This window comes from Pseudomonas sp. S2_A02 (genome assembly GCF_054668495.1).
In genome coordinates this window covers 1-922746 of sequence record NZ_CP162776.1, presented here as the reverse complement: position 1 = coordinate 922746, position 922746 = coordinate 1, and the positions used below count along the sequence as shown (strand labels likewise).

The 922746-nt window shown below is 58.8% G+C and carries 740 protein-coding genes, 5 tRNA genes, 38 pseudogenes and 2 riboswitches; of the genes and pseudogenes, 407 read left to right on the top strand and 376 right to left on the bottom strand.

All coding sequences use genetic code 11. The annotated features are described in order from the left end of the window. Positions 1–56: 56 nt before the first annotated feature. From AB4O41_RS03915 to AB4O41_RS03885, 7 genes are read right to left on the bottom strand one after another with little or no spacing between them, the layout of a single operon-like run. The gene (locus AB4O41_RS03915; RefSeq protein ID WP_460146370.1) at positions 57–1460 is read right to left on the bottom strand and encodes an ATP-binding protein; all 1404 of its coding nucleotides are present in this window, start codon (positions 1458–1460) and stop codon (positions 57–59) included. Next, positions 1457–2119, bottom strand: a complete 663-nt coding sequence (locus tag AB4O41_RS03910) for a response regulator (RefSeq protein ID WP_460146368.1) — start codon at positions 2117–2119, stop codon at positions 1457–1459. The genes AB4O41_RS03915 and AB4O41_RS03910 overlap by 4 nt, the downstream gene beginning before the upstream one ends. 11 nt (positions 2120–2130) lie before the next feature. Next, positions 2131–2775, bottom strand: coding sequence for a tetratricopeptide repeat protein (locus tag AB4O41_RS03905; protein ID WP_460146366.1), 645 nt, complete (start codon positions 2773–2775; stop codon positions 2131–2133). Further along, on the bottom strand, positions 2772–3581 hold the full coding sequence (locus tag AB4O41_RS03900) for an SDR family oxidoreductase (protein WP_460146364.1): 810 nt from the start codon (positions 3579–3581) through the stop codon (positions 2772–2774). Before AB4O41_RS03900 ends, AB4O41_RS03905 begins: the two co-directional genes overlap by 4 nt. Next, positions 3568–4242, bottom strand: a complete 675-nt coding sequence (locus AB4O41_RS03895; protein ID WP_460146362.1) for a TenA family transcriptional regulator — start codon at positions 4240–4242, stop codon at positions 3568–3570. Before AB4O41_RS03895 ends, AB4O41_RS03900 begins: the two co-directional genes overlap by 14 nt. Then, positions 4239–5720 (bottom strand): AMP-binding protein, encoded by a 1482-nt coding sequence (locus tag AB4O41_RS03890; protein ID WP_460146360.1) that lies wholly within the window; start codon positions 5718–5720, stop codon positions 4239–4241. The genes AB4O41_RS03895 and AB4O41_RS03890 overlap by 4 nt, the downstream gene beginning before the upstream one ends. Next, positions 5710–6387, bottom strand: a complete 678-nt coding sequence (locus tag AB4O41_RS03885) for a thermostable hemolysin (RefSeq protein ID WP_460146358.1) — start codon at positions 6385–6387, stop codon at positions 5710–5712. Before AB4O41_RS03885 ends, AB4O41_RS03890 begins: the two co-directional genes overlap by 11 nt. A 187-nt stretch (positions 6388–6574) precedes the next feature. Here AB4O41_RS03885 and AB4O41_RS03880 point away from each other — a divergent pair, with 187 nt between their 5' ends. Beyond that, the gene (locus AB4O41_RS03880) at positions 6575–7147 is read left to right on the top strand and encodes a cytochrome b (RefSeq protein ID WP_460146356.1); all 573 of its coding nucleotides are present in this window, start codon (positions 6575–6577) and stop codon (positions 7145–7147) included. Between the two features lie 142 nt (positions 7148–7289). Here the strand turns inward: AB4O41_RS03880 and AB4O41_RS03875 are convergent, their stop codons facing one another. Together AB4O41_RS03875 and AB4O41_RS03870 are read right to left on the bottom strand one after the other, a co-directional pair. Continuing rightward, positions 7290–9098: a monovalent cation:proton antiporter-2 (CPA2) family protein gene (locus AB4O41_RS03875; RefSeq protein ID WP_460146354.1), complete on the bottom strand. Its 1809-nt coding sequence runs from the start codon at positions 9096–9098 to the stop codon at positions 7290–7292. A gap of 115 nt (positions 9099–9213) precedes the next feature. After that, positions 9214–10103 (bottom strand): annotated as a pseudogene (locus AB4O41_RS03870) (LysR family transcriptional regulator). A 159-nt stretch (positions 10104–10262) separates the two neighbouring features. Here AB4O41_RS03870 and AB4O41_RS03865 point away from each other — a divergent pair. From AB4O41_RS03865 to AB4O41_RS03845, 5 genes are all read left to right on the top strand, one after another. After that, entirely contained in the window at positions 10263–11345 is a 1083-nt protein-coding gene (locus AB4O41_RS03865; RefSeq protein ID WP_460146352.1) for a 4-oxalomesaconate tautomerase, read from the top strand. Between the two features lie 48 nt (positions 11346–11393). Then, positions 11394–12713, top strand: coding sequence for a C4-dicarboxylate transporter DctA (gene dctA / locus AB4O41_RS03860; RefSeq protein ID WP_460146351.1), 1320 nt, complete (start codon positions 11394–11396; stop codon positions 12711–12713). 136 nt (positions 12714–12849) lie between these two features. Further along, complete coding sequence (locus AB4O41_RS03855) at positions 12850–14154, top strand: CitMHS family transporter (protein WP_460146349.1); 1305 nt, start codon at positions 12850–12852, stop codon at positions 14152–14154. A 95-nt stretch (positions 14155–14249) separates the two neighbouring features. Continuing rightward, the gene (locus AB4O41_RS03850) at positions 14250–15503 is read left to right on the top strand and encodes an OprD family porin (RefSeq protein ID WP_460146347.1); all 1254 of its coding nucleotides are present in this window, start codon (positions 14250–14252) and stop codon (positions 15501–15503) included. Positions 15504–15717: 214 nt separating this feature from the next. Continuing rightward, the gene (locus AB4O41_RS03845; protein WP_447790152.1) at positions 15718–16056 is read left to right on the top strand and encodes an FKBP-type peptidyl-prolyl cis-trans isomerase; all 339 of its coding nucleotides are present in this window, start codon (positions 15718–15720) and stop codon (positions 16054–16056) included. Positions 16057–16302: 246 nt separating this feature from the next. Here the strand turns inward: AB4O41_RS03845 and AB4O41_RS03840 are convergent, their stop codons facing one another. The 4 genes and pseudogenes from AB4O41_RS03840 to AB4O41_RS03825 all read right to left on the bottom strand — a co-directional run bounded on the left by AB4O41_RS03840 (position 16303) and on the right by AB4O41_RS03825 (position 19758). Next, positions 16303–16611 carry a hypothetical protein gene (locus AB4O41_RS03840; RefSeq protein WP_460146345.1) on the bottom strand — a complete coding sequence of 103 codons (309 nt, stop codon included), beginning with the start codon at positions 16609–16611 and terminating at the stop codon, positions 16303–16305. Positions 16612–16663: 52 nt separating this feature from the next. Continuing rightward, positions 16664–16903 (bottom strand): pyocin S6 family toxin immunity protein, encoded by a 240-nt coding sequence (locus AB4O41_RS03835; protein ID WP_460146344.1) that lies wholly within the window; start codon positions 16901–16903, stop codon positions 16664–16666. Positions 16904–16917: 14 nt separating this feature from the next. After that, positions 16918–18139: pseudogene (locus tag AB4O41_RS03830) on the bottom strand (S-type pyocin domain-containing protein). Positions 18140–18636: 497 nt separating this feature from the next. After that, positions 18637–19758: a cytochrome P450 gene (locus tag AB4O41_RS03825; protein WP_460146342.1), complete on the bottom strand. Its 1122-nt coding sequence runs from the start codon at positions 19756–19758 to the stop codon at positions 18637–18639. Positions 19759–19839: 81 nt separating this feature from the next. Here AB4O41_RS03825 and AB4O41_RS03820 point away from each other — a divergent pair, with 81 nt between their 5' ends. Continuing rightward, positions 19840–20604 (top strand): ArsR/SmtB family transcription factor, encoded by a 765-nt coding sequence (locus tag AB4O41_RS03820; protein WP_460146340.1) that lies wholly within the window; start codon positions 19840–19842, stop codon positions 20602–20604. On the opposite strand, the gene AB4O41_RS03815 is transcribed toward AB4O41_RS03820, so the two are convergent. Then, a complete protein-coding gene (locus tag AB4O41_RS03815; RefSeq protein ID WP_460146338.1) occupies positions 20601–21209 on the bottom strand; it encodes a LysE family translocator in 609 nt (202 codons plus the stop codon). The genes AB4O41_RS03820 and AB4O41_RS03815 overlap by 4 nt on opposite strands. 104 nt (positions 21210–21313) lie before the next feature. On the opposite strand from AB4O41_RS03815, the gene AB4O41_RS03810 reads away from it, so the two are divergent. Then, positions 21314–22240: a LysR substrate-binding domain-containing protein gene (locus tag AB4O41_RS03810; protein WP_460146337.1), complete on the top strand. Its 927-nt coding sequence runs from the start codon at positions 21314–21316 to the stop codon at positions 22238–22240. On the opposite strand, the gene AB4O41_RS03805 is transcribed toward AB4O41_RS03810, so the two are convergent. The 6 genes and pseudogenes from AB4O41_RS03805 to AB4O41_RS03780 all read right to left on the bottom strand — a co-directional run bounded on the left by AB4O41_RS03805 (position 22230) and on the right by AB4O41_RS03780 (position 29066). Beyond that, the gene (locus tag AB4O41_RS03805; RefSeq protein WP_030129381.1) at positions 22230–22571 is read right to left on the bottom strand and encodes a hypothetical protein; all 342 of its coding nucleotides are present in this window, start codon (positions 22569–22571) and stop codon (positions 22230–22232) included. The two genes, AB4O41_RS03810 and AB4O41_RS03805, sit on opposite strands and share 11 nt — an antisense overlap. 191 nt (positions 22572–22762) lie before the next feature. Beyond that, entirely contained in the window at positions 22763–23782 is a 1020-nt protein-coding gene (locus AB4O41_RS03800) for a branched-chain amino acid aminotransferase (RefSeq protein WP_460146336.1), read from the bottom strand. Positions 23783–24101: 319 nt separating this feature from the next. Beyond that, positions 24102–25484 (bottom strand): dihydrolipoyl dehydrogenase, encoded by a 1383-nt coding sequence (gene lpdA / locus AB4O41_RS03795; protein WP_460146334.1) that lies wholly within the window; start codon positions 25482–25484, stop codon positions 24102–24104. Positions 25485–25502: 18 nt separating this feature from the next. Further along, a complete protein-coding gene (locus AB4O41_RS03790; protein WP_460146333.1) occupies positions 25503–26771 on the bottom strand; it encodes a dihydrolipoamide acetyltransferase family protein in 1269 nt (422 codons plus the stop codon). Next, positions 26772–27830, bottom strand: a complete 1059-nt coding sequence (locus tag AB4O41_RS03785) for an alpha-ketoacid dehydrogenase subunit beta (protein WP_460146332.1) — start codon at positions 27828–27830, stop codon at positions 26772–26774. Between the two features lies 1 nt (position 27831). Beyond that, positions 27832–29066, bottom strand: a pseudogene (locus tag AB4O41_RS03780) (thiamine pyrophosphate-dependent enzyme). 185 nt (positions 29067–29251) lie between these two features. Between AB4O41_RS03780 and bkdR the strand changes: the two are divergent. After that, positions 29252–29740 (top strand): Bkd operon transcriptional regulator BkdR, encoded by a 489-nt coding sequence (gene bkdR, locus AB4O41_RS03775; protein WP_017339472.1) that lies wholly within the window; start codon positions 29252–29254, stop codon positions 29738–29740. Positions 29741–29861: 121 nt separating this feature from the next. On the opposite strand, the gene AB4O41_RS03770 is transcribed toward bkdR, so the two are convergent. Beyond that, entirely contained in the window at positions 29862–30725 is an 864-nt protein-coding gene (locus AB4O41_RS03770) for an MBL fold metallo-hydrolase (protein ID WP_460146331.1), read from the bottom strand. Positions 30726–30829: 104 nt separating this feature from the next. On the opposite strand from AB4O41_RS03770, the gene AB4O41_RS03765 reads away from it, so the two are divergent. The 6 genes from AB4O41_RS03765 (at position 30830) to nahK (ending at position 38915) form a co-directional block, all read left to right on the top strand. Beyond that, positions 30830–31165 carry an ArsR/SmtB family transcription factor gene (locus AB4O41_RS03765; RefSeq protein WP_032830345.1) on the top strand — a complete coding sequence of 112 codons (336 nt, stop codon included), beginning with the start codon at positions 30830–30832 and terminating at the stop codon, positions 31163–31165. A gap of 124 nt (positions 31166–31289) precedes the next feature. Next, positions 31290–32534, top strand: coding sequence for an NAD(P)/FAD-dependent oxidoreductase (locus tag AB4O41_RS03760; protein ID WP_460148267.1), 1245 nt, complete (start codon positions 31290–31292; stop codon positions 32532–32534). 9 nt (positions 32535–32543) lie between these two features. After that, positions 32544–33350, top strand: coding sequence for a sulfite exporter TauE/SafE family protein (locus AB4O41_RS03755; RefSeq protein WP_460146329.1), 807 nt, complete (start codon positions 32544–32546; stop codon positions 33348–33350). A gap of 360 nt (positions 33351–33710) precedes the next feature. After that, a complete protein-coding gene (locus tag AB4O41_RS03750) occupies positions 33711–34895 on the top strand; it encodes a porin (RefSeq protein ID WP_460146328.1) in 1185 nt (394 codons plus the stop codon). 293 nt (positions 34896–35188) lie between these two features. Beyond that, a complete protein-coding gene (gene nosP, locus AB4O41_RS03745; protein WP_460146326.1) occupies positions 35189–36352 on the top strand; it encodes a nitric oxide-sensing protein NosP in 1164 nt (387 codons plus the stop codon). Next, complete coding sequence (nahK, locus tag AB4O41_RS03740) at positions 36282–38915, top strand: hybrid sensor histidine kinase/response regulator NahK/ErcS' (RefSeq protein ID WP_460146324.1); 2634 nt, start codon at positions 36282–36284, stop codon at positions 38913–38915. The genes nosP and nahK overlap by 71 nt, the downstream gene beginning before the upstream one ends. Before the next feature lie 115 nt (positions 38916–39030). Here the strand turns inward: nahK and AB4O41_RS03735 are convergent, their stop codons facing one another. The 6 genes from AB4O41_RS03735 to AB4O41_RS03710 all read right to left on the bottom strand — a co-directional run bounded on the left by AB4O41_RS03735 (position 39031) and on the right by AB4O41_RS03710 (position 44261). Beyond that, on the bottom strand, positions 39031–39696 hold the full coding sequence (locus tag AB4O41_RS03735) for a response regulator transcription factor (protein WP_008005351.1): 666 nt from the start codon (positions 39694–39696) through the stop codon (positions 39031–39033). A 59-nt stretch (positions 39697–39755) separates the two neighbouring features. Then, positions 39756–40313 carry a PQQ-dependent catabolism-associated CXXCW motif protein gene (locus tag AB4O41_RS03730; RefSeq protein WP_460146323.1) on the bottom strand — a complete coding sequence of 186 codons (558 nt, stop codon included), beginning with the start codon at positions 40311–40313 and terminating at the stop codon, positions 39756–39758. Between the two features lie 239 nt (positions 40314–40552). Continuing rightward, on the bottom strand, positions 40553–41344 hold the full coding sequence (locus AB4O41_RS03725; protein ID WP_460146322.1) for an ABC transporter permease: 792 nt from the start codon (positions 41342–41344) through the stop codon (positions 40553–40555). Further along, positions 41341–42084 (bottom strand): ABC transporter ATP-binding protein, encoded by a 744-nt coding sequence (locus AB4O41_RS03720; RefSeq protein WP_460146321.1) that lies wholly within the window; start codon positions 42082–42084, stop codon positions 41341–41343. The genes AB4O41_RS03725 and AB4O41_RS03720 overlap by 4 nt, the downstream gene beginning before the upstream one ends. After that, complete coding sequence (locus AB4O41_RS03715) at positions 42081–43040, bottom strand: YVTN family beta-propeller repeat protein (RefSeq protein ID WP_460146319.1); 960 nt, start codon at positions 43038–43040, stop codon at positions 42081–42083. The genes AB4O41_RS03720 and AB4O41_RS03715 overlap by 4 nt, the downstream gene beginning before the upstream one ends. A gap of 36 nt (positions 43041–43076) precedes the next feature. Then, positions 43077–44261 carry an ABC transporter substrate-binding protein gene (locus AB4O41_RS03710; protein WP_460146318.1) on the bottom strand — a complete coding sequence of 395 codons (1185 nt, stop codon included), beginning with the start codon at positions 44259–44261 and terminating at the stop codon, positions 43077–43079. Positions 44262–44421: 160 nt separating this feature from the next. Between AB4O41_RS03710 and AB4O41_RS03705 the strand changes: the two genes are divergently transcribed. From AB4O41_RS03705 to AB4O41_RS03645, 13 genes are all read left to right on the top strand, one after another. After that, positions 44422–44550: a hypothetical protein gene (locus AB4O41_RS03705; RefSeq protein ID WP_007907038.1), complete on the top strand. Its 129-nt coding sequence runs from the start codon at positions 44422–44424 to the stop codon at positions 44548–44550. 103 nt (positions 44551–44653) lie between these two features. Beyond that, a complete protein-coding gene (pedF, locus tag AB4O41_RS03700; RefSeq protein WP_460146316.1) occupies positions 44654–45115 on the top strand; it encodes a cytochrome c-550 PedF in 462 nt (153 codons plus the stop codon). Between the two features lie 3 nt (positions 45116–45118). Next, positions 45119–45994, top strand: coding sequence for a substrate-binding periplasmic protein (locus tag AB4O41_RS03695; protein ID WP_460146315.1), 876 nt, complete (start codon positions 45119–45121; stop codon positions 45992–45994). After that, positions 45994–46743, top strand: a complete 750-nt coding sequence (locus tag AB4O41_RS03690) for a quinoprotein dehydrogenase-associated SoxYZ-like carrier (RefSeq protein WP_460146314.1) — start codon at positions 45994–45996, stop codon at positions 46741–46743. The genes AB4O41_RS03695 and AB4O41_RS03690 overlap by 1 nt, the downstream gene beginning before the upstream one ends. Positions 46744–46758: 15 nt before the next feature. After that, positions 46759–47697 (top strand): quinoprotein relay system zinc metallohydrolase 1, encoded by a 939-nt coding sequence (locus tag AB4O41_RS03685; RefSeq protein WP_460146312.1) that lies wholly within the window; start codon positions 46759–46761, stop codon positions 47695–47697. 260 nt (positions 47698–47957) lie between these two features. After that, entirely contained in the window at positions 47958–49733 is a 1776-nt protein-coding gene (locus AB4O41_RS03680) for a PQQ-dependent methanol/ethanol family dehydrogenase (protein WP_460146310.1), read from the top strand. Between the two features lie 254 nt (positions 49734–49987). Further along, positions 49988–51508: an acetaldehyde dehydrogenase ExaC gene (exaC, locus tag AB4O41_RS03675; protein ID WP_048394652.1), complete on the top strand. Its 1521-nt coding sequence runs from the start codon at positions 49988–49990 to the stop codon at positions 51506–51508. A gap of 288 nt (positions 51509–51796) precedes the next feature. Continuing rightward, entirely contained in the window at positions 51797–51868 is a 72-nt protein-coding gene (gene pqqA / locus AB4O41_RS03670; protein ID WP_010455123.1) for a pyrroloquinoline quinone precursor peptide PqqA, read from the top strand. Between the two features lie 54 nt (positions 51869–51922). Further along, a complete protein-coding gene (gene pqqB, locus AB4O41_RS03665) occupies positions 51923–52837 on the top strand; it encodes a pyrroloquinoline quinone biosynthesis protein PqqB (protein ID WP_460146309.1) in 915 nt (304 codons plus the stop codon). Between the two features lie 249 nt (positions 52838–53086). Next, entirely contained in the window at positions 53087–53839 is a 753-nt protein-coding gene (gene pqqC, locus AB4O41_RS03660; RefSeq protein ID WP_460146307.1) for a pyrroloquinoline-quinone synthase PqqC, read from the top strand. After that, positions 53836–54969 carry a pyrroloquinoline quinone biosynthesis protein PqqE gene (gene pqqE, locus AB4O41_RS03655; protein ID WP_460146305.1) on the top strand — a complete coding sequence of 378 codons (1134 nt, stop codon included), beginning with the start codon at positions 53836–53838 and terminating at the stop codon, positions 54967–54969. The genes pqqC and pqqE overlap by 4 nt, the downstream gene beginning before the upstream one ends. Before the next feature lie 238 nt (positions 54970–55207). Further along, positions 55208–56371 (top strand): alcohol dehydrogenase-like regulatory protein ErcA, encoded by a 1164-nt coding sequence (gene ercA / locus AB4O41_RS03650; protein ID WP_008071266.1) that lies wholly within the window; start codon positions 55208–55210, stop codon positions 56369–56371. Beyond that, positions 56355–58082, top strand: a complete 1728-nt coding sequence (locus AB4O41_RS03645) for a hybrid sensor histidine kinase/response regulator (RefSeq protein WP_460146303.1) — start codon at positions 56355–56357, stop codon at positions 58080–58082. Before ercA ends, AB4O41_RS03645 begins: the two co-directional genes overlap by 17 nt. On the opposite strand, the gene AB4O41_RS03640 is transcribed toward AB4O41_RS03645, so the two are convergent. The 9 genes from AB4O41_RS03640 to copC all read right to left on the bottom strand — a co-directional run bounded on the left by AB4O41_RS03640 (position 58067) and on the right by copC (position 66759). Next, positions 58067–58942: an aldose 1-epimerase gene (locus AB4O41_RS03640; RefSeq protein WP_460146302.1), complete on the bottom strand. Its 876-nt coding sequence runs from the start codon at positions 58940–58942 to the stop codon at positions 58067–58069. The two genes, AB4O41_RS03645 and AB4O41_RS03640, sit on opposite strands and share 16 nt — an antisense overlap. 172 nt (positions 58943–59114) lie before the next feature. Continuing rightward, positions 59115–60395, bottom strand: a complete 1281-nt coding sequence (locus AB4O41_RS03635) for a TRAP transporter large permease (RefSeq protein ID WP_460146300.1) — start codon at positions 60393–60395, stop codon at positions 59115–59117. Next, positions 60396–60923 carry a TRAP transporter small permease gene (locus tag AB4O41_RS03630; protein ID WP_038984172.1) on the bottom strand — a complete coding sequence of 176 codons (528 nt, stop codon included), beginning with the start codon at positions 60921–60923 and terminating at the stop codon, positions 60396–60398. A 76-nt stretch (positions 60924–60999) separates the two neighbouring features. Next, positions 61000–61983, bottom strand: a complete 984-nt coding sequence (locus AB4O41_RS03625) for a TRAP transporter substrate-binding protein (protein WP_460146299.1) — start codon at positions 61981–61983, stop codon at positions 61000–61002. Between the two features lie 58 nt (positions 61984–62041). Continuing rightward, on the bottom strand, positions 62042–62935 hold the full coding sequence (locus tag AB4O41_RS03620; RefSeq protein WP_460146298.1) for an SMP-30/gluconolactonase/LRE family protein: 894 nt from the start codon (positions 62933–62935) through the stop codon (positions 62042–62044). A 45-nt stretch (positions 62936–62980) separates the two neighbouring features. Beyond that, entirely contained in the window at positions 62981–63793 is an 813-nt protein-coding gene (locus AB4O41_RS03615; protein ID WP_460146296.1) for an NAD-dependent epimerase/dehydratase family protein, read from the bottom strand. Positions 63794–64093: 300 nt separating this feature from the next. Then, positions 64094–65389 carry an OprD family porin gene (locus AB4O41_RS03610; protein WP_460146294.1) on the bottom strand — a complete coding sequence of 432 codons (1296 nt, stop codon included), beginning with the start codon at positions 65387–65389 and terminating at the stop codon, positions 64094–64096. A 140-nt stretch (positions 65390–65529) separates the two neighbouring features. Next, the gene (gene copD / locus AB4O41_RS03605) at positions 65530–66390 is read right to left on the bottom strand and encodes a copper homeostasis membrane protein CopD (RefSeq protein ID WP_460146293.1); all 861 of its coding nucleotides are present in this window, start codon (positions 66388–66390) and stop codon (positions 65530–65532) included. 3 nt (positions 66391–66393) lie between these two features. Further along, on the bottom strand, positions 66394–66759 hold the full coding sequence (gene copC, locus AB4O41_RS03600) for a copper homeostasis periplasmic binding protein CopC (protein WP_460146292.1): 366 nt from the start codon (positions 66757–66759) through the stop codon (positions 66394–66396). A gap of 137 nt (positions 66760–66896) precedes the next feature. Between copC and AB4O41_RS03595 the strand changes: the two genes are divergently transcribed. Further along, the gene (locus AB4O41_RS03595) at positions 66897–67517 is read left to right on the top strand and encodes a TetR/AcrR family transcriptional regulator (RefSeq protein ID WP_007899508.1); all 621 of its coding nucleotides are present in this window, start codon (positions 66897–66899) and stop codon (positions 67515–67517) included. A gap of 112 nt (positions 67518–67629) precedes the next feature. Here AB4O41_RS03595 and preA read toward each other — a convergent pair whose 3' ends face one another. From preA to hydA, 3 genes are all read right to left on the bottom strand, one after another. Continuing rightward, positions 67630–68904, bottom strand: a complete 1275-nt coding sequence (gene preA / locus AB4O41_RS03590) for an NAD-dependent dihydropyrimidine dehydrogenase subunit PreA (RefSeq protein WP_460146291.1) — start codon at positions 68902–68904, stop codon at positions 67630–67632. After that, positions 68905–70272: an NAD(P)-dependent oxidoreductase gene (locus AB4O41_RS03585; RefSeq protein ID WP_460146289.1), complete on the bottom strand. Its 1368-nt coding sequence runs from the start codon at positions 70270–70272 to the stop codon at positions 68905–68907. Between the two features lie 160 nt (positions 70273–70432). Then, on the bottom strand, positions 70433–71872 hold the full coding sequence (hydA, locus tag AB4O41_RS03580; RefSeq protein WP_460146288.1) for a dihydropyrimidinase: 1440 nt from the start codon (positions 71870–71872) through the stop codon (positions 70433–70435). Between the two features lie 621 nt (positions 71873–72493). Here hydA and AB4O41_RS03575 point away from each other — a divergent pair. From AB4O41_RS03575 to AB4O41_RS03560, 4 genes are all read left to right on the top strand, one after another. After that, positions 72494–73978 (top strand): NCS1 family nucleobase:cation symporter-1, encoded by a 1485-nt coding sequence (locus AB4O41_RS03575; RefSeq protein ID WP_460146286.1) that lies wholly within the window; start codon positions 72494–72496, stop codon positions 73976–73978. 136 nt (positions 73979–74114) lie between these two features. Continuing rightward, entirely contained in the window at positions 74115–75398 is a 1284-nt protein-coding gene (locus AB4O41_RS03570; RefSeq protein WP_460146284.1) for a Zn-dependent hydrolase, read from the top strand. A 194-nt stretch (positions 75399–75592) separates the two neighbouring features. After that, positions 75593–77089, top strand: a complete 1497-nt coding sequence (locus AB4O41_RS03565; RefSeq protein ID WP_460146282.1) for a helix-turn-helix transcriptional regulator — start codon at positions 75593–75595, stop codon at positions 77087–77089. A 193-nt stretch (positions 77090–77282) separates the two neighbouring features. Then, positions 77283–77531 (top strand): DUF1652 domain-containing protein, encoded by a 249-nt coding sequence (locus AB4O41_RS03560; RefSeq protein WP_460146281.1) that lies wholly within the window; start codon positions 77283–77285, stop codon positions 77529–77531. Positions 77532–78388: 857 nt separating this feature from the next. Here AB4O41_RS03560 and AB4O41_RS03555 read toward each other — a convergent pair. Then, positions 78389–79504, bottom strand: a complete 1116-nt coding sequence (locus tag AB4O41_RS03555; RefSeq protein WP_460146280.1) for a Gfo/Idh/MocA family protein — start codon at positions 79502–79504, stop codon at positions 78389–78391. A gap of 319 nt (positions 79505–79823) precedes the next feature. Between AB4O41_RS03555 and AB4O41_RS03550 the strand changes: the two genes are divergently transcribed. Next, positions 79824–80237, top strand: a complete 414-nt coding sequence (locus tag AB4O41_RS03550; protein WP_460146278.1) for a hypothetical protein — start codon at positions 79824–79826, stop codon at positions 80235–80237. Further along, positions 80237–80833: a hypothetical protein gene (locus tag AB4O41_RS03545; RefSeq protein ID WP_460146276.1), complete on the top strand. Its 597-nt coding sequence runs from the start codon at positions 80237–80239 to the stop codon at positions 80831–80833. The genes AB4O41_RS03550 and AB4O41_RS03545 overlap by 1 nt, the downstream gene beginning before the upstream one ends. Before the next feature lie 55 nt (positions 80834–80888). Here the strand turns inward: AB4O41_RS03545 and AB4O41_RS03540 are convergent, their stop codons facing one another. The 3 genes from AB4O41_RS03540 to AB4O41_RS03530 form a co-directional block, all read right to left on the bottom strand. Further along, a complete protein-coding gene (locus AB4O41_RS03540; RefSeq protein WP_305449435.1) occupies positions 80889–81656 on the bottom strand; it encodes an SDR family oxidoreductase in 768 nt (255 codons plus the stop codon). 38 nt (positions 81657–81694) lie between these two features. After that, positions 81695–82762, bottom strand: a complete 1068-nt coding sequence (locus AB4O41_RS03535; protein WP_460146275.1) for a phosphotransferase family protein — start codon at positions 82760–82762, stop codon at positions 81695–81697. Between the two features lie 465 nt (positions 82763–83227). Further along, positions 83228–84199, bottom strand: coding sequence for a 2-hydroxyacid dehydrogenase (locus AB4O41_RS03530; RefSeq protein WP_460146273.1), 972 nt, complete (start codon positions 84197–84199; stop codon positions 83228–83230). A 448-nt stretch (positions 84200–84647) separates the two neighbouring features. On the opposite strand from AB4O41_RS03530, the gene AB4O41_RS03525 reads away from it, so the two are divergent. Next, on the top strand, positions 84648–85928 hold the full coding sequence (locus AB4O41_RS03525; RefSeq protein ID WP_460146271.1) for a serine/threonine transporter: 1281 nt from the start codon (positions 84648–84650) through the stop codon (positions 85926–85928). Between the two features lie 206 nt (positions 85929–86134). Here the strand turns inward: AB4O41_RS03525 and acnB are convergent, their stop codons facing one another. Further along, the gene (acnB, locus tag AB4O41_RS03520) at positions 86135–88735 is read right to left on the bottom strand and encodes a bifunctional aconitate hydratase 2/2-methylisocitrate dehydratase (RefSeq protein WP_032835413.1); all 2601 of its coding nucleotides are present in this window, start codon (positions 88733–88735) and stop codon (positions 86135–86137) included. 464 nt (positions 88736–89199) lie between these two features. Between acnB and AB4O41_RS03515 the strand changes: the two genes are divergently transcribed. After that, positions 89200–89670: a DUF1289 domain-containing protein gene (locus tag AB4O41_RS03515; RefSeq protein WP_030130429.1), complete on the top strand. Its 471-nt coding sequence runs from the start codon at positions 89200–89202 to the stop codon at positions 89668–89670. Positions 89671–89799: 129 nt separating this feature from the next. Here AB4O41_RS03515 and AB4O41_RS03510 read toward each other — a convergent pair whose 3' ends face one another. Next, positions 89800–90663, bottom strand: a complete 864-nt coding sequence (locus tag AB4O41_RS03510) for a universal stress protein (protein WP_460146269.1) — start codon at positions 90661–90663, stop codon at positions 89800–89802. 162 nt (positions 90664–90825) lie between these two features. Between AB4O41_RS03510 and AB4O41_RS03505 the strand changes: the two genes are divergently transcribed. Next, the gene (locus tag AB4O41_RS03505) at positions 90826–91434 is read left to right on the top strand and encodes a MiaE family protein (RefSeq protein ID WP_460146267.1); all 609 of its coding nucleotides are present in this window, start codon (positions 90826–90828) and stop codon (positions 91432–91434) included. Positions 91435–91578: 144 nt separating this feature from the next. Here the strand turns inward: AB4O41_RS03505 and AB4O41_RS03500 are convergent, their stop codons facing one another. From AB4O41_RS03500 to AB4O41_RS03485, 4 genes are all read right to left on the bottom strand, one after another. Then, positions 91579–92067 (bottom strand): GFA family protein, encoded by a 489-nt coding sequence (locus tag AB4O41_RS03500; RefSeq protein ID WP_460146265.1) that lies wholly within the window; start codon positions 92065–92067, stop codon positions 91579–91581. Positions 92068–92261: 194 nt separating this feature from the next. Then, complete coding sequence (locus tag AB4O41_RS03495; RefSeq protein WP_460146263.1) at positions 92262–92879, bottom strand: DNA-3-methyladenine glycosylase family protein; 618 nt, start codon at positions 92877–92879, stop codon at positions 92262–92264. A 75-nt stretch (positions 92880–92954) separates the two neighbouring features. Then, positions 92955–93767 (bottom strand): isocitrate lyase/PEP mutase family protein, encoded by an 813-nt coding sequence (locus tag AB4O41_RS03490; RefSeq protein ID WP_460146262.1) that lies wholly within the window; start codon positions 93765–93767, stop codon positions 92955–92957. 44 nt (positions 93768–93811) lie between these two features. Then, positions 93812–94894: a bifunctional transcriptional activator/DNA repair enzyme AdaA gene (locus AB4O41_RS03485; protein ID WP_460146260.1), complete on the bottom strand. Its 1083-nt coding sequence runs from the start codon at positions 94892–94894 to the stop codon at positions 93812–93814. Between the two features lie 126 nt (positions 94895–95020). Between AB4O41_RS03485 and AB4O41_RS03480 the strand changes: the two genes are divergently transcribed. Further along, on the top strand, positions 95021–95434 hold the full coding sequence (locus AB4O41_RS03480; protein WP_460146259.1) for a VOC family protein: 414 nt from the start codon (positions 95021–95023) through the stop codon (positions 95432–95434). A 3-nt stretch (positions 95435–95437) separates the two neighbouring features. Here AB4O41_RS03480 and AB4O41_RS03475 read toward each other — a convergent pair whose 3' ends face one another. The 3 genes from AB4O41_RS03475 to AB4O41_RS03465 form a co-directional block, all read right to left on the bottom strand. Beyond that, positions 95438–96058 carry a LysE family translocator gene (locus AB4O41_RS03475; protein WP_460146257.1) on the bottom strand — a complete coding sequence of 207 codons (621 nt, stop codon included), beginning with the start codon at positions 96056–96058 and terminating at the stop codon, positions 95438–95440. Positions 96059–96343: 285 nt separating this feature from the next. Beyond that, positions 96344–96703, bottom strand: coding sequence for a DUF6124 family protein (locus AB4O41_RS03470; RefSeq protein WP_460146255.1), 360 nt, complete (start codon positions 96701–96703; stop codon positions 96344–96346). A 565-nt stretch (positions 96704–97268) separates the two neighbouring features. Further along, entirely contained in the window at positions 97269–97559 is a 291-nt protein-coding gene (locus AB4O41_RS03465; RefSeq protein WP_460146253.1) for a hypothetical protein, read from the bottom strand. A gap of 309 nt (positions 97560–97868) precedes the next feature. On the opposite strand from AB4O41_RS03465, the gene AB4O41_RS03460 reads away from it, so the two are divergent. After that, entirely contained in the window at positions 97869–98213 is a 345-nt protein-coding gene (locus tag AB4O41_RS03460; RefSeq protein WP_460146251.1) for a cupin domain-containing protein, read from the top strand. 233 nt (positions 98214–98446) lie between these two features. Here AB4O41_RS03460 and AB4O41_RS03455 read toward each other — a convergent pair whose 3' ends face one another. After that, the gene (locus tag AB4O41_RS03455) at positions 98447–98659 is read right to left on the bottom strand and encodes a DUF1059 domain-containing protein (protein ID WP_205889300.1); all 213 of its coding nucleotides are present in this window, start codon (positions 98657–98659) and stop codon (positions 98447–98449) included. Between the two features lie 242 nt (positions 98660–98901). Between AB4O41_RS03455 and AB4O41_RS03450 the strand changes: the two genes are divergently transcribed. Further along, complete coding sequence (locus tag AB4O41_RS03450) at positions 98902–99489, top strand: LysE family translocator (RefSeq protein WP_460146249.1); 588 nt, start codon at positions 98902–98904, stop codon at positions 99487–99489. A gap of 181 nt (positions 99490–99670) precedes the next feature. On the opposite strand, the gene AB4O41_RS03445 is transcribed toward AB4O41_RS03450, so the two are convergent. Beyond that, positions 99671–100504, bottom strand: a complete 834-nt coding sequence (locus AB4O41_RS03445) for an AraC family ligand binding domain-containing protein (RefSeq protein ID WP_460146247.1) — start codon at positions 100502–100504, stop codon at positions 99671–99673. Positions 100505–100538: 34 nt separating this feature from the next. Continuing rightward, positions 100539–101042: a VOC family protein gene (locus AB4O41_RS03440; protein WP_460146245.1), complete on the bottom strand. Its 504-nt coding sequence runs from the start codon at positions 101040–101042 to the stop codon at positions 100539–100541. 183 nt (positions 101043–101225) lie between these two features. Here AB4O41_RS03440 and AB4O41_RS03435 point away from each other — a divergent pair, with 183 nt between their 5' ends. Further along, positions 101226–102587 (top strand): XAC2610-related protein, encoded by a 1362-nt coding sequence (locus tag AB4O41_RS03435; protein WP_460146243.1) that lies wholly within the window; start codon positions 101226–101228, stop codon positions 102585–102587. Positions 102588–102602: 15 nt separating this feature from the next. On the opposite strand, the pseudogene AB4O41_RS03430 reads toward AB4O41_RS03435, so the two are convergent. The 3 genes and pseudogenes from AB4O41_RS03430 to AB4O41_RS03420 all read right to left on the bottom strand — a co-directional run bounded on the left by AB4O41_RS03430 (position 102603) and on the right by AB4O41_RS03420 (position 106702). After that, positions 102603–105081, bottom strand: a pseudogene (locus AB4O41_RS03430) (TonB-dependent siderophore receptor). A 106-nt stretch (positions 105082–105187) separates the two neighbouring features. After that, the gene (locus AB4O41_RS03425; RefSeq protein ID WP_460146241.1) at positions 105188–106111 is read right to left on the bottom strand and encodes a FecR domain-containing protein; all 924 of its coding nucleotides are present in this window, start codon (positions 106109–106111) and stop codon (positions 105188–105190) included. A 66-nt stretch (positions 106112–106177) separates the two neighbouring features. Continuing rightward, positions 106178–106702, bottom strand: a complete 525-nt coding sequence (locus AB4O41_RS03420; RefSeq protein ID WP_460146239.1) for a sigma-70 family RNA polymerase sigma factor — start codon at positions 106700–106702, stop codon at positions 106178–106180. A gap of 388 nt (positions 106703–107090) precedes the next feature. On the opposite strand from AB4O41_RS03420, the gene AB4O41_RS03415 reads away from it, so the two are divergent. The 4 genes from AB4O41_RS03415 (at position 107091) to AB4O41_RS03400 (ending at position 110989) form a co-directional block, all read left to right on the top strand. Continuing rightward, positions 107091–107546: a (2Fe-2S)-binding protein gene (locus AB4O41_RS03415; RefSeq protein ID WP_460146237.1), complete on the top strand. Its 456-nt coding sequence runs from the start codon at positions 107091–107093 to the stop codon at positions 107544–107546. Between the two features lie 24 nt (positions 107547–107570). After that, positions 107571–109739 (top strand): xanthine dehydrogenase family protein molybdopterin-binding subunit, encoded by a 2169-nt coding sequence (locus AB4O41_RS03410; RefSeq protein ID WP_460146235.1) that lies wholly within the window; start codon positions 107571–107573, stop codon positions 109737–109739. 1 nt (position 109740) lies between these two features. Beyond that, the gene (locus AB4O41_RS03405) at positions 109741–110319 is read left to right on the top strand and encodes a hypothetical protein (protein ID WP_460146233.1); all 579 of its coding nucleotides are present in this window, start codon (positions 109741–109743) and stop codon (positions 110317–110319) included. Positions 110320–110392: 73 nt separating this feature from the next. Then, positions 110393–110989, top strand: a complete 597-nt coding sequence (locus AB4O41_RS03400) for a GGDEF domain-containing protein (RefSeq protein WP_460146231.1) — start codon at positions 110393–110395, stop codon at positions 110987–110989. 41 nt (positions 110990–111030) lie between these two features. On the opposite strand, the gene AB4O41_RS03395 is transcribed toward AB4O41_RS03400, so the two are convergent. Continuing rightward, positions 111031–111456, bottom strand: coding sequence for a VOC family protein (locus tag AB4O41_RS03395; protein ID WP_460146229.1), 426 nt, complete (start codon positions 111454–111456; stop codon positions 111031–111033). 113 nt (positions 111457–111569) lie between these two features. Here AB4O41_RS03395 and AB4O41_RS03390 point away from each other — a divergent pair, with 113 nt between their 5' ends. Next, positions 111570–112436, top strand: a complete 867-nt coding sequence (locus AB4O41_RS03390; protein WP_460146227.1) for a LysR family transcriptional regulator — start codon at positions 111570–111572, stop codon at positions 112434–112436. A gap of 175 nt (positions 112437–112611) precedes the next feature. On the opposite strand, the gene fabI is transcribed toward AB4O41_RS03390, so the two are convergent. The 8 genes from fabI to gloB all read right to left on the bottom strand — a co-directional run bounded on the left by fabI (position 112612) and on the right by gloB (position 123416). Continuing rightward, positions 112612–113406 carry an enoyl-ACP reductase FabI gene (gene fabI / locus AB4O41_RS03385; protein WP_090282903.1) on the bottom strand — a complete coding sequence of 265 codons (795 nt, stop codon included), beginning with the start codon at positions 113404–113406 and terminating at the stop codon, positions 112612–112614. Positions 113407–113427: 21 nt separating this feature from the next. Next, a complete protein-coding gene (locus AB4O41_RS03380; RefSeq protein ID WP_460146225.1) occupies positions 113428–115038 on the bottom strand; it encodes an ABC transporter ATP-binding protein in 1611 nt (536 codons plus the stop codon). A gap of 1 nt (position 115039) precedes the next feature. Continuing rightward, positions 115040–116059, bottom strand: a complete 1020-nt coding sequence (locus AB4O41_RS03375; RefSeq protein WP_460146223.1) for an ABC transporter permease — start codon at positions 116057–116059, stop codon at positions 115040–115042. A 1-nt stretch (position 116060) separates the two neighbouring features. After that, on the bottom strand, positions 116061–117134 hold the full coding sequence (locus AB4O41_RS03370) for a microcin C ABC transporter permease YejB (protein ID WP_123495110.1): 1074 nt from the start codon (positions 117132–117134) through the stop codon (positions 116061–116063). Between the two features lie 4 nt (positions 117135–117138). Beyond that, positions 117139–118980, bottom strand: a complete 1842-nt coding sequence (locus AB4O41_RS03365) for an extracellular solute-binding protein (RefSeq protein ID WP_460146221.1) — start codon at positions 118978–118980, stop codon at positions 117139–117141. Next, on the bottom strand, positions 118977–120809 hold the full coding sequence (locus AB4O41_RS03360) for an extracellular solute-binding protein (protein ID WP_460146220.1): 1833 nt from the start codon (positions 120807–120809) through the stop codon (positions 118977–118979). Before AB4O41_RS03360 ends, AB4O41_RS03365 begins: the two co-directional genes overlap by 4 nt. A gap of 285 nt (positions 120810–121094) precedes the next feature. After that, positions 121095–122549, bottom strand: coding sequence for a transglycosylase SLT domain-containing protein (locus AB4O41_RS03355; RefSeq protein ID WP_460146218.1), 1455 nt, complete (start codon positions 122547–122549; stop codon positions 121095–121097). Between the two features lie 99 nt (positions 122550–122648). Beyond that, complete coding sequence (gene gloB, locus AB4O41_RS03350; protein ID WP_460146216.1) at positions 122649–123416, bottom strand: hydroxyacylglutathione hydrolase; 768 nt, start codon at positions 123414–123416, stop codon at positions 122649–122651. Between the two features lie 65 nt (positions 123417–123481). Here gloB and AB4O41_RS03345 point away from each other — a divergent pair, with 65 nt between their 5' ends. The 5 genes from AB4O41_RS03345 (at position 123482) to AB4O41_RS03325 (ending at position 128950) form a co-directional block, all read left to right on the top strand. Next, positions 123482–124240: a methyltransferase domain-containing protein gene (locus AB4O41_RS03345; protein ID WP_460146215.1), complete on the top strand. Its 759-nt coding sequence runs from the start codon at positions 123482–123484 to the stop codon at positions 124238–124240. Positions 124241–124332: 92 nt separating this feature from the next. Continuing rightward, positions 124333–124785, top strand: a complete 453-nt coding sequence (gene rnhA / locus AB4O41_RS03340) for a ribonuclease HI (protein ID WP_003180633.1) — start codon at positions 124333–124335, stop codon at positions 124783–124785. 227 nt (positions 124786–125012) lie between these two features. Then, a complete protein-coding gene (gene dnaQ, locus AB4O41_RS03335) occupies positions 125013–125771 on the top strand; it encodes a DNA polymerase III subunit epsilon (protein ID WP_367371757.1) in 759 nt (252 codons plus the stop codon). A gap of 294 nt (positions 125772–126065) precedes the next feature. After that, a complete protein-coding gene (locus AB4O41_RS03330) occupies positions 126066–128321 on the top strand; it encodes an Orn/Lys/Arg family decarboxylase (protein ID WP_460146212.1) in 2256 nt (751 codons plus the stop codon). A 14-nt stretch (positions 128322–128335) separates the two neighbouring features. Next, on the top strand, positions 128336–128950 hold the full coding sequence (locus tag AB4O41_RS03325; RefSeq protein ID WP_367371755.1) for a GNAT family N-acetyltransferase: 615 nt from the start codon (positions 128336–128338) through the stop codon (positions 128948–128950). Here the strand turns inward: AB4O41_RS03325 and AB4O41_RS03320 are convergent. Both AB4O41_RS03320 and AB4O41_RS03315 read right to left on the bottom strand, forming a co-directional pair. Continuing rightward, positions 128916–129809, bottom strand: a complete 894-nt coding sequence (locus AB4O41_RS03320) for a LysR family transcriptional regulator (protein WP_460146210.1) — start codon at positions 129807–129809, stop codon at positions 128916–128918. The genes AB4O41_RS03325 and AB4O41_RS03320 overlap by 35 nt on opposite strands. Positions 129810–129897: 88 nt before the next feature. Further along, on the bottom strand, positions 129898–130134 hold the full coding sequence (locus AB4O41_RS03315) for a hypothetical protein (protein ID WP_123495100.1): 237 nt from the start codon (positions 130132–130134) through the stop codon (positions 129898–129900). Between the two features lie 182 nt (positions 130135–130316). On the opposite strand from AB4O41_RS03315, the gene AB4O41_RS03310 reads away from it, so the two are divergent. Then, a complete protein-coding gene (locus AB4O41_RS03310) occupies positions 130317–130877 on the top strand; it encodes an NADPH-dependent FMN reductase (RefSeq protein WP_460146208.1) in 561 nt (186 codons plus the stop codon). 212 nt (positions 130878–131089) lie between these two features. Here the strand turns inward: AB4O41_RS03310 and AB4O41_RS03305 are convergent, their stop codons facing one another. After that, positions 131090–132040: a DUF1853 family protein gene (locus AB4O41_RS03305; RefSeq protein ID WP_460146206.1), complete on the bottom strand. Its 951-nt coding sequence runs from the start codon at positions 132038–132040 to the stop codon at positions 131090–131092. 124 nt (positions 132041–132164) lie between these two features. Between AB4O41_RS03305 and AB4O41_RS03300 the strand changes: the two genes are divergently transcribed. The 8 genes from AB4O41_RS03300 (at position 132165) to AB4O41_RS03265 (ending at position 143229) form a co-directional block, all read left to right on the top strand. After that, positions 132165–133055 (top strand): NAD(+) kinase, encoded by an 891-nt coding sequence (locus tag AB4O41_RS03300; protein ID WP_030130396.1) that lies wholly within the window; start codon positions 132165–132167, stop codon positions 133053–133055. After that, positions 133052–134026 (top strand): metallophosphoesterase, encoded by a 975-nt coding sequence (locus AB4O41_RS03295; protein ID WP_460148266.1) that lies wholly within the window; start codon positions 133052–133054, stop codon positions 134024–134026. The genes AB4O41_RS03300 and AB4O41_RS03295 overlap by 4 nt, the downstream gene beginning before the upstream one ends. After that, positions 134023–134895 (top strand): rhomboid family intramembrane serine protease, encoded by an 873-nt coding sequence (locus AB4O41_RS03290; protein ID WP_460146204.1) that lies wholly within the window; start codon positions 134023–134025, stop codon positions 134893–134895. Before AB4O41_RS03295 ends, AB4O41_RS03290 begins: the two co-directional genes overlap by 4 nt. Before the next feature lie 30 nt (positions 134896–134925). Next, the gene (locus AB4O41_RS03285) at positions 134926–135186 is read left to right on the top strand and encodes a YeaC family protein (RefSeq protein ID WP_038984092.1); all 261 of its coding nucleotides are present in this window, start codon (positions 134926–134928) and stop codon (positions 135184–135186) included. After that, on the top strand, positions 135183–136013 hold the full coding sequence (locus AB4O41_RS03280; protein ID WP_460146202.1) for a DUF2797 domain-containing protein: 831 nt from the start codon (positions 135183–135185) through the stop codon (positions 136011–136013). Before AB4O41_RS03285 ends, AB4O41_RS03280 begins: the two co-directional genes overlap by 4 nt. 10 nt (positions 136014–136023) lie before the next feature. Then, a complete protein-coding gene (gene pepN, locus AB4O41_RS03275) occupies positions 136024–138681 on the top strand; it encodes an aminopeptidase N (RefSeq protein ID WP_460146201.1) in 2658 nt (885 codons plus the stop codon). A 1067-nt stretch (positions 138682–139748) separates the two neighbouring features. Further along, positions 139749–140816 carry a WD40/YVTN/BNR-like repeat-containing protein gene (locus AB4O41_RS03270; protein WP_460146199.1) on the top strand — a complete coding sequence of 356 codons (1068 nt, stop codon included), beginning with the start codon at positions 139749–139751 and terminating at the stop codon, positions 140814–140816. Between the two features lie 28 nt (positions 140817–140844). Beyond that, complete coding sequence (locus AB4O41_RS03265; protein ID WP_460146198.1) at positions 140845–143229, top strand: efflux RND transporter permease subunit; 2385 nt, start codon at positions 140845–140847, stop codon at positions 143227–143229. 78 nt (positions 143230–143307) lie between these two features. Here AB4O41_RS03265 and AB4O41_RS03260 read toward each other — a convergent pair whose 3' ends face one another. Both AB4O41_RS03260 and AB4O41_RS03255 read right to left on the bottom strand, forming a co-directional pair. Beyond that, positions 143308–144027 (bottom strand): FadR/GntR family transcriptional regulator, encoded by a 720-nt coding sequence (locus AB4O41_RS03260; protein ID WP_367371745.1) that lies wholly within the window; start codon positions 144025–144027, stop codon positions 143308–143310. A gap of 210 nt (positions 144028–144237) precedes the next feature. After that, entirely contained in the window at positions 144238–145974 is a 1737-nt protein-coding gene (locus AB4O41_RS03255) for an IlvD/Edd family dehydratase (protein ID WP_460146195.1), read from the bottom strand. Positions 145975–146167: 193 nt separating this feature from the next. On the opposite strand from AB4O41_RS03255, the gene AB4O41_RS03250 reads away from it, so the two are divergent. The 9 genes from AB4O41_RS03250 (at position 146168) to AB4O41_RS03210 (ending at position 153141) form a co-directional block, all read left to right on the top strand. Beyond that, positions 146168–147490, top strand: coding sequence for an MFS transporter (locus AB4O41_RS03250; protein ID WP_460146193.1), 1323 nt, complete (start codon positions 146168–146170; stop codon positions 147488–147490). Between the two features lie 159 nt (positions 147491–147649). Then, positions 147650–148642 (top strand): AraD1 family protein, encoded by a 993-nt coding sequence (gene araD1, locus AB4O41_RS03245; protein ID WP_460146192.1) that lies wholly within the window; start codon positions 147650–147652, stop codon positions 148640–148642. Positions 148643–148652: 10 nt separating this feature from the next. Next, entirely contained in the window at positions 148653–150233 is a 1581-nt protein-coding gene (locus tag AB4O41_RS03240; protein ID WP_460146190.1) for an aldehyde dehydrogenase (NADP(+)), read from the top strand. 200 nt (positions 150234–150433) lie between these two features. Then, positions 150434–150730: a DUF5629 family protein gene (locus AB4O41_RS03235; RefSeq protein WP_038984082.1), complete on the top strand. Its 297-nt coding sequence runs from the start codon at positions 150434–150436 to the stop codon at positions 150728–150730. Beyond that, a complete protein-coding gene (locus tag AB4O41_RS03230; protein WP_460146188.1) occupies positions 150717–151892 on the top strand; it encodes a lactonase family protein in 1176 nt (391 codons plus the stop codon). Before AB4O41_RS03235 ends, AB4O41_RS03230 begins: the two co-directional genes overlap by 14 nt. A gap of 155 nt (positions 151893–152047) precedes the next feature. Beyond that, on the top strand, positions 152048–152227 hold the full coding sequence (locus AB4O41_RS03225; RefSeq protein WP_019650041.1) for a hypothetical protein: 180 nt from the start codon (positions 152048–152050) through the stop codon (positions 152225–152227). Between the two features lie 206 nt (positions 152228–152433). Continuing rightward, positions 152434–152559, top strand: coding sequence for a hypothetical protein (locus AB4O41_RS03220; RefSeq protein WP_460146186.1), 126 nt, complete (start codon positions 152434–152436; stop codon positions 152557–152559). A gap of 115 nt (positions 152560–152674) precedes the next feature. Next, entirely contained in the window at positions 152675–152887 is a 213-nt protein-coding gene (locus tag AB4O41_RS03215) for a hypothetical protein (RefSeq protein WP_460146184.1), read from the top strand. Next, entirely contained in the window at positions 152884–153141 is a 258-nt protein-coding gene (locus AB4O41_RS03210; protein WP_460146182.1) for a hypothetical protein, read from the top strand. The genes AB4O41_RS03215 and AB4O41_RS03210 overlap by 4 nt, the downstream gene beginning before the upstream one ends. A gap of 29 nt (positions 153142–153170) precedes the next feature. Here the strand turns inward: AB4O41_RS03210 and AB4O41_RS03205 are convergent, their stop codons facing one another. From AB4O41_RS03205 to AB4O41_RS03160, 10 genes are all read right to left on the bottom strand, one after another. After that, positions 153171–153767: a glutathione S-transferase gene (locus AB4O41_RS03205; protein WP_460146180.1), complete on the bottom strand. Its 597-nt coding sequence runs from the start codon at positions 153765–153767 to the stop codon at positions 153171–153173. Continuing rightward, positions 153764–157405 carry an AAA family ATPase gene (locus AB4O41_RS03200; RefSeq protein WP_460146178.1) on the bottom strand — a complete coding sequence of 1214 codons (3642 nt, stop codon included), beginning with the start codon at positions 157403–157405 and terminating at the stop codon, positions 153764–153766. The genes AB4O41_RS03205 and AB4O41_RS03200 overlap by 4 nt, the downstream gene beginning before the upstream one ends. After that, on the bottom strand, positions 157402–158646 hold the full coding sequence (locus AB4O41_RS03195) for an exonuclease SbcCD subunit D C-terminal domain-containing protein (RefSeq protein ID WP_460146176.1): 1245 nt from the start codon (positions 158644–158646) through the stop codon (positions 157402–157404). Before AB4O41_RS03195 ends, AB4O41_RS03200 begins: the two co-directional genes overlap by 4 nt. Positions 158647–158782: 136 nt before the next feature. After that, the gene (locus AB4O41_RS03190; protein WP_460146174.1) at positions 158783–160417 is read right to left on the bottom strand and encodes a BatD family protein; all 1635 of its coding nucleotides are present in this window, start codon (positions 160415–160417) and stop codon (positions 158783–158785) included. Beyond that, positions 160414–162150, bottom strand: a complete 1737-nt coding sequence (locus tag AB4O41_RS03185; protein ID WP_460146173.1) for a vWA domain-containing protein — start codon at positions 162148–162150, stop codon at positions 160414–160416. The genes AB4O41_RS03190 and AB4O41_RS03185 overlap by 4 nt, the downstream gene beginning before the upstream one ends. Continuing rightward, the gene (locus AB4O41_RS03180) at positions 162147–163226 is read right to left on the bottom strand and encodes a vWA domain-containing protein (RefSeq protein ID WP_460146171.1); all 1080 of its coding nucleotides are present in this window, start codon (positions 163224–163226) and stop codon (positions 162147–162149) included. Before AB4O41_RS03180 ends, AB4O41_RS03185 begins: the two co-directional genes overlap by 4 nt. Then, entirely contained in the window at positions 163219–163713 is a 495-nt protein-coding gene (locus AB4O41_RS03175; RefSeq protein ID WP_007901179.1) for a DUF4381 domain-containing protein, read from the bottom strand. Before AB4O41_RS03175 ends, AB4O41_RS03180 begins: the two co-directional genes overlap by 8 nt. Next, complete coding sequence (locus tag AB4O41_RS03170) at positions 163710–164654, bottom strand: DUF58 domain-containing protein (protein WP_460146170.1); 945 nt, start codon at positions 164652–164654, stop codon at positions 163710–163712. The genes AB4O41_RS03175 and AB4O41_RS03170 overlap by 4 nt, the downstream gene beginning before the upstream one ends. 5 nt (positions 164655–164659) lie before the next feature. Then, positions 164660–165619, bottom strand: coding sequence for an AAA family ATPase (locus tag AB4O41_RS03165; RefSeq protein ID WP_460146168.1), 960 nt, complete (start codon positions 165617–165619; stop codon positions 164660–164662). Positions 165620–165906: 287 nt separating this feature from the next. Continuing rightward, positions 165907–166260: a hypothetical protein gene (locus tag AB4O41_RS03160; RefSeq protein ID WP_460146166.1), complete on the bottom strand. Its 354-nt coding sequence runs from the start codon at positions 166258–166260 to the stop codon at positions 165907–165909. Positions 166261–166764: 504 nt separating this feature from the next. Here AB4O41_RS03160 and AB4O41_RS03155 point away from each other — a divergent pair. Then, positions 166765–171672, top strand: a complete 4908-nt coding sequence (locus tag AB4O41_RS03155) for an NAD-glutamate dehydrogenase (protein ID WP_460146165.1) — start codon at positions 166765–166767, stop codon at positions 171670–171672. A 197-nt stretch (positions 171673–171869) separates the two neighbouring features. Here the strand turns inward: AB4O41_RS03155 and AB4O41_RS03150 are convergent, their stop codons facing one another. The 3 genes from AB4O41_RS03150 to pdxR form a co-directional block, all read right to left on the bottom strand. Continuing rightward, entirely contained in the window at positions 171870–172289 is a 420-nt protein-coding gene (locus AB4O41_RS03150; RefSeq protein ID WP_460146164.1) for a cupin domain-containing protein, read from the bottom strand. A gap of 223 nt (positions 172290–172512) precedes the next feature. Continuing rightward, a complete protein-coding gene (locus AB4O41_RS03145) occupies positions 172513–172806 on the bottom strand; it encodes an antibiotic biosynthesis monooxygenase family protein (RefSeq protein ID WP_460146162.1) in 294 nt (97 codons plus the stop codon). A 123-nt stretch (positions 172807–172929) separates the two neighbouring features. Beyond that, entirely contained in the window at positions 172930–174363 is a 1434-nt protein-coding gene (gene pdxR / locus AB4O41_RS03140) for a MocR-like pyridoxine biosynthesis transcription factor PdxR (RefSeq protein WP_460146161.1), read from the bottom strand. Positions 174364–174569: 206 nt separating this feature from the next. Between pdxR and AB4O41_RS03135 the strand changes: the two genes are divergently transcribed. Both AB4O41_RS03135 and AB4O41_RS03130 read left to right on the top strand, forming a co-directional pair. Continuing rightward, positions 174570–175010: a carboxymuconolactone decarboxylase family protein gene (locus AB4O41_RS03135; RefSeq protein WP_460146159.1), complete on the top strand. Its 441-nt coding sequence runs from the start codon at positions 174570–174572 to the stop codon at positions 175008–175010. An 85-nt stretch (positions 175011–175095) separates the two neighbouring features. Beyond that, a complete protein-coding gene (locus AB4O41_RS03130) occupies positions 175096–176076 on the top strand; it encodes a LysR substrate-binding domain-containing protein (protein ID WP_460146158.1) in 981 nt (326 codons plus the stop codon). A gap of 141 nt (positions 176077–176217) precedes the next feature. On the opposite strand, the gene AB4O41_RS03125 is transcribed toward AB4O41_RS03130, so the two are convergent. Next, complete coding sequence (locus AB4O41_RS03125; RefSeq protein ID WP_460146157.1) at positions 176218–176361, bottom strand: hypothetical protein; 144 nt, start codon at positions 176359–176361, stop codon at positions 176218–176220. Between the two features lie 464 nt (positions 176362–176825). On the opposite strand from AB4O41_RS03125, the gene AB4O41_RS03120 reads away from it, so the two are divergent. Next, positions 176826–177353, top strand: a complete 528-nt coding sequence (locus AB4O41_RS03120) for a GNAT family N-acetyltransferase (RefSeq protein WP_367371720.1) — start codon at positions 176826–176828, stop codon at positions 177351–177353. A gap of 158 nt (positions 177354–177511) precedes the next feature. Here the strand turns inward: AB4O41_RS03120 and AB4O41_RS03115 are convergent, their stop codons facing one another. Next, positions 177512–178204 carry an aspartate/glutamate racemase family protein gene (locus AB4O41_RS03115; protein WP_460146156.1) on the bottom strand — a complete coding sequence of 231 codons (693 nt, stop codon included), beginning with the start codon at positions 178202–178204 and terminating at the stop codon, positions 177512–177514. Positions 178205–178438: 234 nt separating this feature from the next. On the opposite strand from AB4O41_RS03115, the gene AB4O41_RS03110 reads away from it, so the two are divergent. Next, positions 178439–178933 carry a hypothetical protein gene (locus AB4O41_RS03110; protein WP_460146155.1) on the top strand — a complete coding sequence of 165 codons (495 nt, stop codon included), beginning with the start codon at positions 178439–178441 and terminating at the stop codon, positions 178931–178933. A gap of 85 nt (positions 178934–179018) precedes the next feature. On the opposite strand, the pseudogene AB4O41_RS03105 reads toward AB4O41_RS03110, so the two are convergent. Then, positions 179019–179096, bottom strand: a pseudogene (locus AB4O41_RS03105) (cbb3-type cytochrome c oxidase subunit 3); the annotation flags it as partial. A 259-nt stretch (positions 179097–179355) separates the two neighbouring features. Here AB4O41_RS03105 and AB4O41_RS03100 point away from each other — a divergent pair. Then, positions 179356–180033 (top strand): DUF3313 domain-containing protein, encoded by a 678-nt coding sequence (locus tag AB4O41_RS03100; RefSeq protein ID WP_460146154.1) that lies wholly within the window; start codon positions 179356–179358, stop codon positions 180031–180033. Between the two features lie 134 nt (positions 180034–180167). Here AB4O41_RS03100 and AB4O41_RS03095 read toward each other — a convergent pair whose 3' ends face one another. Further along, positions 180168–180593 carry a YciI family protein gene (locus AB4O41_RS03095; RefSeq protein ID WP_460146152.1) on the bottom strand — a complete coding sequence of 142 codons (426 nt, stop codon included), beginning with the start codon at positions 180591–180593 and terminating at the stop codon, positions 180168–180170. A 215-nt stretch (positions 180594–180808) separates the two neighbouring features. Between AB4O41_RS03095 and AB4O41_RS03090 the strand changes: the two genes are divergently transcribed. From AB4O41_RS03090 to AB4O41_RS03040, 11 genes are all read left to right on the top strand, one after another. After that, the gene (locus AB4O41_RS03090) at positions 180809–183400 is read left to right on the top strand and encodes an S-type pyocin domain-containing protein (RefSeq protein WP_460146151.1); all 2592 of its coding nucleotides are present in this window, start codon (positions 180809–180811) and stop codon (positions 183398–183400) included. Beyond that, a complete protein-coding gene (locus AB4O41_RS03085) occupies positions 183390–183665 on the top strand; it encodes a bacteriocin immunity protein (protein ID WP_460146150.1) in 276 nt (91 codons plus the stop codon). The genes AB4O41_RS03090 and AB4O41_RS03085 overlap by 11 nt, the downstream gene beginning before the upstream one ends. Positions 183666–183771: 106 nt before the next feature. Then, a complete protein-coding gene (locus tag AB4O41_RS03080; RefSeq protein WP_460146148.1) occupies positions 183772–185355 on the top strand; it encodes a bacteriocin immunity protein in 1584 nt (527 codons plus the stop codon). 48 nt (positions 185356–185403) lie between these two features. Beyond that, positions 185404–185847, top strand: a complete 444-nt coding sequence (locus AB4O41_RS03075; protein ID WP_460146146.1) for an SRPBCC family protein — start codon at positions 185404–185406, stop codon at positions 185845–185847. 258 nt (positions 185848–186105) lie between these two features. After that, entirely contained in the window at positions 186106–186606 is a 501-nt protein-coding gene (tpx, locus tag AB4O41_RS03070) for a thiol peroxidase (protein ID WP_048397645.1), read from the top strand. Positions 186607–186773: 167 nt separating this feature from the next. Further along, entirely contained in the window at positions 186774–188090 is a 1317-nt protein-coding gene (locus tag AB4O41_RS03065) for an MdtA/MuxA family multidrug efflux RND transporter periplasmic adaptor subunit (protein ID WP_460146145.1), read from the top strand. Further along, on the top strand, positions 188087–191191 hold the full coding sequence (locus AB4O41_RS03060; RefSeq protein ID WP_460146143.1) for an MdtB/MuxB family multidrug efflux RND transporter permease subunit: 3105 nt from the start codon (positions 188087–188089) through the stop codon (positions 191189–191191). The genes AB4O41_RS03065 and AB4O41_RS03060 overlap by 4 nt, the downstream gene beginning before the upstream one ends. Then, positions 191188–194295 (top strand): efflux RND transporter permease subunit, encoded by a 3108-nt coding sequence (locus tag AB4O41_RS03055; RefSeq protein ID WP_460146142.1) that lies wholly within the window; start codon positions 191188–191190, stop codon positions 194293–194295. Before AB4O41_RS03060 ends, AB4O41_RS03055 begins: the two co-directional genes overlap by 4 nt. Continuing rightward, the gene (locus AB4O41_RS03050) at positions 194292–195785 is read left to right on the top strand and encodes an efflux transporter outer membrane subunit (protein ID WP_460146141.1); all 1494 of its coding nucleotides are present in this window, start codon (positions 194292–194294) and stop codon (positions 195783–195785) included. The genes AB4O41_RS03055 and AB4O41_RS03050 overlap by 4 nt, the downstream gene beginning before the upstream one ends. 367 nt (positions 195786–196152) lie before the next feature. Next, positions 196153–198234: a putative bifunctional diguanylate cyclase/phosphodiesterase gene (locus AB4O41_RS03045; protein WP_460146140.1), complete on the top strand. Its 2082-nt coding sequence runs from the start codon at positions 196153–196155 to the stop codon at positions 198232–198234. 160 nt (positions 198235–198394) lie between these two features. Continuing rightward, on the top strand, positions 198395–199141 hold the full coding sequence (locus AB4O41_RS03040; RefSeq protein WP_008069154.1) for an SDR family oxidoreductase: 747 nt from the start codon (positions 198395–198397) through the stop codon (positions 199139–199141). A 142-nt stretch (positions 199142–199283) separates the two neighbouring features. Here AB4O41_RS03040 and mapR read toward each other — a convergent pair whose 3' ends face one another. The 3 genes from mapR to AB4O41_RS03025 form a co-directional block, all read right to left on the bottom strand. Continuing rightward, positions 199284–200693: a GntR family transcriptional regulator MpaR gene (mapR, locus tag AB4O41_RS03035; protein WP_460146138.1), complete on the bottom strand. Its 1410-nt coding sequence runs from the start codon at positions 200691–200693 to the stop codon at positions 199284–199286. A 169-nt stretch (positions 200694–200862) separates the two neighbouring features. Then, positions 200863–202293, bottom strand: coding sequence for a cytochrome c oxidase accessory protein CcoG (gene ccoG / locus AB4O41_RS03030; protein WP_460146137.1), 1431 nt, complete (start codon positions 202291–202293; stop codon positions 200863–200865). A 195-nt stretch (positions 202294–202488) separates the two neighbouring features. Then, positions 202489–202722, bottom strand: a complete 234-nt coding sequence (locus AB4O41_RS03025) for a DUF3203 family protein (protein WP_460146135.1) — start codon at positions 202720–202722, stop codon at positions 202489–202491. Between the two features lie 125 nt (positions 202723–202847). Here AB4O41_RS03025 and AB4O41_RS03020 point away from each other — a divergent pair, with 125 nt between their 5' ends. Beyond that, the gene (locus AB4O41_RS03020) at positions 202848–203345 is read left to right on the top strand and encodes an MgtC/SapB family protein (RefSeq protein WP_460146134.1); all 498 of its coding nucleotides are present in this window, start codon (positions 202848–202850) and stop codon (positions 203343–203345) included. A 6-nt stretch (positions 203346–203351) separates the two neighbouring features. Here AB4O41_RS03020 and AB4O41_RS03015 read toward each other — a convergent pair whose 3' ends face one another. After that, a complete protein-coding gene (locus tag AB4O41_RS03015) occupies positions 203352–203537 on the bottom strand; it encodes a hypothetical protein (RefSeq protein WP_460146132.1) in 186 nt (61 codons plus the stop codon). 205 nt (positions 203538–203742) lie between these two features. Here AB4O41_RS03015 and AB4O41_RS03010 point away from each other — a divergent pair, with 205 nt between their 5' ends. The 3 genes from AB4O41_RS03010 (at position 203743) to glgB (ending at position 211494) form a co-directional block, all read left to right on the top strand. After that, the gene (locus AB4O41_RS03010) at positions 203743–205740 is read left to right on the top strand and encodes an alpha-1,4-glucan--maltose-1-phosphate maltosyltransferase (RefSeq protein WP_460146130.1); all 1998 of its coding nucleotides are present in this window, start codon (positions 203743–203745) and stop codon (positions 205738–205740) included. A 178-nt stretch (positions 205741–205918) separates the two neighbouring features. Next, complete coding sequence (gene treS, locus AB4O41_RS03005) at positions 205919–209260, top strand: maltose alpha-D-glucosyltransferase (protein WP_460146129.1); 3342 nt, start codon at positions 205919–205921, stop codon at positions 209258–209260. 2 nt (positions 209261–209262) lie between these two features. Then, positions 209263–211494: a 1,4-alpha-glucan branching protein GlgB gene (glgB, locus tag AB4O41_RS03000; RefSeq protein WP_460146128.1), complete on the top strand. Its 2232-nt coding sequence runs from the start codon at positions 209263–209265 to the stop codon at positions 211492–211494. Between the two features lie 72 nt (positions 211495–211566). Here the strand turns inward: glgB and AB4O41_RS02995 are convergent, their stop codons facing one another. The 13 genes and pseudogenes from AB4O41_RS02995 to AB4O41_RS02935 all read right to left on the bottom strand — a co-directional run bounded on the left by AB4O41_RS02995 (position 211567) and on the right by AB4O41_RS02935 (position 229790). Beyond that, positions 211567–212634: an autotransporter domain-containing protein gene (locus AB4O41_RS02995; protein WP_460146127.1), complete on the bottom strand. Its 1068-nt coding sequence runs from the start codon at positions 212632–212634 to the stop codon at positions 211567–211569. Between the two features lie 428 nt (positions 212635–213062). Next, entirely contained in the window at positions 213063–213863 is an 801-nt protein-coding gene (locus tag AB4O41_RS02990; RefSeq protein WP_367371694.1) for an endonuclease/exonuclease/phosphatase family protein, read from the bottom strand. Between the two features lie 126 nt (positions 213864–213989). Further along, on the bottom strand, positions 213990–214748 hold the full coding sequence (locus AB4O41_RS02985; protein ID WP_460146126.1) for a PIG-L deacetylase family protein: 759 nt from the start codon (positions 214746–214748) through the stop codon (positions 213990–213992). 369 nt (positions 214749–215117) lie between these two features. Then, on the bottom strand, positions 215118–217277 hold the full coding sequence (glgX, locus tag AB4O41_RS02980) for a glycogen debranching protein GlgX (protein ID WP_460146125.1): 2160 nt from the start codon (positions 217275–217277) through the stop codon (positions 215118–215120). A gap of 174 nt (positions 217278–217451) precedes the next feature. After that, positions 217452–217802: a DUF2934 domain-containing protein gene (locus AB4O41_RS02975; protein ID WP_367371691.1), complete on the bottom strand. Its 351-nt coding sequence runs from the start codon at positions 217800–217802 to the stop codon at positions 217452–217454. Between the two features lie 21 nt (positions 217803–217823). Then, entirely contained in the window at positions 217824–220622 is a 2799-nt protein-coding gene (locus AB4O41_RS02970) for a malto-oligosyltrehalose synthase (protein WP_460146124.1), read from the bottom strand. Further along, complete coding sequence (gene malQ / locus AB4O41_RS02965) at positions 220619–222697, bottom strand: 4-alpha-glucanotransferase (protein WP_460146123.1); 2079 nt, start codon at positions 222695–222697, stop codon at positions 220619–220621. The genes AB4O41_RS02970 and malQ overlap by 4 nt, the downstream gene beginning before the upstream one ends. After that, entirely contained in the window at positions 222694–224490 is a 1797-nt protein-coding gene (gene treZ, locus AB4O41_RS02960) for a malto-oligosyltrehalose trehalohydrolase (RefSeq protein WP_460146122.1), read from the bottom strand. The genes malQ and treZ overlap by 4 nt, the downstream gene beginning before the upstream one ends. 13 nt (positions 224491–224503) lie before the next feature. After that, positions 224504–226090 carry a glycogen synthase GlgA gene (gene glgA / locus AB4O41_RS02955; RefSeq protein ID WP_460146121.1) on the bottom strand — a complete coding sequence of 529 codons (1587 nt, stop codon included), beginning with the start codon at positions 226088–226090 and terminating at the stop codon, positions 224504–224506. Positions 226091–226685: 595 nt separating this feature from the next. Then, positions 226686–227634 (bottom strand): annotated as a pseudogene (locus AB4O41_RS02950) (D-2-hydroxyacid dehydrogenase family protein). Positions 227635–227648: 14 nt separating this feature from the next. Continuing rightward, positions 227649–228698: an alpha/beta fold hydrolase gene (locus AB4O41_RS02945; protein WP_460146120.1), complete on the bottom strand. Its 1050-nt coding sequence runs from the start codon at positions 228696–228698 to the stop codon at positions 227649–227651. Positions 228699–228909: 211 nt separating this feature from the next. After that, a complete protein-coding gene (locus AB4O41_RS02940; protein ID WP_460146119.1) occupies positions 228910–229344 on the bottom strand; it encodes a YqaA family protein in 435 nt (144 codons plus the stop codon). Continuing rightward, positions 229344–229790 carry a DUF411 domain-containing protein gene (locus AB4O41_RS02935; protein ID WP_460146118.1) on the bottom strand — a complete coding sequence of 149 codons (447 nt, stop codon included), beginning with the start codon at positions 229788–229790 and terminating at the stop codon, positions 229344–229346. The genes AB4O41_RS02940 and AB4O41_RS02935 overlap by 1 nt, the downstream gene beginning before the upstream one ends. Positions 229791–230276: 486 nt before the next feature. On the opposite strand from AB4O41_RS02935, the gene AB4O41_RS02930 reads away from it, so the two are divergent. Beyond that, positions 230277–230807, top strand: coding sequence for a hypothetical protein (locus tag AB4O41_RS02930; protein WP_460146117.1), 531 nt, complete (start codon positions 230277–230279; stop codon positions 230805–230807). Between the two features lie 44 nt (positions 230808–230851). Here AB4O41_RS02930 and AB4O41_RS02925 read toward each other — a convergent pair whose 3' ends face one another. After that, positions 230852–231847, bottom strand: a complete 996-nt coding sequence (locus tag AB4O41_RS02925; protein ID WP_460146116.1) for an aldo/keto reductase — start codon at positions 231845–231847, stop codon at positions 230852–230854. 118 nt (positions 231848–231965) lie between these two features. Between AB4O41_RS02925 and AB4O41_RS02920 the strand changes: the two genes are divergently transcribed. Then, the gene (locus tag AB4O41_RS02920; RefSeq protein ID WP_460146115.1) at positions 231966–232892 is read left to right on the top strand and encodes a LysR family transcriptional regulator; all 927 of its coding nucleotides are present in this window, start codon (positions 231966–231968) and stop codon (positions 232890–232892) included. On the opposite strand, the gene AB4O41_RS02915 is transcribed toward AB4O41_RS02920, so the two are convergent. From AB4O41_RS02915 to AB4O41_RS02890, 6 genes are all read right to left on the bottom strand, one after another. Next, entirely contained in the window at positions 232881–233816 is a 936-nt protein-coding gene (locus tag AB4O41_RS02915) for an N-acetyltransferase family protein (protein ID WP_460146114.1), read from the bottom strand. The two genes, AB4O41_RS02920 and AB4O41_RS02915, sit on opposite strands and share 12 nt — an antisense overlap. After that, positions 233816–235105 carry a phenylacetate--CoA ligase family protein gene (locus tag AB4O41_RS02910; protein WP_460148264.1) on the bottom strand — a complete coding sequence of 430 codons (1290 nt, stop codon included), beginning with the start codon at positions 235103–235105 and terminating at the stop codon, positions 233816–233818. The genes AB4O41_RS02915 and AB4O41_RS02910 overlap by 1 nt, the downstream gene beginning before the upstream one ends. A gap of 65 nt (positions 235106–235170) precedes the next feature. Continuing rightward, the gene (locus tag AB4O41_RS02905; RefSeq protein ID WP_460146113.1) at positions 235171–237573 is read right to left on the bottom strand and encodes an acyl-CoA reductase; all 2403 of its coding nucleotides are present in this window, start codon (positions 237571–237573) and stop codon (positions 235171–235173) included. A 1-nt stretch (position 237574) separates the two neighbouring features. Further along, positions 237575–238705 carry a LuxE/PaaK family acyltransferase gene (locus AB4O41_RS02900; protein WP_460146112.1) on the bottom strand — a complete coding sequence of 377 codons (1131 nt, stop codon included), beginning with the start codon at positions 238703–238705 and terminating at the stop codon, positions 237575–237577. A 22-nt stretch (positions 238706–238727) separates the two neighbouring features. Continuing rightward, positions 238728–239969 carry an MFS transporter gene (locus tag AB4O41_RS02895; RefSeq protein WP_460146111.1) on the bottom strand — a complete coding sequence of 414 codons (1242 nt, stop codon included), beginning with the start codon at positions 239967–239969 and terminating at the stop codon, positions 238728–238730. A 300-nt stretch (positions 239970–240269) separates the two neighbouring features. Beyond that, entirely contained in the window at positions 240270–240407 is a 138-nt protein-coding gene (locus tag AB4O41_RS02890) for a hypothetical protein (RefSeq protein ID WP_185047172.1), read from the bottom strand. Positions 240408–240563: 156 nt separating this feature from the next. On the opposite strand from AB4O41_RS02890, the gene AB4O41_RS02885 reads away from it, so the two are divergent. Then, positions 240564–240752, top strand: coding sequence for a hypothetical protein (locus AB4O41_RS02885; RefSeq protein WP_007901365.1), 189 nt, complete (start codon positions 240564–240566; stop codon positions 240750–240752). Here AB4O41_RS02885 and AB4O41_RS02880 read toward each other — a convergent pair. Further along, a complete protein-coding gene (locus AB4O41_RS02880; protein ID WP_460146110.1) occupies positions 240742–241143 on the bottom strand; it encodes a fe2+ zn2+ uptake regulation protein in 402 nt (133 codons plus the stop codon). The two genes, AB4O41_RS02885 and AB4O41_RS02880, sit on opposite strands and share 11 nt — an antisense overlap. A 225-nt stretch (positions 241144–241368) precedes the next feature. On the opposite strand from AB4O41_RS02880, the gene pvdQ reads away from it, so the two are divergent. Then, complete coding sequence (pvdQ, locus tag AB4O41_RS02875) at positions 241369–243714, top strand: bifunctional acylase PvdQ (protein ID WP_460146109.1); 2346 nt, start codon at positions 241369–241371, stop codon at positions 243712–243714. Between the two features lie 18 nt (positions 243715–243732). Here pvdQ and AB4O41_RS02870 read toward each other — a convergent pair whose 3' ends face one another. Continuing rightward, positions 243733–244770 (bottom strand): FecR family protein, encoded by a 1038-nt coding sequence (locus AB4O41_RS02870; protein WP_460146108.1) that lies wholly within the window; start codon positions 244768–244770, stop codon positions 243733–243735. A 222-nt stretch (positions 244771–244992) separates the two neighbouring features. Continuing rightward, positions 244993–249261 (bottom strand): dermonecrotic toxin domain-containing protein, encoded by a 4269-nt coding sequence (locus AB4O41_RS02865; protein WP_460146107.1) that lies wholly within the window; start codon positions 249259–249261, stop codon positions 244993–244995. On the opposite strand from AB4O41_RS02865, the gene AB4O41_RS02860 reads away from it, so the two are divergent. Further along, positions 249254–249388, top strand: a complete 135-nt coding sequence (locus AB4O41_RS02860; protein WP_460146106.1) for a hypothetical protein — start codon at positions 249254–249256, stop codon at positions 249386–249388. The genes AB4O41_RS02865 and AB4O41_RS02860 overlap by 8 nt on opposite strands. A gap of 692 nt (positions 249389–250080) precedes the next feature. Beyond that, positions 250081–251121, top strand: a complete 1041-nt coding sequence (locus AB4O41_RS02855; RefSeq protein WP_460146105.1) for an Ldh family oxidoreductase — start codon at positions 250081–250083, stop codon at positions 251119–251121. A gap of 187 nt (positions 251122–251308) precedes the next feature. Here the strand turns inward: AB4O41_RS02855 and AB4O41_RS02850 are convergent, their stop codons facing one another. After that, positions 251309–251626 carry an ElaB/YgaM/YqjD family protein gene (locus AB4O41_RS02850; protein ID WP_460146104.1) on the bottom strand — a complete coding sequence of 106 codons (318 nt, stop codon included), beginning with the start codon at positions 251624–251626 and terminating at the stop codon, positions 251309–251311. 165 nt (positions 251627–251791) lie between these two features. Between AB4O41_RS02850 and AB4O41_RS02845 the strand changes: the two genes are divergently transcribed. Beyond that, positions 251792–252043: a hypothetical protein gene (locus tag AB4O41_RS02845; RefSeq protein WP_123359611.1), complete on the top strand. Its 252-nt coding sequence runs from the start codon at positions 251792–251794 to the stop codon at positions 252041–252043. A gap of 118 nt (positions 252044–252161) precedes the next feature. On the opposite strand, the gene AB4O41_RS02840 is transcribed toward AB4O41_RS02845, so the two are convergent. Next, a complete protein-coding gene (locus AB4O41_RS02840) occupies positions 252162–253076 on the bottom strand; it encodes a LysR family transcriptional regulator (RefSeq protein ID WP_460146103.1) in 915 nt (304 codons plus the stop codon). Positions 253077–253162: 86 nt separating this feature from the next. Here AB4O41_RS02840 and AB4O41_RS02835 point away from each other — a divergent pair. Continuing rightward, a pseudogene (locus AB4O41_RS02835) lies at positions 253163–254077 on the top strand (carbon-nitrogen hydrolase family protein); the annotation flags it as partial. On the opposite strand, the gene AB4O41_RS02830 reads toward AB4O41_RS02835, so the two are convergent. Next, entirely contained in the window at positions 254014–254622 is a 609-nt protein-coding gene (locus tag AB4O41_RS02830) for a GNAT family N-acetyltransferase (RefSeq protein WP_460146102.1), read from the bottom strand. The pseudogene AB4O41_RS02835 and the gene AB4O41_RS02830 overlap by 64 nt on opposite strands. Positions 254623–254726: 104 nt before the next feature. Between AB4O41_RS02830 and AB4O41_RS02825 the strand changes: the two are divergent. After that, positions 254727–256300: pseudogene (locus tag AB4O41_RS02825) on the top strand (alkaline phosphatase D family protein). A gap of 3 nt (positions 256301–256303) precedes the next feature. Here AB4O41_RS02825 and AB4O41_RS02820 read toward each other — a convergent pair. Next, a complete protein-coding gene (locus AB4O41_RS02820; RefSeq protein ID WP_460148263.1) occupies positions 256304–256777 on the bottom strand; it encodes an LEA/WHy family protein in 474 nt (157 codons plus the stop codon). Between the two features lie 127 nt (positions 256778–256904). Beyond that, positions 256905–257336, bottom strand: a pseudogene (locus AB4O41_RS02815) (LysR substrate-binding domain-containing protein); the annotation flags it as partial. 412 nt (positions 257337–257748) lie between these two features. On the opposite strand from AB4O41_RS02815, the gene AB4O41_RS02810 reads away from it, so the two are divergent. The 5 genes from AB4O41_RS02810 (at position 257749) to AB4O41_RS02790 (ending at position 261366) form a co-directional block, all read left to right on the top strand. Then, positions 257749–258465 carry a helix-turn-helix transcriptional regulator gene (locus tag AB4O41_RS02810; protein WP_007897371.1) on the top strand — a complete coding sequence of 239 codons (717 nt, stop codon included), beginning with the start codon at positions 257749–257751 and terminating at the stop codon, positions 258463–258465. Positions 258466–258517: 52 nt separating this feature from the next. Continuing rightward, the gene (locus AB4O41_RS02805) at positions 258518–258859 is read left to right on the top strand and encodes a nuclear transport factor 2 family protein (RefSeq protein WP_460146101.1); all 342 of its coding nucleotides are present in this window, start codon (positions 258518–258520) and stop codon (positions 258857–258859) included. Positions 258860–259039: 180 nt separating this feature from the next. Then, positions 259040–260158, top strand: coding sequence for a cell division protein ZapE (gene zapE, locus AB4O41_RS02800; protein ID WP_460146100.1), 1119 nt, complete (start codon positions 259040–259042; stop codon positions 260156–260158). Between the two features lie 18 nt (positions 260159–260176). Then, on the top strand, positions 260177–260758 hold the full coding sequence (locus AB4O41_RS02795) for a DinB family protein (protein WP_460146099.1): 582 nt from the start codon (positions 260177–260179) through the stop codon (positions 260756–260758). A gap of 116 nt (positions 260759–260874) precedes the next feature. Further along, positions 260875–261366, top strand: a complete 492-nt coding sequence (locus tag AB4O41_RS02790; RefSeq protein ID WP_460146098.1) for a GNAT family N-acetyltransferase — start codon at positions 260875–260877, stop codon at positions 261364–261366. A gap of 192 nt (positions 261367–261558) precedes the next feature. On the opposite strand, the gene AB4O41_RS02785 is transcribed toward AB4O41_RS02790, so the two are convergent. After that, positions 261559–263304, bottom strand: a complete 1746-nt coding sequence (locus AB4O41_RS02785; RefSeq protein ID WP_460146097.1) for a phosphoethanolamine transferase CptA — start codon at positions 263302–263304, stop codon at positions 261559–261561. Between the two features lie 198 nt (positions 263305–263502). Next, complete coding sequence (locus tag AB4O41_RS02780; protein ID WP_123359599.1) at positions 263503–263685, bottom strand: DUF6026 family protein; 183 nt, start codon at positions 263683–263685, stop codon at positions 263503–263505. A gap of 270 nt (positions 263686–263955) precedes the next feature. Here AB4O41_RS02780 and gnd point away from each other — a divergent pair, with 270 nt between their 5' ends. The 3 genes from gnd to AB4O41_RS02765 are packed head-to-tail and all read left to right on the top strand — an operon-like array spanning position 263956 to position 267273. Beyond that, positions 263956–264936, top strand: a complete 981-nt coding sequence (gene gnd, locus AB4O41_RS02775; protein WP_460146096.1) for a phosphogluconate dehydrogenase (NAD(+)-dependent, decarboxylating) — start codon at positions 263956–263958, stop codon at positions 264934–264936. Then, complete coding sequence (gene zwf / locus AB4O41_RS02770) at positions 264933–266459, top strand: glucose-6-phosphate dehydrogenase (protein WP_460146095.1); 1527 nt, start codon at positions 264933–264935, stop codon at positions 266457–266459. The genes gnd and zwf overlap by 4 nt, the downstream gene beginning before the upstream one ends. Beyond that, positions 266452–267273, top strand: a complete 822-nt coding sequence (locus tag AB4O41_RS02765) for an HAD family hydrolase (protein WP_460146094.1) — start codon at positions 266452–266454, stop codon at positions 267271–267273. The genes zwf and AB4O41_RS02765 overlap by 8 nt, the downstream gene beginning before the upstream one ends. Before the next feature lie 115 nt (positions 267274–267388). Here AB4O41_RS02765 and nhaB read toward each other — a convergent pair whose 3' ends face one another. From nhaB to AB4O41_RS02750, 3 genes are all read right to left on the bottom strand, one after another. Further along, positions 267389–268891 carry a sodium/proton antiporter NhaB gene (gene nhaB, locus AB4O41_RS02760; RefSeq protein WP_460146093.1) on the bottom strand — a complete coding sequence of 501 codons (1503 nt, stop codon included), beginning with the start codon at positions 268889–268891 and terminating at the stop codon, positions 267389–267391. Positions 268892–268969: 78 nt separating this feature from the next. Further along, entirely contained in the window at positions 268970–270259 is a 1290-nt protein-coding gene (locus AB4O41_RS02755) for a hypothetical protein (protein WP_460146092.1), read from the bottom strand. 285 nt (positions 270260–270544) lie between these two features. Continuing rightward, positions 270545–270808 (bottom strand): hypothetical protein, encoded by a 264-nt coding sequence (locus tag AB4O41_RS02750; RefSeq protein WP_460146091.1) that lies wholly within the window; start codon positions 270806–270808, stop codon positions 270545–270547. Positions 270809–271150: 342 nt separating this feature from the next. On the opposite strand from AB4O41_RS02750, the pseudogene AB4O41_RS02745 reads away from it, so the two are divergent. Next, a pseudogene (locus AB4O41_RS02745) lies at positions 271151–272475 on the top strand (sigma-54 dependent transcriptional regulator). A 1237-nt stretch (positions 272476–273712) separates the two neighbouring features. Here AB4O41_RS02745 and AB4O41_RS02740 read toward each other — a convergent pair. The 9 genes from AB4O41_RS02740 to AB4O41_RS02700 form a co-directional block, all read right to left on the bottom strand. Beyond that, entirely contained in the window at positions 273713–274993 is a 1281-nt protein-coding gene (locus tag AB4O41_RS02740; protein ID WP_460146090.1) for a coiled-coil domain-containing protein, read from the bottom strand. Between the two features lie 46 nt (positions 274994–275039). Beyond that, the gene (locus AB4O41_RS02735) at positions 275040–275786 is read right to left on the bottom strand and encodes a hypothetical protein (RefSeq protein ID WP_460146089.1); all 747 of its coding nucleotides are present in this window, start codon (positions 275784–275786) and stop codon (positions 275040–275042) included. A 32-nt stretch (positions 275787–275818) separates the two neighbouring features. Further along, a complete protein-coding gene (locus tag AB4O41_RS02730; RefSeq protein WP_460146088.1) occupies positions 275819–276499 on the bottom strand; it encodes a C39 family peptidase in 681 nt (226 codons plus the stop codon). Positions 276500–276561: 62 nt separating this feature from the next. Then, on the bottom strand, positions 276562–277854 hold the full coding sequence (locus AB4O41_RS02725; protein ID WP_460146087.1) for a heme utilization protein: 1293 nt from the start codon (positions 277852–277854) through the stop codon (positions 276562–276564). 52 nt (positions 277855–277906) lie between these two features. Continuing rightward, positions 277907–278479 carry an adhesin gene (locus AB4O41_RS02720; protein WP_460146086.1) on the bottom strand — a complete coding sequence of 191 codons (573 nt, stop codon included), beginning with the start codon at positions 278477–278479 and terminating at the stop codon, positions 277907–277909. Between the two features lies 1 nt (position 278480). Next, complete coding sequence (locus AB4O41_RS02715; RefSeq protein WP_460146085.1) at positions 278481–278918, bottom strand: hypothetical protein; 438 nt, start codon at positions 278916–278918, stop codon at positions 278481–278483. Between the two features lie 490 nt (positions 278919–279408). Continuing rightward, positions 279409–279933, bottom strand: coding sequence for an AAA family ATPase (locus AB4O41_RS02710; protein WP_460148262.1), 525 nt, complete (start codon positions 279931–279933; stop codon positions 279409–279411). Beyond that, positions 279930–280493, bottom strand: a complete 564-nt coding sequence (gene pnuC, locus AB4O41_RS02705) for a nicotinamide riboside transporter PnuC (protein WP_460146084.1) — start codon at positions 280491–280493, stop codon at positions 279930–279932. Before pnuC ends, AB4O41_RS02710 begins: the two co-directional genes overlap by 4 nt. A 213-nt stretch (positions 280494–280706) precedes the next feature. Next, a complete protein-coding gene (locus AB4O41_RS02700) occupies positions 280707–282341 on the bottom strand; it encodes a methyl-accepting chemotaxis protein (RefSeq protein WP_460146083.1) in 1635 nt (544 codons plus the stop codon). Positions 282342–282634: 293 nt separating this feature from the next. Between AB4O41_RS02700 and AB4O41_RS02695 the strand changes: the two genes are divergently transcribed. Both AB4O41_RS02695 and AB4O41_RS02690 read left to right on the top strand, forming a co-directional pair. Beyond that, the gene (locus AB4O41_RS02695) at positions 282635–283465 is read left to right on the top strand and encodes an undecaprenyl-diphosphate phosphatase (RefSeq protein ID WP_460146082.1); all 831 of its coding nucleotides are present in this window, start codon (positions 282635–282637) and stop codon (positions 283463–283465) included. After that, positions 283462–283893, top strand: coding sequence for a DUF1294 domain-containing protein (locus AB4O41_RS02690; protein ID WP_460146081.1), 432 nt, complete (start codon positions 283462–283464; stop codon positions 283891–283893). The genes AB4O41_RS02695 and AB4O41_RS02690 overlap by 4 nt, the downstream gene beginning before the upstream one ends. Positions 283894–283899: 6 nt before the next feature. Here the strand turns inward: AB4O41_RS02690 and AB4O41_RS02685 are convergent. Together AB4O41_RS02685 and AB4O41_RS02680 are read right to left on the bottom strand one after the other, a co-directional pair. After that, a pseudogene (locus AB4O41_RS02685) lies at positions 283900–284258 on the bottom strand (MmcQ/YjbR family DNA-binding protein). Further along, on the bottom strand, positions 284255–285163 hold the full coding sequence (locus AB4O41_RS02680; RefSeq protein WP_460146080.1) for a LysR substrate-binding domain-containing protein: 909 nt from the start codon (positions 285161–285163) through the stop codon (positions 284255–284257). Before AB4O41_RS02680 ends, AB4O41_RS02685 begins: the two are co-directional and overlap by 4 nt. Before the next feature lie 130 nt (positions 285164–285293). Between AB4O41_RS02680 and AB4O41_RS02675 the strand changes: the two genes are divergently transcribed. Then, positions 285294–285905, top strand: a complete 612-nt coding sequence (locus AB4O41_RS02675; protein WP_460146079.1) for an FMN-dependent NADH-azoreductase — start codon at positions 285294–285296, stop codon at positions 285903–285905. A 169-nt stretch (positions 285906–286074) separates the two neighbouring features. Then, positions 286075–287112 carry an alpha/beta hydrolase family protein gene (locus tag AB4O41_RS02670; RefSeq protein WP_460146078.1) on the top strand — a complete coding sequence of 346 codons (1038 nt, stop codon included), beginning with the start codon at positions 286075–286077 and terminating at the stop codon, positions 287110–287112. A gap of 123 nt (positions 287113–287235) precedes the next feature. Here the strand turns inward: AB4O41_RS02670 and AB4O41_RS02665 are convergent, their stop codons facing one another. The 3 genes and pseudogenes from AB4O41_RS02665 to AB4O41_RS02655 form a co-directional block, all read right to left on the bottom strand. Beyond that, positions 287236–288423 (bottom strand): MFS transporter, encoded by a 1188-nt coding sequence (locus tag AB4O41_RS02665; protein WP_460146077.1) that lies wholly within the window; start codon positions 288421–288423, stop codon positions 287236–287238. Between the two features lie 246 nt (positions 288424–288669). Then, entirely contained in the window at positions 288670–290259 is a 1590-nt protein-coding gene (locus AB4O41_RS02660; protein ID WP_080370401.1) for an ABC-F family ATPase, read from the bottom strand. A 5-nt stretch (positions 290260–290264) separates the two neighbouring features. Next, a pseudogene (locus tag AB4O41_RS02655) lies at positions 290265–290501 on the bottom strand (hypothetical protein); the annotation flags it as partial. 510 nt (positions 290502–291011) lie between these two features. On the opposite strand from AB4O41_RS02655, the gene AB4O41_RS02650 reads away from it, so the two are divergent. After that, positions 291012–291305, top strand: a complete 294-nt coding sequence (locus AB4O41_RS02650) for an excalibur calcium-binding domain-containing protein (RefSeq protein ID WP_460146076.1) — start codon at positions 291012–291014, stop codon at positions 291303–291305. Positions 291306–291733: 428 nt separating this feature from the next. Here AB4O41_RS02650 and AB4O41_RS02645 read toward each other — a convergent pair whose 3' ends face one another. Further along, a complete protein-coding gene (locus AB4O41_RS02645; RefSeq protein WP_460146075.1) occupies positions 291734–291937 on the bottom strand; it encodes a hypothetical protein in 204 nt (67 codons plus the stop codon). A gap of 372 nt (positions 291938–292309) precedes the next feature. On the opposite strand from AB4O41_RS02645, the gene lpxO reads away from it, so the two are divergent. Next, a complete protein-coding gene (gene lpxO / locus AB4O41_RS02640; protein WP_460146074.1) occupies positions 292310–293209 on the top strand; it encodes a lipid A hydroxylase LpxO in 900 nt (299 codons plus the stop codon). 159 nt (positions 293210–293368) lie between these two features. Here lpxO and ku read toward each other — a convergent pair whose 3' ends face one another. Beyond that, the gene (gene ku / locus AB4O41_RS02635) at positions 293369–294241 is read right to left on the bottom strand and encodes a non-homologous end joining protein Ku (RefSeq protein WP_460146073.1); all 873 of its coding nucleotides are present in this window, start codon (positions 294239–294241) and stop codon (positions 293369–293371) included. 210 nt (positions 294242–294451) lie between these two features. Here ku and AB4O41_RS02630 point away from each other — a divergent pair, with 210 nt between their 5' ends. Together AB4O41_RS02630 and AB4O41_RS02625 are read left to right on the top strand one after the other, a co-directional pair. Further along, positions 294452–294811 (top strand): hypothetical protein, encoded by a 360-nt coding sequence (locus tag AB4O41_RS02630; RefSeq protein ID WP_460146072.1) that lies wholly within the window; start codon positions 294452–294454, stop codon positions 294809–294811. 50 nt (positions 294812–294861) lie between these two features. Then, entirely contained in the window at positions 294862–296013 is a 1152-nt protein-coding gene (locus tag AB4O41_RS02625; protein ID WP_460146071.1) for a PQQ-dependent sugar dehydrogenase, read from the top strand. A 165-nt stretch (positions 296014–296178) separates the two neighbouring features. Here AB4O41_RS02625 and AB4O41_RS02620 read toward each other — a convergent pair whose 3' ends face one another. Further along, on the bottom strand, positions 296179–296514 hold the full coding sequence (locus AB4O41_RS02620; protein WP_460146070.1) for a DUF2834 domain-containing protein: 336 nt from the start codon (positions 296512–296514) through the stop codon (positions 296179–296181). 354 nt (positions 296515–296868) lie between these two features. Between AB4O41_RS02620 and ilvA the strand changes: the two are divergent. Continuing rightward, positions 296869–297864, top strand: a pseudogene (gene ilvA / locus AB4O41_RS02615) (threonine ammonia-lyase, biosynthetic); the annotation flags it as partial. Positions 297865–297887: 23 nt separating this feature from the next. Here ilvA and eco read toward each other — a convergent pair. Both eco and AB4O41_RS02605 read right to left on the bottom strand, forming a co-directional pair. Further along, entirely contained in the window at positions 297888–298370 is a 483-nt protein-coding gene (eco, locus tag AB4O41_RS02610) for a serine protease inhibitor ecotin (RefSeq protein ID WP_460146069.1), read from the bottom strand. Positions 298371–298395: 25 nt separating this feature from the next. After that, positions 298396–298761, bottom strand: coding sequence for a hypothetical protein (locus AB4O41_RS02605; RefSeq protein WP_460146068.1), 366 nt, complete (start codon positions 298759–298761; stop codon positions 298396–298398). On the opposite strand from AB4O41_RS02605, the gene AB4O41_RS02600 reads away from it, so the two are divergent. Continuing rightward, positions 298760–299029 carry a DUF1652 domain-containing protein gene (locus AB4O41_RS02600; protein WP_048393539.1) on the top strand — a complete coding sequence of 90 codons (270 nt, stop codon included), beginning with the start codon at positions 298760–298762 and terminating at the stop codon, positions 299027–299029. The two genes, AB4O41_RS02605 and AB4O41_RS02600, sit on opposite strands and share 2 nt — an antisense overlap. Here AB4O41_RS02600 and AB4O41_RS02595 read toward each other — a convergent pair. From AB4O41_RS02595 to AB4O41_RS02525, 15 genes are all read right to left on the bottom strand, one after another. Continuing rightward, the gene (locus AB4O41_RS02595) at positions 299026–299424 is read right to left on the bottom strand and encodes a hypothetical protein (protein WP_460146067.1); all 399 of its coding nucleotides are present in this window, start codon (positions 299422–299424) and stop codon (positions 299026–299028) included. The genes AB4O41_RS02600 and AB4O41_RS02595 overlap by 4 nt on opposite strands. Before the next feature lie 90 nt (positions 299425–299514). After that, positions 299515–299781, bottom strand: coding sequence for a DUF2790 domain-containing protein (locus AB4O41_RS02590; protein ID WP_460146066.1), 267 nt, complete (start codon positions 299779–299781; stop codon positions 299515–299517). A gap of 284 nt (positions 299782–300065) precedes the next feature. After that, complete coding sequence (locus tag AB4O41_RS02585) at positions 300066–300632, bottom strand: hypothetical protein (protein ID WP_460146065.1); 567 nt, start codon at positions 300630–300632, stop codon at positions 300066–300068. Beyond that, entirely contained in the window at positions 300629–300796 is a 168-nt protein-coding gene (locus tag AB4O41_RS02580; RefSeq protein WP_460146064.1) for a hypothetical protein, read from the bottom strand. Before AB4O41_RS02580 ends, AB4O41_RS02585 begins: the two co-directional genes overlap by 4 nt. A gap of 531 nt (positions 300797–301327) precedes the next feature. Further along, positions 301328–302266 carry a carbohydrate kinase family protein gene (locus AB4O41_RS02575; protein WP_460146063.1) on the bottom strand — a complete coding sequence of 313 codons (939 nt, stop codon included), beginning with the start codon at positions 302264–302266 and terminating at the stop codon, positions 301328–301330. Positions 302267–302279: 13 nt separating this feature from the next. Then, a complete protein-coding gene (gene xylB / locus AB4O41_RS02570; protein ID WP_460146062.1) occupies positions 302280–303776 on the bottom strand; it encodes a xylulokinase in 1497 nt (498 codons plus the stop codon). Positions 303777–303960: 184 nt separating this feature from the next. Continuing rightward, positions 303961–305433 (bottom strand): mannitol dehydrogenase family protein, encoded by a 1473-nt coding sequence (locus AB4O41_RS02565; protein WP_460146061.1) that lies wholly within the window; start codon positions 305431–305433, stop codon positions 303961–303963. 14 nt (positions 305434–305447) lie between these two features. Further along, on the bottom strand, positions 305448–306551 hold the full coding sequence (locus tag AB4O41_RS02560) for an ABC transporter ATP-binding protein (RefSeq protein WP_367371625.1): 1104 nt from the start codon (positions 306549–306551) through the stop codon (positions 305448–305450). Positions 306552–306653: 102 nt separating this feature from the next. Next, a complete protein-coding gene (locus tag AB4O41_RS02555; RefSeq protein WP_460146060.1) occupies positions 306654–307484 on the bottom strand; it encodes a carbohydrate ABC transporter permease in 831 nt (276 codons plus the stop codon). Between the two features lie 10 nt (positions 307485–307494). Continuing rightward, positions 307495–308394: a carbohydrate ABC transporter permease gene (locus AB4O41_RS02550; protein WP_460148260.1), complete on the bottom strand. Its 900-nt coding sequence runs from the start codon at positions 308392–308394 to the stop codon at positions 307495–307497. Positions 308395–308548: 154 nt separating this feature from the next. Next, entirely contained in the window at positions 308549–309859 is a 1311-nt protein-coding gene (locus AB4O41_RS02545) for an ABC transporter substrate-binding protein (protein ID WP_460146059.1), read from the bottom strand. Between the two features lie 413 nt (positions 309860–310272). Next, on the bottom strand, positions 310273–311178 hold the full coding sequence (locus AB4O41_RS02540) for a helix-turn-helix domain-containing protein (protein ID WP_460146058.1): 906 nt from the start codon (positions 311176–311178) through the stop codon (positions 310273–310275). Positions 311179–311329: 151 nt separating this feature from the next. Continuing rightward, positions 311330–312190 (bottom strand): phospholipase, encoded by an 861-nt coding sequence (locus AB4O41_RS02535; RefSeq protein ID WP_460146057.1) that lies wholly within the window; start codon positions 312188–312190, stop codon positions 311330–311332. A 183-nt stretch (positions 312191–312373) separates the two neighbouring features. Continuing rightward, positions 312374–313666 carry a glycosyltransferase gene (locus AB4O41_RS02530; RefSeq protein ID WP_460146056.1) on the bottom strand — a complete coding sequence of 431 codons (1293 nt, stop codon included), beginning with the start codon at positions 313664–313666 and terminating at the stop codon, positions 312374–312376. A gap of 56 nt (positions 313667–313722) precedes the next feature. After that, positions 313723–314088: a response regulator gene (locus AB4O41_RS02525; RefSeq protein WP_460146055.1), complete on the bottom strand. Its 366-nt coding sequence runs from the start codon at positions 314086–314088 to the stop codon at positions 313723–313725. Between the two features lie 258 nt (positions 314089–314346). On the opposite strand from AB4O41_RS02525, the gene AB4O41_RS02520 reads away from it, so the two are divergent. The 4 genes from AB4O41_RS02520 to AB4O41_RS02505 all read left to right on the top strand — a co-directional run bounded on the left by AB4O41_RS02520 (position 314347) and on the right by AB4O41_RS02505 (position 320526). After that, a complete protein-coding gene (locus AB4O41_RS02520; protein WP_460146054.1) occupies positions 314347–317838 on the top strand; it encodes a response regulator in 3492 nt (1163 codons plus the stop codon). A gap of 158 nt (positions 317839–317996) precedes the next feature. Next, a complete protein-coding gene (locus AB4O41_RS02515; RefSeq protein ID WP_460146053.1) occupies positions 317997–318812 on the top strand; it encodes a CheR family methyltransferase in 816 nt (271 codons plus the stop codon). Positions 318813–318889: 77 nt separating this feature from the next. Next, on the top strand, positions 318890–320104 hold the full coding sequence (locus AB4O41_RS02510; protein ID WP_460148259.1) for a hybrid sensor histidine kinase/response regulator: 1215 nt from the start codon (positions 318890–318892) through the stop codon (positions 320102–320104). Between the two features lie 44 nt (positions 320105–320148). Continuing rightward, on the top strand, positions 320149–320526 hold the full coding sequence (locus AB4O41_RS02505) for a response regulator (RefSeq protein ID WP_038983388.1): 378 nt from the start codon (positions 320149–320151) through the stop codon (positions 320524–320526). A 147-nt stretch (positions 320527–320673) separates the two neighbouring features. Here AB4O41_RS02505 and AB4O41_RS02500 read toward each other — a convergent pair whose 3' ends face one another. The 3 genes from AB4O41_RS02500 to AB4O41_RS02490 form a co-directional block, all read right to left on the bottom strand. After that, entirely contained in the window at positions 320674–322344 is a 1671-nt protein-coding gene (locus AB4O41_RS02500) for an ATP-binding protein (protein ID WP_460146052.1), read from the bottom strand. Next, positions 322341–323843 (bottom strand): ATPase domain-containing protein, encoded by a 1503-nt coding sequence (locus tag AB4O41_RS02495; RefSeq protein WP_460146051.1) that lies wholly within the window; start codon positions 323841–323843, stop codon positions 322341–322343. Before AB4O41_RS02495 ends, AB4O41_RS02500 begins: the two co-directional genes overlap by 4 nt. Before the next feature lie 205 nt (positions 323844–324048). Further along, positions 324049–325104, bottom strand: a complete 1056-nt coding sequence (locus AB4O41_RS02490; protein ID WP_460146050.1) for a tetratricopeptide repeat protein — start codon at positions 325102–325104, stop codon at positions 324049–324051. Positions 325105–325283: 179 nt separating this feature from the next. Here AB4O41_RS02490 and AB4O41_RS02485 point away from each other — a divergent pair, with 179 nt between their 5' ends. The 3 genes from AB4O41_RS02485 to AB4O41_RS02475 are packed head-to-tail and all read left to right on the top strand — an operon-like array spanning position 325284 to position 328591. Then, complete coding sequence (locus tag AB4O41_RS02485) at positions 325284–327431, top strand: FUSC family protein (protein ID WP_460146049.1); 2148 nt, start codon at positions 325284–325286, stop codon at positions 327429–327431. Then, entirely contained in the window at positions 327421–327621 is a 201-nt protein-coding gene (locus AB4O41_RS02480; protein ID WP_038983381.1) for a DUF1656 domain-containing protein, read from the top strand. Before AB4O41_RS02485 ends, AB4O41_RS02480 begins: the two co-directional genes overlap by 11 nt. 4 nt (positions 327622–327625) lie before the next feature. Further along, positions 327626–328591 carry an HlyD family efflux transporter periplasmic adaptor subunit gene (locus tag AB4O41_RS02475; RefSeq protein ID WP_460146048.1) on the top strand — a complete coding sequence of 322 codons (966 nt, stop codon included), beginning with the start codon at positions 327626–327628 and terminating at the stop codon, positions 328589–328591. Between the two features lie 207 nt (positions 328592–328798). Here the strand turns inward: AB4O41_RS02475 and AB4O41_RS02470 are convergent, their stop codons facing one another. The 3 genes and pseudogenes from AB4O41_RS02470 to mexE all read right to left on the bottom strand — a co-directional run bounded on the left by AB4O41_RS02470 (position 328799) and on the right by mexE (position 334679). Next, the gene (locus AB4O41_RS02470) at positions 328799–330220 is read right to left on the bottom strand and encodes an efflux transporter outer membrane subunit (RefSeq protein WP_460146047.1); all 1422 of its coding nucleotides are present in this window, start codon (positions 330218–330220) and stop codon (positions 328799–328801) included. Then, positions 330217–333410, bottom strand: a pseudogene (locus AB4O41_RS02465) (efflux RND transporter permease subunit). Before AB4O41_RS02465 ends, AB4O41_RS02470 begins: the two are co-directional and overlap by 4 nt. Positions 333411–333425: 15 nt before the next feature. Then, a complete protein-coding gene (gene mexE / locus AB4O41_RS02460) occupies positions 333426–334679 on the bottom strand; it encodes a multidrug efflux RND transporter periplasmic adaptor subunit MexE (RefSeq protein WP_460146046.1) in 1254 nt (417 codons plus the stop codon). A gap of 559 nt (positions 334680–335238) precedes the next feature. Between mexE and AB4O41_RS02455 the strand changes: the two genes are divergently transcribed. After that, positions 335239–336288 carry an MFS transporter gene (locus AB4O41_RS02455; RefSeq protein WP_460146045.1) on the top strand — a complete coding sequence of 350 codons (1050 nt, stop codon included), beginning with the start codon at positions 335239–335241 and terminating at the stop codon, positions 336286–336288. An 83-nt stretch (positions 336289–336371) separates the two neighbouring features. Here AB4O41_RS02455 and AB4O41_RS02450 read toward each other — a convergent pair whose 3' ends face one another. From AB4O41_RS02450 to AB4O41_RS02425, 6 genes are all read right to left on the bottom strand, one after another. After that, the gene (locus tag AB4O41_RS02450; RefSeq protein WP_460146044.1) at positions 336372–337523 is read right to left on the bottom strand and encodes an MFS transporter; all 1152 of its coding nucleotides are present in this window, start codon (positions 337521–337523) and stop codon (positions 336372–336374) included. Between the two features lie 97 nt (positions 337524–337620). Next, positions 337621–338655 (bottom strand): GlxA family transcriptional regulator, encoded by a 1035-nt coding sequence (locus AB4O41_RS02445; protein WP_460146043.1) that lies wholly within the window; start codon positions 338653–338655, stop codon positions 337621–337623. A gap of 34 nt (positions 338656–338689) precedes the next feature. Beyond that, the gene (locus AB4O41_RS02440; RefSeq protein ID WP_460146042.1) at positions 338690–340039 is read right to left on the bottom strand and encodes an MmgE/PrpD family protein; all 1350 of its coding nucleotides are present in this window, start codon (positions 340037–340039) and stop codon (positions 338690–338692) included. A gap of 86 nt (positions 340040–340125) precedes the next feature. Further along, positions 340126–341124, bottom strand: coding sequence for a glycine betaine/L-proline ABC transporter substrate-binding protein ProX (proX, locus tag AB4O41_RS02435; RefSeq protein WP_460148258.1), 999 nt, complete (start codon positions 341122–341124; stop codon positions 340126–340128). Between the two features lie 110 nt (positions 341125–341234). Then, on the bottom strand, positions 341235–342200 hold the full coding sequence (gene proW, locus AB4O41_RS02430; protein ID WP_460146041.1) for a glycine betaine/L-proline ABC transporter permease ProW: 966 nt from the start codon (positions 342198–342200) through the stop codon (positions 341235–341237). Positions 342201–342248: 48 nt separating this feature from the next. Continuing rightward, on the bottom strand, positions 342249–343286 hold the full coding sequence (locus AB4O41_RS02425) for a quaternary amine ABC transporter ATP-binding protein (RefSeq protein ID WP_460146040.1): 1038 nt from the start codon (positions 343284–343286) through the stop codon (positions 342249–342251). 448 nt (positions 343287–343734) lie between these two features. On the opposite strand from AB4O41_RS02425, the gene AB4O41_RS02420 reads away from it, so the two are divergent. Next, positions 343735–344688 carry a LysR family transcriptional regulator gene (locus AB4O41_RS02420; protein ID WP_460146039.1) on the top strand — a complete coding sequence of 318 codons (954 nt, stop codon included), beginning with the start codon at positions 343735–343737 and terminating at the stop codon, positions 344686–344688. Between the two features lie 113 nt (positions 344689–344801). Here AB4O41_RS02420 and AB4O41_RS02415 read toward each other — a convergent pair whose 3' ends face one another. Next, on the bottom strand, positions 344802–346037 hold the full coding sequence (locus AB4O41_RS02415; RefSeq protein WP_460146038.1) for an aromatic ring-hydroxylating oxygenase subunit alpha: 1236 nt from the start codon (positions 346035–346037) through the stop codon (positions 344802–344804). A gap of 327 nt (positions 346038–346364) precedes the next feature. Here AB4O41_RS02415 and AB4O41_RS02410 point away from each other — a divergent pair. The 11 genes and pseudogenes from AB4O41_RS02410 to AB4O41_RS02360 all read left to right on the top strand — a co-directional run. Beyond that, positions 346365–346541, top strand: a pseudogene (locus AB4O41_RS02410) (GntR family transcriptional regulator); the annotation flags it as partial. Next, positions 346538–347449, top strand: a complete 912-nt coding sequence (locus tag AB4O41_RS02405; RefSeq protein ID WP_460146037.1) for a dihydrodipicolinate synthase family protein — start codon at positions 346538–346540, stop codon at positions 347447–347449. The pseudogene AB4O41_RS02410 and the gene AB4O41_RS02405, both read left to right, overlap by 4 nt. Next, a pseudogene (locus tag AB4O41_RS02400) lies at positions 347442–348956 on the top strand (aldehyde dehydrogenase); the annotation flags it as partial. The gene AB4O41_RS02405 and the pseudogene AB4O41_RS02400, both read left to right, overlap by 8 nt. Beyond that, positions 348957–350303, top strand: coding sequence for an NAD(P)/FAD-dependent oxidoreductase (locus AB4O41_RS02395; protein ID WP_460148256.1), 1347 nt, complete (start codon positions 348957–348959; stop codon positions 350301–350303). Positions 350304–350371: 68 nt separating this feature from the next. Next, the gene (locus tag AB4O41_RS02390) at positions 350372–351223 is read left to right on the top strand and encodes a glycine betaine ABC transporter substrate-binding protein (RefSeq protein WP_460146036.1); all 852 of its coding nucleotides are present in this window, start codon (positions 350372–350374) and stop codon (positions 351221–351223) included. Positions 351224–351298: 75 nt separating this feature from the next. Beyond that, complete coding sequence (locus tag AB4O41_RS02385; RefSeq protein WP_460146035.1) at positions 351299–352417, top strand: quaternary amine ABC transporter ATP-binding protein; 1119 nt, start codon at positions 351299–351301, stop codon at positions 352415–352417. After that, the gene (locus AB4O41_RS02380) at positions 352414–353262 is read left to right on the top strand and encodes an ABC transporter permease (protein WP_460146034.1); all 849 of its coding nucleotides are present in this window, start codon (positions 352414–352416) and stop codon (positions 353260–353262) included. Before AB4O41_RS02385 ends, AB4O41_RS02380 begins: the two co-directional genes overlap by 4 nt. Then, positions 353259–354107: an ABC transporter permease gene (locus AB4O41_RS02375; RefSeq protein WP_460146033.1), complete on the top strand. Its 849-nt coding sequence runs from the start codon at positions 353259–353261 to the stop codon at positions 354105–354107. The genes AB4O41_RS02380 and AB4O41_RS02375 overlap by 4 nt, the downstream gene beginning before the upstream one ends. A gap of 12 nt (positions 354108–354119) precedes the next feature. Next, positions 354120–355118, top strand: a complete 999-nt coding sequence (locus tag AB4O41_RS02370; RefSeq protein WP_460146032.1) for a 4-hydroxyproline epimerase — start codon at positions 354120–354122, stop codon at positions 355116–355118. A gap of 37 nt (positions 355119–355155) precedes the next feature. Continuing rightward, the gene (locus AB4O41_RS02365; protein ID WP_460146031.1) at positions 355156–356169 is read left to right on the top strand and encodes a GlxA family transcriptional regulator; all 1014 of its coding nucleotides are present in this window, start codon (positions 355156–355158) and stop codon (positions 356167–356169) included. Positions 356170–356309: 140 nt separating this feature from the next. Then, positions 356310–357239: a DMT family transporter gene (locus tag AB4O41_RS02360; protein WP_460146030.1), complete on the top strand. Its 930-nt coding sequence runs from the start codon at positions 356310–356312 to the stop codon at positions 357237–357239. Between the two features lie 102 nt (positions 357240–357341). Here AB4O41_RS02360 and fdhA read toward each other — a convergent pair whose 3' ends face one another. Further along, a complete protein-coding gene (gene fdhA / locus AB4O41_RS02355; RefSeq protein ID WP_460146029.1) occupies positions 357342–358541 on the bottom strand; it encodes a formaldehyde dehydrogenase, glutathione-independent in 1200 nt (399 codons plus the stop codon). 244 nt (positions 358542–358785) lie between these two features. On the opposite strand from fdhA, the pseudogene AB4O41_RS02350 reads away from it, so the two are divergent. From AB4O41_RS02350 to AB4O41_RS02340, 3 genes and pseudogenes are all read left to right on the top strand, one after another. Next, positions 358786–358965, top strand: a pseudogene (locus tag AB4O41_RS02350) (SDR family NAD(P)-dependent oxidoreductase); the annotation flags it as partial. Positions 358966–359155: 190 nt separating this feature from the next. Next, the gene (locus tag AB4O41_RS02345; RefSeq protein ID WP_460146028.1) at positions 359156–359860 is read left to right on the top strand and encodes a TetR/AcrR family transcriptional regulator; all 705 of its coding nucleotides are present in this window, start codon (positions 359156–359158) and stop codon (positions 359858–359860) included. After that, the gene (locus AB4O41_RS02340; RefSeq protein ID WP_460146027.1) at positions 359853–360626 is read left to right on the top strand and encodes a pyrroline-5-carboxylate reductase family protein; all 774 of its coding nucleotides are present in this window, start codon (positions 359853–359855) and stop codon (positions 360624–360626) included. Before AB4O41_RS02345 ends, AB4O41_RS02340 begins: the two co-directional genes overlap by 8 nt. A gap of 45 nt (positions 360627–360671) precedes the next feature. Here the strand turns inward: AB4O41_RS02340 and AB4O41_RS02335 are convergent, their stop codons facing one another. Further along, the gene (locus AB4O41_RS02335) at positions 360672–362708 is read right to left on the bottom strand and encodes an oxidoreductase (protein ID WP_460148255.1); all 2037 of its coding nucleotides are present in this window, start codon (positions 362706–362708) and stop codon (positions 360672–360674) included. 360 nt (positions 362709–363068) lie between these two features. On the opposite strand from AB4O41_RS02335, the gene AB4O41_RS02330 reads away from it, so the two are divergent. Beyond that, positions 363069–364058 (top strand): isopenicillin N synthase family dioxygenase, encoded by a 990-nt coding sequence (locus tag AB4O41_RS02330; protein WP_460146026.1) that lies wholly within the window; start codon positions 363069–363071, stop codon positions 364056–364058. Positions 364059–364138: 80 nt separating this feature from the next. Here AB4O41_RS02330 and AB4O41_RS02325 read toward each other — a convergent pair whose 3' ends face one another. Both AB4O41_RS02325 and AB4O41_RS02320 read right to left on the bottom strand, forming a co-directional pair. Then, positions 364139–364978, bottom strand: coding sequence for a pirin family protein (locus AB4O41_RS02325; RefSeq protein ID WP_460146025.1), 840 nt, complete (start codon positions 364976–364978; stop codon positions 364139–364141). 54 nt (positions 364979–365032) lie between these two features. Beyond that, on the bottom strand, positions 365033–365416 hold the full coding sequence (locus AB4O41_RS02320) for a DoxX family protein (RefSeq protein ID WP_460146024.1): 384 nt from the start codon (positions 365414–365416) through the stop codon (positions 365033–365035). Positions 365417–365552: 136 nt separating this feature from the next. On the opposite strand from AB4O41_RS02320, the gene AB4O41_RS02315 reads away from it, so the two are divergent. Continuing rightward, positions 365553–366464 carry a LysR family transcriptional regulator gene (locus tag AB4O41_RS02315; RefSeq protein WP_460146023.1) on the top strand — a complete coding sequence of 304 codons (912 nt, stop codon included), beginning with the start codon at positions 365553–365555 and terminating at the stop codon, positions 366462–366464. 651 nt (positions 366465–367115) lie between these two features. On the opposite strand, the gene AB4O41_RS02310 is transcribed toward AB4O41_RS02315, so the two are convergent. After that, positions 367116–367697, bottom strand: a complete 582-nt coding sequence (locus tag AB4O41_RS02310; RefSeq protein WP_460146022.1) for a helix-turn-helix domain-containing protein — start codon at positions 367695–367697, stop codon at positions 367116–367118. Positions 367698–367852: 155 nt separating this feature from the next. Here AB4O41_RS02310 and AB4O41_RS02305 point away from each other — a divergent pair, with 155 nt between their 5' ends. The 4 genes from AB4O41_RS02305 to AB4O41_RS02290 are packed head-to-tail and all read left to right on the top strand — an operon-like array spanning position 367853 to position 369334. Then, on the top strand, positions 367853–368746 hold the full coding sequence (locus AB4O41_RS02305; protein ID WP_460148254.1) for a DMT family transporter: 894 nt from the start codon (positions 367853–367855) through the stop codon (positions 368744–368746). Positions 368747–368776: 30 nt separating this feature from the next. Continuing rightward, positions 368777–369040, top strand: coding sequence for a hypothetical protein (locus AB4O41_RS02300; protein ID WP_460146021.1), 264 nt, complete (start codon positions 368777–368779; stop codon positions 369038–369040). Beyond that, the gene (locus AB4O41_RS02295) at positions 368995–369138 is read left to right on the top strand and encodes a hypothetical protein (protein WP_460146020.1); all 144 of its coding nucleotides are present in this window, start codon (positions 368995–368997) and stop codon (positions 369136–369138) included. The genes AB4O41_RS02300 and AB4O41_RS02295 overlap by 46 nt, the downstream gene beginning before the upstream one ends. Before the next feature lie 31 nt (positions 369139–369169). Beyond that, a complete protein-coding gene (locus tag AB4O41_RS02290) occupies positions 369170–369334 on the top strand; it encodes a hypothetical protein (protein ID WP_460146019.1) in 165 nt (54 codons plus the stop codon). A gap of 1 nt (position 369335) precedes the next feature. Here the strand turns inward: AB4O41_RS02290 and AB4O41_RS02285 are convergent, their stop codons facing one another. After that, positions 369336–370250, bottom strand: coding sequence for a LysR family transcriptional regulator (locus AB4O41_RS02285; RefSeq protein WP_429426891.1), 915 nt, complete (start codon positions 370248–370250; stop codon positions 369336–369338). Positions 370251–370518: 268 nt separating this feature from the next. Between AB4O41_RS02285 and AB4O41_RS02280 the strand changes: the two genes are divergently transcribed. From AB4O41_RS02280 to pgm, 5 genes are all read left to right on the top strand, one after another. Next, on the top strand, positions 370519–371541 hold the full coding sequence (locus tag AB4O41_RS02280) for a zinc-dependent alcohol dehydrogenase family protein (RefSeq protein ID WP_460146018.1): 1023 nt from the start codon (positions 370519–370521) through the stop codon (positions 371539–371541). Between the two features lie 189 nt (positions 371542–371730). Beyond that, positions 371731–371979 carry a hypothetical protein gene (locus AB4O41_RS02275; RefSeq protein ID WP_460146017.1) on the top strand — a complete coding sequence of 83 codons (249 nt, stop codon included), beginning with the start codon at positions 371731–371733 and terminating at the stop codon, positions 371977–371979. Positions 371980–372107: 128 nt separating this feature from the next. After that, a complete protein-coding gene (locus AB4O41_RS02270) occupies positions 372108–373598 on the top strand; it encodes a hypothetical protein (protein WP_460146016.1) in 1491 nt (496 codons plus the stop codon). Positions 373599–373665: 67 nt separating this feature from the next. Beyond that, complete coding sequence (locus AB4O41_RS02265; protein WP_460146015.1) at positions 373666–375066, top strand: aminotransferase-like domain-containing protein; 1401 nt, start codon at positions 373666–373668, stop codon at positions 375064–375066. A 110-nt stretch (positions 375067–375176) separates the two neighbouring features. Continuing rightward, positions 375177–376823 (top strand): phosphoglucomutase (alpha-D-glucose-1,6-bisphosphate-dependent), encoded by a 1647-nt coding sequence (pgm, locus tag AB4O41_RS02260; protein WP_460146014.1) that lies wholly within the window; start codon positions 375177–375179, stop codon positions 376821–376823. A gap of 164 nt (positions 376824–376987) precedes the next feature. Here pgm and AB4O41_RS02255 read toward each other — a convergent pair whose 3' ends face one another. After that, a complete protein-coding gene (locus tag AB4O41_RS02255) occupies positions 376988–377683 on the bottom strand; it encodes a pirin family protein (RefSeq protein ID WP_460146013.1) in 696 nt (231 codons plus the stop codon). Between the two features lie 279 nt (positions 377684–377962). Between AB4O41_RS02255 and AB4O41_RS02250 the strand changes: the two genes are divergently transcribed. The 3 genes from AB4O41_RS02250 (at position 377963) to AB4O41_RS02240 (ending at position 383280) form a co-directional block, all read left to right on the top strand. Beyond that, entirely contained in the window at positions 377963–380437 is a 2475-nt protein-coding gene (locus AB4O41_RS02250) for a UvrD-helicase domain-containing protein (RefSeq protein WP_460146012.1), read from the top strand. 285 nt (positions 380438–380722) lie between these two features. Next, the gene (locus AB4O41_RS02245) at positions 380723–382102 is read left to right on the top strand and encodes a pyridoxal-phosphate dependent enzyme (RefSeq protein ID WP_367375694.1); all 1380 of its coding nucleotides are present in this window, start codon (positions 380723–380725) and stop codon (positions 382100–382102) included. Further along, positions 382099–383280, top strand: coding sequence for a cystathionine gamma-synthase (locus AB4O41_RS02240; protein WP_460146011.1), 1182 nt, complete (start codon positions 382099–382101; stop codon positions 383278–383280). Before AB4O41_RS02245 ends, AB4O41_RS02240 begins: the two co-directional genes overlap by 4 nt. A gap of 121 nt (positions 383281–383401) precedes the next feature. On the opposite strand, the gene AB4O41_RS02235 is transcribed toward AB4O41_RS02240, so the two are convergent. After that, positions 383402–383677: a DUF1652 domain-containing protein gene (locus tag AB4O41_RS02235; protein WP_223484863.1), complete on the bottom strand. Its 276-nt coding sequence runs from the start codon at positions 383675–383677 to the stop codon at positions 383402–383404. Between the two features lie 816 nt (positions 383678–384493). Between AB4O41_RS02235 and AB4O41_RS02230 the strand changes: the two genes are divergently transcribed. From AB4O41_RS02230 to AB4O41_RS02185, 10 genes are all read left to right on the top strand, one after another. Then, the gene (locus tag AB4O41_RS02230; RefSeq protein WP_460146010.1) at positions 384494–385951 is read left to right on the top strand and encodes a serralysin family metalloprotease; all 1458 of its coding nucleotides are present in this window, start codon (positions 384494–384496) and stop codon (positions 385949–385951) included. Positions 385952–386049: 98 nt separating this feature from the next. Beyond that, entirely contained in the window at positions 386050–386472 is a 423-nt protein-coding gene (locus tag AB4O41_RS02225; RefSeq protein ID WP_460146009.1) for an AprI/Inh family metalloprotease inhibitor, read from the top strand. Positions 386473–386668: 196 nt separating this feature from the next. After that, positions 386669–388456: a type I secretion system permease/ATPase gene (locus tag AB4O41_RS02220; protein ID WP_460146008.1), complete on the top strand. Its 1788-nt coding sequence runs from the start codon at positions 386669–386671 to the stop codon at positions 388454–388456. Then, a complete protein-coding gene (locus AB4O41_RS02215) occupies positions 388453–389802 on the top strand; it encodes an HlyD family type I secretion periplasmic adaptor subunit (RefSeq protein WP_460146007.1) in 1350 nt (449 codons plus the stop codon). The genes AB4O41_RS02220 and AB4O41_RS02215 overlap by 4 nt, the downstream gene beginning before the upstream one ends. A 2-nt stretch (positions 389803–389804) precedes the next feature. Beyond that, positions 389805–391184, top strand: coding sequence for a TolC family outer membrane protein (locus AB4O41_RS02210; protein WP_460146006.1), 1380 nt, complete (start codon positions 389805–389807; stop codon positions 391182–391184). A gap of 108 nt (positions 391185–391292) precedes the next feature. Beyond that, positions 391293–394250 (top strand): autotransporter serine peptidase EprS, encoded by a 2958-nt coding sequence (eprS, locus tag AB4O41_RS02205; protein WP_460148253.1) that lies wholly within the window; start codon positions 391293–391295, stop codon positions 394248–394250. A 211-nt stretch (positions 394251–394461) separates the two neighbouring features. Beyond that, positions 394462–397557, top strand: coding sequence for an autotransporter domain-containing protein (locus tag AB4O41_RS02200; protein WP_460146005.1), 3096 nt, complete (start codon positions 394462–394464; stop codon positions 397555–397557). A 23-nt stretch (positions 397558–397580) separates the two neighbouring features. After that, positions 397581–399281: a polyurethane esterase gene (locus AB4O41_RS02195; protein WP_460146004.1), complete on the top strand. Its 1701-nt coding sequence runs from the start codon at positions 397581–397583 to the stop codon at positions 399279–399281. Positions 399282–399380: 99 nt separating this feature from the next. Further along, positions 399381–401234: a polyurethane esterase gene (locus tag AB4O41_RS02190; protein ID WP_460146003.1), complete on the top strand. Its 1854-nt coding sequence runs from the start codon at positions 399381–399383 to the stop codon at positions 401232–401234. A gap of 285 nt (positions 401235–401519) precedes the next feature. Further along, positions 401520–401894, top strand: coding sequence for a hypothetical protein (locus tag AB4O41_RS02185; RefSeq protein ID WP_460148252.1), 375 nt, complete (start codon positions 401520–401522; stop codon positions 401892–401894). 205 nt (positions 401895–402099) lie between these two features. Here the strand turns inward: AB4O41_RS02185 and AB4O41_RS02180 are convergent, their stop codons facing one another. Continuing rightward, positions 402100–402324, bottom strand: a complete 225-nt coding sequence (locus AB4O41_RS02180) for a YgdI/YgdR family lipoprotein (RefSeq protein ID WP_095053929.1) — start codon at positions 402322–402324, stop codon at positions 402100–402102. A 209-nt stretch (positions 402325–402533) separates the two neighbouring features. Between AB4O41_RS02180 and AB4O41_RS02175 the strand changes: the two genes are divergently transcribed. The 3 genes from AB4O41_RS02175 to AB4O41_RS02165 all read left to right on the top strand — a co-directional run bounded on the left by AB4O41_RS02175 (position 402534) and on the right by AB4O41_RS02165 (position 408551). After that, positions 402534–404201: a VRR-NUC domain-containing protein gene (locus tag AB4O41_RS02175; RefSeq protein WP_460146002.1), complete on the top strand. Its 1668-nt coding sequence runs from the start codon at positions 402534–402536 to the stop codon at positions 404199–404201. Then, positions 404198–406474: an ATP-dependent DNA helicase gene (locus AB4O41_RS02170; RefSeq protein ID WP_460146001.1), complete on the top strand. Its 2277-nt coding sequence runs from the start codon at positions 404198–404200 to the stop codon at positions 406472–406474. The genes AB4O41_RS02175 and AB4O41_RS02170 overlap by 4 nt, the downstream gene beginning before the upstream one ends. Before the next feature lie 154 nt (positions 406475–406628). Continuing rightward, on the top strand, positions 406629–408551 hold the full coding sequence (locus tag AB4O41_RS02165) for a hybrid sensor histidine kinase/response regulator (protein WP_460146000.1): 1923 nt from the start codon (positions 406629–406631) through the stop codon (positions 408549–408551). A 152-nt stretch (positions 408552–408703) separates the two neighbouring features. Here AB4O41_RS02165 and AB4O41_RS02160 read toward each other — a convergent pair whose 3' ends face one another. From AB4O41_RS02160 to AB4O41_RS02150, 3 genes are all read right to left on the bottom strand, one after another. Beyond that, positions 408704–409180 (bottom strand): hemerythrin domain-containing protein, encoded by a 477-nt coding sequence (locus AB4O41_RS02160; RefSeq protein ID WP_460145999.1) that lies wholly within the window; start codon positions 409178–409180, stop codon positions 408704–408706. A 211-nt stretch (positions 409181–409391) separates the two neighbouring features. Continuing rightward, a complete protein-coding gene (locus AB4O41_RS02155; RefSeq protein WP_460145998.1) occupies positions 409392–410738 on the bottom strand; it encodes a cation:proton antiporter in 1347 nt (448 codons plus the stop codon). A 55-nt stretch (positions 410739–410793) separates the two neighbouring features. Beyond that, on the bottom strand, positions 410794–411405 hold the full coding sequence (locus AB4O41_RS02150; protein WP_460145997.1) for a Yip1 family protein: 612 nt from the start codon (positions 411403–411405) through the stop codon (positions 410794–410796). 168 nt (positions 411406–411573) lie between these two features. Here AB4O41_RS02150 and AB4O41_RS02145 point away from each other — a divergent pair, with 168 nt between their 5' ends. Genes AB4O41_RS02145 through AB4O41_RS02135 form a run of 3 tightly spaced genes read left to right on the top strand, consistent with a single transcriptional unit; the run spans position 411574 to position 413055 of the window. After that, positions 411574–412086, top strand: a complete 513-nt coding sequence (locus AB4O41_RS02145) for a CinA family protein (protein WP_460145996.1) — start codon at positions 411574–411576, stop codon at positions 412084–412086. After that, positions 412083–412601, top strand: coding sequence for a hypothetical protein (locus AB4O41_RS02140; RefSeq protein WP_460145995.1), 519 nt, complete (start codon positions 412083–412085; stop codon positions 412599–412601). Before AB4O41_RS02145 ends, AB4O41_RS02140 begins: the two co-directional genes overlap by 4 nt. A 7-nt stretch (positions 412602–412608) precedes the next feature. After that, positions 412609–413055 carry a DUF421 domain-containing protein gene (locus AB4O41_RS02135; protein ID WP_460145994.1) on the top strand — a complete coding sequence of 149 codons (447 nt, stop codon included), beginning with the start codon at positions 412609–412611 and terminating at the stop codon, positions 413053–413055. A 256-nt stretch (positions 413056–413311) separates the two neighbouring features. On the opposite strand, the gene AB4O41_RS02130 is transcribed toward AB4O41_RS02135, so the two are convergent. After that, positions 413312–414169, bottom strand: a complete 858-nt coding sequence (locus tag AB4O41_RS02130; protein ID WP_460145993.1) for an SDR family oxidoreductase — start codon at positions 414167–414169, stop codon at positions 413312–413314. A 195-nt stretch (positions 414170–414364) separates the two neighbouring features. Between AB4O41_RS02130 and trbK the strand changes: the two genes are divergently transcribed. Further along, the gene (gene trbK, locus AB4O41_RS02125) at positions 414365–414538 is read left to right on the top strand and encodes an entry exclusion lipoprotein TrbK (protein ID WP_123722917.1); all 174 of its coding nucleotides are present in this window, start codon (positions 414365–414367) and stop codon (positions 414536–414538) included. Between the two features lie 78 nt (positions 414539–414616). Here the strand turns inward: trbK and AB4O41_RS02120 are convergent, their stop codons facing one another. Further along, positions 414617–415771 (bottom strand): MalY/PatB family protein, encoded by a 1155-nt coding sequence (locus AB4O41_RS02120; RefSeq protein ID WP_460145992.1) that lies wholly within the window; start codon positions 415769–415771, stop codon positions 414617–414619. A gap of 287 nt (positions 415772–416058) precedes the next feature. On the opposite strand from AB4O41_RS02120, the gene fdnG reads away from it, so the two are divergent. The 11 genes from fdnG to AB4O41_RS02065 all read left to right on the top strand — a co-directional run bounded on the left by fdnG (position 416059) and on the right by AB4O41_RS02065 (position 429845). Further along, a complete protein-coding gene (gene fdnG / locus AB4O41_RS02115) occupies positions 416059–419124 on the top strand; it encodes a formate dehydrogenase-N subunit alpha (RefSeq protein ID WP_460145991.1) in 3066 nt (1021 codons plus the stop codon). Beyond that, positions 419125–420069 (top strand): formate dehydrogenase subunit beta, encoded by a 945-nt coding sequence (gene fdxH, locus AB4O41_RS02110; protein WP_460145990.1) that lies wholly within the window; start codon positions 419125–419127, stop codon positions 420067–420069. It abuts the gene before it with no gap. Then, the gene (locus AB4O41_RS02105) at positions 420066–420719 is read left to right on the top strand and encodes a formate dehydrogenase subunit gamma (protein ID WP_460145989.1); all 654 of its coding nucleotides are present in this window, start codon (positions 420066–420068) and stop codon (positions 420717–420719) included. Before fdxH ends, AB4O41_RS02105 begins: the two co-directional genes overlap by 4 nt. Positions 420720–420723: 4 nt before the next feature. Beyond that, the gene (gene fdhE / locus AB4O41_RS02100) at positions 420724–421647 is read left to right on the top strand and encodes a formate dehydrogenase accessory protein FdhE (RefSeq protein ID WP_460145988.1); all 924 of its coding nucleotides are present in this window, start codon (positions 420724–420726) and stop codon (positions 421645–421647) included. Between the two features lie 628 nt (positions 421648–422275). Further along, complete coding sequence (gene selA / locus AB4O41_RS02095; RefSeq protein WP_460145987.1) at positions 422276–423724, top strand: L-seryl-tRNA(Sec) selenium transferase; 1449 nt, start codon at positions 422276–422278, stop codon at positions 423722–423724. Beyond that, positions 423721–425640: a selenocysteine-specific translation elongation factor gene (gene selB / locus AB4O41_RS02090; protein WP_460145986.1), complete on the top strand. Its 1920-nt coding sequence runs from the start codon at positions 423721–423723 to the stop codon at positions 425638–425640. Before selA ends, selB begins: the two co-directional genes overlap by 4 nt. A gap of 6 nt (positions 425641–425646) precedes the next feature. Then, positions 425647–425742 (top strand) — tRNA-Sec (locus AB4O41_RS02085). 273 nt (positions 425743–426015) lie between these two features. Continuing rightward, positions 426016–426981 (top strand): tripartite tricarboxylate transporter substrate binding protein, encoded by a 966-nt coding sequence (locus tag AB4O41_RS02080; RefSeq protein ID WP_460145985.1) that lies wholly within the window; start codon positions 426016–426018, stop codon positions 426979–426981. Between the two features lies 1 nt (position 426982). Continuing rightward, entirely contained in the window at positions 426983–427474 is a 492-nt protein-coding gene (locus AB4O41_RS02075; RefSeq protein WP_460145984.1) for a tripartite tricarboxylate transporter TctB family protein, read from the top strand. Positions 427475–427498: 24 nt separating this feature from the next. Next, positions 427499–429007 (top strand): tripartite tricarboxylate transporter permease, encoded by a 1509-nt coding sequence (locus AB4O41_RS02070; RefSeq protein WP_460145983.1) that lies wholly within the window; start codon positions 427499–427501, stop codon positions 429005–429007. 535 nt (positions 429008–429542) lie between these two features. Further along, positions 429543–429845: a hypothetical protein gene (locus AB4O41_RS02065; RefSeq protein ID WP_460145982.1), complete on the top strand. Its 303-nt coding sequence runs from the start codon at positions 429543–429545 to the stop codon at positions 429843–429845. Between the two features lie 290 nt (positions 429846–430135). Here AB4O41_RS02065 and AB4O41_RS02060 read toward each other — a convergent pair whose 3' ends face one another. Next, positions 430136–430567: a nuclear transport factor 2 family protein gene (locus AB4O41_RS02060; RefSeq protein ID WP_460145981.1), complete on the bottom strand. Its 432-nt coding sequence runs from the start codon at positions 430565–430567 to the stop codon at positions 430136–430138. 206 nt (positions 430568–430773) lie between these two features. Between AB4O41_RS02060 and AB4O41_RS02055 the strand changes: the two genes are divergently transcribed. The 6 genes from AB4O41_RS02055 (at position 430774) to AB4O41_RS02030 (ending at position 434476) form a co-directional block, all read left to right on the top strand. Then, a complete protein-coding gene (locus AB4O41_RS02055; RefSeq protein WP_223464023.1) occupies positions 430774–431076 on the top strand; it encodes a transposase in 303 nt (100 codons plus the stop codon). Further along, entirely contained in the window at positions 431073–431909 is an 837-nt protein-coding gene (locus AB4O41_RS02050; protein ID WP_223464022.1) for an IS3 family transposase, read from the top strand. The genes AB4O41_RS02055 and AB4O41_RS02050 overlap by 4 nt, the downstream gene beginning before the upstream one ends. Before the next feature lie 256 nt (positions 431910–432165). Then, positions 432166–432807: a hypothetical protein gene (locus AB4O41_RS02045; protein ID WP_460145980.1), complete on the top strand. Its 642-nt coding sequence runs from the start codon at positions 432166–432168 to the stop codon at positions 432805–432807. Next, on the top strand, positions 432807–433250 hold the full coding sequence (locus AB4O41_RS02040; protein WP_460145979.1) for a phage holin family protein: 444 nt from the start codon (positions 432807–432809) through the stop codon (positions 433248–433250). The genes AB4O41_RS02045 and AB4O41_RS02040 overlap by 1 nt, the downstream gene beginning before the upstream one ends. Continuing rightward, complete coding sequence (locus AB4O41_RS02035) at positions 433247–434077, top strand: DUF3618 domain-containing protein (protein WP_460145978.1); 831 nt, start codon at positions 433247–433249, stop codon at positions 434075–434077. Before AB4O41_RS02040 ends, AB4O41_RS02035 begins: the two co-directional genes overlap by 4 nt. A gap of 114 nt (positions 434078–434191) precedes the next feature. After that, on the top strand, positions 434192–434476 hold the full coding sequence (locus AB4O41_RS02030) for a hypothetical protein (RefSeq protein ID WP_460145977.1): 285 nt from the start codon (positions 434192–434194) through the stop codon (positions 434474–434476). A 41-nt stretch (positions 434477–434517) separates the two neighbouring features. On the opposite strand, the gene AB4O41_RS02025 is transcribed toward AB4O41_RS02030, so the two are convergent. Continuing rightward, positions 434518–435075 (bottom strand): ATP-dependent Clp protease proteolytic subunit, encoded by a 558-nt coding sequence (locus tag AB4O41_RS02025; RefSeq protein WP_460145976.1) that lies wholly within the window; start codon positions 435073–435075, stop codon positions 434518–434520. A 287-nt stretch (positions 435076–435362) separates the two neighbouring features. On the opposite strand from AB4O41_RS02025, the gene AB4O41_RS02020 reads away from it, so the two are divergent. Beyond that, entirely contained in the window at positions 435363–435656 is a 294-nt protein-coding gene (locus tag AB4O41_RS02020) for a KGG domain-containing protein (RefSeq protein ID WP_460145975.1), read from the top strand. A 56-nt stretch (positions 435657–435712) separates the two neighbouring features. Here the strand turns inward: AB4O41_RS02020 and AB4O41_RS02015 are convergent, their stop codons facing one another. After that, positions 435713–436645, bottom strand: a complete 933-nt coding sequence (locus tag AB4O41_RS02015) for a LysR family transcriptional regulator (protein WP_460145974.1) — start codon at positions 436643–436645, stop codon at positions 435713–435715. A 145-nt stretch (positions 436646–436790) separates the two neighbouring features. Here AB4O41_RS02015 and AB4O41_RS02010 point away from each other — a divergent pair, with 145 nt between their 5' ends. Both AB4O41_RS02010 and AB4O41_RS02005 read left to right on the top strand, forming a co-directional pair. After that, positions 436791–437195, top strand: coding sequence for a RidA family protein (locus AB4O41_RS02010; protein ID WP_038983306.1), 405 nt, complete (start codon positions 436791–436793; stop codon positions 437193–437195). 150 nt (positions 437196–437345) lie between these two features. Further along, complete coding sequence (locus tag AB4O41_RS02005; RefSeq protein WP_460145973.1) at positions 437346–437687, top strand: hypothetical protein; 342 nt, start codon at positions 437346–437348, stop codon at positions 437685–437687. Positions 437688–437795: 108 nt separating this feature from the next. Here AB4O41_RS02005 and AB4O41_RS02000 read toward each other — a convergent pair whose 3' ends face one another. The 3 genes from AB4O41_RS02000 to AB4O41_RS01990 all read right to left on the bottom strand — a co-directional run bounded on the left by AB4O41_RS02000 (position 437796) and on the right by AB4O41_RS01990 (position 441547). Further along, the gene (locus AB4O41_RS02000; RefSeq protein ID WP_460145972.1) at positions 437796–439217 is read right to left on the bottom strand and encodes an amino acid permease; all 1422 of its coding nucleotides are present in this window, start codon (positions 439215–439217) and stop codon (positions 437796–437798) included. 171 nt (positions 439218–439388) lie between these two features. Next, on the bottom strand, positions 439389–440459 hold the full coding sequence (locus tag AB4O41_RS01995; protein WP_460145971.1) for an ornithine cyclodeaminase: 1071 nt from the start codon (positions 440457–440459) through the stop codon (positions 439389–439391). A gap of 53 nt (positions 440460–440512) precedes the next feature. Then, positions 440513–441547 (bottom strand): histone deacetylase family protein, encoded by a 1035-nt coding sequence (locus tag AB4O41_RS01990; RefSeq protein WP_460145970.1) that lies wholly within the window; start codon positions 441545–441547, stop codon positions 440513–440515. Positions 441548–441667: 120 nt separating this feature from the next. Here AB4O41_RS01990 and AB4O41_RS01985 point away from each other — a divergent pair, with 120 nt between their 5' ends. Further along, the gene (locus AB4O41_RS01985) at positions 441668–442168 is read left to right on the top strand and encodes an Lrp/AsnC family transcriptional regulator (protein WP_460145969.1); all 501 of its coding nucleotides are present in this window, start codon (positions 441668–441670) and stop codon (positions 442166–442168) included. Positions 442169–442221: 53 nt separating this feature from the next. Here the strand turns inward: AB4O41_RS01985 and phaC are convergent, their stop codons facing one another. From phaC to phbB, 3 genes are all read right to left on the bottom strand, one after another. Beyond that, positions 442222–443922: a class I poly(R)-hydroxyalkanoic acid synthase gene (gene phaC / locus AB4O41_RS01980; RefSeq protein ID WP_460145968.1), complete on the bottom strand. Its 1701-nt coding sequence runs from the start codon at positions 443920–443922 to the stop codon at positions 442222–442224. Positions 443923–444009: 87 nt separating this feature from the next. Then, entirely contained in the window at positions 444010–445188 is a 1179-nt protein-coding gene (locus tag AB4O41_RS01975) for an acetyl-CoA C-acetyltransferase (RefSeq protein WP_123722767.1), read from the bottom strand. A 57-nt stretch (positions 445189–445245) separates the two neighbouring features. Continuing rightward, the gene (gene phbB, locus AB4O41_RS01970) at positions 445246–445992 is read right to left on the bottom strand and encodes an acetoacetyl-CoA reductase (protein ID WP_460145967.1); all 747 of its coding nucleotides are present in this window, start codon (positions 445990–445992) and stop codon (positions 445246–445248) included. 257 nt (positions 445993–446249) lie between these two features. On the opposite strand from phbB, the gene AB4O41_RS01965 reads away from it, so the two are divergent. Beyond that, the gene (locus tag AB4O41_RS01965) at positions 446250–447287 is read left to right on the top strand and encodes an AraC family transcriptional regulator (protein ID WP_460145966.1); all 1038 of its coding nucleotides are present in this window, start codon (positions 446250–446252) and stop codon (positions 447285–447287) included. A gap of 24 nt (positions 447288–447311) precedes the next feature. Here AB4O41_RS01965 and AB4O41_RS01960 read toward each other — a convergent pair whose 3' ends face one another. Then, positions 447312–449777, bottom strand: coding sequence for a DUF3141 domain-containing protein (locus AB4O41_RS01960; protein WP_460145965.1), 2466 nt, complete (start codon positions 449775–449777; stop codon positions 447312–447314). A 255-nt stretch (positions 449778–450032) separates the two neighbouring features. Between AB4O41_RS01960 and phaP the strand changes: the two genes are divergently transcribed. Then, positions 450033–450602 carry a TIGR01841 family phasin gene (phaP, locus tag AB4O41_RS01955; protein WP_460145964.1) on the top strand — a complete coding sequence of 190 codons (570 nt, stop codon included), beginning with the start codon at positions 450033–450035 and terminating at the stop codon, positions 450600–450602. A 1-nt stretch (position 450603) separates the two neighbouring features. Here phaP and phaR read toward each other — a convergent pair whose 3' ends face one another. The 6 genes from phaR to AB4O41_RS01925 all read right to left on the bottom strand — a co-directional run bounded on the left by phaR (position 450604) and on the right by AB4O41_RS01925 (position 458306). Beyond that, entirely contained in the window at positions 450604–451149 is a 546-nt protein-coding gene (gene phaR, locus AB4O41_RS01950; RefSeq protein ID WP_460145963.1) for a polyhydroxyalkanoate synthesis repressor PhaR, read from the bottom strand. Positions 451150–451331: 182 nt separating this feature from the next. Beyond that, positions 451332–452600 carry an OprD family porin gene (locus AB4O41_RS01945; RefSeq protein WP_460145962.1) on the bottom strand — a complete coding sequence of 423 codons (1269 nt, stop codon included), beginning with the start codon at positions 452598–452600 and terminating at the stop codon, positions 451332–451334. Positions 452601–452727: 127 nt separating this feature from the next. Further along, positions 452728–454500, bottom strand: coding sequence for an acyl-CoA dehydrogenase C-terminal domain-containing protein (locus AB4O41_RS01940; RefSeq protein WP_460145961.1), 1773 nt, complete (start codon positions 454498–454500; stop codon positions 452728–452730). 64 nt (positions 454501–454564) lie between these two features. Next, a complete protein-coding gene (locus tag AB4O41_RS01935; protein WP_460145960.1) occupies positions 454565–456235 on the bottom strand; it encodes a cation acetate symporter in 1671 nt (556 codons plus the stop codon). After that, positions 456235–456561 carry a DUF485 domain-containing protein gene (locus AB4O41_RS01930; protein ID WP_048393398.1) on the bottom strand — a complete coding sequence of 109 codons (327 nt, stop codon included), beginning with the start codon at positions 456559–456561 and terminating at the stop codon, positions 456235–456237. The genes AB4O41_RS01935 and AB4O41_RS01930 overlap by 1 nt, the downstream gene beginning before the upstream one ends. A 122-nt stretch (positions 456562–456683) precedes the next feature. Further along, entirely contained in the window at positions 456684–458306 is a 1623-nt protein-coding gene (locus tag AB4O41_RS01925) for an acyl-CoA synthetase (RefSeq protein WP_460145959.1), read from the bottom strand. 230 nt (positions 458307–458536) lie between these two features. On the opposite strand from AB4O41_RS01925, the gene AB4O41_RS01920 reads away from it, so the two are divergent. The 3 genes from AB4O41_RS01920 to AB4O41_RS01910 all read left to right on the top strand — a co-directional run bounded on the left by AB4O41_RS01920 (position 458537) and on the right by AB4O41_RS01910 (position 462830). Next, positions 458537–460810, top strand: coding sequence for a PAS domain-containing sensor histidine kinase (locus AB4O41_RS01920; protein ID WP_460145958.1), 2274 nt, complete (start codon positions 458537–458539; stop codon positions 460808–460810). Between the two features lie 4 nt (positions 460811–460814). Then, the gene (locus tag AB4O41_RS01915) at positions 460815–461450 is read left to right on the top strand and encodes a response regulator transcription factor (protein ID WP_460145957.1); all 636 of its coding nucleotides are present in this window, start codon (positions 460815–460817) and stop codon (positions 461448–461450) included. Between the two features lie 195 nt (positions 461451–461645). After that, the gene (locus AB4O41_RS01910; protein WP_460148251.1) at positions 461646–462830 is read left to right on the top strand and encodes a patatin-like phospholipase family protein; all 1185 of its coding nucleotides are present in this window, start codon (positions 461646–461648) and stop codon (positions 462828–462830) included. A gap of 9 nt (positions 462831–462839) precedes the next feature. Here AB4O41_RS01910 and AB4O41_RS01905 read toward each other — a convergent pair whose 3' ends face one another. Further along, positions 462840–463493 (bottom strand): MliC family protein, encoded by a 654-nt coding sequence (locus tag AB4O41_RS01905; protein WP_460145956.1) that lies wholly within the window; start codon positions 463491–463493, stop codon positions 462840–462842. Positions 463494–463735: 242 nt separating this feature from the next. On the opposite strand from AB4O41_RS01905, the gene AB4O41_RS01900 reads away from it, so the two are divergent. The 12 genes and pseudogenes from AB4O41_RS01900 to AB4O41_RS01845 all read left to right on the top strand — a co-directional run bounded on the left by AB4O41_RS01900 (position 463736) and on the right by AB4O41_RS01845 (position 475941). Next, positions 463736–464188, top strand: a complete 453-nt coding sequence (locus AB4O41_RS01900) for a hypothetical protein (protein WP_460145955.1) — start codon at positions 463736–463738, stop codon at positions 464186–464188. Between the two features lie 24 nt (positions 464189–464212). After that, a pseudogene (locus AB4O41_RS01895) lies at positions 464213–464278 on the top strand (hypothetical protein); the annotation flags it as partial. A gap of 28 nt (positions 464279–464306) precedes the next feature. Then, positions 464307–465758 (top strand): DUF3300 domain-containing protein, encoded by a 1452-nt coding sequence (locus AB4O41_RS01890; protein WP_460145954.1) that lies wholly within the window; start codon positions 464307–464309, stop codon positions 465756–465758. Between the two features lie 26 nt (positions 465759–465784). Further along, the gene (locus tag AB4O41_RS01885) at positions 465785–466672 is read left to right on the top strand and encodes a DUF2950 domain-containing protein (RefSeq protein WP_460148250.1); all 888 of its coding nucleotides are present in this window, start codon (positions 465785–465787) and stop codon (positions 466670–466672) included. Positions 466673–466935: 263 nt separating this feature from the next. Continuing rightward, positions 466936–468205, top strand: a pseudogene (locus tag AB4O41_RS01880) (cystathionine gamma-synthase family protein). Positions 468206–468345: 140 nt separating this feature from the next. Continuing rightward, positions 468346–469785, top strand: coding sequence for an amino acid permease (locus AB4O41_RS01875; RefSeq protein WP_460145953.1), 1440 nt, complete (start codon positions 468346–468348; stop codon positions 469783–469785). Positions 469786–469835: 50 nt separating this feature from the next. After that, positions 469836–470726, top strand: coding sequence for a LysR substrate-binding domain-containing protein (locus AB4O41_RS01870; RefSeq protein ID WP_460145952.1), 891 nt, complete (start codon positions 469836–469838; stop codon positions 470724–470726). A gap of 13 nt (positions 470727–470739) precedes the next feature. Beyond that, the gene (gene thrC / locus AB4O41_RS01865) at positions 470740–472128 is read left to right on the top strand and encodes a threonine synthase (RefSeq protein ID WP_460145951.1); all 1389 of its coding nucleotides are present in this window, start codon (positions 470740–470742) and stop codon (positions 472126–472128) included. Then, positions 472125–472562, top strand: a complete 438-nt coding sequence (locus AB4O41_RS01860; protein WP_460145950.1) for an Lrp/AsnC family transcriptional regulator — start codon at positions 472125–472127, stop codon at positions 472560–472562. The genes thrC and AB4O41_RS01860 overlap by 4 nt, the downstream gene beginning before the upstream one ends. Before the next feature lie 271 nt (positions 472563–472833). Then, the gene (locus AB4O41_RS01855; protein WP_460145949.1) at positions 472834–473874 is read left to right on the top strand and encodes a homoserine dehydrogenase; all 1041 of its coding nucleotides are present in this window, start codon (positions 472834–472836) and stop codon (positions 473872–473874) included. A gap of 13 nt (positions 473875–473887) precedes the next feature. Next, positions 473888–475306 carry an aldehyde dehydrogenase family protein gene (locus AB4O41_RS01850; RefSeq protein WP_460145948.1) on the top strand — a complete coding sequence of 473 codons (1419 nt, stop codon included), beginning with the start codon at positions 473888–473890 and terminating at the stop codon, positions 475304–475306. 113 nt (positions 475307–475419) lie between these two features. Beyond that, entirely contained in the window at positions 475420–475941 is a 522-nt protein-coding gene (locus tag AB4O41_RS01845) for an N-acetyltransferase family protein (protein WP_460145947.1), read from the top strand. Positions 475942–476006: 65 nt separating this feature from the next. On the opposite strand, the gene AB4O41_RS01840 is transcribed toward AB4O41_RS01845, so the two are convergent. Further along, complete coding sequence (locus AB4O41_RS01840; protein WP_460145946.1) at positions 476007–480839, bottom strand: M10 family metallopeptidase C-terminal domain-containing protein; 4833 nt, start codon at positions 480837–480839, stop codon at positions 476007–476009. A 281-nt stretch (positions 480840–481120) separates the two neighbouring features. Here AB4O41_RS01840 and AB4O41_RS01835 point away from each other — a divergent pair, with 281 nt between their 5' ends. Next, positions 481121–481285 (top strand): general stress protein, encoded by a 165-nt coding sequence (locus AB4O41_RS01835; RefSeq protein WP_460145945.1) that lies wholly within the window; start codon positions 481121–481123, stop codon positions 481283–481285. Positions 481286–481681: 396 nt separating this feature from the next. Beyond that, positions 481682–482320 (top strand): dTMP kinase, encoded by a 639-nt coding sequence (locus AB4O41_RS01830; RefSeq protein WP_460145944.1) that lies wholly within the window; start codon positions 481682–481684, stop codon positions 482318–482320. A 203-nt stretch (positions 482321–482523) separates the two neighbouring features. On the opposite strand, the gene AB4O41_RS01825 is transcribed toward AB4O41_RS01830, so the two are convergent. Together AB4O41_RS01825 and AB4O41_RS01820 are read right to left on the bottom strand one after the other, a co-directional pair. Further along, positions 482524–483048: a cupin domain-containing protein gene (locus tag AB4O41_RS01825; RefSeq protein WP_460145943.1), complete on the bottom strand. Its 525-nt coding sequence runs from the start codon at positions 483046–483048 to the stop codon at positions 482524–482526. Positions 483049–483190: 142 nt separating this feature from the next. After that, entirely contained in the window at positions 483191–484108 is a 918-nt protein-coding gene (locus AB4O41_RS01820; RefSeq protein WP_460148249.1) for an AraC family transcriptional regulator, read from the bottom strand. Between the two features lie 320 nt (positions 484109–484428). Here AB4O41_RS01820 and AB4O41_RS01815 point away from each other — a divergent pair, with 320 nt between their 5' ends. Both AB4O41_RS01815 and AB4O41_RS01810 read left to right on the top strand, forming a co-directional pair. Continuing rightward, positions 484429–485400 carry an alpha/beta hydrolase gene (locus AB4O41_RS01815; RefSeq protein WP_460148248.1) on the top strand — a complete coding sequence of 324 codons (972 nt, stop codon included), beginning with the start codon at positions 484429–484431 and terminating at the stop codon, positions 485398–485400. An 86-nt stretch (positions 485401–485486) separates the two neighbouring features. Beyond that, positions 485487–486686, top strand: coding sequence for an MFS transporter (locus AB4O41_RS01810; RefSeq protein ID WP_460145942.1), 1200 nt, complete (start codon positions 485487–485489; stop codon positions 486684–486686). Between the two features lie 327 nt (positions 486687–487013). Here AB4O41_RS01810 and AB4O41_RS01805 read toward each other — a convergent pair whose 3' ends face one another. Continuing rightward, entirely contained in the window at positions 487014–487943 is a 930-nt protein-coding gene (locus AB4O41_RS01805; protein ID WP_460145941.1) for a LysR substrate-binding domain-containing protein, read from the bottom strand. Between the two features lie 229 nt (positions 487944–488172). Between AB4O41_RS01805 and AB4O41_RS01800 the strand changes: the two genes are divergently transcribed. Beyond that, positions 488173–489462 (top strand): dicarboxylate/amino acid:cation symporter, encoded by a 1290-nt coding sequence (locus tag AB4O41_RS01800; protein WP_460148246.1) that lies wholly within the window; start codon positions 488173–488175, stop codon positions 489460–489462. Positions 489463–489472: 10 nt separating this feature from the next. Then, the gene (gene cuyB / locus AB4O41_RS01795; protein WP_460145940.1) at positions 489473–490963 is read left to right on the top strand and encodes a cysteate racemase; all 1491 of its coding nucleotides are present in this window, start codon (positions 489473–489475) and stop codon (positions 490961–490963) included. A gap of 56 nt (positions 490964–491019) precedes the next feature. Here the strand turns inward: cuyB and AB4O41_RS01790 are convergent, their stop codons facing one another. After that, positions 491020–491385, bottom strand: coding sequence for a histone-like nucleoid-structuring protein, MvaT/MvaU family (locus tag AB4O41_RS01790; RefSeq protein WP_460145939.1), 366 nt, complete (start codon positions 491383–491385; stop codon positions 491020–491022). A gap of 307 nt (positions 491386–491692) precedes the next feature. Here AB4O41_RS01790 and potE point away from each other — a divergent pair, with 307 nt between their 5' ends. Further along, a complete protein-coding gene (potE, locus tag AB4O41_RS01785) occupies positions 491693–493084 on the top strand; it encodes a putrescine-ornithine antiporter (protein WP_460145938.1) in 1392 nt (463 codons plus the stop codon). Then, complete coding sequence (locus tag AB4O41_RS01780; protein WP_460145937.1) at positions 493081–493986, top strand: amino acid ABC transporter substrate-binding protein; 906 nt, start codon at positions 493081–493083, stop codon at positions 493984–493986. Before potE ends, AB4O41_RS01780 begins: the two co-directional genes overlap by 4 nt. A 118-nt stretch (positions 493987–494104) precedes the next feature. Here AB4O41_RS01780 and AB4O41_RS01775 read toward each other — a convergent pair whose 3' ends face one another. Both AB4O41_RS01775 and AB4O41_RS01770 read right to left on the bottom strand, forming a co-directional pair. After that, complete coding sequence (locus tag AB4O41_RS01775; RefSeq protein ID WP_008069978.1) at positions 494105–494302, bottom strand: YbdD/YjiX family protein; 198 nt, start codon at positions 494300–494302, stop codon at positions 494105–494107. 15 nt (positions 494303–494317) lie between these two features. Further along, a complete protein-coding gene (locus AB4O41_RS01770; RefSeq protein ID WP_367375618.1) occupies positions 494318–496375 on the bottom strand; it encodes a carbon starvation CstA family protein in 2058 nt (685 codons plus the stop codon). A gap of 365 nt (positions 496376–496740) precedes the next feature. On the opposite strand from AB4O41_RS01770, the gene AB4O41_RS01765 reads away from it, so the two are divergent. Together AB4O41_RS01765 and AB4O41_RS01760 are read left to right on the top strand one after the other, a co-directional pair. Then, positions 496741–498102 (top strand): cache domain-containing protein, encoded by a 1362-nt coding sequence (locus AB4O41_RS01765; protein WP_460145936.1) that lies wholly within the window; start codon positions 496741–496743, stop codon positions 498100–498102. 33 nt (positions 498103–498135) lie between these two features. After that, positions 498136–498768, top strand: a complete 633-nt coding sequence (locus AB4O41_RS01760; RefSeq protein WP_460145935.1) for a response regulator — start codon at positions 498136–498138, stop codon at positions 498766–498768. A gap of 7 nt (positions 498769–498775) precedes the next feature. On the opposite strand, the gene AB4O41_RS01755 is transcribed toward AB4O41_RS01760, so the two are convergent. After that, the gene (locus AB4O41_RS01755) at positions 498776–499294 is read right to left on the bottom strand and encodes a transporter suffix domain-containing protein (protein ID WP_460145934.1); all 519 of its coding nucleotides are present in this window, start codon (positions 499292–499294) and stop codon (positions 498776–498778) included. Positions 499295–499601: 307 nt separating this feature from the next. On the opposite strand from AB4O41_RS01755, the gene AB4O41_RS01750 reads away from it, so the two are divergent. From AB4O41_RS01750 to AB4O41_RS01740, 3 genes and pseudogenes are all read left to right on the top strand, one after another. Further along, positions 499602–501134 carry an efflux transporter outer membrane subunit gene (locus tag AB4O41_RS01750; RefSeq protein ID WP_460145933.1) on the top strand — a complete coding sequence of 511 codons (1533 nt, stop codon included), beginning with the start codon at positions 499602–499604 and terminating at the stop codon, positions 501132–501134. Next, positions 501131–502270 (top strand): HlyD family secretion protein, encoded by a 1140-nt coding sequence (locus AB4O41_RS01745; RefSeq protein ID WP_460145932.1) that lies wholly within the window; start codon positions 501131–501133, stop codon positions 502268–502270. Before AB4O41_RS01750 ends, AB4O41_RS01745 begins: the two co-directional genes overlap by 4 nt. After that, positions 502260–503304, top strand: a pseudogene (locus AB4O41_RS01740) (DUF2955 domain-containing protein). The gene AB4O41_RS01745 and the pseudogene AB4O41_RS01740 overlap by 11 nt, the downstream one beginning before the upstream one ends. On the opposite strand, the gene AB4O41_RS01735 reads toward AB4O41_RS01740, so the two are convergent. Beyond that, entirely contained in the window at positions 503294–503599 is a 306-nt protein-coding gene (locus AB4O41_RS01735) for a hypothetical protein (RefSeq protein WP_460145931.1), read from the bottom strand. The pseudogene AB4O41_RS01740 and the gene AB4O41_RS01735 overlap by 11 nt on opposite strands. After that, positions 503596–504522 carry a helix-turn-helix domain-containing protein gene (locus tag AB4O41_RS01730; protein WP_460145930.1) on the bottom strand — a complete coding sequence of 309 codons (927 nt, stop codon included), beginning with the start codon at positions 504520–504522 and terminating at the stop codon, positions 503596–503598. Before AB4O41_RS01730 ends, AB4O41_RS01735 begins: the two co-directional genes overlap by 4 nt. A 160-nt stretch (positions 504523–504682) precedes the next feature. Here AB4O41_RS01730 and AB4O41_RS01725 point away from each other — a divergent pair, with 160 nt between their 5' ends. The 7 genes from AB4O41_RS01725 to AB4O41_RS01695 all read left to right on the top strand — a co-directional run bounded on the left by AB4O41_RS01725 (position 504683) and on the right by AB4O41_RS01695 (position 512330). Further along, positions 504683–506041 (top strand): glutamine synthetase family protein, encoded by a 1359-nt coding sequence (locus tag AB4O41_RS01725; protein WP_460145929.1) that lies wholly within the window; start codon positions 504683–504685, stop codon positions 506039–506041. Positions 506042–506188: 147 nt separating this feature from the next. Next, positions 506189–507277, top strand: coding sequence for a polyamine ABC transporter substrate-binding protein (locus tag AB4O41_RS01720; RefSeq protein WP_460145928.1), 1089 nt, complete (start codon positions 506189–506191; stop codon positions 507275–507277). Continuing rightward, positions 507274–508575, top strand: coding sequence for an NAD(P)/FAD-dependent oxidoreductase (locus tag AB4O41_RS01715; RefSeq protein WP_460145927.1), 1302 nt, complete (start codon positions 507274–507276; stop codon positions 508573–508575). The genes AB4O41_RS01720 and AB4O41_RS01715 overlap by 4 nt, the downstream gene beginning before the upstream one ends. Positions 508576–508863: 288 nt before the next feature. Then, positions 508864–509460: a paraquat-inducible protein A gene (locus tag AB4O41_RS01710; RefSeq protein ID WP_367375606.1), complete on the top strand. Its 597-nt coding sequence runs from the start codon at positions 508864–508866 to the stop codon at positions 509458–509460. Beyond that, positions 509457–510125 (top strand): paraquat-inducible protein A, encoded by a 669-nt coding sequence (locus AB4O41_RS01705; RefSeq protein ID WP_460145926.1) that lies wholly within the window; start codon positions 509457–509459, stop codon positions 510123–510125. The genes AB4O41_RS01710 and AB4O41_RS01705 overlap by 4 nt, the downstream gene beginning before the upstream one ends. Beyond that, positions 510106–511761, top strand: coding sequence for a PqiB family protein (locus AB4O41_RS01700; RefSeq protein WP_460145925.1), 1656 nt, complete (start codon positions 510106–510108; stop codon positions 511759–511761). The genes AB4O41_RS01705 and AB4O41_RS01700 overlap by 20 nt, the downstream gene beginning before the upstream one ends. 17 nt (positions 511762–511778) lie before the next feature. Then, positions 511779–512330 carry a PqiC family protein gene (locus AB4O41_RS01695; RefSeq protein ID WP_460145924.1) on the top strand — a complete coding sequence of 184 codons (552 nt, stop codon included), beginning with the start codon at positions 511779–511781 and terminating at the stop codon, positions 512328–512330. Between the two features lie 7 nt (positions 512331–512337). Here AB4O41_RS01695 and AB4O41_RS01690 read toward each other — a convergent pair whose 3' ends face one another. Continuing rightward, positions 512338–513276, bottom strand: a complete 939-nt coding sequence (locus tag AB4O41_RS01690) for a site-specific integrase (RefSeq protein WP_050683231.1) — start codon at positions 513274–513276, stop codon at positions 512338–512340. A 388-nt stretch (positions 513277–513664) separates the two neighbouring features. On the opposite strand from AB4O41_RS01690, the gene arnB reads away from it, so the two are divergent. The 9 genes and pseudogenes from arnB to AB4O41_RS01645 all read left to right on the top strand — a co-directional run. Continuing rightward, complete coding sequence (arnB, locus tag AB4O41_RS01685) at positions 513665–514813, top strand: UDP-4-amino-4-deoxy-L-arabinose aminotransferase (RefSeq protein WP_460145923.1); 1149 nt, start codon at positions 513665–513667, stop codon at positions 514811–514813. Continuing rightward, positions 514810–515829 carry an undecaprenyl-phosphate 4-deoxy-4-formamido-L-arabinose transferase gene (gene arnC / locus AB4O41_RS01680; RefSeq protein ID WP_460145922.1) on the top strand — a complete coding sequence of 340 codons (1020 nt, stop codon included), beginning with the start codon at positions 514810–514812 and terminating at the stop codon, positions 515827–515829. Before arnB ends, arnC begins: the two co-directional genes overlap by 4 nt. Next, complete coding sequence (arnA, locus tag AB4O41_RS01675; protein ID WP_460145921.1) at positions 515826–517832, top strand: bifunctional UDP-4-amino-4-deoxy-L-arabinose formyltransferase/UDP-glucuronic acid oxidase ArnA; 2007 nt, start codon at positions 515826–515828, stop codon at positions 517830–517832. The genes arnC and arnA overlap by 4 nt, the downstream gene beginning before the upstream one ends. Next, positions 517832–518716: a 4-deoxy-4-formamido-L-arabinose-phosphoundecaprenol deformylase gene (arnD, locus tag AB4O41_RS01670; protein ID WP_460145920.1), complete on the top strand. Its 885-nt coding sequence runs from the start codon at positions 517832–517834 to the stop codon at positions 518714–518716. The genes arnA and arnD overlap by 1 nt, the downstream gene beginning before the upstream one ends. Then, positions 518713–520362 carry a lipid IV(A) 4-amino-4-deoxy-L-arabinosyltransferase gene (gene arnT, locus AB4O41_RS01665; protein WP_460145919.1) on the top strand — a complete coding sequence of 550 codons (1650 nt, stop codon included), beginning with the start codon at positions 518713–518715 and terminating at the stop codon, positions 520360–520362. Before arnD ends, arnT begins: the two co-directional genes overlap by 4 nt. Further along, the gene (arnE, locus tag AB4O41_RS01660) at positions 520359–520703 is read left to right on the top strand and encodes a 4-amino-4-deoxy-L-arabinose-phosphoundecaprenol flippase subunit ArnE (RefSeq protein WP_460145918.1); all 345 of its coding nucleotides are present in this window, start codon (positions 520359–520361) and stop codon (positions 520701–520703) included. Before arnT ends, arnE begins: the two co-directional genes overlap by 4 nt. Then, on the top strand, positions 520700–521113 hold the full coding sequence (gene arnF, locus AB4O41_RS01655) for a 4-amino-4-deoxy-L-arabinose-phosphoundecaprenol flippase subunit ArnF (protein WP_460145917.1): 414 nt from the start codon (positions 520700–520702) through the stop codon (positions 521111–521113). Before arnE ends, arnF begins: the two co-directional genes overlap by 4 nt. Then, positions 521110–522489, top strand: coding sequence for a UDP-glucose dehydrogenase family protein (locus AB4O41_RS01650; protein WP_460145916.1), 1380 nt, complete (start codon positions 521110–521112; stop codon positions 522487–522489). Before arnF ends, AB4O41_RS01650 begins: the two co-directional genes overlap by 4 nt. Then, positions 522462–522752 (top strand): annotated as a pseudogene (locus tag AB4O41_RS01645) (glycosyltransferase); the annotation flags it as partial. The gene AB4O41_RS01650 and the pseudogene AB4O41_RS01645, both read left to right, overlap by 28 nt. Positions 522753–523084: 332 nt before the next feature. Here AB4O41_RS01645 and AB4O41_RS01640 read toward each other — a convergent pair. After that, positions 523085–524051 (bottom strand): annotated as a pseudogene (locus AB4O41_RS01640) (LysR family transcriptional regulator). 305 nt (positions 524052–524356) lie between these two features. Between AB4O41_RS01640 and argH the strand changes: the two are divergent. From argH to AB4O41_RS01585, 11 genes are all read left to right on the top strand, one after another. Beyond that, on the top strand, positions 524357–525784 hold the full coding sequence (argH, locus tag AB4O41_RS01635; protein WP_460145915.1) for an argininosuccinate lyase: 1428 nt from the start codon (positions 524357–524359) through the stop codon (positions 525782–525784). Positions 525785–525935: 151 nt separating this feature from the next. Then, positions 525936–526814 carry an amino acid ABC transporter permease gene (locus AB4O41_RS01630; protein WP_052966338.1) on the top strand — a complete coding sequence of 293 codons (879 nt, stop codon included), beginning with the start codon at positions 525936–525938 and terminating at the stop codon, positions 526812–526814. Between the two features lie 10 nt (positions 526815–526824). Beyond that, positions 526825–527589 (top strand): amino acid ABC transporter ATP-binding protein, encoded by a 765-nt coding sequence (locus AB4O41_RS01625; RefSeq protein WP_007900205.1) that lies wholly within the window; start codon positions 526825–526827, stop codon positions 527587–527589. A 53-nt stretch (positions 527590–527642) separates the two neighbouring features. Continuing rightward, positions 527643–528467 carry an ABC transporter substrate-binding protein gene (locus AB4O41_RS01620; protein WP_460145914.1) on the top strand — a complete coding sequence of 275 codons (825 nt, stop codon included), beginning with the start codon at positions 527643–527645 and terminating at the stop codon, positions 528465–528467. 274 nt (positions 528468–528741) lie between these two features. Further along, complete coding sequence (locus AB4O41_RS01615; RefSeq protein ID WP_460145913.1) at positions 528742–529590, top strand: polysaccharide deacetylase family protein; 849 nt, start codon at positions 528742–528744, stop codon at positions 529588–529590. Beyond that, positions 529583–530470 (top strand): polysaccharide deacetylase family protein, encoded by an 888-nt coding sequence (locus AB4O41_RS01610; RefSeq protein WP_460145912.1) that lies wholly within the window; start codon positions 529583–529585, stop codon positions 530468–530470. The genes AB4O41_RS01615 and AB4O41_RS01610 overlap by 8 nt, the downstream gene beginning before the upstream one ends. Further along, positions 530467–531873 (top strand): MmgE/PrpD family protein, encoded by a 1407-nt coding sequence (locus AB4O41_RS01605; protein ID WP_460145911.1) that lies wholly within the window; start codon positions 530467–530469, stop codon positions 531871–531873. Before AB4O41_RS01610 ends, AB4O41_RS01605 begins: the two co-directional genes overlap by 4 nt. A gap of 181 nt (positions 531874–532054) precedes the next feature. Beyond that, a complete protein-coding gene (locus AB4O41_RS01600; protein WP_460145910.1) occupies positions 532055–533233 on the top strand; it encodes an MFS transporter in 1179 nt (392 codons plus the stop codon). A 157-nt stretch (positions 533234–533390) separates the two neighbouring features. After that, entirely contained in the window at positions 533391–534086 is a 696-nt protein-coding gene (locus AB4O41_RS01595; protein WP_460145909.1) for an HPP family protein, read from the top strand. Between the two features lie 227 nt (positions 534087–534313). Next, entirely contained in the window at positions 534314–535420 is a 1107-nt protein-coding gene (locus AB4O41_RS01590) for an enoyl-CoA hydratase/isomerase family protein (protein WP_460145908.1), read from the top strand. Between the two features lie 3 nt (positions 535421–535423). Next, positions 535424–536575 (top strand): acyl-CoA dehydrogenase family protein, encoded by a 1152-nt coding sequence (locus AB4O41_RS01585; RefSeq protein WP_460145907.1) that lies wholly within the window; start codon positions 535424–535426, stop codon positions 536573–536575. Between the two features lie 121 nt (positions 536576–536696). Here AB4O41_RS01585 and AB4O41_RS01580 read toward each other — a convergent pair whose 3' ends face one another. The 7 genes from AB4O41_RS01580 to pssA form a co-directional block, all read right to left on the bottom strand. Next, positions 536697–537470 carry an enoyl-CoA hydratase gene (locus tag AB4O41_RS01580; RefSeq protein ID WP_052966350.1) on the bottom strand — a complete coding sequence of 258 codons (774 nt, stop codon included), beginning with the start codon at positions 537468–537470 and terminating at the stop codon, positions 536697–536699. A gap of 93 nt (positions 537471–537563) precedes the next feature. After that, a complete protein-coding gene (locus AB4O41_RS01575; protein WP_460145906.1) occupies positions 537564–538691 on the bottom strand; it encodes an acyl-CoA dehydrogenase in 1128 nt (375 codons plus the stop codon). Between the two features lie 201 nt (positions 538692–538892). Then, complete coding sequence (locus tag AB4O41_RS01570; RefSeq protein WP_460145905.1) at positions 538893–540086, bottom strand: acetyl-CoA C-acyltransferase; 1194 nt, start codon at positions 540084–540086, stop codon at positions 538893–538895. Between the two features lie 12 nt (positions 540087–540098). Then, a complete protein-coding gene (locus AB4O41_RS01565) occupies positions 540099–540860 on the bottom strand; it encodes an SDR family NAD(P)-dependent oxidoreductase (protein ID WP_454247523.1) in 762 nt (253 codons plus the stop codon). A gap of 16 nt (positions 540861–540876) precedes the next feature. Beyond that, entirely contained in the window at positions 540877–542541 is a 1665-nt protein-coding gene (locus AB4O41_RS01560; protein WP_460145904.1) for an AMP-binding protein, read from the bottom strand. Between the two features lie 166 nt (positions 542542–542707). Further along, positions 542708–543724 (bottom strand): AraC family transcriptional regulator, encoded by a 1017-nt coding sequence (locus tag AB4O41_RS01555; protein WP_460145903.1) that lies wholly within the window; start codon positions 543722–543724, stop codon positions 542708–542710. A gap of 286 nt (positions 543725–544010) precedes the next feature. After that, positions 544011–545354, bottom strand: coding sequence for a CDP-diacylglycerol--serine O-phosphatidyltransferase (pssA, locus tag AB4O41_RS01550; RefSeq protein ID WP_460145902.1), 1344 nt, complete (start codon positions 545352–545354; stop codon positions 544011–544013). A gap of 241 nt (positions 545355–545595) precedes the next feature. Here pssA and AB4O41_RS01545 point away from each other — a divergent pair, with 241 nt between their 5' ends. Next, on the top strand, positions 545596–546159 hold the full coding sequence (locus AB4O41_RS01545; protein WP_460145901.1) for a TetR/AcrR family transcriptional regulator: 564 nt from the start codon (positions 545596–545598) through the stop codon (positions 546157–546159). 56 nt (positions 546160–546215) lie between these two features. After that, positions 546216–546692 (top strand): nuclear transport factor 2 family protein, encoded by a 477-nt coding sequence (locus AB4O41_RS01540; protein WP_460145900.1) that lies wholly within the window; start codon positions 546216–546218, stop codon positions 546690–546692. 121 nt (positions 546693–546813) lie between these two features. On the opposite strand, the gene sfnG is transcribed toward AB4O41_RS01540, so the two are convergent. Then, entirely contained in the window at positions 546814–547908 is a 1095-nt protein-coding gene (gene sfnG, locus AB4O41_RS01535) for a dimethylsulfone monooxygenase SfnG (RefSeq protein ID WP_460145899.1), read from the bottom strand. A 340-nt stretch (positions 547909–548248) separates the two neighbouring features. On the opposite strand from sfnG, the gene AB4O41_RS01530 reads away from it, so the two are divergent. Beyond that, positions 548249–549487, top strand: a complete 1239-nt coding sequence (locus AB4O41_RS01530) for an acyl-CoA dehydrogenase family protein (RefSeq protein ID WP_460145898.1) — start codon at positions 548249–548251, stop codon at positions 549485–549487. Positions 549488–549676: 189 nt separating this feature from the next. After that, positions 549677–550456 carry a TSUP family transporter gene (locus AB4O41_RS01525; RefSeq protein WP_007900140.1) on the top strand — a complete coding sequence of 260 codons (780 nt, stop codon included), beginning with the start codon at positions 549677–549679 and terminating at the stop codon, positions 550454–550456. Here the strand turns inward: AB4O41_RS01525 and nudC are convergent. Both nudC and AB4O41_RS01515 read right to left on the bottom strand, forming a co-directional pair. Further along, on the bottom strand, positions 550424–551254 hold the full coding sequence (gene nudC, locus AB4O41_RS01520; RefSeq protein WP_460145897.1) for an NAD(+) diphosphatase: 831 nt from the start codon (positions 551252–551254) through the stop codon (positions 550424–550426). The genes AB4O41_RS01525 and nudC overlap by 33 nt on opposite strands. 6 nt (positions 551255–551260) lie before the next feature. Further along, positions 551261–552073, bottom strand: coding sequence for a crotonase/enoyl-CoA hydratase family protein (locus AB4O41_RS01515; RefSeq protein WP_460145896.1), 813 nt, complete (start codon positions 552071–552073; stop codon positions 551261–551263). 297 nt (positions 552074–552370) lie between these two features. Here AB4O41_RS01515 and pncA point away from each other — a divergent pair, with 297 nt between their 5' ends. Further along, positions 552371–553000, top strand: a complete 630-nt coding sequence (gene pncA / locus AB4O41_RS01510; RefSeq protein WP_460145895.1) for a bifunctional nicotinamidase/pyrazinamidase — start codon at positions 552371–552373, stop codon at positions 552998–553000. 167 nt (positions 553001–553167) lie between these two features. Here the strand turns inward: pncA and AB4O41_RS01505 are convergent, their stop codons facing one another. Both AB4O41_RS01505 and AB4O41_RS01500 read right to left on the bottom strand, forming a co-directional pair. After that, positions 553168–554469, bottom strand: a complete 1302-nt coding sequence (locus AB4O41_RS01505) for an ATP-binding protein (RefSeq protein ID WP_460145894.1) — start codon at positions 554467–554469, stop codon at positions 553168–553170. A 4-nt stretch (positions 554470–554473) separates the two neighbouring features. Further along, positions 554474–555175 carry a response regulator gene (locus tag AB4O41_RS01500; RefSeq protein ID WP_460145893.1) on the bottom strand — a complete coding sequence of 234 codons (702 nt, stop codon included), beginning with the start codon at positions 555173–555175 and terminating at the stop codon, positions 554474–554476. A gap of 294 nt (positions 555176–555469) precedes the next feature. On the opposite strand from AB4O41_RS01500, the gene AB4O41_RS01495 reads away from it, so the two are divergent. The 4 genes from AB4O41_RS01495 (at position 555470) to AB4O41_RS01480 (ending at position 561203) form a co-directional block, all read left to right on the top strand. After that, the gene (locus AB4O41_RS01495) at positions 555470–556627 is read left to right on the top strand and encodes an efflux RND transporter periplasmic adaptor subunit (RefSeq protein ID WP_367375567.1); all 1158 of its coding nucleotides are present in this window, start codon (positions 555470–555472) and stop codon (positions 556625–556627) included. A 15-nt stretch (positions 556628–556642) separates the two neighbouring features. Further along, positions 556643–559741, top strand: a complete 3099-nt coding sequence (locus tag AB4O41_RS01490) for a multidrug efflux RND transporter permease subunit (protein WP_460145892.1) — start codon at positions 556643–556645, stop codon at positions 559739–559741. A 207-nt stretch (positions 559742–559948) separates the two neighbouring features. Then, positions 559949–560590 (top strand): DUF1345 domain-containing protein, encoded by a 642-nt coding sequence (locus AB4O41_RS01485; protein ID WP_460145891.1) that lies wholly within the window; start codon positions 559949–559951, stop codon positions 560588–560590. Positions 560591–560744: 154 nt separating this feature from the next. Beyond that, positions 560745–561203 carry a hypothetical protein gene (locus AB4O41_RS01480; RefSeq protein ID WP_460145890.1) on the top strand — a complete coding sequence of 153 codons (459 nt, stop codon included), beginning with the start codon at positions 560745–560747 and terminating at the stop codon, positions 561201–561203. Between the two features lie 57 nt (positions 561204–561260). On the opposite strand, the gene AB4O41_RS01475 is transcribed toward AB4O41_RS01480, so the two are convergent. From AB4O41_RS01475 to AB4O41_RS01465, 3 genes are all read right to left on the bottom strand, one after another. Next, positions 561261–563720 (bottom strand): autotransporter outer membrane beta-barrel domain-containing protein, encoded by a 2460-nt coding sequence (locus tag AB4O41_RS01475; RefSeq protein WP_460145889.1) that lies wholly within the window; start codon positions 563718–563720, stop codon positions 561261–561263. Positions 563721–563977: 257 nt separating this feature from the next. Then, positions 563978–566116: a hypothetical protein gene (locus AB4O41_RS01470; RefSeq protein ID WP_460145888.1), complete on the bottom strand. Its 2139-nt coding sequence runs from the start codon at positions 566114–566116 to the stop codon at positions 563978–563980. Positions 566117–566278: 162 nt separating this feature from the next. After that, positions 566279–567088, bottom strand: a complete 810-nt coding sequence (locus AB4O41_RS01465) for a hypothetical protein (protein WP_460145887.1) — start codon at positions 567086–567088, stop codon at positions 566279–566281. Between the two features lie 227 nt (positions 567089–567315). Here AB4O41_RS01465 and AB4O41_RS01460 point away from each other — a divergent pair, with 227 nt between their 5' ends. The 5 genes from AB4O41_RS01460 (at position 567316) to AB4O41_RS01440 (ending at position 572582) form a co-directional block, all read left to right on the top strand. Further along, positions 567316–568341, top strand: coding sequence for a LacI family DNA-binding transcriptional regulator (locus AB4O41_RS01460; protein ID WP_460145886.1), 1026 nt, complete (start codon positions 567316–567318; stop codon positions 568339–568341). Between the two features lie 99 nt (positions 568342–568440). Then, positions 568441–569223: a sugar phosphate isomerase/epimerase family protein gene (locus AB4O41_RS01455; protein ID WP_460145885.1), complete on the top strand. Its 783-nt coding sequence runs from the start codon at positions 568441–568443 to the stop codon at positions 569221–569223. After that, positions 569216–570235: a sugar kinase gene (locus AB4O41_RS01450; RefSeq protein ID WP_460145884.1), complete on the top strand. Its 1020-nt coding sequence runs from the start codon at positions 569216–569218 to the stop codon at positions 570233–570235. Before AB4O41_RS01455 ends, AB4O41_RS01450 begins: the two co-directional genes overlap by 8 nt. A gap of 61 nt (positions 570236–570296) precedes the next feature. After that, on the top strand, positions 570297–571583 hold the full coding sequence (locus AB4O41_RS01445; protein WP_460145883.1) for an MFS transporter: 1287 nt from the start codon (positions 570297–570299) through the stop codon (positions 571581–571583). 21 nt (positions 571584–571604) lie between these two features. After that, positions 571605–572582 (top strand): NAD(P)-dependent oxidoreductase, encoded by a 978-nt coding sequence (locus AB4O41_RS01440; protein WP_460145882.1) that lies wholly within the window; start codon positions 571605–571607, stop codon positions 572580–572582. A gap of 124 nt (positions 572583–572706) precedes the next feature. On the opposite strand, the gene AB4O41_RS01435 is transcribed toward AB4O41_RS01440, so the two are convergent. The 4 genes from AB4O41_RS01435 to AB4O41_RS01420 form a co-directional block, all read right to left on the bottom strand. Beyond that, the gene (locus AB4O41_RS01435) at positions 572707–573894 is read right to left on the bottom strand and encodes a pyridoxal phosphate-dependent aminotransferase (protein WP_460145881.1); all 1188 of its coding nucleotides are present in this window, start codon (positions 573892–573894) and stop codon (positions 572707–572709) included. A 40-nt stretch (positions 573895–573934) separates the two neighbouring features. Beyond that, positions 573935–575560: a methyl-accepting chemotaxis protein gene (locus AB4O41_RS01430; protein ID WP_460145880.1), complete on the bottom strand. Its 1626-nt coding sequence runs from the start codon at positions 575558–575560 to the stop codon at positions 573935–573937. A gap of 343 nt (positions 575561–575903) precedes the next feature. Beyond that, positions 575904–577046 carry a glycerate kinase gene (locus AB4O41_RS01425; protein WP_460145879.1) on the bottom strand — a complete coding sequence of 381 codons (1143 nt, stop codon included), beginning with the start codon at positions 577044–577046 and terminating at the stop codon, positions 575904–575906. 247 nt (positions 577047–577293) lie between these two features. Continuing rightward, positions 577294–578415, bottom strand: a complete 1122-nt coding sequence (locus tag AB4O41_RS01420) for a sugar diacid recognition domain-containing protein (RefSeq protein WP_460145878.1) — start codon at positions 578413–578415, stop codon at positions 577294–577296. 169 nt (positions 578416–578584) lie between these two features. Here AB4O41_RS01420 and AB4O41_RS01415 point away from each other — a divergent pair, with 169 nt between their 5' ends. Continuing rightward, positions 578585–579895: an MFS transporter gene (locus AB4O41_RS01415; protein WP_460145877.1), complete on the top strand. Its 1311-nt coding sequence runs from the start codon at positions 578585–578587 to the stop codon at positions 579893–579895. A 162-nt stretch (positions 579896–580057) separates the two neighbouring features. Here AB4O41_RS01415 and AB4O41_RS01410 read toward each other — a convergent pair whose 3' ends face one another. Continuing rightward, positions 580058–580411 carry a DUF6124 family protein gene (locus tag AB4O41_RS01410; RefSeq protein WP_460145876.1) on the bottom strand — a complete coding sequence of 118 codons (354 nt, stop codon included), beginning with the start codon at positions 580409–580411 and terminating at the stop codon, positions 580058–580060. Positions 580412–580953: 542 nt separating this feature from the next. Between AB4O41_RS01410 and AB4O41_RS01405 the strand changes: the two genes are divergently transcribed. Next, the gene (locus AB4O41_RS01405; RefSeq protein WP_460145875.1) at positions 580954–581967 is read left to right on the top strand and encodes an aldo/keto reductase; all 1014 of its coding nucleotides are present in this window, start codon (positions 580954–580956) and stop codon (positions 581965–581967) included. A gap of 340 nt (positions 581968–582307) precedes the next feature. Next, positions 582308–583195: an EamA family transporter RarD gene (rarD, locus tag AB4O41_RS01400; RefSeq protein ID WP_460145874.1), complete on the top strand. Its 888-nt coding sequence runs from the start codon at positions 582308–582310 to the stop codon at positions 583193–583195. A gap of 214 nt (positions 583196–583409) precedes the next feature. Here rarD and hppD read toward each other — a convergent pair whose 3' ends face one another. Then, a complete protein-coding gene (hppD, locus tag AB4O41_RS01395; protein ID WP_008012875.1) occupies positions 583410–584486 on the bottom strand; it encodes a 4-hydroxyphenylpyruvate dioxygenase in 1077 nt (358 codons plus the stop codon). Positions 584487–584732: 246 nt separating this feature from the next. After that, positions 584733–585680, bottom strand: coding sequence for a DMT family transporter (locus tag AB4O41_RS01390; protein WP_460145873.1), 948 nt, complete (start codon positions 585678–585680; stop codon positions 584733–584735). A 78-nt stretch (positions 585681–585758) separates the two neighbouring features. Between AB4O41_RS01390 and AB4O41_RS01385 the strand changes: the two genes are divergently transcribed. The 3 genes from AB4O41_RS01385 to AB4O41_RS01375 all read left to right on the top strand — a co-directional run bounded on the left by AB4O41_RS01385 (position 585759) and on the right by AB4O41_RS01375 (position 588870). After that, complete coding sequence (locus AB4O41_RS01385) at positions 585759–586631, top strand: LysR family transcriptional regulator (RefSeq protein WP_460145872.1); 873 nt, start codon at positions 585759–585761, stop codon at positions 586629–586631. Positions 586632–586734: 103 nt separating this feature from the next. After that, complete coding sequence (locus AB4O41_RS01380; RefSeq protein WP_460145871.1) at positions 586735–588270, top strand: EAL domain-containing protein; 1536 nt, start codon at positions 586735–586737, stop codon at positions 588268–588270. Between the two features lie 234 nt (positions 588271–588504). Further along, positions 588505–588870, top strand: a complete 366-nt coding sequence (locus AB4O41_RS01375) for a histone-like nucleoid-structuring protein, MvaT/MvaU family (RefSeq protein WP_253422880.1) — start codon at positions 588505–588507, stop codon at positions 588868–588870. A gap of 175 nt (positions 588871–589045) precedes the next feature. Here the strand turns inward: AB4O41_RS01375 and AB4O41_RS01370 are convergent, their stop codons facing one another. After that, on the bottom strand, positions 589046–589570 hold the full coding sequence (locus AB4O41_RS01370; protein ID WP_460148245.1) for a DUF4946 domain-containing protein: 525 nt from the start codon (positions 589568–589570) through the stop codon (positions 589046–589048). Between the two features lie 141 nt (positions 589571–589711). Between AB4O41_RS01370 and gloA the strand changes: the two genes are divergently transcribed. After that, positions 589712–590233 carry a lactoylglutathione lyase gene (gene gloA, locus AB4O41_RS01365; RefSeq protein WP_030131431.1) on the top strand — a complete coding sequence of 174 codons (522 nt, stop codon included), beginning with the start codon at positions 589712–589714 and terminating at the stop codon, positions 590231–590233. Between the two features lie 181 nt (positions 590234–590414). Here gloA and ahpF read toward each other — a convergent pair whose 3' ends face one another. The 3 genes from ahpF to AB4O41_RS01350 all read right to left on the bottom strand — a co-directional run bounded on the left by ahpF (position 590415) and on the right by AB4O41_RS01350 (position 593752). Continuing rightward, entirely contained in the window at positions 590415–591977 is a 1563-nt protein-coding gene (gene ahpF / locus AB4O41_RS01360; RefSeq protein ID WP_460145870.1) for an alkyl hydroperoxide reductase subunit F, read from the bottom strand. Positions 591978–592111: 134 nt separating this feature from the next. Then, complete coding sequence (gene ahpC / locus AB4O41_RS01355) at positions 592112–592675, bottom strand: alkyl hydroperoxide reductase subunit C (protein WP_007975937.1); 564 nt, start codon at positions 592673–592675, stop codon at positions 592112–592114. A gap of 138 nt (positions 592676–592813) precedes the next feature. Continuing rightward, positions 592814–593752: a site-specific integrase gene (locus AB4O41_RS01350; RefSeq protein WP_460145869.1), complete on the bottom strand. Its 939-nt coding sequence runs from the start codon at positions 593750–593752 to the stop codon at positions 592814–592816. A 177-nt stretch (positions 593753–593929) separates the two neighbouring features. Between AB4O41_RS01350 and AB4O41_RS01345 the strand changes: the two genes are divergently transcribed. Then, a complete protein-coding gene (locus AB4O41_RS01345) occupies positions 593930–594949 on the top strand; it encodes a DNA-binding protein (RefSeq protein WP_460145868.1) in 1020 nt (339 codons plus the stop codon). Here AB4O41_RS01345 and gorA read toward each other — a convergent pair. Next, positions 594946–596304 (bottom strand): glutathione-disulfide reductase, encoded by a 1359-nt coding sequence (gene gorA, locus AB4O41_RS01340; RefSeq protein ID WP_460145867.1) that lies wholly within the window; start codon positions 596302–596304, stop codon positions 594946–594948. The genes AB4O41_RS01345 and gorA overlap by 4 nt on opposite strands. Before the next feature lie 130 nt (positions 596305–596434). Beyond that, positions 596435–597274, bottom strand: coding sequence for a UTP--glucose-1-phosphate uridylyltransferase GalU (gene galU / locus AB4O41_RS01335; RefSeq protein ID WP_007900040.1), 840 nt, complete (start codon positions 597272–597274; stop codon positions 596435–596437). Between the two features lie 233 nt (positions 597275–597507). On the opposite strand from galU, the gene AB4O41_RS01330 reads away from it, so the two are divergent. Together AB4O41_RS01330 and AB4O41_RS01325 are read left to right on the top strand one after the other, a co-directional pair. Further along, positions 597508–597720 carry a hypothetical protein gene (locus tag AB4O41_RS01330; protein ID WP_460145866.1) on the top strand — a complete coding sequence of 71 codons (213 nt, stop codon included), beginning with the start codon at positions 597508–597510 and terminating at the stop codon, positions 597718–597720. A 125-nt stretch (positions 597721–597845) separates the two neighbouring features. Next, on the top strand, positions 597846–598127 hold the full coding sequence (locus AB4O41_RS01325) for a hypothetical protein (RefSeq protein ID WP_095053888.1): 282 nt from the start codon (positions 597846–597848) through the stop codon (positions 598125–598127). 151 nt (positions 598128–598278) lie between these two features. On the opposite strand, the gene AB4O41_RS01320 is transcribed toward AB4O41_RS01325, so the two are convergent. Both AB4O41_RS01320 and AB4O41_RS01315 read right to left on the bottom strand, forming a co-directional pair. Further along, entirely contained in the window at positions 598279–598509 is a 231-nt protein-coding gene (locus tag AB4O41_RS01320; protein WP_007935641.1) for a hypothetical protein, read from the bottom strand. A 76-nt stretch (positions 598510–598585) separates the two neighbouring features. After that, positions 598586–598942, bottom strand: a complete 357-nt coding sequence (locus tag AB4O41_RS01315; protein ID WP_460145865.1) for a hypothetical protein — start codon at positions 598940–598942, stop codon at positions 598586–598588. A 212-nt stretch (positions 598943–599154) separates the two neighbouring features. Here AB4O41_RS01315 and AB4O41_RS01310 point away from each other — a divergent pair, with 212 nt between their 5' ends. The 5 genes from AB4O41_RS01310 (at position 599155) to ada (ending at position 602325) form a co-directional block, all read left to right on the top strand. Beyond that, positions 599155–599457 (top strand): DUF1883 domain-containing protein, encoded by a 303-nt coding sequence (locus AB4O41_RS01310; protein ID WP_123358511.1) that lies wholly within the window; start codon positions 599155–599157, stop codon positions 599455–599457. Positions 599458–599485: 28 nt separating this feature from the next. Further along, entirely contained in the window at positions 599486–599656 is a 171-nt protein-coding gene (locus tag AB4O41_RS01305) for a hypothetical protein (RefSeq protein ID WP_162232616.1), read from the top strand. 127 nt (positions 599657–599783) lie between these two features. Further along, the gene (locus tag AB4O41_RS01300) at positions 599784–600494 is read left to right on the top strand and encodes a 2OG-Fe(II) oxygenase (protein WP_460145864.1); all 711 of its coding nucleotides are present in this window, start codon (positions 599784–599786) and stop codon (positions 600492–600494) included. Next, positions 600484–601164, top strand: coding sequence for a DNA oxidative demethylase AlkB (gene alkB / locus AB4O41_RS01295; RefSeq protein WP_460145863.1), 681 nt, complete (start codon positions 600484–600486; stop codon positions 601162–601164). The genes AB4O41_RS01300 and alkB overlap by 11 nt, the downstream gene beginning before the upstream one ends. Positions 601165–601251: 87 nt before the next feature. Next, complete coding sequence (gene ada, locus AB4O41_RS01290) at positions 601252–602325, top strand: bifunctional DNA-binding transcriptional regulator/O6-methylguanine-DNA methyltransferase Ada (RefSeq protein ID WP_460145862.1); 1074 nt, start codon at positions 601252–601254, stop codon at positions 602323–602325. Here the strand turns inward: ada and AB4O41_RS01285 are convergent. Both AB4O41_RS01285 and acuI read right to left on the bottom strand, forming a co-directional pair. Continuing rightward, positions 602289–602777, bottom strand: a complete 489-nt coding sequence (locus tag AB4O41_RS01285; RefSeq protein WP_460145861.1) for a GyrI-like domain-containing protein — start codon at positions 602775–602777, stop codon at positions 602289–602291. The two genes, ada and AB4O41_RS01285, sit on opposite strands and share 37 nt — an antisense overlap. A 53-nt stretch (positions 602778–602830) precedes the next feature. Next, positions 602831–603814 (bottom strand): acrylyl-CoA reductase (NADPH), encoded by a 984-nt coding sequence (acuI, locus tag AB4O41_RS01280; RefSeq protein ID WP_460145860.1) that lies wholly within the window; start codon positions 603812–603814, stop codon positions 602831–602833. A 160-nt stretch (positions 603815–603974) separates the two neighbouring features. Here acuI and AB4O41_RS01275 point away from each other — a divergent pair, with 160 nt between their 5' ends. The 9 genes from AB4O41_RS01275 (at position 603975) to AB4O41_RS01235 (ending at position 610669) form a co-directional block, all read left to right on the top strand. Next, positions 603975–605036 carry an NAD(P)H-dependent flavin oxidoreductase gene (locus tag AB4O41_RS01275; protein ID WP_460145859.1) on the top strand — a complete coding sequence of 354 codons (1062 nt, stop codon included), beginning with the start codon at positions 603975–603977 and terminating at the stop codon, positions 605034–605036. Between the two features lie 223 nt (positions 605037–605259). Then, entirely contained in the window at positions 605260–606018 is a 759-nt protein-coding gene (gene modA, locus AB4O41_RS01270; RefSeq protein ID WP_460145858.1) for a molybdate ABC transporter substrate-binding protein, read from the top strand. Then, on the top strand, positions 606019–606699 hold the full coding sequence (gene modB, locus AB4O41_RS01265) for a molybdate ABC transporter permease subunit (protein WP_460145857.1): 681 nt from the start codon (positions 606019–606021) through the stop codon (positions 606697–606699). Positions 606700–606702: 3 nt separating this feature from the next. Continuing rightward, on the top strand, positions 606703–607782 hold the full coding sequence (modC, locus tag AB4O41_RS01260) for a molybdenum ABC transporter ATP-binding protein (RefSeq protein WP_460145856.1): 1080 nt from the start codon (positions 606703–606705) through the stop codon (positions 607780–607782). A 98-nt stretch (positions 607783–607880) separates the two neighbouring features. Beyond that, positions 607881–608918: a DNA topoisomerase IB gene (locus AB4O41_RS01255; RefSeq protein ID WP_460145855.1), complete on the top strand. Its 1038-nt coding sequence runs from the start codon at positions 607881–607883 to the stop codon at positions 608916–608918. 69 nt (positions 608919–608987) lie between these two features. Continuing rightward, positions 608988–609245 carry a hypothetical protein gene (locus tag AB4O41_RS01250; protein ID WP_460145854.1) on the top strand — a complete coding sequence of 86 codons (258 nt, stop codon included), beginning with the start codon at positions 608988–608990 and terminating at the stop codon, positions 609243–609245. A gap of 130 nt (positions 609246–609375) precedes the next feature. Next, positions 609376–609606: a hypothetical protein gene (locus AB4O41_RS01245; RefSeq protein ID WP_008012835.1), complete on the top strand. Its 231-nt coding sequence runs from the start codon at positions 609376–609378 to the stop codon at positions 609604–609606. Between the two features lie 306 nt (positions 609607–609912). Beyond that, positions 609913–610197, top strand: a complete 285-nt coding sequence (locus AB4O41_RS01240) for a hypothetical protein (RefSeq protein ID WP_460145853.1) — start codon at positions 609913–609915, stop codon at positions 610195–610197. A gap of 46 nt (positions 610198–610243) precedes the next feature. Then, positions 610244–610669: a hypothetical protein gene (locus AB4O41_RS01235; protein ID WP_460145852.1), complete on the top strand. Its 426-nt coding sequence runs from the start codon at positions 610244–610246 to the stop codon at positions 610667–610669. Positions 610670–610842: 173 nt separating this feature from the next. On the opposite strand, the gene AB4O41_RS01230 is transcribed toward AB4O41_RS01235, so the two are convergent. The 8 genes and pseudogenes from AB4O41_RS01230 to nirB all read right to left on the bottom strand — a co-directional run bounded on the left by AB4O41_RS01230 (position 610843) and on the right by nirB (position 618231). After that, positions 610843–611460: a hypothetical protein gene (locus AB4O41_RS01230; RefSeq protein WP_460145851.1), complete on the bottom strand. Its 618-nt coding sequence runs from the start codon at positions 611458–611460 to the stop codon at positions 610843–610845. A 745-nt stretch (positions 611461–612205) separates the two neighbouring features. Further along, positions 612206–612292: transfer RNA gene (locus tag AB4O41_RS01225), tRNA-Leu, on the bottom strand. Positions 612293–612488: 196 nt separating this feature from the next. Continuing rightward, a tRNA-Cys gene (locus tag AB4O41_RS01220) sits at positions 612489–612562 on the bottom strand. Between the two features lie 467 nt (positions 612563–613029). Continuing rightward, on the bottom strand, positions 613030–613755 hold the full coding sequence (locus AB4O41_RS01215) for a methyl-accepting chemotaxis protein (RefSeq protein ID WP_460148243.1): 726 nt from the start codon (positions 613753–613755) through the stop codon (positions 613030–613032). Positions 613756–613887: 132 nt separating this feature from the next. Further along, positions 613888–614643: pseudogene (locus AB4O41_RS01210) on the bottom strand (MCP four helix bundle domain-containing protein); the annotation flags it as partial. Between the two features lie 168 nt (positions 614644–614811). Next, entirely contained in the window at positions 614812–615252 is a 441-nt protein-coding gene (locus tag AB4O41_RS01205) for a CBS domain-containing protein (protein WP_223487414.1), read from the bottom strand. Positions 615253–615283: 31 nt separating this feature from the next. Beyond that, positions 615284–615670 (bottom strand): nitrite reductase small subunit NirD, encoded by a 387-nt coding sequence (gene nirD / locus AB4O41_RS01200; protein ID WP_460145850.1) that lies wholly within the window; start codon positions 615668–615670, stop codon positions 615284–615286. Then, positions 615670–618231: a nitrite reductase large subunit NirB gene (nirB, locus tag AB4O41_RS01195; RefSeq protein ID WP_460145849.1), complete on the bottom strand. Its 2562-nt coding sequence runs from the start codon at positions 618229–618231 to the stop codon at positions 615670–615672. The genes nirD and nirB overlap by 1 nt, the downstream gene beginning before the upstream one ends. A gap of 929 nt (positions 618232–619160) precedes the next feature. Between nirB and AB4O41_RS01190 the strand changes: the two genes are divergently transcribed. Next, positions 619161–620129 (top strand): bifunctional 5,10-methylenetetrahydrofolate dehydrogenase/5,10-methenyltetrahydrofolate cyclohydrolase, encoded by a 969-nt coding sequence (locus tag AB4O41_RS01190; RefSeq protein ID WP_460145848.1) that lies wholly within the window; start codon positions 619161–619163, stop codon positions 620127–620129. 221 nt (positions 620130–620350) lie between these two features. Here the strand turns inward: AB4O41_RS01190 and AB4O41_RS01185 are convergent, their stop codons facing one another. Next, positions 620351–620869, bottom strand: a complete 519-nt coding sequence (locus AB4O41_RS01185) for an SgcJ/EcaC family oxidoreductase (RefSeq protein WP_460145847.1) — start codon at positions 620867–620869, stop codon at positions 620351–620353. Positions 620870–621039: 170 nt separating this feature from the next. Here AB4O41_RS01185 and AB4O41_RS01180 point away from each other — a divergent pair, with 170 nt between their 5' ends. Genes AB4O41_RS01180 through AB4O41_RS01165 form a run of 4 tightly spaced genes read left to right on the top strand, consistent with a single transcriptional unit; the run spans position 621040 to position 625659 of the window. Continuing rightward, positions 621040–622224: a sensor histidine kinase gene (locus AB4O41_RS01180; protein WP_460145846.1), complete on the top strand. Its 1185-nt coding sequence runs from the start codon at positions 621040–621042 to the stop codon at positions 622222–622224. Then, positions 622221–622874, top strand: coding sequence for a response regulator (locus AB4O41_RS01175; protein ID WP_460145845.1), 654 nt, complete (start codon positions 622221–622223; stop codon positions 622872–622874). The genes AB4O41_RS01180 and AB4O41_RS01175 overlap by 4 nt, the downstream gene beginning before the upstream one ends. Then, positions 622871–625198, top strand: a complete 2328-nt coding sequence (locus AB4O41_RS01170; RefSeq protein WP_460145844.1) for an ATP-binding protein — start codon at positions 622871–622873, stop codon at positions 625196–625198. Before AB4O41_RS01175 ends, AB4O41_RS01170 begins: the two co-directional genes overlap by 4 nt. Beyond that, positions 625195–625659, top strand: a complete 465-nt coding sequence (locus AB4O41_RS01165) for a response regulator (RefSeq protein ID WP_007901111.1) — start codon at positions 625195–625197, stop codon at positions 625657–625659. Before AB4O41_RS01170 ends, AB4O41_RS01165 begins: the two co-directional genes overlap by 4 nt. Here the strand turns inward: AB4O41_RS01165 and AB4O41_RS01160 are convergent. After that, positions 625636–626553 carry an alpha/beta fold hydrolase gene (locus AB4O41_RS01160; protein ID WP_460145843.1) on the bottom strand — a complete coding sequence of 306 codons (918 nt, stop codon included), beginning with the start codon at positions 626551–626553 and terminating at the stop codon, positions 625636–625638. The genes AB4O41_RS01165 and AB4O41_RS01160 overlap by 24 nt on opposite strands. 305 nt (positions 626554–626858) lie before the next feature. On the opposite strand from AB4O41_RS01160, the gene AB4O41_RS01155 reads away from it, so the two are divergent. Next, positions 626859–627536: a glutathione S-transferase family protein gene (locus tag AB4O41_RS01155; protein WP_460145842.1), complete on the top strand. Its 678-nt coding sequence runs from the start codon at positions 626859–626861 to the stop codon at positions 627534–627536. A gap of 87 nt (positions 627537–627623) precedes the next feature. Here AB4O41_RS01155 and AB4O41_RS01150 read toward each other — a convergent pair whose 3' ends face one another. Then, positions 627624–628898 (bottom strand): glucarate dehydratase family protein, encoded by a 1275-nt coding sequence (locus tag AB4O41_RS01150; RefSeq protein WP_460145841.1) that lies wholly within the window; start codon positions 628896–628898, stop codon positions 627624–627626. Continuing rightward, positions 628895–630292, bottom strand: a complete 1398-nt coding sequence (locus tag AB4O41_RS01145; RefSeq protein ID WP_460145840.1) for an MFS transporter — start codon at positions 630290–630292, stop codon at positions 628895–628897. Before AB4O41_RS01145 ends, AB4O41_RS01150 begins: the two co-directional genes overlap by 4 nt. Positions 630293–630398: 106 nt before the next feature. Between AB4O41_RS01145 and AB4O41_RS01140 the strand changes: the two genes are divergently transcribed. Together AB4O41_RS01140 and AB4O41_RS01135 are read left to right on the top strand one after the other, a co-directional pair. Next, complete coding sequence (locus tag AB4O41_RS01140) at positions 630399–631301, top strand: LysR family transcriptional regulator (protein ID WP_367375507.1); 903 nt, start codon at positions 630399–630401, stop codon at positions 631299–631301. A 140-nt stretch (positions 631302–631441) separates the two neighbouring features. Next, positions 631442–633637 (top strand): TonB-dependent siderophore receptor, encoded by a 2196-nt coding sequence (locus AB4O41_RS01135; RefSeq protein WP_460145839.1) that lies wholly within the window; start codon positions 631442–631444, stop codon positions 633635–633637. 39 nt (positions 633638–633676) lie between these two features. Here AB4O41_RS01135 and AB4O41_RS01130 read toward each other — a convergent pair whose 3' ends face one another. Further along, positions 633677–634006, bottom strand: a complete 330-nt coding sequence (locus tag AB4O41_RS01130; protein WP_367375505.1) for a hypothetical protein — start codon at positions 634004–634006, stop codon at positions 633677–633679. Between the two features lie 243 nt (positions 634007–634249). On the opposite strand from AB4O41_RS01130, the gene AB4O41_RS01125 reads away from it, so the two are divergent. Next, positions 634250–635344 carry a saccharopine dehydrogenase NADP-binding domain-containing protein gene (locus AB4O41_RS01125; protein ID WP_460145838.1) on the top strand — a complete coding sequence of 365 codons (1095 nt, stop codon included), beginning with the start codon at positions 634250–634252 and terminating at the stop codon, positions 635342–635344. Further along, entirely contained in the window at positions 635245–635673 is a 429-nt protein-coding gene (locus tag AB4O41_RS01120) for a hypothetical protein (protein WP_460145837.1), read from the top strand. Before AB4O41_RS01125 ends, AB4O41_RS01120 begins: the two co-directional genes overlap by 100 nt. Before the next feature lie 36 nt (positions 635674–635709). Here the strand turns inward: AB4O41_RS01120 and AB4O41_RS01115 are convergent, their stop codons facing one another. Further along, entirely contained in the window at positions 635710–636414 is a 705-nt protein-coding gene (locus AB4O41_RS01115; protein ID WP_460145836.1) for a phosphoribosyltransferase, read from the bottom strand. Between the two features lie 81 nt (positions 636415–636495). Further along, positions 636496–637383: a universal stress protein gene (locus AB4O41_RS01110; protein ID WP_460148241.1), complete on the bottom strand. Its 888-nt coding sequence runs from the start codon at positions 637381–637383 to the stop codon at positions 636496–636498. 359 nt (positions 637384–637742) lie between these two features. Here AB4O41_RS01110 and AB4O41_RS01105 point away from each other — a divergent pair, with 359 nt between their 5' ends. From AB4O41_RS01105 to AB4O41_RS01095, 3 genes and pseudogenes are all read left to right on the top strand, one after another. Next, a complete protein-coding gene (locus AB4O41_RS01105; protein ID WP_460145835.1) occupies positions 637743–639002 on the top strand; it encodes a DUF3422 domain-containing protein in 1260 nt (419 codons plus the stop codon). Positions 639003–639164: 162 nt separating this feature from the next. Next, positions 639165–640211 (top strand): Rieske 2Fe-2S domain-containing protein, encoded by a 1047-nt coding sequence (locus AB4O41_RS01100; protein ID WP_460145834.1) that lies wholly within the window; start codon positions 639165–639167, stop codon positions 640209–640211. Further along, positions 640208–641159, top strand: a pseudogene (locus tag AB4O41_RS01095) (PDR/VanB family oxidoreductase). Before AB4O41_RS01100 ends, AB4O41_RS01095 begins: the two are co-directional and overlap by 4 nt. An 11-nt stretch (positions 641160–641170) precedes the next feature. On the opposite strand, the gene AB4O41_RS01090 reads toward AB4O41_RS01095, so the two are convergent. The 4 genes from AB4O41_RS01090 to AB4O41_RS01075 form a co-directional block, all read right to left on the bottom strand. Then, the gene (locus AB4O41_RS01090) at positions 641171–641884 is read right to left on the bottom strand and encodes a GntR family transcriptional regulator (protein ID WP_038983134.1); all 714 of its coding nucleotides are present in this window, start codon (positions 641882–641884) and stop codon (positions 641171–641173) included. Between the two features lie 204 nt (positions 641885–642088). After that, a complete protein-coding gene (locus AB4O41_RS01085; protein WP_460145833.1) occupies positions 642089–643966 on the bottom strand; it encodes a feruloyl-CoA synthase in 1878 nt (625 codons plus the stop codon). A 146-nt stretch (positions 643967–644112) separates the two neighbouring features. Further along, positions 644113–645561, bottom strand: a complete 1449-nt coding sequence (locus AB4O41_RS01080) for an aldehyde dehydrogenase (RefSeq protein WP_460145832.1) — start codon at positions 645559–645561, stop codon at positions 644113–644115. Positions 645562–645713: 152 nt separating this feature from the next. Continuing rightward, on the bottom strand, positions 645714–646544 hold the full coding sequence (locus tag AB4O41_RS01075) for a p-hydroxycinnamoyl CoA hydratase/lyase (RefSeq protein WP_008012977.1): 831 nt from the start codon (positions 646542–646544) through the stop codon (positions 645714–645716). Positions 646545–647117: 573 nt separating this feature from the next. Between AB4O41_RS01075 and AB4O41_RS01070 the strand changes: the two genes are divergently transcribed. Further along, on the top strand, positions 647118–648533 hold the full coding sequence (locus AB4O41_RS01070; protein WP_460145831.1) for an amino acid permease: 1416 nt from the start codon (positions 647118–647120) through the stop codon (positions 648531–648533). 27 nt (positions 648534–648560) lie between these two features. Here the strand turns inward: AB4O41_RS01070 and AB4O41_RS01065 are convergent, their stop codons facing one another. Next, a complete protein-coding gene (locus AB4O41_RS01065; RefSeq protein WP_460145830.1) occupies positions 648561–649445 on the bottom strand; it encodes a LysR family transcriptional regulator in 885 nt (294 codons plus the stop codon). A gap of 101 nt (positions 649446–649546) precedes the next feature. On the opposite strand from AB4O41_RS01065, the gene AB4O41_RS01060 reads away from it, so the two are divergent. Beyond that, entirely contained in the window at positions 649547–649969 is a 423-nt protein-coding gene (locus tag AB4O41_RS01060; RefSeq protein ID WP_460145829.1) for a nuclear transport factor 2 family protein, read from the top strand. A 319-nt stretch (positions 649970–650288) separates the two neighbouring features. Continuing rightward, positions 650289–650777, top strand: coding sequence for a MarR family winged helix-turn-helix transcriptional regulator (locus AB4O41_RS01055; RefSeq protein ID WP_460145828.1), 489 nt, complete (start codon positions 650289–650291; stop codon positions 650775–650777). An 850-nt stretch (positions 650778–651627) separates the two neighbouring features. Here the strand turns inward: AB4O41_RS01055 and AB4O41_RS01050 are convergent. Continuing rightward, positions 651628–652938: an OprD family porin gene (locus AB4O41_RS01050; protein WP_460145827.1), complete on the bottom strand. Its 1311-nt coding sequence runs from the start codon at positions 652936–652938 to the stop codon at positions 651628–651630. 335 nt (positions 652939–653273) lie between these two features. Between AB4O41_RS01050 and mhpT the strand changes: the two genes are divergently transcribed. Then, positions 653274–654491 (top strand): 3-(3-hydroxy-phenyl)propionate transporter MhpT, encoded by a 1218-nt coding sequence (gene mhpT, locus AB4O41_RS01045; RefSeq protein ID WP_052963803.1) that lies wholly within the window; start codon positions 653274–653276, stop codon positions 654489–654491. A gap of 136 nt (positions 654492–654627) precedes the next feature. Here mhpT and AB4O41_RS01040 read toward each other — a convergent pair. From AB4O41_RS01040 to AB4O41_RS01015, 6 genes and pseudogenes are all read right to left on the bottom strand, one after another. After that, a pseudogene (locus tag AB4O41_RS01040) lies at positions 654628–656974 on the bottom strand (efflux RND transporter permease subunit). 130 nt (positions 656975–657104) lie between these two features. Continuing rightward, on the bottom strand, positions 657105–658208 hold the full coding sequence (locus AB4O41_RS01035; RefSeq protein WP_460145826.1) for a WD40/YVTN/BNR-like repeat-containing protein: 1104 nt from the start codon (positions 658206–658208) through the stop codon (positions 657105–657107). A gap of 67 nt (positions 658209–658275) precedes the next feature. Next, positions 658276–659637 (bottom strand): DUF1329 domain-containing protein, encoded by a 1362-nt coding sequence (locus AB4O41_RS01030; protein ID WP_460145825.1) that lies wholly within the window; start codon positions 659635–659637, stop codon positions 658276–658278. Between the two features lie 15 nt (positions 659638–659652). After that, the gene (locus tag AB4O41_RS01025; protein ID WP_460145824.1) at positions 659653–661302 is read right to left on the bottom strand and encodes a DUF1302 domain-containing protein; all 1650 of its coding nucleotides are present in this window, start codon (positions 661300–661302) and stop codon (positions 659653–659655) included. 101 nt (positions 661303–661403) lie between these two features. Beyond that, entirely contained in the window at positions 661404–662171 is a 768-nt protein-coding gene (locus tag AB4O41_RS01020) for a coniferyl-alcohol dehydrogenase (RefSeq protein ID WP_460145823.1), read from the bottom strand. A gap of 59 nt (positions 662172–662230) precedes the next feature. Further along, positions 662231–663706: a benzaldehyde dehydrogenase gene (locus AB4O41_RS01015; RefSeq protein WP_460145822.1), complete on the bottom strand. Its 1476-nt coding sequence runs from the start codon at positions 663704–663706 to the stop codon at positions 662231–662233. Between the two features lie 287 nt (positions 663707–663993). Here AB4O41_RS01015 and AB4O41_RS01010 point away from each other — a divergent pair, with 287 nt between their 5' ends. The 3 genes and pseudogenes from AB4O41_RS01010 (at position 663994) to AB4O41_RS01000 (ending at position 667755) form a co-directional block, all read left to right on the top strand. Continuing rightward, positions 663994–665769, top strand: a complete 1776-nt coding sequence (locus AB4O41_RS01010; RefSeq protein WP_460145821.1) for a sigma 54-interacting transcriptional regulator — start codon at positions 663994–663996, stop codon at positions 665767–665769. A 190-nt stretch (positions 665770–665959) separates the two neighbouring features. Next, positions 665960–666939: pseudogene (locus AB4O41_RS01005) on the top strand (alpha/beta hydrolase). Positions 666940–666991: 52 nt separating this feature from the next. Further along, positions 666992–667755: pseudogene (locus AB4O41_RS01000) on the top strand (substrate-binding periplasmic protein). Between the two features lie 190 nt (positions 667756–667945). On the opposite strand, the gene gabP reads toward AB4O41_RS01000, so the two are convergent. From gabP to gabT, 5 genes are all read right to left on the bottom strand, one after another. Then, positions 667946–669349 (bottom strand): GABA permease, encoded by a 1404-nt coding sequence (gabP, locus tag AB4O41_RS00995; RefSeq protein WP_460145820.1) that lies wholly within the window; start codon positions 669347–669349, stop codon positions 667946–667948. A 304-nt stretch (positions 669350–669653) separates the two neighbouring features. After that, on the bottom strand, positions 669654–671777 hold the full coding sequence (locus tag AB4O41_RS00990; RefSeq protein WP_460145819.1) for a TonB-dependent siderophore receptor: 2124 nt from the start codon (positions 671775–671777) through the stop codon (positions 669654–669656). Positions 671778–671925: 148 nt separating this feature from the next. Continuing rightward, positions 671926–672414 (bottom strand): Lrp/AsnC family transcriptional regulator, encoded by a 489-nt coding sequence (locus AB4O41_RS00985; RefSeq protein WP_048393171.1) that lies wholly within the window; start codon positions 672412–672414, stop codon positions 671926–671928. Positions 672415–672460: 46 nt separating this feature from the next. Next, positions 672461–673117 carry an HAD family hydrolase gene (locus tag AB4O41_RS00980; protein ID WP_460145818.1) on the bottom strand — a complete coding sequence of 219 codons (657 nt, stop codon included), beginning with the start codon at positions 673115–673117 and terminating at the stop codon, positions 672461–672463. Between the two features lie 91 nt (positions 673118–673208). Further along, positions 673209–674501, bottom strand: a complete 1293-nt coding sequence (gene gabT / locus AB4O41_RS00975; RefSeq protein WP_460145817.1) for a 4-aminobutyrate--2-oxoglutarate transaminase — start codon at positions 674499–674501, stop codon at positions 673209–673211. Between the two features lie 288 nt (positions 674502–674789). Between gabT and AB4O41_RS00970 the strand changes: the two genes are divergently transcribed. The 4 genes and pseudogenes from AB4O41_RS00970 (at position 674790) to tatA (ending at position 678033) form a co-directional block, all read left to right on the top strand. After that, positions 674790–675716, top strand: coding sequence for a 2-hydroxyacid dehydrogenase (locus tag AB4O41_RS00970; protein WP_460145816.1), 927 nt, complete (start codon positions 674790–674792; stop codon positions 675714–675716). Between the two features lie 410 nt (positions 675717–676126). Continuing rightward, on the top strand, positions 676127–676984 hold the full coding sequence (locus AB4O41_RS00965) for a GNAT family N-acetyltransferase (RefSeq protein WP_460145815.1): 858 nt from the start codon (positions 676127–676129) through the stop codon (positions 676982–676984). 45 nt (positions 676985–677029) lie between these two features. Next, a pseudogene (locus AB4O41_RS00960) lies at positions 677030–677736 on the top strand (cupin domain-containing protein). Between the two features lie 84 nt (positions 677737–677820). After that, a complete protein-coding gene (gene tatA, locus AB4O41_RS00955) occupies positions 677821–678033 on the top strand; it encodes a twin-arginine translocase TatA/TatE family subunit (RefSeq protein WP_460145814.1) in 213 nt (70 codons plus the stop codon). Between the two features lie 335 nt (positions 678034–678368). Here tatA and AB4O41_RS00950 read toward each other — a convergent pair whose 3' ends face one another. Further along, positions 678369–679448, bottom strand: coding sequence for a tartrate dehydrogenase (locus AB4O41_RS00950; protein WP_460145813.1), 1080 nt, complete (start codon positions 679446–679448; stop codon positions 678369–678371). 40 nt (positions 679449–679488) lie between these two features. Beyond that, the gene (locus AB4O41_RS00945) at positions 679489–680946 is read right to left on the bottom strand and encodes an NAD-dependent succinate-semialdehyde dehydrogenase (RefSeq protein WP_460145812.1); all 1458 of its coding nucleotides are present in this window, start codon (positions 680944–680946) and stop codon (positions 679489–679491) included. 441 nt (positions 680947–681387) lie between these two features. Here AB4O41_RS00945 and AB4O41_RS00940 point away from each other — a divergent pair, with 441 nt between their 5' ends. After that, positions 681388–681639, top strand: a complete 252-nt coding sequence (locus AB4O41_RS00940) for a hypothetical protein (protein WP_460145811.1) — start codon at positions 681388–681390, stop codon at positions 681637–681639. Between the two features lie 272 nt (positions 681640–681911). Here the strand turns inward: AB4O41_RS00940 and argE are convergent, their stop codons facing one another. The 10 genes from argE to AB4O41_RS00890 all read right to left on the bottom strand — a co-directional run bounded on the left by argE (position 681912) and on the right by AB4O41_RS00890 (position 693326). Continuing rightward, positions 681912–683069, bottom strand: a complete 1158-nt coding sequence (argE, locus tag AB4O41_RS00935; protein ID WP_460145810.1) for an acetylornithine deacetylase — start codon at positions 683067–683069, stop codon at positions 681912–681914. Next, complete coding sequence (locus AB4O41_RS00930) at positions 683066–684220, bottom strand: NAD(P)/FAD-dependent oxidoreductase (protein ID WP_460145809.1); 1155 nt, start codon at positions 684218–684220, stop codon at positions 683066–683068. The genes argE and AB4O41_RS00930 overlap by 4 nt, the downstream gene beginning before the upstream one ends. Beyond that, positions 684217–685608 (bottom strand): FAD/NAD(P)-dependent oxidoreductase, encoded by a 1392-nt coding sequence (locus AB4O41_RS00925; RefSeq protein WP_460145808.1) that lies wholly within the window; start codon positions 685606–685608, stop codon positions 684217–684219. Before AB4O41_RS00925 ends, AB4O41_RS00930 begins: the two co-directional genes overlap by 4 nt. After that, a complete protein-coding gene (locus tag AB4O41_RS00920) occupies positions 685590–685898 on the bottom strand; it encodes a (2Fe-2S)-binding protein (RefSeq protein ID WP_460145807.1) in 309 nt (102 codons plus the stop codon). The genes AB4O41_RS00925 and AB4O41_RS00920 overlap by 19 nt, the downstream gene beginning before the upstream one ends. Continuing rightward, complete coding sequence (locus AB4O41_RS00915; RefSeq protein WP_460145806.1) at positions 685895–687739, bottom strand: ABC transporter ATP-binding protein; 1845 nt, start codon at positions 687737–687739, stop codon at positions 685895–685897. The genes AB4O41_RS00920 and AB4O41_RS00915 overlap by 4 nt, the downstream gene beginning before the upstream one ends. 1 nt (position 687740) lies before the next feature. Continuing rightward, entirely contained in the window at positions 687741–688613 is an 873-nt protein-coding gene (locus AB4O41_RS00910; RefSeq protein ID WP_460145805.1) for an ABC transporter permease, read from the bottom strand. After that, the gene (locus AB4O41_RS00905) at positions 688610–689566 is read right to left on the bottom strand and encodes an ABC transporter permease (protein ID WP_367375436.1); all 957 of its coding nucleotides are present in this window, start codon (positions 689564–689566) and stop codon (positions 688610–688612) included. Before AB4O41_RS00905 ends, AB4O41_RS00910 begins: the two co-directional genes overlap by 4 nt. A 46-nt stretch (positions 689567–689612) precedes the next feature. Continuing rightward, on the bottom strand, positions 689613–691259 hold the full coding sequence (locus AB4O41_RS00900) for an ABC transporter substrate-binding protein (RefSeq protein WP_460145804.1): 1647 nt from the start codon (positions 691257–691259) through the stop codon (positions 689613–689615). Positions 691260–691345: 86 nt separating this feature from the next. Next, positions 691346–692620 carry an NAD(P)/FAD-dependent oxidoreductase gene (locus AB4O41_RS00895; RefSeq protein WP_460145803.1) on the bottom strand — a complete coding sequence of 425 codons (1275 nt, stop codon included), beginning with the start codon at positions 692618–692620 and terminating at the stop codon, positions 691346–691348. Positions 692621–692657: 37 nt separating this feature from the next. Then, entirely contained in the window at positions 692658–693326 is a 669-nt protein-coding gene (locus tag AB4O41_RS00890) for a haloacid dehalogenase type II (RefSeq protein ID WP_007904415.1), read from the bottom strand. A 567-nt stretch (positions 693327–693893) separates the two neighbouring features. Between AB4O41_RS00890 and AB4O41_RS00885 the strand changes: the two genes are divergently transcribed. Beyond that, a complete protein-coding gene (locus AB4O41_RS00885) occupies positions 693894–695363 on the top strand; it encodes an aldehyde dehydrogenase family protein (RefSeq protein WP_460145802.1) in 1470 nt (489 codons plus the stop codon). Positions 695364–695455: 92 nt separating this feature from the next. On the opposite strand, the gene AB4O41_RS00880 is transcribed toward AB4O41_RS00885, so the two are convergent. Then, positions 695456–697540: a TonB-dependent siderophore receptor gene (locus AB4O41_RS00880; protein ID WP_460148240.1), complete on the bottom strand. Its 2085-nt coding sequence runs from the start codon at positions 697538–697540 to the stop codon at positions 695456–695458. 760 nt (positions 697541–698300) lie between these two features. On the opposite strand from AB4O41_RS00880, the pseudogene rfaH reads away from it, so the two are divergent. From rfaH to AB4O41_RS00810, 14 genes and pseudogenes are all read left to right on the top strand, one after another. Further along, positions 698301–698821 (top strand): annotated as a pseudogene (rfaH, locus tag AB4O41_RS00875) (transcription/translation regulatory transformer protein RfaH). Between the two features lie 248 nt (positions 698822–699069). Beyond that, positions 699070–700230 (top strand): outer membrane beta-barrel protein, encoded by a 1161-nt coding sequence (locus AB4O41_RS00870; RefSeq protein ID WP_460145801.1) that lies wholly within the window; start codon positions 699070–699072, stop codon positions 700228–700230. 11 nt (positions 700231–700241) lie between these two features. Next, positions 700242–700769: pseudogene (locus AB4O41_RS00865) on the top strand (polysaccharide biosynthesis/export family protein); the annotation flags it as partial. A gap of 7 nt (positions 700770–700776) precedes the next feature. Further along, positions 700777–703023, top strand: a complete 2247-nt coding sequence (locus AB4O41_RS00860) for a GumC family protein (RefSeq protein WP_460145800.1) — start codon at positions 700777–700779, stop codon at positions 703021–703023. Positions 703024–703163: 140 nt separating this feature from the next. After that, on the top strand, positions 703164–704555 hold the full coding sequence (locus tag AB4O41_RS00855; protein ID WP_460145799.1) for an undecaprenyl-phosphate glucose phosphotransferase: 1392 nt from the start codon (positions 703164–703166) through the stop codon (positions 704553–704555). Between the two features lie 11 nt (positions 704556–704566). Then, positions 704567–705310: a WecB/TagA/CpsF family glycosyltransferase gene (locus AB4O41_RS00850; protein ID WP_460145798.1), complete on the top strand. Its 744-nt coding sequence runs from the start codon at positions 704567–704569 to the stop codon at positions 705308–705310. A gap of 2 nt (positions 705311–705312) precedes the next feature. Continuing rightward, entirely contained in the window at positions 705313–706392 is a 1080-nt protein-coding gene (locus AB4O41_RS00845) for a glycosyltransferase (RefSeq protein ID WP_460145797.1), read from the top strand. Then, entirely contained in the window at positions 706389–707498 is a 1110-nt protein-coding gene (locus AB4O41_RS00840) for a glycosyltransferase (protein ID WP_460145796.1), read from the top strand. The genes AB4O41_RS00845 and AB4O41_RS00840 overlap by 4 nt, the downstream gene beginning before the upstream one ends. Further along, positions 707495–708808, top strand: a complete 1314-nt coding sequence (locus tag AB4O41_RS00835; protein ID WP_460145795.1) for an O-antigen ligase family protein — start codon at positions 707495–707497, stop codon at positions 708806–708808. Before AB4O41_RS00840 ends, AB4O41_RS00835 begins: the two co-directional genes overlap by 4 nt. A gap of 17 nt (positions 708809–708825) precedes the next feature. After that, entirely contained in the window at positions 708826–709779 is a 954-nt protein-coding gene (locus AB4O41_RS00830) for a glycosyltransferase family 2 protein (protein WP_460145794.1), read from the top strand. 13 nt (positions 709780–709792) lie between these two features. After that, positions 709793–711211, top strand: coding sequence for an oligosaccharide flippase family protein (locus AB4O41_RS00825; protein ID WP_460145793.1), 1419 nt, complete (start codon positions 709793–709795; stop codon positions 711209–711211). Positions 711212–712333: 1122 nt separating this feature from the next. Then, complete coding sequence (gene galE, locus AB4O41_RS00820; RefSeq protein WP_460145792.1) at positions 712334–713398, top strand: UDP-glucose 4-epimerase GalE; 1065 nt, start codon at positions 712334–712336, stop codon at positions 713396–713398. An 11-nt stretch (positions 713399–713409) separates the two neighbouring features. Beyond that, positions 713410–714882: a family 16 glycosylhydrolase gene (locus AB4O41_RS00815; protein ID WP_460145791.1), complete on the top strand. Its 1473-nt coding sequence runs from the start codon at positions 713410–713412 to the stop codon at positions 714880–714882. A gap of 66 nt (positions 714883–714948) precedes the next feature. Further along, positions 714949–715305 carry a hypothetical protein gene (locus AB4O41_RS00810; protein ID WP_460145790.1) on the top strand — a complete coding sequence of 119 codons (357 nt, stop codon included), beginning with the start codon at positions 714949–714951 and terminating at the stop codon, positions 715303–715305. Here the strand turns inward: AB4O41_RS00810 and AB4O41_RS00805 are convergent. From AB4O41_RS00805 to AB4O41_RS00735, 15 genes are all read right to left on the bottom strand, one after another. Beyond that, positions 715258–715512, bottom strand: coding sequence for a hypothetical protein (locus AB4O41_RS00805; RefSeq protein ID WP_460145789.1), 255 nt, complete (start codon positions 715510–715512; stop codon positions 715258–715260). The genes AB4O41_RS00810 and AB4O41_RS00805 overlap by 48 nt on opposite strands. 1 nt (position 715513) lies before the next feature. After that, positions 715514–716080 carry a cytochrome c oxidase subunit 3 gene (locus AB4O41_RS00800; RefSeq protein ID WP_460145788.1) on the bottom strand — a complete coding sequence of 189 codons (567 nt, stop codon included), beginning with the start codon at positions 716078–716080 and terminating at the stop codon, positions 715514–715516. A gap of 61 nt (positions 716081–716141) precedes the next feature. Further along, on the bottom strand, positions 716142–717740 hold the full coding sequence (locus tag AB4O41_RS00795; protein ID WP_460145787.1) for a cytochrome c oxidase subunit I: 1599 nt from the start codon (positions 717738–717740) through the stop codon (positions 716142–716144). Continuing rightward, positions 717737–718681 carry a cytochrome c oxidase subunit II gene (gene coxB / locus AB4O41_RS00790; protein ID WP_460145786.1) on the bottom strand — a complete coding sequence of 315 codons (945 nt, stop codon included), beginning with the start codon at positions 718679–718681 and terminating at the stop codon, positions 717737–717739. The genes AB4O41_RS00795 and coxB overlap by 4 nt, the downstream gene beginning before the upstream one ends. Further along, positions 718678–719478, bottom strand: a complete 801-nt coding sequence (locus tag AB4O41_RS00785) for an SCO family protein (RefSeq protein WP_460145785.1) — start codon at positions 719476–719478, stop codon at positions 718678–718680. The genes coxB and AB4O41_RS00785 overlap by 4 nt, the downstream gene beginning before the upstream one ends. Next, the gene (locus tag AB4O41_RS00780) at positions 719468–719854 is read right to left on the bottom strand and encodes a hypothetical protein (protein ID WP_460145784.1); all 387 of its coding nucleotides are present in this window, start codon (positions 719852–719854) and stop codon (positions 719468–719470) included. The genes AB4O41_RS00785 and AB4O41_RS00780 overlap by 11 nt, the downstream gene beginning before the upstream one ends. After that, positions 719844–720854 (bottom strand): hypothetical protein, encoded by a 1011-nt coding sequence (locus AB4O41_RS00775; RefSeq protein ID WP_460145783.1) that lies wholly within the window; start codon positions 720852–720854, stop codon positions 719844–719846. The genes AB4O41_RS00780 and AB4O41_RS00775 overlap by 11 nt, the downstream gene beginning before the upstream one ends. Next, entirely contained in the window at positions 720851–721384 is a 534-nt protein-coding gene (locus AB4O41_RS00770; RefSeq protein WP_460145782.1) for a c-type cytochrome, read from the bottom strand. Before AB4O41_RS00770 ends, AB4O41_RS00775 begins: the two co-directional genes overlap by 4 nt. After that, the gene (locus tag AB4O41_RS00765; RefSeq protein ID WP_460145781.1) at positions 721381–721905 is read right to left on the bottom strand and encodes a DUF3341 domain-containing protein; all 525 of its coding nucleotides are present in this window, start codon (positions 721903–721905) and stop codon (positions 721381–721383) included. The genes AB4O41_RS00770 and AB4O41_RS00765 overlap by 4 nt, the downstream gene beginning before the upstream one ends. After that, the gene (nrfD, locus tag AB4O41_RS00760) at positions 721898–723262 is read right to left on the bottom strand and encodes an NrfD/PsrC family molybdoenzyme membrane anchor subunit (RefSeq protein WP_460145780.1); all 1365 of its coding nucleotides are present in this window, start codon (positions 723260–723262) and stop codon (positions 721898–721900) included. Before nrfD ends, AB4O41_RS00765 begins: the two co-directional genes overlap by 8 nt. Then, positions 723252–726149, bottom strand: coding sequence for a TAT-variant-translocated molybdopterin oxidoreductase (locus AB4O41_RS00755; protein ID WP_460145779.1), 2898 nt, complete (start codon positions 726147–726149; stop codon positions 723252–723254). Before AB4O41_RS00755 ends, nrfD begins: the two co-directional genes overlap by 11 nt. After that, entirely contained in the window at positions 726146–726802 is a 657-nt protein-coding gene (locus AB4O41_RS00750; protein WP_460145778.1) for a cytochrome c3 family protein, read from the bottom strand. Before AB4O41_RS00750 ends, AB4O41_RS00755 begins: the two co-directional genes overlap by 4 nt. 134 nt (positions 726803–726936) lie before the next feature. Then, on the bottom strand, positions 726937–727239 hold the full coding sequence (locus tag AB4O41_RS00745) for a hypothetical protein (RefSeq protein WP_460145777.1): 303 nt from the start codon (positions 727237–727239) through the stop codon (positions 726937–726939). Between the two features lie 206 nt (positions 727240–727445). Continuing rightward, a complete protein-coding gene (locus AB4O41_RS00740; protein ID WP_460145776.1) occupies positions 727446–728345 on the bottom strand; it encodes a proline iminopeptidase-family hydrolase in 900 nt (299 codons plus the stop codon). A 93-nt stretch (positions 728346–728438) separates the two neighbouring features. Next, the gene (locus tag AB4O41_RS00735; RefSeq protein ID WP_367375402.1) at positions 728439–729197 is read right to left on the bottom strand and encodes a LuxR family transcriptional regulator; all 759 of its coding nucleotides are present in this window, start codon (positions 729195–729197) and stop codon (positions 728439–728441) included. Positions 729198–729377: 180 nt separating this feature from the next. Between AB4O41_RS00735 and AB4O41_RS00730 the strand changes: the two genes are divergently transcribed. The 6 genes from AB4O41_RS00730 to AB4O41_RS00705 are packed head-to-tail and all read left to right on the top strand — an operon-like array spanning position 729378 to position 735566. After that, entirely contained in the window at positions 729378–730265 is an 888-nt protein-coding gene (locus AB4O41_RS00730; protein ID WP_460145775.1) for a proline iminopeptidase-family hydrolase, read from the top strand. 3 nt (positions 730266–730268) lie between these two features. Continuing rightward, positions 730269–731216: an ABC transporter permease gene (locus AB4O41_RS00725; protein ID WP_460145774.1), complete on the top strand. Its 948-nt coding sequence runs from the start codon at positions 730269–730271 to the stop codon at positions 731214–731216. Next, positions 731213–732067: an ABC transporter permease gene (locus AB4O41_RS00720; protein WP_460145773.1), complete on the top strand. Its 855-nt coding sequence runs from the start codon at positions 731213–731215 to the stop codon at positions 732065–732067. Before AB4O41_RS00725 ends, AB4O41_RS00720 begins: the two co-directional genes overlap by 4 nt. Beyond that, complete coding sequence (locus AB4O41_RS00715; RefSeq protein ID WP_460145772.1) at positions 732064–733050, top strand: ABC transporter ATP-binding protein; 987 nt, start codon at positions 732064–732066, stop codon at positions 733048–733050. Before AB4O41_RS00720 ends, AB4O41_RS00715 begins: the two co-directional genes overlap by 4 nt. Further along, entirely contained in the window at positions 733047–734018 is a 972-nt protein-coding gene (locus AB4O41_RS00710) for an ABC transporter ATP-binding protein (protein WP_460145771.1), read from the top strand. The genes AB4O41_RS00715 and AB4O41_RS00710 overlap by 4 nt, the downstream gene beginning before the upstream one ends. 33 nt (positions 734019–734051) lie before the next feature. Next, entirely contained in the window at positions 734052–735566 is a 1515-nt protein-coding gene (locus AB4O41_RS00705) for an ABC transporter substrate-binding protein (protein ID WP_460145770.1), read from the top strand. 146 nt (positions 735567–735712) lie between these two features. On the opposite strand, the gene AB4O41_RS00700 is transcribed toward AB4O41_RS00705, so the two are convergent. From AB4O41_RS00700 to AB4O41_RS00680, 5 genes are all read right to left on the bottom strand, one after another. Continuing rightward, positions 735713–736777 carry a 2,3-butanediol dehydrogenase gene (locus AB4O41_RS00700; protein ID WP_460148238.1) on the bottom strand — a complete coding sequence of 355 codons (1065 nt, stop codon included), beginning with the start codon at positions 736775–736777 and terminating at the stop codon, positions 735713–735715. Between the two features lie 88 nt (positions 736778–736865). Beyond that, positions 736866–737978 (bottom strand): acetoin dehydrogenase dihydrolipoyllysine-residue acetyltransferase subunit, encoded by a 1113-nt coding sequence (locus AB4O41_RS00695; protein WP_460145769.1) that lies wholly within the window; start codon positions 737976–737978, stop codon positions 736866–736868. Beyond that, complete coding sequence (locus tag AB4O41_RS00690) at positions 737975–738994, bottom strand: alpha-ketoacid dehydrogenase subunit beta (RefSeq protein WP_030128853.1); 1020 nt, start codon at positions 738992–738994, stop codon at positions 737975–737977. The genes AB4O41_RS00695 and AB4O41_RS00690 overlap by 4 nt, the downstream gene beginning before the upstream one ends. Positions 738995–739027: 33 nt before the next feature. Beyond that, positions 739028–740005: a thiamine pyrophosphate-dependent dehydrogenase E1 component subunit alpha gene (locus tag AB4O41_RS00685; protein WP_310660697.1), complete on the bottom strand. Its 978-nt coding sequence runs from the start codon at positions 740003–740005 to the stop codon at positions 739028–739030. Continuing rightward, complete coding sequence (locus tag AB4O41_RS00680) at positions 739983–741083, bottom strand: ATP-NAD kinase family protein (RefSeq protein ID WP_460145768.1); 1101 nt, start codon at positions 741081–741083, stop codon at positions 739983–739985. Before AB4O41_RS00680 ends, AB4O41_RS00685 begins: the two co-directional genes overlap by 23 nt. 345 nt (positions 741084–741428) lie before the next feature. Between AB4O41_RS00680 and AB4O41_RS00675 the strand changes: the two are divergent. Both AB4O41_RS00675 and AB4O41_RS00670 read left to right on the top strand, forming a co-directional pair. Then, positions 741429–743322 (top strand): annotated as a pseudogene (locus AB4O41_RS00675) (sigma-54-dependent Fis family transcriptional regulator). Between the two features lie 111 nt (positions 743323–743433). After that, positions 743434–745434: a peptidase U32 family protein gene (locus AB4O41_RS00670; protein WP_460145767.1), complete on the top strand. Its 2001-nt coding sequence runs from the start codon at positions 743434–743436 to the stop codon at positions 745432–745434. 200 nt (positions 745435–745634) lie between these two features. Here AB4O41_RS00670 and AB4O41_RS00665 read toward each other — a convergent pair. Continuing rightward, a tRNA-Gln gene (locus tag AB4O41_RS00665) sits at positions 745635–745709 on the bottom strand. 200 nt (positions 745710–745909) lie between these two features. On the opposite strand from AB4O41_RS00665, the gene AB4O41_RS00660 reads away from it, so the two are divergent. From AB4O41_RS00660 to AB4O41_RS00645, 4 genes are all read left to right on the top strand, one after another. Next, a complete protein-coding gene (locus AB4O41_RS00660; protein WP_460145766.1) occupies positions 745910–747022 on the top strand; it encodes a CapA family protein in 1113 nt (370 codons plus the stop codon). A 312-nt stretch (positions 747023–747334) separates the two neighbouring features. After that, on the top strand, positions 747335–749074 hold the full coding sequence (locus AB4O41_RS00655; RefSeq protein WP_460145765.1) for a dipeptidase: 1740 nt from the start codon (positions 747335–747337) through the stop codon (positions 749072–749074). 106 nt (positions 749075–749180) lie between these two features. Continuing rightward, the gene (gene dapF / locus AB4O41_RS00650) at positions 749181–749999 is read left to right on the top strand and encodes a diaminopimelate epimerase (RefSeq protein ID WP_460145764.1); all 819 of its coding nucleotides are present in this window, start codon (positions 749181–749183) and stop codon (positions 749997–749999) included. 97 nt (positions 750000–750096) lie between these two features. Then, a complete protein-coding gene (locus tag AB4O41_RS00645) occupies positions 750097–752112 on the top strand; it encodes a preprotein translocase subunit YajC (RefSeq protein WP_460148237.1) in 2016 nt (671 codons plus the stop codon). 98 nt (positions 752113–752210) lie between these two features. Here AB4O41_RS00645 and AB4O41_RS00640 read toward each other — a convergent pair whose 3' ends face one another. Beyond that, entirely contained in the window at positions 752211–753776 is a 1566-nt protein-coding gene (locus tag AB4O41_RS00640; RefSeq protein ID WP_460145763.1) for a carbohydrate porin, read from the bottom strand. A 168-nt stretch (positions 753777–753944) separates the two neighbouring features. On the opposite strand from AB4O41_RS00640, the gene AB4O41_RS00635 reads away from it, so the two are divergent. The 6 genes from AB4O41_RS00635 (at position 753945) to AB4O41_RS00610 (ending at position 760796) form a co-directional block, all read left to right on the top strand. After that, the gene (locus AB4O41_RS00635) at positions 753945–755219 is read left to right on the top strand and encodes an ABC transporter substrate-binding protein (protein ID WP_460145762.1); all 1275 of its coding nucleotides are present in this window, start codon (positions 753945–753947) and stop codon (positions 755217–755219) included. Between the two features lie 21 nt (positions 755220–755240). Next, positions 755241–756200 carry a carbohydrate ABC transporter permease gene (locus AB4O41_RS00630; protein ID WP_460145761.1) on the top strand — a complete coding sequence of 320 codons (960 nt, stop codon included), beginning with the start codon at positions 755241–755243 and terminating at the stop codon, positions 756198–756200. Then, positions 756197–757039, top strand: a complete 843-nt coding sequence (locus AB4O41_RS00625; RefSeq protein ID WP_367375376.1) for a carbohydrate ABC transporter permease — start codon at positions 756197–756199, stop codon at positions 757037–757039. The genes AB4O41_RS00630 and AB4O41_RS00625 overlap by 4 nt, the downstream gene beginning before the upstream one ends. 27 nt (positions 757040–757066) lie before the next feature. Then, positions 757067–758212, top strand: coding sequence for an ABC transporter ATP-binding protein (locus tag AB4O41_RS00620; protein ID WP_460145760.1), 1146 nt, complete (start codon positions 757067–757069; stop codon positions 758210–758212). After that, on the top strand, positions 758209–759711 hold the full coding sequence (locus AB4O41_RS00615) for a glycoside hydrolase family 32 protein (RefSeq protein WP_460145759.1): 1503 nt from the start codon (positions 758209–758211) through the stop codon (positions 759709–759711). The genes AB4O41_RS00620 and AB4O41_RS00615 overlap by 4 nt, the downstream gene beginning before the upstream one ends. 92 nt (positions 759712–759803) lie before the next feature. After that, positions 759804–760796, top strand: a complete 993-nt coding sequence (locus AB4O41_RS00610; RefSeq protein WP_460145758.1) for a LacI family DNA-binding transcriptional regulator — start codon at positions 759804–759806, stop codon at positions 760794–760796. A 50-nt stretch (positions 760797–760846) separates the two neighbouring features. On the opposite strand, the gene AB4O41_RS00605 is transcribed toward AB4O41_RS00610, so the two are convergent. Then, positions 760847–761206, bottom strand: coding sequence for a DUF6124 family protein (locus AB4O41_RS00605; RefSeq protein ID WP_460145757.1), 360 nt, complete (start codon positions 761204–761206; stop codon positions 760847–760849). Positions 761207–762017: 811 nt separating this feature from the next. Between AB4O41_RS00605 and AB4O41_RS00600 the strand changes: the two genes are divergently transcribed. The 3 genes from AB4O41_RS00600 to AB4O41_RS00590 all read left to right on the top strand — a co-directional run bounded on the left by AB4O41_RS00600 (position 762018) and on the right by AB4O41_RS00590 (position 775455). Continuing rightward, complete coding sequence (locus AB4O41_RS00600) at positions 762018–766154, top strand: T1SS-143 repeat domain-containing protein (protein ID WP_460145756.1); 4137 nt, start codon at positions 762018–762020, stop codon at positions 766152–766154. Positions 766155–766528: 374 nt separating this feature from the next. Then, positions 766529–769249: a DUF5801 repeats-in-toxin domain-containing protein gene (locus AB4O41_RS00595; protein ID WP_460145755.1), complete on the top strand. Its 2721-nt coding sequence runs from the start codon at positions 766529–766531 to the stop codon at positions 769247–769249. Positions 769250–769497: 248 nt separating this feature from the next. After that, positions 769498–775455, top strand: coding sequence for a DUF5801 repeats-in-toxin domain-containing protein (locus tag AB4O41_RS00590; protein ID WP_460145754.1), 5958 nt, complete (start codon positions 769498–769500; stop codon positions 775453–775455). 189 nt (positions 775456–775644) lie between these two features. Here the strand turns inward: AB4O41_RS00590 and AB4O41_RS00585 are convergent. From AB4O41_RS00585 to AB4O41_RS00570, 4 genes and pseudogenes are all read right to left on the bottom strand, one after another. Next, a pseudogene (locus tag AB4O41_RS00585) lies at positions 775645–776358 on the bottom strand (response regulator transcription factor); the annotation flags it as partial. Between the two features lie 684 nt (positions 776359–777042). Continuing rightward, a complete protein-coding gene (locus AB4O41_RS00580; protein ID WP_460145753.1) occupies positions 777043–778461 on the bottom strand; it encodes a TolC family protein in 1419 nt (472 codons plus the stop codon). Next, positions 778458–779771 (bottom strand): HlyD family type I secretion periplasmic adaptor subunit, encoded by a 1314-nt coding sequence (locus tag AB4O41_RS00575; RefSeq protein ID WP_460145752.1) that lies wholly within the window; start codon positions 779769–779771, stop codon positions 778458–778460. The genes AB4O41_RS00580 and AB4O41_RS00575 overlap by 4 nt, the downstream gene beginning before the upstream one ends. Further along, positions 779752–781533 (bottom strand): type I secretion system permease/ATPase, encoded by a 1782-nt coding sequence (locus AB4O41_RS00570; protein WP_460145751.1) that lies wholly within the window; start codon positions 781531–781533, stop codon positions 779752–779754. Before AB4O41_RS00570 ends, AB4O41_RS00575 begins: the two co-directional genes overlap by 20 nt. Between AB4O41_RS00570 and AB4O41_RS00565 the strand changes: the two genes are divergently transcribed. Next, positions 781445–781891, top strand: a complete 447-nt coding sequence (locus AB4O41_RS00565; protein WP_460145750.1) for a DUF1329 domain-containing protein — start codon at positions 781445–781447, stop codon at positions 781889–781891. The genes AB4O41_RS00570 and AB4O41_RS00565 overlap by 89 nt on opposite strands. Before the next feature lie 104 nt (positions 781892–781995). Here AB4O41_RS00565 and AB4O41_RS00560 read toward each other — a convergent pair whose 3' ends face one another. Further along, positions 781996–783399 (bottom strand): MFS transporter, encoded by a 1404-nt coding sequence (locus tag AB4O41_RS00560; RefSeq protein WP_460145749.1) that lies wholly within the window; start codon positions 783397–783399, stop codon positions 781996–781998. Between the two features lie 256 nt (positions 783400–783655). Then, on the bottom strand, positions 783656–783919 hold the full coding sequence (locus AB4O41_RS00555; RefSeq protein ID WP_460145748.1) for a DUF2798 domain-containing protein: 264 nt from the start codon (positions 783917–783919) through the stop codon (positions 783656–783658). A gap of 126 nt (positions 783920–784045) precedes the next feature. Here AB4O41_RS00555 and AB4O41_RS00550 point away from each other — a divergent pair, with 126 nt between their 5' ends. Beyond that, positions 784046–784972 (top strand): LysR family transcriptional regulator, encoded by a 927-nt coding sequence (locus AB4O41_RS00550; protein WP_460145747.1) that lies wholly within the window; start codon positions 784046–784048, stop codon positions 784970–784972. A gap of 106 nt (positions 784973–785078) precedes the next feature. On the opposite strand, the gene AB4O41_RS00545 is transcribed toward AB4O41_RS00550, so the two are convergent. Continuing rightward, positions 785079–786095, bottom strand: a complete 1017-nt coding sequence (locus tag AB4O41_RS00545) for an AraC family transcriptional regulator (protein WP_460145746.1) — start codon at positions 786093–786095, stop codon at positions 785079–785081. Positions 786096–786226: 131 nt separating this feature from the next. Here AB4O41_RS00545 and AB4O41_RS00540 point away from each other — a divergent pair, with 131 nt between their 5' ends. The 3 genes and pseudogenes from AB4O41_RS00540 to AB4O41_RS00530 all read left to right on the top strand — a co-directional run. After that, complete coding sequence (locus AB4O41_RS00540; RefSeq protein WP_460145745.1) at positions 786227–787411, top strand: acetyl-CoA C-acyltransferase family protein; 1185 nt, start codon at positions 786227–786229, stop codon at positions 787409–787411. 13 nt (positions 787412–787424) lie between these two features. Further along, a complete protein-coding gene (locus AB4O41_RS00535; RefSeq protein ID WP_460145744.1) occupies positions 787425–788276 on the top strand; it encodes a 3-hydroxybutyryl-CoA dehydrogenase in 852 nt (283 codons plus the stop codon). Further along, a pseudogene (locus AB4O41_RS00530) lies at positions 788263–788904 on the top strand (TetR/AcrR family transcriptional regulator); the annotation flags it as partial. The gene AB4O41_RS00535 and the pseudogene AB4O41_RS00530, both read left to right, overlap by 14 nt. 103 nt (positions 788905–789007) lie before the next feature. On the opposite strand, the gene AB4O41_RS00525 reads toward AB4O41_RS00530, so the two are convergent. Then, positions 789008–789778 (bottom strand): class I SAM-dependent methyltransferase, encoded by a 771-nt coding sequence (locus AB4O41_RS00525; protein WP_460145743.1) that lies wholly within the window; start codon positions 789776–789778, stop codon positions 789008–789010. 239 nt (positions 789779–790017) lie between these two features. On the opposite strand from AB4O41_RS00525, the gene AB4O41_RS00520 reads away from it, so the two are divergent. After that, positions 790018–790722 carry a class I SAM-dependent methyltransferase gene (locus AB4O41_RS00520; RefSeq protein WP_460145742.1) on the top strand — a complete coding sequence of 235 codons (705 nt, stop codon included), beginning with the start codon at positions 790018–790020 and terminating at the stop codon, positions 790720–790722. 534 nt (positions 790723–791256) lie between these two features. Here the strand turns inward: AB4O41_RS00520 and AB4O41_RS00515 are convergent. Then, positions 791257–791853: a TetR/AcrR family transcriptional regulator gene (locus AB4O41_RS00515; protein ID WP_460148236.1), complete on the bottom strand. Its 597-nt coding sequence runs from the start codon at positions 791851–791853 to the stop codon at positions 791257–791259. A 458-nt stretch (positions 791854–792311) separates the two neighbouring features. Between AB4O41_RS00515 and AB4O41_RS00510 the strand changes: the two genes are divergently transcribed. The 5 genes from AB4O41_RS00510 (at position 792312) to AB4O41_RS00490 (ending at position 797235) form a co-directional block, all read left to right on the top strand. After that, entirely contained in the window at positions 792312–793325 is a 1014-nt protein-coding gene (locus tag AB4O41_RS00510; RefSeq protein ID WP_460145741.1) for an SDR family oxidoreductase, read from the top strand. Positions 793326–793398: 73 nt separating this feature from the next. After that, positions 793399–793800 (top strand): AMP-binding protein, encoded by a 402-nt coding sequence (locus tag AB4O41_RS00505; protein ID WP_460145740.1) that lies wholly within the window; start codon positions 793399–793401, stop codon positions 793798–793800. A 678-nt stretch (positions 793801–794478) separates the two neighbouring features. Further along, a complete protein-coding gene (locus AB4O41_RS00500) occupies positions 794479–795948 on the top strand; it encodes an anthranilate synthase component I family protein (RefSeq protein WP_460145739.1) in 1470 nt (489 codons plus the stop codon). After that, positions 795945–796529 carry an anthranilate synthase component II gene (locus AB4O41_RS00495; protein WP_460145738.1) on the top strand — a complete coding sequence of 195 codons (585 nt, stop codon included), beginning with the start codon at positions 795945–795947 and terminating at the stop codon, positions 796527–796529. The genes AB4O41_RS00500 and AB4O41_RS00495 overlap by 4 nt, the downstream gene beginning before the upstream one ends. A 79-nt stretch (positions 796530–796608) precedes the next feature. Continuing rightward, complete coding sequence (locus AB4O41_RS00490) at positions 796609–797235, top strand: LysE family translocator (protein WP_460145737.1); 627 nt, start codon at positions 796609–796611, stop codon at positions 797233–797235. 11 nt (positions 797236–797246) lie between these two features. On the opposite strand, the gene AB4O41_RS00485 is transcribed toward AB4O41_RS00490, so the two are convergent. The 3 genes from AB4O41_RS00485 to AB4O41_RS00475 all read right to left on the bottom strand — a co-directional run bounded on the left by AB4O41_RS00485 (position 797247) and on the right by AB4O41_RS00475 (position 802119). Further along, complete coding sequence (locus AB4O41_RS00485; RefSeq protein ID WP_460145736.1) at positions 797247–800267, bottom strand: EAL domain-containing protein; 3021 nt, start codon at positions 800265–800267, stop codon at positions 797247–797249. After that, positions 800255–801274, bottom strand: a complete 1020-nt coding sequence (locus AB4O41_RS00480; protein ID WP_460148235.1) for a substrate-binding domain-containing protein — start codon at positions 801272–801274, stop codon at positions 800255–800257. Before AB4O41_RS00480 ends, AB4O41_RS00485 begins: the two co-directional genes overlap by 13 nt. Before the next feature lie 383 nt (positions 801275–801657). Continuing rightward, on the bottom strand, positions 801658–802119 hold the full coding sequence (locus AB4O41_RS00475) for an Lrp/AsnC family transcriptional regulator (RefSeq protein WP_460145735.1): 462 nt from the start codon (positions 802117–802119) through the stop codon (positions 801658–801660). A gap of 108 nt (positions 802120–802227) precedes the next feature. On the opposite strand from AB4O41_RS00475, the gene AB4O41_RS00470 reads away from it, so the two are divergent. Continuing rightward, positions 802228–802821, top strand: coding sequence for a LysE family translocator (locus AB4O41_RS00470; RefSeq protein ID WP_460145734.1), 594 nt, complete (start codon positions 802228–802230; stop codon positions 802819–802821). A 72-nt stretch (positions 802822–802893) separates the two neighbouring features. On the opposite strand, the pseudogene alr reads toward AB4O41_RS00470, so the two are convergent. The 6 genes and pseudogenes from alr to AB4O41_RS00440 all read right to left on the bottom strand — a co-directional run bounded on the left by alr (position 802894) and on the right by AB4O41_RS00440 (position 808998). Further along, positions 802894–804135 (bottom strand): annotated as a pseudogene (gene alr / locus AB4O41_RS00465) (alanine racemase). 358 nt (positions 804136–804493) lie between these two features. After that, the gene (locus tag AB4O41_RS00460) at positions 804494–805921 is read right to left on the bottom strand and encodes an amidase (RefSeq protein ID WP_460145733.1); all 1428 of its coding nucleotides are present in this window, start codon (positions 805919–805921) and stop codon (positions 804494–804496) included. Positions 805922–805925: 4 nt separating this feature from the next. After that, positions 805926–806609 (bottom strand): amino acid ABC transporter permease, encoded by a 684-nt coding sequence (locus AB4O41_RS00455; RefSeq protein ID WP_460145732.1) that lies wholly within the window; start codon positions 806607–806609, stop codon positions 805926–805928. Then, entirely contained in the window at positions 806606–807262 is a 657-nt protein-coding gene (locus AB4O41_RS00450; RefSeq protein WP_460145731.1) for an amino acid ABC transporter permease, read from the bottom strand. Before AB4O41_RS00450 ends, AB4O41_RS00455 begins: the two co-directional genes overlap by 4 nt. Then, complete coding sequence (locus tag AB4O41_RS00445) at positions 807262–808050, bottom strand: amino acid ABC transporter ATP-binding protein (RefSeq protein WP_460145730.1); 789 nt, start codon at positions 808048–808050, stop codon at positions 807262–807264. Before AB4O41_RS00445 ends, AB4O41_RS00450 begins: the two co-directional genes overlap by 1 nt. 198 nt (positions 808051–808248) lie before the next feature. Continuing rightward, positions 808249–808998 (bottom strand): substrate-binding periplasmic protein, encoded by a 750-nt coding sequence (locus tag AB4O41_RS00440; protein WP_460145729.1) that lies wholly within the window; start codon positions 808996–808998, stop codon positions 808249–808251. A gap of 98 nt (positions 808999–809096) precedes the next feature. On the opposite strand from AB4O41_RS00440, the gene AB4O41_RS00435 reads away from it, so the two are divergent. Next, positions 809097–810185, top strand: coding sequence for a GlxA family transcriptional regulator (locus AB4O41_RS00435; RefSeq protein ID WP_460145728.1), 1089 nt, complete (start codon positions 809097–809099; stop codon positions 810183–810185). Positions 810186–810410: 225 nt separating this feature from the next. On the opposite strand, the gene AB4O41_RS00430 is transcribed toward AB4O41_RS00435, so the two are convergent. The 4 genes from AB4O41_RS00430 to AB4O41_RS00415 all read right to left on the bottom strand — a co-directional run bounded on the left by AB4O41_RS00430 (position 810411) and on the right by AB4O41_RS00415 (position 815145). Further along, the gene (locus AB4O41_RS00430) at positions 810411–811637 is read right to left on the bottom strand and encodes a carbohydrate porin (protein ID WP_460145727.1); all 1227 of its coding nucleotides are present in this window, start codon (positions 811635–811637) and stop codon (positions 810411–810413) included. Positions 811638–811799: 162 nt separating this feature from the next. Continuing rightward, positions 811800–813464 (bottom strand): glucose-6-phosphate isomerase, encoded by a 1665-nt coding sequence (gene pgi / locus AB4O41_RS00425; RefSeq protein ID WP_460145726.1) that lies wholly within the window; start codon positions 813462–813464, stop codon positions 811800–811802. Positions 813465–813794: 330 nt separating this feature from the next. Further along, positions 813795–814805, bottom strand: a complete 1011-nt coding sequence (locus AB4O41_RS00420) for a LacI family DNA-binding transcriptional regulator (RefSeq protein ID WP_460145725.1) — start codon at positions 814803–814805, stop codon at positions 813795–813797. 58 nt (positions 814806–814863) lie between these two features. Further along, entirely contained in the window at positions 814864–815145 is a 282-nt protein-coding gene (locus AB4O41_RS00415) for a hypothetical protein (RefSeq protein WP_460145724.1), read from the bottom strand. A 222-nt stretch (positions 815146–815367) separates the two neighbouring features. Here AB4O41_RS00415 and AB4O41_RS00410 point away from each other — a divergent pair, with 222 nt between their 5' ends. The 6 genes and pseudogenes from AB4O41_RS00410 (at position 815368) to AB4O41_RS00385 (ending at position 821324) form a co-directional block, all read left to right on the top strand. After that, entirely contained in the window at positions 815368–816882 is a 1515-nt protein-coding gene (locus AB4O41_RS00410) for a sugar ABC transporter ATP-binding protein (RefSeq protein WP_460145723.1), read from the top strand. Then, positions 816879–817901, top strand: a complete 1023-nt coding sequence (locus AB4O41_RS00405) for an ABC transporter permease subunit (RefSeq protein WP_460145722.1) — start codon at positions 816879–816881, stop codon at positions 817899–817901. Before AB4O41_RS00410 ends, AB4O41_RS00405 begins: the two co-directional genes overlap by 4 nt. 43 nt (positions 817902–817944) lie before the next feature. Then, positions 817945–818871, top strand: a pseudogene (locus tag AB4O41_RS00400) (ABC transporter substrate-binding protein). A gap of 165 nt (positions 818872–819036) precedes the next feature. After that, the gene (locus tag AB4O41_RS00395; RefSeq protein WP_460145721.1) at positions 819037–819675 is read left to right on the top strand and encodes a nucleoside/nucleotide kinase family protein; all 639 of its coding nucleotides are present in this window, start codon (positions 819037–819039) and stop codon (positions 819673–819675) included. A 52-nt stretch (positions 819676–819727) separates the two neighbouring features. Further along, positions 819728–820666 (top strand): carbohydrate kinase family protein, encoded by a 939-nt coding sequence (locus AB4O41_RS00390; RefSeq protein ID WP_460148234.1) that lies wholly within the window; start codon positions 819728–819730, stop codon positions 820664–820666. Positions 820667–820826: 160 nt separating this feature from the next. After that, on the top strand, positions 820827–821324 hold the full coding sequence (locus AB4O41_RS00385) for a helix-turn-helix transcriptional regulator (protein WP_460145720.1): 498 nt from the start codon (positions 820827–820829) through the stop codon (positions 821322–821324). A gap of 56 nt (positions 821325–821380) precedes the next feature. On the opposite strand, the gene AB4O41_RS00380 is transcribed toward AB4O41_RS00385, so the two are convergent. Continuing rightward, complete coding sequence (locus AB4O41_RS00380) at positions 821381–826435, bottom strand: trifunctional serine/threonine-protein kinase/ATP-binding protein/sensor histidine kinase (protein WP_460148232.1); 5055 nt, start codon at positions 826433–826435, stop codon at positions 821381–821383. A gap of 353 nt (positions 826436–826788) precedes the next feature. Between AB4O41_RS00380 and AB4O41_RS00375 the strand changes: the two genes are divergently transcribed. The 5 genes from AB4O41_RS00375 to AB4O41_RS00355 all read left to right on the top strand — a co-directional run bounded on the left by AB4O41_RS00375 (position 826789) and on the right by AB4O41_RS00355 (position 831772). Beyond that, the gene (locus tag AB4O41_RS00375) at positions 826789–827781 is read left to right on the top strand and encodes a response regulator (protein WP_460145719.1); all 993 of its coding nucleotides are present in this window, start codon (positions 826789–826791) and stop codon (positions 827779–827781) included. 44 nt (positions 827782–827825) lie between these two features. After that, a complete protein-coding gene (locus AB4O41_RS00370; RefSeq protein WP_460148231.1) occupies positions 827826–828188 on the top strand; it encodes a response regulator transcription factor in 363 nt (120 codons plus the stop codon). Positions 828189–828554: 366 nt separating this feature from the next. After that, a complete protein-coding gene (locus AB4O41_RS00365; RefSeq protein ID WP_030130686.1) occupies positions 828555–829208 on the top strand; it encodes a hydrolase in 654 nt (217 codons plus the stop codon). Positions 829209–829279: 71 nt separating this feature from the next. Continuing rightward, positions 829280–830284, top strand: a complete 1005-nt coding sequence (locus AB4O41_RS00360; RefSeq protein ID WP_460145718.1) for an MBL fold metallo-hydrolase — start codon at positions 829280–829282, stop codon at positions 830282–830284. 117 nt (positions 830285–830401) lie between these two features. Continuing rightward, a complete protein-coding gene (locus tag AB4O41_RS00355; RefSeq protein WP_460145717.1) occupies positions 830402–831772 on the top strand; it encodes an OprD family porin in 1371 nt (456 codons plus the stop codon). Positions 831773–832082: 310 nt separating this feature from the next. Here the strand turns inward: AB4O41_RS00355 and AB4O41_RS00350 are convergent. From AB4O41_RS00350 to AB4O41_RS00325, 6 genes and pseudogenes are all read right to left on the bottom strand, one after another. Continuing rightward, positions 832083–832158: transfer RNA gene (locus AB4O41_RS00350), tRNA-Gly, on the bottom strand. A 63-nt stretch (positions 832159–832221) separates the two neighbouring features. Then, positions 832222–832782: a CDP-diacylglycerol--glycerol-3-phosphate 3-phosphatidyltransferase gene (gene pgsA / locus AB4O41_RS00345; protein WP_052964322.1), complete on the bottom strand. Its 561-nt coding sequence runs from the start codon at positions 832780–832782 to the stop codon at positions 832222–832224. A 33-nt stretch (positions 832783–832815) separates the two neighbouring features. Then, positions 832816–834638 (bottom strand): annotated as a pseudogene (uvrC, locus tag AB4O41_RS00340) (excinuclease ABC subunit UvrC). Between the two features lie 2 nt (positions 834639–834640). Next, entirely contained in the window at positions 834641–835282 is a 642-nt protein-coding gene (gene gacA, locus AB4O41_RS00335) for a response regulator transcription factor GacA (protein WP_008015884.1), read from the bottom strand. A gap of 127 nt (positions 835283–835409) precedes the next feature. Next, the gene (locus AB4O41_RS00330) at positions 835410–835853 is read right to left on the bottom strand and encodes a GNAT family N-acetyltransferase (protein WP_460145716.1); all 444 of its coding nucleotides are present in this window, start codon (positions 835851–835853) and stop codon (positions 835410–835412) included. Further along, positions 835854–836612 (bottom strand): carbon-nitrogen hydrolase family protein, encoded by a 759-nt coding sequence (locus AB4O41_RS00325; protein ID WP_460145715.1) that lies wholly within the window; start codon positions 836610–836612, stop codon positions 835854–835856. A gap of 641 nt (positions 836613–837253) precedes the next feature. On the opposite strand from AB4O41_RS00325, the gene AB4O41_RS00320 reads away from it, so the two are divergent. After that, a complete protein-coding gene (locus AB4O41_RS00320; protein ID WP_460145714.1) occupies positions 837254–838342 on the top strand; it encodes a 3-deoxy-7-phosphoheptulonate synthase in 1089 nt (362 codons plus the stop codon). A 59-nt stretch (positions 838343–838401) separates the two neighbouring features. On the opposite strand, the gene AB4O41_RS00315 is transcribed toward AB4O41_RS00320, so the two are convergent. Next, positions 838402–839454 (bottom strand): hypothetical protein, encoded by a 1053-nt coding sequence (locus AB4O41_RS00315; RefSeq protein WP_460145713.1) that lies wholly within the window; start codon positions 839452–839454, stop codon positions 838402–838404. 337 nt (positions 839455–839791) lie between these two features. Between AB4O41_RS00315 and AB4O41_RS00310 the strand changes: the two genes are divergently transcribed. The 10 genes from AB4O41_RS00310 to AB4O41_RS00265 all read left to right on the top strand — a co-directional run bounded on the left by AB4O41_RS00310 (position 839792) and on the right by AB4O41_RS00265 (position 852893). Continuing rightward, on the top strand, positions 839792–840664 hold the full coding sequence (locus AB4O41_RS00310; RefSeq protein WP_460145712.1) for an esterase/lipase family protein: 873 nt from the start codon (positions 839792–839794) through the stop codon (positions 840662–840664). Positions 840665–840770: 106 nt separating this feature from the next. Further along, a complete protein-coding gene (locus AB4O41_RS00305) occupies positions 840771–841052 on the top strand; it encodes a peptidylprolyl isomerase (RefSeq protein WP_007898306.1) in 282 nt (93 codons plus the stop codon). A 135-nt stretch (positions 841053–841187) separates the two neighbouring features. Then, on the top strand, positions 841188–843056 hold the full coding sequence (locus tag AB4O41_RS00300; RefSeq protein ID WP_460145711.1) for an extracellular solute-binding protein: 1869 nt from the start codon (positions 841188–841190) through the stop codon (positions 843054–843056). Then, positions 843056–844117 carry a microcin C ABC transporter permease YejB gene (locus tag AB4O41_RS00295; RefSeq protein ID WP_123356746.1) on the top strand — a complete coding sequence of 354 codons (1062 nt, stop codon included), beginning with the start codon at positions 843056–843058 and terminating at the stop codon, positions 844115–844117. Before AB4O41_RS00300 ends, AB4O41_RS00295 begins: the two co-directional genes overlap by 1 nt. Continuing rightward, positions 844117–845139, top strand: a complete 1023-nt coding sequence (locus AB4O41_RS00290; RefSeq protein ID WP_460145710.1) for an ABC transporter permease — start codon at positions 844117–844119, stop codon at positions 845137–845139. The genes AB4O41_RS00295 and AB4O41_RS00290 overlap by 1 nt, the downstream gene beginning before the upstream one ends. Before the next feature lie 27 nt (positions 845140–845166). Further along, entirely contained in the window at positions 845167–846741 is a 1575-nt protein-coding gene (locus AB4O41_RS00285) for an ABC transporter ATP-binding protein (RefSeq protein ID WP_460145709.1), read from the top strand. Between the two features lie 167 nt (positions 846742–846908). Next, positions 846909–848324: a sigma-54 interaction domain-containing protein gene (locus AB4O41_RS00280; protein WP_460145708.1), complete on the top strand. Its 1416-nt coding sequence runs from the start codon at positions 846909–846911 to the stop codon at positions 848322–848324. A gap of 305 nt (positions 848325–848629) precedes the next feature. Beyond that, positions 848630–850021 (top strand): GntP family permease, encoded by a 1392-nt coding sequence (locus AB4O41_RS00275; protein WP_460145707.1) that lies wholly within the window; start codon positions 848630–848632, stop codon positions 850019–850021. A 7-nt stretch (positions 850022–850028) separates the two neighbouring features. Continuing rightward, positions 850029–850802, top strand: coding sequence for a 3-hydroxybutyrate dehydrogenase (gene hbdH / locus AB4O41_RS00270; protein ID WP_460145706.1), 774 nt, complete (start codon positions 850029–850031; stop codon positions 850800–850802). A 135-nt stretch (positions 850803–850937) separates the two neighbouring features. Then, positions 850938–852893, top strand: a complete 1956-nt coding sequence (locus tag AB4O41_RS00265; protein ID WP_460145705.1) for an acetoacetate--CoA ligase — start codon at positions 850938–850940, stop codon at positions 852891–852893. Between the two features lie 123 nt (positions 852894–853016). Here AB4O41_RS00265 and AB4O41_RS00260 read toward each other — a convergent pair whose 3' ends face one another. Beyond that, positions 853017–854126 (bottom strand): PilT/PilU family type 4a pilus ATPase, encoded by a 1110-nt coding sequence (locus AB4O41_RS00260; RefSeq protein WP_460145704.1) that lies wholly within the window; start codon positions 854124–854126, stop codon positions 853017–853019. A 119-nt stretch (positions 854127–854245) separates the two neighbouring features. Here AB4O41_RS00260 and AB4O41_RS00255 point away from each other — a divergent pair, with 119 nt between their 5' ends. Both AB4O41_RS00255 and AB4O41_RS00250 read left to right on the top strand, forming a co-directional pair. Further along, complete coding sequence (locus AB4O41_RS00255; protein ID WP_460145703.1) at positions 854246–856783, top strand: PAS domain-containing hybrid sensor histidine kinase/response regulator; 2538 nt, start codon at positions 854246–854248, stop codon at positions 856781–856783. Positions 856784–856849: 66 nt separating this feature from the next. After that, positions 856850–857125 (top strand): peptidylprolyl isomerase, encoded by a 276-nt coding sequence (locus tag AB4O41_RS00250; RefSeq protein WP_007898282.1) that lies wholly within the window; start codon positions 856850–856852, stop codon positions 857123–857125. 188 nt (positions 857126–857313) lie between these two features. Here AB4O41_RS00250 and AB4O41_RS00245 read toward each other — a convergent pair whose 3' ends face one another. The 8 genes and pseudogenes from AB4O41_RS00245 to AB4O41_RS00210 all read right to left on the bottom strand — a co-directional run bounded on the left by AB4O41_RS00245 (position 857314) and on the right by AB4O41_RS00210 (position 864029). Continuing rightward, entirely contained in the window at positions 857314–858246 is a 933-nt protein-coding gene (locus AB4O41_RS00245) for a sugar kinase (protein WP_460145702.1), read from the bottom strand. A gap of 157 nt (positions 858247–858403) precedes the next feature. Next, on the bottom strand, positions 858404–859621 hold the full coding sequence (locus tag AB4O41_RS00240; protein ID WP_460145701.1) for an amino acid deaminase: 1218 nt from the start codon (positions 859619–859621) through the stop codon (positions 858404–858406). A 39-nt stretch (positions 859622–859660) separates the two neighbouring features. After that, on the bottom strand, positions 859661–860425 hold the full coding sequence (locus AB4O41_RS00235; RefSeq protein ID WP_460148230.1) for an IclR family transcriptional regulator: 765 nt from the start codon (positions 860423–860425) through the stop codon (positions 859661–859663). A 158-nt stretch (positions 860426–860583) separates the two neighbouring features. Continuing rightward, a complete protein-coding gene (locus tag AB4O41_RS00230; protein ID WP_460145700.1) occupies positions 860584–860973 on the bottom strand; it encodes a RidA family protein in 390 nt (129 codons plus the stop codon). A 30-nt stretch (positions 860974–861003) separates the two neighbouring features. Next, a pseudogene (locus tag AB4O41_RS00225) lies at positions 861004–861796 on the bottom strand (amino acid ABC transporter ATP-binding protein). After that, positions 861793–862455 (bottom strand): amino acid ABC transporter permease, encoded by a 663-nt coding sequence (locus AB4O41_RS00220; RefSeq protein ID WP_460145699.1) that lies wholly within the window; start codon positions 862453–862455, stop codon positions 861793–861795. Before AB4O41_RS00220 ends, AB4O41_RS00225 begins: the two are co-directional and overlap by 4 nt. 10 nt (positions 862456–862465) lie before the next feature. After that, positions 862466–863128, bottom strand: coding sequence for an amino acid ABC transporter permease (locus AB4O41_RS00215; protein ID WP_105341167.1), 663 nt, complete (start codon positions 863126–863128; stop codon positions 862466–862468). Between the two features lie 52 nt (positions 863129–863180). After that, positions 863181–864029: a transporter substrate-binding domain-containing protein gene (locus AB4O41_RS00210; protein WP_460145698.1), complete on the bottom strand. Its 849-nt coding sequence runs from the start codon at positions 864027–864029 to the stop codon at positions 863181–863183. A gap of 342 nt (positions 864030–864371) precedes the next feature. Here AB4O41_RS00210 and AB4O41_RS00205 point away from each other — a divergent pair. Next, positions 864372–864815: pseudogene (locus AB4O41_RS00205) on the top strand (thioredoxin family protein); the annotation flags it as partial. 159 nt (positions 864816–864974) lie between these two features. On the opposite strand, the gene AB4O41_RS00200 reads toward AB4O41_RS00205, so the two are convergent. From AB4O41_RS00200 to cobW, 5 genes are all read right to left on the bottom strand, one after another. Next, a complete protein-coding gene (locus tag AB4O41_RS00200) occupies positions 864975–866621 on the bottom strand; it encodes a phospholipase D-like domain-containing protein (protein WP_460145697.1) in 1647 nt (548 codons plus the stop codon). A 185-nt stretch (positions 866622–866806) separates the two neighbouring features. Then, the gene (locus AB4O41_RS00195) at positions 866807–867352 is read right to left on the bottom strand and encodes a vWA domain-containing protein (RefSeq protein ID WP_460145696.1); all 546 of its coding nucleotides are present in this window, start codon (positions 867350–867352) and stop codon (positions 866807–866809) included. A gap of 119 nt (positions 867353–867471) precedes the next feature. After that, entirely contained in the window at positions 867472–868479 is a 1008-nt protein-coding gene (locus AB4O41_RS00190) for an ATP-binding protein (protein ID WP_460145695.1), read from the bottom strand. 154 nt (positions 868480–868633) lie between these two features. Continuing rightward, positions 868634–872500, bottom strand: a complete 3867-nt coding sequence (cobN, locus tag AB4O41_RS00185) for a cobaltochelatase subunit CobN (RefSeq protein ID WP_460145694.1) — start codon at positions 872498–872500, stop codon at positions 868634–868636. Positions 872501–872503: 3 nt separating this feature from the next. Then, on the bottom strand, positions 872504–873565 hold the full coding sequence (gene cobW / locus AB4O41_RS00180; protein ID WP_460145693.1) for a cobalamin biosynthesis protein CobW: 1062 nt from the start codon (positions 873563–873565) through the stop codon (positions 872504–872506). A 100-nt stretch (positions 873566–873665) separates the two neighbouring features. Beyond that, positions 873666–873881, bottom strand: a riboswitch (cobalamin riboswitch). Positions 873882–874135: 254 nt separating this feature from the next. Then, positions 874136–874363: riboswitch (cobalamin riboswitch) on the top strand. Between the two features lie 121 nt (positions 874364–874484). On the opposite strand from cobW, the gene AB4O41_RS00175 reads away from it, so the two are divergent. The 4 genes from AB4O41_RS00175 to cobM all read left to right on the top strand — a co-directional run bounded on the left by AB4O41_RS00175 (position 874485) and on the right by cobM (position 876634). Next, positions 874485–874676, top strand: a complete 192-nt coding sequence (locus AB4O41_RS00175; RefSeq protein WP_095053480.1) for a CbtB domain-containing protein — start codon at positions 874485–874487, stop codon at positions 874674–874676. Between the two features lie 11 nt (positions 874677–874687). Next, positions 874688–875395, top strand: a complete 708-nt coding sequence (locus AB4O41_RS00170; RefSeq protein ID WP_460145692.1) for a CbtA family protein — start codon at positions 874688–874690, stop codon at positions 875393–875395. Further along, complete coding sequence (locus tag AB4O41_RS00165) at positions 875392–875805, top strand: cobalamin biosynthesis protein (protein WP_460145691.1); 414 nt, start codon at positions 875392–875394, stop codon at positions 875803–875805. Before AB4O41_RS00170 ends, AB4O41_RS00165 begins: the two co-directional genes overlap by 4 nt. Before the next feature lie 82 nt (positions 875806–875887). Then, positions 875888–876634 carry a precorrin-4 C(11)-methyltransferase gene (gene cobM, locus AB4O41_RS00160; protein ID WP_367375262.1) on the top strand — a complete coding sequence of 249 codons (747 nt, stop codon included), beginning with the start codon at positions 875888–875890 and terminating at the stop codon, positions 876632–876634. A gap of 159 nt (positions 876635–876793) precedes the next feature. On the opposite strand, the gene nfuA is transcribed toward cobM, so the two are convergent. Both nfuA and AB4O41_RS00150 read right to left on the bottom strand, forming a co-directional pair. Next, on the bottom strand, positions 876794–877378 hold the full coding sequence (gene nfuA / locus AB4O41_RS00155) for a Fe-S biogenesis protein NfuA (protein WP_028621370.1): 585 nt from the start codon (positions 877376–877378) through the stop codon (positions 876794–876796). 142 nt (positions 877379–877520) lie between these two features. Then, positions 877521–879806, bottom strand: coding sequence for a fatty acid cis/trans isomerase (locus AB4O41_RS00150; RefSeq protein ID WP_460145690.1), 2286 nt, complete (start codon positions 879804–879806; stop codon positions 877521–877523). Positions 879807–879961: 155 nt separating this feature from the next. Between AB4O41_RS00150 and metH the strand changes: the two genes are divergently transcribed. Continuing rightward, positions 879962–883672, top strand: a complete 3711-nt coding sequence (gene metH, locus AB4O41_RS00145) for a methionine synthase (RefSeq protein WP_460145689.1) — start codon at positions 879962–879964, stop codon at positions 883670–883672. A gap of 54 nt (positions 883673–883726) precedes the next feature. Here the strand turns inward: metH and AB4O41_RS00140 are convergent, their stop codons facing one another. Beyond that, positions 883727–890380 (bottom strand): NEL-type E3 ubiquitin ligase domain-containing protein, encoded by a 6654-nt coding sequence (locus AB4O41_RS00140; protein ID WP_460145688.1) that lies wholly within the window; start codon positions 890378–890380, stop codon positions 883727–883729. 284 nt (positions 890381–890664) lie between these two features. Between AB4O41_RS00140 and AB4O41_RS00135 the strand changes: the two genes are divergently transcribed. Then, positions 890665–890886, top strand: a complete 222-nt coding sequence (locus AB4O41_RS00135) for a DUF2970 domain-containing protein (RefSeq protein WP_460145687.1) — start codon at positions 890665–890667, stop codon at positions 890884–890886. A gap of 6 nt (positions 890887–890892) precedes the next feature. On the opposite strand, the gene AB4O41_RS00130 is transcribed toward AB4O41_RS00135, so the two are convergent. Further along, entirely contained in the window at positions 890893–891978 is a 1086-nt protein-coding gene (locus AB4O41_RS00130) for an ABC transporter substrate-binding protein (protein ID WP_460145686.1), read from the bottom strand. 524 nt (positions 891979–892502) lie between these two features. Here AB4O41_RS00130 and AB4O41_RS00125 point away from each other — a divergent pair. Further along, entirely contained in the window at positions 892503–894161 is a 1659-nt protein-coding gene (locus tag AB4O41_RS00125; RefSeq protein WP_460145685.1) for a nitrite/sulfite reductase, read from the top strand. Beyond that, complete coding sequence (locus AB4O41_RS00120; protein ID WP_460145684.1) at positions 894145–894639, top strand: DUF934 domain-containing protein; 495 nt, start codon at positions 894145–894147, stop codon at positions 894637–894639. Before AB4O41_RS00125 ends, AB4O41_RS00120 begins: the two co-directional genes overlap by 17 nt. Positions 894640–894683: 44 nt before the next feature. Here AB4O41_RS00120 and AB4O41_RS00115 read toward each other — a convergent pair whose 3' ends face one another. Both AB4O41_RS00115 and sohB read right to left on the bottom strand, forming a co-directional pair. After that, positions 894684–898625 (bottom strand): dermonecrotic toxin domain-containing protein, encoded by a 3942-nt coding sequence (locus AB4O41_RS00115; protein WP_460145683.1) that lies wholly within the window; start codon positions 898623–898625, stop codon positions 894684–894686. Between the two features lie 189 nt (positions 898626–898814). Continuing rightward, positions 898815–899837 (bottom strand): protease SohB, encoded by a 1023-nt coding sequence (gene sohB, locus AB4O41_RS00110; RefSeq protein WP_460145682.1) that lies wholly within the window; start codon positions 899835–899837, stop codon positions 898815–898817. Between the two features lie 202 nt (positions 899838–900039). Between sohB and AB4O41_RS00105 the strand changes: the two genes are divergently transcribed. From AB4O41_RS00105 to AB4O41_RS00080, 6 genes are all read left to right on the top strand, one after another. After that, positions 900040–900750, top strand: coding sequence for a histidine phosphatase family protein (locus AB4O41_RS00105; protein WP_123356686.1), 711 nt, complete (start codon positions 900040–900042; stop codon positions 900748–900750). Between the two features lie 64 nt (positions 900751–900814). Further along, a complete protein-coding gene (locus AB4O41_RS00100; RefSeq protein ID WP_123356684.1) occupies positions 900815–901129 on the top strand; it encodes an SCP2 sterol-binding domain-containing protein in 315 nt (104 codons plus the stop codon). A gap of 304 nt (positions 901130–901433) precedes the next feature. Continuing rightward, entirely contained in the window at positions 901434–903281 is a 1848-nt protein-coding gene (locus AB4O41_RS00095; protein ID WP_460148455.1) for an amidohydrolase, read from the top strand. 287 nt (positions 903282–903568) lie between these two features. Next, entirely contained in the window at positions 903569–904432 is an 864-nt protein-coding gene (locus tag AB4O41_RS00090; protein WP_123356843.1) for a LysR family transcriptional regulator, read from the top strand. A gap of 110 nt (positions 904433–904542) precedes the next feature. Next, the gene (locus AB4O41_RS00085; protein WP_460145681.1) at positions 904543–905685 is read left to right on the top strand and encodes a sterol desaturase/SRPBCC family protein; all 1143 of its coding nucleotides are present in this window, start codon (positions 904543–904545) and stop codon (positions 905683–905685) included. A 38-nt stretch (positions 905686–905723) separates the two neighbouring features. Continuing rightward, the gene (locus tag AB4O41_RS00080; RefSeq protein WP_460148454.1) at positions 905724–906767 is read left to right on the top strand and encodes an SMP-30/gluconolactonase/LRE family protein; all 1044 of its coding nucleotides are present in this window, start codon (positions 905724–905726) and stop codon (positions 906765–906767) included. A 143-nt stretch (positions 906768–906910) separates the two neighbouring features. Here AB4O41_RS00080 and AB4O41_RS00075 read toward each other — a convergent pair whose 3' ends face one another. Further along, entirely contained in the window at positions 906911–907171 is a 261-nt protein-coding gene (locus tag AB4O41_RS00075; protein ID WP_460145680.1) for a hypothetical protein, read from the bottom strand. Positions 907172–907279: 108 nt separating this feature from the next. Beyond that, complete coding sequence (locus AB4O41_RS00070; protein WP_460145679.1) at positions 907280–907522, bottom strand: hypothetical protein; 243 nt, start codon at positions 907520–907522, stop codon at positions 907280–907282. 218 nt (positions 907523–907740) lie between these two features. On the opposite strand from AB4O41_RS00070, the gene AB4O41_RS00065 reads away from it, so the two are divergent. After that, positions 907741–908262 (top strand): DUF4142 domain-containing protein, encoded by a 522-nt coding sequence (locus AB4O41_RS00065; RefSeq protein ID WP_460145678.1) that lies wholly within the window; start codon positions 907741–907743, stop codon positions 908260–908262. Between the two features lie 111 nt (positions 908263–908373). Here the strand turns inward: AB4O41_RS00065 and AB4O41_RS00060 are convergent, their stop codons facing one another. The 6 genes from AB4O41_RS00060 to AB4O41_RS00035 all read right to left on the bottom strand — a co-directional run bounded on the left by AB4O41_RS00060 (position 908374) and on the right by AB4O41_RS00035 (position 917603). Then, complete coding sequence (locus tag AB4O41_RS00060) at positions 908374–910500, bottom strand: hybrid sensor histidine kinase/response regulator (protein ID WP_460145677.1); 2127 nt, start codon at positions 910498–910500, stop codon at positions 908374–908376. A gap of 131 nt (positions 910501–910631) precedes the next feature. Further along, positions 910632–913730, bottom strand: a complete 3099-nt coding sequence (locus AB4O41_RS00055) for an error-prone DNA polymerase (protein WP_460145676.1) — start codon at positions 913728–913730, stop codon at positions 910632–910634. Next, a complete protein-coding gene (locus AB4O41_RS00050; protein WP_460145675.1) occupies positions 913706–915121 on the bottom strand; it encodes a Y-family DNA polymerase in 1416 nt (471 codons plus the stop codon). The genes AB4O41_RS00055 and AB4O41_RS00050 overlap by 25 nt, the downstream gene beginning before the upstream one ends. A 7-nt stretch (positions 915122–915128) precedes the next feature. Then, the gene (imuA, locus tag AB4O41_RS00045) at positions 915129–915746 is read right to left on the bottom strand and encodes a translesion DNA synthesis-associated protein ImuA (protein ID WP_460145674.1); all 618 of its coding nucleotides are present in this window, start codon (positions 915744–915746) and stop codon (positions 915129–915131) included. Further along, positions 915746–916363 (bottom strand): transcriptional repressor LexA, encoded by a 618-nt coding sequence (gene lexA, locus AB4O41_RS00040; RefSeq protein ID WP_123356666.1) that lies wholly within the window; start codon positions 916361–916363, stop codon positions 915746–915748. The genes imuA and lexA overlap by 1 nt, the downstream gene beginning before the upstream one ends. Before the next feature lie 352 nt (positions 916364–916715). Next, positions 916716–917603, bottom strand: a complete 888-nt coding sequence (locus AB4O41_RS00035; protein WP_460145673.1) for a Dyp-type peroxidase — start codon at positions 917601–917603, stop codon at positions 916716–916718. Between the two features lie 215 nt (positions 917604–917818). On the opposite strand from AB4O41_RS00035, the gene AB4O41_RS00030 reads away from it, so the two are divergent. Further along, on the top strand, positions 917819–919444 hold the full coding sequence (locus AB4O41_RS00030; protein ID WP_460145672.1) for an NADP-dependent glyceraldehyde-3-phosphate dehydrogenase: 1626 nt from the start codon (positions 917819–917821) through the stop codon (positions 919442–919444). Between the two features lie 68 nt (positions 919445–919512). Further along, positions 919513–920532, top strand: a complete 1020-nt coding sequence (locus tag AB4O41_RS00025; protein WP_460145671.1) for an FUSC family protein — start codon at positions 919513–919515, stop codon at positions 920530–920532. Positions 920533–920540: 8 nt separating this feature from the next. On the opposite strand, the gene AB4O41_RS00020 is transcribed toward AB4O41_RS00025, so the two are convergent. After that, positions 920541–921434 (bottom strand): DMT family transporter, encoded by an 894-nt coding sequence (locus AB4O41_RS00020; protein WP_460148453.1) that lies wholly within the window; start codon positions 921432–921434, stop codon positions 920541–920543. Between the two features lie 135 nt (positions 921435–921569). On the opposite strand from AB4O41_RS00020, the gene AB4O41_RS00015 reads away from it, so the two are divergent. Both AB4O41_RS00015 and AB4O41_RS00010 read left to right on the top strand, forming a co-directional pair. Further along, a complete protein-coding gene (locus tag AB4O41_RS00015) occupies positions 921570–922007 on the top strand; it encodes an Lrp/AsnC family transcriptional regulator (protein WP_054046539.1) in 438 nt (145 codons plus the stop codon). Between the two features lie 57 nt (positions 922008–922064). Continuing rightward, positions 922065–922394 (top strand): YceK/YidQ family lipoprotein, encoded by a 330-nt coding sequence (locus AB4O41_RS00010; protein ID WP_460145670.1) that lies wholly within the window; start codon positions 922065–922067, stop codon positions 922392–922394. A gap of 90 nt (positions 922395–922484) precedes the next feature. Here AB4O41_RS00010 and AB4O41_RS00005 read toward each other — a convergent pair. After that, on the bottom strand, positions 922485–922746 hold a 262-nt coding region (locus AB4O41_RS00005; RefSeq protein WP_460145669.1), incomplete at its 5' end, for a Bax inhibitor-1 family protein.

Genomic DNA, 922746 nt, shown 5'->3' with positions numbered 1-922746 from the left:
GGCAAGTCGGATCGCCGCACCGCTCGCTACAGGGATTGTGTTCGGCGCACAGTCATTCAGCCATTGGGCGTCCGTTGCACAGCACTGTGGTTCTGGCCATCGGGAATCGACAAGGTCGCCCGCAGCCCGCCTTCGGGTGGATTGGCCAGCGTAATCCGCCCACCCAGCCGCGTCGCAATGGTGCTGACGATGGTCAGCCCCAATCCCGCGCCGCCGGTATTTCCACGGCTATAAAAACGTTCGAACAATCGCGCACTATCCGCTTCGTCGATGCCCGGTCCCTGGTCCTGGACGCTCAAGTTGTAGAACCCTTCCTCCTGGCTCAATCGCACGGTGATGACGCCATGTTCCGGCGAAAAATTCGCGGCGTTGGTGACCAGATTGTTCAGGGCGATGTCGATGGCGGCGGCGTCGGCCAAGACTTCAAAAGGCCGGTCATCGACGTCGAAGGCCAGTTCCAGATTCCTGCTCAGTAACCAGGGCGTGAGTTGGGCCAGACTGGCGCGCACGGTTTCGCTCAGGTCGATGCTGGTCAGCACCGGCGCCACGGCTTTGGGTTCGAGACGGGCCATGGTCAGCAACTGATTGACCAGGCGGCTGGTGCGGTCGACCCCGGCAATCAGAAACGCCAGGGACTCACAACGCTCCTGTTCCGTGCCGGCTTCCTGCAGGTTTTGCGCATGCACCCGCAGCACTGCCAGCGGCGTGCGCAGTTCGTGGGCGGCGTCGGCGATGAAGCGCCGCTCGCGGCCAAGCACCTCTTGAATTTGCGCGAGCATGCGGTTGAGCGCTGCTTGCATCGGTTCCAGTTCGCTGGGCAATGGGGTCAGTTGCAATGGCTCCAGAGAACCGCTGTGTCGTGCCCGTAACGTTTCCGCCATATTGGCCAGGGGTTTGAGCCCCCAGCCAATGGCCAGCCAGACCATGGCCGCCAATATCAGGCTGCCCAGCACATTGGGCCACAGGGTATGACGCACGATCCGGTCTACCAGGTCCGCACGCACGTCGTCCCGTTCACCGACCCAGATGCGCAGGTCATTCTGTTTGTCTTCGAGCATGAACACCCGCCAATGGCGGTTGTTCAGATCCACCACATCGCTGAAACCAGATTTCGTTGGCGGTGCCGTGAAGGAGGGCGCACTGGCGGTGTGCACCAGCACTTCGCCCTTGCGATTCCAGACCTGAAAGGCAATTTTGCTTTCATAGGGATGACCATCGACTCTGGGCACCGCTTCACTCAAGGCCATGTTGAACGCTTGATACAGTTCGGCGTGTTCACTGCTGGCCAGCGGCATGCGCATCACACCCTGCAGCAGGCGGGCGTTCTGGGCCAGTTGGGCGTCGTAGACTTCGGCAATCTCGTGATTGCTGTCGTGCAGGTTGAGCACGCTGATGATCGCCAGGCCAGTCAGCAACAGGCCAATGATCAGCGTCAGGGTGCGACGCCGGATCGAAGTCATCGACGCTCCTCCACCAGGTACCCGACACCGCGAATGGTGCGGATCAGCTCGGTGGAGAACTTCTTGCGCAGGTGATGGATATGCACTTCCAGGGTGTTGCTTTCGGCTTCTTCGTTCCAGCCGTAAAGCAGTTGCATCAGGTGATCGCGGGTCATGACCCGGCCCGGCGGCGAGAGCAATTCGTGGAGCAGTTGATACTCCTTGGGCGTCAACGCCACCGGCTCGCCTTGATAGCTGACTTGCTGGGTGCCGGGGTTCAGGCTGATGCCGGCGTGTTCGATCAGCACTTGGGCGCGACCGGCGCTGCGTCGCAGCAAGGCCCGCAGGCGAGCCTTGAGTTCGGCCAGGTCGAAGGGCTTGATCAGGTAATCGTCGGCTCCGGCATCCAGTCCGGCGATGCGGTCTTCGGTGGCATCCCGGGCGGTGAGGATCAGTACCGGCAGGTTGGAGCCGCTTTCGCGCAGGCGGCGCAACACTTCCAAGCCATCCATGCGCGGCAGGCCGAGGTCGAGCACGGCCAGGTCAAATGTCTCGCTGAGCAGTGAATGCAAGGCACTACTGCCATCTTGCAGCCAGTCGACGGTATAACCCTCACGGCCCAGGGCTTGATGAATGCCCTCGCCGAGAGCCACGTCATCCTCGATCAGTAATAAACGCACGCGGACTCCTGTCAGTTGAGTTTCTTGTTCACGTCCACCAGTAATGCCTCGATCTCTTTGCGGCGTCCGGCGTCGGCGCTTTCCCGGCCAGGACGGGGCGCTGCTTGCAGGGCTTTTTGCAGTGCATCCTTGGCTTCACCATAGCGCTTTTGACGGTAAAGGTGATCGCCCCAGAAGTACAGACTGTCGATGCCGGCCGGGTTCAGCTGCAAGGCCTGCTTTAACAGTTGTTCGGCCTTGTCGGCGTCGCCGAAACCGATGGGCCAGCCGGGCACGCGATCATACAACGCCGCAAGGCTGGTGTAGGCCGAGCCTTGCAGGGCTTTGGGATCAATGGCCAGGGCTTTTTCCAGATCGACTTTGGCGGACTTGGCTTTGCTCAGGGCGCCGAGGCCACCTTGGGCTCCGGCCCAACTGCTGGTGACAATGCCGGACCAGACCCATGCTTCGGCCAGGGATTGGCGCTCCTGGGTGAACGCCGAGGCCTGGGTCGCGAGTTTTTCGAAGGCCGCGGTGCGCTGTTCGGCGGGCAATTCGTATTGGATATGCGCCCAGCTTTGCGCAATGCCATTGAGGCGCTGCTGATCGGCGGCGTCCAGCGCCCAGACGCTTTGGCTCAACACCCCGAACAGCAGGCACATGACGATTTTTTTCATGGTTTGAGGCTCTCGTTATCGGGCTTCTGACTGAGGCGACGGATCAGCGGCAATTGCTTGCGCAATCCACGGTCCACCAGGTGCGGCAACAGACTGTTCAGGCGAACGAAAAAGCGTTCCGGCCAGCCCAGGTAAAGATCGCGCCGGTCACCGGCAATCGCGTGGATGACCGCCGTGGCGACGGTTTGCGGATCGTCGACATTGGCTTTGAGCGCATCGTTCAGCGCCTGGGCTGCCGGGCTGTTCATGCTGGTGTGGGTCGCCCGGGGGGCGACGTAAAGCACGCTGATCCGGGTGTCGGCCAGCTCCCGGCGCAGGGCTTCGGAGAAACCGCGCAGGGCAAACTTGGTGGCGCAATAGCTGGCGTAACCGGGGTAGCCGATGGAGCCGTAGGTCGAGCCGACGTTCACCACCATGGCGCTCTCGGCTTGTTTGAGCAGCGGCAGCAAAAGCTTGGTCAGGCAGATCGGCGCGCTGATGTTCACCGCTAGCATCGCATTGATCTCGCTGTCATCGAGCTGTTCGAGCATGGCGAAGTGATTGACCCCGGCGGCATTGATCAGCAGGTTGATGCCGCCGATGGCTTCGGCCGCGGCCAACACTTTGTGTCGGTCGCCGGGGGCGGTCAGGTCAGCGCCGACCCAACACAGGTGCAGCGGGTAGCGTTCGAGCAAGGGCTCCAGCGCCTCTCGGTGCCGGGCCACGGCCAATACGCGTGCGCCACTGGCACACAGGGCGCTAGCGATGGCCAGGCCGATACCGCCGCTGGCTCCGGTCAAAACCACGCGGGCTTCATGCAGCTGCATGCAGGTTCTCCCCATCGCGGGGCAGGCCGCGGAACATGTCGGTATAGAGTTTGTAAACGACCTTCGAGGCATGAATCACCGCGGCTTGATCCGCCGGATCTTCGAGTGTGTTCATCAGCCGGCGGTAGGTCTGCATGTGTTCGATATCCAGCGAACCGTGGGAACTCAAGTAGCTGAAGGCGGTTTCCGGCAGCGCCAGGCGCTCGCGGATGTTGCCGGCCGCGTGGGTGGCCAGGGCAACGCTGGTACCTTCCAGTACGTTGACCATGCCGAACAGCCCCACCGGGTTGTCTCGGGCAATCAGGTCATAGAGGAAGCTGACCATCAACTCGATTGGCAGCGAGGGACGACCGTCACGCACCGCCTCTCTGTCGCCGCCACAGGCCGCGATGTCGTCGAGTACCCATTGCTCGTGGCCGTATTCGTCTTCGATGTACTCGCACACCGCTTTGCGCAGCCATTCCAGCCGCTGCGGCAGACGTGCGCCGCAGGCCATCATCAACGGCACGGTATGACGCACGTGGTAGTAGGCCTGGGCGAGGAAGGCGCGGTAGCTGTCCAGGCTGACCTTGCCCTCGAGGGCATCGCGGATGATCGGCAGGTTGAACAACTCGTGGCGTTCTTGCTGGGTGGCTTCTTGCAGGGTGTCGAAAAAACTCATGATGCGGATTCCTCGGAAAAAACGAAGTCAGTGAGCTGCGCCCGGTAGCGTTCGACGATGGCGTCGCGGCGCGGTCGGCCATTGGCGGTCAGCAAGCCGTTGGCGGCGGTGAACGGTTGATCGAGACGGGTCCAGTGATGAACCTGGGCGTAATCGGGCAAGGCCTCGTTGGCCTGGGCTACGGCGGCGGCGAGCTCTTCATCGGTGCAGTCCGGCCGATGGGGCCAGAGCAGGGCGTGATTGGTTGGCATCGCTTCGCCGTAGACGAATGCCTGAGCGATGTGGCGACGCTGAGTGAGTTCAGCCTCGACCCATTCCGGATTGACGTTGCGGCCGAAACTGGTGACGAACTGATGCTTCTTGCGCCCGTTGAGGTAGAGAAAACCTTCCGGATCGAACTCGCCGAGATCGCCGGTCGGCCACCAATCATCGCTGAAGGGCGCTTGCCCCAGATAGCCGAGCAGGGTCGAGCCCTTGACCAGCACTTCACCATCGTCGGCCAGGCGAATCTCGACATGGGGCAGGGGCCGGCCGACGCTACCAGGGCGGCGCGCGCCCGGGCGATTGAGGCACACCACCGACGAGCATTCCGACAACCCGTAACCCTCGTAGACCGGAATGCCGATGCGCTGAGCGCGATGCAGTAACTCTTCGGAAACCCGTGCGCCACCGACCGCGGCAAAACGCAACGATTGGGGGTTGAATGCTTTTTGCTCGGCGGCGCTGACCAGCATCAGCAGCAACTGCGGCACCAGGATCAAGCTCTCGGGTGCGCGGATGGCCAGGCAACCCAGCAGCCGCGGCACATCGACACCGCTGGCACCCTGAATGCCCAGGGTTTTCTGGCTCGGTACGCTCAAGGTCGCGCCGGCATACAGCGCGGCATAACAGCCGAGGTTTTCCAGCAGAATCGCCAGGGGCAGCAGCGCCAGGTGATGTCGTGGATCGGTGGGTTTGCTTGCCTGGTCCAGCTCGCGGGCCACTCGCAAAAGGCTCTCGGCGCTCAGGCACACGCCTTTGGGTGTGCCGGTAGTGCCTGAGGTGAAGGTCAGCTTGGCGGTGCCTTCGGGTATCAGATTCGGACCGCTGAAGGTGCGACACCAGAATTCGCCGGTCCTCTCGTAGCCGGCCGCTTGCAGTTCGGCTTCCAGTTCCGGTTCGGCAATCACCCGTTCGGCCTGGCTCTGTTCCAAGCAATGACTGCGTTGTGCCGGGCTGAAGAAAGGCGGCAACGTCAGGCAGGTCAGGCCTTCGAACAGTATGGCCAGATCCCAGAGCATCGCCTCGGTGCCGTTGTCCAGGGCCAGCGCGACCACTTTGACGTGCTCATCGCGCAGACGCTGTTGGCGGTACATGACCTCGGCGTACAGCGTGGCGTAGTCCAGTTTCAACTGATCGCCCCACAGGGCGATGGCGTTGGTCTTGCGTTCGGCGTGACTGCGCAGGGTCTGTTTGAAGCGCTCCATTTCAGGCGACATGGCTGGACTCCTCAAGGGACGTCGGCAACCCCAGGCGATTGAACAGACCGATGTTGCGCAAATGGATAAAACCGGCGCGGATGTTGCCGACATGCACCCATGGCTGACTCTCGTAATAACTGCCCCAGAGGTGACGGTCGTCGCCCAGTCGCGCAGGATCGGCGGCGCAGAGCGTCACCGGCTTCAAGCCCAAGCGATGAAAACTGTTCACCAGCCCGATGTTGCCGGTGAACGCCACCCATTCCAGCCCGCCCATGGCCAGCAGGTAGGTGATGGCGATGATGCTCAGGCGCGCACTGCCAGTATCGCTGGCAGCGAGGTTACCCACCTCGACAATACCGGCCCGGTCCACGGGTTGACCGGCAGCATCGCTGATCAGCGGATCGATCCCCTCGTCCAGGTAACGCTCCAGAAACAGCGGTTCGGCACTGGCCAGTCGTACGCCAGCCACCGCACACAGCGTGCCTGACGCATCGCTCATGCCGAACAGCTGCGGCATGAATTGGCGGATGTCGGCGCCGTGGGCCTTTCGAAAACGTTGCTGGATAAAGGCTTCGAAAACCGGACGCTGGGGATCGTCCGGCAAGGCTCTGGCCAGACTCATCTGCGGAGTTTCGGCTTGGCCGAAGTGCAGGGGCAGAGGGATGTTCCAGTCGAAATCGGGCATGGGCAAGAACGCCTCCCTGAGTAAGTTTGGGAGGAGTATCAAAGGCAATTCTTAACGGAGTCTGAAGGTGGACCTTCAGATTGTCTTAAGACTGGACGGGCAGGGTGGCGCCGATCGGTTCGACGAAACCGGATCCAGGCTGTACGAAATGAGTCGGCAGCCGCCACTGATCTTCACGAGGCCCCCTATGACCCGAGATTCAGCAGTACACCGGTATGGAAAACTCTCGATCACCTTGCACTGGCTGATGCTGGCGCTATTCGTCGGTGTTTATGGTTGCATCGAGATCAAAGGATTGTTGCCCCGTGGACATGCCCTGAAAGGCCTCTTTCTGGGGCTGCACGGCGTATTCGGGTTGAGCATTTTTGTGCTGGTCTGGGTTCGCTTGCTCGGGCGCCTCACGCCTCGGCCACCGATTACTCCGGCCCCGCCCACTTGGCAGACCGGCGTCTCGCACCTTATGCATCTGGCGCTGTATGGGCTGATGATTGCTACGCCGCTATTGGCCTGGTTGATGCTGGCCGCCGGGGGCAAGCCGATGCCGTATTTCGGCTTTTTCCTGCCGGCGCCGATTGCGGTTGATCCCGATCTGGCCAAGCAACTCAAGCATTGGCATGAATTGCTCGGCAGCACCGGCTATTGGTTGATTGGTTTGCACGCAGCGGCGGGGTTGTTCCATCACTATTGGGTTCGCGACAACACGCTCACGCGCATGCTGCCGGGGGGCTCTGGTGTGGGTGTCAATGAGCGTCAGCGATAATTCGGGTTTGCCAGGAATACCGCGTTATCGTTCATCGCGAGCAGGCTCGCTCCCACAGTAACCGAGTGCGCCACAAGATTTGCGGCTGACATAGATCCAATGTGGGAGCGAGCCTGCTCGCGATGAAGACATCAGATTCACCTCAAACCTTACCCGCTTCCTCTTCCAACTGATCCGACTCAAACAGTTTTGCCAGTTCCGCCCGCGCTTCCTGCGCGGTCTGCATCACCTTGGCCGCATCGTCATACACCGCGTGCTGGGCCTCCAGCACTTGTTCATCGTGATGGGTAAAGCGCTTGATCCGCGCATCCGCCTGGGCCTGGGTCAGACCCAGTCCGACCAAAGTCCGTCGGGTCATTTCCAGGCTGGAGTAATAGGTTTCCCGCACCGCCTGAGCCCCGACATCCACCAACCGGTGCACGTGCTGACGGTTACGGGCGCGGGCGATGATTTTGATGTGCGGATAAAGCTTGTGCACCACCTCGGCCGTCTTGATATTGGTGTCTGGATCATCGGTGGCAATCACAAAGAACTCCGCTTGCTCGACCTTCGCCGCGCTGAGGATTTCCGGGCGCATCGGGTCGCCGTAGAACACCGGTACGCCGCCGAAGCTGCGGGACAGTTCGATGGTTTCCACCGACGTATCGAGGGCGACGAACTTGATGTTCTGCGCCCGCAGAATCCGCGCCACGATCTGCCCCATACGGCCCATGCCGGCGATCACTACGCGTGGTGTGTCGGTGTCGATTTCGCGGAACTTCTGCGGCACTTCCACCGGTTGAACTTTCGGCTTGACCAGTCGTGCGCAGGCCAGCAGCAACAGCGGTGTCAGCGCCATCGACAGGGTGATGGTCAGCACCAGCAAGTCGTACAGACGCGGCTCGAACAGGCCCTGATCCCGGCCGATCTTGAACACCACAAAAGCAAATTCACCACCGGCCGCCAGCACAATCCCCAAACGAATCGCATTAACCTTGCCCAAGCCGCCCGCCAGTCGACCGACCACAAACAGCAACGGCAGCTTTATCGCGATCAGCAGCACAGTCAGCCCCAGCACCACAATCGGCGCACTGAGCAACAAACTCAGATTGGCACCCATGCCGACACTGATGAAAAACAGCCCCAGCAGCAGGCCTTTGAACGGCTCAATCTGCGCTTCCAGTTCGTGGCGATATTCGGAATCCGCCAGCAGCAAACCGGCGAGGAACGCGCCAAGTGCCATGGACACGCCGACCAGGTCCATCAACCACGCCGTACCAATCACCACCAGCAACGCGGTAGCGGTGGACACCTCCGGCAGACCGGTCTTGGCCACCACGCGAAAAACCGGGCGCAACAGATAACGCCCGCCAATCACCACCACCGCAATACTGCCCAGCACCCGCAAGCCATGGTTCAAATCTTCGGCGGCACTGCTGGTGTGATCGCCGCCGGCCAGCAGCGGCACCATCGCGATCAGCGGGATCGCGGCGATGTCCTGGAACAGCAAAATCGCGAACGCCAACCGCCCATGAGGGCTGGTCAGTTCCTTGCGCTCGGCCAGGCTTTGCAAACCAAACGCGGTGGACGACAACGCCAGGCCAAGGCCCAGCACGATGGCGCTGTTCAGGGATTGACCGAACACGAACAACGCCAGCACGCCAATCACCGACCCGGTCAGCAGCACCTGCGCCAGGCCCACGCCGAACACCGATTTGCGCATCACCCACAAGCGTCGCGGCGACAGCTCGAGGCCGATGATGAACAGCAGCAACACCACCCCGAGCTCGGAGATGTGGCTGACGCTTTGCGGGTTACCGATCAAGCCCAACACCGACGGCCCGATGATTACCCCGGCAAACAGATAACCCAACACCGCCCCCAACTGCAGGCGCTTGGCCAAGGGGACGGTGAGCACCGCCGCGAATAAAAAGACGACAGCGGCTTGCAACAGGTTGCCTTCGTGGGGCATGGCGAAACTCCAGGGTGTGGCAGGCGAGAATGGCTCGCCCGATTTTCAGCGGGGCGTCAGGATAAAGGCTGGCGTCCTTTCAGTCAGCAAGGAGATTGCTGGTCGAGTTCACGGCTTAGTGGGGCCATTGTTCGAGCAGGATCGAAACGAATTTCTCCGCCGCTGGCGATAGCGATGCGCCCCGACGGTATACCAGGCCGAGTGTCCGGTTCACCACAGGATCGGTGAGCGGAATGCTCACCAGTGTCGGGTGATCCGCCGCCGGCATGGCGAGGCTCGGCATGGCGGAAACCCCTAGGCCGGCTTCGACCATACCCAGCGAGGTGGACAAATGCTGCACCTCATAGAACCACTGCGGACGCCAGCTCAGGCCCGACAAGGCGTGGTCCAGGATCATGCGATTGCCGCTCAGGCGCCCGACGCCGATCAATCGGTAATCGCTCAACTCTGACCAGGTCACAGACGTCCGCTTGGCCAGTTCATGGTCACGACGGCAGGCCAGAACAAAGGGTTCGTTGACCAGTGAAACGAATTCGATGTCCGGGTGCTGGCCGCTCATCATGTTGATGCCAAAGTCGGCTTCCCCCCGCAGCACCGCTTCGAGCCCTTCATTGGCGCTGAGGTCGAGCAGACGGATGCGGATTTTCGGATAGCGTTCGTTATAAAGACGAATTACCGACGGCAGAAAGTAAAACGCAGCGGTTGGAATGCAGGCCAGGGTCACCTGACCGATTTGCCGTTCGGCCAACTCACGGATGTTCAGGATCGAATCGTCGAAGTCATCCAGTAATCGACGAGCCTTGGGCAGGAAGTCGCGACCGACGCTGGTCAGGCTGACCTTGCGCGTGGTGCGATCGAGCAACGTAGTCCCTAAACCCTCCTCAAGTTTTTTATCCGCCGGCTCAAGGCTGGTTGTGACAGATGCAGTGCATCGGCAGCTTCGTGAAAACTCCCCAGTTCGGCGATTTTCACGAAAGATCGGATGTCCTGGAGTTCATATTCCATGTTTTATCTCGTCGGAGGAGGGCGCTGAATCACGGTAAAACTTTCTTTTGTGAAACGCAATAAACGCTCTGATCTTTGCATTGGAAACACAATTACTTCCCTGTCACTCTTGTTTGCAAGACATCAATTACCTCGATTGATTAACAAGAGCTAGTGGCCATGCAACGAATTCCTTGTGTGCTGATGCGCGGTGGTACCTCAAAGGGGCCGGTTTTTCTCGCTTGGGATCTGCCGGTTTCGATTCAAGAACGCGATGAGCTGTTGCTCTCGGTGATGGGCTCCGGTCACGAACTGGAGATCGACGGCATTGGCGGCGGCAGTCCGCAGACCAGCAAGGTCGCCATCGTCAGCCCTTCGTTGCATCCCGATGCCGATGTTGATTACTTGTTCGTTCAGGTCATGGTGTCCCAGCGTCGGGTGGATACCGCCCCGAACTGCGGCAACATGCTCTGTGCGGTCGGGCCGTTTGCCATCGAGCAGGGCCTGGTCAAGGCGGCCGGTGAGCTGACCCGCGTGCGGATTCGCAACCTCAACACCGGCACCTTCGTCACCTCTGATGTGCAGACGCCAGACGGCAAAGTCAGCTATGAAGGCGACACCGCCATCGATGGCGTGCCTGGCAGTGCGGCACCGGTTCAACTGACGTTTCTCGACGCTGCGGGCAGCAAGACCGGCAAGCTGTTTCCAACCGGCAGCACCCAGGATTGGTTCGACGACATTCCAGTGACCTGCATCGACATGGCCATGCCGATGCTGATTGTCGAAGCGCGTCACCTGGGTAAACACGGCGATGAAACACCGGACGAACTGGACGCCGACAAAGATTTTCTGCAGCGCCTCGAAGCTCTGCGTTTGCGGGCCGGCATGGCGATGGGTCTGGGCGACGTCAGCGACAAGGTCATCCCCAAGCCGGTGCTGGTATCGAAGGCCAAGGCCGGCGGCACGATTCAGGTTCGCTACTTCATGCCGCACAACTGCCACCGTGCGCTGGCCATTACCGGCTCTATCGGTCTGGCCACGGCCTGTGTCAGCGAAGGCAGTGTGGTCGCGCAGATGCTCGGCAATACCGGCGGGCCGCGTCTGCAACAGGTGCGAATCGAGCATCCGAGCGGCGGCATCGATGTTGTCTTGTCCTACACCGGTAAGAAGGGTGAGACAATCCGCGCCTCCGTTGTTCGTACCGCCCGAAGGCTGTTTTCCGGCTTTGTGTATGCCCCGGTTTCCCAACGGCTCGCCGGGTAGTCTTCCCGCGCAGTCACTGCAGTTTTTGCATCAGAACAATTCTAAAAAATGGGTGATGCCATGAAAATTGTTAAATCGCTCTATTTCCAGATCCTCTGCGCCGTACTGCTGGGTGTTGTGGTCGGGCACTTCTGGGCCCAGCAGGCCATTGCCCTCAAGCCGCTGGGTGATGCCTTCATCAAGCTGATCAAAATGATGATCGCGCCGGTGGTGTTCTGCACCATCGTCACCGGCATCGCCGGGATGAGCGACAAACGCTCCCTCGGTCGCTTGCTCAGCAAGACTATGTTGCTGTTTCTCGGGCTGACGGTGATCAGCCTGATCATCGGCCTGGTCGCGGTCTACGTGTTCAAACCGGGCGTGGGCATGAACATCGATCCGAGCCAATTGAGCACGGCGGGCTTGTCTCAATTCACCGAGTCCGCGGCGAAGCTTGGGGTGGTCGAGTTTTTCATGCACATCATCCCTGACACCTTTATCGGTGCATTCAGTAAAGGCGAAGTACTGCCGGTGTTGTTTATCGCGGTGCTGTGCGGTTTCGCCCTGTCTTCCCTGGGTGAACGCGGCAAGCCAGTGCTGGATGTACTGGAAGCGGCGTCGCAGATGGTGTTCAAGATTTTCTCCTACCTGATGCGGTTTGCGCCGATCGGTGCCTTCGGGGCACTGGCGTTCACCGTCGGACAGTACGGCATCACCTCGCTGGGTTCGCTGGCGAAGTTGATCATGACCTTGTACATCGCCTGCGCTTTCTTCGTCTTCGTGGTGCTCGGCAGCATTTGCCGCGCCAACGGCTTCAGTCTGTGGAAGCTGTTGCGTTATCTGCGCGAAGAGTTCTTGGTGGTGCTGGGCACGTCCTCCACCGAACCGGTCATGCCACGCATGCTGGAGAAACTCCAGGCGTTGGGTTGCAGCAAAGGTGTGGTGGGGCTGGTGTTGCCGACGGGGTACTCGTTCAACCTCGACGGTACGGCAATCTACCTGTCACTGGCGGCGGTTTTCATTGCCCAGGCCTGCAACATTGATCTGACCTTGACCCAAACCTTGACCATGCTGGCGATCATGTTGCTGTCGTCCAAGGGCGCGGCAGGGGTGACGGGCAGCGGTTTCGTGGCGCTCGCTTCCACGCTCACGGTGATGCACGACATTCCGCTGGCGGGCTTGGCGCTGTTGATCGGGATCGACCGGTTCATGTCTGAGGCGCGAGCCCTGACCAGCCTGGCGAGCAACGCCGTGGCGACGGTGGTGATCTCCATCTCCGAGAACGCCTGCGACCGCCAGGTCCTGCTCGATACCCTGGACGGTAAAAACCCGGCCGCGCCTGACGGCGATCAAACCTGGGACCGCATCGGGACCACCGGTCACCTCTAGCACCGCGCAACCACTGCAACAACCTAACCTTTTTTATTACCTGCTGCCGGGCGTCGCTGATCGCGTCGCCTGGCGGGCCCGGGGTCGTTCGCCTGCGCGTCGGCCACGCATTCCATAACAACAAGAGAGTTGCCCTATGCTCGCCTTACTCGGCTTGGCCATGGTGGTTGTGTTCACGTTCCTGATCATGACCAAGCGTCTGTCACCCATCGTTGCGTTGACCGTTGTTCCGATTGTCTTTGCGGTGATCGGTGGCTTTGGCGGAACCACCGGCAAAATGATGCTCGACGGCCTGAAGATGGTCGCACCGTCGGCGGCACTGCTGCTGTTCGCGATTCTGTTTTTCGGTTTGATGATCGACTCAGGGTTGTTCGATCCGTTGATCCGCAAGATTCTCAAACGGGTCAACGGTGACCCGATGAAAATTGCGGTCGGCACTGCGCTGCTGTCGCTGACGGTCGCCCTGGACGGTGACGGCACCACCACTTACATGATCACCTGCGCGGCCATGCTGCCGTTGTACAAGCGTATCGGCATGAACCCGATGATTCTGGCGACCATTTCCATGCTGTCGCTGAGCATCATGAGCGGCATGACCCCTTGGGGCGGCCCGGCGACCCGAGCAATTGCCGCGCTGGGGCTGGATGCCGGGGCCTACTTCATTCCATTGTTGCCGACCATGATCGGCGGCGCCGCGTGGGTGGTGTTCACCGCGTTCCTGCTGGGCCGCGCCGAGCGTAAACGCATCGGCAGTATCGAGCTGCAGAGCGGTGGCGGCGATTGCTACATCAAGGCGATTCTTGAGGACACGCCGCACAAGCGCCCGAAACTGGCCTACGTCAACCTGTTGCTGGTGACAGCGGTGATGGGCGCGCTGGTGATGGGGCTCATGCATTCGGCAATCCTGTTTCTGATTGGCTTCGTGCTGGCGCTGCTGATCAACTACCCGCAACTGGATATTCAAAAAGAGCGCATCCTCGCGCACTCCGGCAACGCCATGACTGTAGTCCTGCTGGTGTTCGCGGCCGGTGTCTTCGCCGGGATTTTCTCCGGAACCAAAATGGTCGACGCTCTGGCGCAAACCCTGGTGGACTGGATTCCACCGTCCTGGGGGCACCTGTTCCCGCTGGTAGTGGCGATCACCAGCATGCCGTTGACCTTCGTGCTGTCCAATGATGCCTATTACTTCGGTGTGGTGCCGATCCTCGCCAACGCAGCGGCAGCCTACGGGATCGACCCGGTGGAAATCGCCCGGGCGTCGATTCTTGGCCAACCGGTGCATCTGATGAGCCCGCTGGTGGCGTCGACCCTGTTGCTGGTGGGGATGGTCGATCGCGACCTTGGAGACTTCCAGCGCGCCACCGTCAAATGGGCGGTGCTCACTTCCTTGGTAATCACAGCTTTAGCCCTGCTGACGGGCGCCTTGACGCTGTTCTCCTGATTCATCCCTGACTCGCTACTTGACAGAACTTCACGCGCCCGATCGCGGATGCGCGGTCTCGTGCATCCTTAAAACAACAATATGAGTAGTTCGACATGACCCATTTTCTGACTCGCGGGGCTCTTCTTCCTCTTCTGGGTGTGTTGCCGATGGCCACTGCCGGTGCGAGTGATTTCATCGACGACAGCAAGTTGAAGTTGCAACTGCGTAACGTCTATTTCAACGAAAACTTTCGCGATGAACATGGCTTGAGCGCACGCTCCGCCAGAACCGCCAAAAGTGAGCGTACCGAGTGGGCCCAGGGTTTCCTGCTGGATTTCCAGTCGGGGTTCACCCCTGGCACTATCGGTTTCGGGGTCGACGCATTGGGTCTGTTGGGTGTCAAACTCGATTCCGGTCGTGGCCGCAGTGGCACCGGTCTGTTGCCGGTACACGATGACGGTCGCGCCGCCGATGAGTTCGCCAGTGCCGGGGCGGCGGCCAAGGTCAAACTGGCCAAGACCACCCTCAAATACGGCACCCTGCTGCCCAAAACCCCGGTGCTGATCTACAACGATGCGCGCTTGCTGCCGCAAACCTACGAGGGAGGGCAAGTCACCAGTACCGACATCGAAAACCTGACCCTGACCGGCGGTCATCTGGACCGATTCAAACTGCGCGATTCCACCGACAGCGTGTCGATCGTTCCTGATGGTTATTCAGGCGACAAAGGTGGCGATTTCACCTACGCCGGCGCTGACTACAAACTCGGCAAGAACACGCGTCTGAGTTACTTCTACGGTGAGCTGGAAGACTTCTATAGGCAGAATTTTGCCGGCGTCCAGCACGATCTGCCATTGGGTCCCGGTGTGTTGACCGGTGACTTGCGCTATTTCAACAGCCACGACGCGGGCCGTGCCTACGCCTCGAAAATCGATAACGACATGCTCAGCGGCCAACTGTCTTTCGCTGTGGCGGGGCACACCTTTGGTGGCGGTTACCAACAACTCAGCGGTGACGCCGGGTTGCCATACATCAGCGGTGCGACGGTGTACTCGTTCAGCAACGTTGGCATCGGCAAGTTCATCGAGGAGGACGAGAAGACCTGGATGCTCAGTTACGGTTACGACTTTGCGCCGTTGGGCGTGCCGGGGCTGACGTTCATGACCCGTTATCTCAAAGGCAACGATGGCAAGTCCGACACCCACATCAAAGAGTCCGAACGCGACACGGAACTGGCCTACGTGGTCCAGAGTGGCACGTTCAAGGGCGTTGGCGTGAAGCTGCGCAACTATGTCTACCGTTCGGACTTCGCCCGTGGACGTGACAGCAATCGGATCTATTTCACCTACGATATTGCCCTCTGGTAAAAGCGCCGAGGCGTTCGCTGCCACAGGTTGCGGACGCCTGTTTCAGTAGGTTGCGCGGTGAAGAAAACCGGATATTGTTCAAGCGCGGGGACCAACATGAGCGATCGCAAGGATCGCGACGGGGTCTATCTGAGTAAGTTGCCAATTGCCCGCATTTCTGGGAAAACGGCGCCCATGAAGCTTGTTCGGGCAAGCGCACACAAGAGTGAATGTAATGAATGATGAATTGCAGGTTATCGACCTTGAAGTGGGCGACGGCAAAGCCGCTGTCAAAGGCGCGCTGATCACTACCCAATACCGGGGTTGGCTGGAAGACGGCACTGAATTCGATTCTTCCTGGAGTCGGGGTAAACCGTTTCAGTGCGTGATTGGCACGGGGCGGGTGATCAAGGGCTGGGATCAGGGAATCATGGGCATGCAGGTTGGCGGTAAACGCAAGCTGCTGGTGCCGGCACATCTGGCTTATGGCGAGCGGACGATGGGCGCGATTACGCCGAATTCGAATCTGATTTTCGAGATTGAATTGCTGGAAGTGCTGACGCGGGATGATTGATGGCTGTGTGAGCTGAAACGACAAAACCCGCTGTATTTGTGAGGACACAGCGGGTTTTTGCTCTCTGTGGCGAGGGAGCTTGCTCCCGTTGGGCTGCGCAGCGGCCCTGAAACCTGTGCATGCGGTGTGTCAGGTAATCTTCGCCCGCCAGTTTTGCGGCTGCTGCGCACCCGAGCGGGAGCAAGCTCCCTCGCCACAGTTCGGTGTTCGGCTCGCGGAAAAAGTGTTCTTTTGCTAAGCGGCGAATCAAGTGAATGCCTCAATATCATCAAGAGTGTCCGAAACAGTCCCTTCCACGGAAGGAAATTTTTCCTTCACCTTCTCAAGGGCCGGGAGTACAGCACCCAAGTCCAGGTCACCATGCCTGCGAGCAATGTGACCGAGCGCGGTGATGGCAGCGGCTGCAACCGATTTGGATTCACTCTCGAGGTACTTCAGGCAGGTGTTCTGAGCCCAAATCTTGTCTTGCTCATTCAGGCCGATAGAAACCAATGCAGCGGCAACGTTCGTTTCTACGTCGCCCGCTAGCAGCTTCGACGCTTCTTCGTGGCTCATTGATGGATCTTGGTAGAGAAAGCCCACTGTTTAACTCCCGTCTCAGTTGTACCTACTCCCGCACCCCTATGAATAGGTCCAGTTCGGTCGGTAACTGCTCATTGAGAGCTATAGCGATTTGTTGGATTTGCTCGCCGGTTAGTAACCATTCCCCATCCGCGCTTTCATCAAGGCTTTTCCAGCCAAGAGCACCCATTACCGCGACTTCAAACTCAGGTCGAACTGTAAGGTCGTATTTTAAGGAGTCATCCTCGCCATCACCTTTTAAAAATCCACTAATCCATAAAAACATAAACAGCCTCTCAATTATTTTGGGGTGGTTCTGCGGGGTTTTGCGGGGTCTATCTGTTCACCTGTTTCGTGGTTGAACTCGCCAAGATGCTTACCTTGCTTGTCATACATCTCTATTGCGCCTGTCTTGCTATCCCATTCATATATTCGCCCCTTTCGGTCTTTCCACCGACTGCGCTTACTCCCCGCCCTGAACACTGCTTTTTGATTTAACAGGAAGGGCATCTGGAAATGCAGGTAATGCCAGCGGCGGCCGGTGGTACTTAATATCACCGCCGCCAGCAGATCTTGAAACCACAACATACAGCGGTTGCACACCGGAATCAGCCGGGAAAACAAGAATGAAGTCCTTGTACTCAGGCGGGTAGATCGGGTTGACGATGATGTTATCCGCCTGTTCGGTAGGCGGATAAATCCAGATCTGAGGTGCTTGTGGTGCGGCCTCTAGCGGGGGAATCGCTGAGGTGCTGGATGGGTCAACCGCTGGCGTCCATACCAGAGTTATCCCATCGCCAAAGTCAGCCACCTGCTGAGAACCCTGACTCTTGAACCGGACTACAGGAATCATTTCCCAGTCACGGCGCTTCTGGGTGTTGTACCCGTAACCCTTCAAGGTGCCATCAGATTGTTGCTCGACATGCAGTCGAACCCGTGTTCGGCCTTCCTTGAGCGATTTGAGCTGCTCTTCTGTGTACAGGGAGCTGTCGCTCAAGCTCGACGGCCACAGCAATGCAACCATTCCTGTCAAGGCGCCAGCAGCAACACCGGCCGTCACGACACCTGCACCACCAGCCGCACCCGTGCCGGTACCAGCAGCACCAACTCCGCCCAGAAGAAGCGTTCCCAGTGCAGCAGGTAACGCGCTACCACTGATTTTTTTGAGCGGGATATTTCCCGCGGCATCCTTTTCGCGGCCACCCAGCAGGGAGAATTTTCCGTAGTCGGTCAGTTTTTCGACAGGGACAAACCCGGCTGGGTTGTCGTGGTTGATTACTCCGTCGGGGAGGTTGCAGCTTTTGGCGAACACGCAACCCATTGAGCTGGATTGACCCAGCTGTTGAGGCAGCCTGACAAAACGGTCTTCATAGGCCTGCTGTCGGGCCAACATGTCGTCATAGGATTTTTGTCTGGCGTCGCGCTCTGCCAGTTCGGTGGCGGTCATGTAGCGGCTGGTGATGTGGTGCCCGTCGCCCGATGGTGGGTTTTGAATCCGAGGTATATCTGTTTTGCGAGCCATGAGCGTCCTTGTTTCATCTTTTGAAAACGATGCGGACGCTATATCAAAGGGCATTTGATAGATGTAGGACTGGTCTGAAACTCTGGTCGTTGTTACAAATTAGGCTTGTCGCTATAGACGGAAGAAACCCGCTATTTATGTAAATAGAAATGGCGGGTTTTTCGTTATCCGTGGCGAGGGGCTTGCCCCCGCTCGGGTGCGCAGCGACCGTAAATCCGGTCATCGGGGTTCTTCATGCATGACTGCGTGCGCCAGTTTTACGACTGCTGCGCACCCGAGCGGGAGCAAGCTCCCTCGCCACAGTTCAGTGTTCGGCTCGCGGTTAGTTCACCCGCGATGTAGGCTGTTGCGCATGCCAGAAATGGCGCGTTGTTTGTCATGCCGCCTTCGCGAGCAAGCCCGCTCCCACAAGGGATTTGTGTCGATCATAAATGTCGTGAATATCGACGAACGAATGTGGGAGCGGGCTTGCTCGCGAAGAACGATGACGCGGTCCGTCAGGTATTCAGCAGGTCGGTGAACAAAGGAATGCGCCCATTCAGGGAAGGGCGGTAGTGCCAGGTCAAACAGTCCCAAGCAGGTTTCATCGTCAGGATCTCAGTCAGCGTCGCGCTGGCAATGCTCATGGCCAGCACCTGCCCTGGACATTGATGACGCCCCGCGCCGAACGTGAAGCTGCGACGGTTCGGGCGGTCGAGCTGAAACGTATCGGGGTTGTCGTTGAGCTGCGGATCACGATTGGCCGAGGCCAGCAGCACCAGGATGACGTCGCCGGGGTTCAGGTTCACGCCGTCGATTTCACACGGCGCGACGACGAAGCGGCGGGTGTTTTGCACCGACGGGTCGAAGCGCTGGACTTCAGCGATCAAGTCATCAACTTGAGTCGAATTGAACTGCGGGTTTTGCCTCAACGCCAATAGCGCATTACCGATCAGCCCGGCAGTGGCTTCATAGGTCTGGGAGAACAGGCCGATCAGGTTGGCGATCAAGGTTTCAGGGTCGGTGGATGTCGCCGCGAAACGCTGCCGGATACCGGCGAGCAGAGCGCTTCGATTGCTCAGGTCAGCCAGAAGCTCGATGAAATATCCCTTCAGCTGTTCTGCCGCAACATGGGCGGTGTCCAGTTGCGCCTGATCACTGTGGGGCGACAAGCAGGCGACGAAATCTGCGGTCAGCTCGCTGATGGCCCGGCCCTGAGCCGGAGAAAAGCCCAGTAACGCCGCCACCACGCAGACCGGCCCGCGAAACATTGCCGTGTACAACCCATCGGCCCCAGGGGTAATCAATCGAGCGCTGACCAGTGAATTGACTTCATTCACATCAATCAGCGCCAGCCCCGGCTCAATCGCCGCCCTCGGGCACCGCTGCCGCTCACCCTCGTTCATCCGCATCAACTGACCGAACACCTTGCCGGCCATGCCTTGAGCAATTGCCTTGGGCACCGGCTCATGGGACGGCCGGACATGGCAATCCGGATGCGCCAGCACGGCGGCAACGGCTCGGGCGCTGCAGGCCACCCACAATTTCAGTCCTTGATGAAAAACCAGCCCACCCTCTGCGCGCAGTTGTGCGTAGTAGGGATAGGGATCGGCGTGAGTTGCAGCGATGATCGGGTCCATGGGTCGCAGCCTTATCGGTGGTTGGAAAGTGTTGCTACTATCTCCAGTCCGAGAGGGCCTTGATTCGTCCGGGAGCGAAATATGAACGCAGAACAACACGACATCGGCGTCTCTCAAGTGGCGGCAGCGATTGCCGAGCCGGCCCGGACGAAAATCCTCTGTTCGCTAATGGACGGCCATGCCCGCACCAGCACCGAACTGGCGACGGTTGCCGAAGTCAGCGCCTCCACCGCCAGTGCTCACTTGGCCAAGCTCAAGGAACTGGCGCTGGTGCGTTTGCACGTTCAGGGCCGTCACCGTTATTACAGCCTCGCGGACAAGCGCGTGGCCCAGGCCCTGGAAGCGCTGATGGTGATCGGCCAGAACGCCGCACCGACGTTCAACCCGCGCACCCCGGACCGCCTGCAATTCGCCCGCACTTGCTACGACCACATGGCCGGCACGTTGGCGGTGTTGCTGCATGACCGGATGATCGAAGCGGGGTGGTTGTTGGAAACCGATGAGCAAGTTTATCGACTGAGCGACAGCGGTGAAGCGTTGTTCGAAGCATTGGGAGCCGACGTCAAAGAACTAAGCACCTTGCGCCGCCGCTTCGCCTGTCCGTGCCTGGACTGGAGCATGCGTCGGCCGCACTTGGGCGGCGCCTTGGGTGCGGCGTTGCTGCAAACGGCGATCAAACGTAAATGGGTGACGCAGGATCTGGACAGCCGGGCGCTGGCGTTGACGGTGTTGGGGCGCAAGGAACTCAGTAGCCGGTTCGCCGTTGAACTGCCGGTACAGGTGACGACCGCACAACCCACGGCCACCGAGAACAGGCGTCGCGCGATCGTCAGTCCTGTGGCTTAGCGACTCGACGAGGCCATGAGCACGCCAAAGCCGGCGAAGGTCACGCCTGAGACTTTCGCCGCCAGCCAGGAACCCTTCGGGCTCGACAACCAGCCTTTGGCGGCATTGGCGAGCAACGCGTAGCTGCCATGCACCAGGATCACCAGTAAGCCGTAGGAAGCGACCAGTTTGAAGAACTGGGTGTAGAAGTGCGCCGAGGTGTCGATAAATTGCGGGAACACCGCCAGGAAGAAAAACACCGCCTTGGGGTTCAGAAACTGGATCGAAGCGGCTTCAAGGAAGCGATAGCCAGGGCTTGAGGGGCGCGTTTCAAGCAGTGCACTGAAACGATCCGAGCGCCAGTTTTTGTAGCCCAGGTACAACAAATAGGCGGCCCCTGCGTATTTCAACGCGGTAAAGGCGTTCGCCGAGGTGCTGAGTATCAGGCCAACGCTGGTGGCGCTGATGGCGGCGACGACAAACGCCCCCGACGCGATCCCCAGAATGCCCGGCACGGCTCCGGTCCAACCGTGGCGTATCGCGTTGGACAGGGTCAGGACCACGCCAGGCCCCGGGCTCAAAATGGTCAGGGTGGCGAAAAGTACAAAGAGTCCATAGCTGTTCATGTCGTGCTCCGTCGGTGGCGCTGGCTGTGTGCTGGCAGAGTGGCGTGACGACGAGAGCGTGACAAACGCTTTAATTAAAGCGCATAGGTGACTAAATTAGACGCATGAAAAATCCACTACCGCCGCTTAATGCTGTTCGCGCTTTCGCCGTTGCGGCTCGTCATCAGAGCTTCAGCCTGGCGGCCGAAGAGCTGCATGTCAGCCACAGTGCCGTCAGCCGGCACATCAAATTGCTTGAGGAGTACCTGGGCGTGCTGCTATTCGAGCGGCGTATCCGGCAATCGGTGCTGACACCGGCCGGCCAGCGCTTTTATGAGCAGGTCCGCGCCGGGCTGGCGCAGATCGCCAACGCCGCCGCTGCGCTCAAACAACATGCTTCGCTGCCGACCGTGAAGATCAATGTCCGTCCGTCCTTTGCCGTGCTTTGGCTGACGCCCAGGCTGGCGGATTTCATTGCGCAGCACCCGGACATCAAGCCGCAGGTGATCACGCAAACCCAGGCCCCCGATCAGGCGCGCGACGGGTTCGACATCGTCATTCGCCGTGGTCGTGACGATTGGGCACCGACGATTGAGGCGCGAGCGCTGTTCGAAGACGAACTCGTGCTGGTCGCGGCGCCATCGATGATCGAGCGCCTGCCCCTTGAAGAACTCACTTCACTGAGCCGACACACGTTGCTGACCGCCAAGGCACGCCGCGAAGACTGGCACCATTGGGCAATGCACGTTGGTCAAAGCCTGTCAGCCACTCAGGTCACCCGGCAGTTTGATCACATGCACCTGGTGCTTCAGGCCGCCGTGGAAGGACAGGGCATTGCCTTATGTCCGACCTCTTTGCTGGGCACCCATCTTTTGAGCGGACAGTTGATCTGCCCGTTGCCCGAGTTGCGTATGCCGTTGCCGCGTTATTACTACGGTGTTGCGCCGGACGTGACGGTGCAGACACGGCTGTTTGTGGCGTGGTTGTTTGCCCGGATTGCTCAGGATGAGCTGCATTGGCAAACACCTCGTGCTGTGACCGCTACGCCCTGAAAACCCAGACGATCTCCACAACCCGCACTGCCAAAATCAGGTAAAGCAGAAACAAAATAATTTGAAGCGCCGTGTGATAAGGCAACTTGGACAGCCGTCGCAGGCCGTCACTGACACTAAGCAGCATCAACACCGCTGATACCAGAATCAGCCCCCAACCCGCCAGATTCGAGGCGAGTAAGCCCATAAACAACTGTTGATCGCTATGCAGCGCATTGGTGCCCGCCGCGAACAGCAGGGCGCACACCAGCAGGTTCTTGATGTTGTCGAACACTTGCGTGGTGAAATCGGTGTCCAGCAAGGCCAGATACTTTCGCCAGAATTTGCCCATGGTTGTGGTGGCACCTGTTAATGGCTGTTGCACGTGGCGTTTTCCACGATACTCGGATGAAAAAAGCCCGGCCTTCAATATGAAGGCCGGGCTTTTGTGTTCAAACGGACAATCGCGAGCAGGCTCGCTCCCACAGGAACAGTGCAGAACCTGTGGGAGCGAGCCTGCTCGCGATGGCGGATTGCATCAAATCAAACCTTGACGATCCAGCCCGCTGGCGCTTCGACGTCGCCGGTCTGTACACCGGTCAGCTCTTTGTAGAGCTTCTGGGTTACCGGGCCGACTTCGGTTTCGCTGTGGAACACGTGCAGTTTGTCGTTGTAGCTGATACCGCCGATCGGGGTGATCACTGCAGCGGTACCGCAGGCACCGGCTTCCTTGAAATCGGACAGCTTGTCGATGAACACGTCACCTTCGACCACTTCCAGGCCCAAGCGGGTTTTGGCCAGTTCGATCAACGACAGACGAGTGATACCCGGCAACACCGAAGGGGAATTCGGGGTGACGAACTTGTTGTCGTGGGTGATCCCGAAGAAGTTGGCCGAGCCGACTTCTTCGATTTTGGTGTGGGTCAGCGGGTCCAGGTAGATGCAGTCGGCGAAGTGCGCCTTCTTGGCTTGGGAGCCCGGCATCAGGCTGGCGGCGTAGTTACCACCGACCTTGGCCGCGCCGGTGCCTTGTGGGGCGGCGCGGTCGTAGCTGGAGATCAGGAAGTTGTGCGGGGTCAGGCCGCCCTTGAAATAGGCGCCGACCGGGATGCAGAAGATCGAGAAGATGAACTCGGGCGCGGTACGCACGCCGATGTTGTCACCCACGCCGATCACGAACGGACGCAGGTACAGCGCGCCGCCGGTGCCGTAAGGCGGGATGAAACGCTCGTTGGCGCGTACCACGTCCTTGCAGGCTTCGATGAACTGTTCGGTGGACACCTGCGGCATCAGCAGACGACCGCAGCTGCGTTGCATGCGTGCGGCGTTCTGGTCCGGGCGGAACAGGTTGATCGAACCGTCCTTGCAGCGGTAGGCCTTCAGGCCTTCGAAGCACTGCTGGCCATAGTGAAGGGCAGTGGAGCCTTCGCTGATGTGCAGCACGTTGTCAGAGGTTAAGGTGCCTTTGTCCCACTCGCCATTACGCCAGTGCGACAGATAGCGCTTGTCTGTCTTGATGTAGTCAAAACCCAGCTTGTCCCAATTGATGCTTTCGTTACCCATGACACCCTCTATCACTTAACAACCGCCGAAACGGTTCAAGGCTTCTGACATTTTTCTGGATGGGGACAACAATACTTCATTCCGGGCCCATTTCGCAGCCCGGACTATCGGGTGATTGGCATATTTCTTAGCCTGCTCATGAAATACGCTGTCGATCCCGTATTATTCGAAACTTTGTGGCGAGGGAGCTTGCTCCCGTTCCAGTGCGCAGCACTGGTAAAACCGGACACTGCGGTGCATCAGGCAAATCGCGGTGGTACGGTTGGGGCCGCTTCGCAGCCCAGCGGGAGCAAGCTCCCTCGCCACAGTTGATCCGCGTTTACAAGTGCAAAGCGTGGCCCAACGCACGCAACGCCGCTTCCTGTACCGCTTCGCCCAGCGTCGGATGCGCGTGGATGGTGCCGGCTATGTCTTCCAGCCGAGCGCCCATTTCCAGGCTTTGACCGAACGCCGTCGACAACTCCGACACGCCCACACCCACCGCCTGCCAACCAACAATCACATGGTTGTCACGGCGGGCCACGACCCGCACGAAGCCGCTTTTCGACTCCAGCGTCATCGCCCGGCCATTGGCGGCGAACGGGAAGCTGGACACGATGCAGTCCAGCCCCGCAGCCTTGGCCTCGTCCGGGGTCTTGCCGACCACCACCAGTTCCGGGTCGGTGAAGCACACGGCGGCGATGGCGGTCGGGTTGAATTCGCGGTGTTTGCCGCTGATCAGTTCGGCGACCATCTCGCCCTGAGCCATGGCCCGGTGGGCGAGCATAGGTTCACCGCTCAAGTCGCCGATGGCGTAGACATTGCGCATGCTGGTCTGGCAACGGTTATCGATCTTGATCGCCGAACCGTTCATCTCCAGATTCAAGGCTTCAAGGTTCCAGCCTTGAGTGTTGGGTTTGCGACCGACGGCTACCAGTACCTGATCGGTTTCCAGGTTCAAGGTGTCGCCGTTCGGATCACGAACTTGTAGCGTATTACCTTGTGAATCAAAGCCTTCAACACTGTGCTTCAAGTAAAGCTTCACGTCGAGTTGCTTGAGCGCTTCGTACACCGGATGGGTCAGTTCGGCGTCGTAGGCCGGCAGGATGCGATCCTGGGCCTCGACCACACTGACCTCGGCGCCGAGTTTGCGATAGGCAATCCCCAGTTCCAGACCGATGTAACCGCCACCGACCACGACCAACCGTTTCGGCATGCTTTTCGGCACCAGCGCTTCGGTGGAGGAAATGATCGGCCCGCCAATCGGCAGCATCGGCAGGTTCACGCTTTTCGAACCGGTGGCCAGCACCAGGTGCTCGCACTGGATGCGCGTTTCGCCGACTTCGACGGTTTTGCCGTCAATCACTTTCGCCCAGCCTTGAATGACCTGGACCTTGTGCTTCTTCAGCAGCGCCGAGACGCCGGTGGTCAGGCGATCAACGATACCGTCCTTCCACTCGACGCTCTTGCCGATGTCCAGGGTCGGCGCCGAGACGCTGATGCCCAGCGCCGAGTATTGGCTGTGGTGTTGTGTCTGATGGAACTGTTCGGCGACGTGGATCAACGCCTTCGACGGAATGCAGCCGATGTTCAGGCAGGTGCCGCCCAACGATTCGCCTTCCACCAGAATGGTCGAAATGCCCAGTTGGCCGGCGCGGATCGCCGTCACATAGCCGCCAGGGCCGCCGCCGATGATCAGCAGCGTGGTGTTCAGAGTTTGCATTGCTTACTCCACAAAAGCCTATTCAACAAAAAGCATGGCGGGTTGTTCGAGCAGAGCGCGAATGGCCTGGATGAATTGCGCCGCGTCCATGCCGTCGACCACGCGGTGATCGAAGGAGCTGGAGAGGTTCATCATCTTGCGGATCACGATCTGGCCTTTGACGACCATCGGCCGTTCGACGATTTTGTTCACGCCGACGATCGCCACTTCCGGCAGGTTCAGCACCGGCGTGCTGACGATGCCGCCCAAGGCGCCGAGGCTGGTCAGGGTGATGGTCGAACCGGACAGCTCATCGCGGCTGGCCTTGCCAGTGCGCGCGGCGGTGGCCAAACGCGAGATTTCCGCAGCGCTGTCCCACAGGCTGCGGGTTTCGGCGTGACGCACCACCGGCACCATCAAACCGATGTCGGCTTGCGTAGCGACGCCCACATGCACCGCGCCGAGACGGGTGATGACCTGCGCTTCGTCGTCGTAACGGGCGTTGATCTGCGGGAAGTCTCGCAAGGCGACAACCAGCGCGCGGACCAGGAACGGCAGCAAGGTCAGCTTGCCGCGGGTCGCGCCGTGTTTTTCGTTCAGGTGTGCGCGCAGTTCTTCCACGGCAGTGACGTCGATTTCTTCGACGTAACTGAAGTGGGCAGCGCGCTGGGTGGCGTCCTGCATACGCTGGGCGATCTTGCGGCGCATGCCGATCACCGGGATTTGCTGTTCATCATTGCGCTGGGCGTAAGCGGCGGTGGCGGTCGATACATTCGACTGACCCTGAGCCAGATACGCTTCGAGGTCTTCATGCAGCACCCGACCGGCAGGGCCGCTGCCACGCACCAGACGCAATTGAATGCCGAGGTCCAGCGCATGCTTGCGCACGGCCGGGGAGGCCAGTGGGCGCTCATCGGCTTCACGGGCAACCATCGGCCCTTGGCACGCGGCGGCCGGGCGAGGCGCCGCAAGCGGTTTGCTTTCAACAACGGCTTCAACGTTAGGCGCTGTAACCGGTGCTTCTTTAACCGCTACTGGCTGAACCGACTCTTTAACGTTGCCCGCGCCTTCAACTTCAATACTGATCAGGACGCTGCCGACCGCCATGACTTCACCTGGCTGTCCGCCCAGCGCAAGCACCTTGCCATGCACCGGCGAAGGGATGTCGACCATCGCCTTGTCGGTCATCACATCGGCCAGCACCTGATCTTCGACGACCATGTCGCCGACCTTGACGTGCCACTGCGACAGTTCAACTTCTGCAATGCCTTCGCCAATGTCCGGCATTTTAATAACGTGCGTGCCCATTCAGACCTCCATGACCCGTTTCAAAGCCGCGCCCACACGGGACGGACCAGGGAAATACGCCCACTCTTGCGCGTGCGGGTAGGGAGTGTCCCAACCGGTGACGCGCTCGATTGGCGCTTCCAGGTGATGGAAGCAATGTTCCTGCACCAGCGACACCAGTTCGGCGCCGAACCCGCAGGTGCGGGTGGCTTCGTGAACCACTACGCAGCGCCCGGTTTTTTTCACCGACTTGACGATGGTGTCCAGATCCAGCGGCCACAGGCTGCGCAGGTCGATGACTTCGGCGTCGATACCGGTTTCTTCAGCCGCCACTTGCGACACATAAACCGTGGTGCCGTAGGTCAGGATGGTCACGTCCTTGCCCGGACGGACGATGGCGGCGACATCCAGTGGCACGGTGTAGTAACCGTCCGGCACTTGTGCGGCGGGGTGTTTCGACCACGGGGTTACGGGACGGTCGTGGTGGCCATCGAACGGGCCGTTGTACAGGCGTTTTGGCTCGAGAAAGATCACCGGGTCATCGTTTTCGATGGAGGCGATCAGCAGGCCTTTGGCGTCATATGGGTTGGATGGCATGACCGTGCGCAAACCGCAGACTTGGGTGAACATCGCCTCGATGCTCTGGCTGTGGGTCTGGCCACCGTAGATGCCGCCGCCGCATGGCATGCGCAGGGTCATCGGCGCGGTGAACTCGCCGGCCGAGCGATAGCGCAAGCGCGCCGCTTCGGAAATGATCTGGTCCGACGCCGGGTAAACATAATCGGCGAACTGGATCTCGGCCACCGGCCGCAAACCGTAAGCGCCCATGCCCACGGCGACGCCGACGATGCCGCTTTCGGAGATCGGTGCGTCGAAAACACGGGAGGTGCCGTACTTGTTCTGCAGGCCTTCGGTGCAACGGAACACGCCACCGAAGTAGCCCACGTCCTGGCCGAACACCACGACATTGTCGTCACGCTCAAGCATCACATCCATGGCCGAGCGCAGGGCCTGGATCATGGTCATGGTGGTCGTGGTCATGGCGGTTTCCAACTCGATTTTATTGTTGTGATCGTTCATGTCAGATCCCCAACTCTTGACGCTGGCGCTTCAAGTGCTCCGGCATCTCTTTGTAGACGTCTTCGAACATGGTCGCGGCGCTCGGAATCTGGCCGCCGGCGAGGGTGCCGTACTGCTCGGCTTCTTTCTGCGCGGCGATCACTTCGGCTTCCAGTTCGGCGCTGACCGCGACGTGTTCCTCTTCGGACCACTGACCGATTTTGATCAGGTGCTGTTTGAGGCGGGCAATCGGGTCGCCCAACGGGAAGTGGCTCCAGTCGTCGGCAGGACGGTATTTGGACGGATCATCAGACGTCGAGTGCGGGCCGGCGCGGTAGGTGACCCATTCGATCATGGTCGGGCCAAGGTTGCGGCGTGCGCGTTCGGCGGCCCAGGCGGAAGCGGCGTAGACCGCGACAAAATCGTTGCCATCGACCCGCAGGGAGGCGATGCCGCAACCGACGCCGCGTCCGGCAAAGGTAGTGGCTTCACCACCGGCAATCGCCTGGAACGTCGAGATCGCCCACTGGTTGTTGACCACGTTGAGGATCACCGGCGCACGGTAGACGTGGGCGAAGGTGAGGGCGGTGTGGAAGTCCGATTCAGCAGTGGCGCCGTCGCCGATCCAGGCCGAGGCGATTTTGGTGTCGCCCTTGATCGCCGAGGCCATGCCCCAGCCCACGCCCTGAACGAATTGAGTGGCGAGGTTGCCGGAAATGGTGAAGAAGCCGGCGTCCTTGACCGAGTACATGATCGGCAGCTGACGGCCTTTGAGCGGATCGCGCTCGTTGGACAACAGTTGGCAGATCAGGTCCACCAATGGCACTTCGCGGGCCATGAGGATGCTTTGCTGACGGTAGGTGGGGAAGCACATGTCGTCGATGTTCAAGGCCAGGGCCTGGGCGCTGCCGATGGCTTCTTCGCCAAGGCTTTGCATGTAGAACGACATTTTTTCTGACGCTGGGCGACCACCATGCGGTTGTCGAAAATCCGCGTCTTGAGCATGGCGCGCATGCCTTTACGCAGGATCTCGACTGGCACGCCTTCGGCCCATGGACCGAGGGCATTGCCCTGGTCGTCGAGCACGCGAATCAGGCCTTTGGCCAGATCAGCCGTGTCGGCCGGTTCAACGTCGATTGGGGGTTTGCGCACCAAGCCTGCGTCAGTCAGATGCAGGTAGGAGAAGTCGGTTTTGCAGCCCGGGCGGCCCGAAGGTTCGGGAACGTGCAGGCGCAGCGGTTCGTACGCTTGGTTCATGGCTTCTACGCTCGATCTTGTGAATTTCTTGTAGTGAGCTGGCAGTCTTTCTTCGGTAAAAGAAATCTTGTCCTACAACAATCATAGGCCGGGCCAAGAAGAATATTTCTCTCTGTTTCGTTGCGCTTGAGGTCATTTGAGGATAAAAAATCTGCATAAACATAAAAAACAGGTGGTTTTGTCTCATGCGCAAACTGGACCGTACCGATATCGGCATTCTCAACAGCCTTCAGGAGAACGCGCGCATCACCAACGCCGACCTCGCTCGCTCGGTGAACCTGTCGCCGACGCCGTGCTTCAACCGGGTCAAGGCGATGGAAGAATTAGGGCTGATTCGTGAGCAAGTGACCCTGCTGGATGCCGACCTGCTGGGGCTGCATGTGAATGTGTTCATTCACGTCAGCCTGGAGAAACAGGTGGAGGAGGCGTTGCAGCATTTCGAAGAGGCGATCTCGGATCGCCCGGAAGTGATGGAGTGTTATTTGATGGCCGGCGACCCGGACTACCTGATCCGCGTGCTGGTGCCGACCATTCAGTCGCTGGAACGCTTCATGATGGACTTTTTGACCAAGGTGCCGGGGGTGGCGAACATCCGTTCGAGCTTTGCGCTCAAGCAGGTTAGGTATAAGACGGCGCTGCCGTTGCCGGCGAATGGGTTGACCCTGGCTAATTGATCGTTCCCACGCGCAGCAAAGGAATTCATACCGTGACGCTCTGCGTCACATCCGGAAGCGGAACGCGGGCGTCCCTGGCGGCATTCCCACGCGGAGCATGGGAACGATCGAATGGCGTGGGTCAGAGTTGATTCAGCGGGATCTTCAGGTACGTCACACCGTTGTCTTCCGCCGGCGGCAAATTCCCCGCCCGCACATTCACTTGAATCGCTGGCAGCAACAACGTCGGCATGCACAACCCGGCGTCGCGCTGGGTGCGCATGGTGACGAAGGCAGCCTCATCAATGCCATCGTGAATGTGGATGTTGCTTTTGCGCTGCTCGCCAACCGTGCTCTGGCATTGCGGGGCGCGGCCCGTGGGCGGGTAATCGTGGCAGACGTAAAGCCGCACGCTGGCGGGGAAGGCCAACAGTTTGTGGATCGAGGCAAACATCTGGTTGGCGTTGCCGCCGGGGAAGTCGCAGCGCGCGGTGCCAACGTCCGGCATGAACAACGTATCGCCCACCAGAATCACATCGCCGTCGATCAAATAAGCCATGTCCGCCGGGGTATGTCCGGGCACATGCAGGGCCGTGGCCTTGAGGTTGCCAATGCGGAATGACTCGTCTGGCGCAAACAGGTGATCGAACTGTGAACCATCGACGCTAAATCCCGGTTCGAGATTGAACAGTGCCTTGAACACGTCCTGAACCTTGCTGATCGATTCACCAATCGCAATCTTGCCCCCCAGTTCCCGACGCAGATAAGGCGCGGCCGACAGGTGATCGGCATGGGCGTGGGTTTCCAACAGCCATTGCACCTGTAACTGATGTTCGCGCACGAAGGCGATGATTTTGTCGGCCTGGACGGTCGCGGTGCGTCCGGCGGCGGGGTCGTAATCCAGCACCGGGTCGACAATCGCGCACTGTCCGCCATCGTGTTCGTAGATCACGTAGCTGTAAGTCGACGAGGCGGGGTCAAGAAAGGCTTCAATCAACGCAGACATGGGTACGAACCTGTGGAAAGGGGCGGGAGGACAATAACCGGTTGCAACACTTTATGTTTAAACATAATGTCCGCAGCTTAAGTGACGTCGAAGGCATCCTGCAAATGCAATCCAGTCTGACCGAATGTGAAGTCGCCCAACTCCGGGCCTCGGCCTCCAAGGCTTGCGCGCTGCTCAAGGCCTTGGCCAACGAGGACCGCTTGCTGATTCTCTGCCAATTGACCCAGGGCGAGCGCAACGTCGGCGAACTGGAAAAAATGACCGGCGTGCGCCAACCCACACTGTCCCAACAGCTGGGCATCCTGCGCGACGAAGGATTGGTAGTCACCCGTCGTGAAGGCAAGTACATATTCTATGGTTTAGCCAGTCACGAAGTGATTCAGGTGATGAAGACACTGTCCGGCCTGTACTGCGGAGCGGTGCTGAAAAGCTGGGGCTGAGCCTGATGCCGGTCAGTTAAGCGAACCGCTTTTGTAGGAGCCAGGCTTGCCGCACCGCTGGCTCCTACAGGTCCGGCATTAGAGCTGCACCCAGCGCCATGCGTGCAATAACAAGGAATGAATGATGAACGATCAACACTGGGGCCCATCCATCAGTGCCGACATCGTGGTAATAGGCGGCGGGACCGCCGGCATTGGCCTGGTTGCCAGCCTGCTGAAACGCGATCCGGGTTTAAACATCACCGTCATCGAACCCGACAGCCAGCATTACTACCAACCGGCGTGGACGCTGGTGGGCGGTGGTGCTTACGCGGTAAAAAACACCGTGCGCCCGATGTCTTCGGTGATGCCGCGTCAGGCCACCTGGGTGCAGGCGTCCGTGACTGACATCGCCCCCGACAGCAAACAGCTGACCCTTGACGATGGCCGCATCGTCAGTTACCAGAACCTCGTCGTCTGCCCCGGCCTGCGCCTGGCCTGGGAGAAAATCGAAGGCTTGCAGGACACCCTCGGGCAGAACGGCGTGACCTCCAATTACAGCTATCGGCACGCGGCCTACACCTGGAAACTGGTCCAGGGATTGCGCGGCGGCAAAGCGATCTTCACCCAGCCAGCGATGCCGATCAAATGCGCCGGTGCGCCGCAGAAGGCCTTGTACTTGTCCTGCGATCACTGGCGTAAAACCGGTGTTCTGAACAAATTCGACGTCGAGTTCAATCTGGCCGGCGCTGCGTTGTTCGGCGTGGCGACATTCGTGCCGCCGCTCATGAAATACATCGAAAAGTACAACGCCCGGTTGGCCTTCAACTCCAATCTGGTCAAGGTTGACGGGGCGTCGAAAACCGCGTGGTTTGAGGTCAAGGACGCTGCGGGTGTCGTGACCGTAGAAGAAAAAACCTTCGACCTGTTGCACGTCGTGCCGCCTCAGGTCTCGCCGGATTTCATCCGCCAAAGCCCGTTGGCCGACGCTGCTGGCTGGTGCGAAGTGAACCCGCACAGCCTGCAACACGCACGCTATACAGACGTCTTTGCCTTGGGCGATGTCTGTTCCACCAGCAATGCGAAAACTGCCGCCGCTGTGCGCAAACAGATCGTGGTGGTGGCGCAAAACCTGCTGGCCCTGCGCAAGCAACAGCCGTTGCCACTCAAGTACGACGGCTACGGTTCCTGCCCGCTGACGGTGGAGAAGGGCAAGGTGATCCTCGCCGAGTTCGGTTACGCCGGTAAGTTGCTGCCGACCTTTCCCCTCGACCCGAGCGTGCCGCGTCGTTCGGCCTGGTTTCTCAAGGCGACCCTGCTGCCGTGGTTCTACTGGAATGGCCTGCTCAAGGGCCGTGAATGGCTGACCCATCTGTCCAAGGTTGACTGAGAGAACCCTATGTTGCTGGCCAGTTTTTTCGGTGTGGTCATGGGTCTGGTGCTGGGTTTGACCGGTGCTGGTGGCGGTATTCTTGCGGTGCCGGCCTTGGTGCTGGGGTTGGGTTTGACCATGACCCAAGCGGCGCCCGTTGCCTTGTTTGCGGTGGGCAGTGCGGCGGCGATCGGTGCGATTGACGGTCTGCGCCATGGCCTGGTGCGCTATCGGGCGGCGTTGTTGATTGCGCTGCTGGGCGCGGTGTTTTCGCCGGTGGGCATCTACTTCGCCCATCAGTTGCCGGAAAAGATCCTGATGGTCCTGTTCAGTCTGCTGATGGTCATGGTGGCCTGGCGGATGTTGCGCCGGGAAAAGCCCGACGATGGCCCCAGCGATCACGGGCATGCCAACTGGGGCCAGAAGAACTGCATGCTCGATCAGCAGACCGGGCGCTTTTCCTGGACCGCCAAATGCACCGCCACCCTGGCGGCGCTCGGCGCGGTGACCGGCGTGGTCTCGGGGCTGCTCGGGGTGGGTGGCGGCTTTCTGATTGTGCCGGCGTTCAAGCAACTGACCGATGTGCAGATGCGCGGCATCGTTGCCACGTCGCTGATGGTGATCAGCCTGATCTCGGTGATTGGGGTGATCGGCGCGTTTCATGCCGGGGTGCGGATCGATGGTTTGGGCGGGTCGTTCATTGTCGCCAGCATCGTCGGGATGATCCTCGGTCGAAAACTCTGCGCACGGGTGCCGGCCCGAGGGCTGCAGATCGGCTTCGCCAGCGTCTGCGTGGTGATCGCCGTTTACATGCTGTTCAGAGCGGCCTTCTAACCGCTGGCTCCTACCCAAAGCGGCCCCGAGCAACGCCAGCAGTTAAGCGCAATCCATGTGGGAGCGGGCTTGCTCGCGAAAGCGGTGTGTCAGTCGACAGAGATGTTGGATGTATCGGCCTCTTCGCGAGCAAGCCCGCTCCCACAGGTTCCGTCTTAACCGACTGGCATTGGCCTCTCGGGTCTACAGGCCTACTCCCTAAGTTCCGGGCCCTGCCGATGAGCGGTCTTACGCCGTAATTGTCGCGTATTGCCGGCCATTCCAAAGCACTTCAAAACCGCCCCGAAGGCAGCGTATGACGCCGCCGGTCTACTTTCGATAATCGCCTCCGACATCAAGTCCCCCGTTGCGGAGCGCGTCATGCACAACAATAAGAACTTCAAGCATCGTTTCTTGCCGGCCTTCATCGCCAGCCTGTCGTCTCTTGGCCTGAGCTCGATGGCCGAGGCCGAGATCATGCTGTACGACAAGGACCAGACCACGTTCTCCACGGATGGCTACATCAACGCCTTCTACGTGAACAGCGACGTGGACCGGGCCGGCGAGCAGTACGACCGGCGCCAGGCGCGGGTGAAGATGGGGTTTTTGCCCAACTACCTGGGCTTCAACATGGGCAAGCAGGTTGATGACCTCAAGCTCGGCGCCCGCGCCTCGTTCTGGGTGACCATCAACGACAGCGAAACCAACGGCACCGACACCGCCATCGACGTGCGGCAGTTCTACGGCACGGTGGCCAATCCAGAGTGGGGCGAGGTGCTGATCGGCAAGGATTTCGGCCTGTTTGCCCGCTCCAACATCCTGCTCGACGAACTGCTCTCCGGTTATGGTCAGGTCAGCGATACGTTGGGCCTGGTGGACGGCGGCGGGGTGTCGTTCGGCAACATCGGCAGCGGTTATCCGTACCCGTTCCCGACGTCGCAGATTACCTATCGCACCCCGGTGATGGACGGTTTGCGGGTGGCGGTCGGGATCATGGACCCGGTCGACACCAACGACAGCAGCGCGACGGGCAAGGCGTATCAGGAGAACCCGCGCACCGAGAGCGAGATCACCTATCAGTTCGACGTCGGCGGGGCGAAGATTTACAGCTGGCTCAACGGCAGCTACCAGACTTCGGACAACACTGACTCCAGCGTCGAGTCCGTCACCTCCAAAGGCGTCGGTTACGGCGTGCAGGCGAAGATGGGCGGGGTGTCGCTGACTGGCTCCGGCTTCCAGGCCAAGGGCATCAACCCGTTCTTCACCAACAACGCCGGCGAACCGACCCTGCGCAATGTCGACAGCGACGGTTACCTGTTGCAGGGCTCCTACAAACTGGGCAAGAACCGCCTGGCCCTGTCTTACGGCAAGACCGAGGACGACGGCAACGGCGTGGTCGGCAGCGGCGCCGATTACGAGACCCGCGGCATTGCGCTGTTCCATGACGTCAACGACAACCTGAAGTTGGTGGCCGAGTACAACCAGTTCGAAATCAATGGCCACGACACCAGCGACCAAAATGAAGACACCGATACGTTTGCGGTGGGGGCGGTGTTGACCTGGTAACTGGCTGGCTAACTACTACTTGTGGCGAGGGAGCTTCCTGTGGCGAGGGAGCTTGCTCCCGCTGGGTCGCGAAGCGGCCCCCGATTTCTAGTCGCGCATCGGCCAGAATCAGGGGGACTGCTTCGCAGTCCAGCGGGAGCAAGCTCCCTCGCCACAAGAGCGCCAGCCGCGCAATCGTGCAAATCCCCCTCTCATCCCATCGAACCACCCACCCACTACCCAAGTAGCATTCGCCGCCGCCCGCAGGCTTCGTACACTCGTGCCTCATACAGGCGCACCGGCGAGGGGCGAGGATGCAGCAGGTTCAGAACGACGGTGTGGTCAGTGCCATGTCCCAGGCCACCGATGCCCAGCAAGCGGCCCAGGATCTGGCGCGACAACTCTTGCACCCCCACTTGGGTTTCGTGCTGTTCTTCTGCTCCGCCGAGTACGACTTGCAGGCGCTGGGGCAGGCGTTGCAACAGAGCTTCGGCGGCATTCGCCTGGTGGGCTGCACCAGCGCCGGGGAAATCACCCCCCAAGGCTATGGCCGCAGCTGCGTGACGGCGGTGGGCTTCGATCATCGGCACTTTTCCATCTCCACCGAACTGATCGACGAGATGGAACATTTCAGCCTGATCGACGCCCAGCAAATGGTCGAGCGACTGGTCAGTGGCTGTCGCAGTAATACCTTGGCGCCGATCAAGGGCAACAGCTTTGCCCTGACCCTGCTCGATGGCCTGTCCAGCCGTGAAGAAATGGTTCTGGCGGCCTTGAGCGCGGCGTTGGGTGACATTCCGCATTTCGGCGGTTCGGCCGGCGACGACAACTACCTGACCCACACCCACGTGTATTTCGGCGGCGAGTTCCACAGCGGCGCGGCGGTGGTGGTGCTGGTCAATACCTGGCTGGACTTCGAAGTCTTCACCACCCATCACATCCTGCCCAGGGCCGAGAAACTGGTGGTCACCGCAGCCGACAGCGCCTCACGCCGGGTGTTTGAACTCAATGCCGAACCGGCCGCCGAAGAGTACGCCCGGCACATCGGTGTGGCGGTGGCCGATCTCGATTATCGGATCTTTGCCGCACACCCGTTGGCGGTGCGAATCAACGATCAGTATTACGTGCGGGCGATCCAGCAGGTTCATCCGGACCTGAGCCTGAGTTTCTACTGTGCGGTGGAAAACGGCATCGTCCTCACCGTCATGACCCCCGGCCCCATGCTGCCGAATCTGCAAAACCTGTTCGACGGTTTGCAGGAGCGTCTCGGGGAACTGTTGCTGACCATCGGCTGCGACTGTTTTCTCAGGCGTCTGGAGCTGGAAGACGGCGGCAATCTCGAGCAGATCGGCGCGTTTCTGCGGGACCAGCGGGTGATGGGTTTCAACACCTACGGAGAACAGTTCAATGGCATGCACATCAACCAGACCTTCACCGGGGTTGCCATTGCCCGAGGCCGCTCCCCTGGACAGCGCTGACCTTCAGGCGCAGATCGCCAGCCTGCGCCACGAAAACCACAAACTGCAGCGCATCAATGGCGCGCTGATCGAGCGCATCGAATCCGGCATCACCCGGGGCAACGACCCGTATGCGGCGTTCCAGCATTCGGTGGTGCTGGCCGAGCAGGTGCGTGAACGTACCGATGCCCTGAACCAGGCCATGGCCGAACTCAAGGCCGGCAATCATTTGCTCAGCGAAGCGCGGCTGCGAGCCGAAACCGCCCATCAACACTTGATCGACGCCATCGAAAGTATTTCCGACGCCTTTGTGTTGTTCGACGCCGAACAGCGGATCGTGCTGTTCAACAGCCGCTTCAAGGCGTTTTGGGGCAACAGTCGTGTGCGGATCACCGCCGGCATGCGCCTGCGCGAGGTCAAACGGTTGATGACCGCGACCGGACTGTTCAGCGAAGAACCTCGCGGGCATGCCGACGAAAACCTGCTCTATCGCCTGCACAACGGGCGCTGGCTGCAAGTCAGCGAACGGCCGACCCAGGAAGGCGGGCGGGTGATCCTGTTCACCGACATTACCGACGTCAAACTCAGCGAAACCCTGCGCCGCGAGCAGGCCGTGGCGCAGAAGTCGCACTTGTTGCAACGGGCGGTCGACAACCTGTCTCAAGGCGTGGCGATGGTCAATGCCGAGGGCATTCTGGAACTGTGGAACCGGCGCTTCCTGGAACTCAGCGGCCTGGCCCCGGTGGCGGCCCATCGGCCGTTTGCCGAAGTGATCGCCGACAGCGAACTGAACCTGCTGACCCCAGCCAGTCGCGACCCGAACGGACGGCACGTGCAGGAATGCGAGCAGCGCCTCTACGATGGCCGGGTGCTGGAAATCCGCACCCATCCGTTGCCCACCGGCGGCTTCGTCAACACCTTCACCGACATCACCGAACGCTACCAGCACGCCGAAGCGCTCAGCGAAAGCGAGCGCTGGATTCGCCTGATCACGGACCATGTGCCGGCGCTGATCGCCTACCTGAATGCCGATCTGGTCTATGAATTCACTAACAAAGTCTACGAAGAATGGTACTGCTGGCCCCGGGGGGTGATGCTCGGGCAGAGCCTGCGCGAAGTTCACAGCGAACAGCATTATCAGCGCCTGGAAGCCTACGTGGCCCGGGCCTTGGCCGGCGAGAGCGTGACGTTCGAGTTTGCCGAAACTAATATCAATAATCAGGAACGCTACATGCTGCGTTCCTACGTGCCCAATCGCCTGGCCACCGGGGAAGTGGTGGGGATTTTCGTGTTGATCCGCGACATCACCGAGCGCCGCCGTACTGCCGAAGCGCTGCATCAGGCCTATCAGAACCTTGAATTGCGGGTGCGCGAACGCACCACCGAACTGACCACCCTCAATGACCAATTGCTGCGCGAAATTGACGAGCGCCGCCGCGTGGAGTCTCGTTTGCGCGAGGCCAAGCTCGAGGCCGAGCAGGCCAACCTGTCGAAGACCAAATTTCTTGCGGCGGTCAGTCACGACCTGCTGCAACCGCTGAATGCCGCGCGGCTGTTTACCAGTGCCTTGCTGGAACGCCGGGAGCCGGTGGCCAACGAGATTCTGGTGCGCAACGTCAGCAATTCCCTGGAAGACGTGGAGAATCTGCTGGGCACTTTGGTGGACATTTCCAAACTCGATGCCGGGGTGATCAAGGCCGACATTGCGCCGTTCGCCCTGAGCGAATTGCTGGAAAATCTTGCCGCCGAATACACCCAGGTGGCCCGCAGCGAAGGCCTTGAACTGCATTTCATCCCGTGTTCGGCGCTGGTGCGCAGTGACATTCAGTTGCTCGCGCGGATCCTGCGTAATCTGCTGAGCAATGCCATTCGCTACACCTACAGAGGGCGCGTGGTGCTCGGCTGCCGGCGTCATCATCAGCGGCTGACCATCGAAGTCTGGGACAGCGGCATGGGCATTGCTGAAAACCGTCTTGAGGAGATTTTTCAGGAGTTCAAACGCGGTGACGTGCAGCGCCCGGATCAGGATCGCGGTTTGGGGCTGGGCCTGGCGATCGTCGAGAAAATCGCCCGTATTCTCGGCCATCGGATTCACGTGCGTTCATGGCCGGGCAAGGGTTCGATGTTTTCCGTCGAAGTGCCGTTGAGTGCCACGGCGCCGAAGGCGTTGCCAAGCCTTTTGATGAGCGAACCGATGCTTGAGCGCCTGCGCGGTGCACGGGTGTGGGTGCTGGACAACGACGCAGCTATTTGTGCCGGGATGCGCACCTTGCTTGAAGGTTGGGGCTGCCGGGTGATCACGGCGCTGTCGGAAGAGGACCTGGCGCGGCAAGTGGATAATTATCACGACGAAGCCGACTTGCTGATTGCCGACTATCACCTGGATGACGAGAAGAATGGTGTCGACGCCGTGGCCCGCATCAACGCCCGTCGCGCTTCAGCGATCCCGGCGATGATGATCACCGCCAACTACAGCAACGAACTCAAACAGCAAATCCGCGAACTGGGCCATACCCTGATGCACAAACCGGTGCGGCCGATGAAACTCAAGACGGCGATGAGTCATTTGCTTGGTCGGCTTTGAGATGATCGTTCCCACGCGCAGCAAAGGAATGCAGCCCGGGACGCTCTGCGTCCCTTCCAGAGCCGAACGCGGAGCGTCCGTTGAGGCATTCCCACGCAGAGCGTGGGAACGATCATCAACGCCGCAAATACGACCCGAAATCAATATCCCCGGCACTCAAAATCGCCTGCACCCGATTGTGCACATTGAGTTTGCGCAATATCGCCGAAACGTGCGCCTTGACCGTGGTTTCGGCGATTTCCAGGGTGTAGGCGATCTGTTTGTTCGATTCGCCCTTGGTCATACGCTCAAGCACCAGCAACTGCTTGCGGGTCAGTGCCTGGAGTAGCTCCGGCGGGAAGCTCGGGGTGTCATTCATCCGGCGGTGAGTGCCGCTTTTTTGCGTGCGAATGATGTCGGGCGGCAGGTACACATTGCCATTGAGAATCTGCTGGATCGCCTCGGTCATCTGCACCCGAGGCGAGGACTTGGTGATGAAGCCCACCGCGCCATAGGTGATGGCTTGCAGCACGATTTGTTTGTCCTGTTCGGCCGAGACGATCACCACCGGAATGGTCGGCGCCTCGTTGCGCAGGTTGATCAGGCCATTGAGGCCGTGCATGCCGGGCATGTTCAGGTCGAGCAGGATCAGGTCCAGATCATCGTGTTCCTGGGTCAGGGCCAGGGCACTGTCGAGGTCGGCGGTTTCCATGACCTCACTGCCGGGGAAACCGTCGCTGATGACGTTATGAATGGCTTCGCGAAACAGCGGGTGATCGTCGGCAATCAGAATTTTGTACATGGCCTTTCACCTCATTATTTTTTTGATCAGGGTGTGGCAACAACTCGCAAGCGCTCAAGTCAGGGAAAGGGCTCGGGCCGGGCCGGCGTCACGGGCAGATTTGCCGCTTGCCACGCATCCAGTCCGTCGCGGTACCAATACAGTGTCTTATAGCCCATGGAAGCGGCGCGTTTTACCGCGTTCCAGCTCAACCAGCAATCGGAGCGGCAGTAAAAGACCAACGGTCGCGTCAGGTCGCCCGCCGTCAATTGCTGCAGGTGGCGCGCGAAATAATCCTGCCACGGGGGCGTCAGGTCGCCGTCACCGGTATTGGCCAGCCAATGGCTGCCGGGCAGGTTTTCGTGGGCCTCGTCTTCGATGAAACGGCCTTGCAGCCATTGCCGGCGGTAGACATCGATCAGCAGCGGCTGTGGCATCTGCTTGAGCAGGGTTTGCAGGGCCGACGTGTCGATGATACTCGCCCCCTGAAGCTGAGTCGGGGTCGGGCTGCGGTATAAACCGATGCGATAACCTTCGGCGGAGAACAGCGCTGTTTCAGCCTGCGCGGTGCCCAGCAACAGGCTCAGCGACAGCGCAGCGAGAGAAGGGCACAGCAGAACACGTCGTGCACGCGGCATGGGGGTTCAGTCCTTATAGTTATGAACCCATTACATGCCAGTAGCGGTGCATTGTGAATGCGACGATAGACAGGTAAACCAGTACTAAAGTAGTAATTTTGCCCGGATTGCCGGGTGCTTGATCGTTCCCACGCTCCGCGTGGGAATGCCTCACCGGATGCTCCGCGTCCGCTCTTGGGACGCAGAGCGTCCCTGGCTGCATTCCCACGCGGAGCGTGGGAACGATCGGGTCGGAGCAGTCAGTTGGTTTTGCGCAGGGCCGCATGCTGCGGGTTGAAGGTGAGTACTGCCAGCAAGGCAAACACCAGCGTCAACCCCACACACACCGCCAACGCCAACGGATTGAAGCGTTCATACAGCGCAAATCGCACCAGTTCCACTGCATGGGTGAACGGGTTCAAGGCGCACAGCCAATACAACCACTCGCTGGACTCGCGCATTTTCCACAGCGGATACAGCGCCGACGACAGGAAAAACAGCGGGAAGATTACGAAGTTCATCACCCCGGCGAAGTTCTCCAGTTGGCGGATGGCGTTGGACAGCAACAGGCCCAGCGCGCTGAGCATCAACGCCACCAGCAGCAACGCCGGAAAGGCCAGCAACAAACCCATGGCCGGCGGTTGCACGCCGTACAGCCAGGCAATTGCCAGAAAGGCATACACCTGCAACAGCGAAATCAGCGATGTCGCCAGCAATTTGCTGCACAGCAGGAAGGTCCGGGGCAGGGGGCTGGTCAGCAGCACGCGCATGCTGCCCATCTCTCGGTCGTAGACCATCGACAGCGAACCTTGCATGCCGTTGAACAACAGGATCATGCAGGCCAGGCCCGGAATGATGTAAACCTCATAGGGAATGTAGGTGTCGTAGGGCTCGATGATGGCGATACCGAGAGCCGCGCGAAAACCCGCAGCGAACACCAGCAGCCACAACAACGGCCGCACCAGCGCGCTGAGAAACCGCGTGCGCTGCAACACAAAACGCAGCCATTCGCGCAGCACGATACCGCTGAAACATTGCCAGTAAGCGTTCATCTGACGACTGCTCCTGAAGAGGGCGAGGTGGTCAGGCGAGCGAAGGCCGAGCCGAGGTCGCCGCCGTGTTCCAGGCTTAGCGCGTCCGCCTGTCCGCTGGCCACCAAACGGCCTTGATGCAGGATCAGCAAGTCGTCGCTGGGCTGCACTTCATCCAGCAAATGAGTGGTCCAGAGCACGCTGATGTTGTGCTCGCGGCACAGGCTGCGGATGTGTTGGTTGAGCGCCAGGCGACTGGCCGGATCGAGGCCGACACTGGCCTCATCAAGTAGCACCAGGCTTGGCTCGTGCAACAATGCCCGGGCGATTTCCACCCGCCGACGATGGCCACCGTTGAGTTCACGCACCCGTTCGCCACGGCGTTCGGTCAGCGCCTGGCGCGCCAGTTCGGCGTCGACCCGAAGGCCGGTCTGGCGTCGGGACAAGCCATGCAGCGCGGCGTGGTAACGCAGGTTTTGCTCGACGCTAAGGTCCAGATCCAGGGTGCTTTGCTGGAACACCACACCCAATTGCTTTAACGCCGGGCGTGCCGAGGTACGCAAGGAGCAACCGCCGACCCGAATATCACCGCGCTGCACATCATAAAGGCGAGTGAGCAGGGCGATCAGCGTCGATTTTCCCGCGCCGTTCGGTCCCAGCAGCGCGGCAAAACGTCCCGCTGCCAGGCTGAAACTCACCTGCCGCAAGGCCTCCCGCGCGCCGTAAGCGAAACTCAGGTCGCTGACTTCAAGGGCGTTCATGGCGTCACCACCACGCCCCAGGGATAGCGCCCGACCTTCACCGATTTAGTGACCTTGAGGCTGTCGACATCAATTACTGATACGTCGCCGCTGACGCCATTGGTGGCCAGCAATTGCCGTTGATCCGGGGTGAACGACATCTGCCAGACCCGTCGGCCCACCAGCAGGTAGTCAAGTATCTCGAAGGTCTTGGCGTCGATCACCGCCACATGGTTGGCCGGGCCGAGCGCGACGAAACCGTACTTGCCGTCGGCGCTGAGTTTGATCCCCACCGGCTGAACCTTGTCTGGGTGTACGCCCTTGATCTGGAAGGTCAGGGTCTTGAGGAGCTTGCGGCTGGAGACGTCGAGAATCGTCACCGTGCCGCCGATCTCCGCCGAGGCCCAGAGCTGCGAGCCATCGGGATTGAATTCGACGAAACGCGGCCGCTGATCAACCAGGGTGTTGTCGGCCAGGGTCTGGGTACTGGTGTCGATCCAGTGCAGCATGTTGGTGGTTTCACTGGTGTTCACCGCCCACTTGCCGTCGGGGCTGACGGCCATGCCTTCAGGCTCGACGCCAACGTTGATCTGCCCGAGGACTTTGGAAGTTTCGGTGTCGATCACCGTCACCAGCGCATCGTCCTCGTTGGAAACGTACAACCAGCGATTGTTGGGATGCAGGGCGAATTGCTCAGGGTCTTTGCCCGAGGGCAGTTCCTTGATGATCTTGCGCGTGGCGACGTCCATCACCTGGACCCGATCCGAATCACTGGCGCAGATGTACAGCAGCTTATTGTCGTGGGACAGCAACAGGCCGCGCGGGCGCTGGCCGACGGGCAGGGTCTCGGTGACTTGCAGGGTCTGCATGTCGATCAGGCTCAGGCTATTGTCCTTTTCGTTGGAGACCCAGGCGGTGCTGGCAGCGGCGTGCCCGGCGGCGAGCAGCAGGGCGCAGGAAAGCAGGGTGCGGCGCATGGCAGATTCCTTATTGTTGTTGTCGTGAAAAAGGGATCAGAGAAAGCGGCAGCTGACCTCGGCTTTGTCGTAACCCAGGCTGTCCATTTCGTTGACGGGGTGCAGGAAACCTTCTTGCGGCGAGGTGCTGACCAGCGCCCGGGGTTGCACGATGGGGATCGGCTGGCGCAGCTGACCGTTCCACGGCCGATAACTGAGCTTGCGACCCTTGAAACCGTCCAGCGGCAATTGGTCGCTGATTGCAAGCGTACGAATCGCCATGGCATCGGCCTGGCGCAGTTTGCCCACCGCACTGGCGATGCTGCGTACGGCCATCCACGCGGCGAAATCCCGGTCGTTCATCCAGCGCCCGGCCAGGGCTTCGAAGCGTTTCTGTAACTGCGCGGCGCCGTAGGTTTCTACGGTCTTGTGCCAGCCCACCGGGGTCAGACCCTGAGTGCCGGCAACCGGCCGTGGATACCAGGTCTGGTAGGGCACGTATTCGCCGAAGTCGCCGCGTTCATCGGCCACCAGTACCACGTCGTACTCGGCGGTCTGGGTGAACAGCGGCATGTCGGCCTGGGCGCTGCGGCGCTGGTCGTTATCGAAGCTCCAGGCTTTCTCCGCCACTAGTTGCAGGCCGAAGCGTTTGGCCGCGCGACGCAGGGCGGCGGCGTAGGCTTGATCGTCCGCGGTCGGGCCGACGATCAGCAGCGCCCGTTGCCATTTGCGCAGCACCAGAAATTGCGCCAGCGCATCGGCCAGCATGGCGCGGCTTGGCAGGCTGTGCAGCACGTTCGGCAAGCAATCGGTGCTGCGCAGGCTGTCATCGGGGCTGCCGGCATTGAACAGCAGGCTGTCGGGTAGCACGGCGCTGAGTCGGCGCAGGGTCTGCGCTGGTGCGTTCACCACAAACAGGCGCAGGCCTTGTTCGTGTTGGTTTTTGGCCGCTTCGATCAGCGCATCCGGAGTGTCGACGCTGGCGCTGACCAGGCTGTAGCTGTGATTGAGAAAGCGCCCGGTACTGTTGCTGTCGGTGATCGCCAGTTCGGCGCCGCGCAGGCCGGCATCGGTCGGTTCGGGGATGACATTCGACAGCAACGGGCCGGGGTCGGGGCGATAAGCGAGGTAGCCGATTTGCACCTGCAACGGCGCGTTCGCCGCCTGAACCTGGGTCGCCACCCCGGCGGCGCAGGCAATCGCCAGCAGGTAGATCAAGGCATAAGGGGCGAGCTGGCGCATAAAGGCACTCCATCACAGGTAGCGTCAGCATAGGAACCCTGGGCGGGCGGGGAAATATGCAGAAAGTACCGATGGGCCAGTACCAAGGTAGTAACTCACCCCGGGCGGCGCGGTTTTAGCATGGGCTACGACGGCCATCACTCAAGGGGGGAGATTGACCATGCGAATTCTCAAAGCACTGCTCCTGCCGTTTTTGCTGATCCTGACCCTGATCGGCGTCGATAAGCTTCACGGCGCCCGGCCGGTATTGGTTGGGCCTGCGCCACAAGCCCTACTACCAAGGGAGTAGGCCGCGGCCACCAAAGCAGCATGGGGTTGGCGCAAAGCCGTTCCTAAGATGAGTGCCATAGCCTCTTCAAAGAGGTTTTGCGTGCAATCTAGAGGGCAGAACAATGACAACAAAACGCAACGCCTTGCTCGTTGCCGGACTGCTGGCCGGTTTCATCAACGCAGGTTCCGTCTGGGCCCACGGCAACGTGGTACCCCAGGCCGTCGAAACCAAGGGACTGACCCCGATCAAGGATGCCGGTGTGCAGGTCGATGCCGATGGTTGGGCGGCGGCGAACCCTTACCGTTCCTCCCCGGAACACGATAAAGCCTTGGAAATCGGCTCTTCGGCCTACAACCAGAACTGCGCGGCCTGTCATGGCCTGGAAGCCAAGTCCGGCGGCATCGCGCCCGACTTGCGCATGCTCGACGTCGGCGAGGCCGGTGATGAGTGGTTCGTCGAACGCGTGCGCCATGGCGCCGTGCGTGACGGCCGGGTGTATATGCCGAAGATGGCCGATTACCTGAGTCAGGAAGCCTTGTGGGCGGTGCGTACCTACCTGGACAGCGTGCACGTCGAGGAGTGACCCATGCGCCTGCTCGCGGTGTTGATCGGCGCTGTGTGGCTGTGCTGCCAGACAGCGCAGGCGCAGGTCCGTACCTATGACGAAATGATCGCCGCCGCCGAGCTGAAAGTCGCGGTGTACAAGGACTTCGCGCCCTACAGCTTTGAAGACGCTGGCGAGGCTCGCGGGGTCGATGTCGAACTCGCCCAGGCCCTGGCCAAGGCCATGGGGGTACGCCTGAAACTGATCTGGGCGCCCGCCGGGGAAAAGCTCGACGACGACCTGCGCGATTACATCTGGCGGGCCAGTCAGTTGCACAATCAGCAACTGGCGGACCTGATGATGCGCGTGCCGTACGATCGCGATTACTCACAGAAACGCAATGAACTGGGTGAGCTGGAAAACGGCCATGTGGTGATGTTCGGGCCGTATCAGACCGAACAATGGCAAGTCGCTTACGACCATCGTCGGCTGGACTCGGTGGCCAGCGTCGCGGTGTTCCAGCAGCACCCGATCGGCGTCGAAGTCGACAGCGTGCCGTCGTTTTACCTGACCTCGGTGTTCAACGGCATGCTCGCCGGCAAGACCCACCATTATCCAGGCGTATCTCAGGCGTTTGCCGCGATGAAGGCCGGTGAAGTCGATGCGGTGATGGCCATGCGTGGCGAGATCGACTGGCAAGTCCATCAGGCCGCCGACCCGCAAGTGGCGCTGGCGGAAAACGCCTACCCGAACATGGGCAAGCAGCTTTGGGAGATCGGCATGGCGGTGCATGAAAGCAATCGGCAACTGGCCTATGCCGTGGAAGAGGCGCTGGAAGCGCTGATTCGCGAGGGTTCGGTGAAAGCCATTTATGCCCGTTACGGCCTGCGGTATGACGTGCCCGAGATGTATCAATAGTGAACTGGCGAGTGAGTTGTCTGTTGGCCTGCTGGTTATCCTTGGCCGCGCATGCGGTTGAGGTCGATCCGGTGCCGTCGGTGATGTGGGGCTTCTATCACAAGCAGATGTTGGGCGATGCACCGTTCGTATTCGACGAGCGGGTCAAGTTGCTCGCGCCGCCATTTGCCGAAGACGCCCGGCAAGTGCCGCTGGAAATCGACGCCCGAGCGTTCAAGGGTGAAGTGGTACGAATCCTCGCCTGGGCCGAACTCAATCCGCTGCCGAAAATCGTCGACTTCGAACCCTTGACCGGTGTGCTGCCGTGGCTGTCGATCCGCATCCGCGTTGAACAGGCCACGCCATTGCGTGCGGCGGTATTGACCCGCGATGGGCTGTGGCATGTCGGCTCGACCCTGATCGATGCGGCAGGCGGCGGTTGCACGGCACCGAGCGTGGTGCGCACTCAGCCAGGTTGGGAAGAACACATCGGCGAAGTGTTAGGTGGCCGTTATCCCCGTGGCGAATTCAGTCGCGTGCGTTTGCAGGTGGCGCACCCGATGGACAACGGCATGGTCAGCGGCATTCCGGAATTCTTCATCAATCACGCAGAGCTGCGCGATCAAAATGATCAATTGCTGGCGCGTCTGGAGTTGTTCCCGGCGGTCAGCGAAAACCCCAATTTGGCCTTCGATATCGAAGGAGCAGGGCAGACGCGCCTGGTGTTGCGCGACAACAGCGGCAATCAGTTCGATGCGGCCATACCCTGACCCAAGGAGTGAGTGATGCGCTGGATGCTGCTGTTGTTCATCAGTCTGAGCCTGCCGGCCCTGGCCGATCCCGATTACGCACTCAAGCCCCGGCAGATCGCCGAAGGCACCTGGCTGCTGGAAGGTAGCACCGACAACTTCGCCAAGAGCAACGGCGGCAACATCGTCAACACCGCGTTCATCGTCACCGAACAGGGCGTGGTGGTAATCGACAGCGGGCCGTCGAAACGCTATGGCGAAGCCCTGCGCAATGCGATTGCGGCGATCACTGATAAACCGGTGATTCAGGTGCTGCTGACTCATCACCATCCTGATCATGTGCTGGGCAACCAGGCTTTCACCGACGTGCCGATCGGCGCTTTGGCCGGTACCACCGAGTTGTTGCATCAACAGGGTGATGCCATGGCCGAGAACATGTATCGGCTGGTGGGCGACTGGATGCGCGGCACTGAGGTGGTATTGCCGACGCAGACGCTGATGCCAGGTGTGAAAAGTTTTGGGAATCACGATTTGCGCCTACTGAGTCTGGGTGGGCACACCGGCGCGGATCTGGCTATTCTCGACCAGAAAACCGGCGTGCTGTTTGCCGGGGACCTGGTGTTTTATCAACGTGCCCTGACCACGCCGAACAGCCCGGGGCTGTCGGTGTGGCTGGCGGACATCGCGACCCTGCAAGGTCTGCCGTGGACGCTGATCGTCCCCGGCCATGGACCGGTGGCCACGGATACAAAACCGTTCGAGCAGATGCGCGATTACCTGACCTGGCTGGACCAGCTGATGCGCGATGGCGCCGCCAATGGCAGCGACATGGCCGAGATGATCCGCTGCCCCATTCCCGAGCGTTTCGCCGGGATCAGCTTGAGCCGCTATGAGCTGATTCGCAGCGTCAGCCATTTGTACCCGCGCTATGAGCGGGGGCAGATGAGGCGGGTGGATACCGGTTCACTCAACTGACTGATCGTTCCCACGCTCCGCGTGGGAATGCAGCCCGGGACGCTCCGCGTCCCTTCTGGAGCCGAACGCGGAGCGTCCGTTGAGGCATTCCCACGCGGAGCGTGGGAACGATCATCAAACTCCCATCTCCTCCGACCCGGTACTAAGGAACTAGCAATCTCCGCATTGCGGGCAATTGTTGCAAGGGCGGCGGCGCCCAAGAATCTGCACCAGACCGGGAAAATTTCCCGGGTATAACAAAAACCGCAGAGGCAGCCGTCATGACCCAACCCGCACGTCGCCAACCCTTCGTTTTGAGCATGCTGCTCAGTGCCATGCTGTTGTCTGGCCAGGCATTGGCCGCAGTCTCCGATCAAGACATCCTCCAGGACCCGAAGAACCCTGAGCAGGTCGTCACCAATGGCCTGGGCGTCCAGGGTCAGCGCTACAGTCCGCTGGACACCCTCAATGTCGACAACGTGAAGGATCTGCGCCCGGTCTGGGCCTTTTCGTTCGGCGGGGAAAAACAGCGCGGTCAGCAAGCACAGCCGATGATCAAGGACGGCGTGATGTACATGACCGGCTCCTACTCGCGGGTGTTCGCGGTGGATGCGCGCACCGGTCGCAAGCTCTGGCAATACGACGCGCGCCTGCCCGATGACATCCGTCCGTGCTGCGACGTGATCAACCGTGGTGTCGCGCTGTATGGTGATCTGGTGATTTTCGGCACCCTCGACGCCAAGCTCGTGGCCCTGAACAAGGACACCGGCAAGGTCGTCTGGAGCAAGAAAGTCGCCGACCACAAGGAAGGCTATTCCATCAGCGCCGCGCCATTGGTAATCAACGGCAAACTGATCACTGGTGTGGCCGGTGGCGAGTTCGGGGTGGTGGGCAAAATCGAAGCCTACGACCCAAAAAACGGCGACCTGTTGTGGACCCGGCCAACCGTCGAAGGCCACATGGGCTATGTCTACAAGGACGGCAAAGCGGTAGAAAACGGCATCTCTGGCGGCGAAGCGGGCAAGACCTGGCCGGGCGATCTATGGAAAACCGGCGGCGCGGCACCTTGGCTGGGCGGCTACTACGACCCGGAAACCAATCTGCTGCTGTTCGGCACCGGCAACCCGGCACCGTGGAACTCGCACCTGCGTCCGGGCGACAACCTCTACTCGTCGTCGCGCCTGGCGTTGAACCCGGATGACGGCACGATCAAATGGCACTTCCAGAGCACGCCCCACGATGGTTGGGACTATGACGGCGTGAACGAACTGGTGTCGTTCAACTACAACGAAGGCGGCAAGGAAATCAAAGCAGCGGCCACGGCGGACCGTAACGGTTTCTTCTACGTGCTCGATCGCACCAACGGTAAATTCATCCGTGGCTTCCCATTCGTAGACAAAATCACCTGGGCCAGCGGCCTGGATAAAAGCGGTCGGCCGATCTACAACGAAGCCAGCCGTCCGGGTGCGCCGGGCTCCGAGGCCAAGGGCAGTTCGGTGTTCGTCGCGCCCGCGTTCCTGGGGGCGAAAAACTGGATGCCGATGGCCTACAACCGCGACACCGGCCTGTTCTATGTGCCGTCCAACGAATGGGGCATGGACATCTGGAACGAAGGCATCGCCTACAAGAAAGGCGCGGCGTTCCTCGGTGCCGGTTTCACCATCAAACCGTTGAACGAAGACTACATCGGCGTGTTGCGCGCCATCGACCCGAAAACCGGCAAGGAAGTCTGGCGTCACAAGAACTTCGCGCCGCTGTGGGGCGGGGTGCTGACCACCAAGGGTAACCTGGTGTTCACCGGTACGCCGGAAGGTTTCCTGCAAGCGTTCAACGCCAAGACCGGCGAGAAAGTCTGGGAATTCCAAACCGGTTCCGGCGTGCTCGGCTCGCCCATCACCTGGGAAATGGACGGCGAACAATACGTCTCCGTGCTCTCCGGCTGGGGCGGCGCGGTACCGCTGTGGGGCGGCGAAGTGGCCAAGCGCATCAAGGACTTCAACCAGGGCGGCATGCTCTGGACGTTCAAGCTGCCGAAGGATCTGGTAGCCAAACACTGATCGCTGCACTGATCGCTGCACTGATCGTTCCCACGCTCCGCGTGGGAATGCAGCCCGGGACGCTCTGCGTCCCCTCCAGAGCCGAACGCGGAGCGTCCGTTGAGGCATTCCTTTGCTGCGCGTGGGAACGATCACCTACTACCAAATAACGAGAATCCCCCTGCCAACGGCGCATTCGTCTGGCAGGCGGGGCTCTCTACTATCGGTTCATCGCCTGTTGGCTCGACAGGCATCGACCCAGACAGAGGCCCACCATGATCTACGCACAACCCGGAACACCCGGCGCCGTCGTTTCCTTCAAACCGCGCTACGGCAATTTCATCGGCGGCGAATTCGTTGCCCCAATCAACGGCGAGTACTTCACCAACACCTCTCCGGTCACCGGTGAAGTGATTGCCGAGTTCCCGCGCTCCAGTGCTGCCGACATCGAAAAAGCCCTCGACGCCGCCCATGCCGCCGCCGATGCCTGGGGCAAAACCTCGGCGCAGGATCGCTCGCTGGTGCTGCTGAAAATCGCCGACCGCATCGAACAGAATCTGGAAATCCTCGCCGTCACCGAAACCTGGGACAACGGCAAAGCCGTGCGCGAAACCCTCAACGCCGACGTGCCGCTGGCCGCCGACCACTTCCGTTATTTCGCCGGTTGCATCCGCGCTCAGGAAGGCGGCGCCGCCGAGATCAACGAACTGACCACCGCCTATCACTTCCACGAACCGCTGGGCGTGGTCGGGCAGATCATTCCGTGGAACTTCCCGCTGCTGATGGCCGCCTGGAAACTCGCCCCGGCCCTGGCTGCCGGCAATTGCATCGTGCTCAAACCCGCCGAACAAACGCCGCTGTCGATCATGGTGTTCGCCGAGCTGATCGCCGACTTGCTGCCAGCCGGTGTGCTGAATATCGTCCAGGGTTTCGGTCGCGAAGCCGGTGAGGCGCTGGCCACCAGCAAGCGCATCGCCAAAATCGCCTTCACTGGTTCCACCCCGGTGGGCGCGCACATCATGCATTGCGCCGCCGAGAACATCATTCCAAGCACCGTTGAACTGGGCGGAAAATCGCCGAATATTTTCTTCGAAGACATCATGAATGCCGAGCCGCAGTTCATCGAGAAAGCCGCCGAAGGCCTGGTGCTGGCGTTCTTCAACCAGGGCGAAGTCTGCACCTGTCCGTCCCGGGCGCTGGTGCAGGAGTCGATCTATGACGACTTCATGAAAGTGGTGATGAAGAAGATCGTCAAGATCAAGCGCGGCAACCCGCTGGACACCGAAACCATGGTCGGCGCCCAGGCATCCGAGCAGCAGTACGACAAGATTCTCTCGTACCTGAAAATCGCTCAGGAGGAGGGCGCCGAACTGCTCACCGGCGGCGCGGCCGAGCGTCTTGAAGGCGATTTGTCGACCGGCTATTACATCCAGCCGACCCTGCTCAAGGGCCACAACAAAATGCGTGTGTTCCAGGAAGAAATCTTCGGCCCGGTGGTGGGTATCACCACCTTCAAGGACGAAGCCGAAGCCCTGGCCATCGCCAACGACAGCGAGTTCGGCCTCGGCGCCGGCCTGTGGACCCGCGACATCAACCGCGCCTACCGCATGGGCCGGGCGATCAAGGCCGGGCGCGTCTGGACCAACTGCTACCACCTGTACCCGGCCCATGCCGCGTTCGGTGGCTACAAGAAGTCCGGTGTCGGTCGTGAAAACCACAAGATGATGCTCGACCATTACCAACAGACCAAGAACCTGCTGGTGAGCTACGACATCAATCCGCTCGGATTCTTCTAACCCGTCAGAACACCATTGAAACCTGTGGGAGCGGGCTTGCCCGCGATAGCGACCTGACATTCAACATCAATGTTGAATGTGCCAGTACAGTCAATATTGATGTTGACTGACAGTCCGCTATCGCGAGCAGGCTCGCTCCCACATTGGTTTTTGTGTGTGGTTGAAGATCGTGCAACACCCCCTACCAACGCACCCCACAACCTCCTTCGAAAGTAGCATTCGGTCATCTCATCCCCCGTGCATTAATGGCTTTACCGGAATCGTCCGGCACAAGAAGAGGATTGACCCATGTGGAATAAACCCGCGTTTACCGATCTGCGCATTGGCTTCGAAGTGACGATGTATTTCGCCAACCGTTGATTGATTGCCCGGTCAGCCGTCGCGTTGGCCGGGCCTGCCTTCTGGAGGCATCCCATGCACATCCGCGTTCTCGGTTCCGCCGCTGGCGGCGGTTTTCCGCAATGGAACTGCAACTGCCGTCAATGCGCCGCTATGCGCAACGGCAATCTGCGCGCACAACGCCGCACGCAGTCGTCCATTGCCCTGAGCGACGACGGTGTGGAGTGGGTGCTCTGCAATGCTTCACCGGATATTCGCGCGCAGCTCGAAAGCTTTCCGGCGATGCAACCGGCCCGCCGCTTGCGCGACACGGCGATTGCCGGTGTCGTTCTGCTGGACAGTCAGATCGACCATTGCACCGGGCTGTTGAGCCTGCGCGAAGGCTGCCCGCATTCGGTCTGGTGCACCGAGCGGGTTCACGAAGACCTGAGTAGCGGCTTTCCCTTGTTCACCATGCTCAAGCACTGGAACGGTGGCTTGCAGTGGCAACCCATCGAACTGGATCGCGAGCCGTTCAGTATCGTTGCCTGCCCACACCTGCAATTTCGCGCGATTCCGCTGGTCAGCAATGCACCGCCGTACTCGCCCAATCGCGGCAATCCGCAGCCAGGCGACACCATTGGCCTGTTCATCGAAGACCTGCGCAGCGGTGCATCGGTTTTCTATGCCCCGGGACTGGGGCAAGTCGACGCCGAGGTATTGAGCTGGATGCAGCGCGCCGACTGCCTGCTGCTGGACGGCACGCTGTGGCGCGACGATGAAATGCGCGCGTGCGAAGTCGGCCAGAGCCTGGGCAGCGAAATGGGTCACCTGCCACAAAACGGCCCCGGCGGCATGCTCGATGTGCTGGAGGGCTTCAATCGCCAGCGCAAGGTGCTGATCCACATCAACAACACCAACCCGATCCTCGATGAAGACTCGGCCGAGCGCGCCTTGCTGGAGCGGCGCGGGATTGAAGTGGCTTATGACGGCATGAGTATTGAGCTGTAGCGGATGGCCCCATCGCGGGCAAGCCCGCTCCCACAGGGTTTGTGTACACCGCAGATCCCTTCTAGGAGCGAGGCTTGCCCGCGAAGGCGCCAGACCAGGATGCCCCATCGCGAGCAGGCTCGCTCCCACAATGGACCTGCTTTGTGCAGAGAATCGGCTAAGACCCGGACTCCTGTGGGAGCGGGCTTGCCCGCGATAGGGCCCGACCAGACACCGCAGAACCCAACGGTTATTCCCCGGAGAACCGCAATGACTGACACCCCCATGACCCCCGCCGAATTCGAAGCAGCCCTGCGCGCCAAGGGTGCCTATTACCACATCCACCACCCGTTCCACCAAGCCATGTACGCCGGGCGCGCCACCCGCGAGCAGATTCAGGGCTGGGTCGCCAATCGCTTCTATTACCAGGTGAACATCCCGCTCAAGGATGCCGCCATCCTCGCCAATTGCCCGGATCGCGACGTGCGCCGGGAATGGCTGCAGCGGATCCTCGATCATGACGGCATCCCCGGCAGTGAAGGTGGCATCGAAGCGTGGCTACGATTGGGCGAAGCAGTGGGGCTGGATCGCGAGCAAATCCTTTCGCAAGAGCTGGTGCTGCCGGGCGTGCGTTTCGCCGTGGACGCCTACGTCAATTTTGCCCGTCGCGCTTGCTGGCAAGAAGCGGCAAGTAGCTCGCTGACCGAACTGTTCGCGCCACAGATTCACCAGTCCCGGCTCGACGCCTGGCCCACCCATTACCCATGGATCGACCCGGCCGGTTACGACTATTTCCGTACGCGTTTGAGTCAGGCGCGGCGCGATGTCGAGCATGGTTTGCGCATCACCCTGGCGCACTACGTCACGGTCGAAGGCCAACAACGCATGCTGGAGATTCTGCAGTTCAAACTCGATGTGCTGTGGAGCATGCTCGACGCGATGAGCATGGCCTACGAGCTGGATCGCCCGCCGTATCACACCGTCACCACTGAGCAGGTCTGGCACCGGGGGATCATCTTGTGAGCCTGATCGAACAGCAACCCGGCCCACCGCTGTGGTTGCTGGCGGAGCTGACCTATCGCTGCCCGTTGCAATGCCCGTATTGCTCCAACCCGCTGGACTTCGCCCAACAGGGTGAGGAGTTGAGCACAGAAGAATGGATTCGGGTGTTCCGCGAGGCGCGGGAAATGGGCGCTGCGCAACTGGGGTTTTCCGGGGGCGAGCCGTTGGTGCGCCAGGACCTGGCCGAGCTGATCAAGGCCGCGCGGGACATGGGTTACTACACCAACCTGATCACCTCGGGTATCGGCCTGACCGAACAGAAGGTCCGCGACTTCAAGATCGCCGGGCTGGACCATATCCAGATCAGTTTTCAGGCCGCCGATGAAGAGGTGAACAATCTGCTCGCCGGCTCGCGCAAGGCCTTCGCCCAGAAACTGGCCATGGCCCGGGCGGTGAAAGCCCAGGGTTACCCGATGGTGCTGAACTTCGTCACCCATCGGCACAACATCGACCAGATCGCGCAGATCATCGAACTGTGCCTGGAGCTGGAGGCGGATTTCGTCGAGTTGGCGACGTGCCAGTTCTACGGTTGGGCTGAACTGAATCGCGTCGGCCTGTTGCCGACCCGCGAGCAATTGCAGCGCGCCGAGCGCATCACCAATGAATACCGCCAGCGGCTTGAGGCCAAGGGCCACCCGTGCAAGCTGATTTTCGTCACCCCGGATTACTACGAAGAACGCCCGAAAACCTGCATGAATGGCTGGGCCAACCTGTTTCTCGACATCACTCCGGACGGCACGGCCTTGCCTTGTCATAGCGCTCGCCAGTTGCCGGTGCAGTTTCCCAACGTGCGCGAGCACAGCATCGCGCACATCTGGAACGACTCCTTCGGTTTCAACCGTTTTCGCGGCGATGACTGGATGAAAGAGCCGTGCCGTTCCTGCGATGAAAAGCACAAGGACCTCGGCGGCTGCCGCTGCCAGGCGTTCATGCTCACGGGGGATGCCAGCAACGCCGACCCGGTGTGCAGCAAGTCGCCGCACCACGACGTTATTCTCAAGGCCCGGGACGAAGCCGACGCGCCGGGGCAGGGCATGCAGCACCTGACCTTGCGCAATGAAAAGGCTTCGCGACTGATCTATCGCGGATGAGTTGTGAACACAGAACCCTGTGGGAGCGGGCTTGCCCGCGATGAGGCCAGCACATTCAACATTGATGTTGACTGTAAAACAGCTATCGCGGGCAAGCCCGCTCCTACAGGGATTCTCAGTGAATCTGAAATCGGAGTGCACCCCCGGGCGGGCTCGCTATCCATTGGTCTGATTGCATTCGCAGCCGGATGCTTTAGTGTGTTCTTTACCTTCAAAACAATAAAAAACAGGCTTTCCAATGAGCCAGAATCTCAGCCAACTGCGTAAATTCGTTTCGCCTGAAATCATCTTCGGTGCCGGTTGTCGGCATAACGTCGGCAATTACGCCAAGACCTTCGGCGCCCGCAAGGTGCTGGTGGTCAGCGACCCCGGTGTGATTGCCGCCGGTTGGGTCGCCGATGTCGAGGCCAGCCTGCAAGCCCAGGGCATTGATTTCTTTTTATATAGCGACGTTTCGCCCAACCCGCGGATCGAAGAGGTCATGCTCGGCGCCGAGCTGTACCGGGAGAATCACTGCGATGTGATCGTGGCGATCGGCGGCGGCAGCCCGATGGATTGCGGCAAGGGCATCGGCATTGTCGTCGCCCACGGGCGCAACATCCTCGAATTCGAGGGCGTGGACATGTTGCGCATGCCCAGCCCGCCGCTGATCCTGATCCCGACCACCGCCGGCACTTCGGCCGACGTGTCGCAGTTCGTGATCATCTCCAATCAGCAAGAACGCATGAAATTCTCCATCGTCAGCAAGGCTGCGGTGCCCGATGTGTCGCTGATCGATCCGGAAACCACCCTGAGCATGGATCCGTTTCTGTCGGCCTGTACCGGCATCGACGCGTTGGTCCATGCCATCGAAGCCTTCGTCTCCACCGGTCACGGGCCGCTCACCGACCCTCATGCGCTGGAGGCGATGAGGCTGATCAACGGCAATCTGGTGCAAATGATCGCCAACCCCAGCGACATTGCCCTGCGGGAAAAAATCATGCTCGGCAGCATGCAGGCCGGACTGGCGTTCTCCAACGCGATCCTTGGCGCGGTGCACGCCATGTCCCACAGCCTCGGCGGTTTCCTCGATCTGCCCCATGGTCTGTGCAACGCGGTGCTGGTGGAACACGTGGTGGCGTTCAACTACAGCTCGGCGCCGGAGCGCTTCAAGGTGATCGCCGAGACGTTCGGCATCGATTGCCGTGGCCTGAATCACCGGCAGATTTGCGGACGGCTGGTCGAACACCTGATCGCCCTCAAACACGCCATCGGCTTCCACGAAACCCTGGGGCTGCACGGGGTGAGTACGGCGGACATTCCGTTCCTGTCGCAACACGCCATGCACGATCCGTGCATCCTTACCAACCCGCGCGAATCCAGTCAGCGCGACGTCGAGGTCGTCTATGGCGAAGCCCTCTGACGAGCAACAACGGGCGCTGGCCGGGTTACTCGGCTTAGGCAACCACTCGGCGCGCAAGAGTCATTACCCGGAACTGGCCGCGCGCCTGGATGAACTGGAAACCGAACGTAACCGCTACAAATGGCTGTTCGAAAACGCGGTGCACGGGATCTTCCAGGCCAGCCTGCTGGAGGGCATGCGCGCCGCCAACCCGGCGCTGGCGCGAATGCTCGGCTATCAAAACCCGCAGGAGGTGCTGTTTTCCCTGACGGACCTGGCGGGCACGCTGTTCGTCGGCGGGGCGCAAGAATTGGAAAGCATCGGCGAGATCCTCCAGCGCGAGCGCAGCCTGCTGGGCTATGAAACTCAACTGCGGCGCAAGGACGGCAGCGTCCTCGATGTGTTGATGAACTTGCTGCTCAAACCGGATCAGGAAGGTTTGGTAGAGGGCTTTGTCGCCGATATCACCGAACGAAAACTCGCTCAGCAGCGCCTGCAACAACTCAATGACGAACTGGAGCAGCGGGTCACCGCGCGCACCAACGAGTTACTGGACGCCAACCGCAATCTGCAACAGCAGATCACCCAGCGCAAACAGATCGCAGAAGCCTTGCGCGATGCCCGTGATGCCGCTGAAGCCGCCAATCGCAGCAAGGACAAATACCTCGCCGCCGCCAGTCACGACTTGCTGCAACCGCTCAACGCCGCGCGTTTGCTGATCTCGACCTTGCGTGAACGCAAACTGCCCGACGTCGAGCAGGTGCTGGTGGAGCGCACGCATCAGGCGCTGGAAGGGGCTGAAGATTTGCTCACCGATCTGCTGGATATTTCCCGGCTCGATCAGGCTGCGGTGAAGCCGGACATTGCCCTGTACCGCCTCGACGAATTGTTCGCGCCACTGGTCTCGGAGTTTCAGTCGGTGGCCGCAGCAGCCGGGTTGAACCTGCGGGTACACATGGGCGATTACGCTATTCATACCGACTTGCGCCTGATGACTCGAATCCTGCGCAACTTTCTCAGCAATGCCTGCCGCTACACCGACGAAGGCTGCATTCTGCTGGGGGCAAGACGCCGGGGCGATGCGCTGCGTCTCGAAGTCTGGGACACCGGGCGCGGAATTCCGGCGGATCGTCTTGACTCGATCTTCCTCGAGTTCAACCAACTGGACGTCGGGCGCGCCGCCGATCGCAAGGGCGTGGGCCTGGGACTGGCGATTGTCGAACGCATCGCCAAGATTCTCGACTACAGGGTTCAGGTGCATTCCCGGCCGGGGCGCGGTTCGATGTTCAGCATCGAAGTACCGATTTCCAATGAGATTCCACTGCCGATCAGCCTTGCCGCGCCGCAGCCGAGTACCGGCAACCCGTTGCCGGGCCGGCGTCTGTTGGTGCTGGACAACGAAGTCAGCATTCTTGAAAGCATGAGCGCGCTGCTCGGGCAGTGGGGCTGCGAGGTGGTCACGGCCACCGACGAGGCCACCGCGTTGGTGGCTTTGCAGGGACAGCCGCCGGAACTGATTCTGGCGGACTATCACCTGGATCACGGGGTGGTGGGGTGTGAGGTGGTTCGGCATTTGCGCGAGCATTTCAGCCAGGTGATTCCGGCGGTGATCATCACCGCCGACCGCACCGACCAGTGTCGGCGCTCATTGCAGCGCCTCGACGCGCCGCTGCTGAACAAACCAGTGAAGCCCGGCAAGTTGCGCGCGGTGCTGACTCAGCTGTTGGCGTAGCGATAGCGCAGGCTGAAATCGAGCTCGGCAGATTGGCCTTGCTCCAGCAAACGCAACCCTGGCCGACCCGGCAAGTGATGGGCATTGACCGGGTGGCTCACCGGTTCGATGCAGAAAAATTCCAGGCCCACGGGGCAGTAGAGCAGGTAGTAGTCGCTGCCGGTGGCCTGGCATTCCAGTTCATAACCCAGCTCGGGTTGCTGGATCAGGCAGTGACCGTCCCATTCGCAAAAGCCGTTGTCCACCAGCGTTTCGGGTAATTCCCGGGGCTGGCTGAAGTCCCAATCCTTGGGTATCGAACTGAGTTGTGTTGGCAGTTTTTCGCTGTCGCACAACCAGACCTGCTTCGCCTGCGCCTGCAACCGAGTGCCTGCGGTGCGCGGGAAATAAGGGTGTAAACCGAGCCCATGCCAGGCGGCATGTTCGGCCAGATGAGTGACCTGTAAACCGATGCTCAGCTTGCCCTCGCTCAGATGGAAACGTTGCCTTGCGCGATAGGCGAAGGGTGTGATGCTGTCGAGTTGCAGGACGATTTCATCGCGGGTGTGCGAGACGATTTGCCACGGCTGTTGCCAGGCGCTGCCGTGAATCGGCAGGGGATCGGTGAGGCTGTTGGGTGTCAGCGCGAGCCAGCCGTAGGGACAGTCGAAACCACCCTCCGAGATACGGTTTGACCATGGCGCCAGGGGATAGCAGGCGAGTTTACCGGGCAGGCCAGTGTTCAAGGCGTGTTGGCCACTGTGGCGCAACAGCGGTTGGCCGGTGCTGCGTACAGTCCAGTTGACGATGCTCGCCCCGAGTTCCGGGGCGAGGGTGAGGCGGGTGAGTTCGTCTTCGAGTTCGAGGAGTGTTGGCGTCATGGCGATCTTCATTGGCTGCATGAGGTTTTTTGTGGCGAGGGAGCTTGCTCCCGTTCGGCTGCGAAGCAGTCGTAAATCCAGGTAACTCGGTCCCTCTGGAAGATTGCTGGGGCCCGCTGCGCGAGCCAACGGGAGCAAGCTCCCTCGCCACAGGGAGATTTGCCAGCCGTTGTTACAACACCAAATGCGGCAACCACAGCGAAATGGCGGGAATGTACGTCACGGCCATCAGCACCAGGAACAGCACTCCGTAAAACGGCAGCAGCGCTTTCACGGTGCTTTCGATGCTGACTTTGCCCACCGCCGAGCCGACAAACAGCACCGCGCCCACTGGCGGTGTGATCAATCCGATCCCCAGGTTCACCAGCATGATCATGCCGAACTGCACCGGGTCCACGCCAATGCCCAGAATCACCGGCATCAGAATCGGCGTGAGGATCAGGATCAGCGGCGCCATGTCCATCACCGTGCCGAGCAACAGCAGCATCACGTTGATGCACATCAGGATCACGTAACGGTTGTCCGACAGGGTCAGGAACATCGTGGTGATCTTCGCCGGGATCTGCATCAGCGTCATGATGTAGCCGAAGCTGGCGGCGAAGCCGATCAGGATCATCACGATCGAGATGGTGCGCACCGTGCGGTGCATCAACTTGGGTAGCTCGCTCCATTTGTAGTCGCGGTAGATGAACATGGTGACGAAGAACGACCACAGCACCGCGATCGCTGCCGATTCGGTGGCGGTGAAAATGCCCGAGAGAATGCCACCGAGAATGATGACCATCGCCATCATGCCCCACATCGCTTCACCGCAGATTTTCAGCGCATCCTTGAGCGGAATGACTTCGCCCTTGGGGTAGTTGCGCTTTCTGGCGAAGATCAGGCACAGCACCATCAGGCACGCGCTCATCAGCAGGCCCGGCACCACGCCGGCCATGAACAGCGAAGCGATCGAAACGGTACCGCCGGCGGCCAGCGAGTAGAGCACTGAGTTATGGCTGGGCGGCGTCAACAGGGCTTGCACCGAACCGCTGACCGTCACCGCAGTGGAGAAATCCCGCGGGTAGCCGCGACGTTCCATTTCCGGAATCAGCACCGAACCGACCGACGCCGTGTCCGCCACCGAAGAGCCGGAAATCGCGCCGAAGAAGGTCGAGGCCATGATGTTCACCAGTGACAACCCGCCGCGCACGAACCCCACCAGCACCCCGGCAAAAGCCACCAATCGCCGGGACATGCCACCCTCGGCCATGATCGCGCCGGCGAGTACGAAGAACGGAATCGCCAGCAACGAGAATTTGTTAACGCCACCCGCGACCTGAATCATCAGCGCCTGGAACGGGATGTCGATCCACCACGCCCCGATCAGGGCAGAAAGCCCCAGGGCATAAGCGACCGGCATGCCGATCAGGATCAAAGCGATGAAACTGCCGAGCAGTATCAGAGCGTCCATTTATGCGGCACCTTCGCTTTCTTCAACCAGGTCGAAACGCACGACCCGACGGTTGCTCTGGTCACCGAGCAAGAGTTTTTCCAGCACGAAAATCAGCGTCAGCACACCGCCCACGGGAATCGGCATGTAGGTGATGCCCACGCGCAGAGTGGGCAGGGCGCTCATGAACTGGTTCCAGGTGGACAGGCAGAGCTTGGTGCCCCAGATGGCCATGAACAGGCAAATGGTCGCCATCAGCAGCTGCGAAACGATGCTCATGGTCTTGCGCAGTTCGGGGGGCATGCGGTCGGTGAGCATGGCCACGGCCATGTGCGCTCCGGCGCGATAACTGGCGGCGGCGCCGATGAAGGTGAAGACCATCATCAGCAAAATCGCGGTGGGCTCCGGCCAACTGGAACCGGTGCCGAGGACGTATCGGGCGAAGACGCCCCAGGGAATGATCAGGGAAATAGTCAGGACCGACAGGCCGGCGACCCAGATACAGGTCATGTAAATCCTGTCGTTGATGCGCAGCAGCAGATTCTTCATCGGGTTTCACCGTAACCGGGCGCCGCTGACGATCCACTCGTCAACGGTGCCGGGCCTTTCATGAATGCAGGGAGGGTTACTGAACGGCTTCGATGCGTTTGATCAGGTCGGCGTAAGGCGCGCCGTATTTTTCCCGGACCGAAGCCGTGGCTTCATAGAAAGGTTTTTTGTCGACGGTGATGAACTCGACGCCGGCAGCCTTGAGTTTTTCTTCACTGCTGGCCGACTTCGCATCCCACAGCGTGCGCTCCTGGGCCTGTGCGGCTTTGGCGGCTTTTTTCACCAGCACTTGCTGGTCGGGGCTGAGTTTTTCCCAGGTGATTTTCGACATCACGATCGGCTCGGGCAAAATCAGGTGTCCGGTCAGGCTGTAGAATTTGGCGTTCTGGTAGTGGTTGTGTTCGAGCAGGGTTGGCGGGTTGTTTTCCGCGCCGTCGATCACCCCGGTCTGCAACGCGCTGAAGATCTCGCCGGTGTCCATTGCAATACCGTTGCCACCCATGGCGTTGATGGTGTCGATGAACATCGGGTTGCCTTGCACGCGGATCTTCATGCCTTTGAGGTCGGCGAGGCTGCGTACCGGTTTTTTGGTGTAGATATTGCGCGTGCCGCCGTCCATCCAGGCCAGGGCGACCAGGTTGAATTCGGAGTGGGTGATCTTGTCGAGGATCTCATCGCCGACCTCACCGTCGATGACTTTGCGCATGTGCGCCTGGTCGCGGAACACGAACGGCATGTTGAACACGTTCACGTCCGGCACCACCGGCCCGACAATGCCGAGGCTGACCCGGGCCATCTGAATAGCGCCGACCTGGGCCTGTTCGATGACTTCTTTTTCCGAGCCGAGCACACCGCCGGCGAACATTTTGAAAGTCAGTTTGCCGTTGCTGTCGGCCACCAAAGTTTTACCCAGTTGTTCTTCGGCGACCACGGTCGGGTAACCGGCGGGGTGAATGTCGGCGAATTTGATTTCCAGCGCCTGGGCGGCGCTGCTGAGGGTGAAGGTGAGGGCTGCAGTGATGGCAAGTGCGGCGGCGAGCAAGGTGCGTTTGAAGTCCATGAGGTGCGTCTCCAGTCTTGTTTTTTTTATTCAAGGCACAGCGATGCAGCAGAGGGGGTTAAAGCATTTCGTTGAACACCGGTTCCGGCAAGCCTTTGACGCCGGGGTTGAGGGCGAACACGCCGCCGGCCAGCGACTGTTCGTCATGGTCATCAGCGGGGCGGATCGAGGTCACAAACAGGGTGTCGAGCTGGCTGCCACCGAAGGCGCACATGGTCGGTTTCTTCACCGGCACGGGGAGCGAACGATCCAATCGGCCATCGGGGGTGAACCGATGAATCAGCCCGGCGTCGTTGGCGCAGATCCAGTAGCAACCGTCGGCATCCACTGCCGCGCCATCGGGGCGGCCGAGGAAGTGATGCATGTCGACAAACAGCCGACGGTTGGACGGCGTGCCGCTGTCGATGTCGTAATCGAAGACCCAGATCTGCTGCACGTTCGGGTGCGAGTCCGAGAGGTACATGGTCTTGCCGTCCGGGCTGAAGCCCAGGCCGTTGGGCACGATGAAACCGCTGAGCCGGGCATCGAGCGGCCCGCGTTGCCCGGCACTGTAGCGATAGAGCGTGCCGTCGGCGGCGTTGGCGCCCATATTCAGCACCATGCTGCCGGCCCAGAAACGGCCCTGACGATCACAGCGGCCATCGTTCAGACGCATGTCGGGGCGGGCGTGATCGACGTGGGCCAGCAGTTTGCTGTCGAGGCTGCCATCGTTGTGCGGGTGTAGGTGAAAGAATCCGCTTTCCATGCCGGCGACCCAGCCACCCGCGCTGTGACGAGCGATACAGGCGAGCATTTGCGGGGCTTTCCAGGCATGAACGTGCCCGCTGTCGGCGTCCCAGCGCTGTAATCCAGCGGTCGGAATATCGACCCAGTACAGGGCGTTTTCCTCAGGAACCCACACCGGGCTTTCACCGACCGCATTGCGGGCATCGACAATCAGTTCGACTTGCATGGCATCGCATTCCCTTGGCTCTGTTATGTGGAGATTGGCGAGGGCTCAGTCGCCGAACGGCCCGGCCGCGACAAAGGCACCACCCTGATAAACCCGGGCCGGATCATCCTCGGCGGGCATTGGTTGGGCTTCGACTTTTTCGCGGAAGACTTCGGACGTGTCCTGTGGCGCATAACCCAGGTGCGCCGCGAATCGGTTGTCCCACCAGACGCTCTTGTTGTCGGACATGCCGTACACCACGGTGTGGCCGACATTCGGGGTGTACAGCGCGCGTTCGAGCAGTTGGGTCATGTCGTCGAAGCTCAGCCAGGTGCTCATCATTCGACGGTTCTGTGGTTCTGGAAATGAGGAGCCGATGCGGATGCTGACGGTCTCGATGCCATAGCGATCGAAGTAGAAACTGGCCATGTCTTCGCCGTAGGACTTGGACAAGCCGTAGTAGCTGTCCGGGCGGCGAGGGGAGTGGGCGTCGAGGGTTTCGTCCTGCTTGTAAAAGCCGATGACGTGATTGGAACTGGCGAAAATCACCCGTTTCACGCCATGGCGACGGGCCGCTTCGTAGATATGGAACACGCCGCAGATGTTGGCGCCGAGGATCTCTTCGAACGGACGCTCCACCGACACGCCGCCGAAATGCAGGATCGCATCCACGCCTTGGACCAGTTGATGTACTGCTTGCTTGTCGGCGAGGTCGCACGGCACGACTTCTTCGCGATCATCAATGGCTGGCGCCATGTCGGCGATGTCCGAAAGGCGGAGTACGTTGGCATAAGGTCGCAGGCGTTCGCGCAGGACTTTACCGAGGCCACCGGCGGCGCCGGTCAGGAGCAGGCGATTGAATGGGGATGTGGTCGTCATGTAAATCCCTGAACAGAAAATTGTAGTTGTTGGGTTTGTTGTAGGTTGTCGTATGACTTGGTCGAAGTATTGTTAGGCTTTCCGGTGCTTGTCAACGCGACTTTGGTTGAAATTGACGGAGGGTCATGTTCATCCAATGAGTTCACTGACCTGTGGCGAGGGAGCTTGCTCCCGCTGGGCTGCGAAGCAGCCCTCATCCAGAAGTTCAGGAACATTTAGTGATCGGATTGGGAGCGCTTCGCGCTCCAGCGGGAGCAAGCTCCCTCGCCACAGGGTTCTATGCAGCCAGCAATGTCCGCCTTACAACAACGAAATCGGGTAACTGATAAAGATGCGGTTCTCATCAAATTCGTTGGTGCTGAAATCTCGGCGGATGGTCGCGTTGCGCCATTTGACGTTGAGGCTCTTCAGCGCGCCGCTTTGCACGGTGTAGGCCAGTTCCGATTCGCGGCCCCATTCCTTGCCGTCGGTAATCGCGCCGGTGTGTACGTTATCGCCGCTGATGTAGCGGTTCATCAGCGTCAGGCCGGGGATGCCGAGGGCGACGAAGTTGTAGTCGTGGCGCACCTGCCAGGAGCGTTCCTTGGCGTTGTCATAGCTGGCGTTGTAGCTGTCGTTGGCGAGCGTGCCGCCGCTGGTGCCGTTGACCCGCATCCAGGCGTTGTCGCCGCTGAGTTTTTGCAGGCCGACATAGAAGGTGTTACCGCCGTATTTGGCCGAGAGCAGGGCGAACGCGGTTTTGTTGTCGAGGTCGCCGGCCAGCGCGCTGCCGTCTTCCTTGCCGATGAAGTAACCGAGGTTGGCCCCCAGGGTCCAGTCGCCCATGGGCTGGCTGTGGCTCAGGTTGAAATACTGCTGCTGATAAATGTCGCTGAGCTCCGCGTACCAGACACCGACCTGAGTGCGCTTTTCATTGAACGCATACTCGCCGCCGCCGAAGTTGAAACGGTCAGAGGTAAACGCGCCTCTTCCGTTCATCGACATGTCTTCCATGCTCGCGTCATTGCGCGGACTGTTGCCGTGGAACTGGCCGCCGTAGAGCGACAAGCCGCTGATTTCGGTGGAGGTGACCTGGCCGCCGCGAAAGGTCTGCGGCAGAGAACGACCGTCGTCAGAGCGCAGAATCGGCAGCACTGGCATCCATTCGCCGACCTTCAATTCGGTTTTCGACACCTTGGCTTTCAGCGCCACACCCAGACGACCGAAATTGTCCGCGGGGCGGCCGTCATCATGAATCGGCAGCAGTTGCGTGCCGCCCGTGCCCTTACCGCCGTCGAGCTTCTGCGAGTACATACCAAGCACATCCACGCCGAAACCGACGGGGCCCTGGGTGAACCCGGACTTGGCGTCGAGGATGAAGTTTTGCGTCCACTCTTCAGCCTTGCCCTGGGCATTGTTCGGGTTGGTGAAATTGCGATTGATATAGGCGTTGCGCAGGTTCAGCGTGGCCTTGGCGTCATCGACGAAACCTTCGGCCTGGCTGGTCATGGGCAGGGCGAGGACCAGGCTGCTGCAACCGATCAGGTTGAGGGTATGACGACGGACGAAGGTGGGGCGAGGGGTGCTGGCGAAGGAATTGCGGGCGAGTCTGCTCACAGTAACGCTCCCTGACTTTTTGTTGTTTTTATTTTTTGTTATACGTCGTCGTACAACATTGGCGGCGATTATTTGCGAGGCTTTGCAGGAATGTCAATCACAGGTTGTACGATCACATCGTCCCCTTGTGGGAGATGTGTTCAGGCGGTAATCATCGGGGGCATGGTGCCCAGTAGCGAAACCGCGGCCACCGCGCCAATCCCCAGTAACCATTCCAGTACGACGCTGGTACGCAACTGTCCCAAATGCAGCTGGCAATCCTTGACCCGCCGCCGATTGAACAGCGCCAACCCCAACATCCCGATCACCAGCACAACCTTGATCAACAGGATCAGCGCAAACCCGGACAGCAATGGCGTGGGCCAGAACACACCGGTCAATACCCGTACGTTGATCAGCCCGGTCATCACCAGTCCCGCCACCAAGGCGTAACCGATCCCGCTGAAGCGTTGCAGGATTGCACTCAATGAATGAGTTGCCGGTTGACGCAGGATCATCACCAACAACATCAACCCACCAAGCCAGGCGCCGACGCAGGCCAGATGAATGATCTGGTTGAGGATCAGCAACTGGCCTTGCAGGCCATCGAGCATGGCGCCATGACCGACCGGGGCAAGCGTCGCCAGCAGCAGGCTGGAAAAGCTGATGCGCCAAAGCGAACGGGAACGCCAGGGCATCAGCAGCAGGGCCATGAGCAATAGATTGAGCAGCAGATGCCAGCGCCAGACCTGACCGAAAAAGGTATTGCTCAGCACCAGGCCTAGCGTCGCCGGATCGAATGCCGCATCCGCGGAGCCGGCCATGCTGGCGGTGATCAGCAGCAACCAGCCGACGCCGCTGATTAACGCTATAGCGGTAAGCCAGCGGGTCACTCGCGCCAGGGATGGATCCAGAAAAACTGTTTCACGGCCCAACAGCAGAGGCCTGAACACCCAGGCCCCGAACAGCATCAGCACCACGGTGAAATGCAGAAAGCGGCACAGCACCAGCGCATCGGTCATGAATTACTGACCCACCTTGAAACGGTAGGCGCCTTCGCTTTTATGGGTGTCGACCGACACGGCGTGCCATTCGACTTTGTAATCGCCAGCGGCCAACGGCGCGGCGGGGGTGACGATCAGGGTTTTCTTGTCGCTGCCTTCGGTGGCGAGGTTTTTTACCGGGACGTCGGCGCCGTCCTTGCTGATCGTCACTTTGGTGAACGTCGCTTCAACCCCTTCGGAAAACTTCAGGCGCAGTTCCGCAGGCGCGCTGACGGTACTGTCGGCCGCCGGGGTCTGGTTTTTCAAATGCGCGTGGGCAAACACTGACGAGGCGGTGAGCATCGAGCCGAGGAGGGCGGTGGCAATCAGGGTGTTCTTGAGCAGCATCGTGAAGACCTCAGGGGCATGTTCAAAGAGGCGCCAGTTTACCTGCCACAAGACCACCGTACGAAGTTTCGTTTTCCCCTGTCGCCCGATCCAGAGCGGATGCTAGTCTTGATCAACGCTGTTGTCAGGGAGCCCTCATGGGCAATCACAAGATCGAGATTCGTCGCAGTAACGTCGAAAAAATTCTGCTGGGGGCCGAAAAAGTCTTCGCCGAAAAAGGTTTCGGCAGCACCGCCATGGCCGATATCGCCGCCGAAGTGCAACTGCCGCGTTCCAACCTGCATTACTACTTCAGCACCAAAAGTGAACTGTACAGCGCGGTGCTGCTGGGTTTGCTGGAGGTCTGGAAGCAGGACGCCTTGTGTTTTGAGATGTTCGACGACCCGCGAGTGGTGCTCAGCAGCTACATCCGCGCCAAGATGAACCATTCCCGCAGCCGGCCGTACGGTTCGAAAGTCTGGGCCAACGAAATCATCCACGGCGCGCCGACACTGGGCGAGAAACTGGACGCCAGCCTGTACGACTGGGCCAAGATGAAAGAAGCGAAAATTCGCCAATGGGTGGAGGACAAACGCATCCTGCCGGTGGAGCCTTCCAGCCTGCTGTACATGATCTGGGCCTCGACCCAGCACTATGCCGACTTTGATCACCAGGTGAACATTCTTAACGATCACCAGCCGCTGTCGGACATGCAGTTCGAGCGGGCGGTGCAGACTGTGACCAGCGTGATATTGCGCGGGATTGGGTTGGAGCCGTAATCAGATCGTTCCCACGCTCCGCGTGGGAATGCCTCAATGGACGCTCTGCGTCTGCTCTTGGGACGCGGAGCGTCCCGGGCTGCATTCCCACGCAGAGCGTGGGAACGATCGGTTAGACGGTGGTGTGATACGGATTCCTCGGATCATGATTCCAATCCAGAAACGGCTTGCCCGTATCCATCGGCACCATCTCAATACAATCCTGCACCGGACACGTGATCTGGCACAGGTTGCACCCCACACACTCATCATCAATCACTTCATATTTATGCGTCCCGTCCGCCTGCTTAAGGCTCGCAATCGCCTGATGCGAGGTGTCTTCGCAAGCGATGTGGCAGCGACCGCAACCGATGCACGCCTCCTGATCAATCTTCGCAATCACCTGATAGTTGATGTCCAGGTACTTCCAGTCCGTGGTATTGCCTACCGCACGCCCGGAAAATTCCGAGACGCTGGCGTAGCCCTGACTGTCCATCCAGCGTGACAAACCGTCCTTCATCTCCTCGACAATCCGGAATCCATGCAGCATTGCCGCCGTGCACACCTGCACCGCGCCGCTGCCCAACGCAATGAATTCCGCCGCATCGCGCCAACTGCCAATGCCGCCAATGCCACAGATCGGCAAGCCTTGGGTCTGAGGATCGCGGGCGATCTCGGCGACCATGTTCAGCGCAATCGGCTTCACCGCCGAACCGCAATAACCACCATGGGTGCTTTGGCTGCCGACGGCGGGATTGGCGACCATGCGCTCCAGATTGACGCTGGTGATCGAGTTGATGGTGTTGATCAGCGACACCGCATCGGCCCCGCCCCGGTAAGCGGCACGGGCGGCGACGCGGATGTCGGTGATGTTCGGCGTGAGCTTGACGATCACCGGCAGCGAGCAATACGTCTTGCACCAGCGGGTGACCTGCTCGACGTATTCCGGCACTTGGCCGACCGCTGCGCCCATGCCCCGTTCCGGCATGCCGTGGGGGCAGCCGAAATTCAGCTCGATGCCATCGGCCCCGGTGGCTTCCACTAGCGGCAGGATGTTTTTCCACGACTCTTCGACGCAGGGCACCATCAACGACACGATCAGCGCGCGGTCTGGCCAGTCCTTTTTGACTTGGGTGATTTCCCTCAGGTTGATTTCCAGTGAACGGTCGGTGATCAGTTCAATGTTGTTGAAGCCCATCACTTCACGGTTGGGTCCGAAGTGCGCCGAGTAACGTGATGACACGTTGACCGCCGCCGGGTCTTCACCCAGGGTTTTCCAGACCACGCCGCCCCAGCCAGCCTCGAACGCACGAACCACGTTGAAGGCTTTGTCGGTCGGCGGCGCGGAAGCCAGCCAGAACGGATTGGGGGCTCTGATGCCGGCGAAAACAATCGAGAGATCGGCCATTTACGCAGCCTCCACATTGAGCATGAGTTGAGCATTGATGGCCTCGGCGGCCAGCTTGCCGTGCTGCACGGCCTGCACGGTGAGGTCCTGATCGAGGCTGGTGCAGTCGCCACCGGCATACACCCCGGGAATGCTGGTGCGTAGCTGTTCGTCGACGAGGATTCGATCGCCCTGACGCTTGAGTTCACGGGCCAGTGGATCGGCGAGGGCGCTGTTGTCGAAGGCCTGGCCAATGGCTTTGAAGATCGCGTCGGCGGCCAGCTCAAAGGTTTCGCCAGTGGTTTGCAGGCGACCTTCCACCAACCGGGTGCGGGCGAAGCGCATGCCGCGTACGTTGCCCTTATCGTCGAGCAGCACTTCTTGCGGTTGCGCCCAGGTCAGCAAGCGCACCTGATTGGCCTTGGCGATGTCCTGTTCATGATGGGTGGCGCCCATGTCCTCGACGCCACGGCGGTATACCAGATTCACATCCCGGGCACCGAGGCGAGCCATTTGCACGGCCATGTCGATGGCGGTGTTGCCGGCACCGAGCACGATGCAGTGCTCGGCCAGTGGTAGTTGCGTCAAGTCATCGGCCTGACGCAGTTCGCGGATGTAATCGGTGGCGGCGAGCAGGCCGGGAGCATCCTCGTGGGCTAGCCCCAACTGTTTGCTGGCGGCCAGGCCGAGACCGAGGAACACCGCATCGAATTGCTGATGCAGTTCACTGAGGGTCAGGTTGTCGCCGAGTTTCTGCCCGTGGCGAATCTCGATCCCGCCAATCCCCATCAGGAATTCAAGCTCCTTCTGCGCGTAATCGTCCACCAGTTTGTACTTGGCGATTCCGTACTCGTTGAGACCGCCAGCCTTCTCCCGGGCTTCGAAAATCACCACGTCATGGCCGTGCATCGCGCTGCGGTGCGCACACGACAAACCGGCCGGGCCGGCACCCACCACGGCGATGCGCTTGCCGGTTGCGGCGGCGCGTTGGAATGGGTGTTCGCTGAAGTGTGCATTGTCCACGGCATAGCGTTGCAATAGGCCGATCAGCACCGGCGCGCATTCCTGGGCGTTGTTGCGCACGCAGGCTTGCTGGCACAGGATTTCCGTCGGGCAGACCCGGGCGCAACTGCCGCCGAGGATGTTCGCCGAGAGGATTTTCTGTGCCGCACCTTGAACGTTTTCCTGATGGATATTGCGGATGAACGACGGAATATCGATGTCGCTCGGACAGGCATTCACGCACGGCGCGTCGTAGCAATACAGGCAGCGCGAGGCTTCCAGATGCGCCTGACGGTCGTTGAGTGGTGGCGCCAGATCGGTGAAATGGCCGGCGAGGGCGGCCGCGTCCTCTTGGGGATGCGGGAGGTGGTTCAAAGTCTTGATCACGGTGTTGGCCTCACGGTTATTTGAGGTACTGCCTCTGGTGGGCTGATCGTTCCCACGCTCTGCGTGGGAATGCCTCAGGGGACGCTCCGCGTTCCAATGGGACGCAGAGCGTCCCGGGCTGCATTCCCACGCAGAGCGTGGGAACGATCATTGGTAAAGGTCAGCGTTTCACTGCCGTCGGCTTGTTCATCTCAGCCCGCTTACTCAGCAAATCAAACACCGCCGGATACGCCGGCCGTTCGACATACCGACCGGCGCCACGCTCGGCGCGCAAATCACCATCGGCCCACACCACTCGGCCCTGGCTGACGGTGTGGCTCGGCACGCCGCGCACGGTCTTGCCTTCAAAGATGTTGAAGTCGACTTGCTGGTGATGGGTCTTGGCTGAAATCGTCCGCGTGCCTTCCGGATCCCACAGCACCAGATCGGCATCGGCGCCCACTCGAATTGCACCCTTGCGCGGATAGAGGTTGAAGATCTTCGCGGTGTTGGTGGAGGTGAGGGCAACGAAGTGCTGCATCGACAAGCGCCCGGTGTTCACCCCTTCATCCCAGAGCACCGCCATGCGGTCTTCAATCCCGGCGGTGCCGTTGGGGATCTTGCTGAAGTCGTCACGGCCGGCGGCTTTTTGCTCGGCGCAGAAGCAGCAGTGGTCGGTGGCGGTGGTGTGCAGGTTGCCCGCTTGCAGGCCATGCCAAAGGGCTTCCTGATGGCCGCGAGGACGGAAGGGCGGGCTCATTACGTAACCGGCGGCGGTCTGCCAGTCCGGGTGTCGGTAAACGCTGTCGTCCAGCAGCAGATGCCCGGCCAGCACTTCGCCGTAAACCGGTTGGCCCTTGCTGCGGGCGTAGGTGATTTCGTCGAGGGCTTCCTTGGTCGAGACATGAACCAGATACAACGGCGTGCCGAGGGTTTCGGCGATGCGGATCGCCCGGCTCGCGGCTTCACCTTCCACCTGCGAAGGCCGCGACAGTGGGTGCGCTTCCGGCCCGGTCATGCCTTGGGCCATCAACTTGCGTTGCAGGTGATAGACCAGTTCGCCGTTTTCCGCGTGTACGGTCGGTACCGCGCCCAATTCCAGGCAACGTTCGAAACTCGCCACCAGCGTATCGTCGGCAGCCATGATCGCGTTCTTGTAGGCCATGAAATGCTTGAAGCTGTTGACCCCGTGGTGGCTGACCAACTCAGCCATTTCTTCGCGGACCTGCTCGCTCCACCAAGTGATGGCGACGTGGAAACCGTAGTCCGACGCCGACTTCTCGGCCCAGCCGCGCCATTGATGAAATGCCTCCATCAACGATTGCTGCGGGTTGGGAATCACGAAGTCGATGATCGAGGTGGTGCCGCCGGCAAGCCCCGCCGCGGTGCCGCTGAAGAAGTCTTCGCTGGCCACCGTGCCCATGAAGGGCAGCTGCATATGAGTGTGCGGGTCGATGCCACCCGGCATCAGGTATTGGCCGCTGCCATCGAGCACTTCGGCATCGGCGGGAACATCGAGGTTTTCACCGATGGCTTTGATCACGCCCTCGGCGCAATAGACGTCGGCGCGATAACTTTCATCATGGGTAATAACGGTGGCGCCACGGATCAACAGAGACATTCCGAGTTCCTCGCAGGCATTGACCGACTGATGCCGGTTCTAAATGTTTTATAGGAAGCAGACGCCAATCGGTGTATTCCTGTCAGCGCTGTCAAGAATAGACGCTAGCTGCAGTTTATGGATTGAGCAAGAATATTTTTTATTAGCTTATTACTGCTTTAACTGATTGATAAATAACGATAAAAATGAAAATCACCAAAATGGTGAGGCCTCTCACCATTTTGACGCACTTGACAGGTTCCAAAAATGGACGAGATTTTCTATGAGAAATCAGCCGCTTGAGGATGGTCTATGGTTGATGCGCGGTCTTTCAAAAAAGATCGACGCACCAGATTGAGTCCTGACTGTTCGGACAACTTGCCTGACATTCGGCCTGAGTGGCATGGCAACTGACCGCGGATTCAATAGTTGGATAAATAAAACTGATTAACATCAGTTAGTTAGCGAAATTTTATGGCGCTGCCCGATGTGTAAGCGGGACACCCGGCACGTTTATTGATGCCGCCGCTGACACCTTGGCCGGTCCGTAAAAGTTGTCAGTTTCTCCGGCCATCGTCCGGCTCGCGCGCGTTGCGCCAGCCGCTGATGAGCAAAAATAATCAAAAAAACAGTGGAGCGGCCATGCAACAGATTAGATCGCAAGTGACCGAGCGCGACGGCTTGTTTGAGCTCGAAGCCGGCAGCGATGTCCTCGACAGTCCCCGTTACAACCACGACATGGCACCGACCAAGGTGCACGAACGAACCTGGAACAAATGGCACATCACCGCGCTGTGGGTAGGCATGGCGATCTGCGTCCCGACCTACACCCTCGGCGGCGTGCTCACTGCTTATTTCGGCCTGACCGTCGGCGAAGCGTTGCTGGCGATTCTGTTCGCCAACATCATCGTACTGATTCCGCTGACCCTGAACGCCTTCCCCGGTACCAAATACGGCATTCCATTTCCGGTGTTGCTGCGCTCGTCCTTCGGCATCCTCGGTTCCAACATTCCGTGCTTGATCCGTGCCCTGGTAGCGTGCGGCTGGTTCGGCATCCAGACCATGTTCGGCGGGTTGGCAATTCACCTGTTTCTCGGTTCGGTGTTCGATGACTGGAAAGCCCTCGGCGGCACCGGTGAAGTGATCGGCTTCATGCTGTTCTGGGCCTTGAACCTGTGGGTGGTGATACGCGGCGCGGACTCGATCAAATGGCTGGAAACCCTCTCGGCACCGTTGTTGGTGCTGGTGGGCGTGGGGCTACTGGTATGGGCGATGCCGAACGTATCGATGACTGAATTGATGGCGATCCCGGCCAAGCGTCCAGAAGGGGCCAGCGTGGTCAGTTACTTTGCCGCCGGGCTGACTGCCATGGTCGGATTCTGGGCCACTTTGTCGCTGAATATTCCGGACTTCAGCCGCTACGCGAAAAGCCAGAAGGATCAGATCGTCGGGCAGATTATCGGCTTGCCCCTGACGATGTTCCTGTTCGCCTCCCTCGGCGTGGTGATGACGGCCGCTTCGGTAAAACTGGTGGGCGTCACTGTCTCTGATCCGGTCACATTGATCGGCCATATCCAGAGCCCGGTCTGGGTCGCCTTGGCCATGGCGCTGATCATCATCGCCACATTGTCGACCAACACCGCGGCCAACATTGTTTCGCCGACCAACGACTTCCAGAACGTCGCGCCCAAGATCATCAACCGCACCAAAGCGGTGATCCTCACGGGGCTGGTCGGCTTGGCGCTGATGGCCCATGAACTGTTGAAGAAGCTGGGGCTGATCGTTTCGGATTTAAGCCTGGAGACGGTGTATTCCAACTGGTTGCTGGGCTATTCCAGTCTGCTGGGCCCGATCGCCGGGATCATGGTGGTGGACTATTTCCTGATCAAGAAACAGCAACTGGATTTGGCAGGTCTCTACCGTGACGACGTTTACCCGGCGTGGAACTGGTTCGGTTTTATTGCATTCGGTGTGCCGGTGGCGTTGACGCTGCTGTCGCTGGGCAGCGATGCGTTCAGCTGGTTTTACAGCTACGGCTGGTTCACCGGCTCGGCCCTTGGGGGGCTGATTTATTACGGGTTGAGTGTGATGCGGCCGAGTCCTACTGCCGTAAAAACTGCGGTGTGAGGAATTGATCGTTCCCACGCTCTGCGTGGGAATGTAGCCCAGGACGCTCCGCGTCCCAGAAGCGGACGCAGAGCGTCCATGGATGAATTCCCACGCAGAGCGTGGGAACTATCAGAAAAAAACTGAGGAGATCACCATGAACGCTGCCATAGACGTTCTGCAGTCCACCCATCAGCACATCAACCGCGACCGTCTGTGGCAGTCGCTCATGGACCTGGCCAAACTCGGCGCCACGGTCAAGGGCGGCGTCTGCCGGCTGGCCCTGACCGACCTCGACCGCCAGGCCCGGGACATTTTCGTGAACTGGTGCGAGGAAGCCGGCTGCACCGTCAGCATCGACGCCGTCGGCAACATCTTCGCCCGCCGTCCGGGTCGCAACCCGAACCTGCCCCCGGTGATGACCGGCAGCCACATCGACACTCAACCCACCGGCGGCAAGTTCGACGGCTGCTTCGGCGTGCTGGCCGGGGTCGAAGTCTTGCGCACCCTCAATGACCTGGGCGTGGAAACCGAAGCGCCGCTGGAAGTGGTGGTCTGGACCAACGAAGAAGGCTCGCGCTTCGCCCCGTGCATGATGGGCTCCGGCGTGTTCGCGGAAAAATTCACCCTCGAAGAAACCCTGGCCAAAGTCGATACCGAGGGCGTGACGGTCGGCGAAGCCCTGAACGCCATTGGCTATGCCGGGCCGCGCAAAGTCAGCGGCCACGCCGTCGGAGCCTATTTCGAGGCCCACATCGAGCAAGGCCCGATTCTTGAGGACGAACGCAAAACCATCGGCGTGGTGATGGGCGCTCTCGGACAGAAATGGTTCGACCTGAAACTGCGCGGCGTCGAAGCCCACGCCGGCCCGACACCGATGCACCTGCGCAAGGATGCTCTGGTCGGCGCCTCGGTGATCGTCGGCGCGGTCAATCGCGCCGCCCTCGGCCATCAACCCCACGCCTGCGGCACCGTCGGCTGCCTGCAAGCCTACCCCGGCTCACGCAACGTGATTCCCGGCGAAGTGCGCATGACCCTGGACTTCCGTCATCTGGAACCGGCGCGACTCGATTCAATGATCGCCGAAGTTCGCGAAGTCATCGAAACCACCTGCGAGGAACACGGCCTGACCTTCGAACTGACCCCCACCGCCGATTTCCCGCCGCTGTACTTTGACAAGGGTTGCGTCGAAGCAGTACGCGGCGCCGCTCAAGGGTTGGGTTTGTCGCACATGGACATCGTCAGCGGGGCAGGGCACGACGCGATCTTCCTCGCCGAACTCGGCCCGGCGGGGATGATTTTCGTGCCCTGCGAAGGCGGCATCAGCCACAACGAAATCGAAAATGCCGCGCCGGATGATCTGGCCGCCGGGTGCGCGGTATTGTTGCGGGCGATGCTGGCGGCTTCGGATGCGATTGCCCGCGGAGAACTTGCGGCCTGAAGATCAGCTTCGCCAGCTCCTACATTGAGCGTGTACACCTATGGATGTACGCAACCTCTGTAGGAGCTGGCGAAGCGTGCAATTCTTTGATCTTCCGACCCCGGCACCCGCTTCATTTGCACTATCAGAGCCACCAACGGTCGTAATCTTCACAGGGCCGCGCGTAACGGCGCCGCCGCAATCGTGGAGATCCAATGAGCCAGGACGTCCTGAACACCGAAACCAATCGCCGCCAGTTGCAGCAGATCATCGCGGGCCTGGCCGACGGGGTGATTCTGCTGGAACTCGACCAGACGATCCTCTGGGCCAATGACGCCGCGCTGACCATGCACGGTGTCAGTCGGATCGCTGATCTGGGCGCCAATGCGAGGGAGTACGCGAAGCGGTTTGCCTTGCGCTATCGCAACAATCACCCGGTAGCGACGGAGAATTATCCAATCAGCCGCGTTGCTCGCGGTGAGATGTTCAGTGATGTGCTGGTCGAATTGACGCCGATCGAAAACGACGAGCGAACCTGGGTTCACAGCGTGCGCAGCATGGTGCTGGCCGACCGCGCCGGCGAGCCGGAGTCGTTGGTGCTGATCATGAACGACGTCACCGAATGGGCCAGCGCCGAGCAGCGTTTCGAAAAGACCTTCAATGCCAACCCGGCCCCGGCGGTGATCTGTCGTCTCAGCGATTTGCGCTTCATCAAAGTCAACCAAGGCTTCCTGGAAATGACCGGCTATACCCGTGATCAGGTGATCGGCGCTTCGACCTATGAGCTGGATGTGCTGGAGCGCGCTGAAAACAAGGACCTGGCCAAGCAGCGTTTGCGTGACGGAGCAACCATTCCGCAGATGCAGGCCGAACTGCAATTACCCGACGGTGGCAGCAAGCAGGTAATCGTTGCCGGACAACCGCTGGAGCTCAACGACGAAGATTGCATGCTGTTTTCCTTCGTCGACATGGAGCTGCGGCACAAGGCCGAAATTGCCCTGCGCCAGAGCGAGGAGCGGTTCGCCAAAGCTTTTCGCCTCACCCCGGTGCCGATCCTGGTGTGCGGCGCCGACGACCAGGTGGTGATGGATGTTAACGAAGCCTTTCTCGATACCCTCGCGTGCCCCAGTGAAGAGGTGCTCGGCAAGACCGTGGCGCAACTCGGTTTCATCGACGACGCGGGCGCTCGCACGCGACTGTTTGCGGCCCTGGAGAAAACCGGACGCGTGGATCGCGTCGATGTCAGGGTGCGCAGGCAGGATGCAGAGGTGATCGATTGTGCCGTCTCGGCGGACACTGTGAACATTCAGGACGGCACCTGCTATCTGCTGGTGTTGATGGACATCACGGAGCGCAAACGCACCGAACTGGAGTTGGTGTCGGCAATTGAAGAGGTGATGAAAGATGCCTCCTGGTTCAGCCGCACGCTGATCGAGAAACTCGCTAATGTGAAAAGCGTCAACTCGCCGCAATTGCCCAGTGTGTCGTTTACCGAACTGACTGCCAGGGAGCGCGATGTGCTCGGCCTGATTTGTGAAGGCCTGGCTGACAAGGAAATCGCCGCCCGCCTGAAACTGGCCCCCAATACGGTGCGCAATCATGTTTCGACGGTGTATTCCAAGCTCGACGTGCACAGCCGCAGTGAGGCGATTGTCTGGGCTCGCGAACGGGGTCTGTTCTCCGGTGAGAGGCGGCCCAAGGGGCAGCGTTAAGATGCAAATGCACTAGCTGGGATGGTGCAATTTGATGTTCTTCGCAGGGGCTGGTTTTTCTAGGCTGTAAGGGTGCGATACGTGGCTTCAGGTCGGTATTGCGTCCTCTACGATGCAGCTAAAGGAACAGCCAGATGAATGCGAACAGATCAAGCGTGGGGTCGATTTTTAGTCGTCGCCAAGGTGAATCAGGATGATTCATCTGGTGCAATTGCGCATGCAACTGGAGCGAAATTTTCCGCCGTTGGCCTGTGAATGTGCGCTCACGGGGGATAATTCGTTGACGGTGAAGCTTTATCACCCGGCAACGGGGCAGGTGGATCTGGTGGTCAGTGGGTTGAACGTGGTGAAACTCAAGACACCAGAGGCGGTGGCGGCGTTGATTGAAGAGTTGCGGTATGAGCTTGAGAGCATTGGCCTGCATCGGTCCAATGCTTTGTAGGCGCTGCTTGTCTCTCGCGGATGTACCCCGATCCACTATTGGAGCGAGGCTTGCCCGCGAAGACGGCCGCATTCGCTGATGTACGCGGTTCAAACTGTGGGAGCGAGCCTGCTCGCGATAGCTATTGGTCAGGCCACCGGGATTTTTGGTGGTGTACATATCCATTTCTGCGGTAACGGCTGCTTATGGTTCCGCCCTTACGGCGGGTCACTTTTGGCAAACGCCCCAAAAGTAACCAAAAGGTCTTGCCCCACCATTCGGTGCCTCGCCTAGGCTCGGCATACCCTCTCTCCGGCATTGCTTCGGGGGCCCGCCGCCATCGGCCATCCATGGCCGGGGGCGGCTACCGCGGCATCCCTGCCGCGGTAGCCCCTGCGCAACGCCTGCGTTCGGCCTCTGGGAAAGGGGCAGGTAGGTCAAGATCAAAAGCCAAAGCCAAAGCCAAAGCCAACCCCAGTCTATCCGGTGTTTTTCTGGCAATGGCGGGTGGCTGGGCTATAAGGAATGCGAGGGTATTCTTTTTCTGTGACGGGGCCGCGGGTGTGCGGTGTGGTTTTTGTGTCGCGGAAAATGTCGATTACTTACCGCGGGTCAGCCTATGAACAGTTTTGGGATACGTATTTTTTCGCCACTGTCGCTCGTACTCTGCGCGGCGGTTCTAGGTGGTTGCGCCAGCCCGCCGCCACCGCCACCCGCTGCGCCGCCACCGCCACCGGTTCGTACCTGTCAGACCTCCGAAAACACTGATGTGCAGGGTGATATGAGAGCTGAAGGGCAGGTGACCCGGATCACGACCCTGACCCGTTGCGTCACTCAGTAAGCCTGCTCCGGTTTAATGGTGTGGCTTGAGTAGCGGGTCAGACTTCCTCGACCCTGACCCACCGCGACTCTTGTGCCGCCAAACGAATTGCCGTCGCCAGGCGTTCGACTTCCCATGCCTGTTCGAAATCCATCCCGTCCTGACTTAGGCCGGCCAGCGCCATCACCAACTCGTGCACTTCAAGGGTCTTGAGCTCGTTGTAACCCAGCTGATGCCCCGGTGCCGGGCTGAAAGCGGCATAACCCGGTAAATCCGGCCCGGCCAGCAGCCGTTGGAAGCCACCTTGCCCAGCGTGATACATCCGTAGTTCATTCAAGCGTTCCTGATCGAACGCCAGGGTGCCCCGGGTGCCGCTGATTTCAAAACTCAGGTGATTCTTGTAACCGTGTTTGAGCCAGCTACTGCTGAACGTCCCGCGCGCGCCGTTGGCGAACCGCAGCAACGCGTGGACCTGATCGTCGACCGCGACCTCGCGCCGTTCCTGGCCACCTAACGTTACGGGGCGTTGCGTATGTACGGTCTGGGTGTCCGCGCACACCGCCTCGATGTCGCCCAGCAGATGACGAGCCATCGCCAGCAAGTGGCTGCCCAAGTCCGCCAAGGCACCGCCAGCGTAATTGGCGTCACAACGCCAGGACCAGGGTGAAACGGGGTCGGCCATGAAGTCTTCGCTGAATTCGCCCTGGAAACTGATGATCTGCCCCAGCGCGCCGCTTTGAATCAGCTCACGAGCCAGGCCGATGATCGGGTTGTGTTGATAGTTGTAACCGACCCGCGTCACCACGCCCGCAGCTTTTGCAGCCAGGCGCATGGCACTGGCCTGTTCGAGGTTCACCGCCAGCGGCTTTTCGCAGTACACCGGCTTGCCGGCGGCGAGGGCGGCCATGGCCATTGGGTAGTGCAGATGATTGGGGGTAGTGATGGCGATCAGGTTGACCTTGGGGTCATTGATCAGCTGTTGCCAGTCGCTGTGAGCCGCATCGAAGCCCCAGGCGTCGGCGCAATGTCGACCGCGTTGCGGGTCGGCGTCGGCGAGGGCGGCGAGTTTGAGCTTCAGCGGTAATTCAAAAACGGCGCTGACATTGCGAAAGGCCAAGGCGTGGGCACGGCCCATGAAACCTGTGCCGATAAGTCCGATACCGAGTTCGCGCATAACCGGAGTCCTTTGGTTTTTTATTTTCAGGAGGGCTATTTATGGAATAAATATTCTCTAATTGCAATCGTATGGAATAAATATTCTCTTTGTGTGCGGTTTCAGGAGGCACACGAAATGGCTACAACGCCTTACGACATTGCCTACAACCACCCCGGAATCCACTGGCTTGCGCGTCTTGCTCCCGGTCTCTATCGTTTCCATGTGCGCAGATCAACGACAAATCGTGGGCTTTGATGATGGGACATACACCGCGGACTATATTGGCCACTAACTAATCAAATTTGAGCAGTGCACCAAAGCTCGAATAGAGGTGGCAATGTCGAAGGATCCCGAAAAAACGACCTATGTTTTCGTTGATGGTGATCGTCACGAAGCTAAGGCGGTGCGTGATTCCGCAGGATTCCAGCACGGCGGCATTGTCCGGCTAACGAACGGCAAAATTGTTAGCGGTCATGCCAGCACCACCAAAATAAATTCCGAGAAGACATACGGACTCATCGCAGCGGCGATTGCAAAAAGTAGATCAGGAGTGATGCTGAATATGGATAGCGAAGGACACAAAACATCGGCTGAGACTGGCTGGGTAATGGTCGGCTCTAACGGCACCAAGATATCAGCTGCCACTTGTGCTTCGGTGCGTATCGATGAATATGCCACTGAAATGCTCAAGGACCCGAACAAGGTTCGGGAGTTTTTCAAACGTGTGAATGGGGAAACCAAGGTTCGCTGATGTATTGCATTTCTCCTTCTTTTGTTCTGGGTTTCCATGGGTGCGAGCGAGAAATTGGCGAACGCGTACTGGCTGGCGAAGCAACGCTCCTTGATAGCACTAATGATTACGATTGGATCGGTCGCGGGGCCTATTTTTGGGAAAACAACCCACAGCGCGCGTTGAGCTTTGCGACCAATGCGCAAAAGCGGAGCACTATCAAAAATCCATTTGTGATTGGTGCCGTGATTGACTTAGGTCGTTGCCTGGATTTCACGACTGAGAGTGCGTTGCGTGAAATCCGTCAGACCTACCTCTGGCTTGAAGCCGCCTCAAAAGAAAAGGGCGGGCAACTTCTTAAGAAGAATAATCCGTACCTACGTCGTTTGGATTGCCAAGTCATTGATGCCTTGCATACCTTCCGGGAGTTTGCGGAGGCACCTGCGTATGATTCTGTTCGTTCACCATTCTGGGAGGGCGAACGACTTTATCCTGGTACGGACTTTATGCATGAAACCCATGTTCAGTTGGCGATCCGTAACGTAAAGAGCATCAAGGGCTATTTCAGAGTTCTGGATTTGACCGGGAAGCCAGTTGAATTTGTGCGGAGTGAATAGTGTCGTTACCAAAAGGCAGCCCTGAGGCTGCCTTTTGTGTATCTGGTGAACCAAGTCAGGACAAAAACCCACCATCCACATTCAACGAAACCCCGGTCGTGTAGCTCGACGCATCACTCGCCAGATACAACACCGCACCGGCCATTTCACTTGGATCCGCCACACGCTTGAGCGGAATCTGCTGCAGCGCGGTTTGCAGGATGGCATCGTTCTTCACCAGCGCCGAAGCAAACTTGGTGTCGGTCAGACCCGGCAGCAGGGCGTTGCAACGGATGCCGAATTGCGCGCATTCCTTGGCGAAGACTTTGGTCATGTTGATCACCGCTGCCTTGGTCACCGAGTAAATGCCCTGGAAGATCCCCGGCGAGATGCCATTGATCGAGGCGACGTTGATGATGCTGCCACCGCCGTGTTCGCGCATCAGCTTGCCGGCTTCCACCGACATGAAGAAGTAGCCGCGAATGTTCACGTCGACGGTTTTCTGGAAGGCGCTGAGGTCGGTGTCCAGGACGTTGCAGAACTGCGGGTTGGTCGCCGCGTTGTTGACCAGAATGTCCAGGCGCCCGAACTGTTCGCGGATGCCGGCGAAGACTTGTGTTATCTGTTCCATTTCGCCGATGTGGCAGGCGATGGCGGTAGCCTTGCCGCCGGCGGCGATGATTGCGTCGGCGACGTGCTGGCAGCCATCGAGTTTGCGGCTCGAAACGATGACGTGGGCACCTTGCTGCGCCAGCAGTTTGGCGATGGCTTCACCGATGCCACGGCTGGCGCCGGAGACGAAAGCGATCTTGCCGTCGAGGTCGAACAACTGAGTCTTGGACATGAGTTTTCCTTGTTTTTGGGCCCGATCAGCGGCCGTGATCAGAGGCTGGATTTCGAGATGACTTGCAGGCTCATCTGCTCCAGCAGTTTGTTCATGTGAATGAACTGCGCGAAGCGCTTGTCCTGGGTCTGACCATGGAAGAAGCGGTAGTAGATCTGCTGCACGATGCCGGCCAGACGGAACAGGCCGTAGGTGTAGTAGAAGTCGAAATTGTCGATCTGGATGCCGGCGCGCTCGGCGTAGTAATCGACGAACTCACGGCGGGTCAGCATGCCGGGAGCGTGGCTTGGCTGGCGGCGCATCAATTGCACCGGCGCCGGGTCGTCGGCTTCGATCCAGTAGGCGAGGGTATTGCCCAGGTCCATCAGCGGGTCACCGAGGGTGGTCAGTTCCCAATCGAGCACGCCGATGATCTGCATCGGGTTCTCGGGGTCGAGGATCACGTTGTCGAAGCGGTAATCGTTATGGACGATGCTCGACGTCGGGTGATCGGCCGGCATCTTGTCGTTGAGCCAGGCCTTCACCGCTTCCCATTTAGGCGCATCCGGGGTCAGGGCTTTTTCGTAGCGATCGCTCCAGCCTTTGATTTGCCGCGCGACATAACCTTCGGGTTTGCCAAGGTCGCCCAGGCCATAGGCCTTGTAGTCGACCTGATGCAGTTCCACGAACTTGTCGATGAAGCTTTTGCACAGAGCTTCGGTCTTCGCTGAATCAAGGCCCAGTTCCGGCGGCAGTTCGGCGCGCAGGATGATGCCCTTGACCCGTTCCATCACATAAAACTCGGCGCCGATTACTGACTCGTCGGTGCAGTGCACATAGGCTTTTGGGCAATAGGGAAAGCCGTCCCGCAGCTGATTGAGAATGCGGAATTCGCGGCCCATGTCGTGGGCAGATTTGGCCTTGTGACCGAACGGTGGGCGACGCAGGACGAATTCCTGTTCGGGGTATTCCAGCAGGTAAGTCAGGTTCGACGCACCGCCCGGAAACTGGCTGATTTTCGGCAAGCCGCTCAGGCCCGGAATATGCGCCTTGAGGTACGGATCGATCAGGCTGGCATCGAGTTCTTCGCCGGAGCGGATACGGGTGGACTGGTCAGTAAGCGCCATGCTTATCCCTTCTGCTTATTTTGGAGGCCAGACATCATTGGCTAATCTAATGGTGCGCCGGGGTCGCCACAAGCGCGGCACGGTCTTATAGGTTAGCGTGTTGCTGGATAATCAGCGTTCCTGATGTGCGAGCGCAGGTTCGGCGGACGAATGTGGGCCAGCATCGATATTGAATGTGCCGAGGTCATCGCGAGTAGGCTCGCTCCCACAGGGATCTCGGTTGAGCGCGGTATTTATGTACGACAGAGAGGGGGCGAGTCTGCTCGCGATGAGGCGATCTCAGTCAATATGAGGCTTTAAACCTCGGCAGGATCGGTCCAACGCCCAACCAACCCCGGTGCCTGTCAATACGCCCATGGTGGCGGCATCGACCCCGGCCGCTATGCCGCCAGTTATCACGGCACCCCGGTGTTCAGTGAACCCGCGAATAGTGAAGACGCGTACCGACGACTGCTTGGACGTCCTTTAGTGATTGTGTCGGGTGGCTGCCGTCGGCGGCGGTAAAGCAATGGGGGTCAGGACCGGTTGACCGGAAAAAAACGCCGCCAGGTTTTTGCCGACCAGCTCCACGGTGCCTTGGGTGGCCTCCGGGGACAATCCGGCGACATGCGGGGTCAGAATCACGTTGGCCAACCCCTTGAGGGCGTCCGGCACCTGGGGTTCATTATCGAAGACATCCAGCGCGGCGCCAGCGATCCGTCGCTGTTCCAGCGCGCTGATCAGGTCGGCCGTGACGATCACGCTGGCCCGCGCAATGTTGACGATGAACCCCTGGGGGCCCAAGGCGTCGAGCACCTGTCTGTTGATCAAGTGTTGAGTGCCGAGCCCGCCGGGTGCGGCGACTATCAGGAAATCCGAATGGCGCGCCAGTTCGGTCGGCGTCGAGCAGAAGCTGTAGGGCACGTCGCTGCGATGCTGGCGGTTGTGGTAACTCACGCTCATGTCGAAGCCGTTGGCGGCACGTTTGGCGATAGCGATGCCGACGGCACCGAGGCCGAGGATGCCCAGGCGTTTGCCGGCCAGGGAAGGGCGCATGATTTTCGGCCACTCGCCCCGACGCACGGCAGCATCGGCCCGAGGAATATCCCGCACCAGTGCCAGCAGCAACGCCATGGCGTGGTCGGCGACGGAAGAAGCATTAACGCCGGCCCCGTTGGTGACGGTGATGCCGCGGTCGGCGGCTGCTTGCAGGTCGACGTGTTCGTAGCCGGCGCCGATCACGCAGATGATCTTGAGGTTGGGCAGGGCGGCAATTTCATCGGCGCGTAGGCCCAATGGACCGCGCGTCAGCACCGCTTCGATCTGACTGCCCTGTCGGGCAATGGCGGCGGCGCGCTCGGCTGGGGTTGGGGCCAGAATCAGATGAAACCCCTGATGTTCGAGAATCGGCAGGTATTCATTGATGGTTTCAACCAGTACCAGAACAGTTGCGGTCATGCTGGGCTCCTGCGGGCAGCGGAATGTCGGGGCTCGAACGTCGCTTCAGATTGCTGACCTCAGAGCGGTTTGGCAATGGCCAAAGTTTTGGCTCCCTGTGTCGGAGCTGGCGAAGCCTGCGATCCTTCTAATGACAACACTAGATCAGTGCGGGGCAGATGGAGAGGATTTGTCCGCAGCTCGTAGGAGAGAAGCTTGCCCGCGAAGAACGATAACGCGGTATTACTGATGGACCGAGGCGACTGGTTAGCGGGCAAGCCACGTTCCTACAGGAGAACGCAGGCGCCCGCTGCATCTGATCCGCATAACCATTGCTCAGCTAAGTCTTTGCTTCTGTAGCTTAATCCCGGACAATCGCGCCCCTGTTTCGGCCAGGGCGCTGCCTGTCGGTTTTTTCCGACTCGTCCTGACCGGGTGGCAAGTGACCGGAAAGCGGAGATCCGACCGGATGAATGATCAGGCCAATAGCGTCGACGAACGCTATGTAGCGGCGACACCAGCGAACCTCGAAAGCTGGAATCGCCATGACACCACCTGGATGCTGGGCCTGTTTGGCACGGCAATCGGGGCCGGTACCCTGTTTTTACCGATCAATGCGGGGCTGGGCGGCTTCTGGCCGCTGCTGATCCTGGCATTGCTGGCGTTCCCCATGACGTTTTACGCACACCGTGGCCTGACCCGCTTTGTGTTGTCCGGCCGCGAAGGCGCCGACATCACCGAAGTGGTGGAAGAACACTTTGGCATCAAGGCGGGCGCGTTGATCACGTTGCTGTATTTCTTCGCGATCTTCCCTATCCTGCTGATTTATAGCGTGGCCCTGACCAACACTGTGGGCAGTTTCCTCGAGCATCAACTGCACATCATGCCGCCACCGCGCGCCGTGCTGTCGTTCGTATTGATTCTCGGCCTGTTGGCAGTGGTGCGCTGCGGTGAGCAGATGATCGTCAAGGCCATGAGTCTGATGGTGTATCCGTTCATCGTCGCGCTGCTGTTCCTGGCGATGTTCCTGGTTCCGCATTGGAATGGTGGCATCCTCAGCACCGCGACCACGCTACCTGAGCCCTCGGCGTTGCTGCACACGCTGTGGCTGGCAATTCCGGTGATGGTGTTTTCGTTCAACCATTCGCCGATCATCTCGGCGTTCGCGGTGGACCAGAAGCGTCGCCATGGCGTGAATGCCCAAGAGCGCAGCTCGCAGATCCTCTCCCGCGCCCACCTCTTGATGGTGGTGATGGTGCTGTTCTTCGTCTTCAGTTGCGTGCTGACCTTGTCGCCGGCGCAATTGGCGGAAGCCAAGGCGCAGAACCTGTCGATTCTGTCGTACCTGGCCAACCACTTCAGCAACCCAACCATTGCCTTCGCGGCGCCGTTGATTGCTTTCGTGGCCATTTCCAAGTCGTTCCTGGGTCACTACATCGGCGCCAGCGAAGGCTTGAAGGGTCTGATCGTCAAGAGCGGCAAACGCCCGACACCGAAGACGCTGGACCGCATGACTGCGGCGTTCATGCTGGTGGTCTGCTGGATCGTTGCCACGCTGAACCCAAGCATTCTCGGGATGATCGAAACCCTCGGTGGCCCGGTCATCGCGGCGATCCTGTTCCTGATGCCGATGTACGCGATCCGCAAGGTTCCGGCCATGGCGCGCTTTCGTGGCCAGGCCTCTAACGTCTTCGTGACGGCGGTGGGCCTGGTGGCGATCTCGGCGTTGATCTACTCCCTGACTGCCTGACCGAGATTGATCGTTCCCACGCTCTGCGTGGGAATGCAGCCCGGGACGCTCCGCGTCCCTTTCGAGAGCTGGAACGCGGAGCGTCCCTTGAGGCATTCCCACGCGGAGCGTGGGAACGATCGATAACAGTGACTCCCACATTTCTTCAGGCATAAAAAAACGCCGCTCATCTCACGATGGGCGGCGTTTTTTATGGCGTTGTAACGTTAGGCTTGAACGACCGGGATGTTGGCGTTCGCAGCAGCTTCACGGAACTCGGCGATCTGGTCGAAGGACAGGTAGCGGTAAACATCGGCCGCCATGCTGTCGATCTTGCCAGCGTATTCCATGTACTCCTCGACGGTCGGCAGGCGACCCAGGATCGACGCAACGGACGCCAGTTCGGCCGAAGCCAGGTAGACGTTCGCGCCGTCGCCCAGACGGTTCGGGAAGTTACGGGTCGATGTCGACACAACAGTCGAGTTCGGCTCTACACGTGCCTGGTTACCCATGCACAGCGAGCAGCCTGGCATTTCCATGCGTGCACCGGCCTTGCCGTAGATGCCGTAGTAGCCTTCTTCGGTCAGTTGGTGAGCGTCCATTTTTGTCGGCGGCGACAGCCACAGACGGGTTGGCAGCTGACCCTTGACCTGTTCCAGCAACTTGCCGGCAGCGCGGAAGTGACCGATGTTGGTCATGCACGAACCGATGAACACTTCGTCGATCTTCTCGCCAGCAACGCTGGACAGCAGACGGGCGTCGTCCGGATCGTTTGGCGCGCAGAGCACAGGCTCTTTGATGTCGGCCAGGTCGATTTCGATGACTTCAGCGTATTCGGCGTCAGCATCGGCAACCATCAACTCAGGGTTGGCGATCCAGGCTTCCATCGCTTGAGCACGACGTTCCAGGGTACGCACATCACCGTAGCCTTCACCGATCATCCAGCGCAGCAGGGTGATGTTCGATTGCAGGTATTCGGTGATCGACTCTTTCGACAGCTTGATGGTGCAACCGGCAGCCGAACGTTCGGCCGAGGCGTCGGACAGCTCGAAAGCCTGTTCGATGCTCAGGTTGTCCAGACCTTCGATTTCCAGGATGCGGCCGGAGAAGGCGTTCTTCTTGCCTTTCTTCTCGACGGTCAGCAAACCAGCCTGAATCGCGAAGTAAGGAATGGCGTGAACCAGGTCACGCAAGGTGACGCCCGGTTGCATTTCGCCTTTGAAGCGCACCAGGATCGATTCCGGCATGTCCAGCGGCATCACGCCAGTGGCAGCGGCGAATGCGACCAGACCGGAACCGGCCGGGAACGAAATGCCCATCGGGAAACGGGTGTGGGAGTCACCACCGGTGCCGACGGTGTCCGGCAGCAGCATGCGGTTCAGCCAGCTGTGGATGATGCCGTCGCCCGGACGCAGGGAAACGCCGCCGCGGGTCATGATGAAGTCAGGCAGGGTGTGGTGGGTAGTCACGTCGATCGGCTTTGGATAAGCCGCGGTGTGGCAGAACGACTGCATCACCAGATCAGCGGAGAAGCCCAGGCACGCCAGGTCTTTCAGTTCGTCACGGGTCATTGGACCGGTGGTGTCCTGGGAACCGACGGTGGTCATCTTCGGTTCGCAGTAGGTGCCTGGACGCACACCGGCTACGCCGCACGCCTTGCCGACCATTTTCTGCGCCAGGGTGAAACCCTTGGTGCTTTCGATCGGGGCATCCGGCTTCTTGAACAGGTCGAACGCTGGCAGACCCAGTTCGGCGCGAGCCTTATCGGTCAGGCCACGGCCGATGATCAGCGGAATACGACCGCCGGCACGGACTTCGTCCAACAGCACAGGGGTCTTCATTTCGAAGGTGGTGATGACTTCGTCGGTACCGTGCTTGCAGACTTTGCCTGCGTGCGGGTACAGGTCGATCACGTCGCCCATGTTGATGTTGGTTACGTCGAACTCGATTGGCAGTGCGCCGGCATCTTCCATGGTGTTGTAGAAGATTGGAGCGATCTTGCTGCCGAAGCAGAAGCCGCCAGCACGCTTGTTCGGCACGAAAGGAACGTCGTCGCCGAAGAACCACAGCACCGAGTTGGTGGCCGATTTACGCGACGAACCGGTGCCGACCACGTCACCGACGTAGGCGATCGGGAAGCCGCTGTTGCGCATTTCTTCAATCTGCTTCATCGGACCGATGGAGCCTTGCACGTCCGGCACGATGCCGTCGCGAGCCATTTTCAGCATCGCCAGGGCGTGCAGCGGGATGTCCGGGCGGGACCAGGCATCAGGAGCAGGGGACAGGTCGTCGGTGTTGGTTTCGCCAGTCACCTTGAACACGCGCAGGCTGATCTTGTCGGCCAGCACAGGGCGGTTCTTGAACCACTCGCCGTCGGCCCAGGATTGCAGAACGCCTTTGGCGTGAACGTTGCCGTTCTTGGCGCGTTCAGCGACGTCATGGAAGGCGTCGAACATCAGCAGGGTGTGCTTGAGTTCTTCGGCGGCTACTGGTGCCAGTTCGGCGTCGTCCAGCAGATTGACCAGCGTCACGATGTTGTAGCCGCCCTGCATGGTGCCGAGCAGTTCAACAGCGCGTTTCTTGTCGATCAGAGGGGATTTGGCTTCGCCTTTGGCGAGGGCAGAGAGGAAACCGGCCTTTACATAGGCAGCTTCGTCCACGCCTGGCGGAACGCGATTGGTGATCAGGTCAACGAGGAAGGCTTCTTCGCCAGCCGGGGGATTCTTCAGCAGCTCGACCAGGCCTGCAGTTTGTTCGGCGTTAAGCGGCTGGGGAACGATACCCAGTGCTGCACGCTCTTCGATATGTTTGCGGTAGGCTTCAAGCACAGTTATTACCCTCATCAGTGGTCCCAAATGGGTGTCCGGGACGCTCATCCCGAAATTACCGTACTCATGCGCTGCGTGGCGTTTTGGGCCGCTTAGCCAGAATTACCGGCAATTCCTTACAGAAGCTGCTTTCAAAGTTTTACGCCTGCAGAACGGGGAGCTGATGAGGGTTGGCGTCAGGTTTTTCACCGCTGAAAAACCCTTCGCCAACACCGCTCTGAAGGAACGACTGTGCTCGTGACGCTTTGAAAACAGCTTCTAACGGACATTGGCGCCTTAAAAGGCTGGCTGATTCTACGGCAAAAAAAATTAAAGGTAAGTCAGGGTCTATTGAACTTTGGTGGCGAGCCGCGGCCGTCACCAAAGTCCAATAGACCCTGAGGCCCTGAATTTTGAGGGGTGATGAATGTTGGACAAAGGGCTAACATGCCGACCTGTTCTGCTTTCCCGTGTTTTGCCTACCTATGCCCAATCAGACCATCAAGACCCCCTGCGTCGGCCTCTGCTCCACTGTTTACGGTGATCTGGTGTGCCGTGGCTGCAAGCGTTTCCACCATGAAGTGATTCACTGGAACGGTTACAACGAGGAAGAAAAACGCGCGGTGTGGCTGCGTCTTGAGCAACTGCTGTCACAGGTTATGGCCAGCAAGATAGAGATTTTCGATCCCGCGTTGCTGCGCCTGCAGCTGGAACAGCGCAAGATCCGCTTTGTGCCGCATCAGTCGGAATATTGCTGGGCTTATCAGCTGATTGCCCGGGGTGCGCGGGTCATCAATAATCTGGAAGCCTACGGGATGGTGCTGCTGCCGGAGTTCCGCGACTGGAACCTGCCGGAACTGCGCGATGCCATTGATCGGGAATTTTTCCTGCTGTCTGAGGCGCATTACCAGCGCTACATTGCGCCGGGGTTTCTCAAGGATGCGTTCGGCGGTTAAATTTTAAAAGCTTCGCGAGCAAGCCCGCTCCCACATTGGATCTGTGTCGTTCACAAATTTCATGTCCAATGGAGATCCCATGTGGGAGCGGGCTTGCTCGCGAAGGCTATCTATCTGGCGCCGAAAATCTCAATGCTGGGTCACAATCTCTTCCAGATGATCCATGACCGTATCCGGCTTGAGCACCAGCACATCGCTTTCCAGCGCATCCAGCACCACTTCCGCCGTATTACCGATCAACGCCCCGGACAACCCGGTCCGCGCCACGGTGCCGATCACCGTCACCGATGCCCCCAATTTATGGGCTATATACGGAATCAACACATCCGCCGGACCTTCCTCGATGTGCAGATGGTCATCATCAATGTCGAACTCGGCCTGGAACGCCTTGCACTGCTCGCGATAACTGGCCTCGATGGTTTCTTTTAACTGGAATGTCGGGTCAGCGGCCGACAGCATCGGCGACGGGTGAGCGCTGATCACGTGCAAATGAGCTCTGGCCAGGCTGGCGATGTCGTAGCCATGATCAATGATGCTGGCGTGCAAGGTGCGGTGTTCGCCGTCGATGTTGCCGACATCGATAGCCGCCAGGATCACGCCGCCAGTCCAGGGTTTCGAGGTTTTCACCAGCAACACTGGAGTAGGGCAGGAGCGCAGCAGTTTCCAGTCCGCCGGCGTCAGCAGCGCCTTTTTCAATGCACTGTCGGGAAAATGTTGCTTGATCACCAGCCCGCAGCCTTCGGCTTGCTGCACATCGACGATGGTTTCGTGCAGGCTTTCGTTCCAGGCCTGTTCGGTGGTGACGCTGTAACCGTCCTCCAGCAGGGCCGCCTTGAGCACGCCCAGCATGCCAGCGTGGTCATGCTTTTTATCGCAGACCAGCAGGTGCAAATGGGCCTGGGTCACGCCAGCGATCAGTTTGGCCCGTTTGAGCGCCAGGCTCTCCGAGTGCTCGGGTTCGATGACCACCAGAATGCTGCGAATGGCTTGCATGATCGGAATCTCCCTGGAAGGTAAAAAACACTGCGTTGGACAACTATAGTTGCTGGTCGGCATTCGGCGACTTGATGCATATCAACGGTTGGCGGCTGGTGGTCTGTCGGCAGGCCGGTATAATCGGCGCCCTTCGTTCTGTACCTTTTATCCGTGAGCCCCATGATCCTTCCCGAAATTCACGAATTCCTTGGCTGCCGCACGCCCGATGGCTGGGTCCAGGCCGCGCTGGCCGATCAGGAAACCCTGCTGATCGACCACAAAAACTGCGAATTCAAGGCGGCCAGCACGGCGTTAAGCCTGATTGCCAAATACCACTCCCATGTCGATCTGATCAACCTGATGTCGCGTCTGGCCCGGGAAGAGCTGGTGCACCACGAGCAGGTCATGCGCCTGATGAAAAAGCGCAAGATCGAGCTGCGTCAGCTGTCCGCCGGGCGTTACGCCTCGGGGCTGCGCAAAGTGGTGCGCAGCCACGAACCGGTGAAGCTGGTGGATACGCTGGTGGTCGGCGCCTTCATCGAAGCGCGCAGCTGCGAGCGTTTCGAGGCGTTGGTGCCGCATCTGGATGAAGAACTGGGCAAGTTCTACTTCGGTCTGCTGAAAAGCGAGGCGCGGCATTTCCAGGGTTACCTGAAACTGGCCTATCAGTACGGTGACGCCAAGGACATCGTCCAGGTGATCGACAAGGTTCGTGACGCCGAGCAGGCGTTGATCGAGTCGCCGGATGTGGAGTTTCGCTTTCACAGTGGTGTGCCGGTAGCGGCGTAACCCCCCGTATGCGGATTCGCCGTGGGCGGACGCCTTCGCGGGCAAGCCTCGCTCCTACAAGGTTCGCGTAACCCTGTAGGAGCGAGGCTTGCCCGCGAAGGGGCCATCTGCAACACATCAACATCAAAAGGTATACACCGTCTGCTAACGGCTCAACCCCAGGCGCTCATGCCATTGGGCGATGGATTCTTCGGGATAGACGTCGAACTGCTGGTCGCCCGGATGCGCCTCGACTTCCACCCACGGCGCCTTGGAACCGAGCATCAGATGCGTGTGTTCCGGTGGTACCGGCAACGGAGTGTCGATGGCCGAGGCAAACGGATGAATCAGCTCCGGCCATTCAGGACTGAACAGCCATAACCCCGAGCCGCAAAGAGAGCAGAAATGCCGCTCGGCGGTGCTGCGGCGGGCGCGTCTATCCCCTTCGTCCTTGAGCCGTGCATGGTAAATCGATATGTGCTTGCGACCGTGCACCTTGAGGCTGTCGGCATCGCCGCCCAGGTTGATCGCATAACCGCCACCGCCCTGGGTCTTGCGACAGATCGAGCAATAGCAGCGTTGATAAGGGTAGGGGTGGGCGCTGGTCAGGCTGAACGACACCGCGCCGCAATGGCAGGAGCCTTCGAGCTGCATGGGAACCTCCGACGGGTCTTGGGATGGCTCAAGACAGCCTAGACTGTCAGGGGTTCTGGGCAATTTGTGCTGGATGTGCGGGCCTCTTCGCGAGCAAGCCCGCTCCCACATTAAATCTTCAGCGAACACGGATTGTGTGTACGACGACGATCAAGTGTGGGAGCGGGCTTGCTCGCGAAGAACGATAACGCGGTCTACCGACTGGGCACCCGCCACAAATACCACGCCGCCACCGTCCGATAAGGGCTCCACGCCAGTCCGATTTCACTCATCTGCTTACGCGTCGGCTGTACCTCCAACCCCTTCAGCCGCCGATAACCTTCGCGCACCCCAAAGTCATCGGCCGGCAAAATGTCTGGCCGCTCCAGGCTGTAGATCAGCAGCATTTCCACCGTCCAGCGACCGACCCCGCGCAAGGTAATCAAGCGCTCGATCAACGCTTCATCGTCCATGGCCAGGGCTGTGGCGTAATCCGGCACCACGCCGTCCAGAGCCGCTTGAGCGATGCCCTGAATAGTCGCGATTTTGCTGGCAGAAAACCCGCAACCGCGCATCTGTTCGAAGTCTGTCGCCAGAATCTGCTCGGGCCTTGGGAAGGTGCTTGCCGGAAACAACGCCAGCAGTCGGCCGACAATCGCATCGCCGGCCTTGGCATGCAGTTGCTGATAGGCAATCGCCCGCACCAGCGACTCATAAGGATCGCGAGCCGCATGGGGCTGATGCAGGCAGGGGCCGATGGCGCTGATGTGGCGTTGCCAGTCGGCATCGAGGGTCGAAAGAAATTCGCTGGCCAGTTGATAGGTGTCGGGCATGGAGCATCCTGAAGCGCGGGTGACTGCGGGGGAGATTAGCCCTCACCCCGCAGCGCCGCACTCCATTGCTTGCGGTCAAACTTTGCCGGTGGGGGCCAGCAGGGCGTTCACTTCGCCATAAGTGAAGGCCTTGAGGTCGCTGCTATCGAGTTTTCCGGTTTCCAGAAAGCTTTTGGCTACCGATGCCATGGCGCCGTAGAGGAATTCGGCGATGCTCGAACCGGCGCTCAAACGGCGCACACCGAGGGCTTGCAGTTCTTCCGGCGAAGGCAGGCCCGCGAAACCCAGCACATTCACTGGCAGCGTCGTGCCACGGCACAGCGCTTCGATCTCATACGCCGCCGTGACGCCCGCCGCGAACAGCCCGTTGGCACCGGCGGCCTGATACAACGCGGCCCGTTTGAGTGTCTCTGCGACGCGATCTTCGGCTGGCACCAGGCCTCTGAGGTACACGTCGGTACGAGCGTTGATAAACAGCTTCACGTCCCGGCGACTGGCGACCTGGCGAGCGATTTCGATCTTGCGCGCCAGCAGCTCGGGCGGCGAAGCACCGTCCTCGATATTGATCCCCATGGCACCGGCGGCGATGACGGCGTCGATCACTTCTGCGACCCGACCCAGGTCATCGGAATAACCGGCCTCAATGTCCACGGTCAAGGGCACCGTGATGACTCGGGCGATGGATTCGACGGTGGAAACGAGACGTTCAAGCGGCAAGGTGTTGCCATCCGGGTAACCATGAACCCAAGCCACCGCCGCGCTGCTGGTGGCGACGGCCTTGCTGCCAAGTTGTTCCACCAGTCGTGCCCCAGTGGCGTCGGCGACGTTGGTCAGAATCAGCAGGCCGCTCTGGTGCAGTTGGTGGAATTGGTTGTCGAGTGTGTCCATCGAATGTCCTTCCTTATGACTTTTTTGAATAAACGGTGGAGTGATCAGAACGCGAGTTGTTGGGTGATTTGCACCGCGGCGCTTTCCAGCCTGAGCAGAAACGCCTTGCGCGGCTGCCCTCCACCATAGCCGGTCAATGAGCCATCTGCGCCGATCACCCGATGACAGGGCAGGATAATCGCCAAGCGGTTTTGTCCGTTGGCCAGACCCACGGCGCGACTGGCGCCGGGCTTGCCAAGTTGCGCGGCGATGGCGCCATAAGTAGTGGTCTGGCCGTACGGAATCTTCATCAGTTCAGCCCACACCTGCCGGGCGAAAGCGCTGCCGGGCAGGTGCAGTGGCACGTTGAAATCGGTTCGTTTACCAGCGAAGTATTGCGCCAGTTCTTGTTCAATCTGCTGCAAATGCTCGTTGTGCCCGGGTGCCACGGCGTAGCCATAACGGTTCTGCAGTTCTTCGATTTCCTTGGTCAGTGCCGGTCGATCGAGAAACTCCAGTAGCACTAGCCCACGCTGTTCGGCCATGGCGATCATTGGCCCTAGCGGTGTGGTCAGTCGAGTGAACAGCAGTGGCTCGCTGTGGGCGGCGCGGCCGGGTGTGATGTGGAACGACTTTTGAAACGCATCGCGAAAACCGCTCAGGGATTCGTAGCCGGAGTCGAACGCAGCGTTGTCGATGGATCCGCCTTGTTTGATGCCACCGAGGGCGATGCCCAGGCGCCGACTGCGCAGCCAGGCGTGAAAGGTCATGCCGAAATGCTGCTTGAACCAGCGGCGCAGTTTCAGCGGCTCGATGCCCTCGGCGAGTAACTGGGCATCGGTCCAGCGCAGGTCGGGATCCGCGTCGACGGAGTTGAGCAGCCGCTGCACCCAGTCCGGCGCGATGGCCGCGGCGTCCAGCGGCTTGCAACGCAGACAGGCCCGATAGCCCGCCGACATCGCCTCATCGGCATGGGCGAAGAACTCGACGTTTTCCGGCTTCGGTTTACGCGCCGTACAGCCGGGGCGGCAGAAAATGCCAGTGGTTTTGACCGCGGTAAAGAACACCCCCTCGTAGGCGGTGTCGCGTTCGAGCATGGCGCGAACCATCTCGGCGTGGGGCGGAAGCACAGCGTTTTGTAGGTTCATGGGCTGAGCATAGGCCGCGTCGCCCGACGCCTCCACCGGAAAATCGACAGTGAATTTTTGGGGCCCTGAGCTACAGTCATCAGGTCCCCGATAATCCTGTAAACGCTATTTTCAGGAATCTTCCTAATGCAACCGTTCACGATCAAACACATCGATCACATCGTCCTGCGCGTCAAGGATCTCGAACGAAGCATCACTTTTTACGGCGAGGTATTCGGTGCCGAAGTGGTCAAGCGCCGCGACGATCTGGGCATGGTGCATCTACGTGCAGGCACCTCGATGATCGACCTCGTCGACATCCAGGGCGAACTCGGCCGCAAGGGCGGTGCTGCCGCTGGCCACGAACGGCGCAACCTCGATCACTTCTGCCTGCGTATCGAGCCGTTCGATGAGGAAGCGCTGGTCAGTCACTTGCACTCCCATGGCCTGACACCCGAGAAAGCCGCCGTGCGTTTCGGCGCTGAAGGCCATGGGCTGTCGATCTATTGCTTCGATCCGGACGGCAACCAGGTCGAACTGAAAGGACCGTCCCAAGGGTAAAGGTCACGCCCGTTTCGCCATCAACAGCACCGAAGCCGCTGCCGACAACAATCCCGCGCAGCAACGGTTGAAAATCCGCTTGCCCCGTGGTTCGGCGAACCAGCGGCGCATGTGCAGGCCCATGTAGGCGTAGGCGCTGATGGCGATCCATTCCAGCATCAGGAACAACGCGCCGAGCACGACGAATTGCGCGGCAATCGGTCGAGTCGGGTCGACGAACTGCGGCAGGAATGCGGTGAACAGCAAGATAGCCTTGGGATTACCCGCCGCCACCAGAAACTCCTGCCGCGCCAAAGCGACAATGCCAATCGGCGCGCCGGTCACAACCTGCTCGGCCTCGGGATTGGCGCGCCACAGTTGCCAGGCCAGGTACAACAGGTAAGCGGCGCCGATGATTTTGATCGCGTAGAACAGCCATTCCGAGGTTTGCAGCACCACCGACAACCCGGCGGCGGCCAGGGCGATCATTCCGGCAAACGCCAGCAAGCGTCCGACGCCGGCCACGCAGGCGCGACGATAGCCATAACGGGTGGCGTTGCTGATCGACAGTAGATTGTTCGGGCCGGGAGCCATGTTCAGGGCGAAGCAGGCCGGGAGAAACAGGGTAAGGGTGGCGAGGTCCATGACGACGGCTCCAGTAACGAGAGCCGTATTTTTATCATGAGTGAGGAGTGGCTTGGCCCATACAGCGGTGAGCGCAAATCGCCGTACACTTGCGTTGGCTTGGTTAGCGCGCTAGTGCCAGTCATTAATCCATGTGGGAGCGGGCTTGCTCGCGAAGAGGCAGCATCTGCCAACATTAATGTTGCCTGACACACCGCTTTCGCGAGCAAGCCCGCTCCCACAGGTTCCGCGCCTTAACTGACTGGCATTGCTTGGTTAAGGCCGTTTTTTCAACAGACGAAGCGATTAGTTCTGCGGATCGATATTGTCCAGCGCCCGGTTTACCGCCAGTTCGCCCAGCATGATGTTCTGCTGAATCCCCAGTATTGTGTTGCGATGCGGGATTTCCAGAAGGTTTGCAAAATCACTGAGCATGACACTGGCTGATGCCAGTGATTCGCAGGCATGGGCCAGCAAGCTTTCGGTATCCATGTCGGGGGCGACGATGAACATTCTGCTGGGTTTACGGGCGGCAGCGGGTTCTTTGGGGGGCTTGAGGTAATGATCGAGCGCGCGTTCCGCCGCGTCGTGGAGCTTTTTTGAATCGATGGAGTCGTAGGGGGAAACGTCGTCGGTTTCTGGAGGATTAGGCGTAATTTTGAACATGTCTTAACTCTCAAAGTGAGGCTGCGACCAGTTCGCGACTAAACGAAATGGAGGCAGCTGTGCACAGGTTAGTCGACCGACGAGCTAAGAAATCGGCGCACCCGAGGGTGCCCTGCGCACAGCCACCATCAGGTGCAGGGATGGGATACCTGACTGAATGGCACTTATGCGACTTAGCAACGACGGGCGACTAAACCCGACCACTGATAGGCAGTGGCAGGGAAACGATAGAGGCCAGGGGCAAGACGCACAAGCCGGCGGATTCTGGCGTAGTCGTAGGCAATGACGCAAGACGCTGTAGCTTTCAGGAAGTAACGCGCAGCCATATTAAACAAGCCTCCTTAAACACCCAAAATCTCTGTGGGAGCGGGCTTGCTCGCGAAGGCAAAGTTTTATTCAAAAGAGCCGTTGACTGATCCACCGCTATCGCGAGCAAGCTCGCTCCCACAGGGATCTCCTTCGTGATTCAGGCTGGGAGAAAAACAGGGTACAGACCACGATTGCCCGGCATTCGCCTTGAATCGCGACCTGTCCCTTCTAACGTAAGATCAACTGGAAGGGCCTGCTATTTGATCTGCACAATCACCGGACCTTCTGTCACGATCGGCGGGTTCGCGTGGATATTCGATGCGTTTTTCTGAATCCAGTCGCGCGCGACTTTCAAGCTCGCATCGCTGCCGGCCTTGTCCGTGCAAACAGTCACTGCGGTACCGCCATCACCCGTATTCAGCAATGTGTAACTGACCAGGCCAGGTACTGTCCGCAGGGTCGCTTCGACGTCGGCGCTGCGCTGTTCTAAAAGATCGAAAAGCTGCTTCGCGCCAGCACCCAAGTAGGTTCTTATAACTGCATACATAGTTGTCTCCTTTGGGCGTTACCGTCCTGATGCCTAGCCAGATCCGCTGATGGCCGTTATCACTCAGGTTTCAGTTCGTCCCGATTTATTCAGCTTAGCCAAACGCCGGCGACAAGCGAAATGCAACGACCATCGGCCACTTAAAATGGAACGAACCGGCCTTGTGACGGCGGTGCAAGACACCTGCTTCGACGTTCATACAGGCGTTTTGCGTGAGTCAGGAGTTTCTGCCTTCTGCCCAACGAGCTTTCCCGCCTTTTAGGGTGTTTACTTCTAGTCAGGCCCTGTATGTACAGAGAGGAGAGCACCATGAGCAACGAACAGATGGCACCTGAGACAAAAGGTGTTGCGGTGAAGTTACTTGCAACGATGGACCTCGGCCCTGAGATCGAGGGCATGGCAGGGCGCCAACTCAGAATGCGTATGGTGACCATTGAGCCTGGAGGCGTCTTCGGGCCGATTCATAATCATAAAGACAGGCCCGGCACCGTCTACATACTGCAAGGAACGATCACTGACCATCGAAATGGAGTCGCCACGGACTATGGGCCGGGAGTGGGCTGGCCCGAGGATCGGAACACCACGCACTGGCTTGAGAATAGAGGAACGGTTCCGGCGGTGGAGATCTCGGTCGATATTGTCAGGCAAGAGTAAACGCAGGCCCCACATCTAACACGGTCGGGCTCTCGTGCACCCAAATAGCTGCGGTGGGCAAGCGTAACGAGGCACTCTCCAGGGTTTTCCAGAGATTGCGCTTAAATCGTCGGATTTTTGGCCGTTCCCAAAATCCCCGGAGCTGCCGCAGGCTGCGATCTTTTGATCCTGACCTTCTGAAAATCAAGATCAAAAGAGCGCAGCCTTCAACAGCTCCTACAGGAATCTCCTTATCAAGCGGGACGCGGTGCTTCAACAGGCGGGGTGCCATCGTGAAACATTGTCTTCAGTTGAGCACGCAGTTGCGGTGAGTCGGTGTGCTTGTGAACGCTGACCGCATGCTGTGCGGCGGCCTCGAGCAGTTCGTTTTCAGAGTCTGCGGACAACGCGACCGAGCATTTGGAATCGCTTGGAAACTCGCGGCAGTCGATGTATTTACGCGCCATGATCTTCTCCTCCCTACGACGAAGGCAGGCCGTGGCCTGCGTGAACGATCACTCGACGCGATATCCCATATATCAAACACGATTGCAGGTCGCTTCGAGTGTGCCGACCCTTGAAGTATAGGCCCACCGCAAGGCGCATCGTGACAGGATTGCAACGACGCAGAGGGGTGTTTTCTTCAATACGGCGTTCAGCCGGCTCTTTACCTTGAAGCTTGGTTCAACTGAATTGAAGAAGGTATGCAATGAGTCTGATTCTTTCCATGGCAGCGTTTGCGTTGGCGGCTTCGATTACACCGGGACCGGTGAATGTTGTGGCGTTGAGCTCTGGCGCACAGTTTGGTTTGCGCGCGAGTCAGCGGCATGTGATCGGGGCGACTCTTGGGTTCGTGTTGCTACTTGTGCTGATGGGCCTGGGGCTGCATGAACTGCTGACACTGTGGCCGGCGCTGACGCAGGTGGTGCAATGGGCGGGGGTGGCGTTTCTGTTGTTCATGGCTTTCAAATTGGCCACTGATAACGGTCAGCTCGATGCCAAGGAGTCAGGCCGGGCACCGTCGATGCTGTATGGCGCAGTGATGCAATGGCTCAACCCGAAAGCCTGGCTGGCCTGTGTCGCGGGGATGGGCGCATTTGTCGCCGACGGCGAGGCGCGGTTGGTGTGGCAGTTTGCGGCGGTGTATCTGGTGATCTGTTACTTGTCGGTGGGTTGCTGGGCGTATGCCGGGACGTTTTTGCGCGGCTATCTGAGCAATCCGGCGGGGATGCGTTTGTTCAATCGGCTCATGGCGTTGTTGCTGGCGGTGAGTGCGGTGTACTTGCTGTTGCCATAGGTAGCAATAGTGGTTCCCAGCACAATTCTTGTTGCCATCGCTTTCCCTGTGGGAGCGGGCTTGCCCGCGATAGCGGTAGTCCATTCGACATCATTGTTGGCTGACCAGACGCCATCGCGGGCAAGCCCGCTCCCACAGGGATCTGTGTGGCAGCTCTAGATTTGTGGCGAGGGAGGATGAGTTAGCCGCGATACTGCCCCGGTGTCGCCGCCAGATGCTGTTTGAAGGCGCGCTGAAAATGCGCCTGATCGGCAAATCCCGCTTCCAGCGCCACATCGGCGATCAACTTGCCACTGCGCAGTCGATCCTGGGCGAACTGGATACGCCGGTTGATCAGAAACGCGTGAGGCGTCATGCCGTAATGCTGTTTGAAGGCACGGATCAGGTAGGACGGCGACAGCTGCGCCGCCTCGCAAATGTCTTCGAGTTTGAGCATCTGTGTGCAGTTGTCGCGGATATAGTCGGCGGCCCGTTCCAGCTTGAAATTGGGTTCGCGCAGCGGTTGATCGATGGGGTTGAGCCGCTGTTGCACCTCGGTGAAAAACTCCACCGCCGCGCTGTGCTTGGGCAGCACCTCTTGCTGCGGGTCGACCAACACCTCGTACAAATTCTTCAGGCCAGCGAACAGTTCAACGTCACGATTGTGAGTGATGGAAAACCGGCGAAACGCCGAGTCCTGGTTGAAGCCGAGCTGATGCTGCAAATCGGTCAGCCAAGGCGTCTCGACGTACAGCATCAGGTACGACCACGGCTGGTCGTCGATCGGATTGCAGGCATGCACATCGCCCGGATTCATCAGCACCAGGGTACCGGCATTGACCTGGAACTCCGATTGATCGTGGATATAGGTGCTGCGCCCGGCGGTGATTGCGCCAATGGAAAAGTGCGCGTGGGAATGCCGGCTGTAGCAGACCGAGCGACCATCGGCGATGGAACGGGCCTCGATGAAGGGCAGGGCGTCGTCGCGCCAGAAGCGCGGGGCTTTGTCTGCATCTTTGGCGACGGAGTGCTTCATCGTGGCGTCCTCGGCGGTTCAGCTTTGGAGTGTATTAGCTCTCGCCGTCAAAGGCTCGTTGCAGCGTGGCAATATCGAGTTTTTTCATTTGCAGCATCGCTGTCATGGCACGCTGGGATTTGGCTGTGTCGGGGTCTTTCATCATGTCCATCAACGCTACGGGCACGATTTGCCACGAAACGCCGAATTTATCCTTGAGCCAGCCGCATTGCTGCGCCTGCACAGGACCACCGGCAGACAGGTTGCCCCAGAAGTGGTCGACTTCTTCCTGGTTCTGGCAGTTGACCTGGAACGACACCGCTTCGTTGAAGGTGAACACCGGCCCGCCATTGAGCCCGGTGAAGGCATGGCCATCGAGCTCGAAACTGACGGTCATCACCGAACCTTCCGGGCGGCCATGGATTTCCTGACCGGCCTTGCCGTAATGGGTGATGGCGGTAATTCTCGAGTGATCGAAGATCGAACAGTAAAACTTCGCCGCCGCTTCGGCCTGATCGTCGAACCACAGGCAGGGTGTGAGTTTTGGAAAGCGTTGCATGGCGGTTGTCCTCGGCAGGTTGAACACTCTGGACTATCAGCGTAGTCAGCCTGTGGTCGCCCGGTTGTGCCGTAGATCGACAAGTCCTGAGAACTCCCCTGAGGCGGTTGATTCAGAGATATCGGCGTGGATCGATTGTCGCTAGACTTGCCGCCCCGATTTGCCGCAAGGACGCTCAGCATCATGGTTGCCCCTCGTTTATTGGCTGTTTCCTGCTCGTTCGCCGCTGCTGTCGTTGCCGCTGTCGTCAGTGCCGAGCCGCTGACTTACCACCTCACGGACCCTGCGCAAAAGTACGTCATCGACGTGCTGTTTACGCAGTCTTTCGATGGTGCTCCGGCGGCGATCACGCTGAAGGACAAGGCTGGCGGCCAAGTGTTGCAGCGCATCGAATCCACCGAGGCGTTCGGGCTATTCAAACCTGAGTCACAGAACGGCCAGACACTGGCTTACACCGAGCAGAGCCTGTTGGTGTTCGGCGATTTCAATTTCGACGGGCAACAAGACCTGGCCGTTCGTAACGGCAATGACGCTGGCTACGGCGGTCCATCCTATGACATCTATCTCTTCGATCCCGAGAGCCCGACCCTGGTCTTGAACAACGCTTTCTCTGACCTCACCCGTGAGCCACAACTCGGTCTGTTCGGCATAGACATCGCGGGTAAGCGCTTGCTGACGCAGTCCAAAAGCGGTTGCTGCTGGCATCAGAGTGCGACGTGGGAGATTCAGGGCAACACGCCTGTGATGCTGACCGAGAACATCAAGGTGGCACAGATGCCTTCCGAGGCAACGCCTCTGATGCCATTGGGTTACACCGACATCACTGACCGCGAATTGAAGCACGCTCAGTGGACGCAGACACGCCGTCTCGAAGGGCCTGTCGGAGAGGCGCCGGTGATGTTGCGTGGCACCGTTGACGGCAAGATCGCGGTCGAGCTCTGGTGGCAAGTGCAGGGTGCGGCTTACGTCGGCGAAGTTCGCTACCCCAAAAGCGGTAGCGGCAAACCGATTCGCTTGATCGGCGGCCCTTACGACGATGGCGGGGTGCAGTTACATGAATTGGATGACGCAGGTGGCACGACGGGTACCTGGTATCTGGAAGGCACGCCTGACGCCCATGGATTTCAAAGCGGAACCTGGCATGGTCCCGGCGAATGGATCTTGAGCGCAAAAACCCGGCCGACTGCCTTCAAAGTTGCTGACGCAAAGCTGCACCCCGTCGTTGCGAGCCAGCGCGAGGGGCGTTATGTGGTGAACAATTCCGAGGAGCCCCGAGTCGGGGAGCTGATTCTGAAAATAGTGACATCCACTGACAACAGCGCGACCGAGACGGCGGACATTCGCATGAACGTTCGCATCGCCAATGATCGCGTGCTGGAGCTACATGAGCAGTATCCATTGATGGCCGGTAACCTGATCATCGCCAAGGACGACAAAGATGATTTTATCTATCGCCTGCAAGTGCTGAACGGCGCGATTAAATTTGATGCCTTCGGCGACAATTACCAGTTCAGTTCGGCGTTTGTAAAACAGAACAATCCGTAGTTTTTCGGCCTCTGATCAGAAATCCCACTTGGTCGTCAGTTGCAGGCTGCGCGGTTCGCCGTAGAAGCCGGTGCCGAAATTGCCCAGTCCGGTGTAATAGGTCTCGTCGAACAGGTTTTTGACGTTGACCGTCGCGCTCAGGTGATCGTTGAAGCGATAGCGTGCCATCAGGTCCACCAGGTAGTAGCTGTCCTGGGTGATGCGTGAGTACTGGCCGAAGTTGACGGTATCGGAGGGGTTGGGCTGGAACACGTTGCCGAAAAACTCGCTTTGCCAGTTCACACCGCCGCCCACGGTCAGGTTTTCCCACGCGCCGGGCAGTCGATAGGTGCTGAACACGCGCACCACTTGTTCTGGGGCGGTGGTTTGCAGCACCGAGCCATAGACGTAATCGCCTTTGGCATCGCGGGTGTGGTTGTAGGTGTAGCCGGCCGACAGGTTCCAGCCTTCCATCACTTCACCGGCCAGTTCGAACTCGAAGCCTTTGGTGGTCGCGCCCTGAACGGCGGTGTACACCGACTCGGTTTCGAAGCCGCTGACGTACTGGGCGATGTTGTCCTGTTCAATGCGGAACACCGCAAAACTGGCGTTCAAGCGCCCACCGAAGTATTCGGCCTTGATGCCGGCTTCGTAGCTGTCGCCTTCCACCGGGTCGAGCAGTTGGCGCGCGGCGTCCTTGCTCATTTGTGGCTGATAGATGCTGGTGTAGCTTGTGTACAGCGAATAAGTATCGCTGAGGTCGTAGATCAGCCCGGCGTAAGGGGTGACCACGCCAGTCTGGCGATAACCGTCGCGCACGTCGGGCGTGTTCGGATCGCTGTAGTTGAGGTGGTCGCTGCCCTTGAAGTCGCTGACCCGGCCACCGAGGATCACAGACAGATCATCGGTGGGCTTGAGCCGGGTCGCCAGGTAGGCTCCGGTCTGGCGCTGGACGATGTCGTTATCGCCGACGCGCGGGATGTCCGGTTTGGGGAACTCGCCGCGCCAGTCGAAGATACTGCCGTCCAGGGCCGGATAGACCGAGCCGTGCACCGGGATGTCCTGGCGGGCGTTCATCGACATGAAACCGGCGATCAACTCATGCTCGCGACCGAACAGGCTGAAGGGGCCGGTGAGGTTGATGTCGATGTTGTCCTGAACCTGATCGCCCTTGAACTTGCCCATGTACATGAACATGCCGTTACCGGTGATCGGGTCCGGATTGCCGCCGCTGGCCGAGCCGAGCAGGGTGTCGTGCTGGCGGTGTTTGCGGTCGTAGCTGACTTTCAGTGTCCAGTCGTTGTTCCACCAAGGCGAAAATTGTCTGGTTGGTGAAGTCGCGACGGCTCCAGTCAGTGGCCGGGTTGAAGGAGCGGGAGAAGTTCGTGCGGGAGCCGTCGCTGGAGTACATCGGGAAACCGGTCCAGCTGGCGCCGCGCGAACGGGTATTTTGCTGGTCCATGCCGAAGGTCAGCAGGGTGTCCGGGGTCAGGTCCGCTTCGAGGATGCCGTAGGCGATGTCCTTGGTGTTCTGGTAGTGATCCATGTAGGCGCTGCGATCCTGATAGACCCCGACGAACCGCCCGCGCACGTTGCCGCTTTCAGTTAGCGGGCCGGAAATGTCGCCTTCGCTGCGATAGTTGTCCCAGGAGCCGACCGTGCCGGCAATCGATGCCTTGAATGCTTTGGTCGGGCGCTTGCGGATCAGGTTGACGGTGGCCGAGGGATCGCCCGAGCCGGTCATCAGGCCTGTTGCGCCTTTGATGATTTCAACGCGGTCGAAGGTCGCCATGTCGGTGCTGGTGGTGCCGTAATCGTAGACGCCGTCGTAGTCGGTATTGACGCCGTCGTACTGGAAATTGGTGATCGGCAGGCCTCGGCTGGAAAACTCCCAGCGTTCGCTGTCGTAGTTCTGCACGCTGATGCCGGGGGCGCGGCGCAGGGTATCGGCGATGCTGGTGGAGCCTTGGTCGTCCATTTGCTGACGGGTGATGACGGTCACCGACTGCGGTGTTTCGCGCAGGGACAACGGCAGGCCGGTGGTCGAGGAGGTCGAGCCGGTGGTGTAGGAATGAGTATCTTCAGTAGTGGCGCCCAGGCTTTGGCCGGAGATGGTCGTGGCGCCCAGTTCCAGCGCGCCTTGCGACGCAGGCGCTGCTTGCAACACATAGCCACCGTTGCCCTGGGGGCTGGCTTGCAGGCCGCTGCCTTGCAACAGACGCTGCAACGCTTGCGAGTCGGTGTAGTCGCCATCGAGGCCGGGGCTGCGCTTGCCGGCCGCGAGGTCGTTGTGACCGGCGAGGAAGACTCCGCTCTGCTCGGCGAAGCGATTGAGTACGCTTGCCAATGGTCCCGCCGCTATCGCGTAATGGCGTGTTCGGGGGCTGGACTGTTCACTGACGCCCGTGGTGTCTGCTTGAGCGAACGGCGCTGAAAAACTCAGGAATGCGGCCGGCAGGGCCAGCGCCAAGGGGCGCAGGGCAAAACGAGTGCGGGTGAAGGCGTTGCGTGACATGGCGTTCCCTGGAATCAGTTCGATCGGCAATGTGAGGTGCTTCTGAGGGGTTAACCGAACGAGAAAGGCAAAAGGGAACCGATTGCCGAAAAAGAGTTTTTTCTACTCAGGCTTTCGGGCCGACGCTGACCCACCAGGGGAAGGTCTTTTGCACCCGGATCGGCAATGCCGCTTCCAGTAGGCGCAATGCCTGATCGGTGTCCTTGAGGGGGAACGAGCCCATCACCGGCAGCTCGGCGACGACCGGATCGCAGTGCAAATGTCCCGGTCGGTAGCGGTTCAATTCGTCGATCAACTGGCCCAGTGGCAGGTTGTCTGCCAGCAGCAGGCCATGGCGCCAGGCTTCCCGTGAGGGGCTGGCGGCGGTGCTCAGCGCCATTGCGCTGTCGTTGAACGCCAGTTGCCGGTGGGCCTCGACAACCTGTATCGCGCCTTGGCGGGTGCGAACTTCAACCGCTCCTTCATAGACGTTCAGCAATATCTGTCGATCCTCCAGACGAACACTGAAGCGGGTACCCAGCGCCCGCAGTCGCCCTTGGGCGGTTTCCACCAGGAACGGTCGGCCGGGGTCCTTGGCGGTGTCGATCAACACTTCGCCGCACTGCAACTGCAGCAAGCGTTGCATGGCATCGAAGCGGACATTCAGCGCACTGAGTGCATTCAGCCAGATCCGGCTGCCGTCGTTGAGCACGGTTTCGCGGGTTTCCCCGGTGCCGGTAGCGAGGTCGGCAGTGAGCCGGCCGAGTGTTTCCGGCAGCGGCGTACCGCGCCAGGCAGCCCATCCCGTCAGGCTGCCAGCGGTGAGTATCAGCAAGCTCTTGAGGGTCTGGCGGCGACTGATTGGCGAACGGCCGCTGCTGCGCAGGACTTGGCTGACAGCCTGTTGCTCGTTCTCGTGTTGCAGCGGAGTGAAGCGCTCGCCGACCCGTTCGATGTAGCGCCAGGCGTCCTGATGGTCGGCACTTTGCGCCAGCCAGGCCTGCCAGCGCAGGCGTTCGTGATCGGCCACTTGTGGGTCGTGGAGTTGCACATACCACTGGGCCGCTTGCTCAAGGCTGGCATGGCTGAGTTTTTCAAAGGGACGGCGGGCATGGGGTTATTCAATCAGCAACCCATCGAGCTCGGCCTCGAGGATCGCGCAGTGCATCATGGCCTGGGCCAGGTATTTCTTGACCATGCGCTCGCTCACGCCGATCTCGCTGGCAATCAGTTTGTAGGGCATGCCGTGCAACTGAGCCAGGATAAATGCATCGCTGACCCGCTTGGGCAAGCGCTGCAGCAGGGAGTCCACTTCGTGCAAGGTCTCGACGATGATCGCCCGCTGTTCCGGTGAAGGTTGCAAGGCAGGAGGTCGTGCGGCGACGGTCTGCAGCCACGCTTGCTCCAACTGCCGACGACGCCAGTGATCAATGCACAAACCGCGAGCAATGGTCGCCAGATAGGAGCGTTCGCGAACATCGCAGTCAAACGCCTGCGGGCGCTTGAGCACTCGCATGAAGGTGTCATGAGCCAGGTCAGCGGCATCCATCGCATTGCTGAGGCGTCGACGCAACAACTCGTACAGCCATTGGTGGTGGCAGGCATAGAGGTTTTGAACCGAAGAAAAGTCAGCGATTGTCATTGAGAGCACACGTCCATGGCGACCGGCGTCGCGGTGCAAATAAGAATTGGTCGCGATTAAAGCAAATGGCCGGAAGTCTCGCAAATGATATTGGTTTGCTTTTAGGTGGGCCTGGCCCAGCTTTCCGATCAACCCGCGTAGAGCGACCGGTGGTCGATGAACATGGCTTGTGAGTTAAATTGCGCTTAGCTGTATGGATAACCCAAGGCGCGCGTAACGCCGACCTTGTAGGAGCGAAGCTTGCTCGCGAAGAACGATAACGCGGTGTGACAGCAAAGATGCCTTCGCGGGCAAGTCGGATCGCCGCACCGCTCGCTCCTACACAAAAAATGATGGCGTCGCGGCAGAGGCGCCCCTTCAGAACACCGTGAGTCTGAGGAAACCCGTAATGCTGACCCTTAATATCAATGGCAAGGACCAGGAACTGGATGTCCCCGCGGACATGCCGTTGCTCTGGGTGCTGCGCGATGTCGCGCACCTGACGGGCACCAAATTCGGTTGCGGAATGGCCCAGTGTGGCGCTTGTACCGTACACGTCGACGGCGCGCCGCTGCGCTCCTGCATCACGCCCGCCACGACGGTGGCCCACGGGCAGAAAATTCTCACCATCGAAGGCTTGTCCGCCGATGGCTCGCACCCGGTCCAGCAAGCCTGGGCCGAACTCGACGTGGTTCAGTGCGGTTATTGCCAGTCGGGGCAGATCATGTCGGCGGCAGCGTTGCTGGCGAAGATCCCCAAGCCCACCGACAGCGACATCGACCAGGCGCTGTCCGGCAACATCTGCCGCTGCGGCACCTACCCAAGAATCCGCGCTGCAGTCAAACGCGCCGCCGAGATCGGTTGATACCACGTCGAAGGGAGCTGACCCATGAACAGAATCAACCCTGTCTCGCGTCGCGGTTTTCTCAAGGGCAGTGCGGTGTTGGGCGGCGGTCTGGTGGTGGCATTTGTCATCCCGGGTGCCCATCGCTTTGCCCTCGGCGCCGAGAATCAAGGAAACGTCTTCGCCCCCAATGCCTTTTTACGCATTGGCAACGACAACAGCATCACCGTACTGCTCGGCCATTCTGAAATGGGCCAGGGCATCTGGACCGGCCTGACCATGTTGATTGCCGAAGAGCTGGACGCCGATTGGTCGAAAATCCGCGTCGAACATGCGCCAGCCTCGGCGGCCGATTATGGCCTGCCGGCGTTTGGCGGAATGCAGATCACCGGCGGTTCGACGTCGACCTGGATGGAGTTCGACCGCTATCGCCAGGCCGGAGCGGCGGCGCGCTTGATGCTGATCGAAGCGGCGGCCAAGCGATTCGACGTGGCACCTTCGCAGATCCGCACCGAGTCAGGCGTGGTCATTGCTGGCGACAAACGCGCCACTTACGGCGAACTGGCGGATGACGCCGCCAAGTTACCGATGCCGGATCCGGCCTCGATCAAGTTCAAGGACGCCAAAGACTGGAAGGTCATCGGCAAACCCACCAAGCGCCTCGACACTCCGGAGAAAATCACCGGGCAGGCGAAGTTCGGCATGGACGTGCAATTCGACGGGCTCATGACGGCGATGGTCGCTCGCCCACCGGTGTTCGGTGGCAGCGTCAAATCCTTCGAAGGTGCCGAGGCGCTGGTGGTGCCGGGGGTGCACAAAGTGGTGCAGGTACCCACGGGTGTCGCAGTGATTGCCGATCATTATTGGGCGGCGAAGCTGGGGCGCGATGCGCTGAAGGTCGAATGGGACCTGGGGCCGAACGCCGGGCTGGATAGCCAACAGCTGCTGGAGAGCTTTCGTAAACTCGCCGCCACCCCCGGCATTTCCGCCAGTAAGGCCGGGGATGCGACGGCGACGCTAGGCAAAGCGGCGAAGACGATTGAGGCTGAATACAGCGTGCCGTACCTGGCTCACGCGCCGATGGAACCGCTCAATTGCACGGTGAAAATATCCAAGGACAAATGCGAAATCTGGACCGGCACGCAGTTTCAAACACTGGATCAGATGATCGCCGGGAAGATCACCGGGCTCAAACCCGAACAGGTCGAGATCCACACCCAATTCCTCGGTGGCGGCTTCGGGCGTCGGGCCAATCCGACCTCTGATTTTGTCAGCGAAGCCGTGTACGTCGCCAAGGCAGCGGGCGGGCCGGTGAAAACCGTCTGGGCCCGAGAGGATGACATTCGCGGCGGTTACTACCGCTCGGCGTTCTTGCATCAGGCGCGCATCGGGCTGGGTGCTGACGGCATGCCAATGGCCTGGAAGCATGTGTTGGTCGGGCAGTCGATTCTGACGGGCACGTCGTTCGCGGCGACCATGGTCAAGGATGGCATCGACAAAACCTCCGTCGAAGGCGTGGCCGACAGCCCTTACCTTGAGGGGCTGGCCAACCATCAGGTCGAACTGCATTCACCGCAAACCGGCATCAGCGTGCTGTGGTTGCGCTCGGTTGGGCACACCCACACGGCATTCGTCATGGAGTCGTTGATCGATGAGCTGGCAGACGCCGCCGGCAAGGATCCGGTGGAATACCGACGGGCTCTGCTCAAGGCGCATCCACGGCATTTGGGCGTGCTGAATCTGGTGGTGGAGAAAGCCAACTGGAAAGCCCCCTTGCCGGATGGCCACGCATTGGGCGTGGCGGTGCATGAGTCCTTTGGCAGTTACGTCGCTCAAGTGGCCGAGGTGTCGCAGGATAACCTGGCGATTCGTGTACATCGGGTGGTGTGCGCGGTGGATTGCGGCATTGCGGTCAACCCGCAGGGCATCGCCGCGCAGATGGAATCAGGCATCACCTTTGGCCTGGGATTTACCTTGCACAGCAAACTGACGTTTAAGAACGGTCAGGTGGAACAGTCCAATTATCACGATTATCAGGTCCTGCGCCTGAACGAGATGCCGGTGGTCGAGGTGCATATCGTCCCCAGTAGCGACAAGCCCGGTGGCATCGGCGAGGTCGGTGTACCGCCAGTGGCGCCGGCAGTGGCGAACGCGGTGTTTGCCCTGACCGGGCAGCGTCTGCGGGAACTGCCGTTGCAATTGTCGGGGGTGTGAGATGAGACGACATGTGTTTCTTGGCGCTGTGATGCTGATCGGCCTGGGTGGCTATGCTTCGGACCTGTTCGCTGATGATAAAGAGGCGGTAAAGGCGTTCGACACGGTGCAGAAAGTGTTCCAGAGCCCGCGTTGTCAGAACTGTCATATCCCCGGCGATTCGCCGCTGCAGTTCAACGCCGGTATTCCTCATGCGATGAATGTGGTTCGCGGAATGGATGGCAAGGGCGCGGCCGGTTTGCCGTGTGCTACATGTCATGCCGAAAGCAATCCGCCGGCCAGTTATGGCCCTCACGCGCCGCCCGGAGCGCCGCATTGGAGCCTGCCGCCGGCTGCGCACAAAATGGCCTGGATCGGCCTGCCGGCCGACAAGTTGTGCGCGATGATCAAGGATCGTTCCAGTAATGGCGACCGTGATTTTGCGGCGCTGATCAAGCACGTCAGCGACGATAAGCTGGTGCTTTGGGGCTGGAATCCGGGTGAGGGGCGGGCGCCGGTGCCGGTGCCCCACGATATTTTCGTCACCCAGTTCAAACTCTGGGCCGATGCTGGAGGGCCGTGTCCGCTGGCAGGAAGCTGACCAGCGGCGCGTTTATAGGGAGTCATACCGGGTATGCGCGACTCTAACGTTCATATCCATCAAGGAGTGAGTGATGTTAACCCCAGGCAAACCGCTCAAACCCGGCGCTGGTGCAGACATGCGTGCGCCGAATGCACTCGACAGCGCAATACAGGATCGCGATGTATTGCGCGACTTGGCGCGCAAGGCCGAGCAAGCGCTGATGGGCGTGCAGATGGCGAGCATGGATGAATTGACCCTGCTCTCCAATCGTCACGGCTTCGAGGCTTTGGCTCAGTTAGGGCTGGAGGCCTGTCAGCAGTTGGGCAAACCCGCGACCCTGCTGTTTTTCGACCTTGATGACTTCAAGCGCATCAACCAGCTGTACGGTCGCGCCGAGGGCGACGATGCCCTGAAAACCTTCGCCGATGTGCTACGCATCGCCTTTCGTGAAAGCGATGTGATCGGCCGGCTCGGCAGCGATGAGTTTGCTGCCTTGTTGACCGGCGCCGACGCCGTGGAAATCGCCGCGATCAGAGCGCGCCTCGAAGAAATACTCGATGAACGCAATGCCACGGCGCATCGTGGCTATGACATTCGCTTCAGTATCGGGCAGATCGAGTTTGAGCCGACGGTTTATGACTCGATTGTAGAGCTGCTGGGTGAAGCTGAGAAGGTGATGGGCCGATAGTGCATTGTTGCCTCTTCGCGAGCAGGCCTGACAGCCAACACCTATTTGGCGAACAACTGATCAATATTCTTGAACGCCTTGAACTCCAGGGCGTTGCCGCAGGGGTCGAAGAGAAACATCGTCGCTTGTTCGCCCACCAATCCCTGAAAGCGGATGCCCGGTTCGATCACGAAACGCGTGCCAAGGGCTTTCAAGCGCTCGGCCAGCGTCTCCCATTCCTCGATCCCCAATACCACACCGAAATGCGGCACCGGTACGTCGTGGCCATCCACGGCGTTGGTATGGGCTGCTTCCTGAGAAGCGTTTTTCGGTGCCAGATGAATCACCAGTTGATGGCCGAAAAAGTTGAAATCGACCCAGTGGTCGCTGGAGCGACCTTCTTCCAGACCGAACACTTCACCATAGAAGCGCCGGGCAGCGGCCAAGTCGTAAACCGGGATGGCCAAGTGAAAAGGGGACAGTTGCATCGGTCGTGCCTCGACGGGTTGAGAGTTAAGACCGAGTTTAGTCCTGTGCTTTTTGATTGAAAGACGATAGTTTTTGCAGCGAGCTCAAATTATTTCGATCAATTGGAGAGCCCATGCTCCGGGAATTGAAAACCTTCATTGCCGTGACACGTCATGGCACGTTCGCTGCGGCAGGCATGCATATTGGCCTGACCCAGTCGGCGGTCAGCGCGCAGATTCGCAATCTCGAACAGGCATTGGGCATTCGCCTGTTCGATCGTACCGGCCGTCAGGCGATTCTCAATGCGGCGGGGCAGCGGGCGTTGCCGATGGCTCGGGAGATTCTTGAGACCTTCAACCGCATGGCCGTCAGTGACGACGTCGGCGAGTTTCGTGGCGAATTGAAGATCGGCGCGGTGGCGACCGTCCAGACCGGGTTGTTGCCGCGAGCGTTATTGCGACTCCGGCAACAGGCACCGTTGCTGGAGGCGAAGCTGGTGCCCGGGGTGTCCCTGAATCTGTTGAGTCAGGTGGACACCGGCGAAGTGGACTTGGCAATACTGATCAAGCCGCCATTTGAATTACCCAAGGAATTGTCGGTGCAAGTCATTCGCCGGGAGCCGTTTGTGCTGATCGTGCCGGCAGATCTTGAGGGCGACGATTCGCTGCAGTTGCTCGCCAACCATCCCCACGTACGCTACGACCGTAATTCTTTCGGTGGTCGCCTGGTGACTCGCTTTTTGCGCGAGCAGCAGATTGATGTGCAGGTGGCTCTGGAGCTGGATGAGCTGGAAGCTATCGTCAAAATGGTCGAATGCGGGCTGGGCGTTTCGCTATTGCCCGAGGCGGGGCTGTGGCTTGAGCATGGGCCGAAGGTGCGGGTCATCCCGTTGGGTGAGCTGACGTTCTATCGTGAGATCGTGCTGTTGCAGCGTTATAGTCAGCGCAGCCTGCCGATTCAACAACTGTTTGCCCGGTGTCTGTCTCCAATTGACGACTGAACACCATCCCCTGTGGGAGCGAGCCTGCTCGCGGTTTGTCAGTCGATACATGCAGTGCGTCTGACATCGTCATCGCGAGCAGGCTCGCTCCCACAAGGGGATTGCATCGACTGTGAAATGGCAGGCACAAAAAAACCCGCCTGAAGAGGCGGGTTTTTTATTGGCTAACCGAAGATCACTCTTCGATGTTGCCCATGGCGGTGGTGTTGAAGCCGCCGTCTACGTACATGATTTCGCCGCTGATACCGGACGCCAGGTCCGAGCACAGGAAGGCGCCGGCGTTGCCGACTTCGTCGATGGTGACGTTACGACGCAGCGGGGTTTGCGCTTCGTTGGCGGCCAGCATCTTGCGGAAGTTCTTGATGCCGGAGGCGGCGAGGGTGCGGATCGGGCCAGCCGATACGCAGTTCACGCGGGTGCCATCCGGGCCCAGGGAGCCGGCCAGGTAACGCACGCCAGCTTCCAGAGAAGCCTTGGCCATGCCCATTACGTTGTAGTTCGGCATGGTGCGCTCGGCACCCAGGTACGACAGGGTCAGCAGGCTGCCATTGCGGCCTTTCATCATTTCGCGGCCAGCCTTGGCCAGGGCCACGAAGCTGTAGGCGCTGATGTCGTGAGCGATGCGGAAACCTTCACGGGTGGTGGCTTCGGTGAAGTCGCCATCCAGTTGGTCGCCCGGGGCGAAGCCGACGGAGTGCACGATGCAATCCAGGCCGTCCCACTTCTTGCTCAACTCTTCGAAGACCTTGGCGATTTCTTCATCGCTGGCCACGTCGCACGGGAAGCACAGCTCAGGGCTCGAACCCCAGCCTTGTGCGAATTCCTCGACACGACCCTTGAGTTTGTCGTTCTGATAAGTGAAGGCAAGCTCAGCGCCCTCGCGATGCATGGCGGCAGCGATGCCGGATGCGATGGACAGCTTGCTGGCGACACCGACGATCAGTACGCGCTTACCGGCGAGAAAACCCATGTGTTGCTCCTCTTTTCAGGTTTATTGCGCAGTGGCTGGTGCCAGAAAAGCGGCTTCCAGCAACTGCTGTGTATACGGATGTTGGGGGGCGGCAAAGATACTTTGCGCGTCTCCCTGTTCGACCACTTGGCCATGCTTGACCACCATCAACTGGTGGCTCAGCGCTTTGACGACAGCCAGGTCATGGCTGATAAACAAATACGTCAGGTTGTACTTGGTTTGCAGTGAACGTAGCAGCTCCACCACTTGGCGTTGCACGGTGCGGTCGAGGGCCGAAGTCGGCTCGTCCAGCAGAATCAACGCCGGTTTTAACACTAATGCACGGGCAATGGCGATTCTCTGCCGCTGCCCACCGGAAAATTCGTGGGGGTAGCGGTGCCGGGTTTCCGGGTCCAGACCTACCTCCTTGAGTGCCGCAATAATCGCTTGTTCCTGTGCTGCTTCAGTGCCCATCTTGTGGATTCGCAGGCCTTCGCCGACGATCTGACTCACGCACATCCGTGGGCTCAGGCTGCCGAAGGGGTCCTGGAACACCACCTGCATCTCCCGCCGCAGCGGTCGAACTTCACTCTGCGTCAGGCAGTCTAGCTGCTTGCCTTCAAAACGGATGGTGCCTTTGCTACCGATCAGCCGCAATATTGCCAGGCCGAGCGTCGACTTGCCGGAACCGCTTTCTCCCACAATCCCCAGAGTCTGGCCCTGGGGCAGGCTGAAATTGATACCGTCTACCGCTTTGATATGGTCCACGGTCTTTTTCAGAAAGCCTTTCTTGATCGGGAACCAGACTTTCAGGTCCTCGACCTGCAACAATGGCGGGCCAATCACGTTGGTCGCCGGTTTGCCGCTGGGCTCCGCTGCCAGCAGTTCCCGCGTGTACGGATGCTGCGGCGCGCGGAACAATTCTTCGCACGATGCCTGTTCGACGATGCAACCGCGCTGCATGACACATACGCGATGCGCAATTCTTCGTACAAGGTTCAAATCATGACTGATCAGTAACAGCGCCATGCCCAGACGGGCCTGCAATTCCTTGAGCAGTTCGAGAATTTTCAGTTGAACGGTCACGTCCAGCGCCGTGGTCGGTTCGTCGGCGATCAGCAATTCCGGCTCATTGGCCAAGGCCATCGCGATCATTACCCGCTGGCGCTGGCCGCCGGACAATTCGTGGGGTAGGGCCTTTAGACGCTTCTCCGGTTCGGGGATGCCGACCATTTCCAGCAGTTCCAGCGTGCGTTTGGTCGCGACTTTGCCGGTCAGGCCTTTGTGGATGCCCAAGACTTCGTTGATCTGCTTCTCGATCGAATGCAGCGGATTGAGCGAGGTCATCGGCTCTTGAAAGATCATCGCAATCCGGTTGCCGCGGATGTGGCGGATGGTTTTCTCTTTCAGGTCCAGCAGGTTCCGGTCGGAATAAGTGATGGTGCCGGACGGATGCCGGGCCAGCGGGTAGGGCAGCAGTCGCAGGATCGAGTGGGCGGTCACCGACTTGCCGGAGCCGCTTTCACCCACCAGCGCCAGGGTTTCGCCGCGCTTGATGTCGAAGCTCACGCCTTCGACCACCCGCTGAACGCGCTCGCCGACGATAAATTCGATGGCCAGGTCGCGCACTTCGATCAGATTGTCCTGATTCATTTCACTTCCTCGGGTCGAAGGCATCGCGAGCAGACTCGCCGATGAACACCAGCAGACTCAACATCAGCGCCAGCACCGCAAACGCGCTCATACCGAGCCACGGCGCTTGCAGATTGGATTTGCCCTGGGCCACCAGTTCACCCAGTGACGGCGCGCCCGGCGGCAGGCCGAAGCCGAGGAAATCCAGGGCGGTGAGGGTGCCAATGGCGCCGGTCAGGATGAACGGCATGAAGGTCATGGTCGAGACCATCGCATTGGGCAGAATGTGGCGGAACATGATCGCACCATTCTGCATCCCCAGCGCCCGGGCCGCGCGCACGTATTCCAGATTCCGCCCGCGCAGGAATTCGGCGCGCACCACATCCACCAGGCTCATCCACGAGAACAGCAGCATGATCCCCAGCAACCACCAGAAATTTGGCTGCACGAAACTGGCGAGGATGATCAGCAGGTACAGCACCGGCAACCCGGACCAGATCTCCAGAAAACGCTGTCCGGCCAGATCGACCCAGCCACCATAAAAACCCTGCAACGCCCCGGCGATCACGCCGATGATCGAGCTGAGAATGGTCAGCGTCAAAGCGAACAGCACCGAAATCCGGAAGCCATAAATCACCCGGGCCAGCACGTCACGGCCCTGATCGTCGGTGCCTAATAGGTTGTCGGAGGACGGCGGCGCAGGGGCCGGAACTTTCAGGTCATAGTTGATGCTTTGGTAGCTGTAGGGAATCGGCGCCCACAAGACCCAAGCGTCCTTGGCCTTGAGCAGTTCGCGGATGTACGGACTCTTGTAGTTGGCTTCCAGCGGGAATTCGCCGCCGAACGCGGTTTCCGGGTAGCGCTTGAGTGCCGGGAAGTACCAGGCATTGTCGTAGTGCACCACCAGCGGTTTGTCGTTGGCGATCAGCTCGGCGCCGAGACTTGCGCCGAACAAAATCAGGAACAGCCACAGCGACCACCAGCCACGCTTGTTGGCCTTGAATAGTTCGAAACGTCGGCGATTGAGAGGGGACAAGTTCATCTCAATGCTCCCGGCTTTCGAAGTCGATGCGCGGATCGACAAAGGTATACGTGAGGTCGCCGATCAGTTTCACCACCAGCCCCAGCAGGGTGAAGATGAACAGCGTGCCGAAGACTACCGGATAATCGCGGTTGATCGCTGCTTCAAAACTCATCAGGCCCATGCCATCGAGTGAGAAGATCACTTCCACCAGCAACGAGCCGGTGAAAAAGATCCCGATGAATGCCGAAGGGAAACCGGCGATCACCAGCAGCATGGCGTTGCGAAACACATGGCCGTACAGCACGCGATGGCGGGTCAGGCCCTTGGCCTTGGCAGTGACCACATACTGTTTGTTGATTTCATCGAGGAAGCTGTTCTTGGTCAGCAGCGTCATGGTCGCGAAGTTGCCGATTACCAATGCGGTCACCGGCAGTGCCAGGTGCCAGAAGTAATCGAGGATCTTGCCGCCGGTGCTCAGTTCATCGAAGTTGTTCGAAGTCAGGCCCCGTAGCGGGAACCAGTCGAAATAACTGCCGCCGGCGAACACCACAATCAGCAGGATGGCGAACAGGAACGCCGGGATCGCGTAACCGACGATGATCGCCGAACTGGTCCAGACGTCGAAGTGGCTGCCGTGCCGCGTCGCCTTGGCGATCCCCAGCGGGATCGACACCAGGTACATGATCAGCGTGCTCCACAGCCCGAGGGAGATCGACACTGGCATCTTTTCCTTGATCAGGTCGATGACCTTGGCGTCGCGGAAGAAGCTGTCGCCAAAATCCAGGGTGGCGTAGTTCTTGATCATGATCCACAAACGTTCCGGCGCCGATTTATCGAAGCCGTACATGTGCTCGATTTCCTTGACCAGCGCCGGGTCCAGGCCTTGGGCGCCGCGATAGGCAGAACCAGCCACCGAGACTTCGGCACCGCCGCCGGCAATGCGGCTGGTGGCGCCTTCGAAGCCTTCGAGCTTGGCGATCATCTGTTCCACCGGCCCACCGGGGGCCGCCTGGATGATCACGAAGTTGATCAGCAAAATGCCGAGCAGGGTCGGGATGATCAGCAGCAGTCGCCGAAAAATATACGCCAGCATCTGATTACTCCGTGCCTGCAGGGTCGGCTTGCAGTTTGGTTTCGACTTCTATCGGCAATGTCGCGTTGGGCTTGACCCACCAGGTATTGATGCCGATGTCATATTTGGGCGAAACCTTCGGGTGGCCGATGTGGCTCCAGTACGCCACGCGCCAGGTCTTGATGTGCCAGTTGGGGATCACGTAATAGCCCCATTGCAGCACCCGGTCCAGCGCCCGGGCATGGGCCACCAGGCTTTGCCGCGAATCGGCGTTGATCAGTTGCTCGACCAGTTGGTCCACCACCGGATCTTTCAAACCCATGGAGTTGCGGCTGCCGGGTTTGTCGGCGGCGTCGGTCATCCAGTACTCACGCTGTTCGTTACCCGGCGAGTTGGACTGCGGGAAGCTGCCGACGATCATGTCAAAATCCCGCGAGCGCACGCGGTTGATGTATTGCGAGACGTCGACCCGACGGATCACCAGATCAATGCCCAAATCACTGAGGTTGCGCTTGAACGGCAGCAGTATCCGCTCGAACTCGGTCTGGGCCAGTAGAAATTCGATGCTCACCGGTTTGCCGTTGGCGTCGACCATTTTGTCGTCGACGATCCGCCAGCCGGCCTCTTGCAGCAATTGCCAGGCTTGGCGCTGCTGGACGCGGATCATGCCGCTGGCGTCGGTCACCGGGTTCTGGAATGCCTCGCCGAACACTTGCTCGGGAATCTTGCCGCGGAACGGGTCGAGGATCGCCAGTTGATCGGCGTCCGGCAGGCCGGTGGCGGCCATTTCCGAGTTTTCGAAAAAACTGCGGGTGCGCGCGTAGGCGCCGTTGAACAGTTGTTTGTTGGTCCATTCGAAGTCCAGCAACAGGGTCAGCGCGTGGCGCACGCGCACATCCTGAAACACCGGGCGGCGCAGATTGAACACGAAGCCTTGCATGCCAGTGGGGTTGCCGTTCGGGATTTCTTCCTTGATCAGCCGACCTTCGGTCACCGCCGGAATGTTGTAGGCCTTGGCCCAGTTTTTCGCGGCCGATTCCAGCCAGTAGTCGAACTGACCTGCCTTGAGCGCTTCCAGCGCGACGGTGTTGTCGCGGTAGTAGTCGGTGGTCAGCACGTCGAAGTTGTAGAAGCCACGATTGACCGGCAGGTCCTTGCCCCAGTAATCCTTGACCCGCTCATAGCGCACCGACCGTCCGGCCTTCACTTCGCTGACTTTGTACGGGCCACTGCCCAGCGGCAGTTCCAGGTTGCCCTTGTTGAAGTCGCGGCTCGCCCACCAATGCTTGGGCAACACCGGCAACTGGCCGAGGATGAGCGGCAATTCGCGGTTGTTTTTGTGCTTGAACTTGAACAGTACTTTGAGCGGGTCTTCGGCGACTACTTCTTCCACGTCGCTGTAATAGCCGCGGTAGAGCGGGGCGCCATCCTTGATCAGGGTCTGGAAGCTGAACACCACGTCTTCGGCGCGTACCGGGTGGCCGTCGTGGAAGCGTGCTTCGGGACGCAGGTAGAAGCGCACCCAGCTGTTGTCCGGGGCTTTTTCGATTTTGCCGGCGATCAAGCCATATTGAGTGAACGGCTCATCCAGACCCTGTTTGGCCAGGGTGTCGTAGATCATGCTGATGTCGTCGGCCGGCACGCCTTTGTTGATGAACGGGTTGAGGCTGTCGAAGCCGCCGAAGCCGGCCTGACGGAAGATTCCGCCCTTGGGCGCGTCGGGGTTCACGTAATCGAAATGTTTGAAATCAGACGGGTATTTTGGCGGCTCGTTGTACAGGGTCAGGGCATGTTGCGGGGCGGCGCAGGCCAGCCCGGCGAACAACAGAGCGCTGGCCTGCAAGAGCAGGACGCGTACGGGTTTCATCGATCTTTCTCCGAAGATTTCAGCCACCACGCGCTCAGGCCCAGAGTGTAGGGCGGCGTCGTGACGAAGGCGAACCGGTTGCGGTAGGCCAGGCGGTGATAATTGAGGTACCAGTTGGGAATGATGTAGTGCTGCCACAGCAGCACCCGGTCGAGCGCCTTGCCGGCGGCGACTTGTGCATCACGGGTCTGGGCGGCGAGCAATTGTTCGAGCAAATGGTCGACCACCGGGTTGGCGATACCTGCGTAATTCTTGCTGCCCTTGACGCCGACCTGGCTGGAGTGGAAGTACTGCCATTGTTCCAGGCCCGGGCTGAGGGTCTGGTTGAGGGTCATCAGGATCATGTCGAAATCGAACTGATCGAGGCGCTGTTTGTACTGGGCGCGATCGACCGTGCGCAGCCGTGCGTCGATGCCGATGCTGGCGAGGTTCTCGACGTAAGGCTGAAGGATGCGCTCCAGGTTCGGGTTGACCAGCAGAACCTCGAAACGCAACGGTTGGCCGATGGTGTTCTGTAGCCGTTGACCGTTGAGCTTCCAGCCGGCCTCGGCGAGTAGCTCCAGGGCCTTGCGCATGGTTTCCCGCGGAATGCCGCGCCCTTCGGTCTGCGGCAGGCTGAACGGCTCGGTGAGCAGCTTGGCGGGCAACTGATCGCGATAGGGCTTGAGCAGCAGCCATTCATGACCGACAGGCAGCCCGGTGGCAGAGAACTCGCTGTTGGGGTAGTAGCTCATAGCGCGCTTGTAGGCGCCGCTGAACAGCGTGCGGTTGGTCCACTCGAAGTCGAACATCAGCCCCAGCGCTTCGCGGACCTTGGCCTCGGCAAAGGTTGGTCGCCGGGTGTTCATGAACAGGCCCTGGCTCTGGGTCGGGATCTGGTGCTGGATCTGCGCCTTGATCACATCGCCACGGCGCACGGCCGGGAAGTCATAGCCATTGGCCCAGTTCTTCGCCTGGTGTTCGATGTAAATGTCGAACTCACCGGCCTTGAACGCTTCGAAGGCCACGTCGCTGTCACGGTAGAACTCGACTTCCATGCGATCGACGTTGTACTTGCCGCGATTGACCGGAAGGTCTTTGCCCCAATAATCCTTGACCCGTTCGAAGACGATCTGCCTCCCGGGCGTTACCGAGGTAATGCGATACGGCCCGCTGCCCAACGGCGGCTCGAAGGTGGTGGCCTTGAAATCGCGACCTTCCCAGTAAAGCTGGGGCAACACCGGCAACTCGCCCAGGCGCAGGATCAGCAGCGGATTGCCGGCGCGCTTGAAGACGAAACGGATGCGCCGTGAGTTGAGGATGTCGACCCGCGACACTTCCTGAAGGTTGGTGCGGTATTGCGGATGACCTTCCTTGAGCAGCAACCGGTACGAGAACGCCACGTCGTAAGCGGTGATCGGCGTGCCATCGTGGAAGCGCGCTTCGGGGCGCAGGTTGAACACCACCCAGCTGCGGTCCTCGCTGTATTCCACCGATTGGGCAATCAGGCCATAACTGGAGGTCGGCTCATCGCCGGACGGCGCGTATTGGCCGGTGCCGACCATCAACGGTTCATTGAGTTCGTTGATGCCGTACTGCAGGAAGTTGGCGGTGGAAACCGGGCTCGAGCCTTTGAATGTGTAAGGGTTGAGCGTATCGAAGGTGCCAAACGCCATCACCCGCAACGTACCGCCCTTGGGCGCTTGCGGGTTGACCCAGTCGAAGTGGGTAAATCTGGCCGGGTACTTGAGCGTGCCGAACTGCGCATAACCATGGCTTTCGCTGATCGTCGCGCTGGCGGGGGAGCTCAAGGCCAGGCTGATCAGGAGCAGGAGGAGGGGACGCTTCAAGTCAGAGATCCGATCCAGGCGGCTTGGGCTTTGTGTGCCGTACAGTAACAGCTTGTATCGACAGGAAAAAGACGGGGGGTTAATGCGTGGTTAATTGCGTAGGTGAAGGTCCGGCGGATCGCAGAACCTGTGGCGAGGGAGCTTGCTCCCGCTCGGCTGCGAAGCAGTCGTAAACCTAGATACGCGGTGTGTCAGAAATCACCGGGTTTCAGGTTTTGGGGCTGCTTCGCAACCCAACGGGAGCAAGCTCCCTCGCCACAAAAGCCCCTCGATAGGGCCTGCTGCTTAATTCGGCGAAGCAACCGTCAGCATCTGCCCCGGCTTCAGCGCCTGGCCAACCCTAGGGTTCCAGCGCTTGAGGTGCTGCATTTCAACGTTGAAGCGTTTGGCGACCATGTAGAGCGAATCGCCTTGCTTGACCTTGTACTGGGTCTGTTGCGTCTTGTTTGTTACCTTGCCATTCGTCTTGCTGTTCGCCGCCACCACAGTGTTGACGCGCCCGGATTTGCGCTTGGTGGTGTCCTGCATCACCAGGGTCTGGCCGACCTTGAGGTCTTTGCCCGTCAGTTTGTTCCAGCGTTGCAGGTCCTTGATGTCGACCTTGTTGGCCTTGGCGATGGTGCCCAGATTGTCGCCACGTTTGACCCGATAGGCGCGCTTGAGGTTGGCGATTTCGCTCTCGTCTGCGCCTTCGAACACAGGCTTGAGCGATCGCTGACTGATCAGCTCGTCAGGACGCATGGTCGACAGGCTGGCGGTCAGCAGCTGCGCCTTGGATGTTGGCACCAGCAGATGCTGGGGGCCGTCGATGGTAGTGCGCTGCTTGAAGGCTGGGTTGAGCTGGAACAGTTCGTCTTCGTCGATGTTGGCCACCGCGGCAACTTTGGACAGGTCCATGCGCTGGTTGATTTCGACGACCTGGAAGTACGGTTCGTTGGCGATCGGGTTGAGGTTCACGCCATACGCTTCGGGCGCCAAGACCACTTGCGACAGGGCCAGCAACTTAGGCACATAGGCTTGGGTTTCCGCAGGCAGCGGCAGGTTCCAGTAGTCAGTCGGCAGGCCGAGTCGTTCGTTGCGCTCGATGGCCCGGCTGACCGTGCCTTCGCCGGCGTTATAGGCCGCCAGGGCCAGCAACCAGTCGCCGTTGAACATGTCGTGCAGGCGGGTCAGGTAATCCATGGCCGCGGTGGTCGAGGCGGTGATATCGCGACGGCCATCGTAGAAGCGGGTCTGACGCAGGTTGAAATAACGCCCGGTGGAAGGAATGAATTGCCAAAGACCCACCGCGTCGGCCCGGGAATAGGCCATCGGGTTGTAGGCGCTTTCAATCACCGGCAACAGCGCCAGTTCCAGCGGCATGTTGCGTTCTTCAAGGCGTTCGACGATGTAGTGAATGTAGAGGCTGCCGCGTTCGCCGGCATTTTCGAGGAAGGACGGGTTACTGGCGAACCACAGGCGCTGTTGCTCGATGCGCGGGTTGACGCCCAGGTTGTCCTGCAACTGGAAGCCTTGGCGCATGCGCTCCCAGACGTCCTGTGGTATTTGCGGTGTGGGTTTTTCGCTGAGCCAGACAGGTTTTTGCTTGGCTCGCGCGGCAATATTCGGAGTGTGTGTCGCTTCGGTCTGCGGCACGTGGCTGGAACAGCCCGCCAAAGTGGCGGACACAGCCACCGCGATGGCTTGAGCCAAGCGGGTCAATGCGTCTGAATTGATGGCTTTACGAATAGGTGACGACATTGGCTGGAAGTAAGTTCCGGGCAAAAATGTCGGGCGATTCTAGAAAGCGCACCCCCTGCGGTCAACCATTCAGAATTTTTGTATCGTCAAGCAGCCTCCCTAGAACGTATCTTTCCAAGCTCGAAGGGCAGCAAAAACCGCACTCGGAGCCCGGTTATCGGTTCCGTTCCGTTCGTCCACTTTTTCTTTAACGGATGTTTCGCCGGTACGCAAAAACGGATTGGTGAGCTTTTCCAGTGCCAGCGTCGAAGGCAACGTCATGATTCCGGCTTCACGTTGCCGGGTCACTTTGGCCAGCCGTTCGAGGGTGTCGGGGTTGCCCGGTTCGACTGCTGCGGCGAACTTCAGATTGCTCAGGGTGTACTCGTGGGTGCAGTAGACCAGCGTGTCTTCGGGCAGCGCCGCGAGGCGGCTCAGCGAGTGATGCATTTGCTCCGGCGTGCCTTCGAATAACCGTCCGCAACCGGCAGCGAACAGGGTGTCGCCGCAAAACAAATGGCCCTGGTGATAAAAGGCGATGTGCCCGAGGGTATGCCCCGGCACCTGGATGACGTCGAAGTCCCAACCCAACACGTTGATGCGGTCATTGTCCTTGAGCGCCACGTCCCGCGCCGGAATGCTTTCGCTGGCCGGGCCGTAGACTGTCGCGTCTGTCGCTTTTTTCAGCCGCTCGACGCCGCCGACATGGTCATGATGGTGATGAGTGATCAAAATATCGCTTAACACCCAACCCGGGTGCGTCGCGAGCCAGGCTTGTACTGGCGCGGCATCGCCCGGATCGACCACGGCGCAGCGCTGGGTGCTGTGGTCTTGTAACAACCAGATGTAGTTGTCGGTGAAGGCGGGCAGGGCACTGATCTGTATCATCGTCGGATTCGCCAAGCGGAAAACATTGGCGCATCTTAGAACTTCCTGGCGCGTTGGAGAATGCAATGACCGATAAAGCGTTCGCTCAGGCCGATCCTGAGTGGCTGACATTGATCAGCGCGGCCCGTGAATGGCTGTCCGGGCCCATCGGGCAATTTCTGCTGGACGAAGAACGACGCATGCTCGAAGACGAGTTGGGGCGCTTCTTCGGCGGCTACCTGGTGCATTACGGCCCCTCGGCGCAGACACCGCCGTCGGCGCCGCAGGTCCAGCGCAATGTGCGGCTCGGTGCGCCGTTGCCGGGGGTCGAGATCGTTTGTGAAGAGCAGGCCTGGCCGTTGAGCGAGCACGCCGCCGATGTGGTGGTGTTGCAGCACGGGCTGGATTTCTGCCTGTCACCCCACGGTTTGCTGCGCGAAGCAGCGAGCAGCGTGCGACCCGGCGGGCATCTGCTGATTATCGGCATCAACCCCTGGAGCACCTGGGGCCTGCGTCATGTGTTCGCCCATGACGCCTTGCGCAAGGCCCGTTGCATTTCGCCATCGCGGGTTGGCGACTGGCTGAACCTGCTGGGCTTCGCGCTGGAGAAACGTCGCTTCGGGTGCTATCGTCCGCCGCTTGCGTCGCCCGCCTGGCAGGCCCGTCTGACCGGTTGGGAACGCAAGGCAGGTGACTGGCAATTGTCGGGTGGTGGCTTCTATTTATTGGTCGCGCGCAAGATCGTGGTAGGCCTGCGGCCGGTGCGTCAGGAACGGCGCGAACCGATGGGCAAGCTGATTCCGTTGCCGATGGCCAAGGTCAACCGTCGTCACCTCGAACCGTAATACACATTTTATTTTCCCGGCCGGGTTCGCCCCGGCCTCGGGCATTGTCGGTCACCGATCGGCGAGCCACCGCATTTTCTGGATAGATTGGCATGAGCGATAGCGTAGAACTCTTTACCGATGGCGCCTGTAAGGGCAACCCTGGCCCGGGCGGCTGGGGCGCGTTGCTGGTGTGCAAGGGCGTTGAAAAAGAACTCTGGGGCGGCGAAGCCAACACCACCAACAACCGCATGGAGTTGATGGGCGCGATCCGTGGCCTGGAAGAGCTCAAACGCTCCTGCGACGTACTGCTGGTGACCGACTCCCAGTACGTGATGAAAGGCATCAACGAGTGGATGGCCAATTGGAAGAAGCGCGGCTGGAAAACCGCGGCCAAGGAACCGGTGAAGAACGCTGATCTGTGGAAACTGCTCGACGAGCAGGTCAACCGCCATAACGTCACCTGGAAATGGGTGCGCGGGCACATCGGCCATCATGGCAACGAACGGGCCGACCAACTGGCCAACCGTGGCGTGGATGAAGTGCGTGGGTACAAACAAGCCTAGACCCTCACTGATCGTTCCCATGCTCTGCGTGGGAATGCAGCCCGGGACGCTCTGCGTCCCATTGGAACGCGGAGCGTCCCTTTGAGGCGTTCCCACGCAGAGCGTGGGAACGATCAGTGGGAGCGAGCCTGCTCGCGATGGGGGCTACACGGTGTATCTGAAAGACCCCTGCGAGCGTGTTAACATCGCCGCTTTTGCACGATTGACCCGTTGAGAGCTGAGCACTGATGGCCACCAGATCCGTTGTACTCGATACCGAAACCACCGGCATGCCGGTGACCGACGGCCACCGGATTATCGAAATCGGTTGTGTCGAGTTGATCGGTCGGCGCCTGACCGGCCGGCATTTCCACGTTTACCTGCAACCGGATCGCGAGAGTGACGAAGGCGCCATCGGCGTCCACGGCATCACTAACGAATTTCTGGTGGGCAAGCCGCGTTTCACTGAAGTAGCCGATGAGTTCTTCGAGTTCATCAAGGGCGCGCAGCTGATCATCCATAACGCGGCGTTCGACGTTGGCTTCATCAACAACGAATTCGCCCTGATGGGCCACCACGATCGTGCGGACATCACGCAACACTGCTCGATCCTCGACACCTTGATGATGGCCCGGGAACGTCACCCGGGGCAGCGCAACAGCCTCGACGCCTTGTGCAAACGCTATGGCGTCGACAACTCCGGCCGTGAACTGCACGGCGCCTTGCTCGACTCCGAGATTCTCGCCGACGTTTACCTGACCATGACGGGTGGCCAGACCAGCCTGTCGCTGGCCGGTAACGCGTCCGACGGCAATGGCTCAGGCGAAGGCGCGGACAACTCCGCCACCGAAATCCGTCGTCTGCCGGCCGATCGTCAGCCGATCCGGATCATCCGTGCCAGTGAAGACGATCTGGCTCAGCACATTGCGCGCCTTGAAGCCATCGCCAAATCCGCCGGCGCTCCGTCGCTGTGGCAGCAATTGGCCGAGGCCAAGGCTCAGGCCTGAGCCCTTCGAGCAGAAGGGCTTTTGTGGCGAGGGAGCTTGCTCCCGCTCGGCTTCGCAGCAGTCGCAAATTTTCCCAACACGGTGTATCTGAGCGAATGCAGGGGGGCCGCTTCGCAGCCCGACGGGAGCAAGCTCCCTCGCCACAGGTAAACTTTCTGAACAATGGGTTTGCTGGCCACATGCTGGTGCGCCCGCCGACCCACTTCAGGGCATCCCGCTCGCCACATGCGCGCCAACCCTCTACCCTGAGGTTATTGGCAGGCCACGGTCTGCCGCCTCAGGACACCGAGCCCCATGTATAAAGATTTGAAATTCCCGGTTCTGATCGTCCACCGCGACATCAAAGCCGACACCGTTGCCGGTGATCGTGTGCGTGGCATCGCCCGGGAGCTTGAGCAGGAAGGCTTCAGCATCGTCTCTGCAGTCGATTACAACGAAGGGCGTCTGGTCGCCTCGACTCATCACGGCCTCTCTTGCATGTTGATTGCCGCCGAAGACGCCAGCACCCATGCTCATCTTCTGCATAACATGACCGAGCTGATCCGCCTGGCGCGGGTTCGGGCGCCGGACCTGCCGATCTTTGCCCTGGGCGAGCAGGTGACCCTGGAAAATGCCCCCGCCGACGCCATGGCCGAGCTCAATCAGCTGCGCGGCATTCTTTATTTGTTCGAAGACACCGTGCCCTTCCTTGCCCGGCAAGTCGCCCGCGCGGCGCGTAAATATCTGGACGGTCTGTTGCCGCCGTTCTTCAAGGCGCTGGTGCAGCACACGGCTGACTCCAATTATTCCTGGCACACCCCCGGCCATGGCGGCGGCGTGGCGTATCACAAGAGCCCGGTGGGGCAGGCGTTTCACCAGTTCTTCGGGGAGAACACCCTGCGTTCGGATTTGTCGGTGTCGGTACCGGAACTCGGTTCGCTGCTCGATCACACCGGCCCGCTGGCGGAAGCGGAAGCGCGAGCCGCGCGCAATTTCGGCGCCGATCATACCTTTTTCGTGATCAATGGCACCTCGACCGCCAACAAGATCGTCTGGCATTCCATGGTGGCCCGCGATGACCTGGTGCTGGTAGATCGCAACTGCCATAAGTCGGTGCTGCACTCGATCATCATGACCGGCGCGATTCCGCTGTACCTGTGTCCGGAGCGCAATGAACTGGGGATTATCGGCCCGATTCCGTTGAGCGAATTCAGCCGCGAATCGATCCAGGCCAAGATCGACGCGAGCCCGTTGACCCAGGGTCGCGAGCCTAAGGTCAAGTTGGCGGTGGTGACCAACTCGACTTACGACGGCCTCTGTTACAACGCCGAGCTGATCAAGCAGAGCCTGGGCAACAGCGTCGAGGTGTTGCATTTCGATGAGGCCTGGTACGCCTACGCGGCATTCCACGAGTTCTTCGCCGGCCGTTACGGTATGGGCACCTCTCGCAGCGAAGACAGCCCGCTGGTGTTCACTACGCACTCCACGCACAAACTTCTGGCGGCGTTCAGTCAGGCGTCGATGATTCACGTGCAAGACGGTGGGGCCCGGCAGTTGGATCGCGACCGTTTCAACGAAGCGTTCATGATGCACATCTCGACTTCGCCGCAGTACAGCATCATCGCCTCGCTGGACGTGGCCTCGGCGATGATGGAAGGGCCGGCCGGGCGTTCGCTGTTGCAGGAAATGTTTGACGAGGCCCTGAGTTTTCGCCGGGCCCTGGCCAATCTGCGCCAGCACATTGTCGCCGATGACTGGTGGTTTTCCATCTGGCAACCGCCCTCGGCCGAAGGAATCGAGCAGGTGGTCACCGAAGACTGGCTGCTGCAACCTGACGCCGACTGGCACGGCTTTGGCGGCTTGACCGACGACTACGTGCTGCTCGATCCGATCAAGGTCACGCTGGTGATGCCGGGTTTGACGGCGGGCGGTGCCCTGAGTGCGCGGGGGATTCCGGCGGCGGTGGTCAGCAAATTCCTCTGGGAACGTGGGCTGGTCGTGGAAAAGACCGGGCTGTATTCGTTCCTGGTGCTGTTTTCCATGGGCATTACCAAAGGTAAATGGAGCACGCTGCTGACCGAGCTGCTGGAGTTCAAGCGCAGTTACGACGCCAATGTCAGCCTGGCCACCTGCCTGCCGTGCGTGGCGCAACACAATATTGCCCGTTATCAAGGCATGGGTTTGCGCGATCTGTGTGATCAATTGCACGCCTGTTATCGCAGCAATGCCACGGCCAAACACCTCAAACGCATGTACACCGTACTGCCGGAAGTCGCGATGAAGCCGGCGGACGCCTATGATCAATTGGTACGCGGGGAGGTTGAGGCTGTTTCGATCGATGCACTGGACGGGCGGATCGCAGCGGTAATGCTGGTGCCATACCCGCCGGGGATCCCGTTGATCATGCCCGGCGAGCGTTTCACCGAGTCGACCCGTTCGATCATCGATTACCTGAAGTTTGCCCGTACGTTCGACAGCAGTTTCCCCGGATTTGTCGCCGATGTGCATGGCTTGCAACACGAAGACGAGGGCAATGGACGGCACTACACCGTCGATTGCATCAAGGAATGAGGACCTTTCCGAGTATGCAACCAGTCATGAATCCCAAATACCCAGGCCTCTCGGTGCGTGTCGCCGATGAGGGGTTTGCGGCTTATATCTGGGGCAGTGATTTCAGTTTTGAAGTCGCCGCCTATGGTGCCGCGCAAATCGGTAAGCCGGTGGCGCAGTGGCCGGTGACGCCAATCACCCCGTATCGCAAGTGTTATGGCATCGATCCCGAGGAATTCAGCAGTTTTCACGATGCCACTGACAGCGCGATTTTCATGGCCTATCTGGATGACGAGCCGGTGGGGCATCTGGTGGTCAGCACCAACTGGAACGGCTTCGCCCATATCGACGAATTGGCGGTGCATGCTCCAGCGCGCCGTCATGGCGTGGCCAAGGCGCTGCTGGACGTGGCGCAGTTCTGGAGCCGCAAGAAAAAACTGCCGGGCATCATGCTGGAAACCCAGAACAACAACCTGGGCGCCTGTCGACTTTATGAACGTTGCGGTTACACCGTCGGCGGGGTCGATCATCTGCGCTATCGCGGGATCGATCCGAACACCGCCGAGGTGGCGCTGTTCTGGTATCGGCTGTTCGATAATCCGCTGGAAAACCCGCTCAGCTCGCCAACATCGCCACGGCTTGTTCCGTGATGATGTCCAGCAGCGCCTGAACGGCCGAAGAGTGCTCGGCGCCCTTCAGGGTCAAGGCATAGACGCTGATCGGCACGGCAGGCGCCAGCGGGCAGGCATCGAGCCCGGCCGATTTGGCGCCGAGGGCGGTAAACGGGTCGACGATCGCCAGGCCTTCACCGGCCTCGACCATGCTGCGCATCATCTGATGGGTCTGGACCCGGGTCTGAATGACCGGGGCAGGGCGCAGCGCATGCAGCTTGTTGTCCAGCGCCGGGCTTAACGGATCGTGACCTTCCAGGCCAACCATCGACTGGCCGGCCAGGTCCTGCAGCGAGATGTACTTCTGTTTCGGTTGCAGCCAACCATGGGGCGCCAGCAGCTGGAGCTTGCCTTGAGCGATGACCTGGCAATGGATGTCGGCATGGTCCGGGTCATGCAGGCTCAGGCCCAGATCGCTTTCACGCAGCAGCAAGCTTCTGACAATTTCGCGGGTCGGCTGGCTCAGGAGGGAGCACGGTGCGTCTGGGAGGCGTCGGCGCAGGGCCGCGATGCTGTGTGGCAACAATTGTTGCGCCAAAGGCGGGGTGCAGATAATTCGCAGGGGCGGGGCCAAATATTGCTTGAGGCTGCTGGCCAGTCGCTGGACCGGCTCGAGGGCTTCGTAGACGTGACCGATCTCGACCTGCAACTCCCGCGCCTCGCGCGTGGCTTGCAGGCGACCACGCACGCTGGCAAACAGCATGAAGCCCAACTGATCCTCGGCATCACGCAGGGTGCGTTCAACCTCGGCCACCGGCAGCTGCAGCCATTCGGCGGCGGTGCCAAGGTGACCGGTCTGCAGGAGCGCCTGGATTACTTCGATATGACGTAAACGCATGCGTGAAGTCCATGTTCAGCAGGTGAGGGAGTCAGTGACTGAATCCTAACTCAAGTGCGTGCATATGACTTCTGCTCATAACAGCGGGTTATGAGGCCACGTTCGTTTCAGGTTCGCGAGTGAGGGTTACGCCTGATTGCACTAGCACAAATTCGTTGTCGTCGAGTTTGTTGAGCCGGTCGCCAATGGCCAGCTTATAGGTGCTGACAGGCACCGAGCCGGCGAGGCCGTCGTGCGACGGGGTGGATTCCTGGAACTCATGCACGGAATAAACGCGGCCTTCCGCGTCTCTTGCATGGAACTGACCGACGAGTACTGCTGCCATCTGCTTAGAACCTCTGGAGATAAATCACTCAATTTGCGGTTCTGTAGACCGTGGTTGGGCGAGGTAAGTTTTCCTACAGGAAAAAAATAGTCAGGGGCGGCGATTTCCGTCGCTCACTGGTTGAATCGTCATTTGAAATCTATAACTAGAAGCTCTTTCCATCGGACAGTCGAGAATCTTCCATGAGCAACGTCTACGAGATCGCCGTTCTGGTCGGCAGCCTGAGAAAAGCGTCGATCAACCGCAAAGTCGCGCTGGCGCTGGCCGAGCTGGCGCCTGCCAATCTGAAGCTGACTATCGTCGAAATCGGCGATTTGCCGCTCTACAACGAAGACATCGATGGCGAATCACCGCCGGCAGCCTACAGCACTTTCCGACAACAAGTGAGTTCATCCGACGCAGTGTTGTTCGTGACCCCGGAATATAACCGTTCGGTGCCGGCGCCATTGAAGAATGCGATCGACGTGGGTTCGCGCCCCTATGGCAAGAGCGCCTGGAACGGCAAGCCGGGTGCGGTGATCAGCGCTGCACCGGGCGCCGTCGGCGGATTTGGGGCCAATCACAACGTGCGCCAGTCCATGGTGTTTCTCAATGTGCCGTGCATGCAACAGCCGGAGGCCTATCTGGGCGGCGCCGGCTCAGCGTTCGACGAGGCGGGCAAATTGTCGGAGTCGGTGAGGCCGTTCTTGCAGAAATTCATCGATGCGTATGCGCTGTGGGTTGAGCAGCATAAAAAGCAATGACCCGTTTACGTGGCGCTGATTAATTCTTGTGGCCAGCCACAATCCCTGTGGGAGCGGGCTTGCTCGCGAAGACGGCAGCACAGTCAACATTGATATCGACTGACCCACCGCTTTCGCGAGCAAGCCCGCTCCCACATTGGATCTCCTTATGGCGAAGGTCCTTGTAGGAGCGAGGCTTGCCCGCGAAGACGCCCATCCAATCACCACAAAACTCAACCATTACCCGGCACATTCGGCCAAAGATCGGACACCAGAAATAGCCGCTCGGCTTCTTCCCAATCCCCGTTCGTACGTTCTGTCAGCCGTACCATCAACTGCGCCGGGGCCAGCGGGTCCAGATCGTTCAGCCATGCATTCAACTGTTCAGCGTTCCAGGTTTGCTCTTCGGGGTAGTGTGCCGGCGCCAGCCAGGCATGGCGGGGCAGGGGTTGCCAGCGACCGAATGGGCGCTGCACGACAAAGTCCGCCCAGTCCTTCTGATGCAGCCAGCTACCGCGCAAATGCTGAGGGTGCGCGCCGCTCGGGGATTCGGACTGTCCCGGCCACGGATAAAGCAGATAACCGCCCAGCCACAGATGCGCACTGAACTGCTGGATATCCAGCGACGCCAGCACTGCACGGCTTTCCGCCCGCGCGGAAATCGGTAATTGATGCTGGCTCAGGTGCTTCAGTTTACGGTCGAGCCGATCATGACAACCCGGTCCGAGCCATTGCGCGGTGTCATGGCCGTCACCGTTCTGTGGCCCAAGGTAGAGCTTGATCGCCAGTTCCAGATGATGCACGCCATCGCGATCACGCAGCAGCATGTCCAGCTCACCCAAGGTGTGGCCTTCACGGCGGATCGGCAGGTTGGCGGCAATCAGCTCGATACCCGGCGCGTGCCGCACGGCGTACTGCCACAGCCGTTCGTAGTACAGACCCAGCCGCCGGGTTCTGGCTTGGGCCAGCCAGTGCAACAAGTCGTAACTGTCGCGGTCCAGTTGCCTGAGCCAGTGTTCCAGGCGCTCCGGTGCCTGCACCCAGTCGCTGCCCGCCAGCGGATGACGCTGCGACCACGGGGTGACGCTGAGCATCGGCGGCGCGAGGATGACCCAAGCCAGGTCGCGCACTTCAGGGTGGCGCAACTGGTGAGGTAACTGGAGCAAATCGGGAAATAGGATCATCTTGCGAGCATAGCCCGAAACGCGAGCGCACCGTCGTGGCTGAAAGGGTTTTGTCTACGCCGCGCTTTCGCCCATAATCGTGTTTTTCGCCGTCGCAGGCCCTCCGCGTCCCAATAGGAGCCCCATGGAGCAATTTCGTAATATCGGCATCATCGGTCGCCTGGGCAGTTCTCAGGTGCTGGATACCGTCCGCCGACTGAAACGGTTTCTGCTCGATCGTCACCTGCACGTGATCCTCGAAGACACCATCGCCGAAGTCCTGCCGGGTCATGGCCTGCAAACTTCGTCGCGCAAGATGCTCGGTGAAGTGTGTGACATGGTGATTGTGGTCGGTGGTGACGGCAGCCTGCTGGGCGCCGCCCGTGCCTTGGCCAAGCACAATATTCCGGTGCTCGGCATCAACCGTGGCAGCCTGGGATTCCTGACCGATATTCGTCCCGATGAGCTGGAAGTCAAAGTCGCCGAAGTGCTCGACGGCCACTATCTGGTGGAAAACCGCTTCCTGCTGCAAGCCGAAGTCCGTCGCCACGCCGAGGCCATTGGCCAGGGCGATGCGCTGAACGACGTGGTGCTGCACCCCGGCAAATCGACGCGGATGATCGAGTTCGAGTTGTACATCGACGGCCAGTTCGTCTGCAGCCAGAAAGCCGACGGCCTGATCGTTGCCACGCCGACCGGTTCGACCGCTTACGCGCTGTCGGCGGGTGGCCCGATCATGCATCCCAAGCTCGACGCTATTGTGATTGTGCCGATGTACCCCCATACCTTGTCAGGTAGACCGATCGTGGTCGATGGCAACAGTGAGCTGAAAATCGTCGTGTCCAAAGATATGCAGATTTACCCGCAAGTCTCCTGTGACGGGCAGAATCACTTCACCTGCGCGCCCGGTGACACCATCACCATCAGCAAGAAAGCGCAGAAACTGCGGCTGATTCATCCGCTGGACCACAACTACTATGAAGTCTGCCGGACCAAGCTCGGCTGGGGCAGCAAGTTGGGTGGTGGAGGCGACTGATGCTCGATCCCGCGCGTAGCTACGACCTGATTGGTGACGTGCACGGTTGCGCTCTGACCCTTGAGCACTTGCTTGACCGGCTCGGTTACCACAAACAGGCGGGTGTCTGGCGGCATCCGTCGCGCATGGCGGTGTTCCTCGGCGACATCATCGACCGCGGCCCGCGGATTCGCGAGGCGCTGCACATCGTCCGTGACATGGTCGAGGCCGGGCAGGCGCTGTGCATCATGGGCAACCATGAGTTCAACGCCCTTGGCTGGAGCACGCCAGCGCTGCCGGGCAGTGGCCAGCAGTTCGTGCGTGAACACACGCCGCGCCATGGCCGCCTGTTGCACGAAACCCTGACCCAGTTCGAAGATCATCCCGCGGAATGGCATGACTTCCTGCAATGGTTCTATGAACTGCCATTGTTCGTCGATGCCGGACGCTTTCGCGTCGTGCATGCCTGCTGGGATGCCAGCCTGATCGAGCCGTTGCGCGGGTTGTTCCCCGACGGCTGCATCGATGAGCACTTCCTCCAGGCCTCCGCGGTGCCGGGCAGTTTTGCCTGCACCGTGTTCGATCGCCTGTTGCGCGGCACCGACATGCGCTTGCCCCACGGGTTGACCATGACCAGCGGTGACGGCCTGACGCGCTCGTTTTTCCGCACCAAATTCTGGGAAGACGACCCGCAAACCTACGGAGACATCGTGTTCCAGCCCGACGCCTTGCCTGAGCCGGTGGCCCGCACGCCGCTGTCGTCCAGCGAAAAAGACAACTTGTTGCGCTACGGCGTCGATGAGCCGCTGTTGTTCGTCGGTCACTACTGGCGCAGCGGCAAACCGGCGCCGATTCGTCCGAACCTGGCGTGCCTGGATTACAGCGCAGTGCTCTACGGCAAATTGGTCGCTTATCGTCTGGATCAGGAAACCCGTCTCGATCCGCATAAATTTGTCTGGGTCGATGTCGAGCGGCCGGAGGTGCTGCAATGACGGCGGTAGCGGTATTACGTCTGCCTCTGGCGGTGGATTTGAGCGGGTTCGTCAAATTGCTGCAGCGCATGCAAGTGCCCCATCGGGTCAGCGAAGAGGCGGGCGAGCAGGTGCTGTGGGTCCCGGCCAACATCAGCGAAGACGTACGCTCATTGTACGAACGCTTTCCGGCGGGCGACCCCGATCAGCAACTGGATATCCCGATCGCGCAGACGCGGCAGCGTCCGGGCTTCGTCGAGCAATTGCGCTGCAGCAAGGCTACGGCGCTGGTGCTGCTGCTGAGTCTGATCGTCGGCATGGTGACGCTGCTGGGCGAAAACCTCGAAACGATACGCTGGCTGACCTTCCTCGATTTTCGTGTGGTCGGTGAGTACATCCATTTCACGCCATTGGCTGATAGCTTGGCGGCGGGGCAGTGGTGGCGTCTGGTGACGCCGATGCTGATCCACTTCGGCATCCTGCATCTGGCCATGAACGGCATGTGGTACTGGGAACTGGGGCGGCGCATCGAGTCGCGGCAGGGCAGCATCAACCTGATCGGCCTGACGTTGCTGTTCAGTCTGGTGTCCAACTATACCCAATACCTTTTCAGCGGCCCGAGCCTGTTTGGCGGGTTGTCCGGGGTGCTGTACGGCCTGCTCGGGCATTGCTGGATCTTCCAGGTCCTGTCGCCGAACCCGGCGTATCGCCTGCCCCGAGGGGTGTTGGTGATGATGTTGGTGTGGTTGCTGGTGTGCCTGTCCGGGCTGGTCTCGATGATCGGCTTCGGCCAGATTGCCAACGCGGCCCACGTCAGCGGGTTACTCATCGGATGCTTCACCGGTTTGTTGGGCGGTTTGTACAACCGCCGTAAACTGACTTCCAAATAAGCTATGTGATTAAAGAGCGCGGAGCCCTTGATGTCTTCTTTTAACGAAATGATCAAAAACATCACCCCGGATATCTACCAGAGCCTGAAACTGGCAGTGGAAATCGGCAAATGGTCCGACGGTGGCAAACTCACCGCCGAGCAGCGCGAACTGTCTCTGCAAGCGATGATCGCCTGGGAAATCCAGAACCTGCCCGAGGAAGAGCGCACCGGCTACATGGGCCCGCAGGAATGCGAGTCGAAGTCGATTGAAGTGCCAAACATTCTGTTCAAGTCGGATGCTATCCATTGATCGAGATTGGCCGCGGTGCAATCAGCAAAATGTCGGCGCGCCTCGACGGGCCGAACGTTCAGTACGCTTTTCGTCTGGGCGACGCCGAGGTACCGGTCAATCCGTTGATCGGCACCACAGTGCGCCTGGAATACCTGGGGGCGATCCACTGCACCCATTGCGGACGCAAGACCAAAACCAGTTTCAGCCAGGGTTACTGCTACCCGTGCATGACCAAACTGGCGCAGTGCGATATTTGCATCATGAGCCCGGAACGTTGCCACTACGACGCCGGCACCTGCCGTGAGCCTGCGTGGGGCGAAAAATTCTGCATGACCGATCATGTGGTGTATCTGGCCAATTCGTCGGGGATCAAGGTCGGCATAACCCGTGCTACGCAGCTGCCGACCCGTTGGCTCGATCAGGGCGCCAGCCAGGCCTTGCCGATCATGCGCGTCGCGACCCGTCAGCAGTCGGGCTTCGTCGAAGATCTGTTCCGCAGTCAGGTGGCTGACAAGACCAACTGGCGTGCTTTACTCAAGGGCGATGCGGTATCTGTGGACCTGGCGCAGGTTCGCGATCAGCTGTTTGAAAGTTGTGCGGAAGGTTTGCAAGGTTTGCAGGAACGATTTGGCCTACAAGCAATCCAGACCATTACCGATGTCGAACCGCTCGAGATCCGCTATCCGATCGAGCAATATCCGGCCAAGATTGTCAGCTTCAACCTGGACAAGAACCCGATTGCCGAAGGCACGCTGCTGGGGATCAAGGGCCAGTACCTGATTTTCGACACCGGCGTGATCAATATTCGTAAATACACGGCCTACCAGCTCGCCGTGCATCAGTAAGGATTCCAGTATGCGCACCGAACAACCGAAGATGATCTACCTGAAGGACTATCAGGCGCCTGAGTACCTGATCGACGAGACGCACCTGACCTTCGAGTTGTTCGAGGACCACAGCCTGGTCCATGCGCAACTGGTGATGCGCCGTAATCCTGAACGTGGCCCGGGCCTGCCGCCGCTGGTGCTGGACGGCCAGCAACTCGAACTGCTGTCGGTGACATTGGCCGACCAAGAGCTTTCTGCGGCGCAGTATCAGTTGACCGAGAATCACCTGACCCTGCACCCGACCAGCACCACCTTCACGGTCGATACCAGCGTCAAGATCCACCCGGAAACCAACACCGCCCTGGAAGGGCTGTACAAATCCGGCACCATGTTCTGCACCCAGTGCGAAGCCGAAGGTTTCCGCAAGATCACCTATTACCTCGACCGCCCGGATGTGATGAGCACGTTCACCACCACGGTGGTCGCCGAGCAGCACAGCTATCCAGTGCTGCTGTCCAACGGCAACCCGATTGCCTCAGGTCCTGGCGAAGACGGCCGGCACTGGGCGACCTGGGAAGACCCGTTCAAGAAACCGGCCTACCTGTTCGCGCTGGTGGCCGGTGACCTGTGGTGCGTCGAAGACACCTTCACCACCATGACCGAGCGCTCCGTGGCGCTGCGCATCTACGTCGAGCCGGAAAACATCGACAAGTGCCAGCACGCCATGAACAGCCTGAAGAAGTCGATGCGCTGGGACGAAGAAGTTTACGGTCGCGAGTACGACCTGGACATCTTCATGATCGTCGCGGTCAACGACTTCAACATGGGCGCCATGGAGAACAAAGGCCTCAACATCTTCAACTCCAGCGCCGTACTGGCCCGCGCCGAAACCGCTACCGATGCCGCGCACCAGCGTGTGGAAGCGATCGTTGCCCACGAATACTTCCACAATTGGTCGGGCAACCGTGTGACTTGCCGCGACTGGTTCCAGTTGTCGCTCAAGGAAGGCTTCACCGTGTTCCGCGATTCCGGCTTCTCCGCCGACATGAACTCGGCCACGGTCAAACGCATCCAGGACGTGGCGTACCTGCGTACCCACCAGTTCGCCGAAGACGCCGGCCCGATGGCCCACGCCGTGCGCCCGGACAGCTTCATCGAGATTTCCAACTTCTACACCCTGACCGTGTACGAAAAGGGTTCGGAAGTGGTCGGCATGATCCACACCTTGCTTGGCGCCGAAGGCTTCCGCAAAGGCAGCGACCTGTACTTCGAACGCCATGACGGCCAGGCCGTGACCTGCGACGACTTCATCAAGGCCATGGAAGACGCAAACGGCGTTGACCTGACCCAATTCAAACGCTGGTACAGCCAGGCCGGCACACCGCGTTTGGCGGTGAGCGAGTCCTACGACGCCGCAGCGAAAGCCTACAGCCTGACCTTCCGCCAGAGCTGTCCGGAAACCCCGGACAAGGTGGAAAAACGGCCGTTCGTGATTCCGGTGGAACTGGGCCTGCTGGACAGCAAGGGTGGTGAAGTTGCCCTGCGTCTTGCCGGTGAAGCCAGTGCTCAAGGCACCTCGAGGGTTATTTCGGTGACTGAGGCCGAGCAGACCTTCACCTTCATCGACATTGCTGAAAAGCCGCTGCCTTCGTTGCTACGCGGCTTCTCGGCGCCGGTGAAACTGAGCTTCCCGTACGACCGCGATCAGCTGATGTTCCTGATGCAGCACGACAGCGACGGTTTCAACCGCTGGGATGCCGGTCAGCAATTGTCGGTGCAAGTACTGCAAGAGTTGATCGAACAGCAACAGAAGGGTGAAGCGCTGGTGCTGGATCAGCGTTTGGTTGCAGCACTGCGTACCGTGCTGTCCGACGACACACTGGATCAGGCGATGGTCGCCGAGATGCTTTCGCTGCCGGGCGAGGCGTATCTGACCGAGATCAGTGAAGTGGCTGACGTAGACGCCATTCACACGGCCCGCGAGTTTGCCCGTAAGCAATTGGCTGAAGGCTTGTTCGAGGCATTGTGGCTGCGTTATCAGGCCAATCGCGATCTCTCGAAGAAAACGCCGTATGTGGCCGAGGCCGAGCATTTCGCCCGCCGCGCGCTGCAAAACATTGCGCTGTCGTACCTGATGCTCAGCGGCAAGCCGGAAGTCTTGGCGGCAACCCTTGAGCAGTTCGACACCAGCGACAACATGACCGAGCGTCTGACGGCGTTGGCGGTGGTGGTGAATTCGCCGTTCGAAGAGCAGAAAGCCACGGCGTTGGCGACCTTCGCCGAGCACTTCAAGGACAATCCGCTGGTCATGGATCAGTGGTTCAGCGTTCAGGCCGGCAGCACATTGCCGGGCGGTCTGGAGCGGGTCAAAGCCTTGATGCAACACCCGGCGTTCACCATCAAGAACCCGAACAAGGTGCGAGCCCTGATCGGCGCGTTTGCCGGGCAGAACCTGATCAACTTCCATGCCGCCGACGGTTCCGGGTATCGGTTCCTGGCGGATCTGGTGATCGAGCTGAACGGGTTTAACCCGCAGATCGCCTCTCGCCAACTGGCGCCGCTGACTCGCTGGCGCAAATACGACGATGCTCGTCAGGCGTTGATGAAAGGTGAGTTGGAGCGGATTCGTGCTTCGGGGCAACTGTCCAGCGATGTGTTTGAAGTGGTCAGCAAAAGCCTGGCCTGATTTGGTCTTGCTCCCGCAGGGTTCACTCGGACCCCTGTGGGAGTGGGCTTGCTCGCGAAGGCGGCCTGATAGCCGACCGGGATTTTTGATGGTGTACATATCCGTTTCTGCGGTCACGGCTACTTATGGTTTCGCCCTTACGGCGAGGCACTTTTGGCAAACGCCCCAAAAGTACCCAAAAGGTCTCGCCCCAAGCGTCCGGCCCCTCGCTAAGGCTCGGCGTTCCTTCGCTCCGGTATCCATCTGGGGGCATCGCCCTACGGTCTGCTTCGCTACGACCTACATGCGATGGGTTCGACTGCGTCGAACGGCGCTACGCGCCAATCCCCAGATGAACACCTCCACTCAGCCTCCCGAAGGGGCGGTGGATCAAGATCAAAAGCCAAAGCCAAAGCCAGAGCCAGAGCCAGAGCCAAAGCCAAAGCCAAAGCCAGAGCCAAAGCCAAAGCCAAAGCAAAATCAAAAGATCGCAGCCTTCGGCAGCTCCTACAGGGGGAACACGTGTACTTGAGCTTAGGCCGGCCGGTAGGCCGCCTCGCTTTTGATGTTGACGCACCGCCCCCTCGAGAGGCGAGAGGAGGTGCTGCGCAGTGGGCAACCCGGCATGGATGCCGGGTTAGCCGCGCACGGCCATGGATGGCCGATCGCGGCGGGCCCACGGAGCAGGACCGGAGCGAGGGCATGCCGAGCCTAGGCGAGGCACCGAACGAAAGGGGCAAAAAGCGCTTTGGTTACTTTCGCGCTTTTCGAAAGTGACTCGCTGTAAAAGCGAAACCAATAGCCGCCGTGACCGCAGCAACGGATATGCACACCAAAACCCCAAAAACCAATCACCCCACCTGATACCCAATCATTCACCCCCACCCCATACCCCTCCAGTTAACAAAACATAACGTGGCGTCGATTGTCAGACCTTTCCAAACCCCGATAGGATAAGCCAGCTTCCGAAGGGGCTCTGGATTGCGGGTTTCAGGACTATGCTCCTGAATAGGTCAATCCCGATGAGCATCCCTTACGGCGCCCTGAAGGGTTGAACGACCTAACAATAATAATGTGGGGGAAGGTCTATGAGTGAGCCTGTCATGGGTGTGAGTATTGGCCGCCCGCCGGCGTTACGCAGGTTCGCGTTGCTGGCTACAGCGCTCTCGCTGTTGGGCTGTACCGTGCTGTCGGCGCCCGCGCTGGCCGCTGCCGCGTCGGCCACCGATGTGGTTTATTCCGTTGAATCCGCCAAGGCCAGCAAAGGCCTGATGCTCGATGTCGTACACGCCGGCAAACGCCTGGTGGCGGTCGGCGATCGCGGGCACATTCTGTATTCCGATGACCAGGGCGCGACCTGGACCCAGGCCAAGGTGCCGACCCGGCAACTGCTGACGGCAGTGTTTTTTGTCGATGACAAACACGGCTGGGCCGTTGGCCATGATGCGCAGATCCTCGCCAGCGAAGACGGCGGCATCACCTGGACCAAGCAATTCGAAGACCTGAAACGCGAATCGCCGCTGCTCGACGTCTGGTTCAAGGACGTTAACAGCGGCTTTGCCGTGGGCGCTTACGGTGCGTTGCTGGAAACCACCGACGGCGGAAAAAACTGGGAAGACGTCAGCGACCGTCTCGACAACGAAGACCAATACCACCTCAACGCCATTGCCGCGGTCAAGGATTCCGGTATTTTCATCGTCGGCGAGCAGGGCAGCATGTTCCGCTCCGCCGATGATGGGCAGACCTGGGAAAAGCTTGAGGGCCCCTACGAAGGCTCGCTGTTCGGTGTGATCGGCACTGCGCAACCGGCCACGCTGCTGGCCTATGGGTTGCGCGGCAACCTCTACCGTTCCACGGATTTCGGCAACACCTGGGAGCAGGTCGAGCTCAAGGCTGCACGCGGCGCGCTGGAGTTCGGCCTGTCTGGCGCCACGCTGCTCGATGACGGATCCATCGTGATCGTCGGCAACGGCGGCAGCATTATTCGCAGCACCGACGACGGCGAAACCTTCAGCGTGTTCAATCGCCCGGATCGCATTTCCGTTTCGGCGGTGACGGCAGCAGGCAACGGCAATCTGATTCTGGCAGGACAGGGTGGCGTTCGCGTTACTTCGCCCACCGGCGCAGAGAATGGAAAAAACGGGTCGTCCAAATGAGCCGGGCAAATAATAAGAAGGCGGGTCTATGACATCCTTAAGCACTCCTCATCAGGACAAGGCGACGTTTCTTGAGCGCCTGATTTTCAACAATCGCCCGGCAGTCATCGTCATCTGCCTGCTGGTCAGTGTTTTCCTGTTCTGGCAGGCGACGTTGATCCGGCCGTCCACCAGCTTCGAAAAAATGATCCCGCTCGAGCATCCATTCATTGAAAAAATGATGGAGCACCGCAACGATCTGGCGAACCTGGGCAACACGGTGCGGATTTCCGTGGAAGCCACCGATGGCGACATCTTCTCCAAGGAATACATGGAGACCCTGCGTCAGATCAACGACGAGGTGTTCTACATTTCCGGCGTCGACCGTTCCGGCCTCAAGTCGCTGTGGAGCCCGAGCGTGCGCTGGACCGAGGTGACGGAGGAGGGTTTCGCCGGTGGTGAAGTGATTCCCCAGAGCTATAACGGCTCCCAGCAAAGCCTCGACCTGCTGCGCAACAACGTGCTCAAGTCCGGGCAAGTCGGGCGCCTGGTGGCCAACGACTTCAAGTCGAGCATCGTCGACATCCCGCTGCTGGAGTCCTACCCGGACCCGCAGGACCAGGGCAAGTTGCTGGCGCTGGACTACCGCCAGTTCTCTCACGAGCTCGAGGACAAGATCCGCAACAAGTTCGAAGCGCAGAACCCCAACGTGAAGATCCACATTGTCGGGTTCGCCAAGAAAGTCGGCGACCTGATTGATGGCTTGGTCATGGTGGTGATGTTCTTCGGCGTCGCCTTCGTCATCACGCTGATCCTGCTGTACTGGTTCACTAACTGCATGCGCAGTACCGTGGCGGTTTTGAGCACGACGCTGGTGGCGGTGGTCTGGCAGCTCGGCCTGATGCACTTCTTCGGTTTCGGGCTTGATCCGTATTCGATGCTGGTGCCGTTTCTGATCTTCGCTATCGGGATTTCCCACGGCGTGCAGAAAATCAACGGTATCGCCTTGCAGTCCAGCGAGGCGGAGAACGCGCTGACAGCGGCACGCCGTACATTCCGTCAGCTGTTTCTGCCGGGGATGATCGCGATCCTCGCGGATGCGGTGGGCTTCATCACGCTGCTGATCATCGACATTGGCGTGATTCGTGAACTGGCCATCGGCGCGTCCATCGGCGTGGCGGTGATCGTGTTCACCAACCTGATTCTGCTGCCGGTGGCGATTTCCTACGTCGGTATCAGCAAGCGCGCCGTCGAACGCAGCAAGAAAGACGCGCACCGCGAGCATCCGTTCTGGCGCCTGCTGTCGAACTTTGCCAGCCCCAAAGTCGCCCCGATTTCCATTGCCCTGGCGCTGATCGCTTTCGGTGGCGGCCTCTGGTACAGCCAGAACCTGAAAATCGGCGACCTCGACCAAGGCGCGCCGGAGCTGCGTCCGGACTCGCGTTACAACAAGGACAACAGCTTCATCATCAACAACTACTCCACCAGTTCCGACGTATTGGTGGTGATGGTCAAGACCAAGTCCGAAGGTTGCTCGCGTTATGAGGCCATGGCGCCGATCGACGAGCTGATGTGGAAGATGCAGAACACCGAGGGCGTGCAGTCGGCGATCTCGCTGGTGACCGTGTCCAAGCAGATGATCAAGGGCATGAACGAGGGCAACCTGAAATGGGAAACCCTGTCGCGCAACCCGGACGTGCTGAACAACTCCATCGCCCGTGCCGATGGCCTGTACAACAACAATTGCTCCCTGGCGCCGGTGCTGGTGTTCCTCAACGATCACAAGGCTGAAACCCTGGATCGTGCGGTGCATGCGGTGCAGGACTTCGCCAAAGACAACAACAAGGAAGGCCTGGAATTCATCCTTGCCGCCGGTAATGCCGGGATCGAAGCGGCCACCAACGAGGTGATCAAACGCTCCGAACTGACCATTCTGGTTCTGGTGTACATCTGCGTCGCGACCATGTGCATGATCACCTTCCGTTCCTGGGCGGCGACCTTGTGCATCGTGCTGCCGCTGGTGCTGACCTCGGTACTCGGCAACGCATTGATGGCGTTCATGGGCATCGGCGTGAAAGTGGCGACTTTGCCGGTGGTCGCGCTCGGGGTGGGGATTGGCGTGGACTACGGGATCTACATCTACAGCCGTCTGGAAAGCTTCCTGCGTGCCGGTCTGCCGCTACAAGAGGCGTACTACCAGACGCTGAAGTCCACCGGTAAAGCCGTGCTGTTCACCGGTCTGTGCCTGGCGATCGGCGTATGCACCTGGATCTTCTCGGCGATCAAGTTCCAGGCCGACATGGGCCTGATGCTGACCTTTATGCTGCTGTGGAACATGTTCGGCGCGTTGTGGCTGCTGCCAGCGCTGGCGCGGTTCCTGATCAAACCGGAAAAGCTGGCAGGGCAGAAGGGCAACTCGCTGTTTGCTCACTGACCGGTCGCTGAAACTAAAAAGCCGCAACCAAGGTCGCGGCTTTTTTATACCTCAAATTCGCACCAGTCCCTGTGGTGGTTATGAGGGATCGGTTCCCAACACCACATTCAACGCACTGCGCGCATCATCCAGTTGCACCAGCGTCGCATGCCGTGCGCCCAGCGCATCGCGATTCTCGATAGCAGTCAGGATCGCCTTGTGCCGTGGCATCGCCAATTCATGCAGATTCGGTCGTTGGTTGGAGTGCTTCAAGGCTTCTGCAATCGCCACCGACAGCATGTTGCACAGGTTCGCCAGCAAGTCGTTATGAGTCGCGTCGGCGATGCGGCTATGGAAATCCAGATCCGGTTGCAACAAGGCTTCCGGGGTCGGTGCCGCTTCCATGCGTTGGTAGGCCTCGCCGATAGAGGCAATGTCTTCATCCGTGGCGAACTGCGCGGCCAATGCGGCGGCGGCCGGCTCGATGATGCTGCGCACGCTGGTCAGCAGATCAAAGAATTCATTTTGCGGACTGCTTTGCATCAGCCAGTGCAGCACATCCGGGTCGAGCATGTGCCATTCCTTGCGCTGCTTGACCACCGTGCCGACCCGCGGACGGGAATACACCAGGCCCTTGGCGACCAATACGCGAGTGGCTTCACGCAGGACCGGCCGGCTGACCGCGTATTCCTCGCATAGCAGGGCTTCGGCGGGCAGTTTGTCGTCCGGTTTGAAGCGTCCCGAGACGATCTGCATGCCCAGTTCCTGGACGATGCGCGAATGCATGCTTTTGCGTTCGGAGGGTTTGCGGTAATCCATGGGGAACGGCGCGATCCTGTGCGATGGGGTGCCGCGCATGATAGCAGGCGCGGCGAGTGATGGTCGTCAGAGCAAGCACAGTCCTGAAGCATATGGGATTAAATGTGGGAGCGGGCTTGCTCGCGAAGAGGCCATCACATTCAACATTGATGTTGGCTGATAGCCCGCCTTCGCGAGCAAGCCCGCTCCCACATTATTAGATTGATGGTGTCAGTGAGAGTGGCGTGGCACCTCGGCCCCGCGGCAACCAACCAGGAAGTCAAAGTCGCAACCCTGATCCGCCTGCAGCACGTGATCGATGTACAACTGACGATAACCGCCCACGATCAATTGCTGTGGCGGCTGTAGATCCGCCATGCGCGCCGCCAGCTCTGCATCCGGAATGTCCAGATGCAAGCGCCCATTGGCGCAATCAAGCTCGATCCAGTCGCCTTCCTTCACTGTCGCCAAAGGCCCACCAGCCGCCGCTTCCGGTGCCACATGCAGAACAACCGTGCCGTACGCTGTGCCGCTCATGCGTGCGTCGGAAATCCGTACCATGTCGGTCACTCCCTGGGCCAGCAGCTTGGCCGGCAACCCCATATTGCCGACTTCGGCCATGCCCGGATAACCCTTCGGCCCGCAGTTCTTCATCACTAGAATCGAATTGGCATCCACGTCCAGTTCCGGATCGTTGATCCGCGCCTTGTACATGTCGAAGTTCTCGAACACCACAGCACGCCCGCGATGTTGCATCAATTCGGCACTCGCGGCGGAGGGCTTGAGCACCGCACCGAGTGGCGCCAGGTTACCGCGCAACACACAGATGCCGCCGTCGGCGCGGATCGGGTTGTCGAGGGGGCGGATCACTTCGTCCTGACCGTAGATCGGCGCGTCCTTGGTGTTCTCGCCGATGGTTTTGCCGTTAACGGTGAGGGCGTTCGGGTGCGGAATCAGGTTGGCTTCGCCGAGGCGACGCAGTACCGCGGGCAAGCCGCCGGCGTAGTAGAACTCTTCCATCAGGAAGCGCCCGGACGGTTGCAGGTCGACGATGGTCGGCATGCCGCGACCGATGCGGGTCCAGTCATCCAGATCCAGCTCGACACCGATGCGCCCGGCGATGGCTTTCAAGTGAATCACCGCGTTGGTTGAACCGCCGATGGCGGCGTTTACCCGGATGGCGTTTTCGAAGGCTTCCTTGGTCAGGATCTTCGACAGTTTCAAATCTTCGCGCACCATTTCCACTGCGCGCATACCGGACATGTGCGCCAACACATAACGGCGCGCATCGACCGCTGGAATCGCGGCGTTGTGGGGCAGGGAAGTGCCGAGGGCTTCGGCCATGCAAGCCATGGTCGACGCCGTGCCCATGGTGTTGCAGGTGCCGGCCGAGCGTGACATGCCGCCCTCGGCCGCGAGGAAATCGTCGATGGTGATGGTGCCAGCCTTGACCTGTTCACTGAGCTGCCAGACCACCGTGCCCGAGCCGATGTCCTGGCCCTTGTGCTTGCCGTTGAGCATCGGTCCACCGGTGACGACGATCGCCGGCACGTCACAACTGGCCGCGCCCATCAGCAGCGCCGGTGTGGTTTTGTCGCAACCGGTGAGCAGCACCACGCCATCGATCGGGTTACCGCGTATGGCTTCCTCGACGTCCATGCTCGCCAGGTTGCGGGTAAGCATGGCAGTGGGGCGCAGGTTCGATTCGCCGTTGGAGAACACCGGGAATTCCACCGGGAAGCCGCCGGCTTCGATCACCCCACGCTTGACGTGCTCGGCGATCTGCCGGAAATGCGCGTTGCACGGGGTCAGTTCCGACCAGGTGTTGCAGATGCCGATGATTGGCTTGCCATGGAACTGATGGTCGGCGATGCCCTGATTCTTCATCCAGCTGCGGTACATGAAGCCGTTCTTGTCGGCGGTGCCAAACCATTGGGCGGAGCGCAGGGTGGGTTTCTTATCAGACATGATCGGTTCTCTTATTGTATGACTATATTGTGCGGGTCACGGCGTAACATAAGCGCAATTTCGACTGTTTGGAAGTGTTGTTGGTTAAATAGTATTACTATATAGTCATTTTCAACGGAGGGATGGCCCTGGCGGTTTTCTGCGAGAGGCGTCCCCCGAGGTTCTATAACAACAACAATCGGAGACCGAACTCATGAGCCAGGAACTGCGGCTTATTCGCCGCATCACGCTGAAACTGATTCCCTTCCTGATCCTGCTGTACCTGATCGCCTATGTGGATCGCTCCGCAGTCGGTTTCGCCAAGCTGCACATGGGCGCCGACATCGGCCTGGGTGACGCGGCTTATGGCCTGGGTGCCGGGCTGTTCTTCATTGGCTACTTCCTGCTGGAAATTCCCAGCAACCTGATGCTCGACCGCTTCGGAGCCCGGCGCTGGTTCGCGCGGATCATGGTCACCTGGGGCGCCATCACCATCGGTATGGCGTTCGTCCAGGGACCGAACAGTTTCTATGTGATGCGCTTTCTGCTCGGCGCGGCCGAAGCCGGGTTCTTCCCGGGCGTTCTGTACTACATCACCCAATGGTTTCCGATTCGCCATCGCGGCAAGATCCTCGGGTTGTTCATCCTTTCCCAACCCATCGCGATGATGATCACCGGCCCTGTGTCCGGCGGCTTGCTGGGCATGGACGGGACTCTTGGGCTGCACGGTTGGCAGTGGCTGTTCATCGTCATCGGCACTCCCGCGATCCTGTTGACCTGGCCAGTGCTGCGTTACCTGCCGGACGGCCCGCAACAGGTGAAATGGATGGACCAGTCTGAGAAAGACTGGCTGACCGGCGAGCTGAAAAAGGACTTGGAAGAATACGGCCAGACCCGCCACGGCAATCCGCTGCATGCGCTGAAGGACAAACGTGTGTTGCTGCTGGCGCTGTTCTATCTGCCGGTGACCCTGAGCATCTACGGTCTCGGTTTGTGGTTGCCGACGTTGATCAAGCAGTTCGGTGGCACTGACCTGGTGACCGGGTTTGTGTCATCGGTGCCGTACATCTTCGGGATCATCGGTTTGCTGATTATTCCACGCAGTTCCGATCGCTTGAATGATCGCTACGGTCATTTGGCGGTGCTGTATGTGCTAGGCGCCATCGGTCTGTTCCTCAGCGCCTGGCTGTCGGTGCCGGTGCTGCAATTGGCGGCACTGTGCCTGGTGGCGTTCGCTCTGTTTTCCTGCACCGCAGTGTTCTGGACCTTGCCGGGTCGCTTCTTCGCCGGTGCCAGTGCGGCGGCGGGGATCGCGTTGATCAACTCGGTGGGCAACCTCGGCGGCTACATCGGTCCGTTCGTGATCGGTGCGCTGAAGGAATACACCGGCAATCTGGCGTCGGGGTTGTACTTCTTGTCTTGCGTGATGGTGTTCGGTTTGGTGCTGACGGGTGTGGTTTATCGGCTGCTGGAGCGTAAACACGTGCTGCCGGCCGATGAATTTGCAGCCAGTGCGCGTGGGGCTACCCGTATCTGACACGAAATAGGCAACCACCACCAACCTTGTGGGAGCGGGCTTGCCCGCGATGACGGCGGCACATTCATCATTGATGTGCCAGACAGATCGCTATCGCGGGCAAGCCCGCTCCCACAGGGGTTTTCGGTGCTTTGAAGAATTGTTTTACAGGAGAAAATCATGCGTTTAGTTCAGTTCGAATTGAGTAACGGCGAACGCCGCGTCGGCGTGGTCGAGGACGGCCTGGTGCGCGAAGTGCAGGATGCGCGCTCGGTGCGGGATCTGGCGCTGGCGGCGATCGAGGCGGGCGTCAATCTTGAGCAGCAGGTTCAAACCCTGGGGTTGGGCATCAGCCACGACTATCCAGCGCTGTTGGCCAATCTGCAAATCCTGCCGCCGCTGGATCACCCGGACCCGGCGCACATGCTGGTCAGCGGCACTGGCCTGACTCATTTGGGCAGCGCTTCGGCCCGGGACAAAATGCATCAGCAGGCCGGCGACGAAACCGCCATGACCGACACCATGCGCATCTTCAAGTGGGGCGTGGAGGGCGGTAAACCCGCGACCGGCCAAGCCGGCGTGCAACCGGAGTGGTTCTACAAGGGCGACGGCAGCATCGTTGTGCGACCGGGCAAACCGTTCCCACTGCCGCCGTTCGCCGAAGATGCGGGGGAGGAGCCTGAACTCAGCGGTCTCTATGTGATCGGCCACGACGGCAAACCGTATCGCCTCGGTTTCGCGGTGGGCAACGAGTTCTCCGATCATGTGATGGAGCGCAAGAGTTACCTTTATCTGGCCCATTCGAAATTGCGCAGTTGCAGCTATGGCCCGGAGCTTCGGGTCGGCGAATTGCCCCAGCATCTGGCCGGTACCAGCCGCATCCTGCGCGATGGTGAAGTGCTGTGGCAGAACGAGTTCCTCAGTGGCGAAGCGAACATGTGCCACAGCCTGGAAAACCTCGAGTATCACCATTTCAAGTACAGCCAGTTCCTGCGCCCCGGTGACGTGCACATTCACTTCTTCGGCACCGCGACCCTGTCCTTCGCTGACGGCATCCGCACCCAGCCGGGTGATGTGTTCGAGATCAGCCAGGCCGAGTTCGGCGCGCCCTTGATCAACGGCATTGAGCCCGTTGAAGCGGCGTTTGAACCCGGCACCGTCGGCACACTTTAAGGAGACACCCATGACCCGGATTCTTGGCCACAACTACATTGGCGGTCGGCGCAGCGCTACTGGCACCGTCAAACTCCAGAGCGTCGACGCCAGCACTGGCGAGGCTTTGCCCCACGATTTCTATCAGGCCACCCTTGAAGAAGTCGACGCCGCCGCGAAGGCTGCCGCCGCTGCTTACCCGGCCTATCGCAGCCTGAGCGCTGAACGACGTGCGCAATTTCTCGATGCGATTGCCGATGAACTGGACGCGTTGGGCGATGAGTTCGTGGCCGTGGTCTGCCGCGAAACCGCATTGCCGGCGGGCCGTATTCAAGGTGAGCGTGGTCGCACCAGCGGCCAGATGCGTCTGTTCGCCAAGGTGCTGCGGCGCGGTGATTTCTATGGGGCACGGATTGATCGGGCGCTGCCTGAGCGCACGCCATTGCCGCGTCCGGATCTGCGTCAGTACCGTATCGGCCTCGGGCCGGTCGCGGTGTTTGGCGCGAGTAACTTTCCGTTGGCGTTTTCCACGGCGGGGGGCGACACCGCTTCGGCATTGGCCGCCGGTTGCCCGGTGGTGTTCAAGGCCCACAGCGGCCACATGGCGACCGCTGAATGGGTGGCCGACGCCGTGATCCGCGCCGCCGAGAAAACCGCCATGCCGGCCGGTGTGTTCAACATGATCTTCGGCGGCGGGGTGGGTGAAGCGCTGGTCAAGCACCCGGCGATTCAGGCGGTCGGTTTTACCGGTTCACTGAAGGGTGGCCGTGCGCTGTGCGACATGGCCGCGGCACGTGCGCAGCCGATTCCGGTGTTTGCCGAGATGTCGAGCATCAACCCGGTGATCGTGCTGCCTCACGCGCTGGAAGCTCGGGCTGAAAGCGTCGCTCGTGACCTTACGGCTTCGGTGGTGCAGGGTTGTGGTCAGTTCTGTACCAATCCGGGGTTGGTGATCGGCATTCGTTCGCCACAGTTCAGCGCGTTCGTGCAGCAGGTGGCGGGGCTGATTGGCGATCAACCGGCGCAAACCATGCTCAATGCCGGTACGTTGAGCAGCTATGGCAAAGGCCTGCAGAAGCTCCTCGCACATCCGAAAATCGAGCACTTGGCCGGCAACCCGCAACAAGGCAATCAAGCGCAACCGCAGCTGTTCAAGGCCGATGTCAGCCTGTTGCTCGATGGCGATGAAGTGCTGCAAGAGGAAGTATTCGGCCCGACCACGGTGTTCGTCGAAGTGGCGGATCAGGCGCAACTCAGTGCCGCGTTGAACGGTTTGCATGGGCAGCTGACGGCAACGATCATCGGTGAACCGGCGGACTTTGAACAGTTCGGCGAGCTGACGGCATTGCTGGAACAGAAGGTCGGGCGGATTTTGCTCAACGGCTATCCGACCGGCGTGGAAGTCTGCGACGCGATGGTTCATGGCGGTCCGTATCCGGCGACTTCCGATGCGCGCGGCACCTCGGTGGGCACCCTGGCCATCGACCGTTTCCTGCGCCCGGTGTGCTTCCAGAACTACCCCGACAGCCTGCTGCCGGAAGCGCTGAAAAATGGCAATCCGCTGCGCATCCAACGCTTGGTCGATGGCAAGCCATCGCGTGATGCCCTCTAACGGTTAAACGCAATCCCTGTGGGAGCGGGCTTGCTCGCGAAGGCGGAGTGTCAGTCTCTATTGATGTTGAATGTGGCGGCCCCTTCGCGAGCAAGCCCGCTCCCACATGTGATCAGTGTCGTGTGCGAGTGTTGTGACCGACACGAGCCCGCTTCCACATTGAGCTATCATTGCTTTTTTCCATTCAAAGATTGACTGCCATGACTGCCGTAAACGACACCTTGATCAATGCCCTCGAACACTGCGACATGCTGGAAATCGATGGGCTGCACGCTTTCGACTTTTCTCTCGATGAGGACGATAACCTGCACATCGAATGCATGGACGGTCGGGCGCTCAAGCGCTGGGAGTTCAGCGTGGCGCAGATCGCGGCGGCGACTTTTGATCCCGACTTGAAGAGTTGGATCATTACCGGCGATTCCGGCGAGCACCGGTTGGTGCCTATGGAAGCGTTCGGCGGTGGTGACGATGAGGACGAAACGAATGAGGATGCGTAACCTCTGGCCACTGTTGATGGCCGGCAGTGTCGCTGCAATGGGTGTGCACGCGGCCGCGGCGGACAGTTACGAGTTGCTGGTGGGGTCGTATACCTCTGGTCAGAGCCAGGGGATTTATCGCCTGAACTTCGACAGCCGCACCGGGCAGATCGACGCCAAACCCCTGCAAGTGGTAAAGAGCGCCAATCCGTCCTGGCTGATTGTGTCCAAGGATCAACATCGCTTGTTCGCGGTCAACGAAAACGGCCCGGGGCAGGCCGATCCGGTGGGTCGTGTCAGCAGCTATGCGATCGATCCAAAGACCCATGAGTTGAGCCTGATCAGCCAGGTGCAAACCCTGGGTAACGAGCCGACGCATTCAAGCGTCAGCGGCGATGCCAGCCATTTGTTTGTCAGCAACTACTCGGTGGCTGAAGACCCGGGCGGCACCTTGGCGGTGTTACCGGTGGGCACCGATGGCAAGCTAAAACCCGTTGTGCAGATGAGCAGTCATCCGGCCAGCCGGGTCAATCCTGAACGACAGAAGTCAGCACACGTGCATTCGGTGGTTTCATCACCGGATGGCCAATACGTGTTTTCCAACGACTTGGGAGCGGACAAGATCTTCGTCTATCGCTTCGATCCCAAGGCCAATCCGGAACTGCCGTTGACCGCCGCCAAGCCGGCGTCCGTTCAATTGCCGCCCGGCAGCGGGCCGCGACACTTGCTGTTCAGTGCCGATGGCAAACACGCCTGGCTGACCATGGAAATGAGCGCGCAGGTTGCGGTGTTCGATTACCGCGACGGCACGCTTGAGCAAACGCAGATGGTCGATCTGGCAGCGGGTCTGCCGACATCGGGCAAGGCTGCGGCTGCGCTTCACGCCTCGGCCGATGGCAAGTTCCTTTACGTCAGCAACCGTGGCACCACCAATCAGTTGCTGGTGTTCGCCATCGACCCGGCGACCGGCCACCTCAAGGAGCTTCAGCGCCGCTCCGTGGACGGTGATCACCCGCGCGAGTTCAGCCTCGACCCGAGTGGCAAGTTTGTGCTGATTGCCAACCAGAAGAGCAACCAGATTGTCGTCGTCGAGCGCGACGCCAAGACCGGTCTGTTGGGTAAAACCGTGCAGAAACTGCCGATGGATGCCCCGAGCGATCTTAAGTTCCTGGTGCGTCAATAGACCGCAGGCCCCGGTTGATGGGGCCTGCAACCTTCTATTAATGAGGCTGATATCGGCTAATGCTACAAAGCATTTCAAGGCGCCGACCCTCGGGAGTTAAGTTTGCTTCACGGCCCCATCGGGCAAGCAAGCCAACTGAATCGAGGAATACCGCCATGAACTTCAATCTCTTCTCCGTCATCGCCGCTTCCGCTATCTCTGCCACCGTTGCACTGCCAGCCAGCGCCAACGTTGAAATCAGCGACAAAAAATCCCACACCCAAAGCTACACCCAGAAATACCTGCAACAGAGCGCCAACTTCTACGCCGCGCTGGACCACAAAACCCAACACTGAACTGTAAGCCCTGCACCTTTTATGCAGGAGCGAAGTCACTTGCCGATCGACCTGTAAGGCGTCGAAAAGCGTCGAAGTGATGTCGCTCCTGCATAACGCGTTTACGACAGCATCATATTGCTATCAAGGTATTGCTTGATATCACATGGCCATGAGTTTAAATTTGGCGCTGATTTTTTGACTCCTTCCCTAAAAGGATCGACAGCATGGCGATGCGTCTGGCAGTGGTTCTCCTGTTTCTCTATTCCACCCCGATTCTATCGGCCGCCGAGCCCCTTCCCAACGAGCCGGAAGCGGCCCGCGAGCGCTTGATGAGTTTTATCGAGGACTGAAACACGCTGGGTTCATGATCAATAAAACTGATAGCTACTATGGATAAAGGTCGCTAGTTATCTTCTGTTTTTTGATTGATTCTGTGGGCACTGAAACATGCCCACGGAGAACATCATGGCCAGCGCAATCATCACTTCTGCCAAATACGGCGCCTACCTGGCCATCGGTCTTTACGTGGCTATGGTGTTGGTCGTCAGCCTTTCGGCGCAGTCGCAACAAAGCCTTCAAGTACCGATCCAGGTCGCTTATCCCGCCATTCAATTCGAGCACCGTGCTCAAAACGTAATGGTCGATCACGCCGACGTGGCGGGAGTGGTGGGGGCATGAAAGGACGCAAACTCTGGGTCATCGCCTTCCTGGCGTTCATGACCAATGGCGCTTCTTTGTTGGGGATCGGGCAGGGCTCGGCGGGGTCGGTGGCGCGGGCCATCGAATGCAACCACAACATCACCCACAACATTCAGACGGCCAAGGCCCTGGAGCTGCTGGTGGGGAATCCGCCGAGCAAATCCAATGGCGAATTCTTCGGGCCGTTCCAGGTGGATTGCTCGGCGTTGGGGATGTGCGCGGTATTGGCATGAATGTTCACCCCGCTCCTACAGGGGCTCGGTTATTTCTTCATTATTGATGTGAACAGGTCTGACTCGATGAAGCGTTGCAACCACGCCTGCAACCGCACATAAGGCGTCTGCCCGAACCACTCGCGATCCACGTGGGCGAATTGCCGCACGAACGGCATCAGGGCGATATCCGCCAGGCTCGGGTGCCCGGCCAGCAAGTAGTCGCGTCCCTCCAGCAATTCATCCAGCTTGCGCAGGAACACCTCGCCCTCTGACCGGTAAAACGCCATCGGCTGTTCGGGATAACGCTCGGCGTACTTGTAGCGATTCAGGTGCACCTTGAACACTTGATCGTTCTCTTCGATCAGTGCGGCGCTGCGTTGTTGCCCGTGCGGATCATCCTTGAGCAACCAGTCCTGCGGATCGTTCTGCGCCAATGCCCAGTGCATGATTTCCAGGCTCTCATCGATCACCCGCCCATCCACACTCAGCACTGGCACCGTGCCTTTGCTCGACAGTGCGAGCATTTCGGCCGGTTTGGCCTTGAGGCTGACCTCGACGATCTGCACCGCAACCCCCGAATACCGCAGGGCCATGCGTGCGCGCATGGCGTAGGGGCAGCGGCGGAACGAATACAGCGTACTCATTTCACCTCCAGGGTACTCAGGCCATTGCCTTGGCGGCGGACCTGAATCTGCACCGGAATCCGTTCATGCATTTCCTGCACATGGGAAATCACCGCGACCTTGCGGCCCTGCGCTTGCAGACCGTCGAGGGCGTCCATGGCCAATTGCAGGGATTCCGGATCGAGGCTGCCGAAGCCTTCGTCGATGAACAGCGATTCGATTTTCAGCGTGCTCGACGCCATCGACGCCAAACCGAGCGCCAACGCCAGCGACACCAGGAACGTCTCGCCGCCGGACAGCGAATGCACCGAGCGCAGTTCATCGCCCATCTCGGTGTCCATCACCAATAACCCGAGCATGCTGCCGCCGCGTTTCAACCGATAGCGCCGCACAAGTTGCCGCAACTGGACGTTGGCGTGATGCACCAGCAAATCGAGGTTGTACGCCTGGGCGATTTTGCGGAAGGTATCGCCGGTGGCCGAACCGATCAGCGCATTCAGACGTGCCCAACGCTGATACTCGGCGTAGGCGTCGGCGATTTGTTGCGCCAGCGCCTGATTGGCGTTCTGTCGACGTTGATCCTCGGCCTGTTCGGCGCGCAATTCGGCGCAGCGGTGCTCGCTGGCGGCGAACAGGTTTTGCAGCTCGGCCAGCGTCGTGGCCAGTTGTTCGGCATCGAGATTGCCGTTGTGCTGCGCCTGATGATCGAGCAGGCGCTGATCGCGCTCCTGCAACAGCACTTTGGCTTGCTCGATGGCTTTTTCGCTCTGCTGCAAACGTTGACGCAGTTCGCTGACGTGTTGGTCGTCGACGCTCAACAGATCTTCCAGGCCACCGTCGTCCAGCTCTGGATGCTGCGCACGCCAGTCGGCAATTTTGCCGCTCAGCTCGCGATCTTCAGTCTCCAGAGCCTGTGAACGTTCCTGCTGCGCTTTGAGTTCAGCGGCCAGTTGCACCAAGCACGTGCGCACGGCTTGCAATTCCTGATTGGCCGTCGCTTCGGCAGTGCGCGCCTGCTCGACGGCCTGATCCAGTTGCTGCTGCCACTGTTCGGCGCTGGCATGTTCGCCCAGCAGTTGCGTCAGTTTTTCCTGGCAAGCCTGTTGCTGCCCGGCCAGCGCCGTGAACTGCTGCTGCGCAGCTTCCTGTTGCTGGATGCGGGTCTGCTGTTGGTACTGTTCTTTGTCCAGCGTCTGCTGGCGCTGTTGCTGTTCGCTGAGTTCTTCGCGCTGCTGGTCGAGTTGTTCCAGACGCTGGACGATCTGCCGGTCGAGCTGCATGAAGGTCGCGGCGGGTTCGTTGCGCAAGGCCTCGAGCGTGTCGGCGGGGAGCAGGGTGCTGAACGTCTTCAGTTCTTCGTCCAGACGATGGCGATCACTGCTCAATTCACGTTGCTGGTTGATCAGGTGCTGTGTTGCTTGCTGACTCGCCGCTTCGGCGCTGCGCAGTTGTTGCGCCAGGCGTGCGGCATCCTGTTGCAAGGTGAGCAGGGCGGTTTGCCGTTGTTCATCCTGCGTGATGCTCTGATTCAACTGGCTGCTTTGTTGGGTCAGCCAGGTATCGCGTTTACTTGCGTCCTGCGCCAATAGCTGCGCGGACAGCGGGTGCGCTTCCAGGCTCGGCGTCAAGCCTTGTTGCTGACTCGCGAGTTGATCTTGCTGTTGCAGCAATTCCTTTTGCTGAGCAATCAAACCACCGACTTCGGCACGCAGATCCGTGAGTTTTTCCTTGAGCAGGTCGACGGCTTTCTGAGCGTTGGCCTGTTCGCTTTCATCATGCCGGCCGAGGCTTTTCAGCAAGGCTTCGGGTTGATGATAAGGATGGTCCGGGCTGCCACAAACCGGGCATGGCTGATCGTCCTGCAACTGCGCGCGCAGTTCTTCGACGCTGGCACTGCGCGCCAGACGCTGACGCTCCAGCAGTTCGCGGGTGACGGTCAGGGTCTGTTCGGCGACGGTCAGCTCGGCCTTGGTTTTCACGCCGTCCTGGGTCAGACGATCGCGATCTTGCTGAGCGGCGAGTTGCCGCTGCTGAAGCTCGGCACCGCGTTTGTCCAGTTCCTGCTGGCTGGCCCACAGTCGCGTCAGTTCTTCAAAGGCCCGCAGTTGCTTGCGGTTGTCTTGCAGCAGACTGCCGAGGATCTGAATCTGCTCGGCCACTGCTTCAGGCTCGGCGCCAGCCTCTTTGTACAGCACCTCAAGGCTTTGGCGCTGGGTGGCCAGTTCCTCGGCGGCGCGGGCGGCGCTTTGCTCCAGAGCGGCCAGTTCGGCCTGGCCTTTGTTCAGGCGATTACCAATCAGCATTAGCTGTTGCAGGCGATCGCGGTAGGCGTTCCAGGCATCGCTCAACGGCGCCAGATGAGTGCTTTGCTCAAGCTCACCGGCAATTCGCTGCAACCGTTCTGCGACCTGTTTCTGTTGGTCGAGCAAACTCTGAATCGTGCCCTGACCCTGAGAGCAGGCTTGTTCCGCCTGCTGCTTGAGGTCGGCACTGAGGCTGGCGTCCTTGACCAGACGGGCGAGGGTGCTTTGCTCTTCGAAGGCCTGACGCAGCAGGGGCGCGCTGGAGCTGTGTTGGCTTTGCGCTTGGGTCAGCGCCGTTTGGGCGGTGCTCAGGCTCTGTTCGAGTTGAGTCTGTCGCTCGGTCAGCTCGCTTTGCTGTTGCGTGTGCTGCTGAATCTGCGCCGCCAATGGCGCGAGCTGGGCGGTGAGTTCAGTCTTGCGTGCGAACTGATGCCGTTGCGGGGCCAGTTGCTCCAGGCGGGTCAGCTTCAAGCGCTCGCCGGCCAGGCTGTTCCAGTGTTGCTGGGCGGAGTGCAGTTGCTCGGTGGCGCTCTGTTGCGCGTCCTGCACCTGGCGCAGTTCCTTGAGCCAGGTGTGTTGCAACTCCAACTGTTTGAGCTGCGCCTGCTGGGTCTTGAGTTGCTGTTGAGCGTCATTGAAGCGCTCATTCAGTTCGGCCCGGGCTTCCGGCGACAGCGGTGTGACCCCAGTAGCCTGATCCTGCAGCAACTTATGGGCTTCGCGAGCTTCTTTGGTCTTGTCGAAAGCGCGGCGACCGAGACGTGTATAGAGCGCGGTGTCGGTGAGCTTTTCCAGCAGTTCGCTGCGGTCGTTGTCGTCAGCCTTGAGGAAGGCGCTGAACTCGCTCTGAGCCAGCATGACGGCGCGGGTGAACTGTTCGAAGTTCAGGCCCAGCGCGGCTTCGAGCTGCGCTTTGTATTCGCCTTTCTGGCTGGCCAGCAGTTGATCCTGATCGATGTCGCGCAGGCTCTGGCGACTGGCTTGCAGCTTGCCGCCGGCCTTTTCCCGGGCGCGATTGGCCTCCCAGCGCGCGCGATAGCGGCGACCGTCGATGCCGACGAAATCCACTTCGGCATAACCTTCGCCGGTGCCACGACGCAGCAGGGTGCGCGGGTCGCCAGTACCGATTTCACCATCGGCATCCGGGACCTTGGCGTCGCGACCGGTGTTGTTCAGGCGTGGCACGGCGCCAAACAGCGCCAGGCACAGAGCGTCGAGCAGCGTGCTTTTACCGGCCCCGGTCGGCCCGGTAATCGCGAACAGGCCAGCACTGGCCAAGGGTTCAGCGGTGAAGTCGATTTCAAACGGCCCAGCCAGGGAGGCGAGGTTTTTCAGGCGGATCGCGAGAATTTTCATGGCTGTTCGCTCTCCATCTGCACGTCCTGCAACAGCTCGGCGAAGTCCTTGAGCGTTTGCTCGTCGACCTCACTACCGTAGTTGTCCTGCCAGGCGCGGCTGAACAGTTCCTGGGGCGAAAGCTGATCCAGTTCAATCAAGGTTGTGCCGTCATCGACGCCGTCGCGGCTGCCATTGCCGGCGTATTCGGCGGCAATCCGCACCAGTCGCACAGCCTTGCCTTGCAACGCCGTTTCCACTTGATGGCGCAGGTCCGGTTGCGGTTCGTCGAGACGGACCCGCACTTCCAGCCACGGCTGACGCTGGATATCGGCGAGCAGGTCGATGTTGGGCAGGTCGGCCAGTTGCAGCAGGATCTCCGCCAACGGCGCGGAGCCGAGGCGTTGCAAGTGGACGGAACGCGGAATCAGGCGCGGTTCGACGCTGACCAATGTTTCGCCATCGAGCTGAATGTCCAGGATCTGATGCTGGTAATTAATCTCGGAGAACGACAACGGAATCGGCGAGCCGCAGTAGCGGATGCGCTCTTCACCGTTGACCTTCTGCGGCTTGTGCAAATGCCCGAGGGCGACGTAACTGATGCTCGGCCCGAACAGGCTGGCGGGCAGGGCTTCGGCGTTGCCAATGATCAGGCTGCGCTCGGAGTCTTCCGAAACCGAACCGCCAGCCATGTGCGCGTGGCTGATAGCGATCAGCGCCTGGCCCGGTTTGCGCTTGATATTCGCAGCTTCGATCAGCCATTCATGAACCTGGCCGATGCCGCGCAAGTAGTTATCGCCTAAATGCGCACCGGTCACCTCGGCAGGGCGCAGGAACGGCAGCGCCAGACACCAGGCGGCAATTTCGCCGCTGGCATCAGGCAACGGCAACAATAGGCGTTCGGCATCCAGTTGACCGTCATCGAGCCACAGCACGCGACCGAGGGCATGAGTGCGCAAGCGTCGCATCAACGGCGCGGGCAGTTCGATTCGCGAGCCGGAGTCGTGGTTGCCGGCGATCATCACGATGGTCAGCAACGGTTGCTGTTCGTGGGCACTGACGATGAAGTCGTAAAGGCGTTCCTGGGCTTTGACCGGCGGGTTGACCGTGTCAAAGATATCGCCGGCGATCAGCAGCACATCGGGCTGATCCAGCTTCAGCTGGCGCAGCAGCCAGTCAAGAAAGCAGGCGTGCTCGAAATCGCGCTCCTGGCCATGCAGGTTCTGCCCAAGGTGCCAGTCGGAGGTGTGAAACAGACGCAAGGCGTACTCCGTAGGAAATAAGGTAATGGCCGCGAAGAAAATGACAGCGACTAAAGGGAGGAGAGTTTACTGGCAAATGTGCAAAGGGACACGGATTCGGCGGGATGTCACGATCCCTACAGGAGATTGGTGTGCTCTATTTGGGATAAAGCGGCGGCAACCCGGTATCGCCAACCAGATCCTGAACCCCTTCGGCCGTCGGGATCGCACGAATCGCGCGCCAGAGATCTTCGCCCTGCCAGTACTGGCCGCTTTCGCTGTACAGCGCGCCGTTCAGACCGTCGAGGGCATCGGACAGCGGCACAAAACGCGCCGCCATGTCGGCCAGGGTTTCCGGTTGTTGCCGGGCCCAGGCGTCGAGGGCCTGGCGGGTGGCGTGGGAATCGTTGGCCTGGCAGGCGCGTTTTAGGTCGTCGAGCAAGGTGCGTGGGCTCGGGCCGGTTTGCGCCGCTCGCAGGATCGCCGGTTGCCAGCGGGCGCGCCACCAGAGGCCGAAGCCCAGCAGGGTGGTGCAGGCCAGGATCACGGTGCTGAGTTTCCACCACCAAAGGGCTTCGTTGTTGGCGCCGGACATCGCCTGCGGGCTGCCCGCCGGGGTATCGACGATCAGGCTTGGATTGCTCGCCACTTGCAGTGTACGGGCCGGCAGGCTGCTGTGTTCCAGGTGATCCTCGAAGGTGTTCCACCAGACCACTTCAACACTCGGCAAATCAATGTTGCCAGTGCGGGTCGGCACCAGAGCTTCACGGTCCTCGCGACTGCCGATCAAGCCGCGTTCGCTGCTCTGGTTGCCCAGCACCGGTTGATCCGGGTAACGCCGCAGGCCGTTGATCTCGGTGGCGGGCAACGGTGGCAATTGGGAACTGGCGAGGCCTTCGGCGTTCAGGGTCAGGCTGCGGGTCAGCGAGTCTCCGACCTGTAAATGGTCCGGTTCCGGGCTCCAGCTTTCGCTCAGGCTCAGGCTGCGGGCCGGCAGCCAGGGCACATCGGCCGGATACGTGCCGGGTTTGGCCTTGACCATCAGCGGGATCTCGGCAGATTTGACGCGCATCTGCTTGCCCGGTTTCGGCCCCGTTGCGTCCTGGGACGGCCGGGTATCGACCGGCGTGGCACTGAACATCTGTGCCGGAATGGTCAATTCACCGCTGTGTTGCGGGTAGATCGCGTAGCGCATTTCGATCACGCCATGGCGTAATCCGTTGATGACTTTTTCGTAGGTGCGCGATTCGCCCAGCTGTTCGATGCGCGCATCGGGAATCTGCAACGGAGTCAGGCTGCTGTCGTCGTACAAGGACACCGAATGGTAGATGCGCAAGGTCAGGATCGCCTGGGCCTGCACATAGACGCTGTTCTGGTCGAGGCTGGCCTCGATGAACACCGGCGCCAGTGCGTCGCTGCTGTCCTGGGTTTCGCTCTCGATCACCTGCACGGTTATCGGCTGGCTCTGGACGTCGCCCAGTTGCAGCGACGGAATCACCACGCTGCCGTTTTGCCGGGGCAGCAGGGTGATGATCCAGCGCGTGGTCGCTTGGGTGTCGCCGTTGAGGGTGTTCAGTTGGTTGACCTGGCGGGTGCCGCGCACTTCGAACAGCGGTTCCAGCGGGGTCAGGTCGGGTTTGCCGAACTGGGTCACGTCGCTGGTTTCCAGGGTCAGTTCGACCGTCTCGCCGGAATTCAGGCGACTGCGATCGACGCTGGCGACCAGCTCCGCAGCCTGGGCCTGAACGGTGCAGAGCAACAGTGCGAGCAAAAAGGCGGTGAAGCGGGTCATCGAGTTTTTTCCTGATCCTGATGTTGTTGCTGTTCGTACCAGAATTTGCGTCTGAGCAGTTCGCCGGGGTCATCCGGGATCTTGCGCAGCCATTGCTCCAGCGCCTGGCGCTGTTCGCCTTCGATCATGTCGCTGGCCGGGTGGCGTGGTGGCGTGGTGCTTTGCTCATCGCCCAACTCGCTGCCCGGGACTTCATTGGCGCCCGGTTGCGGTGGCGTCGTGGGCGGCTGCTCGGCGTCCGGCGTGGTTTGCTCGGCGTCGGTTTTCGGCTCGCCATTGCTGGGTTGGGTGGCGCTGCCCGGCGGCGGTTCCTGGGTGATGGTTTCGGTTTTGCCCTCGGCGGTTTTGTCCGGCTCAACGGGCGGCGTTGAGGCCTTCTGTTTGAGCAGACTTTCCACCAGTGCCTTGTTGGTCAGGGCCGGGCGCAGATCCGGTTGACGTTCCAGCGCTTGTTCGTAAGCATCCAGCGCCGCTTCCAGCTCACCGCTTTTGGCCAGGGCGTTGCCACGATTGTAGTGGGCGTGGGCGTCATTGCTTTCGGCAAACCGCTGAGCGGCGCCACTGTAGTCGCCGGCTTCATAAAGCGCCACGCCTTGCCATTGAGCATCTTCAAAATGCTGCGCAGCCTCGGCCGGGCGCTTTTGTTTGAGCAAGTGCAGGCCCTGCTGATCGGGACGCAGCCACAGGTCTTCGAAATCGAAGGCGTAACTCGGTTGCGGCAGCAGGAACAGCAGCGGCAGGCAGAACAACCAGCCGCGGCGCCCGGCACAAGCGGCCAGCAATAACAGTGGCAGCAGCAGCCAGTAACCCTGATCGGCCCAGGTGTCGAGACGCAGCGTCTGGCCGTCATTGCGAAGATCCCGTGGGCCGTCGAGCAGGCCGAGACCGCGCAGGTCGGCATCGTCCAGACGCGCCTGACGGTAACGTCCACCCAGACCGTTGGCAAAGGCCTTCAGGCTGGGGCCGTCCAGACGCGGCACCAGAATTGCGCCCAGGTCATCCTTGAGGAAACTGCCGTCGTCCTGTGCGACCGGCGCACCTTCTGCGGTGCCGATACCGAGCATCAGAAAGGGCGTGGACTTGTCGTCCAGCGCCTGACGAATCCCTTGGCGCTCCTGTTCCGCCAGCGACGAACCGATCAGCAGGATCCGACCCTGGCCGAGGGCGCCCTGATCCAGCAGCGCAAGGGCCTTGGCCACCGCCAGATCGGCACGATGACCGGCCTGGGGCATCAGCGACGGCTTGAGCGCATCCAGCAGGTTGCGGCTGGTCGACAGGTCATCCGACAGTGGCACCAAGGTGTGAGCGCTGCCGGCGTAGACGATGATTGCGGTCTGCGCGTCGCTACGGTGTTGCAGCAGGTCGAACAGCTTGCGCCGGGCTTGCTCCAGCCTGTTCGGCACAATGTCGGTGGCGAGCATTTCCGGGGTCAGCTCAAGCAACACCACCAGCGGGTCGGCGGGTTTCTGGCTGGTCTGTTCGACGCGCTGCCAGCTCGGCCCCAGCAGGGCCAGCACGGTCAGCACCCAGGCCAGGCCCAGAGCGACCCATGGCAGTTTGCTTTCGCGACCGCTGCCACCACTGAGCAACGCGGCATGGAAGGCCGGGGGCAGAATCATTTGCCAGCGGCCTGCGCGCTTCTGCCGATGCCAGAGTTGCCAGAGCAGCCAACCCAGCAGCGGCAATAACAGCAGCCACCAAGGACGGAACCAGTGCGGCCAGAGCGCAATCATCGGCGCCTCCGCAGACGCAGGCGTTTGAGTCGCTGACGCCAGTCGGGCAGTTGCGATTGCAGAAACCGCTCTTTGGTAAACAGCCGTTGCAACGGGTTGTCCGGCCAGCGCTCGCGGATCACCAGCAGCATGCTCAACAGCAGCGCCATCGCCAAAGGCCAGTGATACAACGCTTGGGCCGGGCGGGCTTGGGTGGGTTGTTGAGTCACGGGTTCCAGTTGGTCGAGGGTGCGCTTGATCGCCTGCAATTCCTCGCCGTCGTGGGCGCGGAAGTATTGGCCACCGGTGGCTTGGGCGATGGCTTTCAAGGCCGGTTCGTCGAGGTCCAGGCTCGGGTTTATGCCCAGGAATCCCAGGGTGCCGCTTTGCTCCGGGTCGGCGCCGATACCGATCGGGTAGATTTTCACGTCTTCGTTGGCCGCCAGTCGTGCGGCGGTCAGCGGGTCGATCTCGCCGCCATTGTTGGCGCCATCGGTGACCAGAATCAGCACACGGCTTTGTGCCGGGCGTTGACGCAGGCGTTTGAGGGCCAGGCCGATGGCATCGCCAATGGCGGTATTCTTGCCGGCGATGCCGATTCGCGCTTCATCGAGCCACACGCGAACGGTGTGCCGGTCGTAGGTCAGTGGCGATTGCAGATAGGCCTGGCTGCCGAAGAGGATCAACCCGACCCGGTCGCCGTCGCGACTTTCGAGAAAATCACCGAGCAAATGCTGCACCAGCGACAGTCGGCTGACGTCTTCGTCCTGCCACTGCATGTCGGGAAAATCCATCGAGCCGGACACGTCCACCGCCACCAGCAGATCGCGGCCACTGGCGGCAACCGGCAGGGGTTCTCCGAGCCATTGCGGGCGCGACGCGGCGATCAGCAACAACAGCCACAGCAGAATGAACGGCGCTTGCTGACGCCACGCCGGCAGATTCGCTCGGGCGCGGCGACGAGCGAGGCTTTCGAGGTCGTTGAGGAAGCTGACTTTGAGCGCCGGTTCGCCACTGTCGGCCACCGGCAGCAGCACCCGCATCAGCCACGGTAGTGGCAGCAGGGCGAAGATCCACGGCCAGGCGAACTCAAACATGTTTGCGAATCCAGGTGTCGACGGCTTGAGTCAGGCCAGCGATGGCCTTGTCGTCGAGTTTGCATTCGGGTTTGTAGGCGCCTTCCACCAGTACCATCCAGCGCGTGAGGCCGGCGGCCGGGCAGCGGTTATCGAGGAATGCCAGCCATTTGCGCCCGTTAAGGGTGTGGCTCTGGCTGTAGGGGTAATGGTTGCGGCACAGGCGTTTGAGCAACCCGTTGAGTTGCTGCAGCCATGCACCCGCCGGGGCGCCGTCGTAGGGCTTGGGCATCCGAGCGAGTTCGGCCAGCGCCGCGAGACGCACAGGGTCCAGCGGTTGTTCGGCGCGGACGATAGGGCGCTTGTTCGGAATGAAACGGCGCAACTGCCACAGGCCGAAACCGATCAATGGCAGTAATAACAGCAGCAGCCACCAGCCCGGCGCCGGCGGCCAGAAGCCGATCGGTGGCGGGGAAATCAGCGGTTGCAGTTGATCGAGGCTGCTCATCGACCTTTCCCCGGACGCTGCGGGTTCAGGTATTCGCGCAGTTGCTCGACCATTTCGCTTTGGGTGCTCAAAGGCATCAGCAATACCCGCAGTTTCTGCGCCAGCAGCTCCCAGCGGGCGATACGCGCTTCCGCTTGTGCGCGATAGGCCTGGCGCAAGTCGTAATTCAACGTGTCGAGTTCCAGCTGCGCCCCCCGTTCCGCGAAGCGTAAAAGCCCGGCAGCGGGCAGGGCGTGATCCAGCGGATCGGACACAGGCAGCAGCAACAGGTCGCAATGACGTGACAACAGGCTCAACTGCTGCTCGGCACCGTCGGACAAGGCGCGTTCGTCGCAGATCACGATCACCAGACTACCGGGACGCAACACTTCACGGGCGCGACGCAAGGCAATGCCGAAAGCGTCGCGGTCGGGTTCGCGTTCGGTGTGCAGCGACTGATTGACCCGCACCAGGCGGTTGAGCAATTGCAGCAGGCTCTGTTTGCTGCGTCGCGGTTTGATTTCGTAGTGTTCGTTGTCGCCGAACACTAGCCCGCCGACTCGGTCGTTGTGGCCCAGTGCGGCCCAGCCAATCAGGCTGGCGGCCTGGGCGGCGAGCACCGACTTGAACATCAGCCCCGAGCCGAAAAACAGCCGGCAGCTCTGTTCGACCATGATGAAAATCGGTCGCTCGCGTTCTTCATGGAACAGCTTGGTGTGGGGCTCCTGAGTCCGGGCGGTGACGCGCCAGTCGATGCTTCGCACGTCATCACCGGCCTGATAGACCCGCACCTGATCGAAGTCCACCCCGCGCCCGCGCAGTTTTGAGTGGTGCAGACCGATCAGCGGGCTGCGCTGGCTCGGCGTGGAAAACAACTGCACTTCACGCACGCGATGACGCATCTTGATCAGCTCGGAAAGACTGATATGGATGCCCGGCTCGGGCGGCAAGAGGGCGTTCATCGGGGTCAAGCGACGGCTACGACGTCGAGAATCCGCTGGACCACCCGGTCCTGGTCGATGCCAGCGGCTTCGGCTTCAAAGGAAAGAATGATGCGGTGGCGCAACACATCGAACAGCACCGCCTGAATGTCTTCCGGGCTGACGAAGTCGCGACCGGCGAGCCAGGCGTGGGCCCTGGCGCAACGGTCCAGGGCAATGGAGCCACGTGGGCTGGCGCCGTAGGCGATCCATTCGGCCATTTCCGGGTCGAACTTGGTCGGGGTGCGTGTGGCCATGACCAATTGCACCAGGTATTCCTCCACGGCGTCGGCCATGTACAACCCGAGGATTTCCTTGCGCGCGGCGAAGATCGCCTGCTGGCTGACCCGGCGCTCGGGTTTGGTTTCGCCGTGCAGCGCTTCGCCGCGAGCCTGTTGCAGAATCCGGCGCTCGACGGCGGCGTCAGGGAAGCCGATTTTAACGTGCATCAGGAAACGGTCGAGCTGGGCTTCGGGCAACGGGTAGGTGCCTTCCTGCTCGATGGGGTTTTGCGTGGCCATGACCAGAAACAGCGGCGACAGGTCGTAGGTGCTGCGTCCGACGCTGACCTGGCGTTCGCCCATGGCTTCGAGCAGGGCCGACTGGACCTTGGCCGGGGCACGGTTGATTTCGTCCGCCAGCACCAGATTGTGGAAAATCGGGCCTTGCTGGAACACGAAGCTACCGGTTTCCGGGCGATAGATTTCCGTGCCGGTGATGTCGGCCGGTAGCAGGTCGGGGGTGAACTGGATGCGATGGAACTGTGCTTCGATGCCTTCGGCGAGTTCTTTGATGGCTTTGGTCTTGGCCAGCCCCGGGGCGCCCTCGACCAGCATGTGGCCGTCGGCGAGCAAGGCGATGAGCAAGCGCTCGATGAGTTTTTCCTGGCCGAGAATCTGCGTTGAAAGAAAGGTTCGCAGCGCGAGCAGCGCTTCACGATGTTCCATCGATGACTGTTCCTGGAAAGGGTGACCGAAGACGTTCGAATAACGCCAGGGCTGGGGGCGTTACTTTAATCCATCGCAGGGTGCGGCGACTAACGGCATTTTGTGCAAAGTGAGGGAATTGATGGGCAAAATTGTTGGAATTTTGTAGGGGGGGGTATTGCGGTGTTCTTTTGGACGCCTTCGCGGGCAAGCCTCGCTCCTACAGGTTTTGAGTCGGACACCCTATCGCGGCAGTCTTTGTACTGTAGGAGCGAGGCTTGCCCGCGAAGGCGCCCGTTCAGCCACCATCAGAGTTCGCTGATGTAAGTACCAGTCCCCTTGAGAATGTTCTGCAAAGTCTCTTCCACTTCCGCCAAATCCTGCGCATCAGTGCTGTGCAGGATTTCCAGCGAATCTTCGCCATCGAGCACATCGATGTCCGCAGCGGCGATTTCGATCAGCAGGCGATCAGGGCTGAAGGTGACTTTCACACCGTTGAGGGCCGAAGGCTTGTCATGGAAGATGATCTCCAGCTCATCCTCGTCCGGAAAGCGGCTCATCAGGAACATTTCTCCGTCGGCGCTGGTGCAGCAGAGCATGGCCAAGTTGTCTTCTTCTTCGTCGCACGGGTTGACGATCAAGAGGTCAGTTGTCATTTGCATGGGAAAATCCTGGCTCGGCGAGCGTGGTGAACGTAACAAAAGGCAATTCTGCCAGCCCCGGGGAATTTCTGCTCGGCTGAGTGTCAGAAGATGTGACGTGAACATCCGGAGCGTCCTCAGTCATTTTTGGCACGAGGGTGCGGTAAAGCCGGGCATAAAGTGCCTATTTTTCCGCATGACTGCTAGTGTTGTTCGAGGCATGGACCGCCGTTTACGTGCCGATGACCGAATATGTCGCAGCGCTGCAAGCACGGCCCTTGCTGCACTCGTTAAGCTGCGCTACGGATGAGCACCCGTAAAGGCATTGCGCTATAGATCGCGCAGTCGTTTTTGCAGATGCCCATTCAATGGAAGGTGAATGTGACCTGAGTGTCTCGTCCAGCTTCATCCACCTGTCATTCTGTTTCCTCTGCCCGAGAATCAGGAACAGGGTGACGGATTGCCCCGAAAGGGGTTTTGCACGCGACGCTTCCATCAATAACAAGCCCAAGCGGAGTACCACAGATGGCGTTCTTCACCGCAGCCAGCAAAGCCGACTTCCAGCACCAACTGCAAGCGGCACTGGCGCAGCACATCAGTGAACAGGCACTGCCACAAGTGGCGCTGTTCGCCGAACAATTTTTCGGCATTATTTCCCTGGACGAGCTGACCCAGCGTCGGCTGTCCGATCTCGCCGGCTGCACCCTTTCTGCGTGGCGCCTGCTTGAGCGCTTCGATCACGCGCATCCGCAAGTGCGCGTCTACAACCCCGATTACGAACGCCACGGCTGGCAGTCGACCCACACCGCGGTCGAAGTGCTGCACCACGACCTGCCGTTTCTGGTGGACTCGGTGCGTACCGAGCTGAACCGTCGCGGCTACAGCATTCATACCCTGCAAACCACTGTGCTGAGCGTGCGTCGCGGCAGCAAGGGCGAGCTGCTGGAAATTCTGCCGAAAGGCACCCAGGGCGAAGGCATTCTGCAAGAATCGCTGATGTACCTGGAAATCGACCGTTGCGCCAATACGGCCGAACTGAATGTCCTGACCAAAGAGCTGGAGCAGGTTCTCGGCGAAGTCCGCGTCGCGGTCGCCGATTTCGAGCCGATGAAAGCCAAGGTCCAGGAGCTGATCGAAGGCATCGACAACAGCCAGTTCATCATCAACGCCGACGAAAAATCCGAAATCAAGAGCTTCCTGGAATGGCTGGTGGGCAACCACTTCACTTTCCTGGGCTACGAAGAATTCGTGGTGGGCGAAGATCAGAACGGCGGTCACATCGAATATGACCAGAATTCGTTCCTCGGCCTGACCAAACTGCTGCGCGCCGGCCTGACCGTCGATGATCTGCGCATCGAAGACTACGCCGTCAATTACCTGCGTGAACCAACGCCACTGTCGTTCGCCAAGGCTGCACACCCGAGCCGCGTACACCGTCCGGCGTACCCGGATTACGTGTCGATCCGCCAGATCGATGCCAATGGCAAAGTCGTTAAAGAATGCCGCTTCATGGGCCTGTACACCTCCTCGGTGTATGGCGAAAGCGTGCGGGTCATTCCTTACATCCGTCGCAAGGTCGAGATCATCGAACAGCGTTCGGGCTTCCAGGCCAAGGCTCACTTGGGCAAGGAACTGGCCCAAGTGCTGGAAGTGTTGCCGCGCGATGACTTGTTCCAGACCCCGGTGGACGAGCTGTTCACCACCGTGATGTCGATCGTGCAGATCCAGGAACGTAACAAGATCCGCGTGTTCCTGCGCAAAGACCCGTACGGCCGTTTCTGCTACTGCCTGGCCTACGTGCCGCGCGACATCTACTCCACCGAAGTGCGCCAGAAGATCCAGCAAGTGCTGATGGATCGCCTGAAAGCCTCGGACTGCGAGTTCTGGACCTTCTTCTCCGAGTCCGTGCTGGCCCGTGTGCAACTGATTCTGCGGGTCGATCCGAAGAACCGTCTGGACATCGACCCGGTTCTGCTGGAAAAAGAAGTGGTACAGGCCTGCCGCAGCTGGCAGGACGACTACGCGAGCCTGGTGGTCGAGAGCTTCGGCGAAGCCCAGGGCACCAACGTGCTGGCCGACTTCCCGAAAGGCTTCCCGGCCGGTTACCGCGAGCGTTTCGCAGCCCACTCGGCTGTGGTCGACATGCAGCACCTGCTGAGCCTGAAAGAATCCAATCCGCTGGTGATGAGCTTCTATCAGCCACTGGGTCAGGTCTCTGGTCAGCGCGAGCTGCACTGCAAGCTGTATCACGCCGATACCCCGCTGGCACTGTCCGACGTGTTGCCGATCCTGGAAAACCTCGGCCTGCGTGTACTGGGTGAGTTCCCGTATCGCCTGCGTCACAACAATGGCCGCGAATTCTGGATTCACGATTTCGCGTTCACCGCCGCCGAAGGCCTGGAACTCGACATCCAGCAACTCAACGACACCTTGCAGGACGCCTTCGTCCACATCGTGCGTGGCGATGCCGAGAACGATGCATTCAACCGCCTGGTGCTGACCGCCGGCCTGCCATGGCGCGATGTGGCGCTGCTGCGTGCTTACGCCCGTTACATGAAGCAGATCCGTCTGGGCTTCGACCTGGGTTACATCGCCAGCACCCTGAACAACCACACCGACATCGCTCGCGAGTTGACCCGGTTGTTCAAGACCCGTTTCTACCTGGCGCGCAAGCTGACCGGCGACGATCTGGAAGACAAGCAACAACGTCTGGAACACGCGATTCTGGCAGCACTGGACGATGTTCAGGTGCTGAACGAAGACCGCATCCTGCGTCGTTACCTGGACCTGATCAAAGCAACCCTGCGGACCAACTTCTACCAGACCGACGCCAACGGTCAGAACAAGTCCTACTTCAGCTTCAAGTTCAACCCGCACCAGATTCCAGAGCTGCCGAAGCCGGTTCCGAAGTTCGAAATCTTCGTTTACTCGCCTCGCGTTGAAGGCGTGCACCTGCGCTTCGGCAACGTTGCTCGCGGTGGTCTGCGCTGGTCCGACCGTGAAGAAGACTTCCGTACCGAAGTCCTGGGCCTGGTAAAAGCCCAGCAAGTGAAGAACTCGGTCATCGTGCCGGTGGGTGCGAAGGGCGGCTTCCTGCCGCGTCGCCTGCCACTGGGCGGCAGCCGTGACGAGATCGCGGCCGAGGGCATCGCCTGCTACCGCATCTTCATCTCGGGCCTGTTGGACATCACCGACAACCTGAAAGACGGCGCGCTGGTACCGCCGGCCAACGTCGTGCGTCATGACGACGATGACCCGTACCTGGTAGTGGCGGCGGACAAAGGCACTGCGACCTTCTCCGACATCGCCAACGGTATCGCCATCGACTACGGCTTCTGGCTCGGCGACGCCTTTGCGTCCGGCGGCTCGGCCGGTTACGACCACAAGAAAATGGGCATTACCGCCAAGGGCGCGTGGGTCGGCGTACAACGCCACTTCCGCGAGCGCGGCATCAATGTTCAGGAAGACAGCATCACTGTAGTGGGCGTCGGCGACATGGCCGGTGACGTGTTCGGTAACGGCTTGCTGATGTCCGACAAGCTGCAACTGGTCGCTGCCTTCAACCACCTGCACATCTTCATCGACCCGAACCCGGAGCCTGCCAACAGCTTCGCCGAGCGCCAGCGTCTGTTCGATCTGCCGCGTTCGGCGTGGTCGGATTACGACACCAGCATCATGTCCGAAGGCGGCGGGATCTTCTCGCGCAGCGCAAAAAGCATCGCGATTTCCCCGCAGATGAAAGAGCGTTTCGACATTCAGGCTGACAAGCTGACTCCAACCGAACTGCTGAATGCCTTGCTCAAGGCACCGGTGGATCTGTTGTGGAACGGCGGTATCGGTACGTACGTGAAAGCCAGCACCGAAAGCCACGCCGATGTCGGCGACAAGGCCAACGATGCACTGCGCGTGAACGGCAACGAACTGCGCTGCAAAGTCGTAGGCGAGGGCGGTAACCTCGGTATGACTCAGCTGGGTCGTGTCGAATTCGGCCTCAATGGCGGCGGTTCCAACACCGACTTCATCGACAACGCCGGTGGTGTGGACTGCTCCGACCACGAAGTGAACATCAAGATCCTGCTGAACGAAGTGGTACACGCCGGTGACATGACCGACAAGCAACGTAACCAGTTGCTGGCGAGCATGACTGACGAAGTCGGCAACCTGGTGCTTGGCAACAACTACAAGCAGACTCAGGCCCTGTCCCTGGCGGCACGCCGTGCCTTCGTGCGGATTGCTGAATACAAGCGCCTGATGAACGATCTGGAAGGCCGCGGCAAGCTGGATCGCGCCATCGAGTTCCTGCCGGCTGAAGAGGCGATCAACGAGCGACTCGCGGAAGGCCATGGCCTGACCCGTGCCGAGCTGTCGGTGCTGATCTCTTACAGCAAGATCGACCTCAAGGAAGCGCTGCTCAACTCCTTGGTGCCGGACGACGATTATCTGACGCGCGACATGGAAACCGCTTTCCCACCGACGCTGGTGAGCAAGTTCTCCGTTGCCATGCGCCGTCACCGTCTGAAGCGCGAAATCGTCAGCACCCAGATCGCCAACGATCTGGTCAACCACATGGGCATCACCTTCGTTCAGCGACTCAAAGAGTCGACCGGCATGAGCCCGGCGAACGTGGCCGGTGCTTATGTGATCGTGCGTGACATATTCCATCTCCCACACTGGTTCCGTCAGATCGAAGCCCTGGACTACCAGGTCTCCGCTGATGTGCAACTGGAGCTGATGGATGAGCTGATGCGTCTGGGCCGCCGCGCTACGCGCTGGTTCCTGCGCAGCCGTCGCAATGAGCAGAATGCTGCCCGTGACGTCGCACACTTCGGTCCGCACCTGGCGGCGTTGGGCCTCAAGCTCGACGAACTGCTGGAAGGCCCGACCCGCGAAGGCTGGCAGACCCGCTACCAGGCTTACGTCGCTGCTGGCGTGCCTGAGTTGCTGGCGCGCATGGTTGCAGGCACCACTCATCTGTACACCTTGCTGCCGATCATCGAAGCTTCGGACGTGACCGGCCAGAACGCAGCAGACGTGGCCAAGGCCTACTTCGCCGTGGGCAGCGCGCTGGACATCACCTGGTACCTGCAACAGATCAGCGCTCTGCCGGTTGAAAACAACTGGCAAGCCCTGGCCCGTGAAGCGTTCCGTGATGACGTCGATTGGCAACAACGTGCGATCACCATCTCCGTCCTGCAACAGGGCGACGGCACCCAGGACGTGGAAACGCGCTTGGCACTGTGGATGGAAGCGCACGAAGGCATGATCGAACGCTGGCGCGCCATGCTGGTGGAAATCCGTGCCGCCAGCGGCACTGACTACGCCATGTACGCGGTGGCCAACCGCGAACTGCTGGACCTGGCGTTGAGCGGTCAAGCGGTGGTGCCTGCCACTGCGACTGCCGCTGTCAGCACCGAGCTGGAACCGGCTGCCTGATAGGCGTTGAATGAAAAAGCCCCGTCTTGAAAGAGATGGGGCTTTTTTTTGTCTGAAGGTTTTGGAGTGCCTGGTCGGGCCTCATCGCGGGCAAGCCCGCTCCCACAGTGTCCGTGTCGTGCTCAAATCCTGAGTCACCCACAATACCTGTGGGAGCGGGCTTGCCCGCGATGAGGCCGTCAGCATCACCTCGGTGATCAATTTTCCAAAGGAATCAACACTTTCTCATCCGGGGCCAACACCATGAACACCAACAGCTTGGCGGGTTGGGTGGAGCTGGCGTTTTTCGAGACCAGATGTTCAGAGCCAGCCGGTTCGTACCAGAACTCGCCCGCCTTGTAGGTGATAGCTTTTTCACCTTTGACTTGCGAAATGATCTCCCCCGAAAGCACATAGGCCATGGCCGTGCCCTGATGTTTATGGGCGATGGACGATTGGCCTGGCTGGTAATCGACTTCGATCATCAAGGCTTTTTTACCGGGTGCATTTTTCAACATCTGGTCTTGCAGGACGGTGACTTTTTCTGAAGGGGCTGCGGTGTCGTGGGCGAAGGCCGGGGCTGAAACGCTCAGCGTCAGAGCGGCGAAAGGGGCAGCAAAAAAACGAAGCGCGTTCATGATTGATTACCTGAGGGGGTGAGTCGTCAGGGACCACAGTAAGCCGCGCTATCGGGCAATCAAACGGCCAATTTTCGGGAAGGTGAGGGGACCAATCAAGCAGATCAAGATCAAAAGATCGCAGCGTTCCGCAGCTCCTACAGAATGTGCGTCCATCCGATGTTTCACGGGTGTACGCAATTCGAATGTGAGCTGCGGAACGCTGCGATCTTTTGATCTTGTTTTAAACGATTGGAAAGCTGTTGAAGTCGACGGCATTAGCCAGTCGGCTGTCGATCAGGCCGATAAAGCCTTGTACTTCGGGGCAGTTGAAATGCGAGTGCATGGCCGCTTCCGATTGCCAGCGGGCGCTGACCGTCCAGCGGGTGTCGTCCTCGGGGCAGCGGTCGACCATATAGGAGTCACAGCCCGGAAGTTCGCGCAGGGTGTCGACAATTTTTTGCAGTTGCTTGCCCAGTTCGTCCGAGCGGCCGGCGGCAGCCTGCACCTTTACGATGTTGATCACTTCGTTGGACATTGCTCACACTCCTGAATCAGGCCGGACGAATCCTGCTCATTGAGGGATAACGCCCAATCAGGATAGGCCTGCACCCCCAGACCGCCAATAGCCAATCGCCAGATAAAGCCGCAGACCAATCCCTCAGCCGAGCTGCTGCAAAATGTCCCTTAAGCGGTCCAGGGCGATGTCGATATCCAGGGTTTCGATTGCGCCGAACCCCAGGAAAAGCCCGGCCCGTGGCGCTTGCTGGTAAAAAAAGCCGTCCAGGGCATAGAGTCCCACTTCGACTTTTTTTGCCAATTCGATCACCAATGGAATATCGACCGGCACCTTACACAGCACCGCCATGTGGAACCCGGCCGTGGTCGGGACCGCTTCAAACCACGGCGAAAGGTCACCCGCCATACGCGCCAGGATCCGTTCACGGCGCCCGGCATAAATCGTATGGCAGCGCCGGATGTGCTTGAGTAGACAACCCTCGGCGATGAACTTGGCGAGCGCCCATTGGGGCAGGGTGGAGGTATGCAGGTCGGTAAGCTGCTTGGCACGGATCACCGCTTCGAGAATCGCTGGCGGCAAAATTGCGTACCCCAGTCGCAACTCCGGCAACAGGGTTTTCGAGAAAGTGCCGACGTAGGCGACGATACCGCGCTCATCCAGACTTTGCAGCGAATCGGTGGGCCGGCCTTCGTAGCGGAATTCGCTGTCGTAATCGTCTTCGATAATGATCGCCCCCAGCTCATAGGCCCTTGCGAGCAGGGCTTCTCGGCGGGGCTGGCTCATGGGCATACCCAAAGGGAACTGGTGGGACGGGGTGACGTAAATCAGCCGGGTGCCATCGGGAATGTGCTCGACCTGAATGCCTTGCGCGTCCACCGGCACGCCGACCACCGTCGCGCCATGGCTCCCGAACAACAGGCGTGCCGGCGGGTAACCGGGGTCTTCCATGGCGACGAGGCTGCCCGGTTGGGTCAGTACCCGGGAAATCAGATCCAGCGCCTGTTGCGCGCCGTTGCACACCACCACGTCTTCGTCCTGACAATTGACCCCACGTGAAAACGCAATGTGTCGTGCGATGGCATTGCGCAGCGCCGGCAGGCCCTCGGGCAGGCTATAGAAACCTTTGGAGCCGGCAATCTGGCGCAAGGCATGGGAAGTGCAACGGCGCCAATCGTCCTGCGGAAACTGACCCTTGCTGGTGGCGCCACCGATGAACTCGTAACGCAGCGAGCCTTCCAGTGTCGGGTGGCGCAAGAATGTCGGCAGGCTGCGCCAGCGTTCGATGACATCAAAGCTCGCCAGCTCCGAATGGCTCTGCTTGCGAACGGTTTTCGCTGCCCGGGCATTGACGTAAGTGCCTTTGCCGATCACCCCGGTGAGGAAGTTTTCGTAGGTGAGTTGCGCATACGTGTCGGAAATGGTTTTGCGTGAGATCCCCAGTTGTTCGGCCAGCAAGCGGCTGGGCGGCAGCTGCGCTCCGGCCGCCAGACGGCCGGATTCAATGGCGTCGCGCAGTTGCCGGTACAACTGGCCCGCCAGGTCCTTGCGGCCGTTGATGACAACATGAAGTTCCATACCGGCGGCGCTCCTGGGGCGGTTGAGGCGACTGTGCGTCGCGCCAGATTACCCGCATGAACGGTTGCGCAGAAGTTGCGTGGTCGAAAAACCTGCGATTGGCCTGCTGCCGGGCGGTCCATGGGTTTATCGACGAATTGGATCTGTGACGCCCAGGGATCAGACTCTACCCTTGGAGTCATCTATCCGATCCACGAGGTCGCCCCATGAACTCCCGTCTGGATTACTACAGCGCATCGCCCAAAGCGATGAAAGCCATGATCGCCATGGAGGCCTTGACCCGCGACCTGAGCATTGAACCGGCCTTGTTGAACCTGATCAAAATCCGCGCCTCGCAGCTCAATGGCTGCGCCTTCTGCACCGACATGCACTCGGTGGACGCGCGCCGCTTCGGCGAGAGCGATCGACGGCTGTATGCGATCGTGGTCTGGCGCGACAGCGACTTCTTCAACCCTCGGGAGCGCGCTGCCCTGGCCTGGACCGAAGCGGTGACCTTGCTCTCGGAAAGCCACGTGCCGGATGACGTTTACGCTCAGGCCCGGGAGCAGTTCAGCGAAGGTGAACTGGTTGACCTGACAATGGCCGTCAGCACCATCAACAGCTGGAATCGCCTGGCGGTGAGCTTTCGGCAAACGCCCAGCGGTTGATCCGGTTTTTGCCCGATTGTCATATCAGGTTCATGAACAGTCAGCAGGATAAAACGCTCAAGGACAGATCGACAGGGAGTCATCAATGTCATTCATGGAATCCACCTCGCGCCAGGGGATGGCCGAGTACCGCTGGCCCGTAGAACAGCGCGAATCCCCGCACTCGCGGGTAGCCGGCATTGATCCAGTGCTGGTGCAGTCGTTCATGGTCAGCGCCCGTTGCGGCTGTTTCATGCAAGCGGCCCGCAGCCTCAACATCAAGTCGACTCAATTGCGTAAACAATTGGCGCAACTTGAAGCGCAATTGCAGTGTTCGCTGTTCAGCCATTCGGGCAATGGCTTTGCCCTCAGTCGTGACGGCTTGCAGCTTCAGGCGCAGTTGATTGCCCTGGCCCGTGAACGCGACTTGCCAGTGATCGAACAACCCTTGATTCGCTTGGCCGTGGCGGAGTCAATCCTGCACGACATCCTCGGCCGTGATCTGGTCTCGCTGCTGCGGCGCAACGCCAGTGTGCGCCTGGACATCATCTCCCTGGACAGCGAACTGTCCCTGCGAGCGATCAGTGCCGATGTGGTGGTGTGGCTGGCCGGCACCGATTCGCCGTTGCCAGGCCCCAGTTTCGCTATCAGTGAGCCCCAGCGTCTCGCGCGGCTGGACTATATGCCGCACATCGCCAAACGGTATTCACGGGTTGCGGCGCGGCCGGACAGCCTGGGTGACCTGGCCGATTTCATGCTGGTGCAATGGCAGCACGACCGCCACATCGCCGCTTTTGGCCCGTGGAACAGTTTGGTGGAGCAGCGCCTGGCGGGGATGGTGCAGCTGCATTCCTACGAGCTGATGCTGGAGATGATCCGTTGCAGCGCCTGCATCGGTTTGCTCCCGCACTACATGAGCCAATTCGACCGGGCGCTAGTGGCATTGCCCGGGCTTTTCAAGCAACCGATGCAGCGCCAGGTGTGGATGGCGGTCAATACCGACTCGCGGAATGAGGCCGAGGTGCAAGGGATCGTCGAACTGATCCACAACACCTTCAACGAGCGGCGGGAGTGGTTTGAAGGGTAGCCACTGTTCAAATGTGGGAGCGGCGGTGTGGCGATCCGACTTGCTCGCGAAGAGGCCCTCACATTCGACATCAATGTCGACGGTACAGGTCGCCCTCACGAGCAATCCCGTCCCCACGCTCTGCGTGGAACATGGGAACGATCAATTTTGACTATCCGCTTGGATATCGGCCGGTGTGCTGGTGAAGGCAGGCGCCGCATGACTGTGCAGTGTCTGAGCACCGACACCACAACTTGCGAAAAGCGCCATCAGGCTGAATCCAGCGGCGCGAAGCAAACCTTTCATAGGAATTTCCTCATTTCCGAAGGTGACTTTCAGTCCGGCCAATAACATCGTTGCTCAAGTCGAAAGTCCAAGTGGCGGTGTACGACTCCGGAGCTGGATAGTCGATTGGTATGCTTTTTACTCTAGCAGGTGGTTGTCGCGTCAACCGTCCAGCCATGCCGCTCTTTTATTAATGGGGGCAAAAAACACCGCCACTAGGGAGTGAGGGCAGGGCCGTCAACCGGCGAAGCGCTGCTTCGCGTGTAGGTCTGTGCCGGTATGAATTCCATTCGTCTTACGTTCAGCGAGCGACCGATATCCTGTGGGAGCGAGCCTGCTCGCGATGGCGACGGGACAGTCAATATCTGTGTTGAATGTGACGCCCTCATCGCGAGCAGGCTCGCTCCCACATTTCAGATCTCGCCAGACAGTTGATCAGCAGTTTAGAGTGATCGGCCACACACCGATCAAGGACGAACACCGCCATGCCTGACCACGACCCCGCCATTCACCTCGAACGCTTCAGCGAACACCACATCGAGGGCATCACCGCGCTCTACAACGACCCGGCCGTGGCCCGGCAGGTGCTGCAAATGCCGTTTCAGTCCACCGAGGTCTGGCGCCAACGCCTGATGGCGGACAACGAACGCGCGGTGAAACTGGTGGCCCTGCACCAGGGATCGGTCATCGGCAATATTGGCCTTGAACAGTTTTCGCGAATCCGTCGCAGCCACGCCGGCAGCTTCGGCATGGGTGTCGCCGTGGCTTGGCAGGGCAAGGGCGTCGGTTCGAAACTGCTGGCAGCAGCGCTGGACATCGCCGACAACTGGATGAACCTGCAACGGGTCGAGCTTTCGGTGTACGCCGACAACGAAGCAGCCATCGGCCTGTACCAGAAATTCGGCTTTGAAACCGAAGGCCTGTTTCGCGATTACGCCGTGCGTGACGGCCGGCTGGTCGATACCCTGAGCATGGCGCGCCTGCGTCGCACGCCTGAGGCCCAATGCCGGTAAGTCACGAAATTTGAGCGACGAAAATCCTGTGGGAGCGTGGCTTGCCCGCGAAGAACGATGACGCGTAATACCTGAAAAACCGCGGTGAATTCTTCGCGGGCAAGCCACGCTCCCACAGGTTCTGCGCCTTGACTTGCCGGCATTAGGCCACAGCCGAGTCAGTCGCCCAACGCGAACGCCACCGCTGCCCGCGCATGCAGTTCGGTGGTGTCGAGCAAGGGCAGGGTGCTGTGCTCGGGTTTGATCAGCAGGCCTATTTCGGTACAGCCGAGGATGATCGCCTGGGCGCCGCGTTCGGTCAGCGATTCGATCACCCGTTGATAGACCTGGCGTGACGCCTCGCTGATTATCCCGACACACAACTCGTCATAGATGATCCGGTGCACGGCTTGGCGTTCCTCCGCGTCCGGAACCAGCACCGTCAGGCCCTTGGCCGTCAGACGCTCCTTGATAAAGTCCTGTTCCATGGTGAACGCGGTGCCCAGCAAACCCACTCGCTGTGCGCCGGCGTCCAGTGCCGCTTGGCCGACCGGGTCGGCAATGTGCAGGAATGGAATATCGATCGCTGCCTGTATCTGTCCGGCCACCTTGTGCATGGTGTTGGTACACAGCACCACGCACTCGGCGCCACCCGCCTGCAGACGCTGGGCCGCATCCACCAGAATCGCCGCCGCATCGTCCCAACGCCCCGCATGCTGGGCCTGTTCGACAGGGCCGAAGTCGACGCTGTACATCAACAGTTTCGCCGAGCGCAACGGCCCGAGGCGGTCGCGTACCTGTTGGTTGATGAGACGGTAATATTCGGCGCTGGACTCCCAGCTCATGCCGCCGATAAGGCCGATGGTGCGCATTGGATTTCCTCGGGCTATGGCCTGTGTTGATAGGTCAGGCCTGAAAGGAGTTTCCGTTTGTCCAACGGCGGATACCAGCGAAAATCAACTGTACCGTTCATCTTTCGGTGAAGTGTCATGGTGCTTTTTCATCTGCCGAGCCTCTGTAGCCGTTCGCACCTTTTCTGTACGCGAGCGGTCGGCATCTGCCATGCTCAAAGTCCGCAGCACCGCTTCAACCAAAGGAACACCGCAATGGACGATGTACAGCAACTGGGCGAGATGCTTCGCCACTATGCAGATAGCGAAGCGCACAAGAAGCAACTGTTTGAGTCGCAATCGGCCGTGTGGGCGACGCGCGTTGGTGAGTTGTTCGATCAGATCCAGCAATGGCTGGCACCGGTCCTGACGCCCAATCTGTTGGAAGTGAGCCGCGAGGCGTATGTCGCGTCCGGGCCGAGCGTGCCGGCGGAGACGTCGACGTTCAAGACCGAGAAACTGTCCATTGTGATTGCCGGTAAGCCGGTGGAGTTCGTGCCCGATGTGATGGGCGCGGGTGGGCAGATTTCCCTGGCAGTGATGGGCTTGACCGCTGCGCGCTATGGCAGCATTTCGCTGGTGTGCCTGCCACCCTCCAACAACTGGCAGTGGCGCAAGACCAATGGCTTGAAAGACCCGGATACCTTTGCTTTCGATGCGAATTTCCTGGCGCAGCAGCTGCAGAGCCTGATTCCCCGCGAGCGCGGCTGAATTTTCTGAGCATTGCACATTCCCCTGTGGGAGCGGCGTTCCCGGCAGATGGATTCACTGCAGCTTCCTCAGTAGATGGGGTGCCTCAGATTTCTAGGTTGCCCCAACCCGGCTTCACCTCATCCGGTGCCACCGCTTTCACGGTTTTGCCCGTCGCCAATTCAGATGAGGTTTTGTGTTGTTTGAGATGGATGTCTTCGCAGGCAAGCCTCGCTCCTACGGGTCCGGGTTGTATGCATTTCTTACAAACAAACCAAACCTTGTAGGCGCGAGGCTTACCCGCGAAGGGGCCTTTGATGTCAATGATGTGCTGTGGCAATAGATGAATATTGTGTTTTTTGAAAACAAAGTGCCGGGCATTGGCTATACCTGTAATTCCTCTATGCAATATTGTTGCCCGGCCTTCTGACAGGAGTTACAGCATGAAGCTTGCGTTAATGATGAGCACACTGTGCATCGCCTCTATCGGGGTGGTGGGTTGCTCCAGCAAAGTCGTCGAGCCAGACCAGTACTCCGGTTTTCTCAAGGATTACAGTCAGCTGAAGGAAGCCAAGTCGCCATCGGGCGCCGTGGTGATGCGCTGGATGGACCCCAAGCTTGATATCAACAAATTCACCAGTGTCTACATCGAGCCGACTCAGCTCTATCCCAAGCCGCAACCGACGGCGAAAATCCCTCAGACCACACTGAACGGCATCACCAGCTACTACGATCAGGCGCTCAAACGCGAAGTGGGTAAATCCCTGCCACTGGCCAGCGGCCCCGGTCCTGGCGTTTTGGTGATGCGTGCGGCGATAACCGGCGTCAGCAGCAAGACCGAAGGCCTCAAGCCTTATGAGGTCATCCCGATCGCCCTGGTGGCAGCGGCAGTCAGCACGGCCAGCGGCATTCGCGACCAGGAAACCGATCTGGCCACCGAAGCAGTGTTTCTCGATGGCGGCAACAACAAAGTCCTCGCCCAGGTCGTGCGCAAGGGCACCGGTAAACCGCTGGAAAACTCAGATCAGGTAATGAAGCCCAATGACGTGAAAAACGTGATTGATGGCTGGGCCTCGGATCTGCATCAGTCGTATCTAAAACTCAAGTCCAAGTCCAAGTAATGCGGCAGGTTTGAGGGCCTCATCGCGAGCAGGCTCGCTCCCACACTGGATCTGCTGTGAGCACACTATTTGTGAACACCAGAGATCAAATGTGGGAGCGAGCCTGCTCGCGAAAGCGGTCCCTCAGGTGTACCTCAGTGTTTCTTCGCCTGCGCACGCACGCGTTCTTCCTGCTCGCGCAACTGCGGTGTGAATTCGGCACCGAAGTCTTCGGCCTCGTATACTTGGCGAATCTCGATCTCGGCCTCTGTACCCGGCATCGGGTTGGGACAGCGTTTGACCCACTCGATCGCTTCCTCTTTCGACTTCACCTGCCACAGCCAATAGCCGGCGATCAGCTCTTTGGTTGCGGCGAACGGGCCGTCGATCACCGTGCGCTTCTCACCCGAGAAACGCACACGGGCGCCTTTGCTGCTGGGCTGCAGGCCATCGCAATCGATGAGGATGCCAGCCTTGGCCAGTTCCTCGTTGAAATTGCCCATCGCGGTCATCAGTTCTTCGCTGGGCATCACACCGGCCTCGGAATCCGGGCTGGCTTTCACAATGATCATGAATCGCATGGTCTTGTCTCCGCTGGATTTGAATGACTCACTGTCTAGTCGAATGGCAGTCGCCTGAATCGACACTACCTCTAACAAAAGACCGCAAAAGGAACGGATTTGTTACCTCTGTGAGTGGCTCATGGCACCTCGATATAAATTCACACCGATAACTATGTACCGCACCTGACTGCAGCTCCATCGACATGCTGTGCCTACAGACAAGGAGTGACTGTATGGCACAAAACATATTGAACGATGGAACGTCAGGAAGTGTTGTCATCAGGTCCGGCCCACCCGCTTCGAGCGGTGGCTCTGGCGGCGATTTTGGTGGTGGCGGAGGGGTTTCAGGCGGGTTCGGTAGAACCAGCAAGAAAAGGCAAAGGGCCCGCAGGCGAGCCATAGAAGCGGAACGTCAAAAAAAGGAAAAAGAACGCGCGCAGGCCGAGGCCAACGCGCAAGCCGAGGCGGCTCAAGCACAGGCAGCCGCAGCGCAAGTTCAGGAACAGGCCCGCGTCCAGGCTCTTCACCAGTTTTTGGCGGGACTGGCGCAGCGTCATGACGCCATCAGGGCTGAGGTGGACCGTCGTTTTGCCGACAAGGCCGGGCAACTCGCGCCATCTCTTGAACACGAAATCTCGGCTGCGCGACGGCCGCCCACCACCGACTCGAGCGAACGCTGGCAGCTTTACCTGATCACCAAAGAAAAAAACGAAATCGAAGGGCTCATCGCCCAAAAAAACGCGGAGCTCAATACCAGAAACGCGGTCGCTCGCTCATTCGATGGGCACGATCCATTTTTCCGCACTTCGAACGATTATCTGACACGACTGGGGCAGTTCGGCCAGGCACTCAACGACGGCCATCAGATCTGGGAAAACGCTTACAACGCGGCCCACGAAGCGCGGCTGCTATCCACGCAGATAAGCGAACTCACTGACAAATCCAACGCGCTGGCCAGGCGTCATGCCGAGCAGACGATTGTCTGGCGCGAAAGGGAAGCGGTCTGGGAGGCCCATCGCCAGTACGCCGAACAGCGTGAAGCTCGAGTTCGCTTCAAGCAGCAGGCCGATGAAGATGTGCGGGTTGAGCGGGTCAGGCAGGCCAATTCGCTGACGATTCCCATGTCTTCGCTGACGGCTGGCGGAATGGCGTTGACGCGCGATGGCGTATTCGTTGCGCAGCAAGGCGCTGCGGTGCTTGAGATGGCTGTCCAGTCTGCCGTCAATACGCTCATCGATTTCGGGCGGATTGCCGCAAAAACGGGGCCGGTGTTCGTCACTGCGATGGTGTACTCGCCAACCCTTGGCAATGGCGAGTTGAGCGGCGAGCAACGTCGGCGTTTGTTCCAGGCTGTCGGGGTGCCGGCGCAAGCGTTGGGCCTTACGGACCGACAAGCATTGCAATCAATTGCCGACTCGGGTGGTTCAGTGGAGGTCGCGTACCGGCTCAAACCTGAGACCGTGCCGGAAGGCACAGCGATCATCGTTGCCCGCACGGGTGGGGAGATCGGTGCCCATGTGCCGGTCGTCAACGCAGTGCTTGACCCGTTGACCGGCTTCTATAGCGCCGAGATTCCCGCGTCACCAACCAGGCACCTGCAGTTCACACCGGACACCCCTCAGGTTGCCACTGCCAGTCAGCCAGGGATGAGTGTGTTGACACCACAGGTCGAGGCCATTGTGGCGGGCGTCGATCTGCGTTTCAGCGATTGCATAGTGTGCGTGCCTGGCCAGCCGCCGATTTATTTGACCTTCAATCTGCCACCCATAGGCTCGGGCGTCGTCTCGGGGATCGGTAAGCCGGCCGCGAATGACTGGTGGAAAACCGCGAGCCAGCCTCAGGGCGCAGCCATCCCGGTACAGATTGGTGACCAGTTCCGAGGTCGGGAAATCAACTCGTTCGGTGCTTTCGACGAAGCGCTGTGGCGAACGCTGGGCGAGCATCCGGCGCTCACCGCCCAATTCGATGAGGTCAACAAAAAACGCATCGAACAAGGTTTCGCGCCGTACGCGCCGAAAAGTACCTGGGTCGGTGAGCGACGCGAGTTCGAATTGCGCTATCAGGAGCGAGCAGAGCTCGGCGCCAATCCTTTCAACCTCGACAAAATCAGCATCACCACGCCGCAAAGCATCTTGGGACGACTGGGGATCACTCCTGCGGTCCTGCCCTGGCCGATACGTCCGGTCGGTGTTGGTACCTGGACCCCTCTGGTTCCGCCAGGTATCGAACACCTCGGTCCTACAACCTCACCGGTTACACCGTCGATTCCAGCGGTTTATCCCGGCACACCGGCCATCCCGGTCCTACCGCAAAACGAGACGTTTCCGGCTGTTGACGAAGGGCAGATCGGTGCCAGTATTCCTGGGTATCCGGCGGATATGGAGTTGCCGTCCTCCGATGTCCTGTTTCTGGATCGGCGGGACGATCCGGGTGTGGCGATGGGGTTTGGGGAGCAGGTATCAGGCGTATGGCTGGGCGAGGCTGCACGAATGGGCGGTGCGCCGATTCCCGAGCAGATTGCGGATCAGTTGCGGTGGATGGAATTTCGTAATTTTCATGGGTTCAGGCGGGCGTTTTGGAAGGCTGTTGCGGCGGATTCTGAATTGAGTAGGCAGTTTAATGGAGGCAACCTGGACAGAATGCGAGATGGGTCTGCTCCTTTTTCTGCTGTTGTGGATCAAGTCGGGGGGCGTATGGTTTTCGAACTTCATCATAAAATCGAAGTTTCAAAAGATGGAGATGTCTACGGCTTGGACAACATATCTGTAATGACTCCCAAACGTCATATTCAACTGCACAAAGGGAATAGCAATCATGATTTTTAAAGAGAGGCTGGAGGATTACACCGAGGCGGAGTTTTTATCTTTTCTGGAGGAGTTTTTCCATCAGACAAGTGGTTTGAAAGGGCGAGCGTTGGAGGATTACAGGGACAGACTCCTCGCACATTTTGAGTTGGTAACCGAACATCCAGGCCGTTCAGACGTCATTTTCTACCCAAAGGAAGGCCAAGAAGACAGCGCTGAGGGCATCCTGAAAGAAGTCAAAGAATGGCGCGCACTCAATAACAAACCCGGCTTCAAGCCAGAGTAACTGCACTGCTTGAAACGCAAACAACTCAAAGGCATCTGCTCACTAAACATGAGCAGATGCTGTTATCTGGCAGCCGTTGTGTGCCAGAAACAAGGAAGCAATAAAGATGGAACTTAAAACAACACTCAAGGATTACACCGAGCCCGAATTCCAGGCACTGGTCGACAGAATCTGGGCCGTCGATCTGCCGAAACAGGACCACGACCGACTGATCAATCATTTCGATCGCATCGTGGGTCACCCCAAAGGCGCAGACCTGCTGTTTTATCCGCCAGAGGACGATACGAACACCTATTTATCGGGCTCGGTCGTGTACTACGTCAAAGACTGGTACCACAAACAGAACCGTGCAGCATTCAAGGGCGAAGGGGTTCCTGTGCCGCGGCCGGTTGCTGCAAGACCGGAAGCGCCGGTGACCCTGGCGCAGATGACGCAGCAGCGCATTGCCCATAATCTGGCTGACGTACAGAAAACCGCTGTCGATCTGGCTGCTTCAGAACGGGTGGCAGAAGCGGCACTCAGTGTGATCGAGCAACGAATCGAACACCTGCGTCAGCGACAGAACGCTCAAGTGGACATCCGTGGGCGCGAGGCAGACATCCGTACTCTGGAGGTCGCCGAGTTTGAAGCGCGCCTGGCAGCTCGCCGGTACGAGTTCTGGAAAATGAGCATCGGGTTCAAAAGAGACAGCGCCCGACGCAACCTGTCCTACGCCCGATCCGAGCACGCGCAGTGGCAAAGTATTGCCCACCAGATCAACATCACTTACGACCGCTATCTGACGAAGCTGAATGAGATCAATCAACGCCTCCATCGCCTTCAAATGGATGCTGAAGCGCTGCTGGTGGTCGCGCAAACACAACTCGTTGATCAGCGTTATCAGCAGGGAACAGGGCCGACTCAGGCGAGCGAACAGCTTTTTGCACCGCTTGCCTTTGCCAATGCGCGAGCGGGTATTTTCCTCGATGGCGGCCTTTCGCAACCCTTGGAACCCCATCGCGTCGCACTGCAAAAAGCCATACGCTCGGCAGTCGCGGAGTTTACCTGGCAGATCACCTCGGGAACCCAGGATCATCAAGGTCAATACGCCGCCGTGCTGCAATTCGATTTTTCCAGTCGGGCCGAAGTGGGGAGGTATGGGCTCAGCGTTCCTCTGCTCGAGTTGCTGCCAATCGAGGGCCAGGATTGGCAGGGTTTGGCCGCGTCGGGTGCTGAAGTCGATCTTCCTTTCAGGATGAGCAGCGGCACGTACGCCGTTCCACCCGGGACGATGTCCCGAGGCCTGAGAGAAATAAAGACGTTGCTACAGGTGGCCATTACGCCGACGAATGGCAGCGCATTATCGGCCAGAGTGAGGGTGCGAGCCGCCGTCTGGAATGAGCAACTGAAGACCTACTGCTTCACCGCTGACGGATCGGCCCCGATGATCGTGAGCTGGAGCGCGCCAGCTACCCTTGAAACCACCTCGACCCTGGCGCCAGCCCCCGAGTATCGGCTGGGATTTCTTCGGTCTTCATCTGTGCCCTTGTTGGAGTCTTTCAGTGATATGGCCGCGATTCGTTTCGATGATTATGTCGTTGTCTTCCCGCCAGCGACGGGCCTGGATCCGCTTTACATCATGTTCAGAGATCGGCGCGAATACCCTGGAATGACCATTGCTGAAGCAAAACCTGGGGCGACATTGCGCTGACGCAGCGGCTAATCAGCCATCCCGCCAAACAAAGGAATGTTACCGTCTATGCCTGTTTTGGAACTCACTACCCTGATCCCCAACCGCACACCTGAGTTAGTCCTCGACTTCTGTCTGGAAGGCGTCAATTTCCCGAAGATCTTTCCAGAGCGCGTCACACTGTTGAGCGATATCGATTTAAGTAACCTGCGCATCGAAACCGGTCGCCAGTTCCGCTTTTGCCAGTGGATGTTCAATATCATTCCTGTGAGCTGGACGGTAGTAATCCGCGAGGTTGGCGAGCACCATTTCATCGATGAAATGCTCAACGGGCCGCTGCGTGCCTTTCGTCATGAACATCGGGTGGCCGCGGGTGAGGGCGGTACGCTGTACACCGACCGTGTGACCTATGCGGCCATCGGTGGCGCACCTGTGGAGTTGCTGGTGGTCAATGCCTACATGCGGCGGATTTTCGCGGCGCGGCACCGCAATATGTTGCGCTTGCTGGGCTGACACCTGTCTGTCCTGTAGGAGCGAGGCTTGCCCGCGAAGAACGATAACGCGGTCAGCCAGTTGCACCACGGTGTTCCCTTCGCGGGCAAGCCCGCTCCCACAGGGTTATGCAGTGTTAGTAAGTTTTGTTACGCGTGTATCCAGTTTTGTGTGACGACATATCACAATTTGTATCTGGGCATAGGTCGCCAGACCATTTCGTGGTTAACTTCGGCCTCGTCAAAATTCTCTACATCAACGTTCAGAAGGACTCCGTTCATGGCTCAAGTCACTCTTAAAGGCAACCCGGTTCAAGTCAACGGCCAACTGCCACAAGCCGGTTCTCAGGCGCCAGCCTTTTCCCTGGTTGCCGGCAATCTGTCTGATGTGACCCTGGCGAGCTTCGCCGGCAAGCGCAAAGTGCTGAACATCTTCCCAAGCATCGATACCCCGACCTGCGCCACCTCCGTGCGCAAGTTCAATGCCCAGGCGAATGACATCGCCAACACCGTCGTGTTGTGCATCTCCGCTGACCTGCCGTTCGCCCAGGCTCGTTTCTGCGGCGCCGAAGGCCTGGAAAACGTGCAGAACCTGTCGACCCTGCGCGGTGCCGAGTTCATCGAGAACTACGGCGTGGCGATTGCCGATGGCCCACTCAAAGGCCTGACTGCCCGTGCCGTCGTAGTGCTGGACGAAAACGACAAGGTCCTGCACAGCGAACTGGTCAAGGAAATCGCTGAAGAGCCGAACTACGACGCAGCGCTCGCCGTTCTGAAATAAGCGAAGTTTTACAATTGTTAACGGCCTGGCCCTGTCCAGGCCGTTTTCATTTGTGCTCTTAACTCCCTGTTACGTAAGCCAAAGGTAAATTGCCGGTAAAGGCGCTTTGCTTAATACCCGCCAGTGCTTATCGTTCAGCCTCCCGTAGAAAGAAGCTCACGCGCCCAATGGTTGATCACTCCATGCAATCCTCCGCTTCCCGCAATCCTCGTCGCTGGCTGTTCGGCCTGCTGGTCCTGTTGGTCATCGCTGGCCTGTGCTGGAAATTCTGGCCCGCAGGCAGCAGCCCGAAGGAGGGCGCAGGGCAGAAAGCCGTTGCCGGGCATACAGGTCGGTCGGGGGGGATGCGTCCGGGGTTCGGCGGGGCGAGCGGGCCGGTGCCGGTGCGCGTGGCGCCAGCGGTTAAAGGTGATTTCCCGCTGTATTACAAGGCGCTGGGCACCGTGACCGCGCTGAATACCATCAATGTGCGCAGTCGCGTTGGCGGCGAGTTGATCAAGATTTCGTTCGAAGAAGGGCAGATGGTCAAGGCGGGCGACCTGCTGGCCGAGATCGATCCGCGTCCTTACCAGAACGCCTTGCTCCAGGCCGAAGGCACCTTGCTGCAGAATCAGGCGCAACTGAAAAACGCTCAGGTCGATGTCGAGCGCTATCGCGGCCTGTACCGCGAAGACAGTATTGCCAAGCAAACCCTGGACACCGCCGAAGCATTGGTCGGCCAATATCTGGGCACGGTCAAGACCAATCAGGCGGCGGTCAATGACGCAAAGCTCAATTTGGAATTCACCAAAATTCGCGCCCCAATCGCCGGGCGCGTGGGCCTGCGTCAGCTGGACGTCGGCAACCTTGTGGCGGCCAACGACACCACGGCGCTGGTGATCATCACCCAGACTCAACCGATCAGCGTCGCATTCACCTTGCCGGAAAACAGCCTGGACACCGTACTGACCCGCTATCGTACCGGCGCCAAACTGCCCGCCGAAGCCTGGGACCGTGGCGATACCCAATTGCAGGCCACTGGCGTGTTGCAGAGCCTGGACAACCAGATCGACGTCACCACCGGCACCCTGAAATTCAAGGCCCGTTACGAGAACCGCGATCAAGCGCTGTTCCCTAATCAATTCGTCAACGTCCACTTGCTGGCCGACACCCTTAAGGGCGTGGTGCTTGCGCCTTCGGCCGCCATTCAGTTCGGCACCAACGGTACGTTCGTCTATGCCATGGACGGCGACAAGAAGGTCACCATCCGCCAACTGAAAGTCGGCGCCAGTGACGGTGACAACACGGTGATCACCGAAGGCCTGGCCGCTGGCGATCGGGTGGTGCTGGAAGGCACCGACCGCCTGAAGGAAGGCAGTGAAGTGGAGGTCGTCAACGACAGCAAGGATGTACCGACCACCCCGACCGAACACCTGCAAGGCAAGTCGGCCGCCACTGCGCCTGACGCGCCGGCCACCGACAAGGCGAAAAAGGGCGGCGCATGAACATCTCGCGACTGTTCATCCTTCGCCCGGTCGCCACGACCCTGAGCATGCTGGCGATTATTCTGGCCGGCGTGATCGCTTATCGGCTGCTGCCGGTGTCGGCATTGCCCCAGGTCGATTACCCGACCATTCGCGTCATGACGCTCTATCCCGGCGCCAGCCCGGATGTCATGACCAGCGCGGTAACTGCGCCGCTGGAGCGGCAGTTCGGGCAGATGCCCGGCCTGACCCAGATGGCCTCGACCAGTTCTGGCGGCGCCTCGGTGCTGACCCTGCGGTTCAGCCTCGACATCAACATGGACGTCGCCGAGCAGCAGGTGCAGGCCGCGATCAACGCCGCGACCAATTTGCTGCCCAAGGATCTGCCAGCACCACCGGTGTACAACAAGGTTAACCCGGCGGATACCCCGGTGTTGACCCTGGCCATTACCTCGAAAACCATGCTGCTGCCCAAGCTCAATGATCTGGTCGACACGCGCATGGCGCAGAAAATCGCTCAGATCAGCGGTGTCGGCATGGTCAGCATCGCTGGCGGCCAACGTCAGGCGGTGCGCATCAAGGTCAACCCCGAAGCCCTGGCGGCCAACGGCTTGAACCTGTCGGACGTGCGCACTCTGATCGGCGCCTCCAACGTCAACCAGCCCAAGGGCAACTTCGACGGCCCGACCCGGGTGTCGATGCTTGACGCCAACGACCAGCTGACTTCACCCAAGGACTACGCCAACCTGATCCTCGCCTACGCCAACGGCGCGCCGTTACGGCTCAAGGACGTGGCGGAGATCGTTGACGGTGCCGAGAACGAACGCCTGGCGGCGTGGGCCAATGAAAATCAGGCCGTGCTGCTGAACATCCAGCGCCAACCCGGCGCCAACGTCATCGAAGTGGTCGACCGGATCAAGGCCTTGCTGCCAAGCATCACCGACAACCTGCCGGCCGGCCTCGACGTCACGGTGCTCACCGACCGCACCCAGACCATCCGCGCCTCGGTCACCGACGTGCAACACGAACTGCTGATCGCCATCGCGCTGGTGGTGATGGTCACGTTCCTGTTTCTGCGGCGAGCCAGCGCCACGATCATTCCGTCGGTGGCCGTGCCGCTGTCGTTGATCGGCACCTTCGGTGTGATGTACCTCGCAGGCTTTTCGGTCAACAACCTGACCCTGATGGCGCTGACCATCGCCACCGGTTTCGTGGTGGACGATGCGATCGTCATGCTGGAGAACATTTCCCGATATATCGAAGAGGGCGACAGCCCGCTGCAAGCGGCGCTCAAGGGCGCCAAGCAGATTGGCTTCACCCTGATTTCCCTGACGCTGTCGCTGATCGCGGTGTTGATTCCGCTGCTGTTCATGGCCGACGTAGTGGGGCGCTTGTTCCGTGAGTTTGCGATCACCCTGGCGGTGGCGATCCTGATTTCCCTTGTCGTCTCCCTGACCCTGACGCCAATGATGTGCGCGCGGCTGCTCAAGCGTGAACCCAAGGAAGCAGAACAGGGCCGGTTCTACCGCTCCAGTGGCGCCGCAATTGATTGGATGATCGCGGCTTACGGGCGCAAGTTAAAGTGGGTTCTGAAGCACCAACCGCTGACCCTGATGGTCGCCATCGGCACGCTCGCGTTGACGGTGTTCCTGTACATGGTGGTGCCCAAGGGTTTCTTCCCGGTGCAGGATACCGGGGTAATCCAGGGTATTTCCGAGGCACCGCAGTCGATTTCCTTCGCGGCGATGAGCGAGCGTCAGCAGGCACTGGCCAAAGTAATCTTGGCCGATCCGGCGGTCGAGAGCCTGTCGTCCTACATCGGAGTCGACGGTGACAACTCGACGCTGAACAGCGGCCGGCTGCTGATCAACCTCAAATCCCATAGCCATCGCGACCTGAGTGCCACCGAAGTGATAGCGCGTCTGCAACCGGAGCTGGACAAGCTGATCGGCATTCGCCTGTTCATGCAGCCGGTGCAGGACCTGACGATCGAAGATCGTGTCAGCCGCACGCAGTACCAGTTCAGCATGTCCTCGCCGGATGCCGAACTGCTCAGCCTGTGGAGCGGGCGTCTGGTGGAAGCCCTGGCCCAACGGCCGGAGCTGACCGACGTCGCCAGCGATTTGCAGGACAAGGGCTTGCAGGTGTATCTGGTGATCGACCGTGATGCAGCGTCGCGGGTCGGCGTATCGGTGTCGAACATCACCGACGCGCTGTACGACGCCTTCGGTCAGCGGCAGATTTCCACCATTTACACCCAGGCCAGCCAATATCGCGTGGTGCTGCAATCGCAGTCCGGCGAGAAAATCGGTCCGGATGCGCTGAACCAGATTCACGTCAAGACCACCGATGGCGGTCAGGTGCGCCTGTCCAGCCTGGCGCATGTCGAGGAGCGTCAGGCGCAACTGGCGATCACCCACATCGGCCAGTTCCCGGCGGTGATGATGTCCTTCAACCTGGCGCCCGGCGTGGCGTTGGGGCATGCAGTGGAGATCATCGATCAGGTGCAGAAAGACATCGGCATGCCGATTGGCGTGCAGACCCAGTTCCAGGGCGCGGCCGAAGCGTTCCAGGCGTCGCTGTCGAGCACCTTGCTGCTGATCCTGGCGGCGGTGGTGACCATGTACATCGTGCTCGGCGTGCTCTACGAGAGTTACATTCACCCGATCACCATTCTCTCGACCCTGCCCTCGGCGGCGGTCGGCGCCTTGCTGGCGTTGCTGTTGAGCGGAAATGACCTGGGGATGATCGCGATTATCGGCATCATCCTGCTGATCGGTATCGTGAAAAAGAACGCGATCATGATGATCGACTTCGCCCTCGAGGCGGAACGTAACCAAGGCATGGACCCGCAAACCGCCATCTATCAGGCAGCGCTGCTGCGCTTCCGGCCGATTCTGATGACCACGCTGGCGGCGTTGTTCGGCGCGGTGCCTCTTATGCTGGCCACGGGTTCCGGCGCGGAATTGCGCCAACCTTTGGGTCTGGTGATGGTCGGTGGTTTGCTGGTGAGTCAGGTGCTGACGCTGTTTACCACTCCCGTCATCTACTTGTACTTCGACCGCCTCGGGCGGCGCTGGGGCCGTAAGTCCGAGTCTGTGGAACCGGTAGAACAGCCATGAACCTGTCCGGACCTTTCATCAAGCGCCCGGTCGCAACGATGTTGTTGAGCCTGGCGATCATTCTGCTGGGCGGCGTGAGTTTCGGCCTGTTACCGGTATCGCCGCTGCCGCAGATGGACTTCCCGGTGATCGTGGTTCAGGCCAGTTTGCCCGGCGCGAGCCCGGAGGTCATGGCCTCGACCGTGGCCACGCCGCTTGAGCGTTCCTTCGGCGCCATCGCCGGAGTCAACACCATGAGTAGCCGTTCCAGCCAAGGCTCGACGCGGGTGATTTTGCAGTTCGACCTGGACCGCGACATCAACGGCGCGGCGCGGGAAGTGCAGGCGGCGATCAACGCCTCGCGCAATTTGTTGCCGAGCGGCATGCGTAGCATGCCCACCTACAAAAAGGTCAATCCGTCCCAGGCGCCGATCATGGTGTTGTCGCTGACCTCGGATGTGCTGGAAAAAGGCCAGCTCTACGATTTGGCCTCGACCATTTTGTCCCAGAGCCTGTCGCAGGTGCAGGGCGTGGGGGAAGTGCAAATCGGTGGCAGTTCGTTGCCGGCGGTGCGCATCGAACTCGAACCCCAGGCGCTCAACCAGTACGGCGTGGCGCTGGACGACGTGCGCAACACCATCGCCAACGCTAACGTGCGTCGGCCCAAGGGCTCGGTCGAAGACGGCCAGCGGCTGTGGCAGGTTCAGGCCAACGATCAACTGGAAAAGGCCAAGGATTACGAGTCGCTGATCATTCACTACGCGGACGGCGCGGCCTTGCGCCTGAAGGATGTAGCCAAGGTCAGCGACGGCGTCGAGGACCGTTACAACAGCGGGTTCTTCAACGACGACGCGGCGGTGTTGCTGGTGATCAACCGCCAGGCCGGTGCCAACATCATCGAGACGGTCAAAGAGATCAAAGCCCAGCTGCCGGCGTTGCAGGCCGTGCTGCCGGCCAGCGTCAAGCTGAACCTGGCGATGGACCGTTCGCCGGTGATCAAGGCCACCCTGCACGAGGCGGAAATGACTTTGCTGGTTGCCGTGGCACTGGTGATTCTGGTGGTGTTCCTGTTCCTCGGTAACTTCCGTGCCTCGCTGATTCCAACCCTGGCGGTGCCGGTGTCGCTGGTGGGCACGTTTGCGGTCATGTACCTCTACGGGTTCTCCCTGAACAACCTGTCGCTGATGGCGCTGATCCTGGCCACCGGGCTGGTGGTGGACGACGCCATCGTGGTGCTGGAGAACATTTCCCGACACATCGACAAGGGCGTGCCGCCGATGAAGGCTGCGTACCTTGGAGCCCAGGAAGTCGGTTTCACGCTGCTGTCGATGAACGTTTCTCTGGTGGCGGTGTTCCTGTCGATCCTGTTCATGGGCGGGATCATCGAAAGCCTGTTCCGCGAGTTTTCCATCACCCTGGCGGCCGCCATTGTGGTGTCGTTGCTGGTGTCGCTGACGCTGACGCCGATGCTCTGCGCCCGCTGGCTCAAGCCGCACACGCCGGGACAGGAAAACCGCCTGCAACGCTGGAGCCAGCGGACCAACGAGTGGATGGTGGGCAAATACGCCACCAGCCTCGACTGGGTGTTGCGCCACCGTCGGCTGACCTTGCTCAGTCTGTTCGTGACGATTGGCGTGAATATTGCGCTGTATGTTGTTGTTCCTAAAACGTTTCTACCCCAGCAGGACACCGGTCAGTTGATCGGTTTCGTGCGCGGCGACGATGGCCTGTCGTTCAGCGTGATGCAGCCGAAGATGGAAATCTTCCGCCGCGCCGTGCTCAAGGATGAGGCGGTGCAAAGCGTCGCCGGGTTTATCGGGGGCAACAACGGCACCAACAACGCCTTCATGCTGGTGCGACTGAAGCCGATCAAAGAGCGCAACCTGTCCGCGCAGAAAGTCATCGAACGCCTGCGCAAGGAGATGCCCAAGGTGCCCGGTGCGCAGTTGATGCTGATGGCCGATCAGGACCTGCAATTTGGCGGTGGCCGCGAGCAGACCTCCTCGCAATATTCCTACATCCTGCAAAGCGGCGATCTCGGCGCGTTGCGCGAGTGGTATCCGAAAGTTGTCACTGCGCTCAAGGCGCTGCCGGAACTGACGGCGATTGATGCGCGTGAAGGCCGTGGCGCACAGCAAGTGACCCTGATCGTCGATCGCGATCAGGCCAAGCGTCTGGGCGTGGACATGGACATGGTCACCGCGGTGCTGAACAACGCCTACAGCCAGCGGCAGATTTCGACGATCTACGACAGCCTCAACCAATATCAGGTGGTGATGGAGGTCAACCCGAAATACGCCCAGGATCCGATCACCCTGAATCAGGTCAAAGTGATCACCGCCGACGGTGCACGGATTCCGCTGTCGACCATTGCCCATTACGAAAACAGCCTGGAAGACGACCGGGTCAGCCACGAAGGCCAGTTCGCTTCGGAAAGCATCGCTTTCGACATGGCCGAAGGCGTGACGGTGGAGCAGGGCTCGGCGGCCATCGAGCGGGCGATTGCCAAGGTCGGTCTGCCGGAAGACGTGATCGCGAAAATGGCCGGTACCGCCGATGCGTTTGCCGCCGCTCAGAAGAGCCAGCCGTGGATGATTCTCGGCGCGCTGGTGGCGGTGTATCTGGTATTGGGCGTGCTGTATGAAAGCTATATCCACCCGCTGACCATTCTCTCGACCTTGCCGTCGGCCGGGGTCGGGGCGTTGCTGTCGATTTATGTGCTGGGCGGCGAGTTCAGCCTGATCTCCTTGCTCGGGCTGTTCTTGCTGATCGGCGTGGTGAAGAAAAACGCCATTCTGATGATCGACCTGGCGCTGCAACTGGAACGGCACCAGGGCCTGGAACCGCTGGAGTCGATCCGCAGTGCTTGTCTACAACGTTTGCGGCCGATTCTGATGACCACCCTGGCGGCAATCCTCGGCGCCTTGCCGTTGCTGCTGAGCCGTGCCGAAGGGGCGGAAATGCGTCAGCCGCTGGGCCTGACCATCATCGGCGGGCTGGTCTTCAGCCAGGTGCTGACCCTTTACACCACCCCGGTGGTTTACCTCTATCTCGACAAACTGCGTCATCGCTTCAACCACTGGCGTGGGGTGCGTACCGATGCTGCTCTGGAAACTCCGCTATGACTGACCGTTCGCTTATCCACCTGGTTGCACCGCTGATCACGGCGCTGTTCAAGGCGCAGCGCTCGCGTTTGCTGAGCCTGTCGCTGTGCGTGGCGATGCTCAGCGCCTGCGCCATCGGCCCGGATTACCAGCGCCCGCAAGCCGCCGCGCCGGCCCAGTACAAGGAAGCGGCTGGCTGGCGTCAGGCCAATCCCAGCGATTCTTTGGCCCGTGGTGCCTGGTGGGAGCTGTATGGCGATCAGCAACTCAATGGATTGATCGAAAAACTCAACAGCGCCAACCAGACCGTTGCCCAGTCCGAAGCCCAGTACCGCCAGGCTCAGGCCCTGGTGCGCAGTGCCCGGGGTGCGTTTTTCCCGACAGTGGACCTGACTGTCGGGAAAACCCGTTCCAGCCAGGGCACCGGTAGCAGCAGCTCGAGCCTGAGCAGTTCCTCCAGCGGTATTCGCGACACTTACACCGCGCAAGCCGGGGTCAGTTGGGAAGCGGACGTCTGGGGCAAATTGCGCCGAGGCCTGGAAGCCGACACGGCCAACGCCGAGGCGAGTTTTGCCGATCTGGCGGCGATGCGCCTGAGCCAGCAATCGGAGCTGGTGCAGAACTATCTGCAACTTCGGGTGATTGACGAACAGAAACGTCTTTTGGAGGCGACAGTCGAGGCCTATCAGCGCTCGCTGAAAATGACCGAAAACCAGTACCGCGCCGGTGTCTCCGGCAAGGACGCAGTGGCCCAGGCCACCACTCAGCTCAAAAGCACCCAGGCGGAGATGGTCGACCTGATCTGGCAGCGCGCGCAGTTCGAGAACGCCATCGCTGTACTGATTGGTCTGCCGCCGGCCGAGTTCAGCCTGGCTGAAACCAAAGACATCCCGGCATTGCCGCAGGTACCGCTGAGCCTGCCTTCGCAATTGCTGGAACGCCGCCCGGACATCGCCTCTGCCGAGCGCTCGGTAATGGCCGCCAACGCCAACATCGGCGTGGCTAAAGCTGCCTACTACCCGGACCTGACCCTGAGCCTGAACGGCGGTTATGGCAGCAGCACCTCTAACAACTGGATCAGCGTACCCAACCGCTTCTGGTCGGTCGGCCCGCAATTGGCCATGACCCTGTTCGACGGTGGGCAGCGCTCGGCGGAAGTCGACCGCAGCGAAGCGGCCTATGACGAGACCGTCGCCAAGTACCGCCAGACCGTGCTCGATGGCTTGCGTGAAGTGGAAAACTATTTGGTGCAACTCAAGGTGCTGGAAGACGAAGCCAAGGTGCGCCAGGAAGCCCTGGACGCGGCGCGAGAATCCCTGCGGTTGACCCAGAATCAATACAAGGCCGGGGTCATTGCTTATCTGGATGTGGTGGTGGTTCAGGCCACGGCGTTGAGCAACGAGCGCAACGTGTTGAGCTTGCTGCAGAGCCGCTTGATCGCCAGCGTGCAACTGATTGCCGCGTTGGGCGGCGGGTGGGATGGCCAGCTTCAGGTGAGCGACAAGGAATAACACAACCCCTGTGGTGATGGGGCTTGCTGTGGGGAACTGTGGCGAGGGCTTTTGTGGTGAGAGGGTTGTTGTGGCGAGGGAGCTTGCTCCCGCTGGACGGCGAAGCCGTCCCAAAGACGCTGACGCGTGCATTCAGACAAAACGCGTCAGCCGGTTTGCGACTGCTGCGCAGCCGAGCGGGAGCAAGCTCCCTCGCCACAATGATTTGTTGGCGATCGAGTCATGAGCAATGACCGCACAAACGTTTCATCATCTTGATGGCCTTTTGATTACTTTGTGAGTGCGTTCGTCCGCGGAATCAGTACAATCGCCGGCTTTGCTCCCCGAGAACTAACACAGCACAGCGGGGGCGTTCGCGAGAAGTCCCATGCTCATCGGTAGTTATTCCCTTACCCTGGTTTTCATATCGCTCTGTGTGGCGATACTTGCCTCTTATACTGCACTCGACCTCACCGGTCGCATCACCACGGCCAAGGGCCGGGCGGTGCATCTGTGGACGGCAGGTGGCGCTTTTGCTATGGGGATCGGCGTGTGGTCGATGCATTTCATCGGCATGCTCGCGTTCACATTGCCGATCGATCTGGGCTACGACATTACCCTTACGGCGCTGTCCCTATTGATTGCAGTCCTGTCCTGCGGCTTTGCCCTGTGGCTGGTCAGCCAGTCACAACTGCCGGCCTGGCAACTGGCGTTCGGCGCCTTGGTCATGGGCGCTGGCATCAGTGCGATGCATTACACCGGCATGGCCGCCATGCGCATGCAGCCGGGCATTGATTACGATCCTGCACTGTTTAGCGCATCGCTGCTGATCGCCGTCGGTGCATCGGGAGCGGCGTTATGGATCGCGTTCCGCCTGCGCCAGCACGCGCCGTATGTTCGTCTGATTCGCGGCGGTGCAGCGGTGATCATGGGCATCGCCATCGTCGGCATGCACTACACGGGCATGGCTGCGGCGCGCTTTGCCGACGGCAGTTTCTGTGGTGCGGCGGTCGATGGCCTGAACGGCAAGGGCCTGGACAATCTTGTTCTGATCACCACCCTGGCGGTGTTGAGCATTGCCTTGCTGACCTCGATCCTCGATGCCCGTCTGGAGGCCCGTACCGCTGAGCTCGCCCAATCACTGACCGAGGCCAACCGCGAACTCACCCAACTGGCGCTGCACGACACGTTGACCGGGCTGCCGAACCGAGTGCTGTTGGCCGACCGTATCGATCAGGCGATGTCGAGGGTGCAGGAGCAGGGCAGTTGTTTTGCGTTGATGTTCATTGATCTGGACGGCTTCAAACCGGTCAACGATGCATTCGGACACCACATGGGCGACCAGTTGCTGCGTGAAGTCGGCCTGCGCCTGCGCGAGGATTTGCGCAGCCAGGACACCCTGGCGCGGATCGGCGGCGATGAGTTTGTGCTGCTGGTGCAACTCACCGAGCCGAATGACGCGCTGAACCTGGCGGCGCGGCAGGTGGGGCTGATCGGACGCTCGTTCCGGGTCGCGGAACATGACTTGCAGATTTCCGCCAGCGTCGGCATCGCGCTCTATCCGGGCAATGGTCACACCGCCGAGGAATTGCTGATGAACGCCGACGCCGCGATGTACCACGCCAAGGGCGCCGGGAAAAACGGCCACCGCTTCTTCGATGCCTCGATGAACAGCAACGCGCGCAAACAGCTGCAATTGCTGCAAGACCTGCGCAATGCCGTCGATCAGCAGCAGTTCAGTCTCTATTACCAACCCAAGTTCGACGCTGGCAATGGCCGACCGCTAGGTGCCGAGGCGCTGCTGCGCTGGGAACACCCGACCCTGGGCATGCTGTTGCCGGACAGTTTCATCGACCTCGCGGAGAAGACCGGGCTGATCATCCCGATCGGCGAGTGGGTGCTCAACGAAGCTTGCCGTCAGATGCGCGAGTGGTACGTGCTCGGTTACACCGACTGGCGCATCGCGGTGAACCTCTCGGCCTTGCAGTTCTGCCACGCCGGGTTGGTCCAGAGCGTCGCCAAGGCCTTGGCCACTCACCATTTGCCGGCCAACAGCCTGACCCTGGAAATCACCGAAACCACCGCCATGAGCGACGCCGACGCGAGCATGACGGTGTTGCAGGAACTCTCGGAAATGGGCGTTGACCTGTCCATCGACGACTTTGGTACCGGCTATTCGAGCTTGATGTACCTCAAGCGCCTGCCGGCCAATGAACTGAAGATTGATCGGGGTTTCGTCCGCGATCTGGAGCACGACAGCGATGACGCAGCCATCGTCTCGGCCATCGTTGCCCTTGGCCAGGCGCTGGGCTTGCGGATTGTGGCCGAAGGGGTGGAAACCGGTGTCCAGCAAGACTTCCTGACCCAACTCGGTTGCGACTCGTTGCAGGGTTACCTGCTGGGGCACCCGCTGCCTGCCGATCGTTTCATGGCTGATATTCATCGTGGGGAGCAATTGGCTACTGACTGAAATGACTGCCAGTCAAGATTTATAGAGAACCGTGGCGAGGGGGCAAGCCCCCTCGCCACGGGTTTGTGTCATTGGAATTGACGCAGGTTCATGCAAAATCCGCCGATGGCGGTTATTCTTGGCCCCGACTGCTTACGCTTGAAACGGGGGAAATGCCAGCATGGACAAAGTCATCGTCATCACCGGCGGCAGCCGCGGAATCGGCGCCGCCACGGCCCTGTTGGCCGCAGAACAAGGCTATCGGATCTGTATCAACTATCAGTCCGACGAACAGGCGGCGCACAGTGTGCTGGAACAAGTTCGCGCACTCGGCGCCCAGGCCATTGCCGTGCGCGCCGATGTCAGCATCGAAGACGAAGTGATTGGCCTGTTCCACCGCGTAGACACCGAACTTGGTCGGGTCACGGCGCTGGTGAATAACGCCGGGACTGTCGGGCAAAAGTCGCGGATCGACGAAATGTCCGAATTCCGTATTCTGAAAATCCTCAAGACCAACGTACTGGCGCCGATCCTCTGCGCCAAGCACGCGATCCTGCGCATGTCGCCCAAGCATGGCGGGCAGGGCGGCAGCATCGTCAATGTGTCGTCGGTCGCTGCCCGCTTGGGCGCCCCCAGCGAATATGTTGACTACGCTGCGTCCAAAGGCGCGCTGGACACCTTCACCATCGGTCTGTCCAAGGAAGTGGCGGGTGAGGGAATTCGCGTCAACGCCGTGCGTCCGGGTTATATCTACACCGATTTCCATGCGTTGAGCGGCGATCCGGATCGGGTCAGCAAGCTGGAATCGGCGATCCCCATGGCCCGGGGGGGCCGGCCGGATGAAGTGGCGGAGGCAATTGTCTGGTTGTTGTCGGATAAGGCTTCGTATGCGACCGGGACGTTTGTTGATCTTGGTGGTGGGCGCTAATCCTCAAAACTTGCGGTGTCTGTACCGGCCTCTTCGCGGGCAAGCCTCGCTCCTACGGGTTTTGCATAAGTCGTGAGAACAAATTGGACCCGTAGGAGCGAGGCTTGCCCGCGAAGGCGATAGCCCAGACAACATCAAACCTTCAGAACGACCGCACAATCCGCCCCAACGTTTCCATCGCCTTCTCCGAATCCTCGGTCCAAGGGCTGCCATAATTCAGTCGAATACAATTCCTGAACCGCTGGGTCGGTGAAAAGATCGGTCCCGGTGCAATGCTGATCCCTTGCGCCAATGCCATCTGAAACAACTTCAACGAATCCATCTGCGGCGGCAATTCCAGCCACAGGAAATAGCCGCCGGCTGGTTGGCTGACGCGAGTCTCGGCCGGGAAGTAGCGGGCGATGGCGGCGAGCATCGCGCTTTGCTGTTCTTCCAGGGCGTAACGCAGTTTGCGCAGGTGCCGGTCGTAGCCGCCGTGTTGCAGGTAATCGGCGATGGCGGCTTGGGCAGGCATTGAGGCGCAGAGTGAGGTCATGAGCTTCAGGCGTTCGACTTTTTGCGCGTAACGCCCAGCAGCGACCCAGCCGATGCGGTAACCGGGGGCCAGGCTCTTGGCGAACGATCCGCAATGCATCACCAGCCCCTCGGTGTCGAAAGCCTTGGCCGGTTTGGGCGCCTGTTGCCCGTAATAAAGCTCGGCGTAAACGTCGTCTTCGATCAGCGGCACCTGATGGCTGCGCAACAGCTCCACCAGTTCCTGCTTCTTCGCTTCGGGCATGGTCGCGCCCATGGGGTTCTGGAAACTGGTCATGCACCAACAGGCTTTGATCGGATGCCGTTCCAGGGTCTGGGCCAGCACGCCGAGGTCGATGCCGTCTCGCGGGTGGACGGGAATTTCCACCGCTTTGAGCTTCAGCCGTTCCAGCACTTGCAGGCTGGCGTAGAACGCCGGGGCTTCGATGGCCACCAGATCACCGGGTTCGGTGACCGCTTGCAGGCACAGATTCAGGGCTTCGAGGGCGCCGCTGGTGATCAGCAGCTCTTCCATGGGCAACATCAGCCCGCCGACCATGTAGCGCAGGGCGATTTGGCGACGCAGCTGCGGGTTACCCGGCGACATGTCGGTGACGACCATGCGTGGGTCCATTTTCCGGGCGGCACTGATCAGCGAGCGGGACAACCGTTGCAGCGGGAACAGCGTGGGGCTGGGGAAAGCCGAGCCGAAGGGCACGGTGTTCGGATCCTTGATCGAGTCCAGCACTGAGAACACCAGTTCACTGACGTCGACTTTGGTGGACTCGTTGACTTGGCTGCTGATCACCGGCTCCGAGAACGGACTCGGTGCATGCGCATTGACGAAGTAACCGGAACGCGGCCGGGCGCGGATCAGGCCGCGGCGTTCGAGCAGGTAATAGGCCTGGAACACCGTGGACGGGCTGACGCCGTAGGTCTGGCTGGCGTAGCGCACCGATGGCACCCGCTGGCCGGGACCGAGGACACCGGAGCGGATCAGTTCAGCGATGTCGTCGGCGAATTTTTCGTAGCGTTTCATTCAAGTCCCGGTTTGAAGTAATTCAGTGGGTGCGCTGTTGTGGCGAGAGAGCTTGCTTGCGCTGAGTGCGAAGCGCCCCAAAAAATTTACGACTGCTACGCAGCCGAGCGGGAGCAAGCTCCCCTCGCCACAGAGGACCGCATCTGACAAAGGACTGCATCTTAAAGGTTCAACGGTTCATCGGTGCAACAAACCGGCTCTTGGCCACGCTGTAGATGTCCGGTTCATCATTGTCGACAACCTTGAAACTGATGGTCTGCGAACTGCTGCTCGGGCGATCCGTGGTCATGGCTACCGACACCGGCACGTCGACGATCTCACCGGGGGCCAGGCTCAGTTCGCTCTTGCCTTGCAGCTGGAAGCCTTCGCCGTCGACCAGCGTCAATTGATAATCCTGACGTTGCTGGGTCTTGTTGATGACCTTCAGGCTGTAGATGTTTTCGATCTGGCCTGCACTGTTCTCGCGGAACAGGCCACGGTCCTTGCTCACGTCCAGCGACACCATCGGCCGCTCCATCAGTGCCAGGACGAAGGCGCCGATCATCAACAGCAGCACCGCGCTGTAGCCGATCAAGCGAGGGCGCAGCAGGTGGGTCTTGCCACCCTGCAACTCATGCTCCGAGGTGTAGCTGATCAGCCCACGGGCGTAGCCCATTTTGCCCATGATCGAATCACAGGCGTCGATGCACGCTGCGCAACCGATGCATTCCATCTGCAAGCCGTCGCGAATGTCGATGCCGGTCGGGCAGACCTGCACGCACAATTGGCAATCGATGCAATCACCCAGTCCGACCTCGCTGGGTTTGACCTCACGTTTGCGCGGGCCACGATTCTCGCCGCGGGCGACGTCATAGGAAATGGTCAGGGTGTCCTTGTCGAACATCACGCTCTGGAATCGCGCATACGGGCACATGTGCATGCACACCGCTTCGCGCAGCCAACCGGCATTGATGTAAGTGGCTCCGGTGAAGAAAAGCACCCAGAACAGGCTGACACCGCCGATTTGCAAGGTCAGCAGCTCTTCGGCCAGTGGCCGGATCGGGGTGAAGTAGCCGACAAAGGTCAGGCCAGTGAGCAGGCTGATCGCCAGCCAGAGCGTGTGTTTGGCCGCGCGGCGGATCAGTTTGTTCAGGCCCCAGGGCGCGGCTTGCAGCTTGATCCGCTGGTTGCGTTCGCCTTCGGTGAGCTTCTCGCACCACATGAAGATCCATGTCCAGGAACTCTGCGGGCAGGTGTAACCGCACCAGACACGGCCTGCGAACACGGTGATCGCAAACAGGCCGAACGCGGCGATGATCAGCAGCGCCGAAAGCAGAATGAAATCCTGTGGCCAGAAGGTCGCGCCGAAGATGTGGAACTTGCTTTCGGAAAGGTCCCAGAGCACCGCCTGGCGGCCACCCCAGTTCAGCCACACCGTACCGAAGAACAGCAGAAACAGAACCCCCGCGCCACTCATGCGCAGGGTGCGGAACACACCCGTGAAACTGCGGGTGTGGATCAGGTTGTCACTGGATTTGGCCTTTATCTTTGGACGAAAAGGCTCATTGCTTTTTATAAATGAGGCAGGTTCAACGGTTCGGACGGGGATTCTATCGCTCATGGTCTTTCGCTCATCAGCCTCCATCAGGCCTGAGCACTATGACCAGCGATCTGTTTGCATAACAGGCTCAGCTAAATCAATAAAAAGCAGGTCAGATGAGTTTCTGGCGCCTGCCTGCGACAACTTGATGCACCCGCAACGGCTGGCCGCAAACGCCTATGCCAGGTGTTTGCGGCGTGTGTTGATGCGGGTCAGTCAAATCACCGAATCACTGTTCGTGGCCTTCAAATGCCGGCGACCGTCCACGGCACCTGCTACGGTCAATGCATCGGCTTCTGCTTCGGTGATGTAGATGCGCTGGCCGTCGAGGTCGACCATCGACATGGATTTTTCCGGGTCGGTGATGATGGTGACGTCGGAACAAATACGAATTTCTTCGCCGCTTTGGGTGATGAAGAAGCAAGTCTGGTTTTCGATGCGCACGGTCATGGAGGCGTCCTTTTTTCGGCGGATTCTGAAGTGTTAGGACGCATCCGCCGGTCATCGTTCTGTGCAACCGATTAATGGTGGGGGCGGTCCATCTTCTATCGAGTCATTACAACAAGGATTGCGCCATGGACGCCTGGTGGCACGAGGTTTGGGTAACGCTGCAAGGGGAGTTCGCCGACATTGGCGATGCGAAACAATTTACCCAGATTATCGTCCGTTTGCTGATTGCAGCTCTGTTGGGCGGCATTCTGGGGTTTGAGCGTGAACACAAGGGCAAGGCCGCCGGGGTACGCACCCATATGCTTGTGGCGCTGGGTGCGGCGCTGTTCGTGCTGGTGCCGCAAATGTCCGGTTCCCAGGCCGATGCCATGAGCCGCGTGGTGCAAGGCGTGATCGCCGGTATCGGCTTTCTCGGTGCCGGGACAATCCTGAAAAACACCGATGACGAGGCCCATGTCAAAGGCCTGACCACCGCCGCCGGGTTGTGGATGACGGCGGCCATTGGTGTGTCGGCCGGGATCGGCCGCGAGGCGACGGCGGTGTTCAGTACATTGCTGGCGTTGACGATTTTCAGTGTGATGCCGGGTATCGTGCGTTCGCTGGATAAGGATCACACCCCGTAGGCCTGATCACTCCGGGGTGACAATCTCTGGGGGCTGGATGGTTGGCGGTTCTTCCCGGGGTGGCGGGCTGGTGCCGGGTGGGTCCTGCTCCGGGATCGGGCCGGGTTCGGTCGGCGGGGTTGGGGGGGGGGGCGGAATCGTCGGCTCATCGATGTTCGGATCGGGTGTCTCGGCCGGGATTGGAATGTTCATCGAAACAGTCTCCAGTGGCGCATGGCGTGAGTCGTGCTTAAGTTGGTTGACCACTGCGCAAAGGATTTGATTCCGGCAAATTCCTCTGAACTTTTACCGGCGCCTGCTGTTCGGAACTTAAGTGAGTTCATGTCGGGGCAGACCGCTTCGGGTGAACGACGACCAGGCACAAGAGCGTCCTTGGGGCGTTAAGGAGAGATGCTCGATGACCGCTGAAAAACCCACGGAGTTAAGCTACAACCCGCATATCCCGCTGTCTCAGGCATTACTGCTACCGCGAATCGTGATTGAAAACACCATGCCGACCCTCGATGGCGGGCAATTCGCCGTTAAAGCCGTGATCGATCAGGACGTGGTGGTGACCAGCAAGGTGTTTGCCGACGGTCATGACAAACTGGCCGTGCGCATCCGCTGGCGTGCCGACGGCGACGAAACCTGGCAGAGCGAGGTGATGGCCGAGCTGGGCAATAACGGCTGGCAGGGCCAGTTTCGTGTCAAGAAGCAGGGCCGCTATGTGTTCTGCCTCGAAGCCTGGATCGATCAGTTCGCCAGCTTTTGTTATGAACTGGAGAAAAAGCACGTCGCTGGCGTCTCGGTCAGCCTGGAGCTGCAGGAAGGGCGCACTCACGTTCAGCAGGCCGCCGAACGTTCCGAAGGCCAGCTCAGTGAACAACTGGCGGCGTTGCACCATGAATTGTCCGGTCTGCTCGAAACCGAGCAGGTCGCTTTGTTTCTGCACCAGCGTAGCGCGGACTTGATGGCCCAGGCCGACCATCGCCCCTTCCTGAGCCTGAGCCCTGAATACCCGGTGGACGTAGAACGAGCGTTGGCGCAGTTCGCCAGTTGGTATGAACTGTTTCCGCGCTCGATCACTGATGATCCGGCCCGCCACGGCACTTTCAACGATGTGCATTCGCGGCTGCCGATGATCCAGGACATGGGCTTCGACGTGCTGTATTTCACGCCGATCCACCCGATCGGCCGCAGCTACCGCAAAGGCCCGAACAACTCGTTGATCGCCGGCCCCGAAGATCCGGGCAGCCCTTACGCCATCGGTAGCGAAGAGGGCGGGCATGAGGCGATTCACTCGGAACTGGGCACTCGCGAAGATTTTCGCCGGCTCGTCGCGGCCGCCGCCGAGCATGGGCTGGAAGTCGCCCTCGACTTTGCGATTCAGTGTTCCCAGGATCACCCGTGGCTCAAACAGCATCCGGGCTGGTTCAATTGGCGGCCGGACGGCACGATCAAATACGCCGAGAACCCGCCGAAGAAATACCAGGACATCGTCAACGTCGATTTCTATGCCGTGGACGCGATTCCCAGCCTGTGGATTGAGCTGCGCGACATCGTCGTGGGCTGGGTCAAGGAAGGCGTGAAGCTGTTTCGCGTCGACAATCCTCATACCAAACCGTTGCCGTTCTGGCAGTGGATGATCGCCGATGTGCGGGCGCTGTACCCCGAGGTGATCTTCCTGGCTGAGGCCTTTACCACGCCGGCGATGATGGCGCGCCTGGGCAAGGTCGGTTATTCCCAGAGCTACACCTATTTCACCTGGCGCAACACCAAGACCGAGCTGGCGACCTATTTCACCGAACTCAATGAGTCGCCGTGGCGTGAATGCTACCGGCCGAATTTTTTCGTCAACACGCCGGACATCAACCCGGCGTTCCTGCATGAATCCGGGCGCGCGGGTTTTCTGATTCGCGCCGCGCTGGCGACCATGGGCTCCGGGCTGTGGGGCATGTATTCGGGTTTTGAACTGTGTGAAGCGGCACCGGTGCCGGGCCGGGAGGAATACCTCAATTCCGAGAAGTACGAGATCCGCCCACGGGACTTCAATGCGCCGGGCAACATCATTGCCGAAATCGCCCAGCTCAACCGCATCCGCCGCCAGAACCCGGCGTTGCACACCCACCTGGGCCTGAAGGTCTACAACGCCTGGAACGACAACATCCTGTACTTCGGCAAACGCAGCGTCGACGGCAGCAATTTCATTCTGGTGGCGGTCAGCCTCGATCCGCATCACGCCCAGGAGGCGAACTTTGAATTGCCGCTGTGGGAAATGGGCCTGCCCGACGATGCCAGCACCCACGGCGAAGACTTGATGAATGGTCACCGCTGGACCTGGCACGGTAAGTACCAGTTCATGCGGATCGAACCGTGGCATCAACCGTTCGGGATTTGGCGGATTACCAGTTCCTGAGCCTGGCGAAGATCAAATGTGGGAGCGGCGGTGCGACGATTCGACTTGCTCGCGAAGGGGCCATAACAGTCAGCATTGATGTCGCCTGACACACCGCTTTCGCGAGCAAGCCCGCTCCCACACTGACCGCATTTCTTCAGGCAGTTGATGTTTTCCCAGAATTTTTCAGGAGTTACAAATGGCGAAGAAACCCAGGTCAGCCACCTTTATCAAAGACCCGCTCTGGTATAAGGATGCGGTGATCTATCAGGTTCACGTTAAGTCTTTTTTCGACTCCAACAATGACGGGATCGGCGACTTTCCCGGCCTTATCGCCAAGCTCGATTACATTGCCGATCTGGGCGTCAACACCATCTGGCTGTTGCCGTTCTACCCCTCGCCACGACGTGACGATGGCTATGATATCGCCGAATACCGTGGCGTGCACCCTGACTACGGCACCATGGCCGATGCCAAGCGCTTCATTGCCGAGGCCCATAAACGCGGCCTGCGGGTGATTACCGAACTGGTCATCAATCACACCTCGGACCAGCACGCGTGGTTCCAGCGCGCGCGCAAGGCCAAGCCTGGTTCGGCGGCCCGCGACTTCTACGTGTGGTCCGATAACGACCAGAAATACGATGGCACTCGCATCATCTTTCTCGACACCGAAAAGTCCAACTGGACCTGGGACCCGGTGGCCGGTCAGTACTTCTGGCACCGTTTCTATTCGCACCAACCGGACCTTAACTTCGACAACCCGCAGGTAATGAAAGCAGTGTTGTCGGTGATGCGTTACTGGCTCGACATGGGTATCGACGGACTGCGGCTGGACGCAATCCCGTACCTGATCGAGCGCGACGGCACCAACAACGAAAACCTGCCCGAGACCCACGACGTCCTCAAGCAGATCCGTGCCGAGATCGACGCCAATTACCCCGACCGCATGCTGCTGGCCGAGGCCAATCAGTGGCCGGAAGACACGCAGCTGTACTTCGGTGACACCGACAAAAAGGGCCTGAACGGTGACGAATGCCACATGGCGTTCCACTTCCCGTTGATGCCGCGCATGTACATGGCGCTGGCCCAGGAGGACCGTTTCCCGATTACCGACATTCTGCGGCAGACCCCGGAAATTCCGGCCAACTGCCAGTGGGCGATTTTCCTGCGCAACCACGATGAGCTGACCCTGGAAATGGTCACCGACCGGGAGCGCGATTACCTGTGGAATTACTACGCCGCCGACCGTCGGGCGCGGATCAATCTAGGGATTCGCCGGCGTCTGGCTCCGTTGATGGAACGTGATCGCCGCCGCGTGGAGTTGCTTAACAGTCTGCTGCTGTCGATGCCCGGCACGCCGACCCTGTATTACGGCGATGAAATTGGCATGGGCGACAACATCTACCTCGGCGACCGCGACGGTGTGCGCACGCCGATGCAGTGGTCGATCGACCGCAACGGCGGATTCTCCCGCGCAGACCCGGCCAGCCTGGTGTTGCCGCCGATCATGGACCCGCTCTATGGTTATCTGTCGGTCAATGTCGAAACCCAGGCCGGTGACCCTCATTCGTTGTTGAACTGGAACCGGCGCCTGCTCGCGGTGCGCAAGCAGTCCAAGGCCTTCGGTCGTGGGACGTTGAAGATGCTCTCGCCGAGCAATCGACGGATTCTGGCGTATACCCGCGAATTCACCGGCCCGGACGGCAAGCACGAGATTATTTTGTGCGTGGCCAACGTGTCCCGCAGCGCGCAAGCGGCGGAACTGGATCTGTCGGCTTACGTCGGCATGGTTCCGGTGGAGATGCTTGGCGGTAATGCTTTCCCGCCCATCGGCCAGTTGAATTTCCTGCTGACGCTGGCGCCTTATGGCTTCTATTGGTTCGGGCTGGCGGCGGAAAACCAAATGCCGAGTTGGCACGTGGAACCGGCGCAAAGCCTGCCGGACTTCACCACCCTGGTGCTGAAGAAACGCATGGAAGAGCTGCTCGATGCACCGTCCCGCCACACCCTGGAGCAGGGCATCCTGCCGAGCTGGTTGCAGAACCGCCGCTGGTACGCCGGCAAGGACGGTATCATCGACAACGTCAACCTCGCTTACGGCGTGCGTTTTGGCGACCCGCAGCATCCAGTGCTGTTGGGTGAAATCGACGTCACCAGCGGCGGTCAGACCAGCCGCTATCAGTTGCCATTCGGTTTTATCTCCGAGGAGCAGGTCGGCGCGGCGTTGCCGCAGCAATTGGCGCTGGCCAGGGTCCGGCGCGGCCGTCAGGTCGGTTTGATCACCGACGCCTTCAGTCTCGACAGCTTTGTTCATGCGGTGTTGCAGAGTATGCAGGCCGGCATGGTGTTGCCGTCGGACGGCGGCGAGATCCGCTTCGAGCCTACCGACGAACTGGCCAGACTTGGCCTGACGGCCGAGTCGGAGGTGCGGTACCTGTCCGCCGAGCAATCTAACAGTTCGGTGGTGATCGGCAGCAGCCTGGTGCTGAAACTGATCCGCAAGGTCGCATCAGGCGTGCACCCGGAACTGGAAATGAGTGCGTACCTGACCCATGCCGGTTTCAGCAATATTTCGCCACTGCTAGGGTCGGTGATTCGTCGCGATGCGGCGGGCGAGGACACGCTGTTGATGATCGCCCAAGGCTACTTGAGCAATCAGGGCGACGCGTGGGAGTGGACCCAGAACAACCTCGAACGGGCACTTCGCGACGAACTCGCCGATGCTGTGTCGGAGCAGGAGCAGCACTACAACGCCCTCGGCGAGCTGAAGGATTTTGCCGGCATGCTTGGCCAGCGCCTGGGGGAAATGCATCAGGTGTTGGCGGCCCCGAGCGCCAACCCGGACTTCGCTCCACAGGTCACCACCCAGAAAGATGCCCTGGCCTCGGCCAAGGATGTGGCGGCGCAGCTGGAACATGCCCTGAAGTTACTCAAGCAGCATCAAACTGAACTGAACGCCGCTGATCAGGCATTGGTCAGTCGCTTGCTGGACAACAAAAAAGCCATCCTCAGTCATGTCCAGGAACTGGGTAAAAAGTCTGCTGGCGGTTTGCGTATCCGCGTCCATGGTGACTTGCACCTGGGGCAGGTGCTGGTGATCAAGGGCGATGCCTACCTGATCGATTTCGAGGGCGAGCCGGCGCGGCCGTTGCATGAGCGCCGAGGCAAGCACAGCCCTTATAAAGATGTCAGCGGCGTGTTGCGCTCCTTCGATTACGCCGCGGCGATGGCAATCAATGTGCACAACGTCGACAACACCGCTGACGCCCGGGCGGCGCGTCAACGGGTCGCCGATCGTTATCTGAGGGAAGCGCGGCAAGCATTTGTCGACGCTTATCGGCTGGCGGCAGCTAGTCTTGCTCATGCATGGCAAGATCCTGAAGGCGAAGACGCCGCGCTGGCGTTGTTCGGTCTGGAGAAGGCGGCTTATGAAGTGGCCTATGAGGCTGAAAATCGCCCCACCTGGCTGCCTGTGCCGTTGCACGGGTTATATGGACTATTGAGTGGGCTTAAACCCTTTTCCGATCTTGGTGGAGAGTAGTCATGAGTTTCTCGAACAAGGAACAGGGGCACGTTACACAGGCGCTGCTACCCAAGGCGCGGGATATCGACGCATTGGTACGCGCCGAGCATCAGGATCCCTTTGCGATTCTCGGCCCGCACGGCGATGGCGCTGGCGGGCAATTCATTCGAGCCTATCTACCGGACGCCTTGAGCGTGCAGGTGGTGGACAAGGAATCCGGGGAAGAGCTCGGCAGCCTTGAGACCACGCAAACCCCGGGGCTGTTCGTCGGGCACTTCGAGCGGGCCCGACCCTATCTGTTGCGAACCCGTTGGGCCGGTGGCGAGCAACTCGCCGAGGACCCTTACAGCTTTGGCCCATTGCTCGGCGAGATGGATTTGTATCTGTTCGCCGAGGGCAATCACCGGGACTTGAGCAGTTGCCTCGGTGCGCAACTGAAGACGGTCGATGGCGTCGACGGCGTACGCTTCGCCGTATGGGCACCGAATGCCAGAAGGGTCTCGGTGGTCGGCGATTTCAACGTCTGGGACGGTCGCCGGCATCCGATGCGCCTACGCCATCCTACCGGGGTCTGGGAGTTGTTCATTCCGCGCCTGCAAGCGGGGGAGCTCTACAAATACGAAATCCTTGGCGCCCACGGTATTTTGCCGCTCAAGGCCGACCCGATGGCCCTCGCCACCGCACTGCCGCCGGACACCGCCTCAAAAGTCGCCTCGCCGCTGAAAATCGACTGGCACGACGACGCCTGGATGCAGTCGCGGGGCGAGCGTCAGCGAACCAGTGCACCGCTGTCGATTTACGAGTTGCATGCCGGTTCCTGGCAATGCGAGCTGGATGACCTGGGCGAGGTCGCCCGTCAGTACACTTGGCCCGAGTTGGCCGAGCGGCTGATTCCTTACGTGAAGGAGCTGGGTTTCACCCACATCGAACTGATGCCGATCATGGAGCATCCGTTCGGTGGCTCCTGGGGTTATCAATTGCTGTCGCAATTCGCCCCGAGCGCCCGTTACGGCACGCCGGATGACTTCGCCGCGTTCGTCAATGCCTGTCACCAGGCCGAGATTGGCGTGATCCTCGATTGGGTGCCGGCGCATTTCCCCACCGATACCCATGGCCTGGCGCAATTCGACGGCACCGCGTTGTATGAATACGGCAACCCGCAGGAAGGTTTTCACCAGGACTGGGACACGCTGATCTACAACCTCGGCCGCACCGAGGTGCACGGCTACATGCTGGCATCGGCGCTGCATTGGCTCAGGCATTTCCACGTCGATGGCCTGCGCGTGGATGCAGTGGCGTCGATGCTGTATCGCGATTACTCGCGCAAGGCCGGCGAATGGGTGCCCAACCGTCACGGCGGTCGGGAGAACCTGGAGGCCATTGATTTCGTCCGCCATCTCAACGATGTGGTGGCCCTGGAAACGCCGGGCGCGTTGGTGATTGCCGAAGAATCCACGGCGTGGCCGGGTGTCAGCCAGAGCACGCAACAGGGTGGGCTGGGTTTTGCCTATAAGTGGAACATGGGCTGGATGCATGACTCGCTGCATTACATTCAGCAAGATCCGGTGTACCGCGCCCATCATCACAACGAGCTGAGTTTCGGCCTGGTGTATGCGTGGTCCGAGCGCTTCATCCTGCCGATTTCCCACGATGAAGTGGTGCATGGCAAGCATTCGCTGATCGACAAGATGCCCGGGGACCGCTGGCAGAAGTTTGCCAACCTGCGGGCTTATCTGAGTTTCATGTGGACACATCCCGGCAAGAAACTGCTGTTCATGGGCTGCGAGTTCGGCCAGTGGCGCGAGTGGAATCACGATCAGCAACTGGACTGGTATTTGCTGCAATACCCGGAACACCAAGGTGTGCGCAAACTGGTCGGTGACCTGAATCGGTTGTATCGCGAAGAACCGGCGCTGCACGATCAGGATGATGCCCCGCAGGGCTTTCAGTGGTTGATTGGCGACGATGCGCTCAACAGCGTTTACGCCTGGCTGCGCTGGAGCAAGGATGGGCGGCCGGTGTTGGTGGTGGCCAACTTCACCCCGGTGCCGCGACAGGCCTACCGCGTCGGTGTACCGTTTGCCGGGCGTTGGGTCGAGTTGATCAATAGCGATGCCGACACTTATGCCGGGTCCAATTACGGCAACGGCGGCGGAGTGTTCACCGACGAAGAACCGAGCCATGGCCAGGCCCTCTCACTGGAGTTGAACCTGCCGCCGTTGGGGGTGTTGATTTTGCGTCCGGAGGGTTAGGAATCCTGATCGTTCCCACGCGGAGCGTGGGAACGATCAAAGCTCTGTGTGAGAACGATCATCGGCCAGGCTTTACCACCGCATCCGCACCCCAAGGCTGCCAATCAACCCGTTCAGATCATTGTCATCCACATCGCTGCTGTAATCAGCGCTGACATACAGGCTGACCAAAGGTGTCACTCTGGCCACCAGCCCCAGACCCACATCCACCGTCGATGAATTCCGGCTGCTGCTGATTTTGTCGACCTGATCCAGGCTCACGGTATTGCCGGTGTACACCGTATGCCACACGTTGGTGCGCACATAAGGTTCGACCGGCAGGCCGTTAATATCGTAACTGCCTTTCAAGCGTGCACCGACCCGACCGCTCCAGGACGTCAAGTCGCTGGATGACGCACTACCAGAACCGGCATACGGCATATCCAGCGTAATGCGTTGATTGATCAACTGCGCCTGGGGCTCGACCACCCAGTTATTACCCAGACCAATCGGGAAACCACCTTCTACCGAGAGCGTCACTGCGCTGCCTTCGGTGGCTTGTCGCGCGCCCTGGTCATTGCGACTGTAGCCGTTGACCCGGCCACCGCTGGCCGTCAAGTCTACGTGCCAGCCTTGCGGACCGGTCAGGCTCCAGTAGGCGCCGAGACTCTGGCCTTGAAGGCTGAGCGTGTCATGGCCGGGATCGGCAAGGGCGCGACTGGTCAGCAGGCCGTTGTCATTGCCCTGGAATTGGGTGGTGCCGCCGATCAGTCCGACCCGTTGTGTATGGCCGCTGTTGCTTTGTACGGTCAGCAGTGCCGGGCCTCTGAATTCACTGGAGCCGGGGATAGAAGACCCCTGGGCCAGAGAGTCGGTTTGGGCCTGCCGAGAGGTCTTCCCGTAGACGTGGTCCCAGGCTGAAGGCGAGGCATCTTCAACCGTCAGGCGTGAGCTTTGTAAGTCTGGATTGATGCGTAAGCGGCTGGGATACGTGGCGGAGGCGGTGGGCAAGGTGAGGGTCGGCAGTGCCTGGTTGTACCAGGGAGTTGGTTCGTCCTCGGCAGGCGAGGCCTTCACTTCCATGGATGAGCACAGCAGGAGTGAACTGGTGACAGTGCAAAAAGTGATTTTGATCTCTTGTGGGGTGAGCGAAGTTTTCATGGGGGTCTACCTTGCAATCGCATGCGTATCTCGCTTTGGCGTCTCTCCTACCCCGAATGAGGGGCGACCGAATGGATTGAGGCAAGGTCAGATCCGCCCGTTTTTACAGGAGTCTGGAGGCTTGCCCCTGATGGATTTCCGGGGGTAGTAAGCACTAGCTAAGAAGACTGCCGACCCTGCGTCAAGAAAGTGGCCGATAAGCGGTATGGCTATTTTAGACCTTGTAAGTGACTGATTTTTGGCGTGTATATAAGTTGTTGTTTATGCAAAAAATCATCCAAAAAGGTGCGGTCCAAACGCGTTGGGTAGGGGGCTCTCGGTTGTTTGAAGGATGATCCAGCAGAGGATAATCAAATGGCGTGGGTACGCCATTGCTGTCATTTTTTCTGTCAGAGTTGGCAGTACTTGGCGACTGTCATTTGACGGTATTACAGGCGCACTTCCACCGCCAGTGGTAAATGGTCCGACAGATGCGTCCAGGGTTTGTGGCCGAGTATTCGCGGTTCATGGCTGCTGGCATTACGCAGGTAGATCCGGTCCAGGCGCAGCAGGGGAAAACGCGCCGGGTAAGTTTTCGCCGGTCGACCATGATGGCGCTCGAAGGCTTCATGCAGGTAGTCGCGCCGGGCGAGGGCGGCATTGCCTTGCAACTGCCAGTCGTTAAAGTCGCCGGCAATGATCACCGGGGCGTCATCGGGCAGCGATTCGAGCAACAGGCAGAGCAACTGCAGCTGGAGTTGTCGATGGCTTTCCAACAGGCTCAGGTGCACGCAAATGGCATGCACTTCGGCATGCCCCGGCACATCCAGAACACAGTGCAACAACCCGCGCCGTTCGGGGCCGGTGATCGAGACGTCGAGGTTGCGAAATTCACGGATCGGGTATTTCGACAGCAGGGCATTGCCGTGATGGCCGTCGGGATAGACCGCGTTACGGCCGTAAGCGAAATCGCTCCACATGCTGTCGGCCAGGAACTCGTATTGCGAGGTCTGTGGCCAGTCGTTGTAACGTGAAGAATGCCGGTCGTGCTCACCGACCACTTCCTGCAGAAACACCAAGTCTGCCGACGTGCTACGTACCGCTTCACGCAGTTCCGGGAGGATGAAACGCCGGTTGAGGGCGGTGAAGCCTTTGTGGGTATTGACCGTCAGCACTCTCAGACGATGAATCGCCACAGGGGTGTTCGATAGCATTGATTCGACGGCCTGTCGCTCGGCATCACTGGTCACGTTCACTCCTCTGAATCAAGGCTGCTGTTTCCATGCGACTGATACAAGGGCGAGCAGTTCAGTTTGAGCGACGCCAATCCAATGTGGGAGCGAGCCTGGATGGTTGTCTGATTGAGAACCGGGGCATCAGACAAACACAATTTCATATGGCAATCGCATGCGCTCCAGTATCACCGGGGGCAGCATTGGGGCGATGCCGATTGCCGGCTCGCCGTCGAGTTGGCTGGCGTAGGCGTAGGTGGCGTGGCTTTTGCGCGCGACGGTCCAGGTGTCAAGGCGTACCTTGCGTGCGCGATGCCAGGGGATCAACCCGTGGTCGCGTGTCGGCCAGTGCCAGGCCCAGACGGGTACTTCGTTGAGCGTTGCCCCGACCAGGGCCGCGGCTCTGGCGCTGGCACGGCCGACGGCGTCATGGTCGACATTACCGTCTTCGCACCACGTGCTGAACACCACATCGCCAGGGCGCAAGTAACGGGCGATGAATTGGGTCAATTCGGACTCCCGCTCTGCAAGAGCGTTGTCTGTGAAGCCGCCGCGAATCCACTTCAGGCTGTGCATCGGCAACCCGAGTCGGCGCAAGGCTTCGACGCTTTCCTGGGGCCGGAACACGCTCAGGCGTTTTTCCGACCACTGTCGCGATCCCGGATGGCTGGCGCTACCGTCGGTGATCGAGATCAATTGCAGGGGATGACCAAGGGAGCACAACAACTGCAGCAGACCACCGCAGGTCACCACTTCATCGCCGGGATGCGGCGCGATGACTACCGCGCGAGCGCCGGCCGGGACCAGTGTTTCTGTGTTGATGACAGGGATGTTGTCCAGTTGCGGGGCGCTGTTCCAGATCTGCGCAAGCGAGCTGTTTTCGCTGATGGAAACTGATTTCATAGGCGCTACGTCCTTGTTCTGTCGTGCCCTCAGTCATGCGTATTACTTGCAGGACGCAAGCCTGGCAGACCCGTGAAGGCGGGGGTAAATAGCAATTACAGCGCTCCGAACCCTGGATTGCCGCGGGCAGAGTATTGCTCATGGAATGCTATTCGTCGCCTCAGCCTTTGGTCTGATATGGCTTTTTAATCCGGGTTGTGTCGTGTTTCGCAAATAATCAGCAAAACCTTCGAGGGTAAGCGCATTCCCTGTGGGAGCGGGCTTGCTCGCGAAGGCGGTGTGTCAGTCAACATTGATATTGAATGTGATGGCCTCTTCGCGAGCAAGCCCGCTCCCACAGGTTGCGTTGATTGGCATGGCCCCTGAAGATCACTCGTCGTCTTCACGCTGCAATTCAAACAACAGCAGCGAACGGCCAGTGACTGAATATTCGTGACCGAACTCGAAGCGTTCCTGGCCACGAATCGAGGGTTGATTGGTATCGATCATGCAAGTCCAGAAACCGCCGTCAGGCACTTCCGGTAGCAGGAAGTTGACGATGTCATGGTGGGCGTTGACCACCAGTAGCAAGGTTGCGTCGGCGCCCTTGCGGCGAATGCCGGTTTCCTGGGCGCGGCCATCGAGCAGCATGCCCAGGCAACGACCGTGGCCTTCTTCCCATTGTTCGATGGACATTTCGCTGCCGTCCGGGGCCAGCCAGGTCACGTCCTTGACGCCGATGTCTTCGTTGTAATTGCCCACCAGGAAGCGTCCGCGACGCAGAATCGGATAGGCCAGGCGCAATTTGATCAGGCGTTTGACGAACTTGAGCAGGGCCTTGCCGTCGTCGCTCAGGTCCCAGTTGACCCAACCGATCTCGCTGTCCTGGCAGTAGGCGTTGTTATTACCTTCCTGGGTGCGGGCGAACTCATCGCCGGCCACCAGCATCGGCGTGCCCTGGGACAGCAGCAACGTGGCGAAGAAGTTACGCATCTGGCGCTGGCGCAGCTCGTTGATCTCGGGATCGTCGGTGGGGCCTTCGACACCGTGGTTCCAGGACAGGTTGTTGTTGCTGCCGTCCTGATTGTTCTCGTCGTTAGCTTCGTTGTGTTTGTCGTTGTACGACACCAGGTCGTTCAGGGTGAAACCGTCGTGGGCGGTGACGAAGTTCACCGAGGCATACGGTCGCCGGCCACGCTGATTGAACATCTCGCCGGAGGCGGTCATGCGACTGGCGAAGTCCGCCAGTTGGCCGTCGTCGCCTTTCCAGAACGCGCGCACGGTGTCGCGGAATTTGTCATTCCACTCAACCCAACCCGGTGGAAAGTTGCCGACTTGATAGCCCCCGGGGCCGCAATCCCAGGCTTCTGCAATCATCTTCACCTGGCGCAGCACCGGGTCCTGACGGCAGGCCACGAGAAAGCTGTGACGCTCGTCGAAACCGTCGTGGTAGCGGCCGAGGATGGTCGCCAGGTCAAAACGGAAACCGTCCACATGCATTTCCGTGGCCCAGTAACGCAGGGAGTCGGTGACCATTTGCAGCACGCACGGGTGACTCAGGTCCAGGGTATTGCCGGTCCCGGAATCGTTGATGTAGTAGCGCTTGTCGTCGGGCATCAAGCGGTAGTATGAGGCGTTGTCGATGCCGCGCATCGACAGGGTCGGGCCTTGTTCGTTGCCCTCGGCGGTGTGGTTGTAGACCACGTCGAGGATCACTTCCAGATTGGCCTCGTGCAGGTGCGCGACCATCTCCTTGAACTCGGCGATCTTGCCGCTGGCCAGGTAGCGCGGGTCCGGGGCAAAGAACGCGATGCTGTTGTAACCCCAGTAATTGGTCATGCCTTTGTGCAGCAGATGCTGGTCATTGACGAAGGCATGAATCGGCAGCAATTCCACGGTCGACACACCGAGCTTGCGGATGTGTTCGAGCACGTCATCGACCATCAACCCGGCGAAGGTGCCACGCAGATTCTCGGGGACGGAGGGGTGACGCATGCTGAAACCGCGTACGTGTGTTTCATAAATGATCGTTTTGTCCCACGGCACGCTGACACGATGGTCATGACCCCAGGTGTGAGCCGGGTCGATCACTTTGCATTTGGGCACGAAGGGCGCGCTGTCCCGTTCATCGAAACTGAGGTCGGCGTCAGGATGGCCGATGGTGTAGCCAAACAACGCTTCGGACCATTTCAATCGACCGACCAATTGCTTGGCATAGGGATCGATCAGCAGCTTGTTGGGGTTGAAACGATGACCGTTGGCCGGGTCATACGGACCGTACACGCGATAGCCGTAGATCAACCCCGGGTGGGCGTCGGGCAAGTAGCCGTGGTAGATCTCGTCGGTGTATTCCGGCAATTCGATACGCTCGAGTTCCACCTCGCCGGCATCGTCGAAGATGCACAGTTCGACCTTGGTCGCGTTAGCCGAAAACAGCGCGAAATTGACCCCCAGGCCATCCCAGGTCGCGCCAAGCGGGAAGGGCAGGCCTTCACGGATTCGCGAGGCCTCGGCATGAGGTTCGGGCGCGGTTTTCTTTGGACTACTCATAGATGCTCCTGCATTGGGGGGCGGTACTGGGCTAATGCCGGTCAGCTGTGGCGAGGGAGCTTGCTCCCGTTGGGCCGCGAAGCGGCCCCCTATCCCCAAAAGAGGGGGACCGCTTCGCAGTCCAACGGGAGCAAGCTCCCTCGCCACAATCAAGCGGGGCAAGGCGATAAAGCGTCAGGTCGTTGGCGGTTTACGCGCGGCGCGAGGCTTTTTCACCGTGGTTTTTTCTCCCGGCGGGATAACTGTCGAAGCGGCGGCGGGTTTGGCTTTTGGCTTGGTTTTAGCTTTGAGTGCGGGTTCGATGTCTTTGGCATTGACCAGCTTGCCGTCTGGCTTGCCGAGTGCCGACTTGGTGCCGACGCGTTTGCTGCCGGTCACTTTCGATGACTTGCCGGGAGCCAGTGCTTCAGCTTCGGCCAGTTTGCAGGCCATCTCCCAATGGCGTTTTTCCTGGCCCACGGGTTTTCCCTCGGACTCCCAGATTTGATAGGCAAATTCGCGGATGCGTTTATCGTCGGTACTCATCGCAATGCTCCTGAACTGAACTCAAGCTTGGGTAGTTTGGATAAAGAGATTGACCGGGAAATCCCCCAGCGCGGCGCTGACCATCAGCTCCCTGTGTTTTGTGACTGTGACGCTCGCAAAAAGTCCCTTCATATTTTCTTCAGGGACGGCGAACGGCAATTTGACCCGTGTATCGCCCCAGAGTGGCGCGTCAATCTGTGGTTCGGCACTGTTTTCCAGCAGTTCGGCACAGCGTATCGGTACGATCACGATAGCCCGTTTTTCCTGCCATTCACGAGCAAACGCCAGTACCCGGTGAGCCTGGCTGCCGAGGACTTCAAGGGCTTGATAAATCCCTTTTTGAAACAGCCCGGCATGCTCGGCACGCCGGTTTAACGTCTGGGTGATCAAGGTTTGCTTGATGCGCCCGTCACGCCAGTTCACCAACAGATCCGGCAGGTCCAATCGTAGGTGCATGGCCTGCTGACGGCTGACGTAATCCACCGGCCGGCGGTTGTCCGGATCGACCAGCGTGAAGTCCCAGAACTCGTTGCCCTGATAGAGATCCGGCACCCCCGGCACGGTCATTCGCAGCAAGGTTTGCGCCAAGCCATTCAACGCGCCTGGGGCGGCGATGCTCTGCGCCGCCGCGCCGAGGGCCGTGCGTAATCGCTCGCCTTCGGGGCTGAGCAGCAGGCGTTCGAGAAACCCATGGGTCGCCTGTTCATATCCCTCGTTTGGTGCGCTCCAGCTGCTTTGCAACTTGGATTCGCGCAGGGCTTTGCGTTGCCACTGCCAGAGGCGTTTGGCGTAGTTCTCGAGCGCCACCTGATCATCGCTGCGCAGCTCCAGCGGCCAACTGCCGAGGATCGCTTGATAGAGAATCAGCTCATCGCCTGTCGAGGGCGCGCCGGGTTCTGTGCGCAATTCATCGGCCAGGGTTCGCCAGTGTTCGACCTGTTCGGCATACCAGACGCTGCGCTCGCTCAACACCGCCAGCCGCGCGCGGGTGTCTTCGCCGCGTTTGTGGTCGTGGGTCGCGGTGGCCAGCAGGTTGTCGGGGAATTCGGTGAGGCGACTGACGCAGGCAGCATGGAAGTCGGAAACCGGCGCACTGAACTGCTCAGTGTTGTAGCCGACATCGTTGCGCGACAGCAGCACCGCCGAGCGATACAGCGCGGTGTCTTCCACCGCTTTGGCTGCCGCCGGTGAGGTCAGTTGCTGGAATCGCACGCACGCATGCTTGAGCAGTTTGCGTGGGCGGCCCACCGGGTGTTTGCGCCAGGGTTGGCCACCGAGCCAGCCGGACAGGCAATCGAGCACGGGCCAGTCGGCCTCGCCAAGGGTTTGCCTTGCACCCTCCATGGCCTGCTGGAAAAACACCTCGTCCTGGGCGCAGTTTCGACCTAGCGGGCTGATGTAAGTGCGATACACCGGGAAGTGCACGATCAGTTCCTGCAAGGCCCGACGGATCGCGCCGAGGGTCAGGTCCCGTGTCATCAGGTCGTCCCGGGCCACTTGCAGCAAGGCGTGGGCGACACTTTCGAAATCGCCGGCGAGGGAGCCGTTGAGAATCTGTTGGCGCGCCAGTTGCGCTTCCAGACGAAAATCGGCGGGCCGTTCACTGTGCCGGCTCCAGAGTTCACCCAAGGTCTGGGCGCCTTCGGGGTCGTGTTGCAGCAACGACAACTGGTTCATGAATTCGTAACCGGTGCTGCCATCGACGGACCAGTCGCGGTGCAGGGTTTCGCCTTCGCCGAGGATCTTCTCGACGTAGATCGGCAGGTGCCGCTCCGGCGCCAGGCTATCGACTCGGCGCCGTAATTTGCGGCAGTAACCACGCGGGTCGGCGAGGCCATCGATATGATCGATACGCAGCCCGTCGACAAGACCTTCGGCCACCAGCTCGAAGATTTTTGCATGGGTCGCCTCGAACACCGCCGGGCGTTCGACGCGCAGGCCGCCCAGTTCATTGATATCGAAAAAACGCCGCCAGTTGATGTCGTCCGCCGCGGTGCGCCAACTGGCCAGGCGATAACTCTGGCGCTCCAGCAGGTTATGCAGGCGCTGGAAACCCTCAGGGGTGAGCGAGTCGTAAGTGCCGAGGGTGTGCTGGATGGCGTGAAGAATCGCCGGATCGCTGGCCAGTTCATACAGCTCGGTTTTTAGCGGAATCGCCAGGCTGTGCGCGTCAGTCTGGTAACTCAAGGTACTGAAACGGTCTGCCAGGGATTTGAGCTGCTCGACCTGCTCGGCATCTAACTGATCATCGGCCTTGAGCAGTTCGCCGTAGTTCGTGGGGCAAATCGGGAAGTGATGCTCGTAGTGCTCGACATAAAAGGCGCCGCGCCGGGCATCGAAGCACAAGGGCAGGGTGCCGTCCTGCAAGGCGATACCGTAATCGCTGCCCAGAAAAGGCAGCAGCAATTGGCCTTCCATCAAGGGGTCGGGCGAGTGCCATTGAATGTCGAAGAACTCACCGTAAGGGCTCAGTCGCCCCCATTCGAGCAAGTCGAGCCACCAGGGGTTGTCGCCACCGCCGACGGCCATGTGGTTGGAGACGATGTCGAGGATCAGTCCCATGTTCTGTTCGCGCAACGCACCGACGAAACGGCGCAATGCAGCTTCGCCGCCCAGTTCAGGGTTGACCGCGGTCGGGTCCACCACGTCGTAGCCATGCATGGACCCCGCGCGAGCGGCGAGCAGCGGCGAGGCATAGACGTGGCTGATGCCCAGGCTGGCGAAGTACGGCACCAGCGGCACCGCCTGATCCAGAGTGAAACCTTTATGAAATTGCAACCGCAGGGTCGCTCGCAGCGGTTGGATGAACGGTTGATTCATTGGTCACGCTCGGCCGCCTGAAGTCGCGCACAGGCGAGCAGTTCCAAGCGTCGGGCGGCGTCCGGATCATCAAGCAGGGCTTCGCTGTCGCCGGGCAGCCTGCGCGACCAGTTGGGATGGGTGTCGGTGGTGCCGGGCAGGTTGGCCTGCTGTTCGATACCCAAGGCATCCTCCAGCGGCAGCAATACCAGCGGCGCGCGGGTATGGCCGAGGAAGCGGATCGCGGCGTCGAGCACCTGATCGGTTTCGTGGGACTCTTCACGAAAGTTCTGCGGGTCCTCGCTCAATACCCGGCGCAAACCTTCGCGCTCGCGCTCACGGTGTTGGCGCCATTCGATTTCCCCCGGGGCGTCGACCAGATTCAAGCGCGCGCTCCAGTCGATATCGCGGCCATGCCACCAGCCATTGAGCGTCGGCAGGTCATGGGTGCTGGTGGTTGCCAGGGCGTTGTCCGGCCAGTCGAGAATCGGCTTGAAGTGAGTATTGTCCTGTTCAAACAGCAGCACGCGCATGCCGAGAATCGAGCGAGCGATGAGTTTCTCGCGCAAACCCTCGGGCACCGTGCCGAGGTCTTCGCCGAGGACGATGGCCTGATGTCGATGGGATTCGAGGGTCAGCAGGCGCAGCAGGTCGTCCACCGGGTAATAGAGGTAGGCGCCGTCGCTGGGCGGCGCGTCGTTGGGGATCACCCACAGTCGTTGCAAGCCCATGACGTGATCGATACGCAGGCCGCCGGCATGGGCGAAGTTGGCCCGCAGCATTTCGATGAACGCGCGAAAGCCGTTGCGCAACAGGCCTTCGGGGGAGAACGCGGAAATGCCCCAGCCCTGGCCGGAACGGTTGAGGATATCGGGCGGCGCACCCACGGTCAGTGAGGCGAGCAATTCGTCTTGACGACTCCAGGCCTGGCTGCCGCCGCCATCAGCACCCACTGCCAGGTCAGCGATCAGGCCGATGCCCATGCCGGCACCGCGGGCGGCGGCCTGGGCGCGTTCCAGGCTGCGCGCAATCAGCCATTGGCAGAACGCGTAGTAGCCAATGCGGGTCGAGTTTTCTTCGGCAAAATGCGCCAGGGCGGTGCTGCGCGGGTCACGCCATTGCTCGGGCCACTCGCGCCAGTCGAGGCTTTCACCGCGCCGCGCACGGGCTTCCTGGATCGCTTCGAAGCGGCAATGATTTTCCAGCGCTTCGCCACCGGCATGGCGGAAACTGCTGAAGTCTGGGTGCAAGGGATGTTCACCGTGGGTGAACCCTTCGTACAAGGCTTCGAGCAAACGGTGCTTGGCTTCGGCGGCGGTAGGCCAGTCGATAAGCGGCAGTTTTTCCAGGTGCTTGAGCTCAGCGGCAAGGTCGGTGGCGTCGATCGCGGTGCGCAGGGCGCGCTCGCCGAGAATCGCTCCGGGCGCTGCGTACAGGCTATTGAGGAACAAACGGCTGGACGGCGAGTAAGGGCTGTAACGCTGGGTGTCGCCGCTGAACATCGCATGCAGCGGGCTGATCGCCAACGCTTCGGCGCCCCGTTCGCCGGCCACCCGGGCCAGATCTTCGAGGGCTTGGGTATCGCCGAAACCGCCATCGCCAGGGCGACGCAACGAGTACAACTGCACGCTCAGGCCCCAGGCGCGCGGGTTTTTACTGTCAACCGCGTCGCCGACGCTGTAGCAGTGCTGGGGTGCCACCGCCAGGGTGAAGGATTGATCGTCGATACTGACGTGCTGATAACCCACCGGCACCAGCCCGGGCAACACAGCGTTGTCATCGAGCTTCAAGTTAATCCGTGAGCCGTCCTCGAGATGGATTTCGCACGGGGTGTGCGGTTCGAAGTAGTGGCCCAGGTCAAGGCCGACGCCCACGTCGCAGGTCAGCAGCGGCGGTAGATGCCGGGTTTGTTGCACCTCCTGCAATTGCAGCAGGCTGGCGTCGATCTCCTCGGCGGTATTGGCGGGATGGCCAAGCCCGGCCAGCACCGAGCGCAACACCGCCGGGGTAACTTTCTGTGGGCGACCATTGGCGTCGATCCAGTCGACGGCCAGGCCTGCTCGGCTGGCCAGTATTTCCAGTTGCGCATTGCTCATGGGCGCTCTCCATCCGGGGGTAGCAAAGGGGCTGCGGCCGTGAGGCTGACTAGCGCGCAATACGGGGCAAGCATGCCCTGATTCAACAGACCGGCCGATTGTGGCGGGTGTTCGAACAGCAATGTCGCGTCGGCCTGTGGGGTGTGGACCACGGGCGCATCGCGCAGGTTCAGATCAATGCGCAACTGACTGCCATCGCCCAGCCGCCAGCGCGCCGTCACCGCGCCCGCGGCCAGTACCTGGGCGCCCAGCGCTTGGGCGCCGGGCAGGTGCGGGATGATATGTCGGTGGCGGATCTGCAGCAGTTGGCGATACAGAGCGTAAATCGGCGATTGGCCGCTGGTGGTCAGTGTCGGCCGTGAAGCTTCGAAGGTCTGCGTCGCGTTCGGGTCGGGAATCTGCTCGCGTTTGTGCGGGTCCGCAAAGGCGCTGAACGCTGCGAACTCGTTGCGTCGTCCTTCGCGCACCAGTTCCGCCAATTCACCGTGGTGGCTGGTGAAGAACAGGAACGGTTGCTCGACGGCAAACTCATCGCCCATGAACATCAGCGGGATCATCGGCGACAACAGCAGCAACGCAGTGGCGGCATAAAGGGCATCAGGATGGGCCAGTTGATGCAGGCGCTCGCCGAAGGCGCGGTTGCCGATCTGGTCGTGGTTTTGCAGAAAAAGCACGAAGGCCGTGGGCGGCAAGTGACCGCTCGGCTCACCGCGCGGCGTACCGTGGCGGGTGATGTGGCCCTGGAACACGAAGCCCTGGCTCAGGCAGCGGGCGAGCTGTTCGGTGGGTTGCTCGGCATAATCGGCGTAATAGGCATCGGTTTCACCCGTGAGCAGAACGTGCAGGGCGTTATGGGCGTCGTCGTTCCACTGCGCGTCGAAACCTTGCTCCAGCAGGCTAGCCTGGTTGTGCTCGTTTTCCGCCATGAGCCACACGTGCCGCACCGGATCGGTTTGCCGGCGAACCCGTTGCGCCAGCTCTTGAAGAAAGTCCGGGTCTTCGATGGCATGCACCGCGTCCAGGCGCAGGCCGTCGAAGCGGTACTCCAGCAACCACATCAGCGCGTTGTCGATAAAGAAGTCGCGCACCTCGCGCCGCCGGAAGTCGATCGCCGCGCCCCATGGGGTGTGTTTGTCTTCGCGGAAAAAGCCTTTGGCGTAACGATGCAGGTAATTGCCATCCGGGCCGAAGTGGTTGTAGACCACGTCGAGAATCACCGCCAAACCCTGGCCGTGGGCCGTGTCGATCAGGTGTTTGAGTTGTTCGGGCGAGCCATAGGAAGCTTGAGGCGCGTAAAGCAAAACCCCGTCATAGCCCCAGTTACGTTCGCCGGGGAACTGCGCCAGTGGCATCAGTTCGATGGCGGTAATACCCAGCTCGACCAGGCGTTCCAAATGCTGCTCAACCTGGCTGAAACCGCCGAGTGCACCGACGTGCAGTTCGTAGATCACCGCCTCATTCCACGGTCGACCCTGCCAGGCGCTGTGTTGCCACCGATAGGCGAGGGGATCGACCACCACGCTGTGGCTGTCGATATCGCCCGCCTGGGCGCGGGAGGCCGGGTCCGGCACCGTAAGCTCGCCATCGATGTTGTAGCGGTAGCGGGTCCCCGCGGGGCAGCGGGTCTTGATCACAAACCAGCCATCGGCCTGAGGCAATAGCGGCAGGGATTGTCCATCTTCCAGTTCGAGACTGACGAAAAACGCATCTGGCGCCCACAAGGCAAAACGCGTGTGTTCTGCGTCCAGCATGATTGCGCCGTGGGGCCAGGTCTCAAGGGTCCGTAACGGCATCGTTGAAAGCCTCTTACTGTTTGCCCGATTTTCCCAGCGCTTTAGCCACCAGTTGTTCGTAGAGTTCGGCGTAGGGTTCGACTGCCTTGCACCAGTTGAAAGGCGCCGCCATGGCTCGGCAACGCATCGCGTTGAGCAGGCCGGGGAAGGCGAATACCTTGAACGCGCGGCTCAGGGCTTCGCGATAACTCTCCACCGTGGATTCATCGAAGAGGAAACCGGTCACGCCGTTTTCAATGGTGTCGGCCAGGCCACCGGTATTGCGGGCCACCGGCAATGAACCGAAGCGCTGGGCGTACATCTGGCTCAGGCCGCAGGGTTCGTAACGCGAAGGCATCAGCAGGAAATCGCTGCCGGCGAACATCCGTCGGGCGTCGGTTTCATTGAATCCAATGTGTACGCCGACTTGCCCGGGGAAGCGCAACGCCAGTTCTCGCATGGCTTGTTCTTCTTCCGGTTCGCCACGGCCGATGATCGCGATCTGTCCGCCGTTGTCGACAATGTATTCGGCCACTGCTTCGGTCAGGTCCAGGCCTTTCTGGTAGACCAGACGCGAGACCACGGCGAACAGCGGACCTTCGGAATCTTCGAGGTCGAACAGCCTGCGAACGTGCATGGCATTGACAGCTTTACCGTCCCAATCGCCGATGCCGAATGGGTGGAACAGGTGCGGATCGGTCGCTGCGTCCCAGCTCTCATCGATGCCATTGGGAATTCCGCTGAGCAGACCTTGCTGGGTCTTGGCGGCGAGAAAACCGTCGAGGCCGCAGCCGAAGGCCGGCGTGGTGATTTCCTGGGCATAGGTCGCGCTGACGGTGGTGATGTGGCTCGAGTAGGCCATGCCGGCCTTGAGGAACGACATCTTGCCGTAAAACTCCATGCCTTCCTGTTGCAAGGCATGCAGGGGGATCCCGAGTTCCGGGCACGAGCCGAGGCTGGTGACGCCTTGGTACGCCAGGTTGTGGATGGTGAACAGGGTCGGGGTGCGTTGGCCACGCCAGTGCATATAGGCCGGTGCCAGCCCAGCGGGCCAGTCGTGGGCATGCACCAGGTCCGGGCACCAGTGAATTTGGGCGAGGTTGGCGGCGATATCGGCTGCCGCGAGGCCCAGTCGGGCGAAACGAATATGGTTGTCCGGCCAGTCGCGGCCGTTGTTGGCGCCGTAGGGTGAACCTTCGCGCTCGTACAATTCAGGGCAGATCAACACGTAAATGACCAGGCCGTCGGGCATGTCCATGCGCCCGATCTTGCAGGGTGGCAACGCTGCGTGCCCGCCCAGCTCACCGATGATATGAATCGGGTTTTCGCTGTTCATCACTTGCGGATAACCGGGGATCAGCACACGCACATCATGCAGATGCGCCATGGCTCGCGGCAGTGCGGCGGAAACGTCGCCAAGACCTCCGGTCTTTACCAGGTCGGCAATCTCCGAGGTGACGAACAGGACTTTCTTCTTGTTGGGATTCTGACTGGTTACCGGTGTCAGTGTCTTGGGGACCGGCATATTGACCGATTTGGCATTGAGGACACCGACGGTGCTCGTTTCCCCGACCTGCTGATGAGCACGTTCTCCCTGGATATCTAAAGCCGCACTGATCATATGAATCTCCCGTGTTGTTGATCTAATTCTAGGCCTGGCACAAACGGTGTTCGTGGCCAAATCCTGTGGCCGGGCGCAAACGCGCTACGCATCGGTGAGCAAGTGCTGCCCATGCGCTGAAGCAGAATGGGTGAAGTGGCTGTTGCAAGGAATGCACCAGTCGCTGCGGCCCTACCTTTAACCTGACACGAGGCCAGCACCAAAAGTTTCGATTATTTTCACCGAATGACTAGCCGGTTTTACTCCGCGAAAATCAGTCTAGGCCAGAACTTAGAGCGGGGTCGGCCATTGGGTGAAATTGTTCGACAATCGGTCAAATGAGGGTGCAGGCATGGGGCTTTTCGGGAAGGCGCACCGACGAAGTGCGGTTTTGTTTTTTGATATGGGTCAAATCGGGACTGAGAAGTCACGATAATCGGGCGTGATGGGATGTGGGTTGCACCATTGCGGTGCGGATGGTTTAGGGGAATGTAGTGGGTTTGAGGGCCTCTTGGCGGGCAAGCCCGCTCCCACAGGATTTGTGTCGGTCACGGTATTACGGTCGACACAAATCCTGTGGGAGCGAGGCTTGCCCGCGATGAACGATAACTCGGATTCAGCCTAACAGCCGTATGGGCTCCCCAGCCGCCCAAGCCTGTATGTCCTCGATCATCTGCGAAAAGAACAATTGATAATTCTGCCGGCTGACATACCCGACATGAGGCGTGGCCAGTACATTGTCCAGCGTCCTGAAGGGATGATGGCGAGGCAACGGCTCGTGCTCGAACACGTCCAGCGCCGCGCCTGCCAGGCGTCGTTTCTGAAGCGCCTTGATCAACGCCGACTCATCGACAATCGGTCCACGGGCGGTATTGATCAGCCATGCCGTGGGTTTCATCCAGTCCAGTGCCTGCGCGTTCACTAGCTCCTCGGCTGCGCTCGCTGAGCACCAGATGGACCGACAACACATCGGCCTGCTCGAACAATTCCTGTTTGCTGACATAGGTGACGTCGACCTCAGCGGCTCGTTCGGCGGTCAGGTTTTCGCTCCACGCGATGACCCGCATACCGAACACCTGACCGAACCGGGCGACCCGTTGACCAATGCTGCCCAGGCCTAGGATCGCCAAGGTCTTGCCCTGCAGGTCGCCGCCCAGCCCTTGTTGCCATTGGCTTGCGCGCAAGGCATTGGCTTCGGCCACCAGATTGCGGGTCGCGGCCATGATCAGCGCCCAGGTCAGTTCGGGGGCGGCATGTTTGTAGCTGTCGGTGCCGCAGACCTGAATGCCCAGCGCGGCGGCGGCTTTCAAGTCCAGGGCGGCATTGCGCATGCCGCCGGTGAGCAGCAGTTTGAGTGCGGGCAAGCGGTGCAGCAGGTCTTCGTCGAACGGGGTGCGCTCGCGCATCACGCAGATCACCTCGAATGCGCCGAGCCGTTTGGCCAGGGTTTCGTTGTCGGCAGGGTAGTCATGGATAAAACTCACCTGCCCGATGCTGTCCAGCACTGACCAGTCCACCACGTCGCGAGCCACGTCCTGCCAGTCATCGATCACCGCAATCTGCATTAGCCTTTACCTCATCAAGGAACGGTATTGGTTTGGTTCAGCCAGCCAAGCAACGCCTGATGGAATTTCGCCGGTTCCTCCATCTGTGGCGCGTGGCCCATTCCGGGAAATTCGATCAGCGTCGACCGGGGAATCAGTTTCGCCACTTGCTTGCCGAGTACGTCGTAATGACCGATTTTCGCCTTGACCTCGGGTGGTGCGATGTTCTTGTTGATGGCCGTGGTGTCGGAGGTGCCGATCAGCAGCAGGGTCGGCACTTTCAGGTCCTTGAACTCGTAGTACACCGGTTGGGTGAAGATCATGTCGTAAATCAGCGCCGAATTCCAAGCCACCGCTGTTTTGCCCGGCCCTTTGGCCAAGCCTGCGTACATGTTCACCCAACGGTCAAATTCCGGTTTCCAGCGGCCTTCGTAATAGGTGCTGCGTTGGTAGTCGTGGATACCTTGCGCCGTGACTTTCAGCTCGCGCTCATACCATTGGTCAACCGTGAGATAGGGCACGCCAAGGGCTTTCCAGTCTTCCAGGCCGATGGGATTGACCAGTGCCAGCTGTTCGACTTGATCGGGGTATTGCAGCGCATAGCGTGTGGCGAGCATGCCGCCGGTAGAGTGGCCGAGCAGGGTGGCTTTCTGGATACCCAAGGCCTTGAGCAGTTGCTGGGTGTTGGTCGCCAGTTGCTGGAAACTGTACTGATAGTGGTCCGGTTTGCTTGAGGTGCAGAAGCCGATCTGGTCCGGGGCGATGACCCGGTAACCGGCCTCGCTCAGCGCCTTGATCGAGCTGTCCCAAGTGGCGCCGCAGAAATTTTTTCCATGCATGAGCACTACGCTGCGCCCGTTGGCCTTGCCATGAGCGGCGACGTCCATGTAACCCATTTGCAGGGATTTGCCCTGGGATTCAAAAGCGAAGTGTTTGACCGTGTAGGGGTATTCGAAGCCCTGAAGTTCCGGGCCGTATTCCGGCGTTTCGACTTGGGGTTGGGCCTGGTCCTGGGCATGAACAAGAGCGGGCAGTACCGCCGTCAGCAGCAGGCCCGGTAACCAGCGGGAAAAAGTGGGCGACATGGGTGAACTCCACAGGAAATCCGCCGATGCTGGGTCGGCATGATTAGGGTGACATTAAACATAGGTCACGACCGTAATGCCGAGCGCAATCCATGTGGGAGCGGGCTTGTCAGTCGATATTAATGTTGCCTGTCACATCGCCTTCGCGAGCAAGCCCGCTCCCACAGGTTCCGCAACTGACTGGCACTGGGTCATGGCCGCGCATGATCGTTCAACCCATCCACCCCAGCGTAGCAAGGGCCAATACACCATAGCGGGCGCCCTTGGCGAGCGTCACGATCATCAGGAAACGCCCCAACGGTTCGCGCATGACGCCGGCCACCAGCGTCAGTGGATCGCCGATGATGGGCACCCAACTGAGCAACAAAGACCAATGACCGTAACGCAGATAGTGCTTTTGGGCTTGCTCGAGATGGCGAGGGCTGACCGGAAACCAGCGCCGGTCGTGAAACCGCTCGATGCTGCGCCCCAGCCACCAGTTCAGCAGCGACCCCAGTACGTTGCCCAGCGTAGCGATGGTCAGCAGCGACCAAAGCCAATACTGGTCGCTGAGCAACAGCCCCACCAGCACGGCTTCAGATTGCAAGGGCAGCAACGTCGCGGCACCGAATGCCGCGAGAAACAGCCCGATGTAGGCGCCGAACATCAATGGGCGGGGTAGTCCGCCACCACTACGTCAGTGCCGTCCTTTTTCAGACCGATCACTTGGTAGGCATCGCTCATGCCGTTCATTTCCATGCCGGGCGAGCCCATGGGCATGCCAGGGGCAGCCACCCCCAACAGATCGTCGCGCTTGCTCAAGGCCAGTACTTGATCAGCCGGCACATGGCCTTCGACGAATTTGCCGTTGATAAGGCCGGTGTGACACGACGCGAGGCGAGGTGGCACGCCGTGTTGTTGCTTGAATTGGCTCATATCGGCTTCAACATGGTCTTCGACCTTGAAACCGTTGGCTTCCAGATGGCTGACCCATTTTTTGCAGCAGCCGCAGTTGGCGTCGCGGTGAACTTCGATGGGAATCAGGTCGGCGGCCTGGGCCAGGGAAGAGATGAAGAGGGCGCTCAGGGCGGCCAGACGCAGGTGGGTTCGCATGGGAATCTCGTTTCGGGTTGTGGCCAAAAAAAGATGCATTTTGACCCTTTTCTGCCGAGAGGAGATACGAGATTGTTTCCGGGTAATACAGCAGAGGATAAACCCCTGTGGGAGCGGGCTTGCTCGCAAAGACGGCGGCACAGTCAACATTGATGTCGCCTGACACCGTTTTCGCGAGCAAGCCCGCAGGCTCCACATCACCACCAATACAAACAAACTAACCAAGACGTACATAAAGGCTTGATTAGTTATCTGCGCCAATATCGAAAAGTTTGTGTAGATCCATAAAACAAGGCGCTTTTTTGGTAGGTATCGTAAATGTACAAGAATTGTAAAAAACGGAAATATTTGTTGGTGACGTTAGAGCGCGCATCGATACTCGCCCGCACTTAACTCGGTTGAACAAGGAACTTTTATGGTCGCCTCACAAGGACGTCTGTGTGTTTTGGATGATCGGCATCCTGTCACACAGTCGGGAGCCCGGTCATGACAATCGGCTATACAGGTGCCTGGACGAGCAAAGCAGGTTTATTGGTCAAGGATACCGGCAGCGGCAAGCCTGTCACCCACAGCGCCAGGGTCAAGCAAATGCTGGCGCTGGTGGGAAGCAATCCCAATGCGCTGAACACGGCGAAAATGGATGAACAGAAACTGCACAGGAACATCAAGGGTTTCGATCCGGAAAATGTCTCCGCCAGGCAACTGGGCAATCTCAGTGCCTTCTTGAGAGGCAAAGGCCTGATTTCCGATATTACTTCGATGACCTTGCTTAATGCCGGTGACAAGTTTGACCGGTTTGGCGTACAGAAAGACCCGGATGCGAAGTTCAATGCACTGGAGTATTTCGCCACGCAACTGGACACTATTCAGAACAACAGTATCAAGGGTGACAAGTACGCCGTTGGCCTGATCCCGGAGTACAAGACGGCGATCTACGTACTGCAGAACTTGCAAGCTTATGGCAAGGGCAATGGTACGACGGTGCCTAATGATAAGGGTGTTAACGCCAGGGCGTGATGTTTGGCTGGCCCGCTCGAACTATCGAACGGGCTGGGCACTTGTTATCGGTCAAGCAACTTCATGACTTCTTCCGGATAGCGCAGACCGGCCGTGGCATTGGCCGGGAATATCGCTTCCAGGGCCTGCAACTCTTTGCGGCTCAGTTTCACGTCCAGCGCGGCCACATTTTCTTCAAGGTATTTACGCTGTTTGGTGCCTGGAATCGGGATCAAGTAGTTCCCTTGGGCCAAGACCCATGCCAACGCCAGTTGGCCCGCCGTCACACCCTTGTCTGCGGCCAAGGCCTGCACCTGCTGCACCAGCAATAAGTTTTTTGCGAAGTTTTCCCCTTGAAAACGTGGGCTGAAGCGACGGTAATCATCAGCGGCGAAATCATCCGGACTTCTCAGAGCACCGGTCAAAAAGCCCCGGCCCAACGGACTGTAAGGCACAAAGGCAACACCCAGGCGCTGGCACGCGGCCAGGCAACCGTTCTCCTCTTGATCGCGGCTCCACAGCGAATACTCACTTTGCAGTGCGCTGATAGGATGAACCTTGTTCGCTCGCTCCAGCGTGGCGACCGATGCTTCACTCAATCCCAGGTAACGCACCTTACCGGCCTTCACCAGTTCCGCCATGGCGCCGACGGTTTCCTCGATAGCCACCTGCGGATCGATGCGGTGCTGGTAATACAAATCCAGGGTTTCCACACCAAGGCGCTTGAGGGTGCCGTCGATAGCGTCGTGAATGTATTCCGGTCGCCCGTTGACGCCCCGTGCACTGGGGTTGGATGGATCACGAACAATGCCGAACTTACTGGCCAGAAACACTTGCTCACGCTTGCCGACAATGGCTTTGCCGATCAGCTCTTCATTGGTATGTGGGCCATACATGTCTGCCGTGTCGAGCAGGTTGATCCCCAGTTCCAGCGCGCGGTGCAAAGTGGCCGTGGCTTCGCGGGTGTCCACGCCGGTGGTGTAGAAATCGGTCATGCCCATGCAGCCCAGACCTATCGCGCTCACCTGCGGGCCGTTTTTGCCCAGTTGACGTGTTTGCATGAAATCAGCTCCCTGTGAATTGAAAACCTATTGTTGACCTCGACAGAAACAAGATAAACCGGCTAAAAATGCCATCACTATTTGTAACTTCTAAATAATCAGCCGGTGAGCCAAAGCAATGGACCGTTTCAACGCCATGCGCGTATTCACCCGAATCGTCGAACTGGGCGGCTTTGCCAAAGCGGCGGACAGCCTGCAATTGCCCCGGGCTTCGGTGACCATTCTGATCAAGCAACTCGAGGCTCATCTGGGGGTGCAACTGCTGCAACGCACCACCCGGCAGATCAGCTTGACGCTTGATGGCGCCGCCTATTACCCGCGTTGCGTGCGGCTGCTGGCGGATCTGGAGGAGACCGAAGCCGTGTTTTCCGCTGCTCGCCAAAACCCCAAAGGTCTGCTGCGAGTGGATATGCCGGCGGGAGTAGGACGTTTGATTGTGATTCCGGCATTGCCGCAATTCACTGCCCGGTATCCATTGATCGAACTGGAAATCGGTTTGAATGACCGGCCTGTGGATCTGATCCGCGAAGGTGTCGATTGCGTATTGCGCGGTGGCTCGGCCCTGGATGAATCACTGGTGGCGCGGCCGCTGTGCCTGCTGGACCAGGTCACCTGTGCCAGCCCGGAATACTTGCAACGTCATGGGACTCCGCTGTGCCTGGAGGATTTGAAAGGTCATCAGATGGTGGAATACTTTTCCAATAGAACTGGCAAACGCTACGGGCTGGAATTTGCAGTCGATGACCAGCTGCGGTTGATCGATCTGCCCAAGCACGTTTCGGTCAATAGCGCCGATGGCTATCTGGCGGCGTGTGAGGCGGGATATGGCTTGGTCCAGACCCCGTATTATCACGTTGCCCGCCAACTGAAGGAAGGGCGTTTGATCGAGGTCCTGAGGGATGTGCCACCACCGGGTATGCCGCTGACGGCGCTCTATCCTCCTCATCGCCAGTTGTCCCGACGGGTGCGGGTGTTCGTCGACTGGATGGTGGAGTTTTGTGCGCAGTCGGCGAATGGTTTCTATCGAAATGACTCACGCGGCTGAGCGGTTACCAATAGGGGCGTTGGCATTTTGCTGTAAGTCGTCATGTAGCCGTTGCATGTGCGCGCAGTGCAGATTGAGGGATCGAACCTGCGTGCCTCGATGAAACAATGCAAACCAGCCATTGTCACCTGGCGTGGGCATCAGGCCCGTGAAGACGAAGCCCAGAGTTGATAGGTTGCGCAGGTTCTGGGCGAAGTGCGGGGACAGCTCGAGTCTGACCGAGATCAACCAGTGCCCGGGCAATTGCCGGAGCTGCTCAAGCAAGGGGCTGTTCAAACGCGCAATGACAATGTCGAACCGATGTTGGTGTTGCTTGATTCGCAAGGGCATCGCGGGGCGTGATGTCTTGTCCTGGTGGGTTCCGAAGACCGAGCACAGGTGCTGCATAAACGCCCGGCAGCTTTCGGGCCAGGGGATGTCGGGGAGCGGGCAGCTGTGTCCGTCGGTCATGTGGCAGCCCATCACAATGGTTTCTGGTAGCGGATCAGCGAATGGTGAAGGAACATAGTCGGGCAGCAGTCCAGTACTGTGGAAGCCAATTTTTTCGGCCATGCGTTGCGTATAGGGATGATGGGTCACTTGCTTGATCGAGACGCTCTTGAGCCCCAGAGCGCCAGATTGCAACAGTAACTCTTGGCTCAGACGAGTTGCGAGACTCTGTCCCCGGGCGGCGGGGTGCACCACGCTGAGGGCCAGTTCCGCAGTATTCGAAGGCGCGTCGCGGCATAATGCGGCATGCCCGAGTACCTGATCGTTATCCACGGCCAGCATTGATTGCCAACGGCCTTCGGCGTTGTGCTGATTGATCATGTTCGGCAGGTAGACATCCGGCTGAACGTAATAATCGCCATAGATCTCTCGAAACAGCTGGCTCACGGCAGGTGCGTCGGAAGGCCGGTAGGGTCGCAAAATCAACCGGTTCATCACACGGGCTCCTGGGGGAGAGCGTCATACACACGCAAATCCAGCACCCGCAGTTGTTTGCCTGAACGGGGGTGAAGCTTCAGGTCTGTGGCTGCGCAGGCCAGCACCTGCAACTCGAGCAGACCCTCACGGCTCAGGTCGTCGATGGCGGGATAATGAGCGAGTAGCGCTTCACGCAATGCGCGGCGCGCCGGCTCGATGGTTTGTAACTGAGGTTCGGGCACCCACTTCACGCTCAACAGATCCTTGTGGCCGACCTGTTCGATCACCAGTTGCCATTGCTCGCTGCGTGCTGCACGTTGAACGATCCCGTGTATTTCTTCGGTAAACAGCGACAGCACACCTACTCGTATTCGTTGACTGTGGGCGCTGCGCCCCTTGAGGGCAAATTTACGCATCGGGGTTGCGGCGGGTTCGCGCCAACAAGCACGGTCTCCTACCGGGTAACGGAGCAATGGCATGAGCCGACGTGTCAGATTGGTCACCACTAGCATCCCGATACGATCGCATTCTTCAATCACCTCACCGGTATGTTCATCGATGATCTCCAGTAAGGTTTTTTGTTCGAACATCCGATGTTCACCCAATGCACAGTCACGATTGCTCGCACCTATGAGTCCGGCGTCTACGCTGGCATAGCCGATAGAGGCAATACGGGCGTTGGGGAACACTTCGCCGAGAAATGCCAACTGCGGACCAAACAGGCTTTCGCCGCCATACAAGAGTGTTTCGACCCCCCACAACACACGCCGATGCTGCGCCAGGTAGGCCGCGAATCGCAGTAGTTGTGCGGGTACTCCGGCCAGAACGTTGATTCGATGCTGCGCGATGGCATCTGCCAAGATGTCCAGCTCGACTTCTCCGGTAAACGGAAATTCACAGATGGATCGTTCGACATGGGCCAGAGAGTCGTGGATAAACAGAAAACTGGCGTAGAGATCCCCTGAAAAGAACAGATTGGCGACCCGGTCGCCATTGTTCAGTTGAGAGGAGAGACTGTTGCCGAAGGTACTGACCAGTATTTGCCATTCCTCGTAGGCGTAAATCGCAAGCTTGCCCTGACCGGTCGAGCCTCCGGTCTTAAACACCAGAGCATCATCGACGTTTCCGGTCAGAACCGACCAATGACTCAAATCGTTGCTGCCGGCCCAATAGTCGACCACATCAGTTAACGGTAAATTTTTTAAAGTAATGCCTACTGTGGGTAGGTGTTTCAGATGCGCGCCATAGTAGTTTGAATGTTGTCGTACAAAAGACACGAGTTGTTCGAGCGAATAAGTAGATTTCACTGGATTCTCTTTTTTTAAATCAGGCATCTTGGTTTAAAGAACACGGTCGTTGAAATGTTCTGTTTTTATATTCTTCGATCGACAATCAGTGGGATTTTGCCGCTGTGTTTGTTTCGTATGAACTCATGTTCGACGCACGCTATAACTTCTACAACTAAAAGCGCAGCGTCCATCGCATTCGCCAATGCTTCATGGGCCAGCAGTTTTTCGCGTATACAGGTCGCCTCTGCATTGGCCCGAATTTGCATTCGTTCGACCCCAGTGGTGGTGTAGTCCAGGACAATTTGAATGGGGACTCCCGCGATGTGTTCCAGCACTGATGGCGAAATGAACTCCGTGGCAATCCGCACTAACTTGCCATGTCGCTGCAGCAGTTCGAATCGCGGCGTTTCCAGTCCGCAAGGGCAAGCTCCGGGTAACCAGCGGCCGGTGTCGCCGATGTCATATCGGTGCACGCGCTGTCCTTGTCGGGCGCGGGACGTAAATAGCAGACGGCCGATCTCATTGGCCTGTACCGGGACATCCTGTTCGAGCTGAACGATTTCCAGATGCTGGGTTTCGCACATCAAGTGAAAAATGCCATCCCCCGTTGCCCGGCAGGCATGCCCTAGAGGACCAGCATCAACGGAACCATAGAGAGCAGAGCGAATCGTCGACACTCCGCAACTTTCCATCAGGCGTCGACTGGCCTCTCCCGGATGCTCGCCACCAAGGAATATTTTGCTGATACCGGCATAGGCACGAAGTCGGGTCTGTTCATTGAGAAACAGGCGATGCAGCGTGCTAGGCATGCCGATCAGCACGTTGACACGCCGCTCCACGATCAGTCGGGCGATTTCGCTGAAGTCGTCGTCCTGGGGAGCGCCCATGGGTAAATGCACAACGCCCATCTGTTCAAGAATGGTCGAAAAACTGAAAAAGCCACCGTACAGATTGCCGCCATAGAACAGGTTCATCACCCGGTCTTGTGATGGATCGAGCCCGACACAGAACAGGCCATCAGCCGCTGCACGCATCTGTCGCTGGAAGTCGCGGTAGCTGAAACCGGCCAGGGCCGGGGTTCCGCTGCTGCCCCCTGAGCGGAAGTACAGTTGTGCTGCGGGATCGATCGGTTGAGACATGAAGGTGTCTTTGTCCATGATCGGGCCACAGGCTGTGTCAGGGGCTGGCGGCACCGGGTCAAGCGTCGAGCGGCCAGTCGAGACCTCAGATACCAGGCTCACCGAGAGGCGGCGACTGAGGCGCGACAGTGCATAAACCCCATCGTGGGGCTCGCCGGCATAGCCGTCATGAATCGACTCGCATGGCGTAATGCGGCTGACACCGGCGTTGATCAATGTTCGAACGAGCGCGGGCGTTTCTGCCGGGGAGGCTAACAGCGCGCAGCTTTGCAGGACGATTCGCCAGGGCAACAGCGATTCGGCGAGCAAATGCTGCGGGACAGGCTTGAGCAGCACTGTGCGAAACAGCGGCGACGGCGTGAGTGCCTGATGATGCTCCCAGATGACACGCCATCCGGCGCCATCCCACACCTGACCGGTCTGATCGGTAAAGCATTGGTCCAATCGCGCCATGGCTGTTCGGGTGGTGATTTCCGATGCTTCCTGAGCTGTCGGCAGCAGCGCCGGCCAGTGGCAGGCGCGACGTCTGAACGCTTCGGCGAGATGCTCCCCAAGGTCTCGCAGGACTGTCGGATCGTTGCTGTTCACCAGCACCCATTGAGGGCTGGAGCACGCCTGTTGATCCAGTCGACAGATTTCATCCGCCAACGCATCGAGGGTTGAAGAGCTCGCCACTTCAGGTGACAGGTAGGCGAAGCTGATCTTGTGGCCCCAATCGATCCAGCGACATCCCGCAGGGATCTGCTGACGGATCGCCTTGAGCGCTATTTCACCACCCCAGGCCGATACCCCGTCTGCCGTGGCGCAAAGTTGAGCTATCCGTGAGGTGTCAACCGGCATAACCGCAACGAACTCGGCCAGTCTCCCGCTGGTGTCGCATTGCACAAGGGCGGCCAGCAACCGAGCAGTCAAACCGTCATCGCTGGCACTGGGGCGCAACCAGTTGATATTGCCGGCCAGCAGGCTTTCGAGCATGGCGCAGAACGCCAGTAACGGCGCATTGCCGGGGGTGATATGCACCACCAACCCTAATGGATGCCAGCTTTCGAAACATGGCTGTCGATAGTCGATACGTCGCAGCGAGCGCGGTTGCAGGCCCAGCTCTCGCTCAAGTTTTGTGTCCAGGTTGCTGCGCTGGCAGAAATCTATCAGTCCCTGATATTGCTCATCGTCGAGGGACAAATCCAGGCTACGAGATTGCAACTTCGTGGCAAAGCGGGCAGCAGACTCGATAACGGTCTCACTATCGATCGGTGAAGAAAGCAATCGAGGCAATGGTTTCTGAAGGAGTTCGAGGGCGCTTTCCGGGGTAACGTCATCACGCAACTGGCCATTGATCAGGTACATATCATGCGCCTCCGATCAGTTCGGAAGCGGCCATGGCGCAGCTGCGACTGGCGGAGGTGCCGGCACGGCCATGCAGTTCGAACCAATCGCTTGGCAGACCGCACCCGCAAGTGGCGCCGGCGTGCAATGTCGCCAGATCTCCCATGACCACTGCATGAGCGGGGCTCGACGAAATGTACGGCGAGACGAATTCCAGCAAGCCGCGCTGGCCGTATGGCTGGACAGTGAAATCGGATGGGTTACGCACAAGAACCTTCGAATAGATCGGCACATGAAAATGATGGTGGGCACACTGGATATAAGGCACTGCATGCTCTACGGCGCCATAGCCGTCCCGACAACGGTGCAGGTCGATACCCAATTGCCGATTGATTCGGGCATACAAATGATTCAGGGGAGTCTCCTGTGCCGCCTGGGTTTTCCAGCCGCCCCCCAGAAACACCAACGACTGGGCAGGCAACTGCAAATCGGACACGCAGGTGTCTTCCATGTGCTGCAGTGCGTGCGAAAGGAACGCCGGAAAACCCAGGATGCGAACGGGCAGTTCTTCCTCGGCAAACTCCTGCAAGGCTCGAATCACCCCAAAAAGATCGAACTCGTGACCTTTGCCGGTGAGGCGCAATCCGTAAACAACACGGTTGATGGGGGCATAGCTGCAAAGAAACTGATCGGTATAGGCCGTGCCCAAGGTGATAGCCGCCTCGGGCTCATAGCTCAGGAGCAGGTAATTACAGGGGCTGTCCGGGGTATCCCAGCCGTAGTGCCGGAAAATGTGGCTCACCATACCTTGTGCCGCGGCCATGCTGCGATGGTCATAGCGCATGCGACTCTTCTGGCCGCTGGTGCCGGATGATGTCAGCTCCAGCGCGCCCTCGCCTGTGGGACCGAACACCAAATGACGTTTGAAATAATTGGCGAAAATCGGCGGCAGCCTTGACCAGTCATCCAGTGTCTCCAGGGCGTTGGCGTCAAGATCATTGGCGTTCAACCAGCGCTCGTATCCGGGCGTGTGATGACAATGAAACAGGCTGATTTCGCCCATGGCCCGGTCGAACAGGCCGTCCGGCACGGAATCCAGGCAATAGGGTTGCGTTAACGCACAAAGCGCATCGGTATGGGGTAGATGGATCATCAAAAATCCTATGCTGTGGGTGTCATATGGCAAGGGCGGTATGGGGACGCCGCAGAAACAGTCGCAAGGGCAGCAGACACAAGAGCCCCGCGAGAGCTGCCATCAGGGCAAAGGCCTCAAGGCTGTTACCGGCACCCAGCGCAGCGATAATCGAGCCCCCACCACCCATGACAGCGATAGAGATCATGCCGATCGCGGCTGAAACCAGCCCTTTGCTGTCATCGCTGGAAAACAGCGCAAGCCGGTACAGGGCGGCGTTGCTCATGCCAAGACCGATGGCGTAGAGCGACAGGCAACTGACCAACAGAAGTGTCGAAACACCGGTGAAAGCGATAACGGCTAATGCGATGAGGCCGCCGCAAAACGGCCAGAGCGCGTATCGAATCAGTTGGGGCAGTTCAGTGTTGGCAATCAATCGGTTGAGTATCAGATTGCCGAGAATGACGGCTGCAAATACCGGGATCTGCCACAGGCCGTAGTGCAAGGGGGAGAGTCCCTGGTTCTGGATCAGCAAGAGTGGCGCCAACCCGATCCAGGCAATCAACGGCAGGCTCATCAATCCCAACGCAACAGTTGCGCGCAAAAATTGCGTGTTGGCGAGCACCGCGGCGTAGCGGCGCATCGTGCCGCCCCATTCAAAGGGCACGGCCGCCAGTCGTTGACCGTCCTGACGCAAGGTGTCCACAGTTTCCGGCATGTACCAGTAAAGGCCCAGCCAGACCATCGCTCCGCCGATACCCAACAGTAAAAACAGCTGCCGCCAGGAGAGCCATTCCAGCATCAGGCTGCCGAGCAAGGGGCCCAGCAGCGGGGAGAGCAACGCCACGTTGCCCAGCAATGCCATGATTTTTACTGCGTCGGCTTCACAGAAGACTTCTTGCAGGGCTGGATAACTGACCGCAATGACAAATCCTAATCCCATGCCCTGAATCAGGCGCAAACCATTGAAGACAAAGATGCTCTGCACGTAAAACGCCGCAACACAGGCTAGAGCGAATACCGCACAACCGATGAGTAGCATCCTGCGACGACCGAAATGATCGGACAGCGGACCGATAAGCCATTGCAAAAAAATACCCCCTGCCAAATAAAGATTGAAGGCGTAAGGAACATGACTCGCACTGGCATTCAGTTGGTGGGTTACGGTCAACATGGCCGGCATGATCATATCGCTGGCCATATAAGTCAGAAGTTCGAAAAGAGTGATTGCAAGGCAAAACCCAAGTAGTCGAGGCGAACTTATATCTATTAAAGGTTTGCGCATGATGTTCCTGTTGGTGCCGGAAAGTTGATGAGGCGGCAGAACAAGAATAGCCAGAGGTCATGAAGAATTTCATGTGCTTATTTGAGGCAAAAAGCTTCAATATTTTTCGTTGTGTGTCCGATTGGCTCTCTAGGGAAAAAGACTGGGAGTTAGTAAATAAAATCCCAGCCGAATAAGAATTGTCCTACACGAAAAATGCCCGCTATCAAGCAGGCATTTATACGGGGCTTGTAGAATAAGTTCTTCGTGTTGAGGGTGAATAAGTCGGTTGTTTATCCGGCCAAGAAAACAAATTTAATGTTATCGATGCTGATAATAACCCGGTGCGCCATGGTCGTAATGGTGATCTCCATGCCAGCCGCCGTGGGGGAAGACGATGCAGCCACTCAGGGTCAGGAGAGCAAGCAAGGGAATCAGCAGTGTGATTCGACGAAACATTTCAAGATCCTCATGGGTTATCGCGCAATGAAGTCAAAACTCGTCATCGGCTGTAACATAAGACCTCGTTTGCAGCCCCTCATTCCCGCAGAGCGGTAGTGGCTTGGCATGCAATCGGATACAAACCGGATACATTTTTTGGTTCAGGAACCCGCAATGACCCAGTCGCAACGTTTGAAATACTCGATTCTGATTTCCCTGGTGGTACTGGGGATCATGTTCGGCCTTTCCTGGCTGCAAAATGCAGGGATTATCACCGAGCAGCTGTTCCAGTACATCGCCATTGGCGTGGCGGTGCTCGTGGTGGTGATCAATGGCGTGATGCGTCGCAAGGTCAAGCCTTGAGCGATGCCCCCTGGTCGGATTGTTCGCTATAAAGAACGGCGGCGGCCTGTGGGTGCAGGTTGTAGCTTTTGTCCGGATTGAGGATGATCACGCCTTCTGCGCACAAGCGTTTCAACACTTCACGGACACTGAGAAAGGACAGGGGGATGTCCAGGTCCAGCAAGTGGCTGTGCACGCCACGCACTCCCAGGCGGCGGTCGTTTTCGGCGGCGGTCAGCAAGGCGTCGATGACTTTGAGGCGAATCAGGCTGGTACGCAGGCCAAAACTCTTGAGCAGAAACCTGATTCGTTCGTTGCCGTGGCGTTCGGCTTGTTGATTGAAAACGCCGGAGCCCAGGGTGCTGGTCTTTGGCGCATGGCTACCGTCCGTTGGCAGTTGCGGGTTGTACATGCAAAAACTCCTTTTCAGAGCCTGATCAGGAAAAAGTGATGGGTGCTCTCAATCAATTAAGACGGATGAGCCAGGCAAATAATGAAGACCCACATGTAGAAAATTTGTCGGCGTTACGTCAGCGGCCCGTGAGCCGGGCGTGCGGACGTCCTAAATTTTTTCTGTTTGCTTCGTTTTAAGGGGAGGCGCATTGCGTGTCATACGTCTTTTCGATCAGGAGCGAGCGTGATTATTTCCAGGCAGTTAACCAGGTTGAGCCTCGCGGGTGTGTTTCTGGGGCTGAGTCTTGCAGCAAATGCGCGCAGCCAGCCAGAGCAGGTGACGGCCGAGATTCGTCGAACCAGTTTCGGCGTGCCGCATATTCGTGCCGACAACGAGCGCGGGCTCGGCTATGGCATTGGCTATGCCTACGCTCAGGACAATCTGTGCTTGCTGGCCAATGAGATTGTCACCGTCAATGGCGAGCGCTCACGGTATTTCGGCCCGGACCAGTCTACGGTCGAAGAGCGCGGGAACCTGGCCAGCGATCTGTTCTTCAACTGGCTGAATACCCCCCAGGCCGTCGCCGCTTTCTGGCAGGCGCGAACACCGGAAGTCCGCGAGCTCATCGATGGTTACGTGGCGGGTTACAACCGTTCGCTGACAGAGCGTCGAGCGCAGGGTTTGCCGCAGCAATGCCAGGGTGAATGGGTACGCGCGATTACCGCGCAGGACCTGGTCAAGTTGACCCGACGTCTATTGGCCGAAGGCGGCGTGGGGCAGTTTGCCGAAGCATTGGCCGGCGCTACCCCGCCGAAAACCGTTGCCCGTCTGGCGGGCGAGCCGGCGTCGTTCCAACTGGCGGCTTCGCGCCTGCAACGCTTCGCTCTGGATCGCGGCAGTAACGCCGTGGCGGTCGGCAGCGAGCGTTCGTTCAACGGTCGCGGGATGTTGCTGGCCAATCCGCACTTTCCTTGGGTCGGTGGGATGCGTTTCTATCAGATGCACCTGACCATTCCCGGCAAACTGGATGTCATGGGCGCCGCCTTGCCCGGCCTGCCCATGATCAATATTGGTTTCAACCAGCACCTGGCGTGGACCCACACGGTGGATTCGTCCAAGCACTTCACGCTGTATCGCCTGCAACTCGATCCCAAGGACCCGACCCGTTACCTGCTGGATGGCAAGTCCTTGCCGATGAAAAAGCAGACGCTGGCGGTGAACGTGAAGCAAGCCGATGGCCAGACCCGGCAGATGTCCCATGTGGTCTACAGCTCACAATTCGGCCCGATTGTGCAATGGCCCGGCAAGCTGGATTGGAACAACCAGTTCGCCTATAGCCTGCGCGATGCCAACCTGGAAAACGACCGCGTCTTGCAGCAGTGGTATGCGATGAACCGTGCCGCCAGCCTCAAGGATTTTCAGGCATCGGTGCACAAGATTCAGGGGATTCCGTGGGTCAATACCCTGGCGGTGGACGATCAGGGGCAGACGCTTTATATGAACCTGTCGGTAGTGCCGAACGTCAATGCCGACAAGCTGGCCAAGTGCAGCGATCCGCGGGCCGGATTACAGATGATCCTGCTCGACGGTTCCAACAGCGCCTGCGCATGGGACATCGACCCGCACGCTGCGCAAAAAGGCATTTATGCCGCGGACAAGTTGCCGCAACTGTTGCGCAAAGACTTTGTGCAGCACTCCAATGACTCGGCCTGGATGGTCAACCCGGCGCAACCGCTCACCGGTTTCTCGCCGTTGATCAGTCAGGATAATCAGCCATTGGGACTGCGTTCGCGCTTCGCACTGGAGCGTCTGGGGAGTTTGGGCAAGGCCGGCCCTGTCGCTGTGGCCGATCTGCAACACATGGTGATGGACGATCAGGTGTATCAGGCGACCCAAGTGATGCCGGACCTGCTGCAGTTCTGCGCCGCGGATCTCGGCGCCGATGCGCCGACGCTTACACCGCTGTGTGCCAGCCTCAAGGCCTGGGATCGCCTGGTGAATCTGGACAGTGGACTGGGCTTTGTGCATTTTCAGAATGTCATGGAGCCGTTACAGCAGATCCCTGGCATCTGGCGTGTGAAGTTCGATCCGAAGGATCCGCAAAACACTCCACGCGGTCTGGCAATTGAACAGCCGGACGTCGCCAAAGCGATTCGGGCGGCGATGCTGGCCTCGGTCGAACAGGTAAAAACCCTTGGCCTGAAAGCAGATAGCCGCTGGGGCGATATCCAGGTGGTCAGCAGTGGCGGGCAGCAAACGCCGATCCACGGCGGACCGGGCACACTGGGTGTGTATAACGCGATCCAAAGTGTGCCGAGAACCGACGGCAAGCGCGAAGTCGTCAGTGGCACCAGCTATTTGCAGGTGGTGACTTTCGATGACAAGGGGCCACAGGCCCGGGGGTTGCTGGCATTCTCGTTGTCCAGTGACCCCACGTCGAAGTACTCCCGGGACCAGACACTGGCCTTTTCGAAGAAGCAGTTGAGTGTGTTGCCGTTTACCGAGCAGCAGATCACGTCTGATCCGCAGTACCAGGCTCAGACGATTCGCGAGCAGGATGAAAAAGCAGGGAAGATCGCCGCGCAGTAGTCGCGAGTAGCGTTTGAATCAAAGTGAAGGCCGCACCCTGCAAAGGTGGCGGCCTTCAGCTTTTGGAGCTTGTTGCGGGATCGAATTGAGGACCGGATTGCCGTCTTTGTTGCGGGTCAGGTAGACCGGCAGCACCTTGGGCAACGAAGCCACCAGGCTGTTGAGCTCTTTGATGTTGTAGACACCACCGAGGCGAATCGAGCCCGTACTGTGATCGGCAATCATGACTGGCTTGTTCAAATAACGATTGATCAAGGGCAGGGCATCGGTCAGCGTCAGATCATCGAGTACCAGTTTGCCGCTGCGCCACGCCAGTGAATGGTCATTGGCAGAGGTCTGGTCGATTTGCGGCGTGAAGTCGCCGTGTCGGTAACGTGCCTGCATGGCAGGTTCGAGACGCAGACCCTCGCCGGGCAGGGCATCATTGCTGGTCACCTGCACGGAACCTTCGATCAGGTTTACGCGAACCTGGTCTTCATACATCCAGACGTTGAATCGGGTTCCGGTGACGCGAATCCTGCCATCGGCTGCTCTGACGATGAATGGATGCTGCAGGTCATGATTGACGCTGAAGAAGGCTTCGCCTTTTTTCAGCGTGACACGACGCTGATCCTTGTAATTGCTGAACGTCAGTTCACTGCCCAGGTTCAGCTCCACCTGACTGCCGTCGCTCAGCGTGACTTGGCGAACATTGTCGGTCGCTTCGAAATGCTGGTAAGCATTGGGCAGCCAACCCAGGTTCCATCCGGTATAGGCCGCCAGCGGTAGCGCGAGGGCGCAGACTGTGGCCGCAATACCGAAGGTGCGCCAGGGCGTTGTCGGTTTGACGCGAGCAGCCGGCACGGCGGATTCGGGACGAGGCAAATCCCCGGCCACATCCCAGATCTCCAGCATGGCTTCGTACTCGAAGGCATGCAGCGGATGTGCATTACGCCATTGCTCGAACGCCAGGCGTTCTTCGGCGGTGCAGTCGATGGCGTGCAGACGCATGCACCAGTGCGCAGCGGCATCGGTGATGGCGTCGTATTGAGCTTGCGAGAGAGAGTGGTCGGTCATTGACTCATCCTGATTTCCTGCATTCTAACCTTGAGGGGAAGTCTGCGAGAACAACCGTCATGGCAATTGCCCATCAAAGTACGACTTATTTTTCACCCGGACGCCCTGAAAACCGGGCAACGCCAGGCAGTATCCATAAGTCGAGTGAAAAAAGGGTCCAGACCTCCGCACGAGCAAGCATGTGCAGATCGGGGTGATCCGCGCATGCTTTTATCATGAGGTTCAGATCAAGTCGTCGGTGAGCACCGGATCCAGTTGTCGGCCCATTTCGCTTATCAAGTAAGCGATCGAATCAGCGTTGCGCAAAATGATGTCGGTTCGCTGGTGCACATTCCGTGGGTTCAGGAAGATGTTGCGAGCTTCATCCATTGTTGTGCAGCCCGTCGTTTTGAGGATGTCCTTACCCACATGCTCCAAACCGTTAATTGAGTCCAGACTGATCCATGACTGCAATGTGTTGTTCCAGCGCGCAAACAGAACTTCCGGTGGGGTGTCCAGGGACAGTGCTTGTCGCTGGAAATCCTGCTGCGTTTGTTTGACTGTCGCACCGTAACGGGTGACGGTGGCAATGAGGTCGGCGAACGGACGCCTTGCCTCAAGCTGTGCAATATCCACGGTCTTTGAAAAAAGATGGGAGAACTCATGGATCAGGGTAGCGGCCCGGGCATGGTCGCCAACGTTGAAAGGCTCAGTCAGACAGGACTGGTACCAATCGAGTTGCTGGTCAAAGAACCGCTCCGTGAAATGCACACGATTCTGTGCGTCATTATCTATAACAAAAGCAATCGTGTTACCTATTTCGTATTTGTTTGATCCGACCACAAAACGTTCGGTATTCATGAAATCCACGTTGGGGTCCACGAGCGCTGTGCAAATGGGAACGATGACTTTTTTGATTTTGTCCAGAAGGTTGGCGTCGATTTGGTCAGCATCAAAAAAGGCTCTGAGAAAGGTGTCCAGCCGCGTTCCCGGGTTCAGCTGTCTGAGCTGTGCCAGATTATGCAAACTGTTAAAAGCGTAATAACGAGCCAGGTCTATTGCCTGCACGATCATGCGTGCTTTTTCCGGATGTTTTGCCCGAATGTCTTTCATTCCCCATGCTTCGATATTCAGAATCTCTCTGGCATATTTAGCGCTGACATATTGATTGTGCATTTTCGACAGGGCTTTTCCATAGTGGACAGTATGGATGTCCGGATCGAGCACCAGTTGCTTATCAGGCGTAGTCAGGAGCGCTGGGCCTTCTTTCTTGTCCTTGATCATCTGCCAGATCGCCCCGGGTTTGGTCACGCGGTACACCTTGCCTGCGATGGGGGCATAGGTCTGATTGCTGGTCATTTCCAGGTAGGTGCCATTCGCGCTGTTTTTCTTCAGATCCTTCAGTTCGACGGCAGTGGTTTCGAAAGACTGCAGTGACGTGCGCATCGGTGCAGTGGACTTCACTTGTGACCAGTGCGGTGCGGCCGCAGGAATGGCCCCCGGCTCGGCAACGGTATCGGTCGTTGCCTGCGCGCCGATCGATTCTTCCAGCGATAACCTGCCCAATGAGACCATTTGCACCGCGCCGGCAATAAAATCGAGCACCGCCGGTTTCCAGTGGTGGTCCTGCAGCCCTTCGGCCGAGTTCTTGAAGTCTTTGTAGGCTTGCCATAGAAACAGCCCATAAGCGAGTTTGCCGGGTAAAAGGCCCGCGAGCCTGTGGAAGCCGGAGCTGAACAGGTTTTTGGCTGCCTCCCAGTCTGACTGGCCGCCGACTTCGGACTGAGCGCCGAGCATTTGCCACAGCAGGCTTGTGTTGTCGCTGAACAACCGAGTCAGCAAGTTGCCGCCGATGGGGTTAGACGCGAGGGTGATTTCGCTCGCTTGTCCGACGGTGGACTTCAATAGATTGCGAACCCCGGATTGCGCACTTGCTGGAAGGCGACGTATCAGCAGCTCCTGTAATGGTCCCGGTGTATTGATCGCCGAGATAACGCTTGTCTCATTATCGAATTCGGTGAATGGCGAGTCTGCATGGTAGGGGGCATACAGGACTTGCGGACCTTTCTGACCGGCGCCGGGACCGATCAGGTACAAGCCCAGTGTTTTGACGGTTGCAGCGCCGACAGTCTTGATCAGCTCCAACGGACGGACAATCGCGTGGGCGCCGTTGACAGCAGCCCGGGCGATAGCGTCCGGCATGTCCATCACCTGTCGAATCAAGTCGAAGCCGCTGTCGGAAAGACGCTGCTGCAGCTTCTGTTCATGGGCGTGTTGCATCAATTGCCAGGGCAATTGCCGAACGAAGCGCAACCTTCGAAGGTCGGCATCGGCGCTTTTGTTCGACAAGCTGTCTATGACCAGTTTTGCGTAGGCTTGCTGAATGTTCAGTGACAGCAGGAGTTGCCTGACAGCGGCCTGGTTCAAGCCTTGCGGAAGGGATTGGGTAGTTTTCGAAGCGATCTTGAACCCTGTGCCCTGGGCAATATTGGCATGGTTCAAGGCAAACTCGGTCAGGGATCGAGCGGGGCCAGCCAGGGTCAGGTTGGGGGTGATTTCGATGTCGTCGGGGTCTGGCGGTGTCCCGGAGAAGCGGCTACCGAGCAGTGACACCAACGTGTCATGCACATAGGACCTCAGCGTTTTTATGCCGTGCAGGTAGTCTTTGTCATCGTTGACACTGTTGCGGTATTGCTCCAGCAGTTCGATGTGCAGCTGCTGTTCCTCGACGGGTGCCATTGCAAACCAGGCGGGCAAGGACTGCTGTCGGGTAATCGCCTGCGCGATCGAGGTGGCTCTGCGCAAGTTGGTATCGATCACCGTTTTTTTTAGGGTTTGAAGGGCTTTGATTTGTTTTTCATCGTCCAGTTTCAGGCTGCGCAGGTGTTCGCAATGTCCAAGGAAGTGGTCAATGGATGATTGTGATAACCGCTGCAGAACATGATCCTCAATCAGTCGCAATGCGCCAAGCGAATAACGCTGGTGGAAGGTGCGTTGGACCGGGGAGAGGTTTTCCAATAGCGTCAGACATTTGTGGGGATCAAGCAGGCGTCGCTCCAGTTCCTGCCTTGCATGACTGACGGTGTCAAAGACTTCCAGGCCCTGCGCAGGTGTCCATAGAACTGTTCGGCCCGAATGCTGAGGGTCGAGCCCGCCACGCTCGGTCAACAGCAAACAATTGGCCAAGGGCAAGAGATTCGTTTGGCCGGAGCGCTCAAGGGTCAATGAATAGGCGTCAGGCCGGAATCCCTTGAGTGACAGACGGCTTTTACGATCCGAGTGATCCGGATTGAGCACCGTATCGACCATGGCCCTATCGGTGTTGTCCCAAGTGGCACCCAGTACCCGAAGGCTGGCTTCGCCGCATATGCCTATGGAAAAGGCATGAGTCAGCCGGGATGTCATGGTCTCAAGATGGTCTTGCTGCAGTCCCAACGAGGTGACGGGTTGAGCGGCAAAGTCAGCACTGATCAGCGTTTCGATATCGCTGAAGGTTTTCACGAACGCCGCGGCCCTGTCTGCCAGCACCATCGAGGGCTGTTGATTGCCCGACAATACCGGCCGCGTACTCCAGCGTCCCTGGGTATCCAGCGTCAGCAGTTGCTCGCTGATCATCGAGCGGATGTCCAGCGCCTTGTCGAACAAGGCGTTGATGTCCACGATGCCGTCGCTGTGACGGAAAACCTGCAGGGCATACTCGATGTTCTGCTGTTGTTTGGTGATGATTGCTTCGAACAGCTTTTTGAAGATAGAACCGGAAATCGCTTCCCCAGAGACATTCGGCCGTTCAAAACCGATGAAGCGCTGACGTTCCTCCAGACTCAGGAGGCCGTAGAACTCATCCTCGTGACCGACCGCGCTGAATTTGCTCAACAAGGTGTCTTTGAGGTCCTGATAGTCTTTGAGTACCTGCAGCCCTTGAGTGGGGGTGTAGAGAAACGCATTGCCGCCACTGACCATCAGCGAGCCTGCCAGCTCCACATAGTTGGCCTGATATTCCCATAGACGCACGGTTTCGACGGTCAGTGTCTCGTACGTTCTGCTGGTCGGCTCGATCAGCGAATGCAAATTCTGGCTTTGTTCAGGTGTGATGATCTCGGCTTCTCGTTTGAGCAGGAGCTCCGCTCGCGCCTTCTCCGCGATGGCCTTGCTGAAAAATTCGCGACGTGATGCGCCATCGGCACTCACTGCGTCCCAGTAGCTACTCATTTGCTCGGAAAGCAGGCTGATCAGTTTTCGGGAGGCAGTGGCTACAGCGGTTTCCCAGTATTGCTGGTCAGTGCTGGCCGGGTGCTTTTTCGAATGGGAAAACTCATGTGATTGCCCCGACGGCCAGCGTTGATTGCGGTAGTGCAGCAGCACGGCATCACTCAAGGACATGGCGTTGATCCAGCGTCGCGCCGGAGTGCTTTCCTTATCGTGTTCATCGGCAGTTGCCGTGGAATAGAAACTGACCTGGGTCTGGCGCTGATCCAGGCCGGGGAAGGCTGATTTCAGCAGTTCATTGAGCACCGCATCCAGCAGCGAAGTCAGTGTCGGCAACGCTTTCAACTCGTCGAGCATGGCCTGGTCGTTCATTTGCTGGTGTGCGGTGATGGTGCTGCTCTGGTTTTCGAACACCTCGCCTTCGATGGTTTGAAAGGTCACCTCGATAGTGGCGGCATCTGCCAGCGTTCTGCGTTGAGACAACGACATGAAAGCCAGCAGGTCGTCGTCCTCGGTCGCGCCGTTCAACTGACGCTTAAGCTGTTCGGTCAAGGCTGAGCGGCTGTCGTACTTCTTTATGCCGGCGTACGGGGTGTAGAGAATCACGCCGTTGTCATCCGGTGTGGCACTCAGCACGAAGCTGCCGGCCAGAGGTTCGGGTTCCAGGTCGTTGGTCTTGAGCAGGATTTTTTCGGCGAGCATGGGCGGTTTCTGTTCATCGCGCAGCGTGTGGCTGGCAAGTTGCTGGTGACTGAACCATTCGAAGTCCTTTTGCGTCAGCCCGTGGATTTGGCCAAGTTTCCTCCAAAGGCCGGGAGACTTCAGGGCCTGAGGGAAAAACAATGGAGTGGCAGGTGTAGGCATCGTCGAGTCTCGTTCAGGGCGCGATTGAAATGCGCCAATGGATTGAGCCTCGAGACTAAAAGTCAGTGGCGCCTGCAAGGTGGTAAATAGTTACCGCACAGCCTGCCGGTTGATCGTGCAAACTCAAGAAGAAAGCAGAGCACGTGCTGGTATGGCCTGCAGGTGATCAACCGAAAAGTTGACAGCTTGCTCATCGTGCGTTGTTAATCGGCTGGTTTTCAAACGCTGTTGCCCCCTCCAATAATTACTCTGGAGCTTCAGATGTCTGCGCCACACGATCATGTGTCTACTGCGGTTTCGCCAAACCTGTCCTTCGAAGCGCTGACGGCGTTGCTCGAGCAGATCTTCCTGCGTCACGGCACCTCAGCCGATGTCGCCAAAACCCTGGCCCTCAACTGCGCCGGTGCGGAGCGCGACGGGGCTCACAGTCATGGTGTATTCCGCATTCCCGGTTATGTGTCGACGCTGCAGAGCGGCTGGGTTAATGGTCAGGCCGTGCCGGTGGTCGAGGATGTAGCCTCGGGATTTGTCCGGGTTGATGCCGGTAATGGTTTTGCCCAGCCGGCCCTCGCGGCGGCGCGGTCCTTGTTGGTCGAGAAGGCCCGCAGTGCCGGCATTGCAGTGCTGGCTATCCGCAATTCCCATCATTTCGCTGCCTTGTGGCCAGATGTCGAGCCGTTTGCCGATGAAGGGCTGGTGGCACTGAGCGTGGTCAACAGCATGACCTGTGTGGTGCCGCACGGTGCCGATCGGCCGCTGTTCGGGACCAACCCGATTGCCTTCGCCGCCCCTCGGGCCAACGGTGATCCGATCGTTTTCGACTTGGCGACCAGCGCCATCGCCCACGGCGACGTACAGATTGCTGCTCGTAAAGGCGAGCGTTTGCCGGCGGGCATGGGGGTGGATAGCCTCGGCCAACCGACCCAAGACCCGAAAGCGATCCTTGAAGGCGGTGCCTTGCTGCCGTTTGGCGGACACAAGGGCTCGGCGCTGTCGATGATGGTGGAGTTGTTGGCGGCGGCGTTGACCGGGGGCAATTTTTCTTTCGAGTTCGACTGGTCAAACCATCCGGGGGCGAAAACACCCTGGACGGGTCAACTGCTGATCGTGATCGACCCGAGCAAGTCGGCAGGGCAGAATTTTGCCGAGCGCAGTCAGGAACTGGTTCGGCAAATGCACAGTGTGGGGCTCAAGCGGTTACCGGGTGATCGACGTCACCGGCAGCGCGCCAAAGCCAAGGTCGAAGGCATTGCGCTCGATGCTCAGACGCTGGCGAATCTGCGAGAGCTGGCCGGGCTCTAAGCTCAAACACAATCCCTGATGTGGGAGCGGGCTTGTGTGGCGAGGGAGCTTGTCGGAACGCCGCATCGCCCCGTTCGGCTGCGAAGCAGTCGTGAAACCTGCACACCCGCTCTAGCTGATTCACCGCGGAAACAGTTTTGGGGCCGCTTCTCGACCCAACGGGGGCAAGCCCCCTCGCCACAATGACTTAACGCCGACCCAACAACAGTCCCACCACCAGACCGAATCCGGCGGAGATGGCCACGATTTGCCAAGGATGACCACCGATGTAGATTTCGCTGGCCTCGACTGCGGGTTTGGCCCGGTCACGCACGCTGGAAACTGAAGTCCGGGCCTGCTGGAGCTTCTGGGCGATTTGCCCACGAAGGGTGTCCGCTTCTTCACCGACCAGTGAAGCACTGCTCTTTAGCAGTTTTTCCGACTCTTCGATCAGGGCCTGAAGTTCGCTGAAGACCTGATCCTTGATTTGATCCTCGGCGACTTGATCGATGATTTTGCGGGCCATTGGAGTACTCCTTGCAGGTAAATGGGCAGTGAACAATGGAGTCTGGCGCCATGGCAAAAGTTGCAGCCATTTTGCGTGGCGATTCCACCCTGATGAAAAATCCAGGGCAGGACATTTCCTCCTACAGTGTAAGATGTCGCCTATTTTACGCAGCAGGTATCTTCCATGAGCTTCAATCTGGCCGACAAACCCCTTGCCGAGCGCGCGGCGCTTGAAGATGAGAAATCCCGTCTGTTCGAGCTCTGGCAAAACAACCTGGGTAAATCCAAGGGCGAAGCTGCACGGTTGTTCGGTGAGCGTGCCAAGCGCAAAGGCAAATGGGCCGAATGGGTCCGTTCCGAACTCGACGGCATGTCGCCGCCGGAGTTTGCGAACATGGTGCGCAGTGAAGTCAATCGTCTGATGGCTGCCAAATAAACGTCTACCTGACACTATTCCCGTGTAGGAGCTAGCGCAGGCTGCGATCTTTTGATCTTGCTCCTTTGCCGGTTTCGAAACTTGCCGAAGATCAAAAGATCGCAGTCTTCGGCAGCTCCTACGGGTGAGAAAAGATCGCGATAATCGCCTCGCGCACTTTCAGCACCACCGGATCGAGCTGTGTGCTGGTACGCCAACCCAGCTCGATCGGGTAGCGTGGCAGCGCCAGAGGGCAGGGCAGTAATGCCAGTCCGCTAAGCGCGGCGATACTCCGAGCCGCATGGGCTGGAATAGTCGCCACCGCCTGACTGCCCTTGAGCAGATGCGGCAACGCGGCAAAGTGCGTGGTCGACGCGCATACCCGCCGACTCAGGCCCAACGCCGCCAGGCCTTCATCGGTGATCCCGATAAAACCGCCCGATGACACCAGGATGTGCTCGCGGGCGACGAACGCTTCAAGGCTGAGCGTTTCCTGTCCCTCGGTCAGACTGAGGGGGTCCACCAGGCACAGATAATCGCCTTCACCCAGCACCTGACGACTGAGCAAACGCTCGGCAAACCCGCCTGCCGTGATCGCCAGATCGATGCTGCGTTCCATCAAGGCCCGGGCGACGATCTGGCTATGGGTCTGGCGAAAGATCAGCCGCAGTTTCGGCGCGCGATCAGCGATCTCTTCAATCAATCTTCGCCCGTAGGCGATTTCGAAATCATCCGACAAACCCACCGTCACCGAGCGTCCGTCGTAGTGATTCGCCGCCGGATCGACCATCGCCAGGCTCTGACGGCATTTATTCAGCGCATCACTGACCACCGGTTTCAACTGGTTGGCCTTGAGCGTCGGCGCAAGACCTCGACCGGTGCGCACGAACAACTGATCCCCATACACCTCTCGCAATCGGCGCAACGCCGCGCTGACCGCCGATTGCGTCACGCCCAAACGTAGCGCGGCCCGGCTGGCGCTGGATTCTTCATGCAGGGCTTCGAAGACTTTGAGCAAGTTGAGATCGACGGTTGCGATATTCATTTGGTTCATATCATTCAGCAGTGAGTCGGGCTTTATTCATGATCCTGTGGCGCCGGAGAATGAGCAACACCTCATTTACTGACGGAGTCACCGCGATGCCCAAGTCCATCGTTGCTGCCCTGCAAATCGGCGCCTTGCCCGGCGGCAAGGCCGATACCCTTGATCAAATCCTCTCCTGGGAAACCGCCATTATCGAATCCGGCGCCGCACTGGTGGTCATGCCAGAGGCGTTGCTCGGCGGGTACCCCAAGGGCGAGGGTTTTGGCACGCAACTCGGCTATCGACTGCCAGAGGGGCGGGAAGCGTTTGCGCGGTATTTCGACAATGCCATCGACGTGCCCGGGGCCGAGACTGAAGCCTTGGCCGGGTTGTCCTCGCGCACTGGCGCCAATCTGGTGATCGGCGTAATCGAGCGCGCGGGCAGCACCTTATATTGCACCGCGTTGTATTTCGATCCGCAGACCGGGCTGGTCGCCAAGCACCGCAAACTGATGCCCACCGGCACCGAGCGACTGATCTGGGGCAAGGGCGATGGCTCGACCTTGCCGGTGATCGACAGCCAGGTCGGGCGAATCGGCGCGGTGGTGTGCTGGGAAAACATGATGCCGTTGCTGCGCACCGCGATGTACGCCAAAGGCGTGGAAGTCTGGTGCGCGCCGACGGTGGACGAGCGGGAAATGTGGCAGGTCAGCATGCGCCACATCGCCCATGAAGGACGCTGCTTTGTGGTCAGCGCCTGTCAGGTCCAGGCCTCACCGCAAGCTTTGGGCTTGGAAATCGCCAACTGGCCGGCGCAGCGCCCGTTGATTGCCGGCGGCAGCGTGATTGTCGGGCCGATGGGCGACATTCTCGCCGGGCCGCTGCGTGACGAGGCGGGTTTGCTGACTGCCGAAATCAACACCGACGACCTGATCCGCGCCCGTTACGACTACGACGTGGTCGGGCATTACGCGCGGCCGGACGTGTTTGAGTTGACGGTGGATGAGCGGGCCAAGCCGGGTGTGCGTTTTATCTGGAGGCGCAGCCACTCTTCGCGAGTGATCTCCCAGAGCTCCTTCGGGAATCGCCCGCTGACAAAGTCGCCTTCTTCGGTGTGTATCAAGCGCATGCCGGTACGTTCCGAGAGTTTGCGCGAGCCGATATTCGGGGCCGCTTTCGGCACGCGCAGCAACGACCGGCCGAGTGTTTCGAACCAGTACTCGGTCACCGCCGCACTGGCTTCACCCATCACCCCTTGGCCTTGCCATTGCGGGGCCAGCCAGAAGCCGCGGTTGTTGTCCTGTTCATTCATCAGGCTGACATTGCCGATCAGTTGATCGGGGGCCGACTTCAAGCGGATCGACCAGTGCCATTCTTCGCCACGGGCCATCGCCGGCAGGGCAATATCACGCAGATAAGTCAACGCGCCATCGGCGGGATAAGGCCACGGCACCAGGACGTTCAGATAACGCACCACGTCCCAGTGAGAGAAATGCTGCTGGATGGCTTCGGCATCGGCCAGTTCCAGCGGGCGCAAAATCAATCGTTCGGTGTAGAGCGTTGGAGCGGTGCGCATCGTGGGTGACCTCCTTGTAGGGACGGGCGCGGCGCATCATGCGCAGCGTCGATTGTCCGTCTAGTCTCTAGGCGTTCACACCCCTGTCAACGGATGGACTGTCCATGAGTTTGTTACTCGGCCCGATTCTGCAGTTTCGTGGCATCAACAGTAATGTCTATAACGTGTCGGCTCTAGTGGTTTTACCCTTGGGCGCGACATCACCCAGCGTAAAGTTGCCTGGCGGTGTCAGTGCCGGTAAGCCGTTGGCCATCGCCGATATCCCGTTGCTCAATCCTCAATACCGCGTCTGGCGCATCGATTTAAAAGCGCTGCAAGACCAGGCTGTTGCCAGCACTTACACGGTCAAGATAGAGGGCGCGGAGGCTAACTTCGTCGTTCCGGCCGAGGGCCAGTCGCCGAGCATGGCCTATGTGTCGTGCAACGGCTTTTCGGACCCCAAGGGCATGGAGAAGGTGGACCGGAACAACGAGCGCTGGGAGCACATGTGGGGGACTCATCAAAACAAGCCCTATCACCTGTTGTTGATGGGTGGCGATCAGGTATACAGCGACGAAATGCGCAGCAGCGTGACGTCCATGAAAATCTGGTTCGCCAAACCCTTCGCCGACCGTCGAAAGGCTGCCTACAGCAAGGTGATCGAAGCCGATCTGGACAAGTTCTTCGCCAGACTCTACCTGGAACGCTGGAAACAGCCTGAGGTCGCGAAGCTGCTCAGCGCCGTTCCGACGGTGATGATGTGGGATGACCATGACATCATCGATGGCTGGGGTTCGTACGATGAGATTCTGCATTCAAGCCCGGTGTTCCAGGGGCTGTTTGCCACGGCCAAACGCTATTTCAGGATTTTCCAGCAGCAACTGATCCAGACTCATCCTCATCTCAAGCCGTCCGCTGATGTTCATCCCTGTGCGATTCCCGACACCGCCGACGGCTTTCACCTCGGGTTCACCGGGCTGGGTGAATTGGCATTGCTGGTTCCTGATTTACGCAGCGAACGTGCGCCGGATTTGACGACCCCACGGGCTCAACAAACCCGAGTCATTTCCCCGTCAGTTGGGATGCGATCTATGCCTGGCTGGGCAAGGTCAAGGCGCATAAGCACTTGCTGCTGATGTCGAGTATTCCCGTGGGTTACCTGGATTTGCAGGCGGCCGAAAAGGCACTGGACCTGATATCGGGGCAACAGGAACTCGAGGACGATTTGCGCGACCATTGGCGAAGCCTGCCCCATCGAGACGAACGTAAGCGGCTGATCATGCGGTTGCTGGATTTCGCCCATGCCGAGTCATGCAAGGTCACGCTGGTGTCCGGTGATGTTCATGTGGCGGGGGCCTGCGTGATCGAATCGACGTTGGCCCGGCATCGCAACGGTTCAGGATTGATCTACCAATTGATTTCGACCGGGGTTGTGCATCCTGCACCACCGGTGTTGGCGGTGCAGTTTCTGGAGTCCATTGGCAAGCACCAGGAACAGATCGACTACGCCATTACCGGAACCCTGTTGCCCATCGGTGCACGGGGGCGTTACCTGATCGCCGCTCGAAACTGGCTGGCGATAGAGCCGGATGAAGACAGCACCGGCAAAAGTCGGCTGTGGGCCCACTGGCACGTAGAAGGCCTCAAACATTGTGTGACTCAGGTGATCGATCCGGTTAAACCGCGGGCCGAGCCGTGAGCATTACCAGGTGTCGGTAGTCGGCCCCGGCAGGCTGAGTTTGCCGCGATCAACGAAACGCATCGTGCCGAACACGCCGCCAGCCAGTTTGCCCCGAAGCACGTACGGCAGATTGTTGAGTGTCTGCGTCTGTCCCAGCCCGAGGGTCTGACGCAGCACCGAGAAGGCCGAAACGCTCACCGGCACCACGATGACCGCTTCGGAAAAACGCGGAATCGAGCCCGTCTGGTCGCTGACACCGGAGGCGAGGGATTGACCGTTCACCTCCAGATCCAGGGCTACACCGTTGTAGTCGATTGCCGTTTCATTGGGGTTTTGCACGCGCAGCTTTACCGCAAAACGCACTTCCAGTTCCTGGCTTGGCAGCGGCTCGATACCGACCACGTTGATGTTCAGCGGGTCGCGATGAGGGAACAGGGCGCAGGCGCTGAGGGAGAGCAGCAGGAGGGACAGAGACAGGGCGAACAATCTGCGCATGGACAGGCTCTCGAACAGGAAGTTATTCAGCACGATAGCGCACAACGCGCTGACGGTGATCGGCGATTCGAAGATGATCGTGCCCACACTCTGCCCAGTAATGACGAACCCTGTGGCAAGGAGGAGATCAAACGGGCGCCGCAAACGCCGCCAGTAAATCTTCTTCAAACGCCTTCTGCGCGTCCCCCGGCACTTGCGCGCGATGACGGGCAAGATGAAATGCCACCTCGAAGCTCATATCGCCCTGGTGCACGGCGCGCAGCAACCCTTTGTCTTCCCAGCCGCGGGCGAAGTGATCGGGCAAGTAGCCAACGTGCTTGCCGGAAAGGATGAAGGCGAGGGTGCCTTCGACCTGCTCGGAACGTGCGGAACACATCTTCCCTTGAAACGGCTCGTCACTGCGCAAAAAACGGTAGGGATGGTCGACCCGGTCGCAGGCCTGAAGCGCTTGATCGTCAGGAGACTCATCGGTGAACAATGGATGCCCCGAGGCGCAATAAAGATGCTGGGTTTCCGTGAACAGCTCTCGATAATCGAACGCGCTCTGCACCTGTGAGAAATCCACGCTGACAAACAGGCGCAGCAGATGCAGGTCCAGGTCGTGAAGTTGACCGAGCATCAAACATTACTCCGCAATAAAGTCAGGATAACTAACTTGGTATTTTTCCAATGTAACTGACGACGCATCCTGCAACCACTTCGTATCGAGTTGATCAGCGCCATGCCCGGCGAAGCGAGGATTGCCCGCGAAGGCGTCAATAATAGGCACCGCAAATCAAAACTACCGATCGATCTTATGCTTGGCCGCATACTACAGGTTTTGTGTCGTACCCAGCTCACGCGGCAATCGCTGTACCTGTAGGAGCGAGGCTTGCCGCGAAGCTTTTCAGGCGGGGCCAATCGCTACTGCCAATTTCTGACAGCAGCCTCTGCTAAGCTCCGACAACTTTTCAGGAAAGAGCCTGCCGACCGTGTCGCGAACCAGCCGTTTACTGACTTTGTTACAAGTGCTTCGGGGCAAAAGTCGTCCGGTGACTGCCGCGACATTGGCCAGCGAACTGGAGATTTCCGAACGCACGCTGTACCGCGACATCGCGGAGCTCACCGCGCTCGGAGCGCCGATCTTTGGCGAAGCGGGGATCGGCTATGTGTTGCGCAGCGGTCTGTTCCTGCCGCCCTTGATGCTCAATGCCGATGAAACCGAAGCCATCGTGCTCGGGTTGCGCTACGTGGATCAGCGTGGCGATGAGGTCTTGGGCAAAGCCGCGGCCGATGCCCTGGCGAAAATCGCTGCGGTACTCGACCCGGCGGCCCAGGAGGCCTTGCGCAACCCGACGGTGCTACCGGGCCCACCGGGTTATGGCTATCCGCAAAATGCCGTGCCCTTGAACGTGTTTCGCCAAGCCATCCGCGATCAGGCCAAACTGCACATTGATTACGCGGACGCCAACCAGGTGCCGAGTCAGCGGCTGATCTGGCCACTGGCCCTGGGTTTTCTCAACGAGGTGCGGATCATCGTTGCCTGGTGCGAATTGCGCAGCGCCTATCGCACCTTTCGCACCGACCGGATCTCGGCCGCCAGTGAGCAGGGCGAACGTTATCCGGGGCGGCGTAGCGACCTCTTGCGCACCTGGCGCAAGCAGATGCAACTGGACGAAGCAGGGCGTTTCACTCCTGACAAGAACTGACACAGGCTTGTTTTAGCATGGCTTCAGAATCAACTCACAAGGAGCCGTAAACATGTCCAATCCAGCCTCTTCACTGGCCCCCGCCATCGCCGCCTACATTGCTGCCGCCAATACTCGCGACACGTCGAGGATTGCCAGTTTTTTCGCTGAGGATGCCAACGTGTTCGATGAAGGGCAGCATCAGGTCGGCACGCAGGCCATCGCCCAATGGATGCAAGACACCGCACAACGTTATCAGCCCCGGGTCGAGGTACTCGACGTTCAGCTGCGCACCGGCAAAGTGCTGGTGCATAACCTGATCTCCGGCACGTTTCCCGGCAGCCCGCTGGAACTGCGCTACATGTTCCGCCTCAATGAACAGGGCAAGATTGCCCGGCTGGATATCTCTCTGTAACCCGGCAGCTGCCGAAAACGGAACCTGTGGGAGCGGGCTTGCCCGCGAAAGCGGTGTGTCATCCAACATGCATGGCGACTGACACGGCCTCATCGCGGGCAAGCCCGCTCCTACAGGGGTTGGGCTCGACCTACTAGCATCAGGCTTCACCAGCAGCCCCAGAGACGTATACTGCCGCGCATGAATGTCGACTCTCCCTTAAGCGCCTGGCAACACGCCATCGAACAGAAGGGCTTCGTCCAGGACGAAGCCCAGGAACACGCCGTGTGGGCGCTGCAAAAATGCCACGAAGCCTTGCACGAAGGCCGCGCACCCATTACTGGCGTGTACCTCTGGGGCCCAGTTGGACGGGGCAAGACCTGGTTGATGGATCAGTTTTATCAAAACCTGCGCGTCCCGGCCCGGCGTCAGCACTTTCATCACTTCATGGGGTGGGTGCATCAACGCTCCTTTCAATTGACCGGTACCGCCGACCCATTGAAAGCGCTGGCCCGCGAGTTGAGCCAGGAAGTGCGCGTGCTGTGTTTCGATGAACTGTTCGTCAACGACATCGGTGACGCGATCATTCTCGGGCGTTTGTTTCAGGTGATGTTCGAGCAGGGCGTGGTGGTGGTCTGCACCTCCAATCAGCCGCCGGATCAGCTGTACGCGGGTGGCTTCAATCGTGACCGGTTCGTGCCGGCCATTACCGCAATCAAGCAACACATGCAGGTAATTGCGGTGGATGGCGGGGAAGATCATCGTCTGCACCCTGGCACCGGTCTGCAGCGTTATTGGGTGAACGTACCGGGTCAACCCGGCGCCTTGAGCGAAGTGTTCAAGGCCTTGACTATAGGCCAGTCGCTGTCCAGCAATCCGGTCAAGGTCGGCTACCGTTCGGTCGATGTTGTGCAGTCCAGTCAAACCGTGCTCTGGTGCCGTTACGCCGATCTCTGCGAGCAGCCGTTTGCCGCCATGGACTTCATGGCTCTGTGCGACACCTACAGCGCTATTCTGTTGAACGACGTACCCAACCTAAGCGCAAAAAAACGCGAAGGGCGCATCGCTCGCGGCACTGAAGACGGTGTCGAGCGGGTGGTGGCAGGCGATCGCGAGTTGCCGCAGTTGTCGGTTCACGACGACGGCGTTCGCCGGTTCATCGCCCTGGTAGATGAATGCTACGACCGCAAGGTGCCGCTGTTCCTCGAAGCGCAGGTGCCGATGGAGGCGCTATACACCGAGGGCTATCTGGAATTTCCGTTTCGCCGCACCCTCAGTCGTCTGCAGGAAATGCAGCTCAAACGTTTCGCCGAGGCTTGATACCCAGAAGGAGCGAACATGAATCAGCGCTTGTCTCACCATTTGCTGACCATGGCCTATCAGAACGCATGGGCCAATCACCGACTGGCCAAGGCCTGGCTTCAGCTAAGCCCGGCCGAGCTGGCGGCGCCGCGAGTGAGTTTTTTCCCCAGCCTCAGCGCAACCCTCAACCATATCCTGACCTGTGACTGGTTCTATGTGGATGCCCTGGAGCGGGAGTTGCGCGGTGACGAACTGCATCCCGACTGCTACGTATTTTTCAACGAACACGAGCCGTTCACCCACGGCGCCGATCTCAAGCGCGAGCAAGCCCTGGTGGACCGTCGATTGATCGCCTATTGCGAGCAATTGCGCGACACAGACCTCGGACGGATCGTGACCATCGCGCGCGACACCCCGCAACATGACAGCCGTTTGCGCATGCTGTCCCATTTGTTCGAGCATCAGATTCATCATCGCGGGCAGGTTCACGCGATGCTCAGTGGCACCTCGGTCAAGCCACCGCAACTGGACGAGTTTTTCTGTGCCGGTGAGTCAGAGTTGAGGGCCGAGGACTTTGCCGAGTTGGGATGGACCGAGGCATTGATCTGGGGCGTTTGAGAGAGAACGATCACAACAGGATCCAGTTGTCGGCACCCCGGGACTCGCGATAAGGTCGCTGGACCTTTCAGTGCGCAAGAGGCGAACTGGGGCAACTTGTGTGATTGAGGGTGGAAATGGAATCCGCAGAAATTCTTGTGCTTCAGGCCAGCTACACCAACCCGGTGCATGCTGAGGCGATCTGTCTTGTATTGAACCACTACGCCGAAGACCCGATGGGTGGCGGTCACCCATTACCCGCCGATAGGTTACAACAACTGCCGGGGGAACTGGCCAAACGTCCCCATGCTTTCAGCATACTGGCGTTTGTCGGCGGCGAGCCGGCAGGGCTGATCAATTGTTTTGAAGGTTTCTCGACCTTCGCCTGCCGACCGCTGGTAAACGTGCATGACGTGGCAGTGGTGTCGAAGTTTCGCGGGTTGGGGCTGAGTCAGAAGATGCTGCACAAAGTCGAGGACATCGCACGTCAGCGCGGCTGCTGCAAAATCACTCTGGAAGTACTGGAAGGCAATGCGGTGGCTCAGGGGGCCTACGGCAAATTCGGCTTTTCGCCAGGCATGTTCGACCCGGCGCACGGGCGGATGCTGTTTTGGACCAAGACGCTTTAATTCGAAGGTGCGGAACCTGGGGAGCGCGCTTTTGCGGCGAGGGGGCTTGCCCCCATTGGGTGCGAAGCGCCCCCCAGCATTTCAAAGTTAAACCGCATGTAAAGGGTTTACGACTGCTTCGCTGCCGAATGGGGCGATGCGGCGTTCCGACAGGCCCCTTCGCCACAAAAGCCCGCTTACACATGGGTGCAATTACTTCTGAACAACTGCCGGAGTGACAGGCGTGTCCTTGGGTTTCATCAGGCTGAAGTCGATCAACGGCCGCTGCTGGCGCTCATAAGGATCGCCGATCATCAACGGCCGTGACTTGAAGCTGTCGCTGGTCAGGCTTTTGCTGCGGTCCAGTTCATCGAAACTCAGGCCTGCCAGATCCGCCCAGGTGTGAATCAGCTGAGAACTGCTGTATGGCCGTCCGAGATAACCGGCAAAATTCCAGTCATGGGTTTCGCGCCATTTCGGCGAAGCCCAAGCCATGAATGGAATGGTGTACATCGGTGCCGTCGGCTTGCTCTCGTTGCGGCCCAGGGTCTTGTGGCCAGCGGAGTCGAAAACATCTTCGCCGTGGTCGGAGAGGTACAGCAGGAAGCCGTTGGGATCAGTCTTGGCGTAGTCCTTGATCAGGCTCGACACCACGAAGTCGTTGTACAGCACTGCGTTGTCATAGCTGTTGTACGTCGGCACCTGATCGTCACGCACGCCGTCCGGAACACCTTTGCGGTCGGTGAACTTGTTGAACGTCGACGGGTAACGGTACTGATAGCTCATGTGCGTGCCGAGCAGATGCACAACGATCAGCTTGCGCGGCGCCGCATCGGCCAGCGCCTTGTTGAATGGTTCGATCACGTCGCCATCGTACTGGGCCGCGTTCTGGTTGCGGTTGTTGTTCAGGTACACCTGCTCGTCGGCCTGCTGGGAGAACGTTGTGAGCATGGTGTTGCGCTTGGTCATGGTCTGCTGGTTGGTGATCCAGAAGGTCTTGTAACCCGCCTGTTTCATCATGCTGACCAGCGACGGCGTCGACAGGTAAAGGTCCGGGTTTTCTTCGTCGGCGAATGTCAGTACCTGCTGCAACGCCTCAATGGTGTAGGGGCGTGGGGTAATAACGTTATCGAAAACCGCCAGTTGGTTCTTGAGTTTGTCCAGCTCCGGCGTGGTTTCCCGTGGGTAACCGTACAGGCTCATGCGCTGACGGTTGGTGGACTCGCCGATCACCAGCACCAGAGTCGCGGGCTGATTGGCCATCGCATCGGTGAGGTTCTTGAGCGGTGCAATCTTGCTGGCGCTGTCGAGCATGGCTTGCATGTCTGCCAGGGTATTGAGGTAACGGTGATAGGCCACCGCCATCTGCCACGGCACCGCAGGCTCGATGCGAGTCTCGAATTTCTCGAAGCCGCCCGCCAGGCTGCCGGTGTGCGCGGTCTGCTTGATCAGCGGGTAACCGACCACTGCCAGCAGAATCGCCATCGCTGCGATCAGCGCTTGGCCACGAGGCAGGTACACCGGACGCAGGCGGGTCCAGAGGAAATACGCGAACGCGGTGTGGGCGAGGAACGCCAGCACCATCCACCAGGCAAAATATTGGGTCATGTACTCGCCGGCTTCAGACACGTTCGATTCGAACATGATGAAGATGACGCTCTGAGAAAATTCCTGCTGATAGATGAAGAAATAACCGAGGCTGGCCATCGAACAGGCCCACAGCACCACGCCGATCAGCGCGGCCATCACGCGTGTTTGCCTAGGGAACAACAGCATCGGCGCGAGCCAGATGGCACTCATCACAAAGGCCTGGCGGAGCCCGGTAAAACCGGAGGTGCCCGTCAGTTGAATCAGAAGTTGGGTAATACCCGAAAAATACCAGAAGAACAGAAATAACCAGAGAAATCCTGTCCAATCAAAACCTTTCGCAGACGTTTTGCTGCGTTTAAACAAAGCCATTCAGCACTCCAGCCTGATAATTTCTTCGGCCGTCGGCACTCTCCCTGTCGCAGACGAACGGACGCCACGCGGATACCGAACGGCCACAATGAGCCGGAGTATCGACAAGAAGGTGTGAAAATTTTGTGAGTTGCTGGAGCTGGCAGGGTTACAGCGAGTCGGAAACAGCGGTGGCTGCTTCCGAGTCAAACGAGGGGGTCAGGCGTGGGGAGCACGTTGGGTGACAGGCCAGGGCTGAACCTCATTGCCTTGGGTCAGCAGGCGCAATTGCGCGACTTCCCGCTTCAACTGGTCACGCTCGTCTTTCAATTGGCGCAGTTCATCGCGACGGATCGTGACGTAAAGGGTTTGTGCTGGCAGTGCTGTGTGTACGGTGCCCATTGCTCACCTCGCAAATGGCTGACTCAACTGTAAGTTCGCTCCCTGGATCAGGTGCTCTCTTACTATCGGCGCCAATTTTGATTTCTTTTGCCCTTGAAGGGAACTTTTATTTTTCATGGTCGTTGTGTCTTCGGTACGATTCCCGACGTTATCAGTCTGGATCGGGCACAATGCCCGGAAACTTCATTGCGCCGCTCTGGACTAACCCTCATTAGTCGCGTTGGGCTATAACCTTTGACACACTTTATTTGTAGTAGGGAGCATCAGTACATGCAACTCGGGATTATTGGACTGGGCCGCATGGGCGGCAATATTGCGCGGCGCCTGATGCTCAACGGACATACCACCGTTGTTTACGACCGCAATACCGCCTTTGTCGACACCCTGGCTGAAGCAGGCGCCACCGGTGTTGCCGACTTGCCAGCCCTGGTCGCTGGCCTGGCCAAACCTCGCGCGGTATGGGTCATGCTGCCCGCCGGCGCACCGACCGAAGACACCATCGACACCCTGAGCACCTTGCTCGACGCGGGCGATACCATTATCGACGGCGGCAACACCTTCTATAAGGACGACATCCGCCGGGCCAAAACCCTGTCGGAAAAAGGCCTGCACTACATCGACGTCGGCACCTCCGGCGGCGTCTGGGGCCTGGAGCGTGGTTATTGCATGATGATCGGCGGCGATACCGAGACCGTTAAGCGTCTTGACCCGCTGTTCGAAAGCCTGGCCCCGGGCCTGGGCGACATCCCGCGCACCAAGGATCGCAAGTCCGAGGACGATCGCGCCGAGCGCGGTTACATCCACGCAGGACCCGCCGGGGCCGGGCATTTCGTCAAGATGATCCACAACGGCATCGAATACGGAATGATGCAGGCCTTCGCCGAAGGCTTCGACATCCTCAAGACCAAGGCCAGCACCAACCTGCCGGAAGATCAGCGCTTTGACCTGAACGTTGCCGACATTGCCGAAGTCTGGCGTCGTGGCAGCGTTGTGTCGTCCTGGCTGCTCGACCTGACCGCCGATGCCCTGGCCAGCGACCCGAAACTCGACGGTTACTCAGGCTCGGTGGCTGACAGCGGTGAAGGTCGCTGGACCATCGAGGCGGCCATGGAACAATCGGTGCCGGTACCGGTGCTGTCGAACTCGCTGTTCTCGCGCTACCGTTCGCGCGGGCAAGGCACCTTTGGCGACAAGATTCTCTCTGCCCAGCGCTTCGGCTTCGGCGGCCATGTGGAGACCCCGAAAAAATGACCCATGTGATCCGCAGGAAATCCAAGGCAGAACCCGCGCCGCCTACCACGCTGTTTCTGTTCGGTGCCCATGGTGATCTGGTCAAGCGCCTGCTGATGCCGGCGCTGTACAACTTGAGTCGCGACGGTTTGCTGGGGAATGGACTGCGGATCATCGGCGTTGATCACAACGCCATCAGTGACGAAGCCTTTGCCAAAAAACTCGAGGATTTCATTCGGGCGGAAGTAGCGGCCAAGGTCGGCAAGGGCGATCAAGCCCTTGATCCGGCCTTGTGGGCCAAACTGGCCAAGCACATCAGCTACGTCCAGGGCGACTTCCTTGACGAACGCACCTATGAAGCGCTGGCGGCGAAAATAGCCGCCAGCGGAACTGGCAATGCGATTTTCTACCTGGCCACCGCGCCGCGCTTTTTCAGCGAAGTGGTGCGGCGTCTCGGTGCTGCCCGATTGCTGCAAGAAACCCCCGAAGCGTTCAGAAGGGTGGTGATCGAAAAACCTTTCGGCTCCGATCTGCCCACCGCCGAAGCCTTGAATGCGTGCTTGCTCAAAGTGATGACGGAAAAGCAGATCTACCGGATCGATCACTATCTGGGCAAGGAAACCGTGCAGAACATTCTGGTCAGCCGGTTCTCCAACAGCCTGTTCGAAGCCTTCTGGAACAACCATTACATCGACCACGTGCAGATCACCGCCGCCGAAACCGTCGGCGTGGAAACCCGTGGCAGTTTTTATGAGGTCACCGGCGCCCTGCGGGACATGGTGCCCAATCACCTGTTCCAATTATTGGCGATGGTGGCCATGGAACCACCGGCCGCTTTTGGCGCCGATGCGGTACGCGGCGAAAAAGCCAAAGTCGTCGGCGCGATCCGCCCCTGGTCGACCGAGGAAGCGCGAGCCAACTCGGTGCGCGGCCAATACACCGCCGGCCAGATCGATGGGGAGCCGCTGCCCGGTTACCGCGAGGAAGCCAACGTGGCGCCCGACAGCACGACCGAAACCTATGTCGCGCTCAAAGTCATGATCGACAACTGGCGTTGGGTCGGCGTGCCGTTCTACCTGCGTACCGGCAAGCGCATGAGCGCGCGCGACACCGAGATTGTCATTTGCTTCAAGCCGGCGCCGTATGCGCAGTTTCGCGACACCGAGGTCGATGAGTTGCAGCCGACCTACCTGCGGATCCAAATTCAACCCAACGAAGGCATGTGGTTCGATCTGCTGGCCAAGCGGCCGGGGCCGGCGTTAAACATGGCCAATATCGAACTGGGCTTTGCCTACAAGGATTTCTTCGAGATGCAGCCATCGACCGGCTATGAAACCCTGATCTACGACTGCCTGACTGGCGATCAGACGTTGTTCCAGCGTGCCGACAACATCGAGAATGGCTGGCGCGCCGTGCAGCCATTCCTGGACGCCTGGGAGCAGGACGCAACGGTGGAGAACTATGCGGCCGGCGAAGATGGGCCACAAACCGCTGACGAGCTGCTGACTCGCGACGGCCGCGTTTGGCATAGCGTCGGTGAGTGACCTAACGCAACACCCCATCCGTTTTCTGCTCAGTGACATGGACGGCACTTTGCTGCTCCCTGATCACAGCCTCAGTCAGCGCACGATCGAAGCGGTCCGCGCCTTGCGCGAGGCCGGCGTGATGTTCAGCCTGGCCACCGGGCGACCGCCCAAAGCCATGTTGCAGCAGATCGAAGCCCTGGGTGTCGATCTGCCGACGGCGGCCTTCAATGGCGGCACGATCGTAAACCCGGATGGCAGTTTGCTGGTTGCGCATTATTTGCCGGCAACGGCGGCGCTGACGGCTTTGGCGCTGTTTGCCGATCAGCCGGACATTGAAGTCTGGGTGTTCAGTGGCGGCGACTGGCTGTTAAAGGATCCATACGGCCCGATGGTCCCGCGAGAGCAGCACGGTTTGGGGTATCCGCCGGTGGTGGTCGAGAGTTTTGAGCCTTACCTGGCACACATCGACAAAATCGTCGCCGCCAGCAACAACGCCGAACTGTTGATCGAACTGGAAGCGCAGTTGCTGCCCAAGGTCGAAGGGCAGGCGCAGGTTTCGCGTTCACAACCGATCTATCTGGACGTGACTGCGATGCTGGCTAACAAGGGCGAAGCATTGGCGACACTGGCCGAGTTTCTCGGCGTACCGCTGGAACAGACCGCCGCTCTTGGTGACGGCGGCAATGACCCGGCGATGTTTCACCGGGCCGGGTTATCGATCGCCATGGGGCAGGCGGAGGAGGCGGTGAAGCGTCAGGCCGACGTGGTGACCGGGGCCAATACCGAAGACGGCGCGGCCCAGGCAATCGAGCAATTCATCCTCCCTCGATAACGACACAAAACCAATGTGGGAGCGAGCCTGCTCGCGATGAGGCCATGTCATTCAACATTGATGTTGAATGAAAACCGCTATCGCGAGCAGGCCCGCTCCCACATTTTGTTCAGTGTTACAGCCAGTAGCTCACCGCATACCAGCCCAGCACGCCCATCACCACGGTGTAAGGCAGCGCCATCCACACCATCCGCCCGTACGACAGACGAATCAGCGGAGCAATCGCCGAGGTCAGCAGGAACAGGAACGCCGCCTGGCCATTGGGTGTTGCCACGCTTGGCAGATTCGTACCGGTATTGATCGCAATCGCCAGGGTTTCAAAGTGCTCGCGGCTCATGTGGCCGGAGAGGAACGCCTGTTTCACTTCGGTGATGTAAATGGTCGCCACGAATACGTTGTCGCTGATGGCCGATAACAAACCATTGGCAATAAACAACATGCCCGGCTGTTGATCTATTGGCAGGGCCAGCACCCATTGGATCAGCGGTACGAACAATTGCTGATCGTGAATCACGGCCACCACTGCAAAAAATACCACCAGCAGCGCCGTGAACGGCATTGCATCCCTGAATGCGTTGCCGATGCGGTGTTCGTCGGTGATGCCGGTGAATGCGGTGATCAGCACGATTACCATCAAACCGATCAGGCCCACTTCGGCGATGTGAAACGCCAGCCCTGCAATCAGAATCAGCGCCGCCATCCCTTGTACCAGCAACGCAGCACGTTGACGGGAAGTGCGTTGGGCGTTGTCTTCGGCGGCGTAGTTGGCCAGCACCGCACGCACGTTGTCCGGCAGCAGTGTGCCGTAGCCGAACCAGCGCAGTTTCTCGAGCAGCACACAGGTCACCAGACCGGCTGCCAGTACCGGCAACGACACCGGGGCGATTTTCAGAAAGAACTCAGCGAAGTGCCACCCCATCTCATGGCCGATCAGCAGGTTCTGCGGCTCGCCAACCAGCGTGCACACACCACCCAGCGCGGTGCCGACAGCACCGTGCATCAGCAGGCTGCGCAGGAAGGCGCGGAACTGTTCGAGGTCGCCATGATGAAGGCTGGGTAAATGCCGGTCGTCGCTGAACTCGGCATCCTCGCGCGGATTGTGGCCTGAGGCGACACGGTGATACACCGAATAAAACCCCACGGAGGCACTGATGATGACTGCCGTCACGGTCAGCGCATCGAGAAACGCCGACAGAAACGCCGACAGGAAACAGAACATCAAGGCCAATAGCGCCTTGGAGCGAACCCCTAACAGCAGGCGCGAGAAGAGAAACAGCAGCAGGTCTTTCATGAAATAGATGCCCGCCACCATGAACATCAGCAGCAGGATCACCGGGAAGTTGTGCACCAGCTCGTCATAAAGCGCCTGGGGCGTGGTCATTTTCAGCAGCAGTGCTTCGATCAGCAGCAAGCCGCCGGGCATCAGCGGGTAACACTTGAGCGCCATGGCCAGGGTGAAGATGAACTCCAGCACCAACAGCCAGCCGGCCGCCACCGGACCGACCGTCCACAACACCAGGGCATTGAGAATCAGGAAGCCGACGATGCTCGCCTTGTACCAGCGAGGTGAGTGCCCGAGAAAATTATGCGCGAAGGCCTGGGCCATTGAACCGGACATCGGCTACTCCTTGTATTAAGAAGCGCGCAACTTGCCGTAAGAGCCACAGAAGATCAAGTGCATGAAAACGATGGCAGCCTAATACTGATAACGCATGATAACCGCGCGACAGTTTCCGTCCCGTGAATAACCGCCTATGACAATGCAGCCATCGGTCTGCAGGGCCAATGAGGTAGCGGTATGCGAACCGCGCCCCAGACGTTTGCGACACCAGCCGATGCCCCCGGCAAAACTGCGATCCAGCTGCCCACTGGGTAAATACCGGGCGAGAATAAAATCGGCTTCCATCCCGCCGACCGTCGCTCCGACTGTCAGTACACGCCCGTCCGACTGAACCCCCGCAGCGATCCAGCGGCAGCCACTGCGGCCGACTCCCAATAGCTTTGGCTGGCCATCGTTGCAATGAATATCGGGTCGGCCATTACTGTGAACTTTCAAAGACAGGCAATGCATAGGGTCGCGACTGCTACCAAAACAATGCAAGTCACCATTTTCATTTTGGACGATCTGGCAGGCTTGAGCGCTGAGCTCCCGTGCCTTGAAGGTCATGAAACCATCCACGGCGAAGCGCTCGTCCAGTCGGCCATCCGAGTGATAACGCGCCAGCAGCCCTTCCTCGGGAAAATTGATTGAGCCGCTCACCAGGATCCGACCATCGCGTTGCACCGTCAGGCTGCAAAGCCAGGTGTTCATCAACAGGTGCCGGACCATGACGAAACCGCGACCGTTGAAGTCGCTGTCCAGCGAGCCGTCCGCGTTGAGTCGTATCAGCATGCCGACGTGATCAGCCTGTTCGAAGTGATGATTGGCCAGCAGCAGGATTCGACCGTCATCCTGCACACAGACATCACAGGCTTCGGCCCCCGGAACACCGGGCGGTAACCAGGCATCACGCGCGCCCCGGGAAAGATTACCCGGCAGGCGCACCACGCAAAATCCATTATCGCCAAACCCTTGGACCGGGACGCCTTGCTGATCAAACATCGCCAAGGCGGGCAGCGTACGGTGAGCATTTTCGTAATGCAGGCCGGCCACCAGAATGTGCCCGTTAGCGAACAGCCGCACCTTGCCCGCCATGGCCTCGAAGCCGTGTGTGAACTGCCCGACGATGCTGCCTTGTTTGCCGAATGCCAGATCCGCCGAGCCGTCTGCAAGCAGGCGGGCCAGGCCAAAGCGCTGGCCGCCTGGCGTACCGACCTTTGCCGCCACCAACAACCGGCCGAGGTGGTCAATTGCAATGCCATTGGTCATGCTGGATAGACTGCCGGCGAAATACACTTGAGTCTTGCCGGTGCCAGCGAAACTCGTATCGAGCCGTTCGGCGCCATTCACGGTTGCAGGTAAGGCAAAAGCAGTCTGGGGTGACATGCATCCATCTCCTTGCCAGTCGTCCTTAATCCGGGTGCCCGGATGGCGACTGCCTGAGCAAATCATTCAATCCCTGAATGTCCCGGCGCACAACTGTTTTCATGAGCCGGAGGAGGGGCGTTTTGTGCCAGAACAATGTCTTTTCGAACCACTGAAAAGCCTGCCAAGTAATCTGGCGGATTAGAAGTTGAAACAGGCGAGTGGTGTTGCGCAGATGACTGTAGAAAATCGTCGACTAAGAGGAAGAGGGGACGCGGATTGCCGGGAGGCAATCCGCGAAAATACTTAGTGCGGCATGGACCACGATTGCAGTGTGTAACCTTCCTGGCTCAACTCGGCACGGGCTTCTTCCAGCAAATGTTCAAGTTGCGCCGGATCGGAATAGGCGCTGCTGGGAATTTGTTTGCGGCTGATGCGCGTGTTAGTGCGATCGATGATGGCCAGGCTTAGTTCACCACCGTCTTGTAGAGCCCAGGCCACGCACTGAAAGGGTTGGAATGCGCGGTCGGCAATCAAAAGTGCTTCGTTGATACGGAGCGGGGCGTTCATGGGGTCTTCTCTCTGTATGCCCAATCAAGTGATGTGCCGTCGGTTGGGCTTACCGTTCGGCTGGTTACTTGTACTGATGCCCGCAAGTGGGGGTTGGGTCACACACAATCAAAAGAAATTTCAACTTTCTTTGACTGATTCAAGCGTCAGGCCGTTTCTGAAAGCTAAATGAAAGGTTCAACTCGTTAGGCAACTAACCAAGTGTTTTCTTATAACTAATAAGCAAACAACCCTATAAGCAATCGATACAAGCTCGCGTCAAATTCTTGCTAGTGTTACATCGAAGCCCGCCAAATGACTGTTTTTACTAATATTTCCTAAATTTGGCGTCAAGGAACAGTCATGATCGAAGCGCCTGCCTTGCGACGTCTGTTAGTAGTGGATCCTTGCGACGACTGCCACCGTTTATTGCCGGGTTTACGCGCCGTGGGGTGGGATGTTGACAGTTGTACCCTGGAAAACGCTACCGAACGAACCTGCGACGTCGGGCTGTTGCGTTTGCAGCCCTTTCATCTAGAGCGTCCGGAAGCCGTCAAGGAATTGATCACCCATAGCGGTACCGAATGGATTGCGGTGCTGAATCAAGAAGTCCTGCGATTGCAAAATGTCGGGGACTTTGTCTGCGAATGGTTTTTTGACTTCCATACTTTGCCGTTCGATGTCTCACGGGTTCAGGTCACCCTGGGCCGCGCGTTCGGCATGGCGCGCCTGCGCGGGCAGGGCACGGTTCATATCGATCAGCCTGAGCACGAACTGCTTGGCGACAGCAAACCGATTCGTGAACTGCGCAAACTGCTGAGCAAACTGGCACCCACCGAATCTCCGGTGCTGATCCGCGGCGAAAGCGGGACCGGCAAGGAATTGGTCGCTCGCACCCTGCATCGACAATCCCAGCGTCACAGCAAACCGTTCGTGGCGATCAACTGCGGCGCGATTCCCGAACACTTGATCCAGTCCGAACTGTTTGGCCACGAAAAGGGGCCTTCACCGGCGCTCATCAGCGCAAGGTCGGGCGGATCGAGGCGGCCAACGGTGGAACGCTGTTTCTCGATGAAATCGGTGATCTACCCCTGGAGCTGCAAGCCAGTCTGCTGCGCTTTCTGCAGGAAAAACACATTGAGCGTGTAGGGGGGCATCAGCCTATTCCGGTGGATGTGCGGGTATTGGCGGCGACGCACGTTGACCTTGAAGCGGCTATCGAGAAGAAACGCTTTCGCGAGGATCTGTATTACCGTTTGAACGTGCTGCAAGTCGTCACTGTGCCGCTGCGCGAGCGCCACGGCGATCTTTTGATGCTGGCCAACCACTTTTCCCACTTCTACAGCCATGAAACCGGCCGTCGTCCTCGCAGCTTCAGCGAGGACGCGCTGATCGCCATGGGCAAGCACGACTGGCCGGGCAATGTTCGCGAGTTAGCCAACCGGGTACGGCGCGGGCTGGTTCTGGCCGAAGGACGGCAGATCGAGTCGCGAGACCTGGGCTTGATCAGTCAACACGCCACCGCTACGCCAATGGGCACCCTTGAAGACTACAAGACCCGCGCCGAGCGTCAGGCGCTGTGCGATGTGTTGAACCGGCACAGCGACAACCTGAGCGTCGCTGCCAGAGTCCTGGGCGTGTCGCGGCCGACTTTTTACCGATTGCTTCACAAGCACCAGATCCGCTAGGGCGGGTGAAACGAAAAGGCCCGCTGCGACCTCCATCGCAGCGGGCTTTTTCCATTTTAACCAGGCACTCCTTGTGGGAGCGGGGTCGCCTGCGATGGGACACCTCTTTTCGAGTTTGATGTACATATCCGTTTCTGCGGTCACGGCGGCTATTGGTTTCGCTTTTACAGCGAGTCACTTTCGAAAAGCCTGCGCGGCCCGGCGGAAAGTAACCAAAGCGCTTTTTGCCCCTGTCGTTCGGTGCCTCGCTAAGGCTCGGCATGCCCTCGCTCCGGTCCTGCTCCGTGGGCCCGCCGCGATCGGCCATCCCTGTCCGTGCGCGGCTAACCCGGCATCCATGCCGGGTTGCCCACTGCGCAGAACCTCCACTCGGCCTCTTGAGGGCGCGGTGTGTCAACATCAAAAGCTGCAGGCGAGCTAACGCTCGGCCTGTTGAGTGGTGAACAGCAGAGCGGATGTGCGTTGGTTGGGGATGTGTTCTGATTTTTTGTGTGCTGCGATGATGGCGGCACCTTCAACATCACATTGACTGACCTGCCGCTATCGCGGGCAAGCCCGCTCCCACAGGATTTGTGTCGTACACAGATTTTGTATATGCCCGCTGCTCCTGTGGGAGCTGGCTTGTCGGGTCGCCGCATCGCTGCGATGGCGGCCTGTCAGCCGACCAATCTTCCCCCGGATGTACCCACTCCAACTGTGGGAGCGGGCTTGCTCGCGAAGCTGTTGATCTTGCCGTTGCCGTTGCCATTGCTATTGCCATTACCATTGCCATTGCCGTTGCCGTTGCTTTGGCTTTTGATCTTGACCTGCCGCCCCTTTCCCAGAGGCCGAACGCAGGCGTTGCGCAGGGGGCACCGCGGCAAGGATGCCGCGGTAGCCGCCCCCGGCCATGGATGGCCGATGGCGGCGGGCCCCCGGAGCAATGCCGGAGAGAGGGCATGCCGAGCCTAGGCGAGGCACCGAATGGAGGGGCAAAGCCTTTTGGTTCCTTTTCGGCGTTTGGAAAAGGGACTCGCTGTAAAAGCGAAACCGCCAGCCGCCGTTACCGCAGAAATGGATATGTACTCTTAACCCCAAACCCCAAACCCCAAACCCCGGCAGTTAATCCCTGTAGCCCAAGAGATGTGTGGATACCCACGCCGCGATGACAGCAGCCCATTCACCATTAATCTGTCAGACAGGTCACTACCGCGGGCAAGCCCCACAGCTATTTACGCTGAACTCAACAAATGTGTGCTTAAAAGTAGTACGGGAATTTCAGGCCGAAGGAAAAATCTGGCGAGTCGTCGGTCAGGCCGATGGCCAGGTTGGGCACGATCGTCAGGTTATCGGTTGCTGCCAGGGTCATGCCGATGTTGAAGTTGGCTGAGTTGTAATCGCTGTTGGAAATCGATTGCCAATCGCCACCGTCCGGCTTGATCTTGCTCTTGCGGGCGAACTGATCGGTGAACGAGAACGACATACTCATCTTCTCGTTCAAGGCGAATGCAATGCCGGCGCCGATCTGCCAGGAATCGCCCAGTTTCACGTCCCCGGGCACCTTGGAGTTGACCTGAGGGCTGATGTCGCTGAAAGAGTCTTCCATGTTGTAGGTGTAGGCCAGGCTGCCGAACAGCACGGCCGGGTCGAAGCTCTTGACCAGCGAGATACCCGGGGTGATTGACCAGACACCATTGCCGGTAGGCAAGTCCTCGGGTACCGAGAGGTTATCGTTGTTCGGGTCATTGACCAGCTTGATGCCATAAGGGTCTTTACCGGTTGGCGCCTTGACGCGCAGTGTAAAGACCGCGTCGGGCAGATTGGCCGCCTCATCCAGAAACTTGTAAGCAACGCCAAAGTTCACATCGCCGATGGTCGGGTCGCGGGTAACGGTTGCGTCCGACGTCACCGGGCCTGCGCCACCGGCGCCACCGGAGGAATACGTTGATTCGCGATAAACCACCGGGACGTTAATGTCGAACTGCCAACGTTGTGCCACGTTGTAGCGGGCGGTCAGGTCCAGGGTCCAGTTATCCGCCTTGATACGGTCGAGGTTGATGTTACCGAGGAAAATCGCATCCAGTGCCAGGAAGCCGTTGAGTACTAATGCACGGGTATCGTAGTGCGTGTAGGTCAGGCCGGTTTCGACGCTGAACTTGCCGCCACCGAAGAAGCCACTGGCTTCGTCATATAGGTTGGAAACGCTTTGCGCAGGCTCCGAATCATCCTTGAGCGATTGGCCGTATGAACTGCCAGTGGTTCCCGGCGCACCGGCGGCCACCGTTTGGCCACTCCCGGGTGTTTGCGCGGGGGATTTGGTCAGGCGTTTGGGAGCAGGTGTCGCAGGTGTTTCTTCGACTTGGCGAACGCGTTGCTCGAGTACCATCAGCGCGTTCTGTTGTGCTTCGTAACGCTGTTTCAACTCCATGAGTTCTTGTTTTAGTGCTTCGACCTGGGGATCCGTTGCTGCGTACAGCAGTGTGACCGGGGCCAGGCTACTCAAACAAACGATAGCTCTGAGCGTCAACGATCGGTGCATGTGTTAGCCGTCCCTTCTGACTTCATCGGGTGACACTGAGCGTAGATCAAAATCCGAGAGTACGAAGACCTCTGAGCTGGTCCAGGTTGCCGTTCAGCGACCCGGTTGTTGCCACGTTGTCACGCAGCACGACATTGAAAGATGTGAGGTTGCTGACCTGGTTGCCACCGCCGAGCAACGTCGTGTTCTGCATCAGCCCACCTTGGCCCAGGCGTTGTACGGTACTGCCCTGGTTGCTGCTGGCCACAATGTTGAGTTGCACACCCGTACCGGTCGAGGAAACACTCAACGAGCCCGCGCCATTGGCGCTGGCCAACGTCGAGCCTGGGGCCAACGTCTGGCCCTGCTGTTGAGTCGCGGGCGCTTGGCTAGCCTTTGTGACGTTGATTTCAACGTTGTTGTAGGCAGTGTTATGGTCGCCGGCAGCACGCACGACTTGAATGACGCCTTCGGTGCTGTTGAGGCCATTGCCGCCAGTAACGGTACCGGTGCCGGTACCTTGCGAGCGTGCTGAGCCATTGCCTTTTTCGTCGATCATCGACACATAGAACTGTGGCTTGATGGTCGATTGTTGAATTTGCATCGAGGAAGTTGCCCCGATCACTTCACCGTTGGCATTTTGCCAAGTGCTGGTCATGACAATGCCGAAGCTGATGATCCGTCCCGGCATGACATAGCGGCCTCGCAGGGTCGCCAATTCCTGATCCTTCAGTTCAATGGGTTTGAACGTCTGTGCCTGGGTCGGCAGGCTGGCGGCCAGGCAAACCCCGATCAGCCAGGTTGGAGTCTTCATTGGATGCTCCCGGAGCGTCGTGCTCCTTGTCATTAGAAGAAGTCGCTTTGGATGAATCCGAAATCCATCAACTCTGCGTCTCGCACCGGAGTGAAGGTGTTGATGCGGTTCTTGGCGGTCAGTGGCATGGGTGGGTCGAGCAACGCATTGGCTTTGTCATAGCCCTGACCGATGACGGCAAAGATGATGCCGTTCCAGCCTTTTACGAAGTCGTCGACTTTGTAGCGTTTATGACCGAGTACCGGATCTCCGATATACACCCAGCCCTTATGGACTCTTTGCATGACCACAAAATGTTTGTAGCCACGGATATCCATGAGTACCACCACCGGAATTCTGATTTCGCTCAACGTTTCTGGCGCTACCCGATAGCCACGGGCCCGCATGCCGATACTTTCCACGTAACGCTTCATGTCGAGCATGGAGAAGCCCTGGACGCGGACAAGATCTTGATCGGAGTGTGCCAGCATGCCTTCGATAATCTGTTCTTCACTCACGTCCAGCCAATAGGCCTGGCGCAAAATGGTCGCCAGCGCAGCTGCGCCGCAACTGAAGTCGGTTTTCTGTTGCACCAGGTCGGCGAATTTACGCTCGCGCATGCTCTGGATCGGCTTATATACCACCGCGCCGCCTGGCAGGACGGAAAGCGGCATTTGTGCAGCCTCGCTTATGCAGGCCACGCAAAGCAAAAATGCCAAGGCGATAATGCGCATGGAGGTACGCCTTCTGGTGGTGTTAAAACAGGCCCCCGTGAGGGGGCCTCCAGAGACAGCAATCAGAACGAGTTGTTGGAAATGGCCAGCGAGTTACTTTGTTGGTTGCCCACACCCGCAGCCACGTTGACGCCCAAGTTGCCACTGCCACCATTCACCGAACCGTTCAGGGACGCCGTATTGGTCACAGGGTTGGCCCAGCCAGTTGGCGTCAGCACTTGATAGGAATAGGTGTTGCTCAAATCGAAAGAGCTGCTCTCACTGTAACTTTTCGATTTGTCGTACGAAGATTCGGACTCTTTACTGCCCGATTTTTCGAATGAGGAAGCGGACGATTTCTCCCACGATTTATCGAACGATCTTTGGAACGAGGAATCGCTCGATCTTTCGCGCGATGCGTCGAAATCTGCATCGAGCGATGCGTCAAGCGATGCATCGACAGACCTGGTGCGGGTGCGATCGCCAAAGCCATTATTCCAAGTAACAGTTCTGGTAGCACTCGCCGACGCGTCCACATCAACGTTCAAAGTTCCACTGCGATAAGAGCTGCTATCCGAGCTCCTGGAGCCGCTCACATCAGAGCTCCTGTAACCGCTCGCATCAGCGCTCTTGGAACCACTCACCGCAAAGCTCGAAGAAGCGCTTTGATCAACGCTCAAATCGGAAGACTTATCGCGAGAGGAACTACCTGTGGCCGTTCTGGTAAAGGTCATCGTATCCAGGCGATACGTCCGATCGGCGTTGTTATTCACGACCAGGCCAGGACCTTGTTGATCGGCAGAGGCGGTGGCTGTTGCATTACCGAGCGGGGCATTGCTGTTGGCAATGGCCATGGTGTTTTTCTGCTGGTTAAGGTCGCCGCCAGCAATGTTGATCCCCATATTGCCGCTGCCGCTATTCCCCGATCCGCTCATGACGGCAGAGGCTGTGCTGCCAAAGTTGTTGACCCTGTTATTGTTGCTGTATTGCGTGACGTCGGCGGTGGCGGTGGCGGTGCCGAACACGAAGCTGTTATCGAGACTGGAGTCCGAGGCAGCGTTTGCGATGGCAGCGGCGTTATCTTGTTGGTTGCCGCTGCCTGCAGCCACGTTGACGCCGACGTTGCCGCTGGCGCCTGTGGCAGAGCTGTTCATTTCAGCTTCGTTGATCGTCCCTTCGTTACGGATGCGGTTGTTGGTACTGCTCTGGTTATCCAGCGCATTGGCAGTCGCGTAGACAGGGATCTTTGTTGGAGGAGGGGTGTGATGGTCATTGTGGTGGTTGTTACGCCAATCGTTCTGCCCAGCTTGTACAGCAACAGCCATGACCGCAGCAATTGCGAAAACCAGAGGCTTGAGTGCCATCGAAGGTTTCATGGTGATTCTCCGTACTTATTTTAGGTTAAGTGTTGTTTCCTACCTGTTTGGGTCAATCCGCGACCCGTACGCTCAGGGTATTGGCCGTTCGGTTTCCCACCCCGGCGCTCTGATTCAACTGGATCACCCCACGGCTACCGGTGAAAGCCTGATCGCTGGTAGCGACCTGGCGATAACCTGGTGCAGAGTCAGTTGGATCGGAGTTGGTGATCAGCGTCACGTTCTGCTGCATGAGGACGCTGTCGTCGATGCTTTGCGGCTGTGTACTGATGCTTATCCGCAGGGCATTGGCTTGTTGGTTGCTGGCGCCCGCGCTCTGGTTGACACCCAGTACGCCGTTGCCGTGGCTGAAGGAGTCGCCTTGAATGCTGGATCGAGCATCAATCCTGGGGTCGACCTGCGTACGCAGCCGTTGGCGAATCTGTGTGGTAGCACTGGCGTTGTTGCCAATGGCGATGGCCCGGGCGTTGGCCTGTTGCTGTTGATCGCCCGCCGCCTGGTTGACCGATAGGTTGCCCTGGTGCTGCATGCCCGAACCGTCGATTTCGGCATTATTGATGACGGGAGGTTGAGCAAAGGTCGATGCACTGCAAAACATGGCGAGCATCAGCAGCGTACGATTCATCTTAACGGTCTCCCGTTACGACTCTCAGAGCACCCAGGCCTTGCTGGATGTTTGAATTGACCATGTTGGCAATACCATTGCCCGAGTTTCCCGAACGTCCAGCGGGGAGGTTGGAAAGCTGAGTCTGGTTGGTGATATTGCCGCTCAGGTTGTTGGTGTTTTGAGTGACCAGGCCGGAGATGCCTGCACCACTGGCGACGCTGGCAAAGTCGCCGTCGCTCAGTTCGTTGGTTTGCCTGAGGACCTGTTTGGACGGATTGGCATTGGCGGTCGTGGGGTTAGGATCGGGCATTACCGGCGCACGCGTTGCCATGCGCGGTTGGACGTCACGTTTGATAATAATGATGCCGTTATCTGCCTGTACGGGCAGGCTGATAATTGAGCCCAATGCGCATCCGATCAGCAGAAAGCTAAAGATGCTTTTATCAAATGTCCCCACGGCGGCAATTCCTTCTTTGTTGTGGGCTGGCCCTAGTCAGCCTTGGGAAAGGGAAAGCGAAAGCTGTGCCGGATTTTGATTGTTGTTTTGATTCAGAGACTTATCGATCAAGGCGAGAGGATCGATGGAGGGAGCTGTTTCAGGTCTGAGACAGCCACTAGGGCGACAAAGTGATAAAGGATCCCAAACACTCTGGATCCAAGCTTTGTGCGGCGATGTATCGGCGCTTTAACACATCGCATGACAAGACGATGACCAGCGTTGAAACGGGCTGTTTGAGAGGGGCGCGTGTTTCAGAAGCGGACGGATTTTGCAAAAATACTGCAACAAATGTTGGGGTATTTGGCCAGTGCCCATCAGCTCCGCGCAATCTAATGTGGGAGCGGGCTTGCTCGCGAAAGCGGTGTGTCAGGCGACATCAATATTGATTGTGCCGCCGTCTTCGCGAGCAAGCCCCACAGTGATTGGGTATTGGCCCAAATAGGGACGGTCAGCGCTCGAGCAGTAACGCGACGGTTTGTATTGCCTGAAGCCGGCGTTCAGCCCAATCGCCCTGAAGCACTTGAACCGGCTGCCGATGTTGCGCCAGCCATGCCTGAGTCGCGTTGAAAAAAGCCCGGCGTTCATCCAGCTCGGGCTGACAACGCTGACCGTCATCAGTCCAGACGACCTGTTCGGGCGACAGCAGTAAGTGCAAGTCATAGTGCCGAGCCAGCAGCGCCTGCTCGAGCCAGGCCGGGCAATCGCCAAACAGCGTCTGGCTCCAGAGCATGTTACTCAGCAAGTGAGTGTCGAGAATCAGCAACGGCGGCCCGAGGGCGCGGGCGTCGTCCTCCCACTGCAACTGACCGCGAGCGATGTCGGGGATATCGGCCAGGCACGTGTCTCGTGCCTCCTGTTCAATGAACCAGCGCACGTATTCGCCCACCAGCTCGCCACCGAATTGCTGTTGCAGTTCGGCGGCCAACCAGCTCTTGCCGCTGGATTCAGGCCCCGTGAGTACCAGCACTTTCATGTGCGCAATGCCGGGTCGGTGCGCCATGTCCGCCAGCCGTGCACCGCCAGCAATGCGAATACCCCATAGAGGCCGGCGGTCAGGTACAGCGCTTTATAGATGAAGAGACCAACAAAGATGATGTCCAGCGCGATCCACAGCGGCCAGCATTGCAGACGTTTTTGCGCCATCCATAACTGCGCCACCAGGCTGAAACCGGTCAACGCTGCATCGAGCCAAGGCTGGGCGGCATCGGTCCAGTGGGCCATCGCGGCGCCCAGCAGCAAACTGCCAGCTGCGCCCACGACCAGACCGAGCGTGATGGATTTTCCATCGAGCAGGCTGACCTGCCGCTTGCCATGAGTCGCGGTCCCCTGAGTCCACTGCCACCAGCCATAGAGCTGCAACGCGGCGTAGATCACTTGCAGCAGCATGTCCGAATACAGCTTCACCTCAAAAAAAATCCAGCTATACAGCAGCACCATGACCAGGCCGATCGGCCAGCACCAAGGGTTCTGTTTGACCGTCAACCAGACGGCAATCACGCCGAGGGCGGCAGCAAACAGTTCAAGCCCGGACATGGAGGTTCCTTGGTGTCGTAAAAAAGCGGGGGGCGAATTGTACCCGGATTGTGGGAAATGGGCTTGTACTGGGGAATCGGGGAAGCGCAATCCCTGTAGGAGCGAGGCTTGCCTGCGAAGGCGGCGGCACAGTCAATATTGATGTCGCCTGACACACCGCCTTCGCGGGCAAGCCTCGCTCCTACAGGGGGGCGCGTTGGGTATAGAAAAGAGTTACACCCGAAACTGCTTCAGCAACCCGTTCAGCTGCTCGCTCAGTTCCTTGAGGTGAACGCTGGCCACGCTCGATTGTTCGGCCGCCAGTGCCGTGCTGTGGGACAACCCGGCTGCCTGGGTGACGTTCTGATTGATGTCTTCCACCACGTGGGCCTGCTGCAAGGTCGCACTGGCAATCGAAGCGTTCAACCCGTTGAGGTTGCGCAAGGCCTGGCCGATGGCATTCAGGCTGGCGCCCGCCAGGCCGGCCTGCTCGATGGTCAGTTGCGACGCACGGCTGCTGTCGCCAATCACCTTGACCGCCGCTTCGGAATGGCTTTGCAGGCGTTCGATCATCGACTGGATTTCCGCCGTCGACTTTTGGGTGCGCTGGGCCAGCAGGCGCACTTCATCGGCGACCACCGCAAACCCGCGACCTTGCTCGCCGGCCCGGGCGGCTTCGATGGCGGCGTTGAGGGCCAGCAGGTTGGTTTGCTCGGCGATGGAGCGGATCACTTCCAGAACGCTGCCGATTTGCGTGCTTTCGTTGGCCAGCGTACGAATCACTTCGACGGCTTGATCAATGGTCGAAGACAGCTTGTCGATCTGCTGCAGGCTGCCGTCGATATTGACCTGCCCCTGTTGCGCCTGAGACTCGGCATTGCGCATTTCGCTGGCCGCGTGTTCGGCGTTTTTGGCCACATCCTGCACGCCGTAGGTCACTTCGTTGATCGCGGTCGCCACCAGTTCCATTTGTTGGGATTGCTGTTGGCTGCGTTGCTGGGCTTGCGCGGCATCGTTGCCCAGTTCGCTGGAAGACTGACCCAGCGCGCTGGCGGAGGTTTGCAGCTGACTGATCACCAGGCGCAGTTTGGCGGTAAAGGCGTTGAAGTGCCGAGCCAGTTGCGTGACTTCGTCCTGGCCGTGGGTATCGAGGCTGCGGGTCAGGTCGCTTTCACCGCTGGCGATGTTGGCCATGGCGTTCACGGTTTCCTGCAATGGGCGCACGATGCTGCGGGCAATCATGATCACCAGCAACGCCATGATCAGGGCAATCACCAGGCCCACGAATGAGGCCTTCCAGACTTGAGCATAAAACTCGGCCTGCATGTCATCGATGTATACGCCCGAACCGATCACCCAACCCCAAGGCTCGAACAGTTTGACGTAGGAGGTTTTTTCCACCGGCGCGCTGGCGCCTGGTTTCGGCCAGCGGTAATCGACCATGCCGGCACCCTTGGCCTTGGCGATGGCGACCATCTCGTTGAACAGCGCGAAACCATCCGGGTCGCGGATCGTCGAGAGGTTCTGGCCTTCGAGTTTCGGATTGGTCGGGTGCATGACCATGACGGGCGTCAGATCATTGATCCAGAAATAGTCATTTTGGTCATAGCGCAAACCGCGCACGGCGGTCAGTGCCTGCTTTTGCGCGGCGTCGCGGGTGAGGGTGCCGGCGGTTTCCAGGCTGTGGTAGTAAGTGAGGATGCCACTGGCGGTCTGCACCACATGCTGGGTTTTCTGAGCCTTGGCATGATAAAGGTCGTCGTGAATTTGCTTGAGCATCAGCACGCCCAACGTCGATAGCATCACTACGGCCACGATCAATATGAGCCACAAGCGTCGGCTGATCGATACACTGCGCAAGCTGTTCATAACGCTGTTACTCCGGTTTTTTGTTCTTGTAATAAATGATCGCCAGCATCCAACCACACTTTGCAGATGGGGCCTATTCGACTCAGGTCCTATTACGCGGCAGCGAAAACAGGGCGTGTCTGATAGGATTTCGGCCCCGCGCGAAAAAACCTGAGTTCCAGTTTGTTTTTCACGGAATTTTTACGGTTTTGTGGGGATCTTTATGCGCGCGGGATGTCAGCTACGCTAATCGCAATTGAATGCTTAAAAATATTAACGGGGCATGCCTGGGGGCATTGCTTCTTGGGGGATTGATGGATCTTTGGACGGCCTTTCAGGCATTGATTTTAGGCGTTGTAGAAGGGTTGACGGAGTTCTTGCCCATTTCCAGTACCGGGCACCAGATCATTGTGGCGGACTTGCTCAACTTTGGAGGCGAGCGGGCCATGGCCTTCAATATCATCATTCAGCTCGGGGCAATCCTGGCGGTGGTCTGGGAGTTTCGCCGCAAGATCTTCGACGTGGTCATCGGTTTGCCGACACAGCCCAGCGCTCGACGCTTTACCGCGAACCTGTTGATTGCCTTCCTGCCGGCCGTGGTATTGGGGGTAATTTTCGCCGACTTGATTCACGAGTATCTGTTCAACCCGATTACCGTGGCCACCGCATTGGTCGTGGGCGGGATCGTCATGTTGTGGGCTGAACGCCGTCAACATGAAGTGCATGCTGAACGTGTCGACGACATCACCTGGAAAGATGCCCTGAAAGTCGGCTTCGCCCAGTGCCTGGCGATGATCCCCGGGACCTCGCGTTCTGGCTCGACGATCATTGGCGGTTTGCTGTTCGGGTTGTCGCGCAAGACGGCCACCGAGTTCTCGTTCTTCCTCGCCATGCCAACCATGGTCGGCGCGGCGGTGTACTCGGGCTACAAATACCGCAACCTGTTTGTGCCGGCTGATTTTCCGGTGTTCGCCATTGGCTTCGTCACTGCGTTTATCTTTGCGATGATCGCCGTTCGGGGCTTGCTCAAATTCATCGCCAGCCACAGTTACGCGGCGTTCGCCTGGTATCGCATTGCGTTCGGTCTGGTAATCCTGGCCACTTGGCAATTCGGCTGGGTCGACTGGACAGCAGTCAAGCCATGAACGATTCCAGCGCGCGCAACAACAACCCCGGACGCAAGTCTGGGGGCGCCATTCAGAACCTGCGGCTGAAACTGCTGGTGTTCGCTGTGCTGTGCGCAGCGCCGTTGTTTGGCTCGATGTCGCTGTGGCTGCACGGGGTGTCGGTGATTCCCCTGGCGGCCTACGGCATCGTCAGCGTGCTGGCGTTTTTCCTGTACTGGAGCGACAAGCACAAGGCCCGCGCTGACAGTTGGCGCACGCCGGAGAACGTGTTGCACGCGGTGGAGCTGGCGGGTGGTTGGCCAGGTGCCTTGCTGGCCCAGCAAGCGTTTCGGCACAAGACCCGCAAAGTCTCGTTTCAGTTGGTGTTCTGGCTCATCGTGCTGATGCATCAGGTGTTCTGGATCGATCAGCTGTTTCTGGGCGCTAACCTGTTTGCATTGCTTTAAAGCACTTTAAAGCAGCAAGCCGACCTGCGTGCGCTTGGGCAACTTGCTCACCACTAGTTGGTGAGAACGTTGCAGCAAGCCTTGCAGCTCTTTGGCGCCCAGCGGGTAGGGCGTATCCATGATGATCCACTGGGCCCGGGCCAGATACGGCGCCGGGTGAATACCCGGCCGGTCGCAATGACCCAGGAACAGGTCCTTGTCGACCTTGAAGGCCAGGGACTGCCCCCGCAGGTTCTGCAAGGCGAACATCTTGTTCCCGGCAATCGAAAACACCCTCACGCCCCCCATTTGTAGTCCTCCCGCGCACCGGGCAGTGCCAGGCAGTATTGCGCGACGTCCTCTTCGCTCATTAGTCCCGCTTTCATAACAGTCTGTCCCCACAAGCATTGAATGATTCGATCAGATGGTCGATCCAGGCGCGCACGGCCGGCATCACCCCGCGTCGATGAGGGTAGACGGCTTGCAGCCAGCCGCCCGGCAATGACCAGTCGGGTAACAGTTGCACCAGCTCGCCGTTTTTCAGCTCCTGCTCGCAATGCATCATGGGCAGCATGGTAAAACCCTGGCCGCTGAGGGTGCAGGCTTTGCGGACGATGAAATCGTCGATCCCCAATCGCGCTTCCAGGCTCAGATCATAGCTTTTACCTGTTTGATCAAGCATGCGGATGTGCACCATGCGATCGGCTTCCAGCGCGCCGAGCACGGACAGGTTTTTCAGGTCTTCGGGATGATTGATTTCACGGCCGAGCAAAAATGCGGGGCTGGCAACCATCGCCATTTGGGCCTGGCGTAAACGACGGGTGACCAGTAATGGATCTTCATCACCCAAGTCCCGCACTCTCAAGGCGACATCGATGCCCTCGTTGATCAGGTCAACCCGACGGTTGAGCAACATCATCTCCAGCTGAACCTGAGGGAATTTCTCCAGGAAGTTACTGATCACTCCTGGCAGAATTTCGTGGGCCAATCCGACGGGACAGGACACTCGTAGGCGCCCTCGGGGTTCACTGGACATGCTGGCCACTGCTTCGTCGGCCATCTCTGCTTCCAGCAGCATCGCCTGACAATGGCGCAAGTAACGCTCGCCCACGGCGGTCAGGTTGAGTTGGCGGGTGGTGCGTTGCAGCAGACGCGCGCCCAGGCGTTCTTCCAGCTCGGCGATGCGTCGCGACAACCGCGACTTGGGAATCCCCAACAAACGCCCGGCCGCTGCGAAACCACCGGCTTCGACCACCTTGGCAAAGTAGTAGAGGTCGTTGAGATCTTGCATGGTTTAAGCTCGACTGTTCTATCAGTGGGACAAACTATCGCATTGTTGCCGACTAATCATCTATTGGTTTCGTCGGTAGGATTGTCTCCATCAGATCGCCGGGTGGCGATCCTCACCTTGGAGATCCCACATGAAATTACTGCATATTGATTCGAGCATTCTGGGTGACAACTCGGCTTCCCGTCAGCTGAGTGGCGAAGTCGTCAAAACCTGGCAAGCCGCCGAGCCTGGCGTTGTGGTGACTTACCGCGACCTGGCCGCCGATGCCATCAGCCATTTTTCCGCCACCACCCTGGTTGCCGCCGGCACAGCCGCTGAACTGCGCAACGCCGCGCAACAGCACGAAGCCGATCTGAGCGCGCAGGCCCTGGCCGAATTCATCGCCGCCGATGCTGTCGTGATTGCCGCGCCGATGTACAACTTCACCATCCCGACCCAACTCAAGGCCTGGATCGACCGCATCGCCGTGGCCGGTCAGACCTTCCGCTACACCGAAGCCGGCCCTGAAGGCCTGTGCGGCGGCAAGAAAGTAGTCATCGTGTCGACTGCCGGTGGTCTGCACGCCGGTCAAGCGACCGGTGTTGCGCACGAAGATTATTTGAAAGTGCTGTTCGGCTTCCTCGGCATCACCGACATCGAGTTCGTCCGCGCCCATGGCCTGTCCTACGGTGATGAAGTGCGCAGCAAAGCCATGAGCGACGCTCAGGCGCACATCAACGAGCAATTGTTCGCTGCCGCGTAAGGCTTGCGTAAAGTCGTAAACAGCTCGGGCAATACCCCTGAAACTCTGTATTCTGGTCATCGTGATGGCCAGGTACGGAGTTTTTTGTTTCTGGCGGTTATCAGTCTCTGGCCCAGGTTATGCAGTCGAGGGTTAACATCTGCGGTCAGGTAATAAGGTGGGGCATCCCATGGTGCGTCTTTGTGCAACGCTACTGATTTGTCTGCTGGGCAGCCTGAATTCAGTGCATGCAATGCCTGCGCCGCATCCTCACTGGAGCGTCGGTTTCCATGAGATGACCTTCCTTGATCCGCTGGACTTGCAGCCCATGCGTGCCATCGCCTTTTACCCGTCCAGTGAAAAGGAACATTCCAGTACGCTCGAGGGCTACTCGGTCGAAGCCGGTGAAGACACCAAAGTCGCCATCGGACGTTTCCCGATGCTGATGCTGTCCCACGGCAACACCGGAACCCCACTGGCCCTGCACGACCTCGCCACCTCATTGGCACGCAAGGGTTTTGTGGTGGTGGCGGTGATCCATCCCGGCGACAACTCCAAAGACCATAGCCGCCTCGGCACCTTGAGCAACCTTTATGGGCGGCCGATCCAGATTTCCGAAGCCATTACCGCGACACTCGGCGACCGGATGCTCGCGCCCTTCGTCAATGCCGAGCAGGTTGGGGTGATTGGCTATTCGGCGGGCGGTGAGACCGCGTTGATCCTGTCCGGTGCCACCCCGGATCTGAATCGTCTGCGCCGCTATTGCCTGGAGCGCCCGGATGATCACGATGCCTGCAACACTCAAGGCGAACTGATCATCGATCGTGATGACTTGCAGCCAGTGGCGGACCCGCGTGTGCATGCCTTGCTGCTGATGGCGCCGCTGAGCCTGAAGTTCGGCCGCCATACCCTGGCCGACGTGCATGTTCCGGTGCTGCTATACAGCGGTGATGGCGACAAACTGGTGGCGTTTGACAAAAACGCTGCAGCACTTGCACGCAAACTGCCGACCGCACCGGACTTCAAATTGCTGGCCGGGGCAGGGCACTTCGTGTTCCTGGCGCCGTGCAACGAAGAACAGATCGCCGCCATGCCGGCACTGTGCACCGATGCCGACGGCGTCGACCGCAAGGATATTCACCGCAACATGATTTCCGAAGCCGGAAGGTTCTTCTCCCATGCCTTGGGCAAACCCACCCGCGCCGGGATGCAGACCGCAGACCAATAAACTCCCCGGAACCCTTGTGGGAACGGGCTTGCTCACGAAGAGGGCGTGTCAGTCGACATCAATGTTGCCTGACTCACCGCATTCGCGAGCAAGCCCGCTCCCACAGGAGATTTACAGCAGGCTTTAGACCATCGCCCGGTGCTTCAGAACCAAAGTCAAACCGAGCCCGGTTATCGACAACACCGCCGCACTAAAGAAAATCCATGAATACCCCAGGTTCAACGCCACCGCGCCCATCAGCGGTCCGGCAATCGCCAGCGCCAGATCAAAAAACACCGCATAAGCACTCAAACCCGCTCCGCGACTGGAATTGGGCACTTGCTTGATCGCTTCCACCCCCAAAGCCGGATACACCAGCGACAGGCCGAACCCGGTCAGGCCCGCGCCGATCAAGGCATAACCCGTGGAGGGCGCCAGCCACAGCAGGACCAGCCCGACGGTTTCAATGGTCATGCAGGCGATGGCGGAGGTGAAGCCGCCGAAACGGCTGATGCTGGATATGAACAACAGTCGCGCCAGAATGAAACAGACCCCGAATACCGTCAGGCAATAAGCCGCGCCGGTCCAGCCAAGGCTGACGTAATACAGGGTAATAAAAGTGGTGAGTGTGCCGTAACCGATGGACGCCAGGCTGAGGCTCGCGCCGAAGGGCGCAATACGCCCGAACACTGCCCAGAACGGCAGGCGCTCGCCGCGAATCACCGGTACCGAAGGTTTGTTGCGGATCAGTAGCAGTGCCAGCAAGGCCAGTAACGACAGTGCGATCCCGAGGCTGGCGAATCCCAGTTCAGCGACCATCACCACGCCCAGCGGCGCGCCGATAGCGATGGCGCCGTACGAGGCGATGCCGTTCCAGGAAATCGAACGCGCCGTGTGCTCGGCACCGACCTGGCCCATGCACCAACTGATCGTGCCGACCCCGATCAACCCTTGAGCGATGCCCAGCAGCAACCGGCCGGCGATCAGGATGATCAGGCTCAACAACGGCACACTTTGCAGCAGGGTCGACAGCAATGTCAGCGCGCCGCTCAATGCAATCCCCGACAAGCCATAAACAATCGCCCGTTTGGTGCCGATGCTGTCCGACAGGCGTCCGGCCATGGGCCGACTGAGCAGGGTGGCCAGGTATTGGGAGCCAATGGTCAGCCCCGCCACGATGGCGCTGAACCCCAACTGTTCATGGACATACCCCGGCAACACCGCTATCGGCAGGCCAATGCAGAGGAAGGCAATAAAGGTATAGAAAACGATAGAGACGATCTGCAGAGTGATCGCCATTGAGCTTTGCGGGGGCAGTTGCTGCACAGACATGAGAGCTCTTTCGCGGGCGGCGGTAGGAGAACTGCATCATGGCGTGGGTGGGTAATAAAAGGAAGCTGGCTAACGATACAGCTGGCGATCGTTCCCACGCTCTGCGTGGGAATGTATCCCGTGACGCTCTGCGTCACCCTTCAAAGCGGGAACGCGGAGCGTCCCTGGCGGCATTCCCACGCAGAGCATGGGAACGATCAGCCCCGTCACCAGGACAGGGCTTTTCACTTGAAGCTTGCAGCCGTCTTACATCAAAACACCCTGACTACGCAGGTAGTCGTCATAGGTGCCGCTGAAGTCGATCACGCCATCGGCGCTCAACTCGATGATGCGGGTGGCCAGGGACGATACGAACTCACGGTCGTGGCTGACGAAAATCAGCGTGCCCGGGTAGTTCTCCAGCGCCAGGTTCAGCGCTTCGATGGATTCCATGTCCAAGTGGTTGGTCGGTTCGTCCATGATCAGCACGTTCGGCTTTTGCAGGATCAGCTTGCCGAACAGCATGCGACCTTGCTCGCCACCGGAGATGACCTTGACCGACTTGAGGATCTCGTCGTTGGAGAACAGCATGCGGCCGAGGGTGCCGCGAACGATTTGCTCGCCGCCCTGGGTCCACTGGCCCATCCAGTCGAACAGGTTGCAGTCGTCTTCGAAGTCGTGAGCGTGGTCCTGGGCGTAATAGCCCAGCTCCGCGGCGTCAGTCCACTTCACCGTACCGGCATCCGGGGTCAGTTCGTTGACCAGGGTGCGCAGCAGGGTGGTTTTACCGATACCGTTCGGGCCGATGATCGCCACGCGTTCGCCGGCTTCAACCTGGAAGCTGAAGTCCTTGAACAACGGCTTGCCGTCGAAACCTTTAGCCATGCGCTCGACGATGACCGCCTGACGGTGCAGCTTCTTGGTTTGTTCAAAACGGATGAACGGGCTCACACGGCTCGAAGGCTTGACTTCGGCCAGTTGGATCTTGTCGATCGCCTTGGCGCGGGAGGTCGCTTGCTTGGCTTTCGAGGCGTTGGCCGAGAAGCGGCTGACGAACGATTGCAGTTCCGAGATTTGCGCTTTCTTCTTGGCGTTGTCCGACAGCAATTGCTCGCGGGACTGGGTCGCCACGGTCATGTATTCGTCGTAGTTGCCCGGGAACAGGCGCAGCTCGCCGTAGTCCAGGTCAGCCATGTGGGTGCACACGCTGTTCAGGAAGTGACGGTCGTGGGAGATGATGATCATCAGGCTGGAGCGCTGGGTCAGAATGTTTTCCAGCCAGCGGATGGTGTTGATGTCCAAGTGGTTGGTCGGTTCGTCGAGCAACAGCACTTCAGGATCGGAGAACAGTGCCTGCGCCAGCAATACGCGCAGTTTCCAGCCCGGGGACACTTCGCTCATCGGGCCGAAGTGCTGCTCGATGCCGATACCCAGGCCCAGCAACAGCTCGCCGGCACGGGATTCAGCGGTGTAGCCGTCCATTTCGGCGAATTCGGTTTCCAGCTCGGCCACGGCCATGCCGTCTTCTTCGGTCATTTCCGGCAGCGAGTAGATGCGGTCGCGCTCGGCCTTGACCTTCCACAACTCTTCGTGGCCCATGATCACGGTGTCGATCACGGTAAATTCTTCGTAGGCGAACTGGTCCTGGCGCAATTTACCCAGACGCACGTTCGGCTCGAGCATGACCTGGCCGCCGGACGGCTCGAGGTCGCTACCGAGGATTTTCATGAAAGTCGACTTGCCGCAACCGTTGGCGCCGATCAGGCCGTAGCGGTTACCTGCGCCGAATTTGACCGAAACGTTTTCGAATAGCGGCTTGGCGCCGAACTGCATCGTGATGTTAGCTGTGGAGATCAATTACTTTACCTATCAATGGGTTGCGAGCTGCGCATTGGGCGCTTGGGCCATTCCTGGGACATTCTGGAGTTTCTCTCCATCTCTTCCCAGTCACCGCTAGTGTTCAACCAGCGCGCATAAGTCGAGTGCAGCATCTGGACGCTGTGTCCAAGCTGTTGGGCAATAAAGGCGGGATTCATGCCAGACATTGCGCATATTGTCGCATAAGTGTGACGGCAGTTGTACGGTGGGCGATAACGTGTCGCCAGCTTCTTCAGGGTTCGGTCCCGGTTTGCGTAGAACCGGGGGCTGACTGATGGGTTGGCTCATCCTGGAGGGCGGGCAAACATAGAGGAGCTCCTTGATAGCATCTCAATGTTATTTTTGTTCAGCGTTGTGTTCGGGACACTTGGCGTGGCTCTGGGTAAAGTCAGTACCGCTTGCCCGGCCTCGTGTGTTTCAGATGGATTGCTGAATGGCCAGCACTTGGTCAGGGTGGGCACCAATTCAGACTCACCTCTCCATGCCATGCGTGACAGCAGAAGGTGGGGAGGGGGCTATTCTTCTTCGTCAGGGGCCCGATTTCCGGGCGCGCTGGCGTTTCGTTGTCATCACCGCTGACCATCACCTGATCGATAGCGGCTCGCAGATATTCCCCTGACCCAAGGCGCACTCCTTACCCGCCATCCCCCGCTGTGAGTGGATTAATGGGTTACGCTGGAAAGCAGGCAACGTGAGAACGCAAACAGTCTCTCATCATGGATGGGATCAAAATGAAACTGATTTTGGTGATGCTCGTTGTTGGTCTGTTGGCTTGGAAGCTTTCCCCTGAACTACAGTCCTGGGCTGCGGCTCAACTATCGAATCCCAAAGAAATCTCTAAAGAAGTCTCTATCGTCGTGACTGCGCCGAAGCCTGTTTCAGCGCCATTCAAATGTGATGGACGCAAATATTGTTCGCAGATGACCTCATGCGCAGAGGCCAAGAACTTTCTGCAAAATTGCCCAGGAATGAAAATGGACGGCGACAACGACGCAATCCCCTGTGAGTCGCAGTGGTGCCAATGACTATTTGCCGCTCAGCAACAGGCTTAGTGGTTTAATGAGAAAAATTCCTAAAGGAGAGAGTGCTATGGATAAGGCGTTTCGAAACCCGATTTTTCTGACTGGGCCGCCAATGGCTATTTGCGGTCTCGCTATCACTGCGCCTGGTCTGTGGATTCCCGGCCTGGGTTTAATGGTGGTCGGCTGGGCAAAGGGGAATAAACGAGCTTGACGGTATCAATGCATGCGGGCGTTGTTGGAGGGGAAGAGGGTTGCCGTCAAAACTACTGACCGGCTGATGAATCAGTATTCCTTCCTCCCAACCAAGGGAAAGTGACTATGAAGTTGTCGCTATCTGCACGCTGTAAACGACTCGCTGGCAGCAGTTGAAAGCCTGGCTTTGCCGCACGTTGAACAGCGTGCGACAAGTCGGTGCCTGACCAGGCCGAGACTCACAAGTAGCCAGTGGCTTGTCCTAGGTGGTTGTCCTGCCCTCCGGTGATGAGGTGCAGTGGCATGTGCGGTTGTTCATCAAGGGATGGGATTTCGAAACTTCCCATTATTTGAACGTGTCGTTCATACAGCTCGGTCGACTCTTCTTCTTTTGCTTTAGCCATTCTCGCGTGGTTCGCTGCGATTTCATTGAGAGTTGACACGTTACATCTCCCGGTGACTGACCAAGCGTATCGCTGGAGTCCTTAAGCGTTAATTTAATTGCCGCCGCGTCAGAATTACGTCGTTCTGGGGCCGCTGCATCCAGCTCTGCAAGGCCTGAGCCAATTACCGTCATATATTGGGCGCTATATTTACATGCGCGACGAATGGTGGTATGGCATGAGGCTACTATTGAGGGAGCGGTTCGCGAACTCTGCTCTAAGAACGTAGACACATTTTCACAGTTGAAGGTTAACTATTAGTTACAGAGTTTGGCTAAAATGCCACGTTTCGACCCTGTGCCGACCGTAGGCATGGCTCAAGAACGCGCCATCGGGACGCAATTTGTTCATTTCTGACGTGTGACGATTTTCGTGAAACTTATCATTGCCGCTATTTATGTCATCTCCATCGCGTATGTTCACTTGCGCGGAACGGTGCGCCACAAATTAGGCCGCCAACTGAGTGACCACTCGACGTTTCTGGCACCGATCAATTGCTTCCTTTATCTGTTCTCGAAAACGCCCAGTAAGCCTTATCTCAATCCGGCAGATTTTCCTGACTTGAACCCTTTGCAGGCTCATTGGGAAGAGATTCGCGTCGAAGGCCAGAATCTGCTCAAGGCCGGGGAGATCAAGCGTTCGAATCAATACGACGACGTTGGTTTCAATTCGTTTTTCAAAAGTGGCTGGAAGCGTTTCTACCTTAAGTGGTACGGCGACAGTCACCCGTCTGCCGCAAAACTCTGCCCGCGCACGACTGAACTGGTGCAAAGCATCGGCTCGATCAAGGCCGCGATGTTCGCCGAACTGCCGCCGGGTTCGAAACTGGTCCGTCACCGCGATCCGTATGCCGGTTCATACCGTTATCACTTGGGGCTGGAAACGCCGAACGATGCCGGTTGCTACATCAACGTCGACGGTGAGAGCTACCATTGGCGCGACGGCGAGGCGGTGATGTTCGATGAGACCTTCATTCACTACGCCGAAAACACCACTGCGCAGAATCGCATCATCCTGTTCTGTGACGTTGAACGGCCAATGAAGTATCGCTGGGCGACTGCGTTCAACCGCTGGTTCAGCCGTACAGTGATGGCGGCGGCGGGTGCGCCGAACGATGCCGGCGACAAGGTCGGTGGCATCAACCGCTTGTTCGCCAGAATCTACAAGATTCGCCTGCGCGGCAAAGCGCTCAAGAAACGTAACCGCACTCGCTACTACCTGGAGAAGTGGGCGATTTTTGGTGGATTGCTGGCGGTTTTTGTTCTGATCTGAGTTTTACGTTGTGGCGCATGACGCCATCGCGGGCAAGCCCGCTCCCACAGTATCCGCGTCGAATACAAGTTCTGCGAACGCCTCCGAAACCTGTGAGAGCGGGCTTGCCCGCGAAGAGGCTGGTATTTTCACTGCAAAACTTATGGATGTCCCAGAAGGTCAGCCGCTCGACCGTTTCGTGGTTTTTTTCTGCGCAGTAGATTTGGCTTTGGTGGCCGGTTTACCAGCCGCTTTACCGCCCCCCTTGCCACCAAGACTGCGTTTGAGCAGTTCAGTCAGATCGATAACATCGGCGGTTTTACGCACCTCTTCACCCGTCGCTGTTTCGACATCTTCGATCTTGCCTTCATTCGCCTTCTTCTCGACCAGCGCCATGATCTTGTCTTCGAAGCTGTCGCGATACTCCTCGGGCGTCCAGTCGGCACTCATGTCCTCCACCAGCCGTTTGGCCATATCCAGCTCACCTTTGGCCAGATCCGGCTTGGTCACTTCACTGCCCAGCTCCAGTTGATCAAGGCTGCGCACTTCGGCGGGCCAGCGCAGCATCACCAGCACCATGGCTGATTCCAGCGGCATGAGGGCCGCCAAGTGCTGGCGCGAATGCAACACCACTCGGGCCAGAGCGACCTTGTCGGTTTTGCTGAGGGTTTCGCGCAACAGCGCATAGACCTTACCGCCGCGTTTGTCCGGCGCCAGGTAGTAGGGCGTGTCGATGTTTTGCAGGGGGATCTGCTCGCTGCCGACAAAGGCAAAAATGTCGATGGTCTGGGTCGACAGTGGATGAGCCGAGCGAATCTCCTCCTCACTGAGCACCACGTAACGTCCTTTTTCGTACTCGATCCCTTTGACGATGTGCTCTTGGGTAACTTCCTTGCCGGTGACCTTGTTGATGCGCTTGTAGCCGACCGGGTCCATGCTGCGGCTGTCGAGCCAGTTGAAATCGATCCCGCGCGAAGACGTCGCCGAGACTAGCGCCACCGGGATGTGCACCAGACCGAAACTGATTGCGCCTTTCCAGATTGCCCGTGCCATCGTCGTGATCTCGTCGATTGATGTTCTGGTGACCTGCGGCCAAGGGTAAAAGTTTCAGTCGGCGGCGGCCCGGTCCTGCGGGCGGATCTGCGGTGCGGTTAACTCGTGTTACATCTTGTGGAGGAGGTTTTAGTTAACAAATCCGACCCCTGGGCGTAGCGTGGCTTTATTCATCCATGAAGCGTGGCACGCTCGTTTAGAGAGGTCCTCATGAACCGATGTGTGCTCGGCGTCATCGCGCTGGCATTGAGTGGCGTGCTAAGCCCTTTGGCTCTGGCAGACGCCACATCGCCGTCCTCGCCCTTGCTGCTGGCGCAGAACCTGCCGGGTAGTACCAATAACAATCCCTACAACAGCCCGATTCGTCGGGCCAATCCCAACAGCATGCAAGGCACCCAGCCAAGCATCCCGGTGATTCGCGGGCCAGGCACGGTGCCTGTGCCACGACCGCCAACACTGGATAACGGCGGTATCGGCAACCGCTATCCGCAAGATCGACCGGCTCCCACCAGCCAGCCGAAATTCATTCCCAATCCACCACCCCGGGACTCGGACCGCAACTACCGTTGAACGGCATGACAGAGGTCTTGCCAGCCATTTGATGACAAAAGGAATCGTGCATGTTGCGTAAAACCCTCTTGGCCACTTTCTGTGCCAGCGCGTTGTTTACAGTCACGGCGTCCGTTTTCGCGGCGCCGACACAGGATATAAAAAGCGAGCAGGGCACCCTTGAGGTCACCCCGATCGTTAAAGGCTTGGAGCACCCCTGGGCGCTGGCGTTTCTGCCCGATCGCCAAGGGATGCTGGTGACCGAGCGGCCCGGCAACCTGCGGCTGGTCAGCGCCGACGGCAAACTCTCGGGCCCGCTCAGCGGCGTGCCTCAGGTTTGGGCCAAGGGGCAGGGCGGATTGCTCGATGTGGTGTTGTCGCCCGACTTCAAGCAAGACCGTATGGTTTATCTGTCTTATGCCGAAGGAGGCGGTGAGGGCGGCAAGGCCGGCACCGCGGTCGGTCGCGGACGGTTGTCCGAGGACCTGGCAGCCATCAAGGATTTCAGGGTGATCTTCCGTCAGGAGCCCAAGCTCTCGGTCGGCAATCACTTCGGCTCGCGACTGGTGTTCGACCGCGACGGTTATCTGTTCATCACCCTGGGCGAGAATAACGACCGGCCCACGGCGCAGGATCTCGACAAGCTGCAAGGCAAGATCGTGCGGATCCATCCAGACGGCAAGGTGCCGAAGGACAACCCTTTTGTCGGGCAAAAAGGCGTTCGCCCGGAAATCTGGTCCTACGGCCATCGAAATCCGCAAGGGGCGGTACTCAATCCCTGGAGTGGCACGCTCTGGGAAAACGAGCACGGCCCCCGGGGCGGCGACGAGATCAACATCATCGAGCGCGGCAAGAATTACGGCTGGCCGCTGGCAACCCATGGCATCAACTATTCCGGCCTGCCGATCCCGGAAGCCAAGGGCGAAACCATCGAAGGCACCGTGGGCCCGCACCATGTCTGGGAAAAATCCCCCGGCCTGAGCGGCATGGCCTTCTACGATGGGGATCGCTTCAAGGCCTGGCAGCACAACGTGTTTATCGGGGCGCTGGTGAGTCAGGAGCTGATTCGCCTGCAGTTCGAAGGCGATAAAGTCGTTCACGAAGAACGGTTGCTCGGTGAACTCAACAAACGGATTCGCGATGTGCGGCAGGGGCCGGATGGTTACCTGTATTTGCTGACAGATGAAGACGATGGTGTTTTGTACAAGGTTGGGTTGAGGTAAGCGGGTTTACTCCAAACTTTGTAACAGCTGCCAGATCGCCATCGCGAGCAGGCTCGCTCCCACATTTTGGTCGGGACTGCGCCTGACTTTCGGGTCCGACGCAGCCCTACCTGTGGGAGCGAGCCTGCTCGCGATTGCAATCACATTAACTCCACAAATTCCGGATCAGACCTCCTGAGCTGAGCTAACGGAGTTTCTCCGCTCCTGAAGCCCCCGCACCACCAGATACAACAACGGCCCGACAGACACAAAAATCGCCGTCACCAACAGATAGGGAACCACCGACAACCCCGGCTGACCACGCTTGCGCGCATCCTTGTACATCCAGATACCGGCAAGCGTCGCCAACAGGTACAAATCGATCACCACCTGCGTGGTATCGGGCTGCGACATCAGGCTGATGCCGAAGTCGAGCAACGACTGCTCAGCCTGCAGCATCACCGAAACGGTGTAGCTGGCGAAAGCGATCAAGGCAATGAGGGGCAGGGCGACAGACTTCATGGTTTCCTTCCTTGGGACAATGAGCAGAATCGCCAGCCTACAGCGGCCCTTGAAAATTGGCCGTTGACTTGCCATCAGCGTCCGGCTAATTTCCAACCATGACTTCCACCGTATTGCGCTGCCAGCCAAGCATTATTACCGCCATTCCTTATTTGGCGGGCTAGCTCACGACTGCAGCACCCAACCCGCCCTAGAGGCGGGTTTTTACTTTCTGTCTCTTGGGTTTTGAGCTTACCGGGTGCACGCAACCCGTGTAGGAGCTGCCGAAGGCTGCGATCTTTTGATCTTGAAAAAGCAAAGATCGCAGCCTTCGGCAGCTCCTACACCGACCGCCCGGATACCAAGGAGACGACCATGAGCAGCACCCCCGCCCAACAGAGCTTGCTTGAGCACTACGTGAAAAAAATCCTCGCCGCGCCGGTTTACGAACTCGCCGTGCGCACGCCGTTGCAAGCGGCACCGGCCTTGTCCGAGGCGTTGGGCAATCAGATCCTGCTCAAGCGCGAAGACTTGCAACCGACCTTTTCCTTCAAGATCCGCGGCGCCTACAACAAACTGGTGCACCTGAGCGATGAACAGAAAGCCCGTGGCGTGATCACGGCCTCGGCGGGCAATCATGCCCAAGGCGTAGCGTTGGCGGCCCGCGAATTGGGGATTGCCGCAACCATTGTCATGCCCTGCACGACACCGGAGTTGAAGGTGCACGGGGTTCGCAGCCGAGGAGCGGATGCGGTGCTGCATGGCGAGAGTTTTCCGTTTGCCCTGGAGTACGCGCTGAGCCTGGCACGGCAAACCGGTCGCACCTTTGTCTCGCCTTTCGACGATCCGGACGTGATCGCCGGGCAGGGCACCGTCGCCATGGAAATCCTACGCCAACACCAAGGGCCGCTGGACGCGATCTTCGTTCCGGTGGGCGGAGGTGGCTTGATCGCCGGTATTGCCGCGTACGTCAAATACCTACGCCCGGAAGTCCGCATTATCGGCGTTGAGTCGGAACATTCCGCCTGTTTGCAGGCTGCATTACAGGCCGGCGAACGGGTTGTCCTGCCAACTGTCGGTACCTTCGCCGATGGTGTGGCCGTCGCTGAGATCGGCGCCCATGGTTTCGAGGTCTGCCGATTTTGCGTCGATGAGGTAATGACCGTCAGCAACGACGAGCTCTGCGCCGCCATCAAGAACATCTACGACGATACCCGCTCGATCACCGAACCTTCCGGTGCACTGGCCGTGGCTGGAATCAAGCAGTACGTGGGACGAACCGGCGCCTGGGGTCAGACCTTTGTGGCTATCGATTCCGGAGCGAACATCAATTTCGACAGTTTGCGGCATGTGGCCGAGCGCGCCGCGTTGAGCGGCGTGTCGGCTGGAGCGGTTTATTCCTGAACGGCTTTCTCGACGTGGCTCGACGCCGACCAGATCCGGTAGCGCACTTCGACATCTTTGGGCACGTAGAGCACGATTGGCAGCTTGCTGTTGTAGCGCAGCCTGAAACCGTCACCGACCACCGGCACGAAGTCCTTTTTGCTGTTGCCATCCGGGCAGGCCATCAGCGTGCTCATTGGGCCGGTGACTTTTTCCAGCTGGTAAAACGGATAGCCCCAGCCCTCGAGATTCTTTTCCTCAAGCCTGCCGCCCAGGCGCTGACGGTTGCAGTCGACGGTCAGGGTCTTGCCGGCCAGGATCTCGACTTGATAACCGTCTTCCTGTTGTTGTGGGGCGAGGTGAATGACCTGGCGGGTAAAACCGCTTTCGGGCTTGGGATACGGCGCGACGTCTTCGAGGGTTGCGGCGTGGGCTACGGACGACAAAACGGCAATTATCAGCCCGACGGTCGTGTTAAGCGGCAAAGCACCCATGATGCCTCCTTGCGTGGATGTGGGGTCAGCGGATACTGAATGGATGGGCCGCATTCTTACTGCCGTCCTCACCCAATGCAAACCCGCCATCGGGTGTTTGCAAAATACAGGTCTCGAAAAGGGCCTGTCTTGCATTTTGCATGACGCGATCTGTTGCCAACGCTCCTAAATCCTTGATTTGCCGACGAGGTGCAGAGCGAAATTCCGGGCATGTTTTATGCTGTAGCTGTCTTGAGCTGACCACGATCGTTACTGAGTCGGCGCTGAAACAAGAAGACGGTTGGGACGTTGGAACAATGAGGTTCCCCAAGGAAGAAAAACAACGGGCGATTTGAGCTCCGACCGACATTGATTTTTGATTGGCAATCTCACAAACCGAGAGGGTGGCCATGTTTCTTTCTGCCTTGGAACTACGCAATATCGTTGAAAGCAGTTTTCTCCCGAAACGCTGCCAATGCACGCTGTCGCCGGACCTGTCGATGACCGTCAAGGTGTATTCGGACGTCGAGACAGATCATCTCGACCTATGCGTCACCGGCATAGATGCTCAACGCCTCAATGGATGTCGGGAGATCAACAATCTGATCGCCGAGTTACGCACCGACCTTGAGCACAACAGGCATAGCCAGCTGTTGCACCCGACGTCAAAAGCTCATTAACCGGCCGTTTCACCGAGTTCGAGCGACACACGCCGGGTCTGGATAAAACCCAGGCCCAGTGCTAACTCCACCACAATCGCCAGCAAAATACCCGGCCCGGCATGACCATTGAGCCATTCGCCGAAGCCCAGCGCTGCCAAACCGAAACACCCCACCATAAAGCCGTTGCACATCGCGCTTCGTGCCGCCGAGGGCGGTGCATGCCGCACGAGATTAAACATCACCCCCAACGCGCCGAACAGCACCGCACTGCGCCTGGCGACAAAACCCGCCGCGGACGAATACTCGATGCTCCAGATCGCCAGCAACGATTGCGGCATCAAACCCCAGGCCAGCGCCAGCAGAAAACAAAGCGCGGCGGTGAACGTCGACAGCGTGCGAAACGAGAACTGCATGGCGAATCCTTTCGGCAGTGAGGGAGACGCCAGAGCATAGCGTCAGAATCCTCACAGGCCTACCGCCAAGCAGCGAATCAGAATCTTCTGTCAGCTCTGATAACTGCACGCGTCAGAAAGTTTTCGGTACGTAATTTCCGCAGGCTTGCCCGACTTGTCGATGTACTTCATGTCGGCCGTCACCACTTGGCATTCCAGCGTCTGCGGCTCAGTCAGGGAAACGACTTTGCCCACATGAAGCGGCATGCCGTAGTGATAGGGCACGGCCTGGGACGACGACGTCTCGTTGGCCTGAGCAAGACCTGTGAACGCGGTGCAGGCGAGGGCGGTGGTCATCAGTAGTGTTCGCATGTTCATGGTGGGTCTCCAGTGCAAAGGGAAAGTCAGTTCGACTGAAGAACGTCGAACCTGCCGCACCGGGCGTGGGAGGGAGTTGAGGGAGTGCGGTCCAGTAAAGTTTTGGACCGTGGGGTTAAGCGATGGTTAACCGGGTTGCATGCCGCCTGTCGTGGGGCAGGCTTTCCCCTATAGCCGAGATTTTGCGCAATGAATACAGGCATTGTTAAAGGCGATTGGCCGCTACGCCAGATAAAAAAGAAAGCCCCACCGGTGGGGCTTTCCTTATTACGCAGCCAGGAAATTCAAAGCGATTGCAAGGAAATGGTCGCGCTCTGAGAGTCTTGCTGGCTGTCAGCGTCCATCCACACCCACTGCGTACCGTCGCCTTGCAGATTATTGGTAATGCTCTGAATCTGCGAGTAAACGATCTTGACGTTCCCAGCCGCACTGGCAGTAGGCCCAATGTTGGTGACCTGATTGGCAAGGAGGCCGTTTGAAGTCTCATTGACGACAAATACGGTCGCCTGCGCCTCACGGAACTGGCAGGAGAGGAACTGTGTAATGGTGCTGGTGATCGTCAGGTTCATCCATTTCGAGGGGGGGACCGCATAATAACGGGTGTACTTATTGAACGGATGCTGCTCACCATCGGCCTGCAGCGGATAATTACTGAGCCCCGACGTATTGGTCGGCATGCCGACACTTCCCAGCCAGATTTCGACCTGTGACTTACCGGCATTGCTGGGCAGTGAAACCGAAACGGTTTGAGTATCGGTGCCCGAGACAAAACCTAATGATGCGAGGCCTGCATTGGCTGTGGTGCCAGGCACTGTGATCGGTACGGGCGGCTGGCTATTGCTCCAATTCACGGAGACAGTTGAATTGTTGTCATTTTGAGCAGAGTTGTAGATAAAGATCCATAAAGCTGGCCGGGGCTAAGCGCGGTGCAGGTGGCTGTATCACCTGCGGTGAGCGTAATACGTTGTCCGCCGTTCCAGTTAATTTGGGCAGCTGAGATAGCGACACTTTCCATGTTGGAGTTCCTTTTCCTGTTGTGTGGGTATAAGGATTGACGCACAGCAATATCCTTACCTGCGCTGTGCGTGGAAAAGATATTAGTTGAAGGTTTGTAGCGGTCAAGTAACGGGCTGGTTATTTTCAATTAAACCAATATCAACTTCGGCGATCGCTGGATTCTGTCGATATAAACATGCAGTGATTATCTGTTTTATTTATTATATTCAATAGGATGGGGTGTTGTATGCGAATAGATACAGTACTGTCTGACAGATGTGGAGGTGAAAAACTTACAAGATAAATATGTCGCTGGTATCGTGAATCCTGTGTGACTATTTTGTTTTGAACTAACTGCGAGCGTAAATTGCTATAACTATTCTTGTTGGGATGGATAGTATGAAGCTGTCAATAGCCGCTTGTCTTTTGGCAGGATTAATACAACTTTAAATCGAAATAAAAATATATCAAAAAAATATAAAAAGCTCAGGTCCACCGGCAGGCCCTGAAATCAGGACCTGCGATGGGAGGAGATAGGGGGGCGTCGATATCAGCCCAACTGCCGTCGATAGGGCAAATCCGGCCCAGTCTTGCTGCAGGTCAACGCCGCAGCGCTCACTGCAAACCTGAGCATCGCGTCAATTTGCTCGCGACTCAGCTGTTGCATACCTCCAACCGAATCCAGCTGCTGCTCGGTCAACCAGGTAATCAGCGCCGCTTGAAACGTATCGCCAGCCCCCACGGTGTCGGCAATTTTTACTGAGCAGGCCGGCACCGACCACGAACCGTGGGCACGGCTGAACACCGTTGCGCCTTCGCCGCCACGGGTCAGGAACACCAACTGACAGCGATGCTCCAGCCAGCTTTCAATAACGCGCTGAGGATCTTGCTCGGGGTACAACAGGCTCAAGTCTTCGTCGCTGACCTTGATCAGGTCGGCCAGCTCAACCAGCGTGGCAATCCGCGAGCGCCACAACTCGATATTCGGCTCGGGATTAAGGCGCACGTTCGGGTCGAGGCTGATCATGCGTTTGCCGCTTTCCCGTTGCACCAGCGCCAGCAAGGTATCGGCAATCGGCTGCACCACCAGCGAGAACGAACCGACGTGCAAACCGCGCACTTCAGGCCCCAACCCTGGCAGATGCGCCAGGCTCAACTGCCGATCAGCGCAGCCTTCGCCACGAAAGCTGTAATGGGGCGAGCCATTGGCACCGACGGCGACCATCGCCAGCGTAGTCGGCGCGGCAAAGTCCACGAGGTAGTCCGGGCGCACACCTTCATCCTGCAGCACCTGCTGCAAACGTCGGCCGAGGTAATCGGTCGACAGGCCGGCAAACAGCGCGGCGTCCACGCCCAAACGACGCAAACCTACGGCCACGTTGAACGGCGAGCCGCCGGCAATCGCCTTGAAATTCACTTTGGACGCCAGACCGTTGGCATCGTCTTCGCTGAAGAAATCGAACAGCGCTTCGCCACACACTAGATACATAATTGCTCGCTCTTTAAAGGGTTGCGACATGCTGTTGATAGCGTTCGTAGGCCTGCTGACAGGCCACCACATTTTCTGCAATCGGTAAGGTTTCACTGGCCAGATCGAGCTTTACGCAACGCTCGCACAAGTCCGCCAGGCTGTCTTCGTGACCGTTTGCCCAGGATTTGCACCACGCCGCCTGAATCGCTGCGCCGAGGGCCGCGGCTTCACTTTGCTCGGTACAGATCACTGGCGTATTCATGATGTCGGCGACGATTTGTCGCCACACCGGGCTCTTCGAGCCGCCGCCGATCAGGCAGATGCTGCGGCTTTTTAAGCCATTGTGGCGCAGCAGGTCCAGACCGTAACGCAAACCGAAGGTGGTGCCTTCCACCACGGCGCGGCACAGGTTGGCCCGGGTCAGGTTGGTCATGGTCAGCCCCAGCAGACTGCCGCTGGCATGGGGCAGGGCGGGGACGCGTTCGCCGTTGAGGAACGGCAGCATGCACACGCCGTCGGCACCGATCGGCGCTTGCGCGACCAAGGCATTGAACGACTCGATATCCAATTCGAACAACTCGCGAATCGCGCCGGTTGCATTGGTCAGGTTCATCGTGCAGATCAATGGCAGCCAGCCACCGCTGGAGGAGCAGAACGTCGCGACCGAGGCATCCGGACTGACGTTCGCTTGCTCGGCATAGGCATAGACCGTTCCCGAGGAGCCGAGGCTCATGGTGATCGCACCGGGCTTTATATTGCCGGTGCCGATTGCGCCCATCATGTTATCGCCGCCGCCGCTGGAGACCAGCGCCTTGGGGTTGATGCCGAGGTGCTCGGCCATACTCGGGAGGATCGTGCCGACCGGTTGGTGGGCATCGATCAGCTCCGGGAGCGCGGCTTGCAGGCGCCCGGTGGGGTCGATGTCGCGCAGCAGTTGCAAGTCCCACTGGCGGGTGCGCACGTTGAAATAGCCGGTGCCCGAGGCATCGCCATACTCGGCGCAACTGCGGCCGGTGAGCCAGTAGTTGAGGTAGTCATGAGGCAGCAAAATGCGGGCGATTCGGGCGAATACCTCCGGGTGCTGTTCTTTGGTCCAGAGCAGTTTGGACACGGTGTAACCCGGCGCGATGACGATGCCGAGGCGTTCCAATGAGCCTTTTTCGCCGCCCAGATGGGCGAGCAAGCGGTCGTTCTCCGGCGTGGACTCGGTGTCGCACCAGAGCTTGGCCGGGCGCAGCACCTGGCCCCGATCGTCGAGCAGCACCAGGCCATGCTGCTGGCCGGAAACGCCGATGCCGAGGATGTCTTGACCATCTACATTCGCCTCGAGCAGCGCGCGGCGGGTGGCCAGGGTAAAGGCTTCCAGCCATTGGGCGGTGTCTTGCTCACGACGACCATTGGCGCCGCTGATGAGGCTGTGGGCAGCGGCGCCCTGACCGAGGACCTGGCCGCTGTGCGCGTCGAGGACAACGGCTTTGGTGCCTTGGGTGCCGCAGTCGATGCCGAGGAATAATTGTTGGTTTGCCATGGAAGATCCTTGGATCGTCAGGTCGATATCAATGCCCATTCAACATTTATGTTGTTTGTCAGTCAGCCATCGCGGGCAAGCCCGCTCCCACAGTAGTCTGGGATGGAACACAGATCTGTGAGCAACCTCGATCCCTGTGGGAGCGGGCTTGCCCGCGATGGCGGCAGCAATTTCACTGCAGTGCTTACGCCAGCACCCGCTCCAGCGTCCGCGTCACTCCAACCTCCCGCAAGCTGTTACAGCACCACTCGAACGCTGCCACAAACTCGGCTGAACGCGGAATCGCTGTCCCGAAAATCTCTTCAACCTCCAACATTCGTTGAGTGATCAACACATCATCGGCCACCAGCGCCTGACAGAACGCCGCCCGTGGATCCGCAATTGCATAGGTCTGGCCATTCTCATCCACGCCTTTGAGGTACAGCGCCCACGCCGCCACTACCAGCGCCGCACGCTTGGTCTCTTGGCCGTCGGTAATCAAGCGGTTGATCGTAGGCACGGTGAATTTCGGAAACTTCGACGAGCCATCCGAACACACCCGCTCCAGCTGATCGGCAATCGCTTGGTTGGAGAAGCGCGCCACCAGGGTATTTTTGTACTCGGTCAGGTCGATCCCCGGCACCGGCGCCAGTTGCGGCGTCACGTCCAGGTCCATGTAGGCGCGCATGTAGCGTGCGAACAGCGGGTCATTCATGGTTTCGTGAACGAAGCGGTAACCCTTCAAAAAGCCCAGATAGGTCAGAGCCAGATGGCTGCCGTTGAGCAGTTTGATCTTCATCTCTTCGTAAGGCGTGACGTCGTCGGTGAACTGCACGCCGACCTTTTCCCAGGCCGGGCGACCGTTGACGAATTTGTCTTCCAGCACCCACTGCACAAACGGTTCACAGACCACCGGCCAAGCGTCATCGACTGCATGTTTGTCGGCCAGTTGCAGACGATGCTCGGTGCTGGTCATCGGCGTGATGCGGTCGACCATCGCGTTGGGAAAGCTGACGTGGCGTTCGATCCAGTCCTGCAGATCGGCGTCGCGCAGGGCAGCGAATGCCAGCAGGGCTTTACGGGTCACGGCACCGTTGTGCGGCAGGTTATCGCAAGACATCAGCGTGAACGCGGGTGTACCGGCTGCACGCCGTTTGGCCAGTGCGGCGCAGAGGAAACCGAACACGGTTTTCGGTGCGTTCGGGTGGGCCAGATCATGCTGGATCTGCGGCAGGTGCGCCATGAACTCGCCGTTGCTGTCGTCGATGCAATAGCCGCCTTCGGTGATGGTCAGCGAGACGATGCGGATGTCTGGATCGGCGAGTTTGTCGATCAACACCTCGGCGCTGTCTTCGGCCAGCAGCATGTTGCGGATGGCGCCGATAACTCGCACTTCAGCGTCGTCGGCGTCGCCGAGTTCGAACAGGGTAAACAGATAATCCTGCTCTTTGAGGTCGTCCCGGGCGCGGCGGTCTTCGGCGCGCAGGCCGACCCCGCAAATGGCCCAATCCAGTGCTTCGCCGGTATTCATCAAGGCGTCGGTGTAGTACGCCTGATGCGCGCGGTGGAAACCACCGACACCGATGTGCGCGATGCCTTGGCGGGTATCGTTCAGGCTGTAGGCGGGCAGGATCACCTCGGGGGCGAGGCGGTTGAGGTTCTGTCTATTCAGTTTCATCGCATGCTCTCGGATCAGGCTGCGGCGCGCAGTGGGCGGGTCAGCGCCACGCCGTCGGCATCGAATAAATGGCAGTGTTCGGCGTCCAGGTGCAGGCTCAGGGTTTCACCATAACGGCTGGCCAGATCGCCGCGAACGCGCATGGTCAGCGCCTCGCCGGACGACGTCAGCACATGGCAGAAGGTGTCGCTGCCCAGACGCTCGCTGACGTCGGCCGTGACTTGCAGGGTGCAGTCGCCGGGTTGCGCCAGTTGCAGATGCTCCGGACGAATCCCTAAGGTCACGGCGCCGCCGACACTCAGGTTGGCACCGCTGAGCGGCAGGGTGATGCGGGTGCCGGCGTCCAGCAGTACTTCACAGCTTTGGCCGTTAACGCGGGTGACTTTGCCCTTGAGGAAGCCCATTTTCGGTGTGCCGAGGAAGCCTGCGACAAACAGATTGGCCGGCTGGTGATACAGGTCCAGTGGCGAACCGACTTGTTCGATCTTTCCGCCATTGAGGACGACGACTTTGTCGGCCATGGTCATGGCTTCGACCTGGTCGTGGGTCACGTAGATCATCGTGGCTTGCAGTTCTTTGTGCAGGCGCAACAGTTCCAGGCGCATCTGCACCCGCAGGGCGGCGTCGAGGTTGGACAGCGGTTCGTCGAACAGGAAGATTTTCGGGTTGCGCACGATCGCCCGGCCGATGGCCACGCGTTGACGCTGACCGCCGGACAGTTGCTTCGGCTTGCGCTCCAGCATCGGCCCGAGTTCAAGGATGCGCGCCGCTTCGCCGACTTTTTTCTCGACTTCGGCTTTTGCTACACCGGCCAGGTCCAGGGCGAACGACATGTTTTTGCGCACGCTCATGTGCGGGTACAGGGCGTAGGTCTGGAACACCATCGCCAAGTCGCGCTTGGCCGGGCTGACTTCGGTGATGTCGCGGCCATCCAGTTCGATGGTACCGCCGCTGACCTCTTCAAGACCGGCGATCAGCCGCAGCAGGGTGGATTTGCCGCAGCCCGACGGGCCGACGAACACCACGAATTCCTTGTCATTCACTTCCAGGTCGATGCCTTTGATGATGGAAAAACCTTCGAAGCCTTTTTGCAGATTTTTGATTTTCAGGTTGGCCATGATGATGGGCCTCCACTTGTTGTTATTCAGTTGAGCCGGATGGGCTTTTTTGTGGGAGCGAGCCTGCTCGCTCCCACAGAGATCGCATTCGGTCGGTGATCTTCATTTCACGGCGCCAAACGACAGGCCGCGGACCAATTGTTTCTGGCTGATCCAGCCGAAGATCAGGATCGGTGCACAGGCCAGGGTCGACACTGCCGACAACTTGGCCCAGAACAGACCTTCAGGGCTTGAGTACGAGGCGATCAACGCGGTCAGTGGCGCGGCCTTCGATGAGGTCAGGTTCAGCGACCAGAATGCTTCGTTCCAGCACAGGATCAGCGACAGTAAAACCGTGGAAGCCAAGCCGCCCTTGGCGATCGGCAGTAACACCCGGACCATTTCCTGCCACAGCGTGGCGCCATCCAGGCGTGCGGCTTCGAGGATGTCTTTGGGGATGTCTTTGAAGTAGGTGTAAATCATCCAGACCACGATCGGCAGGTTGATCAGCGTGTAGATCACGATCAGCGCGATTCGCGTGTCCAGCAGACCGAAGCTCTTGGCCAGCAGGTAGATCGGCATCAGCACGCCCACCGGCGGCAGCATCTTGGTCGAGAGCATCCACAGCAACGTGCCTTTGGTGCGCTGGGTTTCGTAGAACGCCATCGAGTAGGCCGCCGGCACCGCGATCAGCAGGCAAAGGGCCGTGGCGCTGAACGAGATCACCACCGAGTTCCAGGCGAAGCTGAAGTAGTCGCTGCGCTCGTTGATGTGCAGGTAGTTCGCAAGCGTCGGCGTGAAGATGAACTGCGGCGGCGTGGCGAACGCGTCGATTTCGGTTTTGAAACTGGTCATCACCATCCAGAAGATCGGGAAGAAGATCAGGATCGCGATGGCCCAGGCCAGAGTGCCGAGCAGCAGGCTTTGCAGACGACGGGATTGTTGAAGAGTCATGGCGCAGGCCTCAGGCTTTGTCTGTCAAGTTTTTGCCGATCATTCGTACCAGCACGATGGCCGCGACGTTGGCAATCACCACCGCGATCAAACCTCCGGCGGACGCCATGCCGACGTCGAACTGCACCAGCGCCTGGTTGTAGATCAGGTACGCGAGGTTGGTCGAGGCGTAACCGGGGCCACCGTTGGTGGTGGTGAAGATTTCGGCGAACACCGACAGCAGGAAGATGGTTTCGATCATCACCACCACCGCAATGGGGCGGGCCAGGTGCGGCAGGGTCAGGTGCCAGAAGATCGCGATCGGACCGGCACCGTCCAGGCGCGCGGCTTCTTTTTGTTCCTGGTCGAGGGACTGCATGGCGGTCATCAAAATCAGGATCGCGAAGGGCAGCCATTGCCAGGAAACAATGATGATGATCGACAGCAGCGGGTAGTGCGCGAGCCAGTCCACCGGCTGCGCGCCGAACAGCTTCCAGAGGTAGGCGAGAATCCCCGAGACCGGATGGAAAATCAGGTTTTTCCAGATCAGCGCACCGACGGTGGGCATGATGAAGAACGGCGAGATCAACATCACCCGCACGATGCCGCGACCCAGAAACTCACTGGCCTCCAGCAACGCGCTGATCAACACGCCGAACACCACGCTGATCAGCAGCACGCTGCCCACCAGCAACAGGGTGTTGGTGGCGCCGGGCAGGAAGCCCGAGTCGCTCAGAAAGTAGCTGAAGTTCTCCAGCCCCACGAACTGGTTTTCACCGGGGTAGAGCAGGTTGTAGCGAATCATTGAAAAGTAAACGGTCATGCCCAGCGGCACGATCATCCACAGCAGCAACAACGCTACCGAGGGGCTGACCAGAAACCAGCCGGGGTTGCTCAACCGGTTTTTGCGCACCGGTTGGGGGATGTCCATGTGAGCTTTGACAGTTGAAATATTCATGGCGATAGAACCGATTAAGTGCGAAAGCAGGCATAGCGCAAAACCAGTAGAGCGAGGCTTGCCCGCGAAGGCGATTTGTCTGACACACCGCTTTCGCGGGCAAGCCTCGCTCCTACAGGGGCTGGGGTTACTTGGGATAACCGGCGCGCTTCATCTCACGTTCGGTGGTTGACTGGGCGGCGGTCAGGACCTGGTCGACCGTGGTCTGGCCGATCAGCGCCGCCGAAAACAGCTTGCCGACCTGGGTGCCCACGGCCTGGAACTCAGGAATGGTCACCAACTGGATGCCGATATAGGGCACGGGCTTGAGGGACGGTTTACTCGGGTCCGCCGCTTTCAGCGATTCCAGCGTCACCTTGGCGAACGGCGCGGCATTCATGTAGGCCTCTGTGTAGGTCGAGGCGCGAGTGCCTGGCGGCACGTTGGCGATGCCGTCTTTTTCCGCGACCAGCGCACCGTATTCCCTGGAGGTGGCCCAGGCGCTAAACGTTTTCGCCGCGTCCTTGGCCTTGGAACTGGTCGGAATGGCCAGCGCCCAGGAATACAACCAGGCCGAACCTTTGTCGGTGGTTTCATGCGGTGCGTAGGTGAAGCCGACGTGATCGCTGACCTTGCTTTGGGTTTTATCGGTGACGAACGAGCCAGCGACACTGGCATCGACCCAGATCGCACACTTGCCGCTGTTGAACAGCGCCAGGTTTTCGTTGAATCCGTTGCTCGACGCCCCCGGCGGGCCGGACTTCTTCATGGTGTCGACATAGAAGTTCAGCGCGTTCTTCCACTCGGGCCCGGTGAATTCTGGCTGCCATTTTTCATCGAACCAGCGTGCACCGTAAGCATTAGCGACGGTGGTGATCAGCGCCATGTTCTCGCCCCAGCCAGCCTTGCCACGCAGGCAGATGCCGTACTGTTCTTTATCTTTGTTGGTGAGTTTGCCGGCAAACTCGCTGATCTGAGTCCAGGTCGGGCGATCCGGCATGGTCAGCCCGGCGTCCTTGAACAGGTCGGTGCGGTAATAGGTGATGGAACTTTCAGCGTAGAACGGCAGGGCGTAGAGCGTGCCCTTGACCGAAAGGCCTTCACGCACTGAAGGGAACACGTCGTCGAGGGCGTAGCTGGCCGGCAAGTCCTTCATCGGTTCCAGCCAACCCTTGGCGCCCCAGAGTGCGGCTTCGTACATGCCGATAGTCAACACATCGAACTGCCCGCCCTGGGTGGCGATGTCGGTAGTCAGGCGTTGGCGCAGGACGTTTTCTTCGAGCACCACCCAATTGAGCTTGATGTCCGGATGCTCGGCCTCGAAGGTTTTCGAGAGTTTTTGCATGCGGATCATGTCGCTGTTGTTGACGGTGGCAATGGTCAGGGTCTGGGCGCCGAGGCTGACGCTACTGAGGGTCATGCAGGTGAGAGCAAGCAGAGCTTTTACCGAAGGTTGCATCGTGCACTCCTTTTCTGCACCCGGCGGGTTACAGAAGGACAGTTATTGTTTTTGTGTCTTCCGAAGCAGGAAGAATGTGCACTGATTACAGCCTTCAATGGATGGGCTGACAAATCATCCATTGCACTGTGACCGATACTATTTTGCACTGGGCTTTGGAGGGGGAGATGCAAGGACAGGCTTTGCAGAGGCGAGCGGTCATCGAATTTGTACAGGTTTCACCGGCCCTTTCGCGGGCAAGCCTCGCTCCTACAGGGGTATGTGGTAAGGCTTTGCAGAGGCGAGCAGGCATCGAATTTGTATAGGTTTCACCGGCTCCTTCGCGGGCAAGCCTCGCTCTTGTAGGAGCGAGCGGTGCGGCGATCCGACTTGCCCGCGAAGGCGATCTGAAAATCACCACATGATCAAGGCCTTCAGCCCAGGTTTTGCTCAGTCAAACGCTGCACCGCCAACCGCCGGTAGTGCGATGGCGTCATGCCCTTGAGCTGTTGGAAACGCCGGTTGAAGTTGGAAATATTATTGAAGCCCGATTCGAAACACACATCGGTCACCGTTTTGTCGCCATCGGCCAGCAACTCGCAGGATTTACTGATGCGCAGGCGATTGACGAATTCGATAAAACAGCGCCCGGTGGCCTGTTTGAACACGCGACTGAAGTAGGTCGGCGTCAACCCCAGGTGCTCGGCGACTTCTTCCAGCGGCAGTTCCCGGGCGTAATGGGCAAAGATGTAATCCACCGCCCGGTTGGTGCGGTCGATATTGTGTTCATCGGCCAATTGCGGCGTTGTGGCACCGGACAGCAACTGATAGTCATCGGACGCTGCCAGCAACTCCAGCAGAATGAAAAAGTGCCCGAGCCGGGTCATGCCCTGGGTGTCAGCAATGCGCTGCATCAAGGCCATGGCCTGGCGGATCGTGCGCTTGCAGCGAAACTCGATGCCGTACTGCGCGCGCTCGAGCAAGGGTGCAAGCGTCTTGAGTTCGGCGAACACCTGATGGCCGCTTTCAAACAGTTCGTCAGTGAAATTGACCAGCATGTCGCGTTTGGGCACCACTTCGTCTTCGGCGACCTGGCTGATCCAGTTGTGGGGCAGGTTGGGTCCGGTCAAAAACAGCGTTTCCGGGTAGAAGTTACCGATGTAGTCACCGATGAACACCTTACCGGAGCTGGCGACAATCAGGTGCAGCTCGTATTCCTTGTGGAAATGCCAGCGCACCAAAGGGCAGGGGAAGCCGTGTTGACGATAGATGATGGACAACCCGTTGTGGTCGTCCATCAATTCGTAGGAAGGATCGGTGACTCTGGCTGGTCGGCTCATATCGGGACACTTTTATTGTTATCGCCCGTTGATCATGCCTCTTTCGGGACGCCTAAAGCCAGCTTGGAATAAGCCTCTATTCAGGCCGGAGTGTCACTCATCGACATATTTCCACAAACATGGCTGTTCACTGGCGCGATGGCTATTTCATTCACTTGCCCACTTTTTTCAGGTTTGCAGTTCTGCAATAAGCAACCATCTTCGACTCCTCAATGAAGTCGACGTTGATAATGCTGCACTTTGTCGCCCAGTCAGATTTTTCCGGGTCAAACCACGAATCAAGATGATCATGAATGTCGTTTGGGCCCCAGTGTTTGAGGTAACTGGTTGCGGAAAGCGACCAAGGTGCCCATTTGCCGGGAGGGCTTTTCAGTACTTCGATGATGTGTCTTTCCAGTTCAGCTACGCTCGTGTCACCGATGCCACTCCATTTGTGCTCGATTTTTTCGCAAAACCAGGTTTGATCAAGCGCGCTGTTCCATGGGGTTGCGATCAATACTCTCTGCTCATTGCTGATTTTCTTGAGTTCGCCAAGGGGCAGATGCATGTTCTTGACAGGAATTATTTTACGGCCCAGATACCTGAGCAACATCTCGTTGAAGAGTCTGTAGTCAAACGGCTTTGTCCCATTTTTTAATTCATGAAAGTCCAGGATTACAAACTCGTCAGGATTGTGTCGCAGGAAAAGGTTTACATCGGCAAAGAGATTTAGCACATTGCGGGAAGAGCGGTATCCATTATGCTGGAATCGGAATTTGTCAAATTCTATGGCGTCCGATTCGAAATCCAGTCGAACATCGAGCGCACGCACACCGTTGTGCAGTTGGGCAGAAAACGAGTCGTGCTGGCACGCCAGCCAATGAGCACCTGGAATTATCGGGTAGGACGCTTTCCAGTCACAGCCCGCATTATGGCTGCCTGGTAGCGTCAGTTCACAGAGCGACAAAGTGTCAATATCCGGTGTGGCGGCCATCCAGTTGTTGAGTGCGTAATGTTCTAAAGTGCTGCTCATTAATGCATCCTTTCATCGATTGATAGAAAAGCCGCGCCTTCATTTTTTATATGTTTGAGGGGCGGCTTGTTCGTATTTATAACGATAGAAGTGCGATTGGCCAATCACGGGATCAATGCAGGATATGTGTTTTTACAGCGCTGGCTTTTTGTTTGTTAGTTATGGTTGAAGTTGGAGGTCTCGTTATTGATTTCGATTCTTCGCCTCAATCCACTGCGCCATATACTGAGTACTTTTGTGATGGTGGTGGCGCAACATGCTGCCGGTAAAATTACTCCTTCGAAGTTGCGACAAATGTTGTTGGCAATACAACAACTTCTCGATCAGTGCCGGGCCATGTATCGACGGCTGATAGCGATCGGCTAATAACGTCTGCCCATTGGATTGGGCACTCATCCAGAGGTCTTTGTCTTTATAAAGACGAATCGCGCAATCGGCGAACTCACGCGCAGTTCGGGTGACGGCGCCCGGCCATGGCTGTTCGCGGTGCATCGCTTCTGCGCCAATCGGGGTGGTCACATTGGGTGTGCCGCAGAGCATGGCGTCGACGATTTTGCCTTTGATACCCGCACCGAAGCGTAATGGCGCCAGGCACACCCGGGCTGCGGACATGACTTGCAAGGCATCTTCTGCCCAGTTCATCACATGAAACCCTTGGGCCGCATTGTGCAGCGCGGTGGCTTTGGGCGGCGTATAGGCGCCATAGATATGCAATTGCGCCTCTGGCAACTGCGCACGGATCAGCGGCCAGATCGTGGTTTTCATCCAGAGCACGGCATCCCAGTTGGGCGCGTGCCGGAAGTTACCGATACTGAGGAAATGCGCACGATCTTCAAAGACTGGCGGCGGCGCAATCGGCGCAGCGACCATCAACGGGCACCAGTGCAGCAAGTGGCGCGGCAGTTTGAACTGCTCGACCAGCAATTCAATCTCCACTTCGGAGATCATCAGGTTCAAGTCGCAGCGATACAGCGCGGCGATCTCCCGTTTTGCCAGATCGGTATCGGCCATGAGCTCGAACTCTTCTGGCAATGCCGGGGCGAACAACTCACTGAAGTCATTGGTATCATCACTGGCCTTCAAGCGCTCCTTGAGTCGCTGATGCCGGGCATGTCGCAGGCTTTGCAGGTCGGAGGTCTCCAGCACACGCAAAGCATTGGGGCAGTGTTTCTCTACTCGCCAGCCGAACTGTTCTTCCATCATGAACTGGTCGAACAACACGATATCCGGTGCCAGTTCACTGATAAACGTGTCGAAACTGCTGTTGTTCAACTCGATCGGCACTTCGCGAATGCCCAACGCCGTCAAATCTGCCCGGTGCTCACCGGTGCCGGCCGGGCTGCTGAAGGTGATATCCCAGCCTTGCTGCAGGAACGTATCGAGAATTTGCATCACGTGCCCACTGGCCGCGGAAGAGCGGGGCTCGGGCCAGACGTAACCAATCACCAGGACTTTGGTTGCGCGGGGCTGACTCATTGTCGGGTATTCCTTGATGCGGGTAGAGAGTGGAGAGAATCGGGGCGCGAGAAAAGTCAGGCCTGGACGAGGATGTCTTTGACCTTCTCCCGCAACTGATCGATAGAGAATGGCTTGCCGATGATGTGCATGCCGTCAGGCACCTCGATGCTTTCGGCATAACCGCTGGCGAACAGAATCGGCAATTCGGGACGCAGCATCCGCGCCTGTTTGGCCAACTCCCGACCGTCCATGACCGGCAGCCCCACATCCGTCATCATCAAGTCAATGTACTGGTCTTCGTCATTGATGAACTCCAGCGCCATTTCACAGCCATCCGCCGCGAGCACCCGGAACTCCAACTCCTCCAGTACATCGACGATCAGCGAGCGCACGATGGCATCGTCTTCGACGACTAGAATGGTGGAGGTGTCAGCGGACATAGTAGGGCTCTCAAAGATTGAATGTGCGGTTGCGTCGATCGAAATCACCGGGCTCTAGCATGAGTAAGTGACCAATCACGACAAGTTCCCGATGCGCTACAAAAACAATAGCCGCACAAGAGCTGCAGAGAATAACCGCTCCTTTGTCCCAGAGCAGCTAAATGCAGGTTTTTGCCGCAAAACATGTCATAAAAATGGATGAGCTCCGCCGTTTTGGGGCAGACTCGATGCTTTTCAACAGTACGACAAGGCTTCCCCATGACCTCTGCGTCCTCGGTTGATGAGCAACGATTCCGTAAACTCCTGAGCCGCAACGTCAGCCTGCCATTGGGTGTGGGCGTCATCAGCGCGGTGTTCTTCGTTTCGCTGATTACCTATCTGCTGTCGGTGATCCAGTGGGTCCAGCACACCGACCGGGTGATCAATAATGCCAATGAGGCAATAAAGCTGACCGTCGATCTGGAAACCGGCATGCGCGGGTTCTTGCTCAGCGGCGACGAACATTTCCTTGATCCCTACGAGACGGCCAAGCCGAGAATCGCCGTCGCTCTCGACACCTTGCTCGAATTGACCGCCGATAATCCGGTCCAGACCGATCGTCTGCGCCGGCTCCAGGCCTTGCAGACGGAATGGGCCGGTTACGCGCAATCGATGATCGATTTGCAGCGCGCCAGCGGTGACTACCGTGGCGCCGTCAAGGCCGGGCGCGGCAAGCGGCTGACCGATGAGATCCGCAAACAATTCGAAGATGTGATCGATCTGGAACAGCAGTTGCGCACCACTCGCAACGAGGAAGTGCGCCAAACCACGATCTGGAGTATCGGCCTTTATTTGCTGTTCGTGGCCGGTATCAGCGGGTTGCTGGCCTACATTGGCCGTCGGGACTTGCTCAAACTGTCCCGAAGCTACAGCGCCAACCTCGCCGGGCAACAGGCCAGTGCCCGGCGTCTGGAACAGCAAGCCTGGTTACGCAACGGTCAGACCGAACTGGCAGAGCAAGTCCTGGGGCAGCTATCCCTCAATCTGTTGGGGCGCAACATTCTGCAGTTCTGCGCCCAATATTTAGGCACCGCTGTCGCGGCAATCTATGTCCGTGAAGACCATGGTGGCCTGAAACGCATCGCGTCTTACGGTTTCTCCCGGGAACAGGAAGCGCTTGAACAGCAGATCTACAGTGGCGAAGGGATTGTCGGCCAGGTGGCGCAACAGGCGCGCTTGATTCGTCTGGATGACGTACCGGGCGACTACTTCAAAGTCAGCTCCGGCCTGGGTGAAGGTTTACCGCACAGCGTGCTGGTGGTGCCGACCAGCGACGACGATCGGGTCAACGGTGTGATCGAACTGGGTTTCCTGCGGCCGCTGACGGATCGTGACGTCGAACTGCTCGAATTGATTGCCGGCAACATCGGTACCTCGATCGAGGCCGCCCGTTATCGCCAGCGCTTGCAGGAGGTGCTGGCCGAAGCCCAGCAACTCAACGAAGAGCTGCAAGTTCAGCAAGAAGAACTCAAGACCGCCAACGAAGAGCTGGAAGAGCAGTCGCGGATTCTCAAGGAGTCCCAGACTCACCTGGAATCCCAGCAGATCGAGCTGGAGCAAACCAACGAACAACTCGCCGAGCAGGGGCAGATCCTGGCCGCGCAGCGCGATGCCATGGACCTGAAGAACACTGAACTGAATCTGGCTCAGGTTGAACTCGAAGCGCGCGCCGAAGAGTTGCAGCGCTCCAGCAAGTACAAATCCGAATTCCTTGCCAACATGTCCCACGAGCTGCGCACGCCACTGAACAGTTCGTTGATCCTGGCCAAACTGCTGGCGGAAAATCCGCAGGAAAACCTCAGCGCCGAGCAGGTCAAGTTCGCCGACTCGATCTACTCCGCCGGCAACGACTTACTGAACCTGATCAACGACATTCTCGACATTTCCAAAGTCGAGGCCGGCAAGCTTGAGGTCCGTCCGGAGAACACCAGTGTTGCGCGTCTGGTGGAAGGGCTGCGTGGCATGTTCCAGCCGATGGCTGCGGAAAAGAACCTGGATTTCCAGATCCAGTTACAGGCCGATGCACCGCTGATGCTGTTCACCGACCGCCAGCGGCTGGAGCAAGTGATCAAGAATCTGCTGTCCAACGCGGTGAAGTTCACCGAAAAGGGCACGGTCAACCTGAGCGTCGCTGCTCAGCCGGACAACGGCATCGCCTTTATTGTCCGGGATTCCGGCATCGGTATTGCCCCGGATCAGCAGGAAAGCATTTTCGAAGCCTTCCGTCAGGCCGATGGCACCACCAATCGTCGTTATGGCGGCACCGGCCTGGGCCTGTCGATCTCTCGTGATCTGGCGACGTTATTGGGCGGCTCCATCAGTGTGACCAGCATGCCTGGGCAGGGCAGTGTGTTCACCCTGGTGTTGCCGCAGCACTACGTCGAGCCGGGCGACTCGCCTGTCAAGACGATAAAAGCCATGCCGGTGGCCATGCCCAAAAGCGCCGTGGTGACTGCGCCTGTGCCGCTGATTGCCAATGTCGACATTCCGCGTTTCGACGATGATCGCAACAAGGCGCCATTCGTCACTCGCTGCATTCTCGTCGTGGAGGATGAGCCAAACTTTGCGCACATTCTCTACGACTTGGCCCATGAACTGGGTTATCAGTGCCTGGTAGCCCACGGTGCCGACGAAGGCTACGACCTGGCCAGGCAGTTCATTCCCGATGCGATCCTGCTGGACATGCGCCTGCCGGATCATTCCGGGCTGACGGTATTGCAGCGTTTGAAAGAGCATGCCGAAACCCGGCACATCCCGGTGCACGTGATTTCGGTCGAAGATCGCGTCGAGGCCGCCATGCACATGGGGGCCATCGGTTACGCGGTCAAGCCCACCACGCGTGAGGAACTCAAGGCTGTGTTTGCCCGCCTCGAAGCCAAACTGACGCAGAAGGTCAAACGGATATTGCTGGTCGAAGACGACGATGTGCAACGCGACAGCATCGCCCGGCTGATCGGCGAGGAGGATATCGAAATCACCGCTGTCGGACTGGCGCAGGATGCGCTTGACCTGCTGCGCAGCACGATTTTCGACTGCATGATCATCGACCTGAAGTTGCCCGACATGCTCGGCAACGACTTGCTCAAACGCATGTCCACCGAGGATATCTGCTCGTTCCCGCCGGTGATCGTCTATACCGGACGTAACCTCACCCGGGACGAAGAGGCCGAGCTGCGCAAGTATTCGCGCTCGATCATCATCAAGGGCGCGCGCTCCCCCGAGCGGTTGCTGGACGAAGTGACACTCTTTCTGCACAAGGTTGAATCCCGTTTGTCCCAGGAGCGCCAGACGATGCTCAAGACCGCTCGCAGCCGCGACAAGGTTTTCGAGGGACGTAAAGTGCTGCTGGTGGACGATGATGTACGCAATATTTTCGCCCTCACCAGTGCGCTGGAGCAGAAGGGCGCTATCGTGGTCATTGGCCGTAACGGCCGTGAAGCGATCGAAAAATTAAATGAAGTCGAGGACATCGATCTGGTGCTGATGGACGTGATGATGCCGGAGATGGATGGTTTTGACGCCACCCTCAAAATCCGCAAGGACCCGCGCTGGCGCAAGCTGCCGATCATTGCGGTGACGGCCAAGGCCATGAAGGACGATCAGGAGCGCTGCTTGCAGGCCGGCGCCAATGATTACCTGGCCAAACCCATCGACCTGGATCGCCTGTTCTCGCTGATTCGTGTGTGGCTGCCGAAGATGGAACGGATATAAGTGTCCTGCCTCGCAAGTATGTTCCTTTTTGGCGGCGTCTGTTGTCGCCATACTGCGTTGCCGCTCCTCGCCATAGCCAGCTATGACTCGTCGCGGCGCCTTGTCTGGCAACATCAGCCACTCCCCAAAAAGGGACATACTTGCGAGGCAGGACACTAGTGGAACGCAATACCGAAATCGAATTGCGCTTGCTGATTGAGGCGATTTACCTCAAGTACAGCTACGACTTTCGCGATTACTCCAGCGTGTCGATCAAACGCCGGGTCAATCACGCCTTGAATCAGTTCGAGTGCAAAACCATCTCGGCGCTGCAAGAGAAGGTTCTGTACGATCCGACCGCGTTCATGCAACTGCTGCAATTGCTGACGATCCCGGTCAGCGAAATGTTCCGCGACCCTTCACACTTTCTTGCGCTGCGCCAGGAAGTGATGCCGCTGCTCAGGACCTATCCATCGATCAAGGTCTGGATCGCTGGTTGCAGCACCGGCGAAGAGGTCTATTCGATGGCGATTCTGCTCCGCGAAGAAGGCCTGCTGGATCGCACCATCCTCTATGCCACGGACATCAACCCGCGCTCGCTGGATAAAGCCCGACAGGGGATTTTTTCCCTGGAGAATGTCCGGGCCTACACTCACAACTACCAGCAGGCAGGTGGGCAGCGTTCGTTCGCCGATTACTACACGGCGGCCTATGGTTATGCCATCTTCGACAAGAGCCTGTGCGACAACGTGACCTTCGCCGATCACAGCCTGGCCACCGACAGTGTTTTCTCTGAAACTCAATTGATTTCGTGTCGTAATGTATTGATTTACTTCAATAGAAAACTTCAGGGTCGCGCGTTTGGCTTGTTTCATGAATCCCTGTGTCATCGGGGTTTTCTGGCACTGGGCAGTAAGGAGACCCTGGATTTCTCGGTCTATGGCAATCAATTTGAAGCATTGGTCAAACCCGAACGGATATACCGCAAATCATGAATAGGGCAGTGCTGCATACTCATCGGCTGGATCTTCGCGGCATCGGCCGTCTGCTTATCGGGCTGGAAGGGGGTCGCATGTTAGGGAATATCCAGGCCAAATTACTGATCGTCGACGATCTGCCGGAGAACCTTCTGGCGCTCGAAGCCTTGATCAGGCGTGAAGACCGTCTCGTCTACAAAGCCCTGTCCGCCGACGAAGCCTTGTCGCTGTTGCTGCAACACGAGTTCGCCATGGCTATTCTCGATGTGCAGATGCCCGGCATGAACGGTTTCGAGCTGGCCGAGTTGATGCGTGGCACGGAAAAAACCAAAAACATCCCCATTGTGTTCGTCAGTGCCGCCGGCCGCGAGCTTAATTACGCGTTCAAGGGTTACGAAAGCGGGGCGGTAGACTTTTTGCACAAGCCGCTGGACGTTCACGCGGTCAAGAGCAAGGTCAATGTCTTCGTCGACTTGTATCGCCAGAGCAAAGCGATGAAGCATCAGGTTGAAGCGCTGGAGCAAAGTCGCCGGGAGCAAGAGGTGCTGCTCGAACAGTTGCAGAACACCCAGAATGAGCTGGAGCAAGCGGTGCGCATGCGTGATGACTTCATGTCTATCGTGGCTCACGAAGTCCGTACGCCGCTCAATGGCCTGATTCTCGAAACCCAGTTGCGCAAAATGCACCTGGCCCGGGATAACGCCGCGGCATTCACGATGGACAAGATGCACACGATGGTCGACCGCGACGAGCGGCAAATCAAAAGCCTGATCCGTCTGATCGAAGACATGCTCGATGTGTCGCGGATCCGCACTGGCAAGCTGTCGATTCGCCCCTGTCGGTTTGACTTGGTGCAACTGGTGAACAACCTTCTGCAAAACTTTGCACCGCAGGTCGAGGCCGCGGAGTCGTCGGTTACCTTGACGGCCAACCAGCCCGTGATGGGCCACTGGGACGAGTTCCGTATCGAACAAGTGATTTCCAACTTGTTGACCAACGCGCTGCGTTATGGCGCCAAGAGCCAGATCGACATACGCGTGTACAATCAGGACGGGCAAGCGTGGGTTGAGGTTCAGGATCGCGGTATCGGGATCAGTGAAGAGAATCAGCAGCGCATTTTTCAGCAGTTCGAACGGGTTAGCGCCAAGGCCGTTGTAGCAGGGCTGGGCCTGGGCCTGTTTATTTCGGAGCAGATTGTCGCCGCCCATGGTGGCTCCATCACCGTCGAGAGCCGGATTGGCGAAGGCGCCTTGTTTCGCGTTTGTCTGCCGCTGCAGGAAAACAGCCCGATAAACGCAACCTCTGAGTGACCATACGGTCGTATCAGCAGCTATTGATCGAACAAAGGTTTTCCATGAGTGAAGATGCACAAGATGTGGTACTGATCGTCGAGGATGACCCTTCGATCTTGATGGTGCTGTCTGCTTACTTGTCGGGTGAGGGTTACCGGGTGCTGCAAGCCGAAAACGGCGAGCAGGCCTTTGAAATTCTGGCGAGCAAACCGCATCTGGACATGATGATCACCGACTTCCGCTTGCCGGGGGGAATCTCTGGCGTGCAGATCGCCGAACCCGCCGTGAAGCTGCGACCGGAGCTCAAGGTCATCTTCATCAGCGGCTATCCGCAGGAAATTCGCGAGACCGACAGCCCGATCACCCGCAAAGCGCCGATCCTGGCCAAGCCGTTCGATCTGGATGTGTTGCAACAGATCATGCAGGACATGCTGTCCTGAAGGCAGCTATATCGTTGACCAGCCGGCCCCTGTAGGAGCTGCCGAAGGCTCGGGCCGTGTTCGGACGATCTTTTGATCTTTTTGCGCCCGCGCGACGGCCCAGGATCAAGAGATCGCAGCCTGCGGCAGTTCCTACACAAAAATCCTTCAGATTCTGATCATCTCCCGCACCTTCGCCGTCAATAATTCGAAGGTGAACGGCTTGGTGATCATCTGCATACCAGGGTCAAGAAAACCACCGCGCACGGCGGCATGTTCGGCATACCCGGTGATGAACAACACTTTGAGATCAGGCCGGTACTGTCGCCCGATTTCCGCCAGTTGCCGGCCGTTCATGCCCGGCAGCCCCACGTCGCTGATCAACAGGTCGATTCGCTGACCGGAGTCGAGAATCGGTACGGCGCTGTCGGCATCACTCGCTTCAACGAAGGCATAACCCAATTCACTCAATACGGCACTGACCAGAACTCGCACAGCGGGATCGTCCTCGACGATCAGCACGGTTTCGCCGTTCCGGGCGTAAGGAGCGTGTTGGGCATCGACTTGGGTGTCCTGGAGCAATTCCCCGCTGAAACGCGGCAAAAACAGACTGACCGTGGTGCCTTTTCCGACTTCACTGTGAATGCTGACGTGCCCGCCGGACTGTTTGCTGAAACCATAAATCATCGACAACCCCAGGCCCGTGCCCTGGCCGATGGGTTTGGTCGTGAAGAAAGGATCAAAGGCCCGGTTGATAGTGCTTTGGGGCATGCCGCAACCGGTATCGGTGACGCTCAGAACGATGTAATCGCCCGGTTGCAGATTGCTGTATGCCTCGGTGAACCCGGTATCCAAATGCTGATTGGAGGTTTTGACCAGCAGCTTTCCGCCGTCGGGCATGGCATCCCGGGCGTTGATCACCAGGTTGAGCAGGGCGCTTTCGAGTTGGTTGGGGTCCGCCTCGGCCACCCACAGTTGCTCGTCCAGCTGCATTTCCAGGTGGATGCTTTCGTTGATGCTGCGCTGCAACAGTTCACCCATGGCCACCACCAGGGTATTCATCTGCACGGGTTTTGAATCCAGTGACTGGCGTCGGGAGAACGCCAGCAAGCGATGCGTCAGGCCCGCGGCGCGGTTGGCTGAGGTCACCCCAAGATCGATCAAACTGTCCAGGTCCTCGGTACGTCCCCGCGCCAGGCGTCGGCGCAGCAGCTCCAGGCTGCCGATGATGCCGGTCAGCATGTTATTGAAGTCGTGGGCAATACCGCCGGTGAGTTGGCCGACCGCTTCCATTTTCTGCGACTGCCTGAGCACCTCTTCGTTGTGGCGCAGTTGCGCAGTGCGTTCCTCGACCTGTTGTTCGAGGGTTTCCAGGGTATTTTGCAGACGCAGTTCGCTTTGGCTCAGATCAATCAACCGGTCCCTGGCTTCATACTGCCGTCGTCGCCCGCGCAACGCCGTGGTGACCAGGCTGATTAGCGTGACCGGGTGAAACGGCCGCTCGAGAAAGGTCACGTTGCCCAGTTGCAAACCGAGTCGCGACGCAGGGTTCTGCTCCGGGCCACCACGGTGGGTCAGCAACACAATCGGCAGATCCGACCATGCCGGTTGCTGCTCGATCAGACCCAGCAGCGGTTCAAGGTTTACGCCCGATAAGGCTTCGGAAGCAATCACCAGCAGGCCGGCACCTAGCGACAGTTCGTTGCACAGCGCGCCCAGATCCCGGGTGATGACCCCGTTGAACCCTGCCTCGTTGAGCATCATCAGCGCGATCTGACTGTCGCGTCCCAACGGTGCAAGAATGATCGCACGCTCGGACATTGCTTCCATGGCCGTCACTGGACATCTTCCTCAAGCAGCGGCTTGCTCGCGCCCAGGTAAGTGGGCACGCCACGCAATACACCCTGGAATGCATCCAGTGGTTCACCAATGGTCATGCCCCGGCTGCTTATGCGGTATTCGCGAATGGTCGATTCGTGGCTGCCGGTGCGTTTCTTGATGATCGAGATCGCCCGGCGAACCTTGCCCAGGGCTTCGAAGTAGCGCAGCAGAATGACCGTGTCGGCCAGATAGGTAATGTCGACGGGGGCCTGCATGTCACCGACCAGCCCATGTTGGGCGACGGTCATGAACGTCGCGGCGCCTTGGCGATTGAGGTACAGCAGCAACTCGTGCATGTGCAGCACCAGGGCATTTTCTTCGGGCATTGCCGCCTGATAGCCATTGATACTGTCGATCACCACGGTTTTGATGTTGCCCTCATCGACACAACGACGAACCCGGTAGGAGAGTTCGCCGGGGGACAATTCGGCGGCGTCCACTTGCTCGATCAGCAGGTTGCCGGTTTCTTCCAGGGCCTTCAGGTCAATGCCGATGTTTTTCATCCGCTCGAACAGCAGCCCCAGTTCTTCATCGAAGATGAACAACGCGGCCTTTTCGCCACGGGCCACTGCCGCAGTGGCGAAGACCATCGAGATCAGCGATTTGCCGGTACCGGCCGGACCGAGGATCAGGGTGCTGGAGCCCGTTTCGATACCGCCACCGAGCAGGGCATCCATTTCCGGGATGCCACTGGTCAACTGCTGGCGGATATAACGCCCGCGATGTTCGGCCGCCACCAGGCGCGGAAATACATGGACGCCATCACCCATGATGGTGAAGTCATGGAAACCGCCCCGGTACTTCTGACCGCGATACTTCACCACGCGGATGCGCCGGCGTTCGGCGCCGTAGTTGGGCGTCAATTCTTCGAGACGAATCACCCCGTGGGCCACACTGTGCACGGTTTTGTCGAGGGCTTCGGTGGTCAGGTCATCCAGCAGCAGCACCGTGGCCTCGTAGCGCACGAAGTAATGCTTGATGGCCAGAATCTGCCGGCGGTAGCGCAAAGAACTTTGGGCCAACAGGCGGATTTCGGACAGGCTGTCGATTACTACGCGGGTCGGTTTGACCCGTTCGACCGCTTCGAAAATCTGCTTGGTGGCTTCGCCCAGCTCCAGGTCCGAGGAGTACAGCAGGCTCTGCTGATTTTCGGCATTGAGCAGGCTTTCCGGCGGCGTCAGCTCGAAGATGTGGATGTTCTCATCCAGCTCCCAGCCATGGGACAACGCCCCCTGACGCAGCTCGCGTTCGGTTTCCGACAGGGTGATGTACAACGAGCGCTCGCCGGCACGGGCGCCAGCCAACAGAAAATGCAAAGCGATGGTGGTTTTGCCGGTTCCAGGTTCACCCTCCAGCAAGAACACGTGGCCGCGGGACAATCCACCGGCCAGGATGTCATCCAGACCTTCAATGCCGGTGGCGGCTTTCGCACTGATCAACTCGTTAGATGTAGACAAGAAATGCCCTCTCATGACTAGGGATGCGAGGCAGCAGGCTGGAAGCGCCTGAATTGACTGCCTGATCACTTGACCTTTCGCCGAGACGGCGGTTCAACCTTTTGTGTTTGTGTGTGGTTCTTGTACAAAAAAGCAAAGATCGCAGCCTTCGGCAGCGCCCACAGGCGCGTAGGAGCTGCCGAAGGCTGCGATCTTTTGATCTTGATTAAAGGCCTTGCTGCAGCGCCGGATCGTCGGGGTTTAGCTGTTCCAGCTGTGCCAGCAGGATCTGCACGTTCTGCAACTGTCCGCTTTCCTTCCAGTAGTTAATCAGCAGCACGCGCGCCTTGCGATCGGCCGGGTGGCGTTGAACGATTTCCTGCAACTGGTTCTGTGCAGCCTCCAGCTCTTGCTCACCATGCAGCGTGGTGGCCAGATCGTAGCGGTAATCCTTGTTGTCCGGCTCAAGCTCCACGGCTTTGGACAACCCGAGCAGGGCGAACTCACTTTGCCCGTGATGCAGCAACCAGAGCCCCAGCGCATGTTGCAGATAGGCCGAGTCAGGCTGGGCCTTTAACTGTTTGGCCAACAATTGCCTGGCGGCATCGCTTTGGCCCTGTTTATCCAGCACTTCGATCTGCATCACCAGCGCTGGCAGGTTGCCGGGCGCCAGTTGCAACGTGCGTTCCAAGGCCTGCTGCGCGTCCTTCAGCTCGGCATTGTGCAAGTGCAGGCGCGCCAGTTGGTACTGGGTTTCGGCGCTTTCCGGCTGCCCCTTGAGAAGCTGCTCCCAGGCATCGATGGCTTGCTCCAAGGGGCCGAAGTACAACCCCAATTCATCCGGCGTCAGACCCAATAAGGCATTGACCGCCGCAAACCGGACGCTCGGGTCGCTGTCATCGAGCAAGGGCCCCAGCAATAGGCTGCGCTGCCCACTGGGCACCAGCCCATTGATGCTTTTGATCGCTGCGATACGCACTTCCGCCGATGGATGTTGCAGGTCCGCATCCGCGAGCTTCAGGGCCTGGGGGCTCGGGTAATTGGGCAGTTCGGCATGCAGCCAGACACGGCGCTTGGTCGACAGGTCAGGACGACCCAATTGCTGGTAAAGCACCCGCGCCGCCCCCGGTTGACCCGCGCGTGCCTGGGCCAGCGCTTCGCTGTAGCCATGCTTGATCGCCGCCGGCACCACGGGCGTCGTACTACGCAGGAAAAACCAGGCGAGGGCGAGGGCAAACAATACGCAGAGGCTGATGAACAAGTAGCGGCGGGACTGAGACATGCAGGAATCCGGGAGCTGGCAGGCTTTTGCAAAGCCACCAGCTTCGGTCAGGCCGGGCTGTGAGTCAAACCCTGGCTTAGGTCAATACGTAGTCGTCGGCGAATTTGCCTACAGGTTTTGTCGACACTGAAACCTGTCGAGGCACTGAAGCAATGACTACGCTTGCTGGAGATGACTTAATGAGCGCTCCCATGCAACCGCTGCTTCAGTATTTCAAGGCGATACTCAACCCCGGACGTGAGGTGCTGCTGTTCGCCCTGAGGACCATTGTGGCCGGGCTGCTGACATTGTATCTGGCCTTCCTGTTCGACCTTGAGCAGCCCAAATGGTCGATCATGGCGGTGGTCATCGTCAGTCAGCCATTGGGCGGCATGGCCCTGGCCCGAAGTTTCGGCCAGGTCATCGGCACCACGTTCGGAGCAGTGGTGGCGGTGTTGATCATGGCGATCTTTCCCCAGGCGCCCCTGCCTTTCATCCTCACCCTGGCCTTGTGGTTGGCATTCTGTACCGCCGGCGGCACTTTGTTGCGCTACACCAGTTCCCAGGCCTTTGTTCTGAGCGGGTACACGGCGGTGGTCGTGGCGCTGCTGGCGGTACCTGATCAGGAAGGCACGTTTCTGCTAGCCGTCACTCGTGTCACCGAGACGCTTTTGGCGGTGGCTTGCGTCTGCGTGGTCAGCCTTCTCACAGCGCGGCCGGAAGCTGTGGCGCGGGACTACTTCGCCAAGATCGATCAAATCATCAAGCTGCTCGCGACCCACGCTGCTGCCGTCATCCGAACCGAAGAAAGCGAGGTCGATTTTCATCGGCGACAGATGCAGCTGCTCGGCGCAATCAGTGCTCTGGAGGGGGTGCGTCGGCATTTATATTACGATGCGCCACGGCTGCGCAGCGCCAATAGTCTGGTGCAGTTGCTTGGCAATCAACTGGTGCTGCTGACTTCGCGGTTGACGGCCCTGCGTCACCAGCGGCAACTGCTCACCGAACGCTGGGAAGGCGCGTTGCCGGAAGAGATACAGCGTTTGCGTGCCGAAGAACTGGCGTTTCTCGATGAACTGGCCCTGCAAGGGCGCTCGTTGTCGAGCGAGGCGCGGCACCATTTCGCGGCGCTGCAACAGCGTTTCGATGACCAGGCGTACAAGGCCGAACAACTCACCGAGACGATGCCTGCCACCCTGCGTTCATTGGCCTGGGCATTGCGTTGGGAGCAGGCACGGATGCTAGAGCAACTGGCGCAGATTCTGGAACTGAGCGATGCGATCCAGGAAGGGCGTGAAGCCAGTTGCGTGTTCCGTGGCCAGGAAAATCCGCTGCATCTGGACTTCACCTTGGCGGCAATGAATGCAATCCGGGCATTTTTCGCGTTGCTGGTAGCCGGGTTGATCTGGATCGAGACCGCTTGGGACGGGGCCCGTGGCGGGATGATTGTGGTGGGGATTCTCTGTTCGCTGATGGCGACTTTTCCGCGGCCGTTGCTGGCCGCACAAAGCTTTGCCAGGGGGCTGGGTCTGGCCTTGGTTGTGTCGGCGCTCTATCTGTTCATGCTGATACCGATGATCAGTAACTTCGAGTTACTTGCCATGTTGCTTGCCCCATTGCTGTATGCCGTCGCGGTGGGGCTGGCCAGTCCGCCAACCACTGGTACAGGCATCGGTCTTGGGCTAACGACAATACTGTTGCTGGGTCCGCAAAACACAGGAAGCGGCCAAAACAGTGCCATTCAGTGGTTCGAATTTGCCGGTGCGTATATCAGCGCCTCCGCGCTGGCGCTCAGTGTCTATGCCTTGATCTTCCCCTTCAGGCCCGTTTTGCGGATACGTCGGCTGTTCAATGAAAACTGCGAGCAGGTCTACGCTTTGCTGAAGACGCCGGCCACCGATGAACAGCAATTTGCGTTTGAAAGCCGTATGGTCGATCGCCTGACCATGATGTTGGGATTATTGCCGGCTACCAACGACAAGCGCTCCAGCGAGCTGTTCGAAGTCAGCCTTGGGTGCATGGCGCTGGGTGTGGCTTTGAACCAGCTCAGGCAACAGGGGCAAAGCAACACGTTGCTGACTACAGACCAGCAAAACCGTTTGCTGGCTGCCGTGCGTGAGACAGGCCGATTGATCTCCGGGCGACCCGGGATTGACCTTGAGCAGCTGCTCGGAAACTTGCGTGTCTTGGGCGATGAAATGGACGACTTGCATTTAGACGTTCATGAACACCTGTGGTCGGTATTCAGGATGCGCGTGGCGTTGTTGATTGTGGTGTCGTTTCTGGAGCGACATCGCCAACACTTTCAACCCGTCCAAACCGAAGGAGAGCCAGCCCTTGCCCATTGATTTTGAATTGGGGGGCGTCTACTTGCCGCCGATTGCCCAGGCGTTACTGCTGGCCCTGCCCATTTTCCTGCTGCTGGACTGGATCTTGCGCCGCTTTGGCGTGCTGCGTTTTGTCTGGCATGAGGCTTTGTTCGAAGGCGCGTTGTACGCGTGCGTTTGCGCGACACTGATTCTGGTGATGGGAGCTTGATGCCTTGAAGAAGATCCTTGCCCGACTCGTGACTGTGGCGGTGGTATTGCTGGCCTTCGTGCTCGGCTGGTTCGCCTGGGAACATTACACCCGCGCGCCCTGGACTCGGGATGCGAGGGTTCGCGCCGATGTGGTGACGTTGTCCGCCGATGTCTCGGGGCGCATCGTCAGCCTGGGTGTTCAAGACAACCAGCATGTCGAGAAAGGCCAGTTACTGCTGGAGATCGACCCGTCGCGTTATACGCTGGCAGTGGAGCATTCCAAGCGTGCGGTGGAAGTCGCAAAAGCCACGCTGGGCCAGTCCGAAGCGACGATTGTCGCCAGCGAAGCACTGCTCAGGCAACGTCAAAGTGAAGAGCATCGCCGGCGAACCCTCAAACAGCGTTTCGCAATCTCGGGCGAAGAATGGGAAAAATCCAGTACCGAAGTGGCGGTGGCGCAGGCGGAGCTGTTGCGCAATCAGGCCAATCTGGGCCTGGCCCAAGCCAATGTGCAACTGGCGATCGCCGCATTGACCCAGGCCGAACTGGACTTGCAACGCACGCGAGTCGCAGCGCCTGTCAGCGGTTACGTGACCAACCTGCTGACTCGTCAGGGCGATTACGCCACTGCCGGAGGAGCGTTGTTGGCGCTGGTGGACAGCGACTCGTTTTATGTCAGCGGCTACTTTGAAGAAACAAAGCTGCCGCGAATCGAGGAGGGCGACCGGGTCAGGGTCGAGTTGATGAGCGGCGAGACCTTCGGCGGCACCGTACAAAGCATTGCTTTTGCTATAGCCGACCGCGAGAACTCCCCCGGCAGTCGCCTGCTGGCCAGCATCAACCCCAGTTACACCTGGGTCAAGCTGGCGCAACGGGTACCGGTGCGGATTCAGATCGATGCTGACTATGTCGCCAAAAACCGCCTGCGGGCCGGGACCACGGCTACCGTGACCGTCATGGAAAACCACGAGACTCAAGAACACCGCTAACCCTGTGGGAGCGGGCTTGCCCGCGATGGCGGTGGGTCAGCCAACATCCATGCTGAATGTGCAATCGTCATCGCGGGCAAGCCCGCTCCCACAGGGGAATGTGGTGGATTCAACAAGCGTGCGGACAAAAAAAGCCCCGCGACCGAATGAGGCGCGGGGCAAAAAGAATTGGTTGGTTGCGGCCAACCAAAGGAGCTCTTTGAAACGTTACTTGCTGGCGACCGTCTCTGGCTGCCAGCCGCCGCCGAGGGCTTTGTAGATGGCGACAATGCCGCGATACAAATCGACTTCGGCTTGGGCCTGGGTGTCTTCGGCTGCCAGGCGCTCGCGCTGGGCATCGAGCAGCACGAGGAAGTCCACGGTGCCTTCGCGGTAGCGAATGTCGGCGAGATCGGCAGCGGCGCGGCTTGATTCGCTTTGACGAATCAGCGAGATCAGGCGCTGCTGACGTTTGCCGTAATCGCTGAAGGCGTTTTCCGACTCTTCCAGCGCCAACAGTACTTGCTGCTCGTAGGTCGCCAGGGCGCCTTCGGCTTCAGCATCGGCACCGCGCAAACGGGCGCGCACGCTGCCCAGGTCGAATGCCGCCCAGGTAATGCTTGGGCCCAGTGCCCAGGCATTGGCAGCCGACGAGCCGATCTGCGAACCGCGCCCGGCGGTGAAGCCGAGGAAGCCGCTGAGGCTGACACGTGGGAACAAATCAGCCTTGGCCACACCGATACGGGCGGTAGCGGCCGCCAGTTTGCGTTCGGCGCTGAGGATGTCCGGACGCCGCTGCAGCAGTTCGCCCGGATCACCGATCGGCAGGGCCTTGGCGATCGCCGGCAAGTCTTTTGGACTCAGGTCGACGGTCAGCTTGTCCGGACGCTCGCCCAGCAGGGTGGCGATGCGGTTGCGCTGACGCACCTGTTCGGCCTGCAATTGCGGCACGCTGGCTTCGACAGAGGCCAGGCGCGCATCGGCGCGAACCACGTCCAGCTGATCGCCGACACCGGCATCACGCAGGCTTTCGGTGATCTTGCGCGACTCTTGCTGGTTGTTCAGGTTGGCCAGGGCGATCTTTTCCCGCAACTGCGCGCCGCGCAGTTGGCCATAGGCGTCCACCAGTTCGGCAATCATGGTGACTTGCAGTTGGTAAAGATCGGCTTCGGCGGCCTGCTGTTCGGCGTCGCTGGATTCCAGGTTGCGCTGGATGCGACCGAACAAGTCCAGTTCCCAGGCCATGTCCAGGCCCAGGTCATAGCGTTCACTGCTGACGCGTTTAGTGGTCTGGCCGGGAATCTGCCCTTTGGCCAGATCACTGCTGGCACGGCTGGTGATGGTCGGCATGGCGTCATTGCTGACGTCATCACGAATCGCTCGAGCCGCTTTCCAGCGGGCGAAGGCCACGCGCAAATCACGGTTGCCTTGCAAGGATTGCGTCACCAGCTGGTTAAGGGTCGGATCCTCGAACTGCTGCCACCAGATGCCTTCGAAACGGGCGCGGTCGAAGTTCTTCTGACCGGCGCTGCCATCGGTGGCGGCCGTGATGTTGGCCGCCTCCGTCGCTGGGGTTTTGTAATCCGGGCCAACGGCGCAGGCACTCAGGGCCAGTGCCAGAAGGCTCGGCAGGAAGGCTTTCAGGCTCATTGTTGCGCCTCCAGTTGCTTTTCCAATTTCAGCGCCTTGGCCGCTTTGCGCGCTTCACCGCGCTCCACAAAGTTGCGAATCAGTACGTAGAACACCGGCGTCAGCAACAGACCGAAGAAGGTCACCCCGAGCATCCCGGAGAACACTGCCACACCCATGGCATGACGCATTTCGGCACCGGCACCGCTGGAGAAAACCAGAGGCACAACACCCATGATGAACGCGAAGGAGGTCATCAGGATCGGCCGCAGACGCAGACGGCAAGCTTCCAGCACTGCTGCCAGCGGGCCGAGTCCTTCGTCCTGTTGCTTGTCCTTGGCAAACTCGACGATCAGAATCGCGTTCTTACACGCAAGTCCCACCAGTACGATCAAGCCGATCTGGGTGAAGATGTTGTTGTCGCCGCCCGAGGCAATCACACCGGTAATGGCCGACAGCAGGGTCATCGGTACGATCAGGATTACCGCCAGTGGCAGGCTCCAGCTTTCGTATTGAGCCGCGAGCACCAGGAACGCCAGCAGTACGCAGAGCGGGAACACGAACAGCGCGGTGTTGCCGGACAGAATCTGCTGGTAGGTCAGGTCGGTCCACTCGTAGGTCATGCCGTTGGGCAATTCGTCCTTGAGCAGTTTCTCGATGGCTTTTTCGGCCTGGCCAGAGCTGTAGCCGGGGGCTGCCGCACCGTTGATTTCAGCGGTGATGAAGCCGTTGTAGTGCATCACGCGATCCGGCCCCGAGGTGTCGCTGACCTTGATGAAGGTCGCTAGCGGGATCATCTCGCCCCGGTTGTTACGCACTTTCAGCTGACCGATCTGGTCCGATTCGAGGCGGAACTGTTGCTCAGCCTGAACGTTGACCTGGTAGGTGCGACCGAAGCGGTTGAAGTCGTTGGCATACAGCGAACCCAGGTAGATCTGCAGGGTGTCGAAGATGTCACTGACGGCAACGCCGTGGGTCTTGGCTTTTTCCCGGTCGATGGCGGCATCGACCTGCGGCACGTTCACCGTGTAGCTGGTGAACAGGCCTGCCAGTTCCGGCACGCTGTGGCTTTTGGTGATGATGTTCATGGTTTCTTTGTACAGCTCGTCATAGCCCAGGTTGCCCCGGTCTTCGATCTGCAGGCGGAAACCGCCAATAGTCCCCAGGCCTTGTACCGGTGGTGGCGGGAAGATCGCCATGTAGGCTTCCTGAATCCCCGCGTACTGGCCGTTCAATGCACCGGCAATCGCACCGGCGGACATGCTCGGATCCTTACGCTCGTCGAACGGTTTGAGGGTGACGAACACGATGCCGGAGTTAGGGCTGTTGGTGAAGCCGTTGATCGACAGACCCGGGAAGGCCACCGCGCTTTCCACACCAGGCTGTTTCAGGGCCAGGTCGGACATGCGCTTGATCACGTCTTCGGTACGGTCCAGGCTCGCAGCATCCGGCAGTTGCGCGAAGGCCACCAGGTATTGCTTGTCCTGGCCGGGCACGAAACCGGTCGGGGTATTGGAGAAACCGAAGAACGTCAACACCATCAGGCCGGCGTACAGCAGCAGGGCGATACCGCTGCTGCGGATAACCCGGCCTACAGTGCCGACATAACCGTGGCTGGCCTTGTCAAAGAAACGGTTGAACGGACGGAACAACCAGCCGCCGAAGATTTTGTCCAGAACCTTGGAAAAACGGTCTTTCGGCGCGTCATGACTCTTGAGCAATACCGCAGCCAGAGCCGGCGACAAGGTCAACGAGTTGAAGGCCGAGATCACAGTCGAGATCGCGATGGTCAGGGCGAACTGTTTATAGAACTGCCCGGTCAACCCGGAGATGAACGCTGCCGGGATAAACACTGCGCACAACACCAGCGCCGTCGCGATGATAGGGCCGGTCACTTCGCGCATCGCGCGCTTGGTGGCTTCTACAGGGGTTAATCCGAGCCCGATGTTTCGCTCGACGTTCTCCACCACCACAATCGCATCGTCGACCACGATACCGATGGCCAGTACCAGCCCGAACAGCGACAGGGCGTTCAATGAGAAGCCGAACAGGTGCATCACGGCAAACGTACCGATCAGCGAAACCGGCACCGCCACCAATGGGATGATCGAGGCGCGCCAGGTTTGCAGGAACAGGATCACCACGAGCACAACCAGGATCAGCGCTTCGAAGAGGGTGTGAACCACCGCTTCGATCGAGCCGCGCACGAAGATCGTCGGGTCATAGACGATGCTGAAGTCCATGCCTTCCGGGAAGTTCTTCTTCAGTTCGGCCATTTTCTCCCGAACATCGTTGGAGATCTGGATCGCGTTGGAGCCAGGGCGCTGGAAGATCGGGATCGCCACCGCCGGCTGGTTGTCCAGCAGGGAGCGCAGGGCGTATTGGCTGGAGCCGAGTTCGACACGGGCGATGTCTTTCAGGCGAGTGATTTCACCATTTTCGCCGGAACGAATGATGATGTTCTCGAACTCTTCTTCGGAAACCAGACGACCTTGCGTGTTGATCGACAGCTGGAACGCCGTGGCATTAGGTGCTGGCGGGGCGCCCAGGGCACCGGCCGCCACCTGACGGTTCTGTTCCCGAATCGCGGTGACCACATCGGTCGCGGTCAGGTTGCGCGAAGCGGTTTTGTTCGGATCCAGCCACACCCGCAGGGAGTAGTCGCCCATCCCGAACAGCTGAACGTCACCGACACCGCCCAGACGCGCCAGCTCATCCTTGATGTTGAGCAAGGCGTAGTTGGACAGGTAGAGCATGTCGTAGCGTTTGTCCGGTGAGGTCAAGTGCACAACCATGGTCAGGTCGGGCGATGCTTTGTCGACGGTGATACCGATGCGCGTCACTTCCTCGGGAAGCTTCGGTTCGCTCCGGGTCACGCGGTTCTGAACCTGCACTTGCGCGTTGTCCAGGTCAGTGCCCAAAGCGAAGGTGATAGTCAGGGTGATCTTGCCGTCAGCGGTGGACTGCGAGGACATGTACAGCATGTTCTCGACGCCGGTGATGGCTTGCTCCAAGGAGCGGCCACGGTCTCACCGATGACTTTAGGGTTGGCGCCCGGGAAGTTGGCACGGACCACAACGGTCGGTGGCACGACTTCCGGGTATTCGCTGATCGGCAACTGAAACAGCGAGATGGCGCCAGCGATCAGGATCAGCAACGACAGTACCGCTGCGAAGATCGGCCGTGAAATGAAGAATTGGGAAAAATTCATCGGAGTAATTGTCCCTTAACCGCGTGGAGTCGCAGCAGCCACTTTCACAACCGTACCCGGCGCGACCTTGGCAGGTGCGACTTGGGGCAGGTTGCTGGCTTCCAGCGCTTGTCGTTGTTGTGCGAGAGCTGCGAGGGTTTGTTCGCTGGCCATCGGGATCACTTCAGGGGTGACCGGTGAACCAGGGCGAACCCGCTGCAAGCCCTTGACGATGATGGTGTCGTCCTTGTTCAGACCGCTGCGCACGATGCGCAGACCTTCGATCTTCGGACCCAGCTCGACAGGGCGGTAAGCCGTTTTGTTGTCGGCATCCATCACCAGCACGAACTTTTTACCCAGGTCGGTACCGACCGCTTCGTCGTTGATCAACACCGCGGAGTAAGTGCCGCTGCCGACCAGTTTCAGACGGGCATACAGGCCAGGTGTGTACTGTCCGTCGGCGTTATCAAAGACAGCGCGCCCGCGGATGGTGCCGGTTTTCGGGTTGACCTGGTTGTCGACGAAGTTCATCACGCCCTGGTGCGGGTTGCCGTCTTCGTTGGACAGACCGAGGTAAACCGGGGTGGTTGCACCGCGTTTGCCCTGACGAGCGAGCTGGGTGTATTTGAGGAATACACGTTCGTCAGCGTCGAAGTAGGCGTACACCTTGTCAGTGGAAACGACGCTGGTCAGCGCGGTGGTATCAGCGGTCACCAGGTTGCCGGCGGTGATTTCCGCACGGCTGACACGGCCGCTGATGGGCGCCGTGACGCGGGTGAAACTCAGGTTCAGTTTTGCCAGGTCCAGTTGGGCCTGGAGGGCGCCGACGGCGGCGCGAGCTTCTTGAGCCGCGCTGGTGCGCGAGTCGGCGAGTTCGGCGGAAATCGCGTTGCTGGTGCGCAGGCGTTCGCCGCGCTGGGATTCGTTTTCACTGCGGGTGGCGGTGGCGCGAGCCTGGGCAACCAGGGCTTCGAGGCGGCGGACCTCAGCCTGGAAGGGGCGCGGGTCGATCTGGAACAACAGATCGCCTTTCTTGACCAGCGCGCCTTCGGTGAAGGCCACGTCATCGATCTGGCCGGAAACCCGTGGACGAATCTCTACCGTTTCCGGCGCTTCAAGGCGCCCGGTGAATTCGTCCCACTCGTTGACCGGTTGTTCCAGCACCTTGGCCACGCTGACTTTGGCCGCGGGCATGGTGGCGGCAGCGTCCGGAGTCTTGCCGCAAGCGCTCATCACCAGCACGGCCAACAAGGCCAAGGGGAAGCGCAAATGTTTGAGTGACTGTTCCATGGATGCATCCGCCAATGTATTGAGATGGACGGATGATGCTTGGCGGGGTGGTATGGCACGAATCGAATGAACCGAAGGTAACTATCATTCGGAATGATATAAGCTCAAAGCGAGCCCTCTAGCATGCACCTTCCATTAGTGGGCTATCAAATGAAATGATGACAATTCAGTGTTGCAGGGAGTGCAAAGGATTGGCTTGAAACCGCGTCGTGGCTTTCGCGGGCAAGCCTCGCGCCTAATGGACTGCCTGTTCGACGGGCCAGTCGTTTCCAACCAACGAGTAACGAGACGGCTTTTTTCAGACCTGTTGAGTGACTGTGCGGAGTTGATGGTATGAAATTGTTCAGGCCGTTGCTTCAGCGGCCCGTAGCCTTGCTGTGGGGAGGGTTGGCGCTTTCTTCGATCGGTGACGAACTCTTCGCGATTGCCATCGCCTGGATGGCGGTGCAGATCGCCGGAACCGATGCAAGTTGGCTCAGTGCTTTACGCGGTGCTGCCGCGTTGGCAGGTGCTTTGCTGGGGGGGGATATGGGCAGAGCGCTGGGATCACCGTCGCACGATGATCGGCGCCGACCTGGCGCGGGCCGGGCTTGCCTTGATTCCGGTGGTTGCTTGGGGGCTCGGCATCATGAGTCTGTGGATGCTGGCAGTGCCGCTCATGCTTATGATGATCGTCAACTCGTTGTTCGAGCCGGCGCTGCGCGCCAGTCTTCCGCGGATTGCCGCGGCGCCGGGCCAGTTGCAATCGGTCAACGCGCTGTTCGATGCGATCATCCGGGTCGCCCGGGTGATCGGGCCAATGCTGGCCGCGGCGATTACGCTGCTGATTCCGATCGAGCATCTGTTTACCCTGAACAGCATCACCTTCCTGATTTCCGCGTGGGCGATCATGAAGTTGGGCAAAGCGTTGCCGCGCCAACCTGTCAAGGCAACAAGCCGGCGTGCCGGATTTACCGCCGGTTGGAGAAGTCTTGCGGGACGCAGCCAGATGCAGGCGGTGTATGTGTGTGCGGGCCTGGGCAATGTTGCCTGGAGCGTGGGTATATCGATCGGCATGGCGCTGGCCGTCGTCAAATACGATATCCAGGGATTCGGCGTACAGGGTTTTGCTGCCTACGGCCTGATCATGGGAGCTTACGGGGCAGGGAACCTGATCTCCATTTTTGTTGTGGGCAATCTGCAGATCCGCCGCTTGTATCACGGGTTTACCTTCGGATCCGTGGTCAACGGCCTGGGCATCGCGATCATCGGTGCGGCCGTGTTGTACCTGCCACCGGAACACGTCCTGACGGGGATGATGGTCGGCGCAAGTCTTGCGGCACTCGGTGGGCCACTGATCGACATCTCATTCATTCTGCTCATTCAAACCCGGTTCAGGCACAGCGAAATCGCCGGGCTGGCAAGGCTGCGCTTTGCCACGCTGGGTGCGTCGATTCTGATTGCCGGTGCCTGCGGTGCTGCGCTGTATGCTCGTTTTGAAACCGGCCTGGTGATTGTCGGTGCCGGGATTTTCGAAGTGATTGTGGGGGCAATTGTGCTGCTCGTCCCCAAGTGTCGAGAATCGGAGTGCTTTTTTCCATCGCGAAGTCTACTGCGGCGATCCCGGTAGCGGTGGATTTCGAAGCCCCAAGACCGTTGCAGCCGCAAGCGCTGATCACACCAGGGAGAGATATCGCGCCTGAAGAGATTCGGTTAATTGCGAAGTAATCGAGCTGTTGCACTGACAAAAACCAGCAGAACAATTAGGCAGCCCAAAGCGAATGACAAGGTGCTTAGATGGGCAACCGCTCCAATAAATACGGGACCTATCAGAATGCCCGCGTAGCCCATCGAGATGACAGCGGGGATGGCTACCGCCTGTTGCATACGTTGCTGCCGGCCTACAGCGGTAAAAATCACTGGGACAATGTTCGAGCAGCCAGCCCCGATCAGGGCGTAGCCAATCAAGGACGCGACCCAGCCATCGATTCCAAGCGACACGATCATGCCTGCGGCTGCGCAAAGTCCGCCAAGCGCAACGACACGCACGCCGCCTAGTTTGCTGACGATGGCGTCTCCCGTCAGGCGGCCCACCGTCATTGCAGCGGCGAAGGATGCGTAGCCCAAACCGGCGATGCTCGGCTCTAACCCTCGGTTCGAGACAAGGAAGACCGCGCTCCAGTCAAGCATTGCACCTTCAGTGAGGAATACGATGAAACAGAGCGTCCCTAAAAACAGCACGATACCCCTGGGCACCGCGAACAATGGTCCACCCCGTTCAGTGCCATAAGTCAGCAAAGCAGGTGCAGCCTTGTAAAGTGATCCCAAAACTGTGGCAACGATGCAGAGCACAGCCATCAGTGGATCCAGGCCAAAGGTCAGTAAAGCGGTCATCGCCCCGGCGCCTAATATACCTCCGACGCTGTAAAGGCCATGGAAGCCAGACTGAAGTGCCTGCCCGCTGTTTTTCTCGACGATGACGGACTGTATGTTCATGGCGCAATCAAGCATGCCCATGCTGGCGCCGAAGATAATCACAGCTATCACCAGGCCAGGCAGCCACACCACGGTGCTCAAAAGCGGAAGAACGGCACACAGTGCAATAGTTGCCCAGATGACGACCGGTCGGCATCCATAGTGCGCAGTGAGATATCCGGCAAAGGGCATGGCTACAATAGATCCACCGCCAAGGCCGAGAAGCAGCAACCCCAAGCCACCATCGTCCAAACCGACGCGTGCCTTTACCAATGGAACCAGAGGCGCCCAAGCGGACATGAGTAAGCCCGCGATGAGGAAGGCAATGCGTGTAGACATCCGCTCGCTGTAGTTAGCCGTCGGTATTAACACTGACGATGGAGCATTCATAATTCTCGGTAATCCTTATCGATGATGTTAACCACCATTGGCTCGGCCTAGACTTTGCGGATTTCTTTGGTTTTTTACGTGTTGGCGTTTCGGAAAACTAACGCCTGCGCTCATACGTCGCTCTATAGCTACTTGGCGCTACGCCAAAGAAGTCACGAAAGCGCATATGGAAGTTGGCGAAACTGCAAAAGCCGGTCGCGATCGCAATATCGGTGATTGGCCGATTGCTCTGCAGAATAAGCTGACGCGCTCGAGTCAAGCGCAGTTCCAAGTAATAACGTGTGGGAGTGGCGCCGACGAAACGGCAGAAACGGCGCTCCAATTGTCGTCGGGAAATATTCACACATTCGGCCAGTTCGTCGATGGATAGCGGCTCTTCGATGTTCTTTTGCATAAGTTCTAAAGCGAGCTTCAGGGTTTGTGGCAAGGTGGGGTCAGCGTCAACGATGACCGTCGATATCCCAGAGACTTCAGGGGTTTGATCGCAGCTGAGTATTTCCTCGACAGCATGGGTCAGTGACACGCCTTGTTTAGCAGTGATGAGTTCCAGCATCATTCGTAACGAGCTGCTGGCGCCGGCGCACGTGATACGGTTTCTATCGATGACGTGAGTTCGACAAGAGACCAGGACTTTGGGGAAAACATCCTCCATCATTGCTCGCCCGTCTGGATGGAAGGCACACTCGACACCGTCCATTAACTGAGCTTCCGCCAGGAAAAAGGCGCCGTTCCACAACCCGCCCATGGTTGCACCAAGAGAAGCGACGTTGCGTAGCTTGCGCCGTAATAGTGGTTCGCTGATTAGCTTTACTCGTAAACCGCCCGCTACAATGAGGACATCTATGCGATCTGGTAATTGTGATAGCTCCAGGTCTGCTGAAATTGCAATTCCCAGATCACTCATGACCAGACGACTTTTGATACCAACGGTTAACACTTCGAATGCCGGTGTCTCGCTAATCAAGTTTGCGGTCACCAGCGCATCGATAGCGCCGGTGAATGACATCATCGAGAAATTGTTTAAAAGCATGAAAGCTACACGCGTCACTGCCTGCGGCTTCAACGGTTTCTCGGTCGTATAGGAGTACCCCATATTTTTGTCTTTAAGCACGCTCTCGAATACGAATGGCATAAATCCTCTTTGACACCTGAACGAATAGCTAAATCTAGACAGCGCTTTTTGGAGCGGACAGCAGCAAATCAAAGAATGATTGGCAATCGTCACAGAGAGGCAGTGCTTCAATATTGTTCTTGATGGCATTGCTGAGCGTAACGCCCAAGCTGTCATCAGCCAGTAAATGGTATTTAGCGGTGAGTTCGTCGCTCGACATGGGATTGCCGGGGTCGCCCTTGGCTGTAGCAGTTGGACTCGTAAGGCGTGTGCCGTCTTTCAGGGTAACGGTCACGCGAGAGAGAATTTCCTCCGGGAATCTGGCGGACAGGTCAGGCGCCTCATGAAGGGTTATTTTCTTGCTAATGCTTAAAATGTCTGGCGAATGAATGGAGTCCCCGGTGACTTCGTCAGGCCCCAGCTTTTCGCGAACGATCAAAGCAGCGAGTGGGAACGCTAGCGCATACTGGGCCTCGTCCGCATTCTTCGGGAAATGCCCCTGCAAACACACAGACTCGTGGAATGTCTCGACATCTATGGTCTCGATCAACTCAGCAGTGATGACTGGATGCGCTCGCATCAAATCGGTCATGGCCGTGAGTGCCGGTTGCGCCCAGCGACAGACGGGCCAAGGTTTGAAATATTGCTCGTCGATCTCCCAACGGGACCCGATGTCCTGCCAGAAAGTGGAAACCTCCAAAGGTTCAACGGTGGCGGCTGGAGCGCCGGTGACACCTATCTGTGCCATCAGTAGTGCATTCAGTCCGGCATACGCCCCGGCGCCATGGGCATCACGCAACATCGTTGGAAAGCTCACCAGGCGCATCATCGGGCACCTCGGGCCAAAGTACTCCGCGATACCCAGCGCATGACGAAACGTCGTTTCATCAAGCTTCAGCAGGCGGGCGCCGGCGCAAACGACCCCGATCCCGGAAAAGGCGCCTGAGGCATGATATTCAGGGGCGGTGGCCATCAATGCCTGGCCCGCACGTAAGGCGGTCTCGTAACCGATGCACAGTGCGCTGAGGAATTCTTCGCCGCTGATGTCTTTGCCCTGACTGCGATACGCGTCAACCAGTGCAACAATGGCCGGGACAACGGTTGCACCCGCATGCCCCTTGGAGGTGAAGTGACCTTCATGTGCATCCAGGCTATCAACGCAGAAACCGCCTGCATACGCGGCGCCCAATGGATGTACGGCTCTGCCGTCGAACCAAAGGCGGCTGGACAGCTTATTGGCAGTGTAGTGGGCGTCAGCGTAAGTTTTGAGCATGACGCTGGTTTGATTGTTGCGGGCTCCGGCGGCCACACCAATGATGTCGAGCAGGCAAGTTTTAACCAGCTCGCGTGTATGCAAGGGCGTGTCCTTGTAACTGAAATTCTGGACGAATGAATACAACTGCATTTCATGATTCCTGAATGATGAACGCCGAAACGGACAAAAAAGTTGCCCGGCGAAGGGCAACCTTTACGCAGCTTTAGATGACCAGACTACTTCTTTGCAGTGGCGGTATTTGCAGCGGCGCGGGCGTCTGCTATCCAGCTATCGTACTTCGCACGATGAGCGGCAATCCATTCCGAGGCATGGCGCGTAATGTCAGCTGCACTTTTTTCGCCATTGTGCATTTTGAGATTCTGCGCGCTTTCGTCGTCGGTGGAGATCTGCATTTCAGACAAAAACTTTTCCGCCGCCGGATTCTTCTCGGCGAACTCTTTGTTAACAACGGCTTTGACGACGTCTACCGGGAAACCCAGGTTCTTGCCATTGAATGTAGTGTTGGTATCGTTCTTGCCATTCGGGAGATCGGTACGCGGCACGGTCAGCCACACAACATCTTTGCCTTCGACCAGTACACCGGATATCCACTGAGGTACCCAGGTGTAATAGAGAATCGGCTTGCCTTGTTTATAACGAGCAATGGTGTCGGCCATCAGAGCAAAATAGGAGCCCTGGTTATTTGAAACGGTCTTGTTCAGGTCATAGGCTTTCATATGGTGTGCGATGATCAGTTCACAGCCCCAACCGGGGTTGCAACCTGTCAGGTCCGCTTTACCGTCACCATCGCCATCGAACAGCTTGGCAATCTCCGGTTTTTGCAAATCTGCGATAGATGCAATGTGGTGCTCATCAGCCGTTTTTTTATCGATCATGTAGCCCTGCAAAACACCCGGCATAATATCGCCGGACTTCACCATCGTGTCATCGCCACCGGCCTTTTTGTAAAAAGCCTCATGCAGCGTCTCCCACATATGTACCGTGAAGTCAGCATCGCCACCAGAGATCGCAACAAACATGGTGGAGTACTCGGTCTCCTTGGGAGTCTGAACTTTGTACCCCAACTCTTTAAGGCCCGCCATTGCAATCTCTCCGCGGAATCGCTCTTCGGCGATAGCCGGGAAGATGGGGGTGATTGATATCCCTTGGCCGGGTTGTTGCGCTGTCGCAGCGGATGCGAAAACAGGTGATATCGTTAATGCTAGAAGCGCCATAGAACGAATAAGTTTTTGTTTCATTCCGCATTGTGTGAAATTCATTATCGTCTACCTTGCGTGATTTAAAGAGCCCGTTTTTTATTGGTTCATGCGCGCTGCTATGCGGGTTAACTTTCCTTTGCCCTGATATCTATTTCTTTAACGCCACTTTTTCTTTTCAGGCGATACAGCACCCCAACGGGGCCCGTCTGGTACCAGTGTTCGCCTCTGGTTGCTCTATTGCTGCGCTCGCCCATTGCCTGGGTCAGGCGGTCGAGGAAGATCGCCAGCAAAACCAAGCCCAAGCCACCCACGGTCGCGAGGCCCATATCGAGGCGCCCAATACCGCGAAGTACCATCAGACCCAGTCCACCCACCGAGATCATCGATGCGATCACAACCATCGAAAGTGACAACATCAATGCCTGATTCAAACCAGCCATGATCGTGGGGGCGGCTAACGGAAACTGGACTCGCATCAGCATTTGACGTGGGGTACATCCGAAGGCTCTGGCTGCCTCGACCTTATCCTCTGGTACTTGCCTGATTCCCAGGTTAGTAAGCCTGACGAGCGGCGCTACCGAGAAGATGATCGTGACCAACACGCCCGGTACGTTTCCGATACCAAAGAGCATGACGACGGGTACCAGATAGACGAACGCCGGCAGCGTTTGCATCGCATCCAATACCGGCCGAAGAATCATTTCCAATCGGTCACTACGGGCGCACAGAACACCCAACGGTATGCCAATAATCGCGCAGAAGAACAGTGAAGTGAGCACCAGCGCGAGGGTTATCATTGCGTCATTCCACACGCCGATCACCCCTAAAAGGGAGAGGGTAACGAAGCAGAGGATGCCTATTCTCTTCCCTCCCACCTGCCAGCCGAATAGCGTTGCAGCAATGATGAAAATCGTCGGAGGAATAGACAGCAAGCCATACTGAATGCCGTTCAGAACTTGATCGATGGGCCATCTTATCGAGCGAAATATTTCACGGAAATTTTGTACCAGAAAATTTAGGACGACCTCTACCCATTGGCCCAAGGGGACGTTGATGGATTGAAACGGGTCTAGAAGACTGAATTCGTTCATGCTAATCACCTGAATGTCTGAGCCTGGCAAGCCAGCGAGTTGAGACTCTTAGTGACGGCTCATTGTCTGGAGCAGTAGGCTTTTGGAAATCGTGCCTTTGAAAACACCCTGGCGATCCAGCACTGCAACCGGGTTAACGGCATTGGCGACGATGTGAAAGACGTCATGAAGGGGAACGTCAGCCTGCAGCGTGGGTATGGACTGATCCATGGCGTAGGGGTGTTCTGCACAGATCTTGGCAACATCGCCAGCCTTCAGGATCTTTGAAGCATCGAATCCTTTGAAGAACGCTTTGACGTAATCATTCACCGGGTTGCAAAGCAGCTCCTGTGGAGTACCGATCTGTACCACTCGACCACCCTCCATAATCGCAATGCGATGGCCGATGCGAATCGCCTCTTCAATGTCATGCGAGATGAAGATGATGGTGCGCTGTTGTTCTGCCTGCAGGCGGATCAACTCGCCCTGCATTTCGCTGCGAATCAACGGGTCGAGAGCAGAGAAGGCTTCGTCCATCAGCAGGATGGCAGGGTCATTGGCCAAGGCCCGGGCTAAACCCACGCGCTGCTGCATACCGCCAGACAGCTGGTGCGGATAGCTGTAGGCGTGTCCCTCCAGACCTACCTGTTTGAGTGCCTCAAGTGCACGCTTATGCCGCTCGCTCTCCTCGACACCTGAGATTTCCAGACCAAAAGCAACGTTGTCGATCACACTCATGTGTGGCATCAGCGCAAACGACTGAAACACCATGCTCATGTCTTTGCGACGAACGTTCAGAAGATCGGCGTCCGAAAGACCAGTAATTTCTTGTCCGTTAAGATGGATTGTTCCGGAGGTTGGCTCGATCAGCCGGTTGAATAACCGCACCATCGTCGACTTTCCAGAACCGGAAAGACCCATGATGACGAAAATCTCTCCACGTTTTACGGAGAAACTGGCATTAAAAACGCCAACGACTTGACCGGTTTTGCTGAAGATTTCATTCTTGTCAGCACCGCGAGCCAGCATCTCCATCGCGAGCTTCGGCTGAGGGCCAAAGACTTTGTAAATGTTTTTTACCGAGAGTATCTCGTCACCAAGACTCATAATCCCTCCTGCTGCAATTACGGCGTAAGATCAAGAATTCGGTTACGTCTCTTGATCAGTTAAGACGGTGCTTTTGGGGGCAGTCAAGCTGGGAGAAGGGTTGGGAATTAGTCATTGTGACCATCCTCTTTATTATGTGATGTTTATTATTTTTGTTTTATCGACACTGAATTTGGCAGTGCCTTGAGTGACAAGTTATTACCTAATAGAGTCAGCGTCTAACAACATTTCTTCTGACCAATCAATAACGCTATGTTATCGATCCTGCGTTGATATGCGTTTTCGATGCCGCCAGTGTTTGTTGTTCGGCGAAGCGCCGTTTCCCCTGTTGTAGACCTTCTCTTTCAGCTACTCTCAAGCATGCGCTCCCAAGCGGATCCCTCCCGCCGATCTTCTCCTTTAAGGCCCTCCCAAGGGGCCCCGAACCGGACATTAAATACTTTAGGTTATGGTTAAGCACATCGATCCAGATATGACGTTGCTGAAAATGCCGTCTCTGAAAGCAGTCAAATCATTCGTAGCGGCCGCCAAATACCAGAGTTTCACGCGAGCGGCAGAGGCGCTGTGCGTTACTCAAGCGGCAATCAGTCGTCAGATTCGAGAGCTTGAGACGTACCTTGGGGTTGATCTCTTCAAGAGGGTCGGTCGAGCGGTCGAGCTGACTGAGGCCGGCTCCATTTTTTTCGATGCCGCGCAGCTATCCTTCGTAAACATCTCCCAGGCAGCGGAACGCATTCGCACCAACAATGCAGGCAAGCGAACCCTGACGCTTTGCTGTTCTCCAGCGTTTTCGGCTCTTTGGTTAGCAGCCAAACTGCCGGGTTTTTTCACTCAGAACGCTGACATCGACCTGAATCTGGTGACCACTCAAAACTTTTTGTCGATGGAACCCGGGGTAACCCCGGACATCTTCATCACCAAGATGGCCAAGGTGCAGGATGGTTATCGTAGCTATCCGTTGTTTCATGACATCATCTACCCGGTATGCACACCTCGATATAAAGAGGAGCATCCGGAGCTGTCCAGCCTGGAAGGGTTGCGCGATGGGGTTTTGCTAAATCTCAGCCCCTATGGCAGATCCCAGGTAGCGGAGCACGTCGACTGGGGCGTTTGGCTGGCCTATCACGATGTTGATATTGAAAAGCGGCCACACGATAGCCCTCACGTGTTCAACGCAAACGACTATAACCTGGTGATAAGCATGGTTTTGACCCACCAGGGTGTAGCCCTTGGATGGAATCATCTGGTTGCGAATCTAATCGAAAACGGATCACTGGTTCGCCCAGTCGATCAGGAAGTGGTTCTCCATGAAAGCCAGCATTATCTGACTTTCCGTGAAGACCGGGTGAACGACGAAGCGTGTTGCCGGCTACGAGACTGGATTCTCGCCCAGTTTTCCTGAGCCGTTTAGAAGAAAGGAGTACTGGCTGAGCAGTAACTCGGTTTTCGGGGAGGGAGAGGTTTGGGTGTGCCGGTGGTGATCATTCGTGGTTCTCACCACCGGCAGTTTTGCACTTAGCCGACAGACCTTAACGGGATCGTGTCATTGAGCTGTTCAAGCATCGTTTTGCAGTACCAATCATCAAACTGGCACACGCCAATTTCGCTGGCCACCGATAACGGGCCTGGCTCGTAAGCGGGAGAGTTAACTCCTACCTGCGCACCTTCCACCAAGGTGCGGTCTTGGTCATTGGTTGCAAGCCAAACCTTCGTCAGACGCTCGATATCGTAATCGACACCTTCCTGTGCTGCTTTATTAACGATCCACTTCGTCGTGACCAGTGTCTCATTCGGGCCGATAGGCAGTACGCGGAAGCTCAACGCGTGATCGCCCAGAAAGTGGTTCCAGGTCGATGGGTAGTTGAAATAAAGCAGAGCACCGATGTTAGCTTCATCGGTTGTGTCCAGCCGGCCTGATACCGCAGGCTTGCCATCCATTGTGTAGCTGACGGCCCCTGAAAACAGTGGGATGCGCGTCATTCGGAAGCGACCATCCTCGTCCATGACCAATCGGCTAGGCAAGCCTGCTGCTTCGCAGCGGTCCCAATGCTCTTTGAGTTCGAGATCCTCATCACCGCCCGCGCCGCCCACTGATGGGTTGTCCACAAATGAGTGCATCAACTCCGGGTGAGTGCAATCGCAGTGGTAGCACTCACGGTTGTTCTCGAAAACCAGTTTCCAGTTGCCTTTCTCGATGATGTTCGACTCAAAGGCGACTTTGCAGTCATCCAGGTTATGAGGTGCAACGAAAGGGGTGACGGAATTTCTGAATGAAGAAAAGTCAGGGGCGACGTCAGCGACGCACACATAGATGTAGGTTTCAACGACCTCACAGTGCACGGGTTTCAAACCATGCTGAGACTTGTCGAAATCGTCCCCCATGTTCCCGGCGAAAAGTAGCTTGCCATCCAGCTCAAATGTCCATTTGTGGTAAGGGCACACCAGCTTGGCGACCTTGCCGCTTGCTTCCGGGCATACCTTGGAGCCGCGATGGCGGCAGGAGTTGTGGAATGCCCGAATCTGTTTGTCTGCGCCGCGGACGATCGCGACGGGGTAGTCGCCGACTTGCAGCGACAGGTACTGACCCGACTTCTCCAGCTCAAATGTGTGCCCTGCGAAGATCCAGCTTTTGTGCCAGATCTGTTCCAGATCCTGCCTGTAAACATCTGGGTCGCTATAGAGGGCACCTGGCAGCGCGTGGTCAGGCTTGCGCTGCGCAACAAGATTTGAAACTGCCGATTTAGTGCTCACGGTCAACACACTCCAAAATACCAAAGGGACGACAAAAGACCATTGTTTGCATCAATCTCGATATTGGGCAACGCCATTTCGCCGGTAAAATATCGCTGTTGTAAAGACTACGTCTGCAATCGCACCTCAACAAGAAACATTTACGCTTATCAATGCATAAACAAATGTTATCGATTGATGGCTCGGCGTTAAGAGAGTGTTCGTAACGTATTGAATCTAAAGGACAAATTATTTTTACTCGTGCACGCTATATCGCTTTAAAGATGTGGGTGCGAGGAATGCACGCTATTGACCACTTTATTGCCCCATGCCAGTCTGGATTCAATTCATGACGCTTTTATTGAAGCCATTGAACGGCGTGATGAAAGTGCCGTAGTTGATCTCGTGTTTGAGCATTGGGAATTATCCCGTGAAAACATGGAGATTTTTATCGCGCCTCAAGGCATCAAAGCTGACGCGTTCGTTGACCTTCCACCTAACTCGCATTCGGAGCATTTATCTTGAAATTTGAAGGTATTTATACGCCAGCAGTAACTCCTTATAACTCTGATGGGGAGATTGACTGGAATGTGTACTCGGAAGTTTTGGAGTCGCTGATTGAGGCGAAGGTGCACGGTATTATTATCGGCGGGTCGACCGGCGAGTATTATGCGCAGACGTTGGAAGAACGCACCGAGTTGGCGGCCTACGCCAAAGATGTGATCGGCACTCGGGTGCAACTGATCGTCAGTACCGGGGCGATTCGCACCGAAGATGCGGTTCAGTACGCCAAGGATGCCAAATCGATCAAAGCGGACGCCATTCTCGTCACGTCCCCACCTTACGCGCTGCCAACCTCACAGGAAAACGCGATTCACGCGCTCACTATCGATCGCGCAGCGGACTTGCCGATCATGCTTTACAACTATCCGGGGCGCATGTGCGTTTCGATGGATGAAGAATATTTCACGCGTGTCAGCCAATCGAAGAACGTCGTCGCCATCAAGGAAAGTTCCGGCGACATGGGCCAGGTGCATATGCTGGCCCGGCAGTTCCCCAACATCGCCTTGTCCTGCGGATGGGACGACCAGGCCCTCGAATTCTTTGCCTGGGGCGCCAGAAGCTGGGTGTGCGCAGGGTCCAACTTCCTGCCCAAGGAACACGTAGCGCTTTATGAAGCTTGCGTGCTCGAAAAGAACTTCGACAAAGGCCGTCAAATCATGTCGGCGATGATGCCGCTGATGAATGCCCTGGACGGCGGCAAGTTCGTGCAGTCGATCAAGTACGGTTGCGAAGTTGCCGGGCTGAAAGTAGGGGATGTGCGCTTGCCGCTTCAGCCACTTGAAGCAGAAGAAAAGCAAAGCCTTGAGTCGGTTATCGCCGAACTGAAACGCAACGTAGCCAACATTACTTCGGGAGCCAGCCATGGGTGATCTTCTGAGCAAGGCCGAATATGCCGCTCTGGCAAAAGACATTTCGTTGCCATCCAACGCTTTCATCAATGGCGCGTTCAAGCCCGCGATCTCTGGCCAAACGTTCGCCACGAACAATCCGGCGACGGGTGAGTTTTTGACTAACGTCGCTGCGTGTTCATCCGAGGATGTCGACTATGCGGTGAGTAACGCCAAGGAGGCTTTCGAGGATGGACGCTGGAGATCGATTTCTCCCAGGGAGCGCAAAGCTGTTCTGCTGAAGTTTGCGAACCTGCTTGAAAGTCATCAATACGAACTGGCCGTGCTCGAAAGTCTCGATAGCGGCAAACCGGTCAGTGAATGTCAGTTGGTCGACATCCCGGACACCATCCACACGATCCGCTGGCACGCAGAACTGATCGACAAAATTTATGACAACACCGCCCCGGTGGGCAGCGACGCGCTGACCATGGTAGTTCGGGAGCCGATCGGCGTGGTGGGCTGCGTATTGCCCTGGAACTTCCCGCTGCTGATGTTGGCCTGGAAAATCGGCCCGGCGCTCGCCGCAGGATGCTCGGTCATCGTCAAACCTGCTGAACAAACCTCGCTGACCACGTTGCGCGTTGCTCAGTTGGCGTTTGAAGCCGGTATACCCGCTGGTGTACTGAACATTGTGACCGGCACGGGCAAAGAGGTCGGCGAGCCGATTGGCTTGCACAACGACGTCGACATGGTGAGCTTCACCGGATCCACCGCGACCGGCCGCCGTTTCCTGCATTACGCAGCTGATTCGAACCTGAAACGCATCGTCCTTGAGTGCGGCGGGAAAAATCCGGCGGTGGTCATGGACGATGCCCAGGATTTGGATCTCGTCGCTCAGCATGTCGTCAATGGCGCGTTCTGGAACATGGGCGAAAACTGCTCCGCGACCTCGCGTCTGATCGTCCATGCGTCTGTTAAAAACGAGCTGCTGGAGCGCATGGGCGCCTACATCCGCGAATGGAAGATGGGCGACCCACTTGATCCGGAAAACCGCGTAGGGTCGCTGGTCAGCCCTGAGCATTTCACAAAAGTGAAGTCGTACCTTGAGCACGCCACCGCCGGGAAGCTTGAAGTGGTTTACGGTGGCGCGACCAAAGACGGTGCCTTCGTAGAGCCGACCGTGATTGATGGTGTCGGTCGAGACAACCGGCTGTTCCAGGAAGAAATTTTTGGCCCGATTCTTTCGGTGACCACCTTCAATACGATCTCCGAAGCCATTGCGCTGGCCAATGACACGGTGTACGGCCTGGCGGCCTCTGTTTATACCGGCAGCCTGCGTCGGGCGATCAAATTGTCGCGAGAAATCCGCGCCGGCATCGTCACCGTGAACTGCTTTGGCGAGGGCGATGCGTCGACGCCTTTCGGTGGCTACAAGGAATCAGGGTTCGGCGGTCGGGACAAATCCATTTTTGCCCATGACCAGTACACCGAAATCAAAACCATCTGGATCGATGTGTCTGATCGGTCGGATGAAGAGACCGAAAAAATGAGTACCCATACCATCAAGCGTCTGCCGGTAGACACCGGGGTTTCAGGTTGGGAGGCGATTTCCACGCGCACTGCGCCTGTCCGCATGCTTGATGGAAACGTGACGGCGGATTGGCTGATTATCGGTGCCGGTTTTGCCGGCCTTTCCGCCGCTCGCAGACTTTCACAGTTACACCCTGGTGACAGCATTGTCGTGGTCGATGCTCATGAAGTCGCCAAGGGGCCGGCAGGCAGAAACTCTGGCTTCATGATCGATGTGCCGCACAGTCTGTCGTCCGGGGAGTACTCCGTGGCGAGTGAGTCTGCAACGGCGCTGGAAATCACGCAAAATCGTTTTGCGATCGATTTCGCTGCGCAGGCGGCACGCGAGTACCGCATGTCCGCAGACACCTTCGATCCTTCAGGGAAGATCAACGCTGCCGCCACTGAGCGGGGATTGAAGCTGAACGTCAATTACGCCAAATCCCTTGAGCGCATTGGCGAAAAGTTCGAGATGTTGGGTGCAGCGCAAATGCGCGAAATCACCGGGTCCACCTATTACCACGGTGGGATCTATACCCCCGGCGCAGTGTTGATTCAACCTGCGCAATACATCAGAGACCTGGCAGCGGGGCTGGAAGGGGAAATCACGCTCTATGAGCGCTCTCCCATTATCGAGTTGTCCAGGCAGGGTAGCATTTGGACTGCTCGGTCTCATAACGGGGTGGTGCGCGCACCCAAGGTCATTCTGGCGGTCAACGGCCACATTGAAGACTTCGGTCACTATCAAGGACGCTTGCTGCACGTATTTACCTACGCCTCCATGACGGCTGCGTACAGAGATGATGAATTCAGGAAGGATGTACCGGGCAAAGCCAGGTGGGCCTTGTTGCCGGCTGATCCAATGGGAGCGACCGTTCGCAAGATCTCTTCAGACGGTCTCTCGCGGATCGTCATCCGGACAAAGTTCACCTATGACCCGAGTATCCAGGTCACCCCAGAGCGTGTAGCTGCGGTTGCCAAAGAACAGCGACATTCCTTGGATGCACGCTTTCCCGAATTGAAATCCACTGCGTTGGAGTTCAGCTGGGCCGGCCGTCTGTGTTTGAGCCGTAACAGCGCCGCTGCATTTGGCGAGATCGAAGAAAACCTGTATTCGGCTTGCTGCGAAAATGGGTTGGGAACGGTCAAGAGCACCCTGGCAGGTGTAATGGCGGCGGAATTGGCTTCGGGTATACGTTCTGATTTTCTGGATAGTCTCAGTCACGCGCCAGGACCCAGCAGGCTACCCCCCAAGATAATAACGAAGCTGGGCGTCAGTTCGGTCATTCGTTGGCATGAATTTTGGGCTGGGCGAGAAGGTTAACAAGTTTAAGTTGTCGGCTTTTCCTATAAAGGCCGTTTAATAAGTCACTAATAAGAACGGAACAATCCATGAAGAATATTTGGAAGGCATTCTGCGCGCTCGCGCTTGTGGCCATGATGAGTTTGCAGGTACAGGCAGAAGAAAAAAACATCGTAATGGGGACCATGTCTTGGGAGGATTTGGTGCCTATTACCGGTATAACCAAGAAGGTACTTGAGAACGCTGGATATACCGTAAAAGTTGTGGAGTTTTCCGAGTGGGGTATCGCCTATGCTGCACTCAGCAAAGGGGATGTTCAGGTGTTGGCCTCCCAGATTGATTACGCCGCCGCCGATTATTGGAAAAAGAACAAGAACAAAATCGAGAAGCTGTCACCGGTCTCCTTTGGTCTTTATCAGGGCCTGGCAGTACCCAGTTACGTGGACATCGACTCCATTGAACAGCTGAACGCAAACGCGGACAAGTTGGGTAACAGAATCATCGGCATCGAGCCTGGTTCGGGTTTGATGAGCGACGCGAACAACGTGGTCAAAGCGTACGACATCAAGCTCAAGCTGGTCGAAGGCAGTACTTCGGCAATGACGGCGGCTTTAAAGTCGGCAGTCGACCGCAAGGAATGGGTGGCGGTAACCGTTTGGGATCCTTCGTGGATGACCAAGAAGTTTGATCTCAAATTCCTGAAAGATCCAAAAGGGGTCTTCCCGCCATTGCAGGGTTATTACTGGATCGGACACAAAGGCTTCGCTGAAGCCAATCCGCGTGCGCGCGAACTGACGGCCAGCGTTTATGTGCCTATCACGGACATCACCGCAATGAATGCTGAAGTCAAGGATGGCAAGACCATGGACGAGGCTATCAAGGGTTGGATTGATAGCCATACAGATCTTGTAAACCGTTGGGGAAATATCAAGAACTATTAAGTTTTGTTTGTTTGCCACTGCCGCCCTTTGATTAATTAAAGAAACCAGCAAACAACTGGTTCGATGGATTGCGAAATGACAATGGCCACAATTAATACCGACGAAGTGCTGGTGGATTGCCAGTCGGTTTGGAAAATCTTCGGTAAAAGTGCACCGGCAGCCATGGATGCGGTTGTCCAGCAGGGTCTTTCAAAGACCCAGATCCTGCAAAACTACGGCTGCGTGGTCGGGGTTTCCGATGTCAGTCTCCAGGTTCGCAGGGGGGAAATATTTTGCATCATGGGTTTGTCCGGCAGTGGCAAATCCACCCTTATAAGGTTGCTGAACAAGCTGATCACTCCTAGCTCGGGGAAGGTGCTGGTCAAAGGCAAAGACGTTTCATCCTTGTCGCCGGCACAACTGCGAGAGGTGAGGGCGCGTCACATCGGTATGGTCTTTCAAAGCGTTGCCTTGCTGCCTAACCGTACGGTTCTTGAGAACACCGCGTTTGGCCTGGAAGTGCAGGGCGTGGGCAAGGCCGAGCGTTACAAAGTAGCCGAGCAGGCGCTGGCGAAGGTCGGATTGAGCGAGTGGACTTCGCGTTATCCGAGCGAGCTGTCCGGGGGCATGCAGCAACGGGTCGGACTGGCGCGTGCACTGACTGCCGATCCAGAAGTGATTTTGATGGATGAGCCTTTCAGCGCGCTTGATCCGCTGATTCGCCGACAGTTGCAAGATGAGTTCCGCCAGCTGACCAAGGAGTTGGGCAAGTCCGCGGTATTTATTACACACGACCTGGACGAGGCCATCCGCATCGGTGACCGCATTGCGATCATGAAGGATGGCGCCATCATTCAAGTCGGCACCGCCGAGGAGATCGTGCTCAATCCGGCTGACGATTACGTGGCGGAATTTGTCGCCGGCATTTCCCGACTGCATCTGGTGAAGGCTCACTCGGTCATGACCTCAGTCCAGGCCTACAAGGCAGCACACCCGACGTGCGACATCTCCAGGCTCACCAAAACCTCGCTTGACGCCGACATCAATGAACTTATCGGATTGACGATGAAGTCCGAGCGCGATGCACTTGCGGTCGTCGATAAAGGAACAGTGGTGGGGATCGTTACCCCCCGTGATCTGCTGCGGGGCGTGCAAGGTATTCCCGATGAATTGGCGCCCGTAACAGCTGCCAATGCGATGGAGGCGTCCGCATGAGCACGCCGGACTTCTCCAGTCAGTTTGATGCATCCATTGATACAGGGCTGGAATGGCTTTCGGATAATGGCGAGTTCGTGTTCGATGCCTTCAATGCGGTGCTGAACGGCATTTACGAAGGCGTGCTGTGGTCTATCGCTTATCCAGCGCATTACGTCGTAGCGATTGTCATGGCGTTGATTGGCTGGCGTGTTGTTGGCGTCCGCTTCGCGATTCTCTCAGGTCTGGCGCTGTTGCTTTGCGACATCATCGGTTTGTGGCCAGAAACAGTCAGTACGCTTGCATTGGTGCTCACCGCTACCGTGTTGGCACTGGCTGTCGCCATTCCGCTGGGAGTCGTCGCGGGCCTGGCGCCGGCCTTTGATCGTGTGGTTGATCCTTGTCTGGATTTGATCCAGACAATGCCGCCCTACATCTACCTGCTACCAGCGATTGCGCTGCTCGGCTACGGCCCCGCCACGGCGCTGTTGGCGACTTTTATCGTCGCGCTTCCCCCTGCTCTACGACTGACATCCCTGGGTATTCGCATGACGCCCAAGGAGTTCATCGAATTGGGAGACGCCAGCGGCGTGACTGGAATGCAGATGTTTTTCAAGATCCGCTTACCGTTCGCCATGCCCAGCATCATGGCCGGTGTTAACCAAAGCCTGATGATGGCATTCGGCATGGTCGTCATTGCCGGCATTGTAGGTTCGGGCGGTTTGGGCGAGGCTATTTACGGGTCCGTTCGTACATTGGATATCGCCAAGTCGATCAACGCAGCCATCGCTATCGTCATTCTGACCATGATTCTGGATCGTCTGGCGCAGAGCGCTGCACAGACGCGGGTGGGGGCTTCTCAATGACAACGCACATTCAATTTTCTCCAGGCGATTACCTGGCGCCTGCCGTTGATTGGCTGAACACGAATTTACATGGCTTGTTCAAAGGGATCAGTCAGGTCGTTGAGGCGGTACTCGGTGCAGTGGAGGGAGCGCTGCTTGCTCCCCATCCGTATTTATTCATCGGTATTGTCGTCGTTGCGGCGTTCTTTTTTGCCAATAAGCGGGTCGCTGTTTTCGCCGCGGTGATGTTGGCCTTCTGTTTGTTCGCGGGCCTTTGGGTTGCGTCCATCCAGACAATCGCGCTCGTCAGTGTGGCCGTCCTGATCTCTGTGTCCATCGCTTTCCCGCTGGGGGTTCTGGCTGCCCGGGTGAAGCGTGTCGATGAAGCGTTGCTGCCGATTCTGAACATCATGCAAACGGTGCCACCCTGGGTTTACCTGATCCCCGCCGTGATGTTGTTCAGTTTGGGACGGGTGCCCGCGATCATCGCAACGATTGTTTACGGCATCCCGCCGATGCTCAGATTGACGACCCTGGCTTTCAAGCAGCTGCCCAAGGATCTCCTTGAACTGGGCCAGGCATCCGGTGCTTCACCTAAAGACATTCTGTTCAAAATTGAACTGCCGACGGCTGCACCCACGCTGTTGGTAGGCCTGAACCAATGCATCCTCATGTCGCTGGCGATGGTGGTGTTGGCCGGTCTGGTGGGGGCGGGCGGTCTGGGGGCTGAAGTGACTCGTGGCCTCTCCAGGATGGAGATGGGCTTGGGGCTTCGAGCGGGCCTGGCCATTGTTGCTATTGCGCTGCTGTTGGATCGACTGTCACGGGGCGCGTTGCAGCGTCACTCCCCCAGCAAACTCCTTTGAAAGGGCATCAGCATGAGACGCAGCTTTTTTTGCATTGATTCGCACGCGTGTGGCAACCCGGTTCGGGTTGTAGCGGGCGGAGCACCGCTGATGCCCTCCGTATCGATGGCGGAGCGACGCGATATTTTTGTGCGTGACCACGACTGGGTACGCACCGCATTGATGTTCGAGCCTCGGGGGCACGACATCATGTCCGGCGTCATTATCTATCCATCGGTACGTGATGACTGCGACTTCGGTGCGTTGTTTATTGAAGTCAGCGGCTGCCTGCCGATGTGTGGAGCGGGCACGATCGGGTTATCGACCGTGGTCATTGAAGAGGGCTTGGTGACCCCTCGCGAGGCGGGAAAACTCGCCATTGAAACACCGGCAGGACGCGTCGATGTCGAATACACCCTGGGCGGCGAATTTGTTGAGTCCATTCGCTTGTTCAATGTCGCCAGCTACCTGCACAGCGCTGATGTGGTGGTGGATGTTCCTGGCGTTGGAACATTTACGGTGGACATCGCCTACGGCGGGAATTTCTACGCGGTGGTCGAACCACAGGAATGTTGGACTGGACTAGAAGGGCAGACGACGGCCGAGATCGTAGGATTGAGCCAGAAACTGCGCGCAGCGCTCTCGGACATTTGTGACCCTGTGCATCCGGAGAACAGCAGAATCAGTGGTGTTCACCACATTATCTGGTGTGACAAACCACAAAGCAGAACCGTGCATGGCCGCTGTGCAGTGTTCTACGGTGATAAAGCGATTGATCGTTCTCCCGGTGGTACCGGTACCTCGGCGCGCATGGCGCAACTGTATGGAAGGGGACGGTTGAACGTCGGCGACATTTACCGACTTGAAAGTCTGATCGGTACGATCTACGAAGGAAAGGTTGAGGCGTCGGTAAAAGTCGCAAGCTTTGACGGCATGAAGCCAAGTGTCAGCGGCTGGGCTGAGGTGATAGGCCACAACACCATTTTCGTCGATGACAAAGACCCTCTGGCCCACGGGTTCCAGCTCGCATAAACAGTGCGTTCGTTAGAGTAAAGACGCGAGGCGTAAAATGATCGAGCGACGAGATTTCAGCGGGTGTATGAAGGGTAAAAACCTCCGTTATCTAGGGGAGATTCGGGTAGCGCCGACGTCTCATGCGCGGGCCGGTTTTTTACTGCTCGAGCACTTCTCGCTGCCTGCATTTACGCAAGCGCTCGATACGATTGTCACCGCCAACCTTTTGCATCCCACGTCGTTCTCTTCACGAACCTTTGGGTTGCAAGACGGTGAGGTAACCAGCGACCTTGGCCTGGTCATTCGGCCTGATGCGCGTCTGGAGGTCGCAGTACTTAAAGACCTCAATTTGTTGGTTATATGCGGCGGCTACCGCACCGAACTCAAAGTCAATCACGAGCTGATCAGCCTCCTCAAAACAGCATCGGAACTGGGTATCACACTGGCCGGGCTGTGGAATGGGGCGTGGTTTTTGGGCGTGTCAGGTTTGCTTGAAGGGTATCGTTGTGCGATTCATCCCGAGCACCGACCCGCGCTCGCAGAAATTTCAAAAGTCACCCATGTCACCAGTGAAGCATTTGTCGTGGATCGAGACCGGCTCACGGCTTCAAGTCCAGCGGGTGCTTTTCACATGACTCTGGAGTGGATCAAGGGGCTGCACGGCAAGGCACTCGTCGAGGGCATCGAGGATATTCTTTCTTTCGAAGAGTCGCGGTATCGGCGCATCAAACCGACGCAGAACATCTCGTTGAGCGCCCCCCTTAAAGAGGTGGTCAAGCTGATGGACGCCAACCTTGAAGAGCCGCTGCAAATGGAGCAATTGGCGGCCTATGCCGGGCGTTCCCGTCGACAAATAGAGCGTTTGTTCAAGGAACAACTGGGTAGCACACCGCAACGGTATTACCTGGAATTACGCATTACCGAAGCACGGCGATTGCTTCAGCACACAGAGCTGTCTCAGGTTGATGTGCTGGTCGCATGCGGCTTTGTTTCACCGAGCCATTTCAGCAAATGCTACAGCTCATATTTTGGTTACCGGCCTTCCAGAGAAACGCGGTTGGTGAAGTAAAAAACGCCTGTTCAACCTTTATGACTGGTGGGGTTTACCGCGACGGTGGGGCTATCGACTTCGTGGCGTTGCTGTTTGTGCTGGATGCGTTAGTGAAACGCTTCAAGACCTGATGTTGCTGACACGCTAAGGAGGAGGGCATGACCGAGGTGCGATTGAAGAACGATCAAACAAAAAACACGGCGTACTTAACTACGCCCACCGTTGCCGTTAGTCCAGGGGTCGCAAGGCCCCAGCTCGGGATTTTCCTGTGCCTGCTCTCAATGCTTATCTTTGCGAGCCAGGATGGAATAACCAAGGTACTTGTCAAAGACTTCCCGGTTGCCCAACTGGTCATGGTGCGCTATTGGGTATTTGTCATTTTTGCCCTCGGATATGCCGCCTACCAAGGTAGGGTCAAGGAACAGTTTCGGAGCAAGCACCCTTGGCTCCAAATCATTCGAGCGCTGTTAGCCGTGGGTGAAATAGTGCTGTTCGGAGTCGGGCTGCGCTACTTAGGCCTGGCTGAAATGCACGCTCTCTATGCGGTGTTCCCTTTGATGACTTTGGCATTGGCGGGATGGCTGCTAGGAGAGTTTGTCGGGCTACGACGTTGGATAGCGGCTGCGATAGGGTTCGCCGGCACACTGATCATCCTCCGACCAGGCGCGGGCGTCTTTGAACTCGCGGCGCTGATTCCCCTGCTGTCTGCTTTGGGGTTTGCAGCGTTCAATGTACTGACGCGCCGAATTAGCCAGCACGATTCCTTTGCGACGAACATGCTTTTTATGGCAAGTGTGGGTGCCCTGACGATCACATTTGTGGGGCTGCCCGCATGGGTTTCTCCGACTCCGGTCCAGGGCTTCTTGATGGGGATCCTTTCATTGACGGGAGTAGTCGCTCAGATTCTCCTCATTCAAGCACTGAAGTACGCGACCGCTTCTACCCTGCAGCCTTTCAACTATGCACTTCTGGTGTTCGCCACTTTGATTGGTGTGATCGTTTTTGCCGAGCGCCCTGATACCTGGGTGGTTGTCGGCGCAGCGTTGGTGATTATCGGTGGGCTGTATGCGATTAAAGCAAAGGTGTGAACGTACCTGAGTGTATGAAGTAATCAATATGTGGTTGGTTTTCTGGATGAGCACGGCGATAAAAAAGGGCAGCTCAAAGCTGCCCTTTTCCCAACCTGCTCCTTAGGCGGCGCTAAACAGCTTGTGCGGATCCATGACGAATTTCTTTGGCACCCCGGCATCGAACTCGTGGTAACCGCGCGGCGCGTCGTCCAGGCTGATCACCTGCACGCCAACGACCTCGGCAATGTTGATCCGGTCCCACATGATCGCCTGCATCAGCTGACGGTTGTACTTCATCGTCGGGGTCTGGCCGGTGTGGAAACTGTGGGACTTGGCCCAGCCGAGGCCGAAACGGATGTTCAGGCTGCCATGCTTGGCGGCTTTGTTGACCGCGCCCGGGTCTTCGGTGACATACAGACCGGGGATGCCGATATTGCCTGCGACCCGCACCACGCCCATCAGCGCGTTGAGCACATCGGCCGGGGCCTCGTGCTGCGCGCCATTATGGCCGTGGCCACGGGCTTCGAAGCCGACCGCATCGACCGCACAATCGACTTCCGGCTCACCGAGCAGGTTGGCGATTTGCTCGTGCAGCGGAGTGTCCTGGGTCAGGTCGGCGATCTCGAAGCCCTGGGCCTTGGCATGCGCCAGACGCAGCGGATTGACGTCACCGACGATCACCACCGCCGCACCCAGCAGACGGGCGGAGGCGGCAGCAGCCAGTCCGACCGGGCCGGCACCGGCGATATACACCGTGCTGCCAGGGCCGACACCGGCGGTCACCGCGCCGTGGTAGCCGGTCGGCAGGATATCGGAGAGGCAGGTCAGGTCGCGGATTTTCTCCATGGCCTTGTCGCGGTCGGGCAGCTTCAGCAGGTTGAAGTCGGCATAAGGCACCAGCACGTATTCGGCTTGGCCGCCAACCCAGTCGCCCATGTCCACATAGCCATAGGCACCGCCGGGACGCGCCGGGTTGACCGTGAGACAGACGCCGGTGTGCTGTTCTTTGCAACTGCGACAACGGCCGCAGGCGACGTTGAACGGGACCGAGACCAAGTCACCGATCTGCACGTTTTCCACGTCACGGCCCTTCTCGATCACCTCGCCGGTGATCTCATGGCCAAGCACCAGTCCGACCTGAGCCGTGGTCCGGCCACGCACCATATGCTGGTCGGAGCCGCAGATATTGGTCGAAACCACGCGCAGGATCACGCCATGGTCGATGCGCTTGCCGCGCGGGTCTTCCATTTTCGGATAGGGGATGGTCTGCACCTCGACCTTGCCTGCGCCGAGATACACGACACCACGATTACCAGACATGCTTTCACCTCGCTTTTTGTTGTTGTGAGAACACGGCCCTTGTACTGCGAAGGGGCGCGCGGCCTTACAGTGCGGCGGTATATGTCTTGCGTTTGCGCGTGAATGCAGATCGGTTGGAAGTCACCTTCCAACCACGCGTGATTAGCAGTCATCGTATCGATCCTACGCCTGGTATCAGCACTCTGCGAGGGCATTTAGCACCCAATCACCACCTGTTTCCAGCCATGCTCTGAACAATCGCAGGCCAGGAGAGGCGGCTTATGCTGCGGCCAAAGCCGCAATGGTGGGTATGAACATGAGCCTGGCCCTTAAGGTCGCGCGCTATGGAATCACGGTGAACTCGGTCGCGCCGGGCTGGATCGCCACAGGATCAAGCACCCCAGAGGAAGTGAATGCAGCGAAGTATGTCCCGGTTGGCAAAGCGCCCAAGTAGGTGCGAGTCGACGCCTTTTGCCGCACTTTTTCAATCAGTGAGTTGATTCGGGTCATTGACGGCGTGCTCACTTGATTTGGCGATCGAGCGTCGCGAAAATGTACGCCCATGTACATGCCGTGTACGCCAAAGATCCTGGGGTGTACAGTGTCGAAGAATTTTCAAATAAAGGTGCACCCGAATGTCGCAGACAGGAAGGGCGAAAACCAAAGCGCAGGACGCTGGCTGGCGAGGCTCCGTCGATGGTTGGCTGGACGCCGCCTACGAAGCGCTTAAGGAGTCGGGTGTTGATGCTGTGCGGGTGATGCCGCTGGCCAAACGCTTGAATTTGTCTCGTACCAGCTTCTACTGGTTCTATGAAGATCGAGAACAGCTGCTCGCCGCGCTCCTGGCTCGATGGCGGGACAAGAACACCGGCGGTATGGTCAGCCAATGTGAGAGCTATGCAGAAAGTATTTCCGAAGCGATTCTCAACGTCTTCGAGTGCTGGCTGAACCCCGAGTTGTTCGATTCGCAGTTCGAATTTGCCGTGCGCAGTTGGGCGCTGCAATCGGACGAGGTCAAAGCTGAAATCGCTTTAGCCGATGAGGCGCGGATGAATGCCCTGGCCGCGATGTTCCGACGGTTTGGCTACGACGCCGAGGGGGCCGATGTTCGAGCCAGGACGATCTACCTCACGCAGATCGGCTACATCTCCATGAAAACCAGTGAAGACATCGTCATACGATTTCGACGGATTCCTCAGTACGTGAGCGTGTTTACCGGCAAGGTACCGAAGCGACGCGAGCTGGACCGCTTTTATGGAAAGTTCGGTTACGCGGAAAAAGAACCCGGCGTTTTCGTTCCCTTGGTTGATACCTTCGAGGAGTCCACTGCCGATGAATAAAACCCTGGGCATCATCGGCGGCACCGGCTGGCTCGGGCGCGCAATCGCCGAGGCGCTCCTTGAAGGCGGTTTGATCAAGCCTGACCGTTTGCTGATCTCGAACCGCTCAGGCGTCAGTGCCTTCGAGCCAGGTGTGAAGCTGTTGGCCGACAACCAACAGTTGGTGGACCTCAGCGATATTGTCGTGCTGTCCATCCGGCCGGAGCAGTTTCGTGAACTGCAGATCAACGCCCGCGGCAAGCTAGTGATTTCTCTGATGGCCGGCGTTCCGGCGGCAGCCATCAGCGCGGCAACCGGTGCGGATGTAATAGTGCGGGCCATGCCGAATGCGGCCGTGGAAATCAAGCAGTCGTTCACGCCTTGGTACAGTGTCGGAAACCTTGTTGAACACGACCGCCAGTGGGTGCAGCGGCTGTTCGAGTGCGTAGGTTCGGCGGACGAAGTGCCTGATGAAGACTGTATTGATTACCTCAGCGCGTTGTCCGGGACTGGGCCGGCCTTCCCGGCAATGTTGCAAATGGCACTGACTAATCAGGCGGTGGCTGCGGGAATTCCTCTTGCCATCGCGCAGCGCGCTGCACAAGGCGTAGTGGTGGGGGGCGGCCAGATGCTTGCCAGTCGCGATCCGCAGCAAATGATTGAATCGTTGATGGCTTACCGTGGCGTGACGGCAGCAGCGTTGCAGTCGATGGCCGATCAGAACATCGAGTCGATTGTGGGACGAGCGGTGCAGGCTGGCGCTGAGATTGCCCGCAAAGGCATGTAGTCGAAGAGATAAGCAATGAAGGCCCTTTGAAGGGCCTTCATTGTTTTAGATTTCTTTCACCAGGCGCAAAGCGTCGTAGATGGCCGCGTGGGTGTTGCGAGCAGACACGGCGTCGCCGATCCGGAACAGCTGGAAGCGTCCTTCTGGATGGGTGACGATGTTCTGCGCATTACCGGCGATCAGGTCATGCTGCTCTACCGCGCCGCCATTGGTGGAGAGAGGGCGCAAGTCGAAGTACAAGTCGTCCAGGGGAAGGGTGCCGTGGTTGACGACCACCTGATCGACCACGCGCTGCTTATGAACCTGTCCGTAATCGCTGCCAAAGGTTGCAACGAGCCCGCCATCACGTTTTTCCACTGTATCGACCCGGTAGGTGACGGTGAAGGTGACGTCCAGGTCCTGCAGGCTGCGCATGTAGGGCACCAGGTTCATGGCCATCACTTCAGGTGCAAACGAGCGGTCAGGGGTGACGATTTCAACTCTTGCACCGCTTTGCGCGATGACCTCGGCAGCCTGCAGGGCAGCATGATCCCCAGCATCGTCGAAGATCAGTACGTTACGACCGGGCTTGATGTCGCCGGAAATGATGTCCCAGGTTGAAACCACGTGTTCGTTGCCCTCGCGGAGCACCTCGGTATCCGGCAGGCCGCCGGTCGCAACGATGACCACGTCAGGCTCAAAGGCTTGAACAGTGTCGGCTTCGGCCCAGGTGTTGAAGTGAAACTTCACCCCAAGCCGTTCGCATTGCGCCATGCGCCAATCAATGATGCTGATCATCTCGCGACGACGCTCGCTCAACGCAGTCAGACGAATCTGCCCGCCAGGTTGGTCAGCCGCTTCAAGCACCGTTACATCATGGCCGCGCTCACCGGCGACCCGCGCCGCTTCCAGCCCGGCAGGGCCGGTACCGACCACCAGCACCTTGCGCTTGACGGCGGCTTTGGGAATGTCATGAGGCATGGTGGTTTCCCGACCGGTCGCCGCGTTGTGAATGCAGTAGGCCGCGCCGCCCTGGTAGATGCGATCCAGGCAGTAGTTGGCGCCCACGCACGGGCGAATGTCTTCTTCGCGCTTCTCGATGATCTTGCGCACGATGTGTGGATCGGTCATGTGTGCACGGGTCATACCCACCATGTCCACTTTGCCCGAGGCGATCGCGTAGCGCGCTGTGGCCACGTCGGGAATCTTCGCAGCGTGGAAGGTCGGGAAGCCTGTTGCCGAACGGATCTCGCCGGCGAAGTCGAGGTGGGGTGAGTTGCGCATACCCTGAATCGGGATGACATCGGTCAGGCCGGCGTCCGTATCGATGTGGCCGCGTACCACGTTCAGAAAATCGACCAGTCCGCTGTCCTTGAGCATGTGGGATATCTGCATGCCCTCGCTGGCATTGAAGCCACCGGGCAGTTCTTCATCACCGGTGTAGCGAACCCCGAGCAGAAAATCTTCGCCGACCCGCTGGCGGATGCCACGCAGGATGTCGAAGGTAAAGCGCATGCGGTTTTCCAGCGAGCCGCCGTAAGGGCCGTCGAGGTCATTGGTTAACGGCGACCAGAACTGGTCCATCAAATGCCCGTAAGCCTGAAGCTCCAGGCCATCGAGACCTGCCGCTTTCATGCGCTCCGCGGCATCTACATAGTCCTTGATGATCCGCTCAATGTCCCATTCCTCCATTTTCTTCGGGAAGGAGCGGTGTGAAGCCTCACGACGGTGTGACGGCGACACCACCGGTAACCAGTCGGCCTTGTCCCAGCGGGTGCGGCGGCCCAGGTGAGTCAACTGGATCATCACCGCCGCACCGTGTTCGTGGCATTCGTCGGTCAGGTCCTTCAACCATCCGACCACTTCATCCTTGTAGGCGAGCACATTGTTGAACACCGGCGGGCTGTCTCGGGATACGGCAGCGGAGCCGGCAGTCATGGTCAGGGCGACACCGGCTTTGGCGCGCTCCACGTGGTAGGCGCGATAGAGATCCTTGGGCATGCCGTCCACAGGGTAGGCCGGTTCATGGGAGGTGGTCATGATCCGGTTTCTGAGGGTCAGATTCTTGATTTTATAGGGTTGCAGCAAGGGATCGCTGGACATCGTGGTGCGCTCCAAAGTGGGCTTCATCAGGCTCGGTGACTTAAAATTAGGATAAATGTACACCTGTGTCAATGACTGGTGACACAGGTGTACATTTTGCTTGCGTGCCAAAAAATCCAGGATTAACATCCGTCAAAACCCGGGCTGATTGGATTCGTACGCGCCTGGCTGCCATCGCATTGAGCGGTCAGTGCCCGCGGCGTGATGAAAGTGCGCGCAGCGGCAAACCGCACTCGTTGAGGCGGACGTGAAAGTGGGTGTTATAGGTGATGGTTCAGATGTGATTCAGGGGATTGAAGAGGGCACAGTCGTGCTTTCTTAATCTTCCGCCTTATTGATATTTCGGAAAGGAGAGCATAGGTGACAGAGTTATTTGATATTCGCTTGGCTAGCAAACAGACAACTTTCACTGAAATTCCAGTCATAGATATATCGTCGCTTATAAACGGCGAAAATCCGCTGAAGGTGGCAGGCCAAATAGGTGATGCATGCGAAAAGGTAGGGTTTTTTTATATAAAAAACCATGGCATTGACCAGCAATTAATAGATGAGATGTATGCGCTTACCAAAAGTTTTTTCAAGCTTCCTTATGAGGAGAAGAACAAACTTAATGTCGTGAACTCCGGGCTCACGTTACGTGGCTATATTCCAATGTACGCGGAAAACGTAGACCCTGCTAATACCCGAGATTTCAAAGAGTGTTTTGATTGCGGAGCTCATTACGATGAGGTCTCTCCGTTTTTTGGTCCTAATCAAATGCCGTCTGCACTGCCGCAATTCGAGAAGGTTGCCGACGATTATCATTCCTCCGTATTAGCCCTCGCGCGAATGCTTATTGGCGGGATCGCGCTGAGTTTGGGTTTGCCACAAGATTATTTTGAACATCTTCAGCGTAAGCCCATCACTATTCAGCGGATTTTGCGTTACCCGCCCCAGATCGGAAGGATTTCCCAGGAGGAGATCGGTATCGGGGCACACACGGACTACGGTTTCTTGACTGTCCTGTCTCAAGATGCAGTTGGCGGTTTGCAAGTCAGGAACCGTGCAGGGGAGTGGGTTACTGCACCACCCGTTGAAGGCACTTTTATCGTCAATATTGGTGATTTGGTTCAAACCCTCACCAATGATCGCTACACCTCGACAATGCATCGTGTCATCAATACCAGCGGCCTGGAGCGTTATTCAATCCCGTTCTTTATTGATTTGGATTTCGATGCGGTTGTTGAACCTGTGCCAACCTGCGTGAGTGAGACTTTACCCGCGAAGTATGAAGCGTACACCTGTGGTGAACACAAATTTAAGCGATTTGTTGATAGCTATGCGCATCTGAAAGAAATCGAGAAGGTGTAATCACTGTCCGCGGGAGAAGCGATGTGGCTCGGCAGAACGCCGAGCCGTCGAAAGGTTTCACCTCCGGGTTCGAGCAGCCGCTAGTTAAGTCGTCCTTGCTGGCGCAGGCGTGCGCCAATCCGCTGTATTTCGGATTCGCCCTGCGCCAAAGCCGTTTCGCTCGTGTGCACCGAGTAGTTCCCCGTGACCAGATCGTGCGGATGCTTCACCGCTGAGCCCATCACGAATGAGCAGTCGCCCTGTGCCACAAAGTCGATGTGTTGCTCGGTCTCTTCGAAAATGGCAAGTTCGCCAGGACTAATCAGGCCTCCTGTGTCCAGGTGTCCTGCATTAACCGCGAGCCAGGCCACGGTGTGACCGGACGGCGGGGAGTATCGCCAGTGCTCGCCGTCCTTCAAATTAACGGCGAGATAGTTCATGTCACTTGGCGCTTCAATCAAGCTTTGCGCGTCGCCATATCGCCCGAGGAGCACGCGCGCCGGTCCTGATTGTGGAACTTGGGAGGGCGCAAGATAGGTGCTCAGCGCAGGGGCGTTTTCCAGCGACGGCGGCAGCGCCACCCAGAGCTGGAAACCCTGCATCAAGGACTCACTGGTCAACGTCGCATCGTGCCAAACACCGTTGCCGGCGCGCATCCACTCGAGACCTCCGGCCAGCAATACACCTGTCGCACCAGTGGTGTCTTCATAGGCAACTTCGCCTTCGCTCATGAAGGTAACCGTCGCGATCCCGGAGTGCGGGTGCATGCCGAAACTCGACTTGCCGCGACTGGCGTCCATGCTGAAAATATCAAGAAAAATGAAAGGCTTCAGACGCTCACCCAGATCACCCGGGCTCATAAGCCGGGTTATCGGGCCATGGGTGCTGCCCTTGGTGCGATGGGTGATAGCGCGTTGCTGAGCTACGATGTGGCTGGTCATGTGTTTTCTCCATGCCGATGTGCATACCGGGGCCCGAACCTCCGGGGACCCCGCTTAGTTCTCTGCACTGAACAGTGAGAGAGGGCGCAATTGCCAGGCTACAAACGCAGACAGCGCGGCCAAAATCATCGCGGGCATGGGGTTGCCGCCAATCAGCAGAAGGTGCGTAGCCGCCCCGCAGATCATGGTCATTGTCAACATCAGGCCTGCGAGAAAGCCCGTGGTACGTTTCAGTAGAAACAAGGCGCCGACTACCTCGACGGCACCGGTCAGATACCTGAACCATTGGCCTATGCCGATGGCTTCGAATACTTGAATCATTTGCGGTGCTCCGGCCAGCTTGGCGACGCCAGCCACGGCGAATGCCAGAATCAGGAGCGCACGCACGCCCCAAACGATTCGACGGTGAGCAGAAGCACGAGAAGTGGATGTAGTCATGGAGCGAGGTCCTTTCTTCGAGGGAGCAGTTGAGGGCTAACAGCAGCCATGCCGGTAAGATAAGCGACTATTGATTGCTTGATTAGATGGCATAATTGGGTTGGACCAATCCATTTAACGAAGTAGTTAATATAAGATGCTTGACCTGAACGACGTCGCCTTATTTGTTCAAGTGGTGCGCAACGGCAGCTTTGCCGAGACGGCACGGCAGCTTGGAATGCCGTCGAACACCTTGAGCCGGCGAATTCAGCAACTCGAGGCTCAGCTCGGCACACGGCTGCTACAGCGCTCGACACGCAAACTCACACTGACCCATTCGGGCGAGCTGTTTCATGAGCGGTGCTTTGGCGCGGTAGAAGGCTTGCTCGATGCCGGACAGCAATTGATGACAGGTAGCCAGGAGCCCAGCGGCACCGTGCGCGTGGCGGCGATGGCTGATTTTTTCGACTTTTTCCCCATGGAGTGGGTGGCTGATTTCCTAGCCAAGCATCCGCAAGTGCGACTGGATTTCGTGCTGAGTGATGCGCGTGCCGATTTGATCGCCGAACGCATTGACATTGCATTTCGAGGCGGCACTTTGCAGGACTCGGGATACGTCGGTCGGCAACTGCTTGGAGCAGGCAATGAGCGGTTGGTAGCCAGCCCTGATTACCTCAGTAAACGAAGCGTACCTGTCACGCTAAAGGACTTGGAAAATCACGACTGCGTGAGTTTTGCTCACCCCAGCGGAATTACGAAGTGGCGTCTTATGGGGCCCGACGGTGTTGAGGAAGATATTCAGATCACCAGCCGTTTCAATGGCAACACTGCTCAAGCTTTGCGTAAGGCCACTTTGGCTGGGTTAGGTATTGCGTTGCTGCCGCCCACCCTGACTAATCTCGATCTTCAGGCTGGCCGATTGGTGTCTGTGCTCCCGCATTACTATCGCACTGGATATGGCCTGCACTTGCTTTACCCCAGTCGCAAACATTTGCCCTTGGCAGTGTCTGCATTCATCGAGTTGGTGATGAAGAAGCTGAAAGAGCAGACATTCCCGACGAATGTATAACGATGCAAGGGGTTGGATCTCTGGATCGTCGCTTAGCCACACAAACGCTGGCTGGAAAACAGCAAGACCCTACCCCTCCAGCGTTGCATTCACCGTTGCAGGAGATTGATCTCAGCCCCCCAGGCGCCTTAAAGACTCTCAGGGTCGCCGAAGAACATTTTGACTACGCTCTAGAACAACATTTTCAGGCAGAAAAATTTCAAATATGCCCCCAATGTTGCCCCCACTTGAACCGGGTGTGCGAGCGATCGCGACTGGCGATTTCTGACAGAGATCAAGTTGGATTCGGATGGCTCTCAGTGGCACCTCCATATTAGATTGGATTGTTTGGCCTCGATCGTCGGTTGATGAAGGCGGAGAGGGTGGCGGGTTTGAGCGCCGCTTTTCAGGGCATACCTGAGATCGAAAACATTTGGACAGGACTCTAGGAAAGTGGTTTGCGCGATAAAAAAACTGATGATACCCCCCACTTTTACCCCAAGTCGCTCGTGATACACGAGCGAATGAAAATGGCGAGTGCTGGCAGAATTCCATTAGGGTTCTAATGGTTACTGTTAACTCCACATTGGAGTCAGGGGCATCGTGAGTCGCTGTCAGGGCGTCCAGAAAATTCAGGGCGATTCAACATTTGGCGTGTCCATGGCACCTACCTCAGGAATGCTCTATCACCATCACCGCAGTAGTGTCCGCCTCGAGTGCTTCGAACACGTGAGGCACATTCGCCAGGTAGCTGATGTAGTCGCCAGCGTTCAGCAACACAGGTCCGCTCGCCGGGCCAATATGGGCTCTGCCGCTGCACAACACCACGTGCTCTACGGTTCCCGGTGGGTGAGGCTGAGACAGCCGAACTTCGCCGGGCTGCACTTTAAGCCGGTAGATGTCGCGCTGTACTCCCACCTGGCAATCGGCAAGCAGTGTCGCTGCGTAATTGGCAGTCTCGGCATAGGTGGTCATGCCCTCGTTGGCGCGAATCACCCGCAACGGCTGTTGGGGTTGCTCGAAGAACCGGGTGACTTGCAATCCCATTGCCATCGCCAGCGACCACAAGGTTTCGATGCTGGGGTTACCGATTCCCGACTCTAATTGAGACAAGGTCGACTTCGCCACCCCGGCGCGCTTCGCCAACTCGGTCAAGGAAAGCCCGGCGGCCAAGCGTTCGCGTTTGATTGAAAGCGCCAGCAGATCGATTCGGCTCGGATTATTTTTCAGTAGGGTGTTCGCTATGTCGGTCATTTGTTTTATAAATCATCCTTAAATGGGTTGACGCTCTTGGGCGCCTTGTTCATTATAGTGGTCATTAGTTCATTATAAAGTTCGATTTGCCGAACCAACCCCCGCGAACGGCGGCTTAGGTTACGGCAATCTCGACGGCAAGGAAGCAGTGAGTGATGAAGTCGCAAACCCGTGGGACGCTCGAAATGATTTCGGCCATGGTCATCTCCGGCACGGTGGGCTGGTTCGTCATCATGTCGGGGCAGAGCCCGGAGGCTGTGGTGTTCTGGCGTTGCTTGTTCGGCGCCATGGCGATGCTGGTCACATGCCTGGTGCTTGGGGTGCTGCGCCGCTCCCTGATCACCGCCCGGCAGTTCATTCTGGTGTGCCTGGGCGGGGTGGCGCTGATCCTCAACTGGGTGCTGCTGTTCAGTGCCTACAAACATTCCTCTATCGCCATTGCCACGGTGGTCTACCACGTTCAGCCGTTCATGCTGGTTGGTCTGGGTGTGCTGTTTTTCGCTGAACGCCTCAGCGCCGCCAAGGTTGGCTGGCTGCTGTTGGCCTTCGCCGGGCTGATGCTGATCGTGTCCGCCAAGGGCAGTGGGCAGGCCACCGGCGCCGACTACTTGCTCGGCGTCTGCCTGGCCCTGGCTTCGGCCTTTTTCTACGCCGTGGCGGCGGCGATCACCAAGCGCCTCAAGGACCTGCCCGCGCACCTGATCGTGCTGATCCAGATGGTGGTAGGCGTGCTGGTCCTGGCCCCGTTCGTGGATTTCAGCAGGGTCGATACGGTCGAGGGCGCCTGGACATACCTGATCATTATCGGCGTGGTCCATACCGGGCTCATGTCGACCCTGCTGTACAGCGCCATCCAGAAAATCCCCACGGCGCTGGTCGGCGCTCTGTCGTTCATCTATCCGATCGTCGCCATCCTGGTCGACTGGGTTGCCTTCGCCCATCCGCTCAGCGCCCTGCAAGTGCTTGGCGCGAGCGCGATCCTGCTGGCGGCGGCGGGCATGAATTTTGGTTGGTCGCTGGGCCGTGCCCCGCGTCAGGAAGTGACCTAGGGCCGGGCGGCCTTGTGCCCGGAGAAACCGGTGCAAGGGTTGGACAACGGCCTGACCTGGTTCGACAACGTGCGTGTATCGCGTAGCAGCCTGCTGCACGACGACATGGGCCACTTCGCTGAAGACGGCAGCTTTGTACTCGGCGCGGGCAATGCCCGGTCGCGCTTCCTGCGCGCCATGTCGCGGATCGTGTACATCGCGTTGCGCTATGGCCAGCAGTGGCTGACCAACGCCCCGGGATCAACGACATGCCGGTCATCGACTTCGAGGTGGACAGCCAGGCGATCTGCCTGACGGCTCTGCAGGCACTGGTGGAGCAAGGACGCCTGGCCGCTGACACGGTCGCCAAAGCCCGTCGTGTCATGGACGGTACGGATAATCGCCATGCTTGACCGCTGTGGATAGCCAGGATTGACCTGGGTGGTGTTCCAACTCAGCTACCTGTGGCTGTGGCTGTGGCTGGTGTGGCAGGTGCTGTCATATGACTTTGAGGGTTGGCGTACCTTGCTGGTCGCCACCCATCTGGCTCAGCAGCAGTGCCTGCAGCTCTTGCCCGGTCATCCAGCGTTTAAGTGTGCGACGGCTTGAATCAAAGACTCTCAGGGTCGCCAAAAAACATCTGAATCCGCGACCTTAACCAACGCTCACCGGGATCATTATCCTGCGACCCGCGCCAAGTCATATGCAACTCAAAACTGCGCACCGGCAACGGCGGATCTTCAGCCCGCACACCGCCAGCCGCCGTCAACGCTTCAGCCGTGTAATCAGGCACGGTCGCAACAATATCGGTGCCACTGATGAGCGTACTGAGCCCATTGAACTGTGGCACAGCCAGCACCACATGCCGTTTGCGCCCCAGCTTCTCGAGCTCCTCGTCTATAAAGCCGCTCAGGTCGCCCGCGAATGAAACCAACGCGTGAGGGCGGGCGCAGAAGTCATCCAGACTCAACGGCCCCGGCACCGTGTCGGCTCGCAACAGTTTCGGCATGCTGCGACGCAGTACTTTGCGCTTGGCGTTGGCCGGCAGGTCGGCGGTGTAGCTGACACCGATGGATATCTCGCCCGAGGCCAGCAGGCTCGGCATCAGGATGTAGTTGGCCCGACGCACCACCAGCACGATCCCCGGCGATTCCGCGCGCAGCCGCTTGAGCAGCATCGGCAGCAGCGCGAACTCGACATCATCCGACAAGCCAATGCGGAACACCGCGGTGCTGGTTGCGGGGTCGAATTCCGCCGCACGACTGACCGCGGTGGAAATCGAATCCAGGGCCGGCGAGAGCAGGGCGAAGATTTCCACCGCCCGGGCGGAAGGCTCCATGCTGCGGCCGGTGCGCACGAAGAGCGGGTCATCGAACAGCCCGCGCAGGCGCGAGAGCGCCGCACTGATGGCCGGTTGACCGAGGAACAATTTCTCCGCAGCGCGGGTCACGCTGCGTTCGTGCATCAGTGTTTCGAAAACGATCAACAGGTTCAGGTCGACACGACGCAGGTCATTACGATTCATCTGGAGTCCTGGCAGATTCAGCAAACTTGACGTGAGCGACCACATGAGAACAATGGCCGGCATGAATCTTACGGGCAAAGGCTGGTACTCTGCACAGGGTAATTCAGTTTTTTCTGAAAGGCTGCTTCGGTTTTTACGGCATTGGATGATGTCGCCGTCGCTGCGGAATCAATGACAGGCATGTCGACTATTAATAGCCACTGATGGTCTTGGGTAGAAAGCCCAGATAGAGTTCAGGGCATTAGAGGTTTCTTTGACGAGGTTTGCGATGTCCCGCACGATCCGTTTTCACAAGTTTGGTCCAGCCGAGGTGCTCAAATGCGAAGAGCATGCGGCAGCCCTGCCTGCGCCGGGCGAAGTGCAGGTGCGCGTCGAAGCGATTGGCATCAGCTGGTACGACATTCTCTGGCGCCAGAACCTGGCTTCATCCCATGCTCGTCTGCCTTCTGGCCTCGGTCATGAAATGTCCGGCGTGGTCACGATGGTCGGCGAAGGCGTCGATGACCTGGCCGTGGGTGACAAGGTCGCCAGCTTTCCGGCCGAAAGCCCCAACGACTACCCGGTCTACGGCGAACAGATCGTTCTGCCGCGCTCGGCGCTGACCCGCTACCCGGATGTACTCAGCCCGATCGAAGCCAGCGTGCACTACACACCGCTATTGATCGCTTATTTTGCCTACGCCGACCTGGCGCGAGTCAAACCCGGGCAATTTGCCCTGGTGACCGACGCCAGCCACTGCGCCGGGCCGTCGTTTGTGCAACTGGGCAAAGCCCTCGGTGTGCGGGTGATTGCCGCGACCAAAACCGCGGATGAGCGTGAGTACCTGCTGTCCCTCGGCGCCGAGAAGGTCATCGTTACCGAGGAAGAAGATCTGCTCATGCGGATCAACAAAATTACCGACAATCGCGGTGTGGATGTGGTGTTCGATGGCCTTGGTGGGCCGCAAATGTCGCTGCTCGGCGATGTGCTTGCACCTCGCGGCAGCCTGGTGCTTTATGGCCTGCAAGGGGGTAACCAGACGCCATTCCCCGCCTGTGCGGCGTTCCAGAAGAACATTCAGTTCTTCGTGCACTGCATCGGTAACTTCACCGGCAAGCCGGAACTGGGCATCGTCCAGGATCAGGCCGCACTGCAACGTGCCCTGCGCGACATCAACCAGTTGACCGCGGACCGTGTGCTGCTGCCGCTCAAGACTCGGGTCTTCCCGTTTTCCGAGTTTGTCGAAGCCCACCGCTATATGGACGAATGCCCATGCCGCGAACGGGTCGCCCTCCTGGTCGAGCCTGCGTAAGTCCTTCCTCTGCAAGAGTCCGTGAGAGCACGGACTCTTCTGTTGGCAGTCACTCCCAAATGAGACGTCCATCGATCTATCGATGGGCCGGTTCAACAACTGAACTGGTTTTTGCTCTCAATCTGTATCTTCTAATCGTTATATAAGCCCTGATAATTGAATGATTACTTTCATCTCAAGGAAAGAGTCATGGCCGAGTATCAGGCTGAAACTCCTCAATGCGCGCTGGCAATATATGCTCAACAAATAATGCAGCGTCGCTCAGTTGTCTTACATTTATTGGCAACTTCTTTCTTTATTTCCTGTGCTAAGTGTCTGTGGGACGCTGTCGGAAATTTCCTAGGAAATCGCGCGGGAGCGCAAGACGCCTATTCTACCGGGCGTTGCGGCGATCCTGATGTGCTAGGGGTGCCCGCGACGTTCAATCATTTCAAATAATTACACAATGCTTAAGTGCTAGCATTTGAACAACAACCCCCGGCACTCCATTCATGACAGATAATCTGTTGCGCACTACACCTCGTTGTTTGCGTGACACTGAACTTATGAGTTACAGGTAAATAATGATGACCGCTACCCATGATCAGGCAATGAACTATGTTTATCAGCAAATGTTGCAGCGTTTACTGGGTTTTTTCTCTCGCGCCGAGCGCACGGCATTGCAATTGCTGATTCAGCGCCTGGTGATGTCCGCAGGAGGTTTGGAGCGTATTGGTGATTACAAAGTGCTGGCGATCCAGTCCGGGTCTCGCGACAGCTGCTACACCCTGGCGCTACTGCGCGCCGCGCAACTGAGTATCGCCAGCAGGGCTCCGGCGACGTTTCAATTGCGAGTGGCGACCTTGCGCTTGAACGGTACTGCTTCGACTGCCCTGGAAAATATTCATCGCAGCTGCTGTGCGTTGTTTCTCTACGACGATCCCCGGGTCGAAGTGTTGATGGTCGATAATCGTGAAGTCCTGCCGTTCAACCATCTGGCGCCGATTTCGGACGCCGGTCGCGAGTCAAATCGGCTCAATCTGCTGATGGTCGGGCATCGCCGTGCCTGGGACGGGCCGCTTGATCTGTGGGATGACGGGTACCTGGCGACCGGCGAGTTTTACGGACAAATCGCCCGCTGGGACAAGGGGGTTGATGCATTGATCAGTAGCGATACGCCTCGTCGGCAGAAGCAGTTTCTCGAGGGATTGAATCGTGCGGCGGCCAAAGCTGGGCTCAAGGCACCGGGCCATCATGAAACGGGCTACGAGTGTCTGTTCGCGCGACTCGATGAACTGGGCAGCGATTGCTACCGCGAGTTTTACCCTGAATCTGCCCAGGCTGCGTGGCGTCCCTCCGATCGTTTTGAAGCCTGTCGCCGCACGACGTTCATTGATATTCACGACATGTTGGTCAGTAATCTGGAAGATCGCTGGCCACTGCTCACCGATTTCCTCGGCTTCCAACCTGACGAGTTGTCGGCTCAGCTCAGTGATAACGACTACGTCAGTCTTTCGATATCCGCGCATCTTCGTGGCTTGCAAGCGTGCTTTGTACACGGTCGCACCTACGAGAGGGGACTCGGCGAATACCTGCAGCGGGCGCTGGTAATGATGCGTCGTAAGCACGTTCCAGAGCGCTTTTGCGAACAGGCAATGGAGACCTTCGGCAACCCGATGACAATGACCGACCAGCGCGCATTGGCGGCGGCCCAAGCACAAAAGGACCTCGGTTTGAGCGAGGCTCAACTGGTGTGTCTGCTGTTCGCCCCTTTTGCCGATAACGGTGCGGCGCTTGAGCATTTTCTTCGTCAATGCCATCCCGGCATGCTCGTGGCGTTGCCGGACTTGCACCGGGCAATGCAGGGCGGTCCGGCACCCGAGCAGGTTCTGCAGTGGATGGTCGATGTCAGCGGGTTGCCCGTGAGTCTGATCGGTACGGTTTACCGCATGGGTCCGGTGGTTCGGGATGAGGGCAGGGGGCTTGGCATGGAAAGCGGCGATGTGGGTGTGCAAACTGAAACCATGGAACCCGATAGTGGAGCGACCGTGGCTGGCGAATGGTCGACGGGCCGGTGAAAATGCCAGGCTTGACGGATTCAGCAAGGATGCGTCACGACGTTCGTAGCCTGTTCGGCCCTTACCCATGAAAGGACCACGGGATACCGATTTTGCGTACCAGGCGGTCTACCGTTACCTGACTAACCTGATCAATGAGCCGGGCAGTGATGTGCAAGTGCGCCTGCCTTCATTGCGACAGTTGGCGCACCGCCTGAGCGTGTCGATTTCGACCATTCAGTACGCCTACTCGCTGTTGGAGAAGGAGGGGCGCGTCTATTCGGTGGCCAAGTCCGGCTATTACGCACTCCCCGTGTCCTCAATCGGCATACCCGGCAGTGGCAAGGACCTGCTCGAAACGGTTTATGTCAATGCCAGACGTCCCGGCATGCTGGTGCTGAGCGCCGATGAACCGGCGTTACTGCAACCCCTGGATAGCCCGTTACTGCTGTTGGAGAGAGAACTGCTGCGTCAGTATCCGCGCCAGCCACAACCGTCTTCGCAGCCCTGCGGCGAACTGGAACTGCGCACAGCTCTCGCGGCGCGTTACACCACATCGCCGACCCGTTGCTGGCATGCCGATGATGTTTATATCGGCGCCGACCTGCGGGGAGTCCTGGAAATATTGATCGCCGTGCTTGGCCTCAAAGACGCTGTGGTGGTGGTCGAATCGCCGTGCGACTGGGTGATTCTGCGCCTGTTTCAAGACGCGGACGTGCAGGTGATCGAGCTGCCGTTGCAAGCCGATGGGGGGCTGGATCAGGAGCGGTTGAAGGAACTGCTTGAGACCGGGCAGGTACGACTGGTGATGCTTTCGTCGGGGTTGAACATGCCCCGCGGCAGTGTGGCGCCTGACAGCAACAGGCAATCCACCGCACGGTTGCTGGAACGACATGGCAGTTGGGTGCTGGAAAACGATTGCTATAGCGAGCTTGAATTCGAGCCGAACGGCCTGCGGTTTCGCGATCTGCTGGATCCGGATCGGCTGATTGTGTTTTCCACATTCGAAAAATTCATCGGGTCGGAGGCGCCCTTCGGCTATCTGATGTCGCGACAACTGCGTGCCAAATTGCAACGGCACTTTCTGCTGCGCGCATTTCGCTTGTCGCTGATTCGTCAGAAAGCCATTGCGCGGCTGTATAGCAACGGACGCATCGATCAACACCTGCTGGTGTTGCGTCGACTGCTCAAGGAACGCATGGTGCAGATGACTCAGTTGCTTGAAGAGCGCCTGCCAGATGCGCTGCACTTCGTTGAGCCCCAGGGCGGGGCGACGATCTGGATCCGCTCGTTGCGCCAAGTTGATGTACATCGAGTGTTCGAGCGTTTGCTCAAGCAGCATGTGGTGATTGCGCCAGGAGAATTGTTCAGCTTGCAGGGCCTGCACGGGCAGCATTTGCGCCTGAGTCACTCTTTCGGTGGTCATCATGACCTCGCCGACGCGCTGGGGCTTTTGGGGGATGCCTTGCGTCTGGAGTCGCTCGACTGAGTCGAGGTGCAAATCCTCCCCGGAACCTGACAATCGATAACATCGCGCCAGAGGCAAACTGTCAGTAAACTGCGTTCTATTCCCGAACCACTCTCTCTCAGAGGTTTTGCATGACACTCAGTCCTTTTGCGGGCAAACCGGCACCGGCAGAACTGTTGGTCGACATCCCGCGACTGGTAACGGCCTATTACACCGGCCAGCCCGATGCAGCCATTTCTACCCAGCGTGTCGCCTTCGGCACGTCCGGACACCGAGGTAGCTCGTTCGACCTGAGTTTCAACGAATGGCACGTTCTGGCCATCAGCCAGGCGATCTGCCTGTACCGCGAAGCCCAGGGCATCGACGGTCCGCTGTTCGTCGGGATCGACACCCACGCTCTGTCCACGCCGGCCGGAGCCAGCGCCCTGGAAGTCCTGGCAGCTAACGGCGTGACGGTAATGATCGCCGAAGGTGACGAGTACACGCCGACGCCGGCCATTTCCCACGCGATTCTTTGCTACAACCGTGGGCGCACTTCGGGCCTGGCGGACGGCATCGTCATCACACCGTCTCACAACCCGCCACAAAGCGGTGGCTACAAGTACAACCCTACCAACGGTGGCCCGGCCGATACCCACATCACCAAGTGGATCGAAGCCAAGGCCAACGAGCTACTGGCGGCCAAACTCGCCGGCGTCAAACGCATCAGCTACGAGCAGGCGCTGAAGGCTAGCACCACTCATCGTCACGATTACCTCAACACCTATGTCGCCGACCTGATCAACGTGATCGACTTCGACGCCATCCGCGATGCGAAGCTGCGTCTGGGTGTCGATCCGCTGGGCGGAGCAGGGGTGCGCTATTGGTCGGCGATTGCCGAACACTATCGCCTGGACCTGGAGGTGGTGAATAAAGAAGTTGATGCGACGTTCCGTTTCATGACCGTCGACTGGGACGGGCAGATCCGCATGGACCCATCGTCCAGCCACGCCATGCAAGGCTTGATCGGTCTGAAAGAGCGTTTCGACGTGGCCTTTGCCTGTGACCCGGATCACGACCGCCATGGCATCGTGACCCCGTCCGGCGGTTTGCTGGCACCCAACAACTACCTCGCGGTGTCGATCGATTACCTGTTCCAGAACCGTCCACAGTGGCGCGCCGATGCGGCCGTGGGCAAAACCGTAGTCAGCAGTGGCTTGATCGATCGCGTTGCCAAGCGTCTGGGCCGTCGCCTGTACGAAGTGCCGGTCGGCTTCAAATGGTTTGCTGATGGCCTGTTCGACGGTTCTCTCGGTTTTGGCGGCGAAGAAAGTGCTGGCGCGTCGTTCCTGCGCAAGGACGGCGGTGTCTGGTGCACCGACAAGGACGGCTTGATTCCAGCATTACTGGCCGCTGAAATGACTGCTCGCACGGGCCGTGACCCTAGCCAGGCCTATCGCGCGCTGACCGATGAACTGGGCGAACCGTTCTCGGTACGGGTCGACGCCAAGGCAAACCCTGAGCAGAAAGCGCTGCTGAGCAAATTGTCGCCGGACCAGGTCACCTCGACTCAACTGGCGGGCGAAGCGATCCAAAGCATTCTCAGCCACGCACCGGGCAACGACCAAGCCATCGGCGGTCTGAAAGTCATGACCGAGAACGGCTGGTTCGCGGCGCGTCCGTCGGGCACTGAGGATATCTACAAGATCTATGCTGAAAGCTTTGTCAGTGACGACCACCTGAAGCAGTTGGTTGCGGAAGCTCAGACCTTGGTGGATGGCGCAATTTCTGCGAAGTGATTGAGGGCCCCATCGCGGGCAAGCCCGCTCCCACAAGGATTGCGCTAAACCTGTAGGAGCGAGGCTTGCCCGCGAAGGCGTCGCTACAGTCACCCAGGGTTTCAACCACGAAAAAGGGGCAACCATTAAACGGTCGCCCCTTTTTTCGTCCTGCATTCACCGCATCAAGCCACATCCACCAACACAATCTCACTGTCCTCAATCGCGGTCACGCGCAACACCTGCTCATCGGTAATCGCGACACCGTCTCGAGCTTGTGCACGCAAGCCATTGACTTCAATGACCCCAGTGGCTGGAACCAGATAAGCACGACGGCCGCTGTCCAGTTGATACTCCGCAGATTCACCGGCCTTCAGATTCGCCGCCACCAGACGCGCATCGGCGCGAATATGCAGGCTTTGATCGTCGCCGGCCTTGCCGCTGGCCAGGGTCACGAAACCTTCGCGCTCGCCTTTAGGGAATGGCTTGGCACCCCACGACGGTGCCGAACCGGCTTCGTTTGGGATGATCCAGATCTGAAAGATCCGGGTCTCGGTCGCTTCCAGATTGTACTCACTGTGAGCGATCCCGGTGCCGGCGCTCATGACCTGCACGTCGCCCGCTTCGGTGCGGCCCTTGTTGCCAAGGTTGTCCTGGTGGGTAATCGCGCCTTCACGAACGTAGGTGATGATTTCCATGTCGCGGTGCGGGTGTTGAGGGAACCCGGTACCGGGCGCAATCACGTCATCGTTCCATACCCGCAGGTTGCCCCAGTTCATGCGTTTGGGGTCGTGGTACTCGGCGAACGAAAAGTGGTGATGGGCATCCAACCAGCCATGGTGTGCGCCGCCCAGCGAGTTGAAAGGTCTGAGTTCAAGCATGATCGTCTCCTGAAAAGGTTCGTCATGGGGCAGAACGCCTGAGCCACAAACGAGAACCAGTGGTTGATGGCGAGCATCATCTATCAGGCAATCATCGATAAAAAGCGTAAAAAATGCCTCAATACAATCGAATTAGTTGATCTCAAATAACCTCGAAATATTCTCATCCAGCCTTCACTTCATCGCATAAGCCAATGACCTGTAAGCATTTCACTAGAACTCAACGGCAAATGCAGACACCATAGCCCTCAACAGCCTCACCCCCTGGAGTCCGTCAGCGTGCCGCAACACACCCCCGATCTTCCCCCCGAACTTCGTCCCTTGGCCGAGATGCCTTTGTTCAAGCGCTTGGCCGCCCGGTTCTTTGGCCACGGCCTTACCCGGTTGCGCGCGCAACACCGTGCGTCCTGGCTGCACGGCCAAGCCGACGGTTTTCGCAGCGGCCACAGCGCCGGTGTGGAATACGGCTATAAGGAAGGCAAGCTCGAGGGGCTGGAGGAAGGTCGGCAGGTTCTGTTGATTCGCGACTCGCGCTCAACCGAGCATCGACCGCCCAACATCGATGACAATCTGTTCGACGATTGGCGTCTGCCATTGAGTGCTGAGCTGAAGAAGCGCATGAAGGCCGACGTGGCGCGGCTGCTGCCCGCGCATGCCCAGCCGAGCTCTGCCCAGTGGAAGATGATTTTCAGCGACACGCCGTCGACCTCGGTGATCGCCGGAGCCGGAGCGGGCAAGTCGACCACTTTGGTGCTGCGAATCCTGCTGCTCAGCCACTACCTGGGGTTTGAGTTGAGTTCGATGACCGTGGTGACTTTCACCCGCGAATCGCGCAAGGACTTCATCAACAAGCTGATCGAACTGTTTGCAGTCTGGGGCCGGGGAATCAGTCTTAAAGAAGCGCGCGATCTGGTGCGCACTTTCCATTCACGCATCCTGCCGATGATTCGCAGTCTGCCGGGTTTCGAGCGGCTACAAGCCTTCGAAAACCTCAGTCACCGCATGCAAGGCGGCGATGAGGAGGTCGACAGCAACCTCTTCGACCTGCGCATCAACGACGCCCAGCGCCAGCAACTCAACGCCTGCTATCACAGCCTGCACACCCGCGATGAACGTTTTCGCGAACTGATCAAACCTTTGTCTCGTCACGCCTTACAGCTCAAGGAGCTGGAGCGTGATCACCCGGACGTGCAGAAACGCATGGCGGTGACCGAATTGGCCGCCAAGCGCGATGAAGAACTGTGCGACACAATCGAAGACCTATGGTTTCGCGCCGGTGCCTGGCCGATCAAGGGCATCGAACCGAATCGTCAGACCTTCGATATCAACGGTTCGACCTTTCATTGTCACGGCTACATTCCGACGCTCGATGCCTGGGTGGTGCTGGGTTTCGATCCCCGGGAAAATCCCCAGGTCAGTCGTCCGAATGCCAAGCTTTCAGTGCGCGCAGAATGGGCTGTCAAACGCACCTTGTTTCAAGCTTTCTGTCGTAAGCCTTTGATATGGCTTGATAGTTATGAGGCTTCAAAGCGTGTTTTGGCATCGCTTGCCGGAGACGCCAGCGCCGGGCCGGGCTTCGATTACAAGGTCAAGGGCGAACTCGGCTCCGCGCCGTTGCTGGACTGTTTTGTCGCGGCGGCCGGGTTTATTGAAAACCTCGGCCTGGATGTGCCGAATGCCGTGGGCCAGATGAGTTTCCCCAAGGATGACCCCGACCGGTTTTTCTTTGAGGCGTTGAGCCTGTTCTGGCGAGCGCTGGAAGATCATCTGCTGGATCAATCGCCACCCGTAATGACTTACAACCGGATGTTCGCGTTGTTCAGTGAACATTCGCCGGAGAATCTCAAGCTGCTGAGCGATGAGCTGCTCAGGCCGATGTCGCACTTGATGATCGACGAGTTTCAGGACGTGTCGCCGCAGATCGTTTCGTGGATTCGCGCCAGCCTGGCAGAGATCCGCAGTCGCGGGCCGGCCATGCATGTGGGGCGCGGGGCGCAACGTTCGTCATTGCTGTGTGTCGGCGATGACTGGCAGTCCATCTATGGCTGGCGCGGCAGTTCGCCGACTTACTTCATGGAGTTCAACAAGGAATTCCCGTCGCCAAGCACGACCAAAGTGATGCTCAGCGACAATTACCGCAGCCATCAGCACATCATCGACGCCGCGGAGCATATCGTCCGCGCGGCACCGGCGATCGCTGGCAAGAAGGCCAAGGCCGGTGGTGAACCCAAAGCACTGCTGCCGGTGAATGTGCTCGACCGGGATGACCAGGGCATGGCCCAGCGCCTGATCGAACACTATAGAAAGGGCGATTCAATCTTGATGCTTTATCGAAAAAGCAGCGATAAGTCATTGATAGAGGATCATATTCAGTCTGTAGTTAATGTGGATTCTAGCTTGCCGTACGACGCTCGACGACTCAAACAACTGACTTATCACAGCGCCAAGGGCCTGCAGGCTGATGCGGTATTTCTGCTGGGCGATTGCCAGCATCTGACCAGTTCACCCTACAAGAACCAGGTCTATCGCATGGCCGGGCTCGGCAAAGCTGGCGACAGCGAAGCTTACGACAGCGCACAGAAAGACGAGATCTTGCGGCTGGCCTACGTGGGCATCACCCGGGCAGTCAGCCATTGCTACTGGTATGTCGATGGCCAGGATACCTCGGCTGCGAATATGCCCAAGGCCTCCGACCGGATCGGCAAGGGCAAGGCGTTCTTCGCTGATCATCGCCAGGGAAAAGTGCCGGCCTGATCCCTAAGAGAGTCTTGAGTCGAAAAAACCTGTGGCGAGGGAGCTTGCTCCCGCTTGAGTGCGCAGCACTCACAAAAATCGGCAATGGTTCTAAATTTTTTGGGGCCACTACGTGACCCAGCGCGAGCAAGCTCGCTCGCCACAGAGACAATACCGACTGGCTGCGAAAAGTTGCGGGGGGCGCAATCCCGGCCTATGGTCCAAGGCGAGGCTTGCGACTGGCGCGCAATGATTCGCCGCAGGTCGCTGTCCATCCAGTGCGGATACATACAGCGAGGTGACGACATGCCGAACGACTCCCGTCCCGCCGTGCTCGAACTGATCGGCAATACGCCGCTGGTGCGCGTCAGCCGTTTCGATACCGGCCCATGCACGCTGTTTCTCAAACTCGAATCGCAGAACCCCGGTGGCTCGATCAAGGACCGTATCGGCCTGGCTATGATCGACGCCGCCGAGCGCGATGGGCGCCTGCGTCCCGGCGGCACCATCGTCGAGGCCACCGCCGGCAACACCGGTCTGGGCCTGGCTCTGGTCGGTCGGGCCAAGGGTTACCGGGTGGTGTTGGTGGTGCCGGACAAGATGTCCACCGAGAAGGTCCTGCACCTCAAGGCGATGGGCGCCGAAGTACACATCACCCGCTCAGATGTTGGCAAGGGCCATCCCGATTATTACCAGGACGTCGCTGCGCGGTTGGCGCAGGAAATTCCCGACGCCTTCTTCGCTGATCAATTCAATAATCCGGCTAACCCGCTGGCCCACGAATGCAGTACCGCGCCGGAGATCTGGGCGCAGACTCAGCATGATGTGGATGCCATCGTGGTCGGCGTCGGTTCGGCCGGCACGTTGACCGGGCTGACCCGTTTCTTTCAGCGCGTACAACCGAATCTGGAAATGGTGCTGGCCGATCCGGTCGGCTCGGTGATGGCCGAATACAGCCGCAGCGGCACCCTTGGTACGCCCGGTTCCTGGGCGGTGGAGGGAATTGGCGAAGATTTCATTCCATCGATTGCCGATCTGTCCAGCGTGCGTAAGGCCTATTCGATCAGCGACGAGGAAAGCTTCGATCATGCCCGCCAACTGCTGCGCGCCGAAGGCATTCTCGGCGGCTCCTCGACCGGCACATTGCTGGCGGCGGCACTGCGTTATTGCCGCGAACAAACCGAGCCGAAGCGGGTAGTCAGTTTCGTCTGCGACACCGGCACCCGCTACCTGTCGAAGGTTTACAACGACCAGTGGATGAACGATCAAGGACTGCTTGCGCGCAAGCGTTACGGTGATTTGCGAGACCTCATCGCGAGGCGTTTCGAAGATGGCCGGGTGGTCAGTGTGGGTCCGGACGATACGCTGCTCACCGCGTTCCAACGCATGCGCCTGGCGGATGTGTCGCAACTGCCGGTGCTGGTGAACGGGCAGCGACTGGTCGGCGTGATCGACGAGTCCGATATCCTGCTTGGCGTGCACGAAGACGCGTCACACTTCCGTATGCCGGTGAGCAGTGCGATGACTGACAAGCTGGAAATCCTGCCGCCCGGCGCCAGCCTGGCCGAACTGGAGGCGAAGCTCGACCGTGGATTGGTGGCGATGATCGCCGACGACGACTCGGGTTTCCATGGGCTGATTACCCGCGTCGACATGCTCAATTACCTGCGGAGATCCCTTGCATGAGTCAGCACGATGAAACCGCCAAGCCACGTGCCTTTGCCACCCGTGTGATCCATGCCGGGCAGACGCCGGACCCTTCCACCGGGGCGCTGATGCCGCCGATTTACGCCAACTCCACTTATGCGCAGCAGAGCCCCGGTGTGCACAAGGGCTTCGACTATGGGCGTTCGCACAACCCGACGCGTTTTGCGTTGGAGCGTTGCGTGGCGGACCTCGAGGGCGGTACTCGGGCCTTCGCCTTCGCTTCCGGGCTGGCGGCGATCGCCAATGTGCTCGAACTGCTCGATGCTGGTGCACACATCGTTTCCGGCAATGACTTGTACGGCGGTACATTCCGGCTGTTCGACAAGGTGCGTCAGCGCAGTGCCGGGCATCGTTTCAGTTTTGTCGATCTGACTGACCTGGCGGCCTTCGAGGCGTCGCTACAGGACGACACGCGGATGGTCTGGGTCGAGACGCCGAGCAATCCTTTGCTCAGCCTCACTGATCTCGCCGCCGTCGCGCGCACCTGTCGCGAGCGAGGCATCATTTGTGTGGCCGACAACACGTTTGCCAGCCCGTGGATACAGCGCCCGCTGGAGTTGGGCTTCGATATCGTGCTGCACTCAACGACCAAGTACCTGAACGGTCACTCCGACGTGATCGGCGGCATCGCGGTGGTCGGGCAGAACGCTGAGTTGGTCGAGCGCCTGGGTTTCCTGCAAAACGCGGTGGGGGCTATCGCCGGGCCGTTCGATGCTTTTCTCACGTTGCGCGGGGTGAAGACCCTGGCGCTGCGCATGGAACGCCATTGCAGCAATGCGCTGGAGCTGGCGCAATGGCTGGAGCGTCAGCCTCAGGTGGCGCGCGTTTACTATCCAGGCCTGCCATCGCATCCGCAGCATGAACTGGCGCGGCGGCAGATGCGTGGATTTGGCGGGATGATTTCCCTCGACCTGAATTGTGATTTGGCCGGCGCCAAGCGTTTCCTCGAGAGTGTGCGGATCTTCGCCCTGGCCGAGAGCCTGGGCGGGGTGGAAAGCCTGATCGAGCACCCGGCGATCATGACCCATGCCAGCATCCCGGCAGAAACCCGAGCACAGCTCGGTATTGGCGATGCACTGGTGCGTTTGTCAGTGGGGGTCGAGGATGTCGAAGACCTGCGCGCCGATCTGGCACAGGCGCTATTGCAGATCGGTTAAGCGCAATCCATGTGGGAGCGGGCTTGCTCGCGAAGAGGGAGTGTCAGTAAACATTAATGTTGCCTGACAAACCGCATTCGCGAGCAAGCCCGCTCCCACAGGTTTTGTGGAGTGTTGCCCGTCAGGCATAGCTTCTGAGGGCTTGCGGTGGAATGAACGCCTCCAGCTCATCTTCCACAGCTTCGATGATTCGTTCTACATCCGCCGCATTCATGACCGTTGCGCAAGGAATGCCGGCAATGGCGATCATGGTCTCGCCACTGGCGCGGTCGAACAGCCGGGCAACCATACTGCCCGGTGCATCCATGGTCGCTTCGAAACCCATGGGATGAAAATGCCAGCGCATCAGCTGGCAGGCATTGGGAAAAGTGACTTTGCTGAAAGACCTTTCATTCATGTGATGCCCACCTTCATCATCGAGCGCTTCCTTTAGCTCATGTTAGGAGGGAAGAGCCTTCAATGGCTCAACCGGTGACTGTCTTTAAAAGTAGCATCCAGATGTGAAAATCATGTGGATTTTTTCAGTCCGTTTAGCGATTGGTTCATTTTTTTTGACGCAGATCACGAGACACCATTGTTTGTGGCGAAAGGCCAATATTGCCGGGGTATTCACGGGGTCATTGAAGCCCCAGGACTGAACCTGAGTGAGCTCGGTTTTTTCTCGTCGAGTCCTTTATTCACGCCGATGATGATCGGTCCGTTGCAAACCCAGGTCACGGGCGAGATGGCCATGCGTTACCACCTGCGGCTGGAAAAGCCGGGATCCGGGTCCCGGAAACTGCTGCTACAAACATCTAGCGCACCGCAGACCTGCCGCAGCAGTCGAAGGCTGTATTCGGCTGCGCAGGCGTCACAACAATACCCATCCAATAAAAGTAAAATTGATAGCAATACACTGGCACTTATATTAAGAATCCCTGAAAAAATGAGAACTCATCTACAGAAGACAACTTATCTATATTTAATATTTAGATAGCATATTGTCAGACAATCCGGCTAAAACCTTCAACTACAAACTATATTTCGACAGCATACGTACTGTTTGCTGGAGTTCGCGGGAGCCACTCAATTTGACGTCAAAAAAAATGTAGACGTTTGATTTCGAATTGTGTCAGTTTTTATACGCCTTCATTGGGCGAGTGATAGGACGATCTCGCCAGAGATTGTCGTATCGGACAAAAACTGTTCCATTGCTAAACAAGGAAGTGTGTTTATGTCGAAAGTAAAAGACAACGCTATTGATCTTGCCGAACAGGCCTTTGCGCCATTGCAAGCGCTGGCTGCACCCAGTTCCGCCTACAACCAGATCGATAGTTTCAGCCATCAGTATGATCGGGGTGGCAATCTCACGGTCAATGGCAAACCCTCCTTCTCCGTCGACGAGGCTGCTACCCAGCTGCTGCGTGACGGCGCTGCTTACCTGGACAAGGACGGCAGCGGCAAAATCGAACTTACCTATACGTTCCTGACCTCGGCTTCGTCGAGCACCATGAACAAGCACGGCATCACCGGGTTCAGTCAGTTCAGCGCACAACAGAAAGCCCAGGCCGCGCTCGCCATGCAATCCTGGGCCGACGTGGCCAATGTCACCTTCACCGAGAAGTCCTCCGGCGGTGACGGTCACATGACCTTCGGTAACTACAGCGGCGGTCAGGACGGCGCGGCGGCATTCGCCTACCTGCCTGGCACGGGTGCAGGTTATGACGGTACTTCCTGGTACCTGACCAACAGCAGCTATACGCCGAACAAGACGCCGGACCTGAACAATTACGGTCGTCAGACCCTGACCCACGAAATCGGTCATACCCTGGGCCTGGCACACCCTGGCGACTACAACGCTGGTGAAGGCGCACCCACTTACAATGACGCGACCTACGGGGAAGACACCCGCGGCTACAGCGTCATGAGTTACTGGAGTGAAAGCAATACCGACCAGAATTTCAGCAAGGGCGGTGTGGAAGCCTATGCGTCCGGCCCGCTGATGGACGATATCGCCGCCATCCAGAAACTCTACGGTGCCAACACCACCACCCGTACCGGTGACACCACCTACGGCTTCAACTCCAACGCCGGTCGCGACTTCCTGAGTGCGTCTTCGTCGTCGGACAAAGTCGTGTTCTCGGTCTGGGATGCGGGCGGCAAGGACACCCTGGACTTCTCCAGCTTTACCCAAAACCAGAAGATCAACCTCAATGAGGCCTCGTTCTCCGACGTTGGCGGCATGGTGGGCAACGTGTCCATCGCCAAGGGTGTCACCGTCGAGAACGCGATTGGCGGTTCGGGTAGCGACCTGCTGATCGGTAACGGCGTGTCCAATGAACTGAAGGGCGGTGCCGGCAACGACATCCTCTTCGGCGCGGGCGGTGCGGACAAACTGTGGGGCGGTTCGGGTTCGGACACCTTTGTGTTCGCGGCCAGCAGCGACTCCAAGCCAGGTACCGTCGACCAGATCCTCGATTTTGTCAGTGGCCTGGACAAGATCGACCTGACCGGCATCACCAACGGCGCGGGCCTGCACTTCGTGAATTCGTTCACCGGTGCGGCAGGCGATGCAATGTTGACCTCTTCGGGCGGCAACAGTCTGTTGTCGGTGGACTTCTCCGGGCACGGCGTGGCTGACTTCCTGGTCAGCACCGTTGGACAGGCGGCGTTCTCGGACATCGTGGCCTGATTCAAGGCAAAAAAGGAGGGCGGCGCTTGACGCGCCGCTCTCTGTCTCTTGAACGGCAGATGCTATGAGTAAGGCTATAACCATGAGTAAAACGCCCTATGATCCAGAACGCTTTTACCTACAAAGCAACCGCGTGGCTGTTGGCGACGCTGATGATGTTTCTTGGAGATGTAGCCATGGCACGCAGTCTTAAATTAGCCGACCCGTCGGAACTTGCCGGGAAATGGCAGGCCACCTTGAACACCGCGCAAGATTCGCCCGAGTCCCAGGCGCTGCAGGACAAGCCGTCGAATGTTTGCTCGATCGAGCTCAAATTGAACCAGACCCTGGGTGAGGGTGCCGAGTGCCTCGGTGCCTGGCTGAACGAGTCGGCGATCGGCTGGTTCCCGGAACCGGATGGCATTGCCGTGACCGGTAAAGAAGGCTCGAAAATTGTGTTTTTCAGCCGACAGCATGAGGGGCTTTATAAAAGCACCTTGAAATCAGGTCTGATCATTATGCTTGAACGCGCAGCGCATTAAGTAAGTAATGTCGGACTGAATAAAAATAATCATTGCCGTTATAAGCGGCACATTAATAGTCGGAACGCTCTGAGGAACTCAAAGAGTTGTTATTAATGTGCAAGCGATAACCGGCAAAATAATGTCTCGGCCATGTGCGGACAGTTAATTGCAACCTCGCCAAGTAAGGCGAGGATTAATACCTCAGGAAAAACCAATGAAGATGGCGAAGAGCCCGGCCACCGCACCGTTATTCAAGGCACTGGGCGACTATAAAAGCATCCTGATCAGCGTCGGGTGTTTTACCGCACTGATTAATGTGCTGATGTTGGTCCCGTCGATTTATATGCTTCAGGTCTATGACCGGGTACTGTCTTCGCAAAACGAAACCACACTGGCGATGTTGTCGTTAATGGTGGTCGGGTTCTTTGCCTTCATCGGTCTGCTGGAGATCGTGCGCAGCTTCATTGTCATCCGTATCGGCAGCCAACTGGAGCGCCGTTTCAACCTGCGGGTATATCAAGCCGCTTTCGAGCGCAACCTGTTCAAGGGCGAGGGCAACGCGGGGCAATCCCTGGGCGACCTGACCCATATTCGCCAATTCGTCACCGGCCCGGCGCTGTTTGCCTTTTTCGATGCGCCGTGGTTTCCGGTCTATCTGTTTGTGATTTTTCTGTTCAACGTCTGGCTCGGGGTGTTGGCCACCGCAGGCGCGGCACTGCTGATCGGGCTGGCCTGCCTCAACGAGGCAATGACCAAAAAGCCCTTGGGTGAAGCAGCAGGGTTTTCCCAGAAATCCAGCCAGCTGGCCACCAGTCACCTGCATAACGCCGAAACCATTCAGGCCATGGGCATGCTCGGTGTCTTGCGCAAGCGATGGTTTGGGGTGCACTCGCGTTTTCTCGGCTTGCAGAATCAGGCCAGCGACACTGGCGCGGTCATCAGTTCCCTGAGCAAAACCCTGCGCCTGTGCCTGCAGTCTCTGGTGCTGGGGCTGGGCGCCTTGCTGGTGATCAAGGGTGATATGACCGCCGGGATGATGATCGCAGGTTCCATCCTGATGGGCCGGGTACTGAGCCCCATCGATCAGTTGATCGCCGTGTGGAAACAGTGGAGCGGCGCCAAACTCGCTTACCGCCGTCTCGACGCCTTGCTGCAAGCCTACCCGCCGGTTGACGAGGCCATGGCGCTGCCGGCGCCGAAAGGTCAGATCACGTTCGAACAAGTCAGCGCCGGCCCGCCAGCGCAACGGGTAGCGACGTTGCACATGGTCAATTTCAACCTGGGCGCCGGGGAAGTGCTGGGCGTGCTCGGGGCTTCCGGCTCCGGTAAATCGACCCTGGCCCGGGTGCTGGTCGGCGTCTGGCCGACGCTCGGCGGCACGGTGCGCCTCGACGGCGCGGACATTCATCGCTGGAACCGCGACGACCTCGGCCCCTATATCGGTTATCTGCCACAAGACATCGAATTGTTCAGCGGTAGCATCGCCGAAAACATCGCCCGATTCCGTGAGGCAGATCCGCAAAAAGTCGTCGAAGCCGCGCAACAGGCTGGCGTTCATGAACTGATCCTGCGCATGCCGCAGGGCTACGACACGGTGCTTGGCGAGGACGGCAGCGGCTTGTCCGGTGGCCAGAAGCAACGTGTGGCTTTGGCTCGCGCGCTGTATGGCAATCCGAGTCTGGTGGTGCTGGATGAGCCGAACTCCAACCTCGACACCATCGGCGAAGCCGCGCTGGCCGGCGCCATCGCGCACATGAAAGCCCGGGGCACCAGCGTGATTCTGGTCACCCATCGTTCTTCGGCCCTGGCCCAGGCCGACAAGTTGCTGGTGCTCAACGAAGGTCGCTTGCAGGCCTTCGGCCCAAGCCAGGAAGTGCTCAAAGCACTTGCCGGTAATCAGTCAGGCGCTCAGGAGCAACAACGTGAAAAACCTGCGCAGGCACCGGGCGGGCTCAGCATGAGCCGGCAGTATCAGCCCACGACAAGGAATTCGGGTGTATGAGCAGCGCACGCATGAACGACGACAGCGAAGCGACCATGGAACACGACTACACCGCCGAACGTCCTGAGCGCGACGCGCGTTTCTTCGCCCGCATGGGCTGGATTCTGGCGATTGCCGGCGCCGGTAGTTTCTTCACATGGGCGAGCCTTGCGCCGCTCGATCAAGGAATTCCGGTGCAAGGGACCGTGGTGGTCTCGGGCAAGCGCAAGGCCGTGCAATCGATGAGCAGCGGCGTGGTCAGCCAGATTCTGGTGCGCGAAGGCCAAGTGGTGAAGCAGGGGCAACCGCTGTTTCGCCTCGACCAGACCCAAGTCGCGGCTGACGTGCAATCGCTGCAAGCGCAGTACCGCATGGCGTGGGCCAGCCTGGCTCGCTGGCAGAGTGAACGGGACAACCTCAAGCAGGTGAATTTCCCCGCCGTGCTGAGCAACGATCCTGACCCGCGCCTGGCCTTGGTGCTTGAAGGCCAGCGGCAATTGTTCAGCAGCCGTCGCGAAGCCTTTTCCCGTGAGCAAGCTGCTCTGCGCGCCAACATCGAAGGCGCCAGTGCGCAACTGGCCGGCATGCGTCGCGCGCGCACCGACCTGACGGCCCAGGCCAGCTCCCTGCAACAACAGTTGAGCAATCTTCAGCCCTTGGCGGACAACGGCTACATCCCGCGCAACCGCTTGATGGATTACCAGCGTCAGTTGTCGCAAGTACAGCAACAACTGGCAGAGAACACTGGCGAAAGCGGCCGCGTGGAGCAGGGCATCCTCGAATCCAGGCTCAAGCTGCAACAGCACAGCGAGGAATACCAGAAGGAAGTCCGCAGCCAACTGGCCGACGCGCAACTCAAAAGCGTGACCCTGGAAGAGCAACTGACTTCCGCCGGCTTCGACCTGCAACACAGCGAAATCATCGCCACCGCCGACGGCATCGCCGTCAACCTTGGGGTTCACACCGAAGGCGCGGTGGTGCGTCAGGGCGACACGCTGCTGGAGATCGTCCCGCAAGGTACCCGCCTGGAAGTGGAAGGGCACTTGCCGATCAACCTGATCGACAAGGTCGGCACGCACTTGCCGGTGGACATTCTGTTCACTGCGTTCAACCAGAGCCGTACCCCGCGAGTCCCCGGCGAAGTCAGTCTGATCTCCGCCGACCAGATGGTCGATGAGAAAACCGGTGTGCCGTACTACGTGCTGCGCAGCAGCGTCAGTGACCAGGCCATGGAGAAACTCAACGGTCTGGTGATCAAGCCCGGCATGCCGGCAGAAATGTTCGTGCGTACCGGTGAACGTTCACTCCTCAACTATCTGTTCAAACCGCTGCTCGACCGGGCAGGCTCCGCGTTGACCGAGGAATAAGGATGTTCGGCTGTATGAATAAGTTTTCTTTGCTCGCAGCGACCGCGGCGTTGCTGACGTGCAACAGCGCGATGGCCATGGGGCCGTTCGACGTTTATGAGCAAGCGTTACGCAATGATCCAGTGTTCCTCGGCGCCATCAAGGAACGCGATGCAGGCCTTGAAAACCGTGCCATCGGCCGCGCCGGGCTGTTGCCGAGGCTGGGTTACAACTACAACAAGGGGCGTAACTCTTCCAAGGTCACTCAACTGGACGAGCGCGGTGACAGGCGCAGTGATGATCGCAACTACAGCAGCTACGGCTCAACCTTGACCCTGCAACAGCCGTTGCTCGATTACGAGGCCTACGCGGCGTATCGCAAAGGCGTGGCGCAATCGTTGTTCGCTGACGAAAACTTTCGGGGCAAGAGCCAGGAACTGCTGGTTCGCGTCCTGGAGAATTACACCAAGGCGCTGTTCGCTCAGGACCAGATCGACATCGCGCGGGCCAAGAAAAAAGCCTTCGAGCAGCAGTTTCAGCAGAACGAGCAGATGTTCCGCCAAGGGGAGGGCACGCGCACCGATATCCTCGAAGCCGAGTCACGTTACGAGCTGGCGACCGCCGAGGAAATCGAGGCGCGCGATGAACAGGATGCGGCCCTGCGTGAGCTGGGCGCACTGATTGGCGTGCCGGCCATCGACATTGGCGACCTGACGCCGCTGGATCAGAACTTCCAGACGTTCACCCTGCAACCGGCCAATTACGACACCTGGCACGAGATGGCGGTGACCAATAACCCGAACCTGGCCTCCCAGCGTCAGGCGGTGGAAGTGGCGCGCTACGAGGTCGAACGCAACCGCGCCGGCCACCTGCCAAAAGTCAGCGCCTACGCCTCGGTACGCCAGAACGAATCGGAAAGCGGCAACACCTACAACCAGCGCTACGACACCAACACCATCGGCATCGAAGTCAACATGCCGTTGTATGCCGGTGGCGGGGTCTCGGCCTCGACCCGTCAGGCCAGCCGCACCATGGAACAGGCCGAGTACGAGCTGGATGGCAAGACCCGGGAAACCTTGATCCAGCTACGCCGTCAGTTCAGCGCCTGCCTGTCGGGGGTCAATAAATTGCGGGCTTATCAGAAGGCATTGGTGTCGGCCGAAGCGCTGGTGGTTTCGACCAAACAGAGCATTTTGGGCGGTGAGCGGGTCAACCTCGATACGCTGAACGCCGAACAACAACTGTTTACCACCCGCCGGGATCTGGCCCAGGCACGCTACGACTATTTGATGGCGTGGACCAAATTGCACTACTACGCCGGCACCCTGGGCGAGCAGGACCTGGCCAAGGTGGATGAGGCCTTCGGCCAGGGCCCGAACATGGAAAATCGCACACCCCCGTAGGAGCTGCCGAAGGCTGCGATCTTTTGATCTTCCGGCGTCTTGCTGACGCTAAAAGATCGCAGCCTGCGGCAGTTCCTACAAAAAACAAAAAAAGCGAGAGTCATGAACATGGACGTACAGATCAAGCCGATGTCGGTCGGCACGCTATTGCTCCTGATTTCATCAGCGCCAGGCTCGGCCCAGGCGCTTTACCTGGAAACCAGCACCCTCGGCGATCCCGTCAGTTGGCGCTCGACGGAGTTCCAGCGCGATTGGGGCCTGGCGCGCATGCAGGCCGATCAAGCCTATGCTGCCGGCATCACCGGCAAAGGGGTGAAGATCGGCGCGCTGGATTCCGGTTTCGATGCCAGCCATCCCGAATTTGCCGCAGACCGTTATCACGCGGTGACGGCCAGCGGCAGCTATGTCGACGGCTCAGCGTTCAACGTCGACGGCACGCTCAACACCAACAACGACTCCCACGGCACCCACGTCACCGGCACCATGGGCGCTTCCCGGGATGGCAGCGGCATGCACGGCGTGGCGTACAACGCGCAAATCTACGTCGGCAACACCAACAAGAACGACAGTTTCCTGTTCGGTCCCAACCCCGATCCGCGCTATTTCACAGCGGTCTATAACGCCCTGGCGGATGCCGGTGTCCGCGCGATCAACAACAGCTGGGGCAGCCAGCCGCCGGACGTCAGCTACCGAACCCTCGACGACCTGCACGCCGCCTACGCCCAACACTGGAACAAAGGCACCTGGCTCGATGCCGCCGCCGACGTTTCACGCCGCGGTGTGATCAATGTGTTCAGCGCCGGCAACAGCGGCTACCCGAATGCCAGCGTGCGTTCGGCCTTGCCGTATTTTCAGCCGGACCTCGAAGGGCACTGGCTGGCAGTGTCGGGGCTGGATCAAAGCAATCAGCAGAAATACAACCAGTGCGGGATCGCCAAGTATTGGTGCATCACCACGCCGGGCGCGAAGATCGACAGCACCATTCCCGGCGGCGGTTACGCGATCAAGTCTGGCACCTCCATGGCCGCGCCGCATGCCACCGGGGCACTGGCGCTGGTGATGGAACGCTATCCGTACATGAACAATCAGCAGGCGCTTGAGGTGCTGCTGACCACCGCAACGCAGCTCGACGGTTCGGTCACCGACGCACCGAGTACGCGCATCGGTTGGGGCGTGGCCAATCTTGAGCGGGCGATGCGCGGGCCGGGGCAATTGCTCGGGGCGTTTGACGCCAACCTGGGGGCAGGGCAGAGCGATGTCTGGAGCAATGACATTTCGGACAAGGCGCTGATTCAGCGTCAGGCCGAAGACGCCGCCGAACGCAGCGCCTGGCAACAGACATTGAAGGACAAGGGCTGGGAGAACGGTGTTTCGGCCGGCGCCAGTCAGCAGGATCAGACCGATTACGCAGTGGGCACAGCTCGCGATTCCGCCGCCGCCAATCGAGTCTACGCAGGCAGCCTGATCAAGTCCGGTGCCGGGCGGTTGATGCTCACTGGCGACAACACTTATCGCGGCCCGACCACGGTCAATGGCGGGTTGCTGGCGGTGAACGGCTCGCTGACATCGGCGGTGATTGTCAATGACAGCGGCACCCTCGGCGGTAACGGACGAATCGCTGCCTTGACCGCCAACACCGGTGGCACCGTGGCACCCGGTAATTCCATCGGTACGTTGCAAGTCAGCGGCGATGTGATATTTGCGCCGGGTTCGACTTATGCCGTCGAACTGTCACCCACCAGCAGCGACCAGATTATTGCGGGCGGTACGGCCACGATCAGCGGTGCCGCCGTGAGCCTGTCCCTGGAAAACAGCCCGACCTTGCTTAGCACCCAACAAGTGCAAAGCCTGCTGGGCAATCAGTACAACATCTTGCAAGCGGCGGGCGGGATTCAAGGCCAGTTCGGCGCGGTGCTGCCCAACTACCTGTTCATCGGCGGCAGTCTGGATTACGCCACGACCGGCATTCAGCTCCGCGTGGAGCGCAACGCCACAACCTTCGCCAGCGTAGGGCAAACGCCGAATCAGCGTGTCGTCGCCGCCGCAGTGGAAGGGCTTGGCGCGGGTAACGCCGTCTACGAAAGCCTGTTGCTGTCGCCGACCGCCAGTTCGGCGCAACAGGCCTTCCAGCAGCTGTCGGGGGAAATCTATCCGGCGCTGGGTTCGGTGTTGATCAACGACAGCCGATATCTGCGTGACGCGGTAGGTGAGCGTCTCAATGAAGCCAATGGTTCCCAAAGCAATGGCTGGATCAAGGCATTGGGCGCCTGGGGCAAGACCGATGACAGCCATGACACCGCCGGCTACACCACCTCGATTGGCGGTTTGTTGGCGGGTGTCGATGGCGCGGTGGATGACCAAACCCGTGTGGGCCTGGTCGCTGGCTATAGCGACAGCTCGGTCAGCATGGGCTCTGGAGCTCATTCATCAGCGCAGGTCGACAGTTATCACCTGGGCGCCTATGCCGGCCACGAAATGGGCGCTTGGCATCTGAGTGCCGGTGGTGCCTACAGCTGGCATCGGGCCGACGTCAAACGTGACCTGCAATACGGTGACGTCAGCGCCAAACAGAAAGCCAAGGTCGATGCCGGGACCACCCAGGTGTTCGGCGAAGCGGCCTATCGCTTGAACCTGCAAGCACTGGCCTTGGAGCCATTCGCCAATCTGGCTTACGTGCACCTCGACACTGAAGGCTTCACCGAAAAAGGTGACGCCGCGGCGCTCAAAAGCAGTGGCGAACGGCGTGACGCGGTACTCAGTACCTTGGGCGTACGCGCGCTGAAAACGGTGATGCTGTCCGGCCAACAACAACTCGATTTGAGCGGCAGCCTCGGTTGGCAGCACAACCTGAGCAACACCGATTCCGAGGAACACCTGGCGTTTGCCAGCGGTAGCACTCCGTTCGTGGTGGAAAGCTCGCCACTGGTTCGCGATGCGGCGCTGGTGGGCGCCCATGTCAGTCTGGCCTTGAGCCGGGACGTTCGGCTGAACCTCGATTACACCGGCCAACTGGCCAGCCGCGAGAAAAGCCATGGCGTCGGGCTGAGTCTCAATTGGCAGTTTTAACGCGGTAAACACCGATTGTGGCGAGAAAGCTTGGCGCAATTCATGTGGGAGCGGGCTTGCTCGCGAAAGCGGTGTCAGGCGACAGCATTGCCGACTGACACTCCCTCTTCGCGAGCAAGCCCGCTCCCATAGGTTCCGCGCCTTGACCGGCAGGATTGGGCAGGCCTTAGGGCAAAAGGATTTTGGCAACATAACTAAGGATGGACGCTGGATGAGAGCTGAAAACAACAATTCGCCCGCTCGGTCGGGCAGCACGTTTACTAGTTTAAAAACCCTCAATCTTGCCTTGCTCTGCGCATTGGCCACCTTGGGCACCGCACACGCGGCGCCCTACGTGGAAAACGGCAGGACAGGCGATCCCGATAGCTGGCGCAGCACAGAGTTCAACGCTGACTGGGGCCTCGGGGCGATCAATGTTCAGGATGCCTACGCCGCCGGTTACACCGGCAAAGGCGTGAAACTGGGGATTTTCGATCAACCGGTTTACGCCTTGCACCCGGAGTTTTCCGGGGCCAATAAGGTGATCACGCTGGTCACCAGCGGCATCCGCGAATACACCGACCCGTACATTCCGGTCAAAGCCGGGGATGCCTTTCTCTATGACGGTTCGCCCTCGGTGGGCTCCAACGGCAAACTCGGTGCCCACGGCACTCACGTTGGCGGGATCGCTGCGGGCAGTCGCGATGGCGGCCCGATGCACGGCGTCGCGTTTGGCGCGCAGATCATCAGCGCCGACAACGGCGACCCGGGCCCTGAAGACGGGATCATTCGCGGCAACGATGGCGCGGTGTACAAGGCCGGTTGGGACGCGCTGATCGCCAGCGGCGCGCGGATCATCAACAACAGCTGGGGCATCGGTATCACCGACCGCTTCGACCTGGGTGGTCGGGACCCGGCGTACCCGCACTTCACCGTGCAGGACGCACAACTGCAGTTCAACGAGATCCAGACCTTGCTTGGGACCAAACCCGGCGGTGCCTACGACGGCGCCATCGCGGCGGCCCGCAGTGGCATCGTGACGATCTTCGCCGCCGGCAACGACTACAACCTCAACAACCCGGACGCCATCGCCGGCCTCGGTTACTTCGTCCCGGAGATCGCGCCGAACTGGATGACCGTCGCCGCGTTGCAGAGGAATCCGGATACCAGCAGCCCCGACCCTTACAACATCAGTACCTTCTCGTCGCGCTGCGGCTACACCGCGAGCTTCTGCGTGTCGGCACCGGGCAGCCGGATCTACAGTTCGATTATCAGCGGCACCAACGCCGATGACCTGACCACCGGCTACGCCAATTACAACGGCACCTCCATGGCGGCGCCACACGTTGCAGGCTCAGTGGCGGTGTTGATGGAACGCTTCCCGTACATGACGGGCGCGCAAGTCGCCAGTGTGCTGCGCACCACCGCCACCGACCTCGGCGCACCCGGCGTCGACTCGCTGTACGGCTGGGGCATGATCAACCTGCGCAAAGGCATCGATGGCCCGGCGATGTTCGTGACCGAGCAGGACATTCCCGAGGAATTCCGCATCGAAGGCGCCTACGGCTCCAGCCAGTTTGTCGCGGACTTGCCGGGTATCGGCGCGATCATCGATGCCGGCAAACCCACCGAGCGTGTGTGCAATGACGTGCACTGCGGGCTCGACGTGTGGCGCAACGACATTTCCGGCCATGGCGGCCTGACCAAGCAAGGCATCGGCACACTGGTGCTGACCGGCGCCAACACCTACGCCGGCCCGACCCTGGTCAATCAGGGCCGATTGGCGATCAATGGTTCGCTGCTGTCGGCCGTCACCGTCAATAACAGCGGGATCCTCGGCGGTAACGGCAGCATCGCGGCGCTGACCGCGAAAAGCGGCGGTACCGTGGCGCCCGGCAATTCCATCGGCACCTTGCAGGTGGCTGGCGACGTGACCTTCGAGCCTGGTTCGACCTACGCCGTAGAATTGTCGCCCACCAGCAGTGACCAGATCATCGCCGGTGGCAAGGCGATCATCGAAGGCGCAACCGTCAGCCTGTCCCTGGAAAACAGCCCGACTTTACTGACTACCAGCGAAGCGAAAACCCTGCTCGGCAATCAGTACAACATTCTGCAAGCGGCCGGTGGGATCGAAGGGCGCTTCGGTGCGGTGGTGCCGGACTACTTGTTCCTCGGTGGCACCCTCGACTACTCGGCTAGCGGCATTCAACTCGCCGTCGAGCGCAACGCGACGTCTTTCACCAGCGTTGGCCAAACCCCGAACCAACGCGCCGTGGCCGCTGCCGCCGAGCAGTTGGGCGCAGGCAATCCACTCTACGAAACCCTGCTGCTGTCGCCGACCGCCGCTGTCGCGCAACAAGCATTCCAGCAACTGTCAGGTGAGATTCATCCGGCAATCGGCACGCTGCTGATCAACGACAGCCGTTACCTGCGCGATGCGGTTGGCGAGCGTCTGCGTGAGCATGATTTGTTCGACGCCGGGGCACCCACTGATGACCGCAGCAACGCCTGGCTCAAAGTGCTCGGCGCCTGGGGCAAGAGCGATGGCGGGCATGACAACGCCAGTTCCAACAGCTCCATCGGTGGGCTGCTGGCCGGTGTCGATGGCTTGATCACTGAAGATACGCGACTGGGTTTCGTCACCGGTTATAGCGACAGCTCGTTGAGCATGGGCGATGGCACGCATTCGTCGGCCTCGGTCGACAGTTACCACTTGGGTGCCTACCTGGGCCATGAAATCGACGCGTTGCGCCTGAGCGTCGGTGGCGCTTACAGCTGGCATCGCATTGACGTCAAACGTGACCTGCAATTTAACGGCGTCAGCGGCAAGCAGAAGTCCAAACGCGATGCGACCTCCGCGCAACTGTTCACCGAAGCGGCGTATCGCCTGGACCTGCAACCGATCGCTCTGGAGCCATTCGCCAATCTGGCTTATGTGCACTTGAACACTGAAAGCTTCAGCGAAAAAGGTGATGCCGCCGCGCTCAAGGGTGGTGAGAACAACCGCGACGTGGTGCTTTCGACCCTTGGCCTGCGGGCGAGCAAAGCCATTGCGTTGTCCGACCAGCAACAGCTGGAACTGTCCGGCACGCTCGGCTGGCAGCACAACCTGAGCAACACCCGTTCCGAAGATCACCTGGCCTTCGTCAACGGCAACACCGCGTTCAGCGTGCAAAGCGTGTCCATGGACCGCGATGCCGCGGTGGTCGGTGTCCGTGCCGGATTGGCGCTGGGCCGCGATACCCGTTTGAACCTGGATTACAACGGGCTGCTCGGCTCCCGGGAAAAAGACCACGGCGTGGGTTTGACCCTGGACTGGCGGTTCTGATTTGACGCTAAGGAAGCAAGAACATGGGACTGTTTGATTACAAAAATGCCGGCAGTGAGGCCGGCAAGGCGTTGTACTCCGACGCGATCGCGCTGACGCTCTACGCGTACACGCCGACCGGCCAGCCATTGCCGGCGACCGCTTGGGCGCCGATTGGCGCGGGGGCGTTGGGCTATCAGGGCAAGGTCGGGGCCCAAGGCACCTTCTATGGCGAGCAGGACGGCTTCACCAGCGCCGAAGCCGAAGTGCTCGGTAAATACGACGGGGCAGGGAAGTTGATCGGCATCGGTATCGCCTTCCGTGGCACCGGTGGCCTGGGCTACAGCGACACTTTCGGCGACATGAAAAACAATCTGCTGGCCGCCGTCGGCCCGGTGGATTACGCGACGAACTACGCGAAAAACGCCTTCGATACTTTGCTCAAAAGCGTCGCCGCGTTTGCCGGCGCCCACGGCCTGAGTGCCAAGGACGTGCTGGTCAGCGGGCATAGCCTCGGCGGGTTGGGGGTCAACAGCCTGGCGGAGTTGAGCGGAAACAATTGGGGCGGTTTCTTCAAAGACGCCAACTACATTGCCTTCGCCTCGCCGACCCAAAGCGCCACCGGCAACAACGTGCTGAACATCGGCTATGAGAATGACCCGGTGTTTCGAGTGCTCGACGGCACCACCTTCAGCAGTGGCTCGCTTGGCAAGCACGACGGTCATCAGGATTCGGCGACCAACAACATCGTCAACTTCAATGACCAATACGCCTCCACCGCGCAGAACCTGGTGCCGTTCAGCATCCTCAATCCGCTGAACTGGTCGGCCCACGGTTCGTTGGGCTATGCCGATGGCTTGAACCGGGTGATCGACTCGCGCTTCTACGACCTCACCGACAAGGACTCGACGCTGATCGTGTCCAACCTGTCGGAGTCGTCCCGAGGCAGCACCTGGGTCGAAGACTTGGGCCGCAGCGGCGAGCCCCACACCGGCAGCACGTTCATTATCGGCACCGACAGCAATGACTTGCTCAAGGGCGGCGCGGGCAATGACTTCATCGAAGGCCGTGACGGTAACGACCGGTTCCGCGATGACGGTGGCTACAACCTGCTGCTGGGCGGCAAGGGCAGCAACACCTTCGAGCTGCAGAAACCGTTGCAGAACTTCAGCTTTGCCAACGATGGCGACGGCACGCTGTACGTGCGCGATGCCTACGGCGGCATCAGCATGACCCGCGACATCGGCGCGCTGGTGAGCAAGGAGTCGGGTTCGTGGTGGGGCAGCAAGGACATCACCTACAACGTCACCGCCAATGGCTTGCTCAATGGCAGCGAACTGACGCACTACAACCATTCGCTCAACGGCGATGCCTACGGCAACACGCTGGTGGCCAGTGTCGACGGTGACTGGCTGTTCGGCAATGCCGGCGACGACCTGCTGCGCAGCGACAAAAGCCACGTGACCTTCGTCGGTGGCGCGGGCAATGACGTGATGCATGCCTCGGGAGGCGGCAACAACACATTCCTGTTCAGCGGCGCCTTCGGCTTCGACGCGATCAATGGCTACCAAGGCAGCGACAAACTGGTGTTCATGGGCGTCCAGGGCGCGGGGCAGGGCTATGACTACACGCAACACGCGTCACAGGCCGGCAACGACACTGTGCTCAAGATTGGCGATTACGCCGTAACGCTGGTGGGCGTGGGTCTGGATAATCTCTCGGCTTCGGGAATTACGTTTGCGTAAAAGCTGCATGCACTAGAGGCTCCGGGGCGTCTCGTGATTGAGGCGTCCTGGTTGTGAGCTATCTCTGACAATTCCAACAAAGAGAGAGAGGCAATACCAATGGGTGTGTATGACTACAAAAACTTCGGCACAGCAGACTCCAAGGCGTTGTTCAGCGACGCCATGGCGATCACGCTGTATACCTATCACAACCTCGACAATGGTTTCGCCACCGGTTACCAGCAAAACGGCTTCGGCCTGGGCTTGCCGGCAACCCTGGTTACCGCACTGATTGGCGGCACCGATTCCCAAGGCGTTATCCCCGGCATTCCCTGGAACCCCGATTCGGAGAAGGCCGCACTCGACGCCGTGCAAAAAGCCGGCTGGACGCCAATCACCGCTGCGCAACTGGGCTATGACGGCAAGACCGACGCTCGCGGAACCTTCTTTGGCGAGAAGGCCGGTTACACCAGCGCTCAAGTGGAGATCCTCGGCAAGTACGACGCCCAGGGTCATCTCACCGAAATCGGCATCGCTTTTCGCGGCACCAGCGGCCCGCGAGAAATCCAGATCGGCGACTCCATCGGTGATGTGATCAACGACTTGCTGGCGGCCTTGGGTCCTAAGGATTATGCGAAAAATTATGTGGGCGAAGCCTTCGGCAATTTGCTCGGTGACGTTGCAGCGTTTGCCCAGGCCAATGGGTTGTCGGGCAAGGATGTGCTGGTCAGCGGCCACAGCCTCGGCGGGTTAGCGGTCAATAGCCTGGCGGACTTGAGCAGCGAAAAATGGTCCGGGTTCTACCAGGATTCCAACTACATTGCCTACGCCTCGCCGACCCAAAGCAGCAGCGACAAAGTGCTGAACATCGGTTATGAAAACGATCCGGTGTTCCGCGCCCTCGATGGCTCGTCGTTCAACCTGTCCTCGGTGGGCGTGCATGATGCCGCCAAGGATTCGACGACCGATAACATCGTCAGCTTCAATGACCACTACGCCTCGACGGCATGGAATGTGCTGCCGTATTCCATCCTCAACATTCCCACCTGGATCTCGCACTTGCCCACCGGTTACGGCGACGGCATGACCCGGGTGCTGGAGTCGCAGTTCTACGACCTGACCAGCAAAGATTCGACCATCATCGTCGCCAACCTCTCGGACCCGGCGCGCAGCAACACGTGGGTCCAGGATTTGAACCGCAACGCCGAAACCCACAAAGGCAGCACCTTCATCATCGGCAGCGACGGCAATGACCTGATCCAGGGCGGCAAGGGCAACGACTACCTGGAAGGCCGCGACGGTAACGACACCTTCCGCGATGGCGGCGGCTACAACATCCTGTTGGGCGGCAAGGGCAGCAATGCGCTGGACCTGCAGCAGTCGGTGAAGAACTTCGTCTTCGCCAATGACGGTGCCGGCAACCTGTACGTGCGCGACGCCAATGGCGGCATCAGCATCACCCGCGACATCGGCAGCATCGTCACCAAGGAGCCGGGTTTTCTCTGGGGGGTGTTCAAGGATGACGTGACCCACAGCGTCACCGCCAATGGCCTCGCAACCGGCAGCAACCTGACCCAGTACGCCTCAAGCGTGAAGGGCACGACCGGCGCCGACACCCTAAACGCGCACGCAACCGGCGACTGGATGTTTGGCTTCGATGGTAACGACCATTTGCTCGGCAGCACCGGCAACGACGTGTTTGTCGGCGGGGCGGGGAATGACCTGATGGAGTCGGGCGGCGGAGTCGATACGTTCTTGTTCAGCGGCGCGTTTGGCCAGGACCGGGTGGTGGGCTATCAGGCCAGCGACAAACTGGTGTTCCTCGGGGTTCAGGGTGTTGCGCCGAACGATGATTATCGGGCCCATGCCACAGCGGTGGGGCAGGATACGCTGCTCACATTTGGCACAGATTCGGTGACCCTGGTGGGTGTCGGGCTGGACAGTTTGTCCGGTAGCGGGATTGTGATCGCCTGAGGGTGATGCGGCGCCGGTAAGGCCCTCTTCGCGAGCAAGCCCGCTCCCACATTCGATCTTCAGTGAACACCCAATATGGGGACGCCTGCGATCAAAATGTGGGAGCGGGCTTGCTCGCGAAGAACGATAACGCGGTAATCCTGCCTACCTACGTGACTCACCGTTCACTCCCGGACTCCAATACCTGCACCAACAGGAACTGGCACTAAACCATCAGCCCATCCACGCGTTATCCTTATGACGCCGGTGCTGCATGCCGCCATTGAGTACAGGAGATTTTGCAACGTGAGTAACAGCAAGAGGTACACCTTCGGTTTGGCGCTGGCCTTGTTATCGGCAACCGCCGCCGCAGAACTGCCTCAAAGCTCGATTCTGACCCGTTACGGGGTCACCTCCGATCAACTGCCGAAACCGGCTGCGATCGAAACCAACAAACCCGCCAAACCCATCGAAGAAAAAACTCGCTTTCAAATCCTGCCGGAACAGCCCTGGGTGACAGTGCGCCTGGGTGACGGCAAACAACCGGAGAAGACCGGCAATATCAGCATCGATCGTTCGATGCAGCAGGAACTGGAGCGCTGCCAGCGGATGCAGGAACGACTGATCCGGCGTGGGGGGCAACATATCTCCTGCGATAACAGCATTCCCGGAACTCACTGAGCATCGACGGAGGTCTTTGAGAACAATGCTGTTCACTTAAGAGCGTCTTGAGTCAGAGAAACCTGTGGCGAGGGAGCGTGCTCCCGCTTGACCGGGCTGGCGCTCCACTGCGTAGCACTCACAAAAATCGGCAATGGTTGTCAGATTTTTGGGGCTGCTACGCAACCCAACGCGAGCAAGCTCGCTCGCCACAAAGAGCGCGAGATCAGTCCTCCTTGCGAACCGTGGCCACGTCATCGGCCCGGACTTTCACCTTCGCCCCGGAAATATCTTCAAACTCGAAGAAGCCATCCTTGGTCTTGGTGTTCGGCATGTCCTTGGTCAAATACTGGGTGCCGTTCTGCAGGGTCACGACCGTTGGCGTCGAGCAACCGGCCAGGGCCAGAAAGGCCGCTACCACCAAGGGCAAACCCAGAGTCTTGATATTCATACACACCTCTCATCACTCAATAAAAACAGCGCGAACGCCTCGCCTTGAGGTCAATCGTCGCTGTGCCTCTAACGCGGTTGGTGCGATGGAATGGCAGAAAGTTCGATGGTCACCCGAAAAATGCCGGATAGCGTCGCCACTTATCCTTTTCCGTTTGCACCGGGTGGGGCATAGCTGGTATCTGTACGCATAACCAGTACTCGTTTGCCATGGCCCTTTTGCTCGTGATTGTAAATCCTCTCGATGATCCGTTCTATTACTTGAATAACTTCATGCAAGTGCTTGATTGGCTTGAACATCGTTATGCCGATGTATTGAGCGTCGAGGAGCAGGATTTCATCCGCGACTTCAATCGACTGCCCCGCGAGTCCCAAGCCTTGCTGGTCAGACTGGTGATGCGCAAGGGCGTGCATTTCAGGGCCGGCAAATTGAGTTACGCCGAGATCGGCGACATCGACAACGCTGCGACGCCATTGCTGGCATCGGGCTGGATCGATGAGCAGTCACCGTTGCACATCGAGGATTTGTTCGAGGTGTTGCTCAAGGCGGAGATTCTTCAATGCTTTGGCAGCGCCATTGATCAGCCCAAGGGCAAAAAGACCGATTGGCTGCCGGCCCTGAGCGAGCAGTTTCCCAAAGCACAAAGTTTTGCCCAATGGTGTCCGGTACTGAATGACCGATTGTTCAGTCTGACCGTCATGGGCCTTTGCGACCGGCTGCGGCTGATGTTCTTCGGTAATCTTTACCAGGACTGGTCGGAGTTCGTGCTGGCCGACCTGGGCATCTTCACCTATGAAAAAGTCGAGTTCTGCGCCGAGTCCCGAGGCTTGCGCAGTCGCGAGGACGTCGATGCCTGTCTGTTTCTATACAGCTGTCAGCAGCGTTTCGAGGCCGGTGAAGACGTGGCGACGATTGTCGAGCAGATCAACGGGCTGCAGCTCGACAATCCCTGGCTGCAAAAACGTCGGGGCAAGCTGCTGTTCCAGATCGGTCAGCATTGCGAGCGCATCGCGGATTTTTCCACCGCCCTGAGCCTTTACCGCGAATGCGCCTACCCCGGCGCGCGTCTACGGTTGATTCGGGTGTTGGAACGTTGTGCTGAGTATCAACTGGCGATGGACCTGGCCTCTCACGCCGAGCAAGCCCCTGAAAGCGCCGCCGAGCATCAGCATCTATCGCGTGTGCTGCCCAGACTGCGGCGCAAATTGGGTGGGCCGCCGATCAAACGCCCAACTCCGCGGGCCATGCAACGCCTGGACCTGCAACTGCCCAGACACGATCCGGCGTTATCGGTGGAGTCTTACGTTCAAGCACATCTGGCGGAGGAGTCGGCGCCGGTGCATTACGTCGAGAACAGCCTGATCAACTCGCTGTTCGGGCTGCTGTGCTGGCCGGCGATCTTCGCGCCGTTACCGGGGGCGTTTTTTCACCCGTTCCAGCGCGGGCCGGTGGACCTGCTCAACGAAGACTTTCATGCGCGGCGTGCGGATCTGTTTCAGGCCTGCCTCGCTGAACTCGATGACGGGCGTTATGTGCACACTGTCCGCGAGCGTTACAGCGCCAAGTGGGGCGTGCAGTCACCGTTCGTATTCTGGGGTGTGCTGAGTGAGGAGCTGCTGGAGCAGGCGCTCGATTGTCTGCCCGCCGAACACCTCAAGCACTGGTTCAATCGACTGTTGCTCGACATCAAGGCTAACCGCGCCGGCATGCCGGACCTGATCCAGTTCTGGCCGCAAGACAAAACCTACCGGATGATCGAAGTCAAAGGCCCCGGCGATCGGTTGCAAGACAATCAATTGCGCTGGCTGGAATTCTGTCACGAACACCAGATGCCGATCGCGGTCTGCTACGTGCAATGGGCGGAGCAGGGCGCGTGAGCTACAGCATTGCGGTGCGCGCGCTGTGTGAATTCACCGCCAAGGTCGGCGACCTCGACCTGCGCTTTACCCCGTCTCCGACCGCGCTGGAAGGCATCGTCGGGCATCGCACCGTGGCGTCACGACGCAGCGAGGGGTACCAGAGTGAGGTCGCGCTCGAGGGCCAGTATCGAAGCTTGACGGTGAAGGGCCGGGCGGATGGCTACGATCCGGCGCAAAACTGCCTCGAAGAAGTCAAAACCTACCGTGGCGACCTGAGCAAGCAACCGGCCAACCATCGGCAACTGCATTGGGCGCAGGCGAAGATCTATGGCGGGTTGATGTGCCAGAAACTGCAGTTGGAGCAGATTAATCTGGCGCTGGTGTACTTCGACATCGTCAGCGAGAAGGAAACCTGTCTGGTCGAGGCCTTCAGCGCCGCCGAATTGCAGTTGTTCTTCGAGCACCATTGCGGGTTGTTCCTGCACTGGGCCGAGCAGGAAATGGCCCATCGCGAAGGGCGCAATCAGGCAGCGCAACGGTTGGCATTTCCCCATGCCGATTTTCGTCCCGGGCAACGGCATCTGGCCGAGTCGGTGTTCAAGGCTGTCAGCACCGGTCGCTGCCTGATGGCCCAGGCGCCGACCGGTATTGGCAAGACGGTAGGCACGCTGTTCCCGTTGCTCAAGGCCCTGGCGCCGCAACAACTGGACAAGGTGTTTTTCCTCACGGCGAAAACTCCCGGGCGCAAGTTGGCGCTGGACGCCGCTCAGGTCATCCTCGACAGCGCCGATGCTCCGCCATTGCGAGTCCTCGAGATGATCGCCCGGGACAAGGCTTGCGAGCACCCGGACAAGGCCTGTCATGGCGAGTCGTGCCCGTTGGCCCAGGGTTTTTATGATCGTTTGCCGGCCGCGCGTCAGGCCGCCAGCCAATTGAGCCTGCTGAACCAGAGCGCCTTGCGCGAGGTTGCCCTGCAGCATGACATTTGCCCCTACTACCTGAGCCAGGAAATGGCCCGCTGGGCGGACGTGGTGGTCGCCGACTACAACTATTATTTCGACTTCAGTGCGCTGCTGTTCGGGCTGGCCCAGGCCAACAACTGGAGAGTGGCGGTGCTGGTGGACGAGGCTCACAACCTTGTAGAACGTGGCCGGCAGATGTACAGCGCCAGCCTCGATCAGGCGACGTTGAACAGCGTGCGTAAAACCGCGCCTGAACCACTGAAGAGATCCTTGCAACGGGTCAATCGTGAATGGAACGCCTTGCATGATCAGCAACTGAGCCCCTATCAAGCCTACGACAAAGCCCCGGAAAAACTGCTTCAGGCGCTGTCGTTGTGCTGCGCGAGCATCGGCGACTACCTGAATGATCACCCTCAGGGCCTGGACAGCGGGTTGCAGAATTTTTACTTCGACATGCTGCAATTCGGCCGCGTGGCTGAACTGTTCGATGAGCATTTCCTGTTCGACATCAGCAAACGTGACCTCGAGCGCAAGCGCAACCTGTCGCAACTGTGCCTGCGCAATGTTGTGCCCGCCGCTTTCATTCGCCCGCGCCTGACTGCTGCGCGTAGCGCCGTGCTGTTTTCCGCCACCCTGAGCCCTCGGGGTTACTACGCCGATTTGCTGGGAACACCGGCGAATACAGTCTGGATTGATGTGGAGTCGCCGTTCAGCGCCGAACAATTGCAAGTGCACATCGTCAGCCAGATTTCGACCCGCTATGTCCATCGTCAGGCGTCCCTCGAGCCCATCGTCGAGCTGATCGCCAAACAGTTCACCCAGCGTCCCGGTAACTACCTGGCGTTCTTCAGCAGCTTCGATTATTTGCAGCAAGTGGCCCAGTTGCTGGCCGAGCGGCATCCGCACATCACGCTGTGGTCGCAGTCCCGGGGAATGGGGGAAGGGCCGCGTCAGGCGTTTCTCGATCAATTCACCGTCCATAGTCAGGGCGTAGGGTTTGCGGTGCTGGGTGGCGCATTCGGCGAAGGCATCGATTTACCCGGCGCGCGGTTGATTGGTGCATTCATTGCCACCCTGGGGCTGGCGCAACTGAATCCGGTCAACGAACAGATGAAACAGCGCATGGCTGCAATTTTCGGTGCCGGGTATGACTACACGTATCTGTTTCCAGGTGTGCAAAAAGTGGTACAGGCGGCGGGGCGGGTAATCCGCACTCAGCAGGATCAAGGGGTGGTGATGCTGATCGATGACCGGTTTGGCGAGAGCAAGGTCAAGCAATTATTGCCACGTTGGTGGTCGGTCGAGACTGCCCTTGAGGGCGCGCGGTGACCTACCGGAAAACCATTCATCGAGCGTTTGGGGTATCTGGGATAAAGGTCGGTGGCGAACGTCCCTCGGCGTCAGGCCGAAGTATCGTTTTCTGAACTGTCTTATCCCCTGGTTTGTCGCATACTCCAGAGAAACAATGGATGGGTGGGATGTCATGAGCGATGACGGGACCAAGACCAATGCCATCGAGGAGAAGCGCTTTCGCCTGCTGATCGATGCGGTGGTCGACTACGCGATCTACATGATCGACCCCGATGGCATCATTACCAGTTGGAATTCCGGTGCCAAACGTTTCAAGGGGTATGAAGAGACGGAGATTCTCGGTCAGCACTTCTCGCGTTTCTATACCGAGGAGGATCGCAAAACAGGTTTGCCTCAGCGCGCCCTTGATACCGCCATTCGCGATGGCCGTTTCGAGGGCGAAGGCTGGCGGGTTCGCAAGGACGGCACGCATTTCTGGTCCCACGTCATCATCGACCCTATTCTCGATCCGTCGGGCAGATTGCTGGGTTTTGCCAAGATCACCCGGGATCTGACCGATCGAAAAATGGCCGAAGAAACCCTCAAACAAAGTGAGCAGCAGTTTCGGCTATTGGTGCAAAGCGTCACCGACTACGCCATCTACATGCTCGCCCCGGATGGACGTGTGACCAACTGGAACCTGGGGGCTCAGCGAATCAAGGGATATCGGCCCGAAGAAGTTATCGGCCAGCATTTTTCGATGTTTTACACCCCTGAAGACCGCGAAGCCGGCGAACCGCAACGGGCACTGGAAATCGCTACGCGCGAGGGGCGATTCGAAAACAAGGCCTGGCGCGTGCGCAAGGACGGCACGCGTTTTTTTGCGCATGTCGTGATCGACCCGATTCGGGGCGATACCGGTACGCTACTGGGATTTGCCAAGATCACTCGGGACATTACCGAGGTGACACAAGCCCAGCGAACGCTTGAAAAAACCCGCGAAGCGTTGTTTCAGGCGCAGAAAATGCAGGCCATCGGTCAACTCAGCGGTGGGATTGCCCACGACTTCAATAATCTGTTGACCGTTATCCTTGGCAATCTGGAAGTCGTTCGCAAACGTGCGGCAGACGACCCAAGAATTACCCGTTTGCTCGACAACGCCACTCAAGGCGCCTTGCGTGGTGTTTCCCTGACCCAGCGCATGCTGGCGTTTGCCAGGCGTCAGGAGCTCAAGACTGAATCCGTCGAAATCCCGACGCTGATACAGGGAATTACCGGGCTATTGCGCAGCGCTCTGGGGCCTGCGGTGAGCATAGAAACGCGCTTTACGCCTGGACTTGAACCGGTTATGGCCGACGTCAATCAGCTCGAACTGGCGGTACTGAACCTGGCGACCAACGCCCGCGATGCAATGCCCGATGGTGGGAAGCTTGTCATCAGTGCCCAGACAGAAGAGGTCTGCGATGGGTCGAAATTATCTCTGGTGCCAGGTCGCTATGTCTGCCTGAGTGTCATGGACATAGGGGAGGGTATGGATGACGCTACTTTGGCGTTGGCAATGGACCCGTTCTTCACCACCAAAGGCGTCGGAAAAGGCACAGGCCTGGGGTTGTCGATGGTTCACGGGTTTACTGAACAACTGGGTGGACGCTTCATCCTCAAAAGCCAGAAGACTGTCGGCACCACTGCCGAACTCTGGTTACCCGTTGCGCTAGCCGACTCGACCACCGAACCCGCTATTGAGGAGGCCACCATGTCGCGGGTGCCTCGTCTATGTGTGTTGGTCGTGGATGATGACAGTCTGGTGTTGACCAGTACCAGCCTGTTGCTTGAGGACCTGGGCCATCGGGTGATCAGTGCAGCGTCCGGTGTACAGGCATTGGAGCTGTTCGACAGCGAGCACGATTTTGACCTGGTCATTACGGACATGGTCATGCCCAAGATGAGCGGCGCGCAACTGGCGCAGGCTATTCGGGTGATAAGACCACACCTGCCGATCATCCTCGCCACCGGTTATGCGGAGCGCCTGGAAGGCTTCGCGGCCAGACTTCCACGCCTGTCCAAGCCTTTTACCCAACTTAATCTGGTGGAAGTCATTGCCCTGGCGATGAAGTGAGTCAGTTAATGCCTGTCAGTTAAGACGCATAACCTGTAGGAGCGAGGCTTGCCCGCGAAGAACGATGACGCGTAATACCTGAAAAACCGCGGCGCATTCTTCGCGGGCAAGCCTCGCTCCTACAGGATTTTCATCGTCTTAACTTACCGCTATCAAGCCGCGAGATTGGGTGCACCCAGCTCTTTTTTGTATCGGGCTTTCAGACTTTCCATTTCCGCACCCAATTCGTCGAGCGTCGTTTTGCCCAGCAGTTTTTTGGCCTGAGGAAACATTTCCTTTTCCTCTTCTTCAATGTGATGTTCCAGCAACTCCTTGACCACTTTCACTCGACCGGCAAATTCGAGAGTAGAAGGATCAGTGGTTTTCAGATCGGGCAGCACCAGCGTATCGACGGTGCGATGTTCTTCCTTGGCTTCGTAATACATCACATCCTGCTCTTTACCCCCGGCTTTTTTATAAGCCGGATACAAGACTTCCTCTTCCAGACGGGTATGGATCTTGATTTCCATGTCCAGTTTAGCCAGCAACTCGGTACGTTTTTTAACCCCACGCTCGGTGGACTCGCTCAACTGGGCCAGGATGCCTTTTACGCGTTCATGGTCGGTTTTCAACAGGTCAATGGCGTTCATGGTCAAACCTCTTGTTTATCACGGGGTCAAGCGCAAACGGTCTTCCTGCCGCTGTCGCTCACACTGCTGGAGCATTTCTCGTGCCTGTTTCAAGGCTTACCAAAAAACCATAAAAAACAGTGGGATGTGATCGAATAGAAACGACGTTTGTCGTGCAACCTGCATGAATATATGTTGCTGTTCAATGCAGGTTGACCGACGGAGGAAACCGTCAGGCGTCCTGCTGATTTCGCCGCTCATACCGGGCCAGCATCGGTTGAGTACTGATGCCATGCGCCAGAATGCTCAGCGCCACCACCGACAACGTCAGGTCGGTGCACAGCGTCGCCGCCGCCGGACCGAGGTCATGGTTCAAGGCGTAGAACAGGTAATAAAAGCTCCCGATCCCGCGAATCCCGAACCAGCCGATCAACAGCCGCTGGCGGCTGTCCAGCAAACGCCCCCATGGCATAAGCCATACGCACAAGGGCCGAATGGCACAGAACAACACCAGCGCAACCACCAACGCTCGCCAATCCCAATGGCCCACCAGCACCACGCCCAGCAGGGTGACCAGAAACACTTCCATGGCGCGTTCCACCAAGCTGCCGAATGCCAGCATGTCGCCCATCATGATGCCCGCCGCGACTTGGGTTTCCGGCAGATTCGCCACGTCGCCGTGGACGGCGGCCTCAGGTTCAACGTTCTGGTGGCCGACCACCGGTTGCACCAGATGCTCGGCGGGCATCTGCGCGTCGCCTGTGGATTTGACTTCGGCCTGCCGCAACCCGAGGCCGGCGGCGAACACGGACAGAAAGCCATAGGCATGTATCTCCTCGGCGGCGACATAAGCGAGGGCGATCAGGGCCAGGGTCAGATAATCGTTGGGAGAAATAGTGCTGTCGGCATTGCGGATGCGCATCGACAAGGTCAAGCGACCGATGCCGTGGCCCATCCAGTAACCGGTGAACAATCCGGCAGGCACGGCCCACAGCACACTTTTCAGTGCCCACTCACCGAGCCTGGCCTCGCTATTGCCGCCCTGTTGCACGAACAGCAAGCCGAGGATCACGAAAGGGAAGGCGATGCCGTCGTTGAGGCCCGCCTCACCGGAGAGCCCGAAACGCACCGAATCATAATCCCTGGCGTCGTTGACTTGCACCAGCGAGGCCAATACCGGATCGGTGGGGGCCAGAATCGCCCCGATCAGCAGCGACGGCCCCCAGGCCAGGGCAAAACCGTAATGCAGTAGCAGGCAGACGCCAATGATGGTCAGGATCATCACCGGTCCTGCAAGGCCGAACGCTACCCGCCATTGGCGATCCTTGAATGGCAGGCGCAATTTGAGTCCGCAGACAAACAGCGAAAAGAGCACCGCGACTTCCGTCAGATGCTCCATCCAGATCGCTGCGTCCTTGAGGTTCAGCTTCAACAGGCCCAGCCCCGCCGGACCGATTGCCACACCCAGCGCCAGGCACACAGCGGAGGTGGTCACCGGCATCCAGCGCAGATAGGACGAGGTCAGTGCCAGGATCAGCAGCACCGCCCCCAACACCGCCACCCATACAATGAAGCTCATGCCCGGTTCTCGGAGGTGTGCCGTAGACCGTCGAAGGATCGCTGACCCAGGACAGTCAAATGCCGGTCACGCGTAAGTACTCAGGTCGCAGATAGTTGGACCAGAGCAAAATCATTTCCACCAGGATAGTCACCAGCACCAACAGCCCGACACCCCATAGGCTCGCCGCATTCAGTAGGCCTTGTTCCCTGCGCTCGTGCATGAAAATCGGCAAGCCGACGAACAGCAGGAACGTCGAATAGAGAGAGGCCGCCCCCAGCACCGTGATCGCCAGCCAGCGGCTGGGGTAGAGTCCGGCGATACCCGCGAGAAAAAACGGGGTCACGGTATAGGCGGCAAAACCGATGCACTGATTGACGGTGGGGCGTGAGTCGAAGGTGCGCGACATCCAGCGAATGAACAGCCCCATCAGTACCACGCCGACAATGATGGTCAGGTACAACAGCCCGCAGAGTTGCAGGGCGCTGGTGGTGGTGAGTCTGACCGTTTCTTTCTCGACCAGGCTCCAGCCGACGTAGGTGGTCCCGATGAACAGACATACGGCGGGAATCAGGGCGAGCAACAACAAATGAGCGAGGTAATGGCGCGGATGCGCTTCCTCTTCCTTACGAATATCTGTCCAGACGAAATTGGGCTGAGTGAACAGCCTTACGAAAGGTGCGGACATGACGACCTCCAGATAGCGAGCGGCCCAGCATAGGGGCCCCTAAAAGTATTGAGGTGCATCCATCGCCGGGGGTTCATTTTTTATCGGGGGCATAGGCGGTCTGCCCGAGGGAATGTTTGCAAGCGTCGAAGGTCAACCGAGCAGTTGCTCTTGCCTGGATGCCTTGCCATGAACGTCAGCCAAACCGTCGTCGAATATTTGCGGCAACACGACTTGCGACTGACGACTGCCGAGTCCTGTACCGCCGGAAAGATCGTGACCTTGCTGGCCGAAGTGCCGGGCAGCGGGGACCTGATCGAGAGCGGCTACGTGGTTTATTCCCCCGAAGCAAAGCAACGGTTGCTCAACGTCAGCCCCCATACGATCCAAACCTTCAACCTGACCAGTTGCGAAGTGGCTCGCGAAATGGCTTTGGGAGCCTTGCTCGACAGCCCCGCCAACGTCGCGGTAGCCACCACCGGCATTCTGGGGCCGGAGGATGTCGACGGGATTCCGGCTGGCACCGTTTGTTTCGCCTGGGCGTACCAGACTGAGCAAGGCAAGCGTGTATTCACTCACCAGCACCGGTTTTTCGGGTCCCGCAGCAAGGTCCAGTTATTGGCTGCAGAACATGCCTTGAAGCGGGTGTCATATTTTCATCAACGTGCACTGACCGGTGAACAAGATCAGGTAAATCAATGAACGACGAATCCCGCCGCACCGAATACCACAGCCGCGATTTTCCGGTGCGCGAAGATATGGCGTATCAGGTCAGGATCTGGCGATTCGAGCGCTGGGGCTGGTACGTGATGGTGCTGCTGGTGGTGCTGGCCTTGCTCGGCTTGTTTTCACATGGCCCGCTCAGTTCCCGGGAGGTTCACGGCAGCGATGGCAAGGTACGGGTGGAATACGAGATGTTCCATCGTCATGGCTCGACCAACCCGATGAAGGTCAGTGTAATCGGCCACCCGGATGCCACGGTTGAGCTGGAACTGAGCGGAAAACTGTTGGAGGGCTTCGAAGTCGTAACCCTGCGACCGGAACCTGTGCGTGCACTCAGTGGCGAGCAGGGCATGAAACTGTGGGTGCAAACTGACGCGCAAGGTCAGGCCAGTCTTTACCTGACCTTGCGCGGCGAGGGGGTGGGCCTGTTTCGCAGCCATATCGCCTCGCCCGGTGCAGCCTCGGTCAAAGTGGATCAATTCATTTTCCCTTAGGTGACTTATGGATTCGGTATTGCGCGCGGCCGTGATGTACCTGGCGTTGATGGTGCTGTTCAAGGTTGCCGGTCGGCGCTCGCTGGCCGAATTGACGACGTTTGATTTCGTGCTGCTGATGATCATCGGCGAGGCAACGCAACAAGCATTGTTGGGCAATGACTTTTCCCTGACCAATTCGATGCTGGTGATCATTACGCTGATTACCATTGATGTCGGGCTTTCACTGCTCAAACAACGTTCGCAATGGGTGCAGCGGCTGATCGATGGCGGGCCGACGATCATTGTCGAAAACGGCAAGATCCTGCACAAGCGTCTGCGTCATGCGCGCCTGGTGGAAGCGGATGTCATGGAGGCTGCGCGCTCGAGCCAGGGCATTGAAACCCTTGAGCAGATCAAATTCGCCATCATCGAGCGCAACGGCAAGATATCGGTGATTGCTCAAGAGCCCTGATTTCTTGGGTAAGCCCCAATGCCAGTCAGTTAAGCGTGATACTGAATCTGTGGCGAGGAGCTTGCTCCCGTTGGACTGCGAAGCAGTCCCTTCTCTATTGGGGATAAGGGGGGCCGCTTCGCGGCCCGGCGGGAGCAAGCTCCCTCGCCACAGGTTACTCATCGCTGGTTCTATCTCTTAACTGATTGGCATTAGGGCTTGCCCCGCGCCTGCATTCGGCTCCTACAGGGGCCGAACGCAGGCCATGTCAATTGCGTTAAAGCATCGGCTTGCCGCCCGTGACGCCATACCGTTGCCCGGTGATGTAGCTGGCTTCATCCGAGGCCAGCAATACATAGATCGGCGCGACTTCCACCGGTTGACCGGGACGGCCGAGCGGGGTTTGCGATCCGAAGTTTTGCACGTCTTCCTCGGGCATGGTCGAGACGATCAGCGGCGTCCAGATCGGCCCCGGTGCCACGCTGTTCACCCGGATATTCTTTGGCCCCAGCATCTGTGCCAGGCCGGCGGAAAAGTTGGCAATCGCGCCCTTGGTGGTCGCGTAGGCCAGCAATGTCGGCTTGGGCATGTCGGAATTGACCGAACTGGTGTTGATGATCGAACTGCCGGGCTTCATGTGCTTCAGTGCGGCCTGACAGAGCCTGAACATGGCGGTGACGTTAACATCGAAGGTCATCACCCATTCTTCGTCCGGGATGTCCTCGATGTTTTCGTGGGTCATCTGGAACGCGGCGTTGTTGACCAGAATGTCGATCCGGCCAAAGCGCTCGACCGTTTTGTCCACCAGCGCCTGGCAGTGCGCTTTTTGCGCCACATCGCCGGGCAGCAGCAGGCATTGACGACCGGCCTGTTCAACCCAGCGGGCGGTTTCCTGCGCATCTTCAGTTTCATTCAAGTAGGCAACCACCACGTCCGCGCCTTCCCGGGCGAATGCAATCGCCACCGCACGGCCGATGCCGCTGTCGGCCCCGGTGATCAGGGCGATCTTGCCCTCCAGCCGACCCGAACCTTTGTAGCTCTGTTCGCCACAATCGGGGTAAGGGTCCATTTTCGTTTGAACGCCGGGGACTGGCTGGCTTTGTTTAGGGAAGGGTGGTTTTGGATAGTCAGTCATCGGGAAATCTCCTCTGTTCAAGGCAAAAGACTGCTTTTCTACATGACGGGCATTGGGGTTGACCCCGGTCTTTTGTCTTGAGTTCGGTTGGACTTCCGACGGGTTTAGCGCAAGAGGAGAGTTCGCTGTTCCTGCATACACTCAACTCATGAGTTAGGCTCAATGCGATGCAAGAAACTCGATGAGGAGTAGCTCATGAACACTCAATCGCTCGTTGCACTGGCACTATCGTTGGCATGTCTCGCAGGCTGCGAAAACAAATACGAAGTGAATGAAAAAAATTGCGAGCCGAAAAACTTCATGAAGCTGCCGGACGATCAGAAGCGGGAAGCCTTCATCAAGGCTTGCATGGAGCGCATAACGCCTTGAACAGGATTCGATGCTGCACATATCGCCCATAAAAAACCCGATGCACAGGCATCGGGTTTCCGGTGTCGACGCGGGCCGTCAGGCCAGGCGGTTACGCAAACTACGCTCCATCCGCGCGATCCCTTCTTCCAGCAGCGCCCGCGGGCAACCGAAGTTCAGGCGCACGAACTGCCCGGCGTTATCGCCGAAATCCAGCCCTGCGCTCAGCCCGACCTTGGCCTGTTCGAGGAAGAATTGCTGCGGGTTATCCAGCCCCAGCGCCGTGCAGTCGAACCACGCCAGGTAAGTGCCCTGTGGGATGTTCATGGTCACACCCGGCAACCGCGTGCGAACCGCTTCAACCAGATAATCCCGATTGCTTTGCAGATAGGCCATGAGCTCGGTCAGCCATGGGCCGCCTTCGCTGTAGGCGACACGAGTGGCTTCCAGGCCCAGCGGGTTGACACTGTCGACCATGCCGCAGCGAGCGCTGTTGACCCGATGACGCAGTGCCGCGTCCTGAATGATCATGAATGCCGTCTTCAAACCGGCGATGTTGTAGGCCTTGCTCGCCGACATCAGGGTGATGGTGCGCTGGGCGATCTTCGGGCTAAGCGAGGCAGTCGGAATGTGTACGCGCCCGTCGAAGCACAGCTCGGAGTGGATCTCGTCGGAGATGATCCAGGCGTCCTGCTCCAGGCAAATGTCGGCGACCGCTTGCAGCTCTTCGCGCGGGAAGACCTTGCCCAGCGGGTTATGAGGGTTGCTCAGCAGCAGCGCGCCGCCCCCTTGCAGGGCCTGGCGCAAGGTGTCGAGTGGCGTCGCATAAGTGCCATCGGCCAATGCATCGAAATCCAGTTCGACCTTGTTCAACTGCCAGTGGCCCGGTGCATGGCGCAGCGGCGGGTAGTTCGGAATCTGCACGACCACGTTCTGCTGTGGCTGAACCAGCGCATGCAGGGCCATGTTGAAACCCGATTCGATACCCGGCAGGAAGATCAGCTCCTGAGGTTGCACACGCCAGGCGTACTTGCTCCACAGGTCGGCGACGATGGCGTCACGCAAGTCATCCTGCGCCACGCTGTAACCGAGCATCGGGTGTTCCAGGCGTTTTTGCAGCGCCTGAATGATCGCTGGCGGCGCGGCAAAGTCCATGTCGGCCACCCACATCGGCAACACGTCGACCGGGTAGCGGCTCCATTTGGTACTGCCGGTGCCATGGCGGTCGAACACCTGATCAAAATCGAAAGTCATGCTCAGTCTCATAAAAGGCAGGGGGTTAATCCGGCGGCCATGATAAGCGCCAACCTTGATCGCTGGCGAATTGCGCAACAGAGCATGACCGTCAAGCCGCCGACGGTCGGTTTTCAGACGGCGCACGGCAACATTGTCTAAAGTTCTAAGTGGCGGTAGATAGGTTACCGTCCCTGTGGGAGCGGGCTTGCTCGCGAAGAGGGCCGCACAATCAACATTGATTTTGCCTAACACACCGCTTTCGCGAGCAAACCCGCTCCCACATTCCACCTGATCAGGAGTGCACGATGGACCTCAACCGTCGTCAGTTCTTCAAGGTCGCTGGTCTCGGCCTTGCGGGCTCAAGCCTCGGCGCGCTGGGCATGGCCCCGACGCCCGCTTTCGCCGAACAAGTGCGTCATTTCAAGCTCGCCCATACCCATGAAACCCGCAACACCTGCCCGTACTGCTCGGTCGGTTGCGGCTTGATCATGTATAGCCAGGGCGACAACGCGAAGAATGTCGCCCAGAGCATCATCCACATCGAAGGCGATGCTGACCACCCCGTCAATCGCGGCACCCTCTGCCCCAAAGGCGCAGGCCTGCTCGATTTCATTCACAGCCCCAGCCGTCTCCAGTACCCGCAGGTGCGCAAGCCCGGCACCACGCAATGGACGCGAATCTCCTGGGATGAAGCGCTGGATCGCATCGCCGACCTGATGAAGGCCGACCGCGACGCCCACTTCATCGAGAAGAACGCCCAGGGGCAAACGGTGAACCGCTGGCTGACAACCGGTTTTCTCGCGGCGTCGGCATCGTCCAACGAAGCGGGGTACATCACCCACAAGGTGATTCGCAGTCTCGGCATGCTGGGGTTTGATAACCAGGCACGTGTCTGACATGGCCCGACGGTGGCAAGTCTTGCCCCGACGTATGGCCGTGGTGCCATGACCAACCACTGGACCGATATCGCCAACGCGAATCTGGTTCTGGTGATGGGTGGCAATGCCGCTGAAGCGCACCCTTGCGGTTTCAAATGGGTGACCGAAGCCAAAGCCCACAACAAGGCGCGGCTGATTGTGGTCGACCCGCGTTTCACCCGTACGGCCTCGGTGGCCGACTATTACGCGCCGATCCGCACCGGCACCGACATTGCCTTCATGGGCGGGCTGATCAATTACCTGCTGACCGAAGACAAGATCCAGCACGAATACGTACGCGCCTATACGGACGTGTCGTTCATCGTCAAGGCCAACTACGGCTTCGAGGATGGATTGTTCAGCGGTTACGACGCGAGCAAGCGCAGCTATACCGACAAGTCCGGCTGGGGCTACGAAATCGGCGAGGACGGTTTCGCCAAAGTCGACCCGACCTTACAAGACCCACGCTGCGTCTACCAATTAATGAAGCAGCATTACAGCCGCTACACCCTGGAGCTGGCCAGTCAGGTCTGCGGCATGCCCGTGGACGCGATGCAGAAAATCTGGGAAGAGATCGCCACCTGCTCGCAACCGGGCAAAACCATGACGATTCTCTACGCGTTGGGCTGGACCCAGCATTCGACCGGCTCGCAGATGATCCGCAGCGCGGCCATGGTGCAACTGCTGCTGGGCAACGTCGGCATGCCGGGCGGGGGCGTCAACGCCCTGCGCGGGCACTCCAACATCCAGGGCCTGACCGACCTGGGCTTGCTGTCCAACCTGCTGCCCGGTTACCTGACCCTGCCGGCCGAAGCCGAACAGGATTACAGCACCTACATCGCCAAGCGCGCACTCAAGCCGTTGCGTCCCGGGCAGATGTCCTACTGGCAGAACTACGGCAAGTTTCACGTCAGCCTGATGAAAGCCTGGTACGGCGCCAATGCCACCGCCGAGAATAACTGGGGCTACGACTGGCTGCCCAAGCTGGATATTCCCGGCTACGACATCCTGAAAATGTTCGACATGATGGGCAAGGGCGAGGTCAATGGCTACATGTGCCAAGGCTTCAACCCGATCGCCGCCTTGCCGGACAAGAACCGTGTAATGAAGGCGCTGGCCAAACTCAAATGGCTGGTGGTGATGGACCCACTGGCCACCGAAACTTCGGAGTTCTGGCGCAACGCCGGGCCTTACAACGATGTACAAACGGCCGAGATCCAGACCGAAGTCATCCGTCTGCCCACCACCTGTTTCGCCGAAGAAAACGGCTCGCTGGTCAACAGCGGTCGCTGGCTGCAATGGCACTGGAAGGGTGCCGATGGCCCGGGGCAGGCGCGCACAGACGTGAAGATCATGGCCGAGCTGTTCTTGCGCCTGCGCAAGCGTTACCAGGCTAACGGTGGTGCCTGGGCCGAGCCGATCCTCAAGCTCGACTGGCCCTACAAAGTACCGGATGACCCGACGCCGGAAGAGCTGGCCCGGGAATTCAACGGCTACGCCATCGCCGATGTCACTGACGCCTCGGGCGCGGTGGTCAAGGCCGGTCAGCAGCTGTCCGGCTTCGGCCAACTCAAGGACGATGGCAGCACGGCTTCCGGGTGTTGGATCTTCTGCGGCAGCTGGACCGAGCAAGGCAACAACATGGCCCGGCGTGACAACAGCGATCCTTTCGGCATGAAGCAGAATCTGGGCTGGGCCTGGGCCTGGCCGATGAACCGACGGATTCTCTACAACCGTGCCTCTTGCGACCCTCAAGGCAAACCGTGGGACGCGAACAAGCGGCTGGTGTGGTGGAACGGCAAGGTCTGGACCGGCACCGACGTGCCCGACTACAAGGTCGACGCCGCACCGGAAGCGGGCATCAACCCGTTCATCATGAACCCCGAAGGCGTGGCGCGTTTCTTCGCCCTCGACAAGATGAACGAAGGGCCATTCCCGGAACACTATGAACCGTTCGAGACGCCCATCGGCATCAACCCGATGCACCCCAACAACAAGCAGGCGACCAGCAACCCGGCCGGGCGGATCTTCGATTCAGTCTGGGAAACCCTCGGGCAGGCCAAGGACTTCCCTTATGCGGCGACCAGCTACCGGCTGACCGAACACTTCCACTTCTGGACCAAACATTGCCCGATCAACGCGGTTACCCAACCCGAGCAGTTTGTCGAAATCGGCGAGGTGCTAGCCAAGGAGAAGGGCATTGCTGCCGGTGACCGGGTGCGAGTCAGTTCCAAGCGCGGGCACATCGAAGCGGTGGCGGTGGTGACCAAGCGGATTCGTCCGCTGCAGGTCAACAATCAGGTGGTGCATCAGATCGGTATCCCGTTGCACTGGGGCTTCACCGGCGCCACCCGTCACGGTTACCTGACCAACACCCTGGTGCCGTTCCTCGGCGATGGCAACACACAGACCCCGGAATCCAAGTCATTCCTGGTCAACGTGGAGAAAGTCTAAATGGCCAGCCAAGACATCATCGCCCGTTCGGCCACCACCACCCTGCCGCCCTCGGTGCGCACACAAGAGGAAGTGGCCAAACTGATCGACACCACCAAGTGCATCGGCTGCAAGGCCTGCCAGGTCGCGTGCTCGGAATGGAACGAGCTGCGCGACGATGTCGGTCACAACCTCGGCACTTACGACAACCCTCAAGACCTCAGCGCAGATACCTGGACCCTGATGCGCTTCACCGAGCATGAAACCGACGCCGGCAACCTCGAATGGTTGATCCGCAAGGACGGCTGCATGCACTGCGCCGAGCCCGGCTGCCTGGCGGCGTGCCCCAGCCCCGGCGCGATCATCAAGCACGCCAACGGCATCGTCGATTTCGATCAGGACCATTGCATCGGCTGCGGGTATTGCATCACCGGTTGCCCGTTCAACATTCCGCGCATCTCGCAAAAGGATCACAAAGCCTATAAATGCACGCTGTGTTCGGACCGGGTGGCGGTGGGGCTGGAGCCGGCCTGCGTGAAAACCTGTCCGACCGGCGCCATCGTTTTCGGCAGCAAGGAAGACATGAAAGAACACGCGGCCGAACGTATCGTCGACCTCAAGAGTCGCGGTTTCGAAAACGCCGGTTTGTATGACCCCGCAGGCGTCGGCGGCACCCACGTCATGTATGTGCTGCACCATGCCGACACGCCCAGGTTGTATGCCGGGTTGCCGGATCACCCGGCGATCAGTCCGCTGGTGGATCTGTGGAAAGGCCTGAGCAAACCCCTGGCGTTGCTGGCCATGGGCGCGGCGGTGCTGGCCGGATTCTTCCATTACGTGCGCGTTGGGCCGCAGTTGGTCGAGGAAGACGAACACCCAGTCATCATCGACCCGGCGGTGCATGAATTCGATCCATCGGTGCACACCTTTGATCCGACGAAACCCGGCGGGGAGGACAGGCCATGAACGACAAAACGATCCTGCGCTACACCTCCAACCAGCGCACCAATCACTGGCTGGTGGCGATTCTGTTTCTCATGGCTGCGCTGTCGGGGCTGGCCTTGTTTCATCCGGGGTTGTTCTGGCTCAGCAACCTGTTTGGCGGCGGTTCGTGGACACGCATTCTGCATCCGTACATGGGCGTGGCGATGTTTGTGTTGTTCCTCGGCCTGGTGTTCAGTTTCTGGCGGGCGAATTACTTCAGCGCCAACGACCGGTTGTGGCTCAGGCGCGTCGGGACGGTCATGCGTAACGAAGAGGAGGGCGTGCCGCCGATCGGCAAATACAACCCGGGGCAGAAACTCCTATTTTGGGTATTGCTGATCTGCATGCTGGTACTGTTGTTCAGCGGGCTGGTGATCTGGCGTGCCTGGTTCAGCGCGTACTTCGGCATCACCGGCATTCGCTGGGCGATGCTGCTGCATGCGCTGGCGGGGTTCATCCTGGTGCTGAGCATCATCGTCCACGTCTACGCCGGGATCTGGATTCGCGGTTCGGTCCACGCCATGGTGCGTGGCAGAGTCAGCCGCGCCTGGGCGAGAAAACACCATGAGCTCTGGTACCGGGAAGTGACCCAAGACGAGACGCCTGAGCGACCGATCACCAAAAAAGGATGACCCCTTGGCCACGATCCTCGAGCCTGGGCAAATAGAAGCGGCGGCGAGTTCACCGCCGTTTCTGTACCTGCCACCAAATAACTTATTCACCTTGCGCGCGCTGCGTCTGGAACGCTTGGCCGATGGGCATCCATTGGCGGATTACCTGCGTTTGGTTGCCGGACTGTGCCACGCTCAGCAGAAATTGATGGACGATCCGCCCGTGGCTGCCATGCCCGATCCGGAACTTCTTCGGGTTTGCGTAGAGCATGGGTTGCCACCGTTCGCCGCCGACAGTCTGGTGCGCGAAAACGTCTGGCTGCCGTATCTCGAAGCCTTGTTGCAACGCTATCAGCCACCGCCACAATCAGCGGTAGAAAACGCCGTGGCGACGTTGCGCAGTGCCAACCCGGGGCTGCTCAAAGCGTGGGCAATTGCCTTGGTCAGCGGCCAGTATTCAATGCTGCCGGCAGAGCTGGTGCCGTTTCTCGGTGCAGCGCTGCAAGCAGCCTGGAGCCATTGGCTGCTGAGCTCACCTAATCTTGAACTCAAGCGCGGTGACAGCCTCAGCCAATGCCCGGCCTGCGGTTCGCCGGCGATGGCCGGGGTGATTCGTCATCGCGGCAAATACAACGGTTTGCGGTATCTGGTGTGCTCGTTGTGTGCCTGTGAATGGCATGCGGTGCGGGTCAAGTGCGTGTATTGCGAACAGAGCAAGGGGCTTCAATACGTCAGTTTCGAGGATGACCGTCATGCCGCCAATCAGGCACCGTTGCGGGCGGAAGTCTGCCCCGGCTGCAATAGCTACCTGAAGCTGATCTACCTGGAAAACGATGCGCAAGCCGAAGCGCTCTCGGCGGACCTGTCCAGCCTGATGTTGGATATGCGCCTGGAGGAGGAGGGTTACCAGCGCCTATCGCCCAATTTGATGTTGGCACCTGGGGCATAGGTTTCTACGCGGGGCTTGGGCTTGGTGTTGGGAGTACATATCCAATTCTGCGGTAACGCCAACTGGCGGTTTCGCTCTTACAGCGAGTCCCTTTTCCAAACGCCGAAAAGGAACCAAAAGGCTTTGCCCCTCCATTCGGTGCCTCGCTTAGGCTCGGCATGCCCTCATTCCGGCATTGCTCCGGGGGCCCGCCGCCATCGGCCATCCATGGCGGGGGGCGGCTACAGCGGCATCCTTGCCGCGGTGCCCCCTGCGCAACGCCTGCGTTCGGCCTCTGGGGAAGGGGCGGCAGATCAAGATCAAAAGCCAAAGCCAAAGCCAAAGCAACAGGAGTCGTTCCCACACTGATCGTTCCCACGCTCTGCGTGGGAATGCCCCGGGGACGCTCCGCGTTCCGCTCGCGACGCAAGACTTGAGTCCTGCGATCAGGTGTACGCGCAGGCTTTTCGAAAGTGACTCGCTGTAAAAGCGAAACCGCCAGCGACCATGACCGCAGAAACGGATATGTACACCATCAAAATCGTGAAGATATGTAGATACCCATGGAGGCGACAGAGCCTGTCCGCTTGAGCAGTGAGCCCAGCGACTACACTCAGACGCGACGGTCATTCGCTTCCGGGAGCTTCTGATGTCCGCACCCTCCACCCGCCGAGCCTTGCGGCTGCCCTCCATCGACAGCTTGCTGCGCCATCCCGCCTGCCAGGCGCTGGCCGAGCGTTATGGGCGTGACGCGCTGCTGGCCGGCCTGCGGCAACTGCTCGACGACTTGCGCGAACCGGTGCTCAAGGGTGAACTCAATGCCGTTGAAATCGCCCCCGACGTATTGGCGGGCAGGGCGGGCGAGCGTCTGGCGATCCAGCATCGCAGCCAGGTCCGTCGGGTATTCAATCTCACCGGCACAGTGCTGCACACCAACCTCGGGCGCGCGTTATTGCCAGAGGAAGCCATTGCCGCCGTGGAACTGGCCGCCCGCTACCCGCTCAATCTGGAATTCGACCTGCACAGCGGCAAGCGCGGCGACCGGGATGATTTGATCGAAGGCCTGATCCGCGAGCTGACCGGCGCAGAAGCGGTGACCGTGGTCAACAACAACGCCGCCGCCGTGTTGCTGACACTCAACAGCCTGGGCGCACGCAAGGAAGGTATCATTTCCCGTGGTGAACTGATCGAAATCGGCGGCGCTTTTCGCATTCCCGACATCATGGCCCGCGCCGGGGTGCGGCTGCACGAAGTGGGCACCACCAACCGCACCCATGCCCGCGATTACGAGGCTGCGATTGGCCCGCGCAGTGGCCTGGTGATGCGCGTACACGCGAGCAATTATTCCATCGAAGGTTTCACCGCCCGGGTGCCGACGGCTGAATTGGCGGAACTGGCTCACCGTCACGGGCTGCCGCTGCTCGAAGATCTGGGCAGCGGCAGTCTGCTGGACCTGACTCGCTGGGGCTTGCCCGCCGAACCGACGGTGCGTCAGGCGCTGCTCGATGGTGCGGACATCGTCACCTTCAGCGGCGACAAACTGCTCGGCGGTCCCCAGGCCGGGTTGATAGTCGGCCGCAAAGACCTGATCGCGAAGATCAAAAAGAACCCGCTCAAGCGCGCGCTGCGGGTCGACAAACTGACCCTCGCCGCCCTCGAAGCCGTGTTGGCGCTATACCGCAATCCTGATCGACTGGCCGAACGCCTGCCGAGTCTGCGCCTGCTGACCCGGCCCCAGGCCGACATCTTCGCCCAGGCCGAACGCCTGCAACCGTCACTGGCGCGGGTGTTGGGTGACGGCTGGAGCGTCAGCGCGGTGCCGGCGTTGGGCATGATCGGCAGCGGCAGCCAACCAGTGGCTCGCTTACCTGGCGCTGCGTTATGTCTGCGGCCCAACGTTTCCAAACGTCTGCGCGGGCGGCGATTGCTGGGGCTGGAGGCTGCGTTTCGTCGGCTGCCGATTCCCGTGCTCGGGCGCATCGACGGCGATGCGCTTTGGCTGGACCTGCGCCAACTCGACGAAGAAGCCGCATGGCTGGCGCAACTCGATCTGTTGGCGCAACTCGATCAACTGCAGGAGGAGGGCCGGGACGGGTGATTGTCGGCACCGCAGGGCATATCGATCACGGTAAAACCTCCTTGCTCCAGGCATTGACCGGCCAGGCCGGCGACCGTCGCCGGGAAGAACGCGAACGCGGCATGACCATCGACCTCGGCTACCTCTACGCGGCGCTGGAGCCGGGCGCCGCGCTGACCGGTTTTATCGACGTACCCGGTCATGAGCGCTTCACCCACAACATGCTGGCCGGGGCTCAGGGCATTGATCTGGTGTTGTTGGCGGTGGCGGCCGATGACGGCGTCATGCCGCAGACCCGCGAACATTTGGCGATTGTCGAGTTGTTGGGCATCCCTCGGGCACTGATTGCAATCACCAAATGCGACCGCGTCGATCCTGCTCGTGTGCAAGCCGTCCGGGAACAGATCGAAGCATTGCTCGCACCCGGCCCCTATGCAAACGCACCGCAAATCGCGCTGTCGAGTGTGACCGGCGAGGGTATCGATACCCTGCGACAGGCCTTGCTGGGTGCGCAACATGAGGTGCTTCAACGCAGTGTCAGCGGCGGTTTTCGCCTGGCGATTGATCGGGCTTTCAGCGTGGCCGGAGCCGGTATCGTGGTGACCGGCACCGCGTTGTCTGGCCAAGTGGCGGTGGGCGACACGCTGATGTTGAGTCCGCTGGGCAAACCGATACGGGTGCGAGGCCTGCATGCGCAGAACCAAGCGGCCGACAGCGCAACGGCCGGGCAGCGAGTCGCGCTGAACCTGAGTGCAGAACGTTTGGCTCTGGAGCAGATTCACCGGGGGCACTGGCTGTTGGCCGAATGGCTGCAGGCGCCGACCCAGCGTCTGGATATCGAGATGACCTTGTTGGCCAGCGAGGCGCGAAGCTTCGAGCACTTTCAGCCAGTGCACGTGCATCTCGGCACTCAGGATGTGACCGGGCGAGTGGCGTTGCTGGAGGGCGCCAGCCTGGCACCGGGTGAGCAGATGATTGCGCAACTGCTGGTGAACGCGCCGGTGCTGGCGGTGAAGGGCGACCGTTTGATCCTGCGCGATCAAAGCGCCCAACGCACCCTCGGCGGTGGCCGGGTGCTTGACCCGTTCGCCCCGGCCCGACACCGCCGCAGCCCCGAACGATTGGCGCAGCTACAAACGCTGGCCACCACGAACAGCCTGGAAGAAGCACTGCCAGCGCTGCTGGCCAACAGCGACACCGGGCTCGATCCGCAACGTCTGGAGCGTCAGTTCAATCGCCCGCGCGAGACTTGGGTGCTACCCAATGACGTGCGCTTGATCGATACGCGGCAGGGGCCGTTGCTGTTCAGCGCGGTGCGCTGGGAAGCACTGAAGGCGCCACTGCTGGAACACCTCGCACGCTTTCATCAACTCGAACCGGATCAAATGGGACCGGACAGGGATCGTCTGCGTCGCTTCGCCGGCACCGCGCTGGACCGGCCGACTTTTATCAGCCTGCTCGACGAATTACTGGCCAGAGGCGCGATCGTCGCCAGCGGTCCGTGGCTGCATTTGCCCGATCACCAAGTGCGGTTGAGCGAAGACGACGAAACCCTCTGGCAACAATTACAACCGTTGTTCGAACAGGCGGGTTTCGATCCGCCGTGGGTGCGTGATCTGGCTAAAGCGACGGGCCATGAAGAGGCTGTCGTGCGCCTGCTGCTGCGCAAGATGGCGCGGCTGGGGCTGGTGCACCAAGTGGTCCGTGACTTGTTTTATACCGAAACACTGGTGCGCCGATTGGCGGCTATGCTGGTGCAACTGGCAAGCGACAACCCGGTGATTCAGGTCACCGCGTTTCGCGATGCCGTGGGCCTGGGGCGCAAGCGCAGCATTCAGATTCTCGAGTACTTCGACCGAATCGGCCTGACCCGACGCTTTGGCGATCGGCGCCACCTCCGGCTCGACAGCGCATTGGCCCAACAAATAGAAAACTGAGTTCAAGGAAGGCAATCGCGCCCGGTGGCGCGGCCGGGCTTCAAACCCGGTTGGGGACGGCATCCGTTCCCGGGCAGGTTCGACTCCGGCTGCCTTCCGCCATTTAGACATAAGTACAGGCAATGCAACCCCTGTGGGAGCGGGCTTGCTCGCGAAGACGGCGGCACAGTCAACATTGATGTCGCCTGACACACCGCTTTCGCGAGCAAGCCCGCTCCCACAGGTCCCGCATTCATCACTGACTTGCGTTAGGAACCCCATTGAAAACACCCCAACAAACACAACTATGACCTACGCTTATTCCAGACGCATGTTCAACGAACAGGGGCTTCTCCCTGATCGAAAACAACAAGAACAGCTATCCGGAGACGACTCATGTTTGCATTGGCCCGTCGATTCAGCAGCAACCTCGCCGTTTTAGTTACCGCCGCCGCGCTCGCATCACCGGTTTTTGCGCTGGACACCGTCAAGTTCATGGCCCCCGGTTCGGTCGGTGGTGGTTATGACCAGACCGCACGCGTCCTGGGCAAAGCCATGGTCGAGGCCAAAACGGCAAAAGCCGTCACCTTCGAGAACAAGGGTGGCGCCGGTGGCACCCTGGGGTTGGCGCAATTTGCCAACGGCACCAAGGGCGATGCCAATGCCCTGATCGTGGTCGGCGCGATCATGGTCGCGTCCATCGAGCAGAACAAACCGCAAATCACCTTGAAGGACGTGACGCCGATCGCCCGGCTGTTCACCGAATACAACGTGATTGCCGTGCGTGACGACTCCCCGTACAAAACCCTGGACGACTTGCTCAAAGACTTCAAAGCCAACCCGTCCAATATCAAATGGGGCGGTGGCTCCAAGGGGTCGATCGACCACATTGGCATCGCCGAACTGGCGAGCAAAATGGACGTCCCCGTCAATAAAGTGAATTACGTCGCCTTCGCGGGTGGCGGCGAAGTCGTCGCCGCGGTGCTGGGTGGCCACATCACGGTGATCACCGGCGGTTACGCGGAGCTTGCCAAATACGTCCAGTCCAAGCAGTTCCGCTTACTCGCCATCGGTGCGCCCAGCCGCGTTGAAGGCATCGATGCGCCGACCCTCAAAGAAAGTGGCTATGACGTGACGATCGGTAACTGGCGTGGCGTTTACGGCGCAGCGGGCCTGACGCCTGACCAGCGCAAAGAATTGACCGAAGCCGTCCTGACCGCGACCAAAAGCGCTGTCTGGCAAGAAAACGTAAAAACCAATGCATGGTCACCGAGCATTCTGACCGGGGATGACTTCGGCAAATTCGTCGAAGAAGAACATGGGCGCCTGCGCGCAATGCTGGTCAAGGTCGGGCTGCTTTGAGATGGCCGGGCGCTGGAGAGTCATGCCGGCCCAACTGGCGATTGGCTTAGGTGTCGTCGCCATCAGCGCGGTATTGGCGTTCGGCGCCTCGCGGTTTCCTGCCGAAATGGGCTTCGTCATCATGGCGGCGTACGTCTATCCCTACGCCGTCGCGGCGTTTCTGGGCGTCGTCGGTCTGTTGATGTGCTATCAGGCGCTCACCGGTGGTTTTCGCAACCTTCCCGATGACCATGAGACCACCCAGGCTCAGCCCGGCGGCAAGCTCGGCGCAACCTGGGTCACGGCGGGGCTGGTGGGCGTCGCCGTGCTCATTACCTACATCGGCTTCGTATTGGCGGCCGCATTGCTGTTTGCCTGTTCGGCACGCGGTTTTGGTAGTCGCAGCCCGCTGCGGGACCTGGCCATCGGCATCGCCCTGACGCTGCCGATTTACTGGCTTTTCACCGCCGGGCTAGGGGTTTCCCTTCCGCCCCTGGTCAACGCCTGGATCTGATCCGGGCCGAAGGAGGTCGACAAGGTGGACATTCTCTCGAGTCTGGCAAGCGGCTTCGGTGCCGCATTGGCGCCGATCAATCTGATGTGGGGTTTTATCGGCTGCCTGCTGGGTACCGCGATCGGTGTTTTGCCGGGGATCGGACCGGCGCTGACCGTCGCCTTGCTGCTGCCGATTACCGCCAAGGTCGATCCTACCGGCGCGCTGATCATGTTCGCCGGCATCTATTACGGCGCTCAGTTTGGCGGCTCCACCACCTCGATTCTGCTCAACACCCCGGGGGAATCGTCCTCGATGGTCACGGCCCTGGAAGGCAACCTCATGGCGCGCAACGGACGGGCAGGCCCGGCGTTGGCGACGGCGGCGATAGGTTCATTTGTGGCCGGCACCATCGCGACAATCTTGCTGACCTTGTTCGCCCCCCTCGTTGCAACGCTGGCGCTGAAGTTCGGGCCGGCGGAATATTTCGCGATTCTGGTACTGGCCTTCACCACGGTGTCGGCGGTGCTCGGCGCATCGATGCTGCGCGGCTTTGCCTCATTGGGCATCGGGCTGACTATCGGTTTGATCGGCCTGGACTCGACCTCGGGCATTGCCCGCTACACCATGGAGGTACCCGAACTGGTCGATGGCATCGAAGTGGTGCTGGTGGCGGTCGGCTTGTTTGCCGTCGGTGAGGCCTTGTACAGCGTGCTCTACCAAAAGGAAGAAATAGGCAGCCGACATCGCATGACCTCGTTGTGGATGACCCGCGCTGACTGGAAACGCTCGATTCCCGCGTGGCTACGGGGCACTCTGATCGGTTTTCCCTTTGGCTCGATTCCGGCCGGTGGCGCGGAAATTCCGACGTTCCTGTCTTATTCGACCGAACGCAAACTCAGCAAGTACCCGAAAGAGTTCGCGGCCAGCAAAGGCGAGGGCGCCATCGAAGGTGTTGCCGGCCCCGAGGCGGCCAACAATGCGAGCGCCACCGGTTCTCTGGTGCCGCTGCTGACCTTGGGTATACCGACTTCCGCCACGGCGGCGATCCTGTTGGCCGCGTTCCAGAACTACAACCTGCAACCGGGCCCGTTGCTGTTCCAGACCTCGGGCGACCTGGTCTGGACGCTGGTGGCCTCGCTGTATATCGGCAACGCCATCCTGCTGGTACTGAACCTGCCATTGGTGGGCCTGTGGGTCAAACTCTTGCAGATTCCGCGACCGTACCTGAACGCCGGCATTCTGGTATTTGCCACCATCGGCGTGTATGGCATGCGCCACTCAACGTTCGACCTGTTTTTGATGCTGGGAATCGGCTGGGCCGGGGTGTTGATGCGGCGTTTCGATTTCCCCGTCGCCCCGGTGATCGTCGGTATGCTGCTGGGTCCGATGGCGGAAAAACAACTGCGCAACGCCTTGTCCATCAGCCAGGGCGACTGGATGGTGTTTGTGACGCAACCCATCGCGGCCTCGCTGCTGGTGCTGACGCTGTTGGTGTTGCTGGTGCCATACCTGCTGCATAAACGCGGTATCAAATTACATGAGGATGATTGAGTGCTTCGCGAGCCGGTTTGATGATCAGCGCGATGATGCACATCCGCCAGTCCGAGCATCACGCGCTCATGAATCACCAGGTAGATCGTTCCCATGCTCCGCGTGGGAATGCCTCAACGGACGCTCCGCGTTCGGCTCCAGAGGGACGCGGAGCATCCCGGGCTGCATTCCCACGCAGAGCGTGGGAACGATCATTGAAATTACATGAGGATGATTGAGCGCCGATCGTTCCCACGCGATCGTAGGAACGATCAACTTTGTGGCGCACAACTTTCCAAGACGTTTCCTACAACGTACCCTGTTGCCGCGTTTCGGTATCGACCCCTATAGTTCGGACTCGCGGAAAACACCGCGAATGACCTTGGCCGGTCGGATACAGGAACGTTCAGCTACCCAACACCTTTGTGTTATGGCGGCTGTGCGTGGGACACCTTCGGGTGTGCCGGTTCCTGTCCGGTCGGCCAACCCGCGTACGGCCGCCACCTTCTTCGTTTGGCCGCGAATGGTGGTAGCTCTAATTACAGGAGTTGCATCAATGTCCGACCAAGTCATGCCGCGTTACCTCCCCATCGACACCTACGACGCCGAAACCCCGGTGCTCTTCATCAACACCCATAAAGAACTCAGCGACTTGGCCGCCTGCGCCATGCACCGCTTCACCGTGGTTCGCGATCTGACCGACACTTTGTCCAGCCTAAACCTCACAGGCATTTCCGACTGCGACCTGACCCGTGTTACCCGTGCGGTGCATCTGCTCACGCGTGAAGGCTGCGCAATACTGGATGTGATTCAGGCTCGGGCGTTGCAGCGGGAGGAGGGATTCAAGACTGCTGTTTAGCGGTGTAGCGACGGACACCTTCGCGAGCAAGTCGGATCGCCGCACCGCCGCTCCCACATTTGATCGCTGGTGTGCACAAATAATGTGTTCACAGAAAATCCAGTGTGGGAGCGGCGGTGCGGCGATCCGACTTGCTGGCGAAGAGGCCGGCACATCCAGCATTGCACTCGCTTACACACACACAACCTTGTGGCGAGGGGGCTTGCCCCCGTTGGGCAGCGAAGCAGCCCCAAAACGGACGCCGCATTGTTTCAGGTACACCGAGAACGCCAGGCCTTGCCAAGCAGAATTCAGAAGCGGAACGCTTGTCGTCCTACCAGTAGCCATTTGCCTTGCTGTTTCTGCCAGATCTGGAAGTTCTCGATTTCCGTCGGAACGATCTCTTCACCCTTGATAGCTTGTGCCGAAAAATGATGACGGACCAATGCCACGTCACCCGACAGCGTGATGGTCTGCCCCTGCATTTCCAGTGTCTTGAAAGCGCTTTTGCCCGTTTCGATGTCGGCGATGAACGCTTTCTTGTCCTGGATTTTCCCGCTGGAATGTCCGTAGGTGAGGTTTTCAGCGGTGAGCGCATTTAGTTGGGGAATGTTCTTGGTCAGCATGGCTTGCGTCAGATGGTCCACCGCTACGGCGACATCTTTCTCGCCGGAGGAGGAGGTTGCCATCACATAGCCGCTGAAGAGGCACAAAAAGCCGATAAGCAATTTGGTTTTTTTCATGGGTATTTTTCCTTGTTGTTATAGGGATGACAGACATGAGATAGATACCTCGTCTGTCATCGTACAACTTAGCAGGTTTTTGTTACGGGATGCATCCAGTCAATCAACGAAACGCAATCCTGTGGGAGCGGGCTTGAACTGGCCTAATGATTTTGGACACTTCAATCGGGCGCTATGATGGCGCCCAAATCTGAGGTGTTTTGGCTATGCGTAAATCTTATTCCAGTGAGTTCAAACTCAAGGCGGCGAGCATGGTGCTGGACGAGGGACAGTCAGTTCCCGAGGTCTGCGCCAGCCTGGATATCGGTCCTACGGCCCTGCGCCGCTGGGTCGACCAGGTTCGGAAGGAACGTTTGGGCTCGACTCCGGTGGGCGCTAAGGCGATTACCGCCGATCAGCGAGAGATCCAGCAACTCAAAGCCTTGCTCAGGCAAAAAGACCTGGATATCGAAATCCTAAAAAAGGCCAGTGCTCTCCTGCTGTTGGACGCCAAAGATCATTCACGTTGATCGATGAGCTGGACGAGCAGTACGGCGTTAACAATTGCTGTCGGGCGTTCGGCGTCAACCGCAGCAGCTTTTATGCCTGGCGTCAGCGCCAAGGCAAGGTCAAACCTGAGAGGGAGAAACTCAAGGCCGTGCTGGTCGAACATCACAAGGAATCCAGATCATCTGCTGGCTCGCGCACTTTGGCCAAGGAGCTGCAAGCCAAGGGACATCGTGTTGGGCGGCATATGGCTCGCAGCCTGATGCGCGAAGCGGGCGTTGCCAGTCGTCAGCGCCGGCGGCACAAGTACAAATCTTCCGGCGTGGAAGCGCTGGTGGCGCCGCATGTGCTCAAGCGCAAGTTTGATGTTACAGCGGTCAATCAGGTGTGGTGTGGCGATGTGACGTACATAAAGGTCGGCACGCGCTGGCTGTACTTTGCGGCGGTTCTGGATCTGTTCGCTCGCCGGATTGTGGGCTGGTCGTTTTCGATGATTTCCGATGCCACGCTAACCTGCGAAGCGTTGCGCATGGCGGTCGAGCTCCGAGGCCGGCCAAAAGAGGTGCTGTTTCATTCTGATCAAGGCTGCCAATACACCAGCCATAAATTCAGAAATGAGATGCGCAAGCATGGACTTTTGCAAAGCATGAGTCGTAAAGGTGAGTGCTGGGACAACGCCCCGATGGAGCGTTTCTTTGGGAGCCTTAAATCAGAGTGGGTGCCAGAAGATGGCTACAACTCTGAGCACGAAGCCCGAATAGACGTGCAACGCTACGTGATGCGTTACAACAACGTCAGGCTCCATAGCTACAACGGCTATCGTTCACCGGTAGCTATGGAGAAACTGGCGGCATGAAAACCGTAACTGGTGTCCAAAATTAGTTGACCAGTTCAGCTTGCTCGCGAAAGCGATGTGTCAGGCGACATCAATATTGACTGTGCTGCCGTCTTCGCGAGCAAGCCCGCTCCCACAGGTCGCGCAATGCGCTTTTCATCACTTCATCGTCTGCTTGGAACTCCCCGCCAGACACCCTCGTCATCTGCAATGAAGCACCACCGCGGACACCCCGCGGCCACTTCCTGACGTGTTCATTACGAAGGCGATGGATGACATGACTATTCCAGACAGCAGAACCGGACAACCGGATGCCCCTCGGGATCCCGCAGGCTCCGAACAAAACTTTCAGCATTTAAAGGAGGAGGTTACCGAAGCGATAGGCGGTGCGCGGCATCAGGCCGATGAGCAGTTCGGCCAGTACCGCGATACCGCAGCGGATCAGATTGAAGCATTGGCCAGAGGCGCCCAGTCAGTCGTTTCCGAGATCAGGACGAACGATACGTTTGGGATGTCCGATTACCTGGCAGACATGGCCGACAGCATGAGCAGCCTGGCAGGAAAACTGCGCAGCAAAAGTGCCGAAGAGCTATTGCACGATGGCGCTGATCTGGCGCGTGACAATCCGGGGTTGTTCATTGTCGGCAGCATCGCGGTGGGGTTCGGTCTGTCGCGGTTCCTGAAAGCAGGCACGGCGACCCTGCCGACAACAACCGACCGTGAGTTCGCTGCCCAGAGCAGTACAGCCACGTTCACTGGCGATGGCTCGCAAGGACTTTATGAAACGTCGATGCCGCAAGGAGGCGACTTGTCGTCCGGGTTGACCACTAGCGTCACGCCGTCCTCGCCGAGCGCGCCCGACCATCGTGGCGACGGTTCCTCAATGCCGGGGTCCAGCCCCTTCTCAGGAGAACGGTGATGAACAGAGAAAATCCAGAGCTGCAACGCACCCCACCCGTCACACCGTCTGTCACGGCGGCTGATCATGATGCTTCCGTGGTCGGTTTATTGCGGCAGTTGACTCGGGAAGTACCGGCGTTATTCACCAAGGAATTGGCGTTGGCCAAAGTGGAATTACAGGCCAGCCTGACGACATTGAAAGCAGGGATTGCCGGGGTCGCCGGTGGCGCCATTGTGCTGCTCGCCGGGTTCATCATCCTGCTGATGGCTGTGGTCTATGCCTTGAGCCTGGTGATGGCGCCCTGGCTGGCCGCGCTGATTGTCGGCGTCGTGGTGATGGTCATCGGGTTCGTGATGCTGCAGGCAGGCAAGAAACAATTCGAGCCTTCCCACTTCAAGCCTGATCGCACCCTGGACGCGCTGAACAAAGACCAGGAAGCCCTGCGGAGGAAAGTGTCATGAACCGTGAATTCGAAACCGAAGCGGCCAAGAGCCCGGAAACCATCGAACGTGAAATCGATGCGCAACGGGAGAACATCGGGCATATCGTCGACGCGCTGGAAAGCAAGTTCACCCCTGGTCAGATGTTCGATCAAGCACTGCTGATGATGCAAAGCAACGGCTCGACTTTCCTGACCAACCTGGGCACCAGCGTGCGCAACAACCCCGTACCCGCGGTGCTGACTTCGGTCGGGCTGATGTGGTTGATGATGAGTCAGAATCGCCCGCCAACGCCCAGGGAATATCGCGTCGAACCTGCGCAGGATTTCGACTGGGCCGATGACTTGGGCGAAGGGCTTTCCGACGGTCTGGACAGCGCCCGACAGCGTCTGCACAACACCACCGATTCGCTCAAGGACAGCTATCAGGCGGTCAAAGGCAAGGCAGCGCACCTGAGCGACAGCCTGCATGCGAAGACCGATCAGCTCGGTCACACCGTTCATGAAACCAGTGATCGCCTGGCGCGCAGGACTCATGAAATGGGTGACCAGTTCAGTCATTTGCTCAAGGAGCAGCCACTGATGATGGCGGCGGTCGGTATCGCGGTGGGGGCGTTGCTGGGCGCAGCGCTACCGACCACCGCGACGGAGCGCCGCTATCTGGGCAGGACCAGCGCAAGCCTCACCGGCAAGGTCAAACAGCAAGCACGGGAGGGCTATGAGGCGGTTCGCGAAAAGGTGATGGAAACCACGGAGCCCCGCGAGGCAATCGCTGGAGAAACGGGCGAGATGCGCAAAACTGCGTCCGAAACCTCAGCCGATCTGTCACGTGGGTTGGGGACTTCTTGACAGGTATCAGGGCAAGACGGGAGGTCTGATGCGCAGACGTCCCGTCGAGCCCGGTTTGTCGACGCCTTGGAACAGGCGGACTCGCAGATCGGTCACCATGACGAGGTACGAATCATGATTGATGAATCCACAGGAATGATCCCCGGCGTGCGCTACGAAATCGACAATCGGGAAAGGGTAGAACCGTTTGCCGGTTTTTTTCTGGACGGCAAGTATTACCTCACGCCCGAACTGCAAACGGCCATCGGCTGGCTCGAGGGCAACCGCTTTATCTACGATCAGCTTGATCCCGACGGCGAACCGATTTTCAAGGACCGACTAGCCGGCACTATCAAGGATTTGAAACTCACGTTGAGTGACGGAATGACCCTGGAGATTCACCCCATTGCTGGCACCTGACGCATCGGTAACGAAAAGCTCAGGGCCGTCTCGAACAGGCGTCAACCACCACTGATTTTCCAGTGTTTGACGTTATCGGCAAACACCATTTGATGCATTTCGTGGGCAATTCCATAGGCCAGGGATTCATGCGCGGCGATGACTTTCTCTTCCGCTGAAAGGCAATGAAAAATGTCCAGTTTGGTCTCTGCGTTGGCCGTTTCCAGGGCAAAGATTTGCACGTAACGCGCGAGGTCGTTATCCAGGCTCGAGAGGTATTCGCGCAGACGTTGATGGTCGACCGAGCTTTGGCTGAAATACCAATTCATTGGGTGAATCAGAAACCGCGAATGGGGTGCAGTGATACGTCGGCCGGCGGCCAGGTACATGATGATGCCCATCGACTCGATGTTGCCGGCATTAATCGCGCACAGCGGCACTGGCAGGGATTTAAGGAAGGTGTAGAGGGCGAAGCCAAAGTTAGTGCTGCCGCCGCTGGTGGAAAGATTCAGCAGCAGGGATGAAGCGCCCTGATCGATGGCGTCGAGGCAGCAGTCTCTGAAGCGCTCCATGGTGCCCTGATCAATCTGGCAATGAAAGTGGACGATGTGCTCTGTCATCGACGTACCTCCATACGGGATAAATGTGAGAGCTGATGATTAAGCTTAACTGCTTGAATGATGCCAGACCTCAACGCTCTTTTCTTTCATCAATTTGTATAAGCGAAGCCTATTTTTATACTCGTTTGACTCATCCCCATTAGTCGCCGCGGCAGGAGTTTTCCGGAACTAATAACCCTAATCCGTTGGTCGCAAGAATGCCGCATCAGTTCAAACTTTCAATCCAGGAAAACCTCGGAATAAGACGAGCCTAGAAAGGTTCGCGAGAAACAATGAGGAGAACGAAAATGGCTAACACCGGTAACAAGAACCCTGGCAATTTTGCCAACGACCCTCAAAAAGCCTCCGAAGCCGGCAAAAAAGGCGGGGAGTCGGGCGGCGGGATGATGAATGATCCGCAACGCACCTCCGACGCCGGCAAAAAAGGTGGACAGGCCTCAGGGGGACGTCAATCCAGCGATACCAATCGCTCCGGCAGCGAACAGGGAGGAGGCCGCTCGGGCAACTTTGCCGACGACAAGGATAGAGACGCAGGCAGAAAAGGAGGAGGGCAAAACCCTGGCGGCGGGCGTAAACCCTGATGCCGTGTGAAATACATCAAGCCCCGCTTCTGGCGGGGCTTGGTTTTTTATCCTGGTCAGGTTCCTGGCGCCTCACGAATCATGATGGGAGCGTGCTGCGCCATCAGCTCAGCGACCCAATCAATGAATACGCGCAACTTGAAGCTGATATGCCGGTTCGGCGGAAAGGCCACGTAGATCGGCATCGGATCGAGGCGCCAACCCTCGAACAAGCGGACCAACTCGCCGCGCGCTTCGTATGGCTTGGACATGTAGTCTGGCAGCCAAAGAATTCCGAGGCCGGCCAGCCCGGCCGCGATGTAGGCGTTGCCATCGTCGACCGCCAACACATAGCGACCCTTGATATGGACGCTCTCGCTGTTGCAGCGCATGGCATAGGGCACGGCTTTGCCTGTGCGTGCCCACAGGAAACCGACGACACGATGATGCGAATCTTCCAGCTCTTGCGGATGCGACGGCGTACCGACGCGCTCCAGGTAGCTCGGTGCCGCAAAAACGCCCAACTGGAGGTCGCCTACCCGTCGGGCCATCAGAGACTGATCGGTTAGTTCTCCGCCGCGCACAACGCAATCTACATTCTCACCGATCATGTCCACGATGCGATCGCTGACGCCCATGTCGATCTGGATGTCAGGGTATCGAGCATGAAACGCCGGCAACGCCGGCACCAGAATCATGCTGGCCAACGGGCTGGGCACATCCACTCGCAGCCGGCCCCGGGGCAGGGCCGAGGCGCTGGACAGGCTGGTCTCGGCATCGTCCATATCGGCTAGCAGTCGTATTACACGCTCGTAATAGACGGCGCCATCGGCGGTTACATTGACCTTGCGCGTCGTGCGGTTGAGCAATTTGACGCGTAACCGGGCCTCCAACTGCTGCACCAGTTGCGTCACGCTCGTCTTGCTCATATGCAGTGTTTCGGCCGCCTTGGTGAAACTGCCCGTTTCCACCACCCGAGCAAATGCCAGCATCGCATCGAAACGGTCCATTTTTCTGCCCCGGATATCTATCGGATTGTTTGGGTTTTACAAACAGTGATGGCTACAGTTGCTCGTTTATCGGGCAGGCACAAGTCCTTAAAGTCTCTTCATCATTAATTGCGGGTCGGCTTTGACCCGTTGCTGGAGGCACTTTATGAGCAAGCGTGATGTTGTTTTTCCGCCCGGACGCCAAGCGCTTTATGAGCGCAATCGCTATTCACCGGCTATTAGGTCCAATGGCTTTTTATTCGTATCGGGGCAAGTCGGTAGTACCGAAGACGGCTCACCCGAGCCCGACCTGGAGACTCAGGTTCGGCTCGCGTTCAACAACCTGAACGCGATCCTGGGATCTGCCGGTTGCACCTTCGACGACGTGATTGACATAACGGTCTTCATCGTCGATCCGCAAGAGAAGTTCGAAACGATCTGGAAGGTTGTGCCGGAGTTCTGGGGTAACGCACCGCACCCGACGTTAACCGCCGTCGGGGTAACGTGGCTCTATGGATTTGAGTTCGAGATCAAAGTGATCGCCAAGCTTCCTGAAACCATCAAGAGCTGAGCGGACCAGCGATAGCGCGGCGCAACTATCGGTTCAAGTAATAGTGACCATCAAGAAACGCAAGTTCTGCTTTGTCGGGCAAAGATGGAAAATCACCTCCATCGAAGACGCTGCTCAACGACCCCGACTTTTATTTTCAGGACTTCACCGATGCGCCTTTTATTTGTTCCTGTCATGGCTTTCGCCTCCTTGCTGCTGGCCGGTTGCGCCTCCGCGCCGAACGACCCGACGCAGACCTTTCAGACGAAAAAAACGCCTGCCGAGTACGCCGACTGCGTAGTGCCGAAGTTGCAGCACAGCGCACTCAACCCGACGGTTTCGCAAACCCAGCGCAGTTACCGGATCGTGGTGCCGAGCAAAGTCGCGGCAGACAACGTTCTCGAAGCCTACAAAGCCCCGAATGGCGGCAAGGTGTTTTTGTATGAGCGCCACTTGCTGGCGTCTAACTTCATGCCTTCGAGTTTCGAACGTGCCGCACAGGAATGCCTGTAACCGCTTTTAAAAATGCTCCTTTGGTTGGCCGCAACCAACCAATCTTTTGTCCCGTGACTCATTTGGTCACGGGACTTTTTTTGCGTGCAGGTTTTGGTGGGCAATGGATCATTCTTTGAGAAGTGACCCCGCCGCGTGACTGGCCTGGTTCCTGCTCCTGAAATGTGAGAGTTGATAGGCGATTGCCAACCAAATGAACCATGCAGGCATCACGCATAGTGCAAGGCGGGTGTCTGGCCGAAGGGCAAGCAGGCACAGCACAAATGCGAGAAATGCGAGGGAGAACCACGCCATCGGCACGCCTCCAGGCATTTTGTACCGCGATTGCGCATGAAGATCGGGTCTTGCTTTGCGATAAGCAATGTAGGACGCCAGGATGGTCGACCAGGTAAAGATCACCAGGATGGCCGACACTGTCGACACGATGGTAAAGGCGGTCATGACTTCAGGGATGATGAACAGCAGCAGGACCCCCAGCAGCATCAGAAAGGTCGTGAAGGCCAGGCTGATGAGCGGAACACTGTTTTTCGATAGCCGTCTGAAGATACCGGGGGCACTGCCAAGGTCAGCCAGGCCGAACAACATGCGGCTGGACGAGAAGACGCCGCTGTTGGCGGATGACGCCGCAGAGGTCAGCACCACAAAGTTCACAATGCCGGCCGCCGCTGGAAAACCCGCGATCAGGAACAGTTCGACAAAAGGACTTTTGTTGGGCGATACCTGCTGCCATGAGGTCACGGCGATGATGCAGACCAGTGACAGAACATAAAAAAGGATGATCCTGAGCGGTATGGAATTGATGGCTTTGGGCAACGTCTTTTCGGGCGACTTGGTTTCGGCGGCTGCGGTGCCGATCAATTCCGTACCTGCGAACGAAAAGATCGCCATCTGAAAACCGGCGAAGAAGCCGAACAGGCCGTTGGGGAAGGCGGCCTGCTTGTCCAGCAGGTGCGTCAGGGAAGCCGTGACTCCCGTGGGTGAGACGAAGGAGCTGGCAATCAGCAGCACACTGACGGAAATCAGCGCGACGACGGCGATTATCTTGATGATCGCGAACCAGAACTCAACCTCGCCGAACAGTCTGACGGTGAGCACATTCAAGGCAAACAGGGTAAGCATCATGCCGATGGCGGGGATCCAGGCCGGTACATCAGGGAACCAGTATTGAAAGAAGCCCCCAACGACCACTGCATCTCCCACAACGGCCACGCTCCAGCTCAACCAGTATGACCATCCGAGAAAGAAGGCCGCACGAGGGCCGAGGTAGGCCCCGGCAAAGTCAGCAAAGCTTTTGAAGTTCAGGTTAGATAAAAGCAGCTCTCCCATGGCACGCATGACGAAGTAAACAAAAAGACCGATGATCATATAGATCAGTATGATCGAGGTACCGGACAGGGCGATGATCTTGCCGGAGCCCATGAACAACCCCGTACCAATGGCGCCGCCCATGGCCATTAGTTGAATGTGGCGATTGCTGAGCGTGCGCTGTAATGCGGGTTGCTCAGTTATTTCATGCGTATCTGATTTCATCACAAAACCTCTTGATTTTATGTTTTTTGAGTTTTGGCAGAGAAATAGTGTGTGTTTTATTGTTGTAAGTTTTCCATACATCAGGACGGTAGTTAAAATGTTTGCAGTCCCGGTTAAACAGTAAGGTGTTCCTGGCTCGCCACCTGACTTGATAGCGAGCTATCGCGTGTCTTAGCTTGCTGCCAGCTGCTGTTTTTTCGGGGGCGATACTGATGAAAAATCAGACTTCTCCTCAATCAATTGATACAGATTCTTGATATTGGCAGGCGTGGGTACAAGATGGATTTTCTCACCGATCGCGTATTTTCTAGCCTGGTCATGCAAATAACGAAGTGAAGAAAAGTCTTCAAGAGCAAATCCCACCGAGTCGAACACCGTGACTTGCGTGTCATTTTCCCGGCCTGGTTCGTTATCCCGAACGATGCGGAAATATTCGATGACAGGATGGTCAGCGTCCAGTTGCTGAATGTCGCCTTCAATGCGCGTCTGTGGTTCAAACTCGACAATGATCCGGGCGTTACGCAGGATATCTGCGTGAAGTTCGGTTTTCCCGGGACAGTCACCGCCAACCGCGTTGATATGCATGCCAGGCTCGATCATGTCGGGCGTCAAGATTGTCGCGTAGGCTTTGTCCGCCGTGACGGTGGTGATGATATCAACGCCTTTGACGGCTTCATGCACCGAGGCGGCTACGGTGACATTGATGCCTCTATAGCTTTCCAGGTTTTGTTTGAGTTTCAATGAAGCAGCGCTGTCGATATCAAATATCCGCACCTCGTTGATCCCGAGCATTTCATAAAAGGCAATGGCCTGGAATTCGCTTTGGGCGCCATTTCCGATAATGGCCATACGTGTCGAACCCTTGCGTGCCAAGGACTGGGCTACCAGCGCGGACGTTGCCGCTGTGCGAACCGCGGTGGTCAGGGTGAGTTCGCTGAGAACAGCGGGGTATCCGCTGTCGACGTTCGCCAATACCCCAAAGGCCATGACGGTCAGCAAGTTGTTGCCAGCATTTCCTGGATGGCCGTTTACGTATTTGAATGAATACTGTTTGCCATCGTCAGTCGGCATCAGTTCGATCACCCCGCAAAGGGAGTGATTGGCGGTGCGCGGGGATTTATCAAAGTCAGCCCAGCGGCAATAATCAGCCTTGATGTAGTTGGCCATTTGCGTGATGGCCTGACCGATTCCAATCTTTCCAAAAAGCGTGGCGGCGTGATCAACGTCTATGAATAGAGTCATATGTGTTTCTCTCTTAGTTGTAAGTCAAGGAAGGTTGTTTCGGTCGCCGAAACTTAGAATTGTTTGCTCTCATACCCATGAAGTACGTTGACCGCATTAATGCCGATTTCATCGACCATGTATCCGCCTTCCATGACGAAGAGTGTCGGCGCGCCGACAGTGGCGATGATTTCGCCCATGCCAAAGAAGTCCTGACTTTCCAGAAGAAAGTGGCTGATCGGATCGTCCTTGAACGTATCGACGCCCAGGGAAATAACCAAGAGCTCAGGCGAGAAGTTACGAATTTTTTTGCAGGCGTGGATCAGGGCGTTTTGATAACTATGCCAGGTGGTGTTTTTCGGCAACGGATAGTTCAGGTTATAACCGTCACCGGCACCTGCTCCACACTCAGTACTGAAACCCGAGTAATAAGGATAGGAAACCGACGGTTCTCCATGCAGGGAAGCAAACATCACATCGTTGCGATCGTAGAAAATGTTCTGCGTCCCGTTGCCATGATGAAAGTCGACGTCGAGCACCGCGACACGTTTAGCACCTTGAGTCAGTGCATGTTGCGCGGCAATGGCCGCGTTATTCAGGTAGCAGTAGCCTCCCATGTATTCACGAGCGGCGTGGTGTCCGGGTGGACGACACAGGGCAAAGGCGCTGTTGTGGCCTTCGTTGATCAATGACAGTCCAGTGAGTGCGATGTCAGCGCTGGTTTTGACGGCTTGCCAGGTGGTCGCGGTGATCGGCGAGCCGGCATCCATGGCAAAGAAACCGAGCTTGCCATCAATGAACGCGGGGACGTGTTCATTGGACAAGTCGCGCACTGGCCAGACCAGAGGAAGGGCATCATGCTCCCGGCCGGTTGCCGTCCATTCGGACCACGCGGTTTCCAGAAAGGAGACATAGCGCTCACTGTGTGCATTGACGTAGCACGCCCGGTCAAACGTTCGCGGGACGATGATATCGCCGAGCCCAACGTGCTGGACTCGGTCGCGAACGGTATCCGCTCGGCTTGGCTGTTCGAAAGAAGGTTTCAGAACGCCGTCCTTCAATTCGGTCCCATGGTGCAAGCGATGGGAATCGCTGAAAACTGTAAGCATTTATACGCATCCGTCGTGGTGGTCCAGTGCCAATAGTTTGTTCTGGGACGGATGCACTTTCTTTGCTTTTTATTCTCGCTCTGCTAGCGTAATCGGGATTATTTTCCCGTGGATGGCACCATGCAGAAAAAAAATACCCATCGCGCATTGCTTGACGATACCGACCTTTCCATCCTGGCTTTGTTGCAGGAGGACGCCAGCATTTCCAACGCGGAGTTGAGTGAGCGCTTGTCGTTAAGCCTTACTCCATGCTGGAGGCGGCGCAAGAGACTGGAAGAGGAGGGAGTGATCAAGGATTACCAGGCAAACCTGGACCGGCGCAAGCTGGGGCTGGACATCATGGCGTTCGTGCATATCCGCTTTGCCACGCACACCGACCATACCCCTGAGGCCTTTGAAGCCGTCATCATGCAGCTTCCGCAGGTTTTGTCCTGCCACAAGATAACCGGGGATGCCGATTACCTTCTGCAAGTGTTGGCTCAGGATCTTGATAGCTACAGTGACTTTGTCGAGAGCGTATTGAGGCGACAACTCGGTATCGCCTCTATCCAGTCAAGTCTTGCGTTGCGTGAAGTCAAAACGACCAGTCGTATCGCCATTCCGGGGCGGACAAAGCAGTAAACCGGCGTTCTGAAGCGTCCAGCCAGACGCCTGGCTGCCCGGACTGGCTCCTCTTATTGCATCACATAACGCCCCGGTGCCGACTCAAGTGCCGGGTATTGCGCGTTCCCGGTGCTCAGCACTGAAGGCTGGCGTTCCCCGGCGTGTTCGGCCAGCCAGACGAACCAGTCATTCCACCAGCTGCCCGGATGCTGCTGGGCATTCTTGAACCAGGTTTCAGGGTTTTTGGTGACGCGATTATTGGTCCAGTAATGGCGTTTTTCCTTGGCCGGTGGGTTGATCACCCCCGCGATATGCCCTGAGGCACCGAGCACGAAACGCTTGGTTCCAGACAGTAGCTCGGTGCTGGCGTAGGCGCTTTTCCATGGCACGATGTGGTCGTCATGGGTGGCGAGGATGTACGCCGGGGCATCGATGGCGCGCAGGTCCAGTTTGACCCCGCAGCAATCCAGCTCGCCGGATTTCAGATCGTTCTGCAGGTAGGTATGACGCAGGTACCAGCAGTACATCGGCCCCGGCAGGTTGGTGCTGTCGTTGTTCCAGAACAGCAGGTCAAGGGGTATCGATTTCTGCCCCTTGAGGTATTTGTCGACGTTGTAGTTCCACCACAAGTCATTGGGGCGCAGCAACGAGAATGTATTGCCCATGTCCTCGCCCTTGAACAAGCCGATGGGGCCGTTGAGGCCGCCGATGGTGCGCTCGCGATAAGCCACCAGTTGCTCGTCGACGAAGATGTCGATGGGGCCGGTATCAAGGTAATCGAGGAAGGTGGTCAGCAGGCTCACGCTGGCGATCTCTTTGTCGCCACGGGCCGCCAACACGGCCAGCGCCGAACTCAACAACGTGCCTCCAATGCAGAAGCCCACGCAGTTGGGCCGTTGCTCGCCGCTGATTTCACGGGTCAGCTGCAGGCCTTTGATAATCCCGGTTTCAATCAGGTCATCCCAGGTGGTGCCGGCGTGTTCCTGGTCGAAGTTGCGCCACGACATCAGAAACACCGGGTGGCCTTGCAGCAGCAGGTGGCGAACCATCGAATTGTCGGGGCGCAGGTCGAGGATGTAGTACTTGTTGATCGATGGCGGAACGATAAACACCGGGCGCCGGTACTGGGTTTCGCTTTGCGGATAGTACTGGATTAGCTGGAAGAGTTCGTTCTCGAAGACCACTTCGCCGGGGGTGTTTGCCAGGTCGACACCCACTTTGAACGCGCCGGCGTCGCACTGGCGCATCTTGCCTTCCTGCAGGTCACTGGCCAGGTGCATAAGGCCTGTGAGCAGGCTGCTTCCCTGGGTTTCAACGACTCGTTGCAGCGCATCGGGGTTACTGGCCAGAAAATTGCTCGGCGCGGCGGCGGCGATGGCTTGCTCCGCCAGATAGAGCAAGCGTTGACGCGGTTTCTTGCCGTCGATCGGCAGCTGATCGAGCAGCTTCAGCAGAAAGCCGGCATTGAGCAGATAAAACGCCGCGAGGGAACCGAACAGCGGTTGGCTCCAGTTGCCGCTGGCGAAACGCCGATCTTCGAAGCTGAAGGGCTGACCGGTCAACAGACGCTGGCCGAGTTCACACCATTGTTGCTGGTAGTCCGACTGGAGGCTGTCCAGGGTTTCGCGTGGCAGCTCGAACCAGGCGTTGTAGTCCTGCCCGGTAAACCAGGGATTGGTGCTGACCCAGAACCTTAATTGTTGCACTGCAAGGGACGCAATGAACGGAACCTGGCCCGACCAGAGTGTGTTTAAGGTATGCGCGTTGTCCATGGAACTCCTTGCCCATATGAATAAACCGGACGGAAAAAAACGCGGCGCCGGACGTCGGCGCCGCGTCTGACAACTCAGCCTGTGTTTCTAACGCTCGATGACCAGGCTGACGCCCTGGCCGCCACCGATGCACAAGGTGGCCAGACCTTTTTTGCCATCGCGACGGATCAGTTCATGTACCAGCGACACCAGAATCCGCGCGCCTGATGCGCCGATCGGATGACCGAGGGCAATGGCGCCACCGTTGACATTGACCTTGTTCATGTCCCAGCCCAGTTCCTTGCCAACGGCCAGTGACTGCGCGGCGAACGCTTCGTTGGCTTCGATCAGGTCCAGGTCGTCCAGGCTCCAGCCGGCTTTCGTCAAGACCAGACGGGTAGCGGGCACCGGGCCGATGCCCATGATCGACGGGTCCACTCCGGCACTGGCATAGGCCTTGATGCGCGCAAGTACCGGCAAGCCTAGAGCCAAGGCCTTGGCGGCGCTGGCCAGCATCAGCACGGCGGCGCCGTCATTGAGGGTCGACGAGTTGCCCGCGGTTACGCTGCCGTTTTTCTGGAACGCGGGTTTGAGGTTGCCCAGTGCCTGCAGCGTGCTGTCCGGCCGCGGCTGTTCATCGGTGTCGAAGACCAGCGGCTCGCCCTTGCGCTGGGGGATCAGGATCGGGGTGATTTCACCCTTGAAGTAACCCGCCTCGATGGCCGCGGCGGCTTTTTGTTGCGAGGTTGCGGCGAAGGCGTCCTGATCTTCACGACTGATGCTGTATTGATTCGCCAGATTTTCGGCAGTGATGCCCATGTGGTAGTCGTTGAAGGCATCCCACAAACCATCCTGAATCACGCTGTCTTGCAGTTGCGCATGACCCAGGCGCAGGCCAGTGCGCGCCTTGGGCAGAACATAGGGCGCCAGACTCATGTTTTCCTGACCGCCGGCAATCACCAGTTCGGCGTCGCCGCAACGGATCGCCTGGACCGCGAGCTGCACCGCCTTGAGGCCTGAGCCGCAGACTTTGTTCAGGGTCAGGGCAGGGGTGGTATGGGGCAGGCCGGCCTTGATTGCGGTTTGGCGTGCCGGGTTTTGCCCCGAGCCTGCAGTCAGCACCTGGCCGAGGATGACTTCATCAATCTGCGCGGCGTCGATCCCGGTCTGTTCGAGCAGGCGACGAATTACCGCCGCGCCCAATTCGGTAGCTGGAATGGCGGACAGTGAACCTTGAAAACTGCCAATGGCGGTGCGAGTAGCGGCAACGATTACGACTTCGTTCATGCATGACCTCATTAGGATTCTGTCGAGCGGGAGCAGGGCATCCATGCCCTGACAGGCTTACTGCATGTTCATGCCGCCGTTGACCGAGAAGTCGGCACCGGTGCTGTAGGCCGATTCATCGGACGCCAGCCAGGCGACGATCGAAGCGATTTCTTCGGGTTGGCCAAGGCGCCCGACCGGTGTGGCTGCGATCATGGTGTCGAGAATGTCCGGGCGGATGGCCGCGGTCATGCTGGTCTGGATGTAGCCGGGCGATACGGTATTGACGGTCACGCCTTTGCCCGAGACTTCCCGGGCCAGTGCCATGGTGAAGCCATGGATGCCGGCTTTGGCCGCGCTGTAATTGGTCTGGCCGAACTGGCCGCGCTGACCGTTGATCGACGAGATATTGATGACCCGACCCCAGCCCTTGGCCAACATGCCTTCAATCACCTGTTTGGTGGTGTTGAACAGGCCGCTGAGGTTGGTCCCGATCACCGCGTTCCAGTCTTCTGGAGTGAGTTTGCGAAAGGACGCATCCCGAGTGATGCCGGCGTTATTGACCAGCACATCGATTGGGCCGAATTGCTCTCGTGCCATCTCGAAGGCCTTGCGGGTCGACTCCCAATCGGTGATGTCGCCGAAGATGTATTCGAACTGATACCCCGCCGCCAATTGGCTCGCTATCCATTCGTTCTTGCGGGCGGAATCCGAGCTGCAGCCGACGATGACCTTGAATCCTTCCTTGTACAGGCGTTGGCTTATCGCAGTGCCAATCCCACCCATACCACCCGTGACCAACGCAATACGTCCAAGCGACTCCATACAATCCCTTCCTTTCTTTGTTTTGCGTTGCAAGATGGGGAGATTGTTCGGTATTGGCCGGGCGTGCGGAAGTGTTGAGAGGTGACTGTCTGGTGTCCAACGGTGCCACGCTCCGGTGAATGCCGGATGGCAAAAAACGCAGGTTACCTATACTGGGATCAATATTGGCAACTGAAGAACCCGTTAGTCTTTGATTCATTGCAGATCAGTTTTGGCTCCGGACAGGACGTTCGGTTCCACAGGTCATTGAGGACGCCATGTACAGAATGAGTTCAGGTTATGCCAGCGTGCTGGCGAATACGCTTTCGGCTCAAGGACTGGATGTCGCCAGTCTGTGTCGGGAGGCTGGACTAGACATGAAGCTCGCGAATAAACCCGGAGCGTTTTGCGAGCGAAGGGCGATCTATCGATTATGGGACCTGGCTGCTCAGGCCTCGGGTGATCCGGACATCGGTCTGAAAGCCTACGGAAACTTCAATCCCGGCACTTTTCAGATCGTCGGCTACACCATGTTGTCCAGTCTCAATTTGAAAAAAGCGCTAGAGCGGCTGGTTCGCTTCAGTCCGTTGATAGGCACCGGATTCAGCCTTTTTCTTCTACCGGAACAGAAAAACTACCGACTGTCCGGACTCGATCATCAACAAAGCGGCTCGGTCAAACCACGCCAATACACTGATGCCGGATTGGCGTCATTGCTGGGGTTTTGCCGTTGGCTGGCGGGCAGCAAGTCAGTGCAGCCCTTGAGTGTGGATTTCACTTATCCCGAACCTGAAGACACCTCTGAACACCGTCGGCTGTTTGGATGCGACCTGCATTTCGACGCGGCCTACGACAGCATTGTGTTCGACGGGGAGGAGTTGCAGCGTCCCTTGAGCATGGCCAATGAAGCGTTGGCGGTGCTGCATGACAGCTTTGCCCAGGCGCAACTGGACCTGCTATTTGGTTTTTCCATTGTCGGCAGGATTCGGGCGATGGTTACCGAGCGCTTGAGTCAGGTGCAGGGGCCATGCGACATGGAGTCGATCGCTGCAGCCTTGAACATCAGCAAGCGAACACTGCAACGCGCCCTGGAAAAAGACGGGACCCAATTCAAGGACGTACTGAATGCCGTACGCAGGCAACTGGCCGATTTTTATCTGCGCCATTCTCATTTCAACATGAAGCATGTGGCCTATCTCCTTGGTTTTCATGATCACAGCAGCTTCAACAAAGCCTGCAGCCGCTGGTTTGGCATGACACCCGGTCAATATCGGGCCGATGAATCGTTCGGGATCAAGGAGACAATGCCGGTCTGACACGGCCTCCCGTCGACGTTCAGGTTATTTCACCGGAGGTTTTTTTACGGCTTTATTGCCCTTGGCAGGTTTGCGCACCGCACTCGCCACCTTGGCGATGGGGTCAGGGGTCGATGCGGGAAATTTCTGCTTGATCGGCTCAGGGATGACCACCGGGATGGCTTGCTTGATCGGCTCTGGCGCTATCGCAGGGTCTTTCACTTCGATGGCATCGGCTGCACCGGGTGGTTGGGTCAGGCTGAAGCCTGGCAGCGGAACGTCGAGTAGCGTGTGCAGCTCACACCAGCATGGGTTGTTTGCGCCACTGGTCAGCAGTTCGGGCAGCAAGTTGGCGACGGCCGCCAGCACTTGTTGGCGCTCTTGGGCCTCAATCAGCATCAAGGGCAGGCTGTGCAGGCTTTCTTGCGGGTGGGTGGCGACCAGCAGTTTTTGCAGACGCAGGGTTTCGCGCAAATCAAGCGGCTTGGCACTGTAATCCTGGAGCAGCACCTGCAGCTGCAGGATCAATTTCTCGACGCTTTCCTTGCCCGGTTCGTCGCTGTCGCGGCCCAGCAGGAACAGGATCCGTATCAAGGCTTCCATCAGACCGCCAAGGGGCAAGGCATCCTGCAGGCGCTCGATCAGAACCTGGTCGTGCTGCTTGGCGTGTTCCTGCAGATTTCGACCGGGTGCATTGCCGGCGAGGCTATTGAGCACGCCATACACGCCGTAGAAACACATTTCGTGAGCCGCATCACGCAGGTCCCGATAGCCGTTCAAGGCGTCCTGCACCTGGTTGGAAAACAGTTCCTGCCAGACCAGTAACGGGTTTTTCTGGCTGGCGGGGTGACGATCCTTGCTCACTTGAGCGGCACTGCCAGCCAGCCACCACAGCGCCGGGTTCAAACTGCTCCAGGCCACTTGCTGCTGATGGAACGGGTGCGCACGGCGCAGCATTTCGGCGCTCGGTTCGTTAATCAGTTGGCGCAACCACGGACGTATGAATTCGTCGTACACGCTGTTGTTGATGGCGGACGCGCGTTGCACCAGCGCGAATTCGCGATCGTCATCACGGGGCGGCTGCACCTGGCCATGAATGTCGGCGATACGCCGGGGCTCGAAACGCACGGTATACGCCGTCGCCGAGTGCTCCGGCAGGTCGCCGATCAGCATTTCGTACAGCCCGGCCGGCAGCGCATTGATCGCATCGACCGCACCCAGCAACTCGCGGTGCTCACGCCGCGCCACTTCACCGGACACGAAGATACCCAGGTGACCGATGCTCGCATGCCGCAGGTAAACGATGGTGCGTCCGGCATTTTGCAACGCAAGATCGCTGGGATAGACGTCGGTGATCCAGTCCAGTGCCTGCTGCGGGGAGGTGATGTTGTCGCCATAGGAACAGAACACCACCACCGGCACTTCGATCAATTTGAGGTCGAGCCCGCTGCTCTTGCGCCCCAGGCCACCGGACAGCTGATTACCGATGAACAGGTCGTCGACAATCATCTCGATCTCTTCGCTATTGAGCAGGGTCGGGCTGCCCCACCAGCGTTCGAAATCCAGAAAGCGTGCGGCCTCGCTGTCGACTTCGCTGAACAGGTGGTAGTACTTGCCCCAATAGGTGTTGGCCGGGTCCAGGTTTTCGAAATTGCTCACCAGCCAGGTGCCGTCGAAACGCTCATTACCAAGGTCGCTCCCCAGGCGCGCCATCCAGCCACCGCCCAGCAAACCGCCGGTGTAGCGCATCGGATTGCGGCCATTGACGCCGGCCCAGTACGACAATGGCGCACCGTTGACGATGATCAGCCCTGGCAATTCCGGCCGAGTGGCCGCCAGGCCCATTAACGCCCAGCCCGCTTGGCAGTTACCGATGACGACAGGTTTGGCGCTGTCCGGATGCCGAGTGCTGACGACTTCGATGAACCGTGCCTGGGCGTCTGTGATATCGGCAAGGGTTTGCCCTGGGCGTGGCGAGTGACTGAAGGCGATGAAGTAGGTGGGATGGCCGGCTCTCAGGCTTTCGCCGATGACCGAATCCTGTTTGAAACCGCCGATCCCCGAGCCGTGACCGCCGCGGGGGTCAATGATGATCACGGGCTGTTTTTTGCTGTCGATCTGTTGCCCCGGGTCGCCGAGGATTTGCAACAACGAATAGTTGACCGCACGAGGCAGGTCTTCACCAGCGACCAGCGTTTGATGATTGAACTTGAGCAGCAGCGGATACCCGGCGCGTTCGTGGGCCAGGGTGTTGTCGCCGCGCTGACGCAAGGTGTCCCAGAACAGCACGCTGCGCTGGCCAAGGTCAGTGAAGTATTCCTGCCAGTCAGCCGGTGTCGGCTGTCTGAGTTGCCCAAGGCTTAAAGGCGCGAAAGTTTTTGCCTGGCGCTTCTGCACGGCGTCGAGGACGTTATGGGTATTGAGGCGTTGCAGATGACCAAGGTGTTCGAACAAGCCGGCGGGGTCGCTACGCTCTTCATCTTGCAGCGCAATATGTGCTTCCTGACCCATGGTGATCTCCTGCTGCTATGCATGGGAACCTGTGCATCTAAACCCTTTAGTTAAAGAGGGCTAGGCTGGCCGTTCGATGAGCAGGAGTCTACAGCGAATAAGAAGGGCGTTAGCAACGTTTATTTTGCACCGCACAAAAATAGACGTTGCCAAATGGTTTTGTGCACTGCAATATCAAGGCTAACGCGATGACTGACCGGATCGCTATCGCGTCCTCAGGCTCATCAGGGCCTTCCAGCACAAGGAGATTCAAGCATGTCTTTTTTCAATTCGGAAAAACTGCAAACCGCTCAGCAAGCCAACCTCGACCTTTTGCAGCAAATCAGCGGCAAAGTCTTCGCCAGCGTTGAACAGCTCAGCCAGTTGCAGTTCAAGGCACTGCGCGACTCCACCGAGGAGCAGTTCGAAGGTGTTCGCAAGCTGCTGGCCGTCCGTGATCCACAAGGTTTCGCCGAGCTGCAGGCTTCTTTCACCCAGCCGAGCGCGCAAACCGAACGCCTGGCCGAATTCAATCGTCAGGTTCAAGCACTGATCGTGGGTACTCAGTCGGACATCGCCAAATTGACCTCGAGTCAGGTCGAAGCGGGCACCCAGCAGATGCAAGAGTTCGTTGAAACGATCAGCAAGAATGCACCGGCCGGCTCCGAGCCTGTTGTGGCCGCGTTCAAGTCGGGCCTGGCGAATGCCGGTACTGTGTTCGAAAGCGCACAGAAAGCCGTAAAACAGGCTGCCGATGTGGCTCAGAGTGGTTTCGAGGCAGCGACTGCTGCGGGCACTAAAGCTGCTCCAGAAGCAAGCACCAAGGCTACCAGCGGTAATAAGTAAGTCACACTGGATCAGCGGCACCGATGGCGATGGGTTTATTCCCCATCGCCATTTTTTTCTTTCCGTTATCGGCACCGGGCTTGCCGCCAAACATGCCGAACAGGTTTTGGGTGTTCAGGTACAGCGCCTTGGACTGGTCGACATATTGCCGCATCAGGTCCTGCATCACCGGCGCTTGCTGGTGCATGAAGGTGCTCCAGGCTTCGGAGGATTGCGCACCGGTCTGGGACTGGATGTCGATTACGGTCTGGATGCTTTTGTCCAGGTAACTGGCGAGTACGCCCTGATAAGGGCCGTAGAATTGGATAATCCCCATCAGCATATCGCTGGTGAAGATCGGCTCACCGCCGCTTTCGGCTTCCAGAATCACTTGCAGCAAGATGCTGCGCGTCAGATCCTCGCCGCTCTTGGCATCGACCACCTGGAAGGCAATTTTGTCGACCACCAACTGGCGTATGTCCGCCAGCGTCAAATGACTGCTGGTGTGGGTGTCATACAGTCGGCGATTGGGGTACTTCTTGATCAGGCGGGGGGTGGTATCAGTCATGCGGGGCGTCTCGCGCGGGCCTGGTTTGCAGGCATCTTAACCTACTCTGGCCCACTGCCGAGGATGATCGTTCCCACGCTCTGCGTGGGAATGCAGCCCGGGACGCTCCGCTTCCCAAGAGCGGACGCAGAGCGTCCATTGATGCATTCCTTTGCTGCGCGTGGGAACGATCATTGCGGGTCTTACCAGATCGGCAAGGTGTAGCTGACGATCAGGCGGTTTTCATCCAGGTCGCTGCCAAAGTTGGTCGAGCGAACTGTCGCGTTACGCCATTTCACCCCGACATTCTTTAATGGCCCGCTCTGCACGACATAGCCGATGTCAGTATCGCGCTCCCATTCCTTGCCTTGCGGGCGGGTGCCGCCCAGATCGATATTGTCGCCGGTGAGGTAACGGGTCATGAAGGTCAGTCCCGGAACGCCAATTGCCGCAAAGTTGTAGTCGTAACGCGCCTGCCAGGATTTTTCGTCCTTGCTGGCGAAGTCGCCGATCTGCACGAAGTTCACCAGAAACGCATCGGTGCCGTTGACGTAGGCGTAGCCGGTGTCGCCGCTCATGCCTTGATAACCCAGGCCCAACGCATGCCCGCCGAGGCTGTAGGTGAACATCGCGCCGATGGCATTGTTATCGACATTACTGCCACCATCGTCCGTGGAGCGAGCGAAGCGCAGATCCGTCTTCAGCGACTGGCCGGTTGTGACCGGCAACACGTAGGTCAGGTTGACCAGGTGCTGGCTGTAGAATTTGTCGAGATGACCATAGCTGTAGCCCGTGGCGAGGTTGCTGGTCCATTTGAAGTTCAGGCTGGCGAAATCGAAGCTGTCGCTATCGAGATGACGTGTGGTGATGCCCTTGGCGCCGGTGCGGGTGATACCCATGTCCTCGTAGTCCGAGGAGTCGCGCTGATTGACTTGCGTCAGTCGCCCGGCATCCACCGTCAGGCCTTCGATTTCCAGCGACGTCAGCTGACCGCCCTCGAAGGTTTGTGGCAACAGCCGTGAATCGTTGGCCAGTACCGTCGGCAGTTTCGGCAGCAGCGTGCCGAGTTTCAGTGTGCTTTTTGATGCACGCACTTTGGCGGTCAGGCCCAGTTCGCCGTACTCGTCCTGAGCCCCTTTGCTCGTGTCGCGGTGGCGTTTGAGCAGGCCGGAGCCTGCGCGATCAGGGCTGGAATCGAGCTTGACGCCGACCAGTCCGATGGCATCGAAACCGACACCGATCAACCCTTCGGTGAATCCCGATTCATAGCGCAGCAGGAAACCCTGTGCCCATTCCTCTTGCTTGGATTGGGGAGCGTTGGTCTGACGATAGTCGCGGTTGAAGTAAAAGTTGCGTAGTTCCAGGCTGGCCTTGCTGTCTTTGACAAAGTCGGCAGCGGCGGGGGCCGAGAGGCTGATGATGCCGCCGGCCAGCAATAGCCGGGTAGCGTGGATGCGGGTGTTGCGGTCCATGGTGAAGCCCCTTTGTTTTTATTATGGAAAGACAGGTCCCGCGGCCCTCGCCAAGTGGGCGAGGGCTTATCAATAAAAAACGCGAACGCCAAAAAGAGAGGAGCGTGGCGCCGCGTGGGTTCAATCGTTAGAACTGTTCGGCGCTCAGGCCAAACAAGGAGGCACTGCCCGCGCGGATGGATTGCTCCAGGCTCAAAATGCGCGGCAGCAAGCGGTGGATGTAGAAGTCGGCGGTGGCGATCTTAGCGCCATAAAACCCTGCATCTTCGGGCAGCTTCTGCTTGGCAACCTGCGCCATGCGTGCCCAAAGCCAGGCATAAGCGACGTAACCGAACAGGTGCAAATACTCCACCGAAGCAGCGCCGACTTCGTTGCGATTGGTGGTCGCCTGGTCCTGCAGCCAGTCGCTCAGGTCTTCCAGACGCTGCACGGCATCGAACAGTTGAGCGGAGTAGGGCGCGTCGGGCTGATGGGCGAAATGGCGGATCTCGCCGGTGAACTGGCGCAGCGCGGAGCCCTTATCGGCGAGCACTTTGCGTCCAAGCAAGTCCAGGGCCTGAATGCCGTTGGTGCCTTCGTAGATTTGCGCGATGCGCACGTCGCGGACCAATTGTTCCTGGCCCCATTCGCGGATGTAGCCATGGCCGCCGAACACTTGCTGGCCGTTGATGCAGCTTTCCAGGCCGGTATCGGTGAAGAACGCCTTGGCCACCGGCGTGAGCAGCGCGACCAGGGTTTGCGCGCTGTCGCGTTCCTTGGCGTCATCGGAAAACTTCGCCAGGTCCAGTTGCTGTCCGACATAACTGGCGAACGCGCGGCCGCCCTCGGTCATGGCTTTCATGCTCAGCAGCATGCGGCGCACATCAGGGTGGACGATGATCGGGTCGGCCACTTTGTCCGGAGCAATAGCACCGGTCGGCGCCCGACTCTGAACACGTTCACGCGCATAGGCGACGGCGCTCTGATAGGACGCTTCGGCGCAGCCAATGCCCTGAATGCCGATGGACAAGCGCTCGTAGTTCATCATGGTGAACATCGCTGCCAGGCCTTTGTTGGCTTCGCCGACCAGCCAGCCGCTGGCGCCGTCGAAGTTCATCACGCAGGTGGCCGAGGCCTTGATGCCCATCTTGTGTTCGATCGAACCGCAACTCACAGCGTTGGCATCGCCGAGGGAACCGTCGGCATTGACCAGCACTTTGGGGACGACAAACAGCGAGATACCTTTGGGCCCCGCAGGTGCGTCCGGAAGTTTGGCCAGCACCAGATGCACAATGTTTTCGGTCAGGTCCTGGTCACCACCGGTGATGAAGATCTTGCTGCCGGTGATGCTGAAGCTGCCGTCGGCCCGGGGTTCGGCGCGGGTGCGGATAATCCCCAGATCGGTGCCTGCGTGGGCTTCGGTCAGGCACATGGAACCGGCCCAGCGGCCTTCGTACATCGGCGGCAGGTAGAGGTTTTTCAGGGTGTCACTGGCGTGGGCATCCAGCGCCAGGCAGGCACCGGAACTCAACGCCGAATACAGCGCGAAGCTGGAATTGGCGCCGTAGAGCATTTCTTCGAACTGCACGGCGAGCATCTTCGGCATGCCCATGCCGCCGAAATCGGCGTTGCCGGAAAGACCGACCCAGCCACCTTCGATGTAGGTGGCATAAGCCTGTTTGAAACCGATCGGCGTGCTGACTTGGCCGTCGGCCCACTGGGCGCCTTCCTCGTCGCCACTGCGATTTAATGGCGCAATCAGGTGCGAGGTGACTTTGGCCGCCTCCTCAAGAATGGCGTCAGCGGTGGCGGCGTCGACACTGTCGGCCAGGGCGGGCAAGCGTGCCCACAAGGCCGGGGCATCGAACACTTCATGCAATACAAAGCGCATATCGCGCAGCGGGGCGTTGAATTCGGGCATAACGTGAACCTCAAAAGGGTGTGCGATGGACACGGCGCCGCTTGGGAGGGCCGTGCCCTTTCAATCAATGGCTGGAAGCGCTGGCGGCACCGAGGCCGGTCTGGGCGCGGACAAACTGGTCGGCGTAAGCGTCACGCTCCTTGTCGGCCCGCACACTGCGGTCGAGTTTTGACACCACGACGATCACCAAGAACGCCAGTGGCATGGAGAACAGCGCCGGGTGGTCGTACGGGAAGATCGCCTGTGCATGGCCGAGCACGGTGACCCAGACCGCTGGCGAGAGGATCACCAGAACCAGCGCGCAGATCAGCCCGGCGAAACCGCCGATGATTGCGCCTTTGGTGGTCAAGCCTTTCCAGTACATGGCCATGATCAACACCGGGAAATTGGTCGACGCTGCGATACCGAAGGTCAGGCCCACCAGGAACGCGACGTTCATCTTCTCGAACAGAATGCCCAGCAGAATCGCGATGATGCCAAGGCCTACGGTGGCCATGCGGGTCACGCGCATTTCCTGTTTCTCGCTGGCTTTACCCTTCTTGAACACCGTGGCGTAGAGGTCATGGGAAATCGCCGAAGCACCAGCCAGGGCCAGCCCGGAGACCACCGCAAGGATGGTGGCGAAGGCCACGGCCGAGAGGAAACCAAAGAACAGATTGCCACCGACCGCTTTGGCCAAGTGCATGGCGACCATGTTGCCGCCACCAATCAAGGTGCCGCCGACTTCGCCATTGACGTAGTACTGCGGGTCGGTGCCGATGATCACCATCGCGGTGAAGCCCAGGGTGCATACCACCAGGAAGAAGAAGCCGATGAAACCGGTAGCGTAGAACACCGATTTGCGCGCTTCCTTGGCGTTAGGCACGGTGAAGAAACGCATCAGAATGTGCGGCAGGCCGGCAATCCCGAACACCAGACCCAGCGACATCGAAGCGGTGTTGATCGGGTCGGCGAGCATTGAGCCGGGGCCCATGATGTTCCAGCCACTGGCGTGCGCCTGGACGGCTTTGCTCGCCAGGGTTTCGTAGCTGAAGCCGAACTGCGACATGGCCATGAATGCCAAAGTCGTGCCGCCGGCAAGCAGCAGCACGGCCTTGATGATTTGCACCCAGGTGGTGGCGATCATGCCGCCGAAAATCACATACACCAACATCAGCGCGCCGACGATCACCACGGCTACCGGGTAGTCGAGGCCAAACAGCAACTTGATCAACTGACCAGCACCGACCATCTGCACGATCAGGTAGCAACACACCACCGTCAGCGAACCGAAGGCGGCGAAGATCCGCACTTTGTTCTGGTCCAGGCGATAGGAAACGATGTCGGCAAAGGTGTAGCGCCCCAGGTTGCGCAAGCGCTCAGCCATCAGGAAGGTGATGATCGGCCAGCCAACGAAGAAGCCGATGGTATAGATGAAGCCATCGTAGCCCTTGGCGAACACCAGGCTGGACAGCCCAAGCAGCGTAGCGGCGGACATGTAGTCACCGGCAATTGCCAGACCATTCTGAAACCCGGTGATACCACCGCCAGCGGTGTAGAAATCAGACGTGGATCTGGTTTGCCGTGCGGCCCACCAAGTGATGGCCAATGTGCCCAGTACGAAGACGAAGAACATGCCGATCGCATGCAGGTTGAGCGGCTGTTTTTCCACCGCACCCAACGTGGGTGCAGCCATCACAACGGAGGCCGGCAATAGCCCGGCGGCGGCGAGGAGAAGTTTACGCAGCAGAGTCATCACTTGCTCTCCTCGAGAATGGCGGCGCCCAGTGCGTCGAAACGTGTGTTGGCGCTGTAGACGTACCAACCGGTCAGCAACCAGGAAAAAATGATGATCGCCGCGCCAACCGGCATGCCCAGGGTCAACATCCGATGCTCGGCGATCGGCGCGTGCAGCCACTGCGGGGCAAATGCCACCACCAGCATGAACGCGTAGTAGGTGCCGAGTACGGCAGCACTCAGCGACCAGGCCAGGCGCGAACGGCTGCTCACCAATTGAAGAAATTTGGGGTTGGACCGAATGCGTTCACAGCGTTGGGTGTCGGTTGAATGAATGTCGATCATGGGTGGCTCCACATTGTTTTTGTTATCAGCGTGTAGGTCAGGGGCAGGGCCAAATTCAGCCTGCACGAGCCCGAAGCGGCAGGTAAAGCACCTGCCGCCGGGTGGGTGCAACGTCGATTCGGTTAGAGCGCTTTGGCCCTGTCGCGCAGAACGTACTTCTGGATCTTGCCGGTTGAAGTCTTCGGCAGCAGGGTGAAAATCACGGTGCGCGGGACTTTGAAACCGGCCAGGTGTTCGCGGCAGAAACTGATGATGTCGGCCTCGCGAACGTCCTGGTGATCAGCCTTCAATGTGACAAAGGCGCAGGGCGTTTCGCCCCATTTCTCGTCGGGACGGGCGACGACGGCCGCTTCCATGACGGCTGGATGGCGATAGAGCACACCTTCCAGTTCGATGGTGGAAATGTTCTCACCACCGGAAATGATGATGTCCTTGAGTCGGTCCTTGATCTCGACATAACCGTTGGGATGACACACCGCCAGGTCGCCGGTGTGGAACCAGCCGCCGTCGAACGCTTCGGCTGTGGCGGTCGGGTTCTTCAGGTAGCCCTTCATCACGGTGTTACCGCGCATGAAGATCTCACCGATGGTCTGACCGTCTCGCGGGGTCGGCTCCAGCGTCTTCGAATCGCCAACCATCACACCTTCGAGCGTCGGGTAGCGCACGCCCTGACGGGATTTGATTTGCGCTCTTTCGTCGAGCGGCAACTCATCCCATTCGGCATGCCAGGCGCAGAGCGTCACCGGGCCATAGGTTTCGGTCAGGCCATAGACGTGGGTGACCTTGATGCCCATTTGTTCCACGGCACCAATCACTTTGGCCGGCGGTGCGGCGCCGGCGACCATCGCGTTGACTGGATGATCGATAGCAGCTTTAGCCGATTCCGGCATGTTGACCAAGGCATTGAGCACGATCGGGGCAGCGCACAGATGGGTAACCTGATGCTCGCGGATCAGTGTGAGGATTTTCTGTGGATCGACGCGGCGCAAAAACACATGCACACCGGCCATGGCGGTGACGATCCACGGGTAGCACCAACCGTTGCAATGGAACATCGGCAGGGTCCAGAGGTACACCGGATGGTTACCCATGGCCCAGGTCATCTGGTTGCCCAATGAGTTCAGGTAAGCACCGCGATGGTGGTAAACCACGCCTTTGGGGTTGCCGGTGGTGCCGGAGGTGTAATTCAGCGAGATGGCTTGCCATTCATCATCGGGCCACTGCCAGGCAAAGGCCGGGTCGCCTTCGGCCAACAGCGCTTCATAGTCCAGATCGCTGACAGCCTGGCCTTCACCGTACTCCAGATCATTAACGTCGATGACCAATGGCGGGTGATCCAGCATGCCGATCGCCGCGTGAATCACATCATGGAACTCACGGTCGGTAATCAGCACCTTGGCTTCGCCATGCTGCAGCATGAAGGCAATGGCTTCGGCATCCAGACGCACGTTGAGCGGGTTGAGCACCGCGCCAATCATCGGCACGCCGAAGTGCACTTCGAGCATCTCGGGAATGTTCGGCAGCATCACCGCCACGGTGTCGTTCTTGCCGATGCCGCGACCGGCCAGCGCCGAGGCCAGACGGCGGCAGCGGGTATAGGTCTGCGCCCAGGTGCGGCGGATCGAGCCATGGATGACGGCGGGATAGTGTGGGTAAACGCTGGCGGTGCGCTCGATGAAGCTGAGCGGAGACAAGGCAATATGGTTGACAGCCGCAGGGCTTAGCCCTTGTTCATAGATCGACATGTACGGGTACTCGGTGGCTGATTGTTAGCTCTATAGGTGACCTTGCAGCGTAGCCGCTGAGGTCGCCTTTTATGTCCGGCCTGTTTTATATAACATTCAGCTACCCATATGGAAGTACAACCTACGTAATATAGGATATGTACTATATTTGATTCTTGCCGGACTAAATGAATAAAGTGACACCGCAAACGCCGGTATATCCTTGGCCTCCCCAACGAAGCGGACCTGTGATGACCCTGACTCCCGTTCGATTGCACAGCTGGTTGCGCCTGCAGCGCGAGGGCGTGTCTCTGGCCGCTCGGGCCGATGCGTTGTGCCGTGCGCTGCAGGATTGCCCCGAGGTGCGCCGGGCGGTTTATTTGAGTTGGCAACCCAATGCGCGGATTTACAGCCACGAGGGCGCCGCCCAGCATTTTCCTCCGGGACTGGGCGACCCTTCGCTGGCCAGCGATCAGCGGCTGTTTGATCGGCTGGCCGAAGCGGGGCGGCTGGATCTGGCTCAAGTGCGTCAACTCGATTGTTGGCTGGCCGGCCGACTGCGCCGGGCCGCTATCAGCCATGGCCAGGTGTTTGATCTGGCGTTGCAACCGGGGCAGGCGGGGTTGTTGCTGGTGGAAGTGTGTGAGGGCGTGAGTCTTGATTGGCTGGGTTGGGTGCAGGACTTGCTGACGACGTTGCTGAGCAGCATCAACGGCATGCTGCGCGGCTCACCGCTGTTGGGGCACGACCCGCAACCGAGTCTGTTGCTCGATGCGCAGGGCAAGCCGCAGGAGTTCAACGCGGCGCTGCTGGCGTTGCTGGCCGAAAAGCCGCTGACCGATGTGCTGGGTTTTTTACCGGTCAATCACCGGGTGCTGGTACGCGCCTGCCTGGACCAGCAACGCGCCATCGAAGGGGTCGAAGCCCAATTCGAAGCGCAGATCCTGATCTGGACGTTTATTCCCGATCCGCAGGACAACCGTGTGCTCGCCCGGTGTCGCGATGCCACGGCACAAGTGCTGGCCGAGCGTGAAGCGGCCACGGCACGGCGGCTGTACCGGCTGATCATTGAAAACACCACCGACCTGATTTCCCGACACACACCCGACGGGCGCTTTCTCGATGCCTCGCCGGCGTCCTGGACATTGCTCGGTTACTGGCCGGAGGAGTTGCGCGGGCAAATGGCCCAAGGCTTGTTCCATGGTCAGGACCTGGCCAGCCTGGTACAGCGCGCGCGGGACGCCCTGGAGCAGGACGGTTACCACACGATGACGTATCGGATTCGCCATCGGGATGGGCATTACCTATGGTTTGAAACCGCCAGCCGGGCGATTCGTGAGACCTATACCGGGGCGGTGGTGGAAGTGGTCAGCGTGTCCCGGGACATTACCGCCCGGGTGCACGCCGAGGAGAACAAGCGACGCCTGGCGGAAGTCGTCGAGGCCAACACCGATCCTGTGTTGTTCATCGACCCCGAGGGGCACGTCACTTACCTCAACCCAGCGGCGCGGCGCATCCTGGGGATCGACGAGCAACAACCGATGCCAGCCCTGGCAACGTTGTTCGCCAGCGGCGATCTGGCACGTCTGCAGCGTGATGGCTGGAATAGTGCCGAGCGCGACGGCGTCTGGAGCACCGATGCGCGATTGCAGCCACCGGGAGGCGGCACTTCAGTGCCGGTATCGCTGGTGCTGCTGGCGCACCGTTCGGCCGGCGGCGAGCGCTACTACTCGTTGGTGGCGCGGGACATGACCGAGCGTGAACTACGTGAAGTGCAACAGCGCCGCCATCAGGACGAACTGGCGCACACCGCGCGGTTGGTCACTCTGGGAGAATTGGCCTCGGGCATCGCTCACGAAATCAACCAGCCATTGGCGGCGGTCGTCAATTACGCCAATGCCAGCCAGCGCTATTTACAAACGCTGGATTCCAACCCCCAGGCCGCCGCCAAAGTGGCGCAAGGGCTGGAGCGCATTACCCATCATGCCACTCATGCTTCAGAAGTGATCAGACGTTTGCGGGCGTTTCTGCGCAAGGGGCAACGCCGCATGCAGGCCTTGAATTTCACCGAGGTCGCCCGCGAGGCCGTGCGTTTATGTGCCTGGGAGGCGAGCAATTGCCAAGTGACAATCGAGGATCGCCTACCGGATAATCTGCCGCCGATTTATGCCGACCGAGTGCTGCTGGAGCAGGTCCTGCTCAATCTCTTGCGAAATGCCATCGATGCCAACCGCGAACAACATCCGGGGCAACCCTCGCTGATCGTGATGGCTGCGGGGCAGGGCGGTGGTGCAACCGTGGAAATCAGCGTGCAAGACCAGGGGCCAGGCGTCAGCGAACCCGAACTGGAGCAGATATTTACCCCGTTCTATACCAGCAAGGCCGATGGCCTGGGGCTTGGCTTGTCCATGAGCCGCAGCATCATCGAAGGTTTTGGTGGTGAATTACAGGCCCGACGCCAACCTGTCGGGCTGCTGATGTGCTGCCGTTTGCCGCTGGCCGGCCCAACAAAACAACAGGAATAACGTAATGGCAGGTGTGACGGAGCACGTGGTGTATGTGGTCGACGATGACCAAGGCATGCTCGATTCGACAGTCTGGTTGTTGGAGTCGGTAGGGCTCAAAGCCTTGCCGTTTACCAGTGGCGTGGAGTTTCTCAATGCCTGTGATTCGAGTCTTGATGCCTGCGTGCTGCTTGATGTTCGCATGCCCGGCATGGGCGGTTTGAACGTGCAGGAAGAAATGCGCGCACGTGAGCTGAACCTGCCGATCATTTTCGTCAGCGGGCACGCGGATGTGCCGATCGTGGTTCGCGCCTTCAAGGCGGGCGCCCATGACTTCATCGAGAAGCCCTACAACGAGCAATTGCTGCTGGACAGCGTGCAACAAGCGCTCAGCAACTGCGCGGCAAGCCGCTCGGGCAATCAGGGGCACGAAGCCTTGCAGGCGCGCTTGCTGACACTGACCCCACGGGAGCGCGATGTCTTGCTGCCGCTGGTCCAGGGTTACACCACCCGCGAGATCGCCGAGCAACTGGGCGTCAGTGCGAAAACCGTCGACCTGTATCGTTCGCGGGTGATGAAACGCATGCAGGCCAATACCTTGCCGGACCTGGTGGGCATGGCCATCGCCGCTGAACTGGTCGATCCGCTGAAGCTGCGGTGATTGCTGGCGTTTTCCAATGAGCGTCTATGGGGGAAGGATCAGCTGCAAGACAGACCGGACGTCCCACCAACGTTATGACTGCCTGAGCTTGCGCTAGCATGAAAGATGTTCAGGTCACTCGCCGTTGAGACTGGTCATGGGTGTGTCGAGTGTGCGTGACGGGCTCTACCCATTGCAGGGGCCGGAGGAGGCGTGTTGAAACCATTCCAGCTCAGACCCAGCGCCTCAACCCTGAACATGTTGCGTCAAGCGTGCCTGCAACGCCGTGATGCGGTGCCGCCAACGTTAACCGAAAAAGCGCTGATCCCGGGCATTCCAGATGCTCGCTACTGGCTGGACCAGGACCTGACGCCGTTCATTCGGGATGTGAGCCAGGCCAACCTTCGAGAGGCTGAGGCGCTCGCCAGCGCAGGGCTACCGAACGACACCCTGCCGCGGGCAAATTTGCTGGCCGTTTCGGGCGGCGGCGACGCCGGCACATTCGCTGGGGGCATCATTGCGGGATGGACCCGGCATGGGACTCGACCTGTGTTCAAAGTCGTCACCGGCATTAGCGCTGGCGCCCTGGTCGCCCCGTTTGCCTACCTGGGGCCCCAGTACGACGATGTCATTGTGCGTATCTGCAATGCAGTCGGTCCAAAAGACATTTTCCATGCGCGCAATATGCTGACCCGTCTTACCAGCGATGGTATGGCGCACAGCAAGCCACTGTCACGGCTCATTGCACAGCACATCACCGCCGAGATTCTTGCGGCGATCGCGGCGGAATACGCCAAAGGACGGCTCCTGATGATCGGTACGACCGACCTTGATTCAGGGCGCCCGGTCACTTGGAACATGGGCGCTATAGCCTCCAGCCAGGCACCGGGAGCGCTCGAGCTATTTCGCAACATTATGGTCGCGTCGATGAGTATTCCCGGTGCCGTCTCACCCGTCATGATTGATGTGGACGTCAACGGCCACCCGTTTCAGGAAATGCACGTGGACGGAGGTGTCCTTACGCAGGTGTTCCTTTACCCACCCGGCACCGTAATGGCGCTGAACCAAGTGCCCGGGGCGCGTTTGCGGCGTGAACGGCATTTCTATGTCATTCGCAACGGCAAGCTGGAACTGCAATGGTCCGGAACCAAGCGCCGAACCTTGAACATCGGTGGTCGAGCCATCAGCGCATTGATCCAGAATCAGGGGATCAGCGATCTGGATCGGATTTATCGAATTGCCCAGCAGGATGGGGCGGACTTCAATCTGGCGTACATCGGCGCCGACTTCCACGTTTCTCGCCTCCATAAATTCGATGGCGAGTACATGAAGCGCTTGTTCAAATACGCCTTTGACCTCAGTGCCAAAGGCTATCCGTGGCATAAATCGCCGAGTACGTGAGGGACGGTCTCAGCCGATCGGCTCGGCTGTACAACTCATTTCCCCAGAGCCTGGCTTCTGGAAAAGCACCATGTTGCCGTCTTGCCAGAAGCTGTAGCTCCCCTGGTAATCCTTGCCGGTGTATTGGGTTCCCGAATCACTCGGCACCTGGTTCAGGGTGATCGAGGCGTTCGCCCATTTCAGGTACACGACACCCGGCTGCGTGTTAAAGAAAGTGGCGGCAATCAACGCGTTTAACCCTGTACACCGAAAAGCCAGGGGACCGTCGGTGAGTCTGTCCGGATCTTTGGTTCTCGCAATTGCCGAGCCTTGGCGTAGCTGATGCGCGCGCTCGGCATAACTTCGGATCGCGCATGCCTTGGCCTCAGACGTGGAGGCACACTGATTGCGGGCCTCGATCCAGAACTGCTGGTCGATCAAGACTTTGTCTGGACGCGGCACTGAATGATCATCCGTGAGCGCCAGGCGATAAAGACGCGTCAGTTCGATATCCATCTGCATCAGCTGTGGGTCGCGGCAAATAAGCTTCTCGACGGATGCCTTTGCCGTGGCGCAGTCGAAGCTGGTCTGGAAGATTGGCGAAGCATTGGCACAGGTGCCCGTCGCCGCGCAAACGCTGGCAGTGAGAAGACGGGTGAGCGTTTTCATGTTGGGCTGATTCATTACCTGATACCCGGATTGCTGTGGGATCTATCGATCCGTTGAACAGTCATTTGTTCGCATTGGGTGTATCGCAGTGTAAGTCAGTGCTTAAAATTTGCCGCACCAGTTCGAGTTCGAGTTCGAGGGAGTAGCAGTACAAAAGGAATTAGAGGTTGCATCATAAGAACTTTGTTCCAGGGTTAGTCGCCAGACGCTGAGCTAGACTCAAAGATCCAAAGCACACTGATAGCAGTGGAGGCTTTATGAAGAAATCCATCCCCCCCTGTCTGGCTACGATTGTCTCGGTATTCTGCCTTTGCGCTTCAGCCGAGACCGTAACGCCGCTCAAAGGGCAGTCCTCCGAAATGATTCAGCAGGACATCAGCTCATGCCAGGCTCAAGCCGGCAATGCAGCAAGCAGCACAACGCCTCAATCGGGTGGACGTGCCCGTGGTGCCGCTTCTGGCGCAGTAGCAGGTGCGGCGGTTGCCGGAGCGCGTGGTCGTCAGCATGACGAGGTTTATGACAAGGTAGACGACGACGTTAAACAGGAATATCGACAGAACAAGGCCAAGGATGCTGCTGTGGCAGGTGCGGTTGTAGGTGGATCCCGGCAACGTCAGGATCGTCGTCAGGATCGCCGGGCAGAACCGGCGGCTACTGCTTCCGCCTACAACAGTTGCATGCAGCAACGGGGCTACCAGATAACCCCTTGAACCTGAACAACCAAGGGTAATTGCATGAAGATCTGTATCGTCTTTGACGGGCGCGACGGTGCAGGGAAGGGCGGAACGATCAAGGCGCTCAAGCCTGCCTGACCACATAGGGGGTGCAATGCGCATTCCATTGTTTTACGCGGTGTCAGCTGTATTGTTTTTGAGCGGACCTTACTGCCTGGCGCAGCCATTGGATGCGACCGCAAATGCTGCCGATACAGCGCCCGTCACGGCGGCGGCCAAAGATGCCGTATTTACCCAGGAACAGCTGGATCAAATGCTGGCTCCCATTGCGCTTTACCCGGACCCACTGCTGGCACAGGTGCTGATGGCCACCACGTACCCCGGGGAAATCGCCGAGGCGGTAACCTGGTCTAAAGCACACCCTGAAGCCAAGGGCGATGATGCGGTCAAACAAGTGGCAAGCCAGCCCTGGGATCCGAGCGTGCAAGCGCTGGTCGCTTTCCCGCAGGTGCTGGTAACGCTGGGACAGGATCCCGTCTGGGTACAACGCCTGGGTGATGCCTTCCTGGCGCAGCCCGACGATGTCATGGGGGGCGTGCAACGCTTGCGTCATCAGGCGCAAGCAGCGGGTAACCTGCAGAGCAACCAATATCAGAACGTGACGGTTCAGGCTGTCACGTCACCGGCACCGGCACCGGCACCGGCCAGCAGCACTTCCACCATCATCATTCAGCCCTCCGATCCGCAGGTGGTGTACGTACCCAGTTATAACCCGACAACAACCTACGGCACCTGGCCCTATCCAGCGTCGCCTCCCGTTTACTATCCACCGCCGCCAGCCTATTACCCCGGTTCTGCATTGATGGCCGGGTTGGCGTTTGGTACCGGTGTGGCGATCATCGGCTCGTTGTGGGGTGAATGTGACTGGGGCAATAACGACATCGACATTGACGTCGATCGCTACAACAACATCAATCGCAACAACCAGATCACCAATAACCAGAACAAATGGCAGCACAACGCCGCTCATCGCGATGGCGTTCCCTATCGAGACACCAAGAGCCGCGAACAGTATGGCCGACAACTGGGCGGCGCCAATCAGCGTGAGACTTATCGAGGGGACGATGCTCAGCGCGCCCAGGCTCGCGAAAAAGCCCGCGGCTCAATGGACAAGCACGGTATCGAACGACCTGCCACCAGCAACCGTGAAGCCCGTGATCGAGCGCGCGCAGCCGAGTCCGCAAGCTCGGCCAGCAATCGGATGCAAGCAGGTACAGACAGACCGAAGTCGTCTGACAGAAGCCAGGGCACTGCCAGAAGCACTCGGGAGAGTCAGCAGCCCAGGAAACAGACCGCTCAGGTAAATCAGCGCGAACAGGGTAACGCTCAGCGCCAAGCTACGCCAAACCGGCCGTCCGCCAGTACGGGCAGTGCCCGCAATAATGCATTCGCCGGTGCGCGCTCACCATCCCAGGCTAACGCACAGGCCAGTCGTGGCCAGGCTAGCGTGGCATCCGCCCAGCGCCCCAGTGCCTCGCGTTCAGCCGGCCATCAGATCAGTCGCCCCTCCAGTCCACCCGCGCGTCAAAGAGGGGGCCGTCGTTGAAAAACCATCCTCGATTGAAGGCTCTCATGGGCATGCTCCCTCATGCCTTGGCGATAATTGCCGGCCTGGCGTGGTCGTGCATTGTTACGGCACAGCAGGCATTTCCAACGCCAGAAGAGGCCGCTCAAACGTTCGTCGAAGCACTGGGTACGGAACACGCCGATCAGGCACGCCTGACAGAACTGCTGGGTAATGAATGGCGCAGTTTCATCCCACGCGAAGGCGTGGAGCGCAAAGATGTGGATGCGTTTTTGAAGCAATACCACGAGCAACACAGCATTGAAAAAACCAGCGATCGCAAGGCGGTCCTGTCGGTCGGCCGTGACCACTGGACACTGCCTATTCCCATGATAAACGCCGCGAACGGTTGGCGCTTCGACATCGACGCCGGTAGCGCCGAAGTCCGTGCACGTCGAATTGGCCGCAACGAACTCGCCGCGTTGCAATCAGTGCTGACTTATCATGACGTCCAGATGGACTATGCGTCAGTCGATCGCGACGGTGACGGCGCACTTGCCTATGCGCAAAAAATCTTCAGCACCGCCGGCAAGCACGACGGGCTTTATTGGGCGGATGACGATAGCGGTCAGATCAGTCCGTTGGGTCCCTTGTTCGGTAGAACCATTGCCGGCGAAGACTGGCATGGTTATCACTTCCGCATCCTTGATGGCCAGGGGCCTTCTGCACCTGGCGGCGCCTATAGCTACCTCATCGGTGACAAGATGAGCCGTGGCTTTGCACTGATCGCCTGGCCGGCGAAATACGACGACACCGGGGTGATGAGTTTCATGATCAGTCATGAAGGACAGGTGTTCGAAAAAGACTTGGGCCCCGGTGGTGACAAGTTGGCGCAGTCGATGAAGCGCTTTGATCCAGATGACAGTTGGAAGGTGGTTACAGAGGGGCAAGAGTAGATCTACCTGCGTCTCCTCAACTTTTTTACGCGGACGATGCACTGTTGATTCGTTTGCTGTTTCGCAGCACTTGATCCCCCATGGGTGAGATGCGTACAGAGGTTGGTTATCTGTGCTGTCGCGGCCCTTTCATATCGTTCATCCATTAAAAAAAGAACCCCTTAGCCCCAGATAACATGATTTTTCATGCGGTCAAGCCTTCCATATAGTCATCGCAAGCCCAATCGGAACACATTTGTGTTTCATCGATGCGAGATAAATTTATGGATGACAAGCTAAAGCCCGACCAAAGCCAGGGTGCTGGCATGGGGACACGAGTGGTTTGGGGAGGGGAGCAAGTTCAGCATCCCTACAACGCTACCCAGACTCCCATCGTTGTCAGCGCCGCCTACGGTTACCATGACATCGATGAATGGTATGACGTGGCGTTGGGTAAAGAACCTGGTTTCATTTACAGCCGCATGAGCAACCCGACTGTCTCTGTCCTGGAACACAAACTCTGCGAGCTTGAAAGCGCAGAATCGGCTGTCGCTTTCAGTACCGGGATGGCTGCAATCAGTGGTGTGTTGCATACCTTCCTGTCCTGTGGTCAACGTGTGGTTTCTACCCGCGACAGCTACGGTGGCACAAACAAGATCTTTGAAGAGTTTCTCCCGCGCATGGGCGTCGAGGTCACGCTTTGCGATACCCTCGACACCGAAGCTATTGAGCATGAGATCGCTAAAGGCTGCAATGTTCTCTATCTGGAAACCCCGACGAACCCAACGCTGAAAGTCCTGGATATTCGACGTCTCGTGGCGGCGGCGAAGCGTGTTGGGGCTTTGGTCGTAGCAGACAATACGTTCGCGACGCCTTTGAATCAGAACCCCCTTGCACTCGGGGTTGATGTAGTCGTGCACAGTGCTACCAAGTTTCTATCCGGTCATGGCGATGTGCTTGGCGGTGTGGTCTGCGGCACCGAGCAGCTGATGTCTCAAGTTCGCCATTACCGCGAAATCAATGGGGCCTCGCTGGATCCTTTCTCGGCTTATCTCATCATCCGGGGTATCAAGACTCTGGCTTTGCGTTTGCGCCAGCAACAGGCGAGCGCGCAAGTGCTGGCCGAGTATCTATGCACCGAGCCACTGGTGGAGTCTGTGAACTATCCGGGACTCCCTCAACATCGAAGTCATGTCATTGCTCGCTCGCAGATGCGCGGTTTCGGCGCAATCATCAGCTTCGTGCTGGTGGGCGGGATGGACACGGTGACTCGTTTGCTACCGCTGCTTAAATATGCACATCGGGCGGGTAACTTAGGCGCGGTGGAAACCATCTACGGGCCAGCACGGACAACCAGCCACGTGGAAAACACCTTGGAGGAACGCGAAGCACTTGGAATTTCCGAGGGGCTTGGTCAGGGTCTCCGTGGGCATTGAAGAGACGGCCGATTTATTGGCTGATCTTAAACAAGCGTTCACGTTAGTTCGCAACAAACAAAATCATGCACGTCACCACGCTGATAACACCGAGCGTTTCACTGAGGTGGGAACCTGAACTCGGATAAGACTGCCGACTGCAGGGTCGGACAGTTCTTCATGAATAGTAAAAACAATAACAACTAGCGACAATTTAATTGTGCTGCCTAATAGCCAGTGACAAGGAATTTTGTCCGGACATTTCATGAGAATATAGCGATGACCACTCAAGTAAAAAATGATCAGCCCGATCCAGAATCAAACTTCAAGAAAGAAATGCAAACCCGCCACATTGTGATGTTGGCGTTGGGCGGTGTTATCGGCACGGGATTATTCCTTACTTCCGGTTACACCGTTAATCAGGCAGGGCCGCTCGGCGCAGTCATTGCCTACATCATCGGTGCGGTGATGGTGTATCTGGTAATGGTCTGTCTCGGTGAATTAGCGGTACAGATGCCGGAAACCGGATCTTTCAGTAGCTACGCAACTCGATACCTGGGCCCAGGCACGGGCTATACCGTGGCGTGGTTGTACTGGCTCACTTGGGCGGTCGCTATTGGCTCTGAGTTTACGGCTGCGGGTATCCTGATGGTTCGGTGGTTCCCTGATACACCGGTCTGGATCTGGAGCGCACTTTTTGCCATGGCGGTCTTTTCAAGCAACGTAGCATCTGTTCGTTTGTTTGCAGAAACCGAGTTCTGGCTTTCGCTCATCAAAGTACTGACCGTTATTACGTTTATTGTCATTGGTGGTGCGGCTATTTTCGGTCTCTTCCAAGTACAGCACTTGCAGGGTGTCGGGCTCTCAAACTTTACCCGTGAAGGGCTTTTTCCGACAGGGTTCTTACCCATTGCAATGACACTTCTAGCTGTCTCCTTCGCATTTTCCGGGACTGAGCTTATCGGGATTGCCGCCGGTGAAGCGCAGGACCCTCAGACAAGTGTTCCCAAGGCGATCCGCACGACAGTAGTCCGTTTGGCGCTGTTCTTCGTGGGTACGATTTTCGTACTGGCGACTTTGCTGCCTCGCGAGCAGGCGGGAATCGTTGAAAGTCCGTTCGTGATGGTGTTTGAGCTGATTGGCATCCCGTACTCAGCTGACATTATGAACTTCGTCATTCTCACCGCCTTGATTTCCGCCGCTAACTCGGGGCTGTATGCAGCTTCGCGCATGCTTTGGACGTTGAGTGATCAAGGGCACATGCCCAAGCGCTACGCCAGGCTTTCGCGCCGAGGCACACCGGTTAACGCGCTTGTTTTGAGTATGGCGGGTGCTGTGGCATCTCTGCTAAGCAGTGTGCTTGCCCCTAATACTGTTTACTTGGCCCTGGTGTCGATTTCGGGTCTTGCAGTCGTGGTGGTATGGATGAGCATCGCCGCGAGCCAAATCGCCTTCCGCCGCCATTACGTGGCCAATGGCGGACGAGTTGAAGATCTGCATTTCCGGGTGCGCGGCTACCCTTGGGTTCCCATTGGTGCGCTGTTGTGTTGCTTGCTGGCCTGTGTCGGTATTGCTTTTGATCCTGAGCAGAGAGTGGCGCTTTACTTCGGTCTTCCGTTTATCGCGTGGTGCTACTTTGTTTATTGGATTACTCGCAAGAAGCGCGAAGAGCGGTTGGCATTGGCAGCGGCTGTCCATCATTCCGCTGGCGCAGCGTGAATAGCTCAGGCAATGATTGAGCAGAGATAATTCCCGATGAGGTTGCGCCGATGAGTCAAAAATCACTACCGCCCCTGAATTGGCTGAGGGCATTCGAAGCGTCGGCGCGGTATTTGAACTTCACCCATGCAGCCGAGGAGCTGCACCTGACTCAAGGTGCAGTCAGTCAGCAGATCCGTCAGTTGGAGTGTCACCTCGGTGTGGCGCTATTCAAACGCCTGCCCCGAGGGCTTGGATTGACGGAAGAAGGGCAGTCGTACCTGCCGGTAGTTCAAGACGCGATCAGTCGTCTTGCAGTGGGTACAAACGAGATTTTTGGCCAGCGCAATCGAAGGCATGTGAAGGTGCGTGGCAGCCTTTCCTTCCTTCACTATTGGTTGGCCCCTCGGCTCGCAGATTTTTGTCGAGAGCATCCGCAAATCGATATCCGATATATCAGCAACATTTGGGTGAAGGAACCGGATGGAGAGGATGACCTGGAGATTCGCTGGGGATGCGGAGAGTGGTCGGGATTGCACGCTCAGCGATTAACGTGGGACATCCTCCAGCCCGTTTGCTCGCCACAGCTCATGGCCAGCTCACCGATACGTGAGCCTCGCGATTTGATGAACCATTCTTTGCTGCATGTATTGGGATACGAGGAAGGTTGGGGTTACTGGTTGAAGCGGGTGGGTGCAGACGATGTCGATTATTCCCGTGGTCTTCAGTTCGACACACTGATTTCCACAATCCGCATGGCGGAACTGGGGCAGGGTGTTGCCTTGGCGCGGTCTTCCGTCGTGGAAGACTTGCTCAAGAGTGGGCACCTGATTGCTCCCTTCAGTCAACGAATTGAAGCCAGCGAGTCCTTTTATCTAGTGCGCGAGCAGGCCGAGGTGCTCTCGCCTGATGCCGCGACTTTTTCTACATGGCTGGTGGCTCAAGCCCACCGCCCTTTGTAATTCGGAGTCATCCATGTATTACGTAAGCACACGCGGCGGTGAAGTGCGGGCGGACTTTCGCAGTGTGGTTCTGTCGGGACTTGCCGAAGATGGCGGTCTCTATGTCCCGGCAACTTTGCCTGTCTTCACTGAGGAGCAGATTACCAGTTGGTCGTGGCTGCCATTCGATGAGCTGGTCTGGCGAGTAGTCTCACCCTACGTTGGCTCTTCCATGGAGGAAAGCACTCTGCGTGCGTTGCTCAGCGACAGCTATCGGAACCTTAATCATCGCGCTATTACCCCGCTTGAGCAGATTGGCCATAACGAGTGGATACTCCAGCTGTTTCATGGCCCGACCCATTCTTCCAAAGATTTCGCTGCACAACTGCAATCGCGTTTGGTGGAGCATTTCCTGGGTGAGGTCGGTGGCGAGGCGCTGATCGTCGGTGCGACCAATGGTGATACCGGGCTGGCGGCGCTTGAGGCATTCGCTAATTGCCCGGGTACCCGTATGGCGATTATGTATCCGCGCCATGGGGTACCGGCTGAACAACTCTCTGCCCTGCAAGCGGCAGACCCTGAGCGGGTTCAGCTTTTCCCGGTAGACGGTAATTTCGACGACTGCCAGACGTTGGTCTCCCGGCTCTTGCGTGACTGGCCGTTAGAGGGGGTAATACCGGTCTGTTTCAACTCCACCAACTGGGTCGGTGTCCTCGCACAGATCGTTTTTTATTTCCACGCGGCCTTGCAGCTGGGCGGAGGGACACGCCCTGTAGGCTTCAGCATTCCAGCGGCCAGCTCTGCTGAGATCTACGCCGGCTACCTTGCCCAGAAAATGGGATTACCCATCAACCAGGTGATCATTTCTACGAACAGTAATGATGCACTTCATCAGTTCATTCATCGCAATCGCTATTCGACCCGAGTGAGTAACCGTACGTTATCTCCCGCGATGGATTTCTCTCTGTTCTCCAACCTGGAACGGTTCATCTGGGAGCTGTATGGGCACGATGGGGACTCAGTGAAGGCGCTGATGGAGCACTTTGAGGACTGCGGCGAGTTAAGCATTGGCAACCAGCAGTGGCTCCGGGCCCGAGTGCTGTTCGATTCCTATGCGGTAGACGAATCACAGGTTCGTGACGAAGTCGTCAAGTTGTTCCGTGAAACCGGGTCTGCAATCGATCCACATACCGCTGTCGGTGTGCTGGCTGGCCGAATTCATCGACGCAGCCTGGGGGCTCCGATGGTGACCTTTGGGCAAATTGCTCCAGCCAAGTCTGCGGCCCTTTTGTCCGAATTAGGTGTCTGGCGGGGAGAGGTGCCAACGACTCCCGACATTTCTGCTCAGCCACCGTACTTGGCTAAAGGCGATCTGGAGGGTCTGTGCCAAGCCCTCTTGTTGGCGCAACAGAGGCACGTATGAAGCGCATCCTGGATCCGCTGGATGAGCGCATCCTCGCCGAACTCACCGCGAATGCTCGAATCGCCCATGTTGAGCTGGGCGCCCAGGTCAACTTGTCTCGCAATGCTGTACGACAGCGCATTGAGCGTCTTGAGCGAGACGGCGCCATTCAGGGTTATACGGTGCGTCTCGGTGATTCCCGACGGCCTTCATCGCTGATCAGTGCCGTGATCTTTGTCTACCGCTACGACCGCATGCGTGGGGAAGAGGTACTTGCCGCGCTGCGCTCGCTCCCCGAAGTGGTTCAGTGTGAAGTCTTGAGTGGTGAGTTTGATCTGATGCTTCGAGTCAATGCAGCCTCACCCGAACGTGTTCACCTCGTCTGGAAGGAAATCTCGGCGATGCCTGGGGTGGAAAATACCGTCACCTCATTCGTCCTCTCTGCAGTGTTCTGAACGCAAAAAAAGGGGTTTTCTGCCTAATGCCGGTAAGTCAAGACGCAGAACCTGTGGGAGCGTGGCTTGCCCGCGAAGAATGCACTGCAGTTTTTCAGGTACTACGCGTCATCGTTCTTCGCGGGTAAGCCACGCTCCCACAGGATTTTCGTCGCTCCATTTTCTTCGTACGGGCAAAACGGCCAACAAATACAGCACTCTGCCATATTCAACTGCCAGAGCCCGACTCTTACGATGTTCCTGTCGAACAACATCCAAGAGGACTGCTTTCATGACTGAATACAAAATTGCCCTGGTGGGCTTTGGTGGCGTCAACCGCGGCCTGACTCAACTGGTTGCAGATCGCAACGCCGAGTGGAAAGCATCGCTGGGGTTTGGGATCAAAATTGTCGGTGTGACTGATATTTTTCTTGGTTCCATCATTGCTAAAGAGGGGCTGGACGCAAAACAGTTAGTCGCTCTGCCTATCGAGAAGGGGGCGTTCGCTCATCTGCCTGGAGGCACCGCTGAGGCGTTAAACGAAACCGTCATCAAGCATTCCGGTGCTGACATGATTGCTGAAGCCACCTTCACCAACCCTGTCGATGGTGAGCCCGCTACTACCTTCTGCCGCTGGGCACTGGAAAGCGGCATCCATGTTGTGACCACCAACAAGGGGCCCATTGCATTGCACGGCGCTGAGCTTAAGGATTTGGCCCGTCGTCATGGTGTTGCCTTCGAGTACGAAGGTTCGGTCATGAGCGGTACGCCGGTGATTCGTCTGGCAAGACAGGCGCTGGCAGGTGCAGAGGTTCAAGGCTTTGAAGGCATCCTGAACGGGACTTCCAATTACGTGCTGACCCGCATGAAGGACGGCCTGACGTTTAACGACGCAGTTACTCAGGCTCAACAGCTCGGCTATGCCGAGGCCGACCCGACTGCCGATGTGGAGGGGTTTGACGTCCGCCTCAAGGTGGTGATTCTCGCCAACGAACTGCTCAACGCTCGATTGAGCATCAGTGATGTGGCTTGCTCGGGAATTAGCGGCATCAGTCCAGAAGACATCGCTCAGGCAAGTGCCAACGGTGCCAGTTGGAAGCTGATCGGTTCTGCAAATCGCGAAGTCAATGGCTCGGTTCGAGCGAGTGTGGAGGCTCGACTGCTGCCGAATTCGCATCCTCTCGCAGGTATTTCCGGTGCCACGAACGCGGTGTCGTTCAACACCGCACTGCTGGGTGCCGTTACGGTATCCGGCCCCGGAGCAGGCCGTATCGAAACTGCCTTCGCATTGCTGTCAGACATCATCGCCATCCATACCACTCACGGCAAGTAACAGGAGAGTCGTCATGAATGTATCCAGCATGGCCAGTATCCAGCTTGTTGATGCCAAACAGATTGATGTGTTCAGTCCATTCGATGGTCGCCTGGTGGGAAGCGTGCCTTGCCTCGATGCAACCGCTGTTCCTGGCTTGCTGGAGCGTGCGCGAATTGGCGTGCGTGAGAGTGCGGCAATGCCTCGTCACCTTCGTGCACGCGTCCTTGAGGAAGCGGCTCGGCGGGTGGAACTTGAGGCTCAAGCGTTTGCCAGACTGATTGTTGCAGAGGCCGGAAAGACGCTGCGACAAGCAGAGAAGGAAGTGAAGCGTTGTGTGAACACGCTGAAGCTATCGGCGGAAGAGGCTCGTCGTAACGCCGGGGAAGTGATTCCATTTGAGGCATATGAAGGCTCAGAATCGCGCCAAGGCTGGTTCACTCGCGAACCGTTGGGGCTTATCGTCGCGATCACCCCCTACAACGATCCGCTGAACCTGGTCGCCCATAAACTGGGCCCGGCCATTGCCGGTGGCAATGCTGTGATTCTGAAACCCTCAGAGCTCGCACCGTTGTCGGCTCTCAAGCTGGTTGAGTGCCTGGTGGCGGCGGGTCTGCCTCCGTCCGTGGTAACCCCGGCGACCGGAGGCATCGATCTGGGTAAAGCATTGGTGGAGCTGCGCGAAGTGCGGATGATCTCTTTCACCGGTGGTTTTGCCACTGGAGAGTCCATTGCTCGTAGTGCAGGCTTGAAGAAGCTGGCCATGGATCTGGGGGGGAATGCACCGGTTCTCGTGCTCGAAGATTGTGATCTCGAACCGACTGTAGAGTCTTGTGTATCAGGTGCTTTCTGGGCAGCAGGACAGAATTGCATCGGCACGCAGCGCATTCTCGTACACCGTTCAATCTACGAAGATTTCCGCGAGCGTTTTGTCAGCCAGGCGCGTGCATTGGTACTTGGCGATCCTGATCAGCGAGCAACGGATGTTGGCCCAATGATTACGGAACAGGCGGCTCGTCGCACCGAACAGTTAGTGAATGAGGCGCTGGCCGAGGGGGCGCTTCTTCTGTGCGGACACCATCGTCAAGCGGGAAGCTATGCGCCGACTGTTCTGGAGCGTGTAAACCATAACAGTCGGATCTGGCAGCAGGAGGTCTTCGCGCCGGTGGTCATCCTTGAGGCTTTTGACCATCTGGATGATGCCGTTGCTCTGGCCAATGCGCCAGAATACAGCTTGCATGCGGGACTCTTCACCCGTGATCTTTCCAAGGCCTTGAAACTGGCGCGGCAAATTGAAGCCGGTGGGGTGATGATCAATGACTCTTCCGATTATCGTTTTGATGCCATGCCTTTTGGTGGCTTCAAGTACGGAAGTCTGGGGCGAGAAGGTGTTCGATTTGCCTACGAGGACATGACGCAACCCAAAGTGGTCTGCATCAATGAGATGGGTTGACACTCTGCTTTGGTGTCGAGAGAACCGAGCTCAGGTCGGCCCTTGGCAACCAAGACAAATTTTGTCGCAGGGAGCACCCATCAAACGCTTCATGCGATAAACCAGGGAGGAATATGATCAACATTCGTGAAGCTACCAAAGCCGACCTCGATGTTCTACGTGAAGTCGGCTGTAAGACCTACCGAGAGCATTTTTCGGCCATCTGGTCTCTCGCCGGCATGCAGGGCTTCCTCAATCGAGACTTCTCACCCAGCGCGCTCGGCCAATCACTCGAATCATCCGCTAGCCATTTGTGGCTTATAGCCTCAGACGAAAGCGGTAGAGTCGTAGGCTTTTCCAAAGTTAACTGGTCAGCACCTGCGCCTTTAACTGGCGAAGTGGGCGTGGAGCTTCAAAAGATTTACTTCCTCAAATCCGAAGCAGGGCGAGGGTATGGGAAACAGCTTCTGCGCTTCATTTGCAACCGAGCGATAGAGCGCGGAGAACGCTTGCTCTGGCTTGACGTGCTCAAGACCAATTCAAATGCGCGGCGATTCTATGAGGGTTTCGGTTTCCAAAAAATCGGTGAAATTCCTTTCAAAACTGACCTGGCTGAAATTGGGATGGTTGTAATGGCCTGTGAACTTTCCCGATAGGCGCGTTCGATTGCCTCTGCAAATCCCCTGTGGGAGCGGGCATGATCGCTCCCACAGGATGTGGCTTAACCCAAGGTTGTGAAATCGCTGGCGTGCAGCGCCTGGACGCCCACCAGTTGGATTTCGAACTCGGGGCTGGCGTCGGCATCGACACTGCCGTAGAGAATGCCATCGGCAAAGCGCAGTTGGCCGGTGGCGTCGGCAGGGTCGAAGGCGTTGCTGTCGATGAAGGTGAAGGCGTCGACAGCGGTGGTCAGCGGGTTGGCGTCCAGGCCAGTGAAATCCAGAAGATCGCCCTCGGTGCTCTTGAAGCCGTTGATCACATCGCGCAAAGCCCCGACGCCCATGTCCGACAGTGAACCAAACGCGTAGGTATCCGCGCCAGTGCCAGCAGTGAGGTTGTCGGTGCCTGCACCGCCGATCAACCGGTCATCGCCCGAACCGCCCACCAGCGTATCGTTGCCCGCACCACCGTTCAGAACGTTCGCGGCGCTGTTGCCCGACAGACTGTCGGCGTAGGCGCTTCCCGTCAGGTTTTCGCAGAATTTCAAGGTGTCGAGCCCGGAGCTCACGGTGTTTTGTTGCGCTGACGTCGAGAGGTTTACAGTAACGCCGGACAGGGCGCGCTCAAAAGACACCGTGTCATTGCCATCGCGCCCGTCCAGCACGTTGTTGCCGGCCCCGGCGAACAGCGTGTTGTCCAGCGCGTTGCCCGTGCCATTGGCGGCGCCCGTGCTATCGATATACAGACGCTCGACGTTGTTGCCGAGCGTATAGGCCGCCAGGCTGCTGTGCACGCTGTCGATCCCTCCAGACACCGCATTGCTGTTGGTCTCGATCACTGCGTCGTCGACGTTGTCGACATAGTAGGTGTCGTTGCCATCGCCGCCGCTCATGCTGTCGTCCCCTGCGGCACCATTGAGCACGTTATTGGCGGCATTGCCGGTGATGAAGTTGTGCCGCTCATTGCCGGTGCCATTAATGGCCGACACACCGGTGAGCACCAAGTTCTCGAGGTTGGCGCCCAGGGTCCAGCTGACCGAGGCCTGCACCGTATCGATCTGCGAGGTCGAGGTGTTGGTTTCCACCACGCGGTCGAACGCGTTATCGACCACATAGATGTCGTTGCCATCGCCACCGGTCATGGTGTCGGCGCCCAAGCGACCGTCCAGTGTGTCGTTGCCCGAGCTGCCCACCAGGGTATCCGCCTGGTCGGTACCGGAAATCATGTTCTGAGCGTTGTCGAAGATGTCTTGCACGCTGTTGTTGTCGTTGGGGTTGCCCTGGAAGCCAAGGTCATTGGCAATGTAGTCGGCCAGCCGCTGGCCGACGATCTCCGCCGACTCCTCGTGCAGGTGCCAGACGTCGTCGGGATACGCCATTGGATCGACTTCGTAGCGCAAGGGGAGGTCGGTGTAGTCCACCGCCAGCTTGACGTCGGCGCGCTCGGCGGCAATGGCTTCCTGGGCGGCGCGGACATAGCCAACCCCTTCGACGATGGAGGCAATCTTTTCTTCTGAATAACCACGGGCACGCGCCGCGTCCTGTTCGTAGTGACCGGTTTCCATCAAGTACACGTTGAAGTTTCCGAACTGGGCATGCAGGTAATCAAACACCTTCAGGGTCGCGGCCTTGTAGGCCGCTGCTGCCGCTGCTTTGTCCGTGGCGCGGCCGATCTCCTGGGCGGCTTCCTCGCCCTGGCCCCAAATGATGCCCATGGTGACGTTATCGATGGATTGCAGTTCGGTGCGCTGGTCCTGCAGCAGCGTCACTGCGCGCAATAGCGCAGCGCCGGGTTGGTTGGTGTCGGTCAGCCACCAGCACAACTTGAGTTCCTCGGCGCTGAGCGTCGACAGGCCAGTGACCGTGCTGCCGCCCACCGCGATGTCGATGCCGTTGCCATTGGCATCGGTGAACTGGCTGCGCACGTCATAGGGGGTGTAGCGGTCCAGGTCGTTGACCAGCATCGAGGTGCCGGATTGATTGTCGTCCTCCGTCATGCGCAGCAGGCGCGCATTGGATTGGCCGAGGGTGGGCAGGTAGAGGATGTCCTGCTGGGTGCTCTCGCCGAACACGAAGTCGCTGGCGGTCAGGGTGTTGAGGTAGTTGCCGTTGAGGGCGATTTCAAAACGATTGCCATCGGCATCCGCTTCGGCGGACTTGATATAGGTCTTGTCGCCGGCCGCGTTGAGGGTTATGTACAACGTGCCATTGCTGCCATCGCCCAAGCCGAGAAAGCCCAGGCCCGAAACATCGATTTTGTCGACGCCCACGGTGAAGTCATAAATCGTGTCGGTGGCCGTGATACCACCCGTGTCATAGTCGCGGTAGCTGTCGAGTGCGTTGGTGTAACGGAAGGTGTCGGCACCGTCGCCGCCGTACAGCGAATCGCGTCCGGCGCCGCCGTCGACGATGTCCGCGCCGGTGCCGGCCTTGATCGTGTCGTTGCCACCGAGGCCGAGGATCAGGTCTGCGCCTGCCGTGCCGTTGAGGGTTTCGGCATTGTTGGTGCCGGTGATGGTGTTGGCGGGCGCATCGGCTACGACCAGGGCGAAGCTATCGCTGACCGATGCACCGGCCGGATCTGTGGCTTTGACCAGCACGTTGTAGTTGCCGGACGCGGTGCTGGTCGGCGTGCCGGTGAAGGTCAGATTGGCGGCATTGAAGCTCAGCCATGCGGGCAGGGCGCTGCCATCGGCCAGGGTTGCGGTGTAGCTGAGGCTGTCGTTATCCGAATCGGTGAAACTGGTGGCCGGCACCGCGTAGCTGAACGGGGTGTTTTCGGTCGCGTTCTGATCCAGCAATGCCGTTGCCACCACCGGCGCGTGGTTGACCGTTGGCGACGTGGCGAAGATGAAATTGGCGCTGGTCAGCTTGCCGAGGTAGTTGCCGTCCAGTGCCACTTCGAAGCGGTTGCCATTGGCGTCGGCGGTCAGGGTTTTGATGTAAGTCTTGGTGCCGGCACTGTTGAGCACCACGTACACGGTGTTGTTCTTGCCATCCCCCAGGCCGGTGAAACCTATGGCGGAGAGGTCGATCTTGTCGGCGGTGATATCGAAATCGGTGATCAGGTCGCCAAGGTTGGCACCGCCGGTGTTGTAGTTGCGGTAACTGTCCAGGCGATTGGAAAACACGAACGTGTCCGCTCCCGCGCCACCGGTGAGGGTGTCCATACCGGCACCGCCGTCGAGCTTGTCGTCGCCCGCGCCGCCACTGAGGTTGTCGTTGCCCGCCAGGCCGAGGAGGGTGTCGGCCGAATCGCTGCCCGACAGCGAGTCGCTGCCGCTGGTGCCGGTGATCACCCGATTAAAGATGAAGTTATTGACCGTCAGGGTGCTGGTCAGGTTGCCCGAGAGAATCAGCTCGAAACGATTGCCGCTGGCGTCGGCATCGTAGTCCTTGATGTAGGTGCGGTCGCTGCTGGCGCTGTAGCTGACCTGCAGGGTGCCGCCATGGCCATTGCCCAGGCCGGTGAAACCGAGGCCGGCGAGGTCGATCTTGTCCTGGGTGACGTCGAAGTCGGTGATGGTGTCATCGAAGCTTGCGGTGGCGTTGCGGTAACTGTCGGACTGAGCGGCGAAACGGAACGTATCGGCGTCAGTACCGCCAGTGAGTTTGTCGATGCCAGCCCCCCCCACCAGAATGTCGCTACCGGCCCCGCCATTGATGGTGTCGTTGCCGGCACCGCCGTAGAAAATCTCGCTGGCGGCGCTGCCCAGCAGGGTGTCATTGCCAGCCGTACCTTGCACGGTGATTATCGGCACCGTGTCGCTGACGTAGCTGCCGTCACCATAGATCAGCGTGGCCCCCTTGCTCGTGTGGCTGATGGTGTTGCCGATAATGGCGTTGCGATCAGTGCCGTCTTCGTTGCGTTCGGCGACGCCGTAAGTCGATAGGTCGCTGCCGATGATGATGTTGCCCTGGATGGTGTTATCGCTGCCGTTGAAGTACTTGCCAGACACGCCCAGGGTGTCGTTGTAGGACTGGATGATGATCTCCGGTACGGGGTTGCCCAGCGAATTGTTGGTGAGCGTGTTGTCGATGATCTCGACGTGGTTGCTGCCGTAGATGCGTATCCCGGCGCTGGTGTTGTCGTGGATATCGACGCCGCTGACAGTCACCTCGCTGGACAGCTTGATCAGCACCCCTTCGGCGCCGTTGCTGTACACCTCGCCACCGGTGATGGTGATGTTTGTGGGGGAGGGGATGTCCTCACTGCCGCGCTGCACCACGATGCCATTGCCGCCGTTGTCGTAGGCGACGTTATTGGTCATGGTGAAATCGTGGGTGCTGGTAACGATGTTGAAACCGTGGCGGTCGTTGTCGTAGGCGATGTTGTTTTCGAAGGTGCTGTTGCTGAGGAAGTCAGCCACGAAGCCGTCCAGGCCGTTGCCGTGGGACACGCTGTTCTTGATGACCATGTTGACGGTCTGCTCGTGGGGGTCGAAACCGTACCCGGAGCAATCCTTGATCTCGACGCTGTCGAGGGTGACGTTGGAGTCGTAGCCTGCTTCGCCGGGAATGTAGCCGTTGAACCAACCGTCGATCTTGCCCGTGGTGCTGTCACGGTTGCCGTCGATGGTGAGGTTGCTGACGCCGAAGTCATGGGTTTCCTCGCCATAGGCGGAGCGGATGACCCCTGTGATCTTGGTATCGGAGCCGTCAGCCACCTTGACCGTCGTTGCGCCCATGCCGTCGCCGTACAGGTAGACGTTGCTCTTGAGCATCAGGCAACCGTCGGAGGGTTCCTCACCTCCCGAAACGATATAAGTTCCGGTCGGCATATACACCTGCCCACCGCCTGCAGCGGCCGCCGCATTAATTGCACTTTGTATCGCCGCTGTGTCGTCAGTGATGCCATCTCCTTTGGCGCCAAAATTTTGTACATTAAAAATCATGAGCTTATCTCCGTATCAGGCGAAAACCTCGGTAAATGCCAATATTCCATCGACAGGTACCGTGTTATGACCCAACGGAGCGCAAAAGTTGTGACCGCGTATCGGGGAAGTGTCAAAAAACCGGACTAACTGATTAGCGGTTGGAAGGGTTTTTTAGGGGTTTCGAAAAAATAACGTTCTGTTGACGCTTCTTTAGAGAGGCCGTTGGTCATGCCGGGGGGACGAAGCTTCAGGGTGCAGTTCCAATGTAGGCGACTGTTTTTTCTTAGAGGAGATTAGACATGGCCAAGCGACAAGAACCGCATCACGGCTTTTCCGACGACCCTCAAAAAGTTAAAGAGGCAGGGCGTAAAAGCGAACAAAACGCCAATGTGGCAACCGACAAGGCGGAGAAAGCTCGAATCGGCGGGCAGCATAGTCATGGGGGAACACGCGGAGAACGATGATAGACGTGCTCGACCTGCTGATGCCTAAGTCAGCAGGTCGCAATGACCATTGCACATTCGATGGTTGATTGCAGGCTACCTGGAGACGGATTGAGTGCGCGTGCGTGGTGGTGTGACCGGGAGATTCTTTGAGCCCGCGGCATAAAGACGAGGGTGCAGGTAGCCATTTTTGGTTGATGGCTAGCTAACGGCAGAGCTCGACGTTCCACCAAACTATGTCAGATGTTCATAAGCAGCTGTAACCCCGGATTTTGAGGCCTGTTAGCCAGAAACCGGGTTAGAGTGTTCATCAATGTCTGTTCATAAGGGCCCTCCACTCAATTCGCGCAGTCGCGCCAAGCGGTTCCAGCGAACGAACAGGGCAAAAAAAACCGTATATCAATCGTTATGTGAAGAATGAATCGTCCGCTGTTTGTTTCTCTAGATGGGCCCAAGGGAGCCGGCAAAACCACACTGCTGGAGGCCGTTACGAAAGTACTGAGGGCAGACAACAAAAAGGTGATCCGACTTTGCGAGAAAAAAAGCGATCCCTATAGGGGTGAAACAATGACCCTCGTGAACAAACTCGTCAGAAATCCCACCCGGGATTTGGAGTTGGAGATTTGTGAGCGCCTTGCTGATAGCCGTACCTGGATTTCCCAGCACGTGCTGGCTAAACAGCCACCAGGCAGCATCATCTTGATTGATCGCTGGTACCCGTCTGATGCCGCGTTTCGCCGGATAGTCCCGTTTGCAGAGATCCTACAGTTGAACATTGATCGAAACGTGCGAGTGCCAGACCTGCATGTCGGGGTTGTCACCGCCCCTGAAATTTCATGGGCGAGGGCCGCGGCACGACGGCGTGGGCTGAGCAGTACTGTGATCCATAAGCTGGAAGAACATGTCGCTTGTACCAAGGCGTTCGAGCGAGCGATTGCAGATCACGGTTGGGTTTTATGCCGTAATGAAGGAACGATCGAAGACGCAACGATGCAGGTGATTTCTGAGATCTATAAAGTCCTTCGATGCCCCGTAGGCGAAGTAGGTCTTACATGATCAGACCGTTCGAGTGGCGATTGCTGGAGTCGGGGTATTGAGTTGGTTCGAACAGGGATCGGGGATTGGTAGCTTGAAAGAACCTTTGGTAGAAGTTCCACCCAGACACATCATTTAACATAATATACATTACACGTAACAAGATGTTCCGAGATTAGCCCGGTTGCACGCAGATTTTGAAGCTCTCAATTCACCCAAGCCCCTCATCCTTGCGTCAGCTTCCCAATCAGCTCCGAATGCTCGGGAAACTGCTCTCTGAGCTTCTGCCGACTGCCCATCTCCATATCTGCAAAATCAAACCCTGGTGAAACCGCTTCACTGATCAAACCGTATCCCGCTAAACCATTCATAAGCTGCGAAGCTTTCCAGACGCCACCAGGTACATGCAGCTGCAAACATTGCCCGGCGATAACGTCGCTGCCCATAACCACAGTTTTCAACGTGCCGTCTGGAAAAATCAGGCTGTACTGAATCGGGTTTCCCAAATGGTAGTAATGAACGATGTCCGATTGATTCAGGTGGAAATGACCGATCGGCGAATCCTTGGTCAGCAAGTAATAAATTGAAGTCATCAAGTGACGTTGACCGCCATTGATCTCGCCTATAGCGTGGCGATCGGATTGAAAGGTTCTTCGGTAGAAACCGCCTTCCATGTGAGGCTCCAGAGCCAATGCGACGATTATTGCTTCAGCGTTGGGGATTTGAATATCGAGCTCACAGTTGGTCATGTGGATTGCCCTCCTTGAAATACTGAAGCTATCACTAAGATACAGACGATAGATTATAACTATTCTAAATGGTTGTTTAGTCGTTTTATCTCGAAGCGTTTAAAAGCGTGAGCAAACGCAATTCGTAAGCGTGCCTCTATAGCTACCCCTGCCCTCGCAACACCGCAATATCCCGCTTGGGGGGGGCGCCAAACAGACGGCTGTATTCGCGGCTGAACTGGGACGGGCTTTCATATCCAACCTTGTAAGCCGCACTGGATACGTCCTGATGTTCATTGAGCATCAATCGCTTCGCCTCGTTCAGTCGCAGCCATTTTTGGTACTGCAATGGGCTCATTGTGGTGAGTTGGCGGAAATGGTGGTGAAAGGTCGGAGTGCTCATCTGCACTCGGGCCGCAAGTTCATCGACGCGAAGCGCCGAGGTGTAATTCAACTTCAGCCAATCGATGGCTTTGGCGATCCGATAACCTTGGCCATCGACAGAAGTTATTTGTCGAAGCCGGCTCGCCTGATCACTCTGCAAGAGACGGTAGTGAATCTCGCGCTGAATCAAGGGGGCCAGAACAGGAATGGACTCCGGCTCATCGAGCAGTGCCAATAAGCGCTCGAATGACGCCAGCATTGCAGGGGTCACTGAACCAATTCCTACCCCCTTCGCAACTGGTCGATCACGGGTTGGCGGTAGGTCACTTTGTGCTATCAGCTCAGCCAGCATGCGCAGATCGAGCTTCAAAGTCAGTCCCAGGCATGGCTGTTCCGGGCTTGCCGTGAGCACTTCTGAATTGGCAGGCAAGTCCAATGAGGTGATCAGAAATCGCGACGTGTCATACGGATAGCCTTCGCCGCCTACCCAGAGCTGTTTCTCACCCCGGGCGACGAGGATGATGCTTGGCTCGACCATGCAGACGACGGGCGGCGATGGATGTTCGCGCCTGAAGAAGCCGAGGCCCGTAATGGGAGTTCCGTAATCACCTGGTTTCGGAATTTGCCCGCCGATGATCTGCGCAAGCGTTTCTTGCGGCGATGTCTGTTGAGGCGCGGTGTCGTGTTTGATCGTCATGTTCATCTTGTACCTCTTCGCTGAACTCTAACTCGCCAGTTCACGACTGTCCTGCAAAAAAACAGAGACTCATAGAATCAGGCAAGTAATCCAGCGAAATGCACTACAGGGAGTATGGGCAGAGCCGGAGAATGTTCATCGGACAAACCCATTGCGGAATCTCCCATGACGTCAAGTATCGCTTCGTGATCGACAACGCCATGTTGGCTGATTAAGCACTTGGGTCAAAACACTCCAGCAAACTACAACTCAATCGAAAGGACTATCCGGTGAAAGGAATTTTTCTTGCCCTGGGGCTTCTCGTTACCTCTTTTTCTTCAATGGGAGCCGATATGTCAAACGGCGCGGACAACTTCTATAAAAACGAGAAAGTGACCGTTGAAAAGGTCACCTTCAAAAATCAATACGGTATGAAGGTGGCGGGCAACCTGTTCACCCCGAAAAACCTCGCCCCCAAATCCAGGAACGCCGCCATCATCGTCGGCCATCCAATGGGGGCGGTGAAGGAGCAGAGTGCGAACTTGTACGCTACCAAAATGGCCGAACAAGGATTTGTCACACTGTCCCTGGATTTGTCCTTCTGGGGCGAGAGCGAGGGCACGCCTCGCCAGGCCGTATCACCCGATATTTACGCAGAAGACTTCAGTGCCGCCGTGGACTTTCTCGGCACTCACCCAGTTGTCGATCCTGAGCGAATCGGCGTCCTCGGCATCTGCGGCAGTGGCAGCTTCGCTATCAGTGCGGCCAAGATTGATCCGCGCATGAAGGCCATCGCCACCGTCAGCATGTACGACATGGGTGCGGCCAACCGTAACGGTCTCAAACACGCGGTGACTGCGGAACAACGCCAGCAGATCATTCGGGACGCCACCGAACAGCGCTATGCCGAGTTCCAGGGTGGCGAAATCCGCTACACCGGCGGCACGCCGCTCAAACTGACCGGCAATGCCGTGGGTGACGAGTTCTACGATTTCTATCGCACCCACCGAGGCGAAGTCACTCCGGCCGGCGCATCGCCGCAGACAACCACCATGCCGACGCTGACCAGCAACGTGAAGTTCATGAACTTCTATCCGTTCAATGACATCGAGACTATCTCCCCTCGCCCGCTGCTGTTCATTGCCGGCGCCCAGGCACACTCACGCGAGTTCAGTGAGGACGCGTACAAGCGGGCCGCTGAGCCTAAAGAGCTGCTCATTATTCCAGATGCCGGACACGTGGATCTTTACGACCGGGTCAACCTCATTCCATTCGCCAAGTTGACCACGTTCTTCAAAAGCAACCTGAAGTAGTCTGATCGGTGCCCTGGCCGGGCATCACTTCTCTCGTAGCCTCGTCCTCGGGGCTACGACGCTTCGCGCAATACAGGATTCAACCAATGACTGATCACCTCCTCCCAGTGCCCCATAAATCATGGGGCGCCGTATTCGCCATGTCGCTCGCCGCCTTCGTGTTGGTGGCATCGGAGTTCATGCCCGTCAGCCTGCTGACACCGATTGCCGCAGATCTACACGTCACAGAGGGACAAGCCGGCCAGGGAATCTCCGTTTCGGGGCTGTTTGCCTTGTTCACCAGTCTTCTGATCGCATTGGTGACTGCGCGGGTCGACCGCAAACCGCTGCTCCTTTCACTGACACTGCTTATGATCCTTTCCGGAACAGTGGTCGCGTTCGCCCCGAACTACTGGATGTTCATGATCGGCCGCGCGCTGATCGGTGTTGCGATAGGTGGCTTCTGGTCGTTGTCGGCGGCAACCGCCATGCGCCTGGTGCCTGATGACCAGATCACTCGCGCAATGGCAATCGTTAACGGCGGCAACGCTTTGGCGACGGTTATTGCAGCACCATTGGGCAGTTTTCTCGGCGCCCTGATTGGCTGGCGCGGTGCATTCTTGTGCGTCATCCCGGTCGCAATAGTCGCTTGTGTATGGCTGTTGTTAAGCCTTCCCTCGATGAAATCGCAAAGCGGTTCAGGCACTGGCAACGTCTTCAAATTGATGAAAAGCACGCCGGTCGCGTTAGGCATGGTGGCGGTCAGCGTGTTTTTCATGGGCCAGTTCATGCTGTTTACCTATTTGCGCCCGTTCCTTGAAACGGTCACGCACGTCAGTGTTTCCATGCTGTCGTTGATGTTGCTCGTCCTGGGTATTGCGGGCCTCGCAGGAACCTTCCTGATTGAAGCGTTGTTGAAAAATGGCCTGTATCGAACCCTCATCGTCATCCCGATCTTGATGGCGGTGATTGCACTGGCGCTTGTTTCATTCGGTAGCTCGGCGGCCACCACGACTGTCTTGCTTGGCCTCTGGGGACTGGTTGCGACTGCTGCGCCCGTGGGATGGTGGACATGGCTGGCGAGAACGCTGCCAGACGCTGCTGAAGCAGGAGGCGGCTTAATGGTGGCGATCATCCAATTCGCTATTGCGTCTGGCGCAACCGTTGGCGGGCTGGTCTTTGACTTGAGCGGCTATCGAGCGACCTTCGAGTTGAGCGCGACCTTGCTGGGCGTGGCGGCCGTTCTTGCCTTCCTGGCTGCACGCGCCGCATCGCGGGAGCCCGTTGCATCGATAAGCATTGCTTGAAATAACCGCAAGACAGGCCAAGGCATGTCTTGCGGTTTCGGTGGAGAATACGCTCGGTAGTTGGACGTGAGCACCAGCGTGCGCTGTCGATGATTTGGCCACCGTCCGGCGTCAGGCTGTAACCTGTCAGGAATTGTGCATCCTTGCTGGCGAGGAATAGCACGACCGGCGCAATATCCTCTTCGGGTGATCCATAACGGCCATATGGGAAAAGCGTTCAGGTGAAACCAAACCCGCACGGCTGCAAACCCAAGATCACTTAAGCATCGGGCGATGCTGCCACCTTGATTAGTGTCAGAGGGTAGAATGCTTTTCGAGCCTTTTCAATCAAAGGGCTGTTTTGCCATGGAGATCGCGGGAAGCTCCTTCGAGGGTTTTCCATAGACTGCGCATCGTAGGGTTCTCATTGGTGATAGAGCAGTAGGAGCGTATCTCCAGTCGCGTACTCCATTCATCACCACCCGCTTTTACCAACTGACCTCGCTGAAGCTCGTCAATGACAGCGCTTTGTGGCAACCATGCCACGCCATACCCCTCTATCGCCATGCGCATCAAAAGCATCGCCATGTCTGCCTCATAGCACCGTTCCAGCACACTCACACTTGGGCCATTTTTGATGACTATGTCGGCAACGCGACCTAGAAAAGTTGTGGCCGTATAAGCGAGGTGAGGCACAGCTTTAGCTGAGGTGCCGGGCAAGCGATACAGCGGTTGTCCCTTCTTGTCAGGGGCACACAACGGAATAAAGGCGTCATGGCCCAACGTCAGGCATCCGAACTTTTCCGGGTCTAGAAGTATGGGTGCCAGGGGATGGTGGTAGACGATCATCAGATCGCAACTCCCCTCCTCCAGGGCTATGACGGCGTCATGAATGTTCGCGGCAACGACTCGGGCGTTGAACTGCTCATTGTGCTGCTGAAACTGGGTTAGCCATTTCGGTAGAAACGTCATTGAAAGGCTGTGGCCAGCAGTGACCTGGATGGATCGCCCGGGCATTCGCTCAACTTCGCGCAGGGCTGAGCGCAGCCTCAATAACCCTGCTAATGCCTCGCGACCTTCTTCACAAAAACTTCGCCCCGCAGGTGTGAGCTGAACGGGATAAGTACCGCGATCTACCAACTCCGCGCCTACCCATTCCTCAAGTGACCGTATGCGACGCGACAGGGCCGACTGGGTCACGCAGCGAACCTCTGCAGCCCGCGAAAAGTTCTTCCACTCGGAAATCGCTAAAAGATCATCCAGCCATTTGATTTGCATACCGGCACCTCACGCCCCGAATGCGCAGTGTACTGCGCCTCTGTCGGGACGAAGCAGAAGTTTCGAAAACTATTCCAAAAGCGCATGAGGCTATCGGGATTACTCATCACGACCTTTCAATCCCGCCCCTAGAATCGAAAACGTTGAAGCGACGCCATAGAGCTTCGACCCAATGACACTTGTCTCCTGCCAAGTAAAAAAAGCAAAAAAACCACTTGAGGAAAGCTCCGTGAAGAAAAATAAACTTCCGCGTCGGATCGCAATGGGCATCGCCTTGGGCGTGCTTGTCGGTTGGGCGTGCCACCATTTCGCAGGGAGCGAACAAAGCGCCAAAGAGATCGCGTCTTACTTCTCGATGGTCACCGACATTTTTTTACGCATGATCAAGATGATCATCGCTCCGCTGGTATTCGCTACTTTGGTCGGTGGCATTGCCAGCACGGGAAACTCCCGCTCGGTTGGGCGCATTGGCCTAAGAGCCATGGCCTGGTTCGTCACCGCTTCGGTGATCTCGCTGGCAATCGGCATGGGCCTGGTCAACCTGTTCCAACCCGGTGCAGGACTGAACATGGAAGTCGTCCAGCATGCGGCAAGCCCCGTGGTGGTCAACACCGGGGATTTCAGCCTCAAAGTATTCATCAGTCACGTGTTTCCCCGCAGCATTGCTGAAGCAATGGCCAACAACGAAATTCTGCAAATCGTGGTGTTCTCGTTGTTCTTCGGGTTTGCCTTGGCGGGTGTGAAACGAGCGGGTTACACGACGATTGTCGATAGCATCGAAGAGCTGGCCAAGGTGATGTTCAAGGTCACGGACTTCGTCATGGCCTTCGCGCCCATTGGGGTTTTCGCAGCCATCGCATCGGCTATCACCACTCAAGGTCTTGGCTTGATAGTCGATTACGGAAAACTGATTGCCGAGTTCTACTTGGGCATTGTGATTCTGTGGTGCGTGTTGTTCACTGCCGGCTACCTGTTCCTGGGTCGCTCAGTGTTTACCTTGGGCAGGCTGATCCGCGAACCTGTTCTGTTGGCATTCTCGACTGCCAGTAGCGAGTCCGCGTATCCGAAAACCATGGAGGCACTGGAGAAGTTTGGTGCGCCGAAGCGCGTATCCAGCTTCGTTCTACCGCTGGGTTACTCATTCAACCTTGATGGTTCGATGATGTATCAAGCGTTCGCCATCATGTTCATTGCTCAGGCCTACAACGTTGACTTGAGCTTCACACAGCAACTGCTCATCTTGCTGACGCTGATGATTACCAGCAAGGGAATGGCCGGTGTAGCCCGAGCATCAGTGGTTGTGGTGGCGGCTACGTTACCCATGTTCAATCTTCCCGAAGCCGGTATTTTGCTAATCCTTGGCATTGACCAATTCCTTGATATGGCCAGGACTGCCACCAACGTGGTTGGCAATAGCATCGCTACGGCTGTGGTTGCCAAATCAGAACCACATGAAGAAGTTGAAGAAGCGCCCGGCACGAAATCTCCGCTCCCGATTCATACTGCAGCCACCGCCTGAGAACCTGAACATGAAAGGTAAATCGAAGCCGTCCAGCGGGTCATCGTTTGCTCGCAAACTAGGTATCGTCGGCGGACTTGGCTCACTGGCCGGCGGCGATCTTTTCTACAAACTGGTGAAGTCCAGAGCTGTTTTGGAAGATCAAGGTCGCTATCACTTCCTGTTTGAGCAGCACCCTTTCAAAGACGTCCTGATGCCCCTGGACCGAGGCGCGAACATGACCTCCAGGAAGTTCTACGTTTTTCAGGTTTGTCAGACATTCGAGGCAAGCGAAGTAAATGCCGTTTTACTACCTTGCTTTGCCAGTCACACCTTTCGGGAAGAAATCCAGGAGGAAATGGGCATACCCGTCCTGGATATGATGGCCGCGTTACGCAAGCACACTGATCATGTCGCTGAACGCGGCAGTACGTTGGGAATCATCGCGTCTGACTATGTTCGGCACTCCGGGTTGTTTGAGCGCTATTTCGGCAATGACTTCAAGCTCGTGTATCCAGAGGATAACGAGCAGTCCGGGTTGATGGACGCGATGTATGGCGTTAACGGCATCAAAGACGGGTACCTCGACGGGGTGCCGCTAGAGTGTGTTTATCAGGCGTGCCTTTCGCTTCAGGATCAGGGAGCCACAATGATATTGCCGGGTATGACTGAGCTCTCATCGATCTGTGGTGATCTGCAACGGCGAGGCATCACAGCTCTGGACATCAACGAGATTTATGCCGGTTTCGCGACGTCGCAAAGCGGCCAGTTGACTCGTCCGCCGTTCAAATTAGGGATAGTGGGTGGAGTTGGGCCGGCAGCAACAGTCGACTTCATGGGTAAGGTTGTTGCGCATACACCGGCAGGCCGAGATCAAGAGCACATTAAAATGGTGGTCGAACAAAACCCCCAGATTCCTGATCGCACAGCCAACCTGCTGTATGACGAAACCGACCCGACAATGGCGATGTATGCAACATGCAAACGTCTTGAAAGCGCTGGAGCCAATGCCATTGTGATTCCGTGCAACACAGCTCACGCCTTTGTCGAACGCATCCAGGCGCACCTGCGTGTACCCATAGTGAATATGTTGACCGAGACGGTTGAGGCTATCGCTCAGCGATACGGTGCTGGCAAAACCGTAGGGCTGCTAGCGACGTCCGGCACAATCAAAAGTCAGGTCTATCACGAGGCAGCCCGGCGAGCAGGACTTCACGTCATCACCCCTGGCGTGGATTACCAAGTGTTGGTCATGGAATCGATTTATGGAGAACGTGGCGTTAAAGCGGGTTTCACTGACGGCATATGCAAAGACCAGCTTCTAACCGCCGCAGAGCACTTATGTGAGCTAGGCGCTGATGTGCTCATCTTGGGATGTACAGAGCTGCCTCTGGTGCTCGAGCATAGCGAGGCCTACAAGATAAAAAAACATACGGTGGCGTTGATCGACCCGACAACTATTTTGGCATTGAAGTGTATTGAGCTGGAGCGCGAAAATACGGTCAAGCCTCACAGGCACTAGCCCCGTATCAGCTACAAAAAGGCCCTTCTCGGGCCTTTTTTGTACTCAAATCAAACTCATTTGGTCAGCCAGGACTCGACAGTGGCAGAGCCGAATTTAGATTTCCATTCCTTCAGTGTCTTCTGGTTGCCGCCCTTGGTCTCGACGACTTCGCCAGTGTTTGGATTTTTGTAGATCTTCACCTGGCGCGGCTTGCGTGTGCCGGATTTCGACGCGGTTGCTGATGCACGGCGACCCATTTGTGGCTCAAGAAGATTGATCACGTCTTTCAGGCCATAGCCGTATTTGGCTAACAGATCACGTAGCTTCTTTTCGAAATCAATTTCCTTTTGAAGGCCTACATCACCTTTTAGTGCTTCGAGGGCCTGGAGCTGTTTAGCCAGATGTTTTTCGAGTTGACGGAACTCTGCGAGCTTGGACATGTAAAACCTCATATGTGTTTTGAATGTATGTACATGTGACAGAGCCGGCTAAAGAAAAGTCCCCCTACGATAACCGTTGATTGATCTAAATCAGATGATTGAACAGCAAACAGAGTCAGTTTGTTGTCTCAAGTCTCCTGCTTTGGAGTCATACCATGTCGGCCATTTCTTTTTCCTGTTCAAAAACCCAAAAAACCATCTTCGATGAGACTAACTGGCGATAAAACTGTTCGAAAAGCACTTTCCGGACCTTGAGTATGACAATCAGGGCTATGGTCAATGTGTTGAGCAGATCAAGGGGTTTGCGATGGCCGACTCAAGCAAGAAAATGAGCCTCATGGGGCTCACCACACTGGTGACGGTGAACATGATGGGGTCGGGCATCATCATGTTGCCGACGAGCATGGCCCAACTCGGGGCTGTTTCGTTGCTGTCATGGATCGTCACTGCCGTCGGTTCCATGGCCATTGCGTACTGCTTTTCCCAGTGCGGCATCTACTGTCTGCGCTCAGGCGGGTTGTCTGCCTACACCGAAGAAGCGCATGCCAAATCAGGCTTCTTCCTCTGTTCGTATCTGTATTTTCTCTCGCTGGGCATCGCCAACGTGGCCGTCGCCATCTCCGCGGTGGGCTACATGACATCGTTCGTGCCCTGGCTGGGCAGTGGCGCCATTCCTCTGTTCATCGGTACGGTTGGCCTGCTCTGGTTGACCACCGCGGCCAACTTCGGTGGCCCCGGTATCACCGGCAAGATCGGTGCGATAACCGTGTGGGGTGTGATCATCCCGGTGGCCGGCTTGAGCATCATCGGTTGGTTCTGGTTCAAGCCCGATGTGTTGATTGCCGCCTGGAATCCGAACAACCTGCCGATCTCCGACGCCATCAGTAAGGCGATTCCCCTGACCTTGTGGGCGTTCCTCGGCATGGAGTCGGCGGCGCAAGCCTCCGATGCCGTGGAAGATCCCAAGCGCACCGTACCGTTGGCCTGTTTGTTCGGCACGCTGGGTGCGGCAGTGGTCTATGTGCTGTCGACTACGGTCATCCAGGGCATCATACCCAATGCCGAACTGGCCAACTCTTCGGCCCCCTTCGCGCTCGTCTATGCACATATGTTTAACCCTACGGTCGGCAACATCGTCATGGCGCTGGCAGTGATGGCCTGTGTCGGTTCGCTGCTGGGCTGGCAGTTCACCCTGGCGCAAACGGCCAAAATGACCGCTGACCAAGGTATGTTCCCGAAATTGTTCAGCAAGGTCAGCGCACAGGATGCGCCCATTGTCGGCATGTTCGTCTGCGGTGTCTTGCAGACCTTGATGGCGCTGTCGACCATCTCGCCCAATGCCAGCGCCCAGTTCGGAAAGCTCGTCAGCCTGGCGGCAGTGACCAACCTGATCCCATACGTGACAGCCGCCACCGGCCTGCTGGTCATGATGTACAAGGCCAAAGTCAGCGCCGGGGTCTACACCCGCAACACGACGCTATTACTGATCGCCGTGGCCTATTCGTTGTACGCCCTTTATGCCTGCGGCAAGGATGCCGTATTCGGTGGCCTCATTGTCCTTACATTCGGCTACCTGCTCTATGGCTTCCTCTCCAAGCGTTTTGTCGAGACATCTCCAACTGCTCAGACCACGGTCGGCAATCCTTCGCTGGATCTCGAGGAGAACACAGACATCCGTACGCGGGACGCCAGAATATGAACGTACAACTGACCAAAGCCACTAACTTGCTGTTCGTCTGTCTGCTCACAATGGTACCGGTACTGGCCGTTGCCAATACCCTTGAACGCGTGCGGGCGAGCAACACCTTTACCCTCGGTTACCTGCCGGACTTCGCACCTTTTAGCGTCCAGGCAGGCGACAAAGCCAGCGGTTATGCGATCGAGCTTTGTCTGAAGGTCGCCGACAAAATCAAGACCGAGCTGGGTTTGCCCGCGTTGCAGGTACGTTACCGCCCCGTCTCCGTCAACGACGAGATGAGTGTCATGAGCTCGGGCGAGATCGACATCCTCTGTACGCCGACGCCACCCACATTGGCGCGACGCAAGCATGTGAGTTTTTCGGTACCGATCTACACGGCCGGCCTTTCGGCAGTGGTGCGCCAGGAAGCACCTGAGGCGTTGCTCAACGTACTAAACGGCAAGGTAGCCCATACCGGGCCGACCTGGCGTGCGACCGTCAACCATGGGCTGTCCAACCAAACCTATGCCGCCACCGCTGGCGGAATCACCGAGGCATGGATCCGTCAGAAAATGCGATTACTCGGGGTAGTGGCCACCCTGGTCACGGTCGAGAACACTGAAGCTGGTCTGAAGCTGGTTGCCGAAGGCAAAGCCGATGCCTTCTTCGCCGAACGCATGATGCTGAAGAATCTCCTCGTCAATAACCATTCCGCAGGAAATCTGGTCCTGCTGGATCGAGTTTTTGAGTACTCGCCGACTGCAATGGCGATGGATCGAGACGATGAAGATTTCCGTTTGCTGGTCGACACCGCGCTGAGTGAAATGTATCGATCGGGCGAGATCGAGCAGGCATACGACACCTATCTTGAAGGCATTACCGACACGGACAAAAAGCTGTTCAAGGTTTATGCGATACCTTAGAGCCGAGCCTGAAAAGCACAACGACAAAAAAGCCCGGCTTGCCGACGGTAGCGTCTCGAAGATCGCTATCGCCGGCAGGCCGGGCTCCTAAAGCATAATGCCGCTTAAATGTTTCGCATCAACAGCACTTCGGTCCCGCCTTGCTGCCGTAACGAGCCTCCTGACGTTCGCGAAAGAACACCTCGTAGCTCATCAGCGGTTTGTCCGGATGTTTGGTTTGCATGTGCTCAACGTAAGTGTCGTAGTCAGGCATGCCAACCATCAGGCGTGCGGCCTGACCGAGGTATTTACCAAGGCGACTCAGGTCATTGAACATGGGCACCCTCCTCCATCAAGCATCCGGCAGAGCCTGGAATGGCGCTTCTTTATCCGTACGTTCTTTGGTGCCCCAGGCGGCGATGCCAACCTTGAGTGCAAAGAACAGAATGCTGAACACCACGAGCAAAAACAGCACAGTCAGGGTCGCATTGGTGTAGGCGTTGTAGATCACATGCTGCATCTGCTCGATGCTCTTGGCCGGCGCGAGGACCTGACCGTTGGCCAACGCATCGCTGTATTTCTTCGCCAGCGCGAGGAAGCCGATCGCTGGGTTGGCGTCGAACAACTTGATGAAGCCTGCGGTGGTGGTGCAGATCAGCAGCCACACTGCTGGGAGCATGGTCACCCAGACGTAGCGTTGGCGCTTCATTTTGATCAGCACCACGGTCGCCAACATCAGCGCGATACCCGCCAGCATCTGGTTGGAGATGCCGAACAGCGGCCACAAGGTGTTGATGCCGCCCAGTGGGTCGATCACGCCTTGGTACAGCAGGTAACCCCACATCGCCACGCAACCGGCGGTCGCGATCAGGTTGGCGGTCCAGGATTCGGTGCGTTTCAGCGCCGGCACGAATGAGCCGAGCAAATCCTGCAGCATGAAACGTCCGGCACGGGTACCGGCGTCGACGGCCGTCAGAATGAACAGCGCTTCGAACAGGATTGCGAAGTGGTACCAGAACGCCATGGTGTTTTCACCTGGCAGAACGTGGTGCAGGATCTGCGCGATACCAACCGCCAGGGTCGGCGCACCACCGGCACGGGCCAGGATGGTGGTTTCACCGATGTCCTTGGCCACCGCTTGCAGCGCTTCCGGGGTAATTGCAAAACCCCAGCTGCTGACGGTCTGAGCCACCGAAACAGCATCGGAGCCTACAAGGGCTGCGGGGCTGTTCATGGCGAAGTACACGCCCGGCTCGATCACCGACGCAGCCACCATCGCCATGATCGCCACGAAGGACTCCATCAGCATGCCGCCGTAACCGATGTAACGGGCATGGCCTTCACTGGCGAGCAGCTTCGGCGTGGTGCCGGAAGCAATCAGTGCGTGGAAGCCGGACACCGCGCCACAGGCAATGGTGATGAACAGGAACGGGAACAACCCACCCTTCCACACCGGCCCGGTGCCGTCGATGAACTGGGTCAATGCCGGCATTTTCAGGTCGGGCATGGTGATCAGGATGCCGATCGCCAGCGCAACGATGGTGCCGATCTTGAGGAAGGTCGACAGGTAGTCACGCGGCGCCAGAATCAGCCACACCGGCAACACAGCCGCCACAAAACCGTAACCGATCAGCATCCAGGTGATCTGGAGCCCGGTGAAGGTAAAGGCTTTGGCCCAGACCGGGTCAGCGGCAATCTGCCCGCCCAGCCAGATCGAACCCAGCAGCAACGCCACGCCGATCACCGAGATTTCACCGATGCGGCCCGGGCGGATGTAGCGCATATAGATGCCCATGAACATCGCGATCGGGATGGTCGCCATCACCGTGAAAATACCCCATGGACTTTCGGCCAGGGCCTTGACCACGATCAGCGCCAGCACCGCAAGGATGATGATCATGATCAGGAAACAGCCAAACAGCGCGATGGTCCCGGGGATGCGGCCCATTTCTTCACGGACCATGTCGCCCAGGGAACGGCCGTTGCGGCGGGTGGACATGAACAGGACCATGAAGTCCTGAACCGCACCCGCCAGCACGACGCCGGCAATCAGCCACAGCGTACCGGGCAGGTAGCCCATCTGCGCCGCCAAGACCGGGCCTACAAGCGGCCCCGCGCCAGCGATGGCTGCGAAGTGGTGACCGAAAAGTACGTGTTTGTTGGTCGGCACGTAGTCCAGACCATCATTGTTGAGTACGGCGGGAGTGGCTCGATTGGGATCGAGTTGCATCACCTTGGTGGCGATGAACAGGCTGTAATAGCGGTATGCAACGAGATAAATGGCGACTGCTGCGACTACGATCCAGAGGGCATTGATGGCTTCGCCGCGGCGCAGGGCCACGACACTCAGCGCAAACGCTCCCAGGACAGCCACGGCAAACCAGGCGAGGTGTTTAGCCAGACGGGGCATAGCGTGTCTCCTGCCGACAGCCAGTGGCTGCGGCGGTAATTTTTATAATTGTGTCCGCATTGCGGAGCGGACCCAATATCCGCCCATGCTGTCGACAAATAAATCCGCGTTACTACGTACGTGATGTCTACGTAGTTCTACGTAGAGGACGCAAACCCGGTGGGAGCGAGCCTGCTCGCGATAGCGGTGGCACAGTCAACATTGACGGTGAATGTCAGTCCGTTATCGCGAGCAGGCTCGCTCCCACAAGGTTCTGCGTTTCATCACGGCCGCAGGTCATTCTGTCCAGCACTGCTACTGGAGGCGCGTATCTTTGGCATATGATGCCGGGCCTTCGCCTTCCCTCGGTCTGGCCAGGAGTAGAGATGCAGCTCAAACACAAAATCGTCGCGCTCGGGATTCTGCCGCTGGTGTTGGCGATCGCGGTCATCTGCGCGCTGGTGATTTCCCTGAACCGCCAACTGGGTGATCAACAGGCGCAATTGATCGAAGACAGCATTCTGGCCAGCAAGCGCGCAGAACTGAAAAACTATGTCGAAATGGCGCAGAGCCTGATCGCGCCGCTGTACGACGACGGTCGGGGCGATGAGCGCGCGCAGCAACAAGTGCTGGAAGAACTGCGCAAGCTCAGCTTTGGCATCAACGGCTACTTCTTCGTCTACGACCGCGAGGGCCGCAGTCTGATGCACGCTCGCCAGTCAGAGCTGGTGGGCCAATACCTGTGGGACATGACCGACCCTCACGGTTTACCAGTGATCCAGGCGTTGCTCAAAAGTGCGCAATCCGGCGAAGGCTTCCAACGTTACGCCTGGAACAAACCTTCTTCCGGTCAAGTGACCGACAAGCTCGCCTACGTGGTGATGCTGGATCGCTGGGGCTGGATGCTCGGCACCGGCATCTACCTTGAAGACGTTGAACGCGCCACCCAACAAGCGCGTGCCGAGGTGGCTCAGGGCATCCGTAAAACCATGGGGGCGATTGCTGCGGTGGCCCTTGTGGCGGTGCTGTTTGTGTTCGCCAGCGGCATGACGCTGAACGTCAGCGAACATCGCCTGGCCGACAAAAAACTCCAGCGCCTGACTCAACGCATCGTCAGCCTGCAGGAGGAAGAACGGTCACGGGTTTCCCGAGAGCTGCACGACGGCATCAGCCAGCTACTGGTGTCGATCAAGTTTCAGTTCGAATTGGCCAGCCATGTGCTGGAGAATGGGCAAGACAAGGGTTTGGGCATTTTAAGAGACGCCACGCAGCGCCTCGGGGACGCGATTGGCGAAGTTCGCAGCCTCTCTCACGACCTGCGTTCGTCGCTGCTCGACACCCTCGGCCTGCCAGCGGCAATCGGTCAACTCGCCGCAGAATTCGAGCAACGCAGTGGTCTGGTCGTAACTTTCAACGATAACGAATTCGACTGTCATCTGGTCGATGGTGCCGCCGTCTCGTTGTTTCGCATCGTGCAAGAAGGCCTGACCAACATCGAACGCCACGCACAGGCAAAACACGTCATCATTACCCTGCACGGTTCTGAAAAGTCCGTACGGTTAACGGTGGTCGATGACGGTATCGGTTTCAACGTTGCTCAGGTCGAACGTCGTCACGCCGGCATTGGCCTGCGCAATATCCGTGAACGTGTCGAGCATTTTGGCGGTCGATTCGACCTGACCTCGATGCCGGGAAGAAGTGAACTGGACGTGCTGCTGCCGATGAAACTGCCCGGTACAGAACGCTGACTCACCCCATAACAATTAGAGTGAATGCCTGCGATGAACCTGCCCTACCCGATCCGCGTCGCCCTGGTCGACGATCACTCCCTGGTCCGCGACGGAATCAAATCGCTATTGGCGGTCATGGCGCCGCTGGAAGTGGTGGGCGAAGCCGAGAATGGCGCCGATGCCATCGAGATGGTCGGGCGCTGCCAGCCGGATCTGTTGCTGGTCGACATCAGCCTGAAGGACATCAACGGCCTCGAGTTGACCCGGTTGTTACGCAGCCAGTACCCGTCGCTCAAGGTGCTGGTGCTGAGCATGTACGACAACTATGAATACGTGAGTGAGTCCGTTCGATCGGGTGCCAGCGGCTACGTGCTGAAGAACGCGCCTTCACGGGAAATCATCGCGGCGATCGAAGCCATTGCCAGTGGAGGGACGTTCTACAGTGCCGAGATCGCACAGCGGCTCATCGCCGATAAAAGTACCGACAACGAGCTGACTCCGCGTGAAAGCCAGGTGCTGTACAAGATGGCTCAGGGGCTGAACAACAAGGAAATGGCTCGCGAGCTGGACATCAGTGTCCGGACAGTAGAAACCCATCGCCTGAGCATTCGTCGCAAGCTCAACATCGACAAACCTGCGGCCCTCGTAAAGTACGCCATTGATCACGGGATTATTTCGCGTTAGAGGCGATTCACACCTCGCTCGTATTAACGACACGTGCCGTGCGAACAAACAGCGCGCGTACCTTGTCCCAGAAATTCCCCCCAAGTACGAAAAAGCTGCCGATCAACATGGCATCGCCCAGCACCTGGACCTGCCAGAGATTCGGTCTCAGCCCCGGCCAAAGAGTGTCTATGTAAGGTTCGAGAAATCCCGAGATCAGCGGCAGGCAAAACATCACCAGGCCAATGCCATGGCGAGCCGGGCCTACTTCCTGGTCCGGTGCCAGCGTGGAGACGTAACCAAACATGCTGCGTTTGAGTTGCTGAAAGCCGGATTTGCCCATGATGGCAATGACGAGGATCAACAGAATCTTGTTACTGATAAACAAAACACCTGTCAGAGCCGCGATCTTTGAGCCTGGCACATCCGCTGCGGCAGCAAGAGGCACCAACAGCCAGGACCCCAGCATTAAACAGATAATCGCGATGCCCAGTTTGAAACGCCAACCGGTGGAGCTCGGTGCACTGTTGTCCTGGGGGCTGCTCATGGTCTTCTTAACCTTCTTTTCTGGCCGGAATTAATAGCACTTCAGAAGCGTAGCAGTTGGTCGACCCCCTGATCATTCAACATGACCTTGTATTTGTCCGAGCTGTACTAACCTAAGCGAAACCAAATCCTGTAGGAGCGAGGCTTGCCCGCGAAGAATGCACCGCGTTTTTTCAGGTATTACGCGTCATCGTTCTTCGCGGGCAAGTCGGATCGCCGCACCGCTCGCTCCTACAGGATCTTGCCCAGGCATTCAATATTGGGGATGTTCGGATGACGTTTTCCCAAGATCTACTCTCAGTGCACCGATGCTGACGCGCTCTGGTCGGCTGCTTCTGCTGGTCGCCCTTGGCCTTGGCGGCTGTGTCCGTCTGGGGCCGGATTTTCAGGCCCCCGGCGAGGCCTGGACAAAACTCTGGAGCAGCCCCGCGCTTGAGCAGGCCAGCCAACGAAGCGTGAATCCCGACCTTCGCCAGTGGTGGCAAGTGTTCGCCGACCCGGTCCTCGACGCCCTGATCGCCGAATCGGATGCGCACAATTCAGACCTGAAAATCGCCGGGCTTCGCGTCATGGAAGCCCGTGCCCGGCTGGGCATTGCGCAAAGCGGACGCTACCCGCAACTGCAACAGGCCAGCGCCGACAGTCTGTACTTCAACCGCAAGCAATCCGGCGGCAACAACCCACAAGACAGCCACTTCTGGCAACACAGCGCGGGTTTTGACGTCGGTTGGGAACTGGACTTCTGGGGGCGCTTCAGTCGAGCCATCGAGTCGTCCGATGCCAGTTATTTCGCGGCTCAAGCCAACTATGAAGACGTACTCGTACTGCTGCGTGCTCAGGTGGCCGACACATACTTTTCGTTGCGCACCACCGAAGCGCGTTTGCGCGTCGCCCGAGAAAACGCCGAGCAGCAAAAGCGCAACTTTGAGATCACCGAAAAACTGTTCAACAGTGGCCAGAGCGCCGAACTCGACTTGCAACAAGCCAAGACCCAATACCTGGGCACCTTGAGCAGCATTCCGGATTTTGAGGCCCAAGTACTGCGCACCCGCAACGCGTTGGCCGTGCTGATCGGCCGGCCACCCAGCGCCCTGCCCCAATTGCTCGAAAACGAGGGTCTGATCCCGCTGGTGGACCGAGCCGTACTGCAAGATGTGCCGGCTAGCCTGTTGTTGCGTCGTCCGGACGTACGCGCCGCCGAACTCAATGTCGCCGCCCAGTCGGCACTGATCGGTGTGGCGCAAACCGACTTCTATCCATCGCTGACCTTGCTGGGCAGTATCGTCTGGACCACCGACACGTTGAGTGGCACCTCCAACAGCCTGGACCTGATCGGCGGCCCCAGTTTGCGCTGGAACCTGTTTGACCACGGCCAGATCAGCAACAACGTGCGTGTACAGGATGCGCGGTTGCAGCAGCTGATTGAGGTTTACCGCGACAAAGTCCGCCAGGCCGCACGGGAGGCCGATGATGCCGCCAGCAGCCTGATCAAATCACTGGAACGCGAGCGCATCCTGGGTGAAGCACAAGTCGCCGCCAAGCGTTCGTTGAGCCTGGCCAACACTCAATACCGGGAAGGTTACTCGGACTTCCAGCGCGTGCTGGATGCTCAACGCGCACTGCTCGAACAGCAGGACAATTACCTGCTCAGCCGCAGCAATGCCGTGAGCAACCTGATCGCCCTGTACAAAGCCCTTGGTGGTGGGTGGTACAGCGCGCAACCGACAGTCGATCAGAACACTCGTCAGCAAATGGAACAACGCACCGACTGGGGCAACCTGCTGAATGAGCCGGCCCCTTCGCAAGCTTCCTATCCCGTGCCAGAAGGTCCAAGCCGATGACTGAACCCTCGCCGCCTGTCACTGAGGCGCCCTCTCCCAAGGCGCCCGAGCCTGCTGCCGATCCCGCAAAAAAGGGCATCAAATGGGTGATGCTGCTGATCGTATTGAGCCTGGTCTGGTATTTTTTTGCTGACCGCTTCACGCCGTATACGCAACAGGCTCGGGTGGGAGCCTTTGTCATTCCGGTGGCATCCGAGGTGGCCGGCCGAGTAGTCCGCGTGAATGTGCGCAATAATCAAGACGTCAAGGCGGGCGATGTGCTGTTTGAGGTGTATCAGCAGCCCTATCAAATCGCCGTCGACCGCGCACGTGCCGACCTGGAGTCTACCCGCCGCCAGATCGGTGCCAGCACTGCCGGTATTGCCTCCGCGCAGGCCTCGTTGCGAGCGGCCCAGGCCAACGAACTCAGGGCTCGGCAGGATAACGAACGCCTTGAAGGCTTGTACCGCGAAGACCGGGGTACCATTTCCGTGCGCCTGCTCGAAGTCTCTCGGGCTAGTCGTGAACAGGCCATCAGTCAGGTCGCCGCAGCCCGTGCCGAAGTTCAGCGGGCACGGGAACAGGAAGGCGGCAGCGAAGAAGACAACGCGCTGTTGCGTAGCGCCGCCACGGCGTTGTCAAAAGCGGAGCTGGACTTGTCCAACACGCAGATTCGCGCACGGTCGGCGGGACTTGTCACCGATCTGCGCACCGATGTCGGACAGTTCGCCACTGCCGGCAGCCCGGTCATGACCCTGATTGCCATCCACGATGTGTGGATCAGCGCGGACATGACTGAAAACAACCTTGGCCTGGTCGAGGTCGACACCCCTGTTTCGATCGTTCTGGATGCTCTGCCGGGAAAGGTTTTCGAGGGCCGTGTGCGCAGTGTCGGTTACGGCGTCAGCGTCGGTCAGAGCACTGCGCCCGGCAGCCTTCCCAGTGTGCAGAACAGTCGTGACTGGCTGCGTCCGGCCCAGCGTTTTCCGGTGATCATCGAGTTTTCCGAGGACTCAAGGAAGACGCTGTTCGACAGTCGCGCCATCCGTGCCGGTGGGCAGGCTGAAGTCATGGCGTTTCCTACCGAAGGCAATCCGCTGAACCCGCTTGGGCGTCTGTTTGTAGGGCTAATGAGCTGGCTGAGCTATGCCTATTAAGGGCGTGTCTACTCAGCACACGCCCCGTGTTCAACGGGCGTTGCGTCTCGCCACGGGCACGGCGCTATGCCTGGCCATCAGCTTCGGCCTGGCGCTGCCGATCCCCTTTATTTCGCCAGTGCTCGCCGTGTTGCTATTGGCCTCGCTCAATCGGCCTTTGCCGTTCAAGGCCGGGCTGGTGCTTGCGGTCGCTGCGATGTTAACCACCGGCGTCGGCCTATTGTTGATTCCGATCCTGCGTTATTACCCGATTACCGGCGTGCTACTGATCGGAGTCAGTCTGTTCCTGGCCTTTGGTTTTGGCCTGCGCGGCGGCAATACCTTGGTCATGACCTTCCTGATCATTGGCCTGACCATGATTTCCTCGGCCGGCGTCGCCGAGTTCGATCTGGCGATGATGGTCATTGGCGCCTTGGTCGTGGGCTTGATCCTCGCCGTCATCGTCGTGGCGTTCAGTCACTGGTTGTTTCCTGATCCCGCCAATGCACCTCCCCCCCGCCGCCAGCGCATTGCCGACGCAAGAGGTGAGCCGGGTTGCACTGCGTGCCACCTTGATCGTTATACCGGCATTTCTGTTGGCGCTGATTGACCCCAGCTATCTGCCAATCATTTTGAAAGCGGTCAGCCTTGGCCAGCAGAGTTCGACGACAACGGCGCGTAGCGCTGGTCACGAACTGCTCGGTTCGACCTTTATGGGAGGCCTGCTGGCCATTGTGTTCTGGTGCGCGCTCAGCCTGTTTGTGCACCTGTGGATGTTCTTTCTGTGGATGCTCCTGTTCGGCTTGCTGTTGGCGCGCAAGCTCTATGCCCTGAGCCCGACCCGACAAACCCCGGGGTTCTGGCTCAACAGCCTGATCACGTTGATCATCCTGCTGGGCCAGTCGGTTCAGGACAGCCTCGCCGGGAAGGATGTCTACACCGCCTTCGTCGTGCGCATGGGATTGTTTATCGCGCTCACGCTCTATGCCTTGCTGATGGTTCATCTACTCGATCAGCGGCAGCGCAATCCTGGCGTCACTCAGCTCACGGAGTGACCTGATAACCCCGCCCTTGCAGGCAACCTTGATCGTGCTGTTTCACATCGTCCTCGACCGGCTCATAAAACTCGTCATGTTGACGTCCTCGTACCTGCGTAGCATCCACGGCAGCACCCTCCGAGGGTGGCGGGCTTGAAGTGCTCTGGCTCGCCGTGACGTTGCTGCAATCATTGATGTCCAGCTGGATTTGTTGCGAGTTCTGCCCGTTCAAGGGCACGACCGTTTCGGCCTGAACCTGCGTGTAGACCATCAACATGACGGCACACAGGCTGAAAGACGATAACCGACTCATGATGACCTCCGACACGGTCCACTGTGTTTGCGGGCCAGCGTTTGACTGGGAAGTTCCTGGAACAACGCTCGATAACTGCTGGAAAACCGCCCCAAATGCCAGAACGACCAATCCATCGCCACTTGCGCGACCGTCGTTTCCCCGGCCGTTCGCCTGAGCAATTCGCGGCGCGCGCTGTTGAGCCGACGCAAGCGCAACCAATGCGTGGGTGTCATTCCGGTATACGCCTTGAACGCATGCTGCAACTGACGCAGCGAAATCTCGGCCACTTGGGACAGCTCCAGCAAATTGAGGGTTTCTTCCGGTGTATCGGCGGCCCATTCGGCGACGCGCTTCATGATCGTTCGCTCTTCCGCCCGACGCTGCAAACCTGCGCGATCAAGGCACACACAGGCGTTATCGAGGATGTACAAACAGTCCTCCAGGAGCTGCTGGGTCAACGCCTCTTTGCTCGGCGGATCCAGCGTCTGCGTCAGCCGCGTCAACGTCCCGCTCAACCAGCGGCTGAACAGCGCGTTCTGGCCTGAATTGAGCGGCGACATGAACAAGCCTTCGAGCCGCGCCACGTCCAGGCCATGCCGCTGAACGAATTCCGGACCGAACACCACGGCGATTTCCTGGTAGTTCTCCGGGGTGATCCAGATATTGCGGCTTTCACCATTCAACACATACAGCGAGTTGTCATTGCGATCGAAACAGAACGCCAGCGCGCCTTCCGGGGCGCTGAAATTCTGCTCGACCCGGGTGTTCATCTGTTCCTCGTAAATCTCTACGCCTTGCAAATCCAGATAGCGCACCCGCCCGGCGAAATGCCCCGGGGACATCTGCTGATAGTGCTGCACCCAACCCGGTGTGGCGCGGATTTGCTCGGCCACGTCGGCAGTGTTGAACGCTTGAACCTGTAACGGATTGCACGCTGTCATGGGGCGCCTTGCGCACTCTTTTGGTGCGCTTTGTGCTGTTTAAAGTGGATAGATGGAACGGCGAGGCTCACCCAAGATAGTCGTCAACGCGCTACAGGGGAAGTGTTCGGTGGATGAAGCCGCTTTCCCCTGCGTCAATAAAACCAACAACGAGGTCTTTATGAATGTCCCTTTCGATCAGCTGCTCACGTGGCTGAAAGATCACAAGATTACCGAGGTCGAGTGTGTGGTCAGCGACTTGACCGGCATCGCTCGCGGCAAGATTGCACCCACCAACAAGTTCCTGCATGAACGAGGCATGCGCCTGCCGGAAAGTGTGCTGTTGCAAACGGTAACCGGGGACTTTGTCGACGACGACATCTACTACGACCTGCTCGACCCGGCCGACATCGACATGGTCTGCAAGCCCGTTTCCGATGCGGTTTACGTTATTCCATGGGCCATCGAGCCGACCGCCATCGTGATCCACGACACGTTCGACAAGTTCGGCAATCCCATCGAACTGTCGCCACGCAACGTGCTGAAAAAAGTCCTGAAACTCTACACCGACAAAGGCTGGAAACCGATTGTCGCGCCGGAAATGGAGTTCTACCTGACCCAGCGCTGCGAAGACCCGGACTTGCCGCTCAAGGCGCCGCTGGGACGTTCGGGCCGTGCGGAAAGCGGTCGTCAGTCGTTTTCCATCGACGCCGCCAACGAGTTCGACCCACTGTTTGAAGACGTCTACGACTGGTGCGAACTCCAGGGCCTGGACCTCGACACGCTGATCCACGAAGACGGCCCGGCGCAGATGGAAATCAACTTCCGTCACGGTGATGCGCTGGACCTGGCGGACCAGATCACCGTGTTCAAACGCACCCTGCGCGAAGCGGCACTCAAGCACAACGTCACCGCGACCTTCATGGCCAAACCCATCGGCGACGAACCCGGCAGCGCCATGCATATCCATCAAAGCGTGGTGGACATCGCCACCGGCCAGCCGATTTTCGCCGATGCCGACGGGCAGATGAGCGAGCTGTTCCTGCACCACATCGGCGGCTTGCAAAAGTACATTCCCAAAGTGCTGCCGATGTTTGCGCCCAACGTCAATTCGTTCCGCCGCTTCCTGCCGGACACCTCGGCGCCGGTCAACGTTGAATGGGGCGAAGAAAACCGCACCGTCGGCCTGCGCGTACCGACCTCCACCCCGGACGCCATGCGCGTGGAAAACCGCTTGCCCGGCGCCGACGCCAACCCTTATCTGGCGATTGCCGCGAGCCTGTTGTGCGGTTATCTGGGCATGGTCGAACGCATTGAACCGAGCGCGGCGGTACAAGGCCGCGCCTACGCGCGGCGCAATCTGCGCCTGCCGATCACCATCGAAGACGCCCTGACGCGCATGGAAGAGTGCGAAACCATCGAGCGCTATCTGGGCAGCAAATTCGTCCGGGGTTACGTCGCGGTCAAGCGTGCCGAACACGAAAACTTCAAGCGCGTGATCAGCTCCTGGGAGCGTGAGTTCCTGCTGCTCAGCGTTTAGTCCCCTGATGATCGTTCCCATGCTCCGCGTGGGAACGCAGCCAGGACGCTCCGCGTCCCAGAAGCGGACGCGGAGCGTCCGTGGAGGCATTCCCACGCAGAGCGTGGGAACGATCAACATCCGAAAACAATTCGAAGAGGTGTCGATATGCGTCTATTGAAATCCGTGGTTCCGGTCGCGCTGACGTTGCTGTTCAGCGCCACTGCGCAAGCTCAGCCAAGCGTGAGCGTCTACAACTGGACCGATTACATCGGCGAGACCACCCTCGCCGACTTCCAGGCGAAAACCGGGACCAAGGTGATCTACGACGTATTCGATTCCAACGAAACCCTGGAGGGCAAACTGCTCGCCGGCCGCACAGGTTATGACGTGGTAGTGCCCTCCAACCATTTCCTCGCACGTCAGGTGAAAGCCGGCGCGTTCCTCAAACTGGACCGCTCGCAGCTGCCCAACTGGAAAAACCTCGACCCCAAACTGCTGGCCTTGCTGGAAAAAAACGATCCGGGCAATGAACATTCGGTGCCGTACCTGTGGGGCACCAACGGCATTGGCTACAACGTCGACAAGGTCAAGCAAGTGCTGGGCATTGATCGCATCGATTCCTGGGCGGTGTTTTTCGAACCGCAGAACCTGAAGAAGCTCAGTCAGTGCGGCGTGTCGATGATGGATTCGGCGGATGAAGTGTTCCCGGCAGTCTTGAACTACATGGGCATGGACCCACGCAGCGAAAATCCCGAGGACTTTAAAAAGGCCGAAGCCAAACTGATGACCATCCGGCCTTACATCACCTATTTCCATTCGTCCAAGTACGTGTCGGACCTGGCCAATGGCGACATCTGCGTTGCGTTCGGCTATTCGGGCGATGTGTTCCAGGCGGCGAACCGCGCCAAGGAAGCGAAAAACGGTGTGAACATCGCCTACTCGATCCCGAAGGAAGGCAGCAACCTGTGGTTCGACCTGTTGGCAATTCCTGCCGACGCCAGCAACCCGAAAGAGGCCCATTCGTTCGTCAACAACCTGCTGGACCCTCAGGTAATCGCCAAGGTCAGCGCCTCGGTCGGTTACGCCAATCCAAACCCGGCGGCCAAGCAATACATGGACCCGGAGCTGGTCAATAATCCAGAGGTCTATCCTCCTCAGGAAGTCCTCGACAAGCTCTACATCTCAACCACCCCGCCCCAGCCGATCATGCGTCTGATGACCCGTTCCTGGAGCAAAGTGAAGTCCAGCCAATGAATCAGTACGACAACGAACACGTTCATTCCTATTACGCTGCATCGGCGAAGGGCATGACCCCCTACCCCACGCTGGACTCGGATTTTGAGGCCGATGTCTGCGTGGTGGGCGGCGGTTTTACCGGGGTCAACACCGCGATCGAACTGGCGCAGCGTGGGCTCTCGGTGATTCTGCTGGAAGGCCGGCGGATCGGCTGGGGCGCCAGCGGGCGTAACGGCGGGCAGCTGATTCGCGGCATCGGCCACGACGTCAGCGGTTTCGCCCGATATGTCGGTCAGGACGGCGTGCGCTATTTGGAGCGTGCAGGCATCGAGTCAGTGGAACTGGTGGGCAACCGCATCCGCGAACACGGGATTGATTGCGACCTGCGCTGGGGCTTCTGCGAGCTGGCCAACACCGCGGCGCAGTTCGCAGCGTTCAAGACTGAACTGCAAAGCCTCGCCGAACTGGGTTACCCCCATGAGACCCGACTTGTCGGCCCCGAGCAGATCCGCCAACAAGTGGTGGGCTCCGATGTTTATGCCGGCGGCCTGATCGACATGGGTTCGGGGCATTTGCATCCGCTGAATCTGGTGCTTGGCGAAGCGCGCGTTGCCGAATCCCTTGGGGTACGAATATTCGAGCAAAGCCCGGTGCTGGAGTTGATTCACGGCAGCATCGTGCAGATTCGCTGCGCCGGCGGCATGGTGCGGGCCGGCAGTCTGGTGCTGGCCTGCAACGCGCATCTGGAAGAACTCGAACCACGCCTGAGTGGCAAGGTTTTACCGGCGGGCAGTTATATCATCGCCACCGAACCTTTGGCACCTGAGGTTGCCGCCCAATTGATCCCGCAGAACCTGGCGTTGTGCGACCAGAAAGTCGGCCTCGATTACTACCGGCTCTCGGCGGATCGACGGTTGTTGTTCGGCGGTGCCTGCCATTATTCCGGGCGTGACCCTGCAGACATCGAAGCCTATATGCGACCAAAAATGCTCAAGGTCTTCCCGCAGCTGGCGGATGTGCGCATCGATTATCAATGGGGCGGCAAGATTGGCATCTCCGCCAACCGCTTCCCCCAGGCCGGGCGCTTGAGCCAGTACCCGAACGTGTTCTATGCCCAGGGTTATTCCGGTCATGGGCTGAACGTGACCCATTGGTGCGCGCGGTTGCTGGCTGAAGCGATTCATGCCGGGCACAGCAAGGGGCTGGATGTTTTCAGCGCTGTGCCGCACATGACCTTCCCCGGTGGACGAGTGCTGCGCTCGCCGCTGCTGGCCCTCGGCATGTTCTGGTATCGCCTGCGCGAATTGCTCGGCTGAAGCGAGATACCGTCGTGGGGACTGGTTTACTCGCAAGGGCGGGGTGTCAGCCACTTATTGGTTGAATGTCAGGTCGTCTTCGCGAGCAAGCCCGCTCCCACATTCGACCGCATTCCTCTGAGAGAACTCGGTCACTTGTGGGAGCGGGCTTGCTCGCGAAGAACGATGACGCGGTCGATCAGACTTTATGCCCCCATCCTCTTGATCAGTCTTTTAATTTGCTCAATCGCAAGTCACTTCTATATTGAGGGAGTGCTCTGACTTTCCTGTTCCTGGCGAGTGCGGCCTATGGCTACGACTGACCAACTGATCATTTGCGAGCACTGCGACTGCGTGTATGAAAAAGTCACGCTCGCCAAACATCAAAAAGCCTTGTGCACCTGCTGCGGCGGCGTGCTCCAGCGTTATAACGGACTGTCGGTGGAGCAGCGTCTGGCCTTGGCCTTCACGGCAACGATGCTGTGGATTTTCGCCAATTTCTATCCAGTCATGAGCATCAGCATGAAGGGCCTGAAAAACAGTGCGACGCTGTGGGACTCGGTATTGGCGTTGAGCCAGGGGCCGATTACCTTTATTGCGCTGGTGGCGGCGATATCCATCATCATCGCGCCGCTGTTTCAACTGGTATTGCTGATCTGGGTCCTGAGCTTCGCCCTCGGACATCGGCGCTCACCCGGTTTCAAAGTGTGCATGCGCTGGCTGGAAACCCTCAGGCCCTGGAGCATGCTCGAAGTCTGTCTGCTGGGCGCAATGGTCGCGGTGTTCAAACTCGCAGGGTTGCTGGATGTCATACCCGGCATCGGCCTGTTTGCCCTGGCCGTTCTCAGCCTGCTGTTGATTCGCATCGCCGGGCGCGATGTCCGTGAACTGTGGGACATTTTATGAACAGCCCACCGCACGCCAGCGAACTCAACCTGTGCCTGTGCCACAGCTGCGGCCTGGCCTGCGACATAACCGACAACCCTCACGAATGCCAACGCTGTGGCGCGCCACTGCATGCCCGCAAAACCAACTCACTGAGCCGGACATGGGCCTATCTGCTGGCCTCACTGGTGTTTTATATCCCGGCCAATCTGCTGCCGGTCATGAACACCAGTCTGTTCGGCAACGGCTCCGACAGCACCATCATGAGCGGTGTGCTGGAGTTCTGGGCACACGGTGCGTGGGACATTGCCCTGATCATTTTCATCGCCAGCATCGCGGTACCGGGCATCAAGTTCGTCGCCCTTTCCCTGCTGCTGATCACCGTGCAACGCGGCAGCCTTTGGGCGCGCAAGGAACGTTCGAAGCTTTACCGTTTCGTCGAGCTGATCGGCTACTGGTCGATGCTCGACGTGATTGTTGTCGCGCTGGTCGCCGCGCTAGTGAAATTCCAGGCCCTGGGCGATATCGAACCGCGTCTGGGCATTCTGTTTTTTGGTCTGGTGGTGGTGTTCACCATGCTGTCTGCCATGAGTTTCGACCCGCGGCTGATCTGGGATAAAGAGCGGGATAACCAGCAGAATAACCCACCAAACGAGGAGCTCACGGATGAAGTCGCAAGCCACTGACGGGCCGCAAGCCCCCGGCCAGGCCACTATCAAGACCCGTCGCTTCAGCGTTTCGCTGGTGTGGATCGTGCCGATCGTTGCGGTGCTGGTGGGGATCTCCCTGGTGATACACAGCGTGATGCAGGAAGGTCCGACCATCACCATCACGTTCAAGACCGGTGGCGGCCTCACGGCCAACAAAACCGAGGTCAAATATCGCAATGTGGTCATCGGCCATGTCTCGGAGGTGAAACTGAGCGGTGACCAGAAGAATGTCAACGCCACGATCAAACTCGACAAACAGGCTGAAAGCTTCACCCGCGAAGACTCGCAATTCTGGGTCGTGCGCCCGCGCATTGGTGCCGGCGGCGTTTCGGGCATCGATACGCTGCTGTCGGGTGACTACATTGGCGCCGACATCGGCCAGGCCAATGCCCGTTCCAAGCACTTCACGGGGCTGGAAAACCCGCCGCCCATTACCTATGGCGAACCGGGTAAACGCTTCACGCTGCACACTCAGGACCTCGGCTCGCTGGATATCGGCTCCCCCGTCTACTACCGCAAGATCCCGGTCGGGCAAGTGGTGGCGTATGCGCTGGATGCCGACGGCAAAGGAGTGAACATCGAAGTCTTCGTGCATTCACCCAATGACGCCTACGTCACTGAGAACACCCGGTTCTGGAACGCCAGTGGTATCGATGTGAGCGTCGGTGCCAATGGTTTTGCGGTGAAGACCGAATCCCTGTCTTCGTTGTTGGTGGGTGGCATCGCGTTTCGCGCGCCGGATTACAGCCCCAACGATCAGCCGGCCACCGAGGATAGAGGTTTTGACCTGTTCGCAGATCAGCAAACCGCCCTCGCTCCCCCCTATGGTAAAGGGCAGTACTTGGGCCTGCGTTTCGATCAGGCCTTGCGCGGGCTCAAGATCGACGCGCCGGTGGAATTCCTCGGTGTGGAATTTGGCAAAGTCGTGTCGATCAATCTGGATTTCGACGCCAAAAAACGCAGCTTTCCAGTCAATGTCGGCATCGTGATCTACCCGCAACGACTCGGCCAGGCCCACACCAAGATGCTTAAGGCCTTGAATCATGATCCCAATGACGAAGCCGCCAGTATCAAGCTGATGGGCAGCTTCATCGAAAGCGGCCTGCGGGCCCAGGCCCGTAGCGGCAATCTGTTGACCGGTCAGCTCTACATCGCGCTCGATTTCTACCCCGACGCGGAGAAAGTCGTGTTCGACCCAACCGCTCGTCCTGTCATCATTCCCACCATTCCTGGCAGCCTCGAACAGTTGCAGGAGAAACTGGAGGGCATGGTCAACAAGATCAACCAACTGCCAATCGAACGCATTGCCGGCAATCTCGACAGCAACCTCGTCGAACTGCGCAAGGGGCTCGTACAGTTCAACGCCAGGACCCTGCCCGGCGTACAAACCACCCTGGCGGACGTCAGCAAGACCTTGCAATCGGCCAGTTCGACCCTCGCCGACGATTCGCCGCAACGGGAACAACTGACTCAGACCCTGGATGAACTCGGGCGCATGTCTCGCTCACTGCGTGAGCTCTCGGACTACCTGGGCCGGCATCCGGAATCACTGATTCGCGGTCGCCCCAACAATGCCGCGCCGATGGACTTGCAGCCGCCCCCGCGCAACTGACCACAGGAGCAACACCCATGGCTTTTTCGCTGAAGATCACGCTGGTCACCGCGCTGTTGTTGCTCACCGCTTGCCGCAGCGATCCGATTCAGTTCCACACCCTGACCCCCGCCCAATTGAGTGGCGCAAGCAGCAGCGCGGAAATCCAGATCGAAAGCATCACGGTGCCGCCCCAGGTCGACCGCCCGCAGATTGTCATTCGCCAAGGCAACAGTGGCCTGGCGATCCTCGAAACCCAATGGTGGGCGGCAAGCCTGGTGGACGAATTGCGCAGCGCCCTGGTCGATCAACTGGTCAACAGCAACCTGCAACGCAGAGTGTCGTTGCGACTGGATGTACAACGCTTTGATTCGGTTCCCGGTCAATACGCGTTGATCGACGTCAAATGGCGCCTGCGCAGCCTCGGCGCCGGCGATACCGCACTGATCACCTGTCGCAGCACGTTGCAGACCCCTTCCGGCCCGAGCATTGATGACCTGGTGGTCGCTCATCAGAACAATGTGAAACGGTTAGCTGCCGCTATCAGTCAGGCGATCGGCTCGCAAAAAGGGTGTCCTTCGGCGTCCTGATAGTGGTTCACAAATCGAAGCGATCAACCGCCCGACGGCGTTCGTTGTCGTCGCGCACATCGTAATTGGCCGTGGTCTGGATGTTGCTGTGATGGGCCAGTTTCTGCGCGATCGACAGGTCGTGCTCTTCAATCACTCGGGTAATGAACGACCGCCGGAAGTCGTGCGGCATGATTTTCACCCCGACCTGTGCGCCGCGTTGCCGGGCAATGTAGTAGATCGCATGTTTGGTGATGCGCTCGCGGGTAATGTGGCTGCCACGGCGGATGCGGTTGAACAGGAACGGATCATCCGTCTCGCCCTCCTTTAACTGCGAACGCCGCAACTCCAGCCACGCGTCCAGTTTGGCGAAGGCCCAGGCTGGCGCGTACTTGATCAGCTGTTTGTTGCCCTTGGCGGTGACGCACAGGCTGCGCTCGGTGAAATCCACTTGGGCCAGGTCCAGGTTCACCGATTCCGATTTACGCATCCCCGAACCGTACAGAATCCCGATGATGGCCGCGTCCCGTAGCCCTTGTGGCCGTGGATCGGCGGCGCATACCTCCATCAAGTCGCGAATCAAGGTGCGCTTGAGGTTGCGCCCCTGGGACAGTCGCGTGCCGGCAATGCCTTTGACCGAGCGCATTTTCAGCAAGTGCTCCTGACTGATCAGGCTCATGCGCCATGCTTCGTTCATCACCCCGCGCACCGCGTTAACGTACAGCGACGAGGTGTTTGGCGCGTAGCCGTCTTCGCGCAAGGTCGCCACCAGTGCAACGACATCCTCGGGCTGCAGTTGATGCCAGGGAATCTCTTCGATGTTCATGTCTTCGAAGTCCAGACGGTCAGCGGCGTCCTGCAATACATAACGCATGGTCAACTGGCTGGACGGCGCCAGACGCGCCAGATACAGGGTCAACGGGTTGGCTTTTGAAACGATGGATTCAGTAGCAGGTAAGTCAATCAATGAAACGGCCTTGAAATTAATAAAGTTCAAAAAAATAACTAAGGATTGCAACACAAGTCCTGTAACGAGAACACTTCTGTAAGTCTTTTCTTATAAAAAGAGCGATAAACGGCAGAAGTCTGAACAGTGGCTGTATGAGCTTCAGATAAACGATTCGCCAACCGGTTTTTCATGTTCCTTTCACAAAATCGCGCTTAATCTCCATGGATCCGAAATGATTCCGTGTGAGTGTCCAACCTGCCGACCATGACACGAAAAGTCAACCAATGTGATTTGTCGCAACTTTTTTGCAACTGCTTGATGCACCTTCTGTTTTAGCGTCTACGCTGAGATTGGATCCATTGTTTTCGGCCTGTAAGGCTGTCTATTTTTCTACCCCGAGGTGCCCATGACTCAGGCGTTTCTCCCCTTCTCCCGCCCCAGTATCGGCGCTGAAGAAGTAGCCGCGGTAGAACAAGTACTGCGCTCCGGCTGGATTACTACCGGGCCGAAAAACCAGCAACTGGAAGAGCACTTCGCCCACTATGTCGGCTGTCGCCATGCCGTCGCATTGTCCTCGGCCACCGGCGGGATGCACATCACATTACTGGCATTGGGAATTGGTCCCGGCGACGAAGTCATCACACCGTCCCAGACCTGGGTATCGACCGCCAACATGATCTGCCTGCTCGGCGCGACACCAGTTTTCGTCGACGTTGACCGCAACACCTTGATGAGCGACCTGGCGAGCATCGAGGCGGCAATAACCCCTCGCACCAAGGCCATCATTCCGGTGCATTACGCCGGCGCGGCGTTCGACCTCGATCCGCTCTATGCGCTGGCCGACAAACATGGCATCGCTGTCATCGAAGACGCGGCGCATGCGGCGGGCACTTTCTACAAAGGTCGGCATGTCGGCGCCCAAGGCACGGCGATTTTCTCGTTCCACGCGATCAAGAACATGACCTGCGCCGAGGGCGCGATGTTCGTCAGTGACGACGAAGCACTGGCCACTCGTGTGCGCATGCTCAAGTTTCATGGCCTTGGCGTGGATGCCTATGACCGCCTCACCCACGGCCGTAAACCCCAGGCCCAAGTCATGGAGCCTGGCTTCAAGTACAACCTGGCCGACATCAATGCCGCCATCGCCCTGGTGCAACTGGAGCGTCTGGACGCGATCAACGCCAAGCGCACGGAGCTGGCTCAAACCTATTTGCAGCGCCTGGAAGGCTTGCCGGTGCAACCGCTGGCCATTCCGGCGTATGCGCAGCAGCACGCCTGGCACCTGTTCATCCTGCGCATTGACACCGAACGTTGCGGGCTTGACCGCGAGGCGTTCATGAAAGCCCTGCAAGAACAGAACATCGGTACCGGCATTCACTTCATCGCCACTCACCTGCACACGTACTACCGCCAGCGTTTCCCCAACATCTACCTGCCCAACACCGAATGGAATTCGGCGCGGCTGTGTTCGATCCCGTTGTTCCCCGACATGACCACCGACGACGTCGATCGTGTCGTCGACGCCATTGAAAACATAGTGGACAGACGCCTGTGAAACCTTATCCGATCCGTTGCGTATCAATCGTCATCCCGGTCTACAACGAGCAAGACAGCCTGCCCGAGTTGCTCAGGCGCACCGAAGCGGCGTGCCAGCAACTGCACCAGGATTACGAAATTGTATTGGTCGATGACGGCAGTCGCGACAACTCGGCGCAAATCCTCGAGGACGCAGCCAGCCGCGAGTGCAGCCCGGTGGTGGCGGTCATTCTCAATCGTAACTACGGCCAGCACGCAGCGATCATGGCCGGTTTCGAACAGTGCAAGGGTGATGTGGTGATCACCCTCGACGCCGACCTGCAAAACCCGCCGGAAGAAATCCCGCGGTTGGTGGCTCAGGCCGAATTGGGCTACGACGTGGTCGCCACGGTGCGCAACAATCGTCAGGACTCAGCCCTGCGCCGCTGGCCGTCGAAGTTGATCAACCTCGCCGTGCAGCGTTCCACCGGCGTTGCCATGACCGACTACGGCTGCATGCTGCGCGCCTATCGCCGGACCATCGTCGACGCCATGCTCGCCTGCCGCGAACGCAGCACCTTCATCCCGATCCTGGCCAACAGCTTCGCCCGGCACACCACGGAAATCCTGGTGACCCACGCCGAGCGCGAACACGGCGAATCCAAATACAGCCCGATGCGCCTGATCAACCTGATGTTCGACCTGATCACTTGCATGACGACCACGCCCCTGCGCCTGCTGAGCATCGTCGGCTTCGGCATGGCGGCGCTCGGTGTGCTATTCGCCATCGCGTTGGTTGTGCTGCGCCTGGTTTTCGGTGCCGGTTGGGCCGGCGGCGGCACGTTCGTCCTGTTCGCCGTGCTGTTCGTTTTCACCGGCGGGCAATTCATTGGCATGGGCCTGTTGGGTGAGTACCTGGGCCGCATGTACAGCGACGTCCGGGCGCGCCCACGGTTCTTCATCGAAAAGGTTTTGCGTAGCACTCCCTCTGCCCCTGCTCCCGTTGTCACCGTCGACGGCCTCACTTCCACTTCTTCAGATCAGGTTCTCTCATGAGCGCAACAGCTGTTGTCTTCGCCTATCACGATATTGGCTGTGCCGGCATCGAAACCCTGCTCAATTCGGGTTACGAGATTACCGCCGTGTTCACCCATCCCGATGACCCGAAGGAAAACGCGTTCTACGGCTCGGTTGCGCAACTGTGCGCGCGCAACGGCATCCCGGTGCACGCCCCGGAAGACGCCAACCACCCGCTGTGGATCGAGCGCATCAGCAAGCTCAACCCCGATTACCTGTTCTCGTTCTACTACCGCAACCTGTTGAGCGAGCCGCTGTTGGCCACGGCCAGTAAAGGCGCGTTCAACCTGCACGGCTCGTTGCTGCCTCGCTACCGTGGCCGGGCACCGGCCAACTGGGTGCTGGTCAACGGTGAAACCGAAACCGGCGTGACCCTGCACCGCATGGTCAAGCGTGCCGACGCGGGCGCGATCATCGCCCAGCAGCGGGTGGCGATCGAGCGCACCGATACCGCGCTGATCCTGCACGGCAAATTGCGCCTGGCAGCCACCGATCTGCTGCGCGACACCTTGCCTGCACTGCTTCAGGGCAAATTCAATGAAACCCCACAGGATGAATCCAAAGCCACGGTGTTTGGCCGTCGTACCCCGGCGGACGGCAAGCTGCTCTGGAGCAAACCGGCTGAAGAGCTGTTCAATCTGGTCCGCGCCGTGACCCAACCTTACCCGGGCGCGTTCTGCGCGGTGGGTGAGCACAAGCTGATTGTCTGGAGCGCCGACGTCGTCAAGGGCAATGAAGGCCAGACTCCGGGGCGTGTCATCAGCGTCGAGCCGTTGCGTATCGCCTGTGGCGAAGACTCGCTGGTGATCAACGCCGGCCAGCGCAATGACAACGGCCTGTACCTGAGCGGCCCGCAACTGGCCAACGAGCTGGGGCTGGTCGATGGCTCGGTGCTGCGTGGCGCCGAATCGGGCCGTGGACCGCGTCGCACCCGGGTGCTGATTCTTGGCGTCAACGGTTTCATCGGCAATCACCTGTCCGAACGCCTGCTGCGTGACGACCGGTATGAAGTGTACGGCCTGGACATCGGCTCGGACGCCATCGAGCGGTTGCGCAGCCATCCGAACTTCCACTTCGTCGAAGGCGACATCAGCATCCACTCAGAGTGGATCGAGTACCACATCAAGAAGTGCGACGTCGTTCTGCCGCTGGTGGCGATCGCCACGCCGATCGAATACACGCGCAATCCGCTAAGGGTGTTCGAACTGGACTTCGAAGAGAACCTGAAGCTGGTTCGCTACTGCGTCAAGTACAACAAGCGCGTGATTTTCCCGTCGACCTCCGAAGTTTATGGCATGTGCCAGGACGGTAACTTCGATGAAGACAGCTCCAACCTGGTGGTCGGGCCGATCAACAAGCAACGCTGGATCTACTCGATCTCCAAGCAGTTGCTCGACCGGGTGATCTGGGCTTACGGCCAAAAAGGCCTGAATTTCACCCTGTTCCGCCCTTTCAACTGGATGGGCCCGCGCCTGGACCGTCTGGACTCTGCACGCATCGGCAGTTCCCGGGCGATCACCCAGTTGATTCTGAATCTGGTGGAAGGCACGCCGATTCGTCTGTTCGACGGCGGTGAGCAAAAACGCTGCTTCACCGACATTGCCGACGGCGTCGAAGCCCTGGCGCGGATCATCGACAACGAGAGCGACGCCTGCAACGGCCAGATCATCAATATCGGCAACCCGGACAACGAGGCCAGCATTCGTCAGTTGGGCGAAGAATTGCTGCGTCAGTTCGAGGCTCACCCGCTGCGCGACAACTTCCCGCCGTTTGCCGGTTTCCGCGATATCGAAAGCAAAGCCTTCTATGGCACTGGCTATCAGGACGTGTCTCATCGCAAACCGAGCATCGCCAATGCCAAGCGTCTGCTTGACTGGACACCAACGGTGCAGATGAGCGAGACCATTGGCAACACGCTGGACTTCTTCTTGCGCGAGGCCATGCTCGAAATCGCGGAGCAATCTACAGAAGAAGCACGTTGATGCAGGCAGGCCTTCGAATCGATGTCGACACTTACCGAGGCACCCGTGAGGGGGTGCCCCGGTTGCTCGAAATGCTCGATGAAGCTCAAGTCAGGGCGACCTTCTTCTTCAGCGTCGGACCGGACAACATGGGGCGCCACCTGTGGCGTCTGATCCGCCCGCAATTCCTCTGGAAGATGCTGCGTTCCAACGCCGCCGGCCTGTATGGCTGGGACATTGTGCTGGCCGGCACCGCGTGGCCGGGCAAGCCAATCGGCCGCGATCTCGGGTACCTGATGCGTCAAACCCTGGCGGCCGGGCATGAAGTCGGCCTGCACGCCTGGGATCACCACGGCTGGCAGGCCAATGCCGGGCGCTGGAGCGAGGCGCAGTTGATCGAGCAGATTCGTCGTGGCGTCGATAGTCTCAGTGATATCCTCGGGCAAAAAGTAGAGTGCTCGGCGTCTGCTGGTTGGCGGGCGGACGAGCGCGTGATCGAGGCCAAGCAGGGTTTCGGCTTTCGCTACAACAGCGATTGCCGGGGGCAGCGCCTGTTCCGGCCGACATTGGCCGATGGCAGTCCGGGGATACCGCAGATCCCGGTGGACCTGCCGACCTTCGATGAGGTGGTCGGCCCGGCTGTCGCGGCCAAGGACTTCAATGCGTTCATACTTCAGCGGTTCACCCCGCAAACACTGAACGTCTATACAATCCATGCCGAAGTAGAAGGGATTCTAATGGCCAACGATTTCCGTCAACTGCTGGCCGATGCGCGCCGGCAGGACATTCATTTCCAACCCTTGGGCGACCTGTTGCCCGAGGCACCCGCCACTTTGCCCATGGGCCATGTCGCGCGCGGCACCCTTGAGGGCCGAGAGGGCTGGCTGGGGGTACAAGGCGCATGAGCAAGCGCTGGGCACTGCCGTTTTTGCTGGTCGTTTTGGCGCTGGCGTACTTGCTGCCGCTGGGTACTCACGGTTTATGGATTCCCGACGAAACTCGCTATGCCCAGATCAGCCAGGACATGCTCCTGAGCGGTAACTGGGTGTCGCCGCACTTCATAAGCCTGCGTTACTTCGAAAAACCAGTGGCCGGTTATTGGATGATCGCCATTGGCCAGGCGCTGTTTGGCGACAACCTGTTTGGCGTACGCATCGCCTCGGTGCTGAGCACCGGGCTGAGCGTGTTGCTGTGTTACCTGATCGCCCGGCGGCTGTGGAATGAACCGCGCAAAAGCTTTGCCTGCGCGCTGCTGTACATGAGTTTTACCATCGTCGCCGGGCAAGCCGGCTATGCCAACCTCGATCCGCAATTCACTTTCTGGGTCAACCTGAGCCTGGTGGCTTTGTGGTTTGCGCTGGACAGCGTCAACCGTGGCCCGCGTCTGCTCGGCTGGGCGCTGCTGGGGCTGGCCTGCGGCATGGGCTTCATGACCAAGGGTTTCCTCGCCTGGCTGCTGCCGGTGCTGATCGCCCTGCCCTGGATGCTCTGGCAAAAACGCTGGCGGGAGCTGCTGACTTACGGCCCGGTGGCGATTGTCGTGGCGATTGCGGTGAGCCTGCCGTGGGTCCTGGCAGTGCATGCGCAGGAACCCGATTACTGGCGGTTCTTCTTCTGGCACGAACACATTCGTCGCTTCGCCGGGGATGACGCTCAACATGAGGCGCCATGGTGGTTCTACCTGCCGCTGCTGGTGGCGTTCAGTCTGCCGTGGGCGGCGTTGCTGCCGTCGGCGCTGAAACAGGCATGGCAGACCCGGCATCAGAAAGGCATCGCTTTCCTGTTGCTGTGGCTGCTGATGCCGTTGGCATTTTTCAGCCTGAGCAACGGCAAATTGCCGACCTACATCTTGCCTTGCCTGCTGCCTTTGGCCTTGCTGCTGGGCCATGCCCTGGCGGATCGACTGAAGCGGGAACAGGGCCGGGTACTGGGGATCAATGGCCTGCTGAACCTGACGTTGGGCGTGGTCACCCTGATTACGCTGGTCTATCTGCAACTGAAAAAGCCACTGTACGACCATGAGCTGCACAACCTGATTTTGGTGTTCATCGGGTTGATTGGCTGGATCATGGCGAACTTGCTGCAAGCCTTCCGCCCATTGCAATGCTGGGCTGCCCTGGCCTTCGGCAGTTTGCTGCTGATCGGCGTGCTGCCGGCCGGGTTGCCCGACTCGGTGGTGGCGAACAAGATGCCCGACCAGTTCATCCTCGAGCACGTCGAGGAACTGGCACAGTCCGGCAAGCTATTGAGCAACGACCTGGGCGCCGCGTCAGCCCTGGCCTGGCGCTTGAAACGCCCCGACGTGGCGTTGTACAACACGATAGGTGAATTGAAATATGGCCTCGCCTATCCTGATGGCTCACAGCAGCGGGTCGACCTCGATCAAGTGCAACAGTGGATGCGCGAAGCCCGCCAGAGTGGCTCGGTTGGCGTGGTGATGCGGGTCAAGGGCGATGACGAACTGCAAGAAGTCGAACGACTGCCCAAGGATGGCAAACGTTATGAACAAGGCAACCTGGTCATTCTGATTTTCCCTCAGGAGGCGTCATGAGCCTGTTGCTCGTATTGGCTGCCTGCCTGCTGACCTGCCTGGGCCAGATCGCCCAGAAGTACGCCGTGGAAAGTTGGCGTGGCAAGACGTCGGGCTGGGGCGAGAAACTGCGCTCGCCGTGGCTGTGGCTGGCGCTCGCCTCTCTGGGGTTGGGCTTGCTGGTCTGGCTGCTGGTGTTGCAGCGCCTTGAAGTCGGCATCGCCTATCCCATGCTCAGCCTGAATTTCGTGTTGATCACATTGGTCGCCCGTTTCGTCTTTCACGAAACCATCGATCGCCGCCACTGGCTGGGCGTGGCACTGGTGATCGTTGGCGTGGCACTGCTGGGGCAACACGCGTGAACCGACGTCGCGGACTCGCCTTCGCCCTGATCAGCGTATTGCTGGGCAGCGCCGCGCAGTTGGGCATGCGCTGGAGCATGACCCGCTTGCCCCATCCCGAACAATTGATATCGGCCTTGAGTAGCGGCAGCATTGATGTATCTGCCGTGGCCGTCGTGCTGGTCGCCATCCTCGCCTATGCCGTATCGATGCTCACCTGGCTCGCCGCCCTGCGGGATTTACCGCTGGGTCGGGCCTATTCGCTGCTGAGCATCAGCTACGCGCTGGTGTATGTGCTGGCCGCCAGCCTGCCGTTATTCAACGAAACCTTCAGTCTTTCGAAAACACTGGGGGTGGCGCTGGTCATCCTCGGCGTTATCACTATCAACTCTCGACCTGCTCGTGCGCCCGAAATTAGGAGTGCTTCATGAAAATCAGTGTATTTGGTAGCGGTTATGTTGGCCTGGTGCAAGCCGCTGTCCTGGCTGAAGTCGGCCACGACGTGGTGTGCATGGACATTGACGAGAAGAAAGTCGCGCTGCTGCAACAAGGCCACGTCAGCATCTTCGAACCGGGGCTGGCCAGCCTGGTGCGTGAAAGCCTGGAAGCCAAACGGCTGCAGTTCACCACGAACGAAAAATTCGCGGTGCAGCATGGCCAGGTGCTATTCATCGCCGTCGGCACGCCGTCCCGGGAGGATGGTTCGGCGGATCTGCAATACGTACTGTCAGTGGGTGAAGCGGTGGCGCGTCATCGCGAGCAGCCGGTGATTCTGGTGGAGAAATCCACGGTGCCGGTGGGCACGGGCGATACGCTGCGCGCTCATATCGACAAATACCTGCTCGAGGCCGGCCGGCTGTTGCAGTTCGATATCGTCTCCAACCCCGAGTTTCTCAAAGAAGGTTCGGCCGTGGCTGATTGCCGGCGCCCGGACCGCATCATCATCGGCTGTGAGCGCGATGAAGTGCGCGACGTGATGCGCGACCTCTACGCCCCCTTCAACCGCAACCACGACCGCATCATGTTCATGGACCTGCGCAGCGCCGAGCTGACCAAGTACGCCGCCAACTGCATGCTGGCGACCAAGATCAGTTTCATCAACCAGATCGCCGAGCTGGCCGAACACCTGGGCGCCGACATCGAATCGGTTCGCCTGGGTATCGGTGCCGATTCGCGCATCGGTTATCACTTCATCTATCCCGGCTGCGGTTATGGTGGCTCGTGTTTCCCCAAGGACATGCGCGCGCTGATTCACAGTGCCGAAGAAGCCCACTGCTCCAGCGATCTGCTGCAAGCGGTGGAAGCGATCAACGAGCGGCAAAAACACAAACTGTTCGAACGCATCAACGCCTTCTACAAGGGCGATTTACGCGGCAAGACCTTCGCCGTGTGGGGCCTGGCCTTCAAGCCCAACACCGACGACATGCGCGATGCGCCGAGCCGGGTGCTGCTGGAATCTCTGTGGGCCGCCGGGGCCAATGTGCGGGCGTTCGACCCGGAAGCCATGCAGGAAACCCAGCGTCTGTACCCTGACGAGTCGAAACTGATGCTCATGGGCACCCCGGAATCCGTGCTATCAGGCGCCGATGCCTTGATCGTCTGCACCGAGTGGCAGCAGTTCAAAGCCCCGGATTTCGACTTGATCGAGCAGCGCCTGAATGCTCCAGTGATCTTCGACGGGCGCAACCTGTACGATGCCGAACGCCTTGAGCGCAGCGGCTTCAAGTACTTCCCGATGGGCCGTGGCGAATCGCGCAACCTGCCTATTCCCCATCAGCAATGGCCAGCGGCCTCGGTCGTGGCGTGAACACAGTTTCGCCCGGCATTCGTCGGCAGTCCCTGGGGGTTGGGCTGCTGGCGCTGATGCTGTTCATCGCCGGGGTTTATCAGCAAGCGGCAATCGGTTTCGACTCGCGGTTCGTGCTGTTCGCCCAGGAGATGCTGCGCCACGGGCCATCGGTTTTTCCGACTACCTACGGCCAGCCCTATGCCGATTATTCAGCAGTTTCGACGCTGTTCATCTGGTTGTTGTCCCTGCCGTTCGGGCAGGTCAACAGCCTCAGCGCCTGGCAAGATTTGCAACCAGTGTTCACCGAATCGATTCAAGAACTCGAAGCGCTGCCAGGGCCGGTTTGGTTGATCATGGATCGGAGCGACTACAACGCCCTGCAAGGCACCCCGCTGGGAGCCCAGGCGCCGATATTGAGTGGGCGTTTCGATAAAAACGATTACGTCCTCCTGCACACACCTCCCTTATAGGAGTTGCCGAAGGTTGCGATCTTTTGGCGGCTTCGATGTTACTGAAGATCAAGATCAAAAGATCGCAGCCTTCGGCAACTCCTACATAGGGACGTATTGTCCGTCAGTTATTATCAGGCACGCTGGAACACATTGGCTTGACATCAAACCGGCGCCTTCAAATCCACCCCTAGCGCCTGGGCAAACGCCTTCACCAACGGACTGCGTACGGTGTTGTGGCGCAGGATCAAATTGAACGGCGTGACGATGTTGATCAGGTCCGGACGCACCGCCCGAAATTGCCCTTGAGCCACCAGGGTTGCGACGTAATGCTCGGGGAGAAAACCCACGAAACGGCCAGTCTTGACCAGCAGCGCCACGGCTTCCACTTGAGTCGCCGAGGCGGAAAAACTGTCGTAGCGGGCAAAATTCAGTTTGTCCCGATGGATCGCGTAACGGTGGTTGATGCACTCGTAATCCTGCAGCACATTGCTGCCCATCTCCGCCTCCGGCACCGAGAACAGCGGATGGCCGACGGCGCAATACACGTACGAGCGTTCTTCATAAAGCGGGAAGTAATCGAATTCCTCTCTTTTCTGATAAACCGGCACGATCCCTGCTACTAACCGCCCTTCAACTACGCCTCTTTCTACCTCATCTAACTGCGACGCCTGAAGTTGAAACCTTACTTTCGGCGACTCTTCGTTTATCTTTCTAAGCGCTGCAACTAACGGCGAATTATCGTCGGTGATCGTATTATCAATAACGCCCACCCCAAGGTCGCCAATAAGTTCGTTCTGAGCGGAACTAAGTCGATCACGAAAGTTGTCGACCGAGGCAAATAAATCGATTGACGCCTGGTACACCAGACGCCCTTCTTCGGTCAGGGTGAAAACCCTCTCGGCCTCGAGTACACAGGCGCATGCCGATGCGAATCTCTAGGTCGGAGATCTGTTTGCTGATGGCCGCCAGGCCCACATTCAGCTCATTCTGCGCTGCGCTGAAGCCGCCGGCCTCGACCACGGCCTTGAACACTTTGAGCAGTTTGAAGTCCAGGCCGCTGAGGGCCAGCGGAGCCCGATGTACCGTTTTTGGCGGCGGGTTTCCGGAATTGGAAAGTGGGGTTTCCATAATGCTTATTTACCTCTGGCGCCCTATTCAACAATCTGTGTCCAACAACAAAAACATAGCCGACCAATAATAATGAACACAGAAAACAAGGCTTGGCAACCGTTAATAAATCCCGCAGATCAGTGCCAACTCACTGATTTCGAACTATTAAAAGCTGACACTTCGATCAGCTCTCGCCATTTAGCAACTGCGCTTTTCCCCTGCCCTTGAATTTGATTGAGCCGAACCACGCCCGAATGATTTTGGGCAGGTGTTTCGGGCTCGGCATACCGATTTCAATTCGCTCTACGACGAGGAAAACAACAATGTCTCAAACCACCGACCGTCTCTGGGGTGCCCGCTTCAAGAGCGGCCCGTCCGAAGCCCTGGCGGCCCTGTCCCGTTGCCCTGAGCGCTACTTTCGCCTCACCCCGTACGACCTCGCCGGTTCCAAGGCGCATGCCCGGGAATTGCAGCGCGCAGGGCTGTTGAGCGAGCAGGAAACCCAGACCATGCTCGACGCCCTGGAGCGTATCGGTGATGACTTCCGTGCCGGCAGCATCGCGCCGACGCTGGACGACGAAGACGTCCATACCTTCATCGAGCGCCTGCTGACCGAACATCTCGGCGCACTGGGCGGCAAGTTGCGCGCCGGCCGTTCACGCAACGACCAGACCGCCAACGACCTGCGGCTGTTCCTGCGTGATCACGTTCGTACCCTGGCCATCGAAGTGCTGGCGTTGCAACAAGCGCTGGTGGACCAGGCCGAGCAACACATCGAGAGCATCTGCCCTGGGTTCACTCACTTGCAACAGGCGCAGCCGATCGTCTTCGCTCACCACTTGCTGGCCCACGCCCAATCGATGCTGCGCGACGTGCAACGCTTGGTGGATTGGGACGTGCGCACCTCGCTGTCGCCACTTGGCGCGGCGGCCATGGCCGGTTCTGCCATCGCTCGCCTGCCGCAGCAGTCGGCCAAGGAAATGGGCTACAGCGGCGTGTGTGAAAACTCCATCGACGCCGTGGCCAGCCGCGATCACGTTGCCGAGTTCCTGTTTATCGCCAGCATGCTGGGGATCAACATTTCCCGTCTCGCCGAAGAATTCTGCCTGTGGTCGTCGCGGCAATTTCGCTGGGTCGCACTGGACGATGCCTACGCCACCGGCAGTTCGATCATGCCGCAGAAGAAAAACCCGGACATCGCTGAACTGGCTCGGGGCAAGGCTGGTCGCCTTATCGGTAACCTGACTGGTTTGCTGTCGACCCTCAAATCCCTGCCGCTTTCCTACAACCGCGACCTCAGTGAAGACAAGAACGGCGTGCTCGACAGCGTCGACACCCTGCTGCTGGTGCTGCCGGCCATGGCTGGAATGGTCGCGACCATGAAGGTCAATGTCGAAGAGCTGCGCCGTCAGGCACCGCTGGGCTTCACCCTCGCTACCGAAGTCGCCGACTGGCTGGCGGTGCGCGGTGTGCCGTTCAAGGAAGCACACGAAATCACCGGCGCGCTGGTCCAGGCCTGCGAGAAGCACGACATCGAATTGTGGGAAGCGTCCCCGGCGCTGCTGGCCGAGATCGATCCACGGCTCAAGCCTGAAGTACGCGACAGCCTGACCCTCGAAGCCGCCATCGCCGCCCGCAGTGGCTGGGGCGGCACCGCGCCGCAACAGGTGCGCGAGCAGATCGGCCGACTGAAAACCGCCCTCGCCGCCCAGCAGCAATGGACCGAGAACTATCAAGGTTTCCGGCTCTGAAGCAGGACACAAAACCTGTGGGAGCGGGCTTGCTCGCGAAGGGGCCGTGTCAGTCGCAATTTATGTTGAATGACCCACCGCATTCGCGAGCAAGCCCGCTCCCACAGGGGATTGTGGTTGGCCTGAATTACCAAGTGTACGGAGAAACAACATGAGCCAGACTCAGGCAGAACGACTCCAGGCGGAGCGCAAACTGGCGGAAAACCAGTTCGATATCACCCAGTACCAGCATGTGCCACGGCGTTATTACGGGCGGATTTTCTTCGCCACGGTGATCGTGATTGCGATTGTCGGCCTGGTGCGGGCCTTCGCCGAAGGCAAGATCGAATGGTCGTACATCGGCCAGTTCCTGACCTCACAAGCGATTATGTGGGGCTTGCTCAACACCATCGTCATGGCGGTGCTGGCGATGGCGCTGGGCATTGTCTTCGGAGTGATCACGGCGATCATGCGCATGTCGGCCAACCCGATCCTGCGCTATGTGGCGCTGACCTACACTTGGCTGTTCCGCGGCACGCCGCTGATTCTGCAGCTGCTGCTGTGGTTCAACCTGGCGCTGATTTTCCCCACCATCGGCATCCCCGGCCTGTTCGAAATGGACACCGTGAGCCTGATGACGCCCTTCGTGGCCGCCCTCCTCGGCTTGAGCATCAACCAGGGCGCCTACACCGCCGAAGTGGTGCGCGCCGGCCTGCTCTCGGTCGACACCGGGCAGTACGAAGCCGCCAAGTCGATCGGCATGCCGCGCTTGCAAGCCTTGCGCCGGATCATCCTGCCCCAGGCCATGCGGATCATCATTCCGCCGGTGGGCAACGAGTTCATCGGCATGGTGAAAATGACTTCCCTGGCGAGTGTCATCCAGTACTCGGAACTGCTCTACAACGCCCAGAACATCTACTACGCCAACGCCCGCGTGATGGAGCTGCTGATCGTCGCCGGTATCTGGTACCTGGCCACCGTCACTGTCCTGTCCTTTGGTCAAAGCCGTCTGGAGCGTCGTTTCGCTCGCGGCGCCGGCAAGCGTTCTTGAGGAGTTCAACATGAGAAGCATCGTCAAGGCCGTGAGCCTGAACAAGTATTACGACCATTTCCACGCGCTCAAGGACATCAACATCGAGGTCGAGCAAGGCGAAGTGCTGTGCATCATCGGCCCGTCCGGCTCCGGCAAAAGCACCCTGCTGCGCTGCGTCAATCAGCTGGAAAAAATCGACAAGGGCGGCCTGTGGGTCGACGGCGAGCTGGTGGGTTACCGCATCGTCGGCAACAAACTGCACGAGCTCAACGAGTCGCAGATCGCCCGCCAGCGCCTGGCTACCGGCATGGTGTTTCAGCGTTTCAACCTGTTCCCGCACATGACTGTGTTGCAAAACATCATCGAAGGGCCGTGCCAGGTGCTCAAGCGCTCGCCCAAGGAAGCGCACGAAGAAGCCTTGGAATTGCTCGCTCGCGTCGGCCTGGCCGACAAGCGCAACAGCTACCCGATCGAGCTGTCGGGCGGCCAGCAACAACGGGTGGCGATTGCCCGCGCGTTGGCCATGCGACCCAAGTTGATGTTGTTCGATGAACCCACTTCGGCACTCGACCCGGAGCTGGTCGGTGAGGTGCTGTCGGTAATGCGCGATCTGGCGCAGACCGGCATGACCATGATCGTCGTCACCCATGAACTGGGCTTCGCTCGCGAGGTTTCCAACCGCATGGTGTTCATGGACGAGGGACAGATCGTGGAGGCTGGAAGCCCCGAAGAAATACTAATAAGTCCGCAAAACCCACGCACCCAAAGCTTCATTTCTGCCGTTCGAACCTAAGCGCCAGCCTCGGAAATCAAGAGCTGCGTAACAACACTCATAAGAGAACGACCATGAAGAACTTCGTTATTCCAGCAGTACTCGCAGGCGTTATGGCTTCCAGCTTCACCTGGGCCGCCGAGCTACCGGCCAGCATCAGGGAAAAAGGCGAGGTCGTGGTAGCGATCATGCCGAACTACCCGCCGATGGATTTCAAGGACCCGGCCACCAACACCCTCACAGGGTTCGACTATGACCTGGGCAACGCCCTGGCCGAGCGGCTGGGCGTGAAGATCAAATGGCAGGAAACCGGCTTCGAGCAAATGATCAACGCGCTGACCACCGACCGCGTCGACATGGTGATGTCGGGCATGACCGACACCGCCGAGCGTCAGGCCAGTGTGACCTTCGTCGACTACTTCACCAGCGGTCCGCAGTTCTACACCTTGCAGAAAAACAAGGACACCAACGAGATCATCGACCTGTGCGGCAAGAAAGTCGGCACCAGCCGACGTACGACCTTCCCGGCGGAAATCGCCGAGTGGAGCAAGGCCAACTGCGAAGCCGCCGGCAAGCCTGCGATCAACGTGATCGGCACCGAAGGCTCGGCCGACGCCCGCGCGCAACTGCGCCAAAGCCGTATCGACGCGGCCATGCAGGGCAGCGAAACCCTGCCGTACCTCAAGACCCAGGAAAAGGACATGTACAAAACCGTGGGCCTGCCGATTTCCAAGCAGTTCACCGGGCTGGGCGTGAGCAAGAAAAAGCCTGAGCTGAGCGAAGCGGTGAAAGTGGCGTTGCAGAGCATGGTCGATGACGGCAGCTACCAGGCGATCCTGAAAAAGTGGGACCTGGAACTGGGCGCGATCAAGACCGTGACCATAAACGCCGGCAAGTAATGCTTGCCCCGAAGGAGCGAGGCTTGCCCGCGAAAGCGATTTGACAGGCGACATAGATGTTGAATGTGCCGGCCTCTTCGCGGGCAAGCCTCGCTCCTACAGGGTCAGATGTCGATCCAGATTCTGAGGGCTACCTCGAATACCTGCGGGAGCGGGCTTGCTCGCGAATGCGGTGTGTCATTCAACGTCAATATTGACTGACAGGGCCTCTTCGCGAACAAGCTTCGCTCCTACAGGGACTGTGTTTTACCTATAAACAGATGGAGCGCCACTCATGTCCTCCTCGCTACAACCGACCTGGCCGGACCAGCACACAGCCTGTCTCGCCCTGGCCTTCGACCTCGATGGTCCGACCGGCGATGCCATGCTCAACGGTTCGATCTGGCGTAAACCCGAGTATTTTGGTTTCGGTGGTTACGGCCCCTATCGGGCGCTGCCGCGGATTCTCGACGTGCTGGATGAGTTCCGGATTCCGACGACATTCTTCGTCCCGGCCTGGGTCGTGGAGAACTGGCCGAAACAGTGCCAGGCGATTGTCGAGCGCGGGCATGAGGTGGCCTACCACGGCTACAAACATGAATCCTTTTACGCCCTGACGCTGGACCAGCAGAAGGACGTGATGCACAAATCCCGTGAGGTGTTCTGGAAGCACCTGAACATCCGCGCCGAAGGTTTCCGCACGCCGTCCGGCGACTGGCGAGCCGAAACACCGGCCATGCTGGTGGAAGCCGGTGTGACTTATTCCAGCAGCATGCGCGGCGATGATCGGCCGTATCTGGTCAACGTGCCGGGCTTCGATACGCCGCTGGTGGAGATCCCCGGCCGCTGGGAAATGGACGACTACGCCTCCCTCGCCTACACCCGCGCGCCGGACTTCCCTTCGGGGCTCGACCGCACCGCCAGCTACGCGCTGACCCTCGAGAACTGGTGCCGCGAGTTCGACGGTGCCATGGATGAAGGGTTGTGCCTGACCACCCTGTTCCACCCCAAGATCACCGGCAAACCGGGGCGCATTCTGCTCCTGGAAAAACTCTTTGAGCACATGCGCCAACGCGATGACGTCTGGTTCGCCACCTGCCGCGATGTCGCCCACTGGTGGCTGAAGGAGCATCACCATGGCTGATTCCATTGTCTGGCCCAACGGCTACCGCTGCGCCGTGGTGCTGACCGTCGATTACAACGACATCCACGGCATCCTCACCCAAGCCCCGGAAGTCGCCGGGCGCGACAAGACCTTATCGGTGTGGCGCTACGGCACCCAACGCGGTGTCGAGCGCTTGCTCGGATTGTTCGAAGCCCTGGGTGTTTGCAGCAGTTGGTGTATTCCCGGCATCGTCGCCGAGGAAAACCCGGAGCACATCCGGGCGATCCTGGCCGGCGGGCATGAGATTGCCTGCGCCGGGTATCGCCATCAGAACTACGACAACCTGACGCTCGCCGAGCAAAGCGCCGAGATCGCCAAGGGCTGCGATGCATTGAGCGCGCTTACCGGTCAGCGTCCGACAGGCTTTCGTATACCCGCCGGCAATGGTGCGCCGGGTTTCATCGAGGCGTTAAGGAAGCAAGGCATCCGCTGGTCCTCGTCATGGCGCGGCGATGATTTGCCCTTCGCTCACCCTACGGCGCCAGACGTGATCGAGTTGCCGTTGCACTACGAACTGGAAGACGAGCCCTACTTCGCCTTCAACCTCAGCCCGGCGGTGCCACCGGCGCAATCGCGCATCGCCTCCTACAGCCACACGCTTGGCAACCTGCAAATGGACTTCGCCGGGTTTCACCGGTTCGGGTTGTGTTACGTGCTGCGGCTGCACCCGGAGATCATCGCCACGCCTGGGCGGATCGGCGTGTTGCGCGAATTGCTGCAAAGCATCCAACAGCACAACGACGTGTGGATCGCCACCGGTGCCGAGGTCGCTCAGTGGTGGGCCGAATCGGCAGCGCCCGTGACCGAAGATCATCCGGCAGCCGTGTACGAACATCATTACCGGGATTACGGCGTATGAAAGATCAAGAGATCGCAGCCTTCAGTAGCGCCTACGATGGAGTCATGCGCATGGAGCGGCTGGCGCGGTTCTGTGTCGATACGCGCTTCGAGGATTTACCACCCGCATTGGTGGTGCAAGCCAGGCGACACATCCTCGACACCTTCGGCGTAACCCTGGCCGGGGCTGGCAGCGATGTGGCGAAGCAGGCGCGTCAGGTTTTCGAGGGTGAAGCCGGCAGCACGTTGGTCTGGGGCACTGGTCAGCGAGTCAGTGCAGCGCAGGCCGCCATGCTCAACGGTATCGCCGCGCATGCCCTGGAGCTGGACGACACCGGCGGCTGCGACCATTCCGGCGCGGTGGTGCTGCCGGCGGTGATGGCCGCAGTGTCGATGTCTGAGCTATCGGCTTCTGAAACACCGGTAAGTGGCCGCGAGTTGATCACCGCGGTAGTGATCGGCTACGAAATCGGCCGTCGGGTACTTGAAGCCTGCGGCAGTTATTCGGCCCACAACGGCGCCGGCTGGCACTCCACGGCGACGTGCGGGGTGTTTGGTGCGGCGGCGGCCAGTGCGCGGATTCTGAGACTGGATGTGCAACAAACCCTGGCAGCGCTGGGCATCGCTGGCAGCTTCAGCGGTGGTCTTTGGGCCTTCATTCATGACGGCTCGCAAAGCAAAAAACTCCACAGCGGTCGGGCCGCCGAAGGTGGATTGCTGGCGGCGCGGTTTGCTCAACAAGGCATCACCGGGCCGACAAAGCTGTTCGATGATGTCTGGGGCGGTTTTCTCAAGACCCTCGCGGCGGATACCGCCGTGCCCGAGGCGTTGGATGCCGAACTGGGGCATGTGTGGAAACTCTCCCGCTGCTCGATCAAACCCTACGCGGCATGCCGGGGGACGCATTCGGCGATCGATGCATTGGGCCTGTTGCTGGATCAATTGCAGGTCAGTGCAGATCAGGTCGAGAGCGTTCAGGTTTCGCTGTGCGGATTCCTTCAGGACATGTGCGGAGGTCAGGACATCAACACCCTGTCTGCGGCGCAGATGAGCCTGCGCTATGCCCTCGCGGCTCGATTGGTCCATGGTCATTGCCGGTTGGAGGCCTACGACGATGAACAGCGACACCACCCGAGGATTGCTCATTGGATGTCGCGCATTCACCTTGAAGTCGACCCGCGACTGTCGGAGGATGGCGAGCCTGTGATCAGCCTGCAGACCGTGGACGGTCGGCAAGCGAGTCTGTGCGTTGAGGTGCCGTTGGGTGGGCCGGGCAATCCGCTGAGTGACGAGGCGCTGAAGGAGAAGTTTTTCAGTCTGGCGGGGCGGGTTATGCCACGACGGCAGGCGGAAGGATTGATTGAGCAGTTGTGGCGGCTGGAAGAACTGGAGTCGGTTCGCAATCTTGATCGGTGGTTGAATTGAATATTGCGCTGCCTTCGCCGGCCTCATCGCGAGCAGGCTCGCTCCCACACTGGATTTTCAGCGAACACAGATTTTGTGTACGACGTCGGTCAATGTGGGAGCGAGCCTGCTCGCGATTGGCAGCCACTCGGTATCGCGTCGATCACTACAGAATCTAATAAATAAGGACATTTGCCCCACCGTGGCCACTTACTCCCTCGTTATTCGCCGCTTGATGATCGTTTCGCTGACCATTGTCGTCAGCCGCGCCATTACCAGCCCGTTGCTCACCCTGTTTCTGAGCAACAAACTCGGCCTCAACCAACAGGACGTCGGCCTGTTGCTGGGCATCGCTGTGTTTATCGCCACCCTGCTCGCCCTTTACGGCGGTTACATTATCGACCGCCTCGAAAAGCGCCGGTTGCTGATCCTCGCCATGCTCTCCAGCGCCATCGGTTTCGTGCTGCTGACTTTCGCCCAAAACCTGTACCTGACCACCGCCACCCTGGTGATCACCGAAACCGCCTCGGCGCTGTTCCTGATCGGGTCCAAGGCGATCCTCAGCGAAAACCTGCCTATGGGCCAGCGCGCCAAGGCTTTTTCACTGCGCTACACCCTGACCAACATCGGCTACGCCACCGGCCCCATGCTCGGGGTGGTGATCGCCGGGGTGCAGCCAACAGCGCCGTTCCTGATTGCCGGTGGCATCGCATTTTTCAGTATTTTCCTGATGAGCGGAATTCCCAAAGACCCGGCCCAGATACCCGCCATCGGCCAGCCCCAGAGTTTCCTGAAAACCCTGATCACCCTGAAGAACGACCGCACGCTGATCATGTTCACTTGCGGCTGCCTGCTCAGCACTGTGGTGCACGGTCGTTTCACTCTGTACCTGTCGCAATACCTGCTGGTTACCCAAGACACCAAACGTGCCCTGGAAACCATGGCTGCCCTGCTCGCCTGCAATGCCATCAGCGTGATCTTGCTGCAATACCAGATCGGCCGCTTCCTCAAACGTGAACAACTGCGTTACTGGATTGCTGGCGGCACCAGCCTGTTCATCCTCGGGTTGATCGGTTTCAGCCTGGCTGACAGTCTCGTGAGCTGGTGCGTGGCGATGTTCATTTTCACCCTCGGCGAAATGATCATTTACCCGGCCGAATTCCTCTTCGTCGACACCCTGGCCCCGGAAGAACTGCGCGGCAGCTACTACGGCGCGCAGAACCTCGCGGCCCTCGGCGGTGCGCTGAGCCCGGTGATCTGTGGCTATCTGCTGATGCACACGCCTGCCCCCACCATGTTCTATGCCCTGAGTGCGTTGACGGCAATGGGCGGTTTTCTCTGCTTCATGAGCGGTCGGCGCGTGGCGATACTGCAAAAATAATGCATTGAAGCTGCATTAATATGAATTTGTCAGCATCAGGAATGATCGGCACACTGTGCGGCGTTCCTCCCCCAATAGTTGGAACTACTTCAAGGGCTTTCTGGGTATCCCAGCTAAGCCTTTTTTTTGCCTCGATTTTTTACGGATTGTTTGCCTCATGTTTGCTCGCTGGTTACCTGCCGCCATCAATACCCGTCCTTCAGAATGGAGTCGCGCCGCCATCGGCATGTCGCTGGGCACGATGTTCAGCGTCTGGCTCTGCAGTCAGGTATTCGGCATGCAAGTGGCGCAGCACCTGATCGGCCCGCTGGGTGCGTCCGCAGTATTGCTGTTTGCTGTGTCCTCAGGCGCCCTCGCCCAGCCGTGGTCGATTCTTGGCGGCTACTTGAGCGCCGGGGTGGTCTCGTTGCTGGTCGCTCACGTGCTCGGACGAACCCTGGGCAGCGCCTGCCTAGCGGCGGGCATGGCGCTGATTCTGATGTGCTGGCTGCGTTGCCTGCACCCGCCGGCCGGGGCGCTGGCATTGCTGTTGGTGTTGGCAGACCCGGCGACCATCGCCCTGGACTGGAAAGCCCTCGGCCCGGTGATGCTCAGTGGCTCGACGCTGCTGCTCAGCGCATTGGCGTACAACAATCTGACGCGCATTCGCTACCCAAAACGTCCCACTGAACCGGCGCCGATGATGCCCCTCCCCGACAGCCAGGCAATCACTGCCGCGGATCTGAAACTGGCCCTCGCCGACATGGAGGCCTTCTACGACGTCACCCCCGAAGACCTCGAACAACTGATCCATGCCAGCGAGTTGCATGCCAAGCGGCGTAGCATCGGGGATGTATTTTCCAGCAAGGGCTGAAGATCAAAAGATCGCAGCCTTCGGCAGCTCCTTGATCTCGTTCGCGTATGAACACCGATCACGTAGGAGCCGCCGAAGGCTGCGATCTTTTGTTTTTGCCCTAAGGTAAAAATGCAAACAGCACCTGCACGTATCCCGGTTGTACATCACAAATTTGCACTGATACGATCCAGCATCGCTCGCGCGCGAGCTTCTCTATAAAGAACAATAAAAGCAGGGAGTTAGTGATGACTGCTCAGGTTTCATCCCCGACAACACAGCCCATGGATGCCACGCAAAATGAAGTGTTGGCCGAGGTTCGCAATCACATCGGTCACCTGACCCTTAATCGCCCCTCTGGCCTCAACGCCATTACCCTGGACATGGTTCGTAGCCTGCAACAGCAGCTCAATGCCTGGGCACAGGATCCGCAGGTGCATGCGGTGGTGTTGCGCGGCGCTGGTGAGAAAGCGTTCTGTGCCGGCGGCGATATTCGCTCGCTGTACGACAGTTTCAAAGGCGGTGGCACCCTGCACGAAGACTTCTTCGTCGAGGAATACGCCCTCGACCTCGCCATCCATCACTATCGCAAACCGGTCCTGGCCTTGATGGACGGCTTTGTCCTGGGCGGTGGCATGGGGCTGGTGCAAGGCGCCGATTTGCGGGTGGTCACCGAGCGCAGCCGTCTGGCGATGCCGGAAGTGGCCATTGGTTATTTCCCGGATGTCGGTGGCAGCCACTTCCTGCCGCGCATTCCCGGTGAGCTGGGCATTTATCTCGGTGTCAGCGGCGTGCAGATTCGCGCCGCCGATGCGCTCTATTGCGGCCTGGCCGACTGGTACCTGGACAGCGCCAGCCTGGGCGCGCTGGACGAGCAACTCGATCAGCTCGAATGGCACGACACGCCGCTCAAGGATCTGCAAGGCATGCTGGCGAAACTCGCCGTGCAACAACTGCCCGACGCGCCATTGATTGCGTTGCGCCCGGCCATCGATCACTTCTTCGCCCTGCCCGATGTGCCGAGTATGGTGGAACAACTGCGTGAAGTGACCGTCGCCGATAGCCATGAGTGGGCCACGGCCACCGCCGACCTGCTGCAAAGCCGTTCACCGTTGGCCATGGGTGTGACCCTGCAAATGCTGCGACGCGGTCGGCACCTGAGCCTGGAGCAGTGCTTCGCCCTCGAACTGCACCTGGATCGCCAGTGGTTCGAACGCGGCGACCTGATTGAAGGCGTGCGCGCCTTGCTGATCGACAAAGACAAGAACCCGCGCTGGAATCCGCCGACTCTGCAGGCGCTGGACGCCGAGCACGTGGCGAGTTTTTTCACCGGGTTCGAGCAGAGTGGGAGCTGAGTCATGCACGATATCGAATTGAGCGAAGAGCAAGTGATGATCCGCGACATGGCCCGGGATTTTGCCCGTGGCGAAATCGCGCCCCACGCACAAGCCTGGGAAAAAGCCGGCTGGATCGATGACGGTCTGGTGGCGAAGATGGGTGAACTGGGCCTGCTGGGCATGGTGGTGCCCGAGGAATGGGGCGGCACTTATGTCGACTACGTCGCCTATGCGCTGGCGGTGGAAGAGATTTCCGCCGGTGACGGCGCCACCGGTGCGCTGATGAGCATCCACAATTCGGTGGGCTGCGGGCCGGTGCTCAACTACGGCACCGAAGAACAGAAACAGCAATGGTTGCCGGACCTCGCCAGCGGCCAGGCCATCGGCTGCTTCTGCCTCACCGAACCCCAGGCCGGGTCCGAAGCGCATAACCTGCGCACTCGCGCCGAACTGCGCGACGGCCAGTGGGTGATCAACGGCGCCAAGCAATTCGTCAGCAATGGCAAACGGGCGAAGCTGGCGATCGTGTTTGCCGTGACCGATCCGGAGCTGGGCAAACGCGGCATTTCGGCGTTCCTGGTGCCGACCGAGACAGCGGGTTTCATCGTCGACCGCAGTGAACACAAGATGGGCATCCGTGCTTCCGATACCTGCGCCGTCACCCTCAACAATTGCACCGTTCCCGAGGCCAATCTGCTGGGCGAACGCGGTAAAGGCCTGGCCATCGCCCTCTCCAACCTCGAAGGCGGCCGCATCGGCATCGCCGCGCAAGCCTTGGGCATCGCCCGGGCGGCGTTCGAAGCGGCGCTGGCTTACGCGCGGGATCGGGTGCAGTTCGACAAGCCGATCATCGAACACCAGAGCATCGCTAATATGCTGGCCGACATGCAAACCCGGTTGAACGCCGCGCGCTTGCTGATCCTGCATGCCGCAAGGTTGCGCAGTGCTGGCAAACCGTGTCTGTCGGAGGCCTCACAGGCCAAGCTGTTTGCCTCGGAAATGGCCGAAAAGGTCTGCTCGTCGGCGATACAGATTCATGGCGGATATGGGTATCTGGAAGATTACCCGGTGGAGCGTTACTACCGGGATGCGCGGATCACGCAGATTTATGAAGGGTCGAGCGAAATACAGCGGATGGTGATTGCCCGGGAGTTGAAAAACTACCTGGTCTAAGAAGATCGTTCCCACGCTCCGCGTGGGAATGCATCCTGTGACGCTCTGCGTCACGCTGCGAAGGGACGCGGAGCGTCCCGGGCGGCATTCCCACGCAGAGCGTGGGAACGATCAGTGAGGGTTACTTGCCGACGAACTCCGCCTCCCGCTTGGCAATAAACGCCGCCATCCCTTCCTTCTGATCCTGCGTGGCAAACGCCGCATGGAACACCCGACGCTCAAATCGCACGCCTTCCGACAGACTGACTTCAAACGCGCGGTTGACGCTTTCCTTGATCATCATCGCAATCGGCAGCGACTTCTTGGCAATCAGCGCCGCGACTTTCAGCGCCTCTTCCAATAACTCATCCGCGGGCACGATGCGCGCAACAATGCCGCAACGCTCCGCTTCCACCGCATCGATCAATCGCCCGCTCAGGCACATTTCCATGGCCTTGGCCTTGCCCACCGCGCGGGTCAGGCGCTGGGTGCCGCCCATGCCTGGCAACACACCGAGGTTGATTTCCGGCTGACCGAATTTTGCGTTATCACCGGCCAGAATGAAGTCGCACATCAACGCCAGTTCACAACCACCGCCCAAGGCAAAACCATTGACCGCGGCAATGATCGGCTTGCGGCGGTTGGCCACGCGATCGCTATCGCTGAACAGGTCATCGAGGTAGATCTGCGGATAGGTCAGCTCGGCCATTTCCTTGATGTCGGCACCGGCGGCGAAGGCTTTTTTCGAGCCGGTCAGCACGATGCAGCCGATGTTCGAATCGGCTTCCAGACCATCGAGTGCGTGGTTCAATTCACTGACAATTTGCGCATTCAACGCGTTCAAGGCTTGCGGACGGTTGAGGGTAATCAGGCCGACGCGGCCGTGGGTTTCCAGCAAAATCGTTTCGTAATTCATATATGACTCCTGATAAACACTCGATCCCCCGTAGGAGCTGCCGCAGGCTGCGATCTTTTGATCTTGCTCTTCTGACAGTACGGGGGTTCCTTCTCAAAGATTGCGCGAAATGACCATGCGCTGAATATCGCTGGTGCCTTCGTAGATCTGGCACACCCGCACGTCGCGGTAGATCCGCTCCAGCGGGAAGTCGTTCAGGTAACCGTAACCGCCAAGGGTTTGCAACGCCGAGGAGCAGACCTTCTCGGCCATTTCCGAAGCGAACAGCTTGGCCATGGATGCTTCCACCAGCGCCGGTTTGCCGCTGTCGCGCAATGCCGCCGCGTAATGCACCATCTGCCGGGCGACGGCGATCTGGGTTGCCATGTCTGCCAAGCGAAACGCTACCGCCTGGTGTTCGATGATCGGCTTGCCGAAGCTCTCGCGTTCACGAGCATAGTCGCGGGCCGCTTCAAACGCGGCGCGGGCCATGCCCACCGATTGCGAGGCGATGCCGACACGGCCGCCTTCGAGGTTGGCCAAGGCGATCTTGTAGCCTTCGCCCTCCTCACCCAGTCGATTGGCCACCGGGACTTTCACATCCTCGAAGAGGATCTGGCAGGTATCAGAGGCGTGCTGGCCGAGTTTGTCTTCGACTCGCGCGACTTTATAGCCCGGCGAATCGGTCGGCACGATCAGCGCCGTGATCCCACGCTTGCCAGCACTCGGGTCGGTCACCGCAAACACAATCACCATCCCGGCGTTTTGCCCGGAGGTGATGAATTGCTTACAGCCGTTGAGCACGTAGTGATCGCCGTCCAACCGGGCACGGGTTTTCAGGCTGCTGGCGTCGGAGCCAGCTTGCGGTTCGGTCAGCGCAAACGCACCGAGCATCGCGCCGCTGGCCAGCGGCTTGAGGAAGCGTTCTTTTTGATCGTCATTGCCGAACTTGAGGATCGGCACGCAACCCACCGAGTTGTGCACGCTCATGATGGTCGAGCAGGCTCCGTCGCCGGCGGCGATTTCTTCTAGGGCCATGGCGTAGGCCAGGTAACCGGTGTCGCAACCGCCCCATTGCTCAGGCACCAGCATGCCGAAGAAACCCAGGTCGGCCATCTCGCTGATGGCTTCCTTGGGGAAGCGATGTTCACGGTCCCATTCGGCGGCGAACGGTTTCAGCCGTTCCTGGGCAAACTGCCGGGCCGCGTCGCTGATCTGAAGTTGTTCGTCATTGGGAATCATGCCAAGTCCTTAAAAATTTGCCTTCGTGCGAAATGCCTGTCAGTTGAAACACAGGACCTGTGGGAGCGGGCTTGTGTGGCGAGGGAGCTTGCTCCCGCTCGACTGCGCAGCAGTCGCAAAGCTTTTGGGGCCGCTTCGCGACCCAGCGGGAGCAAGCTCCTCGCCACAAAAGCCCCACACACAGGTTGCGCCCCATTAGCCTCAGTACAGGCATTCCACAGCCATGGCCGTGGCTTCACCGCCGCCGATGCAGATCGCTGCAACACCGCGTTTCAGGCCTTTCTGGCGCAGGGCCGAGAGCAAGGTCACAAGGATCCGCGCGCCAGACGCACCGATCGGGTGACCCAAGGCGCAGGCTCCGCCGTGGATGTTGATCTTCTCGTGGGGGATTTCCAGTTTGGTCATGGTCACCAGACTGACCACCGCAAAGGCTTCGTTGACTTCGAACAACTCGACTTCGTCCAGAGACCAGCCGGTTTTCTTCATCAGCTTCTTGATCGCGCCCACCGGTGCCACCGGGAATAGCCCTGGCGTGTCGGCAAATGCAGCATGACCATGAATCACCGCCAGCGGTTTCAGGCCTTGTTTCTCTGCTTCGGAACGGCGCATCAGCACCAGTGCCGCCGCGCCATCGGAGATCGAACTGGAGTTCGCCGCCGTCACAGTGCCGCCATCGCGGAACGCCGGTTTCAGCGAGGCGATCTTGTCCAGTTTGGCTTTCGGCGGCTGTTCGTCGTGGCTGATCAGCACCTGCTCTTTGCCGACCATCACCTGCACGGGCACGATCTCGGCGTTGAAACTGCCGTCCTTGATCGCCTGTTGGGCGCGGGTGGTCGAAGCGATGGCAAACGCGTCCTGTGCTTCACGGGTAAAACCGTTGGTTTCGGCGCAATCCTCGGCAAAGGTGCCCATCAGGCGGCCCTTGTCGTAGGCGTCTTCCAGGCCGTCGAGGAACATGTGATCGAGTACCCGGCCATGGCCCATGCGGTAACCACTGCGGGCGCGGTCCAGCAGGAATGGCGCGTTGGACATGCTTTCCATGCCCCCGGAGACCACAACATCGGCACTGCCGGCGATCAGCATGTCGTGAGCCAGAATCGTGGCTTCCATGCCCGAGCCGCACATTTTGTTCAGCGTGGTGCAACGGGTCGATTTATCCAGCCCGGCGCCCAGTGCCGCTTGCCGCGCCGGGGCCTGGCCGAGGCCGGCGGACAGCACGCAACCGAACAGCACTTCTTCTACGGATTCAGGGGCGATACCGGCGCGCTCAACGGCAGCACGAATCGCCGCGGCGCCCAACTGCGGTGCGGTCAGGCTTTTCAGTTCGCCCTGAAAACCGCCCATCGGGGTGCGGACGGCGCTGACAATAACAATCGGATCGTTGGAAAGTGTCATGTCTAATCCTCCTTATTTGGCGGCCATGCGCAGGGCACCGTCGAGACGGATCACCTCGCCGTTGAGCATGCTGTTTTCTATGATATGCCTGGCCAGCGCGGCGTACTCGCTCGGCTTGCCCAGGCGCGGTGGGAACGGCACGCCAGCGGCCAAGGATTCGCGCACTTCCGGGGTCATGCCGGCCATCATCGGCGTTTCGAAAATGCCCGGGGCGATGGTCATCACACGGATGCCGAAACGCGCCAGTTCACGGGCGGCGGGCAAGGTCAGGCTGACGATCGCGCCTTTCGAAGCCGAATACGCCGCTTGGCCGATCTGGCCGTCGAAGGCCGCGGCCGATGCTGTGTTGATGATCACGCCACGCTCACCGTCTTCGTCGGCTTCGGTTTCGGCAATCGCCGCCGCTGCCAGGCGCAGCATGTTGAAGCTGCCGATCAGGTTGACGTTGATCACCTGGCTGAAGCTGGCCAGTGCATGGGGGCCGTTCTTGCCGAGGATCTTCTCGCCACGGACGATGCCGGCGCAATTGACCAGACCATTGAGGCCGCCAAACGCTTTGACTGTCGCCTGCACCGCTGCTTCCGCAGCAGCTTCATTGCTAATGTCAGCCACTACGCTTTGCGCGCCGAGACGTGCAGCCTGGGCCGCGACGGCTTCGGCATTCATGTCCACCAGCATCACCTTGGCGCCAGCAGCCACCAGCATTTCAGCAGTGGCGGCACCGAGGCCGGACGCACCGCCGGTGACGAGAAAAACCTTGTTTTCGATCTGCATCATTGTTTCCTTGGATTCAAGCTGAAACGTTCTTCGCGGTGGCCTCTTGAGCCTTGGCGATTTCCTGGTTGCGCAAGATAAAGCGCTGCAATTTGCCGCTTGGGGTTTTCGGCAACTCGCTGACAAATTCGATTTCGCGGGGGTACGCGTGCGCCGCCAGACGCTGGCGCACATGTTGGCGCAGCTCTTCGGCGAGTGCAGGTTCGGCGCGGTATTGCGGGCTGAGCACGACAAAGGCTTTGACCAGCTCGGTGCGTTCCGGGTCGGGCTTGCCGATTACGGCGGCTTCGACCACTGCCGGGTGTTCGATCAACGCGCTTTCCACGTCGAACGGGCCAACGCGATAACCGGAGGTGGTGATCACGTCGTCGCTGCGGCCGACGAAGCTGATGCTGCCATCCGGGTTCCACTCCACGGTGTCGCCGCTCAGGTAATAGTTGCCGACGAAGGCCTTGGTCGGCGCACCTTCGTAACCACCGAACCAGCACATCGGCGACTGGGTACGGTCAATGGCCAGAATGCCTGGCTGGCCGACGCCCAATTCCTTGTATTCGTCGTCGAGCACCACGATGCGGTGGCCCGGCGAGGCGAAACCGGCAGCGCCGACGTGTACCGGATGATCGAGGCCGTGGTGATTGCACAAAACCATGCCCAGTTCGGTCTGGCCGTAATGGTCGTGAATCACCACACCGAGGTTATCAGAGAACCAGCGGATCACTTCCGGGTTCAGCGGTTCACCGGCGCTGCTGACGATGCGCAGCTTGCCCTTGATCGAGCGGGCAAACTCGTCGCCACCGGCAATCAGCAAGCGGTAGGCGGTGGGTGAGCCGGTGAGGTTGGTGATCCCGTATTTGTTGATCACCCGGCAGGTGCTTTCGAGGGTGAACGGGCCATCGTAAAAGGTGATCGGATGCCCCATCGCCATTGGCCCGGTGACACCGAAATAGATACCATAGGCCCAACCCGGATCGGCGACGTTCCAGAACGCGTCTTCAGGGCGCAAATCCACCGCGTCACGGGTGTAATTCTGGAACGCGACGATGGCCTTGAGCGGCACCGACAGCGCTTTCGACGGGCCGGTGGTGCCCGAGGTGAACATCAGCAGGAACGGGTCTTCGCCGGTCAGTAATACCGGTTCGCACTCGGAAGAATAATTGGCCAGTTCGGCCCAAAAACTGAAATCACCCCGAACAATCCCTTGGCCTTTCGGGCCACCCACGGTGACGATGGTCGGGCAGTCGGCCACTTCAGCGAGTTTAGGGCGATTGACCGCGTCGGTCACCACGACGGCGGCACCGGAGCTGTTGAGGCGATGTTCGATGGCTTTTGGGCCGAAGGCCGTAAACAACGGCTGATAGACCGCGCCGATGCGCCAGGTGGCGAACACGGTGATCAGTAATTCGATGTTGCGTGGCAAGAGACCGGCGACTTTATCGCCCTTCTTCACGCCCTGGGCCAGCAGGAAATTGGCAAATCGCGCAGCTTTGTCCTGCAAGTCGCTGAAGGTGTAGGTCGCGCTGGCGCCGTCGCGGCCTTCCCAGAACAGCGCGATGCGCCCCGGCAAGGCATGCCGGTCGCAACACTCGACGCAGGCGTTGAGCGCGCTCAACGACCCTGTGAGCGCGGCATCGACGGTGTGCTTGTAATTGAACTGTGACGTGGCAGACAAGTAATCGCGCATTGCCAGAATCCCTGTGTATTTTTATTAGGTTGGGGAACCGTAAATAACAGGGAAATACTCGCTCTGCGCGGGCAGCGGGACAATGGTCAAAGCTATCAAGTTGTGTGACTGGTTTGGCCAAGATCCCTACCTACCTCGTTCCCACGCTCTGCGTGGGAACGATCGATCAGCTGGCTTCGTTAAGAATCAAACTGCGATAATGCCCCGGATTGGACCCCGACCACTTGCGAAACGCTTTGTAGAACGAACTCGCATCGGCAAACCCCAAACGGGTGGCGATTTCGGCGAAGCTGATGGCCGGCTCGGCCAGCCAGACGATGGCCAGTTCCTTGCGCACACTGTCCTTGAGCCCCTGATACGTCTGGCCCTCTTCAGCCAGGCGGCGGCGCAGGGTCGAGGCCGACATGCACAGTCGCTGCGCCAGCGCCTCGGTTTCCGGCCAATGCTCGGCGGGCAGTTGCCGTAAGTCGTGCTTGATCCGACTGGCCAGGCTTTCAGGGTCGCGATACTTGACCAGAATGTTCGCCGGCGCATGGGCCAGGAAGCGTTTGAGCTCTTCAGAGCTGCGCTTGATCGGCAAATCCAGGCAGTCAGCTGAGAAAATCATCCGCGTGCGCGGCCGGTCGAACCGCAGGTTTTCGGAGAACATCACCCGGTAGTCATCACAAAAATCCGGCGCCGGGCAACGCAACTCGATGGCCAGGATCGGAATCCGCCGCCCCGCCAGCCAGCAGGCAACGCCGTGCACGATCATCCAGTAAGTGAAGTAGGTGAAGGCGCGGCGCGGGTCTTCTTCGTCCTCCAGCAGGACGATTTCCGCCAGGCTTTGCTGGCGAACCAGTTGCGCGGGCATGCGCTCCAGCATCAACGACAGAAAGCTCAGGCCCGAAGTCAGCCCGGCCGCCAGGCTTGGCTGGACCATCGAGCAACGACACAGGAACTCCAGACTGCCGGACTTGAGCTTGCGCGGGTCCATGCCAAAAAACTCATCGTCCCCACGCCGCGCCAGCAAGCGCCACAACCGCGCATAGGCGGTGGCCGGAACACGGGCGTCGGTGGTTTCCAGCAACGCCGGATCGATGCCGACCTTGTTCAACACCTCTTCGGTGGCAGCGCCCGGGGCGCAACTTTGCAACAGCGCTTCACGCACCAGTTGAATGGAGATGGTGTCTTTTTCCGACATTGACCGTGGCGAGCCTTGTTGTTTGAGTGGTGGGCATATTAGCGCAGCCACCAGCCCTGTGCAGATCCCTGCGGGCAGCCTGAATCCTGCGGGAGCGGCGGTGCGGCGATCCGACTTGCCCGCGAAGGCGCGATAACAGACAACATCGATGTCGCCCGACACACCGCTTTCGCGAGCAGGCTCGCTCCCACAGGGGATTTGTTTCGATCATAATTCCAATGTGGGAGCGAGCCTGCTCGCAATGGCATTTTGGCAGGCACCACACCTGTCCCGTCGTGCTAATCCCTTACAAAATCCGATACAACAACCGCTCGATCCGCACCCGACTCACCCGCTTGAGAAACTTGGCCACTCCCGCCGGATAATCCGGCAGCGTTTCCAGATCCTGATACCGCTCAATACGGCTGGTGTGTTGGAAAATCTCCGCCAGCTCATTGCCACGCGGCTCCAGCAATTCACCTTTCGGATCATCAATCAGCAACGCGTTTTCCAGGTCGAGACGGAACGCACGTGGGTTGAGGTTGTTACCGGTCAGCAAGGTGTAGCGCTGATCGATCCACATGCCCTTGAGGTGATAGGTGTTGTCGCCATCCTTCCACAAATGCAGGTTCAGCTTGCCACTGTCGATGCTGCGCTGATGGCGCTTGGCGAAGCGTCGCAAACTGATTTCGTATAGGTACGGCAGCGCCGCGATCACCTTGAACGGCTCGCTAGGCGGAATGTAGAAGTCGTTGGCGGTTTTGTCGCCGACGATGATGTCGATCTTCACCCCCCGCGCCAGCGCCCGATTGATTTCCCGGGTCACTGCCAGCGGCAGATTGAAGTATGGCGTGCAGATGGTCAGCTGATGCTGGGCGCTGGCGATCAGCTCGCAGATCACCCGACTCAACGGGTTGTTCTTGCCCACACCGAGCAAGGGGCTGACCGATAAACCGTCCTTCGCCGTGCTGCCCGCCGTGGTGTCGTACGCCGCGTGCTTGAGACGACTGCGCAGGTCACCGATGTCGTTGCGCAGGCTGCGAGTGGTCGGCAGGTTCGGCAGGTCAAGGCGATGTACCGCTTTGGAGGCGATCAGACCGTGCTGAATCAGGTGCTGCATCGAATCGGCCAGCGCATGATTCTGCAGCAGGTGATAACGGTCGAAGCGGTACTTGTCGAATTTGTGCAGGTAAACGTTGTTCAGGCTCGCGCCGCTGTAGAGCACGCAATCGTCGATCACAAAGCCCTTCAAATGCAGCACGCCGAACAGCTCGCGGGTCTGCACCGGCACACCGTACACCGGCACCACGCTTTCGTGGGTACGGGTCGCTTCCTGATACCAGGCCGAGTTGCCCGGCTGCTTACCGGCACCGATCAAACCGCGCTGGGCGCGCAACCAGTCCACGACCACCACCACGTCCAGTTCCGGGCGCGCCAGTTTGGCGGCGTGCAGGGCATCGAGGATTTCCTGCCCGGCCTCGTCCTGTTGCAGGTACAGCGCGACGATATAGATGCGCTGGGTTGCCTGGGCGATTTGTTCCAGCAGGCAACGACGAAACTCGGCGGCGCCAGAGAGGATGGTGACGGCATCGGCGGTCAGCGGAAAACTGCGCAGTTTAGGCAGCAGAGAGCGTTTGAAAAGCGACGGCATAGGGCTCGCAAAAGGGTCGAATCCGAAGAACCCGAGAGCTTACACCATGGATTGCCTTGGGTCTTGTTAGTGTCTGTAATGGCCTCTTCGCGGGCAAGCCTCGCTCCTACGGTTTTTCATCGCTTGGGATAATTGCGACTATACAAATCCTGTAGGAGCGAGGCTTGCCCGCGAAGGCGATTTCACAGCCACCACAAATAACATCTTGACCAAGGAGAACGATCATTCTACTGTTAGCCACATGAACAAAATCACTAGCAACGACACACGCGACATCATTCTGGATGTCACCGAAAAGTTGATCTACAAAAGTGGCATCGCTGCCACCGGCATGGAGCTTCTGGTGAAAACCGCCGGCGTTTCCAGAAAAAGTATTTACCGCTACTTCGCCAACAAGGAGGAGCTCACCGTCGCGGCCCTGCAGCGCCGCGATGTGCGCTGGATGAATTGGTATCGAAGCGAAGTCGGCAAGGCGCAAACCCCGGCCGACCGGCTGCTCAACCTGTTTACCGTGCTCAAGGCCTGGTTCGCCTCCGAAGGCTTTCGCGGCTGCGCATTCATCAACACCAGCGGCGAAACCGGCGATGCGCAAGACCCGGTTCGCCTGGTCGCCAAAGACCACAAACAGAAGCTGCTCGACTACGTGCGCGAGCTCTGTACCGAACATGGCGCTACAGACCCGGAGACGCTGGCCAAACAGCTGCTGATCCTGATCGACGGTGCCATTACCGTAGCGCTTGTGATGGGTGATCACAGTGCCGCCGATAATGCGCAATGCATGGCGCGAAAGTTATTGGACCTGTAACACTTTTAATAAGCCCGACAACGTGTTTGAACGTTAATTTGATAGGGAGACTTTATATGTCTACTGCCGAAGTTCGTCCGCCATTGCCGCCGTTTACCCGTGAATCAGCCATCGAAAAAGTTCGCCTGGCCGAAGACGGCTGGAACTCCCGCGACCCGGAACGGGTGTCCCTGGCCTACACCCTGAACACCCAATGGCGTAACCGCGCCGAGTTCGCCCATAACCGCGAAGAAGCCAAAGCATTCCTGACCCGCAAATGGGCAAAGGAACTGGACTACCGCCTGATCAAGGAACTCTGGGCCCATGGCGCCAACCGTATCGCCGTGCGTTATGCCTACGAATGGCATGACGACTCGGGCAACTGGTTCCGTTCCTACGGCAACGAGAACTGGGAGTTCGACGAGAACGGGCTGATGTTCAACCGTTACGCCTGCATCAACGACATGCCGATCAAGGAAAGCGACCGCAAGTTCCACTGGCCGCTGGGCCGCCGGCCGGATGATCACCCAGGCTTGTCCGACTTGGGCCTATAGGTTCTCGCAGCCCAAAGTGGGAGCGGGCTTGCTCGCGAAAGCGGTGTATCAGTCGACATCGATATTGAATGTCAGTCCGTCTTCGCGAGCAAGCCCGCTCCCACAGTGGGTTTTGTGGTGTTCAGGCTACCGCGGCGGTTTGCTTCAGTTGAGCCGTGGCCTCCAACTCCCGCACCAACGGCGATACCCGCTTCCCGAAGTATTCCACCTCTTCCTGAAAGTGCAGGAACCCCGCCAGCACCAAATCCACGCCCACCGCTTTCAACGCGACGATACGCTCGGCAATCTGTTGTGGTGTGCCGATCAGGTTGGTCTTGAAACCATCGTTGTACTGCACCAGATCTTCGAAGGTCGATTTGGCCCAGTTGCCCTCGCCCTCGGGTGACGCCCTGCCCGCTTGCTTCGCCGCATCGCCAAAGGCGTTCACAGCTTCGGGGTCGGCCTGATCGATGATCTGCGCCAACACCGCCCGCGCCTCTTCTTCGGTATCGCGAGCGATGACAAAGGCATTCACCCCGACCTTCACCGAATGATTGTTCGCAGCCGCTTTTGTGCGGATGTCGTCGACCTGGGCCTTGATGCCTTCGGGGGTGTTGCCGTTGGTGAAGTACCAGTCCGAAACCCGCGCCGCCATGTCCCGGGCCGCACGGGAACTGCCACCCTGGAAGACTTCCGGCTGGCCCAGCGGCTTGGGTTTGAGGCTGTAGTTGTCGAAGCGGTAGAAGTCGCCGCGAAAGGTGAAGTTGTCCTGGGTCCAGATGCCCTTCAATGCACGAATAAATTCTTCAGAGCGGCGATAACGTTCATCGTGTTCAAGCCAGTGTTCGCCGATGGCCTGAAACTCGCCCTTGAACCAGCCGCTGACAATGTTCACCGCCACCCGGCCGTTAGTGAGTTGATCGATGGTTGCCAGTTGTTTGGCCGCCAGCGCCGGTTGCCATGGCCCCGGCAGAATCGCCGCGATGACTTTCAATTTTGTGGTGGCGGCCAACAGCGCATGGCTGAAGGCAACGGATTCATGCTGGAACTCGGCGCCATAACCGGCGGTGAAACGAATCTGCGTAAGGGCATATTCGAACCCCGCCTCTTCGGCCAGTTGCGCCAGTTTGCGGTTGTAGTCGATGCCCCAGTGGGTGCGCTGCTCGATCTTGCTGACCACCAGCCCGCCGCTGACGTTCGGCACCCAGTAGGCAAATTTGACGGCTTGCTGACTCATTGACGTGTCCTCGGGTTTTCAGGGAAGTCCTGAGGTCAGAGCAGCAACCGTGCCAGCGCGGTGATACGACCGCCTTAAGCCAAGTGAAATACTTGTGGGAGCGAGCCTGCTCGCGAAAGCGGTGTATCAGTCAACATCAATGCTGAGTCTGATGGCCCTTTCGCGAGCAGGCTCGCTCCCACAGGGATCCGGTTGTACCTGGGGCAATTTGCTGATGCACTGTTGGCACAGCAACAGTTCAGGCCACGCCGAAATCCACAACATCCAATAAACCATGGTCTGCGAGCTTCGGCATGGACCGTGCAATCCCCTATGGCATTCACTGCCCAGGAGCTGTCCCATGACCGAACACAAAGTAATCAACCCGCTGTCCATCGGCACTGACTATGAAGTGCTGGCCGCACGCTTTCGGCCGATCTTCCTGCGCATCGCCGCCGGTGCCGTTGAGCGCGAACAAAGCCGCAGCTTGCCTTACGAACCGATTCAATGGCTCAAGGAGGCTGGCTTCGGCGCGGTGCGGGTGCCGGTTGAATACGGCGGTGGCGGCGCGTCACTGCCGCAGCTGTTCGAATTGCTGATCGAACTGGCCGAAGCCGATTCCAACGTACCCCAAGCCCTGCGCGGGCATTTTGCCTTTGCCGAGGACCGTTTGAACTCACCGCCGGGGCCGGGCCGGGATCTGTGGTTCAAACGCTTTGTCGAGGGTGACATCGCCGGCAATGCCTGGACTGAGATCGGCGCCGTGACGATCGGAGAAGTGATTACCAAGGTCTCGCCTCACGGCGATCAGTGGCGGCTCAACGGTGAGAAGTTCTATAGCACCGGCAGCATTTTCTCTGACTGGATCGACGTCTATGCCCAACGCAGCGATACCGGTGGCGATGTGATCGCCGCGGTCCGCACACGCCAACCGGGGATTGTGCAGAGCGATGACTGGGACGGTTTCGGCCAGCGCACCACGGGCAGCGGCACATCGCGGTTTATCGAGGTGGAAGTGGACGCCGAGAACATCATCGACTTCGCCACCCGCTTCAAATATCAGACGGCGTTTTATCAGTTGGTGCTGCTGGCGACCCTCGCCGGGATTGGCCGCGCCGCATTGCGCGATGTGGTGCATCAGGTACGCGAGCGCAAACGCATCTACAGCCACGGCAATGCACAGCGGGTCAGCGAGGATTCGCAAGTGCAGCAGGTGGTTGGTGAAGTGGCGGCGTGGGTGTATGCCGCCGAAGCCAGTGCCCTGAAGGCTGCGCAACCGGCGCAACGGGCTTATCTGGCGCGGTTCTCCGGGGATGAAGCGCTGGAGCGCGCGGCGAATGTGGCGGCGGAGATTGAGTCGGCCAAGGCTCAGGTGGTGGTCTCCGAATTGATCCAGCGCGCGACCACGACACTGTTCAATGCCTTGGGCGCTTCGGATGTACGTGAAGGCAAATCGCTGGATCGGCATTGGCGCAATGCGCGAACCGTGTCATCGCACAATCCGGTGATCTACAAGGCGCGGATTGTCGGGGACTGGGCGATCAACGGGACTGAACCGCCGTTTGTGTGGCAGATCGGTAATGGGCCTGCGCGCAAGTGATGTAGTGCCTACAAGTAAGTCATCGCGAGCAGGCTCGCTCCCACATTGATCTGTACTACGTATGAGATCCCCTTTGGGAGCGAGCCTGCTCGCGATGATGGCAGACCGGTCGCCGCAAAGTTTGGATATGGGTAAGATACCGGCCTTCCTCGCAGCCCTCTTCTGCGCCCCGCCGAATAAGCCCATTCCATGCCTTTCGAACTCAGCGTTGACCTCACTACCCTGGCCGTTCTGGCCCTCGTCGCTTTCATTGCCGGTTTCATCGACGCCATCGCCGGTGGAGGCGGTCTGTTGACCACTCCGGCGCTGCTGACCGCAGGCCTGCCGCCGCACCTGGTGCTGGGCACCAACAAGCTCAGTTCGACCTTCGGCTCGGCCACTGCCAGTTTCACTTTCTACCGGCGCAAGCTGTTCCATCCTCGGCAATGGACGCACGCCATCGTCGGCACGTTGGTGGGCGCGCTCACCGGCGCCGTGGTCGCACATTACTTGCCAGCGGAATGGCTGAACAAGATGCTGCCGGTGATCGTTTTCGCTTGCGGTCTTTATCTGTTGTTTGGCGGCACACCAAAGGCGCCGCTGGACAGCGACGCACCGATCAAGAAAAAGTGGCAATCAACCCAAGGCTTCAGCCTCGGTTTCTACGACGGCGTGGCCGGGCCGGGAACGGGGGCGTTCTGGACCGTCAGCAGCCTGCTGCTCTACCCCATCGACCTGGTCAAGGCCAGCGGCGTGGCGCGCAGCATGAACTTCGTCAGCAACATCGCGGCGCTGTCGGTGTTCATATTTTCCGGGCAGGTGGACTGGATCATCGGCCTGAGCATGGGCCTGTCGGTGATGGTCGGCGCCTTCTTCGGCGCACGCACCGCCATCAGCGGCGGTGCGAAATTCATTCGCCCGGTGTTCATCACCGTGGTGCTCGGCTTGACCGTCCGGTTAGCCTGGCAGCACTGGTTCAGCGTGGCCTAAGCGCCGCGCCACATAGACATCGATCAGGTAACGGGCAATCGAGCGTGACGCCGGCAACGGCGGCAGCTCGTGCACGTTGAACCACTGGGCATCTTCAATCTCGTCTTCCTGACAGACAATCTCGCCCCCGGCGTACTCGGCGTGAAAGCCGAGCATCATCGAATGCGGGAACGGCCAGCATTGACTGCCCATGTACTGGATGTTCTTGACCTCGATCTGCACCTCCTCGCGGACCTCGCGAATCAGGCAGTCTTCGGCCGACTCACCCGGCTCGGCAAACCCTGCCAAAGTGCTATAGACCCCGGGTACAAAACGTGGCGAACGAGCCAGCAGAACTTCGTCGCCACGGGTCACCAGCACGATCATGCTCGGTGAAATGCGCGGATAGTGGCGTATATCACACGGCTCACAGTACATCGCCCGCTCACGCGGCACCTGGCTCATCACCTGCCCGCAATTGCCGCAGAAGCGGTGTTCACGGGCCCAGGTACCGATTTGCGCGGCGTAGCCGAGCACCTTGTAGACGGTGTGATCGCCCTCGAGCATGAACGCTCGCAGGCCTTTCCAGTTGCAGCCCGGCACTTCGCTGTGACTGCGCAGTTCCAGCAGGTAGACCGGTTCACCATCCAGGTGACCGATGCCATGCTCGGCGAGAATCGACAGGTCCTGACGCTTGAGCCATTCCCGTGGAAACAGCGCGCCGTTGTCATCGAACAAAAAGCCTTCAGGGCTGCGCGCCACGGCCCAACCGCCGGGTTGATCGGTGTCCAGTACTGCGGTGGTCCAGCGTGAAATCATGGTTAATCAGTCCAGAAATTCGGGTTTCTGTTTGCTCATATGGGCGGCCATGGCCACGCGCAGATCGGTGGATTGCAGCATGGCGGCGTTCCAGGTGGCGACGTATTCGAGGCCGTCATCGATGCGATGATCGCGCATATAGCTGATCATCTCTTTGGTACCGGTAACGGCAATCGGCGACTTGCCGGCGATCTCGCGGGCAATGCCCATCACGCCTTCAAGCAGGCTGGCGGCATCGCTATAGACGCGATTGACCAGGCCAATGTTGCGCGCTTCATCGGCGCCAAAGGTGCGACCAGTGTAAGCCAGTTCACGCAGCATGCCGTCACCGATTATCCGTGGCAAGCGTTGCAAAGTGCCCACATCGGCCGCCATGCCGATGTCGATTTCCTTGATGGAAAATTGCCCGTCCTCGGCGGCGTAACGCATGTCGCAGGCCGAAATCAGGTCGATGGCGCCGCCCAGGCAATAACCCTGAATCGCCGCCAGCACCGGTTTGCGGCAGTTGTCGACGGCGTTGAACGAGGCTTGCAGCGCGAGGATCTTGCGACGCAGCAGGCGCGCATTGCGGCCGACATCCTTGCCCAGCTCATTGGCCACACCGGCCAGCATCATCAGGTCGATGCCCGAAGAAAAATGCTTGCCGGCACCGCTGAGCACCACCACCCGCACTTCATCGGTATCGTCGATCCACTGGAAAATCTCGATGATCTCGCTCCAGAACGCGGCGTTCATCGCATTGATCTTTTCCGGGCGGTTGATCTGCACATGGGCGATGTTATCAGCCAGTTCGACGCTGAAGGCGGTGTATTGAGTCATGGCAGTGATCCTTTACCGGGCAGAATATGAGGCCCGAACTATAACAAGGCATCAGGGCTGGCAGTAAGGCAGCGGTTCGGCCAAATGCGGGACTGGCTTCAGGTTCTTTAGCGTCTGGACTGACCTCATCGCGAGCAGGCTCGCTCCCACATTGGATTCGGGGCGCTCACAAATCCTCTGTGGGAGCGAGCCTGCTCGCGATTGGCCGCACCACCGAAATTATTGAGAAACCGGCTTAGCGCACGAGCAAAATTATCACTATGCTTGCCCCTGACTTTCCAGGGAGGAACCCTACCGATGCCAATCTCTTCACGTGCAGCCTTGCTTGTTATCGACGTACAGAACGACTTCATTCCCGGCGGTCAATTACCGGTGCCGGAGGGCGATCTGATCGTGCCCTTGATCAACCGCCTCGGCCGCCAGTTCAAACAGGTCATCATTGCCCAGGACTGGCACCCACCCGGCCACGCCTCATTCGCTTCCAGCCACCCCGGACGCAAACCTTACGACGTGATTCAGTTGCCTTACGGCGAGCAGACACTTTGGCCAGAGCATTGCGTACGGGCCACACCCGGTGCCGAATTCCACCCGGAACTGGACCTGCCCCACGCCCAATTGATCATCCGCAAGGGCTGCAATCCGGACATCGACAGTTACTCGGCGTTTCTGGAAGCGGATCGAACCACCACCACAGGCTTGGCCGGGTATCTGAAGGAACGCGGCATCGACACGGTTTACATGGTCGGTCTGGCACTGGATTTCTGCGTGATGTTTTCTGCGCTGGACGCCCGGGCGGCTGGGTTCAATGCATTTGTGGTGCTGGATGCGTGTCGGGCGATTGATCTGGATGGATCGCTGGCGGCGGCGATTGAGCGGATGCAAGTGGCTGGCGTTGGGTTGATTCCATCAACCGAAATACTCGGCTGAACTTGTCAAAAACCTGTGCTTGGTGATTCCTGTGGCGAGGGGGCTTGCCCCCGTTCGGCTGCGAAGCAGTCGCCAATCCTGCCCCCGTTATGTGACTGAAGAAATGTAGGGGGCCGCTCCGTGACCCAACGGGGGCAAGCCCCCTCGCCACAGGGGTGTCGCAAGATTCAGACAGGTGTCGGCAACCACAACCGAAACCGCGCACCACCCAGCGGCGACGCTTGCGCGGAGAGTGTGCCACCCTGCGCTTCCAGTGCCCGGCGGCTGATCGCCAAGCCCAACCCAAACCCACCCGTTGCGCGATCCCGACTACGATCCAGCCGATAGAACGGCTCGAAAATCCGCTCCCGCTCTTCCTCTGGAATGCCAATGCCATCGTCATCCACCCAGATCTCACAGCCCTTGGCGCATACCTGCACACCGATCTGAATGCGTTTTTCGCAATAGCGCATGGCGTTGCGCAGCAGGTTCTGGATCGCCCGGGCGGTCAATCGCGGGTCCAGCGAGAAGCGTTCGAGCTGGCCGTTCAGCAGTACATCGATGACGATTTCCGGAGATTCCAGTTCTTCGTCGACACTCCCGAGAATGCTGTCGATGAACTCATCCAGCGATACATCGACCTGTTCCGGCAGTTGCGCCGGGTTTTGCAATCGACTGTAGGACAGCAGCTCCAGCACCAGTTCATCCAGCTCGCGAATGTGCGCGACCAGACCTTGCAGACGTTCACGACTGGCGGCCGGCAAGTCGTCGGACAGCGCCAGCGCCAGGCCAAAATCCAGCCGCGTCAGTGGAGTACGCAGTTCGTGGGACACGGCGTTGAGCAGGTCGCGCTGCTGATTGAGCAAGTTTTCGATGTCACCGGCCATGGTGTCGAACACGTTGGCCAGGCTGCCGATGTTGGAACTGGGGGAAATCTGCGTGCGCTCGCTCAAGTGCCCCTTGCCGAAGCGTTCAGCGGTGCCTTTGAGGCGTTCCAGGTCGCGCCAGTGCGGGCGCAACCACAGCAACAGACAGGCGAGCATGGTCGCGCCGATCAGTACGTTGATGCTCCAGTACAACCAACTGACATCCGTGGGGTCCGGCGGCACGACCATTTCCACGACCATCTGCTCGTTCAACGGCGTCACGGCCAAGGTGCGCCAGCCCCAATCGCCGATACGCACAACATTCTCGCCGCGCTGCAAGCGTGCACGTTCATCCAGGGTAAATTCGGCGTCGTCGTTGCGGGCCAGCACAATGTTCAGCGGCTGGAATTCCTTGTCCATTTCGTCTGCCAGCGCCGGCCACTGCTCAATAGGCACCGCGCGAAACTGTTTGACGATCAGCGTTTGCAAACCTCGGGAGTAATCGAGGTTGTAGGTCATGAAGCGCTCATGAAAGACCTGGATCACCAGGTCCGGCACCACGTAGATCGCTGCGCTGAACGAGACGATGGTCACCAGATAGAGACGAAACAGAATTCTGAACATCGACTCAGCATTCCCACTCGGAGCGGCTGAACAAGTAACCCTTGCCCCACACGGTCTTGATCTTGCGCGCCTCGCCAGCGTGGTCGTCGAACTTGCGTCGCAGCTTGGAGATCGCCACGTCCACCGAGCGGTCGGTGCCGTTGAATTCAATACCGCGCAGGCGTTGCAGAATCTGGTCGCGGCTCAGCACTTCGCCGGCATGCCGGGCCAGCACCACCAGCAGGTTGTATTCACCGCTGGACAGTTCGACCAGTTGCTCGCGCCAGGTCACGGTGCGCTCGGACAGGTCGATGCATAGATTGCCCATGAGAATGCGGTCGTTGACGGTCTGCGGTTCGCTGAGGCTGCTACGGCGCAGCAAGGTGCGCACCCGGGCCAGCAACACCCGTGGTTCGCAGGGTTTGGTGACGTAATCGTCGGCGCCCATCTCCAGGCCCAGCACTTGATCGTGACTGTCGTCGCGGGCGGTGAGCATCAGGATCGGCAAGGTCGCCGAATCGGCCCGCAGTAAGCGGCAGACCTGCAAACCGTCGAGCCCCGGCAGCATCAGATCGAGAATCACCAGGTCCGGAGGATTGACCCGCGCCCGCTCACGCACATGATCGCCACGGCTGATCACGCTGACGCAATAGCCGTTGCGTTCCAGGTAGCTGGAAATCAGTTCGGAGAGCGCGGAATCGTCTTCGACCAGGAGGATGTTGGGCATGGGGTGTTTCCAGAAAGTGCAGTGGCGCCGGATAGATCGTCATCGCGGGCAAGCCCGCTCCCACAGGGATTTGATGGGGACACAGATTTTGTGAACATCACCGACCACTGTGGGAGCGGGCTTGCCCGCGATAGCGGTACATCTCTCGCAATATATTTCAAGGCGCCAAGGATATACGCCCTCACACGCCCATGAGCAAAACCCTTACACAATTTCACACACCCCCTACAAAGCTTAACCGCTACCCTCCTCGGCCCCCCGTAGGATACGGGAGGTCATTATTGGGGTATTTACATGTCAAAGAATCTGCTTGCCCGGCTCAGCCTGATTGCACTGGCGTTGACGCTGAGCGCGTGTGACCAGTCCTCGACCGCCGAAGAACAGGCGCCGCTGGCCACCGTGCGGATCGAAACCATCGAAGCGCGGCCGCTGTCGATCAGCAGCGAACTGAGCGGGCGGATTGTCGCGCCACGCATCGCCGAAGTCCGTGCCCGTGTTGCCGGCGTGGTGTTGCAGCAGGCCTTCCGTGAAGGCAGCGACGTAAAAAAAGGCGACGTTCTATTCCGCATCGACCCGGCGCCGTTCAAGGCCGACCTGGACAGCGCCGAAGCCGCATTACGCAAGGCCGAAGCCAACGCGTTCCAGGCCAGACTGCAAGAACAGCGATACGCCCAGTTGATCGAAGGCAACGCCATCAGCGGCCAGGATTACGACAACGCCCGAGCCAATGCCCGGCAGACCGCCGCCGATGTCGCTGCCAATAAAGCCGCCGTGGAGCGGGCGAAACTGAACCTGGGTTACGCCACCGTCACCGCGCCGATTTCCGGGCGCATTGGCCGGGCGCTGGTGACTGAAGGCGCGCTGGTCGGGCAGAACGAAACCACGCCGCTGGCACTGATTCAGCAGTTGAACCCGATCCACGCGGACCTGACGCAATCGACCCGTGAACTCAACGACCTGCGTCGCGCATTCCGTTCCGGCCAATTAAAGGAAGTGGGCCAAGGTCAGGCCAAAGCCACGTTGATTCAGGACGACGGCAGCCTCTATCCATTACCGGGCAAGTTGTTGTTCACCGATATCACCGTCGACCCGGGCACCGGCCAGATTATTTTGCGCAGCGAGTTCCCCAACCCGGACCTCGACTTGCTGCCGGGCAGCTTCGTTCGCGTGCGTCTGGAGCAAGCGTTCAATCAGCAAGGTATCAGCGTGCCGCAACGGGCCATCCAGCGTGACAGCGCCGGTATCGCCCACGTGCTGTTGCTCGACGCCGAGCAGCGCGTCGGCCAGCAACCGGTCGAACTGGGCGCGGTGCAGAACGATCGCTGGATCGTCACCCACGGCCTCAAGTCCGGCGACCGTATCGTCACTGAAGGCCTGCAGCACGCGCGCCCCGGTGAAAAAGTCCAGATCGATGACACACCTCTTCCACTTGCCCAGGTTTCTGGTCAGTAAGCAGGACGCTTTTTTATGCCGCAGTTCTTTATCGACCGCCCGGTGTTCGCCTGGGTGATCGCCTTGTTCATCCTGCTGGCCGGTGCGTTGGCCATTGTGCAGTTGCCGGTGGCGCAGTATCCGAACGTTGCGCCGCCGAAAGTCGAAATCTATGCAATCTACCCGGGCGCATCGGCACAAACCGTGGACGAAAGCGTGGTCAGCTTGATCGAGGAAGAGCTCAACGGCGCCGACCATCTGCTGTATTTCGAATCCCAGAGCAGCCTCGGCAGCGCCACCATCACCGCGACGTTCCAGCCGGGCACTGACCCGGAGATGGCGCAGGTCGACGTGCAAAACCGTCTCAAAGTGGTCGAGTCACGCTTACCGCAAGCGGTGACTCAACAAGGCTTGCAGGTGGAGAAAGTCTCCGCCGGTTTCCTGCTGCTGATCACCCTCACCTCCAGCGATGGCAAGCTCGACGACGTGGCGCTCAGCGATTACCTGGCGCGCAACGTGATGAACGAGATCAAGCGTCTGGACGGCGTCGGCAAGGCCCAGTTGTACGGTGCAGAACGGGCAATGCGGATCTGGATCGATCCGCAGAAGCTGATCGGCTTCAACCTGACCCCGGCCGATGTCAACGCCGCCATCGTTGCGCAAAATGCTCAGGTTTCCGCGGGCAGCATCGGCGACTTGCCGACCCGCACCACGCAGGAAATCACCGCGACCATTCTGGTCAAGGGCCAGCTGTCGACGCCTGAAGAATTCGCCGACATTGTGCTCAAGGCCAATCCGGACGGCTCCACCGTGCGCATCAGCGATGTGGCGCGGGTCGAGATCGGCAGTCAGGAATATCAATTCTCCACCCGCCTGAACGGCAAACCGTCGACCGCCGTCAGCGTGCAACTGTCGCCGGGCGCCAATGCCCTGAGCACCGCGACGCTGGTGCGGGCAAAGATGGACGAACTGGCGCGCTACTTCCCGGCCGGCGTGGAATACAAGATTCCGTACGACACCTCGCCCTTCGTCAAAGTCTCGATCACCAAAGTGGTCTACACCCTCGTCGAGGCGATGGTGCTGGTGTTTGCGGTGATGTTCCTGTTCCTGCAGAACATCCGTTACACGCTGATTCCGACGCTGGTGGTGCCGGTGGCATTGATGGGCACCTTTGCGATCATGTTGGCGCTGGGCTTCTCGATCAACGTGCTGACCATGTTCGGCATGGTGCTGGCCATCGGCATTCTGGTGGACGACGCGATTGTGGTGGTGGAAAACGTCGAGCGGATCATGGCTACCGAAGGCCTGTCGCCCAAGGACGCGACGCGCAAGGCGATGAAGCAAATCACCGGCGCGATCATCGGCATCACGCTGGTGCTGGTGGCAGTGTTCATTCCGATGGCGTTCATGCAGGGCTCGGTCGGGGTGATTTACCGGCAGTTCTCGCTGTCGATGGCCACCTCGATTCTGTTCTCCGCGTTTCTCGCCCTGACCTTGACCCCGGCGCTGTGCGCGACGCTGCTCAAGCCGATTGCCAAGGGCGAGCATCACGCCAAGGGCGGCTTCTTTGGCTGGTTCAACCGACGCTTCGAACAACTCACCGAGCGCTATCAGGGCTGGGTCGCCTATGCATTGAAACGCACCGGGCGTTACCTGTTGATCTACGGCGTGCTGCTGATCGGTCTGGGGCTGTGCTTCAGTCGCCTGCCCTCCTCGTTCCTGCCGGTGGAAGACCAGGGTTACACCATCACCGACATTCAACTGCCGCCGGGTGCGAGCAAGAACCGCACGGTGCAGGTGGTCGAGCAGATCGAAGCGTACAACGCCACTGAACCGGGCGTCGGCGACAGCACGGTGATTCTCGGCTTCAGCTTCTCCGGAAGCGGGCAGAACGCCGCGCTGGCATTCACCACGCTCAAGGATTGGTCGGATCGCGGCAGCGACGATTCGGCGAGTTCGATTGCCGACCGCGCCAACATAGCCCTCAGTCAGATCAAGGACGCCATGGCCTTTGCGGTCCTGCCGCCGCCGGTCGATGGCCTGGGGACCTCCAGCGGTTTCGAGTTCCGCCTGCAAGACCGTGGCGGCCTCGGCCATGCCACGCTGATGCAGGCGCGCAGTCAATTACTGGCCGCCGCCGAGAAGAGCCCGGTCTTGATGAACGTACGCGAAAGCGCCCTGGCTGAAGCGCCGCAAGTGCAACTGGAAGTGGACCGCAAGCAAGCCAACGCCTTGGGCATTTCGTTTGCCGACATTGGTAACGTGCTGTCCACGGCGGTCGGGTCGGCCTACATCAACGACTTCCCCAACCAGGGACGGATGCAACGGGTGGTGGTTCAGGCCGAAGGTAATCAACGCAGTCAGGTCGACGACCTCCTGAAGATTCACGTGCGGAACAACGCAGGGAAAATGGTGCCGTTGTCGGCCTTCGTCCGAGCGAATTGGACCCAGGGTCCGGCGCAGTTGACCCGCTACAACGGATACCCGGCCATCAGCATTTCCGGCGAACCGGCGCCCGGTTACAGCACCGGTGAAGCCATGGCGGAAATCGAACAGCTGGTGGCGCAAGGCCCGGCGGGGTTGGGTCAGGAATGGACCGGGTTGTCGTTGCAGGAACGTTTGTCCGGCAGCCAGGCACCGATTCTGCTCGGGCTGTCGCTGTTGATCGTGTTCCTGTGCCTGGCGGCGCTGTACGAGAGTTGGTCGATTCCGACGTCGGTGCTGCTGGTGGTGCCGTTGGGTGTGCTCGGTGCCGTGTTGGCCGTAACCCTGCGCGGGATGCCCAACGATGTGTTCTTCAAGGTCGGGCTGATTACCATCATCGGTTTGTCGGCGAAGAACGCGATCCTGATCATCGAGTTTGCCAAGAGCCTGTATGACGAAGGGCATGACCTGATCGACGCCACCCTGCAAGCCGCACGGCTGCGACTTCGCCCCATCGTGATGACGTCGCTGGCATTCATTCTTGGCGTGGTGCCGCTGGCAATTGCCACCGGGGCCAGTTCGGCGAGTCAGCAAGCCATCGGCACCGGGGTGATTGGCGGGATGATCACCGCGACCCTGGCGGTGGTGTTTGTACCGGTGTTTTTTGTGGTGGTGATGAAGCTGGTGCGCAAACGCCATAAGAACATCTAACCAACAACACCAATCACCTGTGGGAGCGGCGGTGCGACGATTCGACTTGCTCGCGAAAGGGCCGTCACATTCAACATTGATGTTGACTGACACGCCGCCTTCGCGAGCAAGCCCGATCCCACATTCGAGCCCATTGGATTCAGCGTTGTGGTCACAACGGACAACGCTGGGCTAAGGTGTTTAGACACCCTGGCCCATCGAGTTCTCATGCCCCTACTCGCCCGCACCCACCCTCGCCTGTCCGCCGCTGCCACATTCGGCATCGCGATGGGCATTCTGGCTCCGGCCGATTCAATCATCAGCAAAATCCTCATCGGCTGGAACGCCGGGGTCTGGACCTATCTGCTGCTGATGCTCTGGCTCACCATGCGAGCCAAGGCGCCGGACGTCAAACGCATTGCCGAGGTCGAAGATGAAAACGCCGGCCTGGTGTTGCTACTGGTGTGCATCGCGGCACTGGCGAGCCTCGGCACCATCACCTTCGAACTCGCCGGCAGCAAGGACCTGGAAACCGCCCGTAAACTGTTGCGCTACGGTTTCACCGCACTGACGGTGATCGGTTCATGGCTGCTGATCGGGGTGATTTTCAGCGTGCACTATGCCCGGCTGTATTACACCTGGAACGGCAAGGCACCGGCGCTGCGTTTTGCCGAGGGGCTGACAACTCCCAATTACTGGGACTTTCTGTACTTCTCGTTCACCATCGGCGTGGCCGTGCAAACTGCCGATGTGGGCGTCGCCACGCGAGACTTGCGCAAGATCGTGCTGGCGCAGTCATTGATCGGGTTTGTGTTCAATACGGCGATTCTGGGGTTTTCGATCAATATTGCGGCGGGGTTGTTTGGATGATGCGGTTTAATTAGCGCCCACAAATGTTGGCCTTTGTAAACTGTCAACAATGACAGTTTACAACTTGCACAAAAACAAGCTTTTATAGTTCATCCAGAATTAGGGGCGGACACGACCTTTGGATACCTTACTTACAGTAACGGAGACCGAATCCATGAGCGCTGTGATCAAACGAACCAGTTTTGCCGAAGGCAATTACGTGAACGCCTTGGCTTTCGCAAATGATAAAGAGTTCCCGGAGTTTATCGCCACTTCCCGGCTGATCGACAGGGTAAAGGCAGGTAGAAAAAAAACTGAAGCCGTGTTAATTACTGCAATTGACCGGCCAGCTTCAAAAACAAGAGCAAAAAGTTTGCTCGCTCGAGAATTACACATTTCCATTCCCGCGAACTTCGAAGTTGGCGTCTATGCGTTGAAAAGTCGCGACGATGTGAGTTTCAGCTTTAAAGACGCTGATGACACAATTTATGAAGGTGTTTCGGGCAGCATCCAGTTGGAGCCGGCCGTGGGAGAGAGTGTCAAAGGCAACTTCAAAGTTGATCTCGAGCTACCGGGTACTGACGGAGAAACTTTTCTGCTTAAGGGCCAGTTCCAGGTATTGAAGGCTGGATAATCCGTTTCTGATGTCAATAAAAAAGGGAAGCCGAAGCTTCCCTTTTTTATTTAGCATTTAAAACTTGTAATGTGCCCCCATATTGACACCGAAGTCCTTGGTGACACTGTCACCTTTACTGGTATCCAGTTCAGCATGGAGTTGCCAGCGATCATTAAATGTCCAGGAGGCACCTGCCCCCACTTCGAACCGGCTACCGGACAAGTCATTGTTGAACTTGTTATCGTTGACTCGCACTTCGTTGTTTTTCACAAACTCATGAACAGCGGCTGCACGAATATGCGGTTGCAGGACGCTGCCATTGGACAGTGTCATACCGCGCCCCAGCGTCACGCCCACCTTGCCAAGCATGGAACGCGTCGTATCGGCGTCAGCCTTCAATCCGTTATCCAGACTAAAGTCCTTTCCTTGCACCGAAGCAGCCTGCCACTGCGTAAACACTTCTGCGTAATAGCCATCCTTGATATCAATATGCTTACCAAACTCGACCGATGCACTGGCACCCAGATTGTTGTAGTTGCCCTCGGTTCTAGTGCCATCGCTCATGGTCACCTTGGCATCGTTACGGAAATGATTGAGCTTGGCCACGGTATCCAGGTAGTAACCGCTATCACCCAACCAGGTGCCGTATACACCGAGGGAGGTACTGTCAATTTCACCGGAGCTGCCGCGACTCAAGTCGAGGTTCGACTTGCTATAACCGGCAAACACACCCAGCAACACACGCTCGCCTGCGATCTGTACCGGGGTATCAACCCCCATGGAAAGACCATATTGGTTCTGACTGTAACCATCACCGTAAGCGTTATTGCTGATGCTGTATCGATTACCGTAAGAGCGAACCCACCCGCCCGTCTGCCCACCGTTAACCCGCAAGTCGCCCATGCGATTGTTCAACGAAGCCATTTCGCCATAGATCACCGTGGGCGCGGTGCCGAATATCGCCAATACCGAGCGGGTCGGTGTGCTGATGACTTCTTTATCGGGTTGCAGGTACCAGTCATCACCTTCTTTGACCAGACGATAAGTGAAGGCCCCTACATCGACACGATTGTTGATAAGGCCGTATTGAGCACTCCCAGCGACGCTCTGCACCACCTTGATCGACGAATCATTGACGGGATCGAGGCCAGTGCTGGACACCAGTAATTGATGATTGCCGGCAGCGCTGCCGGTGACGTTCAACAGATCGCTGATGCCCTTATTGAAATCAGTGCCCATCTCGAACGTACCATTGCCTGCCAGATTGGCCACATTCAACTGGAAGTATTCCTGATTTCCCCCTAACCGTACCCTTCCTCCGTTGTTTAGCGTGAGGTTGTTCACCGACTGGCTGTCGGTCATCTGCCATAGCGCCTGATTGTTGATCGAGAAGTTGGCTACATTGTTCACCTGACCGGTCAGGCTGGCACCGTTGTCTAATACCAATCCGGAAACACTGTTCGCAGCGGCCGAAACATTACCCGTCATCACGCTCCGGTTGTTGATCACTACATTGGCGACATCTTGCAAGTTGCCGGTGAACGTGGACGCGTTGTCGATCACTACACTTGAGGCTCCCAGCACATTGCCGGTCATCCGCGCCTGATTGTTGAGGGTTGCGCTGGTGACGTTTTGCAAGTCACCGGTCAACGAAGCGTTGTTTTGCAGCGTGACGTTGGCCGAACTGCCTGAAGCCACCACGACATTGCCAGTCAAGTTACTGTTATCAACGCGTAAATTGGCCGAGGCGCCAGGGCCGACTTCAAGCAGCGTATTGTTACCGCCGACCAGTGTCGATCCATTACGTACCTCGATGTTGGCCACGGTCGGAAAGTTCGGAGCATTGATGCCGACAACGATGGCCGAACCGGTTTGGCCTTCTACGCGGGTGTTGTCCAGCACGATAGACGAAGGAATTACCGTTGATGCCAATGTGTCGGTACCCACAGTCAAGCCATTGAGGCCACCCGTGATCGTACTGCCACTGGCAGACAGCGAGCCCTCGAGCAGGCGAATCCCGAAACTGCTGGCGCCTGTACCTTCGACGGTGGAATTCTGAATGTTCAGCTCACTGAAACGATTGCCCGCGATCCCCCCTTGCAAACCTCGAACAACACTGTTGTTGCGCAGGGTCACCTGAGAGCCGCCGATGCTTGAGACGCCTCGTACGGCTGATATGCCAATCCCTGAGACACTGGTGACCGTTGAACCACTCAGCGTAGCGGTAGCATTCGTCAGGAAAATGCCTTGGGAAAAACCGCCCTCTCCCGCAGAGGTGACTGTCGAGTTGGTCAGATCAATCAACCCACCGGCTGAACTGGTGATACCGAGTGTGATGGCACCCGAGCCGGTTAATATGGCATTGGTTTCAAGTTGCCAGTTTTCCAGTGGTGTACTGGAATCGATGGGCTGACTGGTGCCCGCCGGGACGGTGGCAGCCTGGGTCAGCGATGAATTCAACAGCAGGGGCATGAACGACAATACCCAGATGCTGATCGAAGTTTTATGAAAGGGGAATACTGGCTTTAATGACATAGATGAGTCCTACCCGATTACATTCCGTCAGGAATGAGTCTCCGACTCAAGACAATGCGCGAGCCAGACTATTGAACGGCCGCCAGACTACGGTTTACCCATCCCGCTATATGTAGGATAAATCTGCATGCATGTACGAATTATCCCTTTTCTTTGTACGAGGCTCCGTATCTGAACGTATAGAACTTCGCTTCCACTGATGAAGACGACAAATTCTGTCGCCGTCATCAGTAGGAAGATTTACTTGAAGTACCTGATTAAGGCGTTGGTTCTGGACGCTCCTGCTCGCAATACACCAGACTGGAGTTCAAGAGCGCCACAGGAACGGTGACCTGTGACTCGATACCGTTGACCTTATAAGCAATACGCGCATATCGGGTGGCAGGTCGTAGCCCAGGGACAGTGCTCGGCAACTGAATTTCTCTGATTTTTGTGTAATCCGTCAGTCTGAACTCCAGAACGCCCGTCGCTGGCATAGGTGCCGAAGCGGTGATGAGTGTATTGGGGATGGGAGCGGCACCCACGGCGTTGCTTACCCGCCCTTCGAACTCCAGATCCACCATGGCACCAGTCGGGATATTGGCGTCGCGCAGGATTCTGATCCGCAGGTTGCGCGCCTGATAAGGCGGCATGGGCCCATTCGTCGTAACCGGGTGGTTGAGGCTCGGACAGTTGATACTGGTAACGACTCGCTCCGGCACCAACGTACCCGTCGCGGTGCGGAAGGCTGAAACTACAACTTGTGGTGCAGGCAAGTTGATCACAATGGCCGTCACGTCAACCTTTGTCGTAATCAGCTGCTTCATTACGTTGGCGCTGCCAGGGTACTCGACTGTTATGTAAGCCTCTCTGGGATTGCCACCTGCAACAGTGCCGTTCCCCTCAGCCCGAATCGTGTCCCAAGGCAATGTGGTAGTGACCGTTGTATCGCCTACCCGCACCGGTACGGGATCGCCAACCTGTTTGCCCTGATAATAGAACTTGACGATCTCACGTCCCGTTACAGGTCGATTGGCATCAACCCAGACAGGCCAATTCATGGTTGCCGCAACACCTGCTTGCGCCGGCCCTAGTGTATTGGGAGCTGGTGCTGGCGTGCCTGCACCCTGTACCACTACCGGCGGAATGTTGGGGTTCTCCAGTTCCGGCAGGTTAGGTTGTTCCGGTCCGGCATATGCAAAGTCGACTACACCGAATACAGACCGTGAAACCGGATTGGGCGTAATGGTGGGGCGACTCAATTCATACCAATACTCGAACTCCACTTCGTCGGCGCCGTTAGCGTCACCAAATACGTCGGCCAAGGTCGCGTAATCCAGTTCGAAGGTCAGTGGGCCGGGTGTGCCGGCTGGCGGAATCGGTTTTTCAGGCAAGGCAATTGGCGCGCCACCCACGATTGAATCGGAGGTGATGTACGGGATGATTCGGTCACCCGGAAGCGAGTTAAGTGGAAAATCGATTTGCATGATGGCTCGGGTCGGTGCAGGTTCCACCGTCGAGAAGGTAATGGGTATACGGCCAATGGTTCCGGTTACCGGAATTCTTGGAATGTCGAGTTCCGGCGCCGGTGTTTTGACCCTTTTGAACAGAGTGGTAATGTTAGCGTTGTTGCTGATATTCCCCGGTAGATCAGTGAGGTTGTAGGAGTAAAAGTACGTTCCTTCATTCAAGGCAGTCAGGAAAGCAAGTGGAATATTGATAACCCCGCCTGCGGGCAACGGGCCGCTGAAGGCAACGGTCTCAGCCTGCATCAATGGAAAGGTCGTTTGAGTGGAAATATAGAACGCAGCCTGATCTTGGCCTGCTTCAAACTTTGTATAAGCAGTGGGAATGGTCAGGTTCAGCCCCGCGGCATTGGCGGGGTCGTTCAACCAGGTATCGTCGATGACTGCGGGAACAGTACCTCCCAGGGTCAGCAGAGTCGGCCTTGTGCCCGTACCATTAGGCCCGCCTGGTTGCCGTTGGTAGGGCGCGGTCAAATCAACCAAGGCTTGGGCGAATGGACCGGAAGTATCGCTGTTATCGAAGGCGTCATAAATGATGAATGCACACTCGTAAGGTGTGTATTCACCGCTCGCATCAAATTTTTCGACAAACTTGTCGGCGGGCACATCGAACTCGATCGGAAAAGTCCAGTCGCCTCCTGTCTGATCAACCTTGAGCTTCGTCCCAACCACATAAGTTGGATCGAACTCAACAGGAATTACACCCTTTGGGAAGACGTGAAGTTCTACTTTTGCGCCCCCTTCAGGGCTTTTGTCATCAATATCCGCCAACTGCACCTTTACGATTCGGTCTTCTCTGAGTTGCTTATAAGTGAGCCTGTCATCTGCCAACTTGCCGACGATTGTTGGAGGCAAAGCAAGAATACCACCAATTTTAACTTGCATATTCATTTTCATAGACTCCATCGATGAGTTCATCATTGAATTATCAACGTTATTGCCCGATGGAGAACCGCGCGACGGCAAACTGCATGCTCCTGGCATTGACGTTTTGTAACTTTCGATACATTGAAACGGTAAAGCATCCGCAACAGCTGAATCCAACCCTCCTCGCTAACCTGGACCACAAGAAATACTTTCACCTGGAATGCCCCGATCAATTTTCACCAAACCTTGCGGTGACTTTCCTAGTGCAATGCCACTTCGATAAAGCGTATACCGGGCCAATGCCGATGCATTTTTTTCCATTGGCTTTATGTGTTGCTCGTATTTATCGCTCTCCAGTTTGAAATCGAACCCGAGCTCGGAACTGGCTTCATCGTGCGTCAATTTTTTAGTGAGTCGCAGCGCGGTATTCGGAATCGGACCGATGCCATTCAGGCTAGCGAAGCCTTCCCACTCCAAAACACATTCATCATTCTCGGCAAACCGCCCCGGCTGTGCGGGCACACGCACTAACACCGTCTCCCACAATTTCGGTTGCGAGCTGCAATTGAGATAGCCCCACAGGGTGGCGCTGGGGAATGTCGGCTCCACCAGATTGACCGGGATCGCGCGCCTGACGATGAAATGTTGCGGCAATGAACTATCGGGGTTACCGGTATCTCCGGCCGTTACCCGATAGGTCAGAATAATCTCTCCATTGAGTTGCAGGTATTGCGCTGGCAAATGGATGGAAGCCGGAAACACCACTGGCACAGGAAAACGGCTGCTGTAAAAAAGTGTCTCGGCAGTTGCGCCCGGCTCGAGAATCCACATTTCCAGTAAATCAAAATTGCCCAGGATGATCGAAGGCGCAGGCCAAGGGGGGAGGCGCAGTGTCACGCCTTTCAGGTACGCGTCCGACGGAAGCACAGTATCGGCACCGACACCATCAATGCTTAATGGCGCGGCGAATATTCCGATGGGTATTGTTGCGCTCATCCGCTGTTCTCCAGATGCAGTGAAAACCCTTTGCTCCCGGGGGAAATTAAACGCAGTAATCGCGCTTTCGCCTACTGTCAGATCTGACAGGTTTAATGACCGTTGGTCGGAATGCTTCGACCTAATCATCTGGTTCAGACCTCTTCAGTTGACGAGCCGATGGATTATGCGGTTATCTGAAACCGGTTTCAGGCCCTGAACAATTTCAATAAAAAGGCTGTCCATCCGTGAACGACTTCTCCGCCGCCCAACGCAGCCGCGTCACCATGCTCGACGTCGCCGAACACGCCGGTGTCTCCAAGGCCAGCGTCTCGCGCTTCATCGGCGATGACCGCGCCCTGCTCTCCGATGCCATTGCCCTGCGCATCGAGCGGGCGATCAGCGAGTTGGGCTATCGCCCCAACCAAATGGCCCGCGGTCTGAAACGTGGGCGCACGCGCCTGATCGGCATGCTGGTGGCCGATATCCGTAACCCTTATTCGATTGCCGTGATGCACGGGGTGGAAACCGCTTGCCGTCAGCACGGCTACAGCCTGGTGGTGTGCAATACCGATCGCGATGACGAGCAGGAGCGCCAGCACCTGGCGCTGCTGCGCTCGTACAACATTGAAGGTTTGATCGTTAATACCCTTGGCCATCACCGCGATGAGCTGCGCGAATTGCATCGGGAAATGCCGATGGTGCTGGTGGATCGAAAGGTCGATCAGCTCGAGAGCGATCTGGTGGGGCTGGATAATCCGGCCGCTGTCGAGATGGCCGTTGCCCACCTTGAAGAACGTGGTTATCGCGATGTGCTGATGGTGACCGAACCTTATGACGGCACCAGTTCGCGGATCGAGCGGGTCAGCAGTTTCAAGGCGCAGATCGAGCGGCGTCCGGCGCTCTCGGGCGCGGTGGTTGAAACTGGCGGCGATCTGACCGGCCGTTTGAAAATCTTTCTGCAAACTCCTGGCTCTGGCCCGAAAGCGCTGTTTTGCGCCAACGGCATCGCCGCACTGGCCAGCACCCATTCGTTGCGAGAGTTGAAGTGCAACCTGTTTGAGGATGTCGGGCTGATCGCTCTGGATGATCTGGATTGGTATCCGTTGGTGGGGAGCGGGATTACCGCCCTCGCCCAGCCGACGGCGGAGATTGGCGCGAGGGCGTTTGAATGTTTGCTCAAGCGACTGCGTGGGGATGACGGGCCGGTGCGGACGTTGGATTTTTCGGCGCGGTTGATTGTTCGAGGGTCGACCCTTGGAAATTTCCGGTGAGTGTTCTGGCCTGCTCGCGATGAGGCCTTGAAGACACCACATAACTCACATCAATATTTTTTTGACCAAAAATGAAACCGGTTTCAGAGGTGCATAACAATGAACAAGCCACCCGTTTCCATCAGTTTGTCCAGCTACGGCGCAAACCTTGTTCGCCAACGCGGCCAAGGCAGTTTTGTCGAGGTGCTGGCCGCTGCCGGTGCCACGCACATCGAATGGCGCGAAGAGCTGCTGACTCTCGAAGACCCCGCGCAACTGGCTGACGCCACGAAATCCCGGGGTCTCGAAAGTGTGTATTCCTCACCGATGGAGTTGTGGCCGGCCGGGCAGTCGACACCCAATCCTGAACTGGCCCCGACCCTGAAGCGCGCCGAGGCATTCGGCGCCAAATGGCTGAAAGTCTCCCTGGGTTATTTCACCGACAACAATGATCTGCAAACACTGGCGCTGCAGTTGCAACAGAGCCCGGTGCAGCTGTTGGTGGAAAACGACCAGACCTTGCACGGCGGTCGCATCGAACCGTTCCAGCGCTTCTTCGCCGACGTCGAGCAACACCACCTGCCGATCAAAATGACGTTCGATATCGGCAACTGGCAATGGCAGGACCAATCCGCCGCCAGCGCCGCGCGGTTGCTCGGTCGGCATGTCGGTTACGTGCATTGCAAAGCGGTGGCGCGCCGGGCCGACGGCAAACTGGTGGCAATGCCTCCGGCCGCCGGCGATCTGCATCTGTGGGGGCAACTGTTGCAACACATGCCACAGGGCGTGATGCGCGCGGCGGAGTATCCGCTGCAAGGCGATGACCTGGTGCAATTGACCACCGAACATGTCGCCACCCTCGCCTGCCTTGGTCAATCCCGCCTGGAGCCTGCTCATGTCTGAGATCGATATTCTGTCATTCGGTGAAACCATGGCGATGTTCGTCGCCGAGCAGAACGGTGAGCTGGCCGACGTGGGCCATTTCCACAAGCGCATTGCCGGGGCTGACAGCAATGTTGCCATCGGTCTATCGCGGTTGGGTTTTAACGTCGCCTGGCTGAGCCGGGTGGGCGCTGACTCGCTCGGTAAGTTCGTCCTCGATACGCTGGAGAAAGAAGGCCTGGACTGTAGCCACGTTGACATCGACCCGGCGCACCCCACCGGATTTCAGCTCAAGTCCCGCGCCGATGATGGCAGCGATCCGGTGGTCGAGTATTTCCGTCGTGGCTCGGCGGCCAGTCATTTGTCGGTGCAGCCCTTTGCGCCGCAACTGCTCAGAGCCCAGCATTTGCACGCCACCGGAATTCCCCCGGCGCTATCGGCATCGGCCCGGGCAATGTCTTTCGAACTGATGACCCAGCTGCGCGATGCCGGGCGCAGTGTGTCGTTCGACCCCAACCTGCGCCCGAGCCTGTGGGCCAGCGAGCAACAGATGATCACTGAGATCAACCGCCTCGCCGCCCTCGCCCACTGGGTGCTGCCGGGTTTGAGCGAAGGACGGTTGCTGACCGGTTTCGAAGACCCCGCCGATATCGCGGCGTTTTACCTCGACCAGGGCGCTGAAATTGTGGCGATCAAGCTCGGGCCGCACGGCGCGTATTACCGAACCCGACTGGATGAAGGTTTCGTTGCTGGCGTGCCGGTGGAGACGGTGGTCGATACGGTCGGTGCCGGTGACGGGTTTGCCGTCGGCCTGATCAGCGCCCTGCTGGAAAACTACAGCGTTGCCGAAGCGGTGCAGCGCGCCAACTGGATCGGGAGCCGCGCGGTGCAGAGCCGTGGGGATATGGAGGGGTTGCCCAACAGGCTCGAAATGTCCGCTGAGTTTGAGGCCGCCATCGCGGGCAAGCCCGCTCCCACAGGGATTCGCGAAAATCCTGTGGGAGCGGGCTTGCCCGCGATGAGGCCCGCATAGCCACTGAAGATTTAAAACCGTTACCTGCTGCGACAAAAACAACAAGCTCAGGAGCATCACTATGAAAACCGCAACACTGGCCACCCGCCGCTGGTGGTACATCATGCCCATCGTATTTATTACCTACAGCCTGGCGTATCTGGATCGCGCCAACTATGGGTTCGCCGCCGCCTCCGGCATGGCCAAGGACCTGATGATCACCCCCGGGCTGTCGTCCCTGCTCGGCGCGCTGTTCTTCCTCGGTTATTTCTTCTTCCAGATCCCCGGCGCGATTTACGCCCAGAAGCACAGCGTGAAAAAACTGATTTTCGTCAGCCTGATCCTTTGGGGCGGCCTGGCGACCTTGACCGGGATCGTCTCCAACGCGTACTGGCTGGTGGTTATTCGCTTCATGCTCGGCGTGGTCGAAGCCGCCGTCATGCCGGCGATGCTGGTGTACCTGTGCCACTGGTTCACCCGTGCCGAACGCTCGCGCGCCAATACTTTCCTGATCCTCGGCAACCCGGTGACCATGCTCTGGATGTCGGTGGTCTCGGGCTACCTGATCCAGCATTTCAGCTGGCGCTGGATGTTCATCATCGAAGGACTGCCGGCGGTGCTGTGGGCATTTATCTGGTGGCGTCTGGCCGATGACCGCCCGGCTCAGGCCAAGTGGCTGAGCGACCAGGAAAAGCAGGACCTGGAAAGCGCCCTGGCCGCCGAACAGGTCGGCATCAAAGCGGTGAAAAACTACGCCGAAGCCTTCCGCTCGCCGAAGGTGATCATCCTCGCCTTGCAGTTCTTCTGCTGGAGCATCGGCGTCTACGGTTTCGTGTTGTGGCTGCCGTCGATCCTCAAGGCCGGCGCGCAGATGGACATGATCGAAGCCGGTTGGCTGTCGGCGTTGCCGTACCTGGCCGCAGTGATCGGCATGCTGCTGGTGTCCTGGGGCTCGGACAAACTGCAGAAGCGCAAACGCTTCGTCTGGCCGCCGCTGCTGATCGCCTCGATTGCGTTCTATGGCTCCTACGCTTTGGGCGCGGAACATTTCTGGTGGTCCTACACGCTGCTGGTGATTGCCGGCGCCTGCATGTACGCCCCGTACGGGCCATTTTTCGCCATCGTCCCGGAGATCCTCCCGGCCAACGTCGCCGGTGGCGCCATGGCGTTGATCAACAGCATGGGCGCACTCGGTTCGTTTGGCGGCTCCTATCTGGTGGGTTACCTGAACAGCTCCACCGGATCGCCCGGAGCGTCTTATTTGCTGATGAGCGGCGCCTTGCTGCTGTCGGTGGTGCTGACGATTTTCCTCAAGCCCGGTGCCAGTGACCGGGTCGCTGTGCCCCGGCCAGTGGCGGTTCATTCTTGAATTGATGTAGAGATGATGACGATGAAAAAGCAGGTTGTGCTGTACAAGAAACTCTCGCCGCTGCTGATGGCTCGCTTGCATGAGCAGACCGAGGTGACGCTGATCGACAGCCTCGATGCCGAGGGTCTGGCAAAGCTGCGCCAGGCCCTGCCCCGCGCCCAAGGGTTGCTCGGCGCCAGCCTGAAACTGGACGCCGGGTTACTGGATCTGGCGCCGAACCTGGAAGCCATTGCCAGCGTGTCCGTCGGTGTCGACAACTACGACATCGATTACCTGACCGAGCGGCGGATCCTGCTCAGCAATACCCCCGATGTGTTGACCGAGACCACCGCCGACACCGGTTTCGCGCTGATTCTGGCCACCGCCCGGCGCGTGGTGGAACTGGCCAACATGGTTCGCGCCGGCCAGTGGAACCGCAACATTGGCCCGGCGCATTTTGGCAGCGATGTGCACGGCAAAAAGCTGGGCATCATTGGCATGGGGCGGATCGGTGAGGCATTGGCGCAACGTGGGCATTTCGGTTTTGGCATGCCGGTTCTGTATCACAGCCATTCGCCGAAACCGGCGGTGGAGCAACGATTCAACGCGCAATACCGCACCTTGCCGCAGTTGTTGCAGGAAGCCGATTTCGTTTGCCTGACGTTGCCGCTGACGGCTGAAACCGAAGGGTTGATTGGCGCTGAACAGTTCGCCCTGATGCGTCCCGAGACGATCTTCATCAACATTTCCCGCGGCAAGGTAGTGGACGAAGCAGCGCTGATCGAGGCGTTGCAGCAGAAGCGGATTCGCGCGGCGGGGCTGGATGTGTTCGAGCGTGAGCCGCTGGGGTATGACTCGCCGTTGTTGCAGTTGAACAACGTGGTGGCGACGCCGCACATTGGGTCGGCGACGCATGAGACACGGGAGGCGATGGCCCGGTGTGCGGTGGAGAATTTGTTGGCGGCTTTAGCCGGTGAGCGGCCGGCGAATCTGGTGAATGCCGGGGCGTGGCGGGTTTAAGAAATTTAGCGTTTGTCAGGCAGCCATCGCGGGCAAGCCCGCTCCCACAGGGATCTGTGGTGTTCACAAAATCCTGTGGGAGCGGGCTTGCCCGCGATGGGGTCAGCCCAACAACACAAATCTCTCAGGCCCGCCGCACCTGCAGCAGCTCGGCCGCACACGACGCAATCCGCTGGCACGCATCCGCCAGCCGCACCTGATCCACCACCAGGCCAATGCGAATATGCCCCGCAGCGCTCGGCCCGAAGGCTTCGCCGGCCAGCACCGACACGCCATACACTTCAAGCAGCCGCTCGGCAAAATCTTGAGCGCCAAGCCCGGTCTGGCGCACATCGACCATCACGAACATCCCGCCATCAGGTTTGATCGGGCGGATGCCTGCGCAACCGCTTAACCTCGCGCACACCAGATCGCGACGCTGGCGATATTCCTCGCGCATCAGCGCCACTTCCGGCAAATCTCTATCGAGCGCCACTTGCGCGGCTTTCTGGACGAAATCCGGAAGGCCGAACAGCATGCACAACGACAGATGCATCAAGTGTTCGGCCAACGGTTTCGGGCCGATCATCCAACCCACCCGCCAGCCGCTCATGGCATGGGATTTGGACAAACTGTTGAGGGTCGCGGTGCGCTCGGCCATGCCCGGCAGACTGGCCGGGCTGATGTGCTCGCCCTCATACAACAGATCGCTGTAGACCTCGTCGCTGATCAGCCAGAGGTCATGCCTCACACACAGCGCCGCCAGCGCCTTCCAGCTTTTTAACGACAGGCTGGCACCGGAGGGATTGTTCGGGCTGTTGAGCAGGATGACGCGGGTTTTCGGGGTAATCAGCGCCGCGACATCGGCCGGTTCAACCCGAAAGCCGTTCTCCGGACACACCGCCACCGGCACCACGCTGGCACCACAGGCGCCGAACACACCTTCATAGGTCACGTACATCGGTTCGGCGACGATCACTTCATCGCCCGGATCGAGCAGGCATTGGGCTACCGAATACACCGCGCACTGCGCACCGGGCAGCACGATCACATGGTCGGCATCCACTTCCTGGCCGCTGCGTCGCTGATGACGGCTGGCGATGCTGCTGCGCAGTGTGCGGGTGCCGCGTACATCCGAATAGTGGGTGTCGCCGGCCAACAGGCTGTCGATGGCGGCGTGAATAATCGGCAGAGGCGTGTCGAAATCCGGATCGCCGATCGACAGCAACAACACGTCGACGCCTTGTTCGCGCAATTCCAGCGCTCGATCGTGAATCTTCCAGGCTGCCGCTCCGTCGCCAGCGATTCGTTGGGTCAAGGCTGAATAGCGCATGTACTTCTCCTAACGCGCGAGGTCCAGTTTCAACCCTATCTCAAATCACGAAACGCGCCACCATCGCGTTCAAATCAACCGCCAATCGCGACAATTCGTGGGTGGCGGCACTGGTCTGGTTGGCACCGGCGGCGGACTGAGTGGCCAGGTCGCGAATGTTCACCAGATTGCGGTCGACCTCACGAGACACCTGAGCCTGCTCTTCCGAGGCGCTGGCGATCACCAGGTTGCGTTCGTTGATCAGCTGAATCGATTGAGTGATCTGCTCCAGGGCGACACCCGCGGCGCGGGCCATTTCCAGGGTGCTTTGGGTGCGCTGATTGCTTTGCTGCATTGACGAGACCGCTTCGCCGGTGCCGTTCTGGATGCCGGCGACCATCTTCTCGATTTCCTGGGTCGACTGCGCGGTGCGATGGGCCAGTGCCCGGACCTCGTCCGCCACCACCGCAAAGCCTCGCCCGGCTTCCCCGGCACGGGCCGCTTCAATCGCGGCGTTGAGGGCCAGCAGGTTGGTCTGTTCGGCAATGGCACGAATCACGTCCAGCACTTTGCCAATGTCGCGGCCCTGAGCCGCCAGGCCCTCGATCATCAACGCGGTGTTTTGCACGTCGTGGGTCATGGTCTGGATCGCGTCGACAGTTTCCACCACCCGGTCACGACCTTCGCGGGCCGCTTGGGTCGACTGGTTAGAAGCTTCGGAGGTCGATACCGCGTTGCGCGCTACTTCTTCCACGGCGGCAGTCATTTCGTTGACGGCGGTGGCCGCCTGTTCGATTTCGTTGTTTTGCTGTTGCAGGCCGCGGGACGCTTCTTGCGTCACGGTGCTGAGTTCTTCCGCGGCGGCGCCCAGTTGTGTTGCGGAGCCGGCGATTTGTTCGATGGTTTTGCGCAGGTTGGTCTGCATGGCGGACAAGGCGCCGAGTAAACGCGCGGGTTCGTCGTTACCGTCGACTTCGATAACCTTGCTCAGGTTGCCACCAGCAATGGTTTCGGCCGCGAGCACCGCACGGTTCAGCGGCGTGAGGATGCTGCGGGTCAGCAGCCAGGCCAGCAGCACGGTCAGCAACGAAGCCATCACCGCCACCGTCACGATGCCGATAAAGGCCTCGTTGTAATGCTCGCCTGCTTTGGCCGACGCAGCTTTGGCATCGGCGGTGTTGAGCGCCACCAGTTTGTTCAGTTGCTCACCCATCTGATCGGTGCCTTCCTTGATCCGCGTGTTGATCAGGGTGCGCATCTCATCCAGTTTGTTCTGCCGCGACAGCTCCAGCATCTGGCTCTGAGCCTGCATGTAGTTGTCGAGGGTTGTCGCGAAGGTTTTGTACAGCGCGGCTTCTTCAGGACCGGCCGGCAAGACGGCATAGCTTGTTTGGGAAGTGCGCACCTTGTCGACGAGCACGCCGATACGGGTCTGGGCTTCCTGCAACGCCGCCGGATCACGGTTGACCAGTACGCGGAACGAGAGAATCCGCAGCCGCAGGACGTTTTCCGTCACGTTACCCAGAAACCCGATGCTGGGTAACTGCGTCATTTCCATATCGACAGAGGCCTGGCGAATGATCGACATGCGGTTCACGGCAAACACACCCAGCACGATCACCAGCAAGGCAATGAAGGCGAAACCCAGGAAAGCTCGAGGCGCGATTTTCAGATTACGCAGTGACATAGGATGATCTCGGTAATTGAGGCGGCGAGCATCCATGCGGTGATCACTGTTCGGGCGGGCGATGGCGCGCACCTTTCAGCTTGGCGCCACTGTTGTAGTTGGTTTGTGTGCGCCTGTTAGCTGTATCGGCTGGGGTTGAGGTTTTTTGCAGGGGGTAGGAGAAATATTTTTCAAGGGAGGCAGGAGTGTTTCAGTGGTGAAACACTCGTTAGCTAAAGCGCAGAACCTGTGGGAGCGGGCTTGCTCGCGAAGGCGGCGGTACAGTCAACAATGATGTTGCCTGACACACCGCTTTCGCGAGCAAGCCCGCTCCCACATGGATTTCTTTCTGCTGAGGATTGAGTCAGTCCTTGTCGGCCGCCACCCGCCACACCCGCGCAATATCACAGGCGCGCTCGCGCAACAAACGCGGCGCTTCGGCGCAGGCCTGCTCCAATGTCATCGGGCCGCTGGCCAAGGCAAAGGCCGCATCGATGCCATGCTCGTACAGCGCCTGATACCCCTCGCCCAAGGTGCCGGCGATGACGATGACCGGCACGCCGTGCTGGCGTGCAATGCGCGCCACGCCAAATGGGGTTTTGCCGCGCAACGTCTGGGCATCGAAACGACCTTCACCGGTGATCACCAGGTCGGCGCCTTTGACCGCCTCGGCCAGCCCCACCAGTTCGGCAACCACTTCCACCCCGGCCTGAAATTGCGCACCGAGAAACGCCTTGGCGGCAAACCCCAAGCCGCCCGCCGCGCCGCTGCCCGGTTCGTCGCGCACGTCTTTGTCCAGAGCTAGCGCGCAGAGTTCGGCAAAGTGGCCGAGGGCCTGGTCCAGTTGCTCGACCTGCTCGGGCGACGCACCTTTCTGCGGGCCGAAAATCGCTGAGGCACCATGAGGGCCGCACAGCGGATTATTGACGTCGGCGGCAATGTCGAAGCGCACCTTGGCCAGACGCGGATCGATCTCACTCAGATCGAGGCGGGCCAGTTGCGCCAAGGCCAGACCGCCCGGGATCAGGGTTTGGTCTTGAGCGTCCAGCAGCTTTACGCCCAAAGCTTGCATCGCTCCGGCGCCGCCGTCGTTGGTGGCGCTGCCGCCAATCGCCAGGATCACCCGTTGTGCGCCGGAATCCAGCGCGGCGCGGATCAATTCACCGGTGCCGTAGGTGCTGCTGGTGCAGGCATCGCGCAAGTTCGGCGGAACCCGTTGCAGGCCACTGGCCTCGGCCATTTCGATGATCGCGGTGTGACTGTGTGGCAACCAGCCCCACGCTGCATCGACCGTGGCGCCCAGCGGCCCACGAACATGGGTGCGGCGCAGTTCACCGTCACACGCGGCCAGAATCGATTCGACCGTGCCTTCCCCGCCGTCAGCCATCGGGCACTTGAGCAATTGTGCATCCGGCCAGACTTCGGCCAGTCCGAGCGCGATGGCATCAGCCACGCCTTGGGCGCTGAGGCTGTCCTTGAACGAGTCGGGGGCGATGACGATTTTCATGCGAATTCTCCAGTTCCAATGCGTCCATGCTGCCAGCCGCCATGAACAATAACGCCGGTCCGCTGCACAAGCAGGTATGAGGATTATTGTTCATTCCCACAAAACCCGGCGGGAGCGGCGTCGTTGTGCACCACCACAAATCACTGTGGGAGCGGGCTTGCTCGCGAAAGCGGTGGGTCAGGCAACATCAATGTTTATGTGCCGCCGTCTTCGCGAGCAAGCCCGCTCCCACAGTGATTTGTGTGACTCATGGGTTGACGTCTGTCTGGGGCAGGAGCTGGACGCCGAGGTAGAGCGCGAGCATCCCATCCAGTTTTAGCGGGTCGACGCCGCTGAGTTCGGCAATCCGCTCCATGCGATAACGCAGGCTGTTGCGATGGATACCCAAGGCATCGGCACAGGCCTGGCTCTGGCCGTCGTGTTCGCACCAACTGCGCAGCGTCGCCAGCAGTTGGCCGTTCCCATCCTTGGCGATGACTTTGCGCAGCGGGCGCAGCAGTTCATCCAGCGCATCGTCGTTGCGGTGCCGCCATAGCATCACCGGTAGCCGATAGCGGTTCAGGGTCAACAGGCGCGAATGCGGCAATACATCACGACCATAGGCCAACAAATCCCCGACCCGACGATAGCAGCTGCGCAGCCCCGACAATCCATCGGCCTGCCCGCCCACGGCAATGCGCAAAATATTCCAGCCGAGGCCATCGAGTTTCTCCAGCAGCCGATCATTTTCGATCGCAAGCGTCGCCGGTCGGCACCACAGCAACGAAGACTTGGCCGAACTCACGCACCAACTGTCCGGATAACGCGACATCAGCCAGGCGCTGAGCGCTTCGACGGTCTGACCCGGGCCGTGTTCCATACCTAACTCGAACAGGTACGGCACCCGCGTCAACTGCGGTTTGAGCCCCAGTTGCTGCGCTTCGTCCAGCAATCGCGGCGAATCCCCCGCCTCGCTGAGCAGCAACGCCAGCAGATCATCGCAACGCTGGCGCCGCCATTGCTGCTCGGCCTGCTGATTGCGCTGGCCCACCAGCATCTCGGCGGTCATGCGCACCAGTTCGGCGTAGGTGCGCAATTGCTCAGGCTCGCCGGTGATGCCCAGCACCCCAATCAAACGCTGATCGAGCAACAGCGGCAGGTTGATGCCTGGTTGCACGCCTTTGAGGTGAATCGCGGTTTGCGCGTCGATCTCCACCACGCGCCCGTTGGCCAACACCAATTGCGCGCCTTCGTGACGGGTGTTGATGCGCTCCGGTTCGCCGCTGCCGAGAATCAATCCTTGACTGTCCATGACATTGACGTTGTAGGGCAGGATGGCCATCGCCCGGTCGACGATGTCCTGAGCCAGGTCGTGATCGAGTTCGAACATAGCGCGGTTCCTTGAAAACGTGATGGAACGGGTTGGTCACCCGCACAGGCCTTGGTCATAAACCCTGTGCTCAGGCACAAAGACAACCACCCAAGGGGTGGCCGAGACTCACTGGGCGATCAACGTAACCCGTGCGTCGCAAAAAATCATAATAAAGAGAGAGCCCGCCATGTCACAGAGCGCCGCAGCTACCCTGGCCACCGCTGACGACAAAAACGCCGTCTACAAACGCATTACCCTGCGTTTGATCCCCTTCATTTTCATCTGCTACCTGTTCAACTACCTCGACCGGGTGAACGTCGGGTTTGCCAAACTGCAGATGCTCGACGCACTGAAATTCAGCGAAACCGTGTACGGCCTCGGTGCCGGGATTTTCTTCATCGGCTACGTACTCTGCGGCGTACCGAGCAACCTGGCCCTGACCAAATTCGGTCCGCGACGCTGGATCGCGCTGATGATGATCACTTGGGGCACGCTGTCGACTTGCCTGCTGTTCGTCACCACACCGACCGAGTTCTACACCCTGCGCCTGTTTACCGGTGCGGCCGAAGCCGGGTTCTTCCCGGGCGTGGTGCTTTATCTCTCGCAGTGGTTCCCGACGTTCCGTCGTGGCCGCATCATGGCGCTGTTCATGTCGGCGATCCCGGTGTCCGGCCTGCTCGGCAGCCCGTTTTCCGGCTGGATTCTCAACCACTTCGGCGCAGGCCAGGCCGGTTTGGCCGGTTGGCAGTGGATGTTCCTGCTGCAAGGCATTCCGACCATTATTCTCGGTGCCCTCGCCTACTTCCTGCTCAGCGACAGTTACGCCAACGCCAAGTGGCTGACCCCTTACGAGCGCTCGGTGCTTGAGGCCGATCACGCTGAAGACCTGGCCAGCAAACCGAAAACCGCTACCGATTCGCTGCTGGCGGTGTTCAAGAACCCGGTGATCTGGGCCTTCGGCCTGATTTATTTCTGCATCCAGAGCGGTGTCTATGCGATCAACTTCTGGCTGCCGTCGATCATCAAGAACCTCGGTTTCAGCGATAACCTGGTGATTGGTTGGCTCAGTGCGATTCCGTACCTGCTGGCGGCGGTGTTCATGTTGATGGTCGGCCGCTCGGCGGACCTGCGCAAAGAGCGTCGCTGGCATTTGGTGGTGCCGATGCTGATGGGCGCGGTGGGTCTGCTGATTGCGGTGAACTTCGCGGCCAACCCGGCCATTGCCATTCTCGGCCTGACCATCGCTACCATGGGCGCCCTCACCGGCTTGCCGATGTTCTGGCCAGTGCCGACCGCCATGCTTAGCGCTGGCGCGGCTGCCGGTGGGTTGGCGTTGATCAACTCCATGGGGCAGATGGCGGGTTTTCTTAGTCCGTATCTGGTGGGTTGGGTCAAGGACAGCACCGGGTCGACTGATACGGCGTTGTATCTGCTGGCGGGTGTGATTGTTTGTGGGAGTTTTTTGGCGTTGCGCATGACGCGGACGTTGCGGGTTTAAGGTTCTGCGAAAACAGAAAACGGCCCTTTCGGGCCGTTTAGATGATCGTTCCCACGCTCTGCGTGGGAATGCAGCCCGGGACGCTCTGCGTCCCTTCCGAGAGCTGGAACGCGGAGCGTCCCTTGAGGCATTCCCACGCAGAGCATGGGAACGATCACAGCGCTAGCCCTGCGGATCGAGGTTATCCAGCACTCGATTAACCGCCAGCTCACCGTTCATCACGACCTGTTGAATCCCGAGCATCGTGCTGCGATAGGGTTCGCCCACCAATGCGGCAAAATCACTGAGCATCACGCTTGCCGATTTCATGGATTCGCAGGCGTGGGCCAGCAAACTTTCCGAATCGACATCGGGCGCAACGATAAACATTTTGCTGGGTTTGCGGGCAGGCTTTTTGGGGGGCTTGAGGTAATGATCGAGGGCGCGGTCGGCGGCTTCGTTAAGTTTTTTTGAATTTAGGGATTCGTAGGGGGATGTCGGATCTGATTCCGGTGGATTGGGTGTTGGTTTGAACATGGATGGAACCTCTTACGTCATTTAGAAAGAAGCCATCACTCTCGCTACCAAACGAGGGTGGCGGCCATGCGCAGGTTGGTAGACCGGGACGTAAGAAAACCGGCGCGCTCGAAAGCGCCCTGTGCATGACCACCATATAGCAGAGTCGAAAAAACGCTGCCGATCATGATGCTTATGCACTTACGTCACCCCGGGGCTACCAAACCCCATCGCTGTTTTCAGCGACAGGGAAACGATACAGCCGGGGCACAAGGCGCACTAGCCGGCGGATTCTGGCGTAGTCGTAGGCAACGGCGCAAGGATGTGTAGCCTCTGAGAGCATCCCTCGACGCCATTTAAACATTGCTGTTTATTGCCACTTATCCAATGTGGGAGCGGGCTTGCTCGCGAAAGCGGTGTGTCAGGCAAAATTAATGTCGACTGACACGCCCTCTTCGCGAGCAAGCCCGCTCCCACAGGGGGATTGAGTCAATATTCCGATTGCTCCCAGTCACGGTTCTGGTATTTGATTAGGGCTTTCTGACCGGTAAAAGGATTTCGTCATGAGCTATCGCACGCTGGGTCATTCGGGTTTACAGGTGTCGACCCTCACATTGGGCACCATGATGTTCGGCGAACAGACCAGCACCGAAGATTCCCTGCGAATCATCGACAAGGCTTGGGACCAGGGCATCAATTTCATCGACACCGCGGACGTGTACACCAACGGCCGTTCCGAAGAGATCGTCGGCGAAGCGATTGCCGGCAACCGCCACGAATGGGTGCTGGCGACCAAGGTCGGTTTCGGCCCGGTGGACGGTGTGCCGAACCGCAGCGGCCTGAGCCGCAAGCATCTGTTCAACGGCATCGATGCCAGCCTGACGCGGTTGGGCACCGATTATCTGGACATCTATTACCTGCACCGCGAAGACCACGACACGCCGCTGGAAGTCACGGTGTCGGCCATCGGCGATTTGATCCGCCAAGGCAAGATCCGCTACTGGGGCCTGTCGAACTACCGTGGCTGGCGCATCGCCGAAGTGATTCGTATCGCCGACAAACTCGGTGTCGACAGGCCGGTCATCAGCCAGCCGCTGTACAACATCGTCAACCGTCAGGCGGAAACCGAGCAGATCACCGCTGCGCAAAACTATGGCCTCGGCGTGGTGCCTTATAGCCCGCTGGCGCGCGGCGTGCTCAGCGGCAAGTACGCACCCGACGTGACACCGGACGCCAACAGCCGCGCGGGACGTCAGGACAAACGCATTCTGGAAACCGAATGGCGGGTTGAGTCGCTGCGCATTGCCCAACAGATTCAGCAATACACTCAGGATCGTGGCGTGGGCATCGTCGAGTTTGCGATTGCCTGGGTGCTGAACAATGGCGCTGTGACTTCGGCCATCGTCGGGCCGCGGACTGAGCAACAGTGGGATGCATACACCAAGGCGCAGGCGGTGAAGATCACGACTGAGGATGAGGCGTTTATCGATTCGCTGGTGACGCCGGGGCATGCGTCGACACCGGGGTTCAATGATGTGAGCCATTTCGTGTCGGGGCGTAAACCGCGTACGGCTTGAGATTTATCGCGAGCATGCTCGCTCCCACAGGGTTTTGTGTGGACCGCAAATATTGCGTACAGCACCGGCCACATGTGGGAGCGAGCCTGCTCGCGATGGCAGTTTCACATTCAGCAGTGATGTTGGCGGGTAGTCCGCTTTCGCGGGCAAGCCCGCTCCCACAGGTTTTGTGCCGTTCTGCCGACTATGCTTTGGCTCAGATCCTGTGGGAGCTGGCTTGCCTGCGATAGCGATGCAACCTTCAACCACAATGTTGGAAATATTGATCATGCGGCCAATATTCAGCACAAAAACCACGTATCCTGCGCGGCCCGTTTGACCGTCAACCCGCGAGGGCAGTTTGTCTAAAGGTATCGCTTTATCGGTTTCAGCCTCGGTGTTGTTTGCCGTCATGTATTACTACACCTCGCTGCTCTCACCCTTGAGCGGCGTGGAGATTTTTGGTTGGCGGATGCTGCTGACCGCGCCGTGCATGACTGTGTTCATGGTGGTGTCCGGTGAATGGAAGCGCGTGGTCGAGATTGTTCGGCGGCTGGCTGGCAAGCCGAAGCTGATTGTCGGCCTGATTGGCTCTGCAGTGCTGTTGGGCCTGCAACTCTGGTTGTTCATGTGGGCACCGCTCAACGGTTATAGCCTCGACGTGTCGCTGGGATATTTCCTGTTGCCGCTGTCCATGGTCTTGACCGGGCGAATTGTCTATGGCGAGCGCCTTTCTTACCTGCAAAAAATAGCCGTGTTTTTCGCCAGCCTCGGCGTGCTCAACGAGTTGTATCAGGTCGGCGGTTTTTCCTGGGCGACCTTGCTGGTGGTGGTCGGCTATCCGATTTATTTCATCCTGCGCAAGCGCCTGGCCACGGACAACCTTGGCGGGCTCTGGCTGGACATGGCCTTGATGCTGCCGGTGGCGTTCTGGTTCGTGCAGGGCGGTGAGCAAGGCTTTGGCGTCTTCGACCAGCATCCGTGGCTGTCGCTGTTGATCCCGATACTCGGGGTGATCAGTGCGTCGGCACTGGTGGTCTACATCATTGCCAGCCGTTTGCTGCCGTTCAGCCTGTTCGGGTTGTTGAGTTACGTCGAGCCGGTGCTGTTGCTCGGCGTCGCGTTGCTGTTGGGGGAAAGCATCAAGCCCGGCGAATGGCTGACCTACATTCCGATCTGGCTGGCGGTGCTGGTGTTGGTGTTTGAAGGGTTCAAGCATCTGGTCCGGCAACGACGCCGGCCGATGTAATTGTAATTGTAGGAGCGAGGCTTGCCCGCGAAGAGGATCTTGAAGACGCTAAAAGCTTCGCGGGCAAGCCTCGCTCCTACAACGGTTTTGTGTGATCCAAAATGGTTTTCGTGATCCAGAATAGTTTTGCGTGATCCGAAAATGGTTTTGCATGATCCAAAAAAAAGCCCGGCCAGCATTGCTGCTGACCGGGCTTTCTTACATCTGAAACGGCTTAATCGGTGGAGAGCACACCCCGACGAACCTGATCACGTTCGATGGATTCGAACAGTGCCTTGAAGTTGCCTTCGCCAAAACCATCGTCGCCTTTACGCTGGATGAATTCGAAGAACACCGGGCCCATCAGGGTTTCCGAGAAGATCTGCAGCAGCAGACGCTTGTCGCCCGACTCGGACGAACCGTCCAGCAAAATGCCCCGCGCTTGCAATTCGTTGACCGGCTCACCGTGGTTCGGCAAACGGCCTTCGAGCATTTCGTAGTAGGTGTCTGGCGGCGGCGTCATGAAGCGCATGCCGATGCTTTTAAGGTGATCCCAGGTCTTGATCAGGTCATCGGACAGGAAGGCCACGTGCTGGATGCCCTCGCCGTTGAACTGCATCAAGAATTCTTCGATCTGCCCGGCGCCCTTGGACGACTCTTCGTTCAGCGGGATACGGATCATGCCGTCCGGAGCAGTCATGGCCTTGGAAGTCAGGCCGGTGTATTCGCCTTTGATATCGAAGTAACGGATTTCGCGGAAGTTGAACAGCTTCTCGTAGAAGTTGGCCCAGTAAGCCATGCGACCGCGATACACGTTGTGAGTCAGGTGATCGATGATCTTCAGGCCGGCCCCGACCGGGTTGCGGTCCACGCCTTCGATGAATACAAAGTCGATGTCATAGATCGAACTGCCTTCGCCGAAACGGTCGATCAGGTACAGCGGCGCGCCGCCGATGCCTTTGATCGCCGGCAGGTGCAGTTCCATCGGACCGGTTTCGATGTGGATCGGTTGGGCGCCGAGTTCCAGGGCACGCTTGTAGGCTTTTTGCGAATCCTTGACGCGGAACGCCATGCCGCACACCGACGGACCGTGCTCGGCCGCGAAGTACGACGCCACGCTGTTGGGTTCGTTGTTGAGGATCAGGTTGATAGCGCCCTGGCGATACAGGTGCACGTCTTTGGAACGGTGGGTCGCGACCTTGCTGAAGCCCATGATCTCGAAGATCGGCTCCAGGGTGTTAGGGGTCGGCGATGCGAATTCGATGAACTCAAAGCCCATCAGGCCCATTGGGTTTTCGTATAAATCTGCCATTTTGGCGCCTCATCATTTCTTATCAATTAACGGATCGTTAGTTGCTAGCAATGCTGAGACCGGCGGGTGGCGCGCAGGAGATGCCCCGCACGCTGCGGGCGAGGAAGTCACCGTAGATCAATTGAAACCCAAATATCTTCATTGTCGACCCAAGGCTATTACGGGCGAGGCTTCTGCTGCCAGAAGACGATTATTCTTATATGCGTAACCAGATTCTACACAGCGTAAATCGGTTGTCCATCCTTCTTATAAAATCCCCCTTTTCGCAGCCTGTGCAAGCGGTTTGTTGCACAGGAAAATCCCCGCCAGGATCAGCCCGCCGCCCAGGCACATCACCAGGGTCAATTGCTCGCCCAGCAACAACGCGCCAAAAAGAACGGCGGTGAGCGGGTTCAAGGCGATGAACACACCCGAGCGCGTCGCACCGATTTTGCGGATACCGTCGTAATAACCAATATAGGCCAATGCCGAACCCAGCACGCCCAGGTACATCAGGCTCAACCATTGTTGCGTGCCGAGTTCGGCCAGCGCCGCGACACTCAGCTCACCACGCACGGCACTGGTCACCCAGAGCATCAGCGTGCCCAATAGAATCGAGTAAGTCACTGTCTGCACTGGCCCGAGCGTTTGATTCAGGCCTTTGGAGAACAGCGAATAAATCCCCCAACCGAGCACGCAGCCGAAGATCAACAGATCGCCGATCCAGGCATCAGTACCGCCGGCCAGCAATTGCGGATTGCGACTGACGATCACCAGACTGGCGCCGGCAATACAGATCGCGATACCGGCCACTTTCGCCCCACTCAGTCGCTCCTTGAACAACAGCCACGACGCCAGGCCGATCACCGCCGGATTCAACGCCACGATCAACGACGCCCGTGACGCGTTGATGTAATGCAGCCCATAAAAGAAGCACAGGTTGTAGAAGAAGATTCCGAAAAAACCCAGTAGCGACAGTTGCAGCCATTGCCGAGGGCTGGGCCGCACCAAAGGCACACGCGCCAGCAACAGAAACAGTAGCAACGCCACGCTCGCCAGCAAGAACCGCAGGCTCGCGGCCAATAACGGGCTGAGGCTGTCGGCCAGAAATCGCCCGGCAACGAACGTTCCGCCCCAGATCATGGTGACCGCTGCCAGTTTCAGATAAACCGGTACATCCGAAGAACTCGCCAAGGTCTGTTCACACGTAGTCATAAGTCTCCACCATCAGAAATCGGGCACATGGCGTATCATTCGACTAATGCCCGATCATCGTAAAATGAGTAAATGCTCATGACCCTGACTCAACTCGAGATTTTCTCGCTGGTGGCCGAACTGCGCGGCTTCACGGCGGCGGCCCATCGTTTGGAGATTTCCCAATCCGCGGTGTCCCACGCGCTCAAGTCCCTGGAACAGGAATTGGGCGTCGAACTGTTGCGCCGGCATCAGTCCCAGGTGGAGCTGAGTGACATCGGCCAGCAGCTATTGCTGCGCGCTCGGGCGATGCTCGGGCTGGCCAACACGTTGCGCCAGGAAGCGGCCGATGCCCGAGGAATGAAACGCGGCACCCTGCGCATTGGCTCGTTCGGTCCGACTTCATCGATCAAACTGCTGCCGAGAATCCTGCAGCATTACCGCGCCGCACACCCAGGCATCGAGGTTCATATCGACGAAGGCCCGGATCGCCAGGTAATCCAGTGGCTGGAAGAACGGCGTATCGATATCGGCTTTGTGGTGTTGCCCCAAGAACGTTTCGACACTTTCAAGCTGATCGAGGACCAGATGGTCGCACTGCTGCCTGCCGGCCATGCGCTGGCCGGTCACGACAGTTTGAGTTTGAGCGATTTGTGCCACGACCCTTTTGTGCTGACCGAAGCCGGGTCTTCGGAACTGGTGTCGCGCTTATTCAATGCGGCGCGATTGACGCCGAACATTCGCTATCGCTGCTCGCAGTTGCTCAGCACGCTGGACACCGTCGGCCGTGGCGATGCCCTGACCGTTGTCGCCGAAGGCTCATTGCCTGACGACAACGACAGCCGCTACGTGAAAAAACCCCTGTCGCCACCCATCAGCCGCCAGGTCGGTCTGGCGGTGCTCGATCAGCGTCAGTCATCACCCGCGACACTGGCCTTTATCAAACTGGCTTCGAGCCTGAATGATCATTGAACGGCATAAGTGCTGTCGGCCAACTATCATGGCTGAACTCGTTTGGAAGGCGCGTCGTCCTGCCAGTCGTTGAGAGCCCTCTTTTATCGCGATGGATTTGCGAATGCCACTGAACGTCAAAAGTCGCCGCAAGCGCGGCACCCGGATCGCTGTGACTGTTTTGAGCGGATTGCTTCCGGTGTTGTTGGGGCTCGCCATTCTCTATCTGCAGGCTGAACGTACCCTCAAGCAAAGTACTGAACTGACTGGCGAAGAAGCCATTCGCCAATTCGAACTGATGCTCGACAACACCGCCCAAGCGGCGCAAGAGCTACTGCCGCTGGCCGGCCAAAACTGCAACGACGTCAAACTGGCCCTGCGTGAACAAGTCACCCGCCGGCCGTTCGTGCGCTCGACCAACCTTGTGTGGGACAACAACCTCTATTGCAGTTCGTTGTTCGGTGAATATCAGGAAAAGATCATTCCCGGCGACTACACCCAAGGCCAGCTATGGCTTATGAGCGGCAATCCGGTCACGCCCAATACTGCGTTGTTGGTGTATCGGCTGAGCGAAGGAAGCCGGGGCGCATTGTCCACCCTGGACGGTTATCACCTGAGTAACGTGCTGCGCCTGATTGGACGCCAAACATTATTGTTGCTGCAAGTCGGCCCTCACTGGTTGTCCGCCGATGGCCAAGTCCACGACAACGCCCTGCCCATCTTGCCGGTGGCGCAAAACACCCTGACGTCTGCGCGATATGCCTTCACGGTGGCCGCCGGCTTCCCCGAAGGAGAGACTTGGCGTTACATGCGCAGTGAGTACCCGCCGCTGTTCAGTCTGCTGATGTTCTTCGGCGTGGTATCGGGCTCGATCGGGCATGTCCTGCAGAAGCGTTCGACGTCGCCCAGTCGTGAAATGCAGCGGGCACTGGAGGCAGCAGAGTTCATTCCTTACTTTCAGCCCGTGGTGCATGGCGACAATAAGCAGTGGTCCGGCGCCGAAGTATTGATGCGTTGGCAACATCCCAAGGAAGGCCTGGTGCGCCCTGATCTGTTCATCCCGTTTGCCGAACATTCCGGGCTGATCGTGCCGATGACTCGCTCCTTGATGAAACAGACCGCCGCATGGCTGGCACCCTTGTCGGCATCGTTCGAGGGGCCATTTCACATCGGCATCAACATCACCGCCAGTCACTGCCGGGATCTGGAACTGGTCGAGGACTGCCGCGAATTCCTCAGCACTTTCGCCCCGGGCAGCATCAACCTGGTACTGGAGCTGACCGAACGCGAACTCATCGAGCCGACAGCCATCACCCTGCAATTGTTCGAACAGCTTCACGGGTTGGGCGTGATGATTGCGATCGATGACTTCGGCACTGGCCACTCAAGCCTGGGTTATTTACGTCAGTTCAACGTGGATTTCCTGAAGATCGATCAGAGCTTTGTCGCCATGATCGGTGTCGACGCCCTCTCCCGGCACATTCTGGACAGCATCATTGAGCTCTCGGCCAAGCTCGATCTGGGTATCGTCGCCGAAGGCGTGGAAACGGCGGAACAAAGTGACTATCTGACAGCCCACGGCGTGAACTTTCTACAAGGTTATCTGTTTGGCCGACCGATGCCCGGTGCAGAATTCATTAGAGCATTAAGTGATCATTAACTAACCACTTTTAAGCATCGAAGCCACGAAGATGCGCACCAAATTGAATCAAGAGACTACTCTTGTTACATGAAGAAAAAGTCAGGATTTACTCTTGGCCAATTAACTACTACAATTTTTCACACCTGAGCAGAACTGGCAGGTGCGCCATTATCACCGAGTCGCTTCAAGGCTCTTGGCTTATAGCTTTGTTTGCGGTTGGTATCAGCCAAACACACTATTGGAGTAAAGATATTGTCCAGACTCGCTGAATTCCGTGCAGCTGAAAAGGCCCTTCAAGAACAGCTCAAGCAGTTGGAATCGCTGAAGAACGATGCCGGGCTCAAGAAAGAAATCGAATTCGAAGAAAAGCTCCAGGGGCTGATGAAGACCTACGGCAAGAGCTTGCGCGACATCATCGCCATCCTCGATCCGAACCCTGCGAAATCCGGCCTGCAGCAGGCAACAGCACCTAAAACCCGCCGCGCTCGCGTGGTCAAGGTCTATCAGAACCCGCACACCGGTGAACTGATTGAAACCAAGGGCGGCAACCACCGCGGCCTGAAAGCCTGGAAGGAACAATACGGCGCCGCTACCGTTGATTCCTGGCTGCGAGCCTAAGCACTCATGGTCATAAGAAAAGCCCTGCCAATGCAGGGCTTTTTCATGGATGGCGTCTAAATGTAACGATAGTCGTCGATCAACTCGTTACATATCGCTCAACTTTATGCTTAATCCCTTTGGCTATCTAAAAAATGCCGAACACGCTGAAATCTACTGATACGCAAACCTAAAATTAAAGTTTCAAGCTGTTTCGAGCAGCCGCTATGTCGTCCTGACTTGCCTTATAAACCTCTGCCTGCCCCGCATAGGAAAGAACATAGGCATTATCGGCGTCTACCGCAGCGACCAATGTTTGAGACAGCACATGTCGACCATTCTGCGTAATCGTGCAGGTAGTTTCCAGCGCCGATAGCCGGCTCAACGTAGTCTCGTGAATTTTGGTGCAGACGCTCTGATACCCGCCCTGGAAAAAGTCCTTCTGCACTGACTTGCGCATTTCCAGCAATACACCCTGAAGGTTCACCTGGTGACCGTTTTCTACCTGAGTCATGGTCAACTCCATCACCATCACCGGCGTACCATCCTGGTCGTTTTTTACCGCGCGCTGCCGGGAAACCTGCGGTTTGGCCTCGTCTTGTGGAACGACCTCGACGGTCCATCCGTTTGGCCAGGTCATGACCGGAGACTCTGCATAAGCAGGGGTAACTCCTGAAAGCAGATACATCAGGACGAACATCGATTGACAGAATCGGATCATTGCAATGAACACTCACGAATTGAGCCGTAAAGTCTGAGCCTCGCCTGACTGTCAGGCAAGCATGCGGTTTTGGTTTGGCGATGCCGGAGCCCTTGCGTATCATTGTGAGTATTCTTAGCCCCATACATTGTCGGAGGGCCCATGAGCCTGCACGAACTCAATACATTTCCCGGCGTGACCGCCCAGCCCGACACCGCCACCCAGAAGTTCGTCTTCAACCACACCATGTTGCGAGTCAAGGACATCACCCAGTCGCTGGATTTCTACACCCGCGTCCTGGGTTTTTCGCTGGTGGAAAAACGCGACTTCCCGGAAGCCGAGTTCAGCCTGTATTTCCTGGCGCTGGTCGATAAAAACCAGATCCCGGCCGATGCCGCGGCTCGCACCGAGTGGATGAAATCGATCCCCGGCATTCTCGAGCTGACTCACAATCACGGCACCGAGAACGACGCGGATTTCGCTTATCATAATGGCAACACTGACCCACGCGGCTTCGGCCACATCTGCATATCGGTGCCAGACATTCGCGCCGCATGCGAGCGCTTCGAAGCGCTGGGCTGCGATTTCCAGAAGCGCCTGAACGACGGCCGCATGAAGAGCCTGGCCTTCATCAAAGACCCGGATGGTTACTGGGTCGAGATCATTCAGCCTGCACCGATGTAAGCCCCACCGCAGAACTGATCGTTCCCACGCTCTGCGTGGGAATGCCTCAACGGACGCTCCGCGTTCGGTTCTGGAAGGGACGCGGAGCGTCCGGGCTGCACTCCCACGCAGAGCGTGGGAACGATCAGACACAAAAAACCCCATGATCACTCATGGGTTTTTTTGTTTTCAGGGGTGGCGTTTATGCAGGTGCCGAGGTGCGGATCAAGTGATCGAATGCGCTCAGGGAAGCCTTGGCGCCCTCGCCCACCGCAATAACGATCTGCTTGTACGGCACGGTGGTCACGTCACCGGCCGCGAACACCCCGGGCATCGACGTTTCACCACGGGCATCGACGATGATCTCACCGCGCGGCGACAGTTCGATGGTGCCTTTGAGCCAATCGGTGTTAGGCAACAGACCGATCTGCACGAAGATCCCTTCCAGCTCGACAGTGCGCAACTCGTCCGACTGACGATCCTTGTAGCGCAGGCCGTTGACCTTTTGACCATCGCCGGTCACTTCAGTGGTTTGCGCACTGGTGATCACGGTGACGTTCGGCAGGCTGTGCAACTTGCGCTGCAACACCGCGTCGGCGCGCAGTTGTACGTCGAATTCCAGCAAGGTCACGTGGGACACGATACCGGCCAGGTCGATGGCCGCTTCGACGCCGGAGTTACCGCCGCCGATCACCGCCACACGCTTGCCTTTGAACAGCGGACCATCACAGTGCGGGCAGTACGCCACGCCCTTGTTGCGGTATTGCTGCTCACCCGGAACGTTCATTTCACGCCACCGGGCGCCGGTCGCCAAAATCACGGTTTTGGCTTTCAACGAGGCACCGCTGGCGAAATGGATTTCGTGCAGTTCGCCATTTTTGCCCGGCACCAGTTTGTCGGCGCGTTGCAGGTTCATGATGTCCACGTCGTACTGCTTTACGTGCTCTTCCAGCGCCACGGCCAGTTTCGGCCCTTCGGTTTCCTGCACGGAGATGAAGTTCTCGATGGCCATGGTGTCGAGCACCTGGCCACCAAAACGTTCCGCCGCCACACCGGTGCGAATGCCTTTGCGAGCAGCGTAGATCGCCGCCGAAGCGCCGGCTGGGCCACCGCCGACGACCAATACATCGAAGGCGTCCTTGGCACTGATTTTCTCGGCCTGGCGCTCGATGCCACTAGTGTCGATTTTGGCGAGGATCTCTTCCAGACCCATGCGGCCCTGGCCGAAGTTGACGCCGTTCAGGTAAATACTTGGCACGGCCATGATCTGGCGCTCGTCGACTTCAGCCTGAAACAACGCGCCGTCGATGGCGACGTGGCGGATGTTCGGGTTCAGCACAGCCATCAGGTTCAGCGCCTGGACCACGTCCGGGCAGTTCTGGCAGGACAGCGAGAAGTAAGTCTCGAAGTTGAACACGCCTTTGAGCGAGCGGATCTGTTCGATCACCTCAACGCTGGCCTTCGAAGGGTGGCCACCGATTTGCAGCAGGGCCAGCACCAAGGACGTGAATTCGTGGCCCATCGGGATACCGGCGAAACGCAGGCTGATGTCGGCCCCTGGGCGGTTGATCGAGAACGATGGTTTACGTGCATCGTTACCGTTGTCGAGCAACGTAATCTGGGTGGAAAGACTGGCAACGTCTTTGAGTAATGCGAGCATTTCCTGGGATTTCGCACCGTCGTCGAGGGAGGCAACGATCTCGATCGGCTGGGTGACCCGTTCCAGGTACGATTTCAACTGGGCTTTAAGATTGGCGTCCAACATACGGGCGATTTCCATGTATTTGATAAAAAAGTCGAAAAAAAACGCCCGAGCGAATCTCGCCCGGGCGTTTTTTAAGGGCGGTGCAGCTTACTTAGGAGGTGCGGAGTGCCGCCCTGATGAAGCGCGTCACAGACTTAGATCTTGCCGACCAGGTCCAGGGACGGAGCCAGCGTGGCCTCGCCTTCTTTCCACTTGGCTGGGCAAACCTGGCCTGGGTGAGCAGCAACGTACTGAGCAGCCTTGATTTTGCGCAGCAGCTCGGAAGCGTCACGACCTACACCGCCGTCGTTCAGTTCAACGATTTTGATCTGGCCTTCAGGGTTGATCACGAAGGTGCCACGGTCAGCCAGACCAGCTTCTTCGATCAGCACGTCGAAGTTGCGGGAGATAGCGTGAGTCGGGTCGCCGATCATGGTGTACTGGATTTTGCCGATGGCTGGCGAAGTGTTGTGCCAGGCAGCGTGGGCAAAGTGGGTATCGGTGGAAACGCTGTAGATCTCGACGCCCAGTTTCTGGAACGCGTCGTAGTTGTCAGCCAGGTCTTCCAGTTCGGTCGGGCAAACGAAGGTGAAGTCGGCTGGATAGAAGAACACGACAGACCACTTGCCTTTCAGGTCAGCGTCCGACACTTTTACGAAGTCGCCATTTTTGAAGGCGTCAGCTTTGAACGGTTTAACTTGGCTGTTGATGATAGGCATCGATGACTCTCCGTCAGGGGTTAAGAAGTTGATGGGGTGAATCCTACCCACCCGATCGCCGGTTGGCTCATTGGCAAACCTGATGCTGCTGATTGGTTTTCGCTATTAGCCGACAGTATTAATAGAAGAAAACGTGATCTAGAGGGCCAACGGCTTTTCAGCGATTCGGGTCATCCCGATAAACGGGCTGGATTCAACATAGCGCATGGCCGACTTCATATCCTTCCAGCCCACGTAATTCATCAACGACTTCAAATCCCAACCGCTCTGATGAGCCCAGGTGGCAAAGCCACGCCGCAAGGAGTGACTGGTGTAGTGCTCGGCCGCAATACCGGCGCGTTCCAGTGCCTGACGCAATAACGGAATCACGCTATTGGCATGCAGGCCCTCCTCGCTCAAATGGCCCCAGCGGTCGATACCCCGGAACACCGGCCCGCGAACCAATGCTGCTTCGGTGATCCATTGGATATAGGCCTGCACCGGACACAAGCGCTGCAAGGCTGGCGTCTGGTACGTCTGGCCGAGGTTCTCGCGGTCGCTCTTGCTGCGAGGCAGGTAGAGGGTGATGCCTGAGCCGGCGCTGGCCCGCACATGTTCAATCTGCACGCGGCACAACTCATCGCTACGGAAACCGCGCCAAAAGCCCAACAGAATTAACGCTGTGTCGCGCCTGGCTCGCAGCAAACCCGGTTGATCGCCCTGCGCCTTGGCGGTTTGCGCTTCCTGCTCCAGCCAGGCCACCACTTGTTCCAGGTGCTGAAGCTGCAATGGCTCGGCCTGTTTCTCCTGCGCCGGGTGCAGCGCGCGAATGCCCTTGAACACTTTGCGCACCACGGGTGCCTTGGTGGGATCGGCGAACCCCTGACTGTTGTGCCATTGCGCCAACGCGGACAAGCGCAACTTCAAGGTGTTGATCGACAGCACACCTGCGTGGGCCACGAGATAGCGGGCCACGCTATCGCCGGTCGCTGGCAGGAATCCGCCCCAACTGACTTCGAAATGCTCGATGGCCGCGCGATAGCTGCGACGAGTGTTGTCGCGCGTGGCGGCTTGCAGGTAGCGATCCAGTTCGGTCATGGGCTCAGTTCTCGAAAACGTACCGCTCTGGCGGGTGAAACCCGAATTACAGCGCATCACACGGGGTAATACCAGTATATCCCGCATGAAAAATCGCAAGATTTTAACTTTTTTCTTGTCGTGGTACATTACGCATATTAGTGGCACGTACCACAGTATCAAATCGTAGGAGAACACATGGCACGTGGCGGCGTAAACAAGGCACTGGTACAGGCGGCACGCTCAGCAATCCTTGCCCGGGGCGAACACCCGAGCATCGATGCGGTGCGGATAGAGATGGGCAATACCGGTTCAAAAACCACAATCCATCGCTATATGAAGGAACTCGATGACGGCGCCGAGCCCGAGCAAGCACCTTCCGAGCCTATCGATGATGAACTGACAAGCCTGGTGTCGCGCTTGGCGCAACGCCTGAAAGAACAGGCGCAAGAACCCATCGACCAGGCACGCGCACAGTTCGAGCAACAACGAAAAGAGCTGGAAACCCAACTGCATGAGGCCGGCTTGGCCAATACCGAATTGCAGCAGCAATACGAAATTCAAAGCCTGGCGCTTACCCAGGAATCGGCAGAACTGCATGACATCCGCTCCATGCTGCAAAGCGAGCAAACCCGCAACGCCGGGCTGAACCAGGCGTTGGCAGATTTCGAATTACGCTTGCAGGACAAGGACGAGCAGATCCGCTCACTGGAAGAAAAGCACCTACACGCCCGCGAGGCACTGGAACACTACCGCAATGCCGTCAAGGACCAGCGCGAACAGGAGCAGCGCCGCCACGAAGGTCAGGTGCAGCAGATTCAGATGGAGTTGCGTCAGGCGCAGCAAAGCGCACTGGTACGCCAGGATGAAATCACCCAACTGCATCGCGACAACGAGCGCTTGCTGACGGAAAACCGCGGAACGCTGCGCGAGTTGAGCCTGTCGCAAGAGCAACTCAAGCACACCAACAGCCGACAAGATCAGCTGCTGGAACAGGTCAACCGCATCGACAGCGAACGCACCCTCCTCCAGGAACGCTTGCGCACTGCCTTGCTGGAAAGCCAGTCACTCAAGCAGAACATCGATGAACAGTCGCACATCAACAAAGCGCTGGAAGTTGAACTGATCAAGTTGCAGGCAAGCCTGGATGAAAGTGTGCGTCAGGCCGCTGTCGTTGCGACAGGGCCCAACGCATCAGCTTCGCGCAAGGACAATTAACCCGCGACTGGCGTACGCATGGTGACGAACTCTTCGGCGGCGGTCGGATGCACGCCGATGGTTTCGTCGAAATCACGCTTGGTCGCGCCCGCCTTCAGAGCAATTGCCAACCCCTGAACAATCTCGCCGGCCTCCGGGCCAACCATGTGGCAGCCCAAGACTTTGTCAGTCTTGGCGTCCACCACCAGCTTCATCAAGGTGCGTTCCTGGCATTCGGTCAGGGTCAGCTTCATCGGCCGGAAACGGCTTTCGAAGATCACCACATCGTGCCCGGCCTCTCGCGCCTCTTCTTCGGTCAGGCCGACAGTGCCGATGTTCGGCAAGCTGAACACGGCGGTCGGGATCATCTTGTAATCCACCGGGCGATATTGCTCTGGCTTGAACAAACGCCGCGCCACAGCCATGCCTTCGGCCAGCGCGACCGGTGTCAATTGCACCCGACCGATTACATCGCCAAGGGCCAGGATCGATGGCTCTGCGGTTTGATATTGCTCATCGACCTCGACAAAACCTTTCTTGTCGAGTTTGACGCCGGTGTTTTCCAGCCCCAGGTTGTCGAGCATCGGACGCCGGCCGGTGGCGTAGAACACGCAGTCCGCCTCCAGTACGCGACCATCCTTGAGCGTGGCTTTCAGGCTGCCATCGGCTTGCTTGTCGATGCGCTCGATGTCGGCATTGAATTGCAGGTCCATGCCGCGCTTGGTCAGTTCTTCCTGCAAATGTTTGCGCACCGCACCGTCGAAGCCGCGCAGGAACAGATCACCGCGATACAGCAGCGTGGTCTGGGCACCTAGCCCGTGGAAAATCCCGGCAAACTCCACCGCAATGTAGCCGCCACCGACCACCAGAACGCGCTTGGGCAGCTCTTTAAGGAAGAACGCCTGGTTGGAACTGATCGCGTGCTCGTGCCCCGGAATCTCCGGGATCTGCGGCCAGCCACCGGTAGCAATCAGGATGTTCTTGGCGGTGTAGCGTTTGCCATCGAACTCGACGGTATGCGGATCGACGATTTTCGCGTGGCCTTCATGCAAGGTCACACCGCTGTTGACCAGCAGATTGCGATAGATGCCGTTCAGGCGATTGATCTCGCGATCCTTGTTGGCAATCAGCGTCGCCCAGTCGAACTTCGCCTCACCCGGGGTCCAGCCGAAGCCTTGCGACTGCTCGAAGTCTTCGGCGAAGTGCGCTCCATAGACCAGCAATTTTTTTGGCACGCAGCCGACGTTCACACACGTACCGCCCAGATAGCGGCTCTCGGCCACGGCAACTTTCGCACCAAAACCGGCCGCAAACCGCGCAGCCCGCACACCGCCGGAACCGGCACCAATCACATAAAGGTCAAAATCGTAGGCCATTTCTATTCTCCTCGGCAGGCCACCAGCATACCTGCGGGCGCCCTTTGGGCAAGCGTTGACAACTATGTGGGGCCGGAAAATGAAAAAGCCACCCGAAGGTGGCTTTTCAGTACAAGCAGCTCAGGCGCTATCAGTAAGCCTTGCCAGTCTTGTAGAAGTTCTCGAAGCAGAAGTTGGTCGCGTCGATGTAGCCTTCGGCGCCACCGCAGTCGAAACGCTTGCCCTTGAACTTGTAGGCCATGACGCAGCCGTTTTGCGCCTGTTTCATCAGGGCGTCGGTGATCTGGATTTCGCCGCCCTTGCCTGGCTCGGTTTGTTCGATCAGGTCGAAGATGTCCGGGGTCAGGATGTAACGGCCGATGATCGCCAGGTTCGACGGTGCATCTTCAGGCTTTGGTTTTTCAACCATGCTGTGAACGCGGTAGATGTCGTCGCGGATCATCTCACCGGCAATCACGCCGTACTTGTGAGTTTCTTGCGGATCGACTTCCTGAATGGCAACGATCGAGCAGCGGAACTGCTTGTACAGCTTGACCATCTGGGTCAGTACGCCGTCGCCTTCCAGGTTTACACACAAGTCATCCGCCAGTACCACGGCGAACGGTTCGTCGCCGATCAGCGGGCGGCCAGTCAGAATCGCGTGGCCCAGGCCTTTCATTTCGGTCTGGCGAGTGTAAGAGAACGAGCACTCGTCGAGCAGCTTACGGATGCCGACCAGGTATTTTTCCTTGTCGGTGCCCTTGATCTGGTTTTCCAGCTCATAGCTGATGTCGAAGTGGTCTTCCAGGGCGCGCTTGCCGCGACCGGTGACGATGGAGATTTCGGTCAACCCGGCATCCAGTGCTTCTTCGACGCCGTACTGGATCAGTGGCTTGTTTACCACCGGCAGCATTTCTTTGGGCATGGCTTTAGTCGCTGGCAGGAAGCGAGTACCGTAACCGGCTGCTGGGAACAAGCATTTCTTGATCATATAAGTCCTTGAAAGGGCTGTGTGTACGAGTTTCGGCGCAGTCTAATCAGGCGGCGTGCACCTTACAATGCCCCGCGCTGGCTAACCGCTGCCATCATAGAGAAATAAACCGGCGAATAGTTCAATCGGCTTCCGGTTCGACGGATCGAGCGGTCCCACTCTACGCCCATGAGCGCCGTTTGCGTGCATTTGACGTATTATGGCCGCCTTGATCCCGCCAACGAGGCAGTTATATGTCGGCAGCACAAAACGCAAACGGTTATTCGGTCAGCCAGGACGAGGAAGGTCAGTGGTGGATAGTCAATTACCACGGCGAACAGGTCGCCGGCCCATTGCCCAGCAAGGCGATGGCGGTGGAAGTGGCTGCGGTGTTCCAGGACGACCGCTCTGCCCCGGCCGCGCCCCGTGAAGCAGCGCCAGCTCGGAGCCCCCGCCGCAAGAAATGACCAGGACCGGCCCCGGCAAATGCCGTTCGAGCATTGAACGGGGACTCGGTGATGTGTTTATCTGTACCGAAATGGCCATTCGCTATACCCTCGCGCCAGCCCTTCCCCTCCCGATGACTGATTCCATGAAAACGATACTGGCGCTGTTTGCAGTTCTGGCCTTGGCGGGCTGTGCCTCGGCTGAAAAAACCTACTTGGACAATGGTGAACAGGGGCTGACCATCGATTGCTCCGGTGAGGCCAATTCCTGGGCCACCTGCTACGAAAAAGCCGATGCCTCTTGCGCCGGCACCGGCTATCGGATTGTCGGTACCGACGGCACACCGTCGCCCCAGGAAAGCGACAAGACCCTGGGCGTCGACGTCGGCAACTACAAAAATCGCAGCGTGGTAGTGGTCTGCAAATAGGGCATCTTGTCCCAATGCCGAAACCTGTGGGAGCGGGCTTGCTCGCGAAAGCGGTGGATCAGGCAACTTCAATGTTTACTGTGCCGCCCTCTTCGCGAGCAAGCCCGCTCCCACATGGATTGCGCTTAACTGACTGGCATTGGCCCCTGCCCTACATATGGATTTCGGCGAATTTGATCCCGAGCCCGCGCACGGTCTCGATCAAATCGTCAAGGCGACTGAAGGACTCGACTTCATCATTGTCATCCACCAGGAAAAAACTGCGCCCGGCGCTTTTCTTGAAAAACACGATCCACTCCCCCGGGTTCGCCGGGTTCTGAATCACGTGGGTGGCAGAGATATGACCCTCTGCATGGCGCTCCCGCACCTGCTCTCGCTTCATGCTTACTAAACTCCAGAAATGACAATGCCGTCAAAGCGCGACTTTGACGGCATCGATGCTGACTCGGAGTAGTTTATCAGCCGGATATGCACGCGGTGGCAGCATTACGCACATCCCATGGGCGTAAAGGCACATTGGAGATGCGCTCATGCAGCTTGATGCTGCTGCCGCTGGAGCGGTCTTCAATTTCAAATACCGCTGCCGGCCCCGACGAGAACTTCTGCGGCACGATAACCCGCACGCCGTCCTTGTGCGGCTCGACTTGCAGGGCACCACGGCTATCGGCCAGTTTTTCGACCAGGCACTGCGCGTACTCTTGGGGTTTTTTGCCTGAAATCACGCTCATAGTGGGCAACGACTCATTGATGTCCGAGACACTCGCACATCCACCCACTGCCAATGCCAACGGCATGACCAGAACACCCCACTTCATACAAAACCTCCAATAAAGACTTTCCGACAGTTCAAATACAGGTTTTCTCCGAGGCTCACTGCTTTTATCGCTCATAGAATTCCGGATAACTGTTTTTAATTGTCAAAGCGCACCCCGACAGCCGGATAATAACCTGTTCGGGCTGATAAACTGCGCCAATCGCCCATGCTATCGTTTTGATTTTGTAGAAAAAGCCCTTCTGGAGGCGCCTCATGAAATTTATCCACCAGCGCGAGCACCTCAACGAAGACGACATCGTCGTCATCCAGTGCTCCCAAATGTGCAACATCCGCTTGATGAACGACGCCAATTTCCGCAGTTTCAAGAATGGCGGCCGTCATACCTACCACGGCGGCGCATTCGACACCTTCCCGGCCCGGATCACTGCGCCGAGCACCGGTTTCTGGAACATCACCATCGATATGGTCACCCGCCGGCCGATCAGCGTGACCCGCAAACCGACCCTGACGCACTCGATCAAAATCATCCGCCGCTCCAGCTCGAAACTGAGCTGAGCCCATACGAAAACAGGCAGGTATGACCGTGGCTCAGACGACCAAGTACGTCATCAAATACAAACTCAACGGCGAGCGCCGCTTCGAATTCGCCCAGCTTGAAAACGGCACCGAAGAAGAAGCCAAGGCTGCACTGGACGTTATTCATGGTCAGACTGAAGATGTCATCAGCGAGATCAGTGTGAGCAAAGCGCTGTAAAGCGATCTGGAGCGACAACATGGACGTCTGCTCCCCTTTCAAATTCGACCGCAAGCGCCGGAGTGTCCACTCCCGCAACGCTCACTAAACTGGCCGCCTCGACCTTTTGGTCAAGGAGTCAGAACCCTTGTTTACCGACCCGATTCACAACGACGCCCTCGACTGGGCCCTACTTGCGCAGCTACTCGATCAGGATGGCTGCGCAGTCATCAGGTCGTTTTTAAGCCCTGAGACCTGCGATGAAATAAGCGCCCTGTACGACCGGCCCGAACCCTTTCGCTCGAAAGTGGTGATGGCTCGCCACGGTTTTGGCCGTGGTGAGTACAAGTACTTCAAGTACCCGCTGCCGGATCCGGTCGCCCGGTTGCGTAGCGCGCTCTACCCTCAACTGGTTCCAATCGCCAATCGCTGGTACGAATCGATGGACCTGCCGACCCGCTTCCCCGAATCGCACGAAGCGTTTCTACAACGCTGTCATGCCGCCGGTCAGGAACGCCCGACACCTTTGTTGCTGCAATACGGCCCGCAGGATTACAACTGTTTGCATCAGGATCTGTACGGCGAACACGTTTTCCCGCTGCAAGTGGCGATTCTTCTGTCAGAACCGGGGGAAGATTTCACCGGCGGCGAGTTTGTGCTGACCGAACAACGTCCACGGATGCAGTCGCGCCCGCAAGTCATCGGCCTGAAGAAAGGCGACGCGTTGATTTTTGCCGTGAATCAGCGCCCGGTAAAAGGTGTTCGCGGCTACTACCGAGTGACCATGCGTCACGGGGTGAGTCGCCTGCACAGTGGAAAACGGCATACCCTTGGAATCATCTTTCACGATGCGCTATGACCCCATGAGCCCGATCACCCTCGATTTGTTTGCCGATGCCGAGCCCGAGCAACAACCCAGGCGCGAGCAAATCGGCGAACAATCCTACGTGCTTAGAGGCTTTGCCCTGCCCTGGCTCGATCGATTGCTGCCGGCGCTGGAGGCGGTTCTGGCTGCAGCCCCTTTTCGGCAGATGGTCACACCCGGCGGCTTTACGATGTCGGTGGCGCTGAGCAGTTGCGGCACTTGGGGCTGGACCACCGACCGTAGCGGCTACACGTACACTCGCAACGATCCGCAGACTGGCGACCCTTGGCCCGAAATGCCCGAGGTGTTTTTCGAACTGGCGCAAGCGGCGGCGCGAGAGGCAGGGTTTATCGATTTCGTACCGGATTCCTGCCTGATCAACCGCTATATTCCCGGTGCCAGGATGTCGTTGCATCAGGACAAAGACGAAGGCTCCTACGCGGCGCCCATCGTGTCGGTATCCTTGGGGTTGCCGGCGACGTTTCTGTTTGGTGGCTTCGAACGCAGCGCCAAAAGCCAACGCGTGTCGCTGTTGCACGGCGACATCGTGGTCTGGGGTGGCGTGGACCGTTTGCGTTATCACGGCGTATTGCCGATCAAGGAGGGTTATCACCCTCAGTTGGGCGAACAGCGGATCAACTTCACCTTTCGTACCGCGGGATGAAACCGTTAAATTCGACCGCAAGACCCGGAGTGTGGCGTCTCTGCCGGCTGGTTAATCTGCATGAAACGGGTCAACGGACATGAAGCCATGACAACTCATTCGAAAAATATCGCCACCGAAAACGATCCTCGCTGGGCTGCCGTGGTCGCACGCGATCCCCGCGCCGACGGGCAGTTTGTGTATGCGGTGAAAACCACCGGCATCTACTGCCGCCCCAGCAGCCTGGCGCGCTTGCCGAAGCCGCAGAATGTCGAATTCTTCGACACCGCCGAGCAAGCCCAGGCGGCGGGTTATCGTCCCAGTAAACGGGCCGCGAAGGACCAAAGCGACGTCGCCGCACAGCACGCCACAACAGTAGCCTCTGCGTGTCGTCACATCGAATCCGCCGAGACGCTACCGGCGTTGAATGAACTGGCGGACGCTGCCGGCCTGAGCAGTTTCCACTTCCATCGCGTGTTCAAGGCCATCACCGGCCTGACGCCCAAGGGCTATGCCACGGCCCATCGTTCACGCAAGGTTCGCGAACGCCTGGCGGACGGCGGCACGGTCACCGACGCGCTGTATGACGCCGGATTCAATTCCAACAGCCGATTCTATGAGGCCGCGGATCAACTGCTGGGCATGAAGCCCGGCGATTACCGGGCGGCCGGGCAGAACAACAACATTCGTTTTGCCGTCGGCCAATGTTCCCTCGGGGCGATTCTGGTCGCGCAAAGTGAGCGCGGCGTTTGTGCGATTCTACTGGGGGACGATCCGCATCAATTGGTCTGTGATCTGCAGGACAAATTTCGGCGCGCCAACCTGATTGGCGCCGATCATGAGTTCGAGCAGTTGATCGCCAAAGTGGTGGGTTTTATCGAAGCCCCGGCCCTCGGCCTGGACTTGCCGCTGGACGTACGCGGCACGGCGTTTCAGGAGCGAGTGTGGCAAGCCCTGCGGGAGATTCCTGCCGGCAGCACCGCCAGTTATGCCGATATCGCTCAGCGCATCGGCGCACCGAAAGCCGTGCGCGCCGTGGCCCAGGCCTGTGGCGCGAACAGCCTGGCGGTGGCGATCCCTTGCCATCGCGTGGTGCGCAGCGACGGCAACCTGTCGGGCTATCGCTGGGGCGTGGAGCGCAAGCGTCAGTTGCTGGAACGCGAAAACGCGGCTGAGTCCTGAATACCGATATAGACCGCCACGGACTCCGGACCGGTGTAGACCTCGAAGTCCGTGGCGAACTTGCGGCGAACCTGCGGGTTATCCTCGAAGTAAGCCCAGACCAGGCCCCACGTCTGAATGACGCTGTCGGGCATCGGTCCTTTGGCGCTGAACACCAGATAATCGCCACCCTCAATTTGAATCTGCGCAAAGTCCTCGGAGGGCGCGGTGACCGCTGCACCCGCGGTCACATCGAAGTGGCCCGAAGCGTCGGACTCGTAGTTGGAATAGACGCCGTACATAAAGGAGTCCGGCTGTTTGTGGGCGATCTTGTCGAAAACATCCTCAACGAAAAACTGTTCCCACATAGGGCCGATACGCGCGGTCTCTGGCTGCTGTTCTGCGGCATTGTGGGTTCGCACCTGCAACCCCGAGACGCTAAAGGGCAACACTTCACGTAGCTTTACATCCATTGTCGCTATTTCCTTGTTTCTACAGTTTGTCTGTTTGATTGGCGCCGAGACGATCAACGATTGACGTCGACCACCACGCGGCCGCGCAACTGGCCGGCAAGCAGGCGCTGCGCAGCGTCGATGGCTTCGCTCAAGCCGATTTCGTGACTGATCAGCGGCAGCAAGGCGAAGTCCAGGTCCTTGGCCAGGCGATTCCAGGCCAGTATCCGCTTGGCTTTGGGTTGGGTCACGCTGTTGATGCCGGCCAGGGTCACACCGCGCAAAATAAACGGCGCAACGGAGGCCGGGAAGTCCATGCCTTGGGCCAGACCGCAGGCGGCGACGGTGCCATTGGCCCGAGTGCTTGCGCAAGCGTTGGCCAGCGTGTGGCTGCCGACCGAGTCGATCACCGCCGCCCAACGCTCCTTGGCCAACGGTTTGCCCGGCTCCGACAACGTGGCGCGATCGATGATTTCGCTGGCGCCCAATTGCTTGAGATATTCGTGCTCGGCGGTGCGGCCGGTGGATGCCACCACGCGATAGCCGAGCTTGCTCAGCAGCGCAATGGCGAAACTGCCTACGCCACCGTTGGCGCCCGTCACCAGCACTTCGCCCTGCTCGGGGTTCACGCCGTTGTGCTCCAGCGCCAGGATGCTCAGCATCGCCGTGTAACCGGCCGTGCCGATGGCCATTGCTTGCGCAGCGGTGAATGCTTTGGGCAACGGGATCAGCCAGTCGCCATTCAGGCGAGCTTTCTGCGCCAATCCGCCCCAATGTCCTTCACCCACACCCCAGCCATTGAGCAGGACTTGATCACCGACCTTGTAGTCTGGATGACCGCTGACTTCGACAGTGCCCGCCAGATCAATCCCCGGCACCATCGGGAATTTGCGCACCACCGGGCTGCTGCCGGTGATCGCCAGGCCATCCTTGAAGTTCAGCGTGCTGTACGCCACACGCACGGTCACATCACCTTCAGGCAATCGATCATCACTGATCTCTTGCAAGGTGGCGCGGTAGCCGCTGTCGTCCTTGTCGATCAAAATGCCTTTGAACATCACTGCCTCCCGATGGAATCGCTCAGTTGTCGTGCTGTTGAAATAACACATGAAAACACATCGCCGTAGCCGACTTTAAGCCAATCCTCAAACTCGACTGGCCTTGTGTCAGTCATTACTGATACAAATTCGCTTCTACCGACGTCGGAGAACACTGCACATGAGCCAATGGCCAGACACCCGCATTCTTGACCTGCTCGGGATCGAACTGCCGATCATCCAAGGCCCCTTGGCCGGCGCGACGACGTCGGCCATGGTGATTGCGGTGAGCAATGCTGGCGGCCTGGGCTCGATGCCCGCCGCGATGCTGAGCATCGAGCAGTTGCGCGAGGAGCTGAAAACGATTCGCCAACACACCCAGCGCCCGTTCAACGTCAACTTCTTCTGCCATCAACCTCCACCGCCCGATGAGCAACGTGCCCGGGACTGGAAGAACCTGCTGGAACCGTACTATCGGGAATTGGGAGTCGATTTCGACGCGCCGACGCCAGTGTCCAATCGTGCACCGTTCGATAATGCGGCCTGTGAAGTGCTCGAAGAGTTTCGTCCTGAAGTGGTGAGTTTTCACTTCGGCTTGCCGGAAGAATCCCTGCTGGATCGGGTAAAAGCCACCGGCGCGAAAATTCTTTCCTCGGCGACTACGGTCGAAGAAGCCGTCTGGCTGGAGCAGCATGGTTGCGACGCGATCATCGCCATGGGCTACGAGGCTGGCGGCCACCGGGGAATGTTCCTCAGTAATGACCTGAGCAGCCAGGTGGGGACCTTTGCCCTGGTGCCACAAATCGTCGATGCGGTGAGTGTGCCGGTGATTGCGGCAGGCGGGATTGGAGATGCGCGCGGCGTCGCGGCGGCGTTTATACTGGGCGCTTCGGCGGTCCAGGTGGGTACGGCTTATTTGTTCACGCCTGAGGCCAAGGTCAGCGCTTCTCACCAAAAGGCGTTGCGCACGGCCAAGGAAAGTGAGACGGCGCTCACCAATATTTTCACCGGGCGCCCGGCACGCGGGATTCTCAATCGAGTGATGCGTGAGCTGGGCCCGATGAGCACCAAAGCGCCGGCCTTCCCCCTGGCGGGCGGTGCGCTGATGCCATTGCGAGCGAAAGCAGAGGCGGATTTCAGCAGCCTTTGGGCCGGGCAGGCGTTCACGCTGGGCGTTGAAATGACTTCGGCTGAGCTGACTCGGCGTTTGGCGGATGAGGCGTTGGCCAAATTGACTCACTAGACACAAAACCTGTGGGAGCGGGCTTGCTCGCGAAGACGACGGTACAGTCAACATTGATGTCGCCTGACACACCGCCTTCGCGAGCAAGCCCGCTCCCACAGTTTCCGCACTTAGCAGCATTCAGTGCCAACCCGCTCTCTGCACCCGACAAGTTCCGTTTACAGGCGATTCGCTATATATTCCGCTATATAGCGTTTCCTCTCGCCTGCCACGGAGCCGTTTCATGATCATTCGTGCCTCACGTTTTGCCCCCGCGTGCCTGTTCACCGTGTTCGCTTTTGGCTCCGCCCAGGCGGATGAAGTCCAGGTCGCTGTTGCCGCCAACTTCACCGCACCGATCCAGGCCATTGCAGCTGATTTCGAGAAAGACACCGGGCACAAACTGGTCACCTCCTTTGGTGCAACCGGCCAGTTCTATACCCAGATCAAGAACGGCGCGCCGTTCGAAGTGTTCCTCTCGGCAGACGACACCACCCCGAAAAAACTCGAAACCGAAGGCGACACTGTCAAAGGCTCGCGCTTCACCTACGCCGTGGGCACCCTGGCGCTGTGGTCGGCCAAGGACGGTTACGTCGACGCCAAGGGCAAGGTGCTGAGCGACAATCAGTATCAACACTTGTCCATCGCCAACCCGAAAGCTGCCCCGTATGGCCTGGCCGCCACCCAAGTGCTGGCCAAGCAGGGCCTGACCGACAAAGTCAAAGACAAGCTCGTTGAAGGCCAGAACATCACCCAGGCCTACCAGTTCGTATCCACCGGCAACGCCGAACTCGGTTTTGTGGCCTTGTCGCAGATCTACAAAGACGGCAAAGTCACCAGCGGTTCGGCCTGGATCGTTCCGGCCGAAATGCATGACCCGATCAAACAAGATGCGGTAATCCTCAACAAGGGCAAGGACAACCCGGCCGCCAAGGCGCTGGTTGACTACCTCAAAGGTCCGAAAGCCGCCGCTGTCATCAAATCCTACGGTTACCAACTCTAAATGACGCTATCGAGTGCCGATTATTCCGCCATCTGGCTGACTCTCAAACTGGCGTCCCTGACGACCGTGATCCTGTTGGTCATCGGCACTCCGATTGCGTTATGGCTGTCGCGCACCCGCTCCTGGCTGCGCGGCCCGATCGGGGCGATCGTCGCCCTGCCCCTAGTGCTCCCGCCCACAGTGATCGGCTTTTATTTGCTGCTGGCACTCGGCCCGAACGGCTGGATCGGTCAGTTCACCCAATCACTGGGCCTCGGCACCCTGACCTTCAGTTTTACGGGGCTGGTGATCGGCTCGGTGCTGTACTCCATGCCGTTCGTGGTCCAACCACTGCAAAATGCTTTTTCCGCCATCGGCACTCGCCCACTGGAAGTGGCTGCAACCTTGCGCGCCAATCCCTGGGACACGTTCTTCAGCGTGATCGTGCCGCTGGCCCGCCCCGGCTTCATCACCGCGGCCATTCTCGGTTTCGCCCATACCGTCGGCGAGTTCGGCGTGGTACTGATGATCGGCGGCAACATTCCCGACAAGACCCGCGTGGTCTCGGTGCAGATCTACGATCACGTCGAAGCCATGGAATACGCCCAGGCTCATTGGCTGGCCGGGGCGATGCTGGCGTTCTCGTTTGCAGTATTGCTGGCGCTCTACTCCAGCCGTAAAACCAAAGCGGTCTGGAGCTGATCGATGATTCATACGCGCTTGAAACTGAATTATTCGGGATTCTCCCTGGATGTGGACCTGCAACTGCCCGGCCGCGGAGTGACGGCGCTTTACGGTCATTCCGGTTCGGGCAAAACCACCTGCCTGCGCTGCATCGCCGGTCTGGAACAGGCCGAACAAAGTTTTATTCAGGTCAACGACGAAGTCTGGCAAGACAGCGACAAGGGGATTTTTGTCCCGCCGCATAAACGTGCTTTGGGTTATGTCTTCCAGGAAGCCAGCCTGTTCCCACATTTATCGGTGCGGGCCAATCTGGAGTTCGGCCTCAGGCGCATCCCTCGCCAACAGCGCCGGGTCGACATGGCGCATGCCACGGAGTTGCTGGGGATCGGCCATTTGCTCGATCGTGATCCGCAAAACCTTTCTGGCGGTGAGCGCCAGCGGATCGGCATCGCTCGCGCCCTGCTCACCAGCCCGAAACTGTTGCTGATGGACGAACCGCTGGCGGCGCTCGATACCCAGCGTAAAAACGAAATCCTGCCTTACCTGCAACGCCTGCACGATGAGCTGGACATTCCCGTGCTGTACGTCAGCCATTCTCAGGATGAAGTCGCGCGACTCGCCGACCACCTCGTCCTGCTCAGCAATGGCAAAGCTTTAGCCAGCGGCGCGATCGGCGAAACCCTGGCCCGTCTCGATCTGCCGCTGGCGCTCGGTGACGATGCTGGCGTAGTGATCGAAGGGCACGTCAGCGCTTATGACGCCGACTACCAATTATTGACCTTGCAACTGCCCAACACGGATTTGAGCATTCGGGTCACCCATTCGCCGATGGCTGAAGGCCAAGCGCTGCGCTGTAAGGTTCAGGCGCGGGATGTCAGCCTGAGTCTGCAAGGCGTCGAGCAAAGCAGCATCCTCAATCGCCTGCCGGTCACGGTGATCAGTGAAATCGGCGCCGATAACGCCGCTCACGTGCTGATTCGCCTGAACGCGGGCGACACACCGCTGCTGGCGCGGATCACCCGCTATTCCCGGGATCAATTGGGCGTGCACCCCGGACAGCAGCTCTGGGCGCAGATCAAAGCGGTGGCGGTGCTGGCATAAAATCTGTCGGCACTCTCTAGGCAGTCTCTAGGCACCCCGACGATAGCGCGCGGTCAATGGCTTAACGCCCCATGATTCGTCGCCCAGGATTGCCCGCCATGCCAGATACCGCGTTGCCTGATGTTCTGCCGCCCGACCTGCATTACGTCGATGACAGCCAGCCCGGCATTACCCGCAAGGCCCTGCGCGGCAAGTTTTGCTACTTCGACCCGGCGGGTCAGCGCATTACCGATCCGGATGAAATCAAACGCATCAATGCACTCGCGGTGCCGCCCGCCTACACCGATGTATGGATCTGCCCCGATCCGCGTGGCCATCTGCAAGCCACCGGTCGTGACGCTCGTGGCCGCAAGCAATACCGTTATCACCCGCGCTGGCGGGAAGTGCGCGATGCCGACAAGTACTCGCGCTTGCGGGACTTCGGCCAGGCCCTGCCGAAACTGCGCAAACAGTTGGAAGCGCTGCTGGCCGCGCCCGGCTTCAGCCGCGACAAGGTCATGGCCACGGTGATTACCTTGCTCGATGCGACGCTCATTCGGGTCGGCAACACGCAATATGCCCGGGATAATCGCTCCTATGGCCTGACGACCCTGCGCAACCGTCACGTCGAGGTCAATGGCAGCGCGATTCTGTTCCAGTTTCGCGGCAAGAGCGGCATCGAGCACCAGATCACCGTCAAAGACCGGCGCCTGGCGCGAATTATCAAACGCTGCCTGGAAATCCCCGGGCAAAACCTCTTTCAGTATCTGGACGAAAACGGCGAGCGGCACACCATCAGTTCCTCTGACGTCAACGCCTACTTGCAGACGCTGACCGGCGCCGACTTCACCGCCAAGGACTACCGCACCTGGGCTGGCAGTGCGCTGGCATTGGCGGTGCTGCGCGAGTTGCAGTGGGAATCGGAAGCCGACGCAAAGCGGCATGTGGTGGAAATGGTCAAGAACGTCGCTCGACAGCTCGGCAACACCCCGGCGGTTTGCCGCAAGTGCTACATCCATCCGGCGGTCGTCGATGGTTTCATGCAGGGCGCATTATCCGAACTGCCGCGGTCGAGGGGACGTAAAAGGTTAAGGGCAGAAGAAGTCGCGCTGGCCGTGCTTCTGGACAAACTTATCGAGACGGCCGAAACACCGTGAGATTTCTTCGAGGCTAACTAAACCGACGAACTGACCTGCCCTTTTTTTGCGTGATTGCAAACGGCTTCTATGCTTGATCTGAATACGAATAGCTTCGGTGAGGCCATGGAAGACATTTTCGTTGTGAAACGCTGCAACAAGATCATTATTCATGGTCGCCGGGCTGGAGAACCCGATCACCCGCCACCCGACGCTGCCGTCTGGTATCGCATCACCGATACCCGCACTCGCGGCTTCATCGGTGACGGCTTCGATCTTGAAGAGGACGCCGCACGCGAATGTCGGCGGCTTAACGCGGTCAGCTCGCCGAAATCCCGGCAGGCCTGAAGCTGACCACTTTTATTTCCGGGTCTATACTTAAAGGAGCTGAAGGATCAGCGACCCACCGGCAGAAAGCTCGCTCCTCGCGGGCTTTTTGTTGCCCTTTACCCGATTTCTTTGAACGGAGGTGTATGTCATGTCCGAGAAAGAGTCCATCACCACCCTGCTCACCCTGCTTGACTCCCGTCAGGCGCGCCTTGCCGCTGCGTGCAAGGAAATCGCCGATTGGGTTGATAATCAAGGGGGGCATCCGACAGCCCTCAGGATTCGCGATCGCCTGAACGACATCGAGAAAGACACGCCGCAGATTCGCAGCGCGCTCTCTTCACTCAAACCTGTCGAGCCGCCGCTGCCTCGTTTCAGATGAGTCGACCAAGGTACTCAAACCAGGGACAGAGCCCGAGTCAGGACGCCTGAGCGGTGACATCATCGTCACCAGGTTCATACCTGTCTGCGCTACATACCAACCCGGCCAAATTTGCCGGGCTTTTTTTTGTTCGTGCTCTTTCCACATTTCACACCGCCTTCACAACTCAGCCCCTACAGTGCACCCACTCCTTTCAAGAAATCCCCCTGGCCCGCCCGCATGCGGGCCTTTTTTTGCCTGCTATTTAGTCGAACGAACGCTCACGCCCGTCTGTCGAACGATTACACATCACGAAGGAGATGCCTCATGGTCACTCACTTCAAAGTCGGCGGGCACCTGGCCTGCGGGCACAAAGGCAGCAACCTGACTTCAAGCCGCATACTGACCCGCGTGAAATGCAGAAGCTGCCGCAACACCGATGCGTTCAAAGAAGCACGAAAAACCGAACGCAACGCTGCACGTCGCGCCGCACGCAAAACCAAAGCCGCCCACACCGCCAATGACTGGCGTGCAGCCTGGACCCAGCGGCTGATCGAAATGCCTGGGTTGCAAAGACTGCCGCGCGGCTTCACCGGCCAGCCATTTGTGTAGCTGACTCCCACCCCCGACATGGGGCGCTTTAGGAGAGGAAACACCGATGAACAGACTTCTTCTGCTTCTGATCGTCTGCCTGTGCCCCACGTGGGTGATGGCCCAAGGGTGCGACGTCAAAACCCGATCCCAAAGCGCTTCAGTTCCGGTGATCGAAACCCACTCCTGCTATGAATACGAAGGCATGCCCGTGGACTCTATTGACTGGTCCTGCAGCAATGAAAGCAAGGAAATGCTGACCAGCACCAAGACCAAAGTTGCACAGTGCGGTGATCGCTATCGGGCCACCTGCCTGGGCACATTGACTGCAGAGGCGCTGGCCAACCCTCAATCCATCAGCAAAGACAAGAACAGCAAAGCGCTGAACATCCCCGACAATGCCCAAGTCATCACGTATTACTACAGCGTCGAGAACCTGCCGCAGGCCAGGATCGATTGCGAAACCGGTGGTGGGAAATGGACGGAGAAATAGCGGCGTTATTTATGGACGGTAATGCGGCAGATCCACACTCGCTTAAAAAATAGCGGACAAAGAAACGAACAAGGGTTTGCATTAGCTTTCGCCAGCAAGCCCTTGATTTTGAATGATGACCGAGGCACCCCGTTAGGGCTACAAGCAATACAAATGGCAAAATAACTTAGCCATCATTCAGCCATCTCTAATATACGATTTTCTAAGCTTCCTTTCGCGTAACAAGTTACTTCACTGCCCGAGTAACCCTGCTTGGTGGAAAAATCCAAGCTTAAATTTTCACCACCTCCTGGCTTTCCATCAAAGTTGGTCGCCACGTATACAATATCCACCACATACTTGGTATTAACGGCCACCGACGTTCCCGCTGAGGCCGGGGCCACGTATATGTTCACACGACCATTGAGCTTGGTATTTCTAGTGATGTTAAACGCATGTCCTTGCTGATCTGTTAGCGGGAAAGCGGCGGAATCGGCGGTTTTGTAGACATAGGAATTTTCTCCTCTGACATTTCCGAAGCGTCTTGTTGTGACACCACAATCAACATACTCAGATGGTTTTTGCGTAGAAAACGATAGATTGATCAGCCGTGAATTTTTATCAATATTGTTTATGACAAAAAAATCGCTACTCAACTGTCGAACCAGATTGTCCCAAACCTGATCGAAAGGCTTGTCAACCACTTTGGTGTTTACAGTTTTACTTTCAGTGGGCGCTTGATAGTCAGTAGAGGATGTGGCACATCCTGTAGCCAGCAAACAAAAGCCCATTACCGCTATCGCCTTGTGCATGAGTCCATTCCTGATAGTCAAAACTGGAATCTAACACCAAGAACGATCAAATCAAAACGCCAGCACGAAAGCCCCGCATGGGCGGGGTTTCAGGTTCGTTGATGGCTATGCGGCTTCGAGCGTCAACGGAAGCTGCAGTTGCTCTCGCCAGTACTCAATGCGAGTTTCAAATGCCGAAATAATCGCCCGCCTATGGGAGACCTTTTCGAAGGATGGTTCGCCACAAGGTCAGCCTCAGCCCGCTCGTGAAAGTCACAACAATTCGACGCCTTTGTCCACTTCATCGAGCCCGACCCCTCCCTGTAAAAAGCGCTGAAAACCCGGCAATGGCATTACAACGGATCGGACTACCAGCGAAACCTGTAGGTATGACGTTAAACTCCAACGCGCCTATGAGCGCATGCCGTATGCGGCTGCGGGCAGAACGTGCCGATGCTTCGCAGAAGCGATTTGATGATGCGCGTGTAAGGCGGCCGGCATTCCGAAAGCTGACTTTCACATGCGCGATTTACGGGCGAAGGCAGCTACAGACCAGGTGGAATCGACAGGCAATATACGAGCAGCACGCGATCCACTAGGGCACACCACCGTGGGTATGACGGAGCAGTACATTCGAATGCGCAAAGGGATGAAAGTCACGCCCACGAAATGAACAGTGGCAGCGGATTGCGGAGCAGAGATTGGTTTTTTGCGGAGCAAGAAAAAGGGCTTACGTGAGGTATCTCACGCAAGCCCTTGATATTCATGGTGCCCGAAGCCGGAATCGAACCGGCACGCCCTTACGAGCGGGGGATTTTAAGTCCCATGCGTCTACCAGTTTCGCCATTCGGGCGGTAGCGCGGTAAAGCAGTCTGAAAAACTGACCAACAACGATCTGGCAGTTCTGACGCTTGTGCAACAGAGGGGGAAATATATACATCCCGCCCCGGTGAAGCAAGTTCGCAAAGATCCTTTTCAAGACTAAATCTTGCAGGACTGCGTAAATAAAAAAGCTCCGTAGATCATGGATCTACGGAGCTCGTTTAAAGTGGAGGCCGAAGTCGGAATCGAACCGGCGTAGGTGGATTTGCAATCCACTGCATAACCATTTTGCTATTCGGCCTCAAACATCTGACGTCACTAGCACGACATCAAACGTGTAAACTCGTATCTGGAAACAAGATTCTAATCTAGCGTCCAACCCTTTGAAATCTAAGGGGTTTTCGTGTTCCCTAAGCAGGAATGGACGCAATTCTGGACTGGTTCGAAAGGCATGTCAAGAACTGGAGGAAAATAATTCCAGATCATGGCGCTGGTTTATTTTCCAACAACAGGCCGATGCCTGCGATCTTTTAATCTTGTCCCCTTTTATAACTGACCGCCACCGTTGCAGGCTTTGGCCTCGGCCCCGCAAACCACCGAACGCGAGATCAAGCGCGCTGGTTTTCCCAAGCAGTACGACTTGATGCCTCGCTCCTACCAGGGTTCTTCGCAGACTGACGACCGCTTTTAATGCCCTCCATGGAGACTTAAAGCCCGGGCCTTCTTACGCCGCCCTGCACATCAATCCATCCAGAGCCAGCCCATGCCTCAAAGGCGAAACCGATCCACCGACTGCGAAAGCTGGCCCGCCAAAGTGGACAGCTCATCGGTGGTCGAGGCGGTCTGGTTGATGACCTTGCTGTTGCCTTCGGACATGCCGGCAATCATTTCCACCTGGTGCGCGATTTCGTTGCTGGCCAGGCTCTGTTCACCGATCGTGCGGCTGATGTCATTGACCAGTTCAGTGGTGCTGAGCGTGGCCTGGAGGATTTCGCGGATGGCGCGCTCGACGTTGGCGGTCACCGCCATGCCTTTGTCGACCTGCGCGACGCCCGCCTCCATGCTGGTGACTGCCTCGCGGGTGCTTTGCTGGATGCGCGCGACCATGGCGGCGATTTCCTGGGTGGAGGCGCTGGTGCGGCCCGCCAGGCTGCGTACCTCATCCGCCACCACGGCAAAGCCTCGACCCTGTTCACCGGCGCGGGCGGCTTCGATGGCGGCGTTTAGCGCCAGCAAGTTGGTTTGATCGGCAATGCCCTTGATCACCTGAATGATGCTGAAAATCCCCTCGGACTCCTTGTCCAGGGTGCGAATCACCTGGGCCGATTGCTGCGCCGAACGCGCAATACCGTCCATGTCGTTGACCACTTGATGGATCACCCGACCGCCATCCTTGGCCAACTCCTCGGCCTGGTTGGCCATGTTTAACGCACGCTCGGCATGCCGGGTGATTTCCTCAATGCTCGCGGTCATCTCGCTGGCCGCCGCGGCCATGGTGCTGGCGGCGACGCTTTGCTGCTGACTGCTGCCGGCGACCTGATGGCAGCCGCTGCTCAATTGCTGGCTCATGCCGCTCACGCCATGGGCGTTGCTGCGAACCACTTCGATCATGCCGCGCAGGTCGCGCTGCATGGTCGCCAGGCTGCGAATCAAGGTGCTGGCTTCGTCCTTGCGGGTGGGCTCGACGATAGGCTCGCTCAGGTTGCCATGGGCGATGCTCTCGGCAATGCGACTGGCGATCTGCAATGGCCCCATGATGCTGAGGATGACCCAGCGCCCTTGGGCGAGCAGCAGTAACAAACTGGCGATGAGGACCGTGCCAAGAGTGAAATTGGCACTGCTGATCGCTTGCTGAGTGCCTGCACTGGTCTGTTGGGTGTTGGATTCGATCAGCTCGCTGAGAGCGCCCATCTGGTCTTCCAGTTGGCTGAACGCGGTATTGAACGTGCCGAGTTGCTGCTGTGCGGTATCCGGATTTTCCAGCGCCAGCGCGACAATGCGTTCGGCGGCACCGATGTATGAATCCAGGCTGGGTTTGATCTTGTTCAGTGCGGCCTTGAGGGTGGTATTGACCGGCAGCTTGAGGTTGTCACCGAGCATCTCCCGAAAATGCCCCGCATGCTCATCGAGGGAGCTGCGCACTTCTGCTTTGCTACTGTCGCTTTTACCCAGCCCGACCAGCATTGCCGAGAGCACATCGGCACGTAGCGCATCGTGCATCATGTCGGCTTCGAGGTGGTTGCGCAGCGCGGTCATGCTGACCTCGTTGTCACTCACCGCTTCAGCCATCCGGGTATTGCCCAGATAGCTGACCAGGCTCACGATCAGGGCGGTGAGCAAACTGGTGCCGATCAACAAAAACAAACGCAATTTTATGGACATTTGATGATTCCCCTGGCGGCATCTGCATGGTCGGCTGACTTGCTTTGTTCTTGGGGTTATCGACTGTTCCAACCGGTTACTTAGGCCTATTTCCACCCGAGCCGGGTTAAGCGACCTACGGTATGCCTTTATCGCGTTTTGATCTTGTGATTCGGCGACGCAGCGTTCTCAGTGCCCGCGAATGTAATGCTCCAGTTGCCGAATCAAATCGGCCTGCTCGACGATGGCTTCCTTGACCAGGTCGCCGATCGACAGCAGCCCGATCAGTTCGCCGCTCTCCAGCACGGGCAGATGGCGCAAATGACTGTCGGTCATGACCGCCATGCAGCGTTCGATGCTCTGCTGACTGTCGGCGGTCACCACCGGCGCGCTCATGATCTCGCGCACCGGCGTACCGACCGAAGAACGGCCCTGTAGAACCACCTTGCGCGCATAGTCGCGCTCGCTGATGACACCGACCACCTGCCCGTCTTCGATGACGGGCAACGCGCCGACGTTCTTCTCGGCCATCATTTTCAGAGCGTCGAGGACCATCTGATCCGGCGCAATGCTATGCACCTGCTGGTTTTGCACGATTTTCAGTTTGAGCAACTGTGCGGCTGTCTTCATTAACGTTCTCCGATACGGTTCAGGGCAGCAATCAAGCCGCCGCGACTTCCACGACGCCGCCGTTCAGGCGCACCGGCCATACGCGCAGGCGCTGTTCCGGGTACTCCAGGCAACTGCCGTCCTCAAGACGGAAATGCTGTTTGTAGATCGGCGACGCCACCACCAGATCACCCATGAGGCTGCCGATCAGTCCGCGGCCGATGACGTTCGCGCCGGATTGTGGATCATGGTTGTCGATGGCGTAGAGGGTGCGACCTTCGGCCTGTGGCAGGTAGAACAGCGCCACCTGCGCGCCGTCGAGCCAGACGACAACGCCGGAGTTGCTGACCAGATCCTGTTGGCTGCACACCGCCTGCCAGGCCTGAGCATTGGCGGCCGTGGCAAAGGCGTTGACACGCTGGGTATTGGACTGACTCATCAGGCATTCTCCTCGGTGACAGGGATAAGATTGAGTTCGGCGGCCATGATCGGCCGGCGTTGACCGCGTTCCTGAACAAAGTGGATGTCCGGGTCCGGGCGTTGATCGTTGACGAAGGTGCGGAAGCGCTTGAGTTTTTCCGGATCCTTGAGAGCGTTGGCCCATTCGCATTCGTAGCGGTTGACCACCAGTTGCATCTGCGACTCGAGTTCCGCGCCAAGGCCCAGGCTGTCGTTGATGACCACGTCCTTGAGGTAATCCAGACCACCCTCCAGGCTTTCGCGCCAAACCGACGTGCGCTGCAATTTGTCGGCGGTGCGGATGTAGAACATCAGGAACCGGTCGATGTAACGGATCAGGGTTTCATCGTCGAGGTCGGTGGCGAACAGCTCGGCATGACGCGGACGCATACCGCCATTACCGGCCACGTAGAGGTTCCAGCCGTTCTCGGTGGCGATCACACCCACGTCCTTGCTTTGCGCCTCGGCACATTCACGGGTGCAGCCGGAAACCGCGAACTTGAGCTTGTGCGGCGAGCGCAGGCCTTTGTAGCGATCCTCGAGGGTCAGGGCCATTTTCACGCTGTCCTGCACGCCGTAACGGCACCAGGTGCTGCCGACGCAAGACTTTACCGTGCGGGTCGATTTGCCATAGGCGTGCCCGGTTTCGAAACCGGCCTCAATCAGCTCGGACCAGATGTCCGGCAACTGATGCAACTGCGCGCCGAACAAGTCGATCCGCTGGCCGCCGGTGATTTTGGTGTAGAGGTCGTATTTCTTCGCCACCACGCCAATCGCGATCAGCTTGTCGGCGGTGATCTCGCCCCCGGCAATGCGTGGCACCACCGAATAGGTGCCGTTTTTCTGCATGTTGGCCATGAACGTGTCGTTGGTGTCCTGCAACGGCACCAGCGAGGCGTCCATGATCGGCTGGTTCCAGCACGAGGCGAGGATCGAGCCCACCGCCGGTTTGCACACGTCGCAACCGGTGTGGCCGCGGCCGTGCTTGGCCAGCAGTTCTTCGAAGGTGATCACCCCTTCTACCCGCACCAGTGCGTAAAGCTCCTGACGGGTGTAGGCGAAGTGTTCGCACAGACTCTTGTCGACACTGACGCCGCGAGCAATCAGTTCATGCTCGAACACTTGCTTGAGCAGCCCCGCGCAACCGCCGCAACCGGTGCAGGCCTTGGTCTGCGATTTGAGCAGGCCGAGATCGGTGCAGCCGCCGTCGATGGCCGAGCAGATCGAGCCCTTGGTGACGTTATGGCACGAGCACACCGTCGCCGCCTCAGGCAGCGCGCCAGGGCCCAGGGTTGGCGCGCCGGTGGACGAAGGCAGAATCAGGCTGGCCGGTTCCGACGGCAAGGCAATGCCGTTCTGCATGTATTGCAGCAGGGTGTCGTAATAGCTGTTGTCGCCGACCAATACCGCGCCGAGCACGCGTTTGCTGTCAGCATCCACCACCAGGCGACGATAGCTGGCCGTGGCTTCATCGATGAACTGATAACTGCGCGCACCCGGTGTCTGGGCGTGCGCATCGCCGATGGAACCGACATCGACGCCAAGCAGTTTGAGCTTGGTCGACATGTCGGCGCCCTGGAACGGCTCGGAGACTTGATGACACAGCCGCGACGCAACGCCACGGGCCATCTGATAACCAGGAGCGACCAGACCGAAGAGGCTGCCATTCCAGGCTGCGCACTCGCCGATGGCATAGATATTCGGATCGCTGGTCAGGCACTGATCGTCAATCACCACGCCGCCACGCGGACCGATGTCCAGCGCGCATTGGCGGGCCAGCGCATCTTGCGCGCGGATCCCGGCGGAGAATACGATCAGGTCGGCTTCGAGGAATTCGTCATTGGCAAAGTTCATCCGGTAGCGGTACTGCTCGCCGGCACTGATCGACTGCGTGCCACGCGACAGGTGCACCCCCACGCCGAGCCGCTCGATTTGTGCCTTCAGCGCCAGGCCACCCTGCTCGTCCAGCTGCACCGGCATCAGGCGTGGGGCAAATTCCACCACATGCGCTTCCAGACCCAGGCTTTTCAGGGCATTGGCGGCTTCCAGACCGAGCAGGCCACCGCCGACCACCACGCCGCGCCGGGCATTGGCCGCCGCGGCACGAATCGCGTCGAGGTCTTCAAGGGTGCGATAGACCAGGCGCGAGTCGCCTTCCGCACCTTCAATAGGCGGAACGAAAGGATAAGAACCGGTGGCCAGAACCAGTTTGTCGTACGAGACGCACCCTTGTGCGGTAATCACTTGGCGTCGCGCTCGGTCGATTTCCAACACCGGCACGCCAAGATGGAGGGTGACGCCCGGCGTCTGGTACAGAGAGGCTTCGCCCAGGGCCAGCGACTCGGCATCGCGACCGCCGAAGTATTCGGACAGATGCACACGGTCGTAGGCACGCATCGGCTCTTCGCTGAAGACATGCAGCCGATAGTGGTCGAGGGCGCCGCGCTCGATGAGCTGCTCGACACAATGATGGCCGACCATGCCATTGCCGATCACGATCAGCGTTTGCAGTTTGTTCAATGCGGCAACATTGGAATTCATAGTAAGCACCCAGCCAAAGCCAATCACGGTTAAAAAAAGCAAAAAAACGCCTGAAACCTCTCGGTTTCAGGCGTCTTTGCCTGTTCTTCGCGGTGTTCGACCTGGCGCCTTCGCCGGATCCACCGATGTTGCCCACGACCTGCTCGGCCGGTCGATCTTCGTTGATCGAGTGGGCTGCCCATCTGTTTTCGATGGACCTGAGGGGATCAATGCAGCCTTTGTGCCAGTCGGTGATCGATACTTCATTTGCGCTGCAAAACTGACGATTGAACAACCGGGAGTTAGCTTGCAGACAGCTCAATAGGCGAGTTTTGCAGGGATTGGACGGTGTTTCAGACACCGGTGCGCGGTACAGCTTCGGGCACGCGCACGGACGAAAACCCGGTGCATCGCTCGGTGCAAGTGCACATTTTTATGGCATCGCGCTTTATTAAAGTGCATGCAGCGGTCAACCACCGCTCGCTACAACGGGGGCTATTGGGCAAGTCGCGGAACCTGTGGGAGCGGGCTTGCTCGCGAAAGCGGTGTGTCAGGCGACATTAATATTGACTGGGCCGCCATCTTCGCGAGCAAGCCCGCTCCCACATGGATTGCATGTAGGAAGTTCGTGTCGGATTGCTAAACAGATGGTCGTCGCGGAGATCACGGCGAACCGGGTGCTGGATCAAATGGAAGAGTAGTGCAGTCTGCTGTGGTGGAAGGGGTTACTTGCGCTGGGCTGTGCAGCGGTCCCTTTTTTGGGGCCGCTGCGCGACCCAGCGGGAGCAAGCTCCCTCGCCACGGGTTTCTCGGTGTTTGTTGCATCGACCTGCTGGCTGGTTTTTTCTTGGTCGGCGGTGTTGCGGTGGTATTGGCCTGCCCTCAACTGGTAGCCTGAGCGCCCTTGCCTGCATGTCTCTGATGGATCACCGTCGCGCGAAGACGCCTCGATGGTCACTTCATCCCTTTCAATCAAGACAACGGTGACTCTCTTGATCAGCAGCACCTCCGCATTTGCCCGCGATATCGACGGCAAAGCCATTTCTGCCCAGGTTCTCGACGAGGTCCGGGAAGAGGTTCTGACCCTGGCCGGCCAGCAAATCTATCCCGCCCTGGCGGTTCTGTTGGTCGGTGACGACCCGGCCAGCCACGTTTATGTACGCAATAAATTGCTGCGTGCCAAGGAAGTTGGCATCCGCTCCCTTGAATACCGTCTGCCGGAAACCGCCAGCCAGGCCCAGGTCCTGGAACTGATTGCACAACTCAATGCCGATCCGACGGTGAATGGCATCCTGGTGCAACTGCCCTTGCCGGATGCTATCGATGAACAAGCAGTGATTCATGCCATCGACCCGATCAAGGACGTGGATGGTTTTCATCGGGAAAACGTCGGCGGGCTGGTGCAAGGCTTCGAGGTTCTGACCCCGTGCACACCCAGCGGCTGCATGCGCCTGTTGCGCGAGACCTGTGGTGATGACTTGAGCGGCTTGCACGCCGTGGTTATCGGCCGTTCGAACATTGTCGGCAAACCGATGGCGACCTTGCTGTTGCAGGCCAACTGCTCGGTCAGCGTGGTGCACTCACGCAGCGTCGATGCCCCGGCGTTGTGCCGGTTGGCGGATATCGTAGTCGCGGCGGTGGGCCGGCCAGAATTGATCGACGCCAGTTGGCTTAAGCCCGGCGCGGTGGTGATCGATGTCGGCATCAACCGCATCGCCAGCGAGTCCGGCGACCGTCTGGTGGGCGATGTCAATTACGCCAGCGCCCGCACCGTCGCCCGTGCGATCACCCCGGTGCCCGGTGGCGTCGGGCCGATGACCATTGCCTATCTGCTGAAAAACACCCTGATCGCCAGCCACTTGCAACGCACCGCGCTGGCCCGCGGGCAGCAGCCTGTGGACGACCTGGCGTTGAACTGAGCACAACGCACACGGCCCACTTCAAGGTGGGCCGTGTCGGTAATGCCAGTCAGGCGCGGAACCTGTGGGAGCGGGCTTGCCCGCGATGAGGGCGAGTCAGTCGATATCAATGTTGACTGATACACCGCTATCGCGGGCAAGCCCGCTCCCACAGGGATTGTGCTTGACTGACATTGGGCTGTGTCTTGCACATTTTCTGCGATCGGACGTCGAAGACGCGATTACTTCCCGGCGTGCAGCACCTGCGATTGCGGCATCGCCGAAGAGTGGTGGTTGAGAATCTTCCACTGACCGCCCACTTGTTCATAGACGAAGGTGTAACGCGCCTGCACCTGACGGGTCTTGCCATCGGCCTCGGTCAGGAAAAAGGTGTAGACGCCGCTGTCCATCGCCACGTTGGCGCCCAATGGGCGGATCTCACGGTAGTTGATCTGGCCCACCGGCTTGAGCGCCATGAAGTGGTCGAAGTAGTCCTTGATCTGCGCCGGGGTGGTGCGCACCTTATTGGAAACCGTCGGCTGCAGCACGGCGTTCGGCGCGTACAGGTCGACCACGCTTTGAACATTGCCGCTCTTCAACGCGCTATTCCATTGATCAAACAGTGCGGCGATTTCGCGATCCTTCACGTTAGCGGGCTGTTCGGCCACGCTGCTGTAAACGTAAGGCACTGCCTCCAGAGCTTGGGCCAACGGGGCGGTCAGGGCGAACAACAGGGCGATGGTTGAGGTCTTGAGTTTCATTGCACTATTCCAATGGTGGTCGATGGCGACACTGTGCCGCTCGAAACGCCACCCGCCATCGGCCAACCGGAGTCATTTGCCTATGCCATTCGGCAGATAGCGCCCTGCCCCGTTAACACGGTTTAATGACGCCCCTGCCCGAACGGGCATGCCTGCGCCGGAACCCGCCTATGCAAATTCCTGATCATGACCCCGGCAGCGCCCTGGCCATTCGCACCCAGTATCGGCAATCGCAAAGTCGCGCCGCGCGGCTGCGGTTGCTGGTGGATACCGGCCAGGAACTGACGCAACTGGCCCCCGAAGCGATGCGCCAACGCGTGCTGCAACGGGCCTGTGCCTTTCTCGCGATGGACCACGCGCTATTGCTGGAATGGGACGAGGATGCGCAAGTCAGGACCACCGCCAGTCACGGTAGCCGTGATCGTTTAAACAGCCTCGAACACCTCGCCGATACCGCGATGCGCACTGCGCAATGGCAGGAGCAACCGAGCGCGGTCCTGCCCAACGTGCTGCGGGTGCCTTTGCGCGGCGGCGATGGCGCGGCCTTTGGTGCATTGGTGCTGGCCAACAGTGTCAGCATCAGTGCACCGGACACCGAGGACATCGAATCCCTGCAATTGCTCGCCACCCTGCTGGCTGCGCACCTGGAAAACCAGCGTTTGCTGGATGCGCTGGTCGCGCGCGAGCGCACCATGTCCGATCTGGTGCATCGGCTGTTCAGGGCACAGGAAGACGAACGCAAACGCATGGCTTACGACCTGCACGACGGCCTCGCGCAAACCCTCGCCGGGCTGCATCAGCGCCTGCAAGGTTTTGCCGGCCGCTGCCCGCCACTGCCCGACGAACTCGGTGCGGACTTACAGACGATTCTTGCATTGGCCCAGCATTGTGTCGGTGAAGGCAGGCAATTGATCAGCGGCCTGCGCCCGACGGTGCTCGACGACTTTGGCTTGCTGAAGGCAGTCGACAAAGAAGCGGATCGCCTGCGCGACGCCGGGATCAAAGTGAACTGGAGCACGCGTTGCGAAGCACGCTTGCCCAGCCAGGTGGAAATCGCCCTGTTCCGGATTGCCCAGGAAGGCATCAACAATATTCTCAAACATGCCCAGTCCAGTTACGTCGTGCTGGCGCTGGAACTGCACGAAGGGCAAGCCTCGCTGCGGGTGGACGACAACGGCAAAGGCTTTGCCATGGAGCAACGACTCGACACCTGCGGCGCCCGGCACTTGGGGCTCGCGGCGATGCAGGAACGCGCGAGCCTGCTGGGCGGTGATTTCACCTGTGTCAGCCATGCACATGGCGGAACGCAACTGCGCGCCACCGTACCCTCCGACCTCAATGGAACAGCTCAATGACTGAAGTATTACGTCTGGTTCTGGCGGACGATCATGAGGTCACCCGGACCGGCTTCGTCGCGCTGCTGGCGGGCCATCCGCAATTCGAAGTGGTCGGCCAGGCCCGCGATGGCCAGGAAGCGGTAGACGCGTGCGAACGTCTGCTGCCCGACATCGTCATCCTCGACATTCGCATGCCCGTGCTCAACGGGTTGGGCGCGGCGCGGATTCTTCAGCAGCGCCTGCCGACCCTGAAAGTGGTGATCTTCACCATGGACGACAGCCCGGATCACCTGGAAGCGGCGATGAATGCCGGTGCCGTGGGCTACCTGCTCAAAGACGCCAGCCGCGATGAAGTGATCAACGCCCTGCAACGCGTCGCTGCGGGTGAGGAAGCCCTCAACAGCTCCGTCAGCGCCCGTCTGCTACGGCGCATGACCGAACGCAACGCCAGTGGTGCCGCGCCTGCCGAAACCCTGACTGCCCGCGAACGCCAGGTCCTCGGCCTGGTGGCCGGCGGTTTCAGCAATCGTGAAATCGGCGAAGAACTCGGCATCACCACAGGGACGGCCAAAGCCCACGTGGAACGGGTCATCGGTAAACTCGGCGCCGCCGACCGAACTCAAGCCGCTGTCCGTGGCATCGCCCTGGGTCTGGTGACCCAGTCATGAAGGCTTCAAGCGCTCGACGCTGGGCCGATCTGCCGTTACGTGGCAAAGCCCTCGTGGTGATTTCCCTACCGTTGGTGATTCTGTTGCTGTCGCTGGTGCTGATCTATACCACCGAGCGCCAGACCGCACGCGCGGAAGAGGACGTGCGCCGGGTGCTGCTGGTGCAAGGCGATATTCAGGCGGTGCATACACTGCTTGCCGAGGCCGCCGCCAGCGTGCGCGGTTATTTGCTGACTCGCCGCGAGGATTTCCTGCCGGGTTATCGGCAAGCCAAACCCTTGATCGAATCCGCACTGCGACGGCTCGACAGCAACGTTCGCGACGTGCGGGTGCGCAAACATCTGGAGGCGATTACTCCGTTGATAGAGACCAAGGTCGAGGGCCTGGTTGAGCTGCTCGATGATCGCAACGCCACACCCGAGTCGATCACCACCATCCTGATCAACAACAAGCACATCCTCGACGAATTGCGCGAACGCATCAGCGCCATGCGCACCCTTGAAGACACGCTACTGGCCGAGCGCACCGCGGCCGCGGCCTCCACCCGACAGCGGTTGTTGTTCTCCACCCTGCTGGCCGCTGCGTGCGGGTTGTTTGGCGCCATTGTGGCAGTGCTATTCCTGTCCAAGGGCATTGTCGCCCGGGTCAAACAGGTCCAGGGCAACGCACAACGGCTGGCACTCGGTCAGCCATTACTGCCGCAACCGCCGGAGAACGATGAGATCGGTCAATTGGGCACACGTCTGGTCGAAGCCGGCCTGCTGCTGGCCGAACGTGAACGCGCGTTGCGCGACAACGAAGAGCGCCTGCGGCTGATCATCGACGGGGTGAAGGACTACGGTATTTTTGCCCTCGACACACAGGGCTTCGTCACCAGTTGGAATGCCGGCGCCGAACGGATCAAGGGCTACACGGAGCAAGAAATCGTCGGCCAGCATTTTTCGGTGTTTTATCTGTCGCAAGAATGCCCGCAGCATCCCGACATGGCGTTGCGCGAGGCCACTCGCGACGGTCATTACATGGAAGAGGCGTGGCGTTGTCGCAAGGATGGCAGCCGCTTCTGGGCCAGCGTGGTGATTACCGCGCAATACGACAGCAGTGGCGCCCTGCGCGGTTTTTCCAAGATCACCCGCGACATCACCGATCGCCGTGCCGCCGAGATCGCGCTGAGTACCGCGCGGGAAGAAGCCGAACGCGCCAGCCGCGCCAAAAGTGAATTCCTGTCGCGCATGAGCCACGAACTGCGTACCCCGCTCAACTCCATTCTCGGCTTCGCACAACTGCTGGACATGGACTCGCCCAAGGGGCAACGGGCGCAGATCGGTCACATTTTGCGGGCCGGACAACACCTGCTGACCCTGATCAACGAGGTGCTGGACATCGCCAAGATCGAGGCCGGGCGCCTGCCCCTCAACGTTGAAGCCGTGCCCTTGGCGGTGGTGCTGCAAGAAGCCCTGGCGCTGGTTTCCCCGATGGCCTGCGACGCCGGCATTCAGCTGGTTGAACTGCCGATGCTGGCCGCCGACAGCGCAATCGTCGCCGATCGGCAACGCCTGGTTCAGGTGCTGCTCAACTTGTTATCCAACGCGATCAAATACAACCGGCCCGAAGGCAAGGTGCACATTGAAGTCAGGATTATTCAACAGCGAATTGCCGTGGCGGTCTGCGATACCGGCAAGGGCATTGCGGCCGATCGACTGGAGCAATTGTTCAAGCCGTTCGAGCGCCTGGAGACCGATCCGAACGTGGAAGGCACCGGCCTGGGCCTGGCCTTGAGTAAGAGTCTGCTGGAAATGATGAACGGCAGCCTGACCGTCAAAAGCCAGCCCGGTGCAGGTTCCAGTTTCACCCTGGAACTGCCCTTCGTGCGCCTGCAACCAGCCATCAAACCGCTTGCTGCACGCATCAACCATCCAACGGTCACAGCCGCCCTCACCGCTCCCGATTATCAGGGCAAAGTGCTGTGTATCGAAGACAATCTCTCGAGCCTGGCCCTGATTGAAACCCTGCTGCAACGACGACCGCACATCCAGTTACTCTCAAGTATGCAGGGGCAAATGGGTCTGGACTTGGCTCGTCAACACGCGCCGCAACTGATTTTGCTCGACGTGGTGCTGCCGGATTTTGATGGTTTCAATGTTCTGCAACGCTTGCGCCAGTCTTCCATCACCCGTGCCATTCCAGTGCTGATGATCACCGCCGATGCCAGCGACCTCACTCATCTGGCGTTGCTGGAGGCGGGAGCGACGGCGGTGCTGACCAAACCGATTCACATCCCTTCATTCCTCGCCCATCTTGACCAGCATCTACCGGAGCCTGTGTGAACACTGACCTGCGCATTCTGATCATCGACGACCAACGGCCCAACCTCGATTTGATGGAGCAGCTGCTTGTCCGCGAAGGATTGACCAACGTACTGAGCAGCACCCAGCCGCTGCGAACCCTGGACCTGTTCAACAGCTTCGAGCCTGACCTGGTGATTCTCGACCTGCACATGCCGGAGTTCGACGGCTTTGCCGTACTGGAACAACTCAACCGGCGCATCCCGACCGGCGAATACCTGCCGATCCTCGTGCTCACCGCCGACGCCACCCGCGATACCCGCCTGCGCGCGCTGGCCCTGGGCGCCAAAGACTTCATCAGCAAGCCACTGGATGCCCTGGAAACCATGCTGCGCGTCTGGAACCTGCTTGAAACCCGCGCGCTGTATAAAGCCTTGCGCACCCTGGTCCCGGCAGATCAGATCGAGTTGCTGCGCCAGTTAAAGCCGCACCCAGTTAGCTGACTGAAGGGGCGGAATCACTGACGTTTTGCTACTGAATGTCAGGTCACGGGGCTGGCTCGGTATTTTGGCGACCGGCTGCAGAAAGCCCAGCAAGGCTTGCTGGGTGTCATGCCAGGCTGTCGGGTGTTCCATATCGAGGAAGTGCCCGGCGTTCTTGATGGTCTGAAACTGAGCCTGACGGGTATGGGTCGCAAACAGACGGGCATCTTCCACCGACGTGTATTCATCCCAATCACCGTTGATAAACAGCAGCGGGACTTCGATGGCATCGGCACAGGAAACGTAGCAGTGAGTGTCCTGGGTCAGCACCTCATTGACGTGAAAATGCATTTGCCGATATTCGTGCTCGTCCAGGCTGCTGACATGGCGTTCATTGAAACGCTTGAACAGCGACGGCAAGTGCTTGCCGATGGTGCTGTTGATCAAGCGCCCGACATTGCGCCGATCGCACGCCTGAAGAAAATGCCGGCCGCTCTCCAGATAATCGCGCATCGGCGTGTTGATCCGTGCGGCGAATGAACTGATCACTGCCTTTTCGATTCGTTGCGGATGCTGCGCCAGCGCCAGCAAGGTCGCCGCCCCGCCCCAGGAAAAGGACATCACATGCTGTGCGCGAAAGTGCTCGATCAACTCCAACAGGATGGCGGCCTCGTCTTCCTTGCGGATCGGTTGGTCGTGCTGGTTGTGCTGTTTCGATTGACCGGCGTAGGGCTGATCGTAGAGGACTACGTTGAAGCGTGGCCGCAGGTAACGCACCGTTTGGGCAAAAGATGCGGTCGTTGCCAGCGAGCCATTGACCAGAATAATGGTCTTGTCGGCGGTGGCGTTGAGATAATGCTCGGTATAAACCTTGTACTTCTTACCAATCTCGACGATCGCAGTTTTCAGCATCATGTCACTCTCTTCCTTGAACAAATTGGATCAACACACAGCGTGAATGACTATCCGGCTTCCTCCGGGCAAGCCTGACAGCACGAACCAGCGACAACGGTACAAGGGCGCTGAGATGAACGCTATGACCAACAAGTCACAAACCGACCAGTGGCTCACAGTTAAGCAGGGATTCTTCCGTCTGCAAGTACGCAAGCTTGAAAGTTGCGGCCCTGACGCATCGCCAACATCCGCCTATGATTGTTTATTGACCCACCTTCATCAGTTCCAGGGCTCTCGCCCCCTCACGTCAAATGAGGAGTTGAAAGATGTCGCTGACGCTTTACTACCATCCGCTGGCGTCGTTCTGTCACAAAGTACTCATCGCGCTCTACGAAAACGGCACCGAATTCGAGAGAAGAATCATCGATCTCGGGGACGCTGCCGACCGCGCAGAACTTCAGGCATTGTGGCCAATTGGAAAGTTCCCGATTATTCGCGACCATGCTCACCAGCGGAATCTGCCGGAGTCCAGCATCATCATCGAGTACCTGGATCGACGGTATCCAGGCAAACACAGACTGGTTCCAGACGATTGGGATAGCGCGCTGGAGGTCCGGTTATGGGATCGTTTCTTCGACCATTATGTACAAGTGCCGATGCAACAGATTGTCAGTGATCGGCTACACGCGACCAACGGCGATTTGAGCAGAGAGCGATCCACGCTGGAAACCGCGTACGGCATGCTCGATCGCCGGATGGCGTCCAGAATCTGGGTAGCCAACCCGGAGTTCAGCATGGCCGATTGCGCCGCCGCCCCGGCACTTTTCTATGCCAGCACGCTCGTGCCGTTCCCCGATGACCACGGCCATTTGAGCGCCTATTTCGACAGGTTGGTACAGAGACCGTCATTTCAGCGGGTGATCGACGAAGCCAGGCCCTGGTTTTCGTTGTACCCGTTTGCGGATGCCATCGAGCAACGGTTTCTGGCGCCGGATAACACATGAGCGGCTCTGACTGCCTTCGCGCCTGTAGCCAGTCGGACGGGGCTGGAGCGCGAAGGGACAGTTGCCGGTTTGTAAGGGAATGCGCGATCAAAAACGCGGTTTGATCGTCTTCCAGTCCGGCTTGTAACGCTGCATCTGCTTCACGTCATCGCGCTGACGAATGCCGCAGGTCAGGTATTGATCATGCAACTTGCCCAATTGATCGTGATCCAGCTCAAGGCCCAACCCTGGCGCACGGGTGATTTTCACGCAGCCATCGACGATGGGTAGCTTGCCGCCCTTGATCACCTCTTCGTCCGGTTCCTGCCAGGGGTAATGAGTGTCGCAGGCGTAATCAAGGTTGGGCACCGAGGCGGCGACATGCGCCATGGCCATCAGGCTGATGCCCAAGTGCGAATTGGAATGCATGGACACGCCAAGGCCGAAGGTGTCGCACATTTTCGCCAGCGCCTGGGTGTCGCGCAGGCCACCCCAGTAATGATGGTCGGCGAGCACGATCTGCACGCTGTTCAGGGCCACACTGCGGCGGAACTCATCAAAGTCAGTGACCACCATATTGGTCGCCAGCGGCAGACCGGTGCGTTTGTGCAACTCGGCCATGCCGTCGAGGCCCGGTGTCGGGTCTTCGTAATATTGCAGGTCATCGCCCAGCAGTTCTGCCATGCGAATCGAAGTTTCCAGCGACCAGTTGCCGTTCGGGTCGATGCGCAGCGGGTAACCGGGAAAAGCTTTTTTCAGCGCCTTGATGCACGACACTTCGTGCTCCGGCGGCAGTGCGCCGGCCTTGAGTTTGATGCTCTTGAAGCCAAAGGCCTCGATCATGCGCCGGGCTTGGGCGACGATCTGCTCTTCGTTCAGTGCTTCCCCCCAGCTGTCCGGTTTGTACGGTGAATCAATGTGTTGCGCGTACTTGAAGAACAGATAGGCGCTAAATGGCACTTCATCACGAATCGCCCCGCCCAGCAGGTCCACCAGCGGCACATTCAGGGAATGTGCCTGGAGATCGAGAAACGCCACTTCGAACGCCGAATACGCGTTGCTCACCGCTTTGCTGGCGTGAGAGCCGGGCGCCAGTTCCGCACCGGCGATGCTTGGGGTTTTGTTTGCCGCCACGGTGGCCTGCACAATAGCGCGCAACTGGTTGAGGTTGAACGGGTCGAGACCGATCAGCTGACTTTGCAATTGCTGTTGAATCGCCAGCGCCGGGGCATCGCCGTAGCTTTCGCCCAGGCCTATATAGCCGTTGTCGCTCTCGATCTCGATGATCGAACGCAGCGCGAAGGGTTCGTGAATGCCGCTGGCGTTGAGCAGCGGCGGATCACGGAAGGCGATGGGGGTGACGGTAACGCGTTTGATTTTCAAGAGGCAGCTCCCTTTGGCTCGGTATTCAAGGCTTGATGACTGACGGGATTTTTTGGTACAGCGGCGTCGAGCGGTTTAGCGGTGAGCGAACTGCGCGTGTCACCACGCGGTGCAGTGCGGGCAAAAAAGATCACCACGGCCGCCACCAGCGAAGTGCCCGCCAGGCCGTACAAACCGCCTTCGATGGAACCGGTGGTCTGCTCCAGGAAACCGAACGCGGTCGGCGCCACGAAGCCGCCGAGATTGCCGATGGAGTTGATCAGGGCGATCACCGCCGCGGCGATACGCGCGTCCAGATAGCCTTGGGGAATCGGCCAGAACAATGCTGAAGCCGCCTTGAAACCGATGGCCGCAAAACAGATGGCGACGAAGGCGAAGATCGGCCCGCCTGTGGTGGACATGAACATGCCGAACGCGGCAATCACCAGCGTCACGGCCACCCAGGCTTGTTGGTATTTCCATTTGCTGGCCATGGCGGCGAAGCCATACATCGCGAGGATGGAGATGATCCACGGGATCGAGTTGAACAGGCCGACCTGGAAGTCGCCCAGGTTACCCATCTTCTTGATCATGCTGGGCAGCCAGAACGTGGCGCCATAAATCGTCAGGGCGATGGAGAAGTAGATAAAGCAGAACAAGGCAATCTGCCGGTCGGCGAGCAATTTGAACATCGACGGTTTGACTGTCTGCACGGCTTCGCGAGCCTGCTGTTCCAAGGCAATGGCGCTTACCAGTGCGTCCTTCTCTTCGACGCTCAGCCATTTCGCCTCGCGTGGATGGGATTGCAGCCAGAACCAGACAAACCCACAGAGCACGATGGAAGCAAAGCCTTCAATCAGGAACATCCACTGCCAGCCATGCAGGCTGAGACCGCTGACGTGCAGCAGCGCGCCGGACACCGGACCGGAAATCACCGAGGCAATGGCTGAGCCGCTGAGGAAAATCGCCATGGCCTTGCCCCGCTCGGTCGACGGTAGCCATTGGGTGAAGTAATAAATGATACCGGGGAAAAACCCCGCTTCGGCGGCGCCGAGAATGAAGCGCAGCACATAGAAGCTGGTTTCGCCGCGCACGAAGGCCATGGCCATCGCGGCCGCGCCCCAGGTGAACATGATGCGCGTCAGCCAGGCGCGAGCACCGTAGCGTTGCAGCAACATATTGGACGGTACTTCGAAGATGGCGTAACCGATGAAAAACAGCCCGGCGCCCAAGCCATAGGCCGCTGCGCCAATGCCCAGGTCGGTTTCCAGATGGCTGCGCACGAAGCCAATGTTGACCCGGTCGATGTAGTTGACGATGAACATCACCACAAACAGCGGCAGCACATGGCGCTTGACCTTGGCCGCTGCTCGGGCGAGGACGCTAGGGTCCGGCGGACTCTGATGGTTATTCAAGGGGCGACTCCCGTTCATTGTTTTTTTAGGGGAGAAACGATCATGGACGCGCCTATTGATCCCGTCTAATCTAACTTGGCACTCGATTGATACCCGGATTAGATCAATGTTCGAACTGACGCAACTGCGCTGCTTCACCACCGTGGCCACCGAACTCAACTTCCGCCGGGCCGCCGAACGGTTGAACATGACCCAACCACCCCTCAGTCGCCAGATTCAATTGTTGGAGCACCACCTGGGCGTCGAGTTGTTCACCCGCAGCACGCGCAGCGTCGCTTTGACCGCCGCCGGCCGTGCCTTTTTCATCGAGGCGCAGAACCTGCTGGAGCGCGCTCAGCAAGCCGCCGTGACAGCCCGGCGTTTCGCCGAAGGGGACATCGGTACGGTCAACATCAGCTTCGTTGGCAGCGCCGTTTACGAGTTCCTGCCCAAGGTCATCGCTGAAGCGCGGCTCAAACAGCCTCAGGTCAAAATCGATCTGTCGGAGATGAACACCTACCAGCAGCACGAGGCCCTTCGCGCCCGCCGGATCGATCTGGGCATCGTCCGCGCACCGTTGCTCGAGCCGGGCTATGCCACCGAATGCCTGGTGCGTGAACCCTTCGTATTGGCCGTCCCCCACAATCATCGGCTGGCCAGCGCCGAAACCGTGTCCGTCAAAGACCTGGACGCACAACCCTTCCTCATGTACTCCCATGCGGCTTACCCGCCGTTCAACGAACTGCTGACCGGCATGCTCCGCTCGGCCCGCGTCGCCCCGGAATATGTGCAATGGCTCGGCTCGTCCCTGACCATCCTGGCTCTGGTCAACGCCGGAATGGGCCTGGCCCTGGTGCCGCGCTGCGCCACCAGTGTCGTGTTTAAGAACGTGGTGTTTCGCGATATCGATCTGGGGGAAGGCGTGCAGAGTGAACTGCATTTGATCTGGCGCGAGAACAACGACAACCCGGCGTTTGCGATGTTGCTGGAAGGGATTCGAAAGGCTGTGAGAGATGGCTGGGGGTTGTGAGGAACCCCTACAGTTACGCAGCGATCGTCGCGATGACACTTTCATTTCATGATCGCTCCTCTTGTATGATGCGCCGCTTCAAGCGTGAGCCTCAGGCTAAAACTCGCCAAACCCAGGCCCGCAGTCGTCGAGGATTTTTCATGAATAGGCTTTACCGGACCTCCCGCCAGGGAGTGGCCGCCCCGCGGTTCGCGCTCAATCCCCTGAACCTGGGCTTGGGCCTGCTGCTGTCCAGCGCCGTGCCTTCGGTCTGGGCCGCCGCGACCGAACTACCGGCGGTGACCGTTACCGGCGAAGACACCTCCGGTTATCAGGCCGACAGCGCTTCGGTCGGTGGTTTCGAGGCGGCGCCATTGCTTGATACGCCGGCCTCGATTTCGGTGGTCAATGAAGTCTTGATCAAGGATCAGCAGGCCCGCCTGCTCAGCGAAGTACTGCGCAACGATGCTTCGGTGGGTGAAAGCTATGCGCCGGTCGGCTACTACGAAAACTTCGTCGTGCGTGGCTTCTCCCTCAACTCCGCCAGCAGCTACAAGATCAACGGCCGCACCATCACCGGCGAACAGAACGTCGGGCTGGAGAACAAACAGCAAGTGGAGTTGCTCAAGGGTCTTTCCGGCCTGCAAAGCGGCGTCAGCGAGCCCGGCGGGCTGGTCAACTACGTGACCAAGCGGCCTGCCGATGTGCGTTCGGTCACCGTCTCCACCGATGATCGCGGCAGTGGTTACCTGGCCACTGACGTCGGTGGATGGTTCGGCAGTGAGCAGCAGTTCGGCCTGCGCGCCAACCTTGCCCACGAAGACCTCCATTCCTACGTCGAACACACCAATGGCCAGCGCGATTTCGCCTCGCTGGCCTTTGACTGGAACATCAGCCCCGATGCGCTGCTGCAACTGGACGCCGAGTACCAGACCAAGGAACAGCGCTCGGCACCGGGCTATCAACTGCTCGGCGGTTCCAGCCTGCCGCACCACGCCTCGCCGAAGAAGCTGCTGGCACACCAGAGCGGTTCGAAGCCGGTCACCACTGATGCGCTGAACCTCAATGGCAACTTCGAATACCGCTTCAGCGACCAGTGGAAAGGCAGCTTCAGCGCCTCGCGCAGCCGCGTGGTGATCGATGACTACAGCTCGTTCGCCTGGGGCTGCTACGGCTCCGCCAGTTGCGCCAGCGCTGCAGTGCCAAATTACTTCAGCCCCGAGGGCGACTACGACATTTACGATTTCCGCAGCCCCGACGATACCCGCCGCAACGATGAGGTGCAGGCAGCCCTTAGCGGCCGCTTCGAAACCGGCGGTCTGGGTCACGAACTGAGCGTGGGGACTAGCGCGTTCCGCCGCGTGGTGGACAAACGCGATGCCATCAACCAGATGATCGGCAGTGCCAACATCAACAGCGAGCCGGCTGATTTTGCCCGCTACGAAGGGCCGCTCAACGACTCCTTCCGACGCCTGGACAGCCGCCAATACGGGCTGTTCTTCAATGACCGAATCAGTTTCAACGAGCAATGGCAGGCAGTGCTTGGCGGGCGCGAAGTGCGCCTGGATGAAGAGACCTTCGACAGCCAGGGCGACACCACCCGGCACACTCAACGCTATGAGTTCCTGCCCCAGGCCGCGCTGATCTACAAGCCGGTGCAAAACCTGTCGCTGTACACCCGCTACAGCAAGGGCTTGTCCTTGGGCGGAGAAGCGGCGTGGTTCACCACCAATGCCTATGAAATTCTCGCACCCACCGTATCGCGACAAATCGAGGCCGGTATCAAATACGACTGGCAGCGCATCAGTCTGGCCGCGGCGCTGTTCCAGATTCGCCAGGCCTACCAGTACTCGCGACCGAATGACGATGGCACGTTCACGTTCACCCAACAGGGCGAACAGAAGAACACCGGGCTGGAACTCTCGGCCAATGGCTGGGCCACGCAACGCATGCAGATTTCCGCCAGTATCGCGGCGATCCGCGCGCGAGTCACCGACAGCGGCACGCCAGCTTATGAGGGCCACCAGGCAATCAACGTACCGACCCTGCGCGCCAACCTCTATGGCGACTATGCCCTTCCCTGGTTCGACGGCCTGGCGCTGCTCGGGGGAATGCAGTACAGCGCCAGCAAGTACGCCAACCGCCAAGGTGAAGTGCAGACCGGTGCCTACACCATCTTCAACATCGGCAGCCGCTACAGCACGCGCATCGACGGTTACGACACCGTGTTCCGCCTGACCGTGGACAACCTGTTCGATAAACGCTACTGGCGTGACGCCGGTGAATATATGGGCGATGGCTACCTGTTCCAGGGCGCTCCACTAACCGCCCGGCTGAGCGCTTCGATCAACTTCTGATTGTGCGCGCCGATTGTTTCCGTTGAGGAGTCCCAGTCCCTAGCGTCGTGCCAACTCATGTCGGATGCATTGCTCGTAATACGTTTGCTTGATGCCGGCAGGCTTCAGGCGCGAGGGACTGTTATAGGTTTGTTCGGTAATCCCCATGGCCGTCATGCGCATCCACGGCCGAGGGAATTTGCGCGATTGCAGTTTCTTGCGTGCCCCGTAAAGCGTGAATCCGGAAAGCTTTGACGCTTGCGCGTCTGCGGCTATGTCCGAGCCCCAGCTGCAGACGAAACGACTGTTATTGCTCAGGTCCTTTGCCTGAACCTCAAGCGAAAGAGTCACCAGGACAAACGTTGCAGCCATCCATACCAAAGTCCGCATATCGCCAATGCCTAACCTTCTGAAAAGAAAGCAAGTTTGACAACCAAACGGACATTGGGGGGCCAGCAGTTCGCCTCATTCCCATGAGTTTTTTTCGGTCTCGATGGGTGCAGCAGATCCATCTTGAGGATGTCCGAAACTTTTTTGAGTTTTTGAGTGACCGTTGCAGTCTCTAGTTGAGAGCGTCGTGATTATCGACAGGTCATTCGCGGCGAACGCGCTGTCAGGCGGTGGAGGCAATCGATGTCCGACCTTGAGCATGTCACTCAGCCCTTTAATGCCAGGCTGGTGATGATCGGCTTTGGCTGTATCGGAAAAGGCGTGCTCCCGCTGCTATTGCGTCATCTTGAGCTTGAACCGCAGCGCCTGCTGATCCTCAGTCCCGATGAAGATGGACGCTTGCTCGCACAGAAATTCGGCGTCGCCCACCGAACCGAGAAACTGGATCAGAGCAATTACGAGGCGGTGCTGGAACCTCTCTTGAGCGCTGGCGACTTTCTGCTCAACCTCTCGGTGGGGGTATCGAGCCTGTCCCTGATTCAATTCGCCCAGCGTAAAGGCGTGCTGTATCTGGACACCTGTATCGAGCCGTGGGAAGGCGGTTATACCGACCCCGACAAATCCCTGTCCGAAAGATCCAACTATGCATTGAGAGAAGCGGCACTTCAGCTTCGAGCTGATAGCCCGCAAGGTCTGCCCACCGCTATCTTGACTCATGGGGCCAATCCGGGGCTGGTGTCCCACCTGGTCAAGCAGGCACTGATCAACCTCGCCCGGGATTTGGGTGACACAACGCCCCTGCCCGTTACTCGTGAAGAATGGGCGCAACTGGCCAGCCGGCTGAATATCCGCTGCATTCATATTGCCGAGCGCGATTCGCAGTATTCATCGCAACATAAAATCGCCGATGAGTTCGTCAATACCTGGTCAGTGGACGGTTTCATCAGTGAAGGTAGCCAACCGGCTGAATTGGGTTGGGGCAGCCACGAGAAAGTGCTTCCCGAGGATGGGTATTACCATGCCTTCGGGTGTCAGGCCGGGATCTACCTGCAACGCCCCGGCGCCTCCACGCCGGTTCGAACCTGGACACCCTCGACGGGGCCAACCCATGGGCTGCTCGTGACCCACAACGAAGCCCTGTCGATTGCCGATTACCTGACCCTGGGCCAGGAAGGCAGCCGATTTACCGGCCGACCGTCCACTATGCCTATCGGCCCTGTGACGATGCCCTGCTGTCGATGTATGAACTCGCCGAGCGCAACTGGAAACCCCAGACTGGCGAACGCCTGCTCAATGACGACATCGAGGGCGGCTGTGACGAACTCGGTATTCTGCTGATGGGGCATGCCAGAAACAGTTATTGGTATGGCTCGCGCTTATCGATCCACCAAGCACGGGCGCTGTGCCCCTGTAACAGCGCGACTAGCCTGCAAGTGACGGCGGGAGTGCTGGCCGGTGTGATCTGGGCCATTCGCAATCCTGAACGCGGCATCCTCGAGCCGGATGAATTGCCCTTCAGGGAGATTCTGCGGATTTGCATGCCCTACCTCGGGAATGTAGAAGGCATTTATTCCGACTGGACGCCGCTTACCGGACGTCACTCACTGATGCCCGAGCAGACCGATGAGTCCGATCCATGGCAATTCGTGAACGTCAGGATCACTTGAAGGCCTGACGTGGTTTGCTCCACGCCAGGCAACGGCTCAAATACCGGATCCGTTCTGAAATGAGTCGCCCGAATCGGACTCTCTCTGCCAGGCCCGGTGCAGAAGATCGATGACTTCTTCGTCCGATGTCTGCGAAAAATCCGTGTACCAATGTCCGATCGAAATCAGCCAATCGGGGATCAGCGGGCAAATCAGCTCGTCCACTTCGTCGCGCAACGCCTCTGCCGTCTCAAGCGGCGCCACCGGCACGGCAACGACGATGCGAGACGGCGTTTGCAGGCGCACAGCCTGTATCGCGGCCATCATCGTGGCACCTGTCGCCAGGCCATCATCGATCAGGATCACCACCTGATCCTTGAGCGCCACAGGTGCGCGTGATGCACGGTATACCCGCTCGCGACGCAACAATTCCTGCGTTTCCTTTGCAACCACGCCATCGAGCGTGCGTTGATCGATACCATTCGCCCGCAACGCGTCGTCATTGACGATTTGTATGCCGCCACTGGCAATTGCGCCCATGGCGAACTCCTGATGAGATGGCACCCCCAGTTTGCGCACTAGCATCAGGTCCAGGCGAACCTCCAGGGCCGTGGCCACTTCATAGGCAACCGGAACGCCGCCACGGGGTAAGGCGAGGACGATGACATCGGCTCTTTTTGCGTATTTAAGCAATGGCTCCACCAGGCCTCGGCCGGCATCAACCCGGTCATGCAAGATGGTTTGCAATGAAGGACTAGTCATTTGAAAACCTCCCTGGGGCGGAAGCCCCAAAAACGGGCGTTCGTTTGACGGCGCCCATCATTCCAACAGGGGCGTGCGCCCCTAGACCGCCAGAATGCTGCAAGGTACCTGGTACAGAATATGTTCCGTCGTGCTGCCAAGCAGCCGCTCCAGACCACGGTATTGAGCTCTGCCCATCACGATCACATCCACTTGATGCTCATCGGCGAATTCGCTCAGTACCGAGACCGGGTGCCCCACGATGAAATGCCGACAGTCAGCGGTCACACCGAACCGAGCGGCCAACTGCAGAAAAGACTTTTCCAGGTCGCTGCGCAACTCCCGGGTAAGCTCCGCGAGCGTCAGACCGCCGTCCATATCCGCCAGAAAGGCTGCCGAAATGTCACACGCGAACAGCAGATGCAACGCTGCATTGCACTGCAGCGCAAGGCTCGACGCCTGCAGGATGATCCGGTCATTGAGTTCACGGTTCGAAGGCTCGGTGTCTGACACGTCAACCGCGGCCACCACCTTCTGCGGCAAGGCATGGCACTCACCCCCCACCAGATAAACCGGGACCGGACAATGGCGCAACAAACGCCAATCCAGCGGCGTGAAGAATGCGCGCTTGAGCACGGGTTCATGCTGCACTTGCTTGATCAACAGATCGGGCTGCATTTGCGTGACGTGGTCAAGGATGTCCTGACGCATGTTATCGGCCCATGCGACTTCGGTCGTCACCTCGATTCCCCGGCCATGCATCTTTACCGCCTGTTCATCTAGCCAGTCGCGGTGCTCTTGCAGGTAGGTCGCCCGGGCCATTTTACGGTCGCCTTCTTCGAGCAGCGACAGAATGTCCAACGAGGGAATCAGGCCGGCAATGTGCAAGCTCGCCCCGCTGGCCTTGGCCAGGGCGGCGCCATGGTTTATCGCAGGAGAATGGCGCAGCAGCGGGTTGATGATCAGTAATAACCGTTGATACTGGCTCATGATCTGACTCCAGACAGGTTGATCCTCGACGCCGGCTCGAGAATCCAGCATCAGGCCCAGACTCCGCCCTTAAAGCCTCTTAAGCGTTGATTTATATCAATTCCTTGAATGAGGCATTGCAGGGGCCACTTGAAAAGAATAGTTCACAACGGTGCTGTGCAACTCGTGCCGGACGCATCCGCGATGGCCGTTCGCCTGAAAATCAGCGATCTGCTGGCCGCACCTCGCCCGCCGGTCGAGTGCTCCCACAGTTATTGCGATTAACCAACAGGCAATGATTGATCACCAGGTTTGGTTTGTGACTCGGGTATTCGTCATCCAGTCCCAACAACAAACAACTCCAACATGGCCCAAACAGCATGCACCCGCAAAGACTGATCCTGCACAACGAGTTGCACGCGCGTCCTTCTCTGTATTTCGACGAGCCCGCCCACGTGTTTCATCTGGCTTTTCTGGCGAATGACGGGCAGGGCGACACCCTGCTGAGTCGTTGCTGTCCCGGCCCGGTCGACCCGGATGCGGCGCAGGGCATCACCGAGTTGGAGGGCCATGCCTTGAAGTGGGAGCGGCACGCGGAATTCCTGACGCTGACGCTGGTGGTGCCCTCCTCCAGTCACGAGCCATGCTGGAGCCCGCCACCCAAAGCCTTGATGGACCGGGTCGAACCCTTCATGGAGCACGTGATCAACGCCGTGCAGATTGTGGTCCGCACTGATACGTCCTTTTCTGGCGATCTGTCTGTTTATGGATTCAAAGATCCTAGCGGCTCTTGCATCGGTGGTGGCGATGCGACGGTCTGGAGCGATTTTCGCCTGAGCGCCGATGGCACCAACCGTTTCCTGTTCGTTAACAAACGCCTGAATGCCTATCGCCTGGGACGGATGATCCGCCGCCTGCTGGAAATCGAAACCTACCGAATGATGGCGTCGCTTTCACTCATCACCGCGAAAGCCTTGAGCACTCAGCTCAACGTTTTCGACAAGACCCTGGTAAACCTCTCGGAACGTAACGCCGGCCCCGATACCGGTAATGCGAAGGCATTGTTGACCGACATTGCCAACCTGTCGGCGCAAGTGGTCAGCAGCAGCGCAAAAACCCGACACCGTTTTAGCGCCACCCAAGCCTATGCACAGCTGGTTTTCGAACGTCTGGGCGAACTGCGCGAAAGTCATGTGGGTGATTGCCAGCGACTGGGTATCTTCATCGAAAGACGCTTTAAACCCACGGTCAGATACTGCGCCGTCACTGAACAACGCCTGGAGCAACTGGCCGAAAGCGTGGCCAACCTCGGGGACTTGTTGCAGGCCCGTGTGCAGGTCGAAATGGAAGAACAGAACTCGGAAATCCTGAAAAGCCTGAACGCCCGTGCCGACACTCAAATCAAAATCCAGCGAGCCGTTGAAGGCTTGTCGATTATCGCCATCACCTATTACTTGTTGAGCCTGTTCAAGCTGTTCTACTCGGGGCTGCACGTCATGGGCGCGGACATTTCCGCGAGAGACGCCATGCTGGCCATGACCTCCGCTCGCGCTCTGCGTCCTGCTGTTTATTTTGATCAGAATCAGAAAAGCCAAAGAGCATTAATACGCGGCACAACAATCGACCGATTCCGAAGCTGACATCCGTGATGATCCGCTACGGATCCGGCTGGCCCGAACGAGGGCTAAAACTTCTCCAATGGATCCATTGAATCGTTAACAAACAGAATCAGTTTGACAAACACCCCACAAATCACCATTAATGGATCCACTAAATAACAAAAACAGCCTTGGAGAATCTCCATGTACCCCAAGAACACCTGGTACGTCGCCTGTACGCCCGATGAACTCGCCGACAAGCCGCTGGGCCGGCAGATCTGTGGTGAAAAGATGGTTTTTTATCGCGGTCACGAAGGCAAGGTGGCCGCTGTCGAGGACTTCTGCCCGCATCGCGGCGCACCGCTGTCTTTGGGCTACGTGGAAAATGGCAATCTGGTGTGCGGCTATCACGGCCTGGTGATGGGGTGCGACGGCAAGACCGTGGAAATGCCTGGGCAACGGGTTCGCGGCTTTCCGTGCAACAAGACATTCGCTGTGGTCGAGCGCTACGGATTTATCTGGGTCTGGCCTGGCGATCAGGCGTTGGCCGACCAGGCGCTGATCCATCATCTGGAATGGGCGGTCAGCGATGAGTGGGCCTATGGCGGTGGCCGGTTCCACATCCAGTGCGACTATCGCCTGATGATCGACAACCTGATGGACCTGACGCACGAAACCTACGTTCATGCGTCCAGCATCGGCCAAAAGGAAATCGACGAAGCACCGCCGGTGACCACGGTCGATGGCGACGAGGTGGTCACCGCCCGCCACATGGAAAACATCATGGCCCCGCCCTTCTGGCGCATGGCTCTGCGCGGCAACAACCTGGCCGACGATGTGCCAGTGGATCGCTGGCAGATCTGCCGCTTCACCCCGCCCAGTCATGTGCTGATCGAAGTCGGTGTGGCCCATGTCGGCAAAGGTGGTTATCACGCCCCCCAACAGTTCAAGGCGTCGAGCATCGTCGTCGACTTCATCACGCCGGAAACCGAAACCTCGATCTGGTACTTCTGGGGCATGGCGCGCAATTTCAACCCGCTGGATGAAGCCTTGACCGCGAGCATTCGCGAGGGTCAGGGGAAGATTTTCAGCGAGGACCTGGAGATGCTCGAACGCCAGCAACAGAACCTGCTCAGCCATCCCCAGCGCAACTTGCTCAAGCTCAATATCGACGCCGGTGGCGTGCAGTCGCGCCGTGTTCTGGAGCGCCTTCTCGCCCGGGAAAAAACACCGCAGGAGTCAATGGCATGATCGAGGTGCTGGTGGTATCGCGCAATGACGAAGCCCATGACATCTGCAGCTACGAGTTGGCCAATGTCGATGATCGGCCGCTACCGACCTTCAGCGCCGGCGCGCATATCGATGTGCACCTGCCTGGCGGATTGATCCGGCAATATTCCCTGTGTAACCACCCTGAAGAACGCCATCGCTACCTGATTGGCGTGCTCAAGGATCCGGTCTCTCGCGGTGGCTCACTGGCCATGCACGAACAAATCCACGCTGGCATGCGGCTGTCTATCAGTGAGCCGCGTAACCTGTTTCCGTTGGCGCATGAGGCCCAGCGCAGCCTGCTCTTCGCTGGCGGTATCGGCATTACTCCAATCCTCTGCATGGCCGAGCGTCTGGCCCACAGCGGCGCGGATTTCGAGTTGCACTACTGCGCCCGTTCGCGAGAGCGCGCGGCCTTTGTCGAACGCCTGCAACACTCGGCTTTTGCCGACCGGGTGTTCCTGCATTTCGATCAGGAGCCCGACACTGCGCTGGACGCGGCCAAGGTCCTGGCCACGCCACACAATGACGTTCATTTATATGTGTGTGGTCCCGGCGGTTTTATGCAGCATGTGCTGGACACGGCCAAGGCCAACGGCTGGCAGGAGCAATGCCTGCATCGCGAGTACTTCGCCGCCAACCCCGTCGACACTGGCGCCGATGGCAGTTTCTCGATCAAGGTCGCCAGCAGCGGCCAGGTCTTCGAGGTGCCGGCCGACAAGAGCGTGGTTCAGGTGTTGCAAAACCAGGGCATCGAGATCGCCATTTCCTGCGAACAGGGCATTTGTGGCACCTGCCTGACTCGGGTTCTGGAGGGCGTGCCGGAACACCGTGACCTGTTCCTCACCGAGGATGAACAGGCCTGCAACGACCAGTTCACTCCCTTGCTGCTCGCGCTCGAAAACGCCGCTGCTGGTGCTGGATATCTGAAAGAATCGCGCCTATTCCGAGCGGAGAATGACCTTCATCCGCTCTTCGGCCGTCGCCGAGCCGAAGATCTCGGCATAACGTAACGTGGCGTTGGCATGCTCGCGCATGATGGCTTCGGCACGTGCGCCCTGGCGGTTGACCAGGGCGTCAAACACCGAATGGTGTTGCATGTGAGCGTAGTTGAAGCGTCGGTATTCCCGGACCATGTCGTTGCGGTCCACTGCCAGGGCTGTTACCGAAGCAAAGGGCAAATGATCGTTGCGCGCCAGTGCATCGGCGATCGCCGGGTTGTGGCTGCCTTCGACAATCACTTCGTGAAAACGCATGTTGAGATCGTGATAGACCTCCAGGTCCTCGATGGTCACAAACCCCTTGTCGAACAGCTGATCACCTTGCATCAGACACTGTTCAAGGGTCGCCCGGGCCTCGTCCGATAGCCCGCGCTCGGCGGTCTGACGCGCTGCCAGGCCTTCGAGTACGCCCCGCACTTCAACCGCACCGGCAATGTCATCGGGGCTGACCGAACGCACCTGAAAACCGCGCCCGCCAAAACGCACCAGCAAGCCTTCCTGCTCCAGCGTGCGGAACGCCATTCGCACCGGCATTCGCGAAACACCGAACAGCTGCGCCGTGGGAATTTCCATCAAGCGCTCGCCAGCCGCCAGCTCGCCCGAGGCGATCATCTTGCGCAACGCGACCAGCACCGTTTGACCGGGCTTACTCATCCAGGCAACTTCCAGAAAGGTGGGGCTGCATAGTAACGCAAGGTTTGAAGGAGACGTTGGGGCGGATTGTGAGGTCGTTTAAAAAAAGCAAAAGATCGCAGCCTTCGGCAGCGCCTATGGGTTCGCGGTCAACCCCGATAATCGGGGTGTACACGGTCCCTGCAGGAGCTGCCGAAGGCTGCGATCTTTTGATTTTAGGCTTTGTTATCGCCCGGCACGCAAGATAGAACGCTCTTCGCCGCGATACAGCGCCTCGACCTTGTCGGCGCGCCACTGCAACACCGCGCGCTGGTTAATCGAGCCCTTGTCGGTGATTTCACCGCGGTCGATGGAGGCGGGTTCGTCGAGCAGCGCGATCCATTCCAGGCGGCTGGCATTCCCGGTGGCGTCGCGGTTGAGTCGTTGCAGCCAATCGCCGAACCACTGACGCACCGGCGCGCTGGCCAGGACCTCGGCATCGCTGGCGTGAGCACTCAAACCGGCCAGACGTCGGCATTCGTACAACCGAGGAAAGACCAGCGCCCCCAGGCACTCGCGGTCCGGCGCGGCCACCACCAAGTCCTGAACATAGGGCGAACCTTCGAGCACCGCGCGATTACGCAACGGGCCGACGCTGACAAATACACCGGAGCTCAGTTTGAAGTCCTCGGCGATGCGCCCGTCGAACATCAGCCCCAGTTGCGGATCGCGGGCGTCGGCCAGTTTCAACGCGTCGCCAGAGCAGTAGAAGCCCTGCTCGTCGAACACTTCAGCGGTCTGCTGTGGCGCACGCCAGTAACCCGGCATGATGTGCGGCCCGCGAAAACGCCCCTCCAGCTTGCCGTCCACCGGCACCAGCCGCACTTCGCAACCGGGTGCCGGCAGACCGATGTAGCCGGCCATGGACAATGGCCCGGTGGTGAACGTGCAGGACGGTGCCGCCTCGGTCATGCCGAGCCCGGCCATCATGCGAATGCGTTCGCCACAATGCTGTTCGGCGACCCGGTCCAGACGATCCCAAACCCGCTGGGACAAACCGGCGGCGGCGAAAAAGAATAGCTTCATGCGCGAGAAGAAACATTCGCGCAACTCACTGTCCTGCTCCAGTGCGTTGACCAGTTCTTCCCAGCCCTTGGGCACGGTGAGGTACGCGGTGGGCGATATCTCCTTGAGGTTGCGCAGAGTTTCAGCAAAACCCTGGACAGTCGGCTTGCCGTCGTCCAGGTAAAAGGTGCCGCCGTTGTACAGCACGATCCCGACGTTGTGACTGCCGCCGAAGGTGTGATTCCACGGCAGCCAGTCCACCAGCACCGGAGGTTCTTCGCCGAACACCGGGAAGGTCTGCAACAGCATCTGCTGGTTGGCGCAGAGCATGCGCTGGGTGGTGATCACTGCTTTGGGCAACTTGGTGGAACCTGAGGTAAACAGGAACTTGGCGATGGTGTCCGGCCCGGTAGCCGTGAAAGCGCAATCGGCCTCGGCACCGCCGGGTTGTTCCAGCAGGCTGGCATAGCTCGCCTGATTGCGGCCGGGAATTTGACCGCACACGGTGATCAGCGGCGTTTCGGCCGGCAGCACCGCATCGATCGCCCGCTGATAAGTCGCGGCGTCGCTGACGAACACCAAACCCGGTTGCAGCAGATTGCAGACATGCCGCAGCTTGGCGAAATCCTGGGACAACAACGAATAGGCAGGAGAAACCGGGCAATAAGGAATCCCGGCGTACATGGCGCCCAAGGCAATCTGCAAATGCTCGATGTCATTGCCCGAGAGGATCGCCAGCGGTCGCTCGGCCGAAAGCCCATAATTGAGCAGGCGTTGGGCAATGGCGCGGACGCTGGCCAGCATCTCGGCGTAACTCACCCGGCGCCAGTCACCGCCGTTCTGGCGAGCGGCGATGAAGGTCTGTTGCGGGCGCACATGGGCCCAATGCACCAGGCGATCCAGCAAACGTACAGGCAACTTGGCCAAGGGTTCCAGGGAGCGCATATGCAGGATGCCCTGCTCTTCGCTGACCTCGACCGCAGGATGACCGATGGACACCTGGCGATAGCGTGGCGCGTTAGCTTCGGTCTGGGGTGGCGATCTGAATTCGGAACTCACGTGCTTGTTCTCCATCAAGGCATACCACCGGCTCGCAGAAATGCGTTCAACCAGGGCATGGCAGCAGCCTCTTTATTGTTATGTCTGCCTGCACGCGGGCAGCGATTGCTCTCAAGCGTTCGCTCGCCCGACGGTGCGGCGGATGCTCAGATCGGGTAGTGCCGCGGTCCGTTCTGCAAGGTCACCCAGCGTAACTGGGTGAAATGCTCGATGGACGCCTTGCCGCCAAAACTGCCATAGCCGCTGGACTTGACCCCGCCGAAGGGCATCTGCGCCTCATCGTGCACGGTCGGGCCGTTGATATGGCAGATGCCCGACTCGACCCGCTGGGCCAGGGCCAGCGCGCGGCCGGTGTCGCGGCTGAAAATCGCCGCCGACAGACCGAACTCGGAATCGTTGGCCAGGCGCAACAGGGCTTCATCGCCCTCGCCGCGCAACACCACCGCCACCGGGCCGAAGGACTCTTCGCGGTACAGGCGCATGACATCGGTGACGCCGTCGAGCAAGGTCGGCTGCAGAATGCTGCCCTCCAGTTGGCCACCGGTGACCAGGGTGGCACCCTTGTCGAGGGCATCGTCGATCAACAGTTTGATGCGTTCACCGGCGCTGCTGTCAACCAGTGAACCGAGCACCGAACCTTCGTTGTTGGGGTTGCCGGCGGGCAAGGTGGCGATCTTCGCCGCGAGTTTGACGACAAAGGCATCGGCCACTTTGGCATCGACGATCAGGCGCTCGGTAGACATGCAGATCTGCCCCTGATTAAAGAAGGCGCCGAAGGCCGCAGCCTCCACCGCTGCGTCCAGGTCGGCATCCTCCAACACCAGGAACGGCGCCTTGCCTCCCAGTTCCAGCAACGCCGGTTTGAGATGACGTGCCGACAGTTCACCGACGATGCGCCCGACATGGGTCGAGCCGGTGAAGTTGACCCGACGCACCGCCGGATTGGCGATTAGCCGCTCGACAATCGCCGCGGCATCCTGGGGCGCGTTGCTGATGACGTTGACCACGCCATCACCGAGGCCGGCGTCTTGCAACACCTGACCGATCAGCCGGTGTACCGCCGGGCTCAGTTCCGACGCCTTGAGCACCACGGTATTGCCGCAGGCCAACGGCATGGCGATGGCGCGGGTGGCGAGGATCACCGGGGCGTTCCAGGGCGCGATGCCCAGCACCACGCCGCAGGGTTGACGCAAGGCCATGGCGAAGCTGCCGGGAACATCGGAGGGAATGATTTCGCCGGTGATCTGGGTGGTCATGCACGCGGCTTCGCGCAGCATGTTAGACGCCAGATGCACATTGAAACCGTACCAGTTAGCCATGGCGCCGGTCTCGCCGGCCGCCGCGATGAATTCCGCACTGCGGGCCTGCAACTGTTCGGCCGCACGCAGCAACCGGGTGCGTCGTTCATTGGGGGTCAGGGCCGCCCAAGAGGGGAATGCCGCTTTGGCTGCAGCCACGGCGGCGTCAGCATCTTCCAGGGTGGCGGCGGCAACCCGCGACACGACTTCGCCGGTCACCGGATTGCGCCGTTCGAAGGTTCGTCCGTCTCGGGCGGGGCACGACTGGCCGCCGATCAGCAGGGGCACGTCCAGCATGGTGATTCCTCTTTATTGTCTTTATCGGGAATACTTCGAGGGGCTCACAGTAGCGCCTGGGCGCCGGGGCGCCGGGGCGCCGGGGCGCCGGGGCGAACAGCTGGCGGACGCTCGATCGCCCGGCCAGCTCGCCTTGATTTCAACGCCGGGGTTCAGCGTTTGTAAGCCTGCAAACCGGGCTTGATGCTCTTGTCGTCAAGGAATTGCTTCATGCCTTGCTCGCGACCACCTTCGGTGTCCAGCAGGCGCGACTGATCGAGCTTGGCGTACAGGTAATCTTCGTTCTGTTCCCAGGTCAGTTCGCGGCAACGCTTGAAGCCGTGCTTGGCCGCCCGCAGCACCACCGGGTTTTTCTCCAGCAGGTTACGCGCCAGCTCGATCGTCACTTCACGCAGTTGCGCCAAGGGTACGCTCTCATTGACCAGGCCCATCTCGGCGGCTTTCTGCCCGCCAAAGGTCTTGCCGGTCATGATGTAGTACAGCGACTGGCGATGGCCCACGGTGTCGGCCATCGCTTTGCTCACCAGATTGCCCGGCGGAATGCCCCAGTTGATTTCCGACAGGCCGAAGGTCGCTTCATCGGCGCAGATCGCCAGGTCGCAGGCCACCAGCGGGCTGAAACCGCCACCGAAGCACCAGCCGTTGACCATGGCGATGGTTGGCTTGGCGTACATGCGCAGCAGTTTCCATTGCCATTGAGAAGCTTCGCGGCGAATTTTTTCCTGAAGGATTTCCGGGCCGGCGTCCACTTCGCGGAAGTATTCCTTGAGGTCCATGCCGGCTGTCCAGGCATCGCCCGCACCGGTCAGCACCAGCACACCGGCGTCCGGATCTTGCTCCAGGGTTTCCAGAACGTCGATCATTTCGCGGTTCAATGTCGGGCTCATGGCGTTGCGTTTTTCCGGGCGATTGAGGATGACCCAGGCAATGCCTTCCTCGATTTCCACTTTGACCGTTGTCCAGCGACCTTCGTAATTGCTCATGGCATTGCTCTCTTGTTCTTGGCTTGACGATGAGCAAAAAATAAACCTCAAATACCGTTATGTCAATTAATCATTAACATTATTAACCTTTTTTTGCCATTGCGAAAAATCACATTTCTCAGCCTTTACGAAACGCCGCCGGAGCCATCGCCCGCCAATCCCGGCGAGCTGGATAGCCCTTCTTAACCATTGGTTCCTTGCGGCCATAGAAACGCCGCAGTTGGTGTCGTCGCTGAACAAGAACAAAAACCGCGCCTGGCAGTGCTTGTCCTCTCCAATCCGGTTGAACGCTTGTACGGATTTTACCCAGCCATGATGTGACCCTGCTCAAAGCTCAGAAGCAGATCGCCGCCCAAAGTGACCTCCATTCCGCTTCCTCTCTGGGCAGCCAGGGATTTGAATAGATACTGCAACTTTTGAAGAATGTTTAATTCTGGCCTTTGAAGGGGGGGCACCATTTGGAATACGGGGAGAGAAATATATTCGATTGAATTCTTAGCCCATAGGAAGCCAAATTCGAAATGCATAACTCTGCTCCAGAAAAATAACCATTTAGAAAGGCGGATGAATACAATGAACACAGTTCCGACCCTCCAAATTCCAAATGATGACTCCCCACCCGCGCTCGCTCGCGTGCTGGAATATAGACATATTAGATTGATTGCCATCGGCGGCGCGATTGGTGCTGGACTCTTCCTGGGATCCGGACATGCCATTGCCAAAGCCGGGCCTGCACTGGTGGTCGCCTACGCACTCGCTGGTATATTCATTTTTGTCGTTATGAGGGCTCTCGGCGAGATTCTGCTTTCCAATCCTGGTTGTCGCTCACTGTCAGACCTTGCGGATGAAATGCTCGGGCCTTGGGCGGGTTATATAACAGGCTGGTCTTATTGGATGAACTGGATACTCGTAGGTATTGCGGAGCTTACCGCAATCGGGTTGCTTGTTCACACTCTCTATCCCGCCCTCCCACAATGGGCTCCAGCACTCACAACCCTCGTTTTGCTTTCAACATTCAACTATCTCAGCGTAAAAAACTTTGGTGAAGTTGAATTCTGGATGGCTATTATTAAAGTCATCACCATTGCATGTCTAATTCTCGTTGGCATCTATCTGATCGCAACCAACATTGGCAATCCAACCGGACCTTCAGTATCAAATTTATGGCAGCACGGCGGCTTCTTCGCTGCGGGTTACCAATCCTTCCTCTTGGCGCTTCCAATCGCTGCGTTTTCATTCGGGGGTATGGAAATCATTGGACTTTTAGCCGCAGAGACCAAAGACCTTAAAAAGACGCTTCCTAAATCCATCAACGGCGTCCTATTGCGCATCGCAATTTTCTATATGGGGTCACTGGCAATTGTCATGTGCCTGTTCCCCTGGAACCAGATTGATCCAAATCAAAGTCCGTTTGTTCTCGCCTTTACAGCTGTGGGCCTTCAAGACGCAGCAAATATCATTATGATCGTTGTGATCACTTCAATTGCGTCTTCATGCAACAGCGGCCTATATGCAACCAGTCGCTCCCTTTTTTCCCTTGCGGTAAAAGGGCACGCCCCCAAAGCAATGCTAGAGCTTAGTAACCGCAATGTTCCCACAGTCGCCCTTTCAGTTTCTATTGCCTGCATGCTGATAGGCGTGGCACTGAATATTTTCTTCCCAAACGATTTATTTGGTTATTTGATGGCGGGGATTTTGCTATTACTCCTCTGGATTTGGACAGTGATACTTGTTGCGCACATTAAACATCGACGTCACTTCAAGGGGGAAAAGTCGTCACTCATGTTTAAGCTTCCTGGCTACCCAGCTGTAAATTACATTTGCTTAAGTTTTATTGTTCTATTAGGGGCTCTGGTCATCATCGATCCAGAAACCCGAATCGCAGGGGTTGTGTTCTCGATCTGGATGGCCGGACTGACCATCGCGTTTCTCTGGAAACCCAAGGTCGATTATAAATTTAAAAGGGCGGCTAACAAAACGGCAGCTTGAAGGCACAGCGGCCTACTGGCCGCTTTTCTATACTTGAGATTGAAGCAGGTTGATCAGCTTCACAATCGCTGAATTATCGCTATATTTTTCAGAGCAACATGCATAGTATTTCTTTCCGCTAGGGACAATCAAACTAAACGGCATCACCAAGCGCTTCGTGTTTAACCTTTCCGCCGCCATAACAGGATCTCCTATTACAACCCCCATGGATGCCTCCGCTGCTGACATTGCAAGATCAAGGGTATCGAATACTATTGTTTGAACCGACACATCTGTTTCAGTTTTGCTACACGCTAGCCATGTAGCCCACTCGCTTCCTGACTTAGATGCATGCAATAAGTTCTGATCTCGTAATGACAAGCCATTTTCAATAATGCCTGCCATTACTGCGCGAGAGCACATAGGCGTCAGAAGCTCAGGGAAAAGCTCAGTAGAAACGAGTCCTTTTGCTTGAATATTGTCCCTCTTGATGACGACTTCCAATTCGCTTTCATTGAACGATGTCAAATCCTGATACGTGCTGTTAATTTGCAGCTTTTGGTCGCCAAGCTCACCTTTGATACTTTCGATTCTAGGCAGCAGCCATCTAAGCGTGAATGTAGAAGGCGCAGATATTGTAATCGGCTTGAGCAAGGGTTGATCCTGACGCTCATACTTCTCTATCAACTCAAGTAAGTCCTGTGAAACCGTCAGAAACCGTACGCCCTGCTTCGTCAACTTAAGTCCCTCTACGGAGCGCTCAAAAAGTGTCACACCGTAATGCTCTTCAAGTTGCTTAATCTGTTTACTAATGGCCCCCTGCGATCTGTGGAGCAGCATCGAAGCTTTATTAATACTCTTCAGCTCGGCACATATCACGAACGACTGGATCGCCACGAGACTTGGCAACGACTTAAATATTCTTGATTTCATAGGCCACCGTTTCCAAAACGATATACCCCCTATCAACTATTTTACATTGCCTGAGATAGAGAGCCTTCGTATCATGAACACTCAACCAAGAGGAACAAATTATGAACCCTGCAAATGCCAGTCTCTTCAATACTAAAATTGACCTGACGACCAAAGTAGCTGTATATATTACGGAGCTGGAAAAGTGCACCCCAGAGACAATCTGCCCACTTTTTACTGAGGACGCAGATATCTACTCTCCATTTCTTGGCTGGATGAAGCCTAGCCCATTTTTTTTGAAACTACAAGAAGCTTCGGGGCCCAGCACTATCACCCTGATCGATATTTGTGTAAGCTCTAAAGGCCAGTTACGCGCTACTGGTTACTTTAATTATGACTGGGTGTTGGGCGACGGATCTAAGGTTCCCTTCGAGTGCGTTGATGTTTTCGAGTTCAATGAAGTTGGCCTCATCACGAAAATGATCATTGTTTACGACACACACCCTATTCGTGAAACGGTGGGTGATAAGTACGCACATAATTAATTAGATCCTGCATACGGGAAAGTGCAATTCCATGAGCCCGAGATTCGAGAGATGATTGATGCTCTGGAAACCTGGAGCAGGACTCTTCAGCGAGCCTCGTAGTTGCTCATGGTGATGCTCTCTTGTTCTTGGCTTGAAGATGAACAAAAATCAAACCCCTATTAGCTATATAAATTAACTATTAAGGACATTAGCCAAATATTGCTCGTCCCGAAAACAGGCGCAACGCCCAGAGATCTGAAAGAGGTCATGGCTATCCCCGGCCAACCTCGGCAAACTAGATAGTCTTCTTAACCGCCAGCTGAGGATTCACCCTGCAATGGCCAAGTCTTCCAAGATTGCCGCCGCCCCCGAGGCCCCTGCCGACAGTGCCGAAACCCAGGCGCCGGTGGATTCCGCCCTGGACGATCTGATCGGTTACGCCATGCGCCGGGCGCAGCTGAAACTGTTCCAGAACCTGATCGGCCGGCTCTCGGCCCACGACTTGCGCCCGGCCCAGTTCTCGGCCCTGGCGATCATCGACCAGAACCCCGGGCTGATGCAGGCTGACCTAGCCAAGGCCTTGACCATCGAGCCGCCGCAAGTGGTGCCACTGCTGAACAAACTGGAAAGCCGGGCATTGGCGGTGCGGGTGCGCTGCAAACCGGACAAGCGCTCCTATGGGATTTTTCTCAGCAAGACCGGCGAGGCCCTGCTCAAGGAGCTGAAACTGATCGCTGCCGAGAGCGACATGGATGCAACGTCCAACCTCGACAGCCAGGAACGCGAAGAATTGCTCAGGCTGCTGAAGAAGGTCTATCAGGCCTGAAACGCCAACGCCGGCGCGCTCCTGGGGAACGGCCGGCACACATCTCTTTAACTACAGAGATTCACTGCCGGAGATTGGTGTGGGGGAGTACATATCCATTTCTGCGGTAACGGCCGCTTAGGGTTCCGCCCTTACGGCGGGTCACTTTCGAAAAGCGCGAAAGTAACCAAAGCGCTTTTTGCCCCGCCATTCGGTGCCTCGCCTAGGCTCGGCATGCCATAACGAAGGCATTGCTCCGGGGGTCCGCCGCCATCGGCCATCCATGGCCGGGGGCGGCTACCACGGCATCCTTGCCGCGGTGCCCCCTTCGCAATACCTGCGTTCGGCCTTTAGGAAAGGGGCGGCAGATCAAGAGCCAAAGCCAAAGCAACGGCAAGATCAACAGCATCGCGAGCAGGCTCGCTCCCACAATTGGATTGGGGACATTCGGGGAAGATGGGCCGGCTGACAGGCCGCCATCGCAGGCAAGCCAGCTCCCACAATGTGAGTGGCGTACGGCTGCGCTGTTCACCACTCAACAGGCCGAGCGTTAGCTCGCCTGCAACTTTTGATCTTGACGCACCGCCCCCTCGAGAGGCTTCGTTCCGGTTCTGCGCAGTGGGCAATCCGGCATGGATGCCGGGTTAGCCGCGCACGGCCAGGGATGGCCGATCGCGGCGGGCCCACGGAGCAGGACCGGAGCGAGGGCATGCCGAGCCTAAGCGAGGCACCGAACGACAGGGGCAGAAGCCCTTTGGTTACTTTGGGGCTTTTCCAAAGTGACTCGCTGTAAAAGCGAAACCGCCAGCCGCCGTGACCGCAGAAACGGATGTGTACACCCGCAAAATCTTCAAGATGTGTAGAAAAAGGCTTACCAGATCGGCACGGTGTAGAGCACCAGAAAGCGAGTCTGGTTTTCATCGCGAAACGCCGCGCCGACGGGGAAGTCATTGCGATAGATCGACTTGCGCGCCATCAGCCCGACGTTCTTCAGCGGGCCACTCTGGATCACATACCCCAGTTCCATTTGAAACTCCCGCTCCTTGCGGTCGGCGGCATTCAGCGCCGTCAGCTCTATATGGTCACCGCGCACATAACGTAGTCGGCTCTTCAGGCCTGGCACCCCGACGGCAGCGAAGTCATAGTCGTACATCGCTTGCCAGGTCCGCTCCTTGGCATTGAGGAAGTCCGAGCTCATGGTCAGCTCGCTCATGCCCATCAACTCGGTGCCCGACACATAGGGCGTCGCCGTGTCGCCACTGGCGTGCATATAGCCCAGGCTCAGGCGATGGCCGCCAAAGCGATAGCCGAACAGCGCCGACAAATTGCGATTGTCCACCTTGCCGGCCTTGGCGCTGCCATCTTCGTCGCTGAAAAAACTGCGCAGATCGGTGGTCAGCGTGCCCTCGCCCACCTGCAGATTGTGCAGCAAGGCCAGGGTGTTCTGCTGGTACAGGTCCGCCACTTCGGCGTGATAGGCACGCAGACTGAGGTCTTTGTTCACCTGATAATCGCCGCCGACATAGGTCATGTGCGATGAGGTGGCCGCGCCATTGAAACGCCGGTTCGGCGAGGCGATGCTCATCGGCTGGTAGTCAGTGGAATCACGCTTGTTGATGCGATCGATGTAGCCGGTGTTGAGGGTCAGCCCATCGATGTCCTTTGAGCTGAGGGTGGTGCCGCGAAAAGTCTGCGGTAGCAGCCGCGACGGGCTGGCGAAAGCGAACGGCAGGAAGATCGACACGTCGCCGCTCTTCACCGTGGTCTGGGCAAAACGCATCTTGGCGGTCATGGCCAGGCGCGAATATTCGTCCGCTGCGCGCTTGTCGCTGCTGGACACCGGCAGCAACTCGGTGCCGCTACGGTCCGGCGACGAGTCCAGCTTCACCCCCATCAACCCGCGGGCATCCAGGCCGAAGCCGACAGTCCCCGGGGTAAAGCCCGACTCCACATTCATGATGAAACCCTGCGCCCATTCCCTGGTCGTTGTTTTCGCCCCGTCATCCTTGTAGTCGCGATCCAGGTAGTAATTGCGCAAGGTCAAGGTACCGTGGCTGTCGTCGATGATGCCTTCGGCCAGCGCCGGGGTGGCAATCACACTCAAACCCAACAGGACCAGGCCAGGTGCGCGAACAGGTAAGGTTGAAGTCGCCGCAAGGGCGTTCCAAGGGAGCGTTGGCATGTTCGATGTCCACTTATTGTTGTTGTTTTTTGAACGGGATCGCCAAGGTTGTTCCAGGGATCTCAGGTCAGAGAATGGAAACAGCCGAGGGGTGGCGTCAATCCACAATGACCGATAACCGAACATTAATATTATTATCTATTTATTAGATAAATCTTAATCAATGCTTCATGACATTGATTTTACTGAGATTGATGCCATTTTTTGACCAAAAACCTCGACCATTCATTTTTTAGTTATCTTTGTTAATCTTAATTCCAGCCTGTCATCGCTTGAGGCGAACAGGCTCACGCTCACCCGTCAGCACACCCACAAAAACAATAATGAGGTTCGCCATGGACACCCCATCACGTCGTACGACGCTGACCATCGCCCTGTGTTTTATCGTTGCATTGATTGAAGGCTTCGACCTGCAAGCTGCCGGCACTGCCGCCGCGGGCCTGCGCCAGACCTTTGCCCTGGACCCGAAAATGATGGGTTGGGTGTTCAGTGCCGGCATCATCGGCTTGCTGCCGGGCGCCTTCTTCGGCGGCTGGATTGCCGATCGCATCGGTCGCAAGAAAATCCTCATCGGCGCCGTGTTGCTGTTCGGCGTGTTCTCGCTCAGCACTGCCTACGTCAGCACGTTCTCCAGCCTACTGTTGGCGCGCTTCATGACCGGCCTGGGCCTGGGCGCCGCCCTGCCCAACCTGATCGCCTTGTGTGCCGAAGCCGTGGGTGAGCAACGCCGAGGTACTGCCATCAGCATCATGTATGCCGGCGTGCCGTTGGGTGGAGCACTGGCGGCGGTGGTCGCCATGCTGTTCACCGATCATTGGCAGGCGACTTTCATCATCGGCGGTCTCGCGCCGTTGCTGGTGGTGCCGCTGATGATCCTGTTGCTGCCCGAGTCCAGCGCCTTTCGCCAGCAACAAGGGACTGTCAATGTGGTGCGCGCTTCAACCGGCCAGGCACTATTCGGCGAAGGCCGGGCTCGCGTCACCCTGGCGCTGTGGCTGAGCTACTTCTTCACCCTGACCGTGATGTACATGTTGCTCAACTGGCTACCGTCACTGCTGCTGGAACAGGGTTTCAGCAAACCCCAGGCTGGCTTGGTGCAGATGCTGTTCAATATCGGCGGCGCCCTCGGCTCCCTGCTCGGCGGGCTGCTGCTGGATCGCTGCAACGGCATCAAGGTTGTACTGTTTGTCTATACCGGGTTGCTGGTGGCGCTGGCCGGGGTCGGACTGTCGGTGGGCATTGTTCCTATGGGCATCGCCGGGTTTGCCGCAGGGTTGTTTGTGATGGCTGCGCAACTGGTGCTTTACGCCCTGGCACCGCCGTCATACCCGACTTCGGTGCGTGCCACCGGCGTCGGCGCGGCAGTGGCCATCGGTCGCCTGGGATCAGTCGCCGGACCCTTGGCCGCGGGGCAGATTCTGGCAGCCGGAGCCGGCACCACCGGGGTATTGCTGGCGACCTCCCCCGGGTTGGTGATTGCAGCACTGACCATCATCAGCGTGATTGCCCGTTCGGCCCCACTGACTGTATCGATGGAAAAGGCCAAAGCCTGAGTCCCGTCAGTTAAAACTCGACACCTGTGGGAGCGGGCTTGCTCGCGAAGACGGCGGCACAGGCAACATTGATGTCGTCTGACACTCCGCCTTCGCGAGCAAGCCCGCTCCCACAGGGGCCGGCGTGCCGAACCTTTCAGCCCTCCTTGACCCACTGCACAAGCACACTCGCCTCAGGCTTTTTTGCAAAGACCTTCTGCGGCAGCAGCATCCAGGCCAGAGCCGGCAGCAGGATCAAGGCGCCAAGCATGTTCACCAGGAACATGAAGGCCAGCAGGATGCCCATGTCGGCCTGGAATTTGATCGGCGAGAAGGCCCAGGTCGATACCGCGACCGCCAGTGTCATGCCGGTCAGCAGAACCACTTTGCCGGTGAACAACAGCGCCTGGTAATAGGCTTGGGCCAGAGTGTCACCGGCACGCATTCGCGCCAGGATCACGCTCAACACATAGAGCGCGTAGTCGATGCCGATACCCACCCCGAGCGCGATCACCGGCAGTGTCGCCACTTTTACGCCCATGCCCAGCCCCACCATCAGCGCCTCGCATAGAATCGAGGTGAGCATCAGCGGCAGCATCGCGCAAAGGGTTGCGCGCCAGCTACGGAAGGTCAGCAGGCATAGCAGGCTGACCGCACCGTAGACCCAGAACAGCATCTCGTGCATGGATTTTTTCACCACGATATTGGTCGCGGCTTCGATCCCGGCGCTGCCGGCGGCCAGCATGAATTTGACCTCTGGCACCTGATGCGCAGCGATGAAGGCCTCGCTCGCCTCCACCACCCGATTCAGGGTATCGGCCTTGTGATCGGACAGGTAAACGTACAGCGACAGCATCGAACAGCCCTGATTGAACAGTTCCCGCGGTGCTCGGGTCTGCACGGCGCCCAGCGCGCCGTCATTGGGGATCAGCTCATACCACTTGAAGTTGCCTTCGTTGTAACCGGCCGTGGCGATCTTGCTCATTGCCGCCATTGAAGTGGTCGACTCCACGCCAGGCAATTGCTCCAGTTGCCAGGCCAACGCGTCCACGGCGGACAGGCTGGCGTAGCGCGTGCACTGATCTTCCGGCGTCTTGATCATGACCACGAAAATATCCGAACTGGCCGCATAGTTTTGCGTCATGAACAGTGCGTCGCGGTTGTAGCGCGAGTCGGCGCGCAACTCCGGGGCGCCGGGATCGAGATCGCCGATCTTCAGGTTCAGGCTCACGGCAAAACCGAACGCTGCCAGCAGCAGGCCGCCCAGCATCGCGCCGATGGCCCAACGCCGCTGGGTGAACAGATCGAGTACACGCCACAAGGGATGCTTGGTTTGTGCTTGCAGCTCGGCGGTTTCGGAACTCAGGCTGCGTTGCGCCGCTGCTGGGCTGACGCCGATATAGCTGAGCAGGATCGGCAGCAGAATCAGATTGGTGAAAATCAGTACCGCCACGCCGAGGCTGGCGGTGATCGCCAGGTCCTGAATCACTCGGATATTGATCAGCAGCAACACGGCGAAGCCCACCGCATCGCAGAGCAAAGCGGTCATGCCGGCGGCGAACAGTCGGCGAAACGTATAACGCGCGGCCACCACCCGATGGGTGCCACGACCAACGTCCTGCATGATGCCGTTCATCTTCTGCGCGCCATGGCTCATGCCGATGGCAAACACCAGAAACGGCACCAGCGCCGAATACGGGTCCAGCTCATACCCAAGTATCGCGAGCAGGCCCATCTGCCAAAGCACGGCCACCAACGAACAAGTCACCACCACCAGGGTGCTGCGCGCGCAGCGGGTGTAACCGTAAAGCACCACCACGGTCACCAACACCGCCATCACGAAGAACAACAGGACCTGGGTCAGCCCCTCGATCAGATCGCCGACGATTTTGGTGAAACCGGTGATGTGGATTCGCAGTTCATCGGTCTGGTACTTGTCCCGCAGCGCCTCCAACTGCCGGGAGAACTCACCGTAGTCCAGGGCTTTGCCGGTCTGCGGACTGACTTCGAGCAACGGCACGAAGATCACGCTGGACTTGAAGTTGCCGGCGACCAATTGGCCGACCTCGCCGGAACGACCGACGTTGGTTCGCACCTGCTCGATACTGGTCGCCGAACCATCGTAATCGTCGGGGATCACAGTGCCGCCATCGAGGCCCTCCTCGGTCACTGAGGTCCAGCGCGTGGTCGGGGTCCATAACGATTTCATGTAAGGCCGATCGACACCCGGCAGCAGATACAGCTCGTCGTTGAGCCTGGCCAGGGTGTCGAGGTAATCCTTGGTGAAGATGCTGCCCTGTTTGACCTCCACAGCGATTCGCAACGAGGTTGCCCAGACCGCTCAACTCGCTGCGGTTCTCCAGGAAGTTGGCGACATAGGGGTGCCCCGTAGGGATGGTCTTCTCATAGCTGGCGTTGATACCGATGCGCGTGGCTTGCCAGCCGAGCACCAGCGTCACCAGCAGACACAGCAGGATCACCAGCGGTCGATGGTTGAAGATCATTCTCTCGGCGAAGTTGCCCGACGCCTGGTCGAAGTCTTCCAGGCGGCCGATCACGGTTTGGGTTTTGTCGTCTTTCAAGTCTGACTCCTGTTGCACGGGCTATGGCCCGATAGCGCTACACCGTGAAGTTTCAAGGTTTGACGGAGGCTCGCGGATCCTGGTCGGTGGCCACGCCACTCAAACCGACGCTGGCCAGACCGCCGTCGGCTGTCTGTTGCACGGCAGCGACCGTCCCGCCGCTACGGCTGTGGCGCTTGTCGAAGCTGCGCCCCTGATCATGGCTGAACAAAAGTTCACCGCTCTGGCTGGCCAACAGCAGGCTGCCGTCACGCAGCTCGATGGCTGACGCCAGTGTTGATTCGATGCCGGTGTCGAGGCGTCGCCAACTGCTGCCACGGTCCTCGGACCACCAGGCGTTGCCGCGCAATCCATAGGCAATCAACGCTCCGCCGCGGGTGCCGAGCAGACCGAAAAAGCTGCCTTCATAAGGTGATTTCAGAGGCTGGAACGAATGCCCGGCATCGGTCGAACGCAACAGCAAACCGCGCTCCCCCACCAGCAGCAGGTCGTTACCCGAAGCGCGGATGCCATACAGGTTCAGGCCCTGCGGATTGTCCACATGCTGCATCCACGGCTGCCAGCTTCGCCCGCCGTCGTCGGTGCGGTAGATCTGGTTGTAGGCGCCAACGATGTAGCCATGCAGGCGGTCACGGAAGTACAGGTCGAGAAATGGTTTATCCGGCCCGTCGTCGAGCATCTGTCGTGCTTGCGCAAGGTTGCTGGCGCCACCCGGTTGGTCGGCATCGCGCTCCGCGGCCTGCACCGCCAGCGCGGCGGCACGTTCGCCGTCGAGTTGCCTGCGCCAGGTTTCACCACCGTCCTCGGTGTGCAACACCACACCCAGATGACCGACCGCCCAGCCCTGCTCGGCATCGACGAATTGCACCGCGGTCAGGCTGACGCTGACCGGCACACGGGCCTGGCGCCAACTCACTCCAGAGTCATCCGAGAGCAGCACGATGCCACGCTCGCCGACCGCCACCAGCCGCTCGCCAGCCCGGGCCAACCCAAGCAATACCGCGCGCGCGGCCTTGGCGGTTGGCAGTGCGGGCTGCTGCAGTACCGCGAACGTCGCGGCCTGCGCAGTCATGGATGCGCTCGCCAACAGGCACAACACCAGGGCGCAGACGCTCCATCGCAGACCAAAACTCGCAAAGATTTTTACAATGTTCATGTCTTTATTCCGCCCGGAAAATTGCTGGCGACCGCGACGAGCTTCTCGCCCGCCACGGCCCCATGGTTCAACGCATGTTTTCGTTAGCCATGGCATCCGGTGTGTAATAGGAAGCCGAAGGTTTTGCGATCGTCTGGTATTGGACCGCCAGATCGTTGCTCGAAGAGTTAAGGAAGTAGGCGCCGGTATCGAGGTTGTAGCTGCCCCACATGACTTGCGCAGTGAGCGCCGGCAGATCTGGCGCCAGCAGCGTCAGCGAATACTGCTGCCGTCCCAGTTTGCCTTGGGCGTCATACCCGTCGACCATCAGGATCTGCCAGGAGTCCTCGTCGACGTAGTAGGTCCGATGCGGCACCACATGGCGCTTGCCGGATTTGAGCGTGGCCTCGACCACCCAGACCCGATGCTTCTCCCAGCGCACCAGATCAGGATTGAGAAAGTTCGGTTTGACCAGGTCGTCGCTCTTGGCAAGGCCGGCGCGGTTATTGTTGTAGGGGACGATCAGTTCTTTCTTGCCCGCAAGCTTGAGATCGTAGCGGTCGGTTGGCCCGAACAGCATGAACGCTTCGTCAAACAGACCGACGCCAGAGGTGACGAAGTCCGGGGTGTCGTAGGCGATGTTCGGCGCTCGGCGTACCCGGCGCTGGCCGACCAGATACTGCCAGGCCGCACGGTTGGCCGGGTCCATGTCCCAATGCGTCATCAAGCCTTCGCCGGCCTTGGATGACGGCAGTTCGGTCAGCAGCTTGCCAACCTGGTACTTGCCGGCAAAATTTTCCAGGCTGCCACTTTCGGAGTAGTAGGGAAACTGATAGCTGAACAGGGCTCGGGTCGCCTGGACCTTCTTGCCACCGGCGGTCATCAGCCAGGTATCGAACGGCGAGCTGATGGTCTCGCCGCCCTGCCAGGACAACCGGTAGTTCCACAGTACTTGCGCGCCGTTGTCCGGGATCGGGAACGGAATGCCGCCATAGGCGCTGGCGACTTTCTCGGTTTCCACGTCCAACGTGGCACGGGTGGCATTCTTGCCGGTGTTGTCATACACCCATTGCGGGGCTGCCGCCGAGCGATGGGTCGGATATATGTCCAGGCGATAGTCCGGGTATTTCTTCAACAGGAGCTTGGTGCCTTCGGCCAGTTCGCTGGCGTACTGCTCCATGTTCGAGGCCTTGATCGAATACAGCGGTTTCTCGCCGGCAAATGGATCGGCACGTTTGTCACCCGGTTTGTAGCCCGGCGCGACCTTGGTGTAACCGCCGTCCCAGGCCGGGATGCTGCCATCGGCATTACCGGCGCGCACGCCGCCAAGAGGCGTCAATTCAGACTTCAAACGTGCTGCCTGTTCAGGCGACACCGCTGCCTGTGCCAGGCTGATGCCGGCGAAGGCCAGGGTTAGGACGCAAGTGTTCAGGAAAGCGTTGTTCTGCATGGCGAATCCACCTTATTAGAATGAGGTTTTCACGTAGAGCGAGACGAAATCGCGGTCGGCCAGCGACTGCCCGTAACTGAAATTGCCGTCCTCGCGCAGCCCGGCTTTCGGGGCCCCGAAGAAGTTCACGTAGTTGAGGCCGACATCCCAGCGCTGCAGGTAGGTCGCCTTGAGCCCGACACTCCAGTCGCCGGAATGGGTATTGCCGAAGCCCGACTTGTTGACGGCCGAAGAACGTCCATCGAGCACCACGCCCATGCCGATCGGCACGGTCAGGTCGATCCCGTCGACAATCTGGAAGTACGCAGGCTCCACCAATACCCGCAACGCAGTGGCATCGCGGGTGGTGTTGGAATCCAGCGCCGCCGCGTTCTCGGTGACGCTCAGGGTTCGGTTCCAGGCCAGTTCGGCCAGCGCCGAACCGCCGTCCCAGAAGGCCGAAGGCGATAACAGGTAGATCGCTGACAGGTTGGCGTGCGCGGTTTTGCCCCGGGCAAACAGTGAGTTGTCGCCGCCATCGGCCTCCACGCCCGGTGTCACCACTTGCAGATTGCTCACCAACGGCGCATTCCAGCGCACGGAGGTTTCACCGGCAAAGTTGAACGGCCCATAAGCGGTGGAGAAGCTGACGCCAGCGGTCTTGATATCTTCGGCGTAGACCTGACGATAGGAACCCAGGATCGGCAACCCGGTGGCCGCCGCGGCGGCACCGTCGAGGTAGGCGTACAGGCCAATCGGAGCTTTGTCATGATACTGCGCGGCGTAGAAACCCAGCTCCAGCTCGGTCCCGGTCGGTTTGAAGCGAATCTGCATGCCGCCCTGCCCCGAGTTCCTCGGTTTCAGATCGCCGCCATTCACCGTGTCGTTGCCAAATACCTCACGCAGCGAACCGCTGCCATAACCGATGGCATCGGTATCACTCAGGTAGCTGCCGGCACCGGGCAGATTGGAACGTTCCCATTCGAACTGGTAGTAAGCGCCCACCGACAACTGCGGGTTGATCTGCAACTGCCCGGAGATCTGGTTGACCGGACGCAGGATCTCCTTGAACTGAGTTCCTGGCACGCTGAGCAACTTGACCACATCGGTCGGGCCCTGGGCATTGGCAATGCCGTTGCCACCGTAGAACAGGCTTTCACCGTAAATCAGGCTGTGCCGGCCCAGACGCGCCACGCCTTGGGAGTCTTCGCCGAGGTCACCGCGCAGAAACACAAAGGCGTCGAGAATTTCAGCATCGCGGCCATGGAGCTTGCGGGTTTCGCTGAGGAAATGCGGTTGGTCGCTGTCGTCGGTGTCCTGGTTGTAGATATCGTCGTACCAGGCCGCGCCACTCACACGCAGCCCATAGTTTTGCCGGCTGAGGTCCATTTCAGAAAACAGATCCAGACGGTTGGAAACCAGACCGCGGCTGAAGTTTTTATCGCCCTGACTCTGGATCGAGGGGTACAGGCCATTGGCGGTCGGTGCGTTGACCAATCGGCTGTCCTGACCTTGCAGACGCCAGGCCTGGCTGTACTTGATGGTGTTGTCCCAACGCAGTTTCCAGTCCGAATCCCCCAGGTCCATTTGCATGGCCTCAGCCCTTTCGACCATCACACCTGCGCTGCATAACGCCAGAAACAGGGCGCAGTGCTTGAAACGAAAGCAACGTTTAACGTTGTCCATGGACGCTCCTCATTATTTTTATTTTTGGTATGGCTTTGCACGCATGGCACCAGCCAACATGCTCAGGTAGCGGCTTGCGCCGCTGTCTATTGGTGTGCGTTTCAGATGTAGGTGGAGGCCAATCCGCCATCGACTGCCAGGTTGACGCCGTTGATCCAGCGCGACTCGTCGGCACACAGGAAAGCGATCACCGCCGCCACCTCATCGGCATAACCGGGACGTTTCATGCGATGGGCATCGGCCTGGGTCCGTGCTTCACCGAGCATGCTCACAAAGTCGCCGAGGATGGGCGTGAAGACCGGGCCCGGCGCTACGCTGTTCATGCGCACTGAGTGTTCGAGGAACCAGGGCTGGGCCTGCAGGTAATTCCAGACGATCAAGGCTTCCTTGAAATACTGGTAGCAGGTCGCGTCCGGTACCGGGTGCTCGGCCAGCCAGGCTTGCGCGGCGGTGAAACCTTCGATGCGTGCCAGCGCCTTGTGCTGTTCCAGGCGTAACGGCCACTCGGCGCCGAGGATCGAGGCGATATTGACGATGCTGCCGCCAGCGGTGATTCGCGGCAGCAATGCCTGGCTCAGGTGACGCAGTCCCAGGTAATTAACCTGCGCCAGCAGTTGCGGGTTCGCAGTGCCCGGCACCCCAGCGATATTGCACAGGCTGTCGATCCGTGCCGGTAACTGCGGCAACAGTCGGTCGATGTTCTCGGCACTGCTCAGATCGCCCTGGACAAAACCGTCCAGGGTCATGTGCGGGGCCTTAAGATCGACGCCAATCACGTGGGCGCCGTGGGCGCGCAGCAGGCTTGCAGTAGCGGCGCCGATACCCGAGGAGACCCCGGTCACCAGCACAATCTTGTTGTCGAGTTTCATGTTGAGTCCTCTTATTATTTTTGTGTACTCGGTGGGCCTCGTCGGCCTGGTCCTGTCCGTCAGAACGGATAGCGTGGCGCCTTATCCTTGATCGTCACCCATTGCCATTGGGTGTATTCGTCCCAATCGGCCGGGCCGCCAACGCTGCCGCCATTTCCCGAGCTGCCGCGGCCGCCGAACGGGTTAATGCACTCGTCGGCCACCGTCTGATCGTTGATGTGCAGCAGACCACAATTGAGTTGCTCGCCAATCGCCATCGCGTGCCCGACCGAAGGCGAAATGATCCCTGCGGACAAGCCATACTCGGTGCGGTTGGCCAGGTCGATGGCCTCATCGTCGCTGGCAAAACTCACCACCGTGGCGACCGGGCCGAAGATCTCCTCGTCGAATGCGCGCATGCCCGGACGCACGCCGGAAAGCACCGTAGGTTGGTAGAACAGCCGTTCAAACTCGCCGCCGGCTTCCAGTGTTGCCCCGGCAGTCACACTCTCCGTGACGATTTCATGCACGCGTTGCAACTGTCGTTTGTTGATCAAAGGCCCCAGTACCGCTTCACCGCGAGCGGCATTGCCGACCGTGATCGCCCGGGCTTTCTCTGTCAGCCGGCGGACCAGTTCTTCAGCGATCGATTCATGGGCCAGGATGCGTCCGGTGGCCATGCAGATTTGCCCCTGATGCAGCCAGGCCCCCCAAGCGGCATTGCTCGCCGCCAACTCAAGATCAGCATCTTCGAGCACGATCAACGAGTTCTTGCCGCCCAGTTCCAGAGCGACTTTTTTCAGATGACGCCCAGCCACCTCCGCGACCTTGCGCCCGGCTGCGGTAGAACCGGTGAACGCGATCATCCGAACATGCGGGTCGCGGCACAGGGCCTCACCGGCCACTGCTGCGCCCGGTAAAACCTGCAGCAACCCTTTTGGCAAACCGGCCGCCTCGAACAACCGGGCAATGATGAAACCGCCACTGACCGGCGTCTGCGGATCGGGTTTGAGCACCACCGCGTTGCCGGCCGCCAGCGCCGGTGCCACCGAACGCAGGGAGAGCACCAGGGGGAAATTGAAGGGCGAGATCACCCCGACCACGCCATGGGGTAACCGACGCGCATAGGACAAACGCCCCGCCTCGCTTGGGAGGACCAGACCGTGGGGTTGCGACAGCAGACCGGCAGCCTGATGCAACAAGACGATCGCCTCGCGAACCTCATGTTCTCCCTTGAACAGGCTGCCGCCACTTTCCCGGGCGATGTACAGCGCCAGTTCGGCAAAGTGTTGCTGGGCCAGGGCTGCGGCTTTGCGAAAGATCTCTGCGCGTTCCCGTGGCCCCAATGCCGCCCAGGCCGGTTGAACACGGGCAGCGGTCAGGCTGGCAAACGCGATGTCCGCCGCATCGGCTAATCCTGTGACGGTCAGTACCTCGCCGGTGGCCGGCTCGATAACTCTGTTGACGCCGCCCAATGGACGTATCCAGTCGCCATTGAAGATGCGTTCGCACCACAGTGCGTTCCGCAGAAAATCAGATGGTTCACTTACCGACATTTCGGTCTCCCGGCTCTTGTGTTTGTAATTGCCTGACGCGGCCTTGCTAAAAGGATGCAGCGTCGTGAAAGCACTAGAGCAAGGGCTGTGCCGACTTCCTCTATTGCCCCGTGCTTTAAGGGGCGAAGGCTCTGGCCTGAAGGTTTGAGAGGAGCATCGACGAATAGGGCAAGGCGTTTGGCGTTCGGTCGATACCCGGCCACTTGTCCAAATGATAAAGTTATGTTTAATAACTGTTTTGCTAATTGATCATTTCGATCAGTCGATTCGCTCAGGGGCATATAACAATGAATAATCCCCATTCGCTGCTTCCTCATCTCGCGGTGCAGGAGGAACATTTCTCACCCCGGGGAGACAGCACTCAACTGACCGAGGGCAACTCACCGACCCTGGCCGAGTTAGCCGAATGCCTGTTCTTTTCCCCGGTTGACGGACGTATCTGGCTCAACGATCAGCGCATGCTGCTACTGCACAGCTCATCCTTCGGCGCGCTGCGGCGGGAGATTATCGAGCGCCAGGGACTGGAACAGACTCGCGGTCTGTTTACCCGCACCGGTTATTTGTCCGGTGCACGCGATGCGCGATTGATCCGCGAGCGCTGGCCAGACGCCGACGCCGCGGCGGTTTTCTCGGCCGGCACGCGCCTGCACACGCTCGAAGGCATGACCAAGGTCGAACCCCTGCACTTCAAATTCGACGCCGACTCAGGCTTCTACGAAGGTGAATTCCTCTGGCACCACTCCTGTGAGGCCGACGAACATATCGCCGCCTACGGGATCGGCCAGGATCCGGTGTGCTGGACCGAACTGGGCTATGCCATCGGTTATGTCAGCGGACTGTTCGGCCGCCTGGTGATCTTTCGTGAAACCGAGTGCCGGGGCATGGGCCATGAGAGCTGCCGGGTGATTGGCAAGACCGCCGAGCAATGGGGCGATGTCGAACAGGACCTGAGTTACCTCACCGCCACGCCATCCAGCGTCGCCCCCAAGCCGCGTCCGGCCCCGGCGCCCGCGCCCCAGGATGACGACAGCGAATTACCCGGCGGGCAAAAACCCATTGGCGCCAGCGCCGCCTTCAACGCCGCGACCCTCGCCTTGCAGCGGGTTGCGCCGACGCCGGCCACGGTGCTGTTCAGTGGCGAGTCCGGGGTCGGCAAGGAATTGTTCGCCCGTCAGTTGCATCAGTTCAGCCCACGCCATCAAGCACCTTTCGTAGCCCTCAACTGCGCCGCGATCCCGGACAATCTGATCGAGGCCGAACTGTTCGGGGTCGAACGCGGCGCCTATACCGGCGCGACCCATTCGCGCCCTGGACGCTTCGAACGCGCTCACGGTGGCACCCTGTTTCTCGATGAAATCGCCAGCCTTAGCCTGCCCGGGCAGGGCAAGCTGCTGCGTGCATTGCAAGAGCGTGAGATCGAACGCATCGGTGCAAGTCAGTCGATCAAGGTCGATGTCCGGGTAGTGGCCGCAACCAATGTCGACTTGCGCAAAGCCGTGGCGGCCGGAGACTTTCGCGAGGACCTGTTCTACCGCCTGAACGTCTACCCCATCACGTTGCCGCCATTGCGCGAACGCCGTGACGACATCCCGTTGCTGGTCAATGCGTTCCTGCGGCGCTTCTGTCAGGCCTACGCCCGCAAGCCCGCCGGGTTGACCATGCGCGCGCTCAAAGTGCTGTTGCGCTATGACTTTCCCGGCAACGTGCGGGAATTGCAGAACCTGGTCGAGCGCGGCTTGATCGCCAGCGAAGACGGTCAAGCCATCGATCTGATCCACCTGTTTCGCAACGAACCCATGCCGCAGGAAGCGTACTCTCTGGACGGCAATGGCAGCCTCGCAGCCACTGACCAGAGCCCCGCTACCACGCAGCCTCGTCCGGCCTTGCTGGAAACCCTGGCTCGTCTGGAACACGGCTTCTCCATTGAAGGCCTGGAGTCGCGTTTGATCGACGAAGCGCTGCAAAAGAGCGAAGGCAACCTGGCCGCCGCCGCTCGGTTGCTGGGATTGAGTCGTGCGCAGTTTGCCTACCGACTGAAGAAGTACCGACAGGCATCGGTTTGACTCAGGCTGAGTCAATGCAAGCCCATCTCGGTAGAAGCAGCCCCGCTCTTGTTGAAGCACGGAGGTTGGCGTAGCAACGGCTACCCGTCGCAGATGAGGATGAAACGAAATTATCTTGCCAATATAGTTATGCTGATTAACTATGATTGAGGTTAACTTGTTTCCCCCATAACACGCGCCCGGAGTCCACATGCCCCTCAACAGCATCGACGGCATCATTGAACAGCTCAGCAAATTGCCCCCCCTCAGCTCGCTGACTGTCGATCAACAGCGTCAACAGGCCGAACAACTCTTCGGCGCCGGCTCCTGTGCCGAGGGCGTGATCTTTGAGGCCGCCAATCTGGCCAGCGTCAGCGGACTTTGGGCCATTCCCACAGATGCCCGGCCCGGCTTCGTGTTGCTGTATCTGCATGGCGGAGGCTACTCATTCGGCAGCGCCCGGGCCTATCGCCCGCTCGTCAGCCAACTGGCAGCCCGCAGCAGGATTCGTACCCTTTGCATCGATTACCGCCTGGCCCCGGAACACCCTTTCCCGGCCGCCGTAGAGGACGCTCTGGATGTCTACCGTGCACTCCTCGAAAACGGTATGAACGCCGAGCACCTGGTGCTGGTCGGCGACAGTGCCGGTGGAGGTCTTTGCATGGCCCTGATGCTGGCTGCCAAGGCCGCTGGTTTGCCGCTGCCCGCGGCTGCGGTAGTGATGTCGCCTTGGGTGGACATGGCTCAGACCGGAGCGTCCTGGAATTTGCAGAAGGCTCGAGATCCATTGCTCGGCCCGCTTGCTGGCAAGACCTTTATGGCCGACACCTATCTGCAGGGCGCCGAGCCACTGAATCCGCTGGCCTCCCCCTATACGGTGACCTTCGGAGTCTACCGCCAGTGCTGATCCAGGTAGGTAGTCGGGAATGCCTGCTGGACGATTCAACCCGGCTCGCCAGCCGCCTGGCCAGCGCCGAAGTGGCGGTACACCTGGACGTCTGGCCGGGAATGATTCATGTTTTCCAGACCATGAGCGATCAACTCGAAGAAGCCCGCCGGGCACTGGACCAGATCAGCGCCTTCCTTCTTCAGCACTTGGGGGAAGATATGTCCCGGCTTCAAGTTTGCGTAGAATGCGGGTCGATACCGTATCCAAATAAACAACGGCCGGTAGACTCATCCTCCCTGTGATCAACTGGTGATTTGTGGCGCCCTTCCACGTTCAATGCCTGACCTGTCAACCATGAGCGAGAGCTCATGGGTATTAATTACCAATACAAAAGCGCTTTGCAGGTTTTGTCTGTCGGTATCGCTGCTTATTGCTGGTAACGCATCTGGCGCGCCATCACCGCTTGAGTTGTATATCCCAGACGCGCCGCCACTGACGTTTGTCGATGACGCCAAGGGTCACGGAATGGTCGGAGAAGCCGTTCTGACGGCCATTGCCAACGCCGGCTATGTCGCTCATGTCCATGTGCTTCCCTGGGCCAGATCGCAGAAATACGTCAGCGAGAAGCAGGATATTTTGATAGCCCCCTTGTCTCGCACGCCGGAACGCGAAGATCGCTTCACCTGGATCACGTCAATCATGCCCATGGAGCGCGCTTTTTCAGCCTCGACCGGCCGGTGAGCAGCTTCGCCCAAGCGAAAAAAACCTACCGGGTGATCGGTGTCGGCCTGGGCAGCGCTCAGGAGGAAATCCTGCGTGCACAAGGCTTCAGCGACGAGCAGATCTACCCGCTGACCATTGGCGACAACCCTGCGCAGATGCTTTTGAAAGGTCGCATTGATGCCTGGTTCAATGGTGTTCCCGAGAGTCAATACATCTGGCCGAAGGTGTCTGAACGCAAGCTGTTCATGAGCCCCGTCATGAGCAGAGCGGAGCTCTATCTGGCTTGCTCCAGGCTTTGCTCCGCTCAATTGGTGCAAGACTTGCGCAAGGCGGTTGAAACGCTTCGTGCTGACGGCACTTTGGCGCGTATACAGCGGAGCTATTTATCGCCATGACGATCGGCAACAACTCGTCCGCTGGCCGTAGATTCGCTACTGTGTTTGTCCCGCTTTCCCCGTTCGCGGATTTGCCATCGACGTTTCTTCTCGCCATGAGCGGTAATGGCCCGTGGCGCGGGCGGCGCTAACCGCCCCGCCACCGCTGGCGCACTGATAAGATCGCAGCAGGTTTACGCTGATATGGCTGCTATGCGCTTTCCGCCGGCACCGCACTCTGCTGCCCATGCTGACGCGCGGTCACCAGGCCGACAAAGGAAATCACCAGCGCCAGGCCGATGGTCGAAGAAACTTCCATACGGTGCTCGGGCGTCACCATCATCACCGCCAACGCGGCGCAGATGAAGGCGATGACCAACCAGGTGAGCCAAGGGAACAACCACATCTTGAAGGTCAGCGTGACGTTCTGCCGAAGCAGAATCTTGCGCATGCGCAGTTGCGACACGGCGATTACCAGGTACACCAGCAAGGCAATGGCGCCGGAGCTGGCGAGCAGAAACTGGAATAAACCGGCGGGCATGAAATAGCTGAACAAGGTCACACCGGCACCCAGTACGGTGCTGGCGATCACCGCAGCCCTCGGCACGCCCGCCGACGACGTTACCTTCAGCGGCTCCGGTGCATCACCGCGCTTGCCCAACGAAAACAACATGCGCGAAGCAATATAAATCGACGAGTTCATGCAGCTGGCCACGGCAATCAACACCACCATATCGACCATGAGCTTGGCGTGGGGAATGTTCATCAGCTCAAGCGCTCGCTGGTAAGAACCCACCGACGCCAACAACGGATCGTTCCAGGGCACCACGGAAATGACCACGAAAATGGACAGCACGTAGAACACCCCGATGCGCCAGATCACCGAGCGTGTAGCTTTGGCGATGTTCTGCGCCGGGTTGCTGGATTCAGCCGCTGCGATGGTCACCGCTTCCGTACCGATGAAGCTGAACATGATGGTGATGAATGCCCCTACCACCGCTGACAAGCCGTTGGGCGCAAAACCGCCATGTTCCTCCATGAGTCGACTCAATCCGCTGGCTTCGCGCTCTGGAATCCACCCCATCAACACCGCAAAACCAAGGCCGATGAATCCAATGATCGCCACGACTTTGGCCATCGCAAACCAGAATTCGAACTCACCGTATTTGGACACACTGAACAGGTTAGTCACCACCAATAAAATGATCGACAGCAAGGCAAACAACCAGGTATCGATCTGCGGGAACCATTGATTCAATACATGCCCGGCCGCGAGCGCCTCGATCGGTATCACCAGCACCCAGAACCACCAATACAGCCAGCCGATGGTGAAGCCTGCCCAACGCCCGATTGCCTGGTCGGCATAGGTAGAGAAAGATCCGGTGTCCGGGTTTGCAACCGCCATTTCGCCCAGCATACGCATGACCAGAACGACCAACAGGCCGGAAAACAGATAAGCCAGCAATACCGCCGGCCCTGCGGCAGCGATGGCATGTCCCGAACCGACAAACAAACCTGCGCCGATTATCCCCGCGATAGAAAGCATTGTGACGTGACGCGGCTTGAAACCCTGCGCCAGTTGTCCGTTCGAATCTTTGGAGTTCAGGCTATTCATTGTTTTTTTATTCTCTGGTGATCGACGTTAGGGCGTACTGACTGAGGGTCAGGCGATCATCATTTCTCCCTGTTGCCGCATCCGAACGCGGCGCACCTCAAACGCTCCTGAGTTTCTAAATCAGGCATCACGGCTGCACGCTGCCATGAAGTGACGCGCCACCTTACGCGTCTTGTCTTGAAAGCCAATAGCCCGAATGCGCCACTTTTGAGTCTGATTTCGACATGCGTTGCGCGTAACTCGCCTGGTGAAATGTCGTCCGAAACTAGCCGCCCTCATAACAAGGGCGCTACCTGTCTATCCGTTACAAAGTGTACGAGAAGCCCATTTGCACGGTTCTCGGCGCACCCGGATAGGCGTAGACGTTGCCAAAGGCACCTTCATCATAGTGGCTGTCGAACAGGTTCTTCAGGTCAAGATTCAACCGCAGGTGTTCGTTGACTTTGTAATAACTGAGCAGGTCGACCACCGTGTAGCTGTCCATGGAGAAGGCATTGGCCGCGGTCTGGCCGGCGCGCTCGTCGACATACTTGGTGCCCAGCCCCAGGCCCAGCCCTTTGAGGTCGCCGTCCTGAAACTCGTAGACGTTCAGCAGGCTGAAACTGTTGCGTGGAATGTTCACCAGGCGCGTGCCTGACTTCAGCACGTTGTCCTGGGTGACTTCGGCATCCACATAGGCGTAGCCACCGATCATGCGCCACTCCGGCGTGAGGTTGCCGGCCACATTCAGATCGAAGCCACGGCTACGAACTTCGCCCGCCGCCACGCTGAAGGTCGAGTCCACCGGGTCTGTCGTCAGGACGTTGCGTTTTTCGATCTGATACACCGCGGCATCCACGCTCAACTGGCGATCGAAGGCCTCCCACTTGACACCCACCTCGTAGGATTTGCCTTCTTCAGGTTTGAAGCCGCCGCCCGTTCGACTCGCACCGCTGTTGGGCTTGAAGGACCGCGCCGTATCGGCATAGATCGCCACGGTCGGGGTCACGTCGTAGATCAGCCCCAGGCGCGGGGTGACCGCGTTGTCGCTGTTGGTCCAGCTCGTACCGTTGACGAGGTAACTGTCGTAATCCTGTTCGAAGCGTTCGAAACGCACGCCTGCCAAGGCTTTCAATCCCTCGGTCAAGGTGACCTGGTCTTGCACGAAAGCGGCGTAGGTCTTGAGGTTTTCCTGATCGTGGGTGGTGGTGCGAGTCAGCGCCGGACGCGGCTGGCCGTAGACCGGATCAAAAATATCGATGGGGTAGGCACTCACCGCCCCACTGGAGCGACGGATGATCGACTTGTAGTCGTAATCCTCATATTCGATGCCCGTCAGCAACGTGTGGTCGAATCCTGCCGTGGAAAAATGCCCGGTCAGGTTCAACTGCACATCCCGGTCGCGCCACTCCAGCTTGCGGTAGTTGAAGTTGCGTCCCAGCGTGCGGCCGTCGGCAGCGACACCATTGCCTTCGATGGCATTGCCTTGCATGCTGCCGTCTAGCCACTGGCCGCCGCCGCCCAAGGTCCAGTCGTCGTTCAGGAAATGCTCGAAACGCACCTGCGCCATGTTGTTGTCGTTGTGCAGCTTGCCGATATCCTTTTCACCGAAAAAAGTATCTCGGGACGCGACGCCGATCTGATTGCGATAGCGGGTCACACCCCGATCGAGCGGCGCGTTGTTGCGCATGAAATCGCCTTCGAAGGAGATACGGGTGGTGTCGTTGACCTGCCAACCGAGCACCGGCGCCACACCGTAACGCTCGTTTTCGACGTGATCACGGAAGGTATCGCCACCCTCGCCTATCACGTTCAGCCGATAGGCCAGTCGCCCTTCATCATCCAGCGGCCCTGAGGCATCCAGCGTGCCGCGACGCATGCCCTGATCGTTGAGCTGACTGCCCAAGGTGACGGTGCGCTCTGCCAGGGGTTGTTTGGACACCACGTTGAAGGTGCCGCCCGGGTCGCCACGGCCATAGAGTGTTGTGGCTGGCCCGCGCAGGACCTCCAGGCGCTCGATGGTATTGGCATCGGGCATGTTCGGGTAACCACGGTTGATCGGGAAGCCGTTGCGGTAGAACTCACCGGTGGTAAAACCACGCACGGTGAAAGTGGTCAGGCCCTGGCCGCCGAAATTGTTCGCACGGCCCACGCCACCGGCGTAATCAAGAGCGTCTTGCAGTCGAGTAGCGCCAAGGTCTTCCACGACATCCTTGGTGACAACACTGATGGATTGCGGGGTTTCATGAATTGGAGTGTCGGTGCGCGTCGCACTGGCCGAACGAGTCGCCCGATACCCTTGGACCGGGCCCTGAGCAGGCTCTTCGAATGTGCCGTTGATGTCGATCGCTTGTAACTCTATTGACGCAGGATCGGTCGGTGCCTGGTCAGCCCAGGTGGTCTGGGAAATGGCTTGGATCACACACAGAGAAACGAGAGTTCGACGCATCGACAGACAACCTTGAGAAGATGCCGGGCACATCAGGAGCTCGGCGAGAATTGATGACGAATAATATCAATTCCCATTCTCTGCTGATACGTTTTATCTCGGTAAAACAGGGGGCGAGAGCAAAATTAATTGCGATCATGGCCGGGCCTCAGTGACGCAATAGCCTACGCAGCGGAACCCCATCTTTGAGTACCGGCGATTTGATAACGATGTAACTGAAGTACTTGGAGATACCGATATTCTTGTCCAGCAGACCTTCCATCACTTCCTGATAATGCTGGATGCTGCAGGTCATGAAACGCACCAGGTAATCGTAACCACCACTGATCAAGTGGCACTCAAGTACCTCATCGACCAAACGAATATTGGACTCGAACTTGGCGAAGTCTTCCCGCTTGTGGTCGCTGAGCGTGATCTCGGTAAATACCGTGACCGAGTCGGTAATCTTGGCGAGATTGAGATGGGCTCTATACCCGGAAATATACCCGGCCGACTCAAGCCGCTTGACCCGTTGCAAGCAAGGGCTGGACGACAGACCCACCGCATCGGCCAGGCTGACGTTAGTCATTCGGCCGTCTTTTTGCAGCTCAACCAGGATACTGATATCAATGCGGTCTAGTTTGATCAAACCTTCCATCGCATACCTCTTGATGCCGTTCGGATGTACAGAGGTTATAACAAAATCAGCGGTGTAAGGATTGCTGATGCTGAGCGACCAGGTCGGCCATGCTATTGATGCAAAAATCCGCAGGGCATTGCTGGGTGTCGTTCCCATGGCCACGACAAATCAGGCACAAACCAGCCGATTTTGGGGGCTCGGCAGGAGGTCTGGAAACCTGCAAGATATCTTTGGCTTGCAGGTTATTGTCCTGCAACCAGACGCTGTCCTCCAGTGGCTTGCTGACTCGGGAAAGCAAGTCCTCGGGCGTAATCCCCAGACGCTCACAGAGCTGTTCGCGATCCTCGGCATCACGATCGCAGCACACCAGCAACCGATAGAATTTGCGCAGATACAACATGGCCCCGGGCGCATCCTCGAACAGTGACCAGTTGCCCACCGATCGGGCGAAACTCATGCCCTCCTCCCAACTGGCCTTGAGCCCGAAATGCTCTGCCAAACGGCGATGGGCCTGCCACAACAAGCCACTGAAACCCAGCTCGGCAAAACGTGGATAGAGCGTGCGCACCGCCTCGTCAAACTCAGCCAATATCTCTTCCCTGCTCAGCACGCCCGGATGGTTTTCGAACAACGGTTGCAGGGCCGTCCAGATACCCGAATCCCGATCCACCAGAACTTCATCGCAATCGATCAACAGTGCACGATAATCAGTCAGGTACATGGTGTGTAGCCTCCCATGATGCGTTTCATCAATCCATGCGTTCCAAATGCCCCGGTTGACGCAGCGACACTGCGCCGACCGAAGTCTGAGGTTAATTCAACACGCGTAACAATGCTGCCTCAAGAATCGTCAGCGCTTCGTCGATCTGATCGTCGTCGGTCACCAGAGGCGCAAGGAAGCGCAGCACATTCCGGTGTACGCCGCATTTGATCACCAACAGCCCGCCAACCCTGGCCTGATCGATCAATTGCTGGGTGAGTTCGGCGTCGGGGCTGCGGGCCTCGTCGTCTTTGATCAGTTCGATCGCCAGCATGAAGCCAGTACCGCGTACGTCACCAATACGCGGATGACGTGCCTGCAAGCGCAGCAGGCCCTGACGCAACCGCTCGCCCAATGCATCACCGCGTGCGAGCAATTGTTCCTGTTCGTAGGCTTCGATCACCGCCAGCGCCGCCGCGCAAGCCAAGGCGTTACCGCCGTAAGTACCGCCGAGACCACCGGGTAATGGCGCGTCCATGATGTGCGCACGACCCACCACGCCCGATATCGGCAAACCACCGGCCAGGCTCTTGGCGACGGTGACCAGATCCGGCTGAATGCCTGCGTGCTGGAAACCGAACCATTTGCCGGTGCGGCCGAAGCCGGTCTGAATTTCATCGAGAATGAGCACGATGCCGTGTTGCTCGGTCAGAGCCCGCAGTGCCTGGAGGAACTCCGGCGGCGCGGAGAGGAAGCCTCCATCGCCCTGCACCGGCTCGATGATGATCGCCGCTACCCGGTCCGCAGGGACTTGGGTCGCCAGCAATTCGTTCAGGGCTTGCAGCGCCATCTCGCTGGTGAAACCGCGATAGGCGTTAGGGTACGGGGTATGGAAAACCTCGGGCGCGAACGGCCCGAAGTTCTGCTTGTAGGGTTGGCTCATGCCGGTCAGGGTCGTGCCGAGCAACGTGCGCCCATGGAAACCGCCACGAAAGGAGATGACCGCCGGGCGATTGGTATGCGCGCGGGCAATTTTCACCGCGTTTTCCACCGCCTCTGCACCGGAGGTAAACAGCGCCGCCTTATAGGCTTCGCGACCACCGACCAACTCGCACAAACGTTGTACCAGGTCCAGATAGGGTTTGTAAGCCACCACCTGGAAGCAAGCATGGCTGACCTTTTGCAATTGGGCCTGCACCGCCGCAACCACCTTCGGATGATTGTGGCCGATGTTCAAAACGCCGATGCCACCGACGAAGTCCAGATAACGTGTCCCATCCACGTCCCACACCTCGCAACCCTGGGCACGATCGATAACCAGCGGATGTGCGGTGACCAAACCCCGTGGCACGAATTGATCGCGTTGACGGAGCAAACTCGGGGTTTCTTCGACTTTACTGTTCATTGGCATCTCTCATAGTGGGCCTGGCAACCGGGAAGCGGCTGCGACGTGTTTCACAGGTTAAGCTTTCGACGCAATTGTCTAAGCCGAACTTGGCCTCTGAGAAATAGGGATCGACTGTTTTCACCCCGGCAAACAGCAGAATCCTTCAGCGACGGTCACCCCCCATGGAATCTGCCGATAGGTGCCCCCTACAACGCAGCGTCGAGTGTTTACGCAGAGTCTTTCGACATATCCTGCTTTGTCACTCGGGCATGCTTGAGGCTCCCTATTTGATGCGAGAAGTTACCCATGGCCCTGCTCTATAAAGCTGACCCGGTGCGCGGCGAACAATGGAAGCGCCTGTTCGCCGAACACGCTCCGGATATCGAATGGCGTGCCTGGCCGGACATCAGCGATCCGAAGGATATTCGCTACCTGGCGGCCTGGCAGGCGCCGGACGATCTCGACACCTTGTTGCCCAACCTGCAAGTACTGTTCGCCTTGTCGGCCGGGGTCGATCAGCTTGACCTTGACCGCTTGCCCACAAACCTGCCGGTGGTACGTTTACTCGACCCGGGCATCACCCGGGGCATGTGCGAATACGCCAGTTTTGCGGTGCTGAGCCTGCACCGGGATATGCTCCGTTATCGCCAGCAACAAATGGCTCGGTGTTGGCAGGCTCACCTGCTGCAACCGGCAGCCAAACGTCGAGTGGGCGTAATGGGGCTCGGCACACAGGCTCAACAGATTCTGGCCACCTTGCAAACCTTTGGTTTCGCTTTGTCGGGATGGGCACGCAGCGAGCATCGCATCGCCGGGGTGGACTGCTTTGCGGGTGACGAGCAACTTCCGGCCTTCCTCGGCCAGTGCGATATCGTGCTGTGTGTCTTGCCATTGACCGAGCAGACCAAAGGGATTCTCAACCGTCAGTTGTTCCAGCACCTGCCCAAAGGCGCTGCCTTGGTCAACATGGGCCGCGGTGGGCATCTGATAGAAGAGGATCTGCTCGAGGCTCTGGCCAGCGGCCAACTCAGCGCGGCGGTGCTCGACGTACTGGAACAGGAACCGGCTGCGCCGGATCATCCCTTCTGGCAGCATCCGCAGATATTGCTGACACCGCACATCGCGGCGATGACTCAGCCAGAAAGCGCATTTAGCGTGTTGCTGGAGAACATCCGTCGGCATCAACGCGGTGAATCAATGCTTGGCCAGGTTGACCGCGAGCGAAGTTACTGACTGCTGGCCTTACTCCAATGGCTATCGCGAGGAGTGAGCACAGGGCGCCATGTTCAACTCCGCTTCCGGTTTCACCCAGGGCAAGCCAGTCAGTTAAGAGATAGAACAAGCTCCCTCGCCACAGGTTCAGTCTCACGCTTAAGTGGCTGGCATTACCCGTATGGGCGCCTTTTTTCAGCAATGTATCCATCAGCAGTGCCCTTCACTTTGATTTGCATCCTGAAAACCGACCCGGTATTTGCTGCCGATCCAGCTTCCTGTTTGAGCAGTAACTGTGGTCTGCAGAGCCGTCGCTGACGGAATCTGCCGAATCAATTGGAGCCTCTTGTCAGGCCATGCCGTAGGTGAGATACCGATACTTTGCGCGGAGAAATCCGACCGATTACGCGTCCTGTCAATGGAGACCTGCCATGTCCATCTCGCAACGCCCGGCCTATATCTATCGCCCCATGACCTCGGCCGATGTGGCGTCGGCCCATGACTTGTCCGTGCAGTTGAAGTGGCCCCACCGCCTGGAAGACTGGGCCATGTTGCAGCGCATCGCGCGGGGTTTTGTCGTAGAAGACGCAGGCCGCCTGATCGGTACCGCGTTCACCTGTGGGCAGGGAGATTACGCCACTATCGGCCTGGTGATCGTCAGTGATGAATATCAGGGCCAGGGTATAGGTCGCAAGCTGATGGAGCTGGCGCTTGAGGCCTGTGGATCGCGTACCGCCGTGCTCAATGCGACGCTCGCCGGTGCCCCGCTTTATGCCAGCCAGGGATTCATTGAGTTTGGACATATTCAACAACATCAGGGGCACGCACAGGTTCCTGCACCCAATGACCTGGCAACCGGTGAGCGCTGCCGTCCGCTGACCGAAGCCGATCGGGGCGTCCAGATTGAACTGGCCAACGCCGGCAGCGGCCTGGACAGACACGCCGTGCTCAATGATCTGTTCGATGTTGTCGAACACTCGGTCGGTATCGAGCGCGATGGTCAGTTGCGCGCTTTCGCCCTGCTGCGTCCATTCGGCCGTGGTCGCTGTATCGGTCCGGTCATCGCAGAGACTCCAGAGCAGGCCAAGCACTTGATCGCGGTGTTGCTGGCCCAAGTGCCAGACGCCTTCGTGCGCATGGACATACCGTCCGACAGTGGTCTGGCCCCTTGGCTGGAAGAGGCCGGGCTGAAGCACGTCGACACCGTCGCACAAATGGCTCGCGGTACCCCTCCGCAGACTATCGGCGCAGTGCGCCAGTTTGCTCTGGTGACTCAGGCCATCGGCTGACAAACCCAACGTTACATCCAATGCATTTCCTGGAGAAACACCTTCATGCTCGAACCCACTGCAGTGCTGTTGGCACACGCCGACGGCAGTCTCGCTTCAACAAAATTCACCTCCGGTTCGTTGGGGGCCATCGATCCTTTCGACCGGCACATTGCTTATCTCGGGCCGGATGACATCGCTGCCGGCGTGGTCCAGGCGAGCGGACAGTTCAATGTCGATAACTATCCTTACAGCGAAACGATCGTGGTTCACGCGGGACGCGTCACCCTGCAGAGCGAGGATCACAGGCTCCAACTAAATCCCGGCGACAGCGCCGTGATCGCCCGCGGGACGTCGCTGCAGATCGACGCGCAACCCGACTCTCTCTGGGCATTCTGCGCGGATACCCAGCTCGTTGAAGAACGCCATCCCGGGCTCACCGCGCTCCCCCGCTAACCCTGCTCTCTCCCTCGGCTGCACCGGGGCCAGACATTCTGCTAAGCCCGGCACCGCAATGTCGTTCGCACAATTTGTTTGTCGAAGAACCGACCAACCTGCGCATCGGCGTCTGGGATTCGACACCCTATACCCGCGGGGCGAGGCCGCACCTGCTGCATGAACTGATGCACCTGATCGAAGGCAGCGTCACCCTTCAGGTGGCGGACGGGATCGATCTGACGGTCAACACCGGCGATACGGTATTCGTACCCCGAGGTGCCCCCTGCGCCTGGAAGAGCAGCGTCTATGTGCGCAAGTTCTACGTCGTCAAATAACTCGAACCGCGTTAACGCCGGCAGACGGAGTTTCCTCCGCTGGCCCCCATCACCAAACCGATTAATCACTGCGGAGTACAGACAATGGGATTAGGTGGCTTCAGTACCGGGAAACTCCTGATCATCCTGTTGATCGTGATCATGCTGTTCGGAACCAGACGCCTGAAAGGCTTGGGGTCGGACCTCGGCGACACGATCAGGGGGTTCCGCAAATCCATGGGCGACGATAAGCCAATCACTGACAAGCCCGAGGACCAGCCCATTGACGTCCGGGCACGCATGTTCGAGGACTCGTAAAAGTGGTGCGCAAAATATTGGTGTAAAGCTTGGTCTCATCCCCTTTCGCATAGTTTGTGACGGGTAACCAGCATCATAGGAAATAACCCGTCCATGGGCGAGCTGGCGCCCTCCTTGCGCGCAGCACTCCCCCGGTAAAACCATCAGCAACTTCCGCATTCAAGACTTCCCTCACATTCCGCTCCCCTCCTTCGTTACCTCCTTCGCAACAGCAAAGGAAAGGCAGGTTAAACATGTGAGCGATAGACAAAAAAAAGCCCGCAGTGTGAACGGGCTAAAAAGGGTGACGCACAAAAATGAATAGCGCTTTCCAGCCGATCTGTCGTTACCTCAGCTCAAAGCGCGGCGGCGATTGCCATACCGACATCCTGGGTCGAGCCCTGCCCGCCCAGATCGGGAGTGATCGGTCCCTGGGCGATGATCTGCTCGATCGCCTGCAGAATTCCGTCATGGGCCGCGCGATAGCGTTCATCACCGTTGCCGAGGAAATCGAGCATCAAGGCACCGGACCAGATCATCGCAATCGGGTTCGCGATGTTCTGCCCATAGATATCCGGCGCCGAGCCATGCACCGGTTCGAACAGCGACGGAAACCGCCGCTCCGGATCGAGGTTCGCCGATGGCGCGATGCCGATGGTTCCAGCGCAGGCTGGCCCCAGGTCGGACAGAATGTCGCCGAACAAATTCGACGCCACCACTACATCGAAGCGGTCCGGTTGCAGCACAAACCGCGCGCACAGGATGTCGATGTGTTGCTTGTCCCAAGTGACGTCCGGGTACTTCGCAGCCATCAATGCGGTCCGCTCGTCCCAGTACGGCATGCTGATGGAAATCCCGTTGGACTTGGTCGCCGCCGTCAGGCGCTTGCGCGGTCGGGTCTGGGCCAGATCGAAGGCGAACTTGAGAATCCGGTCCACGCCGCGCCGGGTGAACACCGACTCTTGCAGCACGAACTCATGTTCGGTGCCTTCGAACATCTTGCCGCCGATCGACGAATACTCGCCTTCGGTGTTTTCGCGGATCACCACGAAATCGATGTCCCCGGCTTCACGTCCGGCCAGCGGACACGGCACACCGGGAAATAGCCGCACCGGGCGGATGTTCACGTATTGGTCGAAATCGCGACGGAATTTGAGCAACGAACCCCACAGGGAGATATGGTCCGGCACCTTGTCCGGCCAGCCAACGGCGCCAAAGTAAATCGCGTCGAAGCCCTTGAGTTGTTCGAACCAGTCGGCGGGCATCATCTGCCCGTGTTCCAGGTAGTAATCGCAGTGAGCCCAGTCGAGCACTTCGATGCTCAAATCCAGTTGCCATTTCTTCGCGGCCTGCTCCAGTACCCGCAACCCTTCCGGCAAGACTTCCTTGCCGATGCCATCGCCGGCAATCGCGGCAATTCTGAATGGTTTGTTCATCAATCGTGGCTCCTCAATATCTGTTCAAACGGTGACCGGATCACAGCCCACCGATGTGGAAGGCTTTGACTTCAAGGTATTCATCCAGGCCGTACTTGCTGCCTTCGCGACCCAGACCCGATTGCTTGATACCGCCGAATGGGGCGACTTCCATGGAAATGAGCCCGGTGTTGAGACCGATCATGCCGAACTCCAGCGCCTCGCCGAACCGCCATGAACGGCGCAAGTCCTGGGTAAAGAAATAGGCGCCCAAGCCATAAGGCGTGGCATTGGCAAAGGCCAGCGCTTCTTCCTCAGTAGTAAAGCGCATCAGCGGTGCAACCGGACCGAAGGTTTCTTCGTTGGCCAGCAACATCCCGGCATGGGCCTCACCGAGCACCGTCGGCTGGACGAACTGGCTGTCACCCTCGGGGATTCCGCCGCAGAGCAAACGCGCGCCCAGGCTCAGGGCATCGTCGATGTGTCGGGCAACCTTGGTCACCGCCGCGGCATTGATCAGTGGGCCGATGGTCACGTCGGCGTCCAGGCCGTTGCCGACCTTGAGCTTGCCCACCTCTTCTACCAGGCGCTGGGCGAAGCGTTCGTAGATACCGTCCTGCACCAGAATCCGGTTGGCACAGACGCAGGTTTGCCCGGCGTTGCGGAACTTGCTGAGCATGATACCGGCCACTGCCTGCTCCAGATCAGCGTCGTCGAACACAATGAACGGGGCGTTACCGCCCAACTCCAGGCTCAAGCGCTTGATGTGTTCGGCGCTCTGGCGCATCAGCAGCCGACCGACAGCGGTGGAACCGGTGAAGGAGATCTTGCGCACCGTCGGGTTGCCGGTCAGTTCTTCACCGATGCCGGCGGGCATGCCGGTGACGACGTTGAACACCCCGGCCGGAATGCCGACCCGTTCGGCGAGTACGGCCAGAGCCAGCGCCGACAGCGGCGTCAGGTCCGAAGGTTTGACAATGATCGTGCATCCGGCGGCCAGGGCTGGCGCGCACTTGCGGGTGATCATCGCATTGGGGAAGTTCCAGGGGGTGATCGCGGCGCAGACACCGACCGGTTGCTTGAGGGTGAGCAAGCGGCGGTCGCCACTGGGGGCCGGGATGGTTTCGCCGTAGACCCGTCGGGCTTCTTCAGCGAACCATTTGACGAAGCCGGCCCCGTAGCGAATTTCGCCCTTGGCTTCATTCAGCGGTTTGCCCTGTTCGCAGGTCATGATCAGCGCCAGGTCGTCGAGGTTGTCGACCATGGCCTGATACCAACGTTCCAGCAGCACCGCCCGCTCTGCCGCCGGGCGCGCGCGCCATGCCGGCCAGGCGCGGTCGGCGGCTTCGATGGCGCGTCGGGTTTCGCTGCCTTGCATCGCGGGTACGCGAGCGAGCAACTGGCCGCTAGCCGGGTCGATGACGTCCAGGGTGGCGGCGTTGTCGGCGCTGATCCACTGACCGTCGATGTAAGCGAGTTCTACCAGCAGGCTGGGGTCTTTCAGGCGATTCTTGAGCATGGTCGAGTCCTGTTCCGAGACAGCCTTCAGTCTATTGGGTCGTCCCGGACGAGGATGCTGAAAGCGCCGCCCCAGCAGCTGTCGAATGCTGAAAATCGGTATTCGACAGCAGGCTCTACTGTTGGTGTTGGGGATGGATATTGTCGCGGTCAGACGATGCAGTGCTTGACGATGTCATTTTAGTTCGCAGGGCAAGGCTCGGCGGCACTCGGCCGGGGACTCTGGAAGCGAACTACGGGGACTCACTGTCGGGGCCTGGTGGTTGGGAGTACATATCGTTTCTGCGGTAACGGCCGCTGGCGGTTTCGCTTTTACAGCGAGTCACTTTCGAACAGCGCGAAAGTAACCAAAGCGCTCTTGCCCCGCCATTCGGTGCCTCGCCTAGGCTCGGCATGCCATAACGAAGGCATTGCTCCGGGGGCCCGCCGCCATCGGCCATCCATGGCCGGGGGCGGCTACCGCGGCATCCTTGCCGCGGTGCCCCTACGCAACGCCTGCGTTCGGCCTCTGGGAAAGGGGCAGCAGATCAAAAGCCAAAGCAACGGCAACGGCAACGGCAACGGCAACGGCAAGATCAACAGCTTCGCGAGCAGGCTCGCCACACTGATCGTTCCCACGCTCCGCGTGGGAATGCCGCCGGGGACGCTCTGCGTCCCGCTGTCGATGCAAGGCGTGAGTCCTGCGCAATGGTGACGCGGAGCGTCACGGGATGCATTCCCACGCAGAGCGTGGGAATGCATCCCGTGTACGCGAAGGCGTTGAAGAAGCAGGTCGGCCGGTAGACGCCTCGCAGTGCTGTTGCGGTGCACGCCCCCTCGAGAGGCACCGAACGACAGGGGCAGAAGCGCTTTGGTTACTTTCGCGCTTTTCGAAAGTGACTCGCTGTAAAAGCGAAACCAATAGAAGCCGTGACCACAGAAACGGATATGTACACCGATCAACGTTCGGTGTCAGCAAGCGGAACCCTAAAGCCGCATCGAGCCCAACAACCCTTGCAGGAAATGCTCGCCGGCTTCGATCTGGCTGATCTCGATGAACTCGTCAGGCTTATGCGCCTGTTCTATCGAGCCCGGGCCGCAGACCACCACCGGCACATCCAACCGCTGTTTGAACAACCCGCCCTCGGTGCCGAAGGAGACCTTGGCGGTACCGGTATCCGGCGCGACAAAGTTCTTCAGAAAACGCACCGCTTCAACACTCGGATGAGTATCGAGGCCGGGATAGATGTTCAGGGTTTCAATTTCGATATCCGCCACGCCGGACAGCTTTTTGGCTTCGCGCACGATGACTTCGGCACGCTCGCGCATCTGTTCCAGGAACTGATCCAGGTCATCCGCCGGCAAGTTGCGCACTTCGAAATCCAGGGTGCACAGGTTCGGCACGATGTTCAGCGCCTTGCCGCCGACAATTTGCCCGACATGCACGGTGCTGTAAGGCACATCGTAATCCGCATCCTGGGCGCCCTGCACTTGCAGTTGCTGCTGGCTCTGACGCAGTGCCGCGATGAAATCGCAGGCCACGTGAATTGCATTGACCGAACGCGGTGCCAGCGATGAATGCGCCTCCAGACCGCGACAGTAAGTGCGGTAAGAACCCTTGCCCTTGTGCCCGAGCACGAACTGCATGTTGGTCGGCTCACCGATCACGCACAAAAATGGCCGCACCGGCACCAGGTGAAGCACGTCGAGCAAACGCCGCACACCGACGCAACCGATCTCTTCATCATGGGACAGCGCCAGTTGCAATGGCCGGTTCAAGGAATGGTCAGCGGCATCGAGCATGGCGTCGATAGCCAGCGCGATAAAGCCCTTCATATCGCAACTGCCACGACCATAAATCCGTCCGTCCTGCACCGTCGCCTCAAACGCTGGAAAGGTCCAGGCCTGTCCCGCTGCGGGAACCACATCGGTGTGTCCGGACAGCAAAATCCCCGGCACTTCACGTGGACCGGCACTGGCGAACAAGTTGGCTTTTTTTCCGCTTTCATCCTCGACGATCAACGACTCGATGCCCTTGGTCAGCAGCAGATCGCGCACGTACTCGATCAAGGCCATGTTCGACTCCGAAGAGACGGTGTCAAAGGCCATCAGACGCTTGAGAATCTCCAGTACGCGGGGTTTCATGAGGCCTTGCTCCGTTGCTCGGCTGAAGAAGCGAACCGGTTGATGGAGAACGGTAAAATCGAAGTGCTGGTGCTGCCGGTGCTGATCAGTTCCGCCATCACGTCGCCCACGCCCGGACCGAGCTGGAAACCATGGCCGGAGAAGCCGAAGGCATAGAACAAGCCATCAACGGTGCCGCTTGGCCCCATCACCGGCAGAGAATCAGGCAGGTAGCCTTCAATGCCGCTCCACACGCGAATGATGTTGAGGTTGCCGACACCCGGCAGCAGACGACGCATTTGCTCAAACTGATTGAGGATGCTGCGCGGCTCGACCTGAGCCCGACGAGTGAGCATATCGGGCTTGCTGCGGTAGCCGCCACCAATGACGATGTTGCCACGAGGGATCTGGCGGAAATAAATCATCTCCTCGGGAATCTTGGTATAAACGCCGATCACCGTCGACAAGGCGTAAGGCACTGGTTCGGTCACGGCCATTTGCGGGCCGTTGGTCTCAAGCGGCACCGGTTCGCCAAACTGCGCCGAGAGCTTTTGCCCCCAAGCGCCAGCGGTGATCAACAGCTGAGCGGCGCTGAACTGACGACCGTCGGTGGTGCTGATGCTGAACTCGCCGCCAACCTTCTGCACCTCGGCCACTTCAGTGCGCTCTTCGATCTGTGCGCCGAGACGTCGTGCCGCCCGGGCAAACGCCGGCGCGGCCAGACGTGGATTCGCATGACCATCGTGGGGAGCGTAGGAGCCGCCCTTCACATCCGGGCCGAGAAACGCAAAACGCTTGTGCAACTCGTCGCCACGAAAGATCTTCAAGTCCAGCTGCTCCGCCTCAGGGGCGTCTGCGTAGGCTTGCAGCTCGGCGATCTCGTCTTCGCGGTAACACACGCGCAAATGCCCGCTGGCGATGAATTCCAGGTCATCGTCGATCAGCTCTGGCAAACGCTTCCATAACGCCCAGGACCGATTGGCCAACTCAAGCTGCCCGAGGTAACGCCCCTGACGCCGAACATTGCCGAAGTTCACGCCGCTGGCGTACTGACCGATCTGGTCGCGCTCCAGCAAAATCACCGACTGCCCGCGCTGGCGCAGGAAAAACGCCGCCGCTGAACCCATCAGGCCGCCGCCGACAATCACGACATCGGCTTTCTGTACCGTCATGGCGACACCTCCTCGGTGAGCATCGAAAGGGGTTTGACCGGTGCCTGACCGCGCTGACGACCGACCTGTTCCACGCAAACGCCGGCAGCCGCGGCAATCACTTCAGCCCCGGCCTGGGAGCAATAACGCCCCTGGCAGCGGCCCATGCCGACCCGGCTGAAGGCCTTGGCCCGGTTGACTTCGCAGGCCCCCTTCTCACTGACGGTACGGCGCAACTCGCCGGCCGTGATCATTTCGCAACGGCAGACGATCGCTTCGTCCGGCAGCGCTTTGGCCTGGGCAGAAGGCCACGGAAACGCCTGGGCCAGGCCGAGACGAAACTGATCCATTACCGCCAGCGCGTGCCGTTGTTCGTCGCGCAACCCGATGTTCACCGGTTGCTGCAGATCCTCCAGCAGCGCCATGGCCACCAGTCTCCCGGCGTGCTCGGCGGCATCGGCACCGCGAATTTTCGAACCATCGCCGGCGGCATATACACCACTGACCGAGGTCCGACCGTCTTCATCGACAGCCAGCCACCATTGGCTGGAGGCCTCGTCAAAGCGCATACGGCAACCGGCCAGGTCAGCCAATTGGGTTTCCGGGCGCAAGTGATAACCCAGCGCCACGGCATCGCAATCCACCGCCAAGGTCTCACCGCGTGCCGTGCGCACGCGGACGCCACTGACACCGCTGGCCGCATCGCCCAGCACTTGAAGCGGCGAAATGCCCAGATGCACCGGGATCTTCGCTCGATAGAGCTGCGCCAGCAGTTTCATCCCGGTGAACAGCAGTCCGGGGCGCGCCAGCAGTTTCGGCAACGCGCCAATTCGCTTGCTCAACGGCGACGTGTCGAGCACCGCCGCGACGTTGGCCCCGGCTTTCACATACTGACTGGCGACCAGATACAGCAACGGCCCGCTGCCCATGAACACCACGCGGTGGCCGATGGAAACCGCCTGCGATTTGAGCGCGATCTGCGCCCCGCCAAGGCTATACGTGCCCGCCAACTGCCAGCCTTCGATCGGCATCAAGCGGTCGGTGGCGCCGGTGCACAGGATCAGCGCGTCGTAATCCACCGTCGAATGCTTGCCCTGGCTGACGCAGCACAGTTGCCCCGGCGTCAGGTTCCACACCAGCGTGTCCGGACGATAGTCGATCTGCCCGCGCAAGCGGTCGAAGCTCTGGTGCAGGTCGTTTGCCTTGGCGGCTTCGGTGCCATACAGCGTGGCGTAATCGCGGGTAAAACCTTCGGGTTGGCGACGGTAGATCTGCCCGCCATCCCGGCGATTCTCGTCAATCAGGATGGGCTCGAAACCAGCGGATACCAGGGTTTCGGCACAACGTATGCCAGCCGGCCCGGCGCCGACGATAACGACTCGATGAGTGCTCAGCCGCGCAGTGGCCATATCGCCTCCGGTTGTGTGGTGACAATATCCAGCCCTTCACGGACCTCATTGGAACAGGCGCGCAGACGCTCGCCGCTGCGGGTCCAGACCCAACAGTCCTGACACGCGCCCATCAGGCAGAACCCTGCGCGGCGACCCGAATCGAACTCCGATTGGCGCAACGCCGAGCCCTGAGTCAGCAACGCGACCATCAGCGTATCGCCCTTCAGCGCCTCGATAGGCTTGCCGTCTACCTGCAGTTTGATAATGGGCCGGCCCTGTTCGGCCAGCCTTACGAAACGCCCGTTCATGCATAGGCTCCCGCGGTCATGCTGTTTGAATCCTTCTGGGTTTTCAGTAACTCGGCACTGTCGTGATGACAAAGGACTTCACTGCCGCCAACAATCAAGTGACGGTCCGGCGGGACGCAATTGCACAGGCCATCAACCCGCACCGGGCAACGATTGAGGAACGTGCACAGCCCAGGCACATGGGCTTTGGCACCAATGGGCGGCAGCGTGCCGCAGGTCGTTGTTCCGCAGCCTTCCAGCCAGCCCTGGCGCAACTCCGGCACCGAATGGATCAACAGGTCGGTGTAAGGATGGAACGGCGCCTCAGCATACGACTGGCGACTGCCGGACTGAATCTTGTGGCCGCTATACATCACCACAATGTCGTCGCACAGCGCTCGCACGGTGGAGATGTCATGGCTGATGAACAGATAGGACACGCCCAGTTGCTGACGCAGGTCGCGCAACAGTTCAAGAATCGCTGCCCCCACCACGGTATCTAGTGCCGAGGTCACTTCGTCGCACAGAATCAGATCTGGCTTGGCGGCCAGGGCCCGGGCCAGATTGACCCGTTGCTTTTGCCCGCCGGAGAGTTCGTTCGGGCGGCGTTCGGCCATGGTTCGCGGCAAGCGCACCAGATCCAGTAGCTCGCCGATACGTTCGCGCAGCGCGGCCCCCTTAAGTCCGAAATACATCTTCAGCGGACGACTCAGAATGGTGCTGACGCTGTGCATCGGGTTGAGTGCGGTGTCGGCATTCTGGAAGACCATTTGAATGCGTCGGAACTGCTCGTCGGTGCGCGACGACAGGCTGCCACCCAAGGGTTGGCCATCGAAAGTCAGGCCGCCGAGAGCGGGCTCCAACAATCCGGCCACCACCCGTGCCAGGGTCGACTTGCCGGAACCCGACTCACCGATAACGCCGATGGCCTGGCCTCTGCGAACCGTCAGGTCGATGTCTTCCAGCACGCGAATGGCCGGCATGCCTTGCGCATTCTTGTTGCCGTAACCGGCGGTCAGCCCCTGGATGGTCAGCAGCGGCGTCTCTTCGGCGATGCCGCAAGGCGGACGAATCGTCGTGTCCGGCCGTGCCGCCGCCAGCAGGCTGCGGGTGTATTCATGGGCCGGGCCGTTGAGCAAAGGTCCGGTGGCGCTCTGTTCGAAGATCTCGCCGCCATTGAGCACTACGATCTGGTCAGCCATTTGCGCGACCACGGCCAGGTCATGGGAGACGTAGACCGCCGTCGCGCCGCGATCGCGCACTACTCGCTTGAAGGCTCGCAGCACATCGATCTGAGTGGTCACATCAAGTGCCGTCGTCGGTTCGTCGAGCACCACCAGCAGCGGATCGCTGATCAGCGCCATGGCCGCCATCACCCGTTGCAGTTGCCCGCCAGAGACTTGATGGGGATAACGTTGGCCAATGTTATCGGGATCAGGCAGGGCCAGATCGCGGAACAACTCGATGGCCTTGGCCTCAAGCACAGCCCGGTTGCCCAGACCATGAATCAACGCGCCCTCCACCACTTGGTCGATGAGTTTTTTCGCCGGGTTGAACGCCGCCGCAGCGCTTTGCGCGATGTACGACACCCGATTGCCGCGCAGGCCTTGCAGCTCGCTTTCGCTCAACGCCAGCATGTCGTGTTCGCCGATTTGCACCACGCCACCCGCCAGCCGACAACCACGCCGGGCATAACCGAGCAACGCCAAGGCGATGGTGGTCTTGCCGGAGCCAGACTCACCGATCAACGCCAGCACTTCACCTTTTTGCAGGGAGAAGCTCACGCCCTTGACGATTTCCACCTCACCGAGCTCGCCACAGGCGACCACTCGCAGGTCCTGGACTCGAATTAATTCGCTCATTTCAATGGCCTCCCGAACGTCGACTGCGTCGTGAAGACACACGGTCGATAAACAGATTCACGCCAATTGTCAGAGTGCCGATAGCCAGAGCCGGAATCACAATAGCCGGTGCTCCCTGGTTGAGGCCGCCGATGTTTTCGCGCACCAGCGATCCCAGGTCGGCATCCGGCGGCTGCACTCCCAAGCCGAGAAAGCTCATGCCGCTGAGCAGCAGGACGATGAAACCGAAGCGCAAGCCCAGGTCCGTCAGCACCGGGTTAAGCATGTTCGGCAGGATTTCCACGCAGGCGATGTACAGCCGACGCTCGCCGCGAGTACGGGCCACTTGCACGTATTCCAGCGCTTCGATATTCACCGCCATGCTGCGGGCGATGCGGAATGCGCCCGGGGTGAAACTCAATACCGCCGTGCAGATCAGCAAGGTGACCGAGGAGCCGAAGGCCGAGACCATGATCAACGCCAGCATCTTGCTGGGGATCGAAATGAAGGCGTCCATCAGGCGACTGATCAACTCATCCAGCCACTTTGGTGAAACCACCGACAACAGCGCAAAGCTGGTCCCCAGACCGCTGGCCATTACCGCGGCCACCAACGCCAGGCCGACGGTGAATCGTGCGCCGACGAGGATCCGGCTGAGCATGTCGCGGCCCAGGTAATCGGTGCCGAACGGGTAAGCAGCGCTCAGGTTGTCGAAGACATTATCAGAGACCACTTCCCCCACCGGATGTGGCGCCAGCCACGGTCCGAAGATGGCCACCAACAACCAGATCACACATATCGCGGCGCCGATCAGGCCGAGCCAGGACGATCCGTGGGAAACCTTGCCCAACGCTAATTTGGTAGGAGCCGGCGATTTCACAATGAGATTGTTCATTGATTTCTCAGCCTCGGATTGGAAAGAATCGCGCACAGGTCGGCAATCAGCACCAACGTCAGATACGCCGTACAAAACAACATGGTGCAGGCTTGAACCAGTGCCATGTCGCGGTTGGTCACGGCATCGACCATCAGACTGGCGATACCGGGGTAGTTGAAGATCGTTTCAACGATCACCACCCCGCCCAACAGGTAGGAAAGGCTTAAGGCAATGGCATTGGCGATAGGCCCGATGGCATTGGGCAAGGCATGGCGCAGGACGATCCGCATCTTGCTCACGCCTTTGAGCCGGGCCATTTCCACGTAAGGACTGTCGAGCTGATCGATCACCGCCGCCCGGGTCATGCGTGCCATTTGCGCGACGATTACGCAGCACAGCGTCATCACCGGCAACGCGTAAGTGCGCATGAATTGCCAGGGTGAAGTGATGTCACTGGCGTAGGACAACGCCGACAACCAGCCCAGGTTCACCGCGAAAATCAGCACTGCCAGGGTCGCCACCAGAAACTCCGGCACCGCCACCATGGTCAAGGTCAAAAAGCTGAGGAAACTGTCGATACGCCCGCCCCGCCCCATCGCCGAACCGATGCCCAGGATCAACGCCACCGGTACTGATACCAGCGCCGTGGCGGCCGCCAGCATCAGGGTGTTGGGCACCCTCCCCGCCATCAACTCGCTGACCGGCATGGCGTTGGAGACAGACAGCCCCATGTCACCACTGAGCAAGTTCATCAACCAGTGCAAGTAACGCAACACACCAGGCTGATCCAGCCCCATTTTCAGGCGCAAGGCTGCCACTTGTTCCGGCGTGGCGAACTGCCCAAGAGACTGTTGCGCCGCGTCTCCCGGCAGCACCGCCGTGATGGCGAAGACCACCATGGACACAATCAACAAGGTCACGATCGCCGCGCCCAGGCGCCGCCCGATCAACCACAGTGTGTTGCTATTCATCACCCTATCCTCGTGCAATATCGCTGCAGCAAAAACCCGACGTTCATCAAGCGTCCAGCCAGATCTGCTCGGCAAACATGTAGCCCATAAAACCGCCCAGAGGGTTGGTGCCGTAGCCTTTGACTCGCTGATCGGCACCATCGATGTTGCTGATAAACACCGGCACGCCGATACCGCTGTGCTCATGCACCAGGGTTTGCATGTCTGCGTACATCTTGCCGCGCTTGGCCTCGTCGGTTTCGCCTCGGGCTTGTACCAACAGCTGGTCGAACTGATCGTTTTTCCAACCGGACTCGTTCCAGGGTGCTGTCGACTGGAAGAACTGCGAGAAAAGCATGTCGGCATTGGGCCGCGGGTTGATGTTGCCGAAACTCAGCGGGTGCTTCGCCCAATGGTTGGACCAGTAGCCATCGCTCGGCAGGCGGTTGACGTCGAGCTTGAGCCCGGCCTGTTTGGCTGACTGCTGCAACAGCACAGCGATGTCCACCGAACCGGTCGCGGCAGGCGAGCACATCAGCGGCATGGTGATGCTTTCCATACCGGCCTTTTTGAGCAGGAACTTGGCTTTTTCCGGGTCGTAGGCACGTTGTGGCAGGTCGGCGTTGTAGAAGCGCGCACCGGGTGCGATCGGGTGATCGTTGCCTACCCTGGCGTAGCCACGGAATATCGCCGACTTGATCTGCTCGCGGTCCAGCAAGTATTTCATGGCCTCGGTGAATTCCGGGCTTTTGCCCGGCAACTGGTCCTGACGGATGATCAGATCGGTGTAGTTACCCGACGGCGAGTCCACGACCTGATGCTTGGTACTGGCCTTGATACGAACCGTTGAGCGCGGGTTAACTTCGTTGACGATGTGTACGTCGCCCGACAACAGGGCGTTAATCCGTGACGGTTCGTCGGCAATGGCGATGAATTCGATCTCATCCAGATACGGCAAGCCGGGTTTCCAGTAATTGGTATTGCGCACACCAATCGAGCGCACCCCAGGCTTGAATTCCTTGGCCTTGAACGGGCCGGTGCCGATGCCCTGGCTGAAATCGCTCGTACCCTCGGGAACGATCAACATGTGAGAGATGGCAAGAACCGATGGCAGTTCAGCATTGGGGCCGCTCAACTGTATCTGCACTTCATGGGTGCCGTTGGCCTTGACTTCGGCGAACTGCGACGCCAGCGGCAGGACCTTGGAACCGGTGATTGGATCCTTGTGCCGCAACAGAGAAAACACCACGTCGGCGGCTGTCAGAGGCTTGCCGTTGTGGAAGACCACTTCCTTGCGCAGGGTGATCACCCAGAGCGTGGCGTCAGTGGTGTCGATACGCTCGGCCAACTCCAGTTGCGGCACCATATGGCTGTCGAAACGCGTCAGGCCGTTGTAGAACATGTAATGGCGCACGTAGTCGGTGGACGACGAACCTTTGGCTGGATCCAGGGTGTCGGCGGTGGAACTGGACGAGCCTGCGACGCGGATACGACCGCCGGGTTTGCCTTTGCCAGGGCTTGCGGCTTCATCATCGGCAAACAGCTTGCCGGCGGCGCCGAACAGGCTGCCGGCGCCCGCGACGGCCACTCCTGCCAACCCCAGCATTTGCAATGCATTGCGGCGTGACATGCCGCGATTGAGCCCTTCGAAAATGCGCAGACTTTCTTTCCCTGTGATCAACTGGGAGTCGATACTGTTTTTGTTGTCAGTCATGTCAGTTCTACCTTTCGAAAAATGATAAGGCTCGAGTGCTCGCGATTAATCGTGTGAGGCTGAAACGTAAAGCAAATACCTTGAACTCAGTGTAGGTAGTCCTGCAGGCGGTAATACGCACCTACCAAGGGCAGGAACCAGGGCTTGCCGAAATGCCCGGGAATGGCTGGCCAGTCGAGTTCGCGCCAGGGATTGGCTTCGACCTTGCCGGCCATGACCTCGGCCATGACCTGCCCCATGTGCACCGACATTTGCACCCCATGACCGCTGTAACCCATGGAGTAATAAACCCCTCCATGCTGGCCGGCCCGGGGCAACCGGTCAGAGGTCATGTCCACCAACCCACCCCAGCAATAATCGATTTTCACCGCAGCCAACTGCGGGAACATCTGCACCATCGCCGCTTGCAACACTTTGCCGCTCTTGGCGTCGGACACGCTGTCAGACATGGCAAACCGCGCACGACCGCCAAACAGCAAGCGGTTGTCCGGCGTCAGGCGGAAGTAGTTACCGATCATGCGGCTGGTGACATAGGAACGTCGTGCTGGCAGCAAGCTGTCGATCAGGGTCTGCGGTAGCACCTCGGTGGCTATCACGAAACTGCCCACCGGCACGATCCGCCGCCGATACCAACCCAATCCGCCCTGCTGACACGTGCCGGTAGCCAACAGAACCTGTTTGGCATGCAGCGAGCCCTTGGTGGTGTTGACCTGATAGCCGCCGGCACGGGCTTTCCAGTTCGTCACCGACACGCCCTGGAAGATCAACGCGCCGTGACGGGCGGCCGCCTCGGCCAGACCGACACCGAAGCGCCCGACATGCATCTGCACGCCGTTGCGCTGCAGCAAGCCTCCATGGAACTCGGCCGAATTGACTTCAGCGCGGATCTCTTGCGCAGAGAGCAACTCGACCTCGGCATCGACCTCCCGCCGAATCAATTCGCAGGTGCGCGCCAGCCCTTCGTAATGCATCGGTTTGGCGGCCAGTTTGAGTTTGCCATTGCGCTTGAGGTCGCAGGCAATCTGCTCCTGCTCCACCAGCGAGACGACGCTCTGCACGGCGCTCTCATAGGCCAGGTAATAGGCTCGGGCTTTATCCGCACCGAGGCTGGCGCTGAGCGCCGCGTAATCCTGGGCAACGCCGGTGTTGCACTGACCGCCATTGCGCCCTGACGCTTCGCCAAGCACCCGCCCACCTTCCAGCACCACCACACTGGCCCCCTTCAAGGCCAGGGCCCGGGCCGCCGCCAAGCCGGTGAGACCGCCACCGACGATGGCCACATCGACCTGCCCGGGCAACCCACCGAGCTGGGCACCGGTGAATACCGGTGCGGTATCGAGCCAATAGGACTCACTGCCCATGTCTAACCCCTTTTTGCCTTGAAGAGTGCCGTGAGACTCAGAGACCGACCAACCCGGCCAAACCGCCGATATCGGGGATCTGGTGGTAGCCATAGACCGCATTCGCCGGCTGTTCGTGACCACGGGCGACGAAGGCCTTGTTCTTGATCTTCATGTCGTGGGCGGGCATCAGGTCATAACGGAAGCTCGAGGACACGTGCAGAACGTCCTCCGGCCCACAACCCAGGTTATCGAGCATGAACTCGAAAGCAGCCAGGCGCGGCTTGTAGGCCTGGGCTTGCTGGGCGGTGAAGACTTTATGGAAGGGCGCGCCGAGCTTGTCGACGTTGGACATGATCTGCTCGTCCATTGCGTTGGAGAAAATCACTAGCGGAATCTTGTCGGCGATTTTCGCCAGTCCGGCCGGCACGTCGGCATGTGGGCCCCACGTCGGAACGGCGTCGTAGTAGAGTTGGCCTTCGCCTTTGTACTCGATGCCCCAACGTTTGCAGACCCGCGCCAGAGAGGTCTTGATAATCTCATCATACGGCCGCCAGTCACCCATCACCTGATCCAGACGATAGGCGGAGAAGTCCTTGACGAACTGATCCATTTGCCCGGCAGGGACACGATCGGCGAACAGTTCGCGCGTCATGTTTCCCATTTGAAAGTTGGTCAACGTGCCGTAGCAGTCGAAGGTAATAAACTTGGGTCGAAGAAAGCTCATGAGTGCAGTCCTGAATGATGGTTGAAGTCATGACGGGGCAAGCAGTTACTCCGTTCGAGAAGCATCGGGGCAACGCTGCATCACGAATTCATTACAACATCATGAGACCGTGCATAAATCGTTAAATGTGCAGGCCGCTTGGTACAAACCACCGTTTTGCAGGGCTCGCTCAGCAGACTGTGCGGGACGCTCCAGACTCGGGCGTTTCACCGCTGTTTCTGCGCCTTCTCGGGCAGTTATGGTGCGCTGACGAGCCCTGTCTAGCCGCAATCAAGCGGCGCAATCGAGCAGTTTGCTCTGGTTACTAAAAGCTATCGACTAGCAATCACGACCGCCAGCAAGAGGCTTTATCAGACAGGTTACTGACGTAAAAGGAGTCAAATTACGTTGGTGCAAAGTTAGCCCGGCAGATACAGCAGATTGTCCTTTGCAACCTTAAAGAACGGCATATTTTGTCTGGCCTGCTTTGTTAGCTTATTGAGAAGACTCGGCAGCCTTGCAAGGTCGCAAGACAGCCCGCCCTCTGCTGCTCGCAGTGCCTGTTACCGCTCTAAGGGAGCTCGTTGGATGACAACACAATCTTCGAATAGCTACAGCGTTGATCCGCAAACGTCTCAAACGTTTTATATCAATGGCTGTTGGTCTTCCCCGGCAGTCCCGGCCAGTTTGCCGGTGGTCAATCCGGCAACTGAAGAGGTTGTTGCGCACGTCGCGCAAGGGTCCGCCAAGGACGTTGATCGGGCAGTCGCTGCAGCTCGTGCAGCATTTGCTGGTTGGTCTGCCACCTCGGCAGCATCGCGCGCACTTTTCCTCGGAAAGATCTACGACCTCATCCTTGAACGAAAAGAAGTGCTTGCCCAGGCGATCTCTCTGGAAATGGGCGCTGCCATCAGTTCCGCCCGGGCCATGCAAGTGCCTCTTGCAGCCGAACATGTACGGGTCGCACGTGATCTGCTGTCCACCTATCGGTTCCAAACCGTTGAAGGCAGCACCGCGATTGAACGCGAACCAATAGGCGTCTGCGGCCTCATCACGCCGTGGAACTGGCCGCTTTATCAAATCACTGCGAAAGTCGCCCCGGCTATTGCGGCCGGCTGCACAGTGGTCCTGAAACCCAGCGAACTGTCGCCACTGAGCGCCCTTCTTTTTGCACAACTGGTGCATGACGCAGGCCTTCCACCGGGCGTATTCAACCTGGTGAACGGCAGTGGTCACGAGGTCGGCGCAGCCATGGCAGCGCACCCCGACATCGATATGATTTCGATCACCGGCTCAAACCGAGCAGGCGCGCTGGTCGCACAGGCGGCCGCCCATACAGTGAAGCGTGTCACCCAAGAATTGGGCGGCAAGTCACCGAACCTGATGCTTCCCGACGCCGACTTCGCCAAAGCCGTTCCGCTGGGGGTGATGTCTGCGTTTCGCAACGTCGGACAATCGTGCAGCGCCCCGACAAGGATGATCGTTCCAAAAAACAGGCTGGCGGAGGTCGAATCGCTGGCTGCCGCAACCGCCAATGCAATCATCGTGGGTGACCCGCGATCAGAAGAGACGGTACTCGGCCCCATTGCCAACGAGGCCCAGTTTAATCGCGTGCAATTAATGATTGAGGCTGGCTTGAATGAGGGCGCAAAACTCGTTTGCGGCGGACCAGGACGCGTACCGGGTTATGAACAGGGCTTTTACACCCGACCGACTGTTTTCTCCGAGGTAGATTCCGCCATGCGGATTGCCCAGGAAGAAATTTTTGGTCCGGTGCTGTGCATCATCCCGTATGAAACGATCGATGAGGCGATCGCTATCGCAAACGACACGGTCTATGGGCTGGGTGCCCATGTCCAGGCTCAGAACCTTGACCTTGCACGTGCCGTTGCCTCTCGTATCCGTGCGGGACAAGTGCATCTGAATTACCCTGCTTGGGATCCAATGGCTCCATTCGGCGGCTATAAACGCTCTGGTAATGGTCGTGAGTATGGTGTCTACGGCTTTGAGGAGTACCTGGAAACCAAAGCCATCATTGGTTTTGGCGGAGATCGATAGTGCCTTCGGGGATCACCATGAAGAACTGAGGCGCTCCCCCGTTTTGCCCGATATAAACCGGCAGAATGGGGCAGCGCGTCAAGGCAGCGCGATCAGAACGTCACACTGGCGCTGAGCCGTGCCGTGCGCGGCTCACCAATATTGACTGCCAGTTGGGTGCCGGTAGAGGACGGGTAGTACTGTTTGTCGAACAGGTTGTCGACGTTGAATTGCAGCGAAGTCTTGTAGCCGAACATCGGTGTTTCCCAACGCACGAAGGCATCGGCCACGGTGTAGCTACTCAGCCAGAAATCGTTGGCGTTGTTGGCGGCGCGCTCGCCGATGTAACGCGCACCAGCGCCGGCATGCCAGGCCCCGAACTCCGCAGGAACATTCAGGTGATGGGTGAGGTACAGGCTCGCGGTGTGCTTCGGCGCATCGGCAAGGCGATGACCCTCGTCATCCGGGTCGTCGAGGATTTCCGTGTGGGTGTAGGCGTAGGTGCCGATCAAGTCCCAGCGCTCGGCCACGCGCCCGGTGATGTCCAGTTCCAGCCCCTGTGAACCGACCTTGCCCGCTGCCTCCGAGAGGCTGACACCACTGACCGTCTGGGTGGTCACGACGTTTTTCTTGACGATGTCGAACAGCGCAAGGTTGATGTTCAGCCCCGGCAGCGGGTCGTACTTCGCGCCAACTTCGTAGCTGCGGCCCTCCTCCGGATCGAACGTATGGCCGGCATCGTCGACTTGGGTATTGGGCTTGAACGAACGGCTGTAGTTGCCATATAGCGACAAGGTATCGGTGGCTTTGTAGACCAGGCCCAGAAACGGCACGAAGGCATCGCCGTTATCGTCGCGGTTGACGGTATAGCTGCTGCCGCGGCCCTGATCGCTGTACTGATCGTAATGCTGTTGGCGACCACCGAGGACCAGGATCCAGCGGTCATCGAGGTGCCAGTTATCCTTGAAGTACAAAGAACTGGAAGTCAGCTGATTGCTCAAGTCACTTTGCGTGGCACTGATGAGGCTGGGCTCGGCCAGACGCCCATAAACCGGCGCGGTGATGTCGAAGCCTGAGCGCGGGGTATTACGGTAGGTTTTGCCACGGAATTGGTCGGACGCTTCGGTATCCGCGCCGACCAGCAGGTCATGGCGCTGGCCGAACAACTCTTGCTGGCCGATGAAGTCCCAACTGGCGTAACGGGTCTCATCGTCGTAGTGAGCGCCGTTGGCAGCACGTCGCAGATTGTTGCCGGTCAACGAACTCGGCTGGGCAATCGAGAGGCTGTAGCGGTCGTTGTTCCAGCCGTAGGTGACACGGGTTTTCCAGTCGTCATTCAGCTGATACTCAAAACGCGCGGTGGCCACTTCACGGATACCGACGCTTTTGGCCCATGTTTCGTCGAGACGCTTGTCGTAGTCGATGTCCGCTGGGTGACCATTGGTGAACACGGTGCCGCGGTCAAAGGGGCTGGAATAATCGTTGTATTCGTAGCTCAGGGTCAGGCTGGCGCGATCACCGGTCCAGCTCAGCGATGGCGCGACCAGGGTGCTCTCGTTCACGCCGTAGTTGCGCCAATAATCCTCATGGCCGCGTTCGGCAATCAGGCGATAGGCCAGGCCCGTATCTCCCATCGGCCCGGTGGTATCCACCGCCATGGTACCGCCGCCTTCGCTATAGGCCGATCCGCTCAGGGTCGTGCTCTGAGTGTATTCAGGCTTCTTGCTGATCACGTTGATCAATCCGCCGGGCTCCAGCGCGCCGTACAGCATCGAAGCAGGCCCTTTTAGCACTTCGATACGGTCCGTCGTGGCGCTGAAGTTGTGCCCCATATTGGAACGCACGCCGTCGCGCAGGATCGAGCCGTCATCGTTGGTGCCGAAGCCGCGCTTGACCAGTGAGTCCCGAGAGTTGCCCAAGGTATTGCCTTGGCTGACGCCGCTGACAAACTTCATCGCGTCGTCCAGCGAGCGCACCTGATAGTCGGCCAGAGTCTGTTGAGTGACCACATTGACCGATTGCGCCTCTTCCTTGATCGGCACATTGCTTTTGCTCGCCGTGCTGGCTTGAGAGGTGGTGTAGCTCGTGTCTTGGCTGACGCGGCTTGCCTGAATATCGGTGGTCGGCAGTTCGAGGGGTTGTGCCCATAAAGGGCTGGTAAACATGACGCAGGAAAGTGTTGGCAACGCGTGTTTCATGAAGACCTTGCGGCGGGCAAAAGGGTGTTGATGGCTCAAGACGTCGCACTCGATGAATTATTAGTAACGATTCTCATTGTATTGTGCGATCTATTATCAGTAAATACCCCCCTTGATGGTCATCAGCACGCTCTGATCCACCGCATGCAGAAGGTTTGTAACCTGTCCACGGGGACGTGGACGCTATCCACTTCAGTCACGTCTCTGCACCCGTCAAAAAAAATAACTTTTCAAAACAATTAGTTGAAGCTTCTTAATAGACTATTGGACAGAAGGTTATATTTTTGACTAGTGACATTTGACAGGCCGCCTTCAGTGGTCGATACCTAACAGGGTCGACGTATAACAAAAGACAAGAGTCCTTAGTGGATATACGTCCGCCCCCAGCATCTAAGTTCACGAGCAAAAGTACTTGTTTTTCAAAGGGCCACGGGTTCGGCCCCCCTGCGGTAGCTTTGGCCATCGCAAAAGTCATCCTTCATCTCAGGATGCGGCGATATCAGTTATAGCGTTAAGTAACATTTACACTTCCATTAAGAATTCTGATTGAGCGCAGCACACACCAAGAAACTTCGACGCCAGATTATTGACTCATATTTTACTTGGCGTTATTTGTACTGGTCCTGCTTCATTATTGATACACCTGTTCCAGCAACTTAACACTTTCGCGATTCCACGGATCTCAAATAGAGCCCGTTGGAAGCGCAGTATCCCGATTCGCCACCAGCCATGTCTAACCAATATTACGGAGCTTGCCAGCATGCTGACGAGTACCCAAGGTTCTAACTGGTATCTTTTGCAGTGCAAGCCTCGTCAGGACGAACGGGCTCAAATCAATCTGTTACGACAAAATTACGTTATATTTTGCCCGCAAATCATTAGCGAACGTCTGATTCATGGCAAACCCCATCAATCCCTGGAGCCTCTCTTTCCAGGGTATCTTTTCATTCAGTTGAGTCGTGACGACAAGTGGGCACCTTTGCGTTCTACCCGCGGCGTCAGCCGCATTGTCGATTTCAATCACGGCCCGGCCATGGTCCCTGACGACGTCATCGAGCATCTGCGTACCCGGTGTTTCAAGCCATTACAAATTCACCCCCCCAACCATTCATGCCCGGAGAAACACTGCAAATAACCCGAGGACCACTGTCGACACTGGAAGGTATTTTTCTGACCATGTTGGGTGACGAACGAGTCATGATTCTGCTTCATTTCCTGAATAGAGAACAGCAAGTTCGCGTTCCATTGACTGATATTAAACGACCCCAATCTCACTTATAAGCCTGACCATTATTCTTCTGCAGCAGCGCACTTTAAAAACAAACCGGCTCATTCCCCCTCCTTGAACTTGTTATTACGCCCCAGCCCCATAACGCTCTTGATTTTCTGCGCCTTTATTAGTAACTTTTTAAACTTGAAAACTCCACTTCCACAAAACATTTATTGATAGCACGCCGCATTACATCGAGCAAATTCACCCCCTGTTTTTCCGGTCTATAGTCATTGAGTTCATCCCCAGGAGCAATGATATGACTCTCAAGACTCGCGGCCCTTTCGCACTGCTCATGATCTATTTCTGTCCCGGAACGGCCTGGTGTCTCGATCCCCAGTCCATTGATATCTATGGCTTCGACTTCACCCCTACACTGTTATTTTCAGAGAGCTATGACGACAATTTCCGGGAACTGGAGCGAGGGCGTCAGTCTTCCATGGTGACTAAAATTGCCCCTTCTTTCGAACTGAAGGCAGAAGACCGCAATAGCGCCACCCGACTTATATGGCAGCCTACCCGGTACATTTATCATGATGAGCCGGATGCTTCGAATACCGCACAACGCGTGCGACTCAACAGCATCATGGAATTCACTGATCGCCATCGCCTGAAACTTGACGCGGAAGCACGTAAATACGAGCGCACGACGTCGACTGCTGTTGATGGCATCAATGACAAGATTCGCAGTAACCGCGTCAATGGTCTTTATACCTATGGCGCCAGGAGCGCTGACAATCAAATCGATCTGGGCGCCAATTACGCTCAACTTCGCTACGGCAATTCCGACGGTATCAATGACGACAAAGAGCGCAATACCACCGGCCTGACCACCACTTGGTACCACCGCATCGGCAGCAATACGCGCGGGCTGCTGGAATACGACCATACCGTCTTTGATTACCTGAAATCAGACAGTCGTCTCGATAGCACATCCAATGCGGTCCTTGCCGGTGCCGAATGGGACTTCACCGCCCGCACCTCCGGCAAAGTCCGTGTTGGTTATGAGCGCAAGAACTTCGATGACAGCAGCGTCGATGACCTCAGTAATCCGACCTGGCAGGTGGATCTGCGATGGAGGCCACGAACTTACTCGACCTTCTCGTTTGTTGCCCGCCAGGCCATGGCCGAGGGCGACGACGGTGCTGATGCCGTCAAGACCACCTCGGCGCTGTTCGGCTGGCGCCATGGCTGGACCGAACGCATCACCACGGTGGCCGAAGTCGGGCTGTCCCGCCTTGATTACCAGGGCCAGAACCGCACCGACGACCTTCGTGACTACAACCTGGCCGTGGAATACGCAATGCGCCGCTGGCTGGATATCGAGCTGGGCTATCGCTACCGCAACGATGACTCCGATGCCGACAATCAGAGTTTTGAGCGCAACATTTTCTTGCTCAGCTTCAACGTAAGTCTCTAAGAGGTTTTCCCATGAACTCGCGAATGCTTGGCTTGTTGTTCGTGCCGTGGCTGTTGCCTGTGACTTTTGCAGCAGACCCCGGCGCCCAGTACAAACTGGCAGCCGGCGATGTATTGCGTATCACTGTCTTCGGTGAACGGGATCTGAGCTTCGAGAAAATCCGTCTCAACGATGCCGGAATGTTTTCCTATCCATTTCTGGGTGAGATTGCCGCCAAGGGGCTCACCCCCAATCAGGTGGAAAAGATTATCGTCGACGGGCTCAAACAAGGTTATCTGGTCGACCCCAAGGTCAGCCTCAACCTGATTACCTATCGCTCGTTCTACATTAATGGAGAGGTGAAAAAACCCGGCAGCTATCCATTCGAGCCCGGGCTGACACTGGAGAAAGCCATCGCCCTGGGCGGTGGTCTGACCGAACGAGCCTCGATCAAGCGGGTGACCATCGTCCGCGGCGATGGCTCCCCTCCCCTGACCGACACGGTCACGCGCGGCACCGCCATCGCCCCCGGTGACACCATTTCCATTGCACAAGGCTTTTCTAATCATGGACAACAGCCCAAGCCTATATGTCGAGCGTCCGCTCCAGCCGCATGTGCCGCAGCATCAGCAGTACAGCGAGGAAAAGGACACCATTGACCTGCTCAAATACTGGAGGGTGATCTGGCGCGCCCATTGGAAAATTGGCTGGTTGATACTGCTCGGCTGTGCGCTGGCGATGGCCACGCTGTCGTTCATTCCCCCGCAGTACATCGGCAGCACCACCCTCCTGATCAAAGAAAAAACGCCACCGCTGCTGTCCTTCCAGCAAATAACGGATTCGAGTTCCGGTACCGTCGATTACTTGCAGACGCAACTGGCGCTGGTGCAATCGCGCGACCTGGCTGAACGCGCAGTCAAAAAGCTGGGCCTTACCACTCATCCGGTCACTGATCCACGTCAGCAACCGAAGTCATGGTTTGCGCCACGGCGATGGTTGGCCGCGCTTGAACTGGACCAATGGCTGCCAGTACTGGGCCGTTTTATATCCGTGCAAGTGACGCCCTCCGAAACCGATATCTTCAATCAAGTCACGCAGGATCTGATGCGGCGAACCAGTGTCAAATTCGTCGGCAAGAGCCAGCTGATCAAGATAGAAGTGGAATTGCCCGACCCGGGTTTGGCTGCCGCTACCGCCAATGCGATTGCCCAAGGCTTCATTGATAGCCAGCTCGACAACAGCCTGAAGTCCTCGCTGACCAACACCAGCTGGATGAACTCACGCCTGATCGAGTTACGCAATAACCTGCGCAGTGCCGAAGACAAACTTCAGGCCTATCGGGAAGCACAAGGCCTGGTCGATGTTGGCGGTGTCGCCACCATCAGTGCCAATGAACTGGAAATGACCGGCAACCGCATGATCGATGCCCGCCGCAACCTGGCGGAAGCCGAGAGCCGGTTTCGCCAGGTGCAGGCCCTGAGCAACGGCGACCTGAGCAAACTCTCCAGTGTGCCGGCCGTCTTGAGTAATCCTTTGGTGCAGAAATTCCAGGCGCAACAGGCCAAGGCCCAAGCCAAGGTCGAGGAACTGTCCGGGCGCTACGGTCCAAAACATCCGACGCTTGCCGCCGCTCGCGCTGAATTGCGAACGGCCACCGAAAGCTTGCGCTTGCAGGTTCGACAGGTAGTGGCCAGCATCGAACAGGATTACCAGTTAGCCCGAGCCAGTGAGAGCTCACTGCGTCAATCATTCAACAGCAACAAAGCACAGATACAGGACATTTCGCGCAAGGAGTTCCAGCTGCGTGAGTTTCAGCGCGAGGTCGACAGTAGCCGCGCCCTGTACGAGACCTTCATTACCCGTTTAAAGGAAACCGCGGCCACTTCGGATATGGATTCCACCAAAGCGCGCATCGTCGACCCTGCGATTGCTCCTCTGGAACCGAGCAAGCCGCGCAAGACACTGATTATGGCAATTGTCGCCGTCGTGACTGCGCTGATTGGCATCGCACTGGCATTGCTGTCCGAAACCCTGAACAAAACCTTCAAGACCGACGAAGCGATCGAAAGCACGCTTGATGTCCCCCTGCTCAGCGTGGTGCCGCTGGTCATGAAGAGAAGCCGCCGGCAACTGGCGCGACTGTTCGACGACAACGACCATCCGCGTTTTTGCGAGACCATTCGCAACCTGCGCACCTGGTTGATGTTGCACGGCGGCGACATGCCATCACAGGTGGTACTCGTTGCCTCGACCATGGCTGAAGAAGGCAAAAGCACCATCGCCAACAACCTGGCGTACTCACTCGCCAAGCTGGAGCGTGTGCTTTTGATCGACGCCGACATGCGCAGACCCAGCCTTTCGCTCAACTTCGATTTTCCGGCAGATGCCCCGGGTTTGGCCAACGTCCTGGCGGGCACTGCGCGGCTCGAGGACTGTATCCGGACTGTCGGCAATCTCGACATGCTGCCGGCCGGGAAGCTGTCGCCGCCACCGCTGGATCTGCTCAGTTCGTCGCGCCTGGCCCCCATGCTCAAGGTGCTGAAATCGCGGTACCAACGCATCATCATCGACTCGCCGCCTGCGCAAATGGTCAGCGATGCACTGTTGCTGGCCAAGCATTCGGACGCGGTGATCTATGTGATCAAGGCCGAAAGCACGCCTGTCAGTCAGGTACAGAAGTGCCTTGCTCTACTGCAACAGAGCCATGCGCCGGTGTTCGGTGTGGTGCTCAACCAGGTAGACCTGCGCAAGGCTCGCAAGCAGGGCTACAGCCATTCCGATACGTTCCAGAACTACGACTACATGTCCAGGTAGAACCTTGTACTTGTCTCTCCAGTAGCCTCTTTCCAGACATCCACCAAAAGCTGCATCCCAGTCGAGCTATACCAGCGTGCGGGAACGAGGGCGTGCAGTATTCGGCGCCGAAGTCCAACCCATGCCCGGAGGTTGAGCCGATGACATCGTTATACACCGCTCAAATGACGCGCCGCCGGGGACTGACCTTCTGGGGCCAATGGCTATGCGCACTCAGCCTGGCCAATCTGCTGTTGGTGATGCTCGTGTACGGGCGAGTCGGCAACCTGACCAGCGAATACCGCGTTCTGATGATTCTCACCGTTCTCGGTTCGGTGCCGATCTACAGCGTCATGCAGGTTTACCACAAGCGTCATGAGTGGTTGTCCGGGCTCGCTCGGCTGTTGGCGGCCTGGATGATTTTACTGGCCGTGCTGATCAGCATTGCCTTCCTCACCCAGACCAGCATGATTTTCTCGCGCCAGGTGATCATCGTCTGGGCCGTATTGGGTTACCTGGTCCAGGCGGCGAGCTTTTTGCCCCTGCATTACCTGGCCCGGCTGCATTCGCACAAGCTGTGCAACGAGCGCCGCGCAGTGATCATCGGGACGTGTCCAACCGCACATACGCTGGCGAGAAAACTGTCCAGGCGCAATCGCGTACCGCTGGTGGGCTTTATCGCAACCGCCGACCATACCGGCCCGGCACCGAGCATTCTGCCGCTGGTGGGACGCATCGACGAGGTTCGCGAAATCATCACCCGCCTGAATATACGTCGCGTCTATATCGTTTTGCCGATGGCACAAGCCGCCATCATTGAAGCGCTGTACATCGATCTACTGGACATGAATGTCGACGTGGTCTGGATCCCCGATTTCGGCAGCATGGTGCTGCTCAATCAGTCGATCTCGGAAATAGAGCGAATGCCGGCCATCTACCTCAATGAAAGCCTCATCAGTTCGCACCCCGGCAGCCTGCTCTGCAAAGAGCTGTTCGAACGTAGCCTGGCCGCCGTGGGCATTATCGTGCTCAGCCCCTTGCTGCTGATCGTGGCGATAGCCATCAAGCTTTCCTCTCCCGGCCCGGTGTTGTTCAAACAAAATCGCTACGGCTGTAACGCTGAGGTGATCAAGGTCTGGAAGTTCCGGTCGATGCGCGTGCACGACGACAACGAAGTCCGTCAGGCCACCCGCGAGGATGACCGTGTCACCCCGCTTGGGCGTTTTTTGCGCCGTAGTTCCATCGACGAGCTACCGCAACTGTTCAACGTGCTCTGCGGCGAAATGGCCCTGGTCGGCCCGCGACCGCATGCGGTCACGCACAACATTTACTACACCGGCAAGGTTCGCGCCTACATGGCCCGTCATCGCCTCAAGCCGGGGATCACCGGGTTGGCCCAGATCACCGGGCATCGAGGTGAAACCCAGACGCTGGAAAAAATGCAGCAGCGCGTCGCCCAGGACCTCAACTACATCAACCAATGGTCGCTGTGGCTCGACATCAAGATTCTGGTCAAGACCCCTTTCACGTTGTTCTCAAAAGACACTTACTGAGGAGTCAGGCAATGATCGACCTGGAATTAATCGGGCATTACGCACCGAATCTGCTGGACGCCAACAAGGCATTTTCCTTCATCAATTTTGCCTCCATCGGCAGTCTGTTCGACCGACACCCGACTTCCATCGCCTATTTTTGCGACGGCATGCTGATGTCTACCTTCATGTCGCGCATCACCGGCCGCACGATCGGCCGGGTCAGCTTCGACTTCACGTCCATCGCCGACGCTGTGTTCAGTTGCGCCGAGAAACAAGGCAAGCGCCTCTATTTTGTCGGTGCCCGGCAAGCCGAACTGGACCTGTTCATCGACAAGATCAAGGCTCGCTACCCGGCGCTGATTATTGCCGGTCATCACCATGGCTATTTCGATGCCCCGCAGGCTGCGAGCATTCAAGCAGACATTTGCCGCAGCGAAGCGAACATCCTGATCGTAGGACTGGGCGCCGGGCTGCAGGAGCAGTTCGAGCAGGATGCCCTGCGTGCCGGCTTCACCGGTGTGGCATTCACCTGTGGCGGTTTCATTCGCCAAGAGGCCACGGCCACTCATCATTATTATCCTGAACTGGTCAACCGCCTGCATCTGCGCGCGTTCTATCGGATGTACCGCGAACCACACACGATCAAACGCTACCTGATCGATTACCCGACCAATTTTGTTCAACTTTTGATAATGATCATCCGGCGAAAAGTGACCATCAACATCACTTATCCTGAGCGCCTTGATCAATGCACATTGATCACTGAGCAATAACCATGCATATCCTGTTCATTCTCAAGGATTTCAAGCCCGAGGGTGGCCTCGAGCGTGTCCAGCAACGTCTGGCCAGACAGTTTCTCAAGGATGGCCAGCGTGTCAGTTACTTCGTCATGAACGGCGACACGCCGGACGATGAAGGAGCTGCCACGCTCAATGGCGGCGGCAATGGAATCGTCGGCCTGTTCAAGTCCATCGTATTGCTGCGGCGGATTATTGGTCGTGAACGGGTGACCCACCTCATCGCAGCCAAGGAACGAGCCAACCTCTGCACCTGGTTTGCGACCTTGGGTAGCCCATGCAAGGTCATCTACAGCCGTCACGCGGCACTTGATTGCAGTGAACAAAAAATCAGTCCCGCCACCCTGCGTTTGCTCTATGCGTTGTACCTCTGTGGCCACGGCCGGGTAGTGACGGTTTCCCATGGCTTGCGCCAATCCCTCGCCGAGCTGGTGCCCTGGGGTCGCGAGCGCATCCGTTATTGCCCGAATGCAGTGGTCACCGAACAACTGCTCAGCGCCGCACAGACGCCCATGCTCAGCGGTTTGCCGTCCGAGTTCTGGTTAGCGGTGGGCCGGCTGGTGGAACCGAAGGGGTTCAACCTGCTGCTCGACGCTTATGCCATGGCCTTATGCAGCGCTGAATTGCCAGATCTGGTGATCATCGGCGATGGCCCGCAACTCGCCGAACTGACCTCACAAGCCAGCCGCCTGGGCATCGAGGACCGTGTGCATTTCACTGGTTTCCTGAGCAATCCCTACCCATTGATCAGGCATGCACGGCTGCTGATCCTGAGTTCGTTTCATGAGGGTTTGCCGACGGTGCTGGTCGAGGCTTTGGCGCTGGGCACCCCCGTACTGGCCTGCGATTGCGAAACCGGCCCCAGGGAACTGCTTGATAACGGCCGCCTCGGCGCTCTGGTCAAGGTCAATGATGTAGCGGCGCTGGCCGAAGGGATGTTACGCAGCGTGACCGCACAAGACCCTGCTGCGCCAAGCGGCCAGATTGCCGCTGACGCCGTCCGTCAATACACCAGTCAATCCGCCGCGCAGGCGTACTACCAGGTATGGAATCAATGAAAAGGCTGCTGATTATTCTGCAGGACCTGGGCGGTGGTGGCGCCGAAAAAATGATGGTGCGCCTCGCCAGTGCGCTGACTGACGCCGGCAATGACGTGACCTTGTTGATGCTTAGCGGCGCAGGTGTGAACTCGGCGCACATCGACCCTCGGGTCAAACAGGTGGAATTGCACAGCCCGCGCAGCTCCAGGGCAGTGCCGGCGCTGGCACGCTTTCTTCGCCACAATCACTTTGACGCACAACTGGCCGCCCTCACCCATATCAACGTCGTGGCCATCGCCGCGGCCACGCTGTCAGGCACGCTGGCGCGCCTGCATGTCAGTGAGCGCAATGCGTTTTCCCATGACAGACACGTCAACCCCGCGTTGACGGTGCGCATCGCGTATCTGTTGGCACCGCTGCTGTACCGGCTCATTCCCAATCCGGTGATCTGCGTCTCGCGCGGCGTCGCCCAGGATCTGGTCGATACCACCATCACCCGTGCGCAGGATGTCACCATCGCCGACAACCCGGTGCTCGACAACGATTTTCGCGACAAGGTGCCGGAACGCCCGAGCCATCGCTGGCTGCTGGAAAAGTCCACCCCGGTGATTGTCGCCGTGGGTCGCCTGGCACAGCAGAAAGGCTTTGATGTATTGCTCGATGCCTTCGCCCGATTACCCGATACCAATACCCGATTGATCATTTTCGGCGAAGGCCCACTCAGAACCAGGTTGCTCCAGTTGGCCGACACCTTCGGAGTCGCCGACCGATTCGATCTGCCGGGCTATAACCGCGATCCAATGGCGCAAGTGGCAGCGGCCGATTGTTTTGTGCTGTCGTCGCGCTTCGAGGGCAGTCCCAACGTGCTGGTCGAAGCCTTGTCCACGGGCACCCCGGTGGTATCGACTCATTGTCCCTATGGCCCGCAAGAGATTCTCGACAATGGCGCAATCGCCCCGCTGGTACCCGTCGACGACCCCGGCGCACTGGCCCAGGCGATCACCCGTCAGCTGGCTTTACCGCGCGATGCAAACCGCCAGGCGCGCATCGATGCCGCGGGCCGTTTCATCAGTGCCCGCGCAGCAAAAACCTATCTCGACGCATTGGCAGGACAGTCGTCATGAACAAACTGGAAGTCAGGTACACCACGTTGCGCGACGCCTTCACGTTATTCGGCGTGCTGTTTTACATCCAGGTCATCGGATTTTTTTTCGGGTTGGCTGATGCGTCGAGTGTGGATGTCGCCGAAAAAGACCTCGAAGGCAACGTGGTCAACCAGATCTGCGGCCTGATCACCCTGCTGGTTCCGCTGTTCTTCTTCATCCGCAACAAGGTCTTCCTCAGCAAAAGCTTTTACAGGAACAACGCCTTCCTGCTGATATTCATGCTCAGCCTGGCGGTATCGATCAGTTGGTCCTACGACCCGATGTTAAGTTTCAAACGTTTTGTGGCGATGATCAGCGTGGTGTTCTTTGCAGGTTTCATCGCCTACAACTACAGCCTCGAGAAAATCACCTTCATGCTCGGTTGCACCATCGGTGCTGCAGCTTTTTTCGGTTTGATATTCGCGCTGGTAAGGCCGGACATCGCCTTCATTGACGGCGGTATTCGCGATGGTGCGTTCAAGGGGATTTTCCCGGAAAAAAATGCCGGCGCCCGGCTCAACGCGATCGCCATTCTGTTACTGCTGCCGATGATCCGTCAGCGCAATCCTTGGGCAATCATCTGCTCATTGTTCTCGCTGATCGCGATTGCGCTGGCCCAATCTGCCACGGCAGTCGCGCTGATTGTTGCCGGCGCAGTGAGCTATTGGTACTTCCTCACACTGATCCGCTTGCACATCAACCGCTCACTGACAGCATTCCTCGGTACGACAATCCTCTATTTGCTGATTTGCCTGTTTCTATACGGCAATTACACATTGCTGCTGGAGCTGATGGGTCGTGACGCGTCACTCACCGACCGCACGCTGATCTGGGACTTGCTCACGCCGCTGATCGACGCGGAGTTCCTCAAGGGTTACGGCTTCGGCGCCTTCTGGTCCAGCCCGGTCGCCGAGACATTCATCAACCGCTGGGGTTACATCGGCAATGCCCACAGCGGCTACATGGAAACCTTGCTTAACGGCGGCGTCATTCAGCTGACAGCGCTTATCCTCATGCTGATCGAAGCGCTGATCAAACACTACCGGGCCGTGGTGGCGGATCGGTCGGCAGGGTTTCACGCCAGTGCAATGCTCATCATTGGATCGTTCATGCTCACCAACTATGTGGCGTACGTCGTTCCCAACTACCGCTCCGCAGAGTTTCTGGTGTTCTGCATTCTGGCCCTCTCATTCCGGCATCACCACGTGACATACCCACAATTGTCACCGGCAACCCAGCGTCAACGTCCGCCTGGCAAGGCATTACCACGCGACTCGGCCAAGGCGTAACAAGAGGAGAAATAACCGTGCCAGACCAAGCCCTCCCTTCACCCCATTCAGTGTGCGTCATAATCCCGATGTACAACGGCGCCGACAGCATTGAGCAAACACTGGCGTCCGTGGCCGGGCAAACGCGACTGCCCGATCACGTCATCGTCATCGACGATGGTTCCACCGATGAGGGCCCGCAACGGGTCAAGGACTTCGTGGCGCCGTTTCGCCTGACGCTGTTGCACCAAGCCAACGAAGGCCAGGCCAGCGCCCGCAACCACGGAATGCAGCACTCTGAAGAGACTTTTGTGGCATTTCTCGATGCCGATGACAGATTCTATCCGCGAAAGCTGGAGCAACAAGTGGCACTGTTTGACGAACTGAGTCGTCAGGGACGGCCCGTGGCGCTGGTAGATTGCTACGTGCATAACGATTACAGCGACGGCAGGCGAATACTGGAAAACCGGCAAAAAAACGGCAGGCATTTCGACGACCTCATCCGCGCCAACGTCGTCAATGGCGTGTCCTCCGTGATGGTCAGACGCGATGTGGTCATGCAACTCGGCGGCTTCAATGCCAGCCTGCGTTACTCCGAAGACCGCTTCATGTGGACCCGGATCGCCGAACACTGGGAGATCCACACGGTGCCAGAGGCGCTGCAGCAGCGCATGGTCAACAGCGCCAACATGACCGCGCAACCGACAAGGTACTACCCGTACAAGATCAAGTTCATCGAAGCGTACCTCGCCCAATTTGGCCCCCAGCTCAGCAAGCAGCAACGGATCGATTTCGCGCTGGGCAGCCACAGCGACTTTCTCGAACTGTTTTCCCGCAGAGGCGAGCATGCCCAGGTGATCGGTGTGTACCGGCGAATGCTGGAGTACTCCTGGCAAACGCTGATCTTCAGGAACGGCAAACCGACATTGCGCTTTCTCTACGCGTGCGTCCGATCATTGCGCAAGGCAGCTGCGTCAACCACCGCTCATTGAGCCGGTATCCGCCATGGCCAATCACCGTCTGGTTAAATTGATCTGGATTTTCACCGAGAAATTCGGCCTGATCCTCCTGTCGATGATTACCTTTGTCGTATATGCCAGGCTGATGTCCCCGGCAGAGCTGGGTCTGGGCACGGTGATCATTGTGATCGTCGAGATGTTCGGCATCCTCTACTCGTCAATGCTCGAAGATCCGCTGGTACGGTTGGAGCGTCTGGAAGAAAAACATATTTGCACGGCCTTCTGGTTCGCGGTGCTGATCAGCCTGGCCTCCATCGTCGTCATATCGTTCGCGGCCATGCTGTATACGAAATCCTTGGTGCTGCAATGGATGACGGCGGTCGCCTCGGTGAAAATTCTCTTCACCATGATGGCGCGGGTCTATGTCGTGGAAATGCGCCGCGCCAGCAACTTCAAAATGCTGGCCTCGCGCACGCTATTGGGCAAAGTGGCCGGCGGCGTGGGGGGAATCGCCATTGCGTTCTGGGGATTTGGCGCCTGGGCCGTGATCGCTCAAGCGCTGATCATGGAGTTCGTTTCCATCGTCGTATTGATGCTCGGAAACCGCCGGCGGATTGCCTTCTACATTGACGGGCCCTTCTTGCGCGAATTATTGCGGGCCGGAGCACCGGTTGCCATCAACGTGATGAGTTGGCAAACCCTGCAGCGCGGCGTCAACGTGGTACTCGGCATCACCGCCGGCACCCATGCCGTCGGCATGTTCAATATGGCCATGCGCATCATCGATCTGCCTCGCACAGCGATCTATAACGGCCTCTTGAGTTATGCGCTGCCGGTGTTCGCCCGGCGCGGAAGCGATACTGCGCGGTTGATCGAGATGATCAGCGACTCGACGGCCATCAGCGGGTTCCTGCTCACGCCACTGTTCGTCGGTATCGCGTTAACGGCCGAGGACATCATCCTGTTGATATTCGGCGCCAAATGGGCAGACGCCATTCCCTTGCTGCAAGTACTGGCCTGCACGGCGGCCATCGGCAACACCGCCATGTACGCCATGACAGCCCTGGTGGCGGTCAATCGAACCTACCTGACCATCAAGGCTGAAGTGGCAACCACCCTGCTGGCGCTGGCGCTGGTTTACAGCCTGGGTCACCTCTACGCAGGCATGGCTGCGGCTCTGGCCTTGCTGTTGCGGATTGTGATCATCACGCCCGTGCAGGTCCGCGGGCTGAAAACGGCAATAGGTTATGGCTGGCGAGCATTCATCGAATCCAATTATCGGAGCATGATCGCTTCGCTCATCATGGCCGCCGCCGTGGTGCTTGTTTCTCCGTATCTGGATTTTCGGGGCTATTGGCATCTGGCCGCCAACATCGGAATCGGCACGCTCATTTATGCGCTGGCCTATAGCGCGTTGCACCCACGATGGCCGCAAGAATTCAAATCGGTGTTCACTGCTCGTTGAATGCTTTGATCGAGGCTTTGATCGTGTACATATCCGTTTCTGCGGTTGTGCCGGCTGGCGGTTGTTGCCCTTTGCCCTTTGTAGGAGCGAGGCTTGCCCGCGAAGGCGGCCTGATAGTCGATGGGGATTTTTGAGGGTGTACATATCCGTTTCTGCGGTCACGGCCGCTGGCGGTTTCGCTTTTACAGCGAGTCCCTTTTCCAAACGCCGAAAAAGGAACCAAAGGCTTTGCCCCTCCATTCGGTGCCTCGCTTAGGCTCGGCATGCCCTCTCTCCGGCATTGCTCCGGGGGCCCGCCGCCATCGGCCATCCATGGCCGGGGGCGGCTACCGCGGCATCCTTGCCGCGGTGCCCCCTGCGCAACGCCTGCGTTCGGCCTCTGGAAAAGGGGCGGCAGATCAAGATCAAAAGCCAAAGCAACGGCAACGGCAACGGCAAGATCAACAGCTTCGCGAGCAGGCTCGCTCCCACACTTGGAGTGGGTACATTCGGGGAAGACTGGTCGGCTGACAGGCCGCCATCGCAGGCAAGCCAGCTCCCACAGGAGCAGCGGGTATATACAAAATCTGTGTACGACACACATCCTGTGGGAGCGGGCTTGCCCGCGATAGCGGAGGGTCAGTCAATGTGATGTTGAAGGTGCCGCCGCCATCGCAGGCAAGCCAGCTCCCACAAAAAATCAGAGCATTCAGAATCAGCGCACATCCCCTCTGCTGTTCACCACTCAACAGGCCGAGCGTTAGCTCGCCTGCAGCTTTTGATCTTGATGCACCGCCCCCTCGAGAGGCCGAGTGGAGGTTCTGCGCAGTGGGCAACCCGGCATGGATGCCGGGTTAGCCGCCCCCGGCCAGGGATGGCCGATGGCGGCGGGCCCACGGAGCAGGACCGGAGCGAGGGCATGCCGAGCCTAAGCGAGGCACCGAACGACAGGGGCAAGAGCCCTTGGTTACTTGGGGCTTTTCCAAGTGACTCGCCGTAAGGGCGAAACCGCCAGCGGCCATGACCGCAAAAACGGATATGTACACCCTCTCCCGCACCCCGCAGGAACCGCAGGAACCACACCGCCCGCACGGACCGCACTCCCCATCTTGTCCAGTCTTCTTGTGACCGGAGCGCCCTATCATGGGAAAAATCACGCTGATTACCGGCGGAGCCGGATACATCGGTTCCCATACCACATTGGCCCTGATCAACGCCGGCCAGCAGGTACTGGTGCTCGATAATCTATGTAACAGCTGCCGCGAATCGCTCACGCGTCTGGAGCGCTTGACCCAGACACGAGTCGATTTCATTGAAGGCGATATTCGCAATACAAACCTGCTCGACGATATTTTCAGCCGCTACGACATCGATGCCGTGGTGCATTTTGCCGGCCTCAAATCTGTCGAGGAAAGCGTTCGAAAGCCGCTGGATTATTACGCCAACAACGTGGTCGGCACGCTCAATCTCTGCCATGCGATGGCCCGCTACGAAGTCTTCAAACTGGTGTTCAGCTCATCGGCGACCGTGTATGGCGCCCCCCGGCAGATACCGATCATTGAAGACTTGGGCACCGGCAAACCGGTAAGTCCGTACGGTCGCACCAAGCTCCTGACCGAAGAGTTGCTCACCGACCTGTGCCTGTCGGATCCGCGCTGGAGCATTGCTGTGTTGCGTTACTTCAATCCGATCGGCGCGCACGAGAGCGGGCTGATCGGGGAAAACCCCAATGGCCAGCCCAATAACCTGCTGCCTTGCCTGACCCAGGTGGCGATGGGGCGAGTGCCCGAACTTACGGTGTTCGGCAGCGACTATCCCACCGTCGACGGAACGTGCGTGCGCGATTATGTCCATGTGGTCGACCTTGCCGATGGCCATCTCAAAGCACTGCAAGCGTTGCAGAACAAAAACGGCATCCATGCCTGGAACCTGGGAACCGGTATTGGCTACAGCGTTTTGCAGATCATCCGCGCCTTCGAGGACATCACCGGCATTAGCATCCCCTTCCGATTCGCGCCGCGTCGCGCCGGCGATATCGCGGAATGCTGGGCCAACCCCAGCAAGGCCGGGCATGATTTGGGCTGGTACGCACAGCGCGACCTCGTGCGGATGATCATCGACACTTGGCGGTGGCAGCTATGTAATCCCCATGGCTACCACTCTCGGTCCGATTTACCGGCATCGACTGCGTCAAAGCAACGGGTATGAGCAAAAGGCCCATGTTCAGGTATGTCCCGCTGATTGTCCTGGCAGCGGTTGTTTGCAACGCGCCTGGTGCGCCCCCCGAGCCGCTCGCCAACGGTCTGGTGCTGTGGCTCGACGCTGCCGACGCCTCGAAAATGACCCTCGATGCCCACGGCCGTCTTCTGCGCTGGCACGACAAATCCGGCAAAGCCAACGACGCTGCCGTAGACGATGCAGCAAGCGCCTCGCTGCCGCTGCGCGTGGAAAACGCCATGAATGGCCATGCGGTGGTGCGTTTCAGTGGCGCTTCGGCTTTCCTCGGCAAGGCGATTCGGGCTGAAAAAAGCCCCGTTACCGTATTGGTCGTGTCACGCAGACTGAGCGAACAAAGCAGCGCTGAGACCTGGCAACGGCTGTTCAGCTCGCGCCCGCAAATCGCCGACAACGACAACGTGGCACCGAATTTTGCGATCAGCGTGCAACAGACCACCGCCTATGATCCGACCCTGTTCTTTCTGGAACTCAATGACGTGCCCATCGGCCCCTATGCGGTGGGACGCAACGTGGTCGGCAACGTCGAAGACTTGCGCGGCGACATCGCCGAAGTACTGGTGTACGACCGCCACCTGGCCTCGCTCGAAGAACGGCAGCACGTATTTCAGTACCTGGCGAGCAAGTGGTCTGTCGCCATGCCCAAGGCTGCCAATTCCTGGACCCGCGTCGGCCCGCTGGGAGCGGTGCCGGAACGGATCAACGACACACTGCCGCTGTCCGATCAAGGCAATGTCGGCCAGTGGATTCTGGACTCACGATTCTGCGACGACTTCGATAGCGCGCCCCTTGATGCCAGTCGCTGGCACGTCAACAATGCCACAGGCACTGAATCACTCGGGCGTAAGCCGGCGCTGTTCAAGCCGGACAATGCCTACTTGAGCGATGGCCATCTGAACATCGTTTTCCGCAAGGAAACCTTGCCGCAAAAATACGTACGACTCGGCTATGAAGGCTATAGCTCTGCGATGGTCCGTACGATCGAGCGCAGTTTTTACGGTTACTACGAAGCCCGCGCCAAACCGATGGACTCGGCAGGTTCCAGCGCCTTCTGGTTAGCGTGGACGGGGCTTGCCGACAATGCCACGGAAATCGACATCTTCGAAATCGGTGGCAAAACCAAAAACGCCTCCTTCGACCGTCTGTACAACATGAACGCCCACGTTTGGGCCACGCCGCAAAGCACCGAGCATTTGAGCGATGGCAGCAACTGGATCAGCCCTTGGCGGCTGGCCAGCGACTTCCATGTCTACGGTTTTGACTGGCAGCCCGACACGTTGCGCTGGTACGTAGACGGCGTCCTGGTACGCGAGGCAAAGAACACCCACTGGTTTTTCCCCATGCAGATCGTCTTTGACAGTGAGGCCATGTGGAAATGGTTCGGCGTTGTCGATGATGCCGACCTGCCCTCCACCTTCCGCGTGGACTACCTCAAGGTGTGGCGTCGCGGTAAATAGCCGCCCAGCCGCTTTTCACAGGCATTACCCCAAGTCCAGGAACACACCCATAAAGAGGTCGCGACAATGAACGGTGAGATGACTTCCGATCAAGCAATAGCCTGCCTAAACCTGGCGCTTGAACGTAACAAACAACTGTTCAGCGAAGCCTATCATTTGAGCCATGCCGCCCTTGATCTTCTGGATCAGCCCCACTTGGACATAGAAACATTCACGCAATATCAGAAAAAAAGACGGCAGGCCGATCGCAAGTATCTGGAAGCCATCGAGCACTTGCGCTTAATCATGGCTGAGTACCCTTTCGCGTTTTGCCCAGCAGAGAACTCGACACATCAGCCGCCGGTGTCGGCTGAGGCAATGCCGACAAATTTGCCCTCAGCGGGTCGCCGACTCACCGAGGATGAACACCATCATCACCAATAGCCACAGCAGATACAGCCAACCAAACAGCCGCACCCAGCCCTGATGGCGATAGAGGCCCAGGTAAAATATCAACAGCAGCAAAAACTGCCCGGCAGCGGCGAGCATAATCAGGCTGCCATTGCGCGACCAGAACAGCGCGACCAGCACTTCTACCGCCAGAAGCAGCAGCAAGCCGACATAGACTTTCAATGCGTTCGCCGTGCTCATCTCAGCGCCCTACCAGGTAAAGGGTGGGAAACAACAGGATCCAGATCCCGTCCACCAGATGCCAATACAAGGTGACCATTTCCAGACGCGTGCGCGCTCCACGCTCTGGCAGGTTGTCTGCTGCGAATCGGACGTAAAGCCACAGCCCCAAACCGACCGCCACCAGTACGTGTACGCCGTGCAGCGCCGTGGCGATGAAATACAGGTTCATGAACAAGCGCGCGGATGGCAGATGCAGCGGTGAATCCTCGGCGAAACCCGGCAGCAGCCCTTCGCCGTATTCAAGACCGTATTCGACGCCTTTGCAGGCCAGAAACAGCACGCCCAGCAGCGCCGCGCCCAGCAGGCAGCGGCGCAGACGCAGCACGTTCCCGTGATCGCCGGCCGCCAGCGCCAGGGTCATCAGCAAACTGCTGGTCAACAACATGAACGTGTTGGCCGTTGCCAGTTGCCAGTGCAAACCCGCTACTGCTTCCGCCACGCCGTCGGGGTGCTGCAGTCGATACAACCACGCGACCATGATCAGGCTGCCGAACATCATCGCTTCGGTGGCCAGAAACAACCACATGCCCAGCCTCGCGGCCTCACGCAGCTGTGCCCAGGCCACAAACGGCTCGGCTGGCCTCTCGTCAGACCGGATCACGGCGCGCCTCGGGAGAATAATCATAAGCTTCGAAATCCACCGTCACCGGCGCCTCGAAGTTGTGCAGCGGCGGCGGTGACGGCACGCGCCACTCAAGGCCGGCCGCCTCCCAGGGATTCATCGGCGCCCGTTCGCCCCAGCGCAAAGAGCCGAGCAGATAAAAGAACGGCAACACGTAGGCCAGTGCCAGAATCGAGGCTCCGGCCGAGGACAGTACGTTGAGGAACTGAAAATCCGGGTCATAGCTGTGATAACGCCGAGGCATGCCCAGATACCCGAGCAGGAATTGCGGAAAAAACGTCAGGTTGAAGCCGCAAAAAATCAGCACCGCCGTGATCTTGCCCCACAGCTGCGAATACAGGCGTCCGGTGATTTTCGGCCACCAGAAATGCAACGCACCAAAGTACCCGGCCACCGCCGCGCCAACCATGATGTAGTGAAAGTGAGCGACCACGAAATAGGTGTCATGGGCCTGCAGGTCGGCGGCGAGCAGCGCCAGGAACAATCCGGTTACACCGCCGATAATGAACAGCCCGATAAAGGTCAGGGCAAACAGAAAGGGTGCATGCAAAGTCAGGTCGCTTTTGTACAGGGTCGCGCTCCAGTTGTAAGCCTTGATCGCCGAAGGTATCGACACCAGGAAACTCAGCAGCGAGAACACCAGGCTGGCATACATCGACTGCCCGGCGACAAACATATGATGCCCCCAGACCAGGAAACCGATCACCGCAATCGCCACGCTGGACCAGGCGACAAACCGATAACCGAAGATGCGCTTGTGCCCGGCCGCCGTGATCAGTTCGCTGACCACCCCCATCGCCGGCAGGATCATGATGTACACCGCCGGGTGACTGTAGAACCAGAACAAGTGCTGAAACAGCAACGGATCACCGCCCAGGCGCGGGTCGAATACGCCAATGTTGAACAGGTGCTCGGCGGCCACCAGCAACAAGGTAATCGCCAGCACTGGCGTCGCCAGTACCAGAATGATCGAGGTGGCATACATCGCCCAGATGAACAGTGGCAAGCGCATCCAGGTCATGCCAGGCGCGCGCAGGGTATGCACGGTGACGATGATGTTGATGCCGGTGAAGATCGAGGAAAACCCGGCGATGAACACACCGCAGATCACCGCCACCACGTGGCCGTTGCTGAACATCGTCGACAGCGGCGTGTAGAAGGTCCAGCCGGTATCGACCCCGCCGAGCAGCAGCGCCAGCAACGTGAACAACCCACCTCCGAGCAGCAGGTACCAGCTGAACAGATTCAGGCGTGGAAATGCCATGTCCCTGGCGCCGATCATGATCGGCACGAGGAAGTTGCCGAACACGCTGGGGATCGATGGAATCAGGAAAAACCAGACCATGATCACCCCGTGCAGGGTGAACGCACGGTTGTAGCCATCGGCGCTCAACAGATCGCCTTGCGGTGTGACCAGTTCGATGCGGATCAGCGTCGCGGCCAACCCGCCGGCGAAAAAGAAGAAGGTCACCGTGACCATGTACAGCACAGCAATGCGCTTGTGATCGCGGGTCAGAAACCACGAGAGCAAACCTTGCTCATGCAAATAGCTGGGTGCGCTCATTTCGGATCCCCGGACGCGGTGGCAGGCAACGAGCGCAAGTAAGCCACCAGGCGCTGCACGGCTTCTTCGTCCAACAGGTTGCTGTAAGTCGGCATGATCGGCAGGTAACCCGCCACCAGGTGTTTTTGTGGCAAGACAATGCTGTCGCGCAGGTAGGTGTCGTCTGCCACGACCTGGTTGCCGTCGGCCAGGCGCGCCGTTCGATTGAACACGCCAGCCAAGGGCGGCGCGTTGCCGGAGTCGTGGCAACTGCCGCAACCGTATTGGCGGTACAAGGTCTCGCCCTGGCTGATCAGGTCGGCGGCGCTGCCGTTGTCCTGCAGCCATTGCTGGTAGTCACCCGGGTCGAGCACCACCAGTCGGGCGAGCATCGCCGCATGATCGGTGCCGCAGTACTCGGCGCAATACACCTGATAAGTGCCGCTGTGTTCAGCCTGGAACCAGAGCATGCTGTAACGCTGCGGCAACACGTCCTGCTTGATTCGCAGACTGGGGAAAAACAGGCTGTGAATCACGTCTTCGGAAATCATCGTCAGCTTCACCGGGCGCCTTGCCGGGACGTGCAAGGTGTTGATCTCACGCTGCCCGCCCTGATGCTGAAACTTCCACATCCATTGCCGCGCCGTGACCTGGATTTCCAGGGCATCGGCGGGAGGCGTGCGGGCGAAAAAGAACAACCGTGCCGAAAACAGAAAAATCACCAGCGAACCAATGAACGGCAAGATGATCCAGGCCAGTTCGATCGGCAGATTGCTCTGCGCCCGATGGTCCCGATTCGCCTCGCGCCCGCGTCGATAGCGCCAGATAAACATCCACAGCGCTACAAACACTGGCACTACAAACAACGCCATCATCCCGGTGAAGCCGATCACCAGCCAATCGACCGAGGCGGCGTAGTCCGAGCCCTGCACGGGCCACAAGCGCAGAAAGTGTTCGTTCATGGCTGCCTCTGCCGATCACGGCGCAATGCCGGAACGATGAACAGGCCCAATACCAGCACGGTCGCCAGCCCCGCTACTTGCAGCAAAACAATGATTCGACTGCTGTAAGTGCCGCTCTGCGGATCGTAGTGGTAACACAACAGCAGAAGCTGTTCCTTGAATGCGCCCAGCTTGCCCTGCCCCGCCTCGGTCAATGCAAGGCGCACATCGCTGGCCTGATAACCGAGGCCGTAGAGCCAGCGCGACAAGCGTCCATCGCCAGTCAACACCGCCACCGCCGAGCTATGCGCGTATTGTTGCTGTTGCTCATCGAAGCGATAATCGAAGCCCAATGAGCGGGCCAGGAGCTGACCCGAAGCAGCGTCGCCGATCAGCAAATGCAAGCCCGGCTCAGCCGCCAGCGACGGCCAACGCTGACTCAGTTTGGCCAGTTCCTCACGGGCGGCATGGCTGTCTTCCCGTGGATCGAAACTGAACGCGATCACCTGAAAGTCCCGGCCCAAGCGGTAAGGCTGATGGGTCAATTGATTGAACAGGGTCGAGAGCGCCGCGCCACAGACGTTCGGGCAGCGGTAATACAAAGGCACCAACAGCGTTGGCTGGCCGCCAAACAAATCGCCGAGCCGTACCGAGCGACCGTGCTGATCGGTAAATTGCGCGTCCAGCGCCAAGCGCTGGCCGACCTGGGCGGTGTCGATTCCTGCGGCGGAAAACGGGTCGAAGGTTTGCGCGGCGCTGTGTTGCAACGTCATCAGACACAGCAATGCCAACACCAGCGAGATCCGCTCACGGTTCATGCGGGGCGTCCTCGGGTGTTGGCCAGCCCTGCTCCAGCAGCACCTGCCGCGCCTGTTCCAGTGGCAGGTGCACGATGCGGCGCTCGCGGTCGACCCAGCCAAAGCTGTCGAGGTGAATACGCTCGGCGGCGAGCTGGCGTTCACCGTCCTGCCGAGGCTGGGATTGCAAGCGCGGGGCTGGTGGCAGCAGGCGCTCGCGTTCCAGGCCACTCAAGGGTGGCTGCCGCGTTTCTGCGCGATGCTGATAGCTGATCAACCACCAGGCCACGCCGGTGAGGCACAGCAGAACGGCCGCTAAAAACAGCGCCACCAGGCTCCAGACTTTGCCACTGTCGACCGTGTTGGGTTCATAGCCGAGCGATTTTTCAGATTTCATGGCGCCTCCGTTGCCATTGCCAACGCCACCATGCCCATAGACCGAGACCGTAAATCCCTTGACAGAGCACGGCCATCAGGCCGGCACCGATTTCGACGTCGGGGAATATCGACGGCAAGCTCATCCAGATCGACTCGACACTGCCCAGCAGCAGAATCGCCGTACAAGCCCAAATCAGAACCTGTGGCCGACCGCCCCAAGGAGAGGCCAACGCCAACAGACATGCCACCTGCCCCGCCATCAGCCCCCCACTGACCGCGCCCCAGATGCCGCCTTCGCGCACGCGATACCACTGGGTTTCGTGCTGAAGATTCACCGACCAGATAATCAAGTACTGCATGAAATGCACGTAGGCCCAGAACGCCAAGGCACTGACCAGCAATCCACGCAGTACCTGACGCTGTGGAGCCGGCAGCGGCACAAGGTTCCAGCACAGCACGCAGAGGCCGGCAAACGCCAGGCCATCGAGCAACTGCCGGGCGATCAGCAATACACCAAACAGGCTGGACAAAAACCCCGACTGCAACGACATCAACCAGTCGACCGCCGCCAGACTGACCATCAGCCCATACAGGATCAGGCCCGGGCCGCTGCGCTCGGCGTCCGGGCGTTGCGACCAGCACAGCAGAGCCAGGGCAAGCCCGGCGTAAAACAGCGTGCGCACCACAAAAAACCACGGCGACAACCAGAAGCCGCGAAACCCTGGCGCGTCGAGGTGGAACCACGGATACAGCCAGACCATGGCGAGCAGCACCGGCAACAGCATCGGCACCATCAGCACCACCGCGCTGCGCCCCAGTCCGCTGCCCGGCGCCAGCAGCATCTGCCAACGGCCACTGATCAACGGCGTCAGCAGCGCCAGCAGCAGGCAACCCAACACAATGTTGCTGCCGTTGATCGCGGCCGCCAATGCCCCGGCGCCCACCCAGGCCGGCTGCCAAACCCCGAGCAGCATGACGCCGACGGCACCGATGGCGAATGCTCCCGACAACCGCCTCATTTGTCGTTCTCCTCGAAGGCCTGACGCAACTCGGCTGGCAGGCGCTCCAGAGGCGCGTGCTGGCTTAACTGCAGCAAGCGCACATGGGCGACGATGGCCCAGCGTTCCGTCGGCGGGATGCGTGATTCATAGCCGTACATCAGGCCTTTGCCCTGCGCGATGACCTGCATCAGTTGAGCGTCAGAGGCACCGAGCAATCGCGGTTCGGTCAACGCCGGCGGTGCCGGAAAACCACGGCCGACCACCAGACCATCACCTCGCCCGCTCAGACCATGGCACGGGGTGCAGAATGTCTGGTAGCTCGCTTCGCCACGGGCAAGCAATGCATCGGTCAATGGCGGGCGCTGCTGCACAATCGCTTCACGCTCCAGTTGCCCACGGGCGACGGTGCCGACGGGAGGCTGACGGCTACTCAAACCGTTTTCGAACACAGCGCCCGGGCGTTGTTGCTCAATCCTGGCCTGGCGCGACATGTCATCGCAGCCGCTGCACAGCACAGCGATTATCAGCGCCCACGGCCAGGCGTTCATGGCTGCACCTCGTGCACGCTGATTGCTCGTTCGGCCAGCCAGGCTCGCGTGGCCTGCGCGTCGAACAGCGGATCGCCGGCCTCGATAAACAGAAAAAACCCATCGTCACTCGCCCGCTCGAAACCCTCAGCAGCAAACAACGGGTGATGCAAACGTGGCAAACGGCAGCTGACCAGTAGCGTCAGTACCGCAGCGATTGCCGCCCCGACCACGGCGAATAGAAAAGTCACGACCATCAGCAATGGCACGGCAATCAACGGCCGGCCGCCGACGTTCAGCGGATAGCTCAACACCGAGCCGATCTGCATCCACAGCGCCAGGCCGATGCCGAGCAATCCGCCGATGCAGGCCATGCTCGATACCCTGGAAGCCTTGGGTTTCAACAACGGTTGCAGCGCCTCAAGCGGAAATGGCGCGAACGCATCGAGGCGTCGGTAGCCGATGGTCCAGGCGTGCAGGCTGGCTTCAACCAGCGGCTGCGGCGCATCGAATTCAGCCAGCAATCCCAGGGATTCAGTCATCGCCGCGCTCCTGATGCAGCGCCTGCTTGACCTCGAACGCCGAGACCATGGGCACGTAGCGCAAAAACAGACTGTAGGGCAGCAGAAACACACCGAAACTGCCGATGAACAGCGTCCAGTCCCAAAGCGTCGGGGTGTAGCCGCCCCAGGTCGAGACCAGAAAATCGCGGGTCTGGGGCGGGATCACCAGCATGAAACGTTCGGCCCACATGCCCACCAATACCGCCAGCGCTACGGCTGCCAAAACGCCTGGGTGCTGGCGCACCGAACGCCACCACAACGCCTGGAGCACGCCGACGTTGCAGACAATGGCCAGCCAGAAACTCCAGGCATGAGGGCCGCTCAGGCGAGTGAGCAAAACCTCGATCTCATGGGCGTCGCCGCTGTAAAACGGCATGAACAGATCCATCAGATAGCCATAGGCGGTGAGCCAACCGGTGGCCAGCAGCAAGCGTCCGAGCATGTCCAGATGGCGCAGAGTGATCAGTGCTTCGATGCGCAGCAACCAGCGCACGCCAATGGAGAGCAACGCTACCAAAGCAAATCCGGAAAACACCGCGCCGGCCACGAAGTACGGCGGGAACAGCGTCGAATGCCAACCGCTTTGCGGGCCCATGGTCAGCAGGAACGAATAGCCGCTGGACACGGCGAACACCAACGGGATCGCGAGCATCGCCAGTACGCGAGTGGTACCGCGCCACAACGCCCAATGCTGCTGCGAACCGCGCCAGCCCAGCGCCATCAGGCCGTACAGCTTTTGCCTCAGCGCACCTTGGGCACGATCCCGGGCCGTGGCGAAATCAGGAATGGCCCCCACCAGCAGAAACAGTAGCGACACCGTCAGGTACGAGAGGATCGCAAACATGTCCCACGCTGTCGGGCTCTTGAACTGCGGCCACAGGCCCATTTCATTCGGGTACGGCATCGTCCAGTAAAACAGCCAGGGCCGCCCCAGGTGCAGGATCGGGTACAGCGCGGCGCAGATCACTGCCATCAGTGTCATCAACTCCGCCAGACGATTGAGGGTGTGCCGCCATGGCCGCTCGATCAGCCACAGCAATGCCGAAATAAAGGTGCCGGCGTGGCCGATGCCCAACCACCAGATGTAGTTGAGAATGCCGAAGCCCCAGTGCACCGGCTGATTGTTGCCCCACATGCCCACGCCGTTGGCCAGCAGTACCGTGGCCGAGGCCAGGTACATCAGCAACAGCGTGATGGCGACTCCGAACAACCAGCGCCACGCAACCCGCCGGGGAAACTGCTGCAAGGGGCCGAACACCTGCCGCGACACTTGCTGATCGCTCAAGTCCCGTGGCAGAAAATGCCCGGTATCGTGCAACAGCGGTTCAGGCCTCATCGCTGCTCTCCCCCTCCTCGATCCGCGCCAGATAGGTGGTGCGCGGACGTGTGCCGAGGGCTTCGAGCAGGCGGTAATGACGGGGATCCTTGCGGGCGCGACTGACCGCGCTGGCGGAGTCGGCGATGTCACCGAAGCGAATCGCCTGGCTCGGACAGGTTTGCTGGCAGGCGGTGAGCACTTTTGTGGTGTCAAAGTCGGTGCCCTGCTGTTTGTCTTCGATGCGCGCAGCGCTGATGCGCTGAACGCAATAGGTGCATTTTTCCATCACCCCACGGGCGCGCACGGTGACTTCGGGGTTGCGTTGAGCCTGAATCGACGGCGCGGCGTCGGCGCTCCAGTCCAGCCAGTTGAAGCGGCGTACTTTGTACGGGCAATACGAGGCACACGTGCGGGTGCCGATGCAGCGGTTGTAGACCATCTGGTTCAAGCCGTCGCGGCTGTGCACCGTGGCATTCACCGGGCAACCGGTTTCACACGGTGCCTGTTCGCAGTGCATGCACGGCAAGGGTTGGAAACGCGAGCGTGGCGCATCCAATGTGCCCTGATAGTAATGGTCGATGCGCAGCCAGTGCATGTTGCGCCCGTTGGCCACCTGTTCGGCACCGACCACGGCGATGTTGTTTTCCGCCTGGCACGCCGTGACGCAGGCGTTGCAGCCGGTGCACAAATCGAGGTCGATGACCATGCCCCACTGCGGGCCGCTGTCAACGACCGGGCTATAGAGTGATAGCGGAATCTGCTGCGCCGGCAACTGCGGCGCCTCGCGCTGCACCACGCGAATCGGCGGTGACTCATCGTCCGGTAATTGGTGATGGGTCTGGGTGACGGCCAGGGTATGGCGCTCGCCACTGGAGCGTACCGAGGCACTCACTGACGATGACTGGATCGGCCGTACCGCATAACCCAAACCATTGCCGACCCGCCCGGCATGGCTGCGCCCGTAACCGGTGTACAGGGCAATCACCTGATCGGCCTGCCCCGGCTCGATCCACGCCGCACCGCGCAACAATTGCCCCGGCAGCGCCACTTCAACGCCGTCGCCATTGCGCACGCCCACCTGTTCCGCCAACCGTGGCGACAGCCCGACCACGTTGCTCCAGGTCAGGGTGCTGATGGGTTTGGGCAACTCCTGCAACCAGCCAAGATTGGCGAAACGCCCATCCCATATACAAGGGTCCGGACGCACCACGGCTTCGAGGCCATCGATATCGATCAGGTTCAGCACCCATGTCGCCGCTTCGGGGACTTCCACTGCCGGTGCCGGGGTTTCGATCCAGCCATCGGCCAAGGCCTGGCGCCACTGAGGTTGCGGAACATGGGACCAGGTGATTCGCACCTGATCCAGGGCATCGCTGTCGGCGGAGGTCAGCAACAGCTCGATGATTTGATGCAGGGTTCGGGTCGAGTACATCGGCTCGATCAACGGCTGCACAATGCACGCGCTGCCATCCGCCGCCCGGGTATCGCTCCAGCCGTCGAGCGCATGATTGAGCGGCAAATGCCAATGGCAGTGCGCGGCGCTCTCGTCGTAGTAAAGCCCGGCATGCAGTCGGAACGGTACTTTCTGCAGCAGCCCCTCCAACCCCAAATCCGGCGCCGAGGTGTGCAAGGGGTTGCAATCGAGCAACCACAATTGGCTGACGTTGCCCCCGGCCAGTTGCTGGCTCAGTTGCTCCAGCGACGCCCAGAACTGTCCGCGTTCGTAGCCCAGCAACGTCGGCATCTGCCAATCCAGCGTCTGACCGTGCGCACCCAGCCGCTGGTTGAGCCGCATCACCTGCGCCTGCACATCGTCTGCCGCTTGCTTGCTCACGCAGATCAGGCCACGGCCGGGATGAGCCTTGAGCGCCGAAGCGGCTTCATCGACCCAGTCGAGCTGTCGCGCACTCAGGCGCGGCTGATCGGCCACGTTGTCGCCCAAGGCGCGGCTCAGCGCCAGCACCAGATCAGGCAATCGCGATGGGGCAATCGCCAATCGTCGCGTGGCCGCAGCGCCGGTCAGGGTCGGAATGCTTTCGGCGACAAACGACAACGCCGCGCCCTGCCCTTGCGCCGCTTGCCGTCGACGCTCCGCCCAGCCGCGTTGCAACAGCGTCTGGCGCGGGCCGCTGCCCAGCGGATCGTCTTCCAGGCAAACCAGCACCTCGGTGTTTTCCAGATAACGTCGGGCGTTCAGCGGCTGACCGAATACCCGCTCGCTGACGCGCAGAGCCTGGGTCTCGGCGAACGGTTCGGCGTGATACAGCTGCGCTTCGGGCCAGCGCCGATGCAACGCTTCGAGTTGCCGCCCGAGGGTCGGCGAACTGCTGGCCGCACAGACGATATGCAGACCTTTGCCTCGCGTGGTGTCCAGCGTCAGCCGTTGTCGCGCCAGCGCCCCACGCACTTCGTCCCAACTGGTTTCCCGGCCCTTGAAGCGCGGCGCCTGGGAACGGTCGGGATCGTACAGTTGCAGGATTGCCGCCTGGGTAAAGGCATCGCACGCGCCACCGGACATCGGGTGCTGCGGGTTGCCTTCGAGTTTGATCGGCCGCCCGGCAAGCGTCTTGCCCAGCACGGGTTGGGCGATGCCACAAAACGGGATGGCCGTTGCATACCAACTCGCAACACCGGGCGTCAGTTGCGGGGCCTGCCGGATCGCCGGCACGGCTTGCTCAGGGGTTTTGCCACACGCGGCCAAGCCTGCCATGGCCAGGGACGCCGCCATCAGTTGCAGAAAATGTCGGCGGTCCAACAAGGGCGCGGCGCCGGGAAACTCCGCCTCGATCAGCGCTTGCGCCTCGGGCGTCGCCGCCAGCGCTTCGAAGCCACGCCAGTACGCGGGGCCTTTGAGCCCGGCGAGCTGCTCGCGCCATACGGCGTAGTCCAGCGAGGAGGCGCTCATCGATGGCAGGTCCCGCAATCGGTCAGGCCTCGGGGATCGATTCGTCGAGCCTGCATCAATTGCTCCCCCAGCGCCCGACGATCCTGATCGGTGCGCCATTGCAGCTGGGTCACTTGCCCTGCAGGGCGCAGGTGCGGCGCCGGATCGCGGTGACAGGCCAGGCACTGGCCCATGCTCAGTGGTTCGGCCTTGAACATCAGCGGCATGCGGTCCACCGCGCCGTGGCATTCGCTGCAACCCACGCCCGCATTCACGTGCACGCCATGATGGAAGTACACGTAATCCGGCAGTTCGACCACCCGCCGCCAATGCAACGGCTGTGATTCGCGCAGGCTTTTACGCAAGGGTTCGAGCAGGTCGGCGTTTCTCCAGATTTGCGAGTGGCACGTCATGCAGGTTTCGGTGGGCGGCAGACTGGCCATCGCGGAGGACTCCACGGAACTGTGGCAGTAACGGCAATCGATTTTCAGCTCGCCGACATGGTGGGCGTGACTGAACGGCAGCGGCTGTTCGACCACCCAGTTACGGCCGGTTCGATAGTCGGAACGGTCCAGGGCCAATGCCACGAGCAAGCCTCCCGTGAGACCAACGAACAGCACCAACAACCCCAGGCGCAGCCAGGTATCGGCCGAGCGGCTGAAGATCTGCGCCATCGCCGGATTCCAAAATTCACGTTCTTAAGGCTATGGCTCCGTTTGCGCTCAGGAGTTCTTTATTTCCGATGCACGTGATTCCCGCGATCACATGGGTCCCCGTAGGAGCCAGCGGCTCAAAATCTCTGCGCAGGTCAACCGACCTTGTCGTTGTCCTGTTCTGGCGTTTCGATGCCGGGTTCTACTTCGCTGGTTTGTGGTCGGGTTCTGGTCGTCGGTGTCGCCTGCTCATCAGGCGTTTCACGCGGATAACCGGGCATTCCTCTGGCGTCGCTCGGCCCTTGGCGATGGTCTTCAGCGTTCCTTTCCTTGTCCCAGTCTGTGGTGGCATTCGGGTCTTCATCGCGGCCAGCGGTACCGAGCACACAACCGTCGTCATTGGGATTGCTCAAATCCTGGGTTGGCTCATTCTTGGTGGTAGAAGGATCGGGTTTCATATCAGTCTCCAATACCAGGTAATGGAACTTCTTTGGAGACGCTGTCAGTGCCAGAGTGCAGGGCAATTGACGAATGGTGTCTGTGAGCTGAGCAATGATATGGGTGCAAAAGGCTTCTTGCGGGCCAAAAAAATGGACCTCTTTTCAGAGATCCATTTTTTATGCCTGGTTACCGCAAGCAGGCCTGGGCCGACCTTCATCCCACTCTACAAGCACTCATCCAGAAAACTCACCACTGTCCCCATGCAGGCGACCCGCTCCTCGACATGAGGCATGTGGCTGGAGTGCTCGAACAGCGCCCAACGAGCATTCGGAATCTGCTCCAGATAGGGTTTGACCACCGTCGGTGTTGCTTCATCGTAGCGACCGGAGATCACCAGCGTCGGCACGTTGATATGCCGCAAGCGGTCGACAATGCTCCAGTCTTTCAGGCTGCCTATCACATGAAACTCCGTCGGCCCGCTCATGGCATGGTAAACGGTGGGGTCGGCATCGACCTGGGCAAACGTACGTGCGACTTCGTCTGGCAAGGGAAGGACGCGACACACATGGTTGTCGTAAAAAACCCTCGAAGCGTCCTGATAGGCAACCGCTTGAAAATCCCCTGTCCGCTCGTGCTCCAGCAATGTTTCATGTACGCCGGCAGGCAATAATTGACGTAAACGGTTGGCTTCCTCAACCCAGACGCGCATATCCGCGGGAGAATTGGCGGCAATCAAGGCCCGTAGCCCCGCAGGTTGCCGTACGGCGTGCTCACTGGCGAGCATACCGCCCCAGGATTGCCCCAGCAGCGCGTAATTGTCGCTGATCTGAAGATGATCCAGCAGGTTGTCCAGTTCATCGAGAAACAGCGCTACGTTCCAGAACGAGGGGTCTTTTTCTGGTAAGTGGGTCGAGCGACCGTTACCCAGTTGATCGTAATGAACCACTGGATAGCCGCTCGCGGCGATGTCCTTGAAAGCGTCGACGTAATCATGCGTGCAGCCCGGACCGCCATGCAGAATCACCAGCGGCGTGTTTTTACCGTTGAATTGACCCGTGACGCGGTACCAGGTCTGATAAGGACCAAAAGGTGCGAAGCCTTCGCGTGTTCCGATAGATTCCATTTCTTCGTGCCGCCCCTGAAAAACCGTACGGCACACAATAGCGGGATCCGACCTTCAAGATAACTAGAGAAATAGATAGGTTTTTGCCCTGTTTCAGTTATCGAGCAGTCGGTAGTGGGTGGCCCGAACCACGGCCTGGACCCGATTCTTGGCCCCGAGTTTATGCATGGCCGAGGTCAGATGGAGGCTGATGGTGGCCAACGAACGATTCAGTTGGCTGGCAATCTCGGCGGCAGTCAGCCCCTCAGCCGCCCATTTAAGGCACTCGCGTTCACGTTTGGTCAGGTGAATGGGAGGCGTGTGAGCCTCTTTGCCAAGCAACGGATAGGCCGCTTCCTGCAATGCATGGGAAATCAGGCTGAAATCCGCCAGGGTCCGCCGGGCATCGCACAGGACACTGCTGTTGCCGGTACGCAGCCCGGTCAAGGAGGCAAAGCCGCCTCTGGGCAGATGAATCGGGACCGACACACCACAGGTCATCTGCGCGTCTTCCAGATAATTCACTACAGGCGCATGGCATTGACTGATGACCGGCTCCAACAGGGTGTCGGTCCCGGGCTTGTAAGACCAGACAAAGGGTGAAACACAATTGAGTGCTACCTGCTGAACCGGGTCGATCTGGTAGTAACCCTCTGCACACCAACGCGTATGCCAATCGGCTGGAGTGTTGCGCAGTTTGAGCACCGAGGGCGTGATCAACTTGCCCTCATGGTCCAGCGGCACCGGGCTGTAGTCATACACCAAGGCATCAAAGCCCAGTTCCTCGGCCAATAGCATGGCGTTGTCCATCTGCTCATCCAGGCTCTTGCCCGACAACAGACGGGGATTGAGGTCAGACAGCTTGGTCTGCATCCATTGCGCTCCCTAATTAATTTCAATCCTGAAATTCAGCACGTAGAATGCCACGCCTCGGCGAGGGACTGCCAGACCAAAACCTATAACAAATGCTAGCTTTTGGGCGCAGGACTTACTCGGTAAGGTTGAGCATTTGGTCAGCATCCGAACCGGCCAGCATCATAAAGGGAGCGTGCGATGTGGCGTGAAATCGAACCGGATCAGCAATATAACGTCGAAGTCGACGGCCACAACCTGGTGGTTTACAGCTTTGGCGAGGGCGATGAGGTCCTGCTGTGCCTCAATGGAGGCCCGGGCCTTCCCTGCGATTATCTGCGTGACGCCCATGGCTGGCTCAAGGACAAGGGGTTGCGCGTTGTCGCCTTCGACCAACTCGGCACCGGCGCGTCTGACAGACCCGAAGACCCGTCCCTGTGGGACATCACCCGTTATGTCGCTGAGGTGGAAACTGTCCGTCAGGCTCTCGACCTGCGCCGGGTACACTTGATGGGGCACTCCTGGGGCGGTTGGCTGGCGATCGAATACGCCATTCACCACCCTCACGCGCTCAAAACCCTGATTCTGGAAAACACCGTAGGCGATATCCCGCACCTGTCTCAGGAACTGGAGCGTCTGCGTGGCGCGCTGGGCAGCGAAACCGTGGCCATGATGCAACGCCATGAAGCCATGGGCACCCTCGATCACCCGCAATACCAAGCAGCGATTACCCTCCTCAACTATCGCCACGTCTGCCGCCTGGACGAGTGGCCGGCACCGGTCACGCGCTCTCTGGGCGACTGGAACATGGGACCCTACACAACCATGCAGGGGCCGAATGAGTTTCTCTACGTCGGCAACCTGAAAAACTGGAATCGTCTGCAGGAAATGGCCGATTTCAGGATGCCGGTATTGATTACCACCGGCCAGCACGACGAACTCACACCGGCCTGTGCCATGCGCATGAAAATGGCGCTCAAGGATGCCGCACTGCATGTGTTCCCCAATAGCAGCCATATGCCCTTCTACGAAGAACCTCACGCCTACTTTCCGGTGTTGCTGGATTTCCTCCGGCAGCACCGAGGTTAGTCGATGAATCTGTCGCGTTACCGTTTCATCCTGTCACGTCCCCTGCAGCTGCTGCCGGTGCTGTTCGGCATCAGTCTCATCACGTTTGTGCTGGTGCGCTCGATTCCCGGCGACCCGGCGCGCGCCCTCCTCGGCTCGCGCAGTACGCCGGAGGGGCTAATCAGGATTCGCGCTCAGTTCGGCCTCGATCAGCCGCTGTGGATGCAATATTTCTACTTCCTGAAGAACCTGTTCAACGGCGACCTCGGCCAGTCATTGCTGTACAAGGTCGACGCCTTGAAGCTGATCAGCACGCGCATCGAGCCCACACTGTTTCTGGTGCTTGGCAGCGTGCTGCTGGCCATGTTGATCGCGGTGCCGCTGGCCACCGTTGCAGCCCGCAACAAGGGCGGCTGGGGCGACAACCTGATTCGCCTGTTCACCACCGCCGGCCTCGGCATGCCAGCGTTCTGGCTGGGGATCATGTTGATCCTGCTATTCAGTGTGCAACTGGGCTGGTTCCCGGTTTCCGGCTATGGCCGCAACTGGCTGGACAAACTGCACCACATGGTCCTGCCCTGTCTGACCATCGCCCTGGCACTATCGGCGGTGTTGGTGCGCAATCTGCGGGCGAGCATGCTGATGGAATTGCAAGCCGACCACGTCACGGCGGCCCGGGCTCGCGGCTTGTCTGAAGAGGCGGTGTTTCGTCGCCATGTGCTGCCCAACTCGCTCGTACCCGCCGTCAACCTGCTGGCGGTGAACATCGGCTGGTTGATCAGCGGCACAGTGGTCATCGAGAGTCTGTTCGCCATTCCCGGGATCGGCCAGTTGTTGGTCCGAGGCATCTTTACCCGTGACTATATGGTGGTCCAGGGCGTGGCAATGGTGCTGGCCTGCGCCACCGTGGTGGTCAACTTTCTCGCCGATGTGGTGACTGTAGCCATTGATCCTCGCGTGAACATTCGATGAGCAATCAGGCAACGACAGCACCCCGACTGAACCTGCGCCTGGGTGTGCGCAACCCTCGATTGGCCATGGGATTGGGCCTGGCAATCCTGCTCGGCTGGCTGCTGCTGGCGATCTTCGCGCCCTGGATCGCGCCCTTTGATCCAATTGCCCAGAACACTGATATGCGCTTGCTGGCGCCGCATCTGGCCCACCCGTTCGGCACCGACAATTTTGGCCGCGACGTCTTGTCTCGAGTGATCTGGTCGGCCCGCATCGACTTGCAGCTGGCGGTGATCGGGGTGATTTTTCCGTTTCTGATCGGCACCTGTATCGGGGCCTTGTCCGGCTACATCGGCGGGCGTTTCGACACGTTCTGCATGCGCCTGATCGATATCATCCTGGCTTTCCCGTTCCTGGTGTTGATGCTGGCGATCATGGCAATCCTCGGCCCCGGCCTGATGAGTTTCTATATCGCCATGGCACTGGTGGGTTGGGTGTCCTATGCACGCTTGATCCGCTCGCAGATCCTGATACTCAAGGAAAGCGATTTTGCCTTGGCCGCCAAAAGCCTCGGCTTCGGTCATGGGCGCATTCTGTTTCGGCACCTGTTGCCGAACGCGATGTTCGGCTCGCTTGTGTTTTCGATGTCCGATGCGGTGCTGGTATTGCTCAACGGCGCGGCAGTCAGTTACCTCGGCCTCGGGGTGCAACCGCCGACCGCCGAGTGGGGCACGATGGTCGCCGAAGGCCAGAGTTTCATTACCTCCGCCTGGTGGATCTGCACCTTCCCGGGATTGGCGATCGTCACCCTGGCCATGGGCTTCAGCCTGCTGGCCGACGCTGTCGCCGAACACTTGGGTGAACGCTCGTGAGTACGCCCGTGCTGAAGGTCGAAGAGCTCAGCGTCATCGCCCGCAAGGGTGAGCACGAGGTGACCCTGGTAGATCGCCTGTCCTTTGACCTGGCCAAGGGTGAAGTGCTTGGACTGGTGGGGGAAAGCGGTTCCGGCAAAACCATGGCTTGTCGCGGTTTAATGAGGCTGCTGCCGTCACCGAACCTGCGAGTCGAAGGCACCACCGTGCATCTGGCCGGGGAAAATCTGTTGCACCTGGACGAGGCCGGTATGCGTCGCATGCGTGGGCGCCAATTGGGGATGATCTTCCAGAACCCCAGCAGCCATCTCGACCCGTTGATGCGCATCGGCGAGCAGATTGGCGAGGGGATTCGCCTGCACCAAGGCGCCAGCAAGCGTGAAGCCCGCGCCCAGGCCATCGACGTACTGCGGCAAGTGGGCATTCCCGATCCGCAGCGGCGGGTTGACAGTTACCCTCACGAATTTTCCGGCGGCATGCGCCAGCGAGCGATGATCGCCGTGGCGTTGGGTTGCAACCCGAACGTGCTGATCGCCGACGAACCGACCACCGCCCTCGACGTCACGGTGCAAGCGCAGATCCTGCGTCTGCTGCTCGATCTGCGCGACCAGCGTGGCCTGTCGATCATCATGATCACCCATGACCTGGGCGTCGTTGCCCAGACCTGCGACTCGATTGCCGTGATGTACGCCGGACGCTTGTGCGAGCACGGCAACAAACACGAGGTGCTGGCCCATCCACGCCACCCTTACACCGCTGGGTTGATCGACTGTCAGCCAGCCACCAGTCACGGTCACGCCTTGCTCAAAACCATCGCCGGGCAACCACCCCTGCTCGATGCCCTGCCCCAGGGGTGTCGCTTCAATCCGCGCTGCCAGCAAACCGGCAGCCCATGCACATCACTGATGCCCAGTTTGCAGCCCGTCAGCCATGGGCACCGCATCGCTTGCCATTTCCCCTTGGCCGTCGGAGGCCGCGCATGACCTTGCTCGAAGTCAAGGATTTGCAGGTGCGCTTCGCCGCTCCAGGCACGGGTCTGCTGGGCATGAACCGGCAATGGCTGACAGCGGTCAACGGCGTTTCGCTGAACCTCTCGGCCGGTGAAACGCTCGGGCTGGTCGGCGAGTCGGGCAGTGGCAAAAGCAGCTTGGGCCGGGCGATCCTGCACCTCAACGAGATTTACGCCGGACAGGTGCTGTTCGATGGCGTCGACATGGCCCACGCCGGGAAGATTGACATCGAGCGGCTGCGTCATGAGACGGCGATGGTTTTTCAAGACCCTTACGCCGCTCTCAACCCGCGCTTGAGCATCGGCCAGACTCTGGCGGAAGTGCTCCGGGTCCAACGCAAAGTACCGGAGCCACTGATTGCCGCCCGAGTCGATGAATTGCTGACCCTGGTGGGTCTGCGCCCCGAATTGGCCGCCCGCAAACCGCACGCCTTGAGTGGCGGCCAATGCCAGCGTGTCGGGATCGCCCGCGCGCTGGCCGTGGAGCCGCGCCTGATCGTCGCCGATGAATGCGTGGCCGCGCTGGATGTGTCCATCCAGGGGCAGATCATCAACCTGCTGCTGGAGCTGCGCCAGCGCATGAACCTGGCGATCGTGTTCATCGCCCATGATCTGGCGATCGTTCGCCGGCTCTGTGATCGGGTGGCGGTGATGTACCTGGGCAAGATCGTCGAAGAAGGCCCCGTGGAGGACATATTCCGCTCCCCGCGACATCCTTATACCGCCGCACTGATCCAGTCGATTCCAGAAATCGACCCGGCCCGGGCGCTACCCACCGACCCTTTGCCCGGTGAACCGCCCAGCCCTTTGCAGCTGCCAACCGGCTGCGCCTTTCACCCGCGCTGTCGCTACGTTCGACCCACTTGCAGCCAGGTGGCGCCCCCTACCCGTCAACTCGACGCTCGCCGTTACGACTGCGTGCTCGAGGAGCCTCTGTTTTAAAAAACCACGTACTCATCAAGAAGGAGTTTGACCATGAGATCCAGGCATTTGAAATTGCTCGCCGCAGCCACATTGACCGCTTGCACCCTTGCCAGCGGCATTGCTCAGGCGGCGGGTGTACTCACCATCGGTTGCCGCGAAGAAAGCACCACGTTCGATCCGATCAAGAGCGCGCAAAACCGCGATACCTGGGTGTTTTCCAATGTCTACGACACACTGATCCGGGTCGACAAGGCCGGCAGCAAGATGGAACCCGGCCTGGCTGAAAGCTGGAAAGTCTCCGACGATGGCCTGACCTACACGTTCAAAATGCGCGCGGCGAAATTCTCCGACGGCTCGCCGATCACGGCCGATGATGCGGCATTCAGTCTGTTGCGCACTCGCGATAACAAGGCCTCGCTGTGGAGCGATGCCTACAAACTGATCGACACGGCGAAAGCGGCCGATCCGCGCACCCTGGTGGTCACCCTGACCGCTCCGTCGGTACCGTTCCTCTCGCAACTGGCCTCGCCGACCGTGTCGGTTCTCTCGCAGAAGGCCATGACCCGCATGGGCGAAGATGCCTATGCGCAAGAGCCTGTGGTCTCAGGGGCATTTTTTGTCAAGGAGTGGCTGCGCGGCGACCGCGTGAAGCTGGAGAAAAACCCGCACTTCTGGCAGGCCGACAAGGTCAGCCTGGATGGCGTGGAGTGGATTTCCATCCCGGATGACAATACCCGGATGCTCAAGGTGCAGGCAGGCGAGCTGGACTCGGCGATTTTCGTACCGTTTTCGCGCGTCGATGCGTTGCGCAAGGATCCCAACCTGACCATCCACTCCGACCCTTCCACTCGGGAAGATCACTTGCTGATCAACCATGAGCACGGGCTGCTGAGCAAGCCTGAAGTCCGTCAGGCACTGGACATGGCTATCAACAAAAAGTCGGTGGTCGATACCGTCACCTTCGGCAAGGGTCAGGAGGCTTACTCCTACATCCCCAAGGGCTCGCTTTACCATTACGCCGACAACCTGAAGCGTCCATTCGACCCGGTCAAAGCCAAGCAGATGCTGATCGATGCCGGCGCAGCGGGCATGAAGCTGAATTACGTGGTCAACGCCGGTAACGAAGCCGATGAGCAGATTGCTGTGCTGGTTCAACAGCAACTGGCGGCCGTCGGTGTGACCGCGAACCTGCAAAAGGTCGACCCGACCCAGAGCTGGCAGATGCTGGTCGACGGTGACTACGACCTGTCCGTGATGTACTGGACCAACGACATCCTCGACCCGGATCAGAAGACCACGTTCGTTCTGGGCCATGACACCAACATGAACTACATGACCCGCTACAAGAACGACAAGGTCAAGAACCTGGTGTCGGCTGCCCGAATCGAAGCGGACCCGATCAAGCGTGAACAGATGTACGTCGATTTACAGAAAGTCGCCAAACAGGACGTCAACTGGATCGACCTGTACTACAGCCCGTACATCAACATTTCGCGCAAGAACGTAGAAAACTTCCAGCAAAACCCACTGGGACGTTTCTCTCTTGAGGAGACGGTGAAAAACTAAGCAATTGTTGTGCTGAAGCAGGCAGCTTCAGCGCAACCCGGACTGATCCAGAAAGGCTTGGAAAGACCCTTTTGGCAAAAAAGGACCTCTGTTCAGAGGTCCTTTTTTTATGGCGATCGTTTATCCATCGTTCTCCCGCAAGGGCTTCAGACTCGAGCGGGTGACACAATGATTTTCACGTTATGTTCCTTGTTGTTGACCAATTCCTCAAAGCCCTGCCCGACAATCTGTTCCAGCTGAATACGCCCGGTGACCAGCGGCGTGATGTCCAGCCGGCCGTCGGCAATAAAGGCAATCACATCGGCGAACTCACCGTTGTAGGCGAGCGCACCCAGCACCTGTTTTTCGGTGGTGACCAGCTCGAAGAAGTTGAACTCGCTGGGTTCCTCGAAAATACCCACCAGCACACACGTGCCGGCCTTGCGGATGAGGTCGATCGCGAGCTTGGCCGTGTGTTTGTTGCCGATGCATTCGAAGCTGACATCCGCCCCAAGTCCGCCAGTCAGCCGTCGCACCTCTGCCAGAGCGTCACATTCATTGGGGTCAAGCACATGGCTCGCCCCTACCTCCAGAGCCTTCGCCTTGCGCGCGCCTGACATTTCCAGGGCGATGACCTGGGCCGCACCAGCCGCCTTGGCACACATGATGGTGCACAGACCGATGGTTCCCGCGCCAACCACTACCACATTTTTTCCCAGCAAACTCCCGGCCTTTTTCACCGCGTGCATGCCCACTGCCAGCGGTTCGATCAACGCCCCGGCTTCAGCGGGAAAGTTGGCCGGCAACTTGTAAAGCAGATTGGCCGGCACGTTGACCAACTCGGCGAACGCACCGTTGTTCATCAACCCGGTGAAGGCCAGGTTCTCGCAAATGTTGTACAACCCATGGGTGCAGTAATAACACGTGCCACAGTGCTGACAGGCATCCGCTGCCACCGGCTCGCCAACACTGAACCCCTGAACACCGGCGCCGATTTCGACGATTTCGCCACAGAACTCATGACCGAGAATGCACTGCCCTTTGATTCCGGTCAGCGGGTGCGGCGCATCCACCGGGATGAACACTGGCCCGGCCACGAATTCATGCAGGTCGGAGCCGCAAATACCGCACCATTGCACACGAATCTGGACCCAGCCCGCGGGTGGCGACACAGGCAACGGAACGTCTTCGACACGGATATCGTGACGGCCATGCCAGACAGCGGCACGCATGCTGCGGGTCGGGTTAATTAGAAGGCTCATGCTGAAATCTCCTTGAAGTCGTTGACCTTGGCGACCCAAAAATGGTCGCCAAGGAGCATTAGTGTTGTTGCACAAAGTCCAGGATCAACCGATTGACCTGCTCGGCCGCTTCCATCTGCACCATGTGCGCCTGGCCCGGCAGGATTTCGATTTTGGCTGTCAGGCCAACGCTGTGGGCCGCAGGAATGATCGCGTCGTCACTGCCCCAGATCAGCAACGTCGGCTGCCGGTTTTCTTGCACCACGCCGCGCAGATCGAACTGTTGCCGTCCTTCGTTGAACAACCCCGAAACCAGCTGGCGCAGGGCCGCGTCCACCCCTTCCAGGCGCTTGTACTTGAGCATGTCTTCGAGCATCTGCCGATTGACCAACTCGGGATCGGAGAACAGTTGCGTCAGCTGTGGCTTGAGGGCATTGCGGCTGGCTGCATCGACAAAACCTTGCAGGTAATCGCCGTTGATTTCCGCACCCAGGCCGGCGCTGCCGATCAAGCTCAGGGAGCGCACCCGATGGGGTGCCAGACGCGCGGTGTTCAGCGACACCGCACCGCCCATGGAATGACCTGCCAGATGCGCCACGGGAACCTCCAGATGATCAAGCAGTGCCAGTAGCACTTCGCTCAGCTCATCCAGATCTCCGCGTTGCAGCTGTTTGGCGGACTCGCCATGGCCCGGCAAATCCAGGGCAATCACTCGGCGCCCGACGGCCAATGCTTCATGATTGAACATCCAATTGTTCAGGTCACCGCCAAACCCGTGCACCAGCACCAACGGCACCCCGCCTTCGCCGCGCTCGAAGTAACGGATCAGCCGCCCGTCCAGTTCGACCTTCTGCGGCTTCGGCCCGCTGTCTTCCTCGGCGCCGTCACCTGGCACGAACGCGGCCTGGAACTGCTCGATCACCGCATCGATTTCGGCCTCACTCGCTTCGCCGTCGACCACGATGCCGAGCAACGCACCGACCGCGAGGGTTTCATCCTGGCGCGCGATCTGCCGACGCAGCACACCGGAAAACGGCGCCTCGACGCTGCTGGAAATTTTGTCGGTTTCTACGTCGAGTACTTCATCGCCCTTGGCGATCGCCTGGCCCTCCTCCTTGAGCCAGACATCGACCCGGCCTTCGGTCATGGACAAGCCCCATTTGGGCATGGTCAGGGTATGGATCTGGCTCATGAACGCTTGCTCCACTCGATCAACTTGAGCACGGCGTTTTCGATCTTCGCCGCGTCAGGGATATAGAGGTCTTCCAGGGCGTCGGAGAATGGCACCGGCGTGTGCGGCGCAGTGACCATCTCAATGGGCGCCTTGAGCGAGGCGAAGGCTTTTTGCGCCACCAGGGCCGAGATGTCGGTGGCCATGGAACAGCGCGGGTTGGCTTCGTCGATCACCACCAGGCGCCCGGTCTTTTCCACGCTTTCGAGAATACTGTCCTCGTCCAGCGGGCTGGTGGTGCGCAGGTCGATGACCTCGCAGTCAATGCCTCGCCCCGCCAGGCTGCGGGCCGCATCCATCGCTGTATTGACCGTGCGTCCATAGGAGACCAGGGTCACGTCCTTGCCATCGCGCAGGAAGTTGGCTTCACCGAAGGGGATGGTATAGAGCTCTTCCGGCACCTCGCCCTGCATGCTGTAGAGCAGTTTGTGTTCGCAGAAAATCACCGGGTCGTTGTCGCGGATAGCCTGGATCAACAGGCCCTTGGCGTCATAAGGTGACGACGGGCAGACGACTTTCAGTCCGGGGATGTGGGTCCACAGCGAGGTGAGCATTTGCGAGTGTTGGGCGGCTGCCCGCAGGCCCGCGCCGACCATGGTGCGAATCACCAACGGGGTGGACGCCTTGCCACCGAACATGTAGCGAAACTTGGCCGCCTGATTGAGGATCTGGTCCAGACAGCAACCGGCAAAGTCGACAAACATCAATTCACACACCGGGCGCACGCCACAGGTCGCTGCGCCGACGGCGGCACCGACATAACCCAACTCCGACAGCGGCGTGTCGAGCACGCGTCCGGGGAATTGATGATAGAGGCCCTTGGTCACGCCCAACACCCCGCCCCAGGCGTCGTTTTCACCGGGAGCACCGGCACCGCCGGCGACGTCTTCGCCCATGATGAACACGCTGGGGTCGCGGCGCATTTCCTGGGCCAGGGCTTCGTTGATTGCCTGCTGATAACTGATTTTTCTCGCCATGATGAAGGTCTCGATTCTTGTTATAGGGGGCGTTCAGGGATAGGAAACGTAGACGTCGGTGAGCAGGTCGGCCGCGCTCGGCTTGGGGTCGGACTTGGCCTTGCGCACGGCATTTTCGATCAGCAGGTCCACTTCGCTATCGATCTGGTCCAACTGGCTGGCATCGATCAACCCGGTCCGGGTGGTGCGTTCGCGAAACTGCATCAGGCAGTCGTTGTGCTCGCGGAAATACTTGACCTCGTCCGGTGCCCGATAGGTCTGGGCGTCGCCCTCGAAGTGGCCGTAGTAGCGGGTCAGCTTGACCTCGATCAGCGACGGTCCTTCACCGGCGCGGGCCCGCTCCACTGCGGCACCGGCGGCTTCGTGAACGGCGAAGAAGTCGAAGCCGTCGACGGTAACCCCAGGCATGCCGAAGCCGGCCGCGCGGTCGGCGATGTGATCGCAGGCCACGGACCAGTTGGAGGCCGTGGCCTCGGCGTAACCATTGTTCTCGGCAATGAACAGGCACGGCAGATTCCACACCGAGGCCATGTTCATCGCTTCGAATACCGCACCTTCGTTGGAACCGCCGTCGCCAAAAAACACCACGGCGACACCGTCGGTCCCCTTGAGCTTGGCTGCCAGCGCCGCCCCTACAACCAACGGTGCGCCGGCGCCGACGATGCCGTTGGCGCCGAGCATGCCCTTCTCGAAATCGGCAATGTGCATGGAGCCACCCTTGCCCTGGCAGACTCCGGTTTTCTTGCCGTAGATCTCGGCCATCATCCCGTGCACATCAACGCCCTTGGCGATGCAATGACCGTGGCCTCGGTGGTTGGAGGCGATGCAATCATCGTCCCCCAAGTGAGCCATGACACCGGCGGCCGAGGCCTCTTCACCGGCATAAAGATGGACGAAACCGGGAATCTCGCCGGTGGCGAACTCCACGTGCAGGCGCTCTTCAAAGACGCGGATGGTGCGCATCACCCGATAGGCATGCAGCAATTGATCAGCGGTCAGCTGTGTCGACATTTTTATTCTCCAGGGTGTCTTGAGACTCAAGGTTCAGAGGGTGTTGCGGATGTTCACGACCGATGGCCAGCAGCCGCTCTTGCGCTGCATAGGCCAGCGCCGCATTGACATCGATGCTCAGCGGACCGCCGGCATCGAGGGTAACGGTGGGTAAGTCATGGGCGCTGAATTCGATTTCCCGCTCGCCATCCAGGGCCAGGGTGCCGCTGGCCAGGCACAGGCGATGGGCAACGCCTGGTTCAAGGCTGGCGGCGGCAAGCACCCCGCAGCCTTGCAACAGGCCGGGCGCCAGCGGCACCAGCAAGGCTTCGCAAGATTGCGGATCAAGGCGCATCCAGGCGCCATTGGGGGCTTGGCGCGATACCGGAAACCACAAGCCACAGAGCGCCGAGATGCCAATGGACTGAGGCTCGGCGAAGGTTACAAAAACTTCCGCCAGATCGATCCCACGGCTGATTGCACGGGCGCCGATAAAGGGCAGCGAGGACACCGCCACGTCCACCAATGCCACTTCGCACAGGTCGCGGTTCGCAATCTGCACCAGCAGGCGTTTATTGCGGCGCAAAGCGATTTCGGGGGGAATCCGCCCGCTGGCGAATAACCCGCCGGCCAACCCGGCACTGGTGGCTTCACGCAGTTCCGGGAAGGCATTGTTGGTGCCCGTCGACAGGGTCAGCAATGGAATGTCGCCGACTTCGGCGGCCACCGCTTTGTGAGTGCCGTCACCGCCGAGTACGGCGATCAGCGACACCCCGCGTTCAGCCATCCAGCGCGCGGCCTGGCGAGTGTCCGCCACGCTCTGGCGCAAGGTAAGGTCGAGGAACTCCAGGGTTGGCCAGTGGCTGTCACGCGCCTGGCGGCCGTGACTGTTCTTCAACACCGCAGCGGCGATGCCGGTCATGTCAGTGGGCATCAGCACCCGCTCGACACCGGTGGCGCCAAAAGCCGCTAGCAACCGCTGGATCACCGAGACTTTGTCGGTGCTGGAAAACAGCCCGGCATTCGCCGTCAGGCGCCGTACGTCCCGGCCGGACGCCGGGTTGGCGATGATGCCGACGGTCAGGGGCAAGCGACTCATGTCGCCACCACAGATAAAGCAGGGTAAAGGCCTCGGCAGGAGGACATAGGGCACCTCTTGTTATTATCGGGTTGCCAGTCGTACTGGTTGCAGGGGCTAGAGCAAGGGCGGTGCCAGATCGGCAAAGAATCGCCAAAAGGCCTGTTCCAGAGCGGTCTTGACCGCACTTTCAGGGATTGGGATCACGCTCGATTGAGACGTCCCATGTCAGCCCGCACGGGTTTGTGGTGAGACTTTGAGACGTTGCGTCTCACCTTCGCCGTGAGTGAACCGAGGCTTGTCGACCCTCCACGAACGGCGCTTAATAGCCGCACAATTAAAAGAAGATCGAACCGGAGACCTTGAATGCTTTCCGCATACTCGAAGGCGCACGTGGAGTGCGTCAGCCGTGTTTTGAAGAACGCAGCGCACCTGCCGCAACTGCCTGTGTCGGACTTGATACTGGACTCCTGGCGCCGCTCCATGGAGCAACACCACCTGGACCCCGGCTCACTGCAAGGGCCACGGATTCTTTCGCAGAACGTGCTGCAGGAGTGTCGCGAACGCTCCGAACTGTTCCTGCGCATCGCCAGCGAAGAAGTCGCCCGCCTCCACGGTCGCGTGCGCGATGCCGACTACTGCGTGTTGCTCACCGATGCCCAGGGCCAGACCATCGACTATCGACTATCGCGTGGAAACATCTATCCGTAATGACTGCCGCAAAGCCGGCCTGTACCTGGGCACCTGCTGGTCAGAAGGCGAGGAAGGCACCTGTGGCGTGGCCGCGGTGCTGACCGCACGGACACCGGTCACGGTGCATAAGCGAGATCACTTCCGCGCCGCTTTTATCGGGCTCACCTGCTCTGCCGCTCCGGTCTTCGACCCTCGGGGCGAACTGCTTGGGGTGCTAGATGTGTCCGCGGTGCGCTCTCCGGACGACCGCCGTTCGCAACACCTGATCCGGCAGCTGGTGGTGCAGAGCGCGCGGGAAATAGAACAGGCATTTTTCATGAGCAGTGCCCAGGGTTACTGGGTGCTGCGGGCTCACAACAGCCCGGGCTACGTCGACAGCCAACCCGATTACCTGCTCGCCTGGGATGATGACGGACGACTGCAGGCGCTGAACCCCGCGGCGCGGCAGTGGCTGTTGCAACGCTTTGCTCATCTGCCGGAACACATCGACCACATATTCGATCAGCAGTTATTGCATCGGGCCAGGGACGAATCGCTCTGCCTGCTTCAGTGCCAGGGTGGTCGCCATGCCTTGCATGGACGACTCAGCGCGCCACGGCGGGTCAAACTCAACCCTGTGCGCAGGGTGCTATCACCCGCCGAACTCGACCCGCGACTGGAAGAAAGCCTGCGCCTTGCGGTGCGGGTCAAAGACCGTAATTTGCCGGTGCTGATCCAGGGCGAAACCGGCTCTGGCAAGGAAGTCTTCGCCCGTCAGTTGCACCAGGCCAGTCTGCGCCGTGAGCAGCCTTTTATCGCGGTGAACTGCGCAGCGATTCCCGAAAACCTGATCGAAAGCGAGCTATTCGGTTATGTGGCTGGCGCCTTCACCGGTGCATCGAATAAAGGTATGCGAGGTCTGCTGGAACAGGCCGATGGCGGCACTTTGTTTCTCGATGAAATCGGCGATATGCCTCTGTCCCTGCAAACCCGGCTACTGCGGGTTTTAGCCGAGGGCGAAGTGGCGCCCCTGGGAGCGTCACGAAGCAAAGCGATAGACATTCAGGTCGTCTGCGCGAGCCATCGCGATCTGGAAGCACGAGTGACCGCTGGCGAGTTTCGCGAAGACCTGTACTTTCGCCTCAGTGGCGCGCGGTTCCAATTGCCGCCGTTGCGCGAACGCAGTGATCGACTGGCCTTGATCAACCGGATACTCGAAGAAGAATCGTCGGCCTGTGCGATAGCGATGCAATTGGGCAGCGCCGCACTGGAATGCCTGCTCGGCTATCGCTGGCCGGGCAATGTGCGCGAACTGCGGCACGTGCTGCGTTACGCCTGCGCGGTGTGCGAGAGCCATTTGATTCTGTTGAGTGACTTGCCTGAACAATTGCTCGGCCATCGACTCAGTGATCCGGCTTCAGCCGACACCGTGGAACACTGCGCCAGCCCGGAACGCCAGGCACTCATCGATGCCCTCGTGCGTCATCGCTGGAAACCCACTGCCGCGGCCAAGGCTTTGGGCATCTCCCGGGCGACGCTGTATCGACGGGTGCATCAACATGACATCGACATGCCTGGCAGGGGCTAGCCACAGCTTCATCCTGCGGCCCTGCTCGCCATCGGGCAGCATACGGATGCCGGTCAAACGTTTCGCCGCTACAATGCGCACCTTGACCGTGACAAGCCAGACTAAAAAAACATGTCCCTACCCAAACATCATCTGGAACTGCTCAGCCCCGCCCGCGACGTAGCCATCGCCCGCGAGGCCATCCTGCATGGCGCCGACGCCGTGTACATCGGGGGCCCAAGCTTCGGCGCCCGCCATAACGCCTGTAACGAGGTGAGCGATATCGCCCAATTGGTGGAATTCGCCCGTCGCTACCACGCCCGGGTGTTCACCACCATCAACACGATCCTGCACGACAACGAGCTGGAGCCGGCCCGCAAGCTGATCCACCAGTTGTACGACGCCGGCGTCGATGCGCTGATCGTCCAGGACCTGGGCGTGATGGAGCTGGACATCCCACCGATCGAGCTGCACGCCAGCACCCAGACCGACATCCGCACCCTGGCGCGGGCGAAGTTCCTCGATCAGGCTGGCTTCTCCCAACTGGTACTGGCCCGCGAGCTGAACCTCCAGGAAATCCGCGCGATCGCCGACGAAACCGATGCAGCGATCGAGTTCTTCATCCACGGCGCGCTGTGCGTGGCGTTCTCCGGCCAGTGCAACATCTCCCACGCGCAGACCGGTCGAAGCGCCAACCGTGGCGATTGCTCCCAGGCTTGCCGCCTGCCGTACACCCTCAAGGACGAAAAAGGCGGTGTGATCGCTTACGAAAAACATCTGCTGTCGATGAAGGACAACAACCAGAGCGCCAACATCCGCGCGCTGGTGGAAGCCGGCGTGCGCTCGTTCAAGATCGAAGGTCGCTACAAGGACATGGGCTATGTGAAGAACATCACCGCCTGGTATCGCCAGCGCCTGGACGACGTCCTCGAAGACCGCCCGGACCTGGCCCGCGCATCCAGCGGCCGCACCGCACACTTCTTCCTGCCCGACCCGGAAAAGACCTTCCACCGCGGCAGCACCGACTACTTCGTCAGCGACCGCAAGATCGATATCGGCGCCTTCGACACACCCACCTTCACCGGCCTGCCGGTGGGTGTCGTGGAAAAAGTCGGCAAGCGCGACCTGCTGGTGGTCACCCAAGAGCCGCTGTCCAACGGCGACGGCCTCAATGTGCTGGTCAAGCGCGAAGTGGTGGGCTGGCGCACCAACATCGCCGAGCCCAAGGGCGAGTTCGAAGAGGACGGTGAAAAGCGCTACCGCTACCGCGTCGAGCCCAACGAAATGCCGCAGGGGCTGCATCAGCTACGGCCGAACCACCCGCTGAACCGTAACCTGGACCACAACTGGCAGCAGGCCTTGCTCAAGACCTCCGCCGAACGCCGGGTGGGTCTTGCCTGGGTCGCTCGCCTGCGTGAGGATCGCCTGGAGCTGACCGCCACCAGCGAGGAAGGTGTCAGCATCAGTGTTGCCCTGGACGGTCCGTTCGGTCGGGCCAACAAGCCGGAACAGGCCCTGGAGCAATTGCATGACCTGCTCGGCCAACTGGGTACCACTCAGTACCACGCCACGGCTATCGAGCTGGATGCACCGCAGGCGTATTTCATCCCCAACTCGCAGCTCAAGGCCTTGCGCCGCGAAGTCATCGAAGCGCTGACCGCGGCCCGCATCAAAGCCCACCCACGGGGTGGTCGCAAGGCCGAGACCGAGCCGCCGCCGGTGTACCCGGAATCGCACCTGTCGTTTTTGGCCAACGTTTATAACGAGAAAGCCCGCGACTTCTATCACCGTCACGGCGTCAAGCTGATCGACGCGGCCTATGAGGCTCACGAGGAGACCGGCGAGGTGCCGGTGATGATCACCAAGCACTGCCTGCGTTTCTCCTTCAACCTCTGCCCCAAACAGGCCAAGGGCGTCACCGGCGTGCGCACCAAGGTCGCGCCGATGCAACTGGTGCACGGTGATGAGGTGCTGACGCTGAAGTTCGACTGCAAGCCTTGCGAGATGCACGTGATCGGCAAGATGAAGGGGCACATCCTTGACCTGCCGCAACCGGGCAGCGTGGTGCAGCAAGTCGTCGGCCACATCAGCCCCGAAGACCTGCTCAAGACCATTCCTCGCGCGCCGCACTGAGTGACTGGCGAGCGCGCCGCTATGGCGCCGCGCTCGTTGCGTTGGCACGACAGCTGAATGCTAAAGGTTTTACCAAGAGGGTTTTACAGACATAAAAAAACGCCAGCCCGGATCGGAGTTGGCGTTTTCTGTAAAGACAATCATCCCGGACTCCTGCACTACCTGCCGGCGGAGCCATACTTGGATAAGTGTAAGGAAAATGGCAGGGGCGGCTGGATTCGAACCAACGCATGGCAGGATCAAAACCTGCTGCCTTACCGCTTGGCGACGCCCCTGTATCTGTTGCTGCGAGTGCCCGGCACTGAGTTTTCAGGCGGGCAACATCGAGATGCTGCGTCCCTGCGCTACAAGCCCCCTGTAAGGGCCCTCTGCAAGAACGCGCGGAAATTTACCAACTTTCGCTTCGCCTGGGAAGCCCAACACAAAAATATATTTGTTTTAAAACAGATGCTTACTCCTGCTCCTGGAGGGTGCCATGGCGACTGTTACCGACACACTGAAGCTGTTTCTCGCCGGCGATGTCATGACCGCCCGCGGCATTGACTCAGTACTGCCGCATCCTGGCGATCCGCGGCTTTACGAAGACTACGTCAAGAATGCCGGCGTTTACGTCCGGCTGGCAGAAAGACTCAATGGCCCGATTCCCCTCCCCGTCGATTTCACCTATATCTGGGGCGCTGCGCTGGATGAGCTTGAACTTCGCCAGCCACACGCACGCATCATCAATCTGGAAACGGCGGTGTCTCGCCGTGGACGACCGGAGCAAAAGGGCATCAATTACCGCATGAGCCCGGAGAACTTCCCGGCTATCAGTGCAGCCGGCATCGACTGCTGCGTGCTGGCCAACAACCATGTGCTGGACTGGGGAGCAACCGGCCTGGCCGATACGCTGGATACCTTATCGAGCAACGGCATGTGCAGCGCCGGCGCCGGGCACAACCGACAATCTGCCGAAGCGCCCGCCGTGCTGCCACAGCCTGGCGGGCGGCGCTTGCTGGTGTTTGGCCTCGGCGCCCCCGACAGCGGCATTGAGCAGGACTGGGCCGCCACAGATAAGCGCGCGGGCGTGGCGCGGTTGGAAGATCTGACTATGCAAAGCCTGCGCCCTGTGGCCGTACGGATTCTGGAGGGCAAAAAACCGGGGGATCTGGTGGTCGCCTCCATTCACTGGGGCGGCAATTGGGGGTTCGATATTCCACGGGAGCAGATCCGGTTCGCCCATGCCTTGATCGACGAGGCAGGCGTTGACTTGGTGCACGGGCATTCCTCGCACCACATCAAGGGCATCGAGGTGTACCGCGAACACCTGATTCTCTATGGCTGCGGTGATCTGCTGAACGATTACGAAGGCATTGAAGGCCACACAGACTTTCGTGGCGACCTTGGGCTTCTGTACTTTGCCTCGTTGGGCCCGGGTGGACACCTGCGATCACTGGACCTGATGCCCACCCGCCTCTGTCGCTTTCGCATCTGTCGCGCCGAAGGGGAAGACCGTCAATGGCTGCACGACACCCTTTCTCGCGAGTGCGCACGCTTGGGCAGCAGCATCCAGTCGGGGGCGGAAAATGCCTTCGAGTTGCGTTGGTAGGTGCCTGCCTTTGTGGCGAGCGAGCTTGCTCGCGTTGGGCTGCGTAGCGGCCCCAAAAATCTGATAACAATCGCCGATTTTTGTGAGTGCTACGCACTCAAGCGGGAGCAAGCTCCCTCGCCACAGGGTCCTCACTGACTCAAGATGAAACCTTCCCGGTTTTTTTCATTTCTGCGTCGTTTTTGCATTTCTGTGCGACAGATCCTGCTTCCGGGACTCCCGTACCACTCCCTTGTGGTGTTAGTTTGGAAAAGTTTCTGACTCATCGATCAGATATTTCTCACAAACTGCCTGCAAAGGAATGCCCCAACAATGGATTTCTCATTCAAACACCTGGCCACGACAACCCTGATACTGGCCAGCCTTTCGTCAATCACCACCTCAGCGCACGCCAACATCACCCCGCAACAGAGCGCGACCATCCTCAAGACTTTCAGTGACACATCGGTAACCGATTTCAGGCAGTTCCTGGGACGCCTGGCCAAGAGCGACCTTGCCAAAACCAACGACCTCGGCCCGGCAATCAGTGCCTTCCAGAGCAACAAGACGCTTTCCCCTGAACAGCAGAACGAGATCCATCGCCTGCTGGGCCTCTATGCACGGGTGAAATACGGCAACGCGGCCACCGAAACCCTGCGCGAGCTGGTGGCAATCCCGACCTTCCGCGTGGACGGCGTTGATCAGCACAACAATCCCGAATTCATCAAGATCGCCGACAAGCTCAAGGGCCTTGCCCAGGCCTTCAATCTGAATTTTCGCAACATCGACAACCGAGTCTATGAAATCTCTCTCGCAGGCAACGGCGATGAAGTCGTAGGCATTCACGCGCATGCCGATGTGGTGCCCGTGACGCCAGAGAACTGGGTCCTGAAAAACGGCACCCGACTCGATCCGTTCAAGGTCACCCTGGTCGGTGACCGCATGTATGGCCGGGGCACCGAGGATGACAAGAACGGCATCGTGGTGGCGCTCTACGCCATGAAGATCATCAAGGAAGAGAAGCTGCCGCTGGCGAGGAATTTCAAACTGCTGGTAGACACCACCGAAGAAACCACCGGCGACGCCATCCCCTATTACTTCGAACACAACCCGACACCCAACTACAACCTGGCGCTGGATGGCGGCTATCCGGTGGTGATTGCCGAGAAAGGCTACGGCACCGTCATGGCGAACTTTGCCCGGCGGGCCGCAGAGGGCAAAGGCGCTGAAATCACCTCAATGACGGGCGGGCTGGCCACCAACCAGATTCCTTCGACTTCGGTCGCCACCCTCGTGACCGACAAACCCGCCGAATTGGCCGCCAGCCTGCAGAAGGCAGGCAGTGATTATGCCAAGCGCAATGGCAGCGACTTCGAGGTGACCGCCAAGGTCGTCGGCAAGGACGTCCAGCTGACGGTCACCGGCGTTTCCGCCCACTCCTCGGAACCAGAGTCAGGCATCAACCCGGTGGCAAGGATGCTGGACTTCATCAACAGCCTCGACGGGAAGGTTGCGCTCAAACACAACCACATTACCGACGCCGCCCGCTACGCCGCCGACAACTGGGGACTGGACTACCTGGGAGGCAAATTAGGGGTCGGTTTTTCCGATGCCTTCATGGGACCGCTGACCACCTCCCTGACCTATGTCGGGATGGATGAAAAAGCCTTCAAACTCGCGGTCAACCTGCGCGTGCCGAAGGGCAAATCCCCGGAAGTGCTCAAGGCCGAAATCGCCGACAAGCTTGGCGCCTGGAGCAAGAAGACCCACATTGAGCCGGCCTTCGACTACTCGATCGCCGAGCCGATGCACCGCAATCCTGAGGGTGAATGGGTCAAGGCCCTGCTGGCCGTGTCCAGCGAAAACCTTGGCATGGAACACAAGTTTGGCACCTCTGCCGGCGCCACCTCGGTCCATGAGCTGCCCAATGGCGTGCAGTTCGGCCTGGCCAGGCCCGAGCTCAAGTACACCGGCCACAACGACAACGAGTTCAAGACCGTCGACCAATTCCTGCTGGACCTGCAGATCGTGACCGAAATGCTCGGGCGCATCGGGCAGTTACCGAAACTCTGATCTCCCCTTTCGGACCCGCTATTCTGGCGGGTCCACTTCTATGCGAATGGGGCTGAATTGCCTTTAAATATCAATTCACCCCATGTCTCGCCACCAGGATCAATTTATGTCGCTGAGCTTTCATAAAATGCACGCCAATGGCGATGACTTCGTTGTTGTGGACTTGCGAAACTCGGCCAATCCAATGACAAGTACCTTGGCTCGGCGATTGGGTGATCGGCACCGGGGAATCGGATTCAATCAACTCGCGGTGGTGCTCGATTGCGATGATGCAGTTGCGCGCTTGATGTTTTGGAATGCCGATGGCTCAACGCTGGATGCTTGCGGCAGTGCAACGCGGGGTGCCGCGGATAGGCTGATGCGCGAATCAAATACTACGTCGATAGCGCTGCGAACCAACCGTGGTCTACTCACTTGCGAACGAACTTCAACCGGCGCAATTTCCGTCAACATGGGGAAACCGCTTTTCGGCTGGTCGGACATTCCCCTGGCCCTGGAAATGGATACTGCTGTTTTACCACTGGCAGGTGGCCCGGCAGCGACCAGCATGGGCAATCCGCACTGCACTTATTTTGTGGATGACCTGACAGCCGTTGATATAGCGACCCTCGGACCGACCATTGAAACCAACCCTCTGTTTCCTCTCAAGACAAACGTGCATTTCGTCCAGATCATTAACCGCAAGCACATTCGGTTGCGCATTTGGGAGCGCGGCGGTGGTATTCCCCTCGGTTCCGGTTCCTGCTCTTGTGGCGCCGCGGTTAACGGAGTTCGTCGTGGTTTGTTAGACCATTGCGTTGAGGTTGAATGTGATGGCGGAACCGTAACGGTTCAATGGGATGGCGTGGGACCTGTCTTTCTCATCGGGCCGGTAGAGACAACGTTTTCGGGAACTGTTCACGACAGCCTCTCCTTCAGGCTATGAGTCGGCGGCCATCGCATAACTGACCTATCCTGAATCGACCGACAAAAGATCACCCTTTTGAGGCACCTGAACTCGTTACAGCAATGGAGGCTGGATGATGAAGGAGCAATCGATTGAGTTTCGCGCTGGAGAGGCGCCCACGCCGCACTCTGCGCCCCTCGCCATGACCCGTTCCACCCAATCTTCCACGCTCAATAGCCGAATCGAGCTTTATACCCAAGAGCCGATGGTCAACTGGCTAGGTCCGTTTCAGCTTATGCGCACGGGCTTGCAATCGGCTGCGGCCACCACGATGGGTGCCTTCGCGGACCCACGCGATGTGTCGGCCATGCTCAACCCTCGGAACGCTAACCCGCCCATCCAGGTGCCTGCCGACGGTGACGTGTGGATCGACTATCTGGCCGACACCGGCGATGGCTGGGACTCTACCTATTCGATGGCGCTGTGCGTCAGCCAGGATTGCAAGTTGCCGGAGTACCCGCTCACGCTGCCGCGTGGCGACGTGCTGCTGCTCGGCGGCGATCAGGTCTATCCCACACCGGCCCAATCCGGCTACCGCACCCGCTTCCTGGATCCCTTTCGCGCCGCCTTTCCCGCGTCAGTACCCAAGCTGCCCCCTGATGACCAGGACCAGCCCGTGCGGCAGCCGGATGCACCGTGGATATTGGCGACGCCCGGCAATCACGATTGGTATGACGGTCTGCGCGGCTTCTCCCAACTGTTTTGCGAGCAAAAGCCCATTGGCGGCTGGGAAACCCGCCAGCGCACCAGTTACTACGTGCTGCAGCTGCCCAATGGCTGGTGGGTCTGGGGCCTGGACCTGCAATTGGAGTCCATGATCGACCGGGAGCAGAAACGTTACTTCGAAGAGATGCACGCCAAACTGCAGCCAGGCGACCGCGTGATCCTCTGTACACCCGAGCCGAGCTGGGTGGACGAGGCCGAGCGGCTGGCACGCGAGGAGAGCAAGGCCTTGCCCTCGATCGAAACCCAGACGCCGCGCTTTCGCAGCCTGCGCGAGATCGAGGAACTATTGGGTGACCACCTGGCAGTAGTCTTGGCCGGAGACTCGCACCACTACGCGCGCTACCAGCCAAAAGCTGGCACCCAGGCACCGCAGCGCATCACGTGCGGAGGCGGTGGCGCCTTCTTGAATGCCACACATCAGCTTCCAGATCCGCCCAAGCCGATCAACGTTGGCGGAACCCGGCAGCACTACGAGCTGGCTGCGGCCTACCCGGACAAAAAGACCTCCGAGCAACTGCGTAACCGGGCATGGCGGCTACCTACCCGCAATCTCTCGTTCTGCGGCATGCTGGCCATCTTGTACCTGCTGTTCGACTGGATGGTACAAAGCGCCAGCACAGTGCCCCACCCGGCACGAGGCAACCGCAGCCTGATGGACGTGTTGTCTGACCTCCAAGCGTCTATTTCCAACATCGGCGAAGTGTGGCGACACCTGCTCCTGGTCCTGTCACACAGTCCTTCGTCGGTGATGTTCGCCGTGATCATAGTGGTGGGTTGCGCAGTGTTCTCAGCCGCCGGGGTCAAGCGCACCCGAAAGCTCGCCTATGCCATTGGCGCTGCTCACGGGGTACTTCATCTGGGACTGGCAATCGGACTGCTATGGCTGATGGGCCGCGTCAACATTCACTACTTGCAGTTCGAGGTAGAAAACCTGCACCAGGTTTTGTTGTTCCTGGCGGAGACGCTGGTGCTCGGCGGCAGTTTGGGAGGACTGTTGTTCGGTGCATGGATGGTGATGGGCAACACCTTTTGGGGGCTACATAGCGAGGCGGTTTTTTCCTCACAGTGCATCGCCGACCACAAATGCTTCCTGCGCATGCATTTCAAAGGCGACCAACTCACGATTTACCCGCTCAAGTTGGAGAAAGTCTGCCGGCGTTGGTCCCTGGGATCAGGCGTCGCCAAACTGGCGAAGGTGCAGCGCACCTGGAGGTTGCGGGCAACGCCTGAAAGCACCGGCCCGCGCTTCGTGCCAGCCTCGGGTGCGCTCGAACTGCAGCTGATCGAGCCGCCCATCGAGATTTTGCGTGGAAGCTCACCCATGAGCAAGCGAGACCAGTCAAGAGACAGAACAAGCGATGAGTAACCTGTGGCGAGGGAGCTTGCTCCCTCGCCACAGGTTCAGTATCACGCTTGACTGACCGGCATTACGGCAGCCTGGCTCCTACGCCGATGAAGCAGCTATCAGAACCAGGTTTCCATCTGGATGCCGTACTGCCATACACCGCCGGCGTTGAAGTCCGACTTGCCGAAGTTGTCTGTGGAACTGTATCTGTCCAGGTCCGAAGACCAGTTCATCAGGCTTGCGAACACTCGCAGTTCGGGACGTGTGAGCAGGTCTCCAACGTCGGGTTTGAATGTTGGGGCAATCGTGAATTTCCAGAAGTTACCGTCGACCGCATTACGTTGCATATAGCCCTTGGGGTCGAGGTCCATGGTTTGCCAGCTCATTTCGTAGGCCATCTCGAAATTGCTGTTGATTTCATTGGCCAACCGCACGTTCAGAGTCATCCAGCGGTAATCGTCACCCTTGACATACCTGTCCTTGCTTTGTTCGGCCAACAAGCTGGGGCCGATGCGCCAGCCGGGGGCAATAGGTGTCTCGCCATAAAGCGCCAGACGCAGCGCCCGGGCATCGTCGATCAGTTCGCCATCCGAACCGATGTTCTTGACCTCTGCCCCCAGACCTTGCCCATAGAGCAGTGCCGTTTTGAAGAAGCCTTCCCTGCCGAAAAAGTTTTTCTGGTGATTGGCCAGCATGCTGTGCAAGCCGGAATCCGCAGGCGTCAGGCCCGCTTCATTGGTGCGGGTGGCAAAGTCGTTTTTCTTTGAGCCAATGCCATTGAACATCCATTGCCACTGACCATTATCGAAAAACTGGTTGGAGGTCAGGATGTAGCTTTCCACATCGGCATTGACGCCGCCCTCACTGAAATCCCCATAGTTACGCCCGATCAAGGAATAATTCGAGCGCCAATCCTTGTTCATCTGCACATCGTAGATACCACCCCCGGTGCCGGCCAGAAAGACGACGTCCGAGTCCAGCCAATGGATATCGAAGTTATCTCTGTCAAATCGTTTGCCTGCCCACAGGGTCGCGTTCTCGAACGTCGAATTGCCCTTGAAGGCGGCAAGATGGTCGAGTTCGGTAAATACCTGACGCACGTTCAGGTTGCTTTCGTCGGCCGTCCAGTCATTGGAACTCTCCACACCGTCGGCGATGGACACCGTGAATTTGGAACGGGTACCGTTCTGCGCATAGATTTCTTTCGACAGGTCGATGCGCATGTAGGTGTCGTCTTCGTTACCGAGTCGCCCGACTGCCCCCCCGACTGAACCGGCAGGGGTGGTATAAGGGCCGCCACGACCACCACCCAGCCCATCGTTGATCAGCAATCCGGAACGTGCGTAACCCTTGAAGCTGAAGCCGTCAGTGAGGTGTGCGCTGCTGTCCTGCTTTTCCATGCTTTGCTGACGGGCTTCGAGTTTTGCCAGTCGGGTGTCCAAAGCAGGCGCCGACATGACTGCGGCAGTTGACGCTGCGGGCTGCAAGGCAGGAGTGGAAAGTTTGATTTGCTGCAGTTCCCTGGCGAGGGCCTGGGTTTGCTGTTCAGCTGCCGCTGCGCGTTTTTCCGCTGCGCTGGCACGGGCTTCAAACGCAGCCATGCGCTCTTCCAGAGTCGCGGCCTGAGAGGTTGCCGCCGAGGTGCTGAGCACGCCTGCGAGTAGCCAGCTTGATGCTTTCTGCATGTGAATCCCCTGTTTTGTTTTTATTTTTCTGCTTCCGCAACCGGCCTTTTTTTCGTGAACTGTGAATTGTCAAAATTGACGAAAAAAAGGATGCCTCATCGCAAATACGCTGCTACATTTGGCGATGTTAACGTTAACTTTTCTAAAAACAAAAATAAAGAGGGCTTTATGAAACAGCTTAAATCTCTTCTTCCAGCAGCACTGCTCACCCTTTGTGCCGGGCTTCCATCCCTCTCGAACGCAGCTGATTTGACGATCTCCTGCGGCGCGGTGGGTGCGGAGTTACAACTCTGTAAAGAGGCTGTCGAGGCGTGGTCGAAACAGACCGGCAACCACGTCGAGGTGGTCTCAACACCTAACTCGGCAACCGAGAGGTTGTCGTTCTACCAACAGATCCTCAGTGCGCAGTCCAGCGACATCGACATCATTCAAATCGATATGGTGTGGCCGGGGATGCTGGCCAAACATCTGATGGATCTGCGCGAGGTGCTTCCTGCCAATGCGACCCAGGGCTACTTCCAGGCACAGGTGGATAACGCCACGGTGAACGGACGGCTGGTGACGATGCCGTGGTTCACCGACTCGGGTCTGCTGTATTACCGCAAGGACTTGCTCGAGAAGTACAACCAACAGGTTCCCCAGACCTGGGAAGAAATGACCGCTACCGCCCGGAATATTCAACAGGCCGAGCGCACTGCCGGGAATCCCAATGCCTGGGGTTACATCTTTCAAGGACGCGCCTACGAGGGCCTGACGTGTAATGCGCTGGAGTGGATCAGCAGCCAACCGCAAGGCGGGCTGGTCAATCCGCAAGGCGACATCGTGGTCAACAGCCAGGCTTCAAAAACGGCGTTGACCCTGGCGAAAAGCTGGGTAGGAGACATCTCCCCGCGCGGCGTACTCAACTACACCGAAGAAGAAGGCCGAGGCGTATTCCAGTCGGGCAATGCGTTGTTCATGCGTAACTGGCCGTATGTCTGGGCCCTGGTGCAAAGCCAGGACAGTGCAGTAAAAGACAAGGTCGGGGTCGCTCCCCTGCCCCGCGGCGGCGAGACCGGCAGCCATGCCTCCACCCTTGGTGGCTGGGGTCTGGCGGTATCGCGTTACAGCGCCCATCCAAAACTTGCCGCCGAGCTGGTGAGCTACCTGACCAGTGCCCAAGAGCAAAAACGCCGTGCCCTGATAGGCGCCTATAACCCGGTGATCGAGTCGCTGTATCAAGACCCCGAATTGCTCGCGGCAATGCCTTATTACGCTCAGCTGCACAGCATTCTCAACGATGGGGTCATGCGCCCCGCCTCAATTACTGCCGATCGCTATCCACGGGTCTCCAATGCGTTCTTCGATCGGGTGCATGGCGTGCTGGCGGGCGAGTTGCCTGTCGATCAGGCGCTGGCCGAACTGGAAAGCGAACTCACGCGCATCAAACGCCGGAACTGGTAAGCCACAAGGAAGGAAATCACCATGTCTGTCTCTACTACTGCCCCCTATGACGAGCCCCTGCTGATCAGGGAAACGCCCGTACAACGACGCCGGGTACGCGCCGCCTGGCTGTTTCTGACACCGATGCTGTTGTGTCTGGCCCTGGTGGCAGCCTGGCCGCTACTGCGCACATTCTGGTTCAGCCTGACTGACGCCAGTCTGTCGGACACCGGTGGCGGAACCTTCATAGGTTTGAGCAATTATCTGTTCCACAACGGCTCCAGCTGGTCGGGCATCCTGGTCGATCCGCAATGGTGGAACGCGGTGCGCAACACCTTGCATTTCACCGTGGTGTCAGTGGGACTGGAAGTCGTACTGGGACTGTTGGTGGCGTTGCTGCTGAACATCAAGTTCACCGGACGTTCTCTGGTGCGGGCGATGATTCTGATTCCCTGGGCGATTCCGACCATTGTCTCGGCAAAGATCTGGTCATGGATGCTCAACGACCAGTTCGGCATCATCAATCACATGATGCTGAGCCTCGGCCTGATTGACGCGCCCCTGGCCTGGACGGCCGATGCGGACCTGTCGATGTGGGCGGTGATCCTCGTCGACGTCTGGAAGACCGTGCCGTTTGTCACGCTGCTGATGCTGGCGGCCTTGCAAATGTTGCCGAGCGATTGCTACGAAGCCGCCAGAGTCGATGGTATTCATCCGCTGAAAGTGTTCTGGAGTGTCACCCTTCCCCTATTGATGCCTGCACTGTTGGTGGCGGCGATCTTCCGCATCCTCGACTCGCTGCGGGTGTTCGACGTGATCTATGTGCTGACCTCGAACTCGTCGAGCACCATGAGCATGTCGGTGTATGCCCGCCAGCACCTGGTGGAGTTCCAGGACGTCGGTTACGGCAGCGCCGCCTCGACGCTGCTGTTTCTGGTGGTTGCGGTCATCGCCATGCTTTATCTCTACCTCGGACGCCGTCAACTGGAGGTCCGATCATGAACCTGCGCCTACTGAAAAAAGCACTGTTGCGCCTCGGATTCTGGTGCCTGATCGGGGTATTGCTGCTGTATGCGGTTTTCCCTTTCTACTACGCCATCGTGACTTCGCTGAAGCCATCCAGCGCCTTGTTCGAGGTGAGCTACTGGATCAATAACCCCGACTTCTCCAATTACGCGGCGGTACTCAATCAATCCTCATTCCTGCTAGCTATCGGCAACTCGCTGGTGGTTGCGCTTAGCGTGGTGACCCTGGCGTTGTTCCTCAGCGTGACCGCCGCCTATGCCTTGGGCCGGGTGAAGTTCCGTGGGCGTGGCACGGTGTTGATGATGGTCCTTGGCGTGTCGATGTTTCCTCAGGTCGCGGTGCTGTCGGGATTGTTCGAAGTGATCCGCGCCTTGGGCCTGTACAACACGTCCTGGGCGTTGATCCTGAGCTACACGATTTTCACCCTGCCCTTCACCGTCTGGGTGCTGACCACGTTCATGGGGCAATTGCCTCATGAACTGGAAGAAGCGGCCATCATGGATGGCGCGTCCCCATGGGTCACGCTGACCCGCGTGCTGTTGCCGCTGCTCTGGCCCGCACTGGTCACCACGGGCTTATTGGCCTTCATCGCAGCGTGGAACGAGTTCCTGTTTGCCCTGACCTTCACCCTCACCGACACACAACGCACGGTGCCGGTCGCCATCGCCCTGATTTCCGGCGGTAGCCCTCATGAGTTGCCTTGGGGGTTGTTGATGGCTGCATCGGTGCTGGTCACCGTCCCACTGGTGATTCTGGTGCTGATCTTCCAGCGCCGAATCGTTTCCGGTCTCACTGCCGGCGCGTTAAAGGGTTGATGCCCAACAAAGACAAGGAACAGCATCGTGATTAAATTGAAACTGGACAACGTGAACAAACAATTGGGCGGCGCGCGGATTCTTCGCGACGTCAGCCTGGAAATCGCGGCGGGTGAATTCGTGGTGTTCGTCGGCCCTTCGGGCTGCGGAAAATCGACCCTGCTGCGACTGATCGCCGGACTGGATTCGATCTGCGGCGGCGACCTGCTGATCGACGGGCGTCGGGTCAACGACCTGGAGCCGCGCGAGCGTGGCGTCGGCATGGTGTTTCAGTCCTATGCCCTGTACCCGCACATGAGCGTCTACGACAACATCAGCTTTGGTCTCAAACTGGCCAAGACTGAAAAGACCAGCCTGCGCGATCGCGTGCTGAAAACGGCGCAAATCCTGCAGTTGGACAAGCTGTTGCAACGCAAGCCAAAGGAACTGTCCGGCGGGCAACGTCAGCGTGTGGCCATGGGCAGAGCCATGGCGCGGGAACCGGACATTTTGTTGTTCGATGAGCCGCTCTCCAACCTGGATGCATCCTTGCGCGTGCAGATGCGCAACGAAATCGCCCGACTGCATGCTCGACTGGGCTCGACCATGATCTACGTCACCCACGATCAGGTGGAAGCGATGACCTTGGCCGACAAAATTGTCGTGCTCAATGGCGGTCGCGTAGAACAGGTCGGCTCACCACGCGAACTCTACGAGCGCCCGGCCAGCCGCTTTGTCGCCGGTTTTCTCGGTTCGCCCCGGATGAATTTTCTGCCGGCACGCCTGCAAACGCCAGGCGAAACCAGCCTGGTCGACACCCTCGTATGGGGTATCACGTCCCTGCCCTTTGACAGCTCGAAGCTGGCGGCAGGTACGCAGCTGACCCTGGGGATTCGCCCGGAGCACCTGTCGCTCAAGGCAGCGGATGGAACCGCCGGCGTGGTCGTGACCGCCGTCGAATACCTGGGCAGCGAAACCTATGTGCACCTCGAGACAGGTCAGGACGAGCCATTGATCTGTCGTTGTGAGGTCAGCGCCGGCTGGCAGGCAGGCGATCGGGTTGAGCTGCAACTGGACATCGACAACCTGCACCTGTTCGACGCCGACGGCGCGGCCTTGAGCCGTCATCCACACGCCATTGAAACCCTGCCGGATGGCGTTTCTCTGCGCCCGGTACGAGCACGCGCCCTATGACTGTGTCTTTGAATTCCATGAGTGTTCCAATGTCCGCTGCCCTTGAGATTGCGCAGCATGCGCTGCGTGAGGGTCTGTCTCGCGTCGTCGATGATTATCGACCTGGTTATCATATTGCCCCTCTCGTGGGCTGGATGAACGACCCCAACGGGGTGGTGTACTTTCGTGGCGAATACCACGTGTTCTATCAGCACCATCCCTTCGATGCGAAATGGGGCCCGATGTATTGGGGGCATGCCAAGAGTGCCGATCTGGTCCATTGGCAGCATCTACCCATTGCACTGGCGCCCGGCGACGATTTCGACCGCGACGGTTGTTTTTCCGGTAGCGCGGTGGTGTGTGGCGATACCCTGGCGCTGATCTACACCGGGCACACCTGGCTGGGGGAAGTGGGTGACGAGCGCTCGATCCGTCAAGTCCAGTGCCTGGCCACCAGCACCGACGGCATTCGGTTCGTCAAGCATGGCGCCGTCATCGAAGCCGCGCCGCAAGACACGATCATGCACTTTCGTGACCCCAAGGTATGGCAGGAGGATGACTGCTGGTACCTGATTGCCGGCGCACGTCTGGGCGATGTGCCGTTGCTCCCGCTGTACCGTTCCACGGATCTGCACACCTGGGAATTCCTCGACTATGTGTCCAGCGGCAGCGAGGGCGATGGCTATATGTGGGAGTGCCCGGATCTGTTCCGACTGAACGGACGTGATGTGCTGCTCTACTCCCCTCAGGGCATGCAACCCGAGGGTTACGAACGGCTCAACAAGTACCAGACCGGTTATCGAGTGGGTCAACTCGACAGCGAATGGCACTTCACCGGCGGGCCTTTTATCGAGCTGGATAACGGCCACGATTTCTATGCCGCGCAAACGCTAGTGGCCCCTGACGGAAGGCGCCTTGTATGGGCATGGCTCGATATGTGGGAAAGCCCGATGCCGAGCCAGGCCCATCACTGGTGCGGCATGCTCGGTTTACCGCGCGAACTTGAACTGCACGCCGATCGGCTTTGCGTGTATCCGGCTCGGGAGCTCGCCGCCTTACGCAAGGAGCCATTACCGGGCACGTCCTGGTGGGATAGGTCGGGAGCCCGATGGGTGCGGGAAGTAAATGGCGACAGGCTTGAAATCCATGTGCATCTGGATTTGCTCGGTTGCACCGACGGCCACCTGGGAGTTGCCTTGCGTTGCAGCGACGATGGACAGGAAGAAACCCTGCTTTACTACGACGCATCGCTGCAGCGTCTGGTGCTGGACCGCAACCGTTCGGGTGCGCAAGTCACCGGTCAGCGCAGCGTGACAATAGACCCGACACAAGAGCGTCTGGAATTGCGTGTGTTCCTCGATCGCTCGTCCATCGAGGTGTTCGACGAAAACGGCCGCTTCAGCTTCAGCAGTCGCCTCTATCCGAGCCCCGACAGTCTGGGCGTGAAACTGCTGGCAAGCGGGACTGGCGGCCGGGTCTCGATTCCCAAGGCATGGCCTCTGGGCTCTGGATGGCTATGAGCGGCAGATGGCTGTGAGTAGCGTCATTCGAGTCGCGAGAAACCCGGACCCTGTGTCATGATCCTGCGTCAACCTGACCGGCCTCGCCTCGCATGACTTCAGTGAAAGACGTTGCACAGCTGGCCGGCGTGTCCCTGATGACGGTTTCGCGCGCGCTCAATAACCCGGAAAAACTGAGCCCCGAAACCCTTCAGCGGGTGCGTCGCGCCATTGATGAACTGCAATTCGTACCGAGCCTGTCGGCGCGCAAGATGCGCGGCGACAACCTCCAGTCGCGAACCATCGGAGTGTTCGCGCTGGACACCGCGACCACACCGTTCGCGGTCGAACTGCTGCTGTCCATCGAACAGACCGCGCAGCAGGCGGGCTGGAATGTGTTCATCCTTAACCTGTTGAGCAACCCGCCCACCGACCAGAACATCGACCTGATGTTGTCGCACCGCCCCGACGGGTTGATCTTCAGCGCCATGGGGTTTCGCCAGGTGAGCATTCCCGAACGCTTGAAGAGCAAACCCCTGGTACTCGCCAATTGCCTGGCAGATGACAGTCACCTGGTCAGTTATGTGCCAGACGACGAAACGGGGCAGTATCGAGCCGTGCATCACGCGTTGAGCCAGGGTTATCGGCGCCCGCTGTGCATCAATCTGCCCAAACAGAGTCTGGCCTGGGGCCTGCGGCAAAAAGGCCTGCAGCGTGCCTGTCAGGCATTCGGCCTGGCGCCGGACGCACTCTTGCAATACAACCTTTCCGATCATGATGCCTATGGTGAAACCGCAGCCATCCTCGACCGGCACATCATTGACGGTCGCCCCCAATTCGACATCCTGATCTGTGGCAACGACCGCATTGCCTTTTGTGCCTATCAGCTGTTGTTGGGCCGTGGCCTGAAAATTCCCGCCGATGTCGCTGTGCTCGGCTATGACAACATGATCGGCATCGCCGAACTGTTCATCCCTCCGCTGACTACGGTGCAACTGCCGTACTACGAGATCGGTCGCAATGCGGCCCGGCACCTGATCGAGGCCTTGGAGGTATCGGGAACCCAGACCGTTGATTGTCCATTGGTGGTCAGGACGTCGTTGTGAGCCATCAAAACCCTTTACCGAGGGCAAGCTCTCGGTAAAGGGTTGCTTGATTACTTGGGTGGAACGAAGTTATCCAGCATTCGATTCACCGCCAGTTCAGCCAGCATGATGACTTGCTGAAGCGCCAACAGCGTATTGCGCTGGGTGCCCTCCACCAAGGCCGCAATGTCACTGGCCATGACACTGGCCGAGGCCAGGTTCTCGCACGTTTGAACCAGCAAGGCTTCATGGCCGACATCCGGCGCAATCATGTACATGGTGCTGGGTTTGCGGGGGGTGTTCTTGAGCGCTGCTGGGTTGAGGTAGAAATTGAGGGCGCGCTCGGCGGCTTCGTGGAATTTTTTTGAATCGTCGGATTCGTACGGGGATGCCGGATCGGTGTCCGGTGGGTTGGGCGTAACTTTGAACATAAATCAAACTCCTGATACGAGTTTATTAAAAAGAGCCATCACACTCGCTACCAACGAAGGGTGGTGGCCATACGCGGGTTGGTAGACCGGTCGTATCAGTTCCCGGCGCCCTCGAAAGGACCCCGCGCATGACCACCATAATAGGTGACGCGATGCGCCGTGATACGAAACCGGGCTACCAAACCCGATCACTGATTTCAGTGACAGGGAAACGATAGAGCCCGGCCCATCGGCGCACAAGCCGGCGGATTCTGTCTTAACCGTAGGCAACGACGCAAGGTCTTGTAGCCCTTCGGGAAGTAACACGGAGTGTCTTTAAACACGCCTCGTTAAACGCGTGATCGCTATCAAAAAAACGAGAAGCGGCCCGGTGCCGGTCAGTTAAGCGAAATTCCTGTGGGAGCGGCGGTGCGACGATTCGACTTGCTAGCGAAAGCGGCGCGTCAGACGACATCAATGTTTGCGGTGCCGGCGTCTTTGCGAGCAAGTCGAATCGTCGCACCGCCGCTCCCACAGGTTCCGTGGCTTAATTTTGTGTTATGTGGCGAAGCCGCCGCACCTGCCGTCCGCTTAACATCACAGGCCGCGCGGCGATACGTTTTTTGCGATTTATCTCGGCCTGAACATTCACAAACGAAATATGCCCGCCACTCCGTCGCGCCCTCATCCCGTTTCCTCCTCCCCCAGTAGTCCGAAACTCCCACCCCGCTTGGGAGTATCGGGCAATGCGCAATCCCTGGCGCTTCGCCATAGTTGCGACCAAAGGTCAACGGTCAGGCCTCGATGACCGCAACTACCCCAGGTAAAAGTCATGACTATTGACGAACAAAATGCATTGCTGACAACCTCGATTACCGCCAGCGCTCTGAGCGTCGGGGCGACCGGCGTGAAAGTTTCGCTGGACGAAACGGCCGGGCTGCAGAACGCCGCCACTTCAAGCGCTGCGGAAGACGCTAACGACAACGACACGGCGCTACCCCTGCCCTCGGCCTTCGCTACCCGTTTGACCGCCCTTGGGGCAGTTGGCGCAATGGATGCGGCCTTGAGTGGCTATAACGGTGCCGTGGGCAATACGGGCAGCAATGCGTTCACCATCAGCGGCGCAACAAGCGCTACCGATGTCAGCTTCGTCGGCAGCACTGGCGCACCGCTCAATGGCGTGGACAGCGGACTGGATACTCTCGATGGCACCAGCATCCTTCTCTATACGGATACGGTGAACAACAACATCGTTCTGGGCCGAGCTGGCCCAGCCGGCGCGATCGTGTTCGCTGCCTATATCGAAGAAACCGGATCGCCGGTCACGGGCGGCAAGATCTGGACCGTGGAGTACCAACCGCTCAAGCATCCAGGTATGACGAACCCCGATGACGCGATCGATCTGACGGGTTTGGTTTTCATCGGAGCCAGTCAGAACCTGGAATTCAGTCTCAAGGATGCGCCCTCCGGTCAGAACCTCTTCCTGATGTTCACGACGGCGAACCCGACAGTTGTCGACGTCGGTGGTGTCATGCGGATCACGGATCCCGCCATCATCGCCACCGGCAAGGACCCCGCAAACCAGTCAACTGGCGTCAATATAACCACTGGCGACACGATCAATACCAGCCAGGCAGGTGGGCCGACCACCTTCGGCACCAACAACCAGATGATTACGGAACAGGAAGGCATCCGTTTTTCGTTCGTCTCGGGTGCCAGGCAGAATGTGACCATTCCCAACCTGGATCAGAATGAAGCAGATGTCGAAGCCAACGCCGACTTTACCGGCGTCGTCAATGTGAATACGGTCAGTTTCGACGTCGTGCAGTTGCAAAGCGGCAAGAGCGCTGTCGTAAAAATCAGCGCATTCACCACCGCTGTTGAATCTGGCACGCAATTCATCGACGGATATGGGAATGATACGAAGGTTGACATCACCAGTGTTCGCGTCCTCAACAGCACCGGGACGGTGATCGATAATTCAGACGGAACGGTGAATGACACCACCATTGGCATCACCTTGGTTAATGGGATTGCAACCATCACCGGCATTAAAGCCGGCTACGCGATCGAATACACCACAACGGCGGAACACAATCGCGTGCTCATCGAGAACGGGGCGGCCCTCACCGCCAAGGGCAATGAGCACGCCGATTTTGATATCGATGGCCTCCACCTGTTCCAAGCCTCTATTACGAAAGTCGAAATCGGTTCCCAGATGATCTTCGAAGACGACGGGCCGGCGGCGGCCGGGACCGCCGTGACAGGAACCGTCGACGAAGATGGCCTGGCCAATGGTATTCCCGGCGGTACGGGCGACGTGACTGGCGAGGCGACCACGGCCAGTGGCAGCGTGACCGGCATCTTCCAGTCCGGCGTCGACACGCCGCTGAGCTATGCGTTGTCGAGTGATACCACCGGGTTGCCAGCGCTGAGTTCGGGCGGAGTGGCGCTGGTGTACAGCGTCGTGGGCAACACGCTCACCGCCAAGGCCGGCGCAGGCGGTGCCGACGTGTTCACGTTCAGCCTCACCGCAGCGGGTGCCTACACCTTCACGCTGCTCAAGCCGCTGGATCATGCGGCAGGCAACAACGAAAACGACATTACCATCAACCTGGGCTCACTACTGCGGGCGACCGACAAAGACGGTGACACGGTGACGGCTGCGGCCGAGAAGCTGGTCATCACCGTCGACGACGACACGCCGACGGCGACCGGAACCGCCGTGACAGGAACCGTCGACGAGGACGGCCTGACCAATGGCATTGCCGGTGGTGTGGGCGACGTGGCGGGCGTGGCGACCACGGCCAGCGGCAGCGTGACCGGCATCTTCCAGTCCGGCGCCGACACGCCGCTGAGCTATGCCTTGTCGACTGACACCAGCGGCTTGCAGGCGCTGAGCTCGGGCGGGGTGGCGCTGGTGTACAGCGTCGCGGGTGATACGCTCACCGCCAAGGCCGGCGTAGGCGGTGCCGACGTATTCACGTTCAGTCTTACCGCAGCGGGTGCCTACAGCTTCACGCTGCTCAAGCCGCTGGATCATGCGGCAGGCAACGACGAGAACGACATCACCATCAACCTGGGCTCGCTACTGCGGGCCACCGACAAGGACGGTGACACGGTAACGGCTGCGGCCGACAGACTGGTCATCACCGTCGACGACGATACGCCGACGGCAACCGGGACCGCCGTGACGGGAACCGTCGACGAGGATGGCCTGGCCAATGGCAATACCGGAGGTACGGGCGATGTGACTGGCGAGGCGACCATCGCCGGCGGCAGCGTGACTGGTATCTTCCAGTCGGGCGCCGACACGCCGCTGAGCTATGCCTTGTCGAGTGTCACCAGCGGCTTGCCGGCGTTGAGCTCGGCCGGGGTGGCGCTGGTGTACAGCGTCGCAGGTGACACGCTTACCGCCAAGGCTGGCGTAGGCGGTGCCGACGTGTTTACCTTCAGCCTCACCTCAGCGGGGGTGTACAGCTTCACACTGCTCAAGCAGCTGGATCACGCGGCAGGCGACAACGAGAACGACATTATCATTAACCTGGGCACGCTTGTGCAGGCCACCGACAAGGACGGCGACACGGTGACGGCCGCGGCCGACAAACTGGTCATCACCGTCGACGATGATACGCCCGTTATAGGGACAGCCCCTGTGCAGGATGTCGATCCCGATTTGGGTGCGACATCATGGACTTTTACGGGTGACTTCGCCTACTCGATAGGTGCGGACAAGCGCGGGCCGATCTACTCTTCGGCAGCGGACAGTGATTTTGCCAACCTCGCCCTCACTGGTTCGGCGAACAATGTTGCGATCGTTGATCCAACGGTCACCTGGGCGTCAGAGAATCTCGACAGTGCCACATTTAACGTGTCGTTCAAATACGATCACGATCGGAGTCCTGGCACCGATCCTGAATTGGTGGAAGGCACGCTGGTATTTGACAAAGTCAATGACACCTATACCTTCGCGATGGATCCGCTGCAAACGACGCAAGACGTCACGCTGGGCGAAGGCACTGGATACCAAACGTATGACGTGGGTGGCACGAGCCCTTCCAGTGGCCCATCACCTGTGGCCACTGGGAAGCTTGGGGAAGGTTTCTACATCCAGATCACGGGCTTCGAGTCACCACTTAGTGCCGGCGGCAATACTGGTGTGGTGGATGGTGAGACTGTGAGCGGCACGCAGGCCCCTGTAACCTTGTCCAGCACTGCTCTGGGCGTCTCCGGAAATACGATCCAGGCAGGTGAAGCGGCCAACATCAATTTCTTCCAGACTGATCCGAAAGGAGATCTGGGCGCCGACGATTTTAGTTACGCGACCGATTTCTTTATCAAGTTCGATGGATACGAGACTGAAAGCGATGATCTTGTGCTTATAGTCAGTCTTGCTGATGCAAATGATTCCTCCATCACTACAACACGTGCCATCTACGTCGACCAAGGCGATGTGTACGAGAACGATACAAACAACGCAGATCTTGTTGGAACCAAGTACGAGGCCCTTATCGCCAACGACCCTGCCGATCCGAACGACCCGTTTTTGGACAATAATGATGCTCTATTGATTGTTGAAAGTAATGACTTCAACACCCAGATCGGTGATAACTGGCTCATCAAGGGTATTCAGATTCTTTCGAATGACGCTGGCCTTACGGGCAGCGCGATAAATCTGAATCGCGATGTCGGTGCCGATGGCGGAAGCAGCACTTCCGCACAGCCAATCGTTGGTCTCGTCGGGCCTGGAAACACGATTGCGGAGGATACGAGTACGAATCCGCTGAAGATCATCGATGCTGGTTTCTCCACCACCACGACTACACCAGCTACCCTTGATCTAACGCTGGATTTCCAAGTCGTCGATAGAGATAGCGATTTCACCGCTGTCCAGACGATTGATATCGAAAATCCTGTGATCGAACTGGTCGGAGTAACTAACTTGGCACCGACAGATTTGGTGCTTTGATCCGCTAAGGAAGCGGAGAAGGGTTTTCAGCCCTGTCGAAAGGGTACGGTGTGACCGACATCGCAAGCACTGACATTGTCTAAACGCAACTGAGGGCACACGGCCTGGCTCCCACAAGGGGTCAGGCCGTTTTTTATTGGGCCACTGCGGTCCCTGAGCCAAGGCCAGACGAGCCTTGCGGCATATCCTCATTCACAAACGGAATAGGCGGCCACCGCGCTTTGCCTTCTCATCCCGTTCCACCCCTTCCCAGTAGTCCGAAACTCCCACCCCGCTTGGGAGTATCGGCCGATGCGCAACACCCGGCGCATGCTCATAGTTGCGAACTATGGTCAACGGTCAGGCCTCGATGACCGCATGCGCTGGAGAAAATCATGGCTATTGAAATCACCGGCGAGGACGTTGTGCTGGACGAAACGCCCGGCTTGCAGAACGCCACCGCCACCCCAACCCCTCCGGGAGATGCTGACGACAACGACATCCTGGTGGCATCCCTGCCCGCGCCCTTCTCTACCCGTTTGACCACACTGGGAGCCGGCACCGCAACGAATGCGGCCTTGAGTGGCTATACCGGTGACGTGGGCGACACGGGCAGCGATGCGTTTACCGTCACCGACGGAGCAAGCATTACCGATATCAGCTTCGTCGACAGCGCTGGCGCACCGCTCGATGGCGCGGACAGCGGACTGTTTACCCTCGATGGCACCAGCATCCTTCTCTATACCGATACGGACAACAACAATATCGTTCTGGGCCGCGCCGGGGCCGCAGATGGCGCGATCGTATTCGCCGCCTACATCGAAGAAACCGGATCACCGGTCACCGGCGGCAAGATCTGGACCGTGGAGTACCAACCGCTCCAGCATCCAGATGATACGAACCCCGATGATTCGCTCAATCTGCTGGATAAGGTATTCGTCGGAACCAGTCAGGACGTGGAATTCAGTCTGGCCAATGCGCCCTCCGGTCAGAACCTGTTCCTGATGTTCACGACGGCGGACCCGGCAACTGAAACTGTCAATGGTGTCGTGCGGATCACGGATCCCACCATCATCGCCACTGGCAAGGACCCGGCGAATCAGTCAACTGGCGTCAATATAACGACCGGCGACACGATTAACACCAGCCAGGCGGGTGGCCCGACCACCTTTGGCACCAACAGCCAGATGATTACGGAACAGGAGGGCATTCGTTATTCGTTCGTCACCGGTGCCAGGCAGGATGTGACCATTCCCAACCTGGATCAGAACGAAGCCGATGTTGAAGCCAACATCGACTTTACCGACGTCGTCAATGCGAATAAGGCCAGTTTTGACGTCGTGCAATTGCAAAGCGGCAAGAGTGCTGTCGTAAAAATCAGCGCATTCAGCACCGCTGTTGAATCGGGTACGACCTTCATCGACGGCTATGCAAATGATTCGCCGGTTGAGATCACCAGTGTCAGCGTTATCAACATCAGCACCGGGCTGGTGATCGAGAGTTCAGACGGACCGGAGGATGATCCGGCCATTACTATCACCTTTAATGCTGACGGGGTTGCCACCATCACCGGCGTTAAAGCCGGTTACCGGATTGAATACACCACAACAGATGATCACAACCGCGTGCTTGTCGAGAACGGAGCGGCCGTCGATGCCAGGGGCAATACCCACGCCGATTTTGATATCGGTGGTTTCAAGCTGCTCCAAACTGCTGTTACGACCGCCGAAATAGGCTCCCAGATAGTCTTCGAAGATGACGGCCCGGCACTCGCCTTTAGCAACCTGATCGGGACCGGTAGCGTCCTGCCGCAAACTGGGGTCTGGAGTAGTTCGGCCGGCGCCGACGGGCTGGATACGAACGGTCTGGATATCTCGTTGCTGAATAACCAGTTCACCCTCGTCAGGCCAGACAACACGACCACCACCGGGACCGGCACGCTCGTCGAGCAGTCGCCCTCACCGGACGGCAATGGCGCGTATCAATTCGCAGGGACGTTGACCGGTGATTTCGACAACAACGCCGCAACCGCGGATACCAGCGTCGACTACACACTGACCGCCTACACCAATGGCACCTATACACTGGATCTGGTGCAAGGTTTCAGTTCGACAGTCGTGCTCAGCACTGCAGATGGCTCGCTCAGTGCCGGCGGTCCGGACCCCGTGCGCACCTTGTTAATTCCGAAGACGAATGACCCGACTATTCCTTCGGCATCCGAGGAGGTTGTGTTCTTTTCCGCGAAGGCACTTGCGTCGACTTCGGACATCCTGACCGGTATCGGGCTTGGAGCATCCGACCCCACCGAAGCCACGCTTCAGACCACCCCCCTGCCCTCGTACATCGACCCGAGGGCCATGAACGTCAGCACGTCCGGCATCGGCGTCGCCAATAACGTCCTCCAGGGAGACAACCTGGTGGCAATCGGCTCTACCGATGAAAGTTTCGTCATCAATCCGGAGACCCTGCTGACGGGCATGAAGGTGTTCATCGACAACTCCGTGGCGGGTTACAACACCGCGACCGAGGACCTGTATTACAGGATCTACTACGAGGATGGCACGACTTCGAATCTCATCGAGGTGAACACCCTGACTCCGGAGGCCGGCGGACAAGTGTCCTTCCTCATTGAGCAGGAGGGCTCGCTGCTGATCGATGCTGTTCAGCTTACGATGGGCCGAGGCGACATCAAGATCCCGGTGATCCAGTTCATTCAGGAGACCGAAAACCTGGCCAGCGATATTCAGCTGACGTTCAATGCGACGGTGACGGACAGGGATGGGGACTCGGCATCAAGTACATTCGACGCCAACCTGTTCGCCAACGACTTGGTCGGTGCCTTCGACTACACGCTGGTGGGTACGGGCGGTGAGCGGGATGCCTTCAACGTCGACTTGTCATTCGATGAGAACCTGTACCAGGTCACCGGTTTCGATGCGGGCGCAAACCTGCGAGACACCCTGGTGCTCAACGGCGACCAGAGTGCTGGTGTCCAAATCAACAACAACGGCGCAGACAGCGTCGTCACCGTTACCGAAACGGGCGGACAAGTCACGACCATCACCTTGGTCGGGGTCGATCTTCTAACTAGCGACATCGTTATCGGCAGCGTCTGAGGCGTCGCGCGCGTGAAAAATGCGAGGGTAGCGCAAGCCACCCTCGCATTTTTTTTGCAGTTCCAATAGGCGATCCGCACCCTCGCATCACCCTGGGCACCCTGCGGCAGACCACCGACGAAGACGACTAGGCCGAAACTCCCATTACGCTTGGGAGTATCGGCCAATGTGCAATTCCCGGCGCTTGGTCATAGTTGTAGAGGTCAATGGTCAGACCTCAATGACCGCAATTGCTCGGGAGAAATATCATGGCTATTGCAATCACCGGCGAGGACGTTGTGCTGGACGAGACGGCCGGGTTACAGAACGCCACCGCCACGCCAACACCTGCAGGAGATGCTGACGACAACGATATTCTGGTGGCATCCCTGCCCGCTTCCTTCTCTACCCGTTTGACCGCACTTGGCGCCGGTACCGCAACGGGCGCCGCCTTGAGTGGCTACACCGGTGCCGTGGGCAACACGGGCAGCAATGCATTCACCCTCACCGGGGGAGGAAGCATTACCGATATCCGCTTCGTCGACAGCGCTGGCGCCCCCCTCAATGGCGTGGACAGCGGACTGGACACCCTCGATGGCACCAGCATCCTTCTTTATACGGATACCAATAACGACAACATCGTTGTGGGCCGAGCCGGGGCCGCAGATGGCGCGATCGTGTTCGCTGCCTACATTGAAGAAACCGGATCGCCGGTCAGCGGCGGCAAGATCTGGACCGTGGAATACCAACCGCTTAAGCATCCCGATGCAACGAACCCCGATGATTCGCTCAATCTGCTGGATAAGGTGTTCATCGGAGCCACTCAGGACCTGGAATTCAGTCTGGCTGGTGCGCCTTCGGGTCAGAACCTGTTCCTGATGTTCACGAAAGCGAACCCGACAACTGAAACCGTCAATGGTGTCGTGCGGATCACGGATCCCACCATCATCGCCACCGGCAAGGACCCCGCAGACCAGTCAAGCGGTGCCAATATCAACACGGGCGACACAATCAATACCAGCCAGGGGGGTGGCCCGACCACCATCGGCACCAACAACCAGATGATTGTGGAACAGGAAGGCATCCGCTTTTCGTTCGTCACGGGCGCCAGGCAGGATGTGACCGTTCCCAACCTGAGTCAGACCGAAGCCGATGTTGAGTCCAACATCGACTTTACCAGCGTCTACAATTCGACCTCGGCCAACTTCGACGTTGTGCAGTTGCAAAGCGGCAAGACAGCCGTGGTAAAAATCAGCGCATTCAGTACCGCGGCTGAACCTGGCGCGGATTTCATCAATGGCTATGCGAACGACACGCCGGTTGCCATCACCAATGTTCGCGTCATCAACAATAGCACCGGGCTGGTGATCGAAAATTCAGACGGATCAGTGAATGATCCGACCATTAACATCAGCTTTTCTGCCGCCGGAGTGGCAACCATTACCGGCGTGTTGGCCGGCTACCAGATTGAATACACCACAACGTCGAACCACAACCGCGTGCTCATCGAGAACGGGGCGGCCATTGACGCCAGGGGCGATAACCACGCCGATTTTGATATCGGCGGCTTCACGCTGTCCAAGGCTTCTACCTCGATCGCCGAAATCGGCTCCAAGATGGTATTCGAAGACGATGGGCCGAGCATCAGCGCCACCGGTGAGGAGCCGACGCTGACGGTGGACGAAACGGTGCTGGCGACCAACGCCACCCAGAACTTTGCCGCCAATTTCAACTCGGCGTTTGGTGCGGATGGCCCGGGTACGCTGACCTATGCGCTGGGCGTGGTGGCGGGTGCCTCCGGGCTGACCGACACGGCCACCGGCGAGGCGGTCAACCTGTCGCTCAATGGCACGGTGGTCGAAGGTCGCACGGCGACGACCGGGCTGCTGGTATTCACGGTTAGCGTGGCCGCCAATGGCGACGTCACGCTTGATCAGATTCGGGCGGTGGTGCATCCCGATGCCACCAATCCCGATGACTCGACAAGCCTTTCGGCAGACAACCTGGTGACACTGACGGCGACGACAACCGATGGCGACGGCGACAGCGTCCAGGCAACCCTCAACATCGGCGCAAACCTGGTGTTCAAGGATGACGGCCCGAGCATCACCGCCACCGGCGAGGAGCCTGTGCTGACGGTGGACGAAACGGTGTTGACGACTGACGCCACCCAGAACTTTGCCGCCAACTTCAGCTCCGCGTTTGGCGCTGATGGCGCCGGCACAGTGACCTATGCGTTGGGCGTGGTGGCGGGTGCCTCCGGGCTCACCGACACGGCCACCGGCGAGGCGGTCAATCTGTCGCTCAACGGCACCGTGGTCGAAGGCCGCACGGCCACGACCGGGCTGCTGGTGTTCACCGCCAGTGTCGCCGCCAATGGCGACGTTACGCTCGACCAGCTCCGCGCCGTGGTGCATCCCGATGCCACCAATCCCGATGATTCGACGAGTTTGTCGGCGGACAACCTGGTGACCCTGATAGCAACCATTACCGACAAGGACGGCGACAGCGCCCAGGCAACCCTCAACATCGGCCAGAACCTGGTGTTCAAGGACGACGGCCCGAGCATCAGCACCACCGGCACCGAGCCGACGCTGACGGTCGACGAAACAGTGCTGGCCACCGACGCCACCCAGAACTTTGCCGCCAACTTCAGCTCCGCGTTTGGCGCTGATGGCGCCGGCACAGTGACCTATGCCCTGGGCGTGGTGGCGGGCGCCTCCGGACTGACCGACACGGCCACCGGCGAGGCGGTCAACCTGTCACTCAACGGCACCGTGGTCGAGGGCCGCACGGCCACCACCGGCCTGCTGGTGTTCACCGCCAGCGTCGCCGCCAATGGCGACGTTACGCTCGACCAGCTGCGCGCCGTGGTGCATCCCGATGCCACCAATCCCGATGATTCGACGACCCTGTCGGCGGACAACCTGGTGACACTGACGGCGACCATCACCGACAAGGACGGTGACAGCGCCCAGGCGACCCTCAACATCGGCCAAAACCTGGTGTTTGAGGACGACGGACCGAGCATCACCGCCACCGGCACGGAGCCTGTGCTGACAGTGGACGAAACAGTGTTGGCCACCGACGCCACCCAGAACTTTACCGCCAACTTCAGCTCAGCGTTTGGCGCGGATGGCGCCGGCACAGTGACCTACGCGCTGGGCGTGGTGCCGGGAGCCTCCGGACTGACTGACACGGCCACCGGCGAGGCGGTCAATCTGTCGCTCAACGGCACCGTGGTCGAGGGCCGCACGGCCACCACCGGCCTGCTGGTATTCACGGCCAGCGTCGCCGCCAATGGTGACGTTACGCTTGACCAGCTCCGCGCCGTGGTGCATCCCGACGCCACCAATCCCGATGATTCGACGACCCTGTCGGCGGACAACCTGGTGACACTGACGGCGACCATCACCGACAAGGACGGTGACAGCGCCCAGGCGACGCTCAACATCGGCCAGAACCTGGTGTTCGAGGATGACGGGCCAAGCATCAGCACCACCGGCACCGAGCCGACGCTGACGGTCGACGAAACGGTACTGGCCACCAACGCCACCCAAAGCTTTACCGCCAACTTCAGCTCCGCGTTTGGCGCTGATGGCGCCGGCACAGTGACCTACGCGCTGGGCGTGGTGCCAGGTGCCTCCGGACTGACTGACACGGCCACCGGCGAGGCGGTCAATCTGTCGCTCAACGGCACCGTGGTCGAGGGCCGCACGGCCACCACCGGGCTGCTGGTGTTCACGGCCAGCGTCGCCGCCAATGGCGACGTCACGCTCGACCAGCTACGCGCCGTGGTGCATCCCGATGCCACCAATCCCGATGACTCGACGAGCCTGTCGGCTGACAACCTGGTGACCCTGACAGCGACCATCACCGACAAGGACGGCGACAGCGCCCAGGCGACCCTCAACATCGGCCAGAACCTGGTGTTCGAGGACGACGGGCCAAGCATCAGCACCACCGGCACCGAGCCGACGCTGACGGTCGACGAAACAGTGTTGGCCACCAACGCCACCCAAAGCTTTACCGCCAACTTCAGCTCGGCGTTTGGCGCTGATGGCGCCGGCACAGTGACCTACGCGCTGGGCGTGGTGGTTGGGGCTTCCGGACTGACCGACACGGCCACCGGCGAGGCAGTCAACCTGTCACTCAACGGCACCGTGGTCGAGGGCCGCACGGCCACCACCGGCCTGCTGGTGTTCACCGCCAGCGTCGCCGCCAATGGCGACGTTACGCTCGACCAGCTGCGCGCCGTGGTGCATCCCGATGCCACCAATCCCGATGATTCGACGAGTCTGTCGGCAGATAACCTGGTGACACTGACGGCGACCATCACCGACAAGGATGGCGATAGCGCCCATGCGACCCTCAACATCGGCCAGAACCTGGTGTTCAAGGACGACGGGCCAAGCATCAGCACTACCGGCACGGAACCGACGCTGACGGTCGACGAAACGGTACTGGCCACCAACGCCACCCAGAACTTTGCCGCCAACTTCAGCTCGGCGTTTGGCGCTGATGGCGCGGGTACAGTGACCTATGCGCTAGGCGTGGTGGCGGGGGCCTCCGGGCTCACCGACACGGCCACCGGCGAGGCGGTCAACCTGTCGCTCAACGGTGGCGTGGTGGAAGGCCGCACGGCCACCACCAATCTGCTGGTATTCACGGCCAGCGTCGCCGCCAATGGTGACGTCACCCTCGACCAGCTGCGCGCCGTGGTGCATCCCGACGCCACCAATCCCGATGATTCGACGACCCTGTCGGCAGACAACTTGGTGACGCTGATAGGGATCGCTACCGACAAGGACGGCGACAGTGCCCAGGCGACCCTCAACATCGGCCAGAACCTGATATTCGAAGACGACGGCCCATCACTCGCCTTCGGTAACCTGGTCGGCACCGGTAGCGTCCTGCCGCAATACGGGTTCTGGGATAGTTCGGCCGGCGCCGACGGGTTGGGTGCGGCCGGTCTGGATATCTCGGTGAATAGCCAGTTCACCCTCGTCAGGCCAGACAGCACGACCACGACCGGGACCGCCACGCTCACCGAGCAATCGCCTTCACCTGACGGCAATGGCGCGTACCAATTCGCAGGGACGTTGACCGGCGACTTCGACAACAACGCTGCAACCGCGGATACCAGCGTCGACTACACGCTGACCGCCTATGCCGATGGCCGCTATGCACTGGATCTGGTGCAAGGCTTCAGTTCAGAGATCGTGCTCAGCACTGCCGATGGCGCGCTCGGTGCCGGCGGTCCTGACCCCGTGCGCACCTTGTTAATTCCGGAGCAGGATCCGCCGACTATTCCTTCGCCATCTGAAGAGATTGTGTTCTTTACCGCGAAGGCGCTTGCGTCGACGTCGGACATTCTGACCGGCATCGGGCTCGGAGAACCCGACCCTACCGAAACCACGCTACAGACCAACCCCCTGCCCTCATACATCGACCCGAGGGCCATGAACGTCAGCACGGCCGGCATCGGCGTTGCCAATAACCTGTTCCAGGGAGACAACCAAGCGGCAATCAGCGCAGCCGATGAAAGTTTCGTCGTCAATCCGGAGAGCCTGCTGACGGGCATGAGGGTCTTCATCGACAACTCTGTAGGAGGTTACAACACGGCGACCGAGGACCTGTATTACAGGGCCTTCTACGAGGATGGCACGTTCTCGAACCTCATCGAAGTGAACACCCTGACTCCGGAGGCAGGCGGACAGGTATCCTTCCTCATTGAGAGCGATGGCACGAATCTGATCGATGCCGTTCAGCTCACGATGGCCCGAGGCGAGATCAAGATCCCGGTCATCCAGTTCATTCATGAGACCGAGAGCCTGGCCAGCGATGTCCAGCTGACGTTCAACGCGACGCTGACGGACAAGGATGGAGACTCGGCAACGAGTACGTTCGACGCCAACCTGTTCGCCAACGACTTGGCCGGAGCACAGTTCGACTTCACCCTGATTGGCACGGGCGGTGAGCGTGATGCCTTCAACATCGATTTGTCAGTCGATGAGAACCTGTACCAGGTCACCGGCTTCGACGCGAACGCAAACCTGCGAGACGCCCTGGTGCTCAACGGCGACCAGAGCGCGGTTGTCCAGTCGATCGACATCAGCGGTGCAGACAGCATCGTCACGGTTGCCGAAACGGGCGGACAAGTCACGACCATCACCTTGGTCGGGGTCGATCTTCTGAGTAGCGACATTGTCTTTGGCAGCGTCTGAGAAACGCGCGTAAAAAGATGCGAGGGTGGCGCAAGCCACCCTCGCATGATTTTTTGCAGTTCCAACAGGAGATCCGCACGCTCGCATCAACCTGGGCCCCCTGCGGCAGGCCACCGACGAGACCGGAGATACAGTGTCGGCCCAGGCGCGCCAGAGGGTGTCAGAACGTCTTTTTTGACGTGCAACCAAATCCATTTCCACCCAAGTGGACTCGGGTGGTTTTTCATTGTTGGTGAGCCCGTGCTTCAGCGCATACATCAGCAAGTCGATGCGGTTGATGAGATTAAGCTTTTGATAAATGTTGCTGAGGTGGTTGTGCACGGTGTGCTCGCTGATGCCCAGGCGCCCGGCGATGCTCATGTACTTGGCGGACGGATCCCCCACAATGGCGCGAATCAGTTCCCTCTCGCGCAGCGTCAGCCGCGCCTGTTTCGCCTGCTCCAGATTGCATTTCAAGTGTATATGCCCGGTCGCGGCATAGCCGGAAAGCCCACCGGCCCAGGCCCTATCCTGTCCGGTGTCGCGGTGGTGGACCGTGATGATGGCCTGGATGATCGATTCCGTCGGGTCTTCCGCCAGCACAATGCCGCGTGCACCCGCCTCTATTGCCTGGGCAACGGGGACGGCTTCGTACAGGCCCTTGAGCACCAGCACTTTCATTTCGGCGCTGCGGGTGAGTCCCGCAACGACCTCCAGTGGGTTCAGCGCATCCGGAAAGAAACTGAAAAAAATCACATTGGGACGCAACTGATCGGCAAGATCCAACGCATTGGTATAGGTGGTGGCCTGGCCGCTCACTTCCATCTGAGGCTTCCTGGCATTGATCAAGTCTTGAAGGCCCATGAGAACGAGGGGACGACAATCGATCAGCATCACGCGTATTGGTTTTCTGTGGGTCGTCATTACTTTCCTGACTCCCGTGAAGATTTGACTACGACCTCCCTCCCTTGGCCTACATAGATCAGCAGCTCCCTCACCTGGCCACCGTGATCGAAGGACAGATGCGAGCGCCGACAGGCCTAATGGTGCCCACCCGGCTATTCATCCCTGGGGGACACTTCCACTGGCTTCACCGGCAGGCGTTGCGGATGTTTCCAAAAACCGGGCAAAGCCATCGAGGCAACATAAATAGGAATAATCATCAATAGCTTGCGCATGATTGATGTGCTCCCTCAAGCCGCTGAACTGAGTCTAGGCCAGACCAGCGCGCTGCCAGCTCTCCTATCCGCCAGTCGTCGACTCAAGCCTCCTGCGAGTAGCGCGTCCGATGCTTCCAAGGCCCTTCCTGCCCTAGAAAATCAAGGTGTTAGGCTTGTCGGGGGCAACCTGCGGCCAAGGTCTGACCACGACAAAAATCGTCAATTAACCGACGAATGGTGCGCACACAAGTACAACCGTAACACTGGCGTCAATTTATCGGCGAAATTTGCCTCGCCCGAGCCATTGAAATCTCCCAGCCTGGGGTTTCGCCACTGGTTTTTCCTTCCGGTGCGCTGGGTTACAGCATGACTGCGGTGCTCGAATTTTTGCGATAACGCCACAACAACCACCGCCTGAGCTGCCGGAGGTTATGGCGCAAATTGGCGTTCAGTGAGGACGGGGGGATATTGAGGCAGAATCAGGGGATGTGAGGTTTTGGCTAAAGCTGCCGGGACTCAACCAACCATTAACGCTTTCGACACTCTCGGCAGGCGGCTTTCCCGCCCAGCGATTGAGCGAAAGGACATTAGTGACGAACTCGTACTGCGACTTGAGTAGGTCACGACGAGCCCGGAATTCGTTGCGTACGCTGGTCAGTACATCGACGGCATTGACCATTCCGTAACTGAGCGCTTTCTCTGCGGCCACTCGGGACAGCTGTGCCGAGGCCAGGGCATTTCGGCTCGCACTGATCTTTTCTCCGCTCGAATTGGCAGTCAGGTAAGCGCTAGTGATCTCCTTGACCACCCGGCGCCGGATTGCTTCCAGTTCCTGCTCGGCGGTAATCTGATCCTGATAGAGCCCACGGACCCGCGCCGAGGTCGATCCGCCGCTGTACAGCGGCACCTGAAGGCCAACACCGGCGACGTAACTGTCGGTGCGTGGCGCCAGGGTATTGTTGTAGCCCTCGTTGGTCTGTTGTGCGCTCAGGGTAAGGCTCAGGGTCGGATAGTGCCCGCCCTTGCCACTGCGCAACGCAGCGCCTGCTGCTTCGACGCCGCTCTCGTTGGCCTTGAGCGCCGGGTTTAGCGCTATACCGTCGCGGACCCAGCTTTCCATACTCTGCGCCGAAACCCGTAGTTGCACGTCATCGCGAATCCGGTTGAGCTTCTCCTTGACCGGCCGGCCGACGATCTCCGCCAGTGCCTCGCGACTGATACTGGCCTGGTTCTGGGCATCCAGTTCCTGCGCCGCCAGCAAATCTACCCGGGCCTTGAGGTCGAGCTGATCAGTAATCATTGCCAGCTGCTTTTCGTACAACGCATTGACTCGGTCCAGACTCTTTTGCGTGGTTCGACGCTCCGCCCTCACCAGTTCCAGTTCATCTTCGGCCGCCAATGCGGCGAAGTAACGCTGGGCCAATTCCATTGTGGCCTCGGCTTGGGCTTCGAGCGCCTGCGATTCGGACTGCTTGGCCAGGCTTTTGAATTTTTGGTAGTTCTCCCACGCGGCCTTGTTGTAGAGGTACTGACGCAGCACCAGGCTGTAGTTTTCGCTATCGTAACTGCGCTGCACCAGTTCGTTCTCCTGATGAATCCGATTCGTCCCTGCATTGAGCGAGACTTGCGGCAACAGCGAACCCAGGGCCTCGCGCTGATGTTCCTTGCCCGCCTGCGCTTGCGCATAGGAGGCCAATACCCGCGGATCCTCAAGCCGTGACTCACGGTACAACTGCATGAGGTCGGTGGAAAACGTCGAGGCACTGACCCCGGTCGGCGTGGCTGCCGTGGTTTGCGCCAGGGCAACGGTGCCCAGTACAAGCATGAGCAGACCACCGGGCAACGCTGCAGGTACTCGCACGATCATTCCTCGATCATCGATTGAGCGATGGCATTGCGAGCCGGCTGCATCAGGTATTGCAACAGCGTACGTTGCCCCGTGATGATCAACACATCCGCGGGCATCCCCGGCAGTAATTTGCGCTCACCCAAGGTGTGCGCGCCCTTCTCGGTTACCCGCACCCGCGCAAGGTAATAGGCCGTCCCGGTCTTTTCGTTGGTCAGCCGGTCCGCCGAGACACTGCTGACCTCGCCTTCGATCACCGGAGTGGTCGCACTATTGAACGCGCCGAAACGGATGTCGGCACGCTTGCCGATGGCGATACGATCAATATCCACCGGCGCGACCTGGGCCTCTATGACCAGCTCGGAAACCGAGGGAACGATATCCAGCAGCGGCGTCGCCGGGCTCACCACACCACCAATGGTGTGCACCGTCATGCCAATCACCATGCCTGCGTCGGGCGCGCGGATGACAATACGACTGAGCCGGTCTTCCAGGGACGAGGTTTTCTCTTGCAAGTCGTACATCCTGGTCTGAACCTCGGCCAGCTCCTTGACCACCTCGGTACTGAAATCCTTGTCGATTTGCAGAATCTGCAGCTGCGTTTCGTTGATCTGCAGACGAGTCCTGTTAATCGCGGAACGGTGATCAGCCACTTCCGACCTGAGCATCCCCAGCTTGCGTTCCTGCTCGAGCAGGCGTTGTTTGTCAACGAACCCTTGCTTGAGCAAGTCGGTCAATTCATCGATTTCACCGCTGTAGGATTTCTCCAGATGAACCTTGGCACCAATCATCGATTCCAGTCCCTTGATCTGTTGACTCAACTGCCCAATGCGCTCGCGCAACACCGAGATCTGACCCAGCCGCGAGCCCTGCCGGGCGTTGAATACCTGGGTCTCGCCCTGGCGCGCCTCCACTCCTCGCAGACTGTCCGGATCGGCTATCTCCCCAAAGCTGATCGCCGAAAGTGTGTCGCGCTCGGCTCTGAGTCTTGCCTCCATGGCTCTGGTCGCGACCAACTGGCCTCGGGTCATCTCGTATTCGAAGCGCAACTGGGCATCATTGAGAATGATCAGCGGATCACCACGCTTGACGATGTCACCGTCATGGACCAGTACCTCTTTGACGATACCCCCTTCAGGATGCTGAACCGTTTTGCGGTAAGTCTGCACGGTGACCACCCCCGGCGCGTAAGCGGCTCCGTCGAGGGGCGCGAGCGCCGCCCAGGTGCCGAACAGGCCAAAGGTCAACCCCACAATACCAATGCCCAGGCGGCGTGCTTTACGATCAGATGTCGGCAGGCCGGCGAAGCTTTCAATTTGACGACTGGGCATCGTAGGGTTCATCGGCATCGCCCTTGCTGGTTTTGACCGAAGTCATGCTGGCGCCTGCCGACATGGCGTGTTTTTGTGCCTGCTGTTTCTGCGCGAGTTCGGCGAGCACATGCTCGCGCGGCCCATAGAGACTGATAACCCCTGCGTTCATCACCATGAGTCGGTCAAGTTGCGACACGATGTTGGTTCGGTGGGTAATGACAAACAGGGTCGCGCCGTTCTGCTTGAGCTGCTGAATGGCTGCCACCAGTGCGCGATCACCGACTTCGTCAAGATTGGAATTGGGCTCGTCGAGAATAATCAGCCGCGGGTTGCCATACAGGGCACGGGCCAGTCCGATGCGCTGGCGCTGCCCTCCCGACAGCATGAGGCCCTCGCTGCCAATGACGGTGTCGTAGCCATCGGGCAACTGCAAAATCATTTCGTGAACGCCAGCGGTCCTGGCAGCCAGAATGACTTGCGCCGAGTCGACCTCGGCGAAACGGGCAATGTTCTCGCTGATGCTGCCTTCGAATAATTCAATGTCCTGGGGCAAGTAACCTATATGCGGCCCAAGTTCATGTTTGTCCCACGCGCTGATGTCCGCGCCATCGAGCCGGACCACGCCATGTTGCGGCACCCATACACCCATCAGTGCCCTGGCCAGGGTGGACTTGCCCGCTGCACTTGGACCGATGATTCCGACAACGCAGCCAGCAGGTACGCTGAAACTTATGTTGTTGATGATCGGCGTTTTCGAGCCAGGTGCCGCGACTACCAAACTCTCCACCTGCACGTGTCCCTGAGGCGCAGGCAATGACATACGCTCGGGCTGAGCCTGTTGTTTGTCGAGGATTTCGTTGAGACGGCGGTACTGCGAGCGGGCCGCAATAAAGCCTCTCCAACTGCCGATGATCAGATCGATGGGGGCCAATGCGCGCCCTAGCAGCACGGACCCGGCAAACACCAAGCCTGCCCCCACCTGATGGTCCACGGCCAGATACGCCCCCAGACCAAGGATCAGTGACTGCACCAGGATCCGGAAACTCCTGGAAAGCGTGCTGATTATGGCTCCTCTGTCGCTCGCCTGTGCCTGCAGCAACAGGACATTTCTTTGACGATGTCCCCAACGGTCCATGAGGGTTTCAAGCATGCCCATGGACTCGATGACTTCGGCGTTGCGCAGATTTTTCGTGGTATAGAGCGTCGCGCCAATATGTTCCTTGTTAGCCTGGGCCAGCGTCGGCCCCGTCAGCCTCTCATTGATAAACGCGAGCAATAACAGCAACAGCGCACTGCCCGTCGCGACCCAGCCAAACCAGGGATGAAACATGAACATCACAGCGATATAGATAGGCAACCAGGGCGCATCGAAAAAAGCGAACAATCCAGGACCGGAGAGAAACTGTCTCAAGCCCGTCAAGTCGTTGAGCGACTGGGCCGAGGCATCCATCCCGCCACTGTCCAGAGCCCGTTTGAAGCTGGCCTTATAGACTTGGCGACTGAGCAACACATCCAGCCGGGTACTGACCCGAACCATGATGCGCGAACGAACCCACTCCAGGGAGCCGAGCGTAACCACCAAACCGGTCATGATCAGCGTCAGCATTGCCAGGGTTGTCAGACTTCCGCTGGTCATCACTCGCCCATACACCTGAAGCATATAGAAGGTAGGCACGAGCATTAGCGCGTTGATGAAAAGGCTGAAAAAGCCCACAGAAATAAAGCTGTCTCTACAGGCTTTCAACGCATTTTTCAGGCTGTTTTCAGGTGTGCTTCGCATTGAAACCCCTGCTCGTAAAAACCATCTTTTGGAGCTTAGATCATGCCGAACGACTGTGTGGAGCAATTGGCCGGATCACCTCAAACAACGCGCATTAGCCATGCAGCGACCCGGTGGTGCGAAGCGCAAGATATCGGCGACTTCGACGCCCGGATGCGCTACGACGCGGCTGGAGAGAGGTTTCTGGTTCGGAGTTACCGGCCAACTAGCAGGATTGCCAGGCAAGCGCAGCCTTCGTCGTGCGCCCTCCTTCGCTTATGGCAATCCGATGGTCGGCACCGACAGCCGGTACTTCGTCGACCAGATCAACCTATTCAGCGCGGCGATGGAGTGTTACGACAGTCAGGGAGATGAGTAGCATCACATGTGAGGGGTGGAGGCTCAGAGGAAGGGGTCAGGTCACGCACCGCGACGAAATCCATCGCAGTGCGTAGCGCTCGCTGGTTTACGGGTGCCAGCTGTTTACAGATCGGTGATTTCCTTATGGCGTGGTACCAGCGCCTTCATTACGCTCCATGCCACCAGATAGGCCAGCGCACAGATGGCAAACATGATCATGTAGCCGGTATGAATATCACCGATCAGCTTGTAGTGATCGATCACCCAACCGCCGATCTTGGTCATCACTACGCCGCCCAAGCCGCCTGCCAAACCGCCAATACCGACCACCGAGGCGATGGATTTTTGCGGAAACATGTCCGACACGGTGGTGAAAATGTTGCACGACCATGCCTGGTGCGCCGATGCGCCCACGCCAATCAGCAGCACTGGCACCCAGAAACTGATGTAACCCAATGGCTGCGCCAGTAACACCAGCAGCGGGAAGAAAGCGATCACCAGCATGGCTTTCATGCGACCGTCATACGGCGCGTCGCCGCGTGACATGAAATAGCTGGGGAACCAGCCGCCGCCAATACTGCCGACCATGGTCATGCTGTACAACACGGCCAGCGGCATCACGATGGCTTGGCCTTTCATGCCGTATTGCGCCGATAGATAGGTGGGAAGCCAGAACAGGAAGAACCACCACACACCGTCGGTCATGAATTTACCGAAGGCAAAGGCCCACGTCTGACGGTAGGTCAGCAATTTGAACCACGATACTTTTTTATCGACGACACCCGGTACCGGGCGGGTGACCACCTGCACGACCTGATCGCTGCGGATGTAGGCCAGCTCCTGCGCCGACAGGCGTTTTTGCTGCTCCGGTTTCTCGTACAGCGCAATCCATACGCCCACCCAAACGAAGCCCAACATACCGATTACGATGAAAGCCGCTTCCCAGCCCCATAGGCTGGCGATCAGCGGCACGCAGATCGGCGCCAGGATCGCGCCCACATTGGCACCGGAATTGAAAATGCCGGTGGCAAAGGAACGCTCCTTCTTCGGGAAGTATTCTGCGGTGGCCTTGATTGCGATCGGGAAGTTGCCCGCTTCGCCTATTGCCAGCACGGCGCGCGACACCATGAAACCTGCGATCGAAACCGGAATCATGGCAATGCCGAACGCGCTGAACACGGCACCAATCCCCTCACCCATCGGCACCGCAAAGGCGTGCATGATCGCGCCGGTCGACCAAATGCCGATCGCTACCACATAGGCGGTCTTGGTGCCGATCTTGTCGACCACGCGGCCGGCAAATAGCATGGAAATCGCGTACACAAACTGGAAGACAGAGGCGATATTGGCGTAATCGCTATTACTCCAGCCAAATTGCGTCGATAGGTCCGGCGCCAACAGACTCAATACTTGGCGGTCGAGGTAATTGACGGTGGTGGCAAAAAACAACAGCGCGCAGATCGTCCAGCGATATTTGCCGACGGCCTGGCCGACTCGCTGAGCATTGATGGGCTCGTTCAGATTCATGGCATCACTTTATTGTTGGATTAGGGTGATGATTGCCGACGAATTGTCTGTCGTCGTACAACTTGGCTTTTTATATCGAGTCCCCTACCACCCTGTCAATCGGAAAAATGGCCGTCTGTCTCAAAGACATGTGGGTCCATATCCCGCAAATGACGCGGGAAATGCTGGCCGATAGTCCTTCTATTTTCCCGGTATGGTGACCACAACTTTTCAATCATAGTCATACGATCACTGCGCATTCCCCACTTTTTCTCTCTCAGTGGACTTGCACGGTCCACGCCACAAGTCGGGCGACGAATGGACGCACGATGAGCACGCAGACGAATGCCGAAGGCATTGCCACCTGGTACGCATTCATCACATTCTCCATGTAATGTTCACCTATTCCGAATTCAGCGATTGTGATGACGAGACACATGAGAAACGCCATGATAGTGGCCATGTAAAGCGCAAAGACGTAAGGCGTCGTGTGTTTAGGCAAGCGAAAACGTGCAGTATTTCTAGCTGTTCTATCAGTCATCGATTTGAGCCTTGTCGATCTTGAGTGGCGAGAGCGGCTAACTTAGCAAGCTGCCAAACACGCCGGTAGACGCGTTACGCTTGAATCATTCTTAAGAAAAATCAACGAATCGAGCATGGGGACCCGATGGATATTCTTGGTTTGATCAATACCTATATCCGTGTCGTAGAAAACGGCAGCATCGCGGCGGCGGCCCGTGCCCAAGGCATGAGCGCCGCGGCGGTCAGCCAGAGCATCACGCGGCTCGAAGCCCACTTGGGCGTGCGCCTGCTCTCTCGTACGACCCGGAGCATGGCGCTCACCGAAAGCGGCACTCGCTATTTCGAGAAGGTGCGCCACATTCCGGGCGATATTGATCTCGCCTCGCAAGCCGCCACTGTCGAAACCAAGCCGCATGGGCCGCTTTGCATCGCCACCACCGCGGCATTTGGTCGGCATGTACTCGCGCCATTAATGCCCGCATTCAAGGACGCCTATCCGCGCATCAACATCGAACTGATCAGTACGGATCGCAGCGTCGATCATCGGCTGGAGGGCGTCGACGTCAGCATCCGTATTGAAGCGCAACTGAACGATCAGCTCATTGCCCGGCGTATCGCCTCGCGTCCTTTCGTGTTCTGCGCGTCACCCGCGTATCTCGACCGCGCGGGCATCCCGACAACACCTGGGGAGCTGAAGCAACACACTTGTCTTGTCTTTCGCTATCCAACTGATGGTCGTTTTCTGCCCTGGACCTTTGTACTCAATGGCAGCCGTTTCGAAGCCAAAGTCAATTCGGGCTTTATCTGCGATGATATTGATACGATCGCGCAGATTGCTGTAAACGGCGGAGGGATCGCACGCCTCGCCAGCTTCGTCGCTCAGCCATTGATCGACAGCGGCCGACTACTGCCATTGTTCGAGCCGGGCAATCGCAATGCAGCTTGCGCAGAGCCTGAACCGATGCACATCTATGCCTGCGTCACCGAGCGATCGGCTTTAAATGCGAAGGTGCGCGCGTTCATCGATTTTCTTGAACGAGAGATGCAAAGCCAGTCGCATGTGCTCGCCTAAGCAGCCGCACGACGAGTTCGACTCAATCTGCGGCGATCTGCGCGATCAGGACGCAACAATCGACTGGGAGGAAATGGCTACGCGATCCGCGCTGCCGACCAGGGGATCATTCAGAACCCTCCTGAAACCGCGCCCGATACCGCCCCGGGCTCTCCCCCGTCCATTTCTTGAACGCCCGATGAAACGCACTGGGCTCCTGAAATCCCAATTGTTCAGCAATATCGCTGATGCTCGCCTTGCTCTGGCGCAACCGTTCAAACGCCACCACGCGCCGCACTTCATCCTTGATTTCCTGATACGAACAACCTTCACGTCCCAGTTTGCGGCGAAAGGTGCTGGGGCTCAGGTGCTGCTCCAGGGCGAAGGCCTGCAAGGTCGGCCATTCGCTGTAATGACTATGGCGCAGGCGCTGATGAACCTGCGATGTCAGCCCATGCTGATTGCGAAAGCGGATCACCAGCCATTGCGGTGCGGTGCGTAAAAACACTTTCAGCGAGGCAAGGTCTTGAATCACCGGCAGCCGCAGATAGTGACTGGCGAACTCGATTTCGGTGCGTTCGGTGCCAAAGGTCAGGTTGGGACCCCAGAGCATGGCATCATCACGCAGCGACAAACGCTGATGACGAAAGTCCGCACGATCGATCGGAATGCGCCGCCCGCCCAGCCAGCACAGCAGGCTGATCATCAACACCAGAAACGTTTCTTCGCCCAACCGGCTGACCTCGCTGTTCTGCGAACAGGTCTGCAAGCTGATGACCACACGCTTGCCGCGCACACTCAAGGTGCCGCGAAAATCACGCAGGAACAGGGCGAAATTGGCCAGGCACTGACGCATGGCTTTTTCCAGTGTCGGCTCCTGAATCAATGCCCGACAGATCAAGGCAAAACTGCCTGGTGGCATTCCGTGGGAGTCCAGCTGGAAAAACTCGTCGTTCAATTCACGAATCTGCACCAGCCACAACGCGGCGAAAGCCGTGGCCGGCACCCGTGCCGTCGGCTGGTCCATCAGTGCCGGATCAATTCCCACCTGTTCAAGTACTGCCCGCAGACGCTGCGGTTCCTCACGTAATGCATGGATCATGGGGTACATGAAGTAAACCGCCACCGAATCCGTTTCCCGCATTTGAATGCCTCTCTCGTCACATCTGAATATGGCAAAAAACGCCATCACCCTTGAACAGTTTTGGCATAGGCCTGTGGCGCTGCTGATTCTAGACTCGTGCCCAACAAAAAAGACCTATTCAGAGAGCCGACATGAACCATTCCGATATTTTTGTAGTGAGCGCCGTCCGTTCTGCCATCGGCAGCTTTGGCGGTTCACTCAAGGATGTGCCGCCTATTCAGTTGGCAACCGACGTTTGCCGCGCCGCTATCGAACGATCAGGGCTGGCGCCCGAGCACATTGGCCATGCGGTGATGGGACATGTGATCCCGACCGAGGCCCGCGATGCCTACATCTCCCGGGTCGTAGCGATGAATGCCGGCCTGACCAAAGAAACTCCCGCCTTCAACGTCAACCGCCTTTGCGGTTCGGGTTTGCAGGCGATTGTCAGTGCCGCGCAAAGTTTGATGCTGGGGGATGCGGGCGCTGCGCTGGCCGGCGGCGTCGAGTCCATGAGCCGAGGCGCGTACTTGTTGCCGCAGGCGCGCTGGGGCGCACGAATGGGCGACATGCAGGCCGTCGACTACATGCTTGGGGCATTGCAAGACCCGTTTGCCGGTTTCCACATGGGTATCACCGCTGAAAATATCGCCGAGCACTATGGCATCTCGCGCCAGACCCAAGATGAATTGGCGCTTCTCAGCCAGCAGCGCGCTGCCCGGGCGATTGCCGAAGGGCGTTTTGCCGGGCAGATCGTGCCGATCGAAATTGCGACCCGTAAAGGGACGGTGTCGTTTGCGACGGATGAGCATGTACGGGCCGAGGTCAACGCCGAGCAATTGAGCCGCATGAAACCGGCCTTCAAAAAGGACGGTAGCGTCACCGCCGGCAACGCATCCGGCCTCAATGATGGTGCCGGCGCACTGATCATGGCCACGGGCCAAACTGTTCAGGAACAAGGCCTCAAGCCCATGGCCCGACTGGTGGGTTATGCCCACGCCGGCGTTGAACCTTCAATGATGGGGCTGGGCCCGATTCCCGCCACCCGCCTGGTGCTCAAGCGCGCCGGTCTGACCGTTGCCGACCTTGATGTGATCGAGTCCAACGAAGCCTTCGCCGCCCAGGCCTGTGCCGTAGCGCAAGAACTGGGCTTCGATCCGCAGAAGGTCAACCCCAACGGGTCGGGCATCTCGCTGGGCCATCCGGTAGGCGCCACTGGCGCGATCATCGCCACCAAAGCCATTCATGAACTGCATCGCTGCCAAGGCCGTTATGCCCTGGCGACCATGTGCATCGGCGGCGGCCAAGGCATCGCCGTGTTGTTCGAGCGGGTTTGATAAGGACATGCGCATGAATCTTCAGAACATTGGCGTCATCGGCGCCGGCACTATGGGCAATGGCATCGCGCAAGTCTGCGCACTGGCCGGTTTCAACGTGACCTTGATCGACATCTGCGAGAGTGCCTTGCAAAAGGCAATCGCGACCGTCGATAAAAACCTCGATCGGCAGGTCGCCAAAAACACGCTGACGCATGAGCAAAAGCTCGCTGCCCTCGACAAGATTCGCACCAGTACCGATTACAACAGCCTGCAAAACGTGCAAATGGTGATCGAAGCCGCCACCGAAAACCTCGACCTGAAACTGCGCGTGCTGCAACAAATCGCCGCGCAGGTCAGCGCCGACTGTGTGATTGCCTCGAACACGTCGTCGCTGTCCATTACTCAACTCGCTGCCAGTGTCAGTCAGCCTGAGCGCTTCATCGGTCTGCATTTCTTCAACCCGGTGCCGGTAATGGGTCTGATTGAAGTGATTCGTGGCCTGCAAACCAGCGATGCCACCCACGCCTTGGCGCTGGACATGGCGACCACACTCGGCAAAACCGCAATTACCGCGGGCAACCGTCCGGGTTTCGTGGTCAACCGGATTCTGGTGCCGATGATCAATGAAGCGATCCTGGTGTTTCAGGAAGGCCTGGCCAGCGCCGAAGACATCGACGCCGGCATGCGCCTGGGCTGCAACCAGCCGATCGGCCCGCTGGCGTTGGCGGACCTGATCGGCCTGGACACCGTGCTGGCAATCCTTGAAGCCTTCTACGACGGCTTCAACGACAGCAAATACCGCCCCGCTCCACTGCTCAAGGAAATGGTCGCCGCCGGCTACCTGGGGCGCAAAACGGGGCGTGGCTTCCATGCCTACGCCTGAGCGTTGCTCGCGCTTCGCCGAATACCGGGACAAGGTGCTGGAGCTCTTTGCCAGCAAGGGTTTCGGTCAGGTCGGCATGCGTGAGCTCGCGACCTGCCTGGGGCTCGCCCCGGGCTCGCTGTATCACCATTACCCCAGCAAGCAGCACATGCTGCTCGACCTGATCGAGGAGTTCTACGAAGAGCTGCTGGCCACCCTGGGGCGCATCGGACAAGCGGCCCCGGCAAAACGCGACAGACTCAACCAATTGATCCGCGCGCACCTGAATCTGCATCGGGAGATGCCCTGGCATTTTCGTCTAGCGGAGCGCGACAGCGGCTGCCTGAATGAAGAGCAGCAGGAACGGGTCCGGCAACTGCGCGAGCAGTACGAACGCAAGTTGCTGCTGATGCTCGGCATCCGCCCCCGATTCAGTGAACAGGGCCGGATGGCCGCCGGTCACGCCATTGCCGCCTTGCTCAACAGTGCGCCCAGTTGGCTGACGCACTATTCGCTGGATGAACAAGAGCGCGATAACCTGATGGAAAACATGGTGAGTGGCGCCATCGAGCGGTTGCTGGTGCCAAAACGCACACATGAAACGATAAGCCTCGCCCCGCCTCTAGAAAAAATAGCTAAAAAAACCCGGGACATCCGCCGCGGTTTAGCGCTTTGCTACGCGAGTCGATGCCATCGAAACTCACTGACGAATCCATGCGTCCAGCACGATTTAGCAGGCGGAATCCTGTCAATCAATCCAAACGGCGACATAGATAAGCTTGGGTTTGATATGGGAATTCAATAATTTCACGCCCGCGCAAGGATGGGTGAGTTTCGATCAGGTACTGCAACTGCTCGGTCACTTTCGCCTTTTCGGCAGAAGGCAGAGCGGCGATAAAACTGACCGACAAGAACCGGTCAATGATGACTTCCTGGGCACTACCTGAATGCGTGTATCGAAAGCAGGTCAGTTCGGGGGTAGAGAAGTGGCGCCCCGTGAATGGTAACCGCCAGAGTCCGGTATGAAAGCGCGGAGTATCGCCTTCGTACGGAGTAATGATGTCCGTGATGGCTGCAACCCAGTCCACCGACTCATCGCGTACGTTCCAGATCAGCCCCAGTCGGCCATTCGGTTTGAGCACTCGATGTATCTCGGCAAGAGCCCTTTCGTTTGCAAACCAGTGGAAGGCCTGGGCGCATACCAATGCTTGTGCTGTTCCAGATCCGACCGGGATGCATTCGGCCCTCCCCTCCAGAATCCTGATGCCCGGTAGACTCTTGGCAAACTCGGTTCGCATAGCCTCAACAGGTTCGACTGCAACAACATCGATCTCCATGGAACTCAACAATCGAGTGAATTTGCCGGTGCCGGCCCCTAAATCGATAACCGTCGATCCCGGAAGGATTTCGAGTGCTTCTCTAAGCCAGGTATGTAGTTCGACTGGATAGCTCGGGCGCCCCTTGACATAGGTGCCGGCTTGCGATGAATAGCCGATCTGAGCAATTTTTTGAATACCTGCCATAAGCCGTACTCCAGCGTTTCGTTCGCAGCACGTACATTCTACCCCGCTATAGGTGGACATCTTCACCTTAAGCGTCGGTATTGAGGATAGCCCGGATGCTTGCGCCACAGAATAGCGCTTGTACCTTGCGGGGGCTTATCGATCATTTCGACCGGACGCAGGTAAAGCGTTACCGAGAAGGTCTGCTCCACCCGCATTTATCCTATCCTTTCATCCACCCAACAACTCCGGACATCGAAATGCCTGCTCCCGAATCCACCCTCCTCCAGAGCTGGCACCACAACGCCCAATCCTGGATCGAGGCTATCCGCACCGGCACCATCGAAAGCCGCCTCAAGGTCACCGACCAGGCAATCCTGCTGGCGGTATTAAGCCGCCAACCCGAGCGTGTGCTCGACCTGGGCTGCGGCGAGGGCTGGCTGTTGCGGGCGCTGGCTGAACGGGCCATCGAGTCGGTCGGTGTGGATGGCGATGCGACGCTGGTCGAGGCGGCGCGGGCGGCGGGCTCTTCGCGGGTGCATTTGGCGAGCTATGAAGCGTTGGTGGAAGCGAAGGTGGATATCGGCAGCAACTACGACCTGATCTGCGCCAACTTCGCCCTGCTGCACCAGGACATCATCCCCCTGCTCGCCGCCATGAACGCCCTGCTCGCCCCTGGCGGCGCGCTGGCAATCCAGACGCTGCATCCATGGACTGCGGCGGCGGGCAACTATCAGGATGGTTGGCGGGAGGAAACCTTTGCCGGCTTCAAAGGGCAGTGGCAACCCATGCCGTGGTATTTCCGAACATTGTCCAGTTGGCTCAATGCGCTGGACATGGCCGGTTTTCGGCTGGCCGGCCTGCAGGAGCCGCAACACCCGCAAAGTCCTGTGCCGCAGTCGTTGCTGTTGGTGGCTGAGCAAACCACCCACTACCGCGAAAGTACTCGCGGCAGCGGGTGCTGACTGACAGGTGGAACTCACGCCCCGTCGGGATAGTTGCTTTTCGATTAAAGGTGGAAGACTTGCAAAAATGGAGTCATATCGATCAATACCGATAGGTTGCCTGCACTGAAATTCCATGCGCACTATTTTCGTAGTTGGCACTGTATTCCGGTTGAAGACCGGAGTTGTTCGACTGCTTAACTGAGGCTTTAGGTCGGTCCACCACCAATGGACACGTAATCATTGGTTCGATAGCAATGCTGGGTTGCAGGGTTATTTCCTTGGTCATGCTGTTGGACCATTCCCTGACGCATGAAGAGCCTGGATGTTACGGGCATGATTTTATGAGTATCAACGCGTTTTTCAGACTCCGTTCAGGGCATCGATACCACGGGGCTGCGGTGTTGAGTGATCGTTTATCCCGCATAGACGCACTCTGCTCCGTACCAGGCAATGCCCCACCACCATGAAAATACAGAGGGGCGTTTTCGCATCCTGCCCGAGGTCTGAGCCTCGGACATGCGAATACCGTATGTATCACAAGAATGGCAGCGTCTATAAAGATTCTGCTGTCTGGATAAGCGAATTCAACACCAGCTTAATTTCAGAGGCCGGATCTTTATGCCCTTGCAGTATCAAACCTTCCGACAAAGCGGTGAAGACTCTTGCAAGAGCGGCGTACGCCAGAGGAGGTTTCTTGCCTGCATGATTAAATATAATGGTAATCAGCTTACCCAAGGCCTCACTATTTTCCTCATGCAGAGCGTAATAATGCTTTGAGAACTCTTCATTGCGCAAGGCATTCAGTTGCAGTTCAGCATCAAGAATCGCACAGCTGGCATTATTTTTAAGCGTGTCAATATATGCATTCAACCCATGGGCCAACTCTTCCGATGAAGAACCCGAAGACAGGGTCGTACTCAATCGATGGATTTCAACCCTCTTGAATCTCTGAGTCAATTGCAGAAGCAAGTCCGACTTACTTGAAAAGTTCGAAAAAAAAGCGCCCTTCGAAAAACCGGCCTCCTCGGAAATAGCATTGACACTGGCGGCGTGAAAGCCTTTTGTCACCATAAGCTCAGTGGCCGTGTCGAATAATTTATCTCTCGTTACTTGCTGACTTTCTTCTCGACCCAATCTCTTTTTAATCACACCTTCGGCTCCTTTGGCCAAACAAAAAAATCCATTTGTAACGATGCAACAGATCTGCTATTCACTGCGAAAAATCTGTTTTAACAATCATATCTTATACTACGCCGTCTTAATCACTTCACCTTTAAACTTTTAAGGAGTGCCATGCCATGTACAAGGCCGGCGGGAGGGAGACCCAAGATAGGCTGGTATCCAGCCTGACGCGTGCCCCCCCCTGCCCGATCGAATCAGCGAGGCTGGGCTTGTTGATGGATGCCGGCTGTCTACACCCCTCTAAACTGTGGGGTTTTCGGGGATTCAAGGACGTCGACCGTGCGACGCTCTTGAAATACCGCTTGATTTTCAGATACCGAATGGTTTTTACTTGCCGCCATTGATGTAACCTATGCCAGATCAAAGCATCGAGCACGGTGGCATCAATCTCAATGCAGCAGATACCTCAGAGGAGCTGGATTTTAATGGAATATGCCTTCGTTACAGGCGCTACTGGCCTGCTCGGCAATAATGTGGTTCATGCGCTTTTAAAACGAAATATCAAAGTAAAAGCGCTGGTTCGTTCCGTAGAAAAAGCCAAGAAGCAGTTCGGCAATCTACCTGTCGAATTTGTCGAAGGCGACATGCTCAATGTCGACGCCTTCAGCCATGCTTTGCAAGGCTGTGATGCCTTGTTTCATACAGCCGCCTATTTCCGCGACAGTTACAAAGGCGGAAAGCACTGGCAGAAACTGTATGACACTAATGTGACTGGAACCGAACGATTATTGCAAGCCGCTTATACCGCCGGCATTCGTCGCGCAGTCCATACTTCCTCCATTGCGGTTTTGAAGGGCGATAAAGATCAAGTGATCGATGAAACAATGTCTCGCAGTGAATTGGAGGCAGACGATTACTACTTGAGTAAAATATTGTCTGAGCAGAAAGTTCAAGAGTTTCTGTCGCAGCACCCAGACATGTTCGTTGCCATGGTATTGCCGGGTTGGATGTTTGGCCCCGGGGATATCGGCCCCACCTCATCAGGACAGTTCTTGCTCGACTTTGTCGGAAAGAAGTTACCGGGCGTATTACCTGGAAGTTTTTCCGTTGTAGACGCCAGGGATGTGGCGGAACATCAGCTCGCGGCAATCACACACGGCAGATCCGGAGAACGTTATCTGGCAGCCGGCAATCATATGGACATGAAAAGCATTTTCCAGGCACTGTCCAGTGTCAGCGGCGTAAAAGCGCCGGAACGCAAAGTACCACTGTTCATGCTGCGTATAATTGCGTTGATCTATGAAGGTTATTATCGAATTACAAAAAAACCGGTACTCATCAGCACCTCCACTGTTAAACTCATGGAGCAAGAACAAGGGCGCACCCATTTCAGCCATAGCAAAAGCTCAAAGGAATTGAATTGCAAGTTCCGCCCCGTAGCTGAAACACTGACCGACACCCTGGACTGGTATCGAGAAAATAATTACATAGATGCTTGATTGAAACACTTCATACATAGCCTGCCTCTTTTTTGTCTGACCATAAATTCAAGGATTGAGAGGGGGTTGGCAAATGAAGAGCCTTTCATATAAAGGTGCCCTCAACGCATTAGAGGTATTGCCGGGTGACAAAGTAGCGCTTGTTCTACCCAACGGGGTGGCGTTCATCGCTTACTATCTGGTGATCATCGGAAGTGGTGCGATTCCGGTCATCCTCAACTACAAACTGACGCCATTCGAAATGACCAGTGTCATCAGCATCGCCAGGCCGACGCTGGTCGGCACGACCGAAACGTTACTCGAGCAACATAGCGAGACATTTCAGGCTGCCTACGGCGTTCGTCACTCCTTGGTGCTGAACGCCGCAAGCGAGCCGTCATCGCTCCTGCCCGATAATGCAACGGCTGTCTCTCGGCTTCCCGACAGGCCGAGCGAAACTACCGGCCCTACGAGATCAGATCATACCGCTTCTTGAATGTCTCTAAATGCTCTTTCATTTCAGCCGCTCAGGTTTGATGGGTTACTGGAACTCAACGGCCGCCACGTTAGTGACAGAAGTTACAAATACCCAGCTGCGGTATTCCCTGTTGTGCGCGCACGAGCTTCTTGTTAAAAGCACACGCGATTACATGTGTGCAGGAATAGTTTTCCGTCCCGTCGACATTAAAAAATGAATGAAAGATTAATATCCGCACAGCAGTTGACAGCCTTGGGGGGCACTGGTAATTTCGCTGCACTGCCGATCATTCCCCGCAGTGCTTAGCCAAGACTGGGATGTCTAAAATGTACTATCACCTTTCTGCTATCAGTTCCTCCCACAGCTATCCCGACAGCTGTTCCCGGGCCATTCTGGCCATCTTTAAAAGCAATATCTGGCGTCGCTAATCAAGCGAAGACCGGAGCCTGTCTGCTGCCTGCCAGCAACGTCCTGATCATTCACCCATGAAATCGAAGGCGCTCGCGCCTTGTGCCCTGCACATCGCTTGACTGCAATCCGTTGCAGGTCTTGTATTGCGCGCGGCATGAAAAGCGTCCGTCTCGAATACTCAGGCTATCCGTCAACACGTATTTAAAGTGCCTGCGCACTTTATATTCCCGTGGCGCTCTCTTAATGGAGTGCCTGAATCGTTGCACCTTGAAAATGGTATTAACCATGAATAACAATTTAATTTGCGTGAATGTTCTTCGCCGTGAAGAACGTCGATCTGCGGATGCACTTGGCATCTATGCAAATGCGCTGGCACAACTGGGTCGCGAGTCTGTCTTTATTCTTGAATCACTTTCCGGTCCACGCCGTGATCGCAGGGCGACGATCATCGGGCTCGCCCCCCTTTTCGAAGTTTGCATCGATGAGGGCCAGGCACAATTGCGAGGGTGCCCTGCGCTTTGTGAACATTTGTCCGTCAGCCTGACACAAGTGGGCGTGCAGATAGATCATGAGTACAAAATCCATCTACCGGACAGAGAGGCCGCGTGGAGCCTGCTCAGGGTTATTCAGGCTACGTTCCAGCCTGCGCCTGATGCCCCTTCCAGCCTGGCGTTCTTTGGCTATTTCTCCTACGACTGTGTTCGCCTGATTGAGCGGCTACCCGATCTGGCCGAACAGACCTACAGCTACCCACTCATCGCCCTTTCGGTCTATCAGACACTGGTTTATTTCCACAGCAATGGCGTTGTCGAAACCCTGATCAACAACCACCCCCTCTGGGCGCCCCGTACCTTGGAGGACTACCCTTTCCTGGCCACAACCCCAGCGTCCAAGGCGTTGGATCTACCACCGTATCCAGAGACATTCGAGGAAATCCGCACGGTCACCCCGGAGCAATTCTTCGAACGTGTCGAAGTAGCGATGGAGCACATCCGCGCTGGCGACGTCTATCAGATCCAGCTCGGCCATGAGATTCGCATCCGCTCGAAGGTTTCGCCGTTCGATGTGTACCAGAACTTGCGACTTCGCAACCCCTCTCCTTACATGTACCTGGCCCATGTGGGCGGTATCGACCTGATCGGTGCCAGTCCTGAGCTGTTCGTCAGGATCAAGGACGATTTGATAGAGATGCGTCCGATCGCCGGTACCGTCGGCAAGAAGCCTGGCGTCGATCCGACTCAGCTGGTCCTGGAGTTGACGCGCTCAGAGAAGGAGCGCGCCGAGCACCTGATGCTGATCGACCTGTGTCGCAATGATATCGGTCGCGTATGCCAGGCCGGCTCGCTGGAAGTCGATGAGTTCATGCTGGTGGAGGAGTATTCGCACCTCTATCACATGGTGTCGAACGTTCGCGGCCTGCTCCGCCCCGGCCTGGATGCCTATGACGTGATCAAGGCCTCGTTCCCCGCTGGAACCATGTCCGGCGCTCCCAAGGTAAGAGCGATGGAGCTGATCGAGGGGATGGAGAGCAACCGCCGGGGCATCTACGCCGGAGCCTTGGGCTTGGTGGGTTTCGATGGCAGCGTCAATACCGCCTTGTGCATACGCTCAACCGTCTTCGACGAGGGTACCTACCACTTGCGGGCATCCGCCGGGGTGGTCGCCGACTCGGTACCCGAGATGGAGTGGAAAGAGACGTTGTACAAGATGGGTTCTGTATACCGGGCGGTGACCGGCAAGGAGATCGGACTGTGAAAGTATTCCTGATCGATGCCTATGACAGCTTCGTCTTTATCATCAGCCAGTACCTGGAACAACTGGGGCTGGAAACTCGCGTCGAGCGTCACGACGTGCCGGACCTCATCCAGCGCATTGAGGCTTTCTCGCCGGATTTCTGCGTACTGGGCCCTGGGCCTGGGCATCCGGCCGACGTTGGCTACATCGAAGTGATCAGGCACTTGCAGGGGCGTTTACCGCTGCTGGGCGTTTGCCTGGGTCATCAGGCCATCGGCCTGGCCTTTGGTGCCCAGGTTTGCCGGGCCCCTCACGTGATGCACGGCAAGGTGAGCAAGATCGAGAACGATGGCAAGGGCGTTTATGACCACACGCAAGCACGCGCCATACAGGCCACCCGTTATCATTCGCTGATGATCAGCGACCAGCAGCTACCCGATTGCCTGGAGGTCACTTCAAGGTCTACGGATGATGGTTATGTGATGGGCGTGCGTCATCGCCACCTGCCGGTGGAGGGGGTGCAGTTTCACCCTGAAAGCATCCTGACCGAAAACGGTCTGGAGCTGTTCCGCAGTTTCATCAGGTGTTACGTGCACCAGTGATCTGCCCGCAGCGGTGGTCAGGGCAGCCGTCCTGGGCATCATCAGTTGACCCGACTCATACCTCACAAGGAGCGTCATCGTGTTTCCGATGGATATCTGGTTCACCTACACTACAGCCTGCATACTGCTGGTCCTGTCTCCAGGCCCTGACAATCTTCTGGCGATAGGGCGCGGACTAAGCCAGGGTCGCCTGGCAGCCATCGTGTCAGGCCTGTCGTCTGGCATGGGCATCCTGTTTCACGTTACCACCGCTTCGCTAGGGCTGACGCTACTGATCCAGACATCGGCTGTCGCCTTCTGGGTCGTCAAACTGGTGGGGGCCGCCTATCTGCTCTGGCTCGGGGTCAAGGTGTTGCGTTCCAAAAGCCTGATGACCTTCGCTCCCGCCGCGCGGCAGCCGCTGCGCAGCATTTTACTCACAGGCTTCCTTTCGGCGGCGCTCAATCCCAAGCCAGGGTTTTTCGTACTGGCGTTCATTCCGCAATTCATCAATCCCACGCTCGGCTCGGTCACTGTACAGATGCTGGTCTACGGGTTCTGGTTCGCCCTGTTGACTGCCGTGGGGTTCTCGTTGATGGGCATCTTCGCCACGCGCCTGTCGCAATACATTTGTCAACGCCCGCGCCTTGCCAACGGCCTCAACCTCGGCGCGGGATTGACCTTCATCGTGTCAGGACTTTCCATCGCTGCTCTTAGCCAGAAATAAACGCAGAGTCATTAACGCCCGGGTATTGGACTGCTTGGGCGTTTTTCATCGCGTTTTCGCCTTACCGGGTCAGGGCTCGCAATACGGCTCGGTTGAGGCGTCCGGGACGTACGCAGTAACAGACTGATTTCCTCTGCGCTGATCGCGCTGCTGAAAAAATGCCCCTGAATTTCATCGCAACCGTTTTCACGCAGGAAGGTTTGCTGTTCTTCGGTTTCGACACCTTCGGCAATGACCTTGAGGTTCAGTTTGTGCCCCAACGAAATCACTGCGGTGGCGATGGCTCTGTCGTTCTCGTTGTCGGGCAAATCACGCACGAAAGACTGGTCGATCTTGAGTCTCGCGATCGGGAAGCTTTTCAATGCTGCGAGGCTGGAGTAGCCGGTGCCGAAATCGTCGATCGAGAGACTGATCCCCATTGATTGCAGTTCCTTCATTTTGCTGATGGCTTGCTGAAGGTCTTGCATGATCAGACTTTCGGTCAGCTCCAGCTCAAGGTACATCGGGTCCAGTCCGGTTTCTTGCAAGGCATGCCTCACCCGGTCGATCAGGTCCCTTTCGATGAACTGGCGTGCTGAAATATTCACCGACATGGTGATCGGCGGCCAACCCGCATCCTGCCAGGCCTTGTTTTGTCTGCACGCGGTATGAATCACCCAGTCGCCGATGGGCACGATCAACCCGGTCTCTTCGGCCGGCGGAATGAATTTGATTGGAGACACCATGCCAAGCTCGGGATGCTGCCAGCGGATCAGTGCCTCTACGCCGATAATCTGACCTGACTGCAAATCCACCTGTGGCTGGTATAGCAGCAGGAACTCATCATGGTTGAGTGCGTTTCGAAGCCCGTCTTGCATGGCGAGCTTGCCCTGATCCTTATTATTCATCTCGCTCGTATAGAACTGGTAACTGTTGCGACCCAGCTCCTTGGCACGGTACATGGCGGCGTCCGCATTGCTGAGCAACGTCTCGGTATCGCTGCCGTCGGCAGGGTAAGTGGCCAACCCCATGCTGCAGGTGACGTGGAGTGTATGTCCGCTGAGCTGAATCGGCCGCAGGATGGCTTCCTGGATTTTGTGCAGGACTAGAGTAACCCCGTCCAGGTCTGAGGGCTGGTCGAACAGGATGATCACAAACTCGTCGCCACCCAGTCGCACGACGGTGTCGGTGCGGCGTACACACTCCAGCATGCGCTGGGCGACGGTTTTCAACAGTTCGTCTCCAGCACTGTGCCCCAGGCTGTCATTCACCAGTTTGAATTTGTCCAGATCGAGAAACACCACCGTCACCAGCCGGCTGTAGCGCTGAGCATAAAGTATTGCCTGCTTGAGACGGTCTTCGAGCAGTGTGCGATTCGGCAGCCCGGTCAGTGCGTCATGGTCGCCCATATAGCGAATGCGCTTTTCGGTAAGTTGGCGTTCTATCGCAATACCGGCAAGCGGTGTCGCCATGTCGATCAGTCGCGTCTCGGTCGAACTAGGACTGCGGACGATGCTGGAATACAAGGCAAACGTACCCAGTACCTTCCGCTCATGGGACAGAATCGGCGTCGACCAACAGGCGCGAAATCCATAGGGCGCAGCGACTGAACGGTACTCCTCCCACAGCGGATCCAGCTCGATATCCGTGACGATGACCGGTTCTCGTCGATACACCGCGGTGCCGCATGAACCAACGTTCGGACCGATCGCAATCCCGTCAATGAGCTGGTTATAGGCTTTCGGCAAACTGGGCGCAGCCCCGTGCAGCAAGTGCTTGCCATCCTCATCCAGCACCAGGATGGACACCATCATCCCCTCCAGTTGGGACTCGACCAAGTGAGCCAGGCTGTCGAGGACTTCTGCAAGCTCGGTGCTCCTGGCGATCAACTCCAGGACATGACCTTGTCCGGCACGGATGATGGCTTCTTGCTCTAATCGGCTGTTTTGCAAGGCGAGCCGTTCTGTGGCGATACTCAATTGGACCGTTCTTTTTTCCAGCTGAAGTCGGTCTTGGAGGAATTGATTCACCGCGCGAGCCATGTTGCCGATCTCGTCCTTCCCATGTTCCGCCATCATCAAATGCGTTTTGTCAGTGCGTTCCTGACGCAATTGTCGGCTTATTTCATTCAGGCGTACGAGCACGTGACGGCCCATGAAGACCCGGGTTACAAACCAGGCGAACACCAGGCTGGCGCCCAACATGATCAGCACCCATTGCTGGCTACGATTTGAGGCCTCGACCAGGTGCTGCACGGCTTCGCGATAGTCTTCGGTGTAAGCACTGGATTGCGCACGGGCCACCGCGACCAGAACCCCGGCCTCATTCTTCAGTTCCTCATTGAAGCGTTGTATGACGCTGTGCTGATTGATGAGCCTCAGGCGCAGGGAGAACAGATCGGGCGTCTGCACATCAGCGTCGGGTAACTTGCCTGCGGTGCGTGACAGGCGCTCATATCGGATGCGCAGCCGTTGCACGGCATCACTGTCAACAGCCTGCGGCAGATCGAAAAGTAACACCGCCAGTTCCAGGCTGGCCCGGGTCTGGGTCGCAGTTAACCGGGCGGTGTAATCCTCCAGGGTTTGCGCGAAAGTGACCTCGGTTTGCAGCAGGCTTTCGCGCAGCTGCGCAACGATGTTGGCGGTATTGCGGAACATCTGACTCGACTGATGCATGTCGAGTATCGCCACGCCACTGTTCGCGGCAGTCAGCTGCTGCACCAGTTGATCAAGGGCCTCAAGCTGTTCGACGGTGGCCGCATAGCTTGAACGCAGGGTATCGGAGGAGCGGGTTGTCAGAAGCTGATCGGTCTGGCGTTCGATCAGCAAGGTACGCTGCAGCATGTCTTGCCCATCTTGCATGCGGACCAGTCGTTCATCCGTCAGCTGGCGGGTGGCACTATTTGACGTGCGCAACGCGTAGACCGCAGTTGCACCACCCGCCAGGATCAGCAGCGCCAGCGTCAGAAACGCCAGTGTGAACTGCGCGCGCAGCGATTGCGGCAATAGGTGGCGTCCGAGCCGGGAAGTAACGTCCAATGTCAGGGATTCCATTGGTGGCGATAGATGTCTCGATAGCCATTGTCAGGGTCGTACTGGAATTTCTTCCCGCCGTCGAAGGCGATATTGTCGGCATTGACCAAGTGAATCGGCGCTACGAAGCCGCTCACCGGCTGACCTGCAAACAGCCGGTTCAATTCATCCATCACTTGCCAGCCATGCAGGTTGAGCGGCTCGGCCACGGTAACGGTCTGGTAGGTTTTTGCCTGTATGCGCAAGAAAGCCGAAGCGCTGCCATCACCGGCAGACAACAGACTGATGCCGTCACTGGGTATTGCGGCATTGGTCAATGAGGCAATCGAGTAGTCGAAATAGATATCGTTGATGGCCAGCGTATGGGTCCAGCGCTTTCCATAGTGCTGAAGCAGCTCCTTGGTGATCGCCGGCATCTTCTCGCCACTTTCGGAGATCGCGACATCGCGCACTTCCAGCAACGTACATTCCTGACAGGCCCGAATGACGTTTTCCATGGCCTTGGCTTTCGCCATGGCGATGCTGTACTTGGAGTCGGTCAGGATGACCACGCCGGCGCGTCCATTTGACTGTGCCACTGCCGCCATGGCCGTGAGACGAGCCACTTCGAGCGGGTCGGTCGTGACATTCATGGCCACCGGGGTGCCGTCAATCGGCCCGGGGCGTGCCCCGGCGTGCCAGCCAACCACCGGCACATCCCTGTTGGCGAAGAGGATCAGCGCCGCGTTGTTCTCTAGGGCATCGGAGCCGCACAAAATGAGGCCATCGGGTTTCGCCGCCAGGGCATCGGAAAAGGCCTTTGCGCGCCCGGCCGATGATCCAGCGCCATCGAATATCTTCAGCGTCCAGCCCATCGCCTTGGCTGCCTCGCGAGCGCCCTGCGCGACACCGACAATGCCTCCGTTACGCAAATCTTCTGCGACAAGGGCGATGCTCTTGCCCCGCAGCGCTCGCGGGCCGGACTCAGGGCCGCTCCAGCGAACGGCTTCGAGGGTGGCCCTGGAAACGATTTCCTGCGCTTGAATCACCGTAACCGTGGCGTTTTCGACACCCGCTGCGGCTGGCACGTTCTGGCCGTATCCGGGAGTTGCCGTGAAAAGACAGAAGACCGTAATTGAAGCCATCCAGGGTAGCCAGGGCCTGAATATCCAGGGCCTGAGCAGACAGGTTCGATCACCGCATGCGATGCCGGTTCTGAAGCCGATGGCGCGATCATAGTCTGGCATAGCGTCCCTTTTTGCCAAAAGTGCAGTGTTCACCATCCGAAAGGATAGTCGGTTCTGCTGTCATCAGGCCCTTTCTCGGTAAAGTGCGCGAACTTTAGTCCTGAACATTCAGTAACCGGGACAAGGTCCATGGCACATGGACTTGATTCTGGACGGGTTCGAAGGGTCTATCAAGAACACCCAACTTAATAGGGATTGATAGGTAGGCCACGGGTTGCCAGGCGAGTCGAAAGAACAACCGAAGTTTCGGTGCCGCCATAAGAATCAAAGGAGGAGATTAACGTTTCCAGCGCAGCCAATGAGGCCGCAACAACTTTAAGTACGAATGAAGCATCGCCCGTTACGTGATGGGCCTCTCGCACCTCAGGCATCCCCTCAATGACCGACAATACCTTGGCATAGTGTTCCGTAGGGATGTATAGCCTAATGAATGCTGTCACCGGATAACCAATGGAATGGCTATCGAGTTCAGCTCGATATCCTCGCAGCACACCTCGATCCTCAAGCTTGCGAACTCGTTCGGCCGCAGCGGGAGTTGAGAGCCCCACTCGCCTTCCCAGTTCAGCAAAGCTCAAACGAGCGTCTACCTGAAGTTCTGCCAAAAGGCGTTTGTCCAAGCGATCGAGAGGTCTATCAGTCATCGGCATTGAAAACATCGTTTGTTAGGTGGAGAGGCCTGCAAACCATCAAATCGCAATGGGATTCGCAGAGGTGAGCCATTCAAAATGGAGACCACGAAAAAGGAGAATCCTGTCATGTTGATCAAGGGAATACTACTAGGCTTGGCAATTGCTGCTCCCGTCGGGCCGATAGGCTTACTGTGTGTCCAAAATACTTTAAGAGGAGGATTCAAGGCAGGATTTACGACCGGGATGGGAGCGGCGACAGCTGATGCGGCCTATGCATTGACGGCTCTATTTGGGCTGACTGGATTATTGACGCTGATCGGTGATACCCGATATTTACGGATAGCGGGTGCAGTTTTCTTTCTTTACTTGGCCTGGAAAACCTGGCGAAGAAAAGGTGACGTCACCGTCATTTCATCAACCACCCGGGATCTATGGGGTATGTACTCGACAACATGCCTGCTGACACTGTCCAACCCAATGACCATCCTGGGTTTCGTGACGCTTTTTGCCGGGCTGGGAGTCAGTCAATCAGATATGACAACTGGCGCACGGCTTGTGCTCGGCGTATTTCTTGGGTCTGCACTCTGGTGGGCGGGCTTGGCGGGAGCATGCTCGTCAGTCGTGAAACGATTGAACGCCGCTTGGTTAAAGTGGATAGATTACACTTCAGCCTTCCTCTTGATCGCCTTCGCGTTGACGCTGTTGTATCAAGGGCAGTGACCCGCGATCGTCACTGCCGAAAGTCGCTACTGCGTGAGCGTTACAATCACAGTAGCGCCTAAATTCCACTGGTTAATCAGAGACTTTATCCGCCACCAAGGCTTTGGGATTGCTACTCCCCCAAACGGTAGCAAGGTCCACTAGCAATGTTCCACTGAGTTCTTCAAGTTCACCCTGAGCGATCTCGCTATCGCCTTGCTTACCGAAGAGCACCACCTGATCGCCAGCGTGTACCGAGGGGATATCTGTCACGTCCACCATGAGTGTATTCATGGAAACCTTCCCTACTACTGGAGCACGTTGCCCATCGACAAGTACAAAGCCTTTGTTGGTAAAAGCCCGACGATAGCCATCAAAGTAGCCCACAGGAATATTCGCAAGTTTTGAATCACGATTCAGTGTAATTGTTCGGTCATACCCCACTGTATTCCCTTTAGGGTATTGATTGACAGACGCCACATATGACTTTACCTGCATGACCCGTTTGTACTCGGCATGCGAACGTTCCATCATGCCATACAAGGCGCCTCCGGCACGTACCATGTCCAAGTGCGACTCTGGCACTTCTAATGTCGCGTAAGAGTTCGCGGCATGAAGGGTGATTTTACTTCTATCCATTCCGGCAGTCTTAATCAGCCACGCGGCTTGTTCATTGAAAGCCTTGAGCCCTTGCCGAACATCATCTTTATCCTCCACCGCGAAGTGAGTCATGATTCCGACCAGCTCCAGAGGCGCCATACGAGTGATCGCCAGGGCTTCTTGCCGACCTTGTTCAGTACTCATTTCCAGACCATTACGACTCATCCCGCCGGCGTTCAACGCCAAGTGAACTTTCAGGCGATTTCCGTGCTTTTCAGCAATAGCTGCGACTTCTCGAGCATAATCGAGGTTGCTGACTAACTCCTCTATTGTGTACGGCAATGCGCCTTCCACCTCGGCCAACGTCGCTGTACGCACGCGGACGAGTTCTCCCTTGAATCCGCTTTCACGTACAACTCGAGCCTCTTCATTGCTGGCAACGCCTACGCAGGGCACTTCCATTTTCATGACAGACGGCATTAATCACCCGACACCATGACCATAGGCATCCGCCTTGAGGATGGCACAAAGCCTTGATTTATTCGTCAAGGTGTTCCGGAGCATACGAATATTGCTTTCAAATGCTGCCTGGTTGATCTCAACCCATGCATTACTGGTTGCGACGGCCCGTTCAGACTGACCACTGTCCAAAGAAAGCAGCGGTGCAGCCTGAACATACCCCTGCCCTATGATCAGACCTAAAGAAAGAGCAATAACAGTCCGAGTGAAAGGCATACGATACATCTCCTGAAGAACGTTCATGACAACTAACGATTTGACAATATATGATCCTGCGCAAGCCACTCCCCGACTAAGGAAATGGCCTGACTTTATTGGCAGCAGGAGACGCCACTAATAGCAACGAAAGCAAACTCAGTACAGGGTGAAAAACGTTGTTAAAACGCATCCTGGGAATTAACCCCCATGGCGAAATCCTTGATAACTCGCAAAATCACCGGGCAAACATATTAATCTTTTACATGGGTTTTATAGGTGACATTTTCTAACCTTGACTCCAACTTGTGGCGTTGGCAGAAATGACCACAGTGGCTGCCGAGTTCGCTTCTGTTACCAAGATCTAGCCACATATCCCTCACGCAACCGCGTTATCTGCCAGTTCCCAGCCCTCAGGCCGTAGCGTGTGCCAATCGCTGACCTGTTGATAGGCATGGCCGATGCGCAGAATCAGCGGTTCGGCGAATGCCCGACCCACAATCTGCATCGAAACCGGCATGCACTTTTCATCGAACCCGATGGGCAGCGCCACCGAACACAGGTTCAGCAAGTTGGCGAACCGCCCCAACAAGGCCAGTGGCGTGCCATATTCATCGACCTCATCCAACGGCACACTGCCAATAGCGTTAGTCGGGAAAGCGCAGGCGTCTATGTTGGTCATGGCCTCCTGCATGGCGTGCCGAGCGGCGCGGCGCTGATTGTGCAACTGGATATACGACGCTGCGTCGATGGCGCGACCACTGAGTACGCGACGTTGAACATGGGGGTCGAAACGCAGATCGTCGCGCTCGAACAAGCTACCCAGACTGGCATAACCTTCGGCGCTCATCAGCCCACCCGCGATGCGCATGCACTGCTCCAGCGACGTGGGCAGCGGTTGCTCGATCAGTTGCATCCCCAAGGCGGCCAGCTGCTCGAGCCCCAAATCATAAGCCTTCAGCACCCCGGGAGCGACATGCGCTCGTTCGGCCTGTGGCAATACCCAGATGCGCAAACCGGCTACCGTCTGATTGAGACCGGCAGCGGCGCTGAATACAGACGCCTGGGCCGAAACCGGATCCAGCGGGTCCGGGCCCAGCAGTGCATCCAGCATCCACGCCGCATCTTCAACTGTGTGGGTAATAGGGCCCACCGAATCCAGCGACGGACACAGTTCGATCAAGCCATGGCGACTGATAAGCCCGCGCGTGGTTTTCAGCCCGACCAAGCCGCACATGCCCGCAGGAATTCGCACCGAGCCACCGGTGTCGGTGCCCAACGCAGCGCTTGCCAACCCACTGGCCACGGCCACTGCCGAGCCGCTGCTTGAGCCACCCGGAGCATGATGCACGTTGCGGTCCCACGGGTTCCACGGCGTACCCATCACCGCGTTGGTGCCCCAGCCCCCGAAAGCGAATTCCACGGTGTGGGTCTTGCCAAGAATGATTGCTCCGGCACGCTCCAGGCGTTGCACTGCGGTGGCGGTCAACTTCGAAACACGCGGCGCCTGTGCCAATGACCCACCCGTGATGGCCTGGCCATCGATCTCGAACAGGTCCTTGATCGCCAGAGGAATGCCATGCAGCGGTCCCAGGCGTATGCCAGCCGCACGTTGACGATCCGCAGCGATGGCCGCATTGAGAGCTCGCGCGGGATAGGCCTCGACATAGGCATTGAGCTGCTCGTCAAAGTGCTCGATGCGCGCCAGTTGCGCACGAACCAGCGCTTCGCTAGTCAGCGATCCCGCATCCAGCGCCTGCTGCAACTGGGCAATGCTGTGGGAAGTAACTCGATCTATGGTGCTCATGTATTCAACCTCGCAGGGTTTTGCGTCCGCGTGAAAAATGCTTTTCAAGCACACGCGACAGCATTGAAAGAGGGAAAGCGATAACAAAATAGAACAGCCCTACCAGCAGAAAGACATGCATGGGCAGGAAGGTTTCCGAAGCGATGGCCCGCGCCGCCAGCATCAGCTCATCGGTAGCGATCAGGGCGCACAATGAGCTGTCCTTGAGGATCGACACATAGGCGTTGAGCAGTGGCGGCAACATGCCGCGAATCGCTTGCGGCAGGATGACTGACGTAAACGCTTTCAGCGGTGTCAGTCCGATGGCGATGGCGGCCTCGCGCTGGCCGCGATGCAGCGAATCCAGACTGCCACGGAGGATTTCCGCGACGTAAGCGGCGCCCTGTAAACCCAGACCAATGACCCCGGCCCAATAGCCAGACAACGTCAATCCCAGACTGGGCAACGCGAAATACAGGGCCAGCAACAATGCCAAAAGAGGTACGGCGCGCATACTCTGAATAAAGTACGCGGCCGATCGTTTCAAGAGGACACTCGAACTTCTCATTGCCCAGGCCAACAACGCACCCAATGTGACCGCCAGAGCGAACCCCATCAGGGACAATTCGGCGCTGATCCTTGCACCGAGCAACAGGCGAGCGATCCAGTCGCTCCAGTACTCTGGGTATTGCTGAAAAAAACTGATCATCGCGCGCTCCCAAAATGACGTTCGAGCCGAATGAATCCCACACCGATCGGCAAAATCATCGCGGCGTAGATGCACATCACAGCCAAATAGATCAGTGAAGTCTGGAAGGTGGAGGTCACTAGATTGCGCGCCAGAAACATGATTTCCGGCACGGCGATGGCCGAGGCGATGGACGTGTCCTTGACCAGTTGCGTGACGTAGTTGGCGAACGCCGGCAACGTCACGCGCAGGGCCTGGGGCAAGAGGATGCAACGCAGAATCTGCATCCGGCTCAGGCCGACCGCCAGCCCGGCTTCATACTGACCGACATGCAGCGACTGCAAGCCGCTCCGGAAAATATCGGCCAACACCGCGCTGCCCACCAGACTCAAGCCGACGATGGCGGCCAGCCACGCGGGCAAATTGATGCCAAGATAGGAGAGTCCAAAATAGATCAGGAACAGATGCGCCAGCGCGGGAACATTGCGCATCCATTCAATGAAACAGCCGATCGCCCCATGCAACAACCGTGACCGACCGAACGTCAGCAACACCGCCAAGACTATTCCGCCGGCACTCGCCAGCAGCAAGGAACACAGCGCGATCTCCAGGGCGGTGAGCGCGCCTTTCAACAGCAGGGGCAATAGCCCGAGAAAGATCTCGAAGTTCGCCATCAAGCGCCCTCCATGGCCATGCGCCCAAGAAAACTGCGGGTGCGCTCGTGACTGGGGTTGTCGATAACCTGCGCCGAAGGCCCTTGCTCGACAATGTGTCCACCGTCCATGAAGATCACCCGATCCGCCACATCCCGAGCGAATCGCACTTCGTGGGTCACCATGATCATGGTGCGGCCCTCTTGCGCCAGCTCACGAATCACGGCCAGTACTTCACCCACCAGTTCGGGGTCCAGCGCCGAGGTCGGTTCGTCGAACAGAATGACTTTAGGTTGTTGGGCCAACGCGCGGGCGATAGCGACCCGCTGTTGCTGCCCGCCGGACAATTGCTCGGGATAGACCTCGGCTTTGTGCCGCAGATGGACTTTTTCCAACATGGCATCAGCCAACTCATAGGCCTGCTTGCGCGGCATACCCTGTGCCTTGATCGGCCCCAGCGCGACGTTGTCGCGTACGCTCAAATGTGGCCAGAGGTAGAAGAGCTGGAACACCATTGCGATCTCGCGTCGCTGCGGAGCCATTTCCCGATCACTCATCAGACGTATGCGTTTACCGTCCTTGATCTGCCCGATCAACTCATCGCCCAGCCAGATATCGCCTCGAGTGGGTTTTTCCAGATAATTGATACAACGCAGGCAAGTGGACTTTCCCGACCCGCTGGGGCCGATCAACGACAGGGTTTCACCGGCTTTCAATTCCAGGTTGATACCCTTGAGCACTTCCAGATCACCATAACTTTTGTGCAGGTCATGCACTCGCAGCAATGCAGGTTCGGACGGGATCGACATCTTGGTTAACCTTTTTTTGTTATAGAGATGGCGATGAATCGGCACGAGGCATCAGGCCGACTCATCCGCTCAAGCGCTTACTTGCAGCCGGGCAGTTCCCAATCCGCCGGGCGGTCGACACCAAGCCTCAGATCCTTGCCTTCCGGCACATACCAGACATCCTGAGTCAGACCATAGCGGGCACCGATCTTGCGCATTTCACAGCTTTTCCAGAGACTGGATCTGCTCGTTCACGGCCGCCACCAGCTGCGGGTTGGCCCCTTTATTGAAGCCGTACACCACCTGGCCCAGACCCGTCAGCAGGGGGAAATTCGGATCGTTGTCGGTGAACGCGTTGAAGTGCAGATGCCACTGCTCGTTGCGGAAAATAGCGTATTGCATGACCGGAGGATCACCGATCACTGCATCGATGCGCCCGGCGAGAAGATCGCGTATCGCGGCATCGGATGTGTCGTACAACGCCACTTGTAGCCCCTCGATCTTGCGCATCTCAGGGATAAACGAGAAACCCGTGATAGTGCCGACCTTCTTGCCCTGCAAATCTTTGAGGCTGCTCCAGTTGGTCTTGTCGGTCTGGGTGATGCCGTTCTTGAAATAGTGAATCGGATCGCTCACGGTCATGATCTTCGCGCGCTGCTCGGTCCAGCCCATGGTGCCGGCCATGACATCCACGCGTTTAGCCTGCACCGAGGCGATGGTGCCGGCCCAGTCCATCAACGCAGGTTTAACTTTCAAACCCAGCTTCTCGGAAATTTGTTGAAGGATTTCACCGTCGTAGCCGACCATTCGACTGTCTTGATAACCAGTCCCCGGCATATCGCCACTGAACGCAATAGTCAGGCTTCCCGGCTCTACCGTTTCCAGTGCGAATGCCGGTACCGAGGCCAGCATGAATACCAGCAGACCCGCATAGATACCGGCAATACGTTGAACGTTGGGCTTCTTCATCACGTGCTCCTCGATTGTTTTTTTATGAACAGCATGGTGTTGGGCAGGCGCTCATCGTATGGTGATCGACGGTATAACTGGTTGGATGGTTTGCATGAATGATTGAACATTTGCGACATTTCGGAGATGTACTGCCCAAGGCCTCCAGCGAAAGCCTCGTGGAAGGGCTTGATAATGGTCAGGCACGAAATCCGCCAAGCCGACGCGGCGCTACCGAGTTGTCTATTGGCATTGTGTTGTGGCCGCGCTTCCCTTTGCTGTCACTGTCAGGGCTGACCGATGCGCTGCGACATGCCGCCGATACGGGCGATCAGAGCCGTCCGATACGCTGCCAATGGAAAGTACTGGGTATCCCTGGGCAAAGAGTCATTTCCAGCTGCGGATTGGATGTGCCTATCGACAGTGAGCTCACCAATCCTCATCAATTTGATTACATTGTGGTGATTGGTGGGCTGCTTGATTCCCTTGAGGCCGCACCAAAGACGTATCCGGCATTTCTGCATCAGGCAGCAGCCTCTAACGTGCCGTTGATCGGTCTATGCACGGGCAGCTTCGTGCTCGCTCGACATGGCTTGATGGAGGGACGTACTGCTTGCGTACATGCCTACCATTGCGACGACTGGAAACGTCTGTTCCCCAGATTGCGCTTTGTCAGCAACAATGACTTCCTCATCGACAAGGATCGGATCACCTGCGCAGGCGGTATCTCGGTGATTGAGTTGGCCATTCATCTTATTGGGCTGCATTGCGGCCCGGATCGGGCCGGCAAAGTTGTTCATCAGATGACGGTCGCAAAAAGCAGTTCCGGCAGTTTCGTCGACCGGCGAAAGGCACTTGGATACCCCAGCTCTTCGAACAGGCGTCTGCACGAAGCCGTGATGCTGATGGAAAAGCACATGACCGAACCCTTGGACATCGACTCAATCGCAAACCTTGTCGGTACCAGTAAACGTCAACTTGAGCGGCTGTTTGTCGCCGAAACCAGTAACACTCCAGCCCAATTCTACCGTCAGGTTCGACTCAGGTTTGGCCGATGGCTTCTCATCAGCTCGGATCGACATATAGGGGAAATCGCTTTCGAATGCGGGTTCGCCGACGCGCCTCATTTCATTCGACATTTTCAGAACATGTTTGGCATGTCCCCCGGAAAATTGCGCAAAGAGTTGATGCGAAAAGCGACACAGTGACGCCAAACTCGATCACCGGATAAAAGGATAGTGACGCTGTCTCTCACTCTGAGTGACTCGCCTGATAAAGCTTCAACAATGTTCGATCGACTATGGCGCTGAACGTAATAACATTCAGCGCCATCTCACCCCCCTTCCTGTTTAAGAAGAAGTGTTAGATTGCCCTCGCTATTCGATAGCTGTTGCAGATCCGGGCTGATTGTCAGCCACTGTCATTTCAGGCGTTTATTTCCACCAATACTCGATCTGAACCCCTACGTTGGAGCCTTGCAGATCTGTACCAAACGCACCGGTATCAGACAATGCCGATCCCGGAGATTGCAAGCTGGCGGCGCGTTGCGCAGCCTTGTTCCAGCTTGCGTAGGTGTAATACAGACGAAATTCCGGCCTGTCCCAGAATCCCGGGCCCTTCGGTGACCAGGTCGGCGCGATGGTGTACTTGGTGAGTTTTCGGGTACCGTCTGCGGCTTCAACCTGGTCGCGCCCAACTTCGGTTATCAATTTGAATTGATCCGTGAACGCATAAATTGGCCGAACACCAATGGACAACCAATTCTGATCATCACCATCAGGGCGCGTGTCTTTTTGATAGACCAATTCAACTTGACCACTGAAAGCATGCGTCATTTGCCAGTCGAAAAACTCTACGGCGCGCCAGCTCTTGTTGCTCTCATCCAACGTGGTATCACCGGTGTAACCCAATGCGGTGCCCGGCCCTCGGCCGTATTGAACCGCGAACTTATTGACCCCACCGAGAAACGCGACCTGCTTGTGCTGGGCAACCACCGACCAGCCCTGATGAGCATTCTCGCGGCTCGGCTTGTCCAGATAACTGACGCCCAACTGAACTTCACCACCGGGATTTGTGTTGAATCCGCTGACGGTCACGTCATGACGGGTAACAAAATCCTTTTGGAAGACGTTGTCCTTGCGTGAGAGCACGTAGCTGTATTTCAGATCGCCCAATGCGACTTGATCGAACCCAAAGCCCGTTGAGCTTTGGTTCCAGTAGAAGTAGTCGGAAATATTGATGTCGTTTCGGTTGTAATAACGACGGCCCGCCCAGAAAGAACCGCCATTCAATGCCGGCATCTTGCTCCACTCAGCGTAGAGCTGACTCATCCTCGTATAGCCGTGTTCCCCGTCAAATTTTGGTTCATGGCCGTACTCGTTATAAAACTGTGCCATGCCCTCCACGCTGACCACCGAGCCGTCGTCCAGTGAAAGCAGATCCTGGCGCAAATCCAGCTCCAGATATTGCTCACATTCGTTGCCAAGACGGTATTTGGACTGCGCGCCTGGTAGCTGAAAACACGACTGTTTCCCGCCTTGAGTCGAATCTCCTACTCCGGTTCGGAAATAACCACTGAAGTCTGCTGAATACGCGTCAACGGGCAAAAAGCCGACAGCAAAGGACGCACCCAGAACTGCACTGAGAGTTTTAACGTTCATTCATAACACCTTTGGTTTGTTATATTTATTGGACAAGGCCGATTACGCGAACAGCACGCTTTTAATCAAAGTACGCGGTTAACTCCCACACACCGTTTCCGAAAAGGAGATACCCAGTTAATAAAAAAGACACCGCCGAACTCTTTGGTCTCTTATAAGGCTCTAACCCCGATGACGCCCTCGGAAGAAATCTATAAGCCCCTGCGTCGAGGAATCATCAGCCGGTTGCGCGTCATAGCGAGTCAGGAGGCTATGGACGCTGTTACTTAGCTCCTTACCCAGTTCCACGCCCCATTGATCAAACGAGTTGACTCCCCAAATTACGCCCTGGACAAAGACCTTATGCTCATAAAGGGCGATCAGCGCACCCAGGCTATGTGGATTGATAATCTCAAGCGCAACTGTATTGCTTGGCCGGTTACCGGGGATCACTTTATGCGGCGCCAGTCGTTCAATCTCACTGGATGAAAGGCCTTTGGCTTTTAGCTCTGCCTCAGCTTCACTGCGGGTTTTGCCCCACATCAGTGCTTGGCTTTGAGACAAGCAATTGGCGTACAGCCATTCCTGATGATCAGCCACTGGATTGTGACTCACCACAGGCACAATGAAGTCAGCTGGAATCAGAGCCGTTCCTTGATGCAATAACTGGTGGTAAGCGTGCTGTCCGTTACACCCCACGCCGCCCCAGATTACTGGGCCCGTGCTGCAGGACACTGACGTGCCGTCATGACGAACACTTTTGCCATTTGACTCCATGTCCATCTGCTGCAGATGCTTCACGAAGTTGCGCAGGTAATGGTCATAGGGCAAGAATGCATAACTTTGCGCCCCCCAAAAGTTGTGATACCAAACGCCGAGTACCGCTAAAAGAACAGGAAGGTTCTGTTCCAATGGTTCGTTCAGGAAATGCTGATCCATCGCGTACGCGCCGGATAACAGTTCCTTGAAGTTAGCGATGCCAATGGCCAGAGCAATCGGCAGGCCAATTGCAGACCATAGTGAGTAACGGCCGCCGACCCAATCCCACATAGGAAAAATGTTTGCTTCACGAATGCCGAAATCCAGCGCTGCCTGGCGATTACTTGTCACAGCAATGAAATGGCGATATAGCTTCTCTTCCGTCCCGCCCTTAGCCAAGTACCAGCTACGAGAAGCTTGTGCATTCTTTAAAGTTTCAAGAGTACCGAAGGTTTTGCTGGAGATGATGAACAGCGTTGTTTCTACGTTCAGTCCGGCTGTAACCTCTCGGAATTCACTGCCGTCGATGTTAGCTAGATAATGGCAGCGCACTCCATGCCGTGCGAAAGGCGCCAGTGCCTCAGAGACCAGCTCCGGCCCCAGAAATGAGCCACCAATACCAATGTTTACAACATCGGTGATGACCTTGTCGTTGTAACCACGCCACAGATGGTTATGGATACGACTCACAACGTCAGTCATCTGCGCCAGGGCTCCATGTACATCGCGCATCAAGTTGCGACCATCGACCATCAAAGCGTCACCCACTGGTCGCCGCAGCGCGGTATGCAGCACTGGACGCCCCTCGGAGCCGTTGATTTTCTCTCCACTGAACATGGCATGCGCTGCCTGTTCCACGCCTGCCTCGCGAGCAAGGTTTACAAGCAATGAACGGGTCTCGTGATTGATCAGGTTTTTGGAGTAATCCAAAAAAAGCCCGCAGCCCGCCAAGGAAAAGTCTTGAAAGCGTTTACTGTCATCTCGAAAGGCATCGCGCATACTAAAATTTTTCATGCTCTCCCGATGGTCGAGCAGATTGCGCCATGCCGGCAGTGCAGTTACATCATTCGTCTTGTTGTAGTTATTCACGCTCAGTCCCTCTTCGCCAATCCGGTTTGTGCCGTCTCAATCGACTCTTGTCTTGCCAAATTTAAGCATTTCGTAATTCTGCGAACGCAGAAGCGCCATCACAGGAATAAGCTCTGCATTTCGTAGTTACAACCCATTACCTGAAGAAAACAAAACCGAACGCGAGGCACTCAAGCAGAAAATTCTGCAAACATACATATACGTGCACGACAAATGGAAACCAGATGCTAGTCGTTTAGTTTCAAAGTTATCCAGACGGCGAGACGTGAACAAGAATCAAATAATTCACGTCTGCACCGCTAGATCCTCAGGACGAAACCCTGAGTACAGTCATTTGGGAGCGCCGCAAGAATCTCGCTGGATTAAAGAAGGTTTCAATCTAATAGTCTGACGTTTACCCTCAGGTTGCTTGATACGCTTCAATAACAGCTTCACAGCCTGGGCTCCGAGTTCCTCTAGAGGTTGCGCTACAACTGTCAGTCTTGGGCTAAAAGCATCCGCCCAGTCGAAATCGTCAAAGCCAACCAGCGCGATATCCTTTGGCACCTCAAGCCCCGCTTCACGAAGAGCCTGCATTGCACCAATAGTCATCAAGTTGTTTGCAGTCATTATTGCGGTGGGCGGGTGCTCTAGCGATAGCAAACGGCGAGTGGCTTCCATTGCCGGCGCAATCGCCGATTCACCACAGCAAACCAATTGATCTTCGTACTCAATTCCAGCGTCAGCTAAAGCCGCACGGTAGCCGTCAATTCGCTCATGAGAAGAAGACTGAGTCAATCGTCCGGATACCATCCCGATACGCCGATGACCAAGCTTAATCAAATGTGCAATCAATTCTTGAGAGGAGTGCTTATTTTCTACCCCCACCTGATCAAAAGACGTCGAGAGAAGTCGATCGATGAGAACCGTGGGTATCTTGTTGGCTTTTAAGTAATTAAATACTCGATTTTCTGGATCATATTCCGAAGCCAGTACAATCCCGTCAACACGTCGCTCATGCAGTGCCTTGACCGCTTTGAGTTCCTGTTCCGGATCTCTTTGCGTATTGACCAGTATCATCATCAAACCGCTTTTCGCGCATGCCGCTTCGATGGCACGTACTGTTTCACTGAAGTAATAGTTTGAAAGCGTAGCAATCGCCACACCGATGGCACCCGAACCCGAAGAGGAACGAGCCAGAGACCGAGCGAGTGAGTTTCGAATATAGCCTACGGACTCTACAGCCTGATTCACGCTACGGACGGTGTCAGGATGAACTTTACGAGTACCGTTGAGTACATGAGATACCGTAGACATCGATACGTTCGCGGCTCTCGCGACATCGCTCATCTTTGCGCCCACTGTGCATCACTCCTTTCTCACGTGATTTGATGGATAGCGCTGAACTCATGTCCAGTTGCTACCTATTGTAAAGCTCACGGCGAGAAAATGCGTCGATGGCTCTCGGAATTGATGCCGGGACGAACCCGCAATTTCGTGAAAGACCCAGCGAGATGCGCAGCGCATCTGAAGTCTGTGAATCAAGATGATGGAATCCGCTATGCAGCATAGCCGGGCACTCCTTTTTATTATCGTAGCGATCATCCTGCGAACCAATTTGATGGACGCAGCAGCGCTTGTTGAAAAAAGCATAGCCGAGACGAAAGCGCTTGCGCAAGCGCTTTTCTAACATCCTTTTCATGTGTTCTTTGATCGGGGCTTCCCTAGGAGATGGACATGGAAGTGCTTTTTGGAGAATTCCTCGAACGAAAAGGAAAGCGCTTGCGCAAGCGCTTTCCTTTCGACTATGTTGCTCGAACAAGAACACCGATGAGAGGTTTCAACTGCTTCTCAAATCGGTAGATAAGGAGTTAACAACTATGCTGAGCACTGGATCTGAAAGCCCCCTCCTGCCCTATTGGAAATGCATTCCATCTCGAAGTCATTCAATGGGGTGCGCGTCCTGCATGATATTGACCTCAGTATTTTCCCTGGACAAATCCACGCGCTAATGGGCGAAAACGGCGCCGGAAAATCCACTCTGATGAAAATACTATCGGGGGCCTATGTCGCCGACAGTGGCACTATACGAATCGACGGATGTGATATTCGAAACTATGGCGTGAATGATGCGAAGCGCCATGGCATATCCGTCATCTATCAAGAGCTCAGCTTGTGCGCAAATATGAGCGTGGTGGAGAACATCTACCTGGGTAGAGAGATTCGCCGATGTGGAGTTATAAACCGCAAGGCAATGACCGAAGGCGCACTCGTAGTACTAAAGCGACTTGGCGTCACATTTGATCCCCATGCACTGGTCGGCACCTTGTCGATTGCGGACCAACAACTTGTTGAAATCGCGCGTGCAATTCATGCCGACACGCGAATCCTGGTGATGGACGAGCCTACAACGCCGCTCTCCACAAAAGAGACCGAAAGTCTTTTTACATTGATTCGCCAGCTACGTGATGATGGCGTCGCGATCATCTATATCAGCCATCGAATGGCCGAGATATACGCATTGTCCGATTTTGTTTCGGTGCTCCGGGACGGTCATTACGTTGGTTCGCTGGATCGCGCCACGCTGTCAGCTGAAACCCTGGTCCGGATGATGGTTGGCCGCGATGTTTCCGGCTTCTACGCCCATGAGCGTTCTTTGTGCTCTTACGAGCAACCGATACTACGTGTTCGTAATCTTACAGATGATTTCAATATTCAAGATTGCAGTTTCGATCTGTATGCCGGCGAAATTCTCGGGATTGCAGGACTGGTGGGCTCAGGGAGAACCGAACTTGCCCGATTAATCGCAGGTATCGATGCATACTCAGGCGGAAAGATTGAAATGGACGGCGAAGTTGTAGTCATACGCTCTCCTCGCGATGCAGGTAATGCAGGCATCGTCTATCTGACAGAAGACCGCAAAGCACTGGGCCTTTTTCTCGACATGAGTGTCCACGACAATATCAATGTATGTGTTGTGGGAAGTGATGCTCGATTTGCAGGGTTTGTGGACCGAACGGCCGGAACTGGACGTACCGAACAAGCGATCCAGGCACTCAATATCAAAGCGTCCTCAGATATCAATGTTGGAGCGCTGTCCGGAGGCAACCAGCAAAAAGTTTTGCTGGCTCGTCTGCTGGAGATGAAGCCCAGAGTATTGTTCCTCGACGAGCCTACATCGGGTGTCGACATTGGGGCTAAATCAGAAATATATAAAATCATCAATGCATTAGCAGCATCCGGCGTTTGCGTAGTGATAATTTCAAGTGAACTACCAGAGATCGTTGGAATTGCCGACCGTGTATTGGTCATGTGTGAAGGTAAACTTGTCACCGAACTCGGTGGCCACAGCGGTCTTGATATCACACCTGAAGCCATTATCGCGTTTGCCACAGGCAGCGACAGGTTGACTCTAGCCAACGGAGACTTAGTTCAATGACTTCCCCATTGCAAAGCAAAGTAGCAAGTGACTTCACCACGCCTGGTGTACGAAGCATCGCCGGAGCTTCCACGCAGGATAAAATGCGCCAAATGATGAGAGTGGCGGGCATGCTGCCCGTATTGATACTCCTTTGCGTGGGCTTTGGCCTGATGAGCGAGAGCTTTTTCTCGGTTCAAAATTTCTCAATCATCAGTCAGCAGGCCTCTATCAATGTGGTGTTGGCGTCAGGTCTGACTTTCGTGATCTTGACGGGTGGAATCGACCTTTCGGTTGGTTCGATTCTGGCTGTTTCCGCAGTAGTGGCGCTATTGGTATCGCAAGTTCCGGGTTTTGCTCCCCTGGCTATCGCTGCGGGGCTTGGAGTCGGACTGCTGCTAGGGCTCGTCAATGGTGTATTGGTCGCTTTTGGAAAGCTACCGGCATTTATCGTCACACTAGGCGGTTTGACTGCGATGCGTGGAATCGCACGCCTCATCGGCGAAGACAAAACGGTTTTCAATCCCGACCTGTCCTTTGCTTACATTGGCAACGATGCGTTGTTCGGGGTGCCATGGCTGGTTGTAATCGCGGTAGTCGTGGTTACTCTTTCGTGGATTATTCTTCGACGTACGGTGTTAGGCGTACAGATTTACGCAGTGGGCGGCAATCCTGAGGCCGCACGGTTGTCGGGAATCAAAGTCTGGAAAGTCCTGTTATTTACTTATGCCCTGTCCGGTTTGTTGGCGGGCGTGGGGGCCATCATGACTTCCGCTCGATTGATGGCTGCTAACGGACTGCAAATGGGACAGTCTTATGAACTCGACGCTATCGCCGCCGTTATTCTGGGAGGCACACGCTTTACTGGAGGCGTTGGCACCATTATCGGTACGCTAATTGGCGCCCTGATTATCGCTACACTTTCCAATGGCCTGATATTGCTGGGAGTTTCGGATATCTGGCAATACATTATCAAAGGTGTTGTCATTATCGGAGCGGTAGCCCTCGATCGCTTTCGGCAGTCAGGTGCACGCACCTGAATCATATATAACCCCCACACTCCAATAACAAGAGACAGTCCTCATGAAAAAAATAATATTTACCGCTGTTTGTACACTACTGGCATTCAGCACCGCTCAAGCGCGAGAGTTGAAATCCGTCGGCATAACTGTTGGCTCGCTGGGTAATCCTTATTTTGTAGCGATGGTAGATGGCGCCAAAGCCGAGGCACTGCATATTAATCCAGCAGCAAAATTTACCTCAGTGTCGGCAGATTACGATTTGAATAAGCAGTTCACTCAAATCGATAACTTCATTTCTTCGGGCGTAGACTTAATTCTTGTCAACGCCGTCGACCCTGTAGCAATCGCGCCAGCGATTGCGAAAGCAAGGAAGGCAGGCATAGTGGTTGTGGGCGTAGATGTCATGGTGCAAGGCGCCAACGCCACGGTACAAACCGATAACGTCGAAGCCGGCAAGATTGTATGTCAGTACATCTCTGAGAAGCTGGGTGGCAAGGGTAACGTTATTATCCAGAATGGTACGCAGACTTCAGCAGTCCTGGACCGAGTCAATGGCTGTAAGAGTGTTTTCGCGCAGGCACCCGACATCAAGATACTGTCTGATAATCAGGATGCCAAAGGCTCGCGCGAAGGTGGCTACAGCGTGATGCAAGGCGACTTGACTCGCTTTACAAAAGTCGACGCGGTGTTCGCGATCAATGATCCCCAGGCCATAGGTGCAGACCTGGCAGCAAAACAACTCAAGCGCAAAGGCATCATTATCGCATCGGTGGATGGGGCTCCCGATATAGAGACTGCGCTCAAAAGCGATACACAGATCCAGGCATCCGCCTCTCAATCCCCTTGAGGCCAGGCACAACAGGCCGTAACGATGGGTTATGACCTGTTGAATGGCAAATCTTTGGAAAGCACGACGGTACTGCTTCAACCTTCACTTGTAACCCGGACTAATGTCATGGAGTACAAAGGCTGGCAAGCTGCCCACTGACCGCCCCCTAAGCGGTTGAGTCAAATGACATAGGGGTTTCTAGCCACCTCTGTAATGCGGGGAATGGCTGCTGCGAGGTACTCGCAGCAGCCGAACGGCATGAAAATCCCTAGAGGGGCGAACCTGTGGGAAGCCTGAGTGACGGCTGCTGACGAGAGACTTTGCATGTTTACCGAAACAAAACAAATAGTAAGTACAGAGCTACTCAACTACGTTAAGGCTCTGTCTGGTAATCGAATTGTCGTTGCGCTAGCGGGACCGCCTGGTGCCGGTAAGTCCACCGTCTCTCAGGCCTTGGTAGAGGCTCTTAATAGCGTTAAGCCGGGGAGCGCAGCTGTCGTTCCCGGGGATGGCTTTCATTACGATGACGCGGTTCTTGGATCCTTGAACCTTTTAGATCGTAAGGGCTCACCTGATACATTCGATGTGGGTGGCTTCAGGAGTCTGCTGCTACGACTTCGTGCGAACAACGAACCAGCGGTTGCCGTTCCGGTATTCGATCGAATCCTGGAGATATCCCGTGCTGCAGGACAATTGATTCCCTCTGACGTGAAATATCTCATCGTGGAAGGAAACTACCTTCTATTAGACCTCGCCCCATGGTCGTCCTTAAAAGACTGTTTTGACGCCACCATCATGCTGCAGGCTGACCGCAAAACCCTGGAAGCGCGCCTGCTTGATCGATGGCGATCATTGGGTTTCGATGAATCTACTTCCTATGAAAAAGTTCATCGCAACGACCTTCCGAATGCCGACATTGTGATGTCGGCCAGCAATATCGCTGACTTCACGATCACAAATTAAGATCCCGCCTACGATCACAACTTGTAGCGAACCTTTAAAAGAGCGAATGACTATGTATCTGGTATGTGGTGAAGCGCTGTTCGATTTCTTCAGTGAAAACGACGTCAACGCTCAATCTTCAAAAGTGAACTACAAAGCGATTGCCGGTGGTTCGCCGTTCAACGTCGCCGTCGGCCTGCGCCGTCTGGGCATCGACGTGGCGTTGTTCGCCGGACTGTCCAGCGACTACCTCGGCCGGCGTTTACAGCAAGTGCTGCAGGAGGAAGGCGTGCGCCCGGACTACCTGCAGGATTTCGACGCACCGACCACCCTGGCGATGGTCGCCGTCGGTGCCGACGGCTCGCCGCATTACAGTTTCCGAGGCGAAGGCTGTGCCGATCGCCAGCTGTTGCCGGGGCACTTACCTGAGTTAGGCGCTGAAGTGCGTGGGTTGCATATTGGCTCGTACTCGCTGGTGGTGCAGCCGATTGCCGACACCCTGCTGGCCCTGGTCCGCCGGGAAAGCGGCAAACGCCTGATCAGCCTCGACCCCAATGTGCGACTCAATCCAGAACCGAATATCGAACTGTGGCGCGAGCGCATCAACACTCTGGTCGAGCATGCCGACCTGATCAAAGTCAGCGACGAGGACCTGAACCTGCTCTACCCCGAGCGTGATCCGCAAAGCGTGATCCATGGCTGGCTGGAACACCGCTGCCAACTGGTATTCCTCACCCGTGGCGGCCAGGGAGCAACGGTATTCAGCCGCCGCCATGGCAGTTGGTCGGCGCCGGCCTGCGCAGTGGTGATGGCTGATACCGTGGGCGCCGGCGACACCTTCCAGGCGGCGTTGATCGCCTGGCTGACCGAACAGCAGCTGGATTCGGTGGAGGGTTTGCAGCGCTTGAGTCGCGAACAGATCGACGCGATGCTCACCTTCGCCGTCAGCGCCGCCGCCCTGACCTGCGGCAAGACCGGGCCGGACCTGCCTTATCGGCATCAGTTGGATTGATGTCTGGTCAGGATCTGTATCGCGGGCGGGTACTGGACGGCTCAACAATCCGAGCCGTCAGATAGATAGCGGGGGCAGCGTTTCATAACTCTTAAGGTTTGCTTAAGGACTTTAAATATCGCCGAGGGACAGACTTTCCTGAACGAAAAGGAGAGCCGCCATGAACCCGCAATCGGTGAATTCAAACCATCCATGCACCCTTGTCCGACCATTGGGCGCCCTGTCCGGCTGGCAGGAGCGCCGCGCCAAGGAGCTGATGCTCCGTGAAATGAGCAACTGCATTCGCATCAGCGAGATTGCCGAACACTGCAACCTGTCTCGTAGCCATTTTTCCCGGGCATTCAAAAGGGTTACCGGCCACTCGCCGCAAGGCTGGTTAGTGAGGATGAAAATCGAAAAAGCCAAAAGCCTGCTAATCACCTCGATGCCGATCACCGATGTCGTCTATGAATGCGGTTTCGCGGACCACTCGCATTTCACCCGCACCTTCAGCCGCCTGGAAGGAATGTCACCCAAGGCATGGCGCCGGGCCTTTGATCATGCAACGCGCCATCTTCCCCAGCCGTCAGTGATCGATCGGGACATACCTGATTGGAGAATTCGCGATAGCCTGGTCGACGGCGTGGGACAGTCGCGCGTGCAGGAGCTGCACGTGTGAACTGATCGAGGTCGACAAAACGAACTCCTCCCTTTGGCCGCTCATGCGGCCCTTTTTTATCCGGCGCTGGCCGGCGCGAGCGGCAGATTGAAGCAGATCCTGGCACCCTGCTCGCTGTCCTGAACGACCAGCGTCCCGCCGTGTGCGCCGATCACCGACCTGCAAATGGCCAGCCCCATACCCATGCCGCTGCCTTTTGTGGTGTAGAACGCATCGAAAATCTGCTCGCGCTGTTGCGCGCCAATACCCGGTCCGTTGTCCTGGAAGCAGACCTGGACATAATCGTCCTTGACCGAAGAGCCGATGATGAGACACCCATTCGTGATTGCGGCTCCGGCGATGGCCTCCAGCGCATTGGTGATGAGGTTGAACACCACCTGTTGGATCTGCACCGCATCGATCCACACCGGGCATTGCGCATCGAGACGGGTTTCCAGTCGTATGTTGCGGTTCGCCAGGTCGGTGGCGATCAGGCGCACGACCTCGCCAATCAAATCGTCGACCTGCACCGGCAGCCGTTGCAACGGCGCTTGTTTGGCGAGCGCGCGAAGCGCTTGGACAATATCGGCGGCGCGGGCGCTATCCGAGCGGATGTCTTCGAGCCCCTGAATGGCTTCTTCCAGATCGGGCTGATCACGCTTGAGCCAGCGCAGGCTGGCCGAGGCGTTGGACAAAATGCCCAGCAGCGGCTGGCTGATCTCATGGGCAATCGAAGCCGAAAGCTCACCCATGACCTTGAGGTGCGAGCTACGCGCCAGTTCAGCCCGGGAGCTGCGCAAGTCCGCTTCCATCTGCGCGCGCAGCTGGTTGTCCTCGACCAGCTGCGCATACAGCCGGGCGGTTTGCAGCGACACGGCGGCCTGGGAGGCGAGAATTTCCAGCATGGTCAGGCGCTCGGCGCTGAACAGATTAGGGACGAGACTGTTCTCCAGATAAACCAGACCGATCAACGTACCTTGTTTGAGCAACGGCAGGCACAACAAGGAACGCGTCTGGCGCTGTTGCAGATCGGCGCTATAGGCTTCGGGACAATCGGCCCCGGCATCATCGAGCACCAGAGGTATGCGCGTGCGCATGGTCGCGTTGAGTACCGAGGTCGGCGCCAACTGTTCGAGTGGTTGCCCGGCGTCCAGTGCGACCCGCACGTTGCCGGCCTCGACGGAGGCCGTTGCCGCCAGTTGCAGTTCGGCACCGATGACGATCATCAGCACGCCATTGTCGGCACCGGCCTGAATCATCAGGTGATTCATCAGGGTTTCGACCAGACGTTCGAGCAACACTTCCTGCGAAAGTGCACGCGCCGCCTCGATCCCCACTTCAAGATCGAGCCGGACCTGAGTCACGGGCCGGGCCGAGTCGAATGACGACTCAGCCTTCAGAAACGGATGCAAGGCCTCCAGCTGACGTGCCTTGGCGCCAGCGCCCCACAAATTGTAGCAGTCGCGCGCGACGCGCAGATGGTGGTTGGCGCCGGACACCAGTCCGTTCGGTAAACAGATATCGGCCAGCTGTTCGTGGGCCAGCGCCTGCTCATGGATGAAACCGGCCGCCGTCGCGGCGATCTGCGACTGATCGAAGCAGCGGATGGCCACCAGTTCCTGACCGCGCAAGCGGGCAATCACCCCTTCGATCAGCAGCAGTTTGCTGCGGAAGGTCGTCGGGTTGAGCTCGACCCATGACTGAAACCGCTGACGTTGCTGCTCGAGCTTTTGCAGCTTTTCGACGACCTCGCCGGGCGCCTGCGCACTGCCCAGCGCCAAACTGTAGAACAGGTAGTAATCCGCGAGATTGATATGCGCCGGAATCGACCAGGCCAGCGCGGCAGCTTCTTCGAAACGTCGCAATGCGTAAGGGATATCACCGAAATGAAACGCGGACATGCCGGAATACAGCCACAAATAAAACAGTGTCGGTTGTGACACGCTGCGGCGATCAATGGGGCCGAACCTGTCATGCTCGACGCCGTCCAGTTCGGCCAGCGGCCGTTGCGCACGCCCGTCGCGCAGATCAATAGCGAACGCCTGTTGCGCCAGGAGAATGCGCTCAATATCGATGTAATGGAATTGCCGCACCCAGGCCAGACCCTGATCCAGTTCGTTCAACACTCCTTGCAAGGGTTCGCCCATGAACAGCAGGTCGGAGCCGATGTGGTTGCAGGCATAGCAGGACATGCCCAGGTCGCCACCGGCCTGGCCGCATTCGAATGCGGCGAACGCCTTCTGTCGAGCGTAGGCCATCGGTCGAGTCCACGGGCTGACTTGATCGAGCGCTACCAGCGTGCCTGTGCGCCCTGCTTCATAGCCATGCTTGTCGGTGAGCTCAAGCGCTAATTCAGCAAAGGCTTGTCCGTCCACATATTCGTCATAGCGTTCGGCAATCATCACGCCAAACCAGGCAAACCCGTAACCGCTGCCCGGCGTCGTGCCATACAGCAGTGTAAGTTCAACCATTTTTGCCAGATGCAACAAACGAATACCGTCGTTGACGAAGAACGAAGAAGTCAGCGTACTGAGCAATTCCATGGCCGCTTCGACAGACGGGTCATTCGCTTTGGGCAAATGCACCAGATCAGCGATCTGACGTGTGCCGACGAGTGCGCGTACCTGGGAAAACGCCAAGGTCAGTTGTTCCTGCGAGGGCTTGCGCTGCAGGGGAATGTCCAACAGGGTCAGACCATTCAGCGCCTCGGTGATCGCCCCTTCGTAATCGGAGTGCAGCGTGCGCAAGGTGGCTCGTAACCGATAGGTCTTCGCGCGGTCGAGCACTGTGGTGGCATGGGTCAGGCAATCATCAAGGCGTCGCTGGGCGCCGGCCAGATCAGCCAGAAGCATGTCGCACTCGGCAGCCAGCCATTGGGTGGCGAACGTTTGGGTGTAAAGGCCGGACCAACCCGACTGGCCGAGCAAATTCTCGGCAGTGCGCAGAAAACCCACGGCCTGCTCGACGGCAGCGGTATCCCTCGCGCGCTCGGCGGCTTCGACCAACAGTTCAACGAACTCGGTACGGCGATAGGCCTCCAGTGTATCGACGTCAATACGCTGGATCTGGCTGGCGACTTCGAACACACGCTCATGGATCTGCTCGCCCCACTGATCCAGCATGGCGCCAGCGATACGGGCATGCTCGGCGGCGCGTCCCGACTGTGCAGGAAGCTGGCAGGCTGCTTCCAGTATACGGTCGTGGGGAAACACCAGTTGCTCGCGCTCGCGCAGCAGCAATCCCGCATCGACCAGGCTTTGCACATCGATGCTGATCTGGTGCGAATCACACGGCACTAGCTGGTGCAGCAGCGATTCGTCACAGCGCCCACCGACATATCCGGCCGTGCGCATCACTTCGCGCTCCATCAAAGACAGCCGTTCGAGTCGCTGCACCATCAAGTCGGCAACATTGTCCGCATAGCGATAACTGTCCACCTCCTCCTGGCTCCAGACCCAGCGGCGACTCAGCACGTCGAAGCGCACTAGACGCTCATCGATCAACGCTCGCAACACCTGACGGACGAAAAGAGGGTTGCCGGCCGTCTTGTAGTGCACGACTTGTGCGAGCGCTTCAATACCCGCGGTGTCGGTGTCCAGTTCAGCGGCGATCAGTTCAGCGACCGCGGGCTCCGACAATGGACCCAGCATGACGCGTGTACAGGGCACCGATTGCCCACGGCCGAGCACCTCCACCAATCCACCTTCACGCTCGAGAGCCTGCGACTCGGCCTCGCGGTACGCCAGGAACAGGAGCAGATGCCTGGGCCGCCGATCGACGAAGGTCTGAAGGAACGAAAGGGTCGAATCGTCCGCCCACTGCACATCATCCACGAACAGCACCAAGGGCCTTCCCGGCTGAGCGAAGACTTCCAGTACATCGAGCAGGGTGCGGTTGGCGCGATCGAGCGCATGCCGCGCCGGCATGTTCGGCAACTCAGGCGTGACACCGATGACCAGCTCAGCCTCGGGCGCCAGCTCCACCAGGATCCTCCCCCGTCCCTTTAGCCGTTCGACCAGTTGCTCGCCAAGCATCTCCAGCTCCAAGGCTGGCTTGCCCAGCAACTGGGTCATCAACGATCTGAAAATTTCCGACAACGGTGCGTAGGGGATTTCCTGCTGCTGCAGATTGCTTTTGCCGCTAGCCCAGTAGCCAGGCGCCAGGGGGCGGACGCCCTGATGGATCAGCGTCGACTTGCCGGCGCCCGGCGCTCCGCCGACCAGCAGGACCCGGGCGATGCCATCGTTGCGAACCTGCTGCAGCAGTTCAATCAGCTGCGTGCGCTCGGTGTCTCGACCGAACAGAACACCGCCGCGGGCCAAGGAAGGCAACGCATCGAAAGCGCCCAGCCGAAACGCGTCGATGCACTCATGTTCCAGCCATTGATTTTGGCACCAAGCCAGATCCGCGGCCATCGATGCGGCGCTTTGATAGCGGGCACCCGGCTCTTTTGCCAAGCCTTTGAGCAGAACTCGACAGATACCTTCCGGCAGATCGGCGACATGAATCGCCGGTGATTCCGGCTGGACGGCAGCATGCACGTGCAGCCATTGGGACGGGTCTCGGGCGGTGAGCGGCAGGTTGCCGGTCAGCGCTTGATAAAGAATCGTAGACAGGGCATAGACGTCACTGCGCGCGTCAAAACTAGCGGCATCGCGCCGTACCTGCTCTGGGGCTAGATACGGCCATTGTTCCAAACCAGGTAATTGCGCGGCGCACGCCTCCGCGCAATGGCTGTGGAAACCCAGAAACCTGACCGAATTGGCGGCATCCACCATCAGGTGATGGGGTTGCAGACAGGCATGACGCACGCCCACTTTCTGCGCACATGAAAGCGCATTCGCCGCCGCTACAGCGATGGCCAGCATGCGCCCCAGTGGCAGCCCTGTATCACTGATCAGATCCATCAGCGGCGTTCCCGACGAGGGATAGACCAACAAAGGCCCCTCGGCCGAGCGGATGAACGCGACAGGGGCTATCGCCCAGGCAGGATCCAGGTCCCGGTGAAAATCTCGCTCCAGCTGCTGGCATGTGGCAGGCCGCCGAATCGGTGCCCGGGCGGCGAGCCAGGATGTTCCAGATTGCGGATCCTGAAGCGTAAACCAGGTCAGATCGTTTTCCCGGCGCAGCATGGTGAAGGTGCAACGTTCCAGCCAGGCTTCATCATGTACGACATCAAGACTGCGGAAACCGGATGCTGAGAGAGGGCTGCTGGGCATGAACAATCACCGCTGAAGATTCGTTTCGGGCTGAGCCTCGAGAGTATACGCACCGCTCTGGTCAGAGGGCTGCGGGCGAACCATCTTGTCCGTAATCGGCATCAGAATGGCCGTTGAGAGGCCCCACTGCCGGTGGTTTTCGCACCTGAAAACCATCGCGTGTTATCCCTCGGGATAATTGCAATATGTCGGGCCGTCCCCTAGCGTGTAGCCCTGATAAACGACATTCCGGCGTCACTCCCCGTCAACGCAGTGCAGAGGAACGTATGATCCGACTCGGCCAAGCCACTATTTCCCTGGAACGGCGTGAAGCCTTTCTTGATGGACGGCCGCTGCGTGTCGGGGGCCGAGCGTTCGAAATCCTCTCGGTGCTGATGCAGGCCGATGGCCGAATCGTCAGCAAAGATGAATTGATCACACAGGTCTGGCCTGACACCGTCGTCGAGGAAAACAATCTGCAGGTGCAGATTTCCTCACTGCGCAAGTTGCTCGGCGAAAAACAACTCATCCAGACGGTCCCGCGCCGAGGTTACCGATTATTGAAAGACCATGAACCGCCCCTGCCCCTGTTCCATCCTGCCGCCCTGGGCCCCTTGGCGTCCGAGGATCAGCAGAGGATTGATCCTGACAGCGTGCCGGTGTTCATCGTGGACGATGACGCCTGCGTGCGCACAGCGCTCAGCCGACTGCTGCGAGCCGAAGGTATCGTGCACCGGATATTTGCCTCGGCGGAGGAGTTGCTTGGCGCTGACCTCGACATCGGCCCCGCTTGCCTCTTGCTGGACATAAGCCTGCCCGAGGCGACAGGGCTGGAACTGCAATCGGCGCTCGGACAACGCGGGCATCCGTGGCCAGTCATTTTCATGACCGGTTTCGGCACCATTCCAATGTCGGTGCAGGCCATGAAAGCGGGAGCGGTCGAATTCCTGACCAAACCTTTTAATGACGACCAGTTGCTGGACATCCTGCGCACCACCCGTCAGCGTGCAGCGAAGTCCTTCGAGCAATGGCAGCGCATTCAGAGCGCTCGTCAAAGGGCAGCCCTGTTGACACCCCGTGAGCGCGAAGTGCTGCCACTGATCGTCGCGGGGCTATCCAACAAGCACATCGCCAACCGGTTGGGCACCAGTGAAGTCACCGCCAAGGTCCACCGAAAACACATCATGGAGAAGATGCAGACCCGCTCTCTGGTCAGCCTGGTCAGCCTGTATGGCTTGATCAGCGCGGAGCCGGCGTCAGTCATGCAGGGTTCTTCATGACTATCGGCACTGGCTGCGCCGCCCCCGGATCATCCGGCAACGTCATGATCATCGTCTGCATCGTGGACGACGATGCGTCCGTGCGCAAAAGCCTGGCCAACCTGCTCCGGTCGGCTGGCTACCGCTGTCGGATATTCGCTTCGGGAGAGGAATTTCTGGCTCACGACAACTTTGATGACGTCGCCTGTCTGTTGCTGGATCTGAAAATGAAGGGCCTCTCGGGAATAGAGGTCATGCAAGCGCTTGCACGCCTGGACAGAAAATTTCCGGTGATATGCATGTCGGCATACTGGGATGAAGCGACACTGACTGAATCCAGCCGCTACGGCGCCAACGAATGCCTGCGTAAACCCTTCAGCGCCGACGCGTTGTTGACGGCTCTCGAGGTTGCGCTTCAACCGAAATAGGCCTCCCTGCGACCGTGACATGGGTGTTTCGAGAGATGCACCGAGTCAAACGCTCAATTTGAAAATCGTCGCCGCCAACCTTGTCCTTGCCATTTCCTGAATCATTTTCCCTCCCTGGCAATCATCCTGGCGTCAGACCGCTGCCCTATCGAAAAACCGCACGCTATCGCACAAACATCCAAAAATGCAGCACAAGCGTTCAATCCCCGCTATGTGGAATGCGTGACTATTTCCTCGACTAGACCAATGAGGCGACGGTTCCTCCAGCCCATCGCCACGCAAGGCTCGATGACTTTTTTCATCAATCGACGGCACAGGTCGCCGAGCAACCCAAGTAATCCTCAGTCATACGTAAGGAAAAACATCATGGCACTCGCAAAAGCAGCTCCAGGCAAAACCCTTCTCACCCCAACTGACCACACCCTGATCATGATCGACCATCAGTCGCAAATGTCCTTCGCGACCAAGTCGATCGATGCCGTCACCCTGCGTAACAACGCCGCGCTGGTAGCCAAGGCCGCCCGGGGCTTCGAGGTATCGACCATCCTCACCACCGTTGCCGAAAAAAGCTTCTCCGGCCCGATCTTCGACGAAATCAAGTCAGTGTTTCCAGACCACAAAGTGATCGACCGCACCAGCATGAACACCTGGGAAGACGAACGCATCGCCGTCGAAGTGAACGCCTTCGGCAAACAGAAAATCGTCCTCGCCGGTCTGTGGACCTCCGTGTGCATCGTCGGCCCGGCGCTGTCAGCTATCGACCAAGGCTTTGAGGTCTACTTCATCGCCGATGCCTGCGGCGATGTCTCCATCGAAGCCCATGAAATGGCCGTGCAACGCATGATCCAGATCGGCGCCCGCCCGATGACGGCGTTGCAATACCTGCTGGAGCTCCAACGTGACTGGGCTCGTACTGAAACCTACGAGGAAACCGTCAAGACCTCGATCGCCAATGGCGGCGCCTACGGCCTGGGTCTGATCTACGCCAAAACCATGTTCCACGCCTCTGAAGGCCATTGAGTGACGACAGCGGCTGCGCATATGCGTAGCCGCTTCCTCACGCCTTTTTTATTGCAACCAGGAAGCAAGCCATGAGCCTTCTCAAGCACCTCCCCATCCACTTCAAGGGCTCACTGATAGCCCTCGGTCTCACGTTTGCAACCAGTCAGGTTCAAGCGGCGCCACCGCCGCAAGTACACACTCAAGTCCCTGGCTATCAGCGCCTGGCAGTGGGTGAATATGAAGTCACCGCGTTGTTCGATGGCTACAGCGACCTCGGACCAACGCTGCTCAAAGGCCTTTCGCAGAAAGACATTCGCGCCATGCTCGAACGCAAGTTCATTTTTACCCAAGGCATGCCGACCGCGTTCAACGCATTCCTGATCAATACCGGCCAAAACCTGGTGCTGGTGGATGCCGGTGCCGGTGCCTGTTTCGGTGAAACCGCCGGCTGGCTGCCCGACAATATCCGCGCTGCCGGTTACCAACCTGAGCAAGTGGATACCGTGTTGCTCACCCATATGCATGTCGATCACGTCTGTGGCCTGATCAACACCAAGGGTGAACCCGTGTTCGCCAATGCCACGGTATATGCCGCCAAACTGGAAGCCGATTACTGGCTCAGCCAGGCAAACCTGGACAAGGCCCCTGCAGATGCCCGTGGCTACTTCGAGATTGCCCGTAAATCGGTGGCTCCCTATGTCGCCGCCGACCACTTTAGAACCTTCACCCCCGAGCAGTCGCTGGTGCCTGGCGTCACCCCGGTCAGCCTGCCCGGCCACACACCCGGCAGCAGCGGCTACACGTTCAGCTCCAACGGCCAGAGCATTCTGTTCATGGGTGACCTGATCCATAGTTTCGCCGTGCAGTTCCAGCATCCGGAAGTGAGCATCGGCTTCGATGTGCAGGGTAAACAGGCCGTCGAGACTCGCGAAAAACTGTTCAAACAAGTCGCTCATGACCGCACCTGGGTTGCCGGTGCTCACTTGCCCTTCCCTGGTATCGGGCATATCAGCAATCGCGAAAAAGCCTTCGCCTGGGTGCCCGTCGAATACGGCCCTTACCAGCGACCGAAAAATGTCCCGCTGATCCAGTGATCACAACCCCGGACTTAAGCCAACTTCTCTGCGGGGCACCTTCTCAGCGGTGAAGGTGCCGGGCCGCTCGCGCCCGACTCGCTGGCTGCGCAGCCACTTCTCGCGCGGTGAATGAATATGATGTATGCATCCAACGACCTTATTGCAATTCAAGGCCCTGGCAACGCGACTGGCCCCCTGGTGCCCTTCTGGCTGTGCATGTTGCTCACGAGCACAGCCGGAACCGCGATAGCCGCCGAGCCCGTACAAACCGCACAAGGTTTGCTGGCAGGGTCGACGCTTAAGGTGCTCAGCCGAAACTTCTACCTCAACAATGACTATCGATCGCCTTCGCCGACAGACAAGAGTTACAAACAGGAATGGGCTCAAGGTTTCATCACCTCATTCGAATCCGGGTTCACTCCCGGCATGATAGGAATGGGTATCGATGCCCATGGATTTCTCGGTTTGAAACTGGACAGCGGCAAGGGACGTTCCGGGACGGGATTGTTACCTCTGGCTCATGACGGTCGCAGCGAAGACAGCTACTCCAGCGGTGGTGGAGCCTTGAAGCTGCGAGCCTCCCGCACCACCCTGGCGTTCGGTGAAATGACTGTCGAAACCCCGGTGTTCGACACGGCGGACAAACGCCTGCAACCGGAATACGCCACGGGCCTGTTGATTGACAGCCGTGAAATCGACGACGTGCATTTGTTGGCCGGTCACTTCACCGCTTTCAAGAATCAGGATGCGTCCACCCACAAGGGCGACTTCTCCGGCTACGGTGTGAGCACCAGTACGGGCGGCATCGATTTTATCGGGGTCAACCTGCTCGAAGATCGCCTAGTGGGCGGTGCCCTTTATGCCTCGGAACTGAGCGACACCTGGCGTCAGTACTACGCCAACCTGCACCTGAAACAGTCCGGTTTTTTCTTCGACGGCAATCTTTACCGCACCCAGGACTATGGCGAGGCCGTGACAGGAGCGATCGATAACACTGCCTACAGCCTGTCGGGCAAATACACCACCGGTGCCCAAGCATTCACCCTCGCCTATCAGAAAATCAACGGCGACACACCCTTCGACTTCGTCGGTGGTGATTCCATCTACCTGGCCAACTCGATCAAGTACGCTGATTTCAACGGCCCCCATGAACGCTCCTGGCAGGTGCGTTACGACTTCGACCTCGGCACTTTCGGCCTGCCCGGCTTGAAGTTCATGACCCGCTACGTGACCGGGCGTGGCATCGATGGCACCCAGGCACCCAAGGGCGGTGCGTATAACCCGTTCGACCCGACCATCGGCGATTACCAACCCCAACAAGGGGATGGCGGCCGGCATTGGGAACGCGACATAGACCTACGCTACATCGTGCGGTCGGGCCGGGCCAAGGACTTGTCCGTGCAGCTGTCCCATGTGACGCATCGAGCCAATAACGCTCAGGCTGGCGATGACATCGACCGGACTTATGTGGTTATCGACTACCCGCTCAAGCTGGGATCACTTTGAGCTTTCACGGTATTACCCCCTCAGCAGCCTCGTGCCTTCCGCGCCGGCAAGAAAGCCCGTTCTCTGGGCGGTTGATGACGCTGCTCTGATAGTCGCCTGAACCACGCTGGCAACGGTTAGGACATCTGTTCAAGGTAAACAAGCGATGAATAGATGCACATTGCCCCTGACGATCAGTTGCCTTGGCAACAAAATGTGCCCATTGGGGCTGGATCTGAGTTTTTTCAGGGGGGCGCGGCAAAAATCAAAGAAAGACTTTTCTTTGGACGAAAAAAATGGACCTCTTTTCAGAGATCCATTTTTTAATGCTTGGAGCGGGAAACGAGACTCGAACTCGCGACCCCGACCTTGGCAAGGTCGTGCTCTACCAACTGAGCTATTCCCGCGTCTTGGTGAGGCGCATTCTATAGAATCCTGATGCCCCGTCAACCCCTTGATTCAAAAAAGTTTTATTTCTTTTCCACGTCCGTCTTCAGATGCGGCCAGGCAGCCCGTAAGTATTGGACCATGGACCACAACGTCAGGCCAGCAGACACCAGCAGCAAGGCGTAACCCATCAGGACCCAGAAGGTGAAGTCCGAAGGGTTGGCCAGCAGGATCACCAGCGCCAGCATTTGCGCGGCAGTTTTCCATTTGCCCAGGTTTGACACCGCTACATGGGCGCGGGCACCGAGTTCGGCCATCCACTCGCGCAGTGCCGAAACGACAATTTCGCGACCGATGATAACGGCGGCCGGCAGCGTGAGCCACAGGTTGCCATGCTCTTGCACCAGCAGAACGAGCGCAACGGCGACCATCAGCTTGTCTGCAACAGGATCGAGGAAGGCCCCGAACGGTGTGCTTTGTTCCAGACGACGGGCCAGATACCCGTCGAGCCAGTCGGTCGCGGCGGCAAATGCGAAGACCGAGGCGGACGCCAAATAGCTCCAGTGGTAAGGCAAGTAAAACAGCAAAATGAAGATCGGGATGAGCAGGACGCGTAAAACGGTAATCAGATTAGGGATATTCATCGGCACAACTGGCTACGAGGTGAGTTGGGCATTCTACTCGCTGTGCAGATTTGCATAAATCAACTCTGCGAGCTTTTTGCTGATTCCGGGTGCTTTGGCGATCTCTTCGATGCTGGCACGAGACAGCTCCTGCAATCCACCAAAATGTTTCAACAAATCGCGTCGACGTGTCGGTCCGACACCGGCAACGCCCTCAAGTGTAGACGTGCGGCGAGTTTTGCCACGACGTGCGCGGTGCCCGGTAATGGCGAAACGGTGGGCTTCGTCGCGAATCTGCTGAATTAAATGCAGCGCGGGGGAATCGCCGCGCAAGGTGAACTCATGGGCCGCGTCGTTGAGGTACAGGGTTTCGAAACCGGCCTTGCGCGTCGCGCCCTTGGCCACACCCAAGAGAATCAGGTCTGGCACGGCCAATTCGTTTAGCACGTCACGCGCCATGGACAGCTGACCTTTACCGCCGTCGACCAGCAAGATATCCGGTAACTTGCCCTCTCCGTCCTTCAATTTGCTGAAGCGTCGGGTCAGGGCCTGGTGCATCGCGGCATAGTCATCGCCCGGGGTGACGCCTTCAATGTTATAGCGGCGGTAGTCGGATTTGATCGGGCCTTCAGGGCCAAACACCACACAGGACGCTACAGTGGCCTCGCCGCTGGAATGACTGATGTCGTAGCACTCGAGACGTTGCGGCGGCTCGTCCAGTTTCAGCACTTCGGCCAAGGCATCGAAACGTGCCGCAACGTGTTGTCGATTAGCCAGACGTGCGCCCAGCGCTTGCTCGGCATTGGTGACCGCCAATTGCTGCCAGCGCGCTCGTGTGCCGCGCACTCGATGGCTGATGGTCAATTCACGACCGCGCAGCTCTTCGATGGCTGCGATCAGCGTCGGAAAGTCTTCGTGAACCACGTTGACGATCAGCTCGCTCGGCAAGTCGCGCTCAGGACTGCTGATGAAGTATTGGCCGAGAAACGCCGCCATGACTTCGGATACGTCTTCCTCAATACCCACCTGCGGAAAGAAGTTCTTGCTCCCCAACACCCGGCCACCGCGCACGCTGATCAAGTGTACGCAGGCGCCACCTGGATTGACGAACGCCGCAATCACATCGACATCGCCCGTCCCGCCTTCCATGCTCTGCTGGTCCTGGACCCGACGCAGCAATGAGATCTGGTCACGCAGCTCGGCGGCACGCTCGAACTCAAGGTTGACCGCCGCCTCCTCCATGGCCGCAGACAACTCGTCCGCCAGGGCGTTGCTGCGGCCTTCAAGAAACATCACCGAGTGGCGTACATCTTCGGCATACACCTCGGGCTCCACCAGCCCCACGCACGGCGCCTTGCAGCGTTTGATCTGGTATTGCAGACAAGGTCGCGCGCGGTTCTTGTAAAAGCTGTCTTCACATTGGCGAACAAAAAAGCCTTTTGCAGCAGACTCAGGCTTTCGCGAATCGCACCGGCGCTGGGATAAGGGCCGAAATATTTGCCCTTGGCCTTTTTCGCCCCCCGATGGATGCTCAAGCGTGGGAACTGGCCATCCGAGAGAAAGACGTAAGGGTAGGATTTGTCGTCGCGCAGCAGGATGTTGTACGGCGGACGCCATTCCTTGATCAGCGTCTGCTCAAGCAGCAAGGCCTCGGTTTCGTTGGCCGTGATGGTGGTCTCGACCTGGGCGATACGGCCCACCAGCGCAGCGGTCTTGGGGGCAAGACCGGCTTTGCGGAAGTAACTCGCCAAACGCTTCTTGAGATTTTTGGCTTTGCCGACATAAAGCAGCCGCGCATCGCTGTCGAACATGCGATAGACGCCCGGCCGCCCACTGACCGTCGACAGAAAAGCACTTGGATCGAATATTTCAGTCATTTTCAGAGGCTGGCATCAACCATGCCGTGACGAACCGCCAGCAGCGTCAACTCGACATCGCTGCTGATCGAAAGCTTCTCGAAAATACGGTAACGGTAGGTATTCACTGTTTTTGGCGACAGGCACAGTTTGTCGGAAATGATCTGCACCTTCTGACAGCCGACAATCATCAACGCAATCTGGATTTCCCGCTCCGACAAGGCGTCGAAGGGCGAATCATTGGTTGGCTGGAACGACTTGATCGCCAGTTGCTGGGCAATCTGCGGGCTGATATAGCGTTGCCCGGCAAACACCAGGCGAATGGCCTGGACCATTTCCGGCAATCCGGCACCCTTGGTCAGGTAACCCGCGGCACCTGCCTGTAACAGTCGGGTAGGAAACGGATCTTCCTCGCACACGGTGACCGCGACGACTTTGATGTCCGGATGACTGCGCAATAATTTGCGCGTGGCTTCAAGACCGCCGATCCCGGGCATCTTGACGTCCATCAGCACCACATCGGGTTTCAACTCACGCGCTTTAAGCAGGGATTCCTCCCCTGACTCAGCCTGGCCGACTACTTGCAGGCCATCGATGTCAGCCAGCATTCGTGTAATGCCTGTACGAACGAGATCATGGTCATCGACTACTAGCACCCTAATCAAGCAGACACCTCGCGTTTTGGTCTTATTGGGTTGTCGGACACCTTAGCAAAAAGCAACTGGCAGACCTAGCGGCAAGCCGCATATAAAAAGTATCAATTCATCTGGCAAGGCTTGCCACCTGTGTGTTTCAGCGATGCAGTTCATTGATATCACGCTGCATTCTCAGGAAACACTCGTCTTTACCGACCACCTTCAGGCCCTTTCTTTCGTAGAGCACTTTCGCCGGGTTATTTTCAAAAACGGTCAGACGCAATGCCGGGCGTCGCTCCTTGCACGCCATGGCGAATACCTGATCGATCGCCCAGGAACCGGCGCCCTGCCCCTGGTACGCTGCTAATAAATGCAATTCGCGGATATACAAGGCACTAGCGTCGCGGCTCAGACTGACATACCCCATCAACGTGTCATCACGCACAATCAGCCAGTTTTCGCGTCCCTCCCAGGCGACATCAAAGGCCTCGTCCAGCCACAACAGTTCATGTTGAATGTAGTAGCGAAGCATATTTCGACAAGTCAGGTCACGAGCAAAGTCCAGGTCCCGAGGTGTTGCCGGACGCAATTCGAAACCCATTCAAGCCTCCGCCACAGCGACGATTTGCCCTTTCCAACCATCAGCATTGCGACGAGCAACGACCATAAGGTTCCCCGTACCCGGCGCAGCCACAATCAACGTTCCGTCCGCCGCCCAGATTGCACTGCGCCCTGCCGACTCCCAGCCACCCGTCGCGCCACCATGGTTGGCCATCAGAACCGCCATCGAGTGAGTGCAAGCATAGCCTTGCAACAGTGCGGTATCTGGAGCGTAGCCGTTTTCTGTGATCAGCACGCCCGCAGCATAAAGATCAGCGCCCTGCCGTGCCGCGGCTGCCGCGTGACTGGCGTGAGAAAAATCGGCGCACACCGCTAGCGCGACGGTGTCACTACCGATCTTTAATGTCGAACCGCCCGCTCCCGGGGCAAATGCCACTTCCTCGCCCGGGTGCAGATGCTGTTTGCTGTAAACACCAAGCGAACCATCGGCACCCAATACCAGGGCACCGATCAATACCGGCGAATCGTCCGACAGACGAATCGGCATCCCAATGACACTGGTCACACCGACTTCCCGCGCGAAGTCGCGCAGCGGTTGCAGCACCCCGGCGTCTGGCGCTATGGCCAGCTCCGCTGCCAGGCCGCGTTCGTACCCGGTCAGAGACAGTTCCGGAAACACCAGCAATTGCACGCCCTGCTCCGCAGCAACCTGCATGAAGCGCCGATGCCAGGCCATGTTGGCGGCAAGATCACCGGCGATGGAGATCGATTGAGCGGCGGCAATGGTCAGTGTCGTCATGGTTCGTCCTTGTGACATTGTGGTAGTTGGGCGCAGCGCAAAGTGTGTCACAACCCCCGACGTACTCAAGCGATAGAAAAGCCCATGATCATCGATAGCATTTTCTGATTGAATCCGCGCACCGGCCTCTAGTAAGCTCGGCGCATTCATCGGAGACAGACCATGCTCAACGCCCTCTCACAGCTTCGTACCGCCAGCGCCCCGCGCTCGGTTGCGGCTACCCGGGTGAATGACGTTTGTGCTGCGGTCAGCTTTTATTTTGGGTATTGGTTTAGCCACTGGCGCGCCTGATACCCACACGGCGCCCAATTTAAACGGGTCGCCACCAGAGAATTCTCAACCCCCGGTCGGCTCCCCGACCGGGGGTTTTGTTTTTTCAGCTCCCTGCATTTAGCTGCATACATTTTTAGCGTCAACCAGACAATTTGAGGATTCACGACATGAACTACGCCACTTATTACCGTTACGACAGTTTTACCGCCTGGCGATTTACCAGCCTCCGCTCGGGACAGCCTGCCGCCTCCGATCGGTCACCCACAGGTGGCAAGCACACACACGCAGCCAATCCGGCCAATTGTCGAACACCCCAGTAGGGCCGAGCGCGCGGGAACGAACCCGCCGCCAGCCCAGGAAGCCCGAATATGAACTCGTCCGTCTCTGCTCTGCCGCTGTCCACCCTGAGCCCTGCCAATGAAGCGCTGACCTTGCGTCTGCCCAGCTCATTGCAGCTCAAACAGCAATTACCCCTCAGCAATGCCCTGACCCGGCAAGTCGCCGACCACCGTCAGGCAGTTCGCGCGATCCTCAACGGTGAAGACTCCCGTCTGCTGGTCATCGTCGGCCCTTGCTCGATTCACGACCCCCGTTCAGCCCTCGAATACGCCGCCAACCTGGCCCGGCTGGCCGCCGAAGTCAGCGATGAAATGCTGCTGGTGATGCGCGCCTACGTCGAAAAACCCCGCACCACAATTGGCTGGAAAGGACTGGCCTACGACCCGCATCTGGATGGCAGTGACGACATGGCGAGTGGTTTGACGCTGTCCCGCGAATTGATGCGCGAAATGCTCCAACTGGGCTTGCCCATTGCCACCGAACTGCTGCAACCGATGGCCGCCGGCTACTTCGACGACCTGCTGAGCTGGGTCGCGATTGGCGCCCGTACCACCGAATCACAGATCCACAGGGAGATGGCCAGCGGCTTGAGCATGCCGGTAGGGTTCAAGAACGGTACCGATGGCGGTGTGACTGTCGCCAGCGACGCCATGCGTTCGGCCGCCCATCCGCATCGTCATTTCGGCGTCGATAGCCAAGGGCACCCTGCAATTATTCAGACGCCGGGCAACCCCGACACCCACTTGGTACTGCGTGGTGGCCATTGCGGGCCGAACTACGACCGCGACAGCATCGCCCAAGTGCACAGTGATTTGACCAGACTCAAGATTCCGGCACGGATCATGGTCGACTGCAGCCACGCCAACAGCGGTAAAGATCCATTGCGTCAGCCAGCCGTGTTCAACGACGTGCTTGAACAACGCCTGCAAGGTGATCGTTCGCTGGTCGGCATGATGATTGAAAGCCATCTGTTCGAAGGCTGCCAGCCATTGAGTTCGTCGCTGCGTTACGGGGTGTCGGTAACGGACGGCTGCCTTGGCTGGACCGGGACGGAACAATTGTTGCTGCAGGCAGCTGAGCGACTTCGTACGCAGCGCCACACTCAACAGCCAAAGTGACCCATGCCCGCCTTCGGGTTTTCAATCGAAAACCGGAAGGCGGTTGACGTTAATTCAGTTTATGACTGCACTTGCACCAGCGTGGCTTCGGACTGCTGGCTCGCATCGTCAAGACGCTCGACCGAATAGGCTACTCGGACTGTCATATCCTGATGCTCGCGCCAAAACCTGTAGGGAACGATAAAGACCAGCGGTTGACCGGCCATTTCCCTGGAAACTTCACGATCATCGCGATGACTGAAATGCTCCCCGTCACATTTCAGATAGACCAGTTCCCCCTCTTCGGCCTGAGCATCGTCGATCACGACAGTGACACCATCGATCGCATCTTGCAGATCCAGCCAACCCTCATCGGCTTCCAGCACGGTAGGTGGTAAAAGCGCGCCTCGTTCCAGCGGGCCGATCACCAGCGCTACAGGCTCCGAGAAGCGTGACGCCTGTCCCTTCTGCTCGACGCAATAGCTGATCGTGATGGTTGTCCCGAGATTGGGTGCAATACCGTCGGGATTTACCCAAAACGATAGTTCGCCGCCGACTGCAAAGGATTCGATTTTCAATGTGTCATTGAAGCTCGCCAGTGGCGTAACACCTGCCCAGGACAGCAAGACCCGATCTCCAGCTGCCATCCGGGCATACGGCCTGATCGTTACGCGCGCGCCCTGCGTTACTCTGTCCGGATCGAGCGTGCCGCCCACCGCATCGTCCACAATCACAGGCAATAAATCTGGCCGGGCATCACCGACGTTCAGGTATAAACGCCCGGATTCCACAGGTTCACGAAGGCGCGCAGTGTAGAGGATGTAGTAAATCTCTAGTGACCCACCGTCCAGTGCGGCGATGTGTACGCCCGACACGCTAAAGACAACCGCCCTGCCCACCTGAGCTTCGCTGACAAAACGCGACACCTCATGCCAATACGCAACACCCTCTGAGTCGATACCTGACCAGAGTATTTCCAGCTTGTCTCCGCAAGCCATGTCCGGGTACGGCACGACGGTGATAATGGCCTTATTGTCGGACGGATCGAGCGTGGCGTTATCCGCCTGATCCAGCTGTGGTGCCGCCAAACATTGCTCTACAACATTCAAGTTACCTGCTTCATAAGTAGCCATTCAGCGCTCCAGTCCTTGGAATAAATGCCGCCTTGAGGTCGGCATCGAACGAAGCCTATTGAAACCCACGGTACTGATTCACGCTGCCGGACAATCGCGTCGGTTTGCACGGTAAAAGGACATTTCATAGGTAGGTCATTGTGAAGAAACGTGCAGTCATCGTTAAAAAGATGTCCGGATATTCCGACCAAGACCTCATGTTCATCCGAACTTTCGTACCATTTCTATTCCGTTTTCATCAGGTTACAGCGGCTTTTTCATACATCGCCGTGCGGGTGGTGTGCTTTAGAGTGCCCCCTTGAGCACACACCTGACTTACTGCGGAAAAGGAATGTATATGCTACGGAATGCAACCACTCAGTATCCGATCCTGCTGGTCCACGGACTCTTCGGCTTCGATCGCATCGGCAATCAGGAACTGTTCCATGACGTCAAACTGGCCCTGAGAAGTGCCGGCGCGAGAGTTTTCATCCCACACCTGTCAGCCACCCACAGCAATGAAACCCGCGGCGAACAACTGTTGGCGCAGATCGACCGGGTATTGCAAGGAACCGGTGCAAGCAAAGTCAACCTGATCGGTCACAGTCAAGGGGCACTGGCTGCACGGTATGCGGGGGCGCTGACGCCGGAGACGGTCGCTTCGGTGACATCGGTCAGCGGGCCGAACCATGGCTCGGAACTGGCCGACTTTCTGCGCAAGGCGCTGACGCCCGGGCGCCTGCCGGAGCATGTCGCCGGAGCGGTGGCCACCCTGTTCGCCGACTTCCTGTCGCTGCTCAGTGGCAGCCGGCACCTGCCGCAGAACGCCATCGCCGCGCTCAATGCACTGACCACCGAAGGTGTCGGCGCATTCAACGACAAATACCCGCAAGGATTACCGAAAACCTGGGGCGGCAAGGGCCGCGAATTGGTGAACGGCGTGCACTACTATTCCTGGAGCGGCATTCTGCAGGGAAACATTCTCGATGAGGGGCTCCATGCACTCAATCCGCTGCACGGATTCCTCCGGGCCTTCTCCCACTATTTCACCACCGAAGCCGAGCAGAATGACGGCATGGTCGGCCGATTCAGCGCCCATCTGGGTAAAGTGATCCGTTCAGACTATCCGCTGGATCATTTGGACAGCCTGGGCCAGACAACCGGTCAGGGCATTGACCCCATTTCCCTGTATGTCCAGCATGCCGAACGCTTGAGAAATGCCGGCCTTTGAGCAATGCCACGATGCCACGCGATATTCACGGAACTTTGAGAGAGAAATAGCCCACTGAATCCGGTAGGCTCCGCACTTTATTGAACATTGAATGGAGTATTTTCCCATGGCCAAAGCCACTGCCCGTCACATCCTGGTTTCCAGCGAAGAAAAGTGCAACGAACTCAAAGCCCAGATCGAGGCCGGTGCCGACTTCGCCGAAGTCGCTAAAGCCAACTCCAGCTGCCCGTCCAGCCGCCAGGGCGGTGATCTGGGTTCGTTCGGTCCAGGCCAGATGGTCAAGGAATTCGACACCGTGGTCTTCAGCGCACCGATCAACGTTGTACAAGGCCCGGTCAAGACCCAGTTCGGTTACCACCTGCTGGAAGTGACCAGCCGTCAGGACTGATCATCCCTTGAGTTTGCTACATAACGGCCCGCCTTTTGGTGGGCCGTTGTGTTTTCGTTGCGTGATACGGCTGGCGAGGGACGCGCCGCTAGCGTACAAATTGTGGTTATCGACCACCCGGCTCTAAGGCTGACAATGCGACTGGTTTTCCCCACTTTGTTGTTCACTGCCGTGGCCCTGTTATTGGGCGCCGCCGGTGTGAACGCTGCACCGCAACATGCGTTGACCGTGTACGGTGAACCGGCGAAGTATCCCGCGGGCTTCAGCCATTTCGCCTACACCAACCCGCGAGCGCCCAAGGGCGGCACGATGCGTCGCTCGGCGATGGAAATCGGCCATTTCGACCATATCCTGCCGTACATCGACAAGGGCACGGGTGTCACGCAGATCGACGGTTTGATCTACTCGCCCCTGGCCCAGCGTTCGCTGGACGAGCCCTATACCGTTTATGGCCTTGTAGCCCAGCAGATGGAGCGCTCCGACGATGGTTTGTCCCTGCGTTTCTATCTGAATCCAAAGGCCCGTTTCGCCGATGACAAGCCGATCACCGCTGAAGACGTGCGCTACACCTTCAACCTGCTGATGACCCAGGGCAGCCTGCGCTATCGCACACAATTCGCCGACATCAAAGGCGTCGAGGTAGAGTCACCCCTTGTCGTTCGGTTCGACTTCAAGAGCAACGAAAATCGCACCCTGCCCCTCGACCTCGCGACCTTGCCGGTACTTCCCGAGCACTGGTGGAAAACCCGCGACTTTGCCAACGGCGGTGGTTACGAGCCACCTCTGGGCAGCGGGCCGTATCGCGTGAACAAGGTCGACTCCGGGCGCAGCATCACCTTCGAGCGTAACGCCGACTGGTGGGGCAAAGATCTACCAGTCAGTCGCGGCCTCTATAACTTCGATCATTTCAGCATCGAATACTTCGGCGATACCGACGTTGCCCGTCAGGTGCTGCGTGGCGGCGCCTACGATTACAACCGCGAATTCTCCGCCACCGCCTACTCCATAGGCTACGAAAGCCCGGCCCTGAGCGACGGTCGCCTGCAAAAAGCCCACTTGGCCAAAGAGGCACCGCAAACGGCCCAGGGGTTTGTGTTCAACCTGCAAAACCCGATGTTCCAGGACCGCCGTGTGCGCCAGGCCCTGACCATGCTCTGGGATTTCGAATGGAGCAACCGGCAGATGATGCGCGACCTCTACATCCGCCAGCAGAGCTACTTTTCCAATACCGACCTCGCCGCCCGGCAACTGCCCGACGCCGGTGAGCGGGCGATTCTCGAGCCGCTGCGCGGGCAGATCCCCGACGAAGTCTTCACCCAGGTCTTCGAGGCCCCGAAAACTGACGGTAGCGGTATGATTCGCGACAAACAGCTGCAAGCCCTGGACTTGCTCGAACAGGCCGGCTGGAAACCCGATGGTGATCAACTGGTCAATGCCCAAGGTCAATCGCTGAGCTTCACCTTCCTGGTCAGCCAGAACGGTATGGACCGATTGCTGCTGCCTTATAAGCGCACCCTGAAACAAATCGGCATCGACCTGAATATTCGCCGCATCGACGCCTCCCAGTACATAAACCGCCTGATGTCCCGGGATTACGACATGATCGTCACCGGCTACCCGGTTACCACTTCGCCGGGCAACGAGCTGTACAACTACTTTGGCTCGGCGGCGGCCAACGATCCTGGCTCCAACAACTACATGGTGCTGAAGAACCCAGCGGTCGATACGCTGATCAACGGCCTGGTTCGCGCCACCACCCAGACTGACATGCTGCGCTACGCCCATGCCCTGGACCGTGTACTGCAATGGAATTTCTATTGGATTCCGAATTATTACCCGCCAGGCAGCTCGACCGTGTGGTGGAACCGCTTCGGCATTCCCTCTGTGCAAGCTAGCAATGACGAAGCCATCGAGAGTTGGTGGGAAGTGAGCTCCACTCCCTTGACCAACCACCAGATGACTGCCGAGCTCATCAAACGCGGCAAACCCGGAGGGCCACACTGATGTGGGCTTACGTACTGCGGCGCTTGCTGCTGATCATTCCGACACTGGTGATCATTCTTCTGGTCAATTTCGTCATCGTCCAGGCTGCGCCGGGCGGTCCGGTAGAGCAAGCCATCGCCCACCTGCAAGGCATCGGCGGAGCGAATGTCGGCGGCGGTTCCAGCGAAGCCCTGCAAGGCAGTTCGCGTGCCAGTCGTGGACTCGACCCGCAGTTGATCAAAGAGATCGAAAAACAATACGGCTTCGATAAGCCGGCGCCAGAACGTCTGTGGCTGATGCTCAAGAGCTATGCCCGCCTCGACTTCGGCAAAAGCTTTTTCCGTGGTGCCACGGTCACCGACCTGATTCTGGAAAAGATGCCGGTGACCATTTCCCTCGGGCTCTGGGCCACGCTGATCACTTATCTGGTGTCGATCCCTCTGGGCATCCGCAAGGCTGTGCACCACGGCAGCCATTTCGATATCTGGAGCAGCACCGCGATCATCATCGGTTACGCCATGCCGGCGTTCCTGTTCGCGATGTTCCTGATTGTGGTCTTCGCCGGCGGCACCTCATTGAACTGGTTCCCGGTGCGTGGCCTGGTCTCGGACAATTTCGAGTCGCTGTCGACCCTGGGCAAAATCGCTGACTACTTCTGGCACCTGGTGCTGCCGGTGACGGCGCTGGTGGTCGGCGGTTTCGCGACCCTGACCATCCTCACCAAGAACTCCTTCCTCAATGAAATCACTCGCCAGTATGTGGTCACCGCCCGGGCCAAGGGCTTGAGCGAACGCCGGGTGCTTTACGGCCATGTGTTTCGCAACGCGATGCTGCTGGTGGTGTCGGGGATTCCGCAGGCCTTCATCAGTGTCTTTTTCGCCGGCTCGCTGCTGATCGAAGTGATCTTCTCCCTCGACGGGTTAGGTCGCATGAGTTACGAAGCCGCGGTGTCACGGGACTATCCGGTGGTATTCGGTTCGCTGTTCATCTTCACCTTGTTCGGCCTGCTGATAAAAATCATCGGCGACCTTTGCTACACCCTGGTCGACCCGCGTATCGACTTCGCCGCGAGGAACGCCTGATGTTCAAGCTCTCGCCGCTGGGCCGTCGCCGTTTCGAGCGTTTCAAGAAAAACCGCCGGGGCTGGTGGTCGCTGTGGTTGTTTATTGGCCTGTTCCTGCTGACCCTGGGCGGTGAGCTGATCGCCAATGACAAACCGCTGATGGTCAGTTATCAGGGCTTGCTGTACTTCCCGGCGCTCAAACGCCACACCGAGCAGGAGTTCGGTGGGCAATTGCCATTCCAGGCCGACTATCGCAGCGATTACGTGCAGAAGCTGATTCACAAGGACGGCGGCTGGATGCTGTTTCCGCCGATCCCGTTCAGCGACGACACACCCAATTACGACCTCAATCAACCAGCACCGAGCCCGCCGTCGAAGGTCAATTGGCTGGGCACCGACGATCAGGCTCGCGACGTGTTGGCCCGGGTGATTTTCGGCGCGCGGGTGTCGATTCTGTTCGCGCTGGCGCTGACTTTCATCAGCGCGCTGATCGGCATCGCCGCCGGTGCGCTGCAAGGCTATTACGGTGGTTGGGTCGACCTGATCGGTCAGCGCTTGCTGGAAGTCTGGTCCGGGCTGCCGGTGCTGTACCTGCTGATCATTCTTTCGGGCTTCGTTGAGCCAAATTTTTGGTGGCTGCTAGGGATCATGGCGCTGTTTTCCTGGCTGGCCCTGGTGGACGTGGTGCGCGCCGAGTTCCTGCGCGGGCGCAACCTGGAATACGTCAAGGCCGCCCGTGCGCTGGGCCTGACCGATCGCAAGGTGATCGTGCGGCACATTCTGCCCAACGCGATGAACGCCACCCTGAGTTATCTGCCGTTCATTTTGACCGGGGCAATTTCCACCCTCACGGCGCTGGATTTTCTCGGCTTCGGCATGCCGGCCGGCAGTGCGTCCCTGGGTGAGTTGATCGGTCAAGGCAAGCAGAACCTGCAAGCACCGTGGCTGGGGCTGACGGCGTTTTTCACCCTGGCGTTGATTCTTTCTTTACTAGTGTTCATTGGCGAGGCGTTGCGTGATGCCTTTGATCCACGCTCTTGATCGATAACCATGACGCGGACTGTTGATATGACTGACAACCTGATCGAAATCCGTGACCTCAGCGTGGCCTTCAGCGGCCAGACCGTGGTGCGCAACCTGTGCCTGGACATCCGCCCTGGCGAATGCCTGGCGCTGGTCGGCGAGTCGGGTTGCGGCAAGTCGGTGACCGCCCACTCGATCCTGCAACTGCTGCCCGAGACCGGCACTGAAACCACCGGCAGCATTCGCTATCGCGGCCAGGAACTGATTGGCGCCGACGTCAAGGTTTTGCGCGAGCTGCGCGGCAACCGGATTGCGATGATCTTCCAGGAGCCGATGACATCCCTCAACCCGCTGCACAGCATTGAAAAGCAGATCGGCGAAACCCTGCTGCTGCATAAGGGGCTGGGCGGCAAAGCGGCGCAAGCGCGGATTCTCGAGTTGCTGCAACTGGTGGGCATCCAGAAACCCGAAGAGCGGCTCAAGGCCTATCCCCATCAACTGTCCGGCGGCCAACGACAACGGGTGATGATCGCCATGGCTCTGGCCTGCGAGCCGGAATTGCTGATCGCCGATGAGCCGACCACTGCGCTGGATGTGACAGTGCAGCGCAAGATCCTGCTGCTGCTCAAATCCCTGCAACAGCGGCTCGGCATGTCGCTGCTGCTGATCAGTCACGACCTCAATCTGGTGCGCAGCATTGCTCAGCGAGTGTGTGTGATGCACGTCGGGGAAATCGTCGAGCAGGCGCCCTGCGAAACACTGTTCACCAAGCCGAAACATCCTTACAGCTGCGTACTATTGAACGCCGAACCGGAAGGCGAAGCCCTGCCCCGGGACGAGCGCGAAAAAGTGCTGGAAGTGGATAATCTGCAGGTGCAGTTCGCCATCGGTGGTGGCCTGTTTCAGCGTAAAACTTACCTGCGCGCGGTGGATGGCATCAGCCTGAACGTCCAGCGCGGCAAGACGTTGGGCATCGTCGGCGAGTCCGGTTCGGGCAAGTCCACGCTCGGTCAGGCAATCCTGCGCTTGCTCGATTCCGAAGGCAGCATTCGCTTTCAGGGTGAGGCCCTGGATGGCTTGACGCAAAAGCAGCTGCGACCGTGGCGCAAGAAGATGCAGGTGGTGTTCCAGGACCCCTTCGGCAGTCTCAGCCCGCGAATGTCGGTGGCGCAGATCATCAGTGAAGGCCTTGAGGTGCACAGCCAGTTGAACGCTGACGAGTGCAATGCCGAAGTGATTCGGGCGCTGACGGAAGTCGGCCTCGACCCGCAAAGTCGTGATCGCTACCCGCACGAATTTTCCGGCGGCCAACGCCAGCGCATCGCCATTGCCCGCGCGCTGGTGCTGAAGCCAGCGCTGATCCTGCTCGACGAACCGACCTCGGCGCTGGATCGCACGGTGCAAAAACAAGTGGTCGCCCTGCTCCGTCAGCTTCAGGAGAAACATGGCCTGACCTACCTGTTCATCAGCCACGACCTGGCGGTGGTGCGCGCCCTGGCCCACGACATGATCGTGATCAAGGATGGCAAAGTGGTGGAAAGCGGCGCCAGCCACGACGTGTTCGATTCGCCGCAGCATCCGTATACCAAAGAGCTGTTGGCGGCGGCGCGTCCGGGGTAGGCATAATCCCGTGTACGCCGATGAACCGCGTCGCGGCCATCGCGGGCAAGCCCGGCTCCCACAGGTTTTATGTCGTGCCCAAATTCAGCGGCAACCCCAAATCCTGTGGGAGCGGGCTTGCCCGCGATTGGGCCAGCACAGGCAATACTTAATCAGGATCAGCCCCCATGGACACCACCGAAAGCCTCAAGGACTACCAGCGCGTTCGCACCCTGGCGATCCGTTCGCTGTTCGAAATCATCGAGCAATCGAGCGAGGGCACGGTGATTGTCGACCGCGACGCGAACATCGTCTGGATGAACGAGCGTTATGCCCGGCGTTTCGGTCTGGAGTCGGCCGCAGGTGCGATCGGCAGGGCCTGTGAAAGCGTGATCCCCGGCAGCCTGTTGCGCGAGGTGGTACGCACCGGGCGACCAATCCTGCTAGACATGCAGGACACCCCCAAAGAACCACTGGTGGTGATGCGCCTGCCGATTCACGACGATGCCGGCGCGGTGATCGGCGCCATCGGTTTTGCCCTGTTCGACGAATTGCGCAGCCTGTCGCCGATGCTCAAGCGCTATCTGAGCATGCAAGAAGAACTGGCATCGACCCGCTCGCTGCTGCGCGCGCGGCAGACCAAGTACAACTTCGCCCATTTCATCGGCACCAGCGCCGCCAGCCTGGAAGTCAAACGCCGCGCCCGGCGCAGCGCCAGTGCCGAGTCTCCGGTGTTGTTGCTCGGCGAAACCGGTACCGGCAAGGAGTTACTGGCCCAAGCGATCCACGGCGCCTCGCCTCGGGCGCACAAAGCGTTCGTCAGCATCAACAGCGCGGCGATTCCCGAATCGCTGCTGGAAGCCGAGTTCTTTGGCACCGCACCCGGCGCGTTCACCGGCGCCGATCGCAAGGGCCGCACCGGCAAGTTGCAAATCGCTCAGGGCGGCACGCTGTTTCTCGATGAGATCGGCGACATGCCGCTGCCTCTGCAAAGCAAGTTGCTGCGGGTTCTGCAGGAAAAGGAATTCGAGCCGGTGGGCTCCAACGAAGTGATCCAGAGCGATGTGCGAGTGATCGCGGCCACCTCCACCGATCTGGAAGCTGCGATCAAACGCGGGGAGTTTCGTGCCGACTTGTATTACCGCCTCAACGTGCTGCCGATTCAGGTCCCGCCCCTGCGTGATCGCCTCGACGACCTGCCGGCCCTCAGTGAAGCGATTCTCGAAGAGTTGCGCAGTCAACATGAACTGAACTCCGAAGCCCTGGATTTGTTGGGTCAACACGCCTGGCCGGGGAACATCCGCGAACTGCGCAACGTGCTGGAGCGCGCGGCGTTGCTCAGTGATGATTTGATGCTGAATGCGGCAGATATCCGCGCGGCGATTGGCAGTTTTACCCCGGTGCAGCGTGTGGCGCCCTTGGCCATTGAGCCGGCGGCCCATGAAACTTTCAGTGAGGCTCGCGAACGGTTTGATCGGCAATTGATTGAATCCACCCTCGCGCAATGCGGCGGGAAGGTGATCGAAGCGGCGGCTCGGTTGGGGCTGGGGCGGTCGACGTTGTACAAGAAGATGGTGGCGCTAGGGATTGCGGAGTCTCAATAAAGAGACAGAAATCTCAATTATTAGATATGGCCTCCTGAGCGCTGCGCACTCTTCGCGAGCAAGCCCGCTCCCACATTCGACCGCGTTCCTCTGAGCGACTCGGTCAAACTGTGGGAGCGGGCTTGCTCGCGAAAGGGTCAGACCCGCCAATAGAAGTCTCAAAATAGAGATAAATAAATAAAACTCAGCGCACAAAACAAATAATCTCTTTACATTTCAATGTGTTAATTGACTGGCACGAAACTCGCTACAGCCCCTCCCACAAAGCTTCACCCTACAAAAATAACAATCGAAGGAGACACACCATGAGTGTGATCATTGCCTTGGCAGCCCTCACGCTGTTGATGGTGGCTGCTTACCGTGGCTACAGCGTTATCCTCTTTGCCCCGATCGCCGCCCTCGGCGCCGTCCTGCTCACCGACCCTTCCGCCGTTGCCCCAGTCTTCACCGGGGTGTTCATGGAAAAAATGGTCGGCTTCGTCAAACTGTATTTCCCGGTGTTCCTGCTCGGTGCCGTGTTCGGCAAGCTGATCGAGTTGTCGGGCTTCTCCCGCTCCATCGTCGCAGCGGCGATTCGTTTGCTCGGCACTCGTCAGGCGATGCTGGTGATCGTGTTGGTCTGCGCCCTGCTCACTTACGGCGGCGTGTCGCTGTTTGTGGTGGTGTTTGCGGTCTACCCGTTTGCCGCCGAGATGTTCCGCCAGAGCAATATTCCCAAACGCCTGATCCCGGCGACCATCGCCCTAGGCGCGTTCTCGTTCACCATGGATGCCCTGCCCGGCACGCCGCAGATCCAGAACATCATCCCCAGCACCTTCTTCAACACCACCGCCTGGGCGGCACCGTGGCTGGGTGTGATCGGCACGATTTTCGTATTCTGCGCCGGCATGCTGTTCCTTCAGCGCCAACGCAACAAGGCCCAGCGCAGCGGTGAAGGTTATGGTTCGGAGCTGCGCAACGAACCGGAAACCGCGCCGGACATCAAGCTGCCCAACCCGTGGATCGCGCTCTCGCCGCTGTTGATGGTGGGCCTGATGAACCTGCTGTTCACCCGCTGGATTCCGCTGTGGTACGGCAAGACTCACAGCCTCTCGTTGCCAGGCATGGCAGCACCGGTGACCACCGACATCGCCAAACTGACGGCGATCTGGGCGGTCCAGGCAGCCTTGTTGGTAGGCATCGTCATGGTGCTGGTGTTCGCCTTTCAGACGATTCGCGGCAAGTTGGCCGAAGGCAGTAAAAGTGCGGTCAGCGGCGCGCTGCTGGCGGCGATGAACACCGCGTCGGAATACGGTTTCGGTGCAGTGATCGCGTCGCTACCGGGTTTCCTGGTGCTGTCCGGCTGGCTCAAAAGCATTCCCAACCCGCTGGTCAACGAAGCGATTACCGTGACCCTGCTGGCCGGCATCACCGGTTCGGCGTCAGGCGGCATGAGCATTGCCCTGGCGGCGATGTCCGAGACGTTCATCAGCGCCGCCCACGCCGCCAATATTCCGCTGGAAGTGCTGCACCGGGTCGCCGCGATGGCCAGTGGCGGCATGGACACCTTGCCGCACAACGGCGCGGTGATTACTTTGCTGGCGGTTACCGGTTTGACCCACCGCGAGGCCTACAAAGACATTTTCTGTATTACGCTGATCAAGACACTCGCTGTTTTTGTGGTGATCGGTACTTTCTACGCCACTGGCATTGTGTGAGGTATTCATGACGACTCTTTCGGGCAAGACCGCACTGGTCACCGGTTCCACCAGCGGCATCGGTCTGGGAATCGCCCTGAGCCTGGCCAAGGCTGGCGCCAACCTGGTTCTCAACGGCTTCGGCGATGCGTCTTCAGTGGTTGCTGAAATCGAAAAATTCGGCGGCAAAGTCGGCCATCACCCCGCCGACGTCAGCGACCCGGCGCAGATCGCCGACATGATCGAGTACGCCGAGCGTGAGTTCGGCGGCGTGGATATCCTGGTCAACAACGCGGGCATCCAGCACGTGGCGTCGGTGGAAGATTTTCCGGTGGAGCGCTGGGATTCGATCATTGCGATCAACCTGTCGTCGGTGTTTCACAGCACCCGTTTGAGTTTGCCGGGGATGCGCACCAAGGGCTGGGGACGGATCATCAACATCGCTTCGGTGCATGGTCAGGTCGGTTCGGTGGGCAAAGCGGCGTACGTTGCGGCCAAGCATGGCGTGATCGGCCTGACCAAAGTGGTCGGTCTGGAAACCGCTACGACAAACGTCACCTGCAACGCCATCTGCCCGGGTTGGGTGCTGACGCCGCTGGTGCAGAAGCAGATCGATGATCGCGCCGCGACCGGGATCGACCCGCAGCAGGCGCAACATGATTTGCTGGCCGAGAAACAGCCGTCCCTGGAGTTCGTGACACCGCCGCAACTGGGTGAGTTGGTGCTGTTTTTATGCAGCGAGGCCGGTAGCCAGGTGCGTGGCGCGGCGTGGAATATTGATGGTGGGTGGTTGGCGCAGTAACCCGCCGCTAGCCTGCATGATCGTTCCCACGCTCTGCGTGGGAATGCAGCCCGGGACGCTCTGCGTCCCAAAGCGGACGCAGAGCGTCCATTGAGGCATTCCCACGCAGAGCGTGGGAACGAGAGAGGCCAAGCCATGTCCGACATCCTCTGGCAACCCGGCACCGAGCGCATCGGCAAGACCCGCATGGAAGCCTTCCGGCGTTTCGTCAATCAGCGACATACCCTTGAGATCGCCGACTACCCTGCCCTGCACCAGTGGAGCATCGATCAGCGGGAAGCTTTCTGGCAGGCCATCGTCGATTTCTTCGACATCCGTTTTCACGATCAACCGGACGCGGTGCTGATAGAGGGCACGCAAATGCCCAGCGCCCAGTGGTTCTCCGGCGCCACCCTGAATTTCGCCGAGCACCTGCTGCGCCGTCGCGACGATGCCGTGGCGGTGGTGGCCATCGGTGAAAACGGCCAACGGGAACAATTGACCTGGGCCGAACTGGCGGGCCACGTCGCCGGTTTTCAAAGCGGCCTGATAGCCGCCGGTGTCGGCCTCGGCGACCGTGTGGCGGCGTGCATGCCGAACACCTGGCAAACCCTGGTGGCCATGCTCGCCACCACCAGTCTGGGCGCGATCTGGTCTTGTTCCTCGCCAGATTTCGGTACCCACGGGGTGATCGACCGCTTCGGCCAGATCGAGCCGAAAGTGCTGATCACCTGCGCCGGTTACCGCTACGCCGGAAAAGAAATCGACCAGACCGACAAGGTCAATGAAATCCTCGGGCAACTGTCGTCGTTGCAGCAGTTGATCGTTGTGCCTTACGCGCGCCCCCAGACGCGCATCAAGGATTTTCACTGTCAGGCCAACGTGACGCTGTGGGACGATTTCTACGACCCGGGCGGCGAGCCGCAATTCGTTCCCGTGCCGTTCGCTCATCCGCTGTACATCCTCTATTCCAGTGGCACTACCGGCGTGCCGAAGTGCATTGTTCACAGCACCGGCGGCGTGCTGCTGCAACACGTCAAGGAACATGGTCTGCACACCGATCTCGGCCCCGGCGATCGCTTGTTCTACTACACCACGTGCGGTTGGATGATGTGGAACTGGCTGGTCTCGGCCCTGGCAGTCGACAGCGCCGTTGTGCTGTATGACGGCTCGCCGTTTCATCCGGGCCCGGAGCGCTTGATCGATCTGATCGACGACGAACGCATCAACGTCTTCGGCACCAGTCCCAAGTTCCTCACCGCGCTGGAAAGCAATGGCGTGAAGCCGTGCGAAAGTCATGACCTGAGCAGCCTGAAAACCGTGCTGTCCACCGGTTCCGCGCTGTCACCGCAAAGCTTTGATTACGTCTATCGCACGTTCAAGTCCGACCTGTGCCTGTCCTCGATGTCTGGCGGCACCGATATCGTTTCGTGCTTTGTGATCGGTAACCCGGTCCTGCCGGTACGCCGTGGCGAAATGCAGTGCAAGGGCCTGGGCATGGCGGTCGAAGTCTGGAACGACGCCGGGCAGCCTGTGATCGGGGAAAAAGGTGAATTGGTGTGTACCCGACATTTTCCGGCGATGCCCATCGGGCTATGGCATGACCCGGATGGGGAGAAACTGCGAAAGTCCTATTTCAGCCTGTTCCCCGGCGTCTGGGCCCAAGGCGATTATGCCGAGCAACTGCCCCATGGAGGGATGCTGATCCACGGTCGCTCCGACGCGGTGCTCAACCCCGGCGGCGTACGGATCGGCACGGCGGAAATCTATCGTCAGGTGGAGAAAGTCCCGCAGGTGCTGGACAGCGTCGCCATCGGCCAGCAATGGCAGGATGACGTGCGAGTGGTGCTGTTCGTGAAACTGCGCGACGGCGTTGAGCTGGACGAAGCGTTGCAACAACAGATTCGCCAAGTCATCCGCGCCAACACCACACCACGGCATGTGCCGGCGAAGATTGTCGCGGTGACGGACATTCCGCGAACCATCAGTGGCAAGGTGGTCGAGCTGGCGGTGAGGAATGTGGTGCATGGCCAGAAAGTGAAAAACACCGATGCACTGGCCAATCCCGAGGCACTGGAGCAGTTTCGTGACCTCCCTGAATTGAATAATTGAAACGTAGATCCATTGTGGGAGCGGGCTTGCTCGCGAAAGCGGTCTATCAGCCAACATCCATGTTGAATGTGAAATCGTCTTCGCGAGCAAGCCCGCTCCCACATTTGATCGTCGTTGCCTGCGCTAGTCCACTAATCCCCATTCACCCGGCGGTGTATGAGGCCCGGGCGTAGCCTCGGCGTGCATTTTCAGCCGCAGTCGCAAGTTGTTCACCGAGTCCGCATGTTTCAGCGCCTCTGCCTCATCGATCGCGCCCTCGGCAAACAGCTCGAACAGCGCCCCATCAAACGTCTGCATCCCGGCCTCTGAAGACTTCTCCATAATCCCCTTGAGCTCGGAAAACTCATTGCGCCGGATCAGGTCGCCGATGGTCGGCGTTCCCAGCATGATCTCCACCGCCGCCCGGCGCTGCCCATCGCGAGTACGCACCAAACGCTGGGAAACAAAGGCCTTGAGGTTATTGCCCAGGTCATGAAGCAGTTGCGCCCGGCGCTCTTCGGGAAAGAAGTTGATCACGCGGTCCAGCGCCTGATTGGCGTTGTGCGCATGCAAAGTGGAAATGACCAGATGACCGGTATCGGCAAACGCCAGCGCGTGCTCCATAGTCTCGCGATCGCGAATTTCGCCGATCAGCACCACGTCCGGCGCCTGACGCAGGGTGTTTTTCAACGCAGCATGAAAACTGCGGGTGTCTACGCCGACCTCACGCTGGTTGATGATCGACTTCTTGTGCCGATGGATAAACTCGACCGGGTCTTCGATGGTGATGATATGGCCGCTGCTGTGGCGATTGCGGTAATCGATCAGTGCCGCCAGCGAGGTCGACTTGCCCGAGCCGGTCGAACCGACGAACAATATCAGCCCCTGTTTGAGCATCACCGTTTCGAGCAGCACCGGCGGCAGTTTGAGGTCTTCGAAGCGGGGAATGTCGAGTTTGATGTTGCGCGCCACGATGGACACATCGTTGCGCTGCTTGAAGATATTGAGCCGAAAGCGCCCGACGCCAGCCAGGGACAGCGCCAGGTTCATTTCCAGTTCGCGATCGAACTCCAGGCGCTGTTCGGCGTCCATGATGGACGCGGCGATGGCCGCGATTTCTCCGGGCTTGAATGGCTGCTCGGCCAAGGGTTTGAGCACACCGTCGAATCGCGCACTGGGTGGCGCGCCCGTGGACAGGTAAAGATCGGAGCCATTGCGGCTGGCCAGAATCTGCAACAGTGCATCGATTTCCATGGCAAAAAACACCCGCGAAGCATTCAATTGAAAAAATGACCCAAAACGGGTCATCCAGCGTCTACCGCCCTGCAAGGATAGTAGACGCCGCCACACCGACTGACGCGCAGGACATTGTAATGAACGCACTACCAACCGCCAGCGACGCCCAGGCCTTGATTGCTCGACTGGACTGGACAAACAACCCGCTGGGCGCCGCCGACCACTGGCCACAGAGCCTGCGCACCGCCGTGGACATTGTGATTCACTCGCCCATGCCAATGCTGTTGCTGTGGGGCCCGCAGCTTACGCAGATCTACAACGACGGCTTCGCCTTCCTCGTCGGCAGCAAGCACCCTCACGCTTTCGGACAACCGACGCACCAGATCTGGCCAGAACTTAAAGACTTCACCGACCCGATTTACAGCGCCGTCCTACAGGGCCAGGTGCGGACCTACAGCGAACAGCGCTTTACCTTGCAGCGCGACGGTCAGGATTCCGACTTCTGGCTGGATTTGACCTACAGCCCCATTCGCAATGAAAGCGCCGAAGTGGCCGGGATTCTGGTCACGGCCATCGAAACCAACGAACGCCGCCGCATCGCCCTGGAACTCGAACAACGCTCCGCCGCGAGCCTCAAGGCCCAGCAGGAAACCGAGCAGCGCCTGCAACTGGCGCTGGCCGCCACCGATGCGGTCGGCACCTGGGACTGGGACATCGGCGAAGACCGTTTCATCGCCGATGCCCACTTCGCCCAGTTGCATGGCATCAATCCGGCCATGGCCAGCCAGTTGCCCATCAGCGAATACCTCCACGGCGTGCACCCGGAAGACCGCGCCATGATTGCCCGCAGCATCAAGCACTGCATCACCCATGGCAGCGAGTACGCCGAGGAATATCGCTTGCTGCAACCCGACGGCCAATTGCGCTGGGTGTTTGCCCGGGGCCGCTGCTACAAGGACCATCATGGCCGGCCGATCCGTTTCCTTGGCGCGGCACTCGATCTGACGGAACGCAAACACATCGAACAGGCCTTGCGCCAAAGCCAGACCGAGCTGCAACTGATCATCAACGCCATGCCAATCCTGATCAGTTACGTCGACAGCGAGGAGCGCTTTCGCCTGAACAATGCCGCCTATCTGGAATGGTACGGCCTGACGCCCCAAGAGCTTTACGGCCGTACCATCCACGAAGTGCTGGGCGACGAAGCCTATGCCTCGCGCGCCGAATACATTGCCGAGGCGCTGAAAGGCAAGGCCTGCAGTTTCAGTATCAGCGCCGCGCACCGCGACGGCAGCCCTCGTCAGGCCTTGATGAACTACCTGCCCCGTCATGGCCCGGACGGCGCGGCAAATGGTTTTTACATCTTCGTAATCGACGAAACCGAGCGCAAACACACCGAAGAAGCCCTGCGCAATCTCAACGAAACCCTTGAAGAACGCGTCAGCGCCCGCACTCAACAATTGGCCGAAGCCAACCAGCGACTGCAGAACGAGATGTTCGAACGCGAGCGCGCCGAAGACGCCTTGCGGCACGCGCAGAAAATGGAAGCGGTGGGACAACTCACCGGCGGCATCGCCCATGACTTCAACAACATGCTCACCGGCATTATTGGCAGCCTCGATCTGATGCAACGCTACATCGCCGACGGGCGTGCCGCCGAGATCGGTCGCTTCACTGAAGCCGCCGTATCCTCGGCCCACCGCGCCGCCGCCCTGACCCATCGCCTGCTGGCGTTCTCCCGGCGTCAGTCGCTGGATCGCAAGCCGCTGAATGCCAACCATCTGGTGCATTCCCTGGAAGATTTGTTCCGCCGCACCAAGGGCGACCATATCGAGCTCAAAATGCAACTGGCCGATGAAGTCTGGCCGGTCAGTACTGACGTCAGTCAACTGGAAAACGCCTTGCTCAACCTCGTCATCAATGCCCGGGATGCGATGCCCGAAGGTGGCGAACTGCTGATCGAAACCGCTAACGTTCACCTCGACGGCAGCGACATCACGCCCCTGGAACCGGTCAGGGCCGGGGATTACCTGATGATTGCCGTCAGCGACAACGGCACGGGCATGACCCCGTCAGTGTTGGCCAAGGCCTTCGAACCGTTCTTCACTACCAAACCCATCGGTCAGGGCACCGGCCTTGGGCTGTCGATGATCTATGGCTTTGCCCAGCAGTCGGGCGGGCACGTCAGTCTTCACAGCCTGCCGGGCCAAGGCACCTGCGTTCGGCTGTATTTACCACGGCTGCACGTCGCAGTGCCGGAACTTACTTTGATGCCGCTCACCGGTGAAACACCGGCAGCAGTTGCCGGTGAAACCGTGGTGCTGGTGGAAGACGATCCGGCGGTGCGCATGCTGGTGCTCGACCTGCTTAATGAGTTGGGTTATCACGCCCATGAAGCCGAAGACGCGAAAGCCGCCCTGCCCTTGCTGGAATCCGACTTGCGGGTCGATCTGCTAGTGACCGATGTCGGGCTGCCGGGCATGAACGGTCGGCAACTGGCGGAAATCGCGCGTCAGCATCGCCCGGGTCTGAAGGTGCTGTTCATGACCGGTTATGCGGAAAAAGCCGCCGAACGCCAGGGTTTCCTGGAGGAAGGCATGGACATGGTGGCCAAACCCTTTTCCATTGACCTGTTGGCCAACAAGATTCGCACGATGATCGGCCAAGCGGACTGAGTTAAGGCATAATCGCGCGCCCCACGCTGGCACCAACATAGCCACCACCGTTGCAAGGTACTGCCAATGAAAGCCCAAGCCCGCCATATCCTGGTGAAAACCTCGGAAGAAGCCGAGCAGCTCAAACAACGCATCGCCAAGGGCGAAGCCTTCGATGTACTGGCCAAGAAATACTCCACGTGCCCGTCCGGCAAACGCGGCGGCGACCTGGGCGAAGTGCGGCCCGGGCAGATGGTCGGCGTGATCGATGCAGTGATCTTCAAAAAACCACTGCGGGTGGTGCATGGGCCGATCAAGAGCAAGTTCGGGTATCACCTGGTGCAGGTGTTTTATCGGGATTGATGGGCTTGGCTTTAGGGCCTCATCGCGGGCAAGCCCGCTCCCACAGGGGTTGTGAATTGCCACAGATTGCAACCACACCAAAAAACCTGTGGGAGCGGTGATGTGATTGCAATCGTGGGCAACTCACAAATCCCTGTGGGAGCGGGCTTGCCCGCGATCCGATTGCGCAGCAAGCGGCCATCCACCGCTTATCTCGGGATCAGCGCCCCCGGCACCTGAATCACCCGACTCGCCAACCGATGCCCGGCCTCGGCAGCTTCGACCGGGCTGCCGCCCTTAAGCCGGCACGCCAAATACGCCGCACTGAACGAATCCCCCGCCGCCGTGGTGTCCACCACCCGTTCGACCACCTGCGCCGGCACTTCGAACGACTCACCGTCACAGCGAATCAGACACGCCTCGGCACCGCGCTTGAGCACCACTTCAGGCGTGCCCATCTGCTCGTAAGCGGCAAACACCGCCGCGCAATCGGAAAAGTCGAACAGCGCCTGCTCGTCGTCAACCGTCAGCAACGCCAGGTCGATATAGGGCAGAACGCTGCGATAAGCCGCCCGTGCCGCTTCAATCGACACCCACAAGCGTGGCCGGTAGTTGTTGTCGAACACGATCCGCGCATCCCGCTGCCGGGCTTCGATCAGGGTTTCCAGAAGTTTTTCTCGCCCCTGCACACCGAGCACCGCCAGGGTGATGCCGCTGAAATACAACACGTCGTAATCCGGCAACGCCGCCAGAATCGGCGCGGCCGCCGGGGTGGTGAAGCAATCGCGCACTGCCGCTTCGTTGCGCCAGTAGAGAAAACGCCTCTCGCCGGCCGCATCGGTCTGGATGCAATACAGGCCGGGCAAGCGACCGGGCAAACGCTGGACCATGTCCAGGCCAATGTTTTCGCTGGCCCAGCTCTGGCACATCGCATCGCTAAAACTGTCATCGCCCAGGGCGGTGACGTAATCCACCGTGCCGCCATCGCCCAGTTCGCGGGCCAGGTAGACCGCGGTGTTCAAGGTATCGCCGCCGAAGCTTTGTTGCAGGGTGCCGTCGGCGCGCTGCTGCAATTCGATCATGCATTCGCCGATCAGGGCGATGCGCGGGGTGTTGGGGCCCAGGGTGTTGATGGTGTTCATCGTCGTGGGGTCTCTGGTATTGCGATGTTGTTTGGTAGGCCGTCATCGCGGGCAAGCCCGCTCCCACAGGGATTTGTGAATTGCCACAGATTGCAGCCACACCAAAGAACCTGTGGGAGCGGGCTTGCCCGCGATGGCCGCACCTCGGTCTGGAACCTTAAAAACAGGTTTCCATGGTCTCTATCACCTGCAACTGCTCATCCACCAAACACCCAATGCGCCACTTGTCGAACGTCAGGCACGGGTGCGAAGTACCGAACGAAATGATATCGCCCACCCGCAACTCAATCCCCGCCGCCACGGTCATGAACGCGTGCTGGTCCATCACTGCCGTCACTTTGCAGGCACTCACATCATCGCCGACCGCCGGCACCACACCGGCCTTGTAACGCAGCAACGGCACCGGCAAACCGGCGTCGTAGGCAACGTCGCGTTTGCCCAGGGCAATCACCGCAAAACCCGGTTCCGGCAATGACTGCACATGCGCCCAGACTTCCAGCGCCGGGCGCAAACCTTCGTGCAGGTCGCTGCGACGGTCGAGCACGCAGCATTGCGCTTCTTTGTAGATGCCATGGTCGTGGGCCACGTAACTGCCGGGGCGCAGCACGCTGAGGAAACGCCCGCCGGCGTTCTGCGCTTCGAACGACTCGGCGATCAGGTCGTACCAGGCCGAACCCGACGCCGTGATGATCGGCTTCGCATTGGCGAACGCACCGCTGTCCTGCAACTGCACTGCCAGACGCACCAGAGAATCGGCGAACTCACGGATCCCGCTCACCGCGTGATCGCCGTGAATCACCCCTTCGTAACCCTCGATGCCGGTCAATGCCAGCGCCGGTTGAGCCGCGATCGCCTTGGCCAGCGCCAGGACTTCGGCTTCGGTGCGGCAACCGCAACGACCGCCGACCACGCCGTACTCGATCATCACATTCAGGCGCACACCGCGCGAAGCGAAATACGCGCCGAGGTCCGCGACGTTATCCGGGTGATCGACCATGCAATAGAAATCGAACGTCGGGTCTGCCAACAGATCGGCGATCAGCGCCATGTTCGGCGTGCCGACCAATTGGTTGGCCATCAGCACCCGATGCACGCCATGGGCGTAAGCCGCGCGGGTTTGCGTGGCACTGGCCAGTGTGATGCCCCAGGCACCGGCGTCCAGTTGGCGACGAAACAGCGCCGGGGTCATGCTGGTTTTACCGTGCGGCGCCAGTTCCGCGCCGCTGTTGCTGACGAAGTCCTGCATCCAGCGAATGTTGTGTTCCAGCGCTTCGCGGTGCAGCACCAGCGCAGGCAGGCTGACGTCGCGCACAAGATTGGCGCCTGTGTGGGCAAAGCCCTTTTCCACGGCGGCTGTATTTTTGGCAGAAGACATGGTCGAACTCCTCACATTCGCGGCCGCAGGCAGCCGCTGTTATTCGTTGATACGCCGGGCGAGACTGTTGGCGCTGTCGATCAACACCCGGCGATAGTCGTTGTAATTGTTCTTCGCGTCGGCCCGTGGGGCGACGATGCACAGGGTCGCGATGGCCACGCCGTTCGGGTCTTTGACCGGAGCGGCGAAGCAATGGGTAAAGGTGTCGGCGACGCTATCGAAGGAAAAGAACCCATCGATACCGGCCTGGCGGATTTCCTGGAGAAACCGCTCCAGCGGCAGACGTTCGCCATCGGGCAGGATGAAGTCGTCGGGGTCGATCAAATCGACGATCTGCTGATCGCTCAGGTGCGCCAGCAACAGGCGCCCGGAAGCGGTCCAGGGAATTGGCGCGTTCTCGCCGATGTCCGAGGAAATGCGGAAATGCCGCTCGCCCTCTTTCATCAACGCTACGGTGTATTTACGCCCGTTGAGCAGGCACATCTGCGCGGTTTCGCGGGTCTGGCTGACGATCTCTTGCAAGGCAAGATCGGCCTCGCGGGTCAGGTCGAAATGGCGCAAATGCGCCTGCCCGAGGAAGTACAGCTGACGACCGAGGTAAACGTGACCGTCCTTGCCCACAGGTTCAAGAATGCGCCGTTCCAATAAGGACGCGACCAGTTCGTAGACCGTGGACTTCGGGCTGCCGATGCCGCTGGCGATTTCGTTCGGGCGCAGGGGCTGGCCGATTTCCTTGAGGAAATCGAGAATGTCGAACGCCCGGTCCAGACCGCGAGCCCGGCGCTTGATGGTGTCTTCGGTCATGTCAGTGGTTCCCATACAAATTCGCCGGGGAGTTTACCGCTAATGATCGTTCCCACGCTCTGCGTGGGAATGCCTCAACGGACGCTCCGCGTCCGCTCTTGGGACGCAGAGCGTCCCGGGCTGCATTCCCACGCGGAGCGTGGGAACGATCTATAGCCTCAAACCTTTTTCTTGTACGCGACGCAATCAATCTCAACCTTGCAATCGACCATCATGTTCGCCTGTACACAGGCCCTCGCCGGGGCGTGTTCGCTTTTGAAGTACTCGGAGAACACCTTGTTGAAACTCCAGAAATCCCGCGGGTCTTCCAGCCACACGCCGGTACGGACCACATCTTCCAGACCGTAACCGGCCTCTTCCAGGATCGTGATCAGGTTTTTCATGGTCTGGTGAGTCTGCTCGACAATCCCGCCCACGATGATTTCGCCATCCAGCGCCGGCACCTGGCCGGACACGTGCAGCCAGCCATCGGCTTCGACGGCGCGGGCGAAAGGACGGGGCTGGCCGCCACCGGCGGTGCTGCCGGTGCCGTAACGAGTAATGCTCATGGGTGTTTCTCCTGATTAAAAAGTGAATGTTTAAAAGCGGGTGCTCTTGAGAAATTCCGCCAGACGCGGCGATTGCGGGCGTTCGAACAGTTCCTTGGGTGGCCCCTGCTCTTCGATCCGCCCCTGATTCATGAACACGATTTTGTCCGACACCTCAAAGGCAAAGCGCATTTCGTGGGTCACCAGCAGCATGGTCATGCCGTCTTCGGCCAGCCCCTTGATCACGTTCAGCACCTCGCCGACCAGTTCCGGGTCGAGGGCCGAGGTGACCTCATCGAACAGCATCAGGCTCGGGTTCATCGCAATCGCCCGGGCAATCGCCACGCGCTGTTGCTGGCCACCAGACAACTGACCAGGGTAATGGTCGCGACGTTCCAGCAGCCCAACCCGCTCCAGCCATTTTTCCGCCAGCGCCACGGCTTCATCCTTGTGCAGCTTTTTGACCTTGAGCAACCCGAGGGTGACGTTCTGCAACGCGGTGAGGTGCGGGAATAGATTGAATTGCTGGAACGCCATGCCGGTCATCGCTCGATGGCGGGCGATGACTTTTTCCGCGTGACGCACGCGCTTGCCGTTGACCTCGTGATAACCGATGGATTCGCCATCGAGCAGAATCTGCCCGCCCTGGAACTCTTCGAGCATGTTCACGCAGCGCAGCAGCGTGGTCTTGCCCTGAGCCGCTGGAGCCGATCAGCGTGACCACGTTGCCGCGCTGCATGGTCAAGTCGACGCCCTTGAGCACTTCGAGCTGGCCGTATTGTTTATGCAGGCCGCGGATGTCCAGCAGCGCTTGATCCTGTGTCGAAACTTGAGCTTGAGTCATGGCAAGGCCACCCGCTTTTCAATGTGCCGGCCGAGTAATTCGATGGCGTAATTGATGATGAAAAAGAGCAAACCGGCGAACAGGTAAAACTCCAGGGTCATGAACGTCCGGGCGATGATCTGCTGGGTGCTGAGCAGCAATTCGGCGACGCCGATCACCGACAACAGCGTCGAGGCCTTGACGATCTCGGTGGACGAATTGACCCACGTCGGCAAGATCTGCCGCAACGCCTGGGGCAACAACACGTAGCCCAGCGCCTGGTAAAACGTCAGGCCAATGGCCTTGCTCGCTTCCATCTGGCCACTGGGCAGCGCCTGCAATGCACCGCGCACAATCTCCGCGACGTGGGAGCCGCAAAACAGCGTCAGCCCCAAGGTGCCGGCCCCGAATGCGCTGATTTGCCAGCCCAGTGCCGGCGCCATGTAGAAGCAGGCCAACACCAATACAAACACCGGCGTGCCGCGAATGATGTCAACGTAAAACCGGAACGGCGCGCGCATCCAGAACGTGCCATAGGTGAGCACTAAACCTGCAACGATACCGACAAGCGTGCCCAACAAAATCGCCAGCGCCGAGCACTGCACACTGGTCAGAAAGCCCTGCCACAGGACGTCCCGCGCCACCCATAACTCATGCAACCAACTGGTGGATTCGTACATGGGGGGCCTCCTATCGGCGAATCGCCAGACGCTGCTCGAGGTAACGCAGCATCATGGCAATGAGGTAACAGGCCGCAACATAGAGCGCTGTGGTCACCAGCCAGGTTTCAATCACCCGGTAGCTCTCGACATTGATCTTGCGCGCGTAATAGGTCAGCTCCGGCACGGCAATCGCCGCCGCCAGCGAGGTGTCCTTGAATAGCGAAATGAAGTTGTTCGACAGGGCCGGCAGCACATTGCGCAGCATCACCGGCACGGTGATGTACGCCTTGACCTGCCACTCTCCGAGCCCGATGGCCAGGCCGGCTTCACGTAGCCCCTTGGGAATGCTCAACAGACCACCGCGAAACACTTCGGTCAGGTACGCCCCGGCATACAGCGACAGGGTGATGATGAACGACGGGATCTTGTCCAGACGAATCCCAAGGCTCGGCAACGCGAAGTAGATCAACAGAATCAACACCAGAATCGGCGTATTACGGATCACCGTCACATACACCGACGCCAGCACCCGCAATGCGCGATGCTTTGATAGCAACGCAAACGCCATCAGCAGGCCGATCACGCAGCCGATGGCGATCGACACCAGCGCCAACTCAAGGCCCAGACCGAGCCCCGCCAGCAAGGTGTCGAAGTCGCGCCAGACGGCGGCAAAATTCAACTGATAGTTCATGGTCAGCAGTACCTTGAGCGGGGCGATTTAGAACCGCCCCGCTCTCACAGGATCATTTGTATTCGACGGGGAAACCGATCGTAGGTGTCGGAAGGTCTACGCCGAACCACTGTTTGAACGACGCCGCGTAAGTCGGAAACTCAACGCCAGTCATGCCTTCATGCAGCACGGTGTTGACGAAGTTCAGCCAGTCCTGGTCGCCGCGCTTGACCGCACACGCGTAGGTTTGCGGGCTCCAGGCGTAGGTCGGACTGCGATAGCGACCAGGGTTCTGCACCATCAGATATTTCACCGACGACTGATCGGTGGCCGCCGCGTCGGCACGGCCGGAGTTCACCGCCTGATACATCAAATCCACGCTGTCGTACTGATCGACCTTGGCCTTGGGCAGCGCCTGATGCACCAGTTCTTCGGCGTACACGTTCTGCAGCACCGCCACGATCACACCGTCACCGGCAGCTTTCAGGTCGTCGATTTCCTTGTATTTGCTGTTGGCCGGCAACAACAGGCCCACGCCTTCGCGGTAGTACGGCAGGGTGAACGCCACTTGCTGGGCGCGGCTGGCGGTCACAGTGATGAACTGGCAACTCATGTCGACCTTGTCGGTCAGCAGATTGGGAATCCGCGCATCGGACGACTGCACCACGAACTCGACCTTGCTCGGGTCATTGAACAACCCTTTGGCCACCATCCGCGCGATATCAATATCAAAACCCTGCAACTTGCCATCCGCTCCCTGGAAGTGCCACGGCGCATTGGTACTGCCCGTGCCCACGATCAACTTTCCACGGGTCAGCACGCTGTCGAGCTTGCTGTCTGCCGCTTGGGCGACACCCATGACAGCGGCCGAAGCCGCGAGAACGAAAACACACGCTTTAAACAACGAAGGTCGGCGATGCATGGCAAGCACTCCAGGGTCATGTTTATTCCGCTATACCGGAAGTAGGTATGTAACAACGGAATAGACAGCAGAAAGTGTGCCACAGGTAATGAGCGGAATCTCGGGGGAATTGAAAAGTGTTTTGAATCAGATGGATGCGCGTTAGCGCGAAGAATGCGTTACGAAACGCACAAATAAGAGAACGCTACCGTGGGACACAACGCTCGAGTACTTGCACCACATCTGAAGCCATAGCGATTCAAAATGAAGCAGAGCCCTACCTGTAATTTCTGACAGTAGACCCATCTGCTGGCCTCCTTTAACGTCGACAGGCCTTCGATTGTCTTTGAAAAGGAGATTTCAATGAGCTCGATGAACACCCACCTGACCATGGCTGCGGTCTACCGCAAGGCGCTGAAAACCTGGCGCCCGGTGATTCTGTATTTCGGCAGCCAACACTGTCCTGCCTGCGAAATGGCCGGGCCGATTTTTCGTCAGATTGCAGAGCCCTATCGGCATCACGCGCAAATCTACATGCTCAACACCGGCGAATCGCCCAAGCATCCGGATGTAACCGGAACACCCACTGTGCTGTTCTACAAGGAGGGGAAGTTGCTGAAAAAGCTCAAGGGGATTGGAACCCGGGAAACGCTTGAAGAAGACTTCAAAAAGCACATTGGCAAGCTCAGGCCCAAGCAGATTGCCCGCAAACCCCGCCACGACTTGCCATGGTTGCAGAAAACCTTGAGCACTTTATGCACCGCGCCTCGGGCACGAGAGCTGTTGAATGTGCGTTTGATCAGTCATCTGGGCGATCGCCTTCGCGAGCAAACCCTGATGCCGGTAAGACGCAGAACCCTGTGGGAGCGAGCCTGCTCGCGATGAGGACCTCACATTCAACATATCTGTTGACTGATCAACTGCTATTGCGAGCAAGCTCGCTCCCACAGGGAATCACCAGGCTGTTTATCGTCCGGCGAAGCGCAACCGCGACAGCATGCGCAGATCGCCCTGGAGGTAATAATCATCGGTCCAGCTGTCATCCGGAGCCAACGGCCGGACCTGCTTGAGTTGCAGTTTTTTTGCAAAGTAACGGAACCGGTAATGCTCGTAAAAGCGCAGCAGTTCCAGCCCGTAACGATCGGCCAGGTCGGTGTCGCCACGGATGATCAGGTAGTTCTCGTCATTGCCGTTACTGGCCGCTTCACTAAGGTTGTGGCTGCCGCTGATGATGGTCGGTGTATCGCTGGTGAAGTCGACGACGATGGCTTTGGTGTGCACCAGCAGGTTGCCCTTCTGGCCTTTCATGTTTTCCTTGAGCCAGCCTTCCAGGCCGGTGTTGAGCAGCGCGGTGGCGGCGAACTCGGCGGTGCGGTCGGCGTGGAAACCGGTGATGCTGCTGACGGTGTTTTGCAAACCGTAACGCAAGATGTCGTCATGGGGCCGGCCGAGCAAGGCGTTGAGTATTTCGTCCGGCAAGGTGAACGCAGTGACAAACAACAGGTCTTTTTTGGCTGACTCGATGATTTCGACGAACTCACGCAAATCGCCCTGGCCCGAGCGCGGTGAAAATCCGGCGAACAACGATTGGTGGGGCTGCATCGGATTGTTTTCCGTGAGCCATTCCCGAGTGGCGCCGACGTCCGCCGGTGTGGACCAGACCTGCTCGAAGGTTTGCAGGTAACTGGCGCCGATTCGGGCATCGTCCAGCACATGCACAACGTTAGCCTGACGATAAACACCGTTAGCTGTGAAGTTGGTACTGCCGCAGAGTACCGCTTCGGGCTGGTGCTGCCCCGCCCCGTCGAGTCGGCTCAGGACGATGAATTTGTTGTGAAAAATGTTGTGGGTGACTCGCCCGCGTTTGTTCGCCGCCGGGATTTTTTCCAGGCTGGCTTCGTTCAGCGCAGTGGTGTCTTCGTCCAGTTGGGCATGGTACAGAACCCGAACCTTTACGCCGCGCTCGAAAGCGGCGTTCACTGCATCGACGATCACTTTCAACTGGTATTCATAAATCGCGATGTCCAGCGCCCACTGACCATCCTCGGCCCGTTCGATGAACCCCAGCAAGCGTGCGAGCAGACCATTTTCCAACCATTGCCGTGGGGCGTCGGGCCATTCTTCGATGGGCAGTTTCTTGTTGACGCTGAGCAGCGCATCAACGTCAGCGAACTTGCGCTGGAAAGCCTGACTGGCGGCCACCGCTCGATTGAAGATAACGCTCTGCCCCTCGGGCAGGCCATTGTCGGTGCTGACCGTCACTTCCAGGAATTCACCCAGTTGTGGCGCATCGGCGGTGCCGTAGGCCAGGTGAATCCGATAATGGATCGTCACGCCCGGATTGACTGCGTAATCGGCCCAGCGAAACTTCTGCAACGGCGCGGTATCGCTGGGGGTGGCGTGAAACTGGGGGAATGTATGAGCCTTGCCGGGGAAGGTCAGGCTGTTGAACAGAAACAACCAGGGTTTGCTGCCTTGCTGTTTTTCGATGGCGAAACCCAGCAGGCCTTTGCGGCGGGGTTCGGCCAGATCGATCGCCAGCAACACGCCGTTGGTGCCAGCGTAAGCTTTGACGCGAAAATCGTCTTGATCGTTGCGGGCTAGAACGCGCATGGGTCACTCCTGTGATTGGCTTGCTTACAGCAGCATAGGGCAGCGATGCAGATGAACTGCGATTATCCGATTCCGAGGTGATGCCATCGCGAGCAGGCTCGCTCCCACATGGGACTTGTAAACGCCGCTGATCAAATGTGGGAGCGAGCCTGCTCCCGATGGGGTCAATACAGTCAGCACAAAACTCAACCTGAAATCAGCTCATCGATATGTCGATAATCAACTTGCAACTGCGCTGCCATCACCTTTGCCCGGCCAAGATGAATCGGTCCGCGCTCAATGTCGATCAGCAGCCCCGGACACTTCAGCGCCGGCAACGTTGACCACTCCTTCACCCGTCCATCCGTCACCAGCAACAGCCGTTGCTGCTCTGCCGGAAAGCGCTTTTGCCGTGCCGCCAGCCAACGTCCTGCCTCGCCCAGCGCCGCCAGCATCGGCGTTCCGCCGCCGGCACCGAGCCCGTCGAGCCAGTCGCGCAAGCCAGCGGAGGCTTTCAACCCTTGCACCTGCCACTTCGGCACATGGCCGCTGGCAGTCAGCAAAGCCAAACGCGCACGCTGTCGATAGGCATCGTCGAACAGTTGCGCCAGCAAGCCCTTGGCATCGCTCAACGCCTGATGGCGCCGGGTCGAGGCCGAGGCGTCGACGATCACCAGCCATAATTCATGAGGACTGCGGGTGCGCAGGTGAAACAGCACATCGTCGCGCTGACGCGGTCGGCCATTGAGCAAGGTGCCGGGCCAATTGATCGATCCGCCACGGGCTGCGTGACGCTTGCCCTGCTTACCGTGATCCAGCCGTCCTGCGCGGGGTCTGGCATTCGCCCCCGCGTCTGATCGAGGGCGAATGCCTAGGGCTTTTTTGGCCAGCTCGGCACTTCACGTCGAGCGCCGACCGGCAGCGCCTGGGCGGGCATTTCGCCCCACTGGCCCTGACCTTCGCTCGGGTTGGCGTTCTGGTTGGAAGGCGGCTGCGCTGCGGGTGATTGGTGTGGCGCCGGTGGCGAGTGTTCGCGACGACGATGACGCAAGGCAAACTCGGCGACCGCGTCGATATCGTCCTCGCTGATCGCGTTCCCGCCCCGCCATGCCGCGTGAGCCCGGGCCGCACGTAACCAGACCAGATCGGCCCGCAGACCATCGACGCCCGCAGCAAAGCAACGCTCGGTGATCTGCGCCAGCGCGGCATCGTCGAGGGGAATGTTCGCCAGTGCTGAACGCGCCTTTCGGCAACGCTCGCGCAGCGCGTGTTGCTGGCTTTCCCACTCGGCGCAGAACCCTTGCGGGTCGCTGTCGAAATCCAGTCGGCGACGGATGATCTGACCGCGCTCCGAAGGTGCGGTGTGGCCACCGAGGGCTACGTTCAGACCAAAGCGGTCGAGCAATTGCGGACGCAATTCGCCCTCTTCCGGGTTCATGGTGCCGATCAGCACAAACTTCGCCGAATGCCGATGGGAAATCCCGTCGCGCTCGATCAGGTTGGTGCCACTGGCGGCCACGTCGAGCAGCAAGTCCACGAGGTGATCGGGCAGCAGATTGACTTCATCGACATACAACACGCCGCCGTCGGCCTTGGCCAGTACGCCGGGGGAAAACTGTGCGCGCCCCTCGCTCAGGGCCGCGTCGAGGTCGAGGGTGCCAACCAGCCGTTCTTCGGTGGCGCCTAGCGGCAAGGTGACGAATTGACCGCTGGCCAACAAGTCCGCCAAGCCTCGGGCCAGGGTGGATTTGGCCATGCCGCGCGGGCCCTCGATCAGCACGCCACCGATTTTCGGGTCGATGGCGGTGAGGTACAGCGCGAGCTTCAAGTCATCGGCGCCGACCACGGCGGAGAGCGGGAAATGGGGGGTGTCGGTCATTTTCAAATCTCAGTCATGGTCGGTGGCAGGCACACCTTGTACCTGTGGGAGCGTGGCTTGCCCGCGAAGGCGTCCGCTCAGTCGAAATCAATGTTGATTGTGAGGGCCTCTTCGCGGGCAAGCCACGCTCCCACAGGTTAGCGGTGCCAGAGACTTACCCGTCTTCTTCGATGTCCAGCAACAAATTCTCCAGCGCCTCGCGGTACTCACCCGGTTCTTTCCACATCCCTCGTTGCTGCGCTTCGAGCATGCGCTCGGTCATGTCGCGCAAGGCATGGGGATTGTGTTCGCGGACAAACTCCCGGGTCGCCGGATCGAGCAAATAGGCATCCGCCAGCAACGCATATTGGTGGTCGTCGATCAACTGCGTGGTGGCGTCGAACGCAAACAGGTTATCGACCGTCGCCGCCAGTTCGAACGCGCCTTTATAGCCGTGACGCTTGACCCCGTCGATCCATTTCGGATTGGCTGCACGGGAACGGATCACCCGGTTCAGCTCTTCCTTCAAGGTGCGAATCTTAGGCAAGTCCGGCTGACTGTGGTCGCCGTGATAACTGGCCGCTGCTTCACCGCTGAGACTTTCGACGGCCGCCAGCATGCCACCCTGGAACTGGTAATAGTCGTTGGAATCGAGCAAGTCGTGTTCGCGGTTGTCCTGGTTTTGCAACACTGCCTGCACCTGGCTCAGACGCTGGGCGAACTGTTCGCGGGCGGCGGTGCCTTCATCGGAGCCGCCGTAAGCGTAGCCGCCCCAGTTCAGGTAAACCTCGGCCAAGTCCTCACGGCTTTGCCACAAGCGACCGTCGATGGCGCCCTGCACGCCCGCGCCGTAAGCACCCGGTTTGGCGCCGAAGATGCGCCAGCCGGCCTGCCGCCGCGCAGCGTCTTCATCCAGACCGGATTCCAGCAGCGCTTGCCACTCAGCGCGGACCTTGGCCGCCAACGGGTTGAGATCGTCCGGTTCATCCAGCGCGGCGACCGCTTGCACGGCGGCGTCGAACAACCGGATCAGGTTGGCAAAGGCATCGCGGAAGAATCCGGAAACGCGCAAGGTCACATCCACGCGCGGGCGGTCCAGCAGGCTCAACGGCAGAATTTCGAAGTCGTCGACCCGTTGACTGCCCGTCGCCCACACCGGTCGCACGCCCATCAGCGCCATGGCCTGGGCAATGTCGTCGCCGCCGGTGCGCATGGTCGCGGTGCCCCAGACCGACAAGCCGAGCTGCCGCAGGTGATCGCCGTGGTCCTGCAAGTGCCGTTCGAGAATCAGGTTCGCGGACTGGAAGCCGATGCGCCACGCGGTGGTGGTCGGCAGGTTGCGCACGTCCACCGAATAGAAATTGCGCCCGGTGGGCAGCACGTCCAACCGGCCGCGACTCGGTGCGCCGCTCGGGCCGGCCGGGACGAATCGACCGCTGAGGGCGTCCAGCAAGCCGCGCATTTCTGCCGGGCCGCAGGCGTCCAGGCGTGGGGCGACCACTTCGCGCAGGCTCTCAAGGATGGCGCTGACGTCAGCCCACGCAAGACCCTGTGGGAGCGGGCTTGCCCGCGATAGCGGTGGGTCAGATAAATCAATGTCGACTGACACGCCGCCTTCGCGGGCAAGCCCGCTCCCACAGGGGTCGTGGTGGGCTTGAGATGGGTTCAGTGTCAGCAAGATCAGTTCAGCGGCAAATAGCTCCAGTCGCTCGCGGGTATCGCCCGCTGTGCGCCATAGCTCATCGCTGACCGACAACAGGGCATCCGGACGCAGCCCGACCCAAGGCTCAGCCAACGCGCAATCCAGCGGATCGAAGCCCAATTCAAACGCCTTGGCCAATGCCCGCAGCAAGCTCGATTGCGCCCCACGGCCATCGCCGCGAGGAATGCGCAGCAAAGCCAATAAGGTGTCGATGCGTAACCGCCCGACCGGCGACTCGCCAAACACGTGCAGGCCATCACGGATCTGCGACTCCTTCAAGTCGCACAAATACGTGTCCAGACGCGGCAACCAGATCGCCGCGTCGGCGTCACTGTCGAGCTTTTCGTCGAGCTGCAGTTCACGGTCGATGTGCGTGTCGCGCACCAGTTGCAGAATGTCGCGTTGCAACTCCCGGGCGCGGCGCGGATCGAGCAATTGCGCTTCGTAATACTCGTCGGCCAACAATTCGAGATTACGCAGCGGACCGTAGGTTTCGGCGCGGGTCAGCGGCGGCATCAGGTGATCGATGATCACCGCCTGCGTACGACGCTTGGCCTGGGCGCCCTCGCCCGGGTCATTGACGATAAACGGGTAGATGTTCGGCAGCGGCCCGAGCAATGCGTCCGGCCAGCAGTTTTCCGACAACCCAACGCCCTTGCCCGGCAGCCATTCGAGGTTGCCGTGCTTGCCGACGTGGATCACGCCGTGAGCGCCGTAGGTGTTGCGCAACCAGAAGTAGAACGCCAGATAGCCGTGGGGCGGCACCAAGTCCGGGTCGTGATACACCGCGCTCGGGTCCACCTGGTAACCCCGGGCGGGCTGAATGCCAACGAAAGTCAGGCCGAAGCGCAGACCGGCAATCATCATTCGTCCGCCACGGAACATTGGATCATTTTCGGGGGCGCCCCAGCGCTCCAGCACGGCTTGGCGATTGGCCTCGGGCAGCGCGTTGAATATCAGGTTGTAATCGTCCAGCGCGAGGCTTTGATGACAGGGACGCTGGTCGAGGGTGTCGAGGTCGTTGCTGACGCCGCCGAGCAATTGCTGGATCAACGCGGTGCCACTGTCCGGCAACTCGGCCGGCAGCGGATAACCTTCGACATGCAGGGCACGGAGGATATTCAGTGCGGCAGCCGGTGTATCGAGACCCACGCCATTGCCGATGCGCCCATCGCGAGTCGGGTAGTTGGCGAGGATCAGGGCGATGCGTTTTTCGCCGTTGGGCACTCGCACCAGATCGATCCAGCGCCGCGCCAGTTCGGCGACAAAATCCATGCGCTCAGGTGCAGGCCGGTAGCAGACCACGTCGGACTGACTGCGCTCGCTGCGCCACGCCAGATCCTTGAAGCTGATCGGCCGACTGATGATTCGCCCATCCAGCTCCGGCAGCGCGATATGCATCGCCAAATCACGGGGACCGAGGCCTTGTTCGCTGGCGCGCCAACCGGGTTCATTGTCCTGGGCGCAGATCGCCTGGATCACCGGAATGTTGCGGCGAAACGGTCGCAGATGCGGCGCTTCGGGGCTGGACTGGGCGAAACCGGTGGTGTTGAGAATCACCCCCGCCTCGACTTCATCCAGCAAGTCCTCAACCACCGTCAGGCAGCCGGGCTCTTTCAAACTGGCCAGCGCAATCGGCAACGGATTCAACCCCGCCGCCTGCAAACGCTGGCAGAAAATATCGATGAAACCAGTATTCGCCGCCTGCAGATGCGAGCGGTAAAACAGCACCGCCGCCACCGGCTGATCAGCTTGCCAGTCGGCTTGCCAATCCTTCAGTTCTGCGGGGCTTTTTTGCGGATGGTAAATCGCGGTGCGTGGCAGGGTTTGCGGCTCGGACCATGGGTAGTTACGGCCCAGCCAGCGATTAGCGAGGCAGCGAAACAGGTCGAGTGCGTTGGCCATGCCGCCCTGACGCAGGAAGTGCCAGAGCCGGTCGCGGTCTTGCGCGGTTACGGTGCTCAGGTCACTCAGTTCCGGGTCCGGGCGATCATCCCCCGGCACCAGAATCAGCTGAACGCCGCGTTCGGATAATTCCACCAGCCGCTCAATGCCATAACGCCAATAGGCGATGCCGCCGTGCAGCGAAATCAGAATAACCTTGGCGTGGCGCAGCACTTCGTCGACATAGAGATCGACCGAGGCGTGATTCTGCACCTGCATCGGGTTAGCCAGGCGCACGCTCGGGTAATCGTCGGGCAACTGCTGCGCCGCTTCGGCGAGCAACGCCAGGCTGGAGTCACCGCTGCACAGGATCACCAGCTCGGCGGGGGTTTGTCCAAGGTCGGCAATGTTGTCATCCGACACGAAACCGCCGGGCTGGGTCCTGAGCAGGTGCATGGTTTAAACGCTGAGCGCAGCGCGCAATTGCGCTTCGAGCTGAGCGGCGTCCAGATCCTGACCGATCAACACCAGACGGGTGGTGCGCGCTTCTTCAGTGCCCCACTGACGGTCAAAGTGCTTGTCGAAACGCGTGCCCACGCCCTGGATCAGCAGGCGCATCGGCTTGTTCGGCACCGCTGCAAAACCTTTAACCCGAAGGATGCCGTGCTGGACCACCAATTGAGTCAGTGCATCCATCAGCAGGCTTTCGTCGGCTTGTGGCAGCTCGATCGAGATGGAATCGAACGCGTCATGGTCGTGATCATCTTCACCTTCATGGTGATGATCGTGATGGCTGTGGCGGCTGTCGATGTGCTCTTCGGAACCGGCACCGAGGCCGATCAGCACGTCAAGTGGCAGACGGCCGCTGCTGGCTTCGATGACTTTCACCGCTGGCGGCAGTTCTTCGGCGACTTCCAGGCGCACACGGGCCAGGTCGTCAGCGCTGATCAGGTCGGCCTTGTTGAGGATCACCAGGTCGGCGCTGGCCAGTTGGTCGGCAAACAGCTCGTGCAGCGGCGATTCGTGGTCCAGGTTCGGGTCGAGTTTGCGCTGGGCATCAACCTGATCCGGGAACGCAGCGAAGGTACCAGCAGCCACGGCCGGGCTGTCGACCACGGTGATCACCGCGTCAACCGTGCAGGCGCTGCGGATTTCTGGCCATTGGAAGGCTTGAACCAAAGGTTTTGGCAAGGCCAGGCCCGAAGTTTCGATGAGGATGTGGTCGAGGTCGCCGCGACGAGCGACCAGTTCGCGCATCACCGGGAAGAATTCTTCCTGAACTGTGCAGCACAGGCAGCCGTTGGCCAGCTCATAGACGCGACCGTTGGCTTCTTCTTCGGTGCAACCGATCGAGCACTGCTTGAGGATCTCGCCATCGATGCCAAGCTCGCCGAACTCGTTGACGATCACCGCGATGCGGCGGCCCTGGGCGTTGTCGAGCATGTGGCGCAGCAAGGTGGTTTTGCCCGAGCCGAGGAAGCCGGTAACGATGGTGACAGGGAGTTTGGCCAGTGTTTTCATCGGATGCCCTTTGGCAAGGTGGCGGGCATACGGGACGACAATCGCTGCGGCAGGTGCGCGCACAAGAGTTTCGCCACCGGATCACCCCGCCCGGTTGAAAGTGAGAATCTGTGTCGAGGCAGGTCTCCTGGCTGACGGTGTGCCGGCCTTATTGGCCTGGCATTCGCTGCGCCTTCCCGCGAACCTGATGGATCAGGGCTTGCAGTGGCGTGGCAGCGAACATCACCGTTCACAGTTGCGGGGGCAGCCGCGGCATCGACCGCGTTCCCTTCTTAGCTTCGGCAGATGCCGAAGAACCTCGAAAGCGCAAGGCTACGCATCGTGTGGGGGCGGGTCAATCACTGAGCACGCCACAGCCCCCCTTGATTGATCGTTCCCACGCTCTGCGTGGGAATGCAGCCCGGGACGCTCTGCGTCCCATCCAGAGCCGAACGCGGAGCGTCCGTTGAGGCATTCCCACGCAGAGCATGGGAACGATCAAAACGGGGGCAAGCCCCCTCGCCACAGGCAAGCCCCTACCACAGAGTTGAGAACCCTTGCCAATTGACGCCCAACCCCCGCCCATGCTCTCCTACACACCTTGTTACGGGTGCCCTTCACAGGGTGAAACGGGAAACCGGTGAATCATGTGCTTTACTCTTAAGCCATGCCAGTCCGGTGCTGCCCCCGCAACGGTAAGCGAGTGAAGCGTCAGATCCACTGTGCCCGTCATACGGCATGGGAAGGTGATGCTTGCAGGTGTCGGCGCAAGCCCTGCCCCTCGCGAGCCCGGAGACCGGCCCGCAACACAAAGTGACTTTTACGTTCACTGAATAACAAACCCGCGGTGGGCGGGCGCTGTTCGAAATCTCTGCGTGCCCCGGCGTGCGGCGGTTTTCATGCGCTCTATTCACCCGCTGACAGACCAGAGGGAAGCGCCATGTCGATCATCAGCAGTACCGCCAGTAGCACCGCCAGCACCACTTCAACCTTGAGCCAACGCCTGACCGCCGCTTTTTGTGCGTCGATCCTTGGCGCGTGCCTGGTGTACTTCGCCGGTTTCTCGCACATCGAAGCGGTACACAACGCCGCGCACGACACCCGTCACAGCTCTGCCTTTCCGTGCCATTGAGACCTGCTGACATGATCAAGCGTATTGCGCAAACCGCAGGTTTCACCGGGTTGCTGGCCGCCCTGCTGCTGACCCTGCTGCAAAGCTTTTGGGTTGCCCCGCTGATTTTGCAGGCCGAGACCTACGAAAAATCCGAGCCGGCTGCTGTCGAAGTCCACGAGCACGATGCTGGCGCTGTCGCCGCTCATACCCACGACGCCGAAACATGGGAGCCGGAAGACGGCTGGCAGCGCGTGCTGTCAACCACCGGCGGCAATCTGGTGGTAGCGGTCGGTTTCGCCCTGATGCTCGCGGGCCTCTACACCTTGCGCGCTCCACGCCGTACCTCTCAGGGCCTGCTCTGGGGTCTGGCCGGTTATGCGACGTTCGTGCTGGCGCCAACCCTCGGCCTGCCACCTGAGCTGCCGGGCACTGCCGCAGCAGATCTGGCGCAACGGCAGATCTGGTGGATTGGCACTGCCGCGTCCACCGCTGTCGGCATCGCGCTGATCGTGTTCAGCCGCCACTGGCTGATGAAGATCCTCGGCGTGGCGATCCTGGCCGTGCCTCATGTGATCGGTGCACCGCAACCGGAAGTGCATTCGATGCTGGCTCCGGAAGCCCTGGAAGCGCAGTTCAAAATCGCTTCGCAGCTGACCAACATGGCGTTCTGGCTGGCCCTTGGCCTGATCAGCGCCTGGTTGTTCCGCCGCAAAAGCGATGGCCAGTACTCCGCATGACTGACGTCAGCACAGCGCCGACCCTGGTGGTCGGCCTGGGCTGCCAGCGCGGCTGCCCCGTCAGCACGCTGCGGGCGCTGCTTGATCAAGCGTTACAGGCTCATCAAATCGAGCTTCGTCAGATCAAGGCCTTGGCCAGCATCGACCTCAAGCGCGAAGAGCCCGCCCTGATCGAACTGGCCGAACAGCTGGCATTGCCGTTGACGTATTTCAGCAGCGAACAATTGGCCGGTTATGAACCGCAACTCAGCCACCACTCGGACATCGCGTTCGAACGCACCGGCTGTTACGGCGTAGCGGAAAGTGCCGCGCTGGCACTGGCCGAACAGTTAGCTCAGGCACCGGCAAAGTTGCTGATTCCACGACAAAAATACGCCCAGGCCACCCTGGCATTGGCCAGCGCCGCGTAAAATCCCCGATAATCCCCGCCTTCGATCATGAGCAGTCTTCATCTGAAGCGTGCCCATACCCTTTTTCTGACAGGAAACGACGATGACCGTCTACTTCATTGGCGCAGGCCCCGGCGACCCGGAACTGATCACCGTTAAAGGCCAGCGGTTGATTCGTAGCTGCCCGGTCATCATCTATGCAGGCTCCCTGGTGCCCACTGCTGTGCTGGAGGGTCACCAGGCCGAACAAGTGGTCAACAGCGCCGAACTGCACCTGGAGCAGATCATCGAGCTGATCAAGGCCGCACATGCCAACGGCCAGGACGTGGCCCGGGTGCATTCCGGCGATCCGAGCCTGTACGGCGCGATTGGCGAGCAGATTCGCTACTTGCGTGAGCTCGACATCCCTTTCGAAATCATTCCCGGCGTCACCGCCACTGCCGCCTGCGCGGCGCTTTTGGGGGCCGAGCTAACCCTGCCGGACGTGTCACAGAGCGTGATTCTGACCCGCTACGCCGACAAGACCGCGATGCCGGCCGGTGAAGAGCTCGGTAGTCTGGCGCAGCATGGGGCGACCATGGCGATCCACTTGGGGGTCAATCATCTGGAGAAGATCCTCGCCGAATTGCTGCCGCACTACGGCGCCGATTGCCCGATCGCGGTGATTCATCGGGCGACCTGGCCGGATCAGGATTGGGTGGTGGGGACGCTGGCGGATATTGCCGGGAAGGTTGAAGCCAAGGGGTTTCGCCGCACGGCGCTGATTCTGGTGGGCCGGGTGTTGGGCAGCGATCACTTCAGTGAATCGTCGCTGTATCGCGCGGGGCATGCGCACCTCTACAGACCTTGAGATGATGGTTCCCACGCTCCGCGTGGGAATGCCTCAACGGACGCTCTGCGTCTGCTCTTGGGACGCGGAGCGTCCCGGGCTGCATTCCCACGCTGAGCGTGGGAACGATCAAAAAAACGGTGCTCACGGGCACCGTTTTTTTATGTCGCAGCGAACACCTTAGTAGTAGGCGTTTTCTTTCTGCGTGTGGTCGGTCACGTCACGAACACCCTTGAGCTCGGGAATACGCTCGAGCAAGGTGCGCTCTATGCCTTCGCGCAGGGTGACGTCTGCCTGGCCGCAGCCTTGGCAACCGCCGCCGAATTTCAATACGGCGATGCCGTCGTCGACCACATCAATCAGGCTGACCTGACCGCCGTGGCTGGCCAGCCCCGGGTTGATCTCGGTTTGCAGGTAGTAGTTGATGCGCTCGTTGACCGGGCTGTCGGCGTTGACCATCGGTACCTTGGCGTTTGGCGCCTTGATGGTCAGTTGGCCGCCCATGCGGTCGGTGGCGTAGTCGACTACCGCATCGTCCAGGAATGCTTCGCTGAACGAGTCGATGTAAGCGGTGAAGCTTTTAAGCCCCAGCGCCGTGTCTTCAGGTTTTTCTTCGCCCGGCTTGCAATAGGCAATGCAGGTTTCGGCGTACTGGGTGCCAGGCTGGGTGATAAAGACGCGGATGCCGATACCCGGGGTGTTCTGCTTGGAGAGCAGATCAGCCAGGTAATCGTGGGCGGCGTCGGTAATGGTAATAGCGGTCATGGAAACTCCTCGCAGGCTTGGACGCAGTTTACGCCAATCATCGCGCCACACAAAGTCCTAGTATTTTTGTCGGGAAAGATGCACTGATCCCTTGCGGGAGCCCCCTCGCCACAGGTCGCTCCCACATTGAATTGCAGACATTTCAAAGGTTTTCGTAGCGGTTCATGTCCAGCACGCCCTCTTCCACCGGGTCGGTGTCGTGGATGTAGCGGCTCAGATCATGGAAATACTGCCAAAACTGCGGATGGCTGCGGCGAATGCCCCAGCGTTCGACGACTTTCTCGAAGCTGGCGGAGTCCTTGGCGTTTTCCATCGCGTCGACGAATGCGGGCACTTGCCCCGCCGGGATGTTGAACATGAAGTTCGGGTAACTGCTCAGCACCCCCGGATAGAGAGTCAACGTGTCCAGCCCCGGCTGATAACGCATCGATTCACCGAGCAGGAACGCCACGTTGCTGTGGGCCCGGTTGCGCAGCAGGCTGTAGACCTCGCGCTTGCCGCTTTGGGTCTCGATGCGCAACATCGTGGCTTCTGGCAACTGATCGATGACTTTCAAACCGGCGGCCGGGCGCGAAACTAGCCGGCTCAAGGCCTGTTCGGCGTTCTGCAACGCCAGATCGATGTTCGGCCGCGAGCAGTAAGCGCCACCGCAGCGATTGATCGGATCGGGTTTGGCGTTGAGCTCGCCATAACGGGCCAGCAACTGCAGGGCGAAATCGCGTTTCGGGTCCTTTTCGTCCAGCGTCAGCGCCGTTGGTTTGTCGTTGTCGATGTACTCATAATCCAGCCACATCTTGAACTTGCCGCCGTTCTGATACCAATCGTCGAGGTAGCCGTCCCGTGAGTCGGCCGGCATCAGACGCAAGAAATTCTGCTCGGCACCGTTGCGAATCAGGTCGAAGTACAACCGGGTCTGGGCCTGATGGGATACGTTGCCGAATACATCGAAGTTGACCGCCAACTGGTAATACGTGCGCTCCAGCAACGGGTAATCGAACAGCCAAATGGTTTGCGGGACGTCACCGATCAGGCCTTTGTTCACCGAGGCGCTGTCGAAATGCCGGAAGATGCTCAGCAGCGCGTTGTCATTGCCGGCCCACAGAGTCGACCAGCTCGGTGCCGGCAGGTCGGCGTAGCTGTCGCGGCGCAAGGCTTCGTATTCGTTGCGTTTGTTGCGGTAGTCGTGCCACAGGCTCAGGACACTGCCGACGTCATCGTTCTGCCCCGGCATCGCCAGCAACGGCGTGGCCTGGCCGCGATAGTTCGGGTCGGTGATGTAGAGGTCATGCTCCGGGGCCTGGAACAGCGCCCAGAAGTTGTCGCGAATCACGTCGGTGGCGATCTGGCCACGGCAGACCGGACCACGAATAAAGGTGCGCACGAAGTACTCGGCGTTATCGAGCATGAACTGGTAACGCGCCTGGGCCGGGATTGCCTCAAAGGTCGTGAACGGATTAGCCCGTCGCTCCGCCCCATAACCCGGCAGCGCGTTGACCTGCCAATTGCCGCTGTAAAACAGACTTTTGATCCGCGCCATCTTCGCCGCGCTCAGCGGATAGGTGATGTGGGTCTTGTGCACGATCACGCCTTGCACCGGCCATAGGCGGTAATAGACCTGAGTGCCCGGATCATCATTCGGACGGCGGGTGTTGATCAGATCGATCGGCTGCCCCGTTGGCGTGCGCGAACGTACCCACTGAAAGAAATGCCCCGGCTCGCCGTCCTTGAAATAGAGGTGCGCCAAAAACCAGTGCTCGAACAACCAGCGCCCGACCAGGCTCTCCCGGGCGCCCGGTGCATTGAGCAGGTTTTCCCACTGCACCACCTGCAAGGCTTCCTTGGCGCTGGGTACCAGGCCCTGTTCATCGATTGGCGCGCCGGAGGCCAGCCAGCGTTGCAACGTCTGGTATTGCTGATCGGTCAGGCCGGTGACCGCCAACGGCATGCCTTCTTTCGGGTGGGAGCTGGCGTAGCCGTCGAACTCCGCCGGCATGGCGCACATGTTCTCCCGGTTCAGGCCCAGAACGATGTCTTCCGGCAATTTGGCGTTAGGTTGCAACGAGGTTTTGTGGCCCAGTTCGAGCATCCGCGCCATCAGCGCCGCTTGGCTGCCTTGGGCGTCGAGCACCGAATAAAAGCCTTTTTGCTGCCAGGCACGTTTGCCAAAGGCGTCATAAAACAGCCGGGTCGGTGCTGCGGCCTGACGGCGTTCGCCATCATAGACAGGCGCTTTGGTCGCGCCTCGGGCCGCCCCTTCGCCACTGCCCAGATTGAGCTGACAGGCGGAGTCGTAACAGGCATGGCAGGCCACGCACTTTTCGGTGAAGATCGGTTGAACGTCGCGGACGTAGGAAATATCCGGACCTTGTGCAGCGGCGCCCCCGCTAAAAAACAGCATCAATAGGCTGGTGACGACGCGATACGACATATCCCTAGTCCTGATCATGAGAAAACGCCGCGATTCTACCGGTCTGGCCAGCGCACCAACATGAACGATATTCATGCAAAACCCGCACATGCTCCAAAAGCGCACAGGTTTGTTATTATCCCGCCCCTTCGTCATGGCCTTACCGAGTAGTCCAAATGTCCGATCGCAGCGTTCGCCTTCAAGCTCTCAAGCACGCCCTCAAAGAGCGCATCCTGATTCTCGATGGCGGCATGGGTACGATGATCCAGAGCTACAAGCTCGAGGAGCAGGATTACCGTGGCAAACGCTTCGCCGACTGGCCGAGCGATGTAAAAGGCAACAACGACCTGTTGGTGCTGACGCGCCCGGACGTGATTGGTGCTATTGAAAAAGCTTACCTGGATGCCGGCGCCGACATTCTGGAAACCAACACCTTCAACGCCACCCAAGTGTCCCAGGCCGACTACGGCATGCAGGGCCTGGCGTACGAACTCAACGTAGAAGGCGCACGCCTGGCGCGCAAGGTGGCAGACGCCAAGACCCTGGAAACCCCGGACCGACCACGCTTCGTCGCCGGCGTGCTCGGGCCTACCAGCCGTACCTGCTCGCTGTCGCCTGACGTGAACAACCCCGGTTACCGCAACGTGACCTTCGATGAACTGGTGGAGAACTACACCGAGGCCACCAAAGGCCTGATCGAAGGCGGCGCCGACCTGATCCTGATCGAAACCATTTTCGACACCCTCAACGCCAAAGCCGCGATCTTCGCTGTGCAGGGTGTTTACGAGGAGTTGGGCGTCGAGTTGCCGATCATGATCTCCGGCACCATCACCGACGCCTCTGGCCGCACCCTCTCCGGCCAGACCACCGAAGCGTTCTGGAACTCGGTGGCTCACGCCAAGCCGATCTCCGTCGGCCTGAACTGCGCCCTGGGCGCCAGTGAGCTGCGCCCGTACCTGGAAGAACTGTCAAACAAGGCCAGCACCTACGTGTCGGCGCACCCGAACGCAGGCCTGCCGAACGAGTTCGGCGAGTACGACGAACTGCCAGCGGAAACCGCCAAAGTCATCGAAGAATTCGCCCAAAGCGGCTTCCTGAACATCGTCGGCGGCTGCTGCGGCACCACGCCGGGTCATATCGAAGCCATCGCCAAAGCGGTGGCCGGTTATGCGCCGCGCGAGATTCCGGACATTCCCAAGGCTTGCCGCCTCTCGGGCCTGGAACCGTTCACCATTGATCGCAGCTCGTTGTTCGTCAACGTCGGCGAACGGACCAACATCACCGGTTCCGCCAAATTCGCCCGGCTGATCCGTGAAGACAACTACACCGAAGCCCTGGAAGTCGCCCTGCAGCAGGTCGAAGCCGGCGCCCAGGTGATCGACATCAACATGGACGAAGGGATGCTCGATTCGAAGAAGGCCATGGTGACCTTCCTCAATCTGATTGCCGGTGAACCGGACATCTCCCGCGTGCCGATCATGATCGATTCCTCCAAGTGGGAAGTGATCGAAGCCGGCCTCAAGTGCATCCAGGGCAAGGGCATCGTCAACTCGATCAGCATGAAAGAAGGCGTCGAGCAGTTCATTCATCACGCCAAACTGTGCAAGCGCTACGGCGCCGCCGTGGTGGTGATGGCCTTTGACGAAGCCGGTCAAGCCGACACCGAAGCGCGCAAGAAAGAAATCTGCAAACGCTCCTACGACATTCTGGTCAACGACGTCGGCTTCCCGCCGGAAGACATCATCTTCGACCCGAACATCTTCGCTGTGGCCACTGGCATCGAAGAACACAACAACTACGCTGTGGACTTCATCAACGCCTGTGCCTACATCCGCGACGAACTGCCGTACGCCCTGACCTCCGGCGGTGTGTCGAACGTGTCGTTCTCGTTCCGTGGCAACAACCCGGTGCGCGAGGCGATTCACTCGGTGTTCCTGCTGTATGCGATCCGTAATGGCCTGACCATGGGTATCGTCAACGCCGGCCAACTGGAGATCTACGACCAGATCCCGGCCGAGCTGCGCGACGCCGTCGAAGACGTGATCCTCAACCGCACCCCGGAAGGCACCGACGCCCTCCTCGCCATCGCCGACAAGTACAAGGGCGACGGCAGCGTCAAGGAAGCCGAGACCGAAGAGTGGCGCAACTGGGACGTCAACAAGCGCCTGGAACATGCGCTGGTCAAGGGCATCACCACCCACATCGTCGAAGACACCGAAGAGTCGCGCCTGTCCTTCGCTCGCCCGATCGAAGTGATCGAAGGCCCGCTGATGTCCGGCATGAACATCGTCGGCGACCTGTTCGGCGCCGGCAAAATGTTCCTGCCGCAGGTGGTGAAATCCGCCCGCGTGATGAAGCAGGCCGTGGCCCACTTGATCCCGTTCATCGAACTGGAAAAAGGCGACAAGCCGGAAGCCAAGGGCAAGATCCTCATGGCCACGGTCAAGGGTGACGTGCACGACATCGGCAAAAACATTGTTGGCGTGGTGCTGGGCTGCAACGGCTATGACATCGTCGACCTCGGCGTGATGGTGCCGGCGGAGAAGATCCTGCAAGTCGCCAAAGAGCAGAAGTGCGACATCATCGGCCTGTCCGGTTTGATCACGCCTTCGCTGGACGAAATGGTTCACGTGGCCCGCGAGATGCAGCGTCAGGATTTCCATTTGCCGCTGATGATCGGTGGCGCGACCACCTCCAAGGCGCACACGGCGGTAAAGATCGAGCCCAAGTACAGCAACGACGCGGTGATCTACGTCACCGACGCCTCCCGCGCCGTGGGCGTGGCGACGCAGTTGCTGTCCAAGGAACTGAAGGCCGGTTTCGTCGAGAAGACTCGCCTGGAATACATCGACGTTCGCGAGCGCACCGCCAACCGCAGCGCCCGCACCGAACGCCTGAGCTACCCGGTGGCCATCGCGAAGAAGCCGCAGTTCGACTGGGGCAGCTACGAACCAGTCAAACCGACGTTCACCGGCGCCAAGGTGCTGGATAACATCGACCTGAAGGTGCTGGCCGAATACATCGACTGGACACCGTTCTTCATCTCCTGGGACCTGGCCGGCAAATTCCCGCGCATCCTGCAAGACGAAGTGGTCGGTGAAGCCGCCACCGCGCTGTACGCCGATGCCCAGGAAATGCTCGCCAAGCTGATCGACGAAAAACTCATCAGCGCCCGTGCGGTGTTCGGTTTCTGGCCGGCCAATCAGGTGCGTGACGATGACATCGAAGTCTACGGCGATGACGGCAAGCCATTGGCCAAGCTGCATCACTTGCGCCAGCAGATCATCAAGACCGACGGCAAACCGAACTTCTCCCTGGCCGACTTCGTCGCGCCCAAAGACAGCGGCGTAACCGACTACGTGGGTGGCTTCATCACCACCGCCGGGATCGGCGCCGAAGAAGTGGCCAAGGCCTATCAGGATGCGGGCGACGACTACAACTCGATCATGGTCAAGGCCCTGGCCGACCGTCTGGCCGAGGCCTGCGCCGAATGGTTGCACCAACAGGTGCGTAAAGACTACTGGGGCTATGCCAAGGACGAGACGCTGGACAACGAGGCGTTGATCAAAGAGCAATACACCGGCATCCGCCCTGCTCCGGGCTACCCGGCGTGCCCGGATCACACCGAGAAAGCCACGCTGTTCAAGCTGCTTGACCCGGAAGCGGAAGAACTCAAGGCCGGCCGCAGCGGCGTGTTCCTCACCGAGCACTACGCCATGTTCCCGGCGGCAGCGGTCAGCGGCTGGTACTTCGCTCACCCGCAGGCGCAGTATTTTGCCGTGGGCAAGATCGACAAGGATCAGGTGCAGAGCTACACCTCGCGTAAAGGCCAGGAGTTGAGCGTAACCGAGCGTTGGCTGGCGCCGAACCTCGGCTACGACAACTGAGACACGCTTGAAATCAGGATTCCGACGCCGGTTAACCCGGCGCCGGAAGGCTGATTATCGGCTTGAGGTTCCCGGCAGCGGTGCTGCGCCAGAGGATCGCTCAATCGCCTCGACCTCTTGTCGAGACAGCTCGATCATCTTTGCGTTACGTGCGGCTGTCAGATCAAACAGCTGCTCCATGAGCCTCGCATCGTCGACATCCATCCCGTCACCCTGCTCCTGCGTCAGGTCCGCCTCGTCGAGTGCCCTGAATGCTTCGGGATATTTTTCCTTGAGATAACTTACCCAGTAGTCACGCTGGATAAGGTCCTCAAAAAAAACGTCGCCGTGCTCGGCATTCATCACTTCGCGGCGGGCTTCAGCCAATTGCCGGGTTGTTACACCTGAGGCATACGTCATGTGCTTCGGCTGCCCCGGCAGCTCCAGGCCATCGCCCCACCCGCCGGTCAGGCCGATTCGATAACCCAGGCGTACTTCCGCCTGATCCTGACCGGTATGGGTAGCGGCCTTCGTCGCCAGTTCATCGACCTTGTCCAACCGGAAAAGCCGTCTGGACAACCTCAATAATGCTTCGCCTTTTGCACCGGACCATCCGGCAGACACTTCGTGCAAGGCATTGTGTGTATACACCGTGCTTTCCAGTGCACTGAAGGTCAGGATTCGACCGTCGACGCAGGTGCCGTGGGTGTTTGAACTGGCAAACAACGTTTCTCGAAGTCCGCTGTTGCCGGCGGCGGCCTCCATGACTGTCCAGACCCGCCGCGTCAGGTCGGCATTTGCCACCTGGAACTCACGCGTGTCCTGCAACCGTGAAAGCAAATGGAAGAACGCTGCATTGTCCGGTTCCGCCGCCAGTTGATTCCAGAGCCGAGTCTTGCTGGCTACCTCCTCGGGAGTAGCATTGGCCAGCCAGGGAGTCTTCTGCTCGACCTCGAGTTCCCTGCCGGAAAGATCTTCATCAGATTCGATGCTGCTTTCACTGACCGTTTCAACCTCGTTGCGCGCTTGATCGATCCACTCATCCAGAGCAACGCGCGAGTATCCAAAGGCAGTTGCGCGCGAACCCCTTTCGCGAAAGTCCCGCATCTGCTCCAGGGTTTCAAGCGACAGATTGAAGTTGTCGCTGAGGTCCGTGCCCGACATCAGCACGTCATGGCTGCCATCCAGGGCCTGTGGAGGAATCGACGTGATGTCGTTTCCACTCAGGTTCAGCGTCCTGAGATGACTGGTATCCAGCACAGCTACCGGCCAGTCGGTCAAATTGTTGTTGCGCAGATCCAGCGTCTCCAATCGCTCAAAAACGCCGAGATCAAATTCGTCCAGTGCGTTGTAGCTCAGATCCAGCCATTGCAAACGCTGCAAAAGATTCAACGAGGCAGACAGATTATCGCTATCGCTCAATCGATTCGAGGACAACTCCAGTCGTTCAAGGGTGTGCATTCGGCCAACCGGCTCGGGAACCGCTTGCAGGTCATTGCCATTGAGTTCCAGCGTCCTGAGCTGCTTGAAAGCCTGCAGAAACCCATTGGAGCCCTGTTCACCCAGCCTTGTCCCGGTCAGGTTCAACGTGCCCACGTGGTCGAACACTGCGGGCAATTCGAGAAGATCGCCCAACTGCAGGCCGTTGAGATTCAACACGGTGTCTGCAGCACCTTGCGCGGCACCCAGGCTCTCACGCCAGCAATCAAGGATTCGTAATGCGGCCTGGTTGCGGCTTGCCGATGAGGCTATCCAACCAGCGCCACTTGACTCGCGCGCGAACAGCCAGCCGTTCAATCGGCGCGTCAGTTCATCATGAGTCCGGTCCCATCCGGCAATCCGCTCGCTGAGTTGCACCTCGCTAGCCCCGCTCTCGCGCAGCTGTTCAATCACTTGCAGGGCTTCATCTTCCGCGAGTATCGGCTTTAACCGTTGCAGACGCTTGGCAAGATGCGCAGCCCCTTCCCCCACAGGAATTTCCGGCAGGGGCAGCAAATGGCGAGCGATTGAAAAGCCGCTCTCGGCCGGAGGAAAAACTGACGGCACCCTCTCCCGGGCGAACCTTTCCAGGGTGCCCACAGGCAGACCATGGTCCAGCTCGATCTGCGTGCGGGCGATGTCCAGCAAAATCACCGCCTGCGGGGTCAATGGCGTGCCGGTCAGGTCGGTCTTGAGCAGCATCTCGCTCTCAAGCACCGTCGCCGGGAGCGAGGAAATCCTGCTGTCACGCAAATCCAGCCAGCTCAGCGCTGGCAGGTCTTGCACCCCTGTCGGCCATTCATGCAGGTTAGTCGCCCGCAAGTCCAAGGCTTTAAGACGCGACATATGACTGACATCCAGCGAGTTCAGCGGATTGTTGTGCAGGTCCAGATATTCAAGGTTCTGCAATCCATCAAAACCCTGGGCCAGCGCAGGGTCGCCAACAATCGCGTTGCCAGATAGGTCCAGACGGGTCAACTTCACAAGATCACCCGCTGCAATTGGCACAGCGATCAACCCGCTATCGCTCACATCGAGTTGTTGAAGTTCGGTAAACCCCCGAACAAAGCCACGGACTGTTTCAGCAGGCGCTTTCACGCCTTTCAAATTCAACCGTTGAACATGTGCGAAAGCAGCGCCAGGCAAGTCGGGGAATTCACTGAGTTCCAGGTTCGGCAAATCGAGCAACGTGGCGTCGACCGTCGCACCGTAGCGTTTGAATGCACCGTTGCGCCAGCAAGTCTTGATGGACATCGTGGCCCATGTCCGCCCCATGATCTCTTTGATCGCCTTTGGCCTCTGCATCACGCTTTGGGTCCAATCTTTCAGTTGACGATCGAGCACGCCTGACGTCTGGCTCAAGGCATCGACCGCCTCGAACCGTGCATCTGCCCCCAGCCACTGCTCGACAAACCGGTTGAACAGTCCATCAATCGACTCGTTCATCCCTGCGGCAAGACGCGACAGCTCACCCTTGCAGTAGTCCCTGACCATTTCCTCCCGATCAAGCAGGTGCTCGGGGTGATTGGTGACGTACTCAAACGCCGGTTTGAAGTGTTCATGCGAGAAGTTCGACCAGTCCAGAGACAAGCCGGACCACAGTTTTTCATGCCCCTGGAAAGCCCCGTCGGGCAATGTTCCGATTCCGGTATCTTTGAGGTTCAGACGCTCCAACGCAGGCAAATCAAGCACTCCGACCGGCCATTCACGCAGCATGCGCGAGCCAATTGCCAACCTGCGCAGATTGCGCAAACGACTGACATCCAGGGCCATCGGTGTGAAATCCGAGAAATAAACGTTGAGTTCCTGCAGCGTCGTCAATGCACCTAACCTTGAGGGCATATCCACGGCGCGGGGAGAGTCTGAGTAAAGGCTCAGCCCTGTAAGTTCACGCATTGCGCCCAACCCCTCGGGCACATTGCTGAATTGACCTCCCGTTGCATTGATCCTGAGGTTTTTCAATCTGGGGAAATTTGCCAACAGTGCATCGGCGTTGGCGTCAGTAATGCACCGTCCCCGGATGCTCAGTTCACGCACATGCGAAAAATCCGCCGACAGAGGGGGAATCGGGTCGTCACAGGTCAAATCCAGCGAACTGTAGAAAGGCAACTCCTCTGCCAACGGCGAATTACGCCAGCATTCCTTGAGGTTTCGCGCGACAGCGCTTTTGCCCCCCAACACGGTTTGTAAATCAGGCTCCGGTGTCCCGACCCATTGATCGAGCATTGACTCAAGCGCCTCCCACTCACGCATACGCTCCTGCAACAAGCCATAAATCTGTGCGTCGCTTTTCCCGGCCCGCAACTGCTTCAGGATAAAACTGTTGGCGTTTTGATCGGAGAGTCCGGGATAGACAGACTGAACCCGAGCGACCAATGAAGGATTCAAGCCTTGCCCGCGCCCACTGGCGGGGTAACCCACCTGTCGCTCATTCACTCGTACGGGGGGCTTGAACGCAGCGCGTCTGCCGGCTCGGTTCTCCAGTTGTTGCATTAACTGCGCCCGGTGCTGCACTGCCGAGTCAAAAATCGCCTTTTGCAAACCGGCGCGTTGACTGACGTGCGGAACACCCAATGCCTGGCGGGACTCATCGGGCAAGGCATGCATGATGGAATCGAAAAAGTTGTCGCCACGGCGGGGCACGCTATTGAGCGCCTCTCCTCGCTCATCGAACGCCTGGTAGGCCGCCCCCTGTTTGACGACATACTTGCGACGTGCGGCGGTCTCGCGGCCAATGCCATCGATCAGCGGACCGTTGATGCGACCGTCACGAACCTCCAGACGCACCTCGCCGGACCAGCCCGGCAGCTTTTCCAGGGCATGCAGGGCGAGCCATTGGCTATCGGGGGAAGTCATATTGTCCCGGTACAGACCGGCGAAAGCCCGTACCTGACGCCCCTGCTGCGCATACCAGCGGGCCTCCTCGAGCATTTTCAGCGGAATTCGGTGGGTGGTCCGCAGGCGTGTCAGCTCCTCGGCATTGGCATCGAGCAGAACTCTTCGGGCTGCAGAATCACTCAGCCCCGGGCAAGCCCGCCGAAGTTTTTCGATGAATGGCGCGCGGCTTTCCTGCTCGATGATGGGTGCCGCTCCTGAATCTGCCGCGAACAGCCTCAGGGCCTCTGTCAGTTCAAGGGGCGGAGGTAAATTATCCGCATGCATCTTGCGCAAGGCATTGTCGCTGACGCCGCTGATCTCAGCAGCCTCAAGCAATTGTTTGTCCGTCAATGCCTCGGTGGCATGGCCCATGCGCCGCAACAGAGTCAAGCGGTCCCACTCCAGTGGCCGCTCCAGCGCATGGCGCCAGGCTCCCTGCCCATTGTGTTCAAGAATGGGTTGCCAGGCCTGCGCATTAGTCGGATGTTGAATGCGCCATTTTTTCAGCGATTCATCGTAGGTGGTTTCATAGACTTTGCCGGCCTGCCGGATGCAGGTTTTGCCATTGACCCGATACTGCCCCAAGGCATCCGGCCGGACGTCGGGGGCCAGCACAGTATCAAGCTCATAGGCACGCAAATCCGGCTTCCACAGTCGGGTTTCACTATTGGGCAATTTGACTTGCTCCAGGCGTTCGACCACAGGTTCTGGTTTCACCGCTGACAATTTACCCAAGCCCTTGCCCACACCGGCCATCACGGTGATCAGCGCAAGATTTTCCGCCACGTCGATCAGGTGCGCCTTGGCGGCATTGCGATCACCTTCACTCCATTCGATCGCCCCCTCGAAAGACTCATACAGCAATTGACCCGCCATCACCGTCAGCATGATTTCGCCCAGTACCGGCACGAACATCGACACCAGGTTCAACCCCAACATGCCGACTTCCAGCAGATGATTGAGCTTTTCCGCCCGTACCCTGGCATCGACGTCAGCCGTGGGAACCGCATGGCTACGTGCATCGGTAATGACTTTTTCCCGGTTTTGCTCGTAAAGATACGTCCACGGATCGGTGTTGGCAGACCAGATTCCTGCTGCACCGACACGATTGATTTCGCTGGGTTTGAGAAAGGGATCCTCCACCGGTTCCCGTTTGCCCTGATGCTCAGGGGGCAGTTCCTTGACTCTGACGATGTCAGAAAACGGAGGAATGGACTGAACAACCTTGAACCAGATGGACTGTAACGGGTCGGTGGGTGAACCCGCCGCTTTACGAGAGAACTGGCTGAAGTAGTAAGGGCGATCAGCGTAAGCCACGAACTGGCTGAAAAAACGCTGGTGCGCCGTCGGCCCTCCATTGTCGACTGACTTTGTATCCCGAGTGGTGAACTGCCGCTTGAACTCTTCGCGCCACTGCGCGGAGGTGTAGCGCTTGAGCGGATGCTGCGGATCATGAGGTACATAAACAATGAACTCATTGGTATAGCGGTACTGTTCACAGATGGCGAACACAATGCAACCGGTCATCCTGCGCTTCATCAGGCTCAGGTCGCGAAACCAGACCGGCTTGCCACCCAGCCGGGGATGGACTTCTCCATCAATGACCGAAAGGATCATCCTGTAGTCTGCGGGCTCGATATCCTTTTTCAGCAACGCCAGCTCCGCAGCCGCCCTCATTGCGGTTTTCTGACTGTCGATGAATTGTCGGCGCAGCGTCACTTCAAGCTGCGCATCGGCAGGCTGGAAAAACGCCTTTACATAGGTTTGGTAGTGCGCACCGATATCCAGTGTGCGGCACAGGGACAAAAACTGCCTGATCGTGAGGTTGATGTTGGCTACCTGGAACGTGCCAGGAGTCGACGTTTCTACAACAAAAGCGGACTTTTCATGGAAGGCGCCCTTCTCGCACTCGGACGCTTCGAAGTTATGTAACGCGGCCTGCAGCAATGAAAGCTTCATCACCTCGAACGTTGAGACTTCTACTTCCAGCACACCCATTGCCAGCGGCCGTCGCAGACATACCAAGGTCTTGTCGACATCTGCGCCAACCCCAAACCGGTCTTTCAGGGCCTTGACCAGTAATGGCCTGGCGAACGTGTCGATGCCTTGAAGAGTCGACAGGGTCTTGTCCAGCCGGGTCTGCGAAACAAGGCTGGCGCTGAAGCGCTCTCTCAACACATTCTGTTGCTGGATGGATGCGCGCTGATACCAGCCTGGTAATTGCGCGCCGGCATCCTTCAATGCAACGCGTCGTTCAGGCGTTGCATTGATCAACCAGTCGGGAGCCTTGCCTTGAAGAAGTTCACTGTGGATGCTGCTTTTTCCTGATACCCGCGGCTTCAATGCGGGAGCGTTATTGTTTGAGATGGACATAATGTTTTCCTGACAAATGGAGCGTCAGGACATCACGTCAGGAAGGTGAATCTGCGGTACATAGTTATTGCCAAGGGCGGACTGGTTACAAACTGCTTCAATCGTCACCTGGCCAGTGGCCAACATCCATCTAATGTGGGAGCGAGCCTGCTCGCGATGAGTACCTTCCAGTTAATATTGATGTCTGTCAGTACGCTATCGCGAGCAGGCTGACTCCCACATTGGATTTGTGTATGCCGCGAATTGTCTATGCTTACCTTTCATGCACATGTGACGGGGGATTTATGGACGATCCAGTCGACAACAACAAACCACCAACCTTCTGGCAAATGCTGCACAGCGTGCTGGCTGCCGCGTTCGGGGTACAGAGCGGGAAGAATCGGGCCCGGGATTTCACCCACGGCAAGCCGAGTCATTTCGTGATTTTGGGGATTCTGTTCACTGTAGTGTTCGCGTTGACGCTGTTTGGCATCGTCAAACTAGTGGTGCACCTGGCGGGTATCTGAACTGGCTCAGTGCATAAGGGCTTGCAGGCTGAACGGGTAGCGATACGACGTCGGTCGCCCCTTGGCCGAGAGCTTCTGGAAATCCACGTCGTAATCCTGAGTAGCGCTCAATGCCAGCAACCGCTTGGCTTGTGCGTGATCGATCAGCTGCAACAATGGAATCTGCCGGTCGCGCCCGCCGTACTGGCTGACATCCACCCCCATGTCGTAGTCATGCAGTTGCACCAGGGCCCAACCACCCAGAGTGAAGTGCCCGCCCAACAGCACACTCAACCGCCCTTCCAACAGCGCCTGTAACGCGGTTGGTGAATTGTTGACAGCGCTGAACAATGCGTCCTTGCCGGGTTGGCCGCCCGTTTCAGCGTAGGCCTGCATGGCGCCAAAGGCCATTTCATCGTTGGCCGACCAGACCAGCGACGTTTGCGGATAACGCTTGAACAACAACCTGGCCTGTTCATAGGCGCGCTCGCGGGTCCAGCCGCCATAGACCAACTGGCGCAACCGCACTTCAGGGTGTTCGGCCAATGCCCGCATCATGCCCTTCTCACGCTGTTGCGCGGCTGGCGTGATTTTCAGGCCGGAAAAGGCCACCAGATCAATGACCTGACCGGGCGCGACCGGGCGATGCAGGCGAATCAGCTCCTTGAGCATCAAGTAGCCGCCCTCCTCATTGTTGGGCACCAGGCTGCCCAACCAGTCGGGATACTTGTCCGGCTGGGCGCCGAGCAGGTGCATCTGGTCTGCGGTCAGGCCGTTGTTGACCAAAAACAGTTTCACACCGCTGCCTTGAGCCAGGCGCAGGATTTCGGGCGCGACGTACAGTTCGTTGACGAACACCAGATAGTCCGGTCGATTCGGCCCTTGCAGGACTTCGCGGGCCTGCTGGAGCGTGGTCTCGGCGTTTCGCTCGGAATAGCGGATATGCAAATCCATGCCCAGGTCCCTGGCTGCGGCCTGCATGAACTGCGAATAGCTGACCCAGAACGTTTCTTGGCTCGTTCCCGGATTCAGGAATACGACGGACGCCGCCTGAGCACACGGCCCCAAGACCGTACCAAGCGCCAGCACTACACCATAGAAGAACTTCAACATTAAACGTCCGAGCCCCCGAAAATCCGCCGCGCATTATAGCCAGCGAACTCCCTTGGAACGGTGCTTATTCCGGCTTCTGTCCGACAATCGTCGGCGCCGGGCCCGGACGGGGTCGTTTATTGATGGCTGACCCAGAACACCGCGGTGCCCACGACCAGGATGATCAGGAACAAAATCGCCCAGGCATCGACCGTGCTATCGCTTTTCCCTGCTTTGGTTGGGTTGCTCATTGCATCGCCTCTTGTCGGTTTTATCGGTGATTGCATAAAGACTCGACCACAGTTAAGACGATGATTGCCCGCACCACAAATGTGGGTTTTACCCCCATGAACTTCATTAGTCGTTTTGGTTCTTTACATATACTCAAACATCACTTTTGCGCATAACTGCAAACTGGTATCTTGCCTCCGCTCCGTTGGGAGTGCGCGGCCGTGCGCGCAGAATTGCCGAGGCAGTATCGGAGACTTCAGCAAGCGAAAAACGCAACTGGATCCGACCGGCCCAAGCCTGAGAACAGGACTTATATGTACGTATACGACGAGTACGATCAGCGGATCATCGAGGACCGCGTCAAGCAGTTCCGTGATCAGACCCGACGCTATCTGGCAGGCGAGCTGAGCGAAGAAGAATTCCGCCCCCTGCGCCTGCAAAATGGCCTTTACATCCAGCGCTTCGCGCCGATGCTGCGGGTGGCGGTGCCCTATGGCCAACTGACTTCGCGCCAGACGCGAATGATGGCCAAAGTTGCCCGCGACTATGACAAGGGCTACGCCCACATCAGTACGCGGCAGAACGTGCAGTTCAACTGGCCGGCCCTGGAAGACATCCCGGACATCCTGGCTGAACTGGCGACCGTGCAGATGCATGCGATCCAGACCAGCGGCAACTGCCTGCGCAACGTCACCACCGACCAGTTCGCCGGTGTCGCGGCCGATGAGTTGATCGACCCGCGTCCGTGGTGCGAAATCGTCCGTCAGTGGACCACGTTCCACCCGGAATTCGCTTACTTGCCGCGCAAATTCAAAATCGCCATCAACGGTTCGACATCCGACCGTGCGGCCATCGAAGTCCATGACATCGGCCTTGAGCCGGTGCACAACGCCGCGGGCGAACTGGGCTTCCGTGTGCTGGTCGGTGGCGGCCTGGGCCGTACACCGGTGGTGGGCGCGTTCATCAACGAGTTCCTGCCATGGCAGGACCTGTTGAGCTACCTCGACGCCATCCTGCGGGTCTACAACCGCTACGGCCGTCGCGACAACAAGTACAAGGCGCGGATCAAGATTCTGGTCAAGGCCCTGACGCCCGAAGTGTTCGCTCAGAAAGTCGACGCGGAAATGGAACACCTTCGCGGTGGCCAGACCACGCTGACCGACGCCGAAGTGCATCGCGTGGCGAAACATTTCGTCGATCCGGACTACAAGACCCTGGACAACCAGACGGCCGAACTGACCGAGCTCGACAAACAGCACCCAGGCTTCGCCCGCTGGCGCACCCGCAACACCCTCGCGCACAAAAAGCCGGGGTACGTTGCCGTGACGCTGTCCCTGAAGCCGACTGGCGTTGCGCCGGGCGACATCACCGACAAGCAGCTTGATGCCGTTGCCGACCTCGCCGACCGTTACAGCTTCGGCCAACTGCGCACCTCCCACGAACAGAACATCATTCTGGCCGATGTCGAGCAGAGCCAGTTGTTTGAACTGTGGGGCGAGTTGCGCGAGCAAGGTTTCGCCACACCGAACATCGGCTTGCTGACCGACATCATCTGCTGCCCGGGCGGCGACTTCTGCTCCCTGGCCAACGCCAAATCGATCCCGATCGCCGAGTCGATCCAGCGCCGTTTCGACGACCTGGACTACCTGTTCGACATTGGCGAGCTGGACCTGAACATCTCTGGCTGCATGAATGCCTGTGGTCACCACCACGTCGGCCACATCGGCATTCTCGGGGTGGACAAGAAAGGCGAAGAGTTCTACCAGGTGTCCCTGGGTGGCAGCGCCAGCCGCGATGCGAGCCTGGGCAAGATCCTCGGCCCGTCTTTCGCACAGGAAGCCATGCCTGACGTGATCGAGAAGCTGATCGACGTGTACATCGAACAACGTACCGAAGACGAGCGCTTCATCGACACCTATCAGCGTATCGGCATCGACCTCTTCAAGGAGCGCGTCTATGCAGCGAATAATTAAGAACAACGAAGTCGTCGACGAAACCTGGCACCTGCTGCCGAAGGACTTCAACATCGACGAGATCAGCAACTGCGACGACCTTATCGTCCCGCTGCAACTGTGGCGCGAGCACAGCCGTATGCTCAAGGCTCGCGATGGCGGCCTGGGTGTGTGGCTGGACGCCGATGAAGAAGCCGAAGAAATCGGTGACGACGTGGATCAGTTCAAGGTCATCGCCTTGAACTTCCCGGCCTTCACCGATGGTCGCAACTACTCCAACGCTCGCCTGTTGCGTGACCGTTATGGTTTCACAGGCGAACTGCGGGCGATCGGTGATGTGCTGCGCGACCAGCTGTTCTATATGCACCGCTGCGGTTTCGATGCGTTCGCCATCCGGGCCGATAAAGACCCGTACGAAGCCCTTGAAGGTCTCAAGGATTTCTCGGTGACCTATCAGGCCGCCACCGACGAACCGCTGCCGCTGTTCCGTCGCCGTTGATGTCCAGGCCTTGAACCCTTTGCGGGGTTCAAGGCCATCCTCTTCTAGGCCTGCTCGGTTATTACCGGAAAGGGCCGCCCCATCGTTACCCAATCGCGGTAAAGCCTGCTCCGATCTTCCATCGCGGTGAAAATTCCCAGCGGATTTTCGGCATCGATCGCTGTGCCTTCAACAAACCGGTTCAGCCAGCCCCACAACTCGTCCGACGCCTGAGCTTCGCTCAGTAGTCGCCACACCCTCGCTTGCAACGCCATATAGTCGACCTGAAAGTCCGCCGTCAGGCTGAGCCCATCGATGACCCTCAGGAAACGACCTCCCGACGGTTTGACCGCCAATTGCTGCCAGATCGTTCGCCTGGCTTGCCGCAGTGCTTCGTCACCCTCCTGCAACCACGCAACCGGATTGCCATAGTCGGCTCCTGGCGTACTCAACCACAGGTTGATCCCGGTGCGTTGCCGATGATTGACCAAGCGCCGCAACGTGTCCTCGTCGGTCAGTGGGTTACCCCAGAGCCTCACTCGATCCCGTGCGACGGCCTGGCTCAGCACCGCTGGTGGAACCCTGGTGATTTGGTTGTCACTCAAGTCCAGCGACGTCAGGTAGGGTTCGTCCCGAATTCCGATCGGGCATCTACTGATCCCTGTATTCCTCAAGTTCACCTGACGCAGTTCGTTCATTCCTAACAACATCGGCGGAACACCCAAGGGGTTTTCACTTAAGTCCAATGATTGCAAGTTGATCAAGTCACACAGTTGCGCCGCCGAGTTCTCCCTGAATTGCATAAACGTGGCTTTCAGATTCAGGGTCGTGAGATGGCTCATTCGCGGAATCGCCGGCGGCAGAACACCTTTCATTTCCCCCGCAGCGTCAGCCAGCCGCAGATCGACTTTTTCCAGGCTCAAGACGCGCAGATTGGGGAAAGACTCAAGGAAGCCGTTCAAGCTCTCACGTTCAATCAGATGGAATCCGCGCATCGACAATTCGATCACCTCGTTGAACCTCACATTCATGACCGGCAAACGGTGGAAGTCCTCGAAGTCCAGATCCAGTTTGTATCCCGTTAGCGTCTCCCCGGAATAAAGACGATTGGCCTGTGGCGGGCATTTTTGCCAGATAGAGATCAGCTCGTCAGCCAGTTCCATCCGGGTCTCGCGCTCGTACTCCATCGTGTACTGCAACAGTGCGACGTTATGCTCCGCGATCTCCGTATGATTCATGCCTGCGGCGTCCTCGTCGCCAGGCGCCAGAAAGTCGAGGTCCATGTCATCGAGATCCTGCAGGCTCTGGTCGATCCAACCCGTCAAATCCGTACTCAATTGCTCAAATTGCTGCTTCAATCCATCGAGCTGCGACTGAACGCTTTCTCCGGCATGTTGCAGCCATTCATCGGCCTGCGCGTTGCCGAAGTCGGGATAGAGGTCCCTGACTTGTAGCCTCAGCGTTTCGTGGGTCAACGCTGCGGCCTGCAGGGTCGTCGGGAAGCCGCCGCCCCTCAAGCCTTGCATTTCGAAGGGTAGTCCCCCGTCCATTCTGCCCAGACCCAGGCCGAATTCGGCGCGTGATAGCGCACGGTCGCGGAGATTGAGCTTCAGTTCGTTGGCCGGGTTCAGCGACTGAAACTGCAACGCCGCACGCTCATCCGCGGACAACACACCGTTGACGGCCCCGTAAAAGTCCGCACGTACGATGGTTTGGGCGGGCACATCGACGTATTGATAGTGGTCATCGATTTTGATCAAACGACGACAATCAGCCGCATCAAGCGAGCCGCAACGATCCAGCACCCGACCGTGCAGCGAGCCGTCCAGCACCTCGATTCGCAGGTTTTTCGGCCATCCGGGCAGGTTCCTCAGTGAGTGCAAAGCCAGCGTGTCCGAATCGGAATGGGCCACGGACCGCAGATAAAGGCCTTCATAAGCACGGGCCAGCCTCACATGCTGCTGGTACTGACGGGCCTTGCTGTCCAATTGTCTGAACACCCCTTTGGCCTGGATCGCATCCGGCGTCGCCGTGAATTCTATGCCATAGCGATCAAGCATCTGCTCCACCGCACTTTTCGGCAGGCCGGGATATTGCTGTTGAAACAATCGGACCCATTCATGTTCCGAGTGCTGGAGTGCCTGATAGCGAGTGTTGAACAACTCCACTCGACGGGCCTGCAACGCCTCGTTCCCGTCAGCCTGCGTTTTGTCGAGGGCCTCCACGACGTCCTGATCGATTTTGAAGCGGCTGATAGTGTCGGCCAACACAGGAGTGGGTCGACGACCGGCCTGCATCATTCGCAGCAGATCGTCATCAATGGCGCTGACCTTGCCGATCTGCAGCAGGACTTCATCGCTGAAAGCGTCGACCGGGGCGCCTATCCCTCGCAGCAGGCTCAGACGACTCGGCATCCGCGTGGTCGGTTCCGGGGGAGCAATATGAGTGGACAGATCACCAGTCGGTCTGTTGCCGGATTGCACATCAGGCTCGCCAGTCTCGTGCTCGGTCCTGGTCAGTGCGGCGACGTCGGCGCCTTCGCGTTCTAACGAGGCGACAGCCCCAACCAGCGGCAATGCATTGAGCAAGCCAAACACAGTTCGCGTCACGCCTTCCGAACGCTCGCTGGGTGTTTGCCCCTCGACGGCCTCTTCCAGACCGTAACCGGCATCAATAAGCCCGGCCAGCACCAACAATCCTTCACCTCCGGGCACAAACAACGCCAGCGGCCCGAACCGATTGATCCATTGCACGATCGGCTCGACGAAAGCGCTCAGATTGTCACGGTTGACCTGGGCATCGTCGCGGATGGTCTTGACGCTGTCCTGGGCGGCCTGCTTCATGGAACCCACCAACTGCGCAAAAGGGTCGGATGCGCTGGGTGAGCGATCAAAGTCGATGTAGTCGTCTGGATCCCAATGGCCATCATCGTTGAAGAACCCGGCATTCTTCGTCAGCCTGTGCATCTTGGGATAAACCGCCATGCCCTCCAACGCGGTCAGTACACCCGCATGAAAGGTGCCGTCCTCGCGATCCTCTTCAGAAAAGTGAGCCGCCAGTGCCTGTTTCGTATCGGCGCCCCGGCCCTGAGCCACGAGCCATTGGCGCATCTGCCGGCTATCGGTGAATTCGTGCAACGGTGAAGAATTGCCGGGGATGTACAGCAGCACCCTGGACCCTGATCGCTCTTGAAAGCACCAGATATCCGTCGCTGTATAACGGTACAGTTTCAACCGACTCGCCTCGACACCCGGGGGCATTTTTGTCGGCGCTTGCAATTGCTCGATCGTCAGCGCTTCCCAGGTCTGAGCGGCGGGCAACCCGGCGGCTTGCATGGCGAGTTCCAACCCCTTTCGGGACAGGCACCGTTCTTCATATTGCAGGCGGGCCGCCATGACGAAAGCGGCCTTGACCGACGTCCTCAGGGCATAAGGACCGGGAGCAGCAATGACCGCGTCCGACGGCCAGGCTTGATCAAGATAAGTCTGGTATCGATCGGAAAGAGACAGCCCCCAGACCCACTGTTTGAAATCGGCAGGCCGCAGATTGATTTGCGTGTGCGGGCCATACGATTGCGGAACCGTGGCGCGGTAAATGCCTTCATAGGTGTCGTGGTTGCCACTGCCCACATAGGCAAACTCGTCGACCTTCTCGACAACGCGAACCGACGGCCCGATGTCCGGCGGCGCGTACAAACCAAACACCGTTTCGCCGAAGCGCCCATCGCCCACCGTCTGATAGTTGCCAAGCAGCGCCTGGATCAGAGTGCGGGAATTCCCCACCTGCCCCTGATGGACACCGTTCTCTGGAGGATGCCCATGGTAGTTGTAATCGAGCGTTACCAGCAGGGCTGTCTGCGGATCGATGTCGGCTCCCCACTTCTCCTTTATCAAGCGCTCGCCAAACTGAGCGGGGGTTTGCGGTAGTGCGGTTTCCACTGCGGCCTTCAGTTCGTTGTGCATCAGGATATTGGGTGTAGGGGCGTCGCCATGGGCGTGATCATTCATGTGCATTCCATTGCAAACTATTGGGAATCACCAGAATAATCAGCGGCGATTCAAGCGTAAGTCGGAATGATCGGCAGGCTAGTTAGGACGTTTCGCTGAGTCCGCAGGAAAGTGAACAGTCTTAAATGCCGGACGAAAAAAACCGCGGAAATCCGCGGTTTGAATTTTTTGCAGAAGCCCGCCAAAGGCTTACCAGAAGCGTTGCTGGGTCAACCGGCTCCACCAGTTCAGCAACACGCGATCCACCGAACCGCTGGCCGCGATACCGATGCGCTCCTGCAGGCTTTTGCGCTCGGCGTAATGCAAGTGATAGAGCTCGGACTGCTGGGCGCGTTCGGCGAGGTATTCATCGCTGGTCTTGAGTTCATCCACCAATTGCTTGTCCAGAGCCGCGATACCCAACCAGATTTCACCGGTGGCCACTTCGTCGATGGCCAGTTGCGGGCGATAGCGGGAAACGAAGTTTTTGAACAGCTGATGAGTGATATCCAGCTCTTCCTGAAATTTCTCCCGGCCCTTCTCGGTGTTTTCGCCAAACACGGTCAGGGTGCGTTTGTACTCGCCGGCCGTCAGCACTTCGAAGTCGATGTCGTGTTTTTTCAGCAGACGATTGACGTTGGGCAACTGCGCCACCACGCCGATCGAGCCGAGGATCGCGAACGGTGCACTGATAATCTTCTCGCCGATGCACGCCATCATGTAGCCGCCGCTGGCCGCGACCTTGTCGATGCACACGGTCAACGGCACACCGGCTTCACGAATCCGCGCCAGTTGCGAAGACGCCAAACCATAGCTGTGGACCATGCCGCCGCCGCTTTCCAGACGCAGCACCACTTCATCCTTTGGTGTGGCGAGAGTCAGCAGAGCGGTGATTTCGTGGCGCAGGCTCTCAGTGGCCGATGCCTTGATATCACCGTCGAAATCCAGCACGAACACCCGTGGTTTTGCCTCGGGTTTCTTCTTTTGCTTTTTCTCGGTTTTAGCCTGGGACTTGCGCAAGGCCTTGAGCTGGTCCTTGTCGAGCAAGGTTTGCTCCAGGCGTTCGCGCAGCCCTTTGTAAAAATCATTGAGCTTGCTGACTTGCAGCTGCCCGGCCGACTTGCGCCGACCTTTACTGCGCAACGCCGCAAAACTGGCCAGGACCACCAGAATGGCGATCACCAGAGTCACGGTCTTTGCCAGAAAAATGGCGTACTCGAACAAAAGCTCCACAGGGACTCCTTCAATCAATGCGCGGGGTAAACACGCGCGGGATACCTCCAGCATACCCATCCGCCGGCCTGACGGCCAGCCGTGAAACCTCTGGCAACAGGCCTGTAACGGGCATTTCAAACAAGCGTATGTTTTTTCATTGACAGCTCACCGCCATCCTCATAACCTCGCCAAACCTTCAACGTACCGGGATGACGCGGACGTGGGCAGCATCTACTTGATTCGACATGGCCAGGCCTCCTTTGGTGCAGACGACTATGACGTCCTGTCGCCGACCGGTATTCGCCAGGCAGAACTCCTCGGCCAGCACCTGGCCGAACTCGGTGTCAGCTTCGATCGCTGCCTGTCGGGCGACCTGCGCCGCCAGCAACATACCGCCAACAGCGCGCTGGAACAGTTCGCCGCCGTCGGTGTGCCGGTACCGGTGCTGGAAATCGATTGCGCCTTCAACGAATTCGATGCCGACGCGGTGATCCGTGCCCTGCTGCCGGCCATGTTGGAGGACGAGCCCCAAGCGCTGGATATCCTGCGCAACGCCGCACAAAACCGTGCCGAGTTCCAACGCATCTTTGCCTTGATCATCGAGCGCTGGCTTGCCGGCACCTATGACACACCGGGCCTTGAGAGCTGGCTGGGTTTCGTCGAACGCGTGCAGGCCGGTCTGCATCGATTGCTCGAACAAGCCGACAATACCCAGAAAATCGCCGTGTTCACCTCCGGCGGCACCATCACTGCCCTGCTCCACCTCATTACGCAAATGCCTGCAAAACAGGCCTTTGAACTGAACTGGCAAATCGTCAACACCTCGCTCAACCTGCTTAAGTTTCGCGGTCGCGAGGTGGCCCTGGCTTCCTTCAACAGTCATGCACACCTGCAACTGCTGAAGGCCCCGGAACTCATCACATTTCGCTGAGTCCGGATTATTGTGACCCTGGCTGTAATCACCCAGCTCTTATTACCCAAGAAAGGATCGAACCATGACCTCCGTAGCTGATGCCGTACAAGCAATGAAAGCCAAGTTCAACCCAGCCGCTGCTGCCGGTCTGGACCTGGTATTCGGTTTCCGCATCGACGACACCAAGAACTTCTCGCTGATCGTCAAAGACGGCACCTGCGAACTGCAAGAAGGCGAGAACCCGGACGCCCAGGTCACTCTGGTAATGGACGGCGAAACCCTGGAAGGCATCGTCGACGGTTCGACCGACGGCATGCAAGCGTTCATGGGTGGCAAACTGCGCGCTGAAGGCGACATGATGCTGGCCATGAAACTGTCCGAGCTGTTCCCGGCCTAAGCACGCCGCTCCCGTCTTTCGGGAGCACGTCTGGCTGCAAACGAATCCCGCCCCTTGTGGCGGGATTCGTCGTTTTCGCCCTCGAAAAACGGCTATCTGCGGATTTGCCGACTATATTCCTTCTGGCCGCATGCGTCAGACATCGGCTGTTGATCCTCGCTCCTTTGTGAAGAACTTTCTGGAGAGCGCTGCCATGAGCCCACCTGACGAGCACAACGACTTCAGCCGTCGCCGTGTATTGCAAGGCCTTTCGGCAGGCGCCGTCGGTGCCTGGGTCAGCCCACTATTCGCAGGGAGTAAAACCATGCCCGATGCCCCGGCCGATCTGATTCTTTACAACGGACGCCTGCACACCGTCGACCGCAAGAAACCCCAGGCCAGTGCCGTCGCGATCAAGGACGGGCGCTTCGTGGTGGTTGGCAGCGATGCCCAGGCCATGGCGCTGCAAGGTCCCGGCACCCAGATCATCGACTTGCATGGCCGCACGGTGATTCCGGGGCTCAATGACTCCCACCTCCACTTGATCCGTGGAGGTCTGAATTACAACCTCGAACTACGCTGGGAAGGCGTCCCGTCCCTGGTCGATGCCTTGCGCATGCTCAAGGATCAGGCCGATCGCACGCCTACGCCGCAATGGGTGCGAGTGGTCGGAGGCTGGAACGAATTCCAGTTTGCCGAGAAGCGCTTGCCAACGATTGAAGAATTGAACAAGGCCGCGCCGGACACACCGGTGTTCGTCCTGCACCTCTACGACCGCGCCCTGCTCAATCGTGCGGCGTTGAAAGTGGTCGGTTATACCCGCGACACCCCGAACCCGCCGGGCGGCGAGATCCAGCGCGATGCCAATGGCGACCCCACCGGCATGCTGATCGCCCGCCCCAATGCAATGATCCTTTACTCGACCTTGGCCAAGGGGCCGAAGCTGCCGTTGGAATACCAGGTCAACTCGACCCGTCAGTTCATGCGCGAACTCAATCGACTCGGCGTCACCAGCGCCATCGATGCCGGCGGCGGTTATCAGAATTATCCAGACGATTATCAAGTCATCCAGCAACTGGCCAAAGACCAGCAACTCACGGTGCGCATTGCCTACAACCTGTTCACCCAAAAACCCAAGGAAGAGCTGACCGATTTCAAAAACTGGACCAGCACTTCCCATTACGGTCAGGGCGACGACTTCCTGCGGCACAACGGTGCCGGGGAAATGCTGGTGTTCTCGGCAGCGGATTTCGAAGACTTCCTCGAACCCCGTCCCGACCTGCCGCAGACCATGGAGCAGGAACTGGAGCCGGTGGTGCGGCATCTGGTGGAACAGCGCTGGCCCTTCCGCCTGCACGCCACCTACAACGAATCCATCAGCCGCATGCTCGACGTGTTCGAGAAGGTCAATCGGGATATTCCGTTCGACGGCTTGCCATGGTTCTTCGATCACGCCGAAACCATCACCCCTCGGAACATTGAACGGGTTAAAGCCCTCGGTGGCGGCATCGCCATCCAGGACCGCATGGCGTTTCAGGGCGAATACTTTGTCGACCGTTACGGCGCGAAGGCAGCCGAAGCGACTCCCCCGATCGCGCGCATGCTGGCCGAGGGTGTGCCGGTGGGCGCCGGCACCGATGCCACGCGCGTGTCCAGCTACAACCCCTGGACCTCGATGTACTGGCTGGTCAGCGGCCGCACCGTCGGCGGGCTGGCGCTGTACCCGCAAGGCTTGAGCCGCGATACGGCGCTGGAACTGTTCACCCACGGCAGCGCCTGGTTTTCCTCCGAACAAGGCAAGAAAGGCCAGATCAAGGTCGGGCAACTGGCGGATCTGATTGCGCTGTCGGCGGACTACTTTCACATCGAAGACGAAGCCATCAAATGGATCGAGTCGGTGCTGACCATTGTCGACGGCAAGATTGTCCATGGCAGCGTCGAATTCGAAAAACTGGGACCACCGCCCATCCCGGTGGTGCCTGAGTGGTCGCCCGTGGTGAATGTACCGGGACACTGGAAACCACTGGCGCCGCTGACCGCGCAAGTACACCAGTGCGTGGGCGCTTGCGCGGTGCATGCCCATAGCCATGAGCGGGCGCGGTTGTCGTCAGCGCCGGTCAGTGACTTTCAAGGGTTCTGGGGCGCGTTTGGCTGTTCGTGCTTTGCGTTCTGAACAAAATATTTCCAAACATTATCCATCCAAGGGGGGAGCGCCGCACCGCCGCTCCTACATTGAATCCGAAGTAATTAGTTCGGGCAGTGAAATCTGTGGCGAGGGAGCTTGCTCCCGTCCGGCTGCGCAGCAGTCGTAAACCATCCGATGAGGTGCCTCTGAAGAACTGCAGTGGCAGGTTTTGGGGCCGCTTCGCGCCCCAGCGGGAGCAAGCTCCCTCGCCACAGACGGTATCCGCTGGCGGCGCCTGCTCTTACAATGCCCGCACCTCCCCTATCGGCCAGCCCATGGACATCGACCTCGCCCGCACCTTTCTGGAAATCGTCCGCCACGGCAGCCTGGCCGCGGCGGCTGAAAAGCTGCACGTCACCCAGACCGCGATCACCGCCCGTGTGCAGAAGCTCGAAAGTCAGCTCGGCAGCACGCTGTTCGTGCGCAACCGCGCCGGTGCGCGCCTGACGCCGAACGGTGAGGCCTTTGTGGTTTATGCCAATCAACTGGTACAGACCTGGGAAGCGGCGCGTCGGGACTTGCCTCTGCCCGAGGGCTACCGCGACGTGCTGCACATCGGTGGCGAGGTCAGTCTGTGCAACCCGTTGATGCTCAGCTGGGCCGGTGAACTGCGCGAGAAAATCCCCAGCCATGCCCTGCGCATGGAAATCCGCGACGGCGAAAACCTGCTGCGCCAACTGGAGCTGGGGGTGCTTGATGCGGCGCTGGTCTATCAGCCCGAGTACTGGCCACGCCTGCAAGTCGAGCAGGTGCTGGAAGAAAAACTCATTCTGGTACGCCTGGCCGGACGGCCTGATCCTTATGTGTATATCGACTGGGGCCCGGACTTCCGTCGTCAGCACGATGCCGCACTGCCAGAAAAAGCCAAGGCCGCCTTGAGCTTCAACCTCGGACCGCTGGCCTTGCAGTACATCCTGGAAAACGGCGGTAGCGGCTATTTCCGCACCCGCGTGGTCCAGAGCTACCTGGAAAGCGGCGTGCTGGAGCCAGTGCCCAAAGCTCCGGAGTTCAGCTATCCGACCTACCTGGTCTACTCCCGGGACCGCGACTCGGCGACCTTGCAACGAGCCTTCGATTTGCTGCGTGAAGTGATCAAGACGGACGACGACTGGTCCCAGCGCTGGAACCCGTTGACCTGACGCCAGGCGTCTTGCACCGGAGCATGGCGCATGTGGCCTCAAGGTTGGGCCAGCCTCTGTGGCGGGATCGGCTAATCTGCTGGTTATAACAATAACCACAGGTGCATGCAGTGAGGCAGACCACCGAAGCATTCCGCGCGCGCTACCGTGCCGACATTCATCCGCTCTACAACCCTTGGTTGCACGGCGTGTTTGTGCTGCTGTTCGGGTTGCTGGCCATCGGCGCGTTCTGGAACACCATGCATCAGGTACACCCACTGGAATGGCTGGCGGTGCCGCTGACCCTGTTGTTCTTCAACTTCGGCGTCTACGTCGTGCATCGGCATCTGGGGCACCACAAAAAGCGCCTGACGCGAATGTTCTATGCCCGTCACGCCGGTGATCATCACAGTTTTTTCACCCCCGGCCACATGACCTACGACAGCGCCCGGGACTGGCGGGTGATTCTGTTTCCGGCCTGGCTGATCGTGTTGCATACCCTCGTCATCACCGCGCCCGCCTGGTGGCTGTTGGCTCAGATCAACGGCAACGTCGCGGGGTTGTTCGGCGGCTGCATGGTCCTCGGTTACCTGACTTATGAAGTATTCCATGCCTGCGAACATCTACCACCCGGCAACCCGCTGACACGTCTGCCATGGATCCGCCAGATGCGCCGTCTGCACGAACTGCACCATCGCCGTGAGCTGATGCAGGAGCGCAATTTCAATATCGTGTTTCCATTGATGGATTACCTGTTCGGCACCCTGTATTGGGAACCGGAGCAAGCGTCCCCGCACCTGACGAGAACGCCCACCCGCCTGCAGCACGTGGTCGACATCGCTGGAAATCCGCTCGCCGTGCTCGCCTACGCCAGCACCGCGACACGTTGGCCGGAGTGGCATCCGTCCTCCCTCAAGGTCGATAGCCAGAGCGGCCCGCTGTATGCCGGTGCGCGGTTCGAGGAAGACATTCGGGCCGGCGGACGTGAGGGGCATTTGCGCTGGGAGGTCGATGAATACCTGCCCGGTCGCCGCTGGAGCGCTCGGGCTTGGGGCGATCATGGATTGTCGTTGAGGGTGACTTACGAGTGTGAGGCTGAGGGCGACGGCACGCGGTTTGTCCGCACCCTGGAATATTGCTTCAGCGGTGTGGTGATGCGCATCGCCAATCGACTGTTGCTCAAGCGGCGCATCGAGCGTGAATCGGCGCAATCGATGCTGGCGTTACGCGAGATGGCGCAAAAACATCTGGCCTCGACAGGAGTCACCGCGTGAGAGCCCTCAAGTTTCGGCATTTATTGTTGTTGTTAATCATGGTGATTGGCGGCTTCCTGTTGTTATTACCGACCAAAGTCCAGCCGATCGCCTGGACACCGTCACCGGCGCCCTCCCTCATTGATGGCGTTTACACAGACAATCAGCGCCTCAAAGGCGTGGAACGTGTCGGCGCCGCTGACATCGACGGCCCGGAGGCGTTGCTGCTGGAGGAAGACGCCCTCATCACCGGTCTGCATGACGGCCGGTTGATTCGCACCAGCCTCGACGGCAAAACCACCAAGGTGCTGGCCGATACCGGTGGCAGGCCATTGGGTCTGGCGCGACACCCCAATGGTTTGCTGGTGATCGCCGACGGGGTCAAGGGTTTGCTGTCGCTCGATGCTCAGGGCCGGTTGATTGCATTGAGCACCACGGCCAACAACGTGCCCTTCGGCTTTACCGATGACGTGACCATCGACAAGCCCGGGCATTACGCCTATTTCAGCGATGCTTCCAGCCGTTGGGGTTACGGCAAGGATGGCGAGGCGATCATCGAGCACGGCGGCGACGGCCGATTACTGCGTTATGACTTCCAGACCGGCACGACGACGGTATTGCTGGATAAACTGGAGTTCGCCAACGGAGTAACCCTGGGGCCTGACGATGCGTTTGTGCTGGTCAACGAAACCGGCGCCTATCGCATCAGCCGCTATTGGCTGACCGGGCCGAAAGCCGGAACCCACGATTTGTTCATCGACAATTTGCCAGGGCTGCCGGACAACCTGGCATTCAATGGCCGCGACCGTTTCTGGGTAGCGCTGTACACACCGCGCAATGCACTGCTCGACGCCACGGCGCCCTACCCTCTGGTACGCAAAATGATCGTGCGCGCGATGACGGTACTGCCCAAACCGGTGGAGAAACGCGCCTTCGCCCTCGGCCTGGACCTCGACGGTAAAGTGATCGCCAATCTGCAGGACGCCAGCAGCGGCAACTACTCACCTATCACCACCGTGCGCGAGTATGGGGACTGGTTGTACCTGGGGTCGCTGAAAGCGCGGCACATGGCGCGGTTGCCGTTGAGTACGGCATTGCAGTAGTAGCGGCGGTGCGGCGATCCGACTTGCTCGCGAAGGCGGACTGACATTCAACATTGATGTCGACTGGCAAGGCCTCATTCGCGAGCAAGCCCGCTCCCACAGTTGATCTGGGTGCCGCGAGATTTTCGATCAACACTTGTGAATCAACGCGGATCCATCTCACCATCGCGTACCGAATTGTCTGTCTCTTCGCGCACTCGCTCCGGGTCGATGTCGGTTACGTCATCCTGTTCCAGAGGCGTTATGTCCTCATTGTCCGGCAATTCATCGATGCCCGGTTCATCCTCGGGGTTGACGGTGGTTCGTCCCGGGCTCAGGGGTTCGGGATGAGTCGGGATCGGGTCATAGCCGCCCTGTTCTTCGCTGGGGTACTTTTCTTTATGGGGAAAGGCTGAATGGGGCATGGGGCACCTCGCATGGGCCGCAAAGTCGGGCTCTGATCATTCGAGGTGCCGGTATTTATCCCCGTTCCAATTTTTCAGCCACCGGTCGTCAGTGGCTTGATACAGAAGTCAGGACGGCGTCTGGAGTCGTTCAACGATCTTATTCTTGACCAGCACGCGCTTCTCCTTGAGTTTCTTCAGTTCGTCATCGCTGAGCGCATTCGATAGTGCCGACTCGGCCTTCATCACTTTCTTATCCGTCTGGGAGTACTCGTCGAGCAGCGATTTCAGTACCGGATCCTTGTCGCGTTTTTGCTGAATCTCCTCCTTCGAAAGTTTCAGATCCTGAGACAAATCATGAGTCACCGGCATGGAACACCTCCGTTGGTTAATCGGTAGCAAACGCGATCGATTGCGCTCACCAGCTATCAGAATGGCCTTGCTTACCGTGTTCTGTCGACCGTCTATCAGACCAGCGGTGTCCGTTCGTCGTCCTGTCGCAAATGCGATAAAACCTTTGCGTTAGCGCCCGCCTCCATTGATTAACGATCATCTGGATCGCCCATAAAAACCTGTGTGGAGAATGTCCGATGGACGGGTTCAATCTACGTCACCTCGCTCTGGCCGTAGCCTTGAGCACCAGCATGGGCACGGCCTTTGCCGCCGCCTCCAATGATTTCGTCGATGACGCAGTAGAGGGTGGCATCGCCGAAGTCGAGACCAGCAAACTGGCGCTGGAAAAAAGCTCATCGGCCGACGTCAAGGCGTTCGCCAAGATGATGGTCACCGATCATTCCAAAGCCAATGATGAACTGGCGGCACTGGCTAAAAAGCATGACATCGAGGTGCCGGACACAACGACAGTAGTCAAACAGGCCAAGGAAAAAATTCTCGACCTGCGTGATGAATCCTTCGACAAGGCCTATGCCAATAATCAGGTAAAGGCTCACGAAGAAACCATCAAACGGTTCAAAAAAGAAGCCAACACAGTGACGGACGACAGGACCAAGGGCGCCACCGAACTCAAGGCTTTCGCGCAGAAAATGTTGCCGGCGCTGGAAAAACACCTGGATATGGCGAAAAAACTCCAGGCGGCTCATCCCGACAAATAACCCTTGATGTCGGTCAGTTAGCCCCCTGTAGGAGCGAGGCTTGCCCGCGAAGAACGATGACGCGGGGTACCTGATACACCGCGGGGTCTTGTTCGCGGGCAAGCCTCGCTCCTACAGGGGTGCAGCATCACCCCCCAGCACGCTACGGATCATGCTCAACAGCGATTCAGGGCCATAAGGTTTGCTCAGTAGATAAGTGTCGGGGCTGAGTTGGTGGTTGCGCGAAATAATGTCCCGGGTGTGGCCGGAGGTAAACAGCACCGCCACCGGCGGATTCTGCACCTTGGCCCAGGCGGCCAGGTCAGAGCTTTTGATCAGACCGGGCATGACCACGTCGGTGAAGATCAGGTCCACCGCCACGCCATCGAGCAACATCTGCATGGCCAGGTCACCGTTGGCCGCGGTCAAAACCTGATAGCCCTCTTCACCCAACAAGTCCACCGCCGAGCCACGCACCGCGTCGTTGTCCTCGACCACCAGAATGGTTTCGTGCCCGCCCCGGTGCTGCGGATCATGGCGAGTTGATTCACCGGGCAACGGGCGCAAGCTGCGCGGGAAATACAGCTGCACCCGCGTGCCCTGTCCGACGACGCTGGAGATCTCGATATGCCCGTCGCTCTGTTTGACGAAACCGAACACCATGCTCAAACCCAGGCCGGTGCCCTGGCCGTCGGCCTTGGTGGTGAAAAACGGTTCGAAGGCCTGGGCGAGCACTTGAGGCGGCATGCCGACACCCGTATCAGCCACCGAGACGCAAACATAGTCGCCGGCGACGATGCCCTTGCCTGCGCAAAACTTGCGGTCGAGGGCAATGTTCTCGGCACTCATCGCAATGGTCCCCTCGCCGTTCATGGCGTCTCGGGCGTTGATCGCAAGGTTGAGAATGGCGTTTTCCAGTTGATTGCGGTCGACGTACAGATGCCATGGATCGTCAGGCGCCGTCACCTTGATCTGGATAGTCTCCCCCAGCGCCCGCTGCAATAATTCCCCCAGCCCTTCGAAGATCTGCCGTGGATCGCAGACCGCCGGTGACAAAGGCTGACGGCGGGCGAATGCGAGCAACTGTGACGACAGTTTGGCGCCGCGCTCGACCGCGGCAATCGACGCACTGACCCGGCGTTGCACGTTGGCGTTGTCCGGCTCGTGACGCGCCAGCAAATGCAGGTTGCCGGCGATTACTTGCAACAGGTTATTGAAGTCATGGGCCACGCCGCCGGTGAGACCGCCGATGGCTTCGAGTTTCTGTGACTGACGCAACTGCTCTTCGGCCGCCAGCCGCGCTTCGACTTCGTCGGCAACTCGCTGCTCCAGGTTACGGGTGAATTTGAGCAACGACTCTTCGGCGATCTTGCGTTCATGGATGTCAATCAACACCCCGGGAAAGCGGAACGCCTCGCCTTGTTCATCGAACTCGCAACAGCCGCTAGCCAGCACCCACAGGTAACTGCCATCGGGCCGCAGAACCCGGTATTCAGCGTTATAGGGGATGCCGGTTTCCACCGACTGATTGAACCGCTCCTGAACCCAGCTACGGTCATCGGGATGAATCTGCATTTCGGCGATGAGCGGTGGCAGGTCGGCCAGGTCCTGGTCGGGCGGATAGGAAAACGTGCGGGCAAAGCGTTCGTCGGCAGACAGCACATCAGCCTTGATGTCCCAGACGAATGAGCCGAGTAAAGCCCCGGCATTAAGAGCCAGGCGAACTCTTTCGTTGTCGGCGCGATAGGCGCTTTCGGCTTCCTGGCGGCGGCGCTCGGAAATAACATGGTCAGTGGTGTCGACCACCATCGCCATGACCCCGGCGGGGTGCCCGTCATCATCGGCGACGGGACTGTAGTAAAGATCCATCCAGACGTCTTCGGGTACGCCATCACGCAACAGCACCAAGGCTTTGTTGTGATAGGACAAGGTACCGCCCGCAAGGCAGATATTCACTACATGCCGATTGAATTCGGCGACCTCTGGCCAGCCCAATTCCACCGGGGAGCCCAACAGGTAAGGATGGCGCCCACCGGCAAACCTGGAGTAGGCATCGTTATAGATCATGTAACCGGGTCGGCCCCACAGCATCACCATCGGCAGGGGTGAGGCGAGTAATAATTGCACCGCGCTGCACAGGCTCCCAGGCCAGGTATCGATGCTCCCAAGCTCGGTCAGGCTCCAGTCGAACGCGCGAATGCGTCCGGCCATTTCGCCGCTCCAGCCGGTACATCCGTGGCTATTGTCTAGAAACTGCATCGACTGGCCTATGTCCTGTAAATGACATGTTTTCAGGCAGTGCAACGGCGTGAGGAGACGGTGCGTGCCCGTTTGTTTCGAGCACCGCCGACGCCAATGGTTTCATAGAGGTATAGCTGAATGTCGCCGGTTCAGCGGAAATCCCGGCTGCGCACATGGATGCCGTCGAGCAATGAACTCAGGTCGCTCAAGCGCCCGGCAATCAGATGTCGCACCTCGCCTTCCTTTTCCCAGCGTCCATCGACCTTGAGCAATTGCGCGCCGACCAGTACCTGTCGTTGCCGTTCGGCCAAGTCGCGCCAGACCACCACGTTGACGTTGCCGAACTCGTCTTCAAGCGTCACGAAGGTCACGCCGCTGGCGGTGCCCGGGCGTTGCCGGCCGGTGACCAGCCCGGCGACGCTGACCGGTCGGCCGTGCTCGACATCCATAAGTTCTTTCGAACTGCGGCAACGCCGGGCTTTCAACTCACCCCGCAGCAATGCCAACGGATGCGGGCCGAGGGTGGTGCCGACACTGTTGTAATCGGCTTGCAAGTCTTCGCCCACGGTGGGTTTGGGCAGAGACACCGTCGGCTCTTCCTGGCTCGGCAAACCGGCAAACAAGCCGAGTTGCTTCTGCACCCCCGCCACCTCCCAGCGCGCCCGATGCCGGTCACCGGCCAGCCCGCGCAACGCACCGGCATCGGCCAGTTGCTCCTGGGCTCGGGCATCGAGTCGTGCCCGTTCGCCAAGGTCGGCGATGTCGGCAAACGCCCCTTTCGACCGTGCAATTTCAATGCGCCGGGCATCGTCCTCGCGAAAGCCCTTGATCATCCGTAACCCCATGCGGATGGCCGGCTGCGCACCGGTAATCGGCTCCAGGCTGCAATCCCAGTCACTGGCCCGCACGTCCACGGGGCGAATCTGCAAATGATGACGGCGGGCGTCCTGAAGAATCTGGTCCGGGCTGTAGAAACCCATGGGCCAGCTATTGATCAGCGCACAGGCGAAGGCCGCTGGCTCGTGGCATTTCAACCAGCAACTGGCATAGGTCAGCAAGGCGAAACTGGCGGCGTGGGATTCGGGAAAACCGTAATTGCCGAAGCCTTTGATCTGCTCGAAGATCTGCGCGGCAAACTCCGCCGTGTAGCCATTTTTCTTCATTCCGTCCGCCAGACGTTCCTTGTGCGGTTCCAGTCCGCCGTGGCGTTTCCAGGCAGCCATGGAGCGGCGCAATTGATCGGCCTCGCCGGGGCTGTAGTCGGCGGCGACAATCGCAATCTGCATCACCTGTTCCTGGAACAGCGGCACGCCCAAGGTGCGTTTGAGCACCACTTCGAGTTCTTTCGATGGGTAGATCACCTCTTCTTCGCCCTTACGCCGCCGCAGATAGGGATGCACCATTCCGCCCTGAATCGGCCCCGGACGAACGATCGCCACTTCGATCACCAGATCGTAGAAGTTCTTGGGCTTGAGCCTGGGCAACATCGACATCTGCGCCCGGGATTCGATCTGGAACACCCCGATGGTGTCCGCATGGCCAATCATTTCGTAGGTTTTCGGGTCTTCGGCCGGCACCGTCGCCAGGCTAAGGTCACGGCCACGGTGCCGACGCAGCAGATCGAAACAACGACGAATCGCGCTGAGCATGCCCAGCGCGAGGATATCGACCTTGAGCAACCCGACCGCGTCCAGATCGTCCTTGTCCCACTGGATGATGGTGCGCTCGGCCATGGCAGCGTTTTCCACCGGTACCAGGCTGTCCAGGGGTTGTTCGGAAATCACAAAGCCGCCAGGGTGCTGGGACAGGTGCCGAGGGAAACCGATCAACTGCCCCGTCAGGCTCAGCACCCGGCGCAACACCGGGCTGTCGGGATCGAATCCCCCTTCACGCAGGCGCTCGACCGGCGGCGCCTGATCACTCCAGTGGCCGCAACAATCGGCCAGGGCGTTGACCTGATCCGGCGGCAAACCCAGTGCCTTGGCCACATCGCGCACTGCGCCGGCACCGTGGTAAGTGCTGACCACCGCCGTCAGCGCCGCACGGGTGCGGCCATAACGCTGGAACACGTACTGCAGGACTTCTTCACGCCGCTCGTGCTCGAAGTCCACGTCGATGTCTGGCGGCTCATTGCGCTCTTTGGAGAGAAAACGCTCGAACAACAACGTGCTCCGCTCCGGATCGATTTCCGTGATCCCCAGCACGTAGCACACCGCCGAGTTGGCCGCAGAACCACGCCCCTGACAGAGGATGTGTTGCTGGCGGGCGAAATTCACAATGTCGTGAACCGTCAGGAAATAACTTTCGTACCCCAACTCGGCAATCAGCTCCAGCTCCTTGTCGATCTGCGCCAACACCTCGGCGTTAGGGCCTTTTTCCCAGCGCCAGCGAACACCCGTTCCTGCCAACTCCCGCAACCAGGACGTGGCCGTGTGACCTTCAGGCACCAGCTCCCGGGGATATTGATAGCGCAACTGACCGAGGTCGAACGTGCAGCGCCGGGCGATGCTCAGCGTTTCGTCGAGCAGTGCCTGCGGGTAGAGATCGCGCAAGGCGTCGAGGCTGCGCAAATGCCGTTCGCCATTGGGGTGTAGACGCAACCCGGCCTCGGCCACCGGCAGGTGATGGCGGATCGCGGTCATGGTGTCCTGCAAGGCACGTCGGCCGCGGGCGTGCATATGCACATCGCCGCTGGCCACCGCCGGGATCCGCAGTTCCCGCGCCAGGGTCAGCAACGCCGCCAGTCGCCGGGTGTCGTCCTGCCCGCGATGTAACTGAACGCTCAGCCACAGGCGCTCGGCAAATGTCTGCTTCAGCCAGTGACCCTGCTCAAAGTCATCGACGGCGTCCGGCACCCATAGCGCCAACAGTCCCGGCAACGGCTCGCCGAAATCCTCCCGCAGCACCTGATACTGGCCTTTCTGCGTGCGGCGTCTGGCGCGGGTAATCAGGCGACACAGAGTTTGGTAACCCTCGAGGTTTTCCACCAGCAGCACCAGTTTCGGGCCGTCTTCGATGCGTATTTCACTGCCGATGATCAGCGGCAATTCCACGGCCTTGGCCGCCTGCCAGGCGCGAACGATACCCGCCAGGGTGCATTCGTCGGTGATCGCCAGCGCTTGATAGCCCTGCTTTTTCGCCCGTTGAAAAAGCTCAAGTGCACTGGAAGCACCGCGCTGGAAACTGAAGTTCGACAGGCAGTGCAGTTCGGCATAGTCGATACTCATGCGAACCAGCCTTGCAGCCATAACGGACCGCCTTCGCCCACCACCCGATAGGCCCAGCCCTGCTGACCGGAGCGGGTTTCGATCAGGTAGTAATCGCGACGTACGTCGTCGCCGTCCCACCAGCCCGACTCGATGCGTTCCGGCCCCATGAGGATGCGTGCCGAACCTTCATGTACCGCCTGCGGTTCAATCAGTAGCCAGCCTGGGCGTTGCACGGCAGGCAGCACCCCACAGGCCTGGCTGTCGACACTGGCCTGCCACGCGCATTCCGGGCGGTGATCGGCCTGGAACCGCAAGCCCTGCACCGCGTCATCCCCCAGCCGTGCGCGCAAGCGTTCGCGCAGTTGTTCCCAAGGCAAGGATTGCTGCGGACGATCATCGAACAGTTCCTGGTACTGGGGCACAAAGGCCGGTAGCTCTTCGGCACGCAGCCGAAAACCGCGCACCGGCGCCTCGACCTGAACCTGTTCCAGCCGCCCCCGGGCCAGTTCGAACAGCATCGCCGGATCGCGCTCGGCGCTGAGCAGGCCGACCTTGATCAGCGTGTCTGGCAACCCGGCGTGCTCAAGGTGCAGATCAAAACGCTGCACACCGCTGTCCCGCCCGCAGAGGAACGCCGCCAGATCGCCGGTCAGCCTGCGCAACGGAAACAGCAATGCCTGATGGGATTGCACATCGAAGTTGAGTTCGATGCGCACATCGAAACGGTCCGGCGGCAGGTAAAACGCCAGCGCCAGCCGTCGCTCGCCGAACAGGGTGTCCAGATGCTTGAGCACCTGAGCCTCGAAACGCCGGGCCAGGCTATGCCGGGGCAGCGCCTGCACCTGATTCAAGGTGCGCAGTCCCATGCGTGACAAAGCTGTGGCAACGCTTGGCTCCAGAGCGATCCGGTCGACGGGCAACTGCCCGAGGTAGTGCTGCAAGGCTTGATTGTCCGGCACCACCAGACCGTCATAAACGTTGGCCAATACCCGCGCCGCCACCGGGTTGGGCGCGGCGACAATCCGGTGACGAAACCCCAGCTCGCCGAGTTCAGCCCGCAACCGCGCTTCGAACTGCGGCCAGGGCCCGAACAAGCCCAGGCTGGATTCGATTTCAAACACCACGGCTCGCGGGTAATGCACGCTGACCTGGGAACTGAACCGATAGGCCCAGGCAGCCAGAAACTGCTGCCAGTGTTCGATCTCCGCGGCATCGTATTCGGCGGTGACAAAACCTTTGCTCAAGGCCTGAGCGGCGGTCATCGACTGGCCGGGCCGCAAGCCCAGCGCCCGCGCCGAACCGTTGACCGCTTGCAGCACCCGACGTTGGGCTGGACCGGTCAGCAGCGCCAGCGGTTCGTCGGGGTCGGGGCGCTGACGCAGTACCGCGTCCAGCGCCAATTGCGGGAAGAGAATGCAAACCCAGCGCATGGCAACCTCAATGCCCGACGGCAAAGGCAATCGGCACCGAGCGGGCCAGCCCGCCCCGGCACTTGAGCACCCGCAACTGCGCAGGTTTGGCGTCGATGGCTATGCGCAGGGCCGCTGGCGACGGGTTGATGGCTTCACTGATCGAGCGATAGGCGAACGCCAGGGTCTGACCCGTTTCCGCTGCCACCTGCAAACGTCGCAACGCTCGATCGTCGGCTTTGTGCGGCCAGCACAACACCGCCCCGCAACTGCCCGAACGCAGGCATTGTTCCGCCGCCCACAGCGCATCGCGCTCACTGGCCTGGATAATCGACAGTTGCCGCAAATCAACCCCGGCGTTCTGCCAGGCCTGGGGATACGGCACGTAAGGCGGCGCCACCAGCACAATGCGCTCCCCCGCCGCCGACAGCCGCGCCAGCGCCGGCCACACCAGTTGCAACTCACCTACGCCCTGCCCGGCCAGCAGAATTTCAGTCAGCGCCGCTTCCGGCCAACCGCCAGTGGGCAATGCCGCATCCAGCGCCGCATGCCCGGTGGGTTGCGGGCTGACGGTCGGCGGCGCAGGCCGGCCCTTCCAGACCTGGCCGCCATTGAACAGCGTATCCAACGCAACGACAGCGCCCATCACCCTTGCCTCACCAGACCGCAAAACACACCTTCGATGGCCAGATCCTGATCAGCTCGAACAATGATCGGCTTGTAAGCCGGATTGCGTGGTAACAGGCGAACAGAATCGCCGACCCGTTCGAAACGCTTGATGGTGACTTCGCCGTCGAGCCGCGCCACGACGATCTGGCCGTTGACCGCTTCGGGATTGCGCCGCACGCCCACCAGATCACCGTCGAGAATGCCGTCCTCGATCATCGAGTCGCCCTGCACCCGCAGCATGTAATCCGGCACCCGCGAGAAGATCGACGGATCAAGCAGCAAACGGCTGTGGACCTCGGCATCGGCACCGATTGGCGCACCGGCCGCCACTCGACCGAGTACCGGAACGTCCAGCAACTCGGGGCGCGGAGGCTGATTCAACAGCCGGATACCTCGCGCCTGATGCGGATTGACCTCGATAAAACCGGCTTCGGTCAGCGCCAGCACGTGCTTGCGCGCCACGCTGCGGGAGGCGAAGCCAAAAGCCTCGCTGATTTCAGCGAGGCTTGGGGGCTGACCGTGTTCAGCGATTCGATCGCGGATAAAAGTCAGGATGGCGGTACGGCGGGGAGTTAAAGTCGTCATGGAGTACATTTGTACTCTTTTGGGTTTTTCCTGACAAGGACCGCCAGTCAGCTGATGGGAGGATCAGTCACAAAACCCATGCTAAACATCAAGCAAATGTGGGAGCGAGCCTGCTCGCGATGAGGCCATTACAGTCAACATCGATGTTGAATGTCAGACCGCTATCGCGAGCAGGCTCGCTCCCACATCAGGTTTCTGTGGTTTCAAGTCCGAGTTGAGCCAGATAAGGCCATGGGTAGATGCCCTGCGTGGTGGCGGCTTCTCCGCGCACTCGCCAGGCTTGGTCCTGCAACGCCTGACACAAGCCTGGCGAAGCCTGCGATCTTTTCTTTCAGGTTCGCTTGAGGATCTGGCCCGCTGTTTAACCGATACGCAATGCGCGCAGGTCGAGGCGACCGTCCTTGAGCGGTGGGCACCAGTAGTAGCCGCCGGTGATCGGTCGGCTGATGCGATACAAACCATCGGTGATGCCGTCTTCCAGACCGCTCATGCGCCGCAGCTGGAATTCGAACGCATCGAGAGAAAAACCGAAAGCCAGGAACATCAGGCCGGCGCGATCGCCTTCGATCCACGGCATCGAACGGCGGACCACGAAGGCTTCGGGCGTGAAGCTTTCCTGAGCGGTGCGTTTGACATGGGCAGAGATCGGCGCGTCGTCGAGTTCTTCGTTGTCGCTCAGGCGACGACCCATGATGTTGTCTTTCTCATGGGACGGCATCGCATGAAAGCCTTTCAAGTCATGCTGCCACTGCTGGATCGCGGCGAAGCTGCCACCGACCAGACCGTCTGCGCCTTCGCTCAGCAAAGCGGCGGCCACAGCGGCTTCGTCGTGAGGGTTTTCGGTGCCGTCCTCGTAACCGGTCAGGTCATGGCCGCTCATGTGGCGGAAGGTTTCGTTCATCTGCACCAGACGCAGGGCCGGTGCCAGCGCGGCTTCAATCGCATGACTGCGATTGAGCAGTTCGCCACGGTCAATGCCATGCAGCCAGCACCAGAGCGCGTGTTGGGTCGACGGGTTGTCGACGCCGACACCGACCAGCGCAGGAAAGGCGCGCAACCCGTCGATCTGCGCGTGCAGCGCCTTGACCAGAGATTCACCGAAACCGACGACCGCCGACTTTCCGTCCACCAGGCGCATCAGGTTATCCAGCGCAGCCGGCAGTGCCTCGGCGGATTCGAGGGCGAAGAACATATGACGAGCTTGAGGCGGAACAGGGGTGGCGAGAATGCCCGGCTGGTAATAACTCATATGAACTCCTTCAGAAAGAGCGTGAAGTTTAACCGGGGGATCGTTACTTGTGTGTTTTCAGGGCAAAAGATCGCAGCTTTCATGACCGGGATGAGCCGCAGATTTCCGATCCACAACGCCAAGCCAAAAAATCATAAGATGAGCCATGACAAGCGAGTCCGAGGTCTGCTAAAACGATTCATCAGTGCATTACTGAATCCAGACGGGGTAGCGACATGACCACAGCACAAATCCTTGGCAACCTGTTTCCCACTGCCGACAACGTCCCGGAAAAGTACCGCCTCAACGGCCAGACTGAACAGCGCGAGTACCTGGTCGACGGCGAACTGAAAACCTGGTCCGGGCCCCTTGCTCAAGTCCGCAGCCCGGTGTACCTGAGCGGCGCGAATGGCGATGAACAAGTAATTCTCGGCAGCACACCGCTGCTCGATGCCGACACCGCACTGACCGCCCTCGACGCCGCCGTCCGCGCCTATGATCGGGGCCAGGGCCTGTGGCCGACCATGCGCGTGGCCGAGCGCATCCAGCACGTCGAAACCTTCCTCGGTCGCATGCGTCAGCAGCGCGAGGCGGTGGTCAAGTTGCTGATGTGGGAGATCGGCAAAAACCTCAAGGACTCGGAAAAAGAGTTCGACCGCACCTGTGATTACATCGTCGACACCATCAACGCCCTCAAGGAACTCGACCGCCGCTCCAGCCGCTTTGAACTGGAGCAGGACACCCTCGGCCAGATCCGCCGCGTTCCGTTGGGCGTGGCGTTGTGCATGGGGCCTTACAATTACCCGCTGAACGAAACCTTCACCACGCTGATTCCGGCGCTGATCATGGGCAACACCGTGGTGTTCAAACCGGCCAAGCTTGGCGTGCTGTTGATTCGCCCGCTGCTCGAAGCGTTCCGCGACAGCTTCCCGGCCGGGGTGATCAACGTCATTTACGGCAGCGGCCGCGAGACCGTCAGTGCGCTGATGGCCAGCGGCAAGATCGATATCTTTGCGTTCATCGGCACCAACAAGGCCGCCAGCGACCTGAAAAAACTCCACCCAAGGCCTCACCGCTTGCGCGCGGCGCTGGGCCTGGATGCGAAAAACCCCGGCATTGTTTTGCCGGAGGTCGATCTGGACAACGCTGTGAACGAAGCCGTCACCGGTTCCCTGTCGTTCAACGGCCAGCGCTGCACCGCGCTGAAAATCCTCTTCGTCCATGAAGATGTGGTCGAGGCGTTCATCGAGAAATTCAACGCCAAACTCGCCAGCCTCAAACCCGGCATGCCATGGGACAGTGGCGTGGCCCTGACGCCATTGCCGGAGTCAGGCAAGGTCGATTACCTGCATACGCTGGTGGCAGACGCGGTCAGCAAAGGTGCTGCCGTGGTCAACCCAAATGGCGGTGAATCCCGCGCATCGTTCTTCTACCCGGCCGTGTTGTACCCGGTGACACCGCAGATGCGCGTCTACCAGGAAGAACAGTTTGGCCCGGTCGTACCGATCGTGCCTTACCGTCATCTGGATACCGTGATCGATTACGTCCTGGAATCCGACTTCGGCCAGCAACTGAGCATCTTCGGCACCAACCCGGTGGCGATCGGCAGATTGGTGGACACGTTCGCCAACCAGGTCGGCCGGATCAATCTCAACGCCCAGTGCCAGCGCGGCCCGGACACCTATCCGTTCAACGGCCGCAAGAACTCCGCCGAGGGCACGTTGTCGGTACATGATGCGCTGCGAGTGTTTTCGATTCGGACCCTGGTGGCGACCAAATTCCAGGAGAGCAGCAAAGAGCTTCTCAGCGAGATCATCAGCGGACGAAACTCGAGCTTCCTGACCACCGACTACATCTTCTGAGGACACCGAGTCTGAGCATCATCAGAGGCCTTCGACTGCCACCGCTGTTACGCCGGATACTGCGTCCGTTGCTGGACCCGTACCGGCGCTACCGCCACGCCAAACTGATCCATGCGGTGCGGGTTTCGTTGGGCTTGCTGGCGACGATCCTGCTGACCACCGGCATCCACCTGCCCCACGGCGAATGGGCGTCGGTGACCATGCTGGTGGTGATCGGTGGCTTGCAACACCACGGCAATATCGGCAAAAAAGCCGCCGAGCGGGCCATCGGCACCTTGATCGGGGCCGGAGTCGGCTTGTTGCTGGTGGCGCAGCAGGCCTGGCTCGGGATGCCGTGGCTGACCTATTTCGCAATGTCGGTGGTGTGCGGATTCTTCTCGTACCACGCCATCGGCAAGGGCGGTTACACGGCGCTGCTGTCGGCGATCACCGTATTTATCGTCGCCGGGCACGGTGACAACCCGGTCACTGATGGCTTGTGGCGCGGGGTGGATATTCTGATCGGCATCGCCTTGGCACTGGCCTTCTCCTTCGCCCTGCCGCTCTATGCGGTGTACTCCTGGCGCTACAACCTGGCCGATGCGTTGCGCGACTGCGCGGCAATCTACGGCCGCATCATCAAGGGTGAGTCCGTCACTGCTGACGAACACCTGAAACTGATGAATCGCTTGAACACGGTAATGATACAACTGCGCTCATTGATGCCCTCGGTGTCCAAGGAAGTGCGAGTTTCCATGACCGAACTCGATGCGATTCAGCGCAATCTGCGGATGTGCGTCAGTCTCCTGGAAATCCTCGGCAATAGCCGGCCGAATGCCGATGACTCCGAAGCAATGGCCCATCTGCAATCGGCATTGAAAGCCGAACACCGACAGATTCGGGTGCAACTGATCGGTATGGCTCGGGCATTGAAATCGGGCGTTTCGCAACGGCTCAGCAGGCCAGCCGAATTGTCATCGGATTCAACGCTCGATGCGCCGGTCTACAGTCCGCTGGATGGCTATCGATTGCTGACCCGACAATTGAACGCGAACATCGGCGAGATGCGCCAGCGCCTGGCGAAGACCGCACCGCGCTGGAACATCTGAGACGCTGCTTATTGTGTAGCCACCCGCCGAATCTTCAGGCCCCAACCCTGTTGCATCCCGGCGGCGGCCAACAGAATCGCGGCAACACCGATCCATTGCAGCGGCTCCAGGCGATGGCCGAAGGCGAACCAGTCAACGAAAATCGCCGCAATCGGGTAGATGAACGACAGCGCACCGGTCAGCGCTGTCGGCAGTTTTTGAATCGCGCCGTAGAGCAACACATACATCAAACCGGTATGCACGATGCCCAAGGTCACCAGACTGGCCCAGGCACTGGGCGTTTGCGGTATCGCCGAGAAGTGCGCAAAGGGCGCGAGCAACAGCACGCCTGTGCAGACCTGGATCAACGCGATCAGATGCGGTGGCGTACCGGTCAGGCGCTTGATGATCAGCGCGGCAATCGCGTACAGAAAGGCAGCCCCCAGCGCCAGACCAATCCCCATCAGGTAATCGTTGCCGCCCTCACCCTGTTCACCATGTGCGCTGACAATCGCCAGCATCCCAAGAAACGAAATGCCCAGCCAGAACAGTTTCTGCAGAGTGATCTTCTCTCCCAGAAACAGCGCGGCCAGCCCCACCAGCATGAATGGTTGGACGTTATAAACCGCCGTGCCAATGGCAATCGAGGCGCGGGAGTAGGACGCGAATAACAGCACCCAGTTTCCGACAATCGCCACACCGCTCAGTACAGCCAGCAAGAAAGTGGTGGACGTCAAAATGCCAGGGCGCAGAAAGCCGAACGCTGCGCAGATCAGCAATAAAGTGGCGGCACCGAACACGCAGCGCCAGAACACCACGTCCAGCACCGGTTGCCCGGACACCAGCACGAACCAACCAATGGTCCCGGAAATCAGCATGGCGACGGTCATCTCGAATGAGCCGCGACGTAGTGTTTTGTCCATCATCAACCTCCCGTGTTTGAGCCCAAAGTATGCCAATCCACCGGAGGGCTTCTCCAGAGCAAAAAGCAGGCTAAACTCGGCTTCTGCCTTTTTTATCAAGGCTTATTCAGCCGACGGCCTAACAGGGGACTCGCCATGACCGACGACATCGACCAAGTGCTGATCAGCGCGTTGATGGAAGACTCACGCCGCTCGCTCAAGGCCCTGGCACAGATCAGCGGCCTGTCCTCGCCCAGCGTCGCCGAGCGCCTGCGCCGCCTCGAAGAACGTGGCGTGCTCAAGGGCTACACCGTCGAGATCGACCCCAAATGCTTTGGCTACCAACTCCAGGCCATCGTCCGCATCCGCCCGTTGCCGGGCCAGTTGCAGGAAGTGGAGCGACAGATTCAAGCCATCCCCGAATTCACCGAGTGCGACAAAGTCACCGGCGACGACTGCTTCATCGCCCGCCTGCATGTGCGCTCGATGGAGCAACTGGACACCCTCCTCGATCGTCTCAACACCCACGCCGAAACCAACACCGCCATCGTCAAGAAGACCCCGGTCAAACGCCGGCTCCCGCCGATGGCTTGAGTGCTGTTTTGTTCGCAAAGGCGTAGATTGATCTTTTTCCGGCGAAGGATTGGCGGTATGAAAACTCAAGTCATGTTACTGGCGGCGCTGATGCTTGCCGGCTGCGGTACGTTCGAGACGGTAGTGCGCAGTGACGAGGCTGCGGTGAAACATCTCAAGGAACAGAAAACCTACTGCGGTGCGGTTCCACGGATCTATAGCGGCGTGACGTATGACTTTTGCAGGCTGCATGCGCCCCCAGGCCCGGGCATCGATGAGTATCAATACAACAATGCCACGCCCTTTGTGCTGATCGACGTAGTTATTTCGGGCGCACTCGACACCATGCTGCTGCCCTACACTATTTATCGGCAGCAGGCTGATGGCAGCATTGTCATTGCCGAATAACTTGGCCGCCCAGGTACGCTTGCTGATTGCGCCCCGATTCTCAGGCAATAAAAAACCCGCCAAAGCGGGTTTTTCACTCATGGCTTGCGATTAATCATCGCGGCTCATGATGCCGAAGATCTGCAACAAGCTGATGAACAGGTTGTAGATCGATACATACAGGCTGATGGTCGCCATGATGTAGTTGCGCTCGCCGCCGTGAATGATGGCGCTGGTCTGGAACAGAATGCACACCGAGGAGAACAGCACGAAACCTGCGCTGATCGCCAGTTGCAGACCGCTGATCTGGAAGAACAAGCTCGCCAGCGTTGCACCCAGCAGCACGAAGAAGCCCGCCGTGATGAAACCGCCG

Bases quoted from the DNA above. Each gene is read 5' to 3' on its own strand.
- AB4O41_RS03915 (WP_460146370.1), bottom strand. From the start codon at position 1,460: ATGACTTCGATCCGGCGTCGCACCCTGACGCTGATCATTGGCCTGTTG.
- AB4O41_RS03905 (WP_460146366.1), bottom strand. From the start codon at position 2,775: ATGAAAAAAATCGTCATGTGCCTGCTGTTCGGGGTGTTGAGCCAAAGC.
- AB4O41_RS03900 (WP_460146364.1), bottom strand. From the start codon at position 3,581: ATGCAGCTGCATGAAGCCCGCGTGGTTTTGACCGGAGCCAGCGGCGGT.
- AB4O41_RS03895 (WP_460146362.1), bottom strand. From the start codon at position 4,242: ATGAGTTTTTTCGACACCCTGCAAGAAGCCACCCAGCAAGAACGCCAC.
- AB4O41_RS03890 (WP_460146360.1), bottom strand. From the start codon at position 5,720: ATGTCGCCTGAAATGGAGCGCTTCAAACAGACCCTGCGCAGTCACGCC.
- AB4O41_RS03885 (WP_460146358.1), bottom strand. From the start codon at position 6,387: ATGCCCGATTTCGACTGGAACATCCCTCTGCCCCTGCACTTCGGCCAA.
- AB4O41_RS03880 (WP_460146356.1), top strand. From the start codon at position 6,575: ATGACCCGAGATTCAGCAGTACACCGGTATGGAAAACTCTCGATCACC.
- AB4O41_RS03875 (WP_460146354.1), bottom strand. From the start codon at position 9,098: ATGCCCCACGAAGGCAACCTGTTGCAAGCCGCTGTCGTCTTTTTATTC.
- AB4O41_RS03865 (WP_460146352.1), top strand. From the start codon at position 10,263: ATGCAACGAATTCCTTGTGTGCTGATGCGCGGTGGTACCTCAAAGGGG.
- dctA (WP_460146351.1), top strand. From the start codon at position 11,394: ATGGGTGATGCCATGAAAATTGTTAAATCGCTCTATTTCCAGATCCTC.
- AB4O41_RS03855 (WP_460146349.1), top strand. From the start codon at position 12,850: ATGCTCGCCTTACTCGGCTTGGCCATGGTGGTTGTGTTCACGTTCCTG.
- AB4O41_RS03850 (WP_460146347.1), top strand. From the start codon at position 14,250: ATGACCCATTTTCTGACTCGCGGGGCTCTTCTTCCTCTTCTGGGTGTG.
- AB4O41_RS03845 (WP_447790152.1), top strand. From the start codon at position 15,718: ATGAATGATGAATTGCAGGTTATCGACCTTGAAGTGGGCGACGGCAAA.
- AB4O41_RS03840 (WP_460146345.1), bottom strand. From the start codon at position 16,611: ATGAGCCACGAAGAAGCGTCGAAGCTGCTAGCGGGCGACGTAGAAACG.
- AB4O41_RS03835 (WP_460146344.1), bottom strand. From the start codon at position 16,903: ATGTTTTTATGGATTAGTGGATTTTTAAAAGGTGATGGCGAGGATGAC.
- AB4O41_RS03825 (WP_460146342.1), bottom strand. From the start codon at position 19,758: ATGGACCCGATCATCGCTGCAACTCACGCCGATCCCTATCCCTACTAC.
- AB4O41_RS03820 (WP_460146340.1), top strand. From the start codon at position 19,840: ATGAACGCAGAACAACACGACATCGGCGTCTCTCAAGTGGCGGCAGCG.
- AB4O41_RS03815 (WP_460146338.1), bottom strand. From the start codon at position 21,209: ATGAACAGCTATGGACTCTTTGTACTTTTCGCCACCCTGACCATTTTG.
- AB4O41_RS03810 (WP_460146337.1), top strand. From the start codon at position 21,314: ATGAAAAATCCACTACCGCCGCTTAATGCTGTTCGCGCTTTCGCCGTT.
- AB4O41_RS03805 (WP_030129381.1), bottom strand. From the start codon at position 22,571: ATGGGCAAATTCTGGCGAAAGTATCTGGCCTTGCTGGACACCGATTTC.
- AB4O41_RS03800 (WP_460146336.1), bottom strand. From the start codon at position 23,782: ATGGGTAACGAAAGCATCAATTGGGACAAGCTGGGTTTTGACTACATC.
- lpdA (WP_460146334.1), bottom strand. From the start codon at position 25,484: ATGCAAACTCTGAACACCACGCTGCTGATCATCGGCGGCGGCCCTGGC.
- AB4O41_RS03790 (WP_460146333.1), bottom strand. From the start codon at position 26,771: ATGGGCACGCACGTTATTAAAATGCCGGACATTGGCGAAGGCATTGCA.
- AB4O41_RS03785 (WP_460146332.1), bottom strand. From the start codon at position 27,830: ATGAACGATCACAACAATAAAATCGAGTTGGAAACCGCCATGACCACG.
- bkdR (WP_017339472.1), top strand. From the start codon at position 29,252: ATGCGCAAACTGGACCGTACCGATATCGGCATTCTCAACAGCCTTCAG.
- AB4O41_RS03770 (WP_460146331.1), bottom strand. From the start codon at position 30,725: ATGTCTGCGTTGATTGAAGCCTTTCTTGACCCCGCCTCGTCGACTTAC.
- AB4O41_RS03765 (WP_032830345.1), top strand. From the start codon at position 30,830: ATGCAATCCAGTCTGACCGAATGTGAAGTCGCCCAACTCCGGGCCTCG.
- AB4O41_RS03760 (WP_460148267.1), top strand. From the start codon at position 31,290: ATGAACGATCAACACTGGGGCCCATCCATCAGTGCCGACATCGTGGTA.
- AB4O41_RS03755 (WP_460146329.1), top strand. From the start codon at position 32,544: ATGTTGCTGGCCAGTTTTTTCGGTGTGGTCATGGGTCTGGTGCTGGGT.
- AB4O41_RS03750 (WP_460146328.1), top strand. From the start codon at position 33,711: ATGCACAACAATAAGAACTTCAAGCATCGTTTCTTGCCGGCCTTCATC.
- nosP (WP_460146326.1), top strand. From the start codon at position 35,189: ATGCAGCAGGTTCAGAACGACGGTGTGGTCAGTGCCATGTCCCAGGCC.
- nahK (WP_460146324.1), top strand. From the start codon at position 36,282: ATGGCATGCACATCAACCAGACCTTCACCGGGGTTGCCATTGCCCGAG.
- AB4O41_RS03735 (WP_008005351.1), bottom strand. From the start codon at position 39,696: ATGTACAAAATTCTGATTGCCGACGATCACCCGCTGTTTCGCGAAGCC.
- AB4O41_RS03730 (WP_460146323.1), bottom strand. From the start codon at position 40,313: ATGCCGCGTGCACGACGTGTTCTGCTGTGCCCTTCTCTCGCTGCGCTG.
- AB4O41_RS03725 (WP_460146322.1), bottom strand. From the start codon at position 41,344: ATGAACGCTTACTGGCAATGTTTCAGCGGTATCGTGCTGCGCGAATGG.
- AB4O41_RS03720 (WP_460146321.1), bottom strand. From the start codon at position 42,084: ATGAACGCCCTTGAAGTCAGCGACCTGAGTTTCGCTTACGGCGCGCGG.
- AB4O41_RS03715 (WP_460146319.1), bottom strand. From the start codon at position 43,040: ATGCGCCGCACCCTGCTTTCCTGCGCCCTGCTGCTCGCCGCCGGGCAC.
- AB4O41_RS03710 (WP_460146318.1), bottom strand. From the start codon at position 44,261: ATGCGCCAGCTCGCCCCTTATGCCTTGATCTACCTGCTGGCGATTGCC.
- AB4O41_RS03705 (WP_007907038.1), top strand. From the start codon at position 44,422: ATGCGAATTCTCAAAGCACTGCTCCTGCCGTTTTTGCTGATCCTGACC.
- pedF (WP_460146316.1), top strand. From the start codon at position 44,654: ATGACAACAAAACGCAACGCCTTGCTCGTTGCCGGACTGCTGGCCGGT.
- AB4O41_RS03695 (WP_460146315.1), top strand. From the start codon at position 45,119: ATGCGCCTGCTCGCGGTGTTGATCGGCGCTGTGTGGCTGTGCTGCCAG.
- AB4O41_RS03685 (WP_460146312.1), top strand. From the start codon at position 46,759: ATGCGCTGGATGCTGCTGTTGTTCATCAGTCTGAGCCTGCCGGCCCTG.
- AB4O41_RS03680 (WP_460146310.1), top strand. From the start codon at position 47,958: ATGACCCAACCCGCACGTCGCCAACCCTTCGTTTTGAGCATGCTGCTC.
- exaC (WP_048394652.1), top strand. From the start codon at position 49,988: ATGATCTACGCACAACCCGGAACACCCGGCGCCGTCGTTTCCTTCAAA.
- pqqB (WP_460146309.1), top strand. From the start codon at position 51,923: ATGCACATCCGCGTTCTCGGTTCCGCCGCTGGCGGCGGTTTTCCGCAA.
- pqqC (WP_460146307.1), top strand. From the start codon at position 53,087: ATGACTGACACCCCCATGACCCCCGCCGAATTCGAAGCAGCCCTGCGC.
- ercA (WP_008071266.1), top strand. From the start codon at position 55,208: ATGAGCCAGAATCTCAGCCAACTGCGTAAATTCGTTTCGCCTGAAATC.
- AB4O41_RS03645 (WP_460146303.1), top strand. From the start codon at position 56,355: ATGGCGAAGCCCTCTGACGAGCAACAACGGGCGCTGGCCGGGTTACTC.
- AB4O41_RS03640 (WP_460146302.1), bottom strand. From the start codon at position 58,942: ATGACGCCAACACTCCTCGAACTCGAAGACGAACTCACCCGCCTCACC.
- AB4O41_RS03635 (WP_460146300.1), bottom strand. From the start codon at position 60,395: ATGGACGCTCTGATACTGCTCGGCAGTTTCATCGCTTTGATCCTGATC.
- AB4O41_RS03630 (WP_038984172.1), bottom strand. From the start codon at position 60,923: ATGAAGAATCTGCTGCTGCGCATCAACGACAGGATTTACATGACCTGT.
- AB4O41_RS03625 (WP_460146299.1), bottom strand. From the start codon at position 61,983: ATGGACTTCAAACGCACCTTGCTCGCCGCCGCACTTGCCATCACTGCA.
- AB4O41_RS03620 (WP_460146298.1), bottom strand. From the start codon at position 62,935: ATGCAAGTCGAACTGATTGTCGATGCCCGCAATGCGGTCGGTGAAAGC.
- AB4O41_RS03615 (WP_460146296.1), bottom strand. From the start codon at position 63,793: ATGACGACCACATCCCCATTCAATCGCCTGCTCCTGACCGGCGCCGCC.
- copD (WP_460146293.1), bottom strand. From the start codon at position 66,390: ATGACCGATGCGCTGGTGCTGTGCCGCTTTCTGCATTTCACCGTGGTG.
- copC (WP_460146292.1), bottom strand. From the start codon at position 66,759: ATGCTGCTCAAGAACACCCTGATTGCCACCGCCCTCCTCGGCTCGATG.
- AB4O41_RS03595 (WP_007899508.1), top strand. From the start codon at position 66,897: ATGGGCAATCACAAGATCGAGATTCGTCGCAGTAACGTCGAAAAAATT.
- preA (WP_460146291.1), bottom strand. From the start codon at position 68,904: ATGGCCGATCTCTCGATTGTTTTCGCCGGCATCAGAGCCCCCAATCCG.
- hydA (WP_460146288.1), bottom strand. From the start codon at position 71,872: ATGTCTCTGTTGATCCGTGGCGCCACCGTTATTACCCATGATGAAAGT.
- AB4O41_RS03575 (WP_460146286.1), top strand. From the start codon at position 72,494: ATGCAACAGATTAGATCGCAAGTGACCGAGCGCGACGGCTTGTTTGAG.
- AB4O41_RS03570 (WP_460146284.1), top strand. From the start codon at position 74,115: ATGAACGCTGCCATAGACGTTCTGCAGTCCACCCATCAGCACATCAAC.
- AB4O41_RS03565 (WP_460146282.1), top strand. From the start codon at position 75,593: ATGAGCCAGGACGTCCTGAACACCGAAACCAATCGCCGCCAGTTGCAG.
- AB4O41_RS03560 (WP_460146281.1), top strand. From the start codon at position 77,283: ATGATTCATCTGGTGCAATTGCGCATGCAACTGGAGCGAAATTTTCCG.
- AB4O41_RS03555 (WP_460146280.1), bottom strand. From the start codon at position 79,504: ATGCGCGAACTCGGTATCGGACTTATCGGCACAGGTTTCATGGGCCGT.
- AB4O41_RS03550 (WP_460146278.1), top strand. From the start codon at position 79,824: ATGTCGAAGGATCCCGAAAAAACGACCTATGTTTTCGTTGATGGTGAT.
- AB4O41_RS03545 (WP_460146276.1), top strand. From the start codon at position 80,237: ATGTATTGCATTTCTCCTTCTTTTGTTCTGGGTTTCCATGGGTGCGAG.
- AB4O41_RS03540 (WP_305449435.1), bottom strand. From the start codon at position 81,656: ATGTCCAAGACTCAGTTGTTCGACCTCGACGGCAAGATCGCTTTCGTC.
- AB4O41_RS03535 (WP_460146275.1), bottom strand. From the start codon at position 82,762: ATGGCGCTTACTGACCAGTCCACCCGTATCCGCTCCGGCGAAGAACTC.
- AB4O41_RS03530 (WP_460146273.1), bottom strand. From the start codon at position 84,199: ATGACCGCAACTGTTCTGGTACTGGTTGAAACCATCAATGAATACCTG.
- AB4O41_RS03525 (WP_460146271.1), top strand. From the start codon at position 84,648: ATGAATGATCAGGCCAATAGCGTCGACGAACGCTATGTAGCGGCGACA.
- AB4O41_RS03515 (WP_030130429.1), top strand. From the start codon at position 89,200: ATGCCCAATCAGACCATCAAGACCCCCTGCGTCGGCCTCTGCTCCACT.
- AB4O41_RS03510 (WP_460146269.1), bottom strand. From the start codon at position 90,663: ATGCAAGCCATTCGCAGCATTCTGGTGGTCATCGAACCCGAGCACTCG.
- AB4O41_RS03505 (WP_460146267.1), top strand. From the start codon at position 90,826: ATGATCCTTCCCGAAATTCACGAATTCCTTGGCTGCCGCACGCCCGAT.
- AB4O41_RS03500 (WP_460146265.1), bottom strand. From the start codon at position 92,067: ATGCAGCTCGAAGGCTCCTGCCATTGCGGCGCGGTGTCGTTCAGCCTG.
- AB4O41_RS03495 (WP_460146263.1), bottom strand. From the start codon at position 92,879: ATGCCCGACACCTATCAACTGGCCAGCGAATTTCTTTCGACCCTCGAT.
- AB4O41_RS03490 (WP_460146262.1), bottom strand. From the start codon at position 93,767: ATGGACACACTCGACAACCAATTCCACCAACTGCACCAGAGCGGCCTG.
- AB4O41_RS03485 (WP_460146260.1), bottom strand. From the start codon at position 94,894: ATGAACCTACAAAACGCTGTGCTTCCGCCCCACGCCGAGATGGTTCGC.
- AB4O41_RS03480 (WP_460146259.1), top strand. From the start codon at position 95,021: ATGCAACCGTTCACGATCAAACACATCGATCACATCGTCCTGCGCGTC.
- AB4O41_RS03475 (WP_460146257.1), bottom strand. From the start codon at position 96,058: ATGGACCTCGCCACCCTTACCCTGTTTCTCCCGGCCTGCTTCGCCCTG.
- AB4O41_RS03470 (WP_460146255.1), bottom strand. From the start codon at position 96,703: ATGTTCAAAATTACGCCTAATCCTCCAGAAACCGACGACGTTTCCCCC.
- AB4O41_RS03465 (WP_460146253.1), bottom strand. From the start codon at position 97,559: ATGTATGCAGTTATAAGAACCTACTTGGGTGCTGGCGCGAAGCAGCTT.
- AB4O41_RS03460 (WP_460146251.1), top strand. From the start codon at position 97,869: ATGAGCAACGAACAGATGGCACCTGAGACAAAAGGTGTTGCGGTGAAG.
- AB4O41_RS03455 (WP_205889300.1), bottom strand. From the start codon at position 98,659: ATGGCGCGTAAATACATCGACTGCCGCGAGTTTCCAAGCGATTCCAAA.
- AB4O41_RS03450 (WP_460146249.1), top strand. From the start codon at position 98,902: ATGAGTCTGATTCTTTCCATGGCAGCGTTTGCGTTGGCGGCTTCGATT.
- AB4O41_RS03445 (WP_460146247.1), bottom strand. From the start codon at position 100,504: ATGAAGCACTCCGTCGCCAAAGATGCAGACAAAGCCCCGCGCTTCTGG.
- AB4O41_RS03440 (WP_460146245.1), bottom strand. From the start codon at position 101,042: ATGCAACGCTTTCCAAAACTCACACCCTGCCTGTGGTTCGACGATCAG.
- AB4O41_RS03435 (WP_460146243.1), top strand. From the start codon at position 101,226: ATGGTTGCCCCTCGTTTATTGGCTGTTTCCTGCTCGTTCGCCGCTGCT.
- AB4O41_RS03420 (WP_460146239.1), bottom strand. From the start codon at position 106,702: ATGACAATCGCTGACTTTTCTTCGGTTCAAAACCTCTATGCCTGCCAC.
- AB4O41_RS03415 (WP_460146237.1), top strand. From the start codon at position 107,091: ATGCTGACCCTTAATATCAATGGCAAGGACCAGGAACTGGATGTCCCC.
- AB4O41_RS03410 (WP_460146235.1), top strand. From the start codon at position 107,571: ATGAACAGAATCAACCCTGTCTCGCGTCGCGGTTTTCTCAAGGGCAGT.
- AB4O41_RS03405 (WP_460146233.1), top strand. From the start codon at position 109,741: ATGAGACGACATGTGTTTCTTGGCGCTGTGATGCTGATCGGCCTGGGT.
- AB4O41_RS03400 (WP_460146231.1), top strand. From the start codon at position 110,393: ATGTTAACCCCAGGCAAACCGCTCAAACCCGGCGCTGGTGCAGACATG.
- AB4O41_RS03395 (WP_460146229.1), bottom strand. From the start codon at position 111,456: ATGCAACTGTCCCCTTTTCACTTGGCCATCCCGGTTTACGACTTGGCC.
- AB4O41_RS03390 (WP_460146227.1), top strand. From the start codon at position 111,570: ATGCTCCGGGAATTGAAAACCTTCATTGCCGTGACACGTCATGGCACG.
- fabI (WP_090282903.1), bottom strand. From the start codon at position 113,406: ATGGGTTTTCTCGCCGGTAAGCGCGTACTGATCGTCGGTGTCGCCAGC.
- AB4O41_RS03380 (WP_460146225.1), bottom strand. From the start codon at position 115,038: ATGAATCAGGACAATCTGATCGAAGTGCGCGACCTGGCCATCGAATTT.
- AB4O41_RS03375 (WP_460146223.1), bottom strand. From the start codon at position 116,059: ATGAACTTGTCCCCTCTCAATCGCCGACGTTTCGAACTATTCAAGGCC.
- AB4O41_RS03370 (WP_123495110.1), bottom strand. From the start codon at position 117,134: ATGCTGGCGTATATTTTTCGGCGACTGCTGCTGATCATCCCGACCCTG.
- AB4O41_RS03365 (WP_460146221.1), bottom strand. From the start codon at position 118,980: ATGAAACCCGTACGCGTCCTGCTCTTGCAGGCCAGCGCTCTGTTGTTC.
- AB4O41_RS03355 (WP_460146218.1), bottom strand. From the start codon at position 122,549: ATGTCGTCACCTATTCGTAAAGCCATCAATTCAGACGCATTGACCCGC.
- gloB (WP_460146216.1), bottom strand. From the start codon at position 123,416: ATGATACAGATCAGTGCCCTGCCCGCCTTCACCGACAACTACATCTGG.
- AB4O41_RS03345 (WP_460146215.1), top strand. From the start codon at position 123,482: ATGACCGATAAAGCGTTCGCTCAGGCCGATCCTGAGTGGCTGACATTG.
- rnhA (WP_003180633.1), top strand. From the start codon at position 124,333: ATGAGCGATAGCGTAGAACTCTTTACCGATGGCGCCTGTAAGGGCAAC.
- dnaQ (WP_367371757.1), top strand. From the start codon at position 125,013: ATGGCCACCAGATCCGTTGTACTCGATACCGAAACCACCGGCATGCCG.
- AB4O41_RS03330 (WP_460146212.1), top strand. From the start codon at position 126,066: ATGTATAAAGATTTGAAATTCCCGGTTCTGATCGTCCACCGCGACATC.
- AB4O41_RS03325 (WP_367371755.1), top strand. From the start codon at position 128,336: ATGCAACCAGTCATGAATCCCAAATACCCAGGCCTCTCGGTGCGTGTC.
- AB4O41_RS03320 (WP_460146210.1), bottom strand. From the start codon at position 129,809: ATGCGTTTACGTCATATCGAAGTAATCCAGGCGCTCCTGCAGACCGGT.
- AB4O41_RS03315 (WP_123495100.1), bottom strand. From the start codon at position 130,134: ATGGCAGCAGTACTCGTCGGTCAGTTCCATGCAAGAGACGCGGAAGGC.
- AB4O41_RS03310 (WP_460146208.1), top strand. From the start codon at position 130,317: ATGAGCAACGTCTACGAGATCGCCGTTCTGGTCGGCAGCCTGAGAAAA.
- AB4O41_RS03305 (WP_460146206.1), bottom strand. From the start codon at position 132,040: ATGATCCTATTTCCCGATTTGCTCCAGTTACCTCACCAGTTGCGCCAC.
- AB4O41_RS03300 (WP_030130396.1), top strand. From the start codon at position 132,165: ATGGAGCAATTTCGTAATATCGGCATCATCGGTCGCCTGGGCAGTTCT.
- AB4O41_RS03290 (WP_460146204.1), top strand. From the start codon at position 134,023: ATGACGGCGGTAGCGGTATTACGTCTGCCTCTGGCGGTGGATTTGAGC.
- AB4O41_RS03285 (WP_038984092.1), top strand. From the start codon at position 134,926: ATGTCTTCTTTTAACGAAATGATCAAAAACATCACCCCGGATATCTAC.
- pepN (WP_460146201.1), top strand. From the start codon at position 136,024: ATGCGCACCGAACAACCGAAGATGATCTACCTGAAGGACTATCAGGCG.
- AB4O41_RS03270 (WP_460146199.1), top strand. From the start codon at position 139,749: ATGAGTGAGCCTGTCATGGGTGTGAGTATTGGCCGCCCGCCGGCGTTA.
- AB4O41_RS03265 (WP_460146198.1), top strand. From the start codon at position 140,845: ATGACATCCTTAAGCACTCCTCATCAGGACAAGGCGACGTTTCTTGAG.
- AB4O41_RS03260 (WP_367371745.1), bottom strand. From the start codon at position 144,027: ATGGATTACCGCAAACCCTCCGAACGCAAAAGCATGCATTCGCGCATC.
- AB4O41_RS03255 (WP_460146195.1), bottom strand. From the start codon at position 145,974: ATGTCTGATAAGAAACCCACCCTGCGCTCCGCCCAATGGTTTGGCACC.
- AB4O41_RS03250 (WP_460146193.1), top strand. From the start codon at position 146,168: ATGAGCCAGGAACTGCGGCTTATTCGCCGCATCACGCTGAAACTGATT.
- araD1 (WP_460146192.1), top strand. From the start codon at position 147,650: ATGCGTTTAGTTCAGTTCGAATTGAGTAACGGCGAACGCCGCGTCGGC.
- AB4O41_RS03240 (WP_460146190.1), top strand. From the start codon at position 148,653: ATGACCCGGATTCTTGGCCACAACTACATTGGCGGTCGGCGCAGCGCT.
- AB4O41_RS03235 (WP_038984082.1), top strand. From the start codon at position 150,434: ATGACTGCCGTAAACGACACCTTGATCAATGCCCTCGAACACTGCGAC.
- AB4O41_RS03230 (WP_460146188.1), top strand. From the start codon at position 150,717: ATGAGGATGCGTAACCTCTGGCCACTGTTGATGGCCGGCAGTGTCGCT.
- AB4O41_RS03225 (WP_019650041.1), top strand. From the start codon at position 152,048: ATGAACTTCAATCTCTTCTCCGTCATCGCCGCTTCCGCTATCTCTGCC.
- AB4O41_RS03220 (WP_460146186.1), top strand. From the start codon at position 152,434: ATGGCGATGCGTCTGGCAGTGGTTCTCCTGTTTCTCTATTCCACCCCG.
- AB4O41_RS03215 (WP_460146184.1), top strand. From the start codon at position 152,675: ATGGCCAGCGCAATCATCACTTCTGCCAAATACGGCGCCTACCTGGCC.
- AB4O41_RS03210 (WP_460146182.1), top strand. From the start codon at position 152,884: ATGAAAGGACGCAAACTCTGGGTCATCGCCTTCCTGGCGTTCATGACC.
- AB4O41_RS03205 (WP_460146180.1), bottom strand. From the start codon at position 153,767: ATGAGTACGCTGTATTCGTTCCGCCGCTGCCCCTACGCCATGCGCGCA.
- AB4O41_RS03200 (WP_460146178.1), bottom strand. From the start codon at position 157,405: ATGAAAATTCTCGCGATCCGCCTGAAAAACCTCGCCTCCCTGGCTGGG.
- AB4O41_RS03190 (WP_460146174.1), bottom strand. From the start codon at position 160,417: ATGACCCGCTTCACCGCCTTTTTGCTCGCACTGTTGCTCTGCACCGTT.
- AB4O41_RS03185 (WP_460146173.1), bottom strand. From the start codon at position 162,150: ATGATTGCGCTCTGGCCGCACTGGTTCCGTCCTTGGTGGCTGCTGTTA.
- AB4O41_RS03180 (WP_460146171.1), bottom strand. From the start codon at position 163,226: ATGTTTGAGTTCGCCTGGCCGTGGATCTTCGCCCTGCTGCCACTACCG.
- AB4O41_RS03175 (WP_007901179.1), bottom strand. From the start codon at position 163,713: ATGAGCAGCCTCGATCAACTGCAACCGCTGATTTCCCCGCCACCGATC.
- AB4O41_RS03170 (WP_460146170.1), bottom strand. From the start codon at position 164,654: ATGAACGCCCTCTTGCCGCCCGAGCCGGGCATCCATATCAGTCTTTCC.
- AB4O41_RS03165 (WP_460146168.1), bottom strand. From the start codon at position 165,619: ATGGAACATCGTGAAGCGCTGCTCGCGCTGCGAACCTTTCTTTCAACG.
- AB4O41_RS03160 (WP_460146166.1), bottom strand. From the start codon at position 166,260: ATGCAAATGACAACTGACCTCTTGATCGTCAACCCGTGCGACGAAGAA.
- AB4O41_RS03155 (WP_460146165.1), top strand. From the start codon at position 166,765: ATGGCGTTCTTCACCGCAGCCAGCAAAGCCGACTTCCAGCACCAACTG.
- AB4O41_RS03150 (WP_460146164.1), bottom strand. From the start codon at position 172,289: ATGAACGCGCTTCGTTTTTTTGCTGCCCCTTTCGCCGCTCTGACGCTG.
- AB4O41_RS03145 (WP_460146162.1), bottom strand. From the start codon at position 172,806: ATGTCCAACGAAGTGATCAACATCGTAAAGGTGCAGGCTGCCGCCGGC.
- pdxR (WP_460146161.1), bottom strand. From the start codon at position 174,363: ATGGAACTTCATGTTGTCATCAACGGCCGCAAGGACCTGGCGGGCCAG.
- AB4O41_RS03135 (WP_460146159.1), top strand. From the start codon at position 174,570: ATGAACTCCCGTCTGGATTACTACAGCGCATCGCCCAAAGCGATGAAA.
- AB4O41_RS03130 (WP_460146158.1), top strand. From the start codon at position 175,096: ATGTCATTCATGGAATCCACCTCGCGCCAGGGGATGGCCGAGTACCGC.
- AB4O41_RS03125 (WP_460146157.1), bottom strand. From the start codon at position 176,361: ATGAAAGGTTTGCTTCGCGCCGCTGGATTCAGCCTGATGGCGCTTTTC.
- AB4O41_RS03120 (WP_367371720.1), top strand. From the start codon at position 176,826: ATGCCTGACCACGACCCCGCCATTCACCTCGAACGCTTCAGCGAACAC.
- AB4O41_RS03115 (WP_460146156.1), bottom strand. From the start codon at position 178,204: ATGCGCACCATCGGCCTTATCGGCGGCATGAGCTGGGAGTCCAGCGCC.
- AB4O41_RS03110 (WP_460146155.1), top strand. From the start codon at position 178,439: ATGGACGATGTACAGCAACTGGGCGAGATGCTTCGCCACTATGCAGAT.
- AB4O41_RS03100 (WP_460146154.1), top strand. From the start codon at position 179,356: ATGAAGCTTGCGTTAATGATGAGCACACTGTGCATCGCCTCTATCGGG.
- AB4O41_RS03095 (WP_460146152.1), bottom strand. From the start codon at position 180,593: ATGCGATTCATGATCATTGTGAAAGCCAGCCCGGATTCCGAGGCCGGT.
- AB4O41_RS03090 (WP_460146151.1), top strand. From the start codon at position 180,809: ATGGCACAAAACATATTGAACGATGGAACGTCAGGAAGTGTTGTCATC.
- AB4O41_RS03085 (WP_460146150.1), top strand. From the start codon at position 183,390: ATGATTTTTAAAGAGAGGCTGGAGGATTACACCGAGGCGGAGTTTTTA.
- AB4O41_RS03080 (WP_460146148.1), top strand. From the start codon at position 183,772: ATGGAACTTAAAACAACACTCAAGGATTACACCGAGCCCGAATTCCAG.
- AB4O41_RS03075 (WP_460146146.1), top strand. From the start codon at position 185,404: ATGCCTGTTTTGGAACTCACTACCCTGATCCCCAACCGCACACCTGAG.
- tpx (WP_048397645.1), top strand. From the start codon at position 186,106: ATGGCTCAAGTCACTCTTAAAGGCAACCCGGTTCAAGTCAACGGCCAA.
- AB4O41_RS03065 (WP_460146145.1), top strand. From the start codon at position 186,774: ATGGTTGATCACTCCATGCAATCCTCCGCTTCCCGCAATCCTCGTCGC.
- AB4O41_RS03060 (WP_460146143.1), top strand. From the start codon at position 188,087: ATGAACATCTCGCGACTGTTCATCCTTCGCCCGGTCGCCACGACCCTG.
- AB4O41_RS03055 (WP_460146142.1), top strand. From the start codon at position 191,188: ATGAACCTGTCCGGACCTTTCATCAAGCGCCCGGTCGCAACGATGTTG.
- AB4O41_RS03050 (WP_460146141.1), top strand. From the start codon at position 194,292: ATGACTGACCGTTCGCTTATCCACCTGGTTGCACCGCTGATCACGGCG.
- AB4O41_RS03045 (WP_460146140.1), top strand. From the start codon at position 196,153: ATGCTCATCGGTAGTTATTCCCTTACCCTGGTTTTCATATCGCTCTGT.
- AB4O41_RS03040 (WP_008069154.1), top strand. From the start codon at position 198,395: ATGGACAAAGTCATCGTCATCACCGGCGGCAGCCGCGGAATCGGCGCC.
- mapR (WP_460146138.1), bottom strand. From the start codon at position 200,693: ATGAAACGCTACGAAAAATTCGCCGACGACATCGCTGAACTGATCCGC.
- ccoG (WP_460146137.1), bottom strand. From the start codon at position 202,293: ATGAGCGATAGAATCCCCGTCCGAACCGTTGAACCTGCCTCATTTATA.
- AB4O41_RS03025 (WP_460146135.1), bottom strand. From the start codon at position 202,722: ATGACCGTGCGCATCGAAAACCAGACTTGCTTCTTCATCACCCAAAGC.
- AB4O41_RS03020 (WP_460146134.1), top strand. From the start codon at position 202,848: ATGGACGCCTGGTGGCACGAGGTTTGGGTAACGCTGCAAGGGGAGTTC.
- AB4O41_RS03015 (WP_460146132.1), bottom strand. From the start codon at position 203,537: ATGAACATTCCAATCCCGGCCGAGACACCCGATCCGAACATCGATGAG.
- AB4O41_RS03010 (WP_460146130.1), top strand. From the start codon at position 203,743: ATGACCGCTGAAAAACCCACGGAGTTAAGCTACAACCCGCATATCCCG.
- treS (WP_460146129.1), top strand. From the start codon at position 205,919: ATGGCGAAGAAACCCAGGTCAGCCACCTTTATCAAAGACCCGCTCTGG.
- glgB (WP_460146128.1), top strand. From the start codon at position 209,263: ATGAGTTTCTCGAACAAGGAACAGGGGCACGTTACACAGGCGCTGCTA.
- AB4O41_RS02995 (WP_460146127.1), bottom strand. From the start codon at position 212,634: ATGAAAACTTCGCTCACCCCACAAGAGATCAAAATCACTTTTTGCACT.
- AB4O41_RS02985 (WP_460146126.1), bottom strand. From the start codon at position 214,748: ATGAAATCAGTTTCCATCAGCGAAAACAGCTCGCTTGCGCAGATCTGG.
- glgX (WP_460146125.1), bottom strand. From the start codon at position 217,277: ATGAGTAGTCCAAAGAAAACCGCGCCCGAACCTCATGCCGAGGCCTCG.
- AB4O41_RS02975 (WP_367371691.1), bottom strand. From the start codon at position 217,802: ATGAGTACCGACGATAAACGCATCCGCGAATTTGCCTATCAAATCTGG.
- AB4O41_RS02970 (WP_460146124.1), bottom strand. From the start codon at position 220,622: ATGAATCAACCGTTCATCCAACCGCTGCGAGCGACCCTGCGGTTGCAA.
- malQ (WP_460146123.1), bottom strand. From the start codon at position 222,697: ATGAGCAATGCGCAACTGGAAATACTGGCCAGCCGAGCAGGCCTGGCC.
- treZ (WP_460146122.1), bottom strand. From the start codon at position 224,490: ATGCCGTTACGGACCCTTGAGACCTGGCCCCACGGCGCAATCATGCTG.
- glgA (WP_460146121.1), bottom strand. From the start codon at position 226,090: ATGATCAGTGCGGCTTTAGATATCCAGGGAGAACGTGCTCATCAGCAG.
- AB4O41_RS02945 (WP_460146120.1), bottom strand. From the start codon at position 228,698: ATGTCGCCCACTTTTTCCCGCTGGTTACCGGGCCTGCTGCTGACGGCG.
- AB4O41_RS02940 (WP_460146119.1), bottom strand. From the start codon at position 229,344: ATGTTCGGCGCCTACATCGGGCTGTTTCTCGCGGCATTCGGTGCCGCG.
- AB4O41_RS02935 (WP_460146118.1), bottom strand. From the start codon at position 229,790: ATGCGAACCCACCTGCGTCTGGCCGCCCTGAGCGCCCTCTTCATCTCT.
- AB4O41_RS02930 (WP_460146117.1), top strand. From the start codon at position 230,277: ATGACAATCGGCTATACAGGTGCCTGGACGAGCAAAGCAGGTTTATTG.
- AB4O41_RS02925 (WP_460146116.1), bottom strand. From the start codon at position 231,847: ATGCAAACACGTCAACTGGGCAAAAACGGCCCGCAGGTGAGCGCGATA.
- AB4O41_RS02920 (WP_460146115.1), top strand. From the start codon at position 231,966: ATGGACCGTTTCAACGCCATGCGCGTATTCACCCGAATCGTCGAACTG.
- AB4O41_RS02915 (WP_460146114.1), bottom strand. From the start codon at position 233,816: ATGAACCGGTTGATTTTGCGACCCTACCGGCCTTCCGACGCACCTGCC.
- AB4O41_RS02905 (WP_460146113.1), bottom strand. From the start codon at position 237,573: ATGTACCTGATCAATGGCCAGTTGCGTGATGACGTTACCCCGGAAAGC.
- AB4O41_RS02900 (WP_460146112.1), bottom strand. From the start codon at position 238,705: ATGATCCATCTACCCCATACCGATGCGCTTTGTGCGTTAACGCAACCC.
- AB4O41_RS02895 (WP_460146111.1), bottom strand. From the start codon at position 239,969: ATGCGCAAACCTTTAATAGATATAAGTTCGCCTCGACTACTTGGGTTT.
- AB4O41_RS02890 (WP_185047172.1), bottom strand. From the start codon at position 240,407: ATGTTTCGTCGAATCACACTGCTGATTCCCTTGCTTGCTCTCCTGACC.
- AB4O41_RS02885 (WP_007901365.1), top strand. From the start codon at position 240,564: ATGACCCAGTCGCAACGTTTGAAATACTCGATTCTGATTTCCCTGGTG.
- AB4O41_RS02880 (WP_460146110.1), bottom strand. From the start codon at position 241,143: ATGTACAACCCGCAACTGCCAACGGACGGTAGCCATGCGCCAAAGACC.
- AB4O41_RS02870 (WP_460146108.1), bottom strand. From the start codon at position 244,770: ATGACCGACCACTCTCTCTCGCAAGCTCAATACGACGCCATCACCGAT.
- AB4O41_RS02855 (WP_460146105.1), top strand. From the start codon at position 250,081: ATGTCTGCGCCACACGATCATGTGTCTACTGCGGTTTCGCCAAACCTG.
- AB4O41_RS02850 (WP_460146104.1), bottom strand. From the start codon at position 251,626: ATGGCCCGCAAAATCATCGATCAAGTCGCCGAGGATCAAATCAAGGAT.
- AB4O41_RS02845 (WP_123359611.1), top strand. From the start codon at position 251,792: ATGAGCTTCAATCTGGCCGACAAACCCCTTGCCGAGCGCGCGGCGCTT.
- AB4O41_RS02840 (WP_460146103.1), bottom strand. From the start codon at position 253,076: ATGAACCAAATGAATATCGCAACCGTCGATCTCAACTTGCTCAAAGTC.
- AB4O41_RS02830 (WP_460146102.1), bottom strand. From the start codon at position 254,622: ATGCGCACCGCTCCAACGCTCTACACCGAACGATTGATTTTGCGCCCG.
- AB4O41_RS02820 (WP_460148263.1), bottom strand. From the start codon at position 256,777: ATGCGCAGATTGTTCGCCCTGTCTCTGTCCCTCCTGCTGCTCTCCCTC.
- AB4O41_RS02805 (WP_460146101.1), top strand. From the start codon at position 258,518: ATGTCCAATCCAGCCTCTTCACTGGCCCCCGCCATCGCCGCCTACATT.
- zapE (WP_460146100.1), top strand. From the start codon at position 259,040: ATGAATGTCGACTCTCCCTTAAGCGCCTGGCAACACGCCATCGAACAG.
- AB4O41_RS02795 (WP_460146099.1), top strand. From the start codon at position 260,177: ATGAATCAGCGCTTGTCTCACCATTTGCTGACCATGGCCTATCAGAAC.
- AB4O41_RS02790 (WP_460146098.1), top strand. From the start codon at position 260,875: ATGGAATCCGCAGAAATTCTTGTGCTTCAGGCCAGCTACACCAACCCG.
- AB4O41_RS02785 (WP_460146097.1), bottom strand. From the start codon at position 263,304: ATGGCTTTGTTTAAACGCAGCAAAACGTCTGCGAAAGGTTTTGATTGG.
- AB4O41_RS02780 (WP_123359599.1), bottom strand. From the start codon at position 263,685: ATGGGCACCGTACACACAGCACTGCCAGCACAAACCCTTTACGTCACG.
- gnd (WP_460146096.1), top strand. From the start codon at position 263,956: ATGCAACTCGGGATTATTGGACTGGGCCGCATGGGCGGCAATATTGCG.
- zwf (WP_460146095.1), top strand. From the start codon at position 264,933: ATGACCCATGTGATCCGCAGGAAATCCAAGGCAGAACCCGCGCCGCCT.
- nhaB (WP_460146093.1), bottom strand. From the start codon at position 268,891: ATGTCCGGTTCAATGGCCCAGGCCTTCGCGCATAATTTTCTCGGGCAC.
- AB4O41_RS02755 (WP_460146092.1), bottom strand. From the start codon at position 270,259: ATGTCACCCCAGACTGCTTTTGCCTTACCTGCAACCGTGAATGGCGCC.
- AB4O41_RS02750 (WP_460146091.1), bottom strand. From the start codon at position 270,808: ATGAACGCCCCGCTCCGTATCAACGAAGCACTTTTGATTGCCGACCGC.
- AB4O41_RS02740 (WP_460146090.1), bottom strand. From the start codon at position 274,993: ATGCACCGATCGTTGACGCTCAGAGCTATCGTTTGTTTGAGTAGCCTG.
- AB4O41_RS02735 (WP_460146089.1), bottom strand. From the start codon at position 275,786: ATGAAGACTCCAACCTGGCTGATCGGGGTTTGCCTGGCCGCCAGCCTG.
- AB4O41_RS02730 (WP_460146088.1), bottom strand. From the start codon at position 276,499: ATGCGCATTATCGCCTTGGCATTTTTGCTTTGCGTGGCCTGCATAAGC.
- AB4O41_RS02725 (WP_460146087.1), bottom strand. From the start codon at position 277,854: ATGAAACCTTCGATGGCACTCAAGCCTCTGGTTTTCGCAATTGCTGCG.
- AB4O41_RS02720 (WP_460146086.1), bottom strand. From the start codon at position 278,479: ATGAATCGTACGCTGCTGATGCTCGCCATGTTTTGCAGTGCATCGACC.
- AB4O41_RS02710 (WP_460148262.1), bottom strand. From the start codon at position 279,933: ATGAAAGTGCTGGTACTCACGGGGCCTGAATCCAGCGGCAAGAGCTGG.
- pnuC (WP_460146084.1), bottom strand. From the start codon at position 280,493: ATGTCCGGGCTTGAACTGTTTGCTGCCGCCCTCGGCGTGATTGCCGTC.
- AB4O41_RS02700 (WP_460146083.1), bottom strand. From the start codon at position 282,341: ATGAACAGCTTGCGCAGTGTATCGATCAGCCGACGCTTGTGGCTCATA.
- AB4O41_RS02695 (WP_460146082.1), top strand. From the start codon at position 282,635: ATGGATCTTTGGACGGCCTTTCAGGCATTGATTTTAGGCGTTGTAGAA.
- AB4O41_RS02690 (WP_460146081.1), top strand. From the start codon at position 283,462: ATGAACGATTCCAGCGCGCGCAACAACAACCCCGGACGCAAGTCTGGG.
- AB4O41_RS02680 (WP_460146080.1), bottom strand. From the start codon at position 285,163: ATGCAAGATCTCAACGACCTCTACTACTTTGCCAAGGTGGTCGAAGCC.
- AB4O41_RS02675 (WP_460146079.1), top strand. From the start codon at position 285,294: ATGAAATTACTGCATATTGATTCGAGCATTCTGGGTGACAACTCGGCT.
- AB4O41_RS02670 (WP_460146078.1), top strand. From the start codon at position 286,075: ATGGTGCGTCTTTGTGCAACGCTACTGATTTGTCTGCTGGGCAGCCTG.
- AB4O41_RS02665 (WP_460146077.1), bottom strand. From the start codon at position 288,423: ATGTCTGTGCAGCAACTGCCCCCGCAAAGCTCAATGGCGATCACTCTG.
- AB4O41_RS02650 (WP_460146076.1), top strand. From the start codon at position 291,012: ATGAAACTGATTTTGGTGATGCTCGTTGTTGGTCTGTTGGCTTGGAAG.
- ku (WP_460146073.1), bottom strand. From the start codon at position 294,241: ATGGCACGGGCAATCTGGAAAGGCGCAATCAGTTTCGGTCTGGTGCAC.
- AB4O41_RS02630 (WP_460146072.1), top strand. From the start codon at position 294,452: ATGAACCGATGTGTGCTCGGCGTCATCGCGCTGGCATTGAGTGGCGTG.
- AB4O41_RS02625 (WP_460146071.1), top strand. From the start codon at position 294,862: ATGTTGCGTAAAACCCTCTTGGCCACTTTCTGTGCCAGCGCGTTGTTT.
- AB4O41_RS02620 (WP_460146070.1), bottom strand. From the start codon at position 296,514: ATGAAGTCTGTCGCCCTGCCCCTCATTGCCTTGATCGCTTTCGCCAGC.
- eco (WP_460146069.1), bottom strand. From the start codon at position 298,370: ATGGGTGCTTTGCCGCTTAACACGACCGTCGGGCTGATAATTGCCGTT.
- AB4O41_RS02600 (WP_048393539.1), top strand. From the start codon at position 298,760: ATGTTTCTTTCTGCCTTGGAACTACGCAATATCGTTGAAAGCAGTTTT.
- AB4O41_RS02605 (WP_460146068.1), bottom strand. From the start codon at position 298,761: ATGGCCACCCTCTCGGTTTGTGAGATTGCCAATCAAAAATCAATGTCG.
- AB4O41_RS02595 (WP_460146067.1), bottom strand. From the start codon at position 299,424: ATGCAGTTCTCGTTTCGCACGCTGTCGACGTTCACCGCCGCGCTTTGT.
- AB4O41_RS02590 (WP_460146066.1), bottom strand. From the start codon at position 299,781: ATGAACATGCGAACACTACTGATGACCACCGCCCTCGCCTGCACCGCG.
- AB4O41_RS02580 (WP_460146064.1), bottom strand. From the start codon at position 300,796: ATGGAAAGTGTCGCTATCTCAGCTGCCCAAATTAACTGGAACGGCGGA.
- AB4O41_RS02575 (WP_460146063.1), bottom strand. From the start codon at position 302,266: ATGTATCTAGTGTGTGGCGAAGCGCTGTTCGATTTCTTCAGCGAAGAC.
- xylB (WP_460146062.1), bottom strand. From the start codon at position 303,776: ATGGCAAACCAACAATTATTCCTCGGCATCGACTGCGGCACCCAAGGC.
- AB4O41_RS02565 (WP_460146061.1), bottom strand. From the start codon at position 305,433: ATGAAACTGAATAGACAGAACCTCAACCGCCTCGCCCCCGAGGTGATC.
- AB4O41_RS02560 (WP_367371625.1), bottom strand. From the start codon at position 306,551: ATGGCCAACCTGAAAATCAAAAATCTGCAAAAAGGCTTCGAAGGTTTT.
- AB4O41_RS02555 (WP_460146060.1), bottom strand. From the start codon at position 307,484: ATGACTCTTCAACAATCCCGTCGTCTGCAAAGCCTGCTGCTCGGCACT.
- AB4O41_RS02550 (WP_460148260.1), bottom strand. From the start codon at position 308,394: ATGGACATCCCCCAACCGGTGCGCAAAAACCGGTTGAGCAACCCCGGC.
- AB4O41_RS02545 (WP_460146059.1), bottom strand. From the start codon at position 309,859: ATGCAACCTTCGGTAAAAGCTCTGCTTGCTCTCACCTGCATGACCCTC.
- AB4O41_RS02540 (WP_460146058.1), bottom strand. From the start codon at position 311,178: ATGAGCCGACCAGCCAGAGTCACCGATCCTTCCTACGAATTGATGGAC.
- AB4O41_RS02535 (WP_460146057.1), bottom strand. From the start codon at position 312,190: ATGAGCAGCACTTTAGAACATTACGCACTCAACAACTGGATGGCCGCC.
- AB4O41_RS02530 (WP_460146056.1), bottom strand. From the start codon at position 313,666: ATGAGTCAGCCCCGCGCAACCAAAGTCCTGGTGATTGGTTACGTCTGG.
- AB4O41_RS02525 (WP_460146055.1), bottom strand. From the start codon at position 314,088: ATGTCCGCTGACACCTCCACCATTCTAGTCGTCGAAGACGATGCCATC.
- AB4O41_RS02520 (WP_460146054.1), top strand. From the start codon at position 314,347: ATGACCTCTGCGTCCTCGGTTGATGAGCAACGATTCCGTAAACTCCTG.
- AB4O41_RS02510 (WP_460148259.1), top strand. From the start codon at position 318,890: ATGTTAGGGAATATCCAGGCCAAATTACTGATCGTCGACGATCTGCCG.
- AB4O41_RS02505 (WP_038983388.1), top strand. From the start codon at position 320,149: ATGAGTGAAGATGCACAAGATGTGGTACTGATCGTCGAGGATGACCCT.
- AB4O41_RS02490 (WP_460146050.1), bottom strand. From the start codon at position 325,104: ATGTCTCAGTCCCGCCGCTACTTGTTCATCAGCCTCTGCGTATTGTTT.
- AB4O41_RS02485 (WP_460146049.1), top strand. From the start codon at position 325,284: ATGAGCGCTCCCATGCAACCGCTGCTTCAGTATTTCAAGGCGATACTC.
- AB4O41_RS02470 (WP_460146047.1), bottom strand. From the start codon at position 330,220: ATGAGCCTGAAAGCCTTCCTGCCGAGCCTTCTGGCACTGGCCCTGAGT.
- mexE (WP_460146046.1), bottom strand. From the start codon at position 334,679: ATGGAACAGTCACTCAAACATTTGCGCTTCCCCTTGGCCTTGTTGGCC.
- AB4O41_RS02455 (WP_460146045.1), top strand. From the start codon at position 335,239: ATGATCGGCGCCGACCTGGCGCGGGCCGGGCTTGCCTTGATTCCGGTG.
- AB4O41_RS02450 (WP_460146044.1), bottom strand. From the start codon at position 337,523: ATGAATGCTCCATCGTCAGTGTTAATACCGACGGCTAACTACAGCGAG.
- AB4O41_RS02445 (WP_460146043.1), bottom strand. From the start codon at position 338,655: ATGCCATTCGTATTCGAGAGCGTGCTTAAAGACAAAAATATGGGGTAC.
- AB4O41_RS02440 (WP_460146042.1), bottom strand. From the start codon at position 340,039: ATGCAGTTGTATTCATTCGTCCAGAATTTCAGTTACAAGGACACGCCC.
- proX (WP_460148258.1), bottom strand. From the start codon at position 341,124: ATGGCGCTTCTAGCATTAACGATATCACCTGTTTTCGCATCCGCTGCG.
- proW (WP_460146041.1), bottom strand. From the start codon at position 342,200: ATGAACGAATTCAGTCTTCTAGACCCGTTTCAATCCATCAACGTCCCC.
- AB4O41_RS02425 (WP_460146040.1), bottom strand. From the start codon at position 343,286: ATGAGTCTTGGTGACGAGATACTCTCGGTAAAAAACATTTACAAAGTC.
- AB4O41_RS02420 (WP_460146039.1), top strand. From the start codon at position 343,735: ATGGTTAAGCACATCGATCCAGATATGACGTTGCTGAAAATGCCGTCT.
- AB4O41_RS02395 (WP_460148256.1), top strand. From the start codon at position 348,957: ATGAGTACCCATACCATCAAGCGTCTGCCGGTAGACACCGGGGTTTCA.
- AB4O41_RS02390 (WP_460146036.1), top strand. From the start codon at position 350,372: ATGAAGAATATTTGGAAGGCATTCTGCGCGCTCGCGCTTGTGGCCATG.
- AB4O41_RS02385 (WP_460146035.1), top strand. From the start codon at position 351,299: ATGACAATGGCCACAATTAATACCGACGAAGTGCTGGTGGATTGCCAG.
- AB4O41_RS02380 (WP_460146034.1), top strand. From the start codon at position 352,414: ATGAGCACGCCGGACTTCTCCAGTCAGTTTGATGCATCCATTGATACA.
- AB4O41_RS02375 (WP_460146033.1), top strand. From the start codon at position 353,259: ATGACAACGCACATTCAATTTTCTCCAGGCGATTACCTGGCGCCTGCC.
- AB4O41_RS02370 (WP_460146032.1), top strand. From the start codon at position 354,120: ATGAGACGCAGCTTTTTTTGCATTGATTCGCACGCGTGTGGCAACCCG.
- AB4O41_RS02365 (WP_460146031.1), top strand. From the start codon at position 355,156: ATGATCGAGCGACGAGATTTCAGCGGGTGTATGAAGGGTAAAAACCTC.
- AB4O41_RS02360 (WP_460146030.1), top strand. From the start codon at position 356,310: ATGACCGAGGTGCGATTGAAGAACGATCAAACAAAAAACACGGCGTAC.
- fdhA (WP_460146029.1), bottom strand. From the start codon at position 358,541: ATGTCTGGTAATCGTGGTGTCGTGTATCTCGGCGCAGGCAAGGTCGAG.
- AB4O41_RS02345 (WP_460146028.1), top strand. From the start codon at position 359,156: ATGTCGCAGACAGGAAGGGCGAAAACCAAAGCGCAGGACGCTGGCTGG.
- AB4O41_RS02340 (WP_460146027.1), top strand. From the start codon at position 359,853: ATGAATAAAACCCTGGGCATCATCGGCGGCACCGGCTGGCTCGGGCGC.
- AB4O41_RS02335 (WP_460148255.1), bottom strand. From the start codon at position 362,708: ATGTCCAGCGATCCCTTGCTGCAACCCTATAAAATCAAGAATCTGACC.
- AB4O41_RS02325 (WP_460146025.1), bottom strand. From the start codon at position 364,978: ATGACCAGCCACATCGTAGCTCAGCAACGCGCTATCACCCATCGCACC.
- AB4O41_RS02320 (WP_460146024.1), bottom strand. From the start codon at position 365,416: ATGACTACATCCACTTCTCGTGCTTCTGCTCACCGTCGAATCGTTTGG.
- AB4O41_RS02315 (WP_460146023.1), top strand. From the start codon at position 365,553: ATGCTTGACCTGAACGACGTCGCCTTATTTGTTCAAGTGGTGCGCAAC.
- AB4O41_RS02310 (WP_460146022.1), bottom strand. From the start codon at position 367,697: ATGACCGACATAGCGAACACCCTACTGAAAAATAATCCGAGCCGAATC.
- AB4O41_RS02305 (WP_460148254.1), top strand. From the start codon at position 367,853: ATGAAGTCGCAAACCCGTGGGACGCTCGAAATGATTTCGGCCATGGTC.
- AB4O41_RS02295 (WP_460146020.1), top strand. From the start codon at position 368,995: ATGCCGGTCATCGACTTCGAGGTGGACAGCCAGGCGATCTGCCTGACG.
- AB4O41_RS02285 (WP_429426891.1), bottom strand. From the start codon at position 370,250: ATGAATCGTAATGACCTGCGTCGTGTCGACCTGAACCTGTTGATCGTT.
- AB4O41_RS02280 (WP_460146018.1), top strand. From the start codon at position 370,519: ATGTCCCGCACGATCCGTTTTCACAAGTTTGGTCCAGCCGAGGTGCTC.
- AB4O41_RS02275 (WP_460146017.1), top strand. From the start codon at position 371,731: ATGGCCGAGTATCAGGCTGAAACTCCTCAATGCGCGCTGGCAATATAT.
- AB4O41_RS02270 (WP_460146016.1), top strand. From the start codon at position 372,108: ATGACCGCTACCCATGATCAGGCAATGAACTATGTTTATCAGCAAATG.
- AB4O41_RS02265 (WP_460146015.1), top strand. From the start codon at position 373,666: ATGAAAGGACCACGGGATACCGATTTTGCGTACCAGGCGGTCTACCGT.
- pgm (WP_460146014.1), top strand. From the start codon at position 375,177: ATGACACTCAGTCCTTTTGCGGGCAAACCGGCACCGGCAGAACTGTTG.
- AB4O41_RS02255 (WP_460146013.1), bottom strand. From the start codon at position 377,683: ATGCTTGAACTCAGACCTTTCAACTCGCTGGGCGGCGCACACCATGGC.
- AB4O41_RS02245 (WP_367375694.1), top strand. From the start codon at position 380,723: ATGCCGAACGACTCCCGTCCCGCCGTGCTCGAACTGATCGGCAATACG.
- AB4O41_RS02240 (WP_460146011.1), top strand. From the start codon at position 382,099: ATGAGTCAGCACGATGAAACCGCCAAGCCACGTGCCTTTGCCACCCGT.
- AB4O41_RS02235 (WP_223484863.1), bottom strand. From the start codon at position 383,677: ATGAATGAAAGGTCTTTCAGCAAAGTCACTTTTCCCAATGCCTGCCAG.
- AB4O41_RS02230 (WP_460146010.1), top strand. From the start codon at position 384,494: ATGTCGAAAGTAAAAGACAACGCTATTGATCTTGCCGAACAGGCCTTT.
- AB4O41_RS02225 (WP_460146009.1), top strand. From the start codon at position 386,050: ATGATCCAGAACGCTTTTACCTACAAAGCAACCGCGTGGCTGTTGGCG.
- AB4O41_RS02220 (WP_460146008.1), top strand. From the start codon at position 386,669: ATGAAGATGGCGAAGAGCCCGGCCACCGCACCGTTATTCAAGGCACTG.
- AB4O41_RS02215 (WP_460146007.1), top strand. From the start codon at position 388,453: ATGAGCAGCGCACGCATGAACGACGACAGCGAAGCGACCATGGAACAC.
- AB4O41_RS02210 (WP_460146006.1), top strand. From the start codon at position 389,805: ATGTTCGGCTGTATGAATAAGTTTTCTTTGCTCGCAGCGACCGCGGCG.
- eprS (WP_460148253.1), top strand. From the start codon at position 391,293: ATGGACGTACAGATCAAGCCGATGTCGGTCGGCACGCTATTGCTCCTG.
- AB4O41_RS02200 (WP_460146005.1), top strand. From the start codon at position 394,462: ATGAGAGCTGAAAACAACAATTCGCCCGCTCGGTCGGGCAGCACGTTT.
- AB4O41_RS02195 (WP_460146004.1), top strand. From the start codon at position 397,581: ATGGGACTGTTTGATTACAAAAATGCCGGCAGTGAGGCCGGCAAGGCG.
- AB4O41_RS02190 (WP_460146003.1), top strand. From the start codon at position 399,381: ATGGGTGTGTATGACTACAAAAACTTCGGCACAGCAGACTCCAAGGCG.
- AB4O41_RS02180 (WP_095053929.1), bottom strand. From the start codon at position 402,324: ATGAATATCAAGACTCTGGGTTTGCCCTTGGTGGTAGCGGCCTTTCTG.
- AB4O41_RS02175 (WP_460146002.1), top strand. From the start codon at position 402,534: ATGGCCCTTTTGCTCGTGATTGTAAATCCTCTCGATGATCCGTTCTAT.
- AB4O41_RS02165 (WP_460146000.1), top strand. From the start codon at position 406,629: ATGAGCGATGACGGGACCAAGACCAATGCCATCGAGGAGAAGCGCTTT.
- AB4O41_RS02160 (WP_460145999.1), bottom strand. From the start codon at position 409,180: ATGAACGCCATTGACCTGTTGAAAACCGACCATGAACGCGTAAAAGGC.
- AB4O41_RS02155 (WP_460145998.1), bottom strand. From the start codon at position 410,738: ATGAGCTTCATTGTATGGGTGGCGGTGTTGGGGGCGGTGCTGCTGATC.
- AB4O41_RS02150 (WP_460145997.1), bottom strand. From the start codon at position 411,405: ATGTCCGCACCTTTCGTAAGGCTGTTCACTCAGCCCAATTTCGTCTGG.
- AB4O41_RS02145 (WP_460145996.1), top strand. From the start codon at position 411,574: ATGAACGTCAGCCAAACCGTCGTCGAATATTTGCGGCAACACGACTTG.
- AB4O41_RS02140 (WP_460145995.1), top strand. From the start codon at position 412,083: ATGAACGACGAATCCCGCCGCACCGAATACCACAGCCGCGATTTTCCG.
- AB4O41_RS02135 (WP_460145994.1), top strand. From the start codon at position 412,609: ATGGATTCGGTATTGCGCGCGGCCGTGATGTACCTGGCGTTGATGGTG.
- AB4O41_RS02130 (WP_460145993.1), bottom strand. From the start codon at position 414,169: ATGACTGACTATCCAAAACCACCCTTCCCTAAACAAAGCCAGCCAGTC.
- trbK (WP_123722917.1), top strand. From the start codon at position 414,365: ATGAACACTCAATCGCTCGTTGCACTGGCACTATCGTTGGCATGTCTC.
- AB4O41_RS02120 (WP_460145992.1), bottom strand. From the start codon at position 415,771: ATGACTTTCGATTTTGATCAGGTGTTCGACCGCCATGGCACCGGCAGT.
- fdxH (WP_460145990.1), top strand. From the start codon at position 419,125: ATGGCCAGCCAAGACATCATCGCCCGTTCGGCCACCACCACCCTGCCG.
- AB4O41_RS02105 (WP_460145989.1), top strand. From the start codon at position 420,066: ATGAACGACAAAACGATCCTGCGCTACACCTCCAACCAGCGCACCAAT.
- selA (WP_460145987.1), top strand. From the start codon at position 422,276: ATGTCCGCACCCTCCACCCGCCGAGCCTTGCGGCTGCCCTCCATCGAC.
- AB4O41_RS02080 (WP_460145985.1), top strand. From the start codon at position 426,016: ATGTTTGCATTGGCCCGTCGATTCAGCAGCAACCTCGCCGTTTTAGTT.
- AB4O41_RS02075 (WP_460145984.1), top strand. From the start codon at position 426,983: ATGGCCGGGCGCTGGAGAGTCATGCCGGCCCAACTGGCGATTGGCTTA.
- AB4O41_RS02065 (WP_460145982.1), top strand. From the start codon at position 429,543: ATGTCCGACCAAGTCATGCCGCGTTACCTCCCCATCGACACCTACGAC.
- AB4O41_RS02060 (WP_460145981.1), bottom strand. From the start codon at position 430,567: ATGAAAAAAACCAAATTGCTTATCGGCTTTTTGTGCCTCTTCAGCGGC.
- AB4O41_RS02055 (WP_223464023.1), top strand. From the start codon at position 430,774: ATGCGTAAATCTTATTCCAGTGAGTTCAAACTCAAGGCGGCGAGCATG.
- AB4O41_RS02045 (WP_460145980.1), top strand. From the start codon at position 432,166: ATGACTATTCCAGACAGCAGAACCGGACAACCGGATGCCCCTCGGGAT.
- AB4O41_RS02040 (WP_460145979.1), top strand. From the start codon at position 432,807: ATGAACAGAGAAAATCCAGAGCTGCAACGCACCCCACCCGTCACACCG.
- AB4O41_RS02035 (WP_460145978.1), top strand. From the start codon at position 433,247: ATGAACCGTGAATTCGAAACCGAAGCGGCCAAGAGCCCGGAAACCATC.
- AB4O41_RS02030 (WP_460145977.1), top strand. From the start codon at position 434,192: ATGATTGATGAATCCACAGGAATGATCCCCGGCGTGCGCTACGAAATC.
- AB4O41_RS02025 (WP_460145976.1), bottom strand. From the start codon at position 435,075: ATGACAGAGCACATCGTCCACTTTCATTGCCAGATTGATCAGGGCACC.
- AB4O41_RS02020 (WP_460145975.1), top strand. From the start codon at position 435,363: ATGGCTAACACCGGTAACAAGAACCCTGGCAATTTTGCCAACGACCCT.
- AB4O41_RS02015 (WP_460145974.1), bottom strand. From the start codon at position 436,645: ATGGACCGTTTCGATGCGATGCTGGCATTTGCTCGGGTGGTGGAAACG.
- AB4O41_RS02010 (WP_038983306.1), top strand. From the start codon at position 436,791: ATGAGCAAGCGTGATGTTGTTTTTCCGCCCGGACGCCAAGCGCTTTAT.
- AB4O41_RS02005 (WP_460145973.1), top strand. From the start codon at position 437,346: ATGCGCCTTTTATTTGTTCCTGTCATGGCTTTCGCCTCCTTGCTGCTG.
- AB4O41_RS02000 (WP_460145972.1), bottom strand. From the start codon at position 439,217: ATGAAATCAGATACGCATGAAATAACTGAGCAACCCGCATTACAGCGC.
- AB4O41_RS01995 (WP_460145971.1), bottom strand. From the start codon at position 440,459: ATGACTCTATTCATAGACGTTGATCACGCCGCCACGCTTTTTGGAAAG.
- AB4O41_RS01990 (WP_460145970.1), bottom strand. From the start codon at position 441,547: ATGCTTACAGTTTTCAGCGATTCCCATCGCTTGCACCATGGGACCGAA.
- AB4O41_RS01985 (WP_460145969.1), top strand. From the start codon at position 441,668: ATGCAGAAAAAAAATACCCATCGCGCATTGCTTGACGATACCGACCTT.
- phaC (WP_460145968.1), bottom strand. From the start codon at position 443,922: ATGGACAACGCGCATACCTTAAACACACTCTGGTCGGGCCAGGTTCCG.
- AB4O41_RS01975 (WP_123722767.1), bottom strand. From the start codon at position 445,188: ATGAACGAAGTCGTAATCGTTGCCGCTACTCGCACCGCCATTGGCAGT.
- phbB (WP_460145967.1), bottom strand. From the start codon at position 445,992: ATGGAGTCGCTTGGACGTATTGCGTTGGTCACGGGTGGTATGGGTGGG.
- AB4O41_RS01965 (WP_460145966.1), top strand. From the start codon at position 446,250: ATGTACAGAATGAGTTCAGGTTATGCCAGCGTGCTGGCGAATACGCTT.
- AB4O41_RS01960 (WP_460145965.1), bottom strand. From the start codon at position 449,777: ATGGGTCAGGAAGCACATATTGCGCTGCAAGATGAAGAGCGTAGCGAC.
- phaP (WP_460145964.1), top strand. From the start codon at position 450,033: ATGTCTTTTTTCAATTCGGAAAAACTGCAAACCGCTCAGCAAGCCAAC.
- phaR (WP_460145963.1), bottom strand. From the start codon at position 451,149: ATGACTGATACCACCCCCCGCCTGATCAAGAAGTACCCCAATCGCCGA.
- AB4O41_RS01945 (WP_460145962.1), bottom strand. From the start codon at position 452,600: ATGGACCGCAACACCCGCATCCACGCTACCCGGCTATTGCTGGCCGGC.
- AB4O41_RS01940 (WP_460145961.1), bottom strand. From the start codon at position 454,500: ATGCCCGAATTCAACGCCCCGCTGCGCGATATGCGCTTTGTATTGCAT.
- AB4O41_RS01935 (WP_460145960.1), bottom strand. From the start codon at position 456,235: ATGACTCTGCTGCGTAAACTTCTCCTCGCCGCCGCCGGGCTATTGCCG.
- AB4O41_RS01930 (WP_048393398.1), bottom strand. From the start codon at position 456,561: ATGATCGACATTCATTCAACCGACACCCAACGCTGTGAACGCATTCGG.
- AB4O41_RS01925 (WP_460145959.1), bottom strand. From the start codon at position 458,306: ATGTCGATCTATGAACAAGGGCTAAGCCCTGCGGCTGTCAACCATATT.
- AB4O41_RS01920 (WP_460145958.1), top strand. From the start codon at position 458,537: ATGACCCTGACTCCCGTTCGATTGCACAGCTGGTTGCGCCTGCAGCGC.
- AB4O41_RS01915 (WP_460145957.1), top strand. From the start codon at position 460,815: ATGGCAGGTGTGACGGAGCACGTGGTGTATGTGGTCGACGATGACCAA.
- AB4O41_RS01905 (WP_460145956.1), bottom strand. From the start codon at position 463,493: ATGAATCAGCCCAACATGAAAACGCTCACCCGTCTTCTCACTGCCAGC.
- AB4O41_RS01900 (WP_460145955.1), top strand. From the start codon at position 463,736: ATGAAGAAATCCATCCCCCCCTGTCTGGCTACGATTGTCTCGGTATTC.
- AB4O41_RS01890 (WP_460145954.1), top strand. From the start codon at position 464,307: ATGCGCATTCCATTGTTTTACGCGGTGTCAGCTGTATTGTTTTTGAGC.
- AB4O41_RS01885 (WP_460148250.1), top strand. From the start codon at position 465,785: ATGGGCATGCTCCCTCATGCCTTGGCGATAATTGCCGGCCTGGCGTGG.
- AB4O41_RS01875 (WP_460145953.1), top strand. From the start codon at position 468,346: ATGACCACTCAAGTAAAAAATGATCAGCCCGATCCAGAATCAAACTTC.
- AB4O41_RS01870 (WP_460145952.1), top strand. From the start codon at position 469,836: ATGAGTCAAAAATCACTACCGCCCCTGAATTGGCTGAGGGCATTCGAA.
- thrC (WP_460145951.1), top strand. From the start codon at position 470,740: ATGTATTACGTAAGCACACGCGGCGGTGAAGTGCGGGCGGACTTTCGC.
- AB4O41_RS01860 (WP_460145950.1), top strand. From the start codon at position 472,125: ATGAAGCGCATCCTGGATCCGCTGGATGAGCGCATCCTCGCCGAACTC.
- AB4O41_RS01855 (WP_460145949.1), top strand. From the start codon at position 472,834: ATGACTGAATACAAAATTGCCCTGGTGGGCTTTGGTGGCGTCAACCGC.
- AB4O41_RS01850 (WP_460145948.1), top strand. From the start codon at position 473,888: ATGAATGTATCCAGCATGGCCAGTATCCAGCTTGTTGATGCCAAACAG.
- AB4O41_RS01845 (WP_460145947.1), top strand. From the start codon at position 475,420: ATGATCAACATTCGTGAAGCTACCAAAGCCGACCTCGATGTTCTACGT.
- AB4O41_RS01840 (WP_460145946.1), bottom strand. From the start codon at position 480,839: ATGATTTTTAATGTACAAAATTTTGGCGCCAAAGGAGATGGCATCACT.
- AB4O41_RS01835 (WP_460145945.1), top strand. From the start codon at position 481,121: ATGGCCAAGCGACAAGAACCGCATCACGGCTTTTCCGACGACCCTCAA.
- AB4O41_RS01830 (WP_460145944.1), top strand. From the start codon at position 481,682: ATGAATCGTCCGCTGTTTGTTTCTCTAGATGGGCCCAAGGGAGCCGGC.
- AB4O41_RS01825 (WP_460145943.1), bottom strand. From the start codon at position 483,048: ATGACCAACTGTGAGCTCGATATTCAAATCCCCAACGCTGAAGCAATA.
- AB4O41_RS01820 (WP_460148249.1), bottom strand. From the start codon at position 484,108: ATGACGATCAAACACGACACCGCGCCTCAACAGACATCGCCGCAAGAA.
- AB4O41_RS01815 (WP_460148248.1), top strand. From the start codon at position 484,429: ATGGGAGCCGATATGTCAAACGGCGCGGACAACTTCTATAAAAACGAG.
- AB4O41_RS01810 (WP_460145942.1), top strand. From the start codon at position 485,487: ATGACTGATCACCTCCTCCCAGTGCCCCATAAATCATGGGGCGCCGTA.
- AB4O41_RS01805 (WP_460145941.1), bottom strand. From the start codon at position 487,943: ATGCAAATCAAATGGCTGGATGATCTTTTAGCGATTTCCGAGTGGAAG.
- cuyB (WP_460145940.1), top strand. From the start codon at position 489,473: ATGAAAGGTAAATCGAAGCCGTCCAGCGGGTCATCGTTTGCTCGCAAA.
- AB4O41_RS01790 (WP_460145939.1), bottom strand. From the start codon at position 491,385: ATGTCCAAGCTCGCAGAGTTCCGTCAACTCGAAAAACATCTGGCTAAA.
- potE (WP_460145938.1), top strand. From the start codon at position 491,693: ATGGCCGACTCAAGCAAGAAAATGAGCCTCATGGGGCTCACCACACTG.
- AB4O41_RS01780 (WP_460145937.1), top strand. From the start codon at position 493,081: ATGAACGTACAACTGACCAAAGCCACTAACTTGCTGTTCGTCTGTCTG.
- AB4O41_RS01775 (WP_008069978.1), bottom strand. From the start codon at position 494,302: ATGTTCAATGACCTGAGTCGCCTTGGTAAATACCTCGGTCAGGCCGCA.
- AB4O41_RS01770 (WP_367375618.1), bottom strand. From the start codon at position 496,375: ATGCCCCGTCTGGCTAAACACCTCGCCTGGTTTGCCGTGGCTGTCCTG.
- AB4O41_RS01765 (WP_460145936.1), top strand. From the start codon at position 496,741: ATGCAGCTCAAACACAAAATCGTCGCGCTCGGGATTCTGCCGCTGGTG.
- AB4O41_RS01760 (WP_460145935.1), top strand. From the start codon at position 498,136: ATGAACCTGCCCTACCCGATCCGCGTCGCCCTGGTCGACGATCACTCC.
- AB4O41_RS01755 (WP_460145934.1), bottom strand. From the start codon at position 499,294: ATGAGCAGCCCCCAGGACAACAGTGCACCGAGCTCCACCGGTTGGCGT.
- AB4O41_RS01750 (WP_460145933.1), top strand. From the start codon at position 499,602: ATGCTGACGCGCTCTGGTCGGCTGCTTCTGCTGGTCGCCCTTGGCCTT.
- AB4O41_RS01745 (WP_460145932.1), top strand. From the start codon at position 501,131: ATGACTGAACCCTCGCCGCCTGTCACTGAGGCGCCCTCTCCCAAGGCG.
- AB4O41_RS01735 (WP_460145931.1), bottom strand. From the start codon at position 503,599: ATGAGTCGGTTATCGTCTTTCAGCCTGTGTGCCGTCATGTTGATGGTC.
- AB4O41_RS01730 (WP_460145930.1), bottom strand. From the start codon at position 504,522: ATGACAGCGTGCAATCCGTTACAGGTTCAAGCGTTCAACACTGCCGAC.
- AB4O41_RS01725 (WP_460145929.1), top strand. From the start codon at position 504,683: ATGAATGTCCCTTTCGATCAGCTGCTCACGTGGCTGAAAGATCACAAG.
- AB4O41_RS01720 (WP_460145928.1), top strand. From the start codon at position 506,189: ATGCGTCTATTGAAATCCGTGGTTCCGGTCGCGCTGACGTTGCTGTTC.
- AB4O41_RS01715 (WP_460145927.1), top strand. From the start codon at position 507,274: ATGAATCAGTACGACAACGAACACGTTCATTCCTATTACGCTGCATCG.
- AB4O41_RS01710 (WP_367375606.1), top strand. From the start codon at position 508,864: ATGGCTACGACTGACCAACTGATCATTTGCGAGCACTGCGACTGCGTG.
- AB4O41_RS01705 (WP_460145926.1), top strand. From the start codon at position 509,457: ATGAACAGCCCACCGCACGCCAGCGAACTCAACCTGTGCCTGTGCCAC.
- AB4O41_RS01700 (WP_460145925.1), top strand. From the start codon at position 510,106: ATGAAGTCGCAAGCCACTGACGGGCCGCAAGCCCCCGGCCAGGCCACT.
- AB4O41_RS01695 (WP_460145924.1), top strand. From the start codon at position 511,779: ATGGCTTTTTCGCTGAAGATCACGCTGGTCACCGCGCTGTTGTTGCTC.
- arnB (WP_460145923.1), top strand. From the start codon at position 513,665: ATGACTCAGGCGTTTCTCCCCTTCTCCCGCCCCAGTATCGGCGCTGAA.
- arnA (WP_460145921.1), top strand. From the start codon at position 515,826: ATGAGCGCAACAGCTGTTGTCTTCGCCTATCACGATATTGGCTGTGCC.
- arnD (WP_460145920.1), top strand. From the start codon at position 517,832: ATGCAGGCAGGCCTTCGAATCGATGTCGACACTTACCGAGGCACCCGT.
- arnT (WP_460145919.1), top strand. From the start codon at position 518,713: ATGAGCAAGCGCTGGGCACTGCCGTTTTTGCTGGTCGTTTTGGCGCTG.
- arnE (WP_460145918.1), top strand. From the start codon at position 520,359: ATGAGCCTGTTGCTCGTATTGGCTGCCTGCCTGCTGACCTGCCTGGGC.
- AB4O41_RS01650 (WP_460145916.1), top strand. From the start codon at position 521,110: ATGAAAATCAGTGTATTTGGTAGCGGTTATGTTGGCCTGGTGCAAGCC.
- argH (WP_460145915.1), top strand. From the start codon at position 524,357: ATGTCTCAAACCACCGACCGTCTCTGGGGTGCCCGCTTCAAGAGCGGC.
- AB4O41_RS01630 (WP_052966338.1), top strand. From the start codon at position 525,936: ATGAGCCAGACTCAGGCAGAACGACTCCAGGCGGAGCGCAAACTGGCG.
- AB4O41_RS01625 (WP_007900205.1), top strand. From the start codon at position 526,825: ATGAGAAGCATCGTCAAGGCCGTGAGCCTGAACAAGTATTACGACCAT.
- AB4O41_RS01620 (WP_460145914.1), top strand. From the start codon at position 527,643: ATGAAGAACTTCGTTATTCCAGCAGTACTCGCAGGCGTTATGGCTTCC.
- AB4O41_RS01615 (WP_460145913.1), top strand. From the start codon at position 528,742: ATGTCCTCCTCGCTACAACCGACCTGGCCGGACCAGCACACAGCCTGT.
- AB4O41_RS01610 (WP_460145912.1), top strand. From the start codon at position 529,583: ATGGCTGATTCCATTGTCTGGCCCAACGGCTACCGCTGCGCCGTGGTG.
- AB4O41_RS01605 (WP_460145911.1), top strand. From the start codon at position 530,467: ATGAAAGATCAAGAGATCGCAGCCTTCAGTAGCGCCTACGATGGAGTC.
- AB4O41_RS01595 (WP_460145909.1), top strand. From the start codon at position 533,391: ATGTTTGCTCGCTGGTTACCTGCCGCCATCAATACCCGTCCTTCAGAA.
- AB4O41_RS01590 (WP_460145908.1), top strand. From the start codon at position 534,314: ATGACTGCTCAGGTTTCATCCCCGACAACACAGCCCATGGATGCCACG.
- AB4O41_RS01585 (WP_460145907.1), top strand. From the start codon at position 535,424: ATGCACGATATCGAATTGAGCGAAGAGCAAGTGATGATCCGCGACATG.
- AB4O41_RS01580 (WP_052966350.1), bottom strand. From the start codon at position 537,470: ATGAATTACGAAACGATTTTGCTGGAAACCCACGGCCGCGTCGGCCTG.
- AB4O41_RS01575 (WP_460145906.1), bottom strand. From the start codon at position 538,691: ATGATTCCCAATGACGAACAACTTCAGATCAGCGACGCGGCCCGGCAG.
- AB4O41_RS01570 (WP_460145905.1), bottom strand. From the start codon at position 540,086: ATGACACTTTCCAACGATCCGATTGTTATTGTCAGCGCCGTCCGCACC.
- AB4O41_RS01565 (WP_454247523.1), bottom strand. From the start codon at position 540,860: ATGCAGATCGAAAACAAGGTTTTTCTCGTCACCGGCGGTGCGTCCGGC.
- AB4O41_RS01560 (WP_460145904.1), bottom strand. From the start codon at position 542,541: ATGCGCGATTACTTGTCTGCCACGTCACAGTTCAATTACAAGCACACC.
- AB4O41_RS01555 (WP_460145903.1), bottom strand. From the start codon at position 543,724: ATGTCGGAAAAAGACACCATCTCCATTCAACTGGTGCGTGAAGCGCTG.
- pssA (WP_460145902.1), bottom strand. From the start codon at position 545,354: ATGCCGTCGCTTTTCAAACGCTCTCTGCTGCCTAAACTGCGCAGTTTT.
- AB4O41_RS01545 (WP_460145901.1), top strand. From the start codon at position 545,596: ATGAACAAAATCACTAGCAACGACACACGCGACATCATTCTGGATGTC.
- AB4O41_RS01540 (WP_460145900.1), top strand. From the start codon at position 546,216: ATGTCTACTGCCGAAGTTCGTCCGCCATTGCCGCCGTTTACCCGTGAA.
- sfnG (WP_460145899.1), bottom strand. From the start codon at position 547,908: ATGAGTCAGCAAGCCGTCAAATTTGCCTACTGGGTGCCGAACGTCAGC.
- AB4O41_RS01530 (WP_460145898.1), top strand. From the start codon at position 548,249: ATGACCGAACACAAAGTAATCAACCCGCTGTCCATCGGCACTGACTAT.
- AB4O41_RS01525 (WP_007900140.1), top strand. From the start codon at position 549,677: ATGCCTTTCGAACTCAGCGTTGACCTCACTACCCTGGCCGTTCTGGCC.
- nudC (WP_460145897.1), bottom strand. From the start codon at position 551,254: ATGATTTCACGCTGGACCACCGCAGTACTGGACACCGATCAACCCGGC.
- AB4O41_RS01515 (WP_460145896.1), bottom strand. From the start codon at position 552,073: ATGACTCAATACACCGCCTTCAGCGTCGAACTGGCTGATAACATCGCC.
- pncA (WP_460145895.1), top strand. From the start codon at position 552,371: ATGCCAATCTCTTCACGTGCAGCCTTGCTTGTTATCGACGTACAGAAC.
- AB4O41_RS01505 (WP_460145894.1), bottom strand. From the start codon at position 554,469: ATGTTCAGAATTCTGTTTCGTCTCTATCTGGTGACCATCGTCTCGTTC.
- AB4O41_RS01500 (WP_460145893.1), bottom strand. From the start codon at position 555,175: ATGCCCAACATCCTCCTGGTCGAAGACGATTCCGCGCTCTCCGAACTG.
- AB4O41_RS01495 (WP_367375567.1), top strand. From the start codon at position 555,470: ATGTCAAAGAATCTGCTTGCCCGGCTCAGCCTGATTGCACTGGCGTTG.
- AB4O41_RS01490 (WP_460145892.1), top strand. From the start codon at position 556,643: ATGCCGCAGTTCTTTATCGACCGCCCGGTGTTCGCCTGGGTGATCGCC.
- AB4O41_RS01485 (WP_460145891.1), top strand. From the start codon at position 559,949: ATGCCCCTACTCGCCCGCACCCACCCTCGCCTGTCCGCCGCTGCCACA.
- AB4O41_RS01480 (WP_460145890.1), top strand. From the start codon at position 560,745: ATGAGCGCTGTGATCAAACGAACCAGTTTTGCCGAAGGCAATTACGTG.
- AB4O41_RS01475 (WP_460145889.1), bottom strand. From the start codon at position 563,720: ATGTCATTAAAGCCAGTATTCCCCTTTCATAAAACTTCGATCAGCATC.
- AB4O41_RS01470 (WP_460145888.1), bottom strand. From the start codon at position 566,116: ATGAATATGCAAGTTAAAATTGGTGGTATTCTTGCTTTGCCTCCAACA.
- AB4O41_RS01465 (WP_460145887.1), bottom strand. From the start codon at position 567,088: ATGAGCGCAACAATACCCATCGGAATATTCGCCGCGCCATTAAGCATT.
- AB4O41_RS01455 (WP_460145885.1), top strand. From the start codon at position 568,441: ATGAACAAGCCACCCGTTTCCATCAGTTTGTCCAGCTACGGCGCAAAC.
- AB4O41_RS01450 (WP_460145884.1), top strand. From the start codon at position 569,216: ATGTCTGAGATCGATATTCTGTCATTCGGTGAAACCATGGCGATGTTC.
- AB4O41_RS01445 (WP_460145883.1), top strand. From the start codon at position 570,297: ATGAAAACCGCAACACTGGCCACCCGCCGCTGGTGGTACATCATGCCC.
- AB4O41_RS01440 (WP_460145882.1), top strand. From the start codon at position 571,605: ATGAAAAAGCAGGTTGTGCTGTACAAGAAACTCTCGCCGCTGCTGATG.
- AB4O41_RS01435 (WP_460145881.1), bottom strand. From the start codon at position 573,894: ATGCGCTATTCAGCCTTGACCCAACGAATCGCTGGCGACGGAGCGGCA.
- AB4O41_RS01430 (WP_460145880.1), bottom strand. From the start codon at position 575,560: ATGTCACTGCGTAATCTGAAAATCGCGCCTCGAGCTTTCCTGGGTTTC.
- AB4O41_RS01425 (WP_460145879.1), bottom strand. From the start codon at position 577,046: ATGAAAATCGTCATCGCCCCCGACTCGTTCAAGGACAGCCTCAGCGCC.
- AB4O41_RS01420 (WP_460145878.1), bottom strand. From the start codon at position 578,415: ATGTTCGAACTCGATCACGACCTGGCTCAGGACATCGTCGACCGGGCG.
- AB4O41_RS01415 (WP_460145877.1), top strand. From the start codon at position 578,585: ATGTCACAGAGCGCCGCAGCTACCCTGGCCACCGCTGACGACAAAAAC.
- AB4O41_RS01410 (WP_460145876.1), bottom strand. From the start codon at position 580,411: ATGTTCAAACCAACACCCAATCCACCGGAATCAGATCCGACATCCCCC.
- AB4O41_RS01405 (WP_460145875.1), top strand. From the start codon at position 580,954: ATGAGCTATCGCACGCTGGGTCATTCGGGTTTACAGGTGTCGACCCTC.
- hppD (WP_008012875.1), bottom strand. From the start codon at position 584,486: ATGGCAGATTTATACGAAAACCCAATGGGCCTGATGGGCTTTGAGTTC.
- AB4O41_RS01390 (WP_460145873.1), bottom strand. From the start codon at position 585,680: ATGACTACGTGTGAACAGACCTTGGCGAGTTCTTCGGATGTACCGGTT.
- AB4O41_RS01385 (WP_460145872.1), top strand. From the start codon at position 585,759: ATGACCCTGACTCAACTCGAGATTTTCTCGCTGGTGGCCGAACTGCGC.
- AB4O41_RS01380 (WP_460145871.1), top strand. From the start codon at position 586,735: ATGCCACTGAACGTCAAAAGTCGCCGCAAGCGCGGCACCCGGATCGCT.
- AB4O41_RS01370 (WP_460148245.1), bottom strand. From the start codon at position 589,570: ATGATCCGATTCTGTCAATCGATGTTCGTCCTGATGTATCTGCTTTCA.
- gloA (WP_030131431.1), top strand. From the start codon at position 589,712: ATGAGCCTGCACGAACTCAATACATTTCCCGGCGTGACCGCCCAGCCC.
- ahpF (WP_460145870.1), bottom strand. From the start codon at position 591,977: ATGTTGGACGCCAATCTTAAAGCCCAGTTGAAATCGTACCTGGAACGG.
- ahpC (WP_007975937.1), bottom strand. From the start codon at position 592,675: ATGCCTATCATCAACAGCCAAGTTAAACCGTTCAAAGCTGACGCCTTC.
- AB4O41_RS01350 (WP_460145869.1), bottom strand. From the start codon at position 593,752: ATGACCGAACTGGATCGCTACCTGCAAGCCGCCACGCGCGACAACACT.
- AB4O41_RS01345 (WP_460145868.1), top strand. From the start codon at position 593,930: ATGGCACGTGGCGGCGTAAACAAGGCACTGGTACAGGCGGCACGCTCA.
- gorA (WP_460145867.1), bottom strand. From the start codon at position 596,304: ATGGCCTACGATTTTGACCTTTATGTGATTGGTGCCGGTTCCGGCGGT.
- galU (WP_007900040.1), bottom strand. From the start codon at position 597,274: ATGATCAAGAAATGCTTGTTCCCAGCAGCCGGTTACGGTACTCGCTTC.
- AB4O41_RS01330 (WP_460145866.1), top strand. From the start codon at position 597,508: ATGTCGGCAGCACAAAACGCAAACGGTTATTCGGTCAGCCAGGACGAG.
- AB4O41_RS01325 (WP_095053888.1), top strand. From the start codon at position 597,846: ATGAAAACGATACTGGCGCTGTTTGCAGTTCTGGCCTTGGCGGGCTGT.
- AB4O41_RS01320 (WP_007935641.1), bottom strand. From the start codon at position 598,509: ATGAAGCGAGAGCAGGTGCGGGAGCGCCATGCAGAGGGTCATATCTCT.
- AB4O41_RS01315 (WP_460145865.1), bottom strand. From the start codon at position 598,942: ATGAAGTGGGGTGTTCTGGTCATGCCGTTGGCATTGGCAGTGGGTGGA.
- AB4O41_RS01310 (WP_123358511.1), top strand. From the start codon at position 599,155: ATGAAATTTATCCACCAGCGCGAGCACCTCAACGAAGACGACATCGTC.
- alkB (WP_460145863.1), top strand. From the start codon at position 600,484: ATGCGCTATGACCCCATGAGCCCGATCACCCTCGATTTGTTTGCCGAT.
- ada (WP_460145862.1), top strand. From the start codon at position 601,252: ATGACAACTCATTCGAAAAATATCGCCACCGAAAACGATCCTCGCTGG.
- AB4O41_RS01285 (WP_460145861.1), bottom strand. From the start codon at position 602,777: ATGGATGTAAAGCTACGTGAAGTGTTGCCCTTTAGCGTCTCGGGGTTG.
- acuI (WP_460145860.1), bottom strand. From the start codon at position 603,814: ATGTTCAAAGGCATTTTGATCGACAAGGACGACAGCGGCTACCGCGCC.
- AB4O41_RS01275 (WP_460145859.1), top strand. From the start codon at position 603,975: ATGAGCCAATGGCCAGACACCCGCATTCTTGACCTGCTCGGGATCGAA.
- modA (WP_460145858.1), top strand. From the start codon at position 605,260: ATGATCATTCGTGCCTCACGTTTTGCCCCCGCGTGCCTGTTCACCGTG.
- modB (WP_460145857.1), top strand. From the start codon at position 606,019: ATGACGCTATCGAGTGCCGATTATTCCGCCATCTGGCTGACTCTCAAA.
- modC (WP_460145856.1), top strand. From the start codon at position 606,703: ATGATTCATACGCGCTTGAAACTGAATTATTCGGGATTCTCCCTGGAT.
- AB4O41_RS01255 (WP_460145855.1), top strand. From the start codon at position 607,881: ATGCCAGATACCGCGTTGCCTGATGTTCTGCCGCCCGACCTGCATTAC.
- AB4O41_RS01250 (WP_460145854.1), top strand. From the start codon at position 608,988: ATGCTTGATCTGAATACGAATAGCTTCGGTGAGGCCATGGAAGACATT.
- AB4O41_RS01245 (WP_008012835.1), top strand. From the start codon at position 609,376: ATGTCCGAGAAAGAGTCCATCACCACCCTGCTCACCCTGCTTGACTCC.
- AB4O41_RS01240 (WP_460145853.1), top strand. From the start codon at position 609,913: ATGGTCACTCACTTCAAAGTCGGCGGGCACCTGGCCTGCGGGCACAAA.
- AB4O41_RS01235 (WP_460145852.1), top strand. From the start codon at position 610,244: ATGAACAGACTTCTTCTGCTTCTGATCGTCTGCCTGTGCCCCACGTGG.
- AB4O41_RS01230 (WP_460145851.1), bottom strand. From the start codon at position 611,460: ATGCACAAGGCGATAGCGGTAATGGGCTTTTGTTTGCTGGCTACAGGA.
- AB4O41_RS01215 (WP_460148243.1), bottom strand. From the start codon at position 613,755: ATGGCCGCGGCGGCCAGCGAGATGACCGCGAGCATTGAGGAAATCACC.
- AB4O41_RS01205 (WP_223487414.1), bottom strand. From the start codon at position 615,252: ATGAAGACAGCCGCACAGTTGCTCAAACTGAAAATCGTGCAAAACCAG.
- nirD (WP_460145850.1), bottom strand. From the start codon at position 615,670: ATGAGTCAGTCCAATACCCAGCGTGTCAACGCCTTTGCCACGGCCGCC.
- nirB (WP_460145849.1), bottom strand. From the start codon at position 618,231: ATGAATTCCAATGTTGCCGCATTGAACAAACTGCAAACGCTGATCGTG.
- AB4O41_RS01190 (WP_460145848.1), top strand. From the start codon at position 619,161: ATGGTCACTTCATCCCTTTCAATCAAGACAACGGTGACTCTCTTGATC.
- AB4O41_RS01185 (WP_460145847.1), bottom strand. From the start codon at position 620,869: ATGAAACTCAAGACCTCAACCATCGCCCTGTTGTTCGCCCTGACCGCC.
- AB4O41_RS01180 (WP_460145846.1), top strand. From the start codon at position 621,040: ATGCAAATTCCTGATCATGACCCCGGCAGCGCCCTGGCCATTCGCACC.
- AB4O41_RS01175 (WP_460145845.1), top strand. From the start codon at position 622,221: ATGACTGAAGTATTACGTCTGGTTCTGGCGGACGATCATGAGGTCACC.
- AB4O41_RS01170 (WP_460145844.1), top strand. From the start codon at position 622,871: ATGAAGGCTTCAAGCGCTCGACGCTGGGCCGATCTGCCGTTACGTGGC.
- AB4O41_RS01160 (WP_460145843.1), bottom strand. From the start codon at position 626,553: ATGATGCTGAAAACTGCGATCGTCGAGATTGGTAAGAAGTACAAGGTT.
- AB4O41_RS01155 (WP_460145842.1), top strand. From the start codon at position 626,859: ATGTCGCTGACGCTTTACTACCATCCGCTGGCGTCGTTCTGTCACAAA.
- AB4O41_RS01140 (WP_367375507.1), top strand. From the start codon at position 630,399: ATGTTCGAACTGACGCAACTGCGCTGCTTCACCACCGTGGCCACCGAA.
- AB4O41_RS01135 (WP_460145839.1), top strand. From the start codon at position 631,442: ATGAATAGGCTTTACCGGACCTCCCGCCAGGGAGTGGCCGCCCCGCGG.
- AB4O41_RS01130 (WP_367375505.1), bottom strand. From the start codon at position 634,006: ATGCGGACTTTGGTATGGATGGCTGCAACGTTTGTCCTGGTGACTCTT.
- AB4O41_RS01125 (WP_460145838.1), top strand. From the start codon at position 634,250: ATGTCCGACCTTGAGCATGTCACTCAGCCCTTTAATGCCAGGCTGGTG.
- AB4O41_RS01120 (WP_460145837.1), top strand. From the start codon at position 635,245: ATGTATGAACTCGCCGAGCGCAACTGGAAACCCCAGACTGGCGAACGC.
- AB4O41_RS01115 (WP_460145836.1), bottom strand. From the start codon at position 636,414: ATGACTAGTCCTTCATTGCAAACCATCTTGCATGACCGGGTTGATGCC.
- AB4O41_RS01110 (WP_460148241.1), bottom strand. From the start codon at position 637,383: ATGAGCCAGTATCAACGGTTATTACTGATCATCAACCCGCTGCTGCGC.
- AB4O41_RS01105 (WP_460145835.1), top strand. From the start codon at position 637,743: ATGCACCCGCAAAGACTGATCCTGCACAACGAGTTGCACGCGCGTCCT.
- AB4O41_RS01100 (WP_460145834.1), top strand. From the start codon at position 639,165: ATGTACCCCAAGAACACCTGGTACGTCGCCTGTACGCCCGATGAACTC.
- AB4O41_RS01090 (WP_038983134.1), bottom strand. From the start codon at position 641,884: ATGAGTAAGCCCGGTCAAACGGTGCTGGTCGCGTTGCGCAAGATGATC.
- AB4O41_RS01080 (WP_460145832.1), bottom strand. From the start codon at position 645,561: ATGCTGGACGTGCCCCTGCTGATCGGCGGCCAGTCGTGCCCCGCCCGA.
- AB4O41_RS01075 (WP_008012977.1), bottom strand. From the start codon at position 646,544: ATGAGCAATTACGAAGGTCGCTGGACAACGGTCAAAGTGGAAATCGAG.
- AB4O41_RS01070 (WP_460145831.1), top strand. From the start codon at position 647,118: ATGAACACAGTTCCGACCCTCCAAATTCCAAATGATGACTCCCCACCC.
- AB4O41_RS01065 (WP_460145830.1), bottom strand. From the start codon at position 649,445: ATGAAATCAAGAATATTTAAGTCGTTGCCAAGTCTCGTGGCGATCCAG.
- AB4O41_RS01060 (WP_460145829.1), top strand. From the start codon at position 649,547: ATGAACCCTGCAAATGCCAGTCTCTTCAATACTAAAATTGACCTGACG.
- AB4O41_RS01055 (WP_460145828.1), top strand. From the start codon at position 650,289: ATGGCCAAGTCTTCCAAGATTGCCGCCGCCCCCGAGGCCCCTGCCGAC.
- AB4O41_RS01050 (WP_460145827.1), bottom strand. From the start codon at position 652,938: ATGCCAACGCTCCCTTGGAACGCCCTTGCGGCGACTTCAACCTTACCT.
- mhpT (WP_052963803.1), top strand. From the start codon at position 653,274: ATGGACACCCCATCACGTCGTACGACGCTGACCATCGCCCTGTGTTTT.
- AB4O41_RS01035 (WP_460145826.1), bottom strand. From the start codon at position 658,208: ATGAACATTGTAAAAATCTTTGCGAGTTTTGGTCTGCGATGGAGCGTC.
- AB4O41_RS01030 (WP_460145825.1), bottom strand. From the start codon at position 659,637: ATGCAGAACAACGCTTTCCTGAACACTTGCGTCCTAACCCTGGCCTTC.
- AB4O41_RS01025 (WP_460145824.1), bottom strand. From the start codon at position 661,302: ATGGACAACGTTAAACGTTGCTTTCGTTTCAAGCACTGCGCCCTGTTT.
- AB4O41_RS01020 (WP_460145823.1), bottom strand. From the start codon at position 662,171: ATGAAACTCGACAACAAGATTGTGCTGGTGACCGGGGTCTCCTCGGGT.
- AB4O41_RS01015 (WP_460145822.1), bottom strand. From the start codon at position 663,706: ATGTCGGTAAGTGAACCATCTGATTTTCTGCGGAACGCACTGTGGTGC.
- AB4O41_RS01010 (WP_460145821.1), top strand. From the start codon at position 663,994: ATGAATAATCCCCATTCGCTGCTTCCTCATCTCGCGGTGCAGGAGGAA.
- gabP (WP_460145820.1), bottom strand. From the start codon at position 669,349: ATGAATAGCCTGAACTCCAAAGATTCGAACGGACAACTGGCGCAGGGT.
- AB4O41_RS00990 (WP_460145819.1), bottom strand. From the start codon at position 671,777: ATGCGTCGAACTCTCGTTTCTCTGTGTGTGATCCAAGCCATTTCCCAG.
- AB4O41_RS00985 (WP_048393171.1), bottom strand. From the start codon at position 672,414: ATGGAAGGTTTGATCAAACTAGACCGCATTGATATCAGTATCCTGGTT.
- AB4O41_RS00980 (WP_460145818.1), bottom strand. From the start codon at position 673,117: ATGTACCTGACTGATTATCGTGCACTGTTGATCGATTGCGATGAAGTT.
- gabT (WP_460145817.1), bottom strand. From the start codon at position 674,501: ATGAACAGTAAAGTCGAAGAAACCCCGAGTTTGCTCCGTCAACGCGAT.
- AB4O41_RS00970 (WP_460145816.1), top strand. From the start codon at position 674,790: ATGGCCCTGCTCTATAAAGCTGACCCGGTGCGCGGCGAACAATGGAAG.
- AB4O41_RS00965 (WP_460145815.1), top strand. From the start codon at position 676,127: ATGTCCATCTCGCAACGCCCGGCCTATATCTATCGCCCCATGACCTCG.
- tatA (WP_460145814.1), top strand. From the start codon at position 677,821: ATGGGATTAGGTGGCTTCAGTACCGGGAAACTCCTGATCATCCTGTTG.
- AB4O41_RS00950 (WP_460145813.1), bottom strand. From the start codon at position 679,448: ATGAACAAACCATTCAGAATTGCCGCGATTGCCGGCGATGGCATCGGC.
- AB4O41_RS00945 (WP_460145812.1), bottom strand. From the start codon at position 680,946: ATGCTCAAGAATCGCCTGAAAGACCCCAGCCTGCTGGTAGAACTCGCT.
- AB4O41_RS00940 (WP_460145811.1), top strand. From the start codon at position 681,388: ATGGCCGGGGGCGGCTACCGCGGCATCCTTGCCGCGGTGCCCCTACGC.
- argE (WP_460145810.1), bottom strand. From the start codon at position 683,069: ATGAAACCCCGCGTACTGGAGATTCTCAAGCGTCTGATGGCCTTTGAC.
- AB4O41_RS00930 (WP_460145809.1), bottom strand. From the start codon at position 684,220: ATGACGGTACAGAAAGCCGATGTCGTGATTGTCGGCGGCGGCCTGATG.
- AB4O41_RS00925 (WP_460145808.1), bottom strand. From the start codon at position 685,608: ATGGCCACTGCGCGGCTGAGCACTCATCGAGTCGTTATCGTCGGCGCC.
- AB4O41_RS00920 (WP_460145807.1), bottom strand. From the start codon at position 685,898: ATGAACGGGCGTTTCGTAAGGCTGGCCGAACAGGGCCGGCCCATTATC.
- AB4O41_RS00915 (WP_460145806.1), bottom strand. From the start codon at position 687,739: ATGAGCGAATTAATTCGAGTCCAGGACCTGCGAGTGGTCGCCTGTGGC.
- AB4O41_RS00910 (WP_460145805.1), bottom strand. From the start codon at position 688,613: ATGAACAATCTCATTGTGAAATCGCCGGCTCCTACCAAATTAGCGTTG.
- AB4O41_RS00905 (WP_367375436.1), bottom strand. From the start codon at position 689,566: ATGAATAGCAACACACTGTGGTTGATCGGGCGGCGCCTGGGCGCGGCG.
- AB4O41_RS00900 (WP_460145804.1), bottom strand. From the start codon at position 691,259: ATGACTGACAACAAAAACAGTATCGACTCCCAGTTGATCACAGGGAAA.
- AB4O41_RS00895 (WP_460145803.1), bottom strand. From the start codon at position 692,620: ATGGGCAGTGAGTCCTATTGGCTCGATACCGCACCGGTATTCACCGGT.
- AB4O41_RS00890 (WP_007904415.1), bottom strand. From the start codon at position 693,326: ATGAGCTTTCTTCGACCCAAGTTTATTACCTTCGACTGCTACGGCACG.
- AB4O41_RS00885 (WP_460145802.1), top strand. From the start codon at position 693,894: ATGACAACACAATCTTCGAATAGCTACAGCGTTGATCCGCAAACGTCT.
- AB4O41_RS00880 (WP_460148240.1), bottom strand. From the start codon at position 697,540: ATGAAACACGCGTTGCCAACACTTTCCTGCGTCATGTTTACCAGCCCT.
- AB4O41_RS00870 (WP_460145801.1), top strand. From the start codon at position 699,070: ATGACTCTCAAGACTCGCGGCCCTTTCGCACTGCTCATGATCTATTTC.
- AB4O41_RS00860 (WP_460145800.1), top strand. From the start codon at position 700,777: ATGGACAACAGCCCAAGCCTATATGTCGAGCGTCCGCTCCAGCCGCAT.
- AB4O41_RS00855 (WP_460145799.1), top strand. From the start codon at position 703,164: ATGACATCGTTATACACCGCTCAAATGACGCGCCGCCGGGGACTGACC.
- AB4O41_RS00850 (WP_460145798.1), top strand. From the start codon at position 704,567: ATGATCGACCTGGAATTAATCGGGCATTACGCACCGAATCTGCTGGAC.
- AB4O41_RS00845 (WP_460145797.1), top strand. From the start codon at position 705,313: ATGCATATCCTGTTCATTCTCAAGGATTTCAAGCCCGAGGGTGGCCTC.
- AB4O41_RS00840 (WP_460145796.1), top strand. From the start codon at position 706,389: ATGAAAAGGCTGCTGATTATTCTGCAGGACCTGGGCGGTGGTGGCGCC.
- AB4O41_RS00835 (WP_460145795.1), top strand. From the start codon at position 707,495: ATGAACAAACTGGAAGTCAGGTACACCACGTTGCGCGACGCCTTCACG.
- AB4O41_RS00825 (WP_460145793.1), top strand. From the start codon at position 709,793: ATGGCCAATCACCGTCTGGTTAAATTGATCTGGATTTTCACCGAGAAA.
- galE (WP_460145792.1), top strand. From the start codon at position 712,334: ATGGGAAAAATCACGCTGATTACCGGCGGAGCCGGATACATCGGTTCC.
- AB4O41_RS00815 (WP_460145791.1), top strand. From the start codon at position 713,410: ATGTTCAGGTATGTCCCGCTGATTGTCCTGGCAGCGGTTGTTTGCAAC.
- AB4O41_RS00810 (WP_460145790.1), top strand. From the start codon at position 714,949: ATGAACGGTGAGATGACTTCCGATCAAGCAATAGCCTGCCTAAACCTG.
- AB4O41_RS00805 (WP_460145789.1), bottom strand. From the start codon at position 715,512: ATGAGCACGGCGAACGCATTGAAAGTCTATGTCGGCTTGCTGCTGCTT.
- AB4O41_RS00800 (WP_460145788.1), bottom strand. From the start codon at position 716,080: ATGTGGTTGTTTCTGGCCACCGAAGCGATGATGTTCGGCAGCCTGATC.
- AB4O41_RS00795 (WP_460145787.1), bottom strand. From the start codon at position 717,740: ATGAGCGCACCCAGCTATTTGCATGAGCAAGGTTTGCTCTCGTGGTTT.
- coxB (WP_460145786.1), bottom strand. From the start codon at position 718,681: ATGAACGAACACTTTCTGCGCTTGTGGCCCGTGCAGGGCTCGGACTAC.
- AB4O41_RS00785 (WP_460145785.1), bottom strand. From the start codon at position 719,478: ATGAACCGTGAGCGGATCTCGCTGGTGTTGGCATTGCTGTGTCTGATG.
- AB4O41_RS00780 (WP_460145784.1), bottom strand. From the start codon at position 719,854: ATGAAATCTGAAAAATCGCTCGGCTATGAACCCAACACGGTCGACAGT.
- AB4O41_RS00775 (WP_460145783.1), bottom strand. From the start codon at position 720,854: ATGAGGCGGTTGTCGGGAGCATTCGCCATCGGTGCCGTCGGCGTCATG.
- AB4O41_RS00770 (WP_460145782.1), bottom strand. From the start codon at position 721,384: ATGAACGCCTGGCCGTGGGCGCTGATAATCGCTGTGCTGTGCAGCGGC.
- AB4O41_RS00765 (WP_460145781.1), bottom strand. From the start codon at position 721,905: ATGACTGAATCCCTGGGATTGCTGGCTGAATTCGATGCGCCGCAGCCG.
- nrfD (WP_460145780.1), bottom strand. From the start codon at position 723,262: ATGAGGCCTGAACCGCTGTTGCACGATACCGGGCATTTTCTGCCACGG.
- AB4O41_RS00755 (WP_460145779.1), bottom strand. From the start codon at position 726,149: ATGAGCGCCTCCTCGCTGGACTACGCCGTATGGCGCGAGCAGCTCGCC.
- AB4O41_RS00750 (WP_460145778.1), bottom strand. From the start codon at position 726,802: ATGGCGCAGATCTTCAGCCGCTCGGCCGATACCTGGCTGCGCCTGGGG.
- AB4O41_RS00745 (WP_460145777.1), bottom strand. From the start codon at position 727,239: ATGAAACCCGATCCTTCTACCACCAAGAATGAGCCAACCCAGGATTTG.
- AB4O41_RS00740 (WP_460145776.1), bottom strand. From the start codon at position 728,345: ATGGAATCTATCGGAACACGCGAAGGCTTCGCACCTTTTGGTCCTTAT.
- AB4O41_RS00735 (WP_367375402.1), bottom strand. From the start codon at position 729,197: ATGCAGACCAAGCTGTCTGACCTCAATCCCCGTCTGTTGTCGGGCAAG.
- AB4O41_RS00730 (WP_460145775.1), top strand. From the start codon at position 729,378: ATGTGGCGTGAAATCGAACCGGATCAGCAATATAACGTCGAAGTCGAC.
- AB4O41_RS00725 (WP_460145774.1), top strand. From the start codon at position 730,269: ATGAATCTGTCGCGTTACCGTTTCATCCTGTCACGTCCCCTGCAGCTG.
- AB4O41_RS00720 (WP_460145773.1), top strand. From the start codon at position 731,213: ATGAGCAATCAGGCAACGACAGCACCCCGACTGAACCTGCGCCTGGGT.
- AB4O41_RS00710 (WP_460145771.1), top strand. From the start codon at position 733,047: ATGACCTTGCTCGAAGTCAAGGATTTGCAGGTGCGCTTCGCCGCTCCA.
- AB4O41_RS00705 (WP_460145770.1), top strand. From the start codon at position 734,052: ATGAGATCCAGGCATTTGAAATTGCTCGCCGCAGCCACATTGACCGCT.
- AB4O41_RS00700 (WP_460148238.1), bottom strand. From the start codon at position 736,777: ATGCGTGCCGCTGTCTGGCATGGCCGTCACGATATCCGTGTCGAAGAC.
- AB4O41_RS00695 (WP_460145769.1), bottom strand. From the start codon at position 737,978: ATGAGCCAGATCCATACCCTGACCATGCCCAAATGGGGCTTGTCCATG.
- AB4O41_RS00690 (WP_030128853.1), bottom strand. From the start codon at position 738,994: ATGGCGAGAAAAATCAGTTATCAGCAGGCAATCAACGAAGCCCTGGCC.
- AB4O41_RS00685 (WP_310660697.1), bottom strand. From the start codon at position 740,005: ATGTCGACACAGCTGACCGCTGATCAATTGCTGCATGCCTATCGGGTG.
- AB4O41_RS00680 (WP_460145768.1), bottom strand. From the start codon at position 741,083: ATGAGTCGCTTGCCCCTGACCGTCGGCATCATCGCCAACCCGGCGTCC.
- AB4O41_RS00670 (WP_460145767.1), top strand. From the start codon at position 743,434: ATGTCCCTACCCAAACATCATCTGGAACTGCTCAGCCCCGCCCGCGAC.
- AB4O41_RS00660 (WP_460145766.1), top strand. From the start codon at position 745,910: ATGGCGACTGTTACCGACACACTGAAGCTGTTTCTCGCCGGCGATGTC.
- AB4O41_RS00655 (WP_460145765.1), top strand. From the start codon at position 747,335: ATGGATTTCTCATTCAAACACCTGGCCACGACAACCCTGATACTGGCC.
- dapF (WP_460145764.1), top strand. From the start codon at position 749,181: ATGTCGCTGAGCTTTCATAAAATGCACGCCAATGGCGATGACTTCGTT.
- AB4O41_RS00645 (WP_460148237.1), top strand. From the start codon at position 750,097: ATGAAGGAGCAATCGATTGAGTTTCGCGCTGGAGAGGCGCCCACGCCG.
- AB4O41_RS00640 (WP_460145763.1), bottom strand. From the start codon at position 753,776: ATGCAGAAAGCATCAAGCTGGCTACTCGCAGGCGTGCTCAGCACCTCG.
- AB4O41_RS00635 (WP_460145762.1), top strand. From the start codon at position 753,945: ATGAAACAGCTTAAATCTCTTCTTCCAGCAGCACTGCTCACCCTTTGT.
- AB4O41_RS00630 (WP_460145761.1), top strand. From the start codon at position 755,241: ATGTCTGTCTCTACTACTGCCCCCTATGACGAGCCCCTGCTGATCAGG.
- AB4O41_RS00625 (WP_367375376.1), top strand. From the start codon at position 756,197: ATGAACCTGCGCCTACTGAAAAAAGCACTGTTGCGCCTCGGATTCTGG.
- AB4O41_RS00615 (WP_460145759.1), top strand. From the start codon at position 758,209: ATGACTGTGTCTTTGAATTCCATGAGTGTTCCAATGTCCGCTGCCCTT.
- AB4O41_RS00610 (WP_460145758.1), top strand. From the start codon at position 759,804: ATGACTTCAGTGAAAGACGTTGCACAGCTGGCCGGCGTGTCCCTGATG.
- AB4O41_RS00605 (WP_460145757.1), bottom strand. From the start codon at position 761,206: ATGTTCAAAGTTACGCCCAACCCACCGGACACCGATCCGGCATCCCCG.
- AB4O41_RS00600 (WP_460145756.1), top strand. From the start codon at position 762,018: ATGACTATTGACGAACAAAATGCATTGCTGACAACCTCGATTACCGCC.
- AB4O41_RS00595 (WP_460145755.1), top strand. From the start codon at position 766,529: ATGGCTATTGAAATCACCGGCGAGGACGTTGTGCTGGACGAAACGCCC.
- AB4O41_RS00590 (WP_460145754.1), top strand. From the start codon at position 769,498: ATGGCTATTGCAATCACCGGCGAGGACGTTGTGCTGGACGAGACGGCC.
- AB4O41_RS00580 (WP_460145753.1), bottom strand. From the start codon at position 778,461: ATGATCGTGCGAGTACCTGCAGCGTTGCCCGGTGGTCTGCTCATGCTT.
- AB4O41_RS00575 (WP_460145752.1), bottom strand. From the start codon at position 779,771: ATGCCCAGTCGTCAAATTGAAAGCTTCGCCGGCCTGCCGACATCTGAT.
- AB4O41_RS00565 (WP_460145750.1), top strand. From the start codon at position 781,445: ATGAAAAGGCTGAAAAAGCCCACAGAAATAAAGCTGTCTCTACAGGCT.
- AB4O41_RS00570 (WP_460145751.1), bottom strand. From the start codon at position 781,533: ATGCGAAGCACACCTGAAAACAGCCTGAAAAATGCGTTGAAAGCCTGT.
- AB4O41_RS00560 (WP_460145749.1), bottom strand. From the start codon at position 783,399: ATGAATCTGAACGAGCCCATCAATGCTCAGCGAGTCGGCCAGGCCGTC.
- AB4O41_RS00555 (WP_460145748.1), bottom strand. From the start codon at position 783,919: ATGACTGATAGAACAGCTAGAAATACTGCACGTTTTCGCTTGCCTAAA.
- AB4O41_RS00550 (WP_460145747.1), top strand. From the start codon at position 784,046: ATGGATATTCTTGGTTTGATCAATACCTATATCCGTGTCGTAGAAAAC.
- AB4O41_RS00545 (WP_460145746.1), bottom strand. From the start codon at position 786,095: ATGCGGGAAACGGATTCGGTGGCGGTTTACTTCATGTACCCCATGATC.
- AB4O41_RS00540 (WP_460145745.1), top strand. From the start codon at position 786,227: ATGAACCATTCCGATATTTTTGTAGTGAGCGCCGTCCGTTCTGCCATC.
- AB4O41_RS00535 (WP_460145744.1), top strand. From the start codon at position 787,425: ATGAATCTTCAGAACATTGGCGTCATCGGCGCCGGCACTATGGGCAAT.
- AB4O41_RS00525 (WP_460145743.1), bottom strand. From the start codon at position 789,778: ATGGCAGGTATTCAAAAAATTGCTCAGATCGGCTATTCATCGCAAGCC.
- AB4O41_RS00520 (WP_460145742.1), top strand. From the start codon at position 790,018: ATGCCTGCTCCCGAATCCACCCTCCTCCAGAGCTGGCACCACAACGCC.
- AB4O41_RS00510 (WP_460145741.1), top strand. From the start codon at position 792,312: ATGGAATATGCCTTCGTTACAGGCGCTACTGGCCTGCTCGGCAATAAT.
- AB4O41_RS00505 (WP_460145740.1), top strand. From the start codon at position 793,399: ATGAAGAGCCTTTCATATAAAGGTGCCCTCAACGCATTAGAGGTATTG.
- AB4O41_RS00500 (WP_460145739.1), top strand. From the start codon at position 794,479: ATGAATAACAATTTAATTTGCGTGAATGTTCTTCGCCGTGAAGAACGT.
- AB4O41_RS00485 (WP_460145736.1), bottom strand. From the start codon at position 800,267: ATGGAATCCCTGACATTGGACGTTACTTCCCGGCTCGGACGCCACCTA.
- AB4O41_RS00475 (WP_460145735.1), bottom strand. From the start codon at position 802,119: ATGCCGATGACTGATAGACCTCTCGATCGCTTGGACAAACGCCTTTTG.
- AB4O41_RS00470 (WP_460145734.1), top strand. From the start codon at position 802,228: ATGTTGATCAAGGGAATACTACTAGGCTTGGCAATTGCTGCTCCCGTC.
- AB4O41_RS00460 (WP_460145733.1), bottom strand. From the start codon at position 805,921: ATGAGCACCATAGATCGAGTTACTTCCCACAGCATTGCCCAGTTGCAG.
- AB4O41_RS00455 (WP_460145732.1), bottom strand. From the start codon at position 806,609: ATGATCAGTTTTTTTCAGCAATACCCAGAGTACTGGAGCGACTGGATC.
- AB4O41_RS00450 (WP_460145731.1), bottom strand. From the start codon at position 807,262: ATGGCGAACTTCGAGATCTTTCTCGGGCTATTGCCCCTGCTGTTGAAA.
- AB4O41_RS00445 (WP_460145730.1), bottom strand. From the start codon at position 808,050: ATGTCGATCCCGTCCGAACCTGCATTGCTGCGAGTGCATGACCTGCAC.
- AB4O41_RS00440 (WP_460145729.1), bottom strand. From the start codon at position 808,998: ATGAAGAAGCCCAACGTTCAACGTATTGCCGGTATCTATGCGGGTCTG.
- AB4O41_RS00435 (WP_460145728.1), top strand. From the start codon at position 809,097: ATGATTGAACATTTGCGACATTTCGGAGATGTACTGCCCAAGGCCTCC.
- AB4O41_RS00430 (WP_460145727.1), bottom strand. From the start codon at position 811,637: ATGAACGTTAAAACTCTCAGTGCAGTTCTGGGTGCGTCCTTTGCTGTC.
- AB4O41_RS00415 (WP_460145724.1), bottom strand. From the start codon at position 815,145: ATGAAAAGGATGTTAGAAAAGCGCTTGCGCAAGCGCTTTCGTCTCGGC.
- AB4O41_RS00410 (WP_460145723.1), top strand. From the start codon at position 815,368: ATGCATTCCATCTCGAAGTCATTCAATGGGGTGCGCGTCCTGCATGAT.
- AB4O41_RS00405 (WP_460145722.1), top strand. From the start codon at position 816,879: ATGACTTCCCCATTGCAAAGCAAAGTAGCAAGTGACTTCACCACGCCT.
- AB4O41_RS00395 (WP_460145721.1), top strand. From the start codon at position 819,037: ATGTTTACCGAAACAAAACAAATAGTAAGTACAGAGCTACTCAACTAC.
- AB4O41_RS00390 (WP_460148234.1), top strand. From the start codon at position 819,728: ATGTATCTGGTATGTGGTGAAGCGCTGTTCGATTTCTTCAGTGAAAAC.
- AB4O41_RS00385 (WP_460145720.1), top strand. From the start codon at position 820,827: ATGAACCCGCAATCGGTGAATTCAAACCATCCATGCACCCTTGTCCGA.
- AB4O41_RS00380 (WP_460148232.1), bottom strand. From the start codon at position 826,435: ATGCTGCGCCGGGAAAACGATCTGACCTGGTTTACGCTTCAGGATCCG.
- AB4O41_RS00375 (WP_460145719.1), top strand. From the start codon at position 826,789: ATGATCCGACTCGGCCAAGCCACTATTTCCCTGGAACGGCGTGAAGCC.
- AB4O41_RS00370 (WP_460148231.1), top strand. From the start codon at position 827,826: ATGATCATCGTCTGCATCGTGGACGACGATGCGTCCGTGCGCAAAAGC.
- AB4O41_RS00365 (WP_030130686.1), top strand. From the start codon at position 828,555: ATGGCACTCGCAAAAGCAGCTCCAGGCAAAACCCTTCTCACCCCAACT.
- AB4O41_RS00360 (WP_460145718.1), top strand. From the start codon at position 829,280: ATGAGCCTTCTCAAGCACCTCCCCATCCACTTCAAGGGCTCACTGATA.
- AB4O41_RS00355 (WP_460145717.1), top strand. From the start codon at position 830,402: ATGATGTATGCATCCAACGACCTTATTGCAATTCAAGGCCCTGGCAAC.
- pgsA (WP_052964322.1), bottom strand. From the start codon at position 832,782: ATGAATATCCCTAATCTGATTACCGTTTTACGCGTCCTGCTCATCCCG.
- AB4O41_RS00330 (WP_460145716.1), bottom strand. From the start codon at position 835,853: ATGGGTTTCGAATTGCGTCCGGCAACACCTCGGGACCTGGACTTTGCT.
- AB4O41_RS00325 (WP_460145715.1), bottom strand. From the start codon at position 836,612: ATGACGACACTGACCATTGCCGCCGCTCAATCGATCTCCATCGCCGGT.
- AB4O41_RS00320 (WP_460145714.1), top strand. From the start codon at position 837,254: ATGAACTCGTCCGTCTCTGCTCTGCCGCTGTCCACCCTGAGCCCTGCC.
- AB4O41_RS00315 (WP_460145713.1), bottom strand. From the start codon at position 839,454: ATGGCTACTTATGAAGCAGGTAACTTGAATGTTGTAGAGCAATGTTTG.
- AB4O41_RS00310 (WP_460145712.1), top strand. From the start codon at position 839,792: ATGCTACGGAATGCAACCACTCAGTATCCGATCCTGCTGGTCCACGGA.
- AB4O41_RS00305 (WP_007898306.1), top strand. From the start codon at position 840,771: ATGGCCAAAGCCACTGCCCGTCACATCCTGGTTTCCAGCGAAGAAAAG.
- AB4O41_RS00300 (WP_460145711.1), top strand. From the start codon at position 841,188: ATGCGACTGGTTTTCCCCACTTTGTTGTTCACTGCCGTGGCCCTGTTA.
- AB4O41_RS00295 (WP_123356746.1), top strand. From the start codon at position 843,056: ATGTGGGCTTACGTACTGCGGCGCTTGCTGCTGATCATTCCGACACTG.
- AB4O41_RS00290 (WP_460145710.1), top strand. From the start codon at position 844,117: ATGTTCAAGCTCTCGCCGCTGGGCCGTCGCCGTTTCGAGCGTTTCAAG.
- AB4O41_RS00285 (WP_460145709.1), top strand. From the start codon at position 845,167: ATGACTGACAACCTGATCGAAATCCGTGACCTCAGCGTGGCCTTCAGC.
- AB4O41_RS00280 (WP_460145708.1), top strand. From the start codon at position 846,909: ATGGACACCACCGAAAGCCTCAAGGACTACCAGCGCGTTCGCACCCTG.
- AB4O41_RS00275 (WP_460145707.1), top strand. From the start codon at position 848,630: ATGAGTGTGATCATTGCCTTGGCAGCCCTCACGCTGTTGATGGTGGCT.
- hbdH (WP_460145706.1), top strand. From the start codon at position 850,029: ATGACGACTCTTTCGGGCAAGACCGCACTGGTCACCGGTTCCACCAGC.
- AB4O41_RS00265 (WP_460145705.1), top strand. From the start codon at position 850,938: ATGTCCGACATCCTCTGGCAACCCGGCACCGAGCGCATCGGCAAGACC.
- AB4O41_RS00260 (WP_460145704.1), bottom strand. From the start codon at position 854,126: ATGGAAATCGATGCACTGTTGCAGATTCTGGCCAGCCGCAATGGCTCC.
- AB4O41_RS00255 (WP_460145703.1), top strand. From the start codon at position 854,246: ATGAACGCACTACCAACCGCCAGCGACGCCCAGGCCTTGATTGCTCGA.
- AB4O41_RS00250 (WP_007898282.1), top strand. From the start codon at position 856,850: ATGAAAGCCCAAGCCCGCCATATCCTGGTGAAAACCTCGGAAGAAGCC.
- AB4O41_RS00245 (WP_460145702.1), bottom strand. From the start codon at position 858,246: ATGAACACCATCAACACCCTGGGCCCCAACACCCCGCGCATCGCCCTG.
- AB4O41_RS00240 (WP_460145701.1), bottom strand. From the start codon at position 859,621: ATGTCTTCTGCCAAAAATACAGCCGCCGTGGAAAAGGGCTTTGCCCAC.
- AB4O41_RS00235 (WP_460148230.1), bottom strand. From the start codon at position 860,425: ATGACCGAAGACACCATCAAGCGCCGGGCTCGCGGTCTGGACCGGGCG.
- AB4O41_RS00230 (WP_460145700.1), bottom strand. From the start codon at position 860,973: ATGAGCATTACTCGTTACGGCACCGGCAGCACCGCCGGTGGCGGCCAG.
- AB4O41_RS00220 (WP_460145699.1), bottom strand. From the start codon at position 862,455: ATGTACGAATCCACCAGTTGGTTGCATGAGTTATGGGTGGCGCGGGAC.
- AB4O41_RS00215 (WP_105341167.1), bottom strand. From the start codon at position 863,128: ATGAACTATCAGTTGAATTTTGCCGCCGTCTGGCGCGACTTCGACACC.
- AB4O41_RS00210 (WP_460145698.1), bottom strand. From the start codon at position 864,029: ATGCATCGCCGACCTTCGTTGTTTAAAGCGTGTGTTTTCGTTCTCGCG.
- AB4O41_RS00200 (WP_460145697.1), bottom strand. From the start codon at position 866,621: ATGCGCGTTCTAGCCCGCAACGATCAAGACGATTTTCGCGTCAAAGCT.
- AB4O41_RS00190 (WP_460145695.1), bottom strand. From the start codon at position 868,479: ATGACCGACACCCCCCATTTCCCGCTCTCCGCCGTGGTCGGCGCCGAT.
- cobN (WP_460145694.1), bottom strand. From the start codon at position 872,500: ATGCACCTGCTCAGGACCCAGCCCGGCGGTTTCGTGTCGGATGACAAC.
- cobW (WP_460145693.1), bottom strand. From the start codon at position 873,565: ATGAAAACACTGGCCAAACTCCCTGTCACCATCGTTACCGGCTTCCTC.
- AB4O41_RS00175 (WP_095053480.1), top strand. From the start codon at position 874,485: ATGTCGATCATCAGCAGTACCGCCAGTAGCACCGCCAGCACCACTTCA.
- AB4O41_RS00170 (WP_460145692.1), top strand. From the start codon at position 874,688: ATGATCAAGCGTATTGCGCAAACCGCAGGTTTCACCGGGTTGCTGGCC.
- AB4O41_RS00165 (WP_460145691.1), top strand. From the start codon at position 875,392: ATGACTGACGTCAGCACAGCGCCGACCCTGGTGGTCGGCCTGGGCTGC.
- cobM (WP_367375262.1), top strand. From the start codon at position 875,888: ATGACCGTCTACTTCATTGGCGCAGGCCCCGGCGACCCGGAACTGATC.
- nfuA (WP_028621370.1), bottom strand. From the start codon at position 877,378: ATGACCGCTATTACCATTACCGACGCCGCCCACGATTACCTGGCTGAT.
- AB4O41_RS00150 (WP_460145690.1), bottom strand. From the start codon at position 879,806: ATGTCGTATCGCGTCGTCACCAGCCTATTGATGCTGTTTTTTAGCGGG.
- metH (WP_460145689.1), top strand. From the start codon at position 879,962: ATGTCCGATCGCAGCGTTCGCCTTCAAGCTCTCAAGCACGCCCTCAAA.
- AB4O41_RS00140 (WP_460145688.1), bottom strand. From the start codon at position 890,380: ATGTCCATCTCAAACAATAACGCTCCCGCATTGAAGCCGCGGGTATCA.
- AB4O41_RS00135 (WP_460145687.1), top strand. From the start codon at position 890,665: ATGGACGATCCAGTCGACAACAACAAACCACCAACCTTCTGGCAAATG.
- AB4O41_RS00130 (WP_460145686.1), bottom strand. From the start codon at position 891,978: ATGTTGAAGTTCTTCTATGGTGTAGTGCTGGCGCTTGGTACGGTCTTG.
- AB4O41_RS00125 (WP_460145685.1), top strand. From the start codon at position 892,503: ATGTACGTATACGACGAGTACGATCAGCGGATCATCGAGGACCGCGTC.
- AB4O41_RS00120 (WP_460145684.1), top strand. From the start codon at position 894,145: ATGCAGCGAATAATTAAGAACAACGAAGTCGTCGACGAAACCTGGCAC.
- AB4O41_RS00115 (WP_460145683.1), bottom strand. From the start codon at position 898,625: ATGAATGATCACGCCCATGGCGACGCCCCTACACCCAATATCCTGATG.
- AB4O41_RS00100 (WP_123356684.1), top strand. From the start codon at position 900,815: ATGACCTCCGTAGCTGATGCCGTACAAGCAATGAAAGCCAAGTTCAAC.
- AB4O41_RS00095 (WP_460148455.1), top strand. From the start codon at position 901,434: ATGCCCGATGCCCCGGCCGATCTGATTCTTTACAACGGACGCCTGCAC.
- AB4O41_RS00090 (WP_123356843.1), top strand. From the start codon at position 903,569: ATGGACATCGACCTCGCCCGCACCTTTCTGGAAATCGTCCGCCACGGC.
- AB4O41_RS00080 (WP_460148454.1), top strand. From the start codon at position 905,724: ATGGTGATTGGCGGCTTCCTGTTGTTATTACCGACCAAAGTCCAGCCG.
- AB4O41_RS00075 (WP_460145680.1), bottom strand. From the start codon at position 907,171: ATGCCCCATTCAGCCTTTCCCCATAAAGAAAAGTACCCCAGCGAAGAA.
- AB4O41_RS00070 (WP_460145679.1), bottom strand. From the start codon at position 907,522: ATGCCGGTGACTCATGATTTGTCTCAGGATCTGAAACTTTCGAAGGAG.
- AB4O41_RS00065 (WP_460145678.1), top strand. From the start codon at position 907,741: ATGGACGGGTTCAATCTACGTCACCTCGCTCTGGCCGTAGCCTTGAGC.
- AB4O41_RS00060 (WP_460145677.1), bottom strand. From the start codon at position 910,500: ATGCAGTTTCTAGACAATAGCCACGGATGTACCGGCTGGAGCGGCGAA.
- AB4O41_RS00055 (WP_460145676.1), bottom strand. From the start codon at position 913,730: ATGGCTGCAAGGCTGGTTCGCATGAGTATCGACTATGCCGAACTGCAC.
- AB4O41_RS00050 (WP_460145675.1), bottom strand. From the start codon at position 915,121: ATGCGCTGGGTTTGCATTCTCTTCCCGCAATTGGCGCTGGACGCGGTA.
- imuA (WP_460145674.1), bottom strand. From the start codon at position 915,746: ATGGGCGCTGTCGTTGCGTTGGATACGCTGTTCAATGGCGGCCAGGTC.
- lexA (WP_123356666.1), bottom strand. From the start codon at position 916,363: ATGTACTCCATGACGACTTTAACTCCCCGCCGTACCGCCATCCTGACT.
- AB4O41_RS00035 (WP_460145673.1), bottom strand. From the start codon at position 917,603: ATGAGTTATTACCAGCCGGGCATTCTCGCCACCCCTGTTCCGCCTCAA.
- AB4O41_RS00030 (WP_460145672.1), top strand. From the start codon at position 917,819: ATGACCACAGCACAAATCCTTGGCAACCTGTTTCCCACTGCCGACAAC.
- AB4O41_RS00020 (WP_460148453.1), bottom strand. From the start codon at position 921,434: ATGGACAAAACACTACGTCGCGGCTCATTCGAGATGACCGTCGCCATG.
- AB4O41_RS00015 (WP_054046539.1), top strand. From the start codon at position 921,570: ATGACCGACGACATCGACCAAGTGCTGATCAGCGCGTTGATGGAAGAC.
- AB4O41_RS00010 (WP_460145670.1), top strand. From the start codon at position 922,065: ATGAAAACTCAAGTCATGTTACTGGCGGCGCTGATGCTTGCCGGCTGC.